860 protein-coding genes, 18 tRNA genes, 3 rRNA genes, 2 other RNA genes, 14 pseudogenes and 1 other annotated feature (2 of these 898 cut by a window edge) are annotated in these 922,746 nt (G+C 52.8%); of the genes and pseudogenes, 509 read left to right on the forward strand and 388 right to left on the reverse strand.

The window, feature by feature from the left end; genetic code table 11:
• Positions 1-508, forward strand: partial view of an N-acetylmuramoyl-L-alanine amidase AmiC gene (gene amiC / locus IB214_RS04350; RefSeq protein ID WP_096755860.1) — the 3' end only. 746 nt of this gene lie to the left of the window's left edge; 508 of the gene's 1,254 nt are visible here — the last part of the coding sequence; its start codon lies beyond the left edge, outside the window; the stop codon is at positions 506-508.
• Positions 509-582: 74 nt separating this feature from the next.
• On the opposite strand, the gene IB214_RS04355 is transcribed toward amiC, so the two are convergent.
• The 3 genes from IB214_RS04355 to IB214_RS04365 all read right to left on the reverse strand — a co-directional run bounded on the left by IB214_RS04355 (position 583) and on the right by IB214_RS04365 (position 1,030).
• Positions 583-659, reverse strand: a tRNA-Met gene (locus IB214_RS04355).
• A 152-nt stretch (positions 660-811) separates the two neighbouring features.
• A tRNA-Met gene (locus IB214_RS04360) sits at positions 812-888 on the reverse strand.
• Between the two features lie 65 nt (positions 889-953).
• Positions 954-1,030 (reverse strand) — tRNA-Met (locus IB214_RS04365).
• Between the two features lie 204 nt (positions 1,031-1,234).
• Between IB214_RS04365 and mltA the strand changes: the two genes are divergently transcribed.
• Both mltA and tcdA read left to right on the forward strand, forming a co-directional pair.
• Positions 1,235-2,332, forward strand: a complete 1,098-nt coding sequence (mltA, locus tag IB214_RS04370) for a murein transglycosylase A (RefSeq protein ID WP_096755869.1) — start codon at positions 1,235-1,237, stop codon at positions 2,330-2,332.
• A 130-nt stretch (positions 2,333-2,462) separates the two neighbouring features.
• The gene (gene tcdA / locus IB214_RS04375) at positions 2,463-3,269 is read left to right on the forward strand and encodes a tRNA cyclic N6-threonylcarbamoyladenosine(37) synthase TcdA (protein WP_115257580.1); all 807 of its coding nucleotides are present in this window, start codon (positions 2,463-2,465) and stop codon (positions 3,267-3,269) included.
• 68 nt (positions 3,270-3,337) lie between these two features.
• On the opposite strand, the gene csdE is transcribed toward tcdA, so the two are convergent.
• Both csdE and csdA read right to left on the reverse strand, forming a co-directional pair.
• The gene (csdE, locus tag IB214_RS04380; protein ID WP_117343124.1) at positions 3,338-3,781 is read right to left on the reverse strand and encodes a cysteine desulfurase sulfur acceptor subunit CsdE; all 444 of its coding nucleotides are present in this window, start codon (positions 3,779-3,781) and stop codon (positions 3,338-3,340) included.
• A complete protein-coding gene (gene csdA / locus IB214_RS04385) occupies positions 3,781-4,986 on the reverse strand; it encodes a cysteine desulfurase CsdA (protein WP_117343125.1) in 1,206 nt (401 codons plus the stop codon). Before csdA ends, csdE begins: the two co-directional genes overlap by 1 nt.
• Positions 4,987-5,178: 192 nt before the next feature.
• Here csdA and IB214_RS04390 point away from each other — a divergent pair, with 192 nt between their 5' ends.
• The 4 genes from IB214_RS04390 (at position 5,179) to rlmM (ending at position 8,193) form a co-directional block, all read left to right on the forward strand.
• Positions 5,179-5,406 (forward strand): YgdI/YgdR family lipoprotein, encoded by a 228-nt coding sequence (locus tag IB214_RS04390; protein WP_096755873.1) that lies wholly within the window; start codon positions 5,179-5,181, stop codon positions 5,404-5,406.
• 362 nt (positions 5,407-5,768) lie between these two features.
• On the forward strand, positions 5,769-6,686 hold the full coding sequence (gene gcvA, locus IB214_RS04395; RefSeq protein ID WP_096755874.1) for a glycine cleavage system transcriptional regulator GcvA: 918 nt from the start codon (positions 5,769-5,771) through the stop codon (positions 6,684-6,686).
• Between the two features lie 18 nt (positions 6,687-6,704).
• On the forward strand, positions 6,705-7,100 hold the full coding sequence (locus IB214_RS04400) for a DUF423 domain-containing protein (RefSeq protein ID WP_096755875.1): 396 nt from the start codon (positions 6,705-6,707) through the stop codon (positions 7,098-7,100).
• Entirely contained in the window at positions 7,093-8,193 is a 1,101-nt protein-coding gene (rlmM, locus tag IB214_RS04405; protein ID WP_096755876.1) for a 23S rRNA (cytidine(2498)-2'-O)-methyltransferase RlmM, read from the forward strand. The genes IB214_RS04400 and rlmM overlap by 8 nt, the downstream gene beginning before the upstream one ends.
• Before the next feature lie 27 nt (positions 8,194-8,220).
• Here rlmM and fucR read toward each other — a convergent pair whose 3' ends face one another.
• The 4 genes from fucR to fucI all read right to left on the reverse strand — a co-directional run bounded on the left by fucR (position 8,221) and on the right by fucI (position 12,728).
• On the reverse strand, positions 8,221-8,955 hold the full coding sequence (gene fucR / locus IB214_RS04410) for an L-fucose operon activator (protein ID WP_096755877.1): 735 nt from the start codon (positions 8,953-8,955) through the stop codon (positions 8,221-8,223).
• Between the two features lie 57 nt (positions 8,956-9,012).
• Complete coding sequence (fucU, locus tag IB214_RS04415; protein WP_117343126.1) at positions 9,013-9,435, reverse strand: L-fucose mutarotase; 423 nt, start codon at positions 9,433-9,435, stop codon at positions 9,013-9,015.
• 1 nt (position 9,436) lies between these two features.
• On the reverse strand, positions 9,437-10,855 hold the full coding sequence (gene fucK / locus IB214_RS04420; protein WP_117343127.1) for an L-fuculokinase: 1,419 nt from the start codon (positions 10,853-10,855) through the stop codon (positions 9,437-9,439).
• 97 nt (positions 10,856-10,952) lie between these two features.
• Positions 10,953-12,728 carry an L-fucose isomerase gene (gene fucI / locus IB214_RS04425; protein ID WP_117343128.1) on the reverse strand — a complete coding sequence of 592 codons (1,776 nt, stop codon included), beginning with the start codon at positions 12,726-12,728 and terminating at the stop codon, positions 10,953-10,955.
• Positions 12,729-13,193: 465 nt separating this feature from the next.
• Here fucI and IB214_RS04430 point away from each other — a divergent pair, with 465 nt between their 5' ends.
• From IB214_RS04430 to fucO, 7 genes are all read left to right on the forward strand, one after another.
• Entirely contained in the window at positions 13,194-14,693 is a 1,500-nt protein-coding gene (locus IB214_RS04430; protein ID WP_115257586.1) for a sugar ABC transporter ATP-binding protein, read from the forward strand.
• Positions 14,694-14,696: 3 nt separating this feature from the next.
• Entirely contained in the window at positions 14,697-15,680 is a 984-nt protein-coding gene (locus IB214_RS04435) for an ABC transporter permease (RefSeq protein ID WP_096755882.1), read from the forward strand.
• A gap of 73 nt (positions 15,681-15,753) precedes the next feature.
• A complete protein-coding gene (locus IB214_RS04440; RefSeq protein ID WP_115257587.1) occupies positions 15,754-16,704 on the forward strand; it encodes an ABC transporter substrate-binding protein in 951 nt (316 codons plus the stop codon).
• A gap of 53 nt (positions 16,705-16,757) precedes the next feature.
• The gene (locus IB214_RS04445) at positions 16,758-18,338 is read left to right on the forward strand and encodes an FGGY-family carbohydrate kinase (protein WP_117343129.1); all 1,581 of its coding nucleotides are present in this window, start codon (positions 16,758-16,760) and stop codon (positions 18,336-18,338) included.
• Between the two features lie 64 nt (positions 18,339-18,402).
• Positions 18,403-19,401, forward strand: a complete 999-nt coding sequence (locus IB214_RS04450; RefSeq protein WP_096755885.1) for a LacI family DNA-binding transcriptional regulator — start codon at positions 18,403-18,405, stop codon at positions 19,399-19,401.
• A gap of 139 nt (positions 19,402-19,540) precedes the next feature.
• Positions 19,541-20,188, forward strand: a complete 648-nt coding sequence (fucA, locus tag IB214_RS04455; RefSeq protein WP_096755886.1) for an L-fuculose-phosphate aldolase — start codon at positions 19,541-19,543, stop codon at positions 20,186-20,188.
• A gap of 27 nt (positions 20,189-20,215) precedes the next feature.
• On the forward strand, positions 20,216-21,364 hold the full coding sequence (gene fucO / locus IB214_RS04460) for a lactaldehyde reductase (protein ID WP_117343130.1): 1,149 nt from the start codon (positions 20,216-20,218) through the stop codon (positions 21,362-21,364).
• A 91-nt stretch (positions 21,365-21,455) separates the two neighbouring features.
• Here fucO and xni read toward each other — a convergent pair whose 3' ends face one another.
• The 5 genes from xni to queF all read right to left on the reverse strand — a co-directional run bounded on the left by xni (position 21,456) and on the right by queF (position 27,973).
• Positions 21,456-22,211 carry a flap endonuclease Xni gene (gene xni, locus IB214_RS04465; RefSeq protein ID WP_188249400.1) on the reverse strand — a complete coding sequence of 252 codons (756 nt, stop codon included), beginning with the start codon at positions 22,209-22,211 and terminating at the stop codon, positions 21,456-21,458.
• A gap of 166 nt (positions 22,212-22,377) precedes the next feature.
• A complete protein-coding gene (locus tag IB214_RS04470) occupies positions 22,378-23,745 on the reverse strand; it encodes an L-serine ammonia-lyase (RefSeq protein WP_117343132.1) in 1,368 nt (455 codons plus the stop codon).
• Positions 23,746-23,795: 50 nt separating this feature from the next.
• Positions 23,796-25,085, reverse strand: a complete 1,290-nt coding sequence (locus tag IB214_RS04475) for an HAAAP family serine/threonine permease (RefSeq protein ID WP_096755890.1) — start codon at positions 25,083-25,085, stop codon at positions 23,796-23,798.
• 561 nt (positions 25,086-25,646) lie between these two features.
• Positions 25,647-27,011, reverse strand: coding sequence for a nucleotide 5'-monophosphate nucleosidase PpnN (gene ppnN, locus IB214_RS04480; protein ID WP_096755891.1), 1,365 nt, complete (start codon positions 27,009-27,011; stop codon positions 25,647-25,649).
• Between the two features lie 113 nt (positions 27,012-27,124).
• Positions 27,125-27,973, reverse strand: coding sequence for an NADPH-dependent 7-cyano-7-deazaguanine reductase QueF (queF, locus tag IB214_RS04485; protein ID WP_117343133.1), 849 nt, complete (start codon positions 27,971-27,973; stop codon positions 27,125-27,127).
• Between the two features lie 68 nt (positions 27,974-28,041).
• Here queF and syd point away from each other — a divergent pair, with 68 nt between their 5' ends.
• The 8 genes from syd to IB214_RS04525 all read left to right on the forward strand — a co-directional run bounded on the left by syd (position 28,042) and on the right by IB214_RS04525 (position 36,561).
• Positions 28,042-28,587, forward strand: a complete 546-nt coding sequence (syd, locus tag IB214_RS04490; RefSeq protein WP_117343134.1) for a SecY-interacting protein — start codon at positions 28,042-28,044, stop codon at positions 28,585-28,587.
• Between the two features lie 632 nt (positions 28,588-29,219).
• Positions 29,220-29,549, forward strand: a complete 330-nt coding sequence (locus IB214_RS04495) for a YqcC family protein (RefSeq protein ID WP_117343135.1) — start codon at positions 29,220-29,222, stop codon at positions 29,547-29,549.
• Entirely contained in the window at positions 29,549-30,331 is a 783-nt protein-coding gene (gene truC / locus IB214_RS04500; protein WP_117343136.1) for a tRNA pseudouridine(65) synthase TruC, read from the forward strand. Before IB214_RS04495 ends, truC begins: the two co-directional genes overlap by 1 nt.
• 19 nt (positions 30,332-30,350) lie before the next feature.
• Positions 30,351-30,800, forward strand: coding sequence for a flavodoxin (locus IB214_RS04505; RefSeq protein WP_096755895.1), 450 nt, complete (start codon positions 30,351-30,353; stop codon positions 30,798-30,800).
• Positions 30,801-31,282: 482 nt separating this feature from the next.
• Positions 31,283-32,635, forward strand: a complete 1,353-nt coding sequence (gene gudP / locus IB214_RS04510; protein WP_096755896.1) for a galactarate/glucarate/glycerate transporter GudP — start codon at positions 31,283-31,285, stop codon at positions 32,633-32,635.
• A 2-nt stretch (positions 32,636-32,637) separates the two neighbouring features.
• Positions 32,638-33,978, forward strand: a complete 1,341-nt coding sequence (locus tag IB214_RS04515; protein ID WP_117343137.1) for an enolase C-terminal domain-like protein — start codon at positions 32,638-32,640, stop codon at positions 33,976-33,978.
• Between the two features lie 21 nt (positions 33,979-33,999).
• On the forward strand, positions 34,000-35,340 hold the full coding sequence (gudD, locus tag IB214_RS04520; protein WP_115257594.1) for a glucarate dehydratase: 1,341 nt from the start codon (positions 34,000-34,002) through the stop codon (positions 35,338-35,340).
• Positions 35,341-35,418: 78 nt separating this feature from the next.
• Positions 35,419-36,561: a glycerate kinase gene (locus IB214_RS04525; RefSeq protein WP_117343138.1), complete on the forward strand. Its 1,143-nt coding sequence runs from the start codon at positions 35,419-35,421 to the stop codon at positions 36,559-36,561.
• A gap of 42 nt (positions 36,562-36,603) precedes the next feature.
• On the opposite strand, the gene barA is transcribed toward IB214_RS04525, so the two are convergent.
• Positions 36,604-39,360, reverse strand: a complete 2,757-nt coding sequence (gene barA / locus IB214_RS04530; protein ID WP_117343139.1) for a two-component sensor histidine kinase BarA — start codon at positions 39,358-39,360, stop codon at positions 36,604-36,606.
• Between the two features lie 57 nt (positions 39,361-39,417).
• Here barA and rlmD point away from each other — a divergent pair, with 57 nt between their 5' ends.
• The 5 genes from rlmD (at position 39,418) to eno (ending at position 47,183) form a co-directional block, all read left to right on the forward strand.
• The gene (rlmD, locus tag IB214_RS04535) at positions 39,418-40,716 is read left to right on the forward strand and encodes a 23S rRNA (uracil(1939)-C(5))-methyltransferase RlmD (RefSeq protein WP_117343140.1); all 1,299 of its coding nucleotides are present in this window, start codon (positions 39,418-39,420) and stop codon (positions 40,714-40,716) included.
• A gap of 98 nt (positions 40,717-40,814) precedes the next feature.
• The gene (relA, locus tag IB214_RS04540) at positions 40,815-43,049 is read left to right on the forward strand and encodes a GTP diphosphokinase (RefSeq protein ID WP_115257597.1); all 2,235 of its coding nucleotides are present in this window, start codon (positions 40,815-40,817) and stop codon (positions 43,047-43,049) included.
• A 95-nt stretch (positions 43,050-43,144) separates the two neighbouring features.
• Positions 43,145-43,936, forward strand: coding sequence for a nucleoside triphosphate pyrophosphohydrolase (mazG, locus tag IB214_RS04545; protein ID WP_117343141.1), 792 nt, complete (start codon positions 43,145-43,147; stop codon positions 43,934-43,936).
• A 224-nt stretch (positions 43,937-44,160) separates the two neighbouring features.
• Positions 44,161-45,798, forward strand: a complete 1,638-nt coding sequence (gene pyrG / locus IB214_RS04550) for a glutamine hydrolyzing CTP synthase (RefSeq protein WP_096755904.1) — start codon at positions 44,161-44,163, stop codon at positions 45,796-45,798.
• Positions 45,799-45,884: 86 nt separating this feature from the next.
• Positions 45,885-47,183, forward strand: a complete 1,299-nt coding sequence (gene eno / locus IB214_RS04555; protein ID WP_115257599.1) for a phosphopyruvate hydratase — start codon at positions 45,885-45,887, stop codon at positions 47,181-47,183.
• 55 nt (positions 47,184-47,238) lie between these two features.
• Here the strand turns inward: eno and IB214_RS04560 are convergent, their stop codons facing one another.
• The gene (locus tag IB214_RS04560) at positions 47,239-48,063 is read right to left on the reverse strand and encodes a MurR/RpiR family transcriptional regulator (RefSeq protein WP_117343142.1); all 825 of its coding nucleotides are present in this window, start codon (positions 48,061-48,063) and stop codon (positions 47,239-47,241) included.
• Between the two features lie 165 nt (positions 48,064-48,228).
• On the opposite strand from IB214_RS04560, the gene IB214_RS04565 reads away from it, so the two are divergent.
• From IB214_RS04565 to queE, 3 genes are all read left to right on the forward strand, one after another.
• Positions 48,229-49,785: a PTS transporter subunit EIIC gene (locus IB214_RS04565; protein ID WP_117343232.1), complete on the forward strand. Its 1,557-nt coding sequence runs from the start codon at positions 48,229-48,231 to the stop codon at positions 49,783-49,785.
• Positions 49,785-50,474 carry an N-acetylmannosamine-6-phosphate 2-epimerase gene (locus IB214_RS04570; protein WP_117343143.1) on the forward strand — a complete coding sequence of 230 codons (690 nt, stop codon included), beginning with the start codon at positions 49,785-49,787 and terminating at the stop codon, positions 50,472-50,474. The genes IB214_RS04565 and IB214_RS04570 overlap by 1 nt, the downstream gene beginning before the upstream one ends.
• A gap of 71 nt (positions 50,475-50,545) precedes the next feature.
• Positions 50,546-51,217: a 7-carboxy-7-deazaguanine synthase QueE gene (gene queE / locus IB214_RS04575; protein WP_115257603.1), complete on the forward strand. Its 672-nt coding sequence runs from the start codon at positions 50,546-50,548 to the stop codon at positions 51,215-51,217.
• Between the two features lie 94 nt (positions 51,218-51,311).
• On the opposite strand, the gene queD is transcribed toward queE, so the two are convergent.
• On the reverse strand, positions 51,312-51,674 hold the full coding sequence (queD, locus tag IB214_RS04580) for a 6-carboxytetrahydropterin synthase QueD (RefSeq protein WP_096755909.1): 363 nt from the start codon (positions 51,672-51,674) through the stop codon (positions 51,312-51,314).
• 305 nt (positions 51,675-51,979) lie between these two features.
• Between queD and cysJ the strand changes: the two genes are divergently transcribed.
• The 3 genes from cysJ (at position 51,980) to cysH (ending at position 56,327) form a co-directional block, all read left to right on the forward strand.
• Positions 51,980-53,779, forward strand: a complete 1,800-nt coding sequence (gene cysJ, locus IB214_RS04585) for an NADPH-dependent assimilatory sulfite reductase flavoprotein subunit (RefSeq protein WP_117343145.1) — start codon at positions 51,980-51,982, stop codon at positions 53,777-53,779.
• Positions 53,779-55,491, forward strand: coding sequence for an assimilatory sulfite reductase (NADPH) hemoprotein subunit (gene cysI / locus IB214_RS04590; RefSeq protein ID WP_115257607.1), 1,713 nt, complete (start codon positions 53,779-53,781; stop codon positions 55,489-55,491). Before cysJ ends, cysI begins: the two co-directional genes overlap by 1 nt.
• Before the next feature lie 101 nt (positions 55,492-55,592).
• Positions 55,593-56,327, forward strand: a complete 735-nt coding sequence (gene cysH / locus IB214_RS04595) for a phosphoadenosine phosphosulfate reductase (protein ID WP_117343146.1) — start codon at positions 55,593-55,595, stop codon at positions 56,325-56,327.
• 53 nt (positions 56,328-56,380) lie between these two features.
• On the opposite strand, the gene IB214_RS04600 is transcribed toward cysH, so the two are convergent.
• Entirely contained in the window at positions 56,381-57,418 is a 1,038-nt protein-coding gene (locus IB214_RS04600; RefSeq protein WP_096755914.1) for an aminopeptidase, read from the reverse strand.
• Between the two features lie 254 nt (positions 57,419-57,672).
• Between IB214_RS04600 and cysD the strand changes: the two genes are divergently transcribed.
• The 12 genes from cysD (at position 57,673) to rpoS (ending at position 67,593) form a co-directional block, all read left to right on the forward strand.
• Positions 57,673-58,581: a sulfate adenylyltransferase subunit CysD gene (gene cysD / locus IB214_RS04605; protein ID WP_117343147.1), complete on the forward strand. Its 909-nt coding sequence runs from the start codon at positions 57,673-57,675 to the stop codon at positions 58,579-58,581.
• A 9-nt stretch (positions 58,582-58,590) separates the two neighbouring features.
• Positions 58,591-60,018, forward strand: coding sequence for a sulfate adenylyltransferase subunit CysN (gene cysN / locus IB214_RS04610; protein ID WP_117343148.1), 1,428 nt, complete (start codon positions 58,591-58,593; stop codon positions 60,016-60,018).
• The gene (gene cysC, locus IB214_RS04615) at positions 60,018-60,623 is read left to right on the forward strand and encodes an adenylyl-sulfate kinase (RefSeq protein ID WP_115257610.1); all 606 of its coding nucleotides are present in this window, start codon (positions 60,018-60,020) and stop codon (positions 60,621-60,623) included. Before cysN ends, cysC begins: the two co-directional genes overlap by 1 nt.
• Before the next feature lie 49 nt (positions 60,624-60,672).
• The gene (locus IB214_RS04620) at positions 60,673-60,996 is read left to right on the forward strand and encodes a DUF3561 family protein (protein WP_117343149.1); all 324 of its coding nucleotides are present in this window, start codon (positions 60,673-60,675) and stop codon (positions 60,994-60,996) included.
• 219 nt (positions 60,997-61,215) lie between these two features.
• A complete protein-coding gene (gene ftsB, locus IB214_RS04625) occupies positions 61,216-61,527 on the forward strand; it encodes a cell division protein FtsB (RefSeq protein ID WP_003034163.1) in 312 nt (103 codons plus the stop codon).
• Between the two features lie 18 nt (positions 61,528-61,545).
• A complete protein-coding gene (ispD, locus tag IB214_RS04630; RefSeq protein ID WP_096755919.1) occupies positions 61,546-62,241 on the forward strand; it encodes a 2-C-methyl-D-erythritol 4-phosphate cytidylyltransferase in 696 nt (231 codons plus the stop codon).
• Positions 62,242-62,380: 139 nt separating this feature from the next.
• A complete protein-coding gene (gene ispF / locus IB214_RS04635; protein WP_003034167.1) occupies positions 62,381-62,860 on the forward strand; it encodes a 2-C-methyl-D-erythritol 2,4-cyclodiphosphate synthase in 480 nt (159 codons plus the stop codon).
• The gene (gene truD / locus IB214_RS04640; RefSeq protein ID WP_117343150.1) at positions 62,857-63,906 is read left to right on the forward strand and encodes a tRNA pseudouridine(13) synthase TruD; all 1,050 of its coding nucleotides are present in this window, start codon (positions 62,857-62,859) and stop codon (positions 63,904-63,906) included. Before ispF ends, truD begins: the two co-directional genes overlap by 4 nt.
• Positions 63,887-64,648 carry a 5'/3'-nucleotidase SurE gene (gene surE, locus IB214_RS04645; protein ID WP_096755922.1) on the forward strand — a complete coding sequence of 254 codons (762 nt, stop codon included), beginning with the start codon at positions 63,887-63,889 and terminating at the stop codon, positions 64,646-64,648. The genes truD and surE overlap by 20 nt, the downstream gene beginning before the upstream one ends.
• Positions 64,642-65,268: a protein-L-isoaspartate O-methyltransferase gene (gene pcm, locus IB214_RS04650; RefSeq protein WP_096755923.1), complete on the forward strand. Its 627-nt coding sequence runs from the start codon at positions 64,642-64,644 to the stop codon at positions 65,266-65,268. Before surE ends, pcm begins: the two co-directional genes overlap by 7 nt.
• Before the next feature lie 186 nt (positions 65,269-65,454).
• Complete coding sequence (nlpD, locus tag IB214_RS04655; RefSeq protein WP_310471111.1) at positions 65,455-66,537, forward strand: murein hydrolase activator NlpD; 1,083 nt, start codon at positions 65,455-65,457, stop codon at positions 66,535-66,537.
• A gap of 63 nt (positions 66,538-66,600) precedes the next feature.
• Complete coding sequence (rpoS, locus tag IB214_RS04660; RefSeq protein ID WP_000081498.1) at positions 66,601-67,593, forward strand: RNA polymerase sigma factor RpoS; 993 nt, start codon at positions 66,601-66,603, stop codon at positions 67,591-67,593.
• 72 nt (positions 67,594-67,665) lie between these two features.
• Here rpoS and IB214_RS04665 read toward each other — a convergent pair whose 3' ends face one another.
• Complete coding sequence (locus IB214_RS04665) at positions 67,666-68,070, reverse strand: MarR family transcriptional regulator (protein WP_117343152.1); 405 nt, start codon at positions 68,068-68,070, stop codon at positions 67,666-67,668.
• Positions 68,071-68,230: 160 nt separating this feature from the next.
• Here IB214_RS04665 and IB214_RS04670 point away from each other — a divergent pair, with 160 nt between their 5' ends.
• From IB214_RS04670 to IB214_RS04680, 3 genes are read left to right on the forward strand one after another with little or no spacing between them, the layout of a single operon-like run.
• Positions 68,231-68,824, forward strand: coding sequence for a non-oxidative hydroxyarylic acid decarboxylases subunit B (locus tag IB214_RS04670; protein ID WP_117343153.1), 594 nt, complete (start codon positions 68,231-68,233; stop codon positions 68,822-68,824).
• A complete protein-coding gene (locus tag IB214_RS04675) occupies positions 68,824-70,251 on the forward strand; it encodes a non-oxidative hydroxyarylic acid decarboxylases subunit C (RefSeq protein ID WP_117343154.1) in 1,428 nt (475 codons plus the stop codon). Before IB214_RS04670 ends, IB214_RS04675 begins: the two co-directional genes overlap by 1 nt.
• A gap of 10 nt (positions 70,252-70,261) precedes the next feature.
• A complete protein-coding gene (locus IB214_RS04680; protein WP_117343155.1) occupies positions 70,262-70,498 on the forward strand; it encodes a non-oxidative hydroxyarylic acid decarboxylases subunit D in 237 nt (78 codons plus the stop codon).
• A gap of 93 nt (positions 70,499-70,591) precedes the next feature.
• Here the strand turns inward: IB214_RS04680 and mutS are convergent, their stop codons facing one another.
• From mutS to IB214_RS04695, 3 genes are all read right to left on the reverse strand, one after another.
• Positions 70,592-73,159 (reverse strand): DNA mismatch repair protein MutS, encoded by a 2,568-nt coding sequence (gene mutS, locus IB214_RS04685; RefSeq protein ID WP_117343156.1) that lies wholly within the window; start codon positions 73,157-73,159, stop codon positions 70,592-70,594.
• A gap of 206 nt (positions 73,160-73,365) precedes the next feature.
• A complete protein-coding gene (locus tag IB214_RS04690) occupies positions 73,366-73,884 on the reverse strand; it encodes a hypothetical protein (protein ID WP_117343157.1) in 519 nt (172 codons plus the stop codon).
• Positions 73,884-74,672, reverse strand: coding sequence for a winged helix-turn-helix domain-containing protein (locus IB214_RS04695; protein WP_117343158.1), 789 nt, complete (start codon positions 74,670-74,672; stop codon positions 73,884-73,886). The genes IB214_RS04690 and IB214_RS04695 overlap by 1 nt, the downstream gene beginning before the upstream one ends.
• Before the next feature lie 503 nt (positions 74,673-75,175).
• Between IB214_RS04695 and IB214_RS04700 the strand changes: the two genes are divergently transcribed.
• Entirely contained in the window at positions 75,176-75,781 is a 606-nt protein-coding gene (locus tag IB214_RS04700; protein ID WP_096755932.1) for a helix-turn-helix domain-containing protein, read from the forward strand.
• Positions 75,782-75,822: 41 nt separating this feature from the next.
• On the opposite strand, the gene IB214_RS04705 is transcribed toward IB214_RS04700, so the two are convergent.
• From IB214_RS04705 to IB214_RS04715, 3 genes are all read right to left on the reverse strand, one after another.
• Positions 75,823-77,196, reverse strand: a complete 1,374-nt coding sequence (locus IB214_RS04705; RefSeq protein ID WP_117343159.1) for an HlyD family type I secretion periplasmic adaptor subunit — start codon at positions 77,194-77,196, stop codon at positions 75,823-75,825.
• The gene (locus IB214_RS04710) at positions 77,183-79,375 is read right to left on the reverse strand and encodes a type I secretion system permease/ATPase (RefSeq protein WP_223240334.1); all 2,193 of its coding nucleotides are present in this window, start codon (positions 79,373-79,375) and stop codon (positions 77,183-77,185) included. Before IB214_RS04710 ends, IB214_RS04705 begins: the two co-directional genes overlap by 14 nt.
• An 87-nt stretch (positions 79,376-79,462) precedes the next feature.
• A complete protein-coding gene (locus IB214_RS04715; RefSeq protein WP_117343161.1) occupies positions 79,463-80,806 on the reverse strand; it encodes a TolC family outer membrane protein in 1,344 nt (447 codons plus the stop codon).
• A 331-nt stretch (positions 80,807-81,137) separates the two neighbouring features.
• Here IB214_RS04715 and IB214_RS04720 point away from each other — a divergent pair, with 331 nt between their 5' ends.
• Both IB214_RS04720 and IB214_RS04725 read left to right on the forward strand, forming a co-directional pair.
• Positions 81,138-92,582: a retention module-containing protein gene (locus tag IB214_RS04720; protein ID WP_348939442.1), complete on the forward strand. Its 11,445-nt coding sequence runs from the start codon at positions 81,138-81,140 to the stop codon at positions 92,580-92,582.
• A 128-nt stretch (positions 92,583-92,710) separates the two neighbouring features.
• Positions 92,711-92,899: pseudogene (locus tag IB214_RS04725) on the forward strand (hypothetical protein); the annotation flags it as partial.
• A 157-nt stretch (positions 92,900-93,056) separates the two neighbouring features.
• Here the strand turns inward: IB214_RS04725 and lapD are convergent.
• The 5 genes from lapD to IB214_RS04750 form a co-directional block, all read right to left on the reverse strand.
• Positions 93,057-94,991, reverse strand: coding sequence for a cyclic di-GMP receptor LapD (gene lapD, locus IB214_RS04730; protein ID WP_117343163.1), 1,935 nt, complete (start codon positions 94,989-94,991; stop codon positions 93,057-93,059).
• A gap of 9 nt (positions 94,992-95,000) precedes the next feature.
• On the reverse strand, positions 95,001-95,621 hold the full coding sequence (lapG, locus tag IB214_RS04735) for a cysteine protease LapG (protein WP_117343164.1): 621 nt from the start codon (positions 95,619-95,621) through the stop codon (positions 95,001-95,003).
• Positions 95,622-95,695: 74 nt separating this feature from the next.
• Positions 95,696-96,589, reverse strand: a complete 894-nt coding sequence (locus tag IB214_RS04740; protein WP_117343165.1) for a transporter substrate-binding domain-containing protein — start codon at positions 96,587-96,589, stop codon at positions 95,696-95,698.
• Positions 96,573-97,505 (reverse strand): transporter substrate-binding domain-containing protein, encoded by a 933-nt coding sequence (locus IB214_RS04745; RefSeq protein WP_117343166.1) that lies wholly within the window; start codon positions 97,503-97,505, stop codon positions 96,573-96,575. Before IB214_RS04745 ends, IB214_RS04740 begins: the two co-directional genes overlap by 17 nt.
• Positions 97,498-99,690, reverse strand: a complete 2,193-nt coding sequence (locus IB214_RS04750; protein ID WP_117343167.1) for an EAL domain-containing protein — start codon at positions 99,688-99,690, stop codon at positions 97,498-97,500. The genes IB214_RS04745 and IB214_RS04750 overlap by 8 nt, the downstream gene beginning before the upstream one ends.
• 621 nt (positions 99,691-100,311) lie before the next feature.
• Here IB214_RS04750 and IB214_RS04755 point away from each other — a divergent pair.
• The 9 genes from IB214_RS04755 (at position 100,312) to IB214_RS04795 (ending at position 112,215) form a co-directional block, all read left to right on the forward strand.
• Positions 100,312-102,504: an EAL domain-containing protein gene (locus tag IB214_RS04755; protein WP_117343168.1), complete on the forward strand. Its 2,193-nt coding sequence runs from the start codon at positions 100,312-100,314 to the stop codon at positions 102,502-102,504.
• A 65-nt stretch (positions 102,505-102,569) separates the two neighbouring features.
• Entirely contained in the window at positions 102,570-104,660 is a 2,091-nt protein-coding gene (locus IB214_RS04760) for a Cache 3/Cache 2 fusion domain-containing protein (protein ID WP_117343169.1), read from the forward strand.
• Positions 104,657-105,724 (forward strand): chemotaxis protein CheB, encoded by a 1,068-nt coding sequence (locus IB214_RS04765; protein ID WP_117343170.1) that lies wholly within the window; start codon positions 104,657-104,659, stop codon positions 105,722-105,724. The genes IB214_RS04760 and IB214_RS04765 overlap by 4 nt, the downstream gene beginning before the upstream one ends.
• Complete coding sequence (locus IB214_RS04770; protein WP_117343171.1) at positions 105,721-107,133, forward strand: protein-glutamate O-methyltransferase CheR; 1,413 nt, start codon at positions 105,721-105,723, stop codon at positions 107,131-107,133. The genes IB214_RS04765 and IB214_RS04770 overlap by 4 nt, the downstream gene beginning before the upstream one ends.
• A gap of 11 nt (positions 107,134-107,144) precedes the next feature.
• Positions 107,145-109,271 (forward strand): response regulator, encoded by a 2,127-nt coding sequence (locus IB214_RS04775; RefSeq protein WP_117343172.1) that lies wholly within the window; start codon positions 107,145-107,147, stop codon positions 109,269-109,271.
• Positions 109,272-109,293: 22 nt separating this feature from the next.
• A complete protein-coding gene (locus IB214_RS04780; RefSeq protein WP_117343173.1) occupies positions 109,294-109,650 on the forward strand; it encodes a response regulator in 357 nt (118 codons plus the stop codon).
• A gap of 15 nt (positions 109,651-109,665) precedes the next feature.
• Positions 109,666-111,351 (forward strand): diguanylate cyclase, encoded by a 1,686-nt coding sequence (locus IB214_RS04785; RefSeq protein WP_115257615.1) that lies wholly within the window; start codon positions 109,666-109,668, stop codon positions 111,349-111,351.
• Complete coding sequence (locus IB214_RS04790) at positions 111,348-111,872, forward strand: chemotaxis protein CheW (protein ID WP_096755949.1); 525 nt, start codon at positions 111,348-111,350, stop codon at positions 111,870-111,872. The genes IB214_RS04785 and IB214_RS04790 overlap by 4 nt, the downstream gene beginning before the upstream one ends.
• Entirely contained in the window at positions 111,856-112,215 is a 360-nt protein-coding gene (locus IB214_RS04795) for a hypothetical protein (protein WP_096755950.1), read from the forward strand. Before IB214_RS04790 ends, IB214_RS04795 begins: the two co-directional genes overlap by 17 nt.
• 74 nt (positions 112,216-112,289) lie before the next feature.
• Here the strand turns inward: IB214_RS04795 and IB214_RS04800 are convergent, their stop codons facing one another.
• The 6 genes from IB214_RS04800 to sitA all read right to left on the reverse strand — a co-directional run bounded on the left by IB214_RS04800 (position 112,290) and on the right by sitA (position 118,334).
• On the reverse strand, positions 112,290-113,912 hold the full coding sequence (locus IB214_RS04800; RefSeq protein WP_117343174.1) for a serine hydrolase: 1,623 nt from the start codon (positions 113,910-113,912) through the stop codon (positions 112,290-112,292).
• Between the two features lie 90 nt (positions 113,913-114,002).
• On the reverse strand, positions 114,003-114,725 hold the full coding sequence (locus tag IB214_RS04805; RefSeq protein WP_117343175.1) for a cysteine hydrolase: 723 nt from the start codon (positions 114,723-114,725) through the stop codon (positions 114,003-114,005).
• A gap of 171 nt (positions 114,726-114,896) precedes the next feature.
• On the reverse strand, positions 114,897-115,748 hold the full coding sequence (gene sitD, locus IB214_RS04810; protein ID WP_117343176.1) for an iron/manganese ABC transporter permease subunit SitD: 852 nt from the start codon (positions 115,746-115,748) through the stop codon (positions 114,897-114,899).
• Positions 115,739-116,602: an iron/manganese ABC transporter permease subunit SitC gene (sitC, locus tag IB214_RS04815; RefSeq protein ID WP_048213040.1), complete on the reverse strand. Its 864-nt coding sequence runs from the start codon at positions 116,600-116,602 to the stop codon at positions 115,739-115,741. Before sitC ends, sitD begins: the two co-directional genes overlap by 10 nt.
• Positions 116,599-117,420, reverse strand: coding sequence for an iron/manganese ABC transporter ATP-binding protein SitB (sitB, locus tag IB214_RS04820; RefSeq protein WP_115257617.1), 822 nt, complete (start codon positions 117,418-117,420; stop codon positions 116,599-116,601). The genes sitC and sitB overlap by 4 nt, the downstream gene beginning before the upstream one ends.
• The gene (gene sitA / locus IB214_RS04825; protein WP_117343177.1) at positions 117,417-118,334 is read right to left on the reverse strand and encodes an iron/manganese ABC transporter substrate-binding protein SitA; all 918 of its coding nucleotides are present in this window, start codon (positions 118,332-118,334) and stop codon (positions 117,417-117,419) included. The genes sitB and sitA overlap by 4 nt, the downstream gene beginning before the upstream one ends.
• A 186-nt stretch (positions 118,335-118,520) precedes the next feature.
• On the opposite strand from sitA, the gene IB214_RS04830 reads away from it, so the two are divergent.
• The gene (locus tag IB214_RS04830; protein ID WP_115257619.1) at positions 118,521-118,865 is read left to right on the forward strand and encodes a nitrous oxide-stimulated promoter family protein; all 345 of its coding nucleotides are present in this window, start codon (positions 118,521-118,523) and stop codon (positions 118,863-118,865) included.
• Between the two features lie 78 nt (positions 118,866-118,943).
• Here IB214_RS04830 and flhA read toward each other — a convergent pair whose 3' ends face one another.
• The 6 genes from flhA to hypA all read right to left on the reverse strand — a co-directional run bounded on the left by flhA (position 118,944) and on the right by hypA (position 124,860).
• Positions 118,944-121,022 carry a formate hydrogenlyase transcriptional activator FlhA gene (gene flhA / locus IB214_RS04835; protein WP_117343178.1) on the reverse strand — a complete coding sequence of 693 codons (2,079 nt, stop codon included), beginning with the start codon at positions 121,020-121,022 and terminating at the stop codon, positions 118,944-118,946.
• A 131-nt stretch (positions 121,023-121,153) separates the two neighbouring features.
• Positions 121,154-122,164: a hydrogenase expression/formation protein HypE gene (gene hypE / locus IB214_RS04840; protein ID WP_117343179.1), complete on the reverse strand. Its 1,011-nt coding sequence runs from the start codon at positions 122,162-122,164 to the stop codon at positions 121,154-121,156.
• The gene (hypD, locus tag IB214_RS04845) at positions 122,161-123,282 is read right to left on the reverse strand and encodes a hydrogenase formation protein HypD (protein ID WP_096755957.1); all 1,122 of its coding nucleotides are present in this window, start codon (positions 123,280-123,282) and stop codon (positions 122,161-122,163) included. Before hypD ends, hypE begins: the two co-directional genes overlap by 4 nt.
• Positions 123,283-123,555: a hydrogenase 3 maturation protein HypC gene (gene hypC, locus IB214_RS04850; protein ID WP_096755958.1), complete on the reverse strand. Its 273-nt coding sequence runs from the start codon at positions 123,553-123,555 to the stop codon at positions 123,283-123,285.
• Positions 123,546-124,418 carry a hydrogenase nickel incorporation protein HypB gene (hypB, locus tag IB214_RS04855; protein WP_096755959.1) on the reverse strand — a complete coding sequence of 291 codons (873 nt, stop codon included), beginning with the start codon at positions 124,416-124,418 and terminating at the stop codon, positions 123,546-123,548. The genes hypC and hypB overlap by 10 nt, the downstream gene beginning before the upstream one ends.
• An 85-nt stretch (positions 124,419-124,503) precedes the next feature.
• A complete protein-coding gene (hypA, locus tag IB214_RS04860) occupies positions 124,504-124,860 on the reverse strand; it encodes a hydrogenase maturation nickel metallochaperone HypA (protein ID WP_096755960.1) in 357 nt (118 codons plus the stop codon).
• A gap of 198 nt (positions 124,861-125,058) precedes the next feature.
• On the opposite strand from hypA, the gene hycA reads away from it, so the two are divergent.
• The 9 genes from hycA to hycI all read left to right on the forward strand — a co-directional run bounded on the left by hycA (position 125,059) and on the right by hycI (position 132,938).
• Positions 125,059-125,517: a formate hydrogenlyase regulator HycA gene (gene hycA, locus IB214_RS04865; protein WP_096755961.1), complete on the forward strand. Its 459-nt coding sequence runs from the start codon at positions 125,059-125,061 to the stop codon at positions 125,515-125,517.
• A 144-nt stretch (positions 125,518-125,661) separates the two neighbouring features.
• Complete coding sequence (gene hycB / locus IB214_RS04870) at positions 125,662-126,273, forward strand: formate hydrogenlyase subunit HycB (RefSeq protein ID WP_096755962.1); 612 nt, start codon at positions 125,662-125,664, stop codon at positions 126,271-126,273.
• Positions 126,270-128,096: a formate hydrogenlyase subunit 3 gene (gene hycC / locus IB214_RS04875; RefSeq protein ID WP_117343180.1), complete on the forward strand. Its 1,827-nt coding sequence runs from the start codon at positions 126,270-126,272 to the stop codon at positions 128,094-128,096. The genes hycB and hycC overlap by 4 nt, the downstream gene beginning before the upstream one ends.
• A 2-nt stretch (positions 128,097-128,098) precedes the next feature.
• On the forward strand, positions 128,099-129,022 hold the full coding sequence (locus tag IB214_RS04880; RefSeq protein WP_096755964.1) for a respiratory chain complex I subunit 1 family protein: 924 nt from the start codon (positions 128,099-128,101) through the stop codon (positions 129,020-129,022).
• Between the two features lie 17 nt (positions 129,023-129,039).
• The gene (hycE, locus tag IB214_RS04885) at positions 129,040-130,749 is read left to right on the forward strand and encodes a formate hydrogenlyase subunit HycE (protein WP_096755965.1); all 1,710 of its coding nucleotides are present in this window, start codon (positions 129,040-129,042) and stop codon (positions 130,747-130,749) included.
• Between the two features lie 9 nt (positions 130,750-130,758).
• Entirely contained in the window at positions 130,759-131,301 is a 543-nt protein-coding gene (gene hycF / locus IB214_RS04890) for a formate hydrogenlyase subunit HycF (protein WP_115257624.1), read from the forward strand.
• Positions 131,301-132,068, forward strand: coding sequence for a formate hydrogenlyase subunit HycG (gene hycG / locus IB214_RS04895; RefSeq protein WP_115257625.1), 768 nt, complete (start codon positions 131,301-131,303; stop codon positions 132,066-132,068). Before hycF ends, hycG begins: the two co-directional genes overlap by 1 nt.
• Complete coding sequence (locus IB214_RS04900; protein WP_115257626.1) at positions 132,065-132,475, forward strand: formate hydrogenlyase maturation HycH family protein; 411 nt, start codon at positions 132,065-132,067, stop codon at positions 132,473-132,475. Before hycG ends, IB214_RS04900 begins: the two co-directional genes overlap by 4 nt.
• Complete coding sequence (hycI, locus tag IB214_RS04905) at positions 132,468-132,938, forward strand: hydrogenase maturation peptidase HycI (RefSeq protein ID WP_117343181.1); 471 nt, start codon at positions 132,468-132,470, stop codon at positions 132,936-132,938. Before IB214_RS04900 ends, hycI begins: the two co-directional genes overlap by 8 nt.
• A 67-nt stretch (positions 132,939-133,005) precedes the next feature.
• Here hycI and IB214_RS04910 read toward each other — a convergent pair whose 3' ends face one another.
• From IB214_RS04910 to ascF, 3 genes are all read right to left on the reverse strand, one after another.
• Complete coding sequence (locus IB214_RS04910) at positions 133,006-133,245, reverse strand: SymE family type I addiction module toxin (RefSeq protein ID WP_115257628.1); 240 nt, start codon at positions 133,243-133,245, stop codon at positions 133,006-133,008.
• 194 nt (positions 133,246-133,439) lie between these two features.
• A complete protein-coding gene (locus tag IB214_RS04915) occupies positions 133,440-134,864 on the reverse strand; it encodes a 6-phospho-beta-glucosidase (RefSeq protein ID WP_117343182.1) in 1,425 nt (474 codons plus the stop codon).
• Positions 134,865-134,886: 22 nt separating this feature from the next.
• The gene (gene ascF, locus IB214_RS04920; protein WP_117343183.1) at positions 134,887-136,341 is read right to left on the reverse strand and encodes a PTS cellobiose/arbutin/salicin transporter subunit IIBC; all 1,455 of its coding nucleotides are present in this window, start codon (positions 136,339-136,341) and stop codon (positions 134,887-134,889) included.
• A 263-nt stretch (positions 136,342-136,604) separates the two neighbouring features.
• On the opposite strand from ascF, the gene IB214_RS04925 reads away from it, so the two are divergent.
• The 3 genes from IB214_RS04925 (at position 136,605) to hypF (ending at position 140,685) form a co-directional block, all read left to right on the forward strand.
• Positions 136,605-137,618 (forward strand): LacI family DNA-binding transcriptional regulator, encoded by a 1,014-nt coding sequence (locus IB214_RS04925; RefSeq protein WP_115257631.1) that lies wholly within the window; start codon positions 136,605-136,607, stop codon positions 137,616-137,618.
• Between the two features lie 144 nt (positions 137,619-137,762).
• Positions 137,763-138,308 carry an electron transport protein HydN gene (gene hydN, locus IB214_RS04930; protein ID WP_096759340.1) on the forward strand — a complete coding sequence of 182 codons (546 nt, stop codon included), beginning with the start codon at positions 137,763-137,765 and terminating at the stop codon, positions 138,306-138,308.
• A gap of 142 nt (positions 138,309-138,450) precedes the next feature.
• Positions 138,451-140,685: a carbamoyltransferase HypF gene (gene hypF, locus IB214_RS04935; RefSeq protein WP_117343184.1), complete on the forward strand. Its 2,235-nt coding sequence runs from the start codon at positions 138,451-138,453 to the stop codon at positions 140,683-140,685.
• A gap of 117 nt (positions 140,686-140,802) precedes the next feature.
• On the opposite strand, the gene norW is transcribed toward hypF, so the two are convergent.
• Both norW and norV read right to left on the reverse strand, forming a co-directional pair.
• Complete coding sequence (gene norW / locus IB214_RS04940; RefSeq protein WP_096755975.1) at positions 140,803-141,936, reverse strand: NADH:flavorubredoxin reductase NorW; 1,134 nt, start codon at positions 141,934-141,936, stop codon at positions 140,803-140,805.
• A complete protein-coding gene (gene norV, locus IB214_RS04945) occupies positions 141,933-143,381 on the reverse strand; it encodes an anaerobic nitric oxide reductase flavorubredoxin (protein WP_096755976.1) in 1,449 nt (482 codons plus the stop codon). The genes norW and norV overlap by 4 nt, the downstream gene beginning before the upstream one ends.
• A 191-nt stretch (positions 143,382-143,572) precedes the next feature.
• On the opposite strand from norV, the gene norR reads away from it, so the two are divergent.
• Positions 143,573-145,096: a nitric oxide reductase transcriptional regulator NorR gene (gene norR / locus IB214_RS04950; RefSeq protein WP_117343185.1), complete on the forward strand. Its 1,524-nt coding sequence runs from the start codon at positions 143,573-143,575 to the stop codon at positions 145,094-145,096.
• Here norR and gutQ read toward each other — a convergent pair.
• From gutQ to srlA, 7 genes are all read right to left on the reverse strand, one after another.
• On the reverse strand, positions 145,093-146,058 hold the full coding sequence (gutQ, locus tag IB214_RS04955; RefSeq protein WP_096755978.1) for an arabinose-5-phosphate isomerase GutQ: 966 nt from the start codon (positions 146,056-146,058) through the stop codon (positions 145,093-145,095). The two genes, norR and gutQ, sit on opposite strands and share 4 nt — an antisense overlap.
• The gene (locus IB214_RS04960; protein ID WP_117343186.1) at positions 146,051-146,824 is read right to left on the reverse strand and encodes a DNA-binding transcriptional repressor; all 774 of its coding nucleotides are present in this window, start codon (positions 146,822-146,824) and stop codon (positions 146,051-146,053) included. The genes gutQ and IB214_RS04960 overlap by 8 nt, the downstream gene beginning before the upstream one ends.
• Before the next feature lie 206 nt (positions 146,825-147,030).
• Entirely contained in the window at positions 147,031-147,390 is a 360-nt protein-coding gene (gene gutM, locus IB214_RS04965) for a transcriptional regulator GutM (protein ID WP_115257635.1), read from the reverse strand.
• Positions 147,391-147,448: 58 nt separating this feature from the next.
• On the reverse strand, positions 147,449-148,228 hold the full coding sequence (gene srlD / locus IB214_RS04970; protein WP_115257636.1) for a sorbitol-6-phosphate dehydrogenase: 780 nt from the start codon (positions 148,226-148,228) through the stop codon (positions 147,449-147,451).
• Positions 148,229-148,245: 17 nt separating this feature from the next.
• Positions 148,246-148,608: a PTS glucitol/sorbitol transporter subunit IIA gene (gene srlB, locus IB214_RS04975; protein WP_117343187.1), complete on the reverse strand. Its 363-nt coding sequence runs from the start codon at positions 148,606-148,608 to the stop codon at positions 148,246-148,248.
• A 13-nt stretch (positions 148,609-148,621) separates the two neighbouring features.
• Positions 148,622-149,593 carry a PTS glucitol/sorbitol transporter subunit IIB gene (locus IB214_RS04980; RefSeq protein ID WP_117343188.1) on the reverse strand — a complete coding sequence of 324 codons (972 nt, stop codon included), beginning with the start codon at positions 149,591-149,593 and terminating at the stop codon, positions 148,622-148,624.
• On the reverse strand, positions 149,590-150,153 hold the full coding sequence (srlA, locus tag IB214_RS04985; RefSeq protein ID WP_096755984.1) for a PTS glucitol/sorbitol transporter subunit IIC: 564 nt from the start codon (positions 150,151-150,153) through the stop codon (positions 149,590-149,592). The genes IB214_RS04980 and srlA overlap by 4 nt, the downstream gene beginning before the upstream one ends.
• A 262-nt stretch (positions 150,154-150,415) precedes the next feature.
• On the opposite strand from srlA, the gene mltB reads away from it, so the two are divergent.
• The 18 genes from mltB (at position 150,416) to IB214_RS05075 (ending at position 167,605) form a co-directional block, all read left to right on the forward strand.
• Positions 150,416-151,495: a lytic murein transglycosylase B gene (gene mltB, locus IB214_RS04990; RefSeq protein ID WP_117343189.1), complete on the forward strand. Its 1,080-nt coding sequence runs from the start codon at positions 150,416-150,418 to the stop codon at positions 151,493-151,495.
• 193 nt (positions 151,496-151,688) lie between these two features.
• Positions 151,689-152,186: a nicotinamide-nucleotide amidase gene (gene pncC / locus IB214_RS04995; protein WP_096755986.1), complete on the forward strand. Its 498-nt coding sequence runs from the start codon at positions 151,689-151,691 to the stop codon at positions 152,184-152,186.
• Between the two features lie 92 nt (positions 152,187-152,278).
• Entirely contained in the window at positions 152,279-153,343 is a 1,065-nt protein-coding gene (gene recA / locus IB214_RS05000) for a recombinase RecA (protein WP_115257638.1), read from the forward strand.
• A gap of 68 nt (positions 153,344-153,411) precedes the next feature.
• Positions 153,412-153,912, forward strand: coding sequence for a recombination regulator RecX (gene recX / locus IB214_RS05005; RefSeq protein WP_115257639.1), 501 nt, complete (start codon positions 153,412-153,414; stop codon positions 153,910-153,912).
• Positions 153,913-154,040: 128 nt separating this feature from the next.
• A complete protein-coding gene (gene alaS / locus IB214_RS05010; protein WP_115257640.1) occupies positions 154,041-156,668 on the forward strand; it encodes an alanine--tRNA ligase in 2,628 nt (875 codons plus the stop codon).
• 238 nt (positions 156,669-156,906) lie between these two features.
• On the forward strand, positions 156,907-157,092 hold the full coding sequence (csrA, locus tag IB214_RS05015) for a carbon storage regulator CsrA (protein ID WP_000906486.1): 186 nt from the start codon (positions 156,907-156,909) through the stop codon (positions 157,090-157,092).
• Positions 157,093-157,471: 379 nt separating this feature from the next.
• Positions 157,472-157,564: transfer RNA gene (locus tag IB214_RS05020), tRNA-Ser, on the forward strand.
• A gap of 3 nt (positions 157,565-157,567) precedes the next feature.
• Positions 157,568-157,644, forward strand: a tRNA-Arg gene (locus tag IB214_RS05025).
• 91 nt (positions 157,645-157,735) lie between these two features.
• Positions 157,736-157,812 (forward strand) — tRNA-Arg (locus IB214_RS05030).
• A gap of 41 nt (positions 157,813-157,853) precedes the next feature.
• Positions 157,854-157,930 (forward strand) — tRNA-Arg (locus tag IB214_RS05035).
• A 41-nt stretch (positions 157,931-157,971) separates the two neighbouring features.
• Positions 157,972-158,048, forward strand: a tRNA-Arg gene (locus tag IB214_RS05040).
• Positions 158,049-158,316: 268 nt separating this feature from the next.
• Positions 158,317-158,883 (forward strand): fructose-1-phosphate/6-phosphogluconate phosphatase, encoded by a 567-nt coding sequence (gene yqaB, locus IB214_RS05045; protein WP_096755991.1) that lies wholly within the window; start codon positions 158,317-158,319, stop codon positions 158,881-158,883.
• Entirely contained in the window at positions 158,880-159,308 is a 429-nt protein-coding gene (locus IB214_RS05050; RefSeq protein ID WP_115257642.1) for a YqaA family protein, read from the forward strand. Before yqaB ends, IB214_RS05050 begins: the two co-directional genes overlap by 4 nt.
• A 77-nt stretch (positions 159,309-159,385) precedes the next feature.
• Positions 159,386-160,942 (forward strand): glutamate--cysteine ligase, encoded by a 1,557-nt coding sequence (gshA, locus tag IB214_RS05055; RefSeq protein WP_115257643.1) that lies wholly within the window; start codon positions 159,386-159,388, stop codon positions 160,940-160,942.
• A 149-nt stretch (positions 160,943-161,091) separates the two neighbouring features.
• Positions 161,092-161,607 carry an S-ribosylhomocysteine lyase gene (gene luxS / locus IB214_RS05060; RefSeq protein WP_016154160.1) on the forward strand — a complete coding sequence of 172 codons (516 nt, stop codon included), beginning with the start codon at positions 161,092-161,094 and terminating at the stop codon, positions 161,605-161,607.
• Positions 161,608-161,936: 329 nt separating this feature from the next.
• Positions 161,937-163,295, forward strand: a complete 1,359-nt coding sequence (locus IB214_RS05065) for a glycoside-pentoside-hexuronide (GPH):cation symporter (protein ID WP_115257645.1) — start codon at positions 161,937-161,939, stop codon at positions 163,293-163,295.
• A gap of 83 nt (positions 163,296-163,378) precedes the next feature.
• Entirely contained in the window at positions 163,379-164,749 is a 1,371-nt protein-coding gene (locus tag IB214_RS05070) for a carbohydrate porin (RefSeq protein ID WP_117343190.1), read from the forward strand.
• Between the two features lie 78 nt (positions 164,750-164,827).
• Positions 164,828-167,605: a glycoside hydrolase family 3 protein gene (locus tag IB214_RS05075; protein ID WP_117343191.1), complete on the forward strand. Its 2,778-nt coding sequence runs from the start codon at positions 164,828-164,830 to the stop codon at positions 167,603-167,605.
• A gap of 50 nt (positions 167,606-167,655) precedes the next feature.
• On the opposite strand, the gene emrB is transcribed toward IB214_RS05075, so the two are convergent.
• From emrB to IB214_RS05145, 14 genes are all read right to left on the reverse strand, one after another.
• Complete coding sequence (emrB, locus tag IB214_RS05080; protein WP_115257648.1) at positions 167,656-169,194, reverse strand: multidrug efflux MFS transporter permease subunit EmrB; 1,539 nt, start codon at positions 169,192-169,194, stop codon at positions 167,656-167,658.
• Between the two features lie 16 nt (positions 169,195-169,210).
• Positions 169,211-170,383 carry a multidrug efflux MFS transporter periplasmic adaptor subunit EmrA gene (gene emrA / locus IB214_RS05085; RefSeq protein WP_096755997.1) on the reverse strand — a complete coding sequence of 391 codons (1,173 nt, stop codon included), beginning with the start codon at positions 170,381-170,383 and terminating at the stop codon, positions 169,211-169,213.
• A gap of 130 nt (positions 170,384-170,513) precedes the next feature.
• Positions 170,514-171,044 (reverse strand): transcriptional repressor MprA, encoded by a 531-nt coding sequence (gene mprA, locus IB214_RS05090; RefSeq protein WP_096755998.1) that lies wholly within the window; start codon positions 171,042-171,044, stop codon positions 170,514-170,516.
• Positions 171,045-171,134: 90 nt separating this feature from the next.
• Complete coding sequence (gene ygaH, locus IB214_RS05095; RefSeq protein ID WP_096755999.1) at positions 171,135-171,470, reverse strand: L-valine transporter subunit YgaH; 336 nt, start codon at positions 171,468-171,470, stop codon at positions 171,135-171,137.
• Positions 171,460-172,197: an AzlC family ABC transporter permease gene (locus IB214_RS05100; protein WP_117343192.1), complete on the reverse strand. Its 738-nt coding sequence runs from the start codon at positions 172,195-172,197 to the stop codon at positions 171,460-171,462. Before IB214_RS05100 ends, ygaH begins: the two co-directional genes overlap by 11 nt.
• A gap of 122 nt (positions 172,198-172,319) precedes the next feature.
• Positions 172,320-173,504, reverse strand: a complete 1,185-nt coding sequence (locus IB214_RS05105) for an MFS transporter (protein ID WP_115259904.1) — start codon at positions 173,502-173,504, stop codon at positions 172,320-172,322.
• A 200-nt stretch (positions 173,505-173,704) separates the two neighbouring features.
• Entirely contained in the window at positions 173,705-174,700 is a 996-nt protein-coding gene (gene proX, locus IB214_RS05110) for a glycine betaine/L-proline ABC transporter substrate-binding protein ProX (RefSeq protein WP_117343193.1), read from the reverse strand.
• Positions 174,701-174,769: 69 nt separating this feature from the next.
• A complete protein-coding gene (proW, locus tag IB214_RS05115; RefSeq protein WP_115257651.1) occupies positions 174,770-175,834 on the reverse strand; it encodes a glycine betaine/L-proline ABC transporter permease ProW in 1,065 nt (354 codons plus the stop codon).
• Entirely contained in the window at positions 175,827-177,029 is a 1,203-nt protein-coding gene (gene proV / locus IB214_RS05120; RefSeq protein ID WP_096756003.1) for a glycine betaine/L-proline ABC transporter ATP-binding protein ProV, read from the reverse strand. Before proV ends, proW begins: the two co-directional genes overlap by 8 nt.
• 354 nt (positions 177,030-177,383) lie before the next feature.
• A complete protein-coding gene (gene nrdF / locus IB214_RS05125; protein ID WP_117343194.1) occupies positions 177,384-178,343 on the reverse strand; it encodes a class 1b ribonucleoside-diphosphate reductase subunit beta in 960 nt (319 codons plus the stop codon).
• A gap of 10 nt (positions 178,344-178,353) precedes the next feature.
• Complete coding sequence (gene nrdE, locus IB214_RS05130; RefSeq protein WP_117343195.1) at positions 178,354-180,498, reverse strand: class 1b ribonucleoside-diphosphate reductase subunit alpha; 2,145 nt, start codon at positions 180,496-180,498, stop codon at positions 178,354-178,356.
• Positions 180,471-180,881, reverse strand: coding sequence for a class Ib ribonucleoside-diphosphate reductase assembly flavoprotein NrdI (nrdI, locus tag IB214_RS05135; RefSeq protein WP_115257653.1), 411 nt, complete (start codon positions 180,879-180,881; stop codon positions 180,471-180,473). The genes nrdE and nrdI overlap by 28 nt, the downstream gene beginning before the upstream one ends.
• On the reverse strand, positions 180,878-181,123 hold the full coding sequence (gene nrdH, locus IB214_RS05140; protein ID WP_117343196.1) for a glutaredoxin-like protein NrdH: 246 nt from the start codon (positions 181,121-181,123) through the stop codon (positions 180,878-180,880). Before nrdH ends, nrdI begins: the two co-directional genes overlap by 4 nt.
• A 225-nt stretch (positions 181,124-181,348) precedes the next feature.
• On the reverse strand, positions 181,349-181,780 hold the full coding sequence (locus tag IB214_RS05145) for a carboxymuconolactone decarboxylase family protein (protein WP_117343197.1): 432 nt from the start codon (positions 181,778-181,780) through the stop codon (positions 181,349-181,351).
• Between the two features lie 90 nt (positions 181,781-181,870).
• Between IB214_RS05145 and IB214_RS05150 the strand changes: the two genes are divergently transcribed.
• Both IB214_RS05150 and IB214_RS05155 read left to right on the forward strand, forming a co-directional pair.
• On the forward strand, positions 181,871-183,205 hold the full coding sequence (locus IB214_RS05150) for a PLP-dependent aminotransferase family protein (protein WP_117343198.1): 1,335 nt from the start codon (positions 181,871-181,873) through the stop codon (positions 183,203-183,205).
• 123 nt (positions 183,206-183,328) lie between these two features.
• Positions 183,329-183,679 carry a DUF2002 family protein gene (locus tag IB214_RS05155; protein ID WP_096756010.1) on the forward strand — a complete coding sequence of 117 codons (351 nt, stop codon included), beginning with the start codon at positions 183,329-183,331 and terminating at the stop codon, positions 183,677-183,679.
• Positions 183,680-183,714: 35 nt separating this feature from the next.
• On the opposite strand, the gene alaE is transcribed toward IB214_RS05155, so the two are convergent.
• Entirely contained in the window at positions 183,715-184,164 is a 450-nt protein-coding gene (gene alaE / locus IB214_RS05160; protein WP_096756011.1) for an L-alanine exporter AlaE, read from the reverse strand.
• 488 nt (positions 184,165-184,652) lie between these two features.
• On the opposite strand from alaE, the gene stpA reads away from it, so the two are divergent.
• Entirely contained in the window at positions 184,653-185,054 is a 402-nt protein-coding gene (stpA, locus tag IB214_RS05165; protein WP_115257656.1) for a DNA-binding protein StpA, read from the forward strand.
• 35 nt (positions 185,055-185,089) lie between these two features.
• On the opposite strand, the gene IB214_RS05170 is transcribed toward stpA, so the two are convergent.
• The 3 genes from IB214_RS05170 to IB214_RS05180 all read right to left on the reverse strand — a co-directional run bounded on the left by IB214_RS05170 (position 185,090) and on the right by IB214_RS05180 (position 186,186).
• Positions 185,090-185,269 carry a hypothetical protein gene (locus IB214_RS05170; protein ID WP_115257657.1) on the reverse strand — a complete coding sequence of 60 codons (180 nt, stop codon included), beginning with the start codon at positions 185,267-185,269 and terminating at the stop codon, positions 185,090-185,092.
• A gap of 80 nt (positions 185,270-185,349) precedes the next feature.
• Positions 185,350-185,877 (reverse strand): rhodanese family protein, encoded by a 528-nt coding sequence (locus IB214_RS05175; protein WP_115257658.1) that lies wholly within the window; start codon positions 185,875-185,877, stop codon positions 185,350-185,352.
• A 9-nt stretch (positions 185,878-185,886) separates the two neighbouring features.
• On the reverse strand, positions 185,887-186,186 hold the full coding sequence (locus tag IB214_RS05180) for a metalloregulator ArsR/SmtB family transcription factor (protein WP_115257659.1): 300 nt from the start codon (positions 186,184-186,186) through the stop codon (positions 185,887-185,889).
• Positions 186,187-186,370: 184 nt separating this feature from the next.
• Here IB214_RS05180 and IB214_RS05185 point away from each other — a divergent pair, with 184 nt between their 5' ends.
• Positions 186,371-186,529, forward strand: coding sequence for a YqaE/Pmp3 family membrane protein (locus IB214_RS05185; RefSeq protein WP_015585265.1), 159 nt, complete (start codon positions 186,371-186,373; stop codon positions 186,527-186,529).
• Here IB214_RS05185 and csiR read toward each other — a convergent pair.
• The 7 genes from csiR to IB214_RS05220 form a co-directional block, all read right to left on the reverse strand.
• A complete protein-coding gene (csiR, locus tag IB214_RS05190; protein WP_115257660.1) occupies positions 186,526-187,218 on the reverse strand; it encodes a DNA-binding transcriptional regulator CsiR in 693 nt (230 codons plus the stop codon). The genes IB214_RS05185 and csiR overlap by 4 nt on opposite strands.
• 45 nt (positions 187,219-187,263) lie before the next feature.
• Positions 187,264-188,664: a GABA permease gene (gene gabP, locus IB214_RS05195; RefSeq protein WP_096756017.1), complete on the reverse strand. Its 1,401-nt coding sequence runs from the start codon at positions 188,662-188,664 to the stop codon at positions 187,264-187,266.
• Between the two features lie 144 nt (positions 188,665-188,808).
• Positions 188,809-190,092, reverse strand: coding sequence for a 4-aminobutyrate--2-oxoglutarate transaminase (gabT, locus tag IB214_RS05200; protein WP_117343199.1), 1,284 nt, complete (start codon positions 190,090-190,092; stop codon positions 188,809-188,811).
• A gap of 24 nt (positions 190,093-190,116) precedes the next feature.
• Positions 190,117-191,565: an NADP-dependent succinate-semialdehyde dehydrogenase gene (gene gabD, locus IB214_RS05205; RefSeq protein WP_096756019.1), complete on the reverse strand. Its 1,449-nt coding sequence runs from the start codon at positions 191,563-191,565 to the stop codon at positions 190,117-190,119.
• 23 nt (positions 191,566-191,588) lie between these two features.
• Entirely contained in the window at positions 191,589-192,857 is a 1,269-nt protein-coding gene (gene lhgO, locus IB214_RS05210) for an L-2-hydroxyglutarate oxidase (RefSeq protein ID WP_117343200.1), read from the reverse strand.
• Positions 192,858-192,876: 19 nt separating this feature from the next.
• On the reverse strand, positions 192,877-193,854 hold the full coding sequence (gene glaH, locus IB214_RS05215; RefSeq protein WP_117343201.1) for a glutarate dioxygenase GlaH: 978 nt from the start codon (positions 193,852-193,854) through the stop codon (positions 192,877-192,879).
• Positions 193,855-194,114: 260 nt separating this feature from the next.
• Positions 194,115-194,717 (reverse strand): short chain dehydrogenase, encoded by a 603-nt coding sequence (locus IB214_RS05220; protein WP_117343202.1) that lies wholly within the window; start codon positions 194,715-194,717, stop codon positions 194,115-194,117.
• Positions 194,718-194,815: 98 nt separating this feature from the next.
• Between IB214_RS05220 and IB214_RS05225 the strand changes: the two genes are divergently transcribed.
• On the forward strand, positions 194,816-195,706 hold the full coding sequence (locus IB214_RS05225; protein WP_117343203.1) for a LysR family transcriptional regulator: 891 nt from the start codon (positions 194,816-194,818) through the stop codon (positions 195,704-195,706).
• Between the two features lie 96 nt (positions 195,707-195,802).
• Here IB214_RS05225 and IB214_RS05230 read toward each other — a convergent pair whose 3' ends face one another.
• Genes IB214_RS05230 through IB214_RS05240 form a run of 3 tightly spaced genes read right to left on the reverse strand, consistent with a single transcriptional unit; the run spans position 195,803 to position 198,754 of the window.
• Positions 195,803-197,317 carry a tripartite tricarboxylate transporter permease gene (locus IB214_RS05230; protein ID WP_096756024.1) on the reverse strand — a complete coding sequence of 505 codons (1,515 nt, stop codon included), beginning with the start codon at positions 197,315-197,317 and terminating at the stop codon, positions 195,803-195,805.
• A 10-nt stretch (positions 197,318-197,327) separates the two neighbouring features.
• Entirely contained in the window at positions 197,328-197,762 is a 435-nt protein-coding gene (locus tag IB214_RS05235; RefSeq protein WP_096756025.1) for a tripartite tricarboxylate transporter TctB family protein, read from the reverse strand.
• Between the two features lie 14 nt (positions 197,763-197,776).
• Positions 197,777-198,754, reverse strand: a complete 978-nt coding sequence (locus IB214_RS05240; protein WP_096756026.1) for a tripartite tricarboxylate transporter substrate binding protein — start codon at positions 198,752-198,754, stop codon at positions 197,777-197,779.
• Between the two features lie 152 nt (positions 198,755-198,906).
• Here IB214_RS05240 and tctD point away from each other — a divergent pair, with 152 nt between their 5' ends.
• The 13 genes from tctD (at position 198,907) to IB214_RS05305 (ending at position 214,406) form a co-directional block, all read left to right on the forward strand.
• Complete coding sequence (gene tctD / locus IB214_RS05245; RefSeq protein WP_115257666.1) at positions 198,907-199,581, forward strand: transcriptional regulator TctD; 675 nt, start codon at positions 198,907-198,909, stop codon at positions 199,579-199,581.
• Positions 199,568-200,980: a sensor histidine kinase gene (locus IB214_RS05250; protein WP_096756028.1), complete on the forward strand. Its 1,413-nt coding sequence runs from the start codon at positions 199,568-199,570 to the stop codon at positions 200,978-200,980. The genes tctD and IB214_RS05250 overlap by 14 nt, the downstream gene beginning before the upstream one ends.
• Positions 200,981-201,276: 296 nt before the next feature.
• On the forward strand, positions 201,277-202,692 hold the full coding sequence (locus tag IB214_RS05255) for an undecaprenyl-phosphate glucose phosphotransferase (protein WP_117343204.1): 1,416 nt from the start codon (positions 201,277-201,279) through the stop codon (positions 202,690-202,692).
• Positions 202,682-203,968 (forward strand): outer membrane beta-barrel protein, encoded by a 1,287-nt coding sequence (locus IB214_RS05260; RefSeq protein ID WP_117343205.1) that lies wholly within the window; start codon positions 202,682-202,684, stop codon positions 203,966-203,968. Before IB214_RS05255 ends, IB214_RS05260 begins: the two co-directional genes overlap by 11 nt.
• Position 203,969: 1 nt before the next feature.
• Positions 203,970-204,527 (forward strand): polysaccharide biosynthesis/export family protein, encoded by a 558-nt coding sequence (locus IB214_RS05265; protein ID WP_096756031.1) that lies wholly within the window; start codon positions 203,970-203,972, stop codon positions 204,525-204,527.
• Positions 204,528-204,529: 2 nt separating this feature from the next.
• On the forward strand, positions 204,530-206,659 hold the full coding sequence (locus tag IB214_RS05270; RefSeq protein ID WP_117343234.1) for a tyrosine-protein kinase domain-containing protein: 2,130 nt from the start codon (positions 204,530-204,532) through the stop codon (positions 206,657-206,659).
• Complete coding sequence (locus IB214_RS05275; RefSeq protein WP_115257669.1) at positions 206,656-207,867, forward strand: capsular biosynthesis protein; 1,212 nt, start codon at positions 206,656-206,658, stop codon at positions 207,865-207,867. The genes IB214_RS05270 and IB214_RS05275 overlap by 4 nt, the downstream gene beginning before the upstream one ends.
• Complete coding sequence (locus IB214_RS05280; protein WP_117343206.1) at positions 207,864-209,246, forward strand: capsular biosynthesis protein; 1,383 nt, start codon at positions 207,864-207,866, stop codon at positions 209,244-209,246. Before IB214_RS05275 ends, IB214_RS05280 begins: the two co-directional genes overlap by 4 nt.
• Positions 209,239-210,228 (forward strand): glycosyltransferase, encoded by a 990-nt coding sequence (locus IB214_RS05285; protein ID WP_117343207.1) that lies wholly within the window; start codon positions 209,239-209,241, stop codon positions 210,226-210,228. Before IB214_RS05280 ends, IB214_RS05285 begins: the two co-directional genes overlap by 8 nt.
• A 14-nt stretch (positions 210,229-210,242) precedes the next feature.
• The gene (locus IB214_RS05290) at positions 210,243-211,454 is read left to right on the forward strand and encodes a glycosyltransferase family 4 protein (RefSeq protein ID WP_117343208.1); all 1,212 of its coding nucleotides are present in this window, start codon (positions 210,243-210,245) and stop codon (positions 211,452-211,454) included.
• A 1-nt stretch (position 211,455) separates the two neighbouring features.
• Positions 211,456-212,568 carry a glycosyltransferase family 4 protein gene (locus IB214_RS05295; protein ID WP_117343209.1) on the forward strand — a complete coding sequence of 371 codons (1,113 nt, stop codon included), beginning with the start codon at positions 211,456-211,458 and terminating at the stop codon, positions 212,566-212,568.
• A 2-nt stretch (positions 212,569-212,570) separates the two neighbouring features.
• A complete protein-coding gene (locus tag IB214_RS05300) occupies positions 212,571-212,978 on the forward strand; it encodes a hypothetical protein (RefSeq protein WP_117343210.1) in 408 nt (135 codons plus the stop codon).
• Positions 212,979-213,008: 30 nt separating this feature from the next.
• The gene (locus IB214_RS05305) at positions 213,009-214,406 is read left to right on the forward strand and encodes a DUF4832 domain-containing protein (protein WP_117343211.1); all 1,398 of its coding nucleotides are present in this window, start codon (positions 213,009-213,011) and stop codon (positions 214,404-214,406) included.
• 46 nt (positions 214,407-214,452) lie between these two features.
• Here IB214_RS05305 and galE read toward each other — a convergent pair whose 3' ends face one another.
• The 6 genes from galE to melR form a co-directional block, all read right to left on the reverse strand.
• The gene (gene galE / locus IB214_RS05310) at positions 214,453-215,469 is read right to left on the reverse strand and encodes a UDP-glucose 4-epimerase GalE (protein WP_117343212.1); all 1,017 of its coding nucleotides are present in this window, start codon (positions 215,467-215,469) and stop codon (positions 214,453-214,455) included.
• A 68-nt stretch (positions 215,470-215,537) separates the two neighbouring features.
• The gene (locus IB214_RS05315) at positions 215,538-216,476 is read right to left on the reverse strand and encodes a hypothetical protein (RefSeq protein ID WP_117343213.1); all 939 of its coding nucleotides are present in this window, start codon (positions 216,474-216,476) and stop codon (positions 215,538-215,540) included.
• Between the two features lie 167 nt (positions 216,477-216,643).
• Positions 216,644-217,279: a carbonic anhydrase gene (locus IB214_RS05320; RefSeq protein ID WP_115257678.1), complete on the reverse strand. Its 636-nt coding sequence runs from the start codon at positions 217,277-217,279 to the stop codon at positions 216,644-216,646.
• Between the two features lie 155 nt (positions 217,280-217,434).
• Positions 217,435-218,607, reverse strand: a complete 1,173-nt coding sequence (locus tag IB214_RS05325) for a PatB family C-S lyase (protein ID WP_117343214.1) — start codon at positions 218,605-218,607, stop codon at positions 217,435-217,437.
• A gap of 79 nt (positions 218,608-218,686) precedes the next feature.
• Positions 218,687-220,147 (reverse strand): Na+/H+ antiporter NhaC, encoded by a 1,461-nt coding sequence (gene nhaC / locus IB214_RS05330; protein ID WP_117343215.1) that lies wholly within the window; start codon positions 220,145-220,147, stop codon positions 218,687-218,689.
• Positions 220,148-220,359: 212 nt separating this feature from the next.
• A complete protein-coding gene (gene melR, locus IB214_RS05335; RefSeq protein ID WP_117343216.1) occupies positions 220,360-221,280 on the reverse strand; it encodes a transcriptional regulator MelR in 921 nt (306 codons plus the stop codon).
• Positions 221,281-221,594: 314 nt separating this feature from the next.
• Here melR and IB214_RS05340 point away from each other — a divergent pair, with 314 nt between their 5' ends.
• Both IB214_RS05340 and IB214_RS05345 read left to right on the forward strand, forming a co-directional pair.
• Positions 221,595-222,080: an anti-virulence regulator CigR family protein gene (locus IB214_RS05340; RefSeq protein ID WP_117343217.1), complete on the forward strand. Its 486-nt coding sequence runs from the start codon at positions 221,595-221,597 to the stop codon at positions 222,078-222,080.
• A 244-nt stretch (positions 222,081-222,324) separates the two neighbouring features.
• Positions 222,325-223,521, forward strand: coding sequence for a tetratricopeptide repeat protein (locus IB214_RS05345; RefSeq protein WP_115257680.1), 1,197 nt, complete (start codon positions 222,325-222,327; stop codon positions 223,519-223,521).
• Between the two features lie 72 nt (positions 223,522-223,593).
• Here the strand turns inward: IB214_RS05345 and IB214_RS05350 are convergent, their stop codons facing one another.
• Positions 223,594-225,342, reverse strand: a complete 1,749-nt coding sequence (locus tag IB214_RS05350) for a sigma 54-interacting transcriptional regulator (protein WP_117343218.1) — start codon at positions 225,340-225,342, stop codon at positions 223,594-223,596.
• A gap of 381 nt (positions 225,343-225,723) precedes the next feature.
• Between IB214_RS05350 and dpaL the strand changes: the two genes are divergently transcribed.
• The 8 genes from dpaL to IB214_RS05390 all read left to right on the forward strand — a co-directional run bounded on the left by dpaL (position 225,724) and on the right by IB214_RS05390 (position 236,065).
• A complete protein-coding gene (gene dpaL, locus IB214_RS05355; RefSeq protein ID WP_117343235.1) occupies positions 225,724-226,935 on the forward strand; it encodes a diaminopropionate ammonia-lyase in 1,212 nt (403 codons plus the stop codon).
• Between the two features lie 34 nt (positions 226,936-226,969).
• Positions 226,970-228,154 (forward strand): YgeY family selenium metabolism-linked hydrolase, encoded by a 1,185-nt coding sequence (locus IB214_RS05360; protein ID WP_117343219.1) that lies wholly within the window; start codon positions 226,970-226,972, stop codon positions 228,152-228,154.
• 69 nt (positions 228,155-228,223) lie between these two features.
• Positions 228,224-229,816 (forward strand): D-aminoacylase, encoded by a 1,593-nt coding sequence (locus IB214_RS05365; RefSeq protein WP_117343220.1) that lies wholly within the window; start codon positions 228,224-228,226, stop codon positions 229,814-229,816.
• A 78-nt stretch (positions 229,817-229,894) separates the two neighbouring features.
• Positions 229,895-231,181 carry an MFS transporter gene (locus IB214_RS05370; protein ID WP_115257684.1) on the forward strand — a complete coding sequence of 429 codons (1,287 nt, stop codon included), beginning with the start codon at positions 229,895-229,897 and terminating at the stop codon, positions 231,179-231,181.
• 306 nt (positions 231,182-231,487) lie between these two features.
• The gene (locus tag IB214_RS05375; protein WP_117343221.1) at positions 231,488-232,825 is read left to right on the forward strand and encodes an MFS transporter; all 1,338 of its coding nucleotides are present in this window, start codon (positions 231,488-231,490) and stop codon (positions 232,823-232,825) included.
• Positions 232,826-232,869: 44 nt separating this feature from the next.
• On the forward strand, positions 232,870-233,610 hold the full coding sequence (locus tag IB214_RS05380; RefSeq protein WP_115257686.1) for a glucosamine-6-phosphate deaminase: 741 nt from the start codon (positions 232,870-232,872) through the stop codon (positions 233,608-233,610).
• Between the two features lie 10 nt (positions 233,611-233,620).
• Entirely contained in the window at positions 233,621-234,649 is a 1,029-nt protein-coding gene (locus IB214_RS05385; protein ID WP_115257687.1) for an N-acetylglucosamine-6-phosphate deacetylase, read from the forward strand.
• A gap of 240 nt (positions 234,650-234,889) precedes the next feature.
• Entirely contained in the window at positions 234,890-236,065 is a 1,176-nt protein-coding gene (locus IB214_RS05390; RefSeq protein WP_161959039.1) for an ROK family transcriptional regulator, read from the forward strand.
• Positions 236,066-236,086: 21 nt separating this feature from the next.
• Here IB214_RS05390 and IB214_RS05395 read toward each other — a convergent pair whose 3' ends face one another.
• From IB214_RS05395 to IB214_RS05405, 3 genes are all read right to left on the reverse strand, one after another.
• Complete coding sequence (locus tag IB214_RS05395) at positions 236,087-236,335, reverse strand: hypothetical protein (RefSeq protein ID WP_115257689.1); 249 nt, start codon at positions 236,333-236,335, stop codon at positions 236,087-236,089.
• Positions 236,336-236,356: 21 nt separating this feature from the next.
• Positions 236,357-237,496, reverse strand: coding sequence for a hypothetical protein (locus IB214_RS05400; RefSeq protein ID WP_117343223.1), 1,140 nt, complete (start codon positions 237,494-237,496; stop codon positions 236,357-236,359).
• 621 nt (positions 237,497-238,117) lie between these two features.
• Positions 238,118-238,972: a MurR/RpiR family transcriptional regulator gene (locus tag IB214_RS05405; protein ID WP_096756047.1), complete on the reverse strand. Its 855-nt coding sequence runs from the start codon at positions 238,970-238,972 to the stop codon at positions 238,118-238,120.
• A 292-nt stretch (positions 238,973-239,264) separates the two neighbouring features.
• Between IB214_RS05405 and IB214_RS05410 the strand changes: the two genes are divergently transcribed.
• From IB214_RS05410 to drt3b, 13 genes and pseudogenes are all read left to right on the forward strand, one after another.
• The gene (locus tag IB214_RS05410) at positions 239,265-240,770 is read left to right on the forward strand and encodes a CoA-acylating methylmalonate-semialdehyde dehydrogenase (protein WP_115257691.1); all 1,506 of its coding nucleotides are present in this window, start codon (positions 239,265-239,267) and stop codon (positions 240,768-240,770) included.
• A gap of 11 nt (positions 240,771-240,781) precedes the next feature.
• Positions 240,782-242,707 carry a 3D-(3,5/4)-trihydroxycyclohexane-1,2-dione acylhydrolase (decyclizing) gene (gene iolD, locus IB214_RS05415; RefSeq protein ID WP_117343224.1) on the forward strand — a complete coding sequence of 642 codons (1,926 nt, stop codon included), beginning with the start codon at positions 240,782-240,784 and terminating at the stop codon, positions 242,705-242,707.
• 340 nt (positions 242,708-243,047) lie between these two features.
• On the forward strand, positions 243,048-244,034 hold the full coding sequence (gene iolG, locus IB214_RS05420) for an inositol 2-dehydrogenase (RefSeq protein ID WP_096756050.1): 987 nt from the start codon (positions 243,048-243,050) through the stop codon (positions 244,032-244,034).
• A gap of 38 nt (positions 244,035-244,072) precedes the next feature.
• A complete protein-coding gene (locus IB214_RS05425; RefSeq protein WP_096756051.1) occupies positions 244,073-245,002 on the forward strand; it encodes a substrate-binding domain-containing protein in 930 nt (309 codons plus the stop codon).
• A gap of 176 nt (positions 245,003-245,178) precedes the next feature.
• Complete coding sequence (locus tag IB214_RS05430) at positions 245,179-246,726, forward strand: sugar ABC transporter ATP-binding protein (protein ID WP_096756052.1); 1,548 nt, start codon at positions 245,179-245,181, stop codon at positions 246,724-246,726.
• Between the two features lie 11 nt (positions 246,727-246,737).
• Positions 246,738-247,766, forward strand: a complete 1,029-nt coding sequence (locus IB214_RS05435) for an ABC transporter permease (RefSeq protein ID WP_096756053.1) — start codon at positions 246,738-246,740, stop codon at positions 247,764-247,766.
• 10 nt (positions 247,767-247,776) lie between these two features.
• Positions 247,777-248,910, forward strand: a complete 1,134-nt coding sequence (locus tag IB214_RS05440) for a Gfo/Idh/MocA family oxidoreductase (RefSeq protein ID WP_117343225.1) — start codon at positions 247,777-247,779, stop codon at positions 248,908-248,910.
• Between the two features lie 12 nt (positions 248,911-248,922).
• A complete protein-coding gene (gene iolC, locus IB214_RS05445) occupies positions 248,923-250,827 on the forward strand; it encodes a 5-dehydro-2-deoxygluconokinase (protein WP_117343226.1) in 1,905 nt (634 codons plus the stop codon).
• A gap of 14 nt (positions 250,828-250,841) precedes the next feature.
• Positions 250,842-251,732, forward strand: coding sequence for a myo-inosose-2 dehydratase (gene iolE / locus IB214_RS05450; RefSeq protein WP_096756056.1), 891 nt, complete (start codon positions 250,842-250,844; stop codon positions 251,730-251,732).
• A gap of 9 nt (positions 251,733-251,741) precedes the next feature.
• Positions 251,742-252,560, forward strand: a complete 819-nt coding sequence (gene iolB, locus IB214_RS05455; RefSeq protein ID WP_117343227.1) for a 5-deoxy-glucuronate isomerase — start codon at positions 251,742-251,744, stop codon at positions 252,558-252,560.
• Between the two features lie 412 nt (positions 252,561-252,972).
• Positions 252,973-253,437 (forward strand): annotated as a pseudogene (locus IB214_RS05460) (phage polarity suppression protein); the annotation flags it as partial.
• 259 nt (positions 253,438-253,696) lie between these two features.
• Positions 253,697-254,959 (forward strand): antiviral reverse transcriptase Drt3a, encoded by a 1,263-nt coding sequence (gene drt3a / locus IB214_RS05465; protein WP_117343228.1) that lies wholly within the window; start codon positions 253,697-253,699, stop codon positions 254,957-254,959.
• Positions 254,952-256,904 carry an antiviral reverse transcriptase Drt3b gene (drt3b, locus tag IB214_RS05470; RefSeq protein WP_117343229.1) on the forward strand — a complete coding sequence of 651 codons (1,953 nt, stop codon included), beginning with the start codon at positions 254,952-254,954 and terminating at the stop codon, positions 256,902-256,904. Before drt3a ends, drt3b begins: the two co-directional genes overlap by 8 nt.
• A 147-nt stretch (positions 256,905-257,051) precedes the next feature.
• On the opposite strand, the gene IB214_RS05475 is transcribed toward drt3b, so the two are convergent.
• The 6 genes from IB214_RS05475 to IB214_RS05500 form a co-directional block, all read right to left on the reverse strand.
• Positions 257,052-257,594 (reverse strand): integrase arm-type DNA-binding domain-containing protein, encoded by a 543-nt coding sequence (locus IB214_RS05475; RefSeq protein WP_117343230.1) that lies wholly within the window; start codon positions 257,592-257,594, stop codon positions 257,052-257,054.
• A gap of 259 nt (positions 257,595-257,853) precedes the next feature.
• Positions 257,854-258,633, reverse strand: a complete 780-nt coding sequence (locus tag IB214_RS05480; protein WP_135953093.1) for a hypothetical protein — start codon at positions 258,631-258,633, stop codon at positions 257,854-257,856.
• Positions 258,634-258,675: 42 nt separating this feature from the next.
• A complete protein-coding gene (locus IB214_RS05485) occupies positions 258,676-259,848 on the reverse strand; it encodes a site-specific integrase (protein ID WP_117343965.1) in 1,173 nt (390 codons plus the stop codon).
• A complete protein-coding gene (locus tag IB214_RS05490; protein WP_024135505.1) occupies positions 259,809-260,015 on the reverse strand; it encodes a hypothetical protein in 207 nt (68 codons plus the stop codon). Before IB214_RS05490 ends, IB214_RS05485 begins: the two co-directional genes overlap by 40 nt.
• A gap of 546 nt (positions 260,016-260,561) precedes the next feature.
• Complete coding sequence (locus tag IB214_RS05495) at positions 260,562-261,389, reverse strand: DUF2303 family protein (protein ID WP_117343966.1); 828 nt, start codon at positions 261,387-261,389, stop codon at positions 260,562-260,564.
• A 57-nt stretch (positions 261,390-261,446) separates the two neighbouring features.
• Positions 261,447-261,818: a hypothetical protein gene (locus IB214_RS05500; protein ID WP_044691226.1), complete on the reverse strand. Its 372-nt coding sequence runs from the start codon at positions 261,816-261,818 to the stop codon at positions 261,447-261,449.
• 375 nt (positions 261,819-262,193) lie between these two features.
• Between IB214_RS05500 and IB214_RS05505 the strand changes: the two genes are divergently transcribed.
• Positions 262,194-262,457 carry a hypothetical protein gene (locus IB214_RS05505; RefSeq protein ID WP_117343967.1) on the forward strand — a complete coding sequence of 88 codons (264 nt, stop codon included), beginning with the start codon at positions 262,194-262,196 and terminating at the stop codon, positions 262,455-262,457.
• 241 nt (positions 262,458-262,698) lie between these two features.
• On the opposite strand, the gene IB214_RS05510 is transcribed toward IB214_RS05505, so the two are convergent.
• A complete protein-coding gene (locus tag IB214_RS05510; RefSeq protein ID WP_048217445.1) occupies positions 262,699-263,325 on the reverse strand; it encodes a LexA family transcriptional regulator in 627 nt (208 codons plus the stop codon).
• Between the two features lie 102 nt (positions 263,326-263,427).
• Between IB214_RS05510 and IB214_RS05515 the strand changes: the two genes are divergently transcribed.
• From IB214_RS05515 to IB214_RS05720, 42 genes are all read left to right on the forward strand, one after another.
• Positions 263,428-263,673 (forward strand): Cro/CI family transcriptional regulator, encoded by a 246-nt coding sequence (locus IB214_RS05515; RefSeq protein ID WP_000205493.1) that lies wholly within the window; start codon positions 263,428-263,430, stop codon positions 263,671-263,673.
• Positions 263,666-264,217, forward strand: coding sequence for a YmfL family putative regulatory protein (locus IB214_RS05520; RefSeq protein WP_117343968.1), 552 nt, complete (start codon positions 263,666-263,668; stop codon positions 264,215-264,217). Before IB214_RS05515 ends, IB214_RS05520 begins: the two co-directional genes overlap by 8 nt.
• A 172-nt stretch (positions 264,218-264,389) precedes the next feature.
• Positions 264,390-264,569: a DUF4222 domain-containing protein gene (locus IB214_RS05525; protein WP_003034732.1), complete on the forward strand. Its 180-nt coding sequence runs from the start codon at positions 264,390-264,392 to the stop codon at positions 264,567-264,569.
• Positions 264,559-265,425, forward strand: a complete 867-nt coding sequence (locus IB214_RS05530) for a conserved phage C-terminal domain-containing protein (RefSeq protein WP_096035031.1) — start codon at positions 264,559-264,561, stop codon at positions 265,423-265,425. The genes IB214_RS05525 and IB214_RS05530 overlap by 11 nt, the downstream gene beginning before the upstream one ends.
• Entirely contained in the window at positions 265,422-266,741 is a 1,320-nt protein-coding gene (locus tag IB214_RS05535; protein ID WP_117343969.1) for a phage N-6-adenine-methyltransferase, read from the forward strand. The genes IB214_RS05530 and IB214_RS05535 overlap by 4 nt, the downstream gene beginning before the upstream one ends.
• Positions 266,738-267,124, forward strand: coding sequence for a RusA family crossover junction endodeoxyribonuclease (locus IB214_RS05540; RefSeq protein ID WP_003034741.1), 387 nt, complete (start codon positions 266,738-266,740; stop codon positions 267,122-267,124). Before IB214_RS05535 ends, IB214_RS05540 begins: the two co-directional genes overlap by 4 nt.
• A 13-nt stretch (positions 267,125-267,137) precedes the next feature.
• Entirely contained in the window at positions 267,138-267,821 is a 684-nt protein-coding gene (locus IB214_RS05545) for a DNA-binding protein (protein ID WP_065944768.1), read from the forward strand.
• Positions 267,818-268,813: a DUF968 domain-containing protein gene (locus tag IB214_RS05550; RefSeq protein ID WP_117343970.1), complete on the forward strand. Its 996-nt coding sequence runs from the start codon at positions 267,818-267,820 to the stop codon at positions 268,811-268,813. Before IB214_RS05545 ends, IB214_RS05550 begins: the two co-directional genes overlap by 4 nt.
• Positions 268,814-268,834: 21 nt before the next feature.
• Positions 268,835-269,524, forward strand: coding sequence for a bacteriophage antitermination protein Q (locus IB214_RS05555; protein ID WP_117343971.1), 690 nt, complete (start codon positions 268,835-268,837; stop codon positions 269,522-269,524).
• A 193-nt stretch (positions 269,525-269,717) separates the two neighbouring features.
• Entirely contained in the window at positions 269,718-270,503 is a 786-nt protein-coding gene (locus IB214_RS05560) for a hypothetical protein (protein WP_117343972.1), read from the forward strand.
• Between the two features lie 159 nt (positions 270,504-270,662).
• Positions 270,663-271,001 (forward strand): phage holin, lambda family, encoded by a 339-nt coding sequence (locus IB214_RS05565; RefSeq protein WP_117343973.1) that lies wholly within the window; start codon positions 270,663-270,665, stop codon positions 270,999-271,001.
• On the forward strand, positions 270,991-271,473 hold the full coding sequence (locus IB214_RS05570; RefSeq protein WP_117343974.1) for a TIGR02594 family protein: 483 nt from the start codon (positions 270,991-270,993) through the stop codon (positions 271,471-271,473). The genes IB214_RS05565 and IB214_RS05570 overlap by 11 nt, the downstream gene beginning before the upstream one ends.
• Entirely contained in the window at positions 271,470-271,871 is a 402-nt protein-coding gene (locus IB214_RS05575; protein WP_161959049.1) for a DUF2570 domain-containing protein, read from the forward strand. Before IB214_RS05570 ends, IB214_RS05575 begins: the two co-directional genes overlap by 4 nt.
• On the forward strand, positions 271,756-272,013 hold the full coding sequence (locus tag IB214_RS05580; RefSeq protein ID WP_244207871.1) for a peptidase: 258 nt from the start codon (positions 271,756-271,758) through the stop codon (positions 272,011-272,013). Before IB214_RS05575 ends, IB214_RS05580 begins: the two co-directional genes overlap by 116 nt.
• A gap of 29 nt (positions 272,014-272,042) precedes the next feature.
• On the forward strand, positions 272,043-272,264 hold the full coding sequence (locus IB214_RS05585; protein WP_117343976.1) for a hypothetical protein: 222 nt from the start codon (positions 272,043-272,045) through the stop codon (positions 272,262-272,264).
• Between the two features lie 116 nt (positions 272,265-272,380).
• Complete coding sequence (locus IB214_RS05590) at positions 272,381-272,617, forward strand: hypothetical protein (protein ID WP_053389892.1); 237 nt, start codon at positions 272,381-272,383, stop codon at positions 272,615-272,617.
• A 150-nt stretch (positions 272,618-272,767) separates the two neighbouring features.
• Positions 272,768-273,118 (forward strand): HNH endonuclease, encoded by a 351-nt coding sequence (locus tag IB214_RS05595; protein WP_117343977.1) that lies wholly within the window; start codon positions 272,768-272,770, stop codon positions 273,116-273,118.
• 181 nt (positions 273,119-273,299) lie between these two features.
• Positions 273,300-273,797 carry a phage terminase small subunit P27 family gene (locus IB214_RS05600; RefSeq protein WP_086550250.1) on the forward strand — a complete coding sequence of 166 codons (498 nt, stop codon included), beginning with the start codon at positions 273,300-273,302 and terminating at the stop codon, positions 273,795-273,797.
• On the forward strand, positions 273,794-275,527 hold the full coding sequence (locus tag IB214_RS05605) for a terminase large subunit (RefSeq protein WP_117343979.1): 1,734 nt from the start codon (positions 273,794-273,796) through the stop codon (positions 275,525-275,527). Before IB214_RS05600 ends, IB214_RS05605 begins: the two co-directional genes overlap by 4 nt.
• On the forward strand, positions 275,524-275,685 hold the full coding sequence (locus tag IB214_RS05610) for a hypothetical protein (protein ID WP_164496628.1): 162 nt from the start codon (positions 275,524-275,526) through the stop codon (positions 275,683-275,685). The genes IB214_RS05605 and IB214_RS05610 overlap by 4 nt, the downstream gene beginning before the upstream one ends.
• A complete protein-coding gene (locus IB214_RS05615; protein ID WP_117343980.1) occupies positions 275,675-276,901 on the forward strand; it encodes a phage portal protein in 1,227 nt (408 codons plus the stop codon). Before IB214_RS05610 ends, IB214_RS05615 begins: the two co-directional genes overlap by 11 nt.
• Positions 276,894-277,493: an HK97 family phage prohead protease gene (locus tag IB214_RS05620; protein ID WP_117343981.1), complete on the forward strand. Its 600-nt coding sequence runs from the start codon at positions 276,894-276,896 to the stop codon at positions 277,491-277,493. The genes IB214_RS05615 and IB214_RS05620 overlap by 8 nt, the downstream gene beginning before the upstream one ends.
• A gap of 9 nt (positions 277,494-277,502) precedes the next feature.
• Positions 277,503-278,732 carry a phage major capsid protein gene (locus IB214_RS05625; protein ID WP_117343982.1) on the forward strand — a complete coding sequence of 410 codons (1,230 nt, stop codon included), beginning with the start codon at positions 277,503-277,505 and terminating at the stop codon, positions 278,730-278,732.
• Between the two features lie 73 nt (positions 278,733-278,805).
• A complete protein-coding gene (locus IB214_RS05630; protein WP_117343983.1) occupies positions 278,806-279,123 on the forward strand; it encodes a head-tail connector protein in 318 nt (105 codons plus the stop codon).
• On the forward strand, positions 279,120-279,533 hold the full coding sequence (locus IB214_RS05635) for a phage head closure protein (protein ID WP_117343984.1): 414 nt from the start codon (positions 279,120-279,122) through the stop codon (positions 279,531-279,533). Before IB214_RS05630 ends, IB214_RS05635 begins: the two co-directional genes overlap by 4 nt.
• Positions 279,508-280,011 (forward strand): hypothetical protein, encoded by a 504-nt coding sequence (locus IB214_RS05640; RefSeq protein WP_117343985.1) that lies wholly within the window; start codon positions 279,508-279,510, stop codon positions 280,009-280,011. The genes IB214_RS05635 and IB214_RS05640 overlap by 26 nt, the downstream gene beginning before the upstream one ends.
• Entirely contained in the window at positions 280,011-280,571 is a 561-nt protein-coding gene (locus tag IB214_RS05645; protein ID WP_117343986.1) for a hypothetical protein, read from the forward strand. The genes IB214_RS05640 and IB214_RS05645 overlap by 1 nt, the downstream gene beginning before the upstream one ends.
• Positions 280,572-280,579: 8 nt before the next feature.
• The gene (locus IB214_RS05650; protein ID WP_117343987.1) at positions 280,580-280,762 is read left to right on the forward strand and encodes a DUF2635 domain-containing protein; all 183 of its coding nucleotides are present in this window, start codon (positions 280,580-280,582) and stop codon (positions 280,760-280,762) included.
• The gene (locus tag IB214_RS05655; protein WP_117343988.1) at positions 280,759-282,252 is read left to right on the forward strand and encodes a phage tail sheath subtilisin-like domain-containing protein; all 1,494 of its coding nucleotides are present in this window, start codon (positions 280,759-280,761) and stop codon (positions 282,250-282,252) included. Before IB214_RS05650 ends, IB214_RS05655 begins: the two co-directional genes overlap by 4 nt.
• The gene (locus IB214_RS05660) at positions 282,252-282,608 is read left to right on the forward strand and encodes a phage tail tube protein (protein WP_001137307.1); all 357 of its coding nucleotides are present in this window, start codon (positions 282,252-282,254) and stop codon (positions 282,606-282,608) included. Before IB214_RS05655 ends, IB214_RS05660 begins: the two co-directional genes overlap by 1 nt.
• Positions 282,608-282,877 carry a phage tail assembly protein gene (locus IB214_RS05665; RefSeq protein WP_117343989.1) on the forward strand — a complete coding sequence of 90 codons (270 nt, stop codon included), beginning with the start codon at positions 282,608-282,610 and terminating at the stop codon, positions 282,875-282,877. Before IB214_RS05660 ends, IB214_RS05665 begins: the two co-directional genes overlap by 1 nt.
• Entirely contained in the window at positions 282,844-283,026 is a 183-nt protein-coding gene (locus IB214_RS05670; RefSeq protein WP_117343990.1) for a hypothetical protein, read from the forward strand. Before IB214_RS05665 ends, IB214_RS05670 begins: the two co-directional genes overlap by 34 nt.
• Entirely contained in the window at positions 283,019-284,803 is a 1,785-nt protein-coding gene (locus IB214_RS05675) for a phage tail tape measure protein (protein ID WP_117343991.1), read from the forward strand. Before IB214_RS05670 ends, IB214_RS05675 begins: the two co-directional genes overlap by 8 nt.
• 67 nt (positions 284,804-284,870) lie before the next feature.
• A complete protein-coding gene (locus IB214_RS05680) occupies positions 284,871-285,395 on the forward strand; it encodes a hypothetical protein (protein ID WP_117343992.1) in 525 nt (174 codons plus the stop codon).
• Positions 285,396-285,449: 54 nt separating this feature from the next.
• On the forward strand, positions 285,450-286,751 hold the full coding sequence (locus tag IB214_RS05685; protein ID WP_117343993.1) for a DNA circularization N-terminal domain-containing protein: 1,302 nt from the start codon (positions 285,450-285,452) through the stop codon (positions 286,749-286,751).
• Positions 286,748-287,827, forward strand: a complete 1,080-nt coding sequence (locus tag IB214_RS05690) for a phage baseplate assembly protein (protein WP_117343994.1) — start codon at positions 286,748-286,750, stop codon at positions 287,825-287,827. Before IB214_RS05685 ends, IB214_RS05690 begins: the two co-directional genes overlap by 4 nt.
• Positions 287,827-288,375 (forward strand): phage baseplate assembly protein V, encoded by a 549-nt coding sequence (locus tag IB214_RS05695; RefSeq protein WP_117343995.1) that lies wholly within the window; start codon positions 287,827-287,829, stop codon positions 288,373-288,375. Before IB214_RS05690 ends, IB214_RS05695 begins: the two co-directional genes overlap by 1 nt.
• Positions 288,375-288,800 carry a phage GP46 family protein gene (locus IB214_RS05700; RefSeq protein WP_135953095.1) on the forward strand — a complete coding sequence of 142 codons (426 nt, stop codon included), beginning with the start codon at positions 288,375-288,377 and terminating at the stop codon, positions 288,798-288,800. Before IB214_RS05695 ends, IB214_RS05700 begins: the two co-directional genes overlap by 1 nt.
• Complete coding sequence (locus IB214_RS05705) at positions 288,787-289,845, forward strand: baseplate J/gp47 family protein (RefSeq protein WP_117343997.1); 1,059 nt, start codon at positions 288,787-288,789, stop codon at positions 289,843-289,845. Before IB214_RS05700 ends, IB214_RS05705 begins: the two co-directional genes overlap by 14 nt.
• Complete coding sequence (locus tag IB214_RS05710) at positions 289,836-290,417, forward strand: YmfQ family protein (RefSeq protein WP_117343998.1); 582 nt, start codon at positions 289,836-289,838, stop codon at positions 290,415-290,417. The genes IB214_RS05705 and IB214_RS05710 overlap by 10 nt, the downstream gene beginning before the upstream one ends.
• Before the next feature lie 11 nt (positions 290,418-290,428).
• Positions 290,429-291,352: a carbohydrate kinase gene (locus IB214_RS05715; RefSeq protein WP_348939482.1), complete on the forward strand. Its 924-nt coding sequence runs from the start codon at positions 290,429-290,431 to the stop codon at positions 291,350-291,352.
• Positions 291,352-291,768: a hypothetical protein gene (locus tag IB214_RS05720; RefSeq protein ID WP_188249411.1), complete on the forward strand. Its 417-nt coding sequence runs from the start codon at positions 291,352-291,354 to the stop codon at positions 291,766-291,768. The genes IB214_RS05715 and IB214_RS05720 overlap by 1 nt, the downstream gene beginning before the upstream one ends.
• A 78-nt stretch (positions 291,769-291,846) precedes the next feature.
• Here the strand turns inward: IB214_RS05720 and IB214_RS05725 are convergent, their stop codons facing one another.
• Both IB214_RS05725 and IB214_RS05730 read right to left on the reverse strand, forming a co-directional pair.
• A complete protein-coding gene (locus tag IB214_RS05725) occupies positions 291,847-292,089 on the reverse strand; it encodes a DinI-like family protein (protein WP_117343875.1) in 243 nt (80 codons plus the stop codon).
• Between the two features lie 93 nt (positions 292,090-292,182).
• A pseudogene (locus tag IB214_RS05730) lies at positions 292,183-292,302 on the reverse strand (hypothetical protein); the annotation flags it as partial.
• On the opposite strand from IB214_RS05730, the pseudogene IB214_RS05735 reads away from it, so the two are divergent.
• Positions 292,294-292,799: pseudogene (locus tag IB214_RS05735) on the forward strand (LexA family transcriptional regulator). The pseudogenes IB214_RS05730 and IB214_RS05735 overlap by 9 nt on opposite strands.
• A gap of 179 nt (positions 292,800-292,978) precedes the next feature.
• Here IB214_RS05735 and IB214_RS05740 read toward each other — a convergent pair.
• The 7 genes from IB214_RS05740 to smpB all read right to left on the reverse strand — a co-directional run bounded on the left by IB214_RS05740 (position 292,979) and on the right by smpB (position 311,672).
• The gene (locus IB214_RS05740) at positions 292,979-293,899 is read right to left on the reverse strand and encodes a hypothetical protein (RefSeq protein WP_117343873.1); all 921 of its coding nucleotides are present in this window, start codon (positions 293,897-293,899) and stop codon (positions 292,979-292,981) included.
• A gap of 168 nt (positions 293,900-294,067) precedes the next feature.
• Positions 294,068-294,430, reverse strand: a transfer-messenger RNA (tmRNA) gene (gene ssrA / locus IB214_RS05745).
• Between the two features lie 72 nt (positions 294,431-294,502).
• On the reverse strand, positions 294,503-295,666 hold the full coding sequence (locus tag IB214_RS05750) for an HlyD family efflux transporter periplasmic adaptor subunit (protein ID WP_117343876.1): 1,164 nt from the start codon (positions 295,664-295,666) through the stop codon (positions 294,503-294,505).
• A gap of 7 nt (positions 295,667-295,673) precedes the next feature.
• Complete coding sequence (locus IB214_RS05755) at positions 295,674-297,860, reverse strand: type I secretion system permease/ATPase (protein ID WP_117343872.1); 2,187 nt, start codon at positions 297,858-297,860, stop codon at positions 295,674-295,676.
• The gene (locus IB214_RS05760) at positions 297,857-299,266 is read right to left on the reverse strand and encodes a TolC family outer membrane protein (protein WP_117343871.1); all 1,410 of its coding nucleotides are present in this window, start codon (positions 299,264-299,266) and stop codon (positions 297,857-297,859) included. The genes IB214_RS05755 and IB214_RS05760 overlap by 4 nt, the downstream gene beginning before the upstream one ends.
• Before the next feature lie 93 nt (positions 299,267-299,359).
• Positions 299,360-310,609 (reverse strand): BapA/Bap/LapF family large adhesin, encoded by an 11,250-nt coding sequence (locus tag IB214_RS05765; RefSeq protein ID WP_117343870.1) that lies wholly within the window; start codon positions 310,607-310,609, stop codon positions 299,360-299,362.
• A gap of 580 nt (positions 310,610-311,189) precedes the next feature.
• On the reverse strand, positions 311,190-311,672 hold the full coding sequence (smpB, locus tag IB214_RS05770) for an SsrA-binding protein SmpB (protein WP_096759347.1): 483 nt from the start codon (positions 311,670-311,672) through the stop codon (positions 311,190-311,192).
• Positions 311,673-311,826: 154 nt separating this feature from the next.
• On the opposite strand from smpB, the gene ratA reads away from it, so the two are divergent.
• A complete protein-coding gene (gene ratA / locus IB214_RS05775; RefSeq protein WP_115257733.1) occupies positions 311,827-312,270 on the forward strand; it encodes a type II toxin-antitoxin system toxin RatA in 444 nt (147 codons plus the stop codon).
• Positions 312,260-312,550 (forward strand): RnfH family protein, encoded by a 291-nt coding sequence (locus IB214_RS05780; RefSeq protein WP_096759348.1) that lies wholly within the window; start codon positions 312,260-312,262, stop codon positions 312,548-312,550. The genes ratA and IB214_RS05780 overlap by 11 nt, the downstream gene beginning before the upstream one ends.
• A gap of 53 nt (positions 312,551-312,603) precedes the next feature.
• Here the strand turns inward: IB214_RS05780 and bamE are convergent, their stop codons facing one another.
• The 3 genes from bamE to nadK all read right to left on the reverse strand — a co-directional run bounded on the left by bamE (position 312,604) and on the right by nadK (position 315,723).
• Entirely contained in the window at positions 312,604-312,948 is a 345-nt protein-coding gene (gene bamE, locus IB214_RS05785; protein ID WP_115257734.1) for an outer membrane protein assembly factor BamE, read from the reverse strand.
• Between the two features lie 149 nt (positions 312,949-313,097).
• Complete coding sequence (gene recN / locus IB214_RS05790) at positions 313,098-314,759, reverse strand: DNA repair protein RecN (protein WP_117343869.1); 1,662 nt, start codon at positions 314,757-314,759, stop codon at positions 313,098-313,100.
• Positions 314,760-314,844: 85 nt separating this feature from the next.
• Positions 314,845-315,723 carry an NAD(+) kinase gene (gene nadK / locus IB214_RS05795; RefSeq protein WP_096756091.1) on the reverse strand — a complete coding sequence of 293 codons (879 nt, stop codon included), beginning with the start codon at positions 315,721-315,723 and terminating at the stop codon, positions 314,845-314,847.
• 121 nt (positions 315,724-315,844) lie between these two features.
• Here nadK and grpE point away from each other — a divergent pair, with 121 nt between their 5' ends.
• A complete protein-coding gene (gene grpE / locus IB214_RS05800; protein ID WP_096756092.1) occupies positions 315,845-316,438 on the forward strand; it encodes a nucleotide exchange factor GrpE in 594 nt (197 codons plus the stop codon).
• Between the two features lie 49 nt (positions 316,439-316,487).
• Here the strand turns inward: grpE and IB214_RS05805 are convergent, their stop codons facing one another.
• Both IB214_RS05805 and IB214_RS05810 read right to left on the reverse strand, forming a co-directional pair.
• A complete protein-coding gene (locus IB214_RS05805; RefSeq protein ID WP_135911576.1) occupies positions 316,488-317,780 on the reverse strand; it encodes an HlyC/CorC family transporter in 1,293 nt (430 codons plus the stop codon).
• Between the two features lie 18 nt (positions 317,781-317,798).
• The gene (locus tag IB214_RS05810) at positions 317,799-318,590 is read right to left on the reverse strand and encodes an inner membrane protein YpjD (protein ID WP_096756093.1); all 792 of its coding nucleotides are present in this window, start codon (positions 318,588-318,590) and stop codon (positions 317,799-317,801) included.
• A gap of 165 nt (positions 318,591-318,755) precedes the next feature.
• Here IB214_RS05810 and ffh point away from each other — a divergent pair, with 165 nt between their 5' ends.
• The 5 genes from ffh to rplS all read left to right on the forward strand — a co-directional run bounded on the left by ffh (position 318,756) and on the right by rplS (position 322,383).
• Positions 318,756-320,117 carry a signal recognition particle protein gene (gene ffh / locus IB214_RS05815; RefSeq protein ID WP_096756094.1) on the forward strand — a complete coding sequence of 454 codons (1,362 nt, stop codon included), beginning with the start codon at positions 318,756-318,758 and terminating at the stop codon, positions 320,115-320,117.
• A gap of 251 nt (positions 320,118-320,368) precedes the next feature.
• Positions 320,369-320,617 (forward strand): 30S ribosomal protein S16, encoded by a 249-nt coding sequence (rpsP, locus tag IB214_RS05820; RefSeq protein WP_003031228.1) that lies wholly within the window; start codon positions 320,369-320,371, stop codon positions 320,615-320,617.
• 18 nt (positions 320,618-320,635) lie between these two features.
• Positions 320,636-321,184 carry a ribosome maturation factor RimM gene (gene rimM, locus IB214_RS05825; protein ID WP_115257736.1) on the forward strand — a complete coding sequence of 183 codons (549 nt, stop codon included), beginning with the start codon at positions 320,636-320,638 and terminating at the stop codon, positions 321,182-321,184.
• A gap of 44 nt (positions 321,185-321,228) precedes the next feature.
• Positions 321,229-321,996, forward strand: coding sequence for a tRNA (guanosine(37)-N1)-methyltransferase TrmD (trmD, locus tag IB214_RS05830; protein WP_115257737.1), 768 nt, complete (start codon positions 321,229-321,231; stop codon positions 321,994-321,996).
• Positions 321,997-322,035: 39 nt separating this feature from the next.
• Positions 322,036-322,383, forward strand: coding sequence for a 50S ribosomal protein L19 (gene rplS, locus IB214_RS05835; RefSeq protein ID WP_002914145.1), 348 nt, complete (start codon positions 322,036-322,038; stop codon positions 322,381-322,383).
• 153 nt (positions 322,384-322,536) lie between these two features.
• Here the strand turns inward: rplS and IB214_RS05840 are convergent, their stop codons facing one another.
• The 28 genes and pseudogenes from IB214_RS05840 to IB214_RS05975 all read right to left on the reverse strand — a co-directional run bounded on the left by IB214_RS05840 (position 322,537) and on the right by IB214_RS05975 (position 340,957).
• Positions 322,537-322,755, reverse strand: a complete 219-nt coding sequence (locus IB214_RS05840; protein ID WP_117343868.1) for an ogr/Delta-like zinc finger family protein — start codon at positions 322,753-322,755, stop codon at positions 322,537-322,539.
• Between the two features lie 59 nt (positions 322,756-322,814).
• The gene (locus IB214_RS05845; protein ID WP_117343867.1) at positions 322,815-323,915 is read right to left on the reverse strand and encodes a phage late control D family protein; all 1,101 of its coding nucleotides are present in this window, start codon (positions 323,913-323,915) and stop codon (positions 322,815-322,817) included.
• On the reverse strand, positions 323,912-324,376 hold the full coding sequence (locus IB214_RS05850; RefSeq protein WP_117343866.1) for a phage tail protein: 465 nt from the start codon (positions 324,374-324,376) through the stop codon (positions 323,912-323,914). Before IB214_RS05850 ends, IB214_RS05845 begins: the two co-directional genes overlap by 4 nt.
• Positions 324,376-327,039, reverse strand: coding sequence for a phage tail tape measure protein (locus tag IB214_RS05855; protein ID WP_188249412.1), 2,664 nt, complete (start codon positions 327,037-327,039; stop codon positions 324,376-324,378). The genes IB214_RS05850 and IB214_RS05855 overlap by 1 nt, the downstream gene beginning before the upstream one ends.
• Positions 327,032-327,154: a GpE family phage tail protein gene (locus tag IB214_RS05860; RefSeq protein WP_074388356.1), complete on the reverse strand. Its 123-nt coding sequence runs from the start codon at positions 327,152-327,154 to the stop codon at positions 327,032-327,034. Before IB214_RS05860 ends, IB214_RS05855 begins: the two co-directional genes overlap by 8 nt.
• A gap of 14 nt (positions 327,155-327,168) precedes the next feature.
• Positions 327,169-327,501: a phage tail assembly protein gene (locus IB214_RS05865; RefSeq protein ID WP_117343863.1), complete on the reverse strand. Its 333-nt coding sequence runs from the start codon at positions 327,499-327,501 to the stop codon at positions 327,169-327,171.
• Between the two features lie 59 nt (positions 327,502-327,560).
• Complete coding sequence (locus IB214_RS05870) at positions 327,561-328,076, reverse strand: phage major tail tube protein (RefSeq protein WP_117343862.1); 516 nt, start codon at positions 328,074-328,076, stop codon at positions 327,561-327,563.
• A gap of 9 nt (positions 328,077-328,085) precedes the next feature.
• Positions 328,086-328,928: pseudogene (locus tag IB214_RS05875) on the reverse strand (phage tail sheath subtilisin-like domain-containing protein); the annotation flags it as partial.
• 75 nt (positions 328,929-329,003) lie between these two features.
• A pseudogene (locus IB214_RS05880) lies at positions 329,004-329,738 on the reverse strand (DUF3383 family protein); the annotation flags it as partial.
• A pseudogene (locus tag IB214_RS05885) lies at positions 329,730-330,032 on the reverse strand (phage tail protein); the annotation flags it as partial. The pseudogenes IB214_RS05880 and IB214_RS05885, both read right to left, overlap by 9 nt.
• Before the next feature lie 152 nt (positions 330,033-330,184).
• Positions 330,185-330,601, reverse strand: a complete 417-nt coding sequence (locus tag IB214_RS05890) for a hypothetical protein (RefSeq protein ID WP_188249411.1) — start codon at positions 330,599-330,601, stop codon at positions 330,185-330,187.
• Entirely contained in the window at positions 330,601-332,457 is a 1,857-nt protein-coding gene (locus IB214_RS05895) for a phage tail protein (protein WP_348939485.1), read from the reverse strand. The genes IB214_RS05890 and IB214_RS05895 overlap by 1 nt, the downstream gene beginning before the upstream one ends.
• Before the next feature lie 8 nt (positions 332,458-332,465).
• A complete protein-coding gene (locus tag IB214_RS05900) occupies positions 332,466-332,987 on the reverse strand; it encodes a phage tail protein I (RefSeq protein ID WP_117343877.1) in 522 nt (173 codons plus the stop codon).
• Positions 332,980-333,888: a baseplate assembly protein gene (locus IB214_RS05905; protein WP_188249432.1), complete on the reverse strand. Its 909-nt coding sequence runs from the start codon at positions 333,886-333,888 to the stop codon at positions 332,980-332,982. The genes IB214_RS05900 and IB214_RS05905 overlap by 8 nt, the downstream gene beginning before the upstream one ends.
• On the reverse strand, positions 333,885-334,235 hold the full coding sequence (locus IB214_RS05910; protein ID WP_117343879.1) for a GPW/gp25 family protein: 351 nt from the start codon (positions 334,233-334,235) through the stop codon (positions 333,885-333,887). Before IB214_RS05910 ends, IB214_RS05905 begins: the two co-directional genes overlap by 4 nt.
• Positions 334,232-334,867, reverse strand: a complete 636-nt coding sequence (locus IB214_RS05915; protein WP_188249431.1) for a phage baseplate assembly protein V — start codon at positions 334,865-334,867, stop codon at positions 334,232-334,234. Before IB214_RS05915 ends, IB214_RS05910 begins: the two co-directional genes overlap by 4 nt.
• 70 nt (positions 334,868-334,937) lie before the next feature.
• Positions 334,938-335,585, reverse strand: coding sequence for a phage virion morphogenesis protein (locus IB214_RS05920; protein ID WP_117343880.1), 648 nt, complete (start codon positions 335,583-335,585; stop codon positions 334,938-334,940).
• On the reverse strand, positions 335,560-335,997 hold the full coding sequence (locus IB214_RS05925) for a phage tail protein (protein WP_117343881.1): 438 nt from the start codon (positions 335,995-335,997) through the stop codon (positions 335,560-335,562). The genes IB214_RS05920 and IB214_RS05925 overlap by 26 nt, the downstream gene beginning before the upstream one ends.
• Positions 335,960-336,205: an Rz1-like lysis system protein LysC gene (gene lysC / locus IB214_RS05930; RefSeq protein WP_223240412.1), complete on the reverse strand. Its 246-nt coding sequence runs from the start codon at positions 336,203-336,205 to the stop codon at positions 335,960-335,962. Before lysC ends, IB214_RS05925 begins: the two co-directional genes overlap by 38 nt.
• The gene (gene lysB, locus IB214_RS05935) at positions 336,087-336,521 is read right to left on the reverse strand and encodes an Rz-like lysis system protein LysB (protein WP_117343882.1); all 435 of its coding nucleotides are present in this window, start codon (positions 336,519-336,521) and stop codon (positions 336,087-336,089) included. The genes lysC and lysB overlap by 119 nt, the downstream gene beginning before the upstream one ends.
• Positions 336,500-336,916, reverse strand: coding sequence for a DNZ54_00345 family protein (locus IB214_RS05940; protein ID WP_117343883.1), 417 nt, complete (start codon positions 336,914-336,916; stop codon positions 336,500-336,502). Before IB214_RS05940 ends, lysB begins: the two co-directional genes overlap by 22 nt.
• Entirely contained in the window at positions 336,913-337,428 is a 516-nt protein-coding gene (locus tag IB214_RS05945) for a lysozyme (RefSeq protein WP_117343884.1), read from the reverse strand. Before IB214_RS05945 ends, IB214_RS05940 begins: the two co-directional genes overlap by 4 nt.
• Positions 337,409-337,624: an HP1 family phage holin gene (locus IB214_RS05950; RefSeq protein ID WP_117343885.1), complete on the reverse strand. Its 216-nt coding sequence runs from the start codon at positions 337,622-337,624 to the stop codon at positions 337,409-337,411. Before IB214_RS05950 ends, IB214_RS05945 begins: the two co-directional genes overlap by 20 nt.
• A gap of 2 nt (positions 337,625-337,626) precedes the next feature.
• On the reverse strand, positions 337,627-337,830 hold the full coding sequence (locus tag IB214_RS05955; protein ID WP_117343886.1) for a tail protein X: 204 nt from the start codon (positions 337,828-337,830) through the stop codon (positions 337,627-337,629).
• Complete coding sequence (locus IB214_RS05960; protein ID WP_117343912.1) at positions 337,830-338,297, reverse strand: head completion/stabilization protein; 468 nt, start codon at positions 338,295-338,297, stop codon at positions 337,830-337,832. The genes IB214_RS05955 and IB214_RS05960 overlap by 1 nt, the downstream gene beginning before the upstream one ends.
• 101 nt (positions 338,298-338,398) lie before the next feature.
• Positions 338,399-339,055 carry a terminase endonuclease subunit gene (locus tag IB214_RS05965; RefSeq protein WP_117343887.1) on the reverse strand — a complete coding sequence of 219 codons (657 nt, stop codon included), beginning with the start codon at positions 339,053-339,055 and terminating at the stop codon, positions 338,399-338,401.
• Complete coding sequence (locus tag IB214_RS05970) at positions 339,052-340,098, reverse strand: phage major capsid protein, P2 family (protein ID WP_188249429.1); 1,047 nt, start codon at positions 340,096-340,098, stop codon at positions 339,052-339,054. The genes IB214_RS05965 and IB214_RS05970 overlap by 4 nt, the downstream gene beginning before the upstream one ends.
• 16 nt (positions 340,099-340,114) lie before the next feature.
• Positions 340,115-340,957, reverse strand: coding sequence for a GPO family capsid scaffolding protein (locus tag IB214_RS05975; RefSeq protein ID WP_117343889.1), 843 nt, complete (start codon positions 340,955-340,957; stop codon positions 340,115-340,117).
• Positions 340,958-341,093: 136 nt separating this feature from the next.
• On the opposite strand from IB214_RS05975, the gene IB214_RS05980 reads away from it, so the two are divergent.
• From IB214_RS05980 to IB214_RS05990, 3 genes are read left to right on the forward strand one after another with little or no spacing between them, the layout of a single operon-like run.
• Positions 341,094-342,860, forward strand: a complete 1,767-nt coding sequence (locus tag IB214_RS05980) for a terminase ATPase subunit family protein (protein ID WP_117343890.1) — start codon at positions 341,094-341,096, stop codon at positions 342,858-342,860.
• Entirely contained in the window at positions 342,860-343,585 is a 726-nt protein-coding gene (locus tag IB214_RS05985) for a terminase family protein (protein WP_117343891.1), read from the forward strand. Before IB214_RS05980 ends, IB214_RS05985 begins: the two co-directional genes overlap by 1 nt.
• The gene (locus tag IB214_RS05990) at positions 343,582-344,628 is read left to right on the forward strand and encodes a phage portal protein (RefSeq protein WP_117343892.1); all 1,047 of its coding nucleotides are present in this window, start codon (positions 343,582-343,584) and stop codon (positions 344,626-344,628) included. The genes IB214_RS05985 and IB214_RS05990 overlap by 4 nt, the downstream gene beginning before the upstream one ends.
• Before the next feature lie 357 nt (positions 344,629-344,985).
• Here IB214_RS05990 and IB214_RS05995 read toward each other — a convergent pair whose 3' ends face one another.
• The 14 genes and pseudogenes from IB214_RS05995 to IB214_RS06060 all read right to left on the reverse strand — a co-directional run bounded on the left by IB214_RS05995 (position 344,986) and on the right by IB214_RS06060 (position 352,348).
• Entirely contained in the window at positions 344,986-345,195 is a 210-nt protein-coding gene (locus IB214_RS05995; RefSeq protein WP_188249428.1) for a hypothetical protein, read from the reverse strand.
• Positions 345,196-345,759: 564 nt separating this feature from the next.
• Complete coding sequence (locus tag IB214_RS06000; protein WP_188249427.1) at positions 345,760-346,098, reverse strand: hypothetical protein; 339 nt, start codon at positions 346,096-346,098, stop codon at positions 345,760-345,762.
• Complete coding sequence (locus IB214_RS06005) at positions 346,091-346,372, reverse strand: ASCH domain-containing protein (RefSeq protein ID WP_188249426.1); 282 nt, start codon at positions 346,370-346,372, stop codon at positions 346,091-346,093. The genes IB214_RS06000 and IB214_RS06005 overlap by 8 nt, the downstream gene beginning before the upstream one ends.
• A 175-nt stretch (positions 346,373-346,547) precedes the next feature.
• Positions 346,548-346,811 (reverse strand): annotated as a pseudogene (locus IB214_RS06010) (ead/Ea22-like family protein); the annotation flags it as partial.
• Positions 346,808-349,081 (reverse strand): replication endonuclease, encoded by a 2,274-nt coding sequence (locus IB214_RS06015; protein ID WP_223240411.1) that lies wholly within the window; start codon positions 349,079-349,081, stop codon positions 346,808-346,810. The gene IB214_RS06015 and the pseudogene IB214_RS06010, both read right to left, overlap by 4 nt.
• On the reverse strand, positions 349,078-349,938 hold the full coding sequence (locus tag IB214_RS06020; RefSeq protein ID WP_188249424.1) for a DNA adenine methylase: 861 nt from the start codon (positions 349,936-349,938) through the stop codon (positions 349,078-349,080). The genes IB214_RS06015 and IB214_RS06020 overlap by 4 nt, the downstream gene beginning before the upstream one ends.
• Positions 349,935-350,162 carry a TraR/DksA family transcriptional regulator gene (locus IB214_RS06025; protein WP_117343897.1) on the reverse strand — a complete coding sequence of 76 codons (228 nt, stop codon included), beginning with the start codon at positions 350,160-350,162 and terminating at the stop codon, positions 349,935-349,937. The genes IB214_RS06020 and IB214_RS06025 overlap by 4 nt, the downstream gene beginning before the upstream one ends.
• Positions 350,162-350,395 carry a DUF2732 family protein gene (locus IB214_RS06030; RefSeq protein WP_188249423.1) on the reverse strand — a complete coding sequence of 78 codons (234 nt, stop codon included), beginning with the start codon at positions 350,393-350,395 and terminating at the stop codon, positions 350,162-350,164. Before IB214_RS06030 ends, IB214_RS06025 begins: the two co-directional genes overlap by 1 nt.
• 97 nt (positions 350,396-350,492) lie before the next feature.
• On the reverse strand, positions 350,493-350,642 hold the full coding sequence (locus tag IB214_RS06035) for a DUF3927 family protein (RefSeq protein ID WP_188249422.1): 150 nt from the start codon (positions 350,640-350,642) through the stop codon (positions 350,493-350,495).
• Entirely contained in the window at positions 350,642-351,070 is a 429-nt protein-coding gene (locus IB214_RS06040) for a tellurite resistance TerB family protein (RefSeq protein WP_188249421.1), read from the reverse strand. Before IB214_RS06040 ends, IB214_RS06035 begins: the two co-directional genes overlap by 1 nt.
• 92 nt (positions 351,071-351,162) lie before the next feature.
• A complete protein-coding gene (locus IB214_RS06045; protein WP_117343899.1) occupies positions 351,163-351,363 on the reverse strand; it encodes a hypothetical protein in 201 nt (66 codons plus the stop codon).
• Positions 351,353-351,571: a phage filamentation protein Fil family protein gene (locus tag IB214_RS06050; protein WP_117343900.1), complete on the reverse strand. Its 219-nt coding sequence runs from the start codon at positions 351,569-351,571 to the stop codon at positions 351,353-351,355. Before IB214_RS06050 ends, IB214_RS06045 begins: the two co-directional genes overlap by 11 nt.
• Positions 351,572-351,578: 7 nt before the next feature.
• Positions 351,579-352,088, reverse strand: coding sequence for a phage regulatory CII family protein (locus IB214_RS06055; protein WP_188249420.1), 510 nt, complete (start codon positions 352,086-352,088; stop codon positions 351,579-351,581).
• Between the two features lie 35 nt (positions 352,089-352,123).
• Entirely contained in the window at positions 352,124-352,348 is a 225-nt protein-coding gene (locus IB214_RS06060) for a hypothetical protein (RefSeq protein ID WP_188249419.1), read from the reverse strand.
• A gap of 121 nt (positions 352,349-352,469) precedes the next feature.
• On the opposite strand from IB214_RS06060, the gene IB214_RS06065 reads away from it, so the two are divergent.
• From IB214_RS06065 to IB214_RS06090, 6 genes are all read left to right on the forward strand, one after another.
• Complete coding sequence (locus tag IB214_RS06065) at positions 352,470-353,321, forward strand: phage repressor protein CI (RefSeq protein ID WP_188249418.1); 852 nt, start codon at positions 352,470-352,472, stop codon at positions 353,319-353,321.
• A gap of 10 nt (positions 353,322-353,331) precedes the next feature.
• The gene (locus IB214_RS06070; RefSeq protein ID WP_188249417.1) at positions 353,332-353,763 is read left to right on the forward strand and encodes a hypothetical protein; all 432 of its coding nucleotides are present in this window, start codon (positions 353,332-353,334) and stop codon (positions 353,761-353,763) included.
• Between the two features lie 49 nt (positions 353,764-353,812).
• Positions 353,813-353,965, forward strand: a complete 153-nt coding sequence (locus IB214_RS06075) for a hypothetical protein (RefSeq protein ID WP_223240413.1) — start codon at positions 353,813-353,815, stop codon at positions 353,963-353,965.
• Between the two features lie 3 nt (positions 353,966-353,968).
• Positions 353,969-354,997: a site-specific integrase gene (locus tag IB214_RS06080; RefSeq protein WP_188249416.1), complete on the forward strand. Its 1,029-nt coding sequence runs from the start codon at positions 353,969-353,971 to the stop codon at positions 354,995-354,997.
• A 257-nt stretch (positions 354,998-355,254) separates the two neighbouring features.
• Positions 355,255-355,659 (forward strand): DUF2946 domain-containing protein, encoded by a 405-nt coding sequence (locus IB214_RS06085; RefSeq protein ID WP_228758122.1) that lies wholly within the window; start codon positions 355,255-355,257, stop codon positions 355,657-355,659.
• Between the two features lie 63 nt (positions 355,660-355,722).
• Positions 355,723-357,084 carry a PepSY-associated TM helix domain-containing protein gene (locus tag IB214_RS06090; RefSeq protein WP_117343906.1) on the forward strand — a complete coding sequence of 454 codons (1,362 nt, stop codon included), beginning with the start codon at positions 355,723-355,725 and terminating at the stop codon, positions 357,082-357,084.
• 4 nt (positions 357,085-357,088) lie between these two features.
• On the opposite strand, the gene IB214_RS06095 is transcribed toward IB214_RS06090, so the two are convergent.
• The 4 genes from IB214_RS06095 to IB214_RS06110 all read right to left on the reverse strand — a co-directional run bounded on the left by IB214_RS06095 (position 357,089) and on the right by IB214_RS06110 (position 359,854).
• On the reverse strand, positions 357,089-357,571 hold the full coding sequence (locus IB214_RS06095) for an OmpA family protein (protein WP_096756098.1): 483 nt from the start codon (positions 357,569-357,571) through the stop codon (positions 357,089-357,091).
• 12 nt (positions 357,572-357,583) lie between these two features.
• The gene (gene dgcN, locus IB214_RS06100; protein ID WP_115257739.1) at positions 357,584-358,810 is read right to left on the reverse strand and encodes a diguanylate cyclase DgcN; all 1,227 of its coding nucleotides are present in this window, start codon (positions 358,808-358,810) and stop codon (positions 357,584-357,586) included.
• A complete protein-coding gene (locus IB214_RS06105) occupies positions 358,803-359,321 on the reverse strand; it encodes a YfiR family protein (protein WP_096756100.1) in 519 nt (172 codons plus the stop codon). The genes dgcN and IB214_RS06105 overlap by 8 nt, the downstream gene beginning before the upstream one ends.
• 158 nt (positions 359,322-359,479) lie before the next feature.
• Positions 359,480-359,854 carry a DUF2799 domain-containing protein gene (locus IB214_RS06110; protein WP_117343907.1) on the reverse strand — a complete coding sequence of 125 codons (375 nt, stop codon included), beginning with the start codon at positions 359,852-359,854 and terminating at the stop codon, positions 359,480-359,482.
• 215 nt (positions 359,855-360,069) lie between these two features.
• Here IB214_RS06110 and aroF point away from each other — a divergent pair, with 215 nt between their 5' ends.
• Both aroF and tyrA read left to right on the forward strand, forming a co-directional pair.
• On the forward strand, positions 360,070-361,140 hold the full coding sequence (gene aroF, locus IB214_RS06115) for a 3-deoxy-7-phosphoheptulonate synthase AroF (protein WP_096756102.1): 1,071 nt from the start codon (positions 360,070-360,072) through the stop codon (positions 361,138-361,140).
• Positions 361,141-361,150: 10 nt separating this feature from the next.
• Positions 361,151-362,272: a bifunctional chorismate mutase/prephenate dehydrogenase gene (gene tyrA / locus IB214_RS06120; protein ID WP_115257741.1), complete on the forward strand. Its 1,122-nt coding sequence runs from the start codon at positions 361,151-361,153 to the stop codon at positions 362,270-362,272.
• A 47-nt stretch (positions 362,273-362,319) separates the two neighbouring features.
• Here the strand turns inward: tyrA and pheA are convergent, their stop codons facing one another.
• The 4 genes from pheA to bamD form a co-directional block, all read right to left on the reverse strand.
• On the reverse strand, positions 362,320-363,480 hold the full coding sequence (pheA, locus tag IB214_RS06125; protein WP_117343908.1) for a bifunctional chorismate mutase/prephenate dehydratase: 1,161 nt from the start codon (positions 363,478-363,480) through the stop codon (positions 362,320-362,322).
• A gap of 22 nt (positions 363,481-363,502) precedes the next feature.
• Positions 363,503-363,628, reverse strand: a sequence feature (Phe leader region).
• Positions 363,580-363,627 (reverse strand): pheA operon leader peptide PheL, encoded by a 48-nt coding sequence (gene pheL / locus IB214_RS06130; RefSeq protein WP_101706155.1) that lies wholly within the window; start codon positions 363,625-363,627, stop codon positions 363,580-363,582. It overlaps the preceding feature by 48 nt.
• A gap of 103 nt (positions 363,629-363,731) precedes the next feature.
• Positions 363,732-364,070 carry a ribosome-associated translation inhibitor RaiA gene (raiA, locus tag IB214_RS06135; protein WP_096756105.1) on the reverse strand — a complete coding sequence of 113 codons (339 nt, stop codon included), beginning with the start codon at positions 364,068-364,070 and terminating at the stop codon, positions 363,732-363,734.
• Between the two features lie 269 nt (positions 364,071-364,339).
• Positions 364,340-365,077, reverse strand: coding sequence for an outer membrane protein assembly factor BamD (bamD, locus tag IB214_RS06140; protein ID WP_096756107.1), 738 nt, complete (start codon positions 365,075-365,077; stop codon positions 364,340-364,342).
• Between the two features lie 131 nt (positions 365,078-365,208).
• Between bamD and rluD the strand changes: the two genes are divergently transcribed.
• From rluD to IB214_RS06180, 8 genes are all read left to right on the forward strand, one after another.
• Positions 365,209-366,189, forward strand: a complete 981-nt coding sequence (gene rluD, locus IB214_RS06145; RefSeq protein WP_096756108.1) for a 23S rRNA pseudouridine(1911/1915/1917) synthase RluD — start codon at positions 365,209-365,211, stop codon at positions 366,187-366,189.
• Complete coding sequence (gene yfiH / locus IB214_RS06150; RefSeq protein WP_117343909.1) at positions 366,186-366,917, forward strand: purine nucleoside phosphorylase YfiH; 732 nt, start codon at positions 366,186-366,188, stop codon at positions 366,915-366,917. Before rluD ends, yfiH begins: the two co-directional genes overlap by 4 nt.
• Positions 366,918-367,046: 129 nt before the next feature.
• Entirely contained in the window at positions 367,047-369,620 is a 2,574-nt protein-coding gene (clpB, locus tag IB214_RS06155; protein WP_115257744.1) for an ATP-dependent chaperone ClpB, read from the forward strand.
• A gap of 449 nt (positions 369,621-370,069) precedes the next feature.
• A 16S ribosomal RNA gene (locus IB214_RS06160) occupies positions 370,070-371,611 on the forward strand.
• Positions 371,612-371,699: 88 nt separating this feature from the next.
• Positions 371,700-371,774 (forward strand) — tRNA-Glu (locus IB214_RS06165).
• A gap of 217 nt (positions 371,775-371,991) precedes the next feature.
• Positions 371,992-374,901 (forward strand): 23S ribosomal RNA (locus IB214_RS06170).
• Between the two features lie 91 nt (positions 374,902-374,992).
• A 5S ribosomal RNA gene (gene rrf / locus IB214_RS06175) occupies positions 374,993-375,108 on the forward strand.
• Together the 16S, 23S and 5S rRNA genes with 1 tRNA gene alongside form the textbook arrangement of a ribosomal RNA operon.
• Before the next feature lie 438 nt (positions 375,109-375,546).
• The gene (locus tag IB214_RS06180; protein WP_115257745.1) at positions 375,547-376,845 is read left to right on the forward strand and encodes an MFS transporter; all 1,299 of its coding nucleotides are present in this window, start codon (positions 375,547-375,549) and stop codon (positions 376,843-376,845) included.
• Here IB214_RS06180 and IB214_RS06185 read toward each other — a convergent pair.
• The 5 genes from IB214_RS06185 to trxC all read right to left on the reverse strand — a co-directional run bounded on the left by IB214_RS06185 (position 376,842) and on the right by trxC (position 382,563).
• Positions 376,842-377,165, reverse strand: coding sequence for a YfiM family lipoprotein (locus IB214_RS06185; protein WP_096759352.1), 324 nt, complete (start codon positions 377,163-377,165; stop codon positions 376,842-376,844). The genes IB214_RS06180 and IB214_RS06185 overlap by 4 nt on opposite strands.
• A 43-nt stretch (positions 377,166-377,208) precedes the next feature.
• Positions 377,209-378,564 carry a CDP-diacylglycerol--serine O-phosphatidyltransferase gene (gene pssA / locus IB214_RS06190; protein ID WP_117343486.1) on the reverse strand — a complete coding sequence of 452 codons (1,356 nt, stop codon included), beginning with the start codon at positions 378,562-378,564 and terminating at the stop codon, positions 377,209-377,211.
• Between the two features lie 114 nt (positions 378,565-378,678).
• A complete protein-coding gene (pat, locus tag IB214_RS06195) occupies positions 378,679-381,339 on the reverse strand; it encodes a protein lysine acetyltransferase (protein WP_117343487.1) in 2,661 nt (886 codons plus the stop codon).
• A 36-nt stretch (positions 381,340-381,375) separates the two neighbouring features.
• Positions 381,376-382,074, reverse strand: coding sequence for a tRNA-uridine aminocarboxypropyltransferase (gene tapT / locus IB214_RS06200; RefSeq protein WP_096756114.1), 699 nt, complete (start codon positions 382,072-382,074; stop codon positions 381,376-381,378).
• 69 nt (positions 382,075-382,143) lie between these two features.
• Entirely contained in the window at positions 382,144-382,563 is a 420-nt protein-coding gene (trxC, locus tag IB214_RS06205; RefSeq protein WP_045446319.1) for a thioredoxin TrxC, read from the reverse strand.
• A 208-nt stretch (positions 382,564-382,771) separates the two neighbouring features.
• On the opposite strand from trxC, the gene IB214_RS06210 reads away from it, so the two are divergent.
• Positions 382,772-383,851: a tRNA/rRNA methyltransferase gene (locus IB214_RS06210; RefSeq protein ID WP_117343488.1), complete on the forward strand. Its 1,080-nt coding sequence runs from the start codon at positions 382,772-382,774 to the stop codon at positions 383,849-383,851.
• Between the two features lie 33 nt (positions 383,852-383,884).
• Here the strand turns inward: IB214_RS06210 and ung are convergent, their stop codons facing one another.
• Positions 383,885-384,574 carry a uracil-DNA glycosylase gene (ung, locus tag IB214_RS06215; protein WP_096756117.1) on the reverse strand — a complete coding sequence of 230 codons (690 nt, stop codon included), beginning with the start codon at positions 384,572-384,574 and terminating at the stop codon, positions 383,885-383,887.
• Positions 384,575-384,891: 317 nt separating this feature from the next.
• Here ung and grcA point away from each other — a divergent pair, with 317 nt between their 5' ends.
• Positions 384,892-385,275, forward strand: coding sequence for an autonomous glycyl radical cofactor GrcA (gene grcA / locus IB214_RS06220; RefSeq protein WP_096756118.1), 384 nt, complete (start codon positions 384,892-384,894; stop codon positions 385,273-385,275).
• 123 nt (positions 385,276-385,398) lie between these two features.
• Here the strand turns inward: grcA and srmB are convergent, their stop codons facing one another.
• Complete coding sequence (gene srmB, locus IB214_RS06225; protein WP_096756119.1) at positions 385,399-386,727, reverse strand: ATP-dependent RNA helicase SrmB; 1,329 nt, start codon at positions 386,725-386,727, stop codon at positions 385,399-385,401.
• 130 nt (positions 386,728-386,857) lie between these two features.
• Here srmB and trmN point away from each other — a divergent pair, with 130 nt between their 5' ends.
• The gene (trmN, locus tag IB214_RS06230; RefSeq protein WP_115257747.1) at positions 386,858-387,595 is read left to right on the forward strand and encodes a tRNA(1)(Val) (adenine(37)-N(6))-methyltransferase TrmN; all 738 of its coding nucleotides are present in this window, start codon (positions 386,858-386,860) and stop codon (positions 387,593-387,595) included.
• Here trmN and nadB read toward each other — a convergent pair.
• Entirely contained in the window at positions 387,580-389,202 is a 1,623-nt protein-coding gene (nadB, locus tag IB214_RS06235; RefSeq protein ID WP_117343489.1) for an L-aspartate oxidase, read from the reverse strand. The two genes, trmN and nadB, sit on opposite strands and share 16 nt — an antisense overlap.
• A 263-nt stretch (positions 389,203-389,465) precedes the next feature.
• On the opposite strand from nadB, the gene rseD reads away from it, so the two are divergent.
• From rseD to acpS, 12 genes are all read left to right on the forward strand, one after another.
• Complete coding sequence (rseD, locus tag IB214_RS06240; RefSeq protein WP_135324714.1) at positions 389,466-389,630, forward strand: rpoE leader peptide RseD; 165 nt, start codon at positions 389,466-389,468, stop codon at positions 389,628-389,630.
• A complete protein-coding gene (gene rpoE, locus IB214_RS06245; protein ID WP_003037573.1) occupies positions 389,627-390,202 on the forward strand; it encodes an RNA polymerase sigma factor RpoE in 576 nt (191 codons plus the stop codon). The genes rseD and rpoE overlap by 4 nt, the downstream gene beginning before the upstream one ends.
• A 31-nt stretch (positions 390,203-390,233) precedes the next feature.
• The gene (gene rseA / locus IB214_RS06250) at positions 390,234-390,887 is read left to right on the forward strand and encodes an anti-sigma-E factor RseA (protein WP_115257749.1); all 654 of its coding nucleotides are present in this window, start codon (positions 390,234-390,236) and stop codon (positions 390,885-390,887) included.
• Positions 390,887-391,843, forward strand: coding sequence for a sigma-E factor regulatory protein RseB (rseB, locus tag IB214_RS06255; protein WP_117343490.1), 957 nt, complete (start codon positions 390,887-390,889; stop codon positions 391,841-391,843). Before rseA ends, rseB begins: the two co-directional genes overlap by 1 nt.
• Complete coding sequence (rseC, locus tag IB214_RS06260; RefSeq protein WP_115257751.1) at positions 391,840-392,304, forward strand: SoxR-reducing system protein RseC; 465 nt, start codon at positions 391,840-391,842, stop codon at positions 392,302-392,304. The genes rseB and rseC overlap by 4 nt, the downstream gene beginning before the upstream one ends.
• 265 nt (positions 392,305-392,569) lie before the next feature.
• Positions 392,570-394,369, forward strand: a complete 1,800-nt coding sequence (lepA, locus tag IB214_RS06265; protein ID WP_096756125.1) for a translation elongation factor 4 — start codon at positions 392,570-392,572, stop codon at positions 394,367-394,369.
• 15 nt (positions 394,370-394,384) lie between these two features.
• On the forward strand, positions 394,385-395,359 hold the full coding sequence (lepB, locus tag IB214_RS06270) for a signal peptidase I (RefSeq protein WP_096756126.1): 975 nt from the start codon (positions 394,385-394,387) through the stop codon (positions 395,357-395,359).
• Positions 395,360-395,629: 270 nt separating this feature from the next.
• A complete protein-coding gene (gene rnc, locus IB214_RS06275) occupies positions 395,630-396,310 on the forward strand; it encodes a ribonuclease III (RefSeq protein ID WP_003037579.1) in 681 nt (226 codons plus the stop codon).
• Entirely contained in the window at positions 396,307-397,212 is a 906-nt protein-coding gene (gene era, locus IB214_RS06280; RefSeq protein ID WP_096756127.1) for a GTPase Era, read from the forward strand. Before rnc ends, era begins: the two co-directional genes overlap by 4 nt.
• A gap of 31 nt (positions 397,213-397,243) precedes the next feature.
• Positions 397,244-397,972 carry a DNA repair protein RecO gene (gene recO, locus IB214_RS06285; protein ID WP_096759353.1) on the forward strand — a complete coding sequence of 243 codons (729 nt, stop codon included), beginning with the start codon at positions 397,244-397,246 and terminating at the stop codon, positions 397,970-397,972.
• Positions 397,973-397,983: 11 nt separating this feature from the next.
• Positions 397,984-398,715, forward strand: coding sequence for a pyridoxine 5'-phosphate synthase (pdxJ, locus tag IB214_RS06290; RefSeq protein ID WP_115257752.1), 732 nt, complete (start codon positions 397,984-397,986; stop codon positions 398,713-398,715).
• Positions 398,715-399,095 carry a holo-ACP synthase gene (acpS, locus tag IB214_RS06295; RefSeq protein WP_115257753.1) on the forward strand — a complete coding sequence of 127 codons (381 nt, stop codon included), beginning with the start codon at positions 398,715-398,717 and terminating at the stop codon, positions 399,093-399,095. The genes pdxJ and acpS overlap by 1 nt, the downstream gene beginning before the upstream one ends.
• On the opposite strand, the gene IB214_RS06300 is transcribed toward acpS, so the two are convergent.
• Together IB214_RS06300 and IB214_RS06305 are read right to left on the reverse strand one after the other, a co-directional pair.
• Positions 399,092-399,352 (reverse strand): YfhL family 4Fe-4S dicluster ferredoxin, encoded by a 261-nt coding sequence (locus IB214_RS06300; protein WP_096756130.1) that lies wholly within the window; start codon positions 399,350-399,352, stop codon positions 399,092-399,094. The two genes, acpS and IB214_RS06300, sit on opposite strands and share 4 nt — an antisense overlap.
• Positions 399,353-399,407: 55 nt before the next feature.
• Positions 399,408-400,256: a MurR/RpiR family transcriptional regulator gene (locus IB214_RS06305; RefSeq protein WP_096756131.1), complete on the reverse strand. Its 849-nt coding sequence runs from the start codon at positions 400,254-400,256 to the stop codon at positions 399,408-399,410.
• Positions 400,257-400,372: 116 nt separating this feature from the next.
• Here IB214_RS06305 and murQ point away from each other — a divergent pair, with 116 nt between their 5' ends.
• From murQ to tadA, 4 genes are read left to right on the forward strand one after another with little or no spacing between them, the layout of a single operon-like run.
• Positions 400,373-401,266 (forward strand): N-acetylmuramic acid 6-phosphate etherase, encoded by an 894-nt coding sequence (gene murQ / locus IB214_RS06310; RefSeq protein WP_115257754.1) that lies wholly within the window; start codon positions 400,373-400,375, stop codon positions 401,264-401,266.
• A gap of 9 nt (positions 401,267-401,275) precedes the next feature.
• Positions 401,276-402,640 (forward strand): PTS transporter subunit EIIC, encoded by a 1,365-nt coding sequence (locus tag IB214_RS06315; protein ID WP_115257755.1) that lies wholly within the window; start codon positions 401,276-401,278, stop codon positions 402,638-402,640.
• Positions 402,641-402,643: 3 nt separating this feature from the next.
• On the forward strand, positions 402,644-403,279 hold the full coding sequence (yfhb, locus tag IB214_RS06320) for a phosphatidylglycerophosphatase C (RefSeq protein ID WP_096756134.1): 636 nt from the start codon (positions 402,644-402,646) through the stop codon (positions 403,277-403,279).
• 17 nt (positions 403,280-403,296) lie between these two features.
• Complete coding sequence (tadA, locus tag IB214_RS06325) at positions 403,297-403,833, forward strand: tRNA adenosine(34) deaminase TadA (RefSeq protein WP_096756135.1); 537 nt, start codon at positions 403,297-403,299, stop codon at positions 403,831-403,833.
• A gap of 55 nt (positions 403,834-403,888) precedes the next feature.
• Here the strand turns inward: tadA and mltF are convergent, their stop codons facing one another.
• A complete protein-coding gene (gene mltF, locus IB214_RS06330; protein ID WP_117343491.1) occupies positions 403,889-405,439 on the reverse strand; it encodes a membrane-bound lytic murein transglycosylase MltF in 1,551 nt (516 codons plus the stop codon).
• A 268-nt stretch (positions 405,440-405,707) separates the two neighbouring features.
• Here mltF and purL point away from each other — a divergent pair, with 268 nt between their 5' ends.
• The 6 genes and pseudogenes from purL (at position 405,708) to glnB (ending at position 414,314) form a co-directional block, all read left to right on the forward strand.
• Positions 405,708-409,595, forward strand: coding sequence for a phosphoribosylformylglycinamidine synthase (purL, locus tag IB214_RS06335; RefSeq protein WP_117343492.1), 3,888 nt, complete (start codon positions 405,708-405,710; stop codon positions 409,593-409,595).
• Between the two features lie 161 nt (positions 409,596-409,756).
• Positions 409,757-409,963 (forward strand): annotated as a pseudogene (locus IB214_RS06340) (hypothetical protein); the annotation flags it as partial.
• A 413-nt stretch (positions 409,964-410,376) separates the two neighbouring features.
• Complete coding sequence (gene qseE, locus IB214_RS06345; protein ID WP_115257759.1) at positions 410,377-411,807, forward strand: two component system sensor histidine kinase QseE/GlrK; 1,431 nt, start codon at positions 410,377-410,379, stop codon at positions 411,805-411,807.
• A gap of 22 nt (positions 411,808-411,829) precedes the next feature.
• On the forward strand, positions 411,830-412,573 hold the full coding sequence (qseG, locus tag IB214_RS06350; RefSeq protein WP_117343558.1) for a two-component system QseEF-associated lipoprotein QseG: 744 nt from the start codon (positions 411,830-411,832) through the stop codon (positions 412,571-412,573).
• Entirely contained in the window at positions 412,573-413,907 is a 1,335-nt protein-coding gene (gene glrR / locus IB214_RS06355) for a two-component system response regulator GlrR (RefSeq protein WP_304571763.1), read from the forward strand. The genes qseG and glrR overlap by 1 nt, the downstream gene beginning before the upstream one ends.
• Before the next feature lie 68 nt (positions 413,908-413,975).
• A complete protein-coding gene (gene glnB / locus IB214_RS06360; RefSeq protein ID WP_002438074.1) occupies positions 413,976-414,314 on the forward strand; it encodes a nitrogen regulatory protein P-II in 339 nt (112 codons plus the stop codon).
• Positions 414,315-414,410: 96 nt separating this feature from the next.
• Here the strand turns inward: glnB and hmpA are convergent, their stop codons facing one another.
• Complete coding sequence (hmpA, locus tag IB214_RS06365; RefSeq protein ID WP_117343494.1) at positions 414,411-415,601, reverse strand: NO-inducible flavohemoprotein; 1,191 nt, start codon at positions 415,599-415,601, stop codon at positions 414,411-414,413.
• Between the two features lie 326 nt (positions 415,602-415,927).
• Here hmpA and glyA point away from each other — a divergent pair, with 326 nt between their 5' ends.
• A complete protein-coding gene (glyA, locus tag IB214_RS06370) occupies positions 415,928-417,181 on the forward strand; it encodes a serine hydroxymethyltransferase (RefSeq protein WP_115257762.1) in 1,254 nt (417 codons plus the stop codon).
• 92 nt (positions 417,182-417,273) lie between these two features.
• On the opposite strand, the gene hcaD is transcribed toward glyA, so the two are convergent.
• Genes hcaD through hcaE form a run of 5 tightly spaced genes read right to left on the reverse strand, consistent with a single transcriptional unit; the run spans position 417,274 to position 421,491 of the window.
• A complete protein-coding gene (hcaD, locus tag IB214_RS06375) occupies positions 417,274-418,476 on the reverse strand; it encodes a phenylpropionate dioxygenase ferredoxin reductase subunit (protein WP_117343495.1) in 1,203 nt (400 codons plus the stop codon).
• Between the two features lie 9 nt (positions 418,477-418,485).
• The gene (gene hcaB, locus IB214_RS06380) at positions 418,486-419,298 is read right to left on the reverse strand and encodes a 3-phenylpropionate-dihydrodiol/cinnamic acid-dihydrodiol dehydrogenase (protein ID WP_115257764.1); all 813 of its coding nucleotides are present in this window, start codon (positions 419,296-419,298) and stop codon (positions 418,486-418,488) included.
• On the reverse strand, positions 419,298-419,615 hold the full coding sequence (hcaC, locus tag IB214_RS06385) for a 3-phenylpropionate/cinnamic acid dioxygenase ferredoxin subunit (RefSeq protein WP_096756145.1): 318 nt from the start codon (positions 419,613-419,615) through the stop codon (positions 419,298-419,300). The genes hcaB and hcaC overlap by 1 nt, the downstream gene beginning before the upstream one ends.
• Positions 419,615-420,133: a 3-phenylpropionate/cinnamic acid dioxygenase subunit beta gene (hcaF, locus tag IB214_RS06390; protein WP_117343496.1), complete on the reverse strand. Its 519-nt coding sequence runs from the start codon at positions 420,131-420,133 to the stop codon at positions 419,615-419,617. The genes hcaC and hcaF overlap by 1 nt, the downstream gene beginning before the upstream one ends.
• The gene (hcaE, locus tag IB214_RS06395; RefSeq protein ID WP_115257767.1) at positions 420,130-421,491 is read right to left on the reverse strand and encodes a 3-phenylpropionate/cinnamic acid dioxygenase subunit alpha; all 1,362 of its coding nucleotides are present in this window, start codon (positions 421,489-421,491) and stop codon (positions 420,130-420,132) included. Before hcaE ends, hcaF begins: the two co-directional genes overlap by 4 nt.
• A 135-nt stretch (positions 421,492-421,626) precedes the next feature.
• Between hcaE and hcaR the strand changes: the two genes are divergently transcribed.
• Positions 421,627-422,526: a DNA-binding transcriptional regulator HcaR gene (gene hcaR, locus IB214_RS06400; RefSeq protein ID WP_117343497.1), complete on the forward strand. Its 900-nt coding sequence runs from the start codon at positions 421,627-421,629 to the stop codon at positions 422,524-422,526.
• On the opposite strand, the gene IB214_RS06405 is transcribed toward hcaR, so the two are convergent.
• Positions 422,521-423,717 (reverse strand): ROK family transcriptional regulator, encoded by a 1,197-nt coding sequence (locus IB214_RS06405; RefSeq protein WP_115257769.1) that lies wholly within the window; start codon positions 423,715-423,717, stop codon positions 422,521-422,523. The two genes, hcaR and IB214_RS06405, sit on opposite strands and share 6 nt — an antisense overlap.
• 114 nt (positions 423,718-423,831) lie before the next feature.
• Here IB214_RS06405 and IB214_RS06410 point away from each other — a divergent pair, with 114 nt between their 5' ends.
• The 4 genes from IB214_RS06410 to IB214_RS06425 all read left to right on the forward strand — a co-directional run bounded on the left by IB214_RS06410 (position 423,832) and on the right by IB214_RS06425 (position 430,689).
• Entirely contained in the window at positions 423,832-427,098 is a 3,267-nt protein-coding gene (locus IB214_RS06410) for a DUF5107 domain-containing protein (protein WP_117343498.1), read from the forward strand.
• Between the two features lie 72 nt (positions 427,099-427,170).
• Positions 427,171-428,610, forward strand: coding sequence for a sugar porter family MFS transporter (locus IB214_RS06415; protein WP_117343499.1), 1,440 nt, complete (start codon positions 427,171-427,173; stop codon positions 428,608-428,610).
• A complete protein-coding gene (locus IB214_RS06420) occupies positions 428,610-429,452 on the forward strand; it encodes an aldose 1-epimerase (RefSeq protein ID WP_117343500.1) in 843 nt (280 codons plus the stop codon). Before IB214_RS06415 ends, IB214_RS06420 begins: the two co-directional genes overlap by 1 nt.
• Before the next feature lie 88 nt (positions 429,453-429,540).
• Positions 429,541-430,689 (forward strand): 3-phenylpropionate MFS transporter, encoded by a 1,149-nt coding sequence (locus tag IB214_RS06425; RefSeq protein WP_117343501.1) that lies wholly within the window; start codon positions 429,541-429,543, stop codon positions 430,687-430,689.
• Here the strand turns inward: IB214_RS06425 and csiE are convergent.
• The 7 genes from csiE to IB214_RS06460 form a co-directional block, all read right to left on the reverse strand.
• Positions 430,684-431,961 carry a stationary phase inducible protein CsiE gene (gene csiE, locus IB214_RS06430; protein WP_115257773.1) on the reverse strand — a complete coding sequence of 426 codons (1,278 nt, stop codon included), beginning with the start codon at positions 431,959-431,961 and terminating at the stop codon, positions 430,684-430,686. The two genes, IB214_RS06425 and csiE, sit on opposite strands and share 6 nt — an antisense overlap.
• 365 nt (positions 431,962-432,326) lie before the next feature.
• Positions 432,327-432,926 (reverse strand): SIS domain-containing protein, encoded by a 600-nt coding sequence (locus tag IB214_RS06435; RefSeq protein WP_117343502.1) that lies wholly within the window; start codon positions 432,924-432,926, stop codon positions 432,327-432,329.
• The gene (locus IB214_RS06440) at positions 432,923-434,560 is read right to left on the reverse strand and encodes an FGGY-family carbohydrate kinase (protein ID WP_096756156.1); all 1,638 of its coding nucleotides are present in this window, start codon (positions 434,558-434,560) and stop codon (positions 432,923-432,925) included. The genes IB214_RS06435 and IB214_RS06440 overlap by 4 nt, the downstream gene beginning before the upstream one ends.
• A 17-nt stretch (positions 434,561-434,577) precedes the next feature.
• Positions 434,578-435,531, reverse strand: coding sequence for an ABC transporter permease (locus IB214_RS06445; RefSeq protein WP_096756157.1), 954 nt, complete (start codon positions 435,529-435,531; stop codon positions 434,578-434,580).
• Position 435,532: 1 nt separating this feature from the next.
• A complete protein-coding gene (locus IB214_RS06450) occupies positions 435,533-436,522 on the reverse strand; it encodes an ABC transporter permease (RefSeq protein WP_117343503.1) in 990 nt (329 codons plus the stop codon).
• Positions 436,515-438,023: a sugar ABC transporter ATP-binding protein gene (locus IB214_RS06455; protein ID WP_117343504.1), complete on the reverse strand. Its 1,509-nt coding sequence runs from the start codon at positions 438,021-438,023 to the stop codon at positions 436,515-436,517. The genes IB214_RS06450 and IB214_RS06455 overlap by 8 nt, the downstream gene beginning before the upstream one ends.
• Before the next feature lie 103 nt (positions 438,024-438,126).
• Positions 438,127-439,110 (reverse strand): autoinducer 2 ABC transporter substrate-binding protein, encoded by a 984-nt coding sequence (locus IB214_RS06460; protein WP_096756160.1) that lies wholly within the window; start codon positions 439,108-439,110, stop codon positions 438,127-438,129.
• A gap of 413 nt (positions 439,111-439,523) precedes the next feature.
• On the opposite strand from IB214_RS06460, the gene IB214_RS06465 reads away from it, so the two are divergent.
• Together IB214_RS06465 and IB214_RS06470 are read left to right on the forward strand one after the other, a co-directional pair.
• Entirely contained in the window at positions 439,524-440,162 is a 639-nt protein-coding gene (locus IB214_RS06465; protein ID WP_117343505.1) for a DUF1007 family protein, read from the forward strand.
• Complete coding sequence (locus tag IB214_RS06470) at positions 440,153-441,133, forward strand: nickel/cobalt transporter (RefSeq protein ID WP_115257778.1); 981 nt, start codon at positions 440,153-440,155, stop codon at positions 441,131-441,133. Before IB214_RS06465 ends, IB214_RS06470 begins: the two co-directional genes overlap by 10 nt.
• A gap of 73 nt (positions 441,134-441,206) precedes the next feature.
• On the opposite strand, the gene suhB is transcribed toward IB214_RS06470, so the two are convergent.
• Positions 441,207-442,010 carry an inositol-1-monophosphatase gene (gene suhB, locus IB214_RS06475; RefSeq protein WP_096756163.1) on the reverse strand — a complete coding sequence of 268 codons (804 nt, stop codon included), beginning with the start codon at positions 442,008-442,010 and terminating at the stop codon, positions 441,207-441,209.
• Between the two features lie 118 nt (positions 442,011-442,128).
• On the opposite strand from suhB, the gene trmJ reads away from it, so the two are divergent.
• From trmJ to sseB, 11 genes are all read left to right on the forward strand, one after another.
• Positions 442,129-442,860, forward strand: coding sequence for a tRNA (cytosine(32)/uridine(32)-2'-O)-methyltransferase TrmJ (trmJ, locus tag IB214_RS06480; RefSeq protein ID WP_115257779.1), 732 nt, complete (start codon positions 442,129-442,131; stop codon positions 442,858-442,860).
• 183 nt (positions 442,861-443,043) lie between these two features.
• Positions 443,044-443,535, forward strand: coding sequence for a Fe-S cluster assembly transcriptional regulator IscR (iscR, locus tag IB214_RS06485; RefSeq protein WP_005120405.1), 492 nt, complete (start codon positions 443,044-443,046; stop codon positions 443,533-443,535).
• 112 nt (positions 443,536-443,647) lie between these two features.
• The gene (gene iscS / locus IB214_RS06490; RefSeq protein ID WP_096756165.1) at positions 443,648-444,862 is read left to right on the forward strand and encodes a cysteine desulfurase; all 1,215 of its coding nucleotides are present in this window, start codon (positions 443,648-443,650) and stop codon (positions 444,860-444,862) included.
• A 148-nt stretch (positions 444,863-445,010) separates the two neighbouring features.
• Positions 445,011-445,397, forward strand: a complete 387-nt coding sequence (iscU, locus tag IB214_RS06495; RefSeq protein ID WP_002913991.1) for a Fe-S cluster assembly scaffold IscU — start codon at positions 445,011-445,013, stop codon at positions 445,395-445,397.
• Between the two features lie 20 nt (positions 445,398-445,417).
• The gene (gene iscA / locus IB214_RS06500; protein WP_003835203.1) at positions 445,418-445,741 is read left to right on the forward strand and encodes an iron-sulfur cluster assembly protein IscA; all 324 of its coding nucleotides are present in this window, start codon (positions 445,418-445,420) and stop codon (positions 445,739-445,741) included.
• Positions 445,742-445,820: 79 nt separating this feature from the next.
• Positions 445,821-446,336 carry a co-chaperone HscB gene (gene hscB / locus IB214_RS06505; RefSeq protein ID WP_117343506.1) on the forward strand — a complete coding sequence of 172 codons (516 nt, stop codon included), beginning with the start codon at positions 445,821-445,823 and terminating at the stop codon, positions 446,334-446,336.
• A 14-nt stretch (positions 446,337-446,350) separates the two neighbouring features.
• Positions 446,351-448,201: a Fe-S protein assembly chaperone HscA gene (gene hscA, locus IB214_RS06510; RefSeq protein WP_117343507.1), complete on the forward strand. Its 1,851-nt coding sequence runs from the start codon at positions 446,351-446,353 to the stop codon at positions 448,199-448,201.
• 1 nt (position 448,202) lies between these two features.
• A complete protein-coding gene (fdx, locus tag IB214_RS06515) occupies positions 448,203-448,538 on the forward strand; it encodes an ISC system 2Fe-2S type ferredoxin (protein ID WP_003037690.1) in 336 nt (111 codons plus the stop codon).
• An 11-nt stretch (positions 448,539-448,549) separates the two neighbouring features.
• Complete coding sequence (gene iscX / locus IB214_RS06520; RefSeq protein WP_003037694.1) at positions 448,550-448,750, forward strand: Fe-S cluster assembly protein IscX; 201 nt, start codon at positions 448,550-448,552, stop codon at positions 448,748-448,750.
• Between the two features lie 61 nt (positions 448,751-448,811).
• Positions 448,812-450,095 carry an aminopeptidase PepB gene (gene pepB, locus IB214_RS06525; protein WP_117343508.1) on the forward strand — a complete coding sequence of 428 codons (1,284 nt, stop codon included), beginning with the start codon at positions 448,812-448,814 and terminating at the stop codon, positions 450,093-450,095.
• Positions 450,096-450,204: 109 nt separating this feature from the next.
• The gene (gene sseB, locus IB214_RS06530; protein ID WP_115259912.1) at positions 450,205-450,981 is read left to right on the forward strand and encodes an enhanced serine sensitivity protein SseB; all 777 of its coding nucleotides are present in this window, start codon (positions 450,205-450,207) and stop codon (positions 450,979-450,981) included.
• A 98-nt stretch (positions 450,982-451,079) separates the two neighbouring features.
• Here sseB and sseA read toward each other — a convergent pair whose 3' ends face one another.
• Positions 451,080-451,925 (reverse strand): 3-mercaptopyruvate sulfurtransferase, encoded by an 846-nt coding sequence (gene sseA, locus IB214_RS06535; RefSeq protein WP_096756169.1) that lies wholly within the window; start codon positions 451,923-451,925, stop codon positions 451,080-451,082.
• Between the two features lie 207 nt (positions 451,926-452,132).
• Here sseA and IB214_RS06540 point away from each other — a divergent pair, with 207 nt between their 5' ends.
• The 15 genes from IB214_RS06540 to IB214_RS06610 all read left to right on the forward strand — a co-directional run bounded on the left by IB214_RS06540 (position 452,133) and on the right by IB214_RS06610 (position 482,533).
• A complete protein-coding gene (locus IB214_RS06540) occupies positions 452,133-457,064 on the forward strand; it encodes an alpha-2-macroglobulin (protein ID WP_117343509.1) in 4,932 nt (1,643 codons plus the stop codon).
• 3 nt (positions 457,065-457,067) lie between these two features.
• Entirely contained in the window at positions 457,068-459,371 is a 2,304-nt protein-coding gene (pbpC, locus tag IB214_RS06545) for a peptidoglycan glycosyltransferase PbpC (RefSeq protein WP_117343559.1), read from the forward strand.
• A gap of 137 nt (positions 459,372-459,508) precedes the next feature.
• Positions 459,509-459,940 carry a nucleoside-diphosphate kinase gene (ndk, locus tag IB214_RS06550; protein WP_044714626.1) on the forward strand — a complete coding sequence of 144 codons (432 nt, stop codon included), beginning with the start codon at positions 459,509-459,511 and terminating at the stop codon, positions 459,938-459,940.
• Between the two features lie 292 nt (positions 459,941-460,232).
• Positions 460,233-461,399: a bifunctional tRNA (adenosine(37)-C2)-methyltransferase TrmG/ribosomal RNA large subunit methyltransferase RlmN gene (locus IB214_RS06555; RefSeq protein WP_115257784.1), complete on the forward strand. Its 1,167-nt coding sequence runs from the start codon at positions 460,233-460,235 to the stop codon at positions 461,397-461,399.
• Between the two features lie 283 nt (positions 461,400-461,682).
• On the forward strand, positions 461,683-462,684 hold the full coding sequence (gene rodZ, locus IB214_RS06560; RefSeq protein WP_115257785.1) for a cytoskeleton protein RodZ: 1,002 nt from the start codon (positions 461,683-461,685) through the stop codon (positions 462,682-462,684).
• Positions 462,685-462,710: 26 nt separating this feature from the next.
• Complete coding sequence (gene ispG / locus IB214_RS06565; RefSeq protein WP_096756173.1) at positions 462,711-463,829, forward strand: flavodoxin-dependent (E)-4-hydroxy-3-methylbut-2-enyl-diphosphate synthase; 1,119 nt, start codon at positions 462,711-462,713, stop codon at positions 463,827-463,829.
• A 110-nt stretch (positions 463,830-463,939) separates the two neighbouring features.
• Positions 463,940-465,214, forward strand: a complete 1,275-nt coding sequence (gene hisS, locus IB214_RS06570; protein WP_096756174.1) for a histidine--tRNA ligase — start codon at positions 463,940-463,942, stop codon at positions 465,212-465,214.
• Positions 465,215-465,227: 13 nt separating this feature from the next.
• The gene (locus IB214_RS06575) at positions 465,228-465,848 is read left to right on the forward strand and encodes a YfgM family protein (RefSeq protein WP_096756175.1); all 621 of its coding nucleotides are present in this window, start codon (positions 465,228-465,230) and stop codon (positions 465,846-465,848) included.
• A 10-nt stretch (positions 465,849-465,858) separates the two neighbouring features.
• Positions 465,859-467,037: an outer membrane protein assembly factor BamB gene (gene bamB, locus IB214_RS06580; protein ID WP_096756176.1), complete on the forward strand. Its 1,179-nt coding sequence runs from the start codon at positions 465,859-465,861 to the stop codon at positions 467,035-467,037.
• Between the two features lie 116 nt (positions 467,038-467,153).
• Positions 467,154-468,626 (forward strand): ribosome biogenesis GTPase Der, encoded by a 1,473-nt coding sequence (gene der / locus IB214_RS06585; RefSeq protein WP_115257787.1) that lies wholly within the window; start codon positions 467,154-467,156, stop codon positions 468,624-468,626.
• 296 nt (positions 468,627-468,922) lie between these two features.
• A complete protein-coding gene (locus IB214_RS06590) occupies positions 468,923-470,467 on the forward strand; it encodes a peptide MFS transporter (RefSeq protein WP_115257788.1) in 1,545 nt (514 codons plus the stop codon).
• Between the two features lie 177 nt (positions 470,468-470,644).
• A complete protein-coding gene (locus tag IB214_RS06595) occupies positions 470,645-470,866 on the forward strand; it encodes a zinc ribbon domain-containing protein (RefSeq protein ID WP_115257789.1) in 222 nt (73 codons plus the stop codon).
• 192 nt (positions 470,867-471,058) lie between these two features.
• Positions 471,059-473,251, forward strand: coding sequence for an intimin-like inverse autotransporter SinH (gene sinH, locus IB214_RS06600; RefSeq protein WP_117343510.1), 2,193 nt, complete (start codon positions 471,059-471,061; stop codon positions 473,249-473,251).
• A gap of 56 nt (positions 473,252-473,307) precedes the next feature.
• Positions 473,308-474,273 (forward strand): SinI family autotransporter-associated protein, encoded by a 966-nt coding sequence (locus IB214_RS06605; protein ID WP_117343511.1) that lies wholly within the window; start codon positions 473,308-473,310, stop codon positions 474,271-474,273.
• Positions 474,274-474,430: 157 nt separating this feature from the next.
• Positions 474,431-482,533 (forward strand): DUF823 domain-containing adhesin, encoded by an 8,103-nt coding sequence (locus IB214_RS06610; RefSeq protein WP_223240280.1) that lies wholly within the window; start codon positions 474,431-474,433, stop codon positions 482,531-482,533.
• A 7-nt stretch (positions 482,534-482,540) separates the two neighbouring features.
• On the opposite strand, the gene xseA is transcribed toward IB214_RS06610, so the two are convergent.
• A complete protein-coding gene (xseA, locus tag IB214_RS06615; RefSeq protein ID WP_117343513.1) occupies positions 482,541-483,914 on the reverse strand; it encodes an exodeoxyribonuclease VII large subunit in 1,374 nt (457 codons plus the stop codon).
• Positions 483,915-484,075: 161 nt separating this feature from the next.
• Here xseA and guaB point away from each other — a divergent pair, with 161 nt between their 5' ends.
• The 4 genes from guaB to IB214_RS06635 all read left to right on the forward strand — a co-directional run bounded on the left by guaB (position 484,076) and on the right by IB214_RS06635 (position 490,219).
• A complete protein-coding gene (gene guaB / locus IB214_RS06620) occupies positions 484,076-485,542 on the forward strand; it encodes an IMP dehydrogenase (protein ID WP_117343514.1) in 1,467 nt (488 codons plus the stop codon).
• 64 nt (positions 485,543-485,606) lie between these two features.
• On the forward strand, positions 485,607-487,184 hold the full coding sequence (gene guaA, locus IB214_RS06625) for a glutamine-hydrolyzing GMP synthase (RefSeq protein WP_096759358.1): 1,578 nt from the start codon (positions 485,607-485,609) through the stop codon (positions 487,182-487,184).
• Positions 487,185-487,491: 307 nt separating this feature from the next.
• Positions 487,492-488,682 (forward strand): site-specific integrase, encoded by a 1,191-nt coding sequence (locus IB214_RS06630; RefSeq protein WP_117343515.1) that lies wholly within the window; start codon positions 487,492-487,494, stop codon positions 488,680-488,682.
• A 154-nt stretch (positions 488,683-488,836) separates the two neighbouring features.
• A complete protein-coding gene (locus IB214_RS06635) occupies positions 488,837-490,219 on the forward strand; it encodes a Shedu immune nuclease family protein (RefSeq protein ID WP_117343516.1) in 1,383 nt (460 codons plus the stop codon).
• Positions 490,220-490,450: 231 nt separating this feature from the next.
• On the opposite strand, the gene IB214_RS06640 is transcribed toward IB214_RS06635, so the two are convergent.
• Positions 490,451-491,413: a LuxR family transcriptional regulator gene (locus IB214_RS06640; protein WP_223240259.1), complete on the reverse strand. Its 963-nt coding sequence runs from the start codon at positions 491,411-491,413 to the stop codon at positions 490,451-490,453.
• 86 nt (positions 491,414-491,499) lie between these two features.
• Between IB214_RS06640 and IB214_RS06645 the strand changes: the two genes are divergently transcribed.
• The 7 genes from IB214_RS06645 (at position 491,500) to IB214_RS06675 (ending at position 496,956) form a co-directional block, all read left to right on the forward strand.
• Complete coding sequence (locus IB214_RS06645) at positions 491,500-491,730, forward strand: AlpA family phage regulatory protein (RefSeq protein WP_117343560.1); 231 nt, start codon at positions 491,500-491,502, stop codon at positions 491,728-491,730.
• Positions 491,731-491,735: 5 nt separating this feature from the next.
• A complete protein-coding gene (locus tag IB214_RS06650; RefSeq protein ID WP_117343518.1) occupies positions 491,736-492,593 on the forward strand; it encodes a helicase RepA family protein in 858 nt (285 codons plus the stop codon).
• On the forward strand, positions 492,580-493,341 hold the full coding sequence (locus IB214_RS06655; protein WP_117343519.1) for an ABC transporter ATPase: 762 nt from the start codon (positions 492,580-492,582) through the stop codon (positions 493,339-493,341). Before IB214_RS06650 ends, IB214_RS06655 begins: the two co-directional genes overlap by 14 nt.
• 771 nt (positions 493,342-494,112) lie before the next feature.
• Entirely contained in the window at positions 494,113-494,907 is a 795-nt protein-coding gene (trbJ, locus tag IB214_RS06660) for a P-type conjugative transfer protein TrbJ (protein WP_117343561.1), read from the forward strand.
• A 9-nt stretch (positions 494,908-494,916) separates the two neighbouring features.
• On the forward strand, positions 494,917-495,090 hold the full coding sequence (locus tag IB214_RS06665; RefSeq protein WP_164496623.1) for a hypothetical protein: 174 nt from the start codon (positions 494,917-494,919) through the stop codon (positions 495,088-495,090).
• Positions 495,091-495,092: 2 nt separating this feature from the next.
• Positions 495,093-496,439, forward strand: coding sequence for a P-type conjugative transfer protein TrbL (gene trbL / locus IB214_RS06670; RefSeq protein ID WP_117343520.1), 1,347 nt, complete (start codon positions 495,093-495,095; stop codon positions 496,437-496,439).
• 157 nt (positions 496,440-496,596) lie between these two features.
• A complete protein-coding gene (locus IB214_RS06675) occupies positions 496,597-496,956 on the forward strand; it encodes a HigA family addiction module antitoxin (protein ID WP_223240258.1) in 360 nt (119 codons plus the stop codon).
• 275 nt (positions 496,957-497,231) lie between these two features.
• Here the strand turns inward: IB214_RS06675 and IB214_RS06680 are convergent, their stop codons facing one another.
• Both IB214_RS06680 and IB214_RS06685 read right to left on the reverse strand, forming a co-directional pair.
• A complete protein-coding gene (locus IB214_RS06680; protein ID WP_135953077.1) occupies positions 497,232-497,954 on the reverse strand; it encodes a hypothetical protein in 723 nt (240 codons plus the stop codon).
• A gap of 10 nt (positions 497,955-497,964) precedes the next feature.
• Positions 497,965-498,984, reverse strand: a complete 1,020-nt coding sequence (locus IB214_RS06685; RefSeq protein ID WP_208642066.1) for a DGQHR domain-containing protein — start codon at positions 498,982-498,984, stop codon at positions 497,965-497,967.
• A gap of 673 nt (positions 498,985-499,657) precedes the next feature.
• Here IB214_RS06685 and IB214_RS06690 point away from each other — a divergent pair.
• Positions 499,658-499,806, forward strand: a pseudogene (locus IB214_RS06690) (Arm DNA-binding domain-containing protein); the annotation flags it as partial.
• A 56-nt stretch (positions 499,807-499,862) separates the two neighbouring features.
• The gene (locus IB214_RS06695) at positions 499,863-501,632 is read left to right on the forward strand and encodes a hypothetical protein (RefSeq protein ID WP_117343522.1); all 1,770 of its coding nucleotides are present in this window, start codon (positions 499,863-499,865) and stop codon (positions 501,630-501,632) included.
• A 471-nt stretch (positions 501,633-502,103) separates the two neighbouring features.
• Here IB214_RS06695 and mscS read toward each other — a convergent pair whose 3' ends face one another.
• On the reverse strand, positions 502,104-502,982 hold the full coding sequence (mscS, locus tag IB214_RS06700; protein WP_117343523.1) for a small-conductance mechanosensitive channel MscS: 879 nt from the start codon (positions 502,980-502,982) through the stop codon (positions 502,104-502,106).
• 368 nt (positions 502,983-503,350) lie between these two features.
• A complete protein-coding gene (locus tag IB214_RS06705) occupies positions 503,351-503,554 on the reverse strand; it encodes a YfgG family protein (protein WP_117343524.1) in 204 nt (67 codons plus the stop codon).
• A gap of 349 nt (positions 503,555-503,903) precedes the next feature.
• Between IB214_RS06705 and IB214_RS06710 the strand changes: the two genes are divergently transcribed.
• A complete protein-coding gene (locus IB214_RS06710; RefSeq protein WP_117343525.1) occupies positions 503,904-506,174 on the forward strand; it encodes a sensor domain-containing phosphodiesterase in 2,271 nt (756 codons plus the stop codon).
• Here IB214_RS06710 and ppx read toward each other — a convergent pair.
• The 4 genes and pseudogenes from ppx to purM form a co-directional block, all read right to left on the reverse strand.
• On the reverse strand, positions 506,154-507,695 hold the full coding sequence (ppx, locus tag IB214_RS06715; protein WP_117343526.1) for an exopolyphosphatase: 1,542 nt from the start codon (positions 507,693-507,695) through the stop codon (positions 506,154-506,156). The genes IB214_RS06710 and ppx overlap by 21 nt on opposite strands.
• A 131-nt stretch (positions 507,696-507,826) precedes the next feature.
• Positions 507,827-509,890: pseudogene (gene ppk1, locus IB214_RS06720) on the reverse strand (polyphosphate kinase 1); the annotation flags it as partial.
• 203 nt (positions 509,891-510,093) lie between these two features.
• Positions 510,094-510,738: a phosphoribosylglycinamide formyltransferase gene (purN, locus tag IB214_RS06725; protein WP_096756186.1), complete on the reverse strand. Its 645-nt coding sequence runs from the start codon at positions 510,736-510,738 to the stop codon at positions 510,094-510,096.
• The gene (purM, locus tag IB214_RS06730; RefSeq protein WP_096759359.1) at positions 510,735-511,772 is read right to left on the reverse strand and encodes a phosphoribosylformylglycinamidine cyclo-ligase; all 1,038 of its coding nucleotides are present in this window, start codon (positions 511,770-511,772) and stop codon (positions 510,735-510,737) included. Before purM ends, purN begins: the two co-directional genes overlap by 4 nt.
• A 291-nt stretch (positions 511,773-512,063) precedes the next feature.
• Between purM and bglK the strand changes: the two genes are divergently transcribed.
• The 5 genes from bglK to IB214_RS06755 all read left to right on the forward strand — a co-directional run bounded on the left by bglK (position 512,064) and on the right by IB214_RS06755 (position 517,373).
• Positions 512,064-512,942, forward strand: coding sequence for a beta-glucoside kinase BglK (gene bglK / locus IB214_RS06735; protein WP_117343527.1), 879 nt, complete (start codon positions 512,064-512,066; stop codon positions 512,940-512,942).
• Between the two features lie 8 nt (positions 512,943-512,950).
• Positions 512,951-514,381 carry a 6-phospho-beta-glucosidase gene (locus tag IB214_RS06740; RefSeq protein ID WP_117343528.1) on the forward strand — a complete coding sequence of 477 codons (1,431 nt, stop codon included), beginning with the start codon at positions 512,951-512,953 and terminating at the stop codon, positions 514,379-514,381.
• 183 nt (positions 514,382-514,564) lie between these two features.
• Positions 514,565-515,191, forward strand: a complete 627-nt coding sequence (upp, locus tag IB214_RS06745) for a uracil phosphoribosyltransferase (protein WP_096756189.1) — start codon at positions 514,565-514,567, stop codon at positions 515,189-515,191.
• A 95-nt stretch (positions 515,192-515,286) separates the two neighbouring features.
• Positions 515,287-516,576, forward strand: coding sequence for a uracil permease (gene uraA, locus IB214_RS06750; protein WP_096756190.1), 1,290 nt, complete (start codon positions 515,287-515,289; stop codon positions 516,574-516,576).
• A gap of 95 nt (positions 516,577-516,671) precedes the next feature.
• Positions 516,672-517,373 (forward strand): DnaA inactivator Hda, encoded by a 702-nt coding sequence (locus tag IB214_RS06755; RefSeq protein WP_212726261.1) that lies wholly within the window; start codon positions 516,672-516,674, stop codon positions 517,371-517,373.
• Positions 517,374-517,406: 33 nt separating this feature from the next.
• On the opposite strand, the gene arsC is transcribed toward IB214_RS06755, so the two are convergent.
• Both arsC and bepA read right to left on the reverse strand, forming a co-directional pair.
• Entirely contained in the window at positions 517,407-517,766 is a 360-nt protein-coding gene (arsC, locus tag IB214_RS06760; RefSeq protein ID WP_117343529.1) for an arsenate reductase (glutaredoxin), read from the reverse strand.
• Positions 517,767-517,843: 77 nt separating this feature from the next.
• Positions 517,844-519,307, reverse strand: a complete 1,464-nt coding sequence (gene bepA / locus IB214_RS06765) for a beta-barrel assembly-enhancing protease (protein WP_115257799.1) — start codon at positions 519,305-519,307, stop codon at positions 517,844-517,846.
• A 227-nt stretch (positions 519,308-519,534) separates the two neighbouring features.
• Here bepA and IB214_RS06770 point away from each other — a divergent pair, with 227 nt between their 5' ends.
• The 4 genes from IB214_RS06770 (at position 519,535) to iadA (ending at position 523,063) form a co-directional block, all read left to right on the forward strand.
• A complete protein-coding gene (locus IB214_RS06770) occupies positions 519,535-520,599 on the forward strand; it encodes an AI-2E family transporter (protein ID WP_096756194.1) in 1,065 nt (354 codons plus the stop codon).
• A 166-nt stretch (positions 520,600-520,765) separates the two neighbouring features.
• The gene (locus IB214_RS06775; protein ID WP_117343530.1) at positions 520,766-521,425 is read left to right on the forward strand and encodes a nucleoside recognition domain-containing protein; all 660 of its coding nucleotides are present in this window, start codon (positions 520,766-520,768) and stop codon (positions 521,423-521,425) included.
• Between the two features lies 1 nt (position 521,426).
• Complete coding sequence (locus tag IB214_RS06780) at positions 521,427-521,888, forward strand: YjiG family protein (RefSeq protein ID WP_117343531.1); 462 nt, start codon at positions 521,427-521,429, stop codon at positions 521,886-521,888.
• An 11-nt stretch (positions 521,889-521,899) separates the two neighbouring features.
• Positions 521,900-523,063: a beta-aspartyl-peptidase gene (gene iadA / locus IB214_RS06785; protein WP_117343532.1), complete on the forward strand. Its 1,164-nt coding sequence runs from the start codon at positions 521,900-521,902 to the stop codon at positions 523,061-523,063.
• 115 nt (positions 523,064-523,178) lie between these two features.
• Here iadA and bcp read toward each other — a convergent pair whose 3' ends face one another.
• Both bcp and IB214_RS06795 read right to left on the reverse strand, forming a co-directional pair.
• On the reverse strand, positions 523,179-523,649 hold the full coding sequence (gene bcp / locus IB214_RS06790) for a thioredoxin-dependent thiol peroxidase (RefSeq protein ID WP_117343533.1): 471 nt from the start codon (positions 523,647-523,649) through the stop codon (positions 523,179-523,181).
• On the reverse strand, positions 523,649-524,221 hold the full coding sequence (locus IB214_RS06795) for a glycine cleavage system transcriptional repressor (RefSeq protein WP_003037954.1): 573 nt from the start codon (positions 524,219-524,221) through the stop codon (positions 523,649-523,651). The genes bcp and IB214_RS06795 overlap by 1 nt, the downstream gene beginning before the upstream one ends.
• A gap of 145 nt (positions 524,222-524,366) precedes the next feature.
• On the opposite strand from IB214_RS06795, the gene dapA reads away from it, so the two are divergent.
• The 6 genes from dapA (at position 524,367) to ypfH (ending at position 530,916) form a co-directional block, all read left to right on the forward strand.
• Positions 524,367-525,245: a 4-hydroxy-tetrahydrodipicolinate synthase gene (gene dapA, locus IB214_RS06800; RefSeq protein WP_096756200.1), complete on the forward strand. Its 879-nt coding sequence runs from the start codon at positions 524,367-524,369 to the stop codon at positions 525,243-525,245.
• Positions 525,246-525,261: 16 nt separating this feature from the next.
• Positions 525,262-526,296, forward strand: a complete 1,035-nt coding sequence (gene bamC / locus IB214_RS06805; protein WP_117343534.1) for an outer membrane protein assembly factor BamC — start codon at positions 525,262-525,264, stop codon at positions 526,294-526,296.
• Between the two features lie 110 nt (positions 526,297-526,406).
• Positions 526,407-527,120 carry a phosphoribosylaminoimidazolesuccinocarboxamide synthase gene (purC, locus tag IB214_RS06810; RefSeq protein ID WP_096756202.1) on the forward strand — a complete coding sequence of 238 codons (714 nt, stop codon included), beginning with the start codon at positions 526,407-526,409 and terminating at the stop codon, positions 527,118-527,120.
• A 129-nt stretch (positions 527,121-527,249) separates the two neighbouring features.
• Positions 527,250-528,116, forward strand: a complete 867-nt coding sequence (locus IB214_RS06815; protein WP_117343535.1) for a neutral zinc metallopeptidase — start codon at positions 527,250-527,252, stop codon at positions 528,114-528,116.
• Positions 528,117-528,131: 15 nt separating this feature from the next.
• On the forward strand, positions 528,132-530,147 hold the full coding sequence (locus IB214_RS06820) for a GNAT family N-acetyltransferase (protein WP_117343536.1): 2,016 nt from the start codon (positions 528,132-528,134) through the stop codon (positions 530,145-530,147).
• A 73-nt stretch (positions 530,148-530,220) separates the two neighbouring features.
• The gene (ypfH, locus tag IB214_RS06825) at positions 530,221-530,916 is read left to right on the forward strand and encodes an esterase (protein ID WP_117343537.1); all 696 of its coding nucleotides are present in this window, start codon (positions 530,221-530,223) and stop codon (positions 530,914-530,916) included.
• 83 nt (positions 530,917-530,999) lie between these two features.
• Here ypfH and IB214_RS06830 read toward each other — a convergent pair whose 3' ends face one another.
• Genes IB214_RS06830 through IB214_RS06840 form a run of 3 tightly spaced genes read right to left on the reverse strand, consistent with a single transcriptional unit; the run spans position 531,000 to position 532,724 of the window.
• A complete protein-coding gene (locus IB214_RS06830) occupies positions 531,000-531,200 on the reverse strand; it encodes a hypothetical protein (protein WP_096756206.1) in 201 nt (66 codons plus the stop codon).
• Positions 531,201-531,227: 27 nt separating this feature from the next.
• Entirely contained in the window at positions 531,228-532,355 is a 1,128-nt protein-coding gene (dapE, locus tag IB214_RS06835) for a succinyl-diaminopimelate desuccinylase (protein WP_096756207.1), read from the reverse strand.
• Positions 532,356-532,358: 3 nt separating this feature from the next.
• Positions 532,359-532,724, reverse strand: coding sequence for an ArsC family reductase (locus IB214_RS06840; protein WP_115257807.1), 366 nt, complete (start codon positions 532,722-532,724; stop codon positions 532,359-532,361).
• A 388-nt stretch (positions 532,725-533,112) separates the two neighbouring features.
• Here IB214_RS06840 and ypfM point away from each other — a divergent pair, with 388 nt between their 5' ends.
• Positions 533,113-533,172: a protein YpfM gene (ypfM, locus tag IB214_RS06845; protein ID WP_001386977.1), complete on the forward strand. Its 60-nt coding sequence runs from the start codon at positions 533,113-533,115 to the stop codon at positions 533,170-533,172.
• 76 nt (positions 533,173-533,248) lie between these two features.
• Here the strand turns inward: ypfM and acrD are convergent, their stop codons facing one another.
• The gene (gene acrD, locus IB214_RS06850; protein WP_096756209.1) at positions 533,249-536,362 is read right to left on the reverse strand and encodes a multidrug efflux RND transporter permease AcrD; all 3,114 of its coding nucleotides are present in this window, start codon (positions 536,360-536,362) and stop codon (positions 533,249-533,251) included.
• A gap of 184 nt (positions 536,363-536,546) precedes the next feature.
• Entirely contained in the window at positions 536,547-538,244 is a 1,698-nt protein-coding gene (narQ, locus tag IB214_RS06855) for a nitrate/nitrite two-component system sensor histidine kinase NarQ (protein WP_096756210.1), read from the reverse strand.
• 261 nt (positions 538,245-538,505) lie between these two features.
• Here narQ and aegA point away from each other — a divergent pair, with 261 nt between their 5' ends.
• The 3 genes from aegA to IB214_RS06870 all read left to right on the forward strand — a co-directional run bounded on the left by aegA (position 538,506) and on the right by IB214_RS06870 (position 542,384).
• Positions 538,506-540,485 (forward strand): formate-dependent uric acid utilization protein AegA, encoded by a 1,980-nt coding sequence (gene aegA / locus IB214_RS06860; RefSeq protein WP_117343538.1) that lies wholly within the window; start codon positions 538,506-538,508, stop codon positions 540,483-540,485.
• A gap of 156 nt (positions 540,486-540,641) precedes the next feature.
• Positions 540,642-541,220, forward strand: coding sequence for a GDP-mannose pyrophosphatase NudK (gene nudK / locus IB214_RS06865; RefSeq protein WP_117343539.1), 579 nt, complete (start codon positions 540,642-540,644; stop codon positions 541,218-541,220).
• Between the two features lie 120 nt (positions 541,221-541,340).
• Complete coding sequence (locus tag IB214_RS06870; RefSeq protein WP_117343540.1) at positions 541,341-542,384, forward strand: DUF1176 domain-containing protein; 1,044 nt, start codon at positions 541,341-541,343, stop codon at positions 542,382-542,384.
• On the opposite strand, the gene tkt is transcribed toward IB214_RS06870, so the two are convergent.
• Complete coding sequence (gene tkt / locus IB214_RS06875; protein ID WP_117343541.1) at positions 542,374-544,368, reverse strand: transketolase; 1,995 nt, start codon at positions 544,366-544,368, stop codon at positions 542,374-542,376. The two genes, IB214_RS06870 and tkt, sit on opposite strands and share 11 nt — an antisense overlap.
• Before the next feature lie 279 nt (positions 544,369-544,647).
• Here tkt and maeB point away from each other — a divergent pair, with 279 nt between their 5' ends.
• The 18 genes from maeB (at position 544,648) to eutR (ending at position 562,004) form a co-directional block, all read left to right on the forward strand.
• Positions 544,648-546,927 carry an NADP-dependent oxaloacetate-decarboxylating malate dehydrogenase gene (gene maeB / locus IB214_RS06880; protein WP_096756215.1) on the forward strand — a complete coding sequence of 760 codons (2,280 nt, stop codon included), beginning with the start codon at positions 544,648-544,650 and terminating at the stop codon, positions 546,925-546,927.
• A gap of 159 nt (positions 546,928-547,086) precedes the next feature.
• Positions 547,087-547,422 (forward strand): ethanolamine utilization microcompartment protein EutS, encoded by a 336-nt coding sequence (gene eutS, locus IB214_RS06885; RefSeq protein ID WP_096756222.1) that lies wholly within the window; start codon positions 547,087-547,089, stop codon positions 547,420-547,422.
• 12 nt (positions 547,423-547,434) lie between these two features.
• Positions 547,435-547,914: an ethanolamine utilization acetate kinase EutP gene (gene eutP, locus IB214_RS06890; protein WP_096756223.1), complete on the forward strand. Its 480-nt coding sequence runs from the start codon at positions 547,435-547,437 to the stop codon at positions 547,912-547,914.
• Positions 547,892-548,605, forward strand: a complete 714-nt coding sequence (gene eutQ, locus IB214_RS06895) for an ethanolamine utilization acetate kinase EutQ (protein ID WP_117343542.1) — start codon at positions 547,892-547,894, stop codon at positions 548,603-548,605. Before eutP ends, eutQ begins: the two co-directional genes overlap by 23 nt.
• Positions 548,606-548,614: 9 nt before the next feature.
• The gene (eutT, locus tag IB214_RS06900) at positions 548,615-549,418 is read left to right on the forward strand and encodes an ethanolamine utilization cob(I)yrinic acid a,c-diamide adenosyltransferase EutT (protein ID WP_117343543.1); all 804 of its coding nucleotides are present in this window, start codon (positions 548,615-548,617) and stop codon (positions 549,416-549,418) included.
• Entirely contained in the window at positions 549,415-550,431 is a 1,017-nt protein-coding gene (gene pta / locus IB214_RS06905; protein ID WP_096756226.1) for a phosphate acetyltransferase, read from the forward strand. Before eutT ends, pta (IB214_RS06905) begins: the two co-directional genes overlap by 4 nt.
• Positions 550,432-550,469: 38 nt before the next feature.
• Positions 550,470-550,763: an ethanolamine utilization microcompartment protein EutM gene (eutM, locus tag IB214_RS06910; RefSeq protein WP_005121908.1), complete on the forward strand. Its 294-nt coding sequence runs from the start codon at positions 550,470-550,472 to the stop codon at positions 550,761-550,763.
• A gap of 121 nt (positions 550,764-550,884) precedes the next feature.
• Positions 550,885-551,172 carry an ethanolamine utilization microcompartment protein EutN gene (gene eutN, locus IB214_RS06915; RefSeq protein WP_096756227.1) on the forward strand — a complete coding sequence of 96 codons (288 nt, stop codon included), beginning with the start codon at positions 550,885-550,887 and terminating at the stop codon, positions 551,170-551,172.
• An 11-nt stretch (positions 551,173-551,183) separates the two neighbouring features.
• On the forward strand, positions 551,184-552,587 hold the full coding sequence (locus IB214_RS06920) for an aldehyde dehydrogenase family protein (RefSeq protein ID WP_096756228.1): 1,404 nt from the start codon (positions 551,184-551,186) through the stop codon (positions 552,585-552,587).
• 12 nt (positions 552,588-552,599) lie between these two features.
• Entirely contained in the window at positions 552,600-553,439 is an 840-nt protein-coding gene (gene eutJ, locus IB214_RS06925; RefSeq protein WP_096756229.1) for an ethanolamine utilization protein EutJ, read from the forward strand.
• Positions 553,429-554,616, forward strand: a complete 1,188-nt coding sequence (gene eutG / locus IB214_RS06930; RefSeq protein ID WP_115257818.1) for an ethanolamine utilization ethanol dehydrogenase EutG — start codon at positions 553,429-553,431, stop codon at positions 554,614-554,616. Before eutJ ends, eutG begins: the two co-directional genes overlap by 11 nt.
• A gap of 123 nt (positions 554,617-554,739) precedes the next feature.
• Entirely contained in the window at positions 554,740-555,987 is a 1,248-nt protein-coding gene (gene eutH, locus IB214_RS06935; RefSeq protein WP_096756231.1) for an ethanolamine utilization protein EutH, read from the forward strand.
• Positions 555,984-557,387, forward strand: coding sequence for an ethanolamine ammonia-lyase reactivating factor EutA (gene eutA / locus IB214_RS06940; RefSeq protein WP_117343544.1), 1,404 nt, complete (start codon positions 555,984-555,986; stop codon positions 557,385-557,387). The genes eutH and eutA overlap by 4 nt, the downstream gene beginning before the upstream one ends.
• An 11-nt stretch (positions 557,388-557,398) precedes the next feature.
• The gene (gene eutB / locus IB214_RS06945) at positions 557,399-558,760 is read left to right on the forward strand and encodes an ethanolamine ammonia-lyase subunit alpha (RefSeq protein WP_096756233.1); all 1,362 of its coding nucleotides are present in this window, start codon (positions 557,399-557,401) and stop codon (positions 558,758-558,760) included.
• Positions 558,761-558,780: 20 nt separating this feature from the next.
• Complete coding sequence (eutC, locus tag IB214_RS06950) at positions 558,781-559,677, forward strand: ethanolamine ammonia-lyase subunit EutC (RefSeq protein ID WP_117343545.1); 897 nt, start codon at positions 558,781-558,783, stop codon at positions 559,675-559,677.
• Positions 559,678-559,686: 9 nt separating this feature from the next.
• Positions 559,687-560,346, forward strand: a complete 660-nt coding sequence (gene eutL / locus IB214_RS06955; protein WP_096756235.1) for an ethanolamine utilization microcompartment protein EutL — start codon at positions 559,687-559,689, stop codon at positions 560,344-560,346.
• Positions 560,347-560,357: 11 nt separating this feature from the next.
• Complete coding sequence (gene eutK, locus IB214_RS06960) at positions 560,358-560,903, forward strand: ethanolamine utilization microcompartment protein EutK (RefSeq protein ID WP_117343546.1); 546 nt, start codon at positions 560,358-560,360, stop codon at positions 560,901-560,903.
• 48 nt (positions 560,904-560,951) lie between these two features.
• On the forward strand, positions 560,952-562,004 hold the full coding sequence (eutR, locus tag IB214_RS06965; protein WP_115257821.1) for an HTH-type transcriptional regulator EutR: 1,053 nt from the start codon (positions 560,952-560,954) through the stop codon (positions 562,002-562,004).
• Positions 562,005-562,091: 87 nt separating this feature from the next.
• Here the strand turns inward: eutR and hemF are convergent, their stop codons facing one another.
• A complete protein-coding gene (hemF, locus tag IB214_RS06970) occupies positions 562,092-563,009 on the reverse strand; it encodes an oxygen-dependent coproporphyrinogen oxidase (RefSeq protein ID WP_117343547.1) in 918 nt (305 codons plus the stop codon).
• A 2-nt stretch (positions 563,010-563,011) separates the two neighbouring features.
• Positions 563,012-563,881 (reverse strand): N-acetylmuramoyl-L-alanine amidase AmiA, encoded by an 870-nt coding sequence (gene amiA / locus IB214_RS06975; RefSeq protein ID WP_117343548.1) that lies wholly within the window; start codon positions 563,879-563,881, stop codon positions 563,012-563,014.
• 212 nt (positions 563,882-564,093) lie between these two features.
• On the opposite strand from amiA, the gene IB214_RS06980 reads away from it, so the two are divergent.
• From IB214_RS06980 to cysM, 10 genes are all read left to right on the forward strand, one after another.
• Positions 564,094-564,519 carry a GNAT family acetyltransferase gene (locus IB214_RS06980; RefSeq protein WP_096756240.1) on the forward strand — a complete coding sequence of 142 codons (426 nt, stop codon included), beginning with the start codon at positions 564,094-564,096 and terminating at the stop codon, positions 564,517-564,519.
• Positions 564,506-564,955 carry a DUF2919 domain-containing protein gene (locus IB214_RS06985; protein ID WP_115257824.1) on the forward strand — a complete coding sequence of 150 codons (450 nt, stop codon included), beginning with the start codon at positions 564,506-564,508 and terminating at the stop codon, positions 564,953-564,955. Before IB214_RS06980 ends, IB214_RS06985 begins: the two co-directional genes overlap by 14 nt.
• A gap of 60 nt (positions 564,956-565,015) precedes the next feature.
• Positions 565,016-565,591 carry an RpoE-regulated lipoprotein gene (locus IB214_RS06990; protein WP_117343549.1) on the forward strand — a complete coding sequence of 192 codons (576 nt, stop codon included), beginning with the start codon at positions 565,016-565,018 and terminating at the stop codon, positions 565,589-565,591.
• Positions 565,592-565,684: 93 nt separating this feature from the next.
• Positions 565,685-566,584 carry a porphyrinogen peroxidase gene (gene yfeX, locus IB214_RS06995; RefSeq protein WP_096756243.1) on the forward strand — a complete coding sequence of 300 codons (900 nt, stop codon included), beginning with the start codon at positions 565,685-565,687 and terminating at the stop codon, positions 566,582-566,584.
• Positions 566,585-566,782: 198 nt separating this feature from the next.
• Positions 566,783-567,574, forward strand: coding sequence for an SDR family oxidoreductase UcpA (gene ucpA, locus IB214_RS07000; protein WP_096756244.1), 792 nt, complete (start codon positions 566,783-566,785; stop codon positions 567,572-567,574).
• A 157-nt stretch (positions 567,575-567,731) separates the two neighbouring features.
• Positions 567,732-568,745, forward strand: coding sequence for a thiosulfate/sulfate ABC transporter substrate-binding protein CysP (gene cysP, locus IB214_RS07005; RefSeq protein WP_117343550.1), 1,014 nt, complete (start codon positions 567,732-567,734; stop codon positions 568,743-568,745).
• Positions 568,746-569,579 (forward strand): sulfate/thiosulfate ABC transporter permease CysT, encoded by an 834-nt coding sequence (gene cysT, locus IB214_RS07010; protein ID WP_096756246.1) that lies wholly within the window; start codon positions 568,746-568,748, stop codon positions 569,577-569,579.
• Positions 569,579-570,454 (forward strand): sulfate/thiosulfate ABC transporter permease CysW, encoded by an 876-nt coding sequence (gene cysW, locus IB214_RS07015; protein WP_115257826.1) that lies wholly within the window; start codon positions 569,579-569,581, stop codon positions 570,452-570,454. The genes cysT and cysW overlap by 1 nt, the downstream gene beginning before the upstream one ends.
• Complete coding sequence (gene cysA, locus IB214_RS07020) at positions 570,444-571,541, forward strand: sulfate/thiosulfate ABC transporter ATP-binding protein CysA (RefSeq protein WP_117343551.1); 1,098 nt, start codon at positions 570,444-570,446, stop codon at positions 571,539-571,541. Before cysW ends, cysA begins: the two co-directional genes overlap by 11 nt.
• A gap of 118 nt (positions 571,542-571,659) precedes the next feature.
• Positions 571,660-572,571: a cysteine synthase CysM gene (gene cysM / locus IB214_RS07025; protein ID WP_115257828.1), complete on the forward strand. Its 912-nt coding sequence runs from the start codon at positions 571,660-571,662 to the stop codon at positions 572,569-572,571.
• Positions 572,572-572,662: 91 nt separating this feature from the next.
• On the opposite strand, the gene IB214_RS07030 is transcribed toward cysM, so the two are convergent.
• Together IB214_RS07030 and ptsJ are read right to left on the reverse strand one after the other, a co-directional pair.
• On the reverse strand, positions 572,663-573,379 hold the full coding sequence (locus IB214_RS07030) for a type 1 glutamine amidotransferase (RefSeq protein ID WP_117343552.1): 717 nt from the start codon (positions 573,377-573,379) through the stop codon (positions 572,663-572,665).
• Between the two features lie 13 nt (positions 573,380-573,392).
• Entirely contained in the window at positions 573,393-574,685 is a 1,293-nt protein-coding gene (gene ptsJ / locus IB214_RS07035; RefSeq protein WP_117343553.1) for a transcriptional regulator PtsJ, read from the reverse strand.
• An 82-nt stretch (positions 574,686-574,767) separates the two neighbouring features.
• Here ptsJ and pdxK point away from each other — a divergent pair, with 82 nt between their 5' ends.
• Entirely contained in the window at positions 574,768-575,634 is an 867-nt protein-coding gene (gene pdxK / locus IB214_RS07040) for a pyridoxine/pyridoxal/pyridoxamine kinase (protein ID WP_115257831.1), read from the forward strand.
• Complete coding sequence (locus IB214_RS07045) at positions 575,631-575,870, forward strand: cytoplasmic protein (RefSeq protein WP_096756253.1); 240 nt, start codon at positions 575,631-575,633, stop codon at positions 575,868-575,870. Before pdxK ends, IB214_RS07045 begins: the two co-directional genes overlap by 4 nt.
• A gap of 138 nt (positions 575,871-576,008) precedes the next feature.
• Here the strand turns inward: IB214_RS07045 and crr are convergent, their stop codons facing one another.
• From crr to cysZ, 5 genes are all read right to left on the reverse strand, one after another.
• Positions 576,009-576,518 carry a PTS glucose transporter subunit IIA gene (gene crr / locus IB214_RS07050; protein ID WP_049841435.1) on the reverse strand — a complete coding sequence of 170 codons (510 nt, stop codon included), beginning with the start codon at positions 576,516-576,518 and terminating at the stop codon, positions 576,009-576,011.
• Between the two features lie 40 nt (positions 576,519-576,558).
• Entirely contained in the window at positions 576,559-578,286 is a 1,728-nt protein-coding gene (gene ptsI / locus IB214_RS07055; RefSeq protein WP_115257832.1) for a phosphoenolpyruvate-protein phosphotransferase PtsI, read from the reverse strand.
• A 45-nt stretch (positions 578,287-578,331) separates the two neighbouring features.
• On the reverse strand, positions 578,332-578,589 hold the full coding sequence (gene ptsH / locus IB214_RS07060; protein WP_002913505.1) for a phosphocarrier protein Hpr: 258 nt from the start codon (positions 578,587-578,589) through the stop codon (positions 578,332-578,334).
• 383 nt (positions 578,590-578,972) lie between these two features.
• On the reverse strand, positions 578,973-579,944 hold the full coding sequence (cysK, locus tag IB214_RS07065; RefSeq protein ID WP_115257833.1) for a cysteine synthase A: 972 nt from the start codon (positions 579,942-579,944) through the stop codon (positions 578,973-578,975).
• A 163-nt stretch (positions 579,945-580,107) separates the two neighbouring features.
• Positions 580,108-580,869, reverse strand: a complete 762-nt coding sequence (gene cysZ, locus IB214_RS07070) for a sulfate transporter CysZ (protein ID WP_117343554.1) — start codon at positions 580,867-580,869, stop codon at positions 580,108-580,110.
• Positions 580,870-581,099: 230 nt separating this feature from the next.
• Between cysZ and zipA the strand changes: the two genes are divergently transcribed.
• The 3 genes from zipA (at position 581,100) to IB214_RS07085 (ending at position 584,396) form a co-directional block, all read left to right on the forward strand.
• A complete protein-coding gene (zipA, locus tag IB214_RS07075) occupies positions 581,100-582,089 on the forward strand; it encodes a cell division protein ZipA (RefSeq protein WP_115257835.1) in 990 nt (329 codons plus the stop codon).
• 71 nt (positions 582,090-582,160) lie between these two features.
• Positions 582,161-584,176: an NAD-dependent DNA ligase LigA gene (ligA, locus tag IB214_RS07080; RefSeq protein WP_115257836.1), complete on the forward strand. Its 2,016-nt coding sequence runs from the start codon at positions 582,161-582,163 to the stop codon at positions 584,174-584,176.
• A gap of 1 nt (position 584,177) precedes the next feature.
• Entirely contained in the window at positions 584,178-584,396 is a 219-nt protein-coding gene (locus IB214_RS07085) for a DUF3820 family protein (protein ID WP_045445890.1), read from the forward strand.
• Here IB214_RS07085 and IB214_RS07090 read toward each other — a convergent pair.
• Positions 584,393-585,391 (reverse strand): bile acid:sodium symporter family protein, encoded by a 999-nt coding sequence (locus tag IB214_RS07090; protein ID WP_096756259.1) that lies wholly within the window; start codon positions 585,389-585,391, stop codon positions 584,393-584,395. The two genes, IB214_RS07085 and IB214_RS07090, sit on opposite strands and share 4 nt — an antisense overlap.
• Before the next feature lie 89 nt (positions 585,392-585,480).
• On the opposite strand from IB214_RS07090, the gene IB214_RS07095 reads away from it, so the two are divergent.
• The 4 genes from IB214_RS07095 to IB214_RS07110 all read left to right on the forward strand — a co-directional run bounded on the left by IB214_RS07095 (position 585,481) and on the right by IB214_RS07110 (position 589,676).
• Positions 585,481-586,407 carry a LysR family transcriptional regulator gene (locus IB214_RS07095; protein ID WP_117343555.1) on the forward strand — a complete coding sequence of 309 codons (927 nt, stop codon included), beginning with the start codon at positions 585,481-585,483 and terminating at the stop codon, positions 586,405-586,407.
• 180 nt (positions 586,408-586,587) lie between these two features.
• The gene (xapA, locus tag IB214_RS07100) at positions 586,588-587,421 is read left to right on the forward strand and encodes a xanthosine phosphorylase (protein ID WP_096756261.1); all 834 of its coding nucleotides are present in this window, start codon (positions 586,588-586,590) and stop codon (positions 587,419-587,421) included.
• A 59-nt stretch (positions 587,422-587,480) separates the two neighbouring features.
• Positions 587,481-588,737 (forward strand): nucleoside permease, encoded by a 1,257-nt coding sequence (locus IB214_RS07105; protein WP_117343556.1) that lies wholly within the window; start codon positions 587,481-587,483, stop codon positions 588,735-588,737.
• Positions 588,738-588,836: 99 nt separating this feature from the next.
• On the forward strand, positions 588,837-589,676 hold the full coding sequence (locus IB214_RS07110) for a LysR family transcriptional regulator (RefSeq protein ID WP_117343557.1): 840 nt from the start codon (positions 588,837-588,839) through the stop codon (positions 589,674-589,676).
• A gap of 191 nt (positions 589,677-589,867) precedes the next feature.
• Here IB214_RS07110 and IB214_RS07115 read toward each other — a convergent pair.
• From IB214_RS07115 to IB214_RS07135, 5 genes are all read right to left on the reverse strand, one after another.
• Positions 589,868-590,001, reverse strand: a non-coding RNA gene (locus tag IB214_RS07115) — RtT sRNA.
• Positions 590,002-590,023: 22 nt separating this feature from the next.
• Positions 590,024-590,099: transfer RNA gene (locus tag IB214_RS07120), tRNA-Lys, on the reverse strand.
• Positions 590,100-590,103: 4 nt separating this feature from the next.
• Positions 590,104-590,179 (reverse strand) — tRNA-Val (locus tag IB214_RS07125).
• 46 nt (positions 590,180-590,225) lie between these two features.
• Positions 590,226-590,301, reverse strand: a tRNA-Val gene (locus IB214_RS07130).
• 46 nt (positions 590,302-590,347) lie between these two features.
• A tRNA-Val gene (locus IB214_RS07135) sits at positions 590,348-590,423 on the reverse strand.
• A gap of 258 nt (positions 590,424-590,681) precedes the next feature.
• Between IB214_RS07135 and gltX the strand changes: the two genes are divergently transcribed.
• Positions 590,682-592,097: a glutamate--tRNA ligase gene (gltX, locus tag IB214_RS07140; RefSeq protein WP_096756264.1), complete on the forward strand. Its 1,416-nt coding sequence runs from the start codon at positions 590,682-590,684 to the stop codon at positions 592,095-592,097.
• A gap of 56 nt (positions 592,098-592,153) precedes the next feature.
• On the opposite strand, the gene IB214_RS07145 is transcribed toward gltX, so the two are convergent.
• Together IB214_RS07145 and IB214_RS07150 are read right to left on the reverse strand one after the other, a co-directional pair.
• On the reverse strand, positions 592,154-592,546 hold the full coding sequence (locus tag IB214_RS07145; protein WP_096756265.1) for a YfeC-like transcriptional regulator: 393 nt from the start codon (positions 592,544-592,546) through the stop codon (positions 592,154-592,156).
• 1 nt (position 592,547) lies between these two features.
• Positions 592,548-592,910, reverse strand: a complete 363-nt coding sequence (locus tag IB214_RS07150; RefSeq protein WP_096756266.1) for a YfeC-like transcriptional regulator — start codon at positions 592,908-592,910, stop codon at positions 592,548-592,550.
• 221 nt (positions 592,911-593,131) lie between these two features.
• Between IB214_RS07150 and IB214_RS07155 the strand changes: the two genes are divergently transcribed.
• Positions 593,132-593,207 (forward strand) — tRNA-Ala (locus IB214_RS07155).
• Between the two features lie 38 nt (positions 593,208-593,245).
• Positions 593,246-593,321: transfer RNA gene (locus IB214_RS07160), tRNA-Ala, on the forward strand.
• Between the two features lie 149 nt (positions 593,322-593,470).
• Here the strand turns inward: IB214_RS07160 and nupC are convergent.
• Positions 593,471-594,673, reverse strand: a complete 1,203-nt coding sequence (nupC, locus tag IB214_RS07165) for a nucleoside permease NupC (protein ID WP_115257842.1) — start codon at positions 594,671-594,673, stop codon at positions 593,471-593,473.
• 344 nt (positions 594,674-595,017) lie between these two features.
• Here nupC and IB214_RS07170 point away from each other — a divergent pair, with 344 nt between their 5' ends.
• Positions 595,018-596,256, forward strand: coding sequence for an Nramp family divalent metal transporter (locus tag IB214_RS07170; RefSeq protein WP_117343677.1), 1,239 nt, complete (start codon positions 595,018-595,020; stop codon positions 596,254-596,256).
• Positions 596,257-596,287: 31 nt separating this feature from the next.
• Here the strand turns inward: IB214_RS07170 and ypeC are convergent, their stop codons facing one another.
• Positions 596,288-596,626, reverse strand: coding sequence for a DUF2502 domain-containing protein YpeC (gene ypeC, locus IB214_RS07175; RefSeq protein ID WP_096756273.1), 339 nt, complete (start codon positions 596,624-596,626; stop codon positions 596,288-596,290).
• A 128-nt stretch (positions 596,627-596,754) separates the two neighbouring features.
• Positions 596,755-597,753 carry an L-glyceraldehyde 3-phosphate reductase gene (mgrA, locus tag IB214_RS07180; RefSeq protein WP_117343678.1) on the reverse strand — a complete coding sequence of 333 codons (999 nt, stop codon included), beginning with the start codon at positions 597,751-597,753 and terminating at the stop codon, positions 596,755-596,757.
• A gap of 189 nt (positions 597,754-597,942) precedes the next feature.
• Here mgrA and IB214_RS07185 point away from each other — a divergent pair, with 189 nt between their 5' ends.
• Positions 597,943-599,595, forward strand: coding sequence for a thiamine pyrophosphate-binding protein (locus IB214_RS07185; RefSeq protein ID WP_117343679.1), 1,653 nt, complete (start codon positions 597,943-597,945; stop codon positions 599,593-599,595).
• On the opposite strand, the gene IB214_RS07190 is transcribed toward IB214_RS07185, so the two are convergent.
• Positions 599,596-600,831, reverse strand: a complete 1,236-nt coding sequence (locus IB214_RS07190) for an ion channel protein (protein ID WP_115257846.1) — start codon at positions 600,829-600,831, stop codon at positions 599,596-599,598.
• Positions 600,832-601,035: 204 nt separating this feature from the next.
• On the opposite strand from IB214_RS07190, the gene glk reads away from it, so the two are divergent.
• Positions 601,036-602,001 (forward strand): glucokinase, encoded by a 966-nt coding sequence (gene glk / locus IB214_RS07195; protein ID WP_096756277.1) that lies wholly within the window; start codon positions 601,036-601,038, stop codon positions 601,999-602,001.
• A 78-nt stretch (positions 602,002-602,079) separates the two neighbouring features.
• On the opposite strand, the gene IB214_RS07200 is transcribed toward glk, so the two are convergent.
• The 3 genes from IB214_RS07200 to IB214_RS07210 are packed head-to-tail and all read right to left on the reverse strand — an operon-like array spanning position 602,080 to position 605,580.
• The gene (locus tag IB214_RS07200) at positions 602,080-603,099 is read right to left on the reverse strand and encodes a hypothetical protein (RefSeq protein WP_117343680.1); all 1,020 of its coding nucleotides are present in this window, start codon (positions 603,097-603,099) and stop codon (positions 602,080-602,082) included.
• 34 nt (positions 603,100-603,133) lie between these two features.
• A complete protein-coding gene (gene ypdB, locus IB214_RS07205) occupies positions 603,134-603,868 on the reverse strand; it encodes a two-component system response regulator YpdB (RefSeq protein ID WP_117343681.1) in 735 nt (244 codons plus the stop codon).
• Between the two features lie 14 nt (positions 603,869-603,882).
• Positions 603,883-605,580, reverse strand: coding sequence for a sensor histidine kinase (locus IB214_RS07210; RefSeq protein ID WP_117343772.1), 1,698 nt, complete (start codon positions 605,578-605,580; stop codon positions 603,883-603,885).
• Between the two features lie 387 nt (positions 605,581-605,967).
• On the opposite strand from IB214_RS07210, the gene alaC reads away from it, so the two are divergent.
• Positions 605,968-607,206, forward strand: a complete 1,239-nt coding sequence (gene alaC / locus IB214_RS07215) for an alanine transaminase (RefSeq protein ID WP_115257850.1) — start codon at positions 605,968-605,970, stop codon at positions 607,204-607,206.
• Between the two features lie 67 nt (positions 607,207-607,273).
• Here alaC and ypdK read toward each other — a convergent pair whose 3' ends face one another.
• Positions 607,274-607,345, reverse strand: coding sequence for a membrane protein YpdK (gene ypdK / locus IB214_RS07220; RefSeq protein WP_010723117.1), 72 nt, complete (start codon positions 607,343-607,345; stop codon positions 607,274-607,276).
• A gap of 342 nt (positions 607,346-607,687) precedes the next feature.
• Between ypdK and IB214_RS07225 the strand changes: the two genes are divergently transcribed.
• Complete coding sequence (locus IB214_RS07225; protein WP_115257851.1) at positions 607,688-608,302, forward strand: lysozyme inhibitor LprI family protein; 615 nt, start codon at positions 607,688-607,690, stop codon at positions 608,300-608,302.
• A 41-nt stretch (positions 608,303-608,343) separates the two neighbouring features.
• Here IB214_RS07225 and lpxP read toward each other — a convergent pair whose 3' ends face one another.
• On the reverse strand, positions 608,344-609,264 hold the full coding sequence (gene lpxP, locus IB214_RS07230; protein ID WP_115257852.1) for a kdo(2)-lipid IV(A) palmitoleoyltransferase: 921 nt from the start codon (positions 609,262-609,264) through the stop codon (positions 608,344-608,346).
• 440 nt (positions 609,265-609,704) lie between these two features.
• Between lpxP and IB214_RS07235 the strand changes: the two genes are divergently transcribed.
• Positions 609,705-609,947 (forward strand): YfdY family protein, encoded by a 243-nt coding sequence (locus IB214_RS07235; RefSeq protein ID WP_115257853.1) that lies wholly within the window; start codon positions 609,705-609,707, stop codon positions 609,945-609,947.
• A gap of 114 nt (positions 609,948-610,061) precedes the next feature.
• On the opposite strand, the gene pgtP is transcribed toward IB214_RS07235, so the two are convergent.
• On the reverse strand, positions 610,062-611,453 hold the full coding sequence (pgtP, locus tag IB214_RS07240) for a phosphoglycerate transporter PgtP (RefSeq protein ID WP_117343682.1): 1,392 nt from the start codon (positions 611,451-611,453) through the stop codon (positions 610,062-610,064).
• Between the two features lie 391 nt (positions 611,454-611,844).
• Between pgtP and pgtC the strand changes: the two genes are divergently transcribed.
• From pgtC to pgtA, 3 genes are read left to right on the forward strand one after another with little or no spacing between them, the layout of a single operon-like run.
• Positions 611,845-613,068, forward strand: a complete 1,224-nt coding sequence (pgtC, locus tag IB214_RS07245) for a phosphoglycerate transport regulator PgtC (protein WP_117343683.1) — start codon at positions 611,845-611,847, stop codon at positions 613,066-613,068.
• Positions 613,065-615,074, forward strand: coding sequence for a two-component system sensor histidine kinase PgtB (pgtB, locus tag IB214_RS07250; protein WP_117343684.1), 2,010 nt, complete (start codon positions 613,065-613,067; stop codon positions 615,072-615,074). The genes pgtC and pgtB overlap by 4 nt, the downstream gene beginning before the upstream one ends.
• The gene (gene pgtA, locus IB214_RS07255) at positions 615,064-616,311 is read left to right on the forward strand and encodes a two-component system response regulator PgtA (RefSeq protein ID WP_115257857.1); all 1,248 of its coding nucleotides are present in this window, start codon (positions 615,064-615,066) and stop codon (positions 616,309-616,311) included. Before pgtB ends, pgtA begins: the two co-directional genes overlap by 11 nt.
• 51 nt (positions 616,312-616,362) lie before the next feature.
• Here the strand turns inward: pgtA and IB214_RS07260 are convergent, their stop codons facing one another.
• From IB214_RS07260 to IB214_RS07365, 22 genes are all read right to left on the reverse strand, one after another.
• Positions 616,363-616,902 carry a DUF2058 domain-containing protein gene (locus IB214_RS07260; RefSeq protein ID WP_096756304.1) on the reverse strand — a complete coding sequence of 180 codons (540 nt, stop codon included), beginning with the start codon at positions 616,900-616,902 and terminating at the stop codon, positions 616,363-616,365.
• Positions 616,903-617,099: 197 nt separating this feature from the next.
• The gene (locus IB214_RS07265) at positions 617,100-617,300 is read right to left on the reverse strand and encodes a transcriptional regulator (protein WP_023294204.1); all 201 of its coding nucleotides are present in this window, start codon (positions 617,298-617,300) and stop codon (positions 617,100-617,102) included.
• A 139-nt stretch (positions 617,301-617,439) separates the two neighbouring features.
• Entirely contained in the window at positions 617,440-618,057 is a 618-nt protein-coding gene (locus IB214_RS07270; protein WP_117343685.1) for an Eac protein, read from the reverse strand.
• A 9-nt stretch (positions 618,058-618,066) separates the two neighbouring features.
• Complete coding sequence (locus IB214_RS07275) at positions 618,067-618,306, reverse strand: DUF4222 domain-containing protein (protein WP_117343686.1); 240 nt, start codon at positions 618,304-618,306, stop codon at positions 618,067-618,069.
• The gene (locus IB214_RS07280; RefSeq protein ID WP_117343687.1) at positions 618,269-618,658 is read right to left on the reverse strand and encodes a phage protein NinX family protein; all 390 of its coding nucleotides are present in this window, start codon (positions 618,656-618,658) and stop codon (positions 618,269-618,271) included. Before IB214_RS07280 ends, IB214_RS07275 begins: the two co-directional genes overlap by 38 nt.
• Entirely contained in the window at positions 618,658-618,861 is a 204-nt protein-coding gene (locus IB214_RS07285; RefSeq protein WP_117343688.1) for a hypothetical protein, read from the reverse strand. Before IB214_RS07285 ends, IB214_RS07280 begins: the two co-directional genes overlap by 1 nt.
• Complete coding sequence (locus tag IB214_RS07290) at positions 618,861-619,079, reverse strand: TraR/DksA family transcriptional regulator (RefSeq protein WP_117343689.1); 219 nt, start codon at positions 619,077-619,079, stop codon at positions 618,861-618,863. Before IB214_RS07290 ends, IB214_RS07285 begins: the two co-directional genes overlap by 1 nt.
• Before the next feature lie 100 nt (positions 619,080-619,179).
• Positions 619,180-619,395 carry a hypothetical protein gene (locus IB214_RS07295; protein WP_117343690.1) on the reverse strand — a complete coding sequence of 72 codons (216 nt, stop codon included), beginning with the start codon at positions 619,393-619,395 and terminating at the stop codon, positions 619,180-619,182.
• Positions 619,392-619,943: a phage N-6-adenine-methyltransferase gene (locus IB214_RS07300; RefSeq protein ID WP_117343691.1), complete on the reverse strand. Its 552-nt coding sequence runs from the start codon at positions 619,941-619,943 to the stop codon at positions 619,392-619,394. The genes IB214_RS07295 and IB214_RS07300 overlap by 4 nt, the downstream gene beginning before the upstream one ends.
• 300 nt (positions 619,944-620,243) lie before the next feature.
• Positions 620,244-620,621: a hypothetical protein gene (locus tag IB214_RS07305; RefSeq protein ID WP_117343693.1), complete on the reverse strand. Its 378-nt coding sequence runs from the start codon at positions 620,619-620,621 to the stop codon at positions 620,244-620,246.
• Positions 620,621-621,229, reverse strand: coding sequence for an ERF family protein (locus IB214_RS07310; protein WP_117343694.1), 609 nt, complete (start codon positions 621,227-621,229; stop codon positions 620,621-620,623). Before IB214_RS07310 ends, IB214_RS07305 begins: the two co-directional genes overlap by 1 nt.
• Before the next feature lie 7 nt (positions 621,230-621,236).
• Entirely contained in the window at positions 621,237-621,425 is a 189-nt protein-coding gene (locus tag IB214_RS07315; protein WP_117343695.1) for a hypothetical protein, read from the reverse strand.
• An 8-nt stretch (positions 621,426-621,433) separates the two neighbouring features.
• Positions 621,434-622,405 (reverse strand): hypothetical protein, encoded by a 972-nt coding sequence (locus IB214_RS07320; RefSeq protein ID WP_117343696.1) that lies wholly within the window; start codon positions 622,403-622,405, stop codon positions 621,434-621,436.
• An 83-nt stretch (positions 622,406-622,488) separates the two neighbouring features.
• Positions 622,489-622,692 (reverse strand): hypothetical protein, encoded by a 204-nt coding sequence (locus tag IB214_RS07325; protein WP_047500187.1) that lies wholly within the window; start codon positions 622,690-622,692, stop codon positions 622,489-622,491.
• A gap of 9 nt (positions 622,693-622,701) precedes the next feature.
• Entirely contained in the window at positions 622,702-622,908 is a 207-nt protein-coding gene (locus IB214_RS07330; RefSeq protein WP_047500189.1) for a phage encoded cell division inhibitor protein, read from the reverse strand.
• Positions 622,905-623,063, reverse strand: a complete 159-nt coding sequence (locus IB214_RS07335) for a hypothetical protein (RefSeq protein WP_164496624.1) — start codon at positions 623,061-623,063, stop codon at positions 622,905-622,907. Before IB214_RS07335 ends, IB214_RS07330 begins: the two co-directional genes overlap by 4 nt.
• Positions 623,060-623,314, reverse strand: coding sequence for a hypothetical protein (locus IB214_RS07340; RefSeq protein ID WP_117343697.1), 255 nt, complete (start codon positions 623,312-623,314; stop codon positions 623,060-623,062). The genes IB214_RS07335 and IB214_RS07340 overlap by 4 nt, the downstream gene beginning before the upstream one ends.
• 162 nt (positions 623,315-623,476) lie before the next feature.
• Complete coding sequence (locus IB214_RS07345) at positions 623,477-623,752, reverse strand: hypothetical protein (protein WP_117343698.1); 276 nt, start codon at positions 623,750-623,752, stop codon at positions 623,477-623,479.
• Between the two features lie 52 nt (positions 623,753-623,804).
• Positions 623,805-624,383 (reverse strand): hypothetical protein, encoded by a 579-nt coding sequence (locus tag IB214_RS07350; protein WP_117343699.1) that lies wholly within the window; start codon positions 624,381-624,383, stop codon positions 623,805-623,807.
• A gap of 20 nt (positions 624,384-624,403) precedes the next feature.
• Positions 624,404-624,676 carry an antitermination protein N gene (locus IB214_RS07355; RefSeq protein WP_117343773.1) on the reverse strand — a complete coding sequence of 91 codons (273 nt, stop codon included), beginning with the start codon at positions 624,674-624,676 and terminating at the stop codon, positions 624,404-624,406.
• A 50-nt stretch (positions 624,677-624,726) separates the two neighbouring features.
• Positions 624,727-624,867: a hypothetical protein gene (locus tag IB214_RS07360; protein WP_162835195.1), complete on the reverse strand. Its 141-nt coding sequence runs from the start codon at positions 624,865-624,867 to the stop codon at positions 624,727-624,729.
• Between the two features lie 342 nt (positions 624,868-625,209).
• Positions 625,210-625,872 (reverse strand): LexA family transcriptional regulator, encoded by a 663-nt coding sequence (locus IB214_RS07365; RefSeq protein ID WP_117343700.1) that lies wholly within the window; start codon positions 625,870-625,872, stop codon positions 625,210-625,212.
• 116 nt (positions 625,873-625,988) lie between these two features.
• On the opposite strand from IB214_RS07365, the gene IB214_RS07370 reads away from it, so the two are divergent.
• The 38 genes from IB214_RS07370 to IB214_RS07555 all read left to right on the forward strand — a co-directional run bounded on the left by IB214_RS07370 (position 625,989) and on the right by IB214_RS07555 (position 653,329).
• Positions 625,989-626,204, forward strand: coding sequence for a helix-turn-helix transcriptional regulator (locus IB214_RS07370; RefSeq protein ID WP_047416742.1), 216 nt, complete (start codon positions 625,989-625,991; stop codon positions 626,202-626,204).
• A gap of 132 nt (positions 626,205-626,336) precedes the next feature.
• Positions 626,337-626,621 carry a CII family transcriptional regulator gene (locus IB214_RS07375; protein ID WP_117343701.1) on the forward strand — a complete coding sequence of 95 codons (285 nt, stop codon included), beginning with the start codon at positions 626,337-626,339 and terminating at the stop codon, positions 626,619-626,621.
• A 38-nt stretch (positions 626,622-626,659) separates the two neighbouring features.
• Positions 626,660-627,490, forward strand: a complete 831-nt coding sequence (locus tag IB214_RS07380; protein WP_117343702.1) for a replication protein — start codon at positions 626,660-626,662, stop codon at positions 627,488-627,490.
• A 2-nt stretch (positions 627,491-627,492) separates the two neighbouring features.
• Positions 627,493-628,344, forward strand: coding sequence for an ATP-binding protein (locus IB214_RS07385; RefSeq protein ID WP_117343703.1), 852 nt, complete (start codon positions 627,493-627,495; stop codon positions 628,342-628,344).
• Positions 628,341-628,757, forward strand: a complete 417-nt coding sequence (locus tag IB214_RS07390; protein ID WP_117343704.1) for a hypothetical protein — start codon at positions 628,341-628,343, stop codon at positions 628,755-628,757. The genes IB214_RS07385 and IB214_RS07390 overlap by 4 nt, the downstream gene beginning before the upstream one ends.
• Positions 628,754-629,053, forward strand: coding sequence for a hypothetical protein (locus IB214_RS07395; RefSeq protein WP_117343705.1), 300 nt, complete (start codon positions 628,754-628,756; stop codon positions 629,051-629,053). Before IB214_RS07390 ends, IB214_RS07395 begins: the two co-directional genes overlap by 4 nt.
• 285 nt (positions 629,054-629,338) lie before the next feature.
• Positions 629,339-629,530, forward strand: a complete 192-nt coding sequence (locus IB214_RS07400) for a hypothetical protein (protein ID WP_069219620.1) — start codon at positions 629,339-629,341, stop codon at positions 629,528-629,530.
• 39 nt (positions 629,531-629,569) lie between these two features.
• Positions 629,570-630,067 (forward strand): hypothetical protein, encoded by a 498-nt coding sequence (locus tag IB214_RS07405; protein WP_223240256.1) that lies wholly within the window; start codon positions 629,570-629,572, stop codon positions 630,065-630,067.
• On the forward strand, positions 630,064-630,348 hold the full coding sequence (locus IB214_RS07410) for a hypothetical protein (protein WP_223240255.1): 285 nt from the start codon (positions 630,064-630,066) through the stop codon (positions 630,346-630,348). Before IB214_RS07405 ends, IB214_RS07410 begins: the two co-directional genes overlap by 4 nt.
• Positions 630,345-630,656: an ead/Ea22-like family protein gene (locus tag IB214_RS07415; RefSeq protein ID WP_223240254.1), complete on the forward strand. Its 312-nt coding sequence runs from the start codon at positions 630,345-630,347 to the stop codon at positions 630,654-630,656. Before IB214_RS07410 ends, IB214_RS07415 begins: the two co-directional genes overlap by 4 nt.
• A gap of 217 nt (positions 630,657-630,873) precedes the next feature.
• Positions 630,874-631,800 (forward strand): DUF551 domain-containing protein, encoded by a 927-nt coding sequence (locus IB214_RS07420; RefSeq protein ID WP_188249377.1) that lies wholly within the window; start codon positions 630,874-630,876, stop codon positions 631,798-631,800.
• 292 nt (positions 631,801-632,092) lie between these two features.
• The gene (locus IB214_RS07425; protein WP_117343706.1) at positions 632,093-632,548 is read left to right on the forward strand and encodes a YbcN family protein; all 456 of its coding nucleotides are present in this window, start codon (positions 632,093-632,095) and stop codon (positions 632,546-632,548) included.
• A complete protein-coding gene (locus tag IB214_RS07430) occupies positions 632,548-633,216 on the forward strand; it encodes a metallophosphoesterase (protein WP_117343707.1) in 669 nt (222 codons plus the stop codon). The genes IB214_RS07425 and IB214_RS07430 overlap by 1 nt, the downstream gene beginning before the upstream one ends.
• Positions 633,209-633,796 carry a recombination protein NinG gene (locus IB214_RS07435; RefSeq protein ID WP_117343708.1) on the forward strand — a complete coding sequence of 196 codons (588 nt, stop codon included), beginning with the start codon at positions 633,209-633,211 and terminating at the stop codon, positions 633,794-633,796. The genes IB214_RS07430 and IB214_RS07435 overlap by 8 nt, the downstream gene beginning before the upstream one ends.
• A complete protein-coding gene (locus IB214_RS07440; RefSeq protein WP_117343709.1) occupies positions 633,793-633,987 on the forward strand; it encodes a hypothetical protein in 195 nt (64 codons plus the stop codon). The genes IB214_RS07435 and IB214_RS07440 overlap by 4 nt, the downstream gene beginning before the upstream one ends.
• The gene (locus IB214_RS07445; RefSeq protein ID WP_117343710.1) at positions 633,984-634,673 is read left to right on the forward strand and encodes a bacteriophage antitermination protein Q; all 690 of its coding nucleotides are present in this window, start codon (positions 633,984-633,986) and stop codon (positions 634,671-634,673) included. Before IB214_RS07440 ends, IB214_RS07445 begins: the two co-directional genes overlap by 4 nt.
• Before the next feature lie 100 nt (positions 634,674-634,773).
• Positions 634,774-634,846, forward strand: a tRNA-Arg gene (locus tag IB214_RS07450).
• A 183-nt stretch (positions 634,847-635,029) separates the two neighbouring features.
• Complete coding sequence (locus IB214_RS07455; protein WP_117343711.1) at positions 635,030-635,350, forward strand: phage holin, lambda family; 321 nt, start codon at positions 635,030-635,032, stop codon at positions 635,348-635,350.
• Complete coding sequence (locus IB214_RS07460) at positions 635,337-635,813, forward strand: glycoside hydrolase family 104 protein (protein ID WP_117343775.1); 477 nt, start codon at positions 635,337-635,339, stop codon at positions 635,811-635,813. Before IB214_RS07455 ends, IB214_RS07460 begins: the two co-directional genes overlap by 14 nt.
• Positions 635,810-636,271 carry a lysis protein gene (locus tag IB214_RS07465; RefSeq protein WP_117343712.1) on the forward strand — a complete coding sequence of 154 codons (462 nt, stop codon included), beginning with the start codon at positions 635,810-635,812 and terminating at the stop codon, positions 636,269-636,271. Before IB214_RS07460 ends, IB214_RS07465 begins: the two co-directional genes overlap by 4 nt.
• A gap of 144 nt (positions 636,272-636,415) precedes the next feature.
• Positions 636,416-636,694 (forward strand): DUF2829 domain-containing protein, encoded by a 279-nt coding sequence (locus IB214_RS07470; RefSeq protein ID WP_117343713.1) that lies wholly within the window; start codon positions 636,416-636,418, stop codon positions 636,692-636,694.
• A 63-nt stretch (positions 636,695-636,757) separates the two neighbouring features.
• Positions 636,758-637,000 (forward strand): DUF2560 family protein, encoded by a 243-nt coding sequence (locus IB214_RS07475; protein ID WP_117343714.1) that lies wholly within the window; start codon positions 636,758-636,760, stop codon positions 636,998-637,000.
• Between the two features lie 2 nt (positions 637,001-637,002).
• Positions 637,003-637,191: a hypothetical protein gene (locus IB214_RS07480; protein WP_117343715.1), complete on the forward strand. Its 189-nt coding sequence runs from the start codon at positions 637,003-637,005 to the stop codon at positions 637,189-637,191.
• Entirely contained in the window at positions 637,172-637,309 is a 138-nt protein-coding gene (locus IB214_RS07485) for a hypothetical protein (protein WP_164496625.1), read from the forward strand. The genes IB214_RS07480 and IB214_RS07485 overlap by 20 nt, the downstream gene beginning before the upstream one ends.
• A 2-nt stretch (positions 637,310-637,311) precedes the next feature.
• Complete coding sequence (locus IB214_RS07490; RefSeq protein ID WP_117343716.1) at positions 637,312-637,800, forward strand: DNA-packaging protein; 489 nt, start codon at positions 637,312-637,314, stop codon at positions 637,798-637,800.
• Positions 637,778-639,277: a terminase large subunit gene (locus IB214_RS07495; RefSeq protein ID WP_117343717.1), complete on the forward strand. Its 1,500-nt coding sequence runs from the start codon at positions 637,778-637,780 to the stop codon at positions 639,275-639,277. Before IB214_RS07490 ends, IB214_RS07495 begins: the two co-directional genes overlap by 23 nt.
• Positions 639,278-641,449 carry a portal protein gene (locus IB214_RS07500; protein WP_117343718.1) on the forward strand — a complete coding sequence of 724 codons (2,172 nt, stop codon included), beginning with the start codon at positions 639,278-639,280 and terminating at the stop codon, positions 641,447-641,449.
• 13 nt (positions 641,450-641,462) lie between these two features.
• Positions 641,463-642,377, forward strand: a complete 915-nt coding sequence (locus IB214_RS07505) for a scaffolding protein (RefSeq protein ID WP_117343719.1) — start codon at positions 641,463-641,465, stop codon at positions 642,375-642,377.
• Positions 642,377-643,669, forward strand: a complete 1,293-nt coding sequence (locus IB214_RS07510; RefSeq protein ID WP_117343720.1) for a P22 phage major capsid protein family protein — start codon at positions 642,377-642,379, stop codon at positions 643,667-643,669. The genes IB214_RS07505 and IB214_RS07510 overlap by 1 nt, the downstream gene beginning before the upstream one ends.
• Before the next feature lie 280 nt (positions 643,670-643,949).
• The gene (locus tag IB214_RS07515; RefSeq protein ID WP_117343722.1) at positions 643,950-644,204 is read left to right on the forward strand and encodes a hypothetical protein; all 255 of its coding nucleotides are present in this window, start codon (positions 643,950-643,952) and stop codon (positions 644,202-644,204) included.
• On the forward strand, positions 644,188-644,691 hold the full coding sequence (locus IB214_RS07520) for a packaged DNA stabilization gp4 family protein (RefSeq protein ID WP_117343723.1): 504 nt from the start codon (positions 644,188-644,190) through the stop codon (positions 644,689-644,691). Before IB214_RS07515 ends, IB214_RS07520 begins: the two co-directional genes overlap by 17 nt.
• Complete coding sequence (locus IB214_RS07525) at positions 644,651-646,069, forward strand: packaged DNA stabilization protein (protein WP_117343724.1); 1,419 nt, start codon at positions 644,651-644,653, stop codon at positions 646,067-646,069. Before IB214_RS07520 ends, IB214_RS07525 begins: the two co-directional genes overlap by 41 nt.
• Complete coding sequence (locus IB214_RS07530) at positions 646,069-646,935, forward strand: tail needle knob protein (protein WP_117343725.1); 867 nt, start codon at positions 646,069-646,071, stop codon at positions 646,933-646,935. Before IB214_RS07525 ends, IB214_RS07530 begins: the two co-directional genes overlap by 1 nt.
• A gap of 2 nt (positions 646,936-646,937) precedes the next feature.
• Positions 646,938-647,330 carry a hypothetical protein gene (locus IB214_RS07535; protein ID WP_117343726.1) on the forward strand — a complete coding sequence of 131 codons (393 nt, stop codon included), beginning with the start codon at positions 646,938-646,940 and terminating at the stop codon, positions 647,328-647,330.
• Positions 647,314-647,979 (forward strand): DNA transfer protein, encoded by a 666-nt coding sequence (locus tag IB214_RS07540; protein ID WP_117343727.1) that lies wholly within the window; start codon positions 647,314-647,316, stop codon positions 647,977-647,979. The genes IB214_RS07535 and IB214_RS07540 overlap by 17 nt, the downstream gene beginning before the upstream one ends.
• Positions 647,979-649,199: a phage DNA ejection protein gene (locus IB214_RS07545; protein ID WP_164496626.1), complete on the forward strand. Its 1,221-nt coding sequence runs from the start codon at positions 647,979-647,981 to the stop codon at positions 649,197-649,199. Before IB214_RS07540 ends, IB214_RS07545 begins: the two co-directional genes overlap by 1 nt.
• The gene (locus IB214_RS07550) at positions 649,199-651,109 is read left to right on the forward strand and encodes a DNA transfer protein (protein WP_117343728.1); all 1,911 of its coding nucleotides are present in this window, start codon (positions 649,199-649,201) and stop codon (positions 651,107-651,109) included. Before IB214_RS07545 ends, IB214_RS07550 begins: the two co-directional genes overlap by 1 nt.
• 78 nt (positions 651,110-651,187) lie before the next feature.
• Positions 651,188-653,329 carry a phage head-binding domain-containing protein gene (locus tag IB214_RS07555; RefSeq protein WP_223240253.1) on the forward strand — a complete coding sequence of 714 codons (2,142 nt, stop codon included), beginning with the start codon at positions 651,188-651,190 and terminating at the stop codon, positions 653,327-653,329.
• Positions 653,330-653,362: 33 nt separating this feature from the next.
• Here the strand turns inward: IB214_RS07555 and IB214_RS07560 are convergent, their stop codons facing one another.
• The 45 genes and pseudogenes from IB214_RS07560 to IB214_RS07780 all read right to left on the reverse strand — a co-directional run bounded on the left by IB214_RS07560 (position 653,363) and on the right by IB214_RS07780 (position 686,578).
• Positions 653,363-654,796, reverse strand: coding sequence for a glucosyltransferase domain-containing protein (locus IB214_RS07560; RefSeq protein WP_208642067.1), 1,434 nt, complete (start codon positions 654,794-654,796; stop codon positions 653,363-653,365).
• 22 nt (positions 654,797-654,818) lie between these two features.
• On the reverse strand, positions 654,819-655,748 hold the full coding sequence (locus tag IB214_RS07565) for a glycosyltransferase family 2 protein (protein ID WP_117343730.1): 930 nt from the start codon (positions 655,746-655,748) through the stop codon (positions 654,819-654,821).
• Positions 655,745-656,107, reverse strand: coding sequence for a GtrA family protein (locus tag IB214_RS07570; RefSeq protein ID WP_117343731.1), 363 nt, complete (start codon positions 656,105-656,107; stop codon positions 655,745-655,747). The genes IB214_RS07565 and IB214_RS07570 overlap by 4 nt, the downstream gene beginning before the upstream one ends.
• A gap of 137 nt (positions 656,108-656,244) precedes the next feature.
• Positions 656,245-656,595, reverse strand: a pseudogene (locus IB214_RS07575) (site-specific integrase); the annotation flags it as partial.
• A 133-nt stretch (positions 656,596-656,728) separates the two neighbouring features.
• Complete coding sequence (locus IB214_RS07580; RefSeq protein WP_117343732.1) at positions 656,729-657,298, reverse strand: recombinase family protein; 570 nt, start codon at positions 657,296-657,298, stop codon at positions 656,729-656,731.
• Between the two features lie 157 nt (positions 657,299-657,455).
• Positions 657,456-657,872 (reverse strand): hypothetical protein, encoded by a 417-nt coding sequence (locus tag IB214_RS07585; RefSeq protein ID WP_117343733.1) that lies wholly within the window; start codon positions 657,870-657,872, stop codon positions 657,456-657,458.
• Positions 657,872-658,807: a carbohydrate kinase gene (locus IB214_RS07590; RefSeq protein ID WP_164496627.1), complete on the reverse strand. Its 936-nt coding sequence runs from the start codon at positions 658,805-658,807 to the stop codon at positions 657,872-657,874. Before IB214_RS07590 ends, IB214_RS07585 begins: the two co-directional genes overlap by 1 nt.
• Positions 658,808-658,818: 11 nt before the next feature.
• Positions 658,819-659,397, reverse strand: coding sequence for a putative phage tail protein (locus IB214_RS07595; RefSeq protein ID WP_117343734.1), 579 nt, complete (start codon positions 659,395-659,397; stop codon positions 658,819-658,821).
• A complete protein-coding gene (locus IB214_RS07600; protein ID WP_117343735.1) occupies positions 659,382-660,458 on the reverse strand; it encodes a baseplate J/gp47 family protein in 1,077 nt (358 codons plus the stop codon). Before IB214_RS07600 ends, IB214_RS07595 begins: the two co-directional genes overlap by 16 nt.
• Entirely contained in the window at positions 660,448-660,900 is a 453-nt protein-coding gene (locus tag IB214_RS07605) for a phage GP46 family protein (RefSeq protein ID WP_117343736.1), read from the reverse strand. Before IB214_RS07605 ends, IB214_RS07600 begins: the two co-directional genes overlap by 11 nt.
• The gene (locus tag IB214_RS07610; protein WP_117343737.1) at positions 660,897-661,439 is read right to left on the reverse strand and encodes a phage baseplate assembly protein V; all 543 of its coding nucleotides are present in this window, start codon (positions 661,437-661,439) and stop codon (positions 660,897-660,899) included. Before IB214_RS07610 ends, IB214_RS07605 begins: the two co-directional genes overlap by 4 nt.
• Positions 661,430-662,530: a phage baseplate assembly protein gene (locus IB214_RS07615; protein ID WP_223240252.1), complete on the reverse strand. Its 1,101-nt coding sequence runs from the start codon at positions 662,528-662,530 to the stop codon at positions 661,430-661,432. Before IB214_RS07615 ends, IB214_RS07610 begins: the two co-directional genes overlap by 10 nt.
• Positions 662,527-663,795 (reverse strand): DNA circularization N-terminal domain-containing protein, encoded by a 1,269-nt coding sequence (locus IB214_RS07620; protein WP_117343738.1) that lies wholly within the window; start codon positions 663,793-663,795, stop codon positions 662,527-662,529. Before IB214_RS07620 ends, IB214_RS07615 begins: the two co-directional genes overlap by 4 nt.
• Positions 663,795-665,585 carry a phage tail tape measure protein gene (locus IB214_RS07625; RefSeq protein WP_117343739.1) on the reverse strand — a complete coding sequence of 597 codons (1,791 nt, stop codon included), beginning with the start codon at positions 665,583-665,585 and terminating at the stop codon, positions 663,795-663,797. Before IB214_RS07625 ends, IB214_RS07620 begins: the two co-directional genes overlap by 1 nt.
• A gap of 98 nt (positions 665,586-665,683) precedes the next feature.
• Positions 665,684-666,067 carry a phage tail assembly protein gene (locus tag IB214_RS07630; protein WP_117343740.1) on the reverse strand — a complete coding sequence of 128 codons (384 nt, stop codon included), beginning with the start codon at positions 666,065-666,067 and terminating at the stop codon, positions 665,684-665,686.
• Between the two features lie 3 nt (positions 666,068-666,070).
• Complete coding sequence (locus IB214_RS07635; RefSeq protein WP_117343741.1) at positions 666,071-666,427, reverse strand: phage tail tube protein; 357 nt, start codon at positions 666,425-666,427, stop codon at positions 666,071-666,073.
• A gap of 9 nt (positions 666,428-666,436) precedes the next feature.
• Positions 666,437-667,915 (reverse strand): phage tail sheath subtilisin-like domain-containing protein, encoded by a 1,479-nt coding sequence (locus tag IB214_RS07640; RefSeq protein WP_117343742.1) that lies wholly within the window; start codon positions 667,913-667,915, stop codon positions 666,437-666,439.
• A 1-nt stretch (position 667,916) separates the two neighbouring features.
• Entirely contained in the window at positions 667,917-668,123 is a 207-nt protein-coding gene (locus IB214_RS07645) for a DUF2635 domain-containing protein (RefSeq protein ID WP_117343743.1), read from the reverse strand.
• Complete coding sequence (locus IB214_RS07650; RefSeq protein ID WP_117343744.1) at positions 668,120-668,722, reverse strand: hypothetical protein; 603 nt, start codon at positions 668,720-668,722, stop codon at positions 668,120-668,122. Before IB214_RS07650 ends, IB214_RS07645 begins: the two co-directional genes overlap by 4 nt.
• Positions 668,719-669,261 carry a phage virion morphogenesis protein gene (locus tag IB214_RS07655; RefSeq protein WP_117343745.1) on the reverse strand — a complete coding sequence of 181 codons (543 nt, stop codon included), beginning with the start codon at positions 669,259-669,261 and terminating at the stop codon, positions 668,719-668,721. Before IB214_RS07655 ends, IB214_RS07650 begins: the two co-directional genes overlap by 4 nt.
• Positions 669,261-669,701: a DUF1320 domain-containing protein gene (locus IB214_RS07660; protein ID WP_117343746.1), complete on the reverse strand. Its 441-nt coding sequence runs from the start codon at positions 669,699-669,701 to the stop codon at positions 669,261-669,263. Before IB214_RS07660 ends, IB214_RS07655 begins: the two co-directional genes overlap by 1 nt.
• Complete coding sequence (locus IB214_RS07665) at positions 669,701-670,249, reverse strand: hypothetical protein (protein ID WP_135953080.1); 549 nt, start codon at positions 670,247-670,249, stop codon at positions 669,701-669,703. The genes IB214_RS07660 and IB214_RS07665 overlap by 1 nt, the downstream gene beginning before the upstream one ends.
• Before the next feature lie 98 nt (positions 670,250-670,347).
• On the reverse strand, positions 670,348-671,244 hold the full coding sequence (locus IB214_RS07670; RefSeq protein WP_117343748.1) for a Mu-like prophage major head subunit gpT family protein: 897 nt from the start codon (positions 671,242-671,244) through the stop codon (positions 670,348-670,350).
• Positions 671,244-672,212, reverse strand: coding sequence for a phage protease (locus IB214_RS07675; protein WP_117343749.1), 969 nt, complete (start codon positions 672,210-672,212; stop codon positions 671,244-671,246). Before IB214_RS07675 ends, IB214_RS07670 begins: the two co-directional genes overlap by 1 nt.
• Positions 672,213-672,420: 208 nt before the next feature.
• On the reverse strand, positions 672,421-673,260 hold the full coding sequence (locus IB214_RS07680; protein WP_117343750.1) for a phage minor head protein: 840 nt from the start codon (positions 673,258-673,260) through the stop codon (positions 672,421-672,423).
• Positions 673,261-673,364: 104 nt separating this feature from the next.
• On the reverse strand, positions 673,365-674,942 hold the full coding sequence (locus tag IB214_RS07685) for a DUF935 domain-containing protein (RefSeq protein ID WP_117343751.1): 1,578 nt from the start codon (positions 674,940-674,942) through the stop codon (positions 673,365-673,367).
• The gene (locus tag IB214_RS07690) at positions 674,942-676,540 is read right to left on the reverse strand and encodes a terminase family protein (RefSeq protein ID WP_117343752.1); all 1,599 of its coding nucleotides are present in this window, start codon (positions 676,538-676,540) and stop codon (positions 674,942-674,944) included. Before IB214_RS07690 ends, IB214_RS07685 begins: the two co-directional genes overlap by 1 nt.
• Entirely contained in the window at positions 676,537-677,118 is a 582-nt protein-coding gene (locus IB214_RS07695) for a DUF3486 family protein (protein WP_117343753.1), read from the reverse strand. Before IB214_RS07695 ends, IB214_RS07690 begins: the two co-directional genes overlap by 4 nt.
• On the reverse strand, positions 677,108-677,383 hold the full coding sequence (locus tag IB214_RS07700) for a hypothetical protein (protein ID WP_117343754.1): 276 nt from the start codon (positions 677,381-677,383) through the stop codon (positions 677,108-677,110). The genes IB214_RS07695 and IB214_RS07700 overlap by 11 nt, the downstream gene beginning before the upstream one ends.
• Positions 677,384-677,386: 3 nt before the next feature.
• On the reverse strand, positions 677,387-677,674 hold the full coding sequence (locus tag IB214_RS07705; protein ID WP_117343778.1) for an ArsR family transcriptional regulator: 288 nt from the start codon (positions 677,672-677,674) through the stop codon (positions 677,387-677,389).
• 10 nt (positions 677,675-677,684) lie between these two features.
• On the reverse strand, positions 677,685-677,987 hold the full coding sequence (locus IB214_RS07710) for a DUF2730 domain-containing protein (protein WP_117343755.1): 303 nt from the start codon (positions 677,985-677,987) through the stop codon (positions 677,685-677,687).
• A complete protein-coding gene (locus IB214_RS07715) occupies positions 677,968-678,198 on the reverse strand; it encodes a TraR/DksA C4-type zinc finger protein (RefSeq protein ID WP_116359949.1) in 231 nt (76 codons plus the stop codon). Before IB214_RS07715 ends, IB214_RS07710 begins: the two co-directional genes overlap by 20 nt.
• A complete protein-coding gene (locus IB214_RS07720; RefSeq protein WP_117343756.1) occupies positions 678,195-678,800 on the reverse strand; it encodes a hypothetical protein in 606 nt (201 codons plus the stop codon). Before IB214_RS07720 ends, IB214_RS07715 begins: the two co-directional genes overlap by 4 nt.
• On the reverse strand, positions 678,788-679,195 hold the full coding sequence (locus IB214_RS07725) for a hypothetical protein (RefSeq protein ID WP_117343757.1): 408 nt from the start codon (positions 679,193-679,195) through the stop codon (positions 678,788-678,790). Before IB214_RS07725 ends, IB214_RS07720 begins: the two co-directional genes overlap by 13 nt.
• Positions 679,188-679,406, reverse strand: a complete 219-nt coding sequence (locus IB214_RS07730; RefSeq protein ID WP_117343758.1) for a hypothetical protein — start codon at positions 679,404-679,406, stop codon at positions 679,188-679,190. The genes IB214_RS07725 and IB214_RS07730 overlap by 8 nt, the downstream gene beginning before the upstream one ends.
• A 2-nt stretch (positions 679,407-679,408) precedes the next feature.
• The gene (locus IB214_RS07735) at positions 679,409-679,990 is read right to left on the reverse strand and encodes an N-acetylmuramidase (protein WP_117343759.1); all 582 of its coding nucleotides are present in this window, start codon (positions 679,988-679,990) and stop codon (positions 679,409-679,411) included.
• Positions 679,991-680,089: 99 nt separating this feature from the next.
• The gene (locus tag IB214_RS07740; RefSeq protein WP_117343760.1) at positions 680,090-680,413 is read right to left on the reverse strand and encodes a hypothetical protein; all 324 of its coding nucleotides are present in this window, start codon (positions 680,411-680,413) and stop codon (positions 680,090-680,092) included.
• Positions 680,414-680,417: 4 nt separating this feature from the next.
• Positions 680,418-680,810: a Mor transcription activator family protein gene (locus IB214_RS07745; protein WP_117343761.1), complete on the reverse strand. Its 393-nt coding sequence runs from the start codon at positions 680,808-680,810 to the stop codon at positions 680,418-680,420.
• Positions 680,807-681,355 (reverse strand): regulatory protein GemA, encoded by a 549-nt coding sequence (locus tag IB214_RS07750; RefSeq protein WP_117343762.1) that lies wholly within the window; start codon positions 681,353-681,355, stop codon positions 680,807-680,809. The genes IB214_RS07745 and IB214_RS07750 overlap by 4 nt, the downstream gene beginning before the upstream one ends.
• 162 nt (positions 681,356-681,517) lie before the next feature.
• Positions 681,518-682,015, reverse strand: coding sequence for a hypothetical protein (locus tag IB214_RS07755; protein ID WP_117343763.1), 498 nt, complete (start codon positions 682,013-682,015; stop codon positions 681,518-681,520).
• 80 nt (positions 682,016-682,095) lie between these two features.
• Positions 682,096-682,713: a DUF3164 family protein gene (locus IB214_RS07760; protein ID WP_117343764.1), complete on the reverse strand. Its 618-nt coding sequence runs from the start codon at positions 682,711-682,713 to the stop codon at positions 682,096-682,098.
• 14 nt (positions 682,714-682,727) lie between these two features.
• Complete coding sequence (locus tag IB214_RS07765) at positions 682,728-683,018, reverse strand: hypothetical protein (protein WP_117343765.1); 291 nt, start codon at positions 683,016-683,018, stop codon at positions 682,728-682,730.
• 244 nt (positions 683,019-683,262) lie between these two features.
• Positions 683,263-684,210, reverse strand: coding sequence for an AAA family ATPase (locus tag IB214_RS07770; protein ID WP_117343766.1), 948 nt, complete (start codon positions 684,208-684,210; stop codon positions 683,263-683,265).
• A gap of 38 nt (positions 684,211-684,248) precedes the next feature.
• Entirely contained in the window at positions 684,249-686,339 is a 2,091-nt protein-coding gene (locus IB214_RS07775) for a Mu transposase C-terminal domain-containing protein (RefSeq protein WP_117343767.1), read from the reverse strand.
• Positions 686,340-686,341: 2 nt separating this feature from the next.
• On the reverse strand, positions 686,342-686,578 hold the full coding sequence (locus IB214_RS07780) for a helix-turn-helix domain-containing protein (protein WP_117343768.1): 237 nt from the start codon (positions 686,576-686,578) through the stop codon (positions 686,342-686,344).
• A gap of 182 nt (positions 686,579-686,760) precedes the next feature.
• On the opposite strand from IB214_RS07780, the gene IB214_RS07785 reads away from it, so the two are divergent.
• Positions 686,761-687,393, forward strand: coding sequence for a helix-turn-helix domain-containing protein (locus IB214_RS07785; RefSeq protein WP_117343769.1), 633 nt, complete (start codon positions 686,761-686,763; stop codon positions 687,391-687,393).
• A gap of 290 nt (positions 687,394-687,683) precedes the next feature.
• On the opposite strand, the pseudogene IB214_RS07790 reads toward IB214_RS07785, so the two are convergent.
• From IB214_RS07790 to IB214_RS07800, 3 genes and pseudogenes are all read right to left on the reverse strand, one after another.
• A pseudogene (locus tag IB214_RS07790) lies at positions 687,684-688,496 on the reverse strand (integrase arm-type DNA-binding domain-containing protein); the annotation flags it as partial.
• A 160-nt stretch (positions 688,497-688,656) separates the two neighbouring features.
• Positions 688,657-688,731, reverse strand: a tRNA-Arg gene (locus tag IB214_RS07795).
• A gap of 75 nt (positions 688,732-688,806) precedes the next feature.
• Positions 688,807-689,748, reverse strand: coding sequence for a formate/nitrite transporter family protein (locus IB214_RS07800; RefSeq protein ID WP_115257882.1), 942 nt, complete (start codon positions 689,746-689,748; stop codon positions 688,807-688,809).
• 288 nt (positions 689,749-690,036) lie between these two features.
• Between IB214_RS07800 and mlaA the strand changes: the two genes are divergently transcribed.
• Positions 690,037-690,792 carry a phospholipid-binding lipoprotein MlaA gene (gene mlaA, locus IB214_RS07805; protein ID WP_096756318.1) on the forward strand — a complete coding sequence of 252 codons (756 nt, stop codon included), beginning with the start codon at positions 690,037-690,039 and terminating at the stop codon, positions 690,790-690,792.
• Between the two features lie 60 nt (positions 690,793-690,852).
• Here mlaA and fadL read toward each other — a convergent pair whose 3' ends face one another.
• Positions 690,853-692,133, reverse strand: coding sequence for a long-chain fatty acid transporter FadL (gene fadL / locus IB214_RS07810; RefSeq protein ID WP_117343770.1), 1,281 nt, complete (start codon positions 692,131-692,133; stop codon positions 690,853-690,855).
• Between the two features lie 371 nt (positions 692,134-692,504).
• Here fadL and IB214_RS07815 point away from each other — a divergent pair, with 371 nt between their 5' ends.
• The 4 genes from IB214_RS07815 (at position 692,505) to sixA (ending at position 697,117) form a co-directional block, all read left to right on the forward strand.
• Positions 692,505-692,789, forward strand: coding sequence for a YfcZ/YiiS family protein (locus IB214_RS07815; protein WP_115257884.1), 285 nt, complete (start codon positions 692,505-692,507; stop codon positions 692,787-692,789).
• Between the two features lie 176 nt (positions 692,790-692,965).
• Entirely contained in the window at positions 692,966-694,276 is a 1,311-nt protein-coding gene (gene fadI / locus IB214_RS07820; protein WP_117343771.1) for an acetyl-CoA C-acyltransferase FadI, read from the forward strand.
• Positions 694,276-696,423: a fatty acid oxidation complex subunit alpha FadJ gene (fadJ, locus tag IB214_RS07825; protein ID WP_188249376.1), complete on the forward strand. Its 2,148-nt coding sequence runs from the start codon at positions 694,276-694,278 to the stop codon at positions 696,421-696,423. The genes fadI and fadJ overlap by 1 nt, the downstream gene beginning before the upstream one ends.
• A 208-nt stretch (positions 696,424-696,631) precedes the next feature.
• The gene (sixA, locus tag IB214_RS07830) at positions 696,632-697,117 is read left to right on the forward strand and encodes a phosphohistidine phosphatase SixA (protein WP_096756324.1); all 486 of its coding nucleotides are present in this window, start codon (positions 696,632-696,634) and stop codon (positions 697,115-697,117) included.
• Between the two features lie 108 nt (positions 697,118-697,225).
• Here sixA and smrB read toward each other — a convergent pair whose 3' ends face one another.
• On the reverse strand, positions 697,226-697,777 hold the full coding sequence (gene smrB / locus IB214_RS07835; protein WP_096756325.1) for an endonuclease SmrB: 552 nt from the start codon (positions 697,775-697,777) through the stop codon (positions 697,226-697,228).
• A 166-nt stretch (positions 697,778-697,943) separates the two neighbouring features.
• Here smrB and prmB point away from each other — a divergent pair, with 166 nt between their 5' ends.
• Genes prmB through IB214_RS07865 form a run of 6 tightly spaced genes read left to right on the forward strand, consistent with a single transcriptional unit; the run spans position 697,944 to position 702,495 of the window.
• A complete protein-coding gene (gene prmB, locus IB214_RS07840) occupies positions 697,944-698,876 on the forward strand; it encodes a 50S ribosomal protein L3 N(5)-glutamine methyltransferase (RefSeq protein WP_115257887.1) in 933 nt (310 codons plus the stop codon).
• A 37-nt stretch (positions 698,877-698,913) separates the two neighbouring features.
• Positions 698,914-699,999, forward strand: coding sequence for a chorismate synthase (gene aroC / locus IB214_RS07845; RefSeq protein WP_117343395.1), 1,086 nt, complete (start codon positions 698,914-698,916; stop codon positions 699,997-699,999).
• Positions 700,000-700,002: 3 nt separating this feature from the next.
• Positions 700,003-700,827 carry a penicillin-insensitive murein endopeptidase gene (mepA, locus tag IB214_RS07850; protein ID WP_117343396.1) on the forward strand — a complete coding sequence of 275 codons (825 nt, stop codon included), beginning with the start codon at positions 700,003-700,005 and terminating at the stop codon, positions 700,825-700,827.
• Positions 700,827-701,636, forward strand: a complete 810-nt coding sequence (locus tag IB214_RS07855; RefSeq protein ID WP_096756329.1) for a sulfite exporter TauE/SafE family protein — start codon at positions 700,827-700,829, stop codon at positions 701,634-701,636. Before mepA ends, IB214_RS07855 begins: the two co-directional genes overlap by 1 nt.
• Entirely contained in the window at positions 701,636-702,184 is a 549-nt protein-coding gene (locus IB214_RS07860) for an elongation factor P hydroxylase (RefSeq protein WP_115257889.1), read from the forward strand. Before IB214_RS07855 ends, IB214_RS07860 begins: the two co-directional genes overlap by 1 nt.
• Before the next feature lie 32 nt (positions 702,185-702,216).
• A complete protein-coding gene (locus IB214_RS07865; RefSeq protein ID WP_096756331.1) occupies positions 702,217-702,495 on the forward strand; it encodes a YfcL family protein in 279 nt (92 codons plus the stop codon).
• Positions 702,496-702,548: 53 nt separating this feature from the next.
• Here IB214_RS07865 and mnmC read toward each other — a convergent pair whose 3' ends face one another.
• Positions 702,549-704,552, reverse strand: coding sequence for a bifunctional tRNA (5-methylaminomethyl-2-thiouridine)(34)-methyltransferase MnmD/FAD-dependent 5-carboxymethylaminomethyl-2-thiouridine(34) oxidoreductase MnmC (gene mnmC / locus IB214_RS07870; RefSeq protein WP_117343397.1), 2,004 nt, complete (start codon positions 704,550-704,552; stop codon positions 702,549-702,551).
• A 159-nt stretch (positions 704,553-704,711) separates the two neighbouring features.
• Between mnmC and fabB the strand changes: the two genes are divergently transcribed.
• A complete protein-coding gene (gene fabB, locus IB214_RS07875) occupies positions 704,712-705,932 on the forward strand; it encodes a beta-ketoacyl-ACP synthase I (RefSeq protein ID WP_096756333.1) in 1,221 nt (406 codons plus the stop codon).
• Between the two features lie 237 nt (positions 705,933-706,169).
• Positions 706,170-707,348 (forward strand): MFS transporter, encoded by a 1,179-nt coding sequence (locus tag IB214_RS07880; protein WP_117343398.1) that lies wholly within the window; start codon positions 706,170-706,172, stop codon positions 707,346-707,348.
• On the opposite strand, the gene flk is transcribed toward IB214_RS07880, so the two are convergent.
• The gene (gene flk / locus IB214_RS07885) at positions 707,345-708,352 is read right to left on the reverse strand and encodes a flagella biosynthesis regulator Flk (RefSeq protein ID WP_117343483.1); all 1,008 of its coding nucleotides are present in this window, start codon (positions 708,350-708,352) and stop codon (positions 707,345-707,347) included. The genes IB214_RS07880 and flk overlap by 4 nt on opposite strands.
• Positions 708,353-708,460: 108 nt before the next feature.
• On the opposite strand from flk, the gene pdxB reads away from it, so the two are divergent.
• The 9 genes from pdxB (at position 708,461) to purF (ending at position 717,629) form a co-directional block, all read left to right on the forward strand.
• Positions 708,461-709,597, forward strand: a complete 1,137-nt coding sequence (gene pdxB / locus IB214_RS07890; protein ID WP_117343399.1) for a 4-phosphoerythronate dehydrogenase PdxB — start codon at positions 708,461-708,463, stop codon at positions 709,595-709,597.
• Between the two features lie 67 nt (positions 709,598-709,664).
• Positions 709,665-710,678 (forward strand): aspartate-semialdehyde dehydrogenase, encoded by a 1,014-nt coding sequence (locus IB214_RS07895; RefSeq protein ID WP_115257894.1) that lies wholly within the window; start codon positions 709,665-709,667, stop codon positions 710,676-710,678.
• Positions 710,678-711,490: a tRNA pseudouridine(38-40) synthase TruA gene (truA, locus tag IB214_RS07900; RefSeq protein ID WP_096756340.1), complete on the forward strand. Its 813-nt coding sequence runs from the start codon at positions 710,678-710,680 to the stop codon at positions 711,488-711,490. The genes IB214_RS07895 and truA overlap by 1 nt, the downstream gene beginning before the upstream one ends.
• Before the next feature lie 23 nt (positions 711,491-711,513).
• Positions 711,514-712,173 (forward strand): DedA family protein, encoded by a 660-nt coding sequence (locus IB214_RS07905; RefSeq protein ID WP_096756341.1) that lies wholly within the window; start codon positions 711,514-711,516, stop codon positions 712,171-712,173.
• Positions 712,174-712,322: 149 nt separating this feature from the next.
• The gene (accD, locus tag IB214_RS07910) at positions 712,323-713,237 is read left to right on the forward strand and encodes an acetyl-CoA carboxylase, carboxyltransferase subunit beta (RefSeq protein WP_096756342.1); all 915 of its coding nucleotides are present in this window, start codon (positions 712,323-712,325) and stop codon (positions 713,235-713,237) included.
• A 188-nt stretch (positions 713,238-713,425) separates the two neighbouring features.
• Positions 713,426-714,694, forward strand: a complete 1,269-nt coding sequence (gene folC / locus IB214_RS07915) for a bifunctional tetrahydrofolate synthase/dihydrofolate synthase (RefSeq protein ID WP_115257895.1) — start codon at positions 713,426-713,428, stop codon at positions 714,692-714,694.
• Positions 714,684-715,355 (forward strand): cell division protein DedD, encoded by a 672-nt coding sequence (gene dedD / locus IB214_RS07920; protein WP_115257896.1) that lies wholly within the window; start codon positions 714,684-714,686, stop codon positions 715,353-715,355. Before folC ends, dedD begins: the two co-directional genes overlap by 11 nt.
• A 234-nt stretch (positions 715,356-715,589) precedes the next feature.
• On the forward strand, positions 715,590-716,078 hold the full coding sequence (gene cvpA / locus IB214_RS07925; RefSeq protein ID WP_096756345.1) for a colicin V production protein: 489 nt from the start codon (positions 715,590-715,592) through the stop codon (positions 716,076-716,078).
• A gap of 33 nt (positions 716,079-716,111) precedes the next feature.
• Complete coding sequence (purF, locus tag IB214_RS07930; protein WP_096756346.1) at positions 716,112-717,629, forward strand: amidophosphoribosyltransferase; 1,518 nt, start codon at positions 716,112-716,114, stop codon at positions 717,627-717,629.
• A gap of 101 nt (positions 717,630-717,730) precedes the next feature.
• Here the strand turns inward: purF and IB214_RS07935 are convergent, their stop codons facing one another.
• Together IB214_RS07935 and IB214_RS07940 are read right to left on the reverse strand one after the other, a co-directional pair.
• Positions 717,731-719,698, reverse strand: coding sequence for a beta-L-arabinofuranosidase domain-containing protein (locus tag IB214_RS07935; protein WP_117343400.1), 1,968 nt, complete (start codon positions 719,696-719,698; stop codon positions 717,731-717,733).
• Between the two features lie 7 nt (positions 719,699-719,705).
• The gene (locus IB214_RS07940) at positions 719,706-721,109 is read right to left on the reverse strand and encodes an MFS transporter (protein WP_115257898.1); all 1,404 of its coding nucleotides are present in this window, start codon (positions 721,107-721,109) and stop codon (positions 719,706-719,708) included.
• Between the two features lie 340 nt (positions 721,110-721,449).
• On the opposite strand from IB214_RS07940, the gene IB214_RS07945 reads away from it, so the two are divergent.
• The 7 genes from IB214_RS07945 (at position 721,450) to hisP (ending at position 727,536) form a co-directional block, all read left to right on the forward strand.
• Positions 721,450-722,463, forward strand: coding sequence for a LacI family DNA-binding transcriptional regulator (locus tag IB214_RS07945; RefSeq protein WP_117343401.1), 1,014 nt, complete (start codon positions 721,450-721,452; stop codon positions 722,461-722,463).
• A gap of 40 nt (positions 722,464-722,503) precedes the next feature.
• A complete protein-coding gene (locus IB214_RS07950) occupies positions 722,504-723,073 on the forward strand; it encodes a UbiX family flavin prenyltransferase (RefSeq protein WP_117343402.1) in 570 nt (189 codons plus the stop codon).
• A 287-nt stretch (positions 723,074-723,360) separates the two neighbouring features.
• A complete protein-coding gene (gene argT / locus IB214_RS07955) occupies positions 723,361-724,143 on the forward strand; it encodes a lysine/arginine/ornithine ABC transporter substrate-binding protein ArgT (RefSeq protein ID WP_096756351.1) in 783 nt (260 codons plus the stop codon).
• A gap of 246 nt (positions 724,144-724,389) precedes the next feature.
• A complete protein-coding gene (gene hisJ, locus IB214_RS07960) occupies positions 724,390-725,172 on the forward strand; it encodes a histidine ABC transporter substrate-binding protein HisJ (protein ID WP_096756352.1) in 783 nt (260 codons plus the stop codon).
• Between the two features lie 186 nt (positions 725,173-725,358).
• Complete coding sequence (locus tag IB214_RS07965) at positions 725,359-726,045, forward strand: histidine ABC transporter permease HisQ (RefSeq protein ID WP_096756353.1); 687 nt, start codon at positions 725,359-725,361, stop codon at positions 726,043-726,045.
• Entirely contained in the window at positions 726,042-726,755 is a 714-nt protein-coding gene (gene hisM, locus IB214_RS07970; RefSeq protein WP_096756354.1) for a histidine ABC transporter permease HisM, read from the forward strand. Before IB214_RS07965 ends, hisM begins: the two co-directional genes overlap by 4 nt.
• A gap of 7 nt (positions 726,756-726,762) precedes the next feature.
• On the forward strand, positions 726,763-727,536 hold the full coding sequence (gene hisP / locus IB214_RS07975) for a histidine ABC transporter ATP-binding protein HisP (RefSeq protein ID WP_096756355.1): 774 nt from the start codon (positions 726,763-726,765) through the stop codon (positions 727,534-727,536).
• 31 nt (positions 727,537-727,567) lie between these two features.
• On the opposite strand, the gene IB214_RS07980 is transcribed toward hisP, so the two are convergent.
• From IB214_RS07980 to yfcG, 4 genes are all read right to left on the reverse strand, one after another.
• Positions 727,568-728,086, reverse strand: coding sequence for a GNAT family N-acetyltransferase (locus tag IB214_RS07980; RefSeq protein ID WP_117343403.1), 519 nt, complete (start codon positions 728,084-728,086; stop codon positions 727,568-727,570).
• 70 nt (positions 728,087-728,156) lie between these two features.
• The gene (locus tag IB214_RS07985; RefSeq protein WP_096756357.1) at positions 728,157-729,050 is read right to left on the reverse strand and encodes a TIGR01777 family oxidoreductase; all 894 of its coding nucleotides are present in this window, start codon (positions 729,048-729,050) and stop codon (positions 728,157-728,159) included.
• 19 nt (positions 729,051-729,069) lie between these two features.
• Entirely contained in the window at positions 729,070-729,432 is a 363-nt protein-coding gene (folX, locus tag IB214_RS07990) for a dihydroneopterin triphosphate 2'-epimerase (protein ID WP_096756358.1), read from the reverse strand.
• A 54-nt stretch (positions 729,433-729,486) separates the two neighbouring features.
• Positions 729,487-730,122, reverse strand: coding sequence for a GSH-dependent disulfide bond oxidoreductase (gene yfcG, locus IB214_RS07995; RefSeq protein ID WP_115259916.1), 636 nt, complete (start codon positions 730,120-730,122; stop codon positions 729,487-729,489).
• 134 nt (positions 730,123-730,256) lie between these two features.
• On the opposite strand from yfcG, the gene yfcF reads away from it, so the two are divergent.
• From yfcF to yfcD, 3 genes are read left to right on the forward strand one after another with little or no spacing between them, the layout of a single operon-like run.
• Positions 730,257-730,901, forward strand: coding sequence for a glutathione transferase (gene yfcF / locus IB214_RS08000; RefSeq protein ID WP_115257901.1), 645 nt, complete (start codon positions 730,257-730,259; stop codon positions 730,899-730,901).
• A gap of 55 nt (positions 730,902-730,956) precedes the next feature.
• Positions 730,957-731,508 (forward strand): phosphodiesterase, encoded by a 552-nt coding sequence (yfcE, locus tag IB214_RS08005; RefSeq protein ID WP_117343404.1) that lies wholly within the window; start codon positions 730,957-730,959, stop codon positions 731,506-731,508.
• A 56-nt stretch (positions 731,509-731,564) separates the two neighbouring features.
• Complete coding sequence (yfcD, locus tag IB214_RS08010) at positions 731,565-732,119, forward strand: NUDIX hydrolase YfcD (RefSeq protein WP_096756361.1); 555 nt, start codon at positions 731,565-731,567, stop codon at positions 732,117-732,119.
• 81 nt (positions 732,120-732,200) lie between these two features.
• Here yfcD and yfcC read toward each other — a convergent pair whose 3' ends face one another.
• From yfcC to ackA, 3 genes are all read right to left on the reverse strand, one after another.
• Entirely contained in the window at positions 732,201-733,721 is a 1,521-nt protein-coding gene (gene yfcC / locus IB214_RS08015) for a putative basic amino acid antiporter YfcC (RefSeq protein ID WP_117343405.1), read from the reverse strand.
• Between the two features lie 214 nt (positions 733,722-733,935).
• Positions 733,936-736,080 carry a phosphate acetyltransferase gene (gene pta, locus IB214_RS08020; protein WP_096756363.1) on the reverse strand — a complete coding sequence of 715 codons (2,145 nt, stop codon included), beginning with the start codon at positions 736,078-736,080 and terminating at the stop codon, positions 733,936-733,938.
• Between the two features lie 75 nt (positions 736,081-736,155).
• Positions 736,156-737,358, reverse strand: a complete 1,203-nt coding sequence (ackA, locus tag IB214_RS08025; RefSeq protein ID WP_115257905.1) for an acetate kinase — start codon at positions 737,356-737,358, stop codon at positions 736,156-736,158.
• Between the two features lie 340 nt (positions 737,359-737,698).
• Between ackA and yfbV the strand changes: the two genes are divergently transcribed.
• The 4 genes from yfbV (at position 737,699) to IB214_RS08045 (ending at position 741,311) form a co-directional block, all read left to right on the forward strand.
• Positions 737,699-738,154 carry a terminus macrodomain insulation protein YfbV gene (gene yfbV, locus IB214_RS08030; protein ID WP_045445597.1) on the forward strand — a complete coding sequence of 152 codons (456 nt, stop codon included), beginning with the start codon at positions 737,699-737,701 and terminating at the stop codon, positions 738,152-738,154.
• An 82-nt stretch (positions 738,155-738,236) separates the two neighbouring features.
• Positions 738,237-738,731: a YfbU family protein gene (locus tag IB214_RS08035; protein ID WP_096756365.1), complete on the forward strand. Its 495-nt coding sequence runs from the start codon at positions 738,237-738,239 to the stop codon at positions 738,729-738,731.
• The gene (locus tag IB214_RS08040) at positions 738,724-739,401 is read left to right on the forward strand and encodes a sugar phosphatase (RefSeq protein ID WP_117343406.1); all 678 of its coding nucleotides are present in this window, start codon (positions 738,724-738,726) and stop codon (positions 739,399-739,401) included. Before IB214_RS08035 ends, IB214_RS08040 begins: the two co-directional genes overlap by 8 nt.
• A 77-nt stretch (positions 739,402-739,478) precedes the next feature.
• A complete protein-coding gene (locus IB214_RS08045) occupies positions 739,479-741,311 on the forward strand; it encodes an SLC13 family permease (protein ID WP_117343407.1) in 1,833 nt (610 codons plus the stop codon).
• Between the two features lie 120 nt (positions 741,312-741,431).
• Here IB214_RS08045 and yfbR read toward each other — a convergent pair whose 3' ends face one another.
• Both yfbR and alaA read right to left on the reverse strand, forming a co-directional pair.
• Positions 741,432-742,031, reverse strand: coding sequence for a 5'-deoxynucleotidase (yfbR, locus tag IB214_RS08050; protein WP_115257908.1), 600 nt, complete (start codon positions 742,029-742,031; stop codon positions 741,432-741,434).
• Between the two features lie 207 nt (positions 742,032-742,238).
• A complete protein-coding gene (gene alaA / locus IB214_RS08055) occupies positions 742,239-743,456 on the reverse strand; it encodes an alanine transaminase AlaA (RefSeq protein ID WP_096756369.1) in 1,218 nt (405 codons plus the stop codon).
• A 924-nt stretch (positions 743,457-744,380) separates the two neighbouring features.
• Between alaA and lrhA the strand changes: the two genes are divergently transcribed.
• From lrhA to nuoN, 14 genes are all read left to right on the forward strand, one after another.
• Positions 744,381-745,319: a transcriptional regulator LrhA gene (gene lrhA / locus IB214_RS08060; RefSeq protein ID WP_117343408.1), complete on the forward strand. Its 939-nt coding sequence runs from the start codon at positions 744,381-744,383 to the stop codon at positions 745,317-745,319.
• Positions 745,320-745,945: 626 nt separating this feature from the next.
• The gene (nuoA, locus tag IB214_RS08065) at positions 745,946-746,389 is read left to right on the forward strand and encodes an NADH-quinone oxidoreductase subunit NuoA (protein ID WP_003028077.1); all 444 of its coding nucleotides are present in this window, start codon (positions 745,946-745,948) and stop codon (positions 746,387-746,389) included.
• A gap of 15 nt (positions 746,390-746,404) precedes the next feature.
• Positions 746,405-747,067: an NADH-quinone oxidoreductase subunit NuoB gene (nuoB, locus tag IB214_RS08070; protein WP_003028075.1), complete on the forward strand. Its 663-nt coding sequence runs from the start codon at positions 746,405-746,407 to the stop codon at positions 747,065-747,067.
• A gap of 89 nt (positions 747,068-747,156) precedes the next feature.
• Positions 747,157-748,959 (forward strand): NADH-quinone oxidoreductase subunit C/D, encoded by a 1,803-nt coding sequence (gene nuoC, locus IB214_RS08075; protein ID WP_096756372.1) that lies wholly within the window; start codon positions 747,157-747,159, stop codon positions 748,957-748,959.
• 2 nt (positions 748,960-748,961) lie between these two features.
• The gene (gene nuoE, locus IB214_RS08080) at positions 748,962-749,462 is read left to right on the forward strand and encodes an NADH-quinone oxidoreductase subunit NuoE (RefSeq protein ID WP_003028069.1); all 501 of its coding nucleotides are present in this window, start codon (positions 748,962-748,964) and stop codon (positions 749,460-749,462) included.
• Positions 749,459-750,796 (forward strand): NADH-quinone oxidoreductase subunit NuoF, encoded by a 1,338-nt coding sequence (gene nuoF, locus IB214_RS08085; protein WP_096756373.1) that lies wholly within the window; start codon positions 749,459-749,461, stop codon positions 750,794-750,796. The genes nuoE and nuoF overlap by 4 nt, the downstream gene beginning before the upstream one ends.
• 183 nt (positions 750,797-750,979) lie before the next feature.
• A complete protein-coding gene (nuoG, locus tag IB214_RS08090; RefSeq protein WP_117343484.1) occupies positions 750,980-753,706 on the forward strand; it encodes an NADH-quinone oxidoreductase subunit NuoG in 2,727 nt (908 codons plus the stop codon).
• Positions 753,703-754,680 carry an NADH-quinone oxidoreductase subunit NuoH gene (gene nuoH / locus IB214_RS08095; RefSeq protein WP_003028063.1) on the forward strand — a complete coding sequence of 326 codons (978 nt, stop codon included), beginning with the start codon at positions 753,703-753,705 and terminating at the stop codon, positions 754,678-754,680. The genes nuoG and nuoH overlap by 4 nt, the downstream gene beginning before the upstream one ends.
• Before the next feature lie 14 nt (positions 754,681-754,694).
• A complete protein-coding gene (nuoI, locus tag IB214_RS08100) occupies positions 754,695-755,237 on the forward strand; it encodes an NADH-quinone oxidoreductase subunit NuoI (RefSeq protein WP_096756374.1) in 543 nt (180 codons plus the stop codon).
• An 11-nt stretch (positions 755,238-755,248) separates the two neighbouring features.
• Positions 755,249-755,803 carry an NADH-quinone oxidoreductase subunit J gene (gene nuoJ, locus IB214_RS08105; protein ID WP_096756375.1) on the forward strand — a complete coding sequence of 185 codons (555 nt, stop codon included), beginning with the start codon at positions 755,249-755,251 and terminating at the stop codon, positions 755,801-755,803.
• Positions 755,800-756,102, forward strand: a complete 303-nt coding sequence (gene nuoK / locus IB214_RS08110; RefSeq protein ID WP_006683663.1) for an NADH-quinone oxidoreductase subunit NuoK — start codon at positions 755,800-755,802, stop codon at positions 756,100-756,102. The genes nuoJ and nuoK overlap by 4 nt, the downstream gene beginning before the upstream one ends.
• Positions 756,099-757,940, forward strand: a complete 1,842-nt coding sequence (nuoL, locus tag IB214_RS08115; protein WP_117343409.1) for an NADH-quinone oxidoreductase subunit L — start codon at positions 756,099-756,101, stop codon at positions 757,938-757,940. The genes nuoK and nuoL overlap by 4 nt, the downstream gene beginning before the upstream one ends.
• 251 nt (positions 757,941-758,191) lie before the next feature.
• Positions 758,192-759,721 (forward strand): NADH-quinone oxidoreductase subunit M, encoded by a 1,530-nt coding sequence (gene nuoM / locus IB214_RS08120; RefSeq protein ID WP_117343410.1) that lies wholly within the window; start codon positions 758,192-758,194, stop codon positions 759,719-759,721.
• Between the two features lie 6 nt (positions 759,722-759,727).
• Positions 759,728-761,185 carry an NADH-quinone oxidoreductase subunit NuoN gene (gene nuoN / locus IB214_RS08125; protein ID WP_115257911.1) on the forward strand — a complete coding sequence of 486 codons (1,458 nt, stop codon included), beginning with the start codon at positions 759,728-759,730 and terminating at the stop codon, positions 761,183-761,185.
• Positions 761,186-761,243: 58 nt separating this feature from the next.
• Here the strand turns inward: nuoN and IB214_RS08130 are convergent, their stop codons facing one another.
• Positions 761,244-762,248, reverse strand: a complete 1,005-nt coding sequence (locus IB214_RS08130; protein WP_096756379.1) for a chemotaxis protein — start codon at positions 762,246-762,248, stop codon at positions 761,244-761,246.
• A gap of 64 nt (positions 762,249-762,312) precedes the next feature.
• A complete protein-coding gene (gene rbn, locus IB214_RS08135) occupies positions 762,313-763,230 on the reverse strand; it encodes a ribonuclease BN (RefSeq protein WP_117343411.1) in 918 nt (305 codons plus the stop codon).
• A 67-nt stretch (positions 763,231-763,297) separates the two neighbouring features.
• Here rbn and IB214_RS08140 point away from each other — a divergent pair, with 67 nt between their 5' ends.
• From IB214_RS08140 to menE, 8 genes are all read left to right on the forward strand, one after another.
• Positions 763,298-763,759, forward strand: a complete 462-nt coding sequence (locus tag IB214_RS08140) for a GNAT family N-acetyltransferase (RefSeq protein WP_117343412.1) — start codon at positions 763,298-763,300, stop codon at positions 763,757-763,759.
• 53 nt (positions 763,760-763,812) lie between these two features.
• The gene (elaB, locus tag IB214_RS08145; RefSeq protein WP_096756382.1) at positions 763,813-764,118 is read left to right on the forward strand and encodes a stress response protein ElaB; all 306 of its coding nucleotides are present in this window, start codon (positions 763,813-763,815) and stop codon (positions 764,116-764,118) included.
• Positions 764,119-764,222: 104 nt separating this feature from the next.
• Complete coding sequence (gene menF / locus IB214_RS08150; RefSeq protein WP_117343413.1) at positions 764,223-765,521, forward strand: isochorismate synthase MenF; 1,299 nt, start codon at positions 764,223-764,225, stop codon at positions 765,519-765,521.
• 84 nt (positions 765,522-765,605) lie between these two features.
• Positions 765,606-767,276, forward strand: a complete 1,671-nt coding sequence (menD, locus tag IB214_RS08155) for a 2-succinyl-5-enolpyruvyl-6-hydroxy-3-cyclohexene-1-carboxylic-acid synthase (RefSeq protein WP_117343414.1) — start codon at positions 765,606-765,608, stop codon at positions 767,274-767,276.
• On the forward strand, positions 767,273-768,031 hold the full coding sequence (menH, locus tag IB214_RS08160; RefSeq protein ID WP_117343415.1) for a 2-succinyl-6-hydroxy-2,4-cyclohexadiene-1-carboxylate synthase: 759 nt from the start codon (positions 767,273-767,275) through the stop codon (positions 768,029-768,031). The genes menD and menH overlap by 4 nt, the downstream gene beginning before the upstream one ends.
• Before the next feature lie 14 nt (positions 768,032-768,045).
• Positions 768,046-768,903 (forward strand): 1,4-dihydroxy-2-naphthoyl-CoA synthase, encoded by an 858-nt coding sequence (gene menB / locus IB214_RS08165; RefSeq protein ID WP_096756386.1) that lies wholly within the window; start codon positions 768,046-768,048, stop codon positions 768,901-768,903.
• Positions 768,903-769,865: an o-succinylbenzoate synthase gene (gene menC / locus IB214_RS08170; RefSeq protein ID WP_117343416.1), complete on the forward strand. Its 963-nt coding sequence runs from the start codon at positions 768,903-768,905 to the stop codon at positions 769,863-769,865. Before menB ends, menC begins: the two co-directional genes overlap by 1 nt.
• Entirely contained in the window at positions 769,862-771,274 is a 1,413-nt protein-coding gene (gene menE, locus IB214_RS08175) for an o-succinylbenzoate--CoA ligase (RefSeq protein WP_117343417.1), read from the forward strand. Before menC ends, menE begins: the two co-directional genes overlap by 4 nt.
• On the opposite strand, the gene arnF is transcribed toward menE, so the two are convergent.
• The 8 genes from arnF to nudI form a co-directional block, all read right to left on the reverse strand.
• A complete protein-coding gene (gene arnF, locus IB214_RS08180) occupies positions 771,222-771,620 on the reverse strand; it encodes a 4-amino-4-deoxy-L-arabinose-phosphoundecaprenol flippase subunit ArnF (RefSeq protein ID WP_117343418.1) in 399 nt (132 codons plus the stop codon). The two genes, menE and arnF, sit on opposite strands and share 53 nt — an antisense overlap.
• Complete coding sequence (gene arnE / locus IB214_RS08185) at positions 771,620-771,955, reverse strand: 4-amino-4-deoxy-L-arabinose-phosphoundecaprenol flippase subunit ArnE (protein WP_117343419.1); 336 nt, start codon at positions 771,953-771,955, stop codon at positions 771,620-771,622. Before arnE ends, arnF begins: the two co-directional genes overlap by 1 nt.
• Positions 771,952-773,607 (reverse strand): lipid IV(A) 4-amino-4-deoxy-L-arabinosyltransferase, encoded by a 1,656-nt coding sequence (gene arnT / locus IB214_RS08190; RefSeq protein ID WP_117343420.1) that lies wholly within the window; start codon positions 773,605-773,607, stop codon positions 771,952-771,954. Before arnT ends, arnE begins: the two co-directional genes overlap by 4 nt.
• Complete coding sequence (gene arnD, locus IB214_RS08195) at positions 773,604-774,506, reverse strand: 4-deoxy-4-formamido-L-arabinose-phosphoundecaprenol deformylase (protein ID WP_117343421.1); 903 nt, start codon at positions 774,504-774,506, stop codon at positions 773,604-773,606. Before arnD ends, arnT begins: the two co-directional genes overlap by 4 nt.
• Complete coding sequence (gene arnA, locus IB214_RS08200) at positions 774,503-776,485, reverse strand: bifunctional UDP-4-amino-4-deoxy-L-arabinose formyltransferase/UDP-glucuronic acid oxidase ArnA (protein WP_117343422.1); 1,983 nt, start codon at positions 776,483-776,485, stop codon at positions 774,503-774,505. Before arnA ends, arnD begins: the two co-directional genes overlap by 4 nt.
• Complete coding sequence (gene arnC, locus IB214_RS08205) at positions 776,482-777,465, reverse strand: undecaprenyl-phosphate 4-deoxy-4-formamido-L-arabinose transferase (protein ID WP_117343423.1); 984 nt, start codon at positions 777,463-777,465, stop codon at positions 776,482-776,484. The genes arnA and arnC overlap by 4 nt, the downstream gene beginning before the upstream one ends.
• A gap of 2 nt (positions 777,466-777,467) precedes the next feature.
• The gene (arnB, locus tag IB214_RS08210; RefSeq protein ID WP_117343424.1) at positions 777,468-778,607 is read right to left on the reverse strand and encodes a UDP-4-amino-4-deoxy-L-arabinose aminotransferase; all 1,140 of its coding nucleotides are present in this window, start codon (positions 778,605-778,607) and stop codon (positions 777,468-777,470) included.
• Positions 778,608-778,895: 288 nt separating this feature from the next.
• Positions 778,896-779,321 carry a nucleoside triphosphatase NudI gene (gene nudI, locus IB214_RS08215; RefSeq protein ID WP_117343425.1) on the reverse strand — a complete coding sequence of 142 codons (426 nt, stop codon included), beginning with the start codon at positions 779,319-779,321 and terminating at the stop codon, positions 778,896-778,898.
• A gap of 316 nt (positions 779,322-779,637) precedes the next feature.
• Here nudI and IB214_RS08220 point away from each other — a divergent pair, with 316 nt between their 5' ends.
• Entirely contained in the window at positions 779,638-780,180 is a 543-nt protein-coding gene (locus IB214_RS08220; protein ID WP_115257927.1) for a YfaZ family protein, read from the forward strand.
• Between the two features lie 124 nt (positions 780,181-780,304).
• A complete protein-coding gene (locus IB214_RS08225; RefSeq protein WP_117343426.1) occupies positions 780,305-781,501 on the forward strand; it encodes a nicotinamide mononucleotide deamidase-related protein YfaY in 1,197 nt (398 codons plus the stop codon).
• Between the two features lie 125 nt (positions 781,502-781,626).
• Here IB214_RS08225 and glpC read toward each other — a convergent pair whose 3' ends face one another.
• The 3 genes from glpC to glpA are packed head-to-tail and all read right to left on the reverse strand — an operon-like array spanning position 781,627 to position 785,691.
• Positions 781,627-782,817, reverse strand: coding sequence for an anaerobic glycerol-3-phosphate dehydrogenase subunit GlpC (glpC, locus tag IB214_RS08230; RefSeq protein WP_096756399.1), 1,191 nt, complete (start codon positions 782,815-782,817; stop codon positions 781,627-781,629).
• Positions 782,814-784,073: a glycerol-3-phosphate dehydrogenase subunit GlpB gene (glpB, locus tag IB214_RS08235; RefSeq protein WP_117343427.1), complete on the reverse strand. Its 1,260-nt coding sequence runs from the start codon at positions 784,071-784,073 to the stop codon at positions 782,814-782,816. Before glpB ends, glpC begins: the two co-directional genes overlap by 4 nt.
• Entirely contained in the window at positions 784,063-785,691 is a 1,629-nt protein-coding gene (gene glpA / locus IB214_RS08240) for an anaerobic glycerol-3-phosphate dehydrogenase subunit A (protein WP_117343428.1), read from the reverse strand. The genes glpB and glpA overlap by 11 nt, the downstream gene beginning before the upstream one ends.
• Positions 785,692-785,965: 274 nt before the next feature.
• Here glpA and glpT point away from each other — a divergent pair, with 274 nt between their 5' ends.
• Entirely contained in the window at positions 785,966-787,324 is a 1,359-nt protein-coding gene (gene glpT / locus IB214_RS08245) for a glycerol-3-phosphate transporter (RefSeq protein ID WP_096756402.1), read from the forward strand.
• A 3-nt stretch (positions 787,325-787,327) separates the two neighbouring features.
• The gene (gene glpQ, locus IB214_RS08250; protein WP_117343429.1) at positions 787,328-788,395 is read left to right on the forward strand and encodes a glycerophosphodiester phosphodiesterase; all 1,068 of its coding nucleotides are present in this window, start codon (positions 787,328-787,330) and stop codon (positions 788,393-788,395) included.
• Between the two features lie 60 nt (positions 788,396-788,455).
• Here glpQ and IB214_RS08255 read toward each other — a convergent pair whose 3' ends face one another.
• Positions 788,456-789,334, reverse strand: coding sequence for a LysR family transcriptional regulator (locus IB214_RS08255; protein ID WP_096756404.1), 879 nt, complete (start codon positions 789,332-789,334; stop codon positions 788,456-788,458).
• Between the two features lie 217 nt (positions 789,335-789,551).
• Between IB214_RS08255 and IB214_RS08260 the strand changes: the two genes are divergently transcribed.
• Entirely contained in the window at positions 789,552-790,742 is a 1,191-nt protein-coding gene (locus IB214_RS08260; RefSeq protein WP_117343430.1) for an MFS transporter, read from the forward strand.
• Between the two features lie 3 nt (positions 790,743-790,745).
• Here the strand turns inward: IB214_RS08260 and yfaE are convergent, their stop codons facing one another.
• The 4 genes from yfaE to ubiG form a co-directional block, all read right to left on the reverse strand.
• Positions 790,746-791,000, reverse strand: a complete 255-nt coding sequence (yfaE, locus tag IB214_RS08265; protein ID WP_096756406.1) for a ferredoxin-like diferric-tyrosyl radical cofactor maintenance protein YfaE — start codon at positions 790,998-791,000, stop codon at positions 790,746-790,748.
• Positions 791,000-792,130, reverse strand: a complete 1,131-nt coding sequence (gene nrdB, locus IB214_RS08270) for a class Ia ribonucleoside-diphosphate reductase subunit beta (protein WP_096756407.1) — start codon at positions 792,128-792,130, stop codon at positions 791,000-791,002. The genes yfaE and nrdB overlap by 1 nt, the downstream gene beginning before the upstream one ends.
• Before the next feature lie 112 nt (positions 792,131-792,242).
• On the reverse strand, positions 792,243-794,528 hold the full coding sequence (gene nrdA / locus IB214_RS08275; protein WP_096756408.1) for a class 1a ribonucleoside-diphosphate reductase subunit alpha: 2,286 nt from the start codon (positions 794,526-794,528) through the stop codon (positions 792,243-792,245).
• A gap of 369 nt (positions 794,529-794,897) precedes the next feature.
• The gene (ubiG, locus tag IB214_RS08280) at positions 794,898-795,626 is read right to left on the reverse strand and encodes a bifunctional 2-polyprenyl-6-hydroxyphenol methylase/3-demethylubiquinol 3-O-methyltransferase UbiG (protein ID WP_096756409.1); all 729 of its coding nucleotides are present in this window, start codon (positions 795,624-795,626) and stop codon (positions 794,898-794,900) included.
• A gap of 158 nt (positions 795,627-795,784) precedes the next feature.
• Here ubiG and gyrA point away from each other — a divergent pair, with 158 nt between their 5' ends.
• A complete protein-coding gene (gene gyrA, locus IB214_RS08285) occupies positions 795,785-798,421 on the forward strand; it encodes a DNA topoisomerase (ATP-hydrolyzing) subunit A (RefSeq protein WP_096756410.1) in 2,637 nt (878 codons plus the stop codon).
• Positions 798,422-798,464: 43 nt separating this feature from the next.
• On the opposite strand, the gene IB214_RS08290 is transcribed toward gyrA, so the two are convergent.
• The 6 genes from IB214_RS08290 to atoS form a co-directional block, all read right to left on the reverse strand.
• A complete protein-coding gene (locus IB214_RS08290; RefSeq protein WP_115257934.1) occupies positions 798,465-799,649 on the reverse strand; it encodes an acetyl-CoA C-acetyltransferase in 1,185 nt (394 codons plus the stop codon).
• A 30-nt stretch (positions 799,650-799,679) separates the two neighbouring features.
• Complete coding sequence (locus IB214_RS08295) at positions 799,680-801,002, reverse strand: TIGR00366 family protein (protein WP_115257935.1); 1,323 nt, start codon at positions 801,000-801,002, stop codon at positions 799,680-799,682.
• Positions 800,999-801,649: a 3-oxoacid CoA-transferase subunit B gene (locus IB214_RS08300; RefSeq protein ID WP_115257936.1), complete on the reverse strand. Its 651-nt coding sequence runs from the start codon at positions 801,647-801,649 to the stop codon at positions 800,999-801,001. The genes IB214_RS08295 and IB214_RS08300 overlap by 4 nt, the downstream gene beginning before the upstream one ends.
• Positions 801,650-801,651: 2 nt before the next feature.
• Positions 801,652-802,311, reverse strand: a complete 660-nt coding sequence (gene atoD, locus IB214_RS08305; RefSeq protein WP_117343431.1) for an acetate CoA-transferase subunit alpha — start codon at positions 802,309-802,311, stop codon at positions 801,652-801,654.
• A gap of 196 nt (positions 802,312-802,507) precedes the next feature.
• Positions 802,508-803,893, reverse strand: a complete 1,386-nt coding sequence (atoC, locus tag IB214_RS08310) for an acetoacetate metabolism transcriptional regulator AtoC (RefSeq protein WP_117343432.1) — start codon at positions 803,891-803,893, stop codon at positions 802,508-802,510.
• Entirely contained in the window at positions 803,890-805,728 is a 1,839-nt protein-coding gene (gene atoS / locus IB214_RS08315; RefSeq protein ID WP_188249375.1) for a two-component system sensor histidine kinase AtoS, read from the reverse strand. The genes atoC and atoS overlap by 4 nt, the downstream gene beginning before the upstream one ends.
• 167 nt (positions 805,729-805,895) lie before the next feature.
• Between atoS and rcsC the strand changes: the two genes are divergently transcribed.
• A complete protein-coding gene (gene rcsC, locus IB214_RS08320) occupies positions 805,896-808,742 on the forward strand; it encodes a two-component system sensor histidine kinase RcsC (RefSeq protein ID WP_117343434.1) in 2,847 nt (948 codons plus the stop codon).
• A gap of 113 nt (positions 808,743-808,855) precedes the next feature.
• Here rcsC and rcsB read toward each other — a convergent pair whose 3' ends face one another.
• Positions 808,856-809,506, reverse strand: a complete 651-nt coding sequence (rcsB, locus tag IB214_RS08325) for a response regulator transcription factor RcsB (protein ID WP_045445418.1) — start codon at positions 809,504-809,506, stop codon at positions 808,856-808,858.
• Positions 809,507-809,522: 16 nt separating this feature from the next.
• Positions 809,523-812,192, reverse strand: a complete 2,670-nt coding sequence (gene rcsD, locus IB214_RS08330; protein WP_117343435.1) for a phosphotransferase RcsD — start codon at positions 812,190-812,192, stop codon at positions 809,523-809,525.
• Between the two features lie 740 nt (positions 812,193-812,932).
• Here rcsD and IB214_RS08335 point away from each other — a divergent pair.
• The 6 genes and pseudogenes from IB214_RS08335 (at position 812,933) to mgtE (ending at position 820,330) form a co-directional block, all read left to right on the forward strand.
• Positions 812,933-814,057 (forward strand): porin OmpC, encoded by a 1,125-nt coding sequence (locus tag IB214_RS08335; RefSeq protein ID WP_117343436.1) that lies wholly within the window; start codon positions 812,933-812,935, stop codon positions 814,055-814,057.
• 116 nt (positions 814,058-814,173) lie between these two features.
• Positions 814,174-815,229: an FAD:protein FMN transferase ApbE gene (gene apbE / locus IB214_RS08340; protein ID WP_117343437.1), complete on the forward strand. Its 1,056-nt coding sequence runs from the start codon at positions 814,174-814,176 to the stop codon at positions 815,227-815,229.
• A gap of 79 nt (positions 815,230-815,308) precedes the next feature.
• On the forward strand, positions 815,309-816,373 hold the full coding sequence (ada, locus tag IB214_RS08345) for a bifunctional DNA-binding transcriptional regulator/O6-methylguanine-DNA methyltransferase Ada (protein WP_117343438.1): 1,065 nt from the start codon (positions 815,309-815,311) through the stop codon (positions 816,371-816,373).
• A pseudogene (alkB, locus tag IB214_RS08350) lies at positions 816,373-817,063 on the forward strand (DNA oxidative demethylase AlkB). Before ada ends, alkB begins: the two are co-directional and overlap by 1 nt.
• 35 nt (positions 817,064-817,098) lie before the next feature.
• Positions 817,099-818,742, forward strand: coding sequence for a multidrug ABC transporter permease/ATP-binding protein (locus IB214_RS08355; RefSeq protein WP_117343439.1), 1,644 nt, complete (start codon positions 817,099-817,101; stop codon positions 818,740-818,742).
• 151 nt (positions 818,743-818,893) lie between these two features.
• Positions 818,894-820,330: a magnesium transporter gene (mgtE, locus tag IB214_RS08360; protein WP_115257946.1), complete on the forward strand. Its 1,437-nt coding sequence runs from the start codon at positions 818,894-818,896 to the stop codon at positions 820,328-820,330.
• On the opposite strand, the gene IB214_RS08365 is transcribed toward mgtE, so the two are convergent.
• Positions 820,293-821,540, reverse strand: coding sequence for a SulP family inorganic anion transporter (locus tag IB214_RS08365; RefSeq protein WP_117343440.1), 1,248 nt, complete (start codon positions 821,538-821,540; stop codon positions 820,293-820,295). The two genes, mgtE and IB214_RS08365, sit on opposite strands and share 38 nt — an antisense overlap.
• Before the next feature lie 278 nt (positions 821,541-821,818).
• Here IB214_RS08365 and mqo point away from each other — a divergent pair, with 278 nt between their 5' ends.
• On the forward strand, positions 821,819-823,480 hold the full coding sequence (gene mqo, locus IB214_RS08370) for a malate dehydrogenase (quinone) (RefSeq protein ID WP_117343441.1): 1,662 nt from the start codon (positions 821,819-821,821) through the stop codon (positions 823,478-823,480).
• A 100-nt stretch (positions 823,481-823,580) separates the two neighbouring features.
• Here the strand turns inward: mqo and eco are convergent, their stop codons facing one another.
• Positions 823,581-824,078, reverse strand: a complete 498-nt coding sequence (eco, locus tag IB214_RS08375; RefSeq protein WP_117343485.1) for a serine protease inhibitor ecotin — start codon at positions 824,076-824,078, stop codon at positions 823,581-823,583.
• 415 nt (positions 824,079-824,493) lie between these two features.
• Here eco and napF point away from each other — a divergent pair, with 415 nt between their 5' ends.
• The 15 genes from napF (at position 824,494) to IB214_RS08450 (ending at position 836,684) form a co-directional block, all read left to right on the forward strand.
• Positions 824,494-824,985 (forward strand): ferredoxin-type protein NapF, encoded by a 492-nt coding sequence (gene napF, locus IB214_RS08380; protein ID WP_117343442.1) that lies wholly within the window; start codon positions 824,494-824,496, stop codon positions 824,983-824,985.
• Positions 824,975-825,238 (forward strand): chaperone NapD, encoded by a 264-nt coding sequence (napD, locus tag IB214_RS08385; RefSeq protein WP_096756429.1) that lies wholly within the window; start codon positions 824,975-824,977, stop codon positions 825,236-825,238. Before napF ends, napD begins: the two co-directional genes overlap by 11 nt.
• Positions 825,235-827,721, forward strand: coding sequence for a nitrate reductase catalytic subunit NapA (gene napA, locus IB214_RS08390; RefSeq protein WP_096756430.1), 2,487 nt, complete (start codon positions 825,235-825,237; stop codon positions 827,719-827,721). The genes napD and napA overlap by 4 nt, the downstream gene beginning before the upstream one ends.
• A 6-nt stretch (positions 827,722-827,727) precedes the next feature.
• The gene (gene napG, locus IB214_RS08395) at positions 827,728-828,423 is read left to right on the forward strand and encodes a ferredoxin-type protein NapG (protein WP_117343443.1); all 696 of its coding nucleotides are present in this window, start codon (positions 827,728-827,730) and stop codon (positions 828,421-828,423) included.
• Positions 828,410-829,273: a quinol dehydrogenase ferredoxin subunit NapH gene (gene napH / locus IB214_RS08400; protein WP_115257950.1), complete on the forward strand. Its 864-nt coding sequence runs from the start codon at positions 828,410-828,412 to the stop codon at positions 829,271-829,273. The genes napG and napH overlap by 14 nt, the downstream gene beginning before the upstream one ends.
• Positions 829,270-829,719 carry a nitrate reductase cytochrome c-type subunit gene (gene napB, locus IB214_RS08405; RefSeq protein ID WP_096756433.1) on the forward strand — a complete coding sequence of 150 codons (450 nt, stop codon included), beginning with the start codon at positions 829,270-829,272 and terminating at the stop codon, positions 829,717-829,719. Before napH ends, napB begins: the two co-directional genes overlap by 4 nt.
• Positions 829,720-829,728: 9 nt before the next feature.
• Entirely contained in the window at positions 829,729-830,331 is a 603-nt protein-coding gene (gene napC / locus IB214_RS08410) for a cytochrome c-type protein NapC (protein WP_096756434.1), read from the forward strand.
• Positions 830,332-830,350: 19 nt separating this feature from the next.
• Positions 830,351-830,971, forward strand: a complete 621-nt coding sequence (gene ccmA / locus IB214_RS08415) for a cytochrome c biogenesis heme-transporting ATPase CcmA (protein ID WP_117343444.1) — start codon at positions 830,351-830,353, stop codon at positions 830,969-830,971.
• Entirely contained in the window at positions 830,968-831,627 is a 660-nt protein-coding gene (ccmB, locus tag IB214_RS08420) for a heme exporter protein CcmB (protein ID WP_045445367.1), read from the forward strand. The genes ccmA and ccmB overlap by 4 nt, the downstream gene beginning before the upstream one ends.
• An 82-nt stretch (positions 831,628-831,709) precedes the next feature.
• Positions 831,710-832,447 (forward strand): heme ABC transporter permease, encoded by a 738-nt coding sequence (locus IB214_RS08425; protein ID WP_096756436.1) that lies wholly within the window; start codon positions 831,710-831,712, stop codon positions 832,445-832,447.
• A complete protein-coding gene (gene ccmD / locus IB214_RS08430; RefSeq protein ID WP_096756437.1) occupies positions 832,444-832,656 on the forward strand; it encodes a heme exporter protein CcmD in 213 nt (70 codons plus the stop codon). Before IB214_RS08425 ends, ccmD begins: the two co-directional genes overlap by 4 nt.
• Positions 832,653-833,132, forward strand: coding sequence for a cytochrome c maturation protein CcmE (gene ccmE, locus IB214_RS08435; RefSeq protein WP_096756438.1), 480 nt, complete (start codon positions 832,653-832,655; stop codon positions 833,130-833,132). Before ccmD ends, ccmE begins: the two co-directional genes overlap by 4 nt.
• Positions 833,129-835,084, forward strand: coding sequence for a heme lyase CcmF/NrfE family subunit (locus IB214_RS08440; RefSeq protein WP_115257952.1), 1,956 nt, complete (start codon positions 833,129-833,131; stop codon positions 835,082-835,084). The genes ccmE and IB214_RS08440 overlap by 4 nt, the downstream gene beginning before the upstream one ends.
• Positions 835,081-835,638, forward strand: a complete 558-nt coding sequence (dsbE, locus tag IB214_RS08445; RefSeq protein ID WP_096756440.1) for a thiol:disulfide interchange protein DsbE — start codon at positions 835,081-835,083, stop codon at positions 835,636-835,638. Before IB214_RS08440 ends, dsbE begins: the two co-directional genes overlap by 4 nt.
• On the forward strand, positions 835,635-836,684 hold the full coding sequence (locus IB214_RS08450; RefSeq protein WP_117343445.1) for a cytochrome c-type biogenesis protein CcmH: 1,050 nt from the start codon (positions 835,635-835,637) through the stop codon (positions 836,682-836,684). The genes dsbE and IB214_RS08450 overlap by 4 nt, the downstream gene beginning before the upstream one ends.
• A 101-nt stretch (positions 836,685-836,785) precedes the next feature.
• Here the strand turns inward: IB214_RS08450 and narP are convergent, their stop codons facing one another.
• From narP to IB214_RS08480, 6 genes are all read right to left on the reverse strand, one after another.
• The gene (gene narP, locus IB214_RS08455; RefSeq protein ID WP_115257955.1) at positions 836,786-837,433 is read right to left on the reverse strand and encodes a nitrate/nitrite response regulator protein NarP; all 648 of its coding nucleotides are present in this window, start codon (positions 837,431-837,433) and stop codon (positions 836,786-836,788) included.
• Between the two features lie 270 nt (positions 837,434-837,703).
• The gene (locus IB214_RS08460; RefSeq protein ID WP_117343446.1) at positions 837,704-839,968 is read right to left on the reverse strand and encodes a nitric-oxide reductase large subunit; all 2,265 of its coding nucleotides are present in this window, start codon (positions 839,966-839,968) and stop codon (positions 837,704-837,706) included.
• A 322-nt stretch (positions 839,969-840,290) separates the two neighbouring features.
• Complete coding sequence (locus IB214_RS08465) at positions 840,291-840,581, reverse strand: Bor family protein (RefSeq protein WP_115257957.1); 291 nt, start codon at positions 840,579-840,581, stop codon at positions 840,291-840,293.
• Positions 840,582-840,947: 366 nt separating this feature from the next.
• Positions 840,948-841,024 (reverse strand) — tRNA-Pro (locus IB214_RS08470).
• Between the two features lie 73 nt (positions 841,025-841,097).
• Positions 841,098-842,858, reverse strand: a complete 1,761-nt coding sequence (yejM, locus tag IB214_RS08475) for an LPS biosynthesis-modulating metalloenzyme YejM (RefSeq protein ID WP_117343447.1) — start codon at positions 842,856-842,858, stop codon at positions 841,098-841,100.
• 31 nt (positions 842,859-842,889) lie between these two features.
• Positions 842,890-843,117, reverse strand: coding sequence for a YejL family protein (locus tag IB214_RS08480; protein ID WP_096756447.1), 228 nt, complete (start codon positions 843,115-843,117; stop codon positions 842,890-842,892).
• Positions 843,118-843,251: 134 nt separating this feature from the next.
• Here IB214_RS08480 and yejK point away from each other — a divergent pair, with 134 nt between their 5' ends.
• Complete coding sequence (gene yejK, locus IB214_RS08485; RefSeq protein ID WP_005129293.1) at positions 843,252-844,259, forward strand: nucleoid-associated protein YejK; 1,008 nt, start codon at positions 843,252-843,254, stop codon at positions 844,257-844,259.
• A gap of 122 nt (positions 844,260-844,381) precedes the next feature.
• Here yejK and rplY read toward each other — a convergent pair whose 3' ends face one another.
• Both rplY and IB214_RS08495 read right to left on the reverse strand, forming a co-directional pair.
• Positions 844,382-844,666: a 50S ribosomal protein L25 gene (rplY, locus tag IB214_RS08490; protein WP_045445132.1), complete on the reverse strand. Its 285-nt coding sequence runs from the start codon at positions 844,664-844,666 to the stop codon at positions 844,382-844,384.
• A 124-nt stretch (positions 844,667-844,790) separates the two neighbouring features.
• Positions 844,791-846,551 (reverse strand): DEAD/DEAH box helicase, encoded by a 1,761-nt coding sequence (locus IB214_RS08495; RefSeq protein ID WP_117343448.1) that lies wholly within the window; start codon positions 846,549-846,551, stop codon positions 844,791-844,793.
• A 152-nt stretch (positions 846,552-846,703) separates the two neighbouring features.
• Between IB214_RS08495 and rsuA the strand changes: the two genes are divergently transcribed.
• From rsuA to IB214_RS08510, 3 genes are all read left to right on the forward strand, one after another.
• Positions 846,704-847,411 (forward strand): 16S rRNA pseudouridine(516) synthase RsuA, encoded by a 708-nt coding sequence (gene rsuA, locus IB214_RS08500; RefSeq protein ID WP_115258005.1) that lies wholly within the window; start codon positions 846,704-846,706, stop codon positions 847,409-847,411.
• 15 nt (positions 847,412-847,426) lie between these two features.
• On the forward strand, positions 847,427-848,623 hold the full coding sequence (locus IB214_RS08505) for a Bcr/CflA family multidrug efflux MFS transporter (protein WP_115258006.1): 1,197 nt from the start codon (positions 847,427-847,429) through the stop codon (positions 848,621-848,623).
• 328 nt (positions 848,624-848,951) lie between these two features.
• Positions 848,952-849,296, forward strand: a complete 345-nt coding sequence (locus IB214_RS08510) for a YejG family protein (RefSeq protein ID WP_029139605.1) — start codon at positions 848,952-848,954, stop codon at positions 849,294-849,296.
• Between the two features lie 3 nt (positions 849,297-849,299).
• Here IB214_RS08510 and yejF read toward each other — a convergent pair whose 3' ends face one another.
• The 9 genes from yejF to IB214_RS08555 form a co-directional block, all read right to left on the reverse strand.
• The gene (gene yejF / locus IB214_RS08515) at positions 849,300-850,889 is read right to left on the reverse strand and encodes a microcin C ABC transporter ATP-binding protein YejF (protein ID WP_115258007.1); all 1,590 of its coding nucleotides are present in this window, start codon (positions 850,887-850,889) and stop codon (positions 849,300-849,302) included.
• Position 850,890: 1 nt separating this feature from the next.
• Positions 850,891-851,916 (reverse strand): ABC transporter permease, encoded by a 1,026-nt coding sequence (locus tag IB214_RS08520; protein WP_096756454.1) that lies wholly within the window; start codon positions 851,914-851,916, stop codon positions 850,891-850,893.
• Positions 851,916-853,010 (reverse strand): microcin C ABC transporter permease YejB, encoded by a 1,095-nt coding sequence (locus IB214_RS08525; RefSeq protein WP_115258009.1) that lies wholly within the window; start codon positions 853,008-853,010, stop codon positions 851,916-851,918. Before IB214_RS08525 ends, IB214_RS08520 begins: the two co-directional genes overlap by 1 nt.
• Positions 853,011-854,822, reverse strand: a complete 1,812-nt coding sequence (locus IB214_RS08530; RefSeq protein WP_226794665.1) for an extracellular solute-binding protein — start codon at positions 854,820-854,822, stop codon at positions 853,011-853,013.
• Positions 854,823-854,928: 106 nt separating this feature from the next.
• Positions 854,929-856,491: a cyclic di-GMP phosphodiesterase gene (locus IB214_RS08535; protein ID WP_115258011.1), complete on the reverse strand. Its 1,563-nt coding sequence runs from the start codon at positions 856,489-856,491 to the stop codon at positions 854,929-854,931.
• Positions 856,492-856,673: 182 nt separating this feature from the next.
• The gene (gene mepS / locus IB214_RS08540; RefSeq protein WP_096756458.1) at positions 856,674-857,243 is read right to left on the reverse strand and encodes a bifunctional murein DD-endopeptidase/murein LD-carboxypeptidase; all 570 of its coding nucleotides are present in this window, start codon (positions 857,241-857,243) and stop codon (positions 856,674-856,676) included.
• Positions 857,244-857,656: 413 nt separating this feature from the next.
• Entirely contained in the window at positions 857,657-858,370 is a 714-nt protein-coding gene (locus tag IB214_RS08545) for a phosphatase PAP2 family protein (RefSeq protein WP_115258012.1), read from the reverse strand.
• A 33-nt stretch (positions 858,371-858,403) separates the two neighbouring features.
• Complete coding sequence (locus IB214_RS08550; RefSeq protein ID WP_117343450.1) at positions 858,404-859,390, reverse strand: GTP-binding protein; 987 nt, start codon at positions 859,388-859,390, stop codon at positions 858,404-858,406.
• Between the two features lie 119 nt (positions 859,391-859,509).
• Positions 859,510-860,976 carry a mannitol dehydrogenase family protein gene (locus IB214_RS08555; protein WP_117343451.1) on the reverse strand — a complete coding sequence of 489 codons (1,467 nt, stop codon included), beginning with the start codon at positions 860,974-860,976 and terminating at the stop codon, positions 859,510-859,512.
• A gap of 202 nt (positions 860,977-861,178) precedes the next feature.
• Here IB214_RS08555 and uxuA point away from each other — a divergent pair, with 202 nt between their 5' ends.
• A complete protein-coding gene (gene uxuA / locus IB214_RS08560; protein WP_117343452.1) occupies positions 861,179-862,369 on the forward strand; it encodes a mannonate dehydratase in 1,191 nt (396 codons plus the stop codon).
• A gap of 46 nt (positions 862,370-862,415) precedes the next feature.
• On the opposite strand, the gene IB214_RS08565 is transcribed toward uxuA, so the two are convergent.
• Positions 862,416-863,888, reverse strand: coding sequence for a PLP-dependent aminotransferase family protein (locus IB214_RS08565; protein WP_117343453.1), 1,473 nt, complete (start codon positions 863,886-863,888; stop codon positions 862,416-862,418).
• 166 nt (positions 863,889-864,054) lie between these two features.
• Here IB214_RS08565 and torC point away from each other — a divergent pair, with 166 nt between their 5' ends.
• The 3 genes from torC to torD are packed head-to-tail and all read left to right on the forward strand — an operon-like array spanning position 864,055 to position 868,318.
• The gene (gene torC / locus IB214_RS08570; protein WP_117343454.1) at positions 864,055-865,182 is read left to right on the forward strand and encodes a pentaheme c-type cytochrome TorC; all 1,128 of its coding nucleotides are present in this window, start codon (positions 864,055-864,057) and stop codon (positions 865,180-865,182) included.
• A gap of 15 nt (positions 865,183-865,197) precedes the next feature.
• Complete coding sequence (gene torA / locus IB214_RS08575) at positions 865,198-867,696, forward strand: trimethylamine-N-oxide reductase TorA (protein WP_117343455.1); 2,499 nt, start codon at positions 865,198-865,200, stop codon at positions 867,694-867,696.
• Positions 867,686-868,318, forward strand: coding sequence for a molecular chaperone TorD (torD, locus tag IB214_RS08580; protein ID WP_117343456.1), 633 nt, complete (start codon positions 867,686-867,688; stop codon positions 868,316-868,318). The genes torA and torD overlap by 11 nt, the downstream gene beginning before the upstream one ends.
• 56 nt (positions 868,319-868,374) lie before the next feature.
• On the opposite strand, the gene yeiP is transcribed toward torD, so the two are convergent.
• Positions 868,375-868,947 (reverse strand): elongation factor P-like protein YeiP, encoded by a 573-nt coding sequence (gene yeiP / locus IB214_RS08585; protein ID WP_096756467.1) that lies wholly within the window; start codon positions 868,945-868,947, stop codon positions 868,375-868,377.
• Between the two features lie 157 nt (positions 868,948-869,104).
• Here yeiP and IB214_RS08590 point away from each other — a divergent pair, with 157 nt between their 5' ends.
• Positions 869,105-869,359, forward strand: coding sequence for a YkgJ family cysteine cluster protein (locus tag IB214_RS08590; RefSeq protein ID WP_096756468.1), 255 nt, complete (start codon positions 869,105-869,107; stop codon positions 869,357-869,359).
• Here IB214_RS08590 and setB read toward each other — a convergent pair.
• Positions 869,356-870,537, reverse strand: a complete 1,182-nt coding sequence (setB, locus tag IB214_RS08595; RefSeq protein WP_117343457.1) for a sugar efflux transporter SetB — start codon at positions 870,535-870,537, stop codon at positions 869,356-869,358. The genes IB214_RS08590 and setB overlap by 4 nt on opposite strands.
• Positions 870,538-870,905: 368 nt before the next feature.
• On the opposite strand from setB, the gene fruB reads away from it, so the two are divergent.
• The 3 genes from fruB to fruA are packed head-to-tail and all read left to right on the forward strand — an operon-like array spanning position 870,906 to position 874,676.
• Positions 870,906-872,036 carry a fused PTS fructose transporter subunit IIA/HPr protein gene (gene fruB / locus IB214_RS08600; protein WP_117343458.1) on the forward strand — a complete coding sequence of 377 codons (1,131 nt, stop codon included), beginning with the start codon at positions 870,906-870,908 and terminating at the stop codon, positions 872,034-872,036.
• Positions 872,036-872,974 carry a 1-phosphofructokinase gene (gene fruK, locus IB214_RS08605; protein WP_003834544.1) on the forward strand — a complete coding sequence of 313 codons (939 nt, stop codon included), beginning with the start codon at positions 872,036-872,038 and terminating at the stop codon, positions 872,972-872,974. Before fruB ends, fruK begins: the two co-directional genes overlap by 1 nt.
• Before the next feature lie 16 nt (positions 872,975-872,990).
• A complete protein-coding gene (gene fruA, locus IB214_RS08610) occupies positions 872,991-874,676 on the forward strand; it encodes a PTS fructose transporter subunit IIBC (RefSeq protein WP_117343459.1) in 1,686 nt (561 codons plus the stop codon).
• A 63-nt stretch (positions 874,677-874,739) separates the two neighbouring features.
• Here fruA and nfo read toward each other — a convergent pair whose 3' ends face one another.
• Together nfo and IB214_RS08620 are read right to left on the reverse strand one after the other, a co-directional pair.
• Positions 874,740-875,597 (reverse strand): deoxyribonuclease IV, encoded by an 858-nt coding sequence (gene nfo / locus IB214_RS08615; protein ID WP_117343460.1) that lies wholly within the window; start codon positions 875,595-875,597, stop codon positions 874,740-874,742.
• Positions 875,598-875,746: 149 nt separating this feature from the next.
• On the reverse strand, positions 875,747-876,796 hold the full coding sequence (locus IB214_RS08620; RefSeq protein ID WP_117343461.1) for a YeiH family protein: 1,050 nt from the start codon (positions 876,794-876,796) through the stop codon (positions 875,747-875,749).
• A gap of 131 nt (positions 876,797-876,927) precedes the next feature.
• Between IB214_RS08620 and yieE the strand changes: the two genes are divergently transcribed.
• A complete protein-coding gene (gene yieE / locus IB214_RS08625; RefSeq protein WP_115258025.1) occupies positions 876,928-877,797 on the forward strand; it encodes a DNA-binding transcriptional regulator YeiE in 870 nt (289 codons plus the stop codon).
• 160 nt (positions 877,798-877,957) lie between these two features.
• Complete coding sequence (lysP, locus tag IB214_RS08630; RefSeq protein ID WP_096756479.1) at positions 877,958-879,433, forward strand: lysine-specific permease; 1,476 nt, start codon at positions 877,958-877,960, stop codon at positions 879,431-879,433.
• Positions 879,434-879,500: 67 nt separating this feature from the next.
• Here the strand turns inward: lysP and IB214_RS08635 are convergent, their stop codons facing one another.
• Positions 879,501-881,486, reverse strand: coding sequence for a ligand-gated channel protein (locus IB214_RS08635; RefSeq protein WP_115258026.1), 1,986 nt, complete (start codon positions 881,484-881,486; stop codon positions 879,501-879,503).
• Between the two features lie 275 nt (positions 881,487-881,761).
• Entirely contained in the window at positions 881,762-882,598 is an 837-nt protein-coding gene (fghA, locus tag IB214_RS08640) for an S-formylglutathione hydrolase (protein ID WP_096756481.1), read from the reverse strand.
• A gap of 322 nt (positions 882,599-882,920) precedes the next feature.
• Between fghA and folE the strand changes: the two genes are divergently transcribed.
• From folE to mglC, 6 genes are all read left to right on the forward strand, one after another.
• Positions 882,921-883,589 (forward strand): GTP cyclohydrolase I FolE, encoded by a 669-nt coding sequence (gene folE, locus IB214_RS08645; RefSeq protein ID WP_096756482.1) that lies wholly within the window; start codon positions 882,921-882,923, stop codon positions 883,587-883,589.
• A 13-nt stretch (positions 883,590-883,602) separates the two neighbouring features.
• Complete coding sequence (gene yeiB / locus IB214_RS08650) at positions 883,603-884,760, forward strand: DUF418 domain-containing protein YeiB (RefSeq protein ID WP_117343462.1); 1,158 nt, start codon at positions 883,603-883,605, stop codon at positions 884,758-884,760.
• A gap of 144 nt (positions 884,761-884,904) precedes the next feature.
• The gene (gene galS / locus IB214_RS08655; RefSeq protein ID WP_096756484.1) at positions 884,905-885,927 is read left to right on the forward strand and encodes an HTH-type transcriptional regulator GalS; all 1,023 of its coding nucleotides are present in this window, start codon (positions 884,905-884,907) and stop codon (positions 885,925-885,927) included.
• Positions 885,928-886,223: 296 nt separating this feature from the next.
• Entirely contained in the window at positions 886,224-887,222 is a 999-nt protein-coding gene (mglB, locus tag IB214_RS08660; protein ID WP_096756485.1) for a galactose/glucose ABC transporter substrate-binding protein MglB, read from the forward strand.
• A gap of 71 nt (positions 887,223-887,293) precedes the next feature.
• On the forward strand, positions 887,294-888,814 hold the full coding sequence (gene mglA, locus IB214_RS08665; protein ID WP_096756486.1) for a galactose/methyl galactoside ABC transporter ATP-binding protein MglA: 1,521 nt from the start codon (positions 887,294-887,296) through the stop codon (positions 888,812-888,814).
• Positions 888,815-888,829: 15 nt separating this feature from the next.
• Complete coding sequence (gene mglC / locus IB214_RS08670) at positions 888,830-889,840, forward strand: galactose/methyl galactoside ABC transporter permease MglC (RefSeq protein WP_115258030.1); 1,011 nt, start codon at positions 888,830-888,832, stop codon at positions 889,838-889,840.
• 61 nt (positions 889,841-889,901) lie between these two features.
• Here mglC and preA read toward each other — a convergent pair whose 3' ends face one another.
• From preA to IB214_RS08705, 7 genes are all read right to left on the reverse strand, one after another.
• Positions 889,902-891,137 (reverse strand): NAD-dependent dihydropyrimidine dehydrogenase subunit PreA, encoded by a 1,236-nt coding sequence (gene preA / locus IB214_RS08675; protein WP_096756488.1) that lies wholly within the window; start codon positions 891,135-891,137, stop codon positions 889,902-889,904.
• Positions 891,131-892,372, reverse strand: a complete 1,242-nt coding sequence (locus tag IB214_RS08680) for an NAD(P)-dependent oxidoreductase (RefSeq protein WP_117343463.1) — start codon at positions 892,370-892,372, stop codon at positions 891,131-891,133. The genes preA and IB214_RS08680 overlap by 7 nt, the downstream gene beginning before the upstream one ends.
• 233 nt (positions 892,373-892,605) lie before the next feature.
• Positions 892,606-892,845 (reverse strand): DUF2542 family protein, encoded by a 240-nt coding sequence (locus IB214_RS08685; RefSeq protein ID WP_096756490.1) that lies wholly within the window; start codon positions 892,843-892,845, stop codon positions 892,606-892,608.
• A gap of 2 nt (positions 892,846-892,847) precedes the next feature.
• On the reverse strand, positions 892,848-893,567 hold the full coding sequence (gene sanA, locus IB214_RS08690; RefSeq protein ID WP_117343464.1) for an outer membrane permeability protein SanA: 720 nt from the start codon (positions 893,565-893,567) through the stop codon (positions 892,848-892,850).
• Between the two features lie 193 nt (positions 893,568-893,760).
• Positions 893,761-894,645, reverse strand: a complete 885-nt coding sequence (gene cdd, locus IB214_RS08695; protein WP_117343465.1) for a cytidine deaminase — start codon at positions 894,643-894,645, stop codon at positions 893,761-893,763.
• Between the two features lie 147 nt (positions 894,646-894,792).
• Complete coding sequence (locus tag IB214_RS08700; protein ID WP_117343466.1) at positions 894,793-895,488, reverse strand: CidB/LrgB family autolysis modulator; 696 nt, start codon at positions 895,486-895,488, stop codon at positions 894,793-894,795.
• Positions 895,485-895,883, reverse strand: a complete 399-nt coding sequence (locus tag IB214_RS08705) for a CidA/LrgA family protein (RefSeq protein ID WP_096756494.1) — start codon at positions 895,881-895,883, stop codon at positions 895,485-895,487. The genes IB214_RS08700 and IB214_RS08705 overlap by 4 nt, the downstream gene beginning before the upstream one ends.
• A gap of 214 nt (positions 895,884-896,097) precedes the next feature.
• Here IB214_RS08705 and dusC point away from each other — a divergent pair, with 214 nt between their 5' ends.
• Positions 896,098-897,036 (forward strand): tRNA dihydrouridine(16) synthase DusC, encoded by a 939-nt coding sequence (gene dusC, locus IB214_RS08710; protein WP_117343467.1) that lies wholly within the window; start codon positions 896,098-896,100, stop codon positions 897,034-897,036.
• 56 nt (positions 897,037-897,092) lie between these two features.
• Here dusC and yohP read toward each other — a convergent pair whose 3' ends face one another.
• Positions 897,093-897,176, reverse strand: a complete 84-nt coding sequence (gene yohP / locus IB214_RS08715; protein WP_000698460.1) for a small membrane protein YohP — start codon at positions 897,174-897,176, stop codon at positions 897,093-897,095.
• A 69-nt stretch (positions 897,177-897,245) separates the two neighbouring features.
• The gene (locus tag IB214_RS08720; RefSeq protein ID WP_117343468.1) at positions 897,246-897,980 is read right to left on the reverse strand and encodes a class I SAM-dependent methyltransferase; all 735 of its coding nucleotides are present in this window, start codon (positions 897,978-897,980) and stop codon (positions 897,246-897,248) included.
• Between the two features lie 169 nt (positions 897,981-898,149).
• Between IB214_RS08720 and mdtQ the strand changes: the two genes are divergently transcribed.
• On the forward strand, positions 898,150-899,589 hold the full coding sequence (mdtQ, locus tag IB214_RS08725; protein ID WP_117343469.1) for a multidrug resistance outer membrane protein MdtQ: 1,440 nt from the start codon (positions 898,150-898,152) through the stop codon (positions 899,587-899,589).
• A gap of 18 nt (positions 899,590-899,607) precedes the next feature.
• On the opposite strand, the gene IB214_RS08730 is transcribed toward mdtQ, so the two are convergent.
• A complete protein-coding gene (locus IB214_RS08730; RefSeq protein WP_115258037.1) occupies positions 899,608-900,186 on the reverse strand; it encodes a DedA family protein in 579 nt (192 codons plus the stop codon).
• 163 nt (positions 900,187-900,349) lie between these two features.
• Between IB214_RS08730 and IB214_RS08735 the strand changes: the two genes are divergently transcribed.
• Together IB214_RS08735 and pbpG are read left to right on the forward strand one after the other, a co-directional pair.
• Positions 900,350-900,937: a Yip1 family protein gene (locus tag IB214_RS08735; protein ID WP_117343470.1), complete on the forward strand. Its 588-nt coding sequence runs from the start codon at positions 900,350-900,352 to the stop codon at positions 900,935-900,937.
• Positions 900,938-901,117: 180 nt separating this feature from the next.
• Positions 901,118-902,053, forward strand: coding sequence for a D-alanyl-D-alanine endopeptidase (pbpG, locus tag IB214_RS08740; protein WP_115258039.1), 936 nt, complete (start codon positions 901,118-901,120; stop codon positions 902,051-902,053).
• A gap of 64 nt (positions 902,054-902,117) precedes the next feature.
• Here the strand turns inward: pbpG and dld are convergent, their stop codons facing one another.
• Entirely contained in the window at positions 902,118-903,830 is a 1,713-nt protein-coding gene (gene dld / locus IB214_RS08745) for a D-lactate dehydrogenase (protein WP_117343471.1), read from the reverse strand.
• A 232-nt stretch (positions 903,831-904,062) separates the two neighbouring features.
• Here dld and bglX point away from each other — a divergent pair, with 232 nt between their 5' ends.
• The 5 genes from bglX to IB214_RS08770 all read left to right on the forward strand — a co-directional run bounded on the left by bglX (position 904,063) and on the right by IB214_RS08770 (position 910,344).
• Complete coding sequence (gene bglX, locus IB214_RS08750) at positions 904,063-906,360, forward strand: beta-glucosidase BglX (RefSeq protein ID WP_117343472.1); 2,298 nt, start codon at positions 904,063-904,065, stop codon at positions 906,358-906,360.
• Positions 906,361-906,589: 229 nt separating this feature from the next.
• Positions 906,590-907,507, forward strand: a complete 918-nt coding sequence (locus IB214_RS08755) for an ABC transporter substrate-binding protein (protein ID WP_115258042.1) — start codon at positions 906,590-906,592, stop codon at positions 907,505-907,507.
• Positions 907,508-907,540: 33 nt separating this feature from the next.
• Positions 907,541-908,689: an ABC transporter permease gene (locus IB214_RS08760; RefSeq protein WP_117343473.1), complete on the forward strand. Its 1,149-nt coding sequence runs from the start codon at positions 907,541-907,543 to the stop codon at positions 908,687-908,689.
• On the forward strand, positions 908,682-909,629 hold the full coding sequence (locus IB214_RS08765; RefSeq protein WP_115258044.1) for an ABC transporter ATP-binding protein: 948 nt from the start codon (positions 908,682-908,684) through the stop codon (positions 909,627-909,629). Before IB214_RS08760 ends, IB214_RS08765 begins: the two co-directional genes overlap by 8 nt.
• Entirely contained in the window at positions 909,613-910,344 is a 732-nt protein-coding gene (locus IB214_RS08770) for an ABC transporter permease (protein WP_115258045.1), read from the forward strand. The genes IB214_RS08765 and IB214_RS08770 overlap by 17 nt, the downstream gene beginning before the upstream one ends.
• On the opposite strand, the gene IB214_RS08775 is transcribed toward IB214_RS08770, so the two are convergent.
• On the reverse strand, positions 910,325-910,432 hold the full coding sequence (locus IB214_RS08775; RefSeq protein WP_003027354.1) for a protein YohO: 108 nt from the start codon (positions 910,430-910,432) through the stop codon (positions 910,325-910,327). The two genes, IB214_RS08770 and IB214_RS08775, sit on opposite strands and share 20 nt — an antisense overlap.
• Before the next feature lie 52 nt (positions 910,433-910,484).
• On the reverse strand, positions 910,485-911,216 hold the full coding sequence (gene mlrA / locus IB214_RS08780) for an HTH-type transcriptional regulator MlrA (protein WP_115258046.1): 732 nt from the start codon (positions 911,214-911,216) through the stop codon (positions 910,485-910,487).
• Between the two features lie 226 nt (positions 911,217-911,442).
• Here mlrA and IB214_RS08785 point away from each other — a divergent pair, with 226 nt between their 5' ends.
• From IB214_RS08785 to IB214_RS08795, 3 genes are read left to right on the forward strand one after another with little or no spacing between them, the layout of a single operon-like run.
• Positions 911,443-913,128: a sensor histidine kinase gene (locus IB214_RS08785; protein ID WP_096756509.1), complete on the forward strand. Its 1,686-nt coding sequence runs from the start codon at positions 911,443-911,445 to the stop codon at positions 913,126-913,128.
• Complete coding sequence (gene btsR, locus IB214_RS08790) at positions 913,125-913,844, forward strand: two-component system response regulator BtsR (protein ID WP_115258047.1); 720 nt, start codon at positions 913,125-913,127, stop codon at positions 913,842-913,844. The genes IB214_RS08785 and btsR overlap by 4 nt, the downstream gene beginning before the upstream one ends.
• Positions 913,845-913,890: 46 nt before the next feature.
• Positions 913,891-914,361 (forward strand): DUF1456 family protein, encoded by a 471-nt coding sequence (locus tag IB214_RS08795; RefSeq protein WP_115259919.1) that lies wholly within the window; start codon positions 913,891-913,893, stop codon positions 914,359-914,361.
• 75 nt (positions 914,362-914,436) lie between these two features.
• Here the strand turns inward: IB214_RS08795 and metG are convergent, their stop codons facing one another.
• A complete protein-coding gene (gene metG, locus IB214_RS08800) occupies positions 914,437-916,470 on the reverse strand; it encodes a methionine--tRNA ligase (RefSeq protein WP_115258048.1) in 2,034 nt (677 codons plus the stop codon).
• 163 nt (positions 916,471-916,633) lie between these two features.
• Here metG and apbC point away from each other — a divergent pair, with 163 nt between their 5' ends.
• The 6 genes from apbC to IB214_RS08830 form a co-directional block, all read left to right on the forward strand.
• Positions 916,634-917,743 (forward strand): iron-sulfur cluster carrier protein ApbC, encoded by a 1,110-nt coding sequence (gene apbC, locus IB214_RS08805; protein WP_096756512.1) that lies wholly within the window; start codon positions 916,634-916,636, stop codon positions 917,741-917,743.
• A gap of 264 nt (positions 917,744-918,007) precedes the next feature.
• A complete protein-coding gene (locus IB214_RS08810; RefSeq protein WP_115259920.1) occupies positions 918,008-918,289 on the forward strand; it encodes a DUF2574 family protein in 282 nt (93 codons plus the stop codon).
• Positions 918,290-918,567: 278 nt separating this feature from the next.
• Positions 918,568-919,113 carry a fimbrial protein gene (locus IB214_RS08815; RefSeq protein WP_117343474.1) on the forward strand — a complete coding sequence of 182 codons (546 nt, stop codon included), beginning with the start codon at positions 918,568-918,570 and terminating at the stop codon, positions 919,111-919,113.
• Between the two features lie 47 nt (positions 919,114-919,160).
• Positions 919,161-919,844, forward strand: coding sequence for a fimbria/pilus periplasmic chaperone (locus tag IB214_RS08820; protein WP_117343475.1), 684 nt, complete (start codon positions 919,161-919,163; stop codon positions 919,842-919,844).
• A 12-nt stretch (positions 919,845-919,856) separates the two neighbouring features.
• Positions 919,857-922,337, forward strand: a complete 2,481-nt coding sequence (locus IB214_RS08825; protein ID WP_117343476.1) for a fimbrial biogenesis outer membrane usher protein — start codon at positions 919,857-919,859, stop codon at positions 922,335-922,337.
• A 9-nt stretch (positions 922,338-922,346) separates the two neighbouring features.
• Positions 922,347-922,746: the beginning of a hypothetical protein gene (locus tag IB214_RS08830; RefSeq protein WP_117343477.1), read on the forward strand. 590 nt of this gene lie beyond the right edge of the window; only the first 400 of its 990 coding nucleotides appear in the window; the start codon lies at positions 922,347-922,349; its stop codon lies off the right edge, out of view.

Raw genomic sequence — 922,746 nt, forward strand, 5'->3', positions numbered from 1 at the left:
CGTGGCTAAAGCTCAGAAACAGCGTGCCGATCTGTTTGTCTCTATTCACGCCGATGCGTTTACCAGCCGACAACCCAGCGGTTCGTCGGTGTTCGCACTCTCCACCAAAGGCGCGACCAGTACGGCCGCAAAATTTTTGGCGCAAACCCAGAACGCCTCGGATCTTATTGGTGGCGTCAGCAAGAGTGGTGACCGCTACGTCGACCACACTATGTTTGATATGGTGCAGTCACTGACTATCGCCGACAGCCTGAAGTTTGGTAAAGCGGTACTGAATAAACTCGGTAAGGTGAATAATCTGCATAAGAACCAGGTTGAACAGGCCGGGTTTGCGGTACTGAAGGCCCCTGATATTCCGTCTATCCTCGTGGAAACGGCATTTATCAGTAACGTTGAAGAAGAGCGTAAGCTCAAAACAGCGACGTTCCAGCAGGAAGTGGCGGAGTCGATTCTGGCAGGGATCAAAGCGTATTTTGCCGATGGGGCGACGCTGGCAAGAAGGGGATAACAAAAAAGCGCTGAAAAGCGCTTTTTTTACGGGCCGTAGAAACAAAAAAACACCCGTCAGGGTGCTTAATGTATTGGTTGCGGGGGCCGGATTTGAACCGACGACCTTCGGGTTATGAGCCCGACGAGCTACCAGGCTGCTCCACCCCGCGTCCGTCTTTTTTGCTTTGTATTTCAAACCACATCGGCGTTGGCTTTCCTCGTTCACCTCAGTCACTTACTGGAGTAAGCTCCTAAGGACTCACTGCGTTGCCGCCTTGCTGTGATTCGAACTACTTTGCAAAAACTGCACATCAAATTTGATTGGTTGCGGGGGCCGGATTTGAACCGACGACCTTCGGGTTATGAGCCCGACGAGCTACCAGGCTGCTCCACCCCGCGTCCGTCTTTTTGCTTTGTATTTGTGATTCGAACTACTTCGCAAAAATCTTACATCAAATTTTAATTGGTTGCGGGGGCCAGATTTGAACTGACGACCTTCGGGTTATGAGCCCGACGAGCTACCAGGCTGCTCCACCCCGCGTCCGTGGATGCGCACTATACTCTGCTAACGATTTCATGCAACCTTTTTTTACGTGGATCACTGTTTTAGGATGAAAATGAACAAAAACAACGCATTTCGGTCTATTTTTTGTTCAAAATTTGCCTTGAGGTATGTATTCGCATTTCATTAGGTTCAGGGGTTTGTTATCTTCATCTCGCATTCAGGCAACTTAAGACGAGAACAATGAAAGGACGTTGGGCAAAATATCTTCTGGCGGGGGCGGTAGTCGTGATGCTCGCCGCGTGTTCCTCAAAACCCACCGATCGTGGGCAGCAGTATAAAGACGGGAAATTGACCCAGCCTTTCTCACTGGTGAATCAGCCCGATGCGGTTGGCGCACCGATCAATGCCGGTGATTTTGCCGAGCAGGTAAATCAGATCCGCAGTTCCTCACCGCGTTTATATGGCAATCAGAGCAACGTCTACAACGCTATCCAGGAATGGTTACGCGCGGGCGGAGATACGCGCAGTATGCGCCAGTTCGGTATTGATGCTTGGCAAATGGAAGGGGCGGATAACTATGGTAACGTCCAGTTCACCGGCTACTACACGCCGGTCATCCAGGCGCGCCATACGCGTCAGGGGGAATTTCAGTACCCTATCTACCGCATGCCGCCAAAACGCGGACGCTTACCAACGCGTGCTGAAATCTACGCCGGGGCGCTGAGTGACAACTATATTCTTGCCTACAGCAACTCCCTGATGGATAACTTCATTATGGATGTGCAGGGTAGCGGCTATATCGACTTCGGCGATGGCAGCCCGCTTAACTTCTTTAGCTATGCCGGGAAAAATGGTCATGCCTACCGCAGTATTGGTAAAGTACTGATCGACCGTGGCGAAGTGAAGAAAGAAGATATGTCGATGCAGGCGATCCGCCACTGGGGCGAAACGCACAGCGAAGCCGAAGTACGTGAGCTGCTGGAGCAAAACCCGTCGTTCGTTTTCTTTAAACCACAATCTTATGCTCCGGTTAAAGGTGCCAGCGCAGTGCCGCTGATTGGCCGCGCATCGGTTGCTTCCGATCGCAGCATTATTCCAGCCGGTACGACGTTACTGGCAGAAGTCCCGCTGCTGGATAATAACGGCAAATTTACCGGTCAGTATGAACTGCGCTTGATGGTGGCACTGGATGTCGGTGGCGCTATCAAAGGCCAGCACTTTGATATCTACCAGGGTATCGGTGCCGATGCCGGACATCGCGCAGGTTGGTATAATCACTATGGTCGCGTCTGGGTGCTGAAGTCATCCGGCAGCGCGGGTAACGTATTTAGCGGCTAGTTGCCTGGCGGCTAGCCTTATCAGGCCTACAAATTAGCGCGTAGGCCGGATAAGCGAAGCGCCATCCGGCTATGAAACGACACTCAGGGCGGCATTGTCCGCTCTTTTTGTTTTCTATATCTGAGGTTCTATGTCAGTGGTAATAAGCGACGCCTGGCGTCAGCGTTTTGGTGGCACCGCGCGTCTGTATGGTGAAAATGCCCTGCAATTGTTTGCCGGGGCGCATGTTTGCGTGGTCGGGATTGGTGGCGTGGGCTCGTGGGCGGCGGAAGCACTGGCGCGTACTGGTATTGGCTCGATTACGCTCATCGATATGGATGATGTGTGCGTCACCAATACTAACCGTCAGATCCATGCCCTGCGAGATACCGTCGGGCAGGCGAAATCCGAGGTGATGGCCGAGCGGATACGCCAGATTAACCCTGAGTGTCGGGTTAATGTTGTTGACGATTTTGTCACGCCAGATAATGTTGCTGAGTATATGAACGCGGGCTTTTCGTATGTCATTGACGCTATCGACAGCGTGCGCCCGAAAGCGGCGCTGATTGCTTACTGTCGACGCAATAAAATTCCGCTGGTCACCACCGGTGGCGCGGGGGGGCAGATCGACCCCACGCAGATTCAGGTCGTTGATCTGGCAAAAACCATTCAGGATCCGCTGGCGGCGAAGTTACGTGAGCGGCTAAAAAGCGATTTTGGCGTGGTGAAGAACAGTAAAGGCAAGCTGGGTGTGGACTGCGTGTTCTCGACCGAAGCGCTGGTGTACCCGCAGGCTGACGGCTCCGTGTGTGCTATGAAGGCGACGGCGGAAGGGCCGAAACGTATGGATTGTGCATCCGGATTTGGCGCGGCCACCATGGTGACCGCAACCTTTGGCTTTGTTGCCGTGTCTCACGCACTGAAGAAGATGATGGCGAAAGCCGCGCGTCAACCCTGATTGTGTCGGATGGCGCTACGCTTATCCAACCTGCGGTTTGTGTGGCGTTGTCGGCCGGATAAGACGCATCAGCGTTGCCATCCGGCATCCTGAACTGCCCCAATGAGCGCATTCAACCCCTGGCTGCGCGAGGCGCTAAGCTGCGCGCGTAAACCCAATTCATCAAAGAACGCCATTGGCGAATGCGTCTGTAACTCGGCGGCGGTTTTGCCCTCGACGGCGGTGAGTAAAACCGCCAGCAGACCGCGCACGATACGTCCTTCGCTGTCGCCAAAAAAATGCAGGGTGCCATTATCCTGCAGGGTATAGCCCAGCCAGACGCGGTTTTCGCATCCGGCAATTTCTTTGGCCTGTGCCCTCAGCACATCCGGCAGAGCCGGAAGCTGCTTACCGAGCAGGATTAACTGACGGTATTTATCTTCCCATTGGTTGAGTGGGAGAAAGGTATTGCGTAATGTCTCTTCGGTTACGGTTGTGCCAAACGGGTGTCCGGCGAGCAGAGGAGTTGTCATTAATCCACCAATATTTCCAGCGCGCGGTCAACGGCTGTGACCAACGCATCCACATCACTTTGGCTATTATAAGGTGCAAATGAGGCGCGCAGGGTGCCTGATACGCCAAGTTCTGCTAACAGCGGCTGTGCGCAGTGCTGTCCTGCACGCAACGCAATGCCATATTCGGCCAGCAGCGTGACCATATCGCTGTGGTGCACCCCGGCGAAGTCAAAGGCTAACAAGCTGGAATCCTGACAGCGGAAGGAGCGGAATCCAGGCCGTTTTGCCAACGCATCTTCCGCCAGCGTCGCCAGGCCACGGCTCCAGCTCTCGGCCTGAACAATGTCGATATCCGCCAGCCATTCCAGCGCCGCGCTCAGGCCGATGACTCCGGCCACGTTAGGCGTACCCGCTTCCAGCTTCCACGGTGCTGCCTGAGTGGTGAACCCCTCAAAGCTGACCTCGCTAATCATCTTACCACCGCCGAGCCAGGGTGACATGGCGTCCAGTAGCTCAGGCTTACCGTACAGTGCGCCAATGCCGGTTGGGCCGTACAGCTTGTGGCCCGAGAAGGCATAGAAATCAATATCTAACTGCTGAACGTCGGCGGGAAAATGCACCACACCCTGGGCGCCGTCTACCATCACCACCATTCCTGCCGCGTGGGCAAGTGTAATCGCGCGCGCTAAATCCGGGCAGCCGCCGGTGACGTTAGACATCTGTCCCAGCGCCAGTATGCGACTGCGCGGGGTGATGAGCTCGGGCAAACGCTCAACGTCAGGAAGTAACTGCGCGTTGAGCGGCAGTCTGACGACCCTGGCCCCGGTTTGCTGGGCGACCATCAGCCAGGGGACGAGGTTGGCGTGATGTTCTGCCACGCTAACGATGATCTCATCACCCGGCTGCAAGCGTGGGCGCGCGTAGCTTTGCGCCACCATGTTGATGGCCTCTGTCGTGCCGCGGGTCCAGACGATGGTTTTGTCATCCGGCGCGTTGATCAGTCGGGCGACTTTTTCCCGTGCTGCCTCATAGCGAGCGGTCAGGCGCTGGGCTTCGGCAAACTGGCTGCGATGGACGTTCCCGGCGCTCAGGCTATAAAACTGATGCGTAGCTTCAATAACCGTCTGCGGCTTGAGCGCCGTGGCGGCACTGTCGAGATAGACGCCAGCATCATTGAGTGCGGGAAACTGTGCGCGAAACTGCGCGGGGTTAAAAGCGTTCATGGGATTCCTCAGTTCAATACCCCGATCGTGGCGCAAAAAGGGCGCTGGCACAAGGGTAACCCTAAGCATCGGAATCCTCTGGATATCCTGGTGAAATCAGACCAGTGTCTTATGCTAGATAATGTTGGGCGAAGATTTTTGCCTGTTATGAAATTCGTTTTATCTAGCATAAATCGCTTTAAGGAGAAGAATATGAAAAAGACTGCCGCCATTATCTCTGCCTGTATGCTGACTTTTGCCCTGAGCGCCTGTTCTGGTTCGAACTATGTTATGCACACCAACGATGGTCGGACAATCGTGTCTGATGGTAAGCCAAAGACCGATGATGAAACGGGAATGATTTCGTACAAGGACGCTAACGGCAACAAACAGCAGATTAACCGTACTGACGTGAAAGAGATGGTAGAACTGGAGAACTAGCCGCTCGGCCATCGATAAAACGCAGACAAAAAAAAGCACCGCAAATTGGCGGTGCTACATTAATCACTATGGACAGACAGGGTAAATGTACAGGAAGTGAAAAAGGGTAGCTTTGCTACCATGGTCTGAATCGCAGACCAATTGCAAACACAACAACACAACATCACAACCGTAAGCCAAAAGCCCACCAGAACACGCATTCCGATAAAACTTTTCGTTCCGGCTTCAGGAAGTGCCGCCACTATAGGTATTTGCTGGTAGAACCTCAACGGACAATTTATAATGGCTCAGATTAAAAAAACTAATAGGTTACAGCCTGTTAGATAACTGTTAAATTCATTTAACATCAAAGCCTAAAAGTCATGTCAAAACGATTACCACCCTTAAATGCGTTACGTGTTTTTGATGCCGCGGCGCGTCATTTGAGCTTTACTCGCGCAGCAGAAGAGCTTTTTGTGACGCAGGCCGCAGTAAGTCACCAAATCAAGTCACTCGAGGATTTCCTAGGGCTGAAGCTGTTCCGTCGACGCAATCGATCTCTTCTGTTGACGGAAGAAGGCCAAAGCTACTTTCTCGACATCAAAGAGATTTTTTCGCAATTAACCGATGCGACGCGTAAACTTCAGGCACGCAGTGCAAAAGGTGCGCTTACCGTCAGTTTATTGCCCAGTTTTGCCATTCAATGGCTGGTGCCCAGACTCTCTAGCTTTAACTCAGCTTATCCGGGAATCGACGTCAGGATCCAGGCGGTTGACCGTCAGGAAGATAAACTGGCTGACGATGTTGACGTGGCGATTTTTTATGGTCGCGGCAACTGGCCTGGCCTGCGCGTAGAAAAATTGTACGCAGAATATCTGTTGCCGGTCTGCTCTCCTTTATTGCTCACCGGCGATAAACCGCTGAAGACGCCAGAGGATCTGGCAAAGCACACGTTATTGCATGATGCTTCTCGCCGCGACTGGCAGGCCTATACGCGCCAGCTTGGGTTGAATCATATTAACGTTCAGCAGGGACCTATCTTCAGCCATAGCGCCATGGTGCTACAGGCTGCCATCCATGGACAGGGTGTTGCGCTGGCCAATAACGTGATGTCGCAATCAGAAATTGAAGCGGGCCGTCTGGTTTGCCCGTTTAATGATGTGTTGGTCAGCAAAAACGCGTTTTATCTGGTTTGTCATGACAGTCAGGCAGAACTGGGTAAAATAGCCGCCTTCCGTCAGTGGATTCTGGCGAAAGCGGCCACTGAACAAGAAAAATTCCGCTTTCGTTACGAACAATAATTTACGTAGGGTATTAACATGACCAGCCGTTTTATGCTGATTTTTGCCGCCATAAGTGGCTTTATCTTTGTTGCTCTGGGCGCGTTTGGGGCTCACGTGCTAAGCAAAACGCTTGGCGTTGTTGAAATGGGTTGGATCCAGACCGGTCTTGAGTATCAGGCGTTTCATACGTTGGCTATTTTTGGTCTGGCCGTCGCCATGCAGCGACGTATCAGCATTTGGTTTTACTGGAGTAGCGTGTTCATGGCATTAGGCACCGTGCTGTTTAGCGGTAGCCTGTATTGCCTCGCGCTCTCTCATTTACGCCTGTGGGCGTTTGTTACCCCGGTCGGTGGTTTCAGCTTCCTGGTAGGTTGGGCGCTGATGTTAGTGGGTGCTATTCGATTGAAACGTAAGGGCGTTAGCCATGAATAAGGTTGTATTGTTGTGTCGCCCGGGTTTTGAGAAAGAGTGCGCCGCAGAAATTACGGATAAAGCAACACGCCGGGAAGTGTTCGGCTTTGCCCGCGTGAAAGACAATGCGGGGTACGTGACTTTTGAGTGCTATCAGCAGGGGGATGCTGAAAAGCTCGTAAAAGAGTTGCCGTTTAGCTCGCTGATTTTTGCTCGCCAGATGTTTGTTGTCGGCGAGTTGCTGCAATATTTACCGCCGGAAGACCGCATTACGCCGATTGTTGGCATGTTGCAGGGCGTAGTGGAGAAGGGTGGCGATCTGCGTGTCGAAGTGGCCGACACTAACGAAAGCAAAGAACTGGTGAAGTTTTGCCGCAAATTTACCGTACCGCTACGTGCGGCGCTGCGCGAAGCGGGCGTGCTGGCAAAGTATGAGACACCAAAGCGCCCGGTTGTCCACGTGTTCTTTATTGCGCCGGGCTGTTGTTACACCGGTTATTCCTGGCCTGACAACAACTCGCCGTTTTACATGGGGATCCCACGTCTGAAGTTCCCGGCCGATGCGCCGAGTCGCTCAACGCTGAAGCTGGAAGAAGCGCTGCATGTCTTTATTCCGGCCGATGAGTGGGATGAGCGTCTGGCAAACGGCATGTATGCGGTGGATTTAGGCGCATGTCCTGGCGGCTGGACCTATCAGCTGGTCAAACGCAACATGTGGGTTTACTCCGTGGACAATGGTCCGATGGCGCAAAGCCTGATGGATACCGGACAGGTTACCTGGCTGCGTGAAGACGGATTTAAGTACCGTCCGAATCGTAGCAACATTTCGTGGATGGTTTGCGATATGGTGGAGAAGCCGGCGAAAGTTGCCGCGCTGATGGCGCAGTGGCTGGTCAATGGCTGGTGTCGTGAGACGATTTTCAATCTCAAACTGCCGATGAAAAAACGCTACGAAGAAGTGTCGCAAAACCTGGCATATATTCAGGAGCAGTTGGATGAACACAACATCAATGCACAAATTCAGGCGCGTCAGCTGTACCATGACCGCGAAGAAGTGACTGTGCACGTGCGCCGTCTGTGGGCGGCTGTTGGTGGTCGTCGCGACGAGCGATAAGACGCCCGGGCCGGATGACGCATACGTTTATCCGGCCTGAATTACCGCACCGTCTGTCTGCTGTTCACCCGAAATAATATGCGTGACCTCCTCCAGATGCCCGATCCGGGCCTCGCCAGAACGATCTAACTTACTTTTATCGAAAAGCAGCAATGACTGTGATGCACGCTTGAGCAGAATAGATTTGAACTCCGCGTTGCGGCTGTTGGAATCCCAAAGCGTGCCGCTGCTATCGATCCCGGCACAGGAAAAAATAAACAGGTCGATGTCGAGGGATTTCAACTGAGAAATGAGCGACGGGTTCACGTAGCAACCGTCCTTACGCTCCAGCCTACCGCCTGAGCAGATGAGCTGAATATGTTTACGTTTGGCCAGTTCCTGGCAAATGGGCTGACTGTTGGTAAATACCTGGATGTTGATATCCGGCAACTGTCGGGCCAGATACCAGCAGGTCGAGCTGGCGTCCAGGGCTATCACCATGCCTTCTTCTATCCATGTCAGCGCTTCCCGTGCGGCATCGGCTTTATGCGCATGATGGCTGTTACGTCGAATGTGAAACGGGTCGCCGCTGTTTTGATTTTCCCGCTGAATGACCCTGGCGCATCCGTGGCTGCGCAGGACTTTTCCCTGGGTTTGTAGTTCGCTGAGATCGCGGCGGATAGTCTCTTTACTGACGTTCAGCTGCAAAGCCAAAACTTCAGTGGTCAGGTTTTGATGGTGAATGAGCAAGTCTACTATCGCCTGCTGGCGCGCCGCTTTCATGGTCCGATCCTCATCGTTGGATGAATGCCCGCCTCTGACGGGCACTCCGATCAGAGATTACGGTGTTACGCCTTTTTTCAAAAGAATATTTCCGTACTTTGCCCGCTCGCCGGTGATAACGACAGCAAACGCGTTTTGCGCCCGCTCGTAGAATGCATAGCGATCAATGCGCGTGATACCCGGACCGCCCGCTGGCAAGGAGAGCGCATCGCGATACCGTGTTTCGACACTTGGGTCGAGTGAATCCCCTTCAACGGGCGCCATCATCACCAGCGGCGGAGCGTAACTGTCCAGTTCAAACAACGGAATAATCGCCTGTAGCAGGGCGTCGACCTGCAGGCCGTCGGCGCGGATCACCTGTGGCCCCATGCTGTGCGCGGGAAAATGAGCATCGGAAAAGATAATTTCATCGCCGTGACCCATTTCAGCCAGCACTTTCAGCAGGTCGGGGGAAATTAAAGGGGAAATCGTTTTTAGCATGTCACTCGACTCCTGTGAGTTCGGGTTCAGTTTGCGGATAGAAATATCGGTACTGGTAGTGCACCTGGGCGCGAGCCTGCTCCGGTGAGGTAAATTCCCCAATGCCTGACCAGGCAAACATCGCCGCCCCGGCAACGGTGGTTTCGGCGTCATCCAGCACTTTGATCGGGATACCCAGAACGTTGGCTTTAATCTGATTCCACAGCGCGTTACGACTTCCCCCACCAACCAGCAGCAGCTCTGTCGCCTGGAAGTGACCGATGGTCTCCAGTGTCTGTAGATTTTGCTGCAGCCGGTGGGTGAGTCCCTCCAGTGCCGCACGGTATAAATGTCCCCGCGTGCTGTTGAGCGTGACGCCTTGCCAACCCGCGTTCGCGCCGGTGAGCAGATCGCACTGCATTTTTACCCCATCAGCCCCAGCCGGAATGGCGTTGGCTTCATCGATAAGCGTTTGCCACGGCGTATCGGCAGTCCACAGCAGCTTGCGTACCCATTCGAGAACGCCGGAAGCCAACCATTGCATACCGGGATTGTACAGCCCGGCGTGGCTGTCCAGCTCGCAGGTGGAGCCGGAATACTTGCTCAGCAGTGGGGTATTCACCTGCGCGCTGCGCACCATCAAAATTTCCCATGTGCCGGAGGAGAGCACCGGTTCGTCCGGCTGTGCGCCCGCGCCAAAGAGAGCGAACTGTGTATCATGCCCGGCGGAAATGACCGGAATGCCCGTCGGCAGCCCGAGCAATGTTGCCGTGGTGCTTTGCAACGTCCCAATATGCTCGCCTGCTTCAACGAGGCGGGGAAACAGTCGGCGTGGAATGCCGGCTGCCTGCAAAATGTCGTGGCTGAACTCTCGCTGATGGATATCCAGCAGCTGGCTGGTGCCTGCCATGGTGATATCCGTCGTGTACTCACCGGTTAAGCGATGGTTAAGAAGCGAGGAGATAAATAGCCAGGCGTGCGCCCGTTCCAGTAATTGCGGGTGGTTTTCTTTGAGCCACACCAGTTTATACAGGGTGTTAAAGCTGAAGGCGCCGACGCCGGAGATGTCCTGCAACTGCTGTGGTGTCATCAGGCAGCTGATATTGGCCATCACGGCGGCGGTGCGTGGGCATTTCCAGCTGATTACCGGATATAGCAGTTCGCCATTTTCATCAACCAGCGCGCCGTCTACGCCAAACGTGGTGACGGTAATCCCGCGGATTTGGCGGGTAGACAGTTCAGATGACAGGCGGTGGCAGCAGTCGGCAAAGCGTTGCAGAATGGCATCCAGGGACCACTGATGCCAGGTGCTGTTTTCTGAGGCGATATCACTGGCGTTCGGTGTGGAGGCGCGGGCAACGATTTTTCCCTGACGGTCAACGGCAATGGCCCGCACGTTGGTTGCGCCACAGTCGAGGACCAGTATAACGTCTTGTTTCATAGCCACTCCAAATGTTGCCGGATGGCGCTGCGCTTATCCGGCCTACAAATTTTACAGTTGTAGGCCCGGTAAGCTTGCGCCACCGGGCAGAGTCGCATTAACGTTTATACAGCGGGCCATAGTTCTGGCAGGCGCGATAATCCTGGCCTTCACTGTCCATACCGTGTGCAGCCCAGGCTGAAGGGCGATAGATTTTCTCTTCTTCCACGTTGTGCATACACACTGGAATACGCAGCATGGCGGCAAGGGTAATAAAGTCTGCACCAACGTGACCAATAGTCAGCACACCGTGGTTCGCACCCCAGTTCGCCATCACCGAGTAAACGTCGCTGAATGGACCTTTACCGGTTAAGCGCGGAGCAAACCAGGTCGTTGGCCAGGTGGAGTTGGTGCGGGCATCGAGCTGGTCATGCATGTCTTTCGGTAATTCCACGCTCCAGCCTTCGGCTATCTGCAGCACCGGTCCCAGACCTTTGATGATATTGATACGGGTCATGGTGAACGGCACACCGCCTTCAGTCAGGAAGCGAGAGGAGTAGCCGCCGCCGCGGAAGTACTCATGAATAGCCGGGCACCATTCGGTTGCCGCCAGGCAATCATCCACCTCTTGCTGGGAGATTTCCCAGTGCGGTTTCATGGTCGGTTTGCCATCGCTGTCACGCTGTTTGCAGGAGCCGTCCAACGCCGCAGACCCGGAGTTGATCAGGTGGATAATACCGTGCTCAGCAAGGCCAGTCAGCGGCTGGCCGGTGACGCGTTGCACGGCTTCCGGTGACCAGTAGGTGCGTACATCGGCAAAGACTTGCGCGGTACCGGTAAGCTGGCGGCCAAACAGCATTGCTACACCGTTCAGACTGTCGTTTTCGGTGGCAACCACATACGGTTCGCGTACGCCGTTCCAGTCAAATGAGCTGTTCAGCAGGGCTTCGGCGGTGTCGCCGTTCGGGTATTGATCGGTCCAGTGACGCTGACCCTGGAAGCCCGCGGCAATGGCGTTGAAGCCCAGCGACTCTTCGACCAGGCCTTTTTCAGCCAGTATCTTGTTACCTTGCATCATGTCACGGATGCACATTGCCATCAGCAGACTTTCTTTCAGGACCGCGCGGCTTTGCTCTTCGTTGCGTTTGTACTGTTGGGCATTCTGATCTTCGCCATAGCGGAAGTTTTTGTCCGCCCACGCCAGCGCAATCTCCAGCTCGGTTTCGTCATAGATTTTTTGGTCAATACGACGACGCAGCTCGGTCATATCAACCGGCTGAACCTTCATGCCCAGCCAGGATTCAAAGAAGTTATGATCGACAATGGATCCTGCGATCCCCATTGAAACGCCGCCCACGGACAGATAGCTTTTGCCTTTCATACTGGCAACGGCCAGGCCTGCACGGCTAAAGCGCAGCAGTTTTTCTTCAACATCGGCGGGGATGGTGGTGTCACCCGCATCCTGCACGTCATGACCGTAAATCGAGAAAGCAGGCAGACCTTTTTGGTTATGCGCTGCCAGCGCTGCAGCCAGATAAACAGCGCCAGGACGTTCCGTGCCGTTGAAGCCCCAGATGGCTTTTGGACGCATTGGGTCCATGTCGATGGTTTCGCTGCCGTAGCACCAGCATGGTGTCACGGTGATCGTCACGCCGACATTTTGGCTACTGAATTTTTCTTCGCAGGCGGCGGATTCAGCCATCCCGGCAATGCAGGTGTCTGCAATCACGCACTCAATCTGCGCGCCGCAGGCGTGACGAAGTTTCTCGGTGATAAGCGCGGCAGTGGCTTTCGCCATATTCATGGTCTGTTCTTCGAGCGACTCACGTACACCCATACGACGCCCATCAATTACCGGACGAATACCGATTTTCGGTAAACTCATTTTTTTCATTCGAGGTTCCTCATCTCACTTTATGCCGTGCTGCAAAAGCGGATGGAGGACACCACTGTCGCAGTTGGCTGAATTTTTCATTTTTGCTAACTCGAGTTAGCTTAGGTATCAGCGAGTTTTTTACACAACTTTTTTGTTGTGGAACTGTGAGAGGCCTCACGAGAAGTGGTTAAAATTCGATCTGCGTCAAATAAATTAATGTGCGGATTTTAGTTAATCTTGTTTTTAATTAATGATATACGAGAAAATTCCTGTCCAGTGTCACAGTTTTAAACCAAATGATTTGGTTATTTTTTGCAGCTAAAATAGCCTTTAAAAGGCAATCGCTAACTCGAGTTAGCAATAATCAAAAAACGTATCTACGCTTTCAAGAAGTATTCGCATTAACGGTGACGATGGCTCCATGGCAACGCTGTTTTCGCCTGATTTACCGACTGTAGTTTCTGTATATTGAGGAAAGCAGCAATGTCCGAAACATTTTTACAGATGAGTCATATTACGAAACGTTTTCCCGGCGTATTAGCGTTGAGTAATGTGGATTTTGCGTTACGCAAAGGGGAAGTTCATGCGCTGCTTGGCGAAAATGGCGCGGGGAAATCCACCTTGATGAAAATTTTATCCGGCGTTTATCAACCGGATGAAGGTAATATTATTTTTGAAGATCAAGCTGTTTCATTCGCGAATCCGTTAAGTGCACAAAAAGCCGGGATCACGATTATTCACCAGGAATTTAATTTATTCCCAGAGTTAACGGTTGAAGACAATATCTTTATTGGCAGGGAATTTTGCAAAAATAACCGCTGGCGTCTTGACGAGAAACAACAGCGCCAGGCAGCTATCGATATTTTGCAAAAATTGAACCTGAATATTGCGCCAGATACGCTGGTTGCCGATCTTACCGTCGCTCAACAACAAATGGTTGAGATTGCCAAAGCTATATCGGTGAATGCCAAAATTCTGATTATGGATGAACCGACGGCGGCGCTGACGGAAACGGAGATCGACAGTTTATTTCAGGTAACCCGTTTGCTGAAAGAGCAGGGTACCGGCATTGTCTATATCTCGCACCGTCTGGAAGAGCTGGCGTTAATTGCCGACCGCGCGACCGTGATGCGAGACGGTCAGTTTATTGCCACCGTCGATTATGATGCTGTAAAAATCAGCGACTTAATTGCCATGATGGTTGGGCGTGACCTCGGGAATATCTATCCGCGTCGTGAACCTTTGTCTCAGCACAAACCGGTGCTGGAAGTGAGCGGCCTGACGCGCAAAGGGGTACTGAACAACATCGATTTCACCCTGCATCAGGGGGAGATTTTAGGTTTTGCTGGTCTGATGGGCGCAGGGCGTACCGAACTGGCGCGTGCCATTTTCGGCGCGGATCCCATCGATAGCGGTACCATTACGCTAAACGGTAAGGTCACCGTGGTTAAAGATATCCCTGACGCAATCAAACAGGGGATCAGCTATTTAACAGAGGACAGAAAAAAAGAAGGACTGGCATTAGGGCTGTCGGTTGAGCGCAATATTATGCTGGGGAATTACCCGGAGTATTCCGATCGCTACGGCAATGTTGATAGCAAGCGCTGTCAGCAAACCAGCCAGGAGCAGGTGAAAGCCCTGCGAATTAAAACGCCACACCTTGAGCAGGCCGCATTAAATTTAAGTGGTGGTAATCAGCAGAAAATCATTATTGCCAGATGGGTGTGTAAAGACACCGATATTCTCATCTTTGATGAGCCTACGCGTGGCATTGACGTGGGGGCCAAACTTGAAATTTATGAATTGATGAATCGACTGGTGGCAAAAGGGAAATCAATCATCATGATTTCTTCTGAATTACCGGAAGTGCTGGGTATGTGCGATCGCATTTTAGTGATGCGTAGTGGTCGTATTACCGGTGAGTTAGCTTCTGATGACGCCACACAAGAAAAAATCATGCAATACGCGACGTTAGAGGATTAATTTATGACTATCTCTGTAACCTCTTCAGACAGCAATAATAAAAAAATTAAAATTAACAAAGAACTTTTAATGCGCCTCGCGCCGCTTTTCAGTTTGATTATTCTGGTGATATTTTTCAGTTTTGGATCGCCATTTTTCTTTAATACTGAAAATATTATGACCATTGCTCTGCAAACCTCGGTCATTGGCATCATGGCGATTGGCGTTACCTTCGTCATTATCACCTCCGGGATCGACCTTTCTCTCGGTTCCGTGGTGGCGTTTTCAGGCGTTGCGGTCGGTATCTGCGCCACGCTGGGTTTGCCTCTGCCGATTTGCATCCTGGCAGGCGTGTTAGCCGGTGGGCTGTGCGGTTATATCAACGGGCTGTTGGTCACCAAAATGACCATCCCGCCCTTTATTGCCACGCTGGGCCTGATGATGTCCGTCAGGGGCATCAACATGGTGATGACCGACGGCCGCGCGATTTACTTTGCTGATTACCCAGGCTTCAAAATGCTGGCACAGGGCCGCCTGTTCGACGTGCTGCCTTATCCGGTCTTTTACCTGGTGGTGGTGGCGCTAATCGCTGCGTACATCCTGAAGAAAACGGTGATTGGTCGCTATGTTTATGCTGTGGGCAGCAATGAAGTTGCAGCACACCTGTCCGGAATTAAAGTCCAGCGCGTCAAAATCTTCGTCTACGCCTTCTGCGGTCTGCTGACCGGGATTGCCGGGGTCATTCTTGCTTCGCGTCTGAACTCAGGTCAGCCAACGGTTGGTGTGGGTTATGAGCTGGAAGCGATTGCCGCAGTGGTGATTGGTGGTACGAGCCTGATGGGCGGGATTGGCACCATCGGCGGCACGATTATCGGCGCATTCATCATGAGCGTGTTGAAAAATGGCCTCAACCTGATGGGCGTCTCCCAGTTCTGGCAAATGGTGGCAATGGGTGTGGTGGTTATCGCGGCGGTTTATCTCGACACATTACGCAAAAAAATTCGTTGATTTACGCTCCCGGAAGTTGCGGGGCATCATAACCCTGACGTTTAGGGTGACTCACTCAGAACGGAGTACAACAATGAAAACCAGGCATTTTGTCTATGCGTTATCCCTGCTGGCCTGCATGACTTCCAGCGCGTTGGCTAAAGATATGAACCTCCCTGTGGTCAGTAAAGGTTTCCAGCATGAATTCTGGCAAACCGTAAAAATGGGGACCGAAGCGGCAGCGAAAGAGTTGGGTGATAAAACCAGCTATGTAGGGCCGGCGGATGAAACACAAATTGCTGAGCAGATTCAGTTGGTTGAAAACGCAATGGCGCAAAAGCCTAACGGACTGCTGCTGGCGGCGTTAGATGCCAATGCCCTCGCACCGCTGGTGGAAACGGCCAATTCACGGGGGATTAAGGTTGTGACCTTTGACTCTGGCGTGAATTCCGACATTCCGGTCAGCTTTGTGGCAACCAATAACCGTAAAGCCGGCGCAGAAGCCGCCGATGCGCTCGCCGCTGAAGTGGGCAGCAAAGGGAAGGTCGGTATTATTGCGCACGTGGCCGGTACCTCTTCTGCAATCGAGCGTTCGGAAGGGTTTATTGCCCGCATGAAGGAAAAATATCCGGATATCAAGGTGCTGCCAGTTCAGTACAGCGACGGGGATCCGCAAAAAGCGATGGATAAAACCATCGATATGATTCAGGCCAACCCGGATATTGCCGGGATCTATGGCACTAACGAAGGTTCAACGCTGGGTGTAGCGAACGCCATTGATAGTCAAAACCTGAAGGGCAAAGTGAAGGTGATTGGCTTTGACAGCACCGAAGCGATTATTGCCTTCCTGAAATCCGGCGTTATCCAGGGCTTTGTGGTGCAGGATGCTTACCAGATTGGCTATCAGGGGATCAAAACGCTGAATGCCGCCGTGTCGGGTCAGGCTGTTCCAAAAGAGATTGATATCCCGGTTAAATTCGTGAATGCGAAGAACATTGATACACCGGAAATCGACAAATTATTACATCCATTCGGTAAAAAATAAGACCGTTGGGGCGACACGTTCGCCCCATTTTTAGCCAGTGTCAGGGAGTTACTATGAGCAGTGGATATTTCCTCGGGGTGGATGTCGGTTCCGCCAGCGTCAGGGCCGGTGTCTTTGATGCCAATGGTACGCGACTGGCCTTTGCGACATTACCTATCTCGCAGTTTCGACCCGGTCCGCAGCGGGTAGAACAATCATCCGCTGAAATCTGGCAGCAGGTGTGTCATGCGGTGAAAGATGCGGTGTCGTCAGCGGGGGTTCCCGTCGAGGAAATTCGTTCACTGGGATTCGATGCCACCTGCTCTCTGGTTGCTCTCGATGAACAAGGACAAGGGTTGGCGGTTTCACCCGGTGAATCGCCAGACCATAACATCATCATGTGGATGGATCATCGCGCGGCAGACGAGACCAAACGCATTAACGCCACGCAGGATCCCGCCCTGCGCTATGTTGGCGGCGAAGTCAGCGTCGAAATGGAATTGCCTAAAGTGCTGTGGCTGAAGAATCATTTTCCTGCGACGTGGGAGCGCGCGCATCGATTCTACGATCTGGCGGACTTCCTGGTCTGGAAAGCGACCGACAGCGATGTAGCGGGTCTGTGCACCCTGACCTGTAAATGGAACTATCTGGCGCACGAACAACGTTTTAGTCATTCGTTGCTCGATGCCGTTGAATTAACAGATTTACTCAGCAAAATCCCGTCGCGTATTTTACCGCCGGGGGCCGCCGTTGGTACGCTCAGCCCTGAAGCGGCGCAGGCGTTGGGACTGACCACACATGTTGTGGTTGCCAGCGGGATGATTGATGCGCATGCAGGCGGTGTGGCGCTGGCCGGTGCTCAGCCTGTGGGAACGCTGGCGTTGATCAGCGGCACGTCAAACTGCCATATGCTGTGCAGCGAAGAGGAAATTCATACACCGGGCGTATGGGGACCGTACTGGTCCGCGATGCTACCCGGCTACTGGCTGACCGAAGGCGGGCAAAGTGCCGCCGGGGCGTTAGTCGACTGGACGCTTCAGGAGTCAGGAGCCAGTGCGGACCTGTATCGTAAGGCCGAAGCGCGGGGTTGCCATCCGATAGTATTGGTCAATGAATGGGTGGCTGCACTGGAGGAAAATGAAGCGGAACCAGGGCGCAACTTACATGTGTTGGCCGATCATCATGGCAACCGCTCACCGCGTGCGCGACCGGATGCTCGCGGCAGCGTATGTGGCTTGACCCTTGAACGTGGCGAGCGGCAGGTTGCCCGCTTGTATCTGGCAACATTACAGGCGATTGCCTGCGGTACGCGGCATATTATGGAAGTGATGCGCGAAAATGGGCACACCATTACACGACTGACGCTGTGCGGAGGAGCAACGCACAATCCGCTGTGGCTACGTGAGTATGCGGATGCGACCGGATGCGATATCCATTTAATGCAGGAAGAAGATGCGGTGACGCTGGGTGCGGCGATTACCGGTGCGGTTGCCTGCGGGGCGTGGGCAAATTTCCCGGCGGCTTGTCAGGCGATGGTGACGCCCGGTGAGGTTATCAAGACAAACCCTAAGCGTCAGGACTTTTATGCCCGCAAATATCAGGTGCATCTGACTATGTGGGGGCAGCAGCAGGTGCTTAACCAACTGATGCTGTAAGACAAATGTTTAAAATACTTTTATGATTGTGAATTGACGTTTTGGATGTGAACTGGGGCATATAATGGCTAAAACAGTAGAACAGATAGCCAGCGATCTGAATTTATCGGTAACAACCGTGCGACTGGTGTTGAATGGGAAAGCTGAGCAATATCGTATCAGCGTTAAAACTCAAACGCGCATTAATGAATATGTTGAGCGTTATGGTTATGTCATCAACCATTCAGCGCGCAGCCTTAAACTGAATAAAACGGATACGCTGGGGCTGATTGTGCCCAATATTTCCAACGTCTTTTTTGCTACGCTCGCTGAAAAGCTTGAGCAACGCTGTCGTCGTTCTGGATATCAGTTAACGATTAGCTGTACTTATGATGATGTTGATTACGAGAATAAATTAACCAAAGCGTTAATTGCACGTAATGTTGACGGACTTTTTATTGTCCCGTCAACGCTCGAAAACCAGCAGCATCATTTACGCCAGGTTAGAAAACCGATGGTGTTACTTGACCGTGATTTTAAGTACACCGATAACGCGCTGGTAGAAAGTCATAATAGTTTAGGTGGCGAAAAGCTGACGCAAAGTTTGTTCGATGCGGGAAAATCGCCAATCTGGTTTTTGGTGGGCGATACCGGGCTGCCCAGTATTGGCGATCGTTTGCAGGGGTATCTTAACGCATTGAGTAACAATGGTATTTCCCATCATGATTGGGTGCGTGAAGGTCCGGATAACACGCCAGATGGTGGCTACCGGTTAATGGAAAAACTGATCGCTGAGCAGGGATGTCCTCAGGCATTTATCGCCTCGTCATTACCTGTGCTGGAAGGCGCCATCGTCGCTATTCGCAATCGTTTTGGCGTTATTCCACCTGATATTAATATCGGCACATTCGATGAACATCCGATGCTGGGATTCCTCGCCAATAATGTCTGGTCGATGCAGCAGGATGAAAACGTCTGGGCGGAAAAAGCCTTCGACATGATGATGAGTGCGATTGAAGACCAGCCGATTAAAGAAACGGTAAAAGTACCGATGAAACTCATTAAGCGTGTAAGACAAAAATAATACTTTTTTAATAATAAATCAGCTAACTGAATCTGAATAAAAATTCAGTGGCTGCTCATATCTGAAACCTGACCCGTCTTACTCTGCGGCTGTATTTTTCGCAATCAAGACGAGGGGAAACTGTACCCGGAGAATTATGATGGAAAGAATGCGTTTGTCGCGAGAAATCATCGAAACCTGCCTTGAAATGACCAGCCTAGGGCTGAATCAGGGAACGGCGGGAAATGTGAGTGCACGTTATGAAAATGGAATGCTGATCACGCCCAGCGGAATTCCTTACGAAAGACTCACGGAAAATATGATCGTGTATGTAGACAACGACGGTAATTATGATAAAGGACAATTACCGTCCAGCGAATGGCGTTTTCACCTTGCAGCCTATCAGACGCGGCCAGAGGCTAATGCGGTTGTCCATAATCATGCGATCCATTGCACCGCGGTATCGATTCTCAACCGTCCTATCCCGGCTATCCATTACATGATTGCTGCTGCCGGTGGAAATTCCATTCCATGCGCTCCGTATGCGACGTTTGGTACACGTGAACTGTCAGAGCACGTGATCGTGGCGCTGAAAGACCGCAAAGCAACGCTGTTGCAGCATCATGGGCTGATTGCCTGCGAGGCGAACCTGGAAAAAGCACTGTGGCTGGCGCATGAAGTGGAAGTTCTGGCCCGCCTTTATCTGAGCACATTAGCGATCGTCGATCCTGTTCCGGTGCTGGATGATGAAGAGATTGCCATCGTGCTGGAGAAATTCAAATCCTACGGATTACGAATTGAAGAGTAATTTCGCAAAGCGAAAAGGAGAAATACGATGGCGAACAGAATGATTCTGAATGAAACGGCATGGTTTGGCCGGGGAGCTGTTGGGGCGTTAACCGATGAAGTTATTCGTCGGGGTTATCGTAAGGCGCTGATTGTGACCGATGCCAACCTGGTACAGTGCGGTGTGGTCGAGAAGGTGACATCGCGGATGGATGCGGCGGGGCTGGCGTGGGAGATTTACTCCGGCGTTATCCCCAATCCCACCATTGCAGTGGTACAGGAAGGGCTGGGTGTCTTTGAGCAAAGTGGCGCAGACTATCTGATTGCCATTGGCGGTGGCTCCCCGCAGGATACCTGTAAAGCGATTGGTATTATCTACAATAACCCTGAGTTTGCCGATGTGCGCAGCCTTGAAGGCTTATCGCCCACGCGTAAGCCAAGCGTACCGGTGATGGCTATCCCGACGACGGCAGGGACGGCGGCAGAAGTGACCATTAACTACGTGATCACCGATGAGGAAAACCGGCGCAAGTTTGTCTGCGTCGATCCGCATGATATTCCGCAGGTGGCATTTATCGATGCCGATATGATGGACGGTATGCCCGCGGCGTTAAAGGCGGCTACCGGCGTTGATGCGCTGACCCATGCCATTGAAGGTTACATCACCCGTGCGGCCTGGGCGTTGACGGATGCGCTGCACATCAAAGCCATTGAGATCATTGCCGGGGCGCTGCGTGGATCCGTTGCCGGTGACAGCAAGGCCGGTGAAGCCATGGCGCTGGGCCAGTATGTTGCTGGAATGGGCTTTTCCAACGTTGGCCTGGGGCTGGTTCATGGTATGGCACACCCGCTGGGGGCGTTTTATAACACGCCGCACGGCGTCGCCAACGCCATTCTGCTCCCGCATGTGATGCAGTACAACGCCGACTATAGCGGGGACAAATTCCGCGATATCGCCCGGGCAATGGGCGTGAAGGTGGAAGCATTGACGTTGGACGAGGCGCGTAAAGCCGCCGTGGATGCGGTGTTTGCGCTTAACTGTGATGTGGGCATTCCGCTGCACTTACGTGATGTTGGCGTGCGTAAAGAGGATATCCCGGCGCTGGCGCAGGCAGCATTCGATGACGTATGCACCGGTGGTAATCCGCGTGAAGCGAGCCTCGGCGATATCGTTGAGCTGTACCACACCGCCTGGTAATTGTGCTGGATGACGGTGTGAACGCCTTATCTGGCCTACAGGATTGCACGAAATGTAGGCCGGATAAGCGCAGCGCCATCCGGCAACAAAACTACCGCGCCAGACGTAACTGCTGTAGGTTCCCGTCGATATGTAAGTCCGTTTGCAACCGGGCAATATCGCGGCATAGAAATGCCATTTCTTTGTGCGCCTCGAGCTTCTTGCGCCACTTTTCCGGCACGTCATCAAGCCGGGCGTAAATCCCTTCCAGATGCTGAAACTGCACGAGCAGTTGGGTCGCACTTTTTGGGCCAATACCGGCGACACCAGGTACTTTTGAACTGCTTATTCCTGCTAGCCCCCAGTAATCCGGCAGTTGCTGAGGCTGTACGCCAAACTCTTTTTCGATGAACGGCGCATCCAGCCAGCGCTTCTGGAAATAGTCGCGAATACGCAGGGCAGGAGAGAGCAACTGGCAGTAACCTTTATCGGTTGAGACGATGGTGGCCTGATGCCCGGCCTGGGTGACTTTCACCGCCAGCGTTGCGGCTAGATCGTCGGCCTCATTACCGCTGGAAACCCAGCAGCAGACGTCGCGCTGTTCAAAGGCCGCGCGTAAGGCGGGCATTTCTTGATGGAGTTCGTCGGGCATCGGTGGGCGACCAGCTTTATAGTCGGGCAGCCGTTGGTGACGCCAGCCGCTGTTACGCGCTTCGTCATCAAACACCGCCACGGCGTGCGTAGGCTGGCTGTGCACGAGCAATAAATCGAGCGCGTGCTGGCAGGTCTCCACGCAGGGCGATCCCTGAACAGCGTGAATACGGCGGATGAGGTTCAGTGCATCGACAATGAGCAGATGGACGGCCACGGTGTTCTCCCTTACGAATCAGCCTGTAGGGTAACATTCACGGCGAGTGGAGGCGAAGATCTGAAACAACATTTTGCCGGATGGCGGCTGACGCCTTATCCGGCCTACAAATGACTACGGCACTGTAGGCCGGATAAGCTTGCGCCATCCGGCAATGGGTTGGGACTTAATCGCAGGTGACAACTTTCATCGCCAGGCCACCACGAGAGGTTTCGCGGTACTTGGCATTCATGTCTTTACCGGTCTCGTACATGGTCTCGATCACTTTATCGAGGCACACGCGCGGCTCGCTGGTACGGCGCAGCGCCATACGTGCGGCGTTAACCGCTTTGACTGAGGCAATAGCGTTACGCTCGATACATGGGACCTGAACCTGGCCCGCAACCGGATCGCATGTCAGCCCCAGGTTGTGTTCCATACCGATTTCTGCCGCGATGCACACCTGCGTAGGGCTACCGCCCAGCAGTTCCGCCAGACCCGCTGCCGCCATTGAGCAGGCCACACCAACTTCACCCTGGCAACCCACTTCGGCACCCGAGATAGAGGCGTTCATCTTGTACAGGGAACCAATCGCACTCGCGACCAGCATGTAGCGTGCCAGCGAGTTAGCGTTCACTTCGCGGATAAACTTGTCGTAGTAAGCCAGTACCGCAGGAACGATCCCACACGCACCGTTGGTCGGGGCGGTAACCACACGCCCACCGGCCGCATTCTCTTCGTTCACCGCCAGCGCGAACATGTTGATCCAGTCCACGACCGCCATTGGGTCGGTGGTGGTTTTGTCACTGCTGACCAGCATGCGACGCAGCGCTGCGGCACGACGTGGCACGCGCAGTTTACCCGGCAAGACGCCTTCGGTGGTGATACCGCGTTCAATCCCGCTACGCATCACTTCCCAGACGTTAGCAAAGTGCTGTTCCAGCTCTTCTTTGCTGTGCAGGGCCAGTTCGTTTTGCATCATCAGACCAGAAAGCGACAGGCCGGTTTCCTGGCAATGTCGTTGCAGATCGGCGGCGGATTTGTACGGATAGGGCACGTTTACCGGCGAGCTGTTCGGCAGGCCGAAATGTTCTTCATCAACGATGAAACCACCGCCAATGGAAAAGTAAGTCTGGCTGTAGAGGACTTTTTCGCCGGCCAGGGCGGTAATGCGCATGCCGTTTTCGTGCAGGGACAGATTGTCCGCATGGAAATTCATGCACTTATCGACCGGGAACTCCACTTCATGCTGACCGTCTGCCAGCAGCAAACGTCCGTGAGTATTCACATCCTGGATAAAGGACGGGATGGCATCGATGTCTACGGTGTCAGGCAGATTACCCGCCAGGCCCATAATAATCGCGATGTCAGTGTGATGGCCTTTCCCCGTCAGAGACAGAGAGCCGTAAACATCAACCACGACGCGGGTTACGTCAGTGAGTATTCCGCGAGCAATCAGGTCATCCGTGAATTGTTTGCCTGCTTTCATTGGACCCACAGTGTGGGAGCTGGAAGGACCAATGCCGATTTTGAAGATATCGAATACGCTAATCATGAGGCGTCCATTGTATAACGAGATGCGCCGCCCGTAGGCGGCGCAGGGGATTAACTAAACAGCGAGTAGAAAATAGCGGAGATGGCAATCAGACCCATAATCACAACGAAGACGTTGCTGATATGGCCGCTGTACTTACGCATGGCCGGGACTTTCTGAATCGCATACATCGGCATCAGGAACAGAATCATCGCGATGATTGGGCCACCCAGGGTTTCAATCATACCGAGGATGCTCGGGTTCAGCGTTGCCACGATCCAGGTGGTAACCAGCATGAACAGTGCAGTGAGTTTGTTCAGCTTGTTGACTTCGATGGATTTGCCTTTACCACGCAGGTGCTTAATCACCATACCGTTGAAGCCTTCACGTGCGCCCAGGTAGTGGCCGAGGAAGGATTTGGTGATAGCGATCATCGCGATAATCGGTGCCATCCAGGCAATGATCGGTGCGTTAAAGTGGTTCGCCAGGTAAGACAGGATGGAGATGTTCTGCTCTTTTGCCGCAGCCAGATCCGCCGGGGTCAGGCTAAACACGCAGCTGAAGACGAAGAACATAACGGTCAGCACCATCATGATGTGAGCGAATGCCAGAATCTTGGAGCATTTCTTCTCTGCTTCATCACCGTACTCTTCACGCTTCGCAACGGCGAAGGAGGAGATGATCGGTGAGTGGTTGAAGGAGAATACCATTACCGGAATTGCCAGCCACAGGGTCAACAACAGGCCATTGCCAGTGGTTGCTGCAGAGTCAAAGGACAGGGTTTCCAGAACCGCACCGCTCCACTGAGGGATCAGGTACAGCGCCAGCAGCATCAGCGCTGCAACGAACGGGAATACCAGGATGCTCATCGCCTTCACGATCATCTGCTCACCGAAGCGCACGATGGTCATCATACCGATAATCAGGATCAGCGACAGGATGGCACGCGGCGGAGGCGTAATTGCCAGCTGGTGGGTCAGGAAGCTCTCGACGGTATTGGTAATCGCTACGCTGTAAACCAACAGAATTGGGTAGATAGCGAAGAAATAGAGCAGCGTAATCAGTTTACCTGCGCCAACACCAAAGTGTTCTTCTACCACTTCGGTGATGTCTTCACCCGGATTTTTACCGGATAACACGAAACGGGTCAGACCACGGTGTGCAAAGTAGGTCATTGGGAAGGCAAGAATAGCCATGATGATCAGCGGGATCAGACCGCCAACACCGGCGTTAATTGGCAGGAACAAGACACCCGCGCCAATTGCCGTACCGTAAAGGCCCAGCATCCACATGGTGTCAGTCTTGCGCCATGCGCTGCGGGTCTGGCCCGTAACGATAGTGCTGGTTTGCGTGTTTTCCATCTATTTCTCCTGGAGGAAGCTTAAAAAGTCAGGTTTGGGTTCAATCCACTGAAAAAAGACCCGACTGTAAAACGAATTCCGATTAGCGATTTTTTATATAATTTTTCGCCGTAATAATTTTCGGGCGGAAAGATACATTTAAGTTATGAATGTATCAGTGATCGGGATCCCAAATGCAATAATCCACTTTTTATGTGGATAAATTTGGACCATTAATCTATTAAAAAATAACCAAAGCGGATTTACGGGCGCGAAGGCTAGCATTAACGACATATGACGTGAAAGAGAACGCGAGAAGATACGAGTGTTGCGCTGTAAAAACTGTCATTTTCAGTGGATTCTTGCAACTAATGATAATTTATGACGATAAGTCACGGTCGAATTTGAAAGGTAAACGTTTGCGTATTGAGGGTTTTCTGACGAAACATTATTGATGTTTATGTTAGGAGTTGAGCTATGTGACTGGTATCACTAAAAAAGCCGGCTGGCTGCGAGGCCAAAACCGGCTTGGATATGGACAAATCTGTCATCGTGGTAGCCGCAGCTACCGGGCGTTAAACATCAGGCGCAGATTTCGTAGCAAGGAATGTAGGCCGAACCCGGCAACTTCATGCGGTGCTGTGCGACAAAGCCCTGCAGCAGGTCATCCATACGGCGCATCATCTCTCGGTCACCGTGGATCTTGTACGGTCCAAACTCTTCAATAGCGTGAATACCGACTTCCTTGACGTTACCTGCGACGATGCCGGAGAACGCGCGACGCAGGTCTGCAGCCAGTACTTCAACCGGTTGATCGGGGTACAGCTTCAGGTTCGCCATGTTTTCATGAGACGGTTCAAACGGCATCTGCAAATCAGGTGAAATGCGAATCGACCAGTTAAAGCTGTAGGCATCACCGGTGTCGCGGCGATTCTCTTTCACCAGCGGCATCGCTTTTTTCATCAGGCGAGCGACTTCTGAAGCATCGTCAATGATAATGCGGTAGTGGCGACGTGCGTCTTCACCCAGCGTGTGTACGATAAATTCATCCAGCACGCGGAAGTAGTCCGCACTCTCTTTTGGCCCCGTCAAGATCAGTGGCAGAACCTGATCTTTGTTCGCCGGGTTCATCAATATACCTAACAGGTACAGCAGCTCTTCCGCCGTGCCTACGCCGCCAGGGAAAATGATAATGCCGTGGGCAATACGGACAAATGCTTCCAGACGTTTTTCAATGTCCGGCATGATGATCAGTTCGTTGACCAGCGGGTTAGGCGGTTCGGCGGCAATGATTGACGGTTCAGTCATGCCGATAAAACGGCTGTCTTTGTAACGCTGCTGGGCGTGGCCCACCGCCGCGCCTTTCATGGGGGCTTCCATCGCACCAGGACCGCAGCCGGTACAGATGTTCAGCTCACGCAGGCCCAACTGGGTACCGACGCGACGAGCATACAGGTACTCATTTTCGTTGATGGAGTGACCGCCCCAGCAGACAACCATGTTCGGTGCTTCATCGACGTGCAGTGCCCGGGCGTTACGCAAGATGGAGAAGACGAGGTTGGTAATGTGAACCGAGCTTTCGAGATCCAGACGTTGAAAACGACCAGCGTTATGGATCTGGCCGTTAACGAAAAGAATGTCGCGCAGGACGGCAAACAGGTTGGCCTGCAGCGCACGAATAATGCGTCCATCAACAAACGCGTCTTCAGGCGGGTTAATCAGTTCCAGCTTAACGCCACGTTCACGGCGCAGCACGTTAATGTCGAAACTTTCAAAACGAGACAGCAGCTCTTTGCTGTTGTCGGTCAAACTGCCGGAGTTCAGGACGGCAAGCGAACAGTTACGAAACAGTTGATACAGGTCGCTGCTGGCCGTGCGTTTAAGCATATCGACTTCCAGCTGCGACAACATGTCCATTGAGCCAAGCGGGCTAATATGTGTAATCAAGTAAACTCCTTATGGGACGCAACACGTCATTCCCTGTTGATTACAATAGCTCTGGCTTATGACCTTTCACAACCTTGCGCGCGGAATCCGGCACGCAAAATTGAGAAATAAAGTTACTGACGCACCAGTCTGCCGATGGCAGGGACAAAATCGGTGTTGGTTCGCCATGGATTAATGTCCAGACCGCCGCGTCGCGTGTAGCGGGCGTAGACGCTCAGCTTTTCCGGCTGGCAGAAGCGCAGAATGTCATTGAAAATGCGCTCCACGCACTGTTCATGGAATTCATTATGATGGCGGAAGGACACCAGATAACGCAGCAGCTGCTCCCTGTCGATTTTTCGTCCACGATACTGAATTTGTATTGAACCCCAGTCGGGCTGGTGGGTGATCAAACAGTTAGATTTCAGCAGATGGCTGACTAGCGTTTCTTCCACTGCTTTCTCGCCGCTTGTGGCGTTCTCCAGATAATCAGTGGTGAACTGGTAGTTATCGATGACAATATCCTGGTCATCGATGCAGGTACCATTGAAATGAGCAATCGGCTGCCCTTCCAGCTCGTCGATACGGTACAGCGCCACGTGAACATCGCCTTCGGCGCAGGCGCGCAAATCGTGTTCCAGCGTTTGGCGAACGGCATCCCATGAATCAAAGCGGGTCTGGTTAAAACTGTTCAGATACAGCTTAAAGCTTTTTGATTCAATCAGATTCACGCTGGTGTAGTCTAATTCGACATGTCCGACGGCAACCTGCGGTAAGCCATTAGCATTTAGCCATGACAGTTCATACAGCGTCCAGATATCGGCGCCATGAAAAGGAAGATTATCAGCCTTTAAATCCAGCGGGTCGCGGTTCAGGCTACGCGGAACGCCCTGCAACAAACTGGCATCGTAATTGTCCCGGTAATCTGTTGATTTACCGAGGGTCAGGCCGTCAAGCGCCTGATGGTTTTCATAAGAAGACATGTTTCACCGTCATAAACCAGATACACTATGCGTCAAGTGTATCCTGGCTTTTGTGAAGAGAGAAATCAGTGGACGAATTGACTGCGCAGGCGTTAACGGCCTTTACGACACGCTATTGCGATGCATGGCATGAGAAAAATAACAGCTGGCCTCTCAGCGAAGAATTATATGGCGTACCTTCCCCATGCATTATTTCCACGACCAGCGATGCCGTGTACTGGCAGCCTCAGCCGTTTGTGGGCGAAACGAACGTAAACGCGGTTGAACGCGCCTTTGATATTGTGGTACAACCCGCCGTTCACGCTTTTTATACCACCCAATTTGCCGGGGACATGCACGCGCAGTTTGCCGATGAAAAGCTCACGCTGCTGCAAACCTGGAGCGAAGATGACTTCAGGCGCGTTCAGGAAAACCTGATTGGCCATTTGGTCACGCAAAAGCGGCTCAAGCTCTCGCCGACGCTGTTTATTGCGACACAGGAAAATGAACTGGATGTCATTTCGGTGTGTAACCTGTCCGGGGAAGTGTGCAAAGAAACGCTGGGGACTCGTAAACGAACGGTGCTGGCGCCCTCTCTTGCGGATTTCCTGACTCAACTTAAGCCAGTTCTGTAATCCATTTTGCCCGCATGCGTGTGAGAGATCTCTTACAAACCCTGTAGGAGATCGCCAGGTAATAAGTGAAAGCTTAATGCAGGGCCTTCATAGTAAATGTATGTAATTCAGTTAGTTGATGTTTTATTCTCTGCTTTCATATGAAAAAAACCTTAAAGGAATGTCTGTAAGTATCTTGTAAGACAAAGCGAAACAGGCGATTCTATCTCCGTCGACAAGGAGTCGCACAAAGAAGTGAACATCAGGATGATGACACTTCTGCAGGACACACCAGGATGGTGTTACAAGGATAGGCTTCAGGACGAAGCAAAGAGGAAAACGCCGGATGCGTTAAGGGACACCTCCAGGAAGGAGAATGAGAGCCGGGCAGGATGGTCGGCGGGTCAGGATGGCCATGGACACTTCAGGATGAAGTTTTCACATCGGGGTGATGTGAGCAGGATGCAAACGTTCAGGATGAACAGGTCGCAAGACCACAGGAAAAGTTGTCATGGATGAGCAGGGAGCACTAAAAGTAGCTGGAATGCTGCGAAACGAACCGGGAGCACTGTTTTTACAGTGCTCCCTTTTTTTATTTCCTGCCCACAAATGCTATTCTTCGCGCCAGATTTTTCATCAATGAGGTTAATTTCATGACGACTCATGACCGTGTGCGCCAGCAACTCCACGCGCTTGAAGCGCTGTTGCGTAAGCATAATCACTGGCGAATGGATGAGCCTGAGGCGCATTTATTTACCAGCACGCAGCCTTTTTGTATGGATACCATGGAGCCGGTTGAATGGCTGCAATGGGTATTGATTCCCCGCATGCATGCTCTGCTTGATAACGCGCAGCCGCTTCCAGAGGCGTTTGCCATCGCTCCGTATTACGAAATGGCGCTGACCGCCGACCATCCACAGCGTGAAGTGCTTCTCGTTGCATTACAGGAGCTGGATGCACTGTTTACCAGCGATAAATCCTGATGCTTGAGATCCTCTATCAGGACGAATGGCTGGTTGCTGTAAACAAACCTTCTGGCTGGCTGGTTCACCGCAGCTGGCTCGACCGCGATGAGAAAGTGGTCGTGATGCAAACGGTGCGTGACCAGATTGGTCAGCATGTTTTTACCGTGCATCGCCTCGACCGACCGACATCCGGCGTGCTGCTGATGGGATTGTCCAGCGAAGCCGGGCGTTTGCTGTCGCAGCAGTTTGAACAGCATCAAATTCAAAAGCGTTATCATGCGATTGTGCGTGGCTGGTTAATGGATGACGCGGTGCTGGATTACCCGCTGGTGGAAGAGTTGGATAAAATTGCCGACAAATTTTCCCGTGAAGATAAAGATCCGCAACCGGCGGTCACCCACTATCGCGGACTGGCAACGGTAGAAATGCCGGTGGCCACCGGGCGTTATCCAACGACTCGCTACGGACTGGTAGAGCTTGAGCCTAAAACCGGTCGTAAACACCAGCTCCGGCGGCATCTGTCCCATTTACGCCATCCTATTATTGGCGACAGTAAGCACGGTGATTTGCGGCAAAACCGCAGTGCGGCGGAGCATTTCGGTTGCCAGCGCTTAATGTTGCATGCCAGCCAGCTTACGCTTACCCATCCGTTCACTGGCGAGCCATTGGGGATTCGCGCGGGTCTGGATGACGTCTGGATGCAGGCGCTATCGCAGTTTGGCTGGCGTGGACTTCTCCCTGAGAATGAAAGGGTTGAGTTCAGCGAGCGGTCAGGTCAGGATGAGCAAATAGATTCTTAAGTCCCTGGAGAAAAAGGTTATGGCGGAAATTGGTATTTTTGTCGGCACGATGTACGGAAACTCGCTGTTGGTAGCCGAAGAGGCTGAAGCTATCCTTACCGGACAGGGCCATAAGGCTACGGTGTTTGAAGATCCAGAGCTGGCTGACTGGCAGGCGTATCAAGACAAATACGTCCTGGTGGTGACCTCAACGACCGGGCAGGGCGATCTTCCGGACAGCATTGTGCCACTGTTTCAGGGGATCAAAGATAATCTTGGTTTTCAGCCAAATCTGCATTATGGCGTGATCGCACTCGGCGACAGCAGCTACGTTAACTTCTGCAACGGCGGAAAACAGTTCGACGCGTTGTTGCAGGAACAAAGCGCGCAGCGCGTGGGTGAGATGTTGTTGATTGATGCCAGCGAGCACCCTGAGCCGGAAAGTGAATCCAATCCCTGGGTAGAACATTGGGGAACTCTCCTGTCTTGAGGCTTCCCCTCCCCCCTACCGGGAGGGTGTCCTGCTTGTGCCAGCAAGCAAAAAGAACGACCTGGCCATATCCTAATAAAACTGAATCGTGTTAGCTTCGGGCAAATGCCTGTAAAAACCTTCATTTGAAAGTGGTTTTACAGGCGTTTTCATAGGAGCAAGCGACCCGTTTCACACTCCTTTCTTTTCCGTCCTGATATTTCCTTATTCAACCCTCTGGTTTTCATTTCCGTGAAGTCGCTTCCAGTCACCAGGGCTTTTGCCACAAACAGGCTTGGTGTGTGGACGAAATACTGTGTTGTTGCACGGTGAGTGTTTCCTGCCTGCTTTTTATACTCCTCATGCCAGTTATAAGAAAATGCAGCATGCAAGGCGAACAACCTCCAAAAAAGCTGCCTATACACCAAACGTTACCTCTGACCCCTACCGGTTTTGCAATTCAGAGTGAGCGAATAAAAACGCGAAAATTCAGGAGTGCAACAATGAGTTCATTAAGTCAGGCGGCGAGCGGCGCGGAAAAGCGCACTAATGCTCGCTACTGGATAGTGGTGATGCTGTTTATCGTCACATCCTTCAACTATGGCGACCGCGCCACCTTATCCATTGCCGGTTCGGAGATGGCCAAAGATATTGGCCTCGATGCTGTCGGTATGGGTTACGTTTTCTCTGCATTCTCATGGGCCTATGTTATCGGCCAGATCCCCGGCGGCTGGTTGCTCGACCGCTTTGGTTCTAAACGTGTCTACTTCTGGTCCATCTTTATTTGGTCCCTGTTTACCCTGCTGCAAGGCTTCGTCGATATCTTCAGCGGCTTTGGCATTATCATCGCGCTGTTTACGTTGCGATTCCTTGTCGGTTTAGCCGAAGCGCCTTCCTTCCCCGGCAATAGTCGCATTGTGGCGGCGTGGTTCCCGGCGCAGGAGAGGGGCACGGCGGTGTCGATTTTTAACTCCGCACAGTACTTTGCCACCGTTATCTTCGCGCCGATCATGGGTTGGCTGACTCACGAAGTGGGCTGGTCGCACGTGTTCTTCTTTATGGGCGGCCTCGGGATCGTTATCAGCTTCGTCTGGCTGAAAGTAATTCACGAACCTAACCAGCACCCGGGAGTGAACCAAAAAGAGCTGGATTACATCGCCGCTGGTGGCGCGCTGATCAACATGGATCAGGCGGCAGCGAAAACGAAAGTCCCGTTCAGTGTGAAGTGGGGACAAATTAAGCAGTTGATTGGTTCTCGCATGATGGTGGGGATCTACATCGGCCAGTATTGCATTAACGCGCTGACCTACTTCTTTATCACCTGGTTTCCAGTTTACCTGGTGCAGGCGCGCGGCATGTCGATTCTGAAGGCCGGTTTTGTGGCGTCGGTTCCGGCTATCTGCGGCTTTGTGGGCGGCGTGCTCGGCGGGATTATTTCCGACTGGCTGATGCGTCGTACCGGATCTCTGAATATTGCGCGTAAAACGCCGATCGTGATGGGTATGCTGTTGTCGATGGTGATGGTGTTCTGTAACTACGTCGACGTTGAATGGATGATTATTGGCTTTATGGCGCTGGCCTTCTTCGGGAAAGGCATTGGTGCGCTCGGCTGGGCAGTGATGGCAGATACTGCGCCGAAAGAGATCAGCGGCCTGAGCGGCGGTCTGTTCAACATGTTCGGCAATATTTCCGGTATCGTGACGCCGATTGCGATTGGCTACATCGTGGGCACCACCGGTTCGTTCAACGGTGCGTTGATTTACGTTGGGGTGCATGCGCTGATTGCGGTGCTGAGCTATCTGGTGCTGGTGGGCGATATTAAGCGTATCGAACTGAAACCTGTGGCAGGGCAATGACGATGACAACACAATCGAGTCCCGTTATCACCGACATGAAGGTTATTCCGGTAGCCGGTCATGACAGCATGCTGCTCAACATCGGCGGTGCGCATAACGCGTATTTTACCCGCAATATCGTGGTACTGACCGACAACGCCGGGAATACCGGCGTCGGTGAAGCGCCGGGCGGTGAAGTGATTTATCAGACGCTCCTTGATGCCATCCCGATGGTATTAGGCCAGGAAGTCGCCCGTCTGAACAAAGTGGTGCAGCAGGTGCATAAAGGCAACCAGGCCGCTGACTTTGACACCTTCGGTAAAGGCGCCTGGACCTTTGAGCTGCGGGTTAATGCGGTAGCTGCGCTGGAAGCAGCGCTGCTCGACCTGCTGGGCAAAGCGCTCAACGTGCCGGTCTGTGAACTGTTAGGGCCGGGCAAGCAGCGCGATGCGGTAACTGTGCTGGGCTATCTGTTCTACGTAGGCGATCGCACTAAGACCGATTTGCCGTATCTGGAGACGACGCCGGGCAACCATGACTGGTATCACCTGCGTCATCAGCAAGCGATGAACAGCGAGGCGGTCGTGCGCCTGGCGGAGGCCTCGCAGGACCTATACGGTTTTAAAGATTTCAAACTCAAGGGCGGCGTGCTACCCGGTGAGCAGGAAATTGAGACCGCCCGTGCGCTGAAAAAACGTTTCCCGGATGCACGTATTACGGTCGACCCTAACGGCGCCTGGCTGCTGGATGAAGCTATCTCATTGTGCAAAGGGCTGAACGATGTGCTGACCTACGCTGAAGATCCGTGCGGTGCCGAACAAGGGTTCTCGGGTCGCGAAGTGATGGCAGAATTCCGCCGCGCGACTGGTCTACCTGTGGCGACCAACATGATCGCCACTAACTGGCGCGAAATGGGCCACGCGGTGATGCTGAACTCCGTCGATATTCCGTTGGCCGATCCGCACTTCTGGACGCTTTCTGGTGCGGTGCGCGTGGCACAGTTGTGCGACGACTGGGGGCTGACCTGGGGCTGTCACTCGAACAACCACTTCGATATTTCGCTGGCGATGTTTACCCATGTGGGCGCTGCTGCGCCCGGCAAGCCGACGGCGATTGATACCCACTGGATCTGGCAGGAGGGCGATTGCCGCCTGACCAAAAATCCGCTGGAGATTAAGCACGGAAAAATTGCGGTTCCGGACGCCCCAGGGCTGGGCGTGGAGCTGGACTGGGAACAGGTTAACAAGGCCCATGAAGCCTACAAGAGACTGCCCGGCGGCGCGCGTAATGATGCGGGTCCGATGCAGTACCTGATCCCTGGATGGACCTTCGACCGTAAACGCCCCGTTTTCGGCCGCCACTAGATTTTGAATAAGGACTTTATTATGAGCACACAATTTACGACCCCCGTTGTTACCGCCATGCAGGTGGTCCCGGTTGCGGGCCACGACAGTATGCTGATGAACCTGAGCGGCGCACATGCCCCGTTCTTCACACGTAATATTGTGATTATCAAGGATAACTCTGGTCATACTGGTGTCGGCGAAATCCCTGGTGGCGAGAAAATCCGCCAGACCCTGGAAGATGCGATTCCGCTGGTAGTGGGTAAAACGCTCGGCGAATATAAAAACGTGCTGAACGCGGTACGTAACCAGTTTGCCGATCGCGATGCCGGCGGGCGCGGTTTGCAGACCTTCGATCTGCGTACCACTATTCATGTGGTTACCGGTATTGAAGCGGCAATGCTTGATTTGCTGGGCCAGCATCTGGGCGTCAACGTCGCGTCTCTGCTGGGTGATGGACAGCAACGTAGCGAAGTCGAAATGCTCGGCTATTTGTTCTTCGTCGGCAACCGTAAAGCGACGCCGCTGCCGTATCAGAGCCAGCCAGATGAAAAATGTGACTGGTATCGCCTGCGTCATGAAGAAGCAATGACCCCGGATGCGGTGGTGCGTCTTGCGGAGGCAGCGTATGAGAAATATGGTTTCAACGACTTTAAACTGAAAGGCGGTGTGCTGGCAGGGGAAGAAGAGGCGGAGTCGATTGTGGCGCTGGCGAAACGCTTCCCACAGGCACGAGTGACGCTGGATCCTAACGGTGCGTGGTCGCTCAATGAAGCCATTAGCATCGGTAAATATCTGAAAGGCTCTCTGGCCTATGCAGAAGATCCGTGCGGTGCCGAACAGGGCTTCTCCGGGCGTGAAGTGATGGCGGAATTCCGTCGCGCGACCGGGCTGCCGACGGCCACCAACATGATTGCTACTGACTGGCGTCAGATGGGACATACGCTGTCGCTGCAATCCGTTGATATCCCGCTGGCGGACCCGCATTTCTGGACCATGCAGGGTTCGGTGCGTGTGGCGCAGATGTGCCATGAGTTCGGTCTGACCTGGGGCTCACACTCCAACAACCACTTTGATATCTCGCTGGCGATGTTCACTCATGTGGCGGCAGCGGCACCGGGCAAGGTCACCGCCATCGATACCCACTGGATCTGGCAGGAAGGCAATCAGCGCCTGACCAAGGAGCCGTTTGAAATCAAAGGCGGCATGGTACAGGTTCCGGCAAAACCGGGTCTGGGTGTAGAGATCGATATGGATCAGGTAATGAAAGCCCACGAACTGTATCAGCAACACGGCTTGGGTGCGCGTGATGATGCCATGGGAATGCAATACCTGATCCCGAACTGGACGTTTGATAACAAGCGCCCGTGCATGGTTCGCTAAGCGTTATGCCGGTTCTGACAGGAACCGGCACTTCTTCAGGTGTATGATTAACAGAATCAACATGCATAAGGACGGCTTATGAAAATAGTCATTGCTCCGGACTCTTACAAAGAGAGTCTGAGTGCGCTTGAGGTAGCAACTGCGATTGAGCAGGGTTTTCGTGAGATCTGGCCTGATGCGGATTACGTCAAGATCCCGGTTGCCGATGGCGGCGAGGGAACGGTTGAAGCGATGGTTGCCGCAACCGCAGGACGCCTTGTTCATGTTGATGTTACAGGCCCTCTGGGGAGCAGTGTTCAGGCATTTTATGGTTTATCGGGAGATGCGCGCTCGGCATTTATTGAGATGGCTGCAGCCAGCGGGCTGGCGCTGGTACCCGTGGATTCACGTGACCCGCTAAAAACCACCTCTAGGGGAACCGGAGAGCTGATACGTCACGCGCTGGACGCGGGCGTAGAGCATATCGTCATTGGCATTGGCGGTAGCGCAACCAACGATGGCGGCGCGGGGATGGTGCAGGCACTGGGTGCAAGATTACTGGATGCGCAGAATAACGATATTGCCCATGGTGGTGCGGGGCTGGAAGCGCTTGCCAGGATTGATATCTCGCAGTTAGATGCGCGCCTTGCCGCGTGTCAAATCGAAGTAGCCTGCGACGTGACGAACCGGCTTACCGGTAAAGAGGGCGCGTCGGCGGTATTCGGCCCGCAAAAAGGGGCCACGCCAGAAGTGGTTGCCCGTTTGGATCGAGCGTTAACCCATTATGCTCAGCTGATCTCCCGCGATCTGGACGTTAACGTTCTGGAACTGGCTGGCGGCGGTGCCGCCGGGGGCATGGGCGCGGCACTGTATGCATTTTGCGGCGCGCAGTTGCGTAGCGGTATTGAGATCGTGACCGATGCGTTACATCTTGATGCCTGGGTCGCAGATGCCGATTTAGTGGTGACCGGTGAAGGGCGTATCGACAGCCAGACCATACATGGCAAAGTCCCCGTTGGTGTAGCGAACGTTGCGAAGCGTTATAACAAACCGGTTATCGGTATTGCCGGCAGCCTGACCCCGGATGTGGGCATTGTGCATGACCATGGTATTGATGCTGTTTTTAGCGTGATTTATACCATCTGTACGCTGGAAGATGCGCTGAAGAATGCGAAAGAAAATGTCCGCATGACGGCACGCAACGTGGCTGCAACCCTCAATGCAGGGCTGCAGTTACGCTGAGTTGTAGGCCGGATGCGGCGTTTACGCCGCATCCGGCGAACATCACCCCAATATCCGTTTCGCTTCGCGTGCCACGTTGTCCATCTCATCAAGCAGCTCTAAAAACTCAGGCTCTAGATCTTCTTCCTGGGTTCCACTGCGCAGTTGTTGTTCGATGAGCTGGCACAGGTTCTTCATGCGTGGAACGCCGCTGTAGCCGCAACTACCGTGCAGTTTGTGGATCAAATCGACCAGCCCTTCCGGGTTTTCACCGACCAGCTGTTCCTCGATTTTATTACGCACCTCCGGCAGAAAATCGATCAGCATTTGCAGCATATCGCGCGCCAGATTATTTTTTCCGGCGGCTTGCCGCAACGCCAGCTGCCAGTCGAGCGTCGTGTTCGGGTTGACCACCGGCTCAAGAGGCTCTGTGGCAATAGCCCGGATGGCTGTACCAGTACCAGGTTTGTAGCGCAGCAGCAGATTGTGCAGCTTCTCTTCTTCAATCGGTTTTGCCAGATAGTCAGTCATCCCGGCGCTGAGGAGTTTCTCTTTTTGCCCGGCCATGGCGTGCGCGGTAACCGCAATCACCGGCGTCTGCTGTTGATGAGGGAGTTGATGGATTAGTTCACAGGCGCGAATACCGTCCATATCCGGCATCTGAATATCCATCAAAATCAGATCAAACTGCATCTGTTTGGCGCGATCCACCGCCTGATGCCCGCTGTCGCAAAGTTCGACGTGGCGTACCTTATCCTCCAGTAATGCGCCGATCAGTTTGAGATTCGCCGGGTTGTCATCTACCGCCATGACGGTCATCGCAATTTTGCTCTCGTCGACCAGCAACGGCTCGTTGCTTTGGTTCCGATGACAATACTCCGTCAGGGCAGGCAGCAGGCGGGTTGACGTGAGCGGTTTTAACAGACACGCCGCAGCGCCACCTTGTTTTAATTTCTCAGCGTTAATCTGCGCATGGCAAGGCAGCGCCAGTAACAAGAAGTCGGTCATTGCCCGGGCGCTTGCCAGCCGTTCATGTTGCATTGTGAGCGGTTCTCGCAGCGTCACCGGTACGCCAAGCAGCAGAATATCGTAGTGTTCTGCCGGCAACGCGGAGAATGACGGGCTATAAATCACCTCCAGCGGCGTTTCGCTCAGGATATCCAGCGTACATTGTGCCGCATTGGCGTTGGGTTCTACGTAGGCCAGTCGTTTCCCGGCCAGACAGCGGGTAGGTGAGCGTTCACTGAGTACGTTAGGATTGAGGTCAAGGCTGATGTGGAACCAGAAGGTTGATCCACGATTGGGCTGACTGTGGAAGGAGATATCCCCGCCCATTTCGTTGACCAGTTTTTGCGTAATCACCAGGCCCAGCCCGGTGCCGCCGTGGCGTCGCGAAATACTGGCATCCGCCTGGCGGAAGGCCTGGAACAGGCGCGACTGATCGCGTTCCGGAATGCCGATACCGGTATCGCGGATTTGCACTTCAATCTGCACTTTGGTGTTACTGAGGGCGCGTTTCTCCACCAGAATATCGATATTGCCGCTCTCGGTAAATTTGATGGCATTGCCGACCAGATTGGTGATGACCTGCTGCAAACGCAGTGGATCGCCAATCACATTGTCTGGCACGTCGTTCTTAATATTGAGCGTTAGCTCCAGCCCTTTATCATGGGAGGAGTGCGCCAACAGCGTCACCACATCGTCCAGCGTGCTGCGTAGCGGGAACGGGATACTTTCCAGAATCAACTTGCCTGCTTCCAGTTTGGAGAAGTCGAGCACGTCGTTGATGATGGCCAGCAAATTGTTGGCGGAGCGTTCAATGGTATTCAGGTGATCGCGTTGGGTGGTGTTCAACTCGGTTTTTAGCGTCAGGCGGGTAAAGCCAATCACGCCATTGAGCGGCGTACGCAGCTCATGCGACATGTTTGCCAGAAACTCGGATTTGATACGCGCCGCTTCCTGGGCGCGTTTCTTCGCCAGATCCAGCTCAACGTTCTGGATCTCCATCTGCTCCAGCGTTTCGCGTAGGTCAGACGTGGCCTGATCGATATTGTGCTGCATCTCTTCATGGTAGGCCGCCAGCGACATCGCCATCGAGTTGATACCGTTTTTCAGCATATCCAGCTCGCCCAGCATGAAGCCTTCTACTCGACTGTCGAGCTGCCCTCGTCGTATCCGGTCAACGGTATTCACCATGTTGCAGATAGGGCCGGTCACGTCGCGCATCAGACGCCAGCCAAAAATTAACGCAATACCGATGCAAAACAGCATCATCACGGTTGAAATAAAGATTTCTTTGTACTGCTGTAGCCGCACCGATTTAAGATCTAATTCAAGCGCCACGTACCCCAGCATATTTTTTGTGTTTTTCGCGTCGCTGACCGCAGACTCATCCGGAGAATAACTTTCCGATATAATTGGGGTGCGCAGGATCATGATATCCCCCTGTCGGATGACGCTCAGTTTTCGGGGAAACGGCGCACCGGCAGGCAGCTGCATTTCTGATGGATCGAGATGGAAATTTGACGTGACGAACAGCCGATTATTTTCATCATAGACCGAAATCGCCCGCACAATTTCGGAATGGCGACGGTGCAGCACGCTAATAAGCTGGCCGATAGACTCCCGATTTTGTAGGTTCATGCCATATTCGCTGGAGACTGCGAGTGGCTCAATGATGCTGGCACCAGCATCTTCCAGTTGACGCTGCAAGTCGTTATAGCGATGCACAACAAAAAAGATACTGAGCAGCAAACCTATCAGGACGGTCGGTGCCAGGATCAGAATCATCATGCGAGCGCGCAGGCTGTAGTTGGTCATGGAGTTCCGTTATGGGACAATTAGGGTCACACTGTTAAATAGAGAAAACTCTCGTCGATGGCGCAATTCTACTCTGCAAAACGACGCGTGACGACGCGTCAGATCATAACCGTTACCGTCAATGACCTCGATCCTTTTGGTCAGGGCGTCGCTCGCCATAACGGGAAGACCCTGTTTATACCGGAATTACTGCCCCAGGAAAGCGCTGAGGTGGCAATCACCGAAGATAAAAAACAGTTCGCCCGCGCGCAAGTCAAACGTCGTTTAAACGACAGCCCAGACCGTGAAGTGCCACGTTGCCCACACTTTGGCGTATGTGGTGGCTGCCAGCAGCAGCATGCCAGCATTTCTTTACAGCAACGTAGCAAAAGCGCGGCGCTGTCACGCTTAATGAAATGTGAAGTGTCAGAGGTTATTGCCGACACGCCATGGGGCTATCGCCGTCGTGCGCGTTTAAGCCTGAACTATCGGGCGAAAGAAAAGCAGTTGCAGATGGGGTTTCGTAAATCTGGCTCCAGTGACATTATCGACGTGAAGCAGTGCCCCGTTTTGGTGCCCCAACTTGAGGCGCTGCTGCCCGATATCAGGGCATGCCTGGAAAGTCTGCAAGGGTTACGCCATCTTGGCCATGTTGAATTAGTGCAGGCTGGCAACGGCACGGTGATGATTTTGCGCCATACGTCGCCGCTAAATACTGCTGATAAAGAAAAACTGGAATGCTTTTCGCATTCTCAGGGACTGTCTTTGTTTCTGGCCCCGCAAAGCGAGATACTGGAACGCGTTTCAGGAGAATCACCCTGGTATGACTCAAATGGGCTACGTTTAACCTTCAGCCCGCGTGATTTTATCCAGGTGAATGCTGGGGTAAATCAACAGATGGTTGCCCGAGCGCTGGAATGGCTGGATGTACAACCTGAAGATCGGGTGCTCGATCTGTTTTGCGGCATGGGTAACTTCACGCTGCCGCTAGCAACCCGTGCGGCAAGCGTGGTGGGCGTTGAAGGCGTGCCTGCGCTGGTGGATAAAGGCCGCGAGAACGCCCTGAATAACGGATTACACAATGTGACATTCTTTCATGAGAATCTTGAGGAGGATGTCACCCGGCAGCCGTGGGCAAAGAACGGATTTGACAAAGTTTTACTCGATCCCGCGCGTGCAGGTGCTGCAGGCGTGATGCAACATATTATAAAATTAAAACCGGGTCGCGTTGTTTATGTATCCTGTAATCCTGCTACGCTGGCTCGTGACAGCGAAGCGTTACTCAACGCGGGATACACCATTCAGCGACTGGCGATGCTCGATATGTTCCCGCACACCGGACACCTGGAGTCAATGGTCCTGTTTGAGCATAGGTAATGAATCTTATACCCACTGGATTTCGGCGCGCAGTAGCCTGAAACCCAATGGGTACGGCTTGTCGACTTCGACAGGCCAGGCCCCTTAAGGAGAGGACGATGGTTGCGGTAAGAAGTGCACATATTAATAAAGCTGGTGAGTTTGATCCCAAAAAATGGATCGCCAGTCTGGGGATCACCAGCCAGCAGTCGTGTGAACGCTTAGCCGAAACCTGGGCGTATTGCCTGCAGCAGACACAGGGGCATCCGGATGCGGAGTTGCTGTTGTGGCGCGGTGTGGAGATGGTAGAAATTCTCTCTATGCTGAGTATGGATATGGACACGCTGCGGGCCGCTATGCTTTTCCCTCTGGCGGATGCTAACGTGGTCAGCGAAGACATCCTGAGCGAGAACGCGGGGAAGTCAATCGTCAATCTTATCCATGGCGTGCGTGATATGGCGGCGATACGTCAGCTGAAAGCCACGCATACCGATTCGGTCTCTTCCGAACAGGTTGATAACGTCCGTCGCATGCTGCTGGCCATGGTCGACGACTTCCGCTGTGTGGTCATTAAATTGGCGGAGCGTATCGCGCACCTGCGCGAAGTCAAGGACGCACCAGAAGACGAACGTGTACTGGCGGCAAAAGAGTGCACCAATATTTATGCGCCGCTGGCCAATCGATTAGGTATCGGGCAGTTAAAATGGGAGCTGGAAGATTACTGCTTCCGCTACCTGCATCCGGACGAATACAAGCGAATCGCCAAGCTGTTGCACGAACGCCGTATCGACAGAGAACACTACATTGATGAGTTCGTCGGTCACCTGCGTTCAGAGATGAAAATCGAAGGCGTGAAGGCCGAGGTGTATGGTCGTCCGAAACACATCTACAGCATCTGGCGCAAAATGCAGAAAAAGCAGTTGGCTTTTGATGAGCTGTTCGATGTGCGCGCCGTGCGCATCGTCGCCGAGCGGTTACAGGATTGCTATGCCGCACTGGGGATAGTACATACTCACTATCGGCATCTGCCGGACGAGTTCGATGATTACGTCGCGAATCCCAAACCCAACGGTTATCAATCAATCCATACGGTTGTGTTGGGGCCGGGTGGTAAAACCATCGAAATCCAGATCCGCACTAAACAGATGCACGAGGATGCTGAACTGGGTGTCGCGGCGCACTGGAAGTACAAAGAGGGTACCGCTTCAGGTGCAGCGCGTTCGGGTCATGAAGACCGAATTGCCTGGCTGCGTAAGCTGATCGCCTGGCAGGAAGAGATGGCAGACTCCGGTGAGATGCTCGATGAAGTGCGTAGCCAGGTCTTTGATGACAGAGTTTACGTCTTTACGCCAAAAGGCGATGTGGTGGACTTACCGGCGGGCTCGACGCCGCTAGATTTTGCTTACCATATCCATAGTGATGTCGGTCATCGCTGTATTGGTGCCAAAATTGGTGGGCGCATTGTGCCGTTTACCTACCAGTTGCAGATGGGCGATCAAATTGAAATCATCACCCAGAAGCAGCCAAACCCAAGTCGCGATTGGCTGAACCCTAACCTCGGGTACGTGACCACCAGCCGTGGGCGCTCCAAGATCCATGCCTGGTTCCGCAAGCAGGATCGCGACAAGAATATCCTCGCGGGCAGACAAATCCTTGATGATGAACTGGCGCACTTAGGCATTAGTCTGAAAGAAGCCGAAAAGCATCTGCTGCCGCGCTACAACTTTAACGAGCTGGAAGAGCTGCTGGCGGCGATTGGCGGTGGGGATATCCGTCTTAACCAGATGGTGAACTTCCTGCAATCGCAGTTTAACAAGCCGAGCGCCGCCGAGCAGGATGCCGCCGCGCTGAAGCAGTTGCAGCAGAAAACGCATGCGCCACAAAACCGCCGTAAAGATGATGGTCGCGTGGTGGTTGAAGGGGTAGGTAACCTGATGCACCACATCGCACGCTGCTGCCAGCCGATTCCTGGCGATGAGATTGTGGGGTTCATCACCCAGGGGCGCGGTATATCCGTGCATCGGGCGGATTGCGAACAGCTGGTAGAACTGCGTTCTCATGCGCCGGAGCGTATCGTCGATGCGGTTTGGGGCGAAAGCTACTCGGCGGGGTATTCGCTGGTGGTCCGCGTCCAGGCGAACGATCGTAGCGGTTTATTGCGCGATATCACCACCATCCTCGCCAATGAGAAGGTGAACGTGCTGGGGGTTGCCAGTCGTAGCGATACCAAACAGCAGCTTGCCACCATCGATATGACCATCGAAATCTATAACCTGCAGGTGCTCGGGCGCGTACTTGGCAAGCTCAATCAGGTGCCGGATGTGATCGACGCGCGTCGTCTGCACGGTAATTAATCATTTGTAGGCCGGATAAGGCGTGCCGCCATCCGGCAATATCACTATGCCCGATGGCGCTTTGCTTATCGGGCCTACGTTTTCAGGATCTTGTAATGAATCAAATCGACCGACTGCTCGGTATTATGCAGCGCCTGCGCGACCCGGAAAACGGCTGTCCGTGGGATAAAGAGCAGACTTTCGCCACCATCGCCCCCTATACCCTCGAAGAAACCTATGAAGTGCTCGATGCCATTGCGCGTGAAGACTTCGACGATCTGCGCGGAGAGTTGGGGGATTTACTGTTCCAGGTGGTGTTTTACGCGCAGATGGCACAGGAAGAAGGGCGCTTTAATTTTGATGATATTTGTGCGGCCATCAGCGATAAACTTGAACGCCGTCATCCGCATGTTTTTGCCGATGTTTCCGCCAGCAACAGCACTGAGGTGTTAACCCGTTGGGAGCAAATTAAAAGCGAAGAACGTGCGCAGAAAGCCCAACATTCCGCATTGGACGATATTCCCCGTAGTTTACCGGCGCTGATGCGCGCTCAAAAAATCCAGAAACGCTGCTCAAATGTTGGTTTTGACTGGAAGACGTTAGGACCGGTGGTCGACAAGGTTTATGAAGAGATCGACGAAGTCATGTTCGAAGCGAAGCAGGCCGTCGTCGACCAGGCTAAACTGGAGGAGGAAATGGGCGACCTGCTGTTTGCCACGGTCAATATGGCCCGCCATTTAGGCACAAAAGCCGAGACCGCATTACAGAAAGCGAACGAAAAATTTGAGCGACGTTTTCGTGAAGTTGAACGGATTGTTGCTGAACGCGGTCTGGAAATGACTGGTGTTGATCTGGAAACTATGGAAGAAGTCTGGCAACAGGTAAAACGCCAGGAAATTGATCTCTAAGGGGTTTCGTCGGTCAAGGGCGATTTGTGTGATTTTTTAAATAACAAGCGATTGATTTACGTCAAAAACATTTACCCCAAAGGGGCTATTTTCTCACTCCCGATGTTAATGTGAGCCTGGTGAAGAGGAGGAATAATGAAAGTTTGTGGCGCTCGCCATGTTCGGGTATACTACTTTCCCGTCTTGGTAATTCCATCGTTTCACCCTAACTTCTCAGGTCCAGCATGACAACGAACTATATTTTTGTGACCGGCGGGGTCGTATCCTCTCTGGGAAAAGGCATTGCCGCAGCCTCCCTGGCAGCCATTCTTGAAGCCCGTGGCCTCAATGTAACCATGATGAAACTGGATCCGTACATCAACGTCGATCCAGGTACTATGAGCCCAATCCAACACGGGGAAGTGTTCGTTACCGAAGACGGCGCTGAAACCGATCTGGACCTGGGTCACTACGAGCGTTTCATCCGCACCAAAATGAGCCGCCGCAACAACTTCACCACCGGTCGTATTTACTCTGACGTTCTGCGTAAAGAACGTCGTGGCGACTATCTGGGCGCAACCGTTCAGGTTATCCCGCACATCACGAATGCAATCAAAGAACGCGTTCTGGAAGGCGGTGAAGGTCATGATGTTGTTCTGGTCGAAATCGGCGGAACCGTTGGGGATATCGAATCTCTGCCGTTCCTTGAAGCGATTCGCCAGATGGCCGTGGAAATTGGCCGCGAACATACGCTGTTTATGCATCTGACGCTGGTTCCCTACATGGCGGCGGCAGGTGAAGTCAAAACTAAACCGACTCAGCACTCTGTAAAAGAGCTGCTTTCTATCGGTATTCAGCCTGATATTCTGATTTGCCGCTCCGATCGTGCTGTTCCGGCTAATGAACGTGCAAAAATTGCATTGTTCTGTAACGTCCCGGAAAAAGCGGTGATTTCTCTGAAAGATGTCGATTCTATCTATAAAATTCCAGGCTTGTTGAAATCTCAGGGGCTGGACGATTATATTTGTAAACGATTCAGCTTGAACTGTCCGGAAGCAAATCTGTCAGAATGGGAACAGGTTATCTACGAAGAAGCCAATCCGGCAGGCGAAGTGACTATCGGTATGGTCGGCAAGTACATTGAGCTGCCGGATGCCTATAAGTCAGTTATCGAAGCGCTGAAGCACGGTGGTCTGAAGAATCGTGTCACCGTCAACATCAAGCTGATCGATTCGCAGGATGTTGAAACGCGCGGTGTTGAGATCCTGAAAGGTCTCGACGCTATCCTGATCCCAGGCGGCTTCGGCTACCGTGGTGTTGAAGGTAAAATCGCGACGGCACGCTTTGCGCGTGAGAACAATATTCCTTATCTGGGCATTTGCCTGGGTATGCAGGTAGCGTTGATTGAGTTTGCTCGTAACGTCGTGGGTATGGACAACGCCAACTCCACGGAATTTGTGCCAGACTGTAAGTACCCGGTGGTGGCCCTGATTACCGAATGGCGTGATGAAGACGGCAACGTCGAAGTCCGTACCGAGAAGAGCGATCTGGGCGGCACGATGCGCCTTGGTGCGCAGCAGTGTCAGCTGGACGACGAGAGTCTGGTGCGTAAGCTGTACGGCACGCCGACAATTGTTGAACGCCATCGCCACCGCTACGAAGTCAACAATATGCTGTTGAAACAAATTGAAGCTGCGGGTCTGCGTGTTGCAGGCCGCTCCGGTGATGATCAGTTGGTCGAGATCATTGAGGTACCGAATCATCCGTGGTTCGTGGCCTGTCAGTTCCACCCGGAATTTACTTCCACGCCACGTGATGGGCACCCGCTGTTTGCCGGCTTTGTGAAAGCCGCCAGTGAACATCAGAAGCGTCAGGCGAAGTAAGAAGTAAAAAGTTAGAACGGCAATGCACCCATCCGGGTGCATTGTTTGTCTGGAGTTTTAGTTTAACTTGTACTGAGGAAAACCTAATGTCCAAAATCGTTAAAATCATCGGTCGTGAAATCATCGACTCCCGTGGTAACCCGACTGTTGAAGCCGAAGTACACCTGGAAGGTGGTTTCGTTGGTATGGCAGCAGCGCCGTCAGGTGCTTCTACTGGTTCCCGCGAAGCACTGGAACTGCGCGATGGCGACAAATCCCGTTTCATGGGTAAAGGCGTACTGAAAGCGGTTGGCGCGGTAAACGGCCCAATTGCTCAGGCTCTGCTGGGTAAAGATGCTAAAGATCAGGCTGGCATCGACAAGATCATGATCGATCTGGACGGTACTGAAAACAAATCCAACTTCGGTGCAAACGCCATTCTGGCTGTGTCCCTGGCGAACGCCAAAGCAGCAGCTGCTGCTAAAGGCCTGCCGCTGTATGCACACATCGCAGAACTGAACGGTACTCCGGGCAAATTCTCTATGCCGGTTCCGATGATGAACATCATCAACGGTGGTGAGCACGCTGACAACAACGTCGACATCCAGGAATTTATGATTCAGCCGGTTGGCGCTAAATCCCTGAAAGAAGCCGTACGTATGGGTTCTGAAGTGTTCCACAACCTGGCTAAAGTTCTGAAAGCCAAAGGCATGAACACTGCAGTTGGTGACGAAGGTGGCTACGCGCCGAACCTGGGTTCCAACGCAGAAGCTCTGGCTGTTATTGCTGAAGCGGTTAAAGCAGCAGGCTACGAGTTGGGCAAAGACATCACTCTGGCGATGGACTGTGCAGCATCTGAATTCTACAAAGACGGTAAATACGTTCTGGCTGGCGAAGGCAACAAAGCATTCACCTCCGAAGAATTCACTCACTTCCTGGAAGAACTGACCAAACAGTACCCGATCGTGTCCATCGAAGATGGTCTGGACGAGTCTGACTGGGACGGTTTCGCATACCAGACTAAAGTACTGGGCGACAAAATCCAGCTGGTTGGTGACGATCTGTTCGTAACCAACACCAAGATCCTGAAAGAAGGCATCGACAAAGGCATCGTTAACTCCATCCTGATCAAATTCAACCAGATCGGTTCTCTGACCGAAACTCTGGCTGCGATCAAAATGGCGAAAGACGCTGGCTACACGGCTGTCATCTCTCACCGTTCTGGCGAAACTGAAGACGCAACCATCGCTGACCTGGCTGTTGGTACCGCTGCAGGCCAGATCAAAACCGGTTCTATGAGCCGTTCTGACCGCGTTGCTAAGTACAACCAGCTGATTCGTATCGAAGAAGCTCTGGGTGAACAAGCGCCGTACAACGGTCGTAAAGAGATCAAAGGTCAGGCGTAGTCCTGCTCTTTAGCTCTTAACGTAAAAACCCGCTTCGGCGGGTTTTTTTATGTCTTTAAAGTAGCAGCGGCAGCGTCGCACTGGCGGTTTGCTGACTCACATCGCTGTACTTTTCATCCAGCGCGATAAGCGATGTGGTGAGCAATTCAACTAATAACATTACGCCCACTTTGGCATTGAGCGCCCCAGCACTCAGGGGCCCTTCGGGTTTGGCTGCAACCAGTTGGATATCACTCAGTGAGGCCAGCGGACTGCGCGGCGTGTTGCTCAGCGCCAGTACGGGGACGCCATGCTTACGCGCAAGTTTAACGACATGAAGCAGATCGCGAGTGGAGCCTGAACTGGAAATTGCCACCACCAGCGAGTCTTTGGAAAGCGTAGTGGCATTCATGGCGGCACGATGCATGTCGCTGAACAGTTGTGCGGGCTTGCCCAGACGTAACAGTTTGTAATGCAGATATTCCCCCAGAATCGCACTGGCCGCCACGCCATAAATCTGTACCGACTGGGCCTGGTGCAGCGCGAGGGCGGCGGCTTCGAGTAATGTCCTGTCGAGTAATTTTGCGGTGTCCTGCAAGGCCTGCACGGATTCATTGACCACATTGTCAATCTCATCGCCGCCGTGTTCGATCGACTGTCCGTGCTGGAGATCAAGCGCCAGCGCCATCTTAAATTCGTTATAGCCCTTACATCCTAGCGTGCGGCACAGACGCGTGACGCTGGCCTCGCTGGTGTCGCTTTCGCGCGCCAGTTCGGTAATCGTTAGATAGACAACTTTTGCCGGATCGCTCAGCACAAACTCACCCAGCTTCTGCTGTGTACGGCTGTATCCGTCTACGCCCTGGCGCAGTCTCAGCAGCAGGTTTTCATTTTCAGGCATGCAAAATCCTTAATACGTTTCTCTGGCGATAGTGTGGCGGAAAGCGGGGGAGAGATGCCAGTCATTTCAAAAAAGTATGATCGACTTCCAGAATTTTGATGATAATTTTCATTTATAAAATTATTTATGGTAAAAATTTTCATCAATTGTCAGGGGAATGAAAAAATGATGAATATGTTTAGCGGCGCGTCGTCAGGGGCGTGGTTTGAAAAGGCACAGCGGTTTGGCAAATCGTTTATGCTGCCAATTGCGATATTACCCGCTGCGGGGCTGTTACTGGGTATTGGTGGTGCATTATCAAACCCTAATACGTTGACGGCCTACCCGTTTTTAGATGTTGACTGGTTGCAGGCTATCTTCACTATCATGACCAGCGCGGGATCCATTGTGTTCGCCAACTTGTCGGTGCTTTTTGCGGTTGGTGTAGCAGTGGGCCTGGCGAAGACGGATAAAGGCACTGCGGGGCTTGCCGCGCTGCTGGCGTTTCTGGTGATGAATGCCACTATCAACGCTTTGCTGATCCTGAACGGGACGCTGGCGCATGAGAACCCAGGTGCTGTTGGTCAGGGAATGACGCTGGGTATCCAGACGCTGGAAACGGGTGTGTTTGGTGGTGTGGTGATAGGCCTTGTTACCTGCGCGCTGCACAGTCGCTTTAATAAAGTCTCGCTACCGCAGTTTCTGGGTTTCTTTAGCGGCTCGCGCTTTGTTCCGATCATTAGCTCGCTTGCGGCGATTGCAGTCGGTGCCGCAATGACGGTGGTCTGGCCCCATTTCCAGAAACTCATATTTGGACTGGGTGGCCTTGTTGATGCAACGGGTTATCTGGGAACGCTGTTGTACGGTTTTATCCTGCGTATGCTTGGTCCACTGGGTCTGCATCATATCTTTTATCTGCCATTCTGGACGACGGCACTCGGTGGCAGTGAAATCGTTAACGGCCAATTAGTGGAAGGCACACAACGTATTTTCTTCGCTCAGCTTGCCGATCCGAACACTCAGCAGTTCTATGTGGGTACCTCCCGCTTTATGTCCGGGCGCTTCATTACCATGATGTTCGGTTTGCTTGGGGCATGTCTGGCGATGTACCACACGGCGAAGTCAGAGAACAAAAAAGTTGTCGCGGGTCTGCTGCTGTCTGCTGCGCTGACTTCCTTCCTGACCGGCATCACTGAGCCTATTGAGTTCTCCTTCTTGTTCGTGGCACCCGTGTTATATGTCATTCACGCCTTCTTCGATGGCCTGGCATTTATGATTGCCCATATTTTACATATCACCATCGGGCAAACCTTCTCGGGAGGACTGATCGATTTCATCCTCTTTGGCGTATTGCAGGGCGAAGCGAAAACCAACTGGATGTACGTGCCTATGGTGGGCGTGCCGTGGTTCTTCCTGTACTACTTCACCTTCCGCTATTTGATCAACCGCTTTGGCTGGATGACGCCGGGTCGTGAGAACGCAACGTTAGTAGAAAATGCGTTGCCTCAAAGCGAACGTGCCGCAGCAGTGGTTGCCGGACTGGGGGGCAAAGAGAATCTGGAAGAGGTGGATTGTTGCGCCACGCGACTACGCGTGACGGTGAAAGATGGCAGCAAGGTTGATGAAGCCGCACTGAAAGCAACCGGGGCGCGTGGCGTGATTATTCGTGGCAATGGTGTTCAGGTGATTTATGGCCCGCACGTCACCATTATCAAAAATGAAGTTGAAGAGATTTTATCGTAATGAAAACTGTACTGGATACGCTGAAAGGTAAGTTAATTGTCTCCTGTCAGGCGCTGGAAAATGAGCCTCTGCACAGCCCGTTTATCATGTCACGGATGGCATTGGCGGCAGCACAGGGAGGGGCTGTCGGTATCCGTGCGAACAGCGTCGTGGACATTCGCGCCATTAAAGAAAGCGTCGCACTGCCGATCATTGGCATCATCAAACGTGATTATCCGGGTAGCGACGTGTTTATCACCGCCACTATGAAGGAAGTGGATGAGTTAATGACCGTTGAGCCGGAAATTATTGCCCTTGATGCGACTGCGCGCCCACGTCCAGGTGGGCAAACGCTGGACGCGTTGGTTATGCAGATTCGCGCGCGCTACCCATCTGTGCTGTTGATGGCGGACATCGCCAGCGTAGACGAAGCCGTCACCGCAGAACGACTGGGTTTTGACTGCGTGGGTACGACGCTTTATGGCTACACGGTAGAGACGCGTGGGCATGTGCTAGCGGATAACGACTGTGGTTTTTTACGTGAGGTACTGGCTGCAGTCAGCCTGCCGGTAGTGGCAGAGGGGAATGTCGACACCCCTGAACGGGCTGCACACTGTCTGGCATTAGGCGCGCATACCGTAGTGGTTGGGGGGGCGATCACCCGTCCGCAACAAATAACGGCACGCTTTGTCACGGCGATCGCCTCGTAAAGCAACGATCGGGCATGATACTTTGGCGGGGATCTGCGATAATTATCGTTTATCCCCACATTGAGAAGACTATGCAGTACCCGATTAATGAGATGTTCCAGACCCTGCAAGGTGAGGGTTATTTTACCGGCGTCCCCGCCATTTTTATTCGTTTACAGGGATGCCCGGTTGGCTGTGCCTGGTGCGATACCAAACACACCTGGGATAAGCTTGAGGATCGGGAAGTCTCGCTTTACAGCATCCTGGCCAAGACTAAAGAGAGCGATAAATGGGGCGCGGCGAGCGGCGAAGATCTGCTGGCTGTGATTCAGCGTCAGGGCTATACCGCCCGCCATGTGGTGATCACCGGTGGTGAACCCTGCATTCACGACCTGATGCCGCTGACCGACTTGCTGGAAAAAAATGGCTTTAGCTGCCAGATTGAAACCAGCGGCACGCATGAAGTCCGCTGTACGCCGAACACCTGGGTGACTGTCTCTCCCAAGGTGAATATGCGCGGCGGCTATGACGTGTTATCTCAGGCGCTGGAACGCGCCAATGAAATCAAGCATCCGGTAGGGCGTGTTCGCGACATTGAAGCACTGGATGAACTGCTGGCGACGTTGACCGATGATAAGCCGCGCATCATTGCTTTACAGCCGATCAGTCAGAAGGATGATGCCACGCGCCTGTGTATTGATACCTGTATTGCGCGTAACTGGCGTCTGTCGATGCAAACGCATAAATATCTGAATATTGCCTGATAAATTTTGCCGGGTGCGCTTCGCTTGCCCGGCCTACGCTTGTAGATACGTGTAGACCGTATAAGGCGCTCCGCCATCCGGCAATGACTCTGAATCACTCGCCGCGATAGACGCAGCCCGCCGTGCAGGTCTCTTTTACCATCACCGCGCTCAGCAGCGGAACCAGCGGTTTCATCTCATCCCAGATCCACTTCGCCAGTACTTCACTGGTCGGATTCTCAAGACCCGGAATATCATTCAAATAGTAGTGATCAAGGCGATTGTACGTCGGCTTAAATGCCGCTTTTAACTCGGAAAAGTCCATAATCCAACCGGTATGGGGATCGACTTCACCCGTAATTTCAAGACGCACCATAAATGAGTGACCATGCAGACGGCCACATTTGTGCCCTTCTGGTACGTGCGGCAGGTGGTGAGCGGCTTCGAAGGTGAAATCTTTAAACAGGGTGGTGGACATTATCTACTCTCAAGAATGCAAAAAACCGCCGTAGGGTACCTTATAATACGAATTTTATCATTAGTTAAACGGGCGCTGAGTATCCTGACAGTGCATTCATGCAATCAATATCAAATAACTAGTTATATATCATATGGTTATTAAATCTGTTTTGCCGTTAATAACTATAGCTAAAACAGGTTAGTCCATTTGGTTATTTGTTATTTCTATCCCTTCTTTAATTGTTACTATTCTCGCCGTTAACCTTATCTTCAGTTTGGGTTTTATTGCTTAAATCCGCTTTGCTTACTGGAACATGACAACGCATGACGACACAGGCCCCACTTTCCGCTTTGCTTCCGCTAAACCCGGAACAGCTGGCACGCCTTCAGGCGGCCACGACCGATCTCTCGCCCGCGCAGCTTGCGTGGGTTTCTGGCTATTTCTGGGGCGTGCTGAATCAGCAGCCGGGCGCTAATGCGGTTATTCCTGCACCTGCTGCCGAAATGCCGGGGATCACGCTCATCTCCGCCTCGCAGACCGGTAATGCGCGCCGTGTGGCGGAAGCCCTGCGTGACGATCTTATTGCCGCGAAGCTCAATGTCACCCTGATCAATGCCGGCGACTATAAATTTAAAAATATTGCCAACGAGAAATTGCTGGTCGTGGTGGCCTCGACGCAGGGAGAGGGTGAGCCGGCGGAAGAAGCGGTGGCGTTGCATAAATTCCTGTTCTCTAAAAAAGCGCCGAAACTTGAAAATACCGCCTTCGCCGTATTTGGCCTTGGCGATACCTCTTATGAGTTTTTCTGTCAGTCTGGCAAAAACTTCGACAGCAAACTGGCGGAGCTTGGCGGTGAACGCTTGTTGGATCGTGTAGATGCAGATGTTGAATATCAATCGGCAGCTGCGCAGTGGCGCGCCCGTCTGGTTGATGTGTTGAAGGCACGAGCGCCTGCTGCACCTTCTGTACAGGCCGCTGCGAGCGGTGCGATTAACGAGGTGCATACCAGTCCGTACACTAAAGAAGCGCCGCTTAGCGCGTCGCTTTCCGTGAATCAGAAAATCACCGGTCGTGACTCCGAAAAAGACGTGCGTCATATCGAAATCGATCTGGGCGATTCCGGCCTGCGCTATCAGCCCGGCGACGCCCTCGGCGTGTGGTATCAAAACGCTCCGGCGCTGGTCAAAGAGATTGTTGAACTGCTGTGGCTGAAAGGCGACGAGCCGGTCACGGTTGATGGCAAATTGCTACCGCTTACCGACGCGCTGCAGTGGCACTTCGAACTGACGGTTAACACAGCCAATATTGTAGAAAATTACGCCACCTTAACGCGCAGTGAAACGTTGCTGCCGCTGGTGGGCGATAAAGCGCAGTTGCAACACTATGCCGCCACCACGCCTATCGTCGATATGCTGCGCTTTTCTCCGGCGCAGCTGGACGCGGAAGCGTTAATCGGTCTGCTGCGTCCGTTGACCCCGCGCCTGTACTCAATAGCCTCCTCACAGGCGGAAGTCGAAAGCGAAGTACATGTGACCGTCGGTGCCGTGCGGTTTGACGTCGAAGGCCGTGCGCGTGCCGGCGGAGCCTCGAGCTTCCTCGCCGACCGCGTTGGCGAAGAAGGTGAAGTACGTGTGTTCATTGAACATAACGACAACTTCCGCCTGCCAGCCAATCCTGAAACACCGGTCATTATGATTGGGCCGGGGACGGGAATTGCACCGTTCCGCGCCTTTATGCAGCAGCGTGCTGCCGATGAAGCGACAGGTAAAAACTGGCTGTTCTTTGGCAATCCGCACTTTACCGAAGATTTTCTCTACCAGGTGGAGTGGCAGCGCTACGTCAAAGAGGGTGTACTTACCCGGATCGATCTCGCCTGGTCACGCGACCAAAAAGAAAAAGTCTACGTACAAGATAAACTGCGCCAACAAGGTGCGGAACTGTGGCGCTGGATTAATGACGGGGCGCACATTTATGTCTGCGGCGACGCCAATCGCATGGCGAAAGACGTTGAGCAGGCTTTGCTGGAAGTGATTGCCGAATTCGGTGCGATGGATACCGAAGCGGCGGATGAATTTTTAAGTGAGCTGCGCGTTGAGCGCCGTTATCAGCGAGATGTCTACTAATGAGTGAAAAACATCCAGGGCCACTGGTGGTCGAAGGTAAGCTGTCCGACGCTGAACGTATGAAGCTGGAAAGCAACTATCTGCGCGGCACCATTGCGGAAGATTTAAATGACGGCCTCACCGGCGGTTTTAAAGGTGATAACTTTCTGCTGATCCGTTTTCACGGTATGTACCAGCAGGATGACCGCGATATTCGCGCCGAGCGCGCCGAGCAGAAGCTGGAGCCACGTCATGCAATGCTGCTGCGCTGCCGTCTGCCGGGCGGGGTCATCACCACTAAACAATGGCAGGCGATCGATAAGTTTGCTCATGACAACACGATTTACGGCAGCATCCGTCTGACCAACCGTCAGACCTTTCAGTTTCACGGCATTCTGAAGAAGAACGTCAAGCCGGTGCATCAGATGCTCAACTCGGTCGGACTGGACGCGCTGGCGACCGCCAACGACATGAACCGTAACGTGTTGTGTACCTCCAACCCGTACGAGTCCGAGTTACACGCGGAAGCCTACGAGTGGGCGAAGAAAATCTCTGAACACCTGTTGCCGCGCACCCGGGCGTATGCAGAGATTTGGCTGGATCAGAAAAAAGTCGCCACCACCGATGAAGAGCCGATCCTCGGTCAAACTTATCTGCCGCGTAAGTTCAAAACGACGGTGGTTATTCCGCCGCAGAACGATATCGATCTGCATGCCAACGACATGAACTTCGTCGCGGTAGCAGAAAACGGCAAACTGGTGGGGTTCAACTTGCTGGTTGGCGGTGGGCTGTCTATTGAGCACGGTAACAAGAAAACCTACGCGCGTACCGCCAGTGAATTTGGCTATTTGCCGCTGGAGCACACGCTGGCCGTTGCGGAAGCGGTGGTGACTACCCAGCGCGACTGGGGTAATCGTACCGACCGTAAAAACGCCAAAACCAAATACACGCTGGAGCGCGTCGGCGTTGAGACCTTTAAGGCAGAAGTGGAACGCCGGGCGGGTATCAAATTTGAATCGATTCGCCCGTATGAGTTTACCGGTCGCGGCGATCGTATCGGCTGGGTGAAGGGCATCGACAAAAAATGGCACCTGACGCTGTTTATTGAGAATGGTCGTATTCTGGATTATCCGGGACGTCCGCTGAAAACCGGGTTGCTGGAGATAGCAAAGATCCACAAAGGCGAGTTCCGTATTACCGCCAACCAGAACCTGATCATTGCCGGTGTGCCGGAAAGCGAGAAGGCGAAGATCGAGAAGATTGCGCAGCAGAGCGGCTTAATGAATGCCGTGACTCCGCAGCGTGAAAACTCGATGGCCTGCGTCTCGTTCCCGACCTGTCCGCTGGCGATGGCGGAAGCAGAGCGCTTCCTGCCGACGTTTATCGACAGCATTGACGCTCTGATGGCGAAATACGCGTTGAGCGACGAAAACATTGTGCTGCGCGTGACGGGCTGCCCGAACGGTTGTGGTCGTGCCATGCTGGCAGAGGTCGGCCTGGTCGGGAAAGCGCCGGGACGTTACAACCTGCACCTGGGGGGTAACCGTATCGGGACGCGTATTCCACGGATGTTCAAAGAGAACATCACCGAGACAGAAATTCTGGCCTTGCTGGATGAACTGATTGGGCGCTGGGCAAAAGAGCGTGAAGCGGGTGAAGGCTTCGGCGATTTTACGGTGCGTGCGGGCATTATTCGCCCGGTGCTCGATCCCGCCCGGGATTTCTGGGAATAACCTGAATTGCCGGATGGCGGCATAAATGCCTTATCCGGCCTACGTAGACTGTAGGCCTGATAAGCGAAGCGCCATCAGGCAAGGCATACAGCGAGGAACTTATGTCCAGACTCGATCTAAACGGCCTGAACGCGCTACCAAAAGTTGAGCGCGTCATGGCGCTGGCGGAAACCAACAGCCAACTGGAAAAACTGAGCGCGCAGGATCGCGTGGCGTGGGCGCTGGAGAATCTACCCGGCGACTACGTGCTCTCTTCGAGCTTTGGTATTCAGGCGGCGGTTAGCCTGCACCTGGTGAATCAGATTCGCCCGGATATCCCGGTGATCCTTACCGATACCGGCTATTTGTTCCCGGAAACCTACCAGTTTATTGACGAGTTAACGGACACGCTCAAACTCAATCTGCAGGTCTACCGGGCAAAAGAGAGTGCCGCCTGGCAGGAAGCGCGCTATGGTAAACTGTGGGAACAGGGCGTTGAAGGCATTGAGAAATATAATGACATCAACAAAGTCGAGCCGATGAACCGGGCGCTGCAAGAACTCAATGCGCAAACCTGGTTTGCCGGTCTGCGTCGTGAGCAATCCGGCAGTCGTGCCCATTTGCCGGTACTGGCTATCCAGCGTGGCGTGTTCAAACTGCTGCCGATCATCGACTGGGACAACCGCACGGTGTACCAGTACCTGCAACAACACGGGCTGAAGTATCATCCGCTGTGGGAGCAAGGCTATCTGTCGGTAGGCGATACCCACACCACCCGTAAATGGGAACCGGGCATGGCGGAAGAAGAGACGCGCTTCTTCGGACTGAAGCGGGAGTGCGGATTGCACGAAGGGTAATCGGTAACAGGCCCGGTAAGCATCTGCATGCTACCGGGCAGGATACGGGTGAATTAGCCCGCCTTTGCCAGCTCTTTGACCAGTGGCAGCATAATGCGTACCACGTCGCGACTGCGGTGCTCAATACGGCCGGGTAACGCTTTATCAATATGCTGCTGGTTATCAAGTCGAACGTCGTGCCAGCTGTTGCCTGCAGGGAATGAGGCGGTTTTGGCTCGCTGCTGATAGCCGTCTTTATTACCCAGATTCCAGTTGGTGGCTTCGACGGAGAGCACGGCAATCCCCGCTTTGTCGAACACCTCCGCATCGTTACAACATCCAGTGCCTTTCGGGTAGTTCTTGTTCAGACCGGGATTAGTGCTGGCGGAGATACCGCGACTGCGTGCAATAGCCAGCGCCCGGTCGCGCGTGAGCTTACGAACCGCTTCAGGTGTTTTTTGCCCGCTGTTGAAATAGAGCTTATCGCCGACGATCAGGTTATCGAGATTAATCACCAGCAGCGTATTTTTCTTCTCTGCGGCGCTCATGCGTTTGAGTACGTTCTCTGCGCCGAGCTTGCCTTCTTCTTCTCCGCTGGTGGCGATAAAGCGGATGCCGTACTCGGTCGGGACATTCTTGAGTTTTTCTGCCAGTTCCAGCATCACGCCGAGACCCGCCGCGTTATCGTCAATCCCTTGCAGCGTTAATCCACCGAGATTGGCATCGGAGTCGGCATCGCTTTGCGGCGCGTAGGTATCAAGGTGCGCCATAATAATAATCTGCTGCGGTGCCTTACCTTCATGTGCTGCAATTACCGTGCTACCCGTTACGTTATGCCAGTTTTTATGGTTATTTTTGGCGGTATACACATAGCGGCTATTAAACGTCCGAATATCACTGCTGTATCCCATCTGCTGAAACTGCTGACGTAAATAATCGGCAGACAACATTTCTGCAGGCGAGCCCGTCACGCGGCCAGGAAAAAACGTTGCAATATGGCGGGCCTGGAAGTTGGCGATATCTCCGGGCTTCGAAGAGGTTGCCTGTGCGGGAAGGATAAAGCACACGCCGAGCGCCAGGGCAGCAGGAAAGTGGCGCAATGCGGAAAACATAGTGAGTCCTTAAATACCAAGCATAAATTTTTACCCGCTAGTATGAAACCGTGATCGGGGTAAAACAATTTCATTTGCTCCTAAATGCCCGAAATCCGGCGGCTTAAGCACTTTTTGATATTTGCTTTTCCAGATCGTTATTCCTTTGAGGAACTACTCATTCCAATTCGTAATTTCATTCGTTCTCTTGCCCTCCCTATAGTCGAGTTATCTGAGCATCGTTAGAACAATAACGGCATTACATAGGAACGGTTATGGATCAAAAACGACTTACCCACCTGCGGCAACTGGAAGCGGAAAGCATCCATATTATTCGTGAGGTGGCCGCCGGGTTTTCTAATCCGGTGATGATGTATTCCATCGGCAAAGACTCCAGCGTAATGCTGCATCTGGCGCGCAAAGCGTTTTATCCCGGCACGCTGCCGTTCCCGTTGCTACATGTGGACACCGGCTGGAAATTCAGCGAGATGTATGAATTCCGTGACCGTACAGCCAAGGCCTACGGCTGCGAGTTGTTGGTGCATAAAAACCCGGAAGGGGTGGCGATGGGGATTAACCCGTTTGTCCACGGCAGCGCCAAGCATACCGACATCATGAAAACCGAAGGGCTGAAGCAGGCGCTGAACAAATACGGCTTTGACGCCGCGTTCGGTGGTGCCCGCCGCGATGAAGAGAAATCGCGTGCCAAAGAGCGAATTTATTCCTTCCGCGATCGTTTTCATCGCTGGGACCCGAAAAACCAGCGTCCGGAACTGTGGCACAACTACAACGGGCAGATTAACAAAGGCGAAAGCATTCGCGTGTTCCCGCTTTCGAACTGGACTGAACAGGATATCTGGCAGTACATCTGGTTGGAAAATATCGACATTGTACCGCTGTACCTGGCCGCGGAACGCCCGGTGCTGGAACGTGATGGCATGCTGATGATGATCGATGACGACAGGATCGATCTGCAACCCGGTGAGGTTATCAAAAAACGCATGGTGCGTTTCCGCACGCTTGGCTGCTGGCCGCTTACCGGCGCCGTGGAGTCAAACGCGCAGACGCTGCCGGAAATTATCGAAGAAATGCTGGTCTCAACCACCAGTGAACGTCAGGGCCGCGTGATTGACCGCGACCAGGCGGGCTCCATGGAGCTGAAGAAACGTCAGGGGTATTTCTAAGGAGCCGCCATGAACACGACACTTGCACAACAAATTGCTAATGAAGGCGGCGTTGAAGCCTGGATGGTTGCCCAGCAACACAAAAGCCTGCTGCGCTTTTTAACCTGCGGCAGCGTGGATGACGGGAAAAGCTCGCTGATTGGCCGCCTGCTGCACGACACGCGCCAGATTTACGAAGATCAGCTCTCAACGCTGCATAACGACAGCAAACGTCATGGTACCCAGGGTGAGAAACTGGATCTGGCGCTGCTGGTTGACGGGTTACAGGCCGAGCGTGAGCAGGGGATCACTATCGACGTGGCCTACCGCTATTTCTCCACCGAGAAGCGCAAATTTATTATTGCCGATACGCCAGGGCACGAGCAATACACTCGGAACATGGCCACCGGTGCGTCCACATGCGATCTGGCGATCCTGCTGATTGATGCACGTAAAGGTGTGCTGGACCAGACTCGCCGCCACAGTTTTATCTCCACGCTGTTGGGGATCAAACATCTGGTGGTGGCGATCAATAAAATGGATCTGGTGAGCTTCAGCGAAGAAACATTTACCCGCATTCGCGAAGATTATCTGACCTTTGCCGAACAGTTGCCGGGCAATCTGGATATTCGTTTTGTGCCGCTTTCTGCGCTGGAAGGCGACAACGTGGCCTCCCAGAGTAAAAACATGCCATGGTATAGCGGCCCGACGCTGCTGGAGGTACTGGAAACGGTAGAGATCCAGCGTGCTGTTGAGGCCCAACCGATGCGTTTCCCGGTACAGTATGTGAATCGCCCGAACCTGGATTTTCGTGGTTATGCCGGAACTCTGGCCTCCGGTCGCGTAACGGTAGGCCAGCGAATCAAAGTGCTGCCGTCTGGCGTTGAATCAAGCGTCGCGCGGATCGTCACTTTTGACGGCGACCTCCAGGAAGCGCATGCGGGCGAAGCGATTACTCTGGTACTGAAAGATGAAATCGACATCAGCCGTGGCGACCTGTTGCTGGATGCTCGCGAAGTCTTGCCTGCGGTACAGCATGCTGCCGTTGACGTGGTATGGATGGCGGAACAACCGCTGTCGGAAGGTCAGAGCTATGACATCAAAGTCGCGGGCAAAAAGACGCGTGCCCGCGTAGATAACGTGCAGTATCAGGTCGATATCAATAACCTGACTCAGCGTGAGGTCGACGCGTTGCCGCTGAATGGTATTGGCCTGGTTAATTTGACGTTTGATGAACCGCTGGTACTGGATACCTATCAGCATAACCCAGTGACGGGCGGCCTGATTATTATTGACCGCCTGACCAACGTCACCGTGGGGGCGGGACTGATCCGCGAACCCATCGAGCAGCAACAGGCCACGACATCCCCGTTCAGCGCGTTTGAACTGGAACTGAATGCACTGGTGCGTCGTCACTTCCCGCACTGGAATGCACGCGATTTGCTGGGAGGAAAGTAATGGCGCAGCATGACGAAAACGTCGTCTGGCATGCCCATCCCGTTACGCCGCAACAGCGAGAGCAACGCCACGGTCACCGTGGTGTTGTGCTGTGGTTTACCGGGCTCTCCGGCTCGGGTAAATCGACGGTGGCAGGGGCGCTGGAAGAAGCACTATACAATCTGGGCGTCAGTACCTATCTGCTGGATGGCGACAACGTGCGCCATGGCCTGTGCAGCGATCTGGGTTTTAGCGACGCCGATCGCAAAGAGAACATCCGGCGGGTGGGGGAAGTCGCTAGCCTGATGGTGGATGCCGGGCTGGTGGTGCTGACGGCATTTATCTCCCCGCATCGCGCTGAGCGGCAAATGGTCCGCGAGCGCGTCGGCGAGGGGCGTTTTATCGAGGTGTTTGTCGATACGCCGCTGGCGACATGCGAAGCCCGCGATCCGAAAGGGCTGTATAAAAAAGCGCGAGCGGGTGAACTGCGCAATTTCACCGGAATTGACGCGGTGTATGAAGCGCCTGAATCGCCAGAGATTCACCTTGATGGTGAACAATTGGTAACAAATTTGGTTCCTCAATTATTAGACCTGCTGAGGCAGCAAGATATTATCAGATCCTGAGACATCCCCGAGCTTATCGGCTTGGTCAGTCAAGGTCACAGGATTAGCTATGCGTAACAGCCATAACATTACTATTGCAGAGTCAGACACCTTCAATGCCGACGACGAAACCATCTGGTCACTACCGGGGGCCGTGGTCGGTTTTGTGGCGTGGTTGCTGGCGCTGGGCATTCCATGTCTTATGTATGGCCCTAACACGCTGTTTTTCTTCCTCTATACCTGGCCGTTTTTCCTTGCATTGCTGCCTGTCGCGATTGTGGCGGGAATCGCCCTGCACTCGTTATTGAAGGGACGACTGTTCCTGAGCATGACGTGTACCCTGCTGACGGTGGGGCTGATGTTCGGGGCATTGTTTATGTGGCTGCTGGGCTAGGCTATATCCCTTCTCTTTATATGGCTACTGAGGCTGAAACGCGGACTGGTCATAATTCAAACCGTAACCAACAATGAGATTATGTTCTCCTTACACGGGGTATACGTAACAACGAGCAAATGTGGTACATTTGCCCGCGTTGTCGCGGTATTCCCGCCTGTAGACGGAGAGTCGTCTGCGGATGTTTTGGGATGATGATGCCGTTTTTCAGGGGGCAGGATGGGTAAACTAACGCTGCTGTTGCTGGCTTTATTGGTCTGGCTTCAGTATTCGCTGTGGTTCGGTAAGAACGGCATACATGACTATAGCCGCGTCAACGATGATGTGGCTGCGCAGCAAGCGACAAATGCGAAACTTAAAGCGCGTAACGATCAGCTGTTTGCCGAAATTGACGATCTCAATGGCGGTCAGGAAGCGATTGAAGAGCGTGCGCGCAACGAACTCAGCATGACCAAGCCGGGCGAAACCTTTTATCGTCTGGTGCCTGACGCGTCTAAACGCGCTCAGACTGCAGGGCAAAACAATCGATAAACCAGCCAAGGATTTAACATGGCAGCCACTTTATTGGACGTTTGCGCCGTGGTACCGGCTGCCGGATTTGGCCGCCGAATGCAATCGGAGTGTCCTAAGCAGTATCTCTCCATCGGCAATAAAACCATTCTTGAACACTCGGTTGCTGCGCTACTGGCGCATCCCCGGGTGACGCATGTCGTCATTGCTATCAGCCCTGGCGACAGCCGCTTTGCAGAACTTCCTCTGGCAGCGCACCCGCAAATCACCGTGGTGGATGGCGGGAATGAGCGCGCCGATTCAGTGCTGGCCGGTTTGCAGGCCACCGGAAATGCCCGCTGGGTGCTGGTGCATGATGCAGCCAGACCGTGCCTGCATCAGGACGATTTATCTCGTTTACTGGCGATAAGCGAAACCAGTCGTACAGGTGGGATCCTTGCCGCACCGGTGCGCGATACCATGAAACGCGCGGAACCGGGCAAAACTGACATTGCCCATACGGTCGAACGTACTGACTTATGGCACGCGTTGACGCCGCAGTTTTTCCCCCGCGAGTTATTACACCACTGCCTGGCCCGAGCACTCAACGAAGGCGCGACCATTACTGATGAGGCCTCGGCGCTGGAATATTGCGGCTTTCATCCACAGCTTGTCGAAGGACGCGCTGATAATATTAAAGTTACTCGTCCGGAAGATCTGGCGCTTGCGGAATTTTATCTGACCCGAAGAATCTAGACACAAAATCATTCAAGCTGCATCGAGGCGGCTACTGAGTGAATCCCCAGGAGCTTACCTAAGTAAGTGACTGGGGTGAACAAAGGCAGCCAACAAAGAGGCCGCTTGAAGGATGATGTGTATATCAGGAGAATGCATAATGCGAATTGGACACGGTTTTGATGTACACGCCTTTGGCGGCGTAGGCCCAATTATCATTGGTGGCGTGCGCATCCCGTACGAAAAGGGGCTGCTGGCGCATTCTGATGGCGACGTCGCGTTACATGCGCTGACTGATGCGCTGCTGGGCGCGGCAGCGCTGGGCGATATCGGTAAACTGTTCCCGGACACCGATCCGGCCTTTAAAGGGGCAGATAGCCGCGAATTATTACGTGAAGCCTGGCGTCGTATTCAGGCCAAAGGCTACACGCTCGGCAATGTGGATGTGACCATTATTGCGCAGGCACCGAAGATGCTGCCGCACATTCCACAAATGCGCGTGTTTATTGCCGAAGATCTTGGCTGTCATATGGATGATGTTAACGTGAAAGCGACCACCACGGAGAAACTCGGTTTTACCGGGCGTGGGGAAGGGATTGCCTGTGAAGCGGTGGCGTTACTCATAAAGGCTACAAAATGACAGAGTTTGAAAATCTGACGTATCTCCACGGTAAACCGCAGGGCCGTGGCGTATTGAAGGCGAATCCAGAAGACTTTGTGGTGGTCGAAGATTTAGGCTTTGAACCGGACGGAGAAGGCGAACACGTTCTGGTACGCATCCTGAAGAACGGCTGTAACACTCGTTTTGTCGCTGATGCACTGGCAAAGTTTTTGAAAATTCATGCCCGTGAAGTCAGCTTCGCCGGGCAGAAAGATAAGCATGCGGTCACTGAACAGTGGCTGTGCGCGCGCGTGCCGGGCAATGTCATGCCTGATTTAAGCAAATTTGAGCTTGAAGGCTGTAAAGTGCTGGAGTACGCCCGTCACAAGCGTAAGCTGCGTTTAGGTGCCCTGAAAGGTAACGGCTTTACGGTGGTGCTGCGTGAAGTCAGCGATCGCGCTGACGTTGAAGCACGTTTGCAGGCTATTCTCGAGCGCGGCGTACCGAACTATTTTGGTGCCCAACGTTTTGGCATCGCCGGCAGTAACCTGCAAGGGGCGCTGCGCTGGGCGCAAAGCGATGCACCGGTGCGCGATCGCAATAAACGCAGTTTTTGGTTGTCGGCAGCCCGTAGCGCGTTGTTTAATCAAATAGTCAATGAACGATTGAAAAAAACAGACTTTAATCAAGTTGTTGACGGCGATGCGCTACAATTGTCTGGACGCGGAAGTTGGTTTGTTGCCACTCCTGAAGAACAAGCTGAATTACAGCGTCGCGTTAATGTAAGAGAATTAATGATTACAGCGGCATTACCCGGCTGCGGTGAGTGGGGAACTCAGCGCGATGCGCTGGCGTTTGAACAGGCCGCCATTGCCGATGAAAGCGTGCTGCAGTCTTTATTATTGCGTGAGAAAGTCGACGCATCGCGTCGCGCTATGCTGCTGTACCCACAACAATTAAGCTGGAACTGGTGGGATGACGTAACCGTTGAGTTACGCTTCTGGCTACCGGCAGGTAGCTTTGCCACCAGTGTAGTAAGGGAACTTATTAACACAACGGGTGATTATGCGTATATTGCTGAGTAACGATGATGGGGTCCACGCGCCCGGTATACAAACGCTGGCGAAAGCGCTGCGTGAGTTTGCTGACGTACAGGTAGTTGCCCCGGATCGTAACCGCAGTGGCGCGTCTAACTCGCTGACGCTGGAATCTTCGCTTCGCACCTTCACCTTTGAAAACGGTGATATCGCCGTGCAAATGGGCACGCCTACCGACTGCGTCTATCTGGGCGTAAACGCGTTAATGCGTCCGCGTCCGGACATCGTAGTTTCCGGGATTAACGCTGGTCCTAATCTGGGTGACGATGTTATCTATTCTGGAACCGTTGCGGCAGCGATGGAAGGTCGGCACCTGGGCTTTCCCGCGCTGGCGGTCTCACTGGATGGTCATAAACACTACGATACCGCAGCCGCAATTACCTGCCGCATTTTACGTGCGCTGAGCCGCGAACCGCTGCGTACCGGGCGTATTCTGAATATCAACGTTCCGGACTTGCCGCTGGATCAGATTAAAGGTATTCGCGTTACCCGCTGCGGCAGTCGCCATCCGGCGGATCAGGTTATTCCACAGCAGGACCCGCGCGGTAACACGTTGTACTGGATTGGGCCGCCGGGCGAAAAATGCGATGCCGGGCCGGATACGGACTTTGCTGCCGTCGATGAAGGCTATGTTTCTGTCACGCCGCTGCATGTTGATTTAACCGCATACGGCGCGCATCAGGTTGTTTCTGATTGGTTAGACAGCGTGGGAGTCGACACGCAATGGTAAGCAGACGCGTACACACTCTTCTTGAACAATTACGTGCGCAGGGCATCAGAGATGAGCTTGTCCTTGATGCGCTCGCCGCCGTGCCGCGTGAAAAATTCATTGATGAGGCGTTTGAACATAAGGCCTGGGAAAACATCGCCCTGCCCATTGGTCAGGGGCAGACGATTTCGCAGCCTTATATGGTCGCACGTATGACCGAGTTGCTTGAGCTGACGCCACAATCGCGGGTGCTGGAAATCGGCACCGGTTCCGGTTACCAGACAGCGATTCTGGCGCATCTGGTGCAGCATGTGTGTTCTGTCGAGCGCATTAAAGGTTTGCAGTGGCAGGCGCGTCGTCGCCTGAAGCAGCTTGATTTACATAATGTTTCAACCCGTCATGGTGATGGATGGCAAGGCTGGCAGGCACGAGCGCCGTTTGACGCCATCATTGTGACAGCAGCACCGCCGGAAATCCCTACCGCGTTAATGACGCAGTTGGATGAAGGCGGCATTCTCGTCTTACCCGTGGGCGACGAGCACCAGTATTTGAAACGGGTGCGTCGTCGGGGAGGCGAATTTATTATCGATACCGTGGAGGCTGTACGCTTCGTACCCTTAGTTAAAGGGGAATTAGCGTAGATATAGGTTCTGAATACCTGGAGTTTTCCTGGATATTCTGGAATTAGTAAGCGTATCGTGGTCACGTTTTCCAGTGTCCAGCCCGATGCCTTGCACGGTGATTACGTCACTGGTTGTTAACCAAATTTTCCTGGGGGATAAATGAGCGCGGGAAGCCACAAATTTACCGTTCGCCGCATGGCGGCATTGTCACTGGTTTCGTTATGGCTGGCAGGCTGTTCTAACACCTCGAATCCGCCTGCGCCGGTCAACTCTGTTGATGGCGGTGCGCCAACGAACACCAATTCTGGCATGCTAATCACGCCTCCACCTAAAATGGGCACGACGGCGACTGCACAGCAAACGCCGCAGATCCAACCGGTGCAGCGTCCAACCACGCAGTCAACACAAATTCAGCCCGTTGCTGAACAGCCAGTGCAGACGGAAAACGGACGCATTGTGTACAACCGTAAGTATGGGAACATTCCGAAAGGGAGCTATACCGGCGGCAGCACCTATACAGTTAAGAAAGGTGACACACTTTTCTATATTGCCTGGATAACCGGGAACGATTTCCGTGACCTCGCACAACGCAATAACGTTCCGGCCCCGTATGGCCTGAATGTGGGACAAACTCTGCAAGTGGGCAACGCATCGGGTGCGCCGATTACCGGCGGCAATGCCATCACCCAGGCGGATGCAGCACAGCAAGGAGTTGTGACCAACCCTGCACAAAATTCCACCGTCGCTGTTGCTTCGAAACCAACAATTACGTATTCTGAGGATTCAGGTGAACAAAGTGCTAACAAAATGTTGCCGAACAACAAGCCTGCTGGGACAGTTGTCACAGCGCCAGTAACGGCACCAGCAGTTAGCGCAACCGAATCGACTGCAAGCTCAACGTCTACCAGTGCGCCAATCTCCACCTGGCGTTGGCCGACTGACGGTAAAGTGATTGAAAACTTTGCGGCTACCGAAGGTGGCAATAAAGGGATCGACATTGCAGGCAGTAAGGGACAGGCTATTGTCGCGACCGCAGATGGACGCGTCGTATATGCCGGTAACGCACTGCGCGGTTACGGTAATCTTATTATCATCAAACACAACGATGATTACCTGAGTGCCTACGCCCATAACGATACAATGCTGGTTCGGGAGCAACAAGAAATCAAGGCGGGGCAGAAAATAGCTACCATGGGTAGCACCGGAACCAGTTCTACACGCTTGCATTTTGAAATTCGTTACAAGGGGAAATCCGTAAACCCGCTGCGCTATTTACCGCAGCGATAATTCGGCGGAACCAGGCTTTCACTTGCTTGTTCCGTTTAGGGATCACGGGTAGGAGCCACCTTTATGAGTCAGAATACGCTGAAAGTTCATGATTTAAATGAAGACGCGGAATTTGATGAGAACGGAGTAGAGGCTTTTGATGAAAAAGCCTTGAGTGAAGAGGAACCCAGTGATAACGACCTGGCTGAAGAGGAGCTGTTATCGCAAGGGGCCACACAGCGTGTGTTGGACGCGACTCAGCTTTACCTTGGTGAGATTGGTTATTCGCCACTGTTAACAGCCGAAGAAGAAGTGTATTTCGCGCGTCGCGCATTGCGTGGAGATGTAGCCTCTCGCCGTCGCATGATTGAAAGTAACCTGCGTCTGGTGGTTAAAATTGCCCGTCGTTATGGCAATCGTGGTCTGGCATTGCTGGATCTGATTGAAGAGGGCAATCTGGGGCTTATCCGTGCCGTCGAGAAGTTTGACCCGGAGCGCGGGTTCCGCTTCTCAACATACGCAACCTGGTGGATCCGCCAGACGATCGAACGGGCGATTATGAACCAAACCCGTACGATCCGACTGCCGATCCATATAGTAAAAGAGCTGAACGTCTATCTGCGTACCGCGCGTGAGTTGTCGCATAAACTGGACCACGAACCGAGCGCAGAAGAGATTGCTGAACAACTGGATAAACCGGTTGATGACGTCAGCCGTATGCTCCGACTCAACGAGCGCATTACCTCGGTAGACACCCCGCTGGGTGGCGATTCCGAAAAAGCGTTGCTGGATATTCTGGCCGACGAAAAGGAAAATGGTCCGGAAGACACCACGCAAGACGATGATATGAAACAGAGCATCGTCAAATGGCTGTTCGAACTGAACGCCAAACAGCGTGAAGTGCTGGCACGTCGTTTCGGTCTGCTGGGGTATGAAGCTGCGACACTGGAAGATGTGGGCCGTGAAATTGGTCTCACTCGTGAACGTGTTCGTCAGATTCAGGTTGAAGGTCTGCGTCGTCTGCGTGAAATCCTGCAGACACAGGGACTGAATATCGAAGCGCTGTTCCGCGAGTAAGCACAGTTCTATCAAGAAAGGCCAGTCTCAGTGAGGCTGGCCTTTTTCTTGGTTTATTGCCATCCGGCAGAATTACCCCATCATCTTGCGTACCAGTTGCGTGAACTGTTCACGCTCTTCCTCGCTCAACCTGCCCAGAAACTCATCATCAACGCTATCGCCCAGCGGCGCTGCGCTTGCCAGTAGTGCCTCACCTTGCTCAGTCAAATAGACAAACCGACGACGCTTATCCGCCGGGAAGTGTTCACGCCTGACCAGCTCACGCTTTTCCATACGGCTCAGCAGCTCGGCAAGCGTGGCCTTGGTGCAGACCGCGGCTTCGGTGAGAGCAACCTGTTCAATGCCGGGATGCTCGGCAATAGCGCGCATCACTGCGTACTGCGGCTTGGTGAGCTCCGGTAATTCGTGCTGCCAGCGTGACGTATGCTGCTGGAAAAGCTGACGTAACAGGTGAAAGGCTTTATTTCGTAACGGCATAGGGACTCCGGGATCGCGGTCGGCTTCTATCATAGCGGGTAATGCGCCATTTTTTAACGATCGTTTCTTTAGCTATCTGTGCGAGTCACCCTTGCCTGAAATGTATCGAGAGCGTATTTTAGCTAAAATGTTCGTACACGAACAAATATTGAGGGGCTGAATGAGACTGATCGTAGGGATGACCGGTGCAACGGGAGCACCGCTTGGTGTGTCGCTGCTACAGGCGCTGCGGGAAATGCCGGAGGTGGAAACACATCTGGTGCTGTCGAAGTGGGCGAAAACCACCATTGAACTGGAAACGCCTTATAGCGTCCGCGAGGTGTCTGCGCTGGCGGATTATTGCCACAACCCGGCGGACCAGGCGGCGACGATCTCTTCCGGCTCATTTCACACCAACGGCATGATTATTATCCCCTGCAGCATGAAAACGCTGGCCGGAATTCGCGCAGGCTATGCCGAAGGGCTGGTGGGCCGTGCTGCCGACGTGGTGCTGAAGGAAGGGCGCAAACTGGTGCTGGTGCCGCGTGAAATGCCGCTGAGTACCCTCCATCTGGAGAATATGCTCGCACTTTCCCGCATGGGCGTCGCGATGGTGCCGCCGATGCCCGCGTTTTATAACCATCCCCAAACGATCGACGACATCACGCAGCACATTGTGGCGCGCGTACTCGATCAGTTTGGTCTGGAACATCCGAACGCCCGTCGCTGGCAGGGTTTACGACCGGCGCAGAATTTTTCACAGGAGAATGAATAATGGCATTTGATGATTTGCGCGGTTTCTTGCAGGCGCTGGACGACCAGGGGCAATTGCTGAAAATCAGCGAAGAGGTGAACGCTGAGCCGGATCTGGCCGCGGCCGCTAATGCGACCGGGCGTATCGGCGACGGCGCACCGGCGCTGTGGTTTGACAATATTCGTGGCTTTACCGACGCCCGTGTGGCGATGAACACCATCGGCTCATGGCAAAACCACGCCATTTCGATGGGGCTGCCGATCAATACGCCGGTCAGAAAACAGATTGATGAGTTTATCCGACGCTGGGATAAATTTCCGATTGCCCCGGAGCGCCGTGCGAACCCGGCATGGGCTGAGAATACTGTCGACGGCGAAGACATTAATCTGTTCGACATTCTGCCGTTGTTTCGTTTGAACGACGGCGACGGGGGCTTCTATCTCGACAAAGCCTGCGTGGTGTCGCGCGATCCGCTGGATCCGGATAACTTCGGCAAGCAAAACGTCGGCATCTACCGCATGGAAGTGAAGGGCAAACGTAAGCTTGGCCTACAGCCGGTTCCGATGCACGACATCGCGCTGCATCTGCATAAAGCCGAAGAACGCGGTGAAGATCTGCCGATTGCCATCACCCTGGGTAACGATCCGATCATTACCCTAATGGGCGCTACGCCGCTGAAGTACGATCAGTCTGAATATGAGATGGCGGGTGCGCTGCGTGAAAGCCCATACCCGATCGCCACCGCGCCGCTCACCGGTTTTGACGTGCCGTGGGGTTCTGAGGTGATCCTCGAAGGTGTTATCGAAAGCCGCAAACGTGAAATCGAAGGCCCGTTTGGTGAGTTTACCGGTCACTATTCCGGGGGGCGCAATATGACGGTGGTGCGTATTGATAAAGTCTCTTATCGCACCAAACCGATTTTTGAATCGCTGTATTTGGGTATGCCGTGGACCGAAATCGACTACCTGATGGGGCCTGCGACCTGTGTGCCGTTGTATCAGCAACTGAAAGCGGAATTCCCGGAGGTACAGGCGGTGAATGCCATGTACACCCACGGTCTGCTGGCGATTATCTCGACTAAAAAACGCTATGGCGGCTTTGCCCGCGCGGTCGGCCTGCGGGCGATGACCACGCCGCACGGTCTGGGCTACGTGAAGATGGTGATTATGGTGGATGAGGACGTTGACCCGTTCAACCTGCCGCAGGTGATGTGGGCGCTGTCGTCGAAGGTCAACCCGGCAGGCGATCTGGTGCAGTTACCGAACATGTCGGTGCTGGAGTTGGATCCGGGTTCCAGCCCGGCAGGGATTACCGATAAGCTGATCATTGATGCCACTACCCCGGTTGCACCGGATAACCGTGGTCACTACAGCCAGCCGGTATGCGATTTACCGGAAACCAAAGCCTGGGCTGAAAAGCTGACCGCCATGCTGGCTAACCGTAAATAAGGAGTAGCAGATGATTTGTCCACGTTGTGCTGATGAACATATTGAAGTGATGGCAACCTCGCCGGTGAAAGGCGTCTGGACGGTATACCAGTGCCAGCACTGCCTTTACACCTGGCGTGATACCGAGCCGCTACGCCGTACCAGTCGCGAACATTACCCGCAGGCGTTTCGCATGACGCAAAAAGATATCGATGACGCGCCAATGGTGCCGAGCATCCCGCCGCTGCTGGTGGAAGGTAAGCGCTAATCAAAATCCCGGGCGTGGCTTTGCCATGCCCGGCTTGCATATAGCGGTATTTTGTAGGCCCGATGAGCGCAGCGACATCGGGCACAACGAGTGTTACACCAGGCTTTTCAACCGATAAATCCATTCCAGCGCCTGACGCGGCGTCAGGGAATCCGGGTCGAGATTTTCCAGCGCTTCTACAGCGGGAGATGTTTCTTCCGGTGCTGAAAGTAACGACATTTGCGTCCCGTCTACCTGGGTCGCGGCGGCATTTGGCGTAATGCTTTCCAGTTCGCGCAGTTTTTGCCGCGCACGTTTGATGACGTCTTTCGGCACACCGGCCAGCGCAGCGACGGCCAGACCATAGCTTTTGCTTGCCGCACCATCCTGCACACTATGCATAAAGGCAATCGTATCGCCGTGCTCTAATGCGTCCAAATGCACATTGGCAACGCCTTCCATCTTCTCTGCTAACTGAGTCAGTTCAAAGTAGTGGGTTGCGAAAAGCGTCAATGCCTTGATTTTATTGGCAAGATTTTCTGCGCACGCCCATGCCAGCGACAGACCGTCATAGGTGGAGGTGCCGCGCCCAATCTCATCCATCAACACCAGGCTGTTCTCGGTGGCGTTATGCAAAATATTGGCGGTTTCGGTCATCTCAACCATAAAGGTCGAACGACCGGACGCCAGGTCATCCGCTGCGCCCACGCGGGTAAAGATGCGATCGATCGGACCTATCTCAACCTTTTGTGCCGGAACATAGCTGCCGATGTAGGCCAGCAGGGCGATCAGTGCGGTCTGGCGCATATAGGTACTTTTACCGCCCATATTCGGCCCGGTGATGATCAACATCCGGCGCTGAGGTGAAAGATTCAGCGGGTTGGCAATAAACGGTTCGGTCAGCACCTGTTCAACCACCGGATGACGGCCTTCGGTAATACGAATGCCGGGTTTGTCGGTGAAGGTCGGGCAGGTGTAATTCAGGGTATAAGCCCGTTCTGCCAGATTGACCAGCACGTCGAGCTCGGCCAGCGCACTGGCGCTCTGCTGTAAATCCGCCAGGTGTGGTAACAGCATGTCGAAGATTTCGTCGTACAGCTGTTTTTCCAGCGCCAACGCTTTACCCTTCGAGGTCAGGACTTTGTCTTCGTACTCTTTGAGTTCAGGAATGATGTAGCGTTCGGCATTTTTTAGCGTCTGGCGGCGCACGTAGTTAATGGGCGCCAGATGGCTTTGACCGCGGCTGATCTGAATGTAGTAACCGTGTACACCGTTAAATCCAACCTTAAGCGTGTCCAGCCCGGTGCGTTCACGTTCGCGGATCTCCAGTCGGTCAAGATAGTCGGTCGCGCCATCGGCCAGCGCCCGCCACTCGTCCAGTTCATCGTTATAGCCTGGCGCAATGACGCCACCGTCGCGTACCAGTACCGGCGGGGCTTCAACGACGGCGCGTTCCAGCAGTTCACGCAGTTCGCTGAACTCGCCCATTTTCTCGCGCAGCATCTGTACCGGCGCGCTGTCGACACCTTCCAGCTGTGCACGCAGTTCAGGTAATTGCTGAAAGGCGTGGCGCATACGGGCCAGATCGCGTGGACGCGCGGTACGCAGTGCCAGGCGAGCCAGAATACGCTCCAGATCGCCGACCTGACGCAGAACCGGCTGTAATTCGCTGGTGACATCCTGCAGGGCGCCGATCGTCTGCTGACGTTCGGTGAGGATTTTGGTGTCGCGAACCGGCATATGCAGCCAGCGCTTAAGCATACGGCTGCCCATCGGGGTGACGGTGCAGTCGAACACCGAGGCCAGCGTATTTTCGATACCGCCGGCCAGATTCTGGGTAATCTCCAGATTCCGGCGCGTGGCGGCATCCATAATGATGCTGTCCTGCTGGCGCTCCATGGTGATGGAACGAATATGCGGCAGCGAGGTGCGCTGGGTATCTTTCGCATATTGCAGCAGACAGCCTGCGGCACATAAGCCGCGCGGTGCGTTTTCGACACCAAAGCCAATCAGGTCCCGCGTGCCAAACTGTAAGTTAAGCTGCTGGCGGGCGGTATCAATTTCAAATTCCCACAGCGGACGGCGACGCAGTCCGCGACGGCCTTCGATCAGCGAGGTCTCGGCGAAATCTTCGGCATACAGCAGTTCTGCCGGGTTAGTGCGCTGTAATTCTGCCGCCATGGTCTCACGGTCGGCTGGTTCACTGACGCGAAAGCGCCCGGAGCTGATGTCTAGCGTGGCATAGCCGTAGCCTTTGCTGTCCTGCCAGATGGCGGCCAGCAGGTTGTCCTGACGCTCCTGCAACAACGCTTCATCGCTGATGGTACCGGGCGTGACGATGCGGACAACTTTGCGCTCAACCGGACCTTTGCTGGTGGCAGGGTCGCCAATTTGTTCGCAAATGGCAACCGACTCCCCCTGATTCACCAGTTTTGCGAGGTAGTTTTCTACCGCGTGGTGGGGAATGCCCGCCATCGGGATCGGTTCGCCCGCGGATGCGCCGCGCTTGGTCAGCGAGATATCCAACAGCTGCGACGCACGTTTGGCATCGTCATAAAACAGTTCGTAAAAGTCGCCCATGCGGTAAAACAGCAGGATCTCCGGGTGCTGAGCCTTCAGCTTAAGATACTGCTGCATCATGGGGGTGTGGTTGGTGAAGTCCGTATCAAGTGACTCTTTCATATTGATTATGCTCGTTTTTTAATATTTTTAGGTACTCGGGCAGTCTCATGTGAACCCCCTGTAGACTCACACAAACCCATAAATTTCACTATCGAAAGCAGCCTGAAGGGCTGCAACGGCAAGCCTCAGTTCAGCCACAATAGAGTATCTTATCACCGACTACCCCAGACATTCACCCGTCACTTTGGCGCAAAAATACGGTGTCACTATTCACTCTCGGGCAAGTCATAATTCTGACAGTACAGGTAGGGGATGCCTTCTTTAGTGATCAGGTAGGTTTCTTTATTCAGAGAGAAAAGATCGACATTAGAGACGCTGGTATTGGTCAGGAAGAAATCGGGCAGGAGTTGCTGGATGATACTGACAGGGGCGGTTTCACGATTTGATATATGGATGTTCTGCGATACCCATACCGGGCTTGAGCCATAGCTGGAGTGGGTAAACAACACCATGCGTTGCACGGTTTGCTCGCTGTTGTTTGCATCTTTGATGATGCCATCAATATTCACAATACCTTTACTGTCCCCACTTTTGATATCGATGATCCCGCGAAACGAGGCCGTATCGCGTACGATCTCGATCGTAGCGCGACAGGCTAGATTATGTAGATGGCTATGATTTTTACCCTGCTGCCAAAAACTCACAATACTGATAACCACAAGACAAAGCAGCAGGATAATACCTGTTTGTGTTCTGATTTTGGGCGCGCGGGAAGGTAAGTTCATTAGCTATCGTACCGTGGGTAATAGACCGACTGACAGGTATTCTTCTTCTGCTCTCCGTTTATAGGGGAGCGACACTGGATCACTGACAGTTTTTTGGACTCAGGATACGTCGTTATATAGATAAATTTATTGTCCTGGCACAACCCTGGGTTCTTATCGATAAAAGCAGTGTGTCGGGAGAAATCGCTGGCATCGTTATTAAAATAATACTCACAGTTTGAGTGGGTATTTTGGGTGGCAATATAACCGGAAAAATAATTATCACGGGTGTTCCACGGATACAGTATCAGACCGCAGACGATAATAGTCAGTAAGACCAGTACAGATTCTGTCCTGGTTACCCGTGTTTTATGTGCGGTATTATCTGAAAACTCAGTGAGGTCGGTATTGGGCGGCCAATCTTCTTCTATTGCCGCAGGGCAATTCTCCGGCGTGTCAATTTCCTCAATGCTAAATGTGTCCTGGATGATCAGCCCTTTACGGGTAATGGTTGTGATAAAGGATGCTTCCAGTTCTAACTGAAGTAAACTTTTACGCAGCGAGAGAATACTCTGATAAAAAGCATTGAAGCTTGCCTGACGATGGTTTTCACCCCAGCCAAATTCCAGTAGTTCGTTTTGCGAAACCACTTTTCCGTGATTTTGGATGAGTAATAAAAGACATAATGATGCTGAGTGCTTGAGCTTTATCTGTAACTCGGGTTGATCCACTCTCGCCAGGCATTGAGTCGCTGGTGTAAAGATGATTTTTCTTTCAATCAGATAACTGATGTTACCAGTCTCAGACATGATGTCTCTACTCTTGATGATGCTTTCATTGGTGGGGCGGCATTAAAAACATCCCGGCCATCAGGACCACCAATGTCTGTCAGATTCTGCAGCCAGAACCGCGAAATGTTGCAATTTAGTATCATAGCACAACAACAGTAATGGTTTGTTAATGAAAATAAAACATATAGGAATCAGATAATTGTATCTTTCTGGCTATTGCGAAAAGAACAGAAAGAAGAAATAATGATGACAAAGGCGATAAGCATTAATTCTCTTTGGACTGCGCAATATACTGTTCGGCATCACCACGCGAGAACACGGTTCACACCGAAAACGCGCCAAAGCACCTGGGAATGCGGGTGGTGAAACCATGATGGTTGCGATGTTTGTCGTACCTGTAGTGCGTAGCATCCGGATTAACATAAAAATATAAACGGAAATAAATGTCAGCATGTTATTAAGCTGGCATTTATTTTTGTTTCTGTTTTTTTGTCAGGCATAAATTTGTAGCAGAGATATCCATGTTCCAGAATGAAATAGAGAAGTCGGTAGTACTTATTGGTGATGAAATTAAGAAATCAGATAACGCCTGGCTCTCCTTACGGAAAAAACGCCAGCGTATTGACCTGAAGGTCGATGGACATATCTTATTTCTGGAGAAAGGGACGGTCTCTGTTTATCGTGTAGAAAATGACCTGGTCACGGTCAGTATTTCAGCACCCGCTATTCTCGGGCTACCGCAAATGCGCACCGAAGTGGCAGGACATTATTTACGCTGTGACACCGATTGTGAAATGTGGGCAATGAGCGTGCAGAATGCCGATCTCCTGTTCACCGCTAAAAATTTATGGAAGCAGGCGTTTGATATCTTAACGCACCATCTGCAACGCTATTTTCAGCGCGAGACCCTGCAATCGCACCGTACTATTCGCGAGCTGATTATTGAGCATGTGAAGTATATTTGGGCGATGGCACCTGAGGTGCGCGAAAAAACGTCGGTGTATACCTTTATTCTGGCGCGTAACCATATCTCGCGCAGTGCCATCCACAAGGTATTACAGGAACTGGTTAGCGACGGAAAAATTAGCCTGAATCGCGGAAAGCTCACTTCTTATATCCCATCATAACCGCGTACGCCCCCAGGGCTATGACTGGGGGCGCAGAGCCATTAACGTTCTCTCAGTGCTTCCGCACGTGCGCGGATAATCGGTTTGAGTAGATAGCTAAGAATCGTCTTCTTACCGGTGAGAATATCGACGCTGGCCACCATACCGGGAATAATCAACATCGGGTGCTCTTTCGTCCCCAGATAGTTTTTATCCGTTTGCAAACGGACAATATAGAAACTCCGCCCCTGTTTATCCGTAACCGTATCCGGGCTTATCTGTACCACTTCACCTTGCAGGCCACCATAGATGGTGTAGTCGTAGGCGGTAAATTTCACCATCGCGTGCTGGCCCGGATGAAGGAAGGCAATATCGCGCGGTTGTATTTTGGCTTCAACCAACAGCTTGTCATCAAGCGGGACGATCTCCACCAGATCGCTACCGGGTTGAATCACCCCACCGATGGTATTCACCATGACCTGCTGGACGATACCGCGGACCGGCGAGGTGACCATAGTACGATTCACGCGGTCTTCCAGTGCTTTGACGCTGGCCTGCGCCTTACTCAGATTGGTACGGGCTTCGTTTAACTGGGCCAGCGCATCGCTTTGAAAGCGACCGTGACTTTCGCCAATTTTGTTCTCAATCTCTTTTATTTCTGAAGCGACTTTAGGCAACGTCAGGCTGATAGAATTTAACTGCCCGGCGGTTTCTACTTCAGTACGGCGCAGACGCAGCAGCTCGACTTTCGAGATCGCCCCGGAGGCAAGCAGCGGCTCGGACATTTTGATTTCCTGGCGAATTAACCCGAGACTGCGCTTAAACTGATCTTCTTTTGATTCAACATCGCGCAGTTCCTGTTTCTTCTGTACCAACTGCTCTTCAAGTCCGGAGATTTCGTTGTGAAATTGCGCGCGACGGCTGTTGTACAGTTCTGTTTCTCCGCGGGCGACGTCCGGTGCTTTGCTGGCTATCTCTTCTGAGATAACAAAGTCCCGGTTTTCAACCTCTGCTGTCAGGCGTTCCACCTTCGCCCGCAGGCCGAGTTTATCGGCTTCTGTTTCACCGACGTTAGAGGCAAAACGGGTATCGTCGAGATGCAACAGAGGCGTACCGGCGTTAACGATTTGTCCTTCATGCACGTACAGCTCGGTAACAATCCCGCCTTCCAGGTTCTGTATCTTTTGCAGTTTTGACGAGGGGATCGCTTTACCTTCGCCGCGCGTCACTTCGTCGATGCTGGCAAAGCCCGCCCACACAAAGGCCAGCAGCACCAACGCCAGAATCACCCACAGCGTCAGGCGAATCACCCTTGGGGCGTCATCAATAATAGCGTGGCTGACGTCATTGATACTGTCAGTTTGATTTTCATCGCGGGCACGAAAGTAGGGCTGTACAGAGCGGCGGGCGCGAGCCAGGAAATCAGCGAGACGCATTTATCTGCCCCTTTTTTAACGCATCCATCACGACCGCTTTCGGGCCGTCGGCAATGATGCGTCCTTTATCAACAATAATCAGGCGGTCAACCAACGACAGCATTGAGGCGCGATGAGTAACCAGTAATAGCGTTTTACCTGCAATGCAGGGGGCCAGCGCGTGTTTAATCTGCTCTTCGCTGGTGTTGTCCATCGAACTGGTGGGTTCATCCAGCAGCAGCAAAGGGGGATCGAGTAATAACGCACGTGCGAGCGCGACGGCCTGGCGTTGCCCGCCAGAAAGCCGCGAGCCACGCTCGCCGACCTGCAGGTTATAGCCGTCAGGGTGCAGGCGGGCGAAGTCGTTCACTCCCGCCAGTTCTGCCGCGCGCAGCATAGTTTCGTCATCGACATAGCGCGCGCCGCAAAGCAAGTTGTCGCGTAGCGTTCCGCTAAATAACTGGATGTCCTGCGGGACGTAGCCGATGCTGTGGCGCAGATCGTTGACATCCAGCTGGCGCGCATCGACACCGTCGATCAGGATGTTACCGGCACTGGGCGGGTACAAATTAACGATCAATTTACTCAGTGAGCTTTTACCGGAGCCGCTACGACCGATAATGCCTACACGCTCACCGGGCGAAATGGTCAGGTTGATCTTGTTGAGCGACAGGCTTTTTTGTTCCGGGTAGCTGAAGTCCACATCGCGAAATTCTATGCTGCCCTGCAGTTGTTCACGTTTGAGCGGCGTTTCATCTGCCCGGCGTTCCTGCGCCAGCGACATCATTTTCTCGGTACTTTTGATGGTCAGCTTCGCCTGTTGATAGCGGGCAATCAGGCCGGTTAACTGGCCCAGCGGCATTAAGGCGCGACCGTTGAGCATGTAGCAGGCGATCAGGCCGCCCATACTCAGCTTGCCGCCGATTATCATGTATACGCCGACGATGATCATTACCACGCCAGAGATTTGCTGGAACCAGCCGGTCAGGTTGCTGGCCAGGCTGGACAAGGTTTTCACGCGCAGTTCCAGACGACTCAGGCTACCCAGCGTTTGCTCCCACAGATACTGGCGCTCGCTCTGGGCATTATTCACTTTGATGGCATCCAGGCTGCTTAATGTTTCAATCAGCAGCGCCTGGCGTTCGCTGGCCAGGCTCATGGTTTTTTCCACCGCGGCGTTAACCGGTTTTTGCAATGCCCAGCTGCACAGCAGCGCAACCGGCAGCGTGAGGACCGGGATCCACGCCAGCGCCCCGCCGATAATGCCGATGACAACCAGCAGCAGCAGGGTAAAGGGCAGGTCAATAATGGTGGTTAGGGTGAGCGAGGAGAGAAAATCGCGCAGCGACTGAAACTCGTGGATGTTTTGCGCGAAGCTGCCCACGCGCGCAGGGCGCTCCTTCATCTCCATACCGATAATGCGTTCAAACAGGGTCGAGGAGATAATGAGATCACTTTTTTTGCCAGCAATATCCAGGCAGATGCTGCGCAGCATTTTTAAGATCAGATCAAAGACAAAAGCCAGGCAGATACCGACCGCCAGCACCCACAGGGTTACCGTCGCCTGATTCGGCACCACGCGGTCGTAAACGTTCATGGTAAATAGCGGCGTGCCGAGCGCAATCAGGTTGATCAGCAGACTGGCCAGCACAGCATCCATATACAGAAAGCGCGACAGCTTGAGCGTATCTTTAAACCAGGATTTTGTGCGCGGTAAAAATGCTTCTGCCTGCAAATCGAATTCGTGGCGCGGGTGAGCAAAAATTACTTTTCCGGCATAGTTCTGCGTAAGTGTGGTGGCATCGACGGTGATTTCGCCTCCTTCGCTTTCGCTGGGCATAAAGCGGGCGCTACCGTCATCATTCCAGCCAAGTAACACCCCGGTTCCCCCGGAGCGCAGTAATAGAACGGCGGGCAGGGACATGGCGGGGATTTTATCGAGCGCGCGCGTCACCACCCGGGCTTTTAAACCGGCGCGTGCAGCGGCACGGGGGAATATATTCAGTGTGAGCCGATCGTTTTCTAATGGCAGGCCGCTGCTTAATGTTGCTCGACTGGCGGGTTTACCGTGCAAAGAACACAGAATGAGTAAGCTATCTAATAAAGGGTCGTCATTATAGCTACGGGGATCATGATATTGAGAATTTGTGCTATCAGAATTCTCCGGGACTTCATTTAATAATTCAGCTTGTGCACTCATTTTAGCAACCATTTCTGACTGCACGACTTAAAAATAGCATGCTAATAATAAGTGTGCAGCTCAGATGTTTATTTGTATAAATAATGATTAATGAAGTTCCGGCAGGTTATTTCCTGCTGCGGTATCTACAGGTTGCCCCGATGGCGGCGGTGAGATTTTTAGAATACTCATTAATTCACCGGTGCGTTCGCTAATTCGATACCCGCTGGTCATGGCCAGGTAACGTAATTCAACCAGACGACGTTTAGAGGAGAACACTTCATTCTCACTGTCGAGTAAATCCAGCAGCGTACGTTCACCCAGACTAAATTGGTCCTGATAGGCGGTGCGAACTTTCACGCTTCGGTCGGCATATTCTTCCGCCGACGGCAGCTGGGCGCGCGCATTTTGTAATGCAGTCCACGCCAGGCGCAGCTCCTGATTCAACTGGCGCAGGGTGTTATTGCGCACATCCTGAGCCTGTTTATGCAGGTAGGCGCGAGATTCCATGTTGGCTTTGTCGCTGCCGCCCTGGTACAGGTTGTAATGCAGCTTTACCATCGCTTCCCACTCTTCAGTGTGCGCGCGGGTGGTATCGGTGTTATTGCTGATACCCCGAGACAGCTCAACGTCGACACGCGGGTAGAAGGTCGATTTTGACGCTTCATACTGCTGATGTGCGGCTTCGATGTCGGCGTTGGCAGACTTCAGTAACGGGTTGTTGTTTTCCATCCGGTTTTTGGCGTCGGCAAGTGAGGTCGGGAGCTGCGCGTCAATGCTTTCCGGCAGGCTTAACCCTTCAGGATCTTGACCGCTTACACTGACAAACGTGGTCTTCGCGTCTTCCAGGTTGGTTTGCTCAGTGAGCAAATTGTTCCGTGCCTGCGCCAGACGAGCTTCCGCTTGCATAAAGTCGCCGGAGCGGCCCACGCCCTGATCGGTACGCAGTTTTATCTGGTCGTAAATGCGCTCGTGGTTAGCGAGATCATCTTCTGCCAGGCGAACAAACTCCTCGCGCTGCAGCACATCAAAATAGGCCTGAATTACCGTGTAAGCGGTGCTTTCGCTGGTGTTCATCACGCCAAATGCCCGTGAATCAACGGTCGCTTTTTGTCGTGCAACGTCGCTATGGGTGGCAAAACCATTAAACACATTTTGCTCCAGGCTGAGCGTCGCGCCATTGGGGGATTGAGTCAGCCCGTTTGTGCTGCCTGCGGCACGGGTGGTCGCATCATCAATATTTTTACGCCCGGTTTCGGCATTTAAATTCAATGCGGGTAAATATCCACCTTGTGCTGCACGGAGTTCTTTTTCTGCTGAATAGCGACTATTTATAGCCGCATTAACTTCAGGGTGATTGGCTAATGCGTCTTTAACGGTATTGTGTAAGTCTTCTGCATACACGGAATTTATTGAAAACCATGAAAGCAGGAAAACGAAAAACTTCTTCATGACAGGAATGCCTTATATCACACGGTTATGACATCCAGTTGTCGTCGCCATCATCCATTTTCACAAACACGTTATATTAATTAACAAATATGAATTATCTTAATTGACGCTTGCAATCAGCTATTCAGAGATATGTTTTGTCACATCGTGTTTTATTTTTGGTTATTTTTTATTATATTCATTTGCCAGTCAAGTCTCATGTATATGCATTCTAAAAAATGTGTTTTTTTCCACATTGAATATTAATGTTTACATTAAAAGAATGTGTTTTTTGTTCGTTAATATATTAACGAGTTTATAAAAATAATGATGGTATTTAAGTGAGGTTACGGTGAGCAAATTACTCGGTGTGATCAAAGCAATTATTGGACAGGTCTATGTTGTTGAAGCCAATGGCACACAACGACTTGTTCATGAAGGCGACAGGATCTCTCTCGGTGAAGAAATTGTGACCGGTGCCGGCGGCGCGGTCAGTATCTCTCTACCTAACGGGCAGACGGTAGATATTGGGCGTAATAGCCACTGGGGAGAGCACGGGATACAGGTAAGCCATAATCCGAATCATGATGCCCAGGATATTGCCGCCGTACAAAAAGCCATCGCCGATGGTGCGGATCCGACGCAGATACTTGACGCGACCGCAGCGGGTAACGACGAACCGGTGTCGATGGAAGGTGGCGGTGGCGGTCACACGCGGGTTCAGCTTGAACTGACCGGGCAGGTGGTTGATCCTACTGCGGGTTTTGACACCAAGGGACTGGGTAGCCCAAACGGCGATATCAACCTGCCGGTGGCGGGGATCCTGTCCGGGTCTGCCAGTCTTTTCCCACCAGAAGTGACTATTGCGGAGTTTGCAGGCAACGACGGCTACATTAACAAGAATGAATTCCACCGGACGCATTTAAGCGGCACCAGTAACCAGAACCACGTCACGCTGACCTTCACCGATAGCCAAAAAAACACATTCACCGTCGATGTCCCTGTGAGGAACGGTCACTGGTTTATCGATACCGATCTGGGTGGTTTACAGCCAGGGAACGTCACCGTGGTGGCAACGGCCACCGATGTGTCGGGTCGAACGGCACAAACTTTCGACAATGTGCTGATTGATATCACCGGCCCGCGCATCGATATTACGGTAGATAACGTCACGCCAGACAACCTGATTAACTACGAAGAATCTCTCCATACGCAAACCATCATCCATGGGCATGTAGGCGGCGACGCCAAACCTGGCGATATCGTGACCTTACTGGTCGATGGCAAAGAATATACCGGCATTGTGACCGATCCTGGCAATGGCCCGCTGACGTATAACATCCCGGTATTAACTCACGGGTTGCTGAATGACCCAACTTTCCACGCCACGTTAACGTCAACCGATGATGCCGGGAATACCACGACTGTTTCTACGGAGCATCATGTCGAGAGCGATTTGCTGGCACAGAATGCTGTGACCATCGAGACAGTGGCGAATGATGATGTTGTTAACGCCAGTGAAAACCGCATGCCAACGCTGATTACCGGCGTCGCCAGTGGCGATGCCAAAGCGGGCGATCCGGTGACGTTGACTGTTCAGGGAAAAGAATTCCACGGCACGGTTTTCGACGATCATGGTCAACTCCGGTACGAAATTGAGGTGCCAAGGGGAACGCTTAAAGAAGGCGTCAATGATGTGCAGGTGAAGGTGGTTAGCCATGATGATGTGGGTAACGAAGCGACTGCCGTCACACACAAAAACGTGGTGCTGGACACCGTGGCGGCGAACGCCATCAGTATTGATACGGTGGCAGATGACAACACCGTCAACCGCAGTGAGTCCCGTATGCCGACGCTGATTTCTGGCGCAGTGACCGGGGACGCGCAGCCGGGTGATCCGGTGGCGGTGCAGGTGAACGGCCAGACCTTCAACGGCGTGGTGGTCACCGACGAACACGGGGCGCTGCGCTATCACGTGGCGGTGCCGACCTCCGCCCTCCACGAAGGCCGCAACGACGTGCAGGTCACCGTCACCGGTGTGGATACGGCAGGCAACACCGCGGTGGCGGTGCAGAACACCACGGTGACGCTGGATACCCAGGCGGCAAACGCCATCAGTATTGATACCGTGGCGGATGACAATATCGTCAACCGCAGTGAGTCTCGTATGCCGACGCTGATTTCTGGCGCAGTGACCGGGGATGCGCAGCCGGGTGACCCGGTGGCGGTGCAGGTGAACGGCCAGACCTTCAACGGCGTGGTGGTCACCGATGAACACGGGGCGCTGCGCTATAACGTGGCGGTGCCGACCTCCGCCCTCCACGAAGGCCGCAACGACGTGCAGGTCACCGTCACCGGCGTGGATACGGCAGGCAATACCGCGGTGGCGGTGCAGAACACCACGGTGACGCTGGATACCGAGGCACATAACGCCCTGACCATTGATGATGTGACGGCGGATAACATCCTGAACCGCAGCGAACTGTATATGCGTCATCAGGTGGTGACCGGCACCGTCAGCGGGGAGGATGCCCGGGCGGGTGACCGGGTGGATCTGGTCATCAACGGTCACGATTATCACGGGCGGGTGATCGACCTGGGCAACGGCAGCCTGGGCTACCGCATTGCGGTGGACTCCGCCGCCTTTGCGGACAACAGCGGCAAGGTGCTGAAAGATGTTGATGTGCACGCCAGCGTAGTCTCACAGGATGCGGCGGGTAACGTGGCGGTGGCGGTCAGCACCCACACCGTACATCTCGACAACTACGCTGAAAACGGGGTGGATATCCGTCCGGTGGCCACGGATGACGTGGTCAACGCCACAGAAAACCGTATGCCGACAATGATCAGCGGCAAGGTGGGCGGACCGGACGCCAGGGCGGGCGATGTGGTGACCGTCAGCGTGCAGGGAAAGACGTTTACCGGCACAGTGGTGAATGACAACGGCCATCTGCGCTACGAGGTGGCGGTCCCGACGGGCACGCTGCTGCCAGGCCGTAACGGGGTGGTGGTGACGGTGGTCAGCCACGACAAGGCGGGGAATGAAGTGACCGCACTGGATCACCGTACCGTGGTGCTGGACACCGAGGCGCACAACGCCCTGACCATTGATGATGTGACGGCGGATAACATCCTGAACCGCAGCGAACTGTATATGCGTCATCAGGTGGTGACTGGCACCGTCAGCGGGGAAGATGCCCGGGCGGGCGACCGGGTGGATCTGGTCATCAACGGCCACGACTACCACGGGCGGGTGATCGACCTGGGCAACGGCAGCCTGGGCTACCGTATTGCGGTGGACTCCGCCGCCTTTGCGGACAACAGCGGCAAGGTGCTGAAAGATGTTGATGTGCACGCCAGCGTAGTCTCACAGGATGCGGCGGGTAACGAGGCGGTGGCGGTCAGCACCCACACCGTGCATCTCGACAACTACGCTGAAAACGGGGTGGATATCCGTCCGGTGGCCACGGATGACGTGGTCAACGCCACAGAAAACCGCATGCCGACAATGATCAGCGGCAAGGTGGGCGGACCGGACGCCAGGGCGGGCGATGTGGTGACCGTCAGCGTGCAGGGAAAGACGTTTACCGGCACAGTGGTGAATGACAACGGCCATCTGCGCTACGAGGTGGCGGTCCCGACGGGCACGCTGCTGCCAGGCCGTAACGGGGTGGTGGTGACGGTGGTCAGCCACGACAAGGCGGGGAATGAAGTGACCGCACTGGATCACCGTACCGTGGTGCTGGACACCGAGGCGCACAACGCCCTGACCATTGATGATGTGACGGCGGATAACATCCTGAACCGCAGCGAACTGTATATGCGTCATCAGGTGGTGACTGGCACCGTCAGCGGGGAAGATGCCCGGGCGGGCGACCGGGTGGATCTGGTCATCAACGGCCACGACTACCACGGGCGGGTGATCGACCTGGGCAACGGCAGCCTGGGCTACCGTATTGCGGTGGACTCCGCCGCCTTTGCGGACAACAGCGGCAAGGTGCTGAAAGATGTTGATGTGCACGCCAGCGTAGTCTCACAGGATGCGGCGGGTAACGAGGCGGTGGCGGTCAGCACCCACACCGTGCATCTCGACAACTACGCTGAAAACGGGGTGGATATCCGTCCGGTGGCCACGGATGACGTGGTCAACGCCACAGAAAACCGCATGCCGACAATGATCAGCGGCAAGGTGGGCGGACCGGACGCCAGGGCGGGCGATGTGGTGACCGTCAGCGTGCAGGGAAAGACGTTTACCGGCACAGTGGTGAATGACAACGGCCATCTGCGCTACGAGGTGGCGGTCCCGACGGGCACGCTGCTGCCAGGCCGTAACGGGGTGGTGGTGACGGTGGTCAGCCACGACAAGGCGGGGAATGAAGTGACCGCACTGGATCACCGTACCGTGGTGCTGGACACCGAGGCGCACAACGCCCTGACCATTGATGATGTGACGGCGGATAACATCCTGAACCGCAGCGAACTGTATATGCGTCATCAGGTGGTGACTGGCACCGTCAGCGGGGAAGATGCCCGGGCGGGCGACCGGGTGGATCTGGTCATCAACGGCCACGACTACCACGGGCGGGTGATCGACCTGGGCAACGGCAGCCTGGGCTACCGTATTGCGGTGGACTCCGCCGCCTTTGCGGACAACAGCGGCAAGGTGCTGAAAGATGTTGATGTGCACGCCAGCGTAGTCTCACAGGATGCGGCGGGTAACGAGGCGGTGGCGGTCAGCACCCACACCGTGCATCTCGACAACTACGCTGAAAACGGGGTGGATATCCGTCCGGTGGCCACGGATGACGTGGTCAACGCCACAGAAAACCGCATGCCGACAATGATCAGCGGCAAGGTGGGCGGACCGGACGCCAGGGCGGGCGATGTGGTGACCGTCAGCGTGCAGGGAAAGACGTTTACCGGCACAGTGGTGAATGACAACGGCCATCTGCGCTACGAGGTGGCGGTCCCGACGGGCACGCTGCTGCCAGGCCGTAACGGGGTGGTGGTGACGGTGGTCAGCCACGACAAGGCGGGGAATGAAGTGACCGCACTGGATCACCGTACCGTGGTGCTGGACACCGAGGCGCACAACGCCCTGACCATTGATGATGTGACGGCGGATAACATCCTGAACCGCAGCGAACTGTATATGCGTCATCAGGTGGTGACTGGCACCGTCAGCGGGGAAGATGCCCGGGCGGGCGACCGGGTGGATCTTGTTATCAACGGGCACGATTATCACGGGCGGGTGATCGACCTGGGCAACGGCAGCCTGGGCTACCGTATTGCGGTGGACTCCGCCGCCTTTGCGGACAACAGCGGCATGGTGCTGAAAGATGTTGATGTGCACGCCAGCGTAGTCTCACAGGATGCGGCGGGTAACGTGGCGGTGGCGGTCAGCACCCACACCGTGCATATCGACAATTACGCTGAAAACCAGGTGCATATTGATCAAGTAGCCGTCGATGACATTATCAATATTAAAGAGTTTTCAGAAAACGGCGGCGTTACGCATATCACCGGAACAGTGACCGGTATTGACGCGAAAGCAGGCGATGTGGTGACGCTGGAGCTGAAAGGCGGATATACCCTTACAACGACGGTGATTGCGCTGGCGGGTGGTGGGTTAGGTTATAGCTTCCCGGTAAACACCCATATGCTGATAACGCATCCGGAGATTTACGTTACCGTGACCTCAACCGATGCGGCAGGTAACAGCGTCACCCATAGCGAGTCAAAAGCTATCGACTCGGATATGTACACACAGTCGCATATCACCATTGATGGCGTGACCTCTGATAACGTCATCAACATCAAGGAGTCGACGGACAATAACGGTCAAACGAAGATCAGCGGCACGGTGAGCGGAGATGCAAAACTGCATGACACCGTTGAATTGATGATTGATGGTCATCGTTACTCTGGTTTTGTCGAAGCATTGCCTGACGGGAATCTGGGGTATCACATCCTGGTGGATACCCAGTCGCTGGTTAACGATCCGGTGATTCATGCCCGTATCAACACCACCGATAATCACGGTAACGAAAGCACCGCCACGACAGAACGTACCGTTGGGCTCGATCTCGATGCCAGCGCCAGTATCGGTATTGATACCGTGGCAGGTGATGACATTATCAGTCATGCCGAATCTCTGCTGAACACGACGACGATAACAGGACCGGTCGGTGGCGATGCGAAACCTGGCGATGTTGTGACCTTAACGTTCAACAACCAGACCTGGCACGGTAGCGTGGTGCTGCTGGCGGACGGCTCGTTAGGCTACAGCATTCCGGTGAGCACCAAAAACCTGCCTGATGGTGTCGATCAGAACGTGCATGTTTCAATCTCCACCGTCGATGAACACGGTAATCAGTTAACCGTGTCCCACGATCATACGGTGCATATCGACCTGCATGCGGATGCGAAAATCACCATCGATAAGGTGACCGACGATAATGTGCTGAACCACTTTGAACTGGATAAGCCTAAACAGTTGGTGAGCGGTACGGTGGGCGGCGATGCACAGGTCGGTGATGCGGTGAACATTGAGATTAATGGTTACACGTTTACCGGCAAGGTTATCGACCTGGGTGGAGGTAAGCTGGGCTATCAAATTCCAGTTGATTCGGCTGCATTCAGCAATAACCAGGGTAATCAGGATAAAAATGTCACCTTTACGGCAACGGTGACCTCCCACGATGCGGTGGGTAATGAAGTCACCATCGGCACTTCCCACACTGTTCATATCGACAACCATGCAAGGGCTGGTATCACAGTTGATACCGTAGCAGGTGACGATGTGCTCAATGGTGCAGAGGCTGCTCGACATACCACCGAGGTGATGGGTACCGTTTCTGGCGATGTGAAATTCGGCGATAAGGTGCAGATCATCGTCAACGGGCATACCTACAATACAACCGTACAGCACTTACCTGAACATAATGGCGCACTGGGTTATAAACTGGATGTTCTGACCCGCGATCTGCTTAAAGACCCTCATATTATTGCCCAGGTCAATGGCGTGGATGATCCACACAATATTCAGCATGTGCAGACGCCTCACGATCTGACGGTGGATCTGCACGCGAAAGCAATGCTGAGCATCGATCCCGTTACCGGCGATAACCGGGTGAACGGTGACGAATCTCACCAGCCGTTTACCTGGGTAACCGGAAAAGTCGCTGGTGATGTGCACGTCAATGATGTGGTGTATCTGACGGTGAAAGGCCACGTCCTGACAGGGAAAGTTGTCGATCTGGGCGGTGGAGTTCTTGGGTATAGCATCAAGGTCAGCACCGCTGATTTGCTGGCCGACCCGCACTTAACCGCCACCGTCAGCACCACCGATGCGGCGGGCAACGTGGCGAAAGCGGATGCCGAAACGACGGTGATTATTGATACGCGTGTCGACGCAGCAATCAAGATTGATACGGTAACGCCGGATAACACGCTTAACCGCGATGAGCAAATGCAGGGCCATACGCTGGTCAGCGGCACGGTTACCGGCGAAGTGCATCCGGGCGATCCGCTGGTGATGACAATCAACGGGCAGATTTATACCGGGGTGGTGGAAGACCTCGGCGGTAATAAAATGGGCTTCCATATTTCGGTGGCGACGTCCGATATTATCGCCAGCCCACATATCGATGTGTCGATGGATGTCACCGATGCGGCGCAAAACCATGCGCATATTACGGCACACCATAACGTGGGGCTGGATGATAAAGCCTACGCCGCAATCACTATCGATCCGGTCACCAGTGATAAGGTTCTGAACGGTGCTGAGTTGCAGAAAACAACCACCGTAGTGAGCGGGACGGTGGGCGGTGACGCGAAGGCGGGCGATATTGTTCATCTCAATATCGGCGGACATCTGGTGGACACTCAAGTGATTCCGCTGCCGAATTTGGGCGGAACATTAGGCTACAGCGTCGATGTAACTACCCAGTGGTTGCAGCACGATCCGCATATTACCGCCACCATTACCGCCACCGATCCGCATGGCAATAGCGCCACGGCGCAGGCGCAGGATGTCCTGACGATTGACGACCATGCTGTGGCTACGGTGCACATCAACCCTATCGTTACGGCGGATCACGATTCCGTCATCAACTATAACGAGGCGCATAACCCGCTGACAACCGTCACCGGGACGGTGGGCGGTGATGTGCTGGTGGGCGATTGGGTTGAGCTGACCGTCAACAATCAGGTCTATTACGCCCAGGTACAGGACAGTAACGGGCAGCATACCTTTAGCGCGGATGTCTCCACGCTGGACTTGCTGTTGGGTCCGCACATCCATGCGGAAGTGTCGGCCACAGACGCGGCAGGTAACGTGGCATATGGGCATGATGACCGTCCGGTAGTGATTGATACCCATGCCGATGCCAGGATTACGATTGATTCAATGACCACCGGTTTATTGCCTAACATGACGACCCCGCAGGATCTTGCTCCGGGCAGAAAACCTGACTATGTGATTGTCACCGGACATGTTGACCCAGATGCTAAGTTGAATGATGAGGTGATTCTTATTGTTGGGAATGGGATCCGATATACAACCCATGTCATTGAATTACCAAATCACATTCTGGGTTTTCAGGCCTCAGTGAGCACGGGCGATCTCGGTGATAACGGTAATATCACCGTGTCGATTACCACGCATGATGATCATGGTAATACCGCGACGGCAACGGACCACAAACTGATTGATCTGCCATGGACTCACAATCAGGCTGTCAGTGGGAATACGCCGTATATCATGCATAACCCGCCAGCGATCACTACGCCACCAACCGGCACTGGAACGTCAGCGCCGCATCAGCCGCATGTTCATCTGACCGTTGATAAGGTGACGGGTGATGATGTGCTGAACCACGATGAAGCACAAAAAACCACCACGCCGGTGCGCGGGCGGGTGACGGGGGATGTGCATGCCAACGACGTTGTCACCGTCACGGTGAACGGCGTGGACTACCACGGCAAGGTATTTGCGATTCCGGGGCTTTCAGGCGAATTTGGCTACCAGGTTGATGTTCCCTCAAATGTGCTTCAGGCACACCCGACGTTTGATGTCTCTGTTACCGTGACCGAGGGCAATCTGACGGGATCGGATACGCAGCATAAGGTTATTAGCATCGACACCGATAACCCTATCACCATCAACATGAACCCTGTAGCCAGCGATGATGTCATCAATGGCAAAGAAGCGCTTACAGGCAAAACGATGATAACGGGTACGGTTAAAGGCGAAGGGTTACACGATGGCAGCGTGGTGTCCTTACAGGTCAATGGCAATACCTTAACCACCGTGGTGCATAACAATAACGGCACGCTGGAGTGGTCAAAAGAGGTCAGCATTAATGACCTGCGCACCAACCCGACTATTGTTGCGACCATAACCGGCACCGATGCGGCCGGGAACACGGTCACCGGGTCGACGGACCGACATGTCATCGTCGATCTGAACGCCGTTGCGGGGGTGACGATTGATAACATTACCGCTGATAACGTGCTCAACGCGCAGGAGTCTGACGTCACTGTGCATCCGACGACGACGGTGACGGGCTCCGTGACCGGCGATGTGAAGTCCGGCGATATCGTAACGCTGGAAGTGGACAATCATACCTACACCGCGACGGTTGATAACCAGCTGCATTATTCGGTGGATATCGACACCCAACACCTGAACGCCGACCACTCAATTGTGGCGAAAGTCACTGGTCATGACGTTCACGGTAACGATCAGGACGCCAGCTACACGAAGAACTTTACGCGTGATACCACGGCGGCAGCGACGGTGACCATTAACACCGTCGGCGGTGACGATGTCATTAATGCGGATGAAGTGAAGGCAGGCCAGATTGAAGTCAGCGGCACCGTGGGTGGCGATGTGCATAAAGGCGATAAAGTGCATATCACCGTCAATAACATCACGGTGGATGCCGATGTGGTCGAACTGCCGCATATGAACGGACAACTGGGCTACTCCGCGTTAGTGAGCACCGCTGGTCTGCAAACCGATCCCACTATTTACGTTAGCGTGACGGGTGAGGATGCAGCGAAAAATACCCAGACTGCGAACAGTCATAAACCGGTGACCATTGACACCAATGTGGTGGCAGAAATTCATCTGGATAAGGTGTCGGATGATGATGTGTTGAATAACGCGCAAACGAAACTTCAGCACACCAAAATCAGCGGCTATGTCACCGGTGATGTTGACGTTGGCGATCTGGTCACCATCAGGGTCGGCGGCAAAGACCTGGTGGCGAAAGTTACCAGCAGCGGCGGTAAAAAAGTGTTTAGCGTCGATGCCAGCACCGTGGATTTGGTCCATGACCAGAATATTACGGCACATGTGACCGCCCATGATGACGCGGGCAACCGTCAGGAAATCGATACTGCGAAAACCCTCACCATTGATCGGGAGGCGAAGGGGACGGTCGATATCGATAAGGTCACTGCTGACAACGTCCTGAACCAGCAGGAGCTGCAGGCGCTGAAAACGACAATTACCGGTACTGTCGGGGGGGATGCGCAGAAAGGCGATCCAGTAGTCTTAACGATTGGTAACCGTACTTTTAATGGTTCGGTAGCCGTGCTGCCAGGCGGCAAGCTGGGCTATCAGATTGATGTGGATACCGATGTATTAAAAGCCAACACCAGTATTGATGCCAAAGTCACTGGTCATGATGCGCCCGGCAACCCGTACAGCATCCACATATCCCATTCTTACGTGGTTGATGATCATGCCGAAGGCAGAATTTCCATCAACAACGGTATTGCAGGGGATAACGCGGTAAACCAAACGGAATCTCAACACGACACGGTTATTTCAGGCGTCGTTACCGGTGATGCGCAAGTGGGGGATAGCGTCACCCTGACGGTGAACAGTTTCTCCACAACGGTGAAGGTGACACAGGATCCGCACAGCAATAAATTGGTTTATGCAGTTGCGGTACCGGCCAGCGCGCTGAATGAAGGCGATAACGACGTTCAGGTGAAAACCACGGTTAAGGATGCGGCAGGTAACACGCTGGATGTGACCGATCATAAAACCGTGGTGCTGGATACTCACGCTGATGCCACTATCGTGGTGGATAAAATCACCGGCGATAACCACATTTCGCAGGCAGAGTCGCAGAACGCGATCACCCACCTTACCGGCAGCGTAACCGGCGACGTGCATGATGGTGAACACATTACAGCGCGGGTCAATGGTCATCAGTACGATACGGTTATTCATCTGAATAATAACGAACTGCGTTATGACTTTGCGGTGGATACGTCGACCTTGCGTACCGGCCATAATCGCGTCAGCGTGATGGTTGAGGCGAACGATAACCACGGCAATACCACGACACATGCGCAAATGGCTGATGTCACCATGGAAGATCATGCGCCAGTGAAAGCGCATGCGGCAGACAAGGGACAGCACGCCGCAGCACAGCATGCGCTGCACAATCTGTTTGATGACAGCGCATTGTCTTTGTCATACGCGCCAGCGGCATCCGCGCACGGACAGGCGGCAGCCGTACTGGGTCCTGACGATAAAGCGAAGGCCGTGCTCGATAAAGTCGACCTGAGCGATTTGGCCCGTGAGCTGCATGAAGGCGTTGATATTGCGAAGTACATTCAAAGCGGCGGCGATCATCATCTGATTGCCAGCCCGGCGAAGGTTGCGCATGGCATTGACACGGCAGTCTCCACACCGTTGAGTAGCGATGTGCATGCGTCAACGTACTCGCTGGATCACCTGATCGCCAAACCGGAACAAAATCACTCTCACTAACGGAAGCTGACTGCCCTGTGTACACGGGGCAGTCGCGTCACGACATATTAATCTAAGGCAACAAGATGAATGCTGTTCCACCTGATGAACACGGCACTGAAATAGACAACCAACAGTTCCTGGCCATGCTGCAAAAGAGCGACCTGGAGATGGTGCGCGTACTGGATGACTTGATTTACCTGTTGATCCGTAAAGGCGTTATAGCGATTACCGATCTACCGCCGATGGCGCAGGTTAAATTAATGAATCGCGCGAACGCGCGTCAGGAACTCGGGGGGTTAGAACAACTGCTCGGTAACGATGACCGAATTTTTTAACGGCAACAGACAGCCTGCAGACAACGTAGAAAATGCCCGGTGGCGCAGGCTTACCGGGCCTACAAAAATCATAACCATTTGATTTTATAGGCCAGATAAGCGAAGCGCTATCCGGCAAAAGCAAGCAAAACAACGGTGCCCAGACGGCCTGTTTTCATCACAGCGGTGCGGGCTCGCCTAACAGCTGTCCCATTGCGCCATCCACGCCCAATTCCTGCAACACCTTAAGCTCACCTGCGGTTTCAACGCGCTCGGCAATCAGCGGTAAATCAATACTGCGGGTGGCGTTACAGAGCACTTCAATAAACAAGCGCTTATCTTTTTCTTTGTCGATATGGCGGATATAGCTGCTGTCGATTTTCAGATACGCCAGGCCCCACTGTGACAGATGACCAATCATATCGAAGCGACTGCCGAAGTGTTGCAGGCCCAGCGAGCAGCGATATTGACTTACGGCTTTAACAAACATCGCCATTTGGTTCGGCCCAGGTAGCTGGTTTTCATCCAGCTCGAGAATTAACCGACCGGCCAGCTTTGGTGCGTATTTCAGCGGATTTAACAGGTCGGAAATGGCGCCAGCACTGGTTACTGAACTGCCTGAGATACTCAGCGCTAACTTACCGGGGGCGGTTTTCAGCTGATTTAAGGTTAGTTTTAACATGACCTTGTCCAGACGATGACTCCAGCCAAAGCGGTGGATCCACGGCAGGAAACGACCGGCGTTAATGGTATTGCCCTGCTCATCAACAATGCGCGACAGCACTTTGTAATGCAGGATTTTATCCGGTTGATGACAATCGACCACGGGCTGATACACCAGCTGAAATTGCTGATTCTCCAGCGCGTGCTCCAGACGCACAAACCATAAATGCTGATCTTCGCTCGCTGTGGCGACCTCTGTCGTTGGCACGACCTGATGGTCGGTATGCGTTTCCGCTTCGACCAGCAGACGATCGGCCTGAATCAACAACGACTGCGGACTGTCTCCGGCGCTGAAGGGCACCATGCTGCAGTAGGCGACCGGCTGTTGATCTGACATTCCGGTGGCATAAAATGCCGTCAGTTTTTGCGTCAGCGAAGTACGCAGTTCCAGCATCTCACCGTGCGTGACGCCGGGGCAGAGCAGGGCGAACTCGCCGCCCCGAATGCGGGCGAGCGTGCTGTCGAGCGGCGCGTATTTGGCTTTGTGTGCATTCAACAGGTTGGCGATATTCAGCAACAGCTTATCGGTATGCGGGCCGCCAAAACGCTGGTTCAGCCCCCCCAAATCCTGAACGCGAACCAACATCAAATAGCCCGGTGCGGTATCCGCATCGCTCAGTCGCGCCTGCAACTGCATATCAAATGCGCGGCGGTTGGCAATACCGGTCTGGCTGTCGAGATAGGCCTCATTGTGCAGGCGCTCGCTGTAGATAGCCTGCTCTTCAAAGAGTGATTTCAGCTTGGTCGCCATCAGGTTCATGGCTGCGACGACCCGGCGCAGTTCCGGCGTTTTTGGCAGTTCAGGCAGCGTCAGGAATTCGCGACGGGTAATCGCTTCTGATTGTTTCGCCAGATAGTTAAGCGGGCGCAGCAGTTTACGCAACAGCATAACTCCCGCCAGCAGGCAGGCCAGACTACAGGACAGCATCCACACCAAATTGCCTACAGTGCTGCTCCACAAACGTTGCACCGCAAAGATGGGGTCACTGGTGACCTCCACGCGGGCGGCCTGCTGCCAACCGCGCATAATGGTGGCATTGCCCGTTTGCGGGACCACATCCACCAGATCCACAAACCAGCCGGGTACATCCGGGATCGACGCCGCCGCGTGACGTTCCAGCATCGTTGTACCGTTGGTCAGATCGACGATGCGGATTTTTTGATAGTAACCACTATCAAAAATAGAGCTCACCATCAGCTCGATCATCGCCGGATCGTTGACGTTCGGTGTGAGTGAAACCCCCAGAGCCGTTGCCGCATCCTGGGCATGCGCCAGCAGCTGGTTGTTGTATTGATGGCGGGAGCTTTCCAGCGTCACAATAAAACTGCCGCTGAAGACAATCATCATGAAAAGAGAAATAGAAAAAAGTAACTGTTTAAAAAGTGACACTGACGTTCCCTATTTATCTATCGGGAAGCCTTCTTCCCGCATTTTGGTGAATACTTGCTGCCAGCGAGAAAGTCTCTTGCTGTCCCCAATACGTTTTGTGTTCTGGTTGCCCGGCAGCCACAGGCCGCTATCGTTAAATGAGTACACCGGTAATAAATCCTGACGCTGGCTGGCCGGTGAAAGGGTGTTTGTCAGACTATCGAGAACCAGAGGGATGGCGTCAGGCGTGGCATACCAGGTCAGTACCATATGTGCGCGGTTTAAACGTAGGGCTTTAACGTAAGTGATACGCAGCTTCTCTTCGGAAACACCCAACTGCCGCAGCGTGAAATATTTCGCGATGGCGTAGTCTTCGCAGTCCGCTTTACCCTGGCGCAGGGATTCCACAGGCGTCGCCCAGTAGTCGACGTTGTGCCAGACGTCGCTATCCTCGGCGTAACGGAGCTGGGTATTAAAAAACAGATTTACTGCGCGCAGCTGTGTTTGCTCATCGGCATGGCGCAGTTGAATTAAGAGCTGTTGCCAGGCATTGATGCGCTGTTGTGCCGCTGCGCTGGCGGGGCCATAGAGGACATCGGACTTCTGCATGATGGTGGCAAAATCCCACGCCGCGCGCAGCGAATTGACCATCAATAGCAACAACAGCGCCCCTGGGATCTGCCAGAGGCGAAGTAAGCGAGTGAGTGAACAGACGCTTATTTTTTTCAAGGGTGATGCTGACACTGTGTAGGTGGCTGATTTCCCGTATGTTTACAGGCATAAGGCGCCAGCCATTTTTTGCGCAGCTGTACATTAATAGGGGAAGCGAAAATGGTTTTCAGTGAACTGTCGATGAACGCCACAAACTGCGGATCGTTTTTGCGCATCATAATGGCATAGTGCATATCCGCGCCGATGGTTTCGGCTGACACGCTGAATGTGTCAGGCAGTTCACTCTGATTAATCAGCGGCCAGGCCAGGATATCATCGATAAACAGCGCTGCAGATTCATTCTGCGCCATTTTATTAAACGCCCCGTTTATCGTGGTAGTGGTTATTGTTGAAATATTAAGATGCTGTTCCCGGTTCGCCTTGTTGAATTCCAGCAAATCTTTTGAACTGCCTGTCAGGCTAACCGTTCGTCCTTTTAAGTCAGCCAGGGAATGAATATTGTTTTTACGTAAAGAGATGATGCGCATTTTCGCGATGTAGTAGTTAACGGAAAATGAAACGCTGGAGGTCCGCTCTGGCGCGTTAGTATTTACGCCACAGTCCATGTCTATTTTACGTGTTTTTAATGCAGAAAAGCGTTCCGCAAAATTCACCGGAATATAATGAATGGTTAAGTTATTGAGCTTGAGATACTGCCGCAGTTTGTCCGCAATCAGGTTACACACCGCAATGGTATACCCCGTTACCTTGCCGTTTTGGTCGGTAAAGGAAAACGGCGGCAGCTGGCGATAACCCACGTTCAGTACGCTGCTGATTTGTATGTGTTCCAGCGTGGCGGCATTCTGCTGCGCCATCAACACAGGGGACACGGTGAGGCCAGCCAGTAAAATCAGCCCCTGCGCCACACGTTTTATCCGGGCCATCTCATGCTTAATTATATTTTTCATAATCAAAACCGATCTTCTTTTTTGCTGACGTTAATGCTTTCAGATTATCTGACATGGGAATATTTAAATTGATGGCTTTCGGCGGTATTGGAGACTGAAACCATTTATTGTACAAGGTCGTAAACTCACCGCTGGTCATCAGAGAAGATAACGTGTCATCCACAAAAGCTTTAAATTCTTTATCGTGTAAAGGGAGCAGCAGTCCCGCCGGAAGTGGCGCACTGAGCGCAATACGGGATAGCATATATTCATCCGGGTTGGCGGCCTGCGCAATCATCCCTTTTAATAATACGGTGCTGGAAATCAGCGCCGGATAGGCGCCGCTCTGAACGCCATTGAAGGCGACGTTGTTGTTAGTATCCAGCTCAATATTAATGTTAAGCGCGTTGGCGGTATTAATTTTCTGTAGTTGCTCAACGTAAACTGTGCCGCTTTTTACCAGCACGCTGTGCCCGGAAAGTGCTTGTAGATTGCCATTATAATCATTCCTACGCATCACATAGCGAGTGCTGGAAAAGTAAAATGGCAATGAGAATTCGCTAATGCTGTGGCGACCCTTCGAATAAAAAGCCGGAATGCACATGATATCGGCCATGTGTTTTTTAATGAGCACAAACTGAGATGCCGAGTTTGCGCGCACCCATTGCGTTTTCAATGTTTTAAGCTGTAGTTTGGTTTTCAGCGCAGCGACGATATTTTTACAGATATCAATGGAATAGCCAGCAGGTGACGTACCTTCCTGGTACGAGAAAGGAAAGGCATCATCCTGGTAACCGAGGGTGATAGTTTTCATACTGGCAATCTTCTCCAGCGTGCTCTGCTCGGGCAAAACATCCGTCGCGCAGCGTGCAGAGAAGGGGATTAACAGCGCAGCGGCAAGCACAATACGCGTTGCCAAACGCAGGCGATTAGTCATGCATAACCTCTTCTGCAAGGGCTTCATCGGCAAAAGCAGACAACACGTCACGCTCGCGCAGCGGATAGCTGAAGAAATATCCCTGCACATGTTGGCACTTAATTTTGCGCAAAATGTTGCGCTGGAGCGGTGTTTCCACCCCTTCCGCGGTGACGGAGATATTGTACTTTTGCGCGAACTGGATAAGCATCACAATCAAGTACTGGCTGGCATTATCCTGCTCTAATTTATCGATAAGCGTGCGGGCAATCTTGATGCGCGTGAAGGGATAGACCAGCAAATAGTCCAGCGCGGCGTAGCCTGTTCCCAGATCGTCCATTGCGATGTCGATCCCCATCGCGCGGATCTCTTTCAGTACCGGGAGGGCAATAGACTGATCCAGTTTCTCGGATTCGGTGATTTCAATTTCGAGTCGATTGGCTGACAGTTGGCTGGTGCGTAACGCTTCTTTGATGACGTCGACCAGCCCTGGGCTGTGTAGCTGGTTGGCTGACACATTGACGGCAATGCGGATGTGTTCCGGCCATTTTGCGGCGACGGCGCAAGATTGGCGAATGACCCATTCACCTAAACGCACAATCAGGCCCGAGCTTTCAGCAATATTGATAAAGTAATCCGGGTAAATCAGCCCTTTCGTCGGGTGATTCCAGCGGATCAGCGATTCGTAGCCGTGAACCGTTTCATCCTGCAGATTAACGATGGGCTGGTAGTAAAGTTCGAACTGCTCGTTATCAATACCATCAATAATTTCCTGATTAATGAACAGGCTGTGGCTCTGTTTCATCACCATGCCGTCTTCGAAGAAATGGAAGCAACCGCGGCCATGGTGCTTGGAGGCATACATGGCCAGATCGGCATTGATCATCAATGTTGAGGTATTATTGCCCTGATAAGGGGCGCTGGTAATGCCAATGCTGCAACTGATAGAGAACGTGTGGGTGCTCCAGCTAAACGGTGTGCTCAGCGCGCGCAGAATACGTTTCGCCAGCCGGTTCGCCTCTTTAACGGCGTTGTCGCTGACCTGTTGCAGAATCGCAAACTCATCCCCGCCCAGACGTGCCGCCATATCGTTTGGCCCCAGCAATAATTGCAGGCGCTGCGCCACGTTGATTAACACTTCATCGCCGGCTTTATGGCCGAAGGTGTCGTTTACCGGCTTGAAGTTGTCGAGGTCAATCAACAGCAGGTTGAACGGTTTCTCTGCCTGCTGGACTTCACTGACGCGTTTATCCAGCGCCAGTCCGAAAGAGACGCGATTGGGTAAGCCTGTCAGCGAATCATGATGGGCCATATGCTCCATCTTTTGCGACATTTCATGCATGCGCTGTAGATAGCCGCGTTCTTTCATCGCGACGCGCAATTTTTCAATGGCGCTGGCGAGATGTCCAATCTCATCATCCTGGTCAAGATAGGGGGTGACAGAGTCGGTTTCTTCGTGGGCAATGCGGGTAATGGAGTTAATCAGCAACGGAACCGGGCGGAACAGACGGCGCATGAACAGCGTCACCAGCGTCAGCGTTGCCAGTAAAATGAGGACGAAAATGATACTGCTCTTTTTCAACATCGCATCATAGGCAGCGTACAGATCACTCTTCTTACCAATGCTGCTTATCAGGCTGCCGAGGATTTCACCTGAGGGCGTCAGAACAGGGACGGCGCTGATGAAGCACGCTTCGCCGTTGATCTGGGCAAATCCGATATAGTCGTTGACCAGCACATCGCGTGGCAAACGCCCGGCGAAGGAGATTACCCCGTCGCCCTCTTCAGACTTATTGTTGATGCCCACGAAACCTTTATCGGGCGTATACAGGAACATCCAGGTGGGATTGTGCGTTTGCGCTGAGGCCAGTGCCAGAACGTCTACCGGGTTATAGCCGGTCTGAATAATGGAGTCGGTATCGCCAAGCTGTCTGTCCGAGACAATACGGGATATTTGCCCCGTGTCGCGGGTTTCAACCGAAACGGTGGTATACACGCTGCGGATGATGTAGGTCATGATCTGGGCGTTGGCTTCTGCTCTCTGTACCCACTGCTGATAAGAAAAGTTGTCGATCAGGCTCCAACTGGTAAAGGCACCAGCACCAAACGCAATAATGATCCCCGCCAGCAAAAACTGTGTTATTTTGCCGGTGATCGAATGTTGCCATCCTTTTATTGCCTTTAGGGAAAACAGAGACGTGGCCACGGATTCTTTTTAATTCCTGAAAATACACATATATGCTGAATTAAATTTCTTTTATGACTTAATGAAATAACAGTATGGGTATTTTTGTTACAAGTAAGTAGATGAAAGGTGTGAAACTCTCAGGTACAACATTTAATTAACACTGGAGCTGAATAGCTAACGATAAAATAACGGTGTATAAATATAAGGATCGCTGTACATTTCGTCAACAGGTAAAAATGTACATTAAAACACAATTTCATTCAGTGGTGATGTGTCGTATTAATGTTGACATTAATACCTGTAAGGAATGTTTTTTGTACACACGTTAAAGATGTGCGGTGGATACGCTGGCGTCGCTGTATTTTTACACTATTAATCAATTGATTAGGTGGCTTATTAACTGGTGAGATAAAAATAAAAATATCATGATATGTCCATTTTTATCTATAAATGATGGTTTATTTTCTGATGCGATATGAATAAGATGCACGCTTCAATGTAGAACCTTTTTTATTTTCTCAGTGTGCGGTTAATGTCATCAATTTTACAATGGTTAATGACTGGCCCAAATGGATTTGTTTGCGACATTAGAATCTGGATTAAAGTCCTATTGGTATAGTGTATAGCGGATAAATTGATTTGGACGCAATAATAAATACAAACACTGCAAAAATCACTCGTGAATGGTGTCTGCCGCTTGCTATTCCTGGCCTTTTTTATCCACTGGCACACTATCTTAACGGTTACTGCATTCTTAATAATACTCTATTAACCGTTTACGATCTCAAATTAGCCGTATTTTCCGCCGCATTGGTTCTCTTTGGTTATCGGGTTCTGCCGGGGATAATGCTGTTTCTGGCGGTGATGTTTTGGGTTGGTCCTGTAGGCGAACACGTGGACGCGTTGTGCCTGACGGCGGCATCGACGCTGAGCTATGCCATTTATCGTAAAGTGACGGGCAGACGCAGTAGCGCCAGCTTTAGCCGGATCACCATCAGCCTGAATCGTATGATTTGGCTCTGCGGCTACAACATTTTGCTGTATCTGCTTTTCAGCAAAATTTTCGCCTTTGTGGTTCCCCACAGTCAGCGATCGGATGTGGCGAACCTGCATATTATGAGTCTGGAAATGCTGGTGCGTGTCCAGGGACTTGCTAACGGTTGCCTGACGGGGATCCCCTTTTTCTACAAAGCATTTCGCATCCTGCGCCGACCGTCCTGGTTGTTTACCTTTATTAAGTCGATCGGCGAACAATGCAAAGGCAATGTCACGGTATACGGCGTCATGGCGTGGTGCACCGTGCTTATTGGTCTGATGCTATGTTTAACGTCGCCCTATAACTCGAATATTTTCTTCTCATTCTACAGCCTGATCCTGCTTTTCCCGTTGATGCTGTGGGGAGCTATTAAGATTGGCCACTCATTTACGATGCTAGTGTGGACGGTGGTATTAATTATTCTGGGCAAGCATAACGATAATTATATCGCCAGCGATGAGAGTTTCATGCTGCACCAGGCTATGGTTTCAACGCTTATTTTTATCTTTTCACTCACCATTGTGATTATGGGCGCGCTGGCAAAATTTACCCGTCAACGATTTAGCCAGGCTCTGGTATTAGGTCTGACCGACCCGATGACGGGCATGGCAAACTTGCGTGCGCTGAAGACGGAGCTGTTTACGACCGAACATGCGACGGTGTGCCTGATTCAACTCCCCGAACTGGAGCTTTTTTCCCGCCGCTACGGTTTTCATTTTCGTACCCGTTATCAGAAAATTTTGGCTGAGCATTTGCAAAAGCACTTGGTCGAAAGTGAGAAGGTCTATTATCACGCCGGTTATGATCTGCTGATCAGGCTGGAAAACTGTACCTGGGAGCGGTTGTGTGATTTATACCAGGCCGCTAACGGTTTTCGCCTTTTTCATAATAATCAGCGGCTGGGGTTTCGCAGTGGTTTGGGCTATTGCCTGATTCACGATGTGAGCGATGACATCTATCAGTTGGTGGGGAAACTGGGCATGGTCGCGGGGTTGTCTCTGACCAACGGCAGACCCGAAAACCTGGAAACGCAACATAGCCGCATGCTTGGCAACCATATTGTGGATAAAACCGATATTCGCACGGCGTTGCAAAATGCGTTGGATAACAATGCGTTTGTGCTGATGGCCCAGCCTATTGTCAGCACCCAGGGCGAAGAACACTATCATGAAATATTGATTCGCATGTTAAACGATAAGGGTGAATTTATTTCGCCAAACAGTTTCCTGCCGGTGGCGCATGATGCGGGGCTGGCACCGGAAATCGATTTATGGGTCATCGAAAATACGCTCAAAGCCATGTGTCACCATCCACAGCGTTGCTTTTCTATTAACCTGGCACCGGTGACGGTGTGTCGTTCAAATATTGTCTCGAAGATCACCCAGCTCTTACAGGAATACGCCGTCGCGCCGCAGCGCATTATTTTTGAGATTACCGAAGCGGATACGCTGTCCGATAAACAACAAACCGTAGAAACGCTGCGTTTAATTCGCCAATTAGGCTGCCGAGTGGCGATTGATGATTTTGGTACCGGGTTCGCCAGCCATGCGCGTTTGATGAATATCGAGGCGGACATTTTGAAAATTGATGGCTCGTTTATTCGGCGGATCACGGAAAGTGAAATCAGCTACTACATCGTTGAATCATTCTGCCGCGTTGCCGAAATGAAAAACATGCAAGTCGTCGCCGAATTTGTGGAAAACGCCAGTATTCAGGCATGCCTGGAGCAAATGAACGTGGGGTGGTTGCAGGGATATCACATTGGTAAGCCGACACCGCTGCTCACGCTGAAATAGCGTGGCGCCAGCACAATTCTGACTCAAAAAAAGAACAGCGCCTTCTCAGACAGAGAATAAAAAATATGAGTGACATGATTAAAGTAAAAGAACGCCCGGCGGCCATATCTTCAGACGGACCCACTGCACGAGTGCTCGCCTGGCTGCACAGTATTCACCTGGGTGTCGCGATGAAACTCGGCATGATTCTGGTGGTGTGCATTGCCACGCTGCTGATTGGCGCCTCTTTTATGTTATCGAATTATCTGTCCAGCGAGCTGCAGGTTAATGCGCTGGAAATGATCAAAACCAACACCCGTATTTTCCACAACAATATCTCTAATGAGTTTCAACGGGTTACCCGGGATGCGGAACATTACAGCAATGTTTACATTAATAATTATCAGAATGTAGCCAATAAGCCACTGCGCTCTATGGACGCGTCTGAACTAAAAGCCGTTTTGAGTAACCCCAATACAAACGACCATTTCACCGAATTAACCAGCGTCTTTGCCAGTACCTTTATTCTGCAGGGCGAGCAGTTTGTTCGCGTCAGCAGCACGTTGCTGGCCAGTTCCGGTAACACGGCGACGGCAACGGTATTGGGGCGTGATAATCCGGCATTGCCATTACTACTGAAAAATAAACCGTTTTCAGGTGTGGTCACGCTGTTTGGTAAGCAGTTTATTAGCCACTATGAGCCGATTGCCGATAAATATGGTCAGGTGATTGGTGCCGTGGCGGTCGGGTTTGATGTCAAACAGACCCTGCAACCGATCATCAGGCAGTTATTGGATGTGCATATTGGTAAAAATGGCTACGCCTACGTGCTGGATGCCGGGTTCGACCCCGGGCGTATGTTGGCGCACCCTTCGCTGGCTAACCAGCAGGCGGTGAATATTACTGACGCCAACGGTTATAAGCTGTTTGCCGATATCCTCGAACATAAAAATGGCATCACCTACTACAACTGGGTGAGTGGTTATGGTGTCGCACCTAAGACCAAAGTTGCCGTCTATGAGTACATTGAAGGGATCAACTGGATCATCGCCACCACCAGCTATGTGGATGATGTCGCCAAGAGCAGCAATCTTGTGCGCAATGGCCTGTTGCTGTTCACCGCGTTGCTGTTGCCCATCATTTTATTGCTGATTGCGATTGCCAGCCGCTTCCTGATTTCACGCCGTCTAAACCGTGTGCTGAGAATTGCGCAGACCATCGCGGAAGGTGACTTAACGGTGGATGTGCAGGTCGATCATCCTGATGAAATTGGCGAACTGCTCGGCGCGGTAGAAATGATGCGCCAGCGCCTGCACTCGCTGGTGGGGGATATGGTGTCTCATGCGAACTCAGTGCACCAGGCATCATTGCACATCACCGAGGCGGTAGACGGCCAGGCCTCAACCAGCGTGGAAACCTCATCTTCAGTGGCTGAAATTACCTCCACCATGGAAGAGCTGTCGGCCTCTTCCACCCAGATAGCCGAGCATTCGCGGGCGGTGGTCGATATTGCCAACCAGACGCTTGAGGATTGCAATAAAGGATCGGATTCGATGTCGCAGCTGCTGATGCGTATGACGGATATCGACAACGATAACCAACAAAACATGCGTGAAATCATGATGCTCGGCAACAAGTCGACGGAAATCAGCCGCGTGATGGTGATCATTAACAGTGTGGCGGATCAAACCAAACTGATCGCCTTTAACGCCGCGCTGGAAGCGGCCAGCGCCGGAGAAGCCGGGAAACGTTTCTCCGTGGTGGCGGCTGAAATCCGTCGTCTGGCGGATTCAGTCACCGAATCGACGGTTGAAATCGAGAATAAAATTAGTGAAATCCAGAACGCGATTAATCGCCTGGTGCTGAACGCGGAAAAAGGTGGCGAGAGCATAAAATCGGGGACGAGGGCGTGTCAGCTGAGCGCTGAGCACCTGAATGATATCGTCGTTACCGCAGAGCAAACCTCTACGGCGGCGCTGCAGATCTCGCTGTCTACCCAGCAGCAGAAAACCGCCAGCAATCAGGTGGTCATGGCGCTGCGTGAAATTGTTGTCGCCAGTAACTACACGTCGCAGTCGATCAAAGACATTCTGATTGTGAGTCAGGATATGACACAGCTGTCGAAGGCGCTGAAAGAGGCCTCTGCATCATTCACCCTGATGGATATGGATGCATGAGTAGCCGCGGTATTCGGGTACTGATCCTGGATTTGGGCAGCGTGTCGCGCAACCAACTGGTCAAGCAACTGGAAGATCATCCACATATTTCGGTGGTTGGGCAGGCGGCCCATCGCCGCCAGGCAATGCGGTTGTTGCAACAGTTAGGGCCTGATCTGCTGATCCTGACGCTGGAAACGTCGACCGCCGATAACGTCGAGATCGTCGAAACCATCATGGCGACCAGCGCAATCCCTATCCTGGTCATGCATTTTGGTGGTGAAAATGCAGGCGATGAGGATTACATCTCTCGCGGGGCGCTGGCGGTGTTGCACTATAACTACGACTCCCCACTCGCCATCCGTACACTGCATCGACAGGTGGAACTGCTGGTGGGCGTGAAGGTCATCCGTCATATCAAGGGGTTACGCTACCCTGCAGAACCGAGTGTGTCGGGCACGCGATTGGCAATGGAAACGGTTGAGACCACGGCCGACTGGCCCTATGTGCTGGCGATTGCCTGTTCGACCGGTGGGCCGCAGGCACTGAGCAAACTGTTGCAGGATTTACCCGGTACGTTCCCGTGTCCGGTACTGATTGCCCAGCACATTGCCGATGGTTTCGCCAAGAACATGGTGCACTGGCTGGACAGCGTAACCGATCTGAAGGTACGGCTGGCGCAGGATAATGACCCGGTGGAGGCCGGAAATGTCTATATCCTGCCACCGGAACAGCACCTGATCGTCAAAAGTAACCAACGGCTGGCGACGGTTCCACGACAAGAAAGCGACGTGTATCACCCCAGCTGCAATCTGTTATTGGAGTCGGTCGCTGAGGTGTTCCGCGAAAAAGCGGTCGGGCTGATCATGACCGGAATGGGCAGCGATGGATGTCGCGGCATCGAGCTTATCGTCCAGCGTGGTGGGCGAACGCTAGCGCAAGATGAAGAAAGTTCGGTGGTCTTTGGTATGAACAAGAACGCGATTGATAAGCAGCTCATACACCGCACGATCCCGCTGAATGGCCTCGCGAAGGTGCTGCTTTCGATGGCAGGTCACGGGCATTTCGAGAGTACATTGCCATGATACCCAACCTTCCAGAATATGCCCGCTTGATCAAAGAACGGGTGGGTTTGCACTTTGATAATGCGATGGAAGCGCTGCTGAAATCGGCGCTGAGTCAGCGCATGGCTGAGCGTAATATCACTGATTACTATGAATACTATGAAAAACTGCGGTTGTCGCAGGACGAGTTTGATCGCTTTATTACCCTGATTACGATTAACGAAACGTATTTTTTCCGTGAAAGCGACACGCTGGATTTAATCTGCGAAAAATGGGTGCCGCGCATCATGCAGCAGCGTAGCGGTCCGGTGCGTATTCTTAGCGCAGGGTGTTCATCAGGGGAAGAAGCCTACTCGCTGGCCATCAAACTGCATGAAAAGTACCAGGATGGGATGGCGGAACGGGTTGAACTCTACGGCTGTGATATTGACCCGGCAATTCTCGCGAAAGCCAGAAATGCCAGCTATTCCAGCTACTCGTTTCGTGGCGTCGATCCGTTAATTCAGCAGCGCTATTTTACCCGTACGGGAAACCAGTTTCGGCTGCATGACGCCATCCGTGAAAAAGTGTCATTCCACCGCACCAACATCATCAAAGAGCAACTGCTGCCGGAAGTGGACATTATTTTGCTGCGCAACGTGTCTATCTATTTCGACACGCCGACCCGCCGCGAGCTGCACGCAAATTTGCAAAAGATGCTGCAGCCGCACGGCGCTCTGTTCTTCGGCAACGCAGAAACGCTGGCGAACAATTTCGATATCCTGAAGCTTGAGCAGGAAGAGAGCATTTTCTATTTTTGCCACCACGCTGAATCTCCTCGGGTGGTGCCAACACCACGGGCTACGCCGCGCGCGACCGTCACCGCCTCCGTTGTTGCCGTCGAGCCTGCCGCACCCGCGACGCTTAAGTCTGACGACTGGCTGAAAAAGGCGCGTGCCTGCCTCGATGAAAAACGTTTTTCCGATGCTGAAAAGTGTATCGCCTGCGTATTACGCAGCGATCCAGGCCATCAGGATGCGCTGCTGATTCAGGGCGTGATTGCGCTTGAGCAGAGAGAGTTCTCGCAGACCACCGGCAATGCGCAAAAGATCCTCGCCCAGGATGAATGGTCGGCAGAGGCAAAAATGTTGCTCGGTCTGGCGATGATGTGGCAGCACCAGACGCAGCAGGCGATTGCCTGGTTCAAACAGGTGGTCTATCAGGAACCGGGTTACTGGCCCGCGCATTATTATCTGGCCGAAATGTATCGCCAAAGTGAACTTCACCAGCCCGCGCAGCGGACTTATCGCGTGGTGATGCAATTACTTAACGATGAAATCAACAATCCTTCAACGGTGTGTCGTCTACGTTTGCCGATGGTCTTTCCCGGCACGACGTTTCGCTTTCTGTGTGAACATCAACTGGCGCAATTCGCCCATCAAAGCGGGTAATAAGAACGATTATGGCTATCGATCTGAAAAAATTCGTTCTGCGTTTTATTGATGAAGGGAGAGGTCATTTGCAGACGCTCAGCGAGGGGGCCTTTCTGCTCTCCGCTGGGGAACATACCGATGCCGGGATAGGTGAGATGTTTCGTGCCGCGCATACCCTGAAAGGGGGCGCACGGATGCTGAAACTGCAAAGTATCGCCGATGTCACGCATCACCTGGAGGACGTCCTGAGCGAACTGCGGGAAAAAAAACTGACGCCGGACCGGGCGCTGGGCAACCTGATTCATGAAGCGGTGGAGTATCTCTCAAACCAATTGACCCAGCTTTTTGTTAGCGCAGGGGATAACCAGCTGCCGCCTGCGGATGCGGGGCTGTGTGAACGTCTTGCCTGTGCGAGCCGTGGTGAAGCCGCTACGTTGGCGGTGGAGGCGGTTATTCACGCGGACAAACCCGCGCCGTCGGCGGCATCGATTACCGTGGACGGTGGCATTAAGCAGGCTGACTTCGTGCGCGTCAAGCTCAACAAGCTGGATGATCTTATCGACATTCTGGGGGAAGTGGTCGCCGGTCATGACCGCCTGGAACAGCAGATACAGAACCTGAGTCACATTGTGCCGCGGCTGTTAGGGCTAAGCGCAGAGCAGCTTCGTCAGCAGATCCGCGATTTCAGCGCCCAGTTAAAAGAGAGCGTCCAGGTTCAGCATTTGCAGATGTTTGAACTGTATGACGTGGCGGCGCGGATCCGCATGCTCCCGCTTTCCACGCTCTTTGAGCCGATTTCATTGCAGGTGAGTGAGCTGGCCTCCACGCTGAATAAGCAGGTGGTCTGCCGCTTTGTGGGCGGGGAAGTGGAGATTGACCGCCAGCTTATTGACCGGCTATCGGAGTCGCTGACGCATCTACTGCGCAACGCGGTCGATCACGGCATTGGTGACATTGATGAGCGGTTGGCGCTCGGTAAATCCACGCGCGGTACGATCACCATCACTACCCAGCAGGATGGCAGCGGAATATTACTGCGGGTGGAAGATGATGGCCGTGGGCTGAACTATCCGGCCATCAGCGCGAAGGCGGTCAGTAGAGGACTGGTTCCCGCGTCGATGGCCGGGCAGCTCTCCGAGCAGGAGTGCAATGAGCTTATTTTTCATCCCGGTTTTTCAACCAGCAAAATCGTTTCTGAATTGTCCGGTCGCGGCGTCGGTCTTGATGTGGTGCGCAAAACGGTGGTAACCGATTTGCAGGGGGATTTGCAGGTGTACAGTCGGCAAGGTGTCGGAACGAGTTTCACGCTGCGTCTGCCGGTATCACTGACAATGATGCGTATCCTGCAATTTGAAGAGCAGGGACACCTGTTTGGGTTGCCCGCTCAGTACGTGGTTGAGGTGGTGGAGTACACCCCGGAAGGGATCAGCGATATTGCCGGGCGCCCGGCCATTATTTTGCATAACGAGTTTATTCCGGTGGTTTGCGCAGGCCTGCTACTCGGTATACACGCACGTCAGGGAAGCCGTTCTCCGGCGGGGCAGCGCTTAATCATTGTGCAGAATCAGTACAGCAAGATGGCGCTGCGGGTCGATAAGTTGCTCGATGAGCGCAAGATGATGATCAAACCGCTACCGAAGCATATGCAACAGCAATCGCTGGTATCCGGAATGGTCCAGACGCCGGAGAACCAGCTGGTCAGTATTTTGCAAGTTCCGGCGTTAATGGCGATGGCGCAGCAATCGCGACAAACCAGTACGCCCGTAAAACCGGTGAGCGTGGCGCAAAACGCCTGGCATGTGCTGGTGGTTGATGACTCGCTGAATACCCGCGAGATAGAAAAAAATGTACTGGAAGCGCACGGCTATCAGGTGACGCTGGCGGAAGATGGGCTGTCAGGCTTGCAGAAAGCGAAACTGACCCAGTTTGATGCGGTCCTGACGGATGTCGAAATGCCGTTTATGGATGGTTTTACCTTCACAAAATCGCTGCGTGGCGAGAAAAACTACCAGCACACGCCGATTATTATCGTGACCTCCCGCGCCAAGGAAGAAGACCGGCGGCGCGGTATTCAGGTAGGCGCGGATGCCTATATTGCCAAGGGCGATTTCGAGCAGGACAGCCTGATAAAAACCTTAAAAATGCTGTTGTGCTGAGGGCACAACACCGAGAGAGACGATGCGAATTTTATTAGTTGATGATGATCTTTTTGCCGCTGAACTGGCATCCGTCTTCCTGGAAATGGACGGCTACGAGGTGGTGATTGTGGAAAGCGCCATCTCTGCCTTAGCGTGCCTGGATTCGGATAAAACACTCGATCTGGTGATTAGCGACCTGCATATGCCAGAGATCAGCGGACTGGATCTGCTGGCGCTGCTGCGTGCCCAGGGCTGGTCTAAACCGTTTATTTTGCTGAGCGCCAATGAAGTGACGGCCAGCGATGTGCCGTATGATCGCTGGGTGAAAAAAGATGAAAATCTGGCGGAAAAACTCGGCGCCGCGGTCAATGCGCTGCTGCAGCCTGCTACTGAATAAGTCAAAAACCTCACGATGAAACAAGAAAATAAGCACCTTGCTATGGCTGCCGCTCAGGAAAAAATCTCACGGCTGAGACAGGGGTTTTTACGCCGCATTCCCGATATGCTGGCACAAGCGGACAGGCTATTGGTGCAACTGGTCGCCGAACCCAGCGAGGTTTGTCGTAAACAGCTGCATATTTTGCTGCACAGTATTCACGGGTCTGCCGGGTCTTTTGGCTTTGCTCCGCTCGCTACTGCCTCCGCGGAAGGTGAGCGATTACTCACCGAGCCGGAGCAATGCACATTACATTGCGATGAGCTGCGGAGGATCCTCCGTTGGCTGTATACCCTGACGCAAGAACAGCTCAGTCTTGAGCATCGTATCAGCGACACAGGCTTCAAATTACCGAACCCTGAGGAGCGTCCAGAGGAGGCGTTTGTCCGCCGTACCAGTAAACCGATCTACCTGTGCGATGATGACCTCGATCAGGTTGAACTGCTCGCCACCCAACTGCGCTGCTTTGGTTTTACCTGCCATGTCTTTGCGAATACCGAGGACTTTACCCAGGCCGTACTGGCGCAACCGCCTTCCGTGGTGATCATGGATGTCAGCTTTCCGGACAACGCCTACGGCGGCCCGCTGACCATGTCGGATCTGAAAAAGAAAGTTGGCACCGCTTTCCCGGTGCTGTTTCTCTCCTGTCACAGCGACTTTACGGCGCGCATTAACGCCATAAAATCGGGCTGCGACGGCTACTTTGTTAAACCGGCGTCTATCACCGATTTAGTGCAGGAACTTCACCGCTTAACCCAGCCGTCGCTAAAGAAACCCTATCAGATCCTGTTGATTGACGATGAGCCAGCGGTCGCGGAATACAACGCGGAAATGCTGCGGATGGCGGGAATGGACGTGCATGTGCTGGAGAAACCTCAGTATTTGCTGCATGTGCTGAACGCCCAGCCGATTGATCTGGTACTAATGGACTACCACATGCCTGAGTTTAGCGGCGTGGATCTGACCAAACTGATCCGCCAGATCCCGCAGCACATTGGCCTGCCGATTGCCTATCTTTCCAGTGAAACTAATAAGACGGCGCAGTTTGGCGCCATGAGTATTGGTGCTGAGGACTTTATCCTCAAACAGGCCGATCCTCAGGGATTGATCCATGCCGTGTCGATCCGAGCGGAAAGAATGCGCACCCTGCGCGCCCGGATGTCGCAGGACAGTTTGAGTGGGTTATACAACCACTCGACGACCACCCACTTTCTTAAAAGCGCAATCGCCGAATCTAACTACAGCGGTAAACCGTTCTGCATGGTGATGGTGGACCTGGATCATTTTAAAAATATTAACGATACCTACGGCCACGTCGTCGGAGACCAGGTGATTGTCGGCATCTCGCAGCTGTTTTCCCATCGTTTACGCAGCACCGACATCGTGGGCCGCTACGGCGGGGAAGAATTCGCCATCATCATGCCGAATACCACCAGCGAAACGGCAGCCCTGGTAGTGGAACGTTTACGCAAGGATTACGAGCAGGTCGCGTTCTCCGTTAATGATACCTATTTTCACAGTACCTTCAGCGCTGGTATCGCGCAGTGGCAGTTTGGCGATCGTATTGAAACGCTGCGTGAGCGTTCCGATCAGGCGCTGTATGCCGCCAAGCAAAAAGGCCGCAACACCTTCTGTATCGCTGAAGAAAAGGAGAGGGCATGAGTCCACAACTGGAGCAGATCCTGGCGCTGAATCATGGTGAGAAACCCGAGTGTGAAAGCGTCGATGAGCCGCAGTGCACGCTGGTGTTATTTCAGCTGGCGGATAAAAACTTTGCTTTCTACGGCGCGCAGATAAGAGAGATCCTCGCGGAACGTCCTATCTCGTGGGTACCCTGTTGTCCGCCGATGCTTGAAGGCGTGATCAACTATCGCGGGCGCGTGGAGTCGGTCATGAGGCTGGACGGCCTGATTGACAACCCCGTGGCTAACGCCCTGGGAAAACGGACTATCCTGATTGGCTGCGGTGAGAGGATGCAAAGTGGCATCCTGATTGACAGATTGATTGATGTTCTTGAGGTGGTGGAAAGCCAGATTCATTTACCCGGTGATTCGCTGCCTCCGGCACTACAGCCGATTGCGGTCGGGGTGGTCAAGGTGGGCGACACCTGGTTCACCCTGCTGGATCTGAATCTGGTATTTGACCGTTATCAGGAGACCTGTGGTGATGACGCAACCCGTTAACCTAGCGGCCGTGCGCATCCGCATGGGAACGCAGGAGTTTTACATTCCTGCAAGCCAGGTCCGTAACTGCTCGCGGGTGACGCACGTTTCACCGGCTATCCCGCGCTTTAGCCAGTGGCTGGGCATTGCCGATGAACCGCCAGAGGGCGGACATTTGCATTTTTTTGTTCCGCCAAGTGGTGTTGATACTGGCTGGTACTTATGGGGGCAACTGGAGAATGTCATGCTCTCCAGCGACATCATTTTTGCGCTGCCTCCGCTGCTGGCTCACAGCTGTCGCCTGCCCGCGTTACGGGCGCTGGTGGGGCGCGAAGCGCTCAGCCCGCTGTTGAGCTGGGGCTGATAAATTAGCGCTTTATATGCTGCGGGGCAGGTTCTGACCTCGCAGCGTGGGGGCGTTGAGAATACTAAATCCAGTTACTGGATATAAACATCTACAGACCGACTGACCAGATTAGTCATGAAATTATCAAGACTATCAACGGTCTTTTGGTCCTGGATACCATAAATTTTTGCCACGTCATCAAGGTTTTCATAACTAACCCAAACCCGACCAATCTTATCCTGCCAGACGGAAACACGTAACGGCAGATCAAGCGATATGCCCTGTTTATCCTGCATCAGTTTTGTACCGACTTTAGGATTACCAAATACCAGGACTTTCGTTGGTCTGAGGTTCATGCCAGCGCCCTCGGCATTTTTCTCATGATCAATCTCGGTGAATAACGGAACACCTTCACTATTCAGAATGGTCTTCAGTCGGGAAATAGTCTCATCGACAGAGTATTTACTCTCTTGATTTTTGATTTTCTCTGAATTTAAACCAGAATTCAGTCCGGTTTTGTAGGCTTCGGCAATATCACGTGCCACCTGGGTCATGTCGACACCTTCTTTGTTGGTCAGTATCGTCACGCAAACCAGTTCATCACCGGCGGTAAAGCGGCTCAGATAGGCGCTGAAACCAGCGGTCGTTCCTTTGATTTCAAGGAAACCAGGATGACGGGTAAATTCCCAGCCAGCCATAGCGGGCACGACTTTGCCGTTTTTCAGTTTTGCGGGGCTGTAGATAATATCGCGCAGCTGTTTATCTTTAACTAGCGTGCTGCCTGCAAGACCGATGTCCCATTTACTGATGTCTTCAGCTGATGACCACAAGCCGCCGTACGCGTACAGGTTATCGGTGGCGATAGCGCTGACCGGCTCCAGTTTTTCACCCGCGGCGACATAACCGGTTGCGGGTTCAACCGGGTTGATGTAGGCGATTTCTGCTTTAAATTTAGCGTGTTGGTTGTGTTGCTTGTCGGGTGTTGGGCGATCCAGATAGGCTTTCGTTGGCATATCCTTCGCGAACTGTGTGCTTTGCAGGCCTAATGGTTCAATTTGGTATTTGATAACGAAGTCTTCATAATGCATTCCGCTGACGTTTTCGATAGCCATCCCTAACAAAATAAAGTCGGTCGCACTGGCGTTGATATCAGTACCGTTTTTAAATTCGAGTGGTTTATTTTTGACAAGATCAACCAGCTGCGCAGGTGTATATTTCTGCGCTTGTTTATAGCCGAAGGATCTGAAGTCGGGGATCCCGGAAGAGTGTTGCATTAACTCCAGTATCGTAATGTTATGCCAGCTTTCCGGTAAGCCGGGTATATACTTGCTTACTGGGTTATTAAGATTTAATTTTCCTTGCTCTACCAGCTGCATGACCGCTACGGCGGTAAAAGCCTGAGTGATTGGCCCGATACCCCACATAGTTTTGGTCGAAGCCAATTCATCATTGGTGAGTGTTGCCAGTCCATATCCAGCTGAGCGCGGGATATACGGAGCCTGAACAATCGCCATGGATAAACCGGGCAGATTATTTTTCGCCATCACCTCGGCAATCATCTGATCGATATATTTACCGTTTACTTTTAACTGTGGGTTACCACGATTAACTAAGTAGGTTGTCTCGTTCGAATTAGGAGCGGCAATCGCCACGGAGGTTGAAACGGACATGGAAAGTAAAATACATGCCGCAATCACCTTTAACTTAAGCTTCATGGAGGGGTTCCGTTTTATTGATTTTTCTGTGCAGTTGTTAGCGATAACTGCACAGCAAATAGATAATGATATGAAAGGTGCCGGTAGTCGTTACTTAGCTGCGGCTTTTACTGTTTCAATCGTCTTTTCAGTGTCCCATAAATCATTAGCAATAATACGGTAGTTGGTGAGTGCGGCGAGATAACCGTCACCTTCCGGAATTCGTGGCCCTGCCGTGGCGTCTTTAACTACGACAACCTCAAAGCCTTGCTCAATCAATTCACGCAAATGGGATTCAATACACAGATTGGCGGCCATACCTGCCAGAATGACCTGGGAGATGCCACGTTTTCTGAGTTGCAGCACCAGATCGTTGGTTTCTGGTCCAAAAATTTTATGCGGTGATGTAATGACCGTTTCGCCGTCATAAATATAGGGTTTAAACTGCGGCATAAAGTCAGCACCTGAATTTTCGAAATTATCCACGTTCAGCGGTCCCTGACGATCAAACATTCCCGTGCTGTGCATAAATGTTTCGCCTGGTGCGGTCGATACCCATTTATGATCATGTGGGAAATAATAATGTGGAGAGACAAATACAGGAAGATGCTGTTCTTTTGCCAACTTAAACAGCGCTTCCAGGTTTTCTACGGTATTGTTTTCGGTGATGCTGTCTTTAAATACTTCCCAGCCAATTCCCTGCGGACTTAGAAAATCAACTTGTGGATCAACTACCACCAATGCAGCAGTCTTGCTATTAAGTGTAATACCTTTACGTGGTAATCCGTAGGCTTCTGGTTCCGAATATATTTCGGACATGCTCATCTTGCTCATAAAAATTTACCTGTTTGTATTTATTTATATCTGATGTGATAGTTACTATCGTCGCGATAAATAACGTCGGTAAATATGGCATGGTTTCAGAGGGAGTGAGTTGCTCAATACGCTGATAAAATTGTCATTGCGTATTCTAATAACGAAAGTGGGCATCTGAGTGCCCACACGTTAGAGGTCGTATTGCTGGCGTCGCCGTTCTAAACGGCGATCGCGTAGAGTGGAATAAATAAAGGCGATAACAAATAGCAGGGAGAATAAGACGACGATGGTCGGGGCCGGTGCGCTGTCGATGAAAAATGACAGGTACACGCCCATAAATGAGGTGGCCATCGACATGACGACGGCGAGTATCAGGGCGTGGGAAAACTGGCGCGTGAGTAAAATTGCAATCGCGCCCGGCGCAATTAACAACGAGATCGACAGAATAATACCCACCGACTTCAGCGTGGCGACGATGGTGAGCGCGATCATACACAGCAGACCATAATGCAGCAGGGTGGTGTTCAGCCCACAGGCTTTTGCCTGGTGCGGATCGAAGGCGTGCAGCAACAGATCTTTCCACTTTAACCCGATAACAAGGGCAATCCCCAGCGCAATAACCGCCGTTTGTGCGATATCCCCCAGCGAGACACCGAGCATGTCGCCGAACAGAATATGGTCCAGATGAATCTCAGACTGGATTGAGACGTACAGCACCAGTCCTGCGCCAAACATGCCGGAGAAGACGATACCCATCAGCGTGTCGCGTTTGATGCGGCTGTTATCATCGAGATAGCCGGTCGCCACCGCGCAGAACAGCCCAGCGATAAACGCGCCAATGGCCAGCGGAATGCCCGCGATGTAAGCCAGTACGATCCCCGGAAATACCGCATGGCTCATGGCATCGCCCATCAAAGCCCAGCCTTTGAGCACCAAAAAAACCGACAACAGCGCGCAGGGTATGGCGACGATAACGGAGATGGTCAGCGCGTTCACCATAAAGCTGAACTGAAAGGGTTCCAACAGGGCGGTTAAGAACATGAGGACTCCTTATTCACCTGGCGGGCGCGGCGACGGTTGGCCAACAGACCGTGTTTTGGCGCGAAGACAAACGCCAGCAGAAACAACAGTGTTTGCAGAACGACAATGATTCCGCCGGTCGCGCCGTCCAGCCAGTAGCTTAGCCAGGCACCGAAAAAGCTGGTCAGGCTACCGATAGCGACGGCGATAGTGAGCAGCCGGGGAAAGCGATCGGTCAACAGCCAGGCCGTGGCACCGGGCGTCACTACCAGGCAAATCACCAGAAATGCGCCGACAGTTTGTAGCGCCGCAACGGTGGAAACTGAGAGCAGCGTAAAAAATAACAGCTTCAGGCGGCCTGGGTTCAGACCGATAGAACGCGCGTGGTTCTCATCGAAAAAAACCACCATCAAATCTTTCCACTTCAACAGCAGAATGGTGAGTGAGATGACGCCGATAATTGCCAGTTGCAGAATATCTTCCGGTGCAATCGCCAGCACATTACCGAGAATAATGGTCTGAATGTTCACCGACATCGGATTGAGCGACACCATAAACAGCCCGATGCCGAAGAAAGAGGAAAAAATCAGCCCAATGATCGCATCTTCCTTCAGGCGCGAACGCTGGTTAAGAAACAGCATACTGCCCGCTGCCAGCCCGCCGGAAAGAAACGCGCCAAGCGCAAAGGGGAGCCCTAACATATAGGCCCCGGCAACGCCCGGCACAATCGAGTGTGACAGTGCATCGCCAATTAACGACCAGCCCTTGAGCATTAAATAGCAGGAGAGAAACGCGCACAGGCCGCCGACCATCGCCGAGACCCACATGGCGTTGAGCATATACTGGTAGCCAAACGGTTCTGTCAGCCAGTTCATGGTGATTCCCCCTCGTTGGGCGTACGTCGAGAAATAAACGGCCGTTCATCATCGGTGATTACGTGCTGCTCACCGCCGCTCAGCTTCACATGGCGCAGGACGCCGCTGAACGCCAGCTCGAGATTTTCGGGGGTAAAGGTGGAGTCGGTCGGGCCGCTCGCCAGCACAGTCCCTTTGATCATGACCGTGTAATCACAAAACTCGGTCACCGAACCCAGATTGTGAGTAGAGACCAGCATCGTGCGCCCCTCATCGCGCAGTTCGCGCAGCAGGTCGATGATGCGGGCCTCGGTTTTCACGTCTACGCCGGTGAACGGTTCATCCAGCAAAATGACCTGTCCGTCCTGGGCGATGGCGCGCGCCAGAAAAACACGTTTTTTCTGCCCGCCGGAGAGTTCGCCGATCTGCCGATGGCGGTATTCCAGCATATCGACCCGCGCCAGCGCCGCATCCACGCATTGATGGTCGCGCGCGGTTGGTCGACGCAGCCAGCCCATATGGCCAAAGCGTCCCATCATCACCACGTCTTCCACCAGCACCGGAAATGACCAGTCCACCTCTTCCGACTGGGGAACGTAGGAAATCAGATTCTGTTTTAGCGCCTTGCTGACCGGCTGCTGCAGAATGGAAATTTCGCCCTGCGCCAGGCGGACAAACCCCATCAGCGCTTTAAACAGCGTTGATTTCCCGGAGCCGTTGACCCCGACCAGCGCGGCAATCGAGCCACCCGGTACCTGAAAGGTGGCATCGCGCAGCGCGGTGTGCCCGTTGCGATACGTCACCGTCACCTGATTGACGGAAATCGCTGAATGACTCATGGCTGGCTCCCCAAACCTGCGTTAATCCCGCTGACAATGGTTTCCGTTGTCACGCGCAGTAAATCCAGATAGGTCGGTACCGGGCCATCGGCAGCGCTCAGCGAATCGACATACAGCACGCCGCCGTAATGTGCGCCGGACTCACGCGCCACCTGACGGGCTGGCTTGTCGGACACCGTGCTTTCGCTAAATACCGTCGGGATCTGATGAGTTCTGATCGCATCGATCACTTTGCGCACCTGTTTGGGTGTGCCTTGCTGATCGGCGTTGATCGGCCACAAATAAAGCTCTTTCAAATCGTTATCGCGCGCCAGATAGGAGAATGCGCCTTCACTGGTGACCAGCCAGCGTTTATCGGCCGGGATTTTTGCCAGCGCCGCATGCAGGGGATCGAGCGTCTGACGAATTTTCGTTTTATAGCGCTCTGCATTGTTCTGGTAGATGGTGGCATTGTCCGGATCGTACTTCATCAGCGCATCGCGGATGTTATCGACGTAAATCAGCGCGTTCTCAGCTGACATCCAGGCATGGGGATTCGGCTTGCCGTTATAGGGACCTTCGCTGATGCCCATCGGCTTCACGCCGTCAGAGACCATCACCTCCGGCACGCCGGATAAATGCTGGTAGAAGCGGGAAAACCACAGTTCCAGATTGAGACCGTTGGAGAGGATCAGTTGTGCGCCCTGCGCGCGTTTAATGTCGCCCGGCGTGGGCTGATATTCGTGAATTTCAGCCCCCGGCTTGGTAATGGAACTGACCTCGGCTGCGTCACCCGCTACGTTGCTCGCCATATCGGCAATCACCGTAAAGGTGGTGACCACCTTAAATTTTTCTTGCGCCGATGCGGGCGACAGCGTCAGCGCCGTCAGGACGCAGGCAAGGAGAAATGATTTCAGATGGGGCAGGCGCGGCATAGTATCCCTCACAAGAAAGTGGTTAATTTATCATCGAATATAGCCTTTGCTATGTTATATAGCACAAGGCATGATAAATGAAAATAATTCTTATTTGCGTAGGGTGCTAAGGATGTATCACCTTCAGGTAATAGTGCCGCTGATTACTAAGGTGTATTATGCATGCAACTTAAATGTGGAGGCATCATGTCCGGCAAACGTATTGCACGTGAAAAAATGACGATCCAGAAAATGATCTCGCTGTATGAGAGCCAGTGCCCGCAGGCTTCAGACGAGCCGGGGCATTACGATGCGTTGTTTGCCTATGCGCAAAAACGACTGGATAAGTGCGTATTTGGTGAGGAGAAACCAGCTTGCAAACAGTGTCCGGTACACTGTTATCAACCTGCAAAACGCGAAGAGATGAAGCAGATTATGCGCTGGGCCGGGCCGAGAATGCTCTGGCGTCATCCGATCCTGACCGTGCGTCATCTGATGGATGACAAACGCCCGGTGCCGGAATTGCCAGAGAAATTTAAGCCTAAGAAGTAATGTTGCTGTGTGCCGGATGGCGGCTGCGCCTTATTCGGCCTACAAAGGCATACGCATCTGCGCCATCAGCCACAATCGTTAAACCAGCGCATCCTTATCAATACCCAATCGCTTCATGCGTGAGAGCAACGTTGTGCGTTTCAGTCCCAGCCGCTGTGCTGCGCCTTTTGGACCGGCGACCACACCGTTGGTCTCTTTCAGCACGCGCATAATCAACTGGAATTCATCTTCGCCTTCCTGCGCAACTTCGGTCGCCACCGGCGGTGTGCACGGCGCCGGCGTGATGATATCCGGCAGGGACAGTTGCAGCACGTTGCCTCTGGTCAGCAGGACCGCGCGTTCCACCACGTTTTCCAGTTCACGCACGTTTCCCGGCCACTCCATGCCGCTTAGCGTGCGCAGCGCTTCAGCCGGAATGCTGTCGATATTGCGCCCCATCCGGCGAGCAATTTTAAAGGTGAAGGCTTTCACCAGCAGTGGGATATCTTCCGGGCGCTCGCGCAGCGGCGGCAGATGGATCGGGAAGACGTTCAGGCGATAGTACAGATCGTTGCGGAATTCGCGATCGGCCACCATTTTTTTCAGATCGCGGTTGGTGGCGGCGATCAACCGCACGTCGGTCTGGATCAGCTTGTTGCTGCCCAGGCGTTCAAATTCCTGCTCCTGCAGAACGCGCAGCAGCTTAGGCTGTAGCTCCAGCGGCATGTCGCCAACTTCGTCGAGAAACAGCGAGCTTTTATCGGCCAGTTCGAAACGCCCGATGCGCTGCGTACTGGCACCGGTAAACGCGCCACGCTCATGACCAAACAGGTCGCTTTCCAGCAGTCCGGCAGGCATCGCCGCACAGTTCATCTTCACCATCCGACGGGCATTACGTCCACTCAGATTGTGAATAGCCCTGGCAATCAGCTCTTTACCCGTTCCTGTCTCGCCCAGAATCAGCACGGTGCTGTCACTTTGCGCCACCATCTCGACCTGTTTGAGCACGCTGTACATGGCTTCGCTGCGGCCAATGATTTCACCAAACTCACTGTCCACGTTATTGAGCTGCTCGGTCAATGCCAGGTTTTCATCGACCAGCCGTTCTTTCAGGCGGTGGATCTCCTGGTAGGCGAGGGCGTTATCGACAGCAATGGCCACGCGTTCGGCAATCTGGCGCAGCAGCTTGAGATTGGCGGTAGTGAAGACTTTTTCTTCGCACTGGGCCAGCTTGAGGACGCCAAGCATCGTGTTGCCGGACATCAGCGGCAGCAGACACAGGGTTTGTAACTGGTTGCCCCAGGTGTCAAACAGCATGCGTTCGTAAGGCGCCAGCGCATCACGTTCGCTCAGGTTAATCAGCAGCATCTCTTTGCTTTTGAATACCCGCTCAGAGAGCGTGCCCGCTTCGTCAACTTCGCTCTGCTCGTGCGCCGGATGATGCTCATCCAGATAGTGGGTGGAATAGATGCTCAGCTTATTTTTGCGATCGCTGCGCAGCACGATGCTGATGGCGTCGATATCGAAGTAGTGGTGGATCTCTTTGGCGACTTCGCTGACCAGCTCATCAATGTCCAGTCGGGAGAGCACCGCATTGGTGATGGCGACCAGGATACGAAAGTTGTCACGCTCACGACACAGCAGATCGTAGTCGACGTTGTTGCTGACCCGGTTCTGGATCTGTTCGGCCACGACGCCGACGATCTGGGTAAAGGTTTGCAGGCGGTTGTACTCTTTTTCACTCCACGGGCTGTCTTCGTGGCGGATAAATTCACAGCCGCCGAAGATGCGCCCATCGGCCGCCAGCGGCAGCAGACAGTAGTGACCAAATTGGGAGTACAACCCGCCGGATGCCAGCTGCGGCCAGGTTTCACTAAACTCATGGTAGCTGCAGTGCAGGGCATCGGGACGAGACAGAATGCGGCGCACCGGACCGTGTGCCAGCACCGTTTCGTCTTCATAATCGATGGGTTTACCATTTTCACGCGTCGCGAAGTAACGCGCACGCTGCGTCTGCGCCTGCCATAACACAATAGCCGCACTGTCGGCCAGCGCCGAACGCTTGACCAACTGTGAAAGCGCCTCACTGAGAGACTGAAGATCGGGCTGCTGTAATAATGTACGAGTGATATCGAACAAGCCTTGCTGTCCGAGGTCGCTCATCGGTGTATACGACATATTGCTTTTCCAGGAAGCACCAACGGTGCAAAAACGGTAAATGAATTATAGGTATAAGTTGAAAATTATTGTCGGATGGCCAGGGAACGCCATCCGTAGGCCCGGTAAGCGAAGCGCCACCGGGCAATATATCAGCATATGCGTGGGAGTGGTTCGGCGTGTGGTAAATCAAGAGTTCGCTTCACGCCGTACAGTCCGGCCAGACGAACGCCTTTACGTTCCACCACTTCACCAATCTGCGCCGCATCGCGGCCCAACGGATGCGCGCGTAGCGCGGCAAGCACGCTTTCTGCGGCCTGGCGTTCCACGGCGATAACCAGTTTGCCTTCGTTGGCAAAGTTGAGTGCATCCAGACCGAGCAGTTCGCAGACGCCACGTACCGCTGGCTTCACCGGCAGGGATGATTCGGACAATTCAATGCCGAAGCCGCAGGCCGCCGCAAACTCGTGGGTGACTGCATTCACGCCGCCGCGAGTGGCGTCGCGCAGCGCTTTCACGCCGGGGATGTCACGCAGCGTCTGAATCAGCGGCGTTAACACCGCGCAGTCGCTGACCAGTTCACCGTCCAGCCCCAACTGCTCGCGCAGGTTAAGGATGGTTGCGCCGTGGTCGCCGAGCGTTCCGCTGACCAGCAGCACATCGCCTGGGCTCAGGGTTTGTGCACCCCAGTGGATATTAGCGGGGATCGCGCCCATTCCGGCGGTGTTAATAAACAGTTTGTCCGCCGCGCCGCGCTGCACCACCTTGGTGTCGCCGGTGACGATGGCAATGCCCGCTTCGCGCGCGGTGGCCGCCATGCTGTTGACCACGGTTTTCAGCGTGTCCATCGGCAGACCTTCTTCGAGGATAAACCCGCAGGAGAGGTAGCGAGGGATCGCACCACTGACGGCGACGTCGTTAGCCGTACCGCAGACAGCCAGCTTGCCGATATTGCCGCCAGGGAAGAACAGCGGATCAATCACGTAGCTGTCGGTCGAAAATGCCAGACGGTCGCCTTCAGCCATCAGTTGCGCCAGATCCAGACGCGCCTGATCTTCTTGTTCCGCCAGCCACGGATTCGCAAATGCTTCCATAAACAGGCTATTGATCAATTGTTGCATAGCCTGACCGCCGCTACCGTGGGCGAGTTGTACGCTGTTCATGCTTCACACTCCTGCTGACGATACTGATACCAGGCGGCACACGCGCCTTCGGAGGAGACCATCAGGGCGCCAAATGCGGTCTCCGGATTACAGGTTTTACCAAATAACGGGCACTGATGCGGTTTACATCTGCCGGTCAGCACCTCGCCGCAGCGCGCGCGCGGGTCGTCATACACCTGCTGTGGCGCCGGTTTGAAATGTGCTTCGGCATCAAAACGTTGGTAGTCAGGCGTCAGATGAACGCCGGAAGATTCGATAACGCCCAGACCGCGCCATTCGCTGTCGCCATCGACGCAGAACACCTCGGCGATAGCCTGCTGCGCCAGGGCGTTACCGGCATCCGGCACCACGCGACGGTACTGGTTCTCAACCTGGCTGTGGTCGGCAATTTTCTGCTCAATCAGCATTACCACGCCTTGCAGCAGATCGAGCGGTTCGAAACCGGCGACCACCAGCGGGCGATGGAAATCGGAGGCGATGAAATTATAAGCATCGGTGCCAATGACCATGCTGACGTGACCCGGTGCTAAAAAGGCGTCAATACCGTTATCTGGCTGTTCCAGCAGGCTACGCAGTGTTGGGATCAGCGTAATGTGCTGACAGAAAAAGTAGAAGTTTTGCACGTCACGCTGTCTTGCCTGCTGGAGCGTGATGGCGGTCGTCGGCATGGTGGTTTCAAAACCCAGACCAAAGAACACGACTTTGCGGGTCGGGTTTTCCTGCGCCATCTTCAGGGCATCCATCGGCGAATAGACGATACGGATATCTGCGCCACGCGCTTTGGCCTGCAGCAGCGACCCCTGTTTTCCCGGGACGCGCATCGCGTCGCCAAAGGTGCAGAAAATCACTTCCGGGTGGCTGGCAATTTCTACGCAGCTGTCAATTCTGCCCATCGGCAGCACGCAAACCGGGCAGCCGGGGCCGTGAATAAACTCCACGTTTTCAGGCAGCAGTTGGTCAAGACCGAATTTGAAAATAGCGTGGGTATGACCACCGCACACTTCCATAATGCGCAGCGGACGTTCAGCGGTGTAGGGGAGGTGAGCGGCACGTTCACACAGGTGGTCAATCAACTGCATCACCTGTTCTGGTGCGCGATATTCGTCAACGAAACGCATTTATTTTTCCTCGCCGTACAGCAACGCGCCGACATCCGGCTCAACGTCAAACATGTTTTGCAGCGCCTCGAGCGTGTCGCGCGCTTCAGCCTCATTAATGATGCTCATAGCAAAACCAACGTGCACCAGGACCCATTGCCCCAGACGTGGTTGACCGTGCTCATCACAACTACCGACCAGCGTCAGGTCGACGTCGCGCTGAATACCGCAAACATCGACCTTGGCCTGGTTTCCCTCAATGGTGCGGATTTGACCCGGAACACCTATGCACATCGCTGCGTCTCCAGCCAGGAGAGCCATTGATCCATGCCTTCACCGCTGGTGGCGGAAATCAGGATGATCTCAATTTCCGGGTTCACTTCCCGGGCGCTGGCGATGCATTGTTCAACATCAAAATTGAGGTATGGCAGCAGGTCGACTTTGTTGAGTAGCATCAGCGAGGCGGCGGCAAACATATGCGGGTATTTCAGCGGTTTGTCTTCGCCTTCGGTAACGGAAAGCACCGCCACTTTATGACGTTCGCCGAGGTCGAAGCTCGCCGGGCATACCAGGTTACCGACGTTTTCAATGAACAGAATACCGTTGTCTGCCAGCGGCAGTCGCGGCGCGGCATCGGCAATCATTTGTGCATCAAGATGGCAGCCTTTACCGGTGTTCACCTGGATGGCGGGCGTACCGGTGGCGCGAATACGCGCGGCATCGTTAACCGTCTGCTGGTCGCCTTCGATCACCGCACACGGCACGCTGTCTTTCAGCTTCATCAATGTTTCAGTTAACAGCGTTGTTTTACCGGAACCGGGGCTGGAGACCAGATTCAGCACCAGATGCTGACGGGCGGCGAAGCGGGCGCGGTTACGCTCGGCCAGACGGTTGTTCTTGTCCAGCACGTCAATTTCCACTTCCAGCATACGGCGCTGGCTCATGCCTGGCGCGTGGGTGCCGGCCTCACCATGGCCGTAGTGTAAATCGCCTTCTTCAGTTTGGCTCGGGGTGAAACTGGCGGTCTTCACTCCGGTAATATTCAGCGCCGGACGAGCGGCCGGGGCAAATGGCGCGCTGCGAAACGCCGAGTGGGGGTTATGTTCATCACCCTCTATATAAAGGTTGCCTTCAGCGCAACCACATGTCGTACACATCGCTCACTCCTGATCTATTGCTTGTTACTCGCTTTTTGCCGGATGGCGACGCTAACGTCTTATCCGGCCTACTTTGTCACCAGCTTTAATCTTCAGCATCGCCTATTTCAATTCGTCGAATCTGCAGGCCGTCATCGGCCACGATTCTTAGCATGTCGCTGTGACATTGCGGACAACGGCGCACGCGCTGGGTCAGTAAGGTGACGTACTGCTGGCATGTTTCACACCAACATTCGGCTTCTTGTTCTTCGAGGTGGAGTTTACAACCTTCTGCAAGGGTGCCACGGCATACCAGATCAAAACAAAAGGCGAGAGCGCTGGTTTCTACGCAAGAAAATGCGCCAATTTTGAGCCAGACCGCAGTAACCCGTTTTGCACCGTGTTGCGTAGCCTGTTGTTCAATCAATTCCAGTGCCCGTTGGCAGAGGGTTATTTCGTGCATATCGCCTCCCATGTTGTTATCGGGATAAAAGCAAAAAACATGCCAAACTGAATTTTTTCACCCGTGACAATGACGACGATGACGAAATGACATGTCGTCACGACCAGTAATTTATTTATCCATATGAAATATAAGCAATTAAATATTGGCATGAAACGTGCTTAACGCTGAATGTCTCTGCTAAACGGGTAACCTGACATGACTATTTGGGAAATAAGCGAAAAAGCCGATTACATCGCTGAACGGCATCGTCGCCTACAGGACCAGTGGCGTATTTATTGCAACTCGCTGGTACAGGGGATCACCCTGTCGAAAGCGCGTTTACATCATGCGATGAGCTGCGCGCCGGACAAGGACCTGTGCTTTGTCTTGTTTGAGCACTTCGTTATCTACGTCACGCTGGCGGACGGCTTTAACAGCCATACCATCGAGTACTACGTTGAAACGAAAGATGGCGAAGATAAGCAGTTGATTGCACAGGCACAACTGTCTCTCGACGGCAAGGTTGATGACCGTATCAGCAACCGCGATCGGGAACAGGTGCTGGAGCACTATCTCGAAAAAATCGCCAGCGTCTACGACAGCCTGTACACCGCGGTTGAAAACAATATGCCAGTGAATTTAAGCCAACTGGTAGAGGGTCATAGCCCGGTTTAAGCCTCGGGTGTGTCCACGTAAGTCATGATGCGGTGCGTATGCTGCGTCACGACAGTTTAGGGAATGGGCATGTCGATAAGTGTCGAAAATGACATTTTATAGACATGTTTTCGTCAAAAATGACTATCACCTGAGGAATGCCTGGTGAATCGTTTTGTAATTGCTGACTCCACTCTTTGTATCGGCTGCCACACCTGTGAAGCCGCCTGCTCAGAGACACATCGCCAGCATGGCCTGCAGTCAATGCCGCGCCTGAAAGTGATGCTAAATGAAAAAGAATCTGCGCCGCAGCTTTGCCACCAGTGTGAAGATGCGCCTTGTGCCACCGTTTGTCCGGTCAATGCGATTAACCGTGTCGACGGCGCCGTACAGCTGAATGAAAGCCTGTGCGTGAGCTGCAAACTGTGCGGGATCGCCTGTCCGTTTGGGGCCATTGAGTTTTCAGGCAGCCGTCCGCTGCATATCCCGGCGAACGCCAACACGTCAAAAGCGCCTCCTGCTCCGCCAGCGCCAGCTCGCGTCAGCACGCTGCTGGACTGGGTGCCGGGTATTCGCGCCATTGCGGTGAAATGCGACTTGTGTAGCTTTGATGAACAAGGTCCGGCCTGCGTGCGCATGTGCCCAACGCAAGCCCTGCATCTGGTGAGCAATATGGACATCGCCCGCGCCAGCAAACGTAAGCGTGAGCTGACGTTCAATACCGACTTCGGCGATCTCACCTTGTTTCAGCAGGCTCAGAGTGGGGATGCAAAATGAGCGCAATTTCACTGATTAACAGCGGCGTGGCCTGGTTTACGGCGGCGGCGGTTCTGGCATTTCTGTTTTCGTTTCATAAGCCGTTAAGCGGCTGGATCGCCGGTGTCGGCGGTGCGGTGGGTAGCCTCTGTACGGCGGCTGCGGGGTTCCTCGTACTGACCCGCGCCGTTGCGGTTAGCGGCGTGATGCCGTTTATCGGTCATAGCCTGCAAATGTCGCCGCTGAACGCTATCTGGCTGATTACGCTGGGTCTGTGCGGCCTGTTCGTCAGCCTGTACAACATCGACTGGCACCGTCACCCGCAGGTAAAAGCCAACGGACTGCTGGTTAATCTGCTGATGGCGGCGGCGGTGTGCGCGGTGGTTGCCAGCAATCTCGGCACGCTGGTGGTGATGGCGGAAATCATGGCGCTGTGTGCGGTGTTCCTGACCGGGTGCAGCAAAGAAGGCAAGCTGTGGTTTGCGCTGGGTCGTGTCGGTACGCTGCTGTTGGCGATCGCCTGCTATCTGGTGTGGCAGCGCTACGGTACGCTGGAACTGCGTCTGCTCGACCTGCGCACTCAGCAACTGCCGCTCGGCGCTGACATCTGGCTGTTGGGTGTGGCGGGCTTTGGTCTGCTGGCCGGGATTATCCCACTGCACGGTTGGGTGCCACAGGCACACGCCAACGCCAGTGCACCGGCGGCGGCGCTGTTCTCTACCGTGGTAATGAAGGTGGGGCTGCTGGGTATTCTGTCCCTGTCGCTGCTGGGCGGTAATGCACCGCTGTGGTGGGGCGTTACGCTACTGGTGCTGGGGATGATCACCGCGTTTATCGGCGGCCTGTATGCTCTGATGGAGCACAACATCCAGCGTCTGCTGGCGTACCACACGCTGGAAAACATCGGCATTATTCTGCTGGGTCTGGGTGCTGGCGTGACCGGTATTTCCCTTAACCAACCGGCACTGATCGCACTTGGCCTGACCGGCGGTTTGTATCACCTGGTCAACCATAGCCTGTTCAAAAGCGTCCTGTTTTTGGGCGCAGGCAGCATCTGGTTCCGCACCGGTCACCGTGATATCGAGAAACTGGGCGGTATCGGTAAACGTATGCCGGTGATTTCTCTGGCGATGCTGGTTGGCCTGATGGCGATGGCCGCGCTGCCGCCGCTGAACGGCTTTGCCGGTGAGTGGGTTATCTATCAATCCTTCTTCAAGCTGGGTAACAGCGGCGCGTTCATCGGTCGTCTGTTAGGACCGTTGCTGGCTGTCGGTTTGGCAATTACCGGTGCGCTGGCGGTGATGTGTATGGCGAAAGTCTACGGTGTGACGTTCCTAGGCGCACCGCGCACGAAGGAAGCGGAAAACGCCTGCTGCGCACCAATCCTGATGAGCGTGAGCGTGGTTGCGTTGGCTATCTGCTGCGTGATTGGCGGCGTTGCTGCCCCGTGGTTGCTGCCGCTGATTTCTGCCGCTGTTCCGCTACCGCTGGAAACGGCGAATACTACCGTATCTCAGCCGATGATCACGCTGCTGCTGATCGCGTGTCCGCTGCTGCCGTTCATCATCATGGCTATTTTCAAAGGCAACCGCCTGCCGTCACGTTCACGCGGTTCCGCGTGGGTGTGTGGTTACGATCACGAGCAGTCAATGGTGATCACTGCGCACGGCTTTGCCATGCCGGTTAAAGAAGCCTTTGCTCCGGTACTCAAACTGCGTAAATGGCTGAACCCGGTATCCTGGGTTCCGGGCTGGCAGAACGCGGCGGCACCGGTGTTGTTCCGTCGTCTGGCGCTGATTGAGCTGGCGGTGCTGGTGGTGATTGTGGTTTCACGAGGAGCCTGAGAATGAGTGTTTTATATCCGTTAATTCAGGCGCTGGTGCTGTTTGCCGCGGCGCCGCTGTTGTCCGGTATTACCCGCGTGGCGCGTGCGCGTTTGCATAACCGCCGCGGTCCGGGCGTGTTGCAGGAATATCGCGACATTATCAAGCTGCTGGGCCGTCAGAGCATTGCGCCAGCGGATTCCAGCTGGGTCTTCCGCCTGACGCCGTTTGTGATGGTGGGCGTTATGCTGACTATCGCTACCGCACTGCCGGTGGTGACCGTGGGCTCGCCGCTACCGCAACTGGGTGATTTGATCACGCTGATTTACCTGTTTGCCATTGCCCGCTTCTTCTTTTCTATCGCCGGTCTGGATACCGGTAGCCCGTTCACCGCTATCGGCGCCAGCCGTGAAGCGATGCTCGGCGTACTGGTGGAGCCGATTCTGCTGCTGGGCTTGTGGGTGGCGGCGCAGGTTGCTGGTTCGACCCACATCAGCAACATTGCCGATACCATTTATCACTGGCCTGCCGCGCGTAGCATCCCGTTGATTCTGGCGCTGTGCGCCTGTGCCTTCGCCACCTTTATCGAAATGGGCAAGCTGCCGTTCGACCTCGCGGAAGCCGAGCAGGAGCTGCAGGAAGGTCCGCTGACCGAATACAGCGGCAGCGGTTTTGCGGTGCTCAAGTGGGGTATCAGCCTCAAGCAACTGGTCGTTTTGCAAATGTTTGTCGGCGTGTTCCTGCCGTGGGGGCAGATGGAAACCTTCACTGCGGGCGGGCTGCTGCTGGCGCTGGTGATTGCTGTCGTTAAGCTGGTCCTCGGCGTGCTGGTCATCGCCCTGTTTGAAAACAGCATGGCGCGTCTGCGTTTTTGCGCCACTTCACGCGTGACCTGGGCCGGTTTTGGGTTTGCGTTTTTAGCCTTCGTCTCCTTGCTGGTGGCGTGATTTAAGAGAGTTTGAACATGTCTGAAGAAAAAGTAGGTCAACACTATCTCGCCGCTCTGCACCAGGCCTTCCCGGGCGTGGTGCTGGATGAAGGCTGGCAGACCAAAGATCAGCTGACCATCACCGTGAAGGTCAACTATCTGCCGGAAGTAGTTGAATTTCTCTACTACAAACAGGGCGGCTGGTTGTCGGTGCTGTTTGGTAACGACGAACGTCAGCTGTGCGGCCATTACGCCGTCTACTATGTCATGTCGATGGAACAGGGCACCAAGTGCTGGATAACCGTTCGCGTAGAAGTCGACGCCAATAAACTGGAGTTCCCGTCCGTGACGCCGCGCGTACCGGCCGCCGTTTGGGGCGAGCGTGAAGTGCGCGACATGTACGGCTTGATCCCGGTAGGGTTACCGGACGAACGCCGTCTGGTACTGCCGGATGACTGGCCGGACGAACTCTATCCGCTGCGTAAAGACAGCATGGATTACCGTCAGCGCCCGGCGCCGACTACCGATGCCGAAACCTACGAGTTCATCAACGAACTGGGTGACAAGAAAAATAACGTGGTGCCGATTGGCCCGCTGCACGTCACCTCCGATGAACCAGGTCACTTCCGCCTGTTTGTTGATGGCGAAAACATCATCGACGCCGACTACCGTCTGTTCTATGTCCACCGCGGCATGGAGAAACTGGCGGAAACCCGTATGGGTTATAACGAAGTGACGTTCCTGTCGGATCGCGTATGCGGTATTTGTGGTTTTGCCCACAGCACGGCGTACACCACCTCCGTGGAAAATGCGATGGGGATTGTGGTGCCGGAACGCGCGCAGATGATCCGCGCCATTCTGCTGGAAGTGGAACGTCTGCACTCGCACCTGCTGAACCTTGGCCTGGCGTGCCACTTCACCGGCTTTGACTCCGGCTTTATGCAGTTCTTCCGCGTGCGTGAAACGTCGATGAAAATGGCGGAGATCCTCACTGGGGCGCGTAAAACCTACGGCATGAACCTGATCGGCGGCATCCGTCGTGACCTGCTGAAAGAGGACATGATCCAGACCCGTCAGCTGGCGCAGCAGATGCGTCGTGATGTACAGGATCTGGTCGACATGCTGCTCAGTACGCCGAACATGGAACAGCGCACCGTCGGCATTGGTCGTCTGGACCCGGAAATTGCTCGTGACTTCAGTAACGTCGGCCCAATGGTGCGTGCCAGCGGCCACGCGCGTGATACCCGCGCGGACCACCCGTTCGTCGGTTACGGTTTACTGCCGATGGAAGTGCACAGCGAGCAGGGCTGCGACGTTATTTCCCGTCTGAAAGTGCGTATCAACGAAGTCTATACCGCGCTGAACATGATCGACTTTGGTCTCGATAACCTGCCGGGCGGCCCGCTGGCGGTGGAAGGCTTTACCTATATTCCGCACCGCTTCGCGCTGGGCTTTGCCGAAGCACCGCGTGGCGATGACATCCACTGGAGCATGACCGGCGACAACCAGAAGCTGTATCGCTGGCGCTGCCGTGCGGCCACCTACGCCAACTGGCCGACGCTGCGTTACATGCTGCGCGGTAACACCGTCTCCGATGCCCCGCTGATTATCGGTAGCCTCGATCCTTGCTACTCCTGTACTGACCGTATGACCGTGGTCGATGTACGTAAGAAGAAAAGCAAAGTCGTGCCGTACAAAGAACTTGAGCGCTACAGCATCGAGCGTAAAAACTCGCCGCTGAAATAAGGAATCGCCATGTTTACTTTTATCAAAAAAGTCATCAAAACCGGGGCACCAACGTCGTCCTATCCGCTGGAGCCGATTGCGGTTGATAAAAACTTCCGCGGTAAGCCGGAACATAATCCGCAGCAGTGTATTGGCTGTGCGGCCTGTATCAATGCGTGCCCATCTAACGCGCTGACAGTAGAAACAGATCTGGTCACCAATGAGTTGGCGTGGCAGTTCAACCTCGGTCGCTGCATTTTCTGTGGCCGCTGTGAAGAAGTCTGCCCGACGGCGGCGATCAAGCTGTCGCAGGAGTATGAGCTGGCGGTATGGAAGAAAGAAGATTTCCTGCAGCAGTCTCGTTTTGCGCTGTGTAATTGCCGCGTCTGTAACCGTCCTTTTGCGGTGCAAAAAGAGATTGATTACGCCATTGCGTTACTGAAGCACAACGGTGATTCCCGTGCGGAAAATCACCGTGAAGGTTTTGAGACCTGCCCGGATTGTAAGCGCCAGAAATGCCTGGTGCCGTCTGACCGTATTGAACTGACTCGCCATATGAAAGAGGCCAGCTGATGAGCAATTTATTAGGCCCACGTGATGCCAACGGAATTCCTGTCCCGATGACCGTGGATGAATCCATTGCCAGCATGAAAGCGTCATTGCTGAAAAGCATCAAGCGTTCAGCGTACGTTTACCGCGTCGACTGCGGTGGCTGCAACGGTTGCGAAATCGAAATCTTCGCCACCTTGTCCCCGCTGTTTGACGCCGAACGTTTTGGCATCAAAGTGGTTCCGTCGCCGCGCCATGCGGATATTCTGCTGTTCACCGGTGCGGTAACCCGCGCGATGCGTTCTCCGGCACTGCGTGCCTGGCAGTCTGCCCCGGACCCGAAAATTTGTATCTCCTATGGGGCCTGCGGCAACAGCGGCGGTATCTTCCACGACTTATACTGCGTATGGGGCGGCACCGACAAAATTGTTCCCGTGGATGTGTATATTCCTGGTTGCCCACCGACGCCTGCCGCCACGCTGTACGGTTTCGCGATGGCGCTTGGCCTGCTGGAGCAGAAAATTCACGCACGTGCACCAGGCGAACTGGACGCACAGCCTGCGGAAATTTTGCACCCGGATATGGTTCAGCCGCTGCGTGTGAAGGTCGATCGCGAAGCACGTCGTCTGGCGGGTTATCGCTATGGTCGTCAGATTGCCGATGACTATATGAATCAGTTGGGGCAGGGTGAGCAACAGGTGGCGCGCTGGCTGGAAGCGGAAAACGATCCGCGTCTGACCGAGATCGTCACGCATCTTAATCATGTTGTAGAAGAGGCGCGTATCCGATGAGTGAAACGGTGGTGTTCAGTCAACTGAGCCGTAAGTTTATTGATGAGAACGATGCAACGCCCGCCGAGGCGCAGCAGGTTGTCTATTACAGCCTGGCGATTGGTCACCACTTAGGCATAATCGACTGCCTGGAAGCGGCGTTAACCTGCCCGTGGGATGACTATCTGGCGTGGATTGCCACGCTTGCCGAAGGAAGCGAAGCTCGCCGTAAGATGGAAGGCGTACCGAAGTACGGTGAAATCGTCATCGATTTTAACCATGTGCAGATGCTGGCGCGCGCGTTTGATGACGCGCTCGCCGCGCAAACGCCGCAGCAGCAGGAATGGAGCAAGCTGGTGCTCAGCATGCTGCATGACATTCACCAGGAAAGCGCCATCTATCTGATGGTGAGGAGACACCGTGACTGACGTTTTATTGTGTGTCGGCAACAGCATGATGGGTGACGACGGTGCGGGTCCGCTGCTGGCAGAAATGTGCGCGGCTGAGCCTAAAGGCAACTGGGTGGTCATCGACGGCGGAAGTGCGCCAGAAAATGACATCGTCGCGATCCGCGAACTGCGCCCGGAACGTTTGCTGATTGTTGATGCCACTGACATGGGACTCAATCCTGGCGAGATCCGCATTATCGATCCCGATGATATTGCCGAGATGTTCATGATGACCACCCATAATATGCCGTTGAACTATTTGGTTGATCAGCTCAAAGAGGATGTTGGCGAGGTGATTTTCCTCGGCATTCAACCGGATATTGTCGGCTTTTATTATCCGATGACACAGCCAATCAAAGAGGCGGTCGAGACCGTGTATCAGCGATTAGCCGGTTGGGAAGGCCATGGCGGATTTGCTGAGTTAGAAGCGCCAGAAGAGTAAGCATTCCCAGCGCCGGATGTCAGCCACGCGCGGCATCCGGCCTGTTCCGCCTTTACATATCCAGCCGTTATTCAGTTGCCTGCTCAATAATTAATTTCCCCTGCATCACCGAAACATTCACCTCTGTGCCGGTCGGAAAACCCGCCTGTTCCAGCCAGTCGCCATTCAGCGTTAATGAGGCGTGTCGACTGATACGCAGGGTGAATCCGGTACGGCGATCTTCGTAGCGTCTTCTGACGTAACCCACTTTTAAACGACGCACGGGTTTGGCGATAATCATTGGTGTTTGAACATTATCAGTAGACATGAACGTTTCCTTGTTACGAACGGTGAAAAGTAAAAACTACTGAATAAAATGCCAGTAATAATGCGCGACAGCAAACCGCAGAATGGAATGACGATCCAGAAAAATGAATGTAAAAAATGAAACGGGAAGGAAGGGAGGATGTTTGTGGCGGGTGATCATGTGGGCCGGATAGCAAGCGCCATCCGGCCCGACGATCAGTCCAGATCAGCCCCGTTGCTGGCGATCACTTTTTTATACCACCAGAATGATTTCTTGCGAGTCCGCGTCAGCGTGCCATTGCCTGCGTCATCGCGGTCGACATAGACAAAACCGTAGCGTTTGCTCATCTCGCCGGTGGAGGCGGAAACCAGATCGATACATCCCCAGGTGGTGTAACCCATCAGCGGCACGCCGTCTTCAATGGCGTCTGCCATGGCGCGAATATGGTCGCGTAAATAGCGGATGCGATAGTCATCGTTGATCTCGCCGTTGGCATCGATTTCATCTTTTGCCCCCAGTCCGTTCTCCACCAGAAACAGCGGTTTCTGGTAGCGGTCATACATCATGTTTATGGTGATGCGCAGACCCAGTGGGTCAATGCCCCAGCCCCATTCGCTGGCTGCAATGTACGGATTGCGCAGCGACTTCACCACGTTGGCGGCGCTGGTGTTGCCGGTGTTCATTTCTGCCGAGGCGCAGCGCGAGGCGTAATAGCTGAAGGAGACAAAATCGACGGTATTTTTCAGGATGTCGTCATCTTCCGGGGCTTTCTCAATCACTACACCCTTGTCACGAAACACGCGGGCTGAGTAGGCGGGATAAGCACCACGCGCCTGTACATCAATAAAGAACAGGTTTTCACGGTCCTTTTCCAGCGCGGTCCACACATCTTCAGGTTTGCACGAGTAGGGGTAAAAGTTTCCGCCCGCCAGCATGCACCCGACCTGGTTGTGCGGATTGATTTCATGGGCGATTTTGGTTGCCAGTGCGCTGGCAATCAGTTCGTGGTGCGCGGCCTGGTATTTCACCTGATCCTGATTTTCACCCGCTTCAAACACCAGTCCCGCGCCGGAAAAAGGGCTGTGCAGCAGGATGTTGATTTCATTGAACGTCAGCCAGTATTTCACCAGACCATCAAAGGCCTCGAAGCAGGTACGGGCGTAGCGGGTGAAAAACTCCACCATTTTGCGGTTACGCCAGGAGCCATACTCGGTGACCAGGTGCATCGGTACATCAAAGTGGCACAACGTCACCAACGGCTCAATACCGTACTTTTTGCACTCGGCAAACACCGAGCGATAAAAATCAATGCCTTCCTGATTTGGCGTCAGTTCATCCCCGTTCGGATAGAGCCGACTCCAGGCAATTGAGGTACGAAACACCGTGAACCCCATTTCTGCCATCAGGGCGATATCGTCTTTATAGCGATGATAAAAATCAATCGCTTCATGGCTGGGATAAAACTCGTCATCCCGCAGTTGAACGCGCTTTTCCTGACCCAGTTTAACCGGCATTCGATGTGCGCCGTGGGGGATCATATCCACGGTAGTCAGCCCTTTGCCGCCTTCCCGATATGCCCCTTCAGACTGGTTGGCGGCCAGTGCACCGCCCCATAAAAATCCTTGCGGAAAAACAGACATAATAAACCTCAGTTAGTATCCGTCAGATGCTGGCGCCATTGATATTTCCCGGCTGCGCAGCCTGATTTTTTCTGGCCTGCGCAGCCGCATCTTCGACGGGAATATCCTCAAAGCCGAGCAGCAGCGTTAAGACAAACGACAGCACTACCGCCAGCGCCATGACGCCAAATACCCAGACAATGGTCATCGGATTGGCCGGGTCAAAAAACTGTACGCTGGTGAACAGACCTGGTGCAGCCATCGAGTGGCTTGCCAGTCCGGCCATCCCGGCTACGGCACCGCAGATAAAGCCGCTGATAAGACTGGCAATCAGCGGACGTTTCAGGCGTACCGCCACGCCGTACAGCGCCGGCTCGGAAATCCCTGCCATAATGGCGGAGGCCGCCGCGGCTAACGCTGTCTGACGCAGTTCCGGGTTTTTGGTTTTCCAGGCGACCGCTAAAGAAGATCCACCCAGCGACAGGTTGGCGCCAATTTCAGACGGCATAACCATGCCTTCTTTACCGGTTTCGGCAATGGTTTGAATAATGGTGGGGGTAAAGACGCGGTGCATGCCGGTCATCACCAGAAGCGGCCACAGTGCGCCCATAATGGCCACCGACAGCCAGCCCAGATAGCCGTGAATGGTGTACACCAACGCGGAGATCGCGCTGCCGATCCAGATGCCAATCGGGCCAATTAAGACGATGGCGAGCGGGGCGGCGATCAGCACGATCAGCATTGGTTTCAGGAAGTTTTTGGTTACGGCTGGCGTGATGCGATCCACCCACCGTTCGATGTACGACAGGCACCAGGTCATGACCAGCGCCGGGATCACCGTGTAGGTGTATTTCACCGCTGTGACCGGGATCAGCGCGAACTCAACGTGCTCGCCCTGTGCGGCCTTAGCCATCAGATCAATAAAGCTCGGATGCACCAGCACGCCCGCAATAGCAATAGCCAGCGACATGTTGGTTTTGAATTTAATGGCGGCAGAGGCGGCGACCATCAGCGGCAGGAAGAAGAATGCGCCGTCGCCAATCACTGTCAGGATCGTCAGCGTCGAGGAGCCTTTTTGCAGCACGCCGGTCATTTCGAGGATCATTGCCAGCAGTTTCAGCATCGATCCACCGATAATCGCCGGGATCAGCGGTGACATAGTGCCGATCAGCGCATCAAGGATCCCTGCCCCAATACGCTTGAGCGTCAGTTTGGGTTTGCCTGCGGGGTCGCTGGGCTGCATATCGCCCGGCAGCAGGCTGACGACCTCGCGATACGCCTGGGACACGGTATTACCAATGATCACCTGGCACTGATTGTCGCTACGTACTACGCCGAGTACGCCATTAAGCGTTTTTAACGTGGCGCTGTCGACCTGCGAATCATCTTTGATAACGAAACGTAAACGGGTCATGCAGTGGGTTACTGCGGTGATGTTCTCGACGCCGCCCAGAGCCGTCACAACCGAGCGCGCCAGCGCTGCATAATTTTTAGACATCGGATTTAATCCTGTTTTATCAGTAGGGTAGGTAATGTCTTACCGTTTATTTTCGTCTCATGTTGGTGATGATGAAACATTGATAGGAAACCGGTTCCACAAAATCATGTTTAATTTATGATATTTGTGCAAGATTATATTTTGATCATTTTTTGTATTTGTGATTACGATCACCAGATAACGCGTTCTGCGATTGAGCAGCAAGGACAGCGGTGAAACGGTGCAGTACACTGCGTCACATTGCGTGAAAAGGGATGAGTAAGATGACCACGATGTTGGAAGTGGCGAAGCGTGCTGGCGTGTCGAAAGCTACGGTTTCCCGGGTGCTTTCGGGGAACGGCTACGTCAGCCAGGAGACCAAAGACCGCGTGTTCCAGGCTATTGAAGAGAGTGGCTATCGTCCCAATTTGCTGGCGCGCAGCCTGGCGGCGAAGAGCACGCAGACGCTGGGTCTGGTAGTGACCAACACCCTGTATCACGGCGTTTATTTTAGCGAGTTGCTATTTCACACTGCGCGTATGGCGGAGGATAAAGGACGCCAGCTTCTGCTTGCCGACGGTAAACATAGTGCCGAGGAAGAGCGTCAGGCGATTCAATATCTGCTCGACCTGCGCTGTGATGCTGTCATGATCTATCCGCGTTTTCTCAGTGTGGATGACATCGATGAGATTATCGATGCACACGCCCAGCCCATTATGGTGCTTAACCGACGCCTGCGTAAAAACACCAGCCACTGCGTCTGGTGCGATCAAAAACAGACCAGCTTTAATGCCGTCACGCAGTTGATTCGCGCCGGGCATACCGAGATTGCTTTTATCAGCGGCTCAATGGATTCGCCCACCGGCGTGGAGCGACTTTCCGGTTACAAAGACGCGCTGGCGCAGCACGGCATTCCGTTGAATAATGATTTGATTGTGAAGGGTAAATGGACGCCAGCCTGTGGCGCTGAAGGCGTTAAAACCTTACTTTTACGCAAGGTTAATTTCACCGCGCTGGTGGCCAGCAATGATGATATGGCGATTGGCGCGATGAAGCAGTTGGACGAGCAGGGCATTAATGTTCCCGCGCAGGTGTCAGTGATTGGTTTCGATGATATAGCCCTTGCGCCGTACACCATTCCGGCGCTTGCCAGCGTCAAAATCCCGGTCACGGAGATGGTCCAGGAAACCATAGGACGCCTGATCTTTATGTTGGACGGCGGAGCCTTTACGCCAGCGAAAAACTTTACCGGCGAGCTTATCCCTCGCGCCTCTCTTGCCCCGACACTTTCACGCTGATGCTGTCATTTGTCATCGTCACTAGTGACGATGACAGGCATTTTTGCAGCGAAGTAAAATAAAAATCCTTTAATAACAGTGCATTAAATTCTGGCACGATTTATGAATGCTTCGGCAGATAATCTGTCATTGCTGGAGAATTTGATGAACCGTTTCATCATTGCAGACGCCAATAAATGCATTGGTTGCCGTACCTGTGAAGTGGCCTGCGTGGTATCCCATCAGGATAACCAGGACTGCGCATCGCTGACCCCTGAAACCTTTTTACCGCGCATTCACGTGATCAAAGGCGTTAACGTCTCTACCGCGACGCTGTGCCGTCAGTGTGAAGATGCGCCGTGTGCCAACGTCTGCCCAAACGGTGCAATTAGCCGCGATAAAGGCTTTGTCCACGTGATGCAGGAACGCTGCATTGGCTGTAAAACCTGCGTGGTCGCTTGTCCTTATGGCGCAATGGAAGTGGTTGTCCGTCCGGTTATTCGTAACAGCGGCGCGGGTCTGAACGTGCGTGCTGAAAAAGCCGAAGCCAACAAATGCGACCTGTGCCACCATCGCGAAGCCGGTCCTGCCTGTATGGAAGTCTGCCCGACGCATGCGCTGATTTATGTCGATCGCAATAAACTGGAGCAGCTGAGCGCGGAAAAACGCCGTCGTGCGGCACTGGACTCCACCGCATCTTTGCTGTTCTGATTGTCCAAAATCCGCGTAAAATACCTGCGCTAATAGCGCTACGCTTATCAGGCCTACAGAGCAATAACACGTAGGCCGGATAAGGCGAAGCCGCCATCCGGCAAAGGGATATTTCAGGGATACACGATCGCGGGAATTCAACATGACACTAAGCAACCACTCCGGTGTAGAGCTGCGCATTCGCGGTAAGGTACAGGGCGTTGGGTTCCGACCCTTTGTCTGGCAACTGGCGCAGCGGCTACAGCTGCATGGCGACGTCTGTAACGACGGCGACGGGGTGGTGGTGCGTTTGCTCGAAGACGCAGCGCAATTTATTGCCGAACTGCATCAGCATTGCCCGCCGCTGGCGCGGATTGATAGCGTCGAGAGTGCGCCGTTTGTCTGGCAACAACGACCTGCAGATTTCTCCATCCGCCAAAGCGCTGGCGGAACGATGAATACGCAGATCGTACCGGACGCCGCAACTTGCCCTGAATGTCTTGCTGAAATGAACACCCCCGGTGAACGCCGTTATCGTTACCCTTTTATCAACTGTACCCACTGCGGCCCGCGCTTCACCATTATTCGCGCAATGCCGTATGACCGTCCGTTTACCGTCATGGCTTCATTCCCGTTGTGCCCACAATGCGATGCTGAATATCGCGATCCGTATGATCGTCGTTTTCATGCCCAGCCTGTCGCCTGCCCAGCGTGTGGCCCGCATCTGGCGTGGATAAGCGCAGACGAGCGAGCGGAAAAAGAACCGGCGTTACAGGCGGCGGTTACGCGGTTGAAAGCCGGTGGCATTGTGGCGGTTAAAGGCATTGGTGGATTTCATCTGGTCTGTGATGCGCGCAACGACGCTGCTGTGGCGCTACTCCGTCGGCGTAAACATCGCCCGGCTAAACCGCTGGCGGTAATGCTGCCGGGGGATGACGGACTGCCAGAAGCGGCACGGCGTTTGCTGACTACGCCCGCTGCCCCCATCGTGTTGGTCAATAAACAGTATGTGGTTTCACTGTGCGAAGGGATTGCGCCAGGACTTACCGAGGTCGGCGTCATGCTGCCTGCCAACCCGTTACAGCACTTGCTGTTGCAGGAGATGAAGGGGCCGCTGGTGATGACCTCCGGCAACCTTAGCGGCAGGCCGCCAGCCATTACTAATGCGCAGGCGCTGGACGATTTGCACGACATTGCCGACGGCTTTTTGCTGCATAACCGCGAGATTGTGCAGCGCATGGATGACTCCGTGGTGCGCGAAAGCGGGGAGATGCTGCGTCGCTCCCGAGGCTACGTGCCAGATGCCGTGGCGCTGCCGCCAGGTTTTCGCGACGTGCCGCCGATGCTGTGCTTAGGCGCTGATCTGAAAAATACGTTCTGTCTGATCCGGGGGGAACAGGCGGTGATTAGTCAGCATCTGGGCGATCTGAGCGATGACGGCATTCAGCATCAGTGGCGCGATGCGCTGCATCTGATCCAGAATATTTATGATTTTACCCCGCAGCGTATTGTCTGCGACGCGCATCCTGGCTACGTTTCCAGCCAGTGGGCCCGTGAGATGACGTTGCCAATTGAAACGGTGCTGCACCATCATGCGCATGCTGCGGCCTGCCTGGCTGAGCACGGCTGGCCGTTGAACGGTGGCGATGTCATTGCCCTGACGCTGGACGGTATCGGCATGGGCGAAAACGGAGCGCTGTGGGGCGGCGAGTGCCTGCGGGTGAATTATCGCGAATGCGAATACCTGGGTGGCTTGCCCGCGGTGGCGCTGGTGGGGGGCGATCTGGCGGCAAAACAGCCGTGGCGCAATCTGCTGGCGCAGTGTCTGCGCTTTGTGCCTGACTGGCAGCGTTATCCGGAAACAGCGTTTGTGCAGCAGCAAAACTGGAGCGTACTGGCTCGTGCCATCGAGCGTGGGATCAACGCGCCGTTGGCATCATCGTGTGGACGCTTGTTTGATGCCGTTGCCGCCGCACTGCAGTGCGCACCACAATCCCTGAGCTATGAAGGCGAGGCCGCCTGTGCGCTGGAGGCGTTAGCGTCACAATGTGCAGGCGTTGAACACCCGGTCACCATACCGCTTAACAACAACCAGTTGGATTTGGTGGTTTTCTGGCAGCAGTGGCTGAACTGGCAGGCGACTCCCCCTGAACGCGCCTGGGCTTTCCACGATGCGCTGGCGCGTGGGTTTGCCACGCTGATGCGCCAACAGGCACAGTTACGCGGTATTACGACGCTGGTATTTAGCGGGGGCGTGATGCATAACCGTTTGCTGTCAGCCCGTCTGGCGTTTTATCTGCATGACTTTACGTTACTGTTCCCGCAGCGTTTACCGGCTGGGGATGGAGGATTGTCGCTGGGGCAGGGCGTGATTGCCGCGGCGCGGGCATTGCCGTAGAAATAAAAAAAGCCCCGGGACTGGCGGGGCAAGAAAAGCAAGTCGGGGCATACCGACAAGTGGCAACGCACATCCGTGTGCGTGAGGTTAATAAAACAAGCAATGGCACAACATTGTTTACACGGGCAGTGTTTTCAGCAGCGCGAAGGCCTCCTTCATACGATCTTCGCTCACCACGAAGGCACACAGTTGGCCTTCGCTGTTCATTCCTCTGGCGACCATACCTTCTGCTTCAGCCGCAATATGCCAGTTCAGATCGCGACGCTGGGTTTCCCCTGCCAGGTGTAATGGCAGCTCCGGCGTTTTGATTTTTACCAGCATGGCTGGCAGCTTCAGCGGAGCATTGCCGCCGAGCAGGTTTTTCGCCAGATACATCGCGCTGAGCTGAATCGGCTGCAGGAACGGCAGGACCTGACCATTAATTTCTGCGCAGTCACCGAGGGCGTAAATATCCGGGTGGCTGGTTTGCAGATAGCTGTCAACGCAAACGCCGCGATTGATGGTTAACCCGGCGCGACGCGCCAGCGCGGTTTCTGCACGCAGACCGGTTGCGGCAATCACCGCATCAACGTCTACACTGCGGTTACGATCGAGCGTGGCGCGAATACCGGTGCTGGTTTTCTCCAGACTCTGCAACTGTGATTTCAGCAGCAGGTGTACGCCCATATCGGTCAGACGATGCTGTAAACGGCTGCTGACTTCTGGCGGCATTAACGAGGCCAGAATGCTGGCGGCGTTATCGATAAGCGTCACCGCTTTACCGGCACGGCAGAAATCCATCGCCAGCTCGCTGCCAATCAAACCACCGCCAACAATCAGGACTCGCTGAGCGTCGCGCAGTTGCGTTTCACAGGCGCGATACTCCTGCTGGCTGTTCAGTGTGAGCATTAACTCACGTCCGGTCACCGGCGGTACAAAGGCTGATGCCCCCGTAGCCAGCACCAGCTTGTCATACTGCCACTGCTTGTCCTGGCTTTTCACTACGTGAGCATCGGCATCGATGTCGGTCACCCAGGTGTGCGGGAACAGGCGCAAATTAAACTGTTCGGCAAACTCCCCCGCCGACTGGCGGGTGAGGTCGTCGGCACGCTGTGCCTGGCTGATAACATGGCTGAGATCGGGCTTGTTGTACTCATCGATGCTGTCAGCGGCAATCAGGGTCAGCGGGACAGTCGCATCCTGCTTACGGATATTTTTGACTAACTGGCGGGCGGCGAAGCCCGAACCAATAATGACAATTCCGCGGCTCATTTTGCCTCCGTAGCCAGTACGTCGAAGACGTCTTTGCCTAATGAACATTCCGGGCACAGGAAGTTTTCCGGCACGTCGCTCCACGGTGTACCCGGTGCGACATCCTGCAGCGGCTCGCCTTTCTCTGGATCGTAGATCCACTGGCAAACGCTGCACTGCATGCAAGGTCCAAGGTCAGCGGCCGCGGCGGCGGCACAGGCGCACTCTTCCTCTTTGGTTGCGGCTTTGACGCTGGTTTCCGGCAGTGGCGCGAGCGCCCACTGACGTGCAATTTCACGACCGTGCTGACGGCACAGTTCCAGCGCATCCAGATCCGGGCGCCATTTGGCTTTCAGGCTCAGGGACATTTCAAAACCGGCATCCTGCAGACGCGTGGACAGACGGTCTACCGCACCGCCGCTCCAGCCGTGTGAGCCGAAGGCGCTGGCGCGTTTATTGCGAAAACGCAGGCCGGTCATCTCTTCGACCAGACCGGCGATCTTCGGCATCATCACGTTGTTCATCGTGGAGGTGCCGACCAGCACGCCTTTAGAGCGGAAGACGTTCGTCAGGACTTCGTTTTTATCGCTGCGGGCGACGTTAAAGATTTTCACTGCCACGTTCGGGTCAACTTCGTTGATGCCCTGGGCAATGGCGTCGGCCATCATACGGGTGTTGTTGGACATGGTGTCGTAGAAAATGGTGATGCGGTCTTCCTGATAATCCGCCGCCCATTTCAGGTACATCTCAACGATCTGCGTTGGGTTGTCGCGCCATACCACACCGTGAGAGGTGGCAATCATGTCAACCGGCAGATTGAAGCCGAGGATTTCAGTGATTTTTGGCGTAACCAGGCGGCTGAACGGTGTCAGGATGTTGGCGTAGTAGCGCTGGCACTGTTCGAACAGTTCAGTCTGATCTACTTCGTCGTTGAACAGACGTTCGTCACAGTAGTGCTGACCAAAAGCATCGTTACTGAACAGCACGGCGTCACCGGTCATGTAAGTCATCATGCTGTCCGGCCAGTGCAGCATCGGGGTTTCAACGAAGATCAGCTGTTTGCCGTTACCGATATCCAGTGAGTCACCGGTTTTTACCACGTTGAAGTTCCATTCCGGGTGATGGTGGTGGCCGGTGATGGAGTCAATAGCGTTAGCGGTGCAGTAAATCGGCGTGTCCGGGATGCAGGACATCAGCTCGGTCAGCGCACCGGCGTGGTCTTCTTCTGCATGGTTAATGATGATGTAGTCAATATCTGCCAGGTCAATTTCATTGCGCAGATTCTGCACGAATTCACGGCTAAACTTGTGGTCTACTGTATCGATCAGGACATTTTTTTCTTCACGGATAAGATAGCTGTTGTAGCTGCTACCGCGCAGCGTTTTGTATTCGGTCCCGTGGAAATCACGAACTTCCCAGTCACGTTGGCCAACCCAATGAATGTTATTTTTAACCAGAATAGACATAGCAACCTCAGTAATTAATTTAGCGTGTTTCTAAAAAAGATGTTTTGCTTATTGCAGGTTGCGTGCCAACTTTTTATTTAATTGATTTATAACAGTTTAATGTTTTACCTCTCTAAATGAGCTGTCAAAATGACTATGCTTTTTGTTGTCAATATGACAATATGCATTGTCAAAATGACAATGAGGTAGCCATGAGTTTTTCCGTTGATGTGCTGGCGGGTATCGCCATTGAATTACAAAGCGGTATTGGGCATCAGGATCGTTTTCAACGCCTGATCACGACGCTGCGTCAGGTGCTGGAGTGTGATGCGTCGGCGCTGCTGCGCTATGAATCACGACAGTTTATTCCGCTGGCGATCGACGGGCTGGCGCAGGATGTTCTCGGCAGACGTTTTACGCTGGAGGGGCATCCGCGTCTGGAAGCGATTGCCCGCGCCGGGGACGTGGTGCGTTTTCCAGCCGACAGCGATTTGCCCGATCCGTACGATGGGCTGATCCCCGGCCAGGAAAGCCTGAAGGTCCATGCCTGCATTGGGCTGCCGCTGTTTGCCGGACAAAATTTGATTGGCGCGCTGACGCTGGATGGTATGGAGCCAGATCAGTTCGATGTCTTCAGCGATGAAGAGCTTAGGTTGATTGCTGCACTGGCGGCGGGGGCGCTGAGCAATGCGCTGCTGATTGAACAGCTGGAAAGCCAGAATATGCTGCCGGGTTCGTCCACCGCTTTCGAACAGGTGACGGAAACGCAGATGATTGGCCTGTCGCCTAATATGATGCAGCTGAAAAAAGAGATTGAGATTGTGGCAGGCTCCGATCTTAACGTCTTAATCAGCGGCGAAACGGGAACCGGGAAAGAGCTGGTGGCGAAAGCAATTCATGAAGGCTCGCCGCGTGCGGTGAATCCGCTGGTGTATCTTAACTGTGCCGCGTTGCCAGAAAGCGTCGCGGAAAGCGAACTGTTTGGCCATGTGAAAGGCGCCTTTACCGGGGCCATCAGCAACCGTAGCGGCAAGTTTGAAATGGCGGACAACGGCACGCTGTTCCTGGACGAGATTGGCGAACTGTCACTGGCGTTGCAGGCCAAGCTGCTGCGCGTGTTGCAGTACGGTGATATTCAGCGAGTGGGTGACGATCGCAGCCTGCGGGTGGATGTTCGCGTGCTGGCGGCCACCAACCGTGATTTACGCGAAGAGGTGCTGGCCGGGAATTTCCGTGCCGACCTGTTCCACCGCCTGAGCGTCTTTCCCCTTTCGGTACCGCCGCTGCGTGAGCGCGGTGAAGATGTGGTTTTGCTGGCGGGTTATTTTTGCGAACAGTGCCGGCTGCGGCTGGGACTTTCCCGTGTGGTGCTAAGCCCTGGTGCGCGTCGCCATCTGCTGAGCTACGGTTGGCCGGGTAACGTGCGTGAGCTGGAACATGCTATTCATCGTGCGGTGGTGCTGGCCAGGGCAACAAGGGCAGGGGATGAAGTGGTGCTGGAGCCGCAGCACTTTGCCTTACAGGAAGAGGCGCATACGCCGCAGGCTGAAGCCGACGTCATGGCGGAGATCCCGCTGAATCACAATCTGCGCGAAGCCACGGAGTCTTTTCAGCGGGAGATGATCCGCCGGGCGCTGGCGCAGAATAACCATAGCTGGGCGGCAAGCGCGCGGGCGCTGGAAACCGACGTCGCCAACCTGCATCGGCTGGCGAAGCGTCTGGGACTGAAGGATTAGAGAATGCCCGCCTGATAAAAATCCTGCAGGTTAATTGCGCCGGTGAGTTTGCCGTTTTCATCCACCACCGGTGCGGCAGTGATTTTGCGCTTCATCAGAACCTCTTTGGCGTCAATCGCGCGGCTTTGTGCCTGCAGCGTGACGCCATTCGGGGTCATCGCTTCGCGTACTTCCGTGCTGAGTGCGCCGCCACCAACCAGCCAGCGACGCAGGTCACCGTCGGTAAAGACACCTTTCACCAGAGACTGCTCGTCGCAGACCGCCACCAGACCCAGACCGGTGCGGCTCAGTTCCAGCATGGCGTCCATAACGCTGGTAGTAAGCGTCACCTGCGGTACGGCGTCGTCGCGGCGCATCAGGTGGTGCACCTTGTTTAACAGACGAGCGCCCAGTGCTCCGGCTGGATGAGAACGCGCAAAATCCTCTTCGTTAAAACCGCGCGCTTGCATGACGGCAATTGCCAGCGCATCGCCCATCATCAGTGTGTTGACGGTGCTGGAGGTGGGTGCCAGACGCATCGGACAGGCTTCACGTTCAACCGAAATATCCAGTACGGCTTTGGCGGCCAGACCTAATGGCGAGGTGGGTTTTCCGGTCATCGCCAGCAGCGCGACGGATTTGTCTTCCAGACGCGGAATGATGAGATCCAACTCTTTCGCGCCGCCAGAGTAGGAGATGAAGAGCATAACATCGCGGCTTTCAATCATGCCTAAGTCGCCGTGCAGTGCTTCCGCTGGATGCACGAAGAATGCCGGGGTGCCGGTGCTGGCGAGGGTCGCGGCGATTTTTTTGCCAATATGGCCAGATTTACCAATTCCGGAGACAATCACTTTGCCTTCGCAGTGGATGATAGTATTGGCGGCACGAACAAAGTCATCGCCGAGGCGTTCTGGCAGTCGGCTGGCTTCCTGGAGTTCCAGCATTAACGTCTGACGGCCCGCGTTCAGTAGTGCATCACTCATTGGTTTCTCCGGTTATGATCACTTCTATCCCTTTTGCTTCCAGCGCCTGACGAAATACAGGGTCGATGCCCGCATCAGTAATCAGCTTGTCGACGCTTTCCAGACTGCATACCACATTGGGGCTTTTGCGCCCGAATTTCGACGAGTCCGCCATCAGAATTACTTCGCGAGCGGCATTGCACATCGCCTTGCTGACGGTATAGACCTCATTAAAAGTGGTCACACCCGCATTCAGATCGATGCCGTCGGTCCCCATGAAGAGTTTATCAAAGCTGAACTGCTCGAAGGCATTTTCTGCCAGCTGTCCGTGAAATGACGCCGATTTTTTGCGAAATGTCCCGCCGGGCATCAGGATAGTTTGCTCGTTGTCCAGTTCCGAAAGGGCGTTAACAATGTGCAGGCTGTTGGTCATCACGGTGATGTTACTAAAGCGGGTGAGCATCGGCACCATCTGCAAAACGGTGCTGCCTGCGTCGAGAATGATTGAGTCGCCGTCGTGAATAAAACGCACGGCGGCTTCGGCAATTTGCGCTTTTTTATGCGTGTTGATTAGCGTTTTGTGATCGATGGGCGGGTCAGATTCGTCTTTGTTTAATACTACGCCGCCATAGGTGCGAATGACGGTGCCGGCATTTTCCAGAGTGACCAGGTCTTTGCGAATGGTCGTGCCGGTTGTGTCAAAGTAGTGGGCCAGTTCTTCAACCGAGCATTTTCCCTGCTTTTGCAGGTGCTCCAGTATGGCAGCCTGACGCTGACGAGGTTTCATAGGCGTGATTACCCTGACTTATGTATATACCCGTCATACTTCAAGCTGCATGTGCGTAGGCTTTATTCGGCCTTACGGCCTCACCCCTTCGGGGCCAGCGCAAGCGCTGTTCAAAACAGCCGAGGCGTTTTGTCCTGCAACTCGAATTATTTAGGGTGTAGGTTGCAAAATGATAATTTCGCAAGCTAATAGCATTCATAACGAAATTATCCATGTTTCAGTTTAAGCGCCAATGATAGTGCATTTTGGGAGAGAGGATCATGGGGAAAGATCACATCAGGCTGTAATTCATCAAGATGTTTGCCCATTATCGGGGCAATTTTGCCTGGTCTGGCGAATACGGTAAGACCTTTCATAAATAACGTATCAGTTACCCGCTGTTGCTCATCCAGAGCGATAGCAACCACAACGCGCGGTTTAAAACGTCCGCCGGAACGCCCGACGCCGACCCGACCCTGCTGACAAAGCTTGTCGAACGCGCGATTAAAGCGGGATATTTGCCAGCCGCCCAGCGCTAGCTGTAGGCACCAGGCGATGGCGGCGACGGTAATCAGTGCGGAAACCATGTTATTGCTCCTTGATTATATGCCGGATAAGCGTAGCGCCACCCGGCAATCATACCTCTTAGAACATCACCTGACCGCCGGTGACGTTAATCGATTGTCCGGTGCAGTAAGACGCTTTCGGGCTGGCGTAAAACAGCAACATGTTCAGCACGTCCTGATAATCGCAGCCGCGCTTGAGTGGGACCTTATCCACATAGTACTGCTCCACTTCATCCGGTTTGAGGCCAAGCTTGGTGGCATACTGTGGTAACAACGACTGGAACATCGGTGATTTCAACAGATTACCGAGCATCAAGGAATGCACGGTAATCCCGTATTCCGCGAGATCCAACGCCAGTGACTGGGTTAAGCCCACGCCGCCGAATTTTGCTGCGCTGTAACCTGAGTTGTGTTTGCTGCCCACTTTGCCGGATTTTGAGTTGATCTGGATAATGCGCCCCTGCACGCCGTCGCGGATCATCAGGCGTGAGAATTCACGTGCACAGAGGAAATAACCGACCAGATTCACCTGCAGCGAGCGGTCGAAATCTCCAAGCTCAAAGTCGCTGATAAACGCCGCTTTGGCGATACCGGCACTGTAAACCAGCAGGTCGGCGCGACCGAATATCTCATCTACCCCACGTGATAGCGCCAGCACGCTTTGTTCGCTGGTGGCGTCGGCACCAAAGCCGTAAGCGGTACCCTCACCAAACTCGGCATTAATTTCCTGCGCCACGTTTGCGGCTTTATCGCTTTGAATATCGACCACCGCAACGCGGTATCCCTCTGTCGCAAGCCCACGGCAAAGGAATGCCCCCAGGGTCTGGCCTCCACCAATGACAACGGCAACTTGATTCATTTTTCTCTCCTTTACGCTTAAGCAACAAACTTCAAAATACAGCCCGGCGCGATGGCGTCCGGTACCGGCCCCGCAACGTGTACGGTGCCAGGAAATTCCGCTTCACTCTGTCCGTCGAAGCGCAGGGTGATATGCCCCAGTTCACGCAAGTTCATTTCTGCCACACTACCCACGGCGGTGACCGGGTAGCGATGCTGGCCCAGCTCAAACTGAATACCCGCCTGCAGAATGCCATTTAGCTCGCCGTGGCAGTGGATGAAACAAAACTCTTCGATATCCGCAGGCGCGCCTTCGCGAAAGGTAATCAGCATCTGGTCACAGAGTGCATCCGGTGCGCTCTGGCCAATGCGGGTGATGGTGGTTTGATAGATCACGGTCATCTTTGAGCGCCTCTTATTGATAAATAAAGCCGGAAACAAACCAGGCGATGAGAACGGTAGGCGCGCCAGTCAGGAAGCGGCTTACCAGTACGGACGGCACGCCGACGCGCACGGTGTCCTGACGGGCTTCTGCCAGTGATAATCCCACAGGGATGAAGTCACAGGCGGCCTGGGCGTTGATCGCGAATAGCGCAGGCAGCGCCAGATGTGGAGGGATGTTGCCCAGACCAATCTGCACACCAATCAATACGCCGATAACCTGAGCGATCACCGCGCCTGGGCCGAGGAACGGCGACAGCAGCGGGAAGGAACAGATTAATGCCAGCGTCACGAGCCCCAGCGGATGGCTGGCCAGCGGCGCCAGTCCGTGGGCGATCCAGTCACCCAGACCGGAGGCCATGATGATGCCGATCAACGCCGAGACGAATGCCATAAACGGCAGAATGGTTTTCAGTACGGTATCAATCGTGTCTCGCCCGGACTGGAACAATACCGCCACGGCGGAACCCATGCCCATGCCGACTTTCGCCAGCAGGCCATCGCTCTGTTCAGTGATCTTTTTACTGGTGTCGTAGTCGCGACCCGCCGTGGTGCCTGCCGGTGGTGGCGTCGCGGCGGCTTCACCGACTGCGGTAATGTTGTCTTCTTTGACGCCGGAGACATAAATATCTTCGGTAATGTACTGCGCCAGTGGGCCGGACTTCCCGGTGGAATGAATGTTAATTGTCGGAATCCGGCGTTTCGGGTAAATACCGCAGCGTAGCGTGCCGCCGCAGTCGATGATGGCTGCGCCGATTTCGTCTTCTGCAGGCTCGCCCTCTTTAAAGCCATCAATAGCCTGCCAACCGGTTAATTGCGCCAGCTTGTCGACAATCGCCGGGCGTGTTCCTGCGGTGATATAGACAATTTTCTTACCGGGGGTTGCGTCCAGTTCAAGCGGGCCACCCCAGCCACCGGTACCTCTTTCAATACGAATACGCCTCATGATGTCGCTCCCGCCAGATGGACTTTCTGCTCAAGTTGAATGCCCATTTTCTTTTCGAAGATGGAGGTGGTGAGGTCGGTCACCCAGCCGCGGAAGAAGTTTGTCACCAGGCCAACCAGCAGATAGCTCACCGCGAGTGGACCGAGCGGCAGGCCAAGCGTGGTCAGGCCGCTGGCGATCCCCAGATAGACAAACAGTTCGCCGGGATTGATGTGTGGAAACAGCCCGTTCATTGAGTGGCAGCTATAAGAGGCTGCCGCGTAGTAACTGGGTTTGTACTTCTCGGGCATAAACCGGCCCAGACTCAACGTCATCGGATTACAAAAAACAAAGGTGCCGATGCACGGCAGCAGTAGATAGCGAGACAGCGGGTTTCCGGCACAGCGTTGAGCAAAACGTTCAATTCGCTGCTGGCCAATAAAGTTAATGAGCGCGTTCATGATGACCAGCAGGCTAATTAACAGTGGAAGAATCCCGGTGACCATGCTGGTGAACACTTCTCCGCCTTTCTGAAACAGCCCGATGAACCACTCTGCGCCCAGGGTGATGGTGTCGATCATTATTCTCTCCTGTAGGGGGTTGGGAATTTGCTAGAACGTGGCTTATTTTAATCACAATGAAAGATTTTAAAGTGTTATTTTGATCGCAAAATGAAAGATAAATATTTTATTGTGAAAGTTATTGCGTGAGGGATCGCAAATGGGGTGGTAAACGGTGAAAGGGGCGGTAAATTCTGCGAAGGAGCGCGACTACCGCTTCCTTGTGTGGCGGTGGATGCTTTACCATACTTCTCTCTGGCTGAATCTGTTTAATGGATGTCTCATGTTCAAGCGTCGTTATGTAGCATTACTTCCCCTTTGTGTGTTGCTTGCTGCCTGTAGTAGCAAACCAAAACCTTCAGAGACTCAAACGACAACGGGTACGCCTTATGGCGGCTTCCTGCTTGAGCCGCAACACAACGTCATGCTGTCGGGCGGCGACTTCGCCAATAATCCGAATGCGCAACAGTTCATCGATAAAATGGTGAGCAAGCACGGCTTTGACCGTCAGCAGTTGCAGGAGATCCTGTCGCAGGCCAAACGTCTGGACTATGTTCTGCGCTTGATGGACCGTCAGGCACCGACAACACAGCCGCCAGCCGGGCCTAACGGCGCATGGCTGCGCTATCGCAAGCAGTTCATCACGCCAGATAACGTGCAAAATGGCGTGGCGTTCTGGAACCAGCATGAAGATGCGTTGAAGCGCGCATGGCAGGTCTACGGCGTACCACCGGAAATTATTGTTGGCATTATCGGTGTCGAAACCCGCTGGGGCCGCGTGATGGGTAAAACGCGTATTCTGGATGCGCTGGCGACGCTGTCGTTTAACTATCCGCGTCGGGCGGAATACTTCTCCGGTGAGCTGGAAACCTTCCTGCTGATGGCTCGAGATGAAAGCGATGACCCGCTGGACCTGAAAGGCTCCTTTGCCGGTGCAATGGGCTACGGGCAGTTCATGCCGTCCTCTTACAAAGAATATGCGGTTGATTTCAATGGCGATGGGCACATCAACCTGTGGGATCCGGAGGATGCCATCGGCAGTGTGGCAAACTACTTTAAAGGTCACGGTTGGGTGAAAGGCGATACGGTGGCGGTGCCGGCAAATGGCCAGGCGCCAGGGCTGGCAAACGGGTTTAAAACCCAGTACGGCATTTCTCAGCTTGCGGCTGCAGGTCTGACGCCACAGCAGTCGTTGGGTAACCATCAGCAGGCCAGCCTGCTGCGTCTGGATATTGGCACTGGTTACCAATACTGGTACGGGCTGCCGAACTTCTACACCATTACCCGCTACAACCACAGCACGCATTACGCGATGGCCGTCTGGCAATTAGGTCAGGCTGTAGCGCTGGCGCGCGTACAGTAATCCTCCGCTACCGGCCTCCACGAGGTGTCCTCCTGTAGGCCGGATAAGAGGCGTTAGCATCGCCATCCGGCAGATCCTCTTGACGCGACGGATCTATTTCCGGAATCCCCCTCGTAAATTACTCTCCTCATCCCCACATTTGTTTTGAAAGTGCTATCTTGTCCGGCATATTTTTTAACTGACAGAGGCTGAAATGACCGACAGTGAACTGATGCAGTTAAGTGAACAGGTAGGGCTGGCATTGAAAGCGCGCGGCGCGACGATGACCACCGCAGAGTCCTGTACCGGCGGTTGGGTAGCGAAAGTCATTACGGATATCGCCGGCAGTTCCGCCTGGTTTGAGCGCGGATTTGTGACCTACAGTAACGAAGCCAAGTCGCAGATGATTGGTGTGCGAGAAGCGACGCTGGCACAGCATGGCGCGGTGAGTGAACCGGTGGTTGTTGAAATGGCCATTGGCGCGCTAAAAGCGGCCCGTGCTGATTTCGCCGTTTCTATAAGCGGAGTTGCCGGGCCGGATGGAGGCAGTGAAGACAAGCCGGTTGGGACCGTCTGGTTTGCCTTTGCCAGCGTAAGCGGCGAGGGGATCACGCGCCGGGAATGCTTCAGCGGCGACCGCGATGCGGTGCGTAGACAGGCGACCGCCTATGCGTTACAGACTCTGTGGCAACAATTTCTACAAAATACTTGATACTGTATGAGCATACAGTATAATTGCGTCAACAGAACATCATCTTTCACGATTCTTGGTTCAACCCGAGAGTGGCATGACAGGAGTAATTAATGGCTATCGACGAAAACAAACAGAAAGCGTTGGCGGCAGCGCTGGGCCAGATCGAAAAGCAATTCGGTAAAGGCTCCATCATGCGCCTGGGTGAAGACCGTTCCATGGACGTGGAAACCATCTCCACCGGTTCGCTTTCTCTGGATATCGCATTGGGTGCAGGCGGTTTGCCGATGGGGCGTATCGTCGAAATCTACGGGCCAGAATCCTCCGGTAAAACAACCCTGACGCTGCAGGTGATTGCTGCCGCACAGCGTGAAGGTAAAACCTGTGCGTTCATCGATGCAGAACACGCGCTTGACCCTGTTTATGCCCGTAAGCTTGGTGTTGATATCGACAACCTGCTGTGCTCTCAGCCAGATACCGGTGAACAAGCGCTGGAAATCTGTGACGCACTGGCGCGTTCCGGTGCCGTAGACGTTATCGTTGTTGACTCCGTTGCCGCGCTGACGCCGAAGGCGGAAATCGAAGGCGAGATCGGTGACTCTCACATGGGCCTCGCGGCACGTATGATGAGCCAGGCAATGCGTAAACTGGCGGGTAACCTGAAACAGTCCAATACGCTGCTGATTTTCATCAACCAGATCCGTATGAAGATTGGCGTCATGTTCGGTAACCCGGAAACCACGACCGGTGGTAACGCACTGAAATTCTACGCCTCTGTTCGTCTGGACATCCGTCGTATTGGCGCGGTGAAAGAGGGCGATAACGTAGTCGGTAGTGAAACCCGCGTTAAGGTCGTGAAAAACAAAATTGCTGCGCCGTTTAAACAGGCCGAATTCCAGATCCTTTACGGTGAAGGCATCAACTTCTACGGTGAACTGGTTGACCTGGGCGTGAAAGAGAAGCTGATTGAAAAAGCCGGCGCATGGTACAGCTACAACGGTGAAAAAATTGGTCAGGGTAAAGCGAACGCAACCAACTGGCTGAAAGAAAACCCGACTACCGCAAAAGAAATTGAGAAAAAAGTTCGCGAGTTACTGCTCAATAACCAGGATTCAAAACCGGACTTCTCCGTTGATGACAGCAGTGAAGGCGTAAAAGAAACGAACGAAGATTTCTGATAATCTGATTTTATCGTATAAAAAGGGCTGCATATGATGCGGCCCTTTTCCATTTCTGAAGGTGCACTATGACAGATTCAACGTCTCGCCGATCCGCGTATTCTCGACTGCTTGACCGCGCTGTGCGCATACTTGCCATGCGCGATCACAGTGAGCAGGAACTGCGACGGAAACTGGCAGCCCCGGTTATGGGAAAAAATGGACCGGAAGAAATTGATGCTACGCCAGAGGATTACGATAAGGTTATTGCCTGGTGTATAGAAAGCCGCTACCTGGATGACGACCGTTTCGTTCAGCAATTTATCGCCAGTCGTAGCCGTAAAGGCTATGGCCCCGCACGTGTGCGCCAGGAGTTGGGACAGAAAGGTATTTCCCGCGAAGCCATCGAACGCGCGATGCGTGAATGTGAGATTGAGTGGGCGCAGTTGGCGCGAGATCAAGCCATCAGAAAATACGGTGAGCCTTTGCCGGTGGATTTTGCAGAAAAGGTGAAGGTCCAGCGTTTTTTGCTCTATCGCGGCTATCTGATGGAAGATATTCAGACAATATGGCGAAATTTTGACGATTGAGCGCATACGGGATTTTACTTCCCCGTGAAGAAAACTTATCTTATTCCCACTTTTCGATTGCCAGCGGCGCTGTTTACGTGCCTGTGCTGGTGATGACATTTCGTTAGCTTGATTTCTTCAGGATAATTATGAGCAAGAGCACTGCTGAGATCCGTCAGGCGTTTCTCGATTTTTTCCACAGTAAAGGACATCAGGTAGTTGCCAGCAGCTCCCTGGTTCCAAACAATGACCCTACTTTGTTGTTTACCAACGCCGGGATGAACCAGTTCAAGGATGTTTTCCTTGGTCTCGACAAGCGTAATTATTCCCGCGCAACCACTTCGCAGCGTTGCGTACGTGCGGGCGGTAAACACAATGATCTGGAAAACGTCGGCTACACTGCACGTCACCATACTTTCTTCGAAATGCTGGGTAACTTCAGCTTCGGCGATTACTTCAAACACGACGCCATCCAGTATGCTTGGGAACTGCTGACCGGTGAAAACTGGTTTGCCCTGCCGAAAGAGCGTCTGTGGGTAACCGTTTACGAAACTGACGATGAAGCCTTTGAAATCTGGGAGAAAGAAGTCGGTATTCCGCGCGAACGTATCATCCGTATTGGTGATAACAAAGGTGCGGCCTATGCCTCCGACAACTTCTGGCAGATGGGTGACACCGGTCCTTGCGGTCCGTGCACCGAAATTTTCTACGATCACGGCGACCACATTTGGGGTGGCCCTCCGGGAAGCGCAGAAGAAGATGGCGATCGCTACATTGAGATCTGGAACATCGTCTTCATGCAGTTTAACCGTCAGGCTGACGGTACAATGGAACCGCTGCCGAAGCCGTCCGTAGATACCGGTATGGGTCTGGAGCGTATTGCAGCTGTGCTGCAACACGTTAACTCCAACTACGATATTGACCTGTTCCGCGCGCTGATTGAATCCGTGGCGAAAGTCACCGGTGCTACCGATCTGAGCAACAAATCGCTGCGCGTGATTGCCGACCATATCCGTTCCTGCGCGTTCCTGATTGCCGATGGTGTTGTGCCGTCGAATGAAAACCGCGGCTATGTGCTGCGTCGTATCATTCGTCGTGCGGTGCGTCATGGCAACATGCTGGGCGCGAAAGACACCTTCTTCTACAAGCTGGTGGGGCCGCTGGTCGAGGTGATGGGTTCTGCGGGTGAAGAACTGAAGCGTCAGCAGGCACTGGTTGAGCAGGTTCTGAAAACTGAAGAAGAGCAGTTTGCCCGCACGCTGGAGCGTGGTCTGGCTCTGCTGGATGAAGAACTGGCAAAACTGTCCGGCGATACGCTGGATGGCGAAACCGCCTTCCGCCTGTACGATACCTACGGCTTCCCGGTTGACCTGACGGCAGACGTTTGCCGTGAGCGCAACATCAAGGTTGACGAAGCGGGCTTTGAAGCCGCAATGGAAGAACAGCGTCGTCGCGCGCGTGAAGCCAGCGGTTTTGGTGCCGACTACAATGCGATGATTCGCGTTGAGGGTACCTCTGAATTTAAAGGCTACGAGCATCTGGAACTGAACGGTAAAGTTACCGCGCTGTTTGTAGATGGTAAAGCGGTAGACGCAATTAACGCAGGCCAGGAAGCTGTTGTCGTCCTTGACCAGACGCCGTTCTATGCGGAATCAGGTGGTCAGGTTGGCGATAAAGGCGAACTGAAAGGTGCGGGCTTTGCGTTTGCGGTTAGCGATACGCAAAAATATGGCCAGGCAATTGGTCACATCGGCAAACTGTCTGCGGGTTCTCTGAAAGTGGGCGATGCCGTGCAGGCTGACGTCGATGAAGCGCGTCGTGCGCGTATTCGTTTGAACCACTCCGCAACGCACCTGATGCATGCGGCGCTGCGCCAGGTTCTGGGCACGCACGTGGCACAGAAAGGCTCACTGGTTAACGATAAAATTCTGCGTTTCGACTTCTCTCATACCGAAGCGATGAAACCAGCTGAAATTCGTGCTGTTGAAGATCTGGTGAATGCGCAAATTCGTCGCAACCTGCCGATTGAAACTAACATCATGGATCTCGACGCGGCGAAAGCCAAAGGCGCAATGGCGCTGTTTGGCGAGAAATATGATGACCACGTGCGCGTACTGAGCATGGGGGATTTCTCTACCGAACTGTGTGGTGGTACTCACGCTAGCCGTACCGGTGATATCGGCCTGTTCCGCATCGTGTCTGAGTCCGGTACTGCAGCGGGTGTGCGTCGTATCGAAGCTGTAACCGGCGAAGGTGCTATCAATACCGTGCGTGCTGAGAGCGACCGCTTAAGCGAGATAGCGCATCTGCTGAAAGGTGATAGCCAGAATATCGGTGACAAAGTGCGTTCCGTACTGGAGCGTACGCGTCAGCTCGAGAAAGAATTGCAGCAATTGAAGGAACAGGCCGCCGCGCAGGAGAGTGCAAATCTTTCCAGTAAAGCGGTTGATATCAACGGCGTGAAGCTGCTGGTCAGCGAACTGACCGACGTTGAACCTAAAATGTTGCGTACCATGGTTGATGATCTGAAAAATCAGCTGGGGTCTACCGTTATCGTACTGGCAACGGTAGTTGAAGGTAAGGTTTCTCTGATTGCGGGCGTGTCTAAGGATGTGACTGACCGTGTGAAAGCAGGGGAACTGATTGGTATGGTCGCTCAGCAGGTAGGCGGTAAGGGTGGTGGTCGTCCGGACATGGCGCAAGCCGGTGGTACGGATGCCGCAGCTCTGCCTACAGCGTTAGCCAGTGTGAAAGGCTGGGTCAGCGCAAAACTGTAATAATTATAAGCGTAATCCAACGCTGCGGAGGTCAATCTGCAGCGTTTGCATCAACGCTATCGACAACGATAAAGTCAGGTTGAAGTTGTGTATATCGGCTAAACTTAGGTTTAACAGAATGTGATGCCGTGACTGCTTACACTTAGGTGTTTGTCATCGCTTACTTTTTGGCGTTATATGATGGATAATGCCGGGATACAGAGAGACCCGACTCTTTTAATCTTTCAAGGAGCAAAGAATGCTGATTCTGACTCGTCGAGTTGGTGAAACCCTCATGATTGGCGATGAGGTCACCGTGACAGTTTTAGGGGTGAAGGGCAACCAGGTACGCATCGGCGTAAACGCCCCGAAAGAAGTTTCTGTCCATCGGGAAGAGATCTACCAGCGTATCCAGGCTGAAAAATCCCAGCAGTCCAGTTACTAAGGTTTTCGCGTCTCACCTTTCTGGTGAGGCGCAACCTGATTTAGCGCCTCTCTTTTCCTGTTTCTGTTACTTTTCCTTTTCGCTTTACCTCCTGACACCCATCTTGTTCTTCTGATTTCACGCTGTTTTCACTGCTGCACTGCACTTTTTGCCTTTTCCTCAATTTTTCTGTTTGCCCGCCCCCCCGAGAAAACGCCAATTTATCTGTTGATAAAACACTCTTTTTGCCGTTTTTGCAGACTAATTGCGCGTGAAATGTGCAAACGATAAAAGCACTGGAAAAATTGTTTGACTTATAAGTACCAGAAAGTAATATGTGCGCCACGCAGCGACGATGAGCAGAAACAAGTTCTTCGAAGCACTCGCAAGAGGCGTTGTTGGTGAGGTGGCCGAGAGGCTGAAGGCGCTCCCCTGCTAAGGGAGTATGCGGTCAAAAGCTGCATCCGGGGTTCGAATCCCCGCCTCACCGCCATTTGCATCCGTAGCTCAGCTGGATAGAGTACTCGGCTACGAACCGAGCGGTCGGAGGTTCGAATCCTCCCGGATGCACCATATTTTCTGTTTCTTCAGCAATGAAAGAATGGATAATCGATACGGCCTTAGCAGCGGTATCAAAAATCTGCACTAAAGTAGTTTCCCTGATGCATCCGTAGCTCAGCTGGATAGAGTACTCGGCTACGAACCGAGCGGTCGGAGGTTCGAATCCTCCCGGATGCACCATATTCTCCGCAGTATTAATTGTAAATCAATAGTTCCCTGATGCATCCGTAGCTCAGCTGGATAGAGTACTCGGCTACGAACCGAGCGGTCGGAGGTTCGAATCCTCCCGGATGCACCATCTTCTCCGAAGTATTAGTTGTAAATCAATAGTTCCCTGATGCATCCGTAGCTCAGCTGGATAGAGTACTCGGCTACGAACCGAGCGGTCGGAGGTTCGAATCCTCCCGGATGCACCATCTTCTCCGAAATAACAGCTAAACCGTTATTTCATGGTCTGCGAGACAGTCGCAAGCACCAGGGAGGATAACGTTGCTTCAGCAACGGCCCGTAGGGTGAACGCCAGTGAGTAATCCTCCCGGATGCACCATCTTCTCCGAAATAATCCCCAGCACCATCTCTCTTTTTCTGAATCAAACTTCTAAAACAATCCTCAATTCGCTGTCAGCGACAAAATCAATCAATTACGATAAAGTAACGTCTGGTCATTCGGCTTGTGAGAAGACGATGTACGAACGTTATGCGGGTTTGATTTTTGATATGGATGGCACCATTCTCGATACCGAGCCAACGCACCGTAAAGCGTGGCATGAGGTGTTAGGGCGTCATGGGCTCCGTTTTGACGAGCAGGCCATGGTCGCACTCAACGGTTCCCCAACTTGGCGTATTGCACAGTCAGTCATTGAACTGAATCATGCCGATCTCGATCCCCATGCGCTGGCGCGTGAAAAAACCGACAGCGTTAAAAGCATGCTGTTGGATAGCGTTCAGCCATTGCCGCTTATTGATGTTGTTAAAGCCTGGCATGGTCGTCGGCCTATGTCGGTCGGTACCGGGAGCGAAAGTGCCATTGCAGAGGCGCTGCTCGCGCATTTAGGGCTACGTCACTATTTTGATGCCGTCGTCGCAGCTGACCACGTACAACGCCATAAACCCGCACCTGACACGTTTTTACTGTGTGCCGAGCGTATGGGCGTTGTCCCGACTCAATGCGTGGTATTTGAAGACGCTGACTTCGGCCTGCAAGCTGCACGTGCGGCCGGTATGGATGCCGTGGATGTCCGGTTATTGTGAGTGATGGACTGTCACTCCTGTCACTGTTTGCCAGCAGTTTCCTCAGCGCCACGCTGTTACCTGGAAATTCTGAAGTTGTTTTAGTGGCTCTGCTGGTTTCCGGGGTGAGTCATCCCTGGGTCTTAGTCTTAACAGCAACAATGGGTAATAGCCTTGGAGGGTTAACTAACGTTATCCTTGGGCGTTTCTTCCCGTTACGTAAAACGTCACGATGGCAAGAGAAAGCGATGGGGTGGCTGCAGCGCTATGGCGCTGTCACACTATTATTAAGCTGGATGCCGGTTGTGGGGGATTTGCTGTGCCTGCTAGCGGGATGGATGCGCATCTCGTGGGGGCCAGTACTCTTTTTTTTATGCCTTGGCAAAGCGTTGCGTTATGTTGTGGTCGCAGCGGTTACGACGCAGGGCATTATGTGGTGGCACTAATTGTGTTGTGGAAATGCCTGTAGGGTAACCAATACTATGATGCTAATTAAAACGATTTTGACAGGCGGGAGGTCAATTTGATCCCGGACGTATCACAGGCACTGGCCTGGCTGGAAAAAAATCCTCAGGCGTTACAGGGGATTCAACGTGGTCTGGAGCGCGAAACGCTGCGTGTTAATGCTGATGGCTCATTGGCGACGACAGGCCACCCGGATGTGTTAGGCTCAGCGCTGACGCATAAATGGATAACAACGGATTTTGCCGAAGCGCTGCTGGAGTTTATTACTCCTCCGGGCGACGACATCCAGAAAATGCTCACGTTTATGCGTGATCTGCATCGCTATACCGCCAGAAATCTGGGCGACGAGCGTATGTGGCCACTGAGCATGCCTTGCTATATCGCTGAAGGTCAGGATATTGAACTGGCGCAGTACGGTACCTCGAATATTGGTCGTCTGAAAACGCTCTACCGTGAAGGTCTCAAAAACCGTTATGGCGCGCTGATGCAAACGATTTCCGGCGTTCACTATAATTTCTCGCTGCCGATGGCATTCTGGCAGGCGAAATGTGGCGTAACGGATGATGAAGATGCCAAAGAGAAAGTGTCTGCTGGCTACTTCCGCCTGATCCGCAACTATTATCGTTTTGGTTGGGTGATCCCGTACTTGTTTGGCGCATCTCCGGCGATTTGTTCTTCTTTCCTGCAAGGAAAGCCGACAACTCTACCGTTTGAAAAAACGGACTGTGGTATGTATTACCTGCCGTACGCGACATCGCTGCGCCTGAGCGATTTGGGTTATACCAATAAGTCGCAAAGCAATCTCGGTATTACGTTTAACGATTTGCATGAATACGTGGCAGGATTGAAGCGCGCGATTAAAACCCCTTCAGAGGAGTACGCGGCGATCGGTCTTGAGAAAGACGGTAAACGTCTGCAAATTAACAGCAACGTTCTGCAGATTGAAAATGAACTGTATGCGCCTATTCGCCCGAAACGGGTAACCCGTAGCGGCGAATCGCCGTCAGATGCGCTGCTTCGCGGCGGCATTGAATACATTGAAGTGCGTTCGCTGGATATTAACCCCTTCTCACCCATCGGCGTAGATGAGCAGCAGGTACGTTTCCTCGATCTGTTTATGGTGTGGTGTGTCCTGGCGGACGCTCCGGAAATGAGCAGCGATGAACTGCTCTGCACGCGTACCAACTGGAATCGTGTGATTCTGGAAGGACGTAAGCCGGGCCTGACGCTAGGCATTGGCTGTGAAACCGCCCAGTTCCCGCTGCCGAAAGTGGGTAAAGATCTGTTCCGTGACCTGAAGCGCGTGGCGCAAACGCTGGACAGCATCCATGGAGGAGAGGAGTATCAAAAAGTCTGTGACGAACTGGTTGCCTGCTTTGATAATCCTGAACTGACATTCTCCGCGCGGATCCTGCGGTCAATGATTGATACGGGCATTGGCGGCACGGGCAAAGCGTTGGGCGAGGCTTATCGCAATCTGCTGCGTGAAGAGCCGTTAGAGATCGTGCAGGAAGAGGCGTTTATTGCTGAAACAGCGGCTTCAAAGCGTCGTCAGCAGGAGATTGAAGCGGCGGATACTGAGCCGTTTGCCGCGTGGCTGGAAACGCACGCTTGATACAAAAGAAAAAGGCCACTCGGGAGTGGCCAAAATTTCATCTCTGAAACCAGGGATGATGATAACAAATGCGCGTCTTTCATATACTCAGACTCGCTCCGGAACAAAGAGTTCAGATTATTTTTAAAAATTTTATCGGAGGTGGCTAAATGCCGTTGTTAGATAGTTTTACTGTCGATCACACCCGGATGGAAGCTCCCGCAGTCCGGGTTGCAAAAACGATGAACACCCCGCATGGCGACGCCATCACCGTGTTTGATCTGCGTTTCTGCATTCCGAACAAAGAAGTGATGCCTGAAAAAGGGATCCACACGCTGGAACACCTGTTTGCCGGGTTTATGCGTAACCACCTTAACGGTAATGGCGTTGAGATTATCGATATCTCTCCAATGGGCTGCCGTACTGGCTTCTACATGAGCCTGATTGGTACGCCGGACGAACAGCGTGTGGCTGACGCCTGGAAAGCGGCGATGGCTGACGTGCTGAAAGTGCAGGATCAAAATCAGATCCCGGAACTGAACGTCTACCAGTGTGGAACGTATCAAATGCATTCGCTGAGCGAAGCGCAGGATATTGCCCGTCATATTCTGGAACATGACGTACGCGTTAACAGTAATGAAGAGCTGGCGTTGCCGAAAGAAAAATTGCAGGAACTGCATATTTAGTCTGATTTATTACGTTTTCCTGTTATTCGAAAACCCCGGCCTGCAACCGGGGTTTTTTATTATCATTTTTCCTTAGCCATAAAATATTTATATTGCATTTGTTTGGTGAATATTATTTTGTGTTAATAACTAACAAGTTCGCAACGAATAAAACGTGAGCGAAGAAACAAAAATAAGGGCCAATAAGTAAACCTACCTCGCTGCGATCACATAAAGAAAAAAACATAAACAGTTAACAGAAAAACATAATGGATTAGGCCAGATAAGATGTTTTAAAAATACCCTACGACAGAAACCGGTTACATTTTTGTATTGGCAAAGGAGTTTGTATGTCTACAGGGGACAAGATATCGATCAGAGAAAAGGTGGGGTACAGTCTGGGTGACGCGGCCAGCCACATCGTTTTTGACTCTTCGGTAGCAATTCTTGCGTATTTTTATACTGATATTTATGGTTTACCGCCTGCGGTAATGGGAACGATGTTTTTACTGGTCCGCTTGCTGGATGCGATTACCGATCCCATTATGGGGGCGATTGCCGATGCAACCTCCACGCGCTGGGGACGTTTTCGCCCATGGCTACTGGCGATTTGTGTACCCTTTGCCGTCAGCTGTGTGCTGGTTTATTCCATTCCTGATTTTTCCGACAGTGGAAAAGTGGTCTATGCGGTGGCGGCATATATCTTTATGACGCTGATGTATACAGCCATTAATATTCCTTACTGCTCACTGGGTGCTGCGCTGACGTCCGACCCGCGTGAAAACCTGTCCTTGCAGTCATGGCGTTTTGCGATTACGCCAATCGGCGGTGCGCTGGGAACGGCGTTAATTTTACCGCTGGCAGATTATCTCTATCCTGGTGATAGAGCGACGGGGATTCAGGTTTCAATGGCTATCTTCGGCGTCATTGGTTGTCTGATGTTTATCATCTGTTTTTTAACCACCAAAGAACGTGTGCAGCCGATCAAAGAGGAAAACCTCAATATTACCCGTGATGTAAAAATTTTATTCAAGAATGAACAGTGGCGTATTTTATCTGTTTATAACTTTATGATGCTGGTTGCGGTGGTGCTGCGCGGTGGGGCAGTCGTTTACTACGTTAACACGGTGCTGAACAAAGGCGCTGATATTATTACCATCTTTATGCTGGGTAGCATGTTTGCCTCAATGCTGGGGTCGATACTTGCTAAACCCTTTGGTACCCGGTTCTGTAAAATCAAACTCTCTTTTTGGGTTAACTTACTCACAGCCGTATTTGGTGTGCTGTGCTTCTTTGTGCCGGTTCAGTATTGGATAGTTGTGCTTGCGGTTCATATTATTATTTCCATTATTCAGGGCGGTAATGGTGCTCTGCAATGGTCGATGATTACCGATGCGAATAATTACGGTGAATGGAAAACGCACCGTCGAATTACCGGAATGAACGTCGCAGCAAATATTTTTGTCATCAAATTGGGTGTTGCCGTTGGTGGTGCTATTTTGGGCTGGGTACTCGCAGCATTTGATTATGCCTCAGGTAGTGCTGTGCAGTCCGCGTCTGCCGTACAGGGCGTTACGTTATTATTTACCATTATTCCTGCAATATTTTATATTCTGACGGCATTCTCTATTAAATTCTATGGATTAACAGAAGCAAGAATGAATGGCATTGTCACCGACCTTAAAAGCGGTAAGTTTGCGCATTCCTGATAATAACCAAAATATTGTAATAGCAGGAGGATGAGATGTTTACGACATCTCATCTGGTATACATCAAACTTTAGGGATGAATAATGAAAGCGAAATATTTGGCGCTGATGATCGGTGCTTGCTTATCTCAAAACCTGTGGGCTGCAAATAATAGTACCATTGGGCAACGTCTTGCTGAACTGGAGCAGCGTGTTATTCGCGCAGAACAGCGGGCAACTGACGCCGAGTCGCAGGTTCAGTCGCTACAGCAACAACAGGTAGCGGCAGCACCTACGGTGAAAGTTGAATCAGCCGAACCCGTCGCAGCAGGCGCTAACCCACCAAAACTGACGTTATCCGGATTCAGCGATATTAAATTCTACGGTGATGTGGAGTTTAATATGGATGCTGCCAGTCGTTCCGGTAGCCTGACATCAATGCGCACCTCCGCCAACAAAGACTGGGCGCCGGGAACCAATGAGCGCTGGGATATCAACGGACGTCTGCTGCTGGGATTTGATGGCTACCAGCGGCTGAACAACGGTAACTTTGCCGGTTTCTCGGTCCAGCCGCTGGCTGATCTGACCGGCAAAATGAATCTCGATGATGCGGTCTTCTTCTTTGGGCGTGAGAACGACTGGAAAATTAAGGTCGGGCGCTTTGAAGCCTATGATATGTTCCCGCTGAATCAGGATACCTTTGTTGAGTATTCGGGGAATACGGCGAATGACCTCTACAGTGACGGCTACGGCTACATCTATATGATGAAAGAGGGGCGTGGACGTAGCGACAGTGGCGGTAACTTCCTGCTGAGTAAAACCATCGATAACTGGTATTTTGAAGTGAATACGCTGCTGGAAAATGGCAGTACGTTGTTCTCCGAGAAGCAGTATCACGGCATGGATTTAACCAGCGATAAAAATGTGGCCTATGTTCGACCGGTTATCGCCTGGCAAAATGGCCGCTTCTCCACGGCGCTGGCGATGGAAAGTAATGTCGTGAATAACGCCTATGGTTATTACGATAACGGCAAGTGGATCGATCAGTCAGATCGTACGGGGTATGGTTTTACCATGACCTGGAACGGACAAAAAACCGATCCAGAAGAGGGGGCTGTCATTAACCTCAACACGGCGTATATGGACGCGACCGATGAAACCGACTTTACTGCCGGGGTGAATGCGTTATGGCATCGCTTTGAACTGGGTTACATCTATGCGCATAACAAAATTGAAGCGTTCAACGCGACCAATATTGATGCCGTGTGTGAAGATGACTGCTGGATCACCGATCCAGGCAATTATGATATCCACACCATCCATGCTTCATATTTATTCCCCAACGTGATGGATATGAAAAACTTTAATATCTATCTCGGTGCCTATGCCTCATGGGTCGAGGCCGATCCACATAACGGCGACAGCAGCGAAGATGCGCGTTACGGCGGACGTCTGAGATTCAAATATTACTTCTGATAATCACAAGGCCCATCAACGATGGGCCTTGTTTTATTTCAGTACAGAATAAGGCAATTGACACAGGGCTTCTCAATTATGCATTTGAATTTTATGGGTAAACCGCTTGACGGGTTTAGCGAGTTTGCCACGATTGTTGCGGCACAAGGGGCGGTACTACTTAAAAATGATCATGCGGTGCTTCCCCTGCGCCCTGAGGATACTATTGCGCTGTTTGGGCGCACGCAGATTGATTATTACCGCAGTGGGACAGGGTCGGGCGGGGCCGTTAACGTTGTCGCGCAATGTCACTTACTACAGGCTTTGCGCGAACGCTGTTCTGCACGGTTAAACCCCGTGCTGGCGCAGAAGTATGAGCAATGGGTCGGTGAAAATCCGTTTGATAACGGCGGCGGCGGTTGGGCACAGGAACCCTGGTTTCAACAAGAGATGCCGCTGCAGGAAGGTGAAGTGGCGCAGGCGAAGACGATATCGCAAAAGGCCGTTGTGGTTATTGGTCGAACCGCTGGAGAAGATAAAGACAATGCCGATGTTGCTGGCGGATATCGACTGACCCCTGACGAATATTCTCTGCTGGCCTGCGTCTGTCGTCACTTTAACGATGTGATAGTCGTACTCAATATTTCTTCTATTATCGACATGTCGTGGGTTGAGACCCCGGAATTACGCGGGCGAATTGGGGCGATACTATGCGCCTGGCACGGTGGTGCGTTTGGCGCACAGGCCGTCGCCGCGTTATTGTGCGGCGAGATCACGCCCTGCGGAAAACTGACCGACAGTATTGCGTACTCACTGGAGGATTACCCCTCTGCCTCCTGCTGGGGAAGCGACAGACAGAATATTTATCAGGAAGATATTTATGTCGGTTATCGTTATTTCGAAACGTTTTGCCCTCAGCGCGTGCAGTATCCCTTTGGCTTTGGGCTTTCCTATACGTCATTTACCCTTGAGGTTATCTCTGCGGAGGTGATTACCGATCCCCTCAGCTTTCAATTAAGCGTTGCGGTGCAGAATACGGGCGAAACCTGGGCGGGGAGTGAGGTTGTTCAAGTCTATCTGCAAGCACCGCAAGGCGCGCTGGGTAAGCCCTCGCGCGTGCTGGTTGCCTTTGGTAAAACCCATCTCCTGCAACCGGGAGAGCGTGAAATTATTGATCTGGCGATCCCTGGCGAGCGTCTGACATCGTGGGATGACAGCGGGGATAGCGGTCATCCGCACTGTTGGTTACTGGAAGCGGGCGGGTATTGTTTGTTCGTCGGTAACAGCGTGCGTGACCTCCAGCCGGTTAGCTTCGCGGGGCGTGAAGAGCTCATCGTGCCATCCGTCCAGGTTTTCTCCCGCCATGAACAGGCGCTGGCGCCCAGCGTGGCGTTCTCCCGCCTACGGCCTGGTCGTCATCAACAGGGGAGCTGGTTAGAGGCATGGGAGGACACGCCGCGCCGCTCTTTCTCCTTACGCGATCGTATCTTATCGCGTTTACCTCCCGCGCAGCCGTTGACCGGCAACAAAGGCATCCATTTCAGCGATGTTGTGCAAGGCCATCGTTGTCTGGAGACATTTCTGGCCCAGCTTTCCGTGGAGGAATTGGCCTGTCTGGTGCGCGGAGAGGGGATGTGTAGTCTCAAAGTGACGCCCGGCGTGGCATCTGCATTTGGCGGAGTGACCGACAGTCTGCGAGAAAAAGGGATACCCGTGGCGTCTACGGCGGATGGTCCATCGGGTATCCGCATGGATAATGGCGCAAAAGCCACGTTGCTTCCCAGTGGGACGTTGCTGGCCTGCACATGGGATCCGGTGCTGGTTGAGCGCCTGTATATGATGGAAGGAAAGGAGCTACAGCAAAATCATATTGATGTTCTGCTGGGGCCGGGTCTGAATATTCACCGTCATCCACTGAACGGGCGCAACTTTGAATATTATTCGGAGGACCCTTTAGTGACAGGCATGATGGCTGCTGCGATGGCGCGAGGTATTCGCGCTGGCGGGGGCATTGCGACGCTGAAACATTTTGCCTGTAACAGTCAGGAGTTTTCCCGCGCCCAGGTTGATGCGGTGGTCTCGGCCAGGGCGTTACGTGAAATCTATCTGAAGGGATTTGAATATGCCGTCAAACACGGTGGCGCGAGTGCGGTGATGACCGCCTATAACCCCGTCAATGCGCACTGGTCTGCTGCGAATTATTGCCTGAACACGACAATATTACGCGACGATTGGGGATTTCAGGGCATTGTGATGACGGACTGGTGGGCAAAAATGAACGATCCTGTCACTGCGGGGGAGGCGAGTGTTAACAACACGGCGGCGATGATCCGCGCGCAAAATGACCTCTATATGGTGGTCAATAACAACGGTGCGGAGATTAATGCCGGTGATGACAATACGCTCTCAGCGCTGGAGGACGGAACGCTGACGCTGGGGGAACTGCAACGTTGTGCCCGTAATATTCTGAGTTTTCTCCTGTCTACGCAGGTAGCTAAACGGGGAGACGTGCCGCGGGTAACCAGGGCTAAATTCCATGCGGATGCTATGCTGGCTGATAGGGGAGCTATCAAGGTAGCGTCGGTATCACGGCTGCGCTACAGCGGAGAGAGGGTGATTAGCCTTGAGAAGGATGCGACCTACGATCTGCTGCTCAGCGCGTCATCGGCGGGGCTGGCGTTAGCCCAGACTGGATGCAACTTACTGCTCAATGGCTGCGTGGTCGCCACGATCCAGACCCACGGGGCGCTGGGGAAGCAGATTACGCAGAAGCTATGCCGCATCGATATGACGGCGGGTAACTATCTGTTGCAGTTTGAGGCGACCAAACCGGGCATGGTGATCGACTGGCTTGAGTTCAGACAGGTAACGGATTAGCAATCTGGTATGTAATAAAAAGGGATCCGCAGATCCCTTTAAACATCGAGTTAGTGCGCCCCACCGCCGCCGCCGCCCGCGCCGAATGGCGGTTTGGCGAACCACACCAGGCTGAGCAGTAGGATGAATATCCCCGCCGACATCCAGAAGATTTCGTTGGCGGAAATTATCAGCCCCTGGTTGGTAATTTGCTGCGCTAGCCAGCCGGAGGCCTGCTGCTGGGTCATCCCAAGATCCTGCAACTGGCTATACATCGCCTGTGCATTAGGATTGTAGGGGTTTACTGACTCCGTCAACTGCGCGTGATGTAGCGACTCACGGCTAGTCCACATCGTTGTGGTAATCGATGTGCCGATTGAGCCTGCCAGCGTTCGCGTAAAGTTAGACAAGCTTGATGCCGCTGCCAGACGCTCAGGCGGTAAGCCAGACAGCGTGATGGTGGTCAGTGGCATAAAGAAGCAGGCTACGGCGAACCCCTGAATAAATTGCGGCCAGGCCGATGCGCCAAAATCCATACCGGGTTCGAACGTCCACGCGCGCCAGTAGAAACAGACGGCATACATAATAAAACTAAACGTGACCAGCCGACGCATATCCAGCTTGTGGGCGAAACGACCAATAATCGGCGACAGGATCACCGGGATTATCCCCACCGGTGCGGAGGCCAGGCCTGCCCAGGTCGCTGTATATCCGTAGACCTCCTGCAACAACTGCGGCAGCAGGACGATAGCGCCGAAGTAGAGCATATAGGCCAGGCTGATACACAGGCAGCCGATGGTAAAGTTTCGCGACTTAAACAGCGAGAGATCGACAATCGGGTTATCGTCGGTAAGCTCCCAGACAATCAGGAAGCTAATGGCTACCACGGCGACGACCGTCAGGATAATTATCTCCTGCGAGGCGAACCAGTCCAGCTCTTTACCGCGATCCAGCATAATCTGCAAACTGCCGATACCAACAACCAGCAGTGCCAGACCAATAGCGTCAATACGTCGCTGTTCGGTACGGGTTTCCCGGCCGCGCAGGGTTTGTAGCGTCATCAACACCACCACCGCCCCGATCGGCACGTTAATGAAGAATATCCAGCCCCAGTGATAGTTGTCGCTGATATAGCCTCCGAGAATCGGGCCACAAATAGGGGCGACAATCACCGTCATCGACCACAGCGCGAGGGCGATAGACCGTTTGGCGGGCGGATAGTTATTCAGTAACAGGCTTTGTGAAAGCGGAATTAATGGACCGGCGACAATCCCCTGAATCACGCGGAAGAAAATCAGCATAGTCAGGCTGTTGGACATCCCACACGCCCAGGACGCAATGACAAAGCCGATGGTGGACCACATGAACAGCTTTACTTCGCCAAAGCGTTTGGCCAGCCAGCCGGTGATCGGAATGGAGATAGCATTCGCCACCCCGAAAGAGGTGATCACCCAGGTCCCCTGGCTCAATGAAGAGCCGAGGTTCCCGGCAATAGTGGGGATCGCCACGTTAGCAATGGTGGAGTCCAGCACCTGCATGAATGTCGCCAGTGACAACGCGATCGTCATAATGACGAGCTGCGCGCCTTCCAGCGGTTTTTGCTGTTGCATCACACGCACCTTTGAATTAGCCCGCGTTGGCCCGCACGATCTCTTCGATCATTTTATTGACCGGAGCAAGGTTGATTTCTCGAGCATTACTTTCTGCAACCGGCGTCGTACGCACCTGGCTTGCCAGAATCTGTCCGTCACGATTTTGGGTATCGACCGTTACCAGCGTAGACAGGCCAATACGCAGTGGATGTTGCGCTAACTGCTGGGCATCCAGTTCAATACGCACGGGCAGACGCTGGACGACTTTGATCCAGTTACCGGTTGCGTTCTGTGCTGGCAGCAGCGAGAAGGCGCTACCGGTCCCCATATCGAGGCCGACAACCTTACCGGTGTATTTCACGTCATCGCCGTAAATATCACTGATCACCGTTGCTGGTTGGCCGATGCGCATATGCGCAAGCTGGGTTTCTTTGAAGTTGGCGTCCACCCACAGGTTGGTGGCAGGGACAACGGCCATCAGCGGTGTGGTTGGGCTAATCTGCGCGCCAGGCTGCACGGCACGACGGGACACGTAGCCGGTCATCGGGCTAACAATTTTGGTACGTTCCAGCGCCAGCCAGGCATTACGCACTTCGGTGGCCGCTTGTTGCACGGCAGGCTGGTCTTCAAGCTTACTGCCGAGGATCATCGCCTGGTTGGCATTGTATTGCTGTATTGCGACATCAAGCTGAGCCTGCGCGCTGGCAACGGCATCACGCGCATGTTGCAGTTCTTCGCGACCGATCAGGTTAGCATTTCCCAACGGGACGCGGCGATTAAAGTCGCTTTGTGCCTGCGCTAGGGCGGTTTTCTGCACCTCAATGCTGGCCTGAAGCTGCTTGCTGTTGATCATCAACTGGTGCGTCTGGCGCACGCTGGAGGCCAGCGCCGTTTTGGCTTTTTCAAGCGCCTGCTTAGCGTCCGTCTGGTCGAGGGTCACCAGCACGTCGCCCTGTTTGACATAGTCAGTGTTATCAGCCCAGACTTTCGTCACGCTGCCTGATACCTGCGCCATGATTTGAACCTGGTTCCCTGCCACGTACGCATCGTCTGTCTCTTCGACATGACGCAGTACTAAAAACCAATAAATCCCATATGCCACGGCAATGATAATAAAGAGCAAGGTCAGAAGCAGCAGCATACTTTTACGTTTGCCATTCTTCTTGACCGGTTGCTGCGGGGTTTGAGTCTCCGCATTTGCGCTCATGTTGTTCTCCACGATCTTATTTTTTTTCACATCGGCTGAGCCGACCTGTTTATCAGAAAGGCCAGCAGGGTGACCTGCTGGCCTGTCGGTTTTTCATTTATCAATCTGGATTTTTGAGCGTGTCGGCGCGTTAACGCAGCGCGTCGAGTACCGTGCCATCCTGTTCCATCTGATCAAGACGGGTCAGAAGCTTGCGGGTGATGTGCTCAAGCTGATCTTTTTCTGTGGTGCTAAGAGATGACCAGAGCTGATGCAGACAGTTATGCTGAGGCGGTAATACCTCTTGCAAGAATGCATGGCCTTTCTCGGTCAACTGTAGATGCAGGCAGCGGCGATCGTTATCGCTTTCGCGACGCTCGATCCAGCCACGTTTTTCTAACTCATCCGCGATACGCGTGGCGTTAGTCCGCGACGAACCCAGTGCGCAACTCAGTTCAGAAGGCTGAATACTGTGGTTTTCCTGAGACTCCAGCGTAATCAACGCCATAAACAACGTCTCGTTAATCCCTTGAGCTTTCAGCATTTTATTGCGGTTTTCCAGCAGCTTGCCCTGCATGTGCATGCAAAGACGAGTCAGAAGAACTTCCTGGTAAGGGAATTCTTCGTAGCGGCTGGCGCGAAATTTTAGCATTTGTTCAATGGGCGTAAACGAACTATCCATTTGGGTATAACCTCATTAATTTCAGCCGATATAGTAACGACAGTGACAAATAAAGTAAATGTATTATTTATTTAAAATGATTATTTTTACCTATAAAACAACCCACATTTTCCAGGCTAATCCGTAGCCCAGAGCACTCAGCAATGTCGGAATGATGATGCTGCGGGTCTTAAAATAGCTTGCGCCCAGTACAACAAACCCCACCAACGTTGGCACAAACCGACGAGCGTCGTGCATAACTTCAGGTGCGGTAGACACCACCAGTAGGGCGCAAATTGATGCTATGCCAATGGTGTCGAGTAAAATGCCGGTTGCGCCGCGTTTTGTCGGGCGAACATTTCCCACCCCCAGACGCAGCGGTAAATAACGAAAGCAGTAGTTGACGCCGCCAACCAGCAGGCCAAGCAGCAGAACCTCATAACTCATCAGGCGCCCCCTGCCAGAATGACTGGATAAGCGCCGTCAGACATCCGCAAACAATGCCAGCGAGTATGGCGGCAGGAATAGAAAAAAACGTCACGCCCGCCAGTGCTCCGCCGAGTGCCGTGGTCACACACAGCGACTGTTTACGCTGAAATGACGCGAGCAGAAAACTCATAAACAGCGCCGGGAGCATAAAACCTAGCGCCGCTTCGACCGCCGGAAAATCCTTCAGTAAGCCACTGCCGGAGAATGCGCCAATAATCGTACCGAATACCCAGGAAATCCAGGCACATAGTGCGATCCCCATCATCCAGTTCTCACTCCAGCGGCGATTGTCCCGCACCAGCTTCGCCGTTGCGGCGGCAAACACTTCATCAGTGAGGCCAAAGGCCCACACTGCGCTTTTAGGTTTACTGAGTCGTTGGGCGATGCGGCTGCGCAGGGAAGGGCCATACAACACATGGCGTACGTCCATGGCCATCACGGTGAGTGCGGCGACCCATAGCGAACTGCCCGCGGCAAGCATGGTAGTGATGACGAATTGGCTGGCACCGGCATAGATAATGCAGGAGAAAAAGACGCTTTCGACGGGCGTAAAGCCCAGACGAGTGGCATTGAGACCAAATGCAAAGGCGACCGGAATATAGCTGATGACGATCGGCAGACTGTCTTTGAATCCTTCCGTTAAGGTTGCCGGGCTGGGGTCTGACTGGGGAACAGGGCTTTCCATAGGATTATAGGCTTCATTACCGAAATTTAAATAACCTAGCTCAATGAGTTATAACCTTAGCAGACTGATGAGCTCCTTAACACCCTGAGGAGCTCAATCAGCGGCAAACACGCGCGATACGCTTAATTTACGGCTTCCTGGCGGTGAAAACCTCGCCACCAGACCAGCAGGTTGAGTACGGCAACGGTCGATCCTGCCAGACAAACGCCAGCCCAGCCGGCATGCTGCCAGGCAGAGGCTGAAATCAGTGAACCTGCCGCCCCGCCAATAAAATAGCTGGTCATATAGCCGGCGGTCAGTCGGTTACGCGCATCCGGGTGAATGCGGTAAATAACCGTCTGGTTGGTGATATGCACGCCCTGAACGGTGAGATCCAGTACCAGAATGCCAATTATCAGCATCGGTACTGACGTATGACCCAACCAGATTGCCAGCCAGGAGAGCAGCAGTAACAACAGACCTAATGTCGTGGTGAGATGGGATTTGCCCTTATCAGCAAATCCACCTGCAGGACGAGCGCCGAGCGCACCGGCGGCACCGGCCAGACCAAACAGGCCAATCATGCCTTCTGAATAGTTAAACGGCGGTGCCGCCAGCAAAAATGCCATTGATGTCCAGAGAATACTAAAGTTGGCAAACGTCAGGCAGCCCAGCATCGCCCGGGTACGCAGCAGTTTATCGTGGATAAACAGGCTGAAGACCGAGCCTAACAACTGTGGATAGTTGAGATGGGTTTCTGATTTCATCTTCGGCAGTCCGCGCCATAGCGCGATAGCCATTAGCGCCATCAGCACCGAGGCGACCCAAAATACCGTGCGCCAGCCGCCGAGATTCGCCAGCAGCCCGGCCACCGTACGAGCCAGTAAAATCCCCAACAGCAGACCGCTCATAATGGTGCCGACAACTTTGCCGCGTGTCTCCGGCGTGGCGAGTGTGGCCGCCAGCGGAACCAATATTTGTGCTACGACGGAAAACAACCCGGTCAGTGCCGTGCCGAGGATCAACATGCCCAACGACTGGCTGCTGGCGGTAATCAACATGCCACCAGCGGCGAGTAACGTCATGGACACGATAAGCCCCCGCCGCTCAAACATATCGCCAAGCGGTACCAGAAACAGTAGGCCCGCGGCGTAGCCAAGCTGTGCCGCGGTGACGATAAAGCCTGCGGTACTGGCTGATAATGAGAAGTTGCGCGCGATGGTATCGAGCAGCGGCTGGGCGTAATAGTTACTGGCGACGGCGAGACCCGTGGCGATGGACATGAGCAGGATCAGCGATCGGCTAAGTCCCTGAGAGGAATTTGTCATTGTTTTCAGCTGAATAATGGATTTCTGAAACAATCATAACGGAAGTGGATAAATGTTGCTGATTTGTTAGGTGATGGATTGTGCGGTTTCGGGCGGGTGAAGAGCTGCGTGCCGGATAAGGCGCATTGCGCCACCATCCGGCATTGGTGTGGTTACTTACTGTGCCTGATGGCGCTACGCTTATCAGGCCTACGAGTGGGTTATTTCTGCGCAGCTAACGCGTCTTTTACCCAGCCGTCGAACTGCTGCTGGTGGGCTTTGATCCAACCGTCAACGTGACCCTGCACATCGGCTTCGGAAGCTTTGCCCTCATGCATCATCGCGTTCTGTGCGTTGATGTCCGCCAGTGGCAGCTTGATGATGGCAAACAGCTTCGCCGCGGCCGGGTTTTTCTCTGCCCATGCCTTGTTGGCAACGATATGCATGGTGTTGACCGGGAAGCCGTAGTTCGCGCCGTTTGGCAGCTTGGTGTCAATGTCTTTCTGCTCACCCGGCAGGGAAGAGAACGGCACCTGCAGCCAGACCACGTCTTTGCCCGGCTTCATCACGTCGCTCACCCAGTATGGTGTCCAGGTGTAGTAGAGAATCGGTTTGCCTTCTTTAAAGCGCGTGATGGTGTCAGCCATCATCGCCGCGTAGTTGCCGTGGCTGACGTCGACCGTTTTTTCCAGATCGAAGGCTTTATTCTGGTGGTTGATGACCGCTTCGCAGCCCCAGCCGGGTGAACAGCCCATCATGTCAGCTTTACCGTCGCCGTTGGTATCAAAGATTTTGGCAATCTTTGGATCTTTCAACTGGGCGATATTGGTGATTTTGTACTGCTCAGCGGTTTTTTTGTCGATCAGATACCCCTGTGCAGCCCCCGTCACGAATACCCCTTCGCGATAAAACTTTTTGTCTCCGCCCGCGGCGGCGTACATGTCGTCATGCAGTGGCTGCCAGTTCACGGCGGTAAAGGTGGCATCGCCAGAAGCAATAGAGGTGTAGCCGACGTTGTAGTCAACTTCGCTGGCTTTGTTGACGGTATAACCCAGCTTTTCCAGCGCACGAGCGACCAGCTGTGTCTGGAACGATTCTTCAGAGATCGTGCTCTGGATAGGTTGCACGGTGATGCCTTTGCCCGGCAGGTCGGCAGCGAAAGCGCTGGTGGAGACAAGGGTGGCAAACGCTGTGGCAAAAAGTACGGTATGTCGCATCGTTATTCCTTTAATTATTGGAGGGACGTGCAGGCCCGGTAAGCGCAATACCACCGGGCAACAGGTGAATTACTTAGTGAAAGGGCGGGTGATAAGCCCAACAGGGCCGGTGGTGTACCAGCGACGGTTACCCCGGCTGCGCGAGTCGCGACCGACGGCCTGCGTCAGGCGGTCCAGAATGATGGCGAGGATCACAATCCCAACCCCGCCAACGGTAGCCAGCCCCATATCGAGACGCCCGATACCGCGCAGCACCATCTGACCCAATCCACCGACGGCGATCATCGAGGCGATGACGACCATAGAAAGCGCCAGCATCAGCGTCTGGTTAACCCCCGCCATAATGGTGGGCATCGCCAGCGGCAGCTGGACTTTAAACAGCATCTGACGCGGGCTGGCACCAAAGGAGCGAGAAGCTTCAATCAGATCGGCTGGCACCTGGTTAATACCCAGAATGGTCAGACGCACAATCGGTGGCAGGGCGAAGATAATCGTCACTACGACGCCCGGCACGTTACCAATGCCGAATAACATCACAATCGGCACCAGATAGACGAACGCAGGTGTGGTTTGCATGGCATCGAGCAGGGGACGAACGATCTTTGCCGCACGCGGACTGCGCGCCAGCCAGATCCCCATCGGTAAACCGATTAGCACACAGAACAGCAGCGCGGTCAGCACCAGCGCCAGGGTGATCATCGCCTGTGACCAGGCGCCAATCGCGCCAATCGCGACCAGTGAAATCAGCGTGGCAACGCCCATCCCGACGCCAGAAATCTGCCAGGCGATTAAAGCGAAAAGAATAATCGCCACCGGCGCAGGCATCCCCAGCAGCAGTTGCTGGAAGCCGTTGAGAATGTAATCTACCGGGACACGAATGCCCTGGAAGACGGGACGAAAATGGGTCACCACCCAGTCGATCCCTTCGGTGACCCAGCTATCGAGCGGGATCAGTGTTTTATGGAACGGATCCATAATATTGAAATGCTCAGGTGCTGGCGCGGGCGCGCTGGTCAGCCAGTCTGCGCTGCCGCCGTCGGTAGGCGCGCTTGACGCGGTACCCCAGGCATCAGCGGATTGTGCAGCGCTATCGGCTGCTGGTGTCGTGTCCCACGGATTTGTTTGATCAGTCATTGTTTGCCCCCTCGCGATCTAAAGCCTGTAGCAGCATGCGTTTGGAAATAATGCCCACATACTGATGTTCCTCATCGACAACCGGCACCGCGCACGGTGCTTGCCCGACATGAGAAAGCAGCTCGCTCAGCGGCGTTTTCGCCTCTACGGCTAACGGTTCGTCGATCAGTGCGGCTTCAATACCCTGCGCCTGACGTAAGGCGGTTTTTAATGAGTCGATGGAGACCACGCCAACAAACTTGTTTCCGCGTTCAATCACGTAACCAAATTCACGATCTTTATCCTGCAATAATTGCAGTGCCGAACGTGGGCCAATCCCTGGTGTTTTACGAATTAAGCCTTCAGGGCTACGACGGGAAATATCTTTCGCGCTGAATACCTGGCTAATATCAACACCACGGAAGAAGGTGCGCACATAATCATTGGCCGGGTTATTCAGGATTTCATCCGGGGTACCGACCTGCACCACTTCACCATTTTGCATAATAGCGATGCGGTCACCAATGCGCATGGCTTCGTCGAGATCGTGGGAAATAAAGACCACGGTTCGCTGATGCTTTGCCTGCAGTTTTACCAACTCATCCTGCATCTCGGTACGAATTAAAGGATCGAGCGCAGAGAAGGCTTCATCCATTAATAAGATGTCAGGGTTAATGGCTAATGCGCGGGCGAGACCGACACGCTGGCGCATACCACCGGAGAGTTCATCCGGGTATCCGTGAGCGTAATTCTCAAGCCCAACCTGGCGGAGCGCATCCAGCGCTTTTTCACGACGTTCATCCGCAGCAATACCGGCTAACTCCATACCGAAGGCCGTATTGTCGAGTACCGTCATGTGCGGCATCAGGGCAAAGGACTGGAATACCATCGCAATCTTTTTTCTGCGCACCTCGCGAAGCTCGGCATCGGATATCCTGGCGATATCCACGCCGTCAATCAGTACCTGCCCGCGGGTGGGTTCAATCAGGCGATTGAGAAGGCGTACCATTGTGGATTTACCCGAACCGGATAATCCCATGATGACAAATATCTCGCCTTCTTCAATGGCCAGACTGGCGTCTTTAACGCCAAGCGATAGCCCTGTTTTTTCCAGAATCTGCTCTTTTGAAAATCCTTTTTCAATATATTTGAACGCTCTCTGGGGATGCTCGCCAAATATCTTATAGAGATTTTTAACTTCTAATTTAATTGCCATGCAATAGAATTATTCCTGTTATTTGTTTATATCGATATAGTACCTGGTGAAAATAGTTATCTTTTTCTACCCTAACATACTGAGAATCTGAGACAACCCTGAATTTGGTTGTGGCATGAATATTGCCAAAGGCCAGATGGCGAGATTTCCCGTGATATAAGGGCTGAGCGTGGATGAAACTTCTTTGATATTTTTTGTAAATGGCAGTAAAAAGTCGCCTGAATTGTTGAAACTCAGGCGAATAATGCGGCTAATATTGAGTGTAGATCACACAATGATATTTGTGTGATAAAAATGTGATCCCGTTAAAATATTAACGCGAAAAGTGTAGGGTATTTTCCGCGAAAATGAGATCTAGAAATTCCAGTCGTCGTCTTCAGTTTCGACGGCTTTCCCCATCACGTATGACGAGCCTGAACCGGAGAAAAAATCATGGTTTTCATCGGCGTTGGGCGACAGCGCGGCGAGGATTGCCGGGTTGACATCCGCCATTTCCGCCGGGAACAGGGCCTCATAACCCAGGTTCATCAAGGCTTTATTGGCGTTGTAACACAGGAACGCTTTCACCTCGTCGGCCCAGGCGGTTTCGGCATACAACACTTCCGTGTAGTGAACTTCGTTATCGTACAAATCCATCAGCAGATCGAGGGCAAAATTCTTCAGTTCTTCACGAGCTGACAGTGAAATATGCTCCAGCCCCTTTTGATATTTATAACCAATGTAATAACCGTGAACGGCTTCATCACGAATAATCAGACGGATGAGATCGGCGGTATTGGTCAGCTTACCGCGGCTGGAGAAATACATCGGCAGCCAGAAGCCGGAATAGAACAGGAACGATTCCAGAAATACGCTGGCAATTTTCTTCTTCAGTGGATTATCGCTGGCGTAATGCTGCAAAATAATCTGCGCTTTGCGTTGCAGCGCGGCATTTTCCTCACTCCAGGCGTAGGCTGCATCCACATCTTTGGTCTGGCAAAGGGTGGAGAAAATAGAGCTGTAGGAACGAGCGTGCACCGCTTCCATAAAGCTGATATTTGACAACACCGCTTCTTCATGTGGGGTTAATGCATCCGCCATCAGCGCGGGCGCGCCGGCAATATTCTGAATGGTGTCGAGCAGCGTCAGCCCGGTAAAGACGCGAATGGTGAGCTGCTGCTCGGCGACGCTCAGCGTTTGCCAGGCGGGAATATCATTCGACAGCGGGACTTTTTCCGGCAACCAGAAATTACTGGTCAGCCGGTTCCACACCTCCAGATCTTTGTCATCCTCAATTTTGTTCCAGTTGATGGCGCTCACGCGGTTTAGCTTCATTCTGCTCTCCTTACAGCGCGCATGACACGCAGCCTTCAATTTCAGTACCTTCCAGCGCCAGCTGGCGCAGTCGGATGTAGTACAGCGTTTTGATGCCTTTTTTCCACGCGTAGATTTGCGCTTTGTTGATATCGCGGGTGGTGGCGGTGTCCGGGAAAAACAGCGTCAGCGACAGCCCCTGATCGACGTGTTTGGTTGCCTCGGCGTAGGTATCGATGATTTTTTGCGGGCCAATCTCGTAGGCATCCTGATACAGCGCCAGATTTTCGTTGGTCATAAACGGGGCAGGGTAATACACACGCCCCGTTTTACCCTCTTTGCGAATCTCCACCTTAGACACAATCGGATGAATACTTGAGGTGGCATGGTTGATGTAGGAGATGGAGCCGGTTGGCGGCACCGCCTGTAAATTCTGGTTATAAATACCGTAGCGCATTACATTCTCACGCAGCAGTGACCACATTTCACGCGTCGGCAGCGTCACGCCGCGAGTGGCAAACAGCGAGCGGACTTTCTCGGTTTTTGGTTGCCAGTCGCCGCTTAAATAGCGATCAAAATACTCGCCGCTGGCGTAGCGCGACTGGTTGAATCCGGCAAAGGTCTGGCCACGCTCTTTGGCCAGCAACATGGAGGTATGCAGGGCATGCCAGGTGACGGTGTAGAAATAGAGATTGGTGAAATCCAGCCCCTCCGCTGAACCATAGGCAATACCTTCGCGTGCCAGATAGCCATGCAGGTTCATCTGCCCCAGCCCAATCGCGTGCGAAGCGCTGTTCCCGGCTTCAATCGACGGAACGCTGCGGATGTGGCTCATGTCGGAGACGGCGGTTAAGCCGCGAACCGCTGTTTCAACGGTGCGGCCAAAGTCCGGCGAATCCATGGTGTGGGCAATGTTCAGCGAGCCGAGATTGCAGGAGATGTCGCGTCCAATCTGCGCGTAGTCGAGGTTTTCATCGTAGGTTGAGGGGCTGTTGACCTGCAAAATTTCCGCGCACAGGTTGCTCATGTTAATGCGACCGGCAATCGGGTTGGCGCGGTTCACCGTGTCTTCAAACAGGATGTAGGGGTAGCCGGACTCAAACTGGATTTCCGCCAACCGCTGGAAGAAGTCACGGGCGTTAATGTACCGCTTGCGCACGCGTGCGTCGGCGAGTAACTCGTCATAGCGTTCGCTGACGGCGATGTCGCTAAACGGTTTCCCGTAAATATGCTCCACGTCATAGGGGGAGAACAGCGCCATCTGCGCATTCTCTTTTGCCAGACGGAAGGTAACATCCGGGATCACCACGCCAAGTGACAGCGTTTTAATGCGAATTTTTTCATCGGCGTTTTCGCGCTTGGTATCGAGAAAGCGCAGAATATCCGGGTGGTGCGCGTGCAAATACACCGCACCCGCGCCCTGTCGCGCGCCCAGTTGGTTGGCATACGAAAACGCATCTTCCAGCATTTTCATCACCGGGATCACCCCGGAAGACTGGTTTTCAATACGCTTAATCGGTGCTCCGGCTTCGCGCAGGCTGGAGAGCAGAAACGCCACGCCGCCACCGCGTTTGGAAAGCTGCAGCGCCGAATTTACCGCCCGACCAATGGACTCCATATTGTCTTCAATACGTAACAGGAAGCAGGAGACCAGCTCGCCGCGCTGGGCTTTGCCGCAATTAAGGAAGGTTGGCGTGGCGGGCTGAAAACGCCCGGCGAGCATATCGTCGGTGAGTCGCAGGGCAAGCGTCTCATCACCCTGTGCCAGCGTCAGCGCCACCATCGTCACGCGATCGGCAAAATCCTCGAGGTAGCGTTTACCGTCAAAGGTTTTCAGCGTATAGCTGGTGTAATACTTCCATGCGCCGAGAAAGGTCTGGAAGCGAAACCCGCTGGCGTGAGCGTGGGCAAACAGCTTCACCACGAAAGCGCGATCGTAACGGGTTAAAACGCTTTCGTCGTAATAACCTTCGCTTACCAGCGTATCCAGACGCGCGTCCTGGCTGGCAAACACCACCGAGTTGGGCTGCACGTGATTTGTCATAAACGCGTCCACCGCCTGATGGTCTTTCTCAAACTGAATACGCCCGGCGTTATCGTACAGATTCAGCATGGCGTTAAGTGCGTGATAATCCAGCGTGGGCTGAACTACGCGTTCTGCGGTTGTTGTTGCCAAAATTCGCTCACTCCTTTTCGCACGTTGTCGATGTCGCCTGGCGTCCCCATCAGCTCAAAGCGATAGAGCCACGGCACGGCGCATTTTTGTGAAATTACGTCACCCGCGCGGCCGTAGGCGTCGCCGAAATTACGATTGCCAGCGGCGATGACGCCGCGAATTAACGCCCGATTGTGGGGATCGTTTAAAAAGCGGATCACCTGTCGCGGGACCGCGCCTGCCGTACCACCACCGCCGTAAGACGGCACGACTAAAATGTAAGGTTCGTCTACCTGGATCCGCTCGCGTTCGTTAAGCGGAATTCGCACGGCGGGCAGCCCCAGACGCTGCATAAAGCGATGGGTATTTTCAGAGCTGCTGGAGAAGTAGACGAGGGTGCTCATGTGTTGGCCACGTGGGGCTGCGGACGCAGACGATTGATCATGTCCGGGCGAAATCCTGACCAGCGGATTTCCCCTGCTACCACCACCGGTAATTGGCGAAACCCCTGCTCGCGCAGGGTTTCTGCCAGCTCGGGGGCCAGATCGACATTGATCATCTCGACGTCAAGCCCACGACCTTCCATCGCCCGTTTCGTGGCGTGGCACTGAATACAGTTATTGCGAGTGTAAATAATAATACGCATGATTCGTATTTCCATTTATGGGTGTAAAAGCGGCGCGATAATGGCGTCGGGTTGTGTGTGTCGTGATGTAATCAATACTAGATGTAGTTTATAAAAGATTCAACCATACAAGATATGGGATTTTAGAGTGGTGAGGGGCCGGGAGATGAGTGTGGCGGAGGGCGGGGTATGTAGCATTACGGGTTGCCGGATAAGGTGTTTCCGCCGCCATCCGGCACCACAGAATTACATGCGCATGCCTACTGCCAGACGGTTAAAGCAGTTCATCAGGCTAATGGCGAACGTCAGATCGCTTATTTCTTTGGCGCTAAAATGGTTCAGCAGCGGCAAATAAACGTCGTCTTCGGCGTGCGTCGAGGCGATGTGGGTAACGGATTCGGCCCATGCCAGCGCTGCGCGTTCCTGATCACTGAAATGGTGGCTGACGCGCCATCCTGCCAGCGCATCCAGTTTGGCCTGTTCTACGCCAGACTTACGCAGGGCTTTACTGTGCATTTCCAGACAAAACGCGCAGCCGTTGATTTGCGAGACCCGCAGGTAAATCAACTCCGTCAGTGTAGGCTCCAACGCGCAGTTTTCCAGCGCTTTGCTGGCCTGAACCAGAGCATTATAGATTTCAGGGCTAAGTTCATAATAGGGCTGGCGTAACATCGTCATGGTATTTCTCCTCGTTTGGATGACCCGCAATGTATCACTATAATGGTCTGCTAAAGAGAGCCATATTGTTATCAAAAAAGCAGACCATAAATGCCACGCTACCAGCAAATCGCCCGTCAGTTAAAAACCGCTATTGAGAAAGGGGAACTTAAGCCTGGCACACGCTTGCCGTCCAGCCGCACCTGGTCCCAGGAACTGGGCGTTTCACGCTCGACGGTGGAAAACGCCTACGCAGATCTGGTGGCGCAAGGCTGGCTGGAACGACGCGGGCAGGCCGGAACGTTTGTCAGTCAGCAACTGCGACTGGACACTTCGCCCGTTGCACCAACGGTCTTTGCCGGAGAAAACCCTACACCGCAACTTTTTCAGATGGGATTACCGGCGCTCGATCTCTTTCCCCGCGAAGTCTGGGCGCGGGTGATGGGGCGGCGTTTACGCACGCAGACACGTTTCGATCTCGCCTTGGGTGATGTCAGCGGCGAACTGTTGCTACGCCAGGCGATCGTTGATTATCTGCGCATATCCCGCAGTATTGAGTGCCTGCCGGAGCAGATTTTTATTACTTCGGGCTATGCGGCCTCCATGACCTTAATCCTGCGGGCGCTGGCAAATCCCGGCGCAGGGATGTGGGTAGAAGATCCCGGTTTTCCGCTGATCCGCCCCGTTATAACGCAGGAACAGGTTGAACTGCTGCCCGTCCCGGTCGATGGCGAGGGTCTGGATGTGAGCGCCGGGATCCGCAACTACCCTCAGGCGCGTTTTGCCCTCCTCACGCCAGCCCATCAAAGTCCGTTGGGCGTTGCTCTCTCGCTTGACCGTCGACACCAATTGCTGGAGTGGGCCGCCCATGCGCGGGCATGGATCATTGAAGATGACTACGACAGCGAGTTTCGCTACCACGGAAAACCGCTGCCGCCGCTAAAAAGCCTGGATGCGCCGCAGCGGGTGATTTATGCCGGTACCTTCAGCAAATCATTATTTCCGGCTTTACGTACAGCCTGGCTGGTGGTGCCGGTGACGGAGGTCGCGCGCTTTCGCCGCCAGGCGGCGCTGACGGCTTGTCACGTGCCGCTGTTATGGCAGCAAACGCTGGCGGATTTTATTCGTGATGGCCATTTCTGGCGGCACCTGAAAAAAATGCGCCAACACTATGCCCAGCGGCGTCAGTGGATGGAAAGTGCGCTGACGGAATACGGCTTTACCGTTGTACCTCAGCAAGGCGGAATTCAACTGGTGATATCGGTGAGCGGCGAAGATACGGCGTTGGTGCGCAAAGCGAATCAGGCTGGCCTGGCGGTTCAGGCGTTAAGCCAATGGCGAATAACTTCAACGGGAGAGGGCGGTATATTACTGTCATTTACCAATATCCCGTCGGTGGAAATGGCCCGGCAGGCCGCCCGTCAACTTCGGCTGGCAATAACCTGATCCAGCGCCATGCTTAAGATAGCCGCCTCACTCTCTTCATGCGTTTATGGACTTTTCTGAAAGCGTTGCTAATGCTGAATCAGGTAAGGTAAGCCCGCGGTAAAAGATAACGAGGAAAAATATATGTATTTAAGACCCGATGAGGTGGCGCGCGTACTTGAGAAAGTAGGCTTTACCGTGGATGTAGTGACGCAGAAAGCGTACGGTTATCGACGTGGCGAAAACTATGTGTATGTTAATCGTGAAGCGCGTATGGGACGCACAGCATTAGTGATCCACCCCACGTTAAAAGAACGAAGTTCTTCGTTAGCGGATCCGTCAACGGATATTAAAACCTGCGATCACTATCAGCAATTCCCGCTTTATTTAGCCGGAGAAACCCATGAACATTATGGTATTCCACACGGCTTCAGCTCGCGTATTGCGCTGGAACGTTATTTAAATGGGTTGTTTGGTGACGTGAGTACAAACTAAAGACGCGACTGGCGGGGCCAGTCGCGAAGAGACGTTTAGGCTTTCGCCTGATGATAGCTGCTGACTTTAAACAGGCGGCGGCAATAATCAAGGAAGTAGCCGTACACTGCACCCATCAACATTGAAACCACGATGTTGGAACTGACGGCCGCCGTGATCTGGTGCCAGTCTGCGCCAACCGTGAGCAGAATGACCACATACACCGGTGACTGGAAGGTCACGTATGCCAGCACATCCGCCAGATTTTTTGCCCATCCCGCCGGTGTGGCTTTACGCGCCGCACGCATAAACAGATCGCGGTACATACCGTAAGGCCAGGCGATCAGAATGTTGACAGGAATCGCCACCAGTCGGGAAGAGAGCGACTGCTCAAAGGTCATTCCGGAAAGGAATACTTCAATCAACATGTTCACGACAGAACAGTAAACAACCATCGCGAACGTGTCTGCTACAGCATGACGCAAGCGTGACTGCGGAGAGAACATGTTAATGCTCCTTGTAAGAAGAGGTAAAAAGGTATCGTATACCTTGTTGCTAGTGATTTGTTTTGCTGCTTTCGCGTTTCAATAGGATATCTGCCTGCATAATAACTATCAACTAGCTTAAAATTTTTATTTATTGTCTTTTTGTCGATAAAATGCTCTGCAATGGTCTGTTTTTTGTTCGTTTTGGCATTTTCGTTGTCATGTTGATTAAATGTCTTTCAAATCATTATGTTATATTGATTTGTTTTTCTGGTTTTTTTACGAACTTTTCTAGATGTTTTTGAATATTACGCCGACATATTTATTTTTATTATCGGGTCATTACAAAATTGCATTGCAGGATGCCCCTGCGATGGGGTGATAAATATTAAGGTAACGTTTTGATTAATAGCTCGAGATCGACAGGGGCTGGAAATAGAATAATCAATCGAATATAATTTTTGCTGTAATACCATTTTTGCTTTATGCGTTAAAGAGGTTTTATTAATATGAGTTCAATGTTAAAAAACTTAAATAATATCCGCTCGCTGCGTGCAATGGCTCGTGAATTTCCGGTCGATGTACTGGAAGATATGCTGGAAAAATTCAGGGTGGTCACCAAAGAACGACGTGACGAGGAAGAACAGTTACAGCGCCAGCGTGCAGAACAGCAGGAAAAAATTAATACGCTGCTGGCGCTGATGAAAGCAGATGGGATTGAGCCAGAAGAGTTGCTAAGCATGACGACGGTGACGTCGCGAGCAGTTAAAAAACGTCAGCCGCGCCCGGCAAAATATCGTTTTACCGATCTCAATGGTGAAGTGAAAACCTGGACTGGACAAGGCCGCACGCCAAAACCTATTGCGCAGGCGCTGGCTGCCGGTAAATCACTCGATGATTTTTTGATCTAATTAGCAAGGCGGTGAGAGTGTCTCACCGCTTATTTTCAGCAAACGCCAAAATCGCCGTCTTCGCTATATCGGGTGACATCTGCTGCTTTCAGGGTGAATTTTTCACCGCTTTCATTACTGGCCTGCACGGCCACAATCTGCTCGTCATTTACTTCAACAACTTTCAATTTTGGTCCGCCCATACGCGGTTGAACCAGATCGCCGGGTTTAAACATGCTGTCCTCCGTTCTTGATGGCAAAACCCACCATAGATCAGGGCCATCGGCGGGTACAGCGCTGTTTCACTGATTACCGCTTAATGAGTACGCCGATTCCAGGGCATTTTATCCAGCAGCCGCGCCATGCCGCAGAAGCCGGTAACGCCTGCCAGGATAAGCCCCGCGCCGACAAAGCCGCTGAGCAGAAAGAAGGCGCTGCCAACGGCGTAACCGAGAACTACGCCGAGTAAGATAAGACTGCCTGCGGCAATCTGCACCTGGCGCATCAGCGGTAACGGCTGTGATTTATCTTCTACGACCGGCAAACCTGCTGCCTTCCAGGCGTCGATTCCCCCCTCAAGCAGCCAGCACTGGGCTGGTGCAGCAATTGCACTCAGTTTTGTGGCCGCATTTTGTGTGCGCTTACCCGACTGGCAGTGAAAAATAATGCGATCAGCGCGTAAGTTATCCGGCAATAACCCCTGGTCGAGCGCGGACAACGGTGCCAGATGCGCCTGCGGAATATGTTCGCGCAGATACTCATCGGCATCACGAATATCAATCAGTTTGGCTCCTTGCGCTAACAGCGTCTGCGCCTCGCGCGGGGAAATCGTCCCAATGGTCATGTTGGCTCCTTACGGGCAATACAGTGTTTTTAATGTGGCGATGAGGGAATTCACCGCCGCATTTTTGATGAAGTAGAGAATGCGCTGGGCATCACGTTGGCGGTCTATTAATCCTTCTTCGCGCATCCGCGCCAGATGCTGGGAGGTGGCAGAGGGGCTGAGTCCGGTGATCCGTGCGAGCTCACCCGCGCTGGTGCCCGGCGACCCGCAAAGCATGCACAAAATGAGCAACCGCTTCGGGTTGCTCATTGCTTTTAGCAAGCCGGCGGCCTGTTCAGCGCTGGCCTGGAGTTGTTCGAGTTCAGTCATATTTATTTAAGTAATTGCTAAATTAAGCATAATCTAAAATAAAGAGACAGCTTACGCCAGCGTCAAGAGCGTAAAGGAGGGTAAAACAGCAGGGCGAGACGGGTGGAGTTAGCTACACTGATTATTCTTAGAGATAAAATCTCTTTCTAAACAATGATTAATTTTTTGCTTGTAGGGAGTGTGTATGGGGTTCTGGAGAATAGTTTTAACGATCATTTTACCTCCGCTTGGCGTGCTGCTGGGCAAAGGTTTTGGCTGGGCGTTTATCCTCAATATTGTGCTGACGCTGCTGGGCTATATCCCAGGTCTGATCCACGCTTTCTGGGTACAGACCCGCGATTAAACTTTTTCTGCCAGCAGTTTGCCGGACATCGCCTGCTGAATAATCGGAATCGGCGTCAGCAGGTGCTGGCGCATTAATTCACTGGCGCGTACGGCATCGCGCGCCAGAATTGCGTCGGTCAGCGTCTGATGCTGATCGTGTTTATCTTCCAGCATTTCCACCGACAGCACCGTTTTATGCAGCCAGATAAACCGGTAGCGCGCCGCCAGAGAGAACAGCCGTTCACGCATTTGCAGCAGATACTGCGACCCACAGCCGGCAACAATCGCCGTATGAAACGCCTGATGGCGCTGATCCCATTCATCCAGCATCTCTTCGCTGGCATCAACGGCTTCCAGTTTGCTAAGCATATGCGCGCGCGCCAGAATTTCCGCTTCCCAGGCGTCGTCGCCGCGTTCGATAGCCAGACTGACCAGCATGGCTTCCATATTGGCGCGGGCGTCAAAAATATCCAGCAGCTCCTGCTCAGACATTGACGCCACACGATACCCTTTCTGATTGACCACCGTGACCAGTCGCTCCGCCACCAGCTGCGAAAGCGCCTCGCGCAACGGTCCTACGCCGAGTTCATAGCGTGACGTCAGCAGACTCATTCGCAATTTTTCATCGGGCTGAAACACCCCGCGGATAATGTCGTTCTTGAGCCAGCGGTATCCATCAATGGCCGTCGGTTGGGAAATGGCGGTCATGGTCTTACTCCTGAAAAGGTGTCCCGGCCTGCGCCGGCAACAGGTTTAGCGCGTACTGTGCAACGGTGCTTTTTGCCACGATAGCAGTTTTTTCCAGCGCGCCATAATCGGCACGGTGCAAATGATCGCGATGGCGAGCAGCCCGGTTGAGATGACTTCCAGCTGTTGTGCCGGACGAAACAGCATCGCCACCAGTACAAAGCCAATAAAACCGATCACCAGCCACGTCAGCCACGGATAGAGCCACATTTTCATCTTGATATCTGCACCTTCCGCCAGCAGGATTTTGCGCATCCGCAGTTGGGAAACAGCAATGACCAGATAGACCAGCAGCGCGATGGCACCAGAGCTGTCGATGAGAAATTTAAACACTTTTGCCGGTGCGTAATAATTCACGATCACGGTGAGAAACGCCGCCCCGGTAGAGAGTAGCACGGCGACATAAGGCGTTTTGCTGCGGTTGAGTTTACCCATAAAGGCCGGGGCATCACCGCGACGGCTCAGGGAATACAGCATACGGGAGGAGGTATACAGCGCTGAGTTCAGACAGCTGGTGACTGACAGCAAAATGACACAGTCCATGATCAGCTTAGCGTGCGGGATATGCAGTAACTCCAGCACCGAGCGGTAAGAGCCCACCTCTTTCAGCCCCGGCATATTCCAGGGGATTAGCGCGACCACCACAAAAATGGAACACAGATAGAAAATGGAGATACGCCAGATGACCGAGTTCGTGGCGCGCACGATGTGTTTATCCGGCGTGTCGGACTCGGCGGCAGCAATGGTGACAATTTCTGCGCCCATAAAAGAGAACATGGTGATCAGCATCGCGCTCAGCACTGCGCCAAAACCGTTGGGCATAAAACCGCCCTGATCCCATAGCCTTGATACTCCGCTGACCTCGGCGTAGGGATAAAACCCACTAATCGCCGCCGCCCCGAGGGCAATAAATGCCAGGATGGCAATCACTTTGCACAGTGCCAGCCAGAACTCAAACTCGCCGTAATTTTTGACGCTCAGCAAATTACTGCCGGTTAACGCCAGCGTGATAACCAGGGAAAATAACCAGATGGGCACGCCCGGGATCCAGGAATGCAGAATGATGGCGGCAATGTTGGCTTCCAGCGGAATAACCAGCACCCAGAACCACCAGTACAGCCAGCCAATGGTATACCCAGCCCACGGGCCGATGGCCTTATCGGCATAGGTGGAAAACGATCCGGTATCCGGCGTGGCGACGGCCATTTCGGCCAGCATGCGCATAATCATCACCACCAGTAACCCGGCGAACAGATAGGCCAGTAGCACCGCAGGACCGGCTTCTGCAATCGCTACGCTTGAACCGACAAACAGGCTGGCGCCGATAACCCCGGCAATAGACAACATGGTGACGTGGCGTGATTTCAGCCCGCCCCCTAAATCATGTGATTGTGACACTTGCCCCATCTTTTAACCTCGTTATTGTTATTGACGTTGCTTCCTGCACCTTACCCGTAGGCCCGGTAAGCGGAGCGCTACCGGGCATCACAATATTGCCGGAGGCGGCGCATGCGCTTTATCCGGCCTACAATCCCCGCTCAGATACGGGGTTTAGCCTTGCTTCGCCTCGGCAAAACACTCGGCGATGATGTCCAGCCCCTGGCGGATTTGCCCGTCTTCAATGGTCAGTGGAACGAGGATGCGCAGCACGTTGTAGTACGGTCCGCAGGAGAGCAGGATCAGCCCTTTATCACGGGCGCGGGCGACAATTTCGGCGGTCAATTTCGCATTAGGCTTATGGCGATCGCCGTCTTCAAACAGTTCAATCGCAATCATCGCCCCCAGGCCACGTACGTCACCAATCTCACGGTGGGTTTCGGCAATCGCCAGCAGGCCGTTGCGCAGGGTGTTGCCGAGGTCATTGGCTTTTTGCAGCAGATTTTCCTGCTCGAAGATGTTCAGCACCGCCAGCGCGGCGGCACAGGCAATCGGGTTCCCGGCATAGGTGCCGCCCAGACCGCCCGGTGGGATCGCGTCCATCACCTCGGCGCGTCCGGTTACGCCCGCCAGCGGGAAGCCGCCGGCAATTGATTTGGCGAACGTGGTGATATCCGGCGCGACGCCCATTTGTTCCATCGCGAACAGTGTGCCGGTACGGCCCGCGCCGCTCTGGACTTCATCGGCAATCAGCATGATCCCATGCTCGTCACAAATGGCGCGCAGGCGCTGCATAAAGGCAGGGGAGGCGGCATAGAAACCGCCTTCGCCCTGGATAGGTTCAATGACGATGGCGGCAATGTCTTCCGGTGCGGCATCGTTTTTGAAGATGCGGTGGATACTGGCGATGGCATCGTCTTCGCTGATGTCATGCAGCGCACAAGGATACAGGGCGCGATAAACGTGGCCCGGCATCAGCCCCATACCGGCAGAGTAAGGGTTTACCTTTCCGGTTAGCGACAGGGTGTAGTGGGTTCGGCCATGGTAAGCGCCGCTAAAGGCAATGGTACCGCTGCGTTTGGTGGCGGCGCGGGCAATTTTTACCGCGTTCTCCACCGCTTCGGAGCCGGTGGTCACCAGCAGGGTTTTCTTGGCGAAATCGCCCGGCACCTTTTGGTTCATGATTTCACACAGTTCGAGGTACGGCTCGTAGGCCAGTACCTGGAAGCAGGTATGCGACAGCTTTTTCAACTGCGCTTCTACCGCAGAGACAATCTGTGGGTGCAGGTGGCCGGTGTTCAGCACCGCGATGCCGCCAGCAAAATCAAGGAATTCACGCCCTTCAACGTCCCAGACCCGGCAGTTTTCTGCACGTTCGGCAAAAATCGGGTGGATCTGTCCTACGCCACGTGGAACTGCGTTGCTACGACGTTGCATGAGTTCTTTATTGGTGCTCATCAGGTGTTCTCCAGTATTGTTTTATTAAAGGCCGATACACATGTATTTGATTTCTAAATAGTCTTCGATGCCGTATTTCGATCCTTCACGGCCAAGACCGGAGGCTTTGATGCCACCAAAGGGAGCGACTTCGTTGGAGATAATGCCGGTGTTAATGCCGACAATGCCGTACTCCAGCGCTTCACCGACGCGGAAGACGCGGCTCAAATCACGGGCGTAGAAATAGGCGGCAAGGCCGAACTCGGTATCGTTGGCCTGCGCGATGACGTCAGCTTCGTCTTTAAAGCGGAACAGCGGTGCCAGCGGGCCGAACGTCTCTTCTTTGGCAACTTTGGCATGGTTGGGCACGTCGACCAGGATGGTTGGCTGGAAGAAATTACCGCCCAGCGCGTGAGCCTTACCGCCGCTGATAATCCGGGCGCCTTTATCCAGTGCGTCGGCAATGTGTTCCTCTACTTTGGCGACGGCCTTTTCATCGATCAGCGGTCCGGTGGTGACGTCAGGTTGCAGGCCGTCGCCAAGGTGCAGCTTGCTTACGGCTTGCTGAAGTTTTTCGGCAAAGCGCTCATACACGCCATCCTGCACATACAGACGGTTGGCGCAGACGCAGGTCTGCCCGGCATTGCGGAACTTCGAGGCCAGCGCGCCTTCGACCGCTTTGTCGAGATCGGCATCGTCAAAAACGATAAACGGCGCGTTGCCGCCCAGTTCCAGCGACACTTTTTTGATGTCTTTGGCACACTGCTGCATGAGCTGACGACCAATTTCAGTGGAGCCGGTAAACGACAGCTTGCGCACCAGCGGGTTGCTGGTGAGCTCATTGCCGACCGCGCCCGCCGAACCGGTGACTACGCTGAAGACGCCTGCCGGGATCCCGGCGCGGTTAGCCAGTTCTGCCAGCGCCAGCGCGGAGAACGGCGTCTGGCTGGCGGGTTTAAGCACCATGGTGCAGCCTGCGGCCAGCGCCGGACCGGCTTTGCGGGTGATCATTGCCGACGGGAAGTTCCACGGCGTAATTGCGGCGGTGACACCAATGGGCTGCTTAATGACGATCAGGCGTTTATCGGCCTGATGGCCGGGAATGGTGTCGCCATAAATGCGTTTACCTTCCTCGGCAAACCATTCAATAAAGGAGGCGGCATAGGTGATTTCGCCTTTGGCTTCCGCCAGCGGCTTACCTTGTTCGAGTGTCATCAGGCGGGCGAGATCGTCCTGGTGCTCAATCATCAGGTTGAACCAGCGGCGCAGAATCGTCGCCCGCTCTTTGGCGGTTAGCGCACGCCAGGCAGGCAGTGCACGGTTAGCTGCCTCAATGGCTTCACGGGTTTCATCCGCGCCCATTTTCGGTACGCTACCCAATTGCTGACCGTTGGCGGGATTGGTCACCGCGATAGTTTCGCCGCCGTTGGCGTCGCGCCAGTGGCCGTCAATCAGCGCCTGCTGGCGAAATAAGGTGGGATCGTTAAGTTGCATAATAGCGTCCTGTCGTAAAAGGGTTAACGGGTAAAGGCGGCGTGTAATGTCTCCACGCTACGTGCCGCACGCAGCGTGCGTCCGGGATTGCTCTGGTTTTCCAGTAGCGCATGAACTTTGCTGACGATATGCGCCCCGATGGGGAGAGCAGACGTCGCCGCCGGAGAAGGCGCGTTGCAGGTGTGAATCGAACGCGGCGTGGTGACAAACAGGAAGTCGTCAATCAGTTTGCCATCCGGCGATACCGCTTGTGCCCGCACGCCCGCAGGCCAGGGCTGCAGGTCTTTTAGCGTCAGGCTCGGGCAGTATTTTTGTACCCGGCGCAGGTAGCCGCTTTTGCACAGCGAGTTTTTCATCTCGCTTAAGCCGGAACGTAAATTGTTTTGCAGCACCCGACGGATGCCGGAAGAGCCGAGGATTTCCAGCGTGTCACTCAACGAAATATCACGTTTACGATAGCCTTCACGCTTAAACGCCAGCACCGCGTTGGGGCCGACCGTGACGCTGCCGTCAATCATGCGGGTGAGATGTACGCCGAGAAACGGCATTGCCGGATCGGGGATCGGGTAGATCAGGTGGTTGACGATGTGGTTATGTTCCGGCGCCAGACGGAAGTATTCCCCGCGAAACGGACAGATGATAAAGCCCGGCTCAACGCCGAGCATTTTCACCAGTCGGTCAGCCATCAACCCGGAGCAGCTAATCAGCGTAGCACCCTCATACTCCTGGCCCTGGCGGGTGTGTACGATAACGCCCGCAGCGTGTTCTTTCAGGCCGCTGACTTCGGCGTTGTAAACAATCTCACCGCCTTTGGCCTGGAAAATTCTCGCCATCGCGGCGGTGACGTCGCGGTAGCTGACGATCCCGCTTGATGGCACAAAAATCCCGCCCAGCCCGGTGATGTTAGGCTCGCGCTCGTGCAGTTCTTCGGCATTGAGCCATTCGCGCTCAAGACCGTTGGCGGCGGTGCGATCCCACAGGGCGCGCATACGCTCCATTTCAAGCGTTGAGGTGGCGACCAGCATCTTTCCACAGACGTCATAGCGGATGCCGTTTTGATCGCAAAAGGCTTTGGTGGCGAGATTGCCGGCCAGACAAAACTTCGCCTTCAGGCTGCCGGGGGTGTAATAGACCCCGGCATGGATCACTCCGCTGTTGTGGCCCGTCTGATGACAGGCCGGACCGGACTCTTTTTCCAGCAGCGCAATTCTGGCGTCCGGGTAGACATCAATCAGCTGCATGGCGGTCGACATGCCGATAATGCCGCCGCCAATAATCATAAAATCATACATCCGCTTAATTCCTTCGCGCTTACTGATGCGTCTGGTAGTGGTTTGTAGCGTAGGCAAAGTAACCACGCTGGCGCATCAGTTCGCGGCGCAGGTCCGGATGCGACGTGAAGCGATCGCGCCCGTGCAGCCAGAACAGGTTGTTGATCAGCAGGAATTTACCGACCGAAACCGGAACGGACAGGATGCTTTTGCTGGTCTCCAGCGCATCGGAGAGCGCGCTTAGCCAGACACCCTCTTCATAATCTTTTGGCTGGACGAACTGGTCGATGTAGCGCATTACCGGGCGACCCTGCTGGTCGACGTCAAACACCGGATGAAACACGTCCTGGCTGACGTTTTTGCTTGGCGGCGCGGCAAAACGCATTGGGCGGCGGGCCAGCGGATGGGGGAAGTAGTTCTCCAGATGTTCCCAGTCGTCGAGGTGCAGCAGCAGCGAATTGCCGCCGGTCATGTTCTGCTCATCGATTTTCATCATCAGCACGTAGTCGGTGATCTCTTCGAGGTAGGTGCCGTCGTTATGCAGCTCCATCACGCGGTGTGGCTGGCGCAGGTAGCTGTCGGAGTTATCGACGTTTTTCACCACGAAACGCGCGTAGTACTGACCGCTCATCGCATCAAAGTTGGAGCGGCCGATCAGATGCGCCACTGCCGTTGCCAGTTTGACCATCTCCTCTGCCTGCGCCACGTCATCGACACCTTCCGCGTTGATCAGCAATGCACCTTCGGCGCGATCCAGCAGCGTTTTTAGCAGCAACGGTTGCAGCTGATTGCCGCACAAGTCGTCGAGGATGTTTGCCACTTTGAAGCGCAGGAAGGATTTGTATTCCAGCGCCTGCACCGGCCATTGCGCCACGGCCTGCAGAAATTGCTCAGCGGTTTGGGCAGAAAACGTCAGCTCCAGCAGGCGTGGTGACTGGGCTGACGGTTTCAGCGTGAAGCCACGGTAGTGCTGGGCTGGATCTTCAGCGTTCGGTTGTACGGCAGTCAGTGCGTTCATCAGAATCGATCCTCTCAGTAGATTGTCAGGGAGACATGGCGCTGCTCGTTTCGTAGCCATAAATTAAAAATATCTACATTTTTGGAAAACGCGCACAGAATGAACTTGTTTGTTTATTATTTGTGATCAAAAACAACAAATATTTAACATCATAAAAGGTGAGGGTAATTACGTGTAGCGGGAGGAAATACGGAGAAGGATCTTTTAAAACAGAGGGTTAATCAGGCTGCCGCTGGCGGAGCGCCGCGACAGCCACAATATCAGTAGCCGACTTTGTAAATACGACCGGTTTGAATGCCTTCGACGCTGCGGCGATAGGCGTTAGCGACCGTGGTGGCGGGGACGCTTTCAAAGCCGGGGAAGAAACCGTCATACGCCGCAGCGGATTCACTCAGCACGGTGGGGCTTATCAGGTTAATGCGTATGCCGCGCCCTAATTCGCAGGCTGCGGCGCGTACAAACCCTTCCAGTCCGGCGTTGACCGTTGCCGCGCTGGCCCCTTGCGCAATCGGCTCATGGGCGATAATGCCGCTAATCAGCGTAATCGAGCCGCCCTCGTTGAGGTAATGCTGCCCGGTCAATGCCAGCCGCACCTGGCCTAGTAACTTATCCTGCAACCCCTGATTAAACTCGCCGTCGGTCATGGTCGACAGGGGGCCAAAGAACAGGCTACCGGTGGCGGAAACGATGGCATCTACCCGACCGATTTTTTCAAACAGCGCCTGCACGCTGTGCTGTGAGGTGATATCGACCTGGTAATCACCCTGCGTGCGGCCCACGCGAACAATCTCATGTTTGCGACCCAGTTCTTCTGCGACTGCGCGGCCGACGGTACCGCTGGCACCAATAATGACGATTTTCATAACCACCTCCGCAATTGTGTGAGCCGCTATTCTTTAATGAAAATGAAATCGGATAAACTGGCTAAAAGTTAGATGATTACTAACCAGAGGTTTGTAATATGGATAAGCTTCGCGGCATGGAAACGTTTATCGCCGTGGTGGAAAGCGGCAGCTTTACCGGGGCGGCAACGCGGCTGGAAATGTCGGCGGTGATGGTAGGGAAATATATCGCACTGCTGGAAGCGCAGCTCGGTACACGGTTACTGGAGCGCAACACCCGTCGGCAAAGTCTGACCGACGCCGGGCGCGTCTATGTTGAGGAAGCCCGGCGGGTGCTGGAACAGGTGTCGATAGCCGAACGCTCGGTGGAACGACTGCGGTTGGCACCGGCGGGGACGCTGCGCATCAGCGCGCCCACGTCTTTTGGCGCCTGTGTCGTTTCGCCGCTGGCCGCGGCTTTTTTACAACGCTGGCCCGAGGTGCGTATTGAACTGGATCTGACTAACCGGATGGTGGATTTGGTGAACGAGGGGGTCGATCTGGCGATCCGCATTGGTGATATTCACCAGACAGATGTGGTGGCGAAATATCTGTGCCCGTACCGTATGGCGATCTGCGCGTCAGCGGACTATCTGGCGCGTTACGGTACGCCCCGGACGCCTGCAGATCTGGTGGACCATCTGTGCTTGTCCCACACGGTGTGGACGGCGCGTAACGAATGGACGTTGCCGGGTATGGAAGGTGAAGTCAGATGGAAACGCGATGCGATCCTGCGCTGTAACGATGGTCACGGTCTGCGCATGGCGGCGGTGGCGGGCGCGGGGTTGCTGTTGCAGCCGGAAGTGTTGCTGGCGGACGAGCTTGCCAGCGGCAAACTGGCTCGAGTGCTGGAGGGCTTTACGCCACAGCCGCGACCGATTCATCTGCTGTGGCGTCAGGATTTACGCCCCTTGCCGAAACTGACGCAGTTTGTCGAGCATATGCTGGAAGGCACGCAGGGGTTACGCTGAAAATAAAAATGCCGGATGGCGTTGCGCTAATCCGGCCTACGGGAGGTAGCTATTGTAGGCCGGACTAGACGCGTCAGCGCCCCATCCGGCCTATTATTAGCCGATATCCACCTGCGGTTTGCGGTTGCGCTTGCGGATCAGGCGCAGCACCGGTGGGATCACGATAACCATCACCGCCATCGCCAGCAGGACTTTTGCCACGCCGCTGGCCCACAGAATATCCATACTGCCGTTGCTGATCGACAGCGCGCGGCGCAGGTTCTGCTCCAGCATTTCGCCCAGTACAAAGCCCAAAATCAACGGCGACATCGGGAAGTGCATTTTACGCAAAATGTAGCCGAAGACGCCGAGCCCGACCATCAGCACCAGATCGAACGTCGTACTGTGTACCGCGTACACACCGACAGCGGAGACCGCAGCGATGGCCGGCACCAAAAACCACAGCGGGATGGTCAACATGCGGGTAAACAGACCGATCAGCGGGATGTTCATCACCAGCAGCATCACGTTGGCAATCAGCAGTGCCGCAATCAATCCCCAGACGATGTCCGGTTGCTCGGTAAACATTGCCGGGCCCGGGGTGATGTTGTACAGCGTCAGCGCGCCCATCATCACCGCCGTGGTGCCGGAGCCAGGCACGCCGAGCGTCAGCATCGGAATAAACGAGCCGCAGGCCGAGGCGTTATTTGCAGCCTCCGGTGCGGCAACGCCGCGAATATCCCCTTTACCGAAGCTGTCGCTGTTACCGCTGAGCTTTTTCTCGGTCATGTAGGTGATGGCGCTGGCGATGGTCGCCCCGGCGCCAGGCAACACGCCGACAAAAAAGCCTATCACCGACGAGCGCAGCGTCGCGCCCACGCATTGCGCACCTTCTTTGGCGTTGAACATCATGCGGCCGGTTTTACGTACCAGCGCCTGACCGCTGCTGGTATGTTCCAGCATTAACAGGATTTCTGAGACAGAGAACAGCCCAATCACCACCACGATAAACTGCACGCCGTCGGAGAGATGGACACTGTCAAAGGTGAAGCGATATACCCCGGTGTTGGCGTCTACGCCGACGGTCGCAAGGCCAAGACCGATCAGCGCTGCCAGAAAGGATTTCAGCGGGTTTTGCGCCATCATGCTGCCGAGGCAAGCAATGGCGAAGACCATTAAGGCAAAGTATTCTGCCGGACCGAAGGCCAGCGACCATTGAGCCAGTGCCGGAGCAAACAGAATGATGCCGCCGATGGCGATCAGCGAGCCAAAGAAAGAGCTGACCGCCGAGATAGAGAGAGCCACGCCGCCGCGTCCTTGCTGCGCCATCGGGTAGCCGTCGAGGGCGGTCATAATAGCGGCGGCATCGCCGGGCACGTTCAGCAAAATCGACGAGATTCGCCCGCCGTATTCGCAGCCGATGTAAACGGTCGCCAGCAGGATCAGTGCGGACTCTGCGGGCAGGTGCAACGCAAAAGCCAGCGGCAGCAGGATCGCCACACCGTTAATGGGGCCTAGCCCCGGCAACAGCCCGACAATGGTGCCAACAAAACAGCCGATCAGCGCAATGACCAGGTTTTCAGGCGTCATCGCCACCGCAAAACCCTGAGAAAGATATATCCAGGTATCCATCGTTTCTCCGTTAACTCAGCCAGGCGCCGAGAGGTAAGGTGACGTCAAGCAGCCGATCGAAGGCATACCACAGCAGAATGCCAAGAACCGACCCGGAAATACCCGCCGCCGGGATGGTGGCTCCGAACAGCAGGCCAATCACCACGGTGAGAATGGCGGTGGCAATGGGAAAGCCCAGCCACTCGAATCCCCAGGCGTACATAAACAGAATAATCACCATCGTCAGCAGCTTTTGCAGTACGTGGCGACGAGGCCAACTGATGGTGTCCGGGTGGCGCAGGAGTAACGCCACGGCGCACAGCAACATCAGGCCGATAATGCCCAGCGGAAAGGGACGCGGGCCGACCGGCTCATAGCTGTATTCGCTGGTTATTTGCCAGGCCACGAACAGCCCGGCTATACAGAGCAACAGCCAGATACCCGCAAAAATACGATCGCTCATCATTGTTGCCCCTGCGCTTATTTAGCCAGACCGAAGGCTTTTGCCTGCTCACGATAATCGGTGACCTGCTTCTTCACGTAGGCGTCGAGTTGTTGCCCACTCATGTTGAATTCAAACAGACCGCGAAGATCGCGTTGCTTTTTAAATTCATCGGTTTGTTGGAGTTTGGCAAAGGCGTCCACCCACCATTGATACTCGGCGTCGCTGACTTTGGGTCCGACGTAGAAGCCGCGGATAATCGGCCACACGAGGTCATATCCCTGCTCTTTGGCGGTGGGCACATTGGCTAACTGACCCGGTAAACGCTGGTCGGAGAACACCGCCAGGACGCGGATTTTGTCGCCGTTGAGGTAGGGCACCATCTCGCTGAGATCGCCGGAGACCACCTGCACGTGATTGCCCATCAGCGCCGTGACCGGTTCACCGCCGCCCTCAAACGCCACGTAACGCATCTTATGCGGATCGACGTTGGCTTTTTGCGCCAGCAGCGCCGACTTCATCCAGTCCTGACTGCCAATAGAGGCACCGGCGCCAATCACTACGCTGTTGGGATCTTTCTCCATGGCCGTCAGCAGGTCTTTCAGCGTTTTCCATGGGGCATCGTTGCGCACGGCAATCATGCCGTAGTCGGTGCCGACGCTTGCCAGCCAGCGCACATCGTCGACGCCATAACGGCCAAATTTACCCTGCGACAGGTTCAGCAGCGACCCGCCGGAGAAGGCCACCACGGTGCCTGCTTCGGCAGGGCGTTGGGCGACGATGGCGTTATAGGCGACCGCCCCGACGCCGCCAGGCATATAGGTCACGCGCATCGGTTTTTCGATGGCGCCGGTTTCCATCATGCTCACCTGAATCAGCTTACAGGTGAGGTCAAAACCGCCGCCGGGTTTTGCCGGGGCGATACATTCGGTGCGTGAAGGCGCTTGTTCCGCCAGAACAGAGGTACTCATCAGTAACATGCTTGCAGTAAGGGTACGAAGTAATTGTTTTTTCATTATTTATCCTCACGCCGGATGACCGGATTTCGGGTACGGAAGATTATTTTTGTGATTATGTGAGCCGATGTGTAGCAGTTCGGTTGCGTGATTGTTAAAACATTAACCTTTCAATTCCCTTTCAATGCGGCAGAAACTTTACAGGATGTGATATGCGTCTCTTATTAGCGGAAGATAACCGTGAGCTCGCTCACTGGCTGGAGAAAGCGCTGGTGCAAAACGGTTTTGCCGTTGACTGCGTGTTTGATGGTCTGGCGGCCGATCACCTGTTACACAGTGAAACCTATGCGCTGGCGGTGCTGGACATCAATATGCCTGGGCTGGACGGTCTTGAGGTGGTTCAGCGGCTGCGTAAGCGCGGGCAAACACTTCCCGTTTTGCTGCTGACAGCACGTAGTGCGGTGGCGGATCGGGTAAAAGGGCTTAACGCCGGTGCGGATGATTACCTGGCAAAACCGTTTGAGCTTGAAGAGCTGGATGCCAGGCTGCGGGCGCTGCTGCGGCGTAGCGCGGGGCAAGTGCAGGGTATACAGCAACTCGGTGAGCTGGCGTTTCATGATGAGGGTTATTTTCTGCTGCAGGGACAACCGCTGGCGCTGACGCCGCGCGAACAGGCGCTGCTGACGGTGCTGATGTACCGACGGTTGCGTCCGGTCTCGCGCCAGCAGTTGTTTGAACAGGTCTTCAGCCTGAGCGATGAAGTCAGCCCCGAAAGTATTGAACTTTACATCCACCGTTTGCGTAAAAAACTGAACGGCAGCGACGTGCGTATCGCGACCCTGCGCGGCCTGGGCTATGTGCTGGAGCGCAGTGATGAAGTGGGTTAAGCCGCAGTCGCTGTATCTGCAACTGCTGATGTTCCTTGGCTTACCGCTGCTACTGCTGTGGGGGCTGTCGGCGTTTAACAGCTATGTCAGTGCCCTGCAGGCAGCGACCCAGGCGTATGACCGGACGCTGCTCTCATCGGCGAGAACGGTATCCGAGCGGCTGGTGGTGCGCAATAAACGCCTGGAAGTCAACGTACCGTGGGTGGTACTGGACAGCTTTGAGCTGAACATGAACGATCGGCTGTACTACAAGGTGGTGGATCCGACGGGGAAGGTCATTTCTGGCTATGACGATTTGCCGGCGATGCCGCCTTCCACCTCGCGCACCCGGCTATACCCGGCGCTGGCGTGGTTTTATCATACTGAATATCGCGGGGAGGCTATTCGCGTGGCACGCCTGCTCCAGCCGGTGAATGAAGGCGGGATTGTCGGTATGGCGGAGATTTATGTCGCCGAAACGCTGCAATCACGACGCTATCTGGCGCGACAGCTGCTGTTCTCATCCTGGGTATCCCAGGGGCTGCTGGTACTGCTGACGCTGGTGCTGGTCGGTTGGCTGCTGCGACGGGTATTACGCCCGATGCGCCAGCTGTCATCATTGATGGTACGCCGCGAGCCGGGGCTGCTGACGCCACTGCCGGAGTTGCTGCCGTGGTCGGAAACTCGTTTGCTGATCGTGGCCTTCAATCGCTACATTGACCGGCTACGCGCACTGATATCGCGCCAGGAACGGTTTAGCGCAGATGCTTCTCATCAGTTAAAAACCCCGCTGGCGGTGCTAAAAACGCAGGCTGCGGTAGCCCTTGCTAGCCCGCAGCCGCAGCAGTGGTATGAGAGTTTACAGGCCATGAGCACTACGCTCGACAGCACCATTCAATTGACGGAGCGATTGTTACAGCTTTCTGCCGTGAAGCGCAAAGAGCAGGGAGAAAGACACTTTTCACCGGTCAATCTGTTTGAGGTGGTGCAAACCAGCTGTTTTACCCGCCTGGCGCAGGCGCGTAGCAAAGCCATCGATCTCGGCTATGAAGGGGAACAAGAGGCGGTGTGGATTGAAGGGGATGATGTTCTGCTCGGCGAGCTGTGCGGGAATCTGCTGGATAATGCGCTGAAATACACGCCTGCACAGGGGATGGTCACCGCCCGCCTGCTGCGCGAGGGAGAAAGCGTGGTGCTGGTGGTTGAAGACAGTGGCCCCGGTATTGATGACGATCGGGTGCATCAGGCGCTGTTACCGTTTCATCGCCTGGATAATGTGGACAATGTTCCCGGGGCGGGGATTGGGCTGGCGCTGGTCAATGATATTGCTCGCCTGCACCGCACGCACCCACAACTGTCGCGCAGTGAAACTCTGGGAGGGTTAAGCGTGCGGGTGCGGTTTTTATGCGTCGCGGGTTAAAGCAGCTAAAAATAATCAGGCATAACCTATTTTGCTAGTCGACGAATGGTTATCTGTCAATAATATATCCGTTGTAGATAATCATATATTTCTAATAATAAAAATCAAATGGTCATGAAAATAATATTCAATTAAATCAAGTGGGTATGAATTTTTCATGAGACTGTAGTCACAATTTGTAATACTAGTAATTACATTTGCTGACACTCCGACATTGCGATTTTTGAGCTTGTGATATAATTAGCCATATCAAGCGATAAAAAAATAATTAAAATCAATCGATAATAGGCTGAGATATGCTTAAAAATTCGCTAAAGATTAGCAGTCAAGGATATCCAGTTTATATAAAACTGGTCGATTTCCTTGTCATCAATTTTACTCTAATTTTTAGCGCCAAACTGCTAGGCATGCTGCCGTTTTCGACGATTGTAATCCTCAGTGTGATCTTCTCACTTCTGTTTTTGTTGTTTGCTGAATACACCAAAATGTACCAGCAGAAGATCAAAACCATTAGCTTGCGCAACCAAAAGAGACTGCTGGCGTGTACGCTACTGGCCATTTTCTGTAATGAGTGGGTTCGTACGACCATTGCGGATCCTCAGTCGCTGGGGGATCTGAATGCACTGGATCCGCCTTTTTGTTCAGCTATTGTCATTTGGTATTTTATTCCACTACCTGTCCTTTATTTTATTCGTTTTTTTCTTTTTAAATACTCAGCCAAGAAACATATTCGCGTTGCCGTTATTGGCCTGACCGAGAATGGTCTGGCGGCGGAAAATGCGTTGACTACGGAATACGGCAACATCAAGTTAGACCTGGCATTTTATGATGAGCGCAGTCCAGATCGTTGTGGCGATGTGGTTGATAAAATAAAAAGCCCCTTTCGCGGCTCGGTCATTAATTTAGTTGAAGAAGCCAAAAATGGGAATATAGATGAGATCTATATTGCGCTACCGATGGTGGCGTTACAGCGCATTCGTCATTTTTTGGCGATGATGTCTGATACCACGGTCGATACCTATATTGTGCCTGACTTTTATACCTACAGTAACAATATGTCCAAGCTGCGCTCGATCCACAACCTGCAAACCATCGGCATTTTTAGCTCGCCGTTTGAAGGTGCAGGATCGTTTATTAAGCGGACTGAAGATCTGGTACTCGGGAGTCTCATTATGGTGATGATCTCCTCACTGATGCTAGTCATCGCCATTGGGATCAAACTCACCTCGCGCGGCCCGGTATTTTTCAAACAAGACCGCTATGGTCTGAGTGGGCAAAAAATTAAGGTCTGGAAGTTTCGCTCAATGCGGGTGATGGAGAATTCTGACACCGTTATTCAGGCTACGAAGAACGATCCACGGGTGACGAAATTCGGTAGTTTTTTACGTCGCACCTCGCTCGATGAACTGCCGCAATTTATTAATGTGTTGCAGGGAAGTATGTCGATTGTCGGTCCCAGACCGCATGCAGTTACGCATAACGAGCAGTACCGTAAGCAGGTCGAAAATTACATGATCCGCCATAAAGTGAAGCCAGGGATCACCGGTCTCGCGCAGATTAATGGGTTTCGTGGGGAAATCGATGCGCTCTATAAGATGGAAAAACGTGTCCAGTATGACATTGAATATATTCAAAACTGGTCATTATGGTTGGATATAAAAATTATTATTAAAACTATTTTCAAAGGATTTGTCGGTAAGAATGCATACTAAAATACTCGTTATTACCGGGATCGTGATATCGCAGTCCGCATGGGCTGATCTGACACCGAAATCACACATTGGCTTTGCGGGGATCGACTTCCAGGGCAAGGTTGCTGTGGATTATGGTTATGATGATAACGTGACATATCAGCCACATAACCGCGATGCGAAAGGTTCCGCCTTTCAGAGTGCTGCGCCCGTGCTGAGTATGATCGGCGAGCGCGGTCAGGATACGTATTTGCTGATGTATTCGGGGGATTATCGCCACTACTCCAGCGATTCTGCGGATAACTACAACGATCATTTTTTCCGTTTTAACGGTGCCTGGCGTTACGGGCGAATGCACGGCTTAACCCTAAATCTGGAAGATTCGCTTGGGCATGAAGATCGTGGTCGCGATATTACTGAGGGCTTTTTGCCGAGTCAGTTTCGCCAGTATGGGATTAAATCTCCACTGACGACCAATTTTATCAACAGCGAACTGCGCTACAGCTACGGCGCGCCGGATGGGCGCGGTAAAGCGGAACTGGCGTTGTTATATAAAAAGCTGACGTTCGGTAATACGTCGTATGTTCAGGATACCAGTAAAGAATTTTATACCTACATTCAGCAGCAGGAATGGCATGAGAATAGCCTGGTTGCGGAGATATTTGACCAGTACACGTCGAGAACACGTTTTCGCTATAGCTTTATTACTAACCAGCGTCATTACGATAACAACTCAGAAAAAGACAGTAATGAATACTATTTGCTTTACGGCCTGAAATCGCAGTTGACGGGTAAAACGAATGTCGACATGAATATTTCATGGTTATACAAAACATTTGAAAACGATCCAAACTCGCATGATTTTAATGGTCTAAACTGGGATGTAAAAGGAGAGTGGAAACCGTTACAGCAGTCTGTTTTCACCGCGCGTTCGTCGCAAAGTATTAAAGACCCGTCGGAAGTTGGTGGCTATATTTTAGTTACTGAATATGGGATTTCTTACCAGCATTTTTGGTTGGGTAATCGCTTTTCTACCCTCCTCGACTATGCATACACCATGGAGGACTATAAAAAACAGAACAAGGATCGCCATGATAAAAGGGGTGTATTTAGCGTAACTATGAGCTATGACTACACGCCGTCAGTGAATTTTGCAATTAAATATCAGTTAGATACATTGAATTCTAATAAGGATACTGACTCGTTTTATATCGGTCCCAACGACAATCAGGAAGTCATCAGAACGCTAGGTTATGATAATTCTATGATTATGCTTACAGCTAAGGTTCAGATCTAAAATGAAAATAATAGAACTGTGCGCGTTTTTTCTATTCAGTATCCTGTTGGTCGGATGCGCAACGTCCAGGCCACCATTAACGGACGACCCTGCGGCAAGCGCAGAGGATTACCGTCTTGGTGCGGGGGATACGGTCAATATTGTGGTTTACGGCGAACCCGAGATGACCATGAAATTTATCGTCGATAAAAGCGGAACCATCAATTTCCCTTATATTGGCACGCTCGCATTAAAAGAGAAAACGCCGGACCAGGTGACTGCGGAATTAACGCAACGCTTGCGTAATGGATATATGGTTAATCCCATGGTGACGGTTAGCGTCGCTGAATTTCGTAAATACTACGTATCAGGCGAAGTGAAAAGCCCTAATGCTTTCGCGTATGAGCCGGGGCTTACCGTGGAGAAAGCGATCGCTCAGGCGGGCGGATTTACCGATCGCGCTGACCGTAAAGATATCAATATTCGCCAGGCGGGCAGTCATCAGCTGCTGGAGAATGTGGATTTAACGCACTCGGTGCGTCCAGGTGACGTTGTGATCATTGGCATGGGGTTCTTCTAATGATGAAACTCTCTATAGTGGAAAACGGCAAAAAGCGAGAAAACGCAGTCGAACTCTCCCGCTTTGCCAAAGAACTTAAAAAGAACGCCTGGAAAATTGCGCTAACCGGAATTATCGCCGGAGTGGTGGCGTATCCCTTGATCAGCATGATGTCAGCAAAGTATGTCTCGACGGCGACGGTGCTGATTAAGGCACAAGCCGATAACGTTTCGCCGTTTCCACAGGTGGATGGTTTTGATTCAACGCGCAGCGGATATTACGAAACGCAATATGCGCTGATGCAGTCACGCATTATCCTCGAGCAGGCGGTACGCGACCTGAAGTTGGATGAAAATCCCGATTTTACTGGCAATAAATTGGCCGCAGCGGGGGCTAATAGCGGGGATAATCAACAACAGAGAGTCGATCAGGCGCTGAAGACATTATCTCAACATCTGAAGGTCATCGGCATTCGCACGACCAATCTGGCCTCTATTTCCTATGAGTCACCCTCAGCACAGCAATCGGCTGAGATAGCCAACGGCGTCGCGCAGGCTTTCATCAACTATACGGTTGAGCAAAAACGGCAGAAAGTGGAGAACGCGAAGGCGCTGAATGCGGAAAAGATGGCAGAGCTTCAAGCTGCGATCGTGAAGCAAAAAGAGACGATGGATGGCTACCTGAAAAATGCCGGGCTGCTGACCTTTCGCGGTATTGATGGCTTTGAAACCGAGCAGCTTAGTATTGTGACTAATCGTCTGGCCGATGCGACCCAGCGTCGGGTTGCGGCGGAGTCGGTCTATAACGAAGTGAATGGCCGGGGGAGAACCCTTGAGAGCATCATTTCTTTGCCCTCTGTTTCTGACCACGCTCAGATTCAGGACTTACGTATCGCGTTGATTCAGGCGCAGCGCGCGCTGTCGGAACAGCGAAAACTGTATGGGCCGAAACACGCGACGATTTTAAAAGCGGAAGCCGACGTTCAGTCGATCCAAAGTCAAACCGGGCGGGTGCTGGGCGAACTGAAAGTTGGCTTACGTCAGCAATATCTGGCCGCGCTGGCGGATGAAAAGAATTATCAGCAGCAGGTGGCGCAGCAGAAAGAGATCTTCCAGCAAATGGCGTCCAAACGAGATGGCTATAACAGCCAGAAACTGTCGTTAGACAAAATGGAAGACCTGTATAAATCGCTGTATCAGCGCACTCAGGAACTGTCGTTGTCCGGTGTCAATGCAGATGCCGTGCTGTACGATCCTGCAGTGCCACCGTTAAAACCGGTAAAACCGAATAAGTCATTGCTGTTGGTGATGGTGGTCCTGATGGCGGTGGTGTTTAGCATCATGTACTTCATCGTCAAAGCAGCAATGGACAATTCCATTCGCAATCTGAGCCGTATGAGTCAACGCCTTAACGTCACCCCACTGGGTGAAATCCGCCGGTTTAGCGGCACAACCGGGCGCGCGCAGGTACGGGATATGATTTTGAAGAACCCGCTGAATGCCGACATTATTCACGGTATTCGTACCCGGATAATGCTGGATAGCCGGCCATTACAGACGGTTGCGGTGGCGTCTGCCGGGCACGGTGAAGGGCGTTCCCTGCTGGCCAATTTGCTGGCAAGCTCCTTTAGTTTCGATCAGAAAACGCTACTCATTGATGCAGACTTCTTTAATAACGATGGCCTGACGAATGAACTCGCCACGCCGGCATCTGCGGGCATGGCGGAGCTGCTACGGGGCGAAATCGTGCTGGAGAACGCGCGGATGACGATACATGAGAATCTTGATTTTATCCCGCGAGGTAAGTCCACTATCTCCTCTTTACTGATGCTGTCGTCGGAAAATGTAGAGCCTTTGATGCGCGAGCTGAAGTCGCGCTATCAGCGCATTATTATTGATGTGGCGGCGGTGAATCAGAGCCAGGATATTCAGCTGATTAAGCGCGCTGCCGACGGGGTTATTTTCATCGTGAAAGCCGGTGTGGGGACGGCACAGACGATCGCCAGCGCGCTGGATAAGATTGAGGATAATCAGGGCGTGGTAATTGGCGCGGTGTTGAACGGGGTGGAAGAAAAAAACCTCGAAACGCAAGAAGGGCTGCGTTCACTGAACTTCAGCACTGACCAACTGTTGACGACACCAGGCCGCGTATGAGTCTACTGAAGAGCGCATCCACGATAGCTGGCTCATCAATCATCTCGCAGTTGATTGGTGCGCTGTCTATCTGGTTGATCTCACATAAGTATGACATGGCCGAAGTTGGACTGTATGCGCTTAACTACAGTATTGCCGTGGTGGGGGCGCAGGTTTGCACCTTTGCCTCACAGCTGTTAATTCCTAAGCAGCAGGACGACAGTCTCGCGCAAAATGTGGTGTTTTGCCTGCTGCAAAGCACGCTGATTGCGTTGCCCTACGCTGTACTGACTGCGTGGTTGTTTCACCAGAATATCCTGTTTCTCTATTTATTGACGCTCTCTACGGCGTGGGCGTTAATCTCAGAAAACTTATCGCTGCGCACGGCCAATTTTTATTTTCTGATTTTTCAGCGTATTTCGGTTTCGGTAGTGGTGGTGCTCTCGGTACTGCTCACGCATCAGGTACAGACCTTTTACTGGTCGTGGGCGTGCGCGATGATCCTACTGACATCGAGCTGTATTTTGCATTCGTTTGATATCCGCTCAGTGACGTCTGGGCATCTGCATCCATTGAATAACTGGAGATTTTTTAAGCAAAACATTCATCACATCAGCAAGGTCGGCAGCGCTGAGGTGCTGGCGATGGCCAGCAGCAACTTACCGATTATGCTGATTAACTTCTGGTTCTCGGCGCTGACGGCGGGCTATTTTTCCGTCGTCAGTCGGTTCTGTCTGGCACCTGTGGTGATCATCGGCAATGCGGTGCGCAATACCATTTTCTCCAAGTGGTCTATTGATTTCAGAAATAACACCTTTAATTATCAGGAATATACAAAGGTGCGTTTGCTGCTGTTAGTGCTTGGGGTGGTTTGTACGCTCGGGGTGTTTATTTTCTATCCCATCGTGATGCGGCTGGGGTTTAGCGAGGACTGGATTAACTCCATTGAGACATCCCGCTATATGCTGCCCTATTTGTTCCCAGCGCTGGCAATCAGCCCACTCACGGTAATTGAACTTATTTTTGGCTCCCATCGCTATTTTTTGCGTATTCAGCTCGAACAGCTGGCGATTGTGTTAGTCGCTTTTGTGGTGGTGCCCTATTTTTATAAAGACTATGCCACGTCAGTCATCTTGTTCTCTGCGCTGACATTTATTCGCTATGGGTTTATTTATTTCAAAATGAACCAGCGCGCCAATCTGCTGAAAGACAAGCCGGTGATATTATGACCCTGAATACCGGATATTATTTACAGGCCTATACCTTTATCACGCTGATCCTGTGTGGACTGGTGCAATATTTTACCGGTATGCAGTCGGTGCTGTGGATCCCGTTTTTCCTGACGCTGCTCATGGTCGGATTAATGGTGATGCAAACGCGTGAGAGCCCGCTGCATCTGGATGCCCAGGAGACCATTATTCTTGCGCTGTATTTCTCTTTTCTGCTGTTGGCTGGGGCTTCAACCCTGCTGCAGGGCGGGGTAACCGTCGCGATTGTGGCCTTTAAAAACGAGATAGCACTGTCGCTGGTGATGATCTGTTTACTGCTGGGATTCTGCCGGGAATCACAGATTTATCGGGCAACACGCTATCTGTATTGGGTGTTTTACGCCCAGGTCCCGGTGATGATTTATCAGGTATTACTGGTGGTTCCCCAGCGCGTGGCACAGCGCGGCGAAGAGGAAAAATGGGACTCGGTGGTCGGGACCTTCGGCGGCGACCCAATGGGCGGCGGTAATACGGCGGCAATGGGGTTATTTTGCCTGCTGATTATGTTGCTTAAGCTCTCGGAATATAAACACGGGCTGACGACGTTTAAATCGATGGCGCTGCATATTATTCTTGGGTTTGGGCTGTGTATTATTGGTGAAGTGAAATTTGTCATCCTGCTTTCACCGCTGTTCCTGGCCTGGGTGTGGATTTCGCCGAGCTATGTTAAAGACGTCAGTAAAATTAATCTCAAAACGTTATTGCTGATTGTTATTGGCATGCTGGTACTCATCGGTCTGTCGGTGATGATTCTGGCCTGGTACTATTCGTCTGCTTTTGGCGGCGATCCGACCAAAAGCGCCTTTAGCGTTTTTATCGATTCACTCAGCTATATCTTTGATCCCAACTACATCATGTCGACCGGTGAACTGGGCCGCTTCACGACGTTTCTGTTCTGGCTTAAAAATAACGATCTGTGGGGACTGTCCGGTACGCTATTTGGCTACGGCTTGAATGCGACGAACAGCGGAAGTTCGGTATCACCTGGGTTTTTGAATATTGTTTATAACCTGATCCTGGACTCCACGTCGCTAAGTATGCTGCTGTGGGAAATTGGCGTGATTGGCACGCTGCTGTTTATCGGTCTGTTTATTTATATTCTAAAAGTGTGTCAGCCGAAACCGGTACTGGCGCTTGAACAACTGGACGCGCAGGATCTGCAACTGTTGAGCTTTGCGCCAGCGTATAACGCTTTTGCGATCGCGTGTTTAGTGAGCTTACCTTATAGCCAAATCCTGATGATAACGCCGATGCTACAGTTCCTGTTTTATTTATCGCTCGGTTCAAGCTTAGTGATTCGTCGCACCGTTCTTCGCAGCGCAGGAGGAGGGTATGGATAATATCCCGTTTATCTCGGTGAGTATTAAAACGCTCAACGAAGCGAAAGGTATTGAGAAAACCATCGACAGCATCCGCCGACAGCTGGTGGGATATCCGCATAAAATTATTGTGGCTGATAGCCTGTCGACAGATAGGACCCAGCAACTGGCGGTGAATAAAGGGGTGACGGTGGTGTCATTAACGGAGCCGGGCGATCGCTGCTGCGGTGTCGGACACCAGCTGGGCTACCTTTATAGCGAAGGCGAATATCTGCTGCTGATGGACGGCGATATGGCGCTGGAAGAGGGATTTGTCGATCGGGCCGTCGCCTTTTTACAGGCGCATGAAGAGTATGCCGGCGTGGCGGGAACCGTCGAAATGGATGATGCCGTGAACTATGAGTTCAAATCCCGTAAACAGCGCATTAACCAGATCTATCCCGTGGGCGATTGTGACCATTTAGGCGGCGGCGGGCTGTATCGTCGCGCGGCGATTGAAAAGATTGGCTATCTGACCAACCGGAATTTGCACGCCTATGAAGAGGCCGAACTGGGGCTGCGATTAACCGATGCCGGCTACAAACTGCGTCGTCTGGATATCCCTTATTTTAGCCATACGTCACACACCCTGCCGACCTTCAAGATGCTGAAACATCGGTGGTTGAGCGGCTATTACCAGGCGCCGGGAGAGCTGTTGCGCTGTAGTTTTGGAACACCGTATTTCACCCGCGCCCTCAAGATGGTCAAAAATGAGGCGGTATTTGCGCTGTATCTGTTGATCTTGCTTGCCGCACTGGTCACCGTCAACGGCAGCATTATTACCCTGGTGTTGCTGCCATTACTGGCGTTCACACTGTGGAAAATTGTGCAAAATCGTTCTCTCAGCGATGGGGTTCAAAGCGTCATTAATATGATTGTCCGTTCCGTGGGATTGCTGAAAGGGTGTCTTCATCCTGTGCGCGATCCGCTGACGCCGCCCAACAGTAAAATCATTCAACAATAAAAAGAGCGGATGAAATGAAAATTTTATTGGTTAACAAGTTTTTCTTTATAAAGGGCGGGGCGGAAACGGTTTATTTTCAGGAACGCGAGATGCTGAAAAAGGCCGGCGTGCAGGTGATTGATTTTTCGATGCAGCATGAGAAAAATTTCCCCTCGGAGTATGCGGATTTTTTTGTCAAAAATGTTGATTACCATACAGACAGTAACCTGTTAGGCGGTATTAAAACGGCGGTTAACTTTATTCATAACGCCGAAGCCTGTCGAAAAATGCAGGTCTTGCTGCAAAAAGAACGCCCGGATATCGTTCACTTTCATAATATCTATCATCAGCTAACGCCAGCGTTAATTAAAGTCGCGCGCAATTTTGGCTGTAAAACGGTGCTGACCGCCCACGACTATAAAATTGTCTGTCCTTCATACTCAATGCTACGCGACGGGAAAGTGTGCGATGCCTGTATTACCGGGACCGTCTTCAATGCCTTCAGATACCGCTGTCAGGAAGGGTCTGCCGCCAGGAGTTTACTGCTCTCTTTAGAGGCTACCTGGCAATACATTGCACAAAATTATCAGGCGCTGGATGTGATCGTGTCCCCCAGCGCATTTTTACGCGGCATTTTGCTACGTGTGCTGCCGCATTCGCGTATCGATGTCATCGTCAATGGCGTAGATGACAGCCGGCCCGTGGAGATGACTGGCGATGAAGGTTATATGCTGTACTTTGGCCGCCTGAGCCGGGAAAAAGGGGTGGCTACGTTACTGGCCGCTCACCAGAAAATGCGTAACCCGGCGCCGCTGAAAATTGTCGGTCATGGCCCGTTACATGACGAGTTGATTGCCCAATATCCGGACGTGGAGTTTTTAGGCTATGTACAACAAGGGGAAGCCCTGGACCAACTGATTAAACATGCCCGGGCGGTGATCCTGCCTTCGGAATGTTATGAAAACTGTTCGATGGCGGTGTTAGAGGCAATGTCATTAGGTAAGCCGGTCATTGGCTCACGTATTGGCGGGATCCCTGAACAAATTCGCGATGGTATTGAAGGGATATTATTTACGCCGGGTAATGCGCAGGCGTTGGCAGAGGCGATGGATACGCTGGTCGAAGACCCGGAGAAAGCACGGGTAATGGGCATCAATGGACGTCAACGGCTGAGTGATAAATATGCGCTCAGTGGTCATATGGAAACGTTGCAGGCACTGTATAAAGAACTGTTGGGCAGGCCATAATATGCGTAAAAAAATAACGGTATTTGGCACGCGCGGTATTCCCGATGTATTGGGTGGCGTGGAAACGCACTGCCAACATCTTTATCCGGAAATTAAACGGCTATGCGATGTTGATATTTGTGTTATCGCCCGCTCGCCGTACGTGAATTACACCCGTTCATCGTATAAGAATGTCGAAACCCATGCACTGTGGGCACCTAAAAAACGCTCGCTGGAAGCGATTGTTCATTCCGTTTTAGCCGCGTTCAGCACCTGTTTTGACCACTCGACTATCGTGCACGTCCACGCGATTGGTCCGGGATTAGTGGTTCCGGTATTGCGGTTACTGGGCAAGAAGGTCGTTTTCACCCATCATGGACCTGACTATGACCGCCAGAAATGGGGGTATGTGGCAAAGAAAATATTATTGCTCGGTGAACGCTGGGCAGTGAGATATGCCAATGAAGTGATTGTAATATCTGAAGTTATTAATCAGCTTATCCAGAATAAGCATCGCCGCTATGATGCGCATTTAATTCACAATGGCGTGAACGCACCGCGAACATTATCAGAACATACCCTTCACCAGACGCTGTCGCGTTATGGTCTCCAGCCGAAAAACTATCTTGTGGTGGTGGGGCGATTCGTGGAAGAAAAAGGCATGCATGATGCCATTTCAGCCTACCAACAAAGTGGTTTGACGATGCCATTAGTGTTAATTGGCGATGCGGATCACCCGACCGAATACAGTATTCGTCTCAAACAGCAGGCCGCTGATACGCCAGGTGTGGTGATGACCGGATTTTTACGCGGCGATGAACTTCAGGCGGTGTTTTCGCAGGCAAAACTGTTTGTCATGCCGTCGTATCATGAGGGGTTGCCGATAGCGCTACTGGAGGCAATGTCATTTTCTCTGCCTGCGGTGGTGAGCGATATTCCGGCGAATCTGGAGGTCAAGTTACCCGCAGAGGCGTATTTTCAGGTGGGTAATCTGGCGAGTCTGGCCGGGAAAATGGCGAGATGGGCGACAGCAAATAGCGTTGACTATAGTGTATATTTGCAAAACTATAACTGGCATGAAATCGCCAGACAAACAGTCAACGTCTATCACGCTATTGATAAAGATATAGGTTAATTTTGCCCAACTCTCAGAACCGACCGCCCGTCATTGAACGATTTTATGCTCAACTGGATGAGAAGATCTCGCAGGGGTTGACCGCTGAACAAAAAGACGGCGTCGAAAAAGCGGTACTTGCTATTACCCTGGGATCGAGACACCAGGTTGATATTCGTAGAAGCTTTCCCTTTTTCGGTAGACGTTTTTACCTGGTCTTTTTGTTTGGCAGGGATTTACGTCACTGGCATCGTCGGGAATCGACGCTATCCAATATCCTGATCGCATTGTTACTGCTGTTTGTTGTGTTGTTCGTTACCTGCTGCGTATTGCTGACGCTGTATATGATCAAATCCGCGTTGGGTATTGATGTGTTCCAGAATTTTCATGTGGGTATTTGGGACTGGTGGCTAAGCCTGAAAAACCACTAGCGTTAACCAACGGGTGGAGGCGTTACGGTGATGAAGAGTCAATGGGGTTTGGCGCTATTGAGTGTGTTCTTTCCGCTGACGGCCATGGCTGCATTAACCACCGTCACTCCCAAAGCCGTAACCGGTCCGCTGACCAACCCCGGGATAGGGGTGGCCAGTTTTCATCAGGGTTATGGTGAAACGTTGGGCCTGGCGGATTACCCTAATACGGGGTTTGAATATGAACGCTTCTACTGGCGGGAACTGGAGCCAGTGGAAGGCCAGTACAATTTTGTGCTGGTTGATGATGCCTTCAAATATGCGGCGGCGCATCGGCCCGCGATGAACGTGGGGCTGCGGTTTATGGCCCTTGCGGAGCCTGAAAGCGGCTCGCAGATCCCCGACTGGCTGATTAAAAAAGGGGTGAAAGGAAAATGGACGCCCGATCATAAAACCTTTATCCCGGATCTCGACGATCCCCTGTTTATAGCCTACAGCCAACGTCTGCTGAACGCTTTTGGCAAGCGCTACGATGGTAATCAGAACCTGGCGTTTGTCGATATTGGCATGGTGGGATCGTGGGGAGAATGGCATAACAGCAACTTCCCGAAAGATGTGCTGCAACCCTTGCTGGAACGATATACCACCGAGCAGCTAGATCGCTACGTCGCCATGCACTTTGCTGCATTTCCCGTAACGCCAAAAATTATGTTGATGAGTGGTGGGCAAAGCCTGGCCAATGCGGTGGCGCGAGGGGCTGGATGGCGCGCGGACTGCTGGGGCGACCTGCGTGTGTTTTCCAATGACTGGAATCACATGGCAGATGATTACCCGCAACGATTGCTGGCTGCGCAGAAAAGTTATTCCGGGTTAAACGATGCCTGGAAACGATCGCCGGTGAGTCTGGAAATTTGTTCGTATATGCTGGACTGGAAGAATCTTTTTCATTATACGCGCGCAGAGGTGCAGGGGATTTTTGACTGGGCGGTGAAGCATCATGCCAGCACCCTCAACCTGAAATCGCGAACGGTGCCCAGTGAGTATCGGCCGATTGTCGATGATGCACTGACCAGGCTGGGCTATCGCTTTCGTCTGGCCTCTCTGAGCCATGAGTCAGTATGGGAAAATGGTCGCAGCCTGGCGCTGATCAGTACCTGGTATAATGACGGCGTCGCGCCGATTTACCTTCCTTACACCCTGTCATTTCGTATTATTAATGATGCTAACAATGTTGTTGCTCAGGGGAATTCAACGGAAGACATTCGTCGCTGGCTGCCGGGTCAACATCAGCTGAATTATCAACTCCCTATGCCCGGTGCGTTACCGAGAGGAAAATACGCCATTGAAGTGGCGATCGTGGATAAGTCGGGCGCCGCGAGAATTAACTTTGCCAATGAAGGGAAGCAGAGCAGCGGATGGTATCGTGTGTCGACGATCACGGCGCGTTAGCCATTAGCAACAATGAGCCTGCCCGCAGGCTCATTGTTGATGGGTGTTAAGCGTGATAACCATCAGGATTATTTTTCTGCCAGTTCCAGGTGTCGCGCATCATGTCATCAAGCGTGTAGGTAGCCTGCCAGCCCAGTACTTCGCGCGCCAGCGACGGGTCAGACCAACATTCGGCGATGTCCCCGGGCCTTCGTGCAACAATCTGATAATTAATTTTTCGTTGAGCCGCTTTTTCAAAAGCGGTAATAAGATCCATCACCGAATAGCCGATGCCGGTACCGAGGTTTATCACTTTATAGGCTGGACCTTTATTCTGGCAATCCAAAGCCGCTAAATGGCCGGTTGCCAGATCCATCACGTGAATATAATCACGTACCCCAGTGCCATCCGGGGTTGGGTAGTCATTGCCAAACACCGACACGGTTTCAAGTTTGCCAATCGCGACCTGAGAAATATAGGGAACCAGGTTGTTGGGGATACCATTTGGATCCTCACCAATTCGGCCTGAGGAATGGGCTCCGACGGGGTTAAAATAGCGCAGGCAGGTGAGGCGAAACTCAGGGTGTGCGCGGGAAAAATCCGCCAGAATCTGTTCGACCATTAATTTAGAGGTGCCATACGGATTCGTTGTTCCCCCGGTGCGCGATTGTTCGCTGAGCGGCACGCTTTCCGGATCTCCGTAGACCGTTGCGGAAGAGCTGAAGATTAGGCTGTGAACACCCGCAGTCAGCATCTCACTCAGTAAAACCAGCGTTCCGGTGACATTGTTATTATAATACGCGAGGGGTTCTTTTATGGATGCTGAAACTGATTTTAACCCAGCAAAATGAATGACATCACTAATGTCATGGTGTGAAAAAATCGTTTTTAATTCCTCTCTGTCCAGAACGTCGGCAATGTAAACTGTGGGTTCCTTGCCGGTGAGTTCCGCGACCCGATGTAATGATGTTTGTGAGGCATTTGAGAGGTTATCGATGATCACAACTTCATCACCTCTTTCGAGAAGCGTCAACACGGTATGTGAACCAATATAACCTGCGCCACCTGTGACAAGTATTGCCATACAGCCTCCAGAGGAAATCTTATGAAAAAGATTGTTGACTCACCAAGGCCACGGCTATAAATACAGTGCTATGAGTGGCGTCGGGTAAGAGATAAATTTCTGAATTTCACCATGCACTTATAAGATATTTTTTTGAGTATCGATAAAAAACTAAAAGTGTTTATTTTACTATCGTAGACAAGATAGTTATTCGTGAAGTTTAAGGTATGTACACCGTCGCTTTGGTTGATGGTGGCATTGACCTGTGCAATAAGCTTTTCATCAAAAGAAAATGCGTTTAGCGTGACTAATGCTTTGATGTAAATTGATTTTCCATAGGTTTCAGGCGTGCATTCCTGAGTGAGGAAGTACAGTGTATTGCCGACGTTATGGGGCGCCCCAGCGCCTCGCTGATGCAGGTTGCTCAACTGCATGGTGGGCGTGATTTTCTGCCACGGACCGCTCACGCTCTCGGCAGTATGGATCATCAGCTCGTTATTCATTGACGTCGAGAACAGATAACAGGTACCGTGTAGTGAGAAAAATACGTTATCGGTTAATGCTTCGTCCGAGATTAAAATGTTTATTGCCTTCCAGCGTTGGGGGAAATCTACGCACTGAAATAAAATAACCTCTTTTCTTTCTGAAGACTCAGGGATCATAAAGAGCTGGCCATTGTTCTCAAATACAAAAGGAAAGGATAAATGGCATTTTAGATAATCGAAACCGTCGAGCTTCACATCATCGAGTTCCGCTAAGTCGGCATCGAGTATACGGCAGCGTAGGATCCCCTTCGAATTACGGAAGCGTAAAGCCTCATAAAAAATATAAACTTTATTATCTCTTTCAATGATGAAAGGATCGGCCTGAAAGGTGTGTTTCTTTTTTAGTTGCTGCGCAGGGGTACGCTTCAGTATATCCAACGTGTTAGTAGGAAAGGTATGCGAACCATTATCCTTGATAATCATGATGTCCCATGACTCATGATAAAATAGCATATTTATTATTTTTTTATATTTGGCCTGCATTCGCACGAGTTCCTTTTGTCGCTTCAATTCACCGGGTGCCATACAGCAACATTAACGGTTAGTTTAAAAGCTAGTCGCAAGCGCGTTTTTTGTCCACTTACGGAACGAGTGGCGGGGGGAAGGGGCGGCGTGACGTTGCCAGAGCATCCTTGCTCCAGATAAAGATTTTACTCGAAATGCACCTGCGGATTGTCTGCCAGTGAAACGTACGTTTTGCTGTCTTTATCCAACGTACGGATCTCACCGCTTTCAATGTCGTACACCCAACCGTGCAGACGCAGCGCATTATTACGCAGTCCGACAGCGACAGACGGATGCGTTTTAATATTATTCAGTTGAGCGATAACGTTCTCTTCCACCATGGCATTCACTTTGTCGATAGCGTTATCCCAGGTTTTCTTCTCGACTACCGCTTTCGCCGCATCGGCGTAGTGCAGCCAGTGGGCTACCGCAGGCATCGGATCCAGACTCTGGCTTTCAGCAATCGCTTTCATCGCACCACAGTTGGAGTGCCCACAGATAACGATATCCGTCACGCCTAACGCCAAGACCGCGTATTCGATGGTGGCAGATACACCGCCCGGTTCCGGGCCAAAAGAAGGGACGATATTGCCCGCGTTGCGGATAACGAAAAGCTGTCCTGGCTCTTGCTGCGTAACCAGTTCTGGCACCAGACGACTGTCTGAGCAGGAGATGAAAAGTGCTTTAGGATTCTGGCTGGAGGCCAGGCTGCGAAAGAGTTCCTTACGTTGAGGGAAAATCTCTTTTTGGAAGTTGAGGAAGCCCTCAATGATATGTTGCATAGCAGTGTCTCTTTTCTCTGTTTAAGCAGGTTATGATGAAGATCACACTTTCCAGTTTAACACTCGCGCAGAGAAGAGGAAGTATTTATAGCCGGTCAGGGCATATCTATGGGGTATTTTGCCCTGACTTAGCAGGGCAAATATTGGGTATAGCGCTACGCGCCCAGCCTCTTCTGGTATGCCTTTTTGAGTCTGTCCATGGCCTCCTCCAGTACAGAACGCGGACAACCAACGTTTAATCGCATATGGCCTTCTCCGCCAGGACCATATTGATAACCTGGCGACAGGCCAAGCCGGGCATCATGGACAAAAAAAACGCTCAGTTGCTCATCACTGAGGCCCATTTTTTCAGCATTCAGAAACAGCAGATAGGATGCGCCGCCATAAATAATCGAGATCAAGGGGCAGTGCTTTTCAATTTCATCTTTTACATACGCTATATTGTCAGCCAGATAGGTTAATAATTTCTGGTGCCAGTCACTGCAGTGAGTATAGGCACTGTAGATGGCCGCCTGCTGTAACGAATGGGTCTCGGCGAGGTAGCAGTTATCAAGAAAATGATAGAACCGTTCGCGCAGTTCATCGTTCTTGATAATGGCGATACCGCCTTGTATCGCTGCGGTATTAAAAGTTTTGCTGATAGAGGCAAGTACGATCGATTGACTGTTTAACCTTTCATTGAGGGTGAAAAATGGGTGGTGTGTTTTGCCGGGTAAGGTCAAATCGCAGTGAACTTCATCCGCGATCACGATGACGCCCGCGTCGTGGCAATAGTCACTTATTCTTTCAAGCGTCTCGCGGCGCCATACCATCCCGCCGGGATTATGCGGAGAAGGAAAAAGAAACATTTTGCATGTTTTAAGCTTCTCTGTGAAATCATGCCAGTCAAATTCGTAACCGCCATCCTTCTCAATTAGGCGAGTTTGAACCAGATTTCTGCCGCTGGTTTTGACCAGGTTGGGGTAGGGGTCATATATTGGGCTGCAGGTCAATATATTGTCCCCTGAACGGGTGAGAGCCATCAATGATAGTACGATGGTTTTGATGACCCCCGGAACAAAATGCACCCAGTGCGCCTGAACGCTACTGTTATACTGTTGCGCATACCAATGAATAACCGCTTCTTTCCACTGTGGGTAATCCAGATTATAGCCCTGAACGGGCTGTTCTATAACAGCCCGTAGCGTATTCAGAATGGGTTCTGGTGTGGCAAAATCCATATCTGCAATCCACAGCGGTAATACATCATTGGTACCGTACATCTGTTGTAATTGCCCGTACTTACGACAATTAGCATCCCTTGTGACAATATCGTCAAATAAAGACATTGCTGACTCCTGGCAGGTCTCTAAAAATAAAATTTAAGTAACACAAAATTAGCGAAGTCTATTTATGTACAGAACGAGGCTAGGATTTTTGTTCAACTCTATACTCAGCGTCGTCATTGGATTCATACTTAGCGATACCAATACCTGTCGCCGCCCACAGCAGTGCAAAGATGACCCCGCTGTAGCATAAGATTGCCCAAGGTAAATAATCGAGGGTGGCGACGCCCAGCATCGTGGCACAGTAAACACCGGAAGCAGACCAGGGAATAATGGGTTCAACGACTGTCCCGGCGTCTTCTGTTGTTCGAGAAAGGTTTTTTGCCGCAAGACCCCGTTTTTTATACTCATCTTTAAAGGCATCACCACACAACAATAGAGGTAACGTGCCGTTTGCCGTACAGGCGCAGATGGTGAACGTGGTAACAATAGTGGTGGCAACCAGACGAAATGTGGATTTAACCCCTTTCGTCAGTGCGTTAATGACGGTGTGTAGAGAGCCTGTGGCACTCATCGCCCCGGCGAAGCTAAAGGCGCTGAAAACGGTAACGAAACTGCTAAACATGGAAATTGCGCCACCGCGTTCCAGTAAGCGAGCAACATCAGCTGACAGTGCAGGGACAGTATCGCCTGTGAGCATCGCGAGCTTAAAGCCACTGACCACCGATTCGCCGACCGAGGCGGCGGTAAATACCTGAAAGACTAGCGCCAGAATCATCGACACGATAGTTGACAGAAATAACATAGGAATCGCTGGTTTCTTTGACAGCGAACCGTACAAAACGATAATCGGTGGCAGCAGTAGTAGAATGTTAAAGTGATAAATCTGGCCAATAGTATTCATCAAATGGGTAATATTTTCAGGTACGCTTGACGAGGCATCAATCCCCATTCCCATATAACTGTAAATAATACAGCAGATTACAAAACCTGGACCGGTGGTCCACAGCAGATGCCCGATATGCGAGTACAGGTTTACGCCTGCCGCCAGTGCGGCCATGTTTGTGGAGTCAGAGACGGGAGAGAGTTTATCGCCAAACCAGCAACCTGAGACGATAGCCCCTGCTGCGATGGGTAGCGATACATTAAGCCCAATCGCGACGCCAATCATGGCAATGCCAACGGTACCGATCGATCCCCAGGAAGTCCCGGTACAGACGGAGATGAGTGCACCCAGCAAAAAAGCCGAAATATAGAAATATTGTGGGTTAATCCACTTCAAACCATAATAAATCATCATGGGAATGGTGCCTGACACCATCCACGCTCCAATCAAGAAGCCGATACTCGCGACAATCAGTATGACAGGCAGCGCCTCAGATATTTTATTACAAATAGATTGTAGAATATCGTCCCACGTATAGCCGTGTGCGAGAGCGATAAATGAGGCGGTCGCCGTGCCCATTAAAATCATGGGTTCTGCACGAATATTAAAAATAAAATATCCGATACTAATTCCACCTAGCATGACGACCATCGGTAACACTGACCAAAAGAAAGATAATTCCTTCCGGTTTTTTAAAGCACAGTTTTTTGGTTCCATAATTCCATCCAAATAGTTAATGATTCTACAAATCAAATAAATTCCTGCTACAGGTCATCCAATAATTGAATGACATAGTGACTCGCGTTAATAGCGAATGTTATTTTATTAACTGCGCCAGGTTTTCTATTTTTTATTTATTTTTTTGACTGTCATCTCCGGGTAGTAATAGGGTAAATTGTTCTGATGACTCGTTATTTCTCCACATAAGGTTAATGGTTCCGCCGCTGTTGGCTGAGTTTGCGATACTGTTGTGGTGGCATACCAACGTATTTATGAAATGAGCTATAAAAACGACTACTGGAGCGAAAGCCAGCAATCGTGGCGATGTCGAGTATGGTTTTATCGGTGTCACTCAGTAACGCGCGTACATGATTAATACGCATGGCGGTAATGTACTGTTTCATGGTCAGTTGCATCACCCGTTGAAAAATGCCCATCGCGTAGTTTGGATTGAGTTTGACGTGTTCGGCAATGGCATCAACCGTCAGCAACTTGTCGCAGTTGGCGGCAATAAACTCAAGCATCTGGCTTACGTAAAACTGTGAGTGCCGTGAAATACTGTTCTTCTGGGTACGTGATGTTTTATTACCCAATAAAGGTTGCCAGCCTGAAAGGCTAAACCGCTTGAGCATGAGGGCAATTTCATCAATGGCGAGCTGGCGAATTTGCTCGTTATCACTGTTGAGTTCATTCTGCCAGCGCTGAACTTCAAACGCGCTGAGTTGCTGTGATGCTGATGATGTAATGACCATTCCGTGAGTTACATGGTTAATCAGTTCCCTGTCCAGCGGCCAGGATAAAAACAAATGCATGGGTAAGTTAAATATTGCCATTTGTTTACAGTGCCCAGGGTCAGTGAGCTGATGAGGGGTACAGGCCCAAAATAGCGTAATGTAGCCCTGCTTACTCCGAACCACTTCATCATTGAAAAGGTATTCTACGTCGCCATCAAACGGAACATTCACCTCAACCTGGCCGTGCCAGTGGCTGTAGGTCATGGCCAACGGCGCCCGCAACTCGACGTCCATACGCTGATACTCGGAATAGAGTGCCAGTGGGCTACGCGTCTTTTTTTCATAACTGCGGCACATATGTGGGTCATGTGGCAGCTGCGGGATACTTTTAGCCATGGTGGATTAGTTCCTGGGTAGTGAGTTTGACCGGGTGGTAGCGCCAAAGCATGAACATAGCTTAACCGAAAAAAAACGCCGTTTTCTCTCCGTTTTCGCGAAGTTATTCCCAAAAACTCAGATCGCCTGTCAGTCACATGAAGATCTGAGTTATCGGGAATAGCGGGTTACGTCAACAAATCTTACATCACGATGATGCCTTTTCTGTCCGGGACAGGGACCGCTTTTTTTGCACATAAATCGGAACTATAGAGATGGCTGGCATTTACGAAGTATCGTACCTTTTAAAGGTACCTCCATATTAAGGAATCATCATGTCCAGGTTTCGTACTTTAGCAACCGCTTTGGTCGCGGTTGCTGCGATGACGATGTGCGCCATGCCTGCATTCGCTAACCCGGGTAACGGAAACGGTAACAGCGGTAATCATGGTAACAAGGGTAATAGCGGTAATAGTCAGAAAGGCAATTCAGGTTCAAAAAACATTCAGCAATCTGAACAACGTAAAAATTATGGCAAGCCGGATCATGTTGATAGCGATATTAGCTTTAATGTGGCAAGACAGTATGCGGTCAGATACGGTTTGACCGGGTATCAATCGCTTCCTCCTGGCATCGCCAAAAACCTGGCGCGTGGCAAGCCGCTGCCTCCGGGTATTGCGAAGAAGAACGTTCCGGCCTCGATGCTCAATCAATTGCCCTATTACCCCGGCTACGAATGGCAGGTGGTGGGCGACAATCTGGTGCTGATTGCGCTGAGCACCGCGATTGTGACCTCGGTGATTAACGGGGTGTTTGACTAATTGTAGATGCGGTGTGAACGCAAAAAGCCACGATAAGTCGTGGCTTTTTTATTATCTTTGACCCGTCCTGATTTCCTTCTTGGATAAGTGAGTGAGAATCAACTTAATTTAAGGGGGTTATTTCTCATCCTTATGCAGTATATAGTTAATAATTCTGATGTAGATCGCAATGCCAGCCAAATACGTTGGATTGTTGAAGCGTCTTCTCCATCATGTGTATTTTTCTTAACAAGGATTCTGTTTTATGAACATTCGGCCTCTCCTCGCCTTCACTTTCATTGGCTTATTATGGGGTGCGGGAATATCGCAAGGATATGCAAAAGAGTGGAACAAAGAGCCGATGGCTGTTTTACAGCAAGGGGCCGAGGCGGGGGATGTAAAGGCGCAGTACTACCTTGGAACCCTGTATTGCGAAGGAAAAGGTGTTGCGCGTGATGATACGAAGGCCGTTGAGTGGTTGACCCGCGCGGCTGAGCAGGGAAATCCCGACGCACGTTACGTCCTCGCCTTAGTCTATTTTGATGGTGAAGGAGCACGGTGGAATGACGGCAAGGTGATTGAGTGGTTTAACCATCAAGCCGAACAGGGTAATCAGCAAGCGATCAACTGGCTCACCCTCGCTGCCGAGCGCGGAAACTATCTGGCGATAGAGTGGTTACACCAGGCGGTTGATAAGGGGAATCCCGAAGCACAGCGTGCTCTCAACAGTAAAAAGTCGCTGTCCGAGGGTTACAACACAGTTAAAGCATTGAGTAAAGCCGCTGAACAGGGAGATGCAAAAGCGCAGGGGCTGCTGGGTCGGCGCTACTTTGAAGGGCATGGCGTCGGTATGGATCGCAACAAAGCCTTTGCCCTGTTGAGTAAGGGCGTCAGCCAGGGTGATGCGCTGTCTCAGGGCGTGCTGGGCGTGATGTATTACCTGGGAGAAAGCGTCGGCGTTACGCAGGATCACAAGAAAGCATTTGAGTTATTTCAGCAGGCGGCAGCCCAGGGGGATGTGCTGGCACAAGGGATGCTCGGCATGATGTACTCAAAAGGTGAGGGAACCGCGCAGAACGATAAAAAGGCCTTCGAATGGTATCAGAAGGCTGCCGCACAAGGCGATGCGGGATCTCACACTGACCTGGGATTGATGTACCTCGAGGGCAAAGGGGTCGCTCAGGATGACAAGAAAGCCGTCGAACATATTGAGCGCGCAGCCAAAATGGGTAGTCCGGAAGCCCAGAGATTGTTGGGCAGGATGTACCTGGAAGGGAAAGGAGTAGATAAGGACTATGCGCAAGCCTATATCTGGAATGCCGTGGCCGTTGCTAACGGAAACTTTGATGCTCAGGCCGGGCTAGATGCTTCGCGGGAAAACCTCTCTCCTGCCGCTTTAGAAGAAGCCGATGGCAGGGCGCGGAAATACTTTGAACAGTATCGATATAAACCGCAAATCTGATGCACAATGTAGCCCGCGTTATGCGTTATGCGTTATGCGGGCTTCTTCTTTTTTAGAGCATGGACAGATGGCTTACATTCCGTACAGCTTAATTTTTCGGTAGAGCGTGGCGATGCCGATCCCCAGCTCTGCCGCCGCCTGTTTCTTGCCCTCTACGCTTGTGCCAAAACGCTGTAAAACACGCTCAATAGCTTCTCTTTCGGCTTGTTTTCCCTGACTGGCAAGCTGACGTGGTTGTGCCGATATAGCGGGTTTTCTGCTGTCCGCCGCGGTGAGCAGGTATGGAGGCAGGTGGCTGGCGTTGATCCCGGTCGCTTCCCCACGCATGACAAAAATATATTCGATGACGTTACGCAGTTCGCGGACGTTTCCGGGCCAGTGCCAGGTATACAGGCGGTTGATCACATCATCGGGCAGTTTTTGTGGTGGCCGTTGGTAGCTTGCTGAGAACTCATCGGCAAAATACTGGGCGAGGACGGCGATATCCGCACGTCGTTCCCGCAGGGAAGGGAGTACCAGCGGAACCACGTTCAGACGATAAAAAAGATCTTCGCGAAACTGATAATTCTCAACCATCGTGTGAATATTTTTGTTGGTCGCTGCGATAATGCGGACATCAATTTCGATGGTGTTATTCGAGCCTACCCGAGTAATCGCTTTTTCCTGCAGTACCCTGAGTAACTTAGCCTGCAGGTGCAGCGGCATATCGCCTATTTCATCGAGGAACAAGCTGCCGCCGTTGGCCAGTTCAAATTTGCCCATTCGTCCTTTGGGGTCCGCACCGCTGAACGCCCCACGGACGTAGCCGAACAGTTCACTTTCCAGTAACTGCTCGGGGATAGCTGCGCAGTTGATCGTCACAAAAGGCGCGGTTTTACGCGGACTGCTCTGGTGAATCGCAAATGCCACCACTTCTTTCCCCGATCCGCTCTCCCCGGTAATCAGCACGCTGGCGTAGCTGTTAGCGATTTTCCCTACGGTACTTCTAAGCTGCTCCATTGACGGGGAATGGCCAATTAACCGCACCTGAGTATCGGACTCATAAGGCGGCATCGTCATGCTGCTCAGGTAGTCATGAGCATCGCGAAAAATAACCATGGTTAAACGATCGTTATCTTGTGACGAGAGTGAAATCTGTTTGCACAATACATGATGTTTCTGACCTTCGAGCGTCAGCCACGCTTCTTCATCGCCATACAAACTGTCACCGGTTGTTTCAATGGTGAGGGGGAGTCCCTGAACCTCCCGGTTGAGAATACGATCGGCGGAGTGGTTGGCATGCCAGATACGGCCATGACCATCGATCGCCACGACGCCGCGATCCATCGCATCGATCAGGCGACGGAATGCGCCCAGCGTCTCCTGGGCGCGTAAGCGTTCCAGGCACTCAAAGACCTTGCTTGAGATCATGACGGCGATTTGTTCAATGAAGGTAACGAATTTATCAATCTGACTGAGCAGCGTTTCTCGCTGTGCCTGGGTTGAACAAATAATCCCGATCACCCCAATGACGCGATTATTAAGAAAGATGGGCGCGTTCAAATCCAGCATTTCTGAACAATAGCGATGTTTTTCACACATCTGGCACAGCGGATGTTCACCGGGATTTTTGATCAGCACCGTTTCGCGCACCTGCAGAACATGGCGATAGATATAGCCATTTTTTGCCACATTCTCATTGAGCATGTGCCGGTATTTTCCGGTGCCCGCAATGCGCATTAAAGATTCATCAATGATTTCAACATCGGTCCCGGTAATACCGGAAATGGCGTCAGCATAATTGCAGATATCATCCTGAATATTACTGAGTACTGAAATCATGATCCCTCTCCGGTTGGGCAGCGAATTTATCAAGGAGAATGATAAATATGCGAAATATGACCAGCTCGGCTTGCGCATAATCAATCTATTACGTTGTTTTTAGATATATTTTTTGTTTTATCTTCCGCGATCACACTATTTATCATTGGTGATAATTTATCAAAATAACGCGATAAACTCAGCATGCTGTTTTTACGACATTAATCCGTTCGCTATTTTTTAATTCATTGAAGTTAAAGCGATTGTTAATTTTCTCCTCATGATTTTGTCGTTTTATAAAAAACTGGTAAGCATTTTGCTTTTAGGGAATACCGCTCGCTTAACGCTCTCTGTATGGCACCGATTACAGGGAATGAAATATCAGGACAATGAGGTTCTATGATGCAGGAAAACTTATCGTTTTTTATCAACCAGACGCCGTTTACTGAACACCCCAATGCGCCGCTGGCGCCGTTTAGTCGCCAGGAATTGGTAAAAGCGCTGAATTTTCATCGCTCTATTCCGGGTTATGCGCCGACGCCGCTGTATTCGTTACCGGTTCTTTCGCAAAAACTGGGCGTTAAAAATATTTATCTGAAGGATGAGTCTCAGCGTTTTGGTCTCAAAGCCTTTAAAGCGCTGGGAGGTGCCTATGCGATGGCATGCCACATCGCGGAATTAGTGGGTAAGGATATCAGCGAATTACCTTTTGATGTGATGACCAGCGACGAAGTGCGCCGCGACCTGAAGACCGTGACGTTTGCTACCACGACCGACGGCAACCACGGACGCGGAGTGGCATGGATGGCGCGGCAGCTCAAGCAGAATGCGGTGGTTTACATGCCGAAAGGCTCATCTGAGCAGCGTCTGACCGCAATTCGCAATGAAGGCGCGACGGCGGAGATTGTCGATATGAACTACGACGATGCCGTGCGTATGACCGCCGAACAAGCTGAAGAACATGGCTGGATCGTGGTGCAGGATACGGCCTGGGAAGGCTATGAAAAGATCCCGCTGTGGATTATGCAAGGCTACGGCACGCTGATGCTGGAAGCGATAGATCAGCTTCACCAGGTTGCGCCAACACACGTATTCGTTCAGGCGGGCGTGGGCTCTTTTGCCGGGATGGTGCAGGGAATGGTGACGGCGGCCTGGGGGGAAAACCGTCCGAAAGTGATTGTCGCTGAGGCGTTAATTGCCGACTGCCTCTACCGTTCTGCTCTGGCTAAAGAGGGCGAGGCGGTGGCCGTTGGGGGAGATTTGCAGACCGTTATGGCAGGACTTGCCTGCGGCGAAGCCAACAGCATCGGCTGGAAACTGTTGCGTGATTATGCCGACGCATTTGCCTCCTGCCCTGATGAAGTGGCCGCGCTGGGGATGCGCATGCTGGGTAACCCATTAACGGGCGATCCCCAAATTACGTCCGGTGAATCCGGTGCTGTGACCACCGGTCTGCTGGCACTGCTAATGACCTCGCCAGCACTGGCACAGACGCGTGAACAACTGGGGCTGGATGCGCATTCTCGCGTGCTGTTGATAAGCACAGAAGGTGATACCGACCCCCAACAATATCTGGATATTGTCTGGGGCGGTCAGTACCCCGGCATTAATTAATCCATTCCTGATTGAAGTTATAACGGAGAAAACCATGTTATCTGCAAACCGTATTGAAGAAGTGATTAAGAATTGCCAGGCGCTGATCCAGCAGAAAAGTTATTCCGGTCAGGAAGGGGAAGTGGTAAATGCAATAAAAACAATGATGGAGCATTACCAGTTCGATGATATTCACGTCGATAAATACGGAAATATTGTTGGCGGTATTGTCGGCAATAAACCAGGAAAAACGCTGGTGCTGGATGGACACATTGATACTGTGCCCGTGAATCCGGAAAAGTGGACCCACAATCCGTACGGTGGCGACATTGAGGACGGTAAAATTTATGGCCGTGGCACGACGGACATGAAAGGCGCTGTGGCGGCGATGATCTCTGCCGTCGGATTTTTCGGCCAGGATAATCAGCGTGAGTTTGCCGGTAAAATCTACGTGGCTTGCATCGTACATGAAGAGTGCTTCGAAGGGATCGCCGCCCGTCTGGTCAGCGAGCGCTATAAACCTGACTATGTGATTATCGGCGAAGCATCCGAATTAAACCTGAAAATTGGTCAGCGTGGCCGCGCTGAAATTGTGGTTGAAACGTTTGGCAAACCGGCGCACTCCGCTAATCCGCAGGCAGGTATTAACGCGGTGTACAAAATGGCGCAGCTGATCGACAAAATTCGCACCATTACCCCGCCAACGCATCCGGTGTTAGGGCCTGGCATTCTCGAACTGACGGATATTAAATCGTCGCCGTATCCGGGTGCATCTGTGGTGCCAGATTACTGCCGTGCGACCTACGATCGCCGCCTGCTGGTGGGCGAAACCAAAGAAAGCGTCATTGCGCCACTGGAAAGCGCATTGGCCGAGCTGGTCGCTCAGGATCCACAATTTAAGGCCAGCGTTTCCTACGCTGTAGGCCAGGAGTCCTGCTACACCGGCGCCACCATTGAGGGTGAGCGTTTCTTCCCTGGGTGGGTTTACGAAGAGTCTGACGAGTTTGTGCAGGCCGCGCTGGCCGGCGTGCGTGCGGCAGGGTTTGAACCGACCATCACCCAGTATTCCTTTTGCACGAACGGTAGCCACTATGCGGGCGAAGCGGGCATCAAAACCATCGGTTTTGGCCCATCGCGTGAAAACCTGGCGCACACCATCGATGAGTTTATTGAAATCGATCAGCTAACCGGTTCGGCCAGCGGGTATTACAGCATTATCCAGACATTGTATCGCTATTAAAAAAATAAAGATAAAACCCTCTTACCCTACAGGCGGTGCAGTTTATCTGTACCGCAATGGAGAATTACGATGAAAACCATTTTCAAAAACGGAAATGTGATCGATGGGACGGGCAGCGAAGGCAGGATTGCCGATGTGATGGTTGATGACGGTCGTATTGTGGCGATCGGCCAAATTGATGCTGGCGTAAATGAACAGGTTATTGATGCAACAGGAAAAGTAATTTGTCCTGGCTTTATTGATACCCACACACATTCTGATTTGTCGGCAATTATTAATCCCGCGCTGTCGGCAAAAATTCGTCAGGGTATTACCACGGAATTACTCGGACAGGATGGCGTGGCACTTGCGCCGTTGCCTGAGGAATATATTCCGGCCTGGCGTAAAAATATTGCCGGACTGGATGGCGATACCGACAAAATTGACTGGAAATACAAGAATACGGACGGTTATCTCAATTTATTGGCCTCTCGTCACCCGGCCACTAACCTTGCGTATCTGGTCCCGCATGGCAATGTGCGTATGGAAGCGATGGGGCTGGATGGGCGACCTTCCACCCGTGAAGACGTGGCCAAGATGTGCGAGGTCCTCGAGCGGGAGTTAAAGGCTGGAGCATTTGGCCTGTCCACCGGGCTTATCTATATGCCGTGCGCTTTTGGCGATACCGCTGAGATGATTGCGCTGTGCAAGGTCACGGCGAAATACAACGGGATCTTCGTGGTGCATCAGCGCAGTGAAGCCGACGACATCATCAACTCCACCCAGGAACTGATCGATATCGCTAAAGCAACCGGCGTCTGGCTGCACATTTCGCATATGAAAGTTTGCGGCAAGAAAAACTGGACGCTGATTGATCGGATGCTGGGCATGCTGGAGCAGGCGCAGGAAGAGGGGATCCGCATCTCTTTCGATCAGTATCCTTACGTTGCGGGCAGCACCATGCTTGGTGTGATCCTGCCACCGTGGGTCCATTCGGGTGGAACCGACAAGCTGCTTGAACGTCTGGCCTCGCCTGAACTGCGGGAGAAGATGATCGCTGATATTCAACAGGGCATTCCGGGCTGGGATAACTTTATTGATTTCGCCGGTCTGGATCAGATTTTTGTTACCAGCGTGAAGACAGAAAAAAATCAGGATGCCGTTGGCCTGAACCTCGTCGAGTTGGGTGAACTGCGTGGTAAAGATCCGTACAACGCCACCTTTGATCTGCTGTTTGAAGAAGAAAATGCCGTTGGGATGGTCGATTTCTACGGCACGGAAGAACACGTAATTAAGTTCCTCTGCCGCCCGGAACAGAACGTCTGTACCGATGGCCTGATGGGCGCAGGTAAGCCGCATCCGCGCGTGTTCGGTGCTTTCCCTCGTGTACTGGGTAAATATGTGCGGGAAGAAGGCTGTCTGACCTGGGAATCGGCAATCCGTAAAATGACCGGAAAACCTGCCGAGGTGTTGGGCTTGCAGGATCGAGGGCTGATTAAGGTCGGTTATGCTGCGGATATTGTGATGTTCGATCCGTACACCATTACCGATAAAGGCACATTTGTTGAACCTAATCAGTATCCTGAAGGGATCGAACTGGTAATGGTCAATGGACGTATTGCTTTAATTAATGGCATAGAGAGCTATGCCTGTAGCGGTACTGTTATTAGAAAACAATACTAATAAATAACGCGCAACACGCGTTGATCTCTCGCGACCATTTATAGCCGCGAGAGATCACTACACCCCAAGGACATCACAATGAACCAACAAGCATCTTTACCTTCAGGTAAACCAAAGACCTGGAAAGCAAGATATACCGTCCTGTCATTAATCTGGCTGGCATGGCTGCTTTCTTTTCTCGACCGTATGGTGATGAGCGTTTCATTACCGTATATCGGTAAAGATTTAAATCTTGATACCACGCAACAAGGTTTAATTATTAGCGCCTTCTTTATTGGTTACGCGGCATTTCAAATTCCCGGCGGTTTATTGGCGGATAAATTTGGCTCGCGTAAAATTATGGCCATTGGCATTGCCTGGTGGTCAATTTTCACCAGCTTAACCGGTGCGGTACTGACGCTTCCTCTGATGCTGGCCGTCCGCTTCTTATTTGGCATTGGTGAAGGGTGCTTCCCGTCTGCGTCCTGGAAGATGATCTCGACCTACTTCCCGTCAAAAGAGCGTGGTCGTGCAACGGCGATTCAGTCGACGGTGAATACCTTAGGCCCGGCGCTGGCGGTGGTGGTTGCGGCGAGCATCATCGGGGCATTTGGCTGGCACATGGTCTTTATCGTGCTCGGTATTCCCGGTCTGTTTATTGCGGCGGGTATCTATTTCTTTACCCGGGACAACCCGAAAGATCACCCGGCTATTACGCAGCAGGATCTGGCGGAACTGGCGGCTGACGATCAAGGTAGTCAGCAAAATACCCGTGCCGTTGCGTTCAAAGACGTGCTCAGAATGCCCGTGCTATGGCAGATGGCGGCTATCTGGTTCTTGTTTGATATCACCTTCTGGGGCTTCTCTACCTGGCTGCCAAGCTATTTGATCACCGTCCGTGAGTTCTCACTGGCGAAGACCGGTGTGATGGCGGCGATTCCATTCCTGTTTGGCGCATGTGGCACATTGATCGGTGGATATTGCTCCGACAAATACAAGTCGTTGCGTAAGATGTTCTACGTTGTGACATCCGTTATTGCCGCAGGTTTCCTGTATTTGACCTTTAGCGTAAGCAGCGCGGATATGGCGGTGGTTTACCAGTGTATTTCAGCACTGTTTATGTTCTTCGCCATGGCGACATTCTGGGGGATTTTGATGGACACTATTCCCAGCAACATCATGGGTCGCGCATCCGGCATCGTTAACTTTGGTGGACAAATGGCAGGGGTGGTTTCCGCACCGGTCATTGGTTGGTTAATCCAAAGCAGCGGCGGCAGCTACAACAGCGCATTTATCTTTATGATTGCGGCATTGATTTGTTCGGCAGTGGTGACGCTGACCGTGAAAAACTCCCACGCTATTGGTGCATTACCCAGTCAAGCCTGATTAATGTTTGTCTCCTGTGGCTCTGGTGTGCCAGAGTCACAGGCATTTTGATACCATGTTCAACCACCTTTCCTGCGCTTAATTACCCCCCCCTGAATCCTCATTTCCTTCTCCGTCTTTATTCATAAATCAGTATTGTCATGACAGCTGTCACATTTACGATCTGAATTATGAACGATCATGTTCAAAAATAAATAGAGTAGTGATACCGTCATCGTACGCGAGGTTGATGTCCGCTTGTTACCCAAACCATGCAATGTTTTTTATTGCTTTAAAACAAATAGTTAATGAAATTCAGGGGGTGCAATGAGTGAAGCCAATTTAGACAGAGTAAGACAACTGGAGGTCCCGCAAGAGCAGGGCGCCAGTAAGAAGACGATCCGTAAAGTCATGTTTGCCAGCATCTCGGGAACCGTTATTGAATGGTATGACTATTCGCTATACGGCGCTGCAGCAGGGTTGGTGATTAATAAACTCTATTTTCCCAATCTTTCGCCCACCATAGCCACCTTAGCCGCTTTTTTAACCTTTGCGGTCGGCTTTGTCTCTCGTCCGCTAGGGGGCGTGATTATCGCGCATATTGGTGACCGTTATGGGCGTAAACCCGCACTGATATTTGCGGTGGTTTTGATGGGGATTGCGACGCTGGCATTGGGACTGTTGCCAACTTATCACCACATTGGTATTTGGGCGACAATCGCCCTGGTGGTTATCCGCTTAATGCAGGGGTTTGGCTCTGGCGCAGAATTGGCGGGTGCCCAGACCTTTGTGGCTGAATATGTCCCTATTAAACAGCGAGGTTTTTATACTTCACTGATCAATGCCTCTACTGGGGTCGCTATTCTACTTTCATCGCTGGCCTTTTTTCTGGTAACCCAGTTACCGGATGAAGCCTTTATGAGTTGGGGATGGCGTGTTCCGTTCTTGTTCTCCATTGTGCTGTTTATTGTGGCTATTTACATCCGTAAACATCTGGATGAAACACCTGAATATGTTAAATCAATGGAAAAGGCCGAGAGTAATAAGAAAACGCATGCAGTTCCGCTTAAGGCATTGATTATGAACAGCCCGAAAAACCTTATTTGTGGTTTCTTCAGTCTGGCTGGTCATCAGGCTAATGGATATTTACTCAGTGTTTTCAGTATCAGTTATTTGACTAATACCTTAGGGATGGAAAAATCAGAAGGGCTTATAGCGCTGATGGTTGCTGTAACGGTGAATACCATCATGACCCCAATCATGGGAAAAATGGCTGATAAATATGGCACCACCGTGGTCTTCTCATTTGGCGCTATTTTCCTCGGAGCTTTCGCTTTCCCTTTATTCTGGTTCCTTGATAGCGGCAATATTGTGTTGGCAACTCTCGGCATGTGTATTGCCTACGGTATTGGTCATGGTGCGACATCGGGGGCACAGGGGGCATTTCTGGCAAACCTGTTCCCAACACAATACCGTTATTCCGGTATTGCATTATCGCGTGAACTCAATAGCGTTATTTTTGCGGGTTCCACACCGGTGATTGCCGCTGCACTTATCACTTTTGGTGATGGTGACCCCACCTACCTGATCTATTACCTGATGTTTTGTAGCCTGCTGACCTTAGTGGCGGTGCAAATGGCGAAAGGACTTAAAGAACATCATTAATACGTATTCAGGTACAGTATTGAAAATTAACAAATGAGGTAAATATGAATATTACGATTTTAGAAAACAAAGCTCTATTGGGTGTGGGCGCGGCACAAGCCGGTATTATTGCCATAAAAGATGCACTAGATCAGAAAGACCATGTTGCTATTATCCTTGCAACCGGAGCCAGTCAATTTCAAATGCTGGAAAATCTTATTAAGGCCGATATTGACTGGTCGCGAGTGACGATATTCCATCTGGATGAATATATTGGCCTAAGTGACGATCATCCCGCCAGTTTTCGCCGTTATTTGCGTGAACGTGTTATCGAGAAACTCCCGGCAGTGGGCCAGTTTGTGGGGGTGAATGGTTCTGCTGAGAATATTGTCGAGGAGATTGACCGTCTCAACCGGTTGATTAGCGCACAAGAGATTGACGTTTGTTTTGCCGGGATTGGTGAAAATGGCCATCTGGCCTTTAACGATCCGCCAGCAGACTTTACAACGACGGTCCCCTATCTGACGGTTGAACTGGATGAGGCCTGCCGCCGGCAGCAACTGGGCGAAAAATGGTTCAGTTGCCTGGAAGAGGTTCCGACCCAAGCTATTTCGATGAGCATTAATCAAATTATGCTCTCCAGAGTACTGATCCTGAGTATTCCGGATACGCGTAAAGCGCTGGCGGTAAAACAGGCATTGCAGGGACCCGTAGTGAATAGCGTTCCGGCTTCAATTGTACAACGTCATCCTGCCTGTCAGGTTTTTCTGGATAGTGAATCCGCCTCGTTAATGACTGAACAGTAAGGGATGAAAGATGAAAGTCACTCTAGGTTTATTTGATATACAGGTGAATGGATTTGCCGGCGTTGATTTCAATGATGAAAATATTGATGCTGACAGGCTGGACTCCGCTCTGGAGGCTATGCTGAAAACCGGCGTGACTTGCTGTCTGCCAACGTTGATCACCGCATCAAAAAGCGTGCTGACCAGACGCTTTCGGGCGCTCGATAAGGCGGTGGCAGAGAGTAAACTCGGTGCGTTTATGGTTCCGGGATATCATCTGGAAGGGCCTTTTCTGAATCCGGCAGAGGGATATGCCGGTTGTCATCCTGCACAAGATATGACGTCACCGGATGTTCGGTTGATTGATGAGCTGGAGAGGGAACTGATACGACCGATTTTGCTGGTCACTTGTGCACCGGAGTTTGATGAAGGTGGAGGGTTCGTAAGGGCGTTAGTGAAAAGGGGGAAATGTGTCGCCGTTGGGCACTCCAGTGCGGGGTACGCCTCGCTTCAGGCTGCGGTTGAGGCAGGAGCCAGCCTGTGCACGCATCTGGGTAATGGTATACCTCAGATATTGCCTAAGCTGGATAACACGTTACAGGCGCAGTTGAGTTGCGACGCATTGCATGCCAGCTTTATTGCCGATGGATTACATATTCCGCCATTTGCGCTCAAAAACCTTCTGCGAGCAAAAACGCTTTCCCGCTCAATTTTAGTCACGGATGCAATGAGCGCTGCCGCTTGTGACCTCCCGGGACAATATCCTTTTGCGGGAATCAACGTGGAGCGTGCGCAAGATGGAAAGGTACGCCAACCTGGTGCCAGCAACCTGGCGGGTTCTAGTCTGACGCTTGATCAGGCCGTGCGTAATCTGGTGAACTGGGACATTGCCAGTTTTGATGACGCCGCGGCAATGGCAAGCGCTCACCCAATCCAATTTATGCAACCGGCCATGGTATATCATCAGTGTGCCAGCCCTGATACCAGGGTGGTTTGGGATGAAAATAATATCATCACTGAATGTTACATCGGTACAGAGATAAGCCGACGCTACCCCTAAAAGCCCGGGGGCAATAATGCCCCCACCACGTTTGTGTTATCCCTTCCCCATTAAGATTGTCTTTCTGTGTTGTAATGCTTTGTTCCTGCTGTCGTGAAAAGGTAAATCAGGGTTGATTGATGCTCGACCTTTCAGGATACTTCGTCAGGTAACCCTAATGAAAAAATGCACCTCTTCTGCGTCATTATGAGGATTGCCGCCAACTTTTCGGCCCTGAACCCGAACGTTATTAAAAAGAGCATGAATAATAAACGCACTATAGATTTTTTAACCCATTTGCCGATTACCCGTGCCTTACTCAATGATAAAGAACGCGTTTTTCTTGCCGTTCTGAAGGGAGAGGTTAAAACCCGAAGCGAAGCGACCAAACGACTGTCGATTCGTTCAACCACGATCTCCGAATATGTTGCGGAATTGCTGGAAAGTCGACTGTTAACCGAAGAACCCAGCGAGCATGTCGGGCGAGGCCGGCCGTCGCTGACGCTTGGCGTCAATGCCAACCGGGTAGTGACGATTGTTTTTCAGGTCATCAGTCAGTCGGTACATACATTTATGGTCAACCTGTCGGCACAGATTATTGCCCATGAGCATACCGAAGCGCCCCCGGATAGTGACAATGCTGCACTGGCAGTCATCTTTCGCAATCTCTATAACAGCATTTTTGAGAAACTACCAAAAGATGCTGAGTTAGCAGGTATCGTTTTTTCTCTTGGCGGTGTTTTTGATCGTACGACTAACCGCTGGATTCATACATCTCGCTGGCCCCGGATGCATAACCTGGATATCAGAAATGTTTTTCCGGATGAGAACCACTCCATCACGTTGTCCCGTACGCTGGACAATGAGCTGTTGATTCATCTGCTTCAGAAGGATGAAAGCACATTATTGGTGCACTGGGGATATGGCGTTGGTTTTGCGTTTGGCCAGTCCGGGGACAAAATTGTTGAGGGTGGCTATGCTTTCGGCGAAATTGGTCATTGGCATATTGCAGGGCATAATGCCCTTTGCCATTGTGGGCAAAAAGGGTGCCTGGAGACGGTCGCAGCACTGTGGTCGATTGGTCGTCAGGTTTTGGTTGAGGACTTTCAGACCGGAGATGATGAAGAGAATATTGCCACTCTCCTTGAATCAAGGAACCTGATGGATAATCCCGCCGTGCAGCAAGCGGTAGAACAGATGACCACCGCAGTCTCAAACGTTTGTCGCGTGTTTTTCCCGAAAAAACTGATCGTTTCTGGCCCCTTCGTAAAAAACGCGGGTATTTGGCAAGCGTTCAGTGAGGGCTTTCAACAGCAGAATAGCTTTTTTGGGCAGACTATTGAGGAACTCTCGGTCAGTCGGGTGAGTCGCGATCTCGGTGTCTATGGAGCCGCAATCCCGGTGCTGGAGCAGGGGCTTGCGAAACTGTTGCAGTAGTGCGTTTTGTATTGAAGCGGGTTAGCGTTGAACGCTGGCAAGAATCGCCCGGAATAACGCGATAGCCCGCCAGATGTCGTCCTCGGTGTCACCATCCCAGTCAGGAACAGTGACCCGTTCGGCTTGTAACTGCTTTATCAGTATATGCGCATCCGCGACTTCATCGCGGCCACACTGTGCGGCGATGCGTGAAATCGATTCCGCAGACAGTTGGGAGTAAGGGCTAACATCCTTTCTTTCCGTGTGGAGAATTTTTTGTAGTTTGCGCATGAGTTAATGTGTTCAAGTGTCCTAAATCAATCTCTTAATTGAATTCTCTAATGAAAATAACACAGGGTGTTTTAAACCACAAAAATAAGACGTAGCGTTGTTTATTTTCTCCAGGTTGGGATAGGTCATGCCGTTTCTATTTTTAGAGAAACATGCAGTATAGACATCCATATGGTTTAACACTTCAGTATTTAATGGTCTGGCCTTTGTGTATATCTCTGTGGCGAAAGCACTGCATTGACTACAGTTGCAATGACATGTGGCGTAATCAGTAGAGATGATACAATTATCATTGTCTAGGTTAAATCCTAATTTCCTTCGTCGAGTATAGGCATCCATTATTCCCCTAGCTTCATGTTTCAACAACATGTTTGCCCATTCACCTCTTTTTAAATAGGGTGATAGTATATAGCTCAGTAACAAGATAGTTCTTTCATTTACCGTAGGGTAGACGTTTACGGTGTTCATTTGTTTAGTTTTGATGATGAAATAGGAAGCTATTATAAAACCAAGACAACGGGCGGTGCCGATTTCCAGATCTCTATTTCGTTTGTGTGTAGTGTCATTACCGCTTAAGGGCATAAGTGAGTTTTCGAAAGCTAAAAAATCAGCAATAAACGCCATAGTTCTGATGTAGGACGGTTGATGTCCATTGTGCTGAAAAAACGCATGATGACTGCATATTAGATGAACCAGTTCATGAAAAAAAACAAAGTTCATAAAAGATTTTGCTGTGTTCAGTGCGACGTCTACTGATTGAGTATCAACTCTATTGGCAATCATACATAGAGCCGTATCTGCTAATGCCGTGTGCTTAAAGATCGTGGATAAATCGAGGCTGATATTTAAGTTGTAGGTTCCTGCAACAATAATTACCCAAGAGTAGAATCTCCGGTTAATTGCAATAAATGCAGTATCATCTTTGATATTTATCTGGACTAATGGTTCATTCTCATAAACAAACCCCCAAACAGATGTTCGCACAGGGATTAAGGCGTTTTGTCCTAGCCAGGCGTTGAGTGTTAAATCAAGCTCAGTAAAAGAATACCAGGTAATATCGGTGTCAATATCTGCCGGGGAACACCAGGATTGATAAGGCCAGGAGTCAGGCATGTTATCCGGGAATATAACATTGTTTAATGATTCTCGTATTTGATTCATTTTACTCTACACCATCAATCAATTGCTTCGTTGACTACCAGCAAGGCAACATGCGTTGCAATTCTGGTATCCTGTTTCTCTCCTTAAATGATGAAAAAATGCTTGATCGAAATTGTTATCACCCGAAAGTATGAAAAAGCATATTGCTGATCTGTTTTCTGCACAACGAACGATGGTGTCCAGGCGGTTCGTTCATGGGATATTCCTGCTATATATATGCGTAAAAACAAGTGTAGGATAGTTTGTAATGGAAATAAAATTCATAAAAAATCAAACATTGGCAACATATTGAAAAATAATATTTGTTTGCATAATAAATCTTATAATATATAGGAATATGTCGTTTTCTCGTGCGGATAAGGCGCTTAACGGCTCTGGTTACCCAGCGGCGCGGTCTCGCATTCTGCGGCCCTGTGAGAGAACCGCAGTCTGACTCGGACCATGTTGAACGATGGAAGAGATAAGGCACAGGCCTATTACGCTATGCCGAACGCTCTTTGCAAGCATTGCAAGGATTAGATCAGCGCGTAAGATGATTGCGCTCGCGGCGTGCCAGATACCTGTTTATTGGACAACATGCTATCCGGCATTCGTCGCGGTGGAACGGCCTGGTTGCCATACTTACCCAGCCGAACGGCTTTTTTCGTTGCTGCCATCACCTAATTTGTACGCCAGCGCTACCACTAACGATTGCACCAGACACAGCGTGGCAGACTGCGACCGAAAGGCGTCGACCTGCGCCTCTTTCACCACAAAGCAGAGATCGCTGAACGTTGCCAGCGGGCTGATCTGGCTGTCGGTAATCACAATCTGGCGAGCACCGGCATTCGCTGCCGTTTCACTGACCATGACGGTCTCTTCTGCGTAAGGCGAGAAGCTAATCGACACTACGATATCGTTCGCTTTAATGCGGTTTATCTGTTCGCGCAGCATTCCCCCCATCCCGTCGAGCAGAATAGGGCGGCACTCAAGATGGCTCAGGGCATAAGTAAGATAGGCGGCTACGCTAAATGAGCGGCGCAAACCGGCGATGTAAATCGTGTCGGCATCTGCCAACAGTTGTACTGCACGTACCAGCATTTCGGGTTCAGCGCGGGCCGCCAGCTGCTGTAAGGCCTGCGCATTCGAACGGGCAAATTCCTGCAGGATGTCCAGCGGGGTTTCCGGCACCGCTTCACTTTCCATTTCACGAAACAGTCGTGCGCGGTCGCTGTAGCTGGCGGTCTCTTCCACTAGGTTCATACGAAACAGCTGTTTCATTTCGTTGAAACCGGAGAAGTCAAAGGCATTAGCAAAGCGGATCAGCGTCGATGGCGGTACTCCGGCACGCTCGGCAATGACGGCAACCGTATCGAAGGCCACGCTATTGGTATTATCCAGCACATAGCGGGACACCTGCTGCAGCCTCTTGCTCAGGCTATCGTAGCGATCGCGGATTTGCTGCTGCAGCTCGTTCAGGCTGGTTGCTGTCGTCATTTTACCTCCTGTTACATCGTTTTATGATTCTAAACGCAAAGCCGCGTCTTTTAAATGTTGATGATTCAATTGCTGTTAAAAATGAAACAAAAGCTTCAATCCTCTCTTCGCGTGAAATACACGGATAGCCAGATTATTCTGGCAATGCTGCTTGTTAACATAAAAATCCATCCTTGATCACATTAATCAATATTTGTTTTATTTCAACTTAAAATGGAATATTTGTTTCATATATAGTACACAGAGAACAGTGTTCAGGTAACAGCCACGTATCAACAGCGAGAGGTTAAGGATGGAGACGGTAGCGAATTTTATTCACGGCGAATGTGTCACCGGTTCAGGCCAGCGTGTGCAGGCAATCTTCAACCCAGCCACCGGCGAACAAATCCGCCAGGTGGTGATGAGTACGGTACAGGAAACCGAGCAGGCCGTTGCGGCGGCGCATGAAGCCTTTCCTGCATGGGCGCGCTATTCTCCGCTAAAGCGTGCGCGAGTGATGTTCCGCTTTAAGGCTTTGCTGGAAGAGAACATGACGCGACTTGCCCGCTTAATCAGCGAAGAGCATGGCAAAGTGTTCTCTGATGCCGTCGGCGAAATCACCCGAGGTCTGGAAGTGGTGGAGTTTGCCTGTGGCATTCCTCACCTGCAAAAAGGTGAGCACTCAGCCAACGTGGGAACGGGCGTCGACAGCCACTCGCTGATGCAACCGCTCGGTGTGTGCGTAGGGATCACGCCGTTTAACTTCCCGGCGATGGTGCCGATGTGGATGTTCCCCATCGCGCTGGCGACCGGCAACACCTTTGTGCTGAAGCCGTCGGAAAAAGATCCTTCTCTGGTGCTCGAACTGGCAAAGCTGCTGCAACAGGCGGGGCTGCCGGACGGTGTGTTCAACGTGGTTCAGGGCGATAAAGCGTCGGTAGACGTGCTGCTGACCGACCCGCGGGTTCAGGCCGTGAGCTTTGTCGGTTCAACCCCCATAGCCGAATACATTTATCAAACTGCATCGGCTCACGGTAAACGCTGTCAGGCGCTCGGTGGGGCAAAAAACCACTGTATTTTAATGCCGGATGCCGACATGGAGATGGCCACCAGCGCCATTATGGGCGCAGCTTATGGCGCGGCAGGGGAACGCTGCATGGCGCTTTCCGTCGTCCTGGCCGTCGGCGATAAAACGGCAGATGAACTCTGTGCCCGACTGGAACAACAGATTGCGGCGCTGCGCGTCGGGCCGGGCCTTGACCAGACGCCGGAAAATGAAATGGGACCGCTGATCTCCTCGGTGCACCGCAGTAAAGTACTCGGCTATATTGATAGCGGTGAATCTCAGGGTGCCCGCTTGCGCGTTGACGGTCGTGGCTTTAGCGTCAAAGGTCATGAGCAGGGCTATTTTGTCGGGCCGACGTTGTTCGACAAGGTCACGCCAGAGATGACCATCTATAAAGAAGAGATTTTTGGACCAGTACTTTCTGTGGTGCGGGTAGCAGATTACGCCAGTGCGGTGGAACTGATTAACCGTCATGAATATGGTAATGGCACGGCTATCTTCACCCGTGACGGCGGCTGCGCGCGTCGTTTCTGCGAAGAGGTTCAGGCCGGGATGGTTGGGGTAAACGTCCCGATCCCGGTCCCGATGGCGTTCCACAGCTTTGGCGGCTGGAAACGCTCTATCTTTGGTGCGCTTAACGTTCACGGCAACGACGGCGTGCGTTTCTACACCCGAATGAAAACCGTTACCGCACGCTGGCCGGAAATGCAGCAGGACACGGGCGCGGCGTTCTCCATGCCGACGCTGGGCTGACAGGAGGCGCTATGCAAACCGAACGTATGACCATGGCCCAGGCGCTGGTCAAATTCCTCAATCAACAGTATGTCTGCGTTGATGGACATGAAACGCCCTTCGTGGAGGGCGTGGCGACCATCTTTGGTCACGGTAATGTGCTCGGAATCGGCCAGGCGCTGGAGCAGGATGCCGGGCATCTGAAGGTGATGCAGGGATGTAATGAGCAGGGAATTGCGCATATGGCGACAGGGTTCGCCAAACAGCATCGCCGACAGCGTATTTGGGCCGTGACATCGTCGGTAGGTCCCGGAGCGGCCAATATGGTGACGGCGGCGGCGACCGCCACGGCGAACCGCATTCCGCTGCTGCTGTTGCCGGGGGATGTTTACGCCAGCCGCCAGCCGGACCCGGTATTGCAGCAGATTGAGCAGTATCATGATCTTAGCATCAGCACCAACGACTGCTTCCGTCCGGTCTCTCGTTACTGGGATCGTATTAACCGTCCAGAGCAGTTAATGAGCGCAATGTTAAGTGCGATGCGAACACTTACTGACCCCGCAGATACTGGCGCAGTGACGATTTGCCTGCCGCAGGATGTGCAGGGTGAGGTCTGGGAGTATCCGCTTAGCTTCTTCGCGCGCCGTGTTCACTACATTGAACGCCGACCGCCTGACCCTCAGCGTCTGGAGAGGGCCCGGGCGCTGATTGCGCGTAAACAGCGCCCGCTGGTGGTGTGCGGTGGTGGCGTGCGTTACGCCGGCGCACATGAGGCGTTTCGTACGTTTGTCGAGACGCTGCATCTGCCGTTTGCTGAAACCCAGGCCGGAAAGGGCGCGCTGGTAAGTGACCACCCACTTAACCTGGGCGGTATCGGCGTGACGGGAGGTATGGCGGCGAATCAACTGGCAACCCAGGCCGATCTGGTTATTGGCATTGGCACACGTCTCACCGACTTTACCACCGGTTCGAAAGCCTTGTTCTCGCACCCGGACGTGGAATTTCTGCTGCTGAACGTGGCGGAATTTGACGCTTTAAAGCTGGATGCTACCGCGCTGATTGCCGATGCCCAAACCGGGTTGACCGCGTTAACGCAGGCCATGACGGCGTATCGTAGCCGTTGGGGAGAAGAGATTGCTGTCGCGCAATCGGCCTGGCGCGAAGAGTGCCAGCGTTTATGGACGCGCGACTGGCATCCTGATGATGCGCCCGAAGTGGCAGGGCATCTTGATGCACAACTGGCGGAATATGGCGACACGCTCAACACCCGCCTGACCCAGACGCGGGTACTGGGGCTTATCAACCAGCATATTGAAGATAACGCCATTGTGGTGGGCGCGGCCGGTTCGTTACCGGGGGATTTACAGCGACTCTGGCAAGTTAAAACGCCGGACAGCTATCACCTGGAATACGGCTATTCCTGTATGGGGTACGAGATTGCCGCCGCCGTCGGGGCCAGGCTGGCAAAACCACAGCAGCCGGTGTACGCCATGGTGGGCGATGGTTCGTACATGATGCTGCACTCTGAGCTGCAGACCGCCGTGCAGGAGGGCATAAAAGTCACCATTCTGCTGTTTGATAATGCCAGCTTTGGCTGCATTAACAATCTGCAGATGGGCCATGGGATGGGCAGTTTTGCCACCGAAAACCGCCATCGCAACCCGCAAACCGGGCGGCTGGACGGGCCGCTGGTGAAGGTCGATTTTGCCCAAAATGCCGAAAGCTACGGCTGTCGTGCGTGGAAGGTTCATGATGAGCAAAGCCTGCTGGCGGCGCTGGCGGCATCACGTGCGCATCCCGGCCCGACGCTGCTGGACATCAAAGTACTGCCGAAAACTATGACCCATGATTACGCCTCATGGTGGCGAACCGGCGATGCGCAGATGGCTGAATCACCTGCGGTACGCCAGGCCGCAGAACAGACGCTAACGCAGCTGAAAAACGCCCGTCAGTACTGAGGTAGAGTCATGCCGGATGGCGCTGCGCTTACCCGGCCTACGGACTATGGTTAACGGCCGGATAAGGCATTAGCACCGCCATCCGGCAATCCGCCATAACGAAATTTTCATTTCATTTCTCCTGGTTTTTCACACGTCGCCCTCTTCCCGACCGGAAGAGGGCGAATGTCCCTATCTGGCACCCGTCGATGTTGTGATATTGATAACAGATTTTGTCTCACTTATCTCAAAAGTGTTAACCCGCACCCAAAAACATAATTTTCACTATTTATAAAAATGAAATAAATGTTTTATTTGTAGTGTCGTTAGTTCATCGCATTCACCAACACCGGGAGCCGTTATGTTTAACATTGCTTTACTGGGCGCTGGCCGAATTGGCCAGGTACATGCAGCTAACATTGCCAGTCACAGTGCCACCACACTCTGGTCCGTTGTCGACCCGAATCAGGAATTTGCCACCCGTCTTGCCTCGCAATATCAGGCCCGTCTGCAGAGCCTGGATGAGGCGATGACTGATCCGAATGTTCATGCCGTGCTGATCGCCTCCGCCACAGATACCCACGCGGATCTGATTGAACTGGCTGCCCGTCACGGTAAGGCCATCTTCTGCGAGAAACCGGTACATCTGGACCTGGCCCGCGTTCGCGATTGCCTGAAAGTGGTCAAAGAGTACGACGTACCGCTGTTTATCGGTTTTAACCGCCGCTTCGATCCGCAGTTTCGCCGCGTGAAAACGGATGTGCTGGCCGGGCGTATCGGTAAGCCGGAATCCCTGCTGATCATTTCCCGCGACCCGTCACCGCCGCCGGCTGAATATGTCCGTGTGTCCGGCGGGATGTTCCGAGATATGACTATCCATGATTTTGATATGGCGCGTTTTATCATGGGAGAAGAGCCGGTCTCGGTATACGCCCAGGGCAGCAACCTGGTCGACCCGGCGATTGGTGAAGCCGGGGACATCGATACCGCGTTTATCGTCCTGAAATATGCCTCTGGCGCGATGGCGACCATCGTCAACAGCCGCCGCTCTGCTTACGGTTATGACCAGCGCCTGGAGCTGCACGGCTCTGAAGGGCTGCTGTGCGCGGGCAACATTCTGGAAAATCAGGTGCAGCACTATGGCAAGACCGGCTGCACCAGTGCCCTGCCGGAACATTTCTTCCTGCAACGCTACAAATCAGCTTATGCCGCGGAATGGGAACATTTTGTGGCCGTGCTGCGTGGCGAAGCGGTTCCGGATTGCAGCGGTGATGACGGTGAGCGTGCGCTGTACCTCGCGGATAAAGCGCTGGAATCCCTGCACAGCCAGCGTGAAGTTCTCCTCTGATTGTTATACCCAACCCCCCTACACAGAGAGACATAATAATGAAAAAACTGATCTTAGCTGTCCTCATCGCCATGACCTCCGGGACAGCAATGGCTGAAAACGAACAGATCGTGTTCAGTACGCCAAACCTGGCGATGCCGTTTGAAGTCCACATGCAGCGTACGGCGGTGAAAGCCGCAAAAGAGATGGGCGTAAATCTACAGGTTCTTGACGGGCAGGGTAGCTCGCCGAAGCAGGTCGCTGACCTGGAAAACGCCATCACCCGTGGGGCGCAGGGATTTATCGTCTCCCCCAATGATGTTAACGCCGTCTCCAGCGCGGTAGATGAAATCCAGGATGCAAAACTGCCGGTTGTCACGCTTGACCGCTCCGTTGACAGCCAGAAGAAAGTGCCGCACTTCGGTGCCAACAACTACAAAGGTGGCCAGGTGATTGGCGACTTTGTGAAAACCAAATTCCCTGAAGGGGCGGACATTATTCTGCTCACCGGCCAGCCGGGATCGTCTTCCAACATTGAACGGACCAAGGGTATTCGCGACAGCCTGAAAGCGGGTGGCGAAAAGTACAAGATCGTCGCCGATCAGACGGGTAACTGGATGCGTTCTGAAGGGATGCGCATTGTTGAGAGCGTACTGCCTTCGTTGCCGAAACGTCCGCAGGTGATCCTCTCCGCTAACGACGACATGGCGCTGGGGGCCATTGAAGCGCTGCAAGCCCAGGGGATGAAACCCGGTGAAGTGCTGGTAACGGGCTTCGATGCGGTGCCGGAAGCGCTGGCGCGTGTGCGTGATGGCTGGATGGCGGTGACGGCGGATCAGCGTCCTGGCTTTGCGGTCACCACGGCGATGAGCCAGCTGGTCGCCAACGTGCGTGAGAAGAAGCCGATCACCGGCGCGGACTATCCGCCAACGCTTATCACCAAAGAGACCCTGCAGCAGGCTGAGCGTATTAACGAGGCCGGTAACTAATTTATACACGTCATCCTTCAAGCTGCCTCTGTGTTGGCTGCATCTGCTCACCCCAGTCACTTACTTGAGTAAGCTCCTGGGGATTCTCAGACTTGCCGCCTTGATGCAGCTTGAATGATTTTGTGTATATCTGGAGCCGCCGTTACGGGGGCTCACTCTAAAGGAGGAGCAGGCTGATGTCGCAACCCTTACTGAATGTGACCGACCTGGCAAAAAGTTTTTCCGGTGTCTGGGCGCTGAGCAGCGCGCAATTGACCGTTGGGGCAGGTGAGATTCACGCGCTGCTGGGTGAAAACGGCGCAGGAAAATCGACCTTGCTGAAGGCGCTGGCGGGCGCGCAGCCGCAAACTCGCGGTGATATCTGGTTCAACGGTGAAACGTTGCCGGTGGATGATTCCCCCGTTGAGCGGCAGAACAAGGGCATTATCACTATCTATCAGGAATTTAACCTGCTGCCGAATATGACCGTCGCCGAGAATATGTTCCTCGGACGTGAACCGCGCAAACGCAATCTGATTGTTGATGAAAAGGCGGTGAATCAGGAAGCGCAGGTGATTCTGGATTATCTGCAGTTGAACGTGGCGCCAACCACCGCAGTGGCCCGCCTGAGCGTGGCACAACAACAAATGGTGGAAATTGCCCGTGCGCTGACCCTCAATGCGAAGCTGATCATCATGGATGAGCCTTCTGCCGCACTGAGCGACAGCGAAGTGGAAAGCCTGCATCGGGTGGTGCGGGAGCTTAAAAGCCGCGGCGTGAGCATTATTTATGTCACCCACCGTCTACACGAAGTGTTCCAACTCTGCGATCGGTTCACCGTTTTCCAGGATGGCCGCTTTACCGGCAGCGGCGAGGTTGCCCAGACCACGGTAGAACAGCTGATCCGCCTGATGGTTGGGCGTGACGTGGCGTTTAACCGTCGCCCGCCGAGTGAAACCCATCATCAGGACAAACCTGTCCGCCTGGCGATCAAGGGACTAAGCCGTGTAAAACCGCCGCTGGATCCGCACGGCATTGCGCTGCATGACATCAGCTTTCACGTCCATGCCGGAGAAGTGTTAGGCATTGCCGGGCTGGTGGGCGCCGGGCGCACTGAAGTCGCGCGCTGTCTGTTTGGTGCCGACGCTTTTACCTCTGGCACCTTTGAACTGGATGGCGTGCCGTACCTGCCGCGCGATCCGCTGTATGCCCTGGATCAGGGCGTGGCGATGGTCCCTGAAGATCGCAAAAAAGAGGGCGCGGTGCTGGGGTTGTCGATTCGCGACAACCTGTCGCTCTCCAGCCTCTCTTCTCTGTTGCATTGGCGCTGGTTCGTCAACACCCGCAAAGAGGATGCGCTGATTGAGGCTTATCGCCAGGCGCTGCAGATCAAAATGGTCAACAGCGCCCAGGAAGTGCGCAAGCTCTCCGGTGGCAACCAGCAAAAAGTGATTCTGGCGCGCTGCATGGCGCTCAATCCCCGCGTGCTGATCGTCGATGAGCCGACGCGTGGCATTGATGTCGGCACTAAATCAGAGGTGCATCAGGTGCTGTTTGAAATGGCGAAAAAGGGCGTGGCGGTGATTGTTATCTCCTCCGATCTGCCTGAAGTAATGGCGGTTTCCGACCGGATAATCACCCTGAGTGAAGGTCGTGTGACCGGCGAGATCCACGGCGATGACGCCAACGACGAGCGGCTGATGACGATGATGGCCATCAACCACAACGCCCTGAACGCGGCATAACGGAGTTTCTCATGACGCAGATGATTTCTAAAACGCAGGTTCCGGGTAAACGTGCCGGACGCCTCGATCCCATCGCCTTTTTTGAGCGCTTCGGCGTGCTGATTTTTATGATCCTGCTGCTGATTTTCTTCCAGTTGCAGAACAGCAATTTTCTCTCTGAACGTAATATTTTCAACATTCTGACCGAAGTGTCGATCTACGGGATCATGGCCGTGGGGATGACCTTTGTCATTCTGACCGCCGGGATCGACCTGTCGGTGGGGTCCATTCTCGCGGTCTGCGCCATGACCGCCGCGTATGTGATTAAGGGCGACAACTTTACCACCGTTGACCCGAACGCCTGGGGCGGCCTGAGCTGGCTGGTTGGGCTGGGGATTTGCCTCGCGATGGGGACTGCGATTGGCTTTCTGCACGGGCTTGGCGTGACTCGCCTGCGCCTGCCGCCGTTTATCGTCACCCTCGGTGGGATGACCATCTGGCGCGGCCTGACGCTGGTGGTAAACGACGGAGCGCCGATCGCCGGTTTCGATGCGGGCTACCGCTGGTGGGGACGTGGCGAACTGCTCGGCATTTCCATTCCTATCTGGATCTTCGCACTGGTGGCTATCGGCGGCTATCTGGCGCTGCATAAAACCCGCTGGGGTCGCTTTGTGTACGCCATTGGCGGCAACCCGGAAGCGGCGCGTCTGGCGGGGGTCAACGTCAAACGGGTACTGGTGAGCGTCTATGTGCTGATTGGCTGTCTTGCCGGGCTGGCGGGCTTCATTCTTAGCGCGAGGTTGGGCAGCGCGGAGGCGGTGGCCGGGATCTCGTTTGAGCTGCGCGTTATCGCCTCGGTGGTGATCGGCGGAACGTCGTTAATGGGCGGATACGGGCGGATCGGCGGCACCATTATCGGCTCAATCATCATGGGTATTCTGATTAACGGCCTGGTCCTGATGAACGTCTCGGCTTACTACCAGCAAATTATTACCGGGTTAATTATCGTTCTGGCGGTGGCGTTCGACACCTATGCCAAGAGCCGTCGCGGCGCATTGTGAGGGATAAATAATGAAAGAGGTACGCATTGGATTGATTGGCACCGGGTATATCGGCAGGGCGCACGCCATTGCCTATGCCCAGGCGCCGACGGTGTTCGACCTGCGCGGCAAGCTGGTGCGCGAAATGGTCGCCGAAGTTACGCCGGAGCTGGCGGCGCAGCGGGCGCAGGCGTTTGGCTTTAACCGTTCAACCGGGGACTGGCGCGCGCTGGTGGCCGACCCGGCCATTGATGTAGTGGATATTTGTTCACCCAATCATTTGCACAAAGAGATGGCGCTGGAGGCGATTCGCCACGGCAAGCACGTCTACTCGGAAAAGCCGCTGGCGCTCAATGCGCATGACGCCTACGAGATGGTTGAGGCGGCGAAGCGGGCCGGGGTGAAAACGCTGGTGGGGTTTAATTACATGAAAAACCCGACGGCGAAGCTGGCGAAAGAGATCGTCGAACGCGGTGAGATTGGCGAGGTGATCCACTTCTACGGCACCCACAACGAAGACTATATGGCCGACCCACTTTCGCCCATTCACTGGCACTGCTTTAAAGAGACCGCAGGGCTGGGAGCGCTCGGCGATCTGGCTGCGCATATCGTCAATATGGCCCAGTATCTGGTCGGTGATATTCAGCAGGTCTGCGGTGATTTGAAAATTGTGGTGCCGGAACGCCCGGCGCAGGCCGGTTCATCGCAAAAGGTGGCGGTGGAAAACGAAGATCAGGCGCACGCGATGGTGCGTTTTGCGGGCGGTGCACAGGGCGTGATTGAAACTTCTCGCGTCGCCTGCGGGCGCAAAATGGGCCTTTCGTATGTGATAACCGGGACCAAAGGGACCATCAGTTTTACCCAGGAGCGTATGGCGGAGCTGAAGCTCTATCTGCATGACGATCCGGTGAATCGCCAGGGATTTCGTACGCTGCTGGTGGGGCCTGCGCATCCGGACTATGCCGCATTTTGCCTGGGAGCGGGGCACGGTATCGGCTTTAACGACCAGAAAACAGTGGAAGTGCGTGATCTGGTCGACGGCATCGCCGCCGATGTGCCGATGTGGCCGGACTTCGAAGAGGGCTGGAAGGTGTCGCGCGTGCTGGACGCCATTGCGCTCTCACACCGGGAAGGCCGCTGGCTGAACGTGAACGATATTGTCTGAAGAGGTATCAACGTGGAAAAGCAGTTTGATGTGATATGCATGGGCCGCGTAGCGGTTGACCTCTACAGTCAGCAGATTGGTGCGCGTCTGGAGGATGTTTCCAGTTTTGCTAAATACCTTGGTGGCTCGTCAGGTAATGTGGCTTACGGTACGGCGCGCCAGGGGCTGCGCTCGTCAATGCTGGCACGCGTGGGTGACGAGCATATGGGCCGTTTTCTGCGCGAAGAATTACACCAGGTAGGATGCGATACCAGCCACCTGATAACGGATAAAGAACGCCTGACGGCGCTGGTGCTACTTGGCATTAAAGACCGGGACACCTTTCCTCTCATTTTTTACCGTGACAACTGCGCAGATATGGCCATTGTCGCCAGCGATGTAGATGAACAGTACATCGCGTCTGCCCGCTGTCTGGCCATCACCGGGACCCATCTTTCTCACCCGCAAACCCGCGACGCGGTGCTGACCGCGCTCGAATATGCCCGCCGTCACGGCGTGCGTACGGCATTGGATATCGACTATCGCCCGGTGCTATGGGGGCTGACCTCATTAGGCGACGGCGAAACCCGTTTTATTGCCGCCGAGCAGGTAACGCGTCAGTTGCAGGACGTACTGCATCTTTTTGACGTGATTGTCGGCACTGAGGAGGAGTTTCATATTGCCGGTGGCAGCACCGAAACGCTGCAGGCGCTGGCACAGGTACGGGCAGTGAGTAAGGCGACGCTGGTCTGCAAACGTGGGGCGCTCGGCTGTTCGGTATATACCGACGCCATTCCACCGCGGCTGGATGACGGCCTGACGGTGACCGGCGTGCGCGTGGAGGTGCTCAATGTGCTGGGCGCGGGTGATGCGTTTATGTCCGGCCTGCTGCGTGGCTACCTTAACGATGAAGGCTGGGAGCAGGCCTGTCGCTATGCTAACGCCTGCGGCGCACTGGTGGTATCGCGCCACGGTTGCGCCCCGGCCATGCCGAGCAAACTGGAGCTGGATGATTATTTATCTCGGGCTGACACGGTGCCACGCCCGGATATCGACCCGCGTCTTAACCATCTGCACCGCGTCACCACGCGTCGTCGGGAATGGCCAGAACTGTGCGTGATGGCCTTCGATCACCGCAGCCAGCTTGAAGAGATGGCCTTGCAGTGTGGCGCTTCGCTAAAACGCATCCCGGCACTAAAACAGCTGATCTTACAGGCCAGCCGGGAAGCGGCGAGTTGCGCCGGGCTGGATGGCAAAGCCGGGCTGTTGTGCGACGGCACGTTTGGTCAGGATGCGCTGAATGCCATCACCGGTGAAGGGTGGTGGATAGGCCGCCCCATCGAACTGCCGGGCTCGCGTCCGCTGGAGATGGAGCACGGCAATATCGGCACGCAGCTGATCAGTTGGCCGCAGGAACACGTGGTGAAATGCCTGGTCTTTTTCCATCCGGAAGATGCTCACGCCCTGCGTCTGGAGCAGGAGCAAAAAGTCGCGGAGGTGTACCACGCTTGCTGCCAGTCCGGGCATGAACTGCTGCTGGAAGTGATCCTGCCCGCCAGCATGCCACGCAGCGATGAGCTCTATCTGCGCGCCATTTCCCGCTTTTATAACCTGGGGATTTACCCCGACTGGTGGAAGCTACCGCCGCTCTCTTCTGTGGGCTGGACGGCGCTGAGCGAGATCATTGCACGTCGCGATCCGCACTGCCGTGGGGTAGTCATTTTAGGGCTTGATGCGCCGGCCGATCAGCTCCGTGCTGATTTCAAAGCCGCTGCGGGTCAGGCGCTGGTGAAAGGGTTTGCCGTGGGACGGACATTATTTGGCGATGCCTCCCGCGCCTGGCTGAAACACGATATCGACGATGCGCAGCTGGTGGCGCGTATTCGGGACAACTACCTGCAGCTTATCGCCTGGTGGCGCGAGCGCGGACACGCATAATTCAGGAGAAGAGAATGACGGTACAATTAGGCATTAATCCACTGACATGGACCAACGACGATCTTCCTTCACTTGGCGCTGAGACTTCGCTTGATACCTGTCTGAGCGAAGGCAAAGAGGCCGGGTTTGCCGGGTTCGAGCTGGGTAATAAATTCCCGCGTGAAGCGCGCTTGCTGGGGCCGATCCTGCAACGCCACGACCTGCAGCTGGTTTCTGGCTGGTATTCCGGTCGCCTGCTGGAGCGCAGTGTGGAGGAGGAAATTGCCGCCGTGCAGTCACACCTGACGCTGCTACGTGAGCTGGGTGCGAAGGTGCTGGTGTTCGCTGAAGTGAGCGGCTGTATTCATGGCGAGCAGCAGACGCCGGTTCATCTGCGTCCGCGATTCCCGCAGGAGCGCTGGCAGGAATACGGCGAGAAGCTGACCGAGTTTGCCCGCTATACCCAGCAGCAGGGCGTACAGATTGCCTATCATCACCATATGGGGACAGTGATTGAGTCCGCTGAGGATGTGGATAATCTGATGACGCATACTGGCAATGAGGTGGGATTGCTGCTGGATACCGGCCATCTGACATTTGCCGGTGCAGACCCGCTGGCGGTGGCGCAGCGCTGGGCATCACGTATTAATCATGTTCACTGCAAAGATGTGCGGGCCGACGTGCTGGCCGACGTGAAAAACCGTAAAACCAGCTTCCTCGACGCGGTATTGAGCGGCGTCTTCACCGTGCCAGGCGACGGTTGCGTGGACTACCCGCCGATAATGGCGCTGCTAAAGGCAAATCAGTATCAGGGTTGGCTGGTGGTGGAGGCAGAGCAGGATCCGGCTATTGCGCATCCGCTGACCTATGCACGTCTGGGCTATAACAATCTTAGCCGTCTGGCGCGGGATGCCGGGCTTATCTGAGGAGGCGACATGTCACGTTTATTATCACCCTGGCAGCCGCCGAACGTGCAAGGGCGTACCCAGTCGGTGACGCCGGAAGGGGCGGGCTGGGGATATGTGGGCTTTGAGGCGTATGAACTGGCGGAGGGGCAGCAGTTGACGCTGCCCGCCGTCAGCGAAGAACGTTGTCTGGTGCTGGTGGCCGGACGCGCGACCATCAGTACGCCAGGGGCAACGTTTACCGACATCGGCGAGCGTATGAGTCCCTTTGAGCGCATCAAGCCGTGGGCGGTTTACGTGACCTCTCAGGAGGCTGTACAGGTCACCGCGCTGACGACGCTTGAGCTGGCGGTGTGCGCTGCACCGGGGAAGGGTACGTACCCGACACGACTGATCGCCCCGCAGGATATCGACGGTGAAGCGCGCGGCAAGGGAAATAACCAGCGCTATGTGCATAACATTCTGCCGCAAGACAAACCTGCCGACAGCCTGCTGGTGGTCGAGGTCTGGACCAATGAGGGATGCACCAGTTCGTACCCGAGCCATAAGCACGATACCGACAATCCCCCACAGGAAACCTATCTTGAGGAGACGTACTACCATCGCCTCAACCCGGATCAGGGGTTCTGCATGCAGCGGGTGTATACCGACGACCGGACGCTCGATGAGTGTATGGCAGTCTACAACCGCGATGTGGTGATGGTGCCGAAGGGCTATCATCCGGTGGCCACCCTGGCAGGCTATGACAGTTACTACCTGAACGTGATGGCCGGTCCGGTGCGTCAATGGATGTTCACCTGGGAAGATGACCACGCATGGATTAACCGCGATTATCCTGCGGATAAATAGGGGAATGAGTTTGATGATTATGGTTATCAGCGAACGTTAGTTGCTTTTATTCTCTGGAAAATCTGTTTATTGGGTCATTGTCCTGGATCCCAGGGTAATGACATGACCGGTGCAAAAAGCCCTCAGCATACGCGGAGGGCTTTTTAGTTGCGAATACATCAAAAGCGTTCTACAACCGGGCCCGGCGTCACAGCCATCTCGGCGACGTCAGTCCGGAGGCCTTCGAACAGGCTTTGTCATGAGGACATAATTTGTCTACGGGTGGGGGGATTCCACATTGAGTCTATTGACGAGGTGATACGGCCACCGGCAGAAGAAAAGCTCGAACCGCCACAGACAGCACCAGAAACACCACCCCGAATTCTGGACCGCGCCCGCTCATCGCTGCGCCACTGATTCAGGAGAAAAGATAATGGCACGAGCATTACTGGAACAGGCCTTTGAAACCTGTCAGAAGAATAAATCGGACTGGATAAGCAGCAAGTCTGCACTGGCGCGGGCTGAAATGGCGCTGAAAGAGCTGGGGCTGATCTGCACCCGTTATGAACCGGAGGCCGCACAAGCGCTGCGAGATGATATTGACCTGAAAAAATGGGCGGTAAATCAGTCGGCTGGGCAGTACATCCGGTCACATGAGGCCGTACAGCGTATCAGTATCCGGCGTCAGCTCCACGCCTTTATGCAGGTAAGCGGCGACGCGCTGGCCGTTCATGTAGCCCGCGGAGGAAATATTGATTACGCAGAGGATGGTCGCGACATTCTGACAACCATCGGTTTCCGGCCAGACAGAGCATCGAGAGACGACAACCGGGCAAAATATACGCCTGAACAGAGTCAGATTTTCATGCGTCGACAGGCCACGCAGACCCGCAAAAAACGCCCCGAAAATACCAGTCTTTTTAATAAAAATAGCCATGCATGCCTACGCTGCATGGCTTTGCATGCAAAACCCTGAATTTTCCACACCCTGTCGCACCAGCACTGGCGCGGCCTGAGCCCCTTCATGCACCTGCATTAAAAGCGCCCCACGAAGCGGGCAGGCGTGGCGGGGAGAGTATTGCGTGCCAAAGGGCTTGAAAGGAATTGTTCTCGGAGGCAATATTAAGATTAAATAAAACTAAAATCAGGACGATTGTATGTATGATCAGTCTTTCAATCCGCGGACACTATCACGATGCTTTAAGCCTGAGGATTTCCAGAAAAATAGAGCATTAAGTCTAGACAGCGTTAGAGAAAAAACCATTCGAGCTGCAATCGAGAGATTTAATAATGGGTTCTTGGGGTATAATTTACGATCATCAGTTTTAAGAGGGAAAAAAGTATATTGGGCCGACGAGTTAGCTGATACTTTGGTCTTGAGGAAAGTTGAAAGTAATTTATCTAATTTGTATCAATTGAAATTGCCCTCTCGAACAATGATTGTTGATACATTAAATGTATTTTTATCGGAATGCTCACAGTATAAAGTATATAGATTGGATATACATTCATTTTATGAGTCTTTTAATAAAGACTATATTTTTAAAAAAATTGATGAGTTAGAACGGTTGGAAATGAAAACGAAGCAACTCTTAAAGGAGTTTCTTTATTCATTCTATCTGACTGGTGGCGAAGGAATACCAAGGGGATTATCAATAAGTGCATACTTAGCAGAGTTACTAATGCATGATTTCGATAATCATCTGAAAGATGATAAGTCTGTATTTTATTATGCTAGGTATGTAGATGATATCGTTATTGTTACTAGTGGTTTTGAGGATAGTAATGCTTTTATAGAGAATGTAAAATCTATCCTTCCACCGGGACTGAGCTTTAATGAAGGGAAAAAGTATTACATTAGCGATTTGATTCCAAAGTCTGCTAAGAAAAAAAATACCGAATCACCCACGAAATTGTTAACCTTTGAGTATTTAGGATACGATTTCAGTGTTGGAGATAAAATAGAAGAGTGCAATATAAGAGGGTTTTATAGATTAATTGAAGTTGATCTTGCACATGCAAAGGCTAATAAAATAAAAAGCAGAATAATTTATTCTATTATTGATTATAATAAAACTAAAGATTTTGAGTTGCTATGTGAAAGGCTAAAGTTTCTGTCTACTAACTTTAGTATTTTAGACTCTGGTAGAGTATTAAAACGATTGTCTGGCATTCATTATAATTATCCTCTTATTGATGCCAGAACTTCAAAGCGTCTTGCTGAACTGGATTTGTTTTTAAGAAAAGCTGTATTATCGTCCAATGGTAAAGTTTTTTTTGATTTTCATACGAACTTAAATCAATACAAAAAATATCGCTTGCTTAAAATTAGTTTTGTTAGAGGCCATGAAAAGCGTCATTTCTTTCATTATTCCGCTTCAAAAATGATGAGAATTCAAAGGTGTTGGAAATATGTCTAAAAAGAAGGAAGTAAGAGTTAACAAAAAAGATTTTAATAGGGTTCTGGTAACTGAAACTATACCTTATGAAACACCTATAATAGTGTCCAATGATGGTTTTTATAACAATGTAGTAAAATACCAAACGGCCAATGACATAGCTAAGTTATTGACTCAAAGAGTTATTCTAGGTAAAAAAAAGAAAGGCAGGTATACGATTCCCTATGTCTTTAAAATTAATAAAAATGAGACAGAGTTTCGGCGATTAGCTTTCCCACACCCCATATCTCAGATTGAAATGCGAGATTTTTATCTCCACTTTAATCAAGTGATGATTAATTTCTGTTCTAAGAGTGATTTTTCTATTCGGAGACCAGTAAAGGTTGCAAGTACTTATTACTATAAAAATTTGCTGGAAGATAAGAACTTATATAAGAGAGGGCCTGTTGATACTGACAAAAACGAACTATTGACTCGGCATGCTTCATCATATTTTGGCTATCAAGGTTATGATCGCTTGTATAAATTTTTTATGTCTAATGATTTTATTGACCTTGAGCGTAAATATAATACGTTATATACATTAGACGTTTCAAAATGTTTTGATAGTATCTATACTCATTCAATTTCATGGGCTACAAAAACTAAAACTTTCACTAAAGGCATGTTGGCTAATAAATCATTAAATTTTGGTGATGCATTCGATAAATTAATGCAACGTTGCAATTTTAACGAAACTCATGGTGTGATAATTGGTCCGGAAATTAGTCGTGTATTCGCTGAGATTATATTTCAAAAAATAGATTTGAATGTTCAATTTAAGTTAAGGAATATTGATACGCCCTTGAGCAAAGGTGTCGACTATGATATTCGTCGTTATGTTGATGATGTTTTTATATTTTCCAAGAATGAAGTTAACGCCGAAATAATATATAAGGTTTATGCTGATAAATTAAATGAATATAATATGCATGTGAATTTGGGTAAGGTAACAAAAAACAGTCGGCCTTTTATCACAGCAAAAACGCAAATTATTCATCATGTCAATCAAAGGATGAATGCTTTTATTGATTCATTTCTTTCATATGACGATGAAATGAAATTAATTGCTAAGCCTATATACAATAATAGGAAATTAGCAAACAAGTTTATAGATGAGGTTAAAATTATATGTTCCGAAAGAAAATCAGGATATGGTGAGGTTTCCTCTTATATTGTGTCTGCTATTTTTGAAAGAATTAAAAGATTAACTTCTTCAGTTAATCAAGTAGAAGATAAAGATATATATAATGTAGTGTATGTTTTGCTTCATATTTCATTATTTTTTTTCAGAGTTGCACCTTCTGTTAGTTCATCATATAAGCTAGCATCAATACTTATAGTAACCCTAAGATATTTTAAGGCTAAAGTTCCATCTTATAGTGATCTTATTGCATCATATATTTATTTTGAAATTGAAGACTTTCTTAAATCTGCTAAAAATGGAAAAAAAACCATTGATAATTTAGTCAGTCTTGAAGCATATAATATTATGTATGTTATTGGAGAGTTAGATCAAGATAGATACCTATCAAAGCAGTTGGTTGAGGATGTTTTTAGTGAAGTTGATTCCTATTTTGACATAGTGTCCTGTCTGTATATTGTGAAAGATAAAAAGGTTTATGATTCACTTAAGAATAATATTATTGACGTTATAAATTCAAAGTTAATGTCAAGTGATAATATTTTAGATTATAGTGAAAAGGCAATGCTTTTTTTGGATGTTATGTCCTGCCCGTATATTGATTTAAAATGGAAAAAAATATGGTTGAAGTCAATTCTAAAAGAATTGCAAGAAGCTACTCCTAACAATAATGAAATAGATAGTTTTATAAGTTATTCTGTAGCAAATCCTTGGTTTGTGGACTGGAGTAATGTCGATCTTTTGAATTTCTTAGAAAAAAAACAATTGAAAAAAGCCTATTGAATTGCTAAGCTTTTGTCAAAGCAACCAATATGCCCTACACGATTTTTCGATATACTAGGGCTGATTACGGTAGGTAAGTTACACGTAACCTTAGCTACCCTATGACGCTCAAGAGCAGCAATGCACACACTAAGGGATGAGGTTGCTTCAATTTCTTTTATTGTCTACAAAATTCCCCCACCACTGCATCAGTTCTACTCTTTGTTGCAAATAGACAGAGCGATTGTATGCTCTTCTTACTTCATTCTTATCAGTATGAGCTAGTGCTGCTTCAATGACGTCTGGATTAAATCCTTTTTCATTGAGTGTCGTGCTAGCTATAGAGCGTAAGCCGTGAGCAACCAACTTCCCATTCCAGCCAGCTCTTTTTAGCGCAGCATTTGCCGTCTGGCTATTCATAGCTTGCTTTGGATTATTTCTATGTTGTGGATCCATCCCCTGCGCGAGCGTAACCAAATATTGGTCGCGGAACTGACGAGCTGCTGCGAGAGTAAGGGCAGGGTATGAGCCGAGGCTTAAATCGGTTCGGCTACCCCTGACGGGGCGTTGATAGCGGAAGCGCCAGAGTTTTTTACCGGAGGTTTTGACGAGTAAGAACAGGCCATCACCATCATGCAGGGTGAAGTCTTTTTCACGGGGTTTCGCTTTGAGAATTTTGTTGTTAGTGAGGGGGCGTGTAATGCGCGCCATGCCTGGATTTCGTCCATAATTGGTACACGTTTAATGGACTACAGTATAGCGTGTACCTAAACGTGTACCAATTTTGTCTGGATTTAGCCGGATGTTCTCGGACTATTGCAGACACAAAAAAGCCCGCAGGGCTTACGCCGTGCGGGCTCTTAGGACTTCATCGGATGACTCTGGTAATCACCGATGGAGAATTTTGGTGGAGCTGGCGGGAGTTGAACCCGTGTCCGAAAATATTTAACTAACTGTTATTGTTATATTTTTATTTATTCGTGATTGTTGCGGCGCTTTTGCGTATCTTCTCTAGTCCTTTTGTAGTCCATTTCTCGGGTACAGGTATAAACCGTAGTGCAAAATCTGCCTCCATATCATCTCCACGGGATAGAGTCATTCCACACTCCAATTTAGTATCCCAAGCGACTTTTTTTATTTTTCCCTCTATATCCTGATACTCAATAACTAACCTTGGACCAGTAAATGATGAAGAGCTAAATAATTCAAGTCTGTGTGATAGATATGCAATATTCAATAGGATGTGGATTGCAGCGGTAGGCACAGAAATATCTTTTGATTTTTTATCTATACTGTAAGGTAATGAAAAATTAATTTCACTAGGTTTTGAAAAGGTATTGTACATATGTGATGAACTTTCTTTTTTTATTTTAAACATTCCATATTGAAAGTTTGTGGTAAATGAAGGGTCTTTTCTTTTGAATTTTTTTAAAAATAAATCAGAATATGTATTTATGTTTTTTTTATAATTGAAATCCCAATAATACCTAATTGAAATGGCTGCACCTAAACCTATGTTTGAAAACTTTGCTGGTGGAAGGTGAGGGGCTTGTAATATTTTAACATCAAAACCTTTAAAATCTTTGACTTTCATTTTGATATGTAAGGTATCTACAACTATACTTGGTTTATATGAAAGCCTTCGTTGAAATATCGTTAACCATATTGCATATAATGCAGCAAGTGCTGAAATGAAAGTTCCAACTGAAGATATGTATGTAATTAATTTGTCGAAGGTTATTGAAGTCAATTTTAAATCCCCGATTTATTTAAATGCGGGGATTATTAAATATTAATTATGATTATGCAAATGATTTATTGATGTAGAGTTATCATAGTCTTTAAGATATGAACCATAGTGCCGGAATAACATTTCTGGACCCTTGTGTCCCATTTGGGTAGCCAACCAAAATAGATTAACTCCCTGACTGATGTGGCGGGTGGCAAAAGTGTGTCGCGTCTGATAAGGATTTCGATACCTGATGCCTGCTTTACGCAATGTCGGCACCCATGCTTTTTTTCTAATTGCGTCAGCACTGGCCCATGGTTTATTACTCTTTGGGTCTTCGAAGATCGTTTCATCTTTCATAAAAGTGAACGTTTTCTGGCTTACTAGCGCTGTCAAAGCATCATCTGTCAGTTCTACTTTTCGGGTACCTGCTTTTGTTTTGGTCCCTTTGATCACACCAACAACACTGGCACTCTGAACATGAGCGGTCTTTCCAACGAAGTCTATATCACGCCAGCGAAGAGCACATAGTTCAGAACTACGTAGGCCTGTTTGTATAGCGAACCGGAAAAGATTTTCCCATTGCTTGTTTCCTGCCGCAGCGAGTAAAGCATCAACTTCTGCTGGTGATAGCGGATCAACCACATAACTACTTTCTGCCTCTGATTTATCACTTTGGTATCGTGAGGCGGTTACCAGTGAGACAGGGTTAATCTGAAGCACACCATCCGTCACCGCTTCATCCAAAGCTGAGCGTAGGAAGGAAAGTTGGTTTCGAATAGTCTTCAATGTTGTTTTCTGGCTCTGGATCCATGTCTTCAATGCGGCCGGCGTCAACTCACTTGCGGGAAAAATATGAAGTGATGACAGCGCGCTTCGGCACTTCTTATATCCGCCAATTGTTGAAGGGGATAGTTTCCTCGTTTCGCATATCACCAGATACTCGTCCAGGTACATCTTCACCGTTTTGCCTGCGGCAGCGTTGCCGAAAATTTTTAACCGCGTAGAACGGGGAAAGTATTCCGCATAAACAAATGTTCCCCTTTCGATCTTGTTGTGGATTTCGCCGAGTGTGCGCTCGGCGTATTTGATGTTTTTAGGGTTTACGTCCAGATTAGAAAGGGGCTCACGGCATTTAACCCCTTTATAAGTGAAAGTAATATTGATGGTTTCGCCGTTGCGGTGTTTCCTGATGGTTACGCCGCGCGGGAGCTTAGACGATTCTGTCGTGCCCATTTTGCAACCTCACTAAGATCAATCCATCTTTCCTTAACGCCGTCGACCTTTAGCACCTGAACCCCTTCACGCCATACTCCACGTTGTACTCGTTTGTTGATGGCATCCGGGGTTTCGCCAGTCTCTTTGCAATAAGTAGAGATGGGAACACAATCGAGGCTCAGCATATATTTCTCCATTATCCCGGCTGCACCCGGGCAGTAATAACAATTATCAGCAATATGTACGGACAAACGCTAAACGTCTTGTTTGTGTTTTTTTGTCCCAAATAAAATGATTTAGTCATTTACAACGATCATTTTTTTGTTAGAATTCAGCCGCCTCTGGAGAGGCGGTGAAATTGTTTCGCATATCTTAGAAAAGAGCGTTCCTTTGCCATGCTAGGTTTAAGGTGCTGTAAAGAACTCTTTTATTAAGTATCCCTGGTGAGTAGTAGCCTTACTCATGCTTCACTTGCAATCTCTCCAGCAATGGAGGGTTATCAGTGCAGGGTTACGCGTTACGGCAGCTGATAAGACCTTGCCCCGTTATAAGGGGTTTAAACATGGCGCTAATGCTTGTATTTAAAGCAATCTATCACCTAGCAATGTTTGCTTGGTTGGTCTACCAATTTTACAACATTTGAAATCTCGTCTCGGTTGCGGGGGCTACCCGCACCCACCCATCTTTTCGAAAATTAGGCCCCGCGGTGCCGGGGCTTTAATGCTGAGGCGTTACGCTTTAAAGTTACCGATGAAAGTTTCCACTGATTCACCGTCGAACTTGCTGATCAGCAAGTCGCGGAATTCGTTGGCGATCTCTTCTTCCTGGGCTTCAAGTTGGACGATGCGCAGAACAAAGCAGGGTTCATCGCTGGTTAGCAGGCTGTTACGCAAGCTAAAGCGGCGTTCACCCAGACCTTCATACGGCACACATTTGAACTCGAACGCCACAGGCATTACGTCTTTGCTGCTTGCTTCAACACTTTGCATCAGCGATTTTTTACCAGCGAAATCACCAGTTTCATGGTCCTGCTGAGTTGCTTGCTGAATAGTGATACGACGCACAGCCTGAGCCGCTTGGGAAATCTGCATCGTATTGCCATCAGCATCAAACGCCAGAAGGTAATCGCTCCAGTCTTCCAGCCATTCGGCGATTTGCTTTTGCTTCAGACGTTGACCGTCGATTTGCAGTAGCGCGCGGAACGGGGCGGTTTTCTTCAGGGTGATTGAAGCAACGTTATCGGCGTGGCCGGGATTATCTAGGGTGCCGATGTTGAACACTGAACGGGCGGTCATGTTATCAGCGTCAATGAAGCAACGAGCTGGCTCATTTTCGCTGGCATAGCCTTTAGAATAACGTGCGAAGTCGTCAATACTGGTTGTGGTCATTGCGCCGCGAAAGCGGAAACGTTCCAGAGAAAAGCGCTCGAGGCTTTCAACGCCAGTCCCCTCTGGCAGTAATGCGGTCGGGCAAGCCAGGCCATGAATATCATTCAGGTGATAACCGGAAAGAACCAGGTCTTTGACCTGCTTGAAGGTACCGCTGTCTAACTGAGACATAAAAACTCCTTAAAGATAGATGTAGAAAAACTGAAATTATGGGCTATCAAGCGCGGCTTATTTCGCCGCGCGTAACTTTCCGTCCGGATCCCCGCCGAGGGTAAACAAGTTGCCTTGGTCTTCCTGCAGGATGGTGAGCTTCCCACCTTTGTTAACCCACATAGGGGTTTCGGTTGTGTCCTCTTCGGAGGCTTTACCACGCGGTGTCGGGGTGCTGTAGTTCAGCTTGTGCTTGATCTTCACGCGCTTCTCTTCAACGGAATTACCCATACGCTCAAAATCAAATGTGAGGACTACTTTGCCTTTGTTGCCGTTGTTCAGAACGCCAAGCGCGGTGGTATTAAGTGCTGCCGCGATTTTGTTCATGAACACGCCGGCATCCAGTTCGCCAAGAAAATCTGGCACTACGGTCATGCGGTCATTACTCATGGTTTAACCCTCGTTAAGGCGGCTGCCACCGCCGAACTTTCTCCATACTCATCGGAAAGAGCACTCCGATCTTCTACCAACGCCCCGTCATAGCTTTTCGGCGCATCCACATGGCGCTTGGGTTTCAGCCTCGTGTGGCGGGAATGCTCTTACCTATTGTGCCTGAAAAAGGCTGGCGGTTACCGGACAAACGGGAAAACACCGGGCCGCCGGAACAGGGAGTTACTTGTTATTGCTTTGGCCTGCTTTTAACCACATCAGGCGCAGTGGATCCTGCTATTCCCCAACTACAAGGATTCGGTTAATCTGGACATTCGAGGTAGATTGATCAGATGGTCAATCATCAGCCAATTCAATTACAAAGGCACATCGACCATGGTTTCACTAATTAGAAATAAAGGTAATACATCCACGGGTGTGCACATGCTTCAAAGAGCAGGCAAGCAATTCAAATTCCGCTGCGATATGGATACTTTGAAACGCCTGACATCTAGAAGCGTCAAACCTGAATTTGAGTATCTTTTTCGTAAGCGAACTGATGGCGTTTATCACTCAGAACTTTTTGATTCAATTGATGAGGGCAAAATTGTGCTTTGCCAGTTTGTTCAAAAAGTTACTGGAGAACCATGTACTGCTTGAATACCCGTTAGCTCGTCTACCTGTAATCAGAATGTCCAGATTGTTAAAGAACGAAGCGTCCATCAGGGCGCTTTTTTGTTACCTGCGAATCATCCGGTTATTCATATGCCACCGGCGGCTACTTCGTGGGCGTCCTGCCTGTTCGCTGCTGATGAATGAAATCTAACTTAACTTAGCTTTTAGATCAAGAAAAAACACCAACTATTCTTAGCTTGATGTTAAGAGGAAGGTTAGAGGTGGGTTAAAGCTCGTACTGAACGCCTTTGACAACTCCGATGATCAGGCAATTACCGTTTATTGAAATGTTTGGATAGCGTGGGTTTAAGGGAACTAAGAACTTTTGAGGCCCATCGATGACTAGTTTTTTTACAGTAGCCTCGTTTGTCCCATCAAGTCTGGCTACGACTATCTTTCCATTAAGTGGCTCTGCATCAGGGTCCACTATGACTGTTGCCCCTTCAGGGATTGTCGGAAGACCATTAGGGTTTGTCATCGAATCACCTTTGACCTCCAATGCAAAGGAGCTATCACCTATCCTGAGTGATGTTTCTACCCACTTATCTACTTCACTGAAAACTTCTGCTGCTTTACATTCTGTAAACTGTCCAGCCTGAACCCAAGATATCACCGGAATCCTTCGCATCTTGGTTATCAGATTTCCTTCGAATTCAGTGCCATAGAGTATGTAATCAATTGAAGTATTGAAATACTTTGCAAGTTTCGAAAGTGACTCACCGCCTGGCACATTAATGTCTTTTTCCCAATACCCAACCGCCACATCGCTAACACCACAGAACTTACCCAGTTCTTTCTGCGAAGTTTTGGTTACGCGCCTGAGAGCTTTGATGCGCTGACCGACAGTTTCCATTTGAACACCATAAAAAAATTAAAAGGCTAAGCAATCTTAGTTTTTATTGACCAAAGTTAGATTGGTTATTAATATCTAATCAAACTTAGCTAAGGAGACATTATGACAACCGATGACATTGAAAACTACTTCGGCAGTACTGAGAAAGTTGCCGAATTTTTTGGAATCACAAGCGAGGCCGTTTACCAGTGGCGTAATAGAACTGGTCGCCTAATCCCGAAAGGACGTGCAGCAGAAGCAGCCTATCGGACTGGGGGGAAATTGGTTTTCCATCCCGACCTTTACGAAAAGCGTAGCGAAGCTTCAGTAAAACTCAAACCACAGGAAAAAGGAATAAACCGTGGGTAACGAACCTAATTGGAAAGTCGAACGTCAGCCTTCCTGGCTGGTGGTAGCGATTAAAAAAACGATTACCGATCTGCCTGGTGGATATGCTGAGGCGGCGGAATGGTTGGGGGTGACAGAGAACGCATTGTTTAACCGCCTTCGTGTTGACGGCGACCAGATCTTCCCACTGGGCTGGGCAATGGTTTTACAACGTGCTGGTGGTTCAACTCATATCGCTGATGCCGTTGCGCGCCATTCTCAGGGCGTATTTGTACCGCTGGCAGATGTTAATGATCTGGATAACGCCGATATCAACCAGCGCCTGATGGAGTCCATCGAATGGATAGGCCGTCATTCTACTTTTGTACGCAAAGCCACGGCTGATGGGGTGATTGACGCAGATGAGCGCGCTCAGATTGAGGAAAACAGCTATCAGGTTATCGCGAAGTTCCAGGAGCACGTAGCGCTTCTTTATCGAGTTTTTTGTGTCGCTGAAAAGTGTGACGCCCGCGAGTGTGCAGCTCCGGGCGCCTTGGCGAACAACTCTTCGAGTATGGAGAAATAATCCGCATGAGCAATTTAATCGTAAATCCTCACTTACCGCAACTACGAATGATCCCGGTGCCGGGTCTTCCGCTGTTTCGGTATGAATGCAAAGTATCAAATCGCTGGGTGTCATGTAACCACAGCCAGGCTGCCGTAATTGTGGGGGTCTACTATCGGAGGGCAAAACGCCTGTGCGCGAACTTAACCGAAGGTTCAAAGATCACCGCGGAGTGCCAGTCCGTGTTATCCGCTGGGAGCCAGAAACACAGCGCGTTATCTACCTGCGAGATGGCTATCCACACGAATGCTTCAGTCCACTTGAGCATTTCAGGCAAAAGTTCAGGGAGATAACGGACGATCATGAGCACTAAATTAACCGGCTACGTATGGGATGGTTGCGCAGCGTCGGGCATGAAGTTGTCCAGTGTTGCGATCATGGCTCGCCTTGCTGACTTCAGCAGCGATGAAGGTGTGTGCTGGCCGTCAATTGAAACTATTGCTCGCCAGCTTGGCGCAGGCCCGAGCACTATCAGAACGGCAATCGCAAAGCTTGAAAAAGATGGCTGGCTCACACGTACACAGCGCCGTAATGGTAACCGTAATGCTTCGAACGTGTATCGGCTGAATGTGGCGAAACTTCAGACTGCCGCATTTTCTCAACTGTCAGATTCTGACACGTCAAAATCTGACGCATCAAAATTTGACGCCTCAAAAACTGACCCGTCGAAATCTGGCAAAAACGGTGGTTTTGACCCGTCAGAATCTGGCGGGGATCCGTCAGTAAAATCAAAACAAGATCCACAAGTAACTTCAAAACCCTCTTGTCCGGTTGCGGCGCAACCCGACCCTGAGGTTGTGATTACTGATCAGGCCAGACAGGTTTTGTCTTACCTGAATCAGACTACTGGCTCACGCTACCAGGTATGCAGCACGTCGCTGGAGAATATTCGCGCCCGTCTTCGGGAACAATTCACGGTTGATGACCTGTGCCTGGTAGTGGATTACAAAAACGCCGATTGGCGTGATAGCGAGCAGGCGCAATACCTCCGCCCGGCAACTCTGTTCATTCCAAAAAACTTCCCTGGTTACCTGCAAAGCGCGACCAAATGGTCCAGTGCTGGCCGGCCTGAACGCGTTAACGGCAAATGGGAGACTAACTCAGCCAGCCGCGCAAACTTCCAGAGTGTTGATTACTCACTGCCAGAAAATTCGGGGTTCCGTTCATGATGGCCAATAAATATTGCCAGGCGCTGGCGGCACTGCGTAGCAAACCAGCTCACGAATTGAAAGAAGTTGGCGATCAGTGGCGGACACCGGATCTGCTTTTTTGGGGGATCAACGCGCTATTTGGTCCATTAGTTCTGGATTTGTTTGCTGACGACGACAACGCGAAGTGCCCGGCATGGTACACCGCCGAAGATAACGCGCTGACGCAGGACTGGTCTGAACGTCTGGCAGAACTGGGCGGCGCTGGTTATGGCAACCCTCCGTATAGCCGTTCGCAGTACCACGAGAAGCAGGCGATCACCGGCATGACGCACATCATGAACTACGCAGCAGCCCAGCGCGAGAAGGGCGGCCGCTATGTATTCCTGATAAAAGCCGCGCCGAGTGAAACGTGGTGGCCAGAAGATGCCGATCACATTGTATTCATTCGTGGTCGTATTGGGTTCGATCTCCCTGTGTGGTTTGTACCTGCTGACGAAAAACAGAAACCCACCAGCGCGTTTTTTGCCGGTGCCATAGCTGTATTCGATAAGTCGTGGCGTGGTGAGCGGTTCAGCTATATCAACCGCACAGAACTGGAGGCAAAAGGGCGGGCGTTTATGACTTTGGCGCAATTTGCTGCCAGCAAGTCTCAACCTGCAACTGCCACACCATCTGTAGCTGACAAGCCAGAAGCAGAGTTGCCACTTACCCAGAAAGATATTTTTGATATCAGCGGTGTCGAGGCGTGGGCATGCGTTAGAGCTGCGTTCGGCGATAAAGAAGAATACACATTTAGTGAATCGAAGTTTGGGCATACCTGGGCGGCGGATTCTGTCGAAGCACCGGAATTCACTCAGGTATCACCATTAACGATCGACAAAGCGAAGCTGCTTATTCGTGAGAGTATTTTGTTCGGTGTGGATGAGTGGCTGTTGTCGATTGAATTCGATGACGCTGCTGCGCGACTGGATATGTCGGAACGTATTCGCACTGTTGCCCTTGAAGCATCTGGTGAATATGGCATGAACAGCACTGATTTCATTGCAGCCATGGGAAGCCTGGATGTTTCCAGATGGTCCAATATTCGCCAGATCCGCATGCACATCCGTGAGAAAGCTAAACCAGTAGCGGATCCGCTTCCTGAGTCCCGTATCTGGCCGCTGGAGGTTGGAATTGTATTCGATCAGGTAGACGGCGCTGACATGCTGGATGAATCACAGCAGAACAAGCTGAAAGCCAACATCAATCAACTCTGGCTGGAGCGGACTGCCACCAGCGAAATCATTACTGCTGCTTCTGAACTTGTTCGCAATATGCGGGGAGAGGCCGCGTGAAACTGGTCCTGCCTTTTCCTCCGAGCGTGAACACTTACTGGCGAGCCCCTAACAAGGGGCCGCTGGCCGGTCGTCACCTCATTAGCGCTGATGGCCGTAAATACCAAAGCGCTGCCTGCGTGGCGATCATTGAGCAATTACGACGTCTCCCGAAGCCATCGACTGAACTGGCAGCGGTAGAAATCACTCTGTACCCGCCGGATGCGCGCCGCCGGGATATCGATAATTACAACAAAGCCCTGTTTGACGCGCTGACGCATGCGGGTGTCTGGGAAGATGACAGCCAGATTAAGCGCATGCTGGTGGAATGGGGACCCGTTGTGCCGAAAGGTCGGGTAGAGATAACGATCAGCAGATATGAACCGGCGGGTGCAGCCGCCTGATATGGAGAAAAGTATGAGCCAGTTAGCAACAACAGCGTTAACCATGTCCAGCAGCGATATTGCTGAGCTGGTGGAATCACGACATGACCATGTTAAACGGTCCATTGAACGCCTGGCAGAGCGCGGTGTTATTGAACTCCCCCCAATGGGGGAAGTTAAAAATCACCTCAATCAATCGGTATCGGTTTATCTGATAGGGAAGCGGGATAGTTATATCGTTGTCGCGCAGCTGTCGCCGGAGTTTACCGCGCGTCTGGTTGATCGCTGGCAGGAGCTTGAGCAGGCACAGCAGCAGACGATTCCTCAATCATTCTCTGAAGCCCTGCGTCTTGCGGCTGACCTTGCAGAACAAAAACAGCAGTTGACTAACGAACTGGCTGCCGCGGCGCCGAAGGTTGAGTTTGTTGATCGGTACTGTACAGCCAGTGGGTCAATGTCATTCCGCCAGGTGGCAAAACTGCTTAAGGCCAAAGAGCCCGATCTGCGGTTATTCCTCCTTGAGAACGACATCATGTATCGCCTTGGCGGAACGATGACCCCACGGCATCAGCATATTGATGCGGGCCGTTTTGAAGTGAAAACCGGCACATCCGTAACCTCAAATCATGCATTCAGCCAGGCACGTTTCACGGCTAAAGGCGTGCGCTGGATTGGTGGACTGTGGGCAGAACACATTGCCAGGGGGCAGGTAGCGTGAGAGCTCTGCTTACCCCCGAAATCGCCCATCGCATGGGGATTGTGTTGTTTCGTCCCGGTGCGGAACTGATGCACCTCTTCATGCGTGGTCGCGTTCTGCTCGAGCCTGAACCAGAAGAAATGGCGTCATTCAGTACCGGGGCTGTTCCCACCGCCATTCAGCCGCTGGCTGATGATCCGGTAATGCGGCAGGTTTTCGGGAATGAACGGGTTATACAGCGTGCCGGTGGGCTTCCTTCCCTTGAGCAGTGGTTGAGTTCTCGGTTTGAATGCCAGTGGCCACATTCATCATGGCACGACAAGAACTTCACAATAATGCGGCACGAGCCAGGAAGCATTCGCCTGTGCTGGCATTGCGATCACATCCTGTCCGGGCAACATACCGAGCAGCTTGCAGATATAGCGGCAGGAAACCTGGTATCCTGGATTCTGGAAGTCATTCGTCACGATTCAGGTTTTCCCGAGTCGCATATCCTGACGCTACCGGAACTGTGCTGGTGGATGGTCAGGAACGACCTGGCTGATGTTATACCGGAAAGCGTCGCGCATAAGGGGCTACGGCTTCCGGATGAGAAGGTCCGCTCAGTCATGAGGGAAAGCGACATTGTGCCTTCCGCTTCAGCAACCAGCCTCGTGCAGGAGAAGGCGAAAAAGATTCTCACGCTTTCTGTTGATCCGGAGTCGCCAGAGTCTTTCATGCTCAGGCCAAAACGTCGCCGCTGGGTAAATGAGACGTACACCCGCTGGGTTAAAACACAACCCTGTGAGTGTTGCCGACGGCCAGCAGATGATCCGCACCATATCGTAGGGCACGGTATGGGTGGTACAGCAACAAAAGCCCATGACCTCTTCGTGATCCCTCTGTGCAGAGAGTGCCACGACGAGTTACACGCCGATGTACCGGCATTCGAGCAGAAGCATGGTACGCAGCTTGAGCTGCTACTGCGTTTTATGGATCGGGCGCTGGCGATCGGCGTAATTGCGAAAGCTTAAGTGTATGGAGCGAAAAGAAGCATGAATCAACAAGACCTGAATTTTGTAAGAATAGAATTGCGCCGCGCGCTACCTGACCTTTCTGGGGGAGCAAAAGGGCAGCTTGAGGCTTTCAGTGAACACCCACCAGCAGATAAAAAAGCCACCCCGCGCCGTGGCATTCATCTCGTCGAACTCGAGGGAGAGAAGGGGGCCCGCTTTGTTAACTCACTGTCCGCACCACTGTATGTGCTGGAAACGCGAAGCCGCCGCAGGCCAATGCCGCCGATAAAAGATGCGGAATTTGAGTCCGCTTCCTGGCGCCGGTCAGTTTCCGCGCTTAGTGGATACCAGCAGGCCTGGTTGCGGTACTGCTACGGTTTTGACCTGAGTTATAAACACCAGGTGATGATGTGTGAATACGTCTGGAATGCTTATCAGAAATGCCTGGGTGAAACCTCGTTTCAGGATCGCGTAGTCAAGAAGCTGGTCGGCCTGGTATGGCTTGCAGGGCAGGAAATTGCCGCAACCCGAAACAATGAAACCTATAAAGACTACGCTGGTGCGGCGCTGGCCCGTATGGTTAGCGTTGACCGTTCGACGTGGTTGCGCGTCTATTCAGGGCATTGGGCTGGGTTAAAGGCCGTTTTTACCCAGCTTGATGAGTCTGCGCTGGCCATGTCTCTTGAAAACTACGAGGATGAAGAAGCCCTCAAAGTGGCAGAAATGTGAACTAAATTTCACTATCTCCTTCAAACGCGCTTGCAAAATGCAACAAAATAAGCCATATTTGAAGCATATTTGATATGTTGCCAAAGTTTTATAAACCCGCCGATGAGCGGGTTTTTTGTCATGCGACATAGTCCATAACATTTTTTATAAAATTAAATATAATTGCTTTACCCTTATCCTGTGAGTTGAGCAAATGTATATATTTGAGTTGACTAAACCTGGCAACTGGCTTGAAAGTGAAGATAAAGATTGGTCTTGGAGAATAGAACGGCTTTTGAGCCATCTTGAGTCTGCATTTTATGAGGCTAATGTTGCATTAAATTTATTTATGCAGCAGCAAAATAATCAAGTAGAACAACAAGGGTTTTCGCAATTGCAATGGGAAAATGAAATGCAAGAACGAAGAACCATCGAAACACTAGTTCGTGAGGAGTTAGGTTTATCCACTTTTGAGTATTCTGAAAACTTACAATTTGAGGTGGATGTGCGGTTTAAACGAGTAAAGTGGAGTTCTGGTGAAATCCCACGTAGCCACAAGCATTGTGTGATTTTTATCTATGCAAAATCTTTTCTTTATGCTCTTGATGCTATTGATAAGTTTATAAAGGTTATTTCGAATGAACCTTATGCTCCTGAGTCGATAAAAATTCTACACGCTCAGATAGGTAAAGATTTCCCTGATCTCAGAGGGGTTAGGAATTCAACTCAACATCTCGAAGATAGGGCTCGAGGACTTGGCGCTGGGGGAGAGAAAAAACCTTTAAATCTCCAGCCCATAAGTAATACCTTCATAAATGCACCGCAAGGGGCATTAGCATTGAATAATCTGAATGGCACCAAATTCGGAACAACTATGTCTGATGGTCACTATGGTGAAGTGGACATTTCACCTGAATCGTTATCAAAAATGCAAAGTATTATTCAGGGTGTTTTTGACTCGTTTAAGTGGATTGGCAATCAGCAACACTTACCAAGCTAACTAAACTAAATTATTCATATTAAGGCTGCCATATGGTGGCCTTTTCATTTTCAGGATCATGGGAATCATCCTCGATACGCACTATTGATAAATCAGCCCGTGAAGCCTGATCCTCCTTTCATCACACAGCGCCATCCGAACTATCGGAGGTGAGAGACCATGAAAATGCACAACGACCCTCACTCCTGGACGGAGTTAATTGAGTTACTTAATAGCTGGTGGCGCGGTGATACCCCAATGGGCGCAGTTCTTTTATCGGTAACGATGGCTGTACTGCGGATTGCGTATGGTGGTGGCGGCTGGAAAAAGATGGTGCTGGAAGGGTTGATGTGTGGCGCCATGACGCTGACAGCTGTTTCCGCACTTGAGTATTTCAGTCTTCCGCAGTCACTTTCCATTGCTATCGGTGGCGCGCTGGGTTTCGTTGGCGTTGAGCAGGTACGAATTGTTGCAACGCGAGTATTTAACGTCAGGTTTGGAGGAAGCGATGCCAAATGATCCACGCTGGCTTACTGAGGCAAGAAAATATATTGGGCAACTGGAAATAAAAGGGCCGCGTCATAACCCGTTAATTCTCCAGTTCTGGAAGGACATTAAACGAGGCGGAATTAAAGATGATGAAACGCCGTGGTGTGCAGCCTATGTCGGCGCAATGCTTGAACGTGTTGGTATTAAATCCACCCGTTTTGAATCAGCAAAATCTTACCTCAACTGGGGCGTTGAACTTCGCGAACCTGCCTATGGCTGTGTTGTGGTATTCAGTCGTGACGGCGGCGGCCATGTCGGATTTGTGGTCGGACAGCAGCAAAATGGTGACCTGATGGTATTGGGTGGTAATCAGTCAGATGCCATCAATATCAGAGTCTTCTCGCGCTCTCGGGTCAGTGGCTATCGCTGGCCGGTCAATGAGCCGAAGGATACGCGCCTGCTCCCGATCATGACGGGATCGCGTTCTGTGAGCGAAGCATGACGGCCTTTACTACCGCCTTTGAGCTGATGAAAGCGCACTGGCGTTGGTGGCTGACTATTGGTGCGCTGGTTATCTTCTCCTGGCTCTGGAATGAAAACACCCGCATCAACAGCAGCCTGAGCATGTTACAGGCTGAAAACAACAGTAACCGCGCTGTAATGGATAACGTACTGAAAACCGTTGCCATCACCAATATGATTCTGGGAGCCAACCAGCATGCAAAAAACCAGATCGCACTGGAGTCACAGAGAACCCAGGCATATATCAACGTGGCTGTTGCGGGTGATGATTGCTCTCGCCGGCCTGTTCCTGCTGCAGCTGCTGACCGGCTGCGGCAATACGCGGACAGTTTACGTGAAGGTTCCGGCGGTACCGCTACCAGCAAACCTGACTTCTGAGACGGCTCAGCCAGCCATTCCCGACCCGCTGACCTATGGGGAAAGTTTGGATCTGAATGTCAGTCTGTTGTCAGCGCTGGGCCAGTGCAACATCGACAAGGCTGGCATCCGGAAGATTGAAGAACACCGAGCCTCGCAATAGCGGGGCTTTTTAACAACTGAGGAAACCACATGTCCGTTCGCGCTAAATTCCGCTGCCACTTTATTCAGAAAGCAGATGACGATTCACACCGCACAATCCACATGAGCCCTGTTACCGCAGATACCCCCGAAAACAAGGCGTGGTCAAAGTACACACCTGGTGGCCTGTTGCAGATGCACATCTCGAACCCGGCAGCATTCGAGCAGTTCGAGCAGGGCAAAGAGTACTTCATTGATATTCAGCCAGCATAGTAGCCATTACAAAGCCCATTTGCGGGTGGGCTTGATAATGGCTGTTGGTTGAATTTTAGTGTTGTCATGTTACAAAAATCCATTGATGATGAAGTCTCATTTTATGGAGGGTAACAATGGCATTTCGATATTTTGAGCTTATAGAAAACACTCCGATTGAAGATGCAAGAGAGCTCCACGCGCAGTTCTTGCATCACCTCAAGTATGTTGTAAAAGCATCATTCATGCCGGGCACAAATGAAAAGCACATCATTGTTGCTGATAGGGACAACGAATCGATAACTCAGATTTTTGGTGGACCTGATGAAAAATTCATTCACCTTTATCATATTGATGAATTTGTAAAAATTTGAAGATTTTCCCCATCCGCATCAAGGCGGATTTTTATTTCCATCACAAAGGCCACTTTCGAGTGGCTTTTTTAATGGTCATCACGATGGGCATTACAGCAGGCATTCACTGAGTGCCTGCGATAATGCTATGCGTTTTTTTGGGGAGTGAATATGCCACTGCGCACACCGAAGGCTTGTCGCGTTCGCGGCTGTCGGAACACCACAACAGACCCGTCTGGCTACTGTGAAAATCACAAAGGTGAAGGCTGGAAGTCCTATAAGCCAGGGCAATCCCGTCACCAGCGCGGCTACGGGACGAAGTGGGAAGTCATCCGGGAGCGGATACTTAAGCGCGACAAAGGGCTGTGTCAGAACCATCTTCGGCAGGGAGTCGTGAAGCAGGCGTCCTGCGTGGACCACATCAAGGCGAAGGCTCACGGCGGTACAGATGCCGACTCCAACCTCCAGAGCCTGTGCTGGTCATGCCACGCCACCAAGACCGGGAAAGAAGGGCGTAAATGATAATGATTGTCAATACCATATTGATGTGAGACGACACCTCACATCAAATGAGAATGAATGTCATTTGTATCAGCCAGGGGGAGGGGGAGGTCAAATCTCTGCAGCCCCCTGCCTTCCGGACTGCCCGCCTCCTCGTATTTTTATACCCGCGAAAAATCAAATTTAACCAGGAGCATCGCTTATGGCTGGAACGGCGGGGCGTTCCGGGCGTCGGCCAAAGCCAACGGCGCGCAAGGAACTGGCTGGTAATCCCGGCAAGCGCGCCCTGAATAAAGAAGAACCGGTGTTCACACCCATTAAAGGAGTGGCAGCGCCGGAATGGTTTTTTGAAGACGATGGCTTACCTATGGCAACCATCATGTGGGAAATGACCACCAAAGAATTATGTGGTCAGGGTTTGCTTTGCGTTACCGATCTTGCCGTGCTTGAACGCTGGTGTGTCGCTTATGAATTCTGGCGGCGAGCCGTGAGAAATATTGCGAAAGAAGGGCTTACCATTGTTGGTGCGATGGGCGGCAAGATTAAAAACCCTGAGTTGACCGCCAAGAAAGAACAGGAATCGGAGATGAGTTCTACCGGTTCTATGCTGGGTCTTGACCCCAGTAGCCGGCAGCGCCTGATCGGCCTCGCTGGTCAGAAGAAAACCTCCAATCCATTTCTGAAGATGATCAACTCATGACCCGGAAATCGTACCCCAACGTAAATGCTGCGAACCAGTACGCCCGCAACGTTGTGCGGGGGAAAGTCCCGGCGTGCCAGTATGTCATTCAGGCCTGCCAGCGCCATATCGATGATATGGCACAGGAGAAGAGCCGGAAATTCCGATACCGCTTTGATAAAGATATGGCGGAAAAAGCGGCAAAGTTTATTCAGTTATTGCCCCATACAAAGGGCGAATGGGCTTTCAAGCGGATGCCGATCACCCTGGAACCCTGGCAATTATTCATTATTTGCTGCGCCTTTGGCTGGGTGCAAAAAGGGTCAAAGCTCCGTCGATTCCGCGAAGTTTACACGGAGATCCCGCGCAAGAATGGCAAGTCAGCGATCTCGGCGGGTGTTGCACTTTACTGCTTCACCTGCGACAACGAGTTCGGCGCCGAGGTTTACTCCGGCGCGACAACAGAAAAGCAGGCGTGGGAAGTATTCAGACCTGCGCGCCTGATGTGCAAGCGTACACCGTTGCTGGTGGAGGCATTCGGTATTGAGGTGAATGCCTCAAACCTCAACCGTCCTGAAGACGGCGCACGCTTTGAGCCGCTAATCGGTAACCCCGGCGACGGTTCTTCGCCGCACTGCGCAATTGTCGATGAATATCACGAACATCCGACTGATTCGTTGTATACCACGATGCTGACAGGGATGGGCGCACGCCGCCAGCCGCTTATGTGGGCAATCACTACAGCGGGATACAATATTGAAGGGCCATGTTACGACAAGCGCCGCGAAGTTATTGAGATGCTGAACGGAACCGTTCCGAATGAGGAACTGTTTGGTGTGATCTTTACGGTCGATGAAGGCGACGACTGGACGGACCCGAAGGTGCTCGAGAAAGCAAACCCGAACATGGGGGTGTCGGTTTACCGCGACTTTCTCCTTAGTCAGCAGCAGCGCGCCATCAACAACGCCCGCCAGGCTGGCGTGTTCAAAACAAAGCACCTCAATATTTGGGTTGCCGCCCGCGCGGCATTTTATAACCTGGTGTCCTGGCAGAACTGCGAGGACAAGACTCTGACACTGGAAATGTTCGAAGGTCAGCCGTGTATTCTGGGTTTCGACCTTGCCCGCAAGCTGGATATGAACAGCATGGCGCGACTGTTCACCCGCGAAATTGACGGGAAAACTCATTTTTACTGCATTGCTCCCCGTTTTTGGGTGCCTTATGACACGGTGTTCAGCGTGGAAAAAAATGAGGATCGCCGCACGGCGGAACGTTTTCAAAAATGGGTTGAGATGGGGTTACTGACCGTGACCGATGGGGCTGAAGTTGATTATCGCTACATCCTCGAAGAGGCAAAAGCGGCAAACAAACTGAACCCGGTAAGTGAATCACCGATTGACCCCTTCGGGGCCACCGGCCTTTCTCACAATCTTGCTGATGAAGATTTAAGCCCCATCACGATCACTCAGAACTACACCAATATGTCAGACCCAATGAAAGAGCTTGAAGCCGCTATTGAGTCAGGCCGCTTTCACCACGACGGCAACCCGATCATGAGCTGGTGTATCAGTAACGTGGTCGGGAAAAATCTGCCGGGTAACGACGATGTGGTGAAACCTATCAAAGAGCAGAACGAAAACAAAATCGACGGCGCGGTTGCGCTGATTATGACGATCGGGCGGGCAATGCTCAAAGAGCCTGGCGATTTCCTCTCATCTCTTGATCCGGACGATGACCTGTTAATTCTATGAAATCACTGATTGCTGATGTTATCGGGCTGGCCGGGTACGGCCTGCTCACCGCCGGGTTTTACCTGCAGTTCGGGTTAGCCCCGGCGTTAATGTTCTCCGGCGGCCTGATGCTGGTGGGCGCGCTGGTGATGGCCAGAAGGGGGACACGTGCTGCTTGATTCTTTATTCAGAAGTGAATCTCTGGAGAACCCTGCCACACCAATTACGGGGGACGTGCTGGACGCTGACGGACTGTTCAGAGCGGATGTGTACGTGAGCCCTGAAACCGCCATGAAGCTGGCCGCGGTATATGCCTGCATTTATGTCCTGTCTTCCAACCTTGCCCAGATGCCATTGCATGTCATGCGAAAGCACAACGGGAAAGTTGAACCTGCGCGTGATCATCCAGCATTTTACCTGGTGCACGACGAGCCAAACACCTGGCAGACAAGCTACAAGTGGCGCGAGCTGAAGCAGCGGCACATTCTCGGCTGGGGTAATGGATACACCAGGGTCACGCGCAGCAGGCGCGGAGAGGTTATTTCACTGGACTGCTGCATGCCATGGGAAACCACGCTGATTAACACTGGTGGCCGGTACACCTACGGGCTTTATAACGAGGAGGGGGCATTTGCTATCAGCCCTGACGATATGATCCACATTCGGGCGCTGGGGAATAACCAAAAAATGGGCCTCAGTCCGGTGATGCAGCATGCAGAAACGATCGGCATGGGCATGAGCGGCCAGAAGTACACCGAGAGTTTTTTCAGCGGTAATGCGCGTCCTGCCGGGATCGTGACGGTTAAAGGCGAGATTAAATCAGAGGGGTGGGAGAGGCTCAAAAAGGTGTGGCAGAAGGCCGCGCTGGCGCTACGTAGCCAGGAAAACAAAACCATGCTTCTGCCTGCCGATCTGGATTACAGGGCGCTCACTGTCTCGCCGATTGACGCTCAGATCATTGACATGTCAAAGCTAAACCGTTCGATGATTGCCGGGATATTCAACGTGCCGGCGCACATGATTAACGACCTGGAGAAAGCCACTTTCAGCAATATCACGCAGCAGGCTATTCAGTTTGTGCGTTATTCGATGATGCCCTGGGTGACGAACTGGGAACAGGAGCTTAACCGCCGTCTGTTTACCCGCGCCGAACTGGCCGCCGGGTATTACGTCCGTTTCAACCTCACAGGCCTGTTACGCGGCACTCCGCAGGAACGCGCGCAGTTCTATCACTTTGCGATCACCGATGGCTGGATGAGCCGCAACGAAGCTCGCGCTTTCGAGGATATGAACCCGGTTGACGGCCTGGATGAAATGCTTGTCAGCGTTAATGCTGCCAACCCTGCGGACGACTTTAAGAAACCCAAAACCGAAGAGGAAAAAACCGATGAGTGATCGCGAGACTCGCTGTTACAGCGGTGAGGTCCGTGCCGAACAGCTAGGGGAACAACCCACGCGGATTATCGGTTACGGCTCGGTATTTAACAGCCGCTCTGAGCCGCTCTGGGGATTTCGCGAAATCATTAAGCCAGGCGCATTCGATGATGTACTGGGTGACGATATTCGCGGCCTGTTTAACCATGATCCTAACTTTATTCTGGGGCGCAGTTCGTCAGGAACGTTAAACGTGAACGTCGATGATAAAGGCCTGCGCTATGGCATCGCGGCGCCGGATACTCAGACCATTCGCGATCTGGTTCTGGCCCCGATGATGCGCGGTGATATCAACCAGTCGTCTTTTGCTTTCCGCGTCGCGCATGATGGCGAGAGCTGGTACCAGGATGATGAGGGGATCGTTATCCGCGAGATTAACCGTTTTTCACGTCTCTTTGACGTTAGCCCGGTGACATATCCGGCTTATCAGGAGGCCGACTCTGGGATTCGTTCCATGAAAGCCTGGCAGGAAGCGCGCGACAGCGGCGCGCTGGCGCAAGCCATTAATCAACGTATAGGGCGCGAGCGCCTGCTGACTCTTCTTAATGCGTAAGGAAAAACCATGAAATTGCACGAAATGAAGCAAAAACGTAACACTATCGCCAGTGATATGCGTGCCCTGCACGAAAAAATTGGCGATACCACCTGGACTGAAGAACAGCGTACCCAGTGGAGCGCAGCAAAGTCAGAGCTTGACGCGCTTGATGTGCGCATTGCCCGTGAAGACGAGTTGCGTCGCCAGGATCAGAACTATGTTGACGATAATGAAAAAGAAAATCGTCATCAACAGAACAAAGACCCTGCGAACCCAGATGCGAAAGCTGATGAACGTAGGGCCGCAGCATTTGATCGTCTTCTTCGTCATGGCTTCAATGAGCTTTCGGCTGAAGAACGGCAGGCGGTAAAAGAAATTCGCGCACAGGGTACCTCTCCTGATGATAAAGGTGGTTATACAGTACCGACCCAGATGCGCAACACGATTATTGAAGCGATGAAAGCCTATGGCGGTATTGCCAGCATCGCGCAAATCCTCAATACCTCAACGGGTCAGGATATTACCTGGTCAACGTCTGATGGCACCACGGAAGAAGGGGAGCTTCTTGCGGAAAATACCGCAGCTACCGAAGGTGATGTAACCTTTGGTACTGCAACCCTTGGCGCCAAAAAATTGTCCTCAAAAACCATTCGGGTCTCGAATGAACTGTTACAGGACAGTGGTGTGGATATCGAAGCTTATCTGGCTTCACGTATTGCTCAGCGTATTGGCCGTGGCGAGGCGAAATACCTGGTGCAGGGTACTGGCGTTGGCACACCTATCCAGCCGAAAGGTCTTGTTGCATCTGTCACTGGTACGGTTTCTACAGGTAACGCTGCCTCTTTCCAGTGGCAGGAAATGAACAGCCTGAAGCATGCGCTTGACCCCGCTTATCGCGGTGGGCCTAATTTCCGTTGGGCTTTCAACGATACAACGCTTCAGTATATTGAAGAGATGGTTGACGATCAGAAACGTCCTCTGTGGCTACCTGATGTTATTGGCGGTACGCCTGCAACCGTGCTGGGCATCCCTTACGTTATTGACCAGGCGATCGACTCCATTGCCGCCAGTAAGAAGTTTATCTTCCTTGGTGATTTTAACCGCTTCATCGTCCGCCGCGTTGCCTACATGACACTGAAACGTCTGGTAGAGCGTTACGCGGAATACGATCAGACCGCGTTCCTGGCATTCCATCGCTTCGATTGCGTTCTGGAAGATACCGCGGCCATCAAAGCGCTGGTGGGCAAAGCACCGTAATTCATATCACTGTCAAATGATGCCGCGAAAGCGGTTTTTTTATGCCCGTTATCTGGCGGGCATAAGGATTCTTATGCTGCTTGAACTGAGTGAAATTAAGCGCCAGCTTCGGCTGGAAGAAGATTACACCGAGGAAGACGAGCTGCTGACTCTGATTGGTGGTGCCGTCGAGTCCAGAACGGTGACATTCCTGAATCGTACTCTGTATGAGACGAGCGTACCCAGTAACGATCCTGACGGTCTGGTCATGACGGATGACATACGGATGGGGATGCTGCTTCTGGCCACGCACTTTTACGAGAATCGTTCCTCGGTGTCTGAGGTTGAAAAGACGGAAATGCCGCAGTCATTCACCTGGCTGGTCGGGCCCTATCGGTTCATACCGCTATGAAACTCCGACAGGCGCAAACCAGCGCGACGTATTTACTTCCTGATCCTGGCGAACTGGATAAGCGGGTACAGCTGCGTAAAAGGGTGGATGTCCCCTCGGCTGATTACGGTACTGAACCAGAATACCCGGTTTCATTCTTTGCCTGGGCAAAGATAGTCCAGACCAGCGCAACCACGTACCAGGAAACGGCGCAAACCGACAATGCGATCAGCCATTACATCACCCTTCGCTGGCGCAGTGGCATCACGTCTGATTTTGAGGTGGTGAACGGAGATGAGGTGTACCGCGTTAAGCGCGCGCGTGACCTGAACAGTAAGCGGCGTTTCCTGCTTCTTGAATGTACCGAGCTGGGTGTTGAGACAGCAACTACCGGAGGCAATGGTAATGGCGACTCCCTTTTTTCACGTTGATTTTCAGCAGCCGAAAGAGATGCGCTTTAACCGGGCACGCGTCCGGCGAGCGTTTATTCATATCGGCCAGCGCCATATGCGTGATGCGCGCCGACTGGTGATGCGACGCGGGCGTTCAGAACCCGGTGAAAATCCAGGGTACCAGAGCGGTCGCCTTGCGAAATCCATTGGCTATATGGTACCGAGAGCCAGCAAGAACCGACCTGGTTTTATGACGCGTATCGCGCCAAACCAGCGGAACGGGCAGGGGAACCGGCTGATTACGGGCGATTTCTATCCGGCATTCCTGTTTTACGGCGTCCGTGGGGGCGCTAAGCGCCGCCGCAGTCATCATCGCGGCGCTTCTGGTGGTAGCGGCTGGCGCATGGCTCCACGTAATAATTTTATGGTTGAGACACTCAACAAAAACAGCCCGTGGACGCGCTATTACCTTGCGCGTGAATTGCGGCTCTCACTCAAACCGGAGAAACGACGCTGATGAAACTGGTCCCGATTATTGCAGCACTTCGGGCGCGTTGCCCGGAATTCCAGAATCGTGTAGCGGGTGCTGCGCAGTTTAAGGACTTGCCGGAAGTCGGGAAGATGAAACTGCCGGCGGCTTATGTTGTTCCCGGCGACGACTCACCCGGCGAACAGAAAAGCCAGACGGATTACTGGCAGGATTTGACCGAAGGATTTTCCGTCATTGTGTTTGTCAGCAATGGCCGGGATGAGCGTGGTCAGTTTGCCTCATATGATGTTGTTCACGATGTGCGGCAGTCACTGTTTAAGGCGATCCTGGGCTGGAATCCTGAAGAACGCGGAAACCCGATCACCTATGCTGGTGGTACGTTGCTTGATGTGAACCGGCATGAACTGAGCTACCAGTTCGACTTCACTGTGTTGAAAGAGCTTACAGAAGATGACACCCGCCAGCAGGATGAGCTGAACGACCTGGATGATTTCAAAACGTTGTCGATTGATGTGGATTTTATCGATCCCGGTCATGGCCCTGACGGCAAAATCGAACACCACCTCGAAATAAACCTTCCTTCCTGAGGAACACCATGTTTGTGAAACCCAAAGACAGGCGGTCAGTTCATGATCCTGCCCGGGGTGACCTTTTGCCTGCAGCAGGGCGAAATGTCGAACCAAGCCAGTACTGGTACCGTCGTGAAAATGACGGAGATATTGAGGTGGTGACGCCATCTCAGGGCGCAGCACCGGACAAGAAGGTGAGCACTAAATGACAGTCTCTATGAATACAATTCCGTCTGATCTTCGCGTCCCGCTGTTTTATGCCGAGATGGATAACAGCGCGGCGAATACGGCGCAGACCAGCGCCCCTTCGTTACTGATTGGCCATGTGAACACTGGCGCAGCCATTGCGACCAACCAGCTGGTTTTCATGCCATCAAAGGATTACGCCATTCAGCAGTGCGGCGCGGGCAGTCAGCTTGCGCGCATGGTGGAAGCCTATCGGCTTGTTGATCCATTTGGTGAGCTGTGGGTGGTTGCTGTTCCTGACACAGGAACGGTGGCAACGTTCACCCTGACGGTGACAGGAGCGGCCACAGAGTCCGGGGTTATTAGCCTGTACATTGGGCGACGTCGCATTCAGGCTAACGTGACAGCTGGCGACGATGTTGCAGCTGTTGCATCCGCTATTTCTGCCGCCATCACTGCTGACGGCCAGACGCCATTTACCGCCGCTTCGGCAGCCGGTGTTGTCACACTCACATCACGGCATAAAGGCACCTGGGCGAATGACATTCCTGTCGCGCTGAACTATTACGGTTTCAGCGGTGGCGAAAAACTCCCGGCTGGCGTGCTGATCGCCATTGCATCTGGTGTGGCTGGTGCTGGTGCGCCACTGCTGACAGGCACGATTGCCGCGATGGGCGACGAGCCTTTCGACTATATCGGTCACCCGTTCAACGATACTGCGTCCATGAACATCTTCACGCTGGAAATGAACGATACCAGCGGGCGCTGGAGCTGGTTACGACAGATTTATGGTCACGTCTATACGGCAAAAATTGCTGCAATCAGTGACCTGATCACCGTAGGTGATATGTTCAATGATCCGCATGTCACGCTGGCAGGCTATGAAAAAACGGTTCAGTCGAACCCGGATGAACTGGCAGCAAGCCGCACAGCACGCGCCGCAGTGTTCCTGCGTATCGACCCCGCACGTCCGACACAAACTGGCGAGCTGACAGGCATGCTTCCTCCTCCAACGGGCAAACGCTTTATTCGCTCCGAGCAGCAGTCACTACTGACGCACGGTATTGCGACAGCGTATGCAGAAGGGGGTGTTCTGCGCGTGCAGCGTGATATTACGACCTATAAAAAGAATGCGTATGGCGTAGCGGATAACAGCTATCTCGACAGCGAGACACTGCATACCAGCGCCTATGTTCTGCGGCGTCTTAAAGTGGTGATCACCAGTAAGTATGGCCGCCACAAACTGGCGAACGACGGTACTCGTTTTGGACCCGGCCAGGCAATTGTTACGCCAGCGGTGATCAAAGGTGAGCTTCTGACCACTTACCGCCAGATGGAACGTGCGGGCATCGTCGAAAATTACGAACTGTTTAAGCAGCACCTGATCGTCGAACGCGACGCCACTGACCCGTCTCGCATCAACGTGCTTTACCCGCCTGATTACGTTAACCAGTTGCGCGTCTTTGCATTGCTTAACCAGTTCCGCCTTCAGTATCAAGAGGAGTCCGCATAATGCCGCGCATTGCAGGTACTTGTTATTTCAAAATTGATGGTCAGCAATTATCCATGACCGGCGGTATTGAGGTGCCGATGAATACTAAGGTCAATGATGATGTCATTGGCCTTGATGGCTCGGTGGATCGTAAAGAAACGCACCGCGCGCCATATATCAAAGGCACCTTCAAAGTGCCGAAAGATTTTCCGGTCAACAAAGTTACCACCTCAGACCAGATGACCATTACCGCGGAGCTGGCAAACGGTCAGGTTTATGTCTTGTCGTCTGCCTGGCTGCACGGTGAGGCAAACCACAACGCCGAAGAAGGCACGGCGGATCTTGAATTCCACGGTGAAGAAGGGGATTACCAGTAATGCAAGAACTTGAGCTACAACACCCAGTCACAGCACATGGTGAAACAATCAGTGTTCTGGAGTTCAACGAACCCACTGGTAAAGATGTTCGCGAACTGGGTTATCCCTATCAGATGAACCAGGATGAGTCTGTAAAACTGCAGGCGCATATCATTGCGAAGTATATCGTGCGGCTCGCGAACGTACCGTTAAGTACGGTTGATCAGATGAAACCATGCGACTTTAACAGCGCAGGTTGGCTGGTTGCAGGTTTTTTCCTCCAGGCCTGACAGCTGATTATCTCACTGACCGTTTTTTTGACTGCGCCAGTTACTGGCGCATTAACCCATTTGAACTGTTGAAAATGCCAATCAGTGAGATTCCTCTGCTGGTCAGCCAGGCGAACAGGATAGAGCAGGAGAAAAAACGTAATGGCTGAGTTTGAGCTTAAAGCGCTAATCACCGGCGTGGATAAATTATCTCCTGCACTTTCGCGGATGCAGAAAAATATTCGCGGATTTAAACGTCAGGCAGAAGAGGCATCGAAAGGTGGTTTAGCCATGGCTGGCGGACTTGCTGCAGGATTAACTGTATCACTTAAGGCCTTTGCGGATCAGGAGAACGCGGCGACAGGGTTAAAAGTCGCGATGATGCAGGATGATGGTAACGTCGGCAAAAGTTTTGAAAAAATAAACAAACTGGCTGTTGGGCTTGGGAATCAGTTACCTGGCACGACTGCTGATTTTCAGAACATGATGCAGATGCTGGTTCGCCAGGGTATTCCGGCAGAAAACATTCTGGGTGGAGTGGGCAAAGCGACAGCATACCTTGCTGTTCAGCTTAAAAAGACACCTGAAGCTGCGGCTGAGTTCGCCGCGAAAATGCAGGATGCCACGGGAACTGCTTCAGATGACATGATGGGCTTGTTCGATACCATCCAGAAGGCATTTTATCTGGGAGTGGACGATACCAACATGTTGTCATTTTTTACCAAAACCAGTTCAGTCCTGAAAATGGTGAACAAGGATGGACTTAAGGCCGCTCAGGGGCTTGCGCCTATCAGCGTCATGATGGATCAGATGGGCATGCAGGGCGAGTCAGCTGGTAACGCCCTTCGAAAAGTCATTCAATCAGGACTTGATATTAAGAAGGTCAGAGCGACGAACAAGACGCTAAAAACACAGGGTGTTCGACTGGATTTTACTGACGGGAAAGGTAGCTTTGGTGGTCTGGACAAAATGTTTAGCCAGTTGGCCAAGCTACGCAAACTTACAGATACGGATAAAACATCTGTACTAAAAACTCTCTTTGGAGATGATGCGGAAACCCTGCAGGTAGTGAATGCCCTCATCGACAAAGGTAAAGATGGCTACGATCAGATTCAGCAAAAAATGAATAAACAGGCCAGTCTGAATAAGCGTGTTGAGGCTCAACTTGGAACCCTGACAAACCTCTGGGAAGCGATGACAGGCACAGCAACTAATGGCTTGGCCGCTATCGGCAGTGCGTTTTCAGGTGATACCAAAAGCATAACCATATGGCTTGGCGATCTTGGCGAACGTTTCACAAAGTTTGCAGATGAAAACCCTCGAGTGATTCGTGGCGCGTTTGGTCTTGCTGCTGGATTGACTGTTTTGAAGCTGGCTTTTATGGGCGTGGGTGGAGCTATCAGTATGGTCAGTCGAATAATGTCAATGACGCCAATAGGCATGATCGCTACGGGTATAGCACTGGCCGCTGGGTTGATTATTTCGAACTGGGATGTTATTGGACCATATTTCAAAAATATGTGGGAAACTATAGGACCATACTTTAAAGCGGGATGGGAGGCCATTAAAACGATGTTTGGCTGGACACCGCTTGGAATGGTAATAAACAACTGGGGGCCGGTTGTTAAATGGTTTCAGGACATGTGGGATAAGCTCAAACCCATTATTGAATGGCTCTCTGATGGAGCCAGTGATACTGTTGCTGCTGCTAATGCTGTCCAGTGGGGGACTGGTGGTTATGGGGCATATGGGACTGGGGCGGCGAGTTCAGGCTATAATCCATATCAGATTCAGAATGGCGGCGCTTCAAAAAATCAGGGTTCCATTACGGTACAATTCAAAGATGCCCCACCAGGGATGAGCGTTACTGATTCCAGTTCGTCCGGAATTGAAGTAAATCATGATGTTGGTTACACCCGGATAGGAAAGATTGGCATGGGTGGATAGAACGATGTATTTTGAGATCGCTATCTTGTATATAGCGAACAATAATAGTTAATCACTCAAGGTCATCATGAAAAATCATATAATTGCCAGTGTAATAATTGGTGTGTCGGTTGTTTTTTCTGCGCTTATCATCTCTGATAACATTTCGTTTAAGAATGAGCATGTAATCCCCCTTGCTGGAGGCTCTGTAAAATTAGGTGATGTATACAAAGAGGAAAAATTGCTGAGTGCTAGATTAATATTTAAAGAAGGTGAACAAGTTTTAATATCCAGTGGGAACCCAGATGATTTTTCAAATGAATTGGATGCGAAAATAACGGAGATACTCAAGACCCTTAATTCAGGGAAGAGTAAAGATGATGTGCGTTTAACAGCAGAAAATCTTAGTGTTATTGATGATGCCAAACTGGAAGTTACCTCAGCGGTACGTTATACAAGTGAACATCAGCCTTTGTTTACATTAACACTGGACGAGCAAGAAATACCTATGGTTAAAGGCTCATACATCAAAGATTTTTCACACGAAAACATTAAGAAGTTTATCGACGGCCAACAAAAAAACTATCAAAACGCACTTTTCTTAACGAAGTAATTAATTCATTAGCATAAGCCCGCTTCGGCGGGTTTTTTTATGTCCGGAGTTTCTATGGCGTGGAAAGATAGGCTTCAGGATGCGTCATTCCGTGGCGTACCATTTAAGGTCGAAGGCGAAGGTGCAGCAGTTGGTCGTAGAGTTGAAACACACGAATACCCCAACCGCGATAAACCCTACACCGAAGATCTCGGTAAGGTCACCTTCCGGCCAAATATCACCGCCTATGTCATAGGCGATGATTGTTTCGATCAGCGCGACAGACTAATTGAAGCGCTCAACAAACCGGGGCCGGGAACACTTGTTCACCCGACCTATGGTGAGTCGAGTGTTTGTGTCGATGGCGAAGTTAAAGTCAGCACGACGAGCAGCGAAGGGCGCATGGTGCGCTTTGATCTGCAGTTTGTCGAAGCGGGTGAGCTTTCCTATCCAACGGCGGGCGCAGCCACGGCGAATACGCTGGTGTCCTCATGTTCTGCACTGGATGACTGTATCAGCGATAACTTTGACCAGTTTGGCATGGATGGTTTGCCTGACTTCGCTCAGGGTGACGTGCTTGAGCGCGCCACTGGTATCCTGGACTTTGTGTCTGATTCCATGTCGATGGTCGACAGCTATGTTGCAGACGCTGCGAGGCTTATGCAGGGCGACATTTCTGTTCTTCTTCCTCCTCCGTCATCAGGAAAAGGATATGTCGAAGCCATTCAGAAAGTGTGGCGCACGGCGAACAGACTATCTGGAAATGCTTCCGACGTTATGAAAATGATTAAGGGGTTTGCCGGGATTTCGTTGGGATCAGATATGGCCCCGCGAGGCATCTGGAAAACAGACAGCAAAAGCACACAGAGCAGCAAGGAACAGGGTAATTATGTTGCCAGTGCAGTACGCACAACCGCCATAAGCGAGGCGGTTTATGCCGTTACAACATTGCCAACACCTGCAATAGCGACAAAGGAACAAACTCAGCAAGCCTCTGGATGGCCTTCTGTGGCACACCCGGCGCTGAATAATGCGCCTGAAGAAACTGTCGTTGCCGATGTTCCCTCATGGGATGAGCTGGTGGACATCCGCGATACGCTGAATACCGCCATTGATAAAGAGCTGGGTCGAACAACGGATGACCGTTTATTTTTGGCGCTTCGTCGCGTGAAATCCGACCTCAATACTGACATTAAAACTCGCCTGTCGCAGACGCAAAAAACGGTTGAGCGTACGCCGGATGACGTACTACCTGCGCTGGTGCTGGCCGCCAGTTGGTTTGATAACGCGTCGCGTGAATCAGACATTGTTCGACGTAACGCCGTGGCCCATCCCGGCTTTGTTCCGGTGTCACCACTGAGGGTTCCCGTACGATGAACGACAACGTAACGCTAAGGGTTAACGGACGCGAGTGGGGCGGCTGGACGTCCGTGCGTATTGGCGCAGGGATTGAACGAATCGCACGGGATTTCAGTGTGGAAATTACACGTGAATGGCCTGGTGGGAATGGCTCTGTATCCCTTCAACCCCGCGTCAAAAACGGGGATAAAGTTGAGGTGCTGATTGGTGATGACCTTGTTGTCACCGGATGGGTGGAAGCCACACCTGTCCGCTACGATGCGCGTTCTGTCAGTACCGGGATTAGCGGTCGCAGCCTGACCGCCGATCTCATCGATTGTGCTGCAGAGCCAACCCAGTTCAACGGGCAGTCACTGGTTCAGGTAGCGTCAGTTCTGGCAAAACCTTTTGGTATTTCGGTCATCAATTCAGGCGCACCGGCAGCGACTATTCCGGGCGTTCAGCCCGATCATGGTGAAACGGTTATTGAGGTGCTGAACAAAATGCTGGGTCAGCAGCAGGCGCTGGCTTATGACGATCCAAAAGGACGTCTGGTTATTGGCGGTATCGGCTCATCGCGTGCGCGCACTGCGCTGGTACTGGGGCAAAACATCCTTTCCTGCGATACCGAAAAGAGTATTCGCGAGCGGTTTTCAACGTATCAGGTTTCCGGCCAGCGCGCGGGGAATGATGATGACTTTGGTGTGGCCACCACAACGGCGTTACGGGCAAAAACCACTGATGCCTCAATAGGGCGTTATCGCCCGATGGCGGTTCAGCAAACAGGGCAGGCCACAGGTGCGAGCTGCATTGCCCGTGCAGAATTCGAATCCCGCCAGCGTGCTGCGCGTACTGATGAAACCACCTACACGGTCTGGGGCTGGCGTCAGGGTGACGGGGTGTTGTGGCAACCCAACCAGCGCGTCATCGTTTACGACCCGGTTTGTGGGTTCAATAACCGCGAACTGCTCATCGCTGAAGTCTCATTCACCAAAGACAATAACGGCACACTGACAGAGCTGCGTGTCGGGCCGCCTGATGCTTATCTTCCGGAGCCGGAAGACGAGAAAGCGAAGGGTGGCAAAAAACGCAAAGTGAAGGAGGAGCCATTCTGATGGGAACGATGCAGAACCTTCAGCGTCAGGTGCTAAGCCTTATTGGGCGCGCTGTTGTGAAGAGTATTAACGCGGCTTCTAAGTGCCAGATGATAGATGTTGAGTTACTGGCTGGGCAGCAAAAGGCGGGTATTGAGCACCTTGAACCCTATGGCTTCACTTCTCGTGCAAAAGCGGGTGCTGAGGCTGTTGTTTTGTTTCCTGACGGTGACCGTTCTCACGCCGTTGCGATCACCGTATCTGATCGTCGCTATCGCATGAAGGGGCTCAAAACGGGGGAGATCGCTCTCTACGATGACCAGGGGCAGTCAGTCACGCTGACACGTGCCGGGATTGTTGTTGATGGTGGTGGCAAGGTGATTATGTTCAAAAATGCGCCTAAAGCCCGCTTTGAAATGGATCTGGAAGCTACCGGCCAGATCAAAGACCTCTGTGATACTTCTGGCCAGACAATGTCAGCGATGCGTGTTGCTTATAACGGGCATAAACACAGAGAAAACGGGCAGGGCAATAACACCGATGCACCTGATAAACAAATGGGGGCGTGATGGAACTCTGGCTTACGGTAAACGGAAAACAGGTTAGCGCCAGTTCTCAACTTGACCCACTTACGCGCGCAGTGGTGATTTCGCTCTTCACTCACCGGCGCGCAGACCCCGACGACAATACTGATGTACCTATGGGGTGGTGGGGAGATACCTGGCCGATGGTGGCCAACGATCGCTATGGGTCAAAGCTATGGCTTTTACAGCGGAGCAAGCTCACAAACGCGCTGGTGAACACGGTGCGAACGTATATCCGAGAATCCCTTCAGTGGATGCTCGATGACAGTGTTGTGTCCAGGATAGATATAGATATACAGCGAACCGGTATCAATGAACTGGGAAACAGCCTTGTTCTGTGGCGCCGGGATGGTCCGGTAACAATTTCTTTTAACGATTTCTGGAGCGTGATTGCAAATGGCGGACAGTGAATTTCAGCGGCCAACGCTGGCCGAAAACATCAGCATGATCCGCACCGACCTTTTTGCACGGCTTGACATCAATGATGAACTTCGCCGCATGGATGAAGATGTCAGGGCCAAAGTTTATGCGGGGGCGCTGCATACGGTTTATGGCTATATCGATTATCTGGCGATGAATATGCTGCCTGATCTTTGTGATGAGTCATGGCTTTATCGGTATGCGGCGATGAAACGATGTCCGAGGAAAGATGCCGTGGCCGCATCAGGTTTTATGCGATGGGATGGCGTAACGAACGGGCTCAAGGTGAGTGCAGGATCGGTCATTCAGCGTGACGACCTCGTCCAGTACATCGCACAGGCAGATGCAACGAGTGCCGGTGGCGTGCTTCGTGTGCCCGTTACCTGCAGCGTGACAGGTATGGCCGGAAATATGGATGATGGTGAGGCGCTCTCACTGGTTACGCCAGTTAACGGACTTCCTTCCGGCGGCATGGCCGATACGATCACTGGCGGTTTTGATGTTGAAGACCTTGAGGTCTGGCGTGCCCGTGTTCTGGAGCGCTACTACTGGACCCCGCAGGGCGGCGCTGACGGAGATTATATCGTCTGGGCAAAAGAAGTACCCGGCGTAACGCGCGCGTGGACTTATCGACACTGGATGGGGACGGGAACGGTTGGCGTTATGATTGCCAGCAGCGACCTGATTAACCCGATTCTTGATGATGCAACAGTGGCTGCAGCTCAGGCACATATTGAACCATTGGCGCCCGTAGCGGGTTCTGACCTCTATGTATTTAAGGGAACCCCAAAAACGGTCAATTACACCATTGACCTGAATCCGGATACCCCTGAAATACGCGCCGCAGTTGAGGCCGAGCTTCGTTCATTCCTGTTGCGTGACGGCTATCCGGAAGGAACGCTTGAGCTGTCCCGTACAAACGAGGCGATTTCTATAGCGGCCGGTGAGTACAGCCATAAGCTGCTTTCGCCTACAGCTGATACGGCAATCGCAAAAAATGAACTGGCTGTACTGGGGGGAATAACGTGGGCGTGAGTAACGATGATTATGTCCAGTTACTGAGTGCGCTGCTTCCGCCAGGGCCGGCATGGTCAGTTGACGATGTTGCGATAAGCGGCGTAGCTCCTTCTTTGCTCAGGGTGCATCAGCGTGGCGATGAACTCATGCAGGAGCTTGATCCGCGTACCACAACAGAACTTATTGACCGCTGGGAGCGGTGCTGCGGTCTGCCTGATGAATGCATTCCTTCAGGAACCCAGACGTTAAGGCAGAGACAGCAGCGGCTGGACGCAAAAGTTAATCTTACCGGAGGAATCAACGAAGATTTCTATCTTCGTCAACTGGCTGCACTGGGGAAGCCTGGCGCCACAATCACGCGCTATAACAAGGGACCTTTCAAGTGTACGTCGACGTGTACTGATGCGACCTATTCAACTGAATGGCGTTACTACTGGCAGGTAAATATGCCCGCTTCAACAGACGCAATCTGGATGACCTGTACAGACAATTGCGAAACCCCCATTCGCTACTGGGGCGACACAGTTGCCGAGTGCGTTATCAATAAACTTTGCCCGTCCCATACCTACGTAATATTCAAATATCCGTAACCGGAGACATTATGCATCGCATTGACACACCTACTGCGCAGAAAGATAAATTCGGCGCGGGAAAGAATGGCTTTACCCGCGGTAACCCGCAAACAGGAACGCCTGCCACTGATTTGGATGACGACTATTTCGACATGTTGCAGGAAGAACTGGCGGGAGTGGTAGAAGCAACCGGCGTTAATCTGGACAAATCAAAACATAACCAGTTACTGACTGCCCTGAAAGCGCTGCTGCTAAGCCGCGCACATCCTTTTGCAGATATTAAAGCCGACGGAACTGCAGCAATTGCAGAAGCTCTCTCAAACCTTGGTTTGGTAGGAGGTCTGGCAAGCGATGCGGTCGGACGGCTGATTGGCGTTAAGATTATTACGGCTTCCACGACATACGCAGCAACGCCTGGCACGAAAAAAGTGCTGGCAATCATTACCGGGGGTGGTGGGGCTGGCGGTAGCTGCTCTGCAACAACCACAGGCTCCACTTTCTCTGGCGCTGGAGGAGGCGGGGGTGGGACTTGTATCGGCCTCCTTAACCTTGCTGATGCCACAAATAAAGCAATCACGATAGGTGCTGGCGGTGCTGCGGAACTTGCTGGCGGGAGCACTACGTTCGCAGGAATGGCCGCAGGGGGCGGGGGTGGCGGTGGATACACAAGCGTAACATCCACGCCTGGTGGTACAAGTGGTACGGCAACTGGCGGCATCATGAATATCCCAGGTGGTCATGGAGGAGATGGCCAGTCAGGAGCTTACCTAATTAGCGGAATGGGTGGTGGTAGTTTGTGGGGAACTGGAGGCCGCTCTGGTCAAAATGCTGGAATTTCTTCAATTGTGTATGGTGCAGGTGGTGGCGGAGCTTACGATACTGGCTTCTCAGGTACTAAGCGTAATGGTGGGAATGGTGCGCCCGGCGTGGCAGTAATACTGGAGTTTGCATAATGAACAATGTTTACGCAATCGTAAAAAATGAGTCCGTAATTAACGTTATTATGTGGGAAGGTGAACCTGACTGGGCACCAGACAAGGGGGAAGCCATTCGCGCACCTGACGGGGTTGGGATAGGCTGGGGCTATGCAAACGGGCAATTTACCGCGCCGCCAGAACCTGAATTAACCCCTGACGAGCTTGCGGCTAAAAACCTACTTACCGCGCAAGCTGCATATGAGAATGCATCAAATAAAATCACAGCGTTGAATGAGCAGATTCAGGATGATGATTTTGACGGTACGACAGAAGTGACGGTAAAAGCTGAACTGGCTGCCTGGACCAATTATCGGAAAGATCTTCGCGCGTACATCAAAAATGCTGATGGCAACCAACCTTTACCTACCGCACCGCCAGAGGTTTTGAATTAATTTATAGATGAACGTTTACGAAAATGAATATCCGCCACAGCGTAATCAAGACGTAACTGTGGCGGGTATTGAAATTCTTCACTCCCTCACTAACCAGAATTCAGCCTCTTCAAACATTTCCTGAACAGTACGGCTTATTTGTTCCTTCTCATGCTTGCTGGCGTCAGTGTTGATCGCCGGCAGTGTCATCATCGGTTTAACCCGAACATCAGCGTCAGGGAAGATGCGGTGTACTCTTTTGCTTAACTCCCCCAGAATGATGTCCTTTGCACCGGGTAAACCATCAAAATTCCTTTTGTCATAAACGAGTTCCACAAACATTATGAATCACCTCTTTACTGGATATATATACAGTATTTATACTGTGTTTTTATTCGGTATTCAAGAGAGGGCGTAATGATGCCACGACGCAGCGATATTGAAATGGCCTGGTATGCTTCGATACAGCAGGAACCGAATGGCCGGAAGACCGTCACCACGCAACGGTTTGTCCAGGAGCTGAGCAAGGTTAACTGGAACTGGACAATGAAGCAGGCCAACGAATGGATCGAGTGGTATGTGACAACATTCCGCGATGTATCAACGCAGGAAGGGGAGAACCGTACCTTTCAGTTGTTCAATCCAAACGGAGGACTATAGTCATGGGCTTCCCGTCACCTGCCAGTGATTACGTTGAAACAAAGATTTCACTCGATCAGCAGCTAATCAGCCAGCCAGCTGCGACTTATTTCATGCGGGCATCGCGTTCACATTTCAGGGAAGGGATACTGCAGGGTGCGCTGCTTGTCGTCGACTCTTCGCTGTCGCCCTGTGATGGCTCGCTGCTGATATGCGCGATAGATGGGGAATTCAGGATCAAGCGATACCGAACTCACCCCCAGCCCCACCTGATAAATCTGGAGAACAGGAGAAGGGAGGAGTTGCCAGTAGACGATGATAGCTACAGTTCTTCACATACTGTATTCGGGGTGATCACTTACATTATCAATAATGCCAGGACTGCAGAGTTTGATGACTGCCCGGTGATGTGAGTACCGAAATTATGCAATGTAGTTGATGCCCTGCGTCGGGGTTTTTCCCCGATAATTCCCCATTGCTTCCCCGTACAGAAAACAGGCATAAAAAAACCAGCCGTAAAGGCTGGTTCTTAAAGGAGTTTCTGGTCGGCACGAGAGGATTTGAACCTCCGACCCCCGACACCCCATGTCGGCTACTCTAAGCCGTAGTATTTTTTTAAGGCTAACGTGGCCACTTCTGTAACGACGGCAATTCCTATTCCCATTGCACCATGCGCTGCTTTTCCAACGACATTAGCAAGCCAGTTACTTACGGATTGCCCATAATTTCCGTTTCTGGGTGCAATTGGACCATCTGAAGTAATCGCTATTTCTAAATCTCGGACATCATCTTGAGAGAATCCTTGTTCCGTTAAATATTTTTTTAACGACTCAAGATCATTCTTTGAAATGTTATTTGTAACCGAGATATTATTCTCATTACCAAAATTAATAACTGTATTATCACCAAAAATAGAGTTATGAAATAGCGATGCGGTATCAATATTTTTAAGCTTTTCCATCATTGATTTTTCTCCAGGAATTTCATCAACATGATCTGAAAGCTCAAGGGTAAAGTCCAATAACCTTGATCTAACTTGTGTTAAAATTGATACAAAATTATGTAGTGCGATTTCTTTATAGCACCGAGTCATTTCATACCCCCGTTCGATACTTTTACAGTATTTTAAGTATGCAATATCTAAGGGGATTGGCTGCTGAAGTGTATGGTTATCGCCTGCATTCAGCACTAAGTTTTCTACTTGGCTTATGGATAACCGGACTTCACTTTGAGTTGCATCCTCATAGTCATCGTCTTCAAGATAACCGATCGGCAATGGGAAGGCATTATAGCGGCGAACCCCGTTGTTGAGATCCGCTAGTATTCTGGTGGATACGATTCTGTAGTCAGGAAGTTGAGCATTATCTGGATAGCCATTGATCTCATAATTGACCCACGCAGCAAGCTCTTTTTTGCCTATTGAAAAAAGAAGGATCTTAGTTTTCAGAAGAGCGTTTGTTACGCCTTCGTTTCCTGAACTGAGTATCTGTATGATTTCTTCAAGCTGATTCATGGTCGTTACTCCCATAAAAAAGCCCGCGTAAGCGGGCTTTCATGTCACTCGGGAGCCGCGGCTCCTTTGCGTATCCTTTTTTGTCCCCTCACCGTCTGGTCGGTGTCCTGCTGAGACTGCTAACTTCCTGTTTTTGTTAGTGCTGTCCTAGCACTGTCCAATCATGATTGGTGGAGCTGGCGGGAGTTGAACCCGCGTCCGAAATTCCTACATCCTCGGCACTACATGCTTAGTCAGTCTTTACATTCGCACGCCAGCTGCGGACAGACACGCCACTAACGAACTAGCCTGATTAGTTTTAGCACTTCAGCCCCAGGCAGGACATCCGCGCGATCTCTTTTGGGTTTGACCTCTCTTTATCCCCGTCTTAAGAGCGGAAGCTAGGGAGAGAGGGCTCTTAGCAGGTTATTAAGCTGCTAAAGCGTAGTTTTCGTCGTTTGCGACTATTTTTTTGCGGCTTTTTACGAGGCCAACCGCCCCTCGGCATGCACCTTGGGTTTCGCAAATCCCGTCGAATCCAGAATCAGCCCCAATGTGTTAAGGCAAGTATAACAGACTTGTGACACGCGTGACCAGCCCCTGCAACCCCTTATCCTCAACGATTTAGCGCTCCCGTAGCGCTTCTTTTGCGCGATTAAACGGTTTGATTAAATAGTCGACGATGGTTTTTTCACCGGTTTTGATATCCACGCTGGCAATCATGCCCGGAACGATCGAGAAATGACGCCCCAGTTTGTTCTGCAAATAGTCCTGATGGGTGCGGATAAACACGCGGTAGTAGAAGACTTCTGGCTTTACTTTGTCCTGAATGGTGTCCGGGGAGATGGTTTCGACCACGCCTTCCAGCCCGCCGTAGATGGCGTAGTCATAGGCGGTGATTTTCACCAGTGCCCGCTGTCCGGGGTGAATAAAGGCGATATCGCGCGGTGACAGGCGTGTTTCTATCAGCAGGTGATCGTCGACCGGCACAATCTCCATCATCTCGCCGTTGGGCGGGATCACGCCGCCAATGGTGGTGACCTGAATGTTTTTCACGATGCCGCGCATCGGGGCGCGCACGGTCAGGCGGGTGACGGAATCTTCACGCCCTTTCAAAATGGCCGCCAGCATATCCACTTCGGCGTTGGCTTTTGACAGTGCTTCCCGCGCCTGCACGTAATACTGCGAGCGCAGGTCGGTGATTTTTAGTCCGAGGTCGCTTTTTTGTCGCTGCAGGCGCAGCACTTCCACATGGCTGGCGGCGCCGCTTTTCTCCAGCCGCTGGGTGATTGCCAGCTCTTTATTTACCGAGACCAGCGCATCCTGGAGTTCGACCATCGCGTCGGCAAGCTGCGCCCGACGGCTTTTATACAGCCGGATTTCGGAGGCGATAAGGTCGGGCCAGGCGTTCAGTGCATCGGGAAAGGTCAGCGGCAGATCGTTGACTTCGGCATTGAGTCGCGCGCTGGAGGCCAGCGAGGCGCGGTATCGGGCGGCGCTTTCGCCGACGTTAGATTCAGAACGAGTAGGGTCGAGACGGGCCACTACCTGATTGGCCTGTACTTTGTCTCCTTCGCGCACCGTCAGTTCGGCGAGGATCCCGCCGTCAAGCGACTGCAACACCTGTTCGCGCGAGCTGGGGATCACTTTGCCGCTGCCGGTGGAGACTTCATCCAGCGTCCCGAAGTATGCCCAGATGCCCAGGATGGCAAACAGCAGCGTGCTGAGCAGGATAATACGGCTGGCACCGGAAAAGCGCTGTTCGTGGCGGATGTCGAGGTCGTCCATGGCGGCATCATGCGGATTGGTTTTCATTTTTCCACTCCCGACCGTGAGTCTGTGCAGGCGCGCGACTCGCGTTCAGCGCCTGTGCTTTCGGGGCATCCATCACCAGTTGACCTTCTTTTAACACCACCACGCGCTCGACCAGTTCCAGAACCGGTACGCGATGGGTGGCGACGATCAGCGTGCGGTTGCCGAGCCACTGGTTTAGCCGTTGAATAAACTCCCGCTCGGTATGTTCATCCAGCGAGGCGCTGGGTTCGTCGAGCAGCACAATATTGGGCGAGCGCAGCAGCATTCTTGCCAGCAGAATGGATTGCCGCTGCCCACCGGAGAGGCCGTTGCCGCCTTCCATAATCGGGTGTCCCAGCCCTTTGGCGAGCTGTTTAACAAACGTGGCTGCGCCGCTGACTTCCAGCGCGTCGAATATCTGCGCATCACTGGCATGCGGCGCGCCGAGGGTCAGGTTCTCACTCAGCGTGCCAAAAAACAGGCGTGCATTTTGGCTGAGAAAGCCGATGTTGCGGCGTAAATCGGCCATGTCGATCTGTGCCAGGCTCAGGTTATCGAGCCGGACGTCGCCCTGAATCAGCTCCACACCGCCCGCCATAGCCTGTAGTAGGGTGGATTTCCCCGCGCCGTTACGCCCGAGGATGGCGATGCGTTCCCCTGGCATCACTTCGAGGCGAGAAATGCGCAGCGGTACCTGCTGATCGTCGCTGTGGTAGCGAAAGTGGGCGTTCTCAAACAGATAGTGCCCGCGAAAGATTTCCTGATGTACCCGGTTCTCATCGTGCTGGGTTTCGGTGGGGAGCTGCATAATGCTGTCCAGCCCCGTCTTCGCTGCCTTGACCTGCTGCCAGCGCGCCAAAACGCCGCACAGATTTGCCATCGGGGCAATCATTCTTGAGCCGAGCATTGAGGCCGCCACGACCGCGCCGGTAGTCATGGTGCCTTCGATGACCATCGGCGCACCGAACATAATAATCGCAGCGTAGACCAGACTTTGTACCGACATGCCCCAGCCAATCAGCCCCTGAGTCAGCTTGCGCGTGCGCAGTCCGGACTCGCCGGTAATGCGGATGTAGCTGTTCCACTGCTGCAAAAAGCGGTTCTCCGCCTGCATCAGCTTGATGTCCTCCAGCCCCTGGACGCTTTCGACCAGCACCGCGTTACGCAGCGTGGACTCGTGTGCAGCCTGGTTGGCGAGCATAGCCAGCTTCTTCTGTAACAGCAGGCCAGGCAGGATCATCAGGATCGCAGCGACGGGCGCTATCCACGCCAGCTGCGGGGCGATGCAGGCCATCACGACGATAAACAAAAAGAAAAAGGGCAGATCGACAAGGGTCGACAGGGTTGAGGAGGTGATCATCTCCCGTACCTGCTCCAGTTCGCGGAGCTGGGAAATAAAGCTGCCGGTGGAGCGGGGGATGGCGCTGTTACGCAGGCGCAGTGCGTGGCTGAACACGCGATCGGAAATGCGCATATCGGCGCGCTTGCCGAGTACATCCATGATATGGGTACGGGCTTCGCGCAGTAAAAAGCCGAACAGCACCGCCACCAGCACGCCGGTCGAGAGCACATACAGCGTGGGATACGATTGGGCCGGGATCACCCGGTCGTAAACCTGCATCGAGAAGATAATCCCGGCGAGCGACAGAACGTTAATCAGAAACGCGGCTACCATCACCGGCAGGTAAGGCCGGATGTCCTGGAGCACCAGGTCGCGCATCCAGTCCGGCTTAAAGCGCGAAACATAGCGGTCGACCCGACTGTCTTTGAGCGCCGACAGCGGGCGCAGGGCGGTAATGGTGTGGATCTCCGGCAGCAGCTCGGCAATCGCCAGCCGGTTGCGCTGGCCTTCTTCGGCGATGATAAACACATCCAGCGCATCTTCACCGTTGAAGTGCTCTATTACCATAATTTGGCCGTCGCGTAGCTCCGCCACAACCGGTAAACGCCACTGGCTGAACAGATGTTTTGTGGTATCCAGCGCATGAAACGACAGCCCCGCCTGGCGCGCGAGCTGCGTCAGGGCGAGGGGTTTATTTTTTCCGGCAAACCACGGAGCGTTGGCCTGAATCGCGCCGGGCGAGCAGGTGACGCGATAGTGGCTGGCAATGTGGCTAATGGCCTGTGCCCACAGGTTCAGGGCGGGCTCGCTAATCGTCTCTTCTGCACCCGGCTCGACGTGGCTCATAGCTGGATCTCCACTGACTGGATGCTGCGATTGTTGAGGGCGAACGCCTGGCGCAGCGTGCCGGTATTGTAGAGGCAGTTCAGCTGGAGTTGACGAAGCTGGCTTTGGGTTTGCAGTTCGGCAAAGCGGGCCTGATACACCTCCTGCTCGGCATTAAGCACGTCGAGCAGCGGACGAGAGCCGAGATCCAGATATTGCTGTTGATACAGTTCGCGCGTGCGTTCGCTCAGCCGTTGCTGGCGGCGCAGGATCTGCAGGGCGGTGGCAAGGCTCATCGCCTGGCTGCGGGATTCGAGCAGTTTCTGGCGCACGTCGAGTCGGGTACGCTGAACAGAATACTGCGCCGAGTCTACCGCATGCCCAGCGGCGTTGCGCTGGGCGGTGAGTCCGCCTCCCTGATACAACGGCATCTCGACTTTTACCCACGTAGAGTACTGCGTTTTGTCGAGCACCTCATGGCTGGGATATTTGTCATTGAGATAGTGCTGCACGGAAGGCTCAAGAGAGATAGTGGGCGTCATCTGCGCGTTGGCGTAATCCAGATTGGCCTGTGCAACATTAGCCTGCGCCCAGGCTGCCAGCACGGCAGGTACCAGCCTGTCATCAGGCTTGGTGATGTCGCAGCTGCTGTCCAGTTTCACCGGGAACGCGTTGCTGACGCCGTTGAGCGAATTCCAGCCAAGAAAGCTCATCAGTGTCGCCTTGCTGCTGTCGAGGTTCGCCTGATACTGCGCCAGCTGCGAACGGGCGGATTCGATACGCGCATCGGTTTGTACCACGTCAGAGAGCGACGTGGCCCCTTCATCGTTGCGTTGTCGGGTTAACCTGCCAATGCCGTTCAGGGCGGAGAGCTGCGCTTCGGCGGCGTCGACCATTTGCTGCCAGGACTGTACCTGCACAATGGCGTTGGCGGTTTCGTGGGCGACGGTGTCAATGCTGAGTAAGACGTTAGCCTGCTGCTGGGCGGCCCCTGCAGTCTCGGCGCGTACCTGACTGGCGACTTTGCCAAAGTCATACAGCATTTGCGAGACCGAGATCACCAGCGACGGGCTGAAACCATGATCGTTATAGGTATTGCTGTAGCCGTTGTTCACCCCGGCCGTGACCTGCGGATAGTATTTGGATTTCGCCACGTCGATCTGCTCATTTTGCGAGAGCAGTTTGCCGATCGATTCACGGATCGCAGGATGCCAGCTTACGGCGCGGCTTACCGCATCGTTAAGTGTCAGGTTGCCGGGCGCGGCGGCGCTCAGCGGGAGTTCGGCCACCGATCCATCCAGAGAGGGGAGCATCTGGCTGGTGGCCAGCCCTTCCGGCGTAATGATTTGCGGTTCATCTTCGGCATTCACCTGTAAGGAACAGAGCGTGAATGCCAGCAGCAACGTAACAGAGGCGACATTTCTCATCGTATATCCCTTTCAAAATACGGCAGTGACGACTGTTATTGCCCCGGACGTCATAGCATCCGGGGCTGTTGTTATGGCGTTTTGGTGCTCACGTCAGGTCACAATATGATTTTGTTGGATCAGCTCATCGAGCGTGGTGTGGACGTTCTCCAGTGTCACAAGGCTGGTTGATTGATAGGTGGCGCCCGTACCGTCGCGGTCGATGGACACCACGGTGTTGTTACCGCTGGTGGATACGGTGAGATAATTGCCGAGCGTGGCGTTCTGCCCGTTCCAGCCCACCAGCAGGTCGCCGATATCGATTTTGTCACCCTGCGCCAGCGAGAAGTTGCTCCAGGTGTCCGCGGTTCCGTTGCCGCCGGTTGCGTTATTGGCGCTGAGCAGGTGGTAAATCAGCGTATCGCCGTACGCGCTGCCGATAACCCGATCGGCCTCCGCGGTGCTGATCACCTGTGGATTCATATCGATGGTCAACGTGGCGCTATCGGTATGTCCTTTTTGGTCGTTAAGGGTGTAGTTGAATGTCTCTTTGGTCTTGATGGATTCCAGTGAGACATCGCTGTTGAGGGTATAGGTGTAATGCCCATCAATGCCGATTGTCAGTTTGCCGTACAGTCCATTGATCGTGGCGCTGGCGGTGCTGCTGCCCAACGGATCCAGCGTGACGGAACTGCCGCCCGCGCCGTTTACCGTCAGCAGGGTATGGACGCTGGCGATATGGTCGCCGTCATAGATGTTGCCGGTGACGCTATTGACGCCCGCGGTTTCGAAGTTATCGAGATCGACTATTGTCCCTTTCACGCTGGGGGTGATGGTGATGGTGCCTAGCCCCAGCGCACCTGCGTTGCCGGTATAGTCGAGGCGATAGTTCCCGGCGTGCAGCACCAGTCCGTTCAGGGCAATATCAAGATTGCCGCCGATCAGGAGCCCGCCGTTGAAGGTATCCCCGGCAACTTTAACGCCATTGCTGTCGTACAGCGCCCAGGTCACGTTCAGCCCACCCAGCGTCAGCCCTGATGCCACGTTAAAATGCAGCACCACGTTTTGCACCGCTGTACCCGCTGCGACTTCAACTGTTCCGGTACCACTTTTCGAGCTGGGTCCCAGCACAGTGGTCCAACTGGCCGATCCCACGCTGGAATCACTAAAGGGCTGAGACGTATCCTGCAACGTCGTGACCGCCATCTGGCTGCTGGTGTCGTTCACCGCGTCCAGCGCCAGCGGGGTTGGTTTGATGTTCAGCGACGCGCTGCCGGTATCGCCATTTTGCGCCTTGACCGTATACACAAAGCTGTCCGGCGTATTGATGCTGTCCGCGCCCAGTCCGCTTTTCAGCGTGTAGCTGTAGTTCCCCTTCGCATCGATAGTGAGTGTGCCGTACTGTCCCTCAATACGGGTTGTGCCTGTTAAATTGACTGCGACGCCGTTCACGTCGGTGATAACCGTACCGGCGGGCGCGGAATCATTGGCCAGAATATTACCGTTGGTTGAGGCACTCAGACTGTCCACCGCATAGGTGTGATCGGCCTGAATATTCAGGGTGTAGCTGGTCAACAGCGCCAGACCGCCGCCGGCGTTCAGCAGGAACAGGTAGTCACCGCCCGGCAGCGTGATGGTGAAATCTTTTGATTTTCCACCCAATACTGCCGTGACCCAGTTGGGTTGTACCCGATACTGCTCGTATTGCTGAATAGCGTCATTAAAACGGTAGACGTACAGATCAAAGCCGCCGAGCGTTACGCCGAGAACGTCGGCCTGAATCGTCAGCGTGCGGGTGGCGCCATCTTCAACGTTGAATTTGATGGGGTTGGTTAACCCGTCGACCAGACTGACGTCCAGCACATTCCCCAGGCCTACGCTGGCGAGCGTAAAGCCGGTTTGTTTTGATGGTCCGTGGTCGACCACGCTGACCTCGGTGCCGTAGGTCAGTGAGGCGACATCGTCTGCCGCTGTTACCGTACTGGTCGTCGGACCCTGGCCCAGCGCCACCACCAGTTTTGCCGAAGAGTGGTCGTTACCGTGCGTCAGCGTATAGGTGAAGCTTTCAGATCGACCGTATACCGAAGCGGATTTATCGGTGAGGGTGTAGGTATAACTCCCGTCCTGATTAATATGCAGGGTGCCGTATTTACCCTCTACATTAGCCCCTTCCAGTGGAATGCTCACCACATTGCCGTTGCCATCGGTAATCGACGTCACCCGCGTGCCGGATGGGGCGTTATCCTGCCCGTTGGTGGGGTCAGTATCGGTGATGATATTGCCGGATTCGCTGGTGCCGCCGGTGATCGTTCCGGCGCTGGTTTTGACCACCGCCACGTCCAGACTGGTGAAGGCTCCGGTCGCCAGCAGGCTGGTGTTGTAGCTGACGACACGGTAGTCCCCACCAGTAAGCCCGCCATAGTTGAGCGTCACGCCGGAGGCGCTGAGCGTCAGCAGGTCGGCAAAATCAGCTTTACCGGTATCGACCACCGTCACCCAGGCGTTGAGCGTGGAGTCAAAGCGCTGGATAACAATCTCCATGGTACTCAGCAGCGACAGCACAATGCCGGTTGCTGCCGCGTTGATGGTGATGGTGCCGCTGCCGCCGGTCTGGATGTTGAAGTTGACGAGTGCAGTGTTGTCTCCCAGTACCTTCAGCACATTATCCACTGCACCGACCAGCAGGAAGCCATAATCGCTTTTGTGCTCGTTGGTAACCGTGAAGTCGGTTTGTAGCGCCAGACGAGTGACGTTGTCTTCAGCCAGCAGCGGTAAGACCGGTGCGAGGATACTGGTCGGCGTTGAGGTGTTGCCTGCCGCGTCGGTCGCAGTAGCGGACAACGACTGGCCCTCAATCTGGCGTACCGGCAGGGTGACGCTGTAGACCCCGCTGCTGTTGGCGACCGCCGTAATGCTGCCGCCGCCGGGCAGGGAGATAGTGACCGTACTGCCTGCTTCGGTGATGCCGCTGACCGTGCCGCCGTCGGCGCTGATCAGCACTGATGGCGGCGGCGGTGGCGTGGTATCGACAATGACGTTAAACGCGCCAGACAACACGCCGGAACCGTTGGCGTTAGCCGCACTGGCGGTAAACGCGTGGTTGCCTTCACTGAGCGCGCCGGAAGGGGTAAAGCTCCACAGTCCGTTGCCGTCCGCGGTTGTGGTGCCCATCAATGTTCCGTTGTTGTACAGGCTGACGACGGCGTTAGCCTGTGCCGTGCCGCTGAGCATCGGACGGGTGTCGTTGGTGGTTTTTCCGGCGGCGACGTTGCCGGTGACCGTACCAATGTCATCAAAAACGCTGGCGATAATCGGTGCGGGTGGTACCCCGGTAAACGGGGCCAGCGCGTTGCCAGGCGTGCCGGTATTCCCGGCGGCATCCTGCGCGCTAACTTGCAGCGTTTGTCCGCTGATCTGCGGCGGGTTGAGGGTAAAGGTGAAGTTGCCAGCGGCGTTGGCCGTGGCGGTGCCGAGCACGGTGCCGCTGCTTGTCGTGACGATCACCGTGCTGTTGGCTTCCGCAACGCCGGTCAGCACAGTACCGTTGGCGTTAACCGCCAGAGCGGTGGGAATACCCGGAGCGACGGTATCGACCACAATCGACGCGGCAGCCGACATGCCGCTGGTATTGCCCGCGCTGTCCGTTGCGGTAATAGTAAATGAATGGGGGCTCTGACCCAGTGCGGTAGACGGGGTGTAGTTCCAGTTGCCGCTGCCATCCGCCGTTACGCTGGTGACAAAGTTGCCGTTGTCATAAATATCAACCCGGGCATTGGCTTCCGTGGTGCCGTTTAACGTGGGGCGCGCGTCATTGGTGGGCTGGTTGTTGCCAATCGACCCGGTATTGGGACCGACATCATCAACAATGCTGCTAATTGACGGCAGCGTGGGGGCGGTGGTGTCCACGTTAATCGTAAAGCCCGTCGTTGCACCGCTGGTGTTGCCCGCGGGGTCGGTGGCGGTGACGGTAAAGGTGTGCGAACCATTCCCCAACGGTGTCGTTGGGGTAAACGACCAGCTGTTGTTACTTTGCACGAGAGCAGTGCCGAGCAGCGTGCTGCCGTCATAAATATTGACGGTGCTGCCCGCTTCGGCGGTACCGTTAAGCGTAGGGCGGGCGTCATTGGTCAGTTGCCCGTTGCTCAGTGCGGCATTAAACACGCCGCCAGTGATGTCATCCACCACCGAGGTCAGGATCGGCGTTGATGGCGCAACGGTATCAACGTTGAGAATAAATCCGCTTGACGCCGGGCCGACGTTTCCGGCCGCATCCGTGGCGATGGCGGTAAAGACATGCTGGCCGTTACCCAGCGTAGTGGACAGAAACTCCCAGGTGCCGTCTATTGTTGCGGTAACTGTCGTCAGCAGCGTGCCGTTGTCGTAAATGGCAATCCGGGCGTTGGCCTCCGCAGAACCGCTCAGCACGGGGCGGGTATCGTTGGTCCAGGCACCGCTCGACAGCGTGCCGGTGCCCGGTTGTACGTCATCAAAGGCCTGGATAATGGTGGGTGCCTGCGGGGCGACGGTATCCACAATCAGGGCAAACCCGGCAGACGACACGCTGACGTTGCCGGCCGCGTCGGTGGATGTCACCGTCAACACGTGATTGCCGTTACCCAGCGCACTCCCCGGTGTAAAATTCCATACGCCGTTTCCGTCTGCAGAAACCGTGTCGATAAGCGTGCCGTTGTCATAGATTTTGACCGTCGAATTGGCCTCCGCCGTACCGTTAAGGGTAGGGCGCGCATCGTTTGTCGCCTGACCGTTGTTCAGATTTCCTGTTAGTGGGCCGACATCATCGCTGACCTGGGTAATAACCGGCGTGTTCGGTGATACCGTATCAACCGTGAACGTAAAGCCGCTGGAGGCCGGGCTGGTATTGCCCGCGCTGTCGGTGGCGGTGGCGGTCAGCGTATGCGGACCGTTACTCAGAGCGTCCGTTGGCGTAAAGCTCCAGGTGCCGCCTGCACCGACAGTGGTGGTGCCAATGGGCAAACCGTCGCTCAGGATAGTTATCGTTGCGCCGATTTCACCTGTTCCACTCAGCGCTGGACGGGTTTCGTTGGTCGTCTGGCCGTTACCTATTGGCCCGGTGGTGGGGGCCGTGTTGTCCTGCACGTTACTGATGACCGGCGCCAGCGGGGCAACGGAATCCAGTTCAAGGGTAAAGGCGGAGGACGCCCCACCCGTATTACCGGCTTGGTCTGTGGCTGTTGCGGTGAAGACATGCTGCCCCTGACCCAGCGCGTTTTCCGGTGTGAAGGTCCAGTTGCCGGATTCATCTACCCGCGCGGTACCTATTTCGACACCCTTATCTTTTATCGTGATAGTCGCCCCGGCTTCCCCTTTGCCGTTCAGCGTTGGCTGCGCGTCGTTAGTCAGTTGCCCGTTCGTCAGTGAGGTATTTCCCGGTTGGTCGTCAATCACCGAGGTGATGATTGGCGCGGCTGGCGCCAGTGTATCGACAACCAGCAGGAACGGCGGCGTTGCCGGACTGATGTTGCCCGCGCCATCGGTGACGGTAGCGGTTAACGCGTGATTGCCTTCACCGAGAGCTGGGGCTGGTGTAAAGCTCCAGTTGCCGTCTGCGTCGCTGGTGGTGGTGCCAATTACCGTCCCTTTATCAAGAATAGTGACGACCGAATTCGCCTCGGTCACGCCTTCCAGTGTTGGGGTGTTGTCGTTGGTCGACTGCCCGGAGGTGAGCGTCTGGTCCGTGCCGACGTTGTCCTTCACCGTCACAATGGACGGCGCGTCCGGGACTAAGGTATCGACAATAATGCGGAAACTGTCGGAGGCAGCGCCCTGGTTGCCTGCGGCATCCGTCGCGCGCACGGTGAAGTCATGCGGGCCTTCGCCCAGGGCATTGGTTGGGGTATAGCTCCAGAATCCGCTGCTGTTGACGGTGGTAGTGGCATAGACACCGTTGCCATCGTAGAGAGTGATGGTTGCGCCTGCTTCGCCGGTACCGTTAAAGGTTGGTCGGGAATCGTTGGTAAGTTGTCCTTTGTCTAACGTGCCCGTACCGGGCGTGACATCGTCAATAATGCTGGTAATGATCGGCGCCTGCGGGGCGAAGGTATCGATAGTGATGGTGTAATTAGGTGATTGGCCGCTGGTCACCTCTACCGGGTCGACAATGGTTTGCGACACGGTGAAGTTATACGCGGTACCGTTTGTCAGTGGCGTGGACAGTTGATAGTTCCATGCGCCGGAGGTGGCATCGGCGGTCACTGTGGTGGGCTGCAATACGCCATCAATATAAATATTCACGGTTGCGCCTGGAGTCGCTTTTCCTTGCAACAGTGGCAGGATGTCGTTGGTAGTTTTACCACTGCCAATCACGCCCATGACCGGGGCCACATCGTCCACAATTTCCAGCGTCGGCGGGTGGGGGATGCTGGACGTCGCGGCGTTAAACGGCGTGGGATCGCTCTGATTGCCTGCCGGGTCCTGGGCGATAGCGTCCAGTGCCTGACCGGTTGTTTGCGCCGGTGAGAGGGTAACGGAATAATTTCCCTCGTCGTCGGCAATACCCTGACCGAGAATCGTGTTGTCGCGGCGAATGATAACGGTGCTGCCCGGTTCGGCCGTGCCGCTAACCAGCGTCCCGTTTGGATCTACGCCACTGACGGTTGGCATTGCAGGTGGCAAGGTATCGACGATTAACGTCACGGGGTTTCCTGCTGCCAGCACGTTACCGGCAGCGTCCTGGGCACCGAAAGTCAGCGTGTGAGTGACGTTGGGTGTCAGGGGAACATCTATACTCCAACTGCCGTTCGCCGCGACGGTGGCCGTGGCAATCGCTACGGGATTGCTGCCATCGAAAATTAACACTGTACTGCCCGGTGTACCGGTCCCACTGATCGTCGGGGTGGTATCGTCCGTGACGCTGTTGTTGGTTAGCGAACCGATAATAACCCCAGCGTCATCTTCAATATCCGTGACCTGGGGCAACTTCAATGCTGTGCTGTTCACCGTAAACGAGACGCTGTTTGAGGCGTCGCTGGCATTTCCTGCCGCATCGGTGGCGATGGCGGTCAGCGTGTAGCTGCCGTTGGTCAGCGCCGGGTTGGGCGTGATACTCCAGACGCCGCCTGCAACAGTAGCCGTGCCAATTACCGTACTGCCATTGTACAGGGTGATGATGTCACCGTTGGAGCCGGTTCCGCGGATGGTCGGCGTGGTGTCATCCGTCACCGCGCTGGCGGCGAGATCGCCTCTGACATCGCCGACGTCATCATTAACCGCGGTGATAACCGGCGGCGCGGACGGCGTCGTATCGATGCCCAGGGTGACGGCATCCGAACGCGGGCTGACGTTGCCCGCCGGATCGGTGGCGGTGAGGGTGACTTGATAGCTGTCCGGATTAATCGGGTCGGTTGGCGTAAAGCTCCAGGTGCCATCCGCCCCGACCGTCGCCGTGCCTAGCGGTTCTGTTCTGCCGTCAAGATAGATGGCGATAACATCTCCGGCACTCCCGGTTCCGCTGAAGGTTGGCGTGGTATCGTTGGTGATGCCGTTAGTGATAATGCCCGTTATCGGATTGGCATCATCAGTGATGGTTGGCGGCTCTGGCTTCGTGGGCGGCAGGTTATCTACTGTCAGCGTAAAGCCGGCGGACGGGATCCCCGTGTTGCCAGCCACGTCTGTCGCTGTGGCGGTGAATTTGTGTGGACCGTCTGTAAGCAACGTTGGAGTAAAGGTCCAGGTGCCGTTTGGCTGCACGGTGGCCGTACCCAGACGGACGTCATTATCAAAAACGGTAATTGTCGCACCCGGCTCGCCGGTGCCTGACAGCTTGGGGTTGTCGCTTTTGGTGCTCCCGCCGTTAGCCAGCAGTTTTGTCTCACTGCCAATAAGTCCTTCCGCTGAGGTGATAACAGGGGCGGCTGGCGGCGTGGTATCAATCGTCAGCGTGAAATTACCGGCACTGCTGGCGTTACCCGCTTTATCTGTCGCAATAGCTGACAACGCGTGTGGACCCTCACTCAGCGGTTGAGTGACCTGAAAACTCCAGCTTCCTTCCGGCGTCACTGTGGCAGTGCCTATGGGGGTAGCCCCATCGTAAATTGTGATCGTGGAATCTGCGACTCCAGTGCCTTTCAGCAGCGGCAGGGTATCGTCTGAACGTCCGCCATTGGCCAGGTCGCTTTGCAAACTGCCTACGTCGTCCGTGGCGCTCGAAATAATGGGGGCATCGGGCGCTTTGGTGTCGACCGTTATGATGACAGGGGGGGCGGTGACGACGTTACCGGCGGCATCCGTTGCGGTCAGCGTAAAACGGTGGGTGCCTTCGCTAAGGGTCTCATTGGCTGGCACGCTATGGCTCCAGGTGCCTGTTCTGTCGATAAGAATAACCATCATCTGCAGGCCATTATCATACAGCGTCACCAGCGAGCCGGGTTCACCGGTTCCCGAGAACGTGGGGGTTTTGTCATTGGTGACCCCGTTGTTCGCGACGTTGCCGGTGATGCTGCCGACGTCATCGTTGATAAGCGTAATGGCCGGTACGGTGGGGGCGATACTGTCGACAATGATTTTCCAGCTGGCGGCACTGCTGGTGTTACTGGCGGCATCGGTAGCCGTCACCGTAAAGACGTGCGCACCCTGCGCCAGCGCGGTGGTGGGGGTATAGTTCCAGTTGCCGTTGAGATCGGCGATAACGGTGGTTAACAGTACGCCATTGTCGTAAATGTTGATCTTAGACCCGGCCTCGGCAGTGCCCTCAATTTTGGGTTTATCGTCGTTGGTCAACCCATCATTCTTGATGGATCCAAGGATATCTTCGACATCGTCTGTGACGGCGATAATAATCGGCTGTTCGGGTGCAGTGAGATCTGGTGCTATTGCTGAAGTTGGCAGACTTTCGTTGCCTTTGCCGTCCGTGGCGGTGACGGTGACCGTCTCGCTGTTGATTTGTGCCGGTGAAATTGACACGGTGAAATTGCCGCCGCTGTCCGCCTGGCCCTTGCCAATAATATGACCACCGCTGTCTTTGACGGTGACGGTGCTTCCGGCCTCGGCGTGGCCGCTTACCGCCCCCCCATTTCCGGCGACGATAACATCTGTCGGTGCATCCGGTGCCGTGGTATCCGGCGCGGTGACGGAAGCATTGCCCCCTTTGTTACCTGCTGCATCGGTCGCGTTTGCCGTCAGGATCTCACCATTCGTCTGCGGCGGTACCAGCGCTGCGGTGAAGTCCCCATCTGCAGTGGCTGTCGTTGTGCCAATGATATTGCCGCGTGGATCCAGAATATTGACCGTACTGTCAGGCTCGGCCTTGCCGGTGACCTCGTTGCCCGCGCCATTAATCACCAGGTTTGTGGGCGGTTGTGGGGCGGTGATGTCCGGCGCAACTGCCGTTTCTGGCGGACTTGAGTTTCCTGCGGGATCGGTCGAGATGGCTGTAAGCGTTTCGCCATTGGTCTGCGGCGGCTTGATGGTAATGGTAAATGAACCATCCGGCCCGGCGACGCCGCTGCCAATGGGGATATTTTTACTGTCGGTGATCACTACGGTATTGCCGGGCTCGGTTTTCCCGGTTACGACAGCACCATCTGCCGAGACGTTGAGATCGTCAGGCGCAGACGGCGGCAGAGTATCAATATTAATGTTGAATGCGGTCGACACTCCCCCGGTACCCGACTGGTTGGTTGCGGTGACGGTAAAGGCGTTCGGGCCGTCATCCAGCGGTGAGCTTGATGTCCAGCTCCAGTTGCCGTTGCCGTCAGCCTGTACGCTGTCGACCGCTACGCCGTTGTCGTAAATATTCACCGTGCTGTTGGCGTCAGCGGTACCGGAAAGCGTGGGCTTGTTATCGTTAGTCGCCTGATTATTGCTCAACGGCCCGGTTGACGGGGCGACGTCATCCATCACGCTGACGATAACCGGTACGCCAGGATAGCCTGAGTTCTGAGCGTTGAATGGTGTGTCTGGCCCGACGTTGCCCGCTTCGTCATGAATTTTTGCGGTAAGTGATTCACCGTGGGTCTGCGACGGTGAAATCGCGATGCTGAAAGTGCCGTCCTGGCCTACAACGGCCGAACCCAGCAGCAGATTATTACTGCCGATAATACTGACCGTGCTGCCTGGCTCTGCGCTGCCGGTGACCGTTGTCCCTTCCGGGTTGACGTTGGTAATCGCTGCCGCCGGAGGCGGGGTGATATCGACAGTGAAGGTGGGCACGGTGGTTTCTGCACTGACGTTACCTGCAGGGTCGGTTTGCGTCAGCGTCAGATTGTGAACGCCTTCGCTCAACGGCGTATCCGGTGTGAATGTCCAGTTACCATTCTCATCAACCTGCGTCATGCCAATCAGGATACCGTTGTCGTAGACGCTGATGAAATTGCCGGCAACACCGATACCAGAGAGCGTCGGCGTGTCATCGTCGATCACGGCGTTACTGGCGATAAAACCTTGAATGGATCCGACATCATCGAGTTCCTGAGAGAGAGCAGGCGCATCAGGGGCGAGGGTATCAATGATAATAACCCAACTGTTTGACATGCCACTGCTGCCCGCGCTGTTCGACGCGCTGACTGTAAACTGGTGGGTACCATCCGCGAGAGGGGGAGATGGTGTAAATGACCAGTTACCACTGGCATCGATGGTGATCTGGCCAATCTCTTTGCCATTATCGAAAATATGCAACGTGGTATTAGCCGTTCCCGTCCCTTGAAGCGTAGGGGTATTGTCGTTGGTGGACTCCTGTTGATTGACAATGCCAGTAATCAGCTCCTGGTTATCGACTACGCTGGTGATGACGGGAACGCCGGGGAGCGCTGGCGTTGTTGGTGGGGTTCCACCGTCGCCATCGCCATTTCCACCTCCAGGGTTATTACCGTTGCCGTTTCCCGGATTATTCCCGTTTCCATTCCCGTTTCCATTCCCGTTCCCGGGATTATCACCACTGCCACCACTGCCACCACTGCCACCGCCACCGCCACCGCCACCACCCGCCGCGAGGGCAATTCCGCCCGCCGCCGCCACGCCGCCAAGAACCCACGGCCAGACTGCGCCACCGTCATGACTGCCTTCAGCCGCCATCAGCGGTGTGAGATCGTCCAGATGCTGGAAGTGGAATGCGCCATCAGTATCCTGAACCCACCACAGTGCACCGTTGCTGTCTTCGAGAACGAGTTGGCTTTTATCACTGCCGTTTGCGACATAGAAGTTTTTAATCGTAATTACGTCACCTGAGCGGAGTGTGACCACCAGATCCTGGTTAATACGGGTCAGTTGGCTGATGTCTTCACGCGAAACGGATAATTTCACGATGGACGGTGTACTGAGCGTCACTTCAGAGGCTTCAACATTCGTAGATACACCAGTCAACTTTGATACAACGGCGAGATGACGCATATGTTCACTCCTGATGGCTTGCCGGGGGAATTAATCCGCAACAGCGTTCTGGGAAAATGAGCAGACAGGTGCCCCGTTCATCGTGAAGATGAATTTACACATGTAGTTTCATTGATTAGGTCACAGAGATGTCTGTTTGGTTAGTAAATAAAAATCGGCCTCGGCGTTGAATAGTTCTTTCGTATTAGATGATATAGTCAGAAAGAAAGTATTCCGCAACTTCTGCCTGTTAAAAATATACGGCGATATTTCAGGTGGGTTAGTGTAAACGCCACACAAAATATATGTTTTTTATTATGTTATTGTATTTTAAGTGATTTATTTTTAGCGTGCAGCATGAATTTATAATAAACATCAGTGATAATAATGTTATTAAAATGAAGTGAAATAGACGGAAGAAATTCTTGAAGTTTTATTTTTATTGGACTACAGGCATCATGAAATAACACGGTGATTTACTTGATATTTGAACGATTCAGCAGTATTAAACTATAAGTGTGATGAATATATTGAGGGGGATTCAATAACTAAATAATAAGGACCAGCCCCATAATGAGAGACTGGTCACAAAACAAAGGTGTTATCTGCCAGCATTTTTCATAATACGTGCTTTATCCACCTGCCACTCACGCTCTTTCACATCGGAACGTTTATCGTGCTGTTTCTTACCTTTAGCGACGCCAATTTTCACTTTGCACCAGGCGTTTTTCCAGTACAGAGACAGTGCCACGACGGTGTAACCTTCGCGGTTCATTCGGCCATACAGCGAATCGAGCTCGCGCTGGTTTAACAGCAGTTTACGGGTACGAGTGGGATCGCAGACCACGTGCGTTGAGGCAACTGCCATCGGGATAAAGTTGGCGCCAAACAGGTAAGCTTCACCGTCTTTAAGAATGACATAGCTGTCGCTGATGTTGGCTTTACCCGCGCGCAGGGATTTGACTTCCCAGCCTTGCAGAGCGAGTCCAGCTTCGAACTCTTCTTCAATAAAGTATTCGTGTCGTGCGCGCTTGTTAAGCGCGATTGTGGCTGAGCCAGGTTTGTGTGCTTTTTTCTTCGTCATAATGCCGCTCAGTATAGGTAATCTGGAATCGAAAAACACCCCATTTCATCCAGCGGGGCGCAAGGCGCTATCTTAGCACGAGTTGGGCTATAGCGTTTTTTTTAGCGGATGATAAATGGTATTATTTGCTCGATTGATATAGATGGAAATTGTTATGCCTCAGATTAGCCGGACCGCTTTAGTACCTTACAGTGCGGAACAGATGTATCAGCTAGTGAATGATGTGAAATCCTATCCCCAGTTTTTACCGGGTTGCACCGGAAGCCGCGTACTGGAGTCGACTCCTGGACAGATGACGGCAGCGGTGGATGTGTCTAAAGCAGGGATCAGCAAAACGTTCACCACGCGCAACCAGTTGACTAATAACCAGAGCATTCTGATGCATCTGGTCGATGGCCCCTTCAAAAAACTCATTGGCGGGTGGAAGTTTACGCCGCTCAGTCATGAAGCGTGCCGTATTGAGTTTCAGCTTGATTTTGAGTTCACTAATAAGCTCATTGAGCTGGCGTTTGGCCGTATCTTTAAAGAGCTGGCGTCGAACATGGTGCAAGCCTTCACGGTGCGTGCGAAAGAGGTTTACAGTGTCAGTGTCAGCTAAAATGGTCGTCGAAGTCGCGTATGCGCTACCCGAAAAGCAATATTTACAGCGCGTGACGCTGCAAGAGGGCGCGACGGTTGAAGAGGCCATTCGCGCGTCTGGATTACTGGAATTGCGCCCTGATATCGACCTCAGCAAAAACAAAGTGGGGATCTACAGCCGCCCGGTAAAACTTGCTGATGCTGTGCATGATGGGGATCGGGTAGAAATTTACCGGCCATTGATTGCCGATCCAAAAGAGTTGCGCAGGAAGCGGGCGGAGAAGTCTGCCAACAAATAGCAGGCAATAAAAAGGTGCTCAGCGAGCACCTTTTTTGCTATCTGAAGACCTACTTATTGATTACCGGTCAATGCGGGCTTGTTATCAATATTGGTCAACACGCCATTGCTGTTAAAGGTCAACGTCAGCGTTTGCTGCGTTACGCCTTCGTGTCCTGGTTGCTGACGGAACACATAGAACCAGGTGTTGGTGCCAAAAGGATCGGACATCATCGGTGTACCCAGAGCATAAGCAACCTGCTGTTGCGTCATACCGACACGAACTTTGGACACATCGTTAGCGGTCAGATAGTTTCCCTGGTTGATGTCAGGACGGTAAACCACTCGCTCCAGAGTGGAACAGCCTGCGGTCAACATCAGTAGTACTGCTGCAGCAGCAGTCAGCGTTTTACAGCGCATAGTGATTTGATTCCTTTTCGGGCCCGAGCAGTACGCGGCTCATATGTAATATGCCGATGATAATAGACCTTTCACCACTTTAAAACCTTTTGCTGTCGGGTCGGACGGCGATTTTATGTTGAACTCAGACCGTTACAAGAGAAAAAAGTTTATGCTGCCAGCAGTTCTTTTGCATTTGCGAGGGTATTGCGCGTCACTTCGCTACCGCCAAGTAAGCGGGCGAGCTCCTGCAGGCGCGCGCGTTTATCCAGTGGTTGCATATGTGTTTCTGTCATCGCGCCGTCGGTTTCTTTGCTGACGTAGAAGTGTTGATGTCCGCAACCGGCAACCTGCGGCAGGTGCGTGACGCACATAACCTGCGTGGATTCACCGAGCTGGCGCAGTAGTTTGCCGACGACCGCGGCTGTTGGACCGCTAATACCGACGTCCACTTCATCGAAAATCAGCGCCGGGGTTTCCATTTTACGAGCGGTGATCACCTGAATAGCCAGTGCGATACGCGACAGTTCCCCACCAGATGCGACTTTTGCTATAGGCTGTAACGGCTGGCCTGGGTTGGTGGTGACCTTAAATTCAATGCGATCGGCACCGTCTACACTCAGATGGTGTTCATCAAACTTCACCTCAATGCAAAAGAGTCCGTGCGGCATAGAAAGTGCGTGCATGCTCTCTGTAATGAGCTGCCCTAACTCCTGAGCATAGTGTTGGCGCTGGTGGTGCAGCGTCTTTGCTGTTTCCAGTGCCAGCTTGTGATGAGTGTTCACCGCCAGAGTGAGGGTTTCGAGTGAATCTGCCTGATCGTCAAGTTGCTGCTGTTCGTCCAGCAGGGACTGATAGAACTGCGGGAGCGCTTCAGGTGCGACATGGTGTTTGCGCGCCAGAGAGATTTGTTTTGCGATGCGCTGCTCAAGCTCGAATAACCGGTTAGGGTCCAGATCCAGCCGGTCACAATAGTGGCGCAGCTCGTCGCTGGCTTCGCTGAGTTGAATGGTTGCCTCTTCGAGCATGTCCAGAATACCGGAAAGCTTATTGTCCATACCCGCCAGTTCGCTGACCAACTGCTTTGCCGTGTACAGCTGGCTTTGCAGATTAGCGTCTTCGCCATCTGCCATGATAGCCAGCGCCTGTTGGCTGGTGGTGAGCAACTGCCCGCTGTTAGCCAGGCGCTTGTACTCTTCATCGATCTGCTCAAACTCACCCGCCTGCGGGTTAAATTCGTTTAGCTCTTTCAACTGGTACTGCAACAGCTCTGCCCGGGCAGCGCGTTCCTGGCTTTGCTGCTGATGATGTGCCAGGTCGCGGCAGCTCTGATGCCACAGTTGATAGCGCGTCGCCATTTCCTGAATAAGAGATGCCTCATTGGCATAGCCGTCCAGCAGGGATTTTTGGTGTTCAGATTTCGTCAGCAGTTGATGCGCGTGCTGGCCGTGGATTTGAATTAACAACTGGCCGAGCTCGCGAAGCTGCGACAGTGGTACCGCAGTGCCGTTGATAAAGCCACGGGAACGCCCATCGCTACTGATAACGCGGCGTAGCAAGCATTCACGGCCTTCTTCAAGCTGGTTTTCTTCGAGCCATTGCAGCGCCGCTGGCGTGTCCTTCAGGGAGAAGCGGGCACACAGATCGGCACGCGTAGCACCAGCGCGCACCATGTCGGCATCGGCACGTCCGCCAAGGCACAAACCGAGGGCATCAATGGCAATGGACTTACCCGCCCCGGTCTCACCGGTGATGACGGTCATTCCGCTCTGAAAATCGATCTCAAGTTCACGAACGATAGCAAAATTGCTGATGGTCAGTTGTGCCAACATAGCTGTTTTCCTGTATGAAAAACCATAACTGTAATTACATACAGTATAAACTGGTTTTTTATACAGTAAAGAGGCTGAAGGTAAATTAAAATAATTTTTTTGACCAGCCGAGCTTGGTGCTTAATGTATTGAAATAGCTGTAGTCTTTAGGGTGAATCAGGTTTAAATGATAATCACAGCGGCGAATCAACACGTCTTCACCTTCCTGTATAGGCAGGGCAATCTGGCTGTCGCAGCTAATTTCGAGATCGCTACGGCGGTGTGAGAAGCGCAGGCGAATGGTGCTGCTACTGTTGATCACCAGCGGTCGCGCTGAGAGCGTGTGCGGGAACATTGGTACCAGCGTAATGGCATCCAGAGAAGGCGTCAGGATTGGGCCGCCGGCAGAGAGCGAGTAGGCAGTAGAACCGGTTGGCGTGGAAATAATCAGTCCGTCTGAACGCTGGGAAAACGCAAAGACCTCATCAATATAGACTTCAAATTCAATCATGTGCGCGACTTTACCCGGGTGCAGCACCACTTCATTGATCGCGGTACTGATACGCTTCTGGCAATCTTGCTGGCACACCTGGGCTTCAAGTAAAAAGCGCTTTTCACTGATGTAATGGCCTTCCAGCACATCGGCTAACTGCTGATGGGCATTGTCCGGGTCAAGGTCGGTGAGAAAGCCCAGGTTGCCGCGGTTGATCCCGATGACCTTAATGTCATAGCGTGCCAGAGTGCGCGCAGCACCGAGCATGTTACCATCTCCGCCCACCACTACCGCGAGGTCCGCCTGCTGACCAATTTCTGCCAGCGTGCCGGTTTGCACATTTTTCAGCTGCAGTTCGCGGGCGATTTGTTGCTCCACGATAACCTGATACCCTTTGGTGCACAGCCAGCGGTAAAGCATTTCATGTGTGGTCAGTGCAGTGGGGTGGCGTGGATGCCCCACAATGCCAATACACTTGAAATGTTTATTCATTTTCTCGAGGTCCTTGTAGCGAAGATGAGTGACAATGTGAGTACTTCCCTTGAATCCCTGAATCTTATCCCCATAATAAGCCAAGTTAGCGAGATGAATGCGAAAAAACGCGGAGAAATTCATGAGTAGTAAAGAACAGAAAACGCCTGAGGGGCAAGCCCCGGAAGAAATTATCATGGATCAGCACGAAGAAGTTGAGGCGGTTGAACCAGACGCTTCTGCTGAGCAGGTGGATCCGCGCGATGAAAAAATTGCGAATCTGGAAGCTCAGCTTACTGAAGCCGAAACGCGCGAGCGTGACAGCGTGTTGCGCATGAAAGCTGAAATGGAAAACCTGCGTCGTCGTACCGAACTGGACGTAGAAAAGGCGCATAAGTTCGCGCTGGAAAAATTCGTTAACGAACTGCTGCCGGTGCTCGATAGCCTGGACCGTGCGCTGGAAGTAGCGGACAAAGACAACGATGCCATGTCAGCGATGATCGAGGGTATCGAACTGACCCGTAAATCGATGCTGGATGTGGTGGCGAAGTTTGGCGTGCAGGTGGTTGCGGATATCGATGTGCCGATGGACCCGAACGTGCATCAGGCGATTGCCATGGTTGAGTCTGACGACGTTGCGGCCGGTAACGTACTGATGGTGATGCAGAAAGGTTATACCCTGAACGGACGTACCATCCGCGCGGCGATGGTGTCTGTGGCGAAAGCCAAGGGCTAATCAGCCTGTCGCGGCGGGTAATGCAGATGCGTTACCCGCCGCGACATTATCATCCCTGGTCCGCCACGCTCTCCCGCAGCGGTTTTACCGGCAAGACCTGCACCTGTTTAATCATATTATCCTGTACGTCGAGAATATCGATATCGTACTGGCCAATGCGCACCCGCGTACCGGCCACCGGGATCTCTTCCAGCGCTTCAAGAATAATCCCGTTTACGGTTCGTGCATCGTCTTCCGGCAGGTGCCAGTTAAAGGCTTTGTTGATTTCGCGCACGTTGGCGCTGCCGTCAATTATCACTGAACCGTCATTTTGCGGGGTGACTTCCTCGGCAAGCGTAGGTGACATGGAGGTGGTGAAGTCGCCGACAATCTCTTCCAGGATATCTTCGACCGTCACTAGGCCCTGAACGTCGCCATATTCGTTAACCACCAGGCCGACTTTCTTTTTGTTGCGCTGAAATTTGATTAGCTGGGTGCTGAGCGGCGTGCCTTCCGGGACGTAATAGATCTCATCAGCGGCGCGCAGCATGGTCTCTTTGGTGAATTCTTTTTTCTCTGCCATCAGGCGCCAGGCTTCGCGTACGCGCAGCATACTAATAGTATCGTCCAGCGAGTCGCGGTAAAGCACAATGCGGCCGTGCGGGGAGTGCGACAGTTGACGCACGATTGATTTCCAGTCGTCGTTGATATCAATCCCGATGATTTCGTTTCGCGGCACCATGATGTCGTCGACGCTGATTTTTTCCAGATCCAACACCGACAGCAGCATATCCTGATTACGGCGCGAGATTTGCGAGCGCGATTCATTCACCAGCGTTCGCAGTTCGTCTTTACTCAGGGAACTGCTTATCACGATATCCGTTTTGATGCCCATCATACGCATCAGCAGACGGGTAATGGTGTTCAGTAACCACACCAGCGGCATCATCAGAATTTGGAGTGGCGCCAGTAAGAAACTGCTGGGATAGGCGACTTTTTCGGGATACAGCGCGGCGATGGTTTTTGGCAGTACTTCAGCAAAAACCAGCACCACAAAGGTCAGCACCCCGGTGGCAATCGCCACACCCGCATCGCCATACAGACGCATACCGACGATGGTGCCAAGCGCGGAGGCGAGAATGTTGACCAGGTTATTGCCGATAAGCACCAGGCTTATCAGGCGGTCCGGTTTGCGCAAGAGTTTTTCAACGCGCTTCGCCTGACGATTCCCCTGCTTGGCCCGGTGGCGCAGGCGGTAGCGGTTCAGGGTCATCATTCCGGTTTCGGAACCGGAAAAATAGGCTGAAATAACCACCATGATGAGAAGCGTAACAATGAGCGTGGTGGTGGAGATGTGTTCCACGTAGGGTTCCTTAAAGACTTAACTCACAAGCTGCTGCAGTATGCGACTACCGAAATAGGCCAGCGTCAGAATGCCTGCACCTGCGACGTTAAACCAGACGACACGACGTCCGCGCCAGCCCTCATGGTAATGTCCCCATAGCAGAACGATATAGACAAACCATGCCACGATAGAGAGCACGGCTTTATCAATATTTTCGGTACTGAACAGGTTGTGCATGTAAAACAGGCCAGTGCACAGGGTCAGCGTCAGCAGAACCACGCCTATCTGAGTGATGTGAAACATTTTGCGTTCAATGCTCATCAGCGGCGGCATTTCATTGTTGAACGCCAGTTTTTTGTTTTTCAGCTGATAATCGATCCATGCCAGCTGCAGTGCGTACAGGGCGGCAATGATCAGCGTGGCATAGGACAACAGCGAGAGCCCGATGTGGATCATCATGCCCGGTGTGGCTTCAAGGTGGGTGATGTACTCGTTGGGCATAAACGTGGCGCAGGCCAGATTGATTAATGCAAACGCATACACGATCGGCAGCAGCAGCCAGCCGCGATTGCGTGAGGCCACAATGGTCATTACCGTACAGATCATCAGGCTAACCAGAGAACCGACGTTCAGCAGGCTCAGGTTTTGTCCATTCTCGCCACCGGGCAAAATACGTGCTTCCAGGGCAAAAGCGTGGCACACCAGCGCGATAACCGCAGAAAGGATAGCCATACGCCGCCAGCCGCTGTTTTTTTGCAGCAGAGCGGGAACGATCAGCGCAAGGCTGACGGAATAGGCGACAAGGGCGAACAAAGCAAAAACGGGCATATAGGTGTCGACAGTTGACCAGTGATAAAGAAAAGCAGTATAGCGTTACGTGACCGCTGCTCCAACCGTTGCATAACAACAAAGGCGGCTTCATGTTATACTGCGACAAAATTCTGTTGATGTGTCGTGCAAGCGACCGACCGTTTCCACCCCAGGCGAGAGACAATGTTTGATAATTTAACCGATCGTTTGTCGCGCACGCTGCGCAATATCAGTGGCCGTGGACGCCTTACTGAAGACAACGTTAAAGAAACGCTGCGTGAAGTGCGCATGGCGCTGCTGGAAGCTGACGTTGCGCTACCGGTAGTGCGTGAGTTTATCAATCGCGTAAAAGAGAAAGCGGTTGGTCATGAAGTTAACAAAAGCCTGACCCCGGGTCAGGAATTCGTCAAAATCGTTCGCAGTGAACTGGTTGCGGCGATGGGCGAAGAGAACCAGACCCTGAATCTGGCCGCTCAGCCACCGGCCGTAGTGCTGATGGCGGGTCTGCAGGGTGCCGGTAAAACGACCAGCGTGGCGAAACTGGGTAAGTTCCTGCGCGAGAAGCACAAGAAGAAAGTGCTGGTCGTCTCTGCCGACGTTTATCGTCCGGCGGCGATCAAACAGCTGGAAACGCTGGCTGAGCAGGTTGAAGTCGACTTCTTCCCGTCTGACGTCGGCCAAAAGCCGGTCGATATCGTTAACGCTGCGCTGAAAGAAGCGAAGCTGAAATTCTACGACGTGCTGCTGGTGGATACCGCTGGTCGTCTGCACGTTGACGAAGCGATGATGGACGAAATCAAACAGGTCCACGCGTCTATCAATCCGGTAGAAACGCTGTTTGTTGTCGATGCCATGACCGGTCAGGATGCCGCGAATACCGCAAAAGCCTTCAACGAAGCGCTGCCGTTAACCGGTGTCGTGCTGACGAAAGTCGACGGTGACGCCCGCGGCGGTGCCGCACTCTCTATTCGTCATATCACTGGTAAGCCGATTAAGTTCCTCGGTGTTGGCGAGAAAACCGAAGCGCTGGAGCCATTCCATCCGGACAGGATTGCTTCGCGTATCCTCGGCATGGGCGACGTACTGTCGCTGATCGAAGATATCGAAAGCAAGGTTGACCGCGCGCAGGCTGAGAAGCTGGCGACCAAGCTGAAGAAGGGCGATGGTTTTGACCTGAACGACTTCTTAGAACAGCTTAATCAGATGAAAAACATGGGCGGCATGGCAAGCCTGATGGGCAAGCTGCCGGGCATGGGTCAGATTCCTGACAACGTGAAATCGCAGATGGATGACAAAGTGCTGGTGCGTATGGAAGCGATCATCAATTCGATGACGTTGAAAGAACGTGCCAAGCCGGAAATCATCAAAGGTTCGCGTAAGCGCCGTATCGCTCAGGGCTGCGGTATGCAGGTACAGGACGTTAACCGCCTTCTGAAACAGTTCGACGACATGCAGCGCATGATGAAGAAAATGAAGAAGGGCGGGATGGCCAAGATGATGCGCAATATGAAGGGCATGATGCCGCCAGGATTCCCTGGTAGATAAATATATCGGGCTACCTTATTTGCCATTTTGACGCCGGAGTGTGCTCGAAATGCTCACGTACTGCGTGTACGCTCCGCTTTCTGCGCGCATGCCGACGCCAAACTGGCTGCAACGGTAACGCCCTGGTATCAAGCTTCATCACATGTTGATTGCTTTTTTCTCAGAAATCAGTAAAATTTTCGGGCTTTTAATATGACACTGGGTCCCTTCCCTCGATGGGGCCCGGTGTTTTATTCACACAAGAGGATGTTATGGTTACTATTCGTTTAGCACGTCACGGCGCTAAAAAGCGTCCGTTCTACCAGGTTGTTGTTACTGACAGCCGTAATGCACGCAACGGTCGCTTCATCGAGCGCGTTGGCTTCTTTAACCCAATCGCTAGCGAAAAAGAAGAAGGCACCCGCCTGGATCTGGATCGCATCGCTCACTGGGTTGGCCAGGGCGCGACTATTTCTGATCGCGTAGCTACGCTGATCAAAGCAGCAAACAAAGCAGCTTAATCTGTCACGGTGGTCATGATGAGCAAGCAACTCGCCGCACAGGCGCCCGTAGAACCCATAGTTCTGGGGAAAATGGGGTCTCCTTACGGTATCCGTGGTTGGCTCAGAGTGTTTTCTTCCACTGAAGACGCCGAAAGCATTTTTGACTATCAGCCCTGGTTTATCCAGAAGGCGGGTCAGTGGCAGCAAGTACAGCTGGAAAGCTGGAAGCACCACAATCAGGATCTGATCATCAAGCTGAAAGGTATTGAGGATCGGGATGCGGCGAATGTACTGACGAATTGTGAAATTGTCGTAGATTCCTCGCAGTTGCCAGCGCTGGATGATGGCACTTACTACTGGAAAGACCTTATGGGTTGCCAGGTAGTGACCACTGAAGGCTACGAACTCGGTAAAGTCGTCGATATGATGGAAACCGGATCGAATGACGTCATCGTCATCAAGGCAAATCTGAAAGATGCGTTTGGTATCAAGGAACGTTTAGTGCCGTTCCTCGATGGGCAGGTTATCAAGAAAGTCGATCTCGCTACTCGTACTATCGAAGTAGATTGGGATCCTGGTTTTTAAACCACCGGATAAACGGTAAAAGTCGGCGTGATGGGGATTGGCTTGTGTTTATAGGTATCGTTAGCCTGTTTCCAGAAATGTTCCGCGCAATTACCGATTACGGGGTAACTGGCCGGGCAGTAAAAAATGGCCTGCTGAACATCCAGAGCTGGAGTCCTCGTGACTTTGCTCATGACCGGCACCGTACCGTGGACGATCGTCCTTACGGCGGCGGACCGGGGATGTTAATGATGGTGCAACCTTTACGGGATGCCATTCATGCAGCAAAAGACGCGGCAGGTGAAGGCGCGAAGGTGATTTATCTGTCACCTCAGGGACGCAAGCTTGATCAAGCGGGCGTGAGCGAACTGGCAACGAATCAAAAGCTGATTCTGGTGTGTGGTCGCTATGAAGGCGTAGATGAGCGCGTAATTCAAACCGAAATTGATGAAGAATGGTCAATCGGCGATTACGTTCTCAGCGGTGGAGAATTAGCAGCGATGACGCTGATTGATTCCGTCTCCCGGTTTATTCCGGGGGTACTGGGTCATGAAGCATCGGCAACGGAGGATTCCTTCGCCGATGGGTTGCTGGACTGCCCGCACTATACCCGACCTGAAGTGTTAGAGCAGATGGAAGTACCGGCAGTTTTGCTGTCGGGGAACCACGCTGAGATACGTCGCTGGCGTTTGAAGCAGTCGCTGGGCCGTACCTGGCTTAGAAGACCTGAACTTCTGGAAAACCTGGCTCTGACTGAAGAGCAAGCAAGGTTGCTGGCGGAGTTCAAAAAGGAACACGCACAACAGCAACATAAACATGATGGGCAGGCGTAAGCCCCCAATATCAGTTTACCCAGGATAAGAGATTAAATTATGAGCAACATTATTAAGCAACTTGAACAAGAACAGATGAAGCAGGACGTACCTTCCTTCCGTCCGGGTGATACCGTGGAAGTGAAAGTATGGGTTGTTGAAGGTTCCAAAAAACGTCTGCAGGCATTCGAGGGCGTGGTTATCGCTATTCGTAACCGCGGTCTGCACTCTGCATTCACTGTTCGTAAAATCTCCAACGGCGAAGGCGTTGAGCGTGTCTTCCAGACTCACTCTCCGGTAGTTGACAGCATTGCTGTTAAACGTCGTGGTGCTGTTCGTAAAGCTAAACTGTACTACCTGCGTGAGCGCACTGGTAAGTCTGCTCGTATCAAAGAGCGTCTTAACTAAGAACGCGTTCACGCTGCTTCCAAAGCGTGTGAAATATCAAGGGGTTAGCAATATGCTAACCCCTTTTTTATTTGTAATGACCATGAAATGCCCACGCCATTATGGACAGTGACCAGGTGGCATAAAAAAACACCCGCAGGTGCGGGTGCTTTATCAGAAGTTCAGAGGGCTTTGCCCACCACTACCAGGGTGGGGTGGGGCGGCGTGCATGCGCTGCGGAATGGCTATTGAACGAACAAAGGTTTCGTGCGTTATAAAAGTATGCCCGCACTCAATGTTCTGGCACTGGTTGTAGCGTTCCTTTGTCTTGTCTGAAACCTGAAAGCTACTGCGGGTATGGGCATTATGGCCACACAGCGGGCAACTCATCATAACCGGTCCTCCATCTTAAATTTGCAAGTTATGATAGCGCTAATTGCGATTTTTTTAAACTAGCCGATATCAATGTCATCAATTTTCACTTCAAGCTCGAGACTGGTTGTGAATCCGCTATCACTGATGCTATTCGTGACGGTCGTGATAATCCAGGCAGCGTCATCAATCTGCTGTTTAAACCCGGTAACTTTTACCGGTAGTTCAGGAAATAAATCTGCGCGGCCTTTGGCAAGCTGGATGGAGAATGACGCAGATCCTCGTTGTATGCGTTCCCATTCTGCTTTTGCTCTCCGTTCTGCATAGAATCTACTGGAATATTGTTTGCTGATGACAAGCACATTTTCATCAGATCCAACCAGATAATCTCCTTGCTTTGGTTCTGGCGCTTTCGTTGTTTTGGCTTTGGTTTTGTGACGACGCCGCGTAACCCTTACCGCTTCTTTTTTCTTTGGTTCACGAGTATTCAGCCAGTTTGTCTGCACCCCCGTATAAGCTCCACGATCAGCCAGGCTGAAGCGATGGCCATCACCAACTGAGCGAGTAATAGTCATAACCGGCAATGGCTTACCGCTGGCGGTTTTTCCCTGCCCCTGGCGAATAAACAGAAGGCTGCCATTTTTTATTGCGGCAATCGCGCCATACTCTTTAGCCAGGCGCATCAGAAAACTGCCATCAGATTCATTGGTCTGGTCGAAATGTTCAACTTTCTGAGGTTCCAGCTCTTTCCCCATCGCTGCGGTGAGTTTGTGCCGGGCGGCTATTTCATTGACCACTGCGGCAACCGTGGTTTCATGCCATGAACGCTCACGCTTGATGTTCAGCGTTTCCCTGAAATCGGCACTGCGGCCCCGAACGGTCAGCCGGTCAGGACTCCCCGCATGCTCCACCTCATCAACGGTAAATTTTCCTTTAACAATTAAGGGTTCGTTTTGCCAGCCCAGCGCCAGTGACAGCACGGCACCACGGCGAGGTAGTTGCAACTGCCCATCAGCATCGTCCAGCTCAATATCTAACTGGTCAGCCTCAAACCCACGGTTGTCGGTATGCGTCAGTGAAATCAGGCGTGGTTCCAGTGAGCTGGTAATATCCTTATCATCCAGCGTCACCCGGTATGCCGGAATCAGGGCAACTCCAGTCACCAGACTAAAATCGGTCATGAAAGAACTCCCTCTGCAATGGTCGTTGCCTGGTCTTTGAAATATGTCAGCTGGCCAGATAAATCACCCAGCAAGGGGATTGATAATTCATCTATACGTTTTAGTGCGATGGTGAATTCAATCTTTCTGGCTGGACCATTACTGAAAAACTCACTTCTTGTCTGGTTTATACTCTCAATGACATACATACCGTAGATAGTTCCTGACCCCTCAATTAGTGGCCAGCCTTTACCTGTTTCCGCCATAAGTTGCAGGCTCAGCAGCGAAAGGTTTCCCCCGGTAATAAATGGCATAAGAACCCCGGACAGAGTGATGGTATCCGTGTCAGGTCCCAGAAACTGCAACGTGGGGCGCTTACCAACCCGATTATTGCTGGCGTGCCGCCATTGTTGCTGGTATTGCAGTTCCTGATAAGGCACCGTTTTCAGCATAAAAACGAACATACCTAGTATCATCATCATTAGTTAAAATCCCCCTGGTCTCTGAAACTGCTGCGGGTACGGGCGGCCGCTTTGCGGTTAAGCTCATCCAGCTGGCGGGCCACTTCACGGGCAATATCGTTGGGGCTTTGATTTGGCCCCGGATGAATATTGATATTAATCTGACCCATTACCGGGGCCGCAGTTGTACCTCCGTTCTGACGTACGGGCTGGGCACTTTCACGATATTCCTGGACTGGCAGACTGAATGGATGCAATGGTTTTGCCGCAACTGGCATAGCCAGACTACCAAATGCGAGCGCAGTTGCTCCGGCCAGCGCAGCGGTTCGGCGTCGACTGGTGATATTCGCCGGGCCGTTTATCAGTTCAGGACCATTTTCACCCACAATGCCGAACTGGCCACGCGGTATTACCCCCCCTGAGTCATAAGCTCCTGCATATGGATTCAACCCTTTTTTTGCTGGTTGAGTTTGGTAAATATTGTATGCAGGGGTTTTAGTATCTGACTTTAACCAGTCAGGAATTAAATCGGTAACCGACGAAATTTTAGCTTTAAGACTGTCCCATTTTTCACTGATTCCACTCATCAGACCGTCAATAAGTGCAGTCCCTGCAGCTTTAAACCGTTCGGGTAAAGCGCCTATATCTGTAATAATTTCATTCCATTTAGTTGTCATCCATGTACGTATGCTACTAAGAGCAGATCCTACAGTTGCAGAAATTCCATTCCAGAGCGTAGATATTTTTGGCCCCAATGTTTCCCAGTTTTGCCAGATATAAATACCAGCCAGTGCAATCAATGACAAAATTGCCAGTATTGGGTTTGCCATTGCAGCCCGTCCCAACCATAAGACTGCATTACCTGCCATTTTTAACCCTGTACTCAGTAGTGATAGCCCACTGGTTAACATCGGAAGCTGAATACCTATGGTTGAAATAGATAACCGAAGTATTGCGAACGGCCCGATCACACCCGCAATAGCAATTGCTAAAACCCCCAAAATCGCAGTGGTTGCAGCAAATATCGCAATTGTTTTGAATATTACCGAAGTAAGCTGTGGGTGTTTTTGTACAAACTCACCCAAACCATTAGCTAAGCTACCAATCCAGTCAGCCAGTTGTTTTATTTGTGGAGCTACCGTTCCGCCAATAGCAGCAAGGGAATTAGTAAACGACCCGCTGGCGGCTTCCCATCGGTTGCCAAGGGTTTTAAGTTGGGAGTCTACACGTTCACGTAGTGAAGCTTGCGACTGCAATTTATCACCAGCCTCACGATATCCATCAATACCCTTGTCTATCATGATATTTAGAACCTGGAGTGTTTCAGCATCGTCCCCAAAAATACTTTTGAGTGTGCTGAGCTTCATCTCGGTCGATAGACTTTTTATTTTAGATAACTGCTTATAAAGATTGTCCAGACCGGCGAATTCACCTTTTCCATCACTGAAATTCAGTTTGATATTATAACCAGCGGCTTTCAGATCATCATTAGCCCCGGTCACCTTGTCACGATTCATAGATGCCTGAAAGACCTTGCGATAGGCGTTACCAGCTGACTCTCCAGCCATACCTGTTTGGTCTGCCATAACTAGTAAAGGAGCCAAGGCTTTAGCCGCATCCAGACCTTTAACTTTTAGAATTGACATTGCGCTGGATATTTTTGCATATCCATTAAGCATATTGTTAGGATCAACACCTGCATAGAATCCTTTCTGGATCACATCCATCAGACCCATCATATCTTTTTCTGCAGTTCCGGTTGCATCCTGCAGTTTTGCCGCAAATTCAGCTGCTTCAGTAGCTGGCATTTTTAGCTGAACGCCAAGATAAGCAGTTGCCTCGCCAAGACCGCCAAGTATTGCAGTGGCAGACATACCCTGGCGGCGCAGCATTGTCATCATGTTCTGAAAGTCAGCAGTGGTTCCCGGCAGGCGATCGCCGAGCTGCAATGCTAGCCGATTAATTTGTTCAAATTCTGGAAGGATTTTTGCACCAGGCCCCATCATTGACGCGGCTAATTGAGTCGCAGCATCTTCAGATTCCGAATAAGCTTTTACCGGTGCCAGTAGAGGCATTGCTGTTGCCACACCTGTTGCAAGCATTCCTGCACCTGTCCCAGCAATTTCATTTCGTAATGTTTTTGTTTTATTAAACGTTTCTCTGGCAGCCGTTAGTTTCCTCTGTTGTTCACCGGCACGCCTGAGGCGGGTTTCCTGCTCAGACAACTGGCGGTTATAGCGTTCTGTTTCACGGGCAATACGGGCGGTGGCGCTGGCCCCGTCATTTGCGGAAATACCAGCACGGTAAAGTTCGGCACGTACCTGTGCGGTTTTAGTCTGGAGTTTGCCCTGGCGTTCTTCCAGGCGCTGAACTGCAAGGCGCTGTTTTTCCAGTGCCAGTACCTGACGCTGTGATGGCGGGCCGGATGCGCCCAGCTCTTGATTCATCAGGCTGGCTTTCTGGCGGGCATAGTTGAGGCGGTCACCCAGCTTCTGGTTTTCTGCCTGGAGTTTTTTGAAACCGTCCAGTTTCGCACTGGTCTGGTTGAGCAAGGTTAAGGCATCACGGGATTTTTTTACCGACGCGGCCAGCTCCTGGGTGCTGGCACGCGCCTGTTTAAACGGACGGGTAAGTTTGTCGATGGCACTCATCACGACCTGTAAACGCAGGTTACGGTCATTCATCTGTGGCGGCTCCGCTTCGCATGATTGCTTTATGCCGCCACGCCAGAACCTCCGTCAGTGACATTTCACCGGTTACAGCGGGCGGCCAGTGAAAGATGGTGGCGATATCTGCCACCAGGTCATCAACCGTCAGTTCTGTGGGGAATCCAACATCACCGACTTCGGCAACAAAAAACTGACCAGCTCCACAGACAGCTGCAGCAGGTCGGCAGGCTCCATCAACATGATTTCGGTTTTGGTGAGTGTCGGCGTGGTGACACGGGGCAGCACAATCATCATTGAATCCACATCCATATCCATCAGCGCCTGCAAGCGGGTGCCGCGCAGTGCGCCTGACTGAGGCTTACGGACAATGATTTCAGTGATGGTCACTGCACCACGCAGAAGCGGATTATCCAGTTTCACTGTGGCTTCGGTTTTTGGCAGTTCGGTGTTTTCGGTAATTGCAATATCGTCTTTCATGGGGTTTATCCGTTTACATCAGAAGAATGGAACAGGCGCAGCAACCGCGCCCGTATTGATTACAGACCAATGGCGGCGCGGTGTGCTTCCAGCAGGTCCTTACCGTCGACAATCCAGATCATGTTGATGAGGTCCACTTCATAAATGACCTCGCCATTAATGGTCAGCTTGGCGTAGGTGTTGGTGCCGGACACCTTGGTGGTGGAGCTGTCTCCCTGCTTAAACTCACCGGAGTCCAGCTCTTTATGACGGCCACGGGTGACCAGCTCCAGCGCCTGAACTTCACCGGTATCATCGCGCTGAATAGAGGCAGTAAAACGTAGCATGATGCCGTCAGCCGTGACGGTGCCCAGTTGCTTAAACAGCAGCGCTTCGGTACCGCCGATAGAAAATTCCGTATCCAGCGCACCATCATCCAGCCCCAGACTGATATCCACGGCACCGGGCATACCGCCGCCGCGGTACTTCTCAAACTTTTCCGTCAGTTTAGGCAGGGTCAGTGATTCGACAATCCCCACCCAGTTGACCCCTGCATTAAACAGGTTCAGGTATTTCACTTTGCGTGGCAGAGCCATTTAATCTCCTTAGCCGTTTGCCTGGCTGACGAATGTCATCAGATATTTGTCGGTGATACGCTGACGCAGTAACAGATTTTCCAGCGGTGGAACCGGCGTGTAGTCGTAATCAATGGTGAGCTTCCCGGCCTTCAGCGTGTCTTTGCTGTTGGCATCCTCACTAATCCAGGCTTCACCACCCAGCAGATAACCCTGGCTGACCAGTTCGCGGAGTTTGGCGTTAATGCCTTCGACGATATCGCGGGCCAGTGACGGGGTGAGGGTCTGGTCCATTGCCCAGAAATGCGCCTCTGCCATGGTGTCCATCAGCACCTGCGCGGTACGGGTGTAACACTCAAACTGGAACAGCGGGTCGGCACTGAGCGTACGCACCCCCCAGAAGCGGAAGCCATCACGACGAATCAGCGTGGTGACATCCTTGCCGTTGAGCAGACCCGCATCGGTATTCGGGTCCTGCAAATCCCAGAACACATCCTGTGAAATGCCGGTCACACCCTGCACGACTTCATTAGACAGGCACTTATGCCAGCCCTTCTGGTCATCAACCAGCGCACGCAGACCCAGCGCACGGGCGGTTGCCCAGGCGGTGGCTTCGGCGTTCTTTGCCGTATCCCAGCTGAGAAAATCAGGCCAGATCAGCATGGCTTCTCGGTCGCCAAAATTATCGCGGTAGTTCATGGCCTCCACGATGTTCTTGCAGTCCCATGCCGAGATATAGGCAAAGGCCCGCAGTTTTTTTGCGGTCGCAATCAGTTCAGCGGCCACCGGTTGACTGTCCAGTCCTGGTGCGCCCAGAATGCGCGGGTTTACCGCCAGCTTTTGCTGAGCGGTAAGCAGTGCTTTCATACCCGTTGGGGAACTGACCGCCACCGATGCCGCCGTGCCGTTTTTCACCACCGGCGTATGGGCTGCATCCAGACCCAGCAGCGGGCCTAAGTCGGTTTCACTGGTAACCGCCTGCGCGGCGGCCACTTTCGAATTCACCCCGGTAGATACCGACGTGACAATAAAGGTCCCGGCTGACTGGTCCCATGCCACGGTGGCACCCGCCAGTTTCGCGGTGACCGCTGCCGCCACCGCTGCAAGGTCTGCCGCCCCGGAGAAGTCCAGCCCGGTGACGGTTTTCAGCGCGCCATCAATGGTGATTTTCAGTGAGCCATTTTTGACGACGGTAAAGCGGGCGATCGCCTTTTCTGCCGTGCTCAGTGCGGGGCTGGTCAGCGTACCGGAGGTGGCAGGATTACTGCCGCTGATATCCACCCCCACCACCGCAACAGGTGCGTGGGCGGTATCCAGCGCCAGCAATGGACCAACGTCGGTCACGACATTCACCGGCATGGCCACACCTAATAAAGAAGGAATACCCGTGGAGGCCGAGGCAACAATAAAGCTCTCCCCGTTCCAGGCAATAGTGGCACCTGTGAGCTTGGCACTGATGACAGCGGCAACAGCAGCCATGTTTGCGGCGTCGGTGCCAGAGGCAATACCGGACAAATCCACATCCACAAAGGTCTGCACCGTACCGTCGACATTGATTTTCAGAATGCCACTTTTCACCGCGCTGAATTTTGCAAAGGCCAGATCAGACAGGGTAAGGGCGGCCCCCGTCAGGGTAGCTGATGTGGCAGGTGTGGCTGCCCCGGAAACTGCGGCACCAATCACATTACTGGTGGTTTCGGCAGCGGTGACGCCTTCTTTCACACGTACCACCACAACAACCGGATTGGTCTGGTCGGCGATAGCACTCAGTGCGTTATACAACGTGCCTTTACGACCGGCGCGGGCCATGGCTGAATTGATGTTGGTGATCAGGACGGCTTTGTCTAACGGGAATGTTTCAGCGTCAGCATCATCAGCGGTACAGACCATACCGATGATGCCCGTTGAAATCGTGCGGATAGTGCGGGTGCCATCGTTGATTTCGATGACGCGGGCACCATGATGATAGTCTTGCATGTTGCGGCTCTCCTCATGAGGTTCTGCCACATCATGAAGCGAACACAAACAACAGGCACTTTCCCGCCATTGTGTCAGCACTCACACAACAACCATAAAAAAGGCCTCACAGATGGAGGCCATGGCTATTCTACAAAAGGTTCATCTATAAATTAATTCAAAACCTCTGGCGGTGCGGTAGGTAAAGGTTGGTTGCCATCAGCATTTTTGATGTACGCGCGAAGATCTTTCCGATAATTGGTCCAGGCAGCCAGTTCAGCTTTTACCGTCACTTCTGTCGTACCGTCAAAATCATCATCCTGAATCTGCTCATTCAACGCTGTGATTTTATTTGATGCATTCTCATATGCAGCTTGCGCGGTAAGTAGGTTTTTAGCCGCAAGCTCGTCAGGGGTTAATTCAGGTTCTGGCGGCGCGGTAAATTGCCCGTTTGCATAGCCCCAGCCTATCCCAACCCCGTCAGGTGCGCGAATGGCTTCCCCCTTGTCTGGTGCCCAGTCAGGTTCACCTTCCCACATAATAACGTTAATTACGGACTCATTTTTTACGATTGCGTAAACATTGTTCATTATGCAAACTCCAGTATTACTGCCACGCCGGGCGCACCATTCCCACCATTACGCTTAGTACCTGAGAAGCCAGTATCGTAAGCTCCGCCACCACCTGCACCATACACAATTGAAGAAATTCCAGCATTTTGACCAGAGCGGCCTCCAGTTCCCCACAAACTACCACCACCCATTCCGCTAATTAGGTAAGCTCCTGACTGACCATCTCCTCCATGACCACCTGGGATATTCATGATGCCGCCAGTTGCCGTACCACTTGTACCACCAGGCGTGGATGTTACGCTTGTGTATCCACCGCCACCCCCGCCCCCTGCGGCCATTCCTGCGAACGTAGTGCTCCCGCCAGCAAGTTCCGCAGCACCGCCAGCACCTATCGTGATTGCTTTATTTGTGGCATCAGCAAGGTTAAGGAGGCCGATACAAGTCCCCCCCGCGCCTCCTCCAGCGCCAGAGAAAGTGGAGCCTGTGGTTGTTGCAGAGCAGCTACCGCCAGCCCCACCACCACCGGTAATGATTGCCAGCACTTTTTTCGTGCCAGGCGTTGCTGCGTATGTCGTGGAAGCCGTAATAATCTTAACGCCAATCAGCCGTCCGACCGCATCGCTTGCCAGGCCTCCTACCAAACCAAGATATGAAAGTACGGCAGTTGCATCCGCTTTCCCCAGCATAGCGCGGACAAATGCTGACAGGTCAGCAACGGCCATCGTATCCGTACCCGTGAAATAAGGCAGTTTGTTGGCCCCATTCGCCAGCCCGGCCAGTGCTGTCAAAGTGGCATCCTGCGGCTGCTTAGCTGCCAGCGCGTTCGTCATCGTGGTGGAAAAATTCGCATCATTTCCCAGGGCTGCGGCGAGTTCTTTGAGTGTATCAAGTGCTGCAGGTGAGGCGTTGACCAGTGCAGCAACAGCTGCGTGCACAAACTGCGTGTTCGCCAGCTGTAACGTATTGGTGCCAGGTGCTGCGGTTGGTGCAGTGGGTAAACCGCTCAGTGCAGGGCTGGCCAGCGGTGCTTTGGCAGCAAGGGCAGCCGTCATTGTGGCGGCAAAGTTAGCATCATTGCCGAGTGCTGCGGCCAGCTCGCCCAACGTATCCAGCACACCGGGTGCGGAGTTAATCAGCGAGGCAATCGCCGACAGCACAAACTGGGTGTTCGCCAGTTGCTGGGTATTGGTGCCCGGTGGCGCGGTCGGCGCAGTCGGGACACCACTCAGTGCAGGACTGGCCAGCGGGGCTTTGAGGTTAGTCGCATCCATCACCGTTTTTACCGCTTTTGGGGTGGCGGCCTGCGTTTCTGAGGCGTTATTCGTTGCGCTGTTTAGTTGCGTAAAGCCTTTAGCAGTCAGTGTCGCATCAGGATGGTTACGAGATTTTTCATGTTTATCAATTTCAGAATCGACATAGTCTTGTGTCGCCATCACGGTGGAAGTGTCCATGGTGATGGTGATTGCCGTCACTTCACTGACCGCGATCACCATGCGAATCACCATCTTTCGCCCGGCACCTTCACTTAATGATGGCTTGTAGGTTTCAGCCATATTGCCCACGGCCAGCAATGTACCCGCCGCATCATATAGCGCCATTTCACGCAGCCAGAAACCGCCGGTTTCCGGTGGAATAACCAGTTCAGCAATAATGTTTTTCGGGTCACTGGCATCAATACTGGCTTTGTTGATGGAGGCGCGATGTACCTCATTAACCAGCCTTGTCTGGGCCGGGGTCGGTGTGGGCAAGGTTCCGCCGCCGTCACCCACGGCCATTTTCGCGGTATTGTCCAGCACGATACTGCCGGTGCCCGCCAGCACGGCGGCAATTTTTGCCGCACCGGCGGTGGTGATAATCGTTTTAAATTTCGCCATGATGATAGTTACCCTGGATAAACCGTAATAATGTCGCCGTCATAAATGATGCCACCGGTGTACAGATAACCAGGCACCTCCTGGACGATGTTGATTGAGCAGTGACGACTGACGGGTCTGGCGTCGCTGATGAGTCTGTCCATTTCTGTATTCATATCGGGTGTCATGCCACCGTCAGGCACCCCGATATCCAGTTCGAACGTGCCTGGCGTGGCGTTGTTCTCCCACCATTCGGTGATACCGATAATACGACCGAGAGGACCAACTGCGCTGCGGATAGCAGCGAGCGTGCCTTTACGTCGGTGAATAAAAAAGGCATCGCTGACGGCTTTTCGTTTGACGTTTTCCGCCCAGGCCTCATCCCACCGATCAACTGAAAATGCCCATGCCAGATAGGGCAAAAATTTCACTGGACATTTCCACGGATTCCACAAATCACGCAGCGGCACATTCAGGTCACTGATATCGCTACAGGCCTGTGCCAGCCGACGCTCAAGCGCTGACGACCCCGGCGGTAACAGGCTATTCATCGGTACCACCGATAGTGACGGTGGAGGCGGTGCAGTAAGCTGCTTTTGATTTATCCAGCACCATATCAGCGACCGGCGCGGTCAGCTCCACCCTCTGCACCCCTTCAACATGCAGTGCGCCGTAAATTGCCGATATGCGGATATCACGCCCCAGCCTGGACTGGGCTTTGATGTAAGCCTGTAACCGCTCGATCGCCGCCGCTTTGATGGGTTCGGCTTCCGGCCCCGGATAGAGATAAAGCTTTGCATCAATGGTGTAATTCACGATGGTGGCAGACTGCACCGTCACCCTGTCAGCCACCGGGCGCACACTTTCATCATTTAGCGCTTTATTAACAGCGGCAATCAGCTCCGTGGATGCCGTACCGTCACCTTCCCGCGACAGCACCGTGATGGTGACATTTGCCGGTGTAGGGCTGACAGCAGAGGCATCCGCCACACGGCCATCAGCACTGCGGGCATGGAATTCATAGGCCGCAGATGGCCCCGCAACGCTCAGCCCCTCCATCGCCGCCGGAATGCGCTGGCGTAAATCGCTGTCAGATTCCATCACGGCCGCCACCGGCGGTACCGCGTTCAGGTCCTCTGGCCTAATGACCAGGCGTTGCACATTATTGTTGGCGGCGAGCTGGTCGAGGTCAGACTGCATTGAGTACGCCACCATGACCGCCTGCGCGGCTTCATTGACGCGCTGGCGCAGCAGAATTTCACGGTAGGTATTTTCCTGTAACAGCTTCACCACCGGATCAGATTCCAGCGCCAGTGCGCGGGTGACTGCGGCCTGTTCGTCTGCAGGATAGAGCGCGATAAAGTTCGCTTTACGTTGTGCAAACAGGGCTTCAAAGTCCGGCACATCCACCACCTGCGGTGGCGGGAGTTGAGATAAATCGACAATGCTCACTGGTTTGCTCCCAGCCCGACAGAGAGATTAACCGGCCCGCCATCCACGTGGGTTCCGGTCAGGTCAACCACCATGGAGCCGTCAGTGGCGCTGGTAATATTGATGGTGGTCAGACGGATACGTGTCTCCCAGCGACACAACGCACCATAGGTTGCAGCCATCACCCGCAGGCGGGTTGCCGGGTTCTGCGCCTCATCTATGAGGTCAGGTATCAGCGATCCATATTCACGGCGCATCAACCGACTGCCGACCGGCGTTACCAGAATGTCACGCACCGACTGGCGTACATGGTCAAGCTCAGTAAGGCGCGTACCATCCTGCTGATTCATACCGAGATAACGCATCAGACTGGCCCTCCAGTATTCTCACCGCCTGACTTCACGCCAGTATGTTTATGGTCATCGACCTGAATACCGTTAGACGTCAGGCTACCTCCACTATGTGAAATATCGCCCTTCATCGTTCCCCCTTTTTGCACTTCCAGCGTGCCGGTGATGAGTTTGTTAGTGCAGACCACCTCCGGCGTATCCAGGGTGATCCGTGTTTCGGCTTTTACCAACACTACAGGGACTGTGGCCGTTATAGATTCCGAAGCCGTCACAACGGCTGTTTTAATACCGCTGGCGGTAAGCGCACTGGTTTTCGGTTCGTACTCAATTACTGCACCATCCGGGAATGTGATATGCAATGCGTCGGCAGAGGCTGATGGAGCAGGGTGATCACCAGAGTAAATGGCGGGCAATACAAATGCCGTGGTCAGGTCTCCCGCGATACTCAGCAACAACACCTGTTCATCCACAGATGGCGCCCACCATGTACGTGAACGTCCGGCACGGGAAGTCATCCAGTTCAGCCAGGTGGTTTGCAGCTCTCCCGTCTGCACACGGCATAACCCATCCTTTAAATTCACTTCAAGAACAGTGCCGGTGCGGATCAGATTATTGAGCAGTCGATAAATTTCCGTGATATCAGGTTTCATGGGGATATGCTGCCACGCGCATGGGGCCGGAATGCAGCCCCGGTTATTGTCTGATGGCTCACACAATGGATCAGGTTTTTGTCAGCCACGAAATTATCTGGTATTCGATGTGCTGCATATCGGCCTGGGTGAACCCCAGCAGCTGGCGCGATGGATACTGGACCTCCATATTCGGTCGAATACGGTCTTTAAGACCGTACTGGTGTACCTGCGCGATACGCTGAACCTGCGGGGCAAAGAAAACAGCGGCACCGTCAGCAGAGGCGTTCGTCAGCATGTAACGGCTGGTTCCCAGCTTTTTAAACATGCGGGTTTGTTTGTTCTTTACGCGTGAGCGAATACGGTTTTTTTTCACTTCAATAAAGCGCTGAATATCTCGCTTATAGAATGAGCGTACCGCGCTGCGTTCAATGTCAAATCCCGTCACCATGTCGCCGTGACGTCCCTTACGGAATTGCCAGTTTTTCAGGCTGCGCATCTGATCGCGCCAGAGAAACTTCATGCCCTGCTGGACCGTAATAAAACGGGCTTTACGTTTCGTGAATGGACTGCCGTCGGGGTTCTTCTGGGCGGCGATGCGTTTTAATTGCGTGCGGCGCAGGTCACGGGCTATTTCCTGCGCGAGCTGGCGACGACTACGACCGGAAAGTTTTTCCAGCAACGCAACCAGTTCACGGTCAACGTTCAGTGCATCATTTTGAGGTGAGCCAGTAATCATCACGCAGCTCCGGGTTATCAGGTTCAGGGACTGCGGCAACCACCATATTGTCCCCTGAAGGACTGACCACGACACGTTCTGTCAGCTTCAGGTCGATACTGAGATCGCAGGCGTTGTTATTGAGGATTACCGCTTCAAAAGAAATGCTGCTGTTTCGCAGGTCCGGGTTGGCCATAACGTCCGGTTGGTTGTCTCGCATCCACGCCAGCACAGTAGCCATCATCAGATTCTGATCTCCGGCAAACTCTGTCACCATTACATTCAGGGTGTAGCGATACTCCCATGACAGAGACGGGGCCAGCGTGCTGACCATGTTGCCGTCATCCACAAAAATATGCAGGTGATCTGGGTTTTCACGCAGATGGCTGACGGCTTCAGTCAGTGCGCGACGCAGGGAATCTGGCTTTTTCATGCTGCTGCTCCTGACAGTCCACAATCATATCGATGCGGGCGGCACACTGCGCCCAGGCATCTTCGGCGGTATTTTTTGCCGCCAGTAAATCACTGTTTGTCACCGGCTGGCTGGCTGTCAGGGTGCAGCGCGACACCGCCGGACAGGTAAGCGTGATAACCCTCACTTCCGGTAATGGCGGGGCGCTGTTGCAGCCGGATAACAGCATCAGGCAGACGAGTGTCAGCCCAGCGTTTAACTTCATGATTTTCATTTATCAATTCCTTTAAGCGCTGATCACGACCGGCCACAGCTGCTGCCAGTTTGTCATTCTGCTTTTGCAGAGTAAGCTGCAGACTGTCGTTGGCGCGGGCCATCAGGTCTATAGCCAGAAGCTGACCGTTTTTATCTGACAGTTGCTGCTTCAGTGTGCCAATGGTTTTGGCCTGTTCACCCACGGTGTCTGTTGCCGCATTCAGCTGCCAGCCCAGAAGAGCTGACAGCGCAATGACAACCACCAGTGCTACACTGAGGATACGTGGCATAACGGCTCACCTGACACCATCAGTAGGACCGAGCGCAGGAAACGAAAACCCAGCACCGCTGCCAGATAACACAGCGTGACTGTTAACATGCCTGAATTGATGAGACATGCAGCAACCAGCGCCGTCATTATCACAAACCGAAACTGTTTGCTCAGCCTGATGCGAACATCAAGGCCGAAAGCACGCCGGGTAAGAACTGCAAAACCGGTTTTATTACTATGCAACCACAGGAACTGACACACTGCACCCACGCAGATTAATAACGCACAGATGCCGACACCTAACCATGCCCAGAAGGCCACCACTGTTGTGGCAGCACTTTGCGGATACATAAATCCCAGTAAAATCATCACCAGTAATGAAATATCAAAAATCCACTTCAAACACTTTTTCATTTCCCTGCTCCTTTTAAACACCAGGCCCGTTCCCGTTCGCGTCGTTTCTCAAGCCCTGCGCTCCTGACACCGTTAACGTAAACCCAGCGTGGTAGTTGATCGCATGCCTGCCACCACTGCTGGCGATTAATGAATGACACCATCGTTGAGCGGCAGATTGCCCCTGTCCCGACGTTAAACCCTATACTGACAAGCGCATCGTAAACATGCTGCGGTGGGGCGACTAACAGGCAGGCCGCAAGACGTTTCTCAACCAGAAGTACATCACTGACCAGATTGCTGGCCGCCTGATGTTCCGTAATAACGCTACCCGGTTTCACCCCCGCGGTATGACCGACGCCGTTGGTCCAGACTCCTGCACTGCACTGATATGGTGCCAGGCGACAACCTTCAAAATCAGCGATCAGTTCCAGCCCCTGCGGTGAGGTGCGGAGTAGTTTGTAATCCGGTACCAGAGCAGCCAGTGCCAGTACCACGCCGATCAGGCAACGTTTAACGATTTGCGCGCTCATAAACCTCCCTGCTGATTTTTCCGGCAGCCAACAGCTGGAAGGTTTTGCGGCGGTAGTACCAACTGACGGTAAACATGCCCGCACCCAGTGCCATACCTACCGCTGCCGCTGCGTCCTGGATGGACCAACCACCCAACCAGGCAAGAAATACCGCAATCCAGTACACAATAAATGCCGTGACTTTTTCGATGGTCATGGTCAGTCCCATAGCTGTACGGTCTGGGCGATGGCCGCCGGCACGATGTCCGGCAGAACCACCTCCATCCCGTGGGGGAGAACAGGGCCTATATCAGCCAGCCCCGGATTGGCAGCCAGTACGCGCTCAGTCATCCCCTGCGTGCGGCCATAGTGCCGCCAGCAAATGGCATCTACCGTGTCATACTGCTGCGCCCGTACTTTCATCAGATAAGCTCCACTGTCATGCGCGGTTTATCCTGTAACCGACTCAGTGACCAGTTAACATCCCGCCACAGGTCATCCAGCGTACTGACCAGCTCATCAGCTTTTTTATTGCCGCTGCCGGTGGCATCAAAATCACGGTAACGCTCAGTCAGCGTGGCCTTGGTCCAGCACCAGACAGCGCGGCGGTACAATTGCAGGCGCTGGCTTTCACCATCAATTTCATCAGCCGGAACCTCAGCCAGAGAGGAGTAACCCGCTGCCATCTGTCGCTGTCTGAAGTCATGCAGTTCGGCGTTCACTTCAGCAATGGCAGTGAGTACCGCCTGCCTCAGTCGCGCCGGAGTCACGGTGCCATCAGTGCGCATTTCTGCCCGAAACTCTGAGATATCAAGGTCTGGCCAGAATGTGGTGTTGGTGATGATGTCCTTACCGCCGTCCGGTGCCGGTTCTGGTGCAACAAACTTCATTGTCTGCATGGCATCCTCTTAATAGTCGGGCGGTGGACGGGGTTTTGATGCGGCATTTGCCTGTCGCCACCCCGTGCCGCCCCGCGCGTGGGCACGTCCTGTCAGCCATTGCTGGCGTTACGCAACCGGGTTCCCAGTCGCTCAATATCTTTTTTCACACCACAGCGGCTATCCAGCTCCAGTGCACGGTTCAGGTGATTGGCTGCCGCCGCCAGCTGATCGTTATCCCGTAGCGCGTATCCCAGAGCTTTATGCAGTCTGGCGCGAGACTGGTCCGGCATATCATGGGAATCAACCAGCTCCAGCGCCTGCGTCAGCAAGGCTGCGCTGAAAGGTTGCTTAGCCACAAAGGCACGCTGTGCGGCATCGGCAAACTCTTCAGCAATTGCTGTGGCCGTGGTGCGGTTGTACCTGGCGGGCAGTACCCATCCATGTTTCAGAGCATGGCGGCCAATCTCCAGCGCACCAGTGTAGTCACCAGCATCGATACGCCAGACCAGGATATGCATAACCACGTCATCCTGACTTGATCCGTCACCGGCCAGAATACCTGTCACCCATGGTTCGTATTTCGGCAGAATATCGCGCTTGAGTTCGGCTTTTCGTTCAGTGGACTGCACCCCTTTCAGGCGGCGCAAGTCTTCCGACAACTGCAACAGCATCTGGTTATAACCGCTGAGAGGTTGCTGATGACTGCCCTGTCGGGCAGTCAGTTCAGCTTCAACCCGCAGGCGGTGTGCGCGGGCGGGGCTGGTCATGGCGCTACGCTCCAGTCAGCTTTAACCTTGATGTTTTCCACCAAGCATGCGCCGCGATAATCTTCAATCACGTACGCTTCATTGACCGACTCAAAGTTTTCAACACGATCACGTTTCGGATTGTCGCTGACCTGACGACGGCGGGAATCCTCCTGCCAGTAAATGGACAGATTATCCGGGCGAGTGATGAGCAGTGTGCCGGTCGGGAAGAACGGTGCACGCACCACCGGCAGGCCACCCATGCGTTTCTGGCTGATAATCAAATCAGCGGCCAGCGCTTCGGTGTTTTCCTGCTGTTTATTCACGATCGGGAAGTATTTATCTGCCAGCATGTCACGGCCACAAATCACCACCAGACCGTCATCATCCTGATAAACCTCATCAATCAGGTTGTTGACCGCATCCATCACCAGCGCGTCGAGGTTCTCGTAATCACCCTTATGGCCAATATGGATTTCCTTGCGGTTAGTCCCGGCATTGGTAACGCTGTCCATCACTCGGGCAGCGGCATTAATGCGAACGTTCTCCAACCAGCCAGTGTTCACGTCCTGAAGTTTCGGGTTGGTGGTACGGTTTGAAGTGGCAGCGCGGCTGGTCCCGTTGAAACCAATCATGAGGCGGTCCAGTGCCTGGCGCTTCACGATGACGTCGCGAATACGGGTCTGGAAGTCCTGAAACTTAGCCCACATATCAATCTTGCTGTAGGTCAGTGCAGTATCAAAGTTGGTTTGAGTGCATTTATAAACCACCCCACTCAGGTCTGTTGGGTCGGTCGGTTCACGGTCTTTACTGGTAGTGTCAGTGGTGCCTGCAATCGTGGTACCCACACCCAGACCCAGTGACTGCCCGGATTGTTCAGGAACCGGCACGATGTTGACCATTGTCAGGAACGCCGCCGAATTCTGGATTAAGTCTTCGAGCGTTTGCGCCACCGACGGTGACACAGAGAATTTAGTGGCGGTGACGTCCTCTACGGAAACATCGTTAATTTTTGCCAGCTGCGTCAGGTAGGCATTAAAGGCAAAGCGCGTAGTTTTTTTCATTAGTGCAGATGCTCCATCAGCAGTTGGTCAGTTCGTTCGCGCCCTGGTTACCACCAGTTGCAAACTTACGGCGTTCAGGGCTGTTGTCCTGAATGGACAATTCCTGACGCAGGGTGGCTAATTCGTCCTGGGTGGCGGAAAGTTGCTCTTGCAGAGATGTCACCAGATCGCTGAATCCGGCTATATCCGTTGCCTGCTTGTCCACTTTCGTGGACAAGTTCTGATGCTCTTCAGCTACCAGACCCACAGCCTCATGCACGTCACTAAAACGGGCATCATCAGAGGTCTGTTTTTTGGCAAAGCGTTCTTTAAGCTGCGCGAACAAAGACGGTTTCGGGTCGGCAACGTCTTCAAACTCCAGCAGCGTTTCTTCTGCGGCAGAAAACAGGTTGCCAGGTGATAGCTTGCGGGATGCCAATGGGTTGCGACTTGCACCTGCACTGAATTGCAGAATTTCGGTACCCAGGCTTGCTGGATCGTCGGTGACAGCCAGGCCAACCAGATAGGCTTCGCCGGTGTCTGCAAACTCCGGGTTCACTTCCATGGAGGTGAACAGTTTTTGCAGTTTGGCGGTCATGGCCACCAGGTCATCGGTCGGAGTGATAGTGGCGTACAGCGCCATTTTTCCCGCCAGTGCACCTTCGGTGATTTCTTCGGCTTCCAGTTTGTCCACAGTGCCATAACGGCGGAACGGACTGTCAGGGGTGTAGCCCTTGATGTGTTCCATATTGATGGTGGCGGTGTACGTGGACGGGTCGTAATTCGCAGCCATCTGGGTTAACCAGCTGCGTTCAATCTTGCGTCCGTCAGTGGTGGCACCTTCCACCCCGACACGGAAACGCTTTGCTTTCTTTGCCATTGTTCAGGCTCCGGTTTGTCGTCAGAGCCTTTATGTTTGCGGTCAGGGCGATTTGAAACAACGCGCCGCCATTGTGTCAGTGATAGCACAACAGCGGGAAGCGGAAAGGCATCGCGGTGGGCCGTAGTCTTGCGGCATGACAACGACACCTGTAAACCCGGACCTCGACCCCCGCCGTCAGGCTATGTTCCTGTACTTTCAGGGGTTACGCATTGCCCGCATTGCTGAAATGCTGGGAGAGAAGCCTGCAACCGTACACAGCTGGAAGAAACGTGACAAGTGGAGCAGTTATGGACCACTGGATCAGATGCAACTCACTACGGCAGCACGTTACTGTCAGTTAATTATGAAACCGACCAAGGAAGGTCGGGACTTCAAAGAAATCGACCTCCTGGCTCGCCAGTCAGAACGCCATGCGCGCATCGGCAAGTTCAACAACGGTGGTAATGAATCCGATCTGAATCCAAACGTGGCCAACCGGAACAAAGGCGACCGCAAGCTACCTGAAAAGAACGTTTTCAGTGATGAACAAATCGAGAAGCTTCAGGATATTTTTCACGACTCGCTGTTTGGCTATCAGCGTACCTGGTGGGACGCCGGGAACAAGCACCGTATCCGCAACGTGCTTAAATCCCGTCAGATTGGTGCGACCTTCTACTTTGCCCGTGAGGCGCTACTGGATGCACTGACCACCGGACGCAACCAAATTTTCCTCTCAGCCAGTAAAGCCCAGGCGCACGTATTCAAACAGTACATTCTGGAGTTTGCCCGCGAGGTGGATGTGGAGCTGAAAGGCGATCCGATGACACTGAGCAACGGGGCTTGTCTGTATTTTCTCGGTACCAACGCCCGCACCGCACAGAGCTATCACGGCAATCTGTATCTGGATGAATACTTCTGGATCCCGAAATTCCAGGAGCTGCGAAAAGTCGCATCAGGGATGGCGCTGCACAAAAAGTGGCGTCAGACCTATTTCTCAACACCGTCCAGCCTGACCCACAGCGCTTACCCGTTCTGGTCAGGCGCACTGTATAACCGGGGCCGAGCCAAAACTGACCGGGTGGATATCGACCTGACCCATACGAATCTGGCTCGTGGTGTTCTTTGCCCGGATGGTCAGTATCGCCAGATTGTGACGGTGGAAGATGCCGTCAATGGTGGCTGCAATCTGTTTGACCTCGACCAGTTGCGTCTCGAATACAGCCCGGACGAATACCAAAACCTGCTGATGTGTGACTTTATCGACGACCTGGCGTCGATATTCCCGCTGGCTGATTTGCAGGCTTGCATGGTGGACAGCTGGGAAGTGTGGGACGACTTCGAGCCGCTGATGGTTCGCCCGTTTGGCTGGCGACCGGTGTGGATTGGCTACGACCCGGCAAAAGGGACACAGAACGGAGACAGCGCCGGGTGCGTGGTGATTGCCCCGCCGATTGTTCAGGGTGGTAAGTTCCGCATACTTGAGCGCCATCAGTGGCGCGGGCTAGATTTTCGTGCTCAGGCTGCAGCGATTGAAAACCTGACCAAACAGTACAACGTTACCTACATAGGCATTGACTCGACCGGTGTGGGCCATGGTGTCTACGAAAGCGTGAAAGGTTTTTTCCCTGCCGCGCGTGAGTTTGTCTATAACCCGAACGTCAAAAACGCCCTGGTGCTGAAAGCCTACGACATTATCAGCCACCGTCGTCTGGAGTTTGACGCGGGCCACACTGACATCGCTCAGAGTTTCATGGCTATTCGCCGATCCATCACGGCCAGCGGAAACCGCCCTACCTACGAAGCCAGCCGCAGCGAAGAAGCCAGCCACGCAGATTTGGCCTGGGCAACGATGCACGCACTGTTTAACGAACCGCTGCAGGGCGAAGCCGCCAATACCAGCAATATTGTGGAGATTTTCTGATGCACTCAACCCCAACTAACCTCATGACCACCGCCAGCCTGCCTGTAGATCGCCCTTTCTTTGCTTACCAGCATGAATGGAACAGCGGCACACGCAGCAGAAACCGTGTGCTTACAAAAATGCGTCAGGCGGGCGCGGATTTCTTTTTCGCCTACGAAGCCCTGAACGATGCACTGCATACCGGACGCAACCAGATTTTTCTGGGCTGCACCCCGGCATCCGCCCTGACAGTCAAAACCTATATTTCAGCCTTTATAGATCAGGCCGCAGCCTGGACACACCTTGGAAAAATAAAATCAGGCAAAGCGCATCTGGAACTACCAAACGGTGCGATCATTTATTTTATCGGGCCGGAAAGTCTCGCCGCCGCGCTCCATGGAAACGTCTACGTGTCAGAGTATGCCTGGGCGGACTCCCCGAAAAATATGATTGCGCTCGCCAAAGGCCTGTCCATGCACGCGCGCTATCACGCTACCTACTACACCACCCCAAGCCCCAGCCCGGAAGCATGGCGGGAATACAAGAAGCTGATTTCCCGCAACAGCACAACCAGCATGACCTTTACCGCTGATGACGCTGCAGCATCCGGGGCAACGCTCGCAACCGGAGCCGCGCTCTTTGATAATGAATGGCTGAATGACATGAAAAAAGAATTATCAGCAGAGGACTGGAAAATGCTGTTTATGTGCGAATGGCCCCAGGCTGACAAGGAGCAGGCGGCATGAGCAAACGTAAAAACAAGAATAACCGCGCAGCGGTAGATCACAACGCACAATCAGGCGGCGCTGCGGCGGAGGCGTTCAGCTTTGGCGACCCGATCCCCGTGTTGGACCGCCGCGAACTGATGGATTATCTGGAATGTGTGCAGATGGACCGCTGGTTTGAGCCACCGATAAGCTTTGACGGGCTGGCGCGTTCGTTCCGTTCTGCGGTTCACCACAGCTCGCCTATCTTTGTGAAACGCAACATCCTGACCAGCACGTTTATCCCGCATAAGCTGTTAAGCCAGCAGAAATTCAATCGCTTTGTGCATGATTTTCTGGTGTTTGGTAATGCTTATCTTGAGCGGCGTGTCAGCCGTCTCGGGCAAACGTTGTCACTTGAACCGACACTGGCCAAATACACACGACGCGGTATCGACTTTGATACTTACTGGTTTGTGCAATATGGTTACACCACGGAGCCATACCAGTTTGAAACAGGGAAAGTGTTTCACCTGATGGAGCCTGACCTTAATCAGGAGGTCTACGGGCTGCCGGAATATCTGAGCGCCATACCGTCCATGTTGCTGAATGAATCGGCCACGCTGTTTCGTCGCAAGTTTTATCTCAATGGCAGCCACGCGGGCTTTATCATGTACATGAGCGACCCGGCACAAAACCAGTCTGATGTGGATAATATCCGTGAAGCACTGCGCAAATCGAAAGGGCCTGGCAACTTCCGTAACCTGTTTATGTACAGCCCGAACGGGAAGAAGGATGGTATCCAGATAATCCCGCTGTCAGAAGTGGCGGCAAAGGATGAGTTTCTGAATATCAAGAATACCAGCCGTGATGACATGCTGGCCGTTCACCGGGTACCACCGCAGATGATGGGCATTATTCCGCAGAATGCTGGCGGGTTTGGTGATGTGGGCAAGGCCAGTACAGTCTTTGTGCGCAATGAACTGACCCCGTTGCAGAACCGTATGATGGAGCTGAACGACTGGCTGGGTGAAGAGGTGATCCGCTTCGCGCCATATCAACTGGATATGCCAGCGGATGAGTAGTTTTCCTGCAATCACATGACCATAACCGCCCACCCGGGCGGTTTTTTTACGCCCTAACCCAACCAGAAAGCCACAGCAGCACGCTGTGCTCACCTTGCCACACTCACACCTTTGCGCATGAGCACACGCGACGACGCGCCACCGTGCCGCTGCGGCTTCCTGCGTCGACCTTGCGAGGGCTTCAACCCACCCCAAACCCCGCCGCGCGCAATGTTAGCCCCGCCACGCCTGCCCGCTTCGTGTAATAGTTTTCATGCAGGTGCCCGATATACACAAAAGCCCACCAGAACTGGCGGGCTAAGGCTAAAACGATCCTCAAACGATCATGCGGATTCATGCAGCATAGACATGCACTACTCAGGAACCACCACCGGGCGGGGGAAGCTCGGCGCGGTTACGCGTCATTTCCAACAAATTAGCAGGTGATAAGAAATGACCATCAACGATTTCTTTGATGATTTCCAATGCCAATTCTTGTTCGAGAGGTTTGCTGTTAGTCAGCAAGGCATTCTCGGAAACATATAAAATGCGTTCCAGCTTTCGTAGCGCATAATCACCTTCAGACACATAACCCCCTTCTATGCTTTGCTATCAACATTCACATTCAACCGGCAGATGAATGACCCTATACAGAGCCAATTTACCAAATAGCTCAAAAAACCTAATAGGTTTGCCGGAAGAAAGTTAGAACTATTTTGGGTAGTTCAGAAACCTTACTTTAAAACACTGTATAAATAAACAGTAATCTTCTTTGCGTTCAAGTATGCACAAAAAATACATGCTTAAGCAAGAGCAATTATCTGACTGATTTAAATATATTTTTTCGTCACTAATGTGCAAAAAACGATCGTTATTGTTAACACGAAAAACTTGTCAAAAGTCACGAGTGTAACTATTTGATTTGGCGAATTTCACAGACGTAAAAGCGGATTTCGCAATGTTATATATCAGTATTCAATACTCTCCACGGCTGTGATGGTGGTGGGTACGTTGGAATTATGTTGATAGCCTGCGCCCACCAATTAATCACTTTCGTAGATCGATGTAGTGAAATTGATCGCTAAAATCGATCATGCGATGTTTTAAAAAAACCGGGAGATGCTTTATTGGATAAACTAACATCGTGACATGTCACAGTGATAATTTTGTTTGATGCCATCCAGACGTAACCCAGCACGCTGAATCACCCTGCATACAGCAACTATCAACTGGTAGCACATCGCCACATTTACCGCAGCGGTTCGCACCGATGGCTTTGATGTGGCCACGAACGCGCGCATCATCCTGGCGGATTAGCAGCGCGATGTACTCAGCCATTTCATACGGCGCACGACCAGGGCGCCGGGCGGCGCAGTTCTGCGCCAACATCTCCAGTTCCTGATCGTCTAGCACCAGTTCAATCTTGCGCTCGCCAGCGGCAGACTGGCGGGCTCGTTGAGCTGCTTTGCGTTCTGCTGCGGATTTAGCCATTGATATTCACCTTGATAGCGAAAACTTTCACCGGTTCGGGCCCGAAGTGAGGATGCGTGATCACCTTGATTTCATACCCGTCATACGGGACATCAATACGCTTTCTCATGTCGTCGCGCTTAGGATAGCCACGAGTGATAATCAGGCGGTCATAGTCTTTACCGTGAATGCGGCGCCCCCAGTAAGGATTCACCAGACGATACTCTTCCGTCTTCTCTCCTGACTTCATCTGGTCGAAGTATTCACCGTTTACTGCAAGCTGAAGATTCGCCATCTCACTCCCCCTTCACGCCAATTCCAGCGGCGCGGACAACAATTGGGTTAACTCCAGACTCTCTCAGTCGAGCTATTACTTCTTCTTCAATCAGCATATGAAATCCATTAACTTCAGTGCCGGTTGGAAGTTTCACCGTCCGCGCCTCCAGTTCTGCTATGCGCTTCTCTGCGGCTTCCAGCTCATCCAACAGCGCCAGCACATCAGGGTCACTTTCATCGGTGACAGTGACGCGGGATTGTTCATAATGGTCATCAGCCAGGCTGCGGCCATCGGCGTAGTGGCATCCGGTTTCATCGTAAATCGCACCTGAGCAGCCGTAAGTTACTCGGCTACCAGACATCCGCTGTATTGTCATTTGGGCGCCGCAGATATCGCATTTTGGTGTTGGTTTTGCGGAGTAGCGCTTACGCAGCGCCTGTTTGTTGAGTGCTGTCATTGGTCTATTCCTTTGTAACGATATGAAGTTCCCAGCCGCTCAAGCCAGGTATTGATGGTTGTCATATTGGATTGAGGGGGCTTACCCCGAACCCGATAAAGCGTGCCGTCACTGGTGGACTCGTATAACACGCCATCCAGTGCGATTTTTTGACCAGAGAGAAGGAAGCCGATCTCCGTTTCGCCGATATCCCAGCTGATAGACTGTGCAAAATCGCGGATTTTCTCTGCTGGCTCACCGGCAACAAAGCGGCGTTCCAGCCTAGTTGCGCTTTCGCGTCTCCGGCGTTTGGCCTCAGTCGCTTCCTGAGATAACCGGCGCGCGATCTCTTTCTTCTCTTTACGGCTCAGGGAGCTGAGATCACGGCCTTCAAGATTGTGTTCTGTCGTTTTTTCCACCGCCCGCGGCTCCCGCGTACAGTTATTGACAGAACTCCGAGGTGCGGCTGCGCCGCCTGAAAAATCAACGTCAAAACCAGAGGCGTCATCGCTCTGGCGTTTCGGGACTATTTTGTATTTCGTGGTACGGGTGTGTATCCGTGAATCAGCGCCCACAACCGGAGAGTAAAGGCCGGAGATTTTTGAAACGTCATCACCGTAAATGTTGCCGTTTTCAGTGACCTCGTAGCACAGGCGCACGCGGAGTTCATCGCGGGAAACCAGCGGACCGCCTTGGGCGTTAACGTACAGATCCCAGGCACTGCCGTCTGCCGCCTGCCGGACAGGTTCAATCTCAGGATGCAAAACTAGCTCACGCTCACCCAAGCGACGGAGTTCACGCCAAACCGTAACCGGCGCGCCGCCAATCTGCTGGAACTGACGAATAGCCCAACGTGACGACCAGGCGCTGACGCGGCGGGCAGTTTCTTTCAGTGGCTTGCCCGTGTCATCGTCCAGCTCATCATCCAGCTGATAGCCGTCAATGTTCTTTGAGATGTATTTAGCGATATAGCCAGTGGCGCTGCCTATTTCTTTGTCTATAGGCTTCATTTCGAAGCGGTTCTCTGCCGCTCCCGGCTCATGGCCATCCTCCTCCAGCGCGTAACTTCGGAAAATCTCAGTAGCCTGCTGGATGTTTTTAGGAAGCATGAACAACAGCAGATGCCAGTGTGGTGTTTCATCGTGATGAGGCTCAACTACGCGAAAGCCAAAGACGCGAATCCCTTTACGCAGCCAGGCTGCGCGTGTTCGCGCCCAGACTTTGCAAAGATATTTCTGGGTTTCGCGCGGCGAAGCTCCGTTGTACTTATCGTTGCGGCGCCCGCTAAACTGCATAGAGTGATATTTTGATGGTGCGGTCAGGGTGAAAAAGGCACCCTCCAGACCCTGCTCATCTGCGATATCTTCAAAGCCGCGCATTCTCGCCATCAGTTCTCGGCGGCGGTTCGCCGGGTTCGCTACGCTGGCTGTAACCTTATCGATCAGTGATACGCGCTCGCCGGTATCTTCATCTTCCAGCTCCATGGCCTTCAGAAACTCGCAGTTCGCTTTCTTCTGCGCAGTCCACTCTTGCAGGCATGGATCGCTACAGTACGCCGATACATTTCTATGGACGTAACCTGCTGCAATCATCAGGTGCTCACGCCAGCGTGAGTTAATACGACGCAGACGGTTTAGCCACCACTGAGGGGACTGCATGCGGGCAACGGCGCATAAAGCCTCTTCACCCTCCAGTTCTTCTTTGCAATAAGCCGTCCAGCATGGAACCGGCACATTCAAATGTGAGACGAGGAACCCCATGCGGCCATAACCAGACAGCGTGGAAAAATGGGGATCGGCGGTGCGGGCCAACTGAAACTCAAACTCGCGATTAAACTCGCTGCCCAGGATGTCAGCAAGGTTATGCGCCAGTCGTTTCATCTCTTTTTTTCCAGCCCAGATCAGGCGGTAGAAATCACTGTGCAATGGGAGCAGAGCTGCGGGCAATGTACCCTGCGGCAGATATTGTTCGTTTACTTGGTCTATACGGCTCAGAACGAAGCGTTCAAAAGTATTGAGCAGCCAGGCATCAGCTGCTTCTTTACCTTTGCGGTCTCTTTGCTCCAGCTCTTGAGAGAAAATACGGCGTACGAAGTGGGGGAGGGACGACAGGCGGCGGCGAACCGCCCGGCTACGGTCTGGTTTATCTTCTGTTTGTGCTAGTTCAGCGACAGACCGGAGCTTGCGGCTGCCATCTGGCGTGAGGTACATGATCCCGCGCGCAGTGTCGTCAGCCTGATAAGCTCCGACAGCGGCGCGGGGTGCATTCCATGCGAACATCAAATCGCTCAAACCGGCACCTCAGCAGAAAAATCGCGGTCAGACGCAAAATCAACCCCGACCCACAAAGGCTGTGGAGGAATTGAGACTGCGATAATTTCTGAGGCTGTTTTGCCTTCGCCGGCTGCAACACCAATGCTGCGTTTGGCCGTGATGGTATGAATGGTGAAACTGCGATAGAGGGAACGGGCAAGTGCTGTATCGCTATTGGATACGATGACCGAACAGCCAGAAGATGCAAGTTCCACCAGAATGCACGCCAGCTGATGCTGGTCACCCTGTGCGAAGCCAGCGGTATGGTATTTCGTAAAGGTTCCGTCATATGGTGGATCGCAGTAGACCACATCACCGGCTTTAACCATCGCCAGCGATTCTTCGTAACTGGCACAGATAAAAGTGGCGCGCTGCGCTTTGTCTGCAAATGCGCGGATCTCGCTCTCCGGGAAGTACGGCTCTTTATAGTGGCCGTATGGAACATTAAACATTCCCTGTAAGTTGTAACGGCACATGCCGCGGTATCCGAATCGGTTCAGATACAGGAAATAGATTGCCCGCCAGAGATTATTCATTTCAGCTGACGAGTTAAAATCCTGGCGGGCTATGTAGTAGGCTGTTTCATCATTTGATGAAACAAAAAACTCTCTCGCATATTTTACAAAGCTTTCGCAATTTTCTTTCACCTGGCGGTAAAGGTTAATCAGGTCTGGGTTGATATCAGCAACCAGATAAGCAGGAAAATCAGTCGCCATCATGACAGCGCAAGAACCTGCGAATGGTTCAACCAGACGCTGCCCTGAAGTAGGAAGATGAGCCATTAGCTCCGACATAATTCCTGTTTTGTTACCAGCCCATTTCAGCATGGTGCTCATACAGCACCGCCGGTGTAATGCCTTCCCTTCAACTCATCAATTTCTTTGCAAGTTACACAAAGATCACAACCTGGTACTGCTATGCGACGCGCTTCTGGGATGGCTGCTCCACAGCTTTCACAATGAAATGAAGAAACCGCAGCGTTGCGGCTGCGGGCGTTATAGATGTTGCGTTGAAGAGTTTCCTCAACGCGTTGTTGCACGAGGTCCATTGAATCGGCCATCAGTGGATCTCCTGTGCTTCGTTGGTGATGATTACAGCTTCAAGGCGAAGTAATTCGGCGGCTTCCTTTCCGTTCAGACCGCCTTTGGTGATCAGGACGGCTAGCTTTTCCAAACGAGCAGCCATGACATCAGCACGGCCGCGACGTTCCTCCAGTCGAGCATCAGTGAGCAACTGGTTAATCCCTGCATCATCAAAACCAGTTTTTGTCTTACGGACTTCAATATTACGCATAGTGCTTTCTCCTGAATTTAGGCAAAAAGATGCCCGGCGGGTTTACGCCATTTTAATTTTCTTGGTGAACCGGCCCGCGAACCGCGGGCCATGAGTATCAGGACTTCTTAAACATCGGTAATGCCACAGCGACAACACCTGCGACCAACACACCATCTGCTAGCATCGACATCATGCGCCCTGTGAAGTCAATTGCGACGACCAGGAATAGCAGGATGCCGATAATTAACCAGCGCAGCTTCTCCATTACAGATACTGATCAAGTGGCAGTTGGAGAGCTTGCGCAATTTTTTTCAGCGCGCCTGCTTCCTCTTCGCCAATGCCGTCACTGTCGGCGATGTCGATACACAGACACAGAACATCTACAGCATCATTAGTGCCAGCTACGTCTGCCAGTTCGCGGATTGCCTGAGCATTAGCACTACGCGGCGACGCTTCATAACGGGCGCGGATATTGCTACTCATTTGCGCGATTTCACCCGCGAACGGTGAAAATGCTGGTAATGCCGAAATGGTTTTTTCCAACACGGCGATCTCTTTTGCATCGCAAGAACCATCTGCATATGCGATAGAGTAAGCACCCCATACGGTGGCCTCGACAGAGTCACGGTTTTCCATCTTCTTCACTTCCTGAACAGCCTTACGTGCCTTTTTACCAAATCCTAAAAATCCCATTATCTATTCCTCATTAGTGGTCAAAGTTAACTGCCATCACAATGCCCATTGAAGAGCATTAGGCTGGCCCCGCTAACTTTTAGCGGTGGCAATTAGCTGTAACCGAAAACGCGGGGTGCTTTACTTTTAAGCTGGGAAATCATTTCGTCCTGCAGGCTCTGACGGAACTCTTTGCAGCAATCCCAGTTAGGATCAACACGGAAAATCTCACCTGCACGGGTTTTTATTTCAAAGCCATCCTCCATATTTGGAATGACGGCCCCAAGGATAATTCTCAGTTCATCACGCGACATGTTTCACTCCTTTAAAAATAAAACGAGCAATACGAATGATTAAATTAGCTGATTTACTAGCCTGTTTAGATTTCAGCCCATTTAACAATTCGGACTGATTGCGGCTCGGGTGCCAACGTTTACCGTCAGTGCAAATCCAACCGTGGCCGTAGTGCATACGCGGGCTTTCTTTAACCAGTAGAGATGCGAAAGATGGTGCGTTATCCATACTCACCTCAGATAAGACCGAATGAAGCGCCCAGACCCGTTACGGTATCAACCGTACTTGTCATGGCAGGGTGCGCCTGGAGACGTGCATGCAGTGAAATGGCAGTTAGTGCCAGCATTCGTGTTGCCGAGTTTATGCTCTCGATTGCCTGGCGCCGACCTGCTGCCGTTCCGGTTTCGCCACTGATGGCTGCACCGGCGACTTTCCCCAGATCAGCCGTCGCACTCATGACGTAGTGCGGCACTTTCTCTTTTGCCACTTCATTCAGTGGAACACACGGCAGGCAATGAAGCTGTGCCAGCAGGCCGTCAACAATGGTTGGGTCTTCGGTGATGTCAGTCAGTGAACAGATTTCTAACGCTGTCAGTTGATGTGGCTGATCCGGATTGAGCTTGTTACGCAAGGTCTGCACATTCATTCCGAGCTGGGTGGCAAGCTGCGTCATATTGTGTTTTGCTGCGAACGTGCGGCACGCTTCTTCAAAGTGCGGATGTTTGGAAACTTGATAATCAAACATTGTCTGCCCCCTGTTAACTTACATAATTAAGTTGATTAAGCAGCAATGTATTTGCAGTTGAGACCCTGCTGAAGCAGGCGGCCGCGAAAAGCAACCATGTTGATACGCGCCGCACCGCCTTGTTTTTTGCGGGGGACGAGAAGCAGATCACCGTCAGAAACCATAGCCTTAACGGTACGCAGGCTATAACCATACTGGACAGCGAACTCTTCGTAGCTCATTACATCGGGGCCTGATGGGATTGCAATTTGAGTGGTCATGTTGGATTATCTCCCGTTAACAGTTGATTTAGTGCGCTGGCGTGCATTTTCAAACAGCGATTGGATAATATGATCCATTTCATTACATGTAAACAATCGGAATGGATTATTTGAGGTTTTTATGGCGATTGAATTTGATGATGTGAAGGAAGTTCTTGAAAGGATTATCGTTTCTTACGGGGTGAAAAGTAGAACCGAGTTGGCTGACTTATTGTCTATTCCGCTTCCAACAATCAATAACTGGGTCGCTCGTGGTAGCGTACCAGGTAACTACATCATTCAGTGTTCCATTGAAACTCAAGCAAACCTTGAATGGTTGGTAACTGGTAATCTTGCAAATGCGAGCCAAAGAGATAGACCTTCATCATCTCTGTCTGGCAGGGATCTATACAAGCATATTCTTTCTTCTGGCGGAAAAGCCGTGCTTCAACGCATCATGGCTGCGTATGGGTTTTCAATGCAGAAACAACTTGGTGACCTTTTGGAACTGTCATCCGGAACTATCAGCACTTGGGTAAGAAGAGATTACTTCCCAGGCGACGTCGTTGTTGCCTGTGCGCTGGATACCAATGTTTCATTACGTTGGTTAGCTACAGGTGCTGGAAATAGATATGAAAATGATGAAACTCAACTAAATATTTTAGAGCTTAAATCAATGGTACTTACATCAGGTAATTTATTCGATGATGGCCTCTGGAGAGTTGACCCAAGTTTCATACCTGATAGTGCTAAGGATGCTTGCTATGTAAAAAGTCAATCACATGCCTGGATCGTTGATAGAGGTAACAAGACTATTGCCAATGGGAGATGGTTGTTAAGCGTCGATGGAGTTTATGACGTTTATGAAGTTACACGAATGCCTGCAAACAAAATACAAGTAAGGCTAAATCAACGAGATAATAGTTTTGTCTGTAACACATCTGATGTGGAATGCTATGGGCAGGTAGTATTTACTATTGAGAGAAATTATTAAGGATTGTTATATGTTTCGCATATTCTTGAAGATGTTTTATTTGTTTGTTTTTTCATTGTACTCAACACTTTCATTCGGAGCCAATAATGAGCAGAAATTGCTTGTTCATGGAGATGTCCCCAGTGTAATAATTGAATGGGTCAAGGGCTTTAGAGGAGAGAAAGTAACACTAGATAAACAGGTTTTAACCTTCGTATTCAAAGATGAAAAAGTTAGCGATTTGATGGCTAACACTGTTGCTTCAAGTATATGCATGTCTCGTTTCACTGGAGATCCTAAGGCGAAATGGCCCCAAAGTACTTTAAATAAAATCATTGTATTAAATAAATCGCAAACACGAGGCTTTCAGTACAATATTGATGCTAAGTCATGTGATAAATATGGAAAGATGAATGACGATGATTTTAAAAAATCCATAATAAAAACCATGAGCGAAATTTAAACTTGCTGATTGAAGGGCTGTAATAATGAAAATATATATTCCTTTTTTGATGTTAATACTAGTATCGCTTTCCTCATCTACAGTGTTTGCAAAAAATTACCCATGTTCTAAATCGAAAGGCGGAGTGTCACATTGTACCGCTGAAGGTAAATTTGTCTGCAATGATGGTAGCATTAGCCGTTCTAAAAAAAAGTGCTCTTAAAAGATGGCCATCAGAAAAACAGCTTCTAGTGAATGGCTTTGTGATTTCCGCGTTGATGGAGCTGAAAGCCGTCGTATCCGTAAGAAATTCGACACTAAGGGCGAAGCTTTAGCATATGAGCAGCATTACAGAGATGAAGCGCAGAACAAGCCATGGTTGGGTGAGAAGGAAGACCGCAGGCGTTTGAGTGAACTGATTAAGCTATGGCATGACTTGCATGGGCAGTCGCTTACGGCAAGTAAGTCTCGTTTGGCTAAATTGCATATTGTCTGTCGTGGACTTGGTGACCCTATTGCGTCTCAACTAACCGCAAAGGATTTTGCGCATTACAGGGATCGGCGGCTGAAAGGTGAAGTGGATAACGGGTATCATGCAAACCCAGAAAAATGGATCGCCAAACCGATAACGGTAAATAGAGAGCAGCAATATCTTGACGCCGTCTTCAACGAACTGAAGCGACTCGGAGAGTGGAAACTTCCTAATCCATTAGAAAGTGTTAGAGTTTTTAAAGAAGCAGAAAAAGAGATGTCCTGGCTGACTGAGCCGCAGATCCACGAACTGCTCGATGCTTGCAACTCTTACGGTAAAAATCATCTGACGCGAATCGTTAAAGTTTGCTTGGCAACCGGCGCGCGGTGGAGTGAAGCAGAACGGCTTACACGTTCACAGTTATCCCCAAACAAACTCACCTTTACTAAAACTAAAGGTAAGAAGAACCGCACGGTACCGATCCCTCAATGGTTGTACGACGAACTATCACCATTGCAAGGAAAGCTATTTCACCCCTGCTATCAAGAGTTCAAAAAAATGCTGGCCTTAACGAGCATTGAACTTGCAGAAGGACAGAAAACGCACGTCTTGAGGCATACCTTTGCCAGCCATTTTATGATGAACGGTGGAAACATCCTCGTCTTACAACGTATCCTCGGGCACGCTAACATTCGTGAAACAATGCGTTATGCGCACTTCGCGCCAGACCATCTTGAAGAAGCTGTGACTCTGAATCCGCTGGCTAACTATGTGTCCACATAATGCCCATGCAGCATGTTTATCGCAGCCCCTGATAGCACTAATGATGTGATTAACTAATTGTTTATTATAATAAATGTATGTTTATCAATACGGTTTAATAAAAGCGTCTTAACTAAGATATCGCTCAGGCGACATCCTGTCAGAAGGGGCTGGCCAATAAGGCTGGCCCCTTTTTTTATCGCCATAAAACTCACATCATTAACTATTAATTCATAAATCATTTACAATGCCCTGTCGTTATTGGAGGGGCAGTGGTTATTGGTGCAATTTTTCGGTTTGGTCATCAGCGCTGCGCGGCATGGCTCGCGTTGTTTGCGATCCTGCTGATCGTCATCGCGCCGCTTATCTCTGTTTCTTTGCAACACGATCCTATGAATGCGATGCCGGGTATGCATCATGATATGGGCATGATGGTGGAACATGCTGAACAACATGGTGACGGCGCCTCGATGACGATGCCCGTCGATCACGGCGAAGCATGCGGCTACTGTGTGCTGCTGGCGCACGTCCCCGGGCTGATACTGACTCTGGTTATTCTGTTGCGCGGCGTGCTGCGGTTACAGAAAAAAACGCCACTACATCCTACGCTGACGTTCTGGTTCTACTTCCCCTGGCTGTATCCCAATACCCGTGCACCACCGTACCGGTCTGCTTTTTCCTGATCCTAAAAATACGTCTGTACGCGTTAGCGTGATGACGCTCTTTGGCTTTTTCTAAGGAAAAGTATGACCACCTGCACCCCGCGTGCGGCATGGGTAACCCTGCTGCGACGCCTTCATTTCTCTATCGGCCTGTTCGTGGGTCCCTTTATTTTTGTCGCGGCACTGACCGGTACGCTCTACGTTGCCACACCGCAACTGGAAGAGGCGCTTTACTCTGAGGCGCTACAGGGAACCGAGCAAGGAGAACCACAATCGCTGGCTGCTCAAATTGCGCTCGCGCAGCAGGTCGTCGGCAATCATTTGCCGGTGTATGCAGTACGGCCTGCGCTTGAGCCAGGAAAGACGACCAGGGTCATGTTTGCAGACCCTGTACTGGCCCCGTCTGAACATCGGGCGATTTTTATCGACCCGGTGGCGCTTAAGGTAACAGGCGATATGACCGTCTATGGCACCAGCGGGATCTTACCTCTGCGTCAGTGGATCGACTATGCGCACCGTTCCTTGCTGTTGGGGGATATTGGGCGGCTTTATAGCGAACTGGCGGCGTCGTGGATGTGGGTAGCGGCTCTGGGCGGTATTGTGCTTTGGTTTTTCACTCGACCCAGGCGTCGTCTGAATAATCGACTGCAAAAAAATCGTCGTCTGCACGTTACGTTGGGCTGGATTCTGCTAGGCGGGATGTTACTTTTTTCCGCAACCGGTTTAACCTGGTCGCAATGGGCAGGGGGCAATGTGGATAGCATGCGGGCAGCCTTTGGCTGGCTGACGCCGCAGGTAAATACACAGCTCGATGGCGTCCAGCAAATTCATGATGAGCATGCCGGACATCACGCTGGCATGGTAATGCCATCGGCAAGCGTGGTTGACGGCGGGCTTTTTGATGCGGTATTACGCACGGCGCAGGCGGCGGGGATTGATGCCAGGAAGCTGGAGATCCGCCCGGCGAAAGATGCGCAGCATGGTTGGACTGTCACCGAGATTGACCGCCGCTGGCCAACCCAGGTGGATGCGGTGTCTGTTGATACAACCACGATGCGGATTATTGACCAGACGCGCTTTGTCGATTTCCCACTGATGGCGAAATTGACGCGTTGGGGCGTTGATTTCCATATGGGGATTCTGTTTGGCGTACTCAATCAGGGGCTGCTGATCGTCTTTGGTGTAGGCCTGTGCCTGATGATCGTGCTGGGCTATCGGCTATGGTGGATACGCCGACCCGCCGGACCGGCGGTGAGTCCGGCACAAACGCTGGTGCAGTGTTGGCTGATGCTCAACGGGAAGGGGCGATGTGCGGTGCTGGTAGTGGCTGGCGTGCTGGGGATGGCGATGCCGGTAGCGGGCGTAAGCCTACTGCTGTTTATGATGATTGACTGGCTGCGCTGGTACAAAATGTCGCAAAATCTGTTGGCGCAGTCAGCCGAGTAAGACATTAAGGCGTGCTGATGACGACCGCAACGCGGCGGTTTTCGGCACGGCCTTTTGAGCTCTGGTTACTGGCAATCGGGTATTTTTTGCCTAATCCCTGAGTTGTCAGATTGGTGCGTGGGATGTTGGCACCCTGAGCCCAGGCATCTGCCACGACGTTAGCTCGCTTAAGCGACAGTGCTTCGTTATAGCTGTCTTCGCCGTAGTTATCGGTGTGACCATCCAGACGCGCATGATTCAGGCCGGTAGCCGCCAGTTTAGCTGCCATTTCTTGGATCTGTTTTTCACTTTCAGGACGCAGCTTATAGTCATTTTTATCAAACAAAATGGTATCAGACAGACCCAGCGACCAGTCGCCAGATGCTTCGGTAAAGCCGTATGATTTCATGGCTGCAACTTGCTCAGGGGTGAATTTACCCTGAGGGGCCTGACAGCCAGCCAGAATCAGTATGATAAGAATAAATGGCGATAATAGACGTTTCAGCATGTGTGTAATTCCTTATTTTTTAATAATGCGTTCAGAACGCAAATGTTTAGCCTGATACATATTGTGATCGGCGAGCTCTTGTAATTTCTCGGCAGAGGCATGTTCCCACGTCAGCGCAAACCCAATGCTTAGCGTCATGCTTGCCAGATGACCATTGTGAAGGTCAAATGGACGGTTAAACTCTTGCGATAGTGCCGCGCAGATACGCTGAACTTCATTCTCCGAATGCACGCTGTATAGCACCATCGCAAACTCATCACCTCCGAGCCGGTACGGTTGATGGTGATTGCCACCAAACTCGGCCAGCCTTTTAGCAACTTCAATCAATACCCGGTCTCCTGCTGCATGCCCCCAGGTATCATTAATAAATTTAAAATTATCGCCATCAAGGAATAACAACGCCGAGCTGCTGTGAGCGGATTCGTCGTTCATCAACGCGTTAATGCTGCTACGAAATGCGGCGCGATTAGCAAGTCCGGTCAGGGGATCGTGCAGCGCGGTGCGCAACAACTGAGCATTTTTGGCTTGCAGGCGCAGTTGCCACTCTTCCATCTCATCCAGCAGACTATTAAAGTCCTGGGCAAACAGATGAAACTCTTCAATGCGTTCTTCAGACACGCGGCGTGAGAAGTTGCGGTTGGTGCGAACGTCGTGCACCACCTCGGTAATATTTTGCAGCGCTTCAACAACGCCATTGTGCAAATAGCGGGTGAGCATTAATGCAATACCGGAGGCCAGTAAAATGCATCCGGTAAGCACAGCCAGTGACAGATAGATGAAATGGCTAATGACGCTGTCGCGGGCTGTCAGGCGCACTTCCCCAATGACGTTGCCATTGTGCAAAATAGGCTTTGTCACCGGCTGTGGGAATAGCCAGTGACTGATCAGACCGCTAATCTTTTCTGTTGTATCCTGGGCGTCATAGCGCCAGGTGGCGATCACCTTTTGATTTTTATTGCGTACTTCGGCAACGGAGAATTGCCCCTGTTGCCCTAGCGCAGCCAACGTTTCGTTTGCTGCAACGCTATCAGAAAACACCAGCGAGGCTTCAAGCGATCGGGTCATGGTTGCGGCGGTCAGATCGAGGTTTTTTTGCGCATATTGTTTGAGTGCTAGCACGGAAGAAATGCTCAGCAGCAGCCAGATCAGCGTCATAGTGACCAAAACGCTGACGATGCTGATACGCCGTAGTGTCCGTTTGAACGTTGGGCGTGTTATGGGAGAAATACCCTTATCCATCCTTATTATTCCGTGCAAGCATCAATACGTCTGGACTGACCCTTACACCACTACGTGACAGGGAATCCATATTTACCGAAAACCTCACTTCTTCATTATTTATGATGAGGCAAAAAGCGCTACCAATAACGCATTCGGTATTCTGTTCGGCAATTAATAACAATGCCTTAGTTGGAAATTGACTCTTTAATTCCACCTGAAATGTCGGGGATTCAGTGCCAAAATAAAAACCGTCACACTGAGCTACGACACTGTCTTGTTGCGTATGAACGATGACGGGAAGATAGGGTAACGCTCCGGCATGGGTATCCTGCAGCACACTGGTAAAACGTGATGAAGAGAAGATACACAGTTTGGGCGGACCGGAAAGCGCTGGCCAGCGCGTATAGCTGACGATGCCGGAAACCATGGCGCGTACGGATTTCGCCTCTTCCGTAGCGTTTTGGGCATACAGCGGTAATCCGGACAATAGCAGTGCCAGTAGAAGTATGAGTCGATAAGAAAAGCTCATGAAAAGGTACCTACCAGCGTTAGCCGTAATACGTCGAAATACACTCACGATTGTTCGCAACAAAGTAACATTATTTTATCAGAGCGTCATTATATCTGGATGAATAACATTATCGATTTAAGTTAAATCTTATTGATTTATCGGATATAACTTCTTGTTTAATTTAATCTTATAGAGGCTGCGCCTTCATTTGAACCTTTTTGCCAGGCACTGTGTAATTGGTCGACATTTTCAACGGTATCACAGCTTGGAGGGAAGGTTTTCCCGGCCAGTCCCCTGGCGTAAACAAAATCCTGCTGGCAGGTTTTACGTTGTCCTTCAGCGTAACCCTTAAGATATTCCTTACGATCGATTTCGGGGTCATTGTAGTTGTCGGCAAGAGTTTCATTATCTTTAATGACATACCCTGAAATAGCATCCTGGATCCCGGCATCGTACCAGTCGGTGCCGGTCCAGGTGGGGGCATGGGTATAGGGATCTATCTGACATCCGCTTAGCAGTAACACCAGTACCGTGTTGATAAGTCGCTTCATTGCTGATACTCCCTGGTTTTTTTAAAGCATAGCGGATCTCTTAAATGGCGTGTGTAAATTTAAATTTACGACATTCCGCGCCTGTTAGGCCTGTTTATACTGGCTGTAAATAAAAATTTACGCAACTTGGATTGAAATCTTTACCCGTTGTGTTATCGTAATTACCTCCTCGCTGAGGAACAACTATCGCAAACGAGCTAAACAGGATCACCACCATGCAAAAAGACGCGCTGAACAACGTACACATTACTGATGAACAGGTTCTGATGACTCCGGAACAACTTAAAATGCAATTCCCGTTGAGTCTGGCGCAAGAGGCGCAAATTGCGCAGTCGCGCAAAACCATTTCTGACATCATCGCCGGTCGCGATCCGCGTTTGCTGGTAGTGTGTGGTCCTTGCTCTATTCATGATCCTGAAATGGCGCTGGAATATGCCCGTCGATTTAAAACCCTTGCCGCAGAGGTCAGCGATAGCCTCTATCTGGTGATGCGTGTCTATTTTGAAAAACCCCGTACCACCGTCGGCTGGAAAGGGTTAATTAACGATCCTCATATGGACGGCTCTTTTGATGTTGAAGCAGGTCTGAAAATTGCGCGTCAGCTGTTGCTTGAACTGGTGAATATGGGGCTGCCGCTGGCGACAGAAGCATTGGATCCCAACAGCCCGCAGTACCTGGGCGATCTATTTAGCTGGTCCGCTATCGGTGCGCGTACGACTGAATCGCAGACTCACCGTGAAATGGCGTCGGGTCTGTCGATGCCGGTTGGTTTTAAAAATGGCACTGACGGCAGCCTGGCGACAGCGATTAACGCTATGCGCGCAGCAGCTCAGTCTCACCGCTTTGTGGGTATTAACCAAGCAGGACAGGTGGCACTGCTGCAAACGCAGGGTAATCCGGACGGTCATGTGATCCTGCGCGGCGGTAAAGCACCGAATTACAGTCCGGCAGATGTCGCTCAGTGCGAAAAAGAAATGGAGCAGGCGGGACTGCGACCGTCACTGATGGTAGATTGCAGTCATGGTAACTCCAACAAAGATTATCGTCGCCAGCCTGCCGTGGCAGAGTCAGTGGTTGCACAAATTAAAGATGGCAACCGTTCAATCATCGGCCTGATGATTGAAAGCAATATTCACGAAGGCAACCAGTCTTCCGAGCAGCCGCGCAGTGCAATGAAATACGGCGTGTCCGTAACAGATGCCTGCATTAGCTGGGAAATGACAGATGCGTTGTTGCGTGAAATTAATAAAGACTTGAACGGCCAGCTGGCGACGCGCCTGGCTTAAGAGGTGGGTTATGGTGGCTGAATTGACCGCATTACGCGATCAAATTGATGAAGTGGATAAGGCGTTGCTGGATTTGCTGGCGCGCCGTCTTGAACTGGTTGCCGAGGTTGGTGAAGTAAAAAGCCGCTTTGGGTTACCGATTTACGTGCCTGAGCGGGAGGCGTCTATGCTGGCTTCTCGCCGTGCAGAGGCGGAAGCGCTCGGCGTACCGCCTGATCTGATTGAAGATGTATTACGTCGGGTAATGCGTGAGTCGTACTCTAGCGAGAATGACAAAGGATTTAAAACGCTCTGTCCAACGTTACGCCCGGTGGTGATTGTCGGCGGTGGCGGTCAGATGGGACGGCTATTCGAGAAGATGCTTACGCTGTCAGGTTATCAGGTGCGTATTCTTGAACAGCAGGACTGGGATCGTGCCGAGGAGATCGTGGCGGATGCCGGAATGGTGATCGTTAGCGTGCCGATTCACGTTACCGAGCAGGTGATCGCGAAATTACCGCGCTTGCCTGCTGACTGTATCCTGGTCGATCTGGCCTCGGTGAAAAACGGCCCATTACAGGCGATGCTGGCGGCGCACGATGGCCCGGTAGTTGGATTGCATCCGATGTTTGGTCCGGATAGCGGCAGTTTGGCAAAGCAGGTGGTTGTCTGGTGCGATGGACGCCAGCCGGAAGCCTATCAATGGTTCCTGGAACAGATTCAGGTCTGGGGGGCGCGGCTGCATCGGATCAGTGCCGTCGAGCACGATCAGAACATGGCGTTTATCCAGGCATTACGTCACTTCGCGACTTTTGCTTACGGGTTGCACTTAGCAGAAGAGAATGTCCAACTTGAACAGTTACTGGCGCTCTCTTCGCCGATATACCGTCTTGAGCTGGCCATGGTCGGACGCCTGTTTGCCCAGGATCCGCAGCTGTATGCCGACATTATTATGTCGTCAGAAAGTAATCTCGCGTTGATCAAACGGTATTATCAGCGTTTTGGTGAAGCGATTGGTTTACTGGAGCAGGGCGATAAGCAGGCGTTTATCGACAGCTTCCGTAAGGTTGAGCACTGGTTTGGCGATTATGCCAAACGCTTCCAGAGCGAAAGCCGTACGCTACTGCGTCAGGCCAACGATAGCCGCCAGTAGCGTCGATACCGGATGGCGATGCCTACGCCATCCGGTATTGTCATACGTTAGCTCGGATCGACTGGCACCACGTTCTCACTTGGGTAACATCCCAGTACCTTCATCGAACGCGTAATTTCACCCAACTCCTTCAATGCTTTTTGCATTTCCGGCGATTCCAGGTTGGCCTGGATATCGAGATAAAACATCTCTTCCCACGGATTACCGTGAATCGGGCGCGATTCCAGCTTGGTCATAATCAGATTATGGTTGCGTAGCACCAGCAGCGCTTCAACCAGCGCACCCGCCTGTTGCCCTGTCGCTATCAACAACGTGGTTTTCGCCGGAACCTGGTCGGAAACATTAATAGCCTTGCGTGCAAGCACAACAAAACGGGTAATGTTTTGCGTCTGATTCGCTTCAATATGTTCAAGTACCTGCAGACCGTGCAGCACGCCACCGGCTTCGCTGCCCAACGCTGCCACGCGCGGTGAGTTCGCCTGGGCGACTTTTTCCATTGCCGCAGAGGTGCTTTCGGTATATTCGATCTTCCAGTGCGGATAACGATTGAGGAATTTGCTGCATTGCTGGAACGGTTGCGGATGGCTATACACGGTTTCGATGCTATTCAGGTCCGTAGTACCGGAAACCAGCACGCAGTGGTCGATAATAATGGTCATCTCGCCGACGATGGAGAGGCTGGTGTGCTGCAGCAAGTCGTAAACATCGTTGATCGCGCCAGAGCTGGTGTTCTCAATCGGCACGACCGCGTAGTCCGCCTGTCCGGTTTCGACCTGATTAAAGATATCGGCAAACTTGGCGCAACCGCTTTCAATAAATTGCTCAAAATGGCGAGCGGCATACTGACGCGCAGCGAGGTGCGAATACGAGCCTTTTGGCCCCAGAAACGCGACGCGGGCGGAGTGCGGATTGATTTTATTCAGATGCTGCTGCAGGAGCGCCTGCTGGGTGAGAACGGAATCTTCAATAATGAGCTGGAACAGGCGTGTGATGTAGTGGGCATCGAGGTGATGCACTTTACCCAACTGGATCAGTCGGTCCAGCAGATCGCGCTCGCGGTCAATATCGCGCACCGGACGATGAGAAAGCAATTTTGCTTTACCGACTTCGACGGCCAGACCACGACGCTCAGCCAGCAGGGCCAGTAATTTTTCATCCAGCGAGCTTATCTTATCGCGCAGCGCCAGTAATGGGTTTTCCGATGTCATAGTGTTGCCTTTTTTATTATCAATAAAAAAGGCCCCCCGTTGTGGGAGGCCTTATTGTTCGTCTTCGCATTATTTATCACACGACGAAACGCCTCCCATTCAGGGGAAGGTAAAAAAGAATGCGAAGAAGAACGGAATAAGTTTCATGTCAATTTCCTTTGGCTACGTCAGTTAAAGTACCTGTACTGTTTTCACCCTGTCAACAAAAAACGCGCCCGAAGGCGCGTTGGCGATACACTCAATGTAAGGGACTACTCTTCTTCTGCTTCGACGAAGTTGGCGTCTTTTACTGAAGTTGTTGCACGACGGGCTTCGCCTTTGTGCTGCACTTTATTGAGCTGCCGTTCCAGCTTGTTGATCAAATCGTTAATAGCGGTGTACATATCTTCGTGCTTAGCGCTGGCAACCAAATGTCCGTTCGGTGTATTGATGGTGGCGTCAGCAGTGAAACCCTGTGGCTCCTTGGACAGAATGATATGTGGATTAATCAGATGAGTTTGCCATTTTTCAAGTTTGGCGAGACGGTCTGCGACATGCTGGCGAATTGCCGGAGTAATTTCCATTTGTTTACTGGTAATGTTCATTGTCATAAATTTTACCTCTTGTCTTTCCCGTCTTGGTGATTCCAGCATACCTTTCCTAATGTCAAAATGTGTGATCTAAATCACATTATTTTGTCGCTTTTTGTCAAGAAAACCTTTTTGTGAGGCACCGCAGGAACAGGCGATCTTTTACTTGAGGAATACCTGAAAGCAGGCCATATTTGATAGGATGCGTTGCAGCTAAACCGCTTCAGTTACGGCGTAAACGGATAAAAAAACGGCAGCCCGAGGGCTGCCGTTTTGCATTCAGCGAGGAATCAGGTATTACTGCTGTTGGCGGCAATAATTTTCGCCACTTTTTCGGCCTGTGCAGTCATCTGCATCTGGCGATAGGCGTTTTCCATCAGCGGTAAAGCATCACGTGTTGCCTGGGTATCCGGGAAGTCACGCAGCATACCTTCTACGCGGTTCACCACAGCAACCCACGCGCCGCGTGCGGTGTAGTACTCAGCAACGGAGTACTCATATTTCGCCAGGCGATCTTTCAGGAATACCAGGCGCTTGGTGGCGTCCGTTGTGTACTGGCTATTCGGGTAGCCACGTACCAGTTTGGAAAAGTCATTAAACGCAGCTCGGGCGTGCTGTGGATCGCGATCGCTGCGATCAACACCAAAGAATCCTTGCAGTGCGCTATCATCCAACGCCATATTGGTCAGGCCACGCATATACATGACATAATCAATGTTAGGGTGTGTCGGGTTCAGACGGATAAAACGATCGATGGCGGCCTGAGCGAGCGGCAGATCGGCATTTTTGTAGTAGGCGTAGATGAGATCTAATTGCACCTGCTGAGAATAAGGTCCAAATGGATAGCGATTATCCAACGCTTCCAATTGCGTTATTGCCTGTTTCCAGTTACCGTCCTGCAGCTTTTGCTGAGCAGTCGCGTAGATTTCATTTGGTGGGTTATCGGGCACCTCTTCCTTTGAACCAGAGCAACCCGCCAAAAACAGGCTCAACGTGGCTGCTGCCACCAGGTATTTCATGCGCGTCATGACGTTTTGACTTTCCTCAAAATGTTTTACGGGAGATTCTCTGTTCCTGCTCCCGGTTAAGACCAGCTACAATAGCACACTATATTAAACGGCAAAGCCGTAAAACCCAACGTTAAACGAAGAAGCAGTTTATGGCACAACGAGTAGAACTCACCGCAACAGTCTCCGATAATCAGCTCGGTCAACGCTTAGATCAGGCTTTGGCCGAATTGTTCCCTGATTATTCGCGTTCTCGCATAAAAGAATGGATCCTCGATCAGCGCGTGCTGGTAAACGGGAATCTTTGCGATAAACCGAAAGAAAAAGTTTTGGGTGGAGAACGTGTCTCCATCAATGCTGAAATTGACGAAGAAATTCGTTTTGAAGCGCAAGATATCCCGCTAGATATCGTCTATGAAGATGACGATATTCTGGTCATCAACAAACCACGTGATTTCGTGGTACATCCGGGCGCCGGTAATCCTGATGGCACGGTATTGAATGCGTTACTGCATTATTACCCGCCGATTGCGGATGTTCCTCGTGCAGGTATCGTGCACCGTCTGGATAAAGACACCACCGGATTAATGGTGGTAGCAAAAACGGTTCCGGCGCAAACGCGTTTGGTCGAGTCGCTACAGCTGCGTGAAATTACGCGTGAGTACGAAGCCGTAGCGATTGGTCATATGACAGCCGGTGGCACTGTAGAAGAGCCTATCAGCCGTCATCCCACCAAACGTACGCATATGTCCGTGCATCCCATGGGGAAACCTGCGGTGACGCATTACCGCATTATGGAGCACTTCCGTGTACACACGCGCCTTAGGCTGCGTCTGGAAACCGGACGTACGCACCAGATCCGTGTGCACATGGCGCATATTACCCATCCGCTGGTGGGCGACCAGGTCTACGGCGGCCGTCCACGTCCACCGAAAGGCGCGTCGGATGAATTTATTTCTACGCTGCGTAAGTTCGACCGCCAGGCGCTGCATGCCACCATGCTGCGCTTGTATCACCCAATCACAGGTATCGAAATGGAATGGCATGCGCCAATTCCGCAAGATATGGTTGATCTGATTGCCGTGATGCGTGCCGATTTCGAAGAGCATAAGGATGATGTGGCCTGGCTATGAGTAAGCTAATTGTCCCGCAGTGGCCGCTGCCGCAAGGCGTCGCGGCCTGTAGTTCTACCCGTATTGGTGGCGTCAGTTTGCCGCCGTACGATTCGCTGAATCTGGGGGCCCATTGCGGCGATAACCTGGAACATGTTGAAGAGAACCGCAAACGACTCTTTGCTGCGGGCAATCTGCCTTCAAAACCGGTCTGGCTCGAACAGGTGCACGGTAAAGATGTTCTGAAACTTACCGGCGAGCCTTATTCTTCTAAGCGTGCGGATGCGTCCTACAGCAATACGCCGGGCACCGTGTGTGCAGTGATGACGGCGGACTGTTTGCCCGTGTTATTTTGTAATCGTGCTGGCACGGAAGTCGCGGCGGCTCATGCGGGCTGGCGCGGGTTATGTGCAGGCGTGCTTGAAGAGACCGTTGCGTGTTTTGCTGATAAACCCGAAAACATTATTGCCTGGTTAGGCCCGGCAATTGGTCCCCGTGCATTTGAAGTGGGGCCTGAAGTGCGTGACGCGTTTATGGTCAAAGATCCACAAGCAGACAGCGCATTTGTGCCACGTGGTGAAAAGTACCTGGCAGATATTTATCAGCTTGCTCGCCAGCGTCTGGCACATGTTGGGGTTGAGAACCTCTACGGCGGTGACCGCTGTACGTTCAGCGAAAGTGAGACTTTCTTCTCTTATCGTCGCGACAAAACCACCGGTCGTATGGCAAGTTTTATTTGGCTGATATAACCTAAAGAATCAAGACGATCCGGTACGCGTAATTTTCTTTTCACATAATTCAGGTCATTCACCTTGAATAATTGAGGGATGACCTCATTTAATCTCCAGTAGCAATTTTGACCTGTTATGGGAGGAGTTATGCGTCTGGATCGTCTTACTAATAAATTCCAGCTTGCACTCGCCGATGCCCAGTCACTCGCACTGGGGCACGACAACCAGTTTATCGAACCACTTCATCTAATGAGCGCCCTGCTTAATCAGGAAGGGGGATCGGTCCGTCCTTTGTTAACGTCTGCTGGCATTAACGCCGGCCAGTTACGCACAGCCATTGATCAGGCATTGAGCCGCTTGCCGCAGGTAGAAGGCACCGGCGGTGATGTGCAGCCTTCTCAGGAGCTGGTGCGTGTACTGAATCTTTGCGACAAGCTGGCGCAAAAACGTGGGGACAATTTTATTTCGTCGGAACTGTTCGTTCTGGCGGCGCTTGAGTCACGCGGTACGCTGACCGATTTATTAAAATCAGCGGGGGCGACGACCGCTAATATCACTCAGGCAATTGAACAGATGCGTGGAGGTGAAAGCGTGAACGACCAGGGGGCTGAAGACCAACGTCAGGCCTTGAAAAAATACACCGTCGACCTGACCGAACGTGCCGAGCAGGGTAAGCTCGATCCGGTTATCGGTCGTGATGAAGAAATTCGTCGCACCATTCAGGTGCTGCAACGCCGTACTAAAAACAATCCGGTATTAATTGGTGAGCCTGGTGTCGGTAAAACGGCCATTGTTGAAGGGCTTGCGCAGCGCATCATTAATGGCGAAGTGCCGGAGGGTTTAAAAGGCCGCCGTGTACTGGCGCTGGATATGGGCGCGCTGGTGGCCGGGGCGAAATATCGCGGTGAATTTGAAGAACGTTTAAAAGGTGTGCTGAACGATCTGTCGAAACAGGAAGGCAATGTCATTCTGTTTATCGATGAGCTGCATACTATGGTTGGCGCAGGTAAAGCCGATGGTGCCATGGATGCCGGGAACATGTTGAAACCGGCACTGGCTCGTGGCGAACTGCACTGTGTAGGGGCTACAACACTTGATGAGTACCGCCAGTACATCGAAAAAGATGCGGCACTGGAACGTCGTTTCCAGAAAGTGTTTGTTGCCGAGCCGAGCGTGGAAGACACCATCGCCATTTTGCGTGGGTTGAAAGAACGCTATGAGCTGCACCACCACGTGCAGATCACTGACCCGGCAATTGTCGCGGCAGCGACGCTATCTCATCGTTACATTGCTGACCGTCAGTTACCGGACAAAGCCATCGATCTTATCGATGAAGCGGCGTCCAGCATTCGTATGCAGATTGACTCCAAGCCGGAAGAACTGGACCGACTCGATCGCCGAATCATCCAGCTCAAACTGGAACAGCAGGCGTTAATGAAAGAGTCTGACGAGGCGAGTAAAAAGCGCCTCGATATGCTTAATGAAGAGCTGGATGACAAAGAGCGTCAGTATTCTGAGCTCGAAGAAGAGTGGAAAGCGGAAAAAGCGTCACTCTCCGGTACGCAGACGATTAAGGCTGAACTGGAGCAGGCGAAAATCGCTATCGAACAGGCTCGTCGGGTGGGTGACCTGGCGCGGATGTCTGAGCTGCAGTACGGCAAAATTCCTGAGCTGGAAAAACAGCTGGAAGCAGCCACTCAGTCTGAAGGCAAAACCATGCGCCTGTTGCGTAATAAAGTGACGGATGCGGAAATCGCCGAAGTACTGGCACGTTGGACGGGGATCCCTGTTGCCCGCATGCTGGAAGGCGAGCGTGAAAAACTGCTGCGTATGGAGCAGGATCTGCATAACCGCGTCATTGGTCAGAACGAAGCGGTGGAAGCGGTATCCAACGCGATTCGCCGTAGCCGTGCAGGGCTGTCCGATCCGAATCGTCCGATCGGTTCGTTCTTGTTCCTTGGGCCAACCGGTGTCGGTAAAACCGAACTGTGTAAAGCGCTGGCTAACTTTATGTTCGACAGCGACGACGCGATGGTTCGTATCGATATGTCTGAGTTTATGGAGAAACACTCTGTCTCTCGTCTGGTCGGTGCGCCCCCGGGATACGTTGGCTATGAAGAGGGCGGCTACTTGACAGAAGCGGTGCGTCGTCGCCCTTATTCCGTTATCCTGCTGGATGAAGTGGAAAAGGCGCATCCGGATGTGTTCAACATTCTGTTGCAGGTGCTGGATGACGGTCGACTGACTGACGGGCAGGGGAGAACGGTCGACTTCCGTAATACGGTGGTCATCATGACTTCTAACTTGGGGTCCGATCTCATTCAGGAACGTTTTGGCGACCTGGACTACGGACACATGAAAGACATGGTGCTGGGCGTGGTCAGCCAAAACTTCCGTCCGGAATTCATTAACCGTATAGATGAAGTTGTTGTCTTCCATCCGTTGGGTGAACAACACATTGCGTCTATTGCCCAGATCCAGCTGCAGCGTCTGTACAAACGTCTGGAAGATCGTGGCTATGAAATCCACATCTCTGACGAGGCGCTTAAACTGCTGAGCGCGAATGGGTACGATCCTGTCTACGGGGCGCGTCCATTGAAACGTGCTATCCAGCAACAGATCGAAAACCCGCTGGCCCAGCAAATCCTGTCGGGTGAGCTGGTTCCTGGCAAAACGATTCGTCTGGAAGTGAATGACGAACGCATTGTGGCAGTGCAGTAAGTCACAAAATACTAAAAACGGGCCCTGCGGGGCTCGTTTTTGTTTAAAAACCAGGCGAAAATAACTTTCGATTACTAGTTTTGATGGAAAAGTAATCGGTTGATAAGTTTTTTGTATTTTCCTCTTGTCAGCCTGAAATAACTCCCTATAATGCGCCTCCACTGACACGGAACAACGGATTACAAGCCGCCGGGTCAGCGGGGTTCCATTGAGAACCCTGCGGGGAAAGGCAAAATAAAAGCTTGACTTCGTAGCGGGATGGCGTAATATGCACACCCCGCGCCGCTGAGAAAAAGCGAAGCGGCACTGCTCTTTAACAATTTATCAGACAATCTGTGTGGGCACTCGAAGATACGGATTCTTAACGTCGCAAGACGAAAAATGAATACCAAGTCTCTGAGTGAACATACGTAATTCATTACGAAGTTTAATTCACGAGCATCAAACTTAAATTGAAGAGTTTGATCATGGCTCAGATTGAACGCTGGCGGCAGGCCTAACACATGCAAGTCGAACGGTAGCACAGAGGAGCTTGCTCCTTGGGTGACGAGTGGCGGACGGGTGAGTAATGTCTGGGAAACTGCCCGATGGAGGGGGATAACTACTGGAAACGGTAGCTAATACCGCATAATGTCGCAAGACCAAAGAGGGGGACCTTCGGGCCTCTTGCCATCGGATGTGCCCAGATGGGATTAGCTAGTAGGTGGGGTAACGGCTCACCTAGGCGACGATCCCTAGCTGGTCTGAGAGGATGACCAGCCACACTGGAACTGAGACACGGTCCAGACTCCTACGGGAGGCAGCAGTGGGGAATATTGCACAATGGGCGCAAGCCTGATGCAGCCATGCCGCGTGTATGAAGAAGGCCTTCGGGTTGTAAAGTACTTTCAGCGAGGAGGAAGGGGATGTGGTTAATAACCGCATTCATTGACGTTACTCGCAGAAGAAGCACCGGCTAACTCCGTGCCAGCAGCCGCGGTAATACGGAGGGTGCAAGCGTTAATCGGAATTACTGGGCGTAAAGCGCACGCAGGCGGTCTGTCAAGTCGGATGTGAAATCCCCGGGCTCAACCTGGGAACTGCATCCGAAACTGGCAGGCTAGAGTCTTGTAGAGGGGGGTAGAATTCCAGGTGTAGCGGTGAAATGCGTAGAGATCTGGAGGAATACCGGTGGCGAAGGCGGCCCCCTGGACAAAGACTGACGCTCAGGTGCGAAAGCGTGGGGAGCAAACAGGATTAGATACCCTGGTAGTCCACGCCGTAAACGATGTCGACTTGGAGGTTGTTCCCTTGAGGAGTGGCTTCCGGAGCTAACGCGTTAAGTCGACCGCCTGGGGAGTACGGCCGCAAGGTTAAAACTCAAATGAATTGACGGGGGCCCGCACAAGCGGTGGAGCATGTGGTTTAATTCGATGCAACGCGAAGAACCTTACCTACTCTTGACATCCAGAGAACTTAGCAGAGATGCTTTGGTGCCTTCGGGAACTCTGAGACAGGTGCTGCATGGCTGTCGTCAGCTCGTGTTGTGAAATGTTGGGTTAAGTCCCGCAACGAGCGCAACCCTTATCCTTTGTTGCCAGCGGTTCGGCCGGGAACTCAAAGGAGACTGCCAGTGATAAACTGGAGGAAGGTGGGGATGACGTCAAGTCATCATGGCCCTTACGAGTAGGGCTACACACGTGCTACAATGGCATATACAAAGAGAAGCGACCTCGCGAGAGCAAGCGGACCTCATAAAGTATGTCGTAGTCCGGATTGGAGTCTGCAACTCGACTCCATGAAGTCGGAATCGCTAGTAATCGTAGATCAGAATGCTACGGTGAATACGTTCCCGGGCCTTGTACACACCGCCCGTCACACCATGGGAGTGGGTTGCAAAAGAAGTAGGTAGCTTAACCTTCGGGAGGGCGCTTACCACTTTGTGATTCATGACTGGGGTGAAGTCGTAACAAGGTAACCGTAGGGGAACCTGCGGTTGGATCACCTCCTTACCTTAAAGAAACGTTCTTTGTAGTGTCCACACAGATTGTCTGATGAAAAGTAAAGAAGCAAGACGGCTGCGAAGTCGTGACACTCCGTGTCCCCTTCGTCTAGCGGTTAGGACTCCGCCCTTTCACGGCGGCAACAGGGGTTCGAATCCCCTAGGGGACGCCACTTGCTGGTCGTGAGTGAAAGGCACAACCCATCGATATCTCAAAACTAACTCAGTGAGTTACGTTTGAGATATTTGCTCTTTAAAAATCTGGATCAAGCTGAAAATTGAAACGACACACTGTGTCTGTTCTCCGTAATAAGAACAGATAAGCGGTGTGTTCGAGTCTCTCAAATTTTCGCAACACGATGTGTTTTACGAAACATCTTCGGGTTGTGAGGTTAAGCGACTAAGCGTACACGGTGGATGCCCTGGCAGTCAGAGGCGATGAAGGACGTGCTAATCTGCGATAAGCGTCGGTAAGGTGATATGAACCGTTATAGCCGGCGATTTCCGAATGGGGAAACCCAGTGTGTTTCGACACACTATCATTACGTGAATACATAGCGTAATGAAGCGAACCGGGGGAACTGAAACATCTAAGTACCCCGAGGAAAAGAAATCAACCGAGATTCCCCCAGTAGCGGCGAGCGAACGGGGAGCAGCCCAGAGTCTGAATCAGCATGTGTGGTAGTGGAACGGTCTGGAAAGTCCGACGGTACAGGGTGATAGTCCCGTACACAAAATCGCATGTGTTGTGAACTCGAAGAGTAGGGCGGGACACGTGGTATCCTGTCTGAATATGGGGGGACCATCCTCCAAGGCTAAATACTCCTGACTGACCGATAGTGAACCAGTACCGTGAGGGAAAGGCGAAAAGAACCCCGGCGAGGGGAGTGAAAAAGAACCTGAAACCGTGTACGTACAAGCAGTGGGAGCCTTGATTTATCAGGGTGACTGCGTACCTTTTGTATAATGGGTCAGCGACTTATATTCTGTAGCAAGGTTAACCGTATAGGGGAGCCGAAGGGAAACCGAGTCTTAACTGGGCGTTAAGTTGCAGGGTATAGACCCGAAACCCGGTGATCTAGCCATGGGCAGGTTGAAGGTTGGGTAACACTAACTGGAGGACCGAACCGACTAATGTTGAAAAATTAGCGGATGACTTGTGGCTGGGGGTGAAAGGCCAATCAAACCGGGAGATAGCTGGTTCTCCCCGAAAGCTATTTAGGTAGCGCCTCGTGAACTCATCTTCGGGGGTAGAGCACTGTTTCGGCTAGGGGGTCATCCCGACTTACCAACCCGATGCAAACTACGAATACCGAAGAATGTTATCACGGGAGACACACGGCGGGTGCTAACGTCCGTCGTGAAGAGGGAAACAACCCAGACCGCCAGCTAAGGTCCCAAAGTCACAGTTAAGTGGGAAACGATGTGGGAAGGCACAGACAGCCAGGATGTTGGCTTAGAAGCAGCCATCATTTAAAGAAAGCGTAATAGCTCACTGGTCGAGTCGGCCTGCGCGGAAGATGTAACGGGGCTAAACTGTGCACCGAAGCTGCGGCAGCGACACTATGTGTTGTTGGGTAGGGGAGCGTTCTGTAAGCCGTTGAAGGTGTCCTGTGAGGGGTGCTGGAGGTATCAGAAGTGCGAATGCTGACATAAGTAACGATAATGCGGGTGAAAAACCCGCACGCCGGAAGACCAAGGGTTCCTGTCCAACGTTAATCGGGGCAGGGTGAGTCGACCCCTAAGGCGAGGCCGAAAGGCGTAGTCGATGGGAAACAGGTTAATATTCCTGTACTTGGTGTTACTGCGAAGGGGGGACGGAGAAGGCTATGTTAGCCGGGCGACGGTTGTCCCGGTTTAAGCATGTAGGCGGGAAGTTTAGGTAAATCCGGACTTCTGTATAACGCTGAGGTGTGATGACGAGGCACTACGGTGCTGAAGTAACAAATGCCCTGCTTCCAGGAAAAGCCTCTAAGCATCAGGTAACACGAAATCGTACCCCAAACCGACACAGGTGGTCAGGTAGAGAATACCAAGGCGCTTGAGAGAACTCGGGTGAAGGAACTAGGCAAAATGGTGCCGTAACTTCGGGAGAAGGCACGCTGATGGTAGGTGAAGCGACTTGCTCGTGGAGCTGAAATCAGTCGAAGATACCAGCTGGCTGCAACTGTTTATTAAAAACACAGCACTGTGCAAACACGAAAGTGGACGTATACGGTGTGACGCCTGCCCGGTGCCGGAAGGTTAATTGATGGGGTTATCCGTAAGGAGAAGCTCTTGATCGAAGCCCCGGTAAACGGCGGCCGTAACTATAACGGTCCTAAGGTAGCGAAATTCCTTGTCGGGTAAGTTCCGACCTGCACGAATGGCGTAATGATGGCCAGGCTGTCTCCACCCGAGACTCAGTGAAATTGAACTCGCTGTGAAGATGCAGTGTACCCGCGGCAAGACGGAAAGACCCCGTGAACCTTTACTATAGCTTGACACTGAACACTGGTCCTTGATGTGTAGGATAGGTGGGAGGCTTTGAAGTGTGGACGCCAGTCTGCATGGAGCCAACCTTGAAATACCACCCTTTAATGGCTGGTGTTCTAACGTAGACCCGTGATCCGGGTTGCGGACAGTGTCTGGTGGGTAGTTTGACTGGGGCGGTCTCCTCCTAAAGAGTAACGGAGGAGCACGAAGGTTAGCTAATCCTGGTCGGACATCAGGAGGTTAGTGCAAAGGCATAAGCTAGCTTGACTGCGAGAGTGACGGCTCGAGCAGGTGCGAAAGCAGGTCTTAGTGATCCGGTGGTTCTGAATGGAAGGGCCATCGCTCAACGGATAAAAGGTACTCCGGGGATAACAGGCTGATACCGCCCAAGAGTTCATATCGACGGCGGTGTTTGGCACCTCGATGTCGGCTCATCACATCCTGGGGCTGAAGTAGGTCCCAAGGGTATGGCTGTTCGCCATTTAAAGTGGTACGCGAGCTGGGTTTAGAACGTCGTGAGACAGTTCGGTCCCTATCTGCCGTGGGCGCTGGAGAATTGAGGGGGGCTGCTCCTAGTACGAGAGGACCGGAGTGGACGCATCACTGGTGTTCGGGTTGTCATGCCAATGGCATTGCCCGGTAGCTAAATGCGGAAGAGATAAGTGCTGAAAGCATCTAAGCACGAAACTTGCCCCGAGATGAGTTCTCCCTGACTCCTTGAGAGTCCTGAAGGAACGTTGAAGACTACGACGTTGATAGGTCGGGTGTGTAAGTGTAGCGATACATTGAGCTAACCGATACTAATGAACCGTGAGGCTTAACCTTACAACGCCAAAGATGTTTTGGCGAAAGAGACATCAATTCAGCTTGATACAGATAAAATCAGAACGCAGAAGCGGTCTGATAACAGAATTTGCCTGGCGGCTGTAGCGCGGTGGTCCCACCTGACCCCATGCCGAACTCAGAAGTGAAACGCCGTAGCGCCGATGGTAGTGTGGGGTCTCCCCATGCGAGAGTAGGGAACTGCCAGGCATCAAACAGAAACAAAAGGCTCAGTCGAAAGACTGGGCCTTTTGTTTTATCTGTTGTCTGTCGGTGAGTGCTCTCCTGAGTAGGACAAATCCGCCGGGAGCGGATTTGAACGTTGCGAAGCAACGGCCCGCAGGGTGGCGGGCAGGACGGCCGCCATAAACTGCCAGGCATCAAACAAGTGAAGAAGCCCATCCTGACGGATGGGCTTTTTTGCGTCTGTTGTATGTGAAAGCGGGTGGATAGCCGCGTCAGCGCTTTATCCGTGCTGCAAAAATCCGTCCTGCCCTCCTCGTAAAAATCCGAAACCTTTCCCTGCTAATTAAAAATGTGATATATATCCCATAATAAAAAATAACAATTATATAACATTCCATTCACTAAAAATGCACTAGACATCATTGATAAATTCACAAGATCCTTGGCAGGGGTACAATTCTAATGGCTGATAGCAGTGTAACTGAGAATCGGGTGCTGACGGACAGCGACACCCGTCGTCGTATATGGGCAATCGTAGGGGCATCATCAGGGAATCTGGTCGAATGGTTTGACTTCTACATCTACTCTTTCTGTTCCCTCTATTTTGCCCATATCTTTTTTCCTTCAGGAAACACCACCACACAACTGTTACAGACTGCTGGGGTTTTCGCCGCAGGGTTTCTGATGCGGCCTATTGGCGGATGGATTTTTGGCCGGATAGCCGATAAGCACGGACGTAAAAAGTCCATGTTATTGTCAGTATGCATGATGTGTATGGGATCGCTGGTGATCGCCTGTCTGCCGGGGTATGAAACCATTGGCACTTGGGCACCTGCGCTGCTGCTGCTCGCCAGATTATTTCAGGGGCTGTCTGTTGGCGGAGAATATGGCACCAGTGCGACCTACATGAGTGAAGTCGCCGTGGAAGGTAAGAAAGGGTTTTATGCCTCATTCCAATACGTGACCTTGATTGGTGGGCAACTTCTGGCATTGCTGGTTGTGGTGATATTACAGCAAACGTTAGAAGACTCAGCGCTCAGAGCATGGGGCTGGCGTATTCCCTTTGCGCTGGGAGCCGTACTGGCGATTGTCGCGCTTTGGTTACGTCGTCAGTTAGATGAAACCTCAAAACAGGATGTGCGTGCGCTGAAAGAAGCAGGCTCCCTGAAAGGACTATGGCGTAACCGCAAGGCCTTCGTGATGGTGCTCGGATTTACTGCTGCGGGTTCGTTGTGTTTCTATACCTTCACCACCTACATGCAGAAGTACCTGGTGAATACGGCAGGTATGCATGCCAACGTGGCCAGTGGTATAATGACGGCGGCACTGTGCGTGTTTATGCTGGTACAGCCGCTGTTCGGCGCGTTGTCAGATAAAATTGGCCGCCGTACCTCGATGCTGTGTTTTGGCGCATTAGCCACGTTGTTTACCGTTCCTATCCTGACGGCGTTGCAGAATGTAACCTCCCCGTATATGGCATTTGGTCTGGTCATGTGTGCCTTGTTGATCGTCAGTTTCTACACTTCAATCAGTGGCATTCTGAAGGCCGAAATGTTCCCGGCGCAGGTTCGCGCGTTGGGGGTAGGATTGTCTTATGCAGTGGCGAATGCCTTGTTTGGTGGATCGGCCGAATATGTTGCGCTGTCGCTGAAGTCTGTTGGTATGGAAACCACATTTTTCTGGTACGTCACCGCTCTGGCCGTGGTTGCATTCTTTGTCTCATTACTGCTGCACCGCAAAGGTAAAGGCCTGCGCCTCTAATGGTGGGCCATTTGCCAGACGGCATAGCCGGTGGATGCGCCGGCGACATCCCAGGCAAAATCTTTCCAACTCCAGCCGCTTCCTGTGGGGCGGCTGTCCCAAAGTTCTTTTGATGCGCCAAGGCTAATGGAGAACATGAAACCGATGGCAGCGCTGCGATCGGCGCTGTTTCCCTGATGCTGAGCGTACTCGTTACCGGCGGCGGCCAACATGGCTGAGGCAATAAAGTGTTGTGCTTTGTCTTGCCCACTCCAGTTGTCGTTCGCCATATGGCTACAACCAGAAAGTGTCAGGATACTGGCGAGAATAAACAGGCGCACCGTCGTCTCCATAGGAAAAACCCCGTCAGCGACGGGGTTCAGGTTACAGAATACGGCTGATTAATCTGTCGATTCGGATACGGCGGAGTCGACGGATGAGCTTACGCACTTTAACCGGATAGTCGGCAATACTCTGCAGGTCGCGATAGTGCTTAACGACGGTAGTATGTGTGCGGATGAGCTCCAGCTCTTTCTCACGCTGAAGAGTCAGTTCCTGCTTAGGATCGTGGATCAGAATGGCGTTTTCCAGATCCAGGCGCCAGGCGCGAGGGTTAAGGTTGTTGCCGGTGAGCAGCATCCATTTATCATCCACCCACATGCCTTTCAGATGATAAGTATTGTCATCATCTTTCCATAAGCGTACGACCAGTTGATCGGTATTAACGTAATACTGTAGTCGGCTCAGGAAGCGGCGAAGGTTTATTTCATACAGATAGGGCAGCGCGCCGATAATCTTAAACGGCTCATCTTCCGGGATGAAAAAGTCGTTAGCGGTCTTATCGCCCACGATAATTTCAACCTTTTTCCCTTCACGCAGAAGCTGGATAATATTGCGCACCAGTATCGCTGGCAGGTTGAAATAAGGGGTACAGATTGTGAGTTTCTGCTCTGCGCAGGGCATCAGATGGAAAATGGTCTTATTCAGCAGACTGGATTTTCCGAGCCCAACCAGAGGCGTCACCGAAAGCTGTTCATTATCCGCATTACCCTGGAAATGGAATGACGCATCACGTAATTCCTGACGATACAGGCGGATGTCGTTTTTAATTTCCGGGCTTTTAGGGCGATTGATATCATCAAGACGATTCACGCCGCGACCATTCATCAGGTTCTGCGTGACCCAGTCGAACATGATGTCAGCCATTTGCGCATTGCGAATCAACTGGTAGCGATCGTAGCGATATTTATCATGCTGATGTAGGTAAACGTCGTTCAGGCTGGCGCCGCTATACAGAACGCTATCATCGATGATAAAGCCTTTGAAATGCAGGACGCCAAGCGCTTCACGGGTGTTAATCGGTACGCCGTAGACCGGAATATCGATCCCTGGATTTTCTTGCGCCATTCGGCAGTACCAGTCAGCGTTGGTATTAGACGCTGCTGCGCCAATGCGTCCGCGCTGGGCACGATGCCAGTCGACAAGCACCCGGATATCAAGCTCAGGACGCTGCCGCTTAGCCGCATAAAGCGCGTCGAGGATGCCTTTGCCACCGTCGTCCTGTTCCAGATACAGGGCGATGATGCAAATACGTCGCGTCGCGCTGGCTATTTTCTCCAGCAGAGTCTCCCTGAAATTAGCGGGAGCATAAAAGAAATCTACATCATCAACTGATTGAGAAATCTTCGGTAGTTGGGCAAGGTGTTGTTGATGTTTATTACGCTTAAATTTTGACAACATCACAGTGCATTTCTTCTCTGTTCATTGAAGGGTCCTCTGTGCTATGCAGACGACATAAGCGAGCAATGATAACACCAGTACCCGTTAAAGTGGTCAACATTTCCAGTACCTTACTCACGATTCCTCATATTGGGCCAGATTAAGCGTTAGCCCAACAATTCCCTCTTCGAGCTGGACGTCTACAGCAAACCCGAGTTTTCGGGCCAGGGCGACCATCCCCCGATTGTTCGGCATCGTAATACCATTCAGACGTCTCAGTCCGTGATCTCGGGTGTAGGTAATTAATTTTTCCATCAATCGCCGCCCGAGCCCCAGCCCTTTGAGATCCGATCGTACCAGTACGGCAAATTCGGCATCGATGTTATCGGGATCGGAAATTGCGCGCGTCACGCCGAGGATCTCTTCAGTGTTATCACGGCAACGTACCGCCACAAAGGCCATTTCCCGATCGTAGTCGATCTGCGTCATATTGGCTAAATCTTCATGGGTAAATTCATTGATCTCACTGAAATAGCGGTAATATAGATCTTCCTTCGTCACTTGCGAAATGAACTGCTGCAGATGGGGTTCATCCTCCGGCAGAATAGGGCGGAACAGGCAGCGTTCACCATTTTTCATTTCGACCCACTCTTCAAGCTGATGAGGATAGGGACGCACGGCCAGTCTGCTTTCGTTGTCGCCCGTGAATGGGGCAATATCCAGCGTAACATCGAGGGCGGTGAATTCACCGGCGGATGCCAGTAATGGGTGGATATCCAGACGTTGAATTTCCGGGCAATCGACGATCAAATTGGACACCTGAACCAAAAGCTGGCTTAAACCGGCGACGTCTAAAGGACGTAGCGCACTGCGGGCGCGAATCTTTTTGTTTTTGATCCCCTGGATAACCAGATATCGTGCGAGGTTCATGTTCAGCGGCGGCAATGCCACCACGGCTTGCTCTTCCGGTCGCCACTCTACGCCACCTTCTCCCAACATAATGAGTGGCCCAAATACCGGATCGTGTTCGACGACCACGCGCAGTTCCTGAGCCCCCGCGCGGTTAGCCATACTCTGGACAAGCAAACCGTGGATACGCGCCTGCGGCCAGGCCATTTTCACCCGATCAAAAATCGCATTGGCGGCCTGCTGCACTTCGGTTGCCGTTCGCAGGTAGAGCATAACCCCTTGAACTTCCGATTTATGCGGGATATCGGGAGAACGTAGCTTGAGCGCTACCGGATAACCAATTTGCTCGGCGATGTGTACGGCTTCTGCGCTGTCGCTGGCAATCCAGGTGGGCAGCGTGTGCAAGCCATAGGCGTGCAAAATAGGCTGAACTTCATGCGTATCCAGCGATGTTGCCCCGTCAGCAATCGCCTGTTGTAACAGATTATGTGCCTCGGCGGTGTTGGCCGTCAGGCTGTCAGGGAGCACTGGTGTTTCACGCAGCTGCTTCTGGTTACGCCGATATTCAACCATATGCATAAACGCGGTGATGGTGCCTTCCGGTGTACGATAGGTAGGTAATCCCGCTTCACTAAACAACCTGCGGGCTTCCTGGGATGAAAACTCCCCGCACCAGTTAGTGAGTAAGGAGACAAACTTGCCGCGCGGATGTTGTTTCACCGCCTCAATCAGCGCCTGCGCGCTTTCGGTGCCAGGTGCGGCTGCGCTAGGCGAGTGGATGACCATCAGGGCGTCGAAATCCTGGCTGGCGAGTAAAATATTCAGCGTTTTAACGTAATGCTCACTGCTGGCATCGTCGCGCAAATCCAGTGGGTTGGCGATATCAACGTGGGTTGGTAACGCATCGCGTAGTTTCTGGCAGGTCTCTTCGCTTAGCGTGGCCAGTTTGCCGTTTCGCGACCACAGCTCATCTAAAGCCAGTGCAGCAGGGGCGGCACCATTGCTGATGATCATCAGCCTGTCGCCACGTAATGGGCGCATGTGGCTGAGGGTTTCCACCGCTGAGAAAAGCTCGTGTGTGTCCTGCACGCGCAGCAGACCGGCACGCTGAATGGCGGCGTCCCAGGCTGGGTCCATCCCCGAGCTGGTATGCAGCAAGCGCTGAGCCGCAGGGCTGCGACCGCTTTTAATCACCAAAATGGGTTTGTTACGCGACGCGCTACGTGCCGCCGAGACAAAACGGCGGGCATCGCTCAAATGTTCGAGGTAGAGCAAAATCGCACTGGTTTTACTGTCGCGTGCCAGGTAATCAAGCAGCTCATCAACGTCAATGTCCAGACTGTCACCCAGGGCAATAAACCAGGAAAACCCCATGTCGCGCTGCTGCGCCCAGTCCAGAATGGTGTTGGAAATCGCCGCCGACTGGGAAATAAATGCCAGCTTGCCGCGTTTAATCGGTACCGGTGAAAAACTGGCGTTAAGCCCCTGCCAGGGGGCGAGAAGCCCCAGACTGTTGGGGCCGAGCAGACGTATTTTATAGCGTGATGCGCAGGCCAGCAGTTCAGCGTGCTGCGCCGTGGGCGCTGACAAAATAATACAGGTTTTGCAGCCTTTCTCGCCTAGCGCCTCCAGCAGCGTCAGGTTGCGGCTGGCATTGGTACACAGCACGGCGAGATCGGGAGAAAAAGGCAGGCTGGCGATAGTGGGCCAGGCCAGCACACCCAACACCGCTTTCCAGGCCGGCGTCACCGGTAAAACCGGTCCATTGAAGCCGCCGGCCAGTAAGTTACGCATCATCAGGTAACCCGCACGATTGGGCTTCATTGACGCCCCAATCACCGCAATGGATTTTGGTCGCAGTAGCGCTTCCAGACCACGTTGACTCATATCGGCTTCCTTAATGACACCAGTGACCGGATGATTTTAAACGTTTTCTGTCGAGTCTGCTGTGACGCTTCCCTGATGTTGGGTTTTTCCTGCCAGGTAGCGAGTTTTAAAAAGCGTGAAGTGCTCACTTAATCCTTCGGCTGCCTGCGTGTCTCCAGCCAGATCCAGTAAGGCAATCGCCACTTCGGCGGTGCAATACTGCCCCTCGGCATGGGCTTCGCGCAGACGGTAAGCGGAAAGACGTGATAAATCGACGGAGATAACCGGCAGGTTATCGAGGTACGGACTTTTACGGAACATTTTGCGCGCTTCTGGCCAGGTGCCATCAAGCATAATGAACAACGGTGTTTTACCCGTAGGTGGCGTGAAAATGACCTCACGGCCCTCGTCGGCATAAGATGCCGGGAAGACCACCATCGGTTGATAATCCGGATTGTTAACCAGTTCAAGCAGCGCTGACGGCGGCTCGGTGCGAGACCACTGAAACGCGGCGGTATCCGGCAGAATATCAGCAATCAAACGCCCGGTGTTGCTGGGTTTCATCGGTTCGGTGTCAAACATTACCAGGCAAAAACGACTCTTCGCCTGGGCAGGTCTCAGCGTTTCGCACAGGCACAGTTTCAGCGGCAGTAAGCAGCGCTGGCAGCGGCGAATACGGTTACCTCGGGCGAGAAAAGGGCGCGTGGCGCGCGCAAGGCGCTCGGCACGTAACTGGAGAACGGCGTTATTGGTCATCGGGAAGCACGTTGAAAAATGCTATTGTCGCAGAGGACAAAACGGGGCACAAGATGTGCCCCGTAGAGATTATAATGATTCGTTAAGCCAGCTATCAAACGGGGCTTTAGGCACTGCGCCATTGAGCATATCGACGACTTCACCTTTCTTGAATATCATAATGGTCGGAATGCTGCGGATGCCGAAACGTGCGCTGAGTTCGCGTTCAGCTTCGGTATTCACTTTAACAAAACGCACTTTACCGCTACGCTCTTCAGCGACATCTTCAAAGATGGGGGCGAAGTTACGGCATGGGCCACACCATGGCGCCCAGAAATCGACCACCACCGGAAGATCGTCTTTTAACAGCTTATCCAGCGTAGCACCGGTCGCATTGATCACCTCACCGTCAAACAGGTCGTGACCACAGCGTCCGCATTTGGCCGTATCCTGAACACGATCTTCGGGGATGCGGTTGATAGCCTGGCAGCTGGTACAAACGGTATTCATAACTAACCTCTGGATGAGTAGAGTGGACTTCGCGGCAATCACGCCGATATGTTTCTGTTATGTTACATATTATCGGGGAGACTGTTTTAAACAGCAATGCGTTTTATTCAATGAGTACAATAGTCATAAGCTTTTAAATGAAATAATGGCTAACGACGTGCACATCGGGTAATCTGCGCGCTTCGCGCAGAGCAGGTGGAGAAAAGAAATGAGCGACGAACTGAAGAACAAAAACGGCAAGGTCAAAGTGATGTACGTCCGCAGTGACGATGACTCGGACAAGCGCACCCAAAATCCACGTACCGGTAAAGGCGGCGGTCGCCCAGGTACTTCCCGAGCCGAAGGCGGTCGTCGCCCTGCCCGTGATGACAGAAAGGGTCCGAACAGTGAACGTGGCCGCGATCGTGGACGTGACCGCGATGTTGAACGCGACCGTAAACGTGAAGACTCACCGTGGCGTACCGTATCCCGCGCGCCGAGCGATGACGTAGCGGAAAAAGCCGATCACGGTGGGATCAGCGGCAAGAGCTTTATCGATCCTGAAGTATTACGTCGTCAGCGTGCGGAAGAAACCCGCGTTTACGGTGAGAATGCCTGTCAGGCTCTGTTCCAGAGCCGTCCGGACGCCATTGTCCGCGCCTGGTTTGTCCAGAGCGTGACACCACGATTTAAAGAAGCATTACGCTGGATGGCGGCAAACCGCAAAGCCTACCACGTGGTTGACGAAGCCGAACTGGCGAAAGCTTCCGGTACTGAACACCATGGCGGCGTGTGTTTCCTGATTAAAAAACGTAACGGTACAACCGTTAAGCAGTGGGTTGGCCAGGCGGGGGCGCAGGATTGCGTACTGGCGCTGGAAGATATCGCCAACCCGCATAACCTGGGCGGCATGATGCGCAGTTGCGCTCACTTCGGTGTGAAAGGCGTGGTCGTACAGGATGCCGCGCTGCTGGAATCCGGTGCAGCTATCCGTACCGCGGAAGGCGGTGCCGAGCACGTGCAACCGATCACTGGCGACAGTATTGTGGATGTGCTGGATGATTTCCGCAAAGCAGGCTACACGGTCGTGATGACCTCCAGCGACAAAGGTAAGCCGTTATTCAACACCACGCTGCCAGAAAAAATGGTGCTGGTGTTAGGCCGCGAGCGTGATGCGCTACCGGAAGCAGCATGTTCTGCAGACGATTTGTGCATCGCCATCGACGGTACGGGCAATGTAGAAACGCTCAACGTCTCCGTCGCGACGGGCGTCCTGCTCGCGGAGTGGTGGCGTCAGAACAAAGCCTGATAGTAAAAATGCCAGCGAATCGCTGGCATTTTTTTACTCGCTCTCAGCCGGCAGCACCGGCATCCAGTCGATCGGTTTTTCACCGCGTTTTTCCAGCCACTCATTTGCCAGAACAAAGTGATTGCAGCCAAAGAATCCGCGGTGTGCCGAGAGCGGAGACGGATGCGGCGCTTTCAGAATATGGTGACGCTGCGCGTCAATAATGGCCCCTTTCTTCTGCGCGTGCGCGCCCCAGAGTAAAAACACCACGCCTTCACGGTGCTCGTTAATCAGGCTAATGACTTTATCCGTAAAGGTTTCCCAGCCCAGACTGGCATGCGAATGTGCCTGTCCTGCCCGGACGGTAAGGACGGTGTTCAGTAACAGTACCCCCTGACGTGCCCAGCTTTCCAGATACCCGTGTGTGGGGCGTGTAAAGCCTGGGACCGTCGCTTCGAGTTCTTTATACATATTCAGTAATGACGGTGGAGTGGCTACGCCTGGGCGCACAGAAAACGCGAGGCCATGTGCCTGGCCGGGACCGTGGTAAGGGTCCTGTCCCAGGATGACAACTTTCACATCGCCAAGCTCGGTAAAGCGAAATGCGTTAAACACATCTTTTTGCGGCGGGTAAATCGTCATGCCTGACTGGCGTTCACCGGCGACGGTATGCAAAGTGTTAACAAAATAGGGTTGCTGTTTTTCTTCGGTCAGCACATCGTGCCAGGTTAATTCGGTAGTCATCTCGCTCTCCTGCGAATTTCATTCCCCCTAGCTTAACTGCTTCTCTCTGGGGCGCAAAATTCTCTACGATTCTCAAGGGACTACCCCTTAAAGATAGTTGAAAATTTATGTAAAAATTTTATCTACACGCATAGCGTAAGTTGATGTAAAACAATAAAATCCACTCATTACCACTTTGCGTGTGTGGTTTTTGTTGATTTAAATCAAGGAATCAAGGGTGTGCGAGGGGTATATATACACTCAAGCAACAATGGTTTTACCAATTGGCCGCGCGACGGCCAACCGAAATCAAATAATTTTGCCGGGGAGGCATCAACATGATTACAGGTATCCAGATTACTAAAGCTGCAAACGACGACCTGCTGAACTCTTTCTGGCTGCTGGACAGCGAAAAAGGCGAAGCACGCTGCATCGTTGCTAAAGCAGGTTTCTCTGCTGATGAAGTCGTTGCCGTCAGCAAACTGGGCGAAATCGAATACCGTGAAGTACCGGTAGACGTACAGCCAGAAGTTCGCGTAGAAGGTGGCCAGCACCTGAACGTTAACGTTCTGCGTCGTGAAACGCTGGAAGATGCGGTTAAGCACCCGGAAAAATACCCGCAGCTGACTATTCGTGTTTCTGGTTATGCGGTGCGTTTCAACTCACTGACTCCAGAACAGCAGCGCGACGTTATTGCCCGTACCTTTACTGAGAGCCTGTAAGGCTCGCGGGGTTGTACCCCGGAAATCAGATAATAAAAAAGCGGAACATGCCAGTGCATGTTCCGCTTTTTTGTCGTTGAAAGAAGGTAAAAAAATGCCGGGTTCATTAACCCGGCATACCGTTTACTCTTTGTCAGACTGCGGCGCGGCAGCTGCGCTCGGCTTGCGACGCTTGCCGATATTTTTGGCGTCGCGGTGACGTTTCTTCACGCGCGGCTTCTCTTTATCTTTCTCTTTTTTCTCTGCACGTTTCGCCAGCACTTTCTTGGATGGCTTACCGTTAGACTTCTCACTTGGCGCGCGCGTTGTTGGACGCAGTTCGTCAACCACGCGCGGCTTTAGCTGCTCGTCGACATAGCGACTCGCTTTGCCGAGCAGCAGGTGGTCGTGCGCTTCTACCAGAGAAATGGCGGTGCCTTTACGGCCTGCGCGACCGGTACGGCCAATACGGTGCAAATAGGCATCGCCACTACGCGGCATGTCGTAGTTAAACACGTGGCTGACATCAGGAATGTCGATACCGCGTGCCGCAACGTCGGTGGCAACCAGCACATTCACACGACCATCGGTCAGGCGTTTGATCGCTTCGTTACGCTTGCTTTGTACCATCTCGCCTTCGAGATAGCAGTTGTTGATCCCCGCCTGGCGCAGCCAGCCAGCCAGCTCGTGCACGCGCTCGCGTTTACGCACAAAGACGATAGAACGCGTTGCTTCAGGCTGTTTTAACAGGTGAATCAGCAACGCTGTTTTGTGTTCGATATCATCTGCACGATAGTACCACTGATGGATCTTCTTACGTTCGCGGGTGGATGGATCCGCAGAAACCTCAACCGGATCTTCCAGCAGGCGCTCGGCAAAATCTTTAACCGCATTGCCTTCCAGCGTGGCAGAGAACAGCATGGTCTGCTTGCGCCAGCGGGTTTCACCGGCAATATGCTCGATATCCTGCGCGAAGCCCATATCCAGCATACGGTCGGCTTCATCGAGGATCAGCGTTTCAACCGCATGGCAGTCGAAGTTCTCTTCTTTAATGTATTGCAGCAGACGTCCGGTGGTCGCGACCACGATGTCCTGATTTTCGCTGAACACTTCCATATGGTTCATGTAGGCCACGCCGCCGGTGATGGTGGCGACATCCAGATGCGTATTCTTCGCCAGTTCACGGGCGTGATCGGCAACTTGCATTGCCAGTTCACGGGTCGGCGTCAGAATTAAAACGCGCGGTGGACCTGATTTTTTGCGCGGAAAGTCGAGCAGGTGCTGCAACACTGGCAGCAAATATGCCGCCGTTTTACCGGTGCCTGTCGGCGCAGAACCGAGTACATCACGGCCATCGAGCGCAGGTGGAATGGCGGCTGCCTGAATAGCTGTCGGGCGAGTGAAACCTTTTTCCTGGAGGGCATCCAGCAGGCTTTCATCGAGTTCAAGTTCGGAAAAAGTCGTTACAGTCATGTTCTACCTCTGTGTGGGGCGCTGATTATAGACGTTACGGCTGCAATCTTCATCTGTTTGTATGGATATACCTTCTCAGGTATTGTTTTTATCCTATGTTATCGTTTTTTTTCCAGGAAGGTTGTTTTTCATGCCCCAGTCTTCATCAGTACTTCGACGTAATGGGTTTACCTTTAAACAGTTTTTTGTGGCACACGATCGTTGTGCAATGAAAGTTGGGACTGACGGAATTTTATTGGGGGCCTGGGCCCCTGTCGCAGGCGTAAAGCGGATCCTTGATATCGGCACCGGGAGTGGTTTGTTAGCACTGATGCTGGCCCAGCGTACAGATAACAGCGTCCTGATTGATGCGGTGGAGCTGGATGTTGACGCCGCGCAACAGGCAGAGGAAAACATCGCGCAATCTCCGTGGGGGCAGCGTATCCGGATCCATACTGAAGATGCTCAACGGTGGATACCTCGCCAGACCGTGCGCTTTGATCTGATTATCAGTAATCCCCCTTATTATGAGCAAGGCGTGGAGTGTGGTACGCCACAGCGCGAGCAGGCACGTTATACCACGACGCTCGATCATGCGGCGCTGATAACGCTGGCGGCGGACAGTATTACAGAAGAGGGTTTTTTTTGCGTGGTACTGCCGGAGCAGATTGGTAACGCTTTTACCCAGCAGGCATTAAACATGGGATGGCATCTGCGTCTGCGTACGGATGTGGCGGAAACCGAAGCCCGACTGCCGCATCGGGTCCTGCTGGCTTTCTCCCCGCAGGCCGGGGAGTGCTTTAGCGACAGATTAGTGATCCGTGGGCCAGACCAGCGTTACTCAGAAGGTTACACCGCGCTGACCCAGGCATTTTATCTGTTTATGTGATGGCTAAGCGGCGAAAGAATAGAAGGGCCGGATTCAGGCAACTGCTCTGGATAATCCAGCGTGAAGTGCAGGCCCCGGCTCTCTTTACGCATCATTGCGCAGCGCACAATCAGCTCGGCAACCTGCACCAAATTGCGCAGCTCCAGTAAATTGTTCGACACGCGGAAATGGGCGTAATACTCGTCGATTTCCTGTTGCAGCATCGTGATACGCCGCAGGGCTCGCTCCAGACGTTTAGTGGTGCGTACAATGCCAACGTAATCCCACATAAATAGCCGCAGTTCATGCCAGTTATGCTGGATGACAACCAGCTCATCCGGATTTTCAACCCGGCTTTCATCCCAACCCGGAAGCGTGCTTACACTACGTGCGTAGGGCATTCTACGATCAATATCTTCAGCTGCAGACCAGCCGTAGACCAGGCACTCCAGCAGTGAGTTAGACGCCATACGATTTGCACCATGCAGCCCGGTGTAGCTCACTTCGCCGATGGCATACAGACCGTCGACGTCAGTCCGACCAAAATCATCGACCATCACGCCACCGCAGGTATAGTGCGCAGCTGGCACGATAGGCACTGGCTCTTTGGTCAGGTCGATCCCCAGGCCCAGCAGCTTTTCATAAATCATCGGAAAATGCTGGCGGACAAATTCTTCCGGTTTATGACTGATGTCGATGAACATGCAGTCCGCACCCAGACGCTTCATTTCATGATCGATAGCACGCGCCACGATATCGCGCGGCGCCAGTTCACCACGCTCATCAAAGTCGGGCATAAAGCGTGAGCCGTCCGGGCGCTTCAGATGGGCACCTTCGCCACGCAGCGCTTCAGTCAGTAGAAAATTGCGCGCCTGCGGGTGATACAGCGCGGTGGGGTGAAACTGATTAAATTCGAGGTTGGCGACACGACACCCTGCGCGCCAGGCCATCGCAATTCCATCGCCTGAGGAGATATCCGGATTGGTGGTGTACTGATAGACCTTCGATGCACCACCGGTGGCCAGCACGACGGATTTGGCATGGCAGGTTTCGACGGCTTCTTTATTACGGTTCCAGATCCATGCGCCAACTACCCGGCGCGTGCCCGGCAAGCCGATTTTATCGGAGATGATCAGGTCCACGGCGTTGCTACGTTCCAGCACCTGAATGTTGGGATGATTTTGTGCCTTGCTGACCAGCGTAGTTTCAACCTCTTTGCCGGTGGCATCAGCCGCATGCAGAATACGTCGATGGCTATGGCCGCCTTCGCGGGTCAGGTGATAACTCTCTTCACCATTGGGCTGAACCTGCGTATCAAACAAAACGCCTTGATCAATGAGCCACTGGACGCACGTTCGGGCGTTGCTGGCGACGAACTCAACTGCATGGCGATCGCACAATCCCGCGCCGGCAATCAGCGTATCCTCGACGTGAGAATCGATACTGTCGGTTTCATCAAAAACAGCGGCAATGCCTCCCTGGGCATAGAATGTAGAGCCTTCACTCACAGGCCCTTTACTCAGGACAATAACCCGATGTTTCTCAGCCAAGCGCAAAGCCAGTGAGAGTCCGGCAGCACCGCTGCCAATAATCAGCACATCACAGGATAATTCAGGCGTTGTATTCATGATTGTTGTTTAATTTACTAAACAGTGTTTGGTCACCATAGCACCACATTGTGCGAAACTGCACGTTATATTTTTAATTGTGTTGCAATGGCTAAACACGAAAGAAATTCATAGTGAGAGGTAAAGTATGAAAAATATTTTGTGTAGCAGGCCGTTAGCGTCAGATTAGGAGATGAAATAAAGTGCCCGTTGGGTTACTCTGCAAGCGGTTTAATGGGCATTTCTGTACAGATAGTGCGTTGATCGGGTTATGTAGACTTATAATGAGAGATAAGACCTGTCTACAACATGACAAACAAAAACAAATGCGTAACGGAACTTTACGAAACTTGAGCACTCTAAGTCATTGCTTGCTCATATTGCAGCTGATGGAGTGGCGTTTCGAAAGCGCGTGGAAATTTGGTTTGGGGAGACTTTACCTCGGATGAGCGAGCAGTTAACGGACCAGGTCCTGGTAGAACGGGTCCAGAAGGGAGATCAGAAAGCCTTTAATTTACTGGTAGTTCGCTATCAGCATAAGGTGGCGAGCCTGGTTTCCCGCTATGTACCGTCGGGCGATGTTCCCGATGTTGTACAGGAAGCATTTATTAAGGCCTATCGTGCGCTGGATTCGTTCCGGGGAGATAGTGCTTTTTATACCTGGCTGTATCGTATTGCAGTCAATACAGCGAAGAATTACCTGGTCGCTCAGGGGCGTCGTCCACCTTCCAGTGATATAGATGCGATAGAAGCAGAAAATTACGAAAGTGGCGGTGCGCTGAAAGAAATTTCGAACCCTGAGAACTTAATGTTGTCAGAAGAACTGAGACAGATAGTTTTCCGAACTATTGAGTCCCTCCCGGAAGATTTACGCATGGCAATAACCTTGCGGGAGCTGGATGGCCTGAGCTATGAAGAGATAGCCGCTATCATGGATTGTCCGGTGGGTACGGTGCGTTCTCGTATCTTCCGAGCGAGGGAAGCTATTGATAATAAAGTTCAACCGCTTATCAGGCGTTGACGGTAGCGGGATACTGGAAAAGGTATTAGGCATGCAGAAAGAAAAACTTTCCGCTTTAATGGATGGCGAAACGCTGGATACTGAGTTACTCAAAGAGCTGACTCACGACCCGGAAATGCAAAAAACCTGGGAGAGTTATCACCTGATCCGCGATTCCATGCGAGGTGATACCGCCGACGTTCTCCATTTCGATATTTCCGACCGAGTAATGGCAGCCATCGCAGATGAGCCAGTACGTCAGGCGGCGCCATTGATTCCTGAGGCCCAGCCAGCACCACATCAGTGGCAGAAAATGCCATTCTGGAAGAAAATGCGTCCGTGGGCCGCTCAGCTTACTCAAATGGGTGTGGCCGCGTGCGTATCGCTTGCAGTTATCGTTGGCGTCCAGCACTATAATGGGCAATCTGAAACGTCCCAGCAGCCCGAAACGCCGGTATTTAATACATTACCGATGATGGGTAAAGCCAGTCCGGTGAGCTTGGGTGTACCTTCTGACGCGACGGCCAGCAGCGGCGGTCAGCAACAGCAGGTGCAGGAGCAGCGTCGTCGTATTAATGCTATGTTGCAGGATTACGAACTGCAGCGCCGACTGCACTCCGAACAGCTTCAGTTTGAGCAGGCACAGACACAGCAAGCCGCTGTACAGGTGCCAGGAATTCAAACTTTAGGAACGCAATCGCAGTAATGAAGCAACTTTGGTTTGCCATGTCACTTGTGGCTGGTAGCCTGTTCTTCTCTGTCAACGCCTCGGCCACTCCTGCGTCCGGGGCATTATTGCAGCAGATGAATCTGGCCAGCCAGTCGCTCACCTATGAGCTGTCCTTCGTCAGCATCAATAAACAGGGTGTTGAATCCCTACGTTATCGTCATGCTCGTCTGGATAATCGTCCGCTTGCACAACTGTTGCAATTAGATGGACCACGCCGGGAAGTCGTACAACGTGGAAATGAAATCAGCTATTTTGAGCCGGGGCTCGAACCGTTCACGCTGAACGGTGATTATATTGTTGATTCTCTGCCATCTCTGATTTACACCGACTTTAAACGTCTCGCACCCTACTATGATTTTATCTCGGTAGGCCGAACACGTATTGCCGACAGGCTTTGTGAAGTACTCCGCGTCGTGGCGCGTGACGGGACTCGTTACAGCTACATTGTCTGGATGGACACCGAAACTAAGCTACCGATGCGCGTCGATCTTCTTGACCGGGATGGCGAAACGCTGGAACAGTTCCGCGTGATCGCTTTTACTGTGAATAGCGGCGTCGGAGACAGCATGCAGACGCTGGCAAAAGCCAACCTGCCGCCGTTGCTATCTGTTCCCGCGGGCGAGAAAACCAACTTCAACTGGAGCCCATCATGGTTGCCGCAAGGATTCAGTGAAGTCTCCAGCAGCCGTCGTCCACTGCCGACGATGGACAATATGCCGATTGAATCGCGTCTTTATTCTGACGGGCTGTTCAGCTTCTCTGTGAATGTGAACCGCGCGCAGCAAAACAGCGCCGATCAGCTCCTGCGTACCGGACGCCGCACGGTCAGTACCAGCGTACGAGATAATGCCGAAATCACTATCGTTGGTGAACTTCCGCCGCAAACGGCGAAGCGCATCGCGGACAATATCAAGTTCAGGGCTGCACAATGATCAAAGAGTGGGCAACGGTTGTTTCCTGGCAAAATGGCCTGGCGACAGTCAGCTGTGACGTTAAAGCGTCGTGCAGCAGCTGTGCCTCAAGGGCCGGATGCGGAAGCCGTGTGCTGAATAAACTGGGACCGCAGACAACGCACACCATTGTGGTGCCTAGCGTTGAACCTCTGGCTCCCGGTCAGAAAGTTGAGCTAGGCATTGCTGAAGGCAGCCTGTTGGGCTCGGCAATGTTAGTCTATCTGTCTCCGCTGGCGGGGCTGTTTGTTTTTGCCGCATTGTTCCAGGTGTTGTTTGGCAGCGATATCGCCGCGTTAAGCGGTGCGATACTGGGCGGTGTGGGTGGATTCCTGATTGCTCGTGGTTTCTCACGCAAGCTGGCTGAACGTGAGGCCTGGCAACCGGTGATTCTCAATGTCGCTCTCCCGCCTGACCTTCTTCGCGTCGAAACACACCAGTGATATATATGCCTGATGGCGCTGCGCTTATCAGGCCTACAGGACCGTTACTACGTAGGCCAGATAGGGCACTTTCGCCGTACTTCGGTAAAAGTTTCACTGACTTTGCTAAGTTGTTTCCAGTTCCCGCTATCCTTGCTCTATGAACATTTCCTCGCCTCAGCGTTGTAGTGTAGAATGCGGCGTTTCACTTAAACCGACGTTAAGCTCAGAACAGCGACTTCTCAAAGCCTGCCCAGGCAGGCGTAAGGCACAATAATTACACTATATGAAGAACATACGTAACTTTTCAATCATAGCTCACATCGACCACGGTAAATCAACGCTGTCTGACCGTATTATCCAGATCTGCGGTGGCCTGTCTGACCGTGAAATGGAAGCGCAGGTTCTCGACTCGATGGATCTTGAGCGTGAGCGCGGTATTACTATCAAAGCGCAGAGCGTGACGCTCGATTTCAAATCATCTGATGGTGAAACCTACCAGCTTAACTTTATCGACACGCCGGGCCACGTTGACTTCTCGTATGAAGTTTCGCGCTCGCTTGCCGCCTGTGAAGGCGCTCTGCTGGTGGTTGACGCCGGACAGGGTGTTGAAGCGCAAACGCTGGCTAACTGCTATACCGCCCTGGAAATGGATCTCGAGGTAGTGCCGGTACTGAACAAAATTGACCTGCCGGCTGCCGATCCTGAGCGTGTAGCGGAAGAGATCGAAGATATCGTCGGTATCGATGCGACAGATGCGGTTCGCTGCTCGGCGAAAACCGGCGTCGGCGTGACCGACGTTCTGGAACGTCTGGTGCGCGAAATTCCGCCGCCGGAAGGTGACCCGGAAGGCCCGCTGCAGGCGCTGATCATCGACTCCTGGTTCGATAACTATCTGGGTGTGGTCTCGCTGGTACGTATTAAAAACGGCACCATGCGCAAAGGCGACAAAATCAAAGTGATGAGCACCGGGCAGGTGTATAACGCTGACCGTCTGGGGATCTTCACGCCTAAGCAGGTTGACCGTACCGAACTGAAGTGCGGCGAAGTGGGTTGGCTGGTTTGTGCGATTAAAGACATCCTCGGTGCCCCGGTCGGCGATACGCTGACTCAGGCACGTAATCCGGCAGATAAAGCGCTGCCAGGATTTAAAAAGGTGAAACCGCAGGTTTACGCCGGTCTGTTCCCGGTCAGCTCTGACGATTACGAAAACTTCCGTGATGCGTTAGGTAAGCTGAGCCTGAACGATGCCTCCCTGTTCTATGAACCGGAAAGCTCTACCGCGCTGGGCTTCGGCTTCCGCTGTGGCTTCCTTGGTTTGCTGCACATGGAGATCATTCAGGAACGTCTGGAACGTGAATACGATCTGGACCTGATAACCACTGCACCGACTGTTGTTTACGAAGTTGAAACCACGGGTAAAGAGACTATCTATGTCGATAGCCCGTCCAAACTGCCGCCGCTGAACAACATCTATGAGCTGCGCGAGCCGATCGCTGAGTGTCATATGCTGCTGCCTCAGGCATATCTCGGCAACGTTATCACGCTGTGTATCGAGAAGCGTGGCGTACAGACCAACATGGTTTACCACGGTAACCAGGTGGCGCTGACCTATGAAATCCCGATGGCAGAAGTGGTGCTCGACTTCTTCGACCGCCTGAAGTCAACGTCTCGTGGCTATGCGTCACTGGACTATAACTTCAAACGCTTCCAGGCCTCTGACATGGTGCGCGTTGATGTTCTGATCAACAACGAGCGTGTTGATGCGCTGGCGCTCATTACCCACCGTGATAACTCACAGAGCCGCGGCCGTGAGCTGGTGGAAAAGATGAAAGAACTGATCCCACGCCAGCAGTTTGATATCGCGATTCAGGCAGCCATTGGTACGCACATCATTGCGCGTTCAACGGTTAAGCAGCTGCGTAAAAACGTTCTGGCTAAGTGCTATGGCGGTGATATTAGCCGTAAGAAAAAGCTGCTGCAGAAACAGAAAGAAGGTAAAAAACGCATGAAGCAGATCGGTAACGTCGAGCTGCCTCAGGAAGCGTTCCTCGCCATTCTGCATGTCGGTAAAGACAGCAAATAATCCTAAGGAGTTGGCATGGCGAATATGTTTGCCCTGATTCTGGTGATTGCCACACTGGTGACGGGCATTTTATGGTGCGTAGATAAATTTATCTTTGCGCCAAAACGCCGGGAGCGTCAGGCAGCGGCACAAGCCGCTGCGGGTGATTCACTGGATAACGCAACGCTGAAAAAAGTCTCCCCGAAGCCGGGCTGGCTGGAAACCGGAGCATCCGTGTTCCCGGTACTGGCGATTGTACTGGTGGTGCGTTCATTTATTTATGAGCCGTTCCAGATCCCATCGGGTTCGATGATGCCGACGCTGTTAATTGGTGATTTTATTCTGGTGGAGAAATTTGCCTACGGAATTAAAGATCCGATTTATCAGAAAACACTGATCGAAACGGGCCATCCGAAACGCGGTGATGTCGTGGTGTTTAAATACCCGGAGGATCCGCGCCTGGACTACATCAAACGCGCTGTCGGTTTACCGGGAGACAAAGTGACGTACGATCCAGTGGCGAAAGAGGTCACGATCCAGCCAGGATGCCGCTCCGGTCAGGCGTGTCAAAACGCATTGCCGGTCACGTACTCTGACGTTCAGCCGAGTGATTTCGTGCAGACGTTTGCACGTCGTAACGGTGGCGAAGCGACCAGTGGTTTCTTCGAACTTCCGCTGAGCGAAACGAAAGATAACGGTATTCGCCTGACCGAACGTAAAGAGACGCTGGGCGAGGTGACGCACCGCATTCTGACCGTGCCAATCGCGCAGGATCAGGTGGGGATGTACTACCGCCAACCGGGTCAGCAACTGGCGACCTGGATTGTTCCACCGGGACACTACTTCATGATGGGTGATAACCGCGACAACAGCGCGGACAGCCGTTACTGGGGATTTGTACCGGAAGCGAATCTGGTGGGTAAAGCGACGGGCATCTGGATGAGTTTCGACAAGCAAGAAGGTGAATGGCCGACCGGTGTTCGTTTAAGCCGTATTGGTGGTATTCATTAATTGCTGATAATCGTTCACGTTGTCGTCATAATGGCGGCAACGTGAATTATTTCTCGGATAAATTCCCGCAGACTAACGACATCACTTGTCGTTGTGTATAGAATATTCCCCCGTAGTTTTAGGTTGGCACCGTCAGGTTGCCACGGCACACGAAACAGCGTTGATTCGTATACAAGCGCATTCAGGCGACGCCGAAACGGCTAACCGAGTGATGTATATCAGGTCTGTTTCGTGTGCTGGATTGTTGACGCATTCATTTATTGGTATCGCATGAACCCCATCGTAATTAATCGGCTTCAACGGAAGCTGGGCTACACTTTTAATCATCAGGAACTGTTGCAGCAGGCATTAACTCACCGCAGTGCCAGCAGCAAACATAACGAGCGTTTAGAATTTTTAGGCGACTCTATTTTGAGCTTTGTTATTGCCAATGCGTTGTATCATCGTTTTCCGCGTGTGGACGAAGGTGATATGAGTCGCATGCGCGCCACGCTGGTGCGCGGTAATACGCTGGCTGAATTAGCCCGTGAGTTTGATCTCGGCGAATGTTTACGTTTGGGGCCGGGCGAACTGAAAAGCGGCGGCTTCCGTCGTGAATCTATTCTGGCTGATACCGTCGAAGCACTGATCGGCGGCGTCTTCCTCGACAGTGATATTCAGACTGTTGAACAACTGATCCTTAACTGGTATCAAACCCGTCTGGATGAAATTAGTCCGGGCGACAAACAAAAAGATCCGAAAACGCGTTTGCAGGAATACTTGCAGGGTCGCCACCTGCCGCTGCCGTCTTATCTGGTAGTACAGGTCCGTGGCGAAGCGCACGATCAAGAATTTACTATCCACTGCCAGGTTAGCGGCCTGAGTGAACCGGTGGTTGGCACAGGTTCGAGCCGTCGTAAGGCTGAGCAGGCTGCCGCCGAACAGGCGTTGAAAAAACTGGAGCTGGAATGAGCGAAGAAAAAACCTATTGCGGATTTATTGCCATCGTCGGTCGCCCGAACGTTGGTAAATCCACCCTGTTGAATAATCTGCTTGGGCAGAAGATTTCCATTACCTCCCGTAAGGCGCAGACGACCCGTCACCGCATTGTCGGTATTCATACCGAAGGCGCGTATCAGGCTATTTATGTTGATACCCCGGGCCTGCACATGGAAGAAAAGCGTGCCATCAACCGCCTGATGAACAAAGCGGCCAGCAGTTCTATTGGTGACGTTGAATTGATTATTTTCGTCGTAGAGGGCACGCGCTGGACGCCGGACGACGAAATGGTGCTGAACAAACTGCGTGACGGTAAAGCTCCGGTTATCCTGGCGGTCAACAAAGTGGATAACGTCCAGGAAAAAGCCGATCTGCTGCCGCACCTGCAGTTCCTGGCAAGCCAGATGAACTTCCTCGACATCGTACCGATGTCTGCCGAAACCGGCATGAATGTCGATACCGTTGCGGGCATCGTGCGTAAGCATCTGCCGGAAGCGATTCATCACTTCCCGGAAGATTACATCACCGACCGCTCGCAGCGCTTTATGGCCTCTGAAATCATCCGTGAAAAGCTGATGCGTTTCCTTGGTGCTGAACTGCCGTATTCTGTGACCGTTGAGATTGAGCGCTTTATCCCTAACGAACGTGGCGGCTACGACATCAACGGCCTGATCCTTGTCGAACGCGAAGGGCAGAAGAAGATGGTAATTGGCAACAAAGGGGCCAAAATTAAAACCATCGGTATTGAAGCACGTAAAGACATGCAGGAAATGTTCGAAGCGCCTGTGCACCTGGAACTGTGGGTGAAAGTGAAATCTGGCTGGGCCGATGACGAACGCGCGCTGCGCAGTCTCGGTTACGGCGACGACGTCTAAACCCTTCCTCTGAAAGACGACGAGTATTATGATGGATGGATGGCAACGCGCATTTGTCCTGCATAGTCGCCCCTGGAGCGAAACCAGTTTAGTGCTGGACGTTTTCACGGAAGAGTCGGGTCGCGTGCGCCTTGTGGCTAAAGGCGCACGTTCCAAACGTTCCAATCTGAAAGGCGCACTCCAGCCTTTTACCCCATTATTACTTCGCTTTGGTGGACGTGGTGAGGTCAAAACCCTACGTAGCGCTGAAGCCGTCTCTCTGGCACTCCCGCTTAGCGGAATCACGCTGTACAGCGGTCTGTATATCAACGAACTCATTTCTCGCGTGCTTGAGTACGAGACCCGCTTTTCTGAACTCTTTTTCGATTACCTGAACTGTATCCAGGCGTTGGCAGGCACATCCGGTTCACCAGAGCCCGCCCTACGTCGCTTTGAGCTGGCGTTGCTCGGTCATCTGGGCTACGGCGTGGATTTTGCCCACTGTGCGGGCAGCGGTGAACCGGTGGACGACACCATGACCTATCGCTATCGGGAAGAAAAAGGGTTTATCGCCAGCATCGTTATTGATAACAACACCTTTACCGGACGCCATCTCAAAGCACTTGCATCGCGTGAATTTCCGGATGCCGATACGTTACGTGCCGCGAAACGCTTTACCCGCATGGCGTTAAAGCCGTATCTTGGTGGTAAGCCGTTAAAAAGCCGGGAACTGTTCCGGCAATTTTTGCCAAAACGCGCAGTAAAAACAAATAATGATTAACGAGGATTGTCATGGCCGAATTACTGTTAGGCGTCAACATTGACCACATTGCCACTTTACGTAACGCACGCGGCACCGCATACCCGGACCCGGTTCAGGCGGCATTTATCGTTGAGCAAGCGGGGGCGGATGGGATCACCGTTCATCTGCGTGAAGACCGTCGTCATATTACTGACAGAGACGTGCGAATTCTGCGTCAAACGCTGGATACACGTATGAATCTGGAAATGGCGGTGACGGAAGAGATGCTGGCCATCGCGGTTGAAACCAAGCCGCATTTCTGCTGCCTGGTGCCGGAAAAACGTCAGGAAGTCACCACTGAAGGCGGCTTGGATGTGGCGGGTCAACGCGACAAAATGCGTGATGCCTGCAAGCGTCTGGCGGATGCGGGGATCATGGTCTCGCTGTTTATCGATGCCGATGAAGAACAAATTAAAGCGGCTGCTGATGTTGGCGCGCCGTATATTGAAATTCACACCGGCTGCTATGCTGATGCGAAAACCGATGCTGAACAGGCCAGCGAACTGGCACGTATCGCCAAAGCTGCGACCTTTGCTGCCAGCCTGGGTCTGAAGGTGAACGCCGGCCACGGCCTGACTTACCATAACGTCAAAGCTATTGCGCGGATCCCGGAAATGCACGAGCTGAACATTGGTCATGCGATCATCGGACGTGCGGTGATGAGCGGTCTGAAAGACGCCGTAGTGGAAATGAAACGTCTAATGCTGGAAGCGCGTGGCTAATGGCGATTCTGGGATTAGGCACGGACATCGTGGAGATTGCGCGCATTGAAGCGGTGATCTCCCGTTCCGGCGATCGGCTGGCCAGACGCGTCCTCAGCGACAACGAATGGACCATTTGGGAAACGCATCAGCAGCCGGTGCGTTTTCTGGCGAAGCGTTTTGCGGTAAAAGAGGCGGCGGCAAAAGCCTTTGGCACCGGCATTCGTAACGGGCTGGCATTTAATCAGTTCGAAGTGTTCAACGATGAACTCGGCAAGCCGCGTTTGCGGTTATGGGGAGAGGCGTTAAAACTGGCGGAGAAGCTCGGTGTTATGCATATGCACGTGACGCTGGCCGATGAACGTCACTATGCCTGCGCCACGGTCATTATTGAGAGTTAAAGCTTGTCTGCGTGATGCATTAACACAAACTTATCCCACAGCTGTTCTTCTGTTTCGATATGTGCCGGATCTTTCAAAATAGTATTGGGGATCGGGCACACCTTTTGACAGGTTGGCGTGTCGTAATGACCTACGCATTCCGTACACTTGTCGCTGTTAATCTCGTAAATGCTGTCACCCATTGAAATGGCCTCATTCGGGCATTCGGGTTCGCACATATCGCAATTGATACACTTTTTAGTGATTAACAGGGCCATCAGGAAACTCTCAAAACATCACAAATCGGGCGGGCATTATACGCGCATTCTTTGCTCAAACCAGTTTTTTTACCAGCGCTTCGCTGTGGCGGATCCGCTCCGGGGCATGTTCGAGATCTTGCTGCACCAGCGCCATAAACAGTAAATCAGTCAACATCATTTGCGCATGCGTTGATGAAATTGCGGCACTGCGCGTGGCCTGTTCTTCGGCAATGGTGTACAGGCAACGGGTGGCTCGCTGCTGCAGGGCATTGGGAGTAAAGCCAGTGATGGCGAGGATTTTTGCCCCGGTGCGTAATGTTTCATCCGCGGCCAGATTGAGTTCGCGTCGCTCTCCGCTATACGAAATGGCCAGCAGGAGATCGTTTGAATCCAGCGCCTGTACGGTCGCCAGCAGGGCATGCATATCGCGTTCAACGACCGCATTAAATCCTATCTTCAATAGCTTCCAGGCAAAATTTTGCGCCACCAGGCCCGAGGCGCCAATGCCGGTGAGGATAATGCGCCTGGCTGTGCGCAGCATCGTGACGCTTTCCATTAGTTTGTCTTCGCTATTGACGTCCAGCGTGGCATGCATCGCTGCCACGTTCTCCTTAATTAGCTTCTCACCTACCAGTCGCATAGGATCGTCACCGCGGATCTGATTGTGCACCGGAACAGAATGCGGATTGGGATTGCTGGCCAGCGCTTCGCTGATCGCCAATTTGAGGGCCGGGAAGCCTTTAAAGCCCATTTTCTGCGCGAACTTCACGACGCTGGACTGGCTAACGCCCGCTTCAAAAGCTAGCTGCTGAGAGCTGAGATGACGCACATTATCTGGTTGCGTAAGAAGATAATCCGCAAGCTTTTTATCGCTTTGTGCGAGGTCAGGGTAACGCTGACGAATGCGAATCAAACAGTTCATGCTGTCTCCTGGCGAAAACGTGATGGCGATTACAAAACAACATTTCACTCGCCTGAGTGAATATAATATTCCATTATGACGGATTATTATGAATTAAAAATTCCTAAGGAACAAAAATGAATCTCGGTGCGTTAGTGTCAGAAACCCGCAATCCACAAACGATGGATCTCGATGCGTTATCCACGCTTGAGCTGGTACATCGTTTTAATCAACAGGATACGCTGGTAGCGGAAGCAGTAAAAGCGACACTGTCTGAAGTTGCGCAGGCGGTTGATGCGGCTGCGCAGGCACTTAAAGCAGGCGGGCGGATTATTTACATGGGGGCAGGGACCAGCGGACGTCTCGGCGTGCTGGATGCCTCAGAATGTCCGCCAACTTTTGGTGTACCGCACGGATTAGTGGTCGGGCTGATTGCCGGTGGGCCAGGGGCGTTATTAAAAGCGGTTGAAGGCGCAGAAGATAACTCGCAGCTTGGGGAAGATGACCTGCGGGCGCTGAATCTGACCGCGCAGGATCTGGTTGTCGGTCTGGCGGCATCGGGTCGGACACCGTATGTGATTGGCGGCCTGAAATATGCGCATGCGGTGGGCTGTACGACGGTCGCGATTTCCTGTAATCCGGACTCACCTATTGCCCGCGAAGCGGATATCGCCATCTCCGTGGTGGTTGGTCCGGAGGCGCTGACCGGTTCAACCCGTCTGAAGTCGGGCACCGCGCAGAAACTGGTGCTAAATATGATTTCCACCGGTGCGATGGTGAAGTTTGGCAAGGTGTATCAGAACCTGATGGTGGATATGAAAGCGACCAACGCCAAGCTGGTCGATCGGGCCTGCCGGATGGTGGTGGAAGCTACCGGCATTTCGCGCGAAGACGCTGAAACGTTACTGAAGCAGACCGATTTTGACGTTAAGCCCGCCATTCTGATGGCGCTGACCGGGCTAGACGCGACGGCAGCCAGGGCAAAACTCTCCGCTCACCAGGGTTTTTTACGCGCGGCGTTAGAACACTAAGAGGTACATATGGACAAAACGGCGGCGCTTGCCAGCGATATTCTGCTGGGGGTTGGCGGAGAAAAAAATATTCTGCGCCTGGAAAACTGTATGACCCGCGTCAGGGTAGAAGTCCAGGATGACGACCAACTGGATATTCCCCGGCTGAAGCAGCTGCCCGGCGTCAGCGGCTATGTGAAGCAGGGGGCGCAGCATCAGATTATTGTCGGTCCCGGTAAGGCCGCCAAAGTGGTGGATGCCATGCGTTCTCTGATTGCTGATGACGGCGAACGTCCGCATGCACACGACATTGAACGCACAAAATCTCAGGTGAAAGCGAAGTACAAAGCGCCAATGAGCGATGCGCTGCGTAAACTGGCAAACGTCTTTATTCCGCTGATCCCGGCGTTTATCGCCTCCGGTTTGATTACCGGTATTATCAATATCCTCAAGCGCCCTGATATTGTGGGCGACTTTGCCACCCATTATCCCAATATGCTGGGGCTGTTAGGTATTTTCGGCAGCGCCGTTTTTGCCATCATGAATATTCTGGTGGGGGTGAATACGGCCAAAGTGTTTGGGGGTTCGCTGGCAATGGGCGGCGTAATGGCCGGCATTCTCTCCAGCCCACAGCTAGCGCAAATTACCCTGTTTGGCGAGGCGCTACAGCCCGGGCGTGGCGGGGTGATTGCGGTGCTGCTGGTGGTGGCGTTAATGTGCTGGATAGAGCGCAAATTCCGCGAGGTGTTGCCGGAATCGCTGGAGTTGATCCTTAATCCGTTGCTGACCACCCTGATTACCGGGACGATTGCGATTGTGGCGCTACAACCGCTCGGTGGCTGGATCTCCGAGTCCATTGCCCACGGCGCCTCCTGGGCGATTGATCGCGGCGGTTTCCTGGTCGGCGCGGTGCTGGCGGGAACGTTCCTGCCGCTGGTGCTCACCGGACTCCATCAGGGGCTGGTGCCGATTCACGTGGAACTGGTGCAGGCGCATGGCTATAACGCGCTATTTCCCATCCTGGCGATGGCCGGGGTCGGTCAGATTGGCGCCGCAATTGCTGTTCTGATGAAAACCCGTAACGCACGACTGAAAAAAGTGATCAAAGGCGCGCTGCCGGTCGGGTTACTGGGCATTGGCGAGCCGTTGATTTTTGGCGTAACGCTGCCGCTGGGTAAACCGTTTATCGGCGCTTGCCTCGGTGGTGCGGTCGGTGGGGCGCTGATCAGCTACTGGAAAGTGGCGACGGTTATCACCTTTGGTATCTCGGGATTACCGCTGGCGCTGACGATTGTTGCCGGAAAAGTGATGTTCTATCTGTTAGGCTATCTGGTAGCGGTTATCGCCGGGTTCTTGTTTACCTGGCTATTGGGGTTCAACGATCCAGAGGACTAAGGTTTGACCAATCACGAGCGTCGCGTTGTCTTTTTTGATTTGGACGGTACGTTACACCAGCAGGATATGTTCGGTAGTTTTCTGCGTTATCTGCTGCGCCGCCAACCGTTGAATGCGCTGCTTGTACTGCCGCTGTTACCGATTATCGCGGTGGCGATGTTGATCAAAGGGCGCGCCGCCCGTTGGCCAATGAGTTTGCTCCTGTGGGGATGCACTTTTGGTCGGCGAGAAGCACGCCTTAAAGCCCACCAAGCTGATTTTGTGCGTTGGTTTCGCCATCACGTGACGGCGTTTCCGCTGGTGCAGCAGCGCCTGACCACCTATCTGTTAAGCTCTGATGCGGATATTTGGCTGATCACCGGTTCCCCGCAGTCGCTGGTCGAGCAGGTTTACTTTGACACCCCGTGGCTGCCTCGGGTGAATCTTATCGCCAGTCAAATGGCGCGCGGTTACGGTGGCTGGGTGCTGCCTTTACGCTGCCTTGGCCATGAGAAAGTCACTCAACTGGAACGCCAGATTGGCGCCCCGCTGGCGCTGTATAGCGGCTACAGCGACAGTAAGCAGGACAATCCGCTGCTCTCGTTCTGCCAGCATCGTTGGCGCGTCACGCCGCGTGGAGAGCTGCAGCAACTCGAATAGAGTAAACGATAGCGTCTGTGTATAATGCGCCCGCTTTGATTACTGGAGTTCTGCCTTTGTCTGATGTTGAATTTAGCCACGAATACTGGATGCGTCATGCGTTAACGCTAGCAAAGCGCGCCTGGGATGAGCGTGAGGTTCCGGTGGGCGCGGTTCTGGTGCATAACAATCGTGTGATTGGCGAAGGCTGGAATCGGCCGATTGGTCATCACGATCCCACCGCTCATGCTGAAATCATGGCGCTGCGTCAGGGCGGGCTGGTCCTGCAAAATTACCGCTTACTGGATGCCACACTGTACGTCACCCTTGAGCCATGCGTAATGTGTGCGGGTGCAATGGTACACAGCCGTATCGGTCGGGTGGTATTTGGTGCGCGTGATGCGAAAACGGGGGCCGCAGGTTCGTTAATGGATGTACTGCATCATCCGGGCATGAATCACCGGGTTGAGGTGACAGAAGGCATATTGCGTGATGAATGCGCCACCCTGCTCAGTGACTTCTTCCGTATGCGTCGTCAGGAAATTAAAGCCCTGAAAAAGTCCGCCACGGAGTGATTACAGCGGTAGGCCGGATAAGGATTTTAAGCCGCCATCCGGCATGAGCATGCCACTACTTTTCCTCCTTCTTCTGCGGGGAAAACAGCAGTGAAGGGGTGTGCGTCAGATAGTTCGACGAGGTTTGCGAGAGAAACGCTGAGAGCGGAAATTTCTCTTTCCCTAACAACTCTGCGGGCGAAACCGCCGGATAATCCTGTGCCAGTTGCTGCGTTTCGATCGCCTGCTTTTCTTTCTCCTGCAGATATCCCACCAGACTTATCTGATACTTACGGATATTCTCTACGTAGGCATAGGCTTCGTGGCCGCGTGCATAGCCATAGGTCAGTTTTTTGTACCAGGGCTTTTGGCTGAGCAGCGGCAAGCGCTGTTTTACGTCGGCCCAACTGTCCGGGTTACCTTTGGTTTTTACCGTCAGCGCGCGGGCATCCAGCATATGCGCATACCCCATATTATAGGCGGCAAGCGCAAACCAGATCCGTTCGCCCTCGGGGACGGTATCCGGAACTTTACTCATCATATCTTGCAGATAGCGAGCGCCCCCGCTGATGCTTTGCTCGGCGTCGGTTCGGTCCGTTAATCCCAGACTCTGGGCGGTATTTTTGGTCAGCATCATCAGACCACGTACGCCGGTCGGCGAGGTGGCCTGCGCATCCCAGTGCGATTCCTGATAAGAGATGGCCGCCAGCAATCGCCAGTCTATCTCTTGCGCATATTTCTCAAACAGCGGCTTGAGATCAGGCAATACGCTGTCGACCGCCCGTAAGAACGTGCGGGTATCGACATAGTCAAAATCATTGCCATGCCCGAGATATTTTTCTTCCAGCCGCGCCAGTAACCCGTCTTCATTGATGGTGTTAAAGAAATCAAGCAGGGCGGCGGAAAGTGTATTGTCATCGTCCAGCGGGCTAAACCAGGTCACCGGTTGTTCGTCAGAGACATCCAGTGCGACGGCCAGTTCAGGGTGTACGCGCTGATACAGACTGATCGCTACGGAATCGGCAATGGTGTAGTCCAGCTTGCCGTTGATGACATCATCGAGCAGTTCCGTGGTGCCCTTTTTATCATCGACCTTCCAGCTCAGCTCAGGAAATTTTGTTTCTTTCAGGTGTTGCAGGTCGTTCACCACCACGTGCCCGGGGGCGATAGTCAATTGTTTATCTGTCACGTTGGCCAGGGTGCGTGGACGATATTGCCCGACCCGATACACCAGTTGCTGGGAAACCGAGTAGTAGGTGGGGCCTGGCTGGTAATTTTTGACCCGTTCGCTGTTATAGACCAGACCGGCGGCGAGCAGATCGGCCTTGCCGTTGTCGAGGTCGTCAAAAAGCTGGCTGATGTTCTGGCGCACGGTGATTTTTAACTTCACGCCTAAATAACGGGCGAACTGTTGGGCCAGCTCATAATCCAGCCCGAAGCGTTTCCCGGTAAGAGTGGAATGCGTTAATGGAGAGTCAATGGTACTGACGCGCAGCTCTCCCCGCGATTGAATGGCGGCGATACGATTGTCGGCTTTACCGAACCAAGGAATGGATGGCCACAAGGCCGCTGCCAGCAGCAACGTCAAAATGCCGATAAACAGATAATTAATCTTTAATTTTTTCAATTAGTTAATTCTCTGAACCGTGCGTTGTTTCAGCCTGCTATGCTCGCGATTAAGAAGTGAATTCATCATCAATGAGCGGCATTTTGCTTAAACTTGCGTCAGTTGGCAACTCCTTCAGCAGGGGGGCAGCATTTGAGGATAACTGACGGTTGTGATTTTATTTCGACGCAAACGGTTTCGTCGGCGCGGCAGATTCTTTATAATGACGCCCGTTTCCCCCCTTGCGCACACTTATAAGCGCCTCAGGCGCTTCGAAGACGAGAGACTTATGATGGAAATTCTGCGTGGTTCGCCTGCACTGTCTGCATTCCGTATTAACAAATTGCTGGCGCGTTTTCAGGCGGCCAATCTTCAGGTTCACACTATTTACGCCGAGTATGTCCATTTTGCTGACCTGAATGCCCCGTTAAACGAGGATGAGCATGCGCAACTTGCACGCTTGTTGCAATACGGTCCGAGTCTCAGCAGCCACGTCCCTGAAGGCAAGCTGCTGCTGGTTACGCCTCGCCCGGGAACCATCTCCCCCTGGTCTTCTAAAGCGACTGATATTGCCCATAACTGCGGCTTGCAACAGATTAGCCGTCTGGAACGTGGCGTTGCCTACTATGTTGAAGTCTCCACGCTAAGCGCTGAACAGTGGCAGGAAGTGGCTGCCGTGTTACACGACCGCATGATGGAAACGGTTTTCTCTGCGCTGGACGATGCACAAGCGTTGTTTGCTCATCACCAACCGGCGCCGGTTTCTAGCGTTGACCTGCTGGGTACAGGTCGCCAGGCGCTGATCAACGCGAACCTGCGTTTGGGTCTGGCGCTGGCAGACGATGAAATCGACTATTTACAGGATGCGTTTATCAAACTGGGACGCAACCCGAACGACATCGAGCTGTACATGTTTGCGCAGGCCAACTCTGAGCACTGCCGCCATAAAATTTTTAACGCCGACTGGGTAATCGACGGTAAACCGCAGCCGAAGTCGCTGTTCAAGATGATTAAAAACACCTTCGAAACCACGCCGGATCACGTCTTGTCTGCCTATAAAGACAACGCGGCAGTGATGGAAGGCTCTGAGGTCGGGCGCTACTTCGCCGACCATCAAACCGGTCGTTATGATTTCCATCAGGAGCCTGCGCATATCCTGATGAAGGTCGAAACCCACAACCACCCGACCGCTATCTCTCCATGGCCGGGCGCAGCAACTGGCTCCGGCGGTGAAATCCGCGACGAGGGTGCGACCGGGCGTGGCGCGAAGCCGAAAGCTGGGCTGGTGGGTTTCTCCGTGTCCAACCTGCGTATTCCGGGCTTTGAACAGCCGTGGGAAGAAGATTTCGGCAAGCCGGATCGGATCGTTACCGCACTGGATATCATGACTGACGGCCCGCTGGGCGGCGCGGCGTTTAACAACGAATTCGGTCGCCCGGCGTTGACCGGCTATTTCCGTACCTATGAAGAAAAAGTGAATAGCCACAACGGTGAAGAGCTGCGCGGCTATCACAAACCCATCATGCTGGCCGGTGGGATCGGCAACATTCGCGCCGATCACGTGCAGAAAGGTGAGATCGTCGTCGGTGCCAAACTGATCGTCCTCGGCGGTCCGGCAATGAACATCGGGCTTGGCGGCGGGGCGGCGTCTTCAATGGCCTCCGGCCAGTCCGATGCCGATCTGGATTTTGCTTCCGTACAGCGCGACAACCCAGAAATGGAACGTCGTTGTCAGGAAGTGATCGACCGCTGCTGGCAGATGGGGGATGCGAACCCGATTCTGTTCATCCACGACGTGGGTGCGGGCGGTCTGTCTAATGCGATGCCTGAGCTGGTCAGTGACGGCGGACGCGGCGGTAAGTTTGAGCTGCGCGATATCTTAAGTGATGAGCCAGGCATGAGTCCGCTGGAGATCTGGTGTAACGAATCTCAGGAGCGTTACGTCCTGGCGGTTGCTGCAGATCAGTTGCCCCTGTTTGACGAACTGTGTAAGCGCGAGCGCGCACCGTATGCGGTAATCGGTGAGGCCACCGAAGAGCAACATCTTTCGATGAATGACCGTCATTTCGATAATCAGCCGATCGATCTGCCGCTCGATGTGCTGCTGGGCAAAACACCAAAAATGACCCGCGATGTGCAAACGCTGAAAGCGAAGGGCGAGCAGCTTGCGCGTGAGCAGATTACGCTGGGCGATGCGGTCAACCGCGTGCTGCACCTGCCTGCCGTCGCAGAAAAAACGTTCCTCGTAACCATCGGCGACCGTACCGTCACCGGCATGGTAGCGCGCGACCAAATGGTCGGGCCGTGGCAGATCCCGGTGGCGAACTGCGCAGTGACCACCGCCAGCCTGGATAGCTATTATGGTGAAGCGATGTCTCTCGGTGAGCGTGCGCCGGTTGCGCTGCTGGACTTCTCTGCCTCTGCCCGTCTGGCAGTGGGGGAAGCGCTGACCAACATTGCGGCGACGCAGATTGGCGATATCAAACGTATCAAGCTCTCCGCAAACTGGATGGCGGCAGCCGGCCACCCTGGCGAAGATGCCGGGTTGTACGAAGCGGTCAAAGCGGTAGGGGAAGAGCTATGCCCGGCGCTTGGCCTGACTATCCCGGTGGGTAAAGACTCCATGTCGATGAAAACCCGCTGGCAGGAAGGCAACGAACAGCGTGAAATGACCTCGCCGCTGTCGCTGGTGATCACCGCGTTTGCCCGTGTGGAAGATGTCCGTCACACCATCACCCCTGAACTCTCAACCGAAGACAACGCCTTGCTGCTGATTGACCTCGGTCTGGGTCATAACGCGTTGGGTGCGACTGCACTGGCGCAGGTCTATCGCCAACTGGGCGACAAACCGGCGGATGTCCGCAACGTTGCGCAGTTGAAAGGCTTCTATGATGCCATGCAGGCGCTGGTTGCTGCGCGTAAGCTGTTGGCCTACCACGACCGTTCTGACGGTGGTCTGCTGGTGACGCTGGCGGAAATGGCCTTTACCGGTCACTGCGGTATTCAAGCGGATATCAGCACGCTCGGCGATGACCGCCTGGCGGCACTGTTTAACGAAGAGTTAGGTGCGGTGATTCAGGTTCGCGCGGCGGATCGTGAGGCGGTAGAAGCGCTGCTGGCACAGCATGGCCTCGGCGACTGCGTTCACTATGTTGGCCAGGCTGAAGCCAGCGACCGTTTTGTGATTACTGCCAACGGTCAGACGGTGTTCAGCGAAAGCCGCTCCACGCTTCGTATGTGGTGGGCAGAAACCACCTGGCAGATGCAGCGTCTGCGCGACAACCCGGAATGTGCCGATCAGGAACATAACGCCAAAGCCAACGATACCGATCCCGGTCTTAACGTAAAACTGTCGTTTGATATCAACGAAGACGTTGCAGCCCCGTACATCGCCACCGGCGCACGCCCCAAAGTGGCCGTGCTGCGCGAGCAGGGCGTTAACTCTCACGTTGAAATGGCTGCGGCGTTCCACCGTGCGGGCTTTGACGCCATCGACGTTCACATGAGCGATCTGCTGGGCGGGCGCATTGGTCTGGGGAATTTCCAGGCGCTGGTGGCCTGTGGCGGCTTCTCTTACGGTGACGTATTAGGTGCCGGTGAAGGTTGGGCGAAATCCATTCTGTTCAACAACCGCGTGCGTGATGAGTTTGAAACCTTCTTCCATCGCCCGCAGACGCTGGCGCTCGGGGTGTGTAACGGCTGTCAGATGATGTCTAATCTGCGTGAACTGATCCCGGGTAGCGACCTGTGGCCACGTTTTGTGCGTAACCACTCCGATCGCTTTGAAGCGCGCTTTAGCCTGGTAGAAGTAACGCAAAGCCCGTCGCTGCTGCTGCAGGGTATGGTGGGTTCCATGATGCCGATTGCCGTTTCTCACGGTGAAGGGCGTGTGGAAGTCCGTGATGATGCGCATTTGGCGGCACTGGAAAGCAAAGGTTTGGTGGCGCTACGTTTCGTCGACAACTTTGGTAAAGTCACCGAAACCTATCCGGCTAACCCGAACGGTTCGCCAAACGGGATCACGGCGGTGACCACCGAAAATGGCCGCGTAACGATCATGATGCCACATCCGGAACGTGTGTTCCGCACGGTGAGCAACTCCTGGCACCCGGAAAACTGGGGCGAGGACAGCCCGTGGATGCGCATCTTCCGTAACGCGCGTAAACAACTCGGCTAACACGACCGTGTGATGTTCAAGGCCCCTCCACGTGAGGGGCTTTTTTTATGTTGTAGGTCGGATAAGGCGTTTACGCCGTCATCTGGCAATGTGCGCGATACTGCCTGATGGCGCTGCGCTTATCAGGCCTACGGGGTAGAGCGGTTGTAGGCTGGATAAGGCGTTTACGCCGCCATCCGGCAATGTGCGCGATACTGCCTGATGGCGCTGCGCTTATCAGGCCTACGGGGAAGAGCGGTTGTAGGCTGGATAAGGCGTTTACGCCGCCATCCGGCAATAAACTCAGTGCTTGCGCCGCAAAATTAAAGTGTCGGGAATTCCCGACATCGAGGGTAGGGTGGCGTCGTCAAAAAGAGACATTTAATTAATTGATTTATAAGTGTTTTGTTTTTAAGTGCTACAGTTGTTGCTAATTAGCGACACATGGCGCAAAAAACAGCCAAAACCATTCATCGATTAAATGAATATATTTTGTATATTTATCATTGTGTTAATATAATGTTTTGAATATTGGCACGCTTGCTGCATAATACTAAGCAGTGGCTCATTCACCTTCTTATGTCAGCCCCTTCGGGACGCGCTACATAAACTTCGAATGACGCACAACAAGGTGCCTGCCGTCCAACTTCTGATATTTGCCTTGCGCATATCAAACTCCGGGCGAAACGTCGAGTTAGGCACCGCCTTATTCCATAACAAAGCCGGGTCATTCCCGGCTTTGTTGTATCTGGCGTTCCCCTCAGTTAGCATCGTCCTATCCCTTTTCGTTGAGAGTAACGCCTTGAAGCGCTGGTCTGTTTTCCCCCGGTCTTTACGTCAGTTGGTTACGCTGGCATTTTTGCTGATCCTGCTGCCTCTGTTAGTTCTGGCCTGGCAGGCATGGCAAAGTCTGAATGCCCTAAGCGCCCAGGCGGCGCTAACCAACCGCACCACGCTGATTGACGCCCGGCGGAGTGAGGCGATGACTAACGCGGCACTGGAGATGGAACGCAGCTATCGGCAATACTGCGTGCTGGATGACCCGACACTGGCGAAGGTTTATCAGGGGCAGCGTAAACGTTACAGCGATATGCTGGATGCCCATGCGGGTGTGTTGCCTGACGTCAAACTCTATCAGGCGCTTCGCCAGGATCTGAACGATCTCGCGCAGTTGCAGTGTCAAAACAGCGGCCCCGACAGTGTGGCGGCTGCACGTCTTGAGGCTTTTGCCAATGCCAATACCGAGATGGTGCAGGCCACGCGAACCGTGGTCTTCTCGCGCGGCCAGCAGCTGCAACAAGAAATTGCTGAACGTGGTCAGTTCTTTGGCTGGCAGGCACTGGTACTGTTTCTCGTTAGCCTGGCGATGGTGCTGCTGTTCACGCGGATGATCATCGGTCCGGTAAAAGCCATTGAACGAATGATCAACCGTCTGGGGGAAGGCCGCTCGCTGGGCGATACCGTATCGTTTACCGGTCCGCGAGAGCTGCGATCGGTGGGGCAGCGTATTATCTGGCTGAGTGAGCGCCTGTCGTGGCTTGAATCTCAGCGGCATCAATTTTTACGCCATCTTTCACATGAACTCAAAACGCCGCTGGCGAGTATGCGTGAGGGAACCGAACTGCTGGCCGATCAGGTCGTTGGCCCACTGACGCCGGAACAAAAAGAAGTTGTCGGCATTTTGGATGACAGCAGCCGCAATCTGCAAAAACTGATTGAGCAACTGCTTGATTACAACCGCAAGCTGGCCGATGACGCGATTCAACTGGAAAGGGTTGAAATCGCGCCGCTCGTGGAGAGAGTGGTTTCTGCACATAGTCTGCCCGCGCGCGCCAAAATGATACATACTGATGTGGCGCTGGCAGAAAGCGCCTGTCTGGCAGAGCCGGTGCTGTTAATGAGCGTGCTGGACAATCTTTATTCCAATGCGGTGCACTATGGTGCTGAATCCGGTACCATTTGCATCCGCAGCAGCTTGCATGGTGCGACGGTGTACATTGACGTAATGAATACCGGCGAGCCGATTCCGCCAGCAGAAAAAACCATGATCTTCGAGCCTTTTTTCCAGGGAAGCCATCAGCGAAAAGGGGCGGTAAAAGGAAGCGGATTAGGACTCAGTATCGCCAGAGATTGCATCCGCCGTATGCGGGGGGAGCTGTACCTGGTCGACGATTATGCGCAAGGCGTTTGTTTTCGCATCGAATTGCCGCTATCTGCAATGAAAAACCATTAAAATGAATCTAAGTCTGGTGAGTATGCCACACGTTGTTGTCCGAATGCTTAAACGACATTTTTTCCGCCGCGCATTATTGCTAAGCTTGCCGTGCCTGGCGCTGGTGGGGTGTGTGCCGAACGCGGTGGATCATATTATCGGCGATCCTTCACAGGAGAAAATTCCGCCCCATCAGTTGGCGGATTACCTTTCAACCGAGTGCGCAGATATCTGGTCACTGCAGGAGCAGTCTACGGACAGCAATCCGTTGTACTGGCTGCGTGCCATGGACTGTGCTGACCGCCTGATGCCAGTTCAAGCCCGTAGTGAAGCCAGTACCCAGCTCACTGACACCTGGCAGGGCGCGTTTAAGCGCGGGATCCTGCTCGCCAGTGCCAATATCACACCGCCGGAAAGACGAGATGTGGTGACGCGACTTGATGCGCTCAGTCCGCAAATTCCGGCGCAGGTACGGCCGCTGTATCAGGTCTGGTTTAGCGGCCAAACTCTGCAGTTACAGTTGGCCGAAGAGCGCATGCGCTACAGCAAACTTCAACAGTCGTCAGACAGCGATCTTGATACGCTGCGTCAGCAGCAACAGCATTTGCAGACGCAGCTCGATCTCACTACCCGCAAACTGGAAAATCTGACCGATATTGAGCGTCAGCTTTCCACGCGCAAGCCTGCCGGCAGTTACAATCCTGATGCGCTGCATGGGAATGAAAAACTCTCCACACCTGACGATGCCGGGGGCACCGGGTCCTCGAGCGAGGAGGTAACGCCATGATAAGCCGTAAACCCGCACATTTGCTGCTGGTCGATGACGATCCGGGATTGTTGAAATTACTCGGCATGCGTTTAACCAGTGAAGGCTACAGCGTCGTGACGGCGGAAAGCGGGCAGGAAGGGTTACGGGTGCTTAACCGTGAAAAGGTGGATCTGGTCATCAGCGATCTGCGCATGGATGAAATGGACGGCATGCAGTTGTTTACCGAAATCCAGAAAGTCCAGCCGGGTATGCCGGTTATTATCCTGACCGCGCATGGTTCAATTCCGGATGCGGTAGCTGCAACTCAGCAGGGCGTGTTTAGTTTTCTGACCAAACCGGTCGATAAAGACGCGTTATACAACGCCATTGACGGGGCGCTGGAACAATCTGCCCCGGCGACCGATGACGGCTGGCGCGAATCGGTTGTCACCCGCAGCCCGTTGATGCTGCGTCTGTTAGAGCAGGCGCGTATGGTGGCGCAATCGGACGTCAGCGTGCTGATTAACGGCCAAAGCGGTACCGGCAAAGAAATTTTTGCCCAGGCTATCCATAACGCCAGCCCGCGCGGCAGCAAACCTTTTATTGCGATTAACTGCGGCGCGTTGCCGGAACAATTGCTCGAGTCCGAGCTGTTTGGTCATGCGCGTGGCGCGTTTACCGGGGCGGTGAGCAATCGTGAGGGGCTATTTCAGGCCGCCGAGGGCGGGACGCTGTTTCTGGATGAGATAGGCGATATGCCCGCGCCATTGCAGGTGAAATTGCTGCGTGTGTTGCAGGAGCGTAAAGTTCGCCCCCTTGGCAGCAACCGTGATATCGACATTGACGTGCGGATTGTCTCCGCAACGCACCGCGACTTACCCAAAGCGATGGCGCGGGGCGAATTCCGTGAGGATCTCTACTACCGCCTTAACGTGGTGAGCCTGAAGATCCCGCCGCTGGCTGAACGTACGGAAGACATTCCCTTGCTGGCGAACCATCTGCTGCGTCAGTCCGCCGAACGGCACAAACCGTTTGTGCGCGCATTCTCGACCGATGCCATGAAGCGTTTAATGACCGCCAGCTGGCCGGGCAACGTGCGTCAACTGGTCAACGTTATCGAACAATGCGTGGCGCTCACCTCATCGCCAGTGATCAGTGACGCGCTGGTGGAGCAGGCGCTGGAAGGTGAAAATACCGCCTTGCCAACCTTTGTTGAAGCGCGTAACCAGTTTGAACTGAACTACCTGCGTAAGCTGCTGCAAATAACCAAAGGCAACGTGACCCACGCAGCGCGAATGGCGGGGCGCAACCGCACCGAATTCTATAAATTGCTTTCTCGACATGAGCTGGATGCAAACGACTTTAAAGAGTAGCACCGTAAATACGACTGATTTATGATACGGTGAGCAGCCGGTTACGCGATAAAAACGACAGGAAAACCATGAAAAAGATTGATGCGATTATTAAACCCTTCAAGCTCGACGACGTCCGCGAAGCGCTGGCAGAAGTGGGCATTACCGGTATGACCGTAACGGAAGTGAAAGGCTTTGGCCGTCAGAAGGGCCATACCGAGCTGTACCGTGGTGCGGAGTACATGGTGGATTTTCTGCCGAAGGTAAAAATTGAAATTGTGGTTACCGACGACATCGTGGATACCTGTGTCGATACCATTATTCGCACGGCTCAAACGGGTAAAATTGGCGACGGTAAGATTTTTGTCTTTGACGTGGCACGCGTGGTGCGTATCCGTACTGGCGAAGAAGACGACGCAGCAATTTAAGCCGCGCCGTGCTTGCCGGATGGCGGTGTAAACACCTTATCAGGCCTACAAAACCCCGTAGGCCTGATAAGCGCAGCGCCATCAGGCATGACGTAATTACAGGACTTTATGCGGACCGAAGCATTCGTAATGAATATTCTCGTTCTTCACACCCAGACCGATCAGCTGCTTCGCGGCAAACTGCATAAAGCCGACCGGACCGCACAGATAAAACTGCATCGCCGGGTCGCTGATTGCACCTTCCAGTTTATTCAGATCCATCAGGCCCACGCTGTCATACGCGCCTTTTTCACGGTCTGCTTCATTCGGTTCACGATACCAGGTGTGGGCACTAAAGCGCGGCAGTGAGTTGCCCAGCTCATTCACTTCATCAGCAAAGGCATGCACATCGCCGTTTTCTGCCGCGTGGAACCAGTTTACCTGCGCCGTGTGTCCAGCTTTCGCCAGTGTATCCAGCATTGCCAGCATCGGGGTCTGACCAACGCCTGCGGAAATCAGCGACACCGGAGTATCGGTGGCGACATCCATAAAGAAATCGCCTGCCGGTGCGGCTAAATGAACGATGTCACCGACTTTCGCATGGTTATGCAGCCAGCTTGAAACCTGACCGCCGTCTTCACGCTTAACTGCAATGCGGTAACCCTTGCCATTCGGTTTGCGGGTCAGAGAGTACTGACGAATTTCCTGATGCGGGAAACCTTCCGGCTTAAGCCAGACGCCCAGATACTGCCCCGGATGGTATTCAGCCACCGCACCGCCGTCGACGGGCTCAAACTCAAAGCTGGTAATTAATGCGCTACGCGGTGTTTTTGCCACAATGCGGAAGGGACGAGTACCTTCCCAGCCGCCATTTTTGTTGGCGTTCTCACTGTAAATCTGAGCTTCGCGGTTGATGAAGACGTTAGCCAGCACGCCATACGCTTTACCCCACGCGTCCAGCACTTCTTGCCCTGGGCTGAACATCTCGTCCAGCGTTGCCAGCAGGTGACCGCCCACGATGTTGTACTGCTCAGGCTGAATCTGGAAGCTGGTATGCTTCTGGGCAATTTTTTCGACCGCAGGCAACAGCGCCGCCAGGTTGTCGATATTGCTGGCGTAAGCGGCGATAGCGTTAAACAACGCTTCACGCTGATCGCCATTACGCTGGTTACTCATGTTGAAGATTTCTTTGAGTTCCGGGTTATGCGTAAACATGCGATCGTAGAAATGGGCGGTCAGTTTCGGGCCGGTTTCGACCAGCAGGGGAATAGTGGCTTTCACTGTAGCGATGGTTTGTGCGTCAAGCATACGGTCTTCCTTTATCTGAGGCTTTAATGATGTATATCAAATACATCTTATAAAAAATACCCCTGCATTGTAAATGGTTCTTTGTAACTTTGCGTTGTAAAGGTTACAACTTGAAAAATCTGCATCACAAACCTGAAAAGAAATCCGTTGAAATTTGCCATGTTATTATTCTCCAAAGCCTTGTGTGCTGTGAAGGTAATCGTTTGCGTAAAATCCTTTGTCAAGACCTGTTATCGAAGATTGATTCGGTTATACTGTTGGCCGTCGTCCAACAGGACTGCCTTTTTAGGCCGAAATTCTATTGTTAGCTGAGTCAGGAGATGCGGATGTTAAAGCGTGAAATGAACATTGCCGATTATGATGCCGAACTGTGGCAGGCTATGGAGCAGGAAAAAGTACGTCAGGAAGAGCACATCGAACTGATCGCCTCCGAAAACTACACCAGCCCGCGTGTCATGCAGGCGCAGGGTTCTCAGCTGACCAACAAATACGCTGAAGGTTATCCGGGCAAGCGCTACTACGGCGGTTGCGAGTATGTGGATATCGTTGAACAACTGGCGATTGACCGCGCGAAAGAGCTGTTTGGTGCCGACTACGCTAACGTCCAACCGCACTCGGGTTCTCAGGCTAACTTCGCGGTCTACACTGCGCTGCTGCAGCCGGGCGATACCGTTCTGGGTATGAACCTGGCGCAAGGCGGTCACCTGACTCACGGTTCCCCGGTCAACTTCTCCGGCAAACTGTACAACATCGTCCCTTACGGCATCGATGAATCCGGCAAGATTGACTACGAAGACATGGCTAAGCAGGCTCAGGCCCACAAACCGAAGATGATTATCGGTGGCTTCTCTGCGTACTCCGGTGTGGTTGACTGGGCAAAAATGCGTGAAATCGCTGACAGCATCGGTGCATACCTGTTCGTCGACATGGCACACGTTGCCGGTCTGATTGCTGCAGGCGTATACCCGAACCCGGTTCCGCATGCACACGTTGTTACCACCACGACCCACAAAACCCTGGCGGGTCCGCGCGGCGGCCTGATCCTGGCAAAAGACGGCAGCGAAGAGCTGTACAAAAAACTGAACTCCGCTGTGTTCCCAAGCGCACAGGGCGGCCCGCTGATGCACGTGATCGCGGCAAAAGCTGTGGCGCTGAAAGAAGCGATGGAGCCAGAGTTCAAAGTTTACCAGCAGCAGGTTGCGAAAAACGCCAAAGCGATGGTTGAAGTGTTCCTGAACCGCGGCTACAAAGTGGTTTCTGGCGGCACTGAAAACCACCTGTTCCTGCTGGATCTGGTCGACAAAAACTTGACCGGTAAAGAAGCCGATGCGGCGCTGGGCCGTGCGAACATCACGGTTAACAAAAACAGCGTACCGAACGATCCGAAGAGCCCGTTCGTGACCTCCGGTGTCCGTATTGGTTCTCCGGCAGTGACCCGTCGCGGCTTTAAAGAAGCGGAAGTGAAAGAACTGGCTGGCTGGATGTGTGACATTCTGGACAACATCAATGATGAAGCCACTATCGAACGCATTAAAGCCAAAGTGCTGGATATCTGCGCTCGCTTCCCGGTTTACGCATAAGTCATACGGATTGCCGGATGGCGGTGTAAACACCTTATCCGGCCTACATATGAGTTACTTGTAGGCCGGATAAACGCAGTGCCATCCGGCAGTTATATCGACTTAAGCGTCACCGTCTCATCAAGTAAAGCCGCTAACAGCGGCTTTTTCTTTGCCTGAATCCACTTGCGCAGCTGCCGCATTTCTCGTCCCTGGTTGAGCGTTACCGCGCCGACTATCACCTCGTTTTGCAGGTTAAACCAGATAGCCTTGCCGTCATCTGGACTGCCGCGCACGACCCAGCCATCACTACGCATATCGCCAATAAACTGCAGGTTGTCGCTGAACTGATCGGTCCAGAACCAGGGCGGAGGTAGCGTCGGGAGTGTCAGCCCCAGCATGGCTGCCGCGGCAGTTTGCGCCTGATTATTGGCGTTTTCCCAGCTTTCGCAACGTTGCAGCGTACCGTCTGGCGAACGCTGTACTGCCACATCTCCGGCGGCAAAAATGTTCGGATCGACGGTTCTGCACGACGCATCAATGATAATGCCGTTTGCCACATCAAGACCCGCATCACGGGCAAGCCCGTCGTTGGCGACAATCCCGATACCGTAGATCACGCTATCAACCTGAAGCTGTTCGCCACGTTGCAGCGTGAGGGCGATGCGTTCCCCGCCAGCCACCTGTTCAATCGCATTATTCAGCAACAAATGTACGCCAGCCTGCTGGTGGCGGGCGGCCAGATAACGTTGTATCGGCGGCGGAGCGTTGCGACCCATCACCGTGGCAGCCAGTTCAATGACGGTGACCTGACAACCGCGCTGCGTGGCGCTGGCAGCCAGCTCAAGTCCGATGGTTCCGGCTCCGACAATAGCGATCGACTGCCCGGGGCTGAGCGCGTCTCGTAGACGCGCTGCATCTCCGGCGTGGCGCAGCGTGAAGCCGCGGTCACCGAGCGTATCCAGTAATGGGAACGGGCGTGCCGCTGCGCCTGTGGCAATCAGTAATTGATCCCACGGGTAGGTCTGTCCGTCAGCCAGTACCAGCGTTTGCGTTTCTCGCCCGAGCGTTTGAACGGTGACGCCCAGATGCAGCTGAACATTATTATCCCGCCACCAGTCTGCGTTCAGCACCGGCTGCAGCTGCGGCACGTCGTCCAACAGCATGGTTTTGGAAAGTGGAGGGCGTTCGTAGGGCAGATGCGGCTCATCGGAAAACAGATGGATCTCGCCGTCAAACCCCTGTTGACGCAGTGCGGCTGCCGCCATTGCCGCGGCCTGTCCGCCGCCGACAATGGCGATGATATTGTGGTACATAATGCCTCCTCAGAGATCCAGTCCGGCGGCAACGTGACGAATCCCGCGAATGCCCAGACCGGCGTCGGCATTGATCATCACGCCGCTCAGCGTGCGGTTATTGCGCCGTGACGCCAGCATCACATACGGGCCGGTAAAATCTGCCGGCTCCGGGAAAAACTGCAGCGGCAAAATGGCGGCAATTTTTTCCGGCGTTAGCGACTGCATAATCGATGTATCGCTCTGACCCAGCGCCTGCGGGCCGCGCAGATCGGTCGCCATACCGCATGGCCCCACGCCGTTGACGCGAACTTTGGGTGCCAGCTCGTAGGCTAACTGGCGAATCAGACCGGTTGCTGCATGCTTGCTGGCGGTATACAGCGGACCGCCGCCTCCGGGGTACCATGCTGCGTTGGACAGGGTAAAAATGATGCTGCCTTCGCTGGCGATAAGCGCGGGGGCGCAGGCTTTGGCCCCCAACAGATATCCCAGCACGTTGACATTGAATAACTCGTGAAAGCCGGTTTCCAGCGCCTCGGCAGAGGTGTTTACCAGCGAGGCGTTATGATCCCAAATTCCCGCATTGCCGATAAAGCAATCGAGCGTACCGTATCGCGTGAGAATGTTATCCACCGCGCGCTGATAGTCGGCGTAGCGGGTGACATTCCCCTCCACCGCCAGCACATGCTCACCAAAACGCTCGCGCAGGTAGGCGACTTTGGCAGCGGAGAGCTCCAGTGTAGCGACCCGCGCACCCTCTTCAATAAAGCGCTCGACCAGCGCCAGGCCCAGGCCGGAACCGCCGCCGGTAATAAAGACGACATTATCGCGTAAATCGCTCATCAGGCCCCCTCAGGCATATCAATAAATACCTCGCCGCCTTCCACGTGCACCGCATAGGTGGTCAGCGGATCGGTGGCGGGCAGGCACAACGCTTTGCCGGTTTTCAGGCAGAAACTGGCGGCGTGCAGTGGGCACTCCACGGTGGCATCGTCTTCCAGATACCCTTCCGACATCGAGGCATTACCGTGGCTGCAGCGGTCGTTAATGGCATAAAACGCACCGCCAACGTTAAACAACGCGATGACTGGCGAGGTGTCGAGCCGCAGCGCTTCACCTTCCGGCAAATCCCCTACGGGGCAGGCAAATACACGATTCATCAGAACAGTACACTCAGGTTATGGGAGGAGATCACCGCCTGATCCAGCACGATCTCACGCTCCAGTAAACGCCACTCATCGCCCGGCAAGCGGCGTACTTTGTCCACGCGTATGCCAACGTATAAGGTTTCATCCCGCTCTTTTTGTGCGCGAGACAGCAGGTAGTTCAGTCGGACGCGAAACACATCGGGAACGTCGGTTTCGCTAACTTGCAGGTTGCTGATCAGATGCCGGGTGCGCGACGGCGGCTCTTCTGCCCAGGCCATGCCGGTTTCCAGACGTGCAATGCGGCGCTCGAGCTGATCTTTGTTGTCGTTGAAAATCCAGGTGGTCGGCGGATGCACCCCTTTGCGGCGGTCGCGAGTCTGGGCATTCACCGTCGTACGCATGGTGTAACGGATCTCGTCGTCAAGCTGCGCCAGCCAGTCGCGAAACTTCCAGTCATCCAGCAAGCTGGCTTCGTGGTAGAGAAACTGGGTAATGCGATGATGCAGTTCCAGAGAAACTAACGCGCTCATTTCATTACCTCCTGCTGGTAAGCGGTGGTTTTTTCCTGCACTTCCTGCCAGCTTTCGCTGCTTAGCAAATCGGCCCAACGCTGGTACATCCCGCGTGCGGCGGTTTCCGAGAAGATGTAGTTGGTGATCCCCGGAATGCCGTCTTCACGACGTTTTTCCTGACCCAAGCCCATTTCCAGACACAGCTGGCTGTTCCGAGCGCGGTGGCCTTTGAGCAGCTTCTGGATCTCGCACCAGTTTTCTGAATCATCTTGTTCAAGAAAACCAGCCGGGCCGAAGGCGCGGGTGGCGCTGTTTTCAAACGCGGCTTTTACGTCATCAGAGGCCGCTTTATCGGCAATACAGAACGCCCACACTTCGACCTGATCCGGCCCGCGCGGGTGCCAGATGCGTAGTGTGGCGGTGCCGTTCAGCCAGGACAGCGTCGGGAAAATGTTGTTATGACCCGCCAGACGCAGAGCGCGAACCTTGCCCAGTCGTTGCTCGGCTTCGGCGTAGGTGTCGCGATAGTAGCTGGAGACGTCGCCGTCGACCCAGACGTTGGCATCGGGATTTTCAGTAAAGAAAAATCCGCTGCCGTGCCCATCCTGACCGAACTGCAGTGCATCTTTGGCGGTTTCCCACACCGGACGTGCGGTTTGCCCGTCGCCGAGGCGTTTGTCGCTGCCGTCATCTTTGGCGCCGAGCACCTGCACGGCAGAAGCGTGGCTAAACAACGCGTGATACTGGTCGCTGGCGAACTGCTCAGCGGGGAATTTCCAGTTGCAGTCGATCACCCATTTCTGTACGCCGCCAACGATTTCGGTGCCGCCTTCGCGACGATCCAGCACGCCGTCCAGGTACCAGGCGATGTCGCCGAGATAATCACGCAGCGCAGGCGCGGTGGTGTCCCAGTTGCCGAAGATTAGCCCCTTGTAGCTCTCGACGCCGGGCACTTCGTTCAGCCCCCAATGGGACTTGCACAGCCCTTGCGGGTAGGCGCGTGGCTCCAGCGGCACGTCAATCAGCTCGCCGTTAATGCCGTAAGACCAACCGTGATACGGACAGGTAAAAGCGCGGGTATTGCCGCAGTCGGCGTAGCTGACACGCATGGCGCGGTGTCGGCACTGATTGAGAAAGGCTTTGATGCTGCCGTCTTTTTGTCGCACGACCACCACCGCATCCTCGCCCATGTAGGTATTGAAAAAGTCACCCGGCTTCGGGATCTGACTTTCGTGAGCGAGAAACAGCCAGCAGCGTCCGAAGATGCGTTCCAGTTCCAGTTGGTAAATGTCGGGGTCGGTATAAATCCGTGGGGTTACGCGACCATTTTGCGTGTCGATCAGTGAGTAGATGTCTAAATTTGAGGGTGTGGTCATATTTTTTAATCCCGAAAGCTAAGATGTATTGACCTTCTTTTTTTGTACCCCAAGGATGTTGCTGGTTAGTTATCAATCTGTGAAATAGTAAATATCTACCAGCTGAGACGTTTTTTCGATAACAAGGAGCAGGGTATGGAACTGAGGCACTTACGCTATTTCGTCGCGGTGGCGCAGGCGCTGAATTTCACCCGTGCGGCAGAGAAGTTGCATACCTCTCAGCCGTCGTTAAGCAGCCAGATCCGCGATCTGGAAGCCTGCATCGGGGTGACGCTGCTGGTGCGGGATAAACGCAAAGTCGCGCTAACGGCAGCAGGGGAGTGCTTTTTGCAGGATGCGCTGGCGATCCTTGAACAAGCAGAAAATGCCAAAATTCGCGCCCGTAAGGCGGTGCAGGAAGACTGTCATTTCTCGATTGGGTTTGTCCCTTCCGCGGAGGTGAATCTGCTGCCGAAGGTTCTGCCGCTGTTTCGTTTAAAACAACCGGACACGCATATTGAACTGGTGAGCCTGATAACCACTGAGCAGGAAGAGAAAATCCTGCGCGGCGAGCTGGATGTTGGCTTAATGCGCCATCCGATTTACAGCCCGGAACTCGACTATCTGGAACTGATTCATGAGCCGCTGGTCGTGGTACTGCCAGTTAACCACCCGTTAGCCAGCGAGAAAACGATTTCAGCCCAGCAGCTGAACGGCGTGAACTTTGTCAGTACCGATCCGGCCTATTCCGGCGCGTTGGCGAAGATTGTCAAAGCGTGGTTTCAACAGCAGGAAAGCCAACCCAATATTGTGCAAGTCGCCACCAATATTCTGGTGACCATGAACCTGGTTGGTATGGGGCTGGGGGTGACTTTGATACCCGGTTATATGAATAATTTTAATACCGGCCAGGTGGTTTTTCGCCCTATCGCCGGTGATGTGCCGACCATTGCGTTGCTGATGGCCTGGAAAAAGGGCGAGTTGAAGCCCGCCCTGCAGGATTTTATCGCGTTGGCGCAGGATCGTTTAGCCGTGCCCCTGGCGGCATTATCATGACAGTTCGCTAAGCTGTGATTCCACATACAGATAGCCAATACCCATCAACTGCTGCGAGCGATTAAGCTGACCGAAACTTATTTGCGTGGCTCTGGCACGTGGGCTATCGCCGTGATCAAACGGATTAAACCCGGTTTGCTGTACCAGCGTATTGAGCCAGCTTTCGCCAAAGGCACAGCTGCGACCGTATAACCAAATCTGGTTAATATTTAATATATTCAAAAAGTTATATAAACTCAGGCCAATGGCGCTGGCAGCGTGCTCGGCCCACGCCTGAATACGGACATCGCCCTGTTGCCAGGCGTCAATCAGCTGATCGGTGGTCAGCGTTTCTGGATCGTAATGGGGGGCAGGCTGAGATTTCATCCACACGCGAGCCTGCTTTTTCAGGGCGCTTAATGAGGCGACCGTTTCCAGACAGCCGTAACGACCGCAGTCACAGGCGATGCCGTCAGGGTTGATTATGGTATGTCCAATCTGGCCGCTGCCAAACAAACTGCCGCGCCAGATGTTGTCGTTGATGACGAACGATGAACCAATGCCGTAATCAACGTTAATCACGCAAAAATCGCCGTTCGCCGCCGGGTTCTGCCACTTTTCCGCCAGCGCCAGCATCACGCAGTCATTATCCAGCAGGACCTGCACGCCGAGCATTTCTTCCAGCAAATACTTTATTTCCACCGCTGTTTTCCACGGTGCCTGTGGCATGGTCTTTGATGCGCCGGTAATCGGATCAACCTGACCGTGAACGCCCAGCGCGAGGTTGATTGTGACCTCAGGATAGTGCCGACGGTATTCCCGCCAGTGCGCTGCCAACGCGGTCAATAGCGCTTTTGGCGTCTCGGGATTGATCAGTTCATGCCGCCAGTCACCGACTGCGACCAGGCGCGCATCTGCCAACTGGCTGGTGATGCTGGTGGGGGTGACGTTGATGCATAATGTCCAGGCCCCTTTTTCCGGCAAATGAAAGCTGCCGCTGCTCAAACCGCGCTGGCTTAATGTCTCGCGGGAATGGTCGATCCGCCCTTCATCCATCAACTCTTCGAGAATATTGCTGACCGCCGGGATCGACAAGCCGGTGAGCTGTGCCAGTTGTGATTTGCTGAGCTGCTTTTCCCGCCACAGGTGCGATAAAAAGATCTGTTTATTCGCCTGGCGAACCCTGGCGTTGTTGAACCCCGAACGCTGCATTCACTTAACTCCCTTTACTGTATTGCGTGAGCATTGCGCATTTTAACGCCACTTAACTGCCGCAGAATAGCCTCAAGTTAAATTTTTACTTTTGTTTATTGAGTGGAGAGCGGCATGTACGGTTCAGTGAAGGTCTGGCAGGAAACGATCACCCTCCCAACGTGGACGGCAGGCGAGGAAGACGCTAACCCAATGTTCCTTGAGAAACGGGTTTATCAGGGATCTTCTGGTGCGGTGTATCCCTATGGAGTGATTGATACGCTAACCGGCAAGCGTGAAATGCGCGACTACAAAGCGGTGTGGATGGAGAATGACTTCATTCGCATCATGCTGCTGCCGGAGTTGGGGGGGCGTATTCATCGCGCCTATGACAAAGTACAACAGCGCGATTTCGTCTACTACAACGAAGTCGTCAAACCTGCGCTGGTGGGCCTGCTCGGGCCGTGGATCTCCGGCGGCATTGAGTTTAACTGGCCTCAGCATCACCGTCCCACCACCTTTATGCCGGTTGATTTTACTCAACAGCAGGGCGAGCAGGGCGAATACACGGTGTGGATGGGTGAAGTTGAGCCGATGCGTGGCTTGCAGGTGATGACAGGATTCACGCTGTATCCGGATCGCGCCCTGATTGAGATAACCGGAAAAGTGTTTAACGGTAATGCCACGCCGCGCCATTTCTTATGGTGGGCGAATCCTGCGGTGAAGGGCGGGGACGATCATCAGAGCGTGTTCCCGCCGGATGTGACTGCCGTTTTTGACCATGGCAAGCGCGATGTTTCCGCGTTCCCGATAGCGACCGGCACTTATTACAAAGTGGATTACTCCGCGGGCGTGGATATCTCACGCTACAAAAACGTGCCGGTTCCGACCTCCTATATGGCTGAAAAATCGAACTATGACTTTGTCGGCGCGTGGCACCATAGCGAACGCGGCGGACTGCTGCATGTCGCCGATCACCACGTTTCGCCAGGGAAAAAACAGTGGACCTGGGGATACGGTGAGTTTGGCGTCGCCTGGGATCGCAACCTGACCGATGACAACGGGCCGTATATTGAACTGATGACCGGGGTCTTTACTGATAATCAGCCGGACTTTACCTGGCTTGCGCCGTACGAAGAGAAAGTCTTCGTACAAAACTTCCTGCCCTACAGCGAACTCGGCATGGTGCAAAACGCCAGCACTCAACTGGCGCTGCGTCTGGTGCGTGACAATGGCCAGCTCTCTGTTGGCGTTTACGCTATTGCGCCGCTGCACGACGTGTTGGTTACGCTTTCTGCTGATGGGAAACCGTTTTATGAACAGATGCTGACCCTTGAGCCGGGCAAAAGCTGGCTGGCTGAGGTGTCCGATCGCGGTCACGAGCGGGTGACCATGGCCGTGACCCGCGCGGATGGCTCGTCGCTGCTGCAATACGAAGAGCACATTGCCGAAGAATTACCGCTGCCTTCGGCCGCCGTTGCGCCGGCACTGCCAGAGGCGCTGTCCAATACCGATGAACTCTATTTTATTGGTCAGCATCTGGAACAATACAATCACGCCAGCCGTTATGCAGAGGATTATTATCGCCGCGCGCTGGAGGTTGATCCGCTTGATTACCGCAATAATGTGGCGCTGGGAACGCTGGCGCTAAACCGGGCGGACTGGGCATTGGCCGAGCACTGTGCGCGTGCGGCGCTTGAACGCGCGCATAAACTCAATAAAAATCCGCGTGATGGCGAGGCGAGCATGCTGCTGGCCGCCGCTCTGGAACGTCAGGGTGATAATGACGGTGCGTGGGAGAGTTACTACAAGGCAAGCTGGAGCGGTAACTGTCGCGATGCCGCCTTCTGGTCGCTGGCTCGTCTGGCAATGAAGCGTGCAGACTATGCTGGTGCGCTGGAGAAGGTCGATCAGAGTCTGCGTTTCAACGGCAGTAATAACCTGGCGATGGGGCTGAAAGCGTTGGTGCTGGCGAAGCTTGATCGCAGCGAGCAGGCGCTGGAATATATTCGCCAACAGCTGGCTGACTATCCGCTGAGTTACACCCTGCACTATGCGCGCTGGGCTATCGGCCAGGACGAAGATTCAGCCGCCGCACTGCTGTCCGTTACCGGGCGACGTGGTACCAATGCCTGCGAGCTGGCGGGTTGGCTGACTTCTTTGGGGCAGCAAGATGCGGCGCGCGATGTGCTGGAACTGCTCGACAGCCAGGAAACGCTGCCGATGTTGTGGCGGGCTTCACTCAGTGATAACCCTCAGTCTTTCATCATGCGCGCTCGCGAGTGTCTGCAAAACCGTGTGCGATTCCCCAATACGCTGGATGAAGTGCAGATGCTACAAACGCTGGCGCATAGCGCGTTTGCCCGCTATTTGCTCGGCTGTTTCTGGTATAGCAAACGACGTTATGACGAGGCGGTCTCCTGCTGGCAATTCACGCTTGAGCAGGAGCCGGATTTTGCCCCGGTACACCGATTGCTGGGGATTTATGCCTGGAACAAGCAGCATGATGCTCAACTGGCAGAGCGTTATCTGTCGCAGGCCGTGGCGCTGGAGCCGAAAAATGCGCGCTTCCTGTTTGAGCTCGACTACCTCAATAAACTTCTGGCACAACCGGCTAAACAGCGTTTGGCAAGGCTGGAAGCCAGCAAGGAGGTGGTTTTCCATCGTGATGACCTGACGGTAGAACTGCTCAGTTTATGGAATGGCGTGGGTCACTATGATGCCGCGGCGGCCGTGCTCAACGAGCGCGTGTTCCACCCGTGGGAAGGCGGTGAAGGCAAAGCCACCGGGCAGTATCTGCTCAATCACCTGCATCGGGCACTGGCCGCTATTCACATCAACGATTTCACGGCTGCCATCGTCTTGCTGCAACAGGCGCTGCACTACCCGCAGAACCTCGGCGAAGGACGTTTACCCGGACAAACGGATAACGACATCTGGTATTTGCTGGGATATTGCGCACAGCAGCAGGGACACCATGACGAGGCCCAGCGCTATTTTGTGCGGGCAACGCGGGGCGGTAGTTCGCTTGACGCCGGACGTTATTACAACGACCAGCCGGTGGACTATCTGTTCTGGCAAGGCATGGCGTTGAAAGCGATGGGGGACACCGCGCAAGCGGACACGCTGTTCCACAGCTTCCTGCAGTGGGTTGATACGCAGCATGACCAGGTACCGGACGTCGATTTCTTTGCCGTGTCGCTGCCTGATTTAGTGGTGTTGGATACCTCTGCACACGAGAAACATCAGCAACACTGTCTGTTCATCAACGCGCTTGGGCACCTGGGGCTGGGCAATCTGCCTGCCTGCCAGCATGACCTTGATGCGCTATTGCAACGTCATCCGGCGCACGACAAAGCCTTGCTGCTGCGTCACGCCATCAACATATCGCTTTTCCAGTAACACCCTGATCGGGTGGGGGCAACCCCACCTGAAACCTTCTGTTCCCTGCGTTTCCCTGAAAGAGGAATGATAATGAATAACGCGCAGACACATTTAAAGATTGGCTATGTCTGGACTATCTGCCTGGTTGCGGCCTGCGGTGGTTTACTGTTTGGCTATGACTGGGTAGTGATTGGTGGGGCAAAACCCTTCTATGAAGCGTATTTCTCGATTACCGATCCGGCGCAGTCCGGCTGGGCGATGAGCTCGGCGCTGGTCGGCTGTATTTTTGGTGCGCTGATCTCCGGCTGGTGTGCCGACAAGTTTGGTCGAAAAATGCCGCTGATCCTCTCTGCGATACTCTTCAGTGCCTCTGCCTGGGGCACCGCCGTTGCCAGCAATTTCGATATGTTTATTGTCTATCGTATCGTCGGCGGGGTGGGGATTGGTCTGGCGTCGGCGCTGAGTCCACTGTACATCGCTGAAGTCAGCCCGGCTGAAAAGCGCGGTCGTTTTGTTGCCGTTAACCAACTGACCATCGTGATTGGCGTGCTGGCGGCGCAGCTTATCAATCTGATGATTGCTGAACCCGTTGCCACTGGCGCGACCCAGCAGGCGATTGTGGAAAGCTGGAACGGTCAGACGGGCTGGCGCTGGATGTTCGGTGCCGAGTTAGTCCCCGCTCTGGCGTTTCTTGTACTGATGTTCTTTGTGCCGGAATCTCCGCGCTGGTTGGTGAAGGCCGGGAAACCTGAGCGCGCACGCGCCATGCTGCAACGGATTGGCAGTACAGCGTATGCAGAGCAAACCCTGAAGGAGATTGAACACACGCTGCAAAAAGATAATCACAAGGTCGCCTGGTCTACGCTGCTGCAACCGCAGATCAAACCGATCGTGATTATTGGTATGGTGCTGGCCGTATTCCAGCAGTGGTGTGGAATCAACGTGATCTTCAACTATGCGCAGGAGATCTTTGCCTCCGCCGGGTTCGATATCAACGGTACGTTAAAATCGATCGTGGCGACAGGGATCATTAATCTGGTCTTCACCCTTGCTGCTCTGCCGCTGGTGGACAAAATTGGCCGTCGCAAACTGATGCTGTTTGGCGCATCGGGGCTGACCGTTATCTATGTGCTGATTGCCAGTGCCTACGGCTTGGGCATTATGGGATGGCCGGTGTTGGTACTGGTGTTGGCGGCAATCGCTATTTACGCCCTGACGCTGGCCCCGGTGACCTGGGTGCTTCTGTCGGAAATTTTCCCTAACCGCGTGCGTGGTCTGGCGATGTCGCTGGGTACGCTGGCACTGTGGATTGCCTGTTTCCTGCTGACCTACACCTTCCCGCTGCTCAATGCCAGCCTGGGTGCGGCCGGGAGCTTCCTGCTGTACGGTGTGATTTGTGCCATGGGTTATGTTTACGTTCTGCGCCATGTGCCGGAAACCAAGGGCGTCACCCTGGAAGCGCTGGAAGAACAGCTGGCGGCGCAGCATAGCAAAGCCAGCCCTTCGGCCCAACCACGTAGCGTCCGGTAATGGACAACCTTTTGATGCTACAAAACGCACATCTGCGGATGTGCGTTGACCCTCAGGGCGGGTCGCTGTTGAGTCTGGTGTCGTTACAACATCAACAACCGGTTTTACGTGAGGGCCAGGGGAAACAACCGGGGGATTGCGGCCTGTTCCCCATGTTACCGCTGGCTAACCGGGTGGCAGGTAATCGCTTTCTACTGCGGGGGGAAGAGGTGGTTTTGCCGCAGCATGAGGCGGACGATAAATTCTTCTTACACGGTGACGGCTGGCTGCGGCGCTGGGCGGTGGTTAATGCGACTCAAAGCGGCTGTTTGCTGCGCTTACGCGGCTGGCATCCGTGCGGTTACGACTATACGGCGCAGCTGTGCTATCAACTGGAAGCGTCCAGCCTGCATGCCTCGTTGACCCTCACCCACAGCGGTGAACGACCGATGTTGTACGGCTGTGGCTTCCATCCGTTTTTTGCCTTTGATGCGCGCAGTACGGCGCAGTTTTCGGCCAGCGGCTACTGGCCGGAGGGGGAGCAACACCTGCCGTTACCCTGGCAGCACGATATCCCACCAGCGGCTGATTTCACTCGCGCACAGTATGGCGAGGACGCCTGGCTGAACGTGGGGTATTCCGGCTGGGGCGGGCAGGCGGTCATTCAATGCGATGTGATGAAGCTCACGATTCTGGCGCAAACTCCGTGGCTTATGCTGTTCAGAATGTCGGGTGAGGAGTTCCTTTGCCTCGAACCGCAGACGCATCCGGTGAATGCCCACCACATGCCGGGCCAGCCGGGATTACGCCTTTTAGCGCAGGGAGAACAGTGCCATTTTACGCTGCAAATTCGCGTAGAATAGGGCAATTATCATGTTATCTGCCTGTTAATACTCGCTTGCGCCAGCCGGGGTTTATCGCCAGACTATCGCCTCCAAACGGGAGGGAATCATGGTTTTGCACTCCACGCGCTGGCTGGCGCTCGGTTATTTCACCTACTTTTTTAGCTACGGGATTTTTCTGCCTTTCTGGAGCGTGTGGCTCGAAGGGTTGGGGCTGACGCCTGAAACCATCGGCCTGCTGTTAGGCGCGGGGTTAATTGCACGTTTTCTCGGTAGTTTGCTCATTGCGCCGCGCGTGAGCGATCCCTCTCGTCTGATTTCCGCTTTACGCATTTTAGCGCTGCTGACGCTGGTGTTTGCGCTGGCCTTCTGGGCGGGGACGCATGTGGCGTGGCTGATGGTGGTGATGGTCGGGTTTAACCTGTTCTTCTCGCCGCTGGTGCCGCTGACGGATGCGCTGGCGAATACCTGGCAAAAGCAAATCACCATGGACTATGGCCGGGTGCGGTTGTGGGGGTCTGTGGCCTTTGTGATTGGCTCGGCGCTGACCGGTAAGCTGGTGACCCTGTATGACTATCGGGTGATCCTGGTGCTGCTGTCACTGGCGTTGGCGTCAATGCTGCTGGGTATGATGATCCGCCCGAGCGTGCAGCCTGCGGGAGAAGTTCGCCAGCAGGAGAGTACCGGATGGCCAGCATGGCGTCAGCTTATTATGCAGAGCTGGCGCTTTCTTGCCTGCGTGAGCCTGCTGCAAGGGGCGCACGCCGCCTATTATGGTTTCAGCGCTATTTACTGGCAGTCTGCCGGGTATTCGGCGTCAGCGGTGGGCTATTTATGGTCACTGGGTGTGGTCGCGGAAGTGATTATCTTCGCTCTCAGCCACAAGCTGTTCCGCCGCTTTAGCGCCCGCGATCTGTTGCTGCTCTCCGCCGTGTGTGGCGTGGTGCGCTGGGGGTTGATGGGCTGGAGCACCGAGCTGCCGTGGCTTATCGTGGTGCAAATCCTGCATTGCGGTACGTTTACCGTGTGTCACCTGGCGGCCATGCGCTACATTGCCGCACGCCAGAGCAGTGAAGTGATTCGTTTGCAGGCGGTCTATTCCGCCATTGCGATGGGCGGAAGTATTGCCATCATGACCGTGTTCGCTGGTTACCTGTACCAGAATATGGGCAGCGGTGTATTCTGGGTTATGGCGCTGGTGGCGCTGCCCGCCATCGTCTTGCGGCCTAAAGTGACGGCGCAATCACCGGTGTTATGATTCGAGGATTTTGCGGATCTGCTGCTGCTGATGCAGCGTAAGCGACAGATCCGCATGAATCAACGGCGGTGAAAACAGCGGTAGCGGCGTGGTGTACGGGGTAATAATCAGCGCCACGCCACGCGGCGAGCCCTGTTTCTGAAAGTCCTGCATCGGCATATGTTTTACGTTCAGCGGCAGCAGGGTCAGCTCACGTAATTGCTGCTCAATATGCGTCTCCAGTCGTTCATTATTGCCCGTCAGCAGAATGATTTGCTTCTCGTGCAGATCTTTTTCCTGCATCAGCCATGCGCCAAAAATGACGGCGACCAGCCCCGCTTCTTCTTCAGAGAAATGCACTTCGTATTCCGCTTCAAATCCCTTGAGCGCTTCTCGCGTGGTGCGCACCAGCCGGGGATAGAGCCGACTGAACTCCTCCGGCAGGGTGTTATCAATGCCAATCGCGAACACGCTACGGTTCAACGCCTGAGCAAGATGCACGTACAACTGGTCGTTCAATCCTTGTTCGTCACTGAAGCGGACGTTGCCGCTCTCGCGAAAACGTAGCACCAGTCGGGCAATGGCCAGACGCAGGCGGCGGTCCTGCTGATGGTTATCGCGAATGGGATCGGGGATGCGGATCATCGAGAACAGCAGCGCCATAAACAGCGACTCGCCCGGTGGCGCACTTTGCATCACACGGCGCTGCCAGTGACGACCGATTTCTTCGGCGAGCGCATACTCGGCGCAGGATTGCGCCCAGCGCTGTTGTAGCGGGTTAAACTCCGGGTGGAGCCCGGCGTGATGTTGCAGCAGGCTGTACTGTAAAAACAGGCGCAGAAACTGGACATCCCGGCATTCAAACGGCTTTTGCAGCCGCCGGGAACAGAGGTTGATGAGCGCATGCAGATTGGTGTCGTCATACAGCGTACGGGCGATGCCGCGTTGTTTGAGCTGCATTTTTAACGCTGGTGTGAACTGCCCGGTGATAAAGCCCGGGCACAGCCGCAGGCCGCGTCGTAGCCAGTGCAGAAAGCACAATCGTTGATTGAGTGCCGATCCTTCGATCTGGTAGCCACCATTCTGCGTGGCAATGATAGTAAGGCGATGATAACGCTGGATTTCAATCCCCGCGCCGATGATATCCTCACGGACCACATCGTCTTCGACGCCATTGAGGGCGCTAAATGTCTGGGTGGTCGCGATTTGCCCCGGCTGGAACAGCGTCAGCAGCACATGGCAGCGGCGCTGGGGAGCAGAAAGTACAGATGGCGGGGCAAGCGTTGACATCATCTGTAGAGTCTCCCGAAAGTATGTTTGGTAAGAATAGCTAAAGTTTGCTCATAGAAATGAAGAATGGAATCCTTTCCGCCAGGAATGCTGGAGACCGTCACAGAATTTTTAACGCGAGGAACAGTGGGCGGGAGTTAAACGCAGCGCGTTAACACGCTTTTTCACTGTTTTATCTTTTGTTGCAATATAAAAAAACACTACCAGTGGCTGTACTGTTTGTCAGTTAAGCATTATGGAGAACATGTGATTCCGGCTCAGGGTCACGTTCACGGGTACTATCATTTCAGATAAGTGAAAAACATAAGGTGAACGTAGCAATATACCGGAGGCAACAGATCCATTACCTCCGGAACAGCTGTCTGGCATTACTGCTCACGGCTCAGCGTTAATCCTACATCGCCGCCAGGATGTACGGCTAACAGCGTTTCCTTTGAGTAGCCACTCTCGCTCATCAGACAGGCGCAGGCGGCATCAAATATCGCCAGGACCAGAATAATGGAGGTGGTCGCCAGCATGTCCAGCGGATCGGCCTCGCGCTGTACGCCGGTGGAAATCACCAGCCGTGAGGCGCTGGCGATGGCGGAGTTTGGGTTTTCCGTCACGCTAATGATCGGCACGTTCCTCGCAGCCAGTCCCGGCAGCAGTCGGGTAAGCTCATCTGAATTCCCTCCGCGCGACAGCATAATCACCCGATCGTCTGCGCGTAAAAAACCCAGGTCGCCATGAGCAGCGTCGGTGGCATTGAGGTAAATTGCCGGGCGTTCGACGCAGGCCAGCATATGCGCCACTTTACGTGCGGCAATGCCGGACGTACCGACGCCAGTGACGACAATTTTTCCTGTGCAGTCGCGCAGTTCGGTCATTAAAGACTGCCAGGTCTGCTCTGTCAGATGCTGGCCCAATCCCGCCAGAGCCTCACTGTAGAGTTGCCATACGCCGGTCGCCTGGGACCATGAATCACTCATGCGTCCTCCTGCATTAACTGGCGGTATTTCATATGGTCCTGGTACATCTCGTGGAAAACCCGGTATTTGCGATCGTAGTACTGCTTAATACGGTTGGTTTGCGGGGTGACCGTCTTACCAATGCGGCTCATCGCTGACATCGCTTCCGGGAAGGTATCGAACACACCTGCGGCGAGAGTTCCCATCATGGCACTGCCCAGCAGCATGGCTTCACTTTCTTCCGGTAGCAGCATCGCACAGCCGGTGGCGTTGGCATGTTCCTGTACGAAAATTGGGTTTTTCGTGCCGCCGCCGCTGGCCATAATGGTATCGATGGTATACCCGCTTTGGTTCATCGTTTCGATAATATGTCGCGTCCCCAGCGCAATGGCCTGAATGGTCGCCAGATACTGCAGCGCCATATCTTCCGGCGTCCGGGACAGCTTCAACCCGGTAATTGCCCCGGTGAGCGTTGGGTTGGCGCGCGGGGAACGGTTACCGTGGAAATAGGGCAGAATATGCATATCGCGGGTCAGAAACGCGATATCTTCCGGCTCGCCGGCCATTTTACGCAGCAGCGCATTCAGCACTTCGTAAATGGTCTGCCCCTGTGATTTTGCCTGCGCCAGCAACGTGTCGTAGCACGGGTGTGACTGAATAACGTGGTCGATTAACGCGCCGGTGGCCGACTGTCCGCCTTCGTTGAGCCAGTATTGCGGCAGGACGGCGGAGTAGTAAGGACCCCAGACGCCGCTGATAAAGCGCGGCTCTTTAGAAATTGCCATATGACCGGTGGACGTGCCACCAATCAGCGCGACGCGGCGGTCAAAATCAGCCACTTCGCCGGTCACACCGCTGGCGCCGAGGGTGCCCAGCGTTCCGGCGTGGGCATCAATAATCGACACGCTGACCGCGGTCCCTGGGATCAGACCCATTTCGCTGGCGGCCCGTGCAGAAAGGCCATGACCGAGCGGTTCCCCCATCGTTTTCACGTCGCGGCCAATTTTAGCGGCATCGTGCTCCAACAAGTCTTCCAGCCCAATCTGGCGGAAATAGCTGGCATCCCATTTGTCCTCATGACCCATATAGGTCCATTTACACACCGTCGAGCACAGCGAGCGCGTGTCGTCGCCTGTCGCGCGCCAGGTGAGGAAATCCGGCAGGTCAAAGTAGTAGCCTGCATTGGCCCAGGTGTTGGGCATATGCTGCTTCAGCCACAGCAGTTTTGGCGTTTGCATTTCCGGCGAGATAATCCCGCCGACGTAGTCCAGCACTCGATGATGCAGGGCGTTAATGCGCTCGGCTTGAGTAATGGCACGGTGATCCATCCACACAATAATGTTTTGTTCGCTGCGCCCGGAAGGGCTGATGGTCAGCGGTTTACCTTCTTTATCGAGCACCACCAGCGAGCAGGTGGCGTCGAAGCCCAGACCTTTCACCTGAATCGGGTTGATATCTGACTGGTTAATCGCATCACGAACCGCGTTACACACTGCCTGCCAGATGTTATCTGAGGATTGCTCAACGAAATCGGCCTGCGGACGGTAAATCTCAATCGCCCGGCTGGCCTGACCGACCATTCTGCCGTTGAGATCAAACACGCCTGCACGGGCGCTACCGGTTCCGACATCCACACCAATAAAGTAACTTGCCATAATTTTTTCTCCTGGAATCAGGCTTTACGATTCTGTAATGCGATAAAGAGGATCAGCACCGCGCCCCACAGCGCCATCGTCAGATAGCTACTGACCCCCAGCAAGTTAAGGCCGCTTTCCAGCATTTGCAGCACAATGAGCGCCAGCACCAGGCCGATAATACGCCCGAAGCCGCCATCCGGGTTGATGCCACCCAGCACCGAGGCGAGGATGGTGACCAGCAGATAGGATTCGCCGTATCCGGCTTTTGCCGAGTTAAATTTCGCCATCATCAGGATGGCGGCTACCCAGCCGAGCAGGGCCGAAATGACGTACACGGAGATCTGTACCCGTACCGTATTCACGCCGCTGTAGCGGGTTGCCTGTTCGTTGGACCCGACGAGATACAGGCTGCGCCCAAGTGTGGTGTGTTCCAGCAATACCCACAGCAGGATGGCCACGAGGAAAAAGAGCAGTAGCGCCACGGGGATACCGGCAATCGTGCCGTTACCCAGGTATTGAATAGCGGTCGGGAAGCCGGAAATGACCGTGCCGTTAGAGAGCAGAATATTCAGCCCGGAGATAAGCGTCATGGTGCCGAGCGTGGCGAGGATCGGCGACACGCCGACCCAGGCGATCAGCGCGCCGTTCAGCGTACCAATGGCTACCGCCACGGCAGCTCCCGCCAGCAGGGCGATGACCAGGAACAGAGGGTTATCCGGATGGGCGACAATGATTGCCGCCATTACCAGAGAGCAGGCGTTAGCCCCGGCAATAATGGACAGGTTAATGCCGCCGGTCAGCATGGTCATGCCCATTCCCAGCGCCAGCATGCCGAGGATCGGTAGCTGTGAGCTGATGGACTGGAAGTTAGCCACGCTGAAAAAACGGCTGCCAAGCAGGGCCGAGAAGACCAGCGCGACGACCACAATAATGATGCATTGCAGACGAATGATGGCATCACCGGGTAAAAATCTGGCGATTGTTTTCATCTCAAAGCTCCCTTGCCAGTTTGCGTTTTTCGTTCCAGGCCGTGGCGCTAATGCTGACCAGGATAATGGCGCCGCTGAACACGGTGTGCCAGTAAGAGGAGACGCTCAGCAGCGTCAGGCCATTTTGTAAGAAGGCCAGCAGAACAACGCCGAGCAGCGTTCCGGTCAGGGTACCGCGCCCACCGCTCATGCTGGTTCCCCCGAGTACCACCGCCGCCAGTACCGTCAGCTCAAAACCGAGCAGGGAGTTGGGCGCGACGGATTGGGTGATTTGCGCCTGCACCACGGCGGCAACACCCGCCAGAATACCCATGTAGCCATACACGTAGAAATGCAGCTTCAGCAGGTTCAGCCCCAGGCGCGACGCCGCATCGCGGTTGCCGCCCATGGCGTAAACCTGGCGGCCAAGGCGGGTATAGTTCATCAGCACGGCCGTCACGATAATCACCGCTGCCAGGCACAACAGGGGCAGGGTCAGCCCGTAGTCGTAGCCGTCCGTCGCGGTGAACGAGAACCAGTTAATGCCGTTCATAAACCAGTCCGGGAAGCCGTACAGCCAGGTCCCTTTGGTGGCGTATACCAGCAGGCCGTAGTAGACGTTCAGCGTGGCGATGGTAATGATGATCGCCGGCACGCGCAGCCAGTAGACCAGAAAGCCGTTAATAAGCCCGAGCAGCAGTCCGACGGCAATGGCAATAACCAGCGCCAGCGCAAAGTTGCCGCCGTGGCCGATCACCCAACTGGCCATCGCGTACTGGGCAATGGCGGTCATCGCCGGGAATGAAATATCGATCCCACCGGAAATCAGCACCACAAACAGGCCGCAGGCCAGAATGCCGAGAATGGCGTAGCTGGTGGCGACGTCCGTCAGGTTCCCTAGCGACAGGAACTCATCGGTACTGACGCTTAGTCCTACGGCGAGTGCCACCACCAGCAGGCCCAGCCAGAATTCATGTTGCCCGAGCAAACGGGAGAAATGCAGACTATTCATTGATGACCTCGACCACTTCAGCAATCTCCTCTTCACGACACTGATGAGGATTAAATTCCGCCACCAGTTTGCCGCGACGCATCACCAGCACGCGGTGGCTGTTGTAATAGGCTTCCGGGATCTCATCGCAGATCATCAGCACCGCCATTCCCTGCTCGGCCAGATCGCGGGCAATCTGGTAAATGCCCTCTTTGTTGGCAATATCGACGCCAACGGTGGGGGAATCGAGGATCAGGATACGCGGATGGGTCGCCACCCATTTGGCAATGGCGATACGCTGGGCGTTGCCGCCGGAGAGCGTTTTGACCGGCAGGTGCGGATCGGACACTTTTATGTTCAGCTCGCGGATCAAATCAGCGACCAGCTTTTGTGCTTTACCATGATCGAGCAGGCCGCTACCGGTATGCAGTTGATCGAATACCGTAACAATGGTGTTGTCGTAGATCGACTGTTCCATGATCAGCCCCTGGGTCAGGCGATCTTCTGAGACGTAGCCGATCCCGTGTTTGATTGCATCGTGGTTATTACGCAGCCGCACCGGCTGACCGTTAAGGCGTATTTCACCGCTTTCGGGGTGGGTCATGCCAAACAGGCTCAGGCACAGCTCGGTGCGCCCGGCACCCAGCAGGCCGACAATCGAGACAATCTCACCGCCGTGCAGCGACAAATTAATATTCTGGTATTTTCCGCGACGGCTCAGATTGCGCAGTTCCAGCAACGGTTCGTGGGAGTCGAACGATTTCTCCGGCAGCGGACTGTAGTGGAAGCGTTGCCCGGTCATCAGGAAGGCCAGTTCGTGGCTGTCCAGTTCACTGGCTGGATAAGTGCCGACCAGCTTCCCGTCGCGCATTACGCTGATCCGGTCCGCCACTTCCATCACTTCATCCAGACGGTGACTGACAAACACCACGCAAATGCCGGCGGCTTTCAGTTCGTTAACCACCCGCAGCAGGCCGTTGACTTCCTGACGGGTTAACGAGGCGGTGGGTTCATCCATGATGACCAGCCGTGCGTCGGCGGCAATCGCCCGGCAAATCGCCACCAGCTGGCGGTCGGCGATGGAGAGTTTCTCGACCTTTTTGTCCGGATCGAGCGTCACGCCAATGCGTTTCATCGCCGCCAGCGCTTGTTGTTTCATGGCGCCGCGACGTACCCATATATCACCGCCGGGCAGGTAGCGGTTAACCGCAATATTTTCCGCGACGCTAAAATTGGGGAATAGCGACAGATCCTGATAGATGACCTGGATGCCATAGTGAGAAGAAAGCTGTGGCGTCAGGTGATGGAACAGCTTGCCATCAAGTAAAATCTGCGCGCCTTTTTCAGGGTGATAGACCCCGGAGATCACTTTAATGATGGTGCTCTTGCCACAGCCGTTTTGGCCCGCCAGACAGTGAACTTCGCCTTTTTTCAGCGTCAGATTCACGTTATCCAGCGCCAGCACGCCCGGGAATTGTTTGCTGATATTCTCAAGAGTGATAAATGCGGTGGTGTCTGCCATGGACAATACCCCTGCGAGCGTCCTGACGGACGCTGAGTGTGAGTGTGGTGGATAGCGCCGACCAGGCGGTCGGCGTTAAGGTTCCCTGGTGTTGGCTAAAGCCTTAGAAACCGAGTGATTGCGCGTTGTCTTTGGTGACTTCGAGGATCTTGTTAAAACGGATCACTTTCTTCTCCATGTCGATATCGGCTTTCCCTAAACCATCGATACTCAGATCGGTATTGACCTCTTTGCCTTGCAGCAGTTGGTCAGCAACCGTCACCAGTGCGTAGCCCGCATCTTTCGGGTCCCACAACAGTGCTTTTTTGATATCTCCACGCATCAGGTAAGGTGCGGCCTGGGCTGGCATGGCGATACCGACGACGGCAATTTTATCCTTGGCGCGTTTTTTCTGTACGGCCTGGCCTGCCCCAATTGGACCCAGTGAACCGAAGCCGATAATCCCTTTCATTTGCGGATAGGTTTTCATCAGATCCAGCGTCGTGGAATAGGACTTATCAATACTTTCCGCTACCGGCAGACGCGAGGTCACTTCGAACATCTCCGGGTATTTTTCTTTCTGATACTTAATCGCGTAGTCGGCCCATGCGTTATGCAACGGCACGGTCAGCGAACCGACATAGATGGCATAACCCCCTTTGCCGCCCATACTTTTCGCCAGCTCATCAACGTTGGCCTGCGCATATTTTTCACTGTCGATGGTTTCGATATCCCACTGGCCGATTTGCTCGTCCGGGGATTCGTGCGTCAGGACCACAATGCCTTTCTCGCGCGCTTTTTTCAGTACCGGCTCAAGGACCTTGGCATCGTTTGGCACTACGATTATCGCATTCACGTTTTTGGCGATCAGATCTTCAATCACTTTCACCTGCTGAGCCGGGTCTGGCGTAGACGGACCGGTCTGGTAAGCGTTCACATCCAGTTTTTTTGCTGCTTCGTTAACGCCGGTCTCCATACGGTTAAACCAGGGAATACCAGTGACTTTGGCAACCACAGCAATTTCATATTTTTCCGCCGCAAAGGACGTGCCGGACAACATGCATGCAGAAACCAGGGTTGCACTGAGTAATGCGAGTTTGAATTTCATAGTTGTACCTTTAGTAGGGGGCAGGGCATGTCACGGCGTGAGGTTAACAACGAAGGGAAGAGGGAATGAATCATAAATCCTATGAATGTGATCTATGCCCATTTTTGTAAAATACAGGATCTATTTGAGTTAATTTTTAGTTAAATGTGAAGGCTTTCGTGTGTGTGAAGTCAAATTTATTGTTATCAAACAATTAAAATGAAACTAAATATTAACATTTTGTTATCATTTGCATTAAGGGGATGCGGTAAATCCTCTTTTTTTCCGTTGCCAACGATGAACAAATTTTCGAAATTGAGAACTGAATCGATACCGGAAAAGGGGCCCAATATTTTATCGTTCAATGCTATCCTCAGCGTATTCTCGCCAACGACGTCCTTTTGATGGCGGGCTGGATTTATTGTGGAGAAATCATGCCGCGTGTTAAACGCATCATTGTCACGTTGTTTCTGGTCGTCCTGTCTTTTGGCGCGGGCGCGCATCCTCACAGTTTTATTCATCTGAAAACCGAACTGGTGAGTGAAAATAACCAGTTTGTGGCGTTGAAAATGCGCTGGACGATGGATGAAATCACCTCCGCTGACCTGCTGTACGATGCGGGCAATGCCAAACCGGGGGATGAGATCTGGAAAAAACTGGCTGCGGAAGTGATGGCCAATGTCCTCGGACAGCACTATTTCACCGAAGTGTGGCACAACGGGCAAAAGGTAAAATTTAAAAATCGCCCGACGGAATATGGCATGGAGCGCGAGGAACATCAGGCGGTGCTGACGTTTGTACTGCCGTTGGCCCAACCACAGCCGCTTGCCGGACAGACTTATAGTATTTCCACGTTTGATCCCACCTACTACGTGGATATGAGTTACGACCAGGACCGCGATGTCGCGCTGGCGCCGGGCTTCAGCAAGCAATGCCGGATTAGCGTGCATACCCCGACGCCTAATGAACAAACGCTGAGCTTTGCGCAGTCACTGGATAAAGAAGACGCGCCGCCGGAGGATATGGAGTTGGGTAAACAATTTGCGCAGACGGTAACGCTACAATGTCAGTAGTTTATCAACAACGCGTAGCCAGACGCCGCTGGCTAATGCTATGGCCACTGGCGCTCTTTTTACTGCTGGCGATCGGTGGCGTGCTGTGGATCTGGCAGGCCTGGCCGCAGGTGATGGTGCAAAGTATTCTCTGGCAACGGGACGTTAACCAGCAGATGAGCGGCTTGCTGAAAGCGGTGGCCGCCAATCCCACCCGTGCGGGCGGATCGCTGCTGCTGTTTAGCTTTATTTATGGGGTATTGCACGCGCTGGGTCCGGGGCACGGAAAAATCGTCATCACTACCTGGCTGGCGACGCATCCCTCGAAGCTGAGGTCGAGCATCGGGCTGACGCTGGCCTCGTCCTTATTACAGGGGCTGGTGGCGATCGGTCTGGTCGTTGTGGTGCTCACGGTACTGCAACTGCCCGCCCGGCAACTGCATATGAGCAGTTTCTGGCTGGAGAAAGCCAGCTATGCGCTGGTCGGCGTGTTGGGGGTTTTACTGTGTTGGCGGGCGTTAAAAAAAATACGCGCGCTGCTGCGTCGCCCGACATTTACCGCGTTCACACCGCATCATGTGCATGATGAACGCTGTGGTTGCGGGCATCAGCATGTGCCCAACCCGGAACAGCTGCAAAGCGGCGATGACTGGCGCGCCCGGCTGATGATCATTCTCTCGATGGGAATGCGCCCTTGTTCTGGCGCCATAATGGTGCTGTTGTTTAGTAAAGTGGTGGGCGTCTTTGGCTGGGGCATGGCGTCGGCGCTGGCGATGGCAGCGGGAACCTCTCTGACCATTACTTCTCTGGCATTACTGGTACACAGTTTTCGGACGATGGCGCTGAAACTCAGCGGCAATAAAGCGCCGGTATTGTGGCGACAGATGGCCTGGACCACGCTGGCACTGGCCGGTGGTGCGATTTTAGTGGTTGCTGCGGTGGTGATGTGGGTGAGTGCGGTGCCGGTGGGAAGGGGATTACGACCGTTTTAGGTTAGTAAGCGGTATGAGTATGAAATGTAGGCCGGACAAGACGCGTCAGCGTCGCATCCGGCACCACAACTGATTAACGCTTCAGCGCGTCGCTCAGTTCGTCACGCATGTTCGCCAGCATGGCTTTCACTACGCGCGGGTTACCTGCAACGATGTTGCCGGTTGACATGTAGTTATGACCGCCGGTGAAGTCGCATACCAGTGCGCCTGCTTCACGTGCAATCAGTTCACCTGCGGCAAAATCCCACGGCTTCAGGCCGATTTCGAAGTAACCATCAACGCGTGCGGCGGCAACATAGGCCAGATCCAGCGCAGCAGAACCGGTGCGGCGGAAGTCAGCGCATTCGGTGTACATTTTGCCAAGGATCTTCATATAAGAAGGCGCGTGCTGTTTGGCTTTGAACGGGAACCCGGTGGCGATGATGGTGCCATCCAGATCGCGAGCGGTGCTGCCACGCAGACGGTAGCCGTTCAGCTGTGCGCCCTGACCGCGCGTTGCGGTGAACAGTTCGTTACGCATTGGATCGTAAACAACGGCGACTTCAGTACGGCCTTTAATGCGTACTGCGATGGATACCGCGAAGTGCGGCAGACGTTTTACGAAGTTGGTGGTGCCATCCAGTGGATCGATAACCCATTGAACATCCAGATCTTCACCAATATGTTCACCGCTTTCTTCGGTGATGATGGTGTGCTGAGGGTAAGATTTGCGGATTGTTTCGATAATAATCGCTTCTGCGGCTTTATCGACGTTAGTCACGAAATCATTGCTGCCTTTCTGGCTGGTTTCTACAGAGTCTGGTGTTTCGTAGTGTTTGGCAATTACATTACCCGCCTTGCGCGCTGCGCGCACGGCGATGGTCAGCATCGGATGCATCGGTCTCTCTCACTGGATGTTAAAGAACGGGAAAACGGCGCAGAGTATAGCAGCGAGTTCGGTATATGTCTTCGTTTTATGATAATATGGCCGAATAATCTTTAGCCGAAGAAAGACAATGCTGCAAAATATTCGAATTGTGCTGGTGGAGACCTCTCACACCGGCAATATGGGCTCCGTTGCCCGCGCAATGAAAACCATGGGTTTAACCAATCTGTGGCTGGTGAATCCGCTGGTCAAACCTGACTCCCAGGCCATCGCCCTGGCGGCCGGTGCCAGCGACGTGATCGGTAATGCGCAAATCGTCGATACCCTCGATGAAGCGCTGGCTGGCTGTAGTCTGGTGGTCGGAACCAGCGCGCGCTCCCGTACCTTGCCGTGGCCGATGCTCGACCCGCGCGAATGCGGTTTAAAAAGCGTCGCCGAAGCGGCGAACACCCCGGTTGCGCTGGTATTTGGTCGTGAACGTGTAGGTCTGACCAACGACGAACTGCAAAAATGCCATTATCACGTCGCGATTGCCGCGAACCCGGAATACAGTTCGCTGAACCTGGCGATGGCGGTTCAGGTCATTTCTTATGAAGTGCGAATGGCCTGGCTGGCAACGCAGGAAAGCGGTAAGACGGCAGAATACGAAGAAACCGAGTATCCGCTGGTCGATGATTTAGAGCGTTTTTACGGTCATCTGGAACAGACGCTACTGTCGACGGGCTTTATCCGCGAGAACCATCCGGGGCAGGTGATGAACAAACTGCGTCGTCTGTTCACGCGTGCGCGTCCTGAGAGCCAGGAGCTGAATATTCTGCGCGGAATGCTTGCTTCTATAGAGCAGCAGAATAAAGGAAAGTAGGCCGGATAAGCGAAGTGCTATCCGGCAAATGAAAACGGCACTGAAGGTTAAATACCTGACTAATTTAGTCAAGTAAATAGTTGACTGATTTAGTCGGGAATGTCAGACTTGCCCCTGCTATGCAATACCCCCATTTTACAATAAAAAACCCCGGGCAGGGGCGAGTTTGAGGCTAAGTAAGACATGAGACTGACATCAAAAGGGCGTTATGCCGTGACCGCAATGTTGGACGTTGCGCTCAACTCCGAAACGGGCCCGGTACCGTTGGCTGATATTTCTGAACGTCAGGGCATTTCCCTGTCGTACCTGGAGCAGCTGTTCTCCCGTTTGCGTAAAAACGGTCTGGTTTCAAGCGTACGTGGACCAGGCGGCGGGTATCTGCTGGGTAAAGATGCAGGCAGCATCGCAGTAGGTGAAGTCATTAGCGCTGTTGACGAGTCGGTAGATGCCACCCGTTGTCAGGGCAAAGGTGGTTGTCAGGGCGGCGATAAGTGCCTGACCCACGCGCTGTGGCGCGATCTGAGCGACCGTCTGACGGGTTTTCTCAACAACATTACGTTGGGTGAACTGGTGAATAATCAGGAAGTCCTGGATGTGTCTGGTCGCCAGCACACGCATGACGCTCCACGCAGCACCCGCACGCAAGACGCGATCGACGTTAAGTTACGCGCATAATAAAAGTATTTTAGAATCAGGCCGGGGTGTTGGACACCCCGTTAACTCGGCCGTACATCCAGCCGGTTGCCTGGTTCCTTGCATTGAAGCGATGTACGGAGTTTATAGAGCAATGAAATTACCGATCTATCTCGACTACTCCGCAACCACGCCGGTGGACCCGCGTGTTGCCGAGAAAATGATGCAGTGTCTGACCCTGGACGGAAACTTTGGTAATCCAGCGTCCCGTTCTCACCGTTTTGGCTGGCATGCTGAAGAGGCGGTAGATATCGCCCGTAATCAGATTGCTGACCTGGTGGGTGCCGATCCGCGTGAAATCGTCTTTACTTCCGGCGCGACCGAATCCGACAACCTGGCGATTAAAGGTGCGGCCAACTTTTATCAGAAAAAAGGCAAGCACATCATCACCAGCAAAACGGAACACAAAGCCGTGCTGGACACCTGTCGTCAGCTGGAGCGCGAAGGGTTTGAAGTCACCTACCTCGCCCCGCAGCGTAACGGCATTATTGACCTGAAAGAACTCGAAGCGGCGATGCGTGATGACACCATCCTCGTTTCTATTATGCACGTGAACAACGAAATTGGCGTGGTGCAGGATATCGCGGCTATCGGCGAAATGTGCCGTGCGCGTGGCATCATCTATCACGTTGATGCGACCCAGAGCGTGGGCAAACTGCCTATCGACCTGAGCCAGCTGAAAGTTGACCTGATGTCCTTCTCCGGTCACAAAATCTACGGTCCGAAAGGTATCGGCGCACTGTATGTTCGTCGTAAACCGCGTATCCGCATCGAAGCACAGATGCACGGCGGTGGTCACGAGCGCGGCATGCGTTCTGGTACGCTGCCTGTCCACCAGATCGTGGGTATGGGTGAAGCTTACCGTATCGCGAAAGAAGAGATGGAAACCGAGATGGCGCGCCTGCGCAGTCTGCGTAACCGTCTGTGGAACGGCGTGAAAGACATGGAAGAGGTCTACCTGAATGGTGATCTTGAGCATGGCGCACCGAACATCCTTAACGTCAGCTTTAACTACGTTGAAGGCGAGTCGCTGATCATGGCGCTGAAAGATCTGGCCGTTTCTTCCGGTTCTGCCTGTACGTCTGCAAGCCTGGAACCTTCCTACGTGCTGCGCGCGTTGGGTATGACTGACGAGCTGGCACACAGCTCAATCCGTTTCTCTTTAGGTCGTTTCACTACCGAAGAAGAGATTGACTACACCATCGATCTGGTTCGCAAGTCTATCGGCCGTCTGCGTGAACTTTCCCCGCTGTGGGACATGTTCAAACAGGGCGTAGACATCAACAGTATTGAATGGTCACATCATTAATCGGTATACCCGTCATACTTCAAGTTGCAGATGCGTTGGCCGCGCTCGCTCACCCCAGTCACGTACTTATGTACGCTCCTGGGGATTTGCTCCCTTGCCGCCTTCCTGCAACTCGAATTATTTAGGGTACACATAAGGAGAATTCATCATGGCTTACAGCGAAAAAGTAATCGATCATTATGAGAATCCACGTAACGTGGGTTCTTTTGACAACAGCGACGAGAACGTGGGCAGCGGTATGGTGGGTGCACCGGCCTGTGGCGACGTGATGAAGTTGCAGATCAAAGTCAACAATGAAGGTATCATTGAAGACGCGCGTTTTAAGACTTATGGCTGCGGTTCCGCCATAGCCTCCAGCTCCCTGGTTACCGAATGGGTGAAAGGGAAATCGCTGGACGAAGCACAGGCGATTAAAAACACCGATATCGCAGACGAGCTTGAACTGCCACCGGTGAAAATTCACTGTTCTATTCTGGCTGAAGACGCGATTAAAGCCGCGATTGCGGATTACAAAAGCAAACGTGAAGCAAAATAATTAAGAGTTGAGGTTTTATTATGTCGATTACCTTAAGCGACAGTGCAGCAGCGCGAGTAAATACCTTCCTGGCAAACCGTGGTAAAGGGTTTGGCCTGCGCCTGGGTGTGAGAACCTCCGGCTGCTCAGGTATGGCCTATGTACTGGAATTTGTTGACGAGCCGGCGGCTGAAGATACCGTGTTTGAAGACAAAGGCGTTAAAGTCGTGATCGACGGTAAAAGCCTGCAATTTCTGGACGGTACGCAGTTAGACTTCGTCAAAGAAGGTCTGAACGAAGGGTTTAAGTTCACTAACCCTAACGTGAAAGACGAGTGTGGATGCGGCGAAAGCTTCCACGTGTAACGTGCGTCACCCGAAAACCCCACCGTGGCCTTGCTGCTACGTGTGGGGTTTGTTCTAACAGGCTACCCCTGAGAATGTTATGGACTACTTCACCCTCTTTGGCTTACTGGCCCGCTATCAGCTCGATACTCAGGCGCTGAGCCTCCGTTTTCAGGATCTACAACGTCAGTATCATCCTGATAAATTTGCCAGCGGTTCCCAGGCGGAACAACTTGCTGCAGTTTCGCAGTCCGCTACGATCAACCAGGCCTGGCAAACGCTGCGTCATCCCTTGATGCGCGCTGAATACTTACTGTCTTTACACGGCTTTGATATCAGAAACGAGCAGCACACGGTGCGCGATACCGCGTTCTTGATGGAGCAACTCGAGCTGCGCGAAGAGCTGGACGAGATTGAACAGGCTAAAGACAGTGAACGTCTGGATGCGTTGATGAAACGCATCAACGAGATGTACCAGGTTCGCCATCAGTTGATGGTCGAACAGCTGGACAGCGAAGCGTGGGACGTGGCGGCTGAGACCGTGCGTAAACTGCGTTTTCTCGATAAACTGCGAAGCAGTGCAGAACAACTCGAAGAAAAACTGCTCGATTTTTAATTTCGGAAGCGAAAATGGCCTTATTACAAATTAGTGAGCCTGGTCTGAGTGCCGCACCGCACCAGCGTCGTCTGGCGGTAGGCATTGACTTAGGCACCACCAACTCTCTGGTCGCGACCGTACGCAGCGGCCAGGCCGAAACGCTGGCTGACCACGAAGGTCGCCACCTGTTGCCGTCAGTGGTTCACTATCAGCAGCAGGGCTACGCTGTCGGCTACGATGCCCGTGCCAACGCGGCGCTGGACACTGCAAACACCGTCAGTTCGGTAAAACGTATGATGGGGCGCTCGCTCGCGGATATCCAGGCGCGTTATCCGCATCTGCCGTATACGTTCCAGGCAAGCGAAAACGGCCTGCCGATGATCGAAACCGCAGCGGGTTTGCTCAATCCGGTACGCGTGTCCGCCGATATTCTCAAAGCACTGGCCGCACGGGCGACCGAAGCGCTGTCAGGTGAACTGGACGGTGTGGTGATCACTGTTCCCGCCTATTTTGATGACGCGCAGCGTCAGGGTACCAAAGACGCCGCGCGTCTGGCGGGCCTGCACGTGCTGCGTCTGCTGAACGAACCGACCGCTGCCGCGATTGCCTATGGACTGGATTCGGGTCAGGAAGGCGTGATTGCGGTCTATGACCTCGGCGGCGGCACGTTTGATATTTCTATTCTGCGCCTGAGCCGTGGTGTGTTTGAAGTGCTGGCGACGGGCGGCGATTCCGCGCTCGGTGGTGATGATTTCGACCATCTGCTGGCTGATTATATTCGCGAGCAGGCGGGTGTGGCCGATCGCAGCGATAACCGCGTACAGCGCGAGCTGCTCGATGCCGCGATTGCCGCCAAAATTGCACTCAGCGATGCTGAATCCGTCACGGTTAACGTGGCCGGGTGGCAGGGTGAAGTTACCCGCGAAACCTTTAACGAACTGATTTCCGCCCTGGTTAAGCGCACGCTGCTGGCCTGCCGTCGTGCACTGAAAGATGCCGGCGTTGAGGCGCAGGACGTTCTGGAAGTCGTGATGGTCGGTGGTTCAACACGCGTACCGCTGGTGCGTGAACGCGTGGGTGAGTTTTTTGGTCGCACGCCGCTGACCTCTATCGACCCGGACAAAGTGGTGGCTATCGGTGCGGCTATTCAGGCGGATATTCTTGTCGGCAACAAGCCTGACAGTGAAATGCTGCTGTTGGACGTCATCCCGCTGTCCCTGGGGCTGGAAACCATGGGCGGTCTGGTGGAGAAAGTGATCCCGCGTAACACCACCATTCCGGTGGCCCGCGCGCAGGACTTCACCACCTTCAAAGATGGCCAAACGGCGATGTCGATTCATGTGATGCAGGGCGAGCGTGAACTGGTGCAGGATTGCCGTTCTCTGGCGCGTTTTGCACTGCGCGGCATTCCGGCGCTACCGGCGGGTGGGGCGCATATTCGCGTGACCTTCCAGGTTGATGCCGATGGACTGCTGAGCGTCACGGCCATGGAGAAATCCACCGGTGTGGAATCCTCTATCCAGGTCAAACCGTCCTACGGTCTGACGGACAACGAAATCGCCTCCATGATTCAGGATTCGATGAGCTTTGCCGAGCAGGATGTAAAAGCCCGCATGCTGGCAGAGCAGAAAGTCGAAGCTGCACGCGTACTGGAGAGTTTATCCGGTGCGTTGAACGCTGATGCCGCGCTGTTAAGCGCCGCAGAACGTCAGGCCATCGACGCCGCCGCCGCGCATTTGAGCGAGGTTGCACAGGGTGACGATGTTGACGCTATCGAAAAAGCCATTAAAAACGTAGACAAACAAACCCAGGAATTCGCCGCTCGCCGCATGGACAAGTCCGTCCGTAGCGCGCTGAAAGGCCATTCCGTGGACGAGGTTTAATATGCCAAAGATTGTTATTTTGCCTCATCAGGATCTCTGTCCCGATGGCGCAGTTCTGGAAGCTGAGACCGGTGAGACCATTCTCGACGTTGCCCTGCGTAACGGCATCGAGATTGAACACGCCTGTGAAAAATCCTGTGCCTGCACCACCTGTCACTGCATCGTGCGTGAAGGCTTCGATTCCCTGCCGGAAAGCACGGAAGAAGAAGATGACATGCTGGACAAAGCCTGGGGACTGGAGCCGGAGAGCCGTTTAAGCTGCCAGGCTCGCGTCACCGAAGACGATTTAGTGGTCGAAATCCCACGTTACACAATCAATCATGCGCGTGAGCATTAACAGAGGGTAGTATGGGACTGAAGTGGACCGACAGCCGTGAAATCGGCGAGGCGCTGTACGATGCGTTCCCCGATCTCGATCCCAAGACCGTTCGTTTCACCGATCTGCATCAATGGATCTGTGACCTGGAAGAGTTCGATGATGATCCGCAAGCATCGAACGAAAAAATCCTTGAGGCCATTTTGCTGGTCTGGCTGGACGAAGCTGAATAAGTCAACGGGCTGCCCACGGGTGGCCCGTTTTCCTGTATGCGCGAAAATAAGGATAAATAAAATGACAGAAGCCATGAAAATTACGCTTTCCACGCAGCCTGCTGACGCGCGCTGGGGTGAAAAAGCGACTTACAGTATTAACAGTGACGGCATTACCCTACACCTTAATGGAAAAGACGATCTGGGCCTTATCCAGCGCGCCGCGCGGAAAATCGACGGTCTGGGTATCAAACATATTCAGCTGGAAGGCGAAGGCTGGGACACCGAGCGCAGCTGGGCATTCTGGCAGGGCTACAAAGGACCTAAAGGCAGCCGTAAAGTTGAGTGGGCCCCGCTCGACGACGCGCAGCAGAAGGAACTGGATAGCCGCCTGAAAATCATTGACTGGGTACGTGACACCATCAATGCCCCGGCGGAAGAACTCGGCCCGGAACAGCTGGCGCAGCGCGCGGTTGATCTGCTGTGCAGCGTGGCGTGCGATAACGTCTCTTACCGCATCACCAAAGGCGAAGATCTGCGCGAGCAGAATTACATGGGTCTGCACACGGTAGGTCGTGGATCTGAACGTCCACCGGTACTGCTGGCGCTGGACTATAACCCAACCGGTGATAAAACCGCTCCGGTTTACGCCTGCCTGGTCGGCAAAGGGATCACCTTTGACTCCGGCGGTTACAGCATCAAGCAAAGCGCGTTTATGGACTCAATGAAGTCCGATATGGGCGGCGCGGCCACGGTAACGGGCGCACTGGCGTTTGCCATCACTCGCGGTCTGAACAAACGTGTGAAGCTGTATCTGTGCTGTGCGGATAACCTGATCAGCGGCAATGCCTTCAAGCTCGGCGATATCATTCGCTATCGCAACGGCAAAAATGTTGAAGTGATGAACACCGACGCCGAAGGCCGTTTGGTGCTGGCAGATGGCCTGATTGACGCCAGTGCGCAGAAACCGGAATTGATCATCGATGCCGCGACGTTGACCGGTGCGGCGAAAACAGCTCTGGGTAACGATTACCATGCGCTGTTTAGCTTTGATGACCAGCTGGCAGCCCGTCTGATGGCAAGCGCGGCGCAGGAGAATGAACCGTTCTGGCGCCTGCCGTTGGCGGAATTCCACCGTAACCAGTTGCCGTCCAACTTTGCCGAGCTGAACAACACCGGCAGCGCGGCCTATCCTGCGGGCGCAAGCACCGCGGCGGGCTTCCTGTCGCATTTCGTGGAAAACTATCAGCAAGGCTGGCTGCATATCGACTGCTCTGCAACCTATCGCAAGGCACCGGTTGAGCAGTGGTCCGCGGGCGCGACCGGTCTGGGTGTGCGCACCATCGCGAATCTGCTGACTGCCTGAAAGGTGTTTTTGTAGGCCGGGTAAGTGAAGCGCCACCCGGCATTTTGCCTGATGCGACGCGGTGCGTCTTATCAGGCCTACAACCCATATGTACAAAATTTGTGATCTTATGTCCGAAATAAAAAATGAATTAGAAACGTTGCTGGAAAAAGCAGCGACGGAGCCTGCGCATCGTCCGGCCTTTTTCCGCACGTTGCTGGAATCCACCGTCTGGGTTCCGGGTACGGCCGCAGAAGGCGAGGCGATAGCTGAAGACAGCGCACTGGATCTGCAGCACTGGGAAAAAGAAGACGGCACCACCGTGATCCCGTTTTTCACCTCCCTTGAAGCTCTGCAGCAGGCCGTTGAAGACGAACAGGCGTTTGTTGTGATGCCAGTACGCACGCTGTTTGAAATGACGCTGGGTGCGACGCTGTTTCTCAACGCCAAACTGCCGACCGGCAAAGAATTTATGCCGCGTGAAATCAGCCTGCTGCTCGGTGAAGAAGGCAATCCGTTGAGTACCCAGGAAGTGCTGGAAGGCGGCGAGTCGCTGATCCTCTCCGAGGTCGCGGAACCTCCGGCGCAGATGATCGACTCGCTCACGACGCTGTTTAAAACCATTAAACCGGTAAAACGGGCGTTTATCTGCTCGATTAAAGATAGCCCGGATGCCCAGCCTAATCTGCTGATTGGCATTGAAGCCGAGGGCGATATTGAAGAGATTATTCATGCCACGGGCAGCGTAGCGACCGATACGTTACCGGGTGATGAACCGATTGATATCTGCCAGGTGGTGAAAGGTGAGAAAGGGGTCAGCCACTTTATTACCGAACACATCGCGCCGTTCTACGAGCGCCGCTGGGGCGGTTTCCTGCGCGATTTTAAACAGAACCGGATCATCTAAAAGACCTTGCCGAATGGCCACGCATACGTCTTATCCAGCCTACGATTTACACTATTTTGTAGGCCGGATGCGCGACGCGCCATCCGGCATTTCCAGCTTTATAATATCGGTTCTACCGGTAAATCATTGCGTGCACCCCATTCGCTCCATGCCCCGTCATACAGGGCCACGTTAGGGACACCCAGCGTGGTAAGCGCCAGTACCACCACGGCGGCGGTTACGCCGGAGCCGCAACTGGCGATAATCGGTCTGTCAAAGCTCACGCCGTGGCTAAAGAAGATGGCGTCCAGTTCCTCGGTGGTTTTTAACTCGCCGTCGCGAACCAGTTCAGTCCACGGTACGTTTAGCGCACCGGGAACATGACCGCGCCTCAGGCCAGGACGTGGCTCATCAACTTCCGCATTGAAACGCGCAGCCGGACGCGCATCAACAATCTGTGCGGTTTTTTCATGGCTGGCCAGCAGGACATCGGTCACTCTCACCACGGCTTCCGGCGTAAACGTCGCGTCAAACTCGCCTTCTGACAAATCAACGTTCCCTGCCTGCAGCGGGAATTCATCACGCTGCCAGCTTGCGAAACCGCCCGCCAGAATGGAGACATTTTCCACACCAAACGTGCGCAACATCCACCAGGCGCGCGGGGCAGAAAACAAATTGCCGTCATCGTAAATGACCAGGTGTTTATCCTGATGTACGCCCAGTTCGCGCATAGCTACGGCGAACGCCTCCGGGCGTGGCATCATATGCGGTAACGCTGAGGTATGGTCGGAGAGCGCTTCGATATCAAAAAAGACCGCGCCAGGGATATGGCCAGCGCGATACTCCTCGCCAACATCACGATCTTCCTGCCCTGGAGGCGCCATCCGGGCATCAAGAATCTGTATTTCCGGATCGTCAATGTGTTCGACAAGCCAGTCGGCAGCGACAAAGAAGGCGGTGGTCATAGGCATCTCCATTTTTACCAGGTTTCGGCAAATTGTCGGCTGTTTACCGTCAGGGAACAAGTAAAAGAGGCTGATTTGTCAGGGTGGATCGACATTATTCGCGAAAATTCAGATAACGTTGATTGGTTACAGACTTCCACATCCTGAAATCTCACGCATAATAGGGGTTCTACGTAGCTAACGGGCCGCTCAGGCCAGGGATGAAAAATGAAACATTTACGCGTAGCGACCTGTATGCTGATGCTTGCGCTGGCGGGGTGCGATAATAATGATAAGCCGTCGACGGACGCGAAAAATGATACGCCTGCCCCACAGACCTCGTCGGTAAAAGATCCGGCGCAATTACACAAGCTGACACAGCAAAGTCAGGGTAAACCGTTGACGCTACTGGACGCCTCCGAAGTCCAGTTAGACGGCGCGGCGACGCTGGTGCTGACGTTCTCCATCCCTCTCGATCCTGAGCAAGATTTTTCTCGTGTACTGCACGTTGTCGATAAAAAAAGCGGCAAAGTGGACGGGGCCTGGGAATTGGCGCCCAACCTGAAAGAGCTACGCTTACGTCATCTGGAGCCCAACCGCGAACTGGTGGTGACTATTGAGCGCGATTTACTGGCGCTGAATAAGGCGACGTTTGGCACTGAATATGAAAAAAACATCACCACTCGCGATGTCCAGCCGAGCGTCGGATTTGCCAGTCGTGGCTCGCTGTTGCCAGGCAAAGTAATCGAAGGCCTGCCGGTGATGGCGCTGAACGTCAACAGCGTGGATGTGAACTTCTTTCGCGTGAAGCCGGAGTCGCTTGGCGCGTTTATCAGCCAGTGGGAATACCGCAACTCATTGTCTAACTGGGAATCCGACAACCTGCTGAAAATGGCAGAGCTGGTTTATACCGGGCGCTTTGACCTTAATCCGGCACGCAATACCCGTGAGAAACTGCTGCTGCCGCTGGGCGAAATCAAGCCGTTGCAGCAGGCGGGGGTGTACGTTGCGGTGATGAACCAGGCCGGGCAATACAATTACAGCAATGCTGCCACGCTATTTACGCTCAGCAATATTGGCGTATCCGCACACCGTTACCACAATCAGCTGGATGTCTTTACCCAGAGCCTGGAAAACGGCGCTGCGCAGCAGGGTATAGATGTTACCTTGCTCAATGAGAAAGGGCAGACGCTGGCGCAGGCGACCAGCGATGCGCAGGGACACGTGAAGCTCGAGACGGATAAAGACGCCGCCATATTGCTGGCGCGTAAAGACGGGCAAACCACGCTGCTGGACCTGAAATTACCGGCGCTGGATCTGGCTGAATTTGATATCGCGGGGGCACCGGGATACAGCAAACAGTTCTTTATGTTCGGTCCGCGCGATCTCTATCGTCCCGGTGAAACGGTGATCCTCAACGGATTACTGCGCGACAGCGATGGCAAAACGTTGCCCGATCAGCCGGTGAAGCTGGAAGTCGTTAAGCCCGATGGGCAGGTATTACGCACGGTGGTCAGCCAGCCCGAAAACGGTCTGTACCGTCTGACCTGGCCGCTGGACAGCAGTGCGCCAACCGGTATGTGGCATATTCGCGCCAACACCGGCGATAACCGCTCACGGATGTGGGATTTCCACGTCGAAGATTTTATGCCCGAGCGGATGGCGCTCAACCTCACTGCCAATAAAATGCCGATTACACCGGCTGACGATGTGAAGTTTTCGGTGGTGGGTTACTACCTGTACGGTGCGCCTGCGAATGGTAATGCTCTGCAAGGTCAGCTATTCCTGCGACCACAGCGTGAAGCGGTGTCTGCATTGCCGGGATTCCAGTTTGGCAATATTGCTGAAGAGAATCTCTCCCGCAGTCTGGATGAAGTTCAGCTGACGCTGGATGAAAACGGTCGTGGCGAAGTCACAACCAGCAGTCAGTGGCAGGAAGCTCACTCGCCGTTACAGGTCATTTTGCAGGCCAGCCTGCTGGAGTCGGGTGGCCGTCCGGTGACCCGTCGGGTAGAACAGGCTATCTGGCCTGCAGATACCCTGCCGGGTATTCGCCCGCAATTCGCAGCCAAAGCCGTTTATGATTACCGCACCGATACCACGGTGAATCAGCCGATCGTTGATGAAGACAGCAACGCCGCGTTTGATATTGTTTATGCCGATGCAAAAGGCGAGAAAAAAGCGGTTTCCGGCTTGCAGGTGCGGTTGATCCGCGAACGTCGGGATTACTATTGGAACTGGTCTGAAGGAGAGGGCTGGCAGTCGCAGTTCGATCAAAAGGATCTGGTCGAAGGCGAGCAAACACTGGATCTTACCGCTGATGAAACCGGTAAGATCAGCTTCCCGGTGGAGTGGGGCGCTTACCGTCTGGAAGTGAAAGCACCCAACGATACGGTGAGCAGCGTGCGCTTCTGGGCCGGATACAGCTGGCAGGATAACAGCGACGGCAGCGGGGCGGTGCGCCCGGATCGTGTCACTCTGAAGCTGGATAAACCCAATTATCGTCCTGGCGACACCATGAAGTTGCACATTGCCGCGCCTGCTGCCGGTAAAGGCTATGCAATGGTGGAATCCAGCGAAGGCCCGCTGTGGTGGCAAGAGATCGATGTCCCTGCAAATGGTCTGGATCTCTCTATTCCGGTCGACAAAACCTGGAACCGCCATGACCTCTATCTTAGCGCGTTGGTGATCCGCCCTGGCGACAAATCCCGCTCGGCTACGCCAAAACGCGCGGTCGGGTTACTGCATTTGCCGCTGGGCGATGAAAATCGTCGCCTGGATTTGACGCTGGAAAATCCGGCTAAAATGCGCCCGAATCAACCGTTGACCGTTAACGTGAAAGCCAGTGTCAAAAATGGTGACGTGCCTAAACAGGTTAACGTCCTGGTCTCCGCTGTAGACAGCGGGGTGTTGAATATCACCGATTACGCTACCCCGGATCCGTGGCAGGCATTTTTTGGCCAGAAACGCTATGGCGCGGATATTTATGATATTTACGGCCAGGTAATCGAAGGGCAAGGGCGTTTGGCGGCACTGCGTTTCGGTGGCGATGGTGATGAGCTAAAACGCGGCGGCAAACCGCCGGTTAATCACGTCAATATCGTGGCGCAACAGGCGCTGCCGGTCACGCTCAACGAGAAAGGTGAGGGCACGGTAACGTTGCCGATTGGCGATTTTAACGGTGAACTGCGGGTGATGGCGCAGGCCTGGACCGCAGATGACTTTGGCAGTAGCGAGAGTAAAGTGATCGTCGCTGCGCCGGTGATCGCGGAACTGAATATGCCACGCTTTATGGCCGGTGGTGATACCTCGCGCCTGACGCTGGACGTCACCAATCTGACAGATAGGCCGCAGACGCTGAATATTCAGCTTACCGCCAGCGGCTTAGTGTCACTGATGGGCCAAAACCCTTCCCCGGTGGATCTGGCACCTGGCGTGCGTACCACGTTATTTATTCCGGTACGGGCACTGGAGGGATTCGGCGATGGTGAGATTCAGGCCGTTATTAGTGGTTTGACGCTGCCAGGTGAAACGCTCCCCGTTCAACATAAACAGTGGAAGATTGGCGTGCGTCCGGCGTTCCCGGCGCAAACTCTCAATAGCGGCGTGGCGCTGCAAGCCGGTGAAACCTGGCAGTTACCGGACGGGGAACTGACCAACTTCTCCCCGGCAACGGTGCAGGGGCAACTGCTGTTCAGCGGCAAGCCGCCGCTGAATCTGGCGCGCTATGTTCGCGAATTGAAAGCCTATCCTTACGGCTGCCTGGAGCAGACTGCCAGCGGATTATTCCCATCGTTGTATACCAACGCCGCACAGTTGAAGGCGTTGGGTATAGCGGGTGATAGCGATGAAAAACGCCGCACGGCGGTTGAAATAGGTATTTCCCGGTTACTGCAAATGCAGCGTGACGATGGGGGATTTGCGCTGTGGGATAAGAACGGGCCGGAAGAGTACTGGCTGAGTGCCTATGTCATGGACTTCCTCGTCCGGGCAAATGAACAGGGCTACAGCGTCCCGAGCGAGGTGATCAACCGGGGCAATGCGCGTCTGCTGCGTTATTTACAGGATCCGGGCATGATGTCGATTCGCTACACCGACGACACCGCAGCCAGCCGGTTTGCCGTACAGGCCTATGCCGCGCTGGTACTGGCCCGTCAGCAGAAAGCGCCGCTGGGCGCTCTGCGTGAGATCTGGGAACGTCGAGCTCAGGCCGCCTCTGGCCTGCCGCTGCTGCAATTGGGCATTGCGCTGAAAAACATGGGCGATGCGAATCGCAGTGAACAGGCGCTGACGTTGGCACTCAATACGCCGCGCCGAGATACGCAGCAGTGGATGGCGGATTACGGCAGTCAGCTACGCGACAACGCGCTGATGCTGGCCTTGCTGGAAGAGAATAAACTGAAACCCGACGTGCAAAATACTTTGCTGAATACGCTGTCGGAGCAGGCTTTCGGTCAGCGCTGGCTCTCCACGCAGGAGAATAATGCGCTGTTCCTTGCTGCCCGTACGCTGCAGGATCTGCCGGGCACGTGGCAGGCGCAGACATCTCTCTCTGAACAACCGCTGGCGGGTGATAAATCGCAAACCCGAAATCTGGATGCGGAACAGTTAGCGACGCTGGCGGTGACCAACACGGGTAATCTGCCGCTGTGGCTGCGTCTGGACGTCAGCGGCTATCCGCAAAGTTCACCGCAGCCTGCCAGCAATGTACTGCTCATTGAACGTCAGGTGCTGGGCACCGATGGGCAGAGTAAATCGCTCTCGTCTCTGCGCAGCGGCGAGCTGGTGCTGGTCTGGTTGACGGTTAGAGCCAGCCAGAATGTTCCGGATGCGCTGGTGGTCGATCTTCTGCCTGCTGGTCTGGAACTGGAAAACCAGAATCTGGCCAACGGTAGCGCCAGCCTGCAGGATAGCGGCAGCGAAGTGGCGAATTTGCTTAATCAAATGCAGCAAGCGGATATCCAGCACGTTGAATTCCGCGACGATCGCTTTGTCGCGGCGGTGGCTGTCAACGAAGGGCAACCGGTCACGCTGGTGTATCTGGCGCGCGCGGTCACACCGGGGACGTATCAGGTACCTGTACCCCAGGTGGAATCGATGTATGTTCCGCAGTGGCGTGCCACCGGCACGGCTGAGGGCCCGCTGATTGTCAGACCGTAAATGATGCATCGGTGGGTTAAACGCAGCGGCTGGCTGGTAGCCGCTGCGTTGCTGATAGGGGCAGCAGTGTGGACGGCGGATAAAATCTGGCCGTTGCCGCTGCATGAGGTTAATCCTGCGCGAGTAGTGGTGGCTCAGGACGGGACGCCGCTGTGGCGCTTTGCCGACGCGGACGGTATCTGGCGTTATCCGGTCACGCTTGAAGAGGTCTCGCCCCGTTATCTTGAGGCGCTCATTAACTACGAAGATCGCTGGTTCTGGAAACATCCCGGCGTCAATCCGTTTTCTGTGCTTCGCGCCGCCTGGCAGGATCTCACCTCCGGGCGCGTGGTCTCCGGAGGCAGTACGCTCACCATGCAGGTGGCGAGGCTGCTCGACCCACATCCGCGCACTTTTGGCGGTAAGTTTCGCCAGCTATGGCGTGCATTCCAATTGGAATGGCATCTCTCCAAACGCGATATCCTGACGCTGTATCTTAACCGCGCGCCGTTTGGTGGGACGCTGCAAGGCGTTGGTGCTGCAAGCTGGGCGTATCTGGGTAAATCACCGGCACAACTCAGCTACTCCGATGCCGCATTGCTGGCTGTACTGCCGCAGGCGCCGAGCCGTCTGCGTCCGGACCGTTGGCCGGATCGGGCGCAAGCCGCGCGCAATAAAGTGCTCGATCGCATGGCGACGCAGGGCGTCTGGTCGGCAAAACAGGCGCAGGAATCACGCGAAGAACCGGTCTGGCTGGCACCGAGGCAGATGCCGCAATTGGCGCCGTTATTCTCACGCATGATGCTGAACAAAAGCAGCAGCAACAAAATTGTCACCACGCTGGACGCCGGGCTGCAACGTCAACTGGAGGAGATGGCGCAAAACTGGAAGGGGCGGCTTCCGGCGCGCAGTTCGCTGGCGATGATTGTGGTCGACCATACCGATATGCGCGTACGTGGCTGGGTGGGCTCGGTGGATATGAATGACGACACCCGCTTTGGGCATGTGGATATGGTGAGCGCGATCCGCTCGCCGGGATCGGTGCTGAAACCCTTTGTCTATGGACTCGCGTTGGAGGATGGACTGGTTCACCCGGCCTCATTATTGCAGGACGTACCGCGGCGTACCGGGGATTATCGTCCGGGGAATTTTGACAGCGGTTTTCATGGCCCGGTAAGCATGAGCGAGGCGTTGGTGCGCTCGCTGAATCTGCCGGCAGTCCAGGTACTGGAAGCCTACGGCCCGAAACGTTTTGCCGCCAGGCTGCGTAACGTGGGGTTACCGTTGTATTTACCGGCAGGGGCTGCGCCAAATCTGTCACTGATCCTCGGGGGCGCGGGAGCCAGGCTTGAAGATATGGTCGCGGCGTACAGCGCCTTTGCCCGTCAGGGAAAAGCAGGAAAGCTCCGTCTGCAGCCGGAAGACCCGCTGCTGGAACGCCCGCTGATGTCCGCTGGTGCGGCGTGGATTATCCGGCGGATTATGGCGGACGACGCGCAGCCCCTGCCGGATAACGCCCTGAGTCGTGTGGTACCGCTGGCGTGGAAAACGGGCACCAGCTACGGCTATCGCGATGCGTGGGCGATTGGTGTTAACTCACGTTACGTGATTGGCATCTGGACCGGCAGACCCGACGGCACGCCGGTGGTGGGGCAATTTGGTTTTGCCAGCGCCGTGCCTTTGCTGAATCAGGTTAACAACATGCTGCTGGCTCGTGGAACAAACCAGCCTGAAGACCCGCGACCAGAGTCGGTCAGCCGGAGCGTGGTGTGCTGGCCGGGTGGGCAATTTTTGCCCAACGGGGACGGTAACTGTCGTCGTCGTTTAGCCACCTGGCTATTGGACGGTAGCCAGCCGCCTACGCTGTTATTACCCGAGCAGGAAGGGGTTAACGGTATTCGTTTTCCCGTCTGGTTAGATGCGTCAGAAAAACGCGTGGCGCCAGACTGCCCGCAAGCGCGGGAACAGACGTTAATTGTCTGGCCGTTGCCGCTGGAGCCCTGGCTGCCGCCATCCGAGCGGCGAGCCGCTCGGCTACCGCCAGTTTCCGCAACCTGCCCGCCGTTGGGGCAGGACGCTTCTTTACCGCTGCAGTTGACAGGCGTTCGCGATGGCGCGATTGTGAAACGCTTACCCGGTTCACCAGCGGTCTCCGTGCCGCTACAAACCAGCGGTGGGACAGGCGAACCCTGGTGGTTTCTTAACGGTGAGCGGCTGGAAGAACGTGGGCGGAGTCTGACCCTGCGCTTAACGGTCGCAGGAGAGTACCAGCTGTTGGTTATGGATGACGGCGGGCAGGTTGCCACGGTGAGATTTGCTTTGCAGTAGACCAGCTTGATGTTATTTGTTGCTGAAATTCATCTTATTTTAAAGAAATGTTACCTTCATCAATAGTCAATTGCCGGGATGCTCTTTATAATCCGCGCCAGGTAAACCACAACAAAACATTTTTTTCAGAGGTAATCATGGCTATTGAACGTACTTTTTCCATCATCAAACCAAATGCGGTGGCAAAAAACGTTATTGGAAGCATCTTCGCACGCTTTGAATCAGCAGGGTTCAAAATTGTGGGGACTAAAATGCTGCACCTGACCGTTGAACAGGCGCGTGGCTTCTATGCCGAGCACGACGGCAAACCGTTCTTTGATGGTCTGGTTGAATTCATGACCTCTGGTCCGATTGTTGTTTCCGTTCTGGAAAGCGAAAACGCCGTTCAGCGTCACCGCGATCTGCTGGGTGCAACCAACCCGGCGAATGCGCTGGCAGGTACGCTGCGTGCAGATTACGCTGACAGCTTCACCGAGAACGGCACCCACGGTTCCGACTCCGTCGAATCTGCGGCGCGTGAAATCGCCTATTTCTTTGGCGAAGGCGAGGTTTGCCCGCGTACTCGCTGATCTCCTGCGTCTTTCACGTCGCCGATGCGTTGGCTGCGTTCGTTTACCCCGGTCACATAGTTTTCTATGCTCCCGGGGATGCTCGAACTTACCGTCTTCCTGCGACGCGAAATCCTTTGGAGATGAATTAGCATTTACATATTATTTTCGCTAATGCTTCGTGCAAACGTGGCATCCCTGCGCCAGACTTTGTACAATGCAACGCCCCGGAAGAGCAGACCGCTTGCCGGGGCGTTTCTTTTTATCAACCCTCCACGGGCCATAACGTGTAACAACGAGGCCGGAAAAAATTATGTCTGAATTAGTTAACACCTCTGAAGTCGTCATTGCTGCGGTTCCAAATAAAAATGGAAAAATTAACCTGCTGGATCTGAACCGTCAGCAGATGCGCGAATTCTTCAAAGAGATGGGCGAAAAGCCGTTTCGTGCCGATCAGGTCATGAAATGGATGTACCACTATTGCAGCGACAACTTTGATGACATGACTGACATCAACAAAGTGCTGCGCAACAAACTGAAAGAAGTCGCTGAAATTCGCGCCCCGGAAGTGGTGGAAGAGCAGCGTTCGTCTGACGGCACCATCAAATGGGCCATTGCCGTTGGCGACCAGCGCGTAGAAACCGTGTATATCCCGGAAGACGATCGCGCCACCCTGTGTGTGTCTTCACAGGTCGGCTGTGCATTAGAGTGTAAATTCTGCTCTACGGCGCAACAGGGCTTTAACCGTAACCTGCGGGTGTCGGAAATCATCGGCCAGGTCTGGCGCGCGGCGAAAATCGTCGGTGCGGTGAAGGCAACGGGCGTGCGTCCTATCACCAACGTGGTCATGATGGGCATGGGCGAACCGTTGTTGAACCTGACCAACGTGGTTCCGGCGATGGAAATCATGCTTGATGACTTCGGTTTTGGGCTGTCAAAACGTCGTGTTACGCTGTCTACTTCCGGCGTGGTCCCTGCACTGGATAAGCTGGGCGACATGATTGACGTTGCGTTGGCGATTTCCCTGCATGCGCCGAACGATGAAATCCGTGACGAAATCGTGCCGATCAACAAAAAGTACAATATTGCTACGTTCCTTGAGTCGGTACGAGGCTACATTTCGAAGTCGAACGCCAACCAGGGCCGCGTCACCATCGAATATGTGATGTTAGATCACATTAACGACGGTACCGAGCACGCGCATCAGCTGGCGGAGCTGCTGAAAGATACGCCGTGTAAGATTAACCTGATCCCATGGAACCCGTTCCCGGGCGCGCCGTACGGACGGAGTTCTAACAGCCGTATCGATCGTTTCTCCAAAGTGTTGATGGGCTATGGTTTCACGACCATCGTGCGTAAAACACGCGGCGACGATATTGATGCAGCCTGCGGTCAGCTGGCGGGTGACGTCATTGACCGTACCAAGCGTACTCTGCGCAAGCGCATGCAGGGTGATGCTATCGACATCAAGACCGTTTGATGTTGGTGCACTACGGTATAATTAATGTACCGTAGTGCAATGTAAGTGACATACGGTCATTTGTTATACTCATCAGGTCAATATTAACGGTGCGTTTTCGTCGACTTTAAGGCAGTATGTAGCGGCCCAACAAGAGTTTAGCCCTCAGGTTTACGCTGTTTTGTCATTGATAGTCTGACCGTTTTATACTGTCTGACCAAGGTTAACTGACCAGATGTTTCGCGGTGTGGGTGAGCATTGTGGCTCACCGGCGCCAGAGCCCATATTTACGCAGCTGTAGCGAATGAATACTGAAGCCACGCACGACAAAAATGAAGCACTCTCCACCGGCGTTCGCCTGCGCAATGCCCGTGAACAACTCGGATTCAGCCAACAGGCCGTCGCGGAACGACTGTGCCTGAAGGTCTCCACGGTACGCGATATTGAAGAAGATAAGGCGCCAGCCGATCTCGCTTCAACGTTTCTGCGCGGGTATATCCGTTCCTATGCGCGTTTGGTGCATATTCCTGAAGAAGAACTGTTGCCAGGGCTGGAAAAACAGGCTCCGATTCGCCCAGCCAAAGTGGCGCCGATGCAGAGTTTCTCGCTCGGTAAGCGCCGCAAAAAGCGTGATGGCTGGTTGATGACCTTTACCTGGCTGGTACTGTTTGTCGTGGTTGGACTTACTGGCGCCTGGTGGTGGCAGAATCATAAAGCGCAGCAGGAAGAGATCACCACGATGGCCGATCAATCCTCCGCTGAGCTAAATGCGGGCAAAGACAGTGCCCAGAGCGTGCCGTTAGATACCAGCGCTGCGGCAAGTCAGGATATGACTCCCCCCGCGCCGGATGATGGCGCGGCGGCAGACGCAGCGTCAGCACCTGACGCTGCCACAGTGCCAGCACCTGCTGCAGATGCGCAACAGAATGCGGTAGTGGCACCGTCTCAGGCCAACGTAGACACAGCGACAACGGCGCCAACCTCACCGGCTACGGCGGCACCTTTGCCGACCGATCAAGCGGGTGTGACAACACCTGCCGCCGATCCTAACGCGCTGGTGATGAATTTTACCGCCGACTGCTGGCTGGAAGTCAGTGATGCGACCGGTAAAAAACTGTTTAGCGGTATGCAGCGTAAAGATGGCACGTTAAATCTTGTCGGCCAGGCACCGTACAAACTGAAAATTGGTGCACCGGCAGCAGTGCAGATTCAGTTCCAGGGTAAACCTGTCGACCTGAGTCGTTTTATCAGAACTAACCAGGTTGCGCGTCTGACCGTAAATGCCGAACAACCAGCGGCTCAGTAACAGACGGCAATGCGGGAGATTTTTTAATGCATAATCAGGCTCCAATTCAACGTAGAAAATCGACACGCATTTACGTTGGGAATGTGCCGATTGGTGATGGCGCGCCCATCGCCGTACAGTCTATGACCAATACGCGGACAACGGATGTGGCGGCGACGGTCAATCAAATCAAAGCGCTGGAACGCGTTGGGGCTGACATTGTCCGAGTCTCTGTACCGACAATGGATGCTGCAGAAGCGTTCAAGCTTATCAAACAGCAAGTCACAGTCCCGCTGGTTGCCGATATTCACTTTGACTACCGTATCGCGCTGAAAGTAGCGGAATACGGGGTCGACTGTCTGCGTATCAACCCCGGCAATATCGGTAATGAAGAGCGTATTCGCATGGTGGTGGACTGCGCTCGCGATAACAACATTCCTATCCGCATCGGCGTTAACGCCGGATCGCTGGAAAAAGATCTGCAGGAAAAATACGGCGAACCCACGCCGCAGGCGCTGCTGGAATCAGCTATGCGTCATGTGGATCATCTCGATCGTCTGAACTTCGACCAGTTCAAAGTGAGCGTTAAAGCCTCTGATGTGTTCCTTGCCGTTGAATCTTATCGTCTGTTAGCCAAACAGATCGATCAGCCGCTGCATCTGGGGATCACCGAAGCCGGTGGCGCACGCAGCGGATCGGTGAAGTCCGCGATTGGCCTGGGTTTGCTGTTGTCAGAAGGGATCGGCGATACGCTGCGCGTTTCTCTGGCGGCCGATCCGGTAGAAGAGATCAAAGTAGGCTTCGATATTCTGAAATCGCTGCGCATTCGCGCGCGCGGGATCAACTTTATCGCCTGCCCAACCTGTTCTCGTCAGGAGTTTGACGTCATCGGCACGGTTAACGCGCTGGAGCAACGTCTGGAAGACATCATCACGCCAATGGACGTTTCGATCATCGGCTGTGTGGTAAACGGTCCTGGTGAAGCGTTGGTTTCCACGCTCGGCGTGACGGGTGGCAACAAGAAAAGCGGCCTGTATGAAGACGGTGTACGTAAGGATCGTATCGATAACGACGATATGATTACCCAGCTAGAAGCCCGTATTCGTGCCAAAGCCAGCATCCTGGACGAAGCGCGTCGAATTGACGTGCAGCAGGTTGAAAAATAACAACGTGATGGGAAGCGGCGTGCTTCCCGTGTATGATTGAACCCGCATGGCGCCCGCATTGTTCGGGTTAGCGCTGAGGGTTCATTTTTATATCCATAAAGAGAATAAACGTGGCAAAAAACATTCAAGCCATTCGCGGCATGAACGATTATCTGCCTGGCGAAACCGCCATCTGGCAGCGCATTGAAGGCACTCTTAAAAACGTGCTCGGCAGCTACGGTTACAGTGAAATCCGCTTGCCGATTGTAGAGCAGACCCCGTTATTCAAACGCGCGATCGGTGAAGTGACCGACGTGGTTGAAAAAGAGATGTACACCTTTGAGGACCGTAATGGCGATAGCCTGACTTTGCGTCCTGAAGGAACGGCTGGCTGCGTACGCGCCGGCATCGAACATGGTCTCCTGTACAATCAGGAACAGCGTCTGTGGTATATCGGACCGATGTTCCGCCACGAGCGCCCGCAAAAAGGTCGCTATCGCCAATTCCATCAGCTGGGTGTCGAAGTGTTTGGCCTGCAAGGCCCGGACATTGATGCTGAGCTGATTATGCTGACCGCTCGCTGGTGGCGTGCACTGGGTATTTCTCAGCATGTTAGCCTTGAACTGAACTCCATCGGTTCTCTGGAAGCCCGTGCTAACTACCGAGATGCATTGGTGGCGTACCTGGAACAGCATAAAGACAAACTGGACGAAGATTGCAAGCGTCGCATGTATACCAACCCGCTGCGTGTACTCGATTCCAAAAATCCGGAAGTGCAGGCTCTGCTCAACGACGCTCCGGCTCTGGGCGACTACCTGGATGAGGATTCACGCGCGCATTTCGCCGGTCTGTGTACGCTGCTGGAGTCAGCAGGTATTGCTTACACCGTTAACCAACGACTGGTTCGTGGTCTCGACTACTACAACCGTACCGTATTTGAGTGGGTCACCAGCAGCCTGGGCTCGCAGGGTACCGTGTGTGCGGGTGGTCGTTATGACGGTCTGGTCGAGCAACTTGGCGGTCGTGCTACGCCAGCGGTTGGCTTCGCGATGGGTCTGGAACGACTTGTTTTGTTAGTTCAGGCAGTTAATCCGGAATTTATTGCTTCTCCTGTTGTCGATATATACCTGATCGCTTCAGGTACAGATACGCAGTCGGCGGCAATGGCGCTGGCTGAACGTCTGCGCGATGAAGTTCCGGGCGTAAAACTGATGACAAACCACGGTGGCGGCAACTTTAAGAAACAGTTTGCTCGCGCCGATAAGTGGGGCGCTCGCGTTGCACTGGTACTGGGTGAGTCCGAAGTGGCTGACGGTACTGTTGTAGTGAAGGATTTGCGCACTGGTGAGCAAACGGCAGTAGCGCAGGATAGCGTTGCCGCGCATTTGCGCACTTTGACTTGCTAAGGAGAAGGACAGCGTGGAAATTTACGAGAACGAAAACGACCAGGTTGATGCGGTAAAACGCTTCTTTGCCGAAAATGGCAAAGCGCTGGTGGTTGGGGTTATTTTAGGGGTTGGCGCACTGGTTGGCTGGCGTTACTGGACCAGCCATCAGACGGAGTCCACACGCTCTGCTTCTCTGGCGTATCAAAATACAGTGACTGCGGTCAGTGCGGGTAAGCAGGACAGCATTCCTGCCGCAGAGAAATTTGCCGCAGAGAACAAAAATACCTACGGCGCGTTAGCGTCGATGGAACTGGCGCAGCAGTTTGTTGATCAAAACGAACTTGAGAAAGCCGCTACCCAGTTGCAACAAGGACTGGCGGCGACCAGCGATGAGAATCTCAAAGCGGTGATTAATCTGCGTCTTGCGCGTGTGCAAGTTCAGCTTAAACAAGCGGATACCGCGCTGAAAACGCTCGACACCATTAAAGGTGAAGGGTGGGCGGCCATTGTCGCCGATCTGCGTGGCGAAGCGTTGCTGAGCAAAGGCGATAAACAAGGCGCGCGTAGCGCATGGGAAGCGGGTGTAAAAAGCGAAGCCTCTCCTGCTCTGAGCGAAATGATGCAGATGAAAATCAATAATTTGTCCATCTGAGAGGGACCCGATGCAATTGCGTAAATTACTTCTGCCAGGGCTGCTTTCCGTTACCCTATTAAGCGGCTGTTCACTGTTTGGTGGCGAAGAAGATGTCGTTAAGATGTCCCCATTACCGGTGGTTGAAAACCAGTTTACTCCGTCTACAGCCTGGAGCACGTCTGTAGGTAACGGTATTGGTGATTTCTATTCCAATCTTCATCCTGCGCTGGCAGATAACGTTGTCTATGCGGCGGATCGTACAGGCGTCGTTAAAGCTCTGAACGCGGATGATGGCAAAGAAGTCTGGTCCGTCAATCTGGCGGAAAAAGACGGCTGGTTCTCTAGAGTCTCTGCACAGCTTTCTGGTGGTGTGACGGTTTCCGGTGGTCACGTCTATATCGGCAGCGAAAAAGCCCAGGTTTATGCGCTTAATACCAGCGACGGTACTATTGCCTGGCAGACTCGTGTTGCCGGTGAAGCGCTGTCTCGCCCGGTGGTGAGTGATGGTGTGGTATTGATTCACACCAGCAACGGTCAACTGCAGGCGTTAAACGAAGCTGACGGTGCCGTCAAATGGACCGTCAACCTGGATATGCCATCGCTTTCGTTACGCGGCGAATCAGCCCCGGCTAGCGCTTTTGGTGCGGCGATTGTCGGCGGTGATAACGGTCGCGTGAGCGCTGTGCTGATGCAACAGGGCCAGATGATTTGGCAGCAACGTATTTCTCAGGCGACCGGTCCAACAGAAATCGATCGTCTGAGTGATGTTGACACCACGCCGGTTATCGTTAATGGCGTTGTGTACGCCCTGGCTTATAATGGTAACCTGACGGCGCTGGATCTGCGCAGCGGCCAGGTTATGTGGAAACGTGAACTCGGCTCGGTGAATGATTTCATCGTCGATGGCAACCGTATCTATCTGGTAGATCAGAATGACCGCGTGCTGGCGTTAACCACTGACGGCGGCGTAACGCTGTGGACGCAGAGCGATCTGCTTCACCGTCTGCTGACGTCTCCGGCGCTGTATAATGGCAATCTGGTTGTCGGCGATAGCGAAGGCTATCTGCACTGGATTAACATTGATGATGGCCGCTTTGTGGCCCAGCAGAAAGTCGACAGCTCCGGTTTCCTGACCGAGCCAGTATCGGCTGATGGTAAACTGCTGATCCAGGCGAAAGACGGTACGCTGTATTCAATTACGCGTTAATCGTCCTGCCGCTCGCTTTGAAAAACGGCTCCTGGTGCAGGGGCCGTTTTCCTGTTTTTAACAATGGCGTAAAAATACGTCCGTTGTCTGATGATTTTTTAAATGAGGCTTTAAACATGGTACCTGTGGTCGCGCTTGTCGGGCGCCCTAACGTTGGCAAATCCACGTTATTTAACCGTCTAACTCGCACCCGAGATGCGCTGGTTGCGGATTTCCCGGGTCTGACTCGTGACCGTAAGTACGGTCGTGCTGAGATTGAAGGACGCGAGTTTATCTGTGTTGATACCGGCGGTATTGATGGCACCGAAGACGGGGTAGAAACCCGCATGGCTGCACAGTCGCTGCTAGCCATCGAAGAAGCGGATGTTGTGCTGTTCATGGTTGATGCGCGTGCTGGCCTGATGCCGGCAGATGAAGCCATCGCCAAACATCTGCGTTCGCGCCAAAAACCGACTTTCCTGGTCGCCAACAAAACTGACGGACTCGATCCGGATCAGGCGGTGGTTGATTTTTATTCGCTGGGGTTAGGTGAAATTCACCCGATCGCAGCTTCTCACGGTCGTGGTGTTCTCAGCCTGCTGGAGCACGTTCTGCTGCCGTGGATGGATGACGTAGCGCCGCAGGAAGAAGTGGATGAAGACGCGGAATACTGGGCGAAGCTGGAAGCCGAAGAAAACGGTGAAGAGGAGCCTGAAGACGACTTCAATCCGCAGGATCTGCCAATCAAACTGGCGATTGTCGGGCGTCCGAACGTCGGTAAGTCCACACTCACTAACCGTATTCTCGGCGAAGACCGCGTGGTGGTTTACGATATGCCGGGAACCACGCGTGACAGTATTTATATCCCGATGGAACGTGACGGTCGCGAATATGTGCTGATCGACACTGCAGGCGTGCGTAAGCGCGGAAAAATTACCGAAGCGGTAGAAAAATTCTCCGTTATCAAGACGCTGCAGGCGATTGAAGACGCCAACGTGGTGATGCTGGTGATTGATGCCCGCGAAGGTATTTCCGATCAGGATCTGTCGCTACTGGGCTTTATTCTCAATAGTGGGCGCTCACTTGTCATCGTCGTCAACAAGTGGGATGGCCTGACCCAGGAAGTGAAAGAGCAGGTTAAAGAGACGCTGGACTTCCGTCTGGGCTTTATCGATTTTGCCCGCGTGCACTTTATCTCTGCGCTGCACGGCAGTGGTGTGGGTAATCTGTTTGAGTCAGTGCGTGAAGCGTATGACAGCTCAACCCGCCGCGTCAGTACCGCGATGCTGACCCGCATCATGACCATGGCGACAGAAGATCACCAGCCGCCGCTGGTGCGCGGTCGTCGTGTGAAGTTGAAATATGCGCATGCTGGTGGCTATAACCCACCAATTGTGGTGATTCACGGCAACCAGGTTAAAGACCTGCCTGATTCCTACAAACGTTATCTTATGAACTACTTCCGTAAGTCGCTGGAAGTGATGGGTACACCGATCCGTATTCAGTTCAAAGAAGGGGAAAACCCGTATGCGAATAAGCGTAATACGTTGACGCCAACACAAATGCGCAAGCGTAAGCGTTTGATTCAACATATTAAAAAAAGTAAGTAACCCTTGCTGATTATGAAAACCCGCGCTTGTCGCGGGTTTTTTTCGTCTGTTTATAGTCCTGTGTGTCTGTATAATGTCAATGACTATTCTTTTTTGACCAAGTTTAAATCTAAGAAAGTAGACAATTGTCGAATTTTCATCTTAAAGTGCAGGGGTTGGTACTAGACAAAACTGGCTCCAGACCCTCAAATGGCTAATTAACTTTTCGCTACCTGTAAAAAAATCGACCAGATACATAACTGGCCGGCGTACAGCGTGGTGTTTACTCGCACAACACATATCTTTTCAGGAGAATTATGCAACCGTCTACTCAACCACAAGAAAGCCGAACGTTCTTCGGCCATCCCTATCCGCTAGGCTCGCTATTTTTCACGGAGATGTGGGAGCGTTTTTCGTTTTACGGCATCCGTCCGTTACTGATCTTATTTATGGCGGCCACCGTTTATGACGGTGGAATGGGGCTGGCGCGTGAAAATGCCTCTGCGATTGTCGGTATATTTGCCGGTACCATGTATCTCGCTGCACTGCCGGGGGGCTGGCTGGCGGATAACTGGCTCGGCCAGCAGAAAGCGGTATGGTATGGCTCTATTCTGATTGCGCTCGGCCACCTGTCGATTGCGCTCTCTGCCATCATGGGTAACAACCTGTTCTTTATCGGCCTGATGTTCATCGTGCTGGGTTCTGGTCTGTTTAAGACCTGTATTTCGGTCATGGTCGGTACGCTGTATAAAAAAGGCGATGCGCGCCGTGATGGCGGTTTCTCGCTGTTCTATATGGGTATCAACATCGGTTCATTCATAGCACCGTTGATCTCAGGCTGGCTGATTAAAACGCATGGCTGGCACTGGGGTTTTGGTATTGGCGGTATCGGGATGCTGGTAGCTTTGATTATCTTCCGTATCTTTGCCGTACCGGCGATGAAACGTTACGATAGCGAAGTGGGGCTGGACTCCACCTGGAACAACCCGGTAGCGAAGAAAAACGGTGTCGGGGCGTGGTTACTCGCGCTGGCTGCGGGTGTGGCCGTCGTTGTTACGCTGATTGCGCAGGGTGTGATTGTGATTAACCCGGTTGCGGTAGCCAGCATGCTGGTGTACGTGATTGCGGCATCCGTCGCCTGTTATTTCATCTACTTGTTTGTCTTTGCGGGCCTGAACCGTAAAGAACGCGCCAGACTGCTGGTCTGCTTTATATTGCTGGTTTCTGCGGCGTTTTTCTGGTCTGCGTTTGAGCAGAAACCGACTTCGTTTAACCTGTTTGCCAACGACTACACTAACCGTATGATCGGGGACTTTGAAATCCCGGCCGTGTGGTTCCAGTCGATTAACGCCCTGTTTATCATCCTGCTTGCGCCGGTATTCAGTTGGGCGTGGCCTAAACTTGCGAGCATGAACATTCGCCCAAGCAGTATCACCAAGTTTGTTATCGGCATTCTCTGTGCGGCGGCAGGCTTTGGCATAATGATGCTGGCGGCGCAGGATGTGCTGACAAATGGCGGCGCGGGCGTTTCTCCATTCTGGCTGGTGGGCAGTATCCTGATGCTGACGCTCGGCGAACTGTGCCTGAGCCCAATTGGTCTGGCGACCATGACGCTGCTGGCGCCAGAAAGAATGCGTGGTCAGATGATGGGGCTGTGGTTCTGTGCAAGCGCGCTGGGTAACCTGGCCGCAGGCCTGATTGGTGGTCACGTGAAGGCTGACCAGTTGGATATGCTGCCAGACCTGTTTGCGCGTTGCTCCATTGCGCTGCTTATCTGCGCCGCGGTCCTGATCGTCCTCATTGTTCCGATCCGCCGTATGCTGGAAAATACCCAGACTAAACCGGCAGCTAACGCGAAGTAATCTCTCCATTTCGCCGGGGTGGCGTTATGCCCCGGCAATCCAGCCCATACCACACCATCCCCTGTTTATCACTACCGCATCTTTGCACCATTTGAGGTGTCCGCATCGGCGTCGGTCTCATTCATTCGGTGAATCGTGTTAAAATCCAGACAGTGAAAATTATCTCAAGGAGTTATCATGTCGGTTACTTGCCCGGATTGTCATACACCAGTAGAGCCACAAAACGGAGCGGCGCACTGCGAAAACTGTCATAAAGATATTCAGCTTGAAGCGCGTTGTCCGGAGTGTCATCAGCAACTCCAGATATTAAAAGCCTGCGGTGCTGTGGACTACTTTTGTCCGCATGGGCATGGACTTATTTCGAAGAAACGCGTCGAATTTTTCATTAATAATAATTAAAAGTAAATTTAGAGTTTCTAATTTGCCTACTTATTTTTATGTCTGATATTATCGATAGTAGGCAATATTTAGAATGTTTATATATTCATTCGCGTAATGAATTGATATTTACATTGTAAGCCGGAGTGAATTTCTCGATATAAAACAATATTATATTTTAGTTATTGCGATAAACTCAAGGATGGTTGTCGTATGGCGCAATGGATGCGCATTCTCATACTCGTGTTACTTTATGGTGGCGTTGTTTCAGCCTCAGGCACCAGTGTATCTCCAGTAGCTGAAAAAGTGAGTGAAACCTCATTACCTGATTTAGCCAGTGACTCAGCGCAAAAAAAAGAACAAGAGAATCTCGGAAAATCATATACAGAAAAAAGCGCTGACTATTTTATTAATTCTGCCACGCAAGGGTTTGATAATCTAACACCAGAAGCGCTTGAATCTCAGGCCCGTAGCTATTTTCAGGGGCAAATGACTTCGTCTGCACAATCTGGAATTGAATCATTAATGTCGCCCTATGGCAAAGTGCGTACCAACCTGGCAATTGGTGAAGGGGGGGATCTGGAAGGTAGTTCGCTGGATTATTTTGTTCCCTGGTACGATACCCAAAGCACATTGTTTTTTAGTCAGTTTTCAGCCCAGCGAAAAGAAGATCGTACCATTGGTAACGTGGGGTTCGGCGTGCGTCAGAATGTAGGGGCGTGGTTGCTGGGGAGCAACGTGTTTTATGACTACGATTTTACGCGTGGTCACCGCCGTCTGGGTTTAGGTGGCGAGGCGTGGACCGATTTTCTGCGTTTTTCCGGAAACTATTACCATCCTCTGTCGGACTGGAAAGATTCCGAAGATTTTGAGTTTTACGAAGAACGTCCGGCTCAAGGCTGGGACGTGCGGACAGAGGCGTGGCTACCATTCTATCCGCAGCTTGGCGGCAAACTGATTTATGAGCAGTATTATGGTGATGAGGTCGCGCTGTTCGGGACAGATAACCTGCAAAAAAATCCGCACGCTGTGACCGTTGGAATGAGTTACACACCGGTTCCTTTACTTACGCTGGCGGCAGATTATAAGGCTGGTACGGGAGACAATACTGACTTAAGCGTAACGGCATCAATGACCTACCAGTTTGGTACTCCGCTGGCAGCACAGCTTGATCCCGAAAATGTGAAAACCCAGCACTCGTTGGCTGGAAGCCGCACCGATTTTGTCGATCGTAATAACTTTATCGTTCTGGAATACCGCGAAAAGGATCCGCTGGATGTCACTCTGTGGCTGAAAGCCGATGAAACCAACGAAAACCCAGAATGTGTCATTCAGGACAAACCGGAAGCCGGTATTGGCCTGGAGAAATGTAAATGGACGATCAACGCGCTCATTAACCATCGCTATAAAATTATTACAGCCTCATGGCAGGCGAAAAACAACGCCAACCGCACGCTGGTGATGCCGGTGGTAAAAGCGAACATGCTCACAGAAGGTAACAATAACCGCTGGAATTTGGTGCTACCAGCGTGGATCAATGCCAGCACAGAAGAAGAACGCACGACGTTGAATACCTGGAAAGTCCGCATCACCCTGGAAGATGATAAGGGGAACAAACAGAACTCGGGCATTGCGGAAATTACCGTGCAGCAGGACCGCCGGATTGAGCTGGTTGTCGATAATATCGCTGATGCCGATCGTACCGATCACAGCCACGCTGCCAGTGCACAGGCTGATGGTGCTGATGGCGTGGTGCTGGACGTGCTGTTAACCGATTCGAATGGTGATACCACCGACCGTAATGGCAACGAGCTGGTTGATGACGTAATGACCCCTGAGCTGTACGACAGCAATGATAAAAAAGTCGCGCTGTCGACGACGGCGTGTACTGTAGAAAACCCCTGTGTATTTATCGCTAATCGAGACAAAACGGCGGGTACGGTTACGTTGTCGAGTACGTTGCCTGGAACCTACCGCTGGAAAGCAAATACGGATGTTTATGGCGACAGTAACTATGTTGACGTTACCTTTCTGGGAAGTGACTCCGGTGGTGTCAGCGGTATCATCTATCAAGTAAAAGCCGCACAGCCGGTCAATTTGATGGGCAAAGAACAACAACACCCCACGCTCAATAATACCTACCGCTTCGCGCTTTGGCGTGATGCCAACAGCGATAGCGTATTCCAGATGTCAGAGCAGCTGACGGAAGAAGAAATGGCGCAGTATGACTACCAGTGGGAGTTCACTGGGCAGAGCACGCATGGGCATACCGGCGCCGAGTCAAATACCACCAATGAAGATCTAGTTCTTCCTGCAACCAACAAAGAGGCCGCGCAGAAATTTGGCGCGAATGTCCAGGATGGCGTTCAGGGATACGGCATACGGGTTTCGTATAGCCAGAAATAGCACAGCGTAGTGGCTGAGCGGCCAATCGCTGAAACATAAAGAAAAGGAGAGTCTTAATGCAGCAAATCGTAAAACGTCGACTAACTAAGGTCGCTCTGGCACTGGTAGTCGCAGGATATTGTTCCGTTCCGGCTATGGCGGCAAATGGCAATCTTAAGAGTGGACAATGGCAGATTGTTTCCGACAGCACGGGGACGATTCAGGGGACTGTACCGTGGATCACTCGCGCGGCAGATAAAACTACAGATACCGACAAAGATCATGTGACGGTCACTGTCGAACGCGCTAGTCGTACGGTCATCAGCGAAGGTGACAAGCAGTTCCACGTGGGCGATAAGGTGACGCTCAACTGGGCGATTGGCGATACGGAAGGTGACCTTGACGCCAACAATACCGCCACCAAAGCGACAATGGTTTGGGTGCGTTCTAAGAACCAGGATGGTTCGGATGCGGCAGAGATTAGCGGAACAACCGGGCAGGATAGCTACACAATTCAGGCCGATGATGCCGACTATTATCTCGGTATCAAAATGATACCAACCACCACCACCGGGGATCCCAACGCTGCCACCGTACTGCTGCTCGGTGACCTTTCTACCAACGCGGGCGGCGGTGCGGACGATGATGATATTCCGGAAGGTCCAGTGGTTGATGAAAACGTGAAAGTGGTGGTTTACGAGTCAGGTTCGACGACTAACCTGTTGGGTACGGCGACTACACTTAAAACCAATACCACCTATAAAGTTCTGCTGTGGAAAGATAAAAACAGTAACGGCACCTACGATACCGGTGAAGACGTTACCAGCGATTACAACTACCGCTGGAAATTTACCGGCAACAGTAAGCAACTGGTCGCGGCGGGCGGTCTTGTCAGCAGTACCTATAACAACACCGATCTGGTGGTTCCGGTTACCAATGCCGAAGCGAAGAGTGCCTTCGACAACGGCGAAAGCGGTGGTGTTACCCTTGGCAACGATGGCGTGCAGGGTTACGGACTGTCTATCGATTATCAACGCAAATAATACTTACCCGACCATCCCTGCAAAGGGATGGTCTTTTCCGCGTCTTTTGCTTAGCTAACGGTTAAGCAAAAGATGTTGAATACAGAGCAAATACAGGTGGATATAGCTTATGGATGGCAGTCTGCGCAGGGAAGGGATTTCCCACTTTTTATTGATCATGCTGTTAATGTTCAGCAGTTTTTCTGCGCCAGTGTCCGGTGCGTTGAAAAGCGGTACCTGGCAGGAAGTGAACACCTCAACCGATGCAATCAACGGTACTGTGCCGCTGGCCGACGGTGTCACGATCCCTGTCTATCAGGGCAGTATTCAGCTCAAGTCAGATGAAACCAACACCATTAATTTTAGTGCTATGCCGCGTGACTTCAACACCGACGATACGGCTAGCGCGCTGCAGCTCGTTAATCCTCTGGATACCGAAGGCGATATTTTTGCGGTACCGCCCGTTCGTTGGGAAGAGAAAACGCCGAACGTTGCCCTAACCTGGGCCGATGCTGCGACTCCGGATGAGCCACTCAATCCGCAGCCTGTCGCCAATCAAACATTCTGTGCGCAGAATATGGCTGGGAAAAACTATGTAATCTGGCCGAAAATTGAGAACGATGATTCATCCTCGCCGGCTGCTTTATATCTGCAAACGATCACGGGTACCCCCTTCAGCAATGCCACCACCCTGCTAGAGCAGAAAATTCCGGTAACGATTACCGCCGCGGCTGGCGATCCAGTGAAGGTAACGGCGGATAATTACAACGAAACGCTGAAAGCTGCAAAGGTGAATGTGGGCGGGAGCATCACGCTGACGGTCACCACGCATGACTGTCAGGGTAATGCTGTAGGTAATACGGCATTTGTAATCACCCGTGGCGATGCACTGAACCGCCAGAATACCGTGAATAATACTGCACCCGTGCATGTTGGCGACACCGAACTGACCACCACGACAACGGAATATCACGGCACCACTGATGCTAATGGTAACGCCAGCGTTGTAATCACGCAGGCGAATGGCCCTGGCGTCAAAACTCCGCTGACGGTTTCTCCGGCCAATGCCTCCACGTTGAAAGCTAGCGTTGATGTGATTTTCACCACACTAACCAGCCCGGATAGCACCAATGCCAATATGTGGGGGCATATGGCGGAAACCTCCAGCGCGGATGTGGAAGGTGAAACCTATACCTTCACTCGACCGAAGCTCGCGGCAGAAGCAGAAGGTACAAGCGGGACCGTGAGTGCAAATAACGAGGCCTGGGCGCTATTTAACTGGAGTGGTGCCGATGAACACTGTGACATTTTACCCGATGCGCGTCAGTTAATGGGGTTGAAAATTGCTCGCGGCGATCTGGCGAACCAGTTGGGTTGGCCGGTGGCGGGTACCAATGAGTATTGGTCATCGTCGGCAGGGACGCTGGCGACGAATCACTTAGGTGTCAATATGTTCAGCCGTCGTGTTGTTGAAGAACCCGATACGACAACATCAGTGGTGAGCTGTGTCGATAAAGCCTCGCCGGACGTGACGCCTGCGTTGACGTTGACGCTGGATAATATGGATAGCAGTCTGAATGCTGCAAAGGTGCCGGTGGGGGACTCTATCAGTATGAGAATCACCATTACCGATAAAGAGACCGGTTCAGCACTGCCTTATCGCTATTTTGATCTGTTTGTCGGTGATGAGCAGAACCGTAAGGGGCAAACCAATACCGAGGCTCAGGCTGAAGGGGCTAAATACGGTTGGGATGACAATCCGGTGCTGGTGGGCATTGAAGGTTCCGGTACGCCGAATCATTACCATGGTATTACCGACGCCAACGGCCAGCTGTCGTTGGAGTTAACGCAGAACAACGGTGCAGGCGTTCTGACACCGCTGCGTGTGGTACTGGCGGATGGCACCGAATCCACGGCTAACGTCATCTTTACTGTAGTAACGAGTCCGGATGTTACGCAGGCACGCATGTGGGGTCATATGCAGGGCGTTGTTGAGGCGGGTAATATCTACAAACGACCACTGCTAGCGGGTGAGGCAACGGCAAATACCAGTTCAACCGTTGAGAATCATGAGGACTGGGCGACTTTTAATTCCGTCACTGCGGCGACCGCACAGTGTGGTGTGGGGCAAGTGCCGGGGCAGGTGATTCTGGATGCGCTCTATTCGGCCCACTCTGGCAACGCCATGCTGACCAATTATGGTTGGCCAACTGCCAGCCATAGCTATATTTCCGCTGATACCGACGGTACTCAGACTGCGCACGTCAATCTCGCGAACGGCACCGATGCGATGTTTAGCGGTACAGAGCCCAACTATCTCAGCTGCTCTGGCAACGAACTGGTTACACAGCTAGACGTGTCGATGAATGGTGATGCCAATCTACGTCAGGCGGTGGCGAAGGTGGGTGAGCAGATAACCATGACGGTGCACTCGGTCAATGCGCTGAACGGGCTGGTTGTCCCTAATGCGGCGTTTACCGTCACGATGGCACACGGTAAAAACCGTAGCGGACTGACTGCAGGTTATATCGATGCAACTGATGGTACGTTGGTGATGGGCGGCGAGTCTTTTGGCTCATCTCAGGCCTCTATGATGTATCAGGGAATGACTGATGACAGCGGTAACGCGACGCTTATCATCGAGCAACCGCAGGGAGTTGGGTTACTGACTCAACTGAGCATTGTCCCCGTCAATTCGCTCATCACAACGCCGATAGCGCGTAGTGTGAAGTTTACGGTATCGACCAGCCCGGACACGGCAAATGCGGAAATGTGGGGCCACATGGCGGATACGGTGACCGCAGATGGCCTGACATTTGAGCGGCCTAAGCTGGCAACAGAGGTCACTGCAACGCGAACTCAGGAGGAAGATAACGAAACGTGGGCGCGCATCACGCATACCGATGCGGCGGGCAGTACCGGGGCTGGTGGATGTGCGGCAAACCGCTTGCCTCGCGCCGATCAACTCAGTGCGCTGTATAACGCCAACAGCAGTGGATCTATGCACAATGTCCAAGGCTGGCCGGTGGCTCAATCATACTGGTCGGCGACGTTTGCCAGTGAGACCACGTGGAAAATGATGTCGCTAGCCAGTGGCGCAGAAAGTACCGGCGGTAACGCCTCTGTCTATACCAGCTGTCTTGCCAGTGATAACCCCGTTGCCTCCACTATTACCATTGAGGCGGTAACCCCTGCGCAGTGGAGCGATGTTGTGCAGGCGGCTAAGGTGAAAAAGGGCGATACGCTGGCGCTTAAGGTGACGGTAAAAGATGCCAGCGGTAATCCGTTGCCTGGCGTGCCGTTTGTGTTGAGTCGCGGCGATGGATATACGCGCCAGGGTAGCAAACATATTGCCGGTAGCGGTGATGGTATTGTGTCACCCGTGGTGATTGATGGTGAATCACTGAATGATACGGTGACAAAAATTGGCGGCATTACTGGCGATGATGGTAGCAAAACGGTTAGCGTTACCCGTCCGGATACCCATGGCACCAAAGTCGCGATAACCGCCACGTTGTATGACAACGCCAGTGTGAGCGACAGTCTGGACACCATCTTCACCGTGGTATCCAGCCCGGATAGCGATAAAGCCGCTATGTGGGGGCATATGCCGGAAACCGTCACGGCGGCGAACGGTGCAGTATTTAAGCGTCCACTGTTGTTGGCTGAAATTGCCAGCGGCGTTACCGCAGGTAGCGTAACTGAAAATAATGAAGCCTGGGGAACCGTAGATTTCCACTCGATTTCTACTGCTTGTGGTGCGGCTTATGTTCCGACACTGGCAGACCTGCAGTCGCTGTATTCGGGGTGGCCGAGCGGAGCGATGAATACACAGCAGGGCTGGCCGCTGGATGGAAAAAACTACCAAAACAGCACCGCCGATCTCAGCCGCGCAACGGATAATCGCTATGTTAAATCGCTCAACCTGCGCGATAACGGCATCACGTCGCAATTGTGGAGCGAAAAGCTCTATTTCTCCTGTTTGCAGAGTGCGCATTCTACGGCAACGCATCTGACGTTGACCTCAACGCTCTATAAAGAGAGCGACAGCTTCGCCAAAGCGAAAGTAGGTGAAACCATCCCGATTGTTATTACCACCCTCGACGACAGCGGTAATCCGGTGGGCAATACGCCGGTTATCTTTACACGCGGTGACAGCGTGGGGCGCAGTAATCAGGACGTTAACACGACTGAAGCCGCAGCTATTCAGATTAACCAGGGCACTGGCATTGATAGCGGCGTTGAGTACTACACGGCCACCGGTGACGATGGGACGGTTACGCTGAATATTAACCAAGACGGTGGCGCGGGATTCAGTACGCCATTACAGGCATCGATTGAGAATATCACCAACACCAGTCAGTCTTTATCAGCGATTTTTACCGTAGTGACCAGCCCGGATACGGCAAAAGCCAACTATTGGGGGCATATGGCCGAAACGGTGACTGACAGTGCAGGGTTGGTGTATAAACGCCCGCTGTTGTCGAGCGAGTTTAGCGCTACACCGGGTAAAACGGTGACTATCGTCAATGGCAGTTATGATAAAGGTGAAACGTGGGGAATGCTCACCGCCAGTGAGGCTTGGAAAGGTACTAACGGTTGCGGACGTAGCAATTTGCCAATCACGGCGAATTTGCAGACGCTGTACACCCGCTATCCTGACGGAGCAATGCGTACTATCAACGGTTGGCCGATGAGCAATAACGGCGCCGTCAGCGATAGTCAGTACTGGTGGTCTGGTGATTCTGTGTTGTCTGAGGATGCTAGCCAGTTACAGTATGCGGCAGTCAATCTATTGAGTGCTGCGGATATTAAATCCACAACCAGTACATCAACCTATTACATGCAAACCTGTCTTGCCTCACCGCGCCAGCTTGCCAGCAAGCTAACGCTGACGCTTGCCAATGAAGATGAAACGACAGGCATCGCGAAAGCGAAAAAAGGCGAGAAGATTGCCGCGACTGTTATGGTTACCGATACAACCGGACTACCGGTGAGCAATGCGTTGGTGAAGATTACCCGTAGTGATGCCAAAACCCGTGCGAACGTGATTTATACCACTAACAACGCAGACGATATCACACTGAGTGATATTTCTTCAGGCCAGGTCAGCACTCTGCTGGATACTAAAGAAAAATACCTTTACGTACAGACAGATGCCCAAGGACTCATGACGTTTAACATCACGCAAGATAGCACTACTGGTCTGCAAACAACCATTAGTGCGACGCTGGCGGATGACAGTAAAGTAACGGACAGTAAAAATGCCATTTTCACGGTAATTACTAGCCCGGATACCAGCATCGCGAAATATTGGGGTCATATGCCCGAGACGTTTACCAACAGTAAAAACGTTGAATTTAAACGTCCGCTGCTGCGAGCAGAGCTCTCGTCGACAAGCAACACGACAGCATACTCGCTGACCGGGGACGGAGAAGTCTGGTACTCAACAACGAACATGGCGTATTTAGTACAGTGCGATCAGATGAGCACCGCCTCAGCGAGCGATCTGGCGACGCTGCAAAGCGACCACCCGAACGGTGAGCTGATGACGCAGTTTGGCTTGCCGGTAAACAGCACGTCGCTTGTGTGGATTGCTGGCAATGTAGTCACTAATGCTGCCCATACCGGCGTGATGACACAACGTATTAATTTGTACTCGGGCGAGAATACGCAAGCGAGCTCTCAGGCAGCTTTGCAGTTGTGTCGCATGGAGCCAAGAACGCTAAATATTGCGATGACCTCCAGCTTGTTATGGGATGCGAACAAAGCGGGATACCTGGCGAAAAAAGGTGAGAAAATCCCACTGACAATTAGCATCACCGATAATGCTGGGCAGCCTCAGGTGGGTGTGAGTATTAAATTTTACCGTGGGCTTTCAAATTTTCGAAATGCACCAGGTTCCTCCACAAACGATACGCTTGCGGAATCCTACACACTTTTAGAACCGGTTTCGCCAGCGTCGGATGCTGTGACGCAAAAATACAATTTGTCACCGACATACTGGTATGGCACGACTGACAGTAACGGTAAAGTTCAGCTCAATGTGAGCCAGGATAGTACGACGGGGTTGAAAACCGAATTCTATGCAGTGATTGTGGACAACAATGTCTCGACCGAGGGTGTTGGCGGTATCTTTACCGTCTTGACCAGCCCGGACGTCGATACGGCTTTCCGCTGGGGCCATATGCCGGAGACGGTTGAAGGGCCGGACGGCGTCACCTATACGCGTCCAAAATTACAGTCAGAAGTTCCATCAGGCGTAGGCTTCTATAATAAAAACAATGAATATTGGGCGCATCCAACGGCTGTTCAAGCTCAAACTGCAGGGGCAACGGGCTGTGATCCTACCTACCAACCGCTGCTGAGCGATTTGCAGGCGCTGTATAATAAATACCCGAACACTGAACTGGAAACTACCTATGGCTGGCCACTGTCGTCGGGCAGAAACTGGTGGGCAGTAGACTTATCCAGTACAGGCCAATATCAAAGCCTTAATTTAAGCACGGGTACGAGTAATGCCACGACGTCGTCGACCACGATGCAGATGCAAGCCTGCCGAACGACGCCTCATGCGCCGCAACCGGCAACGATTGAACTGACATCCAGTGTTTTCGATGAAGCGGGTCAGTACGTTAAGGTGAAAAAAGGCGAAATCATCCCGCTGACCGTCACGGTGAAAGATGTGAATGGCAGCCCAGCCGCGAATGCCGCCTTTACCATTTCGCGTAGCGACGGCATATCGCGCAGTGGCCTGGTGAAGACCACCGATAACAAAGGGGCGACGGACGATCTTGCGCTAGAGGAACTGACGCCAACACCTGCGACCACGGTGCTGGGCACTAAGGCCAGCACCTATAGCGGCGTGACGGGGGCCGACGGCACCGCCACATTTAGTTTGAGCCAGGATGATGCTATGGGGCTTAAGACCACGATTACGGCGAAATTAGGGACTTATCCAACGCCAACCTCCGCGCTGGATGCGATATTTACTGTCGTGACCAGCCCGGATACCGATAAAGCCGCGTACTGGGGCCATATGCCAGAAACCGCGACCAACAGTGCAGGTGTTGCCTTCCGACGCCCGCTGCTCGCCGCTGAAATGGCATCGTACAGCAGCACGTATACTTATAACAACGAAGTCTGGCCTCTGGTCACCGCCGGAAATACGGATATCGCAGGTGCGACAGGCTGCGATAAGGCGTATCAACCGCTGAAGAGTGACATGGAAACGTTATTTATCGATAACCTTAGCGTTTCAGGTGGTGTCGGTACCGTTTACGGCTGGCCTAGTGGCTCCAATGAACCCTGGTGGGCCGGAGATAAACAGGCAAATACCGGAAACTACCAATATATTATGCTGAGCACTGGCGGTGGTGGATCTACCAGTTCATCAAGTACCAAAGGTGCGCAGGTTTGTCTGGTTGAACCTCGAATTACTGCGGCAGCTATTACGCTGACCTCGACAGCGATGGATACGGCGAAGGCGTCGGCGGTAGCGGAGAAAGGCAAGACTATCCCGCTGACCGTTACGGTAAAAGATACCAGCGGTAATCCAGTCGCTAATGCCAGCTTTACTCTCTCTCGAGGCGATTCGACAAACCGGGCGGGCGTGGTAATAACCGATGGTGACGTTGAGGCGGAGATGGGGGCGGATGATTTAGTTCTTCGTGAGGTCACGCCATCCAGCTCGACCATAGACATGAGCAATACCGCCAGCATCTTTACCGGAACCACGGGGGCTGATGGTATAGCGACCTTTACTCTGAGTCAGGATAAGAGCCTGGGGTTGAAAACGTCGCTGACAGCAGCTCTGGTCAATGACACGAATATCCATGCGTCACTGGATGGCATCTTTAATGTGCTGACCAGCCCGGATACAGATAAAGCGAAATTCTGGGGGAATATGCCTGATACCGTCAGCACGAACGGTAAAACGTTACAACGCCCATTGTTGCTTGCTGAATTGCCTTCCGGTGTCACGCCGCCGCTTCATATCACCATGAATAAAGAGGATTGGGCGATGGCACATACCATTGATTCCAGCACCTGGGATCTGGCAGCCCAGTGTGGCAGCTTGCAGAAAGCGTCCACGGCGGATGATTTACTGGCGCTGCATTCGGTATTCAGCACTATCGGGTGGCCGACAACATCGAGCTACAGCTATCTTTCGCAAACGAAAGGGACGAAGAACTACTGTGCGGTAAACCAGTCAAGCGGCAGTGAAAACTGCACTATCGATGCGGGTAAAACGGCAGGGTTCGCGACCTGCGCGCAGTAGCTCTCCGCTACTGCGCTTTACGCGAACGCGTTTTTTTCTGCGGGGTCACGGTGGTGACCTCGCTCTCCACCCAGCCGTCTTCCAGCCGCGTGGTGATGAGATCGCCGGCTTTCACCTGCTTGACCTTTTTCAACACGCCGCCGCCGGTGGCGGTAGACACGCTATATCCGCGTGCCAATGTTGCCAGCGGGCTGACGGCTTCCAGATGGGTAACGGTATTCCCGAAACGTTCTCGTTGCTCGCTAAGCCGTGTACGAATATTTTCCGCCAGCCGATATTCCAGTTGCTGAATGCGCGTTTGTGCACGATGAATACGTGGCTGCGGGTTTTGCTGGTTCAGACGATGCAGTATGCGCTGCTGGCGCTGGTTGGCCTGTTTGATTTGGTTTTCCAGCGCAAAGCTCATCCGCTGACGAAGTCGTTCCAGCGTAGTTTGCTGACGCGCCAGACGTAGCTGAGGGTGTTGCTGTTGCAGACGGTGGAAAGTCTGCGTGAAGCGACGACTGCGGTTGGCGAGGTAGTAGTCCATCGCCATGCCCAGACGCTGCTGAACGGACTGAATCTGGCGTAATAATTCCTGCTGATTGCGGCTAACAATCTCTGCTGCTGCAGACGGTGTAGGCGCGCGCAGGTCGCCGACAAAATCGGCGATGGTGACATCGGTTTCATGGCCGACGGCGCTGACCACCGGAATGCGGCTGGCAAAAATGGCGCGTGCCACGCGTTCGTCGTTAAAGCTCCACAGATCTTCCAGCGAACCGCCGCCACGACCAACGATTAACACATCACACTCGTTACGGGCGTTCGCCAGTTCGATGGCGCGAACGATTTGCCCCGGTGCATCGTCGCCCTGTACCGCTGTCGGGTAGATAATCACCGGCAGGGAAGGGTCGCGACGTTTGAGTACGTGGAGAATATCGTGCAGCGCCGCCCCGGTTTTTGAGGTGATCACCCCGACACAATGAGCCGGCGTTGGGAGCGATTGTTTACACTGCTGATCGAACAATCCTTCGGCCTGCAGTTTGGCTTTGAGCTGTTCATACTTCTGCTGCAATAAACCTTCACCCGCTGGCTGCATGCTTTCGACGATGATTTGATAATCACCGCGCGGTTCGTACAGCGTAATATTGGCACGTACCAGCACTTGTTGTCCGTGCTGCGGACGGAACGTGACGCGGCGGTTGCTGTTGCGAAACATCGCGCAGCGTACCTGGGCGGTATCGTCTTTTAAGGTGAAGTACCAATGACCGGAAGAGGGCTGGGTAAAGTTAGAAATCTCGCCGCTGATCCACACTTGCCCCATCTCTTGCTCGAGCAGCAGGCGCACCGTCTGGTTAAGGCGACTTACGGTAAAAATTGAAGAGGTTTGAGAGGATAACATGTGAGCGGGATCAAATTCTAAATCAGCAGGTTATTCAATCGATAGTAACCCGCCTACCGGGGATCGCAAGGTTTTTTTGCAAAAAAGTGTGGATGCAATCGGTTACGCTCTGTATAATGCCACGGCAATATTTATTAACCAATCTGGTCGAGATATTGCCCATGCTACGTATTGCCAAAGAAGCCCTGACGTTTGACGACGTCCTCCTCGTTCCCGCTCATTCTACCGTTCTGCCGAATACTGCTGACCTCAGCACGCAGTTGACGAAAACGATCCGTCTGAACATTCCTATGCTCTCCGCAGCCATGGATACTGTGACTGAAGCGCGCCTTGCCATTGCTCTGGCACAGGAAGGTGGCATCGGTTTTATCCACAAAAACATGTCTATTGAACGTCAGGCGGAAGAAGTTCGCCGCGTGAAGAAACACGAATCTGGCGTGGTTACTGACCCACAGACCGTGCTGCCGACTACCACCCTGCGTGAAGTAAAAGAACTGACCGAGCGTAACGGTTTTGCGGGCTACCCGGTAGTGACAGAAGATAACGAGCTGGTGGGTATCATCACCGGTCGTGACGTGCGTTTTGTGACCGACCTCAGCCAGCCGGTTAGCGTATACATGACGCCGAAAGAGCGTCTGGTGACCGTACGTGAAGGCGAAGCGCGTGAAGTTGTGCTGGCAAAAATGCACGAAAAACGCGTTGAGAAAGCGCTGGTCGTTGATGACGGCTTCCATCTGCGCGGCATGATCACCGTAAAAGACTTCCAGAAAGCTGAGCGTAAACCTAACGCTTGTAAAGACGAGCATGGTCGTCTGCGCGTTGGTGCTGCAGTCGGTGCGGGTGCAGGTAACGAAGATCGTGTTGATGCACTGGTTGCTGCAGGCGTTGACGTGCTGCTGATTGACTCTTCTCACGGCCACTCTGAAGGTGTTTTACAGCGTATCCGTGAAACCCGTGCGAAATACCCGGATCTGCAAATCATCGGCGGTAACGTTGCAACGGGCGCTGGTGCTCGTGCGCTGGCTGAAGCCGGTTGCAGTGCGGTGAAAGTGGGTATCGGCCCTGGTTCCATCTGTACGACCCGTATCGTTACCGGTGTGGGTGTTCCACAGATCACTGCCGTTTCTGACGCGGTTGAAGCGCTGGAAGGTACGGGTATTCCGGTTATCGCTGACGGCGGTATTCGTTTCTCTGGCGATATCGCGAAAGCGATCGCGGCAGGTGCGGCGGCGGTAATGGTGGGCTCTATGCTGGCCGGTACCGAAGAATCTCCGGGTGAAATTGAACTGTACCAGGGGCGTTCTTATAAATCCTACCGTGGTATGGGTTCTCTGGGCGCGATGTCCAAAGGCTCTTCTGACCGTTACTTCCAGAGCGATAACGCCGCTGACAAACTGGTACCGGAAGGTATCGAAGGCCGCGTGGCCTATAAAGGCCGCCTGAAAGAGATTATCCACCAGCAGATGGGGGGCCTGCGCTCCTGTATGGGTCTGACCGGCTGTGGTACTATCGACGCGCTGCGAACGAAAGCAGAGTTTGTACGCATCAGCGGTGCGGGTATTCAGGAAAGTCACGTTCACGACGTGACCATTACCAAAGAGTCCCCTAACTACCGTATGGGCTCCTGATCAGTTTCCGCGCCCGGCTTCTATGCCGGGCGAATTTGTTTCACTTGCCTCGGAATTAGCGTCAATGACAGACAATATTCATAAACATCGCATTCTCATCCTCGATTTCGGATCGCAGTACACGCAACTGGTGGCACGTCGCGTACGTGAGCTGGGCGTCTACTGTGAGCTGTGGGCATGGGATGTTACGGAAGCACAAATTCGCGAATTCAACCCAAGCGGTATTATTCTTTCCGGTGGCCCGGAAAGCACCACCGAAGCGAACAGCCCGCGTGCACCAGAGTACGTCTTCAATGCAGGCGTACCAGTATTCGGCGTCTGCTATGGTATGCAGACCATGGCGATGCAGCTGGGTGGCCATGTTGAAGGGTCTCACGAGCGTGAATTCGGCTACGCACAGGTTGAAGTTCAGACCGACAGCGCACTGATCCGTGGCATCGAAGATTCACTGACCGCAGATGGCAAACCGTTGCTGGATGTGTGGATGAGCCATGGCGACAAAGTTACCGCTATCCCGGAAGGCTTTGTCACCGTTGCCAGCACCGAAAGCTGCCCGTTTGCCATTATGGCGCACGAAGAAAAACGTTTCTACGGCGTGCAGTTCCACCCGGAAGTAACCCACACCCGTCAGGGCCTGCGTATGCTGGAGCGCTTTGTTCGTGACATCTGCCAGTGTGAAGCGCTGTGGACACCGGCAAAAATCATCGATGACGCCGTTGCCCGTATTCGCGAGCAGGTTGGTGACGATAAAGTGATCCTCGGCCTGTCCGGCGGCGTTGACTCTTCCGTAACTGCCATGTTGCTGCACCGTGCTATCGGTAAAAATCTGACCTGCGTCTTTGTTGATAACGGGCTACTGCGCCTGAACGAAGCAGAGCAGGTTATGGATATGTTCGGCGACCACTTCGGTCTGAACATCATTCACGTTAAAGGCGAACAGCGTTTCCTCGACGCGCTGAAAGGCGAGAACGACCCAGAAGCGAAACGTAAAATTATCGGTCGCGTGTTCGTTGAAGTGTTTGACGAAGAAGCGTTGAAACTGCAGGACGTGAAGTGGCTGGCGCAAGGCACCATCTACCCAGACGTGATTGAATCTGCCGCGTCTGCAACCGGTAAAGCACACGTCATCAAATCTCACCACAATGTCGGCGGTCTGCCGAAAGAGATGAAGATGGGTCTCGTTGAGCCGCTGCGTGAGCTGTTCAAAGATGAAGTGCGTAAAATTGGTCTGGAGCTGGGCCTACCGTATGACATGCTGTACCGTCACCCGTTCCCGGGTCCAGGCTTAGGCGTGCGCGTGCTGGGCGAAGTGAAGAAAGAGTACTGCGACCTGCTGCGTCGTGCGGACGCTATCTTCATCGAAGAGCTGCACAAAGCTGACCTGTACAATAAAGTGAGTCAGGCGTTCACCGTGTTCCTGCCGGTCCGTTCCGTTGGTGTGATGGGCGATGGACGTAAGTACGACTGGGTCGTTTCCTTGCGTGCTGTTGAAACTATCGACTTTATGACCGCCCACTGGGCGCACCTGCCATATGACTTCCTGGGCCGCGTGTCCAACCGCATCATCAACGAAGTGAACGGTATTTCCCGCGTGGTGTATGACATCAGCGGTAAACCACCAGCGACGATTGAGTGGGAATGATTTCACGTCTGGCAACAGCCTGCACGTAAAAGCAGTAAAACACCTCTAAGCCCGCGTAACTGCGGGCTTTTTTGTTTTTATGTCTGGCACTTTCTGGCAGTTGTTAGCAACGGGAAGCACGGTTTTTTCAATGGAATTTTTGATGGTACTCTCTGGTTTTGAATTCAGATTTGAAAAAGTACCATGTGATAAATCTCGGTTGAGTTATGGTGTTTATTTTTTATAACTCAATTAAAAACAGATAGTTAAATGACTTTTCTGAGTTTTTTACAACATGGTATTAATTGATATAGGAAAACAATAAACCATGTTGACTGACACCAGGCTGCGCCACCTTAAGCCGAAGGAAAAACTCTATAAAGTTAATGACCGCGATGGTCTGTATGTTGCGGTGACTCCGGCTGGAACGATCTCATTTCGCTACAACTATTCAATAAACGGAAGACAAGAGACCGTTACGTTTGGCCGCTATGGTGTTGGAGGGATTACGCTTGCTGAAGCGCGTGAACGGCTCAACGAAGCTAAAAAGATGGTTGCCGGTGGAAGATCGCCTGCGAGGGAAAAAGCCAGAGATAAAGCGCGTATCAAAGATGCGGAGACTTTTGGCGCATGGGCTGAGAAATGGTTACGTGGCTATCAAATGGCTGAATCGACACGTGATATGCGGCGTTCGGTATATCAAAGGGAGTTGAAGTCAAAATTTGCCCAGCAGAAACTGAGTGAGATTACACATGAAGACTTACGCGCATTAACCGATGACATCGTCGAGAGAGGGGCACCGGCGACAGCTGTACACGCCAGAGAGATTGTATTGCAAGTCTATCGCTGGGCTATTGAGCGCGGTCAGAAGGTAGAGAATCCAGCTGATCTGGTACGGCCTGCAAGCATAGCGAAATTTGAGCCTCGTGACAGGGCCTTGACGCCAATTGAAATCGGTCTGATGTATCGTTATATGGAACGGGTAGGAACGACGCCATCAATCAGAGCAGCGGTTAAACTTTTGCTGTTAACGATGGTACGTAAAAGTGAGCTTACTAACGCGACCTGGAACGAGATCAATTTTAGTGAAGCATTATGGACGATACCAAAGGAGAGGATGAAACGACGTAATCCACATTTGGTTTTTCTTCCCCGACAGGCAATGGATATTTTGATTGCTCTTAAAACCTTTGCCGGTAGCTCTGATTTTATCCTTCCTTCACGCTACGATTCCGATGCGCCAATGAGTAGCGCTACTTTAAACCGGGTTTTAACACTGACGTATCGACTGGCACAAAAAGAAGGGGAGTTGTTGCCTAAGTTTGGTCCCCATGACTTACGGCGTACAGCCAGCACCTTGTTACATGAGGCCGGGTACAATACTGACTGGATAGAGAAGTGCCTTGCGCATGAACAGAAAGGGGTACGGGCTGTTTATAATAAAGCCGAGTACCGTGAGCAGAGATCAGAGATGCTGCAAGATTGGGCGGATATGGTTGATGAGTGGGTTGTTAAATGATTAATAATCAATGAGTTAAATTAATCCCATTACTTTTTGGGTCATTAGAAGAAAATTTTAGCCGCTAAAATTTGCGGTTAAAGCGGCAACAGAGTATCTATGGCTATTATGGACTGATAAATCAGTAGCTTTTATCTAATTAAGGAGTTTACCTTTGGCCTCTCTGCGTCCTTCTGCTTACAATCAACGTGACCGTGAAGACGGTGGCCCTTTTCTAATTATTCAGTCGGCTGAACTGGAAGAGGGTGTTGATGTTTTTTTTACAGATGTTCCTCCTAATCAACTCTCTTCTGATTCTCCGGTTGCTCGTTTAATGAACATCTGTCCTGATGAAATTACTATTTGGCCGATTAATGTTCGCCAAGACACCGACGAGTATCTCTCTCCGAAATATGACGCGCTTGAACGCATTGTAATCACCCGGCCAGTTGTTGAACCTTATTCTTTACCCGAATCAGAAGATGACGTAGTCGGCCTCCTGGAAGAGCTACCAGATGGTTTTGCAAAAGATTATCGATTTGGCTTAGGCCTTCTCTGGGAATATCGGCACATTTGTGATGCTGTAACAAGCAGAGATGATGTAAGTGTTCTGATTATACAGGGGGGTGATAAGTCTATTATAGACCCACCATTTTTCTTGCTTGGCATTAAACGTTTTAATCGTCTTCGAAAGGAACTCAACTCCATTACTTCCCGATACCAGAGAGATGCGAGAAGTGAAAAAAAATTCCAAACTTATCAATCCATTTTACATGCGGCAGATCCAGAACAATATCCCGCTTTAATTAAGAAGTTACGGTCAGGTACTATCGCTGAGAAAACAAATGGTGGACGTGATAATACAGCACTAGGACCTCAAGATAGACGTGCCGTTGTTCAACTGGTGAAAGATAATGTTGAGGCCTTAGCTAAAACTGAATCTCGCTCTTTGCTAGCACTGAGAAGTGATATTGAGCTGGTCACTCTCGACCAGCTGATAGCTCGTTACCGTGAAATGCTTGTTTGTAAGCTTACTGAAAATAAATGGCAAAACTTTTTTATGGACAATCCATTTATTCTGAGCCTTGCCTTTGCTATTCCAGTTTTTTTGGTCCAAGGACAAGCATATGCTGGAGGAAAAAAGTTGAATGGGCGCGAGGGAAAATACACCGATTTTGTTTATGCGTCAGCTGCCTCGGGTAACCTGGCTCTGGTAGAAATTAAAAAACCTGAAACGGAGCTTTTGAGTAAGAAACCCTATAGAGGTGGTGATGTCTATGCTGCTTCCGGAGAGTTGAGTGGAGCACTTACTCAATTACTCGATCAGCGATTTAAACTACAGATGACACTTCCTGTCCTGAAAATGGATGCTAACCTGAATAATATCCATGGTTTTGCTATACGCTGTATAATTATAGCTGGCGTATCACCCACTGAAAATGAGCATAAGAAATCATTTGAATTGGTTCGAAACGCATTTTCTGAAGTCGTGGTCATTACTTTTGATGAGCTTCTTCAACGCTTAATTGAAATAAGAAAGGCGCTTTCTCCAAGTTAAAAAGTGTATCCCATTCGATGATTAATATTCATAGATTATGATTTAATGGTTTCTCGTGCATGGTGTTGCTTTTGGGTTTTTATTAAAATAAATCGAATATAATTCGATGCGATTTTAGTTGTACGGATGTGATAAATTAGTTAGCGGCCGCCTTTGTATTTGTTGTAAGTAAAGCTAAATATCTATTTCTACTTGCGTTTTTTTAGAGTGTAAATTAATCCATTAAGAATTTTAAATATAAAATTCTTCACGAACAGATACTAAAGCCTTGGATACTGCTTGGCGTGTCATAAGTATGCGATGAATCTTTGTGAGAACATCTGCAATTTCAGATTGATTAAGTCCCTGATGTTTTAAAGCGAGGATCTTTTTCTTAATATCAGAGAGCTTAGAATCAGTCATACGTCGTGCAATATTACGGATTTCGAAAATATCTGCTGGGGTAAAAGTTTGATTAAGCATCCAATGAGAAAAGTAGTAATCAATCAACATATCTCCGGAATTGGCGTGAGTCTTGCTTGGTTTAGCGCATTGCCGTCTCAGTCTTATTAGTTCTTTATTAAACTGTTCGTAAGAACGCTTTCCTTGTCTGTACTTGGGATTCCATTGACCGTCGGTCAGTCTGGGCCTGTGATTCGAGCAATATTGATGGCTAAGGACCAATTTTTCATGATCGGGGAACTCAATATCGTTAGCAGCATATTCTGATATTTCACTAATAAATTGAGCATATTCAGTCTGGTTACCGCAGAACTCGCAAAAACCGAGTTTACGCTGTGAATTTATAGTTACCCCTTTTGCAGGTGAGGATTTCTTCGGCCGCTTGGATGCACACTCACTAACTAACTCAATAAGAGATTCAATCGTAGCAATAAGGCATTTATCAAGAGAAGTTTGACGATCTAAAGTCAGGATGAAATTACGCAAAAGAAGTCTTTGTGCCCGTGCTACGACATTAAAACCCATTTTTTTGATTAATTCACTAAATCCTATGTCTGCGCCAGAGATGTAGTCCTTATGGCTTAGTGGCAGGGAATTTATATACGCCGCTACTGCAGGGTCAATCACTTCCTGAACCAGACGCAGTATTGGATACCTCCGCGAAGCTATGGAATACGAAGATCCGCGTTCTACAAACATTTTTATTGCTGCTGCAACTGTAGGGTCACAGCCTTCCCAGGTAGTAATTTTCATGTCAACCATTTTAGCCAATGAATAGGTTTTAGCAAGTGGTAATGCTTGGCATTGTATAGGCCTGATTGGAAACTGGAGGAAGGTAAATGCAAACAAAGGAAAATAGCACGCTTATCAATAGAAAAACACTTCTGAAAATGATCCCATTGTCGGCCAGGACTATTTATAACCTTGAGCAACGAGGAGAGTTTCCGCGCCGCATAGCGCTTACTAGCCGAAATGTTGCATGGCAACTGTCTGAAGTAGAACAGTGGATTGCGGATCGTAAATCAGCAATGTTTAAAGCGGCCAGACCCGGTATTGTTTTAGGTAGGTAACTGTAATGTCATTGAACATAATGGAAGCGTTTGAAGCTAAGCCACAACCAATTGATTATGTTTTGCCTAATCTTGCTGCTGGTACTGTCGGAGCGATTATTTCTCCGGGTGGTGTTGGTAAGTCAATGCTGGCATTACAACTCGCTGTGCAGATTACTTGTAGTGTAGACCTTTTAAACTTTGGTGAATATCCAACCGGGTTAGTGGCCTATCTGCCAGTGGAGGACTCGGCAACTATTATTCACCATCGTTTATATGCTTTGGGAAAATATCTAACAGCACGTCAGCAGAAGCTTGTAGCTGATAAGTTACTAGTAGAACCTTTGGTCGGTAAGTGTCCAAATATTTTCTTGTCAGGTTGGAGCAACTTGATAAATGAAATTTCAAAAGGTAGACGGTTAATAATTCTGGATACTCTTCGCCGTTTCCACCAGGAAGATGAGAATAATAGCGGAGCAATGTCCAAAGTCATTGGAAAGCTAGAAGGCATTGCTGCTGATACTGGGTGTTCGATTATATTTCTACACCATTCAAACAAAGGCGCTGCCACGATGGGAGTTGGTGATATACAACAGGCAAGCAGGGGGAGTAGTGTCCTGGTTGATAATATACGGTGGCAATCTTATCTGGCGGGTATGACCGCCCTAGAAGCGAAGACCTACGGTATTGCTGATGGTATTCGAGGTCAATTTGTTAGATTTGGAATCAATAAAGCAAATTATGGTGAACGTGCCCCTGATCGTTGGTTTCAGAGACACGAGGGGGGAGTATTAAGAATAACAGCGCTCAGCTCGAAGAATAATAAAAAGCTTACTAAAGAAAGAGCATCGGCCCGGAGTGGTGCTGACAATGACAACTGGTAATAAGGTGGTGCCCACAAGTACAGCATGGCAAGCCAGGGTAGTTCTGTATCAGCCAAGTCAGCGTCCTCAAGAGCTAAAGGGAAAGTGGATGGAGACCAGTTTCGGACGTTGTCGTGTTACCGGTCGGCTCGGACAGCGTCATGCCGATATCGTGGAGGCAATACTATATGTTGCCGAGAAACGTCGTGAAATTTCTGATGGTGGAATCGAATTATTAGTAGATCCAGCGAAAGTACGCCGAACGCTATCCGATGCACAATATAGCTATGGTCGCATACAAAAATTGCTTATAGATCTCCGCGTTGCAACAGTTGAAATTATAACTCCAGAGCTGGAAAGAAGCGGCGACTGTATAATAGGAGGGCTAATCGATCATGTAGTGCCATCACCTATGACTCGGCCTGATCCTTTGACCGGGGGAAAACGTCGTTTATGGCGTGTCCGCCTGGGGGTTGCACTCGCAATGTTGTTGAAAAGGGATTTGCATTTTTATTATCCCCCTGGCCCCATTGCTCGATTACAACATGGTATTAGCCAGGCTGTTGCTCGTCACGTCTTAACTCATAAGCATAATCCTTCAGGAGGTTGGTATATGGATAAGTTGATAATGGCAGTTTGTGGTGAAGGGACGAGTAATATGACTTTGCGTAATTATCGTCGACGATTGAAAGAAGATGCCGGGCAATTGCTTGAAATTGGCATTGAGATAAAAAGTTCCAAGATAAAACGTGTCACAACGGCCCGATAATGTGCCACAGCGGCCCGATAGCGTGTTATAGCGGCCCGGTAGCGTGTCACAGCGGCCCGATTTTTCTACTATTCGGCAGTATTTATAGGATCATTCAGTATCGTCAGGCTTTGAAATCACCTGCCTGAGCAGGCGCTTTCAAATCTAGAATCGGCCAAAGGCCGATGGTTGGACGCCAGAAGAGGAGATTACCTACGCACTTGTTATGTAGACACTTGAGGTAGATTTTCATGACATATGAGGTACGCCCCTAGCCTAATGCATAGGGGGTAGATTTTAGCCGCTAAAATCTGCGGAGTACTTGCTGAGAGATGGTAATTAAACTAGTTCATGTAAAATTAAATGACTTCTTACAATATATCGAAACATTAATAAACTTGGCGGACGCCAATATTTAACTATTAAAGTTAATTTTTTAACGAGAGAAATGTAGTTTCCTTGCAAAAAACACATTTACTGCAGATTTTTATTCGAGTAATCCTGCATTAATACTTTAAGAAAACACACCCTGTACACAGGAATACACAATACGTACACAGGTATACAACGGCAACAGGGGGGCAGGACATGTGAAGTAGGCCCACCGCTTACGCGATGTTCCCCTTCACTTCCCTTTATTCGAAGCCGGGGGCTGCTCAAAGGGAATCCTGCTCTGCGAGGGCCGATACGGATAGTCGTATTACTGTTGCTCAGACGCAGCTTTCCATACATCAGTGTCTGTTAACAGTGAAAGTGTCCAATATAAATATCCAGTTAATATTGAGGTGGAATATGAAGCTATTGGTTCAAATGTCTACATTATCGAGAGTGATTTTAGCCGCTAAAAAAATGGTACCCATTTTCTTTTCCATATCGTTGATAGCTCTGGCGGCTAAGGCCGGGATTCCGGTTATTGATGGTACTAACGTGGTTCAAACGACAATCAGCGCAGTCAATAACGTTCAGGCCGTTGCAAAACAAATTCAACAGTATCAGACGCAACTCCAGCAGTATGAAAATATGCTGAAAAATACTGCTGCGCCTGCAGCATATATCTGGGATCAGGCCAATTCTACGATCAACAAATTACTGCAGGTGCAGGATACACTGAACTATTACAAGAACCAGACAGGTAGTCTTGATTCATACCTCAAGCGCTATCAGGATATTAATTACTATCGTTCATCAGCTTGCTTCAACAGCAATATTTCATGTACTGCCGATGAGATAAAAGCGCTGCGCAGTGCTGATAAGGACAGTTCTTGGGCACGTAAAAAGGCTAATGATGCGGTCTTTAAAGCCCTCGACCAGCAGCAGGAATCATTGCAATCTGACGCTGACAACCTTGTGGACCTGCAAAGCCAGGTGAGTGGAGCAACTGGTCAGATGAAGGCAATTCAGGCCGGAAACCAACTTGCCAGCGCTCAGGCCAACCAACTGCTGCAGATACGCTCACTTCTGGTAGCCCAACAGAATGCGGCAATGACACTGGCTCAAGTACAGGCAGATAAAGAAGCTCAACAGACAGTAGCTGATGAGAAAGTATTGGCTGGGGATAATAAACCAAGCCCTAAGCGAGTTTGGTGAGGAGACAGAATGAATAATAAATTATTGATGTCATTTGTTGTAATCAGCTCGTTGATTTTATGTTCTTGTGAAAGAAAAGATAAGGAGTGTTTATTGCCGCCAGGAAATACTACTGATGGAAATAAATACGATAAGTGTGTGCTTCGTAGCAATAATACTCCAAGTCCTAAGAGAGATTGGTAACTATGAAAATTGCAAGCAAGCTTATATCTTTAAGTGTGGTATTTTTCTTTTCTATGAATGCCTACGCAGGCCAACTGGATAGCAGCGGCTTACTTGATACTTTATTAGATAAGTATCAGCAAGTTGCCAGTACATGGACGACAGTAATTGGTAATTATGCAAGTTGGCTATTTTGGGGGCTGGTATTAATAAGTATGGTTTGGACGTTTGGTTTAATCGCGATGAAAGGGGGAGGCTTGCAAGATTTACTTGCGGAAATAATAAGATTTTTCACCGTGAATGGTTTTTTCTATTACCTATTAAATCATGGTCCTGCGATATCTAAGTCTATAATTGATTCTATGAGGGAGCTTGCTGCAAGTGCATTAGGAACAAGCGTAGGTATTTCGCCTTCAAGTATAGTTGATATGGCATTTTTGATATTAACGAAGATAAGTTCTGCAGCATCGATCTGGTCACCAATGATATCCACAATAATGATTTCTGTCGCGATAATCGTTTTGGTTGTAATGTCTCTTATTGCCATAAATATGTTGATAATGTTGGTTTCTGCGTGGATATTATGTTATGCAGGAATCATATTGCTTGGGTTCGGCGGTTCGAAGTGGACTTCTGATATTACAATTAATTATTTGCGTACTGTTTTATCAATCGGTATTCAGCTGTTCACAATGACATTAATTATCGGCATTGGACAGTCATTTATAGATCAATACTTTTCTGTTATTAAAGATGATGTTCCTGATCTTAATAGCCTTATCGTTTTGCTTCTGGCGTCAATCATTCTATTAGTATTGACTAATAAGTTGCCACTTTTGTTATCAGGTGTTGTCGGAGGGGCGTCTTTACATGGGATTGGTGGATTTGGGGCTGGTATGATTACCGGCGCTGCCGCTACTGCCATCAGCGGTGCTGGGGCAATGGCAATGGGGGCATCAGCTCAAGTCAGCGGGGGAGCCTCTGCATTAAAAGCAGCGTTCGAGTCTGCGCAAGCTGCCATGGCCGAAGAGTCGGGTTCCGGTGGCGTAATTGGTGGTGGTGAAGATACCGGTTCTGTAGACATGTCGGAAGAGCAACCATCCGGTAAAGGTAGCTCCAGTGGGGGAAGCGAAGGTTTTGCTGCATCCTTCTCGCGTGCTGGCCGCATGGCAAGCCATATGGGAAGCAGTATGCTGCACGGAGCTGCTGAGTACCAGACAATGAAGCGAAGTGGCAATTCTTCTCGTGTCCAACAGACTATTGGAGGGGAGTTGGCAACTCAGATACGTAAACAAACAGCTACTCGTCGGGATAACCGCGAGCATGATGATTTTGCCGGAGATAGCTTATCCGGTAATAATAAATCTTGATTCACGCGCGTCAATTTAGGTGAGAGCGCGAGCTGACGCTTTCACTAAGTGAACTTTACTTCTGTAACTCAAAGGTAAAACCATGTTTAGGACTCCCGATTCACGGTTACGCATTGAGGGCTTTCGCAAAGCAGAGGCCTCCCTGAGACTGGAAGGAATGGACCCCAGTGGTACTCCATTGTACGAGTCCATTAAGGCACGTATTATTTCAGGTGAGCTGACGTATGAGCAGGGGCGTTCTGAGATTCTTGCATACTACACAAAAGCCGATACTGCCGGGCCTGTGACAGTGGGAGAAATGCTGACAGAGGAATTTTTAAAACCGCTGAACATGTCTCATGATGAACTGGCGGAAGCTATGGGTGTTTCCCTGCAGGATGTTGAAGATATCATCTGCGGCATGCGTCGTCTTAGCGATAATGAAGCCCGCGTTCTTGCTGAGATATTTGGGACAGACGATGACTTCTGGAGCAAACTTGAGACGTTGCAAGACGGTAAGGAACATCGAAGAAAATAATCTGTCTGCTGCCACCTCACTTGCCGTAACACAGCCGCCCCTCAAATGTCATAGAAGTTAGAACAATTATCGGAGTCCTTACTCGAAGCAACAATTCTCACCATAAACAGATAACGGTCCTTTGTGAAACGCTGAGTAGGAGCATGAATTAGCCATAGAGCCGGGTTCCATTCTTTTAAACTCACTACCATGAAGTTGCAACGAAAGTTAGCCATCCTCCCCTATTTCAAGAAAGGTAGCGTCTGTCATAGCACTTGAATCTTCGTTTAGCTTTTTCAGCAAAGCGGGCACTTGTCTTTAATTGACCATATCCTATTTAGGTGATCAATATTTTCTGTAGGTAAAGTGACCGACGCTTTACGCATTGACTTGTCTAAATCATGTATGAGCTTTGTTGGATAGGCAATTGCAAGGTGGTCTGCAAGATATGTATATATAAACTTGTCGTCATCCCGATATGACCTGAAACGCTTTCCGAGATCTGATTCTCCAGATATTAAGCAACGATGGAAATCTGGGTCAGTAAAGCCATGTGTATAATTGACATTTTCCCTGTGTTTTCTGAGGCTTTCATAAGCTTCCTGAGAGTCTGAGGATAAAAACCAGCTTTTATTCATACAAGGTATCTTTCTGAGAGTAACCCAGTTCCAATGGTGGCTTGATTTACCACCCTTTAAAAACTTACTGCTTTGAATATCTAATAGCATTTCTCCGCTGCAGTTGAAGGGGATAACTCGATTTAAGATGAGCATTGCACGCAGGCTGTAGAAGCACGAATAATAAAGTCTCACGATTGACCAAGATATTGAGCCCTTCTGTAGTCCTGAGATGGCTTCGGCATAAGATAAAGCTGCTGCATATGCTGATCCTACTAGAGCATCATCAATAGTTGAACTTATAGCAGAAATATCGGCATTGCTAGGAGTGAAATGGTCGTAGGAAACTCCTGAAGATTTATTTGAGAAGGATTGGCTTGCTAATCTGGCAGCATCTGACATGTTTTTCTGACTAAAGTTTGAAGCCCTGAGAGGAGCTTATTGGCTTAAACGAACTAATGAGTCGATCCCTTACTGCATTTGCTGCTTCGGAACCCCCAAGGCCTTTTACATCTTCCTGCATAATGAGGCTTGTCTCATCCATAGAAAGTGCGTCCACAATTGTTGATGTTTCAAACGATGATTGACTTTTGCAATAGTCAAACATGTGGCTTCTAAAGAAATCAATTGCGCCGATGAAGCCTGATGCATAAATAAAGGCGTTCGCCCTATCGTCCCATTTATGATCATATTTATCCATAATTGCTGAGAAGTAGTTAGAAAATATTATCTTTTGGATTTCCAGTTCTGTGGCACCGATTTGTTCAAGCTGTCCCTTCGAATCGACCAGAGGTTTGATAGCGTTTACAGCGGTAGAAAGTGCGATACCCCCACGTTGTCGTTCTTGGTTTGGCAACTTAATCCATCTGTTATATGGCTGTCCTTCAGCGCAAAGATGAAAGACTATATCGTTAGCTCGGATTGCCGCAGGATCCATCAGATCTGACGCAGTCACACCATAGAGGTCGAATACTAAGCTCTTAGGAGCGGGGCGCTGCTCAGTGTTTATGGAAATGAAAATTCGAGCGCTGTGTGCGGTATCTAGATTTTCGTAAATTGCCACAGGGATTTGGTAGTCTGCTACTGATGGATCATCCTCAATCGCTGCTTTAAGACCAGCAACCCGATGCTGGCCGTCAATGATTTGTGCCAATTTGGGTAGATCTATAATTTCAACCTGCCCGTTATTCACGGCCATGCTTCCTCCAATCCAGTTCAGGACTATGGAGGCAGGAAAATCACCCATTCGCAGCGCAAAATCTTTGATACCTGCTATTCGGGAGTTGTTTAGCACGCGTTGCACAGCTCCTTCTTCTTGGTCTTTTCTCCGCACGGATGCATAGGAGATACGGGTCAATAGGCCCGCTGGTAATGAGACGAGCTTGAAGGAATGTTCTTTCTGCTGAACTTCAATGAATGGATAGGTTTGCATAAGGTTTGACCCAATTCTTTCGCGTAAGTCTATGCGTGCATGGTGTTATACGTCAAGAAATGTTGGTTCCGTTTTTCTGATCTGTTAGGTCCGTAGCGCTGGCTTGGCATCCCGTGGTTTACACGATGGTCTAAGTTTTTAGAGTTCGCTAGTGTGTTACAGGTGGTGTTGCGTCTCGTTGACAGCAAAACACGCGATTTTAGGGCCATGGATCTTCCTATTCCACTCGACATTCCAGTGTCATTATACCCCTTGAGGATTTTGTTTCTGGACTGCTTTTGTAGTGTTTGTTGTGGTATTGAACTATGGTTGATTGCTTAATAAATTGATTTTATTTATTTTTTTTCTTCTATTTGTAATTGAGTGGGAGTGACTCCGCGTCTGGGATAGACCGGTAGCGAGTGGCAAGAAACACCCGGAAGCCAGCGTAATTGCGGGCTTTTTGCGTTTTCGACCTCGCACTATCTGGCAATTTTACGCATCGCCAAGCCCTCCGTTTTTATGGCATGGTAGAAGGTACGATCTGACCCTAATGCCACGTTCGGCACTCGATACCATGTCACTCCTAACCAGATAGACATGATATCTATTTAAATTAATATATTGATTTATAATATTTTTATTGGTTTTTTTACGATAGGGGAGCATGGTGTTTTCTAGAAGAAACCTGACCATGCTGACCGATACCAAGCTGCGTAACATCAAGCCGAAAGACAAGCTCTACAAAGTGAACGACCGTGACGGCCTCTATGTAGCCATCACGCCTGCGGGTCGATTTCATTCCGCTACAACTACTCGATCCACGGCAGGCAGGAGACTATCAAGCGAAGGCCATTGCTTAATCTCAGCATGCTGTCATGAATTAAGGAAATTCGACCATGAGTGAAGAGTGGATTCTCCAGACAAAGGAAACCCGCAGGGTATTTTCTAATGCGGCGTGGGTTCCTTTGAGAGCGTTAGTTGAGAGCAATAAAGGGGATCTAAAAGAAGTTGGCTATGCCAGTGAATATTTCGGCTGTGGCTCTGTTGCATTCCCGTCAGAGCATCGTCAGCTAGTTGAGGAACGTCTTGGATGGAGCGACATAGGCATTGGCCACACAGTCGCGCCTTATGCATACGAAGATGGATATTATGCGTCCATTGACCAATATCAATACAACGATAAAGAGCCAATAGGTGTCAATCTAGTTTATGAACACCCGCAACCTGTTGTTGGTGGTCGAAAATGGATACTGAGTCCTGATTTGGTAGTCGCGCTGCACTTGGTCAAAGAGGGGGACAACTGGGTCAGACCCGAAGAAAATTTCGTTGTGGTAGCTCGCGAGACAGTGAGTGAAGATGGCGAGCATCGTCAGATAGAAATAAAAAGAGAATTTTTACTCGACTATCTAGCGGCCAGAAATCTGTCGCTCCGCCTTTCATACTACCGACAGAGGGTAGAAAACGTCCCCGTATTTGAGGACAGCGTATATTCAAATTTGCAGCCTCATAGTGAGGAAAGAGATAACGGTAAATTCACCCTAATCCTTCGCAAGCTTGATGACGTCTTTGGGGGGAGCTGGGCGATGTTTCGAGCCTGGAGAACAGACGTTGATGAGGGCGAAGACGCCCCTGTAATGGGCCCTGAGAATGACTCGAACACTGACTATGAAAGTTCAAAGGGGCATCGCGGAGGCTATAAAGGTGTACGGGTAGAAGGGGAGTTTTGGCGTGAGGAATGGATAGACCACCAATCAAAAAGCCTACGCGTTCGTGGAGATGCAGATCCGAACCTCCCGCAATTCATCGTGGAAACCGATGGAACGCGAATGAGATCAGCAGAGCTTGATAACGAGGACATAGGCCGCTGGCTATGGTTTCGGGCCAGCGTCGTAAATGAGCTTCTCAATAGTCGAGGATTTAAGTTGGCGTGGTACACGGCTGAAACTGGAGCTATTAATTCCACATCAGGATATAAAACGCATTTCGGGATAAACAGTTCGGATCTTATCACCGTATATGCTTATGACATCGCACGACTCGCCCCATGGGAGCAGCATGTTTGGGCGGGGCATAATGTAGCTCCTGAAGGAAAGGTTTCAAGTGAGCTGCTGGACGCGCAGGTGAGGGCGAAACCGGCATCCACATATGCGGTTGAAGAAATGTTTTTTGGAAGCATGAGGCTTTTGGAAGACGGCTTCAGGCATAAATACGAAATATCGCTGTTCACCCATGATATTGATGACTCCGAAGTAGGGCAGCAAATATCCAGGTTTGCAAGCAAAGACAGAGCGACCCTACTCAGATTAGCTAAGGACATCATTCGCGTATTCTCGGACAGGCTCAACGTAACCGAGCTACGCAAGCTTTCTACACACCAAGATAAAGCCAAGCTCGGCTCAAACAAGTTACTCCAAAGTATTTTGGCTGAGAAAATTGGAGACGACAAAGCCAAGAGAGTATTTGCTGAGATTGCCGGTGTTTATGATATGCGAGTGGGAGATGCACACCCTACAGGTTCAAAGATAACAGACGCGATCAAGCTCGCGGGCGTCGATGAAGAAGACTCGCCATTGCGGCAGGGAGAGCAACTCATTCACAACGTTGGGCGATCGATTTGGCACATAGGGAAATTCTTGTTCGGCGAGACTGATGAGTCGGACGAGTAGCAATGGCTGCTTCTGGCCGTTTTCTGTCAGTCCTGACAAGCGGTACTGCCAGAAACGGAAGGATTTTTAGTGGCCTGAGCAGGCTATTCTCCAGGCTGAGGGCATCCATGAACTATAGGTGATTGATGAAAGACCTTAGTCACGACGAGGCAATGGTCGAGCTTTTCCAAGCCGGTCCATCTTATGTGGCTGAGTGTATTCAGGATGGTAGCACGTATGAGTTGTTCACCTTGGATGGCAACTATCGGTAGCGTTTGCCGCGAGAGAGGATAATTCGACTTCTTGAATTTACTCGGTATGGTATTTCTCATGGTGTTTAGATTTTTTATTTTATTAATTGATTGATTTATAAGTTTTTTAATTTCCAATTGATGATTGAGTGGGAATAATAACCTTCCACTTTGCCTGATTTTACTCTGGCTATTCGCACAAACACCCTCTGTCTTTACAGAGGGTGTTTTATTTTTGCAGTCAATCGACCAGTTGTAGCTGCGGCTGTGATTGTGATGGGACGTTCTGAACACGGATATCCATCTGCGGATAAGGCAAGTCGATATGGTTGGCATCCATCGCTTCTTTGATGTTTTCCAGTAGATCGTAATACGTGTTCCAGTATTCGCCGTTACGCACCCAAACGCGAACGTAGAAGTTAAGCGATGAGGCGGCAAGTTCGCCCAGACGCACGGTTACGCCGCGACTCTGATCAACGCGTTTATCCTGCTCGATGATATGAGTAATGACGCGTTTCACTTCTGCAATCCGACTCTGATAGCCAACGCCAATTACCAGGTCGATACGACGAAACGGGTGGCGAGAGTAGTTAATAATATTGTCAGAGATGATTTTACCGTTAGGGATCACCACCTCTTTGCTATCAGCGGTGAGTAGGGTAGTTGAGAAAAGATGCACTTTTTCGACTGTCCCGGTGACTGCACCAATTTGTACGATCTCGCCGGCGCGAAATGGACGCAGGGAGACCAGCAGCACGCCAGCCGCAAAGTTGGACAGCGATCCCTGTAGCGCCAGACCGACGGCCAGCCCGGCGGCACCAATGATGGCAATAATGGATGACGTTTCAATGCCGATACGGCCCAAAGCCGCAACGACAAAAAATGCGAGGATGATGTAGCGGACTAACGCAGTGAAGAACTGGATAATGGTGATATCAACTTTACGCTTTAACAGCAGTTTCTCCAGTCCGCGAGAAAGCAACCGTGAGACGAACTTACCGATAAACAGTAAAATCACGGCGGCAAGAATGTTCCATCCAAATTGAATTACTGCATCGCTGTGCCCAGTGATCCACTCAAGACCGCTTCGTATTTTCGGAAATAATGTAAAACCCTGCATTGTATTACCCTGTCGAATGTATAAAAATAAAAAGGCTCATATAAATATTCAATTACATTTGATATATAAATGTGCACGCCAGTTATATTAATTAACACTATTGGTTAGTGGCTATTTGAGCTGTATTTGCGTTTATTATGTCCAATAAACAGAAACATAGAAAATCAGCGTGAATAGTGTGGTGATGAGGAGCGAAAAGATAGTGTAATTGTGCGGAAATCAAAATTGATTGGCTGGGGTGACGTGTGGTGTTATAAAAATAGTGACAGGAGGGAACACAAATCCCTTACCGGATGGTTAACTGTCAGACGATTAGCCATCCGGTAAGGAATCTTGAAGCGCAGAGCTTTACAGCGGTCTTTAAGCGATTAATGTTTATCCATTTGAACAGGGGAAGTCTGTTGCGACAGGCTGCTCTGTTGGGATTCTTTCTTGTTCTGATGGTGGTGCCACGCACCGATAGCAGAGTAGACGAAGCGTCCAAAGAAGAAGAGGAAGCTGATAAGCAGTACGATCCGGATCATGCGACTGTTAAATCGGTGTCGTTTTCGTAGGCTGGTAACCTGGCTCACAAAGGGTTCCTTAAAGTGTACCCAACAATGGGCGATGCTTACATTAAGGCACACTGTGAGGGAATGGTCAATTCATCATTATGTAAAAATGCATCAGTTGTTTTATCTTCTTATGTTATGAAAGATAATTTTATTATTTGCATTAATAATGAATTAACGATAACAAAAGAGGAAAAAGGTAATAAATGATTAATGGGTCCTGTTTTCCTTGATATATGTCAAGCGCCCTATTCAGGTGATAACTAAAATTGATGAGTCATTATGATGTGTTGTACATCATTGTTTTAAAGTCAGGTGGGATACCTGTCTGAATACCCCTTCAGGATGTGAGGGACTCTACTGAGCATCTATGAAAATCAATAAAAAGTATATTGTTATTAGAGACCAATGGTGGGCATTACCTCTCATCTTACCCTCCCTGTTGTTGCCTTTACTGAGTTGTGTGAACACCTACGCGCATATTAGTACGGGGAACGTCGTTCTTTTTTATCTACCTTTAGCGCTGATGATTAGCCTGATGCTCTTTTTTGGCTGGGCCGCATTACCGGGCATTATCATTGCGATCAGCTGGTATAAACTCCCACAGGTTGGCGTGTTTGAAACAGTGTCAATCATTGCACACTTTGTCGTAACGATTGTCCTCAGTTGGGGTGGATATCGGGTGTTCGCCCCCCGACGGAACAACGTGGCTCATGGTGACTCGCATCTGATGTTTCAGCGTATATTTTGGCAGGTTTTCTGTCCGGCAACGCTGTTCCTGGTACTCTTTCAGTTTGCCGCGTTTGTTGGCGTGTATGCGAGCAAATCAGGGATGATGGGCGTCATGCCTTTCAATACCGGCACGTTGATCAATTATCAGGCCCTACTGACGGGAAACCTCGTGGGTATTCCGCTATGTTATTTTATCATTCGGGCAATACGAAACCCTTTTCACCTGCGCGGCTATTTTTCTCAGTTAAAACAGCAGTTTGATAGTAAAGTCTCGAAGACGGAGTTTGCAGCGTGGTTGATAGTATTGACGACGTTGATGACGCTGTTGTGTATGCCGTTAAATGAAAATAGCTCGATTTTCAGTACGAATTATACCTTATCCCTGTTATTGCCCGTCATGCTGTGGGGAGCAATGCGTTACGGCTATCGACTTATTTCACTGATGTGGGCGGTTATACTCATTACGGGAATACATCATTATCAGAGCTACATGCCCTGGTACTCAGGTTACGATACGCAGCTGGCGATCACCTCGTCGAGCTATCTTGTTTTCTCCTTTATCGTAAATTACATCGCCGTGCTGGCAACGCGTCAGAGAGCCGTTACCCGACGTACATATCGTCAGGCGTATTTTGATCCTATGGTGCATCTTCCAAATCTGCGCGCGTTGAACCGGGAGCTGAAGAAGTCGCCCTGGTCCGTGCTCTGTTTCTTGCGGATTCCTGGCATGGAACCGCTGGTCAAAAATTATGGGATCATGCTACGTATCCAGTACAAGCAAAGAATCGCTCACTGGATAGCGCCCTTTCTGGAACAGGATGAGTACGTCTTCCAGTTATCGGGTAATGACCTTGTCCTGCGGTTTAACACCGAGTCCCACCAGCAGCGCATTGAGGCATTGGATCAGCACATCAAGCAATTCCGCTTTGTCTGGGATGGTATGCCTTTACAGCCACAGGTGGGGATCAGTTATTGCTATGTTCGCTCTCCGGTTAATCATATCTACCTGTTATTGGGCGAACTTAGCACCATTGCCGAACTCTCCCTTGCCACCAACACGCCTGAAAATTTGCAACGTCGTGGTGCCATGCACCTGCAGCGGGACCTGAAAGATAAAGTGGCGATGATGAATCGGCTACAGCAGGCGCTGGAGCACAACCGCTTTTTCCTGATGGCACAGCCCATTTATGGTGTGCGTGGCGATGTGTACCATGAAATCCTGCTGCGTCTGAAAGGGGATGACGATGAAATCGTTACGCCGGATTGTTTCTTACCCGTCGCGCATGAGTTCGGTTTGTCCTCCAGCATCGATCTGTGGGTGATTGAAAACACGTTGAAATTTATGGCTCAGAATCGGGAGAGAATGCCAGCCCGTCGCTTTGCTATTAATTTATCGCCTACCTCGGTGTGTCGCGCCCGACTTCCGACCGATATCGCGCAATTGCTGGTGAAATATAAGATTGAAGCCTGGCAACTGGTCTTTGAGGTAACGGAAAGCAATGCCTTAACCAATGCCGAGCAAGCGCAGGCAACGCTGCTGCAATTGCAGTTACTTGGCTGTCAGATAGCGATTGATGATTTTGGCACCGGCTATGCCAGCTATGCGCGACTGAAAAATGTGAACGCCGATATCCTGAAAATTGACGGCAGCTTTATTCGCAATATTGTTTCGAATAGCCTCGACTACCAAATTGTGTCATCGATTTGTCACCTGGCGCGAATGAAAAGAATGATGGTGGTGGCGGAGTATGTCGAAAGCGAAGAAATACGCAGCGCGGTGGTTTCTTTAGGAATTGATTATATGCAGGGCTATCTGATCGGTAAACCGCAGCCGCTGCATGAGATTTTGCAAGAACAGGTGCCAGAAACTCTGGCACCTGTTGAAGCGTTATGCGGCGATATCGGGTGAGCGTTCTTCTTCAATTTTAAGCCGCCAGCCCGTTACGGCTTCCCAGTATTGCTGCTCTTTTTCCAGATCGAGCAAAACCAGCGCGTTCTGGCTGAACCAGTCATGCGGGAAGCGCAATGTCCAGTGGTTCTCGTCGGTGATAAGCGTCAGCGTCGGCGGCGTGGTCGTCGCCTGGCGCTGGTTGTTCAGCAAGACACCCAGACGTAGCAGCTGGATAAGCGGCAAGAACTGTTTCTTCTTAAACAACGCAAAGCGTGGCAGATCGTCCAGCTTAACGGCTTTGCGATGGTAGCGAACCAATGTCGCCATCATCAACTGCTGTTCCTGGTTAAAACCCGGTAGGTCACTGTTTTGCAGAATGTAAGCCGAGTGGCGGTGCAAGCCACTGTGGTTGATGTTCAATCCCACCTCATGCAGCATGGCGGCCCATCTGAGTAATGCTTCCAGCTGCGGGTTCGCCAGCTTAGGCTGCTGCGCATGCCACTGCTCATACATTTGCATAGTGGTTTCCAGCACGCGGCGCGCCTGTTCGCTGTCAATGTTGTACTGGTTTGCCAGGCTGCTGGCAGTACGGCTACGTACGTCCTGATGGCGGAAGCGACCTTCCATTTCATACAGTACGCCTTCCCGAAGCGCACCATCAGAAAGGCGCAGCTCACGTATTGCCAGCGCATCAAAAACGCCGCACAGGATAGCCAGTCCGGGGACAAAAACCGCTTTCCGCTCCTCGGACAGCCCTGGCATACTGAGTGCTGAAAAAGAGGTGTGCTTCAGGACTTCACTGGTCAGCATTTCCAGGCGTTCGGGGGTAATAAAGCCATCTTTTTCACCCATCTCCAGCAGCACCTCGTGCGCCGCTTTAATGGTGCCTGAGGCACCCAGCGCCACGTTCCAACCCTGAATTCGAAACTGCCAGGTTAAGGTTTCCAGTTTTTGCGCTGCCGCCATGCGGGCGCGCTGGAAGTTTTCCCGAGTGATAATGCCGCCTGGGAAATACATCTGGGCAAAGCTGACGCAGCCCATCCGACGGCTCTCGACCAGTTTAGGCTCGAAATCTTCACCGATCACCAGTTCGGTAGAACCGCCGCCGATGTCTATCACCAGCTTACGGCCTTTCTCCGGCTGCGTATGTTCCACACCCATAAAAATCAGTCGGGCTTCTTCGTTACCGGAAATAATTTCGATCGGGTAGGGGATGACCTTTTCTGCGCGCTTGAGAAAATCAGGGGCATTTAGTGCCTGACGCAGCGTATGAGTCCCCACAATACAGACGCTTGATGGGGGGAAGCCCTGCAGTCGTTCCGCGAACAATGACAAACAGCTTAATCCACGCTCCATGGCTTCTTCGCTCAGCTTATTGTCTTCGCCGAGTCCATCCGCCAGATGTACGCGTTGTTTTAGTCGCCCTATAATTTGCATCGCTCCGTCAACTACGCGGGCAATAACCATATGGAAACTGTTTGAACCCAGGTCGACCGCAGCAAATTCCTGCGGTCGTGGTGACTTGTCGTGTATTGGCATAGCGTTTATCCGTCATACTTCAAGTTGTGTATGTGTTGGCTGCATTCGTTCACCCCAGTCACTTACTGGCGTAAGTTCCCGGGGATTCTCTCATTTTCCGCCTTCCCACAACTTGAATTATTTAGGCTGGTGTCAGGTTGCTCAAGTGATTTGATGTAGTCATAAATCGCCAACTGCGACTGAACCTTACGGCGATTTCCACGTGGCACGTAGCGATTACTCAGTTCTTTATCAATGTAACGGGCTTTTACCGTATCGCTGAACAGGATCTCGATAATATCCAGCACGCGCTGCTTGAGGTGTGGATCCAGCAGCGGCGTGGCGACTTCGATACGATAATCGATGTTTCTTGTCATCCAGTCCGCCGAGGACAGGTATACCTGTTTATCGCCGCCATTCTCGAAGATATAGACCCGGTCATGTTCAAGATAGCGGTCAACGATGCTAATCACGCGAATATTATCACTGATGCCTTCCAGATTCGGGATCAGGGAGCACATTCCGCGGATCAGCAAATTAACCGGTACGCCCGAACTGGACGCCGCATAGAGTCGATCAACGAGGCCCTTATCGACCAGGTTGTTCAGTTTTAGCGTAATGCCGGAAGAGCGCCCCTGCTGTGCATTGGCAATCTCTTTGTCGATCATCGCGTACAGCAGACGTCGCGAGTTCTGCGGGGAAACCAACAGATAATCAAAGGTCACCGGACGATACGGGTTTTCGATAAAGTTGAACACCCGACGCACTTCGTTGGTAATGCGCGAATCGGCGGTCAGCAAAGAGTAGTCAGTATACAGTCGTGCCGTTTTTTCGTTGAAGTTCCCGGTCCCGATATGGGCGTAGCGCACCACCTCGTCGCCTTCTTTACGTGAGATAAGGAACAGCTTGGCGTGAATTTTCAGTCCCGGTGCGGAGAAGATGACGTGCACGCCGGCTTCGGTCAGACGCTTGGCCCAATGAATGTTGGCTTCTTCATCAAAGCGTGCCTGTAACTCGACGACCACGGTCACTTTTTTACTGTTGTGGGCCGCATGGATCATTGCGTCGATGATGCGGGAGTCTTTTGCCACGCGGTAGATATTGATCTTTATAGCCAGCACGCTCGGGTCAAACGAGGCCTGGCGCAGCAGTTCAAGGACGTGCTCAAAAGTATGATACGGATAATAGAGCAGCACATCGCGTTCGCGGATGGCATCAAATCCGTTGCGGAACTTTTCGTTATCAAACCAGATATGGCGCAGGCGAGGCAGCGGCTTGTTCACCAGATTGGCTTTGCCAACGTTGGGGAAATTAATAAAGTCTTTAAAGTTATGGTAACGCCCGCCGGGGACGATCGAATCGTAGCGAGAGATCGTCAGTTTTTCACGCAGGATTTCGACCAGTGCATTGGGCATATCGCGCTGATAGACAAAGCGCACAGGCTCTGCGGTCAGACGTTGCTTCAGGCTGGACGACATCAGCTCCATCAGGCTGGATTCCATCTCGTGAACCAAATCGTATTCAGCGTCGCGGGTCATTTTCATCGAATAGGCATTCAGCGTATCGTAATCAAAGAACCCTTTGAAAATGTCATCAAGGCAATAACGCAGGATGTTGTCTAGCAGGATCATGGGCTTACGACGACGGGGCGTTTCCGGCGGCAGATTTACAAAGCGGGGAACCTTGTCAGACGGAATTTCCAGTAGCGCATAGCGAATGGTATCACCACGGATGATCTCTACGGCCAGATAGGTATAGTCGTCCTTCAGAAACTGGACTAAATCTGTCTCGCGGTTAATCAGGATCGGTGTAATGTGCTGGCGAAGATATTGCTTGAAGTAATGACGCAACCAGCTCTGCTGATTGGCTGACAGTTGGCGCTCATTGATTAAGAATATCTGATTGCGCGCCATCTCCAGCAGTAATTCATTGTACAGGCCATCGAACTCCTGATCGGCTTTCAGTACGCGGGCCTGGATTTTGCCTAACAGATGGCGGGAGTGAGAGTTAGAACCCTGCTCTTCGCTAATAATGATGCGGCGTTTTAGTTCGGCAAAACGAACTTTATAAAACTCGTCGAGGTTATTGGAATAGATGCCCAGAAAACGCATCCGTTCAATCAACGGGTTTGACTTATCAGCAGCTTCCTGCAGGACGCGTTCGTTGAACGCTAACCAACTAAGCTCTTTCTCGATGTATAGCTTTTCCTGACCCATTAATACTTTTACTCCGTTTCATTCACGGGACACTACGTGATCATTATGGCGAGCACGACTGGCATGTGCCAGAAAAAATGAGGGGAATTGCAGGATGTAGGCCGGATAAGACGCTTTAGCGTCACCATCCGGCATAAAAGCCCACATGAGTGCCGGATGGTGGTGTGAATGCCTTATCCGACCTACGAGGCTGGGAGGTTATTTTATGCTTCGTCGGCTGCGTAGCCTTGTGGTGGAAGGCGAATGCCGTCCAGCCAGGCTGCGTTATCGCGCATTTGCAGACGACCATCGACAAACCAACCGACCACCAGCGGATAGATGGCATGTTCCTGGGCCTGAACGCGCGCCGTCACGTCATCTTCGCTGTCGCCGTCAAACACCGGAACTTTCGCCTGCAGAATAACCGGCCCACCGTCCAGTTCGTCAGTGACAAAATGAACGGAGGTTCCGTGTTCTTCATCACCGTTTTCCAGCACCTGACGATGTGTATGCAGGCCGGGATATTTGGGCAACAGAGAAGGGTGGATATTCAGCAAGCGTTCGGCATAGTGGGCGACAAACGCCGGGCTGAGGATACGCATATACCCGGCCAGTACCACGACGTCCGGCGCATAGGCATCGATCTCTTGTATTAGCTGGCGATCAAAGGCTTCACGGCTGGCAAACTGGCTTGCCTCCAGCGAATGAGCCGGAATGCCTGCTTCGCGTGCACGTTCAAGGCCGAACGCGTCGGCCTTATTACTGAATACTGCACGTAGGGTGCCCTTGATTTTTTTCTGTTTGCAGGCGTCAATGATCGCCTGCAAATTGCTTCCGTTACCGGAAATGAGCACCACTATGTTTTTCATTCAATGACCACACGCTGTTCGGAATCGGACGCTTTGATGATACCGATTCTCCACGCGTTTTCACCTTTTTCGTTCAGCAGCGCAAGAGCATTGTCCACTTCAGCTTCTGGCAGAGCGATAACCATGCCTACGCCGCAGTTGAAGGTGCGATACATCTCGTGCTGACTGACGTTACCCGCTGTTTGCAGCCAGTTAAAGACGGCTGGCCATTGCCAGGAGGATTCATCGATTACGGCCTGGGTGTTGTCAGGCAAGACGCGTGGGATATTTTCCCAGAAACCGCCGCCGGTCAGGTGGGCAATTGCGTGCACGTCAACCTTCTCAATCAGCTCCAGAATGGATTTCACATAAATGCGGGTAGGCGCCAGCAGATGATCGGCCAGTGATTTGCCTTCCAGTTCGGTTGTTTCCGGGTCACAGCCGCTGACTTCGACAATTTTACGCACCAGGGAATAACCATTGGAATGCGGGCCGCTGGAGCCAAGCGCAATCAGCACATCGCCATCAGCCACTTTTGAGCCGTCGATGATTTCTGATTTCTCAACCACGCCTACGCAGAAACCGGCCACATCGTAATCTTCACCGTGATACATCCCCGGCATTTCAGCGGTTTCACCCCCGACCAGCGCACAGCCGGACTGCAGGCAACCTTCGGCAATACCGGCGATCACGCTGGCAGCGGTATCGACGTCCAGCTTACCCGTGGCATAGTAGTCGAGGAAAAACAGCGGTTCAGCGCCCTGTACCACGAGGTCGTTGACGCACATCGCCACCAGGTCAATACCGATGGTGTCGTGGCGCTTCAGATCCATCGCCAGACGCAGTTTTGTACCTACGCCGTCAGTGCCGGAAACCAGTACCGGTTCACGATATTTTTGCGGCAATGCGCACAGCGCACCGAAGCCACCCAAACCACCCATTACTTCCGGGCGACGGGTTTTCTTTACTACGCCTTTGATTCGATCGACCAGAGCATTCCCTGCGTCAATATCAACACCGGCATCTTTGTAGCTAAGAGAGGTTTTATCGGTCACTGCCTGGTTCCCCACGTGTTTACTTGCAGTAAAAGTTAAATTCGGCGCAATTCTAACAGGGAAAGCAAACGTTTGCGAGTCTGCTCTGCATCGGCTTTTTTCTGCCGTTTTTTTCAGCGATTTACATTCACATACGTCTTTATTTGACCTGAGCCACGAAAATGAAACCGGGTTCAGCATGGTGCTTGAAACCGGATGACGTAATGCACAGTATCTTACTGAAACCGGTTTCTGTTTTTATCAGCAGTGATGAAATTAATGGTGACCACACGTCAAAAGGAAGGGTCATTAATGAATATCGCAGCATTCGATATTGGTGGTACGGCATTAAAAATGGGCGTGATTAGCGAACAGGGCGAATTGCGGGAAAAGGGCAAGCTGTTAGTGCCTGACTGCGATGGAGACAAAATTTTGCAGGGCATGCTGGACTGGGTTTCAGCCCATCCTGACTGCGAGGGCATCGCCATTAGCGCACCGGGTTATGTCAATCCGACTACCGGCTATATCGAAATGGGCGGAGCGATTCGCCAGTTTGACCATTTTGCACTCAAAGCATGGCTGGAAGAGCGTACCGGGTTGCCGGTGACGGTTGAAAATGATGCGAACTGTGTCGCGCTTGCTGAGCGTTGGCAGGGGAAAGTAGCCGGTATCGAAAATTTCCTTGTTCTGACCATCGGGACCGGGATCGGCGGGGCGATTTTCTGCAACAACCAACTGGTGCATGGCGCGCGTTTTCGTGCTGGTGAATTTGGTTATATGCAAACCGCCCGACCCGGAACACGTGATGTCAGACGCTATTCGATGAATGAAAATTGCACCCTGCGCGTTTTACGTCATCGCTATGCGGAACATATCGGGAGCGCACTGGAAGACGTCTCGGGCGAAGATGTTTTTGATCGCTACGACGACGGTGACCCTGTCTGCCAGCGTTTAGTCACTGAGTTTTTTAACGACCTCGGCACGGGTCTTTATAACCTCGTTAATGTGTTCGATCCGCAGGTGATATTAATCGGTGGCGGCATTGTTGAACGCCCCGGATTCCTGTCGCTGTTGCGTCATCATTTGGCCTGGTTCGGTATTGCGGAATATATCGATATCGTCAGCCACGGCAACGACGCCGGGTTGTACGGTGCCGTTTACCATTTCAATCAGCAAAACAGAACGGTATAGGAGCTAACATGTCTGGATTTAAAGCAAATTTCATGTGGGGTGGCGCGGTTGCTGCTCACCAACTGGAAGGTGGCTGGCAGGAAGGGGGAAAGGGGATTAGCGTTGCTGATGTGATGACGGCGGGGGCAAATGGTGTCGCTCGCGAAATTACCGATGGCGTGCTACCAGAGAAAAATTACCCCAACCATGAGGCTATTGATTTTTACCATCGCTACCAGGACGACATTAAGCTGTTTGCCGAAATGGGGTTTACCTGCTTTCGCACGTCAATTGCCTGGACCCGTATTTTCCCACAGGGTGATGAAACGCAGCCAAATGAAGCTGGCCTGCAATTCTATGACGATCTGTTCGATGAATGCCTGAAATACGGTATTGAACCGGTGGTTACGCTGTCGCATTTTGAGATGCCGTACCATCTGGTGAAGGAATATGGCGGCTGGCGTAATCGTAAGTTGATTGATTTCTTTGTCCGTTTTGCCGAGGTGGTCTTCACCCGCTTCCAGCATAAAGTGAAGTACTGGATGACGTTCAATGAGATCAATAACCAGGCTAATTTCCACGAAGATTTTGCACCGTTTACCAACTCCGGCTTGAAGTACCAGCCAGGCGAAGACCGTGAGCCGGTAATGTATCAGGCTGCACACTACGAACTGGTGGCGAGTGCACTGGCGGTAAAAGCGGCGCGTGAGATTAATCCCACGCTGCAAATTGGCTGCATGATTGCCATGTGCCCGATTTACCCGCTGACCTGTGCGCCTGACGATATAATGATGGCGATGAACGCCATGCATCGCCGTTACTGGTTTACCGATGTCCATGTGCGCGGCAAATATCCGCAGCATATTCTCAACTACTTTGAACGTCGGGGATTTGAGCTGGATATTACCGAGGAGGACCGTCAGGCGCTGACTCAGGGCTGTGTTGACTATATTGGTTTCAGTTACTACATGTCCTTTGCTACGCAGGCTTCAGCGGAGAATCCGCAACTGGATTATGACGAAACGAAAAGCCTGGTCTCCAACCCCTATGTGCAAAAATCGGACTGGGGCTGGCAGATTGATCCGGTCGGCCTGCGCTACTCGCTAAACTGGTTCTGGGATCATTATCAACTCCCGCTGTTTATCGTAGAAAACGGGTTTGGTGCCATCGATATGCTGGAAAGCGATGGGACGGTGAACGATCAGTACCGCATTGACTACCTGGCGGCCCACATCAGTGAGATGAAAAAAACCGTGGTGGAAGATGGCGTCGATTTAATGGGCTATACGCCGTGGGGGTGTATTGATTTAGTGTCCGCCGGGACAGGTGAAATGAAAAAACGCTATGGTTTTATCTACGTCGATAAAAATAATGACGGTAGTGGGACATTAGCACGCTCGCCTAAGAAATCTTTTTCATGGTATCAGCACGTCATTCAGACCAATGCTGAATTTTTATAGAATTCAATGGATTGATGCTCGGCCCCGCCCAGCGTGCGGGGCGTGTCTTATACTCATTTTTCAGACGTAAATGACTTTGGTTGATCCATATCAAGCGTATGCAGTGTTGCGCCAGAGAGGAAAAGCGGTATAATCCGGCGATTTTTTTTGTGGTTGCCACTCGTCTGAGGAAAGGAGAAGAGTATGAAGATCGTGGAAGTCAAACACCCACTCGTCAAACACAAGCTGGGATTGATGCGTGAAAACGACATCAGCACTAAACGCTTTCGTGAACTCGCCTCGGAAGTTGGCAGCCTGCTGACTTATGAAGCAACCGCTGGTCTGGAAACCGAAAAGGTGACCATTGAAGGCTGGAACGGCCCGGTTGAAGTCGACCAAATCAAAGGTAAAAAAATCACCGTTGTGCCAATCCTGCGTGCGGGCCTGGGTATGATGGAAGGCGTACTGGAAAACGTCCCGAGCGCGCGTATCAGCGTGGTGGGCATGTACCGTAACGAAGAGACGCTGGAGCCGGTACCGTACTTCCAGAAACTGGTGTCTAACATTGACGAGCGCATGGCGCTGATCGTTGACCCGATGCTGGCCACCGGTGGTTCCGTTATTGCTACCATCGACCTGCTGAAAAACGCGGGCTGCAGCAGCATTAAAGTGCTGGTGCTGGTTGCTGCGCCAGAAGGTATCGCTGCGCTGGAAAAAGCGCACCCGGATGTTGAGCTGTATACCGCATCTATCGACCAGGGGCTGAACGAGCACGGATACATTATTCCGGGACTCGGCGATGCCGGCGATAAGATTTTTGGTACCAAGTAAATGAATAAATAAAAAGAAGCCGACTTTAAGAGTCGGCTTTTTTTTGAATAAAACAACCCATCGCTACTCAAACACAATACTCAGAGGAAAACACTATGACGCGCCGTGCTATCGGGGTGAGTGAAAGACCGCCGCTTTTACAGACAATCCCGCTTAGTTTGCAGCACCTGTTCGCCATGTTTGGCGCCACGGTACTGGTGCCAGTCCTGTTTCATATCAACCCGGCCACCGTCCTGCTGTTTAACGGCATTGGTACGCTGCTGTATCTCTTTATCTGTAAGGGGAAAATCCCAGCTTATCTGGGGTCCAGCTTTGCCTTTATCTCTCCGGTACTGCTGCTACTGCCGTTAGGGTATGAAGTGGCGCTCGGCGGTTTTATCATGTGTGGCGTGCTGTTCTGTCTGGTTTCTTTCATCGTGAAGAAAGCAGGTACCGGTTGGCTGGATGTGATGTTCCCGCCTGCGGCTATGGGCGCAATCGTTGCCGTCATCGGCCTTGAGCTGGCTGGTGTTGCTGCGGGGATGGCAGGCTTGCTGCCAGCTGAAGGACAAATGCCGGATTCTAAAACCATTATCATTTCGATGGTGACGCTGGGCGTAACGGTATTTGGTTCGGTACTGTTCCGCGGCTTTATGGCGATTATCCCGATTCTGATTGGTGTGCTGGCGGGTTATGCGCTCTCGTTCGTGATGGGCGTTGTGGATACCACACCCATTGCCGAAGCCCACTGGTTTGCTCTGCCGACCTTCTACACGCCGCGTTTTGAATGGGTGGCTATTCTGACCATCCTGCCTGCGGCGCTGGTGGTGATTGCCGAACACGTAGGACACCTGGTGGTGACCGCCAATATCGTGAAGAAAGATTTAATTCGCGATCCCGGCTTGCACCGTTCGATGTTCGCCAATGGCCTGTCGACGGTGATCTCCGGCTTCTTTGGTTCCACGCCTAACACCACTTATGGTGAGAACATCGGCGTCATGGCCATTACCCGCGTGTACAGTACCTGGGTCATTGGCGGGGCGGCAATTTTTGCTATTCTGCTTTCATGTGTGGGCAAACTGGCCGCCGCGATTCAGATAATCCCGCTGCCGGTTATGGGCGGTGTCTCACTGCTGTTGTACGGGGTGATTGGTGCGTCCGGTATCCGCGTGTTGATCGAATCAAAAGTTGATTACAACAAAGCACAAAACCTGATCCTGACCTCGGTGATTCTGATTATCGGCGTGAGCGGTGCGAAGGTTCACATTGGTGCGGCTGAGCTGAAAGGCATGGCGCTGGCGACCATTGTCGGCGTTGCCCTGAGCCTGATCTTCAAAGTGATTAGCTTGCTGCGTCCGGAAGAAGTTGTCCTTGACGCTGAAGATGCTGACAGACCGCAACACTAAGTCTCTGACCGGGCGGCATCGCTGCCCGGTTCTATCGCGACGTATTTCTGTGGTAAACTCAACGCGATTTTATGAAATCCTGGGTTGAGGTATCTCTGAACACACCGGCACAGCTCTCTTTGCCACTTTATCTTCCTGACGATGAAACCTTCGCAAGTTTCTGGCCGGGGGATAACTCCTCTTTACTGGCCGCGCTGCAAAACGTGCTGCGTCAGGAACATAGCGGGTATATCTATCTCTGGTCGCGTGAAGGCGCGGGCCGTAGTCATTTGCTGCACGCAGCCTGTGCCGAGCTTTCTCAACGCGGGGATGCCGTCGGCTATGTCCCGCTGGATAAGCGTACGTGGTTCGTACCGGAAGTGCTTGATGGCATGGAACATCTCTCGCTGGTGTGCATTGATAACATCGAATGCGTGGCCGGGGATTCCCTGTGGGAAATGGCGATCTTCGATCTCTACAACCGCATTCTGGAATCAGGGAAAACGCGCCTGCTGATCACTGGCGATCGTCCACCAAGACAGCTTAATCTCGGACTGCCGGATCTGGCTTCTCGTCTGGACTGGGGGCAAATCTACAAACTTCAGCCGCTCTCGGATGAAGATAAGCTTCAGGCATTGCAATTACGCGCCAGATTGCGCGGATTCGAACTGCCGGAGGACGTGGGCCGCTTCCTGCTAAAGCGTCTGGATCGCGAAATGCGCACGTTGTTTATGACCCTGGATGAGCTGGATCATGCGTCGATCACCGCTCAGCGCAAGCTGACCATTCCGTTCGTCAAAGAGATTCTGAAGCTGTAAGCACCGCAGCCGAAAAGACTGCGGTGCATCACATTAGCCGACGATATCCAGCACCTGCTCCGGCGGACGCCCAATTCGCGCTTGACCGTTGGCCACCACAATCGGACGTTCCATCAGTTTCGGGTTTTCCACCATCGCCTGAATCAGCGCCTCTTCACTCAGAGTCTCGTCCGCCAGGTTGAGCGATTTATAGAGATCTTCTTTCTGGCGCATCAGCTCACGCGCGCTGGACATGCCCAGCATCTGCAGCAGATTACGCAAAGTTGCTTCGTCTGCGGGAGTGTCGAGATACAGTACTACTTCCGGCTCCACGCCGTTGGACTTCAGTAATTCCAGTGTCTCACGGCTCTTTGAGCAACGTGGGTTATGGTAGATTTTAATCGCGTCTGACATGACTTCTCCTTGCATAGCAAAACTGCCGGATGGCGGATAAGACGCAACAGCGTCACCATCCGGTAAGTATTCAATAGTTACATCTTCGTGTACGGTTTAAAGCGCTCTTGCAGCTGGCGTAGCTGGTCAATACGGGCATCGTATCTTGCCTGCTGCTGGCTTCCCAGCTTCACCTGTGAACTTGCGCTGCTGAGCATAGAAATGGCCTGGTCAAGACGTCCCGCCAGCGCATAGCCTTCTGCGCGTGCCGCCAGTTCCTGATCGCGGTTATTCAGCGTTGCTTCCGTTTGTGCTAACAGATCCCAGCCATTGCCGTCATCCTTATGATTAAACGTATAACGATTCAGGATGGTAGCGGCCTCTTTGGCCTGACCGGCCTGTAAATAGGCATTCGCCAGGTTAAGCTGCAATACCGGATTAACGCGCAGGTCGCGGGCGTTTTTCAGGCGATTAATTGCATCGCCGGTTTTCTTCTGACCGAGATCGATATCGGTCGCCAGGTCGAGATACCAGGCATTGTTCGGATCGGCAGACAGCAGCGGCTGTAGCGCTTTACGCGCCTCGTCGTATTTACTGTCTTCCATTGCTTGTAACGCGCGGCCATATTGCGCCGCCCGTTGCTCGCGGACGTTGCCTTTTGCCCAGTTATCCAGCAGGTCGCTGCTCAACTGGTTGCGACCCGAGTTATACATGCCGAGGGTTCGCGCTTTTGCCAGGTAAAAATCTTCCGAGGATTGCACCACCGTCGGTCGCATCTGGTTAGCACGGTTACGCGCATCCGCCAGACGGCTTTCTGGCAGGGGGTGCGTCAGCAGAATTTCAGGCGGGCGCGTGGAATAGCGCGCCTGGTCGAGCAGTTTTTCCAGAAACGTCGGCATGGCCTGCGGATCAAATCCTGAGCGTTGCAGGACCTGAATACCGATACGGTCCGCTTCCTGTTCATTTTGCTGCGTAAAGCTGATCATCCCCTGACGGGTGCCGGCCAGCGTACCGGTCAGTGCTGCCATCCCCGCCTGCGGACTGGCCATCGCCAACAGAATAGAACCCAGAGCCCCCACCCAGGTCAGCGGGGCAGAGCGCTTTTGGTCTTCCATGGCGCGCGCCAGGTGGCGCTGCGTGACGTGAGAAATTTCGTGCGCCATCACCGACGCCAGCTGGCTTTCGTTATCGGAATAGCGGAAAAGCGCAGAGTGCAGCACAACGTTGCCGCCAAAGAAGGCAAAGGCGTTTATTTCATCGTTATTAATCAAAAAGAAATGGAAGGGGGTTTTGACGGAGTCCGCGTGTGAGACCAGACGCATCCCCAGAGAATTAATGTATTGGGTCAGCAAAGGGTCGTTAATTAACGGCGCACTGCCGCGCAGCTGGCGTACGTAATAGTCACCCATCTGCATTTCCTGCCCGATGGAAAGCGTGCTCCCTGCTGAGGTTCCCATATCCGGTAGGGTGTCCGCAGTGTCAGCAAATGCGGGCGCGACCTGACCGATGGCCAGTGCAGCAATGAGGGTAGCAACCAGGTTTTTTTTCAACTGCCTGAACATAACCTCTGTCCTGTATTCTTTTTTGAGATAGCCATTTGACCCATGCTGTGAAGTATCGTTCACCCTCAGACAGCTTTGGGAGTGTAACTGCGAAATTCGACGATGAATACCCAGGAAAAATGTCTTTTCACTTTGCGTAAACCGCTATAAAAAGCGAAGTCTTTTTTGTGACATTTCGATACAATTCGGGATCGCAATCCCGCTATTGAGGTTCATGGAAGGGTTTTATGCTCGAAATGTTGATGCAATGGTATCGCCGCCGCTTTAGCGACCCTGAGGCTATTGCCTTGCTGATTATTCTGGTTGCCGGTTTTGGCATCCTTTTCTTCTTTAGTGGGCTGTTAGCGCCGCTGCTGGTTGCCATTGTGCTGGCCTATCTGCTGGAATGGCCCACCGTGCGGCTGGAAAATATCGGCTGTTCAAGGCGTTGGGCGACATCCATTGTACTGGTGGTGTTCGTCGGTATTCTGCTGCTGATGGCGTTTGTGGTAATGCCGGTCGCGTGGCAGCAGGGGATCTACCTGATTCGTGATATGCCCGGCATGCTTAACAAGCTGTCTGATTTTGCCGCTACCTTGCCGCGACGGTATCCGGCGCTGATGGATGCCGGCATCATTGATGCGATGGCAGAGAATATGCGCGCGCGAATGCTCAATATGGGCGATTCCGTGGTGAAATATTCGCTGGCTTCGCTGGTCGGATTGCTGACGCTGGCGGTATATCTGGTTCTCGTTCCGCTAATGGTGTTCTTCCTGGTGAAAGACAAAAGCCAGATGCTGAATGCCGTACGTCGGGTACTTCCGCGTAATCGTGGACTGGCCGGGCAGGTCTGGAAAGAGATGAACCAGCAAATCACCAACTATATTCGCGGCAAAGTGCTGGAAATGGTGGTGGTAGGCGTCGCCACCTGGCTGGGCTTCCTGCTGTTTGGCCTCAACTACTCCTTGCTGCTGGCTGTACTGGTCGGTTTTTCAGTCCTGATCCCGTATATCGGTGCCTTCGTGGTGACCATCCCGGTGGTGGGCGTGGCGCTGTTCCAGTTTGGTCTCGGGACCGAGTTCTGGAGCTGCTTTGCCGTGTACCTGATCATTCAGGCGCTGGATGGCAATCTGTTGGTCCCAGTACTGTTCTCCGAAGCCGTAAACCTGCATCCACTGGTGATTATTCTGTCGGTGGTGATTTTTGGCGGGCTGTGGGGATTCTGGGGCGTATTCTTTGCTATTCCGCTGGCGACGTTAATCAAAGCAGTCGTCCATGCCTGGCCGGATGGTCAGACGATTGACGAGTCATAGACCCTGACGCCCGGCGGTGCAATGCCGCCGGGCCAGAACTTGTCTGACCTCTATACACACTTTCTGAATAATCTTCCTGGGTGTCGTTTTTCTCCGTATTAGCCTTTAACTTGACCAATGTGATGTCTTTTTGTCACACAAGGAATAAGACCAACAGGAGAAAAAAATGGGTCACAACACGCACACGCAACAAAAAGCGGGATGGGTTGGCTATCTCGCCTTTTTCGTCACTATTATCCTTTTTTCCGGCATGTTTTCGAAAAGTACCGACTGGTGGCGGGTGTTCGATTTCACCGTTCTCAACGGCGCATTTGGGCAGATAAACGCGGCAGGCGAGACGGCGGTCTCGTTTCGCGGTGCCGGCGGGATGGGCGCAAAAGATGGCTTTTTATTTGCGCTGGAACTGGCGCCCTCCGTCATTCTGTCACTTGGCATCATCTCCATTACCGAAGGCTTGGGAGGGTTGCGCGCGGCGCAGCAGCTAATGACGCCGGTCCTGCGCCCCTTACTCGGCGTTCCGGGTATTTGCTCGTTGGCGCTGATTGCGAATGTGCAAAATACCGATGCCGCAGCCGGAATGACCAAAGAGCTGGCGGAAGAGGGGATTATCACCGAGCAGGAACGCGCTATTTTTGCCTGCTGGCAAACCAGCGGTAGCGCGTGTATCACCAACTATTTTTCCTCAGGCGCGGCGCTGTTTACGATGGTTACCGTTCCGGTGATAACGCCACTGGCGGTGATCCTGGTCTTCAAATTTGTCGGCGCGAACCTGCTACGGCTGTGGATCGCGCAGCTTGAAAATCGCCGTACGCAGCAGGAGGCCTGAGATGACAACACACGTACGTAAAAATGTCATGGATATGTTCATCGATGGCGCAAGGCGCGGGTTTACCATTGCCACCACCAGCCTGTTACCGAACGTGGTGATGGCGTTTGTGATTATTCAGGCGCTAAAGGTAACGGGGTTGCTCGACGTCGTCGGCCGGGTGTGCGAACCGGTTATGGCGCTGTGGGGATTGCCGGGGGAATCTGCCACCGTGCTGTTGGCGGCGGTGATGAGTATGGGCGGCGGCGTTGGCGTTTGCGCCAGTCTGGTTGTCGCCGGAACCCTTTCGGGACATGATGCGACGGTATTGCTACCGGCCATCTACCTGATGGGGAATCCAGTGCAAAATGTCGGACGCTGTCTGGGGACTGCGGGGGTTCATCCTCGCTATTATCCGCTTATTATTGCGGTATGCGTGATGAATGCGCTGCTCTCTATTTGGGTTATGCAGGTAATTGCCTGACAAGGAAGGTTATGAACTGTTCAATTCTTGGTCTGACGCTGTTCCAGCGCGGACACGTTTACGCGCCTGACGATTTGGGGCAACAAGATATTCTGGTCGCGGGCGGAAAAATTGTCGCCATCGCGCCGTCTATCCTGGCAGACGATTTTCCCGGCTGTCGGTGTATTAATCTCGAGGGTGCCATTGTTTGTCCGGGGTTTATCGATCAGCACGTTCATTTGATTGGCGGTGGCGGAGAGGCCGGCCCCCACACCCGCACACCGGAAGTGCGTCTGTCACGTCTGGTTGAAGCGGGTATCACCTCAGTGGTGGGATTGCTGGGTACCGACGGAATTACCCGTCATCCGGAGTCGCTGTTGGCGAAAACCCGAGCACTGGAATATGAAGGCATCAGTGCCTGGATGCTCACCGGCGCGTATTCGTTACCTTCCCCGACCATTACCGGCAGTATTGAGCGCGATGTAGCGCTGATCGACAAGGTGATAGGGGTGAAATGTGCGATTTCAGACCATCGCTCATCAGCCCCGAATACCGCGGTGCTGGCGAACATGGCGGCGCAGTCGCGCGTCGGCGGATTATTAGGGCAGAAGCCGGGGATTAGCGTCTTCCATATGGGGGACAGCCCGCGCATGCTGGAGCCGCTGTATGACGTCCTCGCGCATTCAGATGTGCCGATAACCAAACTGCTGCCAACGCATGTTAACCGCGCGGAACCGTTGTTTGAGGCCGCCTTAGCCTATGCCCGCAAAGGGGGGTATATCGACATTACCAGCAGTATTGATGAGCCCGTGGATCCGGCAACGGCCATCGCGACAGCGCTGCGCAGCGACGTTCCACTGTCGCGGATTACCTTGAGTTCAGACGGTAACGGCAGCCAGCCGGAGTTTGATGAACAGGGCAATCTGACGGGGATTGGTGTGGCCGGATTTGAATCACTGGCACACACGCTGCGCCAACTGGTGACGGTTCATGCCATTCCTCTGGAGCAGGCATTATGTCCACTCACGCGCACGGTGGCGGAGTTTCTGGGACTTGGGCATAAAGGACGTCTGGCGGTTGGATGCGATGCGGACATTCTGGTGCTCAACGACACGCTGGAGGTTTACCACCTGTGGGCGAAGGGCAACGCGGTGGTGAAAGAGAAAAAAGCGTGTGTTAAAGGGACGTTTGAGTAAACGACGTTGATGCCGGATAGCGGCGTAAATGCCTTATCCGGCCTACGGACTTGCGCGGATGTAGGCCTGATAAGACGCGTAGCGTCGCCATCAGGCTTAATCCGGCAAAAATAAATCAGGCGTTTTCCTGCACCCATTTCAGCACGATGTCGTGGTGATTGCTGGTTTTGAAATCATCAAACACATGTTCAATCTTGCCGTCAGCATCCACCAGGAAGCTGATGCGATGAATGCCATCATAGGTTTTACCCATAAATGACTTCTCTCCCCAGACGCCAAACTGCTCGCAAACCTGGTGATCTTCATCGGACAGGAGCGTGAAGTTAAGCACTTCCTTCTCCACGAAGCGGGAAAGCTTCTCCGGTTTATCGGTGCTGATACCCAGCACTTCCACGCCGGCTTTTTTTAACTGATCCATGTTATCGCGTAAGCCACAGGCCTGTATGGTACAGCCGGGCGTCATGGCTTTCGGGTAGAAATAAACCAGAACACGCTGTCCCTGGAAGTCGGTTAAATTTACTTGTTCTCCGTCTTGATCCGGCAAGCTAAATTTCGGTGCGATATCACCGGCTTTCAGTGGGTTCATTACTTAACTCCATCCTGTTCATCATGCTGTGAGTAATTGACGACGTTAATACTGCCTTGCGCATTGAGTTCTGTACAGAGTGCTTTAAACGCATCCTCAATATTTGCCGAATCGTGTGACGCAGGGCTATGTGCGGTAATCTGAATAAACAACTGGGCAGCCTTTCCGTTCTCCGCCGGTTGGGTGCGAGAAACCAGTTCGGCAATATTCATTTGATGACTGTCGAAAAGGGCGGTAAAACGCTCAATCAAATGGGGAGAGTCAGGGACATCAACCTGAACCCATACCGTGGCGGGCATCGCCGGGCGGGGGCGTGCGGTTGTACGCTTCATCACAATCAATAAATCTAGCTCTGCGCCTTTCAACGGCAAGGTTGATTCAATCAGGGTGATGGCATTCCAGGTACCAGACAACAGCATGATAAATGTAAACTCGTCACCCAGCATGGCCAGTCGGCTGTCTTCAATATTACAGCCACAACTGCTGACATGACGAGTGATGGTGTTCACAATTCCTGGGCGGTCGGCACCCAGCGCAGTAATGACCAGATAGTGTTGCGATGACGATGTCAAACCTGTTCTTCCTTTGAGCGGTGAGGTAATTATAAGGAAAGCATAAAAAAAACATGCATACAACAATCAGAAGGGCTCTGGTCGCTTGCTTTTATTGTCGTACCAAACGTACCATTGAGACACTTGTTTGCACAGAGGATGGCCCATGTTCACGGGAAGTATTGTCGCGCTTATTACGCCGATGGATGAGAAAGGTAAAGTCTGCCGGTCGAGCCTGAAAAAACTGATTGATTATCATGTCGCCAGCGGCACCTCGGCGATCGTTTCGGTTGGCACTACCGGTGAGTCCGCCACGCTGAGTCATGATGAACATGGCGATGTGGTGATGATGACGCTGGAACTGGCCGACGGGCGTATTCCGGTAATTGCCGGAACCGGCGCCAATGCGACCGCAGAAGCCATTAGTCTGACGCAGCGTTTCAACGACAGCGGTATTGTCGGCTGCCTGACGGTGACGCCTTACTACAACCGCCCGACGCAGGAAGGTTTGTTCCAGCATTTCAAAGCCATCGCTGAACATACTGACTTGCCACAAATTCTGTATAATGTGCCGTCCCGTACTGGCTGCGATATGCTGCCGGAGACCGTGGGTCGTCTGGCGAAAGTAAAAAATATTGTCGCTATCAAAGAGGCCACAGGGAACTTAAGTCGTGTTCACCAGATCAAAGAGCTGGTTTCAGACGATTTTATTCTGCTCAGCGGTGATGACGCGACCGGGCTGGACTTTATGCAGCTCGGTGGTCATGGCGTGATTTCCGTTACCACTAACGTAGCGGCACGTGAAATGGCTGAAATGTGCAAACTGGCGGCAGAAGGGCGTTTTGCCGAGGCGCGGGTGATTAACCAGCGTTTGATGCCGTTACACAACAAACTATTTGTCGAACCCAATCCTATCCCGGTGAAATGGGCATGTAAGGAATTGGGTCTTGTGGCAACCGATACGCTGCGTCTGCCGATGACGCCAATCACGGACAATGCTCGTGATATCGTCAAAGCGGCGCTTAAGCATGCCGGTTTGCTGTAAAGTTTAGGGAGATTTGATGGCTTACTCAGTACAAAAGTCGCGCCTGGCCAAGGTTGCGGGTGTTTCGCTAGTTATGTTGCTCGCGGCCTGTAGTTCTGACTCGCGCTATAAGCGCCAGGTGAGCGGTGATGAATCCTATCTGGAGGCCGCACCGCTTGCTGAGCTTCATGCGCCAGCTGGGATGATTCTGCCGGTAACAACCGGTGATTATACCATCCCGGTAACCAACGGCAGCGGTGCTGTTGGTAAAGCGCTGGATATTCGCCCACCGGCTCAACCGCTGGCATTGGTTAGCGGTGCACGTACCCAGATCGCAGGTGATACGGCAACGTTGCTGGTAGAGAATGGTCGTAGTAACACGCTGTGGCCGCAGGTCGTTAGCGTGATTCAGGCGAAAAACTACACCATTACCAAACGTGATGATGCCAGTCAGACGCTGACGACCGATTGGGTTGACTGGAACCGTCTTGATGAAGACGAGCAGTATCGCGGACGTTATCAAATCTCGGTTAAACCGCAGGGCTATCAGCAGGCGGTAACGGTGAAACTGGTTAACCTCGAGCAGGCCGGTAAGCCGGTGGCAGATGCTGCATCAATGCAGCGCTACAGCGCTGAGATGATGAACGTTATCTCAGCGGGTCTGGATAAGACCGCCACCGACGCCGCGAATGCCGCGCAGAGCCGCTCTGCCGCCACCATGGATGTTCAGAGCGCCGCCGATGACACCGGCTTGCCGATGCTGGTGGTACGCGGACCGTTCAACGTGGTGTGGCAGCGTCTGCCAGCAGCACTTGAGAAAGTGGGCATGAAAGTGACCGACAGTACTCGTTCTCAGGGCAGCATCGCCGTAACCTACAAACCGCTGTCCGATAGCAACTGGCAGGAACTGGGCGCGAGCGATCCGGGTCTCGTATCCGGCGACTACAAACTGCAGGTCGGTGATTTAGACAACCGCAGCAGCTTGCAGTTTATCGATCCGAAGGGACATACCCTGACGCAAAGCCAGAACGACGCGCTGGTCGCCGTCTTCCAGGCCGCATTCAGTAAGTAAAAATCAAGGGCTGGATAACTCCAGCCCTTTTTTCTGGTATGATACGCAAACGTGTGCGTCAGCAGAAAAACGCAATATTTATCGTTATTTCACACCCAGGAGTAATAAAGATGCAAAAGCAAGCTGAGCTGTATCGTGGTAAAGCGAAGACCGTATACAGCACGGAAAACCCGGACCTGTTGGTGCTCGAATTCCGCAATGATACGTCAGCAGGGGATGGCGCGCGCATCGAACAGTTCGATCGTAAAGGCATGGTGAACAATAAGTTCAACCATTTCATTATGACCAAGCTGCAAGAAGCGGGCATTCCGACCCAAATGGAGCGACTGCTATCCGATACCGAATGTCTGGTGAAAAAACTGGAGATGGTCCCGGTCGAGTGCGTGGTGCGTAACCGCGCGGCAGGTTCCCTGGTGAAGCGTTTAGGCGTTGAGGAAGGTATTGAACTGAATCCGCCGCTGTTTGATCTGTTCCTGAAAAACGATGCTATGCACGATCCAATGATTAACGAGTCCTATTGCGAAACGTTTGGTTGGGTGAGCAAAGAGAATCTGGCACGAATGAAAGAGCTGACCTACAAAGCCAACGACGTGCTGAAAAAAATGTTTGATGACGCGGGTCTGATCCTGGTCGACTTCAAACTTGAGTTTGGTTTGTATAAAGGTGAAGTGGTTCTGGGCGACGAATTCTCTCCGGACGGTAGCCGTCTGTGGGACAAAGAAACGCTGGATAAAATGGACAAAGACCGTTTCCGCCAGAGTCTGGGCGGCCTGATCGAAGCCTATGAAGCTGTCGCACATCGCCTGGGTGTGAAGTTAGACTGATCCCTTCCTGAGCCGGCGATCGCTCTCCGGCTCATCAATTCCCCCCTGGTTTGATTACTCTTTCTTATGGTAATCCTGTTCCGAACCGCCTACGATCATCATCATAATGAATAAAAAGTTGAGGTGATTATGCGCTGGCAAGGGCGTCGCGAAAGCGACAATGTAGAAGACAGACGTAACAGTTCGGGCGGCGGACCTTCTATGGGCGGGCCGGGCTTTCGTTTGCCACGTGGTAAAGGCGGCATCATCCTGCTGATTGTGGTCCTTGTGGCCGGCTATTATGGCGTCGATCTCACCGGGTTAATGACCGGCCAACCTGTTTCGCAGCAGCAATCCACGCGTTCCATCAGTCCGAATGATGATGAAGCGGCCAAATTTACCTCGGTGATCCTCGCCACGACCGAAGACACCTGGGGCCAGCAGTTTGAAAAAATGGGCCGTACTTATCAGCAGCCTAAGCTGGTGATGTACCGTGGCGCGACGCGAACCGGATGTGGAGCAGGCCAGTCAGTGATGGGGCCATTTTATTGCCCTGCGGACGGCACGGTCTATATCGATCTCTCCTTCTATGACGACATGAAAAGTAAGCTCGGTGCTGACGGTGATTTTGCTCAGGGCTATGTCATTGCGCATGAGGTTGGCCACCACGTGCAGAAACTACTAGGCATAGAACCGAAAGTTCGCCAGATGCAGCAGAATGCCTCGCAGGCGGAAGTGAATCGTCTTTCCGTGCGTATGGAGCTGCAGGCCGACTGCTTTGCTGGCGTCTGGGGCAACAGTATGCAGCAGCAGGGCGTGCTGGAAACGGGCGATCTGGAAGAAGCGCTGAACGCCGCCCAGGCAATTGGTGACGATCGCCTGCAGCAGCAGGGGCAGGGACGCGTGGTACCGGACAGCTTTACGCATGGTACCTCTGAACAGCGCTATAGCTGGTTCAAACGCGGTTTTGATAGCGGCGACCCGGCGCAATGTAATACCTTTGGCAAAGGCATTTAAGATCCTGAGGCAGGGATGTCCGATAACACCGCACTGAATGCGTTAACTGAACACATGGCCCGGGAAGGCATCCGTCGCCTGCTGATTATTAGCGGCGAGGGTCTGTGGCCTCAGGAGCGGGCGCTTGCGCTACGCAACACATTACCCGGCGACTGGCTTTGGGTGGGGGCAACGGCCCCCGCTGAACCGTACTGCACGCCGCAAGCGCTACAAACGTTACTGGGGCGTGAGTTTCGCCATGCGGTTTTTGATGCCCGTCAGGGATTTGACGCTGCGGCGTTTGCCGCCCTAAGCGGCACGCTGCGTGCCGGAAGCTGGCTGGTGCTGCTGACGCCCCCCTGGCTGACCTGGCAAACGCATCCTGATGTGGATTCACTGCGCTGGAGCGATTGCGCCGAACCTATCCCTACGCCGCACTTTGTCGAACACTTTCAACGGGTGATGACCCGTGACGGACAAACCCTGCACTGGCAACAGCATCAGCCGTTTGCGCCTGGACATTTTCCCGCGCGCGGTCGCTGGCAGCCAGCTAACGGCGAGCCTCAGCCAGAGCAGGCGGTCATTTTACAGCAGCTGCTGGATATGCCGCCCGGCGTGGCAGCGGTAACCGCCGCGCGAGGCCGGGGTAAATCCGCGCTGGCCGGGCAGTTGATATCACGCATGAAGGCAAGCGCCATTGTTACCGCCCCGGCAAAAGCGGCGACGGATGTGCTGGCGCAGTTTGCCGGAGAACGTTATCGCTTTATGGCGCCTGATGCGTTACTCACCGGCAGCGAAACCGCTGATTGGTTGATTGTGGATGAAGCGGCCGCTATTCCCGCTCCGTTGCTGCATCAGCTGGTTTCGCGTTTTCCACGTGTACTGTTGACTACCACCGTTCAGGGCTACGAGGGAACCGGCAGAGGGTTCTTATTGAAGTTCTGCGCGCGTTTCCCCCATCTTCTGCGTTATGAACTGCAGCATCCCATCAGGTGGGCTCAGGGGTGTCCGCTGGAACAAACCGTCAGTGAGACGCTGGTGTTCGACGACGACACTTTTTTGCATCCCCCTCAAGGCGATATCCACTTCTCCACCTTTGAGTCGACGGCCTGGCATAGCAATCCGCATCTGCCGCTGGCGGTATACCGGCTGCTCTCCGGGGCGCATTACCGCACGTCTCCGCTGGATTTGCGCCGAATGATGGACGCGCCTGGCCAGCATTTTTTGCAGGCATCGGCGGCTGACGCGGTGGCGGGGGCCGTCTGGTTGGTGGATGAAGGCGGCTTATCCGCTGAACTTAGCCAGGCCGTCTGGGCAGGTTATCGTCGTCCAAGAGGAAATCTGGTGGCGCAATCACTGGCTGCGCACGGCAGTGACCCGCAGGCGGCGACGCTCGTTGGACGGCGAGTAAGCCGTATTGCGGTTCATCCCGGCCGCCAGCGGGAAGGTATTGGGCAACGGCTAATCGAGCAGGCTCATTACTATTCCACGCAGTGTGACTATCTGTCGGTCAGTTTTGGTTATACGAGTGAGCTATGGCGTTTCTGGCAGCGCTGCGGCTTTGTGCTGGTGCGGATGGGGAATCATCGGGAGGCCAGTAGCGGCTGCTACACCGCGATGGCGCTGCTGCCGATAAGCGAGGCGGGAAAACGCCTGGCCGCAACCGAACACCTGCGCCTGCGTCGGGATGCTGACGTTCTGGCACAGTGGAACGATGAGGCGATCCCGGTCGTGCCGCTGAAAGAGACTACGCTTAATGATGACGACTGGCAGGCGTTGGCTGGATTTGCTTTTGCGCATCGGCCGCTGCTCACGTCGTTAGGCTGTCTGAGTCGTCTACTCCAGCGCAGCGAGCTACCTCTTCCGGCATTGCGCGGACGTGTCGACGAGAGATGCGGCGACACTGAACTGTGCCAGCGACTGAAGGTGCCCGGGCGTAAAGCGCTGTTGTTGGTTCAGCGGGCTGAAGCGGCGCAGGCGTTGGCCCAGATCGATGCGGCCCGGACGCAACAGCTACAGAATCGCATTATGCAATGGCAATTTTTTCACTGACTTCTTCAATTTCCTGGCATGGTCATTGCGATTAAGCGGCGTAGAATTACTCTTATCAGTTAAGGAGATCGCCATGAAACATGACCATTTTGTTGTTCAAAGTCCCGATAAACCTGCGCAACAGCTGTTGCTGCTGTTTCATGGTGTCGGCGATAACCCGGTTGCCATGGGCGAAATTGGTTCCTGGTTTGCACCGCTGTTCCCCGATGCGCTGATTGTCAGTATCGGTGGGGCACAGCCTTACGGTTCCACCGGCGGCCGGCAGTGGTTTTCAGTGCAGGGCGTGACGGAACAGAACCGTCAGGAGCGGGTTGATGCCATCATGCCGGTGTTTATCGACATCGTACGCTACTGGCAGCAACAGAGCGGCGTTTCCCCTCTGGCAACCGCGCTGATTGGTTTTTCGCAGGGGGCGATTATGTCGCTTGAGAGCATCAAGGCCGAACCGGGGCTGGCATCGCGGGTCATCGCCTTCAATGGCCGCTACGCCAGCGTGCCGGAGGTGGCGACGACCGCCACAACGGTGCATTTGATTCATGGCGGGGAAGACCGGATTATCGAGTTATCTCACGCCGTTGCCGCGCAGGAAGCATTAATTCGTGCCGGAGGGGATGTGACGCTGGATATCGTCGAGGATCTCGGCCATGCCATTGACGATCGCAGCATGCAATATGCACTCGATCATTTGCGCTTTACCGTACCGAAGCACTATTTCGATGAAGCACTGAGTGGTGGTAAGCCCCACGATGATGTGATTGAGATGATCTAGCCCGTAGGCCGGATAAGGCGAGGTCGCCATCCGGCACTTAATGCCCGGTGGCGCTAACGCTTACCGGGCCTATGGGACTGCGATTATTTCTTCGGCTGATCCTTGTTCGGCCAGTCATCGTCATCATCCCATTTATCGTTAAAGTCACGATGCGGGGGAAGCTCCGGTTTATTGGCGAGAAATTTTTTATGGTCAACGCGCTTGAGATCTTTGATTACGTTCAGCAGTACGCCTACCAGAAAAACCAGTACTAAAATCCACCAATACTTTGCCAGCAAGTCCATGCTCATTTCCTCTTGCAGGAACGCTCATCAGGCGACGAGCTGCTCCATGATACGTTGATACATACGGGCAAGCAGCTGCAGGTCGGCGGCATTAACACATTCATTAATTTTATGAATGGTGGCATTGACCGGCCCAAGTTCTACTACCTGCGCCCCCATGCGGGCAATAAAGCGCCCGTCGGATGTCCCGCCTGTAGTCAGTAACTGCGGTTTAATTTCATTATAGTGCTCAATGGCGTTGACCACTGCATCCACCAGTTTACCGCGATCCGTCAGGAACGGCTGACCGGAAAGCCACCAGTCGACGGTATAACGCAGCTGATGCTTATCCAGCAGCGCCAGCACCCGCGATTTGATCATCTCATCGTTGAGTTCGGTGCTGAACCGGAAGTTGAACTGAACAAAAAGCTCGCCGGGGATGACGTTATTGCTGCCGGTTCCTGCCTGAATATTGGCAATCTGCATGCTGGTCGCGGGGAAAAATTCATTGCCCTGATCCCATTCAATGCCTACCAGTTCATTCAGCATTGGCGCAGCACGGTGCACAGGGTTATCGGCCAGATGCGGATAGGCCACGTGTCCCTGAACCCCGTGAATTGTCAGGTTGCAGGTCAGTGAACCCCGACGCCCGTTCTTGACCACATCACCGACGATTTCGGTACTGGATGGCTCGCCGACCAGGCAATAGTCCAGTCGTTCGTTGCGGGCCATCAGCGCTTCAACCACCTTCACGGTGCCATTTTTCGCGCTGGCTTCTTCATCAGAGGTGATTAAAAATGCCAGACGGCCTTTATGGTTAGGGTGCTGAGCGACGAAACGCTCTGCCGCGACAACCATTGCCGCCAGCGATCCTTTCATATCTGCAGCGCCGCGTCCGAACAGCAGGCCGTCGCGGATTGTCGGCTCAAATGGCGGATTGATCCAACGATCAACATCACCGGCAGGCACGACGTCGGTGTGACCGGCAAATGCCAGCGTCTCACCGTGTCCGCGCCATGCCCAAAAATTCTGTGTGTCACCAAAATCCATTCGCTCAACGGTAAAACCTACCGCGCGCAGGCGCTCAATCATTAACGCCTGGCACCCGGCATCATCCGGGCTCAGAGAAGGACGGCGAATAAGCTGCTGTGTCAGCTCAATAACCGGGCACGACATAGACTACACCTCATTACAATCATTAAAAAACTGCATATAACTGGATTCACTAAAACCCAGCAGCATAGGCTTACCCGGTGCGCAGAGCAATGGGCGTTTGATCATTGCGGGCATTTCAATCATCAACGCGGCCGCGGCGTCCGCAGTGGTGATGCGACTCCGCGTGGTTTCATCCAGTTTGCGCCAGGTGGTTCCGCGCGTATTGAGCAGCGCCTCCCAACCTAACTCGTTGATAAAAGACTGCATGAGTGCGTGGTCCAGACCGTCAACGCGATAATCATGGAAGCGGTACTCAATACCGCGTTCCTCCAGCCAGCGTCGGGCTTTTTTAATCGTATCGCAGTTTTTAATGCCGTAAAGGGTGACCATTTGAATCCTTATTGACGTAATTTGAATATTTATTCTTAATCTGTGTTATTGCAGATAATACATAGTGTCACTCAATCGTTATAGAAAAATATAACATTGTTGAACAACAGTGAATAATGATTCCTGAAAGTTCCAGAATCATGGATAGCGTAAAATTCAGAATTTACTGCTTTGCATCTGACTGTTTTTCCATCAGAATTATCAAAGTCGTAGATTATGTATGAATATTTCAAAATATTGCCGTAAGTCACATAAAATTTATGGGTATAGCGCATAGTGATGACATACACCCCACACACGGGAGGATGCAATCACAACCATTGGTTAAATTGTCTTCTTTTAATGATGATGATTTCGTAGAATGCCCATAATAATAAGAGAGGTTGTTATGATTGAACGTGAACTGGGGAACTGGAAAGATTTTATCGAAGTCATGCTTCGTAAATAAATTTCTGGCAGACATCCTGATCCCGCAAGGGATAAAAAAAGGCGACTCATAATAAGTCGCCTTTTTTGTGCCCTGATTATTCCGGGCGTGGCTTCAACGGGAAGCGCCTGCGTACCAGCACAAAAAACAGCGGCACGAAGTAAATGGCCAAAATGGTGGCGGATATCATCCCGCCCATCACGCCGGTCCCTACCGCATGCTGACCGCCGGAGCCTGCGCCGCTGCTGATGGTCATCGGCAGCACCCCGAAGATAAACGCCAGTGAGGTCATTAAAATTGGACGTAAACGCTGACGACAGGCGTGCAGTGTGGCGTCGAGCAAATCGTGTCCTTTTTCATTCATTTCATTGGCGAACTCAACAATTAATATTGCGTTTTTCGCCGACAGCCCGATAACCGTTAATAGCCCGACCTGGAAATAAACGTCGTTTTCCAGACCGCGCATCCAGGTCGCCAGCAGCGCGCCAATCACCCCCAACGGCACTACCAGCATGACGGAGAACGGTACCGACCAGCTTTCGTACAGTGCCGCCAGACACAGGAACACCACCAGCAGCGAAATAGCGTACAGGGCAGGGGCCTGAGAGCCCGAGAGCCGTTCCTGATAAGACATCGCCGTCCATTCGAGGCCAAATCCGGTCGGAAGCTGATGCACCAGCGATTCCATCACGTCCATTGCCGTCCCGGTACTGACGCCGGGCGCGGCTTCGCCGACGATCTCGACGGCAGAGTAGCCGTTGTAGCGTTCCAGACGCGGTGAACCGGTTTCCCAGCGCGAGGTGGCAAACGCCGAGAACGGCACCATACCACCGCTATTGTTGCGCACGTACCACAGGTTGATGTCGTCAGGGAGCATGCGATATTTCGCCGCCGCCTGCACGTAGACTTTTTTCACACGGCCGCGGTCCATAAAGTCATTGACGTAACTGGAGCCCCAGGCCGTTTGCAGCGTGTCGTTAATATCATCGATAGAAACCCCCAACGCCTGTGCTTTGCGCTGATCGATATCAATTTGCAGCTGCGGGCTGTCGTCGAGGCCATTATGACGTACGCGGGTGAGAGAGGTGTCCTTCCCGGCAAGTTCTATCAGTTTGTCCCGTGCGGCCATTAACGCGTCATGACCCGCACCGGCGTGATCCTGCAACTCCATATCAAAACCGGCAGAGCTACCCAGGCCGCTGATGGCCGGAGGGCTGCTGGCAAATACGCGCGCCTCTTTAATCTGGTTAAACGCTTTGGTGGCGCGTTCGATAATGGCAAATGAGGTGCCGGTGGTGGCGTCACGATCGTCCCAGTCTTTTAAGCGGACAAACATGCGCGCTACGTTCTGCCCGTTCCCACCAGGGCCAGAGCCGACGGTTGAGAAGACCGACATGATGTTGTCTTTTTCATGGGTGAAATAATACTTCTCGACTTCTTCCACCACTTTTAACGTCTGCTGCTGCGTGGAACCGCTGGGCAGCTGCACCGAGGTGGTAAACATGCCGCGGTCTTCCAGCGGCAGGAACGAGGTTGGCAGGCGCAGGAACAGGAATACCATGCCGCCGAGCAGCAAGCCGTAGATCAGGATCCAGCGCAGGCTGCGATGTAAAATTCGGGCAACGCCTTTTTCATAGCGTTCAGCATTGCGGTTAAACATGCGGTTAAACCAGCCGAAGAACCCGGTCTGACCGTGATGTTCGCCCTTATGCAGCGGCTTGAGCAATGTGGCGCACAGGGCCGGGGTCAGGATCATCGCCACCAGCACCGACAGCACCATTGCCGAGACGATGGTTATCGAGAATTGGCGGTAAATCGCCCCGGTGGTGCCACCGAAGAAGGCCATCGGGATAAATACCGCGGACAGCACCATGGCGATACCCACCAGCGCACCCTGGATCTGCCCCATCGATTTCCGCGTGGCTTCACGCGGCGAGAGGCCTTCCTCGCTCATGATGCGCTCGACGTTCTCCACCACCACAATGGCGTCATCGACCAGCAAGCCGATGGCCAGCACCATCGCAAACATCGTTAGCGTGTTGACGCTGTAGCCAAAGGCGTAGAGCACGGAGAAGGTGCCCATTAACACCACCGGGACGGCGATGGTTGGGATAAGCGTCGCACGGAAGTTTTGCAGGAACAGATACATGACAAGGAAGACTAGCGCGATGGCTTCCAGCAGCGTTTTTACCACGTCGATAATCGACGCTTTGACGAAGGAGGTGGTTTCATACGCCACCTTGTATTCCAGTCCGTGCGGGAAATATTGCGACAGCTCATTCAGGCGATTGATAACCAGATTCGCTGTCGCCATTTCATTGGCGCCAGAGGCTAATTTAACCCCTAGGCCGGAGGCCGGATTGCCGTTAAAGCGGCTGAGGTAATCGTATTTCTCTGCGCCCATTTCGACTGTGGCGACGTCGCCCAGTTTGACGTCGGAACCGTCCTGGTTCACGCGCAGCGTAATCGCGCGGAAATCGTCCGGCGTTTGTAGCAATGACTGAGCATTGATCGTCGCATTCAGCGCCTGTTTGTCCACCGAAGGCGTACCGCCAAGTTGGCCGACTGCAATTTGCGCATTTTGCGACTCGATAGCGTCGGTGACGTCTTTGGCGGTCATCTGGAAGCTGTTCAGCTTGGCCGGGTCGAGCCAGATACGCATGGAGTATTGAGAGCCGTAGGCGTCAATATCCCCCACGCCGTTAATACGGCTGAGCGGGTCCTGAATATTACTCGCCACGTAGTCGGCAATATCCTGCTTATCCATTGAGCCGTCGGTGGAGACAAAGGCGATGGTCAGGATATTGGTGTCCCCGGTTTTACGTACCGTCACCCCCTGATCCTGTACCGCCTGCGGCAGCTTACGCATCGCCGACTGCAGTTGGTTTTGTACCTGCTGTACGGCTTCGTCAGGATCGGTCCCTGCCACAAAACTTAGCGTCACCGACGCCTGGCCGGTCCCGCTGCTTTGCGACGACATATACATCAGGTTATCGAGACCGGTCATGTTCTGTTCGATAACCTGGGTCACGGTGTTTTCCAGCGTTTGTGCCGACGCGCCTGGATAGTTCGCGGTGACGCGCACGTTCGGCGGCGCCAGATCGGGATATTGCTCAACGGGCAGCGAAAAAATAGCCAGGGTTCCTGTGAGACACAACAGGATAGCTAACACCCAGGCAAAAATGGGGCGATCGATAAAAAAATTCGCCATTAAAAGGGGACCTCGTGTTTCTGCGTATATTTGTGGGTATGACCTGCTTCACTGTAGCGGCAAGGTACGAGCCAAACGTGGAGAAAAAAAGAAGATAATGTAAATTATCATACGCGTTTACAGCGTACCTTTCGTGCCAACGCCGTCTGGACTGGGTGCAGACCAGACGGCGCATTGCTGTTCTTTACGTTAGCTGACTTTCTGTCTCTGCCGATCGAAAACTAATGCTGACCAGCGTTCCGCCCCCGGAGGGTTGCGAGAAGGTCAGTGTACCGCTGAGTCTTTCTGCTCGCTCACGCATAATATTCAAACCATAGTGTCCCGCGGGTTCTTGCGGGTCACCGATACCGACGCCGTTATCGCGGATATACACGGTATGATTCCCATCCGGCGCGGTCACGCAGCTGACGGCAATTTCGCTCGCACTGGCGTGTTTAATGGCATTCAACACTGCTTCACGAACGATCTGCAACAGGTGCACCTGCATTTGCGCATCCAGTGCCAGCGTCGGTAACCGGCAATCGAGCGTCAGTTTAGCCGAAGTTTGGTTTTGCAGCGTTTCCAGCATTTCGTGCAGGGCAGAAGGCAGATCGGCCTGCTGTAAAGTCAGGCGGAAGGTGGTGAGCAGCTCGCGCAACTGGCGATACGCATCATTCAACGCCTGGGAGAAATCGGCCATGATGCCCTGCGCCGGGGCATTATCTTCCGGAATCGAACGCTTCAGTAGCGTTAACTGAATGCGCAAATAAGACAGCACCTGCGCCAGCGAGTCGTGGAGTTCACGCGCGATGGTCGCTCGCTCTTCCATTAACAACAGCTGCTGAAAATGTTTTTGCGCCTGATTGAAGTACAGCCCGCGTCCCAGCATGGTCGACACGCTATTAAGCAGCGGTGTGGACGCACTCACGTTAGGGCTTTGCCAGTGTAGTTCTCCATAGACGGTCTCCTGCATGGTGACCGGCAGGATCTGCATTGGCAGTTCTGGGCTTTTAGTCCCTTCGCTGATCCGCCAGTTATCACCGACGGTGAGTTCCAGGAAATATGCAGCGTCGTGCTCGCGAACGATCTGTAAAATATGGCGGAAGCAGTGCACGTCAATTTGGCTGGTATTCAGCGCCTGAGAGCACTGATACAGCACTTCCAGGCGGCGATTGGCTTCGTGAAGGTCGTGTGTTTTCTCCGCCACGGAGGCTTCCAGCGAGCGGTACAGTTTATGCAGTTCACTCGACATCTGGCTAAACGTCTTCGCCAGCAGCCCCAGTTCGTTGGGCAAGCCGGTATCCAGTTGGGGGATATCAAACTGACCGTGTTCAATCTGCTGGCTGGCCATCACCAGGTTATTGAGTGGACGTACTACCTGCTGGCGAATACGCCGCAAAGTAAAGAACACCAGGGTGAATATGCCGATCCCGCCCGCCAGCGATATGCCAAACACCAGCATCACTTTGCGCTCAGCATAATGCTGCAACGCCAGCACGAAGAGGTCGATTTGATTGACATAGTTGTTGATATTGGCCTGATACCAGGGCAAATCGCCGCTTATCAGTCGGGTGTTCATTTCCAGCCAGTTCGCATGCAGACGTCCATAGCGACTTTTTACTGCCTCTGGAACATACCAGGCGTTCAGATTTTGTAATGCCGGCGCGTTTAACGCCTGCTGGAAAAGCTGGCGGTGGGCGTTGAGTTGTGGGCTTTGGCTTTGCAGATCATACCCCAGCCGATAACTTTGCATACGCAGGGAACCGGCAATATTAATTGCCTCCGCGTCGCGCAAACTGCTGGTGAGCGTAAGCAGCGCAATGCCCGTAGAGAGAATTGACAGCAGCACGATGTAGAAAAAAGCCTTGGCTAAACTGGCCGAGACAGGACGCTTTACCGTCACTCGCACATCCTCACACAATGCGCCTCGCGCCTGGTTGCAGCCCGAACGACTCAGTGTATTTGTTAAATGTTAATAAAATCGCCATGAAACAGGATGGTAACTGAAACACAATTTCATATGCGATGAAATAAATTGATCTGCCACAGGTTCTGGATAAATAGTTGTACTTTCTGGGCAAATGGACATTGCCGCTCACTTCAGGGTCGGTTAATAACAGTCATATAAAGAATAAGGTTTTTGCAACCAAAAAAGAAGGAAGCCATGAATCGTTTTATTATGGTCAACAGCCAGCAGTGCCTGGGATGCCACGCCTGTGAGGTCGCCTGTGTCATGGCGCATAACGATGAGCGGCATGTCCTGAGCCAACAGCATTTTCAGCCGCGCATTACCGTCATCAAACATCAACACCAGCGCAGTGCGGTGACTTGCCGCCACTGTGAAGACGCGCCCTGTGCCAGAAGCTGTCCGAATGGCGCAATCAGTCATGACAATGACAGCGTGCAGGTGAACGCGAAAAAGTGTATTGGCTGTAAATCCTGCGTTGTGGCCTGTCCTTTTGGCACGATGCAGATCGTACTGACTCCCGTGGCGAAAGGAAAGGTGAAAGCGACCGCGCATAAGTGCGATTTGTGTCAGGGGCGGGAAGAAGGACCGGCCTGCGTTGAGAACTGTCCGGCGCAGGCGCTACAGCAGGTGACTGAAATCTCACTTGCCGGTCTGTCAAAAGCACGCAGGCTGCGCGCAGCCAGTCAGGAGTGTCAACCCTGGCATGCGATTGCCAGCGGAGTGACGCAGCATGTCACCAGTAAAGTTGAACAAATGCGGGCCACGCCCCCGCGCGGTGAGCCCGATAAACTGCCGATTGAAGCCCGTAAAACCAGCTTTGATGAAATTTATTTGCCGTTCCGCACGGCGCAGGCTGAACGGGAAGCCTCCCGCTGCCTGAAGTGTGGCGAGCACAGTATTTGTGAGTGGACGTGCCCGCTGCACAACCATATTCCACAGTGGATCGAACTGGTGAAAGCCGGAAACATTGACGCAGCGGTTGAGCTTTCGCACCAGACCAACTGTCTGCCGGAAATTACCGGACGCGTCTGTCCGCAGGACCGGCTCTGCGAAGGGGCTTGTACGGTACGTGATGAACACGGTGCGGTCACCATTGGCAATATTGAACGTTACATCTCCGATCGCGCGTTGAGCAAAGGGTGGAGACCGGACCTAAGTCATGTACAGAAAGTCGATAAACGCGTCGCCATTATCGGTGCGGGTCCGGCGGGGCTGGCTTGTGCGGATGTGTTAGCCCGCAACGGCGTTAGCACCACCGTCTTCGATCGCCATCCTGAAATTGGCGGCTTACTGACGTTTGGTATTCCGGCCTTCAAACTGGATAAATCATTGCTGGCGCGCCGTCGTGAAATCTTCAGTGCCATGGGTATTCATTTCGAGCTGAACTGCGAAGTCGGCAAGGACGTGACGCTGGCTGCGTTGCTGGAAGACTACGATGCGGTGTTCGTGGGCGTCGGGACCTATCGTTCGATGAAAGCGGATCTGCCGAATGAAGACGCCCCCGGTGTGTATGACGCGCTACCGTTCCTGATTGCCAATACCAAGCAGGTGATGGGACTGGATGAACTGCCAGAAGAGCCGTTTATTGACACCGCCGGACTGAACGTCGTGGTCCTCGGTGGCGGCGATACGGCCATGGACTGCGTGCGTACCGCGCTGCGCCACGGGGCAAGCCAGGTCACTTGCGCTTACCGTCGGGATGAAGCCAACATGCCCGGCTCGAAAAAAGAGGTCAAAAATGCCCGCGAAGAGGGGGCTAACTTTGAATTTAACGTCCAGCCGGTTGAGCTGGTGCTGAATGCTGAAGGGCGCGTCAGCGGCGTGCGTTTCTTACGCACCCAACTCGGTGAACCTGATGCGCAGGGGCGGCAACGTCCGGTTCCCATCGCCGGGAGTGAATTTGTGATGCCTGCCGATGCGGTGATCATGGCGTTTGGTTTTCATCCGCACGGCATGCCATGGCTGGAGGCGCACGGCGTGAAGGTTGATAGCTGGGGGCGGATCGCTGCTGACGTTGAGAGCGCTTACCGTTATCAAACCACGAACCCGAAGATTTTTGCCGGGGGGGATGCAGTGCGCGGAGCCGATCTGGTGGTGACGGCCATGGCGGAAGGGCGTCATGCCGCACAGGGGATCGTCGACTGGCTGGGTATAAAATCAGTTAAATCTCACTAATCAGCGGGTAGGCCGGATAAAACGCGTTAGCGTTGCCATCCGGCAATATGCCGTATGAATGCCTGATGGCGCTTCGCTTATCAGGCCTACATTGTTCTAAGACAAACCCGGTTTCACGGCGTAGTATTATTGCTCACTTCTCTCCGTGGAGCCGGTATGTCGCAAAAAATTACCCTCATCAAAGACAAAGTCCTTTCCGATAACTACTTCATCTTGCGCAATATCACCTATGAACTGACCCGTAGCAACGGCGAGGTCATCCGCCACAAACGCGAGGTTTACGATCGCGGTAACGGGGCCACCATCCTGCTGTATAACCCGGAGAAAAAGACCGTGGTGCTGATCCGCCAGTTTCGCGTCGCGACCTGGGTCAACGGTAACGAAAGCGGACAGCTAATAGAAACCTGCGCCGGACTGCTGGACAACGACGAGCCGGAAGCCTGCATTCGCAAAGAGGCGATAGAAGAGACCGGCTATGAAGTGGGTGAGGTGCGTAAACTGTTTGAGTTGTACATGTCGCCGGGCGGCGTGACCGAATTAATCCACTTTTTTATCGCGCAATACAGTGACAGCCAGCGGGCGAATGCCGGTGGCGGCGTTGAAGATGAAGATATTGAGGTTCTGGAACTCCCCTTCATGCAGGCGCTGGAGATGATCAAAACTGGCGAGATCCGAGATGGTAAAACGGTGCTATTGCTGAACTATTTGCAGTCGTCACATCTCATGGACTCATGATCGGGATTTATATTTCTTTACAAAATAACGGCCAATCCGACGATTCTGATTGAGCCTCATCAATCGCGCAAGGAAGATACGGCTCAGGTTGTTGGTTTTGACTTCGGGGTTGTACCGTCCATGCGCTATCGCGTTATTTTCATCTTTCTGCTCGGTTTGCTGCCGGTCCGCTTTTTGTGGGCGGCTCCTGCGCAGCAGGCATTTTCCGACTGGCAGGTGACCTGCAATAACCAGAATTTTTGCGTGGCGCGCAATACCGGTGAACATCACGGCCTGGTGATGACCCTAAGCCGCAGCGCCGGGGCGCATACCGACGCGGTGTTGCGCATCGAACTGGGGGGACTGGACTCCCCCGATGCCAAAGAGGCAGATATTGCGCCGCGTTTGCTGCTCGACGGCGCACCGCTGCCGTTGACCGGTGAACACTGGAATATTACGCCCTGGCATCTGATGACTGACGATCCTGTCACCATTAGCGCCTTTTTACAGACCGTGCAAAACGCGCAGGCTATTACCCTGCAAAAAGGGGGGCAAACCCTGTCGCTGGCAGGACTGAAAGCCGCGCTGTTGTTTATTGACGCACAGCAAAAACGTGTAGGCAGTGAAACCGCCTGGATACAAAAAGGTGACGAGCCGCCGCTCAGCGTGCCACCGGCACCCGCCCTGAAAGGTGTGGCCATCGTGAATCCCACGCCAACGCCGCTGTCTGAACAAGAACGCAGCGACCTGCTGGATTATGGGAACTGGCGGATAAACGGGTTGCGTTGTTCGCTCGACCCGATGCGTCGTGAGGTGCGGGTGTCTGCGTTAACGGACGACAAAGCGCTGCTGATGATCGGCTGTGAGGCCGGGGCATATAACACCATCGATTTGGCATGGATTGTGTCCCGCAGCAAACCGCTGACCTCCCGCTCCGTGCGGTTGAGTCTGCCGTTTAAAACGGATGCAGAAAGCAATGATATGGAGTTGACCAATGCTGCGTTCGATGAAAAATCGCGCGAGCTGATTACGCTTGCCAAGGGCCGAGGTTTGTCGGACTGCGGTATCCAGACGCGCTGGCGTTTTGACGGCCAGCGTTTTCGTCTGGTGCGTTATGCGCAGGAGCCAAGCTGTGATAACTGGCATGGCCCCGACGCCTGGCCCACATTGTGGATCACCCGTTAAGCACCTTATGTGCTTTTTCGACAATGTTCTCCACCGTAAAGCCGAAAAACGGGAATAATTTGTCCGCCGGGGCGGATTCCCCATAGCCGGTCATGCCGACAATCGCACCTTTCAGACCGACGTATTTGTACCAGTAATCGGCAATGCCCGCTTCGACCGCCACGCGTGCGCTGACGTTTGCTGGCAGGACCGATTCACGGTATGCCTCGTCCTGGGCGTCGAAGATATCCGTTGAGGGCAGGGAGACTACGCGAACGTTACGCCCTTCACCCGTCAATTTCTCCGCCGCCAGCAGCGTGATCTCCATCTCTGAGCCGGTAGCAATCAGGATAATATCCGGCTTCCCGCCGCCGTCTTTCAGCACGTAGCCGCCGCGGGCAATCTCTTTGACCTGCTCAGGCGTGCGTTCAACCTGTGCCAGGTTCTGCCTGGAAAGGATCAGCGCCGTGGGACCGTTATGGCGCTCAACGGCCAGTTTCCAGCCTACTGCCGCTTCGACCTGATCGCACGGACGCCAGGTGCTGAAGTTGGGCGTCAGGCGCAGGCTGGCGAGCTGCTCTACCGCCTGGTGAGTCGGACCGTCTTCCCCCAGACCAATCGAGTCGTGGGTATAGACCATGATCTGTCGGGCCTTCATTAATGCTGCCATGCGTGCGGCGTTACGGGCGTATTCGACAAACATCAGGAAGGTGGCGGTATACGGGACAAAACCGCCATGATGGGCGATGCCGTTGGCAATGGCTGTCATGCCAAATTCACGCACGCCATAGTGAATGTAATTCCCGGCCGGGTCGTCTTTCAGCGAGGTTGAGCCTTTCCAGATAGTCAGGTTGCTGGGGGCGAGATCGGCAGAGCCGCCAAGCAGTTCGGGCAGCATCGGGCCATAGACGTTGAGGGTGTTTTGCGATGCCTTACGGGTGGCAATTTTTGCCGGATTAGCCTGCAATTCGCGAATGTATTTCTCGGTACTCTTTTCCCACTCTTTTGGCAGCCCACCACGCATCCGGCGGGTAAACTCTGCTGCCAGTTCAGGATGTGCTTGCTGGTACGCGGAGAAGGTCGTATTCCAGTCCTGCTGGGCTTTTTCGCCTTTTTCCCGCGCGTCCCAGGCCCGATAAATCTCTTTGGGGATGTGAAAGGCGGGATGATGCCAGCCCAGCTTCTGGCGGGTCAACGCCACTTCTTCTTCACCCAGTGCCGCGCCGTGCGCCTCTTCTTTCCCGGCCTTATTCGGCGAACCAAAGCCAATTACCGTCCGGCAGATAATGAGTGATGGCTTATCGGTCACGCTTTGGGCTTCCAGAATGGCTTTCTTCACCGCTTCAGGATCGTGCCCGTCTATCTCGTGTACCACATGCCAGTGATACGCTTCAAAGCGCTTCGCGGTATCGTCGGTAAACCAGCCTTTGGTTTCGCCATCAATAGAGATGCCGTTGTGGTCGTAAAAGCCGATCAGCTTGCCCAGTTCCAGCGTCCCCGCCAGCGAACAGACTTCGTGGGAAATCCCTTCCATCAGGCAGCCGTCGCCCATAAAAACATAGGTGAAATGGCTGACAATCTCATGGCCCGGCTGATTAAACTGCGCGGCCAGCGTTCGTTCGGCCACCGCCAGCCCGACGGCGTTCGCCAGGCCCTGACCCAATGGCCCGGTGGTGGTTTCCACGCCCGGCGTGTAGCCCAGTTCCGGGTGCCCGGGCGTTTTTGAATGCAGCTGGCGGAAGTTCTTTAACTCGTCCAACGGCAGGTCGTAACCGGAAAGATGCAGCAGGCTGTAAAGCAGCATTGAGGCGTGACCGTTGGACAAAATAAACCGGTCACGATCGTACCAGTGAGGATCGCTCGGGTTATGGCGGAGAAAATCGTTCCACAGTACTTCGGCAATATCGGCCATGCCCATCGGTGCGCCGGGATGTCCGGAGTTGGCTTTCTGGACCGCATCCATACTCAGCGCACGAATGGCATTGGCAAGCTCTTTACGGGTCATAGGAAATACTCCTTGAAAAGTAAAGTGTTAGAGCGTGTGTTAATTCACACTTTTGGAGAATTTGCAGGCGTTGTCAGCAAAAAGCATAGCAGACAGGCATGGTATTGCTGGCTTAAGCAGGTAACATGGCTGTTATAAATTGATAACAAATTCTTTCTTTGAGTAGTGAGAGTTTGGCGACCTTCAAAGTTTGCGCCGCTGACTGAGGTGATAATGTGCGGCTCTGCAAAAGGGTTACCTGCGCCACTTTATTGATCGATACGTGAAAGGAACAACAAGATGGATGACCAGTTAAGACAAAGCGCCCTCGATTTCCACGAGTTTCCAGTACCCGGCAAAATTCAGGTTTCGCCAACCAAACCCCTTGCCACCCAACGTGACCTGGCGCTGGCCTATTCACCCGGTGTTGCAGCCCCGTGTCTGGAAATCGAAAAAGACCCGCTGGCGGCCTACAAATACACCGCGCGCGGCAACCTGGTGGCGGTGATTTCCAACGGTACTGCGGTACTGGGGCTGGGCAACATTGGTGCGCTGGCCGGCAAACCGGTGATGGAAGGGAAAGGCGTTCTGTTTAAGAAATTTGCCGGGATTGACGTGTTCGATATTGAAGTCGACGAACTCGATCCGGATAAATTTATTAACGTGGTGGCGGCCCTTGAGCCGACGTTTGGCGGCATCAACCTCGAAGATATCAAAGCGCCGGAATGCTTCTACATAGAGCAAAAACTGCGTGAGCGCATGAATATTCCGGTATTTCATGACGACCAGCACGGCACGGCTATCATCAGCACCGCTGCGATCCTCAACGGTCTGCGGGTGGTGGAGAAGAATATCTCTGATGTGCGTATGGTGGTGTCCGGTGCGGGGGCGGCGGCGATTGCCTGTATGAACCTGCTGGTGGCGCTGGGCATGCAGAAGCACAACATTGTGGTCTGCGATTCCAAAGGTGTGATTTACAAAGATCGCGAACCAAATATGGCTGAAACCAAAGCAGCCTACGCGGTGGAAGATGACGGCAAGCGTACACTGGATGACGTGATTGACGGGGCTGACATCTTCCTTGGCTGTTCCGGCCCGAAAGTGCTGAGCCAGGAGATGGTCAAGAAAATGGCGCGTGCGCCGATGATTCTGGCGCTGGCCAACCCGGAACCGGAAATTCTGCCGCCGCTGGCGAAAGAAGTTCGTTCCGATGCCATTATTTGTACCGGTCGCTCCGACTACCCGAACCAGGTCAACAACGTCCTGTGCTTCCCGTTCATCTTCCGCGGTGCGCTGGACGTGGGTGCCACTGCAATCAACGAAGAGATGAAGCTGGCGGCGGTACATGCTATTGCGGAACTGGCGCATGCTGAGCAGAGCGAAGTGGTGGCCTCCGCCTATGGCGATCAGGACCTGAGCTTTGGCCCGGAATACATCATTCCTAAGCCGTTTGACCCGCGTCTGATTGTCAAAATTGCACCGGCGGTGGCGAAAGCGGCCATGGACTCCGGCGTGGCAACGCGCCCGATTGCCGACTTTGATGCGTACATCGATAAGCTGAGTGAGTTTGTCTACAAAACCAATCTGTTCATGAAGCCGATTTTCTCGCTGGCACGCAAAGCGCCGAAGCGCGTGGTGCTGACGGAAGGGGAAGAGGCGCGCGTGCTGCATGCGACCCAGGAATTGATCACCTTAGGTCTGGCGAAGCCGATCCTGATTGGCCGTCCGAGCGTGATCGAAATGCGCATCCAGAAACTGGGGCTGCAGATCAAAGCCGGTGTTGATTTTGAGATCGTCAACAACGAATCCGATCCGCGCTTCAAAGAGTACTGGAGTGAGTATTATCAGATCATGAAGCGCCGGGGGATCACCCAGGAGCAGGCGCAGCGTGCGGTGATTGCCAACACCACGGTGATTGGTGCGATCATGGTGCAACGCGGTGAAGCGGATGCGATGATCTGCGGCACGATTGGCGACTATCACGAGCATTTCAGCGTGGTGAAAGCGGTATTTGGTCACCGCGACGGTGTGCATACGGCGGGGGCGATGAACGCGCTGTTGCTGCCAAGCGGCAACACCTTTATCGCCGATACCTACGTTAACGATGACCCGACGCCGGATCAGCTGGCGGAAATCGCCGTGATGGCGGCCGAAACCGTACGGCGTTTTGGTATCGAACCGAAGGTGGCATTGCTGTCGCACTCCAACTTTGGCTCTTCCAACTGTCCGTCGGCCAGCAAAATGCGCGCAGCGCTGGAGCTTATCAAGGCGCGTGCGCCAGAACTGATGATCGACGGTGAGATGCACGGTGATGCCGCGCTGGTAGAAAGCATTCGTAACGATCGGATGCCGGACAGTCCGCTGAAAGGCTCCGCCAATATTCTGGTGATGCCGAATATGGAAGCGGCGCGTATTAGTTACAACTTACTACGCGTGTCCAGCTCTGAAGGCGTAACGGTCGGCCCGGTGCTGATGGGTGTGGCGAAACCGGTTCATGTATTAACGCCGATCGCCTCTGTTCGTCGTATCGTGAATATGGTGGCGCTGGCGGTTGTAGAAGCGCAAACACAGCCGCTGTAATTTCACTTTAATTAATTCTGGCGCGGGTTTCTCCCGCGCCTTTTTATTTTCCCTTTCTTAGTGATCTCCCTCACCTTTTAAACCTGGTTGCCGAATTTTGTTATTTACTCTGACGAAAAATTGCCACGATGGGGTCAGTTTTAGCAGAGGCGGTGAGCAATGGAAAAAGAACGCATCATCCAGGAATTTGTGCCGGGGAAACAGGTCACGCTGGCGCATCTGATAGCGCACCCCGGTGAAGAGTTGGCGAAAAAGATCGGCGTTCCCGAGTCTGGCGCTATCGGCATCATGACCTTAACGCCGGGTGAAACGGCGATGATTGCCGGTGATTTAGCCATGAAGGCGGCGGATGTACATATCGGCTTTCTCGATAGATTCAGCGGCGCGCTGGTGATCTACGGCTCTGTAGGTGCAGTGGAAGAGGCGTTGCTCCAGACGGTGAGCGGTCTGGGCCGGTTATTAAATTTCACTTTGTGCAACCTGACAAAAAGTTAATCAGAGGCGGCGATGAAACGTATTGCGTTTGTCGGTACGGTGGGGGCGGGGAAAACCACGCTCTTTAATGCGCTCCAGGGGAATTATTCCCTCGCCAGAAAAACACAGGCTGTCGAGTTTAATGAAAACGGCGATATCGACACTCCAGGAGAATATTTTAGCCATCCGCGCTGGTATCACGCCTTAATTACCACGCTGCAGGATGTTGATACGTTGATTTATATACACGCGGCAAATGATTTAGAAAGTCGCTTACCTGCCGGGCTGTTGGATATCGGCGCCAGTAAACGACAAATCGCCGTTATCAGCAAAACGGATGTGCCGGATGCCAATGTCGCCGCAACGCGACAATTACTTCGCGGGATAGGGTTTCAGGAGCCGATTTTTGAGCTCAATAGCCATGACCCAAGCAGTGTGCAGCACCTGGTGGATTATCTGACTGAGCTCAGCCAAAAGGAGGAAAGGGCAGGTGAAAAAACTCATCACAGCTAACGATATTCGTGCGGCCCACGCACGCGGTGAACAGGACGTATCGGTTGTTCTGCGCGCCAGCATCATCACCCCGGAAGCACGCGAAGTTGCGGCGCTGCTGGGCGTCACTATCACTGAATGCGATGAATCCGCGCCGGCAGCCGTATCAACGTCTACGGCAGCACCAACTGCGGCGGATGACGGCAAAACGGAAAGCCAGCGTATTCGCGAAACCATCATTGCGCAGTTACCGGAAGGACAGTTTACCGAAAGCCTGGTCGCGCAGTTGATGGACAAAGTGATGAAGGAGAAACAGTCGCTGGAGCAGGGCGGAATGCAGCCCAGCTTTGCCTCTGTGACCGGCAAAGGTGGCGTCAAAGTCATTGACGGCAGCAGCGTCAAGTTTGGCCGTTTTGATGGCGCCCAGCCGCACTGCGTCGGCTTAACCGACTTAGTCACTGACCAGGACGGGAGCAGCATGGCCGCCGGGTTTATGCAGTGGGATAACGCATTTTTCCCATGGACGCTGAACTACGACGAAATTGACATGATTCTGGAAGGCGAGCTGCACGTTCGTCATGAAGGCGAAACCATGATTGCGAAGGCCGGGGATGTGATGTTTATCCCGAAAGGTTCCAGTATTGAGTTTGGTACGCCGACGACGGTGAAGTTCCTGTATGTGGCCTGGCCTGCGAACTGGCAGTCCTGCTAAGGCGGATGTATGAAGGATTTCATTACCGAAGCATGGCTCAGGGCGAATCATACGCTTAGCGAAGGGGCTGAAATTCATCTCCCCGCTGATGCTCGCCTGACGCCGTCTGCCCGGGAGTTGCTGGACAGTCGTCGACTGCGCATTAAGTTTATCGATGAGCAGGGAAGCCTGTTTATCGACGACGAGCAGCAGCAACCGCAGCCGGTGCATGGTTTAACCAGCAGCGATGCACACCCGCAGGCAAGCTGCGAGCTGTGTCATCAACCGGTGGCGAAGAAACCTGACACGCTGACGCATCTGACAGCGGACAAAATGGTCGCCAAAAGTGACCCGCGCCTGGGATTTCGCGCGACGCTGGACAGCACCATTGCGCTGGCCGTGTGGTTACAGATTGAGCTGGCCGAACCGTGGCAGCCGTGGCTGGCGGATATCCGCTCGCGCTTAGGCAACATTATGCGCGCCGACGCCATGGACGAACCTCTGGATGCGCAGGCCATTGTTGGCTTAAGCGACGGAGATTTACACCGGCTCTCGCATCAACCGCTGCGCTACCTGGATCACGACCATCTGGTGCCGGAAGCCAGCCACGGTCGTGATGCTGCACTGCTTAATTTGCTGCGCACCAAAGTCCGTGAAACGGAAACGGTGGCGGCGCAGGTGTTTATCACCCGTGGTTTTGATGTGTTGCGACCAGACATCCTGCAGGCGCTAAACCGTCTTTCGAGTACGGTTTACGTAATGATGATTTTGAGCGTGGCGAAGCATCCACTGAGCATCAGCCAAATCCAACAGCGATTAGGGGAGAAGTCATGATTATTGAACGCGCTCGCCAACTCGCCAAACGTTCACCTGCTCGGGTGGTGTTCCCGGATGCGCTGGATGTCCGAGTGCTGAAAGCGGCGAACTACCTGCATCAGCACGGTCTGGCTCGCCCTATTCTCGTCGCCAGCCCATTTGCATTGCGCCAGTTTGCCCTCAGTCACCGCGTGGCAATGGACGGTATTCAGGTTGTCGATCCGCAAAGCAATGTGCAAATGCGTGAAGAATTTGCCCTGCGCTGGCTGGCCCGTGCGGGCGAAAAAACGCCGCCGGATGCGCGGGAAAAACTCAACGATCCGCTGATGTTTGCCGCCGCGATGGTCAGTGCCGGTAAAGCCGATGTCTGTATTGCCGGCAACCTGTCGTCAACGGCAAACGTGCTGCGCGCAGGGTTGCGTATCATTGGCTTACAGCCGGGTTGCAAAACGCTGTCGTCGATTTTCCTGATGCTGCCGCAGTATCTCGGACCGTCATTAGGATTTGCCGACTGTAGCGTGGTGCCGCAGCCGACCGCCGCACAGCTGGCGGATATTGCCATCGCCAGCGCGGAAACTTGGCAGGCGATTACCGGTGAAGAGCCGCGAGTGGCCATGCTGTCGTTTTCCAGTAACGGCAGTGCCCGTCATCCCAACGTCGCTAACGTGCAGCAGGCGACGGACATCGTTCGTGAACGCGCGCCGCAGCTTACCGTCGACGGTGAACTGCAGTTTGATGCCGCTTTTGTACCGGATGTCGCCGCGCAAAAAGCGCCCGCCAGTCCGCTACAGGGCAATGCCAATGTGATGGTTTTCCCGTCGCTGGAGGCAGGCAATATTGGTTATAAAATCGCCCAGCGCCTGGGAGGGTATCGTGCCGTAGGCCCCTTAATTCAGGGACTTGCCGCACCGCTTCACGACCTCTCTCGCGGCTGTAGCGTGCAGGAAATTATCGAACTGGCGTTGGTGGCAGCTGTGCCGCGCCAGACTGAAATGAGTCGTGAAAGCGCCTCGCAAACACTGGTTGTTTAGGTCCCGTTCTGGACCCCTTCTACTAAGAGGAAAACACAATGGAAGCATTAGGAATGATCGAAACCCGGGGCCTGGTTGCACTGATTGAGGCTTCTGACGCAATGGTTAAAGCGGCACGCGTGAAACTGGTTGGCGTGAAGCAGATCGGTGGCGGCCTGTGTACTGCCATGGTTCGTGGTGATGTGGCCGCTTGCAAAGCAGCTACGGATGCCGGAGCTGCTGCTGCGCAGCGTATTGGCGAACTGGTTTCTGTACACGTTATCCCGCGTCCGCATGGCGATCTGGAAGAAGTATTCCCGATCAGCTTCAAAGGCGACAGCAACGATATGTAAGTCGTCCATGTGACGCCACTGGATTGTTAAGAGAAAGCTGGCGTCACCCTCTCTCCTTTTCACATTACCTTCTGCGGAGGGTAGGGGGAGGTTTTACCTGAAATATGCCACGGAGGCGGGTATGAAACTGGCAATCGTCACAGGACAAATTGTTTGTACCGTACGCCATCAGGGGCTCGCGCACGACAAGTTGCTGATGGTGGAAATGATTGATGCTCAGGGAAATCCCGACGGGCAGTGTGCTGTTGCTACCGACAGCATCGGGGCGGGAACCGGAGAGTGGGTGCTGCTGGTCAGTGGAAGCTCTGCCCGCCAGGCGCACAGTAGTGACTCATCGCCTGTCGATCTGTGCGTGATTGGCATTGTCGATGAAGTGGTGGCAGGTGGTCAGGTGATCTTCCATAAATAAGGCAGAAAATCATGAATCAACAGGATATTGAACAGGTCGTGAAAGCGGTGCTGCTGAAAATGAAAGACAGCAGCCAACCCGTCAGTGCCGTTCAAGAAATGGGCGTATTTGCCTCCCTGGATGACGCAGTGGCGGCAGCAAAACTGGCACAGCAGGAGCTGAAAAGCGTCGCTATGCGCCAGTTGGCCATTCACGCCATTCGTGAAGCAGGCGAAAAACACGCCAGAGAATTAGCGGAATTTGCCGTCAGTGAAACCGGCATGGGACGCGTTGAAGATAAATTTGCCAAAAACGTGGCGCAGGCACGCGGCACGCCGGGCGTGGAATGCCTGTCTCCACAGGTACTGACCGGCGATAACGGCCTGACGCTGATTGAAAATGCGCCATGGGGCGTGGTGGCATCGGTAACGCCGTCCACCAACCCGGCCGCGACCGTCATTAATAACGCCATCAGCCTGATTGCGGCGGGTAACAGCGTGGTCTTTGCGCCGCATCCTGCTGCAAAAGGCGTTTCTCAGCGTGCGATCGGTCTGCTTAACCAGGCGGTAGTCGCTGCGGGTGGTCCGGCAAACCTGCTGGTGACCGTTGCCAATCCGGATATCGAAACCGCTCAGCGTCTGTTCAAGTACCCAGGCATCGGCTTGCTGGTGGTGACCGGCGGCGAAGCGGTGGTGGAATCTGCGCGTAAGCACACCAACAAACGTCTGATTGCCGCAGGTGCGGGTAACCCACCTGTGGTGGTGGATGAAACCGCCGATCTGGCGCGCGCCGCGCAGTCCATCGTTAAAGGTGCGTCGTTTGATAACAACATCATCTGCGCCGATGAAAAAGTCCTGATCGTCGTGGATAGCGTTGCCGACGAGCTGATGCGTCTGATGGAAGGTCAGCACGCGGTCAAGCTCACCGCAGCTCAGGCTGAGCAATTGCAGCCAGTGTTGATGAAAAACGTCGATGAACGCGGTAAAGGCACGGTTAGCCGTGACTGGGTCGGGCGCGATGCGGCCAAAATCGCCGCGGCGATCGGCCTGAATGTCCCGGAGCAAACCCGCTTGTTGTTCGTCGAAACCTCAGCCACACATCCGTTTGCGGTAACTGAACTGATGATGCCGGTGCTGCCGGTGGTGCGGGTGGCTAACGTTGACGAAGCCATTGCGCTGGCGGTCACGCTTGAAGGTGGTTGCCACCATACGGCGGCGATGCACTCACGCAACATCGATAACATGAACCGTATGGCTAACGCCATCGACACCAGCATTTTCGTCAAGAACGGACCGTGCATTGCCGGTCTTGGGCTTGGCGGTGAAGGCTGGACCACCATGACCATTACCACGCCAACCGGGGAAGGGGTGACCAGTGCGCGCACGTTTGTCCGCCTGCGTCGCTGTGTATTGGTGGATGCGTTTCGCATTGTATAAGGAGTGAAAGAGATGGCGCATGACGAACAACTGTGGCTCACACCCAGACTGCAAAAAGCAGCAACGCTGTGTAACCAGACGCCGGCCGCGAGTGATTCACCGCTGTGGCTCGGCGTTGATTTGGGGACCTGTGATGTGGTGTCGATGGTTGTCGACAGTGAAGGACAGCCGGTTGCGGTTTGTCTGGATTGGGCCGACGTCGTGCGTGACGGCATCGTCTGGGATTTTTTCGGTGCCGTGACCATTGTTCGTCGCCATCTCGATACGCTCGAACAACAACTGGGTTGCCGCTTTACCCACGCGGCAACCTCGTTCCCGCCAGGAACGGACCCGCGTATCTCCATTAACGTGCTGGAGTCTGCCGGACTTGAGGTTAGCCATGTGCTGGATGAGCCCACCGCCGTGGCGGATCTACTTCAGCTGGATAACGCAGGCGTGGTGGATATCGGCGGTGGGACGACCGGTATTGCCATCGTGAAGCAGGGCAAAGTGACCTATTCCGCCGACGAAGCGACCGGTGGGCATCACATTTCTCTGACGCTGGCTGGGAATCGTCGTATTCAACTGGAAGAAGCCGAGCAGTACAAGCGCAGCAACGGCAAGGAAATCTGGCCGGTAGTGAAGCCGGTTTACGAAAAGATGGCGGAAATTGTCGCCCACCATATTGCCGGGCAGGGCGTCATGGATTTATGGCTGGCCGGTGGGTCCTGTATGCAGCCGGGGGTTGATGAGCTGTTCCGTAAGCGTTTCCCGGAGCTGCAGGTGCATTTACCGCAGCACAGTCTGTTTATGACCCCGCTGGCGATTGCCAATAGCGGAAAAGTAAAAGCGGAAGGAATCTATGCAAGCTGAATTGCAGACCGCGCTCTTTCAGGCATTCGATGCCCTGAATCTACAACGCGTAAAAACGTTCAGCGTTCCACCGGTCACGCTATGCGGACTGGGAGCGCTCAGCACCTGCGGACAGGAAGCGCAAACGCGCGGGCTGACGCACATGTTCGTTATGGTAGATAGCTTCCTGCATGAAGCGGGAATGACCGCCTCACTGGAACGCAGCCTGGCGATGAAAGGCGTGGCGATGACGCTGTGGCCGTGCCCGGTCGGTGAGCCGTGCATCACTGACGTTTGCGCGGCGGTCGCACAGTTGCGCGAGTCAAAATGTGACGGCGTTGTGGCCTTCGGCGGCGGCTCGGTACTGGATGCCGCCAAAGCCGTCGCGTTGCTGGTAACCAACCCAACGCAGACACTGGCTGATATGACGGAAAACAGCGTGCTGCGTCCTCGTTTACCGCTGATTGCCGTGCCAACCACCGCCGGGACCGGGTCAGAAACCACCAACGTCACGGTGATTATCGATGCCGCTACCGGACTGAAAAAAGTGCTGGCCCACGCCACGCTGATGCCGGACGTCGCCATTCTCGATGCGGCGGTAACGGAAGGCGTACCGCCGCACGTGACGGCAATGACTGGCATCGATGCACTCACCCACGCTGTTGAAGCCTACAGCGCGCTGAACGCGACACCGTTTACCGACAGCCTGGCAATTGGCGCGATTGCGATGATCGGCAAGTCGCTGCCTAAAGCGGTGGGTTACGGCCATGACCTGGCGGCGCGCGAAAGCATGTTACTGGCTTCCTGTATGGCGGGGATGGCTTTTTCCAGCGCAGGTTTGGGCTTGTGTCATGCGATGGCTCACCAACCAGGTGCTGCGCTGCACATCCCGCACGGGCAGGCTAATGCCATGCTGCTTCCTACGGTAATGGGCTTTAACCGCATGGTGTGCCGTGAACGCTTCAGCCATATCGGCAGAGCGTTAACCAATAAGAAATCAGACGATCGTGACGCTATCAGCGCGGTAATTGAGCTGATCGCTGAAGTGGGCCAGACCAAACGGCTCGCTGACGTGGGCGCGAAACCTGAGCATTACAGTACCTGGGCGCAAGCCGCATTGAACGATATTTGTATACGCAGCAACCCACGAACCGCCACGCAGGAACAGATTATCGACCTGTACGCGGCGGCACAATAAGGCATACCAGGACGTAGGCCGGATAAGGCGTTCGCGCCGCCATCCGGCAACAACGCGACATCATTGCCTGATGGCGCTGCGCTTATCAGGCCTACTAAGCACCTGGCAAATGGAGATAGGGCTATGGGAATTAACGAAATCATCATGTACATCATGATGTTCTTTATGCTGATTGCCGCCGTGGACAGGATCCTGTCGCAGTTCGGTGGTTCAGCACGTTACCTCGGTAAGTTTGGTAAGAGCATCGAGGGATCGGGCGGTCAGTTTGAAGAAGGTTTTATGGCGATGGGCGCACTGGGTCTGGCGATGGTCGGTATGACTGCGCTGGCACCGGTACTGGCACATGTGCTCGGACCGGTAATTATTCCGCTGTATGAAATGCTGGGCGCGAACCCGTCAATGTTTGCCGGAACGCTGCTGGCGTGTGATATGGGCGGCTTCTTCCTGGCGAAAGAACTGGCGGGTGGCGATGTGGCCGCATGGCTGTACTCTGGCCTGATCCTCGGGGCAATGATGGGGCCGACGCTGGTCTTCTCCATCCCGGTTGCGCTGGGAATTATTGAACCGTCAGACCGTCGTTATCTGGCTCTGGGCGTACTGGCCGGTATCGTGACCATTCCGGTTGGCTGTATCGCTGGCGGCCTGGTGGCAATGTACTCCGGGGTTGAAATCAACGGGCAACCGGTGGAGTTCACCTTCGCGCTGATTCTGATGAACATGATTCCGGTGCTGATCGTCGCCATCCTGGTGGCGCTGGGGCTGAAATTTATCCCGGAAAAAATGATTAACGGCTTCCAGATCTTCGCCAAGTTCCTGGTGGCGCTGATCACTATCGGCCTGGCGGCGGCGGTCATTAAGTTCCTGCTTGGCTGGGAGCTGATCCCGGGTCTCGATCCTATCTTCATGTCTGCGGGTGATAAGCCCGGCGAAGTGATGCGCGCCATCGAAGTGATCGGTTCTATCTCCTGCGTGCTGCTGGGTGCCTACCCGATGGTACTGCTGCTGACCCGCTGGTTTGAAAAGCCGCTAATGAGTGTCGGCAACCTGCTGAAAATCAACAATATCGCCGCTGCGGGTATGGTGGCAACTCTGGCGAACAACATCCCGATGTTCGGCATGATGAAAAATATGGATACCCGCGGCAAAGTGATCAACTGCGCGTTCGCGGTCTCTGCAGCCTTCGCTCTGGGTGACCACTTAGGTTTTGCCGCCGCGAACATGAACGCCATGATTTTCCCGATGATTGTCGGCAAGTTGATTGGTGGTGTGACGGCGATTGGCGTAGCGATGATGCTGGTGCCAAAAGACGAAAATGTTCCGGCCGTTGTTGACGCGGAAACTGCAGAAGCAAAAGCGGAGGCGCAATCGTGAATACTCGCCAGCTACTGAGCGTCGGTATCGATATCGGCACCACCACCACTCAGGTGATCTTCTCCCGCCTTGAGCTGGTTAACCGTGCGGCAGTGTCGCAGGTGCCGCGCTACGAATTTATCAAACGCGAAATTAGCTGGCAAAGCCCGGTCTTCTTCACACCCGTCGATAAGCAGGGCGGGTTGAAAGAGGCTGAACTTAAAGCGCTGATCCTGGCCCAGTATCAGGCGGCGGGTATTGCGCCGGAAACGGTTGATTCCGGCGCGCTCATCATTACCGGAGAAAGCGCGAAAACCCGCAACGCCCGTCCGGCGGTGATGACGCTCTCCCAGTCGCTGGGTGACTTCGTGGTGGCCAGTGCCGGTCCGCACCTGGAATCGGTGATTGCCGGTCACGGTGCCGGTGCACAAACGCTGTCTGAGCAGCGTCTGTGCAGCGTGCTGAATATCGACATCGGCGGCGGGACGTCAAACTACGTACTGTTTGATGCCGGAAAGGTCAGCGGCTCTGCGTGCCTGAACGTCGGGGGACGACTGCTGGAAACTGACGGTCAGGGGCGCGTGGTCCATGCGCACCAGCCGGGACAGATGATCGTCGACGAGGTGTTTGGTGCCGGTACCGACGCCCGAACGCTCAATGCCGCACAGCTTGTCCAGGTCGCGCGGCGAATGGCGAATCTGATCGTGGAAGTGATTGACGGCACGCCTTCTGCCCTGGCGCAGGCGCTGATGCAAACCGGTTTACTGCCTGCGGGCGTGAAACCGGATGTGATTACGCTTTCCGGAGGAGTGGGCGAGTGCTACCGCAACCAGCCTGCCGATCCGTTCTGTTTTTCTGACATTGGACCGCTGCTGGCGACGGCGCTGCATGAACATCCGCGCTTGCGTGAGATGAACGTGCAGTTCCCGGCGCAAACCGTGCGCGCCACGGTGATTGGCGCCGGGGCGCATACGCTGTCGCTGTCGGGCAGCACCATCTGGCTGGAAGGCGTGGCACTTCCGCTGCGCAATCTGCCGGTGGCGATCCCGGTTGACGACGCTGATTTGGTGGCGGCCTGGCAGCTGGCGCTGGTGCAGCTCGATCTTGATCCGAAAACAGACGCCTATGTGCTGGCGCTGCCCGGGTCGCTGCCGGTGCGCTACGCCGCGCTATTAACGGTCATCGACGCGCTGCTGGCCTTTGTCGCGCGTTATCCGAATCCGCATCCCCTGCTGGTGGTAGCCGAGCAGGATTTTGGTAAAGCCCTGGGCATGCTGTTACGCCCACAGTTACAGCAACACCCGCTGGCGGTCATCGATGAGGTGATTGTCCGGGCGGGGGACTATATCGACATTGGTACGCCTCTTTTTGGCGGATCGGTTGTGCCGGTGACGGTGAAATCACTCGCATTTCCTTCCTGAGGGAACGACTTATGAAACTAAAGACCACATTGTTCGGCAATGTTTATCAGTTTAAGGATGTAAAAGAGGTGCTGGCCAAAGCCAACGAACTGCGTTCGGGGGATGTGCTGGCAGGTGTCGCCGCGACAAGCTCACAGGAGCGCGTGGCGGCCAAACAGGTGTTGTCGGAAATGACGGTGGCGGATATTCGCAACAACCCGGTGATTTCCTATGAAGAGGACTGCGTCACGCGTCTGATTCAGGATGACGTCAACGAAACGGCCTATAACCGCATCAAAAACTGGAGCATCAGTGAGCTGCGCGAGTACGTGTTGAGTGATGAAACCTCTGTCGATGACATTGCGTTTATGCGCAAAGGGTTAACGTCAGAAGTGGTTGCTGGGGTGGCAAAAATTTGCTCCAACGCGGACTTGATCTACGGCGGCAAAAAAATGCCGGTGATCAAAAAAGCCAACACCACGATCGGCTTGCCGGGCACCTTCAGCTGCCGTTTGCAGCCGAACGACACCCGTGACGATGTGCAGAGTATTGCCGCGCAAATCTACGAAGGGCTTTCTTTCGGTGCGGGCGATGCGGTGATCGGCGTTAACCCGGTAACCGATGACGTGGAGAACTTAAGCCGCGTACTCGACACCGTGTATGGCGTGATCGACAAATATAACATTCCTACTCAGGGCTGCGTGCTGGCGCACGTTACTACCCAGATCGAAGCGATTCGTCGCGGCGCGCCGGGCGGGCTGATTTTCCAGAGTATCTGCGGTAGCGAGAAAGGCTTGAAAGAGTTCGGCGTTGAGCTGGCGATGCTGGACGAGGCGCGTGCAGTGGGCGCTGAATTCAACCGTATCGCCGGGGAAAACTGCCTGTACTTTGAGACCGGGCAGGGGTCTGCGCTTTCTGCTGGCGCTAACTTCGGTGCCGATCAGGTGACGATGGAAGCGCGTAACTACGGGCTGGCACGCCACTACGATCCTTTCCTGGTGAATACCGTTGTCGGCTTTATCGGGCCAGAGTATCTCTACAATGACCGCCAGATTATTCGCGCCGGTTTAGAAGATCACTTCATGGGCAAGCTGAGCGGCATTTCGATGGGCTGTGACTGTTGTTACACCAACCATGCCGATGCTGACCAGAACCTCAATGAAAACCTGATGATTCTGCTCGCCACCGCAGGCTGCAACTACATCATGGGCATGCCGCTCGGTGACGACATCATGCTCAACTATCAGACCACCGCGTTCCACGACACCGCGACTGTGCGCCAGTTGCTGAACCTGCGTCCGTCGCCGGAGTTTGAACGCTGGCTGGAAAACATGGGCATTATGGCAAACGGTCGCCTGACCAAACGGGCGGGCGATCCGTCACTGTTCTTCTGATGACGCGGGGATGACACACGATGGATCAAAAACAGATTGAAGAAATTGTACGCAGCGTAATGGCGTCAATGGGTGAGTCACAACCGCAGGCTCAAGCGCCGTCAGCGGAAGTGAAATGCAGCACCACGCAGTGCGCCGCACCAACGGGCGAAAGCTGTGCCATGGATTTAGGTTCAGCCGAAGCGAAAGCGTGGATTGGCGTTGAAAACCCGCACCGCGCAGAAGTGTTGACGGAGCTGCGTCGCAGCACCGCTGCACGTGTCTGTACCGGTCGTGCTGGCCCTCGTCCGCGCACCCAGGCGCTGCTGCGCTTCCTAGCTGACCACTCACGCTCGAAAGATACCGTGCTGAAAGAGGTGCCGGAAGAGTGGGTGAAAGCACAAGGCTTGCTGGAAGTGCGCTCGGAAATCAGTGACAAAAATCTGTACCTGACCCGCCCGGACATGGGCCGTCGTCTGAGTGCGGAAGCGATTGAAGCGCTGAAATCCCAGTGCGTGGCGAACCCGGATGTCCAGGTGATTGTCTCTGATGGCCTGTCTACGGATGCCATCACCGCCAACTACGAAGAGATTCTGCCGCCATTGTTGTCTGGATTAAAACAGGCTGGGCTGAAGGTTGGCACGCCGTTCTTTGTCCGCTATGGCCGCGTGAAAATCGAAGATCAGATTGGCGAGCTGCTGGGTGCGAAAGCGGTGATCCTGCTGGTCGGTGAACGTCCGGGCCTAGGCCAGTCGGAAAGTCTTTCCTGCTACGCCGTCTATTCACCGCGCGTGGCGACTACCGTTGAGGCCGACAGAACCTGTATTTCCAACATTCACCAGGGCGGTACGCCACCGGTCGAAGCGGCTGCGGTAATCGTGGATTTGGCCAAACGCATGCTGGAGCAAAAAGCGTCCGGCATCAACATGACCCGTTAAGGAGGCATCATGCCAGCATTAGATTTGATTAGACCTTCAGTCACCGCCATGCGCGTGATTGCCTCGGTAAATGACGGTTTTGCCCGCGAACTTAAATTACCGCCACATATACGTAGCCTCGGACTCATCACAGCAGACTCTGATGACGTGGCGTATATTGCCGCAGACGAAGCGACAAAACAGGCAATGGTCGAAGTGGTTTATGGCCGCTCGCTGTATGCCGGTGCGGCGCACGGACCTTCTCCAACGGCAGGTGAAGTGTTGATTATGCTCGGTGGACCTAACCCGGCGGAAGTTCGCGCGGGTCTGGATGCGATGGTGGCCAATATTGAAAATGGCGCCGCGTTCCAGTGGGCCAATGATGCAGAAAATACGGCTTTCCTGGCACACGTGGTATCGCGTACCGGTTCATACCTTTCTGCTACGGCGGGATGCGTACTGGGCGATCCGATGGCTTATCTGGTGGCTCCGCCATTAGAAGCAACCTACGGGATTGATGCTGCGCTGAAATCTGCCGATGTACAGATTGTTACCTACGTGCCGCCACCGTCAGAAACCAACTACTCGGCGGCGTTTTTAACCGGTAGCCAGGCCGCCTGTAAAGCAGCCTGTAACGCCTTCGCTGATGCTGTTCTGGATATTGCCCGTAATCCTGTCCAGCGCGCGTAAGAGAGGTTGCAATGATCAATTCACTGGGATTACTGGAAGTGGATGGCATGGTGGCTGCTGTAGACGCGGCGGATGCCATGCTGAAAGCCGCGAACGTGCGTCTGCTTAGCCACCAGGTGCTCGATCCTGGCAGGCTAACGCTGGTGGTGGAAGGCGATCTGGCGGCGTGTCGTGCAGCGCTGGATGCCGGTTGTGCTGCTGCTGCGCGTACAGGACGTGTTATCAGCCGCAAGGAGATAGGACGGCCGGATGATGACACCCAGTGGCTGATCGGCGGTTTTACGCGCCAGCTGAAAAAACCAGAACCGAAGAAATCAGAACCGAAGCCGGAAGTGACATCAGACGTGAAAACAGAGAAGACGCAGGAAGCACCGGTGTCCTCTGAATCCTCTGACGAATTACTGGCGCTGTTAACATCGGTCCGTCAGGGAATGACGGCAGGGGAAGTGGCCGCGCACTTTGGTTGGTCACTTGATAAAGCCAGAATTGCGCTGGAACAGCTCTTTTCTGCCGGAGCGTTGCGTAAACGCAGTAGTCGCTATCGCTTAAAAAATTAACCTGTCGGAGGGCCGGGGGCTTCAGCGAAGCTTCCGGCTTCAAAGGTCATGAAAAAGAAACGTACTGCAAACCTGCACCATCTTTATCATGAAGTATTACCCGAAGACGTTAAACTTACGCCGAAAGTGGAAGTGGACAATGTTCATCAGCGGCGAACAACGGATGTGTATGAGCATGCGCTGACCATTACCGCCTGGCAGCAGATCTACGACCAGCTGCATCCAGGTAAATTTCATGGCGAGTTCACTGAAATCCTGCTTGATGATATTCAGGTGTTCCGTGAATACACCGGTCTGGCGCTGCGTCAGTCCTGTCTCGTCTGGCCAAATTCATTCTGGTTTGGCATTCCGGCTACGCGCGGCGAACAGGGGTTTATTGGCACCCAATGTCTGGGTAGCGCTGAAATTGCCACCCGTCCGGGCGGGACGGAATTTGAGCTGAGTACGCCGGATGACTACACCATTCTTGGCGTCGTGATCTCTGAAGAGGCGATCGCTCGTCAGGCTAACTTCCTGCACAACCCGGAAAGAGTGCTGCATATGCTGCGCAACCAGTCGGCGCTGGAAGTAAAAGAACAACACAAAGCAGCGTTGTGGGGCTTTGTGCAACAGGCGCTGGCAACGTTTAGCGAGAATCCTGAAAATCTTCGCCAGCCTGCGGTGCGCAAAGTGTTAGGGGATAATCTGCTGTTGGCGATGGGTACCATGTTGGATGAAGCCCAGCCGATCATCACCGCCGAGAGTATCAGCCATCAGAGTTACCGTCGGTTGCTGTCGCGTGCGCGCGAATATGTGCTGGAAAATATGTCGGAGCCGCTGACCGTGCTCGACCTGTGCAATCAGCTGCATGTCAGCCGAAGAACCTTGCAAAATGCCTTCCATGCGATCCTGGGGATCGGGCCGAATGCCTGGTTAAAACGCATTCGTTTGAACGCAGTCCGCCGTGAGCTTATCAGCCCGTGGTCGCAGAGTACGACGGTAAAAGATGCCGCGATGCAGTGGGGATTCTGGCATTTAGGGCAGTTTGCCACCGATTACCAGCAGCTGTTTGCCGAGAAACCGTCGCTCACGCTGCATCAGCGTATGCGTCAGTGGGCGTGATGAGATTATTGAGTCGGATGCGACGCTTCGCGTTTTATCCGACCTACGGGACGGTGCCATTATTGAAGTTGTAGGCCGGATAAGGCGTTAGCCGCCATCAGGCAATGACACCCAGTCGCGCACCTGAATAAACTCGCTAAGGGCGGCTTCCGGGCTGTTCGCTTCCGGCTGCCAGTCATACTCCCAGCGCACCAGCGGCGGCATCGACATCAGAATGGATTCCGTACGCCCGCCAGTCTGTAGACCAAACAGCGTGCCGCGATCCCACACCAGGTTAAATTCCACGTAGCGTCCACGACGATAAAGCTGGAAGTTGCGCTCGCGCTCACCCCAACTCATCGCTTTGCGCCGCTCAACGATCGGCAGATACGCGTCGGTATAGCCTGTGCCAACTGCTCGCATAAAATCGAAACAGTGGTCGAAGTCCGGGGTATTTAAATCATCGAAAAACAGTCCGCCGATGCCGCGCTGTTCGTTGCGATGCTTAAGGAAAAAGTAGTCATCGCACCACTTTTTGTAACGCGGGTAAACGTCATCGCCAAACGGCTGGCACAGCTCAAGCGCCGTACGGTGCCAGTGAACGGCGTCCTCTTCAAAGCCGTAGTAGGGCGTTAAATCAAAGCCACCGCCAAACCACCACACCGGATCGGCACCGGGTTTTTCGGCGATAAAAAACCGCACGTTGGCATGACTGGTGGGAATGTACGGGTTGAGCGGGTGCACCACCAGTGACACGCCCATCGCTTCAAAACTGCGCCCGGCCAGTTCTGGTCGATGTGCTGTGGCCGAGGCTGGCATCGCGTCACCATGGACATGGGAGAAATTCACGCCCGCTTGTTCAAAAATCCCACCGTTACGCAGCACCCGGCTGCGTCCGCCGCCACCCGCTTCGCGCTGCCAGCTATCTTCAACAAATTCAGCGCCGTCTACGGCAGACAGTTGCTGGCAAATATCATCCTGCAGGCTGAGCAGGAACTGTTTAACGCGTTGGGCATCGGGCTTCATGATTAACGTTTCTTCGAGTGGGCTTTCTGGTTATCAAACCAGTGGAAATAGCTGATAACGCCATTGGCGATAGCGGTGGCAATTTTCTGCCGAAATGCCGTGGTGCCCAGCAGGCGTTCTTCTTCCGGGTTGGTAATAAATGAGGTTTCTACCAGCACCGAAGGAATGGACGGCGATTTTAGTACCACGAAGGCGGCCTGTTCTGTACTGCGGCTGTGCAGACGGTGTACTGGCTTGATCTTCTTCAGGATGTGCGACCCTAAGGTCAGGCTATTTTTAATAGTGTCGGTCTGAACCAGATCGAACAGCACTTGCTGCAACAAATGATCTTTGTCGGTAGCTTTTTTCCCGGCGACTTCATCCGCGCGGTTTTCACGATCGGACAGATACTTTGCCATGGCGCTACTGGCGCCGCGGTTAGACAGAGCAAAGACCGACGCCCCCGCCGCGCTGGGGTTAGTAAAACCGTCAGCGTGGATGGACATAAACAGGTCGGCACCGTGCTTGTGGGCGATCTCGACGCGGTCGTAAAGCGGAATAAAGGTATCGCCGGAGCGGGTCAGCCGGGCATCGATCCCCTGGCTACGCAGGATGGAGCGCACGTTTTTGGCAATCGCCAGCACCACGTGTTTTTCCTTCGAACCGTTGCGACCAATTGCCCCGGTATCAATGCCACCGTGACCCGGATCGAGAACCACAACGCGCTTTGCGCCTGATTTTTTCGCTTTCGGTTTACTGTGACCATTGCTGGTTTTTAGCGCTTCTTCTTTAGCGATAGCTGGCGACATACCTGACAGCGTCAGGGCAGCCAGCCCGGCTTTCAGCACCTGGCGGCGCGATGTGAGAGTTTTTAGTGGTTTAAAAGTGCTCATACGGCCTGAGTTGTAATAAATAAGTTCCAGATGTTATATCGTATCGCGTAGTCCGTTGCGACGGATCGGGATAATAATTGTTTTACTTTTCATTTCAATACGTGACAGTTGCCTATTATGCCATTTTTTACGCCGCTTCGCGTCAGATATTGGCTTAATCAGTTGTTCACGCCATAATCACTATTTTTAGGGCTAAAAAGGGTCTCAATACCATGGAGATACGCGTATTTCGCCAGGAAGATTTCGAAGAGGTTATCACCCTCTGGGAGCGCTGCGACCTGCTGCGTCCATGGAACGATCCGGAAATGGATATTGAGCGTAAGGTGAATCACGACGTCAGCTTGTTCCTGGTCGCTGAGGTGAACGGTGAAGTCGTTGGCACGGTGATGGGGGGTTACGACGGTCATCGCGGCTCAGCGTACTATCTTGGCGTACACCCTGAATTTCGTGCTCGTGGCATTGCGAATGCACTGCTAAGCCGGCTGGAGAAAAAGCTCATTGCCCGCGGATGTCCGAAGATTCAAATTATGGTGCGTGACGACAATGACATCGTGCTGGGCATGTATGAACGTCTGGGATATGAACATGCTGACGTACTCAATCTGGGCAAGCGCTTGATTGAAGATGAAGAGTACTGAGTTTCATCCCGCCGACTATGACGGTCACGGGCGTCTGCGCCTCCCTGTTTTGTTCTGGTGCGTGCTGTTGCTTCAGGCGCGCACGTGGGTGCTGTTTGTGATTGCGGGATCTTCTCGCGAGCAGGGCAACACCTTACTGAATTTGTTTTACCCCGATCACGATGCGTTCTGGCTGGGATTGCTCCCAGGTGTTCCCGCAGTGCTGGCGTTTTTACTCAGCGGGCGGCGTTTTGCATTTCCTGCGCTGTGGCGCTGGCTGCGCGGATTACTGATTTTGGCCCAGTTGGCGTTGCTTTGCTGGCAGCCACTGCTGTGGTTGGGGGGCGATCCGGTCAATGGCGTTGGGCTGGCGCTGCTGGTAGCCGATGTTGTCGCCCTGGTCTGGCTACTGACTAACCCGCGTTTACGTGCCTGTTTTGCCATCGAAAAAGAATAACGGCACTTTTTTATGAAGCCGGACTCCAAGCAACGTTAATTAATAAAGAAAGGATGTGAGATGAAATCGCTGCGTTTGATGTTATGCGCGATGCCGCTGGTACTGACTGGCTGCTCGACGCTCTCGTCGGTGAACTGGTCCGCCGCAAATCCGTGGAACTGGTTTGGTTCTTCGACGGAAGTCACCGAGCAGGGGGTGGGACAACTCACTGCTGCGACGCCGCTGGATGAGAAAGCCATTGCCGATGCGCTGGACGGAGATTATCGCCTGCGCAGCGGGATGAAGACCAACAACGGCAATGTGGTGCGCTTTTTTGAAGCAATGAAAGAAGATAAGTTGGCGATGGTGATCAATGGCGATGGGGGGACCATCAGCCGTATTGATGTATTGGACGGCGATATTTCGTCAGCGTCCGGTGCAGAAATCGGTACACCGTTTAGTGACCTTTACACCAAAGCGTTCGGTAATTGCCAGAAAGCGACCGGCGATGATAGTGCAGGTGTTGAGTGTAAAGCTGAGGGAAGTCAGCATATTAGCTACATTTTTTCCGGTGAGTGGAGCGGTCCTGAAGGCATAATGCCGTCTGACGATACGCTGAAAGACTGGAAAGTAAGCAAAATTATCTGGCGGCGTTAATTTGCGTCTGAACAAATCGACAGACTAAAAAAACAGGTAGAATAACGCCCATCAATGCCACGAGGTCGTGGCATCTTTTTTTCAGGAGGAACAATGTCTCAGGTTCAGAGTGGCATTTTGCCAGAACATTGCCGTGCGGCGATTTGGATTGAAGCCAATGTAAAAGGCGACGTTGAGGCTTTGCGCGCTGCCAGCAAAACATTTGCTGATAAGTTGGCGACCTTTGAAGCAAAATTCCCGGATGCACATCTGGGCGCGGTTGTGGCTTTCGGTAACAAAACCTGGCGCACGCTGAGCGGCGGCGTAGGGGCTGAAGAGTTAAAGGACTTTATCCCTTACGGTAAAGGTCTGGCCCCGGCAACGCAGTATGACGTGCTGATCCACATTCTTTCTCTGCGTCATGACGTGAATTTCTCTGTTGCGCAGGCGGCCATGGACGCCTTTGGTGATTGCATCGACGTGAAAGAAGAGATCCACGGTTTCCGTTGGGTCGAAGAGCGTGATCTGAGCGGCTTCGTTGATGGTACGGAAAACCCGGCCGGGGAAGAGACGCGTCGTGACGTTGCGGTTATCAAAGATGGCGTGGATGCGGGTGGTAGCTATGTGTTCGTGCAGCGCTGGGAGCACAACCTGAAGCAGCTGAACCGCATGAGCATCCACGATCAGGAAATGATGATTGGTCGCACCAAAGAAGCCAACGAAGAGATCGACGGCGACGATCGCCCGGCCACCTCTCACCTGAGCCGCGTGGATTTGAAAGAAGACGGTAAAGGGCTGAAAATTGTCCGCCAGAGCCTGCCATACGGTACCGCCAGCGGTACGCACGGTCTGTACTTCTGCGCTTACTGCGCGCGCCTGCACAATATTGAGCAGCAACTGCTGAGCATGTTCGGCGACACCGACGGTAAACGTGACGCCATGCTGCGCTTCACCAAGCCGGTGACCGGCGGCTATTATTTTGCGCCATCGCTGGACCGCTTAATGGCGCTGTGAGAGTGAGTTGCCGGATGGTGGCATAACGCCTTCTCCGGCCTACACACTGGCGTAAAATACATCTCCCCGCACCGTCGGGGATTTTTTTTACCTGAAATTAACCTGATTTAGTGAGCCATTTCGCAGCACTGATTTGTTAATGCTGTATCTTCTGCGTGAATGAAGCGGATGCTTCATATTCAAAAGGAGAATATTGAAATGGGAAAACTCACGGGCAAAACAGCATTGATTACGGGCGCATCTCAGGGTATTGGCGAAGGGATCGCCAGAACATTTGCCCGCCACGGTGCGAACCTGATCTTGCTGGATATCTCCGATGAGATTGAAAAACTGGCGGATGAGCTTGTTGGACGCGGTCACCGTTGTACGGCAGTTCATGCGGACGTCAGAGATTTTGCTTCTGTCACCGCGGCGGTAAAACGCGCGAAGAACATTGAGGGCAAAATCGATATTCTGGTCAACAACGCAGGCGTATGCCGTCTCGGCAGCTTCCTTGAAATGAGCGATGAAGATCGCGACTTCCATATTGATATCAACATCAAAGGTGTCTGGAACGTGACGAAAGCCGTTCTGCCGGAGATGGTTGCTCGCAAGGATGGGCGCATCGTGATGATGTCATCCGTCACCGGCGATATGGTCGCCGATCCGGGCGAAACGGCCTATGCACTGTCAAAAGCCGCGATTATCGGCTTAACCAAATCGCTGGCGGTGGAATACGCGCAATCCGGCATCCGCGTTAATGCGATTTGCCCCGGCTATGTCCGCACGCCAATGGCGGAAAACATCGCGCGTCAGTCTAACCCGGACGATCCGGAATCAGTGTTGACTGAAATGGCAAAAGCCATTCCGCTGCGTCGCCTGGCGTGTCCGCTTGAAGTCGGTGAACTGGCGGCGTTCCTGGCGTCTGATGAGTCCAGCTACTTAACCGGCACGCAGAACGTGATCGATGGCGGCAGTACCCTGCCAGAAAGCGTTAGCGTCGGCGTCTGAGTGATGCCTGTCTCCTCCCCGCGAACAGGGGAGGAGTTACCTCTTATTCTCTTTTCAACTTTCAAATCATCAAACGGTATATAAAACCGTTACTCCTTTTACTCCCGTTATAAATATGATGGCCATAAGAAAGTCATTAAATTTATAAGGGTGCGCAATGGCCGTTAACTTACTGAAAAAAAGAACTCTGACGCTGGCGGCGCTGCTGCTGGTCGGCCAGGCGCAGGCAACAGAACTGCTGAACAGTTCCTATGATGTGTCTCGCGAGCTGTTTGCCGCCCTTAACCCGTCGTTTGAACAGCAATGGGCGCAGGATAACGGCGGTGACAAGCTGTCGATTAAACAATCTCATGCCGGGTCATCAAAACAGGCGCTAGCGATTCTGCAGGGGCTGAAAGCCGACGTCGTCACCTATAACCAGGTCACTGACGTGCAGATTCTGCATGACAAAGGAAAGCTGATTCCGGCCGACTGGCAAAGCCGTCTGCCAAATAACAGCTCGCCGTTCTATTCCACAATGGGCTTCCTGGTGCGCAAAGGGAACCCGAAAAACATCCATGACTGGAATGACCTGGTGCGTTCTGACGTCAAACTGATCTTCCCAAACCCGAAAACCTCCGGTAACGCGCGCTATACCTATCTGGCGGCGTGGGGTGCGGCGGCAAAAGCGGACGGCGGCGATAAAGCTAAAACCGAACAGTTCATGACCCAGTTCCTGAAAAATGTTGAAGTCTTTGATACCGGCGGTCGCGGTGCCACCACCACCTTTGCGGAACGTGGGCTGGGCGACGTGCTGATCAGCTTCGAATCAGAAGTGAACAACATTCGTAAGCAGTATGAAGCGCAGGGTTTCGAGGTCGTTATTCCTAAGACCAATATCCTCGCCGAGTTCCCGGTGGCGTGGGTCGATAAAAACGTGCAGGCCAATGGCACTGAGAAAGCGGCGAAAGCCTACCTGAACTGGCTGTACAGCCCGCAGGCGCAGACCATCATCACGGACTACTACTACCGTGTGAATAACCCGCAGGTGATGGACAAGCTGAAAGATAAATTCCCGCAGACCGAGTTGTTCCGCGTGGAAGATCAGTTTGGCGCATGGCCTGAGGTGATGAAAACGCACTTTGTCAGCGGCGGTGAGCTGGACAAACTGTTGGCGGCGGGGCGTAAGTAAATGTTTGCTGTTTCCTCCCGACGCGTGCTGCCCGGCTTTACCTTAAGCCTGGGCACCAGCTTACTGTTTGTCTGCCTGATATTGCTGCTGCCGCTCAGTGCGTTGGTGATGCAACTGGCGCAAATGAGCTGGGCGCAATACTGGGAAGTGATTACCAATCCGCAGGTGGTGGCAGCCTATAAGGTAACGCTGCTGTCCGCGTTTGTGGCCTCGATCTTTAACGGCGTGTTCGGCCTGCTGATGGCGTGGATCTTAACCCGCTATCGCTTTCCAGGTCGCACGCTGCTGGATGCGTTAATGGACCTGCCGTTTGCGCTGCCTACGGCAGTGGCGGGCCTGACGCTGGCCTCGCTGTTTTCGGTTAACGGTTTTTACGGCGAGTGGCTGGCGAAACTGGATATTAAAGTAACCTACACCTGGCTCGGTATTGCGGTCGCCATGGCGTTTACCAGCATTCCGTTCGTAGTGCGTACCGTACAGCCGGTGCTGGAAGAGTTAGGCCCGGAGTATGAAGAAGCTGCGGAAACGCTCGGCGCCACGCGCTTGCAGAGCTTTCGTAAAGTGGTGCTGCCGGAATTATCTCCGGCGCTGGTTGCCGGGATCGCACTTTCGTTCACCCGCAGCCTGGGGGAATTTGGTGCGGTTATCTTCATCGCCGGGAACATCGCCTGGAAAACGGAAGTCACTTCGCTGATGATTTTTGTCCGCTTGCAGGAGTTTGACTATCCCGCCGCCAGCGCGATTGCGTCGGTGATCCTCGGGGCATCGCTGTTGCTGCTGTTTTCGATTAACACCCTGCAGAGTCGCTTTGGTCGACGCGTGGTAGGTCACTGATGGCAGAGATTACCCAATTGAAACGCTATGGCGCGCCCCGCATCAACTGGGGGAAATGGTTTCTGATCGGCACCGGTATGCTGGTCTCCGCGTTCATTTTGCTGGTGCCGATGATTTATATCTTCGTGCAGGCGTTCAGCAAGGGATTAATGCCGGTATTACAGAACCTGGCCGACCCGGACATGCTGCACGCCATTTGGCTAACGGTACTGATTGCGCTGATCGCGGTACCGGTGAATCTGGTGTTTGGCGTGCTGCTGGCGTGGCTGGTCACGCGCTTTAACTTCCCCGGTCGCCAGTTGCTGCTGACGTTGCTGGATATCCCGTTTGCCGTGTCGCCAGTGGTCGCCGGTCTGGTCTATCTGCTGTTTTATGGTTCCAACGGCCCGCTCGGCGGCTGGCTGGATGAGCACAACCTGCAGGTGATGTTCGCCTGGCCGGGAATGGTGCTGGTCACGGTCTTCGTCACCTGTCCGTTTGTGGTGCGTGAGCTGGTACCGGTGATGTTGAGCCAGGGCAGCAATGAGGACGAGGCGGCTATTCTACTTGGCGCATCCGGCTGGCAGATGTTCCGCCGCGTGACCTTGCCAAACATTCGCTGGGCGCTGCTGTACGGCGTGGTGCTGACCAACGCCCGCGCGATTGGCGAGTTTGGCGCGGTATCGGTGGTGTCCGGCTCTATTCGCGGCGAAACCCTGTCGCTGCCTCTGCAGATTGAATTACTGGAGCAGGACTACAACACCGTCGGCTCCTTTACCGCTGCGGCGTTATTAACGCTGATGGCGATTGTTACCCTGTTTTTGAAGAGCATGTTGCAATGGCGTCTGGAGAACCAGGAAAAACGCGCGCAGCAGGAGGAAAATCATGAGCATTGAGATTGCCAATATTAAGAAGTCTTTTGGTCGCACCCAGGTGCTGAACGATATCTCACTGGATATTCCTTCAGGTCAGATGGTCGCGCTGCTGGGGCCGTCCGGTTCAGGAAAAACTACGCTGCTGCGCATTATTGCCGGGCTGGAGCATCAGTCCAGCGGGCATATTCGCTTTCACGGTACGGACGTCAGTCGTCTGCACGCTCGCGAGCGTAAGGTGGGGTTTGTATTCCAGCACTACGCGCTGTTCCGGCATATGACCGTCTTCGACAATATCGCCTTTGGTCTGACGGTACTACCACGTCGCGAGCGTCCGAATGCGGCGGCGATCAAAGCAAAAGTCACCAAACTGCTGGAAATGGTACAGTTGGCCCATCTGGCAGAACGCTTCCCTGCGCAGCTTTCCGGCGGTCAAAAGCAGCGCGTGGCGCTGGCGCGTGCGCTGGCGGTAGAGCCGCAGATCCTGCTGCTCGACGAACCATTTGGCGCGCTTGATGCCCAGGTGCGTAAAGAATTGCGTCGCTGGCTGCGTCAGTTGCATGAAGAACTGAAATTCACCAGCGTGTTCGTTACCCACGATCAGGAAGAAGCGACGGAAGTGGCGGACCGCGTGGTGGTGATGAGCCAGGGTCATATCGAGCAGGCCGATGCGCCGGATCAGGTATGGCGTGAACCGGCCACCCGCTTTGTGCTGGAGTTTATGGGCGAAGTGAACCGCCTGCAGGGCACCGTAAGCGGTGGGCAGTTCCACGTTGGCGCGCATCGCTGGCCGCTGGGATATACGCCCGCGTATCAGGGACCGGTCGATCTGTTCCTGCGTCCGTGGGAAGTCGATGTGAGCCGCCGTACCAGCCTCGATTCGCCGCTGCCGGTACAGGTGCTGGAAGCCAGTCCGAAAGGTCACTACACCCAATTAGTTGTCCAGCCACTGGGGTGGTATAGCGAGCCGCTGACGGTGGTGATGCAGGGTGATAACCCCCCAAGCCGCGGTGAACGTCTGTTTGTGGGACTGCAAAATGCGCGTTTGTATAACGGTGAACAGCGGATTGAAACGCGTGAAACCGAACTTGCTCTGGCACAATCCGCCTGATAGGTTAATTCGCATTGTTATCGCCCGGTGGCGCTATGCTTACCGGGCCTACGGGCAAAATCATGACCTGTAGGCCGGGTAAGCGCAGCGCCACCCGGCATTTTATTGAGCAGAAAACGTGAACACATTAGAACAAACAATTGGCAATACGCCTCTGGTAAAACTGCAACGTCTGGCGCCGGATAACGGCAGTGAAATTTGGGTCAAGCTGGAAGGCAATAACCCGGCAGGGTCGGTGAAAGATCGCGCCGCGTTGTCGATGATTGTCGAAGCGGAAAAACGTGGAGAAATTAAGCCTGGTGATGTGCTGATCGAGGCGACCAGCGGCAATACCGGGATCGCGCTGGCGATGATTGCTGCGCTGAAAGGCTATCGTATGAAGCTGTTGATGCCGGACAACATGAGTCAGGAGCGTCGTGCCGCGATGCGCGCCTACGGTGCTGAGCTGATTCTGGTTAGCAAAGAGCAGGGCATGGAAGGGGCGCGCGACTTAGCCCTGGAGATGGCTCAGCGCGGTGAGGGCACGCTACTCGATCAGTTTAACAACCCTGATAATCCGTATGCGCATTACACCACTACCGGGCCGGAGATCTGGCAGCAAACGTCAGGCCGTATCACTCATTTCGTTTCCAGTATGGGCACCACCGGCACCATTACTGGCGTGTCGCGTTTTCTACGCGAGCAGGACAAACCCGTGACCATCGTCGGATTACAACCGGAAGAGGGCAGCAGTATTCCGGGGATACGTCGCTGGCCCGCGGAATATATGCCGGGGATTTTTAACGCTTCGCTGGTGGATGAAGTTCTGGATATTCATCAGGACGACGCTGAGAAAACCATGCGTGAACTGGCGGTTCGCGAGGGTATTTTTTGTGGTGTGAGTTCCGGCGGCGCGGTAGCCGGTGCGCGCCGTATAGCAGAGCAAAATCCTGGTGCGGTTGTGGTGGCGATCGTTTGCGATCGCGGCGATCGCTATCTCTCGACCGGCGTGTTCGGTGAAGAGCATTTCAACCAGGGATTAGGGATCTAATTTGTTTGCCTGATAAGCGTAGCGCCATCAGGCAAACATACGACACGATCGCCGGATGATGACGTAAAGCGTGTTATCCGGCCTGCAATGTTCAATCGTTACGTTTTTCTACCAGCAGATCAAGGAACTGCCACAGTTTCTCGTTCATCTGCTGGTAGTTCCATGCACGCATTTCTGTAACGGATCGAATAAACGGTTTACCTTTGGCATCCGCCAGTTCCTGCTCTGAGTGCTGGATCAGCCCTTCAACCGCTTCGGCAGTGAACTCCATATGGCACTGGAAACCATAGACAAAATTACCGTACTGCACAATTTGTCGTGGGCAACCCTCGCTGGTGGCAAGAACCGTAGCCTGATCGGTTAACCCCGGCATATCGTTATGCCAGTGCCCGACCATCAGCAGTGAACCGAAGTGGGCGATCAGCGGATGCGTTTTACCTGCGTCGGTCAACGTAATGGGGTAATGACCAATCTCTTTTTCCGGGCTTTGACACACTCTCGCTCCCAGAGCCTCACCGATCAGCTGCGAACCGAGACAAATACCGACCACAATCTTACGCGCCGCAATCGCCTGGTTGATCAGGTGCTGTTCAGCCTGAGCATCAAAATATGGGCACTCTGCCAGCGTGGTACGCGGTGATTGCGGGCCACCGAAGACCACCAACATATCGAAACCGTCGGTACTGGCGGGAACGGACTCTCCGGCGTAAACGCGCGACCAACTGATGGCGTAACCGCGTTCTTCGGCCCATGGCAGATATGCGCCAGCAGATTCAAATGACTCATGAATAACAAAATGAACTCGCATGTATTCTCTCCGGTTAGCGCTTCAGCGCCTGATGAATATCAGCCGCCAGCCTGGTAATGTCGTGGTCGTCTAATGTTGACAGCGTAATGCGCAGGCCGTGTGACGGCGCATTGATGCCAAATACTTCGCCTTCTCGTACCAGCCAGCCGGCTTTCGCCAGCGCGAAAGCGAGCGACTGGCTGTGGGTCTGTAGCGGCAGCCACAGATTCAGACCATCGCCTGCGGCAAGTTCAATGCCCTGTTGCTGAAGGGCCTGGGTCAGCTTTTGTTGCTGAGAGGCGTAAAACTGCTGAGTCTGCACCAGCGTGCGCTGATAGTTCTCATCACTCAGACAGGCGCAGGCCAAATCCTGCAACAGATGGCTGACCCACTGACTGCCGGCGTTAAGCCGCAGACGCAGTTTTGCCGAGGTATCGGGATCGCTGGCAACGATGGCGAGGCGTAGATCCGGGCCTAATGTTTTTGACATCGAACAGATGACTGCCCAGTGTTTTGTCTGCGGCGCAATCACCGGAAACAACGGGGATGCGGACAGCAGGGCAAAGTGATCGTCGATAATCACCAGCGTTTGCGGGTAACGTGACAGGATATCCTGCAACCGGGCGGCGCGGATAGCACTGAGGCTACAGCCGGTTGGATTGTGCGCGCGCGGGGTGATGATCACCGCCCGAGCTCCTTTCTGTAGCGCCAGCTCCAGCATGTCTGGCTGCATGCCTTCGCTGTCCACGCTGACCGGGCTTGCTGAGTACCCGGCATAACGCAGCATATTGATGCTGCTTAAAAAGCAGGGATCTTCGACGGCGACGCTATCACCCGGCAGCAAATGGGCGCACAGTAGCCGTTCGATGGCATCAATGGCGCCGCTGGTAATATCAATTTCACCTGGGCCGGGCAGGACATCCTGCATCCATTGCGTCGCCCACGTCTTAAGCCCAGGGGAGACGACCTCGTCGCCATACAAGCGGGGGTGTTTATTTATTTTCGCGAAATAGTGACTCAGGTCGGGGAGGCGTGAAGGCGCAGGATTGCCGCCGGAAAGGTCGGTTAGCGGTGTATCCGGATTCCCCCCTTCCAGCGCAACGGGCGAGGATACGCCCTTGATTACCGTGCCGTTACGTCCCAGGCTAAGTGCCAGTCCGGTAGTGACCAGGCGTTTATAGGCCGCTGCGACAGTATTGCGATTAACGTTTAATACCGTTGCCAGATCCCTGACCGGCGGCAGCGTGTCTCCTGCGACAAGTGCGCCTGTAGTGATATGTTGACGAATACTGTCAAAAATTTCATTAGCGGTTTTTCCGTCGATCATTATTGACCTATGACAAAATGAATTTTAGCATATGACGATAATAGTGAGGCATCAGCCCGCTGTCCAGCGAGAGGAGAGGTTTATGGAGCAGGAGAGTGAAATACAGTCAGTGCTCTTCGACGACAAGCATCGGGCGTTACAAACCGATATCGTCGCCGTCCAGTCACAGGTGGTGTATGGCAGCGTAGGCAACAGTATTGCCGTGCCGGCCATTAAAGCGCATGGGTTACGGGTGACGGCGGTACCGACGGTGCTGTTCAGTAACACCCCACATTATGAAACCTTTTATGGCGGGATTATCCCCGGCGACTGGTTTAATGGTTATCTCACTGCTTTACATGAGCGCGATGCCTTACGTGAACTCAAGGCGGTAACGACCGGCTATATGGGAAGCGCAGAGCAGATAGCGCTGCTCGCACGGTGGCTGGAAACCGTTCGCGCCGCGCATCCAGAGCTGTGTATTCTGGTCGATCCGGTGATGGGTGATATCGACAGCGGGATGTACGTGAAGGCCGAGATTCCGGAGGCGTACCGCACGCACCTGCTCCCGCTGGCGCAGGGCGTGACGCCGAACGTGTTTGAACTGCAAATGCTGAGTGGAAAACCGTGTCGCACGCTCGATGAGGCGATTTTGGCGGCAAAATCTCTGCTTACCGACACGCTGAAATGGGTGGTAATAACCAGTGCGCCGGGTGATGTCGAGGAGGTTATCAACGTGGCGGTGGTGACGGCTGAAACGGTTGAGGTGTTAGCCCACCCGCGGGTGAAAACGGACCTCAAGGGAACCGGCGATCTGTTTTGCGCTGAACTGATAAGCGGTATCGTTGCAGGAAAAGCGCTTACCGCCGCCACACATGATGCTGCGCAGCGCGTGCTGGAAGTGATGACCTGGACCCACCTGTGCGGGTGTGATGAATTAATTCTGCCGCCGGCAGGGGAGGCGCGATGAAGAGTTATCGGTTGGTGGTTCGCCAGCATGGACGTTTAGTGGGGCATTTCGATACCAGCGGCACCGAGGCGCTGGAAGATATCTGCGTGGCGCGCGCGATGTTTGGTATTGCCGGAGGATATGACTGTGAACTGCTGGTGGCGGATTCAGAAAGACGGATGCTGGAAAGCGGGCCTGAAGGGATGAAAATTTTGATGCGCGAAGCGTGTTACCGCCCGATGACCTCGCAGATTTAATGCCGGATGGTGGCGTGAACGCCTTATCCGGCCTACGGTGAGAGTTTCTTTGTAGGCCGGATAAGCGCTGCGCCATCCGGTAAAGTGCTGCCTGATTGCCGGATGGCAGCGTAAACGCCTCATCCGGCCTACGCAGAATTACTTCTTGATGCGGATAACCGGGGTTTCGCCCACGGTCACGCTACCGGACAGTTTGATCAGTTCTTTGATTTCGTCCATGTTGGAGATAACAACCGGCGTCAGGGTAGACTTGGCTTTTTCTTCCAGCAGTGCCAGATCGAATTCAATAACCGGGTCGCCCACTTTAACGCGTTGACCTTCTTCAGCAATACGCTTGAAGCCTTCGCCTTTCAGTTCAACGGTATCAATACCGAAGTGAACGAACAGCTCAATGCCGCTATCAGATTCGATAGAGAACGCATGGTTGGTTTCAAAGATTTTGCCGATGGTGCCGTCTACAGGGGCAACCATTTTGTTACCGGTTGGTTTGATAGCGATGCCATCACCAACGATTTTTTCAGCAAAAACTACATCCGGCACGTCTTCGATGTTGACGATCTCGCCAGAGAGCGGAGCTATAATCTCAATAGTTCCGGTGTCTTTCTTATCATCAGAAACCAGAGATTTCAGTTTATCGAACAAACCCATGATCTTCTCCTAAGCAGTAAATTGGGCCGCATCTCGTGGATTAGCAGATTGTTTTTTCTTCAATGAACTTGTTAACCAGCGTCATTAACTCGTCCGTTGTCGGTTGAGCAAGAGCCTGCTCTGCTAACACCTTCGCATCTTCGAAGTTCGTGTTACGGATAATCTTCTTAATGCGCGGGATAGAAATGGCGCTCATAGAGAATTCGTCCAGACCCATCCCCAGCAACAGAAGTGTAGCACGTTCGTCGCCTGCAAGCTCACCACACATGCCGGTCCATTTGCCTTCAGCATGAGAAGCATCAATAACTTGCTTGATCAGCGTCAGAACAGATGGCGACATCGGTTGGTAAAGGTGGGAAATCATATCATTACCACGGTCAACTGCCAGGGTGTACTGCGTTAAATCATTGGTGCCGATACTAAAGAAGTCAACTTCTTTGGCTAAATGACGTGCAATGGTTGCCGCAGCCGGTGTTTCCACCATCACGCCAATCTCAATGGTTTCGTCAAATGCTTTGCCTTCGTCGCGCAGTTCCTGTTTGTAGATTTCGATCTCTTTGCGCAGTGCGCGTACTTCTTCAACAGAGATGATCATTGGGAACATGATGCGCAGTTTGCCGAAAGCAGAGGCACGCAGGATGGCACGAACCTGGTCACGCAGGATCTCTTTACGATCCATCGCGATACGAATAGCACGCCAGCCCAGGAACGGGTTTTCTTCTTTCGGGAAGTTCATGTACGGCAGTTCTTTATCGCCGCCAATGTCCATGGTACGCACGATGACCGCCTGCGAGCCACAGGCTTCAGCAACGGCTTTATACGCAGCAAACTGTTCTTCTTCAGTTGGCAGCGAGTCACGGTCCATAAACAGGAATTCGGTACGATACAGACCCACGCCTTCAGCGCCATTACGCTCAGCGCCTTCAACGTCACGCACGGTACCGATGTTGGCGCACACTTCAACCTGATGACCGTCCAGCGTGATAGCTGGCAGATCTTTCAGCTTAGCGAGTTCCGCTTTCTCGGTAGCAACTTGCTCCTGAACGGCACGCAGTTGCTCAATAACGTCGTTGGTTGGATTGACGTAAACCAGATTGTTTACGGCATCCAGAATCAGATAGTCGTCGTTTTTCACCTGAGAGGTGACGCTGCCGGTACCCACGATGGCAGGCAGTTCCAGAGAACGCGCCATGATTGAGGTATGGGAAGTACGTCCACCCGCGTCAGTGATGAAACCCAGCACCTTATTCAGGTTCAGCTGTGCGGTTTCTGACGGTGTCAGATCGGCGGCAACCAAGATAACTTCGTCCTGAATAGCGCTCAGGTCAATAATTGCCAGACCCAGGATGTTACGCAGCAGGCGTTTACCGATGTCACGTACGTCAGCCGCACGTTCTTTCAGGTATTCATCATCCAGCTCTTCCAGAGCGGTGGCCTGACCTTCGATAATTTCATGCGCAGCTGCGTCAGCCGTCATGTGCTTATCTTTAATCAGGGCTATGATTTCCTGCTCCAGCTCCTCATCTTCGAGCAGCATGATATGCCCTTCAAAGATGGCTTCTTTTTCTTCACCGAACGTTTCACCAGCTTTGGTTTTGATCGCTTCCAGTTGCGCAGATGCCTTGGCACGACCGCTCAGAAAACGTTCAACTTCCTGATCAACCTTGTCGGCAGAAATTTTTTTCCGGTCAATGACGATTTCGTCTTCTTTCAGCAGCAGTGCTTTGCCGAAAGCGATACCCGGGGATGCTAAAATGCCTGAAATCATAACCCTACCTTACTTGTGACTGATATTGAAAAGAACTCGTTGAACTTACTCGAGTTCAGCCATCAGTTTAACCAGATGCTCAACTGCTTTCTGCTCGTCTTCGCCTTCTGCGGAAAGGGTAACAACGGTGCCCTGAGTCAGGCCCAGAGTCTGCAGTTTAAACAGGCTTTTGGCGCTAGCGCTTTTGCCGTTGGAAGTCACAGTAATTTCAGACGTAAAGCCTTTTGCTTCTTTAACGAACTGAGCAGCAGGGCGAGTATGCAGACCGTTCGGAGCGGTAATGGTAACTTCTTGCTGGAACATTATATTTCCCCAACTTATAGGTTTAGTGTTGTGGAACTAAAGTCTAGCCTGGCGGCTCAACTTTAGCCTGTATTGTTAGCGTCGACCTAAACAGGTCGCGACACAAAAGGAGTTCGGTGCAATCCGTTGCGGGCAACTTCTTGCCACTGACGTTTCTTTCGTCATTAAACATTATGCCGCGAAAGGAAGAATTGAACCAAATCATTAAATCGATTCAGCTCGCGCTTTTCCTGTAACGATTAATTTCGCGCATCAAAATAATTAGTTTGGTTAAATACCAGTTCCGGCGGGTTGAATCAATGCCAGGTGGGGCGAAACTTTGAAGCAGGCCACAAAAAAGCACCCAAAAGGGTGCTTTTTTACGCGTTTTTAACATGCTGGCATTACTGTTGCAGTTCTTTCTCAGTAAAGAGATCGGCAAACAGTGCAGTGCTCAGATAACGCTCACCCGATGACGGTAGAATAACCACTATATTCTTATTGGTAAAGGTTTCATCTTCCTGGAGTTTAAGCGCGGCAGCAACCGCGGCTCCTGAAGAGATACCTGCCAGAATACCTTCTTCTTCCATCAAGCGACGCGCGGTAGAGATAGCCTCGTCGTTAGTGATGGCAACCACTTTATCAATCAGTTTCAGATCGAGGTTGCCCGGAATGAAACCAGCGCCAATGCCCTGAATTTTATGTGGGCCAGGCTTGAGTTCTTCACCCGCCAACGCCTGAGCGATGACCGGAGAATCTGTCGGTTCTACGGCAACGGTGATCAAATCCGCTTTGCCTTTGGTTCCTTTGATATAACGGGAAACGCCGGTCAGCGTACCGCCGGTGCCAACGCCGGAGATAAACACATCCACCTGACCATCGGTGTCTTCCCAGATTTCCGGGCCGGTGGTTTTTTCGTGAATTTCCGGGTTAGCCGGGTTACTGAATTGCTGAAGCAGCAGGAATTTTTCCGGATTGCTGGCAACAATTTCTTCTGCTTTCTGAATCGCGCCCTTCATGCCTTTTGCGCCTTCAGTCAGCACCAGATTTGCACCCAGCGCTTTCAGCAGCTTACGACGCTCAATACTCATCGTTTCCGGCATCGTCAGGGTCAGCTTGTAACCGCGCGCGGCAGCAACGTAGGCCAGGGCAATACCGGTGTTACCGCTGGTCGGTTCAACCAGTTCAATACCCGGTTTCAGCACACCACGTTTTTCGGCATCCCAAATCATATTGGCACCGATACGGCATTTGACGCTAAAGCTCGGGTTGCGTGATTCTACCTTCGCCAGAATGCGTCCGTTACCGATACGGTTCAGTCGAACCAGCGGCGTATGACCGATAGTCAGCGAGTTGTCTTCAAAAATCTTACTCATGGCCTGTCCTTAACTGTATGAAATTGGGATACCGCATCAGCATACCTGTTGAGAAAGTATGGGGAAGTAAGGAAATCGCATATCTATATGCTGATGAGAAATAATGCCTTGCAGTATGGAATAAGAGCGGGCATAAGACGGCCCGCATTTACACATTTTTGCATTACTTCCATAACGCGTGCTTAGCACGATAGCAATCTACCCACATCGCGGTGGCACCGCAAACGGCAACCGGCATGATAAACATGTTGAGCACAGGGATCAGGGTGAACAGGCTGGTCAGCGCGCCAAACTGCATATTGGTGACTTTGCGCGTGCGCAGGGCGGTACGCATCTCTTTGAACGGCACTTTGTGGTTATCAAACGGGTAATCACAATATTGGATAGCCAGCATCCACGCGCTAAACAGGAACCACAGTACTGGCGCAACGGTCTGTCCAATGCCGGGGATAAAATAGAGCAGCAGCAGTACGACTGCGCGCGGAAGGTACCAGGCCAGTTTTTGCCATTCACGTTTCATAATACGCGGAACATCTTTCATAATACCGAGCACGCCGGTGTCGGGTGGCGTTGCGCCGGTCAGTCGCGCTTCCAGTTGTTCAGCCAGTAAGCCGTTAAACGGTGCCGCGATCCAGTTGGCAAGCGTGGAGAAAAAATAGCCAAATACCAGCAGCACGGAGAATGTCACAATGGGCCACAGCAAATAACTGAGCCACTGTAGCCAGTCCGGAACATGACTCATTAGAGCGGGTATCCAGCTATCCAGTTGGCTAAATAACCACCTGAATGCGCCCCCCATCAGCAAAATGTTCACCAGCAACGGCAGGAGAACAAAGCGACGGATCCCCGGTTGGCTGATGAGCTTCCATCCCTGAGAAAAATAATAAAAACCGCTGCGTGGTACACTTGCAGATGATGAAACCATAGTCGGGACATGCTCCTTGTGGTCTAAGTCCAGGTCAACTTCGCGTATATTACCGGGTTGTTGAGCGTTAGGCTGTTCAGAAATGTTCGAAAAAACAGCAAAAAGCACGATTTTATTCATCTTTATGCTGTGAAAGCCAAGAGTACACTTGCACTAGACGTAATCGGCAAATACTCTTAGTGAGTAAATGTTTGCCGTGGTGGCAAGGTGTTAGAACAACAGAGAATATAATGATGCAGGATTTGCGTCTGATATTAATCATTGTTGGCGCGATCGCCATAATCGCTTTACTGGTACATGGTTTCTGGACTAGCCGTAAAGAACGGTCTTCTATATTCCGCGATCGCCCACTGAAACGCATGAAGTCTAAACGTGATGACGAGGATTCTATCGACGATAACGTCGAGGAAGACGAAGGCGTGGGCGAAGTCCGCGTACATCGTGTGAATCATGCTCCCGGCAGCGGTCAGGAACATGGTGTTCCTCCTCAGTCGCCGCAACACCAGTACCAGCCGCCTTATGCGTCTGCTCAGCCGCGTCAACCCGCGCAGCAGCCCGCTGAAGCGCCGGTACCGCCGCCGCATGTTCAGCCTGTGCAGCAGCCTGTACAACCGGTGTCGCATCAGCCTGTACCACAGCAGCCGATGCAGCACCAGCCGGTCGCGCCGCAAGTTCAGCAGCCGGTTCAGCATGCGCCACAGCCTGCACCGCAGGCCTTCCAGCCAGCCGAGCCTGTTGTTGAGCAACCGCAGCCAGAGCCGGTCGTTGAGCCAGCGCCCGTTGTGGAAAAACCGCAGCCTAAAGAAACGGTCATTATTATGAACGTGGCGGCACATCATGGCAGCGAACTCAATGGCGAAGTGCTGCTCAACAGCATTCAGCAGGCAGGCTTTAAATTTGGCGATATGAATATTTTCCATCGTCATCTGAGCCCCGATGGCAGCGGCCCGTCACTGTTCAGTCTGGCCAATATGGTGAATCCGGGGACGTTTGACCCTGAGATGACCGGCGATTTCACTACGCCTGGCGTGACTATCTTTATGCAGGTGCCGTCCTACGGGGATGAGCTGCAAAACTTTAAGCTGATGCTGCAGTCAGCGCAGCACATCGCCGATGAAGTGGGTGGTGTGGTGCTCGACGATCAACGTCGCATGATGACGCCGCAGAAACTGCGCGAGTATCAGGACCGCATCCGCGACGTTATAGAATCTCACGCCTGATTGCCCTCTGGCGTGACATCTCCTTTCTGAACCCCCGCCTGTCGGGGGTTTTTTATCATTGATGGTGCGATATGGAATCAATCGAACAACAACTGACAGAACTGCGAACCACGCTTCGCCATCATGAGTATCTTTACCATGTGATGGACGCACCGGACATTCCCGATGCGGAATATGATCGCCTGATGCGCGAACTGCGTGAACTGGAAGCTCAGCACCCGGATCTGATTACGCCCGACTCACCGACACAACGCGTCGGTGCGGCTCCGCTGGCGTCCTTCAGTCAGATACGTCATGAAGTGCCGATGTTGTCGCTGGACAACGTATTTGATGAAGAGAGTTTTCTCGCGTTCAATAAACGCGTACAGGACCGACTGAAGAGTACGGATAAGCTGACCTGGTGCTGTGAACTGAAGCTGGACGGTCTGGCGGTAAGCATTCTGTATGAAAACGGCGTGCTGGTCAGCGCGGCAACGCGCGGTGATGGCACGACCGGTGAAGACATTACCTCGAATGTGCGTACCATTCGCGCGATCCCGCTCAAGCTGCGTGGCGACAATATTCCAACGCGTCTGGAAGTACGTGGCGAAGTTTTTTTGCCGCAGGCGGGTTTTGAAAAAATCAATGAAGACGCGCGTCGTACTGGCAATAAAGTGTTTGCTAACCCACGTAACGCGGCAGCCGGTTCATTACGCCAGCTCGATCCGCGTATCACGGCGAAGCGACCGCTGACCTTCTTCTGCTATGGCGTCGGCGTGCTGGAAGGGGGTGAACTGCCGGATACCCATTTGGGCCGTTTGCTGCAATTCAAAGCGTGGGGACTTCCGGTCAGCGACAGAGTCACGTTGTGCGACTCTCCGGAGGAAGTACTTGCTTACTATCATCAGGTTGAAGCAGACCGACCAACGCTCGGCTTCGACATTGACGGCGTGGTGATTAAGGTCAACTCGCTGGCGCTGCAGGAGCAACTGGGCTTTGTGGCCCGTGCACCGCGCTGGGCGGTGGCGTTTAAGTTCCCGGCGCAGGAACAGATGACCTTTGTGCGCGACGTTGAGTTTCAGGTCGGACGTACCGGGGCGATTACGCCCGTCGCTCGCCTTGAACCGGTACAGGTAGCGGGGGTGCTGGTCAGTAACGCCACTCTGCACAACGCCGATGAAATCGATCGTCTGGGTTTACGCATTGGTGACAAGGTGGTGATTCGCCGCGCGGGTGATGTGATCCCGCAGGTGGTGAACGTGGTGCTTTCCGAGCGCCCCGAAGAGACGCGTGAAATCGTCTTCCCAACCCATTGCCCGGTGTGTGGTTCTGACGTTGAGCGTGTGGAAGGTGAAGTCGTTACCCGCTGCACCGGTGGTCTCATTTGCGGTGCACAGCGTAAAGAATCCCTCAAGCATTTTGTTTCGCGTCGGGCGCTGGATGTGGACGGCATGGGCGATAAGATTATCGATCAGCTGGTCGAGAAAGAGTATGTCCATACGCCAGCCGATCTGTTCCAGTTAACGGCCGGTAAGTTGACGGGGCTGGATCGCATGGGGCCGAAGTCGGCACAAAACGTGGTCAATGCGCTGGAAAAAGCCAAACAAACCACGTTTGCCCGCTTTCTCTATGCGTTGGGTATCCGTGAAGTGGGCGAAGCCACGGCCGCAGGTCTGGCAAGCTATTTCGGTACGTTGGATGCGCTGGAAGCGGCGTCTATTGAGGAGCTACAAAAAGTCCCTGACGTCGGCATTGTGGTGGCCACTCACGTGTTTAACTTCTTTGCCGAAGAGAGCAACCGTGAGGTCATTGGCCAGCTACTGGCACAGGGCATTCACTGGCCTGCGCCGGTGGTCATCAACGCCGAAGAGATCGACAGCCCGTTTGCCGGGAAAACGGTGGTACTGACGGGAAGCCTGAGCCAGATGTCGCGCGATGACGCCAAAGCCCGGTTGACCGAACTGGGGGCGAAAGTGGCGGGCAGCGTGTCGAAGAAAACCGATCTGGTGATTGCCGGTGAAGCCGCAGGCTCCAAGCTTGCCAAAGCACAGGAGCTGGGTATCGCTGTGATTGATGAAGCGGAGATGATCCGCTTACTGGGCGCCTGAGATGGAAAAAGAGCAACTGATTGACATCGCTAATACCGTCATGCCCTTTGGCAAATACAAAGGGCGTCGGTTGATTGATGTGCCGGAAGAGTATCTGCTGTGGTTTGCCCGTAAGGATGAATTTCCACCGGGCAAACTGGGCGAGCTGATGCAAATTACGTTGCTGATTAAAACTGAGGGGCTGACGCAGCTGGTACAGCCCCTAAAACGTCCGCTTTAAGCCTTTGCGGCGCGGCCTTCCTGCTGCGCCTGCAAGGCGTCAGTTTGTCGCTTATAGCGACGAGCCAGCACCGCGCAGACCATCAGCTGGATTTGATGGAATATCATCAACGGCAGCACCATCATGCCGATCACCGACGTCGGGAACAGAATGTTTGCCATGGGGATCCCGTTCGCCAGGCTCTTTTTCGACCCGCAGAATACAATGGTGATTTCATCGGCCTTATTGAAACCGCATTTACGTGCCACAAAGACATTTATCCCGATCACAATAGCCAGCAGTACGACGCTGACTACCACGATAAACAACAGTGAACCTACCCCGACTTTGTGCCAGATCCCATTCACCACGGCTTCGCTGAAGGCAGAATAAACCACCAGCAGAATCGAAGACTGGTCCGTTTTAGCGATCCATTTTTTATGTCGTGACACCCAGTTACCAATCCACGGGCGTGAAAGATGCCCCAGCACGAATGGCAGCAGCAGTTGCAGCATAATTTTACCTACCTGCTCAAGGCTGCCTTCTGCGCCATGCATATTCATCACCAGACCGACCAACAGCGGTGAGAGAAAAATACCCAACAGGCTGGAGGCGGAGGCAGAGCATACGGCGGCGGCCACGTTACCACCGGCCAGCGAGGTGAAGGCAATCGCCGACTGCACCGTGGCAGGCAAAATGCACAGATACAGGAAACCCGTGTACAGCATCGGATCGACGTTAACCGGTGCCCACCAGGCAAACAGCACGCCCAGCACCGGGAAGACGACAAAGGTGCTGCACATCACCCACAGATGCAACCGCCAGTGGCTACCGCCGGCAATAATGGCTTCTCGTGAGAGTTTGGCCCCATGCATAAAGAACAGCAGGGCAATCGCTGCGGTGGTTAACCCTTCAAAGAAAGGGACAAATCCACCCTCGGCGGGAAAAAAAGATGCCAGTAACACAACGGTAATCAGCGTCAACGTGAACGGATCGAGGATACGAAAAAGTTTCATAAAAGCTCCTGGAATTCGGTCGCACTAGTTTGCGTTTTTCCATTTGAGAAATAAAATTGATTTATTGCATCCATATATGAATTAAATCGATGAATTACTCTCTGCGTCAACTGCGTATCTTCGTCACCGTCGCTCAGGCTAAAAGCTTTAGTCGGGCGGGGGACATCATCGGCTTAAGCCAGTCGGCGGTGAGCCACAGCGTAAAAGAGCTGGAAGGGCAGACGGGCGTGCGCCTGTTGGACAGGACTACGCGAGAGGTGGTGCTTACCGACGCCGGACAACAGCTGGCAGCACGCCTTGAGCGTATCCTGGATGAGCTGCACAGCACGCTGCGCGAAGCCGGACAGGTTGGCACGCAGCTTACCGGTACAGTTCGTGTTGCGGCCAGCCAGACCATCTCTGCCCATCTTATTCCCCAGTGTATTGCCCAGAGTAATGTGCTTTATCCCGCGATCGATTTTGTCCTGCATGACAGGCCGCAGCAGTGGGTACTGGAAAGTATTCGTCAGGGGGAAGTGGATTTCGGCATTGTTATCGATCCGGGTGCGGCAACGGACCTGCAGTGTGAAGCGGTGCTGTCGGAACCCTTCCTGCTGCTGTGTCGGGAGGATCATCCTTTAGCCGAGCGGGAGTGGGTTAATTGGCAGGATCTCCTGCACGAACGTCTGGTGTTGCAGGATTACGCCTCTGGTAGCCGACCGCTGATTGATGCGGCACTGGCCCATTTCTCCATTGATGCCAACATTGTGCAGGAGATAGGCCACCCGGCAACGCTCTTTCCGATGGTCGAAGCGGGGATTGGTATCAGCGTACTGCCCGCGCTGGCGCTCCCCCTGCCGCAGGGCAGCCATTTGCAGGTCAAACGTCTGACGCCGGTGGTTGAACGACAGCTGATGCTGGCTCGACGTAAAAATCGCTCTTTATCGACCGCCGCTCAGGCATTGTGGGACGTCGTGCGCACACAGGCCAGTGAATTAACTGCCGGTCGTGCGCGGGATCCGCTGTATCAGTTATAAGCCCTCCATGCCATTTACGGCAGGAGAATAATGTGAAGTTGGGCGGGTTTAGCGCAACTCATCAATACCGATTTACTATCGATCGACGGGAAAAACTGTATTGGTAATCGATTGCGTAGTCTCGTTATAACATCGGGGTACGCTACGTTATTTTCGATTACTCAGTTTTAAGGACATCTCATGAGCCACACTCTTTTCTCTCAGAATCCCTGGTATAGCGCCGATATCATTCGTGGTTATAAACCTGACTTCACGCCACGCGTGGCGTTTATTCTCGGCTCCGGGCTGGGCGCGTTGGCCGAGCAAATCGAGGATGCGGTGGCGATCTCTTACGAGAAGCTGCCAGGGTTCCCGGTCAGCACCGTACATGGACATGCGGGGGAACTGGTGCTGGGGAATCTGGCTGGCGTTCCCGTGGCCTGCATGAAAGGGCGTGGACACTTTTACGAAGGTCGCGGTATGACGGTGATGACCGATGCTATTCGTACCCTTAAACTGCTGGGCTGCGAACTGCTATTTTGCACCAACGCGGCGGGTTCTTTACGTCCTGAAGTCGGTCCGGGCAGCCTGGTCGCGCTCAGCGATCACATTAATACCATGCCAGGCACGCCAATGGTTGGACTCAACGATGAGCGTTTTGGCGAGCGTTTCTTCTCGCTGGCGAACGCCTACGATGCAGACTACCGTGCGATCCTGCAAACCGTAGCGAAAGAAGAGGGATTCCCGCTGAGCGAAGGCGTATTTGTCTCCTATCCGGGACCGAACTTTGAGACGGCGGCAGAAATTCGCATGATGCAGATTATTGGCGGTGATGTGGTTGGTATGTCGGTGGTCCCTGAAGTTATCGCTGCACGTCACTGTGAATTGAAGGTGGTTGCGGTTTCTGCCATCACCAACCTGGCAGAAGGGCTGGGAGATGTGAAGTTATCCCATGCCCAAACGTTAGCGGCGGCGGAACTCTCCCGACAGAACTTCATCAATTTGATCTGCGGCTTTTTGCGCAAGCTGGCCTGAATAAAAACGATAACTGACCCCGCTTGCGGGGTCTTACTTTTTTGGCAAGGAACGGAAAAATGGGTATCGCCTCACGCTTAAAGCTCATGTCGTTTTTGCAATATTTCATCTGGGGAAGTTGGTTGGTGACCCTGGGTTCTTACATGATCAACACCCTGCATTTTACCGGTGCCAACGTGGGTATGGTTTATAGCTCGAAAGGGCTGGCGGCGATTATTATGCCTGGCATCATGGGGATCATCGCTGATAAATGGTTGCGCGCCGAACGCGCCTACATGCTGTGTCACCTGGTGTGCGCGGGTGTGCTGCTGTATGCCACCACCGTGACCGATGCAGATACCATGTTCTGGGTGATGCTGATTAACGCCATGGCTTATATGCCGACGATTGCGTTGTCGAACAGCGTCTCATACTCCTGCCTGGCGCAATCCGGCCAGGATCCGGTCACGGCTTTCCCGCCGATTCGCGTGTTTGGCACGATTGGCTTTATTGTGGCTATGTGGACGGTAAGCCTGATGGGACTGGAACTGAGCAGCGCCCAGCTGTATATCGCCTCCGGCGCCTCATTACTGCTGGCGATGTACGCGTTTACCTTACCGAAAATTCCGGTTGCTGAGAAGAAAGTGGCAACGACGCTTGCCGGTAAACTGGGACTGGATGCGTTTGTGCTGTTTAAAAATCCGCGTATGGCGATATTCTTTCTCTTTGCCATGATGCTGGGGGCGGTACTGCAAATCACCAACGTCTTTGGTAATCCGTTCCTGCATGATTTTGCCCGTAACCCTGAATTTGCCGGCAGCTTTGTCGTGAAATACCCCTCTATTTTGCTGTCGGTGTCGCAGATGGCGGAAGTGGGCTTCATTCTCACCATTCCGTTCTTCCTTAAACGCTTTGGGATTAAAACGGTGATGCTGATGAGCATGCTGGCGTGGACGTTGCGTTTTGGTTTCTTTGCGTTTGGCGATCCGTCACCGTTTGGCTTTGTGCTGTTACTGATGTCGATGATCGTTTACGGTTGCGCGTTTGATTTCTTCAACATATCCGGATCGGTGTTCGTCGAGCAGGAAGTCAGTTCCAACATTCGCGCCAGCGCACAGGGGCTGTTTATGACCATGGTGAACGGCGTCGGGGCGTGGGTGGGTTCAATCCTGAGCGGCATGGCGGTGGACTATTTCTCCGTCGATGGCGTGAAGGACTGGCAAACCATCTGGTTGGTATTTGCGGTTTATGCGCTGGCGTTGGCCGTCATTTTTGCGCTGTTCTTCAAATACAAGCATGAGCCGGAAAGGTCCGTGCAGAAATCGCTGGCACATTAATCCTTACCTGCGGCGGGCGAATGCTGCCCGCCGTTTTATGTTCTGTGATGCAATGTGGTAACTTTGCGCATTATCCTTCTCCGCTGGAGCGCATTACTCATGGAACGCACGCATCGTATCGATCTGAAGTTACTGCGTTATTTTCTGGCAGTCGCAGAAGAACTGCATTTTGGACGTGCGGCTGCCCGCCTGAATATGTCACAACCCCCGCTAAGTATTCACATCAAAGAGCTGGAGCAGCAGCTCGGCACACTGTTGTTTATCCGGCATTCCCGTAGCGTGACCTTAACCCACGCCGGAAAAATCCTGATGGAAGAGTCACGCCGCCTGTTATCCAGCGCTAACCAGGCGCTGGCACGCGTGGAGCAGATTGGCCGCGGTGAGGCAGGGCGAGTCGAACTGGGCGTAATAGGCACGGCGATGTGGGGAAAAATGCGCCCGGTGATGCGGCGATTTTTGAAAGAGAACCCGAACGTTGAGGTTCTGTTTCGCGAAAACATGCCGGCAATGCAGATGACGCTGCTGGAGCGGCGTGAGCTGGATGCGGGGATTTGGCGGATGGCGACAGCACCCTCACCCGGATTTACCAGCCTGCGCTTGCATGAGTCTTCATTTCTGGTGGCGATGCCGGAAGAACATCCGCTGAGCGCTTGTGACACCGTGCCGCTGGAAGCGCTACGTAATGAATATTTTGTCACGATGCCTTCCATTCATACTGACTGGGCATTTTTGCAGCGTGTGTGCCAGAGCGCCGGATTTTCACCGATGATTATTCGTGAGGTGAGGGAGCCACAAACGGTGCTGGCGATGATCAGTATGGGGATTGGTATTACGTTAATTGCAGATAGTTATGCGCAGATGAACTGGCCTGGCGTGGTATTCCGCCCGCTGGAAGAACGCATTCCTGCTGATTTATATATTGTGTATGACCAACAGTAGGCAACACCTGCGCTGGAGAAACTGGTTGGGGCATTGACGATGTGATGTGTGCCGGATGGCGACTGACGTCTTATCCGGCCTACAACGATGTAGACTGTAGGCCTGATAAGCGCAGCGCATCACGCAGAGAATGGCTGAATTGTTAAATTCTACGCATAGCAAAAAGGCGCCTTTAGGGCGCCTTTTTACATTGGTGGGGCGTGCAGGATGACTCGCTTCGCTCGCCCTTCGGGCCGTCGCCGTGAACGGCTCCGTTGTCTCACTGCGTTCGACCCGAACCTGCTGCAGGTTCGAATCTTTGAATTCCGTGCATAGCAAAAAGGCGCCTTTAGGGCACCTTTTTACATTGGTGGGGCGTGCAGGATTCGAACCTGCGACCAATTGATTAAAAGTCAACTGCTCTACCAACTGAGCTAACGCCCCGAAGTGGTGGGTGATGACGGGATCGAACCGCCGACCCCCTCCTTGTAAGGGAGGTGCTCTCCCAGCTGAGCTAATCACCCACTTCGGTACTTCATATTTTGACAGAAAATCCAGCTGGCGAGAAAGTGGTGGGTGATGACGGGATCGAACCGCCGACCCCCTCCTTGTAAGGGAGGTGCTCTCCCAGCTGAGCTAATCACCCACTTCTCAATTTTCTGTTCTACACGGCGGAGACTACATAAAGTAGTTGGTGGGTGATGACGGGTTCGAACCGCCGACCCCCTCCTTGTAAGGGAGGTGCTCTCCCAGCTGAGCTAATCACCCCCGCTGTGTGGAGTCGCATTATAGGGAGAGTTGAAAATGAGTCAACGCATTTTCTAAAGAAATTGTTCGTTCGTCGTAAATTTAAACAAAACGATCGCAAAACAGTCCATGCGGCATGATTTGTATACGAAAATGGCAAAGCGTGATGTTCCAACCTGAACAACATTGAGGAATCAGACCACGGTGATAGAATACGGGCCTGATAATCTTCCCAGGATTTGCCGGTTGTCGGCATCTTTATAAACGTAAGGCCATTTCATGAAAATCAAAACTCGCTTCGCGCCTAGCCCGACAGGTTATCTGCACGTCGGCGGTGCGCGTACTGCTCTTTATTCCTGGCTTTTTGCACGTAACCATAGCGGTGAGTTTGTGCTGCGTATTGAAGACACCGATCTCGAACGCTCCACGCCGGAAGCTATCGAAGCCATTATGGATGGCATGAACTGGCTGAATCTGGAGTGGGATGAAGGTCCGTACTTCCAGACCAAACGTTTTGATCGCTACAACGCCGTTATTGATGAGATGCTGGAAGCGGGTACAGCGTATAAATGCTATTGCTCCAAAGAGCGTCTGGAACAGCTGCGTGAAGATCAGATGGCGAAAGGTGAGAAGCCACGTTATGACGGTCGCTGCCGCCACGGCCACGAACATCACGCCGATGACGAACCTTGCGTGGTGCGTTTTGCTAACCCGCAGGACGGTTCCGTTATTTTTGACGACCAGATCCGTGGACCGATCGAATTCAGCAACCAGGAACTCGACGATCTGATCATCCGCCGTACCGACGGTTCTCCAACCTATAACTTCTGTGTGGTTGTTGATGACTGGGATATGGAAATTACCCACGTTATTCGTGGTGAAGACCATATCAACAACACCCCGCGTCAGATCAACATCCTGAAGGCGCTGAACGCGCCGGTGCCGGTTTACGCGCACGTGTCGATGATCAACGGCGACGACGGTAAAAAACTGTCCAAACGTCACGGTGCGGTCAGCGTGATGCAGTATCGCGACGATGGTTACCTGCCGGAAGCGCTGCTGAACTATCTGGTGCGTCTGGGCTGGTCCAGCGGCGATCAGGAAATCTTCACCCGCGAAGAGATGATCAAGCTGTTCTCTCTTGGTGCGGTAAGCAAATCGGCGAGCGCATTCAATACCGAAAAACTGCAGTGGCTGAACCATCACTACATTAACACTCTGGCACCTGAATATGTGGCAACGCATCTGCAGTGGCACATTGAGCAGGAAAATATCGATACCCGCGTGGGTCCGCAATTGTCCGAGCTGGTAAAACTGCTGGGCGAGCGCTGCAAAACCCTGAAAGAGATGGCGCAGAGCTGCCGCTACTTCTATGAAGACTTTGCTGAGTTCGATGCGGATGCTGCGAAGAAACACCTGCGCCCGGTTGCGCGTCAGCCGCTGGAAGTGGTGCGTGATAAAATTGCTGCCATCACCGAATGGACCGCTGAAAACGTACATCACGCCATTCAGTCTACCGCTGATGAGCTGGAAGTGGGGATGGGTAAAGTCGGTATGCCGCTGCGCGTTGCGGTTACCGGTGCAGGCCAGTCTCCAGGATTAGACGTTACGGTGCATGCGATTGGTAAATCCCGCAGCATTGAACGTATTAACAAAGCACTAGCGTTTATTGCTGAGCGTGAAAAGCAGCAGTAAGACAGTCAGAGAGACAACAAAACGGCAGGCGCAGATCCTGCCGTTTTTTTTGGCATTTATTCGGATTCATCAATGCCCAGACGGGTGAGAAAACTACGGATACCTTCGCGCGAAAGAAACAGCGCCAGTTTTTCTTGTTCCGCTGGTGACATGTTATCCAACGCGCTGATTATCTGGCGACAGGCGTGGCTACGGACAACGTGCGTGTATTCTGCAACGGGTTCTTCCGCCTGATAAAATTCCGGGATTTTGCGAAAAGCTGGGATATTGAGAATAAATTCCCGTACGCCGGCATCAATATGAATAAGCCTTGCGCGACCGCCCTTCACACCGGGAAACTTTTCGGTTTTCCAGTTTTGTTCTCTGATCCAACGATTGACCGTTTGTTTCGCGACTCCGAGACATTCAGCCAGCTCTTCGGTGGTCATTTTGCTGCGTAATTTTTTCATATTATTTGCTGTCGCGGATCCCTAAGCGTTGTAACAAACCGGTAATGCCTTCACGCAGGATCAATGACGTAAACATTTTCTGTTCTGCTGGCGTCATTTCTTTCGCGAGGGTGATCAGCAGTGTTTCAATAGAAGAGTCGCCAGCTAAAGATAAGTTGTCTGATAAACCTTCAGCTGAACGCTCTGCACTGCGAATGTATTCGCGAACTTGTTCGTTGACGTGAACCAGACGAGCTTTTCCGCCCTGAACGCCCGGTTTTGGTGACGTAGCCCAGCCTTCCTTGCGCACCCATTTATTAATGGTCTGCCGGCTGTAACCGGTCAGATTAGCAAGTTCTTCTGGCGTCATCCGTTCCTTGAACATAACGATTCCCTGAGTAGTCGTGGGGTTAATTAGTGGTTCAGTTTATAGCACCATTTTACTAGAAACCGTGACGCGTTTAACTACTGAATGCGAGTTGTTGCGCAATGTTCTTCATTTGCCTGCTTTTTCAGCGATTGAATTCAGTGAGTTAATTTTGCCGTTGACACGCGCGAAGGGAATTCATATTATGCCGCCCGTCAACTCGACAAGCTTTACGTGACGGGGCTATAGCTCAGCTGGGAGAGCGCTTGCATGGCATGCAAGAGGTCAGCGGTTCGATCCCGCTTAGCTCCACCAAATTTAATCCCACTAAATTTGGTACGTAAAGGCATCGTGGGGCTATAGCTCAGCTGGGAGAGCGCCTGCATGGCATGCAGGAGGTCAGCGGTTCGATCCCGCTTAGCTCCACCAAAATTAAGACCCTCGCTGAAAAGCGGGGGTTTTTTGTTTCTACTTCCTGCACGATCCTCTGCTTCCTCTGTCAGATTACCAAATGACGGACATAAAAAAACCGGGGAGAATCTCCCCGGCCGAGTCACTACGATTGCGATGCTACTGTCTTACAGCACCAGTGCTGCGATGGATGCGGACAGTACGCTCACCAGCGTAGAGCCGTATACCAGCTTCAGACCAAAGCGGGATACCACGTTGCCTTGCTCTTCGTTCAGACCTTTGATTGCGCCTGCGATGATACCGATGGAAGAGAAGTTAGCGAAGGAGACCAGGAACACAGACAGAATACCTTCCGCGCGTGGAGAGAGCGTAGACGCGATTTTCTGCAGGTCCATCATGGCCACGAATTCGTTGGAAACCAGTTTAGTCGCCATGATACTGCCCACCTGCAGCGCTTCGCTGGACGGCACACCCATTACCCATGCGACCGGGTAGAAGATGTAGCCCAGGATGCCCTGGAAGGAGATGCTGTAGCCAAACCAGCCGGTGACGGTGGCAAACAAGGCGTTCAGCGCGGCAATCAGCGCGATGAAACCGATCAGCATTGCTGCCACGATAATCGCGACCTTGAAGCCTGCCAGAATGTACTCACCCAGCATTTCGAAGAAGCTCTGTCCTTCATGCAGGTTAGACATCTGAATATTTTCTTCGCTGGCATCCACGCGGTAAGGGTTGATCAGCGACAGTACAATAAAGGTGCTGAACATGTTCAGAACCAATGCAGCAACAACGTATTTTGGTTCTAGCATGGTCATGTACGCGCCGACGATGGACATGGAAACGGTGGACATTGCCGTCGCGGCCATGGTGTACATGCGGTTGCGTGACATCTTGCCCAGAATATCTTTATAGGCAATAAAGTTTTCAGACTGACCCAGGATCAGCGAGCTGACGGCGTTGAAGGACTCCAGCTTGCCCATACCGTTGACTTTGGATAACAAAAATCCAATTGCGCGGATGATAATAGGCAGAACGCGGATATGCTGCAGAATACCGATCAGGGCGGAAATGAAGACGATTGGGCACAGTACTTTCAAGAAGAAGAATGCCAGGCCTTTATCGTTCATGCTGCCGAAGACAAAGTTTGTCCCTTCATTAGCAAAACCGAGCAGTTTTTCAAACATCTCGGAGAAGCCTTTCACGAAGCCCAGCCCGACATCAGAATTCAGGAAGAACCACGCCAGTAACACTTCGATAACAAGTAATTGAATAACATAACGAATGCGAATTTGTTTACGGTCACTGCTTACCAGCAGTGCGAGTACCGCAACCACGGCAAGGGCCAGGACAAAATGAAGAACGCGGTCCATATTTGCTCCAAACATGAGGCAGGTTTAATTTCCGTGCACATTCTATGCAACAACACCAAAGAAAACGAGATCAAACACACACTATAATAAGGACCTGTGACGAGATTCAAAATTAGTGATCGGTAATACACTTCCGTGATGTTTAGTATGGAAGTGAAAAGTTATGTCATTGTGCTAATCTCATAACATTAATTAAACATCTCATCTGCGTTTCCAGTTCCCTGATCTATTTATAGACCAACGCTATCAAAGAAATCATTTTTATCCATCAAAATGAATTTGATAATCATTCTCAACTGGCGTAGTTTGAAACATAGCAAAGGCTATGTTTTTGAGGCACGAAAATGACGAACGATCGCGTTGAGACAAGCAGTGGACGGGCAGCACGCAAGCTGAAACTTGCGTTAATGGGACCTGCATTCATCGCGGCTATCGGGTATATCGACCCCGGTAACTTTGCCACCAACATCCAGGCAGGGGCTAGCTTTGGCTATAAACTGCTGTGGGTCGTCGTCTGGGCCAACCTGATGGCAATGCTGATTCAGGTATTGTCGGCCAAGCTGGGGATTGCTACTGGAAAAAATCTCGCCGAGCAAATTCGCGATCACTACCCACGTCCGGTGGTGTGGTTTTACTGGGTGCAGGCTGAAATCATTGCCATGGCGACCGACCTTGCTGAATTTATCGGTGCTGCGATTGGCTTTAAGCTGATCCTCGGCGTTTCGCTGTTACAGGGGGCGGTGCTGACCGGTATCGCCACATTTTTAATCCTGATGCTGCAACGTCGCGGGCAAAAACCACTGGAAAAAGTAATTGGTGGATTACTGTTGTTTGTGGCCGCGGCATATATTGTCGAACTGATCTTCTCGCAGCCGAATCTGGCGCAGCTGAGTAAGGGCATGATCATTCCCAGTCTGCCGAACTCTGAGGCGGTCTTTCTGGCAGCCGGCGTACTCGGCGCGACCATTATGCCGCACGTCATTTATTTGCACTCCTCTTTAACTCAGCATCTGCATGGCGGGACACGGCAACAGCGCTACGCGGCAACTAAGTGGGATGTGGCTATCGCCATGACCATTGCCGGGTTTGTCAATCTGGCAATGATGGCTACTGCTGCCGCAGCCTTTCACTTCAGCGGTCATACCGGCATTACCGATCTCGATCAGGCTTATCTGACGTTGGAACCGTTGTTGAGTCATGCGGCGGCGACGGTATTTGGTCTCAGCCTGGTGGCGGCGGGGCTTTCTTCAACGGTTGTCGGCACGCTGGCCGGACAGGTTGTGATGCAGGGGTTTATCCGTTTTCATATCCCGCTGTGGGTTCGTCGTACGGTTACTATGATGCCGTCATTCATCGTCATTCTGATGGGACTGGATCCCACCCGTATTCTGGTCATGAGCCAGGTGTTGCTGAGTTTCGGTATCGCGCTGGCGCTGGTACCACTCCTGATATTCACCAGTAACGGGACGTTAATGGGGGATTTAGTTAACACCGTCTGGGTTAAATATGTTGGCTGGATGATTGTGGTACTGGTGGTGGCGCTAAATCTCTGGCTGCTGGTAGGGACGGCGCTCGGGTTGTAAGCAAAAAGAGCCCGCAGGCTCTTTTGTTACATTAATGATGGTGGCCATGACCACGTCCGTGGCCTTTGCCGCGACCGCGATGGTCATCGCGATCGTTCCAGCCTTCACGGTAACCGCGCTCGTACGCTTTGCGCTTATCCCAGCCACGATGATTACCGTTATCATGACGCCACCAGCGATTTTTGCGCCATTCATAATTATTGTGCCAGTAACCCCGGTCGCGCCAGTGGCCGCCGTCCCAGTAGTTACCATAATTATCGCGATCGCCAATTTGCAATTTTATTGATGGCAGCAGGGTGATTTCACCAGCGTTTGCGGCCAGCGGCGTGAAAGCCAATAAGGCTGCAGCCAGAATCAGTGACCTGAACATTTTTTCTCTCCTTCACGATCGAGCCGTAGCCGGCCTGTTAATGCAATATTACGGGGCAGTAAAGCCCCGTTTAATCGCCTGAACTCTTAAATCATGAAAGAGAGCACTTTTTGTTAATAAATGTGTCTTTATTTCAAACAATTCAGGATGGCGTCAATCTCCTCGCATTCTTCTGCAGACAAATGACGGTTTGCCAGCATGCCAACAGCATCTTCAATTTGCGCTGTTTTACTGGCACCAATCAACACTGAGGTGACTTTGTCTTCTCGCAACACCCAGGCCAGGGCCATTTGGGAGAGCTTTTGTCCCCGACGCTCAGCCATTGCGTTCAGTTGGCGGACTTTTTCCAGTTTCTCTGGCGTTATCTGATCCGGGTTGAGAAAACGGCTACCGCTTGCCGCACGAGAATCCGCCGGGATCCCGTTCAGGTAACGGTCGGTTAACTGCCCGCCCGCCAGTGGAGAGAAAGCGATACTGCCCACGCCTTTTTCCTGCAACAGTGACAACAATCCCCCTTCAACCCAACGTTCAAACATGGAATATTTCGGCTGATGAATCAGGCACGGGGTACCTAAGTCGTCGAGGATCTCAATCGCCTGTCTGGCAAGGTCGGCGGGATAGTTAGACAGCCCGACATACAGCGCTTTTCCCTGGCGAACAATGTGATCCAGCGCCTTCATGGTTTCTGTGAGCGGCGTTTCGGGATCGGGACGATGGTGGTAGAAGATATCCACGTACTCCAGACCCATACGTTTCAGGCTCTGGTCGAGGCTGGCAATCAGGTATTTACGCGAACCCCAGTCGCCGTAGGGGCCATCCCACATGGTGTAGCCCGCCTTGGTGGAGATAATGAGTTCGTCCCGCCACGGTAAAAAATCTTCCTGCAAAATACGGCCAAAATTTCGCTCGGCAGAGCCCGGCGGTGGGCCGTAGTTATTGGCGAGATCAAAATGGGTGATCCCCAGATCGAACGCGCGCTGTAGCAGGCTTCGGCTGTTTTCTACCTGCGTGGTGTCGCCAAAATTGTGCCATAAGCCCAGAGAGATAACCGGTAGCTTGAGTCCGCTCTGACCGCAGCGGCGGTACTCCATTGTCTGATAGCGATTTTCATCCGCGTGATAAACCATGTAGACCCCTTCCTGATAGCAAGATGACGTATATGTTTTAGTGTATACGGTTACACGGTCGATTCTTCAATGGTATTTCACCGGCAAAACTGTAAATCCTGCTTTCCACCCCTCCACGTCGTGTTTTCTGGACAGTCATCACAGTTCTTCGATACTCAACATGAGGTTACCGTCAGAAGGATAGCTGTCATGCAAACCGCGTATTCCGTTGCTGATTACCTGCTGGACAGACTGGCAGGGTGTGGTGTTGGCCATCTTTTTGGTGTGCCGGGCGATTATAATTTGCAGTTTCTTGACCACGTGATTGACCACCCCGACGTGCGTTGGGTTGGCTGCGCAAACGAATTAAATGCGGCTTATGCTGCGGATGGCTATGCCCGGGTCGCCGGGGCAGGGGCGCTTCTCACCACCTTTGGCGTTGGGGAGTTAAGCGCCATTAATGGAATCGCAGGCAGTTACGCAGAATATGTACCCGTGCTGCAGATAGTGGGTGCGCCGTGCAGCAGCGCTCAGCGGCGTGGGGAGCTGATGCATCACACCCTGGGCGACGGCGATTTTCTGCATTTTTATCGCATGCATCAAGCGGTAACGGCGGCCAGCGCGGTGCTTGATGCCCAAAACGCCTGCTATGAAATTGACCGTGTGCTACGGGTCATGTTAACCGAACGTCGGCCAGGGTATCTGATGTTGCCTGCCGATGTCGCCAAACAGCCCGCCACGCCCCCACAGGACAGACTGATTATTCCTCTGAGTGAATCGGAAAGTAGCGTCGTTGCGGCGTTTCGCTATCAGGCCCGTGAGCGCTTGTTGGACAGCTCGCGCGTGGCGTTGCTGGCGGATTTTCTTGCGCAGCGCTTTGGTTTGCAGCCTGTTTTGCAGCGCTGGATGGCAGAAACGCCAATGGCTCATGCCACACTGTTAATGGGTAAAGGGCTTTTTGATGAACGTTATCCTGCGTTTGTTGGCACCTACTGCGCGGGGGCCAGCAGTGAATATGTGCGCCGGGCGATAGAAGATGCCGACACCGTTATTTGCGTGGGTACCTGTTTTGTCGACACGCTAACCGCCGGTTTTACGCAATGCTTGCCGCAGGAGCGCACGATTGAGGTTCAACCGCATGCTTCACGTGTGGGAAGCCAGTGGTTTAACATCCCGATGGAGCAGGCGGTTACCACGCTACGGGAGCTGTGCCTGGAGCTGTCGTTTTCTCTGCCGCCAGAACGCCCGCCTGTCGGGCGACGTCAGGTTGAAAAGGGGCCGCTGACACAGGAAAATTTCTGGTACACGGTGCAGCAATACCTGGCAGCTGACGACATTATCCTCGTCGATCAGGGGACCGCGGCATTTGGTGCCGCTACGCTTTCGTTACCTTCCGGGGCGGAAGTACTGGTACAACCGCTGTGGGGATCGATTGGTTATTCCTTACCCGCCGCACTGGGAGCGCAAACGGCATACCCGGATCGGCGGGTGATCCTGATTATTGGCGATGGCGCTGCCCAGCTTACCATTCAGGAATTGGGTACGATGCTCAGAGACGGACAAACGCCGGTTATTTTGCTGCTCAATAATGACGGCTATACCGTGGAGCGGGCTATTCACGGGGCAAACCAGCGTTATAACGACATTGCCGGATGGAACTGGACGCAGGTGCCACTGGCGCTGAGCCGCGAGTGTCAGGCGGAGTGCTGGCGCGTGACGCAGGCTGTACAGCTGGAGGAAGTTCTGGCCCGGCTGGCGCGCCCGCAGCGGCTTTCGTTAATTGAAGTGATGTTGCCGAAAGCCGATCTGCCTGAGCTTCTGCGCACGGTGACCCGTGCGCTGGAAGCCCGTAACGGGGGATAGTTATTGATCGGGGCGGTTGGCGATCATCATCGGTTTACCTGCCAACAGCAGCCAGGCGGGAAGCATGACGATGCACAGCAGCGGCAGCAGGGTGGCATCGGGGACCACCACTGCCGCCATAAACAGGCTTAGCCAGGCGTCGCGGGTGACAACCAGCACCAGCCCCAGAATGGCGCAGGAGACGGTGATTGCTGCCGGAACCGCTTCGACATGGGCATGCAGCATCAATCCCAGTGCCACGCCAACGAATACCGCCGGGAAAATACGTCCTCCACGAAAACCACTGGCGGCAGCAACCACTAACGCCGCCAGTTTGATCACCGCGAGCATGAAATAGTCTGATGCCCCCAGCGTTTGGCTAAACGCCATTTGCTGCATCTCATCCAGCCCTTTAAACAGGGTAAGTGGTCCCCCAATAATGCCCAGAATCCCAAGCAGAAAGCCGCCAACGCCGAGAATCAGTACCGGGTGTTTCAGGCGATGAATCAACTGATGTAAACGGGGTAAACACCACACCGCCACCATGCCTGCCGCAATGGCAATGGCGGCAACCACCGCGCCGCTAAAAATATCGGTCAGCTGTAGCTGAGTATATTGGGCGATGGGCAATGAAAAATGCGGATGAAAGAACAGGTCAGTGGTCAGTGCACCGGCAGCAGCAGCCAGCAGTGGTGCAAACAGGCGATCCCATAACGGCACATCGTTGGAGCCATTCAGCGTTTGTGAAAATATCAGTGCCGCGGCGACAGGCGTACCAAATAGCGCTCCGATGGTGCCCGCAGAGGCGAGAATGGTCCAGTCCAGCTTATTAATTCGAGGGAACAGACGCACGCCAATCGCCGCCGCCAGCGCGATATTCACGGTCATTATTGGGTGTTCAGGCCCCAAACTGACGCCGCCGGCCAGGCCGAGGATCAGCGCAGCCAGCAGGCCCGGCAGTGCTGACGTGGGGACCGGCATTCCGATTAGCGGTTCACAGGCTGGGTCCGGTCCCGCATGCCCGTGGCTGTAGCGGATGACGAGTCCGACCAGTATCCCGGTCAACGTGAGCATACCGATTATCCACAGCGAAGAGTCGTGAGCAATGCCGATGCTGGCGGGCAGGCGCTCCCATAAAAATTGCTGTAAAACGGCGGCCACTTTCATGACGATGATCAGCACCAGGCTTGAGGCAACGCCAATGATCAGTGCGGGAGTGGATAACAACAGCATCGTTCTGGCTCGCGGATGGAGCATTTTCTATTCCCTCAAATAGAGTCATAAGCATAGTTTGCACAGCCTGCCTGCTGACATCGCTGCAAATGGTGCTGAAACGATAAAGTAATTCTGTGATCTGAGTCGATATTTTACCGGCATCAGCCTTCAAGCCGTTGTTGTTATGCCCCCATGAATTTACAGTGTGGCAAAGATTTATTCTGACTTTAGCGGAGCAGTAGAAGAATGACAAAATATGCTTTAGTAGGTGATGTTGGCGGCACCAACGCGCGTCTTGCTCTGTGCGACATTGCCAGCGGTGAAATTTCGCAGGCTAAGACCTATTCAGGACTGGATTACCCCAGCCTTGAGGCCGTGGTTCGCGTGTACCTGGATGAGCATAGCGTCAGCGTCGAAGACGGGTGTATTGCGATTGCCTGTCCGATTACCGGCGACTGGGTGGCAATGACCAACCATACCTGGGCGTTTTCTATTGCTGAAATGAAAAAGAATCTCGGTTTTAGCCATCTGGAAATCATCAATGATTTCACCGCCGTGTCGATGGCGATCCCGATGCTGAAAAAAGAGCATTTGATCCAATTTGGTGGCACGGAGCCGGTAGAAGGTAAACCGATTGCCGTGTACGGTGCGGGAACCGGTTTAGGCGTAGCGCATCTGGTGCACGTCGATAAGCGCTGGGTGAGCCTGCCGGGAGAGGGCGGTCACGTAGATTTTGCACCTAACAGCGAAGAAGAGGCGATTATTCTCGAAGTCCTGCGCGCTGAGATTGGCCATGTTTCTGCAGAACGCGTGCTGTCCGGTCCGGGGCTGGTGAACCTGTACCGCGCTATCGTCAAATCCGACGGACGTCTGCCGGAAAACCTGCAACCGAAGGATATCACCGAACGTGCGCTGGCAGACTCGTGCACTGACTGTCGTCGGGCGCTGTCGCTGTTTTGCGTGATCATGGGACGCTTTGGTGGCGATCTGGCGTTAACGCTGGGGACCTTTGGCGGTGTTTATATTGCCGGCGGGATTGTGCCGCGCTTCCTTGAATTCTTTAAAGCATCGGGTTTCCGCGGTGGCTTTGAAGATAAAGGTCGTTTTAAAGCCTACGTACAGGATATTCCGGTGTATTTGATTGTGCATGATAACCCTGGTCTGCTGGGTTCCGGTGCGCACCTGCGCCAGACGCTGGGGCATATTCTGTAAGATCCCTGCCGGATGGTGTCTATTAACACCTATCCGGCACACTATAAATAATGTGCCTGCCGCCGTCAGGGTAACGCATTATGTGCCGTGAGTTTTATTCGCAATCTCGTTCAGTACTATCGCTATCATCTGCTGTTCAAACATTTCGCTGTGCAGGTATCTTTTTTCTCTGTATTTTTTATCTGTCTCGAGATAAGGCTGATGCAAAACGCATTCAGGTGGCGTACACGAAATAAGAGTATTAATGACGTCGATTGGCTGAGGATATTCAAAAAAAAGCGCGCTGGGATGGTCGTTATGCTGAATTTGCCATTCTGCCAGGTCATCCAGAAAACAGTCAGCTTCTGGTTTTGACATTGTGCTGGCTTTTTCGCTGCCCCACACCACACTCGCCAGATTGTATAGCCCATGTGCGTATGGCCAGAACATTTTATTGAGCTTAGTAAGACCCGCGTCCCTCAACTTTGGTACGCTTTTACAATATAAATCGAGCTGCACGCCCGCTTCTGTCACATCCTCCTCGAGGAGCGCCATCAGATAACGGAGGATACACACATCGCTGGCTGCCTGCTTCGTCGCCAGTACCTTTTGCGCTCGTTTACTGGCTTCAGCCGCAAAATCAGTTCGTTTGTACCACAGCGCCATGACTAAATTAGCAATCGCTATAGTAACAGGGTGACCGTTGTCACTGAGACCCCATTTTTCAGGTAACAGCAGCGGTACGCGGGCAAACAGGCCGGCAGCAAGAATATCGAGGGTCGTCCAGATGTTTATACTGTGGTCGCATCCGGAATCTACGCCGAGTGTTGTATGTTTGATCATGGCTGACTGACGCAGCGCAGCGTGCAGTAATGCCATATCGTTGGCGAGGATGGCCGTTTTATATCCTAATAAATCAGGATTGTGATTAATGCGCAGCATAAAAAGCCATAGCCTTATCTGCTCTTGCAGTGACGCATCTTTATGGCATTGCGTCTGGGTATCCAGACATTCTGCTAAATAATCATCGGTATCCATCCATACCCGGGCATTTTGATCAGCTTCTTTCGCGTATTCACGCTGATATGCACGTTGATATTTTTCCGTCAGCTTTGCCATTAAATCTCAGCGCTCTTTCTTTGTGGGGTAAGTGTTATAAATGCATTAACTGCCTAAACTCTTTCACTTTACTTCGACTAACCGGGATTTCAAATTCCAGGTCTTTTAACCGCAGAATGTAGGTGTTATTGAACCACGGCTCGATTTCACGGATTTTATTCAGATTCACGCAGAACGAACGGTGACAGCGGAAGAAATGTGAAGCCGGCAGTTTGCTGCAAAATTCGCTGATGTTCATTGGCATGACGTACGATTCCCGTCGTGTGTAGACAAACGTCATCTTTTCATGTGCTTCAGCGTAGTAGATATCGTTGATCGGAGTCACGATGATTCGCTCATCTTTGATCAGATTGATGGTGTCATTCTCACGCGTGACGGGGGTTATGTGTGGGGTTCCCGTTTGTTGTTGCTGCCAGGCTGCTTCCAGCTTTTGCAGCATTCCGACAATCCGTGACTCCTGGTACGGCTTCAGAATGTAGTCAAACGCTTCGAGTTCAAACGCCTCAACAGCGTGTTCTTTCCATGCAGTAATAAACACAATAAAGGGTTTATGCGCGAACTGGCTGATGTTTTGTGCCAGCAATACGCCGTCCAGCGAGGGAATATTAATATCGAGAAAAATGGCGTCGACGCGGTTGTGCTGCAGAAATTTCAGCACGTCCAGACCGTCGTCAAACGTGCCGACAATCTCCATCTGGCTGTGTTCTTTTATCAGCCAGCTTAGTTCCTGTTGGGCCAGGAATTCATCTTCAACAATGATGACTTTCACTACTTCACTCCTGGTTAAAGCAATAAGGTCGCCGGTGCGGCAGCGGGGGAGTGCTGATTGGGCACATAAAACGCAATCTCGGTGCCTGGTTCCAGGCGGCGGATATGCAGCCCTTCGCCGTAGAGTAGCTTCACACGATGATGCACGTTCAACAGGCCGATTTTATTGCCCGGCATTTCGTTGGACTCGACCCGCTCAATGACTTTTGGATCGATACCGTGACCGGTATCCCTGACGGCGATGCGTACCCGGTTACCGCACTCTGCGACGCTGATAGTGACCACGCCTTTTCCTTTGCACGACTGGATACCGTGAACGATGGCGTTTTCTACCAGCGGCTGAATCAGCAGGCTGGGAATATAGCAGCTTACCTCTTCATCAATATCATAAATAACCGTTAGCTTATCGCCAAAGCGAGCCTGTTCAATGGCGATGTAGTCCTTAATTTGATACAGCTCTTTCTTAATATCGATCTGCTCATCGTCTTTCAATTCAATATTATAGCGAAGATAACGCGACAAATTAAAAATCAGCTGGCGGGCGGTATCTGGGTTAAGCCTGACCGATGACGAAATAGCGTTTAGCGCATTAAACAGAAAATGGGGATTGATTTTACTTTGCAGCGCACGTAGCTCTGCCTTATTTGCCATCTCCCGCAGTTGCTCTGCACGGGAAACCTCAAGCTGTGTAGAGATAATCTGCGACAAACCGATCGCCATTTCCTGTAACGAGGAGGTGATCTGATGGGCGTGACAGTAGTAGATTTTCAGCGTGCCGGTCACGACGCCTTTCTCCCAGAGCGGGATCACCAGCATGGAGTGTATTTCCGGCGTTCGATGCGCTTCATCATTGTTTTTTATTATTATTTTTCCGTGATTGATGGCTTCCTGCGTAGTGGGGCTGACGAAGTCATCGTTATTGCGATAGTTGAGTTCCCCGACGCCAACATAGGCCAGAACGTGCTGGGTATTGGTGATGGCAACCGCATCTGCGTGAATGTCATGGCGAATAATTTCGCATACCTGACGTAACGACTCGCTGTTGACATGGCGAAAGAGCGGCAGGGTTTTGTTGGCAATATCCAGTGCCAGCTTGGCCTGCTTGGCGGCGCTGGCCTCTTTCTCTCCTTCGACGCTTTGTACCAGCATCACAATAAAGCCAATACAGACGCTGCCGAGGATCATCGGGATACCGATTTTTGAGACAATATCCAGTCCCAGTTCGGTGGTGGGGGCCCAGGCGACCACCAGAATCATGGTCAACGTTTCGCACAGCATCCCACCTAAAATACCGGCACGCCAGTGCTGTGCTTTGGGGATTTTACGGTTGATCCAGCCGGCAATACAGCCCGCCAAAATACTGGTGATAAAGCACGGCAGGGCGGTGACGCCGCCAATGTCGATCAGATAGCGGTGGATACCTGCGATGATGCCGGTAATGATGCCAACCCACGGGCCGAACAGGATCCCCCCCGACATCACCGCAATAATACGCACGTTTACCAGAGAACCTTCGACCGGTACTCCGGACCAGGTACTGAACAGGGCAAACATAGAGAAAATGGCCGTTACGGCGAGCAGTTCCATCGGGGAGTGGGCTGACTTGTGCAACAGTTCTCGAAACAAGCGGATACGAATCAGAAAAAACAGGCAGAACAGCATCAGCGCTGCCCGATCAAAGACCGCCAGCAGCATATTGAATATTTCGTGCACGGGTGACTCTTGCGAATAGATTAAACCTCTATGATAGGTAACCTGAGCAAGGATGACCAGCATCCCCATCGCGCCGGGCTAATGAGGAAAAACCATATAATTAAAAGGGGATTGTAAAGGAAAAGTGTGTTTCTCCGAATTTTCCAGGATTGATTGATTTTCAGAGTAAAATTTATGACTTCAATATGTTAATGAATGGTGATTTTGGCAGGCCGCGAAAAATCTTTATTTCCCTGTTTATTTTTATTGATCCTCTTTTAGAGCAGGAGAAAATATTTTGCGTTGCCTCTCGACAGAAGGAATTTATTCAGGCTATTTTCTAAACGTGCCACCATCGTGGCAGCGTCGCTCGGACGGTCCGGGCGCTAACGTGAATCTGAGGATACTATGGCTGACTCCCGCCCTGAACGTCGCTTTACGCGTATTGATCGTCTTCCCCCTTATGTTTTTAACATCACTGCTGAACTGAAGATGGCTGCGCGTCGGCGCGGCGAAGATATTATCGATTTCAGCATGGGGAACCCGGATGGGGCTACGCCTCCTCACATTGTCGAAAAACTGTGTACCGTGGCCCAGCGCCCGGATACCCACGGTTATTCAACCTCTCGCGGTATTCCGCGTCTGCGTCGGGCGATTTCCCGCTGGTATCAGGACCGCTATGATGTCGAGATCGACCCTGAATCCGAAGCCATTGTGACCATCGGATCTAAAGAGGGACTGGCGCATCTGATGCTGGCTACGCTCGATCACGGTGACACGGTCCTCGTGCCTAACCCAAGTTATCCTATTCATATTTACGGTGCCGTAATTGCCGGGGCTCAGGTGCGTTCTGTACCGCTGGTTGAAGGGGTCGACTTCTTTAATGAGCTGGAGCGGGCGATCCGTGAAAGCTACCCGAAACCAAAGATGATGATCTTAGGTTTCCCATCCAATCCTACCGCGCAGTGCGTTGAGCTGGAATTCTTTGAGAAAGTGGTTGCGCTGGCTAAACGCTACGACGTGCTGGTGGTTCACGACCTCGCCTATGCCGATATCGTCTACGATGGCTGGAAAGCGCCGTCGATCATGCAGGTGCCTGGCGCCCGCGATGTGGCGGTTGAATTCTTTACGCTGTCGAAAAGCTATAACATGGCGGGATGGCGTATTGGTTTTATGGTGGGTAACAAAACGCTGGTTAATGCGCTGGCGCGGATTAAGAGCTACCACGATTACGGAACCTTTACACCGTTGCAGGTTGCGGCCATTGCCGCACTGGAAGGCGATCAGCAGTGCGTACGGGATATCGCAGAGCAGTATAAGCGTCGACGCGATGTGCTGGTCAAAGGGCTGCATGAAGCGGGCTGGATGGTAGAGATGCCGAAGGCATCGATGTATGTCTGGGCAAAAATTCCTGAGCAGTATGCTGCAATGGGCTCGCTTGAGTTTGCTAAAAAAATGCTGAATGACGCGAAGGTCTGCGTGTCACCGGGGGTGGGTTTTGGTGATTATGGCGATACCCACGTGCGCTTTGCGTTAATTGAGAACCGTGACCGTATTCGCCAGGCGATCCGAGGCATTAAAGCCATGTTCCGTGCAGATGGTTTGCTGCCCTCCAGCACGAAATCAGCCTCTGAAAGCGCTGATTAACCAAACGGTTAACCCACAAAAGCAAACAGGAGCCTGTGGGCTCCTGTTTTTTGCTGCATCTTTTAATTTAGATCATCAGGGCAAATGTACCGGCCCAAACGATGACCATAAATGAAATGCCCATAAAGAAATATTTCACTTTTCATCACTCCGCGTATTAAAGCACGCCTAAATGAACATACACTTACCTGATAGAGAGCTGACGCCAGCGTCAACGAAAGGGAGAATACCCCGCGTTTGTTTCGCTGCATCATCTCAGAATTCTGAGCTGTAATGCTCCAGACGGCGCTAATGTACGCCTAAAAATGAAGCGAGACAAGAGGCGTTTTTTTATTTAATTTTAATAACTTACATGTGTCGTGAATCGGCGACAGTTTGATTTCCTTCAGCAATGAATCGCCACTGAGCGACGCGCTGATTACTCAGAGAATTCTCATATCACCATACTCATAATGCGGCTAATTTTGCGCAAAAATTGATAATGAAAAGGTTAAAAATGACCAGATTAATGATGTTAGCACTCGTTCTTACCCCACTGACGTCGATGGCGGCAGCTCCGCAGGCGTTGAATTTCAGCTGTGCAAGTATTGGTGGTGTGAATAGTGATGGTAAAGGTAATGTCTGGATTGATGGAGAGAAAGCCACCGTTAAGACATTCAACGAAAATTACTGGGAAGCGAAAAGCGGTAAAAATACCGTTTCTATTTCCCGTAATGATGACGGTAGCCCGGCCGTTTCCTGGACTGGCCCTAATCGTAAGCACGGGATTTGCCAGCCTGACGATGAGAAGAGCTATGCACCAGCGAAAAAATCGGTGAATGCTGGCCCGTCTTTCTCCTGTGCCGCTGTCGACAAGGGAAGTATGGAGGACATTATTTGTCAGAGCCCGTCACTTTCCGCAATGGACTTGAAACTGAATGGCATCTACAAGCAGGCGTTGGTGAAATCAAACAATGATTCGACGCTGAAAGCCGAGCAGCGCGGTTGGATCAAAGGCCGCAACGAGTGCTGGAAAGAGCAGGATAAGCCTGCCTGTCTTTCCCGCGAATACAGTCAACGGATGACTGAACTACAGAGCAAATGGGGCATTAAGTAATTCAGCCGCAGAAAAAAAGAAAGGCCATCTGGCCTTTCTTTTTACGTATATAACGAGGCTTCACCCATCGGGCGGGTTTTGAAACGACGATGGATCCAGAGATACTGCTCGGGTGCACGCATAATCTCTTTTTCAATTATTTTGTTCATATAAGCCGCAGCCAGGCCCTCATCAGTAGGGTAACCTTCCATCTCCGGCGTGATAAACAGACGGTAGCCAGAATTGTCCGTTTTTCTCACCATGGTGACGGTCAACATCGCAGCACCTGATAAACGTGACAGTACGTAGGTACCATTGGTTGTCGCGACGTCCTTGACGGCGAAAAAGGGTGCAAACGAACTGCCTTTGCGACCGTAGTCCTGATCGGGAGCAAACCATACGGCTTCCCCTTTTTTCAGGGCGCTGACAATGCCACGCAGGTTATTTCTGCCGATCATGGCTTTGTTTGAGCGCATCCGACCACGGGTCTGGATCCACTCCATTAACTTATTGTTATGCGGGCGGTAGGTTGCCATCATGGGTTGGCAAAGCCCCATCACGCGGCCTCCCAACTCCAGAGACATAAAGTGTACGCCTACTACCATCACGCCGCGGTTTTGCGACTGTGCACGCTTCAGGTTGTCGAGACCTTCGACGTCAAACCATTTACGCACGCGACGGTCAGGCCAGAACCAGGCCATGCCGGTTTCAAGCAGTGCCATGCCAAGAGAACGAAAGTTTTCTTCGACCAGCCTGTCTCGTTCTGCCTGTGGCAGATTCGGGAAGCACAGTTCGAGGTTTTTACGGGCAATAGATTCACGACGTTTTAAAAACGGGCGAGCAAGCGTTCCGGTACGCGTACCCAAAAAGCACAATACGGGGTAGGGGAGTTGCACCAAGAGCCAGAGCACACCGACACCAAACCATGTGAGCCAGTAGCGCGGATGCAAAAACGCGCGTGAAAATTTACATTGGGGGAACATAAGCACCTGTTGTTGATACTAATAAGATGTATCGCGAAGATTCTTTGTCGACAGCGTTACACTCTGATACTGATCGTTAGGCCACCATGAAGGACAATGGTTCCTGTAAAGAGTGTAAAACTTAGTCAGGACAAAACCACGGGGGGGGCATGAATGATCGGGCTTATACTTTACCACCTAGAGATTAATGTCAGCCAGAGATAAATCCTCAATAAGCGTAAATGTTTATGCGGGAGAGAAACTGAAATAGGGACAGGGGTATAACCTGTTGTTTTTGTGCTGGTTAACTGTCCATCGAATGTCGAGGTTCGCCGCCATAGCCGTATTTATTGTAACAAAAATGTTGCCTGGATTGCCTGTGTATAGGAATTGTCTTAGACTATAAATTCAAGGAGTGTAAGGACTTACATGACGTTTTACGGCAGACAGGAGGTACCGCTATGCTCTATTTCTGGACCTTTCTCATATTGAGCATTCTGTGCGTTAGTTGCTATATCTGGCAGGTTTTGGGCGCGTTGGCATCAATCAGTTCTTTAATCGGCATGGCTATCCTGGCGGCATTAATTTACTTCACTACTCTGTGGCTGACTCATGGTGATGAAATGGTTACGGGAATATTTCTTTTTCTGGCTCCGACCTGTGGGCTGATCATCCGCTTTATGGTCGGTGACGGGAAGCATTAAATCGACGTGTCATTAATGATGATAACAAAATGAGTGTCACACGTTTTTTCATCCAGGATATTCATATCCTGAAGTGCCAGCGATGCTGGCACTTTTTTATCGACCTGGAACAGATTACCGGGCATCAGCAAGCTCTAAAGCCGCTTCCTCTTGCTGGGCATCTTTTCGCTGTTGTTCCAACTCCAGCGCGCCGCGGTGAGACAAGTAGCAGAACACGATACAGCAGACGATCCCCCCCATCAGTAGGTAAAATCCCCCGTGCCACCCCATTTTGTCGACCATCACACCAAACAGGCTGGTTCCTAGTGATGCACCAAAAATGTAGCTCATAAATCCGCGCAACCCTACGGCTGAACCGACGGCGAAGCTGGGGACGATTTCCATGGTCTGCACGGATGCCAGAAACTGAGGAACGTAAATCAGGCAACCGACAATGGCGGCGAAAATAGTTACCATCACCAGGGATTCACTTTTCCAGTAGCCGATCAGACAGACGAAGATCAGCGCCATACAAATCATTGCCAGCGGCATCCTGCGCCCCTTAAACAACTTGTCGGTAAGCCAACCGGCCAGCAATGTGGAAGGAATGGCCGCCCATTCAAAAAACAGAAATGCCACGCTCATTTGTTCTTTTGAGAAGTGTTTTTCGGTAAGCAAGTAAATCGGCAACCAGCTGATCATGCCAAAACGCACCATATAGACAAACACGTCCACCAGAGAGACATACCAGGCATTTTTATTACGCAGCACGTAGGTGCAAAAGATCTGGTAGGCGCTCATATTCTCCGGTGCCTGGGTTACCTGTCGGGCGTTGAGCACGACTTTTTCTTCCGGCATCATTTCTTCCAGCGGTGGTAAACCTTCTTTACGTGGCGAACCTTTACCCAGCATTAGAACAATAAAGGCAAATAACACGGCGATACAGGCGGGGACAATATAGCTGGCGCTTTGCCAGTGTTCGCTACCCAGAATGGCAAAAGCGGTGCCTACAATCGGGGCGACAATACCGCCGCCAACGTTGTGCGAGATATTCCAGAAGGCGCCAACGCGTCCACGTTCTTTACGTGGGAACCAGTTGGCAATAGTTATAAATGAGGGGCCAACACCCATCCCCTGGAATAAGCCGTTGAACACTACCAGTGTGGCAAATATCCAGAATCCGGTGCTGAAACCTAACCCGACGTTCACTATGGCGCACAAGACCAGACCGCATGCCATAAAGACTTTGGGGCTGGCCTTATCGGCCAGGCTGCTCATAATACCCTTACTGATCCCGTAGGCAATCAACATGCAACTGCTGAGCAGACCAATTTGGGTGGCACTGAGATCCAGATGTTCTTTCAGGTACGGCGTAGAGAGTGTGAAGTTATTACGTACAATATAGTACGCAAGATAGCCGAGAAATACGCTAAGTAGTGCCTGCATCCGGTATTGACCATATGTCGCCTGGACTTGCTCCGGCGGGACTTTATTTGCCGATGGCCCTGTCTTAAATATTGAAAGCATATCATCACCTAAATTTATATTGATGTGAATATCAGGAGTTTTCGTTGTGCAGGGTGAAATAAACGATGATGGAATTCAACTCGATGAAATGTGTCAGTATTGACTCAACTTAACCAAAGAATGACTAATTTTGACTCTTTTAAATTAACAGAGGTGTGTGTTTTTTATTTTTAGCGGGGATTTATAGCCAGCATGTGCGGATACTAACAATTTTAATCGGTAATTTAAGGTATTCTGTACCCATGCTTTCGCTTTCGGCTTGGTTATTTTTATAACCACCTTACCTTTCCCCTGAGTTGGGGTAAACGGGTAAGTTTTGTCTCAATATTATTTTTCGAACATGTTGGTATTTATGAACGGGATCACAAACAGGCTTTGCGACCAGGGGCGGATGATCATCCTGTCGCTTTGTTTTACGTTGCTGTCTACGGCCAGCCAGGCACAGGGTAAAGAGCTCGTCATGGCCACGACGTTCTCCCCAGGAGCGACGGCATGGATTATCCAGCAATGGCAAACCGAGCCAGGGTCGGTAATGATTCGTACGCTAAACCGCACCAGTGCCTCTCTGGAACAACTGCTCGATACAGCGAACGCGGACAATGTTGATCTGATTTTGACCTCCTCTCCCATGCTGTTGCAGCATTTGCAGGAACATCAGAAGCTGGCTCCGTTTGATAATGCGCTGCCTGAGAGTCAACGCCTGGTGCCGGAGTCCATCCGTTCTACGTCCGTGGCGGTAGCAATATCAGGTTTTGGCCTGTTGATTAACCGTTCTGCGCTGGCGGCGCGGCATTTACCGGCTCCTACTGACTGGGGGGATTTAACGCACCCCCGGTATCAGGGCGCGCTGTTGATGAGTAGCCCGTCACGTTCGGATACCAACCATTTAATGGTGGAATCACTGCTGCAGCAAAAAGGGTGGGAACAAGGATGGGCGACGCTGCTGGCAAGTGCCGGCAATCTGGTGACGATTTCCTCGCGCAGTTTCGGTGTTGCTGACAAAATTAAGAGTGGATTAGGCGTCGCCGGGCCGGTGATTGATAATTACGCCAACCTGCTGCTCAACGACCCGCACCTGGCGTTTAACTATTTTCCGCATTCCGCGGTGTCGCCAACTTATGTGGCGGTGTTGAACAATAGCCAGCATGCCGGTGAAGCCCGTCGTTTTATTCGCTATTTATTGAGTCCTCAAGGGCAGCGGATCCTTGCCGATGCGAATACCGGGAAATATCCGGTCACGCGGTTGCCCGCCAATAATCCGCGTGCTGCTCAGCAGGCCATACTGATGGACCAGCCACCACTAAATTATCGCCTGATCCTCAAGCGGCAGCAGCTGGTGCAGCGGATGTTTGATACCGCCATCAGTTTTCGTCTCGCGCAATTGAAGGATGCCTGGCGAGCGCTGTATAGCGCCGAAGCGCGGCTAAAACGGCCTCTCCCTGAAATACGAGCGTTATTGACCAGCGTCCCGATAGACGCCAGCAGTAGTGAAGATGAGGCCTGGCTTGCGCAATTCGAGAATAAAAGCGTTGCTGAACAGCAGATGATGGAATGGCAGCTATGGTTTCTCAAAAACCAGCGCCAGGCTATCGCCAAACTGGAAGAATTAAAATGAAGGGCGGGTCGTTACTGCAACGTCTTCGTCAGCTTAGCATTAGCAGCAGTCTGCGCGGGGCCTTCCTGACAGGGGCGTTGCTGACGTTAAGCGTGAGTTGCGTCAGTCTGTATTCCTGGCATGAGCAGAGCTCGCAGATCCGCTATTCGCTGGATGACTACTTCCCGCGCGTCCATTCCGCTTTTTTAATTGAAGGCAATCTCAACCTGGTGGTGGATCAGCTCAATGAGTTCCTGTTGGCTCCCAATACCACGGTAAGACTGCAACTGCGCAACCAGATAATCCAGCATTTGGATAAGATTGAGACGTTAAGCCGTGGATTGCAGCCCGCGGAACAGCAGCAACTGGCGGTCATTTTGCAAGACAGCCGTACCCTGATGACGGAGCTGGACAGGGTGCTCTACAACATGTTTCTGGTGCGAGAAAAAGTGAGTGAATTGTCTGCACGCATAGATTGGCTGCATGATGATTTTACGACCGAGTTGAACTCACTGGTGCAGGATTTTACCTGGCAACAGGGAACTCTGCTGGATCAAATTGAGGCCAAAAATGGTGATGCGGCGCAATACCTGAAACGTGCCCGGGAAGTGCAAAACGAACAGCAGCAGGTTTACACACTGGCGAGAATTGAGAATCAAATCGTCGACGATCTGCGTGACAGGCTGAACGAGCTGAAGTCCGGTAGCGATGACGGTATGTTGGTGGAGACCCACATTCGTTATCTGGCGAATTTGAAAACAACGGCGGATGAAAATATCCGTACGCTGGATGACTGGCCTAGTACCATAACGTTGCGCCAAACTATTGATGAGTTGCTGGAAATTGGCATGATGAAAAATAAAATGCCCGACACAATGCGCGACTACGTAGCGGCGCAAAAGGCCCTTATTGATGCTAATCACGCCAGAGAAGCGACGCTTGGGCGCTTTCGTACCTTGCTTGAGGCGCAACTGGGCAGCAGTCATCAGCAAATGCAGATGTTTAATCAGCGCCTGGAGCAGATTGTTCGCGTCAGCGGTGGACTGATTCTGCTGGCGACTTTACTGGCGCTGCTTCTCGCCTGGACGCTCAACCACTACTTTATCCGCTCCCGACTGGTGAAGCGTTTTACCGCACTGAATCAGGCCGTGGTGCAGATCGGTCTCGGTAGAACGGATGCCACTATCCCGGTGTATGGTCGCGATGAGTTAGGGCGCATCGCGGGCTTGCTACGCCATACGCTGGGGCAGCTTAATACGCAAAAAAATCAGCTTGAGCAGGAAGTGGCTGAGCGTAAAGAGATTGAGTCCGATCTTCGCGCCACGCAGGATGAGCTGATTCAGACGGCGAAACTGGCGGTGGTCGGCCAGACCATGACCACTCTGGCGCATGAAATAAACCAACCGCTGAACGCGCTATCGATGTATTTGTTTACGGCGGGAAGGGCCATTGAACAGGGACAACCAGCGCAGGCAAGAAGCACTTTAACCAAAGCGCAAGGGCTGATTACCCGCATTGATGCCATTATTCGCTCGCTGCGCCAGTTTGCGCGTCGGGCCGAGCCGGGGGCGCCGTTGCATCCGGTTGATTTGCGGCAAACTTTTAGTGCGGCTTGGGAACTGTTAGCCATGCGTCATAAGCCACAGCAGGGCAGGCTAACGCTCCCGCAGGAGACCGTATGGGTACTCGGTGATGAGGTGAGGATCCAACAGGTACTGGTTAATGTGCTGGCAAACGCGCTCGACGCCTGTCCGGCTACGGCTGAAATTGAGGTGAGCTGGCGGGCTCAGGGCAAAACGCTGTGCGTATTGATCGCTGATAACGGACCCGGTTGGCCTCAGGCGTTGTTACCGTCGCTATTGAAGCCATTTACGACCAGTAAGGATGTGGGTCTCGGCATTGGTTTGTCGATTTGTGTATCGTTAATGACGCAAATGAACGGTGAGTTACGCCTGGCGTCAACGCTGGAGCGCAATGCCTGCGTAGTCCTGCAATTCAACCTGACGGATGTAAATGATGTTGAGTGATGAATGTTCTGTTCTGCTGATTGATGACGATGCCGATGTGCTCGATGCCTACACGTTATTGTTGGAGCAGGCAGGATATCGCGTCCTGGCCTGTAACAATCCGTTTGACGCCAGAAATCTGATGCCTGCCGACTGGCCAGGGATCGTATTAAGCGATGTATGTATGCCAGGCTGTTCGGGGATCGATCTGATGACTCTGTTTCATCAGGATGATAATCAACTGCCGATCCTGCTGATCACCGGGCACGGCGATGTCCCGATGGCGGTGGATGCAGTGAAGAAAGGCGCATGGGACTTTCTGCAAAAACCGGTCGATCCTGGCAAGCTGCTGGCGCAGGTTGAGGATGCCCTGCGTCAGAGGCAGTCCGTAATTGCGCGTCGTCATTACTGCCAGCAGAAATTACAGGTTGAACTGGTCGGATACAGTGACTGGGCAACGCAATTCCGCCAGCGACTACAGCAACTGGCAGAAACGGATATCGCCGTCTGGTTTTATGGTGAACCCGGAACAGGACGCATGACGGGCGCGCGGTATCTGCATCAGCTTGGGCGCAATGTCCACGGGCCATTTATACGTGCAGACCTGACATCCGGAAATGCGGTTCAGCTCAACGCGCTCATTGATCAGGCTCAAGGTGGAACGCTGGTACTGAGTCATATTGAATGCCTGACGCGCGAGCAGCAGCACCATCTGGTGCAGTTGCAAAGTCAAGAGCGGCGTCCTTTTCGCTTGATTGGGATCGGGGAGACGTCCTTGGTGGAGTTGGCGGCAACCCACCAGATTGTTGCAGAACTCTATTATTGCTTTGCCATGACGCAAATCGCCTGCCAACCGCTGTCTCTGCGCCCGGACGACATCGAGCCGTTATTTCATCACTACCTGCATAAAGCCTGTCTGCGGTTAAACCATCCCGTACCTGAAGTCGACGGGGAATTGCTAAAAGGCATGCGGCGACGAGTATGGTTGAGCAATGTACGGGAACTGGCAAATGCCGCAGAGTTGTTTGCCGTCGGGTTACTCCCGTTGGCTGAAACTGCCAACCCGCAGATGCATATGCCCGAGCCGACCCCGCTGGATCGTCGGGTAGAAGAGTATGAACGACAAATCATTACGGAAGCGCTCAATATTCATCAGGGGCGGATTAATGAGGTGGCAGAGTATCTGCAAATTCCGCGTAAGAAGCTGTATCTGAGAATGCGAAAATATGGGCTGAGTAAAGAGCACTATAAGTTCTAGCGCTCATCGAAATATTCGAACGGAGGCCAGAAAATTATCTGGCCATATCTCTTACCACATCAAATCATCAGGTACGACAAAGTCAGCGTACGGGTCATCTTCGTCCTTATCTTCCTGGCTCAATTCGCAATTTAAGACAATGTAGCTGGCGTCACGCTGCGCGATCTTATCGGCAACCACCGCCGGGATGATGGCGTATTCGCTCTCGCGATCACTTTCAGCGGCCAGACGCGCAATGGCAAGACGCCCCTTGATTAACTGAGTCTGGGTAACTTTATCAACGTAGATTTTTTTAATCAGATTGTTGTCGGTAAAGTTATAACCAATATCGCCTCTTGAAATGGTGATTTTATTCATTTCAATCAGCTGCTTAATCTGAGCTTTGTATTCTTTCGACAGGGCTGCTTGCTTTTGCTGCTCGCTGAGTTGCTTATCACGCTCAACCTGTGCTTTTTTATTTTCTTCAACCGCCTCTCTGGCCTCACGCGCCTGAACGCGCGACTTTTTCGCCGTTCTTTGCACCTTCGCCATTTTTTTACTGGTGACTAAGCCAGCTTTAAGCATCTGCTCTTGTAGGGTGAGTTTTGTCATGTTCGTTTCTAAATCCAGTAAAAAGAGTTCTCAGGATTATACCCTTAACGTCCGGGGGGATGCCAGATTGCGGGGAGTTGCAAAGCGTCGGGGATAAAATGGCAGGCTATGGTGTCCCCTGCATACATCGAATTGGCATGTCAGGGGATTGTATAGAAAGGGAAATTTCAGAAGTGGATTTTATTTTACCCGCAATTTTACCCATCGAGGCGGCTTAAGAGTTTTTGTTTGAACTCGCAGTGTTCACTATATAGCCAGCGTGCGCGGCCGTGGATGAGTTTGCTTTTTGGCAGGGTGCCGTCTTTGATGCGGTCATAGATGAAGGTCTTTCCGAAACCAGTATCTGCCATGATGAATTTCAGATCAACCAGTGAATCGGGCTGTAATTGGTGTTGCATGGGTTTCATCTCCGGTTTGGAAATCGAACCTGGAAGCCAGGCAAAAAGAACCCGGCACTATTGGCCGGGCAAATGGGGGGATAACGTGGCAGTGCATTCGCACCCAATAGCCGACTCAGTGAATCAGCTATCAGTTGCGTCATTCATGTGGTGTGTTAACGATGTCGTAAAACTGACCGTAGGTTATCTTCTGGAAGTTATCCGGTATCACTACGTCACCGTGCCGTTCTTCTTTATCGTTAGGTATTGCAAAAACCAGGCAATCATCGCGCTCAGGGTGCTTTCCTCCATATGTTGATAGCATGGCAAATCCGAAACCTCTGCCAGACTGACCACCAATACCCGTGCGCATAATTCTGTAATGATTGACTATGTAGTCATTCCACTCAGGAAGTGATTTAAGCTTTTTGTTTGCTTCTTCCTTCACGGCGTCGAGCACCTTGTTGTAAGCCCGGCCTTCTTTCGTATTTCCTTTTCCTCTACCAAGGACTACGCGCTTACCATCAAACATTTCTTCTCGCTTAATGGTCATGGGGCAGGGGAACTCATATCCCTTTTCCCACACAAAGCCACTGAGCAATCCACCGCCACCACCCCATCCGCTTGATGTTGTCCATGCGATAGCGCCAACCTTTCCTACTGCATCAGGAAGAATGGCGTTTCTTTGTTTACTGATTTCCTCATATCCATCAATCAGCGATTTCACATCATCGCCTTCCACCATGTAGTAATCGTAAAATTTGCTTTGATCTGACATTGTTATCCCTCATGCCGCCCGCATAGCGCGGAGGCGTTTTAAGTGTTCTGCTGTTTCAAGTTCGGCGCGTATCTGTGCCGCCTCGTGTGGGTCGAGGTGCTCGAAATCGTTATTAAAGCGGTCTATTGAAGCGGTGTTGACCCGGCCTTGTCGCCAGTAGCGGACTATCTGTGATGTGACTGAATGGATTATGACGGGCCAGTTATGCTGGTCAGCGTATATCTGACCCCGTTGAATTAGCTGGAACATTGGCTGACTCCTGCATTTTAAGGAAGGCAATCATTGCGGCGCGGAGTGGGTTGTCATCTCTGGTAATAAAGTCTGCAAATACGTCCGCCTCCCACCAGGATTCTCGCTTCATTCCTGAGTTGGCTCTTTCGTATGCGCACATGCTAATCTGATGCTTTGAAATAATCGGCCATGCGTCTGCCGGGTTGTTGCATGGGTCGAAGTAAAACTTGTTGCCTGATTTATTCTTTGGCTTATCGAATTCATACCGCCGGACGTCATCCATAAAAATATCAGGGACGACCTCTTTGCATCCCAAAGCGAATGCCACCAACTTATTAATTTCCTGATCGCTTAGTTTGCTGTAATCCATCACACCGGCTCCTCTGCTTCGGAAAGGATGTTGGCCGTAGCGAATGTGGACACTTCTAAATCACCGTCACGCATACGGATAATCATGTTGTGCAAAGGCATGCCGTCGCACTGCCTGTTAAAGGTTGAGTGGTATTCGGCCCGGCTGTGGAGCATCCATTCATCCGGGTCAACGTTGTAAACTTTACCCTTCGTTAGTTCCATCACATCCCCCTATGCTTATTCCGTAACTCGACAATCTGAAGGCATGCAACGCACATCGTGCATCCCGGATACGCTTTCCTGCGCGCTTCAGGCAACTCCTCGTCGCACTCCTCACAGTGCGTTGCTGATACTGCTGAGTGGTTGAGTCTGTGCATGCTCAGTGCCGCGTCACGCTGCAAATCTTCAAGCTGTGATGCGTTATCGATAATGTCAGCCATAGTCAGTGCTCCATGAACTGTCGGTTAATTCGGTTGAAGGTGAACGCGAGAAAATAAAAAGGCCGACATAGCGACCTTGTGATTCGTTTGGTTAGCGTCATTATTCCACTCCGTACCGGCCCGTCATCCGACCGATGCTGCTAACGAATGCCACCAGGCTGATACCAAGCGGCGCAATTTTCTGGTGATGCTTCTTGAGGATCGGCGGAACGACTGCATTCCATTTCGGCTTAGGCCTGCATTTCAGTGCCTGCTGAATCTCTGCCACGCATTTACGTCCCTGTGTGCGGATAGCGTTATCCTGTTCTGGTGTCATGCTGACTCCCGTCGAGCGAGAAGTTTCGCTCCGAAAGACATCAATTCGTCCCGTTCCACAGTTGCGAAGTGGCAGTGTGTACGCGGGTACGGATGCCAGATGATGAGCATACTTCCCTTGTTATTGCCGCTTACGGGCTTACCGGTGACCGGGTTGATAAATGCCAGCCGCCCGGCGGTGATGAATCGAACTTCGCTGGCAGACTGAATAGCTTCCCGGAACCAGCCAACCGATGTATCAGCTGGAACCAGCATGACGGTGCCGATCTGGTTCTTGCTCTCCGCTGCGGCTTTCTTCACGAACGGTGTGATGTCGCTGTATGGCGGGTTCAACCATGCGTAGCCTGGGGTCTGCATATGCTCGAACCACGGCGTTTCCAGCGTGTTCTGCTCGGCTGTGATGAACTTTCGACACAGTGTATTGTGCGGCGCGGCGGCCGCGTCCAGTTGAAAGCAGAATTCAGCATCCAGCGCGGTGAAGAGTGCCGGTGGTGTGCGCCACAAATCACGCTGATCCGCTGGCGTGTTGCTTCCGGTATAATCAGTCACTACTCACCTCCCCATAACGACCACGATGCTCACGCCTACGGTCGTCTACGTAGGTTGGTTGAACCGGTCCGACTGCCATCCAAATCGGCCTGAATGACGCCTCTAAGTTGGCGTACCAGACTTCCTTTTCGTATCTTTCCAGAAGCCTTTCTTCCATGGTCGGCTTCTGGTAATCGTTATTAGCGATAGCTGCAAAGCAACGAGCCAGCACCTCAGCTTTGGTGCCGGATCGCTTTGGTGGGCGCAGATATCCCGCCCCGGTGAGAGGTGCTGACATGGATAATTCCTTGTTGAGTTAAATCAGAACTGGATCGAATCGTCGAATTGTTGAGATGGCTGACTGTTGGATGGTTGCTGGTTATTGCCTGAAGTGGCGAATCCAATGCGAGCGTTTAACAGTTCGAGAGTTATAGACTGACCGTTCTGCCCCTGGTAAACATCCACCTTGATATTCTCTCCGGTAATTTCAACGATTCCACCTTCAACTAGAACGTTTCGGTAGTAATCAGCTTGCGCCCCAGGCTTTGCAAAAACGGCTGCGCTGTAGTTAGTCCATTCTTTTTGTTTGCTCTGGCGATCGTAATACTGAACGCCTGCGCGGATATTAAATCCGATGTTTTCACCCGCCTGAAACTCACGTGCTGCTTTGTTTAAGCGTACTGTTATTGAATGCGCCATTAAGCGATAACTCCTTCAAGTTCATCTTTTCGAATGTTGTAAACGTCCTGAGCTTTCTGTTGCTCATCAGTACCTTCGAGCATTTTCCATGCTTTAGCGAACGCCTGTTTAAGTTCATCGACTGATGTTTTTTGTGCTGCTGCATCAGTGAATGCCTTCAGGATCTGCTCAGGAGTAGGGGATGGTTTTGATTGTTTAGCTGGCGCGGAATTCTGCTGATGTTTGTGCTCATCAGTATCAGCATCTTTGGAGTCATCAATGCCGAACAATCCGTTAAGGCAATATTTGCGAGCGTAAGAGCTTGTAGCGCCAGTAACCTGAGCGGCATCCATGCCTTTCTTGCTTTCCTCTTCTCGCGCCATAGAGGTTGCTGTGTGCTTATTTTCACCATCCGTGATGGTCGCCGTAGCCTTGACGTAATACCGATCGCCAATCAACACGATTTCATCGCTAATCGACAGGAAAAGCCCTTTCAGTAGCGGCTTAACTCCTTCGAGAATGTCCTCGCAGCTGCGGTATTTATATTTACCGAACGAGTTGTACTGATTCTTTGGCGCATTCAAATGCTCCTGGATGGATGCCAGTCGCTCATAAAATGTGGAGCTCATAATTACCTCAGAATGGAAGTTCGGAATGGTTAGCCAGGAACTCGCATTTATTCATGCGCTCACGCTTAGCCATAGACAGGCAGAAGCTTTTCATCGACTTGTTGCCTGACTTGCGCCAGTAAAGCGCCTCAGTAACGTGGTACTGGCGCTTAATGCGGCTGAGTTCTGGTGTTCTTGCTAAATCGACAGGAATCATCTTTCACCTCAGTAGTTAATTTGTGTTCTCGGCACCAGACCATCCATCAGCGCTTTCAGGACTTCGATCGCCTGGTCTCGTGAGATGCTGGTATTAGCGGTGAGTGCGTTAACGATTTCAGTACCAACGACCTTGCGGTGCTTCACGTCAGCTTCACGCTTTGCCTTTTCGTCAGCGATGCGTTTCTCCTCAGCTAGTCGCGCAGCTTCTTTCGCTTCAGCCTCACGCTTAATGCGATCTGCTTCTTCCTGAGCTTTGCGCTGTTCCGCTTCAATGGCTGCTTTCTTCTCTTCTTCAGCTTTCGCCGCGGCGTCTTTAGCTTCCTGCTCGGCACGTTCTTGTGCTTGCTTAGCCAGTAATTCAGCCCGTGATCTTGCTGCAATCGCATCCTCTTCGCGTTTCTTTGCCGCCGCCAGTTCAGCTGCTGCTTTCTCTTCGGCTTCGCGCTTAGCCTGTTCTGCTGCCTGGCGCTTTAATTCTTCTTCATGGGCCAGTCGCTGGCGTTCGGCTTCTTCAGCTTTCTCTTTGGCTTCACGGTCATGTTTTTCGTTCATGAGCAGGGCAATTTCGTGGTCGGACTCAAACCGCTTACGGTCTTCCTCTGCTTTAATCCTGGCGGCTTCCTCTGCCTTAATTCGTTCCTGCTCGGCTTCCCACTCGGTTAGCGGTCGGCGCACTTCATCTTTCAGCGCGTCCAGACGTTCACGAACAATGCGGCGGCTCTCATCAATCTGTTTTGGCAATGCTTTCAGCTCTGCTACAAGGTCTTTACCGGCGTTGTCGATGTACGTTTTGGAACGCGCAACCTTGTGCGCCATGGATGCGATAGCATCACGACCTTTCTTGGTGGATACATCCGGCACCAGGCTACGAGCTTCTCTCTCAATTTTTTCAATGATGGGATCGAGCTGCTCGTTATTGGTGAATACAGCCATTGCGCTCGATTTTTCGATAACGACTAAATCAGTTACTTCACTCATGGTCTCTCCTGAAATTTGGTTGTGCGCTTCCCGTCTGCGATAGCCGGACGAGTAGGGGAATGGGGGATGTATTTGAAGCGGTATTAAATTTCGCGGATTAACTCGAAATCACCGCAAGAAGAATCGCTAACTACTGGGGCGCGGACTAATACAGCATCCATATCACCCCAATCTCTGCGTAATTGCTTATTTGATGGCAACTGTCTACCCAAAGCCTCAAACACTACAGCGCTGTCGAAATCGAATTTTGCACGACCATCCATAACGAAATATTCAAATTCTTGCATAACTACCCCTCAATGACTCAATCCACCACCAAGCCCACTGAGATAAACCTCAACGAGCAACTCTTTCGTATAAGTGCGCTCACATCCGCGATGGAGGTACAACTTCCCGCGCTTATGTGCTGATGCTGTCCATGTCGCATCTTTGTGCTTAACCAGCATTCCTGGCTGAACAGCGCCACGGTTAACTTCCTGCGTTCCGTAATGATGTAGGCTCATGATTTACCCTCCACCTGCTGCAATAACCCGGATAAATCCATCTGCCAGCGGTTCATTGTGATTTTCTCGCGAGGTTTATCGACTGATGAGAGTTGCCACTCGTTGTCGTTGAGTTTTGATGCGTGGTACAGCTTGCCGTTGTGGGTGACTGTCATGACTTAGCCTCCTGCTTTTCTTTGATGTCAGCGCGGAGGTGAATTTCACGACCATCGGGAAGTGAAAATACTTTTATGTCGTCGGTCTTCGCGAGGTAATGAGCTGTGGCATGAAGAACCTGGTCAGTAACATCAAACTTCTCGCCAATAAATTTCATTGCGCCAAAAGCAAAGTTCTTTGCTGGCTTTGCTCTTCCAGCGTATATGCGGTTGGTAAGTCCGCTGCGATTCACCATGATTGGATTGCTCATAATATCTCCGCGCTTAAGCCGCGCCGCTGAACGTAAAGACCTCTGCATGCAAAAAAAACCGTAGTTGCAGAATGTTGGTAAGCGGTGGATAGCCGCCGTGATAACAGAGCACCCTCGTGAAGGCGCTGTGGTATCAGCAATAAAAAACCCGCCGGAGCGGGTCTATTTGTTTAATGAAAGAGCTGATGTTCTTGGCCAGTAATACTTAGGCTTAGCTCGCGAGCCGGGTTTCGGCCCAACACATACGATGTAGCTTTCTTCCTTTCTTGGTGTTGTTGCTGCATCAAGTTCATGACGGAACCTTGACTGTAAAATACTTTTCCCTGCTGGTATCACTTCGACCACATCACCAACCTTCACCTTCCACCCTCCATTTGCCTGACTTGACCAAATTACCTCATCACCTTCCTTGAATTTTCTTACTGGCTGATATGCCATCGCCTTACCCTCTGTTTGTATCGTGAGCTAATAAAAAGGCAGCCTAAGCGACCTATAATTTATTCTCTATTGCTGCTTGGTGGTTGTGCTGCGCCGTCTGTACGACCATCTCAGCAAACTTGTTGGCAACATTCTTGCGGATACCTTCGTTAACATACTCTGCAATCTGGAGGTCAATGTCCTTGTTGATACCCTTGAGTTTCTCCTGAACGACATCCTGAACACGCTTCCCAGTAAGCCAGGTAATCAGCCGCGTTTTACCGCTGTAGCTGTCAGCAAAGTTTCCGTTATCGTCCACCTTCTTCTCAAGCAAGCCATCGAATGTGCGCTTGATAAGGTCGGTAATGGTCAGACAGTCTTGCGTGTCACCCCACTTATCAGTGATGGTCACTTCTTTTTCCAACCAGTCATCAGCGAACTGAACAGCCTTTTGTTCGATTGCTTTTCTGGCCGCGACGATTGACTCGTTGATGGCAGCATTAATCTGCTGCGAGGCTTCTTTCTCAACTTTTGCCAGACAGTCTCGAGATATAGCCGCTTTTACACCTGATATAATCTGGTGCTTAACTTCCTCATCCATGTCGCCATCTTCGCCAAGCCATTCCAAATCTACTGTGATGTTAAGTTTCATTTTCTACCCTCATAAGTTAATTAACGCGCCGTAACCGATTTGCTGCTGCGATGGCCAGCTGAGTACAGCGCCACATCAGGCAAGCAAATTGATCCTGAATACTGGCTAACCATCGTGGTAATGGTCACAACCTCTGATCGCATCGACGGCTTGCGTTTACACTGCAACTGAACGCGTGATTCGGTAGGGCGGTGCAATGCTTCAGAGCTTGCCGTCACTTCGTTCTGTAACGCTGCACGACGCTCTCTGCGACGTCCTGATGCTGAACCGTTGAATGATGTTCTACGTGTCATGGGAACCTCAAAAATCTGGAAGTAATGCGCCCCGTATTGAGGCGCCTTGTTCATTTGATGTTTTTATTGAGGATCCGGTAGACAGATTCTTTTATCTGACCCATCTCAAGGAGGCTGTCCAACATCATGCGTTTCTCTTGTGCCGTCTTGCAGTTGGCTTCAATGAATAATGCGGCTTTCATGGCGTTCATAATTTTTCCTTTTCGAAATGCGCTTTGGTGGTGACGTGTCACGATGCTTATCTCCGTGATTGCTGTCTCGCAGCTGCAGTTCACATCACCCCAAAGCACATTGCTTGGTTGTCAGGCTTTGCAGCCTCGTAGTCGAATGTTCGACGTTGTGTAAAGAGCATCACCGTCCTGGTGAGTAGTGCGTCCTGTTGATGGGATAACAATACAAAATGTACTAAATAACGTCAATACAAAATGTACTTAAAATTGGTGTAAAAATGCGAAGCGTATGATTTTTAAAGTGAAATATTTTTATTGGCAATAAAAAACCCGCCGGAGCGGGTTAGTGGGATTGGGGATTTGTTACAGGCCTTGCCATTTAGCTTCTATGACTACGCCTATTATGCGGCAGTTACCATTAACTGGAATCATGTGGTAGCTGGGATTTAGTGGCTTCAGGTAGCGCTGACCGGCGTCAACGACGTACTTTTTAAAAGTTGCCTCGTTCTCAGTGTCGAGCTTTGCGATCACCAGTCGGCCATTTGTCGCCTCTACATTTGGGTCGACAAGAATCTGCATTCCCTCTGGGATACTAAGGCCTGTTGGCGAGGTCATTGAGTCTCCGCGCACAGTTAACCAGAACGATCTGTCGCTGGCATTTGCGGTGGTCTCTGGCCAAACCTCTATTTCCTCAATGCGATATGGCTCTATTGCTTCGCACCAGTTACCGGCGCTTACCCAGCTAATAAGAGGGAAGCTTTTAGCTTCGGCATTTGAGCGTGGATTAGAAACGTTTCCCATCTCCCCGTCAGGGTAATCAACCATACCATCCGACGTGAGGATTAATTCTTTGAGGCCCAACTGCTTCATTATCGAAGCTATATCATCAATGCTCGGCTCTCGACGCCCATTAAGCCAATGACCAATCGCACCCTGAGTTTTGCCAAGCGATTCCGCCAGCTTATCCTGGGTGATGCCTAATTGTTTCATCCTGGCTTTCGCCAGTTCATTCCACGGTGTCTTCATCACCCGATTATTACGAGTTGTATTAACAGTGACAACACACAAAATGTATTAATCCTCTTGCATTTATTCAGTACGGTTTGTATTATTGATTCACGTACTCACCCAGGAGATAACCGATGAGCAATCTTCGGATGAATAGGGAAGCCGCTAAGGTGTCCCAAACAGCTTTAGCAGAAAAGGTCGGCTGCACTCAGGGTGCGATTGGTCATTACGAATCAGGACGTAGACAGCCTGATTTAAAAACCTGCCGCAAGCTGGTAGAGGCTCTGAATGCCTTCGGCGCTAACGTACAGTTAGATGATGTGTTCCCACCAGAACACCACGCCGCTTAAGAAATACCGCTCCTTTCACAATGGCCGTCCGGCCTACGTAGCTGAAAAGCTAACTTCAAAAAAACAACAAACATGGCTCTGCGTGTCTGCGCATGGCCTTTTAACTATTTCACACCAAAGGAATTATCACAGATGGATAACACAACTACCCGAAACAAAACTCAGGCTCGAAAAATCGAGTCTTGGATCCTGAATCAGATTGCCATGCGTGGCTCCACTAACGTAGCCAAAGCGCTGGGTATGGATAAGTCAGGCATTACCCGCTGGAAGGAAAGCATGCTGCCGAAGCTGTCGATGCTTCTTGCTGTTCTGGAGTGGGGCGTTGTCGATGACGACATGGCCAGGTTAGCGAAAGAGGTTGCTTCAATCCTCAAAAATGAAAAGACGCCCAGCTGCGGTAACAGTCTGGACGCCTAAAAGCACTGTGTTATGTCAACAAAGTTGCAGGAGTAATTATGGCAAATATCGCCAGAGTATACAACTTCCCTGGGGCTGACTCGGGGGATCAGGAGTCTCGCGTGGCAGAACTCGATGACGGATACACCCGTATCGCTAACGAGCTGCTGGAATCCATTGCAAGTGCTGATTTAACTGCTCGCCAGCTAAAGTTGATGCTGGCGTATATCAGGAAAACATACGGCTTCAATAAGAAATCAGATCGCATTGCCGATGAGCAAATCGCTCAAATTACCTGCCTGTCCAGGCAGAACGTAAACAAGGCAAAAAAAGAGCTGCTTTCAATGAACTGTCTGTTTCTGGATGGAAGCAAAATTGGCGTGAACAAGGAGGTTTCTGCATGGCGTTTCAGCAAGTGTCTCCAAGTTAGCAATTTTGTCTCCAAATCAGAGACACGAAATGTCTCCAAGTTAGAGACAAGTGAAGTCTCGAAGTTAGAGACACACAAAAGACATTCTTTAAAGACAAATAAAGACAATATAAATAATCCCCCTATAGTCCCCCAGGCTGTAATTCCTCCAAAGCCTGAAAAGACACAAAAACGAGCCACTCAATTCCCTAAGGACTTCACGACCACTGAAGGAAATCTGAAATTAGCAACTGAGCTTGGCGTCGACCTGCAAAGCGAAGTATCGGCTTTCTCAGATCACCACCAATCGAAAGGTTCAACGTTCAAGGACTGGAACCTTGCGCTTAACACCTGGCTGAGAAATGCGGCGAAGTTCGGAAGGAGAACACAACCTGTTGCGAGAAACTCTTCTCGATCACTGCCAGAAAATTTTGCTGGCAAAGACTATGGCCAGACAGAAATCCCTGATTGGGCGAGGTGATCATGCAGCTTCATGAAAAAATATCTCAGATTGAGAGGAAACTCGAAGAACTCAAAGTCGCCCCTCTAGATATTCAGTACACAACCGTTGAGTTTGGCACTGGAAACTGTGAGAAACATGGTGAGTTTGAGCAACGTAACCGCATATCAACCGGGCCAATAAAACTCCCCACTAGGCCTAGTGAGTGTCCTTCTTGTCTGCAAGAAGAATTGGACCTTCTTAATCGCGAACTTGACCAACAAAACCGTGCGGTCAGAGAGCGAAACATTGAGCGACTGATGCTCGACCTGCAGATACCTGAACGATTCTCAGAATGCACACTTGATAACTACGATCCTGCCAGCGACGACTCGAAGCGTGCTCTGCGAGTATGCCAGGCCTATGCCAGTAAGTGGCCTGAAAGGCTTAAGCGTGGCGGTGGATTGGTCATGTGTGGAAAGCCTGGAACCGGTAAAAATCATCTTGCACTGGCAATAGCAAAGCGCGTCATCGAAGAGCATCAAAGTCCAGTCGCTTTCACCACGGCGCTAAAAATTGCCAGGGAGTTCAAATCGACATGGTCAAAGGCGGCTACGAGAACCGAAGACGAAGTTATCAGGCAGTTCACCAAGCCTGACCTGCTGATCATCGATGAGGTCGGGGTACAGTTTGGAAGCGAAGCGGAAAAGCTGATCATGTTCGAAATCATCAACACCCGATACGAGCGCATGAAGCCAACCATCCTGATTAGCAACCAGACCAAAGAAGAATTGGCTGCATTCATTGGTGAGCGCGTCATAGACCGCATGAGCGACGGCGGTGGCTGCACTCTGTCATTCACCTGGGATTCATACCGCTCTAAGGGGGCCGCATGATGGACAGCGTAAAGCAACGCATTCTTGATTACGTATCAGCTAACCAGCCAGCCAATGTCGATCTGATTTACAAGGAAGTCGGCATCAGTCGCAACCGCTACTACGAAGAGGCGAAAGAGCTTCGTTTCATGGGAAGGTTGCGCAGTGTTCCTGGTATTGGCGTATTCCCCGGCGAAAAGGCGTTCCAGCAATGGCTGAAGAATGGCGGCGGCGAGGCCATCAGGCAGCGTGCCGTTGATGCTAACCAGAGTAGCCAGGTAGCAAAAGGCGTTATCAAGAAAGATAAAACCAATAGTGACGATCCGAAGATGTTCACCCCATACAACCCGGAGAATAACGGTGTTGTAGCGGAGTTCATGCAGAGCGATGCACGCAAGCGGCTGATGATGATTTACGGGAGAACTGGAGCATGAAAGAAGCACGTAACACGCGAGAGATTATCGAAGCTGAGTACCCGGAATTTCCCGAGACCATTCTCCACGCTGAACTATGCCGTGCCTGTGCTCGCGTAGACGGTCGCAGCATCAAGCAGTCACTCAAGGCCTTTGCTCTGGCACGTATCGAAAAGGTTGAGAGCAAGCCACTTAAAGGCGCACTTGAGCAGATGGCATCAAGCATGTTTCCAGAGACAGAGATAGCCCGTATACGCTCCTGTGTAGGTCGCATGGAGTCGGCGCTGGTTAAGACATTCGGAGTGAAGCGAGCGTGACCTGCATTCGAATACCTAACGGAATTATCTGCACGTATCCAACTTACCGTTTGCGCCTTGAAGACGGAACCTGCGTTTTCATGTCATGGCATGACTACTGCGGGCCAGAGTTTTATCGAGACAAAAACGAACGTCGCTGGATTGATGAATGGTGGGAAAACCCACTCATTGTAAAGGCGCTCGATTGGTTCACCGGCAGAGGAAATCGCGCATGACTGAAGCCTACATAGCAGAGCTATCTGCAAGCGTGGCCGTGATAGTCGGCCTTTTTTATGCCCGGAGGAAATGGTGAAAGAAACAATATTTTTATGCGCTCTTTATCTCATTGCCGGATTTGCTATGGGCTTTGCTGTTTTTTCTCCCGGGAAGGAGCACGTAAACGAACTCAAAGCAAAGGCTGCTGTAGCGGTATACGAGGGAAGAGCGGTCTGCGAAAAGGCTCTAGACCAGTGGGTATGCAGTATTCCAAAAGATTAACAGGCTCGCATAGCGGGCCTTTTTTATGAGGGTAGGATTATGACTAGCAGAGAAAAATTCGAAGCTTGGTGTATCAACCGGCTTATTTCAGTTACCAGCATGGTTGGTTGTGATTCATATCAAAGTTGGAGAACCAGAGAATTATGGGCTTCATGGCAAGCAGCGCAAACAGCATCAGAGCAAAAACTCACAGACATGGCAGTACAGCTCGCTAACGCCGAGAGCAAGTGCAGGGAGCTGGCGGCGGAGAATGTAACGCTGAATGACAAAATGAATAAGCTCGCAACCTGGCCTGGTATCGAGTTCTATTCGTCTGCATGGGAGTTCTGCAATCTTGATGGGAACGATGCGCTTGAGTTCATGTGCGATGTCAAAACCCCAGCTACCGACTCTTTCCTGGCTGAAGTGCGGGCTCAGGGTGTTGATGCTGCAATCGATCACCTTAGCAAGAAGTTCGAAGGAACTGGTCACATCGGAGTGCCGGTGATGGCGCTTGAGTGGCTGGCGCAGGAACTTCGCAAAGGAGCTGCGCTATGAGCAATGCTATCGATGCACATCTCACCGATGAAGTGATCAACGCCGCATTTGAAAATACCAATTTCGGGCGCGACGACTTTCGCACCATCCTGGCTGAAACCGTTATGAAACGAGCCGCTGGTTATCACTCTGGCTGGACGGCGACGACCATTTGTACTCGTCTCAAGCTGCTGGGTAAGCAGGAGCGTCCAACAAAACTAGGCCTGACGTTTGCCTTTCACCACTACTACCGCCAGAGCGTCCGCGATGCGCTGATGCCAAAACAGGAGGCAGCCCAATGACAGCACTCAACAAACAGTCGCTGCGTGAAGCGGCGCAGGAAGAAATCATGCTGCGCTCTGTCAGTGACACCTCTGACGCTTGGCAGGATGAGGCAAGCCCGGAAGCTGTTCTGGCGCTGCTGGATGAGCTGGAAGCCGCAGAGAAGCGCATAGCAGAACTGGAGGCGCGGACGGTGAAACTTCCAACCGGCACTGAAGTTAATGGATTTCATATGCTGATTGAAGAAGAAGTAATAGCTCGACTGAGAGAGTCTGGAGTTAACCCAATTGTTGTCCGCGCCGCTGGCATTGGCGTGAAGGGAGAGTGAGATATGTGTAATACACCCGCAGCATGGAATTTAACCCTTAATGTCGAATGTCCTGAGTGCGAGGAATACTTCGATCTAACTAACCATGATGATTTTTGGGTAGACGCTCGATTTGGCGCATGTGAGCACGGAACACCGGCTACGCGTGGGGTTGATGTTGAATGCCCTGAGTGTCATCACGAATTTAAAGTCGATTTTGAATACTGAGGACTAACCCATGACAACTAACAACCACCCGGCGCACGGTCCTGTATCACTCGAGCGCCTGCACCAGATACGCGAAATACTCAGCAAAGCAGCAGCACAAAGCGACGGCGGTAATCTCAGCTACGCAATGGCTGATGCTGTGAAGGTTATTGATGAAGTCCTGAATGCTGAGCCGGTGGCGTACATGACATACAAGGGCTATCTACTGCATGCGGCTGACCCTAAACTGGCAGAATATAGCGAGCCGATGCCACTCTACGCAGCACCACAGTTACCGCAGCCAGCGGTGTTATCAGTGTCTGAGGGCGTGCTTAAAAGCCTCTTACCCGATGTTGAGAAGTCCGAGTTCTGGTTTGATCATAATGGGAAAATCTTTTTTGAAGGTGTGAGGTTTAACAATGCGGTATTTGAAGCCTGCCGCGCCGCCATGCTTCAGGCTGGCAACTCTCCGGTAATCCCGGATGGTTTGGCCGCAGCCGCACCTTCCGGTATCCAAATGATTCCGGATGGTTACGTGATGGTGCCTAAGGAGCCGACGGCGAAGATGTATGATGCAGGCGACCAGCAGATGGCAACGAAACAGGTGTGGGATGCAATGATCGCAGCCGCCCCGCAACCACAAAACTCACCACAAAATATTCCTGAAATTATTCCTGGATGGATTCCGGTAAGCGAGCGGATGCCTGAAGTTGGCGTTAAAGTTCTGTGCTTCCCGGTGGAAGATGAACCAATTCACGCATCATTCAATGGGCAGTTATGGCTTCAGGACATTTCGTGGAGTGTTAGCGATGAGAGCATTGATAACGTCATATCGTGCAATGTGACTCACTGGATGCCACTGCCAGCATCACCGCAGCAGGAGGTGAAATCCGCGCTTGAACATGGAATGCAGCGTTACGCCGGTGCTATGCAAAAACTGTCTGAAGGGGATAAGTGATGCCGCCAGTTAAAGTAGTAATAATCACTCTAGTTATGATGGTTGTTGCCAGATTAATGACCGGAGAGATGGGAGCAATTTGGTAATAGCTAACGCAACGTCAAGCAACATTACCCACCATCAAAATTAGTGTTATAATTATGTCGCAGTCGGATTGAGCACCCGGCTGTGACCTCTGCATCTGATTGGGAAATTAGATGCGAAACACAAAGAGTACGACCTACCATATCCCGTCAGCGTTATCTAATGCTGAGGGTTTTCTGCATTCTGCGTTACCTCTCGAAGGTGGCGTATGAATATCCCAGAGCAGGGTATCAAGCTGCATGCTGGCAACTTCGCCGCCATCGGTCAGCACCTGCAACCATACCTCAATGACGGTCAATGCTATCGCCTCCAGTTAAAACCATGGAGAGAGAAGCGCAGCCTGTCGCAGAACTCACTTCTTCATATGTGGCTGGGAGAAATCAGCGAATACCTGATTAAATCCGGCCGCACCGACGCCACCCCTGATTGGGTCAAGCGCAACCTCAAAAAGACATACCTCGGCTGCGAGGAAGTTACCTACACCGACTTCATCACCGGCACCAAAGAAACCACCTGGGAGCCTCGCCACACGTCTCAACTCGATACTGGAGAGATGCACATCTTCCTGTGCAAAGTCGAAGCGTGGTGCGCTCAGTTTGGTCTGGCGCTGACTATCCCATCAGGTTGTGAATTCCAACAATTGCGCGATAAGCAGGAGGCGTAATGAATATCTATCAACGCATTAACGGCGCTGACTGGCGCAATATTTGGGTGGTTGGCGATCTGCATGGTTGCTACACAAACCTGATAGGGAAACTGGATGAACTCAAATTCGACCCGGCCCATGACCTACTTATCTCCGTCGGTGACCTTATCGACCGCGGCGCTGAAAACGTAGAGTGCCTGGAGCTGATTATGATGCCGTGGTTCCGGGCGGTACGCGGCAACCACGAGCAGATGATGATCGACGGCCTGTCAGAGTATGGCAACGTCAATCACTGGCTGATGAATGGCGGCGGTTGGTTCTTCAATCTCGATTATGACAAAGAGGTTTTAGCTAAGGCGCTGGTACACAAAGCAGCTGAACTTCCGCTGGTCATCGAACTGGTGACCGGTGATAAGAAGATTGTTATCTGCCATGCCGACTACCCGGCGGGAGTCTATGAGTTCGAAAAGGATATCGACGAAGAGCAGACGATCTGGAACAGAGAACGTATTTCCAATTCACAAGACGGGAATCATCACGAAATCACTGGTGCCGACCTGTTTATCTTCGGCCACACGCCAGCCCGCCAACCCCTCAAATATGCCAATCAGATGTACATCGATACCGGTGCCGTGTTCTGCGGAAACCTTACTCTGGTGCAGGTTCAGGGTGGTGCCCATGCGTAAACCAGATCGCCGCACCTGCAAAATCTGCAAGACCAAATTCACCGCCACCTACGACAACGTATGGTGGTGCTGTCCTGAGCATGGCTACGAATACAGCCAGCAAATAATCGCCAAGAAGAAGCTGGAATCAGACCGCAAGCGCAAACAGGAAGCGCAGCAGGAACGCCGTGAGCTGAAGATCCGCAAGAAAGCCTTGCAACCACTTAGCCAATATCACAAACGCGCCCAGATAGCGTTTAACGCGTTTATTCGCCAGCGTGATGCAGGGCAACCGTGTATCAGTTGTGGGCGTAACTCCGGCGCGAAGATGAACGCTGGTCACTTCCGCACTGTCGGTGCATCACCAGAAACCCGCTACGACGAAACCAACTGCCATATCCAGTGTGAGGCATGCAACTCATATCTGTCAGGGAATATCGGCGAATACCGCCCGCGCCTGATCGCCAAGATTGGACAGGCATCTTACGACCGTCTGATGGGCCCACACGAAGCAAAGAAATGGACCCGTGAAGAACTCGACGCACTGGCAGCGCACTACCGCGCAAAGCTCAAAGAACTGAAACAGCAGGAGGCCGCATGACCCGCACCGATATCGACAACTATCAGCGCTCGTCAGTAGAGCGTGCTACCAGGCTGACTCCTTACGCAAGAAGTGAAATATCCCGGATTGATAGAGAGACAGCAGAGCTTCAGAAACGCATCGATCGGAACAACGAATTACGCCGTGAAATCATCAACCGCGCAAACATCAATAAGGGTCCGTCAGCATGAATACTCAATACCTGCAGTTTGTACGGGAGCAACTCATTGTAGCTACGGCTGACCTTAGCGGTGCGACGAAAGGCCAACTGGTAGCGTTTGCTGAGAACGCGATGTTTGAATCGACTCCGCGCAGCCGTTCTCGTCTGAAGGTGGTTAATCCTGCTAACGGTCGCCTGATGAATCCAACCAGCCCACCAATTCCCGGGCAGCAATCACGCGCAAAAGGTTCATCTATCGCACTGGTGCAACCTGTTGAGTATTCGACAGCATCATGGCGTCGTGCAGTGCTGTCGCTCGATGAACACCAGAAAGCATGGTTACTCTGGAACTATAGCGAGAATGTGCGATGGGAAAATCAGGTTTCGATCACCCAATGGGCATGGGCAGAGTTTAAATCTTCTCTTGGCAGAAAGAAGGTAGCGGGGAAGACGCTTGATAGATTGAAGGCGCTTATATGGTTAGCGGCGCAGGACGTGAAAGCAGAACTTGCAGGGCGCGAAACTTACGAATATCAGAAACTGGCTGAACTGGTTGGCGTCACGCCAAAAAACTGGTCTGAGACATTTACCGATCGATGGCTGGAGATGAAACGCACATTCATGCGTCTTGATAGCAGCGCTTTATTGCAAGTAACGCGATCACGTTCACAACAAAAGGCGACAAATTTAGATGTAAGTCTTGCAAAACTGGATTGAAAAGCATATATTTCATGTAAATCTGATATTGTGCCAATGTTGTATGCACTGGCGGTATCGAAGAATTCAGAGCCTGAGGTTAACGCCTTGGGCTTTTTATTTGCCTGTAGCTCAGAGGAAAGAGCATCTGCCTTCTAAGCAGTCGGTCGCTGGTTCGAATCCAGCCGGGCGAACGAAATATCCTACCCAGGACCATAAGAGCGAAAGCTCAACGCACTACCCTCATCTTGCCAGCCTAACCGCTGGCTTTTTTATTCGCGCCCATCCATACAGCTAAACACTTACCCCTTAAACGCAATGGGTGAGGCGCTTCTCTACAACGCACAGCTCCCGCTTCATTTGCGAGGAGAGAGACTATGAAGATGCCCTACAAACAAGACTTCATCGCTGCTTTGCTAGCTGCCAAAGAGCAGGGCATTGGTGCGATTCTGGCATTCATCATGGCGTATCTGCGTGGCCGCTATAACGGAGACACGCTATCAAAGACGCTTATTGATGGATTGATGTGCGCGATGTTTGCCTGGTTCGTAAGAGACATTCTCGTGTTCATCGGTCTGAGTACAAACCTTGCCTATATCGGCAGCGTGTTTATTGGCTATCTGGGAACGGCAACAATCGGATCGCTTATCAAAAAATTCACTGCCAAGAAGGTAGGGGTGGATGATGCAAGCAATTAACTCGCAGCGTAAAGCATTCCTCGACATGCTGGCGTGGTCAGAAGGCACTGACAAGAAAGGACAACCTACAAACAACCGTGGGTACGATGTGATTGTCGGTGGATCGTTATTCACTGATTATTCAGATCACCCTCGTAAGCTGGTAACGCTGAATCAGAAACTCAAATCTACAGCAGCCGGTAGATATCAGTTGCTGTCTCGTTGGTGGGATGCCTACCGCAAGCAGCTTGGCCTGAAAGACTTCTCTCCTGCGAGTCAGGATGCTGTCGCATTGCAGCAGATTAAAGAACGCCGAGCACTTGAGCTAATCGACGCCGGTGACATCCGTCAGGCCATCGATCGCTGCAGCAATATCTGGGCCTCACTCCCCGGGTCGGGTTACGGTCAGTTTGAACATAAAGCAGATAACCTAATCGCCAAATTCAAAGAGGCTGGCGGAACGGTAAACGAGCCAAAATCATGAGCCGCGTAACCGCCGCTATATGGGCTGTGATTATCTGCCTGCTGGTATCGCTTGGATGGGCTGTTAATCACTACCGCGATAACGCCACCGAATACAAGAAGCAGCGCGATGAGAAAACTCAGGCGCTGAATCTGGCTAACGCCACTATCACCGATATGACAACCCGGCAGCGAGATGTTGCTGCTCTGGATGCCAAATACACGAAGGACTTAGCTGATGCGAAAAAGCAGCTTGATGATCTGCAGCGTTGCGTTAGCACTGGTAAGTGTGGGTTGCGCGTCAATGCCAAGTGTCCAGCGAACGGATCGTCCGGCACCGGCAGCCTGGGCGATGCTTCCGGCCCCCGACTTACAGACTCCGCTCAACGGGATTATTTCACCCTCAGAGAGCGAATCGTCACAGTGACGAAGCAGGTTGGCTATTTGCAGGAATACATCAACACGCAGTGCCTGAAATGAATCCTCCCGACAAGGATCAGATTGTGTAACCCCGTAGGAGGTGATCACTATCTTGGCGGCTCGGAACAGACGAGAAGTGGCGGCGCAACTATGGGAATACGTGGCAATGCGGCGAACAACCCAACGAACACACAGGATATGACAATGAATTTTGGACAAGCACTTGAGGCCGTTAAGAGCGGCGCAAAGATTTACCGTGAAGGCTGGAATGGCAAGGGTCAATTCGTCATCAAAGCTGGCGGCTACACAGTAAGCGAGTCGCGGCCTGGTTCTGATTATGCGCGCGCTGGTATCGTCGGCGAATTCACTATTCAGCCTCATCTCGACCTGAAGAATGCACAAGGCCATATGCAGCCGGGCTGGGTGCCATCACAAGGCGATCTGTTTGCCGAAGACTGGCTTGCTGAACCCGTAGCGGAATAGCCATTCCAAAGCGTCTTTACTGGGGCGCTTGATAATGGCTTATCCCAACAACCGGAGCCAACAATGGCAGAGATTACCGCATTGACAGAATTACAGCAGATGAACCTCGACATCCTTCGCCTGGTGCAGAGTGATACCGCAGCAGCAGAAAAGGCAATCACCTTCGTTAAGGGTAGCAAGCTGAACTTTGAGCTATTCAAAGACCAACTGGTACTGGCTGCCGGTGAAGGTACCGCGCTGGCTCGTGCTGAGAAGTCGATCCGCGAAGCTAAAGAAGCACTGGACCTGTTCACTACCGGAGCGTAATCATGGCAAACGTTGTTGATTTGGGTAAGGAGAAGAAATTCCCTATTACCCAAGAGCTATACGAGCGTTTGGAAAGCGTCATACATGATTACGATGGTGAAATCAGTTTATGTGAGGCGCTTGGTACGTTAGAGCTACTTAAATCAGTATTGATTAGTGAAGGTGCAGAGCATGCCGCTAAAGAAGGGTAAATCAAAAAAGGTTATCGGTGAAAACATCGCAACCGAAATCAAGTCAGGAAAGAAACCTGACCAGGCTATCGCCATTGCTATGAGCAAGGCTGGCAAGAAGAAAAAGAAAGGAAAATAATTATGGCAGCGCCAAAGGGCAACCGATTCTGGGAGGCCCGCAGTAGTCATGGGCGTAACCCGAAATTCGAATCGCCTGAGGTGCTGTGGGCTGCATGCTGTGAGTATTTCACGTGGGTGGAAGAGCATCCGCTTTGGGAGATGAAGGCGTTTGCGTATCAGGGTGAGGTGACGCAAGAGCCCATCGCCAAGATGCGCGCAATGACCATCACCGGCCTGACGCTATTCCTCGATGTGACGCTTGAAACATGGCGCACATATCGAATGCGAGAAGATTTATCTGAAGTCGTCACGCGAGCAGAGCAAATCATCTACGACCAGAAGTTTTCCGGCGCAGCAGCTGACCTACTGAACGCCAACATCATCGCCCGTGATCTGGGCCTCAAAGAGCAGTCGCAAGTTGAAGACGTGACACCTGATAAGGGAGATCGCGATAAGCGACGCTCTCGAATTCAGGAGTTACTCAAACGTGGAAGCCGAAGCGATTCTTGATGACCTGACAGAAGATGAGCAGATCGAATTGCTCGAACTCCTGGAGGAAGAGGAGCGGTACCGGGAAACGCATCAACTGTACGACTTCACGCCGTACGGAAAACAGCGAGAGTTTATCGACGCTGGCGCTGACTACCCTGAACGCTGCTTCATGGCTGGTAACCAGTTGGGCAAGTCCTACACTGGCGGCGCAGAGGTAGCATTCCATCTCACTGGACGCTATCCCGGCACGAAAGGTTATCCGACTGATGGAGCATATGGCGAATCGTGGGGCGGTAAACGCTTCTATGAGCCCGTCGTATTCTGGGTGGGTGGTGAGACCAACGAAACCGTAACGAAGACGACACAGCGCATTCTGTGCGGTCGCATCGAAGAGAATGATGAGCCTGGCTACGGGTCAATCCCGAAAGAGGACATCATCAGCTGGAAGAAGTCTCCATTCTTCCCGAACCTTGTCGATCACCTCCTGATAAAGCACCACAACGCCGACGGCGCAGAAGATGGCATTTCCATCTGCTACTTCAAGCCGTACTCGCAGGGCCGCGCCCGCTGGCAGGGTGACACAATCCACGGCGTCTGGTTCGATGAAGAACCGCCATACAGTATCTACGGCGAAGGACTGACCCGTACCAACAAATACGGACAGTTCTCAATGCTGACGTTTACCCCGCTGATGGGTATGTCAGACGTCGTTACCAAATTTCTGAAGAACCCGAGTAAGGCGCAGAAGGTTGTCACCATGACAATCTACGACGCCGATCACTACAGCGACGAGCTGAAAGAGCAAATTGTTGCCGGTTACCCTGAGCATGAGCGTGAAGCTCGAGCCCGTGGCATACCGACAATGGGTAGTGGTCGAATCTTCCAGATACCTGAAGAGACCATCAAGTGCCAGCCGTTCGAATGCCCCGATCATTTCTACGTTATCGACGCACAAGACTTTGGCTGGGATCACCCACAGGCTCACATCCAGTTGTGGTGGGATAAAGACGAGGATGTGTTCTACCTGTCCAGGGTATGGAAGAAGTCAGAAAACACCGCCGTTCAAGCGTGGGGTGCCGTTAAGTCATGGGCAAGCAAGATGCCAGTAGCGTGGCCACACGATGGTCATCAGCATGAAAAGGGAGGCGGAGCACAGCTCAAGAAACAATACGCTGATGCTGGATTCTCCATGCTCCCTGAACACGCCACATTTGCTGATGGTGGTAACTCAGTTGAGTCAGGGCTGATAGAGCTCAGAGACCTGATGCTGGAAGGGCGATTCAGAGTATTTAACACCTGTGAACCTTTCTTCGAAGAGTTCCGACTGTACCACCGTGACGAAAACGGGAAGATCGCCAAGACCAATGACGATGTTCTCGATGCTGTTCGTTACGGCTACATGATGCGCCGCTTCGCTAAGTTGATGCGCGACATTAAGAAGCCAAAAGAGAAGAAAGCCCCAGCACCAATCAGGCCCATCGCACGGAGAACTTAAATGGCCGATAACGAAAGACTCAACTCCATCCTGTGCAAGTTCGACATGGACTGGATGTCGAGTGATGAAGCCAGAACCGAGGCGACCAACGACCTGTATTTCAGCCGGGTTAGCCAATGGGATGACTGGCTATCTGAATACACCACCTTGCAGTATCGCGGACAGTTCGATGTTGTCCGTCCTGTCGTGCGTAAGCTCGTCGCTGAGATGCGCAAGAACCCGATTGATGTCATGTACCGCCCGAAGGATGGCGCAGCACCTGATAGTGCCGATGTCCTCATGGGCATGTACCGTACTGATATGCGCCACAACACCGCGAAGATATCGGTAAACGTTGGCGTTCGTGAGCAGATTGAGGCTGGCGTAGGTGCCTGGCGTCTGGTTGCTGAGCACGAAGACCAGGACCCGACCAGCAATAACCAGGTGATCCGTCGCGTTCCGATCCACGAAGCTTGCTCCCATGTAATCTGGGACTGCAACAGTAAGCAGATGGACAAGAGCGATGCCCGGCACTGCACCATCATCAACCCAATGAGCACGGACGGCTGGAAACAGTACGCTGAAGAGCATGGGCTTGATGAAGAGGAAATGCCTAGCTTTCAGTCACCTGATAGCAACTGGCTTTTCCCGTGGATCAGCAAAGATGTTGTCTACGTCGGCGAGTATTACGAGGTAGAAGAGAAGAAAGAAACTGTCTTTATCTACATCGACCCGATGACGGGCGAACCTGTCAGCTACTTCAAGCGTGACATCAAAGATGTGATCGACGAACTGGCCGAGCGCGGCATGCAGAAGGTGGCGGAGAAGAAAGTAACCCGGCGCCGGGTGTACAAATCAATCATCACCTGCACCTCAGTGTTGAAGGATCGCGAGCTTATCGCCGGTGAGCATATCCCGATTGTGCCGGTTTTTGGCGAGTGGTCATTCGCAGGCGACAAAGAGGTGTATGAGGGTGTAGTTCGCCTGACGAAAGACGGGCAACGCCTGCGCAACATGATCATGTCGTTCAACGCTGACATCGTCGCGCGAAACCCGCAGAAGAAGCCGTTCTTCTATCCCGAGCAGATCGCCGGATATGAGCACATGTACAGCGGCACTGATGCCTACCCGTATTACCTGATCAACAGAACTGACGAGAATGGTGGCGACCTGCCACCTACTCCGGTTGCATACATGGAGGAGCCAGCCGTTCCTCAGGCCAACGCCTACATGCTTGAAGCCGCAACTCAGTCGGTTAATCAGGTTGCGACGATGGGTGTTGATGCTGACGCCGCTAACGGTCAGGTGGCATTCGATACCGTCAACCAGCTCAACATGCGTGCCGACCTTGAGACGTACGTCTTTCAGGATAACCTCGCCACTGCTATGCGCCGTGACGGGGAGATTTACGCCTCGATGGTTAACGACATCTACGACGTTCCGCGCAACGTGATGATGACGCTGGAAGACGGCAGCGAGAAGCAGGTTCAACTGCTTACTCAGGTTGTCGATTATCAGTCCGGGCAGGTGGTGACGCTCAACGATATTCGCGGCCGGTACGAGTGCTATACCGACGTTGGCCCGTCATTCCAGAGCATGAAAGACCAGAACCGCGCAGAGATTCAGGAGCTGCTCGCCAAGGTTCCGCCAAGCACGCCGGAATGGCAGATGCTGCTGCTCCAGTACTTCACCCTGCTTGACGGTAAAGGTGTCGAGATGATGCGCGAGTACGCGAACAAGCAACTCGTCACGATGGGCCTTAAGAAACCTGAAACACCTGAAGAAATGCAGATGGTTCAGGAGGCGCAACAGCAACCGCAGCAGCCATCACCAGAGCAGCTACAGGCTCAAGGTGTCCTGCTTACCGGTCAGGCCGATCTACTCAACGCGCAGGTTAAGCAACAGCAACTGCAGGTTGACGCAGCCAAGGTTGAAAGTGTCAACCAGCTCAACCAGGCGAAGATTGCTGAAATCTTCAACAACATGGATCTCGATAAGCAAGCCGCATTCCGCGACTTCCTCGACCTCATGCAGCGCGCTCAGAACGAAAGCGCTGCTGATGCGCGAGCAAACGCAGATCTTCTACTCAAAGGCGCTGGACAGCGGCATAAGCAGCAGCTGGACGTAGCCAACCTCCTGCAATCGCAGAGACAAACACCCCCCTCCGGCGGCGTAGCCGAGATTCCTCAATAAGAGAGAGCTAAACATGAAAGATACCAACGTAATTCAGGCAACTGAAGACTCAACTCTGTCCGGCACTCAGGCGGCGGCACCCGCTGATGGCTTAGTTATCGATAATGCCAACGATAACGCAGAACTGGATACAGGCTTCGATGTTGTCCTGAGTGACGATGAGGGTAAGCAGAAACAAGACCCGGAAACCAACGCGAAATTTGCAGCTAAGCGCCTGGAGCGCAAGCGTCAACGCGACCTTGAGCAACAGGCGGAAGCTGTTAAGCGTGGCGAGTTGCCGGAGAACTTACGGGTTACCCCAGATCTCCCTCCACAGCCAAACGTTAACGACTTCTTTGGTGATGATGCCTTATACAGCAAGTACAACGGTGACACTGCCATGGCGTCGGCTGCATTCCAGCAGGCCAATAACGAATGGAGTACCAAAGCTCAGGACGCGCGCAGCAATGCGGTAGCCGAGCAGGGGCGCAAGACTCAGGAGTACACCCAGCAATCAACGCAACACGTCGAGGCAGCCCGTAAACACTACGACGCTGCGGAAAAACTCAATCTTCCTGACTACCAGGCGAAAGAAGATGCGTTTTCTCAGATGGTTCCGCCACAGGTAACCGTCGATATCATGCGCCTCTTCCCTGAGAAATCCGCAGCGCTCGTATATCACCTGGGTGCAAACCCGGAGACCACCCGTCGAATCTTGTCGATGGATGGGCAGTCAGCGCTGATTGAACTCACTCGACTCTCTGAACGTTTAACTCTCAAGCCGCGCGGTAAGCAAGTATCCGAAGCCCCAGCCCCTGACGAACCGGTGCAGGGCCAGGCCGTCGCCGCCAACGTTGCAGCGCTCCAGAAGAAGATGGAAGCCGCAGCTAACAAAGGCGACGTAGTGCTTTACCGCCAGCTGAAATCTCAGCTTAAAGGAATCAAATAATGAGCTTAAAAGAAGGCCAACTGGTCACGTATGCAATCGATGAGATCATCGAGACTGTTCAAAACCTGACGCCAATGGCGTCAAAAACCACCAAGTACACCCCGGAAGCTGACTCAATGCAGCGTTCCGGTAACACCGTTTGGATGCCACTCGAGCAGGAAGCGCCAACTCAGGAAGGTTGGGATCTGACCAACAAGTCAACCAACGTTCTGGAGTTGTCAGTTAAATGCAACATGGGCCTGCCGGATAACGACTTCTTCCAGCTGCGCGCTGACGATCTGCGTGATGAGCGCTCGTACCGCCGTCGCATCCAGGCATCAGCCAAGAAGTTGGCGAACAACATCGAAACGGCTATCGCCAAGCAGGCCACGGAAATGGGATCACTGGTCGTGCATGACTCGCGCTCTATTGGTCCGGCTACCGGCCTGAGCGGTTGGGATTTCCTGTCCTCCGCTGAAGAACTGATGTTTGCGCGCGAACTTAACCGCGACATGGGCATCAGCTACTTCCTGAACCCATCTGACTATCGCAAGTCCGGTCGTGATCTGACTGCTGGCGATATCTTCGGGCGCGTACCGGAAGAGGCATATCGCAACGGAACGATCCAGAAGCAAGTTGCTGGCTTTGATGACGTCCTGCGTTCGCCAAAACTGCCAACTGTCGTTGGTTCCACCGTCACCGGCATCACCGTCACCGGCGCGCAGAAGTTTAAGCCACAGGCTTACATTACTGACACCGACGGCAACAACGAGAACGTTGATAACCGTGTCGCAACGGTAGTTGTATCAGCATCTGCGGGCCTGAAGCGTGGCGACAAGATCAGCTTTGCTGGCGTGAAATACCTGTCGCAGATGGCGAAGAACGTCCTCACCGACGACGCCACCTTCTCTATCACCCGTGTTATCGATGGTACTCACATCGAGATCACTCCGAAACCGGTAGCTCTCGACGACGCCGCGCTGACTGCGGAAGAGAAGGCCTACGCCAACGTGAACACTTCGCTGGCTGCAGCTGCACCGATCACGTTGCTGAACACCACCACGACCACCGCCAACATCGGCTGGGCTGATGACTCTATTCGACTGCTGTCACAGCCGATCCCGCTTAACCATGAGCTGTTCTCTGGCATGAAAACCCAGTCTTTCAGCATTCCTGGTGTTGGCATTAACGGCATCTTTGCTACCCAGGGTGATATCAACACCCTGACTGGTAAGTGCCGTATCGCGGTCTGGTATTCAGCTTGCGCTGTTCGCCCGGAAGCAATCGTCGTCGGCCTTCCTGGTCAGGCGTAATAACTCAACCACCTAGGGGCTTCGGCCCCTTTTATCCTTGGTGAATTATGTTCCTGAAAATAAGCCAGAAGGGTTCGATCACTGCTGAGTATTGGCCGATTAAGTCTGTTGTTTCAATCACTACCATTGATGATGGTGAATTTGAGACGAGTGACATTGTGGCTAAGGTTCGGTTCAGCAATGACACCGTAACCATTTACAAGCACCAAAATGCATGGTTGACCAATGACCATGGTGAAATCCTTGAGTCAATCAATCGCGACTATATCTGGAGCAAAGCATGACACAGATGGTATTTCGCCATGGCGAGATGAAGAAGTGGAAGGGTGTGGGCTACGACTTCGAGATCATCGAAGAAGAAGATCTGCAGGAATATCTCGATGCTGGCTGGTTTGCGCATCCTGATGATCTGGTGAACTCTCTTGCAGAGCCAGAGCCAGAGCCAGAGCCAGAGCCAGAGCCAGAGCCAGAAGTTAAGCCAAAGAACAAGCCGGGGCCAAAACCTAAGGCGGATAAAGATGCTGATAGCAACTAAAGGTGACCTGGTTAGAGCGGCGCTGCGCAAGTTAGCAATTGCATCAAACGCCACCCTAACCGACGTTGAACCGCAGTCCATGCAGGATGCGGTCGATGACCTTGAGTCGATGATGGCTGAGTGGTACCAGGATGGAAAGGGCATTATCACCGGCTATGTATTCGCGGATCCGGATAATCCTCCAGCCGAAGGCGATGACCACGGATTACGTTCGAGCGCAGTGAGTGCCGTATACCACAATCTGGCCTGCCGTATTGCTCCAGACTACGCTCTGGAAGCGACAGCAAAAATTATCACCACCGCCAGATACGGCAAAGAGTTGCTGTACAAGCAGACCGCTATATCACGCGCCAAACGCGCACCTTATCCAAACCGGATGCCTATTGGCAGCGGAAATCAATTAGCCACCCTGAATGGCTGGCATTTCTTCCCGGGAGAGAAACAAGATGCCGATCCAGCAACTTCCTCTGATGAAGGGAACGGGTAAAGACTTCCGCAACGCCGACTACATCGACTTCCTTCCTGTTAACCTTTTAGCAACGCCCAAAGAAGTACTCAACGCATCGGGATATTTGCGCTCATTCCCCGGCGTAACGAAGCTATCAGATGTTGCTGGTACATCACGCGGGGCAGAGTACAACACCTCTCAGAATGCCGTATATCGCGTTATGGGCGGTAAGCTATACCGGTCAGACGCAACGGTTGGTGATGTTGGCGGTTCTGCACGCGTATCTCTGGCCCACGGTCGCACGTCTCAGGCTGTTTGTGTGAACGGGAATATCGTCGAGTACCGGTATGATGGAACGGTTAAGACGATTGCCAACTGGCCCGTTGATAGCGGATTCACTCAGTACGAACTCGGATCCGCGCGTGACGTAACCCGGCTGCGTGGTCGCTATGCCTGGGCGAAGAATGGGACGGATTCATGGTTTATCTCTGACCTGCAGGACGAGTCGCACCCTGACCGTAACGCGGCGGAGTACCGGGCGGAGTCGCAACCAGACGGCATTATCGGCATCGGTACCTGGCGCGACTTCGTTGTGTGCTTCGGTGCTACCACGACCGAGTTTTTCTCGCTGACCGGAGCCAGCACGGCAGGCGCGGCGCTGTACGTCGCTAACCCGGCTTATATGGTGCCGAAAGGTATCGCCGGTACATTCTGCAAATGCGTATTCATGGATGCTTATGCCATCGTCAGCAATCCAGCTACCGGTGCTCCGTCGGTATATATCATCGACTCGGGCCGGGCTACTCCGATCGCCACCGCCAGCATTGAGAAGATAATCCGCAGCTACACATCATCCGAGCTATCCACAGTGGTGATGGAGTCATTGCGCTTCGACTCTCACGAGTTGCTGATGATCCACCTTCCGCGCCATGTGCTGGTATACGACGGCACAGCATCACAGAATGGCCCGCAGTGGTGCATCCTGAAAACAGGACTGTATGACGATGTGTACCGGGCTATCGACTTCATGTACGAAGGCAACTCGATAACCTGCGGCGACAAGCTGGAATCCTTGAAGGGGGCGCTCAAGTTCGACATCTCCAGCCAGTACGAAAAACAACAGGAATTTTTGTTGTTCACGCCGCTATTCAAGGCAGATAACGCAAGGGTGTTCGATTTCGAGCTGGAGTCATCTACCGGCGTTGCTCAATACGCTGACCGGTTATTCCTGTCTTCCACTGCCGACGGCATCAACTTTGGCCGGGAGCAGATGATCGAGCAAAACGCACCATTCGTTTACGACAAGCGCGTCATCTGGAAGCGTGTCGGGCGTATCCGCAAGAACGTAGGCTTCAAAATCAGGGTTATCACCAAGTCACCTGTCACATTATCAGGCGCACAGATAAGGATTGAGTGATGGCTGATGAGTCGCTAAACCAACCGGTAATTCTGCGCGCGATAAATATCAATGCGTCATCAATCCCTATCGGATGGAGTCCGGCGTACAAGCAATACATCCTGTCACAGGCCGTAGACTTCACCAACGTCGCGGGTAAAGCCAACGAAGCCGGGCAAGGTGCATACGATGCGCAGGTTAAGAACGATGAGCAGGACGTTACCCTTGCTGACCACGAGGGGAGGATCACCGCCAACAGCCATGCTATTCAGTTACTCGATGTACGGCTGACGACAGCAGAAGGCAAGATTGATGTCCTGCGTAACGATGTTGACTTCCTGATTGATGAAGTCGCTGACATTGAGACGGCGCTGGCAGACCATGAGACGCGCATCACTGCCAATGAAGCGGAGCTGGCGGACCATGAAACACGGATTGATGCGCTCGAATACGCTGTAACGCGCAAGAAGTCAGAGGTGGTCTACACCGGAATATCTCAGGTTATCCCGACTACCGCCACCAACCTGGTGACGATGCTCAAGGCATTAACTCCGACATCCGGCACGCTGGCCCCGTTCTTCGACACCGTTAACAACAAGATGGTTGTCTTTAACGAGAACAAATCGCTCAACTTCAAACTGGCTATCATCGGAAGCTATCCGGGCGGCACCACCAACCGATCCATGCAACTTACCTTCTCCGGTTCAGTCCCGGACACGCTGGTTGCCAGCCGCAATGCCGCGACAGCGACGGATAACATTCTGCTGGCCACGTTCTTCTCGGTCGACCAGGGCGGCTTCCTCGCCACCAACGGCAGTACGTTAACCATTCAGGCCAACGGCGCAGCCTTCACTGCCACAACCATCAAGATAATAGCGGAACAGTAACCATGCTAACGAATATCGATGCTCTCACCGGGCAGGGATTGATGCGCCTGTGGGGTGTGGAGTCGTGGGTTGATCCGGGTGCCGATTACTTCTTCTGGAATGGCTGCTGTGTATTCGCTCTGGTTCCGCAGCATGGGTATTTCGATATCCATATTGCGATGGATAAGCGCCGCTGGCGTGAGTGCCGTGATGCTGGCGCGGACATCCTGAAAATGTTCGGCATGCACCGGCTTCGCGCCGTCATCCTTACTGACCGTCCGAAGGTGTGCAACTACGCCAGTCGAATGGGTTTCGGTGAACGAACGACAGAAACATTAACAACTACCGATGGGCGCGAAAGCGCCTTTTTTATTATGTGGCGCGAGCCGGGAGAATATCATGGGCGGTGCAATTAGTGGTATCGGCGGTGCTGTATCGGGTGTGATTGGCGGTATTGGTGCCCATAAAGCAGCCAAGCAGCAGCAGAAGTATCAGGATCGGGCCATGGAGCAGTCTCGGCAGGGTTATGAGGATGCTGTCGAATGGCTGACTCCTTACGAGAGTGCGGGTCGCACCGGGCTGGCAGGGTTGCAAGCGATCGCCGGGAAGCCGATAGACAGAAACAAACTGCTGTCTGATTATTTTAAGTCTCGAGAGTACCAGATGCTGAATGACCAGGCTCGCTATAGCGGGCTGAATGCAGCAGAAGCAACTGGCGGACTCGGCTCCACGGCAACTGGCAATATGCTGGCATCTATCGCGCCAACTCTCGGTCAAAACTATCTCGCTGATATGACCAACCAGCAGCAGAACATGTATTCCCAGTTGATGGGCCTGTCAGGGTTCGGCGCTGAGGCAGCTAACGCGCTAGGAAACTATGCCATTGGTCAGGGTAACAACATGGCTGGAATGTATCAGCAGAAAGGCCAGATCATGGCTGGCAAGGCGGCTCTTCCATGGCAGGTTGCTGCCAGCGCTAACAGCAGCATTAATAACGGCGCGGCGCAGGACGTTAACCAGTTCACCGGTATGTTCGGCGGCATGATGGGTGGGGGAATGTTCTGATGGCTCAGTTTGGTGGATTGCAGGGGCTTGGTGCCCCTATCAACTATTACGACACTATGATCCCCGACTTCCGGAGAGAGGCTCTTCAGGAAACACAGAATCGAGTCGGTCAGCAGCAGGTAATATCTTCTCAAATGCAGAACCAGCAGGCACAGAAAGATAATCAGCGCCGCCAGGATTTCTATACCGCAATTGAGAGCGCGACACCAGAACAGTTACCGGCGCTGCGCCGGCAGTTCCCGGAGTTTGCACAGAATATCCAGCAGGAAATCGGCATTCAGAGCGCTGAACACGCCTCATTTGTTCATGGTGCATTGAATGACCTGTCAGTGGCGGCCGCAAGTGGCAACCCTCAGGTAGTGCAGTCAGCTATCCAGAAAAATGGCCCGGCGCTATCAAGTCTAGGTGTATCTCAGGAACAGGCCGCGCAACTGTATCGGCAGGATCCGCAGCAGTTTAATAGCCTGCTTAATGCCACTCGCCTCGCAACATTGCCGATGGATAAGCAGTTCGAGACGCAGCAGAACCAGCAGAAGATTGACGAGACAGCGCGCAGTAACCGTGCTGGCGAGGGTCTTCAGGCCAGGGGGCAGGATATTACTATCAGAGGACAGAATATTAGCGCCAAAAATGCAGCGCTCTCTCGAGATATTCAGCGAGCGGAGCTTCAAGACAAAATTCTTGATCGTCAAATCGCGAGGGAAACAAATTCACTCAAACTTGACGAGCTTCGACAGAAGCAGGCTGATGTGCAGAAAAAGGCAGAGATCGCTCGTGCAGACCGTCAGGCTACTGCTCAAGGAGCTGTTGATACGTTCAGTACCGCGCTTGACTCTCTTGGTGAAATTGAGAAAAGCCCAGGCTTGCCAAAGGCGGTAGGGGTCAGATCTGCATTCCCAACAGTACCAGGTTCTGATGCTGCAAACTTCGAGGCCCGTCTTGATACCTTCAAGGCGCAGACGTTCTTACCTATGGTAGCAAGCCTAAAAGGCATGGGTGCATTGTCTGATGCAGAAGGTAAAAAATTATCTGATGCTGTTGGCGCTCTGAGCCCCAAGATGAGCGAAGACGCGTTTAGATCGTCAATAGGTAAAATTCGCACTCAGTTAGAAAGCAAGTTGGGGACTGTGAAGAAGCAGTTTGATTACCAGGATCCGGAAGCACCGGCAGCGCAACAACCACAACAGCAAAATGGCTACCAGTCTCTATGGGGTGATTAATGGCTAAGGCATGGAAAGACGTTATTTCCTCTCAACAGTACCAGGCATTATCACCAGAGCAGAAAGCACAGGCGCAGGAGCAATACTTCAATGAAGTAGTGTCCCCGCAAGCCGGAAGCGATGCAGAACAGGCTAAACAGGCTTTCTATGCTGCTTATCCACCTCCAACGACTCAAGAACCAGCACAACAACCACAGGCATCAGATCCGCAGCAACCAGAGCCATCATTAATGCAGCGCGCCGGTGATTTCCTTACCGGCGGACAGAGCGCTGGGCAGATCGCCGAGCAGGCCGGGCGTGGGCTGGTTAACATTCCATTCGATGTGCTGCAAGGTGGAGCAGGAATGATTAACGCCATCAGCCAGGGCTTGGGCGGTCCACGCATACTTGATGATGTGTATCGCCCGGTGGACCGGCCAACAGATCCGTATGCTCAGGCTGGCGAGACTGTCGGAGGTTACCTGATTCCTGGTGTCGGTGTCGCCGGGAATATGGCGCTTGGCTCTGTTGCTGAGGCGGCAAACCAGAAGGGAGACTTTGCGCAGAACGTGGCGCAGAACGCAGCTGTTAACCTCGGGGCGCAGGGATTGCTGTCTGGCGCCGCTAAACTGGTTGGTCGAGGCGTTACGGCGCTGCGAGGAGATATTGCGCCGGAAGCGAAGCAGGTAATTGATGCTGCTGAAGGAATGGGCGTTACACCAATGACGTCGGATATGATTCCACCTGGTAATGCTTTTACCCGTGGGCTGGCTCAGGGTGGGGAGGGGGCCATTCTCGGCACTGGAGGCAAGAGGGCGGAGCAATATGCAGGGCGTAGCAAACTGGTCAGCAATTACCTTGACCGCTTTGGTGAGTATAACCCTGATGATGTTGTTCAGTCTCTCACAGGGACACTGAAAGGAAGGAAGGATGCCGCAGGCGCCGTTATTAACGACGTCACAAATAAGATGGGTAATGCTGCGGTTGATACCACTAACACCATGAATGCACTGGATACGGCCATTGCACGGCAGGAGCGTCTAGGATCCTCTGCAAATCAGAACCTTCTTTCTTCGCTTAAAAGTCTGCGCGATGAACTGGCAAACCCGGCAACAGATCTCGATGTAACATTCGACCTGCTTCGCCAGCACCGGACCGCCTTCCGCTCTAACGTTCAGGGTGACTCGATGGTATTCCCTGATCAGGCCAAGGCAGCAACCAACATGGTTGAGAATGCCATGACGCGAGATCTGCGTAATTCAGTTGGCAAGACGCTTGGGCCTTCAGATGCCTCTGCATATCTCAAAGCAAACTCTGACTATGCAAACGTCTACAACAAGGTTCTGAACAAGAATATCGCCAGTAAGCTCAACAAGGCCAGCAGTGAAGCGACTCCTGAGCTAATCAATAGCGTCGTGTACAGCCGGAAGCCATCCGATGTTAAGCGTATCTGGAGCGCGCTGGATGACAAAGGGAAAGACGCTATGCGAGCTGCGTATATCAGCAGAATCTCTGAACGCGCCGGTGATTCTCCAGCCAAGTTCCTTACTGAAGTTAATAAGCTAAAGTCGCAATCTGGCGGTGAGATTTACAACACAATTTTCAGCGGGCGCCACATGAAAGAGTTAGATGCGCTTCATGACGTTCTCAAGCAGACATCAAGATCTGATTATGCAAATGTCGTGACGCAGACCGGGCAGACACTGGCAAATCCTCTGAGGATCGGGGCTGGTGTTTCTACGCTCGGAACGTCGCTTGCTGGAGAAGCCGGATATGGTCTGGCAACCCGGCTTTATGAAAGCAAGCCGGTAAGAAACATGCTTCTCCGCCTAGCGAACACCAAGCCGGGAACCCCCGCTTATGAGCGAGCGCTTAACCAGGCAGCAACCGCAGTAAGACCTCTACTGGCTACCGAAGCCACTCAGCAATAACAACAAAATAACCCACCTTAACGCATCGCTGCGCAAGTTTTATCTTGTGCGGCTTTGCTGCGCCTGGAGCAAAGTTAAATGTCGGACATTACAGCCAATATCGTTGTGTCAGCACCATCTCAGTTATTCACAATGCCTCGTTCATTCAAGGCAATAGCTAACGGTAAAATCTACATCGGCCAGATTGATACCGATCCGGTTAACCCTGCAAACCAAATACCTGTTTATCTTGAAAACGAAGATGGTAGCCATGTTCAGGTCGCTCAGCCAATCGTAATCAACGCTGGCGGGTATCCGGTATATAACGGACAGATTGCTAAGTTCGTTACTGTACAAGGGCATTCTATGGCTGTGTACGATGCATATGGATCACAGCAGTTCTATTTCCCTAATGTGCTGAAGTACGATCCAGATCAGTTATCAGTCATGTTAAATCTATCTTGGCTTCGAGGAATGAATGGATTTTTAGGTGGTGAGGTTTATCCTAATAAAATTGGAATTGATGCAAAAATAGGAGACTTAATTCCAGAAGGTGTAAGATTCGTTAGGCTTGATGGCGCCCTTATGATGATGAGCACTCCATTATCAGCTCCATTGACTATTAATAGTTACGACTTAACTGCAATAAACGGAACAGTAGAGCTGTACCCAGTCTCTTTCTTTAACGAAGTTAATTCAGGATGGAAGATCGCGCAGAATGATGCTCAGTTACAACGTCTGCTTGGTGTGGGTGGTAATATAATACTCTCCGGACAAAACTACACGCTGTCAGGCGATTTCACGGTAAATAGTGATTTAACTATTAAATCAAAATGGAAAAATACTAAATTCACAGTTAACCAGTTTTGGTTGAGAACGCCATTAACAGCGTCAATCAGACAACCATATGACATAACTATTGATGGTTCGATAGATTGGGATTTTTCACAGCAATCAGATAACAATGCACCAAATCCATCATTTGCAATCATAACTGGTGGCAAATGTTTCTTAAGGGATATATCTATGCATGGGTCTTGGTATAGTAACGCAGAATGTAATAGCGGAACAGAATTCTATGCATACAATGTCTATAGCTACGACGCTGGGTTAGGAAAGCAATCTGGAGGTTCAGGGGATGCCGAAACACGGCTAGGTACTGGTCTCACTGTTAAAAACTTTGTAAAGGTTTTTATAGATGGGTTCAGGGGAATAAATACATACCAATCTACACTCTTTGTCTACGCTGACATTGAAAACAGAACAAGCACCATTGATATTTCAAGGACGGAAATTAACACCTCCGGAGGTAACGGGATCAGGGTGATGGGATCGGATACAAATCACGTTGGCGCAACTAGGGTAGTTATAAGCAACTTCATCATCAAAAACTGTGAATCTCATGGAATTAGGTGCAACTTTAGACTCGGTGTTATTAACACCGGTTATATTGAGTCTAGCAATGCATCTTTTGCTATAGAATACGCAAGTGATTTGCTGATCTCTGATGTAGTATCTAGCAGGTGTGCCACCGGGATACTATGTAGGTATTATCCATTGGATGGCACAGATAAATTAACATTTTCCAATATCAAGATAAGTAACCCATCGGTACAGGCAATATATTTCGCAAGAAACTCAGGTAACACTACGAACGCGTTGGGTAAAATAAGGTTCTCTGATATTGAAATAGACATCACAGACACAAACGCGAGAGCTATCGATTTTAGCGGAAAACCGACAGGTGCATCAGGAAACTGTGATGTAACATTCAGTGATATCTCAATTACAGGAGCATGGGCTGACACAAACAGGGCTTTTGTAGAGGTTACTAATTGCAGGCATATTAAATTCGCAGGTGTTACATTCCTGTCAACTCAGGGGACACCTAGTTCATATATCAAAACAGGAGCCTTAACAAGCGTCATAATGAAGGAAGTAACAGCTCTTTCACACTTCGGCTCCTCAACTGTTGTAAGGCCGTTTGAAATCTTGACAGGAACCGAAACCGTTAATATTACTGGATGCGTTATCCCTGTGACCAGTAATGGGAATATTGCATATTCCAGTACTCCTACTTATAGATATGAGACATGCAACCAATTCTTGAATAGTAGCAACAATAAAACATGGGTATTGACCAACTACAATACACAAACCAGGAGTGTAGACGCGGCAAGCAATCCTGCATTAGCAACTCTTATTGCAGATATTGCAAGCAATAACGCTATAACAAGATAAAAGTGTTGGGGGAGTTAAAATCCCCCATTTTATCTAATCACATATTTTTTTAGCACCATTTATCCAGGCGATGTTTTTTCCTGAATGATGGTATATTGAATATTTTTCATTAGAAACAACTGGCGGTATTTTATATGAGCAAACCGCATTAATGATTTTCTTTTGCTCAACTCTATTAAACTGGAATCTGTAGTTAATACCGTACTGACCTATCATGTAGGATAATACCCAGTCCGATGATGGATTGTAAATCATGTCCACAATCGGGAATGCCCCTACAGGACGCTTAGCGTTTAATGCCAGCACCTTGTTTCCTCCCAAATACGTAATAGAATTGTTTAATTCATTTATCTTCGTTACGTCGCTTGCGATCATTGAAGTTATGAATTTTTCATACTCAATCTGAGACCTAATGGCATTCATTGTTACGCTAATACTGATAAACGAAAGTATCGCAAACGCTGTAGAAATGGTAACTGGTATTGCGATTCCTGCTCGCCCTTTAAATGTAACAGTAGGGTAAATCAGAAGAGAAACAAAAAGCCCGAAACACACCAATGTCCTTGGAAAGAATATTGATTCATTGATAATGATTATTACTCCGCCAATTAGTAGATAAGCCGCAGGCAAGGAAATTATAGCAATGACAAAGGCTGTAAATCGACGGGTATATTTAAGCGTCACATTAGCCATAAGCAAGACGTAAACAACGACCATTGCCAATATTGAAGATAGTCCTTCCCATGGTGAAAATGAAGCGACTTTTCTGGTCAGTACTTCTACATTATGAACAATTCTTGGGAAGAAGTTGCTATCGAAGGGGATCAATGACGACCTTGTCGGGTCGCTAGAGTAGGCAGGAACAACTATTGTCATGTAAAGGATGTATGATAAGACAAAGATTGCACCATAAATGAGTATCTCCTTAGTGGGATTCTCAATATTGCCGTCAATCAGTCTCTTCACTAACAATATAACAACCGCTGAGGCAAAAATACCCCCACAAGGTTGATACAGAGATAGCGAACACATAATGAGAAGGATTGATGTAATTGCGCATGCTATGGTTTTCTTTGATGCAGTGTAAACAGCCAACGCTGCACATAGAATACCAATTGACATTGTAATTGAGTCAAACCTGTATAGCAGGTTTTGAATGTAGAACGGGTTGAATATTAGCGCTGAAAGAACAAAGTAATCTACTTTGCTAGGCGCTGTGCTTACTGACTTCGCTAAGTAAACTACGGAAAGCGATAGAGCCGCAACACTTATTATCTGCGTAAATGGTGCAGTGTCTATATTCCGGTATGAATTGAAAGATAAAATCTTGAAAAAATAATCTGCCAGCGGCCTACCCAAACCACTTAGCCCAAAGATTCCGTCAGCAGCCCTCATATAATCATCTGAATAATATGAGTTTACAGTGATTATCGGCAGTACATAAATGAATGAAACTGCCAATAACACATAAAAAGCAATCCGCTCATTTTTATGAAGCATTTTTATTACTCTTTTTAAGAATATACTTTGGCCGATTTTTAACTTCTACGTAGATCCTACCGATGTACTCTCCAAGCACCCCAATTCCAATCAGTTGTATACCTCCTAGGAAAAGGATAGACACAAGCAATGATGGATATCCGCGAACGGCATTACCGAATGCTAGTGTGCCAATAATCATCCACGCACCGTAGAGGAAAGCCGCACCGGCCACGAACAAGCCGATGTAAGTCCACATGCGCAACGGGAATGTAGAGAAGCTTGTAATGCCCTCAAGGGCAAGGTTCCATAGTTTCCAGCCGTTGAATTTCGTGCTGCCGGCAACGCGCTCTGCTCGGGCATACTCGACTACATCAGTGCGTCCACCTACCCATGACAAGACACCTTTCATGAAAAGGTTACGTTCAGGTAACAGCTTAATATTTTCTACAACCTCACGAGACATGAGTCGGAAGTCGCCAACGTTCTCTTCGATTTGCGGATTGCTGATTTTATTGTGTAGTTTATAAAACCACTCAGCAGATTTCCGTTTCAGTCGGCTATCAGTAGATCGGTCAGATCGCTTAGCAAGCACCATGTCCGCACCGGAATTCCATTTCTCAATAAGGTGAGGGATGACATCGATAGGATCCTGAAGGTCAACATCAATCGGGATAATCGCTTCACCGGTTGCATGGTCAAGACCGGCGAACAGAGCGGGTTCTTTACCGAAGTTTCGAGTGAATGAAAGAGGAACAACAAGCGGATCGGCAACAGCAAGCGCGTTTATTATTGATTCTGTCGCATCTTTACTTCCATCGTTAATGAAGACGATTTCTACCTCGTGATGCTGAAGGTCTTCAAATTCCCGCACGGTCTTATAGAAGATGGGAATTGCTTCCTCTTCATTAAATACCGGAACGACCAAAGAAATTTTCATTTCGCATCCCTAAAGACAATGAACTTTGAATAAATGAAGCCGCACACCAGGCTGATGGCGGAGAAAATGATTAACGTGACGATCGGAGCCATTCCTGATTTATCGGCAGACCAGCCAACAATTGCGCTCAGTGTTCCCATGAACCCGACGTAGAGCATGTAGCGCATAGTTGTGGTTGATGCCTTGAAGGTGAATTTTGCATTAGCAAAGAAACTGAACGACACAGATATAACGAATCCTGCAGAGTTACCGAGAGCCTGTCCCGTATGAAATGCGTATATGCAAATGGCGAACACTACCCAATGGATGAGCGTGTTGATAACACCTATTGATGTGTACCTGGCGAATAGCTTTAACATTATAAAAATCAGTGAATTCTTAGAGGCCGAAAGTTTAGCATCTGAATGGGGAACGATCGACCTGTGATGTTGGTGGGTGAGGCAAAAACGTGACACACAAAGCTTTGCATCGGTTTGCAAGGCTTTGTGCTTCTTTCCTATGATACCTTCTCATCAACCCAGTCCGCCCACCATTGCATCATTTCCCGGCGCTTATCCATGTACTGAGCGTGATTGTATATCCCGCGGATAGAGCCGCTGTTAGCGTGCGCAAGCTGCTTCTCAATGGCGTCGGCTGGCCACTCATGCTCATTCATTATTGTGCTGAACTGGTGTCGGAAACCGTGGCCACTTGCCAGGCCTTCATATCCAATTTGCCGAATAACCAGCAGAACGGCGTTCTCACTGATCGGCTTTGTTTTATCATTTCGCCCGGCGAACACGAAGCTTGATATCGGCTGCGTTACCGGTCTCAGCATCTCAAGAAGAGAGACAACCTGATCTGACATATAGCGCGCGAAATCATTTGATACTGATTTGAAATTCATTTGATACCGCGCGTTGGCGCAAAAATAAAATCATTTGATACTGATTTTAAGCCGGTTTAAAGCCGCCTTAAACCGGCGGCCCATGAGCAGATGATCACATAACCGAAGTTGAACAGCTGTTCCCCGGAAATTTTTTATACAACGTTGACAGCCCTACACCGAATTCTTTGGATACCTCCCTGTGAGTCCTGCCTGACTTCAGCGCAGTCCCAAATTTATCCCAATGCTCGTCAGTGAATGTCGGCCTACGGCCACCATAGTGGCCCTTGGAGCGTGCGACAGCCAGACCTGCCAGGGTTCTCTCACTATTGAGATCGGACTCATATTGCGCCGCCGACAGAATATTGCGGAAGTTGTAGCGCCCCGATGCTGACTTGAGGTCCACGCCATCAGTGATAGAGCGGATGTTTACGTTACGTGAATGCAACTCCTGAAACGTGACCAATGCATGAAGAACGTCACGACCAATGCGGTCAAGCTTCCAGAGTACCAGCTCATCACCCGGTTGCAGCATCGCTACTACATGGCGCAGGATGCGACGTTTGGTGTTACGGCCGCTGGCCTTCTCTTCGAAAATTTGTTCACAGCCGGCTGCCTGAAGTGCGAGCATCTGCATCTCGGTATCCTGGTGGTTTGAGCTTACGCGTGCATATCCAATAATCATCGGTCTTACCTCTGTCGTTGAGATAAAACCAGGTTAACAAATTCGACTTTTTCTCAAATAACCCCGGCGACGCAGAAAAATAAAACCGTTTAAACGTGTAAAAAAGCCCTGCTGAACAGGGCTTAAATCGGCGTTCTACCAAAGGTTCATCTATAAATTAATTCAAAACCTCTGGCGGTGCGGTAGGTAAAGGTTGGTTGCCATCAGCATTTTTGATGTACGCGCGAAGATCTTTCCGATAATTGGTCCAGGCAGCCAGTTCAGCTTTTACCGTCACTTCTGTCGTACCGTCAAAATCATCATCCTGAATCTGCTCATTCAACGCTGTGATTTTATTTGATGCATTCTCATATGCAGCTTGCGCGGTAAGTAGGTTTTTAGCCGCAAGCTCGTCAGGGGTTAATTCAGGTTCTGGCGGCGCGGTAAATTGCCCGTTTGCATAGCCCCAACCTATCCCAACCCCGTCAGGTACGCGAATGGCTTCCCCCTTGTCTGGTGCCCAGTCAGGTTCACCTTCCCACATAATAACGTTAATTACGGACTCATTTTTTACGATTGCGTAAACATTGTTCATTATGCAAACTCCTCGATAATACAAATCCCATTGGCACCTTTCCCGCCTGTCATACTGGTTCCGCTATAACCTGCATCGTATGCGCCACCGCCACCTGAACCATATGCCTTACCACTAAGACCACCGCCAGCGCCTGCGCGTCCACCGCCGCCCCAGTACGATGCACCGCCTTCACCGCTGACGCCGATATTTCCGGACTGACCGTCGCTTCCACATCCACCAATGATTTTGATATTGCCAGTACTTGGCACGCCTCCGTTACCACCGTTTGTGTTTGTGACTCCTGACTTTCCGCCGCCTTCACCGCCTGGGGCTATTACCGATCCGAACGAGCTATCACCGCCATTGAGGCCGGATTTCGAACCAACACCGCCAGCCCCACCTGCGCCGATAGTGACAGGAATAATATTATTCACCAGGACCGGCGTGATAATTACTGTTCCCCCGGCCCCACCGCCAGCACCGAAAAACGTCTCGTTATTGGAACTAGCCTGGCAGCCGCCCCCTCCGCCACCGCTGCCCGTTATTGTGACCCTGAGCCATTTTGTTCCTGGCGTCGCGATGTATGACGTGGAAGCCGTAATAATCTTAACGCCAATCAGCCGTCCGACCGCATCGCTTGCCAGGCCTCCTACCAAACCAAGATTTGAGAGAAACGCCGCTTTGTCGGGAATATCAGAGCCGTTTGATGAAGCATCCAGGAAGAGCTTTTTCATCGCAGTGACAAGCTGCGTATGATTTGCTTTATCAGGGTTAATCTGGGCTTCTTTAAGTACGTTGAGCAGCTCCAGCTGGAAGATGTTGAACCAGTCGGGACCAGGATATGTAGGTGGAGTACCATTCCCACCTTCAGTGAAAAACTGTGGTGTAGCACTGGATACAGGTTTGACCTGCGGCATAACGGGAACGGCAGAGCCGTTATCAACAAAATACATTGCTGAACTCCTCAGGAATAAAAGTATTCATAGCCGGTTCCGGCCAGACGGTATTTAGATAAAACGCATTCAAGGTTGCGGGCGCGATTACTTAATAAAGGTGTCAGAACGTTATCCATGCACGTAAAACGCCCACCCTGAATATCGCGAACATCAATCTGTAATAACCAACGATAACGGGCTGGGTAGAGCGGATGCATACAGCTCCGCATACAGTGATGCGGCAAAATCACCCGCACAGTCACGGTGAATCCCAGCGCCTTAGCCACATTTTCAATCTGCCACGGGGCCAGTCCACCCTTACGGTGATGTTTTTCAACGGCTGCACGTCTGCGGTCTTCAACCGTTACGCCATCCAGTTCGCACTCAGGCAATCCCAGGTAATTCTCCCAGTCCGGGAGTAACTGAAATGTTGTTTCGGGGCGCATTTCACTGAGTAGTGCGTCACCGTCGCCTTCAACACGGCTTAAACGTCGTGCTAAGGCGCGTAAAAATCGGGTTAAATCAGCATTCAGCTCGCGTGGCCACGCCTTACCTCGAGGCATCACCTGCTGAAGGGCATGAAGCCATTCATCTACGCTGTGAGCCATGTGATTACCCCGATTGTGATCAATTCATTGGTCGCCGCAGTGACATCAGCACTGATTGACAGGGTGTAATCGGTCACACCACTTGATGCGCCGATAGCGGTACGCAAGGCAGAAACGGGCAGATTCTGAGCGGGTGATAATGTTTTCTGAAGTGCGTTGAGACTGGCCTGTACGGCAGAGCGCGTCTGACTGCTATCCGGGATAAGTTTGACTGACATCGCAACGGATTTTAGTTGCAAGGCAACAGGCCAGACTTCAATACCACCAGGCTTGCCAACATACAGACCCGTTGCGGGATCAGCATGACGGAAAAGGTAGGTTTCCATCGCTGTACGGTCTGCTTCGGTTGGGGTAATTACGGTTCTTTCGTCATAAACCCACGCAAGACCCACAGTGCCTGAGCCATGCCACACATCGAAGCACCAGGCGCGGCTCACACCTGCCATCTCACGAGCCCAGATGACGTAATCATGCACTGCGCCGCCTACAGGTGGATTGCGCTTGCGGAAAAGAAGACGATCTAAAAGCTCAGGAACAGGCTCGATATCAGCACCGCCGGTGATACCCGCCGTTGCAACCACACCATTACTGTCCGTTCCTGCTACGGGTGACAATAACGTCAGTATTTCACCTGCCGGAAGGTTGCCGCCAACCCCGGCCTCATCCGCCTGAACCTGTGCGGTGACCGCGCCAGCGACAGGTTGCGATGAGTCTGTAACCCGGTAGACAACGCCGGACACCGTCTGCATTTCGGTATCGACGGGTAAAGCGGCAGCACTGGTGAACGTCACCGGACCCGTGGCGAATGTTGATTGTTTTCGAATGACGCCTTCGGTTGCAGCGGTGTCGATAATGGTCTGATCGTCAGACTTTGGGGATGGAATTATCTGGTCAGCAATCCAGCTCTGATGGTCATATACATCACGAACCTGACTACTGACAGATATATTTATTGCGTTCTCAACACCAACAGGCGGTAATTTTGGAATATTAAGTTCAATCTCAATATCCTTTTCACCGTCAGCAATTATTTTTCGCAAAGTGGGGGTATTAAATGGCATTCGCAGTGGCCTCCCAGCGTCGGCTTAACTGAACAGTCAGCAGCGATTTATCAGGACGGGTCAATGTGACAATAAAGTTGATGCGATCAGACGCGGCGATTGTGGCCGTCACTTCAGCATTACGGGCATAACCTTCACGCAACAGCGGTTGCATGGAAAGGCTGGCGTAGTCCTCTACCCGTAGGCGGATAGCTTCGGTGAGCTTTTCACGCTCAAGTAACCAGAGCTTTGAGCCCCATTGATAATCACTGAACGTGTCGCCGGGCCAGCCTCGTGGGTCACCGGAACCATCCGGGATTTCGTCATCAGCATCAGCGCGAGAATCGGTGAACAGGCAGATAAGGACTAAAGTAACAAGCCCGTCGTCAAGCGACAGGCCGTCATGTTGAACAGTAATATCACCGCGAGAAAGTAGGTTTTTCCAGCTCAGTCCGATAGTCATATGGGCGCAGTTGTATCAGCATTGTCGCCATCCTTATGAATATGTTTGAGGAAGGATTTACCGTTAACAGTAATATCCTCAGAGAAATCAGAAGGACCGACGCATTTAAATTGAGCTGTATTAATCTCAAATAATTCGTCGGCGGTGTAATTAACCGTTTTCCCTCTAATATCAATCACGCCATTCTTTTTTAAAATAATAAGCGACTGACCGTCCTGATGATAAATACAGACATCACCTGACGCCAGATCTTTTGGTCGACATCGCTTATCTTCCACCGCGATAGCCACCAGACTTTCGCGTCTGCCCCCCACAGCCAGCACAATGGCTTCTGAACCGGCAGGAGGGACAGAGGTAAATCCGTAGTTCTGGAAGCGTTCCACATCATCATTGGTAGCATCGGCCAGCGACTGAACCTGAAGGTTCTGGCGACCCAGACTGTCAGTCACAATGCGAACTACCGCGCGGTCAACCAACAAACGCAGACGGCGTCCAATTTGATTGAGAGTACGGCCAACATTTGCCGGATTCAGTCCCATGTTGCCACCACCTTCGCTTTCTTGCCTTTCTTCGCTTTCGCCTTTGTCTCTGGCATATCCATCGACTCGGGCGGCACCAGTGCCAGTACGGTGATGCGCCCACCGTCGCCTTCAGTGAAGGTCACGCTCTTGATGAGCCAGGTAGTGTCGAGGTTCTGCACCGGATCACGAATATCGGCCAGCAGGTTCTTTTGCCACAAGGGACCGCTGTCACCGTTCTCACGCCAGCCTGCGACGGTAATCTCCGTCGTGTTGGCTTCGCCCATCATGCGGGCTTTATACCAGTCGCCACGGGTGCTGGCTCCGCCCACTGTCAGGCTGTCTTCATTAACCAGAATCTTCGGGCGGTAGCGGTTAATTTCAGTGTCATCAATGCTGACCTGACGTCCGCCGACAACTTTTGTGGGCTGGTCATCCCACGTCGCACCACCGGCACTGGAGGAACCTTTCACAATGTACTGGCTGGCCCGTTCACGCCAACTGAAGCGACCACGGGCAGCAAGGATATTTTCACCCAATGCCAGAGCAACTGACGCCCGTTTTTTCGAGGCTCGGGTAATGATAAGCTGGCCCTTAGCGTCCGATGTAAGCAGTACACCGCGCTGTTTGGCCAGCCTGTCCAGCAATTCAAAACCCGTCTCGCCTTGCTCAAGTACCACACTCGGGAAGGCTTCGCCCGTATCTGTCTCGCTGATAACGGTAATGCCATACGGCTGGGCAATTTCACGGGCGAGTTGCTCAAGCTTCACACCTTTCCACTGCCCGGATGTATGAACAACCGAACTGTCCACAAGGTCACCGGTTTTATCGCGCCCCATGACCCGAATCGAGACGTTCTCAGCATCGTAGCTGGGAATAAAATCATCAATATAGCCAGTGAGTACGGTATCCGTACCGATGGTGACCGTGCAGGGTAAGCCTTCTTTGATGGTGCGCGGGGCGGCTTCAGACCATTGAGTGGTAACAGTGAGATCGAACTCACCGGCAACGGCCTCCAGTGAACGGGTAATGGACATCTCGGTCCATCCATCCCACTGCTGACCACTGACTGTCAGAACAACACTTTCTGTAGCGGTTGTAGGCTCCATCATTCGATCACCTCAATAGTGCTGGAGGGCATAATAAACGACGGGTCACGCAGCCGGTTGCGGGAAACAATCTCTTCACGATTTTCAGTATTGCCGGTTTCTCGCCATGCTAATGCCGCAGCCGTAGTGGTGACCGTAGGTGATAACTGACGCAGCTCAGGCAACTGAGCGCCGCGAACGCGCACATCGTTCACTACCGCAAAGCGTAAATCACGTAGCGTTCGCCATAATTCGCGCTGCCCGTTCTCCACAGCAGTGACTGCCTGTTCCGCTAATTGCTCCGCCAGTTTATCGCCAGCGGCTTTTGCTTCATCTGATGTGGTGAAATCCATTGTGGCCACCGCTTCAGACTGGGCGACTACAGCGGTAATGAGTACCATCTGGCGGAAGTCAGTTATGTTGGTCTGCATCGCAGGTGATGGTGTGATGGCCGTTGGCGATATGCTGCTTGCCACACCATTAATACCCCGAGACGGAGAGCTTGCCAGAACGGGCATATCTCCCGGCATCGTTTTGGTCGCAGACTTAGCGGCCCGTTCCCCAGCCCACTGGCTACGGAGCTGGTCATAAACGCGTAATGCCCAGGGGGGCTCACTCACGATATCGCGAATATTACTGGCCAGTCCCATGACCTCACGCACCAGTTCGCCAGGTTTTGCGATAACAATTCCGACCAGGTCTTTGAAGCGATTAGCCCTATCAATCCAGTCGGTCAGTGCTGATGGGATAGTCGGCAGATTCATCACCAGCCCCTGCATGTCGTCGAGCAAAGTGTCAGTCATATCGCCAAGCCCATCGAGCGCTGCAAAATAATCACCGTTGGCAAACGCCTCTTTTACTGCATCTGCGGCGCTTAGTGATGTCAGGCTGGTGTTTTCTTTTGGTGCCGGGAACAGGCGTTCACCCGCCTCAAATACTTCGAAAGAAATGAAAGCGATACCGCCTTCTTCCGTGCTCAGGCGGTGAGAAACCTTGCCTACCTGGACCTTCTCAATCCCAAACCAAGGATGAACAAGTTCACCGGGGCCGGGCAAATTAAGGGCATATAAAAGGGCCTCTAATTGCTTTTGAAAGTTCTTTCCAACCAGCTTGCCATTAATCTGCTGCTGGGTAAGGACCGCACCATTATCTTCTGTCCAGCCCACTTCTTTTTTAGGGTATGCGCGGGGGATTGCCCTGCGGCCGCTGGTGCCTTCATTATCAACAAGATAAAACGGCACATTGCGGAACGAGGCATCACGCAGTGATTCCCATTCACCTTTAGCCATCAGTTCTGCTCCACATTAGATACGCCCGATTGAGCGCTGAGTGTGATGCCCGGCTGGTTCATTTTGACATTCTTAACGCGGGCATCACCTTCGATCACAACCCTAATTTCCCCAGTCAGGGGCTGCAACGAAAACGCAGGATACGTTTGGGTTTGATTCTGGGGCTGAAGGCTGGCCCATGGTTGCGGATTCGCGATTTGTGGGTCATTGCTCGTTGAGGTAAACCAGTCTTTAATGTCATTCCACATGCTGGGGCGATTAGCATTGTCCTGAACTTTTTGAATTAATGCTTGTTTGTCTTCTTTAGTTTCAGGAAATGGAATTAGAGATGTAATTTCATTGGCGGTATTAATTGCTGTTGAAACTAAACCAAGTTTGCCCGGTAGCTCAGGCACGTCTGAATTACTTCCATCACCCCCCTTATCATTATTTCCCCCCAGACCATTTGCTGGCATGTTCGTCACATATACCGGCATAACCCCCGAACCGAATACATCAGCCACGCCAGTTGGAATTCCTTTACCTTTCCCACCGCCAAATAAATCCCAAGCACCTTTACCAATCTGGAATACTTTGCGAGCTGCAATAATGCCACCAACTGCAATAGTGATATTCTTGCCAACCTCCAACCAGTTCTGGACGGTTTTCTGGTCTACTGAATTCAATGCGTCAGCTAATTCTTGAACGGGTTTAGCGAGGTTGCCATTAGCAAATTTCTTCCAGGTGCCATTCAGGCTAGTCAAGGCTGATGTAAAGTCCTGAGCCGCATATTTCGCATCCGACAAAATACCTGATCCATCAGCTGTTACAGCGTTATACCGCTTAAGGTTTTCTGCACCTTTACCAGTAGTAACGCTACTTAACAGGAGGATGCTGTCCTGATTAAAACCGGATTCGACCAGGCGTTTATTTTGTTCTTTAGCTCCTTTATTTCCCGAACGTTTAGCAATTTCTTCCATTAACTTAGGAAGAGAACGCATCCTGCCATCATCGCCAAAGACGTTAATACCATTGCGGCCCAATTCCTTTACAACCTTTGGGGCTTGTAAATCACGAATAAGGTTTTCGACTGCTGTTGAAGCTGTATCTCGGTCACCAGTAGCATCAATAGCAGATTCCATTGCGACACCCACATCCTTAATCCCTTTAATCCCCGTGCCACCGGCTGCGGCATACATTGATAGAGCCCTAACCCCCTTGTCTGCTATATCAGCCAGTTCGAAGGCACCCTCTTTACCCAGTTTGTTGAGGGTATCCATTGCCTCCAAGGTTTGCTTTTCTGACGTCAGTTGATATTTGGGGAATTGTGCGAACAAACCGCCGATTGATTCACCAGAACCACCAGAGGCTGCGATTGAAGCGGCGAGATTATTTTTGTTCTTGACACCAAAATCAATATCACCCGTCACCGTTCCAATTTTTTCGACAGCACTTGTCACCTCACTGTCATCGACACGGAACTTGATTGCAGCATCCTGGATACCGCTAAAAATCTGAGACATCTCTGCCCGGGTCTTTTCAGCAGCCAGACCCATGCGTGTAATCCGGCGATCGGTTTGAGCAAATTCGCGAAGCATGGCACCGCCAGCGAACCCGGCAATCATCCCGGTGTAGCGGTTACCCAATGCATCTAACCCTCGGCCCGCTGCTGCTGACGTGGCCTTCACCACAGACATTGCCCGCTCATTACGACGGGCAAACTCGGACATATTGGCACCGTACTGGCGGGCTTTGGCGGTCAGGTTACCCGCCAGGTTGATAAGAATTTCAGTGGTGAGGCGGCTTGCCATGTTGCTTCCTCAGTTGGTCTGTCAGACGAAGCAGCTGCCGCAAGGGCAACTGCTGGAGGTGGTTAATATCAAAACGCTGCGAGAGGTTGACGAGAAGACTACTGAGTGCCGTCGCCAGCGGCATCAGCTCGCCCCCGTGAGGCGGTCCCTGCAAGCAGTTCATCCATGCTGGCGGCTTTGGTTGTCAGCTGTTCCAGGTCTTCGGGATGGAAGGCATAGAGCTGCTTCACGCTCAGTGGACCGGGAATGCTGCCGACACTCATAATCTGGCGGCGCAGCATCTCAAGCCCCATCAGCACTTCAGAGCAGTACGCCACTGCTTTGCCGTTCTCGCCAATCACGACCCGCTCTGCGGCCAGTTGTGACTCAACAACATCCTGAGAATTCAGCTCCCTGAGAGTTACCGTGGTGTGACGGGTTTCGTCTTCGGTGCCTTTGCCCGTGATGTAACCCTTTTTCAATGTAAATGAGGTCTGTGCCATGACTTACACCTTCACCAGTTTGGTGCCGATGAAGTTGGCAGAAATGGTGCCTGCGTCTTCATCCAGCTCTGCCGGGTTATCAGTCGCTGATTCGGTCATCATATAACTGAGGCCGTTGTCACCTTCAAACATCACCGTGACATCTTCCCAGCCACTGATTTCAATAACGTCCATATCATCCGCTGCCGCGATAGTCAGCTTGATGGAAGGCGCTGCCATCTTGCGGGAGTATCCCCAGACCTTACCGCCTCCCATATGCTGTGCGCGGGCAAACCCACCCGGATTAAGGGTGGCTTTACCTTCGGTTTTAATCTCGCGTCCGTTAATACGGATGGACGCCATCCCCAGAATTCTCGGCATAATTTATCCTTACTGTTTGAACTGGATGAGACCAGCCAGCACACGCAGCTGATTGACCAGGTTTGGGTGAGCGATGAAGTTCAGGCGGTTTTTATCGCTGCCATCGATATCGACATCGAGCGTGGCTTTGTAGTCGTCGAAGTCTTCAACCAGTCCGGCAGGCACCAGTTCAGTGAGCGCGATATCCAGCAGCTCGGCGCGTGCAATCTTCGGCGTCATCACGGGTTGACCTGGGTCAAGCAGCTCCAGCACATCATCACCCGCCAGCTTGTGACGTGGGTATCGGCTGGAGAAACGGTTTTTGATGATGTAGCGGATACGACCAAGCGTTGCCGGGGACTGCACATCAAGATAAGACGTGTCCGGGTCGCCGAACTGGTTGACGCGGTACATGGTGATTTCACGCTCGATACAGACATTGCCACCCGCATCAACGAAATGCGTGGCAATACCGTCATGCAGCAACAGGTTGCGCTCAGGCATATCCCAACGGACTTCTTTAGCCGGTGGCAGAATGCCTGGCAGTACCAGCGTTTGCAGCGGACGCGCCGGGTCGATGGCGAGATAGTAGGAAGAAATACCGCCATAAGACGCCGCCCACAACCATGATGGCTGCGGCGCCAGATTGGTCCCCATGCAGGAAATCAGCCAGTCATTACGTGCATCACCGAAGGTGCCTGACTCGGCATGAGTCCCACGGAAAGCTGCCCAAAGCTGGGCTTCAATCATCTTCAGCGGTCCCCAGCGGGTCACCAGTTCGTCACGAATGGTGTTGAGACTCTGGGTATCGTTCCAGGCATAAACGATATCGGTGTACCAGTCGTCACCCAGTGCTGCTACCACGGTGCTGATATCGGGGGTGCCGGTGCCGCCTGCAAAGTCAGTAATGGTGACATTAATACCGACAGGCGTTTGTTCGCCTGGATAGTAATTCTTGCGGACATCCATGCCGTTACCGGTGACGCCTTTCCAGTTCGCCGTCAGTTCTACCGTATCGGTAGTGGTCGCTTTTAACGCCGCACCCACCTGCGTGGCAGGTAATTTTGCTACAGCGGCAATAATAGCGCTGCCGACAGTATCGCGAGTGTCACCCTCATCCACACCGACCTGAACAGAGACACCATTAATCAATAATGCCAGCGTGCCTGCCGCCGTCGCAGTACCAACCACTGCCAGCTCGGCTTTCGCCGCTGCGCCAGATGCAAGGTCAACCAGCCCCATCGCCCAGGTTTCGGTATAGCTGTTGGCTTTACGGAAGGTTTTCAGCATCTCTGCAAGCATGGAGCCTTTGCCATACAGCTTCTCAGCCTGACCATCGCTGGTAATACGGGTTTGGGTCAGAGCAGCCGCCGCACCAGTGGCACTCTGCTGGCCAATGACAATCACTTTGCGGGACTGCGCCGGTGCGCTGCCCATCGCCTGAGAATTGTCGATATCGATGTACACCAGCGGAACGCGGATATCATCAGGAATAGAGCCCAGAGACATATTATTTCTCCTTCACATTTTTATTCTGAAGGGCTTGAGCAACCTCGGTTGCAGGCTCCTTCACATCAGTGATAACCACATCACCTTCAGCTTCGCGGCGATGCCACCAGGCGCTCATCAGCAGTACTTCGCCTTCAGCCTTCAGATGCTCACCTTTGTTTTTTCGGACCAGCAGCCCATCACGGGCGGGCTTAATATGTTTTTTCATGGATTAGGTTCCCTGACGTTAATCACGCCATCAATGTTGGTTGCACCGTCATTGACGGAGAATGTTGCCCCCAGCCGCAGGAAGTCAGGGAGCGTTGAAATATCGATTTCTTCATCAAGTCGAAACTCCTGCTCCCATGTCACAGCCCACATGGTCAGGCCCAGATCGTTCAGTCCGCTGGTATAGATGTTGTCGGCACTGATGGCGCTGGCGGCACGTTCAGCACCCATGCCAGATGCCGCTTCGCGTGATGCAATCCGACGAGCCAGTTTTCCCACAAGAATTTCGCAACGTGTATCACGCGGGTATCCCCATGCGTCTGTGGCCATGACATAAGCAGCCCAGGTCACATCACCGATGGTGCCACCTGCGCGAGAGCGGATATTACGGATACGCAGTGCCGCAACGCGGATACAACCATTGCGATCAGACAGATAGGTTTTCACTTCAGCCGGAGTATTGAACTGACCAATATGGCGTTCGATCACTTTCACCTGGTCCAGGCTGTCACCCTCCAGTACCGGTTTCAGCCAGTCCACAATATGTTCTGCGGCCGCAACCGTGCTGCCGGTGGTCAGCAGTTCGGGACGGTTATTCATGGGAGTACCCCTTGCCAGAAGTCGCCAATGACGTGCATCAGCTCTTCGCTATTTTCAGATGACAGCCCGAGATATTCGCGCTGCGGAATATTCATCATGCGTTTTTGCGCACCAACTGACTGCCAGACGCCGTGCTTCAGTGCCCGACCAAATGCCTGTGTGATAAGGCGTTTATGAGCACTGACGGAGACGCTGCCAGAAAAACCATCCTGATGAACGGCGGCATAAGCAAGCGGGGAACCGACACGAACGCGGCCTCGCTCGACGATGAACTGAATGCTGTCCATCAGGTCACCGTTACCCTGCAAAAGGCTCTGGTTACCGTGACGAGTCTTGCCGTAACCGTCAGACCATGCCTGCCATTTCTCACCTGCGGGTGATGACTTCTCATCACTGATTCGACGGCGGGTCTGTGATTCAACAACGGCACCGATACTTTCCAGCAACTCCTGCTGGAGAGAGCTGTCAGAAAGTTTCTCGATGGCCATGCGGATTTGCGCCAGCTTCTCCGCCCCCATCACCTCAACGGAAATACCCATCAGAGCACGCCCCGGAGTTTGTTGCGGGTGAACAGGCGTTGGTTGTCCGATACCACAATAATTTTGCCGTTATCGGTTTCGGGCGTTGTACTGGCCGTTGGCAGTCCGAGGTCACGCGTACCGTTCGCAATCTCTTTGAGCGTACGAATGGCGTCGTCATAACGTTTCTGGATCAGGTCGGTTATCTGGCTGTCACGCTCAGACAGCCAGTAGATCGCAATGGAAACCGCCACCCGGTGAAGTGGACGCGGGATAGTAGCTATCACCAGTGGCAGCTGGAAACGCTTGGCCAGAAATGAATTAATCTCCGCATCTGCGTCATCAATAGCCGTTTCAATCTTCGCGTCATCAAGCTGATTGGTGGATTTGTCGATGGCCATATTCCAGACCAGCTCACCATCCACCGCCAGCAGGTCATCACGGGTGACGTAAATGCCCATTACGGTTTCTCCGTTACCGATTCAATAACGTTGACGATGAGCATCGGCTCGGCTTTCAGGCGGGCGGCATCGGCATGACTGATAAAGCAGTCAACAATCATATTCAGTCCGTCACTGTTAGCGGCGTTGTCACCTTCAGGGTCATCACTGGCAAAGACATTCACGGGCTCGCGTGGCCAGAAACGGCCGCAACGGTAGAAGCCACCAACTGGAACCGCGCGAACTTCCAGGGCCTGAATGTCATCGGTCTGGGGGAAGGACGATGTCGCAGCCAGCATAAGCGCACTGATTAAGTCAGACTTAGTCGCAACTACGGGCATGGTTTGCGGGTCACTCTCTTCCACCATTGACACAACACCATCAGTCAAAGGCACTACAGTACTGACGGGTTGTGAACCCACTGCAATGTAATGCCCTGGCAGAGTGACTGACGGCTCATGTCGCGCACCGTCAGTGATAACAGGCGATGCCACTTCCGGCGATGATGCCGCGCCAGTGCCGTTTTTAACCTTTTGCTGACCCGCTGCCTTTGATGTTTTTCCACTCACTATTCCATCCTCTTTGGGCGGGTTTAAACGACCTTTGAAGACCGTTTAAACCCGTCGTGATTTAACGTAAGAAAAAACGTAATCAGGAGTTTTACGTGTTATTTGACGTAAGGGGTGACCAGAATATCGACGTCTTTGTAGTAGATATTCGATGCGCCATTTGCAGAGTTAACCGCTTCAATCAGCCCCTTGGCCGCAGAGCGGTTACCTTTACCCACAACCAGCATGGTCGGTGTGATACCCAGTGGTTTACCTGCGCTGTTGGTGATGCCCTGCATCGCCTGATATGCCAACTCATAGTTATGAACATTGAGGGTATCTTTGGAGCCCACTGCCGTTTGCCAGAAGCCATAACCCACATTGCAGCGGCCATCTGTACCAAAGATAAATTCATTATTGAGAATGACGTGCTCGCTGCTCAGGTCATCCAGCGCCTTGAAATCAAACGGGCGACGGTCCTGGAAGATAATCGGTAGCAGCGCCTGCGTGGCATCGACCAGGAACCACGGTTCCCCTGTATCGGTAGCCGGTGTTCCGATAACGTTACTCTGAGTGCCCGAACCTACTGGATGATCGGTGTCGAAGAAGTACTGCCCGTCAAAACAAGTTGTAGTGAAACCATCACACAACAGTTTGAATACCAGCTCGTCCGGGAAAATGGTGACGTTGCGACCAAATTGTTCGGTAACAATGGAGTACTGACCAAGCTGATCGTCTTCCACCGCTTCACGCTTCACCTTGATCGAGCTTTCCCAGGTCTTGTTGGTGATGCTGTAGCCCATCTGTTTGAGCTGGGCGAGCTGTCGGGTGGTTAACCACTCGGTGATACCTGGAAAATCATCCAGCCAGCCATAGGTATTGGATGCTCCCGTGCTGGGAATGACACTGGCCACCGAGCGGAATTGAGGGTTAACGCGGCCTACACCTCGCGTAAATGCAGCACTCAGGGCTGTTTTGAGTGCATACAACACGTCAGTACTGATCGTGGTAGCCATTAACGAGCTCCTTCTTTATTGCGGATAGCCAAAAACTCTTCTTCTTTGATGCCCATTGAGCGGCACATAGACAATTCAGAATCGGTCAGCGTGGTGTCTTCCTTACTACCTTTCCCTTTGGTTGGGTCAGTGTTGACCAGGGCCGGTGCTGTTTTGACAAACTCGCCGAACTGATTGCGACCTTCTTCGCTGCGGCAAAGCGCCAGATACATATCACGGTTGGCCGGGGCAACTTTGCCGGAAGCAATAGCACCATCAACCAGCACTTCAGCGTCTTTTCCTGCCTGCGCTTTCAGTTGCTCTTCCGCCGTTTGGGCGCGATTAAGTGCCAGTTGATAGGTCTCTGCCGGAATGAACTTCGTCAGGTCAGGATTTTCAGCGCGGTTCAGCGCTACGGTTTCGCGGTCTTTCATTTGCTGGATAGCAACCACAACGTCATCAGCAGACGCAGCGGCCGCGAGCCCCAGCACCGTCACAATCTGGACAGGTACAGTCATCTCGTGGTTCTCCGAATTTAGAGCGGGTAAATACAGGTTGGGTTTATTGGTCAGACCGACGCTGGACAGGCGGGTAACCTGGCGGGCGCCGTTATTGAAAAATGCAGGGCTGTAATAGCGATATTTTTTGCCACGAACGAGCGCTTCACCGTCAGGGGTCCATTCGATATGCGCATCGATGCTGCCATCTTCGTTGACGCGCATAGCATCAATCCAGGCATAGGCTGGCGCTTCTTCACCCAGTGGACCTTTGATTTCAGTGGAATGCTCGGCATCGAACGGCAGTTTTGGGTAACGCAGTGAAGTGGCAATAACGGCAGCAGGATTATCATTCACCCATGAGCGACCATCACGGCCAATGAAATTACCCGCAGGTATCATCGGCAACCATTCAGGAAGGGCATTATCAGCAAGGTCTGGTAACTCAAAGCAAAGTGCCAGAAGTTCCAGTTTGGGGTTAGGAATGCTCATGCGTCTGTCCGTCGAAAAGAAGTTACGGACAGTATGCGGAAGGCAAAATAAAAGCCGGATTTACCGGCTTCACTGTAAGCGAGGCGGGGAACCCCGTTTAAACCACGTTTAAAAACGCCGTGGTGCGTTTAAAGATTTTTTCTCGCGTCATCGTATCATAAAGTTTAACCGTGTCTTCATGCGTGTTTCAGACGCGTTCCCGCTTCGGTTAGCTATCACCGTCAAATGCCTGTTGTTTAACGCGTAACTGACGTTCAAGCTCTGCCTGGCGACCTGTACCCGGATTGTAATCCCAGCCGGGGTCAATACCTTCAGGCACCATCTCTTCTTCACCTGTGCGTTTGTTCAGCCATTTTGTCCGCTTAGTGGCAGGTGCCTGTGTCCGCACGGGTACACTTTCGCGAGTGACCTGACCCGTTGGGTTGCCGTTGTCATCAAGCTGCGGCACGTTGCGTGTGACGCCGTTTTTAAGCAACTGCTCATACTCATACTTGCTGACCTGACGCGCACCGCATTTGCAACCCCAACCGTTCGGAAAGAAATGTGTCTGCCAGAATGGATCATCAACCGGCAGGCAAAGGTCAGCCCACTTCAGGTGCTCAACGCGATGCTCGCGAGAGGGACCCAGCGTATAGAGCAGATAAGGCATGGCTCGTTTGGTGCGCTCGATACGTTCCCACTGGCCCGCGCTGCGGGCTGTGCGCATATTGGTATCGTAGATAGTCCGAAGCCGACGGTCACTGCCAAGCTGTACCTGGCGAGATTCACCCGTCAGCGGGTCATCCATCATCTGGACTCCCCACCAACCGCGCTTTACAAGTAATGGCTTGAGCGTCTCGCGGAACTGGATGAAGGTCTGACCGTCGGCAAGCGCTTCTTCGAGTAGTGACTTCACGTCCTGAAGCAGGTCAAGCTGGGTCATCTTCGCCACGGTGAAACTGACACTTTGCTCTTCGCGCCAGATATCACGGAAATCAAATCCCGGTTTCAGCTTTTTGGACTTCAGCCAGGCGAGTGCCTCTTTAGGGATAATTGTAGGTTCAGCCATACTTCCTCCCATAATACCAGCCGTGAACCTGAGCAAAGTACGAATGGAAATTCACTGGCCAGTAAGAAGGTCGATGAAAATCGAGACGATGACGCCTGACTAATTTAGACCGCATCTTTCGCATCCCCCAGCGCACGGGCTTTAAAACTCAACATCGCCAGCTGCTCGGCGAAGTCATCAGGTTCAAGTGTTTTTTGCAGCTCAGGCAAGCGGGCCAGAAACTCCTCAAAGCTGTCAACTTCATTGGCCAGTTGCAGCACGGGACTGGTAAAGGCATCACCTGATTTCTCCCAGTCCTTCAGCCCTTCGGCAACCAGCGCGTCAATCTCATCATCCTGTGAGCGGTTGAGGGCCAGTTGCTCGCGGTTCAGTGCCGGTAATGAACCCGATACGGCAAAGCTGTTTGTCGGAGCCAGTACGGATGCACCGGCTTCAGGTTCGGCCAGGCCAAACTTATCGCGAACCTCGGATTCCTGCACTTTCATTCCACGGTCAACCAACGGGATAAGTGCATCGACAAACGCCTTCAGGTCTTCCGGCTCGCTGATGAGCATCTTGACGCGGGGATAGTTTTCCTGTGGGCCAAAGTTGAACTCGATGAACGGGCGCACAAGAAATTCATTCAGGGTGTTTTCTAACTGGCGGGCATCCCAGCGGGCAATGTCCATGCGCACCCGATCATGAACATCGGCCTGTGCGCGGGAACTACCGTTATCAGTGGTCATGGTCTGACCCAGCACCGCCTTACTGGTCTGGGCATCACACCATTCGGCCATCTCTTTAAACAGTGCTCCACCACCATTACGACTGGCTGTCTCCACCATATCGAGCTTCATGCTGTCGGGGATGGCACAACCAGAATCAGAAGCCAAAGAACTGATCGCATCAATGAGGGTGCGGATTTGCTCAGGGCTTGCCTGATTATGGTATTTACCCACCACCAGAGGCAGGCCAAACTTCTCACCGAAAGCCCACCAGTCACGCACAGTAAACGACTTGAGCATATACATCACCGCCACCAGTCGGGCCAGACCGTTACGCAGCGGTAGACCAGACTTCAGGCGAGGCTGGTGAATAATATATTTCCCGGAACTCAGCGGCTCACCATCGATAGGGTTGCTGTCAGTAATGAGTCTGAATTCACGTAGGGTCTCCCGGTCAGTTTTGAGGAAACGTGGATCAACCCACTCATAATCACGGGGTTTCCAGAGTGCATCGCGGGTATTCCACAAAATTTCGCAGACACCAACACCTTTCCCCAGACCATCAAGAAGGTCAAACAACAGCTCCGGCACCTGTGGTTGTTCGAGAAGATCACGCACTGCGTCAGCCAGCTGCATATCGTTATCTTCATCGCTTGCGGCCACTACCGTCGGAACAATACCGGCAACGGTCAGCTTACGGGTACGCAGTACGCTGGAGTAATGCAGGTCACGTTCTTCCATTTCCTCAGCAAGGATGAAGTAATCACGGGCATTGCCCTCAATGGCATTACGTAAAACCCCGGCGAGACTGCCCGGGGAAAGTGTACTGGCAATACTGATGCCTGGTGAAGGTCGCCGCACACTCATAGTGCGACCACGCGCTTCAGGCTCAGTAATATCATTATCTTTAATGGTGACCGGTTCACCTGTTGACGGGTGCAGCAGACGGCGAATAGCGCCGGAAATTTGTTTTAACATCAGAGTAATCCTCGCTGGTTCTTGAGGCCACGGGTCAGATGAACCTGACGGCGGTCATCACCCGAATCAGGGTTGTGGCGGGTATCGGCGGGTCTGGTCAGACGGTGAAGTTCATAGCGGCGACAGTCTTCCCGACTGGCAAGAAAGCCAAGAAAAATAGCAATCGCTGCGTCACCATGACGCTTACGGCCATCACTTCCTGCCGTTCTGGCATCATCAATCCCCGGCACACCGCGCAGTATCTGAATGGCTCCAAGGTCATTAATGACGTCTTCGTGCTTAGGCAATATCAGCTCATCATCTTCAAACGCAGCCTTGAAGCGCGGCATGTTTTCGCGGTAGTGCGGAACAGAAAGCTGCACCTGCTCGACCTCAGAACCATAGCGATAAGCCGCCTGTTCCGACAGATACTGACCATTACCACGCCCATCGAGTTTGATGCCGTCGCGGTTTGGAAGCCTGTCACATATATAGAAGAGGGCCTGCTCCTGCTGCTTGAAGGGGACATTACCCATTTCAACCAGAAACGGTACTTCACGCGTGGTGTCATCATTGACGGTGATGGGGGCAAATACCGTCAGGTCGCCGTTACGGGCAAAGTCTTCACCCAGACAATGGCGCAGGTTTTGCGGAAGTTTGTTCAGCTCAGGCAGGACATATTGCTCAAGCCATTCCTGCATTTCCAGTGCGCGGAGACCTTCAGGAAGTGCGTTAAACTCAGCCGTACCCTGAAAGCGGATCACCGGGCCATGACCTCGGGCTGCCCGCTCACGAATGGAACGCGGCAGGTAAGTGCCGCCGCCGTTCTTCGGAATACAGTAATACTCCTCCTGCGCATCTTCAGGTGTGGCGGTATCCTTCAGCAGGTTGTCTTTCCATTCATCTTCAGCATCTTTTGACCAGGCTTTTTTGGTGACCTGGCAGATACGCTTATAGAGTCCTTCAGCGCAGGCAACATCGATATCAATACTGTGGATGGAATAGCGCTTTTTCCCTGCACGGCTGTCCTGAATAAGTGTATTGAACAGGTTTTCATTGCCGTTATGGGTGGAGATGAGACGGACCTTTGAACCCCACATGGTCAATGCCAGTGCGGCTTTGAGCACAGCAGCAAGGTCTTTCTGGAAACCGGCTTCATCAATAATGACATTGCCCTGCATACCGCGCAGGTTGGAGGGATTGGACGACAGCGCCTTGATTTTAAAACCACTGGCGAAGTTGATGACATACACCAGGATATCTTTGTCTTCATCCTGGAGCACTTCTTCGCCTGTATCTGATGCCGCCAGCCCGTAAGCCTTCGCCCACATAGCACAGGCATCAATAAATTCTCGCGCCATGTCTTTGGTCGTGCCGACATAGAACGTATCGCAACCACCGGCACTGGCAGTCATCGAACCATTCAGTGCCGCATCAGCCGCTTCCGCCCATGTAAGACCTGTACGGCGGGATTTCTCTGCGATTTTCAGCTGTGACGTATCGGCAATCCACCGGCGCTGATAAGGCAGCAGCACCTGGTCGGCATCGAACGCACCGGAGAGGATCGCTGAAGCGGACTGATTACGTAATTTTTCCTGTGCTGGCGAAGTGTGACTCATCCGGCAATTCCCAGAATCTGGCGACGAATATCAGCAGCGGTTTCCGCTGATAACCCAGCCTGTTTGGTGATGGTTTCGGTCTGCGCGGCAACTTCTTGGGCAAAAGCCAGGCGGATTTCTTTCTCGCGTTTATGGCTGGCCATCGCTGCTGCTTCAAGTCGCTGGGCGACCAGAGCCAGTTGCCCCAACGCTTTAGGTTCAACAGGATCATCACTTTCGGCCATCGACATTGAGGTTTCAAACGCCAGTGTTTTGACAAACTCCATCAACAGCTTGCCCACGTCTGAGGTAGGTGCAGAGCCCAGTTTTGCCGCCCAGATTTCCGCCATTTCACGGGAGGCACGGATTTTAGAACCGAACTCTTCCATGCGACTGGCGTAGCGATTAAGGCCGGTGCGACTGAGTTTCATATCACCAGGCAGGTTGTGACTGTTGATAAGCTCATTAATGGCTTCGCGGATTTCCTCCTGGGTATGACGCTTGTCACGCAGCATCTGATGGAGCTGGTCGCGGACAGAGTCGGGCAACAGGTCAATCTTCGACGGACGGCCACGGGTCGGACGTTGTTCAGCTGTCACGTTCTCTCCTCAGACCCTCGGCCATTTCACGTCGGCAGGTCACCAGGTCTTTCTGCAACAACATCCAGAGCCGTTTATATTCAGGGTCACTGGAGAGAAAGCCGTTCAGATAACTGTCTGGTGCGTCACGGTCATAAGGCTTACCTAATTTTTCTTCATAGAACTTTGCGATCATATTGGCTTCAAGGTCAGCACAGACCAGGACGGTGGCCAACTTACGAATCACTTCACGTTCAGCAGAAGACAGAGGCTTTTTTTTCTTCATTATTTACCCTCTCGCTCGTGGTTTCTTAACACCCGGCACCGTGGTCAGACCGTTGGCCACATCATCACCGCGCCCACTAATTTCAGCGACATAGCACCCCGATACATCGCTCAGACTCACCAGCCCCTGCTCGCGCAACCAAGACAGATGGGTACGCACCACATCACGAGAAACTTTATGCCCATAGGTTTGCAGGCAGGTCTGCAAAATGGATTCGTTGGCACTGTCGCCGCAATCCAGAAGGGATCGCAAAATGACCAGACGCTGGTCACTGTCGAGAATTTCACGCATGGTCATTCCCTCATTTATCCTTTAATTCGTTTTCGAGAAGTAGGTCACTGATGCGTGACACCTGCCTGATGGACGGTGCCAGCTCGCGCAGTTCGCCGCGCAGATTGCTCATTTCAAGCTGCAACTGGTGCAGGTCTTTCTGGCTGGGAAGTACCGCAATGGTGTTCTCCAGCCCCTGAAGCCGGTTACGCACCAGCTCCAGCTCTTCACGTTTGACGTAGGTCTTGGCCAGCAGTAGCTGGATAAGATTCACGCCTGACATAAACAATGCCCAGATGATGGCCCAGCTCCCCTTAACGACTTCCCAGTCCACGCTTCCCCCTTTGTTCTCTGATGCTCTGACAGGTGTGGCAGGTCACCGCATCCGGCTGCGCTTTCAGGCGGGGAAGCGGTATGTCATTGCCGCAGTCATTACAAAAACCAACGTTGTCGGGTTGTTCTTTAATCCGGTTTAAATGGCTTTTTAAGACACGTTCACGCTCTTCATTTTCAAGGTCGCTGGCCTGGTCAAGAACATCCGTCATTTGGGCATCATCACCTTGTGTTTGCTGGATTTACTGAAGCGGGCAAAGCCGTCCAGCGTTCTGAACCCCAGATAACCCAGCGCCGGAGAGGCCAGCATCAGGGCAATATCCCAGTCGGGTGCGGGCATTGAAAACGCGTGGCCATACGCACCGGCAACAGCACCAGCTTGCTGGCCAACGGACATCAACATCACATAGGCAATGCTGCTATAGAGAGATAAACGTGCCATGCGAGGCCGGGTCTGCCGGACATATTCGTCGGTGGCGTTATCGCCGTTACGGATAGTTTCCTGCTGTTCGTGATGCGCCGCCTGCTGGTCAGCCAGCAGCGATTTGTCACGTTCAAGCTGGTATTGCTCAAGCTGTACTTTGAGGGATTCGAGCTGCACGAACTGCTCAGGTGGAAGCTGTGCCAGCTTCTGTTCCAGCACGCGCTGCTGGTCCTGGGGATTAATCGCGCCATTGACCGACTCAACAATCCCGGCAACAGAATCGGCAGTTTTCGCAGTATCACCACCGAACCAGCTACCCACCGTACGCATGACTGAAGGGCCAGCCTTGAGCAGAACGGAGGCAATAGTAGATAGGGTTATCGGATCCATTTGAGTAAGCCCTTACGTGATACCCAGCAGCAGAACATCACTCCGATCAGCGCACCGAGAGGGTCAAGCCAGATGAAGAAAAGTCCATGGGAAAACACGGGAGCCAGTGCGAGAAGTATCGCGCCCGCAACCCAGATTAACCATGACCATAAACAGGCAAATTTACTGATGTACATAGCGGGCTGAATAAGTCGGTAAGGCAGATTACCCAGGAAAATACTGGCACCAATGAGCACGATGCCAGACAGTGGCATCCACCAGACAATAAAAGCGTTACGCCCATAAAAACTGCAAAGCCAGAGAGAAAGGACAACCATCACAACGAGGGTCCATCCTGACTGATAAGTTTTGCACAATGCCAGTTTCAGCTGCTCAGTATTAAACGATTTAAACACGATATTTTTCCTTATAACGCTGGCATTGCCAGACAATGTCTCTGATATCGACAGAATCCCAGCCTTTGCGATAGAAGCTCGCGTGAGTACCATCGCAGCCGGTGTAGTCGACAGGAACGGGCGGAGGCCCGCCGTCAACGCGGTGCAGCACTTCTTTTTTGATGCGATCACGACGACCAAAACGCAAAGAGCCATCCCAACCTTTTCCCATGATCAGCTCCGGGTTACAGATGCAGAGCCGCCAACAACCTCCCAGCAGGCATCAGCCACGCTATCGAGGCGATTAAACCAGCCGTTGAGGTACTTACCCTGAGTGGAATTTGATTTGATAATGTCGGCGTAATAACGGGAGCGACGAAGAAGGTAACGTGTGAGAAGCCATTCGGGGTCGGCACCAATAACAGCCGCTGTGGTTTTGGGTCCCACAATGCCATCAGGTTTAACACCCGCAGCATCCTGTAATAACGTCAGTGCTTTTTTGACGCCATGCTGAACAGCCGCATCAAACACAATGAGAGAAATACCATCCGGCCAGTCGCTGCAATAAGCAGGTGACCAGTAATCGCGGTAGTAAATTTCTCCGGCCTGCTCTGAGGTTAAATCTTTAATTGGGGTATCGGGTTTGCCGTCGCCATCAACGTCGGTTTTGCCATCGGCAAGGCCATCGCGCTTATCAGAAATACCGAAGTTGGTTTCACCACCTTTATCGGTGGAGTCATTAACGTAGCCGCCTTCTTTGGCGAGGATAAAGGAGAGCGCGTGAAGAAATGAGGGGGAAGATGTGCCTGTTGTCATGCCTGCACCTACAATGAAATGGGTTAATGTAATTTCAACCCATTATTGTGCTAGGCATAAAAAAAGCCGGATTTACCGGCTTCATTGGATATGGATGACTTAACTGAATAAAACATCTCTGTATGTAAACATTATCAGTCCAGCCAAAATTAAGAAGAGAATGATAAAACCAGTGTTTTTATCTGTATCAACAGGGTTGGACTTAGCTCTTTCAATTAATGATTTCCGACGCGCCATATAAATAATAAATGGCAGGATGAAAAGGCTACCAACCCCCCAGACTACTGGTGATATGCCACTCTTATATCCTTTGCTGACACCTTCAGTAATAGTATGCACACCAATTTTGTTGTTGGCCGCATCAACGAAAACCCAAAAAGCACAAACAACCAACACTAAATTTACAAGAATCACGCCACCCATAACATTACTCCATGTCCAAAGAAAATTGCCGCTTATTCATTTCAAGTCTTCGCATTCTTTTAATCGCTTTATACACCGTTTTGTAGGTGACGTGGTAGCGCTCAACCAGTTCCGCTACGTTGTCACCCTTAAAATCACGCCAGATCCGCATATCTCTGACAAGTTGTTCAAGCACCTGACCACGAGGAAAATAGACCTGCATCCCACCGATTTTACTGCTGATTGCGACGACAAGTTCAATTGAATGTTGTGGATCGTAACCCAGCCTCTCAAGCTCTTTTCTCAATAACGCATTCAATTCTGACAGCAGTGAGGGAAAGCGTGAATTTTCCGTTCCATCATCCAGATGGTCAAGGATGCTGTCGTCCTGAATATCATCAAACAGGTCGTCATTCATTTGTTCCACCTCTTTGCCGCTTCAGCGTAGGCTGCGCAAAACACATCATAGTCACGGACGACTTCACCGGTATCAGGGTAAACAGGCAGTGGGGCATTATGCTCGACCAACGTTTTTTTCATTGCCCGGATATGCCATTGCTTCAGGCCTTCAAGGAAGTTCAGCTCCAAATCTCCGCGTAGCCACTCAAGGCTGGAAACACCCTTGCCGCCATTTTTCTGGCTGGTGTGGCGCTGGACAAAATGGTCAAGTGCAATATCGCTGCCGTCCCTGAGAAACCCATCAGCAAACATCGCTTTCCAGACCATCCTGATTTTTTTGCTAATGTCAGAAGGTTTTGACATTCGACGCTTTGATTGACGGGAAGGCTGGCTTTTAAATCCTTTACCCTCAAAAGCCTTAATAACCTGCTGAAGCTCGGATGCAGACATATCCCGGCAGCTGGTTTTCCCCGGCACGACAGAAGATAGCAATGCGCGGTAGGTATCATCATCCAGGCCAAGTTGATTTTTAGCGATATGAATAATCTGACTGAGCTTTTTCATCCTGCATTCTCCGGCTTGCTGAGGTCATAAAAATTACGACAACCACAGCGTGGGCAACATAAATCATGCACCACTATTCCCTTGTACTGATGATTGCGTTTTTCTACCCGTTCCCCTTCAGTATGAATATTGCGGCATCTTGTACATTTAACCCGGTTTTGATTACTCATCGTTTTCCACCTTAGTAGCCATCCGCTCCGCGTACTGTTGCTCGCGCATCATCTTTTGCGCCGCCTGCATTAAAAGGCTAATAGCCATACGAGCACGGGCAGAGGCAAAACGATTGCTGGTCTGGCGGTCTTTGTAGAGCGTACTGGCAATGTCGATTTGCTCTGCCGCCTCCTCAATAAGGCCAAGAACGGAGGGGCCGAACGATTGCAAAGGCTGGACTTCAACACCAACCACCTGGGCCAGCCGGGTCAGCTTGCGGGTTTTTTCCTGGTCAATCATGTTGCCCATACCGTTATGGCGCAGCTGCTCGAGCATGATTTCAACATCTGCCGCTTCTTCAGCAACTTTACTGCCGTTGGTTTTGTGATTAATAAACCGGGAACAAGCTGCGGCCAGCTCACTGGATTCTTCTGCCAGCGCCAGTACCTGGGAATCAAAGCCCCAGCGTGAAAATGCCGCATCGTAAATAACAGTTTTATTCGTGGTCATAATAAGCATCCTTATGAATCCGGCGCGAACGAAGCCCTGACGCAAGCGCCGTAATAAATTCAAAATGGTTTATCGGAATATCAGAGTTTGGCTAAATCCAGTGAAATTTGTTTATAGCTCCCGTCGCCTTGGCGTTCATACATCCGCAGATACTGACTGGTGCCGGTCACTTGAATAGCATCCGCAACCGCATCCATTGCCTCGTTCCAGCGCTCATCATCGATATTGAGCTGGCGCAGCCCCAGCACCTGGTTGATGTCGATTTTGCCCTGTTTGTTGACACGAAATGCATGGTCAACCAGCGCCATAATCTTCTCGTCTGCACCGCCAGACCACTGGTTAATGCAGGTATCAATCAGCGTTTTAGCAGCCTGAATGCGCTCATCAAAAACACGGTGCTCACCCACGGCGCGAAGCAGCTTGTAACGGCCATCAAAACTCACCAGTGACACATTGCCCTTGGCACCGCCAAACTCGACGCCGTACTCCGCCGCTGACAGGTCAATAAAATCGGCAATCTCCTGCATGGAATTGAGCTTGAAAGCGGCCAGTTGCTGACGCTGTTGACGTGCCGACTCGATGATATTCATCACCACTTCATCACGCAGTTTATCCAGCGGCTTTACCTGCGATTCTGGCACCAGATGCCCCTGAGCATTAATACGGTAACCTTCCGGGATATTATTTGTATTATTCATACCAACCTCATTTATTAATATTCATTTTCAAAGATGATGTTTGAAACCAGTTTATTTCCCAGCTCCATCTTTTTGGCTATTACCGCCACAGACAGGCCTTCTTTATACAGCTCCCGACAAAGCCAGGCGTCATGGTCATCAGGTGTCGTCAGCGCCAGTGATATCTGTCTTCGGCTGGCAAAGGTGCAGACTGACTTTTTACTACGCTTCAGTGCCTTACCTATTTCTTCTGCTGATAGCTTTCCTGCGCTGGACTTAATGAATGCACGTTCGCGCGTGGTCCACTCGCGGTATGTTCTGACCATGATTACCTCCAGATAATCCGGCAACCGTTTAATGAAGCGACCCAGACAGAGCGGGAGCCTTCGTTATTGCGCTCTACAATCCGCACCGCCTGGCTGAGTAAATCAGCAGGAGGACATGACACCTCCAGAATCGGCCGGGTTCTGGACTGGCGAAAAGCTGTGACCAGGCATCCTTTTTGATTGAGCATGGCTTCAGTGGCCAGCGCCTGTTGAACATGGGACGAAATGAGATGAGAGAACATGATTAACCTCGCAGCAGGGTTGACACATCAACATCTAAATCCAGATCGCGGAACGCTCTGAGGATGTATTTTTCATTCACCGTTTCACCCGCACCGTGGGCTGTCATGGCTGCAAGGCGCAGGGAGTGGCTGAGAATACGCAGTGCTCCTGGCTTCTGGGCTATTTGCTGGAGAAGCTCACGCTCTTTCTCACCCGTAATAGACCAGGCATCAGCAATCGCTGCCACATCTGCTTTTTTGGTTTTGTTGATGGCCACGCGTTTGGCGATACGCGAGAAAAGACGCGCAAATTCAACAGTGCGGTTACCGCCCGTCATATTGGAATAGACGCGGTGGTTACCCATCAGCACCAGCCCGACACGGGTCGCTTCCTGTAACAGGCGCAGTTCTTCGAGGGTTTCAGCGCCCAGATGGTCGGCTTCATCAATGATGATGAGCCCCTGAGTGCCATCAAGACGGCGGCGTAAGGCACGAGCCAGCGGACCTTTACGGCGTGGGGAATCATTCATACCCAGCTCATAGGCCAGCTCTGTCAGGCATTCAAGAACGCTGGAGCAGGCAGGTGTGACGGTAATCAGCCAGACGTTATCATTGCCGCGACGGTATTCGCGGGCGGCTTCTGATTTACCCACACCAGGGTTACCGCACACGACACCGATACACTCGGTCAGATGCGCATAACGGAAAGCAGTCCAGATTTGTTTCACTGTCGGCGTTTCGATAAAGCGCGGTGGCTCGGGGATTTCAGCGCCAGCCTGTTGCTTCTCAATCCAGCGGGTCAGTACCGTTTCCACGCGTTCATTGTCACCGTTGTATTTCTCATTCATGAAGCTGCTGACCGTGCCGGAAGACAAGCCTGTTTCACGGGCGACCTGAGCAAAAGTAAAACGTTTACCATCCACCAGGGTGCGCAGAACCCCGCGAATATCGGTGATATTCACATCAGACATAATTAACTCCATATATTTGAATTAAATTTAAAGGCTATTTAAATAACATTTTTGCGTTTACTGGATTCGAGCATATCCAGTGAGTTATTCAGGAATTCATCCTCGCGGTATTCTGCTTCTTCCGCTTCAGCCAGCATGAGAGGGGCTGTGGCTCGAGGGCGATAAACATTGCCCTGTAACCAGTTTTCCTCCTGCGGAGCTGGCAGGGTATGGATATTCTCGGCTTCAGCCAGGCGGACTTTCTCTTCGCCGCGAGCTCGCATCCCTTTGATACGCTGCTGACGGGCATGGTATTCAGCTGTAACCGGGAAGGCCTGGCGCTTATTACCATCCCAGATAGCATCGCAAATATACGAACCATCCAGACGGCGAATAATGACTTTAGTGGCATCGTGAATATCGTAATTCACCAGCACTTTATTACCGTGCTCATGATTCAGCTCAGATGAGTAATAAAGGTTATTGAACAGGCGCACTTCACAACGACTCACGCTGCGTTCAATCTGCGGCATAAACATCTCGCGCAGCTCGATATCAGCCAACCATTCGATTTCAGTGGCTTCTTTTTCCAGCTTGTAACGGCGAAACTGGGTCGGGGTGAAATGCTCACCGTCGCCGCGTTTCGGCAGTGACTCATGCGGACGGTTGTTGTACCACTCAACACCACTCTCAATTTCTGCAATCAACGCGTCCCATGAAGGCAGGTCACGCATCGTCTGCTGCTGTTTAACTGACAGCTCCTTGCCTTTGGCCACTGCATTAGTGGCTGACATCAGCGCCTTTGTTGTACGACGTACGGTGCTGCGGTCTGCCCCTGTGCCGTAATACGTCGCAAACTGGCGGGAGATACGCTGGCCCAGTGTACGGTTAAGACGTTCGATGATGCCGCGACCCTGCGGGTTCTCTGGAATACCGAGACGGTGGTCGATACCGAGACGCGGTAAAATACCGGTAATATCAGCATCAAACGTGTTGTTGGTTTCACCGCCACCGTTATCTGAATAATAAATAAATGGCTTACCCTGGTTTTTAATACCGTGGCGCATGGCATCCGCTACCGCAATGACGCTCTCGGATAATGCCAGGCTCCAGCCAACGATGTAACGACAGCAACCATCCAGAATAAATGTGACTTCAGGGGAGAACGGGTTCCCGTGGTCAGGGTGAGCAACCTTCATTTTCATGCCGTGACCATCACCAATCCAGACGTAATTCACCGGCAACGACTCCCAGTCACGACGAACAAATCCTTCATACTGGCGGAATTCACTGCCCGTGACACGGCCTTTCTGCTTCACAACAACCGGTAATTTGTCCATTGCGTAACACACCTGATCGTAGGAGGGAATGGCATCGCGCATGAGTGAATTATCAGCGTGGCGCATATCCCAGAGGACTTTGAAATCATCATAGGCTTCCTGAATTCCCCGACCGTCAGGACGGCGATAACACGTCAGGAACTCGGGTAGCCAGGCAATCTGCTCGGGTTTCACAACCTGGCGCTTGCCCGGCGCGAGTAACATCAGCCTCTCTGCTGACGTTGATGCTTTATTGAAATCAGCCAGCCAGCGTTTCAGCGATATTTCACTGAGTGAACGGGATGCGCCTTTCTTGGCATTCGCCAGAGTGGCTGCATCAGCGAGTCGCTGTGGCAGCTCACCAGACTGAGCCTGACGAACAATTTCACGCACCGCTTTGGCACAGCTGTAGCCAGGTAACTGGCCCAGACGAATGACTTCGGAAACCAGTGCCATGCGTGAGTCAGCGGTCTGCTTCTGGGCCGCAGTCAGTGAACCCAGCCTTTGCTCCATCAATGCCGGGCATTTGCGGAAGACGGCAATTTTGCTTTCTTCCGACGCCTTGCTGCGTGGTGATATCGCTTTTGATTCAGCGACTGCGGGCAAAGTAATGTCAGCCCCGGTCATCAGTTCTTTGATGTGACGGGTGCGCAAAGCATCCTGCGCATCCTGTGGCAGGCAATCAATGTGGTACTCAAATGCCTTACTGCCATTACGCTTACGAACCAGATCAGGATTATCGCTAATCCTTTTGTTCATCATCGCCCGAATGCCCTGTGGCGTTCCCGGTACTCCAGGCAAACCTGCTAACTCATTCACTGTCACGAACATGATCACGAATCCTTGTTTGCGTAACGGCTTGGCCAGATGAAAGAGGGTTCTACATTGAGAGCATCAGCAACGATGCGCTCACCTTTTGGATATTTACGATGGAGTACGTTTTTCAACGTATCCGGCTTAAGACCAGCATCTACGGAAAGACCACGCATTGTCAGGCCGCGCTTATGTAGCTCTCCAACAATGTCAATGTTGTGCCAGTCCCTTACAGCTATCACTTCATTTCTTTCCATACTTCGTTTACCCTAAAAAGTTAACCGCCCGGATAATCCGGCGGGGTTATCCGTTGGGATAAGTATTGATCCACATATGACATATGTAAAGCAAAAGAAGAGCTTTCTTTTGTCTTTGTGAGTTTTATTTGTTGTCTATTGTGATTTTCGTATATTAATCAGACAGTTAAGGGTAAAAGAAAATGGGACATGCAAAAGAAAGCGATTTTGCTTTTGATACGGAAGGAAAAGAAAGCATTTCAACACGTTTAAGGAAGCTTATTGGCAAGCGCACAGTACGCGCAGCAGCAAACCATTGGGGTCTTTCATTCTCCACATTAAACAACTATCTAACGAGAGGGACAGAGCCATCACTCAATGTGGCAATAAAGATTGCCAACATTGAAGATGTATCTGTTGAATGGCTGGCCACAGGAGTAGCTTCTGAAGCCCACTCAAGGGATTTAAAACTTCAGAGCGATGCTTCAGTGGAAGCAGACGCCACTGACGAGGCATCAGATGATTTTGACATGGAGGCGCATTTTGAGGCGACTAGAGATATCAATGCCTTAACTGTGGCCTGGCAACTGATTTTTGAAGCCTTATCCCAAGAGGAAGTCTTGCAGCTTGTTAAGCTTTTTATGCAGATAGGGGCCAAAGGAATTATGGAGAAATTAAGATATGATGGCGATATCGATGCAGTTTGGAACAATTTGAATACTAAAGAAAAAGAGCAACTAATCAGGCTGCATGACCAAGTGAAAAAAGGGTCACTTGAAGCTGATATCAGCGTAGCCGAAACTGGCCTGTCCAGTGATAACAAGAAGGCCGGTTAATTTTCAAATGAATACTAGGTATGTTATCAGCTAAATCTGACCGTTTAACGTTGCTTAGAATCAAACGAAAATTAATCAGTCTTAGCAATTTTGAAGTGTGTTAAAATTGGTTTTGAAACCTGATCTAATATCTTTAAATGCTCGCTGAGAGCAGTATCAAATGATTTGCCGATCGGCATCATTTTTATCATTCCGGTATCAAAATCCGTTTTGAACCGAAGTCAGTAATCCCGCGTATTCCCGGTTAATCTACTCTAATCCCGTAAGTATCAAATGATTTCCTTCCCCACAGACATTGGGACAAGGTGAGGGCGTCGGCCCTTCATCACCTCTTCGGTGATCGTAATCGTCCTGGTTTCAAAGTCGACGTTTGACCATTGCATGGACCGGAGTTCTTTTGTTCTGAGCACCGTGTATTGCAGAATCTGCGTTGCTATGCGTGAAACGATGCTCCCGGAGAACCCAGCCAATGCCTTATTGAATGTTGGTATCTGGTCTGCAGGTAGGAAAGGATAGTTCTTCTTCCGGTATCCCTTCATGGCATCAGCAAGGTCAGGGGCCGGGTTATACTTCGCGCGGCCGGTAACAATCGCGTACCTGAATACTTCCCCGCACCGCCTACGCGCCTTATTGGCCCGTTCCATTGCTCCACGGTCTTCGAACCTGCGGATCACTTCAAGTATCTGCATTGGTTCTATCTCGTTAATCTCCATCGCGCCAATCAACGGCAGAATGTCATCCTGGAACATGCGTGACAGTTCGGTGCTGTATACCTCTGACCATACCTGCTTTTTATGCTCGTACCATTCCTGATATATAGAGCCGAACGAGTTGTCTTTGACTGACAACTTTTTAGCCTTTACCGGATCGACGCCGACAGACACATCCTTTTTGGCAAGCCATGCTTTGTCTCTGGCTTCCTGCAATGACATGATCGGATATTTGCCTACCGTCATCACCTTCTCTTTACCATCGAGCTTGTAACGCAATTGCCAGACTTTCTTTCCGGTAACCGGCACATAAAGGTACAGCCCGTTGCTGTCGAGCAGCCGGTACGGTTTATCTTTCGGCTTTGCCGCGTCGATCTGCTTGATGGTGAGCATGGGTAAAATTCCGGTGGGTAAAATTATTTACTCGTTTTTTACCCGCCGAAGCATGCGGCTGTCAACGTTCTATTTCGAACTATGACGAACTGGTATTTTATTGAGAGCTTGCTGTGTAAGGGATTTTGCGAACTACTGCGGAGAGTGGCGAACTGTGAAATGGTGTCCCCTGCAGGAATCGAACCTGCAACTAGCCCTTAGGAGGGGCTCGTTATATCCATTTAACTAAGGGGACGAAGCGGCACGAGTATAGCGTTTTTTACCTGCAACGGTAAGTCTGTGTCCGCCTGACTGCTCAAACAGTCGCCATTCAGGATTGTTTCTTCTGGTTTTTCTGCTTTTTTTGTTCCCGCTCCGCCTCTAATCGGGCCTCTTCTTTGCGTTTATTGCTCATATCATTGCGAATTTGCGCATGGCTCATCAACGCGAAGATAAATGTCCCACCGCAAATATTCCCGGCAAGTGTTGGAAGCGCGAACGGCCAGAAGAAGTCGCTCCAGTGCAGCGTGCCGTTAAAGACCAGGTAGAGAATCTCAACCGAGCCGACGACGATGTGCGTGGTATCACCCAACGCAATAAGCCAGGTCATCAGAACAATGACGACAATTTTTGCCGCGCCCGCTGCGGGAAACATCCACACCATAGTGGCGATCAGCCAACCGGAAATAATCGCGTTGGAAAACATCTCCGTCGGGCTATTTTTCATAACGTCCATCCCAATTTTGACAAAGGCGTCGCGAGTCTCTTCATCAAAAATTGGCATATATTCAAACGCCCATGCCGCAATGCCGGTGCCGATAATGTTACCCAGTAAGACCACGCTCCACAGACGCATCAGTAAACCAAAATTGCCGAGGGTTGGATTTTGCATGACCGGCAGGACAGCGGTTACGGTGTTTTCGGTAAAGAGCTGTTGGCGGGCCATTATGACGATGATAAACCCGAAGGTATAACCGAGGTTTTCCAGTAAAAATCCGCCAGGAACGCCCTCAAGCTGTACGTGAAAAATACCCTTTGCCAGTAAAGAGGCTCCCATCGATAGCCCAGCGGCGATAGCTGACCACAGCAGCGCCATCGCATCGCGCTCCATCTCTTTTTCCCCGTCCTGGCGAATATGTTCGTGAATCGCCATGGCGCGGGAAGGAAGTCGGTCCTCGTCGACCTCTATCTTTTTACCCTGCAACTTCTCTTCACTTTCTACTTCGAGTTCGTCGCTGTGTTGATCAATTTTTTCTTTTTCGATGTCATTCATTTTTGAGTCCTGAATAAGCACGTATTGCTAAAGCGTAGCGGTTTTTATCCAGGAACTGGCGGGAGAAATTCTGAAATCGCAAAAATGGTAACGTTTGTATTTATCGGATTCGGTAAAATAGAAACACCGCGAGGTCTACCTTACCAGGCTATGATCAAATCAGTAAGTTAGGGTATATAGACATCGTTTGACGTGCTGTTACAATCGCTCACATCTAAACCGGCGGATACCTTATTGTTCCGTCATGGATGGCAATCAGCGATAGCCATAATACACAGGGAGACACTTATGAAGCTTCGCCTGTCGGCGCTTGCGCTGGGAACCACACTTTTGGTGGGGTGTGCGAGCTCCGGTACAGAACAGCAGGGGCGCTCGGATCCGTTTGAAGGGTTCAACCGCACCATGTACAACTTCAACTTTAATGTGCTGGATCCGTATGTTGTTCGACCGGTGGCTGTAGCCTGGCGTGATTATGTTCCGCAGCCGGCCAGAAACGGTTTGAGCAACTTTACGGGCAACCTCGAAGAGCCGGCCGTAATGGTCAACTATTTCCTGCAGGGCGATCCTTATCAGGGGATGGTGCATTTCACCCGTTTCTTCCTGAACACCTTGCTAGGTATGGGCGGCTTTATCGATGTTGCGGGCATGGCGAATCCAAAACTGCAGCGCGTTGAACCACATCGTTTCGGCAGTACTTTAGGTCACTATGATGTAGGTTACGGTCCGTATATGCAGCTTCCGTTCTATGGCAGCTTCACGGTACGTGATGACGGTGGTGATATGGTGGATACGCTGTATCCGGTTCTGTCGTGGCTGACCTGGCCGTTGTCGGTCGGTAAATGGACCATTGAAGGGATTGAAACCCGCGCGCAACTGCTCGACTCCGACGGTCTGCTGCGTCAATCTTCCGATCCGTACATTATGGTGCGTGAAGCTTACTTCCAGCGTCATGACTTCATCGCGAACGGCGGGAAACTCAAACCAGAAGAAAACCCGAACGCGCAAGCTATTCAGGATGATTTAAAAGATATCGATTCCGAATAAGGAAGAGGTACAAATAAAAAGGTGAGCTAAAAAGCTCACCTTTTTTACGCCTGAAGAAAATCAGAATGCGTAGTTAAAGTTGGTACCGAACAGCCAGGCTTTACCTTCAGATTCGAAGGTATATGGACCTTCTTTGATGGTCACGTTCTGCCCGTGCATATAAGAAGCACCGATGTCGATAGACGCATCTTCATTGAACGCGTAGGTCGTACCCGCGCTCAGCCACAGGCGGTCCTGGTCTGGAATGGAGATGGAGCGTTTATCCGCAGGAACCGGGCTATCGTCGTAGGCGATACCAGTACGGAACGTCCAGTTTTTATCCATGTAGTAGGTCGTACCCAGCGCGAGGCGGTAAGAGTCCCGGAAGCCTTCTTCTTTATAGAACAATGTTTGTCCGTTGGTGCCCGTTGCTTTCAACTCCTGGAACTGACTCCAGCTGGTGTAAGCGATGCTGTAGTGAACGGCCCATTGCGGTGCTACGCGGTTATAGCCAGACAGTTCCCACATTTCCGGCAGGTTAAGCGTCAATGCGCCCGGAACGGTCGTGTTGGTTGTACCCCATGGGAACGTCACGCCAGCACCCGGTAAGCCGTTGGCCTGGCTTCTGATGCCGCTCTTATAATCACCGTCGAAATCGATTTTAACTTCTGAACGATAGGTTAAGCCCCAGCGGTTATCTTTATCCAGCTCATACAAAATACCCGCGTTCCAGCCGTAACCCCATTCATCACCTTCCATGCTTGCAATTTTAGGGCTGACCTTCGGTAATGCTGCGGTCATTTCACCGGAATAACGTTCAATTTTGGCGTCAGCATAAACGGCGTTAAAACCAAGGCCGAAGCTCCAGCTATCATTTAGGCGATAGGCGCCGCTGAGGTTAAGGTTGACCGTTTTAAGGTCGGTCTTGCCGCCGTATTCACCGACAATGTAGCTGTCGTTAAATTCGGTCGCCAGACCATAGTTAGAGGTGACAGACGCGCCCCAGCCAAACTGCTCGTTAATAGGCATCACGAAGTGCGCATTCGGAACCCATGCCGTCGGGGCGATGTTGTCCGCATTGGTGCTGCGCCCGGTGAACGGCGATTTACCGGAGATATTAACGTCTGGATCGATATACACCGCACCTGCTGAGAAAGTAGGGCGATCGAACATCATGATCAGTGCCGGGTTGCGGCTGGCGTTACCCGCGTCGTCTGCGATAGCGCCTTCACCCGAATATGCCCGGCCAAGGCCAGAGGAAGAAAATTCGTTTAACTGAAAGCCTGCAGACCAGGCCTGTGTGGAAATAATTGCCACTGCGACTGCGAGAGCAGACTTTGTAAACAGGGTTTTCTGGCTCATGACCATAACCTCATCGATTTATTTTTATACAAACAATGTTACATGCCGTAACAGGAGCGCGAAGTGTAGGGTCTGAGGTACCACATAGAAATCAGACCAGTGGCGAGAGTATAGGTCCGACCAGATGGAATGTTGCAAGTATGTTTATAAGTTTTTTCAAATATGATCTTAAAAACGCGATCCAGCTGGCAAAATTGCGGGGATGCGCACTCACCTGTTCGGGCGATTTTTGTTTTGGATCATTTTTAAGTGTGATTTCGGTCGCTTATCGCATTTCGCACAATTAACGACTGGAGAGGAGGATAATGGGAGCGTAAAATATCCCCAACGTTTATCTGGCACCCTTGGTGCGAATACAGAGGAAATCTACAATGAGTAAATGCAGTGCTGATGAAACCCCGGTTTGCTGCTGTATGGATGTTGGTACCATCATGGACAACACCGATTGCACCGCGTCATACAGCCGTGTGTTCGCGACTCGCGCACAGGCAGAAGAAACGCTGGCTGCTCTCACCGAGAAGGCGCGTGGCGTAGAATCTGAGCCTTGCCAAATCACCCCAACCTTTACTGAAGAAGCTGAGGGTGTTCGTCTGGATATCGATTTTGTTTTCGCCTGTGAAGCCGAAACCCTGATCTTCCAGCTGGGTCTGCGTTAATCCCTTCTTTCAGTGCCCTTGCCACCTTCTGACAAGGGCATTTTCGTAACAATCAGTGATTATTCACTGTGCCATAGCTCCCACTTTCATTTCTCTCCACTTGGCTAAATGTAAAAAATTGGTTAAGACTGTGATCAGGTCAGACCACTTATTTTATTTTTTAACAGGGGAGTGTTATGAGTCAGGCTTTACCGCTGGTTACCCGTCAGGGCGATCGCATCGCCATTGTGAGCGGATTGCGTACACCTTTTGCCCGTCAGGCAACCGCGTTTCATGGCATTCCCGCCGTTGATTTGGGAAAAATGGTCGTCGGTGAGTTGCTGGCTCGCAGTGAAATTCCTGCCGATGCCATTGAACAACTGGTTTTTGGCCAGGTTGTGCAAATGCCGGAAGCGCCCAATATCGCCCGTGAAATTGTGCTGGGCACCGGGATGAACGTACATACCGATGCCTACAGCGTGAGCAGAGCCTGCGCCACCAGTTTTCAGGCGGTGGTGAATGTCGCGGAAAGCCTGATGGCAGGAACCATCCGTGCGGGTATTGCAGGCGGGGCTGACTCCTCTTCCGTGCTGCCAATTGGCGTCAGCAAAAAGTTGGCGCGGGTGTTGGTGGACGTCAATAAAGCCCGCACCACCGGTCAGCGGCTGAAGCTTTTTTCCCGACTGCGTTTGCGCGACCTGATGCCGGTCCCACCTGCAGTTGCTGAGTATTCCACCGGCTTACGTATGGGGGATACGGCAGAGCAAATGGCGAAAACCTACGGCATCACGCGTGAGCAGCAGGATGCGCTGGCGTACCGTTCGCATCAGCGAGCCGCTCAGGCCTGGGCCGAAGGCAAACTGGCAGACGAGGTGATGACCACCTATGCTCCGCCGTTTAAAGATCCCTTCTCAGAAGATAACAATATTCGCGGAAACTCTACGCTGGCGGATTACGCCAAACTGCGCCCGGCGTTTGACCGTAAACACGGCACCGTCACGGCGGCAAACAGTACACCATTGACCGACGGCGCTGCTGCGGTGATTTTGATGACGGAGTCCCGGGCGAAAGAGCTGGGACTGGTGCCGCTGGGCTATCTACGCAGTTTTGCGTTTACTGCCATCGACGTCTGGCAGGATATGTTGCTGGGCCCGGCATGGTCGACGCCGTTGGCTCTGGAGCGCGCGGGCCTGACTCTGGCCGATCTCACGCTGATTGATATGCATGAAGCCTTTGCCGCGCAGACGCTGGCGAATATTCAACTGCTTGGCAGCGAACGTTTTGCTCGTGACGTTCTGGGTAGGGCACATGCCACTGGCGAAGTGGATGACAGCAAATTTAACGTGCTGGGCGGTTCGATTGCCTACGGACACCCTTTCGCCGCGACCGGCGCGCGCATGATCACCCAAACGCTGCATGAATTACGGCGTCGTGGTGGTGGGTTTGGTTTGGTCACCGCGTGTGCGGCGGGTGGTCTGGGTGCGGCAATGGTTCTGGAGGCGGAATAATGGAAATGGCATCGGCTTTTACGCTACACGTGCGTCTGGATAACGTGGCGGTGGTCTCCATTGATGTGCCCGGAGAGAAAATGAATACCCTGAAAGCAGAGTTTGCTTCTCAGGTGCGGGCTATTTTGAAACAAATTCGCGATAACAAAGATCTGCGTGGCGTGGTGTTTATTTCGGCGAAGCCGGATAATTTCATCGCTGGGGCGGATATCAATATGATCGGCAACTGCCGCAGTGCGCAGGAAGCCGAAGCCCTGGCTCGTCAGGGGCAACAGATGATGGCGGAAATTAATGCGTTGCCGATCCCGGTTATCGCTGCCATTCACGGTGCCTGTCTGGGCGGCGGTCTGGAGATGGCGCTGGCGTGTCATAGCCGTATTTGTACTGATGACGTTAAAACCGTGCTGGGTCTGCCGGAAGTACAGCTTGGTCTGTTACCCGGCTCTGGCGGCACGCAGCGGTTGCCCCGTCTGATTGGCGTTAGCACTGCGCTGGACATGATCCTGACCGGCAAACAATTACGCGCTAAACAGGCGCTGAAAGTGGGGTTGGTGGACGAGGTTGTGCCGCAGACCATTTTGCTGGAAGCGGCGGTGGAACTGGCTAAAAAGGAGAGTTCGGTACACCATAGCCTGCCGGTACGGGAACGCATTCTGGCCGGACCGCTGGGGCGGGCGCTGCTGTTCCGTATGGTCGGTAAAAAGACCGCACAGAAAACGCAAGGAAATTACCCCGCAACCCATCGTATTCTTGAGGTGATCGAGACTGGTCTGGCGCAGGGCAGCAGCAGCGGCTATGACGCCGAAGTCCGCGCGTTTGGTGAGCTGGCGATGACGCCGCAGTCTCAGGCTCTGCGTAACGTCTTTTTTGCAAACACCGACGTGAAAAAAGATCCCGGTAGCGAGGTACAACCCGGTCCGCTAAACAGCGTCGGGGTTCTGGGCGGGGGGCTGATGGGCGGGGGGATTGCCTACGTGACGGCCTGCAAAGGCGGCTTGCCGGTGCGTATCAAAGATATCAATGCTAAGGGAATCAACCACGCGCTGAAATACAGTTGGGATCAGCTTGAAACAAAAGTTCGCCGCCGCCATCTCAAAGCCGGCGAGCGTGACAAACAGCTGGCGCTGATTTCAGGCACCACCGATTTTCGCGGTTTTGCGCATCGAGATCTGGTAATTGAGGCAGTGTTTGAAGATCTGGCGTTGAAACAACAGATGGTGGCAGATGTTGAGCACAATTGTGCGCCTCATACCATTTTTGCCTCCAACACCTCATCTCTACCCATTGGCGACATTGCGGCCAATGCGGCGCGACCTGAGCAGGTCATTGGTTTGCACTTCTTTAGTCCGGTAGAAAAAATGCCGCTAGTGGAAGTTATTCCTCATACAACTACGTCTGAACGCACTATTGCCACCACGGTTAAACTGGCGAAAAAACAGGGGAAAACGCCGATTGTGGTGCAGGATAAGGCCGGGTTCTATGTAAATCGCATTCTTGCTCCGTACATCAACGAAGCTATCCGCTTATTGACCGAGGGCGAGCGCGTTGAGCAGATTGATGCTGCGCTGGTAAAGTTTGGTTTTCCGGTAGGGCCAATCCAACTTTTGGATGAGGTCGGAATTGATACAGGCACTAAAATTATACCTGTACTGGAAGCCGCTTACGGTGAACGTTTCAGCGCACCTGCAAATGTTGTTGCTTCAATTTTGAATGATGATCGCAAAGGTAGAAAAAATGGTCGGGGTTTCTATCTTTATGGTGCGAAAGGGCGTAAAAGCAAAAAACAGGTCGACCCTGCAATTTATACGCTTATTGGCGTCCAGGGGCAGAGCAAACTCAGTGGCCCGCAGATTGCAGAGCGGTGTGTCATGTTAATGCTCAACGAAGCGGCACGCTGTTTCGATGAGAAGATTATCCGCAGCGCACGCGATGGTGACATCGGCGCTGTGTTTGGTATTGGTTTTCCGCCATTCCTCGGCGGCCCGTTCCGGTATATGGACTCCCTCGGGGCGGGTGAAGTGGTTGCGGTTCTGCAACGACTGACTACACAGTATGGTTCCCGGTTTACGCCGTGTGAACCGTTACTGCAGATGGCGGAACGCGGAGAGAGTTTCTGGAAGCACGGGGAAACTGACCTGAATTCATGAGGTCAAAGGTAAGATGAATCCGCACCGAATGTACGAGTTAAGCTCAAAATGTAAACAGAGATTGACTATACTTACGCCATTAAGGTAAAAAACAGCGTTTCATTCGGTGAATGGATAAGGCACAATGCCGGCCACCACACATTTACCCTCGCCAATAGGGGCGTTGGCTAAAGGTGTTGGTGTTTCTGGTTAACAAAAGCGGTGCAATATGCAAGTTTTTATCATGCGTCACGGCGACGCGGCCCTCGATGCCGCCAGTGATTCGGTTCGTCCCTTAACCTCCTGCGGTTGTGACGAATCTCGCCTGATGGCGAACTGGCTGAAAGGTCAAAAAGTGGATATCGAACGTGTTCTGGTGAGCCCGTTCCTGCGAGCCGAACAAACGCTGGATGTGGTCGGGGAATGTATGAACCTGCCAACCGGTGTGGATGTTTTGCCGGAGCTGACTCCCTGCGGCGATGTCGGTCTGGTCAGCGCCTATTTACAGGCACTGGCCAATGAAGGTGTCGCTACGGCGCTGGTCATTTCTCACCTGCCTTTGGTGGGATATCTGGTGTCCGAGCTGTGTCCGGGTGAAACGCCGCCGATGTTTACCACATCTGCGATTGCCAGCGTCACGCTTGATGAGAGCGGAAAGGGCGTTTTCAACTGGCAGATGAGCCCGTGTAATCTGAAGATGGCGAAAGCGATATAGTCGTTTCGTTGGCCGGATCAAGCGCGAGCGCAGCCATCCGGTAAAACGTCTTTGACATGAGCCTGCAATAAAAAGAGCCGCAACTGCGGCTCTTTCTGTTTTCCGTTCTCAGGGAAGTTCGGGCGGTAACCACTCTTCCACTTCAATCAGTACCAGCAGCGCGGCGTCGCCGCCGTACTCTTTAGGCGCCTGATGAAAAGCCATCACGTGCGGATGTTGCGCCAGCCAAAGCGGCGTTTGCTGTTTCAGAACGTGCTTTCCGTGGCCGTGCATGACGCAGGCGCAGAAGACGTGTTCACGACGACAGGCGGCAATCAGCGCCCCGAGTTCCTGTTTAGCCTGCTGTTGCGTCAGCCCGTGTAAATCAAGAAACAGTTCCGGGGAGTAGTCACCACGGCGCATTTTCTTCAGTTCAAAGTGGCTGACGTCGGCCCGCAGATATCTGACCGGACCCTCTGTGTTCAACAGCGGCTGAAACTCATCAGAGAAATAGTGGCTGGCATCAGCCTGTTCCTGCAACAGCCTTTTAACCGGCACCTCGGTGATTTTTTTACGCGGCGGTCGATGGACAATCGTGTCCTGCTTAATTTGACGAGTGCCGGTCATCAACTGGCGAAACAGCGTCTGATCCTCCTCGCTGAGCGATGTTTTCTTTTTCATTTGAGCGTCTCATCTTTTATTTTCCGTTAGTTTAACCCGACTCGATGGGCATCCGATCGCTTAAAACGCAATTTTCGCGCTCAGGCTCGGCGTGAATGCTGATTTATCGCCGTCTTCGTGGCAAACTAGCCGCCGAATTTAATACGAGCATGCCCTGGAGGAATACGTGGATAAAATTTTCGTTGATGAAGCAGTGAGTGAACTGCATACCATTCAGGACATGTTGCGTTGGGCGGTCAGCCGTTTTAGCGCGGCGAATATCTGGTATGGTCACGGGACGGATAACCCATGGGATGAGGCGGTACAACTGGTGCTGCCGTCACTCTACCTGCCGCTGGATATTCCTGAAGATATGCGCACTGCGCGCCTGACCTCCAGCGAACGCCACCGTATTGTTGAGCGCGTAATTCGCCGCGTTAACGAGCGTATCCCGGTTGCCTACCTGACCAACAAAGCCTGGTTCTGCGGTCACGAATTCTATGTTGATGAACGCGTGCTGGTGCCGCGCTCACCGATTGCCGAGCTGATCAATAATCGCTTTGCCGGTCTTATCAGCGAGCAGCCGCAGCACATTCTCGATATGTGTACCGGCAGCGGGTGTATTGCTATTGCCTGTGCGTATGCCTTCCCGGAAGCCGAAGTGGACGCGGTGGATATTTCCACTGACGCCCTGGCGGTGACCGAGCACAATATTGAAGAGCATGGTCTGATCAATCACGTGACGCCGATCCGCTCCGATCTGTTCCGTGACCTGCTGAAAGTACAGTATGACCTAATTGTGACCAACCCGCCGTATGTGGATGCGGAAGATATGTCCGATCTGCCGAATGAGTATCGCCACGAACCTGAGCTGGGCCTGGCGTCCGGAAGTGATGGACTGAAGCTGACCCGTCGCATTCTTGGCAATGCGCCGGACTACCTGTCAGACAACGGTATTCTGATTTGTGAAGTCGGTAACAGCATGGTACATCTGATGGAACAATATCCGGACGTGCCGTTTACGTGGCTGGAATTCGACAACGGCGGTGATGGCGTATTCATGCTGACCAAAGCGCAGCTGATTGCCGCTCGCGAACATTTCAGCATCTATAAAGATTAACGACACGCGCACACACAACAACGATAACGGAGCGGTGATGGCAGGAAACACAATTGGACAACTCTTTCGCGTAACGACCTTCGGTGAATCACACGGGCTGGCGCTCGGCTGTATCGTTGATGGTGTTCCGCCGGGTATTCCGCTGACAGAAGCTGATCTGCAGCACGATCTCGACAGACGTCGTCCGGGAACCTCGCGTTACACCACGCAGCGTCGCGAGCCGGATCAGGTGAAGATCCTTTCCGGCGTGTTTGACGGCGTCACCACCGGCACCAGTATTGGCCTGTTGATTGAAAATACCGATCAGCGTTCGCAGGATTACGGCGCCATTAAGGATGTTTTTCGTCCAGGCCATGCCGACTACACCTACGAGCAGAAATACGGCGTGCGTGACTACCGTGGCGGCGGGCGTTCGTCCGCGCGCGAAACGGCAATGCGCGTGGCGGCCGGGGCGATTGCCAAAAAATACCTGGCGGAAAAATTCGGCGTAGAAATCCGCGGATGCCTGACCCAAATGGGCAATATTCCGCTGGAAATTAAAGACTGGTCTCAGGTCGAACAAAACCCGTTCTTTTGCCCGGATCCGGACAAAATCACCGCGCTGGATGAACTGATGCGCGCACTCAAGAAAGAGGGTGACTCCATCGGTGCAAAAGTGACCGTGGTTGCAAGCGGTGTACCGGCCGGTCTCGGCGAACCTGTTTTTGACCGTCTGGATGCTGACATCGCCCATGCGTTGATGAGCATTAATGCGGTGAAAGGCGTGGAGATTGGCGACGGCTTCGACGTTGTTGCGTTGCGCGGTAGTCAGAACCGTGATGAAATCACCAAAGAGGGTTTCCAGAGTAACCATGCTGGCGGCATTCTGGGGGGCATCAGCTGCGGGCAACAAATTGTTGCACATATGGCGCTGAAACCGACTTCCAGTATTACCGTTCCCGGGCGCACTATTAACCGCTTTGGCGAAGAAGTCGAGATGATAACCAAAGGACGTCACGATCCGTGCGTTGGGATCCGCGCGGTGCCGATCGCAGAAGCCATGCTGGCGATCGTGCTGATGGATCACCTGCTGCGTCAGCGGGCGCAGAATGCGGATGTAAAGACTGACATTCCACGCTGGTAAGAGATGAAGAAAACGGCACTTGCGGCGCTGGCACTGTTTGCCAGTTCGGCCTGCCTGGCGGCGACGCCCTGGCAGAAAATTACCCACCCGGTGGCAGGTAGCGCGCAGTCTATCGGCGCGTTTTCCAATGGCTGCATTGTGGGGGCAGAGACGCTGCCCGTACAGTCCGAACACTATCAGGTGATGCGCACCGATCAACGTCGCTATTTTGGTCATCCTGACCTGGTGACGTTCATCCAGCGTCTGAGTACCCAGGCCAATAATCTGGGACTGGGGATGGTGTTAATCGGCGATATGGGTATGCCGGCCGGTGGACGTTTCAACGGCGGACACGCCAGCCACCAGACGGGGCTGGATGTCGATATTTTCCTGCAACTGCCAAAGACGCGCTGGACGCAGTCGCAACTGCTGCGACCACAGGCGCTGGATCTGGTCGCTCAGGATGGCAAACGTGTCGTACCGTCACTGTGGAAGCCGGAGATTTTCAGTCTGATCAGGCTGGCGGCAAAAGATAATGATGTAACGCGTATTTTCGTGAATCCGGCAATTAAACAGCAACTTTGTCTGGATGCAGGGAGCGACAGGGACTGGTTACGTAAAGTGCGGCCATGGTTCCAACACCGTGCACATATGCATGTCCGGTTACGTTGTCCTGCCGACAGTCTTGAGTGCGAAGATCAACCGTTACCTCCACCGGGTGATGGCTGTGGCGCGGAGCTGCAAAGCTGGTTCGAACCTCCTAAACCGGGAACCACTAAGCCTGAGAAGAAGACACCGCCTCCGTTGCCGCCTTCCTGCCAGGCGCTACTGGATGAGCATGTACTTTAATGGATAATTTTGCCGATCTGTTTATGGTGTCTCCGCTGCTGTTGGGCGTTCTTTTTTTTGTGGCCATTCTGGCGGGATTTATTGATTCCCTGGCGGGTGGCGGCGGTTTACTCACCATTCCTGCGCTGATGGCAGCAGGCATGCCGCCAGCTCAGGCGCTGGCAACGAATAAACTGCAAGCCTGCGGAGGGTCCATCTCCGCTTCGCTCTATTTTATCCGCCGTGGCGTGGTGAACCTGGCTGACCAGAAGCTTAATATCGCCATGACCTTCATCGGCTCAATGAGCGGCGCGCTGCTGGTCCAGCATGTGCAGTCGGACATTTTGCGCCAGATCCTGCCGATTCTGGTTATCTGTATCGGTCTCTACTTTCTGTTAATGCCTAAGCTGGGTGAAGAAGACCGACAGCGTCGGCTGTACGGCCTGCCTTTTGCGCTGGTCGCCGGGGGCTGCGTCGGTTTTTACGATGGCTTTTTTGGCCCGGCAGCCGGATCGTTTTACGCGCTGGCCTTTGTCATGCTGTGCGGTTACAACCTGGCGAAATCCACGGCGCACGCCAAAGTCTTGAATGCCACCTCGAATATCGGCGGGCTGCTGCTGTTCGCGCTGGGGGGCAAAGTGATTTGGGCCACCGGTTTTGTGATGCTCATCGGCCAATTTATTGGCGCACGAATGGGGTCACGACTGGTCCTCAGCAAAGGACAAAAATTGATTCGGCCAATGATCGTCATTGTCTCCGCAGTGATGAGCGCCAAGCTACTTTATGATAATCATGGACAGGAGATTCTCCACTGGCTGGGGATGAACTAATGAATACGACCCATCACTATGAACAGTTAATTGATATTTTTAACGGCTGCTTTGCCGATGAATTTAATACCCGTCTGATTAAAGGCGATGACGAACCGATCTACCTTCCTGCAGATACAGAATTGCCGTATCACCGGATCGTTTTTGCCCATGGCTACTACGCCAGTGCACTACATGAAATTTCACACTGGTGCATTGCCGGTAAAGCGCGCCGTGAACTGGTCGACTTTGGTTACTGGTACTGCCCAGACGGGCGTGACGCTAAAACACAATGTCAGTTTGAAGACGTGGAAGTGAAGCCCCAGGCATTTGACTGGCTGTTCTGCATGGCGGCGGGCTATCCGTTTAACGTTAGCTGCGACAACCTGGAAGGGGACTTTGAACCGGATCGCGTGGTGTTCCAGCGGCGTGTTCATGCTCAGGTGATGGCGTATCTGGAAAACGGCATTCCTGAACGTCCGGCGCGTTTTATTCGTGCGTTACAGAATTATTATCACACGCCTGAACTTAAGGCGGAACAATTCCCGTGGCCCGAAGCGCTCAACTGAAGCGGCTGCCACGTTTACAATGAGGAAATAAGATGATCGCGGAGTTTGAATCACGCATTCTGGTACTAATCGACGATATGGTAGAACACGCCAGCGATGATGAGCTGTTTGCCAGTGGGTACTTGCGTGGACACTTGACGCTGGCTGTGGCAGAACTGGACGGCGGCGACGACCATTCCGCTGAGGCACTGTACGCCAATGTTACCAGCAGCCTGGAAAAAGCCATCAGCGCGGGCGAACTTTCGCCGCGTGACCAGGCGTTAGTAAAAGAGATGTGGGACACGTTGTTCCAGAAGGCGACACAACAATAATTGCCTTGCGGGCCGGATGCCGTTAACGACTCATGCGGCCCGCAATGATGACCTCAGGATTTTACCGCTTTTCCCTTCACTAATTTTCTCACCCATAAACGGTTCGGATTTAACGCGGCAAGGGTTTCTGCATCCATTGGGATGGGTTCATTACTCATTTGCGCGGCCAGGATCTCTGCACACAGCGGGGCGGAACACAGTCCGCGCGAGCCCAGCGCGCCCAGCATAAAGACGTCACGGTAAACCGGTGCGCGCGCGGCGGTCTCTTTGTGTTCTGACAGATTGGCGTACTGGCTGAGCGTTGCCTCATAGTCCGGCACATTGCCGACCATCGGTAAGTGATCGCGGGTGGCGCAGCGAACGCCACAGCGTGCCGATTGCCCACTGACATCCACCTCTTTTACCCATGCGGCATGCGGGAAGCAGTCGAGTAAACGCTGGCGGTTTTGCTGCTGATCTTCCTCGCGATACGTTGTATCTTCCTCACCACGACGATAGCTCGCACCGATGCAATGATGCTGATTGGCCGGATTTTGCGGCGTGAGATAGCCGTCGTAACACAACACCTGACGTAGGACCGACAGTGCAGGCGTGGTGGGGATATGGCTCACCTGACCGCCGACAGAATAAACCGGTAACGGTTGGGTCTGATCAAAGCGATTTATGCGATGACCATTCGCCAGCACCACTACCTCGTGTTCGACGGTTTCGCCAGTGGCAAACTGAAGCTGCCAGCTGTTTTCCTGCTGTACAAGTGATGCCAGTGTATGTTGGTAATGGGTGCGTAATCCCAGCGTCGTGGCGTAATCCAGTACGGCGGCGGTGAGCTGCGCCGGACACAGCCATCCTCCGCCAGGATACTGAATCCCGCCGCAGTTGGTTGCGACGCCGGTTGTTTGCAGAACCTGCTCAGCATCAACGGCCAGCGCGAGGTCGTCGGGTAAGGCAAGCGACAGCATCTGGGTGATTTTCTGTTGGCTTTTTTCATCCCAACCAAGTTGCGTTACGCCGCACCAGTCGTGGGCAAAATCCACCGGCAGGGCGTCATACAGACGTCGGGCAAAGGTAAATGCGGTGGGGAAAAAGAGATTAATGGCGGCGTCATGTTTACTGAGTAAAGGGTAAAGTGCGCCCTGACGATTACCGGATGCGCCCTGCGCAGGCTTATCGTCAGCGCAATACAGCGTTACCTGCCAGCCACGACGTAAGAGAGCCAGCGACAGCAGTGCGCTGGCAATACCGCCCCCGATAATAGCCGCTTCCCGTTTTTCCGTGCTGGCGCGTGAGAACCACGGTGCGGGTGACGGGAACGTGAGGTGTTGTTCCATCACGCCGCACAGCATTTCACGCTTGCGCCCAAAGCCTTTGCATTTCTGCATTGTAAAACCGGCGTCCTGCAAGCCCCGACGCACAAAACCTGCGGAGGTGAAGGTTGCCAGCGTGCCGCCTGGACGGGCCAGCCGGGCCATGGCGTTAAACAGCGTCGGTGTCCACATATCGGGATTTTTTGCCGGTGCGAAACCGTCGAGGAACCAGGCGTCGACCTGCTGGTTCAGGGATTCATCCAACTTACTGGTGAGGTCGTTAATATCGCCGAACCACAAATCCAGCGTAACCCTACCTTCATCCAACAGCAGTCGATGACAACCTGCTAACGGCAGCGGCCACTGAGCCTGTAATGGCTCAGCCCACGGAACCAGTTCCGGCCAATGCTGATGGGCCAACTTCAGGTCGTCACGCGTCAGCGGATATTTTTCAAAACTGATGAAATGTAATCTTTCCAGGGTAGCGTCAGGGTGCGCAGTGCGAAAAGTCGTAAATGCCTGCCAGAGGGTGAGGAAGTTTAGCCCAGTGCCAAAACCACTTTCCGCCACTATGAATAACTGGCGTGAATGGGTGGGGAATCGGTCCGCGAGATGATTGCCGCCGAGAAAGACATAACGCGTCTCTTCCAGCCCGTTATCGTTAGAAAAATAGACATCGTCAAAATCTCGGGAAACAGGTGTACCCTCAGCGTTGAATTCGAGGTTGGCAGGTTGTATCGCGTATTGTTTCACGTAAGTTACTCGTCTGGCTTGCTGTGTCTCGATCTTAACGATGAGTGCCTGAGTGCGCAAATTTCCACATAAAATGGCTGATCGGACTTGTTCGGCGTACAAGTGTACGCTATTGTGCCACTCGAAACTTTAAAATAGTGCGACTTACAGAGGTATTGAATGAAACGTGCAGTGATTACTGGCTTGGGCATCGTTTCCAGCATCGGTAATAACCAGCAGGAAGTCCTGGCATCTCTGCGTGAAGGACGTTCAGGGATCACTTTCTCTCAGGAGCTGAAGGACTCCGGCATGCGTAGCCACGTTTGGGGCAACGTAAAACTGGATACCACTGGACTCATTGACCGTAAAGTTGTGCGCTTTATGAGCGACGCATCCATCTATGCATTCCTTTCTATGGAGCAGGCAGTGGCTGACGCCGGCCTCTCTGCAGAAGTTTACCAGAATAACCCGCGCGTTGGCCTGATTGCAGGTTCCGGCGGCGGCTCCCCACGTTTTCAGGTGTTCGGCGCTGACGCAATGCGTAGCCCGCGTGGCCTGAAAGCGGTTGGCCCGTATGTGGTCACAAAAGCGATGGGCTCAGGTGTGTCTGCCTGCCTCGCAACCCCGTTTAAAATCCACGGTGTGAACTACTCCATCAGCTCCGCCTGTGCGACATCTTCGCACTGTATCGGTAATGCGGTTGAGCAGATTCAGTTGGGCAAACAGGATATCGTTTTTGCTGGCGGCGGCGAAGAGCTGTGCTGGGAAATGGCCTGTGAGTTCGACGCCATGGGCGCACTGTCTACCAAATATAACGACTGCCCGGAAAAAGCATCCCGTACTTATGATGCGAACCGTGACGGTTTCGTTATCGCAGGCGGCGGCGGTATGGTTGTGGTTGAAGAGCTGGAACACGCTCTGGCACGTGGCGCGCATATCTATGCTGAAATCGTTGGCTACGGCGCAACGTCCGATGGCGCAGACATGGTGGCTCCATCAGGTGAAGGCGCAGTGCGTTGCATGCAGATGGCGATGAACGGCGTAGATACGCCAATCGACTACCTGAACTCCCACGGTACCTCTACTCCGGTAGGCGACGTGAAAGAACTGGGCGCTATCCGTGAAGTCTTCGGCGACAACAGCCCGGCGATCTCCGCAACCAAAGCGATGACTGGTCACTCTCTGGGCGCGGCTGGCGTGCAGGAAGCTATCTACTCCCTGCTGATGCTGGAACACGGCTTTATCGCACCAAGCATCAACATCGAAGAGATGGACGAGCAGGCGGCGGGTCTGAACATCGTGACCGAACCGACTGAAAAAGCGCTGACGACCGTCATGTCCAACAGCTTCGGCTTTGGCGGCACGAATGCCACGCTGGTTATGCGTAAGCTGAAAGCGTAAGAGATCAGAACAGGCCGGATTTGTTATCCGGTCCATGCTATACAGTAAGGGGAGCCGCCTGGCTCCCCTTTTTTATATCGTTGACAATTAATCTGGTTTACAGGCAGACTCCAGGTTCAACATTATCCTCATGATAATGCGTAAGCGTTTAACGTTATCCAACGCACCTTAATCCTGATCGTCAGGTAGAGGGGGGCGTGGGCATTCCTCGCCTTACTCTGCATTCTGGAGTAACGCATGACAGCAGTAACCCAACAAGAAAAAACACCGTCGGCGAATGTGTCGCTGTTTCGTATCGCTTTTGCCGTTTTCCTGACCTATATGACGGTCGGGCTACCTTTACCCGTCATCCCACTGTTTGTGCACCAGGAGCTAGGCTATGGCAACACCATGGTCGGCATTGCCGTGGGCATCCAGTTTCTGGCAACGGTCTTAACACGTGGCTACGCCGGGCGCTTAGCCGATCAATACGGTGCCAAACGTTCGGCGCTGCAGGGGATGTTGGCCTGTGCACTGGCGGGAGTCGCGTGGCTATTAGCGGCACTTTTACCCGTTTCCGTTCCAGTAAAGTTTGCGTTGTTGATTGTCGGACGTCTGATCCTCGGCTTTGGCGAAAGTCAGTTGTTGACCGGCACCCTGACCTGGGGATTGGGGCTGGTTGGGCCAACGCGTTCCGGCAAGGTGATGTCGTGGAATGGGATGGCGATTTACGGCGCCCTGGCGGCCGGTGCGCCGTTGGGTCTGCTGATCCACAGCCATTTTGGCTTTGCAGCGCTGGCGGCGGCCACCATTGCATTGCCGCTGCTGGCATGGGCATTCAACGGCACCGTGCGTAAAGTGCCCGCCCATGCGGGGGAACGTCCTTCGCTATGGAGCGTGGTTGGGCTTATCTGGAAACCGGGGCTGGGGTTAGCGCTGCAGGGCGTGGGGTTTGCGGTGATCGGCACGTTTATTTCGCTCTATTTTGTCAGCAACGGCTGGACGATGGCAGGTTTTACCCTGACCGCGTTCGGCGGTGCGTTTGTGCTCATGCGCATTCTATTTGGCTGGATGCCGGATCGGTTTGGCGGCGTGAAGGTGGCGGTGGTTTCTTTGTTGGTTGAAACCGTGGGGCTGCTGCTGCTCTGGCAGGCGCCAACGGCCTGGATTGCGCTGCTGGGTGCAGCATTAACCGGGGCCGGATGCTCGCTGATCTTCCCGGCGCTGGGCGTGGAGGTGGTGAAGCGCGTTCCTGCACAGGTACGCGGTACTGCACTCGGTGGTTACGCCGCATTTCAGGATATCTCCTACGGCGTAAGCGGTCCTGTCGCGGGTGTTCTGGCCACCGCGTACGGCTATTCCTCGGTATTCCTTGCCGGAGCGATTTCTGCGGTGGTGGGGATTGTTGTGACGCTGCTGACGTTGCGCAAAAGCTAAACGACGAGCCAGAATATAGCTAACACAACCAGTAGCGCCGCAAATAGCAGTCCCGGTCGCGCCGCCAGTGATTTAACGGTTTCAATCACTGGCGTGAACGGGCTATAAATCGGCTGGAGGTGGCGCGGATCGCTTAATTCTTGCTCCCGGTCACGCTCAACGCGGCGCAGGAAGATTTGGTTGAGCAAATCCTGTATCTGCACGGTGGTCAGAATCGTTTGCGGTTGGATCTGATACGTTTGCTGCGCGTAGTCCTTGATGGCCACAAGTTCATTTGGCTCTAACGGTTGCTTGAGCACCGCCTGCAACGTTTGCAACGTCGGGGCATTTTGCAGGCTCAGCGTCTGGCGCGCCTGTAGCCAGGTAACCAGGTGCGTAAACTGTTTTGCCGGGATCAGCTCACCGCTTTTTACCCCAGACAGTTCCAGCATCGACTGCCAGATCAGCTTGCCGGATTCTCCTGTAGCGGCCGCTACTTTTGTAACCAGTTGATTCAGCGTGTTGTGCTCGGCGGGTAGCAGAGGGCGAGCGGTTGCCGGGCGTTGCTGCGGCTGCGGAATAGAAAGCTGCCCCTGCTGCAATAGCGTCAGCACATTTTTCAACTGATCGGGCGTGAGTTGACTGAGTGCCGTTTGTCCGTACTGTTGACGGATAAAATCGCTCACTGCCTGACGATTATTCCCCTGACTCAGCAGTTCCGTAAGCTGCGCCAGCACCTGACGATTGACATGCTTTTGTTGAGCAACCCCAAGTCGTTGGGTCAGGTTTTGTTCTGCAGCAGGAAAGTGACGTGACTGTAACGGCGTATCACTTTTGACGCCCAGATCGTGCTTCATTCCGGCCCACACCTCAGCGCTCTGCTGTTGGGTAAGTGAAATCAGACGGGTAATCAGTCGTTCCAGCACGGTACGTTGTTGCGTGGATAACGGTTGTTCACCCGCAACGGAAGGGGCGTTTTGGCCTTCACCGGGAGGGCGCGCGGGCGTACCTGAAATGGGCTGCATCATCTCTGTTCCTTAAAACTGTGCTAGCCAGGTCTCGCAGTATGCCTGGCGGCGAGATTATGGCACACTTGTCCGGTTAACTCTCGTTCTCAAACAGGTGCGAAAGACGTGAAAATCCTCGTTGATGAAAATATGCCCTATGCCCGCGAACTGTTCAGTCGTTTGGGGGAGGTAAAAGCGGTTCCCGGTCGTCCGATTCCCGTCGCAGAACTGGATGATGCGGACGCCTTAATGGTGCGCTCGGTGACGAAGGTCAATGAAGCACTGCTTGGCGGAAAACCGGTTAAGTTTGTCGGGACGGCAACTGCGGGCACTGACCATGTGGATGAAGCCTGGCTTGCACAGTCAGATATTGGCTTCTCCGCCGCGCCCGGTTGCAATGCGATTGCGGTTGTCGAGTATGTCTTTTCAGCACTGCTGATGCTGGCGGAGCGCGATGGTTTTGCGTTAGCCGATCGCACCGTGGGTATTGTTGGTGTCGGCAATGTGGGCGCGCGTTTGCAGGCGCGACTGGAAGCATTAGGGGTCCGCACGTTACTTTGCGATCCGCCGCGTGCTGACCGGGGAGACGAGGGCGATTTCCGCTCGCTGAACGAACTGGTTGAGCACGCCGATGTACTGACTTTCCATACGCCGCTGTTTAAAGACGGTCCGTACAAGACTCTGCATTTGGCTGATGAAGCACTAATTGGCCGACTGAAGCCGGGCACCATCCTGATTAACGCCTGCCGTGGGCCGGTCATCGACAATACCGCGTTGCTGTCCCGCCTTAATGCCGGGCAACATCTGAGCGTGGTGTTGGATGTCTGGGAGGGCGAGCCGGACCTGAATGTCGCGTTGCTCGAGAAAGCGGATATTGGTACGGCGCATATTGCAGGATACACCCTTGAAGGGAAGGCTCGGGGAACCACGCAGGTCTTTGAGGCCTATAGCAAGTTTATTGGCCGCGAACAGCACGTTGCACTGAGCACCCTGTTACCTGCCCCGGAATTTGGACGCATCACGTTGCATGGCCCGTTGGATCAGCCAACGCTGAAAAGGCTGGTACATTTAGTGTATGATGTGCGCCGCGACGATGCGCCGCTGCGTAAAGTCGCTGGAATTCCGGGTGAGTTTGATAAACTGCGTAAAAATTATCTTGAGCGCCGTGAATGGTCGTCTTTGTACGTCATGTGTGACGACGCCGCTGCCGCTACCTTGTTGTGTAAGCTGGGTTTTAACGCCGTTCATCACCCGGCACATTAATGTCTTCTTAATGCTCCCTGTCGAATAATACGACAGGGACGCTTACGTATTTCTGGAGTAAATCACCATGTCTGAAGGCTGGAATATTGCCATTCTGGGCGCAACGGGCGCCGTAGGCGAAGCCCTGCTCGACACGCTGGCGGAACGCCAGTTCCCGGTCGGTGAGATCTATGCGCTGGCTCGTAATGAAAGCGCGGGTGAGCACCTGCGTTTTAACGGTAAATCAATCATTGTCCAGGACGTCGCTGACTTTGACTGGACTCAAGCGCAGCTGGCCTTTTTTGTTGCGGGCGTGGAAGCCACCGCAGCATGGGTAGAAGAAGCCACCAATGCGGGTTGCCTGGTGATTGACAGCAGCGGTTTGTTTGCGCTTGAGCCGGACGTCCCGCTAGTGGTACCGGACGTGAACCCGTTCGTACTGGCAGATTACCGCAACCGCAACGTGATTGCGGTCCCTGGCAGCCTGACCAGCCAACTGTTGTCTGCATTGAAACCGTTGATTGACGACGGTGGCCTTTCGCGTATTACGGTGACCAATATTATCTCAGCTTCCGCTCATGGTAAAAAAGCGGTAGATGCGCTGGCCGGGCAAAGTGCGAAACTGCTCAACGGTATTCCGATTGATGACGACGATTTCTTTGGCCGTCAACTGGCGTTCAACATGCTGCCGTTGCTGCCAGACCGCGAAGGCAGTGTGCGTGAAGAGCGTCGTATCGTTGATGAAGTGCGTAAAATCATGCAGGACGAGGGGCTGATGATCTCCGCCAGCATCGTACAGTCGCCGGTGTTCTACGGTCATGCGCAAATGGTGAGCTTTGAAGCATTACGTCCGCTGGCAGCAGAAGAAGCGCGCGATGCGTTTGAGCGCGGCGAGGACATTGTGCTGTCAGAAGCGACCGATTTCCCAACCCAGGTCAGCGATGCGTCGGGTAGCCCACATCTTTCGGTAGGCTGCGTGCACAATGATTACGGTATGCCAGAACAGGTACAGTTTTGGTCTGTAGCAGACAACGTACGCTTTGGCGGCGCGTTGATGGCGGTGAAAATCGCTGAAAAACTGGTGCAGGAGTATATGTACTAATGTCTGACCTGCAACAGCTGCCCGTCCATAAAATTGCGCTGGGTATTGAGTATGATGGCAGCAAATATTATGGCTGGCAGCGCCAGAACGAAGTTCGCAGCGTTCAGGAAAAGCTGGAAAAAGCACTTTCGCAGGTCGCCAATGAACGCATCACGGTATTTTGTGCCGGGCGTACCGATGCTGGCGTTCATGGTACGGGCCAGGTGGTGCACTTTGAGACCACCGCGCAACGTAAAGATGCGGCATGGACGCTGGGGGTAAATGCGAATTTACCTGGTGACATTGCCGTGCGTTGGGTGAAAGCTGTACCGGATGATTTTCATGCGCGGTTTAGCGCCACGGCGCGCCGCTACCGTTATATCATCTACAATCATCGGTTGCGCCCAGCTGTTCTGGGTAAAGGCGTGACGCATTACTATGAGCCGCTGGATGCTGAACGTATGCATCGCGCGGCCCAATGCCTGATTGGGGAGAATGATTTCACCTCGTTTCGGGCAGTGCAGTGCCAGTCGCGCACACCGTGGCGTAACGTGATGCACATTAACGTTACGCGTCATGGTCCTTATGTGGTGGTAGATATTAAAGCGAATGCCTTTGTACATCATATGGTCAGGAATATTGTTGGCAGCCTGATGGAAGTAGGTGCCCACAACCAGCCGGAGAGCTGGATAGCAGAACTGTTAGCGGCGAAGGACAGAACGCTGGCAGCGGCAACGGCGAAAGCGGAAGGTTTGTATCTGGTGGCGGTAGATTACCCCGACCGGTTTGACCTGCCAAAACCGCCGATGGGCCCGCTATTTCTGGCGGACTAATTTGAGTCGTATAAAGGCATACTATGGAACTGATTTACTTTCTTATTGATTTTATCCTGCACATTGATGTGCACCTGGCGGAGTTGGTCGCGGAATACGGTGTCTGGGTATATGCCATTCTGTTTCTGATCCTGTTCTGTGAAACCGGACTGGTGGTTACGCCGTTCCTGCCGGGAGATTCGCTGCTGTTTGTCGCAGGCGCGCTTTCTGCATTGCCCACTAATGATTTAAATGTCCATCTGATGGTGGCGTTAATGATCGTGGCGGCAATCGTGGGCGATGCGGTGAACTACACCATCGGTCGGGTGTTCGGCGAAAGGCTGTTCAGCAATCCGAACTCGAAAATTTTCCGTCGCAGCTATCTGGATAAAACCCACGCGTTCTATGAGCGTCATGGCGGTAAAACCATTATTCTGGCGCGTTTTGTCCCTATCGTACGCACATTTGCACCGTTTGTTGCCGGTATGGGACACATGTCCTACCGTCATTTTGCACTGTTTAACGTAGCGGGCGCGCTGCTGTGGGTATTACTGTTCACCTACGCAGGCTATCTGTTTGGCGATCTGCCGGTGGTGCAGGAAAACCTGAAATTATTGATTGTGGCGATTATCGTCCTCTCCGTATTGCCTGGTGTTATCGAAGTGATTCGTCACAAACGCGCAGCATCAAGGGCGCAAAAATAGAAAGTAACTCAGCGGTTCGACCACTTTTTTGTCCAAAGTTTCGGGCTGTTATGTTTTAATGTGCAACATTCATGGTCTGTTGGGGGCAAAAATGGCATTATGCGCCCCTTATAACAAAGCTGACTAAGGTTCAGGCAGAAAGGTCACCAATGAGCTGGATTGAACGAATTAAAAGCAATATTACTCCCACCCGCAAGGCAAGCATTCCTGAAGGGGTGTGGACCAAGTGTGATAGCTGCGGTCAGGTATTATACCGTGCTGAGCTGGAACGTAATCTTGAGGTCTGTCCGAAGTGTGACCATCATATGCGCATGTCGGCGCGCAATCGCCTGCATAGCCTGTTAGATGAAGGTTCTCTTGTGGAGTTGGGTAGCGAGCTTGAGCCGAAAGACCTGCTGAAGTTTCGTGACTCCAAGAAGTATAAAGACAGACTGGCTTCTGCGCAGAAAGAAACCGGTGAAAAAGATGCGCTGGTAGTAATGAAAGGCACGCTTCACGGTATGCCGGTCGTTGCAGCCGCATTCGAGTTCGCGTTTATGGGCGGCTCCATGGGTTCTGTGGTTGGCGCACGTTTTGTTCGTGCCGTTGAGCAGGCGCTGGAAGACAATTGTCCGCTGATCTGCTTCTCCGCTTCCGGCGGGGCGCGCATGCAGGAAGCGCTGATGTCGCTGATGCAGATGGCTAAAACCTCTGCGGCGCTGGCAAAAATGCAGGAACGCGGTTTACCGTATATCTCTGTACTGACTGACCCAACCATGGGCGGTGTTTCCGCAAGTTTCGCGATGCTGGGCGACCTCAACATTGCTGAACCGAAAGCACTGATTGGCTTTGCCGGTCCACGTGTTATCGAGCAAACCGTACGTGAAAAACTGCCGCCGGGATTCCAGCGCAGTGAATTCCTGATTGAAAAAGGCGCTATCGATATGATCGTCCGCCGTCCGGAAATGCGCCTGAAACTGGCGAGCGTTCTGGCGAAGCTGATGAATCTTCCGGCGCCGAATCCGGATGAGCCGACTGAAGGCGTAGTGGTACCTCCGGTACCCGATCAGGAATCAGAGGCCTGATAACGGACTCTATGGATTTCGCGTCGCAGGAAGACGGTGAGTGATTCCCGATGAGCTTACACCGCTAAGTGATTCGGGGGAGCGAGCACAGCCAACGCGCCTGCAACGTGAAAGACGACGAGTAGAAAAGGGCAGGCCGGTTGGCGCTGCCCTTTTGCTTTTATTAACGTGACGAATTGACAGGCATCATGGACAATAAACGTATTCCCCAAGCCGCGTCGCCCCTGGCGTCGTGGCTTTCTTATCTGGAAAACCTGCACAGTAAAACCATCGATCTCGGCCTCGAGCGCGTCAGCCAGGTTGCACGAAATCTGGGTGTGCTGAAACCCGCGCCGTTTGTTTTCACGGTGGCAGGCACCAACGGTAAGGGTACAACCTGCCGTACGCTGGAATCCGTACTGACCGCGGCGGGATATAAAGTCGGGGTATACAGTTCTCCTCATCTGGTGCGCTACACGGAACGTGTTCGCGTGCAGGGGCGTGAACTCGCGGAATCTGCCCATACTGCCTCGTTTGCCGAGATTGAAGCCGCACGCGGTGATATTTCGCTGAGCTATTTTGAATACGGTACGCTGTCGGCGCTGTGGTTATTTAAGCAGGCTAAGCTTGATGTGGTGATTCTGGAAGTCGGCCTGGGCGGGCGCCTTGATGCTACCAATATCGTTGATGCTGATGTCGCCGTAGTCACCAGTATTGCGCTTGACCATACTGACTGGCTGGGGCCGGATCGCGAAAGCATTGGTCGTGAGAAGGCCGGGATCTTCCGCGCTGAAAAACCGGCCATTGTCGGTGAACCGGAAATGCCTTACACCATTGCCGATGTGGCACAAGAGACCGGGGCTATTTTGCAGCGCTGTGGCGTCGACTGGCGCTATACGGTGACGGAAAGCGACTGGTCCTTTACCGACAGTCACGGTACGCTGATGCATCTTCCGTTACCTCAGGTGCCGCAACCGAATGCCGCCACGGCGTTGGCTGCGCTACGGGCAAGCGGACTTGATGTTAGCGAGCAAGCGATTCGTGAGGGGATTGAGCAGGCCATTTTACCGGGGCGTTTCCAGATTGTGAGCGAATCGCCGCGCGTTATTTTTGATGTCGCACATAACCCTCATGCAGCAGAATATCTGACCGGGCGTCTGAAAAAGTTAGTGAAAAACGGGCGCGTGCTTGCGGTTATCGGTATGCTACATGATAAAGACATTGCTGGTACGCTGGCCTGGCTGAAAAGTGTGGTAAACGCGTGGTATTGTGCGCCCCTGGAAGGGCCGCGAGGCGCGACGGCAGAACAACTGCTGGAACATCTGGGAACAGGTGAAGCCTATGATAGCGTGGCGCAGGCATGGCGTGCGGCGTTGGCAGATGCAAAACCAGAAGATACCGTGTTGGTGTGTGGATCGTTTCACACTGTCGCACATGTCATGGAAGTGATAGACGTGGGGAGAAGCGGTGGCGAGTAAGTTTCAGAATCGATTAGTCGGCACAATTGTGCTGGTTGCGCTCGGGGTGATTGTGCTTCCTGGGCTGCTTGACGGGCAGAAAAAACATTATCAGGATGAGTTCGCGGCCATTCCGTTGGTGCCAAAACCTGGTGACCGCGATGAGCCGGATATGATGCCTGCTGCCACGCAGGCGCTGCCGACGCAGCCGCCGGAAGGTGCAGCAGAAGAGGTGCGCGCGGGCGATGCTGCCGCGCCGTCGTTGGATCCGTCGCGCCTGCCGGTGGCTAACGGCGCGGAGTTTGATCCTATTCCTGCGCCGGTCGAGCAACCTAAACCTAAACCGAAGCCACAACCTGTTGTTGCGACGCCAGTGCCAACACCGGCCGCCCCTGCACCTGCACCGAAACCGGTTGTCGCAGAAGCGCCGGCACCGACCGGCAAAGCGTATGTTGTGCAACTGGGTGCGCTGAAAAATGCGGACAAGGTCAATGAGATCGTGGGTAAACTTCGCGGTGCGGGTTTCCGGGTATTTACTTCCCCGTCCACGCCGGTACAGGGTAAAATAACCCGTATTCTCGTTGGGCCTGACGCCTCCAGAGATAAGCTGAAAAATTCGCTTGGCGAACTGCAGAAGATCTCCGGCTTGAGTGGGGTCGTGATGGGGTATACCCCTAATTAAGGGGACGTTGCCTGATGGCGCTGCGCTCTACGGCGCTACGCTTAGGTAGGCCGGATAAGGTGTTTACACCGCCATCCGGCAGTGCCCAAAGAGGCAAAAAGTTAGATGGCGTTGAAGATTTTTTCAGCGCCATTTTTATTTACGCGTGGAAAGGAAATCCCTACGCAAACGTTTTCTTTTTCTGTTAGAATGCGCCCCGAACAGGACGACAGGGCGTAAAATCGTGGGACATATATGGTCTGGATTGATTACGCCATTATCGCGGTGATTGGTTTTTCCTGTCTGGTTAGCCTGATCCGTGGCTTTGTTCGTGAAGCATTATCGTTGGTGACTTGGGGTTGTGCTTTCTTTGTCGCCAGCCATTACTACACTTACCTGTCTGTCTGGTTTACGGGCTTTGAAGACGAACTGGTTCGAAATGGGATTGCTATCGCGATACTGTTTATCGCGACACTTATCGTCGGCGCTATCGTTAACTTTGTGATAGGCCAACTGGTGGAGAAAACAGGTCTGTCGGGTACCGACAGGGTGTTGGGGATCTGCTTCGGTGCTTTGCGCGGAGCGTTGATCGTCGCCGCCATACTGTTCTTTCTCGATACGTTTACCGGTGTGTCGAAAAGTGAAGACTGGAGTAAGTCGCAGCTGATCCCGCAGTTCAGTTTCATCATCAGATGGTTCTTTGACTATCTGCAAAGCTCGTCAAGTTTCTTGCCCAAAGTATAAATTTTGGGTCGTTGCTGAACGAGGAAAAGACGTATGTGCGGTATTGTCGGTATCGCCGGTGTTATGCCGGTAAACCAGTCGATTTATGACGCGTTAACGGTGCTCCAGCATCGTGGCCAGGATGCCGCTGGCATCATCACCATTGATGCCAACAACTGCTTCCGCTTGCGAAAAGCGAACGGCATGGTGAGCGACATTTTTGAAGCTCGCCATATGCAGCGTTTGCAGGGCAATATGGGCATCGGTCATGTGCGTTATCCAACAGCTGGCAGCTCCAGCGCCTCCGAAGCTCAACCTTTTTATGTCAACTCACCGTACGGTATCACGCTTGCCCACAACGGCAACTTGACCAACGCCCATGAGCTGCGTAAAAAGCTGTTTGAAGAAAAGCGCCGCCACATCAACACCACTTCCGATTCAGAAATCCTGCTGAATATTTTCGCCAGTGAGCTGGATAACTTCCGCCACTACCCGCTGGAAGCGGACAATATTTTTGCCGCGATCGCCGCGACGAACCGCCAGATCCGTGGTGCCTATGCCTGTGTAGCGATGATTATCGGCCACGGTATGGTTGCCTTCCGCGACCCTAACGGTATCCGTCCGTTGGTGCTGGGTAAACGCGATATTGGTGATGGCCGCACCGAGTATATGGTGGCTTCTGAAAGCGTGGCGCTGGATACCCTTGGCTTTGAATTTCTGCGCGACGTTGCACCGGGTGAAGCGGTCTATATCACTGAAAAAGGCAACTTGTTTACCCGTCAGTGTGCGGATAATCCGGTCAGCAACCCGTGCCTGTTTGAGTACGTTTACTTTGCGCGTCCTGATTCGTTCATCGACAAGATTTCCGTCTACAGCGCCCGCGTGAATATGGGCACCAAGCTTGGCGAAAAAATTGCTCGTGAGTGGGAAGATCTGGACATCGATGTGGTGATCCCTATTCCGGAAACCTCGTGCGATATCGCGCTGGAAATTGCCCGGATTCTCGGTAAACCGTACCGTCAGGGCTTTGTGAAAAACCGATACGTCGGCCGTACCTTTATCATGCCGGGTCAGCAATTGCGTCGTAAATCTGTGCGTCGTAAGCTGAATGCCAACCGTGCTGAATTCCGCGATAAGAACGTGCTGTTGGTAGACGATTCCATCGTGCGCGGGACCACCTCTGAACAAATTATTGAGATGGCGCGTGAAGCCGGGGCGAAGAAAGTGTACCTGGCCTCTGCGGCACCGGAAATACGCTTCCCGAACGTCTATGGTATTGATATGCCCACGGCGACGGAGCTGATCGCTCATGGCCGTGAAGTTGACGAGATCCGCCAAATCATCGGCGCTGACGGTCTTATCTTCCAGGATCTGAACGATCTGATCGAAGCCGTCCGCGCAGAGAATCCGGATATTCAGCAGTTTGAATGTTCCGTGTTCAACGGCGTGTACGTCACCAAAGACGTTGACCAACAGTACCTCGATTTCCTCGATTCCCTGCGCAATGATGACGCTAAAGCGGTATTGCGTCAGAATGAAGCGGAAAACCTCGAGATGCACAACGAAGGGTAAGTCAGGGCATGCCGGATGGCGACGCTTTGCGTCTTATCCGGCCTATAGTCCACCATCGTTGTAGGCCGGATAAGGCGTAGCCGCCATCCGGCATTTTTATGTTACGCCTCGTCGACCCAAATCCGCATTTCACCTTCGCCACGATTGGCCCAGCTAAACCACGGAATAAACGTTAAGGTCTGCTTTTCGACCGTTGTCTGACGGTTATCAAAGCTGTACAGCGGCTTGTCACTCTCAGCGGTCAACACGCGCAGCCCTTCAGCTTGCAGCAACACTTTGCCCTTCAGCACTCCGACGCCCTGAATTTCACGCAGCTCGCTTGCTTTTGGCAGCGACAGGTTATGCAACTCAGCGCCGTTATCCGCCTGTTCCAGACAGTACACCAGCGGCCCGCGCTGAATAGCGACCTTGCCCGCAGCGTGGCGCACCAGTGGGTTGGCGTAAACGCGACGGACCGTCATCGGCAGGTTCAGGGTAATGATGTCACCTTGCTGCCACTGACGGCGCAGATGCAGATAGCCCTTAATCACTCTGCCTTGTGCCGTTTCTCCGTTGACCTGCACGTGCGGTGTTTCGCACCACGCCGGTAGACGTAGCGCGACGGTATGTTCAACGGTCTTTGGCTGGCTAAAGTGAATAGTGACCCGCTCATCCCATGGATAGTTACCGCTAATGTTCAGCGCCAGGGTCTGGTCTTTTACGCTGAACTGCGCTTCGCTCCCGGCGTAGAAGTTGATAAACAGCGCGTCCGGTCGCGGGGTGAAAATATAGTGACCAATGGCGACCAGCGTGCGGGCGATATTCGGTGGACAGCAGGCGCAGCCGAACCAGCGCTGGCGCACCGGCTTAATGTGATCGTAAATATGGTTATGTGGAATACTTTTCGGGTACGTCTCCAGCGGATTGACGTAGAAGAAGTGCTTCCCGTCCAGCGCCATTCCACCCAACACCGTATTGTAAAACGCACGCTCCATGACGTCAGCGTAGTGCGCATCACCTTCCATTTCCAGCATGCGGCGGGCGAACATCATCAGGCCGATGGAGGCGCAGCTTTCGCCGTAAGCGGTGTCGTTCGGTAAATCGTAGTCGCTGGTAAAGGCCTCGCCGATGCCCTGCGAGCCGATACCGCCGGTGATGTACATCCGCCGCTGCACCATATTGTTCCAGATGCGCAGGCAGGTTTGGCGCTTCTCTTCATCCTGGGTGATACGGGCAATGTGCGCCAGTCCGGTCATCAGATACACCGACCGCACTGCATGACCGACCGCTTCATGCTGTTCAGCGAGCGGTTTGTGCGCATGGGTGTATGTTTTGTCTTTGATCATTCCCGGCCAAGCGTCGCCCCAACCAACCCAGTGTCGGGTACCGCCGCGTTTTTCGAACTCAATATCGTAATAGTAGGGTTGTTTGCCACGTTCCTCGACGAAATAGCAGGCCAGCGCCTGGTAGCGCGGTTCCTGAGTGACTTCATACAGACGCATCAACGCCAGCTCGATTTCCGGGTGCCCAGGATAGCCGCGTAGTTGGCCTTCTTTGGGACCAAACACCGTGTCGATGTGATCGGCAAAGCGACAAGCGATGTTCAGCAGTCGACGTTTTCCGGTGGCGTTGAAGAAGGCGACTGCCGCTTCAAACAGGTGTCCGGCGCAGTAGAGCTCGTGACATTCGGCGACGTTGGTCCAGCGCAGCCCTGGCTCCTTTACGGTATACCAGGTGTTGAGATAACCGTCGTCACACTGCGCCTGAGCCAGCAGCTCAATCACCTCGTCGGCAGTTTTTTCAAGCACTGCATCTGGCTTCTGGCACAGCGACCAGGCTACGGCTTCCAGCCATTTGGTGACATCGCTGTCCTGGAAGACCATGCCGTAAAACTCGCCGTGTTCCAGACCGGCGGCGATGCGGTAGTTAGCCAGCGCGTGGCTGGGTTCTGCCTCGGGAATCGTGTCGTTCAGTGCTTCCCATTGGTACGGGATCACTACGTCGCGAATCAAGCGTTGGTATTCACCCAGAAATGGATCGGTGATGGTGATTCGGTTGAGATCGGCTTCAATCACAGCAGACTGCATCATGTATACCTCAGGAAATGTGTGAATGTCGTTGGTGAAGATCGGTTGAAATACGCTGCATCATCGGGCCATTGAGGCGGCATTTGAGCAGGCACAGCGCCAGTGCGAGGTGGAAAATGGCCGGCACAATGCTTTGCAATAGGGTGATGCCCTGAAGAGAGGCTGCGGTCTGATTTTCAAGACCTGGCTGGTAGGCCACCATGATCAACAGAATACTGATAATGCCGCCGGAAGATGCCCACGAGAGCTTGATGAAAAACAGATTAAAAGCGAAGTTCATCCCGGATGAGCGCACGCCGTTTTTCCATTCGCCGTAGTCGTCGGCGAAGGCCATGATTGAGAAGTGCAGGGGGAGGGTGAAGCCGAGGATCACGCCGTTTAGCGCAATGCAGCCCAGCCACAGCATGCGGTAATCAGCTCCGGTTGGCAGGAACCACATCGCAATGCCAAATACCACCAGAATCAGGTTGGTGCAGATATACAAGCGCACCATATCGAAACGCCGCGAGAGGGGATTAACGATGATCGCGCCTAAAATGCCCGCCACTGTCAGTACACCGAAAAACAGCGACATAAACCCGGCGCTGCCCTGCAGAACATACGAGATAAAGTACATGTATCCGCCGCCGCGAATACACAGGATATTCACCAGCAGGAAGGACATCACCAGCATCATCAGTAACTGATCGTTTTTACGCAGCCCGGCCAGATGCTCACGCAGGGTAAATTTGCCGACCAGCGACAGCGGTACGCGTTCTTTCACCCACAAGAAGCACAGTAAAAACATCACCATGCCCACGCAGCACAGTACGGTGACGCCATATTGATAACCTTTGGCCAGATTGCCCTGACCAAAGAATTCCACCATCCACGGCAGACCGACCGCAACCAGAAAGCCGGCAATACCGCTTAATACAAAACGCCAGGACTGACACGACATCACCTGATCGTGGCGGTTCGTGACGGCGTTTATCAGCGCACAGTAGGGCACATTGTTGGCGGTATAGCCCAGGGAAAGCAGGAAGTAGGTACCGAATGCCCAGGCGATTTTCATGTTGGGGCTGATATCCGGGACGGTAAAGGTCAGGATACCGATAATGCCCAAGGGAACGGCTGTCCATAATTGCCACGGACGAAAGCGCCCCCAGCGACTGCGGGTTCGGTCGGCAACCACGCCCATCACAGGGTCAGAGACGGCGTCGAATATGCGTAGAACAAAAAACATTGCCCCGACAATGGCCGGGCTAAGCCCGAACACGTCGGTGTAGAAAAAAAGTAAAAAGCCGCTTATTAAATCTGAGATGCAGTGTCCACCAGCATCGCCTAATCCATAGCCTATCTTTTCGCGGGTTGAGAGCGTTTCTCCCGCATCAACGGTTTGTGCATCAGAATCCAGGTTATCAGCAATTGTCATAACCAATCCTCGAACAAGGGGGGATGATTTAAAAAGTCATTACGGCTTATCTCTGACAGTTTTTACTAAAGATGTAACGGTTCTGAGCATAGGGCTGTACGGGTATTTCGGTATATGACGGTTTTCTTTCTCTGTGAAAATGATCCTGGTTTTTACTAGAAATGATTATTTTATAGTGATCGGTGTCACGATGGTGGCGGTGGGAGGCGCCATTAGTGGTTCTGTTAGTTATTCTGTAGGGAAATGAGGGAGAGTTAATCATTGGCGCGTTAGTGGTATTCTTAGCGCTTAAGGAACCCGACATCGGCTTAACCACGCGTGACAGGTAAAAACGAACGGAATGGCAAACAAGACCCGAATCAAAGATATTGCAATGGCGTGCGGTGTGTCGATTGCCGCCGTGTCCCGGGCCCTGAAAGGGCAGCCAGGACTGAGCGAAGAGACCCGACAGCGGATACTGGCGATTGCCGAGTCTGAAGGTTACGATTTCGGTCGTTTGCGCAGTGGCCGCATTAAGCGGCTGCTATTTCTGCTGCACCGCGAGCACAATATAGCCAGTGCATTGCCGTTCTATTCCAGCGTGATGCTTGGGGTGGCTGACGCCTGCCGGGAAAACGATATTGCGATGAGTTTCTTGCCGATTGGCCCGGAAGATTCGCTGGCTGAACTCATTAATTTGCATCAGCCTGACGCGCTGATTGCCGCAGGGTATCTGGAAACGGAAACTCTGGTCGAGCTGCGTAAACTGGCACTGCCGGTCACGCTGGTGGATCTGTGGGCAGCGGATTTTCCCTGCGTCAATCCGGATAACTTTCATGGGGGCTTCATTGCGACACGGCATCTGCTTGAACAAGGGCGCAAACGCATTGCGTTTCTCGGCCATTCGCAACGCCATTACAGTATCCGCCAGCGCGTAGAAGGATATCAGCAGGCGTTATTTGACGCCGGGCTGTCTTTACCCGCGGAATATCGTGTTGAAGCACCGCCGGTCAAAGATATTGAACAGGCGCTGGTCGAGGGCATGGACAAACTGTTAGCTCTGCCGCAGCCGCCGGATGCTATCTTTGCCTATAACGATATTGCCGCGCTGGTGGCGATGCGCGTCTGCGCGCGTAAGGGGATCAACGTGCCGCAAGATATCGCGATTGTTGGCTTTGATGACATCGATGCCGCTGCCTGGGCGCATCCGGCGTTAACCACCGTGGCGGTAGATAAGCGCGAGCTTGGGCGAGATGCGTTTCGTTTACTGCTCAGCGAGCAACATGAGCGAAATTTACTGCTGCCGGTGCGGCTGGTGATCCGCGAAAGCTCGCTGAGTGCGACTGCACATTCACAGTTGCACCCTACGCGGTAATCCGGCACAGTCACGCCATGAAGAACAAAGGGCTCTCACAGTGAAACGACTCATCATTGGTATTTCTGGCGCCAGCGGTGCAATTTATGGCGTGCGGCTGTTACAGGTTTTGCGTGACGTTGTTGATGTGGAAACCCATCTGGTAATGAGTGCGGCGGCGCGTCAGACCCTGGCGCTGGAAACCGATCTGTCCGTACGTGAGGTGCAGGCATTAGCCAATGTGAATTACGACGCGCGTGATATCGCCGCCAGTATTTCATCTGGCTCATTCCAGACGGCGGGGATGGTCATTCTGCCTTGTTCCATTAAAACGCTCTCCGGTATCGTCCACAGTTATACCGATGGGCTGTTGACCCGCGCCGCTGACGTGGTGCTGAAAGAGCGTCGTCCACTGGTGCTATGCGTACGTGAGACACCGCTACATCTGGGGCATCTGCGATTGATGACTCAGGCGGCGGAAATAGGCGCGGTAATTATGCCGCCGGTTCCGGCGTTTTATCATCGTCCCCAGACGCTTGATGATGTGATTAATCAAACGGTTAACCGTGTACTTGACCAGTTCAATATTGCTCTCCCGCACGATCTGTTTACCCGCTGGCAGGGGGCATAAGCCGCTCAGCCAGCGTGCATATCTGCATTCCTTGCCCTGTTTCAGGGCAATTTTGTAACCGCGATCATATCCTCAACATTTAATTCGTTAAAACGTAACGAAACGCTGCGGTTCAACCGTCATACCTGCTATCTTCAAAATCAGGACAATATTGCAACGTTTTATTAACATATTTAACGTCGAATATCCTCATCGACGCGAAAATGGCATAAGACCTGCATGAAAAAGTCTGCAAACACACAACACAACGTAAAACATAATAAAATTTCGCCACTTGAGGGTTATGTATGAAGAAGACGGTACTTGCTTTGTCATTGCTGGTAGGACTTTCCGCCACCGCGGCCAGCTACGCAGCGCTTCCGCAGACAGTTCGTATTGGTACAGATACCACCTACGCCCCTTTTTCCTCTAAAGATGCCAAAGGGGATTTTGTCGGGTTTGATATCGATCTCGGCAATGAGATGTGTAAGCGTATGCAGATCAAATGTACCTGGGTTGCCAGTGACTTTGATGCGCTGATCCCCTCTCTGAAAGCGAAGAAAATCGATGCCATTATCTCCTCGCTGTCTATTACCGAAAAGCGCCAGCAAGAAATCGCGTTCTCAGACAAACTTTACGCCGCAGACTCACGTCTGATTGCTGCGAAGGGTTCCCCGATCCAACCGACCCTTGATTCGCTGAAGGGAAAACATGTTGGCGTACTGCAAGGCTCAACCCAGGAAGCCTATGCTAACGATACCTGGCGCAGCAAAGGCGTGGATGTGGTGGCCTATGCGAACCAGGATCTTATCTATTCTGACCTGACGGCAGGACGTCTGGATGCCGCGTTGCAGGATGAAGTTGCGGCTAGCGAAGGATTCCTGAAACAGCCTGCGGGCAAGGACTACGATTTTGCGGGTCCTTCGGTAAAAGACAAAAAGTACTTTGGTGACGGAACCGGGATTGGCTTACGCAAAGATGACGCAGAGCTGAAAGCGGCCTTTAATAAAGCGCTCGGCGAACTGCGTCAGGATGGGACTTACGACAAAATGGCGAAAAAGTACTTTGCCTTTAATGTCTACGGCGACTAATACGCCAATACGGGAAGCGATTGCACCGTAACGGGGAACGATTACGGTGCATGATAGTTACAGTGCACTATTTTGGTGCTTTTATCGCTGACATAATGAGCATGAATGCATACTTAAGCGCTTTTCATGCAAAAAAATACCGCCAACAGGGCAGAATGCTTTGCCATGTTGGCCTGATTAATGGCACGATAACTGCACCTGGTCCTGTAAAGATCCCCTATAAAAGACAGTCTGTTGAGGATAGTTATGAAAAAACTGGTGTTGTCTCTTTCTCTGGTTCTGGCGTTCTCCAGTGCTACCGCAGCATTTGCCGCTATTCCGCAAAAAGTGCGGATCGGTACCGACCCCACTTATGCCCCGTTTGAATCGAAAAATTCGCAGGGTGAATTAGTCGGTTTTGACATCGATCTGGCAAAAGAACTGTGCAAGCGTATTAATACACAATGTACCTTCGTTGAAAACCCGCTGGATGCGCTGATCCCTTCGTTAAAAGCGAAGAAAATTGATGCCATCATGTCGTCACTTTCGATCACTGAAAAACGTCAGCAGGAAATCGCCTTTACCGACAAGCTTTATGCAGCAGACTCTCGTCTGGTGGTTGCGAAAGATTCGGCTATCCAGCCGACCATTGAATCGCTGAAAGGCAAGCGTGTCGGTGTACTGCAGGGCACGACTCAGGAAACGTTTGGCAATGAACACTGGGCGCCGAAAGGTATTGAAATTGTCTCCTATCAGGGGCAGGACAATATCTACTCTGACCTGACGGCCGGGCGTATTGACGCCGCGTTCCAGGATGAAGTTGCGGCCAGCGAAGGTTTCCTGAAGCAGCCGGTAGGCAAAGATTACAAATTCGGCGGCCCGTCTGTGAAAGACGAGAAATTGTTCGGAGTGGGTACCGGTATGGGGCTGCGCAAAGAGGATAACGAACTGCGCGAAGCACTGAATAAAGCGTTTGCAGAAATGCGCGCTGACGGAACTTACGAGAAGCTGGCGAAAAAGTACTTTGATTTTGATGTTTATGGCGGTTAATCACCGCTGGTGCTGATAAAGCCCGTAGATTTTTGACGTGTTGAATTTATGCCTGATGGCGCTGCGCTTATCAGGCCTACAGCGATTTTGTAGGCCGGATAAGGCAATGCCGCCATCCGGCATTTAACAGTTTGTCTGAAATCAAAAGAGGCTTCTTACTTCACCACACACGACAGGACAGGCAGCATGTTGTATGGCTTTTCAGGTGTTATTTTACAGGGCGCAATCGTGACGCTTGAGCTTGCTCTTAGCTCGGTGGTACTGGCGGTTCTGATAGGCCTTGTCGGCGCGGGGGCAAAGCTGTCGCAAAGCCGGGCAATGGCGCTGATTTTCGAAGGGTACACGACGTTGATCCGTGGGGTACCCGATCTCGTCTTGATGTTGCTCATTTTCTACGGATTACAAATCGCACTGAACACGGTCACTGACGCGGTTGGTATCAGCCAGATTGATATTGATCCGATGGTGGCGGGGATTATTACGCTCGGTTTTATCTACGGGGCCTATTTTACTGAAACGTTCCGTGGCGCGTTTATGGCGGTTCCAAGAGGCCATATTGAAGCGGCGACGGCGTTTGGGTTTACCTCTTCGCAGATTTTTCGCCGGATTATGTTCCCGGCGATGATGCGCTACGCGCTGCCGGGGATTGGCAATAACTGGCAGGTCATTTTGAAGGCGACGGCGCTGGTTTCGCTGCTCGGACTGGAAGACGTGGTGAAAGCGACACAGCTTGCCGGGAAGAGCACCTGGGAGCCATTCTATTTTGCCGTCGTGTGCGGGCTTATCTATCTGGTGTTTACCACCGTGTCTAATGGTGTGCTGCTGTACCTTGAGCGCCGCTACTCTGTGGGTGTGAAGAGGGCTGACCTGTGATTGAGATTATTCAGGAGTACTGGAAATCCCTGCTGTGGACCGACGGCTATCGCTTTACCGGCGTAGCGATCACCCTGTGGTTGCTGATTTCATCCGTAGTGATGGGCGGCATTCTGGCGCTGTTTTTGGCGATTGGTCGCGTATCCAGCAATAAGTTTATCCAGTTCCCCATTTGGCTATTTACCTATATTTTCCGTGGCACGCCGCTTTACGTTCAGCTACTGGTGTTTTATTCCGGGATGTACACGCTGGAAATTGTCAAAGGGACGGACCTTCTCAACGCGTTTTTCCGCAGCGGGCTGAATTGCACCGTGCTGGCATTAACGCTGAATACCTGCGCCTATACCACTGAGATCTTTGCCGGGGCGATTCGTTCGGTGCCTCATGGTGAGATTGAAGCCGCGCGCGCTTACGGTTTTTCTTCATTCAAGATGTATCGCTGCATTATTTTGCCCTCCGCATTGCGTATTGCGCTGCCTGCGTACAGCAATGAGGTTATTTTAATGCTGCACTCAACGGCGCTGGCCTTTACGGCCACGGTACCGGATTTGTTGAAAATTGCCCGCGATATCAACTCGGCGACCTACCAGCCGTTTACCGCCTTCGGTATTGCCGCCGTGCTGTATTTGATGATTTCGTATGTCCTGATCAGTCTGTTCCGTAAAGCGGAAAAACGCTGGTTGCAGCATGTAAAACCTTCGACGCACTGAGAACATGATGTCTGAGAATAAATTAAACGTTATCGATTTACACAAACACTACGGCGAACATGAAGTGCTGAAAGGGGTATCGCTGCAGGCCAATGCGGGTGATGTGATCAGTATTATCGGCTCGTCAGGCTCTGGCAAAAGTACGTTCCTGCGCTGTATTAACTTTCTTGAAAAACCGAGCGCCGGGTCGATTGTGGTCAGCGGTCAGAACATTGGCCTGGTCCGTGACAAAGACGGTCAGCTTAAGGTGGCGGACAAAAATCAGCTGCGCCTGCTGCGTACGCGCCTGACCATGGTCTTTCAACACTTTAACCTGTGGAGCCACATGACGGTGCTGGAAAACGTCATGGAAGCGCCGATTCAGGTATTAGGGCTGAACAAGCAGGAAGCCCGCGAGCGTGCGGTGAAATATCTGGCTAAAGTGGGTATTGATGAACGCGCTCAGGGTAAGTATCCGGTGCACCTGTCCGGTGGTCAGCAGCAGCGTGTCTCCATTGCGCGCGCGCTGGCTATGGAGCCGGAGGTTCTGCTGTTTGATGAACCGACGTCAGCGCTTGACCCAGAGCTGGTGGGGGAAGTATTGCGTATCATGCAACAGCTGGCCGAAGAGGGGAAAACCATGGTGGTCGTCACCCACGAAATGGGGTTTGCCCGTCATGTATCCACGCACGTGATTTTCCTGCATCAGGGGAAAATTGAAGAAGAAGGCGATCCGGAGCAGGTCTTCGGTAATCCGCAAAGTCCACGTTTACAGCAGTTCCTTAAAGGATCGCTGAAATAAGCGCTTGATTGCCCGGTGGCGTTTTTGTTGCTTACCGGGCCTTCGGCTTCCCGCACTCCAGACGATAACCCCAGTCGTCATAATGCACACCATTCACTTCATAGGCTTGCTCGAGCACCTGTGTGCGCACAAAGCCGGTCTTTTCCAGTATGCGTACCGAGCCTTTGTTGTCCGCCAGCACCCACGCGTTTATTGCCATTACGCCAGCGTGTTCAAAGGCATAGTCGCACACCGCGCGTACCGCTTCACTGGCAATCCCTTTTCCCTGAGCGCGTGAAATAATGCAATAGCCAATATCAGCTTCTTGCGGAAAGTGATGACTAATCTGCAAGCCAATATCACCGAGCGGAGTCGCGTCATGATGTTGGCGGATGACAAACGTATGGGGTGCATTAAGACGCCGGGCGAACAGCAGGCGTGTTTCTTTTACCGGGGAGATAGTGCCCATAAAGCGCATGATGTCCGGGTTTTCGCGTAGTCGCAGGAAAAACGGCCAGTCAGTCGGTTGAAACGGGGAGAGGATAAGTCGCGGGGTGGTAATTATCGCCATAAATTCGCCATTACAGAAGTCAGGCTTATAACCTTACCACCGTAATGGCGACAGTGAACAGTCTTCGCGCTTATCGAATGACGTCGGCCAGTGCTTCCTCTAAATCATACCAGCGAAACGCAAAACCAGACGCTTCCAGCCGCTTAGGTAATGCGCGCTGACCGCCGAGAACCAGCACCGAGGATTCCCCCATCAGCAAGCGCATTGCGGTTGCGGGAACGCGTAAGACAGCAGGGCGATTCAGCGCATGGCCCAGCGCATGGGCAAATTGCTCATTACGCACCGGGTACGGCGAGACCATATTGAATGGGCCACGCAAATCGTTATCCAGCAGCCAGATGATCGCATTGACCATATCATCAATATGGATCCAGGCCAGATACTGACGTCCGTTACCGATGGGGCCGCCCAGACCAAGGCGAAACGGCGGAACCATTTTTCCGAGGATACCGCCCGCAGGTGCCAGTACGACACCGGTACGCAGCAGGCATACGCGCGTGTTATCGCTTTGCGCGCCGCAGGCAATTTGCTCCCACCGGGCGCAGAGCTTATGGGTAAATTCATTGTGCGGCGGTTCTTCTTCCGTGACGACGACTTCACCTAAGTCACCGTAGTATCCGGCAGCCGAACCTGAGATCAACGCCGTCGGTGGCGTATCGCTGGCGTTGATTAAATCGACCAGTTTCTGGGTGATACCCCAGCGACTTTGGCACAAACGCTCCTTTTGCTCAGCCGTCCAGCGCTTATCGGCGATGGGCTCTCCGGCAAGGTTAACAATCGCGTCGATGCCATTGAGGTTGGGCCTGTCCTCCAGCCCTTTCCACAGCGTAACCCGGGAGTCCAGAATCTGACGGGCCTTATCAGGGGTACGTGTTACAACGCTTATCTGATGCCCCAATTCCAGCAAGCGGGGGATCAGATGGCGTCCAATCAGGCCAGTACCACCGGTAATCAGAATCTGCATATTGCCTCCCGGATAACGATTAGCGCTGCCAGCTCAGCGTCATGGACACGGAGTCGGCGTAACGCAATGCGTGAAGTTTATCGATCTCTACTTCAGCATAAGTGACCCAGTGATGTTCGCGTGCGATATCGAGCACATCTTGGGTTAATTTTTCTAACAATGAGAAGCGGTTACTCTCTACGTGCGAAATAATGCTCTTGGTAATGGTGCGATAATTCAACGCATCGTTGATATCTTCGCTGGCGCGGGCTTTGTCTGCCGGGTAGTGGATGGCGATGTTAATGACGATATCCTGACGGTTCAGGATCTCCTCTTCTTTGATGCCAATAAACGTGCGCAGACGAAGGTTTTTTATACGAATAATTGCGTCAGGTTGTGACATTGCAGGTTTCCTCCATGTATGAACCTCTTAATGATACACGAGAATCGAATCGCGTTACCGGTTCTCACTCGGCGCGTGCTGCAGCGCACGTTCCGTGGCGGGACGGGTACGAATGCGTTCGTACCAGTTATTAACCGCCGGATAGGTATCGAGGTCGATACGCTGACGCTGATGAGCATGAATCCACGGCCAGCAAGCAATATCCGCAATGCTGTAGTGATCGCCACCTAACCAGGGGGACATTTCCAGACGTTTGTTCATCACGTTGTACAGACGCTGAGTTTCAACCTGATAGCGCTCAATGGCGTAAGGGATGGTTTGGGGTGCAAAATGATTAAAATGATGATTCTGGCCCAACATGGGACCCAGACCGCTCACCTGCCAGAACAGCCACTGCAACGTGGTGTGGCGTTCGCGTAATTCACCGCTGAGCAACTTGCCGCTCTTCTCCGCCAGATACAGCAAAATTTCACCCGATTCAAACAGGCTGAGCGGCTTACCGCCGTCCTCCGGGGCGTTATCGATAATGGCCGGGATTTTATTGTTCGGCGAGATCTGCAGAAAATCCGGATGAAATTGATTCCCTTTGCTGATATCGACAGGAATCAGACGGTATTTCAACTGCGCCTCTTCGAGAAACAGCGTGATTTTGTGACCGTTGGGCGTTGGTGTGTAGTAGAGGTCGATCATTTTCAGCGTCCGTTGAGTGATGAACCGGGTCATGACAAGTATAGAGCCTGTTGGCGTGCGTGAGTTTTCATCAAGTGACAGGGTGAGAAAGACTCTATATTTTGAAAGCTAGCCAATCCAATCCCGAGGTCATTATGAGCAAACCTGCAATTACGCTGTGGTCAGATGCCAACTTTTTCTCCCCCTATGTGTTGTCCGTTTACGTTGCGCTACAGGAGAAAGGGCTGCCTTTTACGCTGAAAACCGTTGATCTCAGTGCGGGCGAGCATTTACAACCCGCCTGGCAAGGATATGCACTGACGCGTCGCGTCCCGGTTCTTGAGATTGACGGTTTTGAATTGAGCGAATCATCGGCGATTGCCGAGTTCCTGGAAGAGACCTTCTCGCCGCCGCAGTGGGAACGCATCTATCCGCATGATGTGCAAAAACGCGCGCGAGCCCGCCAGGTTCAGGCGTGGATCCGCAGCGATCTGATGCCTATTCGTGAAGAACGTTCCACAGACGTTGTGTTTGCCGGGGTGAAGAAAGCGCCGTTGAGTGAAGCGGGTAAAGCCAGCGCAGAAAAATTGTTCGCCACGGCGGGAAGTTTGCTTGCTCATGGGAAACAAAATTTATTTGGCGAATGGTGTATCGCAGATTGTGATTTAGCGCTAATGCTTAATCGTCTGGTGCTAAACGGAGATGACGTTCCACAGGCGTTAGCAGACTACGCCACCTTCCAGTGGCAGCGGGCTTCGGTACAACGTTTTATCGCGCTTTCAGCGAAGCGTTCCTGCTGATAATCGAGCGATAATCCAGTATCATTAAACGGTATTATACGACGAGGAGTGAGTGATGAAGCTGATGTTCGCATCGGACATTCATGGGTCGTTGCCAGCCACGGAGCGCGTACTTGAACTGTTTGCCCAAAGCGGGGCGCGATGGCTGGTGATATTGGGTGATATTTTAAACCACGGACCGCGTAATGCGCTGCCACAAGGTTATGCACCTGCGCAGGTTGCTGACCGCTTGAACGCGCTGGCGTCACGTATTATTGCGGTACGCGGTAATTGCGATAGCGAAGTGGATCAGATGCTCCTGGATTTTCCAATAACTGCGCCATGGCAGCAGGTTCTAATGGATAATCAGCGGCTCTTTTTGACGCATGGGCATCTTTATGGCCCGGAAAACCTCCCGGAGCTGAATGCGGGTGATGTGCTGATTTATGGGCATACGCATCTGCCGGTTGCCGAGAAGCGTGGTGATATTTACCACTTTAACCCCGGCTCGGTCAGTATTCCGAAAGGGGGTTTTACGGCAAGTTACGGGATTCTGGATGATAATGTTCTCAGCGTAATGGCACTCAATGATCAAAGTATCATTGCGCAGATCGAGATTAATCCGTAAGTTACCCCACAAACGTAAACGCGCCGTAAGAGCGCTAGAAAAAAGAAGGTTTCCTGATGGTGGAACAGCATCGTTTGGCAAGTACGGAATGGGTGGATATTGTGAATGAAGACAATGAAGTCATCGCACAGTCCAGCCGGGAACAAATGCGGGCGCAGCGCTTACGTCATCGCGCAACGTATATCGTCGTGCATGATGGTATGGGCAAAATTCTGGTTCAGCGTCGTACCGAGACAAAAGATTTTTTGCCCGGCATGCTGGATGCTACCGCGGGTGGTGTTGTTCAGGCTGATGAGCAAATGCTTGAATCTGCCCGCCGTGAAGCGGAAGAAGAGTTGGGCATTGCAGGCGTACCGTTTGCTGAACACGGTCAGTTTTATTTTGAGGACCAACACTGTCGCGTATGGGGAGGGCTGTTTAGCTGCGTATCCCACGGGCCGTTCGCGCTGCAGGAAGAAGAAATTAGCGAAGTCTGCTGGCTAACGCCGGAAGAAATTACCGCGCGCTGTGATGAGTTCACACCGGACTCGCTGAAAGCGCTGGCGCTGTGGATGACCCGCAACGCCAAGAATGAAGGGGCGAAAGCCGAAAAACAGGAAGAGGCGGAGTAAACACCGCTTATCCAGCCTACCCAGTAATGCAATCGGGTAGGCCGGGTGACACGCTTTGACATCGCCAACCGGCGTTGTGAATTAGTGATACCCCATTATCTGCGCACCAATCACCACCACGCTGGACATAATAAACAGCAGGCCCAGCAGTGTGGCACCTACCTTCAGCCAGTTACGGAAGTCCACCCGGCAAACGCCTAACGTCGCCATCAATGATGCTGATGTTGGATAGATAATGTGGCTGAATCCGTCACCAAACTGGAAGGCCAGCACGGTCACCTGACGGTTTACGCCGACCAGATCGCCCAGAGGCGCTAATAGTGGCATAGTGAGCGCTGCCTGACCCGAACCGGAAGTGACGAAGAAATTAAATACCGCCTGGAACAGCAGCATAAACCACGCCGCAATGGCATTGTCCAGGCCGCTAATGCCGTTGGCAATGCTGTGCAGCAGGGTATTCAGCACACTCGCATCGCCTGCCTCACCATTACCAACCAGCAGTAATATCCCCTTGGCAAAACCGACCAGCAGGGCCGGGGCAATCATCATGCGTGCCCCCTCAGTGAATGAGGAAGCCATGATGTTAACCGTCATTCCGTTGAGCCGGAAGACAACGCCGATAATGCCAATCACCAGACCCATAGTGAAAAACTGGCTGGCGATTTCAGGAATGAACCATGCGTTGACGATAACGCCCCAGACAACCCAGATCATTACTGCAGTGAGGACGATCAGTACCAGCCAGTCACCCAGCGTGAAGCGTCGCTCTACCACCTCGTCCTGCTGTTCGCGGAAAAAACGGTCTGATTCATGAACGCGGGATAGCAGGGGGTTTTTCTTGATGCGTGTTGCGTAGGCCAGCGTAAAAGTCAGGCCAATCATTGTGGCAACGACCCACACCACGATACGCAAACCAGAGCCGGAGAGTACCGGGACGCCTGCAATGCCCTGTGCGACAACCACACAGAACGGGTTCATCCATGAACTGGCAAAGCCGATTTGGGTGGCAATGTAGGTCACCAGCACGGTGGTAATACTGTCGTAACCTAAGCGCACCATGAGTGGGGCGATGATAATGGCAAAGGCGACCGCCTCTTCTCCCATACCAAAGACCGCGCCACCCAATGAGAAGAGGATAAACAGCACCGGGATGAACAAGACCTCGTTACCCCGGGTATGGCGGATGAGCGCCAGGATGCCGTTATCAATGGTTCCGGTGCGCATAACAATGCCAAACGCGCCGCCGATCACCAGCATAAACATAATGATGCCAACGGCAGTACCGAATTTAGAGCCGGAGGTTAACCCTTCGAACGGAAAATTCATCAGCCCGGGACTTTCATCGCCGGTGGTGAAAAATTTCACCCGGTGATACTGCTCTTCGCCGGCATCGTTGGTCAGAATGCGAAAAGAGTGGGGATCGACCACTTTACGGGTTTTGGTTTGCCCATCAACCTGGTACTGCACTTCTTGACTGTCGAACATGCCGACGGGAACAACCCAGGTGGCCAGGCTGGTTAAAATAGCGACGAAAAAAATAATCACCAGCGTATCGGGCATAGCCCATTTTTTCGCGGATTGTGATTCTGTAACTGCAGACATGACAGACTATCCCTGTTGCAAAGCAAAGAGACTAAGTATGAGAAGAGAAGAATAGTTATTCATTGATGCAGAGCAGCTAAGCAAAATTTTCAGAATTTGCGACTGCAATTGCGGAGATAAAAAAGCCGGAAATATCAGCTAGTTCCGGCTTTCATGAGCATGATGTGTAGGCCGGATAAGGCGCTTAGCGCCACTATCCGACACACGCAGCAAATTACTGCTGTTGCTGGGAAGACTGGATCGCGGTCAGTGCGATGGTGTAGACGATATCGTCTACCAGCGCGCCACGAGACAGATCGTTCACCGGCTTGCGCATACCCTGCAGCATCGGCCCGATGGAGATCAGGTCGGCAGAACGCTGTACCGCTTTGTAGGTGGTGTTACCGGTGTTCAGATCCGGGAAGATGAACACGGTAGCGCGACCTGCAACCGGAGAGTTCGGCGCTTTAGATTTCGCAACGTCAGCCATAACAGCGGCGTCGTACTGCAGCGGACCGTCGATCATCAGGTCTGGACGTTTTTCCTGAGCCAGACGCGTTGCTTCGCGGACTTTCTCAACGTCGCTACCTGCACCAGAGGTGCCGGTAGAGTAGGAGAGCATCGCTACGCGAGGTTCAATACCGAAGGCCGTTGCGGAGTCTGCGGACTGGATGGCGATTTCTGCCAGCTGTTCTGCAGTTGGATCCGGGTTGATCGCGCAGTCGCCGTAAACGTAAACCTGATCCGGCAGCAGCATGAAGAACACAGAAGACACCAGAGAGCTGCCCGGTGCAGTTTTGATCAGCTGCAGCGGTGGGCGAATGGTGTTTGCGGTGGTGTGAACAGCACCGGAAACCAGGCCGTCAACGTCGTCCTGCTCCAGCATCAGGGTACCGAGAACCACGTTGTCTTCCAGCTGTTCGCGGGCAACGGTTTCAGTCATACCTTTGTTTTTACGCAGTTCGACCAGGCGGGCCACGTAGCTCTCGCGAACCACATCCGGGTCAACGATTTCTACGCCTGCGCCCAGTTCAACGCCCTGAGACGCTGCAACACGGGTGATTTCATCCGGGTTACCCAGCAGTACGCAGGTCGCGATACCACGTTCAGCACAGATAGCTGCCGCTTTAACAGTACGCGGTTCGTCGCCTTCTGGCAGAACTACGCGTTTGCCTGCTTTACGCGCCAGCTCGGTCAGCTGGTAGCGGAACGCTGGCGGAGACAGACGACGGCTGCGCTCAGAGGTCGCAGTCAGGGATTCAACCCAGTCAGCGTTGATGTAGTTAGCAACGTATTCCTGAACTTTCTCGATGCGCTCGTGATCGTCAACCGGGACTTCCAGGTTGAAGCTCTGCAGGCTCAGGGAGGTCTGCCAGGTGTTGGTGTTTACCATGAATACCGGCAGGCCGGTTTCGAATGCACGTTCGCACAGTTTTGTAATGCGCGCGTCCATTTCGTAACCGCCAGTCAGCAGCAGAGCACCGATTTCTACGCCGTTCATTGCCGCCAGGCATGCTGCAACCAGCACGTCAGGACGATCGGCAGAGGTCACCAGCAGAGAACCGGCACGGAAATGCTCGAGCATGTGCGGAATGCTGCGTGCGCAGAAAGTCACAGACTTCACGCGACGGGTATTGATATCGCCTTCGTTAACGATGGTGGCGTTCAGGTGACGCGCCATATCGATTGCACGAGTGGCGATCAGATCAAAGCTCCACGGCACCGCGCCCAGAACCGGCAGCGGGCTGGATTCTTGCAGTTTAGCCGGGTCAACTTTAACCACTTTCGCTTTGGAGGAGTCGTCAAAAATTTCGGACAGATCCGGGCGAGTACGGCCCTGCTCATCAACCGGTGCGTTCAGTTTGTTAACGATAACGCCGGTGATGTTGGTATTTTTAGCGCCGCCGAAGCTGCTGCGAGTCAGTTCAATACGCTCGTTCAGCTGTTCCGGGGTGTCAGTGCCCTGAGACATTACGAAGACGATTTCTGCATTCAGCGTTTTCGCAATTTCGTAGTTCAGAGACTGAGCGAACTGGTGCTTACGGGTTGGGACCAGGCCTTCAACCAGCACCACTTCAGCATTTTTGGTGTTCGCGTGATAGTTTGCGATGATCTCTTCCATCAGCACATCTTTCTGATTGCTGGAGAGCAGAGACTCAACGTGGCTCATCTTCAGCGGCTCAGCGGCTGGCAGAGACGAGTTCGCACGGACAATCGCAGTAGTCTGGTCTGGCGCATCGCCACCGGCACGCGGTTGAGCGATCGGCTTAAAGACGCTCAGACTTACGCCTTTACGTTCCATTGCACGGATCACGCCAAGGCTGACGCTGGTCAGACCGACGCTGGTTCCGGTAGGGATCAGCATAATAATACGGGACACGGTTTATCCTCTTTCGTTACCGTCGATTTCGACGGGTTACAAAACAGCACCGCCAGCTAGGCTGGCGGTGTGAAATCAGGCAGTCAGACGGCTCGCGTCTTGCGCGATAACCAGTTCTTCGTTGGTTGGGATAACCACCGCAGGACGGGTACCTTCTTTGTTGATGAAACCAGATTTGCCGAAACGTGCGGCCAGGTTACGTTCGTGGTCAACGTCAAAGCCCAGAACGCCCAGTTTGCCCAGGGACAGTTCACGAACCATCGCGGCGTTTTCACCGATACCACCGGTGAAGACGACGGCGTCCAGACGACCGTCCATCAGTGCAGTGTAAGAACCGATGTATTTCGCCAGACGGTGACAGTAAACGTCCATTGCACGTTTAGCGTCTTCTTTGGTCTCGTAGTTGTCTTCAACATAGCGGCAGTCGCTGGTGACTTCGGTCAGGCCCAGCAGGCCAGACTCTTTGGTCAGCATTTTGTTGATTTGGTCAACGCTCATGCCCAGGGTGTCGTGCAGGTGGAAGATAATCGCCGGGTCGATGTCACCGGAACGCGTACCCATCACCAGACCTTCCAGCGGGGTCAGACCCATGGAGGTATCAACACATTTACCGTTACGGATAGCAGACACAGAACCACCGTTGCCCAGGTGGCAAGTGATGATGTTCAGTTCATCAACCGGTTTGTTCAGCATTTTTGCCGCTTCTTGAGTGACGAAGAAGTGGCTGGTGCCGTGTGCGCCATAGCGACGAACACCGTGCTCTCTGTACAGGCTGTACGGCAGAGCGTAGAGGTAAGACTCTTCCGGCATAGTCTGATGGAACGCGGTGTCAAACACGGCTACGTTTTTGTCTTTCAGATTAGGGAAAGATTTCAGCGCTTCTGCAATACCGATCAGGTGAGCCGGGTTGTGCAGCGGTGCGAAAGAGGCAGAATCTTTGATGCCCTGAATAACGGAATCATCGATAACCACGGAGCTGGTATACTTCTCGCCGCCGTGTACGATACGGTGACCAATCGCAGTCAATTGCGCGGACAATTCCGGTTTTTGTGCCAGAATAGTGTTAACGATGAAGTTCAGCGCTTCACTGTGAGCGGCGCCTGCACCTAAAGCCGCTTCTTGTTTACCGCCGTCCATTTTCCACTTGATACGTGCTTCTGGAAGATGGAAACATTCGGCTAAACCAGAAAGGTATTCTTCACCGTTTACTGCATCGATGATGGCAAATTTCAGTGAGGAGCTACCGCAGTTCAGAACCAGTACTAACTTACTCGACATGGAAGTACCTATTTATGGATACGTGGCTAAAAAAACGTCATGGAGTCAAAGAGCGTAGCGCATGATGACACCGACGTTTATGATTAACATCATGCGCCGTTGTCTTTTTGGGCATGATGGAATAAATACCTTTGAGTCTATGTCATTTTGCGTATTTTTCAGCCAATGGCATACTGTATGCCAATTTGACGACTCAATGATTTTGGACTAAAGGCCTTACAGGCCGACACAGGATACCTGATTGTGGGTATCGAAGACAAAATGTTTTGAACGATGTCCCTTGCAGTTGTTGTTTTGCACAAATTTTTTAAATTTTATATGTGAAGTTGAGGTAACCGCCATGTCGACACCGGATAATCGCTCCGTAAATTTTTTCAGTTTGTTTCGCCGGGGGCAGCACTACGCTAAGACGTGGCCGATGGAAAAGCGCCTGGCGCCCGTATTTGTTGAGAATCGCGTAATCCGCATGACGCGTTACGCGACCCGTTTTATGCCGCCGATTGCCGTCTTTACCCTGTGCTGGCAAATCGCGCTGGGTGGGCAACTGGGACCGGCCGTAGCGACCGCGCTGTTTGCGCTCAGCCTGCCAATGCAGGGCATGTGGTGGTTAGGTAAACGTTCCGTTACGCCGTTGCCGCCCTCGATTCTCAACTGGTTCTATGAAGTCCGGGGTAAATTACAAGAGGCCGGCCAGGCACTAGCTCCGGTGGAAGGGAAGCCTGATTATCAAGCGCTAGCTGACACGCTTAAGCGCGCCTTCAAACAACTGGATAAAACTTTTCTCGATGATTTGTAATTGACCCCTGATTACGCATATAAAAGAAGGCATAGATGCCTTCTTTTTTTTCATCGCAGCAGTAGTGATACAGGAGTCCCAAATGGAAATGACCAACGCTCAACGTCTCATTTTATCTAACCAGTACAAAATGATGACTATGCTCGATCCAACCAACGCCGAGCGTTATCGTCGTTTACAGACGATTATTGAACGCGGTTATGGCTTGCAGATGCGCGAGCTCGATCGTGAGTTTGGTGAGCTGACAGAAGAAACCTGCCGCACCATTATCGATATCATGGAGATGTATCACGCATTACACGTTTCATGGACTAACCTTAAAGACGCCCAGTCCATTGATGAGCGCCGCGTCACATTTTTGGGCTTTGATGCCGCAACGGAAGCGCGTTTCCTCGGATACGTGCGTTTTATGGTCAATGTGGAAGGGCGTTATACCCACTTTGATGCCGGTACGCATGGCTTTAACGCCCAGACGCCGATGTGGGAAAAATATCAGCGTATGTTGAGTGTCTGGCATTCTTGCCCGCGTCAGTACCACCTGAGCGCGAATGAAATTAACCAAATCATTAATGCCTGAGGGGGCGAGCGTGCAGTGCAAAGGCTTTCTGTTTGATCTGGATGGTACGCTGGTCGATTCCTTACCTGCGGTAGAACGTGCATGGTGCAACTGGGCCGATCGTTTTGGGCTTGACCACGATGAGGTGCTGGGCTTTATTCACGGTAAGCAGGCGATTACCTCCTTGCGACACTTTATGGTGGGTAAGTCAGAGGCAGATATTGCCGCAGAATTTACGCGCCTGGAGCAAATAGAGGCAACGGAGACCGCAGGCATCACCGCACTGCCAGGAGCGGTGGATTTACTCAATCACCTCAATAAAGCCGGTATCCCCTGGGCGATCGTCACGTCGGGATCCATGCCGGTGGCGCGGGCGCGCCATCGTGTTGCGGGTCTGCCTGCTCCGGAAGTGTTTGTCACTGCCGAGCGGGTAAAAAGAGGTAAGCCAGAGCCTGACGCCTATCTGTTAGGCGCGCAACTGCTGGGTCTTGCGCCGCGTGAATGTGCCGTTGTTGAGGATGCGCCAGCCGGGGTGCTCTCTGGCCTGGCGGCAGGGTGTCATGTCATCGCTGTGAACGCGCCGGCGGATACGCCGCGTCTGGATGAGGTCGATTTTGCGCTGACCAGTCTGGAGCATATTTCCGTGACTAAACAACCCAACGGAAATGTGGTCGTTGTAAGAAATACCTGAACATGATTTAGCCCCAGATTGTTGGGGCTTTTTTATGGCAGAATCGGTCCATCCCTCTCATTTAACAAGGATATGTTGTGAACGGTGAATTGATCTGGGTTCTCTCATTGCTGGCAGTTGCCGTGGTCTTGTTTGCGACGGGCAGAGTGCGTATGGATGCGGTCGCTTTGCTGGTCATTATTGCTTTTATTTTGAGTGGAACGCTGAGCATTTCTGAGGCCTTCTCCGGTTTCAGCGATCCTAACGTTATTTTGATAGCCGCTCTGTTTATTATTGGCGACGGCCTGGTGCGCACCGGGGTGGCGACCGTGATGGGGGCCTGGCTGGTGAAGGTCGCTGGCAGCAGCGAGGTAAAAATGCTGGTGCTGCTGATGATAACCGTCGCCGGACTCGGCGCGTTCATGAGTTCTACCGGCGTTGTCGCTATCTTTATCCCGGTTGTCTTAAGCGTCTCCATGCGCATGCAAACCTCACCTTCACGCTTGATGATGCCGCTCAGCTTTGCCGGATTGATCAGCGGCATGATGACGCTGGTGGCAACGCCGCCTAACCTGGTCGTCAACAGTGAACTCCTGCGCGAAGGGCTTAACGGTTTCAGCTTCTTTAGCGTGACGCCGCTGGGTCTGGTGGTGCTGGTGCTCGGCATTATTTATATGCTGCTGATGCGCTTTATGCTGAAGGGCGATGATGCCGGTCAGCAGGGCGATGTCTGGAAGCGCCGGACTTTTCGCGATTTGATCAAAGAATATCGCCTTACGGGACGCGCGCGCCGACTGGCTATTCGCCCCGGCTCACCGATGATTGGTCAACGTCTGGATGATTTAAAACTGCGTGAACGCTACGGGGCGAACGTCATTGGCGTTGAGCGCTGGCGTCGTTTTCGCCGCGTCATTGTTGACGTGAACGGTGTTTCTGAGTTTCGTGCCCGTGATGTTTTGTTGATCGATATGTCTTCAGCCGATGTCGACCTGCGCGAATTTTGTAGCGAGCAGTTGTTGGAGCCGATGGTGCTGCGCGGCGAATATTTCTCCGAGCAGGCATTGGATGTGGGTATGGCGGAAATTTCGCTGATCCCGGAATCGGAATTGATCGGTAAAACGGTGCGGGAGATTGGATTTCGTACCCGCTATGGACTTAACGTTGTCGGATTAAAGCGTGATGGCGCGGCGCTAGCCGGGGCGGTCGTCAATGAGCCGCTGCTGATGGGCGATATTATTCTGGTCGTGGGTAACTGGAAACTGATCACCGCGTTGGGGAAAAAGGGACGCGATTTTGTGGTGTTGAATATGCCCGTTGAGGTCAGTGAAGCGTCTCCGGCGCACAGCCAGGCACCGCATGCGATTTTCTGCCTGGTCCTGATGGTTGCCCTGATGCTGACCGATGAAATCCCCAATACGGTTGCTGCGATTATCGCTTGCCTGCTGATGGGTAAATTCCGTTGTATTGACGCAGAAAGTGCGTATAAAGCCATTCACTGGCCGAGCATTATTTTAATTGTCGGAATGATGCCTTTTGCGCTGGCCCTGCAAAAAACCGGTGGCGTCGATCTGGTAGTGAAAGGCCTGATGGACGTGGGTGGGGGATACGGGCCGTACATGATGCTGGGCTGTCTGTTCGTACTGTGCGCCACCATCGGGTTATTTATTTCGAATACCGCGACGGCGGTGTTGATGGCGCCGATTGCACTGGCGGCAGCGAAGTCGATGGGCGTTTCACCGTATCCTTTTGCGATGGTCATTGCGATGGCGGCATCTGCAGCCTTTATGACGCCGGTATCGTCACCGGTTAACACGCTGGTACTGGGGCCGGGTAACTACAGCTTCAGCGACTTCGTGAAGATTGGCGTGCCGTTTACACTGATTGTCATGGTGGTCTGTATTGTGATGATCCCGATGCTGTTTCCGTTCTAATGCTTCCCTGGTGTCGTTTCGCGGGTCTTGTAGGCCTGATAAGCGTAGCGCCATCAGGCATGATGCCGGATGGCGACGTAAACGTCTTATCCGGCCTACAAAGGCAACGTCGCCGCAAATTTACAATGGCGAGTCCTGGCTAATTTCATCCAGCGAGAGATGGAAACTCGGTACAAATACGTCTAAGAAATAGTCCATCTCTTCACTGCGACGCGATTCCAGCGTTTTTTCCAGCCGCGTTTTCGCAAGCAGAAACTCATTATTTCCGGCTGAAAGTTCCTCAAGGCACTTCAGATAGGCGCAAAGCGCATCGGCCTGTTTAACAATCGCGCGCTCTTCTTCGCTGCTGGCGTGTTCATCAATTAACGGCGCAAAAATATCGCGCAGTTCATCGGGTACCATGTCGACCAGTTTCTGCTGGGCAATTTTCTCAATGGCTTTATATTCCTGGGCGATTTGCGAGTTAAAGTATTTCACCGGGGTAGGGAGGTCACCGGTCAGCACTTCGGAGGCATCGTGGTACATCGCCAGCAGGGCAATGCGTTCCGCGTTAACCTGACCGCCGAACTTGCGGTTCTTGATTGCCGCCAGCGCATGCGCAACCATCGCGACTTGCAGACTGTGTTCAGATACGTTTTCGGTGCGCACGTTGCGCATCAGCGGCCAGCGGTTAATGAGTTTCAGACGGGAGAGGTGGGCAAAAAAATGGCTCTGCTTCATAACGACCCTTATATGATGGCAACCTAAGAGTCATTTTGCGCAGAGAAGGCTGTCAGATGCAAATACTCGTCATAATTCAAGTTGCATGCGCGTTGGCTTTCCCCATTCACCCCAGTCACTCACTCTTGTAAGCTCCTGGGGATTCATTGCGTCGCCGCCTTCCTGCAACTCGAATTATTTAGAGTATTATGGTTGCTGATTTTCGACTTACAGCTGGTGATAGCCAGACAGGAAGCGCTCAAATTTGCTTAGCGACATTTCGATATCGTCAATACGCGGCAGCGTCACGATACGGAAGTGATCCGGCCACGGCCAGTTGAAGGCTGTGCCCTGCACCAGCAGCACTTTTTCCTGTAACAGGAAGTCGAGAACCATTTTCTGGTCGTCATGAATATTGAAGCGTTTGGCGTCAATTTTCGGGAACATGTACAGTGCGCCGCGCGGCTTCACGCAAGAAACGCCGGGAATGTCGTTGAGTAATTCCCAGGCACGGTTGCGCTGTTCATACAGACGTCCGCCAGGCATGATGAATTCGCTAATGCTTTGGTATCCGCCCAGTGCGGTTTGAATAGCATGCTGTGCTGGAACGTTGGCGCATAAACGCATAGACGCTAGCATTTCCAGACCTTCAATATACCCTTTCGCGTGTTTCTTCGGTCCGTTCAGTACCATCCAGCCCTGACGGAAACCCGCAACACGGTACGTTTTTGACAGGCCGTTGAAGGTGATGGTCAGCAGGTCCGGTGCCAGCGGGGCAATAGAATGGTGCTCTGCGTCATCATAAAGAATTTTGTCGTAAATCTCGTCAGCAAAGATAATGAGATTATGCTGACGTGCAATTTCAACAATCTCCAGCAGAAGCTCTTTAGAATAGACTGCGCCGGTAGGGTTGTTGGGGTTGATAATAACAATCCCACGCGTGCGAGGGGTAATTTTGGCGCGAATATCGTCGAGGTCCGGGAACCAGTCAGAGGATTCATCACACAGGTAGTGCACAGCCTTACCGCTGGAAAGCGATACCGCCGCCGTCCACAGCGGATAGTCAGGCGCAGGTACCAGCATTTCGTCCCCGCTGTTCAGCAATGCCTGCATCGCCTGCACGATCAATTCGGAAACACCGTTGCCGATATAAATGTCTTCCACGGTAACATCGCGCATCCCACGTGCCTGATAATGCTGCATGATGGCTTTGCGGGCGGAATAAAGGCCTTTTGAGTCACAATACCCTTGCGCGGTAGGCAAATTACGGATCACATCAACCAGAATTTCATCCGGTGCTTCAAACCCGAATGGCGCTGGGTTGCCGATGTTTAGTTTCAGAACCTTATTGCCTTCTTCTTCCAGACGCTTTGCTTCTTTCAGAACCGGGCCACGAATGTCATAACAGACATTTTCTAATTTGCTGGATTTTTCAATAGGGGACATGAATCTTGACCTTTTAGCTGTGAATGCCACTCCCTGCCGTGGAAGTCAGCACAGAACAATGTACTCTTCCAACGGTGCATTTTGAAGGGTCTTTAGCAGAAGATTTTGATGAACTATGCAGTTATAATTAACCGTTAATGGCTGTTAAATCATCATAATTTAGAATTTTATTCTTATTAATATATATTACGTAGTTATCTGTTTTGATGTGATGCCGGTGTCGTGGTCGTTTATCTGGTAAGAAATAGTTATGTATCGGGCACGAAAGCAATCGTTCTCTGGGGTGAAAAGAAGAATTCGGAAATACGGAACACTTATCTCCACTGCCTGTTATCGGCATGATCGGTCAGCGCTACAGTGTGAATCTATTGTTAAGCATAATTAATGAATGGTGGAAATTTTAATTAATTATTATTTAATATTTAAACAGCGCTCATTGAATGCGTTAATAATACGAAAACGGCTAGTCTGACATAACACCTTTGCGCATCAGATTATTCACGATAACACTTATAAATATAGTGGTTTTGGGTTAAGATAAGTCCCATGAAATGGTGTGTTGCGTATGTTCTTTGATAATTCTAATGCTGACACGTTGACCATAACATACTGAAAAATTAGATTTTAATGTGTAAATTGACGTCCATAAACTATTTTTTCATATTTACAAAATTTACATGTTTTCCATTAGTAAGAATCTGCCTGTAGCTAAAAAATGGCGCTTTCTCTTTGCTATATTCTGATGAGCCATGCGGCGCATTATATAGCGAAGTAAGAGGGTTGTTTCAGTTGTTACATCTAATACATCCTTATTTTCACTTAGTTACACTAAGTGAAACTACGAGGCAGGCACATTACAAATGGAATTTTTGTTTCTGAATGCACAGCATTAACCCGGAATGACCCGCGAGTAAGTGAAAATTTATGATAAATGCAAATCGTCCGATAATTAACCTCGATCTCGATCTGCTGAGAACGTTTGTTGCTGTTGCCGATCTGAATACTTTCGCGGCTGCGGCTGCTGCGGTATGTCGCACTCAGTCTGCGGTGAGCCAGCAAATGCAACGCCTCGAGCAACTTGTCGGGAAAGAGTTGTTCGCGCGCCATGGACGTAACAAACTGCTGACGGAACACGGTATCCAGCTGTTGGGTTACGCCAGAAAAATTCTGCGCTTCAATGATGAGGCTTGCTCATCATTAATGTTCAATAATCTTCAGGGTGTGTTAACTATTGGCGCCTCTGATGAATCCGCCGATACGATACTGCCGTTTTTGCTCAACCGCATCAGTTCGGTTTATCCGAAGCTTGCGCTGGATGTGAGGGTCAAGCGTAACGCCTTTATGGTGGATATGCTGAAGTCACAGGAAGTGGATTTGGTGGTGACCACCAACCGCCCTGGGGATTTCGAGTGCCTGAATCTGCGTACCTCTCCGACGCACTGGTATTGTGCGGCTGAATACATCCTGCAAAAAGGGGAACCGGTGCCGCTGGTCCTGCTGGACGATCCCAGCCCGTTTCGCGATATCGTGCTGTCTACGCTAAATGCTGCGCAGATCCCGTGGCGTTTGGCCTATGTGGCGTCAACATTGCCTGCGGTTCGCGCTGCAGTAAAAGCAGGATTGGGCGTCACTGCCCGTCCGGTAGAAATGATGAGTCCGGACTTGCGCGTGTTAGGTGCGGTGGATGGTTTGCCACCGTTGCCAGAAACCGAATACCTGCTGTGCTGCGATACCAGCACGCAAAACGAGTTAGCTCAGGTTATCTTTAAGTCGATGCAAACGTACCAAAACCCATGGCAATACAATCAGTTTACCCCTGAAGGGGGAGATGATTCGCTGATCGTTGAAGGTGACTTTGAGTAATGCGTCACAAATAATCGTTTTAAAATGTAAGTGCAAAAAAGAGCCACTAAAGATGAAATAACTTCCAGTGGCTCTTTTTTTATACAAAACAGGCAGTCTATAGCCTGTTTGTAAATGAAAAGTGAATAAAATCAGTAGGTAAAAGATTTTTGATTAAATTGAGCAAAAAATAAACAAAAGAAGGACCTATTATTTTCATGTTAAAAAACTAGAGAAATTGTTGCTGTTTTTTATGATGGATTAACAAAAGCGTGTCACAGATCAAGAAAATACTCACATTTAGGGGGAGGCATCTGCACGAATTCCTGTCAAAATAGAGGTGTATTATCTTTTTTACTTCACTACGGACACGATTCAACAACATTAAAATTGGCTAATGACAGGACTGAAATGAGTCTAAATAGCACTTTATGTTAATGATATTGAATTGGTGTAAAATAATGTGAGGAAACTTTTGTTAAAGTTGACAAAAGGTTATAGAAAGGAGTAAAAAACCCCATCAATTGGCTGTATAAATGGTTTTCTACAGTGATTGTAAGGTTTTTTTTATTCCTCCCCATGAATCGATGTGGCGTTCATCTGCCGTAAAGAGCAGAGAATTTGGCGCTACTTTTGATGAGTAAGCAATGAGTATGTCAACATCCACTGAAATCATCGCTCATCACTGGGCATTCGCTATCTTTCTTATTGTTGCCATTGGCCTGTGCTGCCTGATGCTCGTCGGCGGCTGGTTTTTAGGGGGTCGCGCGCGCGCGAGATCTAAAAACGTGCCGTTTGAATCAGGTATCGACTCGGTCGGCACCGCCCGCTTGCGCCTGTCTGCCAAGTTTTACCTGGTAGCCATGTTCTTCGTTATCTTCGACGTTGAAGCGCTGTATCTTTTTGCATGGTCAACATCTATCCGTGAAAGCGGCTGGATTGGCTTTGTGGAAGCTGCAATTTTTATTTTTGTGTTACTGGCAGGTCTGGTTTATCTGGTGCGTATTGGCGCGCTGGACTGGACGCCCGCGCGTTCACGCCGCGAGCGTATGAACCCGGAAACGAACAGTATCGCTAATCGTCAACGCTAACCGCGAGGCATTAAGATGGATTATACGCTCACCCGCATAGATCCTAACGGTGAGAACGACCGTTACCCCCTGCAAAAACAGGAGATCGTAACCGACCCCCTGGAACAAGAAGTTAACAAAAACGTGTTCATGGGCAAACTGCATGACATGGTTAACTGGGGCCGTAAAAACTCAATTTGGCCATACAACTTTGGCCTTTCCTGCTGCTACGTTGAGATGGTGACCTCGTTCACCGCCGTGCATGACGTGGCCCGTTTTGGCGCAGAAGTTCTGCGTGCCTCTCCGCGTCAGGCCGACCTGATGGTCGTGGCCGGCACCTGCTTTACCAAAATGGCCCCGGTTATTCAGCGCCTCTACGATCAGATGCTGGAACCAAAATGGGTTATTTCCATGGGCGCATGTGCCAACTCCGGCGGTATGTACGATATTTACTCCGTTGTGCAGGGCGTTGATAAGTTTATTCCGGTTGATGTGTACATCCCGGGATGCCCGCCGCGTCCGGAAGCCTACATGCAGGCACTGATGCTGCTGCAAGACTCCATTGGCAAAGAACGTCGTCCGCTCTCATGGGTGGTTGGCGATCAGGGCGTTTATCGCGCCAATATGCAGTCAGAGCGCGAGCGTAAGCGCGGCGAACGTATTGCTGTAACGAATCTTCGCACACCGGACGAGATTTAATTTGCGCCTGTCGGCCTGGGGATTACCTTCGCATATCACTATTCAAATAGCGCGAAGCCAGGCTTAACAGTCACCACGAACCATTTGCAATGGTGAACAATATGACCGACTTAACCGCGCAAGACGCTGCCTGGCAAACACGGGATCATCTCGATGACCCGGTCATTGGCGAACTGCGCAACCGTTTTGGGCCGGATGCCTTTACCGTTCAGGCGACTCGCACCGGGGTACCCGTTGTTTGGGTCAAGCGTGAACAACTCCTGGAAGTGGGTGATTTCTTAAAGAGATTGCCGAAACCTTACGTCATGCTGTTTGACTTACACGGCATGGACGAACGTCTGCGTACGCACCGCGAAGGGTTACCTGCCGCGGATTTTTCCGTTTTCTATCACCTGATCTCCATTGAACGCAATCGCGATATCATGCTCAAGGTGGCATTGTCTGAAAACGATCTGCGCGTGCCGACGTTCACCAAACTGTTCCCGAACGCCAACTGGTATGAGCGTGAAACCTGGGAAATGTTTGGTATTGATATCGAAGGCCACCCGCACCTGACGCGTCTTCTGATGCCGCATACCTGGGAAGGCCATCCGCTGCGTAAAGATTACCCGGCGCGTGCGACCGAATTCGATCCGTTTGAGCTGACCAAAGCCAAGCAGGATCTGGAAATGGAGTCACTGACCTTCAAACCTGAAGACTGGGGCATGCAGCGTGGTACCGAAAACGAGGACTTTATGTTCCTCAACCTCGGTCCGAACCACCCGTCTTCTCACGGTGCATTCCGTATTGTTCTTCAGCTTGACGGCGAAGAGATCGTCGACTGCGTGCCTGACATCGGCTACCACCATCGTGGCGCCGAAAAGATGGGTGAACGTCAGTCCTGGCACAGCTACATTCCGTACACCGACCGTATCGAATATCTCGGCGGCTGCGTGAACGAAATGCCGTACGTGCTGGCGGTAGAAAAGCTGGCGGGCATTACCGTACCGGATCGCGTCAACGTGATCCGCGTTATGCTTTCTGAACTTTTCCGTATCAACAGCCACCTGCTGTATATCTCCACGTTCATTCAGGACGTCGGCGCGATGACTCCCGTGTTCTTCGCCTTTACCGACCGTCAGAAAATCTATGACGTGGTAGAAGCGATCACCGGTTTCCGTATGCACCCGGCCTGGTTCCGTATCGGTGGCGTTGCACACGACCTGCCGCGCGGTTGGGACAAGCTGCTGCGTGATTTCCTCGACTGGATGCCGAAGCGTCTGGATTCCTACGAGAAAGCTGCGCTGCGCAACACCATCCTGAAAGGCCGTTCGCAGGGTGTTGCCGCTTACGGTAAGAAAGAAGCGCTGGACTGGGGTTGTACCGGTGCTGCGCTGCGTGCAACCGGTATTGATTTCGACGTGCGTAAGTCACGTCCGTACTCTGGCTATGAAAACTTCGACTTCGAAATCCCGGTGGGCGGTGGTGTTTCCGACTGCTACACCCGCGTGATGCTGAAAGTTGAAGAGCTGCGCCAGAGCCTGCGCATCCTTGAGCAGTGCCTCAACAACATGCCGGAAGGCCCGTTCAAAGCGGATCACCCGCTGACCACGCCGCCGCCGAAAGAGCGCACGCTACAGCATATCGAAACCCTGATCACCCACTTCCTGCAAGTGTCGTGGGGCCCGGTTATGCCGGCGCAGGAATCCTTCCAGATGGTGGAAGCGACCAAGGGTATCAACAGTTACTACCTGACCAGCGATGGCAGCACCATGAGTTACCGTACTCGTATCCGTACACCGAGCTATGCGCATTTGCAGCAGATCCCGGTAGCGGTACGTGGCAGCCTGGTGTCCGACCTTATCGTCCATCTGGGTAGTATCGATTTTGTTATGTCAGATGTGGACCGCTAATTATGCACGAGAATCAACAACCACAAACCGAGGCTTTTGAGCTGAGTGCGGCTGAGCGTGAAGCGATTGAGCACGAGAAGCACCACTACGAAGACCCGCGTGCGGCGTCCATTGAAGCGCTGAAAATCGTTCAGAAACAGCGTGGCTGGGTGCCGGATGGGGCGATCTATGCGATCGCTGATGTGCTGGGTATCCCGGCAAGCGACGTTGAAGGTGTTGCCACGTTTTACAGCCAGATCTTCCGCCAGCCGGTCGGTCGCCACGTGATCCGCTACTGCGACAGCGTGGTGTGCCATATCAACGGCTATCAAGGGATCCAGGCGGCACTTGAGAAAAAACTCAACATCAAGCCGGGGCAGACGACCTTTGATGGTCGCTTTACGTTGCTGCCGACCTGTTGCCTGGGGAACTGCGACAAGGGGCCGAACATGATGATCGATGAAGATACGCATGCTCACCTGACTCCGGAAGGCATTCCCGAACTGCTGGAGCGGTATAAATGAAAGACATTATCCGTACTCCCGAAACGCATCCGCTGACCTGGCGTCTGCGCGATGACAACCAGCCAATATGGCTGGATGAATACCGTAGCAAAAACGGTTATGAAGGTGCGCGTAAGGCCCTGACCGGGCTGTCACCGGACGAAATCGTTAATCAGGTGAAAGACGCTGGCCTGAAAGGGCGCGGCGGCGCAGGCTTTTCCACGGGTCTGAAGTGGAGCCTGATGCCGAAAGACGAATCCATGAACATCCGTTACCTGCTGTGTAACGCCGATGAAATGGAGCCGGGCACCTATAAAGACCGTCTGTTGATGGAACAGCTGCCACACCTGCTGGTGGAAGGCATGCTGATCTCCGCGTTTGCGCTGAAAGCGTACCGCGGTTACATCTTCCTGCGCGGTGAATACATTGAAGCGGCGGTGAATCTGCGTCGCGCCATTGCTGAAGCGACCGAAGCGGGTCTGCTTGGCAAAAATATCATGGGCACCGGTTTCGACTTCGAACTGTTTGTGCACACCGGGGCAGGGCGCTACATCTGCGGTGAAGAAACCGCACTGATCAACTCCCTCGAAGGTCGTCGTGCTAACCCGCGCTCCAAGCCGCCGTTCCCGGCAAGCTCTGGCGCATGGGGTAAGCCGACCTGCGTGAACAACGTCGAAACTCTGTGTAACGTACCGGCTATCCTCGCCAACGGCGTGGAGTGGTACCAGAATATTTCGAAGAGCAAAGACGCAGGTACCAAGCTGATGGGCTTCTCCGGTCGCGTGAAGAATCCGGGACTGTGGGAACTGCCGTTTGGGACCACCGCGCGTGAAATCCTCGAAGATTACGCGGGCGGCATGCGTGATGGCCTGAAGTTCAAAGCCTGGCAGCCGGGCGGTGCGGGGACTGACTTCCTGACCGAAGCGCACCTTGACCTGCCGATGGAGTTCGAAAGCATCGGTAAAGCGGGTAGCCGTCTGGGTACGGCGCTGGCGATGGCGGTCGATCACGAGATTGGCATGGTGCCGCTGGTGCGTAACCTCGAAGAGTTCTTTGCCCGCGAGTCCTGCGGCTGGTGTACGCCGTGCCGTGATGGTTTGCCGTGGAGCGTAAAAATTCTACGTGCGCTGGAGCGTGGCGAAGGCCAGCCTGGGGATATCGAGACACTTGAGCAACTGTGTCGTTTCCTCGGTCCGGGTAAAACCTTCTGTGCACACGCACCGGGTGCGGTCGAACCGCTGCAGAGCGCCATTAAATATTTCCGCGAAGAATTCGAAGCTGGCATCAAGCAGACCTTCAGCAATACCCATGCGATTGGTGGTATTCAGCCGAACCTGTTGAAAGAGCGCTGGTAAACGTTTTACGCGAAAGCATTCAAGATGCGTCAAGGCGGCAACCGAGAGAATCCCTGAGCTTACTAAAGTAAGTGACTGGGGTGAAGGAGAGAAGCCAACGCCGAGGCAGCTTGAAGGATAAAGCGGAAAAGAAATTCGATTAACGCTTGGTCACTGACTGAGCCAACTGGAAGCATGCTGACTATGGCTACGATTCATGTAGACGGCAAAGAATATGAGGTCAACGGCGCGGACAACCTGCTAGAAGCTTGTCTGTCCCTCGGCCTTGATATTCCGTACTTTTGCTGGCACCCGGCGCTGGGAAGCGTCGGTGCTTGCCGCCAGTGTGCGGTGAAGCAATATCAAAACGCGGAAGATACGCGTGGTCGCCTGGTGATGTCTTGTATGACACCGGCCACCGAAGGCACCTTTATTTCTATCGATGACGAAGAAGCGAAACAGTTCCGTGAAAGCGTGGTGGAATGGTTGATGACTAACCACCCACACGACTGTCCGGTCTGCGAAGAGGGCGGTAACTGCCACCTTCAGGATATGACCGTGATGACGGGTCATAGCTTCCGTCGCTACCGCTTTACCAAGCGCACCCACCGCAACCAGGACCTGGGGCCGTTCATCTCTCACGAAATGAACCGCTGCATCGCCTGCTATCGCTGCGTTCGCTACTACAAAGATTACGCTGACGGCGCGGATCTGGGCGTCTATGGCGCACATGACAACGTCTACTTCGGTCGCCCGGAAGACGGCGTGCTGGAGAGCGAATTCTCCGGTAACCTGGTAGAAATCTGCCCGACCGGCGTGTTCACCGATAAAACGCACTCCGAGCGTTATAACCGTAAATGGGACATGCAGTTTGCGCCAAGCATCTGCCAGCAGTGTTCCATTGGCTGTAACACCAGCCCGGGTGAGCGTTACGGTGAACTGCGTCGTATCGAAAACCGTTATAACGGTACCGTTAACCACTACTTCCTCTGCGACCGTGGTCGTTTTGGCTATGGTTACGTGAACCTGAAAGACCGTCCGCGTCAGCCGGTTCAGCGTCGTGGCGACGATCTGATCACCCTCAACGCCGAGCAGGCGATGCAGGGCGCGGCTGACATTCTGCGTCAGTCGAAGAAAGTGATCGGCATCGGCTCCCCGCGCGCCAGCGTTGAAAGCAACTTTGCGTTGCGTGAACTGGTGGGTGCGGAAAACTTCTATACCGGTATCGCTCAAGGCGAACTGGAACGTCTGCAACTGGCGCTGAGCGTGCTGCGTGACGGCGGTATTCATACCCCGGCACTGCGCGAGATTGAATCTTACGATGCGGTCCTGGTGCTGGGCGAAGATGTTACCCAGACCGGCGCACGCGTTGCGCTAGCTGTACGTCAGGCGGTGAAAGGTAAAGCACGCGAAATGGCAGCAGCGCAGAAAGTGGCTGACTGGCAGATTGCCGCGATCCTTAACATCGGCCAACGTGCCAAGCATCCGCTGTTCGTGACCAACGTGGATAACACCCGTCTGGATGATATCGCAGCATGGACCTACCGTGCTCCGGTTGAAGATCAGGCGCGTTTAGGTTTCGCCATTGCCCACGCGCTGGATAACACCGCTCCGGCCGTTGACGGTATTGACCGTGACCTGCAGAACAAAATCGACGTCATCGTTCAGGCCCTGGCTGGCGCGAAGAAACCGCTGATCATCTCCGGTACCAACGCCGGTAGCGCTGAAGTGATTCAGGCCGCTGCCAACGTGGCGAAGGCGCTGAAAGGTCGTGGCGCAGACGTCGGCATCACCATGATTGCCCGCTCTGTTAACAGCATGGGCCTCGGCATGATTGGCGGCGGTTCACTTGATGATGCGCTGACCGAACTGGAAACAGGTCGTGCTGATGCCGTGGTGGTACTGGAAAATGACCTGCATCGCCATGCGTCTGCCACTCGCGTTAACGCTGCGCTGGCGAAAGCACCGCTGGTACTGGTCGTTGACCATCAGCGTACCGCGATTATGGACAATGCCCATCTGGTCCTTTCTGCAGCAAGTTTTGCAGAAAGTGACGGTACGGTTATCAATAACGAAGGCCGCGCACAGCGTTTCTTCCAGGTATATGACCCAAGCTACTACGACAGCAACATTGTGATGCTGGAAAGCTGGCGCTGGCTGCACTCGCTGCACAGCACCGTGCAGAGCCGTGAAGTGGACTGGACGCAGCTCGATCACGTCATCGACGCCGCCGTAGCCGCGTTGCCGCAGTTGGCTGGCATTAAAGATGCCGCGCCGGACGCGAGCTTCCGTATTCGTGGGCAGAAACTGGCACGTGAGCCGCATCGTTACAGTGGTCGTACCGCCATGCGTGCCAACATTAGCGTGCATGAACCGCGTCAACCGCAGGACAAAGACACTATGTTTGCCTTCTCGATGGAAGGGAACAACCAGCCGTCTGCGCCGCGTTCACAAATTCCGTTTGCCTGGGCACCAGGCTGGAACTCACCACAAGCGTGGAACAAGTTCCAGGATGAAGTGGGCGGCAAACTGCGCCATGGCGATCCGGGCGTGCGTCTGATTGAAGCCTCCGAAGGCGGTCTGGACTACTTCACTACCGTTCCGGCGAGCTTCCAGGCGCAGGATGGTCAATGGCGTATCGCGCCGTACTATCATCTGTTTGGTAGCGACGAAATGTCCCAGCGCGCGCCGGTTATCCAGACCCGCATGCCGCAGCCGTACATTAAACTCAACCCGGCTGATGCCGAGAAGTTGGGCGTCAATGCGGGTACGCGAGTTTCCTTTAGCTACGATGGCAACACGGTCACATTACCGGTTGAAATCGCAGAAGGGTTGACGGCGGGGCAGGTTGGTTTGCCGATGGGTATGCCGGGTATCGCGCCGGTTCTGGCTGGTGCGCGTCTTGAGGATCTGCAGGAGGCACAACAATGAGTTGGATTACACCCGATCTGATTGAGATCCTGCTGAGCATTCTCAAAGCGGTGGTGATCCTGCTGGTGGTGGTCACCTGCGGGGCATTCATGAGCTTTGGCGAACGTCGTCTGCTGGGTCTGTTCCAGAACCGTTATGGACCGAACCGTGTAGGCTGGGGCGGTTCGCTCCAGCTGGTCGCGGACATGATCAAGATGTTCTTTAAAGAAGACTGGATCCCGAAATTCTCGGATCGCGTCATCTTTACGCTGGCACCGATGATCGCCTTCACTTCGCTGCTGCTGGCCTTCGCCATTGTGCCGGTCAGCCCGAACTGGGTGGTCGCTGACCTTAACATCGGGATCTTGTTCTTCCTGATGATGGCCGGTCTGGCGGTGTACGCGGTGCTGTTTGCCGGTTGGTCGAGCAACAACAAATACTCGCTGCTCGGCGCAATGCGTGCGTCTGCGCAGACCCTGAGCTATGAAGTGTTCCTCGGACTTTCCCTGATGGGCGTGGTGGCGCAGGCCGGTTCATTTAACATGACCGACATCGTCAATAACCAGGCTGATATCTGGAACGTTATTCCGCAATTCTTTGGTTTTGTCACCTTTGCTATCGCGGGCGTCGCGGTCTGTCACCGTCACCCGTTTGACCAGCCGGAAGCCGAGCAGGAACTGGCCGATGGTTACCACATTGAATATTCCGGGATGAAATTCGGCCTGTTCTTCGTGGGGGAGTACATCGGTATCGTCACCATTTCTGCGCTGATGGTTACCCTGTTCTTCGGTGGCTGGCATGGCCCGTTCTTACCGCCATTCGTCTGGTTCGCGCTGAAAACCGCGTTCTTTATGATGATGTTCATTTTGATTCGTGCGTCGTTACCGCGTCCTCGTTATGACCAGGTAATGTCCTTCGGCTGGAAAGTTTGTCTGCCGCTGACGCTCGTCAATTTGCTGGTAACGGCGGCTGTCATTCTGTGGCAGGCGCAATAAGGGACACAAAGACCATGACCTTAAAAGAATTACTTGTAGGCGCAGGCACCCAGCTTCGTAGTATCTGGATGATCGGCCTGCATGCGTTCGCCAAACGCGAAACGCAGATGTACCCGGAAGAGCCGGTCTATCTACCGCCCCGTTTTCGTGGTCGTATCGTACTGACACGCGACCCGGACGGCGAAGAGCGCTGCGTTGCCTGTAACCTGTGTGCGGTAGCCTGTCCGGTCGGCTGTATCTCTCTGCAAAAAGCAGAGACTAAAGATGGTCGCTGGTATCCGGAGTTTTTCCGCATCAACTTCTCACGCTGCATTTTCTGCGGTATGTGCGAAGAAGCCTGTCCGACAACGGCTATTCAGCTTACTCCAGATTTCGAACTGGGTGAGTATAAGCGCCAGGATCTGGTTTACGAGAAAGAGGATCTGCTGATCTCCGGTCCGGGTAAATATCCGGAATATAACTTCTACCGGATGGCAGGTATGGCAATCGACGGCAAAGATAAGGGCGAAGCAGAGAACGAAGCCAAGCCTATCGACGTCAAGAGCCTGTTACCGTAAGGAGAGGGGCAATGGAGTTCGCTTTTTATATCTGTGGCCTGATAGCCATTCTCGCAACCTTGCGGGTCATCACTCACACCAATCCGGTACACGCACTGCTGTACCTGATTATTTCGCTGCTGGCGATTTCTGGGGTGTTTTTCTCGCTGGGCGCTTACTTTGCCGGTGCGCTGGAAATTATCGTGTACGCGGGCGCCATTATGGTGCTGTTCGTGTTCGTGGTCATGATGCTCAACCTGGGCGGTGCTGAAATCGAACAGGAACGTCAGTGGCTGAGACCGCAGGTGTGGATTGGTCCGGCGATTCTGTCGGCCATCATGCTGGCGGTGATTGTCTACGCGATTCTTGGCGTTAACGATCAGGGCATCGACGGGACACCAATTAGCGCGAAAGCGGTCGGTATCTCGCTGTTCGGACCTTATGTCCTGGCGGTTGAGCTGGCGTCAATGCTGCTGCTGGCGGGTCTGGTTGTGGCCTTCCACGTCGGTCGCGAAGAGCGTTCTGGCGAAGTGCTGAGCAACCGCACGGATGACCGCGCGAAAAGAAAAACGGAGGAGCACGCATGATCCCCTTACAACATGGACTGATCCTCGCGGCTGTCTTATTCGTACTGGGCTTAACCGGTCTGGTTATCCGCCGCAATCTGTTGTTTATGCTGATTGGGCTGGAAATCATGATTAACGCCTCTGCGCTGGCCTTTGTGGTCGCCGGAAGCTACTGGGGCCAGACCGATGGTCAGGTGATGTACATTCTCGCCATCAGCCTTGCGGCTGCGGAAGCGAGCATTGGACTTGCGCTGTTGCTGCAACTTCATCGCCGCCGCCAGAACCTGAACATCGATTCAGTAAGTGAGATGCGTGGATGAACATGCTTGCCTTAACCATTATTCTGCCATTTCTTGGCTTTGTATTACTGGCGTTCTCTCGTGGTCGTTGGTCAGAAAATCTGTCCGCTACCGTGGGCGTCGGGTCGATTGGCCTGGCGGCGCTGGTCACTGCATTTATTGGCGTCGATTTCTTCGCTAACGGTAAACAGGCATTTAGCGTTCCGCTGTGGACGTGGATGTCTGTTGGCGACTTTAACATCGGTTTTAATCTGGTGCTGGACGGCTTGTCGCTGACCATGCTCTCGGTAGTAACCGGCGTTGGTTTCCTGATTCACATGTTCGCTTCCTGGTACATGCGCGGGGAAGAGGGGTACTCCCGTTTCTTCGCCTATACCAACCTGTTTATCGCCAGCATGGTGATTCTGGTACTGGCGGATAACCTGCTGCTGATGTACCTCGGCTGGGAAGGCGTGGGCCTGTGCTCCTATCTGCTGATCGGTTTCTACTATACCGATCCGAAGAATGGCGCAGCGGCAATGAAAGCCTTCGTGGTAACCCGTGTCGGCGACGTATTTCTGGCGTTCGCGCTGTTCATTCTCTACAACGAGCTGGGCACGCTGAACTTCCGCGAAATGGTTGAACTGGCACCGGCGCACTTTGCCGCGGGCAATGACATGCTGATGTGGGCAACCCTGATGCTGCTGGGCGGTGCGGTCGGTAAATCGGCGCAGTTGCCGTTGCAGACCTGGCTTGCTGATGCGATGGCTGGCCCGACGCCTGTCTCCGCGCTGATCCACGCCGCAACGATGGTTACTGCCGGTGTGTACCTGATTGCGCGTACCCACGGCCTGTTCCTGCTGACGCCGGAAATCCTGCACCTGGTGGGGATTATCGGGGCGATCACGCTGGTTCTGGCAGGCTTCGCCGCACTGGTACAAACCGACATCAAACGCGTTCTCGCGTATTCCACCATGAGCCAGATTGGCTACATGTTCCTGGCGCTTGGCGTTCAGGCATGGGATGCGGCGATTTTCCACCTGATGACGCACGCCTTCTTTAAAGCGCTGTTGTTCCTGGCATCGGGTTCGGTGATCCTGGCCTGCCACCACGAACAGAACATCTTCAAAATGGGCGGCTTGCGTAAGTCAATCCCACTGGTTTATCTCAGCTTCCTGGTTGGCGGCGCGGCGTTGTCGGCTCTGCCGCTGATTACCGCAGGCTTCTTCAGTAAGGATGAAATTCTGGCCGGTGCGATGGCGAACGGTCATATCAATCTGATGGTGGCAGGTCTGGTCGGTGCGTTTATGACCTCTCTGTACACCTTCCGTATGATTTTCATCGTGTTCCACGGTAAAGAACAAATTCACGCGCACGCAGGGAAGGGGATTACCCACCATCTGCCGCTGATTGTGCTGATGATCCTGTCCACCTTCGTTGGCGCACTGATTGTGCCTCCGTTGCATGGCGTGCTTCCGGCAACCACCGAGCTGCCGCATGGTAGCGTGATGACGCTGGAAATTACCTCTGGCATCGTCTCGATTGCGGGGATCCTGATTGCAGCATGGCTGTGGCTGGGTAAACGTACGCTTGTGACCTCGATTGCCAACAGTGCGCCGGGCCGTCTGCTGGGCACCTGGTGGTATAACGCCTGGGGCTTTGACTGGCTGTACGACAAAGTGTTCGTCAAGCCGTTCCTTGGCGTTGCCTGGCTGCTGAAACGCGACCCGATGAACGCAATGATGAACATTCCGGCGATCCTCTCCCGCTTTGCAGGCAAAGGTCTGCTGCTCAGTGAGAACGGGTATCTGCGCTGGTATGTCGCGTCAATGAGCATCGGTGCGGTTGTCGTGCTGGCACTGCTGATGGTACTGCGTTGAGTTTGTTGGCCGGATGAACGACTGCCGGATGGCGCTGCGCTTATCCGGCCTACAAACCCAAAAATAATTTTTAGAATTCGTTGAAAATCTGTTCCTGAAGTACAGGCGTCATCGGCGAAGTCAGACCGAATACCGCCAGCGCAGAGCAACCGGAGCGTACTGAAGTACGTGAGGATTGCGAGCACTGCCGGGATTTGGGCTGACGAGTGAGATAGCCTGAGCAGGAATAAATATAAGGGACATACTTAGCTATGTTATTACCTTGGTTGATATTAATCCCCTTTATCGGTGGTTTCCTGTGCTGGCAGACCGAACGCTTTGGCGTGAAGGTACCGCGCTGGATCGCGCTGATTACCATGGGACTGACGCTGGCGCTTGGCCTACAATTGTGGTTGCAGGGCGGCTATTCACTGACGCAATCCGCTGGTATTCCGCAGTGGCAGTCTGAGTTCGTCATGCCGTGGATCCCGCGCTTTGGCATCTCTATTCATTTAGCTATCGACGGTCTGTCGCTGCTGATGGTGGTGCTGACCGGTCTGCTCGGTGTTCTGGCGGTACTGTGTTCCTGGAATGAAATTGAAAAGTACCAGGGCTTCTTCCACCTGAACCTGATGTGGATCCTCGGCGGCGTGATCGGCGTGTTCCTGGCCATCGACATGTTCCTGTTCTTCTTCTTCTGGGAAATGATGCTGGTGCCGATGTACTTCCTGATCGCGCTGTGGGGGCATAAAGCGTCCGACGGTAAAACGCGTATCACGGCGGCCACCAAGTTCTTCATATATACCCAGGCGAGTGGTCTGGTGATGTTGATTGCCATCCTGGCGCTGGTATTTGTGCACTACAAAGCCACCGGTGTCTGGACCTTCAACTATGAAGAACTGCTGAACACACCGATGTCCCACGGCGTGGAATATCTGCTGATGCTGGGCTTCTTCATCGCCTTTGCGGTGAAAATGCCGGTGGTTCCGCTGCACGGCTGGTTGCCGGATGCGCACTCCCAGGCACCGACCGCAGGTTCCGTTGACCTGGCGGGGATTTTGCTGAAAACCGCGGCCTACGGTCTGCTGCGCTTCTCCCTGCCGCTGTTCCCGAACGCGTCTGCGGAGTTCGCACCTATCGCTATGTGGCTGGGTGTTATCGGTATTTTCTACGGCGCGTGGATGGCCTTTAATCAGTACGATATCAAGCGTCTGATTGCCTACACCTCCGTCTCGCACATGGGCTTCGTGTTGATTGCTATCTACACCGGTAGCCAGCTGGCGTACCAGGGTGCGGTTATCCAGATGATTGCGCACGGTCTGTCTGCGGCCGGCCTGTTCATTCTGTGTGGTCAGCTGTACGAACGTCTGCACACGCGTGATATGCGTATGATGGGCGGCCTGTGGGGCAAAATGAAATGGTTGCCTGCGCTGTCGATGTTCTTCGCGGTCTGTACGCTGGGTATGCCGGGAACCGGTAACTTCGTTGGCGAATTTATGATTCTGTTCGGCAGCTACCAGGTGGTTCCGGTCATTACCGTGATCTCGACCTTCGGTCTGGTGTTTGCCTCTGTTTACTCGCTGGCGATGCTGCATCGCGCTTACTTTGGTAAAGCGAAAAGCCAGATTGCCAGTGTTGAACTGCCAGGGATGTCGCTGCGTGAGCTGTTTATCATCCTGTTGCTGGTCGTGCTTCTGGTACTGCTTGGCTTCTATCCGCAGCCGATTCTGGATACCTCGCATTCTGCGATGAGCAACATCCAGCAGTGGTTTGTTAATTCCGTTACTACTACAAGGCCGTAAATCGCCATGACAATAACTCCACAACACCTGATTGCGCTGCTACCGCTGCTGATCGTCGGCTTGACGGTGGTGGTTGTGATGCTCTCCATTGCGTGGCGACGCAATCACTTCCTCAATGCCACGCTGTCGGTCATTGGGCTTAACGCCGCGCTGGTTTCGCTCTGGTTTGTTGGCCAGGCAGGCGCCATGGACGTCACCCCGCTGATGCGGGTTGACGGTTTCGCGATGCTCTACACCGGGATGGTCCTGCTGGCGAGCCTTGCTACTTGTACCTTTGCCTACCCATGGCTGGAAGGCTATGACGACAACCGGGAAGAGTTCTACCTGCTGGTGCTGATTGCCGCGCTGGGCGGGATTCTGCTGGCTAACGCTAACCATCTGGCGGCGTTGTTCCTCGGTATCGAACTGATCTCTCTGCCGCTGTTTGGTCTGGTGGGCTATGCGTTTCGTCAGAAACGCTCGCTGGAAGCCAGTATCAAATACACCATTCTGTCTGCCGCAGCGTCTTCATTCCTGCTGTTCGGTATGGCGCTGGTGTACGCGCAGTCCGGCAACCTGTCGTTCGTGGCACTCGGTAAGAGCCTCGGCGACGGTATGCTGAACGAACCGCTGCTGCTGGCAGGCTTCGGGATGATGATCGTCGGTCTGGGCTTTAAGCTCTCTCTGGTGCCGTTCCACCTGTGGACGCCAGACGTCTACCAGGGTGCTCCGGCTCCGGTGTCCACCTTCCTGGCGACGGCGAGCAAAATCGCTATCTTCGGCGTGGTGATGCGTCTGTTCCTGTACGCGCCGGTTGGCGACAGCGAAGCAGTACGTATTGTGCTGGGCGTGATTGCCTTTGCCTCTATCATCTTCGGTAACCTGATGGCGCTGAGCCAGACCAACATCAAGCGTCTGCTTGGTTATTCGTCTATCTCTCACCTTGGTTACCTGCTGGTGGCGCTAATTGCCCTGCAAAGTGGCGAGATGTCGATGGAAGCAGTAGGCGTGTACCTGGCTGGTTATCTGTTCAGCAGCCTCGGCGCATTCGGTGTGGTCAGCCTGATGTCCAGCCCGTATCGTGGTCCGGATGCGGATTCACTGTTCTCCTACCGTGGTCTGTTCTGGCATCGTCCGATCCTCGCGGCAGTGATGACGGTGATGATGCTGTCTCTGGCGGGTATCCCGATGACGCTGGGCTTTATCGGTAAGTTCTACGTGCTGGCCGTCGGTGTGCAGGCTAACCTGTGGTGGCTGGTTGCCGCCGTGGTGGTCGGTTCCGCGATTGGTTTGTACTACTACCTGCGCGTTGCCGTGAGCCTGTACCTGAGCGCACCGCAGCAACTGAATCGTGATGCACCGTCTAACTGGCAGTACAGCGCGGGCGGTATCGTGGTGCTGATCTCTGCACTGCTGGTGCTGGTGCTGGGTATCTACCCGCAACCGCTGATCAGCATCGTGCAGTTAGCGACGCCGCTGATGTAAGCGATACGCTAAAACGAAAAAACCCGCCGCGGCGGGTTTTTTTATGTGCTGAGTTCAGTCAGGCTGAAATCTGGCGGCTCACCAGTGGCCCATTAATGTCTTTCGCCGCGCGTTCCATCACTTCCTGGATTACGGAAGACAGCTCGTTGATCTCGAATTTTGCCACGTAGCCATCGGCCTTCACTCTGCGCACGTGATCTTCATTGGCGCTGCCGGAAAGGGACGAGTGGATGACGACCGGGATCTTCTTCAGGCGTTCATCGGTCTTAATCTTGCGGGTCAACGTAAAGCCGTCCATCTCCGGCATTTCCAGATCGGTAAGCACCAGCGCAATTTTCTCGCTGATGGGCTTGCCTTCCGCCTGCGCTTCCAGGGACAGCTGCTGAATTTTTTCCCACGCGTCTTTGCCGGTGACATGCATCTGGTGCGGAATGTTCATGGCGTTAAGCCCTTTTTCCAGCATCGCCCGGGCGACCTTGGAGTCTTCTGCCACAATCGCCACGGCACCTGGGGTGATATTGAATTTACTGGTCTCCAGGTGGGTGGCGCGCAGATCGTGGTTTGACGGCACAATGTCATACAGGATCTGTTCGACGTCGAGTACCAGCGCCAGGTTGTTGGTTTCTTTGTTGTCATCCAGACAGGCGATGCTGGTGATATAGCGACCGTTGACGGCTTTCTCGGCGGTATGCACCTGTTGCCAGTCCAGGCGCATAATGTTTTCCACTGATTCTACCGCAAACGCCTGCACGCTACGGGCGTATTCGGTGATCAGCAGGATGTTCAGTCCGGTCTCAGGCTTGCATCCGGCAACGGCGGGCAAGTCGATCACCGGGATCACCTGATCGCGAATGTTCACCATGCCCAGCAACGGGGCTTTCATGCCCGCCGGACGCGTAAATGCGGGCATGGGGACAATTTCGCGCAGCTTAAATACGTTGATGCCAAACAGCTCTGATTTCTGCTCATCCAGCGATGTGCCGAGGCGAAACAGCAGCAGTTCAAAGCGGTTAGACAGGGTTAGGTTTGTCCTGTCATCAATGTCTTTCTGAATATTATTCATCCTGTCCTCAGTGTGAACGCCAGCCTTTTCACTGTTATCGGCACTGAGGCGGAAAAATAGAGCGTTAAACCGTGAAAACGGCGAAATCGTGCGCCAGTTCGGTGTCCGCAAACAGCGCCCGGCACTCTTCGAGCAAACGTTGGCAGCCTTTTTCATCATAACGCGAGCTGACGTGAGTCATAATCAATCGACCCACACCTGCCTCCCGTGCCAGCATCGCAGCCTGGCGGGTGGAGCTGTGTCCCCGACTGTTGGCCTTTTCTTCCATCGAGGCGTCCAGCGTGGTTTCATGTACCATCACATCCACCCCTTTTGCCAGTTCGAGGGCGGAGGCGCACGGCGCGGTATCGCCAAATATCGCCACGGATTTGCCCGGAATCGCCGGGGCGAGAAAATCAGCACCGTTAAGGGAACGACCATCTTCCAGCACGACGGTTTTACCGGCTTTGAGATCCTGGAACCACGGCCCTGGCTTAACGCCCGCTGCCTTCAGCGCGCTGGCGTCAAGCGCACCGGGTTTGTCATGTTCCTCAACGCGAAAACCGTAGCATTCAAGCGGATGCGCCAGCGCGAAAGCCGTTACTTTACGCAGACCGTCGTCGAGAATTTCTCCGGCGGTAATTTCCACAATCTCCAGCGGATAATCGGTCCAGGAGCCGCTCAGGCGTAATGCAGTCTCGGTAAATTCACGTAACCCTTTTGGCCCGTACAGCGTCAACGGCTGGACGTTTCCGGCCATCGAGCGGCTGCACAGCAGTCCCGGCAGGCCAAAAAGGTGATCGCCGTGCAAATGGCTGATAAAAATACGATCGAGTTTTCCCGGATTGAATGGCGTGGTCAGCATCTGGTGCTGCGTTCCTTCGCCGCAATCGAAAAGCCACAATCCCGCCTGAGTAGGGTGTTGCAGATTGAGTAATATTGCCGTTACATTGCGGGAGCGCGTGGGGACACCCGCAGACGTGCCTAAAAAAATTAATTCCATCTTAGTATTACACTTTTCGCCGTCAATAAGGCAGGGTGTTCAGGTTATCACAACCAAGGGGCAGACAATGATTCACTGGCAAGATCTCCACCATACAGAACTGACCGTCCAGCAACTGTATGCCATTCTTCAGCTGCGCTGTGCGGTGTTTGTTGTTGAGCAACAGTGTCCATATCAGGATGTGGACGGCGATGACCTGACGGGTGAAAACCGACACCTTCTGGGATGGCATAATGATCGGCTGGTGGCGTATGCGAGGATTCTGAAAAGCGACGACGATCTCGAGCCGGTGGTTATCGGCCGGGTGATTGTCAGCGCTGCGTTACGCGGGGAAAAACTGGGGCAGCAGCTGATGACGCAGACGCTGGCATCCTGTGCTCAGCACTGGCCGCACAAGGCGTTGTATCTGGGCGCGCAGGCGCATCTGCAACCTTTCTACGAGCGCTTTGGTTTCGTTCCGGTGACGGATATCTATGATGAAGATGGTATTCCGCACATCGGCATGGCGCGTGAGGGACATCAAGCGTAAACAGCTCAGGTCGTCTATAGTTAGCGGGTACGTAAATAGAAAGGGAGAAAATAATGTCTTTTCATTCTTATGAATCACGTATTGATGATGACCTGGAATTACTCAGTGAAACGCTGGAAGAAGTGCTGCGCTCGTCGGGCGATCCTGCCGACCAGAAGTACCTGGAGTTAAAAGCGAAAGCCGAACAGGCGTTAGAAGAGGTGAGAAATCGCGTCAGCCACGCTTCGGACAGCTATTATTATCGCGCGAAAAAGGCCGTTTGCCGGGCAGATGACTATGTGCATGATAAACCGTGGCGCGGGATCGGCGTGGGTGCAACGGTCGGTTTAGTGATGGGTTTATTGTTAGCACGGCGATAAATTCGACACCTTCATCGCATTTGTCAGTACTCCCTAAACGGGGGTACTGCTTTTTCTCGTCAGTACCCCGTATAATGAGAGGTTTTTAACAGGGAGAGGTCTGCGTGCATTCAATTACTACTGCGCTGGAAAATCTGATGCGCCTTTTGACGCAAGAGATACCGGCAGCACCTGGCATTCGTATTTACGACATCCCTTTCCCTCTGAATGATGCTTTCGACGCTTTGGGCTGGCTGGCCAGTCAACCCGTCTGGCCGCAGTTTTACTGGCAACAGCGTAACGGTGATGAAGAAGCCGCCGTGCTGGGTGCCGTGGCAACGTTTTCCTCTCTGGCCGTCGCTCAGCAGTTTTTACACCAGCATGAAGACCATCCTGAACTGCGCATCTGGGGCCTGAATGCGTTTGAACCCCAGCGTGGCAATTTACTGCTACCTCGCCTGGAATGGCGGCGTTGCGCAGGCGTGGCAACCTTACGGTTACACCTGTATAGCGACGTGTCGCTGCAAGACGATGCCGTGCACGCGCGCGCCTTCCTTTCAACGCTTGCCAACGTGAAGCCGCTTCCCGCACTGCGCCTGAATTTAACCGCTGAGCAGCACTGGCCGGATAAAGCGGGCTGGACGCGCCTGATTGAACTGGCGACCCAAACCATTGCCGGGGAAGCGCTCGACAAAGTGGTGCTGGCGCGGGCAACCGATTTACAGTTCTCACAGCCGGTGAACGCCGCGTCGGTGATGGCCTCCAGTCGTCGCTTAAACCTTAACTGCTACCATTTCTTTATGGCGTTTTCCGCCGAGTGCGCTTTTTTGGGATCGTCTCCTGAACGTTTGTATCGGCGGCGTGACACGGCGCTGCGTACCGAAGCGCTGGCCGGAACCGTCGCTAATCATCCTGACGACCACCGGGCCTGGCAGCTCGGCGAGTGGCTGATGAAGGACGATAAAAACCAGCGTGAGAATATGCTGGTGGTGGAAGATATCTGTCAGCGACTGCAAAACTGTACGCAAACCCTCGACGTGCTGCCACCGCAGGTGCTCAGACTGCGCAAAGTGCAGCATCTGCGCCGCTGTATCTGGACTGCGCTGAATCAACCGGACGATACGCTTTGCCTGATGCAGCTCCAGCCGACCGCGGCAGTGGCGGGCATTCCGCGTGAACGGGCGCGCGCATTCATCCAGCATAATGAACCTTTTGAACGAGAATGGTATGCCGGCTCTGCGGGATATCTCTCCCTGCAGCAAAGTGAGTTTTGCGTGTCGCTACGTTCGGCGAAAATTAGCGGCAATGTGGTGCGCCTGTACGCTGGGGCCGGGATTGTACGCGGCTCCGATCCCGAACAAGAATGGCAGGAAATAGACAATAAAGCGGCGGGTTTACGTACTTTATTACAGATGGAAGCCTAATGAGTCACACATTATCGACTCATATCAAAAATCCATTTATTCGATTCTTTATACTGTGTCGCAATATTGATACCGGACAATCTTATGTCAGTAAGCGCATTTAACCGACGCTGGGCGGCGGTCATACTGGAAGCACTCACTCGCCACGGCGTCAGGCATGTTTGCATTGCGCCTGGCTCTCGTTCGACGCCATTGACGCTGGCCGCAGCGGAGAATTCTGCCTTTATCCACCATACCCACTTTGACGAGCGCGGGTTGGGGCATCTGGCCTTAGGTCTGGCCAAGGTCAGCCGGCAGCCGGTGGCGGTGATTGTGACCTCCGGTACGGCGGTAGCGAATTTGTATCCGGCGCTTATCGAAGCCGGTCTCACCGGTGAAAAACTGATTTTACTCACGGCGGACAGACCGCCTGAGCTTATCGACTGCGGGGCGAATCAGGCGATTCGTCAGCCGGGAATGTTTGCTTCTCATCCATCGCAAACGCTCTCTTTACCGCGTCCGACGCAGGACATTCCCGCCAGTTGGCTGGTTTCCACCCTCGATAATGCCATGGCTTCACTGCACAGCGGTGCGGTACACATTAACTGCCCGTTTGCGGAGCCGCTGTATGGCGAGATGGACGACACAGGCATTGAGTGGCAGCAGCGGCTGGGTGACTGGTGGCAGGATGATAAACCCTGGCTGCGCGAAGCGCGTCGGCTGGAAAGTGACAAACAGCGCGACTGGTTCTTCTGGCGGCAAAAGCGCGGCGTGGTGATTGCCGGGCGTATGACGGCGGAAGAGGGTAAGAAAGTTGCGCTGTGGGCGCAGACGTTAGGCTGGCCGCTGATTGGCGATGTGCTGTCGCAAACCGGACAGCCGCTGCCGTGTGCCGACCTGTGGTTGGGCAATGCGAAAGCGGTGACCGAATTACAGCAGGCACAGATTGTGGTGCAGTTGGGCAGCAGCCTGACCGGAAAACGTCTGTTGCAATGGCAGGCTACCTGTAACCCGCAAGAATACTGGATTGTCGACAATATCGAAGGACGGCTGGATCCCGCTCATCATCGTGGACGCAGGTTAGTCGCGAAGGTTAGCGACTGGCTGGATCTGCATCCGGCAGAGAAACGCCAGCCCTGGTGCGTCGATGTTCCACGCCTCGCGGAACAGGCGTGGCAGACGGTGGCAGCGCGTCGCGAGGCGTTTGGTGAAGCGCAGCTGGCGCACCGCATTCGCGAGTATCTGCCTGAACAGGGCCAGCTGTTTGTCGGCAATAGTCTGGTGGTACGTCTGATTGACGCACTGTCTCAGCTTCCGGCAGGGTATCCGGTGTACAGCAATCGCGGGGCCAGCGGTATCGACGGTCTACTGTCAACCGCGGCAGGTGTACAGCGAGCCAGCGCGAAATCGACGCTGGCCATCGTCGGCGACTTATCGGCGCTGTATGATCTGAATGCGCTGGCCTTATTGCGCCAGGTCTCCGCACCGTTTGTCCTGATTGTGGTGAACAATAACGGCGGGCAGATTTTCTCCCTGTTGCCGACACCGCAAAGTGAGCGTGAACGGTTCTATCTGATGCCGCAGAACGTCCATTTTGATCATGCGGCAGCGATGTTTAACCTAAAATATCACCGCCCGGAAAACTGGGAACAGCTGGAGAGCGCGCTGGCAGGAGCCTGGCGTACTCCGGCCGCCACGGTGATTGAGCTGGTGGTCAATGAGACTGACGGGGCGCAAACCCTGCAGCAGCTGCTGGCGCAGGTGAGTCATCTATGATCCTGCACGCGCAGGCGAACAAGGACCAGGCGGATGCCCCCTGGCTGGTTTTCCTGCACGGCTTCTCCGGCGATTGCCGGGAATGGCAGCTGGTCGGGGAGCAGTTTGCGGACTGTTCACGGTTGTATATTGATTTGCCCGGACACGGCGGTTCTGCGGATATTCACGTCAGCGGATTTGATGACGTCAGCGAACTGCTGCGTAATACTTTATTTAGTTACAACATACTTAGCTACTGGCTGGTGGGATATTCTCTTGGCGGCAGAGTGGCGATGATGGCGGCTTGCCAGGGGATGTCAGGGCTTTGCGGCCTGGTGGTCGAAGGCGGGCATCCGGGGCTGCAAAGTGAAGACGAGCGCGCGCAGCGTCGCCTGTCCGACGGTCGCTGGGCCGCACGTTTTCGCCACGAGCCGCTACGTGATGTTTTTAACGACTGGTACCAACAACCGGTTTTTGCCTCGCTAAGCCCTGCGCAACGGCAGGTGCTGGTTGAGCTGCGTAGCCAGAACAATGGCGTTACGCTTGCCGCTATGCTGGAGGCCACCTCGCTGGCGGGTCAACCCGATTTACGTGCGCCGCTCACCACGCGCACATTTCCGTTTTATTATTTATGTGGTGAACGTGACGATAAATTCCGCGCTCTGGCGACGGAAATGTCTGTACCGAACCATGTGATTCCTCACGCTGGACACAACGCGCATCGGGACAATCCCGCGGGCGTAGTAGACTGTCTGGCTCAGATTCTGCGTCGCTGACTAAAGGACATTTTATGATCTATCCTGATGAAACAATGCTTTACGCACCGGTAGAATGGCTCGATTGCTCTGAAGGCTATACCGACATTCGCTATGAAAAATCCACCGACGGTATTGCAAAAATCACCATCAATCGTCCGCAGGTACGCAATGCTTTCCGTCCTGTAACCGTCAAAGAGATGATTCAGGCGATGTCTGATGCGCGCTATGACGACAATATCGGCGTGATTATCCTGACCGGCGCAGGCGACAAAGCGTTCTGCGCGGGCGGCGATCAGAAAGTACGCGGCGACTACGGCGGATACCAGGATGACTCCGGTGTACATCACCTGAACGTGCTGGACTTCCAGCGTCAGATCCGTACCTGTCCGAAGCCGGTTGTGGCGATGGTTGCGGGTTATTCCATCGGTGGTGGCCATGTGCTGCACATGATGTGTGACCTGACTATCGCGGCTGAAAACGCCATCTTTGGTCAGACAGGCCCGAAAGTGGGGTCCTTTGACGGCGGTTGGGGTGCGTCTTATATGGCCCGTATCGTTGGTCAGAAGAAAGCGCGTGAAATCTGGTTCCTGTGTCGTCAATACGATGCGAAACAGGCACTGGATATGGGCCTGGTCAACACCGTGGTTCCGCTGGCGGATCTGGAAAAAGAGACCGTGCGCTGGTGTCGTGAAATGCTGCAAAACAGCCCAATGGCGCTGCGCTGCCTGAAAGCGGCGCTGAACGCCGACTGCGATGGTCAGGCGGGTCTGCAGGAACTGGCCGGTAACGCCACCATGCTGTTCTACATGACGGAAGAAGGTCAAGAAGGCCGTAATGCGTTCAACCAGAAACGTCAGCCTGACTTCAGCAAATTCAAACGGAATCCGTAATGCGTAGCGCGCAGGTATACCGCTGGCAGATCCCCATGGACGCGGGGGTGATTTTGCGTGACAGGCGGTTAAAAACGCGTGATGGGCTGTACGTATGTCTTCGTGACGGCGAGCGTGAAGGGTGGGGAGAGATCTCCCCCTTGCCGGGCTTCAGCCAGGAAACCTGGGAAGAGGCGCAAACGGCTCTGTTGGCCTGGGTAAACGGCTGGCTGAAGGGGGAAACCTCTTTACCACAGCTGCCTTCGGTGGCTTTTGGTGCTAGCTGCGCACTCGCCGAGCTTGACGGGACATTGCCGGAGGCGGCGAATTATCGCGCCGCGCCATTGTGTACCGGCGACCCTGACGATCTGGTGCTGCAACTGGCGGACATGCCGGGCGAAAAAGTCGCGAAGATCAAAGTTGGCCTGTATGAAGCTGTACGTGACGGCATGGTGGCCAACCTGCTGCTGGAGGCGATCCCCGATCTGCATTTACGTCTTGATGCTAACCGTGCCTGGACGCCACTGAAGGCGCAGCAGTTTGCTAAATACGTCAATCCGGATTATCGCGGGCGCATTGCTTTCCTCGAAGAGCCGTGCAAAACCCGTGATGATTCTCGCGCCTTTGCGCGGGAAACCGGGATTGCCATTGCCTGGGATGAAAGCCTGCGTGAAGCCGACTTTACCTTTATGGCGGAAGAAGGCGTGAGTGCGGTGATCATCAAGCCTACGCTCACCGGTAGTCTGGATAAGGTTCGCGAGCAGGTTGCAGCCGCGCATGCGCTCGGACTCACTGCGGTAATCAGTTCGTCTATTGAGTCAAGCCTGGGGTTAACCCAACTGGCGCGGATTGCCGCCTGGCTGACGCCGCAGACCATACCGGGTCTGGACACGCTGAGCCTGATGCAGTGCCAGCAGGTTCGCAGCTGGCCCGGCAGTGTGCTGCCATGTATTAACGTGGATGCGCTGGAACGACTGCTATGACCATGCAGGACATGCCCGATGTCACAAGCATATCGGGTCTGGTGACGGCGTTTACCGACTGGCCGTGGCGTCACTGGCGGCAAGTTCGGGCAGAGGCGCCAGCGTTACGCCTCAATGATGAGGTGCTGAACTGGCGCGAGCTCTGTACGCGCGTCGACGCGCTGGCCACGGGGTTTGCCGCTCAGGGGGTGAAAGAGGGCGACGGCGTGCTGCTGCGTGCCTGGAATCACCCTTCGTCTGCGCTTGCCTGGCTGGCATTGTTGCAGTGCGGGGCGCGGGTGTTACCGGTGAACCCGCAGCTGCCGCAGCCTCTGCTGGATGCGTTGATCCCTGATTTAACGCTGCGTTTTGCGCTGGATCTGCAAAGCAATGACCCCTTTTCGGGGCTGATGCCGCTGCAGATCCAGCAACTGTCTGGCGAGCATGCAGCCGACTGGCTGCCTCTGCGATTGAGTTCAATGACACTCACATCCGGTTCAACCGGGTTGCCTAAGGCAGCGGTGCATACCTGTCAGGCACATTTGGCGAGTGCGCAGGGGGTGCTGTCATTAATGCCGTTTGGCACAGAGGATGACTGGCTGCTCTCGCTACCGCTGTTTCATGTTTCCGGTCAGGGTATTTTGTGGCGCTGGTTATTGGCCGGTGCGCGCATGACCGTGCGTGACAAGCAACCGCTGGAACAGATGCTGGCGGGCTGCACTCATGCCTCGCTGGTACCGACGCAGCTTTGGCGATTACTGGGAAACAACGCACCGATCACGTTGAAAGCGGTACTGCTGGGGGGCGCGGCCATTCCGGTTGAGCTGACCGAGCAGGCGCGTGAGCAGGGGATTCGCTGCTGGTGCGGTTACGGGCTGACGGAGTTTGCTTCCACGGTTTGCGCGAAAGAGGCCGATGGCCTGGGCGATGTCGGCTCTGCCTTGCCGGGCAGAGAGGTCAGGATCGTGGATGATGAAGTCTGGCTGCGCGCTGCCAGCATGGCGTCAGGTTACTGGCGCAACGGGCAGCTTATTCCGCTGGTTAATGGCGAAGGCTGGTTTGCTACCCGCGATCGCGGGGTGTTAAACGACGGTAAGCTCACGATTGTCGGTCGCATGGACAACCTGTTCTTTAGCGGCGGGGAAGGTATTCAGCCGGAAGAGGTGGAACGCGTGATCGCCGCCCATCCGCACGTGCTGCAAGCCTTTGTTGTTCCGCTGGAAGACCATGAGTTTGGCCATCGTCCGGTGGCGGTCGTTGAATACGATACCCGTGCGGATGACGCCAATCTTGCTGAATGGGTTAAAGATAAACTGGCCCGTTTTCAACAACCGGTACGCTGGCTGGAATTACCGCCAGAGCTGAAAAGTGGCGGTATTAAGGTTTCTCGCCGCGCATTGCTGGACTGGGTCCGAGAAAAATCGTCATAAGCCCTGCCATAATGCACAGCACGCCGATGAGCGCCCGCCATGAAAATGAACCCTGCCAGCCAGGTAAGAACATTGAGGCGAGCCACACCAGTACGTAGCTGAGGCTGAGCAGGGCGTAGGCCTTGCTCAGTGCCAGTCGGTGCAGGGCCTGGTGCCAGCAGATAACCGACAGTAAATACCCCACCAGTCCCGCGTACAGCGTTAACGTCCCGACGCTTGCGGAAAATATCGCTTCCATAAATCGCAACGGATGCAGTATCGGCGGCAGATTGTCCATCGCGTAGCCGAGACTCAACTGAGCCAGCGAAGTAATCATGACGCTGCATAGCCCCCAGAATATCCCCATTACACCGCGCTCCCGAGAATAAAAATACCGGTGATAATCAGCCCCACGCCCAGCCAATGGCGCTTAGTGACGGACTCTCGCCAGATTTTCCAGGCTGCCAGCGTGACCCAGACAAAGTTAAGGCTCAGCATGGGGTAAGCGATGCCGACGGGAATGTTTTGCAATACCGCCAGCCACAGCAACATGGCCAGACCGAGGCTTGCCAGAGCCAGACCAATCCACAGCGTAATGTGGCGTTTGCGCGCGCGGATGGCCACCGGGCGGGTGGCCTGCTTCTGGCACAGTTGCCCACCTACGCTGAGCAGACTGGCGAGGACTAACGCCAGCCAGATCATTGGGGCCGGTACTGAATCAAGACCAGACGCCCCTGATTATCAACGTAATCCGCGGGGGGAATGGCAAGTTGGGTCATATCCTGATCCTTCGAAATCGACAGCACCAGCGTAATAATACCCTCCTGGCGATGTTGGGCTAACCAGTCGGGAAAGCCAGTCTGACTGACAAAGCGGCCCTGGGCATCGGGATAATTCAGGCCATATTTTAGCTCGCCCATTTGCCCGTACAGGATGATGTCATCGCGTTTCAGGCTCCAGGCCAGACCTGCGGCGACGCCAACGTTGTCCGCAAGCACGTAGCGACTCGGTTGTAACACCTCTTTGGTCATTTCAACAAAAAACTGCGGTTGTTTCGCTTCCATGACCCTGTCGGGTATCGCGTATCCAAACAACAGCACCAGCCCCAATGGGCAGAATGCGGCATATTTCCAAGTTTTTTGGCTATTGGTCAGCGTATACCAGCCAAAAAAAGTCCAGATGAGAAAGATGCCCCACGAATAAAAAACCTTATAAGTTTCGATATGCGTCCACACAGGAGACGGCAGCGGCCCCAGTGTAGACACCACAAAGGTGGCGACAATGCCGATCACCCCAAACAGAATGTTGATCCCGCCATTGACGCGCAGGGCAACGGATCCTTCCTTGGCCGCCTGCACACCGAAACGCGCGATGAGGAGAGCCAGCGGCGCGAAGCAGGAAAGAATATAGGTGGGGAGTTTTCCTTTGGCGATGCTGAAAAACACAATCGGCATGATAATCCAGCCCAATAGGTACAGCGCACCTCGCGGGATATCCCGCTCACGCCAGCCTGTTCGCAGCGCGCCAGGCAGAAGGCCAAGCCAGGGCAAACAGCCCGCGATAAGGACGGGCAGGTAGTACCAGAACGGAGCTTTATGCTGGGCATCCGCCAGTGCGAAACGCTGAATATGTTCGACCCAGAAAAAGTAATGCCAGAAGTCAGGTTCGCGTTGTGCAATGGTGATTCCCCACGGCAGGACAATAGCAATACAACCGACCACCGCCAGCAGACCGTAGAGAAAGAGATCTTTCCATCGTTTTTGTACTAATACCCACGGCAGCACGCTGAGAACCGGGACCGCCAGTGCGAGAAAACCTTTGGTTATCACCCCCATGCCGCAGGCCAGCCCCAACAGCAAAAAGGCGATGATTTTGCCGGTTTTAGTGGTGGCCTGTATGCCTTGCCAAAAACAGCACATGCCCACCATCAGCCACAGGGCGATGATAGGATCGAGAACTGCGTAGGTGCCGATGCTGTAAACGGAAAAAAACGTTAAGAAAATTACTGAGGAGAGTATGGCGGTGCGTTTATCCTGCCAGAGTCGCATGGCAAGCCAGGCCACCAGTAGCGCGGTGAGTAGGGTGGCAAAAATAGCGCCCGCCCTGACGCCAAAATTGTTTGCACCAAATAACCACTGCCCGATACTGTTTAACCAGTATCCGGCAATCGGTTTTTCAAAATAGCGTAACCCGAGAAAGTGCGGGACTATCCAGTCGCCCGAGCTGAGCATTTCCCGGCTAATTTCCGCGTAGCGCGTTTCGTCAGGCTGCCACAGCAGGCGGCTATTGATGGGAACAATATAATACAGCGCAATAAAGGCGATAAACGCCACGGTATAACGTAGAGATTTCATCGTGACACACTCACCGGGTACTGACAGCCGAGCCATCCCTCTCTGCCGGGTATTTTGCCGCGAACGACCTGGCCTGTTGGTAGCGTAGTGATATCGTCTGGCAGGAGCTCACCAAGCGGGCAAAACGTAATGCCCGCATCAGCGGCTCGAGTCAGCAAGTCATCAAAATCGTGATGGCAGGCGATCCCTTCAACTTCCGCATGAATGGTGTACACCGGCGTTGCTGTGTTCATCAGTATGTGGGAGAGGATCCAGGCATTGAAGTCGACAGCCTGCACTTCCCGGCCAATCACTTCATCCCAGGTCGGTAAAGTGACGGGAATCTGCGGCGTGCCGGCTTTCCCCGTCGCAAGCAGCGGGCGAAATAGTGAAGAGCCCCGACAATCGCTGTTGTAGCGTAGGTTAAAGGCTTCTTTGGCGTGGACGATGCGTTCGTCAGCACGCCATCCGGCAGCGGCTGAGCAGGTGACAGGCTGTCCGGTGATGGCCTCAAGCACGGTAATACCTTGAGAAATATCATCAATCAGCTGTTTGTCATTCCAGGTGCCACTTCGCGCCTGCCAGGCATGGTGATCCCAGGCGTGCAGGCCGGTTTCGTGAACCCGGGCGGCTTGCGCAATAATGGCGGCATTCGCGTGGCCTATTTCTTTTCCTGGCCACGCGGTCCCGGCCAGTAAAATATCCCACCCGTAGAGAGAGACTGCGTTTGAGCGCAGCATCTTCCACAAAAATTGCGGTTTCACCAGACGCCAGAGATGGCGTCCCATGTTGTCAGGTCCAACGCTAAAGAAAAAACTTGCCCGAACGTTATGTCGGTTTAATGTCTCCAGCAGGCGGGGCACGCCTTCGCGCGTCCCCCTGAAGGTATCGACATCAATGCGCAAGCCTACTTTGGTCATGATGTGTGTTCCGTGATATCCACGCTGCGTAAGAAGAAATCGAGCGTCTCTTCTACCGTTTCCCGCATGTCGATGGTCGGTTCCCAGTTCAGGCAGCGTCGGGCATTAACAATACTCGGTTTACGGTGCTCAACGTCCTGATAACCTTTGCCATAGTAGCTGCTGCTTTCAACGTCACGGAAGCCGGCGAACGGCGGAAAGCGCTGACGCAGTGGATGTTTTTCAAAGCAGCTCAGCAGCATTTCTGCCAGTTCCTGAATGCTGGCTTCGTTATCCGGGTTACCGATGTTGATAATCTCGCCGTCACAGCGTCCGCCGGCGTTTTCTATGATGCGGAACAGCGCCTCGATACCGTCGCGAATATCAGTAAAGCAACGCTTCTGCTTACCACCTTCAATCAGCTTAATCGGCGAACCTTCCACCAGATTGAGGATCAACTGAGTAATGGCGCGTGAGCTACCGATACGGGCAGCGTTCAGGCTGTCGAGACGCGGCCCCATCCAGTTAAATGGACGGAACAGCGTGAAGCGCAGTCCTTCTTTTTCGCCGTACGCCCAAATAACGCGATCCAGAAGCTGCTTAGAAACGGAATAGATCCAACGCGGCTTATTGACCGGGCCGACGGTAAGGTTTGAGCTGTCTTCATCAAAGACCTTATCGCCACACATGCCGTACACTTCGGACGTTGACGGGAAAATAATGCGTTTCTGGTATTTCACGCAGTAGCGAATGATTTTCAGGTTTTCTTCGAAATCGAGCTCAAAGACACGCAGCGGATTGCGGGTGTATTCAATCGGCGTGGCAATCGCCACCAGCGGCAGCACGACGTCGCATTTTTTTACATGGTATTCAATCCATTCAGAATGAATACTGATGTCGCCTTCGACAAAATGGAAGCGAGGGTGTGACAAAAAACGTCCAATCGCATCGCTGCCGATATCCAGCCCATAAACCTCGTAGTTATCTTCCTGCAGCAGACGTTCGGTCAGGTGGTTACCGATGAAACCGTTCACGCCGAGGATCAGGACACGCGTGCGACGTTTGCTGGCGGAAACCTGCTGGCCGTTCAGGCGAGACCCCACCACCAGACCCAGAACCTGCGCCAGCTGTGAACCTTGCATGGCAATGCCATCGCCCGCTTGCCCGGTAATGATTTCAAGTGCGCCATCGGCACAGGCTATTTGCAATGGCGATGCGCTTATCACGGTGCCCGGTTGTGCGCCGATGGTATTCGTACACGGGCGTGATGACCAGACGGTAAATTTTTGTGTTCCTGCATAGCTAAACGCGCCAGGCCAGGGATCGGAGACGGCACGTACCTGGTTATGCAGTTGCGTTGCGGGATTGTTCCAGTCGAGGAGGCTGTCATCCGGCGTGCGGCGACCAAAATAGGTTGCATCGGCTTCCTGCTGGTGGCGCTGCTGAAAGTCAGCCGTTTTGATAGCAGGCAGCGTTTGTTCCAGCATTTGGCGGGCCGTCTGGCACAGTTTATGATGCAACGTTAATGCCACGTCATCGGGTGAAATAGCCACACGCTGTTGTGCGACAATCTCCCCGGCATCTGCGCGTTTGACCATACGGTGAAGCGTGACGCCCGTTTCCGTTTCGCCATTGACCAGCACCCAGTTCAGCGGGGCGCGACCACGATATTTCGGCAGCAGCGAGCCGTGCAGGTTGAATGCGCCCACAGGTGCGAGGCGAAGAATCTCATCGCTGAGTAAATGGCGATAGTAGAACGAAAAAATGACCTCAGGGGCGAGCTGGCTGATGCGCTCAACCCACAATGGATGATTGACGTTGTCTGGGGCATAGACCGGGATCCCTGCGCTGGCCGCAAGCCGGGAAACAGAGCCAAAAAACGCATTTTCACCGGGATTATCGGTGTGTGTGAAAATAGCAGCGATGTCATAACCCGCATCCAGCAAAGCTTGAATTCCCTGACATCCCATATCGTGATAAGCAAATACGACGGCTTTCATGCGTGGTTTTCCTCGTTTGACTGCGTGGTGTGTGGACGAATAACGTGTTGAACAAAGTAGCGGGGGCGGGCGCGGACATCGTTATAGATGCGACCGATATATTCGCCGAGTAAACCCATACCAATGAACTGTGCGCCGATAAACGTAAACAGCACGGCAAACAGCATAAAGACCCCCTCAGCTGCCCACTGCGGACCCAGCGTCAGGCGAAGAGCGACCAGCAGAACGGACAGGGTGAAACCCGTGGCGGCAATCACGCTGCCCAGCAGGCTCAGCATGCGCAGCGGCGTGGTGGTCAGGCAGGTCACCAGGTCATACATCAGGTTAATCAAACGCATAAAGCTGTACTTAGAGTCGCCAAATTCACGCTCTGCATGGTGCACTGGGATTTCCGTCGCGCGACGGGCAAAGATGTTGGCAAGAATGGGAATGAAGGTGCTGCGCTCCTGGCAATGCAGCATGGCATCAACGATATGACGGCGATAGGCGCGTAGCATGCAGCCATAATCCCCCATCGCTTTACCGGTGGTACGTTGAATCAAATGGTTGATCATCCTCGAGGCCGTCTTACGAAAGATGCTGTCTTGCCTGTTTTGGCGCACCGTTCCGACCACGTCGAAGCCCTGGTCTGCGGTGGCGACCAGACGAGGGATCTCCTCTGGTGGGTTCTGCAAGTCTGCATCCAGCGTGATGACCAAATCACCGGTGACGTGGCTGAAACCGGCCATAATCGCCGAGTGCTGCCCGTAATTGCGATTCAGCAGAATAGAGACAATATGGCTGTTGTGGGCCTGTGAGGCATCCATCATCAACTGTGCGGAATTGTCGCTGCTGCCGTCATCGATCAGCAGGATTTCATAGTCTTTCCCCAGTTTTTCGCAGGCGGCACAGGTACGTCTGATTAACTCCGGCAGACTTTCCTGTTCGTTAAAAACGGGAATGACTACCGAGACTTTTTTAATCGGTGTGGCTTCAAACATGGTCATTGTCCTGCTATCCGGCGAAGTGCCGTGATGACGCGCTGGGTATCGTCGGCGGTCATGTCGGGAAATAAAGGCAGTGAACAGATGCGGGCGCTATTCCATTCTGTGTTGGGGAGCGACAGTGTGGGGAAGCGTTCGCGATAATACTTTTGCGTGTGCGCCGCGCGAAAATGCAGACCGGTACCGATACCTTCAGCCTTCAGTGCTTCCATTAAGGCGTCCCGACTCAGGCCGCAGCGTGCCTCGTCAACACGAATAATAAACAGATGCCAGGCGTGACCGTGCGACCATTGCGGCAAGCTCAACGGCTGAAAAGGCGTATCTGCCAGCGCGTGCTGATAGTGGTGCGCAATTTCAGCGCGACGTGCATTTATTCGACCCAGTTTATCCAGTTGTGCCAGGGCGATGGCAGCATTGATATCGGTCAGGTTGTACTTGTACCCCGGGGTTATAACTTCCGCCTGCGGTGCACGACCAAAGGTTTGCCGGTCATAGGCATCCACGCACAGACCGTGGAATTTCAGACTACGCAGACGTTGCGCGAGCGCACTGTCGTCGGTCACGATCAGTCCACCTTCCGCGCAGGTAACATTTTTGATGGCGTGAAAGGAGAAAATCGCCGTACCGCGGGCGCCAACATGACGGCTCTGGTATAAGGTTCCCACCGCATGTGCGGCGTCTTCGATGACCGGGATGCCATAACGTTCGCCGATGGCGTAAATCGCATCAAGATCGGCAGGAGCGCCGGCGTAATGCACCGGAATAATTGCTTTGGTTCGTGGAGTGATGGCCGCTTCGATTTGTTCGGGAGTGACCATCAGCGTATCGCGGTCGACATCGATCATCACCGGCGTCGCACCCAACAGGACAATCATATTGATCGTGGAAACCCACGTCATCGACGGGGTGATCACCTCATCACCTGCGGCTACGTCCAGCGCCATCAGCGTGATGTGCATACCTGCTGTAGCTGAGCAGACGGCAACGGCATGTTGGTTTCCCGTCAGCCGACAGAATGCCTCTTCCAGTTGCTGATTTTTAGGGCCGGTGGTTATCCATCCTGAGTCCAGAACGGTTTTGACGGCGGCAAGCTCTTCAGTACCGAAGGCCGGGCGAGAGAAAGGCAAAAAGTCAGACATCATTATTCCTTCAAGCCATTAAACGCCATCGCATATTTATTAGGATGATAAATAGAGGTGTCGTTAATTATTTCATCAGGCTGCAAAGATTAATGATTGAAGGTTAATTTATCCTTAAGAGTTTAAGGTTGAGAAATAATGTGGAGTGTTTTGATTTTTGTGATTATCTATTTGAAAGTGAAATGTTTTTATATTTTATTTTTCGTCGCGAGCTACCGACATTACTCCATTTTATTAAAAAATTAAGCAATGCCGGTACACATACAGCCAATTTCATCGTGACAAAAACTACAGTAGTCCTTTCAGTTTTAACGTTTTTTGGGTGGCGACGTTTAAGTCGTAATGGGCGAGGTCCTGCGGTTTAACCCAGGCGAAGTCCTGAAACTCTTCGTTAATCTTCACCTCACGATTGGCTGAAACACAATCGAAGATCAGATAAATCATGTAGATCTCTTCCTGGCGACCATCAGCATAGGTTTTGGTGCGGATATCATCACTAAAGGTCCACGGAGTTATCTCTGTGAGCACCAGCTGCTCGCCCAATTCTTCGCGCACTTCCCGACGCAAGGCCTCTTCGATACGTTCTCCTGGCTCAACGCCGCCACCTGAAAGTGCCCATTGACCGGGGAACACGCCGCGATCGTCGGCCATTTTGCACAGTAAATAACACCCTTCATTTTGAATTAATGGGCAAACAATCGTTCTTTGACGCATAAGTCTGTTCCTTAGTGTGTCTGTTCAGTGAGTCCATCTTTCACTCATCTTACCTGTTACCAGACGCAGAAAAAATGCGGCCAGGCCGATTTAAAGGAGAAGCGGGATTAAATGAATGCGATAACAGAAAACACGCCTCAGGCCCTTGTTGTGGCGTAAGTTGGCCGTTAACTTAACCTTTGCTAAACATTCTGAGTAGTATTTAGTTACAATATGTTATTGCATCGCCTTTTTAGCTCATTGATTCCTCGCCATCAGGCAGTACAATCCAGCGGTTTTGGGGCTATGTTTAGTTTCTTGCTGGAAAGGATAGAAAATGAAAAAAAGTATTTTATTGGGCCTTGCTGGAATGCTGTTTGTTTCTGCGTCGGCAAACGCGGTAAGCATCAGCGGCCAGGCGGGTGAAGATTACACCAACCTTGGCTTCGGTTTCGGTACCGAGTCCTCCGGGCTGGCAGCCAGCGGTAACTGGATGCATAACGACGATGATGGTGATGTTGCCGGCGTCGGTCTTGGCCTGAATATCCCGATTGGTCCTCTGCTGGCCACCGTTGGCGGGAAAGGCGTTTATACCAACCCAAACGACGGCGATGAAGGCTATGCGGCGGCGGTTGGTGGTGGCTTGCAGTGGCCGATTGGCGACAGCTTCCGTCTGTTTGGCGAGTACTACTACTCTCCGGATTCGCTTTCCAGCGGTATTGATAGCTACGAAGAAGCCAATGCGGGCGCGCGTCTGACCATTATTCGCCCACTGAGTATCGAAGCCGGTTATCGCTACCTGAACCTGGCGGGTAAAGATGGCAACCGTGACAATGCCATTGCTGACGGCCCGTATGTTGGGGTTAACGCCAGCTTCTGATGTCCCTGGCGCGGCGTTCAGCTGCGCCTGTTTTTCCTTCTCTTACTCATTCTCTTTCCCTCCATCCTCCATGTTCCCTCGCCATTGCGTTATAGTGTTTTGATTGCATAAGCAGGAGAACACAATGTTAAACGTGGAGATGCTATCCACCGGGGATGAAGTGTTGCACGGACAGATCGTCGACACCAACGCCGCCTGGCTGGCTGATTTTTTCTTCAATCAGGGATTACCGTTAACACGCCGCAACACGGTGGGCGACAATCTCGACGACCTGGTCGCCATTTTGCGCGAACGCAGCGAACATGCAGATGTATTGATTGTGAACGGTGGCTTAGGGCCAACCAGCGATGATTTGAGCGCGCTGGCTGCGGCAACGGCAAAAGGTGAAGAGCTGGTGCTGCACGAGGCATGGCTTGCTCAGATGGAGCATTACTTCCGCGAACGCGGTCGTATTATGGCACCGAGCAACCGTAAGCAAGCTGAATTACCTGCCAGCGCCGAGTTTATCAATAACCCAGTGGGTACCGCCTGCGGATTCGCCGTGAAGCTCAACCGCTGTTTGATGTTCTTTACGCCGGGCGTTCCGTCAGAGTTTAAAGTGATGATCGAGCATGAGATCCTACCGCGTCTGCGGGAGCGATTCTCACTCTCGCAACCCCCGCTATGCCTGCGACTAACCACCTTTGGCCGTTCTGAAAGCGAGCTGGCGCAAAGTTTGGATCCGCTGCCTTTGCCTGCCGGGGTCACGATGGGGTATCGCTCATCAATGCCGATTATTGAGTTGAAGCTTACCGGGCCGGATTCCCAACGTGAAGCGATGCTGGCGCTCTGGCCGGAGGTGAAGCGGGTTGCCGGGCAGAATATGATTTTTGAAGGCACGGAAGGGCTGCCCGCGCAAATTGCACGCACGTTGCAGGAACGGCAATACAGCCTGACGCTCAGCGAACAGTTTACCGCGGGCCTGGTCGCCCTCCAGCTTTCTCGCGCCAACGCCCCGCTGTTGGCCAGTGAAGTGGTGCCCTCTCAGGAGGAAACGCTGGCGCAAACCGCGCACTGGATAACCGAGCGACGCGGCAATCATTACGCAGATTTGGCGTTGGCGGTATCGGGTTTCGAAAACGAACATATTAACTTTGCGCTGGCAACGTCTGAGGGCACGCATGCATTACGCGTACGACTTAGCGCTAATCGCTACAGCTTGCCGGTGCGTCAGGAAGTGTGCGCCATGATGGCTCTGAATATGCTGCGCCGTTGGCTTAACGATCAGGATATTGCCACCGAGCATGGCTGGATTGAAGTGGTTGAATCACTGACCGTATAGTTTGTTATTGCCTGATGGCGAAGATTTTGTAGGCCGGATAAGGCGTTTTACGCTGCCATCCGGCAGATGTTTTGCCAGATGGCATTTCGCTTATCGGCCTACAATTGGGATGTAGGCTTGGTTAGTTAGCCTAACGCCTGTGCCAGCAGGGTTATTGGATGCTCACAGCGCTTGCTGGTGGACATCTCAATCTGCCATTTGCAGGTTTCGCAGTCGGTGACGACGATATCGGCCCCGCTTTCTTCGATCTGGCGGAATAGCGGGGCGCCAATGGATTGCGAAGTGGGGTAGTTTTCCTTTTTAAAGCCGTAGGTCCCGGCGATGCCGCAGCACTGGGAATCCAGCACCGTCAGTTCCAGACCAGGAATTTGACGCAGCAGCTCCAGCGTGTAGAGCGTCCAGCCCATTTTCTCCATATGGCAGGGGGTGTGGTAGACCACCTTCAGTGGCAGTGTTTTTAGCGGCAGCGTTTGCCCGCCGTCCAGTTTGCGCCACAGCCAACGGGTGGCCAGCTCAATATGTTCACGCAGACCCGTGTTGTCGACATCCAGCACTTCGGGATATTCATCGCGAAGCGCAAAGGTACAGGTTGATGAGGTGGCAAGCACCGGAATACCTTTCCCGTCAATGGCTTCTCTGAGTGACGCCACGTTGCTGACCGCCTGCTTACGTGCCTTATCGGTAAAACCGTTGGCGATCAGCGGCACGCCGCAGCACTTCTCTTTACTCAGCAACTGTACGCCGGTCCCCATCGCATTCAGCACTTTAATCAGGTCTTTGCCAAGCTGCGGATGGTTATAGTTCACAAAGCAGCCGTGAAAAAAGGCGACCTGATCCTGATACTGCGCCTGCTGTGCGGCAACGCTGCGGTACCAGCGGCGGAAGGTACCAAAGGAGTATTTTGGCAGCGTCCGGCGATGATCGATTTTTAACGCGTAATCGAGCAGCTGACGCACGGGCTTCAGCGAGGTGGCGGTATTGACGATCGGCGCGAACGGTGTGGAAACGCTGCCCATCAAATCGGTATGGCTTAAGACAAAGTTGCGCAGCGACGGACGCGTGGTGTCATATTTGGCGCGCGCGCGCTGGATGATATCGCCAATTTTAACATCTGACGGGCAGGCGACTTCGCAGCGTTTGCAGTTGATACAGTATTTCAGCGCATCATCGTATAACGCACCGTCTTTTAGACGCAGACGTTCCCCGTCCGGCCCGGCCTGTTTGGGTCCTGGGTAGCTCGGATTGACGCGGCTGACCGGGCAGGCAGTGGTGCACACAGTGCATTTGATACAACTTTCAAAACGTGTGTCGCTCATTGCTGGCCTCCTGCTCGTTTCGCAATATGATGTGCGGCATGCAAGGCGCTGACTGCGCTCACGCCGCCTCCGCAACCTTGGGCGATAGGGTCAAAACCGCCAAGCACCGACCCGATGGCAAACAGGTTCTCTACCGTTTTTCCCGCAAGCGTTGGGCGCAGGGTGTCATCAGTATTCACACCAAATTGTTGCCACGGCTGCGGGTCGAAGACGTCGCGCTGATACCACTGCGCACGGGTATCTGTTTGCTGGACATCCAGGCCGAGGATCGGCTCGTGGACAGCCTCGCGTGTTGCCACCAGTCCGCTGCTGAAGAAACTGCCGCTGGCGAGCACGGCAAAACGTGGACGCAATGGAATATCAGCATGATTGCGGGTCCACACTTCATTTACCACACCGTCCTGACAGGTGACTTTTTTCACCTCGTCACCGGGCATCCACACGCCGCCCTGGCGTACAAACTGACGCTGTAATTGATTGTGCAGGCGCATGCCGAGAACAGAAGGCGGTAAGGTGGGTAACAACATCAGCGAGCAGGGCAGACGCTCATTGAGCCACTGCCAGAGCCGGGAATCGGCGAGACCGAAGCAGGCTGGCATAATAATCATGTCGCAAGTTTTTGCTATTGGCAGCAACGCGTCACAGAGCAGTGGCCATTTATCTTCGTTATCCAGCAGGCGTGCGATGTTAACCGCGCGAAACTCGGTGGGGTTGTCGCGCAGAACATCCAGTTCCGGCAGCTCGATTTCTGCGGTGTCGACGCTGAGGTTACGCTGGCTCAGCGAGGCCGCCGCGAGGTGTGCCTGAAAATCCAGTAACCCGCTGATGCCCACCACGCAGATACGCTGAGCAGACAGCGGCCAGACCGGTACTTCCGGCGAACTGAGCCAGGTTGAGCGCAAGGTCCCCAGCGGCGTTACGCGCTGATGTACCTGATGCACCTCGCCCTGCAACTGGGCACCGGATTCTTTCAACAGGGTTTGCGCCTGCTGCGCCAGTGACAGGACGTTTTGCGTACCGATAAGGCTATAAGGGTGCAAGGGGGCCTGAGTGCGCAGTGCGTTCAGGCCTGCCTCGATATCGCTCACCGGCTGTCCATCCGGCAGCGTGCTGAGTAAATCCAGCGAGCCGGAGGAAAAATGCAGGGCGCTTTGGCCACGGGTAACAATCGCGCAGCGTAATCCGCTTTTTTGTAGTTGCAGACCGCACAGCAGTCCGGCGAGACCGCCGCCGATAATGACGGTATCAAATTTCATCCTGGTGCTCCTTTTCCAGACCGCATAACCCCTGATACACCCAGCGCGTGAACTCGCTTTCGCGCAGTGCGTCTCCCCAGGCAATCGGCTGCACGCCTTTCCAGCGTTCGTTGAGAAACTCGGAGAGCTGGGTGATGGACTGCGCGGCGGTGGTAACATTAAAACGTTGCAGTAAACCTGCGGCGCGACAGGCACACAGTTCGCCCTGGCATGTCCCCATCCCGACGCGAGTACGGCGGCGCAAGTCCAGCAGGCTGTTGACGGTTAAATTTTCCACGGCGTATTGGACTTCGCCTGCGGTGACCGCCTCGCACTCGCAGACCAGGCTGCGATGCTGACGACCTTCGCTCAGCCAGACCGGGGTGCGATCGCCGTGACGGTAGACTGCCGAGCCGCGTAGCGGTGCGGGCAACGAGATCACGCGCTTAAGCGTGTGCTCGGTTGATTCCTGCGAACCTGGCAGCGCGACGTCCGCCGTGGTGCAAGGGCGAGTGTTGCCCAGCTTGCGGCAGACGGCGTCGGTGGCCCATTCAGCCATCAGGCGGTAGGTCATCAGTTTGCCGCCGGTAATGGTGATAAAGCCATCCAGACCGTCGCGTTCAGCATGATCGAACAACACAATGCCGCGGCTGACGTTACGACCGCTTGGATCATTGTCGCTGGCCACCAGCGGACGCACGCCGGAGTAGGCGCGCAAAATGCGCGTTTTCGCCATAATCGGCGCCAGCTTCTCCCCTTCACGCAGCAGGATATCCACCTCTTCAGCGGTGACGCGGTTGCTGTCGATATCATCGTAATCAATATGTTGCGAGGTGGTGCCGATCAGCGAGATGGTGTCACCAGGCACCAGAATGTCGGCATCCGACGGTTTACGGCAGCGGTTGATGACATGCTGGTTAATGCGATGATCCATGATCAACAACGAGCCTTTTGCCGGGAACATGCGGATGCTCAGATCGGCATATTCCGCGATCCGCTGGCCCCAGATCCCGGCAGCGTTCACCACCACCGGCGCATGCAGGGACTGCATCTCGCCGGTGAGATGATTGCGAACGTTCACGCCGCAGACGGTTGCACCTTCACGAATCAGCCCGGTCACTTCATGGGCCGTCAGAATGACCGCGCCATGCTCTCGGGCATCCAGCATGTTGGCAGCGGTTAAACGGAAAGGATCCACGGTACCGTCTGGCACTTTGACTGCGCCAATCAACTGCGGGTTCACCGCGGGCTCGATAATGCGCGCTTGTTGAGGGTCGATCGCTTCTGCACGAATGCCCGCATCTTCGCAGGCACGAATAAAGGTGGCCTGGAAGGAGAGTTCATCTTCCGGCAGTGTGATAAACAGACCGTCCGTAGGCTCTACGCAGTGGCGGGCGATACGTTTCAGAATTTGGTTTTCGCTAATACATTCACGCGCAGATTCTGCGTCAGTGACGGCATAGCGCGCACCGCTGTGCAGCAGGCCGTGGTTACGTCCCGTTGCGCCGGTAGCGATATCGTGGCGTTCTACTAAGATGACGCGCAATCCGCGCAGAGCACAGTCGCGTGCGATCCCGGCACCTGTTGCTCCCCCACCAATGATAATCACGTCACTTGTTTGCGAGTCGCGAGTTTTCATTGTTTTTCCTCACAGTTCGTTTTTTTATCATTTAGCCACATAAAAAACATGGATTGTTTGATTTCGCGCATAATCGCTCATTATTCGAAAATGAAACGTGATTTCGTGCGCCTTTATGAACATTTGTCATAAATCTGTAACAATCTGTGCTGTGTTTCACATTTTTGTGCTGAATCTTTCCTTAACATCGCGGCCACACTGGGGGAGGTTGCGTCGTGATGACGTACTTACAGTGTTTCCTTCGAACAAAAGACGGCCACGGAGGCTACATACTATGTTGAGCATTTTTAAACCCGCGTCACATACGGCGCGCTTACCTGCAGCGGAAATCGATCCCACCTATCGTCGATTGCGCTGGCAGATTTTCTTGGGGATATTTTTTGGTTATGCGGCGTACTATCTGGTACGTAAGAACTTTGCCCTGGCTATGCCGTATCTGGTTGAGCAGGGTTTCTCCCGTGGCGATCTGGGTTTTGCGTTATCCGGTATTTCCATTGCCTATGGTTTTTCGAAATTTATCATGGGGTCCATTTCGGACCGCTCGAATCCGCGCGTTTTCCTGCCTGCCGGTCTGATTCTGGCGGCGGCGGTGATGTTGTTCATGGGCTTTGTGCCGTGGGCGACGTCCAGTATCGCGGTGATGTTTGTGCTGCTGTTCCTGTGTGGCTGGTTCCAGGGGATGGGGTGGCCGCCGTGCGGTCGTACCATGGTGCACTGGTGGTCGCAGAAAGAGCGTGGCGGTATTGTGTCCGTGTGGAACTGCGCGCATAACGTCGGTGGTGGTCTGCCTCCGCTGCTGTTCCTGCTGGGTATGGCCTGGTTTAACGACTGGAAAGCGGCATTGTACATGCCGGCATTCGGTGCGATTGTTGTCGCCCTGATTGCTTTTGCCCTGATGCGCGATACGCCGCAGTCTTGTGGCTTACCGCCGATTGAAGAGTATAAGAACGACTATCCGGATGATTACAGCGAAAAAGCCGAAGAAGAGCTGACTGCGAAGCAGATCTTCATGCAGTACGTGCTGCCAAACAAACTGCTGTGGTACATCGCGATCGCCAACGTGTTTGTCTATTTACTGCGTTACGGCATCCTCGACTGGTCGCCGACCTACCTGAAAGAAGTGAAGCATTTCGCGTTGGATAAATCCTCCTGGGCCTACTTCCTGTATGAGTATGCGGGTATCCCGGGCACCCTGCTGTGTGGCTGGATGTCGGATAAAGTCTTCCGTGGCAACCGTGGCGCAACCGGCGTGTTCTTCATGACGCTGGTGACCATTGCAACGATCGTTTACTGGATGAACCCGGCGGGCAATCCGAACGTTGATATGGCATGTATGATTATCATCGGCTTCCTGATCTACGGTCCGGTCATGCTGATTGGTCTGCACGCGCTGGAACTGGCACCGAAAAAAGCGGCGGGTACGGCGGCAGGCTTTACCGGGTTGTTTGGTTACCTGGGCGGCTCTGTGGCAGCGAGCGCCATTGTCGGTTACACCGTTGACTTCTTCGGCTGGGACGGTGGCTTTATGGTGATGATTGGCGGCAGCGTGCTGGCGGTTATTCTGCTGGTGGTCGTCATGTTTGGTGAAAAGCGCCATCACGCAGAGATGGAACTGAAGCGTAACGGGGGATAATAGATGAAAACCACATTGAAAAGTCTTAGCGTCGCGTTAATGCTGACCGGTATGGTGGTCAGCAGCGCAGCCATCGCCGCAGACAAGATTGTGATTGCTCACCGTGGGGCCAGCGGCTATTTACCGGAGCATACGCTGCCAGCAAAAGCGATGGCCTATGCGCAGGGCGCGGACTATCTCGAGCAGGATCTGGTGATGACCAAGGACGACCATCTGGTCGTTCTGCATGACCACTATCTTGACCGGGTCACCGATGTCGCCGAGCGTTTCCCGGATCGCGCTCGTAAAGATGGTCGCTACTACGCCATCGACTTTACGCTGGATGAGATCAAATCGCTGAAATTTACCGAAGGTTTCGATATCGAAAATGGCAAACAGGTGCAGACCTACCCAGGGCGCTTCCCGATGGGTAAATCTGATTTCCGTGTGCATACGTTCGAAGAAGAGATCGAGTTTGTTCAGGGATTAAATCATTCCACCGGTAAGAACATCGGTATCTATCCGGAAATTAAAGCGCCGTGGTTCCATCACCAGGAAGGGAAGGACATTGCTGCGAAGACGCTGGAAGTGCTGAAAAAGTACGGCTACAGCGACAAACAGGATAAGGTCTATCTGCAAAGTTTTGATGTGGCGGAACTCAAGCGCATCAAGAATGAGCTGGAACCCAAAATGGGGATGGACCTCAACCTGGTGCAGCTGATTGCCTATACCGACTGGAATGAAACCCAGGAGAAAAAACCGGACGGCAGTTGGGTGAATTACAACTATGACTGGATGTTTAAACCGGGTGCGATGAAGCAGGTTGCTGAGTACGCGGATGGCATTGGCCCGGACTATCACATGCTGGTCGATGAGAAGTCGAAGAAAGGCAACATCGTGTTGACCGAGATGGTGAAGGACGCGCATCAGAACAAGATGACGGTGCATCCTTATACCGTGCGGGCCGATCAATTGCCGGACTACGCGACGGATGTGAATCAGCTGTATGACATCCTGTATAACAAGGCGGGCGTTGACGGGTTGTTTACCGACTTCCCCGACAAAGCGGTGATGTTCCTGCATAAGCAGTAACGGTATCAGGCCTGCGATAGCATGATATCGCAGGCCTTTTCACCGGCGCATTCCCGACGGTTAGATCAGACCGTCTGCGGTCAGTGTTTCCATACATGCCTGCAGTAAATATAAAGGGCTGCCGTCTACCGGCGGCTCTTTTGCCAATAATGATATTTGCCGATAAAACGTTGGCTCCAGCGCCACCGAACGTATTTGCCCGCCAACCGCCTTTAATGTGAGCTCCGGTAACAATGCGATCCCCAGCCCCTGACGAATAAAACTGATTGCCGTATCCGGGTGGTTGAACTCGTACTTAATGATTGGCTCAATACCTTGTTCTTTAAATAACGTCATGATGCTTAATTCATAGCGCCCTTTACTGATAATCAGCGGTTCTCCCACCAGTTCTTCTACTGAGATTGTGGCTTTGGCCGCCAGCGGGTGAGCCTCGGGGACAACAACGGTGAATTTGTCTCGATAAACCGGCACGCAGTACATGCCACTGACCGGAAAATGCACAAAACCCGCATCAATGCCTCCACTCTGCAGCGAATCAATAATGGCGCTGCTGTTCTCTTCATAGGGAATGATTTTGATGTTGGGGTGATGCTGTTCAAAGTAGCGGATGATACCGGGCAAAATGCAGGCGCAGGCGCTGGGAAAACAGCCGATGTGCAAGGTTCGGGCGGGGTTTTGTTTCTCCTGTTCGGCGATCTCTTTTACGGCATTCGTTTGTCCAATGATGGTCCGTAAATGCGGGAGCAGCCGGATACCTACCGGGGTGAGCTGAATATCTTTGCGCCGCTCGCGGATCAAAATATTAACCCCTAACTCTTCTTCCAGCGCCGAAATAGCCTGACTGACGGCGGACTGGGTGGTGTATAGCCGCTTGCTGGCTTCGGTAAAACCACCGTACTCAAGCACGGCCAGCAGGGCGTGGATCTGGGTTAGTGTCATTAGTTATCCCTAATTAATACCATTAAAATGATTAATTTCTCTAATAAAATAAGCCTGTTTATACTGACTTTCTACCTTAAATACCCAAAATAATTTGCGTAGCCGACACACAAGCAATGTGAACTATGACGGGGATAAATCACATTTTGACGCACCTGTCCGTTGTTCAGTCGCTCTGAGCGTTGCCTGCGTGCGCCGTCGGGACAGGTTGCCGAGTATGAAAGAAAAATTGTGGACGAAAGATTTTTGGGCCATCACGATTATCAGCTTTATTATCTTTTTTGTTTTTTATGTCCTGCTGACGCTGTTGCCGATTTATATCCTGGAGCGTCTCCATGCGACCCCTGATAAGGCGGGTTTATTAGTCACCTTCTTTTTGGGGGCCGCCATTGTGGTACGTCCGTTTGCCGGACAATGGGTGGGAAAATATTCGAATAAAACGATTCTGGTGCTCTCTTCTCTGGCCTTTTTGGTGGTCACTGCGCTGTATCCTGTCTGCCATTCAATTGAATCACTGCTGTTTATTCGGGTGCTTCATGGTGTCACGTTTGGCGTTATTACTACGGTAAAAGGGACGATTTCCGCGCGGTTGATACCGGCCTCCCGACGTGGGGAGGGCATCAGCTTTTTCTCTTTAGCTATGGGACTGGCGATGGTCGTTGGGCCATGGGTGGGTCTGAACATGGCGCGCTGGGAGGCCTTTACTTCCGCGTTCTGGCTTTGTACAGCGGTAGCGGCGGTGGGTATTGTGCTGTCATTGATTGTTGCCGTGCCGCCGGTGATTCGTCATGCCGATGGCTCGCAGCCTAAGCTGGGATTTGCCGCCATGTTTGACCGTGCCGCCTTGCCTTTTGCCATGGTGACCTTCTTCATGACCTTTTCCTACGCCGGGGTATCTGCCTTCCTGGCGCTGTATGCACGTGAGCTGGATCTGATGGCCGCCGCCAGTAACTTCCTGCTTTGCTACGCTGTCTGCCTGATGATCTGCCGAACGTTTACCGGCAATATTTGTGATAAAAAAGGACCGAAATACGTGGTTTACCCGTGCCTGGTCGCCTTTACCGTAGGGCTTGTGGTGCTCGGATATACCCACGGCAGCATCATGATGATTATTGCCGGAGGGCTGATTGGCATTGGCTACGGCTCGGTGACACCGGTGTTCCAGACGCAAATTATTAGCGCGGTAGAGCCGCATAAAATTGGCATCGCCAATTCGCTTTTTTTCAACGCAATGGATGCGGGAATGGCGATTGGGGCATTTATTATGGGGATGATGGTAGAAGGCGTGGGGTATCGGGCGATTTATCTGGTCGGTGCCGTGCTGGTGGTTCTTGCCGGAGCGCTGTACATCATGCAGATGAAAAAACGCGGAGACGTGGTGCTGGTCTCCGCGCATGAAGTTCACTAGGCGTTACATCTCAATCTCAATATCACCCTTTGCCCGGCAACAGCAGGGCAGTATCTCACCCGGCTGAATAAAGGCCAAAGGCTCTGCAATCCAGTCAACCTGACCCGCTACCAGGCGGGTACGGCAGGAGCCGCAGTAGCCTTCACGACATTGATACTCGACCTCAACATTGTGCGATTCAAGCGCGGCCAGCAGGGAAGGATGTTCATCCTGGCACAGCAGCTGCGTGCCAGAGATGCGCAGGGTAATACGGCCCATCAGAGCTGGAAATTACTCAGATCGTCGGTATCGACTTCGGCATCGATTTGCCCGACCAGATAAGAGCTGACTTCCACTTCTTGCGGTGCAACCTGCACGTTATCGGACACCAGCCAGGTGTTGATCCACGGAATGGGGTTCGAACGCGTTTGGAACGGCAGGTCAAGCCCTACGGCCTGCATACGAATGTTAGTGATGTACTCGACGTACTGGCACAGAATATCTTTGTTCAGACCGATCATTGAACCGTCGCGGAACAGGTAATCAGCCCACTCTTTTTCCTGCACAGCGGCCTGTACGAACAGGTCGTAGCAATCCTGTTTACACTCTTCGGCAATCTCTGCCATTTCCGGATCGTCTACGCCGCTGCGCAACAGGTTCAGCATATGCTGGGTCCCGGTCAGGTGCAGGGCTTCGTCACGGGCGATCAGGCGAATGATTTTCGCGTTGCCTTCCATCAGTTCGCGCTCGGCAAAAGCAAAAGAGCAGGCGAAGCTGACGTAGAAGCGGATCGCTTCCAGTGCGTTAACGCTCATCAGGCACAGATACAGTTTCTTCTTCAGCTCGCGCAGGTTCACGACAACCGTCTTACCATTGACCGTGTGCGTACCTTCGCCCAGCAGATGCCAGTAGCTGGTCATCTCGATTAACTCGTCGTAGTAGCTGGAGATGCCTTCCGCACGCTTCTGAATCTGCTCATTGGTGACGATATCGTCAAACACCACCGCCGGATCGTTAACAATGTTACGGATGATATGGGTGTAAGAGCGTGAGTGAATGGTTTCGGAGAAGGCCCACGTTTCCACCCAGGTTTCCAGCTCAGGGATCGAGATCAGCGGCAACAACGCCACGTTCGGGCTGCGCCCCTGAATGGAGTCCAGTAAGGTCTGGTACTTCAGGTTGCTGATAAAAATGTGTTTTTCATGTTCTGGCAGCGCCTGAAAGTCAATGCGGTCACGAGAAACATCGACCTCTTCCGGACGCCAGAAGAAAGAGAGCTGCTTTTCGATCAGTTTTTCGAAGATGTCATATTTTTGCTGATCATAGCGCGCGACGTTCACCGGCTGGCCGAAGAACATCGGTTCCAGTAGCTGGTCATTTTTCGTCTGTGAAAAAGTGGTGTATGCCATTGATGTGAATCCTTTGTGGGATGAGCGCCGGATGGCGGTGCAAGCACCTTATCCGGCCTACAAACCGTGCAATCGTAGGCCGGGTAAGCGTAGCGCCACCCGGCATTATTCATCAGATCTTACATGCGCCGCTTTCGCAGCCATCGTCCTGGATAGACGGCACCATATCGTCCTGAGTATCTTCAGCACCGTCGCGGGTGTTCTGATAATACAGCGTTTTGACACCAAATTTGTAGGCGGTGAGCAGGTCTTTCAGCAATTGCTGCATCGGCACTTTCCCTGACGGGAAGCGGGACGGATCGTAGTTGGTATTGGCTGAAATCGATTGATCGATAAACTTCTGCATCACGCCAACCAGTTGCAGGTAGCCGTCGTTATTGGGCATTTCCCACAGCAGTTCATAGGCATTTTTCAGGTGTTCGTAATCCGGCACGACCTGACGCAGGATGCCATCTTTCGAGGCTTTAATACTCACGTGACCGCGCGGTGGCTCAATGCCGTTGGTGGCGTTGGAGATCTGCGAAGAGGTCTCAGACGGCATCAGAGCAGAGAGTGTGGAGTTACGCAGACCGTGAGTCTTGATCGATTCACGCAACGCTTCCCAGTCGTGGTGCAGCGGTTCGTTGACGATGGCATCCAAATCTTTCTTGTAGGTATCGATCGGCAGAATACCTTTGGCATAGGTGGTTTCGTTAAACCACGGGCACGCGCCTTGCTCTTTAGCCAGCTCATTCGAGGCTTTCAGCAGGTAATACTGGATGGCTTCAAAGGTTTTGTGGGTCAGGTTATTGGCGCTGCCGTCAGAGTAACGTTTACCGTTCTTCGCCAGCCAGTAAGCGTAGTTGATCACGCCAATACCCAGCGTACGGCGACCCATGGCACCGCGTTTAGCTGCCGGGATCGGATAATCCTGATAATCCAGCAGCGCATCCAGTGCTCGTACCGCCAGCACGGCCAGCTCTTCCAGTTCGTCGAGGCTGTTGATAGCGCCGAGGTTAAAGGCAGACAGCGTACACAGGGCAATTTCACCGTTTTCGTCGTTAACGTCGGTCAGCGGTTTGGTCGGCAGCGCGATTTCCAGGCACAGGTTGGACTGGCGCACTGGTGCGATAGCAGGATCAAACGGGCTGTGGGTGTTGCAGTGGTCAACGTTCTGAATGTAGATACGACCGGTAGAGGCGCGTTCCTGCATCATCAGCGAGAACAGCTCAACCGCTTTTACGCGTTGTTTACGAATGCTGTCATCGTTTTCGTATTGGGTGTACAGGCGCTCGAATTCGTCCTGATCGGCGAAGAACGCGTCGTACAAGCCCGGAACGTCAGACGGGCTGAACAGGGTGATGTCGCCGCCTTTCAGCAGGCGAGTGTACATCAACTTGTTGATCTGTACGCCGTAGTCCATGTGACGTACGCGGTTGCCCTCGACGCCACGGTTGTTTTTCAGTACCAGCAGGCTTTCAACTTCCAGATGCCACATCGGGTAGAACAGCGTGGCCGCACCGCCGCGTACGCCGCCCTGAGAGCAGGATTTCACCGCAGTCTGGAAGTGTTTATAGAACGGGATACAGCCGGTGTGGAACGCTTCACCGCCGCGAATCGGGCTACCCAGCGCACGAATGCGTCCAGCGTTGATGCCGATACCAGCGCGCTGGGAAACGTATTTCACGATGGCGCTGGAGGTCGCGTTAATGGAGTCCAGGCTGTCGCCGCACTCGATCAGCACGCAAGAGCTGAACTGACGGGTTGGGGTACGCACGCCAGACATGATTGGCGTTGGCAGCGAAATTTTAAACGTCGAAACGGCGTCGTAGAAACGCTTAACGTATTCCAGACGGGTTTCACGCGGGTAGTTCGAGAACAGGCAAGCTGCTACCAGAATATAGAGGAACTGAGCGCTTTCGTAAATTTCACCGGTGACGCGGTTTTGTACCAGATATTTGCCTTCTAACTGCTTCACGGCAGCATAGGAGAAGGTCATATCGCGGTCATGTTCGATGAACGAGTCCATCTGCTTGAACTCTTCTTCCGTGTAGTCTTCCAGCAGATGATTGTCGTATTTGCCCATCTCAACCATTTTAACAACATGGTCATACAGTTTTGGCGGTTCGAACTCACCGTAGGCTTTCTTGCGCAGGTGGAAAATCGCCAGACGAGCGGCCAGATATTGATAATCCGGTGCATCACGGGAGATCAGATCGGCGGCGGCTTTGATAATCGTTTCGTGAATATCGGAAGTCTTGATGCCGTCATAAAACTGAATGTGGGAGCGAAGCTCGACCTGAGAAATCGATACGTTATTCAGTCCTTCTGCCGCCCAATCCAGAACTCGGTGGATTTTGTCGAGATTGATGCGCTCTGTACTACCATCACGCTTTGTCACCAGCAGACTCTGATTCATGTGGTTTTTTACCTGTCCGTGAAAGAAAAAAATATCCCCCGTATTATCCACAGTGCCATGTTGTGACTAAGTCTGTGGATAAATACTATATGTAGGGGTTGTTTGATAAGATAGACGCTATATGGTGAGTATTCTAGTAGGGATTCTTTTCAGTACAAGAGTTGATTTTGGCGTTAAATTGAGGTTGCAAAAGGGTAATAATCGCTAAGTGCGCGTCTTATAAGGCCTGGCGAGGATGTCAATAATTGAGAAAAAAAATAGAAAATTTGATCGAGTGCTGATTTCTTCATCGAAGAGCGATTACGTTATATGATCTGGCACAGAGTTTGTACGCCTGATAAGCGAAACGTCATCAGGCGTGCAGATAAGTTACTCGGCTTTCGCGGTGGTGTGCACCATATAGTTCACGTCCACGCCTGGGCCCAGCTTAAAGGTGTTGGTGATCGGGTTGTAGTGCAGGCCGGTCATGTGGCGCTCTTTTAACACTGTCTGATCAACCCACTGTAACAATTCCGCAGGCTTAATAAATTTTTTCACATCATGCGTGCCTTTGGGCACCATGCGCAGAATGTACTCTGCGCCAACCACTGCCATCAGCCACGACTTGCCGTTGCGATTGAGCGTGGAGAAAAACACCTCGCCGCCTGGTTTCACCAACTGCGCGCAGGCTCTGACCACCGACTGCGGATCCGGTACGTGTTCCAGCATTTCCATGCAGGTCACTACGTCATACTGGTGTGCATGTTTTTCGGCGTGTTGTTCTACAGTTTCTTGTACGTATTCCACCTGAATGCCACTTTCCAGCGCATGCAGTTTTGCCACCTGTAGCGGTTCAAAACCCATATCCAGGCCGGTGACTGTTGCGCCTTCGCGCGCCATGCTTTCAGCCAGAATGCCGCCTCCGCAGCCGACGTCGAGCACTTTTTTACCAAACAGCCCGCCTGAGCGCTCGGTGATATAACCCAGACGCAGCGGGTTAATGCGGTGCAGAGGCTTAAATTCACCTTCAAGATCCCACCAGCGCGACGCGACTGCTTCAAATTTGGCAATTTCTTCATGGTCAACGTTCTGAGTCACCGGGGCTTTTTCGGCATTCATTGGGGCTTCTACTCCTTAATTAGCAATACAAACGAGTATATCAGCCTGGCAGGATGAATAAAGCCTCTCTCAGGGGGAATCCATTTACCTGAATCTGCACGGATGTGTTATAATTTGCGACCTTTGAATCCGGGATACAGTAGAGGGATAGCGGTTAGATGAGCGACCTTGCGAGAGAAATTACACCGGTCAACATTGAGGAAGAGCTGAAGAGCTCGTATCTGGATTATGCGATGTCGGTCATTGTTGGCCGTGCGCTGCCGGACGTCCGAGATGGCCTGAAGCCGGTTCACCGTCGCGTACTTTACGCCATGAACGTATTGGGCAACGACTGGAATAAAGCCTATAAAAAATCTGCCCGTGTCGTTGGTGACGTAATCGGTAAATACCACCCTCATGGTGATACCGCCGTTTACGACACCATTGTTCGTATGGCGCAGCCATTCTCCCTGCGTTACATGCTGGTGGATGGTCAGGGTAACTTTGGTTCTGTCGATGGCGACTCCGCCGCAGCGATGCGTTATACGGAAATCCGTATGTCGAAAATCGCCCACGAGCTGATGGCTGACCTGGAAAAAGAAACGGTTGATTTCGTCGATAACTATGACGGCACCGAACGCATTCCGGACGTCATGCCGACCAAAATTCCTAACCTGCTGGTGAACGGTTCGTCCGGTATCGCGGTAGGTATGGCGACCAACATTCCGCCGCACAACCTGACAGAAGTGATTAACGGCTGTCTGGCCTACATTGACGATGAAGACATCAGCATTGAAGGGCTGATGGAACACATCCCAGGCCCGGACTTCCCGACCGCCGCGATCATCAACGGTCGTCGTGGTATTGAAGAAGCCTATCGTACTGGTCGCGGTAAAGTGTACATTCGCGCCCGCGCGGAAGTTGAAGCTGACGCGAAAACCGGTCGTGAAACCATCATCGTGCACGAAATTCCGTATCAGGTGAACAAAGCCCGCCTGATTGAGAAAATTGCCGAGTTGGTAAAAGACAAACGCGTTGAAGGCATCAGCGCGCTGCGTGACGAGTCTGATAAAGACGGTATGCGCATCGTGATTGAAGTCAAACGTGACGCGGTCGGGGAAGTGGTTCTCAACAACCTTTACTCCCAGACCCAGCTGCAGGTTTCCTTCGGTATTAACATGGTTGCGCTGCACCATGGTCAGCCGAAGATCATGAACCTGAAAGATATTATTGCTGCGTTTGTGCGTCACCGTCGTGAAGTGGTTACTCGCCGTACTATTTTTGAACTGCGTAAAGCCCGCGATCGCGCCCACATCCTTGAAGCGCTGGCGATTGCACTGGCCAACATCGATCCGATCATTGAACTGATCCGTCGTGCGCCGACCCCGGCTGAAGCGAAAGCCGGACTGGTCGCCCGTTCGTGGGAGCTGGGTAACGTGTCGGCGATGCTGGAACGTGCCGGTGATAACGCTGCCCGTCCTGAATGGCTGGAACCTGAGTTTGGCGTGCGTGACGGTCAGTACTACCTGACTGAACAGCAAGCCCAGGCAATTTTGGATCTGCGCTTGCAGAAACTGACCGGCCTTGAGCATGAAAAACTGCTCGACGAATACAAAGAGCTGCTGGAGCAGATCGCTGAATTGCTGCACATTTTGGGCAGCGCCGATCGCCTGATGGAAGTGATCCGTGAAGAGATGGAGCTGGTTCGCGAGCAGTTCGGTGATGAGCGTCGCACTGAAATCACCGCCAACAGCGCTGACATCAATATCGAAGATCTGATCACCCAGGAAGATGTTGTCGTGACCTTGTCTCACCAGGGTTACGTTAAATATCAGCCGTTAACCGATTACGAAGCACAGCGTCGTGGCGGTAAGGGTAAATCAGCAGCACGTATTAAAGAAGAAGACTTCATCGACCGCCTGCTGGTGGCCAACACCCACGACACGATCCTGTGCTTCTCCAGCCGTGGTCGTCTGTACTGGATGAAGGTCTATCAGCTGCCGGAAGCGAGCCGTGGTGCGCGTGGACGTCCAATCGTCAACCTGCTGCCGCTGGAAGCCAACGAACGTATCACCGCGATTCTGCCGGTACGCGAGTACGAAGAGGGCGTGAACGTCTTTATGGCAACCGCTAGCGGTACCGTGAAGAAAACGGCGCTGACCGAGTTCAGCCGTCCACGTTCAGCCGGTATTATTGCGGTTAACCTGAATGAAGGCGACGAACTGATTGGCGTGGATCTGACCTCCGGGTCTGACGAAGCGATGCTGTTCTCTGCCGCGGGTAAAGTGGTGCGCTTCAAAGAAGACGCCGTTCGTGCGATGGGTCGTACTGCGACCGGCGTACGTGGTATCAAACTGGCGGGCGAAGACAAAGTCGTTTCTCTGATTATTCCACGTGGTGAAGGCGCTATCCTGACCGTGACGCAAAACGGTTATGGTAAGCGTACTGCGGCAGAAGAGTATCCGACCAAGTCGCGTGCGACGCAGGGCGTTATCTCCATCAAAGTCACCGAACGCAACGGTTCCGTTGTTGGCGCGGTGCAGGTGACCGATAGCGACCAGATCATGATGATCACCGATGCTGGTACGTTGGTGCGTACTCGCGTGTCGGAAATCAGCGTGGTTGGGCGTAACACCCAGGGCGTTATCCTCATCCGCACGGCGGATGATGAAAACGTGGTGGGTCTGCAACGTGTAGCTGAACCGGTTGATGACGAAGAACTGGATTCTATCGACGGAAGTGCTGCGGAAGGGGACGATGATATCGCGCCTGAAGCAGAAAGCGATGACGATGCGGCGGATGACGCAGAAGAGTAATTAAGTCGTAATGAGAAGGGCCGGAGAAATCCGGCCCTTTTTTTTAGTTCATCCTTTCTACAATCATTGCAATCCCCTGACCGCCGCCGATGCACAGTGTAGCCAGTCCGAGGGTTTTATCCCGCGCTTGTAGCGCGTGAAGCAACGTGACCAGAATACGCGCCCCGCTGGCGCCGATAGGGTGCCCAAGCGCGATTGCTCCGCCGTTGACATTCACCTTTTGTGCATCAAATCCCAGCGTTTTCCCTACTGCCAGAAACTGTGCGGCAAACGCCTCATTGGCTTCAATCAGGTCGATATCAGACAATTGAAGCCCGCTCAGTTGCAGCACTTTTTGCGTCGCCGGAACCGGCCCCATGCCCATGATGGCGGGTGCGACGCCGCCGCCGGCATAGGCTTTGATCCGCGCCAGCGGCTTCAGCCCAGCAGCCAGCGCCGCCGCTTCTTCCATGATTACCAGCGCGGCGGCACCGTCGTTGATCCCCGAAGCGTTACCGGCCGTGACGGTACCCGCTTTGTCGAAGGCCGGACGTAATGCGGCAAGGCCTTCCGCCGTAGAGTCGGCTTTGGGGAATTCATCACGATCAAACATGATCGCTTTTTTCCGCGATACCACACTCACCGGGACGATCTCTGCCTCAAATGCGCCTGACTCTATTGCCGATACCGCTTTACGCTGCGACATCAGCGCCAGTTCATCCTGCATCTCCCGACTAATGCCATACTCCTTGGCAACGTTTTCAGCGGTGATCCCCATATGGTAGCCATGCTCGGCGCAGATCAGACCGTCGCGCAGGATTACATCTGACAACTGTCCGTCCCCGAGGCGATATCCCCAGCGGGCTTTGGCGTCTAACAGGTACGGTGCCTGGCTCATGTTTTCCATGCCACCGGCGACAATTGCCTGAGCCTGTCCGGCCTGGATTGCCTGAGCGGCAAGCGCCACGCTTTTGAGGCCCGAGCCGCACACTTTGTTGAGGGTAAAACCGCATACGGTGTCGGCGAGACCGCTTTTTAACAGCGCCTGGCGTGCAGGGTTCTGTCCTAAACCAGACTGCAGCACGTTGCCCATGATCACCTCGTCAACCCGGAGTGGGTCAAGGCGGGCGCGCTCTAGCGCGGCTTTAATCACGGTTGCTCCGAGTTCGACGGCGCCGGTGGTGGCCAGTGAACCATTAAAGTTACCGATTGCGGTACGCGCCGCACTGACGATGACACAATTTTTCATTTTTCTGTTCCCTTAAATAAGTGGTTGCCGTCAGAACAAGGTCAATCCAATGACGAAAATGACGCCGGAGAAAAGCAGGGCGGTGATGCAATAGCCCATAATGTCGCGCACGCCCAGCCCGGCGATAGCCAGCGCAGGTAATGCCCAGAACGGTTGCGCCATGTTCATCCACTGCTCGCCGTAGGCGATGGCCATCACCGATTTACCCAGGTCGGCACCGAGCGCCTGCGCGGCAGGCAACACGAACGGTCCCTGAATAACCCAGTGTCCGCCACCTGATGGCACGGCAAAGTTAATCAGCGCGGAACTGAAGAAAGTCATTAATGGGAAGGTGTCTTTGTTGGCGACGTCGATGAAGAATTCGGTAATCAGCCCGCCGAGACCGGAATGCTCCATCATTAGTTGGATCCCGGCGTAGAAGGGGAACTGTACCAGGATCCCCGCGGTGCTGCGGGCGGCGGCGCTGACAGCACGCATATAGGCCATTGGCGTTTTGTGCAGCAGCAGACCGGCAATCATAAACATCAGGTTGACGGTGTTGATGGTGAGGTTGAAACCCTTGTCGGCGAAATACAGTGCCAGGTAAGCAATCCCCAGTCCGCCAATGATCAGCGTCAGAATACGGCTCTCTTCCAGACGCTCGGACGGCGGTGCGTCTGGCGGGAGTTTCTTCTGGAAATCATCTTCTTCCAGCAATAATTTTGGATCGATGCTTACCACATCAGACGGTTTCGGCGTCATCATGCGTGTGATGAACGGCATGACCACAATGAGCGCCAGAGTGATGAAAATATTGAAATCGGTAAACAGGGTGTCGCTGACCGGAATTAACCCGGCAACGTGCTCGACCGGGTTGCCCGGCGTTGCTGCCAGCAACGGCATTGAACCGGAAAAGCCGCCACCCCAGGTCAGAAAGCCGATGTAGGCGCAGGCAATCAGCAGCGGGTAGTCAGAGCCGGGTACCCGACGGGCGACTTCACGAGCAAACATCGCTCCCACCACCAGACCAAAGCCCCAGTTGATGACGCTGGCGACCGCGGCAAAGAATGTCACCAGCATAACGCCCTGTGTGGGGGTTTTAGCGGCTGAAGCGGCGGTGCGCAGCAGACTTTTAACCGGACCGGAGCTGGCCAGCGCGTGGCCGGTGACGATGATCAGCGCCATCTGCATACCAAATGCCAGCAGATTCCAGAAGCCGTCTCCCCAGAACTTGACCATGCTGATCGGTGTTTGCGGCGTCAACCACAGCGCAATGGCGAACGTTATCAGCGTCAGCAGCATGGCGAAGATCAGCGGATCGGGCAGCCAGCGGCTGACGAAACGCGTCATAAAGCGTGACATACGGCCAATCATACGTCACCTCGCAGGATGACCAGATCGGTGGCGACAGCAAATTGTGCGTCGGTTTTCTCACGCAGGGCGGTGATATCGCAGCCTTCCGCGATTTCTGTCAGCCACATTTTACCGTCAATGAAGCGGAAAACGGCGAGTTCGGTGACCAGCATATGTACCGCGTGCTGGGCCGTCAGTGGCATGGTGCAATGGCGGAGAATTTTAGCCGCGCCATCTTTCGCACAATGTTCCATGGCGATAATGACTTTACGCGCGCCGGTGACCAGATCCATTGCGCCGCCCATACCGGGCACCATCTTACCGGGAACCACCCAGTTGGCGAGGTTAGCCTGTTCATCAACCTGCAACCCACCGAGGACACAGGCATCCACATGGCCGCCGCGAATTAACGCGAATGACATGGCGCTATCAAACATTGCGGCACCGGGCAAAATACCACACGGTTGCCCACCGGCGTTGACCAGATCGGGATGGGCGGTGGTGACCGGACCCAACCCGAGAAAACCGTTCTCGGACTGCAAGGTAATGTGAATATCGGCTGGCAGGTAGTTGGCGACCATCGTCGGCAGACCGATACCTAAATTCACCACGTCGCCGTCGCGAAGTTCTTGCGCCACGCGGCGCGCAATACGTTGTTTAGCATCCATAATCAGGCCTCCAGAGGGCAAATAATGTGGTCGATAACGGCGCCGGGGGTGATTATCTGGTCAGGGAGAAGCTCACCTATTTCGACCATTTCATCCGGCTCCACCAGCGTGAGGTCGGCGGCAAGGGCGATCAGTGGGTTGAAATTGCGCGCGCTGAGTTGATAGGTGAGGTTGCCAAGCATGTCTGCACGATGCGCACGAATAAGCGCCAGATCTGCACGCAATGGGCGTTCAAGCAGCCAGGTTTTGCCATCAAGCGTCAGGGTCTGCTTGCCGTCTTCGACAATGGTGCCAACGCCGGTAGGCGTCAGAAAACCGCCAAGCCCCGCGCCGCCGCAGCGGATTTGCTCTATCAGGGTACCTTGCGGCACCAGTTGAACCTCCATTTCACCGGCAATCATGCGTCGACCGGTTTCAGGATTGGTGCCAATGTGCGAAGCAATCACTTTGCTCACACGGCCATTGACGATCAGCGGCCCGATCCCGGTATCGACAAAGGCGGTATCGTTAGCGATAAGTGTCAGGTCTCTGACGCCGGACTCAAGTAAAGCTTCAACCAAACGGGGTGGGGTACCTACGCCCATAAAGCCCCCGACCATGATGGTCATGCCGTCGCGAAAGAAATGTGTAGCGTCTTGTAAGGTAAGAAGTTTTGTTTTCATTCTATTTCCCTGTTGCCTGGTCCATTTTGGGTACATCAGGGAATTGCAAGCGGGATGCCAGAATGGTGAAATAGAAAGGAATATCGTTAATTCATTGAATCTGTAGGGTTATTTGTTCTCAGGCTATGTGATAGTGATGGGGGGGCTATGCAGAGTTTTGCGCAGTGTGCAAAATTCTGCATAGCAACTTTCTGTCTCAAACCCCTGTCGGGTCGATGTCATATTCTTGAAGTTTATACATCAGGGCGCGTCGGCTGATACCCAGCATCAGCGCCGTGCGGGTGCGGTTTCCGTCCTGTTGTTCAAGAACCTCCACGATGATCCGTTTTTCCTCGCGTTTAATTTCTTCTTTCAGGCTACGTTCCCCCGTTTGAGTGGGTTTTACTTCGGTTATTGCGCTGACGGGTGAACGGAACTGGTCGGGAAGATCGTCGGCAAAAATCACCGCGCCGGTGTTCATTACCACCGCGCGTTCAATCACATTGGAGAGTTCACGGATATTGCCCGGCCACGACCAGGCACTGAGGATCGACATTGCTGTTGGGTCGATATCGATGATATCGCGCTGATTCTCAGAACTGAATTTTTGTAAAAAATGGTTGGCCAGCAGGGCGATATCTTCCCGCCGCTCACGTAACGGTGGCAGCTGAAGGTGGATGACATTCAAACGATAAAACAGATCTTCGCGGAAAGTGCCTGCTTTCACCATTGTTTGCAGGCTACGGTTGGTGGCGGCGATAATGCGGATATCGACGCGAATGGTTTGATGCCCGCCGATGCGTTCAAATTCTCTTTCCTGCAAAATGCGCAGCAGCTTCGCCTGCAGGCCTGGAGGCATTTCGCCAATTTCATCAAGGAAAAGCGTACCCTGATGGGCGCGTTCGAATAAACCCTGGCGTAGCGTTTGCGCCCCGGTAAACGCCCCCTTTTCATGACCGAACAGCTCGCTTTCCAGTAACGATTCCGGCAGGGCGGCGCAGTTGATTTTGATAAAAGGACCGTTGGCGCGTCGGCTGTTGTAGTGGATTGCCCGGGCGATCAGCTCTTTTCCGGTGCCGCTCTCACCGCTTACCAACACGCTGGCCTGCGAGAGGGCGATTTTCGCCGTATCTTTACAGATATCCTGCATTAGCGGGCTGTTGGTCAGGATATGCCCCCATTGCCAGCTGGTGCTTAGCGCTTTATGCAGGTTGCGGATCTCCTGCTTCATCGCCTGTAGCTGCAACGCGCGCTGGATAACCAGGTTAAGCTCATCCAGATCGAAAGGTTTGATCACGTAATCAAATGCGCCGCTGCGTAATGCTTCCACTGCCGTCTCAACTTCGGCGTAAGCGGTCATCAGAATGACGGGGATACGCGGCTGACACGTACGCATACGTTTCAGTGCCTCAATACCGTCCATGACCGGCATGCGAATGTCCATCAACACTACGTCAGGCTGCTTTTCGTTAAACAGCGCCAGGCCAGCCTCACCGTCGCAGGCGCTGTGCGTCTCATGTCCTTGCAGAGAAAACGCGGTAGTCAGCATACGGCAAACATTGGCTTCATCATCAACGATGAGAATACGGTAGGTGGTTTTCATTCTGACGGGGTTTCCTGCGGATGAGTCGGTAAAATAAGGGTGAAGGTTGCACCGCAGCCCGGCATGCTGGCGACGCGAATATCGCCCTGATGGGCGTTAATAATCCGCTGGCTGAGGGCCAGACCAAGCCCTGTTCCCGAGGCTTTGGTGGTGAAGAACGGATCAAATATTTTTTTCTGCAGCGCAATATCGATGCCGCAGCCGTTATCCTCGATGGTCACCGCCTGTTGTGACGCCGCGTATTGCCAGGTACGGATCTTAATGTCACCGCGTGCGCTGATGGCTTGTACCGCGTTGATTAAAATGTTGAGGATCACCTGCTTAAGTAACTCGCGATCGGCAACGATCGCCGGCAGGTTGGGGTGTAACTCCGTGGTAAAATTAATGCGCGCCTGAATACCAGCGGTTTGAACCAGGATCAGCGTTTCTGCAATCAGCGTATTGAGCTGTACCTGCTGCCATTTGCTGTGTCGCGGACGAGAAAAATCCAACAGTTGCTGAATGACCCTGTTGATTGAGTCAATCTCGTTCAGCACCACGGATAAATATTCCTGATGCTCCGGCAAGGTCGTTTGTTGGCGGATAATCTGCACATAACCACGGATTGCCGTCAGCGGATTTCTCACTTCATGAGCCACTCCGGCCATCAGTTCGCCGAGGGTGGCAAGCCGTTCAGTTTGTGCCAGTCGCCGCTGGGTCTCTTTACGGGCGGTTAAATCGGAGAAGAAAACCAATGCGCCGATCAGTTCACCGTGTGCATTATGGATCCGGCTGGAAGTGACGCTTATCTCAATGACACGGTCGCGTCCGGGAAAACTGACTTCCTGAGCGACATGTTCGGTACCATGTTCCAGCGTATCCAGCACCGGGCTGGAAAATGGGGTGTTGGAAAAAATCCTGGCATAAGGTTGCCCGACTAACTCATGCAACGTGTAACCGGTAATTTGTTCCGCTGCGGGGTTCATCGTGGTGACATCACCCTGCCTGTCGATAGCAATCACCCCGTCGGCGGCGTTTTCAATAATCAGATCGTTAAGGGTTTTGGTTTCCAGCAGCGTTTGCGCCAGCGCATTGACGCTGCGGCTAATTTGCCCCAGTTCGCCGGGCAATTCTGGCAGTCGGGTTGGCGTCTTTTGTCCCAGCGTTAACAGACCGTCGGTGATGATGTCGATATTGGCGCTGAGACGGCGGGAGAACAGCACGATCAGCAGCAGGCTGATGAGCAGTCCTGCCGCCAGCACGGCGACGATTCTGACGTCCATTTTTCTCGCTTGCTGGCGAATATCTTCCGTCAGTTCGTTGGCCCAGATATAGCCAATAACCTCACCATGACGTTTGATCGGTAGCATTGAATTAAGGATGTCGCCGCGCACCTGTTGGCCTGAGACGACGATGGCCGACTGGGTGCTCATCACGTCACGTCCTGGGTGGTCAGGTGAGATAGTGAGTCCCACATTGCCCTGATAAAGCGCAGAAGGGGAGTAGGTGATCACGGCATCGAGGGCTTTGTGGTAGTAGCCCGCGCCCACGCCGGGAAACGCCTGTGTGATGCGCTCGGTGATGGGGCCCAGCGCCTGATTAAGCGCACGAATGCGCGCGTCACGCGGCAAATTTGCATAGTCGCTAAAACGATCGCCCAAGGCATCGTTTAGCAGGGCTAACACTGATGACAGTTTTTTCTCTTTTTCAGATAAGACTGCTGAACGGCCTTCGGTTTCTACGATATAACCAATGGATATCGTCGGTACTGTCACCATCAGAATGGCCATCATGATCATTTGGTTGCGTAAACGTCGCGGGGTTAAACGACGCGTCAGCCATTTCAGGTCGGGCATTCTGACATCCGTACAAGGTATTTAAGTCAAACGACGATTATCAGGGGTTAAGATAATGTTTTCTCAGCGGTGTATCATATTCCCGTAAAGAGAGGGCATTGCGACGCCGGGCATTTACCGCTACCTTAACCACACTTATTCATACCCTGAGGCGGAGCTTCGCCCCTTTGAAATACCTTGCTTCTGTTCATGCAACCCTAAAAGTCTCACGCTACCTGTTCAGAGCGCTGGCGCTGCTGGTCTGGCTTCTGATTGCTTTTGCGAGTGTGTTCTACATTGTGAATGCGCTGCATCAGCGAGAATCGGAGATCCGTCAGGAGTTTACGCTTAGCTCCGATCAGGCGCAGCGCTACATTCAGCGCACGTCTGATGTGATCAAAGAGCTGAAATATATTGCAGAGAACCGCTTAACAGCGGAAAACGGCGTGATGTCGCTGCGGGCGCGGGATGACAAAACCGTGGTGCCCAATTTTGAGCCGCTGTTTGCTGATTCCGACTGTGCGGTGATGGGCAACGCCTGGCGTGGTTCACTGGAATCGCTGGCGTGGTTTATGCGCTACTGGCGCGACAATTTCTCCGCCGCCTATGACTTAAACCGCGTGTTTCTGATCGGCAGCGATAACCTGTGTATGGCCAACTTTGGTCTGCGTGATATGCCCGTTGAACGCGATGAGGCGTTGAAAGCGTTGCATGAACGCATCGTTAAGTACCGCAATGCGCCGCAGGACGAAAACGGCAATAACCTGTTCTGGATAAGCCAGGGGCCGCGTCCGGGCGTGGGCTATTTTTATGCGCTGACGCCGGTGTATCTGGCTAATCGCCTGCAGGCGCTGCTTGGCGTTGAGCAGCCGATTCGTATGGAAAACTTCTTCACGCCGGGTAATCTGCCGATGGGCGTGACTATCCTCGATGAAAATGGTCACGCACTGATTTCGCTGGCTGGCCCTGAGGGGACGATCAAAGCTGAACCGCGTTGGATGCAGGAGCGTTCCTGGTTTGGTTATACGCCGGGTTTTCGCGAGCTGGTGCTGAAGAAAAATCTGCCGCCATCATCGCTCAGTATTGTGTATTCCGTCCCGGTCGATCTGGTGCTGGAACGTATTCGCATGTTGATCCTCAACGCTATTCTGTTGAATGTGCTGGTGGGCGCGGCGTTGTTTATGCTGGCACGTATGTATGAGCGACGTATTTTTATCCCTGCGGAAAGCGATGCCCAGCGTCTGGAAGAACATGAACAGTTTAACCGTAAAATTGTTGCCTCTGCGCCAGTCGGTATTTGTATTCTGCGCACTATCGACGGTATTAACATCCTGAGTAACGAGTTGGCGCATACCTATCTGAATATGTTGACCCACGAGGACAGGCAGCGGCTAACACAGATCATCTGCGGTCAGCAGGTTAATTTCGTTGATGTGCTCACCAGCAACAATACCAATCTGCAAATCAGCTTTGTGCATTCGCGCTATCGCAATGAAAACGTGGCGATTTGCGTACTGGTTGATGTTAGCGCACGTGTCAAAATGGAAGAGTCGCTGCAGGAGATGGCGCAGGCAGCGGAGCAGGCTAGCCAGTCTAAATCGATGTTCCTCGCCACGGTCAGCCATGAGCTGCGTACGCCGCTGTACGGCATTATCGGCAACCTGGATTTGCTGCAAACCAAAGAGTTGCCGAGTGGTGTCGATCGGTTGGTCACGGCGATGAACAACTCCTCCAGCCTGCTGCTGAAAATTATCAGCGATATTCTCGACTTCTCAAAAATTGAATCTGAACAGCTTAAGATTGAGCCGCGTGAGTTTTCACCGCGCGAGGTGATGAACCACATAACGGCCAACTACCTGCCGCTGGTGGTACGTAAGCAGCTGGGATTGTACTGTTTCATCGAACCGGATGTGCCGGTGGCGTTGAATGGCGACCCCATGCGCTTGCAGCAGGTGATCTCTAATCTGTTGAGCAATGCGATTAAGTTCACCGATACCGGCTGCATTGTGCTGCATGTGCAGCGTCATGGTGATTATCTCAGTATTCGCGTACGTGATACTGGCGTGGGCATTCCGGCCAAAGAAGTCGTGCGTCTGTTCGATCCGTTCTTTCAGGTCGGCACCGGGGTTCAGCGTAATTTCCAGGGAACCGGATTGGGGCTGGCGATTTGTGAAAAACTGATCAGCATGATGGATGGTGATATATCCGTCGATTCCGAACCCGGAATGGGCAGCCAGTTTACGGTGCGTATTCCACTGTATGGTGCGCAGTATCCACTGAAGAAAAGTGTGGAAGGGCTGACCAATACCCGCTGCTGGCTGGCGGTACGTAATGCTTCACTGTATCGCTTTATCGAAGCCAGCCTGACGCGTAACGGGATGACGGTGCTGCGCTATGAAGGTCAGCAACCCGACGCTGATGACGTGCTGATTGCCGATGATGTGCAGGAACAGGCATGGCAGGGACGCGCCGCGGTGATTTTCTGTCGCCGACATATCGGCATTCCGCAGGAGAGAGCGCCGGGTGAGTGGGTGCACAGCGTGGCCTCACCGCACGAGCTGCCTGTGCTGCTGGCGCATATATATCGCGTTGAGCTGGAGGATGAAAATCTCTCCAGCGCGCTGCCTGCCCCGGATAAAATCGGCAGTACCCACGATGACATGATGATTCTGGTGGTTGACGATCATCCGATCAACCGCCGCTTGTTGGCCGATCAGTTGGGATCGTTGGGGTATCAGTGCAAAACCGCCAATGACGGTGTGGATGCGCTCAATGTGTTGAGCAAAAATCATATTGATATCGTGTTGAGCGACGTCAACATGCCGAATATGGACGGTTACCGCCTGACGCAACGCATTCGTCAGCTGGGGCTCACACTGCCGGTGGTTGGCGTAACGGCGAACGCACTGGCAGAAGAGAAGCAGCGTTGTCTGGAGTCAGGGATGGATAGTTGCTTATCCAAGCCGGTGACGTTGGATGTGCTGAAGCAGACGCTGACGGTGTATGCGGAAAGAGTGAGAAAAACGAGGGGATAAAAAATGCCGGATGGCGGCGTTTGCCTTATCCGGCCTACGGAACATACCTCAATGAGGTATCGTTCGTAGGCCGGATAAACGTAGCGCCATCAGGCATGTTGATGGAAAAGGAATCAGTCTTTGTCGGACGGGCTTAGCGTCACGGACGAGAGATAATTCAGCAGGGCGATATCGTTTTCAACGCCCAGTTTCATCATCGCGGACTTTTTCTGGCTACTGATGGTTTTAATGCTGCGGTTGAGCTTTTTGGCGATTTCAGTGACCAGGAAACCTTCCGCGAACAGGCGCAGAACTTCGCTCTCTTTCGGCGAAAGACGTTTGTCACCATACCCGCTGGCACTGATTTTCTCCAGCAAACGAGAAACGCTTTCTGGGGTAAATTTCTTGCCTTTTTGCAGCGCCGCCAGTGCTTTTGGCAGATCCGTTGGCGCACCCTGTTTCAGCACGATCCCTTCAATGTCGAGATCCAGCACGGCGCTGAGGATCGCCGGGTTGTTGTTCATGGTCAGGACGATGATCGACAGGCTTGGAAAATGGCGTTTGATGTATTTAATTAACGTGATCCCGTCACCGTATTTATCTCCCGGCATAGAGAGATCGGTTATCAACACATGCGCGTCTAATTTCGGCAAATTGTTGATCAGTGCAGTGGAGTCTTCAAATTCGCCGACAACGTTCACCCATTCGATTTGCTCAAGTGATTTACGAATACCGAACAGTACAATCGGATGGTCATCGGCAATAATTACGTTCATAGTGTTCATGTATTGGGCTACCTTGCTACAGCAAGCTCTTGACGTAAGTGTCAATGTCGCTGATGTACTTTTCTATACCTGGAGCATCTTTTTCTTGAATAAGATGTTCCAGCGCTTCACATAACTGCTTGCCGGGTACCAGATTAAGCATGGCAAACACGCCTTTCAGGCGATGGGCGGTTTGGGCTAACGCAGCGAAATCGCTGGTTTCCGCCTCAGTATACAACCTCTTAACATCATCCGGTACTGTGTCTACAAAGAGTGCATAGTAACCACTGGCATGAAGTTCGGCGTTTTCATCTCCGCCGAGGGGGATTTCCTGGATCTCTTCCTGCGCCAGCTGCTCTTCTATTAGCTCGAGGACAGCTTCCTGCATAGCATTGCTCATATTAAAGTTGACGCGCAGCTGGCCAGGGCCAATTTTGCGTACGCCAGACTCATCATCGCTTAAAAGCAAGCCCGAGGCAGTAAGATTAGACGGATTATCAGTTAAAAAGAGATCATATTCTTGACTACTCAACCGTTCATCGGGCGTGATGCAGGTGGCTCCCCAGTTTTCTAGCTGACGTAATACGATGCTACGTACCTCACTGGAGGTGACATCAACCATCACGCAGACGTCATCCAACAAGCGCTCTTCAATGTCAGCATGTTGGTCATGCAGCGGCATTTTAACATGGACGATATAACGCGTTCCAAGTTCTTCACGCGCTTTGATATTCAGGTGCCCGCCCAGTTTACGGGCCAGCTGATCGCATAGCCAAAACGTCAGCGGGTTGGCTTTGCCATAGCGATCGCCCTGCGTTTCATTGATGAACGGAAAATGTAGATTATCAATTTCATTCAACGTTACGCCTTCACCAGTATCCAGAATACGGAAGGTCAGGCGCTCTGCCTCTGATTCATCCTGGTCAACTTCGAGGGTAATTTTCCCAATTTGCGTGGTGGTTACCGCGTATTGAATCAACAGCAGCAGAATACGGCGCAGGGCGTCACGGTCGCCGCGGCGTTCATCGCTGGCACTGAGGTTATTTTTAATCAGCAGCTGCAGGCCTTTGCGTTTAATGACCGGCAGAACGTCAGGCACCACTTCATCAATTAACGTTTGAACGGAGAACAGCGTGGACTCGCTTTTCCAGCTGTCGCTCTCGAGAATATTGGCCAACTGAATTTCATCAACCATTCGCACCAGCACATCGGCCTGATTTGCCAGTTTTTGGCTGTCAGGCGTATTGAGTGCGGCGGCATTAACGGCCAGTATTCTGGCCGGATCTTTCAGGGCACTGCCGATATTCTGCATAAATGCGGCGCGGGCCTGCTGATTTTTCTCATACAGGCGCTGGGCTTGTTTCAGTTTTTTATTCACCAGCACTTCTTTGTCCTGGTCGCGAATAATAAAGATCTGCGTACGCGGTGATATCTGGCTGCGGAACAGTCGGATTTCATACAGTTCATTATTAATGGTGGCCTGGATCACGCCCTGATGCTGCTCAGCCATGCTGGTTATGTTTTGCAAATTCAAATGCGGCAGCAGGTGGTCGGCAATTTTATTGCTGATGACCGTACGGTTAGCCTCCTGGTCGTGCACCAATAAGCCCAGCGGCAGCAGTGAAACAATCTCTTCGTTGATTGCTCGCAAAACGCGTAATTCATTATTGGCGGCAAGGTTTGGCGCCACGTCGGTCGAGCGGGCAGGGAGGTGGCGAAAGGTGGTATAGCCAAACAACGCCAGTGCCAGCAATGCGATGTTCAGCAACAGCGGCAGCAGGATATTTTGCAAGGTGTCGAGCAGCAATGAACCGAACGGGACCTGCCAGACCAGTCGCATATCCGTTGAGTTTAGCGCCGATGAAATCTCAATTTTGGCGTTATTGAAGCTGATACTGACGCTGTCAGGCGACTCTTTTTCATTACTGTGCTCGACCGTTGAGGTGGCATCAGGTTCCAAATGAAAACTGTCCAGCGGCATACCTGGCGGGATCAGATCATTAATGGGCAGGTCAAACGCCACCACGGTGGCCAGATGTCCCGGCTGATTAAAGGTGGTACGCAGTGTGAAGTAATGGCCGTTTTGCCAGACCAGGCGGCGCAGCGAGGAGAAGCTTTCACGTTCATCCAGCGCATTGGCCTGCTGTAGCATTTCTGCACGGCGCGAATCGACGATATTACCAATCGTCGACTCTTTAAAGCCGGAGGTCAGATCTTTCAGTGGCAACGTCGAAATCAGGATCAGGCTGTTGTCCTGGCCATTGAGATAATACATTGACCATGGGACATTCTCGGCTCCCCACAGGGTATCCAGGTAGGTTGAGATACGCTGGGTCATCTCCAGCGTTGAGCTGTCATGCGAGCCAAAAATAAGCGCTTCGGTTTTTCTGCGTGGTTTCTCAAGATAGTAGATATCTTGTTTCAAACGGGTTTCTTGTAGTCCATCCGCTGTGGCGGATTGCGGGGTGGCGGCAATATTGTCATAAATTTGCCACGTGACGTACCGCCAGGTATCTACTCGTTTATGGATGGCATGCGTGATATCGACAATCTGATAGCTCTTATCTTTTAGCCAGGTGTTGACCGCGCTCTGGACCATCACGCCCATCATCACTAACAGCACAACGATCAGTAATAAGAAGAAACGGGTAATACTTCCCGGAAGTAGGGAAAATCGGGTAGAAGCCGTTGTGTCTGACTGACTCATTCGTGTTTAAGACCTGTTAGAACGATGCTTAAGATGAAGGGGCAGTATAAAGGGTAATGGATGAATTGCCATACTCTCGCAGCACTGGACGCATGGCATGTGTTTACCGCACATCTTGCTTCGTCACGCCGTGGTCAATCTGTACAGTCCACCGTGTCAGGTACAAATAGAAATTTTGAACCTAAGAAATTAGCATTAAATAACAAGAAATTATTAGATAAGCTTAGGTGTGATTAATACACAAAAAAATAGTTAATAATTGTTATAGTTTTTGGTTGGTAGCACAGGACTGTCAGTTTTGTGTAAATTAGGGTAAAAAAAAACCGAACGCAGAGCATTCGGTTGAAATAGGGGTAAACAGACATTCAAGAATGAATGACGGTAATAAATAAAGTTAATGATGATAGCAGTGCTATTTTAGTTGCGAGTGAAGATTTTGTTTTGTCATTCAGTGCTATGAGTTTTTCGAATGCAATTAGTTGATTTATATCGTCATATGTATGTTTCTTGACTATTTGTGCTTATTTTGCTCGTTTTTTGATTTTTAAAAAGTTCCCTAATGTTAACATTTTGAAACATCTGTGTAGATAAATGAAACACCTTTAAAGTTTTAGTATCATATTCGTGTTGGATTATTCTGTGTTTTTGCGGAGAATGAAGTTGCCGACTGGTTAATGAACGTAATCAGTATGCAGTGGCATAAAAAAAGCAATAAAGGCATATAACAGAGGGTTAATAACATGAAAGTCAAAGTACTGTCCCTCCTGGTCCCAGCTCTGCTGGTAGCAGGTACAGCGAATGCGGCTGAAATTTACAACAAAGACGGCAACAAATTAGATCTGTACGGTAAAGTCGACGGTCTGCACTATTTCTCCGATAACAAAGGTGATGATGGTGACAAGACTTACATGCGTATCGGCTTCAAAGGCGAAACTCAGGTTAACGACCAACTGACCGGTTACGGCCAGTGGGAATACCAGATTCAGGGTAACGCGGCTGAAAGTGAAAACAACGCCTGGACCCGTGTGGCGTTTGCGGGTCTGAAATTCGCTGATGCCGGTTCTTTCGATTACGGTCGTAACTACGGTGTTACTTATGATGTAACGTCCTGGACCGACGTCTTGCCGGAATTCGGCGGCGATACCTACGGTGCTGATAACTTCATGCAGCAGCGTGGTAACGGCTTTGCGACCTACCGTAACACCGATTTCTTCGGCCTGGTTGATGGTCTGAATTTTGCCCTGCAGTACCAAGGTAAAAACGGTAGTGTAAGCGGTGAAAATGATACGGGCCGTGGTACGTTGAAACAGAATGGTGACGGCTTCGGTGGTTCACTGACTTATGATCTTGGTGCCGGTTTTGGTATCGGTGGTGCAATCACTTCCTCCAAACGTACTGCAGATCAGAATGCGGCTGGCGTGTATGGTAGTGGTGATCGTGCGACGGTTTACACCGGTGGCCTGAAATATGATGCCAATAATGTATATCTGGCGGCACAGTATTCTCAGACTTACAACGCAACCCGTTTTGGTGATTCTAAATCTACCAATGGCAATGACATCTACGGTTTTGCTGATAAAGCGCAGAACTTCGAAGTTGTTGCACAGTACCAGTTTGACTTCGGTCTGCGCCCTTCAGTGGCTTACCTGCAGTCAAAAGGTAAAGACATCACTAACGGTAGCACCAACTTTGGCGACCAGGATATCCTGAAATATGTTGATGTTGGCGCGACTTACTACTTCAACAAAAACATGTCTACCTATGTTGATTACAAAATCAACCTGCTGGATGACAACGAGTTCACTCAACGTGCCGGTATAGCTACCGATGATATCGTAGCGCTGGGTCTGGTTTACCAGTTCTAATCTGCGTTCATTGTTATTAAAAGGCCCTGCGGGGCCTTTTTTAATGCCGTTATTCCGGCGTACAGGCAACCCTTTTTGGTGTACTCTTGCGTCCGTTCGCATGAGGATAATCACGTATGGATATGAATTTTTGCCGCGCAGCCCTGTTGGCTGTGACGATCTTTTTTGTCGGCTGCGATAACGCACCAAAGCCGGTTCAGACCACACCGCCTGCGGCCACCGTACTGGAAGGCAAAACGATGGGCACCTTCTGGCGGGTTAGCGTGGTGAACGTTGATGCTAAACGCGCCGAAGAACTGCGGGTCAAGATCCAGACGCAGCTTGATGCTGACGATCAGCTGCTCTCTACCTATAAAAACGATTCTGCGCTGATGCGTTTTAACTTGTCGAAAAGCCTGTCGCCCTGGCCGGTCAACGATGCCATGGCGGATATCATCACCTCGGCGCTGCGTATTGGCGCGAAAACCGATGGCGCGATGGACATCACCGTCGGCCCGTTGGTTAACCTGTGGGGATTTGGTCCGGACAAGCAGCCGCTGCATATCCCCACGCAGGCACAAATTGATGCCGCAAAAGCACAAACCGGGCTGCAGCACCTGAGCGTAATCAATGACACGCGGCAGAACTATCTGCAGAAAGATCTACCGGATCTGTATGTCGATCTCTCTACCGTTGGTGAAGGTTATGCTGCCGACCATCTGGCCCGACTGATGGAGCAGGAGGGGATCGCCCGTTATCTGGTGTCCGTTGGTGGGGCGCTGAACAGCCGGGGGATGAACGCCGAGGGACGTCCGTGGCGAGTAGCGATCCAGAAACCCACAGATCGGGAAAACGCGGTGCAGGCGGTTGTAGATATTAACGGTCATGGCATCAGCACGTCCGGCAGTTATCGCAATTATTACGAACTGGACGGAAAGCGTCTGTCGCATGTTATCGATCCGCAAACCGGTCGGCCAATTGAGCATAATCTGGTCTCGGTGACGGTGATTGCGCCTACGGCACTGGAAGCCGACGGCTGGGATACCGGCCTGATGGTGCTCGGCACGGATAAAGCCAAAGAGGTGGTGCGTCGTGAAGGGCTGGCGGTTTATATGATCTTCAAAGAAGGCGAGGGGTTTAAAACCTGGATGTCGCCGCAGTTCGAAAGCTTTCTGGTCAGCGATAAAAATTAAAAAGCAAGATTGCAGGTTTTTACGCCCTGCAATGCGGACACACTGAGGCTAAGCACTATGCTTAACAAAGGAGTCCATTATGAACAATCTTCAACGCGTAACCGATGAGGACCGTTGGCAGTCTGTGTTACAGCGTGATGCGGACGCTGACGGTCAGTTTGTTTTTGCTGTACAGACCACGGGTATCTTTTGTCGACCGTCATGTCGGGCTAAACATGCGCTGCGTAAAAATGTCCGTTTCTTTGCCGATGCCGGGCAGGCGTTAGCGGCAGGATTTCGTCCCTGCAAACGCTGTCAGCCGGATAAAGCCAACGCGCAGCAGCAGCGGCTGGAGAAGATTAGCCTGGCCTGCCAGTTGTTAGAGCAGGAGTCGCCGCTCACGCTGGAGGCTTTAGCTCAGCAGGTGGCGATGAGCCCGTTTCATCTACATCGTCTGTTTAAAGCTACGACGGGCATGACGCCGAAAGCGTGGCAGCAGTCCTGGCGCGTCAGGCGTTTGCGTGACGCGCTGGCGAAAGGCGCACCGGTGACCCAGGCGATTTTGAATGCAGGCTTCCCCGACAGCAGCAGCTATTACCGTAAAGCGGATGGAGCGCTGGGCATGACGGCAAAGCAGTTTCGTCAAGGCGGCGATAAGCTGGCGATTCGCTATACCGTGGCGGACTGCGCACTGGGCCGCTGCCTGGTAGCGGAAAGTGAACGCGGTATCTGCGCAATTTTACTCGGTGACGACGATGCTACGCTGGTATCTGAGCTGCATGAACTGTTTCCTGCAGCACGTGGTGTGCCTGCGGATCCCGATTTTCAACAGCGTGTGCGCGAAGTGATCGCGGTCATTAACTCACGCAATACCCCATTGTCGCTGCCGCTGGATATTAGGGGAACCGCGTTTCAGCAGCAGGTGTGGCAGGCGCTGCGTGACATTCCCTGTGGCGAAACGGTGAGCTACCAGCAGTTGGCGAATGCCGTGGGGAAACCGAAAGCGGTGCGCGCTGTGGCGAGTGCCTGCGGAGCAAATAAGCTGGCGATTGTGATCCCGTGTCATCGGGTGATCCGCGGCGATGGCGCGCTTTCGGGTTATCGCTGGGGCGTCGCCCGCAAGGCGCAACTGCTGCACCGTGAAACCACAGGTGAGGACAGATAATGCTCGATCTCTTTGCGCAGGCAAAACCCTGGCAGGAGCCGCTGGCGTCCGGTGCGGTCATTTTGCGCCGTTTTGCGTTTGATGCCGCGCCTTCTTTATTACAGGAAATGGCGGTTGTCGTCAGACAATCGCCGTTTCGCCAGATGGTGACCCCCGGCGGATATACGATGTCGGTGGCGATGACCAACTGTGGTCAATTGGGGTGGACGACCGATCAGCATGGCTACCTCTATTCTCCGGTCGATCCGTTGACCGGTAGCGCCTGGCCGCGTTTGCCTGACGTTTTTGCCGAACTGTGTCAACAGGCGGCGACCGCTGCGGGCTATCCCGATTTCCGACCAGATGCCTGTTTGATCAACCGCTATACGCCAGGGGCAAAACTGTCTTTGCATCAGGATAAAGACGAACCCGACCTGCAAGCGCCCATTGTTTCTGTCTCGCTGGGCCTGCCGGCAATCTTTCAGTTCGGTGGTCTGAAGCGCAACGATCCGTTAAAGCGGCTACTGCTGGAACACGGTGATGTGGTGGTGTGGGGCGGGAAATCACGCTTGTTTTATCATGGTATACAGCCGCTTAAGACTGGCTACCATCCGTTGACAACGGACTGCCGTTACAATCTGACTTTTCGCCGGGCGAGTAAAGAAGAATAAAAATAAGAATTATTATTGCTGTCGGCGAAGAGATGTTTAAACTGCGGGCTGTTATTACTTGTCCGGGTTGAACACATGGAACTTTTACTTCTTGTCTGGCGGCAGTATCGCTGGCCATTTATCAGCGTCATGGCGCTCAGCCTTGCCAGTGCTGCGTTGGGGATTGGGCTGATTGCGTTTATCAACCAGCGCCTGATTGAAACGGTCGACACCACGCTTATGGTGCTGCCGGAGTTTCTCGGCCTGCTGCTGTTGCTGATGATCGTGACCCTTGGTTCACAGCTGGCGTTGACCACGCTGGGACACCACTTTGTCTACCGTCTGCGTAGCGAATTTATCAAACGTATTCTGGATACTCACGTCGAGCGCATCGAACAGCTCGGTAGCGCCGCGTTGCTGGCTGGCTTAACCAGCGATATCCGCAATATCACCATCGCCTTTGTCCGCCTGCCGGAGCTAGTGCAGGGGATTATATTGACCGTCGGGTCTGCGGCATATCTGGCGATGCTGTCGACCAAAATGTTGCTGGTGACGGCAATCTGGATGGCGATCACCATCTGGGGTGGATTTGTGCTGGTGGCGCGGGTGTACAAACACATGGCCACGTTGCGTGAAACCGAAGACAAGCTGTACAACGATTACCAGACGGTGCTGGAAGGGCGCAAAGAGCTGACCCTTAACCGTGAACGTGCTGAGCATATTTTTAATCAACTGTACGTCCCGGATGCCAAAGAGTACCGCCACCATATTATTCGTGCCGATACCTTCCACCTGAGCGCGGTCAACTGGTCGAACATTATGATGTTGGGTGCCATTGGCCTGGTGTTCTGGATGGCTAATAGCCTCGGCTGGGCGGATACCAACGTCGCGGCAACCTATTCGCTGACACTGCTGTTCCTGCGTACGCCGCTGCTGTCTGCCGTTGGCGCGCTGCCCACGCTGCTCACCGCCCAGGTGGCGTTTAATAAACTGAATAAATTTGTACTGGCACCGTTCAAGGCTGAATTCCCTCGTCCTACTGCATTCCCAAACTGGAAAACGCTTGAGCTACGTAACGTGGTTTTCCACTATCAGGACAATGCTTTCTCCGTTGGGCCGGTCAATCTGACCATTCACCGTGGCGAGCTGATCTTCCTGATTGGCGGCAATGGCAGCGGGAAATCTACGCTGGCCATGTTACTGACTGGGTTATACCAGCCGCAGTCTGGCGAGATCCTGCTCGACGGTAAGGCGGTGGCGGTCGACAAACCTGAAGACTACCGCAAGCTGTTCTCCGCCGTGTTTACCGACGTCTGGCTGTTTGACAAACTGCTGGGGCCGGAAGGTCAATCGGCCAACCCGGCGCTGGTCGATAAGTGGCTGGAACATCTGCAGATGGCGCACAAGCTGGAGCTGAACGACGGGCGCATTCTGAATCTTAAGCTGTCGAAAGGGCAGAAAAAACGCGTGGCACTGCTGCTGGCGTTAGCCGAGGAACGCGACATTATTCTGCTGGATGAATGGGCTGCCGATCAGGACCCGCACTTCCGGCGCGAATTCTACCAGGTGCTGTTGCCGTTGATGCAAGAGATGGGCAAAACCATTTTTGCCATTAGTCATGATGATCACTACTTTATTCATGCCGATCGCTTGCTTGAGATGCGCAATGGCCAGCTGACTGAGCTGTTGGGCGACGATCGCGACGCTGCCTCGCGTGATGCCGTCGCACGTACTGCCTGAATCGGTGAGTTGTTACCCGATGGCACTACGCTTATCGGGCCTATAACTCCGCGTGCCGCCGGTTTTTTATCCATCCGGCGGCTTCGTTTATTGTTATTTACATAATTCGGCATCATGATTAATGATATTTCATATCATGGATTTATGATTGATGTCCGTAATAAACAAAAATAGCGCCAGGCTACGTGATGAAGAACGTGCCCGCCTGATCTGGCTGCTGACCACTGATAAAGCCATTATTTCAACGCTGTTGGGCAAGCTTACCCTGGCTGAGCAATATGACGTCGGTACGCTTGCCGACGATATTGCTGAGGTAGGGGCGCTGGTGGAGCATTTGCCGCCACCCGATCTGGCAGATACCCTCGAAGCATTACCCTCCGAAGAGCGTCACGCGCTGTGGCGGCTGATCCAAAGCGACAAGCGTGGTTATGTGTTGCTGGAGGCGTCTGAAAACGTCTGGGACGATCTGATCGATGAAATGTCGGACCGGGAATTGCTCGACGCGCTGCAATACCTCGACATCGACGAGCAGATTTACGTGGTGCAGCATTTACCGCGTAACCTGACCGGTCGACTGCTGGCAACGTTACCGGCGGAAGAGCGGGCGCGCGTGCGCCAGGTGATGCACTACGAGAAGAATCGCGTCGGTGCGATCATGGAGTTCGAGGTCATTACCGTGCGCCCGGACGTGACGCTGAAGGTGGTACAACGCTACCTGCGACGTCTGGGTAAAATGCCGGAGAACACCGATAAACTCTTCGTCACCGACCGCAATAAAGTGCTGGTGGGCGAGCTGACGTTAACCCGTATTCTGCTCAATGACGTGCAACGCAAAGTCAGTGAGGTGATGGAAGACGATCCGCTCACCTTTGCTCCGGAAGATATTGCCGAGCACGCCGCGCGTACCTTTGAACGTGATAACCTGGTCAGTGCGGCGGTGGTGGACCCAACCGGCAAGCTGATGGGGCGTTTAACCATCGATGAGATCGTCGATGTGGTGTATGAAGAAACGGACACCGATCTGCGCCGGATGGGGGGCTTAAGCGCCGGAGAAGATGTCTTTGCCCCGGTTACCAAAGCGGTAAAAACCCGCTGGGCCTGGCTGGCCGTTAATCTCTGTACCGCATTTATCGCATCGCGCGTCATCGACGGTTTTGAACACACGATTTCACAGCTGGTGGCGCTGGCCTCGCTCATGCCCATCGTGGCGGGGATCGGCGGCAATACCGGTAATCAGACCATCACCATGATTGTCCGCGCGCTGGCGCTGCAAAACATTCAGCCAGGAAACCTTACGTTCCTGATCCTGCGCGAAATGGGCGTGGCGGTGATTAACGGGCTGGTCTGGGGCGGGATTATGGGCGGCATCACCTGGTGGTTGTACGATGACATGGCGCTCGGCGGCGTGATGACCCTGGCAATGATGCTTAATCTGTTAATGGCAGCGCTGATGGGGGTGATTATTCCAATGACCATGGTCAAGCTGGGGCGCGACCCGGCGATCGGCTCAAGCGTGATGATCACCGCTATTACCGACACCGGCGGGTTCTTTATTTTTCTCGGTCTGGCGACGCTGTTTTTGGTGTAGTCGGGCGTTTGCCTCTGACGATGCGTGGCAGGACCAGCATCGTCAATACCCCGGCAACCACGCCAATAGCCAGGTTGCCGGTCGACACCGTTGCAGCAACGGTAATCAGCATCACCAGCGTTTCGCTGACCGGCATTTTCGCCAGTGTCGCTGGCTGAATGCTGTGCCAACTGAACGTTTTCACCGCCACAATGACCATAATACCTGCCAGCACTGACATGGGGATTTTTGCCATCATGTCGCTTAACGCAGTGACCAACAGCAGCAAGACCAGCCCAGCGGCGAACGTGGAGACGCGGCTGCGTCCTTTACCCATCTCAACGTTAACAATCGTTTGACCAATCATCGCGCATCCGGCGATACCGCCATATAACCCGGCCAGAATATTGGCTATCCCCAGCCCCGTACTTTCACGATTTTTATTCGAGGGCGTGACCGTCAGATCGTCAACCAGTCGGGCGGTAAGCAGCGACTCCATCAAGCCGACAAAGGCAATGCTCAGCGCGCAGGGCCAGATAATCGCCAACGTGTGCAGGTTGAGAGGCACCAACAGCTGTGTGAATCCGGGTAATCCACCGTTCAATGAGCCTTCGTCACCGACGGTAGGCAACAACTGCCCGCTGGTCACGGTGAAGACCGTCAGCAGCACGATGGCAATCAGCGGCGCTGGAATACTTTTAATAAACCGCGGTACCCACAGCACGATAAGCAGCGTCAGAACAAACAGCCCCCAAATCAACGGGCTTTTACTCCAGAAGTGCGGAACCTGAGCAAAGAAGATCAAGATGCCTAGCGCGTTAACAAAGCCGGTCATCACGGCCCCAGGGATAAAACGCATCAGTCGTGCCATCCCCAATACACCAAACAGGATTTGGATAACCCCGGCCAGCAGCACCGCGGGCAGGATGTACTGTACGCCGTGCTGATGCACCATTGGGCCAATCACCAGCGCCACCGATCCGGCTGCGGCGGTAACCATGGCCGGACGTCCGCCTAAAAAGGACATCGCCAGACACAGGACAACCGAGGCTATCAGGCTGACTTTGGGGTCTACGCCGGCGATAACAGAAAAAGAGATCACTTCCGGGATCAGCGCCAGCGCCGTGACCACGCCGGCCAGTGTTTCGCGCATCAGCAGGCGGGGTTGACGCAGCACAACGCCGACGGAATGTTCCGCCACGGCGGCAGGGGATGAATCAGTCGCAGACATAGTTACTCTCAGGTCAGAAATGGCCTGATAACAGCAGACCGGCAGGCATCCGTGCGGTGAATAGCAAAGCGCTGCATAGTACCCGCCTGACGGGTAGGTTTCCAGAAATGATTGTCAATAACCGTATAAAGAATCAACCTATTAATAACATTTTTAAAATTTAAACATAAATTATAAACAATATTTTATTATTTTTTACTTAAGTGTTACCGTTGGGCCGTTCGATTTTCACCTGCATGAAAAGCAAAAAGCGATACTAAAAGTAAGGCATTAACATTATGAAAAAAGTGACAGCCATGCTCTTCACCATGGCCCTGGGGCTGAATGTTGTCTCGATGGCGGCAAAAGCGAAAGCTGTGGAAGAGCAGGAAACGGATGTACTGTTGATTGGCGGCGGCATCATGAGCGCCACATTGGGAACCTATTTACAGGAACTGGAACCACAATGGTCTATGACCATGGTCGAGCGACTGGATGGGGTGGCCGAGGAGAGTTCAAACGGCTGGAACAATGCCGGCACGGGCCACTCCGCGCTGATGGAACTGAACTACACGCCGAAAAAAGCCGACGGTACTGTCAGCATTGAAAAGGCCGTTGAAATTAACGAAGCCTTCCAGATTTCCCGCCAGTTTTGGGCCTATCAGGTCAATAACGACGTGATGCATGACCCTCGCTCATTTATCACTACCGTTCCCCACATGAGCTTTGTCTGGGGGGATGAGAACGTTAACTTCCTGCGCGCGCGTTATAAAGCCCTGCAGCAAAGTTCGCTGTTCCGTGGTATGCGCTACTCCGAAGATCACGCCCAGATCAAAGAGTGGGCACCGCTGGTGATGGAAGGACGCGATCCAAACCAGAAAGTGGCAGCAACGCGTACCGAGATTGGGACTGACGTCAACTACGGCGAAATTACGCGCCAGCTGATCGCTTCGTTACAGAAAAAGCCTAACTTTGCGCTGCAACTCAGTACTGAAGTACGGGGTTTTAAGCGTAACGCTGATAACAGCTGGACCGTCACGGTTGCCGATCTGAAAAACAACGCGGCGGAACGCGACATCAAGGCGAAGTTTGTCTTTATTGGCGCCGGTGGCGCTGCGCTGAAACTGTTGCAGGAAACCGACATCCCGGAAGCGAAAGGCTACGGCGGATTCCCGGTTGGCGGACAGTTCCTGGTGGCGGAAAACCCGGATGTGGTGAATCGCCACCTGGCGAAAGTATACGGTCAGGCTTCTGTCGGTGCACCGCCGATGTCCGTACCGCACATTGACACCCGTATTCTGGATGGCAAACGCGTGGTGCTGTTTGGACCGTTTGCGACCTTCTCCACCAAGTTCCTGAAAAACGGTTCATTGTGGGATCTGCTGAGTTCTACCACCACTTCAAACGTTATGCCGATGATGAATGTGGGTCTGGATAATTTCGATCTGGTGAAATATCTGGTCAGCCAGGTCATGCTCAGCGACGACGACCGTTTTGCTGCGCTGCAGGAATACTACCCGCAGGCGAAGAAAGAAGACTGGCGTTTGTGGCAGGCTGGCCAGCGCGTGCAAATCATCAAAAGTGATGAAGACAAGGGCGGCGTGCTGCGTCTGGGGACCGAAGTGGTGAGCGACAAAGACGGCACGATTGCCGCACTGCTGGGTGCATCACCGGGCGCGTCAACGGCGGCACCGATCATGCTGCATCTGATGGAAAAAGTGTTTAAAGATAAAGTCGCCAGCCCGCAATGGCAGGCGAAGCTGAAAACGATTATTCCGTCTTACGGCACCAAGCTGAACGGTAACGTCGAGGCCACGGAACAAGAGCTGCAGTACACCAGTGGCGTTTTGGGTCTGAAATACGATAAACCGCAGGTGCCTGATGAAACGCCTCAACCGCAGTTAAAACCTCAGGCTCAACCGCAGCCAGAGCAGAAAGCGGTTGCGGATATCGCACTGTAATCGCATGGTTGCATGCCGGATGGCGCTGCGCTTATCCGGCCTACAACACGCTATACGTAGGCCGGATAAGGCGGTACGCCGCCATCCGGCACATTCTCATTTATCGCGCGGCTGCGTCCTGAATCTTCTCTTCTGCTTTCCAGATACGGTATTTTACTTCTACGTTTTCCGGGGTGTAGACCACAATCGGTAATTTGCTGTTGTAACGCAACATACCGTCGTCACCTAAATGAGCGGTAATAAACTTCTTCTCTTTCTTGCCGTCCGGGCAGGCCATCATGGTTGACACCGGAGAGGTAACTTTGTCGAATACGTAGTAGTCGTAACCCCAACCTTCCAGCGTTTTGCTGTCCAGTTCTCCGCCCAGGCGATGCTGGTTGCAGTCAACGTCCAGCGTTTGGCCGATCAGCAGTTCTACCTTTAGAGTAGATTCATCTTTCTCAGGAGTAAGCTGGATAACCTGGCGTTTCATCCCTTTGTCTGCTTTCGGATACGGGGCGACTTTTTCCAGCGGCTGAGCGGGAGTATCACTGGTTGCTGCCCATGCAGAGGTGCTGGCAAACGTGGCTAGCAGGATGGCAGGGACGATGGTCTTCATCTTATTGTTCACAGTGTTTCCTTTCTTCTGTCTTCTGAACGTGTTTGTCGCAGGTTAGCATATTCACATGCGCTATTAATCTAAATTTACTTATATTTAAGGTGTATTAATTGAATGTTTAATTATTAACTAGAGATATGTGCTAAGAATTATCCTATTATTAAGATTATTCTCTTGCATATGTATTCGCTATATAATTGTTTATATAACTCATTGAAATGTGAGTAAAAGCGCGTTTTTTTATACCAACCCTACACTCTTTTGATCCGGCAACAGCATTTACCCCGATTGGGGTATGCACCTCTAACACATCCTGAAATATCTTACTGTTAAAAATAACTACTCATAAATAGTGCGGTTACTTATTGTCGTTCAACCCGCTCAGGGAGAGCGTCATTTATGGAAGGACAATGTCATGGTTGATTTATCCCGTCGAGGCATGTTGACAGGTAGCTGGCGTAACGCCAGTACGGGGATCCGTCCGCCGTGGAGCATGGAAGAATCTCACTTTCTGGCGCATTGCCTGCGTTGTGACGCCTGCGTCCAGGCGTGTGAAACCGGCATCCTGCTGCGAGGCCAGGGCGGTTTTCCGAGCGTAAATTTCAAACATGGCGAGTGCAGCTTTTGTTACGCCTGCGCAGAGGCCTGTCCCGAATCACTCTTTCTTCCGCGCCACACCAGGGCCTGGGATCTGAATGTTACGATCGGTGAAAACTGTCTCGCCAATCAATCTGTAGAGTGCCATCGCTGTCAGGATAGCTGTGAACCCATGGCCATTACCTTTCGCCCCACGCTGTCCGGTATATATCAGCCACAGCTCGACAATCAAGCCTGTAGCGGATGTGGCGCGTGTGTCGCGACCTGTCCGGTATCAGCCATTAATGCGGAGTACCACCATGGACACTAACTGGCAGGTTTGCAGCCTGGTCGTTCAGGCCAAAAGTCAGCACATCAACGATATCGCTACGCAGTTACGTACATTTCCAGGTTGTGAAGTTGCACTCAGCGATGTGGAAAGCGGCCAACTGATTGTGGTGGTAGAAGCAGAACACAGTGAAACACTAATGAAAACAATTGAGTCAGTGCGCAACGTTGCGGGCGTACTGGCGGTGTCGCTGGTTTATCACCAGCAGGATGAGCAAGGTGAGGAAACACCATGAAACTCAGTCGTCGTAGCTTTATGAAAGCTAACGCCGTTGCGGCCGCTGCGGCGGCTGCCGGGTTAAGCGTGCCGGGCGTTGCCCGCGCGGTAGTCGGTCAGCAAGAAGCGATCAAATGGGACAAAGCCCCGTGCCGTTTTTGCGGTACTGGCTGTGGCGTATTGGTTGGCACCCAGCAAGGCCGTGTTGTGGCATGCCAGGGTGACCCGGAAGCGCCGGTTAACCGTGGACTTAACTGTATTAAAGGGTATTTCCTACCCAAAATCATGTACGGAAAAGACCGTTTAACGCAGCCAATGCTGCGCATGAAGGACGGGAAATATCACAAAGAAGGCGAGTTCACCCCGATTAGCTGGGATCAGGCCTTTGATGTGATGGAAGAAAAATTCAAAACGTCGCTGAAAGAGAAAGGACCTGATGCCATCGGCATGTTTGGTTCCGGTCAGTGGACCATCTGGGAAGGCTACGCCGCCGCGAAGCTGTTCAAAGCCGGTTTCCGTACCAACAATATCGACCCGAACGCGCGTCACTGCATGGCGTCGGCGGTGGTGGGCTTTATGCGTACCTTTGGTATGGATGAGCCGATGGGCTGCTATGACGATATCGAACATGCGGATGCGTTCGTGCTGTGGGGCGCGAATATGGCGGAGATGCACCCAATTCTGTGGTCGCGCATCACTAACCGTCGTCTGTCCGATCCCAACGTCAACGTTGCGGTTCTCTCTACCTATCAGCATCGTAGCTTTGAGCTGGCAGATAACGGCATGGTCTTCACGCCGCAAAGCGACCTGGTGATCCTCAACTACATCGCCAACTATATCATTCAAAACAATGCGATAAACCAGGATTTCTTCAGCAAACACGTTAACCTGCGCAAAGGTGCGACGGATATTGGCTACGGCTTACGCCCAACGCATCCGCTGGAAAAAGCCGCGAAAAACCCAGGTTCCGATGCGTCTGAGCCGATCAGCTTCGAAGAGTACAAGGCGTTTGTTGCGGACTATACGCTGGATAAAACCGCAGAAATGACCGGCGTGCCGAAAGATCAGCTGGAACAGCTGGCGCAACTGTATGCCGATCCGAAGAAGAAAGTTATCTCCTACTGGACGATGGGCTTTAACCAGCATACTCGCGGCGTATGGGCCAATAACCTGGTCTATAACCTGCATCTGCTAACCGGCAAAATCTCTCAGCCTGGCTGCGGACCGTTCTCGCTGACCGGTCAGCCTTCCGCCTGTGGTACCGCCCGTGAAGTGGGGACGTTCTCTCACCGTCTGCCTGCAGACATGGTGGTGACTAACGAGAAGCACCGCGATATCTGTGAAAAACACTGGAATCTTCCGACCGGCACCATCCCGGCGAAAGTCGGTCTGCACGCCGTGGCGCAGGACCGTGCGCTGAAAGACGGCAAGCTGAATGTCTACTGGGTGATGTGTAACAACAACATGCAGGCCGGGCCGAACATCAACGAAGAGCGTATGCCGGGTTGGCGCGATCCGCGCAACTTTATCATCGTGTCCGATCCGTATCCGACCGTCAGCGCTCTGGCTGCCGACCTGATCCTGCCGACCGCAATGTGGGTAGAAAAAGAAGGGGCCTACGGTAACGCCGAGCGTCGTACTCAGTTCTGGCGTCAGCAAATTAAAGCGCCGGGTGAAGCGAAGTCTGACCTGTGGCAAATGGTGCAGTTTGCCCGTCGTTTCAAAACCGAAGAGGTCTGGCCGGAGGAACTGCTGGCACAGAAACCGGAGCTGCGCGGTAAAACGCTGTACGACGTCCTGTTCGCCACGCCTGCGGTGACGAAATTCCCGCTGACGGAACTGGCTGACGATCAGCTGAACGATGAATCCCGCGAACTGGGCTTCTATCTGCAAAAAGGGCTGTTCGAAGAGTACGCCTGGTTTGGTCGCGGTCATGGTCACGATCTGGCGCCATTTGACGATTACCACAAAGCGCGCGGTTTACGCTGGCCGGTGGTCGACGGTAAAGAGACCCAGTGGCGCTACAGCGAAGGTAACGACCCTTACGTGAAGGTGGGCGAAAGCTACAAGTTCTACGGCAAGCCGGATGGCAAAGCGGTCATCTTCGCGCTGCCGTTTGAACCCGCCGCAGAAGCACCGGATAAAGAGTATGACCTGTGGCTCTCCACCGGTCGCGTGCTGGAGCACTGGCACACCGGTAGCATGACGCGCCGCGTGCCTGAACTGCACCGCGCCTTCCCGGAAGCCGTCCTGTTTATTCATCCGCTGGATGCGAAAGCCCGCGATCTGCGTCGTGGCGACAAGGTGAAAGTGGTTTCCCGTCGTGGCGAAGTGATTTCGATTGTTGAAACCCGCGGTCGTAACCGTCCACCGCAGGGGCTGGTGTACATGCCGTTCTTCGACGCCGCACAGCTGGTGAACAACCTGACGCTGGATGCGACGGATCCGCTCTCTAAAGAGACGGATTTCAAGAAGTGCGCCGTGAAGCTGGCGAAGGTGTAACGCGTTATGTCCCGGTCAGCAAAACCCCAAAATGGCCGCCGCCGCTTTCTGCGCGATATGGTTCGCGCAGCGGGCGGGCTGGCCGCCGTTGGCGTGGTGCTGGGGTTGCAACAGCAAACTGCACGTGCAACCGGCGTGCGGTTGCGCCCGCCAGGGGCATTGGCTGAAGACGCCTTTGCCAGCGCCTGCGTGCGCTGTGGACAGTGCGTTCAGGCTTGCCCGTACGACACGCTGAAACTGGCGACGCTGGCCTCCGGGCTGGCAGCGGGGACGCCGTATTTTATCGCGCGCGACATTCCCTGCGAAATGTGTGAAGACATCCCGTGCGCCAAAGTCTGCCCAAGCGGCGCGTTGGACAAGGAGATCGAATCCATTGACGATTCACGCATGGGACTGGCGGTACTGCTGGATCACGAGAACTGCCTCAACTATCAAGGGCTGCGCTGCGATGTCTGTTATCGCGAATGTCCAAAGATAGACGAGGCCATCACCCTGGAACTGGATCGCAATATGCGCACCGGTAAGCACGCGCGGTTTATTCCGACCGTACACAGCGATGCCTGCACCGGATGCGGTAAATGTGAAAAGGTCTGCGTGCTGGAACAGCCGGCAATAAAAGTGCTGCCGCTGTCGCTGGCGAAAGGGGAGTTGGGACACCATTACCGCTTCGGTTGGCTGGAGGGGAACAATGGCAAATCGTAAACGTGATGCCGGGCGTGAAGCGCGGGAGAAAAAAGGCTGGTGGCGCAGCCACCGTTGGCTGGTGCTGCGTCGTCTGACGCAGTTTTTGGTGCTGGCAATGTTTCTCAGCGGCCCGTGGTTAGGGGTGTGGATCCTGCATGGCAATTACAGCAGCAGCCTGTTGCTGGATACCATCCCATTCACCGATCCGCTGATTACGCTGCAAAGCCTCGCCAGTGGACATCTGCCTGCGACCGTAGCGTTAATCGGTGCTGCACTTATTACGGGGCTGTATGCCCTGGCCGGTAAGCGGTTGTTTTGCAGCTGGGTCTGCCCAATGAACCCGGTCACTGATTTGGCAAGTGTGTTACGCAGAAGGTTTGACCTGAATCAGTCTGCGACTATTCCGCGCCATATACGGTACGTCCTGCTGGTCGTTATCCTGGTGGGATCCGCGCTGACCGGTACGCTGCTGTGGGAGTGGATAAACCCGGTCTCTTTGCTGGGACGTAGCCTGGTAATGGGATTCGGTAGCGGTATCCTGCTGATTATTGCACTGTTTTTATTTGATTTACTGGTTGTTGAGCATGGCTGGTGCGGGCACCTTTGCCCATTAGGCGCGCTGTATAGCGTGCTGGGAAGCAAAGGGGTGTTAACCGTGTCAGCAAAAGAACGCGAGAGATGTAACCGCTGTATGGATTGTTTTCATGTTTGCCCGGAACCGCATGTGCTACGTGCCCCGGTGCTGGATGAGCAAAGTCCGGTGCAGGTAACCAGTCGCGATTGCATGGGTTGCGGTCGCTGTGTGGATGTCTGTTCTGAGGATGTTTTTACAATAACAACACGATGGAGTTCGGGAGCGAAATCATGAAAAGCCATGACCTGATTAAAGCGCTGAGTCAAATGGCGGCCGCGCTGGCCCTGGTAGTGAGTGGGGCCGTTTGGGCTGCAAACGGAGTGGATCTGAGCCAGTCACCGGAAGTCTCGGGGACCCAGGAAGGGGCTATTCGCATGCCGAAAGAGCAGGAGCGTATGCCGCTGAACTATGTTAACCAGCCGCCGATGGTCCCGCACAGCGTTGACGGTTACCAGGTAACGACCAACACCAACCGCTGCCTGCAATGCCACGGCGTCGAAAGCTATCGCACCACCGGCGCGCCGCGCATTAGCCCGACGCACTTTATGGATAGCGATGGCAAAGTACTGGCGGAAGTCGCGCCGCGTCGCTATTTCTGTCTGCAGTGCCATGTCCCGCAGGCGGATGCTGCACCGATTGTCGAAAATACCTTCACCCCCTCGAAAGGTTACGGGAAATAAGAGGTCATTATGGAAAATTCTAACCGTAAACCAGGCTGGATTAAGCGCGTCTGGCAATGGTGGCGTCGCCCCAGCCGTCTGGCGCTCGGCACGCTGTTGTTAATCGGCTTTGTGGGCGGCATTATTTTCTGGGGCGGCTTTAATACCGGTATGGAAAAGGCCAATACGGAAGAGTTCTGCATTAGCTGTCACGAAATGCGCAACACGGTATACCAGGAATACATGGAAACCGTACACTACAACAACCGCAGTGGTGTACGAGCTACGTGTCCTGATTGCCACGTCCCGCATGAGTGGGGCCCGAAAATGATCCGTAAAATCAAGGCCAGCAAAGAACTGTACGCGAAAGCACTGGGGTTGATAGATACACCGCAAAAATTTGAAGACCATCGTCTGACGATGGCGCAAAATGAATGGCGGCGTATGAAAGACAATAATTCGCAAGAGTGTCGTAACTGCCACAACTTCGAGTTTATGGATTTAACTGCCCAGAAAGGCGTGGCGGCTAAAATGCATGACCAGGCCGTAAAAGAAGGGCAAACGTGTATTGACTGTCATAAAGGGATTGCACACAAGCTGCCTGATATGCGCGAAGTCAAACCGGGCTTTTAACAGGATGTAAATAACCAGGATGCTTGAAGCCAGAGAACTGCTCTGTGAGCGAGATGACAGAATACTGTTTAGCGAGCTGTCATTTCGCGTTAACGCAGGGGAATGGGTGCAAATTACCGGAAGTAACGGTGCGGGGAAAACGACCCTGTTGCGGTTGCTTACCGGGCTGGCTCGTCCTGATGCCGGAGGCGTTCTCTGGCAAGGTCAACCGCTGCATCAGGTGCGGGACAATTTCCATCAGGAACTGCTGTGGATCGGACATCAGCCGGGGATAAAAACCCGGCTTTCGGCGTTGGAGAATCTGCGGTTTTTCCATCATGATGGCGATATCGCCCAGTGTCTGGAGGCGCTGGCACAGGCAGGTCTTGCCGGATATGAAGATATTCCGGTCAATCAGCTCTCCGCCGGGCAGCAGCGTCGTGTTGCGCTGGCTCGCCTGTGGCTAACCCGTGCCCGACTGTGGATCCTCGATGAACCGTTCACCGCGATTGATGTTAATGGCGTTGAGCGTCTCACCCAACGTATGGCTCAGCATACGGAGCAGGGCGGAGTTGTTATTCTGACGACTCACCAACCTCTCAATGTAGAAACCAATAAAGTGCGGCGCATCGCGCTGACCCGCGAGAGGACAGCACAATGATGTGGCGAATTTTCCGTTTAGAACTGCGGGTTGCGTTTCGTCATAGTGCGGAGATCGCCAATCCGTTATGGTTCTTCCTGATTGTGATTACGTTATTCCCGCTGAGCATTGGCCCAGAGCCACAGCTGCTGGCGCGCATTGCGCCGGGGATTATCTGGGTGGCGGCATTACTGGCGTCGTTGCTGGCGCTGGAACGCTTATTCCGTGATGACCTGCAGGACGGTAGCCTTGAGCAGCTGATGCTGTTGCCGTTACCGTTACCGGCTGTGGTGCTGGCGAAGGTGATGGCGCATTGGGTAGTGACTGGCCTGCCGCTGCTGATCCTCTCGCCGTTGGTGGCGTTGCTGCTTGGCATGGATATGTACGGGTGGCAAATTATGGCGCTAACCCTGCTGCTCGGCACGCCAACACTGGGTTTTCTCGGGGCACCGGGTGTGGGGTTAACGGTGGGATTAAAGCGTGGCGGCGTATTGTTAAGTGTACTGGTGCTACCGCTCACGATTCCATTACTGATTTTTGCTACCGCCGCGATGGATGCTGCCTCAATGCACTTACCCGTTGAAGGCTACATGGCGATTCTGGGCGCACTGTTGGTTGGCAGCGCAACGTTAAGTCCGTTTGCGACAGCGGCGGCGCTACGTATTAGCGTGCAGTAACTGTAGGCCGGATAAGGCGCAAGCGCGGCCATCTGGCACCAAGGTAATTTCATTTGTTTTGCTTGAGTCTGGTGACTGAACTATGTGGAAAATACTTCATCAACTGGCGATGCCCCCACGGCTCTATCAGATCTGTGGCTGGTTTATCCCGTGGCTGGCCATTGCCAGCGCAGTGGTACTGGTAACGGGCTGGATCTGGGGATTTGGCTTTGCACCCGCGGATTATCAGCAGGGACAAAGTTATCGCATCATCTACCTGCACGTCCCGGCGGCAATCTGGTCGATGGGCATTTACGCCTCAATGGCGGTTGCCGCGTTTATCGGCCTGGTCTGGCAGATGAAAATGGCCAACCTGGCGCTGGCGGCGATGGCGCCCATTGGTGCGGTGTTTACCTTTATTGCCCTGGTGACCGGTTCTGCATGGGGTAAACCGATGTGGGGAACCTGGTGGGTGTGGGATGCCAGACTCACCTCTGAACTGGTGCTGCTGTTTCTCTACGTTGGCGCGATTGCGCTGTGGCACGCATTTGATGACCGCCGCGTAGCAGGGCGTGCCGCGGGGATTCTGGTGCTGATTGGCGTGGTGAACTTACCGATCATTCACTACTCGGTGGAGTGGTGGAATACGCTGCACCAGGGGTCAACCCGTATGCAGCAAAGTATCGACCCGGCTATGCGCGCGCCGCTGCGTCTGGCGATCGTCGGTTACCTGTTACTGTTTGTCACGCTGACGCTGATGCGCATGCGTAACCTGATTTTGTTGATGGAAAAACGCCGCCCGTGGGTGAGTGAACTGATCTTAAAAAGAGGCCGCCAATGACCCCTGCATTTGCATCCTGGAGTGATTTTTTCGCCATGGGCGGTTACGCCTTGTATGTCTGGCTGGCCGTGGCGATGAGCGTTATCCCGCTGACGGTGCTGGTACTGCATTCCGCGCTACAGCACCGCGCGATTTTACGCGGCGTGGCGCAGCAGCGGGCAAGAGAAGCCCGCATGCGTGCGGCGCAAGTACAACGGGAGGCGGCGTGAATATTCGACGTAAAAATCGGCTATGGATAGCCTGTGCGGTACTGGCGGGCCTGGCATTGACCATCACGCTGGTGCTTTACGCGCTGCGTTCCAATATCGACTTGTTCTATACGCCGGGCGAAATCCTCTACGGCAAGCGTGAAACCCAGCAGATGCCAGAAGTCGGCCAACGCCTGCGCGTGGGTGGCATGGTCATGCCGGGCAGTGTAAAGCGTGACCCGCAATCGCTGAAGGTGAATTTCAGCATCTATGACGCCGAAGGCGTGGTGGATGTGACGTATGAAGGCATCCTGCCGGATCTGTTCCGTGAAGGGCAGGGCGTCGTTGTTCAGGGTGAGCTGGGCGAGGGGAATCATGTTCAGGCAAAAGAAGTTCTCGCCAAACATGATGAGAATTACACCCCGCCGGAAGTCGAAAAAGCGATGCAGGAAAACCATCGTCGCCCGGAAAGTGTGTATAAGGATAAAACGTCATGATGCCTGAAATTGGCAACGGGCTGCTGTGCCTGGCGCTTGGCGTCGCATTGCTGCTCTCGGTTTATCCGCTGTGGGGCGTTGCGCGCGGCGATGTACGGATGATGGCCTCTGCGCGGCCCTTTGCCTGGCTGTTGTTTATCTGTGTGATGGGCGCGTTTTTGGTGTTGATTAACGCCTTTGTGGTCAATGACTTTACCGTGACCTACGTCGCCAGTAACTCTAATACCCAGCTTCCGGTCTGGTATCGTGTGGCGGCCACGTGGGGCGCGCATGAAGGCTCGCTGCTGCTGTGGGTGCTGCTGATGAGTGGCTGGACCTTTGCCGTGGCGCTGTTTAGTCAGCGTATGCCGCTGGATATCGTAGCCCGTGTGCTGGCGGTGATGGGGATGGTTAGCGTCGGCTTCCTGCTGTTTATTCTGTTTACCTCCAACCCGTTTTCCCGCACGCTGCCGGACTTCCCGATAGAAGGGCGCGATCTGAACCCGCTGTTGCAGGATCCGGGACTTATTTTCCACCCACCGCTGCTGTATATGGGCTATGTCGGCTTCTCCGTTGCCTTTGCTTTTGCCATTGCAGCGCTGATGAGCGGGCGTCTGGACAGCACCTTTGCCCGTTTTTCACGCCCGTGGACGCTGGCGGCGTGGGTGTTTCTGACGCTGGGTATTGTGCTCGGTTCGGCCTGGGCTTACTACGAGTTGGGCTGGGGCGGCTGGTGGTTCTGGGATCCGGTAGAGAACGCCTCGTTTATGCCGTGGCTGGTGGGGACGGCGCTGATGCACTCCCTGGCCGTTACGGAGCAACGCGCCAGCTTTAAGGCCTGGACGTTACTGCTGTCGATCTGCGCGTTCTCACTGTGCCTGTTGGGGACGTTCCTCGTGCGCTCGGGCGTGCTGGTGTCGGTACATGCCTTCGCCTCCGACCCGTCGCGCGGGATGTTTATCCTGGCCTTTATGGTGCTGGTGATTGGTGGTTCACTGCTGCTGTTTGCGGTACGTGGGCATAAGGTTCGCTCGCGGGTCAATAACGCACTGTGGTCGCGTGAATCGCTGCTGCTGGGGAACAACGTTTTGCTGATTGCCGCCATGCTGGTAGTCCTGCTGGGCACGCTGCTGCCGCTGGTGCATAAACAGCTGGGGCTGGGCAGTATTTCGATTGGTGAGCCGTTCTTTAATACCATGTTCACCTGGCTGATGGCACCGTTCGCGCTGTTGCTGGGGATTGGACCGCTGGTGCGCTGGGGACGCGACCGACCGCGCAAACTAAAAACGTTGCTGATTATCGCTTTTGTCACCACGCTGGTAATGTCTGTGCTGCTGCCGTGGTTGTTTGAGGATCGCATTGCCGCGATGACCGTCGTCGGCATGGCAATGGCCTGCTGGATATTTGTGCTGGCCATGTCTGAGGCATTTCTGCGTATTTCACGCGGCACGAAGCTGACGCCGAGTTACTGGGGTATGGTGTCGGGTCACGTAGGGCTTGCCGTCACTATCGTCGGTATTGCGTTTAGTCAGAACTACAGCGTTGAACGCGATGTGCGCATGAAGGCGGGCGATAGTGTCGGCATTCATGATTACCAGTTCACCTTCCGTGAAGTGAAAGATATCACCGGTCCTAACTATCGCGGCGGTGTCGCGATTATTGGCGTCACGCGTGACGGCAAACCGGAAGCGACGCTGCATGCGGAAAAACGCTTTTATAACAGCACCAGCTCGATGATGACCGAGGCGGCCATTGACGGCGGATTTACCCGTGACCTGTACGCGGCGCTGGGCGAGGAGCTGGACAACGGCGCATGGGCCGTGCGTCTGTATTACAAACCGTTTATTCGCTGGATTTGGGCCGGAGGGTTACTGATGGCGCTGGGCGGATTGTTCTGCCTGTTTGATCCGCGCTATCGCCAGCGCACGCGTCCCCGCACTGCCGGGCAAGAAAAAGCGCCGGAGGCTGTATGAAGCGCAACGCACTGTTAATTCCGTTTATTATTTTTCTCGTGATTGCCGCAGCGTTGCTGTGGCAGCTGGCACGTAACGCGCAGGGCGACGATCCTACAAATCTGGAGTCGGCGCTGATCGGTAAACCGGTACCGACATTCCGTCTGGAGTCGCTGGAGAACCCGGGTCAGCATTATCAGGCCGATGTGCTTACGCAGGGCAAGCCGGTACTGCTTAACGTCTGGGCGACCTGGTGTCCGACCTGTCGCGCTGAACATCAGTATCTGAACCAGCTTTCAGCGCAGGGCATTCGGGTTGTGGGTCTGAACTATAAAGACGATCGCCAGAAAGCTATCGTCTGGCTGAAAGAGCTGGGTAATCCGTATGCGCTGAGCCTGTTTGACGGCGACGGGATGCTGGGTCTGGATCTGGGGGTGTACGGCGCGCCGGAAACGTTCCTGATCGACGGGAAAGGCATTATTCGTTACCGCCATGCCGGTGATTTAAACGCCAGGGTGTGGGAGAGCGAGCTCAAACCGTTGTGGGATAAGTACAGTAAGGAGGCCGCGCAATGAGGTTTTTACTGGGCGTGCTGATGCTGATTGTCTCAGGTTCGGCGTTGGCCACTATCGATGTAATGCAGTTCAAGGACGAAGCGCAGGAGCAGCAGTTCCGCCAGCTTACCGAGCAGCTGCGTTGTCCAAAATGTCAGAACAACAGCATTGCTGATTCGAACTCGATGATTGCCACCGACCTGCGTCAGAAAGTGTATGAGCTGATGCAAGAAGGGAAAAGCCAGAAAGAGATCGTCGATTATATGGTGGCGCGTTATGGCAACTTCGTGACCTACGATCCGCCGCTGACACCACTGACCGTACTGCTGTGGGTGATGCCGCTGGTGGCGATTGGTCTGGGAGGCTGGATTATTTTCGCCCGCTCTCGTCGTCGCGTTCGCCTGAAGCAGGAAGAATTTCCTGACGATACCACACCGGATGGCACACGGGGTGGATGGTGGCTGTTTGCACCTGGCGTGGTGGTGGCGCTTGTGGTGGGTGCGGTGAGCTATTACCACACCGGTAATTATAAGCAGGTAAAAGTTTGGCAGCAGGCCACCGCCCAGGCTCCGGGGTTGCTGGAACGCGCGTTGGATCCGAAAGCCGAGCCGCTGAATGAAGAGGATATGACGCGCCTGGCGCTGGGGCTGCGTACGCGGCTGCAATCTGACGCCGGAAACGTTGAAGGCTGGATCATGCTCGGGCGTATTGGCATGGTATTAGGCAATGCCAGTACGGCGACCGAAGCCTACGCTAACGCTTACCGGCTGGATCCGAAAAATAGCGATGCCGCGCTGGGTTATGCGGAAGCGTTGACCCGTTCCTCCGATCCGGACGATAACCGCCGGGGAGGAGAACTGCTGCGCCAGCTAGTCAGAAGCGATCATGCCAACGTCCGTGTGCTGAGTATGTATGCGTTTAATGCGTTTGAGCAGCAGCGCTTCGGTGAAGCGGTCGCCGCGTGGGAGATGATGCTGAAATTATTACCTGCCAACGATACCCGCCGCTCGGTGATTGAGCGCAGCATTAAACAAGCGCTGGAACAGCTGTCGCCGCAGGAGAAATAAGCGTGGAAGATGCCGGATGGCGACGCAAAGCGTCTTATCCGGCCTACCGATGCACGCAACTTGTAGGCCCGATAAGCGTAGCGCCATCGGGCAATATCTGGTTATTGCATGCCGCGTGTTTGTAAAAACAGGATGGTAGCCGCAACGCGAGAACGCACGTTAAGTTTGCGCAGCAGATTGCGAATATGCACCTTTACTGTTTGTTCGGAGATATTCAGCACTGACGCGATCTGTTTGTTTGACAGCCCCTGTGCCAGTTCGTGTAATACATCCAGTTCGCGTTCGGTCAGCATGCTGAACGGATCTTCTTCTGCGCCAAATAGCTCACGTTCACGCAGGTAGTTGCTGACGCGTTCGCTGAAGGCTTTACCGCCTTTCGCACCGCTGCGAATAGCTTCGAGCAACACTTCCGGATCGCTGTCTTTCAGCAAATAACCGTCAGCGCCAGCATCAATTAAGGCATAAACATCGCTGGCGGAATCCGATACGGTAAGAATGATAATTTGTGCTGTGATGCCATCCCGGCGCAGCGCATTCAGGGTATCCAGTCCGCTCATACCTTTCATATTGAGATCCAACAGGATCACATCCAGGTCAAGCCGGTTTGCCAGATCGATAGCACTCGCGCCGTCGCCTGCTTCGGCAACCACGTCAAATGCGCTATCCAGCTGCAGTAATTGACTGATTCCTCGCCGCATGAGTGGGTGGTCATCAACGATCATCACCTTAAAAGGTGTTAATTCAGGCATCTTCTTCTCCTGAGCACTCTTAATTTCGTTATATTTCGGGGCATGGGATAATCCTGATTTATCACGCAGATGATAAGGCAACGTGACCCTACTTTTTACAGGTGCAAATAGTATATCCTGACTCAAAAAGCTCTCATTGGAATTTTTACAAAGAATACTCTTTATGACTTGAATCAAGGTGCTGCCGATTTGCGAGACGAAATAAAAAAACCGCAACGACTGGCGCTGCGGTTGCCTTTTAATTGCTGAGCGTCAACTTAAAAATGGCGCTTAGTTTTTCTCGTTTGCCAGCGTCATCGATTTAGCGCTGGCTTTGGTAAGCAGCTTCAGTGCAAAGAGCGCCAGCAGCAGCCCACCGATACCGAAGATGATGTCGCCCGGGACACGCAGCCAGACCAGTGTTTCAACGATATGCGAGTGAATCACTTCCGGAGAGCGCGCGTACCACAGCCCCTTATCAATGCTGGCCCATGACTGATAAATCCCTACCGGCAGCAGCGAGACAAAGACCATCCACGTTAAGCCGATGTTCATCAACCAGAATGCCCATTTCAACAGAGAATCAACCCAATGGTTGTCCGGCAGCAGACCACGCAGACAGAACAACATTAGACCAATACCGAGCATACCGTATACGCCAAACAGCGCGGCATGAGCATGCGCTGCCGTCAGGTTCAGACCCTGTACGTAGTACAGTGAAATCGGCGGGTTGATGGCGAAGCCCAGCAGGCCAGCGCCGACCATATTCCAGAATGCCACGGCCACGAAGAAGAAGATCATCCAACGGTAACGCTGTACCCACGGTGCTTTACGTGCCAGTGAGTAACTGTGTGCAGCTTCAATCCCCACCAGCGACAGCGGAACCACTTCCAGTGCAGAGAAAATTGAACCCCAGGCAATAACGGAGATCGGTGCGCCAGTGAAGTACAGGTGGTGCAGCGTTCCCAGAATGCCACCAAACAGGAAGATGATGGTCGAGAACAGTGTTGCTTTGTTCGCCGCGCTACTACGAATAAGACCCAGACGACAGAAGATAAGCGCAATCACGGCGGTGGCGAAGACTTCAAAGAAACCTTCTACCCACAGGTGAACCAGCCACCAGCGCCAGTATTCAATAATGGCGTAATGCGTCTTAAAGCCCCAAATCAGGGACGTAGAGTAGAACAGGCCGATACAAATGGCTGCCAGGAACATCAGCATGATCAGACCACGGTTTTCTGATGGACGGGTGAGGGCAGGCCATAATGCACGTCCCACCAGTACCAGCCAAATCATCAGGCCGATAAACAGCAGCCACTGCCACATGCGTCCCATGTTGGTGAACTCGAGACCCTGGGCACCAATATAGAAGTTCTGTTTGGCGTCCAGATAGCCCATTGCACCCAACCAGCCGAAGCCCAGCGAACCAACCACCAGAATCAGCAGCGCAACAAACAGAATATTAACGCCCAGACGCTGGAATGCGGGTTCTTTGCCGGAAATCAGCGGGGCGATATACAGACCGGTTGCCAGCCACGCGGTAGCAATCCACAGAACTGACAGCTGGGTGTGCCAGCTACGCAGGACGGTGTACGGTAAGATTTTCGATAGCGGGATGCCGAAGAAATCCTGGCCTTCCACGCTGTAGTGCGCAGTCATCGAACCGAGGAAAATTTGCACCATAAACAGGGCGATAACCACGTAAAAATATTTTGTGGTTGCGCGCATCGACGGTGTCAGCGTCAGCCGGAACAGCGGATCGCTGGCCGGGGAGACAATGGTTTCGTCTTCTTCGTTACGAAAATGGTACCAGACCAGGGCACCAATACCGCCCAGCAGCAGAATGACGCTGGCAATAGACCAGATGCCTAAGCTGGCACTTGGCGTATTACCCACCAGCGCTTCATGCGGCCAGTTGCTGGTGTAAGTGATGGTATCACCTGGGCGTTCGGTGGTGGCAGCCCAGGCGCTCCAGAAGAAGAAGGCGCCGAGATCCTGCCGGTCCAGAGAAGAGGAAAGTGTATTTTCCTTCATCGCATAGTCAACGCGCAGCGCGTGGAAATCAGGCGCGTCGCTGAACAGACCGTCATAATGCGCGGCAACCTCACGAATGGCTTTGGCGCGCTCCGGTGTAATAATGATGACATTACGCAGCGCGTCATAGCTATTATGGCGCATCTCCTGTTTCATCAGGCCGCCCGCAACCAGCTGTTGTTCTTGCGTTAGCGCATCGAACGGTTGCTGATATTTTTTCTCGGCGATGATGTCGCGTAAGGCAAGCGCTTCACGGTGTAGCCAGTCCGCAGACCAGTCAGGCGCAACGTAGCTGCCATGACCCCAAACGGAACCCAGCTGTTGACCGCCAGATTTAAACCAGGCTTCCTGCCCATCCTGAATTTGTTCCCCGGTGAAAACCTGCTCACCATCCGTCGTGATAACTTGTGCCGGAATAGGCGGAGCCTGCTGATAAATCTCGCCGCCCAGCCACAGTAGCACGCCAAAGGACGCCAGGCAGATAACGAGAAGCGTTAGCCATAAACGCTTTGAGTAATGCATAACCTAACCTTTTTTATTGTACAAAGCCTGAGCCATCGCGACGCAGGAGGGGGAAGGTACTTTCCCCTGACATATCTTTACACATATAAACATGTATTTTAAATACAACTTTGTGTGTATAAAGAGGGTTATGCGTTGATTTTGATTTATAAGTAAGTCGATGGGGCGAGTACGGAAGTGTCACTACCAACAGATAGCGTTAAATGTGTTTCTTAACGACACAAAAATTATTCAGTTATTACGTCACTATTTTTCAATCGTGTTAAATAATGGCAGGCACATTATTGCTAAGCAGGTATCCATCGAACACCTGCTCATCGTATTATTTAGCGCAATACACTCTCGCCTCACGAGGTGTGTAGATACCGATAGTAATAATACGCAAGAAAACATCCATTCCCGATTCCTGTACTTCGGTACGGATAACTTTGTCTGCACCACCACAAACAAGTGCTGCATCAATAGTTTGCGACTGGCCTATGCCGTGAACAAAAAAGCTCTGTTTGACCTCTTGGGTCGGTTTTTCGGCAATGCCGTTATTTATTTTAAAGGTTTGCTGTGCACAACCTGATAACGCTACAGCTGCCACTAATGCCATCATTAACTTTTTCATTTTTACCATCGTAGGGTTAGGATAGAAATGTCATGTTCTTATTTATTTTATTTCGCACATATCCGACCAGCGATTCATTCTGCTATGAAATGCTTAACGTTTAAGCAGGGTTTATTAAAGTAAAAAATTAATAAAATATTTGTGTCATTACTGTAATCTCGATTTGCTGTTTGACAACATTAATTAAATATCAACTTTAATGAGCGGCAATAATAAACAATGTTGATATTAAAGATGCAAGCAGCTGGAATAGAAGTCAGCAGGGTGAATTATGCCAGGCTCCGGCCAGGAAAGAGGGCGCTGAGTCCCGGCAAATTGCAGACATAAAAAAACCAATCGTAGAAGATTGGTTTTTTTGGGGAATTTTGGTCGGCACGAGAGGATTTGAACCTCCGACCCCCGACACCCCATGACGGTGCGCTACCAGGCTGCGCTACGTGCCGACACTATGGCGCTAATACTACTGCTTTCCACCACGATTGCAAGAGGATGGTTTACTAACTGATTTATAATTAATCAGTTAGCAATAAAACGTTTCTCATCCGTCAGAACCTGTAGCAGTAAGCTCAGCTGCGGTTTCTGATCTTTAATCTTCTCGCCGCGTAAATCATAGGTCTGGTAATTACCGTTGTTGTTGAGCACCAGCGTCATTTCTGGAGTGGTAATCGCCATTGTGCTGCTGTCGGCGGCCGTTACCCAATAGTGGCGTCGCGTGGCATTAAACAAATCCTGGCCTTGCGAATATTCGTTTGCCGGTGTGCTGACGTGCAGTAGTCGCTGCATCAGCGTGGTCATCAGGTCGGTATGATCGGTCAGGATATTAATGCGCTGAGCGGGTGTACCCGGCCAGTGAATTATCAGTGGAACCTGAAGATGACCGCGCGACCAGTCGAAGCGATTCTCATCCTGCGACAGTGGGACACCCCGACCGGCGGTTATAATCACCACCGTGTTGTTGAGCTTACCCGAATCACGCAGAGCGCCCAGAACGCGGTTAATGTTCGCATCTACGTCCTGAGCGGCGTTGGCGTAGCGTTTAGCAAAGTTCTTCTGGTTGCTGTCATCAATGTTAGTCCCGTTAAAGGAGACCCATGAGAACCAGCGGTTATCTTCCTGCGCGTAGCGGCCCAGCCAGTTGACCCATTGGTTCGCCGTTTGTTCGTCAGATTGTGTCTGCACGCTTGGCATAGAGAAGTCTGACAGCAGCGCCTGGCGATAGAGCGGGCTGGTAAAGCCATCAGAGGAGAATAACCCCAACTGATAACCTTGTTGATTCAGGGCAGAGATCAGCGCGGCAGGCGTTCTGCTTGCCAGAATGCCGTCCATATAGCTTGGCGACACGCCATAGAACAGGCCAAAAATACCGTTATCGGAGGTATTACCGGAACTCATATGGCGCGTGAAGGAAATATTTTGCCCGGCAAATTCCGCCAGGGCTGGCATCTGTTTTTCAAAGCGCGAGTAGTTCAGACCGTCTACGGTGATCAGCAGGACGTTCTGGCCGGTACCCATATCACGATAGCGTAAATCGCTAAGCGGATACTGCACGGAGACCGCTTCCGGATTACCTTGTTCGATCAGGCGGCGCTGATACTCTTGCGCATCCAGCAAACCATGTTTTTCCAGAAACTTACGCGCTGTCATTGGGTAAGACAGCGGCAGGTTTGCGCGCTGCATAGTGATCGGCCGATAGAAATTGGCGTCCGCCCAGATGTACACCACATGCGATGCGATGAACGATACGAAAAAGAAAGCGGCTAAAGGTTTCGCGAAATGACGGCGACGCGTCAGGCTGCGCAGCTTTTGCCAGCTCCAGGTCGCAAACAACATTTCTATTAGCAGAATAATCGGCACGCTGATGAACATCAGCTGCCAGTCACGCGCCGTTTCGTTCTGATCGGGGTTAATGACCAGTTCCCAGACAATCGGATTGAGATGCAGGTGGAAACGGGTGAACACTTCGCTGTCAATCAACAGCAGCGTCATGCCCACGGTCGCCAGGATGGCTGATAAGAATCGCATCAGCCTCTGGGACATGACGATAAACGTCAGGGGGAACAGGATCAGCAAATAGGCGGCAAACACCAGGAAGCTAAAATGCCCGACAACGCTCAGATAAGAATAAACACGACCTGCAAGCGTTGTCGGCCAGTCGGCGACAAACAGGTAACGACTACCGAGCACCATGGCCAACAGAATGTTGAACAAGGCGAACCAGTGCCCCCAGCTAACCATCTGGGAGACTTTCTCACGGTAGCGTTGACGATGAGTTACCATAAACTGTTGTTCGTTTCCCCGGAGCAGGCTCTTAGTGCGCTTGGTCGTCGTTTATCGAAGACTGCAATGCGCGGGCAAATGAATTCGCAATCGCCTGGCGCTGGGCCGGTGCGACGCTTGTATTGATAAGGTTAGTGACCATGTTTCCCAGTACCATCAGGGAAAGATCGGTCGGTGCCTTATGTTTTTCCAGTACGTTGAGCATTTCATTCAGCAATTGTTCAACGTGTTCGTCACTATAGCGGGAAATTTGTGGCATAAATCGAAATCTGTCTGTTCATGAAAGGGCAACATATTACCGTAGCGACAGTTTTTTTTCTGCTTTTTTATCTTCTATTGCGTCACTGCCCGGCAGGTGGTTGAATACCGCCCGGTCTTAAAGGAGAGTTTATCATGAGTCTGGATATCAACCAGATTGCCCTGCACCAGCTTATCAAGCGTGATGAGCAGAACCTTGAGCTGGTCTTGCGCGATTCATTACTGGAGCCGACGGCGACCGTTGTCGAGATGATGGCTGAGCTGCATCGGGTATATAGCGCCAAGAATAAAGCCTATGGCCTGTTTAGCGAAGAGAGCGAACTGGCGCAAACGCTGCGTTTGCAGCGTCAGGGCGAAGAGGATTTTCTGGCGTTCAGTCGTGCTGCAACCGGGCGTCTGCGCGATGAGCTGGCGAAGTATCCGTTTGCTGACGGCGGGATCGTGCTGTTCTGTCATTACCGTTACCTGGCGGTAGAGTATCTGCTGGTGGCGGTGCTGAACAACTTAAGCAGCATGCGCGTGAATGAAAATCTGGATATCAACCCGACGCACTATCTGGATATCAATCATGCTGATATCGTGGCGCGTATTGATTTAACCGAGTGGGAAACCAACCCGGAGTCCACGCGGTATCTGACGTTCCTGAAAGGAAGGGTAGGACGTAAAGTTGCCGATTTCTTTATGGATTTCCTCGGGGCCAGCGAAGGACTGAATGCGAAAGCGCAAAACCGTGGCCTGCTGCAGGCGGTAGACGACTTCACTGCCGAAGCTCAACTGGATAAAGCTGAACGCCAGAACGTGCGTCAGCAGGTTTATAGCTACTGTAACGAGCAGCTTCAGGCCGGGGAAGAGATTGAACTGGAGTCCCTGTCAAAAGAGCTTTCCGGCGTCAGCGAAGTCAGCTTCAGTGAGTTTACCGCGGATAAAGGCTATGAGCTGGAAGAGAGCTTCCCGGCAGATCGCAGTACACTGCGTCAGTTAACCAAGTTTGCCGGTAGCGGCGGTGGGTTAACGATCAATTTCGACGCCATGCTGCTGGGCGAACGCATTTTCTGGGATCCGGCGACGGACACCTTAACCATTAAAGGTACGCCGCCTAACCTGCGCGATCAGTTGCAGCGTCGTACTTCTGGCGGGAAATAACATGGATGATGCCGGATGGCGGCGTAAATGCCTTATCCGGCCACATGTCATACGTTGTCATCGGTTAAAAATGACATAAAAAAACCCCGCCGAGGCGGGGTTTTTCTTCAACTTGTTGGCGATTACGCGCGAACGAAGTCGATGTGAGCCAGTTTCGGCTTGAACGGGTGACGCTGTACAGCCTGAGCTTTAACTTTAACTTCTTTACCGTCAACAACGATGGTCAGAACTTCGCTGTAAAATTCAGCTTTAGCTTGCATGTTCATGATTGAATCGTGATCCAGTTCGATAGCAATCGGGGCTTCTGCGCCACCGTAGATGATTGCCGGGAACTTGTTAGCGGTACGCAGGCGGCGGCTCGCACCCTTACCCTGCTCTTTACGTACTTCAGCGTTAATAGTAAACATTTAAATCTCTCTTTAATAATTCCTGCTACAGGCGACCCAGCAACAGGTAAGTGATCTGCTTTGCGTATGCAAAAGCGGGCGAGATTCTATCCTCAAATGACGGGTACATCAATCAAAAGTACGATTAACCGCGTAATTCATGTGCCCGGCGGAAGCGGCCTTCATAATCAAAGACCTTTTCACGAACCTGCCAGTACTGGCCTTTCATGCGCGCGACCACAAAATCGGGATGGCGTAACAATGCCTGCTGCGCCAGGATGTCGGCGGCAGTTATCCAGCGTAAAGGGATGCCGGGTGTGCGGGTGTGCGGGCGAATAAACAGCTGTTCAAAGGCCGTGCGCTGCGCGGGAGTGTGCAAACGAAATCGTTCGCTGACGTCGGCGCCATCCTCGTCATAATAGGTAATCTTCAGCCATTCGCCTTTTTCATCCTGGCCGTTTTGTAACACCATACCGCTGCAGCGCAGGACCAGCGCATCTTTGAGCCTGAGCGCCGCCTTCAGCATATCGTCCGGATCGACCAGTATGGTATCGCATGCCCGACAGCGGCGAGCGGCAATGTCATTTTCAGCATTGCACTGTGGGCAGTTTTTAAAACGAAAGCGGAAGTCACATTGTTCACGGTGACCGTCATCATCTTCAAACCCCCCCTGACAGCGACGGCCAAAGTGTTCGATCAGCGTGCCATCGGCTGTGGTCTTACCCCAGAAGGTGTTAGCAAACCCGCAGGCCGGGCAGAATACCTGTACCGGAACGTTGTCGCTTTTGCCCTTCGGCGCACCCACTTCCGGGGCATACAGATCGTGAGGATTACCCGCGTAGTCGAGGATCAGACAATCCGTTTTTCCCGGCGCCAGACGCAGCCCTCGTCCGACGATTTGTTGATACAGGCTAACGGACTCGGTAGGGCGCAGGATCGCAATGAGATCGACATGTGGGGCGTCAAACCCGGTGGTCAGCACCGCTACGTTGACCAGATAGCGAAAGCGCTGGGCTTTGAAATCCTCAATCAACACATCTCGCTCTGCGCCAGGCGTGTCACCGGTGATCAGTGCGGCATCGTCTGCGGGCAGCAGACCAACAATCTCTTTCGCGTGCTCCACGGTAGCGGCAAATATCATGACGCCTTTACGCGACTGGGCAAATTCAACAATCTGGCTGATGATATGCGGTGTTATCCGCTGCTGTTTTTTCAGCTCATGGTTGAGGTCAGCTTCGCTGAACAAACCGTTACTTTGTGCTTGCAGGCGGCTGAAGTCATACTGGACGACCGGCATGTCGAGGCGCTCTGGCGGCGTCAGATAGCCGTGTTTAATCATGTAGCGCAGCGGCAGCTCATAAATACAGTCGCGAAAAAGCGCTTTTTCATCGCCGCGCACCATACCGTGATAATGAAAATGGTAAATCCAGCCTTTACCGAGGCGGAAAGGCGTGGCGGTCAGTCCGAGCAGGCGTAGGTGAGGGTTGACGTGGGTCAGGTGAGTCAGAATTTGCTGATACTGGCTCTCTTCGTCATCACCAATGCGATGGCACTCGTCGACGATGAGCAGGGAAAATTCACCCTGAAACGCTTCCAGATTACGCGCCACAGACTGTACGCTGCCGAAAACCACTTTACCGTGGCTCTCTTTACGCTTCAGGCCAGCGGCAAAGATATCGGCTTCCAGCCCCAACGCACAATATTTGGCATGATTCTGTGCGACCAACTCCTTCACATGCGCCAGCACTAATACGCGCCCACGCGCCACACGCGCCAGTTCAGCAATCACCAGGCTTTTACCGGCCCCGGTTGGCAGGACGATGACCGCAGGTGTGCGGTGGTGGCGAAAATGGTTGAGCGTGGCATCCACGGCTTCTTGTTGGTAAGGACGAAGTGTAAAAGTCATGGTCTCACTAGGGTAAACAATAACAATGAATAGTATGCCACGAATCTTTTTCCCTTGAGGGAAGTTGTTAGCCCGCTATACTGAGCGGAAAACGGCTCCACTTTTCGGGCATAACGCTCGATTTCCGTATTGTTACAGGCAAAATCACACTCATGCGACTTGATAAATTTATCGCTCAGCAACTCGGCGTCAGCCGCGCTATTGCCGGGCGTGAAATCCGTGGTAACCGCGTTACCGTCGATGGCGAAATCGTCAGAAATAGCGCCTTTAAACTGCTGCCAGAACATGACGTCGAATACGACGGTAATTCACTGGCTCAGCAAAATGGCCCGCGCTATTTTATGCTCAACAAGCCTCAGGGCTATGTGTGCTCCACGGAAGACCCGGATCATCCGACAGTGCTTTATTTCCTCGATGAACCTGTTGCCCACAAGCTGCATGCGGCAGGGCGTCTGGATATCGACACCACCGGGCTGGTACTGATGACCGATGACGGTCAGTGGTCACACCGCATCACCTCCCCGCGTCACCATTGTGAGAAAACCTATCTGGTGACGTTAGAGTCGCCGGTGGCGGAAGATACCGCCGAACAGTTTACCCGTGGTGTACAGTTGCATAACGAAAAAGATCTGACAAAACCGGCGGTGCTGGAAGTGATTACGCCAACCCAGGTGCGCTTGACCATTAGCGAAGGGCGCTATCATCAGGTTAAGCGTATGTTTGCCGCCGTTGGCAACCATGTTGTGGAACTGCACCGTGAGCGAATCGGCGCCATCAAACTGGATGACGATCTTGCGCCCGGCGAATACCGCCCCTTGACTGAAGAAGAAATCGCCAGCGTTAACGTAACCCCTCGTTAATTTCAGGAGCTAAATGTGACCACCCGGCAGAACTCTTCAATTGCCATTGTTTTTATCCTTGGCTTGTTGGCCATGTTAATGCCGTTGTCGATTGATATGTATCTTCCGGCGCTGCCGGTGATCTCTGCTCAGTTTGGCGTGCCTGCGGGCAGTGCGCAAATGACCCTCAGTACCTATATTTTGGGGTTTGCAGTGGGGCAACTGATCTACGGCCCTATGGCAGACAGCATCGGGCGTAAGCCGGTGATTCTGGGGGGAACGCTGGTGTTTGCGGCGGCGGCAGTCGCCTGCGCGCTGGCACAAACTATCGATCAATTGATCACTATGCGTTTCTTCCACGGCCTGGCGGCTGCGGCGGCGAGCGTGGTGATTAACGCCCTGATGCGCGATATTTATCCGAAAGAAGAGTTTTCACGCATGATGTCCTTCGTCATGCTGGTCACGACGATTGCGCCGCTGCTGGCGCCGATTGTCGGTGGCTGGGTGCTGGTATGGTTAAGCTGGCACTACATCTTTTGGATCCTGGCCGTGGCGGCAATTCTGGCTTCGGTGATGATTTTCACCTTGATCAAAGAGACCTTGCCCGTTGAGCGACGCCAGCCGTTTCGTTTGCGTACCACAATGGGCAATTTCGCCTCGCTGTTTCGCCATAAGCGCGTGTTGAGCTATATGCTGGCCAGCGGATTTAGTTTTGCCGGGATGTTCTCGTTTCTCAGCGCTGGTCCCTTTGTCTACATTGAGATCAACCATGTTTCGCCGCAGAACTTTGGCTATTACTTTGCGCTGAACATTGTCTTCCTGTTTGTGATGACCATTATTAACAGCCGCTTTGTACGGCGGGTTGGGGCATTGAATATGTTCCGCACCGGGCTGTGGATCCAGTTTGCGATGGCGGGCTGGATGGTATTTAGCGCGCTGTTCGGGTTGGGCTTCTGGGCGCTGGTGGTCGGTGTTGCGGCGTTTGTTGGTTGCGTATCGATGGTGTCATCTAATGCGATGGCAGTGATCCTCGATGAGTTCCCGCATATGGCTGGCACGGCGTCGTCGCTGGCGGGAACCTTCCGCTTTGGCATCGGTGCCATTGTAGGTGCGCTACTGTCACTGGCGACCTTTAACTCGGCCTGGCCGATGATCTGGACGATTGCCTTTTGTGCGTCCTGTTCCATTCTCTTCTATCTCTATGCCAGTCGAGCCAAAAAAACGGTGATCTAATACACAACCTGGGGGGCATTTGCCTCCCGGAGTTGATGTACATCAACCGCTAATCTATCTATTCCCCTGGTTATGTTTATTTTATGTAAAATCAATTTATGTAAAAAGTCACATCATTGTAGTTAAAAAGGTTGAGTTAGATCGCAGAAACGCGTACATATAGCCCGGAAAACTGCCAGAACCGTTGAATAAATTTAAATATTGGGTTCGGAAAGTGGCATACGGACAGGGTGTAAACGTTTGCCAACTGTCTAAAGACGTATTGTCAATGATGTGTTAATATTGATGTAAAATAATTGTGAAGTAATTGTACTTCCAGGGAAAGAAAGTGATGACATTACAACTCTCAATCGTTCACCGTCTGCCGCAGTGCTATCGTTGGTCGGTGGGTTTCGCAGGTTCAAAAGTTGAACCGATTCCGCAAAACGGCCAGAGCAATGAGAATAGCCTGGTGGCGCTCAAGTTACTCAGTCCGGACGGTGACAGTGCGTGGTCGGTAATGCATAAACTCAGCCAGGCGTTGAGCGACATTGAAGTTCCGTGTTCCGTACTGGAATGTGAAGGGGAGCCGTGTCTGTTCGTCAATCGTCAGGATGAATTTGCAGCGACCTGCAGACTGAAAAATTTCGGCGTGGCTATCGCAGAACCTTTTTCAAATAATAACCCATTTTGAGCGTCAGCTTAGCGCGAGCAGCTGACGCGTATAGGCTTGTTGTGGCGCGTTGAAGACGTGCTCGCATTGCCCCTGTTCCACGACCTCTCCTTGCCGTAGCACAATAACCTGATGGCATAGCGCACGTACAACATGCAAATCGTGGCTGATAAAGATGTAGGCCAGGCGATGCTTTTGCTGTAATGACTTAAGCAACGTCAGGATTTGCGCCTGGACGGTCCTGTCGAGTGACGATGTCGGCTCATCCAGAATAATCAGCGATGGTTTTAAAATCAGTGCTCTGGCAATCGCAATACGTTGACGCTGACCACCGGAAAACTCGGCAGGGTAACGATGCCGCGTGTCGCTATCCAGGCCGACTTCTGCCATTACTGCTTTCACCTGCGCTTCACGTTGCTCGGCAGACAACGTGGGTTGATGCACGCGTAACCCCTCTTCAATAATCTGTAACACGCTCAGGCGCGGGTTCAGCGATGAGTTAGGGTCCTGAAAGACAACCTGAATGCGGTGGCGTACCGGCAGCAGTTGACGGCGGTTTAAGGTATGCAGCGCCTGACCATCGAATACAATGCGTCCTTGTGAGGCGATGAGCCTCAGCAGTGCCAGACCGGTGGTACTTTTCCCCGATCCTGATTCGCCAACCAGTCCCAGCGTTTCTCCCGGTTTCAGAGAAAAACTGACGTTGTTGACCACCACGTTATGGTCCACCACGCGCTTAAGCAGCCCTTTACGGATGGGGAAAGCGACGCGAAGCTGCTCCACTTCCAGCAAGGGGGGTTGGCCGGTGGGTAAAGGCACTGGATCGCCGGCAGGTTCACTGTTGAGCAATTTCTGCGTGTAAGGATGGGTGGGGGCAGAAAGCAGTTGCCCGGCACGGTTTTGTTCAACGCACTGACCGTTTTGCATCACCGCAACGGTGTCAGCTAACTTTTTGACGATACTGAGATTATGGGTGATGAACAGCAGGCCCATATTCAGCTCGCGTTGTAGCTCGCGCAGCAGTTGCAGGATTTGTGCCTGCACGGAAACATCCAGTGCGGTGGTGGGTTCGTCGGCAATCAGCAGTTCAGGGCGAGTGAGCAGCGCCATGGCGATCATCACGCGCTGACGCTCTCCGCCGGAAAGCTGGTGCGGGAAATCCGCCAGACGCTTGGCGGCCTGACGGATCCCGACGCGATCCAGACAGGTCAAGATCTCTGCCCGTGCGGCTTCCCGACGCATCCCCCGATGCAGCGACAACACTTCATAGAGCTGTTTTTCCAGAGTGTGCAGCGGGTTAAGCGACACCATTGGCTCCTGGAAAATCATGGCGATTTTATTCCCCCGTACGCCGCGTAGCGTTTGTTCGCTGGCGTGGAGTAGTGATTCACCGTGAAAGCGGATATCACCGGCAAGATAGACCGCCGGAGGTGTGGGGAGCAAACGTAAAATCGAGAGTGCGGTGACGCTTTTACCCGAGCCGGACTCGCCCACCAGTGCCAGGGTTTGCCCGGCTTCGACGTGCAATGAAATTTCGTTCACCACGGTACGTACGGTTCCCTGCTGACGAAAACCGACCGATAAATTGTCAATGGCTAACAGAGGTTGCGTCATCTTATACCGCCTTGTTGGGATCAAATGCGTCGCGTACCGCTTCACCAATAAAGATCAGCAGCGATAATAACAGGGCTACCGACACGAACGCGGTGATCCCAAGCCACGGTGCCTGTAAGTTGTTTTTTCCCTGCAACAGCAGTTCTCCGAGCGACGGGGAGCCGAGCGGTAAGCCGAACCCCAGAAAATCCAGCGAGGTCAGTGTGGTAATTGAGCTACATAAAATAAACGGCAAAAAGGTCAGCGTGGCGACCATCGCATTCGGCAGCATGTGGCGCAGGATAATGCTGCGATCGCTCACGCCGAGCGCCTGTGCGGCGCGGATGTAATCAAAGTTTCGCGTGCGTAAAAACTCTGCGCGTACCACGCCGACCAGGCTCATCCAGCCAAACACGACCGTAATGGCCAATAGCCACCAGAAGTTGGGTTGGACGACGCTGGAGAGCAGGATTATCAAAAATAGCGTCGGCATCCCGGACCAGACTTCAATGAAGCGTTGCCCCCACAGGTCCACCTTTCCGCCGTAATAGCCCTGCAGCGCACCGGCCATCACGCCCATGACGCTGGAACACAGGGTTAACATCAAACCAAACAGGATGGAAATGCGGGTCCCATAGAGGATGCGCGCCAGTACGTCGCCGCCGTTGGCATCGGTGCCCAGCCAGTTTTGTGCGGACGGCGGGGAAGGGAAGGGGGTGTCGGTAGCAAAGTTAATGCTGGTGGCGCCAAAGCGCACGGGTGCCCACAGGATCCATCCCTGGCTTTCCAGACGCTGCTGCAGCCACGGATCCTGATAATCTGCTTTGGTGGCTAACGGGCCGCCGAAATCGCTTTCACTGTAGTTTTTGACCAGTGGAAAGTACCAGCTGCCGTCATAGCGCACCAGCAGTGGCTTATCATTGGCAATCAGCTCGGAACACAGGCTTAAGCCGAACAGCAGCAGAAAAATCCACAGCGACCAGTAGCCACGGCGATTGTGGCGAAAACGCGCCCAGCGGGCCTGATTGACGGGGCTTAAGCGCGACATTAGCGTCCCTCGAAATCAATACGCGGATCGACCAGCGTATAGCTAATATCACTGAGGATATTGAGCAGCAGGCCGATCAGCGTGAAGATATAAAGCGTACCAAACATCACCGGATAGTCGCGTGACACGGTTGATTCATAGCCCAGTAATCCCAGACCGTTGAGCGAGAACATGACTTCAATCAACAGTGAGCCGGTGAAAAACATACTGATGAAGGTGGCTGGGAAACCGGCTATCACCAACAGCATGGCGTTACGAAAGACGTGTTTTCGCAGAATGTTTTTCTCGCTAACGCCTTTAGCGCGCGCGGTGACGACATACTGTTTGCGAACCTCATCCAGAAAGGAGTTTTTGGTTAGCATCGTCAGTGCGGCAAATCCACCCACCACCGTTGCCACCACCGGCAGGGTGATATGCCACAGATAATCGGTGATTTTTTGATACCAGGGCAGAGCGTCAAAATTGGCGGAAACCAGACCGCGTAGCGGGAAAAGGTCGTAATAGCTGCCGCCGGCAAAGAAAACGATCAATAAAATTGCAAACAGGAAAGCGGGGATGGCGTAGCCGATAATAATGAATGCGCTGCTCCACACGTCAAAGCGGCTACCGTTGTACACCGCTTTGCGGATCCCCAGCGGAATCGACACCAGATAGATAATCAGCGTACTCCATAATCCCAGCGTGACGGAGACGGGCAGGCTGTCTTTGATTAATGTCAGGACCGAGGCGCTGCGAAACAGGCTGTCGCCAAAATCGAAGCGGATATAGTTCCAGAGCATGTTGAAATAACGTTCGTGAATCGGTTTATCGAATCCGTAACGGCGGGTGATTTCAGCAATCACTTCCGGATCCAGGCCGCGACCACCACGATAATTGCTGTCGCTGATGTTCCCGACGCCAGTTTGCGCGTGGCTGGCACGCACACCCTCACTACCGGCGCCCGGCAGTGCGCCACTTTGCCCGAATTCAATGGCTGCGACGGCCTGCTCGACCGGGCCGCCTGGGGCAATCTGCACGATAAAAAAGTTGATGGTAATGATGGCCCAGAGCGTCGGGATCACCAGCAGCAAACGTCGAATCAGATATGCGCCCATTTATTCTCCCTGTCGTCTGGCAGCGGGAAGTTTGGCCGCTTTGTTGACGTCATACCACCAGTTGTCCACGCCGATGGTGTAAATTGGGCGAACGGCAGGCTGCGAAAATTTGTCCCACCATGCCAGCCGATCTTCGGCCATAAACCACATCGGCAACATGTAATAATTCCAGGTTAACACGCGGTCCAGCGCGCGTCCCAGCGGGATAAGTTTTGCTTTATTACCTTGCGCCGCAATGATCTGGCTAATCAGCTTATCAATGACCGGGCTTTGCACGCCGGGGGCGTTATAGCTGGAATCAATATATTCGGAGGCCCACAGAATTTGCAGATCCGAGCTGGGCCACGGCATCGCGCGATACAGCCTTGGCATCATGTCATAGTCGCGGCTGCGCAGGCGGTTGGTGATTTGTGAGTTATCGACCTGGCGGATATTCATCGTAATGCCCAGCCGCTGCAGGTTATGCTGGAACGGCAATACCCATTGGCTGTTACTGCCTGCCGGGAGCAACAGCTCAAAAGTCAGCGCTTTGCCGCTGGTGATGTTGACCCGCTGCTGCCCCTTCAATACCCATCCGGCCTTGTCCAGGAGTGCACTGGCCTTCAGCAGGTTTTCACGATCGTAACCGTCGCCTTTTGATGTGGGTGGCTGATAGATTTGGCTGAAGACTTCGGGAGGCAGATCGTTTTTCATCGGCGCAAGTAGCACCAGTTCATCCGCGTCGGGATAATTTTTGGCGGCATATTCGGTGTTCTGGAAATAGCTGGTCGTCCTGCTCCAGGCATTATAAAACAACGCCTTATTCATCCATTCAAAATCAAAGGCCAGCGTGATCGCCTCACGAACACGGCGGTCGCTGAACACCGGACGCTGGATGTTAAACGCTAACCAGCGCGTATCCTGCGCCGACTCGTTTTTTTGTTCGGCTTTGACGATGTACTGTTTTGTGAAGTTCTTACCGGTATAACGTGTTGCCCAGTTTTTGGCATCGTTCTCAAGACGCAGGTCAAATGCACCGGCTTTAAATGCTTCAAAGGCCACGTTGTCATCAAGGTAATAGTCGTAACGGAGGGTATCAAAATTCCAGCGCCCACGATTAACCGGCAGGTCAGCGGCCCAGTAATCTTTGACCCGTGAGTAGACGATATACTGCCCCATTTTCCATTGGGTGATGCGGTAAGGTCCGCTGGCAAGGGGTGGGGAGGATAACGGGTCGCTGAGCTTGTGATCTTTCCAGTATTTCTCAGGCATCACCGGTAATGAAAACAGGCTGAGCATGTCTTCTTTACCCGGTTTGGCTAACTCAATTCGCACGGTTAACGGGGCGATCGCTTTAACGGTGGTCCCTTTGTATACCAGACGAAACTGCGGCACGCCTTCGGTCATAAATTTGTGGAAGGTAAAGGCAACGTCGCGGGCGGTGATCGGCGACCCATCGTGAAAACGCGCGCGCGGGTTAATGGCGATTTCAACCCAGGAATAGTCGTCCGCGTAGCGGGCTCTGTCGGCAATGAGCGGGTAATAGCTACCGGGTTCATCATCGGAAGTGGTAAACAGCGCATCGTAAAGTGATTCAGTCCGGGCGCCGGGATTCCCTCGCATCGAGTAGCGGTTGAAATTATCGAAGGTGCCGATGGACGAGAGCGTGATTTGCCCCCCTTTGGGGGCAGCGGGATTCACATAGTCGAAGTGGGTAAAATTGAACGCATACTTGGGTTCGCCCAGTACGGAAAATGCATAGCTTTCTTTGATGGACTGAGCCTGAGCGCTAAAACCTATAACGGTGAAAAATAGCAGCAGTACGCGAACAATCCTATGCACGGGTTTTCCTTTTCTTGTCCACCAGCCGATGGACCTCATGTCCGAGCCTCGGGGAGGTTCCGGCAAGCGTAGTGTATCGACGAATCGCACTGTGCGATCACCACTTTGGCATATCTGGCTTCGCCATCCAGCGTACGAAATCAGCCAGCTTTAACGGACGGCTGACCCAGTAACCCTGGAAGAAATGCACGCCGCGATCGCGCAGCCACCGGGCCTGCTCCTGCGTTTCTACGCCTTCAGCAACCGTCAGCATATTGAGGCGTCTGGAGAGTGTCAACACGGCATCCAGTACCGGCGACGTCAGCGTCTCGGTACCAATGGCATTGATAAATCCACGGTCAATCTTCAGGTAATCGACCGTAAAACGTTCCAGATAGATAAGGGCACTATGGCCGGTGCCGAAATCATCAATGGCAATTTCGAGCCCGGCAGCATGCAGCCATTCAAAAATTTTCGTGGCTTCGTGCTGATCGAGCATATCGCGTTCGGTGATTTCCAGCACCACCTGAAAGTAGTTGGCGGGTAACGAGGCGCTCAGTTCCTGAATATCTGCTTTGAAACTCTCACCATGCAAATGTGAAGGCGCGATGTTGATCCCCAATTTTGCGCCCTTGGGGAGTACTTTTTGTAGGGCAGGGGCATCGCTGGCCACCAGCTTAAAGAGATGCTGCGTGAGTGGCACAATCATTTGCTGCGATTCGGCGTAATGAATAAAGGCATCAGGCGGGATCTCGCCCGTCGTTGGATGACGCCAGCGTAATAAGACTTCTACGCCTTTTACCTCCAGCGTTTGCATCTCCATGACCGGTTGGTAGACCACATAAAACTGATTGTGCTTGATGGCGTTCAGAATATCTTTCCCGGGCCGTAAACGGAGGGTGTAGATGTAGTACCAGACAAGCAGGGCCGCCATAATCCCAGCCATGCATCCCAGCATGAGGGAATACCAGATATCGTTATACGTCCACTCTTCTGCGTACAATCGAACGGTCACCGGCAGGCCGTCAATCGTCGCCTGTCGTGGGGTTGAGGCATCAGGAAGATCGGAGATGGGTATCAGGTGAGCTGAGAATGTCGAAATAGCCGTCTTGCCCACGATAATAGCAATACCGTCAAAATCATCTTGCCGGGCGGTATAGAGAAGATAGGGGGCCAGATTAATGTTCAGTGAACTAAATACGCCGCTATTTGGCAAGGCAGGATGACGATACCAAATCATTATTGCGGGTTTGTCAGGCACCATCGGCGTACCCGGGAGCAGGGCCACATCGATATCGTGGTTGATATTAATCGACGGCATCAGCTCCTGGATGGGGGTGTTCATGGGGCCCGTTGCGGAAGAGCAAAATGCGATGCTGTCTTTTACCAGCAAAAAAGCCCGTACGTTGAGGCTAAAGGCCGCACTGGAGGTTAGTTTCGTGGCAACTTGTTGGCAACTGTCAGTGACCAGGGGTTGTAGTTCATCGGTGGTCGTTTTGAGTTCTGAGAAGTAACTTTTGACGTAATTCTGTATATCGGAGAGCAGCGTGTCGTACTTCACTTCTCGTTTGTGCCACGAGACGAAAAATTGCAGTGTGCTGACGAGTAAGGCGACGACGAGCCCCGTTAAAATACAGGTGATCAGGATTTTCCGACCGGAAGAAGAGGCACGTTTGAACATAGTTCTTTATGTTTACCTGCAGTAACTGCTTATTATTAAACCGCTTAATTTGTAAGACTATAGCCTGGATTGACGCTTATCGTGAGATTTTTCTGTTGTGTAAAAGAAAAGCAAAAAGCACCGCCTAAGCAGTGCTTTTGATTTGTCTCATCAGGATAGCCAAGGGATAGCTGCCAAACGAATTAACTGCGACTCAGAACCCGGCGGGCTTCGTTGTAACGCTTTTTCCAGTAAGGCTCGTTCATACTGGAAATAACAACGCCGCTGCTGGTCGAGGCATGTACAAACTGGTTGTTACCGATATAAATACCGACGTGACGGCCCGTAGAGCCCGCACGGAACAGAACCAGATCGCCGGTGCGCAGATTGGTGCGCGAAACGGATTTACCCGTTTCCTGTTGTTCGTAGGTTGAGCGAGGAAGCTCTAAACCAAATTGTTCACGGAATGTACGTTGTACAAAACTTGAACAATCAATCCCTTTCTTAGTGCTGCCGCCAAGGCGGTAACGCACGCCTTTCCAGTCAGCGTATTGGTCCATAATACGAGATTTAACATCGATATTACGTACCATACTTTCAAATTCATCCTGAGAGGCTTGCAGTGAAGAGTTATCTCCATTGCCCACAGCATGCGTCTCAGAATGCATATTCTTGGCGGTGTTCGTTGTGCTACATGCAGAAAGCAGAACCGCAACTGCTATCGCGGGTATGCCCCGCAAGATATATCTCAAAATCGGTTGAGATTTGACCATGTTGTTTGTTTTCCCTTGAAGTCCTTAACGATAAATATCGTTATAAAAAATGCCAAACGTGACGAGACTAATTACCTACGCACGATGAGACAATTCTTTATGGTCAAATCTGTGGAGGAACGCACAAATTTATTCGTAAAGAGAATAATTATCTCGCGAGGCAAAACGAGTTCGAGATTACCCGATCGCCACAGTCATTGCGAGTGATTTTACGTGATTTCTTATAAGAAAAATTGATACAGAAAGTGAATAAACGGCATTGGCTAAATTAAGAACAATTAGGCTGAAAAGCACGCAATTCATTCATTTTCAACAGAAATAAGATGACAAGAGAATGACAGTCAGCAAGAGAGATTATCGTCAGATATCATCAGGGAATCAGAAGTATCCCTGATGATGTTAATTACTCTGCGTTATTTGTTTAAAAAATGTTTGTTTTTACCGGGGAGATAATTCGTGAACAGGGTGACCAAACGGTCGCTTAATGGTGTCATTAGCCACCAGGGCAGGCCAATCAAAACGACGGTCATCGAACCGACCACGATATCAGTAAGCCAGTGAGCACCAATCATTACGCGAGGAAAGGCAAAAACCACAGCGATAATAAGGCCGATTAATCCTGCGACTTTTCCGAAATACCGCAGCATAAATGCGGAAAAAATAAGCAGCATCATGCCGTGATCGCCCGGGAAGCTGTCTCTTGACGCATCTTTGGTTGAAATATGCAGCAGCTCGCTGACACGATGAATATTATCCAGCATCAGCGTTGGACTGGCGCGTTTAACCGGAATAAGCGCCTGGCCTAACTGATTTAATACCACCGCCGTGAGCAGCATCACCAGACCAATTGCGATGATACGGCGGCGACCGTCCGGGGTTTCTTTGCGCCAAAAACTCAGCATCAGGGCACCCATTGCCAGCAGCGAGCAGCCGTCAAACGCGCGGTTGTTGGTGATAGCGACAACCCACAGGAACATTGGGCTGTCGACCAGTTTTTGGTTGAAGAAATGGAAAACACCAAAATCGATGGAATACCAGAACCCATGTCCGGCTGGAATATACCAGGACAGAAACAGCGCCAGACCTGCGATATTAAGCAGGAGAATAAAAGGGTATCGGGTTTTCATCGTCGTTCACCATTGCCAAAATCGCAGGCAACCTTACGCGTTAGCGTCTAAACGAAGCTTCAACAATGCACCCTGTAACGCGTTCCAGTCAGTCTCGGTGTCCGAGATGAGTTCAATACGGCTGTCCGGAGGTGCGACGTTTTGGGTCTCAATGTGCCAGTCATCACCCTGACGGTTGATGCGTACCAATCCTTCCTTGATTCGCATGACGCCTTTTACGCGACCTACCGGCGCGAGACGCGACCATTCCAGCAGGCCGATGGTATCGAACACGGTGTCCGCATCGAAAATCCAGCCGCAGGCCTGATGCCCCTGACCGCTGTTGAGACTACGACGCCAGCGCTGCTGTGCCGGCAGGCTCAGTGCCGCCAGCCCTTTTTTGTCGGCATGCTGGTGGGCGTGTGCCGCACTTGTGGGAAGCACAGCCAGATTCAGACGCGGTAAATCCAGTAACTGCGTGTCAATGTGTCCATGGTCGGCATGAACCAACTGACGGTGACCGCCGTAGTGCTGCCACCAGGTTTGCAAGGCATGTTCACTTTCAGCCGTAGCGCGATCGGTTTTGTTGGCGACGATAACGTCAGCGGCGGCCAGCTGGTCGCGGAAATTCTCATTGGCGACGCTTTTTTCATCCAGCAGCAGGCGAGGGTCAAGGATACAGAGTGTCGCGCGCAGATCGATCCACGGTTCGTAAACCGGGGCGGTGAGTAAATCCAAAATCTGTTTTGGATGCCCGAGGCCGGTAGGTTCGATCAATAACCGGTCGGGTTTGCCCTGACGCAGTAACGTATTAAGGCCTACCTGCATCGGCAAACCGTTAACACAACACATGCATCCTCCGGGGATCTCTTTTAGCAGTGCGCCGCTGTCGGCCAACAGCGCGCCGTCAATACCGACTTCGCCAAACTCATTGACCAGCACAGCCCACTTCTCAGCGGGATCTTTGTTGGCGAGTAAATGAAGAATAGAGGTGGTTTTACCGCTGCCGAGAAAACCGGTAATGAGGTTGGTTTTGGTCACGTTGGCTCCAGAATCATCAAATGCTGTTATAGCGTTCAACAATCCTGGCGAAAAAAGGATAAAAAGAGAAGGGCAGAGAGGACGAAGGTGCGCTTCGTCCCGCTGAATGGCAGAAATTGTTAATTTTTTAACGTCTGCATGACGGCCTGATGCGCGCCATATTGCGCAATATTCTGCCAAGCCTGCTCGATAGCTGCGACGAATTGCGGATTCTGCACCAGATCGGGGGCAAAAATCTCGCGCAGGGAAAGCAGTGCGCTGACGCGCTCTGATAGGGAACTGTGCTCGACAAGCGCGCGGATCTTATCACGCAACGGATCGCGCACATCAATGGCTGCACCCGCATCATCAATGCCGCTCACGTAGCGCATCCAGCCCGCAACGCCCAGTGCCAGCAGAGGCCAGTCGCTTTGCCGTGATAAATGTATGCGGATCCCTTCCAGCATTCTTTGCGGCAATTTTTGGCTGCCGTCCATCGCGATTTGCCATGTCTTATGCTTCAGTGCTGGATTGGCAAAACGTTGCAGCAGGCTTTCGGCATACTGATTTAGATCGACGTTAGTGATGTGCAGCGTGGGGGCCTGCTCCGTCATCATCAGACGGTAAGCCGCTTCACGAAAGGCATTGTCCTGCATGCAATCGCTGATGTGCTGAAACCCGGCCAGATAGCCAAGATAGGCCAGAAATGAGTGACTGCCGTTTAGCATCCGCAGTTTCATCTGTTCCCACGGCAGCACGTCATCAACCATCTGGACACCGGCGGTTTCCCACTGCGGGCGGCCGGCGACAAAATTGTCTTCAATCACCCACTGGATAAACGGCTCACAGCTGATGCCACAGGGGTCAGCGATGCCCAGCGCTTGGGCAATTTCTTCCAGCGATTCGTCGGTTGCTGCAGGGACAATTCTGTCGACCATGGTGCCCGGAAAACTGACCTGCTGTTGTATCCACGTCGCCAGCTCAGGCGAACGTTTTTGCGCCATGCCCAGGATCGCGTTTTTCACCACATGCCCGTTGTCCGGGATGTTATCGCACGAGAGTACAGTAAACGGCGGTAATCCGCGTTCGCGTCGGCGATGCAGGGCTTCGACGATAATGCCCGGCGCTGAGTGCGGTTCATCCGGCGACTGCAAATCATGAATAATGCGTGGGTTTGTGACATCAAGCGACCCGGTGGACGGATCAATACAGTAGCCTTTTTCCGTGATGGTTAACGACACAATCGCCACCTGCGGTTCACAGAATTTTTCAATAATGGCCGCCAGCGAATCCAGCGTGGCGTTCAGGCATTCGTTAACGGCACCTATCACTATCGGTTGATTGCCGTCGGCACCTTTTTCTAACACGGTATACAGATGATCCTGCTCACGAAGCTGGCTCATCAGCCGATCGCCGCTGAACAAGCTGATCTCACAAATTCCCCAGTTTCCTCCCTGCGTATTGAGTACGCGATCGGTCAACAATGCTTGATGAGCACGGTGAAAAGCACCGAAACCAAAATGTACGATCCGCGAGGTTAAGCGTTGGCGATCGTACTGTGGCATCTGTACATTTTTGGGGAGTGAAGCCGAGGCAATTGTCTTCATTAAATACACCTGATTAACCATTAATTAACAATGGCAGTATAAAGTTATATGACAGCAAGTTAAATTGGTGTGCCTTATTTATCCGGGGAATGTGAGCTGGATCAATCAATCATCGGCGTTCTGTTGATCATCCACCCGATGCCTGTATGGTAGTCGTCATGCAGCTAACTTAATTTGGTATAACAACTTGTGAGGTGAAGCAATGGAACAAACCTGGCGTTGGTACGGACCTAACGATCCGGTATCGCTTGATGATGTGCGTCAGGCTGGCGCAACCGGTGTTGTGACCGCCTTGCACCACATTCCTAATGGTGAAGTGTGGCCGGTAGAAGAGATTCAAAAGCGACAGGCTATTTTGGCTGAAAAGGGGCTGACCTGGTCGGTGGTGGAAAGCATTCCCGTTCACGAAGACATCAAAACCCAGTCTGGACAGTATCAAACGTGGATCGCCAATTATCAGCAGAGTATCCGTAATCTGGCGACCTGCGGCATTGATACCGTGTGCTATAACTTCATGCCGATCCTCGACTGGACGCGCACTGACCTTGAATATCAGCTCCCGGACGGTTCTAAAGCCCTGCGCTTCGATCAAATTGCTTTTGCGGCCTTTGAGCTGCACATCCTGCAGCGCCCCGGTGCGGAAGCGGATTACACCGCAGAAGAACAGCGTCAGGCTCTGGATTATTTCAATGCCATGAGCGAAGCCGATGTAGAGAAGCTGACTCGCAATATTATCGCCGGTCTGCCGGGTGCAGAAGAAGGTTATACGCTGGACAAGTTTCGCGCGCGCCTGGCGGAGTATGACGGTATCAGCAAAGACGATCTGCGCAATAATATGGCCGTATTCCTGCGCGCAATTGTGCCGGTAGCTGAAGAAGCAGGCGTGCGCCTGGCCGTGCATCCTGACGATCCGCCGCGCCCGATCCTCGGCCTGCCGCGTATTGTTTCCACCATTGAAGATATGCAGTGGTTGAAAGAAACAGTAGACAGCATCTATAACGGCTTCACCATGTGTACCGGTTCTTACGGTGTACGGGCGGATAACGATCTGGTGAAAATGATTGAAACCTTTGGCGATCGTATTCACTTTACGCATTTGCGTTCGACCTGCCGTGAAGATAACCCGAAAACCTTCCATGAAGGTGCTCACCTGCAGGGCGACGTAGATATGGTCTCTGTGGTGGCGGCGATCCTGCGTGAAGAACAGCGTCGTAAGAAGGCGGGCGATCTGCGTCCTATCCCAATGCGTCCGGATCACGGGCATCAGATGCTGGACGATCTGCACAAGAAAACCAATCCGGGTTACTCCGCAATTGGTCGTCTGAAAGGGCTGGCAGAAGTTCGTGGCGTTGAGCTGGCGCTGAAACAAACGCAGTTCCGCGATCTGCTGTAATGGCCTCAACAGGGATTGGGCGAGTCGCTCGATCCCTGTTCTGCCTTCAGGGCTGAATTAACGCCTGCTCCAGCACTCTCAGCACTTTATTGATCTGCGGTAACTGCAACCCGCCAAAACCGAAAAACATCACCCCGGCGTTGTTCTCCTTGCGCCAGATTTCTTCTGAACCATTTTCAATGTCCTGTAACGTATCAAAGCGAACACCTGCCTGCAGGCAGCGCTGTTGCAGCAAGGCGATGACGTCGGGCGAGCGATCGATGTGTAACGAGAGATGCAGGCCCGCCGTTGCGCCGTCAATTTTTCCGTCGGGGAACAGCGCAGAAAGACCGTCCCGGAGAAGCGCGAGCCGGGACGCGTAGCTGCAGGCCAGTTTGCCGAGGTGGGTATAAAAAACCTGATTTTGCATTAACTCAGCGAGAAACTGCTGCAATAACCACTGGCTGCCGTTGTTGTTTAACGCTTTCATATTCTGCACTGCCGGGAGCAGTTCATCCGGGCAAATGAGATAGCCAAGACGCGCACCCGGCCCCAGCGTTTTTGAGAATGTCCCCATATAGATCACCCGATCGTGATAATCCATGGCTTTCAGCGCGGGGAGGGGATTTTCGCCGTACGTAAAAACGGCATCATAATCATCTTCGATAATGTACGCCCCGACACGCTGCGCCCAGGTCAGCAACGACAGACGCCGCTCCACTGAAAGCACGCTCCCCATCGGATACTGATGTGCGGGCGTCACGTAACAAAGTTGGGTTGCATATTCGGGTAATTTATCCGTGCACAGTCCCTGATTATCCACCGCGATAGGCGTAATGTCGGCACCGTAGTAATTAAACAGATGCCAGGCTCCAGAATAACAAGGGGATTCGGTCACAATATGGCACTTTTTCTCCTGACTTGCCGCGTGATGAATAATAAATATTTGGCTGAGCAGTGATAACCCTTCCTGAATTCCGTTGGTAATAATGATGTTTTCTGCGCGAGTATTAATTCCCCGGGATAGATTAAGGTATCTGACCATTTGCTCACGCAATGAAAATAATCCATTTGGTGAATGATATCGGGTAAACAATTGCTCTTTTAGTACGCTGGGAGCATTATTCCATTTTCGCCAGCTTGACCAGGGAAAGGCATTGGGATCGGGGACGCCCATCCGGCAATAAAAATCCCGTCCCATCTCACCGTAAACATCGGTGGAAACGCCTGCAGGCTCAGGCTTTACCGGCGGTGAACCCTGGGCTAACGGTATGTGTGTCGCGGGTGTACGTACTGGTGTAGTAAAGATCACTTCATAGCCAATACCCTGTCGGCTCTTAATCAACCCTGCAGCCATCAATTTTTCATACGCCATAACGACTGTGATTTTGGCCACGTTCAGCGCCTGCGCCTGCTCGCGGATAGAAGGAAGTTTGTCCCCGCACAGCAAATTCCCCCGCTGAATAGCCTGAAAATAAAATTGAAAGATCTGCAGTTGCAGCGATGTACGGCTTTCTCTGTTGAGAAACAGTGCCAGCATGAGAAATTCCTTATTAAAACGATAGCCGCATATTACGAGTTTCCATTTTTAACTATTTTGACTCGCCTCATAGAGTGAACGCTGTTCCTATACTCTGCTGCCGGTGTCTCTATTCTCCTTTTTTAATATCCCTTAGCGTGTCGCAATTAAAATAAGGGAGCCAAATATGTCGTGGATGAGAAAGAACGCACTATGGTGGGCATTCGGTGGAGCCGTTGCCATGGCCTTTGCCATTTGGGGAACGTGGCAAGGCGTGCATTACACCAGTAGCACCGAGTTTTGTTTGTCGTGCCATTCGATGCGTACGGTGGGGGAGGAATATCAGACCAGCATACATTTTCGCAATGCCTCCGGCGTGCGTGCCGAGTGTAAGGATTGCCATATTCCACCAGGCATCTTTCCGACGCTTCTGCGCAAAACGGAAGCCTTGAACGATCTCTACCATACGTTTATTTCCCCGTCGATTGATACGCCTGAAAAGTTTACCGCCAAACGGGCAGAACTTGCCCAGCGGGAGTGGGCGCGAATGAGCGCCAATAATTCAGCGCCCTGTAAATCCTGCCATAGCTTTGAGGCGATGGATCACGGCAAGCAATCGACGAATGCAGCGGCACAAATGACCGCAGCGGCGGCGAAAGACAGCAACTGCATTGACTGTCACAAAGGTATTGCCCATCACAAGCCTGATATGAGCAGCGGTTTTCGCGATCGGTTTAAGCAACTCCAACGCCAGGGAGAGACGCCGTCGGAGGCGACCACGCTGTTTTCGTTAGGCGAGAAAGCCCTGACGGCAACGGCTGGGAGTCCCGCCGGTAAAGCGCTACTTTTTCCGGCCACCGAAGTCAGAGTGCTGAAAAAAGAGGGCAGTAATGTCCAGTTGGAAGTGACGGGGTGGCGTGAAAGCAAAGGCCGTGGGCGGGTGATCACGCAGTTTATGGGCAAACGCGTTTTCTCCGCGGTGCTTGATGATTCCCTGATGGCAAACGTAAAAATTCTGCAAACCCAGGTTGACCCAGATTCGCACCAGCAGTGGCAGCAAGTGAGCGTGACCGCATGGACCTCCGCGCAGGGGCTTATCACCAGTATTGCACCGGTGTGGGAATACTCGGAACAAATGCTGCAATCCACCTGCAGCGCCTGCCACAGCACACCGCCGACCATCCGTTATACCGCCAATGGCTGGATTGCCGGACTAAAAGCGATGTCGACCTATTACCGGCTTAATCCGGTGGAAGAACGCACGCTGTTGAAATACCTCCAGACGCACGCCAGCGATGTGCCTGCCCCCCAATAATAAAGAGGATAATGTATGGATATTCACGATTTTAATCCGTCCCGTCGCCGTTTTCTGAGCGGTATGCTGGCGGTAGGTGCCGCCAGTGCGCTGGCGCCGAACCCGCTGATATCAAAGGTATGGGCGGCAGGAGAAAACCCTGAGCAGTGGATCCAGTCCGGCTCGCATTACGGCGCTTTTGAAGCCAAAGTGGTCAACGGCGAGTGGACCGAAACCCGGCCCTTTAAACACGACAAATATCCGTGCGATATGCTGAATGCAGTACGTGAAGTGGTCTACAACCCTTCGCGAGTCCGCTACCCGATGGTTCGTCTGGACTGGTTACGTAAGCGTGAAAAATCAGACCGCAGCCAGCGCGGTGATAACCGTTTTGTGCGGGTCAGTTGGGATCGGGCGCTGGATCTGTTTTACGAAGAGCTGGAGCGGGTGCAAAAAAACTACGGATCTTCCGGTGTCTTTACCGGGTTGGCCGACTGGCAAATGGTGGGTAAATACCATAAAGCGGGTGGCGCAATGGATAGGGGGCTTGGCCTGCACGGGAGCTATGTCACCACCGTTGGCGACTACTCGGCGGCGGCTGCACAGGTCATCTTGCCGCATGTGATTGGTTCGCTGGAAGTCTACGAGCAGCAAACCTCGCTGCCGCTGGTGATTGAGAATACCCATACCATCGTGTTGTGGGGCTGCGATCCGATTAAGAATTTGCAGATAGAATTCCTGGTACCCGACCACGAAGTGTTTGGCTACTGGCAGCAGATTAAAGAGGCGGTCGCACAGGGCAAAATGCGCGTCATCAGCGTTGATCCGGTGCGCAGTAAATCGCAAAACTATCTGGGTGCTGAACAACTGGCGCTGCGACCGCAAACCGATGTTGCTTTGCTGCTGGCGCTCGCGCACACCTTGTATGAAGAAAAACTGTACGACACGGCATTTATTAACGATTACACCGTCGGCTTTGAACAGTTTTTACCGTACCTGACGGGCGAGACTGACAAGCAGGTGAAAAACGCCGAATGGGCAGCCCAAATCTGTGGCCTGAGCGCAGAACAAATCCGTGACTTCGCCCGCCTGCTGGTGAAAGGCCGCACGCAGTTTATGGGCGGCTGGTGCGTCCAGCGTATGCACCACGGAGAGCAGTATCCCTGGATGCTGGTGGTGCTGGCGAGCATGGTCGGACAAATTGGTTTACCGGGCGGCGGTGTAGGATTTGGCTGGCACTACAACGGCGGTGGAACGGTAACGTCGGCCGGGCCTGTGCTGTCGGGGCTGGGAAGTATTAACAATCCCCCAGAGGCGAAATATAAAGCGGATTTTCGTGGCGCATCGGCGCATATTCCCACCTCGCGTATCGTCGACTGCCTGCTTGCGCCGGGTAAGAAAATTGCCTTCAACGGTGAAACGTTAACCTGGCCTGATATCAAAATGGCCGTCTACAGCGCGGCCAATCCGTTCCATGCGCAGCAGGATCGCAACCGCATGATTGAGGCATGGAAGAAGCTGGAAACCGTCGTGGTATTAGATCACCAATGGACTGCATCCTGTCGCTTTGCCGATATTGTCCTGCCCGTCACTACGCGCTTTGAGCGGAATGACATTGAGCAGTTTGGCACGCATTCGAATAAAGGACTGATGGCGCTGCGTCAGGTGGTCAAACCGCAATATGAGGCACGTCACGACTTTGACGTATTTGCCGGGCTGTGTAAGCGCTTTGATAAAGAAGTGGCATATCGTGAAAACCGCGATGAAATGCAGTGGATACAAGCGCTTTATGACGAAGGCGTGAAGATGGGCGCATCGCTCGGCGTCACCTTACCGGACTTTGATACCTTCTGGAAAGGGGACGGATATATTGAATATCCGGCGGGGCAGCCGTGGGTGCGGCACGGTGAGTTCCGCGACCAGCCCGATCTTAATCCGTTAGGCACCCCGTCGGGGCTTATTGAAATCTACAGTAAAACCATCGCGGGTTTTCAATATGAAGATTGTCCAGGACACCCGGTGTGGATGGAGCCGTTTGAACGTAGCCATCAGGGCAAGACGAATAAATATCCGCTGCATCTGCAATCCTGTCACCCGGACAAGCGTCTGCACTCGCAGTTATGCTCAAGCGAGGCGTTTCGTAACACCTACGCGGTGGCTGGCAGAGAGCCGCTTTACATCAGCGAGCAGGATGCCGCCGCCCGCGGTTTAAAAGCCGGAGATATCGCCCGCGTGTTCAATGCTCGTGGCCAGGTGCTGGCGGGCGTAGTGATTAGCGCCGATTTTCCCGCTGGCGTGATCCGCATTCATGAAGGGGCATGGTATTCCCCGCAGGAAGGCGGAAAAGCCGGGACGCTATGCACCTATGGCGATCCGAATGTCCTGAGTGCGGATATTGGAACATCGCAGCTGGCGCAAGGCCCTTCCGCGCATTCCGTGCTGGTAGAGGTTGAACGCTTCCAGCAGAAGGCCCCGCAGGTAACCGCTTTCGGTGGACCTGAGACAGTGAAAGAGGAGGGGGCCAGTGCCGCATAATCACATTCATCAGCAGCGTGCAGCAGTATATCAGTGGTTTTCGCAACTGCTGTTTCGTGAACTGGACGAGAAGCAATTAGCCCGTCTTGAGAGCGAGGAGAGCCGGGAGTGGATGACCTCACTGACGGGGATCCCCGGACTGGCTGCTGACGTCAAAAAGTTAGCGCGTAGTCTGGCTCAGGTGCTGCGGCGCGAATGCCGACAACTGGAGCTGGCGGCCGATTTTGCTTCACTGTTTTTGCTGGCCCCTCCACAGAGCGTGTCTCCTTATGCAGGGCATTACCCGCACACGACGGCACCTGAAGAACGACGGCAAATGAATGTGCTGTTAGTTGAACAGGGGCTGGCTGCGCGGGAGAATGAACCTGCCGATCATATTGCGGTACAGCTGGCGTTAATGGCGAAAATGGTAGGCAAAGAGCAGAGCGTCGCTGAGCAATATTACTTTTTGCATCATCATATTATGTGCTGGGCATCATTGTTCCGGGATAGCTGTCTGCATCGCGACGGCGAGGGCTTTTACCCTCAGGCGGTTAATGTCATCGTGCGTTTTATGCGCGAGGATGAGCAGTATCTGGAATCATTATTGATGGATGATTTTTATCTCAGCAGTCAGCGCTGAAAACAGCAAAGGGACAGCGTGCGCTGTCCCTTTTAGTCTGTGTCTTAGCAGGAACGTTAGTCTGCACGCCCCATATAACGGCGTTCTTCGATATGAATGCGGATTTTCTCACCGGCACTCAGATACTCAGGAACCAGGATCACCAGGCCGGTGGTCAGGGTGGCTGGCTTGTTACGTGCACTGGCTGACGCACCTTTAATGCCAGGTGAGGTTTCAACGATCTCAAGGTCTACGGTCTGCGGCAGTTCAAGCGCCAGCAGTTGGCCATCCCAGGTCAGCACCTGCATGTCCGGCATTCCGCCTTCCGGGATAAACAGCAACTCTTCTTCGATCTGGTCTTTGGTGAAGGTATACGGGGTATAGTCTTCTTTATCCATAAAGACATATTCGTTGCCATCGACGTAAGAGAAATCAACACCACGACGGCTCAGGGTGACGGTATCCACAATATCGTCGCCTTTGAAGCGCTCTTCGACTTTTAGGCCGGTACGGACATCAGAAAAACGCATTTTGTACAGCGTGGCTGCACCACGTGCGCTCGGTGATTGAATATCAATGTCTTTTACAATCAGCAGCTTGCCGTTGTAGTTAAGTACCATACCTTTTTTAATTTCGTTCGCTCTTGGCATCGAAAAAATCCTGTAGTGAGGAGTGTCTAAAATATCGCGTCAAACTACTCGCGCCGGGTCATTCAGGCAAGCGGAATTCGCACTTTTGCGGGTGCAAAAAAGGTGGTACTGTTCGCTACCTACACAATCCGCGGGTTTACCTTAAAGAGAATATTGTATGGAATGCCGTCCGGATTGTGGCGCATGTTGCACTGCGCCTTCTATTTCCAGCCCCATCCCCGGCATGCCTGAGGGCAAGCCCGCCAATACGCCATGCGTTCAGCTTGATGAATTCCTGCGCTGTAAAATTTTTGGTTCCGCACTGCGGCCAAAAGTGTGTGCAGGCTTACAGCCCAGCGCTGAAATGTGTGGCCAGACAACGCGCCAGGCTATGGTGTACCTTATTGAGCTTGAAGCGCTCACCGCACCTTAAACGTCTTTGATCCGCGCCAGGCAAAAGACCGTGGCGATAATCATCACCAGCGCAAACCAGAACACCGCATGGTAGTTCCAGATTTCAGCGGCAATACCGGCCAGCGATCCGGCAATAATCCAGCCCACGCGGATGGTGTTGGTGTAAAGAGTGGTTGCAGAACCCGCCTGTCCTGGCATTAAGTCCTGGAAATAGAGCATGCCAATACCGCCGAGGATACCGATGTAAATCGCGTTCAGCAGCTGCAAGCTGAGCAGAATGACCGGCGAATGCGCCAACAGCATTCCGGCATAAAAGAAGAAACCGGCGACCACGGCGATCCGCATCAACAAACGCTTGCCCAGACGTTTAGCAAAGTATCCGGCAATGAGCATCGTCGGTATTTCCAGCCCGGCGGCGGTGCCCATCATAATGCCTGCGAGTTTTTCCGGCAGATGCAGTTCGTTGATGATAAACAGTGGCATATTAATGATGTACAGGCTGTTGGTGCCCCACATTAATGTACAGATAGCGAACAGCAGCAGCGTATCGCGCCGGTTACGACGCGGGGCTTCCACCGCGCCCGTGGCGAGGGAGGCATTTTTGTTCATCGACGGTAAGAACAACCACACCATGACGCCGCAGACGATAAACGCAACGGCGGCACTCAGATACATCACCGTAAAGCTGAAACCCATAGCCAGCGCGTAAGCTAACGGCGGGCCAATCACCCATGCCAGCGAAACCTGAGCACGCAAAATAGAGCTGAACATGACGGCTTCCCGGCCCGTGCGGTCAGCATGCTCGCGGGCGAGGGCAAACATTTGCGGGTTAGCGGTCGATCCAAAGCTACTGAGGAAGACGCCGACAAACAGCAAAATAAAATAGTTACGGTTCCAGGCAAACAGCACACAGGCCAGCATCCCCAGTACGCAGCAAAAAACGATCAGATTTTTGCGATCGCCCTTCTTATCAGAACGCCCAGCTAAAAACTGGCTTACCAGGATGCCGATGACAGCGCTACCGGTAAAAAAGAAACCGACCATACCCGGACGGGCATGAACTTCATCGGTCAGAAAAAGGCTGAGCGTAGGGGTCTGCAATGCGCCGGCGATACCCGTAAGAAAAGCGACAAGCAGAAACGCCGAAGACGTTAAATCAAACGACTTGGGGGAGGCGGCTACCGGGGTGTTATGCATGTTTCAATATCTGTGATGTGAAGAGACGCGGAGTTTACGCTGCCTGCCAGAAAATAAACAGGGCGCGAAATCAAAATCGGCATGAAAAATCAAAATAGCATTTCAGTCTGTAAAAACAGTCTGCTGACGATGCTGAAATCGATAACTTAGCTTCCTTTTTATGTCAGCAATTATTGATGCACAGAAGAAAAAATGTGCGTTATATCTAAATTCAGCAAGCAAATTGCTAACTTTACTTGCGTGCTGAAGCAGAAAGCGCAAAACTTCTTGAAACGTTTCAGCGTCATCTTTTCTTAAGTGTTGGAGTTGGGTGGCGCCTTTTTTCTCATGTTAGCTGAATCGTTTCAATTCAGCAGGAGAGGAGAACCATGTTCCAGTTATCTGTTCAGGATATTCACCCGGGCGAACAGGCCGGAAATAAAGAAGAGGCCATTCGCCAGGTTGCTGCCGCGTTAGTGAAGGCTGGCAACGTGGCGGAAGGCTACGTCAACGGCATGCTGGCGCGCGAGCAGCAAACATCTACTTTCCTCGGCAACGGTATTGCTATTCCTCACGGTACCACGGACACCCGTGATCAGGTGTTGAAAACCGGGGTGCAGGTATTCCAGTTTCCGCAAGGTATTACCTGGGGTGAAGACCAGGTTGCATATGTGGCTATTGGTATTGCGGCCAGCTCCGACGAACATCTGGGTTTGCTGCGTCAGCTGACACACGTACTCAGCGATGATTCGGTGGTTGAACAGCTGAAATCCGCCACCACCGCAGAAGAACTGCGCGCGTTGCTGATGGGTGAAAAGCAGAGCGAACAGCTCAAACTCGACAACGACATGTTGTCGCTGGACGTGGTCGCCGGTTCGCTGGTCACGCTGCAAGCCCTGAATGCCGCGCGTCTGAAAGAAGCGGGTGCGGTTGATGCTAACTTTGTTGCCACGGCTATCAATGAGCAACCGCTGAACCTCGGTCAGGGGATTTGGCTGAATGATTGTGCTCAAGGCAATCTGCGAAGCGCAGTTGCGCTCAGCCGAGCGGCAAATGCCTTCGACGTAGAAGGCGAGACGGCCGCGCTATTGGTGACCGTCGCGATGAATGACGATCAGCCCGTGGCAGTGCTCAAGCGCCTTAGCGATTTGCTGCTGGAAAATAAAGCTGACCGCTTGCTGAAAGCGGATGCAGCGACCGTACTGGCCCTGCTGACCAGTGATGATGCGTTAACTGATGATGTGCTGAGCGCAGAGTTTGTTGTGCGCAATGAGCATGGTTTACACGCCCGTCCGGGCACCATGCTGGTGAATACCATTAAACAATTTAACAGTGAAATTACCGTGACAAATCTTGATGGAACCGGAAAACCGGCAAATGGACGCAGTCTGATGAAAGTTGTGGCGCTGGGCGTGAAGAAAGGACATCACCTGCGCTTTACCGCCCAGGGCGAAGATGCTGAACAGGCGCTGAAAGCGATTGGCGAGGCCATCGCAGCCGGTCTTGGGGAGGGCGCATAATGAGCAGACGTGTCGCAACTATTACCCTGAATCCAGCCTATGACCTGGTCGGCTTTTGTCCGGAAATTGAACGCGGTGAAGTGAACCTGGTAAAAACGACCGGCCTGCATGCCGCGGGTAAAGGCATCAACGTTGCCAAGGTACTGAAAGATCTGGGGATCGACGTCACGGTGGGTGGTTTTCTGGGTAAAGATAACCAGGATGGCTTTCAGCAGTTGTTCAGCGAACTGGGGATTGCCAACCGTTTTCAGGTGGTGCAGGGGCGTACCCGTATTAACGTCAAGCTGACTGAAAAAGACGGTGAAGTTTCTGACTTCAATTTCTCCGGTTTTGAAGTCACCCCGGCGGACTGGGAACGCTTTGTGAATGACTCCCTGAGCTGGTTGGGCCAATTCGACATGGTCTGCGTCAGCGGCAGTCTGCCAACCGGCGTGAGTCCGGAAGCCTTCACCGACTGGATGACGCGCCTGCGCAGTCAGTGTCCATGCATTATCTTTGATAGTAGTCGTGAAGCGCTGGTTGCAGGTTTGAAAGCGGCGCCATGGCTGGTGAAACCCAACCGTCGTGAGCTGGAAATCTGGGCGGGCCGTAAGCTGCCAGAAATGAAAGATGTGATTGAAGCTGCGCATGCGCTGCGTGAGCAGGGTATTGCGCATGTGGTGATTTCCCTCGGTGCGGAAGGTGCATTGTGGGTTAACGCTTCTGGCGAATGGATTGCTAAACCGCCGTCAGTTGAGGTGGTCAGCACCGTAGGCGCAGGGGATTCGATGGTTGGCGGTCTGATTTATGGCCTGCTGATGCGTGAGTCCAGCGAACACACTCTGCGTCTGGCGACTGCCGTTGCCGCCCTGGCGGTAAGCCAAAGCAATGTCGGCATTACCGATCGTCCTCAGTTGGCCGCGATGATGGCGCGCGTCGACTTAAAACCGTTTAACTGACAGCAGGAGAGGCATAATGAAAACGCTGCTGATTATTGACGCTAATCTCGGCCAGGCTCGCGCTTACATGGCGAAAACCCTGCTTGGAGCGGCGGCACAAAAAGCGCATCTGGATATTATCGATAATCCGAATGATGCAGAGATGGCGATTGTCCTGGGTGACACCCTCCCTAACGACAGTGCGCTGAACGGCAAAAAAGTTTGGCTGGGAGACATCTCCCGTGCGGTGGCGCATCCTGAACTGTTCCTGAGCGAAGCGAAAGGTCATGCGAAACCCTACAGCGCACCGGTTGCGGCAGCGCCTGTAGCTAGCAGTGGCCCCAAACGCGTGGTGGCGGTAACGGCCTGTCCGACCGGCGTGGCGCATACGTTTATGGCGGCTGAAGCCATTGAAACTGAAGCCAAAAAACGCGGCTGGTGGGTGAAGGTTGAAACCCGTGGTTCAGTAGGCGCAGGCAATGCGATCACCCCGGAAGAGGTGGCGCAGGCCGATCTGGTGATTGTGGCGGCGGATATTGAAGTTGATCTGGCGAAATTTGCCGGAAAACCGATGTACCGCACCTCTACCGGACTGGCGCTGAAGAAAACCAAGCAGGAGCTGGATAAAGCCGTAGACGAAGCGACGCCGTACCAGCCTGTAGGGAATGGGCAGTCCGGAGCAACAGAAGGTAAGAAAGAGAGCGCAGGTGCATACCGTCACCTGCTGACCGGCGTGTCTTACATGCTGCCGATGGTGGTTGCCGGTGGTCTGTGTATTGCACTGTCTTTTGCCTTTGGTATTAAAGCATTTGAAGAGCCGGGCACACTGGCTGCGGCGTTGATGCAAATTGGCGGCGGTTCAGCCTTTGCGCTCATGGTGCCGGTTCTGGCGGGTTATATTGCATTTTCCATCGCTGACCGTCCCGGTCTGACGCCGGGTCTTATCGGCGGTATGCTGGCGGTTAGTACCGGTTCTGGCTTTATTGGTGGGATTATCGCCGGTTTCCTTGCCGGTTACGTGGCGAAACTCATCAGCACCAAGCTGAAGCTGCCGCAAAGTATGGAAGCGCTGAAACCAATCTTGATCATTCCGCTGCTCTCGAGCCTGGTGGTTGGGCTGGCAATGATTTACCTGATTGGTAAACCGGTTGCCGGTATTCTGGAAAGCCTGACCCACTGGCTGCAAACCATGGGAACGGCGAACGCAGTGCTGCTTGGGGCGATTCTTGGCGGCATGATGTGTACCGACATGGGCGGTCCGGTCAACAAAGCGGCGTATGCTTTCGGTGTCGGCCTGCTCAGTACGCAGACGTATGCACCGATGGCGGCTATTATGGCGGCGGGGATGGTTCCCCCTCTGGCGCTGGGTCTGGCTACGCTGGTGGCGCGTCGTAAATTCGACAACGCACAGCGTGAAGGGGGCAAAGCGGCTCTGGTGCTGGGCCTGTGCTTCATCACCGAAGGGGCGATCCCGTTCGCCGCCCGTGACCCGATGCGTGTACTGCCATGCTGTATCGTCGGTGGCGCGCTGACCGGCGCACTGTCGATGGCGGTGGGGGCGAAGCTGATGGCGCCTCACGGCGGCCTGTTTGTGCTGCTGATCCCTGGCGCGATTACGCCGGTAGTGGGATACCTGCTGGCGATTATTGCCGGTACGCTGGTAGCGGGTCTGTCTTATGCCTTCCTGAAACGTCCAGAAGAGGACGCGGTGGCGAAAGCATAATTTCTGCTGCTGATACAAAAGGGCCGAATCATCGGCCCTTTTTTATTCACTCAATCCACCCGATCAGGCGGCGGCAGAATCGGTTTGCTGCGCTTTCAGCCAGGCGATTTCTTCCGCCCAGATATCTGGATTGATGGTTTCCAGCACCAGCGGAATGCCGTCAAAACGGTCATCCTGCATAATCCAGCGGAAGGCGTCGTGACCGATATTGCCTTCACCTAAGCTGTGATGGCGGTCAACGCGGCTGCCAAACGTGCTTTTGGCATCGTTCAGGTGCATCCCACGTAAATAGTTAAAGCCGACAATACGTTCGAATTCGGCAAAGGTCTTTTCACACTCGGCGGCGCTTCGCAGATCGTATCCGGCGGCGAAGGCGTGGCAGGTATCAATGCAGACGCCCACGCGGGATTTATCTTCTACGCCATCGATAATGGCGGCCAGATGCTCAAACTTAAAGCCAAGATTGCTGCCCTGACCGGCTGTGTTTTCAATAACTGCGGTTACGCTCTGGGTCTGCGCGAGGGCAATGTTGATGGACTCGGCAATACGTGCCAGGCATTCGTCTTCCGGGATCTGCATTAAATGGCTGCCCGGATGAAAGTTAAGCAGGGATAACCCCAGCAGCTCGCAACGCTGCATTTCATCAATAAAGGCATCGCGTGATTTTTCCAGCGCCTCGCTGACCGGGTGGCCGAGGTTAATCAGGTAGCTGTCGTGAGGCAGAATTTGTGCGCTGCTAAAGTGATACTTCTCGCAGGCCGACTTGAAGTCATCAATGACGTCAGTAGTCAACGGCGCGGCGCGCCATTGGCGCTGATTTTTGGTGAACAGGGCGAATGCGGTGGCATCGATTTCTGCGGCGCGAATAGCGGCATTGGCCAGACCGCCAGCGGCGCTTACGTGCGCTCCAATATATTTCATAATTGATTCCCCAAATAGTTCGAGTTGCAGGACAAAACGCAATACGTTTTGAGCAGCGCATGCAACTCGAAATATGACGGGAAAAACCCGCCATACTCAAATACAAAAGGGGAGAGTATAGCGGGTCAACGGGGGTTAGTCGTGTTTGATTATGCCATCACGCTGTGAATCAAAACGTTGATTGCACCACCACCGACAATCAGCCAGACAAACAGCACCAGCGCCATCAGTAACGGTTTGGCACCGGCCTTTTTCAGCGCGCTGACGTGAGTGGTCAGCCCAAGTGCGGCCATCGCCATTGCCAGCAGCACGGTATCGAGGGTGACCAGCATGTTCACCACAGACTGCGGCAGCAGGTGGAACGAGTTAAATATCGCCACCACAATGAACAGGATGGCAAACCACGGAATGGTGATTTTGCTCTTTTCGCCGCCGTTAGCCGGAGACAGTTGTTTCACACGAGCGGCCAGCAGGATGAGGAACGGAGCCAGCATCATGACGCGCAGCATTTTGGCAATAACGGCTGCGTTTTCTGCATCCGGGTTAATCGCATGTCCGGCAGCGACAACCTGTGCGACTTCATGCATGGTTGACCCAATGTAAATCCCGTAGGTTTCAGGGCTAAACCAGTGCGAAAGCAACGGATACATCGCCGGGTACAGGAAGATAGCAATGGTACCGAAGATGACCACGGTGGCGACAGCGACCGTCACTTTACTGGCTTCTGCTTTCACGACCGGCTCTGTTGCCAGTACTGCCGCGGCACCACAAATGCTGCTCCCGGCGCCAATCAGCCAACTGGTGTGTTTGTCCAGACCAAACACCTTCTGGCCGAGGAAGCAGGCAAGCATAAAGGTGCTGGTCAGCGTCAACGCATCGATCACAATCCCGCTGACACCAACGTCAGCAATCTGCGAGAAGGTGAGACGAAAGCCGTAAAGGATGATCCCCAGTCGCAATAAATGTTGTTTCGCAAACAGTACGCCGCCGTCACAGCTTTTCCAGATGTGCGGATAGACGGTGTTGCCGAGGACCATCCCCAGTAAAATGGCTAAGGTGAGGGCGCTGAACCCGGCCCCCGCAACCGCGGGGATAGAACCACCCCATAACGCGGCTCCGGTGATGACTGCGCTCAGGGCAAGCCCCGGAATAAAATGCCACACTGTACGTCGATGATTCTTTAGGGCGAGTTCGGTCATAACCCCTCCTGTCAATGGAATGATTTCTTGGAGAAAATAGTAAGGTGAAGTGGTTTAAAAATAAAATTGATTATATATTTATAATTAATCTGAATAAGTGGTAAACACGGGCCATCTAGAGGAAAACGACCATGCATATCACCCTGCGACAACTTGAAGTATTTGCCGAGGTACTGAAAAGTGGCTCGACAACCCAGGCCTCTGTCATGCTGTCATTGTCGCAATCCGCAGTGAGCGCAGCGCTGACTGATTTAGAAGGCCAGCTTGGCGTACAGCTGTTCGATCGCGTAGGTAAACGTCTGGTGGTCAATGAGCACGGGCGTTTACTCTATCCCCGCGCGTTGGCGCTGCTTGAGCAAACGGCCGAGATAGAACAGCTTTTCCGGGAAGATAATGGGGCGATTCGCGTCTATGCCAGCAGCACCATCGGCAATTACATTTTACCTGCCATGATTGCCCACTATCGTCATGATTTTCCCGATCTGCCGTTGGAACTGAGCGTGGGGAACAGCCTGGACGTAATTAATGCCGTACTGGATTTCCGGGTCGACATTGGACTGATAGAAGGGCCATGCCACAGTACGGAAATCATCTCAGAACCCTGGCTGGAGGATGAGCTGGTGGTGTTTGCTGCACCGACGTCACCGCTGGTAAAAGGTCCCGTTACGCTTGAACAACTGGCGGCTTCACCGTGGATCCTGCGCGAGCGCGGGTCCGGTACGCGTGAATTGGTGGATTACCTACTGTTATCTCATTTGCCGCGATTTCAGATGGCCATGGAGTTGGGTAACTCCGAGGCCATTAAGCATGCTGTGCGTCATGGGTTAGGGATTAGCTGCCTGTCACGTCGGGTGATTGAGGAGCAGCTACAGGCGGGAACGCTGAGTGAAGTGCCTGTACCGTTACCGCGTTTAGTCCGTACTCTTTGGCGTGTCCATCACCGTCAAAAACATCTCTCCAATGCGCTGCTGCGCTTTTTACGCTACAGCGACCAGCAGTAGGGCGGCGATATTTTTTCAGGCAGCATGCCGACTATTTTCGGCTTTACTTATAATCCACGGCCAGTCATGAAGGTCTCTTATAACAGCGTATTTGTGCCGGAAGAATGCCATTTCGTCTGCTACAATCGCGCCTCATTTTTTGGATGGATAGCATTTTCCCATGGTTTCCGAAACTAAAACCACAGAAGCGCCCACGCTACGTCGTGAACTGAAGGCGCGCCACCTGACGATGATTGCCATTGGCGGTTCCATCGGTACGGGTCTTTTCGTTGCATCTGGTGCAACCATTTCTGCGGCGGGTCCAGGCGGCGCGCTGTTTTCCTATATTCTGATTGGCCTGATGGTGTACTTCCTGATGACCAGTCTCGGTGAACTGGCTGCGTACATGCCGGTTTCTGGTTCGTTCTCCACTTACGGTCAGAACTATGTAGAAGAAGGCTTTGGCTTCGCGCTGGGTTGGAACTACTGGTACAACTGGGCGGTCACCATTGCCGTCGACCTGGTCGCTGCGCAGTTGGTGATGAGCTGGTGGTTCCCGGATACGCCAGGCTGGATCTGGAGTGCGCTGTTCCTGTGCGTCATCTTCCTGCTGAACTACATCTCTGTTCGCGGTTTTGGTGAAGCAGAGTACTGGTTCTCGCTGATCAAAGTCACCACCGTTATTATCTTCATCGCGGTTGGCGTGCTGATGATTTTCGGCATCTTCAAAGGCGCTCAGCCGGTGGGCTGGAGCAACTGGACTACGGGAGATGCACCTTTCGCCGGTGGCTTTGCAGCCATGATTGGTGTGGCGATGATCGTCGGCTTCTCCTTCCAGGGTACTGAGCTTATCGGTATTGCGGCGGGTGAATCTGAAGATCCCGAGAAGAACATTCCGCGCGCGGTGCGTCAGGTGTTCTGGCGAATCCTGCTGTTCTATGTGTTCGCGATCCTGATTATCAGCCTGATTATTCCGTATACCGATCCAAGCCTGCTGCGCAACGATGTGAAAGACATCAGCGTCAGTCCGTTTACGCTGGTCTTCCAGCACGCGGGCCTGCTTTCTGCGGCTGCGGTAATGAACGCTGTGATCCTGACCGCGGTGTTGTCGGCGGGTAACTCCGGTATGTATGCCTCAACGCGCATGCTCTACACCCTGGCATGCGACGGCAAAGCGCCGCGTATTTTCGCCAAATTGTCTCGTGGCGGCGTCCCGCGTAATGCGCTGTATGCGACCACGGTGGTGGCAGGTTTGTGTTTCCTGACCTCTATGTTTGGCAACCAGACCGTGTACCTGTGGCTGCTGAACACCTCCGGTATGACGGGCTTTATCGCCTGGCTGGGGATTGCCATCAGCCACTATCGCTTCCGTCGCGGTTATGTGATGCAGGGGCGTGATATAAACGATCTGCCGTATCGTTCAGGCTTCTTCCCGCTGGGACCGATCTTTGCGTTCGTGCTGTGCCTGATTATCACCCTGGGGCAAAACTACGAAGCGTTCCTGAGAGACACCATTGACTGGGGCGGCGTGATGGCGACCTATATTGGTATTCCGCTGTTCCTGATTATCTGGTTCGGCTATAAACTGACCAGAGGGACGCGTTTCGTGCGTTACAGCGAAATGCAATTCCCGGATCGCGTGAAGAAATCGTCTTAAGCATTTTGGCAGGAAATAACAAAAAACCCCGGCAGGGTAAATGCCGGGGTTTTTTATTGCGTCAAACTTAGAAGTTATAGGTCAGGCCAACCGTGTAACGACGACCATCGAGTATGGTGTCATAGGTCTCGTAATCGATTTGCTTATCCAGCACGTTGTACACGCCAGCGGTGGCCAGCACATCCTTGCTCACGTAGTAACGCACACCAACATCGACTTGAGTATAGGACGGTGTCCCTTGAGCCATCGACGTACGGCTCAGGTACTCAGAGGTTTTCCCGCGCAGGTTCAGACGGCTCCAGAAACCGAGATCCTGCGTGGCCTGCCAGTCCAGCGTGGTGTTAAACATATGCTTCGGCATTTTGTTTAACGGCTGACCGGAGAACTGACCGCTTTTCTGTTCAGATTCGGTGAACGTGTAGTTTGCCGTCCAGTTGAGATCGGAGGTGATTTTCCAGCCGAAGGTGGATTCTACGCCGCGCATATTGGCTTCATCGACGTTAACGCGATCGCTGACAAAATCATAGTGGGTTCCGCCGATGGTACAGGCCGGATCGGCGCTGCTGTTACAGCGGCGAACTTCGGTGATCTTGTCTTTGAAGTCGGTGTTGAACAGCGTCACGCCCGCGTTGAGGTCGTTGCCGTTATCCCACAGCAGGCCGATTTCTTCGCTCAGGCTCTTTTCCGGTTTCAGATCCGGGTTGCCCACAATGATGCCGTTCAGACGACCACCGCCAGTCACCTGTCCCCAGCTTGCTGACGACTGGCGCAGATCCGGCGCGCGGTAACCTGCAGACACGCCGCCTTTCAGGGTCCATTGATCGCTGAGATGCCATACGCCGTAGCCGCGTGGTGTCCAGTTATCACCGTAGTTTTCATCTTTATCCATACGCAGGCCGCCGGTCAGCGTGAAGGTATCGGTTACGGCCCATTCATCTTCAGCAAACAGCGCCCAGCTCCAGCGGGTCAGCTTGTTCAGACCGTCTGCCGCTTCCAGCTGGTTACCATTATCGCGCAGTTTTTCATAACGGTACTGTCCGCCTGCCGTCAGGGTATGTGCCCCGAGGAAAATCTGGTTCTGATTGTTAAAAATAGTGTTATAGGACTTCATCTGACGACCCGGGTTATCGGTCTCTTCCTGCTGAATATAGCTGGTGGTGTTGAAGTCGTCGTAGTAACCGCTGTGGGTTAATGAATAGGTCGTGTGCACATACTTGTTTTCGCTTTTGCTGTTTGGCTTACAGCTTCCGTTGCGACAGCTTTCTTCTGCTGTGGATTTACCTGGCGTACTGTCTCGATCCTGCAGTTCACGGGCGTAATCGAAGTCAATGTCGTTTTTATCATCCGGCGTAAGGTTCAGGGTTAATCCCCCATTACGCATACGCTGTTCGTTATAACCATTGACGATTTCATCTTCGGCACGGTGAGAGAATAACCCGGTGACTTTTGCGCCGAGTAATCCGTCAATCAGCGGCCCGGACGCATAGGCGTTAGTCTGGTAAATATCGCCGGAGTCACGGTCTTCCTGGAAGGTGGCGTCACCATGTAGAGAACCACTCCAGCCTTTGGTATTCGATACCTTTTTGGTGATCACGTTAATCACCCCGCCCATTGCATCGGAGCCGTACAGCGATGACATGGGGCCACGGATCACTTCGATGCGTTCAATGGATTCCAGCGGCGGCAGCCAGCCTTGTTCAATGCCGGAGTTATCGCTGTTCGGTCGCGTGCCGCGTGTGCTGATCCGCTTACCGTTGACCAGGAAGAGCGTGTACTGCGAGGCCATCCCGCGGATGCTGATATCACTGCTGCTACCGCCACCCGTGACGACGACGCCAGGCACGTCTTTGAGCGCATCGGTGACATCGCGGTAGGCTTTATCCTCAATTTGCTGCTTGGTGATCACAGAAATAGAGGCGGGGGCATCCTGAATCTTTTGCTCGAAACCGGTCGCGGTGACCACTACGGTATCCTGGTCAGCGGCATAGACGAGTGATGGGAGGCTGGCGACGCATACTGCGGCAGCAACGGCCTTAACGTGAGGTATAGTCATTTGTATCATTCCATTTAAATGAATCTAACTGCGTGTCATGTGAAAGGCCATGACAATTGTATGTATTTGTCTTTTAAGGACTCTTTTCAGTAAAGAAGCGGAGGGATTGTACAAAAGTATGAATTTTTGTAAACACAAATGATAATAGAAATCATTTGTGTTTGATGTGGTATTATGGGAAGTGTTTATAAAATCAAAGAGATAGCTGTTAAATAAAAATGGAGAAAAAGTGAAGGAATGATGGAGAAACAAAGAGGGCTTGCGCCCTCGGGGGGTTACTTCAGCAGATACTGCGCGTGGAAGCGCAAGTGATCTTCAATGAACGACGCAATAAAGTAATAGCTGTGATCAAAGCCTGGCTGGATACGTAACGTCATCGGCCACGCGGTCTGACGGGCTACCTCCGCCAGTACGGCGGGCTGGAGCTGATCGGCAAGGAACTGATCGCTATCACCCTGATCGATAAGCGTTGGAATTGCCTCTTCCGGTTTACTGGCTAACATTAACGCGCAGCTGTCCCATTCGGCCCAGGTCGATTTATCCTCGCCCAGATAGGCGCTAAACGCCTTCACGCCCCACGGCACGCGACAGGGGTTAACAATCGGTGCAAAGGCGGAAACGCTGGTGTATCTGCCGGGATTTTTCAGCGCCATAATCAGTGCGCCGTGACCGCCCATCGAGTGTCCGCTGATGGCGCAGCGCTCGCTGACGTTAAAATGCGCTTGAATAAGCTGCGGCAGCTCATCCCGCAAATAATCATACATGCGGAAATGCGCGGCCCAGGGGGCCTGGGTAGCATTGAGATAAAAGCCGGCGCCCTGGCCTAAATCGTACCCGTCATCGTTCGCAACGTGTTCACCGCGTGGGCTGGTATCCGGCATCACCAGTACGATCCCCAACTCAGCCGCAATGCGCTGCGCACCCGCTTTGGTGGTAAAGTTTTCATCATTACAGGTCAGGCCCGACAGCCAGTACAGTACCGGAGGCGGCGTATTTTCGCGCGGCGGTGGGAGAAAAATGCTGAAGGTCATGGTGCAATTTAAGGTGGCGGAATCATGACGCCAGCGTTGCTGCCAGCCTTCAAAACAGCGGTGCTCTTCGAGCATTTCCATGCACGGCTCCTTGTTGTGTTGAATCTGAATATGTTTGCGAATTCACCATAATACAGATAATTCATGATGCCGTGAGTAACTTTCACTTCCGCAATGGGCAAACATACATCATCATCTATATAACCTCGCGTTAACACTCCGTATCGACCCGATCGAGCGGTGCATGAAAGCCACACGCTGAAAGGCGGTGCCAATTTCAATAATTATCGCGGTGAATACTGGATTATGTGCGCAGCCTCACGCACAATGTTCTGGCTGTGACACAGCCTAAAAACTTTGCCCCACGCAGGGCAGAGGCGCCACACCTGCAGGAGAAGAATAAATGTCATCACTCAGTAAAGAAGCGGCCCTGGTTCATGAAGCGCTGGTTGCGCGTGGTCTCGAAACACCGCTGCGCCCGCCCGTGCAAGAGATGGATAACGAAACGCGCAAACGTCTTATCTCCGGCCATATGACCGAGATTATGCAATTGCTCAATCTCGATTTGAGCGATGACAGCCTGATGGAAACGCCGCATCGCATCGCAAAAATGTATGTCGATGAGATTTTTTCCGGTCTCGATTACGCCAATTTTCCCAAAATCACCGTCATTGAAAACAAAATGAAGGTTGATGAAATGGTCACCGTTCGTGATATCACGCTGACCAGCACCTGCGAACATCACTTTGTCACTATCGATGGCAAAGCGACGGTGGCGTATATCCCGAAAGAATCTGTGATTGGTTTGTCGAAGATTAACCGTATCGTGCAATTCTTTGCCCAGCGTCCGCAGGTGCAGGAGCGTCTGACCCAACAAATCCTGACCGCACTGCAAACCCTGCTGGGAACCAATAATGTGGCGGTGTCGATTGATGCGGTGCATTACTGTGTGAAAGCGCGCGGTATTCGCGATGCGACCAGCGCCACTACGACCACCTCACTGGGCGGATTATTTAAATCCAGCCAGAATACGCGTCAGGAATTCCTGCGCGCTGTACGTCACCACAACTGACAAGGGCAGGACCATGGAGCGTAATGTCACGCTGGATTTTATTCGTGGCGTTGCCATCCTCGGGATCCTGCTTCTCAATATCAGCGCCTTTGGTTTGCCAAAGGCGGCATATCTCAACCCGGCCTGGTCTGGCAGCATTACTTTATCGGATGCCTGGACCTGGGCGGCGCTCGATCTCTTCGCGCAGGTGAAATTCCTCACGCTGTTCGCTCTGCTCTTCGGCGCGGGCCTGCAAATGCTGCTGCCACGCGGAAAACGCTGGATCCAGTCGCGACTCACGCTGCTGGTCTTACTGGGGTTTATTCACGGCTTACTATTCTGGGATGGCGATATCCTGCTGGCGTATGGCTTAATCGGCCTGATCGGCTGGCGGCTGATTCGTGATGCCCCATCGGTAAAAAGCCTGTTTAACACCGGTGCTCTGCTGTATCTGGTGGGGATCGGCGTACTGCTGCTGCTGGGTTCGATTTCTGGGGGGGAAACCAGTCGCGCCTGGACACCGGATGCCTCCGCGTTGCTGTATGAAAAGTACTGGAAGATTAATGGCGGCATGGAGGCGGTGAGTAACCGCGTGGATATGCTGTCAAACAGCCTGCTGGCGCTGGGGGCGCAGTACGGTTGGCAACTGGCGGGGATGATGCTGTTGGGTGCCGCATTAATGCGCAGTGGCTGGCTGAAAGGGCAGTACAGTTTGTCGCATTATCGACGTACAGGTATGCTGCTGGTGGTGACCGGTATAGCAATCAATCTGCCTGCGATTATGCTGCAGTGGCATCTCGACTGGGCGTACCGCTGGTGTGCTTTCCTGCTACAAGCCCCGCGTGAACTGAGCGCGCCGTTTCAGACCATCGGCTACGCTGCGTTGATGTTTGGTTTCTGGCCGCAACTGAGTCGCGTTAAGATTGTTATCGCTATTGCCTGCGTAGGACGCATGGCGCTGACTAATTATCTACTGCAGACGCTTATCTGCACCACGGTGTTTTATCAGTTCGGTTTGTTTATGCAATTCGACCGGCTGACGCTGCTGTTTTTCGTTATTCCCGTCTGGGCTGTTAACCTGCTTTTCTCCGTCATTTGGCTGCATTTTTACCGGCAGGGCCCGGTGGAGTGGCTATGGCGTCAATTAACCCTGCGTGCTTCAGGGACATCATTGCCGCGAACATCCAGATAACGATCTGGATCACATTCATTAACAAAATGGATGTAACCGTTTTCATTCCTGTGACATGACTCACGCAGTCCTGTACCTCGTGCTGACAAAATACACAGCCTGGGGTGTCCGTGGGCAACCGCAATCTTAAACAGGGCAGTGAATATGGTAACCATACGTGATGTGGCACGGCAGTCTGGCGTTTCTGTAGCGACGGTTTCCCGCGTACTGAATAACAGTGCGTTGGTGAGTCCTGACACCCGTGAAGCGGTAATGAAGGCTGTGACACAGTTAGGCTATCGACCCAATGCCAATGCGCAAGCGCTGGCGACGCAGGTGAGCGACACCATTGGGGTCGTGGTGATGGATGTATCAGATTCGTTTTTTGGTGCATTGGTGAAAGCCGTGGATCTGGTGGCTCAGCAGCACCAGAAATATGTGCTGATTGGCAACAGTTATCATGAAGCTGAAAAAGAACGTCATGCCATCGAAGTCCTGATCCGCCAACGTTGTAATGCCTTGATTGTCCACTCAAAAGCGCTGAGCGATCGCGAGCTAGGCGAGTTTATGGAACACATCCCGGGCATGGTGCTCATCAATCGCATTGTGCCGGGTTACGCCCATCGCTGTGTCTGCCTGGACAATATCAGCGGAGCTAAAATGGCCACCCGCATGCTGCTCAATAACGGTCATCAACGTATTGGCTACCTGGCGTCAAGCCACCGAATTGAAGATGATGCGATGCGCAAAGAGGGCTGGATGAGCGCGTTGCAGGAACACGGTATTACGCCGGCGGAAAGCTGGGTAGGTACCGGTTCACCGGATATGCCGGGGGGCGAATCAGCCATGGTGGAGTTGTTGGGGCGCAATTTGCAGCTGACGGCGGTTTTTGCCTACAACGACAACATGGCTGCCGGAGCGCTGACGGCGTTAAAAGACAACGGCATCGCCATTCCATTACACTTGTCTATCATTGGTTTCGATGATATCCCGATTGCCCGTTACACTGACCCTCAACTGACCACCGTGCGCTACCCCATTGCGTCAATGGCGAAAATGGCGACAGAGCTTGCGCTACAAGGGGCGGCGGGTACGCTGGATCCGGCGGCAACGCACTGTTTTATGCCGACACTGGTGCGACGTCATTCTGTGGCGTTGCGACAGAATGCGGCACCGATCACTAACTGATAATGTCACCTGATGTAACCGCTTTCAATCTGTGAGTAAATTCACAGTATCTTAACAATGCGATAGCTATGATGACACTGTTTGTTGCGCTGTAACTACTATGTAACGGTGAATAATCACTTTCATCGAGGTGTGGGCGTCTTAAACAACAATTAAAGCCTGTTTTTGGAGCGTTGCCAGACACGGAAGAAATATTTTTAAAAGTGAGCTTCGGCGTTCAGTAACAGTTTAGTAACGTTCTGTCCCGCCGAGCATTTATCTCAAGTACTACCCTGCATAATAAAACCGGAGATACCATGAATAAGAAGGTGTTGACCCTGTCTGCTGTAATGGCAAGCATGTTATTCGGTGCGGCTGCGCACGCTGCTGATACCCGTATTGGTGTGACGATTTATAAGTATGACGATAACTTTATGTCTGTGGTACGTAAAGCAATCGAAAAAGATGCCAAAACGGCGCCAGATGTACAGCTGCTGATGAATGACTCCCAGAACGATCAGTCTAAACAAAACGATCAGATTGATGTGTTGCTGGCAAAAGGCGTGAAAGCTCTGGCGATCAACCTGGTTGACCCGGCAGCAGCGGGCACGGTCATTGAGAAAGCACGCGGTCAGAACGTTCCTATCGTGTTCTTCAACAAAGAGCCTTCTCGTAAAGCGCTGGACAGCTATGATAAAGCCTTCTACGTCGGTACTGACTCCAAAGAATCCGGCATCATCCAGGGCGATTTGATTGCTAAGCACTGGGCGGCAAACCCGAACTGGGACCTGAACAAAGACGGTAAAATTCAGTTTGTTCTGCTGAAAGGCGAGCCGGGACACCCGGATGCTGAAGCACGTACCACCTACGTGATTAAAGAGCTGAACGACAAGGGCATTAAAACTGAGCAGTTGCAGTTAGATACCGCTATGTGGGATACCGCTCAGGCGAAAGATAAAGTTGATGCGTGGATGTCCGGTCCAAATGCTAACAAAATTGAAGTCGTTATCGCGAACAACGACGCTATGGCAATGGGTGCGATAGAAGCGCTGAAAGCACACAACAAAACCAGCGTACCGGTATTTGGCGTGGATGCATTGCCAGAAGCACTGGCACTGGTTAAATCTGGCGCAATGGCCGGTACCGTGCTGAACGATGCTAACAACCAGGCGAAAGCGACTTTCGATCTGGCGAAAAACCTGGCAGCCGGCAAAGGCGCAGCGGATGGCACGACCTGGAAAATCGAGAATAAAATCGTTCGTATTCCTTACGTCGGCGTCGATAAAGATAATCTGGCAGAGTTCACTAACAAATAAATACTCCGTCTGTGGGCGCAATTTGGTTGCGCCCTTAATAACACGCTTTGCAAGGCCAACAAGGTATAATTATGGTCAGCACTAATACTCAGTCGTCAGGCGAATACTTGTTGGAAATGAGCGGCATCAACAAGTCCTTTCCGGGCGTTAAGGCTCTTGATAATGTTAATTTAAAAGTCCGCCCACATTCTATTCATGCCTTGATGGGCGAGAATGGTGCTGGAAAGTCGACATTATTAAAATGTCTTTTTGGGATCTATCAAAAAGATTCCGGCAGTATTTTATTTCAGGGTAAAGAAATCGATTTTCATTCTGCTAAAGAAGCGCTTGAAAACGGTATTTCAATGGTACACCAGGAATTAAACCTGGTTTTACAACGTTCTGTGATGGACAACATGTGGCTGGGGCGTTATCCCACCAAAGGGATGTTTGTCGACCAGGATAAAATGTACCGTGATACCAAAGCGATATTTGATGAGCTGGATATTGATATCGATCCGCGTGCGCGTGTCGGTACGTTATCGGTTTCACAAATGCAGATGATAGAAATTGCCAAAGCATTTTCGTATGACGCCAAAATCGTCATCATGGATGAACCGACCTCATCGTTAACCGAAAAAGAGGTTAATCATCTGTTCACCATCATCCGTAAGCTGAAAGAACGTGGCTGCGGTATCGTATATATTTCTCACAAAATGGAAGAAATCTTCCAGTTGTGCGATGAAATCACCGTCCTGCGTGATGGTCAGTGGATTGCCACCCAGCCGCTTGAAGGGCTGGATATGGATAAGATCATCGCCATGATGGTGGGACGTTCGCTGAACCAACGTTTCCCGGACAAAGAGAACACGCCTGGGGAAGTGATTCTTGAAGTACGCAATCTGACGTCGCTACGTCAACCGTCAATTCGTGATATCTCTTTTGATCTGCATAAAGGGGAAATCCTCGGTATTGCCGGTTTAGTCGGCGCAAAACGCACGGATATCGTTGAAACCCTTTTTGGTATTCGTGAAAAATCATCGGGTACGATTACGCTCCACGGCAAAAAAATTAATAACCACAGCGCCAATGAAGCCATTAACCATGGTTTTGCGCTGGTCACGGAAGAGCGCCGTTCAACCGGTATTTATGCCTATCTGGATATTGGATTTAACTCGTTAATCTCCAATATTCAGAACTATAAAAATAAAGTGGGTCTGTTGGATAATTCCCGCATGAAGAGCGATACCCAATGGGTTATTGACTCAATGAGGGTAAAAACACCTGGCCATCGTACGCAAATTGGTTCCCTGTCCGGTGGTAACCAGCAAAAGGTGGTTATTGGTCGTTGGTTGTTAACGCAGCCAGAGATACTGATGCTGGATGAACCCACGCGAGGAATCGACGTTGGTGCAAAATTTGAAATTTATCAGTTAATTGCAGAACTGGCGAAAAAGGAGAAGGGGATTATTATCATCTCCTCTGAAATGCCGGAACTGCTGGGTATTACCGATCGTATTCTGGTTATGAGCAATGGTCTCGTGGCTGGAATTGTTGACACGAAAACAACAACGCAAAACGAAATCCTCCGTCTTGCGTCTTTGCACCTTTAAGATTAGGGGCTCCTCATGAGTGCGTTAAATAAGAAAAGTTTTCTTACTTACCTGAAAGAAGGCGGAATTTACGTTGTTCTTTTAGTTCTGCTGGCCATTATTATTTTCCAGGACCCCACATTCTTAAGTTTACTGAACTTGAGTAACATTCTGACCCAATCCTCGGTGCGTATTATTATCGCGCTGGGCGTAGCCGGACTGATTGTTACCCAGGGTACTGACCTGTCAGCCGGGCGTCAGGTTGGCCTGGCGGCGGTGGTTGCCGCAACGTTGCTGCAATCTATGGAGAACGCCAACAAGGTGTTCCCGGAAATGGCCACTATGCCGATCATCGTGGTGGTACTGATTGTTTGTGCCATCGGTGCCATTATCGGCCTGGTGAACGGTATCATCATTGCTTACCTGAACGTGACACCGTTTATCACTACCCTTGGTACGATGATCATTGTGTACGGGATCAACTCACTGTATTACGATTTCGTTGGGGCATCGCCTATTTCTGGCTTTGACAGCGGGTTCTCCACCTTTGCGCAGGGCTTTATTGCGCTGGGCAGTTTCCGACTCTCCTACATCACCTTCTATGCGCTGATTGCGGTGGCCTTTGTTTGGGTACTGTGGAATAAGACCCGCTTCGGTAAAAACATTTTTGCCATTGGCGGTAACCCGGAAGCGGCGAAAGTGTCGGGTGTTAACGTTGCGCTGAACCTGCTGATTATCTATGCGCTGTCGGGGGTGTTCTATGCCTTCGGTGGTTTGCTGGAAGCAGGGCGTATCGGCTCGGCAACCAACAACCTCGGCTTTATGTATGAGCTTGATGCCATTGCGGCCTGTGTCGTCGGCGGCGTGTCGTTCAGTGGTGGGGTCGGTACCGTCTTTGGCGTAGTGACAGGTGTGATAATCTTCACCGTCATCAACTATGGCCTGACCTACATCGGCGTGAACCCTTACTGGCAGTACATCATTAAAGGCGGCATTATTATCTTCGCCGTGGCGCTGGACTCACTGAAATACGCGCGTAAGAAGTAACGATAGACAACAAAAAGCCCGGGGCAGAGAAATGACTGCACTGGGCTTTTTGTTACTTGTGTTACAGCGTTACTGCATGTGCTTTCTCACCTGTTTTGAATTTGACCTCGCCTAAATCGATGCAGGCGACCGGACAAACGTGACCACACAGCAAGCAGCCGACGCATTTTTCCGTGTCGCAGTGAGGTGTACGGGTCTGCTCATCCCACTCCATCGCCTGATGTCCGCCGTCATAGCAGGAGATATAGCAGCGTCCGCAGCCGACGCATTTTTCGAGGTTGATATGGGGGTAGACGATGTAACTACGGTCAAGATCTTCAGCCGGAATAATATTGGCATTGGCAAGACCGACCATCTCTTCCAGTGAGTTAAACCCCTGATCGGCAAGATAGTGCGACAGTCCGCTGGTCATATCTTCCACAATACGGTAGCCGTACTGCATGATCCCGGTGGTGACCTGCAGCGTGGCTGCGCCTAACAGCAAGAATTCGGCGGCATCTTCCCAGGTTTCAATACCGCCAATGCCGCTAATTGGGAAATCATGCAGTTCTGGGTGTGAACGCAGTTGTTGGATAAAACGCAGTGCGATGGGTTTTACCGCCTTGCCAGAATAGCCAGAAATACTGGATTTCCCGTTGACCACCGGCATGCCGATCTTCCGCTTCAGGTCGATATTGGTGATGGATTTTACGGTGTTAATGGTCGCGATACCGTCAGCGCCTCCGTGTTTAGCCGCCAGAGCGACTTCGCACATATCACCGATATTTGGCGTCATTTTGGCTAACATCGGTAGGGAGGAACCGCGTTTAACTGCCCGACAGTATTTCTCAACCAACTCCGGGCTTTGCCCGACATCGCTGCCCATCGCATGTGAAGTCATCTGCGGACACGAGAAGTTGCACTCAATCATATCTGCACCGGCTTCTTCAACCAGTCGTGCCAGCTCCTGCCATTGCTGCTCATTTTCGCCCATGATTGACGCAATCAGCACCTTATCAGGGTAATGTTGTTTCAGTTTACGAATGGCGGCCAGGTTCTCTTCCAGCGGATGTTCGGCAATCTGCTCCATATTCTTGAAGCCGATAAAGCCGGTATCTTCTTTTGTCAGATGGTCAAATCGTGGGGAGACTTCGTTGGCAATAAAAAAACCAATTGTTTTAAACACAATGCCGCCCCAGCCGGTGTCATAGGCTTTGGCGCACATCTCAAAGCAGTTGCCTACCGGAGAAGAAGAGAGGCAAAACGGGTTGGGGAATTTTACGCCGCAAAAGGTAATAGAAAGATCTTTCGTTAACATGAGCAAACCCCCTCTAAATAGTGATGAATTACCTGAGCGGCTTCTTTACCGGTTTTCACGGCAGACACCACGGTTTTATCTCCTTTGACAATATCGCCAGCGGCGAAAATAACCGGATCGGCGGTTTGATAATTGTGGGTTTCAATAAGATTACGTTGCGCTGTTAACGCGTGAAACGCATCCAACTGCGCGTGTTGACCAACGGCGAGAATAATATGCTCGGCTTCAAGAGAGAGTTCCCCGTGCAGACGCACGTGTTTAAAGGTGACTTTATTTCCGGCAACCGCTACCGGCGTAAAACCGTCGATGATCGACACGCCTAATGCCTGCGTGCTGGTAAACTCTTTGTCACTGGCGGGAAATTCAGCTAATTCTTCACGAGCGACACAGGTAACTGACGGGCAGCCGAGAAGTTTCAGCGTGCTGGCGACATCCATGGCGACATCGCCCCCGCCGATAATTAACGCACTCTGCGGTAAGGTGATATCACCTTGTGCCTGTCGCGCGCGTTGCAAGAAATCGACGGCGATCTCAACGTTATCCGCCTCGTCAAACAATGGCAGGGTGGAACCATAAGACATCCCAACAGTCACCAGCACGGCGCGATTTTCAGCTTTGAGTTGTTCGACGGCGATCGTGTTGCCGACTTCGCAATCGCACTTGATGGTGACGCCCATTTCAACGATACGGGCAATCTCAAGATCCAACACGGATTGAGACAGGCGAAACTCAGGGATACCAAAGCGTAGCCAGCCACCCGGCTGAGCCTGCTTTTCGTAGATCGTTACGTCATAACCCAGGTTACTCAACGTCACGCTGGCCTGCAACCCAGCTGGCCCTGCGCCGATAATGGCGACTTTGCCACGTGTTTTAGTTGCCGGTTGATAAATTTTCATCGCAGTCTGCTGTTCAAAATCGGTAATAAAACGTTGCAGCTGTGCAATATCGATCGGTTTATCTATTCCTGAGCGCGTACATCCACGCTGGCATAATTTTTCGGTGGGGCATACCCGAGCACAAATGGCGCCGAGCGCATTATTTTCGCGAATAGTTTCGGCTGCCCCCTTAAAATTGCGAAAATAGATGGAGCGGATAAATTTCCCTGGGTCAGTTTGTGCCGGACAATCCTGACTACAGGGGGCATCGTGACATAATAAACAGCGCGAGGCCTCTTTTATTGCTAATAAGGGGGTGAAAGCGGGCGTTAGCTCATCCAGATAATTTTGTTGTGGCATCTTTTCTTCCTTAATGCTTGAGTAAATTAAGGCGAACTGTTAATAACAAAATATAAAAATAAAAAAGCCTTTCTTAAGGCTAAGCATTGCAGGAAGAGTATTCTGTGAAAGGTTTCACAAATAAAAGATGGTGTGAGGGAAATGCCGATAAGCAGCATTAATCCCTTATGTTAAAATAGGAATTATTATCATAATATTAGCTATTCTCAAGCGCTAATATTAATAACTGGATTTTATCGATAAAAGATTAAATAAATCACCATGCCAAAAGATAAACATCCGCATCCGGCGTAAACAAGAACGTATGACCAGAATTGCAGCGGTTCTTGATGACGATAGGCATAAACGGGTTCACGGGCGTTCTTCTTTATTTTATCCACCGCACCTGTACGCCAGCCCTTCCAGGCTTCACGAAAACAAAATACAGGGATTAACAGAAAGGCTAAAACGACGAAGAGGGTTTGCACATCCATGCTTATTTTCCTTGTTTCTTTTGTAATTCTAACAATTGTTCAGGCGTGACCGCCGGGTAGCCCTGCGCATCATCCGGAACCTGGTGCAGGGCCGGGATGGGCACCAGCGGACCTAAAAAACGTGGCTCACGTTTAAAAAGATAGAGATCGGCCAGGGCGCCAAAACGTGCGCCAAATTCGCGTACGCGTACGGTCAGCATATCTTTTGGTGACGGTACCGCGTAGCACTGGGCTTGAATGCCCATATGCAGCGCAATAAACAACGCGCGCTCGCAGTGGAATCGCTGAGTGATAATGATGAAATCGTTGGTATCAAATACTTTGCGGGTGCGCACAATGGAGTCAAGTGTACGGAAACCGGCGTAATCAAGCACGATGTCGGCAGGATCGACGCCAGCGGCAATCAGATCTTTACGCATCGTCATCGGTTCGTTGTAGTTTTGCTGGGCATTGTCGCCGCTGAGCAGCAGATAATTCACCTTACCGCTGTTATACGCGTTTAATGCGCCCTGAATGCGGTAGCGGTAATACTGGTTAATTACGCCGGTGCGATAGTATTTCGCGGTGCCTAATACCACGCCGACCTGACGGTAGGGTAAATCCTGCAATTCGTCGTAGATATAGGGTGCCGTCTTCCAGCTCATCCATCGGTCGAGGCCAAGCACCGTCAACAGCAGTAAGCCTATCAGGACTAACAAGCTGTAAAACACGCGCTTTAACATGTAGATAACTCGGCAATGGGATGGAATGTTAATCAGGCTACTGTACTCGACGGCGTAGCGCAAGAAACAGCAGTCTGATTGAGGGGATTTTCAGCAATACTGTTTAGATCATGTAGGTCAGATAAGACGCTAACGCGTTGCCATCAGGCTATGGCGATAATGCCTGATGGCGGCGGCCTACATGACGACCTTTTTACGCTAGCAAAACGCGCTCGATGCGGTTGCAGCCCAGAGCTTTCAGGGTAGCGGCAGTGGCATCCCACTGGATCAACGGCGCATCGGCTTTTTCTGCCAGTACGGCGCGTTGAATATCCGGGTAATCGTAGCCGTTCAGATTCAACAGGTTTAATGCACCCTGCAGCGGAGGCAGCGTGGGGTTAAAAGCGGCGTTTTCAGCGTAGCTACCGCTGAAGATTTGACCGTCTTTGCATTCCAGTGCCACACCGCTTGGGGCGTTGCTGTACGGCATATGGCAGCGGTTGGCTGCGGCGATCGCCGCCTGCGTCAGCGCGTCACCTTGCAGCGCAAAGCCGTGATCCTGCTCATCCATCAGCAATGTTTTGATGTCGAGATCTTTCGGACCAAAAGCATCCGGCAGGTAGTCACGCAGCGCGTGCGGCTCACGACCCGGCAAATGAATGCGTAAATCCAGCCCGCTGTTCAGCTCGTTCATAAACTGACGGCAGTGGCCGCAGGGGGTGTAGTTGACGGTAATGGCGGCGAGTCCCTTTTCTCCGCGCAGCCAGGCGTGACTGATGGCGCTTTGCTCGGCATGAACGGTTTGCTGCATCGTCGCGCCGAGGAATTCCATATTGCTACCAAAATACCAGTTGCCACTGACGCCGCGCGCAATGGCACCAACGTTAAAATGGGACAGATCGGTACGTGCGCAGGCGGCAGCCAGCGGCAGCAGAGCGAATGCCAGCGCGTCTTCGTCCAGTCCCGATTCGCGTTTCAGCAAAGAGACCTGCTCCGCAGTCAACATGGCGGGGAAATGGACATCCGCCAGAAGGGGGGCCAGGGCTGATTGCACGTTACCCGCGAGTTGGGCGAAAGCAGTTTGAAAACGTGGATGCATGGCGATGCCTCATAACAATGTAATGGAATCGTAGTTTACGGGCCTGTTACGGCTTTATATGTGATCCAAATCTCACTGTGTATGCAACTCATGAAACTTAAATGAAAAATGTGCAACGCATCGCAAATAAATGAACTAAAAATGGCGCTAACCGACTACAGCCAGAATCACCGGGAACAGGAAGGGGGCCACCAGCGAGGTGATGATCCCGCAAATAACCAGTGCCAGGGAACTGAACGCACCTTCCTGGTAATCAAGCTCCGCGCAGCGTGCCGTACCCAGGGCGTGTGACGCGGTCCCCATTGCCAGTCCACGCGCCGCCTTGGTGCGAATGCGCATCGCATTTAACAGTGTGTGGCCAAACACGGCACCCAGGATCCCGACAAAGATGACGCAGACGGCGCTGATAGCAGGAATACCGCCGATGCTACCCCCCACCGCCATGGCGATCGGCGTGGTGACCGATTTAGGCATTATAGATGCGGCAATTTCTGGCGATGCCCCCATCAGTAACGCAATAGTGGTCCCGGTGACCATCGCCACAATGCTACCAGCAAAGCAGATGGCAATAATGGATTTCCAGCGGGCGCGGATTTGGTGCAGCTGTTCGTACAGCGGGTATGCCAACGCGACCACGGCAGGTTGCAGTAAATCGTTCAGCACTTCGCTACCTTTGAAATAGTGATTGTAGGGAATGCCGGTCAGGATCAGAAAAGGAATAATCACCACCATGGCAACCAGCAGCGGGTTTAGCAGCGGCATTTTGATCCGCATTGCCAACTTACGTGCGCCAAAAAATACCGCCAGCGTGAGGGGTAACGACCACCAGATATACGCCATCATTCTTTTGACCCTTTTTGCCCAACGATTTTGCGTTCACCGTGCACAAGGTGTGAGCTCCAACTGACCACCAGGAAAACGACCAGCGTACTGATGGTGCAGGACACCACGACCGGTCCAAATTGCGCGCGCAGCAAGTCAAAGTACTGCATGATCCCGACGCCAATCGGGACAAACAGCAGCGCCATGTAACGAATCAGGACGTAGCAACCGGGGTTAACCCATTTCGCTGGCAGTATCTGTAATGCCAGCAGAACAAACAGAATCAGCATGCCAATAATGCTACCCGGGATGGTGATAGGCAGCAGTGAGGCAAGAAAAATACCAGCATACAGGCAGGCATAAATCAGGATAAACGCGCGTAAATATTGCCAGATAATGTTCAGTGACTTGCTCATAGTAGAAACCCTTGACGAGACCTATTCATCATACAATTAAACTCAGAAACGTGCTACCGATCACATCATGAATTCTAAGCATAGTGGAAATAGATAACTGGAACATCAGGCAATAGCCCCAATCGACAGGCTGACGCCTGTGTGCTGCTGACAGTGCTTTGATCTCTTGTACGGAGACGCTACCATAGCGCCTCTCTTTTTTGCAGGTAACAATATGCGTGTTTTACTGGCGCCGATGGAAGGCGTGCTCGACTCACTGGTGCGCGAGCTGCTGACTGAAGTTAATGATTATGATCTGTGTATCACCGAATTTGTGCGCGTGGTGGATCAGCTCCTGCCAGCAAAAGTATTTCATCGGATCTGCCCGGAGCTGCATAACAACAGCCGTACCCCATCCGGCACGCAGGTGCGCATCCAACTGCTGGGGCAGCATCCACAATGGCTGGCAGAGAACGCGGCCCGCGCGGTTGAGCTGGGGTCGTACGGTGTCGATCTGAACTGTGGCTGCCCGTCAAAACTGGTTAACGGCAGCGGTGGCGGCGCAACGCTATTGAAAGATCCTGAACTTATCTATCAGGGCGCGAAGGCGATGCGCGAGGCGGTGCCGGGTCATTTGCCGGTAACGGTGAAAGTGCGCCTGGGCTGGGACAGCAGCGACCGGCAGTTTGAAATCGCCGATGCCGTTCAGCAGGCGGGTGCCAGCGAACTGGCGGTTCATGGCCGCACCAAAGAGCAAGGGTATAAAGCGGAGCATATCAACTGGCAGGCTATCGGTGAGATCCGCCAGCGTCTTACGATTCCGGTTATCGCCAACGGTGAAATCTGGGACTGGCAGAGCGCGCAAAATTGTATGGCGGTCACCGGATGTGATGCGGTGATGATCGGACGCGGGGCGCTAAATATCCCGAACCTGAGTCGGGTGGTGAAATATAACGAACCGCGGATGCCGTGGCCCGACGTGGTGACATTACTGAAAAAATATACCCGTCTGGAAAAGCAGGGTGATACCGGGCTATATCATGTGGCGCGTATTAAGCAGTGGCTGGGATATTTACGCAAAGAATATGTCGAAGCGACGACGCTGTTTCAGGAGATTCGCGCTCTCAATAATTCACCGGATATCGCGCGGGCGATTCAGGCCATTGAGATTTAACCGGTCATTATATTACTGGCCGGAGACGGCGTTTACGCCGCCATCCGGCATTGATGTCAGAAAATCATCTTAAACACGCCAGTCACCACCAACAGTCCAATCAGAAAAATAATTAAAATAGCCCACAGCAGAATTTTCATTAGCCTTCCCTTTTTGGTAAGTTCAAATTTAGTATAGGAAACTATTGAAAACTCTGCCTGCAGGCACTGTTATGCCGGCTTACGTGCGCTGAGCAGAAACACCATCGGGCGCTCTTTCTCTTCATCCAACGCGGGGTTGGCGGCAATCTGTTCAGCAGACGGTCCCCACTCATCAACACAGACAATCTCAAACCCGGCGCCAATAAGCGCGTTGATCCAGGTTGCCAGCTTGCGGTGTTGTTTTTTTACCCCTTCAGCAAACCAGTTGCTGATGCGTTCACCTTCCTGCTGGTAGTGATTCACCGGCCAGGAGAGTTGCCCGGTTTTGTCTTTTATCCAACCTTGGGTGAGGGGCGCTGTATAAATTGGGTGTTCTGCCGAAAAGACCAACATTCCGCCTGGTGTTAACGCCTGGTAAATGGTTACCAATAATCGCTCTATATCCTGCAAATAGTGCAAGGCGAGCGAGCTATAAACCAGCTCAAAGGAATCCGCGGTCAACGTCAGCGCGTCAAGATCTTTGCGCTGGTACGAAATACCCTCTCCGGTGGTCATGTTGCAAGCCTGGGCTAACATTTTCTCTGAAATATCTAAGCCCACGACGCTTGCCGCGTGGTTATCGCGTGCGTAGCGGCAAAACCAGCCGTATCCGCAGCCTAGATCGAGAATGCGCTGACCTTGTAACGGAGGGAGCATGGCCTGTAATGCTGGCCATTCGGGCGCGCCGTCGAGTCCTTTTACGGAGCGGTCCAGCGTGGCATATCCGGCAAAGAAGTGCGGATCATCATAGATATTTTGTGACATCGTGCCTCCATTCATAAATTATTAGAATTATTTTATCCGTATTATTAAACGGGAATATATTTTTCTAATTATATATTTTGATGTCCAAAGATGTATTGCCACGCGTAACTAAAAAAGCATCTGCGACAAGTCGTACTCTTTGCACATCATTTCTTACCAGTATATCCCCATGAATCGTAATTCTGTGCTTCTTGCAGCGGCATGCTTGCCGCTTTTTATTCTGCTGCCCGGTTGTGCCCCAATGCACGATACCCGCCAGTCGCTCTCACAGCAGACGCCCGCTGAAAATGTGGATTCTGCGTTACCCGCGGCATTAAAAAATGGTTGGCCGGATAGCCAATGGTGGAAGGCATATCACGATCCCCAGTTGAATGCGTTGATTGACAGTACATTAAAGAATTCGCCTGATATGCAGGTGGCAGAGCAGCGAATCCAACTGGCAGAGGCGCAGGCGAAGGCCGTTGAGGCGCAGGATGGTCCGCAGATTGATTTCTCGGCAGACGTCGAGCGCCAGAAAATGTCGGCAGAAGGCTTGATGGGACCGTTTGCCCTCACCGATCCGGCGGCGGGCACCACCGGGCCGTGGTACACCAATGGCACCATGGGATTAACCGCTGGCTGGAACCTGGATCTGTGGGGTAAGAATCGGGCGGAGGTAACAGCACGCATTGGTGCAGTCAAAGCGCGTGAAGCTGAGCGCGAGCAAACCCGACAGCTTTTGGCGAGCGGTGTCTCCCGCTTATACTGGGAATGGCAGACGCAGGCGGCGCTGAAGACCGTGCTGACGCAAATCGAAACCGAGCAGCAAAATGTGATTACCGTCGATCGCGAGCTGTACCAAAACGGGTTGACCTCCTCGGTAGAAGGCGTTGAAACCGATATTGATTCCGGTAAAACGGAGCAGCAACTCAACGACGTCAACGGGAAAATGAAGGTCATCGAGGCGCGGTTGAGTGCGCTGACCAACACGCAGTCCACCTCGCTGAAGCTGCATGCCACCACGATGCCGGTCGTCGAAAGCCAGTTGCCGTCCCAGTTAGGTTATTCCTTGCTGGCCCGCCGACCGGACCTGCAGGCGGCTCACTGGTACATTGAATCTTCTCTGAGCAGTATTGATGCGGCAAAAGCGGCATTTTATCCCGACGTTAACCTGATGGCCTTCCTGCAGCAGGATGCTTTACATCTGAGCGATCTGTTCCGCCATTCTGCCCAACAAATGGGGGTCACCGCCGGATTAACGCTCCCGATCTTCGACAGCGGCAGGTTGAATGCGAATCTCGACATCACCAAAGCGCAAAGTAACCTGACCGTGGCCAATTACAATAAAGCGGTGGTTGATGCGGTGAATGATGTCGCGCGTGCGGCAACGCAGGTGGATACGCTGGCGCAGAAGAATCAGCATCAGCTGCAGATCGAACATGACGCGCAGCGGGTAGTGGGGCTTGCGCAGGCGCGGTTCAACGCCGGGATTATCGCCGGCTCCCGCGTCAGTGAGGCAAAAATTCCGGCACTGCGTGAACAGTGTAACGGCCTGATACTACAAGGTCAGTGGCTGGATGCGTCTATTCAGCTCACCAGCGCCCTGGGTGGCGGATACCACGCATCCTGAGAGTCTGGCCCGGCAGATTCAGGCTGTCGGGTCGGTTTTTTGTTTATTGCGCCGTTTCATCCACCAGCGGACCGCCACCACCAGCCCAACAACCAGAATCAGCCATACCCCATGCTTGATATGCTGGTCGAGGCTGTGCAGCCACGGCGCGACCACTTCTCCACCCACATAACCAAGGGTAGTAAACAGCAATGCCCAGACCAGTGCGCCGAGAATATTCAGCGGTAAAAAGATTTTCGGCGGCAGGTGACTGGCACCAATCAGCAAGGGGCCAATGACCCGAAAGCCATACATAAAACGTGTCCCGACCACGAACAGGTATGGGCGCCGCTGGATCATTTTCTGTGCATACTGAATTTTTGCCCGATGACGCGAGAAGCGACGGAGAATGTTGCCGCCGTAACGACGACCAAGCAGATACAGCAACTGATCGCCAATCATTCCCCCCAGCGCGACAGAGACAACAACCAGCGGAAATTTGAGTAATCCCTGATGCGCCGCCACGCCGCCCAACAGGGTAATGGTTTCGCCTTCGGCCAGGCTGCCAATGATGAGCGCCGCATAGCCGTACTGGGCAATAAGATTGTTTATATCCATACGTCTGTATGACCTCCACAACCATTAGCATACACCTGATGAATTGTTGATGCCGGAAAAGCCGTCACCCAGCGCATCGGTATTTTTACCGTGTACATAAAATAATCAAAAGCTGAATTATACTTGAAGTGTTGAGGTCTGGAGCTGACAAGAAGGGGGCGGTATGAACCATGTCTGGGGGCTATTTTCCCATCCCGATCGTGAAATGCACGTGATCAACAGCGAAAACGAAAGTGTTTCGCATCACTATACCCACCATGTTCTGCTGATGGCGGCCATCCCGGTCATTTGCGCATTTATTGGCACCACGCAAATTGGCTGGAGTTTTGGCGACGGCAACGTATTGCAGTTATCCCTGTTGACCGGATTTGCGATGGCAATTCTGTTTTACGGTGTGATGCTGGCCGGCGTGGCCGTGATGGGCAGGGTTATCTGGTGGATGGCACGTAACTATCCGCAGCGTCCGTCGCTGGCACATTGCATGGTCTTTGCCGGCTATGTCGCCACACCGCTGTTTTTAAGTGGGTTGGTGGCGCTGTATCCGCTGGTCTGGCTGTGTGCCTTAGTCGGAACTATCGCGCTGTTTTACACCGGCTATTTGCTGTATCTCGGCATCCCGACATTCCTGAATATCAGCAGAGAGGAAGGACTCAGCTTTTCCAGCTCAACGCTGGCAATTGGCGTCCTGGTGCTCGAAGTTCTGCTGGCGATTACGGTTATCCTGTGGGGGTACGGATACCGATTGTTCTAAGCTAACAACCTGTCTACTCTGCGTTGCTGGTGTAAAAGCCAGCAACGCAGCATTTCGAGATGATTCTCCGGTGGCGGCAATGCTGCCGGGTGGTTATGATGCCTGCGCTAGCTTGAGATTATTCTCTATCTCGGGCGGTGTGCGTTGTGACGTGCGTGAACCATTATCAGAAATCTCATCATGCTTAAATTTCGAGTTTCATTATTAAGCCTTGCCCTGGTGCTGGCAGTTCCTTTTGCACCCCAAGCCGTGGCGAAAACGGCGGCTACCGCAGCGGCCTCTCAACCCGAGATTGCGTCTGGTAGTGCGATGATTGTTGATTTGAATACCAATAAGGTCATCTATTCGAACCATCCGGACCTTGTGCGTCCGATTGCGTCGATCACCAAATTAATGACGGCGATGGTGGTGCTGGATGCACGACTGCCGCTGAACGAAAAGCTGAAAGTAGACATCAGCCAGACGCCAGAAATGAAAGGTATCTATTCTCGTGTACGGCTGAACAGTGAAATCAGCCGCAAAGACATGCTGCTGCTGGCGCTGATGTCATCGGAAAACCGTGCGGCGGCAAGCCTGGCGCATCATTATCCTGGCGGTTATAACGCGTTTATCAAAGCGATGAATGCCAAAGCGAAATCACTGGGGATGACTAAGACCCGCTTTGTGGAACCGACAGGGTTATCCATTCATAACGTGTCGACCGCCCGTGACCTCACTAAATTACTGATTGCCAGCAAACAGTATCCGCTGATTGGTCAGTTAAGTACCACGCGTGAAGACATGGCCACCTTTGCCAACCCGGCCTATACGCTGCCGTTCCGCAACACCAACCATCTGGTGTATCGCGATAACTGGAATATCCAGCTCACCAAAACCGGCTTTACCAACGCGGCGGGTCACTGTCTGGTGATGCGCACGGTCATCAACAACAAACCGGTGGCGCTGGTGGTGATGGATGCGTTTGGTAAATACACCCATTTTGCCGATGCCAGCCGTTTACGTACCTGGATAGAAACTGGCAAGGTGATGCCGGTTCCGGCGGCTGCACTGAGCTATAAAAAGCAAAAAGCCGCACAGATGGCGGCGACGGGTGAACAAACTGCGCAGAACGATTAAACCGTAGGCCGGGCAAGCGAAGCGCCCCCGGCAACGTGCCCGATGGCGCTTACGCTTATCGGGCCTACGATTCTTTCCAGAACTTCTGTTTACTGGTTTTACCGATCCCTGGGTTCATGCTGTTGGTCGGATCGTTGGCGCGATAAAAACGCGTCAAGGTTTCCGGCGCTTTGTACAGGTGTCCCACATTGTGCTCTGCCGGGTACTGCGCCCCGCGAGCCTGCAACAGTTCCAGCATTTGCTCTTTCAGCGCATGCGCATCCACACCTTTCTTCACAATGTAATCCTGATGGAAAACATAGCACATAAAGTGTCCGTAATAGAGCTTATGCACCAGCTTACTGTCGATCTCGGGCGGCAGATGCTCATACCATTCCGTGTCGTTACGGCGCAACGCAATATCCAGCGCCAGAATATCTTCGACCTCATCGGCATGGACGGCCTGATAGCGAATCGCCGCTCCGGCTGCAGCAAAGCGGTGTAAAAAGGCTTTACTGCCTTCTTCCGGCGTACAGGCAAAGAAATCGCCCTCGGCCGTTTTGAAAAACTCGGTCAACCAGCTTTGTGCTTCGGCCACGCCGCCACCGGCCATTTTTAACAGCAGGTGGTGTTCGTATTTATCGCGCCAGCTTTTCATCCGCGCCGGTAAATGGCTGGGGAATAAATGGCCAAATTTCTGCATGGCACGGTCGGTAAAGTGCGGGCGGAAAATTTTCACTTTTTCCAGCATCGCGTCGGTGCGACCTTTCAGGGTAAAGAAGAACGGCATTTTGTCGGTGCCGAGCTTGTCTATCATCAGAAACGTATCTTTGCCGTACTGCTCGGCGATATCGTAGATATCACGGTGCATGTACTCGCCGGCGACCGGCAGGTGTTCGAAATTTGCCAGAATATGACGGCGGATCTCCGTCAGCACCTCTGGCTGATTGGTACCGATATAAAACACCTGCTGATTTTTCTCGGCTTCAAAGGTGTCGAGGCGCACCGCAAACACCGCCAGTTTTCCCGCGCAGCCGGAAGATTCAAACAGCCGGTCCGGGTCGGCGTTATAGCGTGCGGGGGTATCGGCTTCGATATCTCTGACGCGGGTAACGTAATCGTGATCGTGCGCGTGACGCCCGTCGTGATGCACATCGTCATCTTTAATGCGTTCGTCATCAAGTTTGCTGAGGATCTGCTCCGGCGTCTGGCCAAGTTCGATACCCAGATGGTTGACCAGCTGTAATTTGCCTTGTTCGTCAATTCGCGCAAACAGCGACATCTCGGTATATGCCGGGCCGCGCTGTACCAACGAGCCGCCGGAGTTGTTGCAAATCCCACCAATCACCGATGCGCCAATGCATGAAGAGCCAATCACCGAATGCGGTTCGCGACCAAATGGCTTGAGTGCTTTTTCCAGCGAATAGAGCGTGGTGCCGGGATACGCCAGAACCTGTTCGCCTTTGCCGATGACGTGCAGTTTGTCGAGGCGCAGGGTGCTGATAATAACAATCTCACGATCGTAGTCATTGCCGCTGGGCGTAGAGCCTTCGGTTAGTCCGGTATTGGCGGCCTGCATCAGGATAATTTTGTCGGCGACGACGCAGGCGTTCAGCACACGCCACAGTTCCAGCAATGAGCCAGGAAAGACAACGGCTAACGCCTCGCCCTGACCTGAGCGGAAGCCCTTGCGATAGCGGGCCGTTTTAGACGGTTCGGTAAGCAGGTGCGAATGACCCACCAGACGGGCCAGTTCGTTAAGCAACGCTTTATTATCGGTTGTTGTAATGGAAGACATTCTCCACTCCTTGTGGTGGGCAAAAATATCAGAAACAAGCATAGCGCTCTGTATGACAATACGCTTTCTCATTCAGGTTGTCTCTGAATTGGCTGTGCTTCATTCATCCCGGATTTCAAAATTAGGAGAATAACCTTAGCTTTCTTTATCTCTCCCGTTTAGGCTTACGGCAAACTGCGGTTTTTGTTATATTTTCGCTGCCTCGTCGGGAAAAAATAAAGAGAGAATCAACATGAAATGGCTTTGTTCTGTAGGTATCGCGGTGAGCCTGGCGTTGCAGCCAGCGCTGGCGGACTCCTTGTTTGGTAACCATCCTCTGACCCCTGAAGCACGGGATGCATTTGTTACCGATTTACTCAAACAGATGACCGTCGATGAGAAGATCGGCCAATTACGTTTGATAAGCGTCGGGCCGGATAACCCGAAAGAAGCCATCCGTGAGATGATCAAAGACGGGCAGGTTGGGGCGATTTTTAACACCGTTACCCGCGAGGATATCCGTAAAATGCAGGATCAGGTGATGGAACTCAGCCGCCTGAAAATCCCTCTCTTTTTCGCCTATGACGTACTGCACGGTCAGCGCACCGTGTTCCCGATAAGCCTCGGTTTGGCGTCATCGTTTAATCTGGATGCGGTCAGAACGGTGGGGCGCGTTTCTGCCTATGAAGCCGCAGACGATGGCCTGAATATGACCTGGGCGCCAATGGTTGATGTCTCGCGTGATCCGCGCTGGGGACGTGCCTCAGAAGGTTTCGGGGAAGATACTTATTTGACCGCCACGATGGGCAAAACCATGGTCGAAGCGATGCAGGGTAAAAGCCCGGCCGATCGCTATTCGGTGATGACCAGCGTCAAACACTTCGCCGCCTATGGCGCGGTAGAAGGCGGAAAAGAGTACAACACCGTGGATATGAGTCCGCAGCGGTTGTTTAACGACTATATGCCACCGTACAAAGCCGGGTTAGACGCCGGGAGCGGGGCGGTGATGGTGGGTCTTAACTCGCTGAACGGCACCCCTGCGACTTCTGACGCCTGGCTGTTGAAAGATGTGCTGCGCGATGAGTGGGGCTTTAAAGGGATTACCGTTTCCGATCACGGCGCGATTAAAGAGTTGATCAAACATGGTACCGCCTCCGATCCGGAAGACGCGGTGCGCGTGGCGATCAAGTCCGGCATTAATATGAGCATGAGCGATGAGTATTACAGTAAGTATCTACCGGGCCTGATTAAGTCAGGTAAGGTGACGATGGCTGAACTGGACGATGCCGCGCGTCATGTGCTGAACGTCAAATATGATATGGGGCTGTTTAACGATCCGTACAGCCATCTGGGGGCCAAAGAGACTGACCCGCAGGACACCAACGCGGAAAGCCGTTTACACCGTAAAGACGCGCGTGACGTTGCCCGCGAAAGTCTGGTACTGCTGAAAAACCGCCTGGAAACGTTGCCGCTGAAGAAATCGGGGACTGTGGCAGTCGTCGGTCCACTGGCGGACAGCAAACGTGATGTGATGGGCAGTTGGTCGGCAGCAGGCGTTGCCGAACAGTCAGTGACGGTGCTGACAGGCATTAAAAATGCGCTCGGCGATAAGGGCAAAGTGGTGTACGCCAAAGGGGCGAATATCACTAACGATAAAGGCATTGTCGACTTCCTCAATCTGTATGAAGAGGCGGTGAAAGTCGACCCACGCTCGCCGCAGGCCATGATTGATGAAGCGGTCAAGGCCGCGCAGCAGTCTGATGTGGTGGTCGCTGTGGTCGGCGAAGCGCAAGGTATGGCACATGAAGCCTCCAGCCGGACCGATATCACTATTCCGCAAAGCCAGCGTGACCTGATTACCGCGCTGAAAGCCACCGGCAAGCCGCTGGTGCTGGTGCTGATGAACGGGCGTCCATTGGCGCTGGTGAAAGAAGACCAGCAGGCCGACGCGATTCTGGAAACCTGGTTTGCCGGGACGGAAGGCGGCAACGCCATTGCCGATGTCCTGTTTGGCGATTACAACCCGTCAGGTAAACTGCCGATGTCTTTCCCGCGCTCTGTCGGGCAGATCCCGGTCTATTACAGCCACCTGAATACCGGTCGTCCGTATAACGCCGATAAGCCGAACAAATACACCTCACGCTACTTTGACGAAGCCAACGGCCCGCTGTATCCCTTTGGCTATGGTCTGAGCTACACCACCTTTACCGTTTCTGATGTGAAGCTTTCTGCACCGACGATGAAGCGTGATGGAACGGTCACCGCCAGCGTGCAGGTTACCAACACCGGCAAACGCGAAGGAGCGACGGTGATTCAGATGTATTTACAGGATGTGACCGCTTCCATGAGTCGTCCTGTCAAACAGCTGAAAGGATTTGAGAAGGTGAATCTCAAACCGGGCGAGACGCAAACGGTCAGCTTCCCGATTGATATTGAGGCGCTGAAATACTGGAACCAGCGTATGCAATACGATGTGGAGCCGGGCAAATTCAACGTCTTTATCGGCGTAGATTCTGCCAGAGTGAAGCAGGGCGAGTTTGAACTGCTGTAATGATCAGGTGAATTTGCGTCAGACCTGATGGCTCCACACGTGTCAGGTCCATCGATTCATCCACACCGGCAAAGCCCCTGAGGTTTTGCCGGTCTTTTTATATTTATCACCGAGTTACTGCTAATCCTTCCCTCCGTTACCCCTCAATTGCCAGGTTAAGGTCAGATTTTTCGACTATGCTTTTCCCTCTATGTCCTGAAAAGGACAGTCAAAGGATGAGGAGAGCAGCATGATAATCTCAAAGGTCTGGGCGGGCTCGCTGGCGCTGTTTGCCGCGATGAGCTTACCCCTGCAGGCCGCATCACCCGTCACGGTGGGATCAAAAATTGATACGGAAGGGGCGCTGCTCGGCAATATGATTTTGCAGGTGCTTGAAAGCCACGGCGTGAAAACCGTCAATAAAGTCCAGTTGGGAACCACACCAGTGGTGCGCGGGGCCATCACCTCCGGCGAACTGGATATTTACCCGGAATATACCGGAAACGGGGCTTTCTTCTTTAAAGATGAAAATGACCCGGCATGGAAAAATGCGCAGGCCGGTTATGAAAAAGTCAAAAAACTGGATGCGGAACAGAACAAACTGGTCTGGCTAACGCCTGCGCCCGCCAATAACACCTGGACCATTGCCCTCCGTCAGGATGTTGCCGAAAAGAATAAGCTCGTTTCGCTGGCTGACCTGGGACGCTACCTGAAAGACGGCGGCACGTTCAAACTGGCCGCCTCGGCAGAGTTTATCGAACGTGCGGATGCGTTGCCTGCGTTTGAAAAAGCTTATGGCTTTACGCTCAATCAAAATCAGCTTTTATCGCTGGCAGGGGGAGACACGGCGGTGACCATTAAAGCCGCTGCGCAGCAAACCTCAGGCGTCAATGCCGCGATGGCCTACGGGACCGACGGCCCTGTTGCGGCGCTGGGACTGCAAACGCTCAGCGATCCAAAAGGTGTCCAGCCGATCTATGCTCCTGCGCCAGTGGTGCGTGAATCAGTACTGCAGGCCTACCCACAAATGGCGGAATGGCTGCAGCCGGTCTTTGCCAGTCTCGATGAAAAAACGCTACAACAGCTTAATGCCAGTATCGCCGTTGAAGGGCTGGATGCGAAAAAAGTCGCAGCAGATTACCTGAAGCAAAAAGGATGGGTGAAGTAACGGAGTTTGCATCAGGTGAGTGTTGTATCAACGATGTCTGTTAATCGAGTGCTGTTGCTGCTGGTATTTCTGCTAATGGCGGCAGCTGCGCTGCCTTTCATCAGTTATGCCCCCAATCGTCTGGTCTCTGGCGAAGGTCGACAACTCTGGGAACTCTGGCCCGGTTTTGCGTGGGGGCTGGCGGCGATGTTTCTGCTACTGGTGGCGCTGTGTTTTATCCCCGGTCGCGCCGGCAACGTGTTAACCCTGATCGTAGTGCAACTGCTGCTGATAGCGGCGTTGATTGCCGCCGGTAAAACGGCAAGCGGGCTGGCGCAGACGGGAAGTCCGCTGGCGAGAACCAGTCTGGGTAGCGGATTCTGGCTTGGGCTGGGACTGATGCTGCTGGCGCTCAGCGACGCGATTCGTCGTCTCACCGCGAGGCCACTGTGGCGTTGGTTACTGCATATGCACATTGCCATCGTCCCCGTTGCGCTGCTGCTGACCGGGATGTTCAACGACCTTTCGCTGCTCAAAGAGTATGCCAATCGTCAGGATGTCTTCGACGATGCGCTGGCGCAACATCTGACTATCCTGCTCGGAACCGTGCTGCCAGCGCTGGTGATTGGCATCCCGTTGGGCATCTGGTGCGCCTTCTCTACGTCGCGCCAGGGGCCGGTATTTGCCGTACTGAATATTATTCAGACCATTCCTTCCGTGGCGCTGTTTGGCCTGCTGATTGCCCCGCTTGCCGGGCTGGTTCAGCATTTTCCCTTGTTACGTGCATTGGGCATTGCCGGAACCGGGTTGGCCCCTGCGCTGATTGCGCTGGTGCTGTACGCGCTACTGCCGCTGGTGCGCGGCGTGGTGGCGGGGCTGAACCAGGTTCCTCTCGATGTGCTGGAAAGCGCCCGGGCAATGGGAATGAACTCACGTCAGCGCTTTTGTTTGGTACAACTCCCGCTGGCGTTACCGGTCTTCTTGCGCAGTTTACGTGTCGTGATGGTGCAGACGGTGGGGATGGCCGTTATTGCCGCACTGATTGGCGCGGGGGGATTTGGCGCATTGGTTTTTCAGGGATTGCTCAGCAGTGCCGTCGATTTAGTGCTACTGGGTGTCGTCCCGGTGGTGGTGCTGGCGGTGCTGATCGATGCCCTGTTTGATTTAGGTTTAGCTCTGCTGAAGGTGACCGTTGATGATTGAATTTAGCCATGTCTGTAAAACCTTTGGCCAACAACACGCGGTCAACGATCTCAATCTGCATTTTCGCGAAGGCAGCTTTTCCGTCTTGATTGGTACGTCGGGGTCGGGGAAGTCCACCACGCTCAAAATGATTAACCGTCTGGTGGAGCATGATAGCGGGACGATTCGCTTTGCTGGCGATGAGATCCGCAGCCTGCCGGTGCTGGAATTAAGACGACGGATGGGATACGCCATTCAGTCTATTGGACTGTTTCCGCACTGGACCGTTGCACAGAACATTGCCACCGTATTGCAGCTGCAGAAATGGTCGCGTTCACGTATTGATGACCGAACAGATGAACTGATGGCGTTGCTGGGGTTGGAAGAGGGGTTGCGTCATCGTTATCCTCATCAGCTCTCCGGTGGGCAACAACAGCGGGTGGGAGTGGCGCGTGCGCTGGCCGCCGATCCCCAGGTGCTGCTGATGGATGAACCTTTTGGTGCGCTGGATCCGGTAACGCGCAGCGCCTTGCAGCAGGAGATGACCCGCATTCACCGGTTGTTGGGACGCACCATTGTGCTGGTTACCCATGATATTGACGAAGCGCTGAGGCTGGCGGAACACCTGGTGCTGATGGACGCAGGTCAGGTGGTGCAACAAGGCACGCCGCTATCGATGCTCACAGCACCGGCTAACGACTTCGTACACACCTTTTTTGGCCGCAGCGAACTGGGTGTTCGGCTGCTGGCGCTGCGCACTGTCGGTGATTTTACCCGCCGCCATGAGCAGCTCAGCGGCGAGCCGCTGGTAGACGAGATGACACTGCGCGATGCGCTCTCTATTTTTGTGGCGCGGGGGTGCGACGTTCTGCCGGTGGTTGACGCAAAGGGCGGAGCCTGCGGGACGCTCCATTTTCAGGATTTACTCTCACCGAGGCCGCACCGTGAAACGTCTGACTGATCCGCTGTTATGGCTGGTTATCTGTTTTCTGCTGCTGCTGGCAGGGTTGCCTCATAGCCAGGTGCTGTTTAGCGCGCTGTTCCCGCTGCTGCCGCGACCGGTTTATCAGCAGGAGAGTTTTCTGGCGCTGGCGTTGGCCCATTTTAGCCTGGTGGGGATCTCGAGCCTGGTGGCGGTGATCATTGGCATGGGGGCGGGGATCGTGGTCACGCGTTCATGGGGAACTGAATTCAGACCGCTGGTGGAAACCATTGCCGCCGTGGGGCAAACTTTTCCGCCGGTCGCCGTGCTGGCCATCGCTGTTCCGGTGATGGGGTTTGGTCCACAGCCAGCCATTATCGCGCTGATCTTGTACGGCGTGTTACCGATTTTACAGGCGACGCTGGCGGGGCTGGGCGGAATATCAGCCAGCGTGCTGGATGTTGCCAGTGGAATGGGGATGAGCAGCGGTCAACGGTTGCGCAAAGTGGAGCTGCCGCTGGCCGCGCCGGTTATTCTGGCTGGTATTCGCACGTCGGTGATTATTAACATTGGCACCGCCACGATCGCCTCAACCGTGGGGGCAAACACGCTGGGTACGCCGATAATCATCGGGCTGAGCGGATTTAATACTGCCTATGTGATACAGGGGGCGCTGCTGGTCGCGTTGGCGGCCATCATTGTCGATCGCGGGTTTGAGCGAGTCGCGCAACACCTTACCCGGCACGTAAAATAAAGGTATAGCCTGCAAGCATCACACCGCCGATTCCGCCGATGGCCATCAACAGGAAGAGGGTGATCACGCCGATTTTAGCTGCGCTCATGGTGTACTCCTTATGGTATATAAAAGGATTGTACACGTTTGTTAATGGAATATTAAATACCGAGTGGATAAATATCGTGGCCTAGCGCACGCCACTCGGTTAATTGTTGGTGTTGAGCGGCCGTCTGGTTATCGCCGCACCACACCAGAAGTGTCCGGCCTTCAAACAGTTCCGGTCGCAGTTGATTGAGCGAGTGAGCCAGTACGTCAACCCGCCATCCTTGCTGGCTGGCGACCCAGCCCTCCAGCCATAACCGGGTGGTATCGTGAATATTCCAGCCGACGACCAGCGCGTCTTTACCTTGTTTCTTACGGGCTGAGGCGAGGCAAATCGCAATGTAGTTAATCAGCACGCCGTCAAGAATGCCGAGCAGTGCCTGAAGAATAGGTTGCTGACATTGCAGGCGTCGCCGCAGCGGAATGAACAGATGGGTGTTCAGCGTCTGGGCGGGATAATCCTGGCCACGTTCTTTGATCCACAATCGCAGACTATGCAAATTATTACTTTGCAAATAGCTCAACAGCGTTTCTTGCTGCTCGCGCCAGCCGTTGTGCACATCAATGCTCTCATTGCTGAGCAACATTTTAACCTTACTGACCTGCACACCGTTGTTTATCCAGCGTTTGATCTCGCGGATCCTGTCGATGTCCGCGTCGTTAAACAAACGATGACCGCCGTCTGTGCGCTGCGGTTTCAGTAATCCATATCGCCGCTGCCACGCACGTAAAGTGACAGGGTTAATATCACAAAGCAAAGCCACTTCACCGATGGTGTAAAGCGCCATTTGTTGTCTCACTCTTGCTCGCGAGGTCCCAGTTTTACTTTAGACGCTCTTTTGCGAACCAGGTAGTTTTGTCTGTTTTTTGCTCACGGAATGGGTGATTTTGTAGTCATACCCACGCTTTTGAGTGACCGTTCTCACAAATTCCTCATTTTTTGCAACAGTTCAAAGAAAGTTACGCGCAGCCCATGTATGTTACGCGCTTTTAAGAAGACTGTGGTTGGCGGGTATGTACGAGTTTAATCTGGTGTTGCTGCTGCTACAGCAGATGTGCGTGTTTCTTGTTATTGCGTGGTTAATGAGCAAAACGCGTTTATTTATCCCGCTGATGCAGGTCACTATCCGGCTGCCGCACAAACTCCTTTGCTACGTCACCTTTTCCATCTTTTGCATTCTGGGTACCTACCTGGGGCTGCATATTGAAGACTCCATTGCCAACACCCGTGCGATTGGCGCGGTGATGGGCGGCTTGCTTGGCGGCCCGGTAGTTGGGGGGCTGGTCGGGCTGACTGGCGGCCTGCATCGTTATTCGATGGGCGGAATGACCGCGCTGAGCTGCATGATCTCGACCATTGTTGAAGGACTGCTCGGCGGGCTGGTACACAGCGTACTGACCCGTCGCGGTCGCACTGATAAAGTCTTTAGCCCGCTGACGGCGGGCGCGATCACCTTTTTTGCCGAACTGGTGCAGATGCTGATCATTTTATTGATTGCGCGTCCCTTTGATAATGCGCTGCATCTGGTGAGCAATATTGCCGCGCCGATGATGGTCACCAATACCGTGGGTGCGGCCTTATTTATGCGTATTTTGCTCGACAAACGGGCCATGTTCGAAAAATACACCTCGGCGTTTTCAGCCACTGCGCTAAAAGTTGCCGCCTCAACGGAAGGCATATTGCGCCAGGGGTTTAACGAGGTTAACAGCATGAAGGTGGCCCAGGTACTGTATGAGGAGCTGGACATTGGTGCAGTGGCGATAACCGATCGCGATAAGCTGCTGGCCTTTACCGGAATTGGTGATGACCATCATCTGCCAGGCAGGCCGATTTCATCCTCTTATACTCAAAAAGCGATTGATACCGGCGAAGTGGTGTATGCCGACGGCAACGAGGTACCTTACCGCTGCTCACTGCATCCGCACTGCAAATTAGGCTCGACGCTGGTGATCCCTTTGCGTGGTGAAAACCAGCGGGTGATGGGGACCATCAAACTGTATGAAGCCAAAAACCGCTTATTTAGTTCGATCAACCGCACGCTTGGCGAAGGGATTGCGCAGTTGCTGTCAGCGCAGATCCTTGCCGGGCAATATGAACGGCAAAAAGCGATGCTCACGCAGTCAGAAATTAAGCTTCTGCATGCGCAGGTGAATCCCCATTTTCTGTTTAATGCGCTCAATACCATTAAAGCGGTGATTCGCCGCGACAGCGAGCAGGCCAGTCAGTTGGTGCAATATCTGTCGACCTTCTTTCGCAAAAACCTCAAACGGCCGTCAGAAATTGTGACGCTGGCAGATGAAATTGAACACGTTAACGCCTATCTGCAAATTGAAAAGGCGCGCTTTCAGTCGCGCCTGCAGGTCACTTTAACGGTACCGGATGAACTTTCGCATCAGCAATTGCCAGCATTTACGTTGCAGCCCATTGTCGAGAATGCGATTAAGCACGGCACCTCTCAGCTACTTGATACCGGTGAGGTCTCCATTACCGCCCGGCGAGAAGGGCAGTATCTGATGCTGGATATCGAAGATAATGCCGGCCTGTATCTGCCGACAACCGAGGCCAGCGGGCTGGGGATGAATCTGGTGGATAAGCGACTACGTGAACGGTTTGGCGATGATTTTGGCATCAGCGTAGTGTGTGAACCTGACCTCTTTACCCGAATCACTTTACGACTTCCCCTGGAGGAACTGGCATGATCAAAGTGTTGATTGTGGATGACGAACCGTTAGCGCGGGAAAATCTGCGGATCCTGTTGCAGGAGCAAAGCGACATTGAGATTGTGGGGGAATGTTCGAATGCCGTTGAGGCCATCGGCGCGGTGCATAAATTGCGCCCTGATGTGCTGTTTCTCGATATCCAGATGCCACGTATTAGCGGTCTGGAAATGGTGGGCATGCTCGATCCTGAACACCGTCCGTATATTGTTTTTCTCACCGCATTTGATGAGTATGCGGTGAAAGCCTTTGAAGAGCATGCCTTTGATTATTTGCTCAAGCCGATTGAAGAAACCCGGCTGGAGAAAACGCTGATCCGTTTACGCCAGGAGCGCACGAAGCAGGATGTGTCGGTGCTGCCGGAAAACCAGCAGGCGCTAAAATTTATTCCGTGTTCCGGTCACAGCCGCATTTATCTGCTGCAAATGGACGATGTTGCGTTTGTCAGCAGCCGCATGAGCGGCGTTTTTGTCACCAGCAGCGACGGCAAAGAAGGCTTTACCGAACTTACGCTGAGAACGCTGGAGAGCCGCACGCCGCTGTTGCGCTGCCATCGACAATATCTGGTGAACATGGCGCAGCTGCAGGAGATTCGCCTGGAAGATAACGGCCAGGCCGAGTTGATTTTACGTAACGGCCTGACCGTGCCGGTGAGCCGCCGTTATCTTAAAAGCCTAAAAGAGGCGATTGGTCTGTAAAACTGGTACACTGCGCGCCATTGCATCACCGACAGTTGAAGGCTCTATGCTAAGTAACGACATTCTTCGTAGCCTGCGCTACACCCTGAAAGCGAACAATAACGACATGGTGCGGATCCTTGCGCTTGCTGACATGGAATCCACCGCCGCAGGTTTCGACACCTGGATGACGAAAGAAGATGAAGACGGGTTTATTCGTTGCCCGGACATCATTCTCTCCGGTTTTTTAAACGGCCTGATCTACCATCTGCGCGGTAAAGATGATTCGGCGCCGGAACTGGCGCTTGAGCGTCGGGTGAACAACAATACGGTGCTGAAAAAGCTGCGTATCGCCTTTTCACTGAAAACCGATGATATTCTGGCCATTATGACCGAGCAGAAATTCCGCGTGTCGATGCCGGAAATTACCGCCATGATGCGTGCGCCGGAACATAAAAACTACCGCGAGTGTGGAGACCAGTTTTTACGTTATTTCCTGCGTGGTTTGACTCACCGGGTACATCACACGAAAGCGTGATTTAATACCCGCAGGTCCGTGCATGCGTAGCGCTAACGGGCAAAAAAAGCCGGATAATAATCCGGCTTTTTTTGTTTATTTCACCTGTTGGCCAGGTTTGGCGCCTTCGTCAGGGCTTAACAGGAAGATGTCTTTCCCGCCAGGGCCGGCGGCCATCACCATGCCTTCAGAAATGCCGAAGCGCATTTTACGCGGTGCCAGGTTAGCCACCATAATGGTCTGACGACCAATCAGCACCTGCGGGTCCGGATAGGCTGAACGGATGCCGGAGAAGACATTACGCTTTTCACCGCCCAGATCCAGGGTCAGGCGCAGCAGTTTGTCGGAGCCGTCAACGAACTCGGCGTTTTCGATCAATGCCACGCGCAGGTCAACTTTGGCAAAATCGTCAAAGGTGATGGTTTCCTGAATCGGGTCGTCCGCCAGCGGGCCGGTAACCGGTGCGGCAGCCGCTTTCACTTCTTCTTTTGATGCTTCAACCAGGGCTTCAACCTGTTTCATGTCGATGCGGTTGTACAGCGCTTTGAAGGTGTTGACCTTGTGGCCGAGCAGCGGCTGCTGGATGGCATCCCAGGTCAGTTCGCTGTTCAGGAATGCTTCGACACGCTCGCTCAACGTTGGCAGAACCGGTTTCAGGTAGGTCATCAGGACGCGGAACAGGTTAATACCCATGGAGCAAATCGCCTGCAGATCGGCGTCACGGCCTTCTTGTTTGGCGACAACCCACGGAGCCTGTTCGTCAACGTAGCGGTTAGCCACGTCGGCCAGCGCCATAATTTCACGAATGGCTTTACCGAACTCGCGGCTTTCCCACGCTTCGCCAATCACTGTAGCGGCGTCGGTAAAGGTCTTGTACAGTGCCGGATCGGCCAGTTCAGCTGCCAGTACGCCGTCAAAACGCTTACTGATAAAGCCCGCGTTACGGGACGCCAGGTTGACCACTTTGTTGACGATGTCGGCGTTAACGCGCTGAACAAAATCTTCGAGGTTTAGGTCGATGTCATCGATACGTGAAGAAAGCTTCGCCGTGTAGTAATAGCGTAGGCTGTCGGCATCAAAGTGCTTCAGCCAGGTGCTGGCTTTAATGAAGGTTCCGCGAGACTTTGACATCTTCGCGCCGTTCACCGTCACATAACCATGGACGAACAGGTTAGTCGGTTTACGGAAGTTACTGCCTTCCAACATGGCAGGCCAGAACAGGCTGTGGAAATAAACGATATCTTTACCGATGAAGTGATACAGCTCGGCGTCAGAATCTTTTTTCCAGTATTCATCAAAGCTTGTGGTATCGCCGCGCTTGTCACACAGGTTTTTGAACGAGCCCATATAGCCAATCGGCGCATCCAGCCAGACATAGAAGTATTTGCCTGGCGCATTCGGGATTTCAAAACCGAAGTACGGTGAGTCGCGGGAAATGTCCCACTGCTGCAGGCCGGATTCAAACCACTCCTGCATTTTGTTCGCAACTTGTTCCTGCAACGCGCCGCTGCGCGTCCATGCCTGCAGCATTTCGCTGAATGACGGCAGGTCAAAGAAGAAGTGTTCGGAGTCACGCATGACCGGCGTCGCGCCAGACACCACGGACTTCGGCTCGATAAGTTCGGTTGGGCTGTAGGTCGCGCCGCACACTTCGCAGTTATCGCCGTACTGATCCGCAGCCTTACATTTCGGGCAAGTGCCTTTAACGAAACGGTCCGGCAGGAACATGCCTTTTTCCGGGTCGTACAGCTGGGAGATCGTGCGGTTTTTAATAAAACCGTTTTCTTTCAGGCGCGTGTAAATAAGCTCGGACAGCTCCCGGTTCTCATCGCTGTGCGTGGAGTGGTAGTTGTCGTAGCTGATATCAAACCCTGCAAAATCAGTCTGATGCTCCTGACTCATTTCACCGATCATCTGCTCTGGTGTAATGCCAAGCTGCTGAGCCTTCAGCATGATTGGCGTACCGTGTGCGTCGTCCGCGCAGATGAAGTTTACCTGGTGGCCGCGCATTCGCTGGTAACGGACCCAGACATCAGCCTGGATGTGCTCCAGCATATGGCCGAGGTGGATGGAGCCGTTGGCGTACGGCAGCGCGCACGTTACCAGAATTTTCTTCGCGACTTGAGTCATAGTGGGCAATTACTTCTTTTGTAGTGAAAAGGGCTTTGATAGTACCAAAATGGTAATTACTGCGCCAAGTGATAAGGGCATTTATCCGTAAATGAATAATTGTCGCGGTTGGAGTAAACTAGCTGGTGACAATCGTCTTTCAGAACAACAAAAAGGAGTCGGGATGAACGCACAATCCCAGGCCAAATCACCAGAAACCCTGCGCGCTATGGTCGCCGGGACGCTGGCGAATTTTCAACATTCAACCCTGAAGCATAATCTGACGACGCTAAAAGCGTTGCACCATGTCGCCTGGATGGATGACACGCTGCACGTTGAGCTGGTGATGCCGTTCGTCTGGCACAGCGCGTTTGAAGTATTAAAAGAGCAATGCAGTGCCGATCTACTGCGTATCACCGGCGCGAAAGCCATTGACTGGAAGCTGTCGCACAACATTGCGACGCTGAAACGCGTGAAAAACCAGCCGGGCATCAACGGTGTGAAAAACATCATTGCCGTCAGTTCCGGTAAAGGTGGGGTAGGGAAATCCTCAACCGCCGTTAACCTGGCGCTGGCGCTTGCTGCGGAAGGGGCGAAGGTCGGTATTCTCGATGCCGATATTTATGGCCCGTCTATCCCGACGATGCTCGGTGCAGAAAATCAGCGCCCGACCTCACCGGACGGCACCCATATGGCGCCGATTATGTCTCATGGCCTGGCAACCAACTCCATTGGTTATCTTGTCACCGACGATAACGCCATGGTGTGGCGCGGCCCGATGGCCAGTAAAGCGCTGCTGCAGATGCTGCAAGAAACGTTATGGCCAGATCTCGATTATCTGGTCCTGGATATGCCGCCGGGCACCGGTGACATTCAGCTGACGCTGGCGCAGAACATCCCGGTAACGGGGGCGGTTGTAGTAACCACACCGCAGGACATTGCGCTTATCGATGCCAAAAAAGGCATTGTGATGTTCGAAAAGGTGGAAGTGCCGGTTCTGGGCATCGTTGAGAACATGAGTATGCATATCTGCAGCAACTGTGGTCATCATGAGCCAATCTTTGGCACCGGTGGCGCGCAGAAGCTGGCGGAGCAATATCGTACTCAACTGCTGGGACAAATGCCTCTGCACATTTCACTGCGTGAAGATCTCGATCGCGGTACGCCGACGGTTATTAGCCGTCCTGACAGCGAATTCACGGCGATTTACCGTGACCTGGCAGGACGTATCGCCGCACAGCTGTATTGGCAGGGCGAAGTTATTCCGGGCGAAATTGCCTTCCGCGCGGTGTAATTTATAGTGTTACAGATATTCACCGCATCAATGTATTATTGATGCGGTGAATACTTAGAGTGAAAAAGCTTCGTAATATTGTTTATCCTGCCTGTATAATTCATGTCTTTTTCCGAATAAATCACCTCAATGCATCATTATAATTGATCAAATAAAACCAATTAATCTACAATCTCAATTGGTTTTAGCAAGGAAGTTAACCCATAATTAACCGGACCGACGGCGAATGCGCTGTTTTCCACCCATACAGGAATAATGAATGCAATGAAAATTGGTTTATTGTTGGGACTTATTACTCTGGCTTATGGAATGAGTTCGTCTGCCTTCGCTTCAGATAGCGCCACATTAACCATCAGTGGCAGGGTGACTGAACCGACGTGTAGCGCTGATGTTGTTAACAATAAAGTGCAGCAACGCTGTGGTATCGTAACCTTAACTCCTGACCTCCACGAGGTTGCGTCTCATCCTGTAAGAGGCGTGGTGACCGAGCTTGTGCCCCTGGGAAGGGATGCCACTCGGCAAATAGTGTTAAGCCGTTACGATTAATATACGGAAATTACTATTAAGCACTAATCATGATTATGAATGATTAGTGCTTTTTTATTGCCTTCACGAATAATGTCGAATGATTAATTACGCTAATTTATTAAATGCAAAAATAGTATTCGCTCTTACTTATTTGTTGTAATTATATTGCTGTTTATAACTTGTTTTAAATCAATAAAACAAGGTGTTTACATTGCGGTAACGTTTCTTGTGTGCGAATTTAATTTCAAGAGTTGAACCTCTTAACAAATAGAAATTAATTCATTAAGGAAGATACTATGAAACGTTCAATTATTTCTGCTGCTGTACTGTCTGCTGTATTTATGAGCGCTGGGGCTTTTGCTGCTGGGGAAGAAGGTAGCCTAATTATTAATGGGGAAATTACAGGGTCCTCTTGTTATTTTGATGGCGGCAAAGATTCTGAAACTCTTCAATTGAAAACCGTTGATGCGTCACTTTTTTCGAATAAAGCTGTGGGGGAGGAGGTTGAAGGCAATGCCACAAAAACAACAAATATGAAAATAGTTTGCCCAGGGAGCACAAAATTAAAAAGTATAAACATCACGAATGTAACTTTTGGCGATAACGGCATTATTAGACCAACAGATGGGGCGGATACTAACGTTGGTTTTAAACTTAAAATGGACGATAAACATATTGATAGCACCGGTATTATTGATATTGCATCTTTAAATAAGACGCTGACGAGTAGCGGTGAGATCTATGATTTGCAATTTGATGCTGACTATTCTCGATTGAATTTAGATCCGGTTAAAAATGGTCAACTTAGCGCCACAGTCACTTTTTCTGTTTCGGCTGAATAAATTATTTTGCCGGTAATTATTACCGGCATTATTTTGGATGGCACAGTATGAAACGAATCTTTATCTCAATGCTCGCGATATACTCTTTTTCTGGGCATGCTGGGGTCGTGATATATGGCACTCGTGTTATTTACCCAGCAGAAAAGAAAGAAGTATTGGTACAATTGATGAACCAGGGTGAACGCTCTGCACTGGTACAGTCATGGATTGATGACGGCGACAGCTCATTGCCACCGGAAAAAATTCACGTACCATTTATGCTGACTCCTCCGGTGGCTAAGATAGCAGCGGACTCTGGTCAACAGTTGAAAATTAAAAAAATGCCGAATATGTTGCCAAATAACAAAGAAAGCTTGTTTTATCTTAATGTACTGGATATTCCGCCTAACAATCCTGACAGTACCGGTAAAAATGTACTCAAATTTGCCATGCAAAACCGGATTAAACTCTTCTATCGTCCTAAAGGTATTGCGGCCGTTAATAAAAATACTTTCCATAAACTGTCGTTAACACACAGTGGTAATGGTTATTCTATCAGAAATGATGCTGCTAACTGGGTTACGGTGACAGAAGTTAAAGCTAATAATGTCAAAATCAACAATGAAAGTATTATGCTTGCTCCTCTCTCCAGTGAAAAAGTGGCATTGAAGAATATCAACGCCAGCCAGTATAAATTCACCATTATTGACGATCACGGTAATTATATTAGCGATAACGTCAGCCTAAAATAACAGGAGCTGATTATGTTAAGGATGACTCCGATTGCTTCGGCGGTATTACTGTTGCTGCTCGGTATCGACGCCCACGCCGCAGAAGAAACGTTTGACACTAACTTTATGATGGGGGGTATGAAGGGCGAGAAAGTTTCCGATTTCCGCCTTGATGATAATCAACCGTTATCCGGGCAATATGACATCGATATCTATGTCAATAAACAGTGGCGTGGCAAGTATGACATCATCGTTAAGGATAACCCGGATGACACCTGTTTATCTCGCGACGTATTCACGCGTCTGGGAATAAATATACAAGCGTTGGACAAGCAGAATGAATGCCCAACCTTGAAGCAGGCGGTGCAAGGAGGCAGTTATGCCTGGGATATCGGCACGTTTCGCCTGGATCTCAGCGTCCCGCAGGCCTATGTGGATGAACTGGAGAATGGCTATGTTCCTCCAGAAAACTGGGATCGTGGCATCAATGCCTTTTATACCTCGTACTACGCCAGCCAGTATTACAGCGATTATAAGGATTCTGGTAACAGCAAAAGTACCTATGCGCGTTTTACCAGTGGGTTAAATCTGCTGGGGTGGCAGTTGCATTCTGATGCCAGCTATAACAAAACTGATGACAGCAGCGGGGAATGGAAAAGTAATACCCTGTATCTTGAACGTGGCATACCGCAAATTCTGGGCACTCTGCGTGCCGGGGATATGTATACCTCATCAGATATTTTTGACGCAGTGCGCTTTCGTGGCGTGCGGCTGTATCGCGATATGCAGATGTTGCCAAACTCAAAGCAGAATTTTACGCCGCTGGTTCAGGGGATTGCGCAAAGCAACGCGCTGGTCACCATCGAGCAGAACGGCTTTGTCGTTTACCAGAAAGAGGTTCCACCTGGCCCGTTCTCTATTGCTGATTTGCAGCTTGCAGGCGGTGGTGCGGATCTTGACGTCAGTATCAAAGAGGCTGACGGATCGGTAACAACTTATCTGGTGCCGTATGCGGCGGTGCCCAATATGCTGCAGCCCGGGGTGTCAAAATATGATTTTGCTGCCGGGCGTAGCCATATCGAAGGCGCCAGCAACCAGACCGATTTTGCGCAGATGAGCTACCAATATGGGCTGAATAATCTGTTAACACTGTACGGCGGTACCATGCTGGCGGATAACTACAATGCGTTTACGTTGGGTACCGGCTGGAATACGCGTATTGGTGCGATTTCCGTCGATGCAACCCAGTCCCACAGTAAGCAGGATAGCGGTGACGTGTTTGACGGGCAGAGCTACCAGATTGCTTATAATAAATATTTGACGCAAACCGCCACCCGTTTTGGCCTGGCGGCGTATCGCTACTCTTCCAAAGATTATCGTACATTTAACGATCACGTCTGGGCCAATAACAAGAATAATTATCATCGCGATGAAAATGATGTGTATGACATTGCGGATTATTATCAGAACGATTTTGGCCGAAAAAACAGCTTTTCAGCTAACGTCAGCCAGTCTTTGCCGCAGGGTTGGGGTTCATTTTCTCTCAGTACGCTGTGGCGGGATTACTGGGGGCGCAGCGGCAACAGCAAAGATTATCAACTGAGCTATTCCAATAGCTGGCAGCGGATTAGCTACACTTTTTCAGCCAGTCAGACTTACAACGAGGACCATCACGAAGATAAGCGGTTTAACATCTTTGTTTCTATTCCGTTCGACTGGGGGGATGATATTAACGCCCAGCGCCGACATCTGTATGTGTCTAACTCGACTACCTTTGATGATGACGGTTTTGCCTCTAACAATACCGGGTTTTCCGGAACCGCAGGCAGTCGCGATCAGTTTAATTACGGCGTCAACCTGAGTCATCAACGGCAGGACGGCGAAACGACGGCGGGGGGCAATCTGACCTGGAATGCGCCGATCGCGACGCTGAACGGCAGCTACAGCCAGTCGTCTAAATATACACAAACTGGCGGCAGTATTTCCGGGGGACTGGTGGCCTGGTCTGGGGGCGTGAATTTAGCCAACCGGCTATCAGAAACGTTTACCGTGATGCATGCGCCGGGTTTGGAAGGGGCATATGTGAATGGGCAGAAATACCGTACCACCAACCGCAATGGCGTGGTGGTCTACGACGGCTTAACGCCTTATCGTGAAAACCACCTGACGCTGGATGTGTCTAATGCCAATAGTGAAACCGACCTGCAAGGCAATCGCCGTAGCGCCGCGCCGTACCGGGGAGCGGTTGTGCTGGCAACGTTTGATACCGACCAACGTAAACCCTTGTATATCCGGGCGCAGCGCCCTGATGGTTCACCGCTGACGTTTGGTTACGAAGTAGAGGATATTCATGGACACAATATCGGCGTGGTAGGTCAGGGAAGTCAGCTCTTTATTCGCACCAATGAAGTGCCATCAGAGATAAAAGTGGCGGTCAATAAACAACAGGGACTTTCATGCTCAATCACTTTCGGCAAAACGATTGATGAAAGTAAAGTTTATATTTGTCGGTGAGAGGTGGATATGAAGTATTTATTTTTTTTAATTGCATTAATTAGTTTTGGTGCAAGTAGTCATTGTTATATTTCTAATGGGTCTGAAATATATGTGTCTGGCGATGAATTAAAACTTGATAATATGAAAGGTAATGTTGTCAATATATCCAACTTTAAATTTACTCATAAACCTATATGTAGAAATTTATTTGACATGGGGGCTGATACTGTATTTAATATAAAATTCCCCAATGAAACATATTATGTATACCATGCTGATGCTGGTGATATATATTTGAGAGCTACATTTTCTTCTGACCCTGCACTTATCTTGTATGATAAGAAAGACTCTTTTACAGAGATGGATGTAGGGAAAATAAATAAGACAGAGATTACCTTAACTTTTGATGTTGTTTCAAAAGCTACTG

It is taken from the genome of Citrobacter sp. C1 (assembly GCF_014596895.2).
Taxonomy (GTDB): domain Bacteria; phylum Pseudomonadota; class Gammaproteobacteria; order Enterobacterales; family Enterobacteriaceae; genus Citrobacter; species Citrobacter gillenii.

Bases quoted from the DNA above. Each gene is read 5' to 3' on its own strand.
- mltA (WP_096755869.1), top strand. From the start codon at position 1,235: ATGAAAGGACGTTGGGCAAAATATCTTCTGGCGGGGGCGGTAGTCGTG.
- tcdA (WP_115257580.1), top strand. From the start codon at position 2,463: ATGTCAGTGGTAATAAGCGACGCCTGGCGTCAGCGTTTTGGTGGCACC.
- csdE (WP_117343124.1), bottom strand. From the start codon at position 3,781: ATGACAACTCCTCTGCTCGCCGGACACCCGTTTGGCACAACCGTAACC.
- csdA (WP_117343125.1), bottom strand. From the start codon at position 4,986: ATGAACGCTTTTAACCCCGCGCAGTTTCGCGCACAGTTTCCCGCACTC.
- IB214_RS04390 (WP_096755873.1), top strand. From the start codon at position 5,179: ATGAAAAAGACTGCCGCCATTATCTCTGCCTGTATGCTGACTTTTGCC.
- gcvA (WP_096755874.1), top strand. From the start codon at position 5,769: ATGTCAAAACGATTACCACCCTTAAATGCGTTACGTGTTTTTGATGCC.
- IB214_RS04400 (WP_096755875.1), top strand. From the start codon at position 6,705: ATGACCAGCCGTTTTATGCTGATTTTTGCCGCCATAAGTGGCTTTATC.
- rlmM (WP_096755876.1), top strand. From the start codon at position 7,093: ATGAATAAGGTTGTATTGTTGTGTCGCCCGGGTTTTGAGAAAGAGTGC.
- fucR (WP_096755877.1), bottom strand. From the start codon at position 8,955: ATGAAAGCGGCGCGCCAGCAGGCGATAGTAGACTTGCTCATTCACCAT.
- fucU (WP_117343126.1), bottom strand. From the start codon at position 9,435: ATGCTAAAAACGATTTCCCCTTTAATTTCCCCCGACCTGCTGAAAGTG.
- fucK (WP_117343127.1), bottom strand. From the start codon at position 10,855: ATGAAACAAGACGTTATACTGGTCCTCGACTGTGGCGCAACCAACGTG.
- fucI (WP_117343128.1), bottom strand. From the start codon at position 12,728: ATGAAAAAAATGAGTTTACCGAAAATCGGTATTCGTCCGGTAATTGAT.
- IB214_RS04430 (WP_115257586.1), top strand. From the start codon at position 13,194: ATGTCCGAAACATTTTTACAGATGAGTCATATTACGAAACGTTTTCCC.
- IB214_RS04435 (WP_096755882.1), top strand. From the start codon at position 14,697: ATGACTATCTCTGTAACCTCTTCAGACAGCAATAATAAAAAAATTAAA.
- IB214_RS04440 (WP_115257587.1), top strand. From the start codon at position 15,754: ATGAAAACCAGGCATTTTGTCTATGCGTTATCCCTGCTGGCCTGCATG.
- IB214_RS04445 (WP_117343129.1), top strand. From the start codon at position 16,758: ATGAGCAGTGGATATTTCCTCGGGGTGGATGTCGGTTCCGCCAGCGTC.
- IB214_RS04450 (WP_096755885.1), top strand. From the start codon at position 18,403: ATGGCTAAAACAGTAGAACAGATAGCCAGCGATCTGAATTTATCGGTA.
- fucA (WP_096755886.1), top strand. From the start codon at position 19,541: ATGGAAAGAATGCGTTTGTCGCGAGAAATCATCGAAACCTGCCTTGAA.
- fucO (WP_117343130.1), top strand. From the start codon at position 20,216: ATGGCGAACAGAATGATTCTGAATGAAACGGCATGGTTTGGCCGGGGA.
- IB214_RS04470 (WP_117343132.1), bottom strand. From the start codon at position 23,745: ATGATTAGCGTATTCGATATCTTCAAAATCGGCATTGGTCCTTCCAGC.
- IB214_RS04475 (WP_096755890.1), bottom strand. From the start codon at position 25,085: ATGGAAAACACGCAAACCAGCACTATCGTTACGGGCCAGACCCGCAGC.
- queF (WP_117343133.1), bottom strand. From the start codon at position 27,973: ATGTCTTCTTATGAAAACCATCAGGCGCTTGACGGCCTGACCCTCGGT.
- IB214_RS04495 (WP_117343135.1), top strand. From the start codon at position 29,220: ATGACGACTCATGACCGTGTGCGCCAGCAACTCCACGCGCTTGAAGCG.
- truC (WP_117343136.1), top strand. From the start codon at position 29,549: ATGCTTGAGATCCTCTATCAGGACGAATGGCTGGTTGCTGTAAACAAA.
- IB214_RS04505 (WP_096755895.1), top strand. From the start codon at position 30,351: ATGGCGGAAATTGGTATTTTTGTCGGCACGATGTACGGAAACTCGCTG.
- gudP (WP_096755896.1), top strand. From the start codon at position 31,283: ATGAGTTCATTAAGTCAGGCGGCGAGCGGCGCGGAAAAGCGCACTAAT.
- IB214_RS04515 (WP_117343137.1), top strand. From the start codon at position 32,638: ATGACAACACAATCGAGTCCCGTTATCACCGACATGAAGGTTATTCCG.
- gudD (WP_115257594.1), top strand. From the start codon at position 34,000: ATGAGCACACAATTTACGACCCCCGTTGTTACCGCCATGCAGGTGGTC.
- IB214_RS04525 (WP_117343138.1), top strand. From the start codon at position 35,419: ATGAAAATAGTCATTGCTCCGGACTCTTACAAAGAGAGTCTGAGTGCG.
- barA (WP_117343139.1), bottom strand. From the start codon at position 39,360: ATGACCAACTACAGCCTGCGCGCTCGCATGATGATTCTGATCCTGGCA.
- rlmD (WP_117343140.1), top strand. From the start codon at position 39,418: ATGGCGCAATTCTACTCTGCAAAACGACGCGTGACGACGCGTCAGATC.
- relA (WP_115257597.1), top strand. From the start codon at position 40,815: ATGGTTGCGGTAAGAAGTGCACATATTAATAAAGCTGGTGAGTTTGAT.
- mazG (WP_117343141.1), top strand. From the start codon at position 43,145: ATGAATCAAATCGACCGACTGCTCGGTATTATGCAGCGCCTGCGCGAC.
- pyrG (WP_096755904.1), top strand. From the start codon at position 44,161: ATGACAACGAACTATATTTTTGTGACCGGCGGGGTCGTATCCTCTCTG.
- eno (WP_115257599.1), top strand. From the start codon at position 45,885: ATGTCCAAAATCGTTAAAATCATCGGTCGTGAAATCATCGACTCCCGT.
- IB214_RS04560 (WP_117343142.1), bottom strand. From the start codon at position 48,063: ATGCCTGAAAATGAAAACCTGCTGCTGAGACTGCGCCAGGGCGTAGAC.
- IB214_RS04565 (WP_117343232.1), top strand. From the start codon at position 48,229: ATGATGAATATGTTTAGCGGCGCGTCGTCAGGGGCGTGGTTTGAAAAG.
- IB214_RS04570 (WP_117343143.1), top strand. From the start codon at position 49,785: ATGAAAACTGTACTGGATACGCTGAAAGGTAAGTTAATTGTCTCCTGT.
- queE (WP_115257603.1), top strand. From the start codon at position 50,546: ATGCAGTACCCGATTAATGAGATGTTCCAGACCCTGCAAGGTGAGGGT.
- queD (WP_096755909.1), bottom strand. From the start codon at position 51,674: ATGTCCACCACCCTGTTTAAAGATTTCACCTTCGAAGCCGCTCACCAC.
- cysJ (WP_117343145.1), top strand. From the start codon at position 51,980: ATGACGACACAGGCCCCACTTTCCGCTTTGCTTCCGCTAAACCCGGAA.
- cysI (WP_115257607.1), top strand. From the start codon at position 53,779: ATGAGTGAAAAACATCCAGGGCCACTGGTGGTCGAAGGTAAGCTGTCC.
- cysH (WP_117343146.1), top strand. From the start codon at position 55,593: ATGTCCAGACTCGATCTAAACGGCCTGAACGCGCTACCAAAAGTTGAG.
- IB214_RS04600 (WP_096755914.1), bottom strand. From the start codon at position 57,418: ATGTTTTCCGCATTGCGCCACTTTCCTGCTGCCCTGGCGCTCGGCGTG.
- cysD (WP_117343147.1), top strand. From the start codon at position 57,673: ATGGATCAAAAACGACTTACCCACCTGCGGCAACTGGAAGCGGAAAGC.
- cysN (WP_117343148.1), top strand. From the start codon at position 58,591: ATGAACACGACACTTGCACAACAAATTGCTAATGAAGGCGGCGTTGAA.
- cysC (WP_115257610.1), top strand. From the start codon at position 60,018: ATGGCGCAGCATGACGAAAACGTCGTCTGGCATGCCCATCCCGTTACG.
- IB214_RS04620 (WP_117343149.1), top strand. From the start codon at position 60,673: ATGCGTAACAGCCATAACATTACTATTGCAGAGTCAGACACCTTCAAT.
- ftsB (WP_003034163.1), top strand. From the start codon at position 61,216: ATGGGTAAACTAACGCTGCTGTTGCTGGCTTTATTGGTCTGGCTTCAG.
- ispD (WP_096755919.1), top strand. From the start codon at position 61,546: ATGGCAGCCACTTTATTGGACGTTTGCGCCGTGGTACCGGCTGCCGGA.
- ispF (WP_003034167.1), top strand. From the start codon at position 62,381: ATGCGAATTGGACACGGTTTTGATGTACACGCCTTTGGCGGCGTAGGC.
- truD (WP_117343150.1), top strand. From the start codon at position 62,857: ATGACAGAGTTTGAAAATCTGACGTATCTCCACGGTAAACCGCAGGGC.
- surE (WP_096755922.1), top strand. From the start codon at position 63,887: ATGCGTATATTGCTGAGTAACGATGATGGGGTCCACGCGCCCGGTATA.
- pcm (WP_096755923.1), top strand. From the start codon at position 64,642: ATGGTAAGCAGACGCGTACACACTCTTCTTGAACAATTACGTGCGCAG.
- rpoS (WP_000081498.1), top strand. From the start codon at position 66,601: ATGAGTCAGAATACGCTGAAAGTTCATGATTTAAATGAAGACGCGGAA.
- IB214_RS04665 (WP_117343152.1), bottom strand. From the start codon at position 68,070: ATGCCGTTACGAAATAAAGCCTTTCACCTGTTACGTCAGCTTTTCCAG.
- IB214_RS04670 (WP_117343153.1), top strand. From the start codon at position 68,231: ATGAGACTGATCGTAGGGATGACCGGTGCAACGGGAGCACCGCTTGGT.
- IB214_RS04675 (WP_117343154.1), top strand. From the start codon at position 68,824: ATGGCATTTGATGATTTGCGCGGTTTCTTGCAGGCGCTGGACGACCAG.
- IB214_RS04680 (WP_117343155.1), top strand. From the start codon at position 70,262: ATGATTTGTCCACGTTGTGCTGATGAACATATTGAAGTGATGGCAACC.
- mutS (WP_117343156.1), bottom strand. From the start codon at position 73,159: ATGAAAGAGTCACTTGATACGGACTTCACCAACCACACCCCCATGATG.
- IB214_RS04690 (WP_117343157.1), bottom strand. From the start codon at position 73,884: ATGAACTTACCTTCCCGCGCGCCCAAAATCAGAACACAAACAGGTATT.
- IB214_RS04695 (WP_117343158.1), bottom strand. From the start codon at position 74,672: ATGTCTGAGACTGGTAACATCAGTTATCTGATTGAAAGAAAAATCATC.
- IB214_RS04700 (WP_096755932.1), top strand. From the start codon at position 75,176: ATGTTCCAGAATGAAATAGAGAAGTCGGTAGTACTTATTGGTGATGAA.
- IB214_RS04705 (WP_117343159.1), bottom strand. From the start codon at position 77,196: ATGCGTCTCGCTGATTTCCTGGCTCGCGCCCGCCGCTCTGTACAGCCC.
- IB214_RS04710 (WP_223240334.1), bottom strand. From the start codon at position 79,375: ATGAGTGCACAAGCTGAATTATTAAATGAAGTCCCGGAGAATTCTGAT.
- IB214_RS04715 (WP_117343161.1), bottom strand. From the start codon at position 80,806: ATGAAGAAGTTTTTCGTTTTCCTGCTTTCATGGTTTTCAATAAATTCC.
- lapG (WP_117343164.1), bottom strand. From the start codon at position 95,621: ATGGTCAATTCGCTGCGCGCGGCGTGGGATTTTGCCACCATCATGCAG.
- IB214_RS04740 (WP_117343165.1), bottom strand. From the start codon at position 96,589: ATGAAAAATATAATTAAGCATGAGATGGCCCGGATAAAACGTGTGGCG.
- IB214_RS04745 (WP_117343166.1), bottom strand. From the start codon at position 97,505: ATGACTAATCGCCTGCGTTTGGCAACGCGTATTGTGCTTGCCGCTGCG.
- IB214_RS04760 (WP_117343169.1), top strand. From the start codon at position 102,570: ATGAGTGACATGATTAAAGTAAAAGAACGCCCGGCGGCCATATCTTCA.
- IB214_RS04765 (WP_117343170.1), top strand. From the start codon at position 104,657: ATGAGTAGCCGCGGTATTCGGGTACTGATCCTGGATTTGGGCAGCGTG.
- IB214_RS04770 (WP_117343171.1), top strand. From the start codon at position 105,721: ATGATACCCAACCTTCCAGAATATGCCCGCTTGATCAAAGAACGGGTG.
- IB214_RS04775 (WP_117343172.1), top strand. From the start codon at position 107,145: ATGGCTATCGATCTGAAAAAATTCGTTCTGCGTTTTATTGATGAAGGG.
- IB214_RS04780 (WP_117343173.1), top strand. From the start codon at position 109,294: ATGCGAATTTTATTAGTTGATGATGATCTTTTTGCCGCTGAACTGGCA.
- IB214_RS04785 (WP_115257615.1), top strand. From the start codon at position 109,666: ATGAAACAAGAAAATAAGCACCTTGCTATGGCTGCCGCTCAGGAAAAA.
- IB214_RS04790 (WP_096755949.1), top strand. From the start codon at position 111,348: ATGAGTCCACAACTGGAGCAGATCCTGGCGCTGAATCATGGTGAGAAA.
- IB214_RS04795 (WP_096755950.1), top strand. From the start codon at position 111,856: ATGACGCAACCCGTTAACCTAGCGGCCGTGCGCATCCGCATGGGAACG.
- IB214_RS04800 (WP_117343174.1), bottom strand. From the start codon at position 113,912: ATGAAGCTTAAGTTAAAGGTGATTGCGGCATGTATTTTACTTTCCATG.
- IB214_RS04805 (WP_117343175.1), bottom strand. From the start codon at position 114,725: ATGAGCAAGATGAGCATGTCCGAAATATATTCGGAACCAGAAGCCTAC.
- sitD (WP_117343176.1), bottom strand. From the start codon at position 115,748: ATGTTCTTAACCGCCCTGTTGGAACCCTTTCAGTTCAGCTTTATGGTG.
- sitC (WP_048213040.1), bottom strand. From the start codon at position 116,602: ATGAACTGGCTGACAGAACCGTTTGGCTACCAGTATATGCTCAACGCC.
- sitB (WP_115257617.1), bottom strand. From the start codon at position 117,420: ATGAGTCATTCAGCGATTTCCGTCAATCAGGTGACGGTGACGTATCGC.
- sitA (WP_117343177.1), bottom strand. From the start codon at position 118,334: ATGCCGCGCCTGCCCCATCTGAAATCATTTCTCCTTGCCTGCGTCCTG.
- IB214_RS04830 (WP_115257619.1), top strand. From the start codon at position 118,521: ATGTCCGGCAAACGTATTGCACGTGAAAAAATGACGATCCAGAAAATG.
- flhA (WP_117343178.1), bottom strand. From the start codon at position 121,022: ATGTCGTATACACCGATGAGCGACCTCGGACAGCAAGGCTTGTTCGAT.
- hypE (WP_117343179.1), bottom strand. From the start codon at position 122,164: ATGAACAGCGTACAACTCGCCCACGGTAGCGGCGGTCAGGCTATGCAA.
- hypD (WP_096755957.1), bottom strand. From the start codon at position 123,282: ATGCGTTTCGTTGACGAATATCGCGCACCAGAACAGGTGATGCAGTTG.
- hypC (WP_096755958.1), bottom strand. From the start codon at position 123,555: ATGTGCATAGGTGTTCCGGGTCAAATCCGCACCATTGAGGGAAACCAG.
- hypB (WP_096755959.1), bottom strand. From the start codon at position 124,418: ATGTGTACGACATGTGGTTGCGCTGAAGGCAACCTTTATATAGAGGGT.
- hypA (WP_096755960.1), bottom strand. From the start codon at position 124,860: ATGCACGAAATAACCCTCTGCCAACGGGCACTGGAATTGATTGAACAA.
- hycA (WP_096755961.1), top strand. From the start codon at position 125,059: ATGACTATTTGGGAAATAAGCGAAAAAGCCGATTACATCGCTGAACGG.
- hycC (WP_117343180.1), top strand. From the start codon at position 126,270: ATGAGCGCAATTTCACTGATTAACAGCGGCGTGGCCTGGTTTACGGCG.
- IB214_RS04880 (WP_096755964.1), top strand. From the start codon at position 128,099: ATGAGTGTTTTATATCCGTTAATTCAGGCGCTGGTGCTGTTTGCCGCG.
- hycE (WP_096755965.1), top strand. From the start codon at position 129,040: ATGTCTGAAGAAAAAGTAGGTCAACACTATCTCGCCGCTCTGCACCAG.
- hycF (WP_115257624.1), top strand. From the start codon at position 130,759: ATGTTTACTTTTATCAAAAAAGTCATCAAAACCGGGGCACCAACGTCG.
- hycG (WP_115257625.1), top strand. From the start codon at position 131,301: ATGAGCAATTTATTAGGCCCACGTGATGCCAACGGAATTCCTGTCCCG.
- IB214_RS04900 (WP_115257626.1), top strand. From the start codon at position 132,065: ATGAGTGAAACGGTGGTGTTCAGTCAACTGAGCCGTAAGTTTATTGAT.
- IB214_RS04910 (WP_115257628.1), bottom strand. From the start codon at position 133,245: ATGTCTACTGATAATGTTCAAACACCAATGATTATCGCCAAACCCGTG.
- IB214_RS04915 (WP_117343182.1), bottom strand. From the start codon at position 134,864: ATGTCTGTTTTTCCGCAAGGATTTTTATGGGGCGGTGCACTGGCCGCC.
- ascF (WP_117343183.1), bottom strand. From the start codon at position 136,341: ATGTCTAAAAATTATGCAGCGCTGGCGCGCTCGGTTGTGACGGCTCTG.
- IB214_RS04925 (WP_115257631.1), top strand. From the start codon at position 136,605: ATGACCACGATGTTGGAAGTGGCGAAGCGTGCTGGCGTGTCGAAAGCT.
- hydN (WP_096759340.1), top strand. From the start codon at position 137,763: ATGAACCGTTTCATCATTGCAGACGCCAATAAATGCATTGGTTGCCGT.
- hypF (WP_117343184.1), top strand. From the start codon at position 138,451: ATGACACTAAGCAACCACTCCGGTGTAGAGCTGCGCATTCGCGGTAAG.
- norW (WP_096755975.1), bottom strand. From the start codon at position 141,936: ATGAGCCGCGGAATTGTCATTATTGGTTCGGGCTTCGCCGCCCGCCAG.
- norV (WP_096755976.1), bottom strand. From the start codon at position 143,381: ATGTCTATTCTGGTTAAAAATAACATTCATTGGGTTGGCCAACGTGAC.
- norR (WP_117343185.1), top strand. From the start codon at position 143,573: ATGAGTTTTTCCGTTGATGTGCTGGCGGGTATCGCCATTGAATTACAA.
- gutQ (WP_096755978.1), bottom strand. From the start codon at position 146,058: ATGAGTGATGCACTACTGAACGCGGGCCGTCAGACGTTAATGCTGGAA.
- IB214_RS04960 (WP_117343186.1), bottom strand. From the start codon at position 146,824: ATGAAACCTCGTCAGCGTCAGGCTGCCATACTGGAGCACCTGCAAAAG.
- gutM (WP_115257635.1), bottom strand. From the start codon at position 147,390: ATGGTTTCCGCACTGATTACCGTCGCCGCCATCGCCTGGTGCCTACAG.
- srlD (WP_115257636.1), bottom strand. From the start codon at position 148,228: ATGAATCAAGTTGCCGTTGTCATTGGTGGAGGCCAGACCCTGGGGGCA.
- srlB (WP_117343187.1), bottom strand. From the start codon at position 148,608: ATGACCGTGATCTATCAAACCACCATCACCCGCATTGGCCAGAGCGCA.
- IB214_RS04980 (WP_117343188.1), bottom strand. From the start codon at position 149,593: ATGAGGCGTATTCGTATTGAAAGAGGTACCGGTGGCTGGGGTGGCCCG.
- srlA (WP_096755984.1), bottom strand. From the start codon at position 150,153: ATGATCGACACCATCACCCTGGGCGCAGAGTGGTTCATCGGGCTGTTT.
- mltB (WP_117343189.1), top strand. From the start codon at position 150,416: ATGTTCAAGCGTCGTTATGTAGCATTACTTCCCCTTTGTGTGTTGCTT.
- pncC (WP_096755986.1), top strand. From the start codon at position 151,689: ATGACCGACAGTGAACTGATGCAGTTAAGTGAACAGGTAGGGCTGGCA.
- recA (WP_115257638.1), top strand. From the start codon at position 152,279: ATGGCTATCGACGAAAACAAACAGAAAGCGTTGGCGGCAGCGCTGGGC.
- recX (WP_115257639.1), top strand. From the start codon at position 153,412: ATGACAGATTCAACGTCTCGCCGATCCGCGTATTCTCGACTGCTTGAC.
- alaS (WP_115257640.1), top strand. From the start codon at position 154,041: ATGAGCAAGAGCACTGCTGAGATCCGTCAGGCGTTTCTCGATTTTTTC.
- csrA (WP_000906486.1), top strand. From the start codon at position 156,907: ATGCTGATTCTGACTCGTCGAGTTGGTGAAACCCTCATGATTGGCGAT.
- yqaB (WP_096755991.1), top strand. From the start codon at position 158,317: ATGTACGAACGTTATGCGGGTTTGATTTTTGATATGGATGGCACCATT.
- luxS (WP_016154160.1), top strand. From the start codon at position 161,092: ATGCCGTTGTTAGATAGTTTTACTGTCGATCACACCCGGATGGAAGCT.
- IB214_RS05065 (WP_115257645.1), top strand. From the start codon at position 161,937: ATGTCTACAGGGGACAAGATATCGATCAGAGAAAAGGTGGGGTACAGT.
- IB214_RS05070 (WP_117343190.1), top strand. From the start codon at position 163,379: ATGAAAGCGAAATATTTGGCGCTGATGATCGGTGCTTGCTTATCTCAA.
- IB214_RS05075 (WP_117343191.1), top strand. From the start codon at position 164,828: ATGCATTTGAATTTTATGGGTAAACCGCTTGACGGGTTTAGCGAGTTT.
- emrB (WP_115257648.1), bottom strand. From the start codon at position 169,194: ATGCAACAGCAAAAACCGCTGGAAGGCGCGCAGCTCGTCATTATGACG.
- emrA (WP_096755997.1), bottom strand. From the start codon at position 170,383: ATGAGCGCAAATGCGGAGACTCAAACCCCGCAGCAACCGGTCAAGAAG.
- mprA (WP_096755998.1), bottom strand. From the start codon at position 171,044: ATGGATAGTTCGTTTACGCCCATTGAACAAATGCTAAAATTTCGCGCC.
- ygaH (WP_096755999.1), bottom strand. From the start codon at position 171,470: ATGAGTTATGAGGTTCTGCTGCTTGGCCTGCTGGTTGGCGGCGTCAAC.
- IB214_RS05100 (WP_117343192.1), bottom strand. From the start codon at position 172,197: ATGGAAAGCCCTGTTCCCCAGTCAGACCCCAGCCCGGCAACCTTAACG.
- IB214_RS05105 (WP_115259904.1), bottom strand. From the start codon at position 173,504: ATGACAAATTCCTCTCAGGGACTTAGCCGATCGCTGATCCTGCTCATG.
- proX (WP_117343193.1), bottom strand. From the start codon at position 174,700: ATGCGACATACCGTACTTTTTGCCACAGCGTTTGCCACCCTTGTCTCC.
- proW (WP_115257651.1), bottom strand. From the start codon at position 175,834: ATGACTGATCAAACAAATCCGTGGGACACGACACCAGCAGCCGATAGC.
- proV (WP_096756003.1), bottom strand. From the start codon at position 177,029: ATGGCAATTAAATTAGAAGTTAAAAATCTCTATAAGATATTTGGCGAG.
- nrdF (WP_117343194.1), bottom strand. From the start codon at position 178,343: ATGAAGCTAAACCGCGTGAGCGCCATCAACTGGAACAAAATTGAGGAT.
- nrdI (WP_115257653.1), bottom strand. From the start codon at position 180,881: ATGAGCACCCTCGTCTACTTCTCCAGCAGCTCTGAAAATACCCATCGC.
- nrdH (WP_117343196.1), bottom strand. From the start codon at position 181,123: ATGCGTATTATTATTTACACTCGCAATAACTGTATTCAGTGCCACGCC.
- IB214_RS05145 (WP_117343197.1), bottom strand. From the start codon at position 181,780: ATGACGATGTTACGCCAGCCCTATTATGAACTTAGCCCTGAAATCTAT.
- IB214_RS05150 (WP_117343198.1), top strand. From the start codon at position 181,871: ATGCCACGCTACCAGCAAATCGCCCGTCAGTTAAAAACCGCTATTGAG.
- IB214_RS05155 (WP_096756010.1), top strand. From the start codon at position 183,329: ATGTATTTAAGACCCGATGAGGTGGCGCGCGTACTTGAGAAAGTAGGC.
- alaE (WP_096756011.1), bottom strand. From the start codon at position 184,164: ATGTTCTCTCCGCAGTCACGCTTGCGTCATGCTGTAGCAGACACGTTC.
- stpA (WP_115257656.1), top strand. From the start codon at position 184,653: ATGAGTTCAATGTTAAAAAACTTAAATAATATCCGCTCGCTGCGTGCA.
- IB214_RS05170 (WP_115257657.1), bottom strand. From the start codon at position 185,269: ATGTTTAAACCCGGCGATCTGGTTCAACCGCGTATGGGCGGACCAAAA.
- IB214_RS05175 (WP_115257658.1), bottom strand. From the start codon at position 185,877: ATGACCATTGGGACGATTTCCCCGCGCGAGGCGCAGACGCTGTTAGCG.
- IB214_RS05180 (WP_115257659.1), bottom strand. From the start codon at position 186,186: ATGACTGAACTCGAACAACTCCAGGCCAGCGCTGAACAGGCCGCCGGC.
- IB214_RS05185 (WP_015585265.1), top strand. From the start codon at position 186,371: ATGGGGTTCTGGAGAATAGTTTTAACGATCATTTTACCTCCGCTTGGC.
- csiR (WP_115257660.1), bottom strand. From the start codon at position 187,218: ATGACCGCCATTTCCCAACCGACGGCCATTGATGGATACCGCTGGCTC.
- gabP (WP_096756017.1), bottom strand. From the start codon at position 188,664: ATGGGGCAAGTGTCACAATCACATGATTTAGGGGGCGGGCTGAAATCA.
- gabT (WP_117343199.1), bottom strand. From the start codon at position 190,092: ATGAGCACCAATAAAGAACTCATGCAACGTCGTAGCAACGCAGTTCCA.
- gabD (WP_096756019.1), bottom strand. From the start codon at position 191,565: ATGCAACTTAACGATCCCACCTTATTTCGCCAGCAGGCGCTGATTGAC.
- lhgO (WP_117343200.1), bottom strand. From the start codon at position 192,857: ATGTATGATTTTATGATTATTGGCGGCGGCATTATCGGCATGTCGACC.
- glaH (WP_117343201.1), bottom strand. From the start codon at position 193,854: ATGAACGCACTGACTGCCGTACAACCGAACGCTGAAGATCCAGCCCAG.
- IB214_RS05220 (WP_117343202.1), bottom strand. From the start codon at position 194,717: ATGAAAATCGTCATTATTGGTGCCAGCGGTACCGTCGGCCGCGCAGTC.
- IB214_RS05225 (WP_117343203.1), top strand. From the start codon at position 194,816: ATGGATAAGCTTCGCGGCATGGAAACGTTTATCGCCGTGGTGGAAAGC.
- IB214_RS05230 (WP_096756024.1), bottom strand. From the start codon at position 197,317: ATGGATACCTGGATATATCTTTCTCAGGGTTTTGCGGTGGCGATGACG.
- IB214_RS05235 (WP_096756025.1), bottom strand. From the start codon at position 197,762: ATGATGAGCGATCGTATTTTTGCGGGTATCTGGCTGTTGCTCTGTATA.
- IB214_RS05240 (WP_096756026.1), bottom strand. From the start codon at position 198,754: ATGAAAAAACAATTACTTCGTACCCTTACTGCAAGCATGTTACTGATG.
- tctD (WP_115257666.1), top strand. From the start codon at position 198,907: ATGCGTCTCTTATTAGCGGAAGATAACCGTGAGCTCGCTCACTGGCTG.
- IB214_RS05250 (WP_096756028.1), top strand. From the start codon at position 199,568: ATGAAGTGGGTTAAGCCGCAGTCGCTGTATCTGCAACTGCTGATGTTC.
- IB214_RS05255 (WP_117343204.1), top strand. From the start codon at position 201,277: ATGCTTAAAAATTCGCTAAAGATTAGCAGTCAAGGATATCCAGTTTAT.
- IB214_RS05260 (WP_117343205.1), top strand. From the start codon at position 202,682: ATGCATACTAAAATACTCGTTATTACCGGGATCGTGATATCGCAGTCC.
- IB214_RS05265 (WP_096756031.1), top strand. From the start codon at position 203,970: ATGAAAATAATAGAACTGTGCGCGTTTTTTCTATTCAGTATCCTGTTG.
- IB214_RS05270 (WP_117343234.1), top strand. From the start codon at position 204,530: ATGAAACTCTCTATAGTGGAAAACGGCAAAAAGCGAGAAAACGCAGTC.
- IB214_RS05275 (WP_115257669.1), top strand. From the start codon at position 206,656: ATGAGTCTACTGAAGAGCGCATCCACGATAGCTGGCTCATCAATCATC.
- IB214_RS05280 (WP_117343206.1), top strand. From the start codon at position 207,864: ATGACCCTGAATACCGGATATTATTTACAGGCCTATACCTTTATCACG.
- IB214_RS05285 (WP_117343207.1), top strand. From the start codon at position 209,239: ATGGATAATATCCCGTTTATCTCGGTGAGTATTAAAACGCTCAACGAA.
- IB214_RS05290 (WP_117343208.1), top strand. From the start codon at position 210,243: ATGAAAATTTTATTGGTTAACAAGTTTTTCTTTATAAAGGGCGGGGCG.
- IB214_RS05295 (WP_117343209.1), top strand. From the start codon at position 211,456: ATGCGTAAAAAAATAACGGTATTTGGCACGCGCGGTATTCCCGATGTA.
- IB214_RS05305 (WP_117343211.1), top strand. From the start codon at position 213,009: ATGAAGAGTCAATGGGGTTTGGCGCTATTGAGTGTGTTCTTTCCGCTG.
- galE (WP_117343212.1), bottom strand. From the start codon at position 215,469: ATGGCAATACTTGTCACAGGTGGCGCAGGTTATATTGGTTCACATACC.
- IB214_RS05315 (WP_117343213.1), bottom strand. From the start codon at position 216,476: ATGCAGGCCAAATATAAAAAAATAATAAATATGCTATTTTATCATGAG.
- IB214_RS05320 (WP_115257678.1), bottom strand. From the start codon at position 217,279: ATGCAACATATCATTGAGGGCTTCCTCAACTTCCAAAAAGAGATTTTC.
- IB214_RS05325 (WP_117343214.1), bottom strand. From the start codon at position 218,607: ATGTCTTTATTTGACGATATTGTCACAAGGGATGCTAATTGTCGTAAG.
- nhaC (WP_117343215.1), bottom strand. From the start codon at position 220,147: ATGGAACCAAAAAACTGTGCTTTAAAAAACCGGAAGGAATTATCTTTC.
- melR (WP_117343216.1), bottom strand. From the start codon at position 221,280: ATGGCTAAAAGTATCCCGCAGCTGCCACATGACCCACATATGTGCCGC.
- IB214_RS05340 (WP_117343217.1), top strand. From the start codon at position 221,595: ATGTCCAGGTTTCGTACTTTAGCAACCGCTTTGGTCGCGGTTGCTGCG.
- IB214_RS05345 (WP_115257680.1), top strand. From the start codon at position 222,325: ATGAACATTCGGCCTCTCCTCGCCTTCACTTTCATTGGCTTATTATGG.
- IB214_RS05350 (WP_117343218.1), bottom strand. From the start codon at position 225,342: ATGATTTCAGTACTCAGTAATATTCAGGATGATATCTGCAATTATGCT.
- dpaL (WP_117343235.1), top strand. From the start codon at position 225,724: ATGCAGGAAAACTTATCGTTTTTTATCAACCAGACGCCGTTTACTGAA.
- IB214_RS05360 (WP_117343219.1), top strand. From the start codon at position 226,970: ATGTTATCTGCAAACCGTATTGAAGAAGTGATTAAGAATTGCCAGGCG.
- IB214_RS05365 (WP_117343220.1), top strand. From the start codon at position 228,224: ATGAAAACCATTTTCAAAAACGGAAATGTGATCGATGGGACGGGCAGC.
- IB214_RS05370 (WP_115257684.1), top strand. From the start codon at position 229,895: ATGAACCAACAAGCATCTTTACCTTCAGGTAAACCAAAGACCTGGAAA.
- IB214_RS05375 (WP_117343221.1), top strand. From the start codon at position 231,488: ATGAGTGAAGCCAATTTAGACAGAGTAAGACAACTGGAGGTCCCGCAA.
- IB214_RS05380 (WP_115257686.1), top strand. From the start codon at position 232,870: ATGAATATTACGATTTTAGAAAACAAAGCTCTATTGGGTGTGGGCGCG.
- IB214_RS05385 (WP_115257687.1), top strand. From the start codon at position 233,621: ATGAAAGTCACTCTAGGTTTATTTGATATACAGGTGAATGGATTTGCC.
- IB214_RS05390 (WP_161959039.1), top strand. From the start codon at position 234,890: ATGAATAATAAACGCACTATAGATTTTTTAACCCATTTGCCGATTACC.
- IB214_RS05395 (WP_115257689.1), bottom strand. From the start codon at position 236,335: ATGCGCAAACTACAAAAAATTCTCCACACGGAAAGAAAGGATGTTAGC.
- IB214_RS05400 (WP_117343223.1), bottom strand. From the start codon at position 237,496: ATGAATCAAATACGAGAATCATTAAACAATGTTATATTCCCGGATAAC.
- IB214_RS05405 (WP_096756047.1), bottom strand. From the start codon at position 238,972: ATGACGACAGCAACCAGCCTGAACGAGCTGCAGCAGCAAATCCGCGAT.
- IB214_RS05410 (WP_115257691.1), top strand. From the start codon at position 239,265: ATGGAGACGGTAGCGAATTTTATTCACGGCGAATGTGTCACCGGTTCA.
- iolD (WP_117343224.1), top strand. From the start codon at position 240,782: ATGCAAACCGAACGTATGACCATGGCCCAGGCGCTGGTCAAATTCCTC.
- iolG (WP_096756050.1), top strand. From the start codon at position 243,048: ATGTTTAACATTGCTTTACTGGGCGCTGGCCGAATTGGCCAGGTACAT.
- IB214_RS05425 (WP_096756051.1), top strand. From the start codon at position 244,073: ATGAAAAAACTGATCTTAGCTGTCCTCATCGCCATGACCTCCGGGACA.
- IB214_RS05430 (WP_096756052.1), top strand. From the start codon at position 245,179: ATGTCGCAACCCTTACTGAATGTGACCGACCTGGCAAAAAGTTTTTCC.
- IB214_RS05435 (WP_096756053.1), top strand. From the start codon at position 246,738: ATGACGCAGATGATTTCTAAAACGCAGGTTCCGGGTAAACGTGCCGGA.
- IB214_RS05440 (WP_117343225.1), top strand. From the start codon at position 247,777: ATGAAAGAGGTACGCATTGGATTGATTGGCACCGGGTATATCGGCAGG.
- iolE (WP_096756056.1), top strand. From the start codon at position 250,842: ATGACGGTACAATTAGGCATTAATCCACTGACATGGACCAACGACGAT.
- iolB (WP_117343227.1), top strand. From the start codon at position 251,742: ATGTCACGTTTATTATCACCCTGGCAGCCGCCGAACGTGCAAGGGCGT.
- drt3a (WP_117343228.1), top strand. From the start codon at position 253,697: ATGTATGATCAGTCTTTCAATCCGCGGACACTATCACGATGCTTTAAG.
- drt3b (WP_117343229.1), top strand. From the start codon at position 254,952: ATGTCTAAAAAGAAGGAAGTAAGAGTTAACAAAAAAGATTTTAATAGG.
- IB214_RS05475 (WP_117343230.1), bottom strand. From the start codon at position 257,594: ATGGCGCGCATTACACGCCCCCTCACTAACAACAAAATTCTCAAAGCG.
- IB214_RS05485 (WP_117343965.1), bottom strand. From the start codon at position 259,848: ATGGGCACGACAGAATCGTCTAAGCTCCCGCGCGGCGTAACCATCAGG.
- IB214_RS05490 (WP_024135505.1), bottom strand. From the start codon at position 260,015: ATGCTGAGCCTCGATTGTGTTCCCATCTCTACTTATTGCAAAGAGACT.
- IB214_RS05495 (WP_117343966.1), bottom strand. From the start codon at position 261,389: ATGTCTCAGTTAGACAGCGGTACCTTCAAGCAGGTCAAAGACCTGGTT.
- IB214_RS05500 (WP_044691226.1), bottom strand. From the start codon at position 261,818: ATGAGTAATGACCGCATGACCGTAGTGCCAGATTTTCTTGGCGAACTG.
- IB214_RS05505 (WP_117343967.1), top strand. From the start codon at position 262,194: ATGGTTTCACTAATTAGAAATAAAGGTAATACATCCACGGGTGTGCAC.
- IB214_RS05510 (WP_048217445.1), bottom strand. From the start codon at position 263,325: ATGGAAACTGTCGGTCAGCGCATCAAAGCTCTCAGGCGCGTAACCAAA.
- IB214_RS05515 (WP_000205493.1), top strand. From the start codon at position 263,428: ATGACAACCGATGACATTGAAAACTACTTCGGCAGTACTGAGAAAGTT.
- IB214_RS05530 (WP_096035031.1), top strand. From the start codon at position 264,559: ATGAGCACTAAATTAACCGGCTACGTATGGGATGGTTGCGCAGCGTCG.
- IB214_RS05535 (WP_117343969.1), top strand. From the start codon at position 265,422: ATGATGGCCAATAAATATTGCCAGGCGCTGGCGGCACTGCGTAGCAAA.
- IB214_RS05545 (WP_065944768.1), top strand. From the start codon at position 267,138: ATGAGCCAGTTAGCAACAACAGCGTTAACCATGTCCAGCAGCGATATT.
- IB214_RS05555 (WP_117343971.1), top strand. From the start codon at position 268,835: ATGAATCAACAAGACCTGAATTTTGTAAGAATAGAATTGCGCCGCGCG.
- IB214_RS05560 (WP_117343972.1), top strand. From the start codon at position 269,718: ATGTATATATTTGAGTTGACTAAACCTGGCAACTGGCTTGAAAGTGAA.
- IB214_RS05565 (WP_117343973.1), top strand. From the start codon at position 270,663: ATGAAAATGCACAACGACCCTCACTCCTGGACGGAGTTAATTGAGTTA.
- IB214_RS05570 (WP_117343974.1), top strand. From the start codon at position 270,991: ATGCCAAATGATCCACGCTGGCTTACTGAGGCAAGAAAATATATTGGG.
- IB214_RS05575 (WP_161959049.1), top strand. From the start codon at position 271,470: ATGACGGCCTTTACTACCGCCTTTGAGCTGATGAAAGCGCACTGGCGT.
- IB214_RS05585 (WP_117343976.1), top strand. From the start codon at position 272,043: ATGTCCGTTCGCGCTAAATTCCGCTGCCACTTTATTCAGAAAGCAGAT.
- IB214_RS05590 (WP_053389892.1), top strand. From the start codon at position 272,381: ATGGCATTTCGATATTTTGAGCTTATAGAAAACACTCCGATTGAAGAT.
- IB214_RS05595 (WP_117343977.1), top strand. From the start codon at position 272,768: ATGCCACTGCGCACACCGAAGGCTTGTCGCGTTCGCGGCTGTCGGAAC.
- IB214_RS05600 (WP_086550250.1), top strand. From the start codon at position 273,300: ATGGCTGGAACGGCGGGGCGTTCCGGGCGTCGGCCAAAGCCAACGGCG.
- IB214_RS05605 (WP_117343979.1), top strand. From the start codon at position 273,794: ATGACCCGGAAATCGTACCCCAACGTAAATGCTGCGAACCAGTACGCC.
- IB214_RS05610 (WP_164496628.1), top strand. From the start codon at position 275,524: ATGAAATCACTGATTGCTGATGTTATCGGGCTGGCCGGGTACGGCCTG.
- IB214_RS05620 (WP_117343981.1), top strand. From the start codon at position 276,894: ATGAGTGATCGCGAGACTCGCTGTTACAGCGGTGAGGTCCGTGCCGAA.
- IB214_RS05625 (WP_117343982.1), top strand. From the start codon at position 277,503: ATGAAATTGCACGAAATGAAGCAAAAACGTAACACTATCGCCAGTGAT.
- IB214_RS05630 (WP_117343983.1), top strand. From the start codon at position 278,806: ATGCTGCTTGAACTGAGTGAAATTAAGCGCCAGCTTCGGCTGGAAGAA.
- IB214_RS05635 (WP_117343984.1), top strand. From the start codon at position 279,120: ATGAAACTCCGACAGGCGCAAACCAGCGCGACGTATTTACTTCCTGAT.
- IB214_RS05640 (WP_117343985.1), top strand. From the start codon at position 279,508: ATGGCGACTCCCTTTTTTCACGTTGATTTTCAGCAGCCGAAAGAGATG.
- IB214_RS05645 (WP_117343986.1), top strand. From the start codon at position 280,011: ATGAAACTGGTCCCGATTATTGCAGCACTTCGGGCGCGTTGCCCGGAA.
- IB214_RS05650 (WP_117343987.1), top strand. From the start codon at position 280,580: ATGTTTGTGAAACCCAAAGACAGGCGGTCAGTTCATGATCCTGCCCGG.
- IB214_RS05655 (WP_117343988.1), top strand. From the start codon at position 280,759: ATGACAGTCTCTATGAATACAATTCCGTCTGATCTTCGCGTCCCGCTG.
- IB214_RS05660 (WP_001137307.1), top strand. From the start codon at position 282,252: ATGCCGCGCATTGCAGGTACTTGTTATTTCAAAATTGATGGTCAGCAA.
- IB214_RS05665 (WP_117343989.1), top strand. From the start codon at position 282,608: ATGCAAGAACTTGAGCTACAACACCCAGTCACAGCACATGGTGAAACA.
- IB214_RS05675 (WP_117343991.1), top strand. From the start codon at position 283,019: ATGGCTGAGTTTGAGCTTAAAGCGCTAATCACCGGCGTGGATAAATTA.
- IB214_RS05680 (WP_117343992.1), top strand. From the start codon at position 284,871: ATGAAAAATCATATAATTGCCAGTGTAATAATTGGTGTGTCGGTTGTT.
- IB214_RS05685 (WP_117343993.1), top strand. From the start codon at position 285,450: ATGGCGTGGAAAGATAGGCTTCAGGATGCGTCATTCCGTGGCGTACCA.
- IB214_RS05690 (WP_117343994.1), top strand. From the start codon at position 286,748: ATGAACGACAACGTAACGCTAAGGGTTAACGGACGCGAGTGGGGCGGC.
- IB214_RS05695 (WP_117343995.1), top strand. From the start codon at position 287,827: ATGGGAACGATGCAGAACCTTCAGCGTCAGGTGCTAAGCCTTATTGGG.
- IB214_RS05700 (WP_135953095.1), top strand. From the start codon at position 288,375: ATGGAACTCTGGCTTACGGTAAACGGAAAACAGGTTAGCGCCAGTTCT.
- IB214_RS05705 (WP_117343997.1), top strand. From the start codon at position 288,787: ATGGCGGACAGTGAATTTCAGCGGCCAACGCTGGCCGAAAACATCAGC.
- IB214_RS05715 (WP_348939482.1), top strand. From the start codon at position 290,429: ATGCATCGCATTGACACACCTACTGCGCAGAAAGATAAATTCGGCGCG.
- IB214_RS05720 (WP_188249411.1), top strand. From the start codon at position 291,352: ATGAACAATGTTTACGCAATCGTAAAAAATGAGTCCGTAATTAACGTT.
- IB214_RS05725 (WP_117343875.1), bottom strand. From the start codon at position 292,089: ATGTTTGTGGAACTCGTTTATGACAAAAGGAATTTTGATGGTTTACCC.
- IB214_RS05740 (WP_117343873.1), bottom strand. From the start codon at position 293,899: ATGAATCAGCTTGAAGAAATCATACAGATACTCAGTTCAGGAAACGAA.
- IB214_RS05750 (WP_117343876.1), bottom strand. From the start codon at position 295,666: ATGGACGACCTCGACATCCGCCACGAACAGCGCTTTTCCGGTGCCAGC.
- IB214_RS05755 (WP_117343872.1), bottom strand. From the start codon at position 297,860: ATGAGCCACGTCGAGCCGGGTGCAGAAGAGACGATTAGCGAGCCCGCC.
- IB214_RS05760 (WP_117343871.1), bottom strand. From the start codon at position 299,266: ATGAGAAATGTCGCCTCTGTTACGTTGCTGCTGGCATTCACGCTCTGT.
- IB214_RS05765 (WP_117343870.1), bottom strand. From the start codon at position 310,609: ATGCGTCATCTCGCCGTTGTATCAAAGTTGACTGGTGTATCTACGAAT.
- smpB (WP_096759347.1), bottom strand. From the start codon at position 311,672: ATGACGAAGAAAAAAGCACACAAACCTGGCTCAGCCACAATCGCGCTT.
- ratA (WP_115257733.1), top strand. From the start codon at position 311,827: ATGCCTCAGATTAGCCGGACCGCTTTAGTACCTTACAGTGCGGAACAG.
- bamE (WP_115257734.1), bottom strand. From the start codon at position 312,948: ATGCGCTGTAAAACGCTGACTGCTGCTGCAGCAGTACTACTGATGTTG.
- recN (WP_117343869.1), bottom strand. From the start codon at position 314,759: ATGTTGGCACAACTGACCATCAGCAATTTTGCTATCGTTCGTGAACTT.
- nadK (WP_096756091.1), bottom strand. From the start codon at position 315,723: ATGAATAAACATTTCAAGTGTATTGGCATTGTGGGGCATCCACGCCAC.
- grpE (WP_096756092.1), top strand. From the start codon at position 315,845: ATGAGTAGTAAAGAACAGAAAACGCCTGAGGGGCAAGCCCCGGAAGAA.
- IB214_RS05810 (WP_096756093.1), bottom strand. From the start codon at position 318,590: ATGCCCGTTTTTGCTTTGTTCGCCCTTGTCGCCTATTCCGTCAGCCTT.
- ffh (WP_096756094.1), top strand. From the start codon at position 318,756: ATGTTTGATAATTTAACCGATCGTTTGTCGCGCACGCTGCGCAATATC.
- rpsP (WP_003031228.1), top strand. From the start codon at position 320,369: ATGGTTACTATTCGTTTAGCACGTCACGGCGCTAAAAAGCGTCCGTTC.
- rimM (WP_115257736.1), top strand. From the start codon at position 320,636: ATGAGCAAGCAACTCGCCGCACAGGCGCCCGTAGAACCCATAGTTCTG.
- rplS (WP_002914145.1), top strand. From the start codon at position 322,036: ATGAGCAACATTATTAAGCAACTTGAACAAGAACAGATGAAGCAGGAC.
- IB214_RS05840 (WP_117343868.1), bottom strand. From the start codon at position 322,755: ATGATGAGTTGCCCGCTGTGTGGCCATAATGCCCATACCCGCAGTAGC.
- IB214_RS05845 (WP_117343867.1), bottom strand. From the start codon at position 323,915: ATGACCGATTTTAGTCTGGTGACTGGAGTTGCCCTGATTCCGGCATAC.
- IB214_RS05850 (WP_117343866.1), bottom strand. From the start codon at position 324,376: ATGATGATGATACTAGGTATGTTCGTTTTTATGCTGAAAACGGTGCCT.
- IB214_RS05855 (WP_188249412.1), bottom strand. From the start codon at position 327,039: ATGAATGACCGTAACCTGCGTTTACAGGTCGTGATGAGTGCCATCGAC.
- IB214_RS05865 (WP_117343863.1), bottom strand. From the start codon at position 327,501: ATGAAAGACGATATTGCAATTACCGAAAACACCGAACTGCCAAAAACC.
- IB214_RS05870 (WP_117343862.1), bottom strand. From the start codon at position 328,076: ATGGCTCTGCCACGCAAAGTGAAATACCTGAACCTGTTTAATGCAGGG.
- IB214_RS05890 (WP_188249411.1), bottom strand. From the start codon at position 330,601: ATGAACAATGTTTACGCAATCGTAAAAAATGAGTCCGTAATTAACGTT.
- IB214_RS05895 (WP_348939485.1), bottom strand. From the start codon at position 332,457: ATGGCGAAATTTAAAACGATTATCACCACCGCCGGTGCGGCAAAAATT.
- IB214_RS05900 (WP_117343877.1), bottom strand. From the start codon at position 332,987: ATGAATAGCCTGTTACCGCCGGGGTCGTCAGCGCTTGAGCGTCGGCTG.
- IB214_RS05915 (WP_188249431.1), bottom strand. From the start codon at position 334,867: ATGAAACCTGATATCACGGAAATTTATCGACTGCTCAATAATCTGATC.
- IB214_RS05920 (WP_117343880.1), bottom strand. From the start codon at position 335,585: ATGATTACTGGCTCACCTCAAAATGATGCACTGAACGTTGACCGTGAA.
- IB214_RS05925 (WP_117343881.1), bottom strand. From the start codon at position 335,997: ATGAAAAAGCCAGATTCCCTGCGTCGCGCACTGACTGAAGCCGTCAGC.
- lysC (WP_223240412.1), bottom strand. From the start codon at position 336,205: ATGCTGTTATCCGGCTGCAACAGCGCCCCGCCATTACCGGAAGTGAGG.
- lysB (WP_117343882.1), bottom strand. From the start codon at position 336,521: ATGCCACGTATCCTCAGTGTAGCACTGGTGGTTGTCATTGCGCTGTCA.
- IB214_RS05940 (WP_117343883.1), bottom strand. From the start codon at position 336,916: ATGAAAAAGTGTTTGAAGTGGATTTTTGATATTTCATTACTGGTGATG.
- IB214_RS05945 (WP_117343884.1), bottom strand. From the start codon at position 337,428: ATGAGCGCGCAAATCGTTAAACGTTGCCTGATCGGCGTGGTACTGGCA.
- IB214_RS05950 (WP_117343885.1), bottom strand. From the start codon at position 337,624: ATGACCATCGAAAAAGTCACGGCATTTATTGTGTACTGGATTGCGGTA.
- IB214_RS05955 (WP_117343886.1), bottom strand. From the start codon at position 337,830: ATGAAAGTACGGGCGCAGCAGTATGACACGGTAGATGCCATTTGCTGG.
- IB214_RS05960 (WP_117343912.1), bottom strand. From the start codon at position 338,297: ATGAAGTTTGTTGCACCAGAACCGGCACCGGACGGCGGTAAGGACATC.
- IB214_RS05965 (WP_117343887.1), bottom strand. From the start codon at position 339,055: ATGACCAGCCCCGCCCGCGCACACCGCCTGCGGGTTGAAGCTGAACTG.
- IB214_RS05970 (WP_188249429.1), bottom strand. From the start codon at position 340,098: ATGAAAAAAACTACGCGCTTTGCCTTTAATGCCTACCTGACGCAGCTG.
- IB214_RS05975 (WP_117343889.1), bottom strand. From the start codon at position 340,957: ATGGCAAAGAAAGCAAAGCGTTTCCGTGTCGGGGTGGAAGGTGCCACC.
- IB214_RS05980 (WP_117343890.1), top strand. From the start codon at position 341,094: ATGACAACGACACCTGTAAACCCGGACCTCGACCCCCGCCGTCAGGCT.
- IB214_RS05985 (WP_117343891.1), top strand. From the start codon at position 342,860: ATGCACTCAACCCCAACTAACCTCATGACCACCGCCAGCCTGCCTGTA.
- IB214_RS05990 (WP_117343892.1), top strand. From the start codon at position 343,582: ATGAGCAAACGTAAAAACAAGAATAACCGCGCAGCGGTAGATCACAAC.
- IB214_RS06000 (WP_188249427.1), bottom strand. From the start codon at position 346,098: ATGGCTAAATCCGCAGCAGAACGCAAAGCAGCTCAACGAGCCCGCCAG.
- IB214_RS06005 (WP_188249426.1), bottom strand. From the start codon at position 346,372: ATGGCGAATCTTCAGCTTGCAGTAAACGGTGAATACTTCGACCAGATG.
- IB214_RS06020 (WP_188249424.1), bottom strand. From the start codon at position 349,938: ATGAGCACCATGCTGAAATGGGCTGGTAACAAAACAGGAATTATGTCG.
- IB214_RS06025 (WP_117343897.1), bottom strand. From the start codon at position 350,162: ATGGCCGATTCAATGGACCTCGTGCAACAACGCGTTGAGGAAACTCTT.
- IB214_RS06030 (WP_188249423.1), bottom strand. From the start codon at position 350,395: ATGCGTAATATTGAAGTCCGTAAGACAAAAACTGGTTTTGATGATGCA.
- IB214_RS06035 (WP_188249422.1), bottom strand. From the start codon at position 350,642: ATGGAGAAGCTGCGCTGGTTAATTATCGGCATCCTGCTATTCCTGGTC.
- IB214_RS06040 (WP_188249421.1), bottom strand. From the start codon at position 351,070: ATGGGATTTTTAGGATTTGGTAAAAAGGCACGTAAGGCTGTTCAGGAA.
- IB214_RS06045 (WP_117343899.1), bottom strand. From the start codon at position 351,363: ATGTCGCGTGATGAACTGAGAATTATCCTTGGGGCCGTCATTCCAAAT.
- IB214_RS06050 (WP_117343900.1), bottom strand. From the start codon at position 351,571: ATGGATAACGCACCATCTTTCGCATCTCTACTGGTTAAAGAAAGCCCG.
- IB214_RS06055 (WP_188249420.1), bottom strand. From the start codon at position 352,088: ATGTTTGATTATCAAGTTTCCAAACATCCGCACTTTGAAGAAGCGTGC.
- IB214_RS06060 (WP_188249419.1), bottom strand. From the start codon at position 352,348: ATGACCACTCAAATTGCAATCCCATCAGGCCCCGATGTAATGAGCTAC.
- IB214_RS06065 (WP_188249418.1), top strand. From the start codon at position 352,470: ATGGCGATTGAATTTGATGATGTGAAGGAAGTTCTTGAAAGGATTATC.
- IB214_RS06070 (WP_188249417.1), top strand. From the start codon at position 353,332: ATGTTTCGCATATTCTTGAAGATGTTTTATTTGTTTGTTTTTTCATTG.
- IB214_RS06075 (WP_223240413.1), top strand. From the start codon at position 353,813: ATGTTAATACTAGTATCGCTTTCCTCATCTACAGTGTTTGCAAAAAAT.
- IB214_RS06080 (WP_188249416.1), top strand. From the start codon at position 353,969: ATGGCCATCAGAAAAACAGCTTCTAGTGAATGGCTTTGTGATTTCCGC.
- IB214_RS06090 (WP_117343906.1), top strand. From the start codon at position 355,723: ATGACCACCTGCACCCCGCGTGCGGCATGGGTAACCCTGCTGCGACGC.
- IB214_RS06095 (WP_096756098.1), bottom strand. From the start codon at position 357,571: ATGCTGAAACGTCTATTATCGCCATTTATTCTTATCATACTGATTCTG.
- dgcN (WP_115257739.1), bottom strand. From the start codon at position 358,810: ATGGATAAGGGTATTTCTCCCATAACACGCCCAACGTTCAAACGGACA.
- IB214_RS06105 (WP_096756100.1), bottom strand. From the start codon at position 359,321: ATGAGCTTTTCTTATCGACTCATACTTCTACTGGCACTGCTATTGTCC.
- IB214_RS06110 (WP_117343907.1), bottom strand. From the start codon at position 359,854: ATGAAGCGACTTATCAACACGGTACTGGTGTTACTGCTAAGCGGATGT.
- aroF (WP_096756102.1), top strand. From the start codon at position 360,070: ATGCAAAAAGACGCGCTGAACAACGTACACATTACTGATGAACAGGTT.
- tyrA (WP_115257741.1), top strand. From the start codon at position 361,151: ATGGTGGCTGAATTGACCGCATTACGCGATCAAATTGATGAAGTGGAT.
- pheA (WP_117343908.1), bottom strand. From the start codon at position 363,480: ATGACATCGGAAAACCCATTACTGGCGCTGCGCGATAAGATAAGCTCG.
- raiA (WP_096756105.1), bottom strand. From the start codon at position 364,070: ATGACAATGAACATTACCAGTAAACAAATGGAAATTACTCCGGCAATT.
- bamD (WP_096756107.1), bottom strand. From the start codon at position 365,077: ATGACGCGCATGAAATACCTGGTGGCAGCAGCCACGTTGAGCCTGTTT.
- rluD (WP_096756108.1), top strand. From the start codon at position 365,209: ATGGCACAACGAGTAGAACTCACCGCAACAGTCTCCGATAATCAGCTC.
- yfiH (WP_117343909.1), top strand. From the start codon at position 366,186: ATGAGTAAGCTAATTGTCCCGCAGTGGCCGCTGCCGCAAGGCGTCGCG.
- clpB (WP_115257744.1), top strand. From the start codon at position 367,047: ATGCGTCTGGATCGTCTTACTAATAAATTCCAGCTTGCACTCGCCGAT.
- IB214_RS06180 (WP_115257745.1), top strand. From the start codon at position 375,547: ATGGCTGATAGCAGTGTAACTGAGAATCGGGTGCTGACGGACAGCGAC.
- pssA (WP_117343486.1), bottom strand. From the start codon at position 378,564: ATGTTGTCAAAATTTAAGCGTAATAAACATCAACAACACCTTGCCCAA.
- pat (WP_117343487.1), bottom strand. From the start codon at position 381,339: ATGAGTCAACGTGGTCTGGAAGCGCTACTGCGACCAAAATCCATTGCG.
- tapT (WP_096756114.1), bottom strand. From the start codon at position 382,074: ATGACCAATAACGCCGTTCTCCAGTTACGTGCCGAGCGCCTTGCGCGC.
- trxC (WP_045446319.1), bottom strand. From the start codon at position 382,563: ATGAATACCGTTTGTACCAGCTGCCAGGCTATCAACCGCATCCCCGAA.
- IB214_RS06210 (WP_117343488.1), top strand. From the start codon at position 382,772: ATGAGCGACGAACTGAAGAACAAAAACGGCAAGGTCAAAGTGATGTAC.
- ung (WP_096756117.1), bottom strand. From the start codon at position 384,574: ATGACTACCGAATTAACCTGGCACGATGTGCTGACCGAAGAAAAACAG.
- grcA (WP_096756118.1), top strand. From the start codon at position 384,892: ATGATTACAGGTATCCAGATTACTAAAGCTGCAAACGACGACCTGCTG.
- srmB (WP_096756119.1), bottom strand. From the start codon at position 386,727: ATGACTGTAACGACTTTTTCCGAACTTGAACTCGATGAAAGCCTGCTG.
- trmN (WP_115257747.1), top strand. From the start codon at position 386,858: ATGCCCCAGTCTTCATCAGTACTTCGACGTAATGGGTTTACCTTTAAA.
- nadB (WP_117343489.1), bottom strand. From the start codon at position 389,202: ATGAATACAACGCCTGAATTATCCTGTGATGTGCTGATTATTGGCAGC.
- rseD (WP_135324714.1), top strand. From the start codon at position 389,466: ATGAGAGATAAGACCTGTCTACAACATGACAAACAAAAACAAATGCGT.
- rpoE (WP_003037573.1), top strand. From the start codon at position 389,627: ATGAGCGAGCAGTTAACGGACCAGGTCCTGGTAGAACGGGTCCAGAAG.
- rseA (WP_115257749.1), top strand. From the start codon at position 390,234: ATGCAGAAAGAAAAACTTTCCGCTTTAATGGATGGCGAAACGCTGGAT.
- rseB (WP_117343490.1), top strand. From the start codon at position 390,887: ATGAAGCAACTTTGGTTTGCCATGTCACTTGTGGCTGGTAGCCTGTTC.
- rseC (WP_115257751.1), top strand. From the start codon at position 391,840: ATGATCAAAGAGTGGGCAACGGTTGTTTCCTGGCAAAATGGCCTGGCG.
- lepA (WP_096756125.1), top strand. From the start codon at position 392,570: ATGAAGAACATACGTAACTTTTCAATCATAGCTCACATCGACCACGGT.
- lepB (WP_096756126.1), top strand. From the start codon at position 394,385: ATGGCGAATATGTTTGCCCTGATTCTGGTGATTGCCACACTGGTGACG.
- rnc (WP_003037579.1), top strand. From the start codon at position 395,630: ATGAACCCCATCGTAATTAATCGGCTTCAACGGAAGCTGGGCTACACT.
- era (WP_096756127.1), top strand. From the start codon at position 396,307: ATGAGCGAAGAAAAAACCTATTGCGGATTTATTGCCATCGTCGGTCGC.
- recO (WP_096759353.1), top strand. From the start codon at position 397,244: ATGGATGGATGGCAACGCGCATTTGTCCTGCATAGTCGCCCCTGGAGC.
- pdxJ (WP_115257752.1), top strand. From the start codon at position 397,984: ATGGCCGAATTACTGTTAGGCGTCAACATTGACCACATTGCCACTTTA.
- acpS (WP_115257753.1), top strand. From the start codon at position 398,715: ATGGCGATTCTGGGATTAGGCACGGACATCGTGGAGATTGCGCGCATT.
- IB214_RS06300 (WP_096756130.1), bottom strand. From the start codon at position 399,352: ATGGCCCTGTTAATCACTAAAAAGTGTATCAATTGCGATATGTGCGAA.
- IB214_RS06305 (WP_096756131.1), bottom strand. From the start codon at position 400,256: ATGAACTGTTTGATTCGCATTCGTCAGCGTTACCCTGACCTCGCACAA.
- murQ (WP_115257754.1), top strand. From the start codon at position 400,373: ATGAATCTCGGTGCGTTAGTGTCAGAAACCCGCAATCCACAAACGATG.
- IB214_RS06315 (WP_115257755.1), top strand. From the start codon at position 401,276: ATGGACAAAACGGCGGCGCTTGCCAGCGATATTCTGCTGGGGGTTGGC.
- purL (WP_117343492.1), top strand. From the start codon at position 405,708: ATGATGGAAATTCTGCGTGGTTCGCCTGCACTGTCTGCATTCCGTATT.
- qseG (WP_117343558.1), top strand. From the start codon at position 411,830: ATGCCACACGTTGTTGTCCGAATGCTTAAACGACATTTTTTCCGCCGC.
- glnB (WP_002438074.1), top strand. From the start codon at position 413,976: ATGAAAAAGATTGATGCGATTATTAAACCCTTCAAGCTCGACGACGTC.
- hmpA (WP_117343494.1), bottom strand. From the start codon at position 415,601: ATGCTTGACGCACAAACCATCGCTACAGTGAAAGCCACTATTCCCCTG.
- glyA (WP_115257762.1), top strand. From the start codon at position 415,928: ATGTTAAAGCGTGAAATGAACATTGCCGATTATGATGCCGAACTGTGG.
- hcaD (WP_117343495.1), bottom strand. From the start codon at position 418,476: ATGTACCACAATATCATCGCCATTGTCGGCGGCGGACAGGCCGCGGCA.
- hcaB (WP_115257764.1), bottom strand. From the start codon at position 419,298: ATGAGCGATTTACGCGATAATGTCGTCTTTATTACCGGCGGCGGTTCC.
- hcaC (WP_096756145.1), bottom strand. From the start codon at position 419,615: ATGAATCGTGTATTTGCCTGCCCCGTAGGGGATTTGCCGGAAGGTGAA.
- hcaF (WP_117343496.1), bottom strand. From the start codon at position 420,133: ATGAGCGCGTTAGTTTCTCTGGAACTGCATCATCGCATTACCCAGTTT.
- hcaE (WP_115257767.1), bottom strand. From the start codon at position 421,491: ATGACCACACCCTCAAATTTAGACATCTACTCACTGATCGACACGCAA.
- hcaR (WP_117343497.1), top strand. From the start codon at position 421,627: ATGGAACTGAGGCACTTACGCTATTTCGTCGCGGTGGCGCAGGCGCTG.
- IB214_RS06405 (WP_115257769.1), bottom strand. From the start codon at position 423,717: ATGCAGCGTTCGGGGTTCAACAACGCCAGGGTTCGCCAGGCGAATAAA.
- IB214_RS06410 (WP_117343498.1), top strand. From the start codon at position 423,832: ATGTACGGTTCAGTGAAGGTCTGGCAGGAAACGATCACCCTCCCAACG.
- IB214_RS06415 (WP_117343499.1), top strand. From the start codon at position 427,171: ATGAATAACGCGCAGACACATTTAAAGATTGGCTATGTCTGGACTATC.
- IB214_RS06420 (WP_117343500.1), top strand. From the start codon at position 428,610: ATGGACAACCTTTTGATGCTACAAAACGCACATCTGCGGATGTGCGTT.
- IB214_RS06425 (WP_117343501.1), top strand. From the start codon at position 429,541: ATGGTTTTGCACTCCACGCGCTGGCTGGCGCTCGGTTATTTCACCTAC.
- csiE (WP_115257773.1), bottom strand. From the start codon at position 431,961: ATGATGTCAACGCTTGCCCCGCCATCTGTACTTTCTGCTCCCCAGCGC.
- IB214_RS06435 (WP_117343502.1), bottom strand. From the start codon at position 432,926: ATGAGTGATTCATGGTCCCAGGCGACCGGCGTATGGCAACTCTACAGT.
- IB214_RS06440 (WP_096756156.1), bottom strand. From the start codon at position 434,560: ATGGCAAGTTACTTTATTGGTGTGGATGTCGGAACCGGTAGCGCCCGT.
- IB214_RS06445 (WP_096756157.1), bottom strand. From the start codon at position 435,531: ATGAAAACAATCGCCAGATTTTTACCCGGTGATGCCATCATTCGTCTG.
- IB214_RS06450 (WP_117343503.1), bottom strand. From the start codon at position 436,522: ATGAATAGTCTGCATTTCTCCCGTTTGCTCGGGCAACATGAATTCTGG.
- IB214_RS06455 (WP_117343504.1), bottom strand. From the start codon at position 438,023: ATGGCAGACACCACCGCATTTATCACTCTTGAGAATATCAGCAAACAA.
- IB214_RS06460 (WP_096756160.1), bottom strand. From the start codon at position 439,110: ATGAAATTCAAACTCGCATTACTCAGTGCAACCCTGGTTTCTGCATGC.
- IB214_RS06465 (WP_117343505.1), top strand. From the start codon at position 439,524: ATGCCGCGTGTTAAACGCATCATTGTCACGTTGTTTCTGGTCGTCCTG.
- IB214_RS06470 (WP_115257778.1), top strand. From the start codon at position 440,153: ATGTCAGTAGTTTATCAACAACGCGTAGCCAGACGCCGCTGGCTAATG.
- suhB (WP_096756163.1), bottom strand. From the start codon at position 442,010: ATGCATCCGATGCTGACCATCGCCGTGCGCGCAGCGCGCAAGGCGGGT.
- trmJ (WP_115257779.1), top strand. From the start codon at position 442,129: ATGCTGCAAAATATTCGAATTGTGCTGGTGGAGACCTCTCACACCGGC.
- iscR (WP_005120405.1), top strand. From the start codon at position 443,044: ATGAGACTGACATCAAAAGGGCGTTATGCCGTGACCGCAATGTTGGAC.
- iscS (WP_096756165.1), top strand. From the start codon at position 443,648: ATGAAATTACCGATCTATCTCGACTACTCCGCAACCACGCCGGTGGAC.
- iscU (WP_002913991.1), top strand. From the start codon at position 445,011: ATGGCTTACAGCGAAAAAGTAATCGATCATTATGAGAATCCACGTAAC.
- iscA (WP_003835203.1), top strand. From the start codon at position 445,418: ATGTCGATTACCTTAAGCGACAGTGCAGCAGCGCGAGTAAATACCTTC.
- hscB (WP_117343506.1), top strand. From the start codon at position 445,821: ATGGACTACTTCACCCTCTTTGGCTTACTGGCCCGCTATCAGCTCGAT.
- hscA (WP_117343507.1), top strand. From the start codon at position 446,351: ATGGCCTTATTACAAATTAGTGAGCCTGGTCTGAGTGCCGCACCGCAC.
- fdx (WP_003037690.1), top strand. From the start codon at position 448,203: ATGCCAAAGATTGTTATTTTGCCTCATCAGGATCTCTGTCCCGATGGC.
- iscX (WP_003037694.1), top strand. From the start codon at position 448,550: ATGGGACTGAAGTGGACCGACAGCCGTGAAATCGGCGAGGCGCTGTAC.
- pepB (WP_117343508.1), top strand. From the start codon at position 448,812: ATGACAGAAGCCATGAAAATTACGCTTTCCACGCAGCCTGCTGACGCG.
- sseB (WP_115259912.1), top strand. From the start codon at position 450,205: ATGTCCGAAATAAAAAATGAATTAGAAACGTTGCTGGAAAAAGCAGCG.
- sseA (WP_096756169.1), bottom strand. From the start codon at position 451,925: ATGACCACCGCCTTCTTTGTCGCTGCCGACTGGCTTGTCGAACACATT.
- IB214_RS06540 (WP_117343509.1), top strand. From the start codon at position 452,133: ATGAAACATTTACGCGTAGCGACCTGTATGCTGATGCTTGCGCTGGCG.
- pbpC (WP_117343559.1), top strand. From the start codon at position 457,068: ATGCATCGGTGGGTTAAACGCAGCGGCTGGCTGGTAGCCGCTGCGTTG.
- ndk (WP_044714626.1), top strand. From the start codon at position 459,509: ATGGCTATTGAACGTACTTTTTCCATCATCAAACCAAATGCGGTGGCA.
- IB214_RS06555 (WP_115257784.1), top strand. From the start codon at position 460,233: ATGTCTGAATTAGTTAACACCTCTGAAGTCGTCATTGCTGCGGTTCCA.
- rodZ (WP_115257785.1), top strand. From the start codon at position 461,683: ATGAATACTGAAGCCACGCACGACAAAAATGAAGCACTCTCCACCGGC.
- ispG (WP_096756173.1), top strand. From the start codon at position 462,711: ATGCATAATCAGGCTCCAATTCAACGTAGAAAATCGACACGCATTTAC.
- bamB (WP_096756176.1), top strand. From the start codon at position 465,859: ATGCAATTGCGTAAATTACTTCTGCCAGGGCTGCTTTCCGTTACCCTA.
- der (WP_115257787.1), top strand. From the start codon at position 467,154: ATGGTACCTGTGGTCGCGCTTGTCGGGCGCCCTAACGTTGGCAAATCC.
- IB214_RS06590 (WP_115257788.1), top strand. From the start codon at position 468,923: ATGCAACCGTCTACTCAACCACAAGAAAGCCGAACGTTCTTCGGCCAT.
- IB214_RS06595 (WP_115257789.1), top strand. From the start codon at position 470,645: ATGTCGGTTACTTGCCCGGATTGTCATACACCAGTAGAGCCACAAAAC.
- sinH (WP_117343510.1), top strand. From the start codon at position 471,059: ATGGCGCAATGGATGCGCATTCTCATACTCGTGTTACTTTATGGTGGC.
- IB214_RS06605 (WP_117343511.1), top strand. From the start codon at position 473,308: ATGCAGCAAATCGTAAAACGTCGACTAACTAAGGTCGCTCTGGCACTG.
- IB214_RS06610 (WP_223240280.1), top strand. From the start codon at position 474,431: ATGCTGTTAATGTTCAGCAGTTTTTCTGCGCCAGTGTCCGGTGCGTTG.
- xseA (WP_117343513.1), bottom strand. From the start codon at position 483,914: ATGTTATCCTCTCAAACCTCTTCAATTTTTACCGTAAGTCGCCTTAAC.
- guaB (WP_117343514.1), top strand. From the start codon at position 484,076: ATGCTACGTATTGCCAAAGAAGCCCTGACGTTTGACGACGTCCTCCTC.
- guaA (WP_096759358.1), top strand. From the start codon at position 485,607: ATGACAGACAATATTCATAAACATCGCATTCTCATCCTCGATTTCGGA.
- IB214_RS06630 (WP_117343515.1), top strand. From the start codon at position 487,492: ATGTTGACTGACACCAGGCTGCGCCACCTTAAGCCGAAGGAAAAACTC.
- IB214_RS06640 (WP_223240259.1), bottom strand. From the start codon at position 491,413: ATGAAAATTACTACCTGGGAAGGCTGTGACCCTACAGTTGCAGCAGCA.
- IB214_RS06645 (WP_117343560.1), top strand. From the start codon at position 491,500: ATGCAAACAAAGGAAAATAGCACGCTTATCAATAGAAAAACACTTCTG.
- IB214_RS06650 (WP_117343518.1), top strand. From the start codon at position 491,736: ATGTCATTGAACATAATGGAAGCGTTTGAAGCTAAGCCACAACCAATT.
- IB214_RS06655 (WP_117343519.1), top strand. From the start codon at position 492,580: ATGACAACTGGTAATAAGGTGGTGCCCACAAGTACAGCATGGCAAGCC.
- trbJ (WP_117343561.1), top strand. From the start codon at position 494,113: ATGAAGCTATTGGTTCAAATGTCTACATTATCGAGAGTGATTTTAGCC.
- IB214_RS06665 (WP_164496623.1), top strand. From the start codon at position 494,917: ATGAATAATAAATTATTGATGTCATTTGTTGTAATCAGCTCGTTGATT.
- trbL (WP_117343520.1), top strand. From the start codon at position 495,093: ATGAAAATTGCAAGCAAGCTTATATCTTTAAGTGTGGTATTTTTCTTT.
- IB214_RS06675 (WP_223240258.1), top strand. From the start codon at position 496,597: ATGGACCCCAGTGGTACTCCATTGTACGAGTCCATTAAGGCACGTATT.
- IB214_RS06680 (WP_135953077.1), bottom strand. From the start codon at position 497,954: ATGTCAGATGCTGCCAGATTAGCAAGCCAATCCTTCTCAAATAAATCT.
- IB214_RS06685 (WP_208642066.1), bottom strand. From the start codon at position 498,984: ATGCAAACCTATCCATTCATTGAAGTTCAGCAGAAAGAACATTCCTTC.
- IB214_RS06695 (WP_117343522.1), top strand. From the start codon at position 499,863: ATGAGTGAAGAGTGGATTCTCCAGACAAAGGAAACCCGCAGGGTATTT.
- mscS (WP_117343523.1), bottom strand. From the start codon at position 502,982: ATGCAGGGTTTTACATTATTTCCGAAAATACGAAGCGGTCTTGAGTGG.
- IB214_RS06710 (WP_117343525.1), top strand. From the start codon at position 503,904: ATGAAAATCAATAAAAAGTATATTGTTATTAGAGACCAATGGTGGGCA.
- ppx (WP_117343526.1), bottom strand. From the start codon at position 507,695: ATGCCAATACACGACAAGTCACCACGACCGCAGGAATTTGCTGCGGTC.
- purN (WP_096756186.1), bottom strand. From the start codon at position 510,738: ATGAAAAACATAGTGGTGCTCATTTCCGGTAACGGAAGCAATTTGCAG.
- bglK (WP_117343527.1), top strand. From the start codon at position 512,064: ATGAATATCGCAGCATTCGATATTGGTGGTACGGCATTAAAAATGGGC.
- IB214_RS06740 (WP_117343528.1), top strand. From the start codon at position 512,951: ATGTCTGGATTTAAAGCAAATTTCATGTGGGGTGGCGCGGTTGCTGCT.
- upp (WP_096756189.1), top strand. From the start codon at position 514,565: ATGAAGATCGTGGAAGTCAAACACCCACTCGTCAAACACAAGCTGGGA.
- uraA (WP_096756190.1), top strand. From the start codon at position 515,287: ATGACGCGCCGTGCTATCGGGGTGAGTGAAAGACCGCCGCTTTTACAG.
- arsC (WP_117343529.1), bottom strand. From the start codon at position 517,766: ATGTCAGACGCGATTAAAATCTACCATAACCCACGTTGCTCAAAGAGC.
- bepA (WP_115257799.1), bottom strand. From the start codon at position 519,307: ATGTTCAGGCAGTTGAAAAAAAACCTGGTTGCTACCCTCATTGCTGCA.
- IB214_RS06770 (WP_096756194.1), top strand. From the start codon at position 519,535: ATGCTCGAAATGTTGATGCAATGGTATCGCCGCCGCTTTAGCGACCCT.
- IB214_RS06775 (WP_117343530.1), top strand. From the start codon at position 520,766: ATGGGTCACAACACGCACACGCAACAAAAAGCGGGATGGGTTGGCTAT.
- IB214_RS06780 (WP_117343531.1), top strand. From the start codon at position 521,427: ATGACAACACACGTACGTAAAAATGTCATGGATATGTTCATCGATGGC.
- iadA (WP_117343532.1), top strand. From the start codon at position 521,900: ATGAACTGTTCAATTCTTGGTCTGACGCTGTTCCAGCGCGGACACGTT.
- bcp (WP_117343533.1), bottom strand. From the start codon at position 523,649: ATGAACCCACTGAAAGCCGGTGATATCGCACCGAAATTTAGCTTGCCG.
- dapA (WP_096756200.1), top strand. From the start codon at position 524,367: ATGTTCACGGGAAGTATTGTCGCGCTTATTACGCCGATGGATGAGAAA.
- bamC (WP_117343534.1), top strand. From the start codon at position 525,262: ATGGCTTACTCAGTACAAAAGTCGCGCCTGGCCAAGGTTGCGGGTGTT.
- purC (WP_096756202.1), top strand. From the start codon at position 526,407: ATGCAAAAGCAAGCTGAGCTGTATCGTGGTAAAGCGAAGACCGTATAC.
- IB214_RS06815 (WP_117343535.1), top strand. From the start codon at position 527,250: ATGCGCTGGCAAGGGCGTCGCGAAAGCGACAATGTAGAAGACAGACGT.
- IB214_RS06820 (WP_117343536.1), top strand. From the start codon at position 528,132: ATGTCCGATAACACCGCACTGAATGCGTTAACTGAACACATGGCCCGG.
- ypfH (WP_117343537.1), top strand. From the start codon at position 530,221: ATGAAACATGACCATTTTGTTGTTCAAAGTCCCGATAAACCTGCGCAA.
- IB214_RS06830 (WP_096756206.1), bottom strand. From the start codon at position 531,200: ATGGACTTGCTGGCAAAGTATTGGTGGATTTTAGTACTGGTTTTTCTG.
- dapE (WP_096756207.1), bottom strand. From the start codon at position 532,355: ATGTCGTGCCCGGTTATTGAGCTGACACAGCAGCTTATTCGCCGTCCT.
- IB214_RS06840 (WP_115257807.1), bottom strand. From the start codon at position 532,724: ATGGTCACCCTTTACGGCATTAAAAACTGCGATACGATTAAAAAAGCC.
- acrD (WP_096756209.1), bottom strand. From the start codon at position 536,362: ATGGCGAATTTTTTTATCGATCGCCCCATTTTTGCCTGGGTGTTAGCT.
- aegA (WP_117343538.1), top strand. From the start codon at position 538,506: ATGAATCGTTTTATTATGGTCAACAGCCAGCAGTGCCTGGGATGCCAC.
- nudK (WP_117343539.1), top strand. From the start codon at position 540,642: ATGTCGCAAAAAATTACCCTCATCAAAGACAAAGTCCTTTCCGATAAC.
- IB214_RS06870 (WP_117343540.1), top strand. From the start codon at position 541,341: ATGCGCTATCGCGTTATTTTCATCTTTCTGCTCGGTTTGCTGCCGGTC.
- tkt (WP_117343541.1), bottom strand. From the start codon at position 544,368: ATGACCCGTAAAGAGCTTGCCAATGCCATTCGTGCGCTGAGTATGGAT.
- maeB (WP_096756215.1), top strand. From the start codon at position 544,648: ATGGATGACCAGTTAAGACAAAGCGCCCTCGATTTCCACGAGTTTCCA.
- eutS (WP_096756222.1), top strand. From the start codon at position 547,087: ATGGAAAAAGAACGCATCATCCAGGAATTTGTGCCGGGGAAACAGGTC.
- eutP (WP_096756223.1), top strand. From the start codon at position 547,435: ATGAAACGTATTGCGTTTGTCGGTACGGTGGGGGCGGGGAAAACCACG.
- eutT (WP_117343543.1), top strand. From the start codon at position 548,615: ATGAAGGATTTCATTACCGAAGCATGGCTCAGGGCGAATCATACGCTT.
- pta (WP_096756226.1), top strand. From the start codon at position 549,415: ATGATTATTGAACGCGCTCGCCAACTCGCCAAACGTTCACCTGCTCGG.
- eutM (WP_005121908.1), top strand. From the start codon at position 550,470: ATGGAAGCATTAGGAATGATCGAAACCCGGGGCCTGGTTGCACTGATT.
- eutN (WP_096756227.1), top strand. From the start codon at position 550,885: ATGAAACTGGCAATCGTCACAGGACAAATTGTTTGTACCGTACGCCAT.
- IB214_RS06920 (WP_096756228.1), top strand. From the start codon at position 551,184: ATGAATCAACAGGATATTGAACAGGTCGTGAAAGCGGTGCTGCTGAAA.
- eutJ (WP_096756229.1), top strand. From the start codon at position 552,600: ATGGCGCATGACGAACAACTGTGGCTCACACCCAGACTGCAAAAAGCA.
- eutG (WP_115257818.1), top strand. From the start codon at position 553,429: ATGCAAGCTGAATTGCAGACCGCGCTCTTTCAGGCATTCGATGCCCTG.
- eutH (WP_096756231.1), top strand. From the start codon at position 554,740: ATGGGAATTAACGAAATCATCATGTACATCATGATGTTCTTTATGCTG.
- eutB (WP_096756233.1), top strand. From the start codon at position 557,399: ATGAAACTAAAGACCACATTGTTCGGCAATGTTTATCAGTTTAAGGAT.
- eutC (WP_117343545.1), top strand. From the start codon at position 558,781: ATGGATCAAAAACAGATTGAAGAAATTGTACGCAGCGTAATGGCGTCA.
- eutL (WP_096756235.1), top strand. From the start codon at position 559,687: ATGCCAGCATTAGATTTGATTAGACCTTCAGTCACCGCCATGCGCGTG.
- eutK (WP_117343546.1), top strand. From the start codon at position 560,358: ATGATCAATTCACTGGGATTACTGGAAGTGGATGGCATGGTGGCTGCT.
- eutR (WP_115257821.1), top strand. From the start codon at position 560,952: ATGAAAAAGAAACGTACTGCAAACCTGCACCATCTTTATCATGAAGTA.
- hemF (WP_117343547.1), bottom strand. From the start codon at position 563,009: ATGAAGCCCGATGCCCAACGCGTTAAACAGTTCCTGCTCAGCCTGCAG.
- amiA (WP_117343548.1), bottom strand. From the start codon at position 563,881: ATGAGCACTTTTAAACCACTAAAAACTCTCACATCGCGCCGCCAGGTG.
- IB214_RS06980 (WP_096756240.1), top strand. From the start codon at position 564,094: ATGGAGATACGCGTATTTCGCCAGGAAGATTTCGAAGAGGTTATCACC.
- IB214_RS06985 (WP_115257824.1), top strand. From the start codon at position 564,506: ATGAAGAGTACTGAGTTTCATCCCGCCGACTATGACGGTCACGGGCGT.
- IB214_RS06990 (WP_117343549.1), top strand. From the start codon at position 565,016: ATGAAATCGCTGCGTTTGATGTTATGCGCGATGCCGCTGGTACTGACT.
- yfeX (WP_096756243.1), top strand. From the start codon at position 565,685: ATGTCTCAGGTTCAGAGTGGCATTTTGCCAGAACATTGCCGTGCGGCG.
- ucpA (WP_096756244.1), top strand. From the start codon at position 566,783: ATGGGAAAACTCACGGGCAAAACAGCATTGATTACGGGCGCATCTCAG.
- cysP (WP_117343550.1), top strand. From the start codon at position 567,732: ATGGCCGTTAACTTACTGAAAAAAAGAACTCTGACGCTGGCGGCGCTG.
- cysT (WP_096756246.1), top strand. From the start codon at position 568,746: ATGTTTGCTGTTTCCTCCCGACGCGTGCTGCCCGGCTTTACCTTAAGC.
- cysW (WP_115257826.1), top strand. From the start codon at position 569,579: ATGGCAGAGATTACCCAATTGAAACGCTATGGCGCGCCCCGCATCAAC.
- cysA (WP_117343551.1), top strand. From the start codon at position 570,444: ATGAGCATTGAGATTGCCAATATTAAGAAGTCTTTTGGTCGCACCCAG.
- IB214_RS07030 (WP_117343552.1), bottom strand. From the start codon at position 573,379: ATGCGAGTTCATTTTGTTATTCATGAGTCATTTGAATCTGCTGGCGCA.
- ptsJ (WP_117343553.1), bottom strand. From the start codon at position 574,685: ATGATCGACGGAAAAACCGCTAATGAAATTTTTGACAGTATTCGTCAA.
- pdxK (WP_115257831.1), top strand. From the start codon at position 574,768: ATGGAGCAGGAGAGTGAAATACAGTCAGTGCTCTTCGACGACAAGCAT.
- IB214_RS07045 (WP_096756253.1), top strand. From the start codon at position 575,631: ATGAAGAGTTATCGGTTGGTGGTTCGCCAGCATGGACGTTTAGTGGGG.
- crr (WP_049841435.1), bottom strand. From the start codon at position 576,518: ATGGGTTTGTTCGATAAACTGAAATCTCTGGTTTCTGATGATAAGAAA.
- ptsI (WP_115257832.1), bottom strand. From the start codon at position 578,286: ATGATTTCAGGCATTTTAGCATCCCCGGGTATCGCTTTCGGCAAAGCA.
- ptsH (WP_002913505.1), bottom strand. From the start codon at position 578,589: ATGTTCCAGCAAGAAGTTACCATTACCGCTCCGAACGGTCTGCATACT.
- cysK (WP_115257833.1), bottom strand. From the start codon at position 579,944: ATGAGTAAGATTTTTGAAGACAACTCGCTGACTATCGGTCATACGCCG.
- cysZ (WP_117343554.1), bottom strand. From the start codon at position 580,869: ATGGTTTCATCATCTGCAAGTGTACCACGCAGCGGTTTTTATTATTTT.
- zipA (WP_115257835.1), top strand. From the start codon at position 581,100: ATGATGCAGGATTTGCGTCTGATATTAATCATTGTTGGCGCGATCGCC.
- ligA (WP_115257836.1), top strand. From the start codon at position 582,161: ATGGAATCAATCGAACAACAACTGACAGAACTGCGAACCACGCTTCGC.
- IB214_RS07085 (WP_045445890.1), top strand. From the start codon at position 584,178: ATGGAAAAAGAGCAACTGATTGACATCGCTAATACCGTCATGCCCTTT.
- IB214_RS07090 (WP_096756259.1), bottom strand. From the start codon at position 585,391: ATGAAACTTTTTCGTATCCTCGATCCGTTCACGTTGACGCTGATTACC.
- IB214_RS07095 (WP_117343555.1), top strand. From the start codon at position 585,481: ATGAATTACTCTCTGCGTCAACTGCGTATCTTCGTCACCGTCGCTCAG.
- xapA (WP_096756261.1), top strand. From the start codon at position 586,588: ATGAGCCACACTCTTTTCTCTCAGAATCCCTGGTATAGCGCCGATATC.
- IB214_RS07105 (WP_117343556.1), top strand. From the start codon at position 587,481: ATGGGTATCGCCTCACGCTTAAAGCTCATGTCGTTTTTGCAATATTTC.
- IB214_RS07110 (WP_117343557.1), top strand. From the start codon at position 588,837: ATGGAACGCACGCATCGTATCGATCTGAAGTTACTGCGTTATTTTCTG.
- gltX (WP_096756264.1), top strand. From the start codon at position 590,682: ATGAAAATCAAAACTCGCTTCGCGCCTAGCCCGACAGGTTATCTGCAC.
- IB214_RS07145 (WP_096756265.1), bottom strand. From the start codon at position 592,546: ATGAAAAAATTACGCAGCAAAATGACCACCGAAGAGCTGGCTGAATGT.
- IB214_RS07150 (WP_096756266.1), bottom strand. From the start codon at position 592,910: ATGTTCAAGGAACGGATGACGCCAGAAGAACTTGCTAATCTGACCGGT.
- nupC (WP_115257842.1), bottom strand. From the start codon at position 594,673: ATGGACCGCGTTCTTCATTTTGTCCTGGCCCTTGCCGTGGTTGCGGTA.
- IB214_RS07170 (WP_117343677.1), top strand. From the start codon at position 595,018: ATGACGAACGATCGCGTTGAGACAAGCAGTGGACGGGCAGCACGCAAG.
- ypeC (WP_096756273.1), bottom strand. From the start codon at position 596,626: ATGTTCAGGTCACTGATTCTGGCTGCAGCCTTATTGGCTTTCACGCCG.
- mgrA (WP_117343678.1), bottom strand. From the start codon at position 597,753: ATGGTTTATCACGCGGATGAAAATCGCTATCAGACAATGGAGTACCGC.
- IB214_RS07185 (WP_117343679.1), top strand. From the start codon at position 597,943: ATGCAAACCGCGTATTCCGTTGCTGATTACCTGCTGGACAGACTGGCA.
- IB214_RS07190 (WP_115257846.1), bottom strand. From the start codon at position 600,831: ATGCTCCATCCGCGAGCCAGAACGATGCTGTTGTTATCCACTCCCGCA.
- glk (WP_096756277.1), top strand. From the start codon at position 601,036: ATGACAAAATATGCTTTAGTAGGTGATGTTGGCGGCACCAACGCGCGT.
- IB214_RS07200 (WP_117343680.1), bottom strand. From the start codon at position 603,099: ATGGCAAAGCTGACGGAAAAATATCAACGTGCATATCAGCGTGAATAC.
- alaC (WP_115257850.1), top strand. From the start codon at position 605,968: ATGGCTGACTCCCGCCCTGAACGTCGCTTTACGCGTATTGATCGTCTT.
- IB214_RS07225 (WP_115257851.1), top strand. From the start codon at position 607,688: ATGAAAAGGTTAAAAATGACCAGATTAATGATGTTAGCACTCGTTCTT.
- lpxP (WP_115257852.1), bottom strand. From the start codon at position 609,264: ATGTTCCCCCAATGTAAATTTTCACGCGCGTTTTTGCATCCGCGCTAC.
- IB214_RS07235 (WP_115257853.1), top strand. From the start codon at position 609,705: ATGCTCTATTTCTGGACCTTTCTCATATTGAGCATTCTGTGCGTTAGT.
- pgtP (WP_117343682.1), bottom strand. From the start codon at position 611,453: ATGCTTTCAATATTTAAGACAGGGCCATCGGCAAATAAAGTCCCGCCG.
- pgtC (WP_117343683.1), top strand. From the start codon at position 611,845: ATGATCATCCTGTCGCTTTGTTTTACGTTGCTGTCTACGGCCAGCCAG.
- pgtB (WP_117343684.1), top strand. From the start codon at position 613,065: ATGAAGGGCGGGTCGTTACTGCAACGTCTTCGTCAGCTTAGCATTAGC.
- pgtA (WP_115257857.1), top strand. From the start codon at position 615,064: ATGTTGAGTGATGAATGTTCTGTTCTGCTGATTGATGACGATGCCGAT.
- IB214_RS07260 (WP_096756304.1), bottom strand. From the start codon at position 616,902: ATGACAAAACTCACCCTACAAGAGCAGATGCTTAAAGCTGGCTTAGTC.
- IB214_RS07265 (WP_023294204.1), bottom strand. From the start codon at position 617,300: ATGCAACACCAATTACAGCCCGATTCACTGGTTGATCTGAAATTCATC.
- IB214_RS07270 (WP_117343685.1), bottom strand. From the start codon at position 618,057: ATGTCAGATCAAAGCAAATTTTACGATTACTACATGGTGGAAGGCGAT.
- IB214_RS07275 (WP_117343686.1), bottom strand. From the start codon at position 618,306: ATGTTCCAGCTAATTCAACGGGGTCAGATATACGCTGACCAGCATAAC.
- IB214_RS07280 (WP_117343687.1), bottom strand. From the start codon at position 618,658: ATGGATTACAGCAAACTAAGCGATCAGGAAATTAATAAGTTGGTGGCA.
- IB214_RS07285 (WP_117343688.1), bottom strand. From the start codon at position 618,861: ATGGAACTAACGAAGGGTAAAGTTTACAACGTTGACCCGGATGAATGG.
- IB214_RS07290 (WP_117343689.1), bottom strand. From the start codon at position 619,079: ATGGCTGACATTATCGATAACGCATCACAGCTTGAAGATTTGCAGCGT.
- IB214_RS07295 (WP_117343690.1), bottom strand. From the start codon at position 619,395: ATGACACCAGAACAGGATAACGCTATCCGCACACAGGGACGTAAATGC.
- IB214_RS07305 (WP_117343693.1), bottom strand. From the start codon at position 620,621: ATGGCGCATTCAATAACAGTACGCTTAAACAAAGCAGCACGTGAGTTT.
- IB214_RS07310 (WP_117343694.1), bottom strand. From the start codon at position 621,229: ATGAGCTCCACATTTTATGAGCGACTGGCATCCATCCAGGAGCATTTG.
- IB214_RS07315 (WP_117343695.1), bottom strand. From the start codon at position 621,425: ATGATTCCTGTCGATTTAGCAAGAACACCAGAACTCAGCCGCATTAAG.
- IB214_RS07320 (WP_117343696.1), bottom strand. From the start codon at position 622,405: ATGAGTGAAGTAACTGATTTAGTCGTTATCGAAAAATCGAGCGCAATG.
- IB214_RS07325 (WP_047500187.1), bottom strand. From the start codon at position 622,692: ATGCAAGAATTTGAATATTTCGTTATGGATGGTCGTGCAAAATTCGAT.
- IB214_RS07330 (WP_047500189.1), bottom strand. From the start codon at position 622,908: ATGAGCCTACATCATTACGGAACGCAGGAAGTTAACCGTGGCGCTGTT.
- IB214_RS07335 (WP_164496624.1), bottom strand. From the start codon at position 623,063: ATGACAGTCACCCACAACGGCAAGCTGTACCACGCATCAAAACTCAAC.
- IB214_RS07340 (WP_117343697.1), bottom strand. From the start codon at position 623,314: ATGAGCAATCCAATCATGGTGAATCGCAGCGGACTTACCAACCGCATA.
- IB214_RS07345 (WP_117343698.1), bottom strand. From the start codon at position 623,752: ATGGCATATCAGCCAGTAAGAAAATTCAAGGAAGGTGATGAGGTAATT.
- IB214_RS07350 (WP_117343699.1), bottom strand. From the start codon at position 624,383: ATGAAACTTAACATCACAGTAGATTTGGAATGGCTTGGCGAAGATGGC.
- IB214_RS07355 (WP_117343773.1), bottom strand. From the start codon at position 624,676: ATGACACGTAGAACATCATTCAACGGTTCAGCATCAGGACGTCGCAGA.
- IB214_RS07360 (WP_162835195.1), bottom strand. From the start codon at position 624,867: ATGAACGCCATGAAAGCCGCATTATTCATTGAAGCCAACTGCAAGACG.
- IB214_RS07365 (WP_117343700.1), bottom strand. From the start codon at position 625,872: ATGAAGACACCGTGGAATGAACTGGCGAAAGCCAGGATGAAACAATTA.
- IB214_RS07370 (WP_047416742.1), top strand. From the start codon at position 625,989: ATGAGCAATCTTCGGATGAATAGGGAAGCCGCTAAGGTGTCCCAAACA.
- IB214_RS07375 (WP_117343701.1), top strand. From the start codon at position 626,337: ATGGATAACACAACTACCCGAAACAAAACTCAGGCTCGAAAAATCGAG.
- IB214_RS07380 (WP_117343702.1), top strand. From the start codon at position 626,660: ATGGCAAATATCGCCAGAGTATACAACTTCCCTGGGGCTGACTCGGGG.
- IB214_RS07385 (WP_117343703.1), top strand. From the start codon at position 627,493: ATGCAGCTTCATGAAAAAATATCTCAGATTGAGAGGAAACTCGAAGAA.
- IB214_RS07390 (WP_117343704.1), top strand. From the start codon at position 628,341: ATGATGGACAGCGTAAAGCAACGCATTCTTGATTACGTATCAGCTAAC.
- IB214_RS07395 (WP_117343705.1), top strand. From the start codon at position 628,754: ATGAAAGAAGCACGTAACACGCGAGAGATTATCGAAGCTGAGTACCCG.
- IB214_RS07400 (WP_069219620.1), top strand. From the start codon at position 629,339: ATGGTGAAAGAAACAATATTTTTATGCGCTCTTTATCTCATTGCCGGA.
- IB214_RS07405 (WP_223240256.1), top strand. From the start codon at position 629,570: ATGACTAGCAGAGAAAAATTCGAAGCTTGGTGTATCAACCGGCTTATT.
- IB214_RS07410 (WP_223240255.1), top strand. From the start codon at position 630,064: ATGAGCAATGCTATCGATGCACATCTCACCGATGAAGTGATCAACGCC.
- IB214_RS07415 (WP_223240254.1), top strand. From the start codon at position 630,345: ATGACAGCACTCAACAAACAGTCGCTGCGTGAAGCGGCGCAGGAAGAA.
- IB214_RS07420 (WP_188249377.1), top strand. From the start codon at position 630,874: ATGACAACTAACAACCACCCGGCGCACGGTCCTGTATCACTCGAGCGC.
- IB214_RS07425 (WP_117343706.1), top strand. From the start codon at position 632,093: ATGAATATCCCAGAGCAGGGTATCAAGCTGCATGCTGGCAACTTCGCC.
- IB214_RS07430 (WP_117343707.1), top strand. From the start codon at position 632,548: ATGAATATCTATCAACGCATTAACGGCGCTGACTGGCGCAATATTTGG.
- IB214_RS07435 (WP_117343708.1), top strand. From the start codon at position 633,209: ATGCGTAAACCAGATCGCCGCACCTGCAAAATCTGCAAGACCAAATTC.
- IB214_RS07440 (WP_117343709.1), top strand. From the start codon at position 633,793: ATGACCCGCACCGATATCGACAACTATCAGCGCTCGTCAGTAGAGCGT.
- IB214_RS07445 (WP_117343710.1), top strand. From the start codon at position 633,984: ATGAATACTCAATACCTGCAGTTTGTACGGGAGCAACTCATTGTAGCT.
- IB214_RS07455 (WP_117343711.1), top strand. From the start codon at position 635,030: ATGAAGATGCCCTACAAACAAGACTTCATCGCTGCTTTGCTAGCTGCC.
- IB214_RS07460 (WP_117343775.1), top strand. From the start codon at position 635,337: ATGCAAGCAATTAACTCGCAGCGTAAAGCATTCCTCGACATGCTGGCG.
- IB214_RS07465 (WP_117343712.1), top strand. From the start codon at position 635,810: ATGAGCCGCGTAACCGCCGCTATATGGGCTGTGATTATCTGCCTGCTG.
- IB214_RS07470 (WP_117343713.1), top strand. From the start codon at position 636,416: ATGAATTTTGGACAAGCACTTGAGGCCGTTAAGAGCGGCGCAAAGATT.
- IB214_RS07475 (WP_117343714.1), top strand. From the start codon at position 636,758: ATGGCAGAGATTACCGCATTGACAGAATTACAGCAGATGAACCTCGAC.
- IB214_RS07480 (WP_117343715.1), top strand. From the start codon at position 637,003: ATGGCAAACGTTGTTGATTTGGGTAAGGAGAAGAAATTCCCTATTACC.
- IB214_RS07485 (WP_164496625.1), top strand. From the start codon at position 637,172: ATGCCGCTAAAGAAGGGTAAATCAAAAAAGGTTATCGGTGAAAACATC.
- IB214_RS07490 (WP_117343716.1), top strand. From the start codon at position 637,312: ATGGCAGCGCCAAAGGGCAACCGATTCTGGGAGGCCCGCAGTAGTCAT.
- IB214_RS07500 (WP_117343718.1), top strand. From the start codon at position 639,278: ATGGCCGATAACGAAAGACTCAACTCCATCCTGTGCAAGTTCGACATG.
- IB214_RS07505 (WP_117343719.1), top strand. From the start codon at position 641,463: ATGAAAGATACCAACGTAATTCAGGCAACTGAAGACTCAACTCTGTCC.
- IB214_RS07510 (WP_117343720.1), top strand. From the start codon at position 642,377: ATGAGCTTAAAAGAAGGCCAACTGGTCACGTATGCAATCGATGAGATC.
- IB214_RS07515 (WP_117343722.1), top strand. From the start codon at position 643,950: ATGACACAGATGGTATTTCGCCATGGCGAGATGAAGAAGTGGAAGGGT.
- IB214_RS07520 (WP_117343723.1), top strand. From the start codon at position 644,188: ATGCTGATAGCAACTAAAGGTGACCTGGTTAGAGCGGCGCTGCGCAAG.
- IB214_RS07525 (WP_117343724.1), top strand. From the start codon at position 644,651: ATGCCGATCCAGCAACTTCCTCTGATGAAGGGAACGGGTAAAGACTTC.
- IB214_RS07530 (WP_117343725.1), top strand. From the start codon at position 646,069: ATGGCTGATGAGTCGCTAAACCAACCGGTAATTCTGCGCGCGATAAAT.
- IB214_RS07535 (WP_117343726.1), top strand. From the start codon at position 646,938: ATGCTAACGAATATCGATGCTCTCACCGGGCAGGGATTGATGCGCCTG.
- IB214_RS07540 (WP_117343727.1), top strand. From the start codon at position 647,314: ATGGGCGGTGCAATTAGTGGTATCGGCGGTGCTGTATCGGGTGTGATT.
- IB214_RS07545 (WP_164496626.1), top strand. From the start codon at position 647,979: ATGGCTCAGTTTGGTGGATTGCAGGGGCTTGGTGCCCCTATCAACTAT.
- IB214_RS07550 (WP_117343728.1), top strand. From the start codon at position 649,199: ATGGCTAAGGCATGGAAAGACGTTATTTCCTCTCAACAGTACCAGGCA.
- IB214_RS07555 (WP_223240253.1), top strand. From the start codon at position 651,188: ATGTCGGACATTACAGCCAATATCGTTGTGTCAGCACCATCTCAGTTA.
- IB214_RS07565 (WP_117343730.1), bottom strand. From the start codon at position 655,748: ATGAAAATTTCTTTGGTCGTTCCGGTATTTAATGAAGAGGAAGCAATT.
- IB214_RS07570 (WP_117343731.1), bottom strand. From the start codon at position 656,107: ATGTTAAAGCTATTCGCCAGGTACACATCAATAGGTGTTATCAACACG.
- IB214_RS07580 (WP_117343732.1), bottom strand. From the start codon at position 657,298: ATGATTATTGGATATGCACGCGTAAGCTCAAACCACCAGGATACCGAG.
- IB214_RS07585 (WP_117343733.1), bottom strand. From the start codon at position 657,872: ATGAACAATGTTTACGCAATCGTAAAAAATGAGTCCGTAATTAACGTT.
- IB214_RS07590 (WP_164496627.1), bottom strand. From the start codon at position 658,807: ATGTATTTTGTTGATAACGGCTCTGCCGTTCCCGTTATGCCGCAGGTC.
- IB214_RS07595 (WP_117343734.1), bottom strand. From the start codon at position 659,397: ATGGCTCACAGCGTAGATGAATGGCTTCATGCCCTTCAGCAGGTGATG.
- IB214_RS07600 (WP_117343735.1), bottom strand. From the start codon at position 660,458: ATGCCATTTAATACCCCCACTTTGCGAAAAATAATTGCTGACGGTGAA.
- IB214_RS07605 (WP_117343736.1), bottom strand. From the start codon at position 660,900: ATGACTATCGGACTGAGCTGGAAAAACCTACTTTCTCGCGGTGATATT.
- IB214_RS07610 (WP_117343737.1), bottom strand. From the start codon at position 661,439: ATGGGACTGAATCCGGCAAATGTTGGCCGTACTCTCAATCAAATTGGA.
- IB214_RS07615 (WP_223240252.1), bottom strand. From the start codon at position 662,530: ATGATGGAGCCTACAACCGCTACAGAAAGTGTTGTTCTGACAGTCAGT.
- IB214_RS07620 (WP_117343738.1), bottom strand. From the start codon at position 663,795: ATGGCTAAAGGTGAATGGGAATCACTGCGTGATGCCTCGTTCCGCAAT.
- IB214_RS07625 (WP_117343739.1), bottom strand. From the start codon at position 665,585: ATGGCAAGCCGCCTCACCACTGAAATTCTTATCAACCTGGCGGGTAAC.
- IB214_RS07630 (WP_117343740.1), bottom strand. From the start codon at position 666,067: ATGGCACAGACCTCATTTACATTGAAAAAGGGTTACATCACGGGCAAA.
- IB214_RS07635 (WP_117343741.1), bottom strand. From the start codon at position 666,427: ATGCCGAGAATTCTGGGGATGGCGTCCATCCGTATTAACGGACGCGAG.
- IB214_RS07640 (WP_117343742.1), bottom strand. From the start codon at position 667,915: ATGTCTCTGGGCTCTATTCCTGATGATATCCGCGTTCCGCTGGTGTAC.
- IB214_RS07645 (WP_117343743.1), bottom strand. From the start codon at position 668,123: ATGAAAAAACATATTAAGCCCGCCCGTGATGGGCTGCTGGTCCGAAAA.
- IB214_RS07650 (WP_117343744.1), bottom strand. From the start codon at position 668,722: ATGAATAACCGTCCCGAACTGCTGACCACCGGCAGCACGGTTGCGGCC.
- IB214_RS07655 (WP_117343745.1), bottom strand. From the start codon at position 669,261: ATGGGTATTTCCGTTGAGGTGATGGGGGCGGAGAAGCTGGCGCAAATC.
- IB214_RS07660 (WP_117343746.1), bottom strand. From the start codon at position 669,701: ATGGGCATTTACGTCACCCGTGATGACCTGCTGGCGGTGGATGGTGAG.
- IB214_RS07670 (WP_117343748.1), bottom strand. From the start codon at position 671,244: ATGGCTACCACGATCAGTACTGACGTGTTGTATGCACTCAAAACAGCC.
- IB214_RS07675 (WP_117343749.1), bottom strand. From the start codon at position 672,212: ATGAGCATTCCTAACCCCAAACTGGAACTTCTGGCACTTTGCTTTGAG.
- IB214_RS07680 (WP_117343750.1), bottom strand. From the start codon at position 673,260: ATGGCTGAACCTACAATTATCCCTAAAGAGGCACTCGCCTGGCTGAAG.
- IB214_RS07685 (WP_117343751.1), bottom strand. From the start codon at position 674,942: ATGTTAAAACAAATTTCCGGCGCTATTCGCCGTCTGCTGCACCCGTCA.
- IB214_RS07690 (WP_117343752.1), bottom strand. From the start codon at position 676,540: ATGAGTCACACTTCGCCAGCACAGGAAAAATTACGTAATCAGTCCGCT.
- IB214_RS07700 (WP_117343754.1), bottom strand. From the start codon at position 677,383: ATGAAGAAAAAAAAGCCTCTGTCTTCTGCTGAACGTGAAGTGATTCGT.
- IB214_RS07705 (WP_117343778.1), bottom strand. From the start codon at position 677,674: ATGCGTGAAATTCTCGACAGTGACCAGCGTCTGGTCATTTTGCGATCC.
- IB214_RS07715 (WP_116359949.1), bottom strand. From the start codon at position 678,198: ATGACGGATGTTCTTGACCAGGCCAGCGACCTTGAAAATGAAGAGCGT.
- IB214_RS07720 (WP_117343756.1), bottom strand. From the start codon at position 678,800: ATGGATCCGATAACCCTATCTACTATTGCCTCCGTTCTGCTCAAGGCT.
- IB214_RS07730 (WP_117343758.1), bottom strand. From the start codon at position 679,406: ATGGGAAAAGGTTGGGATGGCTCTTTGCGTTTTGGTCGTCGTGATCGC.
- IB214_RS07735 (WP_117343759.1), bottom strand. From the start codon at position 679,990: ATGACAACAGGCACATCTTCCCCCTCATTTCTTCACGCGCTCTCCTTT.
- IB214_RS07740 (WP_117343760.1), bottom strand. From the start codon at position 680,413: ATGGGTGGCGTGATTCTTGTAAATTTAGTGTTGGTTGTTTGTGCTTTT.
- IB214_RS07745 (WP_117343761.1), bottom strand. From the start codon at position 680,810: ATGAATGACGACCTGTTTGATGATATTCAGGACGACAGCATCCTTGAC.
- IB214_RS07750 (WP_117343762.1), bottom strand. From the start codon at position 681,355: ATGAAAAAGCTCAGTCAGATTATTCATATCGCTAAAAATCAACTTGGC.
- IB214_RS07755 (WP_117343763.1), bottom strand. From the start codon at position 682,015: ATGACCACGAATAAAACTGTTATTTACGATGCGGCATTTTCACGCTGG.
- IB214_RS07760 (WP_117343764.1), bottom strand. From the start codon at position 682,713: ATGAATAATACAAATAATATCCCGGAAGGTTACCGTATTAATGCTCAG.
- IB214_RS07765 (WP_117343765.1), bottom strand. From the start codon at position 683,018: ATGGTCAGAACATACCGCGAGTGGACCACGCGCGAACGTGCATTCATT.
- IB214_RS07770 (WP_117343766.1), bottom strand. From the start codon at position 684,210: ATGTCTGATGTGAATATCACCGATATTCGCGGGGTTCTGCGCACCCTG.
- IB214_RS07775 (WP_117343767.1), bottom strand. From the start codon at position 686,339: ATGTTCGTGACAGTGAATGAGTTAGCAGGTTTGCCTGGAGTACCGGGA.
- IB214_RS07780 (WP_117343768.1), bottom strand. From the start codon at position 686,578: ATGGAAAGAAATGAAGTGATAGCTGTAAGGGACTGGCACAACATTGAC.
- IB214_RS07785 (WP_117343769.1), top strand. From the start codon at position 686,761: ATGGGACATGCAAAAGAAAGCGATTTTGCTTTTGATACGGAAGGAAAA.
- IB214_RS07800 (WP_115257882.1), bottom strand. From the start codon at position 689,748: ATGAATGACATCGAAAAAGAAAAAATTGATCAACACAGCGACGAACTC.
- mlaA (WP_096756318.1), top strand. From the start codon at position 690,037: ATGAAGCTTCGCCTGTCGGCGCTTGCGCTGGGAACCACACTTTTGGTG.
- fadL (WP_117343770.1), bottom strand. From the start codon at position 692,133: ATGAGCCAGAAAACCCTGTTTACAAAGTCTGCTCTCGCAGTCGCAGTG.
- IB214_RS07815 (WP_115257884.1), top strand. From the start codon at position 692,505: ATGAGTAAATGCAGTGCTGATGAAACCCCGGTTTGCTGCTGTATGGAT.
- fadI (WP_117343771.1), top strand. From the start codon at position 692,966: ATGAGTCAGGCTTTACCGCTGGTTACCCGTCAGGGCGATCGCATCGCC.
- fadJ (WP_188249376.1), top strand. From the start codon at position 694,276: ATGGAAATGGCATCGGCTTTTACGCTACACGTGCGTCTGGATAACGTG.
- sixA (WP_096756324.1), top strand. From the start codon at position 696,632: ATGCAAGTTTTTATCATGCGTCACGGCGACGCGGCCCTCGATGCCGCC.
- smrB (WP_096756325.1), bottom strand. From the start codon at position 697,777: ATGAAAAAGAAAACATCGCTCAGCGAGGAGGATCAGACGCTGTTTCGC.
- aroC (WP_117343395.1), top strand. From the start codon at position 698,914: ATGGCAGGAAACACAATTGGACAACTCTTTCGCGTAACGACCTTCGGT.
- mepA (WP_117343396.1), top strand. From the start codon at position 700,003: ATGAAGAAAACGGCACTTGCGGCGCTGGCACTGTTTGCCAGTTCGGCC.
- IB214_RS07855 (WP_096756329.1), top strand. From the start codon at position 700,827: ATGGATAATTTTGCCGATCTGTTTATGGTGTCTCCGCTGCTGTTGGGC.
- IB214_RS07860 (WP_115257889.1), top strand. From the start codon at position 701,636: ATGAATACGACCCATCACTATGAACAGTTAATTGATATTTTTAACGGC.
- IB214_RS07865 (WP_096756331.1), top strand. From the start codon at position 702,217: ATGATCGCGGAGTTTGAATCACGCATTCTGGTACTAATCGACGATATG.
- fabB (WP_096756333.1), top strand. From the start codon at position 704,712: ATGAAACGTGCAGTGATTACTGGCTTGGGCATCGTTTCCAGCATCGGT.
- IB214_RS07880 (WP_117343398.1), top strand. From the start codon at position 706,170: ATGACAGCAGTAACCCAACAAGAAAAAACACCGTCGGCGAATGTGTCG.
- flk (WP_117343483.1), bottom strand. From the start codon at position 708,352: ATGCAGCCCATTTCAGGTACGCCCGCGCGCCCTCCCGGTGAAGGCCAA.
- IB214_RS07895 (WP_115257894.1), top strand. From the start codon at position 709,665: ATGTCTGAAGGCTGGAATATTGCCATTCTGGGCGCAACGGGCGCCGTA.
- truA (WP_096756340.1), top strand. From the start codon at position 710,678: ATGTCTGACCTGCAACAGCTGCCCGTCCATAAAATTGCGCTGGGTATT.
- IB214_RS07905 (WP_096756341.1), top strand. From the start codon at position 711,514: ATGGAACTGATTTACTTTCTTATTGATTTTATCCTGCACATTGATGTG.
- accD (WP_096756342.1), top strand. From the start codon at position 712,323: ATGAGCTGGATTGAACGAATTAAAAGCAATATTACTCCCACCCGCAAG.
- folC (WP_115257895.1), top strand. From the start codon at position 713,426: ATGGACAATAAACGTATTCCCCAAGCCGCGTCGCCCCTGGCGTCGTGG.
- cvpA (WP_096756345.1), top strand. From the start codon at position 715,590: ATGGTCTGGATTGATTACGCCATTATCGCGGTGATTGGTTTTTCCTGT.
- purF (WP_096756346.1), top strand. From the start codon at position 716,112: ATGTGCGGTATTGTCGGTATCGCCGGTGTTATGCCGGTAAACCAGTCG.
- IB214_RS07935 (WP_117343400.1), bottom strand. From the start codon at position 719,698: ATGATGCAGTCTGCTGTGATTGAAGCCGATCTCAACCGAATCACCATC.
- IB214_RS07940 (WP_115257898.1), bottom strand. From the start codon at position 721,109: ATGACAATTGCTGATAACCTGGATTCTGATGCACAAACCGTTGATGCG.
- IB214_RS07945 (WP_117343401.1), top strand. From the start codon at position 721,450: ATGGCAAACAAGACCCGAATCAAAGATATTGCAATGGCGTGCGGTGTG.
- argT (WP_096756351.1), top strand. From the start codon at position 723,361: ATGAAGAAGACGGTACTTGCTTTGTCATTGCTGGTAGGACTTTCCGCC.
- hisJ (WP_096756352.1), top strand. From the start codon at position 724,390: ATGAAAAAACTGGTGTTGTCTCTTTCTCTGGTTCTGGCGTTCTCCAGT.
- IB214_RS07965 (WP_096756353.1), top strand. From the start codon at position 725,359: ATGTTGTATGGCTTTTCAGGTGTTATTTTACAGGGCGCAATCGTGACG.
- hisP (WP_096756355.1), top strand. From the start codon at position 726,763: ATGTCTGAGAATAAATTAAACGTTATCGATTTACACAAACACTACGGC.
- IB214_RS07980 (WP_117343403.1), bottom strand. From the start codon at position 728,086: ATGGCGATAATTACCACCCCGCGACTTATCCTCTCCCCGTTTCAACCG.
- IB214_RS07985 (WP_096756357.1), bottom strand. From the start codon at position 729,050: ATGCAGATTCTGATTACCGGTGGTACTGGCCTGATTGGACGCCATCTG.
- folX (WP_096756358.1), bottom strand. From the start codon at position 729,432: ATGTCACAACCTGACGCAATTATTCGTATAAAAAACCTTCGTCTGCGC.
- yfcG (WP_115259916.1), bottom strand. From the start codon at position 730,122: ATGATCGACCTCTACTACACACCAACGCCCAACGGTCACAAAATCACG.
- yfcF (WP_115257901.1), top strand. From the start codon at position 730,257: ATGAGCAAACCTGCAATTACGCTGTGGTCAGATGCCAACTTTTTCTCC.
- yfcE (WP_117343404.1), top strand. From the start codon at position 730,957: ATGAAGCTGATGTTCGCATCGGACATTCATGGGTCGTTGCCAGCCACG.
- yfcD (WP_096756361.1), top strand. From the start codon at position 731,565: ATGGTGGAACAGCATCGTTTGGCAAGTACGGAATGGGTGGATATTGTG.
- yfcC (WP_117343405.1), bottom strand. From the start codon at position 733,721: ATGTCTGCAGTTACAGAATCACAATCCGCGAAAAAATGGGCTATGCCC.
- ackA (WP_115257905.1), bottom strand. From the start codon at position 737,358: ATGTCGAGTAAGTTAGTACTGGTTCTGAACTGCGGTAGCTCCTCACTG.
- yfbV (WP_045445597.1), top strand. From the start codon at position 737,699: ATGTCGACACCGGATAATCGCTCCGTAAATTTTTTCAGTTTGTTTCGC.
- IB214_RS08035 (WP_096756365.1), top strand. From the start codon at position 738,237: ATGGAAATGACCAACGCTCAACGTCTCATTTTATCTAACCAGTACAAA.
- IB214_RS08040 (WP_117343406.1), top strand. From the start codon at position 738,724: ATGCCTGAGGGGGCGAGCGTGCAGTGCAAAGGCTTTCTGTTTGATCTG.
- yfbR (WP_115257908.1), bottom strand. From the start codon at position 742,031: ATGAAGCAGAGCCATTTTTTTGCCCACCTCTCCCGTCTGAAACTCATT.
- alaA (WP_096756369.1), bottom strand. From the start codon at position 743,456: ATGTCCCCTATTGAAAAATCCAGCAAATTAGAAAATGTCTGTTATGAC.
- lrhA (WP_117343408.1), top strand. From the start codon at position 744,381: ATGATAAATGCAAATCGTCCGATAATTAACCTCGATCTCGATCTGCTG.
- nuoA (WP_003028077.1), top strand. From the start codon at position 745,946: ATGAGTATGTCAACATCCACTGAAATCATCGCTCATCACTGGGCATTC.
- nuoB (WP_003028075.1), top strand. From the start codon at position 746,405: ATGGATTATACGCTCACCCGCATAGATCCTAACGGTGAGAACGACCGT.
- nuoC (WP_096756372.1), top strand. From the start codon at position 747,157: ATGGTGAACAATATGACCGACTTAACCGCGCAAGACGCTGCCTGGCAA.
- nuoE (WP_003028069.1), top strand. From the start codon at position 748,962: ATGCACGAGAATCAACAACCACAAACCGAGGCTTTTGAGCTGAGTGCG.
- nuoF (WP_096756373.1), top strand. From the start codon at position 749,459: ATGAAAGACATTATCCGTACTCCCGAAACGCATCCGCTGACCTGGCGT.
- nuoG (WP_117343484.1), top strand. From the start codon at position 750,980: ATGGCTACGATTCATGTAGACGGCAAAGAATATGAGGTCAACGGCGCG.
- nuoH (WP_003028063.1), top strand. From the start codon at position 753,703: ATGAGTTGGATTACACCCGATCTGATTGAGATCCTGCTGAGCATTCTC.
- nuoI (WP_096756374.1), top strand. From the start codon at position 754,695: ATGACCTTAAAAGAATTACTTGTAGGCGCAGGCACCCAGCTTCGTAGT.
- nuoJ (WP_096756375.1), top strand. From the start codon at position 755,249: ATGGAGTTCGCTTTTTATATCTGTGGCCTGATAGCCATTCTCGCAACC.
- nuoK (WP_006683663.1), top strand. From the start codon at position 755,800: ATGATCCCCTTACAACATGGACTGATCCTCGCGGCTGTCTTATTCGTA.
- nuoL (WP_117343409.1), top strand. From the start codon at position 756,099: ATGAACATGCTTGCCTTAACCATTATTCTGCCATTTCTTGGCTTTGTA.
- nuoM (WP_117343410.1), top strand. From the start codon at position 758,192: ATGTTATTACCTTGGTTGATATTAATCCCCTTTATCGGTGGTTTCCTG.
- nuoN (WP_115257911.1), top strand. From the start codon at position 759,728: ATGACAATAACTCCACAACACCTGATTGCGCTGCTACCGCTGCTGATC.
- IB214_RS08130 (WP_096756379.1), bottom strand. From the start codon at position 762,248: ATGAATAATATTCAGAAAGACATTGATGACAGGACAAACCTAACCCTG.
- rbn (WP_117343411.1), bottom strand. From the start codon at position 763,230: ATGGAATTAATTTTTTTAGGCACGTCTGCGGGTGTCCCCACGCGCTCC.
- IB214_RS08140 (WP_117343412.1), top strand. From the start codon at position 763,298: ATGATTCACTGGCAAGATCTCCACCATACAGAACTGACCGTCCAGCAA.
- elaB (WP_096756382.1), top strand. From the start codon at position 763,813: ATGTCTTTTCATTCTTATGAATCACGTATTGATGATGACCTGGAATTA.
- menD (WP_117343414.1), top strand. From the start codon at position 765,606: ATGTCAGTAAGCGCATTTAACCGACGCTGGGCGGCGGTCATACTGGAA.
- menH (WP_117343415.1), top strand. From the start codon at position 767,273: ATGATCCTGCACGCGCAGGCGAACAAGGACCAGGCGGATGCCCCCTGG.
- menB (WP_096756386.1), top strand. From the start codon at position 768,046: ATGATCTATCCTGATGAAACAATGCTTTACGCACCGGTAGAATGGCTC.
- menC (WP_117343416.1), top strand. From the start codon at position 768,903: ATGCGTAGCGCGCAGGTATACCGCTGGCAGATCCCCATGGACGCGGGG.
- menE (WP_117343417.1), top strand. From the start codon at position 769,862: ATGACCATGCAGGACATGCCCGATGTCACAAGCATATCGGGTCTGGTG.
- arnF (WP_117343418.1), bottom strand. From the start codon at position 771,620: ATGGGGATATTCTGGGGGCTATGCAGCGTCATGATTACTTCGCTGGCT.
- arnE (WP_117343419.1), bottom strand. From the start codon at position 771,955: ATGATCTGGCTGGCGTTAGTCCTCGCCAGTCTGCTCAGCGTAGGTGGG.
- arnT (WP_117343420.1), bottom strand. From the start codon at position 773,607: ATGAAATCTCTACGTTATACCGTGGCGTTTATCGCCTTTATTGCGCTG.
- arnD (WP_117343421.1), bottom strand. From the start codon at position 774,506: ATGACCAAAGTAGGCTTGCGCATTGATGTCGATACCTTCAGGGGGACG.
- arnA (WP_117343422.1), bottom strand. From the start codon at position 776,485: ATGAAAGCCGTCGTATTTGCTTATCACGATATGGGATGTCAGGGAATT.
- arnC (WP_117343423.1), bottom strand. From the start codon at position 777,465: ATGTTTGAAGCCACACCGATTAAAAAAGTCTCGGTAGTCATTCCCGTT.
- arnB (WP_117343424.1), bottom strand. From the start codon at position 778,607: ATGTCTGACTTTTTGCCTTTCTCTCGCCCGGCCTTCGGTACTGAAGAG.
- nudI (WP_117343425.1), bottom strand. From the start codon at position 779,321: ATGCGTCAAAGAACGATTGTTTGCCCATTAATTCAAAATGAAGGGTGT.
- IB214_RS08220 (WP_115257927.1), top strand. From the start codon at position 779,638: ATGAAAAAAAGTATTTTATTGGGCCTTGCTGGAATGCTGTTTGTTTCT.
- IB214_RS08225 (WP_117343426.1), top strand. From the start codon at position 780,305: ATGTTAAACGTGGAGATGCTATCCACCGGGGATGAAGTGTTGCACGGA.
- glpC (WP_096756399.1), bottom strand. From the start codon at position 782,817: ATGAGCGACACACGTTTTGAAAGTTGTATCAAATGCACTGTGTGCACC.
- glpB (WP_117343427.1), bottom strand. From the start codon at position 784,073: ATGAAATTTGATACCGTCATTATCGGCGGCGGTCTCGCCGGACTGCTG.
- glpA (WP_117343428.1), bottom strand. From the start codon at position 785,691: ATGAAAACTCGCGACTCGCAAACAAGTGACGTGATTATCATTGGTGGG.
- glpT (WP_096756402.1), top strand. From the start codon at position 785,966: ATGTTGAGCATTTTTAAACCCGCGTCACATACGGCGCGCTTACCTGCA.
- glpQ (WP_117343429.1), top strand. From the start codon at position 787,328: ATGAAAACCACATTGAAAAGTCTTAGCGTCGCGTTAATGCTGACCGGT.
- IB214_RS08255 (WP_096756404.1), bottom strand. From the start codon at position 789,334: ATGACACTAACCCAGATCCACGCCCTGCTGGCCGTGCTTGAGTACGGT.
- IB214_RS08260 (WP_117343430.1), top strand. From the start codon at position 789,552: ATGAAAGAAAAATTGTGGACGAAAGATTTTTGGGCCATCACGATTATC.
- yfaE (WP_096756406.1), bottom strand. From the start codon at position 791,000: ATGGGCCGTATTACCCTGCGCATCTCTGGCACGCAGCTGCTGTGCCAG.
- nrdB (WP_096756407.1), bottom strand. From the start codon at position 792,130: ATGGCATACACCACTTTTTCACAGACGAAAAATGACCAGCTACTGGAA.
- nrdA (WP_096756408.1), bottom strand. From the start codon at position 794,528: ATGAATCAGAGTCTGCTGGTGACAAAGCGTGATGGTAGTACAGAGCGC.
- ubiG (WP_096756409.1), bottom strand. From the start codon at position 795,626: ATGAATGCCGAAAAAGCCCCGGTGACTCAGAACGTTGACCATGAAGAA.
- gyrA (WP_096756410.1), top strand. From the start codon at position 795,785: ATGAGCGACCTTGCGAGAGAAATTACACCGGTCAACATTGAGGAAGAG.
- IB214_RS08290 (WP_115257934.1), bottom strand. From the start codon at position 799,649: ATGAAAAATTGTGTCATCGTCAGTGCGGCGCGTACCGCAATCGGTAAC.
- IB214_RS08295 (WP_115257935.1), bottom strand. From the start codon at position 801,002: ATGATTGGCCGTATGTCACGCTTTATGACGCGTTTCGTCAGCCGCTGG.
- IB214_RS08300 (WP_115257936.1), bottom strand. From the start codon at position 801,649: ATGGATGCTAAACAACGTATTGCGCGCCGCGTGGCGCAAGAACTTCGC.
- atoD (WP_117343431.1), bottom strand. From the start codon at position 802,311: ATGAAAACAAAACTTCTTACCTTACAAGACGCTACACATTTCTTTCGC.
- atoC (WP_117343432.1), bottom strand. From the start codon at position 803,893: ATGAAAACCACCTACCGTATTCTCATCGTTGATGATGAAGCCAATGTT.
- atoS (WP_188249375.1), bottom strand. From the start codon at position 805,728: ATGCCCGACCTGAAATGGCTGACGCGTCGTTTAACCCCGCGACGTTTA.
- rcsB (WP_045445418.1), bottom strand. From the start codon at position 809,506: ATGAACACTATGAACGTAATTATTGCCGATGACCATCCGATTGTACTG.
- rcsD (WP_117343435.1), bottom strand. From the start codon at position 812,192: ATGAGTCAGTCAGACACAACGGCTTCTACCCGATTTTCCCTACTTCCG.
- IB214_RS08335 (WP_117343436.1), top strand. From the start codon at position 812,933: ATGAAAGTCAAAGTACTGTCCCTCCTGGTCCCAGCTCTGCTGGTAGCA.
- apbE (WP_117343437.1), top strand. From the start codon at position 814,174: ATGGATATGAATTTTTGCCGCGCAGCCCTGTTGGCTGTGACGATCTTT.
- ada (WP_117343438.1), top strand. From the start codon at position 815,309: ATGAACAATCTTCAACGCGTAACCGATGAGGACCGTTGGCAGTCTGTG.
- IB214_RS08355 (WP_117343439.1), top strand. From the start codon at position 817,099: ATGGAACTTTTACTTCTTGTCTGGCGGCAGTATCGCTGGCCATTTATC.
- mgtE (WP_115257946.1), top strand. From the start codon at position 818,894: ATGTCCGTAATAAACAAAAATAGCGCCAGGCTACGTGATGAAGAACGT.
- IB214_RS08365 (WP_117343440.1), bottom strand. From the start codon at position 821,540: ATGTCTGCGACTGATTCATCCCCTGCCGCCGTGGCGGAACATTCCGTC.
- mqo (WP_117343441.1), top strand. From the start codon at position 821,819: ATGAAAAAAGTGACAGCCATGCTCTTCACCATGGCCCTGGGGCTGAAT.
- eco (WP_117343485.1), bottom strand. From the start codon at position 824,078: ATGAAGACCATCGTCCCTGCCATCCTGCTAGCCACGTTTGCCAGCACC.
- napF (WP_117343442.1), top strand. From the start codon at position 824,494: ATGGTTGATTTATCCCGTCGAGGCATGTTGACAGGTAGCTGGCGTAAC.
- napD (WP_096756429.1), top strand. From the start codon at position 824,975: ATGGACACTAACTGGCAGGTTTGCAGCCTGGTCGTTCAGGCCAAAAGT.
- napA (WP_096756430.1), top strand. From the start codon at position 825,235: ATGAAACTCAGTCGTCGTAGCTTTATGAAAGCTAACGCCGTTGCGGCC.
- napG (WP_117343443.1), top strand. From the start codon at position 827,728: ATGTCCCGGTCAGCAAAACCCCAAAATGGCCGCCGCCGCTTTCTGCGC.
- napH (WP_115257950.1), top strand. From the start codon at position 828,410: ATGGCAAATCGTAAACGTGATGCCGGGCGTGAAGCGCGGGAGAAAAAA.
- napB (WP_096756433.1), top strand. From the start codon at position 829,270: ATGAAAAGCCATGACCTGATTAAAGCGCTGAGTCAAATGGCGGCCGCG.
- napC (WP_096756434.1), top strand. From the start codon at position 829,729: ATGGAAAATTCTAACCGTAAACCAGGCTGGATTAAGCGCGTCTGGCAA.
- ccmA (WP_117343444.1), top strand. From the start codon at position 830,351: ATGCTTGAAGCCAGAGAACTGCTCTGTGAGCGAGATGACAGAATACTG.
- ccmB (WP_045445367.1), top strand. From the start codon at position 830,968: ATGATGTGGCGAATTTTCCGTTTAGAACTGCGGGTTGCGTTTCGTCAT.
- IB214_RS08425 (WP_096756436.1), top strand. From the start codon at position 831,710: ATGTGGAAAATACTTCATCAACTGGCGATGCCCCCACGGCTCTATCAG.
- ccmD (WP_096756437.1), top strand. From the start codon at position 832,444: ATGACCCCTGCATTTGCATCCTGGAGTGATTTTTTCGCCATGGGCGGT.
- IB214_RS08440 (WP_115257952.1), top strand. From the start codon at position 833,129: ATGATGCCTGAAATTGGCAACGGGCTGCTGTGCCTGGCGCTTGGCGTC.
- dsbE (WP_096756440.1), top strand. From the start codon at position 835,081: ATGAAGCGCAACGCACTGTTAATTCCGTTTATTATTTTTCTCGTGATT.
- IB214_RS08450 (WP_117343445.1), top strand. From the start codon at position 835,635: ATGAGGTTTTTACTGGGCGTGCTGATGCTGATTGTCTCAGGTTCGGCG.
- narP (WP_115257955.1), bottom strand. From the start codon at position 837,433: ATGCCTGAATTAACACCTTTTAAGGTGATGATCGTTGATGACCACCCA.
- IB214_RS08460 (WP_117343446.1), bottom strand. From the start codon at position 839,968: ATGCATTACTCAAAGCGTTTATGGCTAACGCTTCTCGTTATCTGCCTG.
- IB214_RS08465 (WP_115257957.1), bottom strand. From the start codon at position 840,581: ATGAAAAAGTTAATGATGGCATTAGTGGCAGCTGTAGCGTTATCAGGT.
- yejM (WP_117343447.1), bottom strand. From the start codon at position 842,858: ATGGTAACTCATCGTCAACGCTACCGTGAGAAAGTCTCCCAGATGGTT.
- IB214_RS08480 (WP_096756447.1), bottom strand. From the start codon at position 843,117: ATGCCACAAATTTCCCGCTATAGTGACGAACACGTTGAACAATTGCTG.
- yejK (WP_005129293.1), top strand. From the start codon at position 843,252: ATGAGTCTGGATATCAACCAGATTGCCCTGCACCAGCTTATCAAGCGT.
- rplY (WP_045445132.1), bottom strand. From the start codon at position 844,666: ATGTTTACTATTAACGCTGAAGTACGTAAAGAGCAGGGTAAGGGTGCG.
- IB214_RS08495 (WP_117343448.1), bottom strand. From the start codon at position 846,551: ATGACTTTTACACTTCGTCCTTACCAACAAGAAGCCGTGGATGCCACG.
- rsuA (WP_115258005.1), top strand. From the start codon at position 846,704: ATGCGACTTGATAAATTTATCGCTCAGCAACTCGGCGTCAGCCGCGCT.
- yejF (WP_115258007.1), bottom strand. From the start codon at position 850,889: ATGACGCAACCTCTGTTAGCCATTGACAATTTATCGGTCGGTTTTCGT.
- IB214_RS08520 (WP_096756454.1), bottom strand. From the start codon at position 851,916: ATGTCGCGCTTAAGCCCCGTCAATCAGGCCCGCTGGGCGCGTTTTCGC.
- IB214_RS08525 (WP_115258009.1), bottom strand. From the start codon at position 853,010: ATGGGCGCATATCTGATTCGACGTTTGCTGCTGGTGATCCCGACGCTC.
- IB214_RS08535 (WP_115258011.1), bottom strand. From the start codon at position 856,491: ATGTTCAAACGTGCCTCTTCTTCCGGTCGGAAAATCCTGATCACCTGT.
- mepS (WP_096756458.1), bottom strand. From the start codon at position 857,243: ATGGTCAAATCTCAACCGATTTTGAGATATATCTTGCGGGGCATACCC.
- IB214_RS08545 (WP_115258012.1), bottom strand. From the start codon at position 858,370: ATGAAAACCCGATACCCTTTTATTCTCCTGCTTAATATCGCAGGTCTG.
- IB214_RS08555 (WP_117343451.1), bottom strand. From the start codon at position 860,976: ATGAAGACAATTGCCTCGGCTTCACTCCCCAAAAATGTACAGATGCCA.
- uxuA (WP_117343452.1), top strand. From the start codon at position 861,179: ATGGAACAAACCTGGCGTTGGTACGGACCTAACGATCCGGTATCGCTT.
- IB214_RS08565 (WP_117343453.1), bottom strand. From the start codon at position 863,888: ATGCTGGCACTGTTTCTCAACAGAGAAAGCCGTACATCGCTGCAACTG.
- torC (WP_117343454.1), top strand. From the start codon at position 864,055: ATGTCGTGGATGAGAAAGAACGCACTATGGTGGGCATTCGGTGGAGCC.
- torA (WP_117343455.1), top strand. From the start codon at position 865,198: ATGGATATTCACGATTTTAATCCGTCCCGTCGCCGTTTTCTGAGCGGT.
- yeiP (WP_096756467.1), bottom strand. From the start codon at position 868,947: ATGCCAAGAGCGAACGAAATTAAAAAAGGTATGGTACTTAACTACAAC.
- IB214_RS08590 (WP_096756468.1), top strand. From the start codon at position 869,105: ATGGAATGCCGTCCGGATTGTGGCGCATGTTGCACTGCGCCTTCTATT.
- setB (WP_117343457.1), bottom strand. From the start codon at position 870,537: ATGCATAACACCCCGGTAGCCGCCTCCCCCAAGTCGTTTGATTTAACG.
- fruB (WP_117343458.1), top strand. From the start codon at position 870,906: ATGTTCCAGTTATCTGTTCAGGATATTCACCCGGGCGAACAGGCCGGA.
- fruK (WP_003834544.1), top strand. From the start codon at position 872,036: ATGAGCAGACGTGTCGCAACTATTACCCTGAATCCAGCCTATGACCTG.
- fruA (WP_117343459.1), top strand. From the start codon at position 872,991: ATGAAAACGCTGCTGATTATTGACGCTAATCTCGGCCAGGCTCGCGCT.
- nfo (WP_117343460.1), bottom strand. From the start codon at position 875,597: ATGAAATATATTGGAGCGCACGTAAGCGCCGCTGGCGGTCTGGCCAAT.
- IB214_RS08620 (WP_117343461.1), bottom strand. From the start codon at position 876,796: ATGACCGAACTCGCCCTAAAGAATCATCGACGTACAGTGTGGCATTTT.
- yieE (WP_115258025.1), top strand. From the start codon at position 876,928: ATGCATATCACCCTGCGACAACTTGAAGTATTTGCCGAGGTACTGAAA.
- lysP (WP_096756479.1), top strand. From the start codon at position 877,958: ATGGTTTCCGAAACTAAAACCACAGAAGCGCCCACGCTACGTCGTGAA.
- IB214_RS08635 (WP_115258026.1), bottom strand. From the start codon at position 881,486: ATGACTATACCTCACGTTAAGGCCGTTGCTGCCGCAGTATGCGTCGCC.
- fghA (WP_096756481.1), bottom strand. From the start codon at position 882,598: ATGGAAATGCTCGAAGAGCACCGCTGTTTTGAAGGCTGGCAGCAACGC.
- folE (WP_096756482.1), top strand. From the start codon at position 882,921: ATGTCATCACTCAGTAAAGAAGCGGCCCTGGTTCATGAAGCGCTGGTT.
- yeiB (WP_117343462.1), top strand. From the start codon at position 883,603: ATGGAGCGTAATGTCACGCTGGATTTTATTCGTGGCGTTGCCATCCTC.
- galS (WP_096756484.1), top strand. From the start codon at position 884,905: ATGGTAACCATACGTGATGTGGCACGGCAGTCTGGCGTTTCTGTAGCG.
- mglB (WP_096756485.1), top strand. From the start codon at position 886,224: ATGAATAAGAAGGTGTTGACCCTGTCTGCTGTAATGGCAAGCATGTTA.
- mglA (WP_096756486.1), top strand. From the start codon at position 887,294: ATGGTCAGCACTAATACTCAGTCGTCAGGCGAATACTTGTTGGAAATG.
- mglC (WP_115258030.1), top strand. From the start codon at position 888,830: ATGAGTGCGTTAAATAAGAAAAGTTTTCTTACTTACCTGAAAGAAGGC.
- preA (WP_096756488.1), bottom strand. From the start codon at position 891,137: ATGTTAACGAAAGATCTTTCTATTACCTTTTGCGGCGTAAAATTCCCC.
- IB214_RS08680 (WP_117343463.1), bottom strand. From the start codon at position 892,372: ATGCCACAACAAAATTATCTGGATGAGCTAACGCCCGCTTTCACCCCC.
- IB214_RS08685 (WP_096756490.1), bottom strand. From the start codon at position 892,845: ATGGATGTGCAAACCCTCTTCGTCGTTTTAGCCTTTCTGTTAATCCCT.
- sanA (WP_117343464.1), bottom strand. From the start codon at position 893,567: ATGTTAAAGCGCGTGTTTTACAGCTTGTTAGTCCTGATAGGCTTACTG.
- cdd (WP_117343465.1), bottom strand. From the start codon at position 894,645: ATGCATCCACGTTTTCAAACTGCTTTCGCCCAACTCGCGGGTAACGTG.
- IB214_RS08700 (WP_117343466.1), bottom strand. From the start codon at position 895,488: ATGATGGCGTATATCTGGTGGTCGTTACCCCTCACGCTGGCGGTATTT.
- IB214_RS08705 (WP_096756494.1), bottom strand. From the start codon at position 895,883: ATGAGCAAGTCACTGAACATTATCTGGCAATATTTACGCGCGTTTATC.
- dusC (WP_117343467.1), top strand. From the start codon at position 896,098: ATGCGTGTTTTACTGGCGCCGATGGAAGGCGTGCTCGACTCACTGGTG.
- yohP (WP_000698460.1), bottom strand. From the start codon at position 897,176: ATGAAAATTCTGCTGTGGGCTATTTTAATTATTTTTCTGATTGGACTG.
- IB214_RS08720 (WP_117343468.1), bottom strand. From the start codon at position 897,980: ATGTCACAAAATATCTATGATGATCCGCACTTCTTTGCCGGATATGCC.
- mdtQ (WP_117343469.1), top strand. From the start codon at position 898,150: ATGAATCGTAATTCTGTGCTTCTTGCAGCGGCATGCTTGCCGCTTTTT.
- IB214_RS08730 (WP_115258037.1), bottom strand. From the start codon at position 900,186: ATGGATATAAACAATCTTATTGCCCAGTACGGCTATGCGGCGCTCATC.
- IB214_RS08735 (WP_117343470.1), top strand. From the start codon at position 900,350: ATGAACCATGTCTGGGGGCTATTTTCCCATCCCGATCGTGAAATGCAC.
- pbpG (WP_115258039.1), top strand. From the start codon at position 901,118: ATGCTTAAATTTCGAGTTTCATTATTAAGCCTTGCCCTGGTGCTGGCA.
- dld (WP_117343471.1), bottom strand. From the start codon at position 903,830: ATGTCTTCCATTACAACAACCGATAATAAAGCGTTGCTTAACGAACTG.
- bglX (WP_117343472.1), top strand. From the start codon at position 904,063: ATGAAATGGCTTTGTTCTGTAGGTATCGCGGTGAGCCTGGCGTTGCAG.
- IB214_RS08755 (WP_115258042.1), top strand. From the start codon at position 906,590: ATGATAATCTCAAAGGTCTGGGCGGGCTCGCTGGCGCTGTTTGCCGCG.
- IB214_RS08760 (WP_117343473.1), top strand. From the start codon at position 907,541: ATGTCTGTTAATCGAGTGCTGTTGCTGCTGGTATTTCTGCTAATGGCG.
- IB214_RS08765 (WP_115258044.1), top strand. From the start codon at position 908,682: ATGATTGAATTTAGCCATGTCTGTAAAACCTTTGGCCAACAACACGCG.
- IB214_RS08775 (WP_003027354.1), bottom strand. From the start codon at position 910,432: ATGAGCGCAGCTAAAATCGGCGTGATCACCCTCTTCCTGTTGATGGCC.
- mlrA (WP_115258046.1), bottom strand. From the start codon at position 911,216: ATGGCGCTTTACACCATCGGTGAAGTGGCTTTGCTTTGTGATATTAAC.
- IB214_RS08785 (WP_096756509.1), top strand. From the start codon at position 911,443: ATGTACGAGTTTAATCTGGTGTTGCTGCTGCTACAGCAGATGTGCGTG.
- btsR (WP_115258047.1), top strand. From the start codon at position 913,125: ATGATCAAAGTGTTGATTGTGGATGACGAACCGTTAGCGCGGGAAAAT.
- IB214_RS08795 (WP_115259919.1), top strand. From the start codon at position 913,891: ATGCTAAGTAACGACATTCTTCGTAGCCTGCGCTACACCCTGAAAGCG.
- metG (WP_115258048.1), bottom strand. From the start codon at position 916,470: ATGACTCAAGTCGCGAAGAAAATTCTGGTAACGTGCGCGCTGCCGTAC.
- apbC (WP_096756512.1), top strand. From the start codon at position 916,634: ATGAACGCACAATCCCAGGCCAAATCACCAGAAACCCTGCGCGCTATG.
- IB214_RS08810 (WP_115259920.1), top strand. From the start codon at position 918,008: ATGAAAATTGGTTTATTGTTGGGACTTATTACTCTGGCTTATGGAATG.
- IB214_RS08815 (WP_117343474.1), top strand. From the start codon at position 918,568: ATGAAACGTTCAATTATTTCTGCTGCTGTACTGTCTGCTGTATTTATG.
- IB214_RS08820 (WP_117343475.1), top strand. From the start codon at position 919,161: ATGAAACGAATCTTTATCTCAATGCTCGCGATATACTCTTTTTCTGGG.
- IB214_RS08825 (WP_117343476.1), top strand. From the start codon at position 919,857: ATGTTAAGGATGACTCCGATTGCTTCGGCGGTATTACTGTTGCTGCTC.